Source organism: Salinibacter pepae, from assembly GCF_947077775.1.
Lineage (GTDB): Bacteria > Bacteroidota > Rhodothermia > Rhodothermales > Salinibacteraceae > Salinibacter > Salinibacter pepae.
In genome coordinates, this window is record NZ_CAMTTE010000001.1 from 921,387 (window position 1) to 1,700,000 (window position 778,614).

At 67.1% G+C, this 778,614-nt stretch carries 631 protein-coding genes, 6 tRNA genes, 2 rRNA genes, 1 other RNA gene, 4 pseudogenes and 2 CRISPR repeat arrays (1 of these 646 cut by a window edge); of the genes and pseudogenes, 256 read left to right on the forward strand and 388 right to left on the reverse strand.

Going from position 1 to position 778,614, the window contains the following annotated elements:
* Together OJA40_RS03880 and OJA40_RS03885 are read right to left on the reverse strand one after the other, a co-directional pair.
* A protein-coding gene (locus OJA40_RS03880) for a trypsin-like peptidase domain-containing protein (RefSeq protein WP_208425905.1) crosses the window boundary here: on the reverse strand, window positions 1–231 show its beginning. Its footprint begins 1,314 nt before the window's first position; only the first 231 of its 1,545 coding nucleotides appear in the window; its start codon is at window positions 229–231; its stop codon lies beyond the left edge, outside the window.
* Window positions 232–427: 196 nt separating this feature from the next.
* On the reverse strand, window positions 428–3,559 hold the full coding sequence (locus OJA40_RS03885) for a sensor histidine kinase (protein WP_263809979.1): 3,132 nt from the start codon (window positions 3,557–3,559) through the stop codon (window positions 428–430).
* A 199-nt stretch (window positions 3,560–3,758) separates the two neighbouring features.
* Here OJA40_RS03885 and OJA40_RS03890 point away from each other — a divergent pair, with 199 nt between their 5' ends.
* A complete protein-coding gene (locus OJA40_RS03890; protein ID WP_208425903.1) occupies window positions 3,759–3,977 on the forward strand; it encodes a hypothetical protein in 219 nt (72 codons plus the stop codon).
* Window positions 3,978–4,221: 244 nt separating this feature from the next.
* Window positions 4,222–5,145 carry a histone deacetylase family protein gene (locus tag OJA40_RS03895; protein WP_208425902.1) on the forward strand — a complete coding sequence of 308 codons (924 nt, stop codon included), beginning with the start codon at window positions 4,222–4,224 and terminating at the stop codon, window positions 5,143–5,145.
* On the opposite strand, the gene prmC is transcribed toward OJA40_RS03895, so the two are convergent.
* The 14 genes from prmC to OJA40_RS03965 all read right to left on the reverse strand — a co-directional run bounded on the left by prmC (window position 5,138) and on the right by OJA40_RS03965 (window position 17,012).
* Complete coding sequence (prmC, locus tag OJA40_RS03900) at window positions 5,138–6,049, reverse strand: peptide chain release factor N(5)-glutamine methyltransferase (RefSeq protein WP_208425901.1); 912 nt, start codon at window positions 6,047–6,049, stop codon at window positions 5,138–5,140. The two genes, OJA40_RS03895 and prmC, sit on opposite strands and share 8 nt — an antisense overlap.
* Before the next feature lie 38 nt (window positions 6,050–6,087).
* Window positions 6,088–6,375 carry an acylphosphatase gene (locus tag OJA40_RS03905; protein WP_208425900.1) on the reverse strand — a complete coding sequence of 96 codons (288 nt, stop codon included), beginning with the start codon at window positions 6,373–6,375 and terminating at the stop codon, window positions 6,088–6,090.
* Window positions 6,376–6,540: 165 nt separating this feature from the next.
* Window positions 6,541–7,377: a phenylalanine 4-monooxygenase gene (locus tag OJA40_RS03910; RefSeq protein ID WP_208425899.1), complete on the reverse strand. Its 837-nt coding sequence runs from the start codon at window positions 7,375–7,377 to the stop codon at window positions 6,541–6,543.
* Window positions 7,378–7,560: 183 nt separating this feature from the next.
* Complete coding sequence (locus OJA40_RS03915) at window positions 7,561–7,773, reverse strand: ABC transporter permease (protein ID WP_208425898.1); 213 nt, start codon at window positions 7,771–7,773, stop codon at window positions 7,561–7,563.
* Between the two features lie 79 nt (window positions 7,774–7,852).
* Window positions 7,853–8,452 carry a thioredoxin family protein gene (locus tag OJA40_RS03920; protein ID WP_263809308.1) on the reverse strand — a complete coding sequence of 200 codons (600 nt, stop codon included), beginning with the start codon at window positions 8,450–8,452 and terminating at the stop codon, window positions 7,853–7,855.
* A gap of 143 nt (window positions 8,453–8,595) precedes the next feature.
* The gene (gene nadD / locus OJA40_RS03925) at window positions 8,596–9,183 is read right to left on the reverse strand and encodes a nicotinate (nicotinamide) nucleotide adenylyltransferase (protein WP_011404800.1); all 588 of its coding nucleotides are present in this window, start codon (window positions 9,181–9,183) and stop codon (window positions 8,596–8,598) included.
* A gap of 29 nt (window positions 9,184–9,212) precedes the next feature.
* On the reverse strand, window positions 9,213–10,067 hold the full coding sequence (locus OJA40_RS03930; protein ID WP_263809980.1) for an outer membrane protein assembly factor BamD: 855 nt from the start codon (window positions 10,065–10,067) through the stop codon (window positions 9,213–9,215).
* Between the two features lie 169 nt (window positions 10,068–10,236).
* Window positions 10,237–11,931, reverse strand: a complete 1,695-nt coding sequence (locus OJA40_RS03935) for an ABC transporter substrate-binding protein (RefSeq protein ID WP_263809981.1) — start codon at window positions 11,929–11,931, stop codon at window positions 10,237–10,239.
* A gap of 80 nt (window positions 11,932–12,011) precedes the next feature.
* Window positions 12,012–13,592 carry a glutamine-hydrolyzing GMP synthase gene (guaA, locus tag OJA40_RS03940; protein ID WP_208425894.1) on the reverse strand — a complete coding sequence of 527 codons (1,581 nt, stop codon included), beginning with the start codon at window positions 13,590–13,592 and terminating at the stop codon, window positions 12,012–12,014.
* Between the two features lie 117 nt (window positions 13,593–13,709).
* The gene (gcvH, locus tag OJA40_RS03945) at window positions 13,710–14,084 is read right to left on the reverse strand and encodes a glycine cleavage system protein GcvH (RefSeq protein WP_208423231.1); all 375 of its coding nucleotides are present in this window, start codon (window positions 14,082–14,084) and stop codon (window positions 13,710–13,712) included.
* 168 nt (window positions 14,085–14,252) lie between these two features.
* Complete coding sequence (gene coaD, locus OJA40_RS03950) at window positions 14,253–14,747, reverse strand: pantetheine-phosphate adenylyltransferase (RefSeq protein ID WP_208425893.1); 495 nt, start codon at window positions 14,745–14,747, stop codon at window positions 14,253–14,255.
* Window positions 14,748–14,780: 33 nt separating this feature from the next.
* Window positions 14,781–15,395: an RsmD family RNA methyltransferase gene (locus OJA40_RS03955; RefSeq protein ID WP_208425892.1), complete on the reverse strand. Its 615-nt coding sequence runs from the start codon at window positions 15,393–15,395 to the stop codon at window positions 14,781–14,783.
* 144 nt (window positions 15,396–15,539) lie between these two features.
* Window positions 15,540–16,478: a hypothetical protein gene (locus OJA40_RS03960; protein WP_208425891.1), complete on the reverse strand. Its 939-nt coding sequence runs from the start codon at window positions 16,476–16,478 to the stop codon at window positions 15,540–15,542.
* 72 nt (window positions 16,479–16,550) lie between these two features.
* On the reverse strand, window positions 16,551–17,012 hold the full coding sequence (locus OJA40_RS03965; RefSeq protein ID WP_043552491.1) for a hypothetical protein: 462 nt from the start codon (window positions 17,010–17,012) through the stop codon (window positions 16,551–16,553).
* A gap of 219 nt (window positions 17,013–17,231) precedes the next feature.
* On the opposite strand from OJA40_RS03965, the gene OJA40_RS03970 reads away from it, so the two are divergent.
* Both OJA40_RS03970 and era read left to right on the forward strand, forming a co-directional pair.
* The gene (locus tag OJA40_RS03970; protein ID WP_208425890.1) at window positions 17,232–17,963 is read left to right on the forward strand and encodes a pyridoxine 5'-phosphate synthase; all 732 of its coding nucleotides are present in this window, start codon (window positions 17,232–17,234) and stop codon (window positions 17,961–17,963) included.
* Between the two features lie 33 nt (window positions 17,964–17,996).
* Complete coding sequence (era, locus tag OJA40_RS03975; RefSeq protein WP_208425889.1) at window positions 17,997–18,911, forward strand: GTPase Era; 915 nt, start codon at window positions 17,997–17,999, stop codon at window positions 18,909–18,911.
* 12 nt (window positions 18,912–18,923) lie between these two features.
* On the opposite strand, the gene OJA40_RS03980 is transcribed toward era, so the two are convergent.
* Window positions 18,924–20,102 (reverse strand): 4-phosphoerythronate dehydrogenase, encoded by a 1,179-nt coding sequence (locus OJA40_RS03980; RefSeq protein WP_208425888.1) that lies wholly within the window; start codon window positions 20,100–20,102, stop codon window positions 18,924–18,926.
* Between the two features lie 345 nt (window positions 20,103–20,447).
* Between OJA40_RS03980 and OJA40_RS03985 the strand changes: the two genes are divergently transcribed.
* The gene (locus tag OJA40_RS03985) at window positions 20,448–21,179 is read left to right on the forward strand and encodes a cell wall hydrolase (protein ID WP_208425887.1); all 732 of its coding nucleotides are present in this window, start codon (window positions 20,448–20,450) and stop codon (window positions 21,177–21,179) included.
* Window positions 21,180–21,265: 86 nt separating this feature from the next.
* Here the strand turns inward: OJA40_RS03985 and OJA40_RS03990 are convergent, their stop codons facing one another.
* Complete coding sequence (locus OJA40_RS03990; RefSeq protein WP_208425886.1) at window positions 21,266–21,922, reverse strand: outer membrane beta-barrel protein; 657 nt, start codon at window positions 21,920–21,922, stop codon at window positions 21,266–21,268.
* A gap of 347 nt (window positions 21,923–22,269) precedes the next feature.
* Here OJA40_RS03990 and bshA point away from each other — a divergent pair, with 347 nt between their 5' ends.
* Window positions 22,270–23,418, forward strand: a complete 1,149-nt coding sequence (gene bshA / locus OJA40_RS03995) for an N-acetyl-alpha-D-glucosaminyl L-malate synthase BshA (RefSeq protein ID WP_208425885.1) — start codon at window positions 22,270–22,272, stop codon at window positions 23,416–23,418.
* A gap of 10 nt (window positions 23,419–23,428) precedes the next feature.
* Here the strand turns inward: bshA and OJA40_RS04000 are convergent, their stop codons facing one another.
* Window positions 23,429–24,079: an MBL fold metallo-hydrolase gene (locus OJA40_RS04000; RefSeq protein WP_208425884.1), complete on the reverse strand. Its 651-nt coding sequence runs from the start codon at window positions 24,077–24,079 to the stop codon at window positions 23,429–23,431.
* A gap of 173 nt (window positions 24,080–24,252) precedes the next feature.
* Between OJA40_RS04000 and OJA40_RS04005 the strand changes: the two genes are divergently transcribed.
* From OJA40_RS04005 to hpf, 7 genes are all read left to right on the forward strand, one after another.
* Entirely contained in the window at window positions 24,253–25,686 is a 1,434-nt protein-coding gene (locus OJA40_RS04005) for an LptF/LptG family permease (protein ID WP_208425883.1), read from the forward strand.
* Window positions 25,687–25,735: 49 nt separating this feature from the next.
* Window positions 25,736–26,404, forward strand: a complete 669-nt coding sequence (gene rsmI / locus OJA40_RS04010) for a 16S rRNA (cytidine(1402)-2'-O)-methyltransferase (RefSeq protein ID WP_208426755.1) — start codon at window positions 25,736–25,738, stop codon at window positions 26,402–26,404.
* A 76-nt stretch (window positions 26,405–26,480) separates the two neighbouring features.
* Window positions 26,481–27,122: a thioredoxin family protein gene (locus OJA40_RS04015; protein WP_263809982.1), complete on the forward strand. Its 642-nt coding sequence runs from the start codon at window positions 26,481–26,483 to the stop codon at window positions 27,120–27,122.
* 82 nt (window positions 27,123–27,204) lie between these two features.
* Window positions 27,205–30,141 carry a glycosyltransferase family 117 protein gene (locus OJA40_RS04020; protein ID WP_208426754.1) on the forward strand — a complete coding sequence of 979 codons (2,937 nt, stop codon included), beginning with the start codon at window positions 27,205–27,207 and terminating at the stop codon, window positions 30,139–30,141.
* Window positions 30,142–30,424: 283 nt separating this feature from the next.
* Window positions 30,425–30,757: a cold-shock protein gene (locus OJA40_RS15560; protein ID WP_208426753.1), complete on the forward strand. Its 333-nt coding sequence runs from the start codon at window positions 30,425–30,427 to the stop codon at window positions 30,755–30,757.
* 39 nt (window positions 30,758–30,796) lie between these two features.
* Complete coding sequence (gene ybeY / locus OJA40_RS04030; RefSeq protein WP_263809983.1) at window positions 30,797–31,270, forward strand: rRNA maturation RNase YbeY; 474 nt, start codon at window positions 30,797–30,799, stop codon at window positions 31,268–31,270.
* 178 nt (window positions 31,271–31,448) lie between these two features.
* Window positions 31,449–31,769, forward strand: coding sequence for a ribosome hibernation-promoting factor, HPF/YfiA family (hpf, locus tag OJA40_RS04035; protein ID WP_231847120.1), 321 nt, complete (start codon window positions 31,449–31,451; stop codon window positions 31,767–31,769).
* A 108-nt stretch (window positions 31,770–31,877) separates the two neighbouring features.
* On the opposite strand, the gene metF is transcribed toward hpf, so the two are convergent.
* Window positions 31,878–32,837, reverse strand: coding sequence for a methylenetetrahydrofolate reductase [NAD(P)H] (gene metF, locus OJA40_RS04040; RefSeq protein WP_208426750.1), 960 nt, complete (start codon window positions 32,835–32,837; stop codon window positions 31,878–31,880).
* A gap of 92 nt (window positions 32,838–32,929) precedes the next feature.
* Here metF and OJA40_RS04045 point away from each other — a divergent pair, with 92 nt between their 5' ends.
* Complete coding sequence (locus OJA40_RS04045; protein WP_208426749.1) at window positions 32,930–33,541, forward strand: nucleoside phosphorylase-I family protein; 612 nt, start codon at window positions 32,930–32,932, stop codon at window positions 33,539–33,541.
* Window positions 33,542–33,560: 19 nt separating this feature from the next.
* Here OJA40_RS04045 and OJA40_RS04050 read toward each other — a convergent pair whose 3' ends face one another.
* From OJA40_RS04050 to OJA40_RS04115, 14 genes are all read right to left on the reverse strand, one after another.
* Window positions 33,561–33,860, reverse strand: a complete 300-nt coding sequence (locus OJA40_RS04050; protein WP_231847121.1) for a hypothetical protein — start codon at window positions 33,858–33,860, stop codon at window positions 33,561–33,563.
* A 152-nt stretch (window positions 33,861–34,012) separates the two neighbouring features.
* Window positions 34,013–34,462, reverse strand: a complete 450-nt coding sequence (locus tag OJA40_RS04055) for a cytochrome C oxidase subunit IV family protein (RefSeq protein WP_208426748.1) — start codon at window positions 34,460–34,462, stop codon at window positions 34,013–34,015.
* Window positions 34,463–34,682: 220 nt separating this feature from the next.
* A complete protein-coding gene (locus tag OJA40_RS04060) occupies window positions 34,683–35,384 on the reverse strand; it encodes a cytochrome c oxidase subunit 3 family protein (RefSeq protein WP_208426747.1) in 702 nt (233 codons plus the stop codon).
* Between the two features lie 41 nt (window positions 35,385–35,425).
* On the reverse strand, window positions 35,426–37,171 hold the full coding sequence (gene ctaD, locus OJA40_RS04065) for a cytochrome c oxidase subunit I (RefSeq protein ID WP_208426746.1): 1,746 nt from the start codon (window positions 37,169–37,171) through the stop codon (window positions 35,426–35,428).
* Between the two features lie 82 nt (window positions 37,172–37,253).
* On the reverse strand, window positions 37,254–38,201 hold the full coding sequence (coxB, locus tag OJA40_RS04070; RefSeq protein WP_208426745.1) for a cytochrome c oxidase subunit II: 948 nt from the start codon (window positions 38,199–38,201) through the stop codon (window positions 37,254–37,256).
* A gap of 111 nt (window positions 38,202–38,312) precedes the next feature.
* Complete coding sequence (locus tag OJA40_RS04075; protein ID WP_208426744.1) at window positions 38,313–39,056, reverse strand: fibronectin type III domain-containing protein; 744 nt, start codon at window positions 39,054–39,056, stop codon at window positions 38,313–38,315.
* A 135-nt stretch (window positions 39,057–39,191) separates the two neighbouring features.
* Window positions 39,192–40,454 (reverse strand): hypothetical protein, encoded by a 1,263-nt coding sequence (locus OJA40_RS04080; protein WP_208426743.1) that lies wholly within the window; start codon window positions 40,452–40,454, stop codon window positions 39,192–39,194.
* A 97-nt stretch (window positions 40,455–40,551) separates the two neighbouring features.
* The gene (locus OJA40_RS04085) at window positions 40,552–41,202 is read right to left on the reverse strand and encodes a c-type cytochrome (RefSeq protein WP_118831209.1); all 651 of its coding nucleotides are present in this window, start codon (window positions 41,200–41,202) and stop codon (window positions 40,552–40,554) included.
* Between the two features lie 53 nt (window positions 41,203–41,255).
* Window positions 41,256–41,861: a DUF3341 domain-containing protein gene (locus OJA40_RS04090; RefSeq protein WP_208426741.1), complete on the reverse strand. Its 606-nt coding sequence runs from the start codon at window positions 41,859–41,861 to the stop codon at window positions 41,256–41,258.
* A 59-nt stretch (window positions 41,862–41,920) separates the two neighbouring features.
* Window positions 41,921–43,342: an NrfD/PsrC family molybdoenzyme membrane anchor subunit gene (nrfD, locus tag OJA40_RS04095; RefSeq protein WP_272481472.1), complete on the reverse strand. Its 1,422-nt coding sequence runs from the start codon at window positions 43,340–43,342 to the stop codon at window positions 41,921–41,923.
* A gap of 148 nt (window positions 43,343–43,490) precedes the next feature.
* The gene (locus OJA40_RS04100; protein ID WP_263809984.1) at window positions 43,491–46,913 is read right to left on the reverse strand and encodes a 4Fe-4S dicluster domain-containing protein; all 3,423 of its coding nucleotides are present in this window, start codon (window positions 46,911–46,913) and stop codon (window positions 43,491–43,493) included.
* A gap of 116 nt (window positions 46,914–47,029) precedes the next feature.
* Window positions 47,030–47,683 (reverse strand): cytochrome c3 family protein, encoded by a 654-nt coding sequence (locus tag OJA40_RS04105; protein WP_011404835.1) that lies wholly within the window; start codon window positions 47,681–47,683, stop codon window positions 47,030–47,032.
* A gap of 1,064 nt (window positions 47,684–48,747) precedes the next feature.
* Window positions 48,748–51,114 carry a TonB-dependent receptor gene (locus tag OJA40_RS04110; RefSeq protein WP_263809985.1) on the reverse strand — a complete coding sequence of 789 codons (2,367 nt, stop codon included), beginning with the start codon at window positions 51,112–51,114 and terminating at the stop codon, window positions 48,748–48,750.
* Window positions 51,115–51,206: 92 nt separating this feature from the next.
* A complete protein-coding gene (locus OJA40_RS04115; protein WP_263809986.1) occupies window positions 51,207–51,638 on the reverse strand; it encodes a hypothetical protein in 432 nt (143 codons plus the stop codon).
* A gap of 184 nt (window positions 51,639–51,822) precedes the next feature.
* On the opposite strand from OJA40_RS04115, the gene msrB reads away from it, so the two are divergent.
* Entirely contained in the window at window positions 51,823–52,380 is a 558-nt protein-coding gene (gene msrB / locus OJA40_RS04120) for a peptide-methionine (R)-S-oxide reductase MsrB (protein ID WP_263808261.1), read from the forward strand.
* 29 nt (window positions 52,381–52,409) lie between these two features.
* On the opposite strand, the gene OJA40_RS04125 is transcribed toward msrB, so the two are convergent.
* A complete protein-coding gene (locus OJA40_RS04125; protein WP_011404838.1) occupies window positions 52,410–52,814 on the reverse strand; it encodes a DUF2237 family protein in 405 nt (134 codons plus the stop codon).
* Between the two features lie 290 nt (window positions 52,815–53,104).
* Between OJA40_RS04125 and OJA40_RS04130 the strand changes: the two genes are divergently transcribed.
* The 4 genes from OJA40_RS04130 to rnpB all read left to right on the forward strand — a co-directional run bounded on the left by OJA40_RS04130 (window position 53,105) and on the right by rnpB (window position 57,087).
* Entirely contained in the window at window positions 53,105–54,244 is a 1,140-nt protein-coding gene (locus OJA40_RS04130) for a 6-phosphofructokinase (protein WP_263808260.1), read from the forward strand.
* A gap of 46 nt (window positions 54,245–54,290) precedes the next feature.
* On the forward strand, window positions 54,291–55,448 hold the full coding sequence (locus OJA40_RS04135) for a Nif3-like dinuclear metal center hexameric protein (RefSeq protein ID WP_263809987.1): 1,158 nt from the start codon (window positions 54,291–54,293) through the stop codon (window positions 55,446–55,448).
* A gap of 324 nt (window positions 55,449–55,772) precedes the next feature.
* Window positions 55,773–56,549, forward strand: coding sequence for a zinc ribbon domain-containing protein (locus tag OJA40_RS04140; RefSeq protein WP_263790948.1), 777 nt, complete (start codon window positions 55,773–55,775; stop codon window positions 56,547–56,549).
* A 109-nt stretch (window positions 56,550–56,658) separates the two neighbouring features.
* An RNA gene (gene rnpB / locus OJA40_RS04145) (RNase P RNA component class A) lies at window positions 56,659–57,087 on the forward strand.
* 156 nt (window positions 57,088–57,243) lie between these two features.
* On the opposite strand, the gene secG is transcribed toward rnpB, so the two are convergent.
* The 4 genes from secG to OJA40_RS04165 all read right to left on the reverse strand — a co-directional run bounded on the left by secG (window position 57,244) and on the right by OJA40_RS04165 (window position 61,076).
* The gene (gene secG, locus OJA40_RS04150) at window positions 57,244–57,627 is read right to left on the reverse strand and encodes a preprotein translocase subunit SecG (protein ID WP_263809988.1); all 384 of its coding nucleotides are present in this window, start codon (window positions 57,625–57,627) and stop codon (window positions 57,244–57,246) included.
* Window positions 57,628–57,697: 70 nt separating this feature from the next.
* Window positions 57,698–58,255: an NUDIX domain-containing protein gene (locus OJA40_RS04155; RefSeq protein WP_263809989.1), complete on the reverse strand. Its 558-nt coding sequence runs from the start codon at window positions 58,253–58,255 to the stop codon at window positions 57,698–57,700.
* A 208-nt stretch (window positions 58,256–58,463) separates the two neighbouring features.
* The gene (locus OJA40_RS04160; protein WP_263808257.1) at window positions 58,464–59,222 is read right to left on the reverse strand and encodes an RsmE family RNA methyltransferase; all 759 of its coding nucleotides are present in this window, start codon (window positions 59,220–59,222) and stop codon (window positions 58,464–58,466) included.
* Window positions 59,223–59,309: 87 nt separating this feature from the next.
* Window positions 59,310–61,076, reverse strand: a complete 1,767-nt coding sequence (locus tag OJA40_RS04165) for a BamA/OMP85 family outer membrane protein (protein ID WP_263809990.1) — start codon at window positions 61,074–61,076, stop codon at window positions 59,310–59,312.
* A gap of 61 nt (window positions 61,077–61,137) precedes the next feature.
* On the opposite strand from OJA40_RS04165, the gene OJA40_RS04170 reads away from it, so the two are divergent.
* Both OJA40_RS04170 and mutY read left to right on the forward strand, forming a co-directional pair.
* Window positions 61,138–61,524: a hypothetical protein gene (locus OJA40_RS04170; protein ID WP_208426759.1), complete on the forward strand. Its 387-nt coding sequence runs from the start codon at window positions 61,138–61,140 to the stop codon at window positions 61,522–61,524.
* A 121-nt stretch (window positions 61,525–61,645) separates the two neighbouring features.
* Window positions 61,646–62,710 carry an A/G-specific adenine glycosylase gene (mutY, locus tag OJA40_RS04175; protein ID WP_208426758.1) on the forward strand — a complete coding sequence of 355 codons (1,065 nt, stop codon included), beginning with the start codon at window positions 61,646–61,648 and terminating at the stop codon, window positions 62,708–62,710.
* Window positions 62,711–62,721: 11 nt separating this feature from the next.
* Here mutY and OJA40_RS04180 read toward each other — a convergent pair whose 3' ends face one another.
* Window positions 62,722–63,246 carry a hypothetical protein gene (locus tag OJA40_RS04180; RefSeq protein WP_263809991.1) on the reverse strand — a complete coding sequence of 175 codons (525 nt, stop codon included), beginning with the start codon at window positions 63,244–63,246 and terminating at the stop codon, window positions 62,722–62,724.
* A 120-nt stretch (window positions 63,247–63,366) separates the two neighbouring features.
* Window positions 63,367–63,846 (reverse strand): DUF2085 domain-containing protein, encoded by a 480-nt coding sequence (locus OJA40_RS04185; protein WP_208425422.1) that lies wholly within the window; start codon window positions 63,844–63,846, stop codon window positions 63,367–63,369.
* 288 nt (window positions 63,847–64,134) lie between these two features.
* On the opposite strand from OJA40_RS04185, the gene groES reads away from it, so the two are divergent.
* Complete coding sequence (gene groES, locus OJA40_RS04190) at window positions 64,135–64,425, forward strand: co-chaperone GroES (protein WP_103020612.1); 291 nt, start codon at window positions 64,135–64,137, stop codon at window positions 64,423–64,425.
* Window positions 64,426–64,520: 95 nt separating this feature from the next.
* Window positions 64,521–66,203, forward strand: coding sequence for a chaperonin GroEL (groL, locus tag OJA40_RS04195; RefSeq protein WP_208425423.1), 1,683 nt, complete (start codon window positions 64,521–64,523; stop codon window positions 66,201–66,203).
* Between the two features lie 162 nt (window positions 66,204–66,365).
* Here the strand turns inward: groL and OJA40_RS04200 are convergent, their stop codons facing one another.
* Window positions 66,366–69,116, reverse strand: coding sequence for a bifunctional acetate--CoA ligase family protein/GNAT family N-acetyltransferase (locus tag OJA40_RS04200; protein ID WP_208425424.1), 2,751 nt, complete (start codon window positions 69,114–69,116; stop codon window positions 66,366–66,368).
* A 281-nt stretch (window positions 69,117–69,397) separates the two neighbouring features.
* Between OJA40_RS04200 and OJA40_RS04205 the strand changes: the two genes are divergently transcribed.
* Window positions 69,398–69,610, forward strand: a complete 213-nt coding sequence (locus OJA40_RS04205; RefSeq protein ID WP_263808251.1) for a hypothetical protein — start codon at window positions 69,398–69,400, stop codon at window positions 69,608–69,610.
* 97 nt (window positions 69,611–69,707) lie between these two features.
* Here OJA40_RS04205 and OJA40_RS04210 read toward each other — a convergent pair whose 3' ends face one another.
* The 3 genes from OJA40_RS04210 to rlmN all read right to left on the reverse strand — a co-directional run bounded on the left by OJA40_RS04210 (window position 69,708) and on the right by rlmN (window position 72,992).
* The gene (locus OJA40_RS04210; protein ID WP_208425425.1) at window positions 69,708–71,393 is read right to left on the reverse strand and encodes a helicase HerA domain-containing protein; all 1,686 of its coding nucleotides are present in this window, start codon (window positions 71,391–71,393) and stop codon (window positions 69,708–69,710) included.
* A 77-nt stretch (window positions 71,394–71,470) separates the two neighbouring features.
* Window positions 71,471–71,764: a hypothetical protein gene (locus OJA40_RS04215; protein ID WP_208425426.1), complete on the reverse strand. Its 294-nt coding sequence runs from the start codon at window positions 71,762–71,764 to the stop codon at window positions 71,471–71,473.
* Window positions 71,765–71,882: 118 nt separating this feature from the next.
* Window positions 71,883–72,992, reverse strand: coding sequence for a dual-specificity RNA methyltransferase RlmN (gene rlmN / locus OJA40_RS04220; RefSeq protein WP_263809992.1), 1,110 nt, complete (start codon window positions 72,990–72,992; stop codon window positions 71,883–71,885).
* Between the two features lie 170 nt (window positions 72,993–73,162).
* Between rlmN and hisD the strand changes: the two genes are divergently transcribed.
* From hisD to OJA40_RS04245, 5 genes are all read left to right on the forward strand, one after another.
* Complete coding sequence (hisD, locus tag OJA40_RS04225) at window positions 73,163–74,482, forward strand: histidinol dehydrogenase (RefSeq protein WP_263808249.1); 1,320 nt, start codon at window positions 73,163–73,165, stop codon at window positions 74,480–74,482.
* A gap of 81 nt (window positions 74,483–74,563) precedes the next feature.
* Entirely contained in the window at window positions 74,564–75,688 is a 1,125-nt protein-coding gene (gene hisC, locus OJA40_RS04230; RefSeq protein ID WP_208425428.1) for a histidinol-phosphate transaminase, read from the forward strand.
* An 81-nt stretch (window positions 75,689–75,769) separates the two neighbouring features.
* A complete protein-coding gene (locus OJA40_RS04235) occupies window positions 75,770–76,372 on the forward strand; it encodes a bifunctional nuclease family protein (protein WP_208425429.1) in 603 nt (200 codons plus the stop codon).
* Between the two features lie 177 nt (window positions 76,373–76,549).
* Window positions 76,550–78,193, forward strand: a complete 1,644-nt coding sequence (gene bshC / locus OJA40_RS04240) for a bacillithiol biosynthesis cysteine-adding enzyme BshC (protein WP_263809993.1) — start codon at window positions 76,550–76,552, stop codon at window positions 78,191–78,193.
* A gap of 61 nt (window positions 78,194–78,254) precedes the next feature.
* A complete protein-coding gene (locus tag OJA40_RS04245; protein ID WP_263809994.1) occupies window positions 78,255–78,920 on the forward strand; it encodes an HD domain-containing protein in 666 nt (221 codons plus the stop codon).
* 55 nt (window positions 78,921–78,975) lie between these two features.
* On the opposite strand, the gene OJA40_RS04250 is transcribed toward OJA40_RS04245, so the two are convergent.
* The 7 genes from OJA40_RS04250 to OJA40_RS04280 all read right to left on the reverse strand — a co-directional run bounded on the left by OJA40_RS04250 (window position 78,976) and on the right by OJA40_RS04280 (window position 87,715).
* Complete coding sequence (locus OJA40_RS04250) at window positions 78,976–79,821, reverse strand: purine-nucleoside phosphorylase (RefSeq protein WP_263809995.1); 846 nt, start codon at window positions 79,819–79,821, stop codon at window positions 78,976–78,978.
* A 113-nt stretch (window positions 79,822–79,934) separates the two neighbouring features.
* Window positions 79,935–81,032 carry an AI-2E family transporter gene (locus tag OJA40_RS04255; RefSeq protein WP_263809996.1) on the reverse strand — a complete coding sequence of 366 codons (1,098 nt, stop codon included), beginning with the start codon at window positions 81,030–81,032 and terminating at the stop codon, window positions 79,935–79,937.
* Between the two features lie 216 nt (window positions 81,033–81,248).
* Complete coding sequence (locus OJA40_RS04260; protein WP_263809997.1) at window positions 81,249–81,917, reverse strand: RecX family transcriptional regulator; 669 nt, start codon at window positions 81,915–81,917, stop codon at window positions 81,249–81,251.
* Between the two features lie 115 nt (window positions 81,918–82,032).
* Window positions 82,033–82,980: a hypothetical protein gene (locus tag OJA40_RS04265; protein ID WP_263809998.1), complete on the reverse strand. Its 948-nt coding sequence runs from the start codon at window positions 82,978–82,980 to the stop codon at window positions 82,033–82,035.
* A gap of 80 nt (window positions 82,981–83,060) precedes the next feature.
* On the reverse strand, window positions 83,061–85,700 hold the full coding sequence (locus tag OJA40_RS04270) for a TonB-dependent receptor (RefSeq protein WP_263809999.1): 2,640 nt from the start codon (window positions 85,698–85,700) through the stop codon (window positions 83,061–83,063).
* Window positions 85,701–85,820: 120 nt separating this feature from the next.
* On the reverse strand, window positions 85,821–87,023 hold the full coding sequence (locus OJA40_RS04275) for a FecR domain-containing protein (protein WP_263810000.1): 1,203 nt from the start codon (window positions 87,021–87,023) through the stop codon (window positions 85,821–85,823).
* 137 nt (window positions 87,024–87,160) lie between these two features.
* The gene (locus OJA40_RS04280; protein WP_208425436.1) at window positions 87,161–87,715 is read right to left on the reverse strand and encodes an RNA polymerase sigma factor; all 555 of its coding nucleotides are present in this window, start codon (window positions 87,713–87,715) and stop codon (window positions 87,161–87,163) included.
* Window positions 87,716–88,014: 299 nt separating this feature from the next.
* Between OJA40_RS04280 and OJA40_RS04285 the strand changes: the two genes are divergently transcribed.
* Window positions 88,015–88,299: a hypothetical protein gene (locus OJA40_RS04285; protein WP_208425437.1), complete on the forward strand. Its 285-nt coding sequence runs from the start codon at window positions 88,015–88,017 to the stop codon at window positions 88,297–88,299.
* 233 nt (window positions 88,300–88,532) lie between these two features.
* On the opposite strand, the pseudogene OJA40_RS04290 reads toward OJA40_RS04285, so the two are convergent.
* A pseudogene (locus OJA40_RS04290) lies at window positions 88,533–88,946 on the reverse strand (septal ring lytic transglycosylase RlpA family protein); the annotation flags it as partial.
* Between the two features lie 271 nt (window positions 88,947–89,217).
* On the opposite strand from OJA40_RS04290, the gene OJA40_RS04295 reads away from it, so the two are divergent.
* The 8 genes from OJA40_RS04295 to leuC all read left to right on the forward strand — a co-directional run bounded on the left by OJA40_RS04295 (window position 89,218) and on the right by leuC (window position 101,289).
* The gene (locus tag OJA40_RS04295; protein ID WP_208425439.1) at window positions 89,218–91,722 is read left to right on the forward strand and encodes a heme lyase CcmF/NrfE family subunit; all 2,505 of its coding nucleotides are present in this window, start codon (window positions 89,218–89,220) and stop codon (window positions 91,720–91,722) included.
* A gap of 192 nt (window positions 91,723–91,914) precedes the next feature.
* Window positions 91,915–92,349: an SRPBCC family protein gene (locus tag OJA40_RS04300; protein ID WP_263810002.1), complete on the forward strand. Its 435-nt coding sequence runs from the start codon at window positions 91,915–91,917 to the stop codon at window positions 92,347–92,349.
* A gap of 776 nt (window positions 92,350–93,125) precedes the next feature.
* Window positions 93,126–94,919, forward strand: coding sequence for a biosynthetic-type acetolactate synthase large subunit (gene ilvB, locus OJA40_RS04305; RefSeq protein WP_263840218.1), 1,794 nt, complete (start codon window positions 93,126–93,128; stop codon window positions 94,917–94,919).
* Window positions 94,920–95,030: 111 nt separating this feature from the next.
* Window positions 95,031–95,681, forward strand: coding sequence for an acetolactate synthase small subunit (ilvN, locus tag OJA40_RS04310; RefSeq protein ID WP_263810004.1), 651 nt, complete (start codon window positions 95,031–95,033; stop codon window positions 95,679–95,681).
* Window positions 95,682–95,740: 59 nt separating this feature from the next.
* Window positions 95,741–96,787, forward strand: coding sequence for a ketol-acid reductoisomerase (ilvC, locus tag OJA40_RS04315; RefSeq protein ID WP_263810005.1), 1,047 nt, complete (start codon window positions 95,741–95,743; stop codon window positions 96,785–96,787).
* 75 nt (window positions 96,788–96,862) lie between these two features.
* Window positions 96,863–97,963, forward strand: a complete 1,101-nt coding sequence (gene leuB / locus OJA40_RS04320; RefSeq protein WP_263810006.1) for a 3-isopropylmalate dehydrogenase — start codon at window positions 96,863–96,865, stop codon at window positions 97,961–97,963.
* A 160-nt stretch (window positions 97,964–98,123) separates the two neighbouring features.
* A complete protein-coding gene (locus tag OJA40_RS04325) occupies window positions 98,124–99,761 on the forward strand; it encodes a 2-isopropylmalate synthase (protein ID WP_263810007.1) in 1,638 nt (545 codons plus the stop codon).
* Between the two features lie 109 nt (window positions 99,762–99,870).
* Window positions 99,871–101,289, forward strand: coding sequence for a 3-isopropylmalate dehydratase large subunit (leuC, locus tag OJA40_RS04330; RefSeq protein ID WP_263810008.1), 1,419 nt, complete (start codon window positions 99,871–99,873; stop codon window positions 101,287–101,289).
* A 70-nt stretch (window positions 101,290–101,359) separates the two neighbouring features.
* Here the strand turns inward: leuC and OJA40_RS04335 are convergent, their stop codons facing one another.
* Entirely contained in the window at window positions 101,360–101,848 is a 489-nt protein-coding gene (locus tag OJA40_RS04335; protein ID WP_208425446.1) for a four helix bundle protein, read from the reverse strand.
* A gap of 54 nt (window positions 101,849–101,902) precedes the next feature.
* On the opposite strand from OJA40_RS04335, the gene leuD reads away from it, so the two are divergent.
* From leuD to cimA, 3 genes are all read left to right on the forward strand, one after another.
* Window positions 101,903–102,520: a 3-isopropylmalate dehydratase small subunit gene (gene leuD, locus OJA40_RS04340; RefSeq protein WP_208425447.1), complete on the forward strand. Its 618-nt coding sequence runs from the start codon at window positions 101,903–101,905 to the stop codon at window positions 102,518–102,520.
* Between the two features lie 134 nt (window positions 102,521–102,654).
* Complete coding sequence (gene ilvD, locus OJA40_RS04345; RefSeq protein WP_263810009.1) at window positions 102,655–104,373, forward strand: dihydroxy-acid dehydratase; 1,719 nt, start codon at window positions 102,655–102,657, stop codon at window positions 104,371–104,373.
* Window positions 104,374–104,465: 92 nt separating this feature from the next.
* Window positions 104,466–106,082, forward strand: coding sequence for a citramalate synthase (gene cimA / locus OJA40_RS04350; RefSeq protein ID WP_263810010.1), 1,617 nt, complete (start codon window positions 104,466–104,468; stop codon window positions 106,080–106,082).
* A 2-nt stretch (window positions 106,083–106,084) separates the two neighbouring features.
* Here cimA and OJA40_RS04355 read toward each other — a convergent pair whose 3' ends face one another.
* Window positions 106,085–106,558 carry a hypothetical protein gene (locus OJA40_RS04355; RefSeq protein ID WP_263810011.1) on the reverse strand — a complete coding sequence of 158 codons (474 nt, stop codon included), beginning with the start codon at window positions 106,556–106,558 and terminating at the stop codon, window positions 106,085–106,087.
* 102 nt (window positions 106,559–106,660) lie between these two features.
* Window positions 106,661–106,951: a DUF2470 domain-containing protein gene (locus OJA40_RS04360; RefSeq protein ID WP_263791049.1), complete on the reverse strand. Its 291-nt coding sequence runs from the start codon at window positions 106,949–106,951 to the stop codon at window positions 106,661–106,663.
* A 179-nt stretch (window positions 106,952–107,130) separates the two neighbouring features.
* On the opposite strand from OJA40_RS04360, the gene OJA40_RS04365 reads away from it, so the two are divergent.
* Together OJA40_RS04365 and OJA40_RS04370 are read left to right on the forward strand one after the other, a co-directional pair.
* Complete coding sequence (locus tag OJA40_RS04365; RefSeq protein ID WP_263810012.1) at window positions 107,131–107,943, forward strand: tetratricopeptide repeat protein; 813 nt, start codon at window positions 107,131–107,133, stop codon at window positions 107,941–107,943.
* A gap of 32 nt (window positions 107,944–107,975) precedes the next feature.
* On the forward strand, window positions 107,976–108,395 hold the full coding sequence (locus OJA40_RS04370) for an acyl-CoA thioesterase (RefSeq protein WP_263810013.1): 420 nt from the start codon (window positions 107,976–107,978) through the stop codon (window positions 108,393–108,395).
* 1 nt (window position 108,396) lies between these two features.
* Here the strand turns inward: OJA40_RS04370 and OJA40_RS04375 are convergent, their stop codons facing one another.
* The 27 genes from OJA40_RS04375 to OJA40_RS04505 form a co-directional block, all read right to left on the reverse strand.
* Window positions 108,397–109,521 carry a phosphotransferase family protein gene (locus OJA40_RS04375; RefSeq protein ID WP_263810014.1) on the reverse strand — a complete coding sequence of 375 codons (1,125 nt, stop codon included), beginning with the start codon at window positions 109,519–109,521 and terminating at the stop codon, window positions 108,397–108,399.
* A gap of 3 nt (window positions 109,522–109,524) precedes the next feature.
* Complete coding sequence (locus OJA40_RS04380) at window positions 109,525–110,316, reverse strand: phosphorylase family protein (protein ID WP_263810015.1); 792 nt, start codon at window positions 110,314–110,316, stop codon at window positions 109,525–109,527.
* Window positions 110,317–110,542: 226 nt separating this feature from the next.
* Complete coding sequence (locus OJA40_RS04385) at window positions 110,543–113,581, reverse strand: TonB-dependent receptor (RefSeq protein WP_263810016.1); 3,039 nt, start codon at window positions 113,579–113,581, stop codon at window positions 110,543–110,545.
* Between the two features lie 205 nt (window positions 113,582–113,786).
* A complete protein-coding gene (locus tag OJA40_RS04390) occupies window positions 113,787–114,422 on the reverse strand; it encodes a DUF2064 domain-containing protein (protein ID WP_208425471.1) in 636 nt (211 codons plus the stop codon).
* A gap of 241 nt (window positions 114,423–114,663) precedes the next feature.
* Window positions 114,664–116,529: an ABC transporter ATP-binding protein gene (locus OJA40_RS04395; RefSeq protein WP_423816500.1), complete on the reverse strand. Its 1,866-nt coding sequence runs from the start codon at window positions 116,527–116,529 to the stop codon at window positions 114,664–114,666.
* Between the two features lie 108 nt (window positions 116,530–116,637).
* On the reverse strand, window positions 116,638–117,606 hold the full coding sequence (gene rnz / locus OJA40_RS04400; RefSeq protein ID WP_208425456.1) for a ribonuclease Z: 969 nt from the start codon (window positions 117,604–117,606) through the stop codon (window positions 116,638–116,640).
* 175 nt (window positions 117,607–117,781) lie between these two features.
* On the reverse strand, window positions 117,782–119,581 hold the full coding sequence (locus OJA40_RS04405) for an ABC transporter ATP-binding protein (RefSeq protein ID WP_263808226.1): 1,800 nt from the start codon (window positions 119,579–119,581) through the stop codon (window positions 117,782–117,784).
* A 256-nt stretch (window positions 119,582–119,837) separates the two neighbouring features.
* Complete coding sequence (locus OJA40_RS04410; protein ID WP_208425458.1) at window positions 119,838–120,437, reverse strand: Crp/Fnr family transcriptional regulator; 600 nt, start codon at window positions 120,435–120,437, stop codon at window positions 119,838–119,840.
* A gap of 57 nt (window positions 120,438–120,494) precedes the next feature.
* Window positions 120,495–123,071 carry a BamA/TamA family outer membrane protein gene (locus tag OJA40_RS04415; RefSeq protein WP_263810017.1) on the reverse strand — a complete coding sequence of 859 codons (2,577 nt, stop codon included), beginning with the start codon at window positions 123,069–123,071 and terminating at the stop codon, window positions 120,495–120,497.
* Between the two features lie 197 nt (window positions 123,072–123,268).
* A complete protein-coding gene (locus OJA40_RS04420) occupies window positions 123,269–124,276 on the reverse strand; it encodes a M23 family metallopeptidase (RefSeq protein WP_263791073.1) in 1,008 nt (335 codons plus the stop codon).
* Window positions 124,277–124,624: 348 nt separating this feature from the next.
* Window positions 124,625–125,641: an HPr(Ser) kinase/phosphatase gene (gene hprK, locus OJA40_RS04425; RefSeq protein WP_208425461.1), complete on the reverse strand. Its 1,017-nt coding sequence runs from the start codon at window positions 125,639–125,641 to the stop codon at window positions 124,625–124,627.
* Window positions 125,642–125,753: 112 nt separating this feature from the next.
* Window positions 125,754–126,749: an AAA family ATPase gene (locus OJA40_RS04430; RefSeq protein ID WP_263810018.1), complete on the reverse strand. Its 996-nt coding sequence runs from the start codon at window positions 126,747–126,749 to the stop codon at window positions 125,754–125,756.
* A 45-nt stretch (window positions 126,750–126,794) separates the two neighbouring features.
* Window positions 126,795–127,718 carry a methionyl-tRNA formyltransferase gene (fmt, locus tag OJA40_RS04435; RefSeq protein ID WP_208425462.1) on the reverse strand — a complete coding sequence of 308 codons (924 nt, stop codon included), beginning with the start codon at window positions 127,716–127,718 and terminating at the stop codon, window positions 126,795–126,797.
* A gap of 72 nt (window positions 127,719–127,790) precedes the next feature.
* Window positions 127,791–128,765, reverse strand: coding sequence for a signal recognition particle-docking protein FtsY (gene ftsY / locus OJA40_RS04440; protein ID WP_208425463.1), 975 nt, complete (start codon window positions 128,763–128,765; stop codon window positions 127,791–127,793).
* A gap of 44 nt (window positions 128,766–128,809) precedes the next feature.
* Window positions 128,810–129,412 (reverse strand): CDP-alcohol phosphatidyltransferase family protein, encoded by a 603-nt coding sequence (locus OJA40_RS04445; protein WP_208425464.1) that lies wholly within the window; start codon window positions 129,410–129,412, stop codon window positions 128,810–128,812.
* Window positions 129,413–129,654: 242 nt separating this feature from the next.
* On the reverse strand, window positions 129,655–130,566 hold the full coding sequence (locus OJA40_RS04450) for a hypothetical protein (protein WP_208425465.1): 912 nt from the start codon (window positions 130,564–130,566) through the stop codon (window positions 129,655–129,657).
* A 53-nt stretch (window positions 130,567–130,619) separates the two neighbouring features.
* Entirely contained in the window at window positions 130,620–132,950 is a 2,331-nt protein-coding gene (locus tag OJA40_RS04455; protein ID WP_263810019.1) for a TonB-dependent receptor, read from the reverse strand.
* A gap of 177 nt (window positions 132,951–133,127) precedes the next feature.
* On the reverse strand, window positions 133,128–133,703 hold the full coding sequence (locus OJA40_RS04460) for a hypothetical protein (protein ID WP_208426820.1): 576 nt from the start codon (window positions 133,701–133,703) through the stop codon (window positions 133,128–133,130).
* Window positions 133,704–133,953: 250 nt separating this feature from the next.
* Window positions 133,954–135,192 carry a fasciclin domain-containing protein gene (locus tag OJA40_RS04465; RefSeq protein WP_263810020.1) on the reverse strand — a complete coding sequence of 413 codons (1,239 nt, stop codon included), beginning with the start codon at window positions 135,190–135,192 and terminating at the stop codon, window positions 133,954–133,956.
* A 110-nt stretch (window positions 135,193–135,302) separates the two neighbouring features.
* Window positions 135,303–136,943 (reverse strand): SusD/RagB family nutrient-binding outer membrane lipoprotein, encoded by a 1,641-nt coding sequence (locus OJA40_RS04470; RefSeq protein ID WP_208426822.1) that lies wholly within the window; start codon window positions 136,941–136,943, stop codon window positions 135,303–135,305.
* 100 nt (window positions 136,944–137,043) lie between these two features.
* Window positions 137,044–140,322, reverse strand: coding sequence for a SusC/RagA family TonB-linked outer membrane protein (locus tag OJA40_RS04475; protein WP_263810021.1), 3,279 nt, complete (start codon window positions 140,320–140,322; stop codon window positions 137,044–137,046).
* 659 nt (window positions 140,323–140,981) lie between these two features.
* Window positions 140,982–141,797, reverse strand: coding sequence for a choice-of-anchor D domain-containing protein (locus OJA40_RS04480; RefSeq protein ID WP_263810022.1), 816 nt, complete (start codon window positions 141,795–141,797; stop codon window positions 140,982–140,984).
* Between the two features lie 163 nt (window positions 141,798–141,960).
* Window positions 141,961–143,481 (reverse strand): RagB/SusD family nutrient uptake outer membrane protein, encoded by a 1,521-nt coding sequence (locus tag OJA40_RS04485; protein ID WP_263810023.1) that lies wholly within the window; start codon window positions 143,479–143,481, stop codon window positions 141,961–141,963.
* Window positions 143,482–143,521: 40 nt separating this feature from the next.
* Window positions 143,522–146,557, reverse strand: a complete 3,036-nt coding sequence (locus OJA40_RS04490; protein ID WP_263810024.1) for a SusC/RagA family TonB-linked outer membrane protein — start codon at window positions 146,555–146,557, stop codon at window positions 143,522–143,524.
* Window positions 146,558–147,059: 502 nt separating this feature from the next.
* Window positions 147,060–147,395, reverse strand: a complete 336-nt coding sequence (locus tag OJA40_RS04495; RefSeq protein ID WP_208426133.1) for an MGMT family protein — start codon at window positions 147,393–147,395, stop codon at window positions 147,060–147,062.
* Window positions 147,396–147,646: 251 nt separating this feature from the next.
* On the reverse strand, window positions 147,647–149,194 hold the full coding sequence (locus OJA40_RS04500) for a RagB/SusD family nutrient uptake outer membrane protein (RefSeq protein ID WP_208426132.1): 1,548 nt from the start codon (window positions 149,192–149,194) through the stop codon (window positions 147,647–147,649).
* A gap of 75 nt (window positions 149,195–149,269) precedes the next feature.
* Window positions 149,270–152,164, reverse strand: a complete 2,895-nt coding sequence (locus OJA40_RS04505) for a carboxypeptidase-like regulatory domain-containing protein (RefSeq protein WP_263810025.1) — start codon at window positions 152,162–152,164, stop codon at window positions 149,270–149,272.
* A gap of 1,026 nt (window positions 152,165–153,190) precedes the next feature.
* Here OJA40_RS04505 and murB point away from each other — a divergent pair.
* A complete protein-coding gene (murB, locus tag OJA40_RS04510) occupies window positions 153,191–154,222 on the forward strand; it encodes a UDP-N-acetylmuramate dehydrogenase (protein ID WP_263810026.1) in 1,032 nt (343 codons plus the stop codon).
* Between the two features lie 211 nt (window positions 154,223–154,433).
* Here the strand turns inward: murB and OJA40_RS04515 are convergent, their stop codons facing one another.
* Window positions 154,434–155,408 (reverse strand): ADP-ribosylglycohydrolase family protein, encoded by a 975-nt coding sequence (locus OJA40_RS04515; RefSeq protein WP_263810027.1) that lies wholly within the window; start codon window positions 155,406–155,408, stop codon window positions 154,434–154,436.
* Window positions 155,409–155,562: 154 nt separating this feature from the next.
* Between OJA40_RS04515 and OJA40_RS04520 the strand changes: the two genes are divergently transcribed.
* The 5 genes from OJA40_RS04520 to OJA40_RS04540 all read left to right on the forward strand — a co-directional run bounded on the left by OJA40_RS04520 (window position 155,563) and on the right by OJA40_RS04540 (window position 158,348).
* The gene (locus OJA40_RS04520) at window positions 155,563–156,231 is read left to right on the forward strand and encodes a heme exporter protein CcmB (RefSeq protein ID WP_263810028.1); all 669 of its coding nucleotides are present in this window, start codon (window positions 155,563–155,565) and stop codon (window positions 156,229–156,231) included.
* Window positions 156,232–156,336: 105 nt separating this feature from the next.
* A complete protein-coding gene (locus OJA40_RS04525) occupies window positions 156,337–157,089 on the forward strand; it encodes a cytochrome c biogenesis protein (protein WP_263792922.1) in 753 nt (250 codons plus the stop codon).
* Window positions 157,090–157,147: 58 nt separating this feature from the next.
* Window positions 157,148–157,429 carry a CcmD family protein gene (locus OJA40_RS04530; RefSeq protein ID WP_263810029.1) on the forward strand — a complete coding sequence of 94 codons (282 nt, stop codon included), beginning with the start codon at window positions 157,148–157,150 and terminating at the stop codon, window positions 157,427–157,429.
* Window positions 157,430–157,456: 27 nt separating this feature from the next.
* Window positions 157,457–157,888 (forward strand): cytochrome c maturation protein CcmE domain-containing protein, encoded by a 432-nt coding sequence (locus OJA40_RS04535; RefSeq protein ID WP_208426122.1) that lies wholly within the window; start codon window positions 157,457–157,459, stop codon window positions 157,886–157,888.
* 10 nt (window positions 157,889–157,898) lie between these two features.
* A complete protein-coding gene (locus tag OJA40_RS04540) occupies window positions 157,899–158,348 on the forward strand; it encodes a DUF1499 domain-containing protein (protein ID WP_208426121.1) in 450 nt (149 codons plus the stop codon).
* A gap of 26 nt (window positions 158,349–158,374) precedes the next feature.
* On the opposite strand, the gene mgtE is transcribed toward OJA40_RS04540, so the two are convergent.
* The 6 genes from mgtE to OJA40_RS04570 all read right to left on the reverse strand — a co-directional run bounded on the left by mgtE (window position 158,375) and on the right by OJA40_RS04570 (window position 166,080).
* Complete coding sequence (gene mgtE, locus OJA40_RS04545) at window positions 158,375–159,793, reverse strand: magnesium transporter (RefSeq protein ID WP_263808207.1); 1,419 nt, start codon at window positions 159,791–159,793, stop codon at window positions 158,375–158,377.
* A 68-nt stretch (window positions 159,794–159,861) separates the two neighbouring features.
* Window positions 159,862–160,665, reverse strand: a complete 804-nt coding sequence (rsmA, locus tag OJA40_RS04550) for a 16S rRNA (adenine(1518)-N(6)/adenine(1519)-N(6))-dimethyltransferase RsmA (RefSeq protein WP_263810030.1) — start codon at window positions 160,663–160,665, stop codon at window positions 159,862–159,864.
* Between the two features lie 76 nt (window positions 160,666–160,741).
* Window positions 160,742–161,848 (reverse strand): vWA domain-containing protein, encoded by a 1,107-nt coding sequence (locus tag OJA40_RS04555; protein ID WP_208426118.1) that lies wholly within the window; start codon window positions 161,846–161,848, stop codon window positions 160,742–160,744.
* A 183-nt stretch (window positions 161,849–162,031) separates the two neighbouring features.
* Window positions 162,032–163,261, reverse strand: a complete 1,230-nt coding sequence (locus OJA40_RS04560) for a tetratricopeptide repeat protein (RefSeq protein WP_263810031.1) — start codon at window positions 163,259–163,261, stop codon at window positions 162,032–162,034.
* A 148-nt stretch (window positions 163,262–163,409) separates the two neighbouring features.
* The gene (locus OJA40_RS04565) at window positions 163,410–164,666 is read right to left on the reverse strand and encodes a D-alanine--D-alanine ligase family protein (RefSeq protein ID WP_263808203.1); all 1,257 of its coding nucleotides are present in this window, start codon (window positions 164,664–164,666) and stop codon (window positions 163,410–163,412) included.
* Window positions 164,667–164,787: 121 nt separating this feature from the next.
* The gene (locus OJA40_RS04570; protein ID WP_263810032.1) at window positions 164,788–166,080 is read right to left on the reverse strand and encodes a dihydroorotase; all 1,293 of its coding nucleotides are present in this window, start codon (window positions 166,078–166,080) and stop codon (window positions 164,788–164,790) included.
* Between the two features lie 236 nt (window positions 166,081–166,316).
* Between OJA40_RS04570 and gyrA the strand changes: the two genes are divergently transcribed.
* Window positions 166,317–169,055, forward strand: a complete 2,739-nt coding sequence (gene gyrA, locus OJA40_RS04575; RefSeq protein WP_263810033.1) for a DNA gyrase subunit A — start codon at window positions 166,317–166,319, stop codon at window positions 169,053–169,055.
* Here gyrA and OJA40_RS04580 read toward each other — a convergent pair.
* From OJA40_RS04580 to OJA40_RS04590, 3 genes are all read right to left on the reverse strand, one after another.
* The gene (locus OJA40_RS04580) at window positions 169,052–171,706 is read right to left on the reverse strand and encodes a T9SS type A sorting domain-containing protein (RefSeq protein WP_263810034.1); all 2,655 of its coding nucleotides are present in this window, start codon (window positions 171,704–171,706) and stop codon (window positions 169,052–169,054) included. The two genes, gyrA and OJA40_RS04580, sit on opposite strands and share 4 nt — an antisense overlap.
* Window positions 171,707–171,777: 71 nt before the next feature.
* Complete coding sequence (locus tag OJA40_RS04585) at window positions 171,778–173,706, reverse strand: T9SS type A sorting domain-containing protein (RefSeq protein WP_263810035.1); 1,929 nt, start codon at window positions 173,704–173,706, stop codon at window positions 171,778–171,780.
* An 87-nt stretch (window positions 173,707–173,793) separates the two neighbouring features.
* Window positions 173,794–174,459 carry an outer membrane beta-barrel protein gene (locus tag OJA40_RS04590; RefSeq protein ID WP_263810036.1) on the reverse strand — a complete coding sequence of 222 codons (666 nt, stop codon included), beginning with the start codon at window positions 174,457–174,459 and terminating at the stop codon, window positions 173,794–173,796.
* A 256-nt stretch (window positions 174,460–174,715) separates the two neighbouring features.
* On the opposite strand from OJA40_RS04590, the gene OJA40_RS04595 reads away from it, so the two are divergent.
* Complete coding sequence (locus OJA40_RS04595) at window positions 174,716–176,134, forward strand: phosphoglucomutase/phosphomannomutase family protein (RefSeq protein ID WP_263810037.1); 1,419 nt, start codon at window positions 174,716–174,718, stop codon at window positions 176,132–176,134.
* Between the two features lie 161 nt (window positions 176,135–176,295).
* Here OJA40_RS04595 and OJA40_RS04600 read toward each other — a convergent pair whose 3' ends face one another.
* On the reverse strand, window positions 176,296–177,003 hold the full coding sequence (locus OJA40_RS04600; RefSeq protein WP_208426298.1) for an ABC transporter ATP-binding protein: 708 nt from the start codon (window positions 177,001–177,003) through the stop codon (window positions 176,296–176,298).
* Window positions 177,004–177,141: 138 nt separating this feature from the next.
* Between OJA40_RS04600 and OJA40_RS04605 the strand changes: the two genes are divergently transcribed.
* Window positions 177,142–177,888: an arylesterase gene (locus OJA40_RS04605; protein WP_263810038.1), complete on the forward strand. Its 747-nt coding sequence runs from the start codon at window positions 177,142–177,144 to the stop codon at window positions 177,886–177,888.
* Window positions 177,889–178,124: 236 nt separating this feature from the next.
* Here the strand turns inward: OJA40_RS04605 and OJA40_RS04610 are convergent, their stop codons facing one another.
* The 5 genes from OJA40_RS04610 to OJA40_RS04630 form a co-directional block, all read right to left on the reverse strand.
* The gene (locus OJA40_RS04610; RefSeq protein ID WP_208426296.1) at window positions 178,125–179,552 is read right to left on the reverse strand and encodes an NAD(P)(+) transhydrogenase (Re/Si-specific) subunit beta; all 1,428 of its coding nucleotides are present in this window, start codon (window positions 179,550–179,552) and stop codon (window positions 178,125–178,127) included.
* 130 nt (window positions 179,553–179,682) lie between these two features.
* On the reverse strand, window positions 179,683–180,003 hold the full coding sequence (locus OJA40_RS04615; protein WP_208426295.1) for an NAD(P) transhydrogenase subunit alpha part 2: 321 nt from the start codon (window positions 180,001–180,003) through the stop codon (window positions 179,683–179,685).
* A 151-nt stretch (window positions 180,004–180,154) separates the two neighbouring features.
* Window positions 180,155–181,318 (reverse strand): Re/Si-specific NAD(P)(+) transhydrogenase subunit alpha, encoded by a 1,164-nt coding sequence (locus OJA40_RS04620; protein ID WP_263808194.1) that lies wholly within the window; start codon window positions 181,316–181,318, stop codon window positions 180,155–180,157.
* A 96-nt stretch (window positions 181,319–181,414) separates the two neighbouring features.
* Window positions 181,415–182,524, reverse strand: coding sequence for a 3-phosphoserine/phosphohydroxythreonine transaminase (gene serC, locus OJA40_RS04625; protein ID WP_263810039.1), 1,110 nt, complete (start codon window positions 182,522–182,524; stop codon window positions 181,415–181,417).
* A gap of 357 nt (window positions 182,525–182,881) precedes the next feature.
* Window positions 182,882–183,367: an FKBP-type peptidyl-prolyl cis-trans isomerase gene (locus OJA40_RS04630; RefSeq protein ID WP_011404934.1), complete on the reverse strand. Its 486-nt coding sequence runs from the start codon at window positions 183,365–183,367 to the stop codon at window positions 182,882–182,884.
* 264 nt (window positions 183,368–183,631) lie between these two features.
* Between OJA40_RS04630 and OJA40_RS04635 the strand changes: the two genes are divergently transcribed.
* A complete protein-coding gene (locus tag OJA40_RS04635) occupies window positions 183,632–184,171 on the forward strand; it encodes a fasciclin domain-containing protein (RefSeq protein ID WP_263792905.1) in 540 nt (179 codons plus the stop codon).
* Window positions 184,172–184,271: 100 nt separating this feature from the next.
* Here OJA40_RS04635 and OJA40_RS04640 read toward each other — a convergent pair whose 3' ends face one another.
* Window positions 184,272–185,240 carry a Brp/Blh family beta-carotene 15,15'-dioxygenase gene (locus OJA40_RS04640; protein WP_208426291.1) on the reverse strand — a complete coding sequence of 323 codons (969 nt, stop codon included), beginning with the start codon at window positions 185,238–185,240 and terminating at the stop codon, window positions 184,272–184,274.
* Between the two features lie 437 nt (window positions 185,241–185,677).
* Between OJA40_RS04640 and OJA40_RS04645 the strand changes: the two genes are divergently transcribed.
* The 15 genes from OJA40_RS04645 to cas2e all read left to right on the forward strand — a co-directional run bounded on the left by OJA40_RS04645 (window position 185,678) and on the right by cas2e (window position 200,204).
* Window positions 185,678–187,033 carry an NAD(P)/FAD-dependent oxidoreductase gene (locus OJA40_RS04645; protein WP_208426290.1) on the forward strand — a complete coding sequence of 452 codons (1,356 nt, stop codon included), beginning with the start codon at window positions 185,678–185,680 and terminating at the stop codon, window positions 187,031–187,033.
* 81 nt (window positions 187,034–187,114) lie between these two features.
* Window positions 187,115–187,636 (forward strand): hypothetical protein, encoded by a 522-nt coding sequence (locus OJA40_RS04650; protein ID WP_208426289.1) that lies wholly within the window; start codon window positions 187,115–187,117, stop codon window positions 187,634–187,636.
* 170 nt (window positions 187,637–187,806) lie between these two features.
* Complete coding sequence (locus OJA40_RS04655; protein WP_208426288.1) at window positions 187,807–188,328, forward strand: 3'-5' exonuclease; 522 nt, start codon at window positions 187,807–187,809, stop codon at window positions 188,326–188,328.
* Between the two features lie 78 nt (window positions 188,329–188,406).
* Window positions 188,407–188,703: a DUF6364 family protein gene (locus OJA40_RS04660; RefSeq protein ID WP_208426287.1), complete on the forward strand. Its 297-nt coding sequence runs from the start codon at window positions 188,407–188,409 to the stop codon at window positions 188,701–188,703.
* A gap of 594 nt (window positions 188,704–189,297) precedes the next feature.
* Complete coding sequence (gene cas3 / locus OJA40_RS04665; protein WP_208426286.1) at window positions 189,298–191,898, forward strand: CRISPR-associated helicase Cas3'; 2,601 nt, start codon at window positions 189,298–189,300, stop codon at window positions 191,896–191,898.
* A gap of 99 nt (window positions 191,899–191,997) precedes the next feature.
* Window positions 191,998–192,303, forward strand: a complete 306-nt coding sequence (locus OJA40_RS04670; protein WP_208426285.1) for a DUF6364 family protein — start codon at window positions 191,998–192,000, stop codon at window positions 192,301–192,303.
* A 39-nt stretch (window positions 192,304–192,342) separates the two neighbouring features.
* Window positions 192,343–192,756, forward strand: a complete 414-nt coding sequence (locus OJA40_RS04675; RefSeq protein WP_208426284.1) for a type II toxin-antitoxin system VapC family toxin — start codon at window positions 192,343–192,345, stop codon at window positions 192,754–192,756.
* A 271-nt stretch (window positions 192,757–193,027) separates the two neighbouring features.
* Window positions 193,028–193,474: a hypothetical protein gene (locus OJA40_RS04680; protein ID WP_208426283.1), complete on the forward strand. Its 447-nt coding sequence runs from the start codon at window positions 193,028–193,030 to the stop codon at window positions 193,472–193,474.
* Window positions 193,475–193,568: 94 nt separating this feature from the next.
* Complete coding sequence (casA, locus tag OJA40_RS04685; RefSeq protein ID WP_208426282.1) at window positions 193,569–195,089, forward strand: type I-E CRISPR-associated protein Cse1/CasA; 1,521 nt, start codon at window positions 193,569–193,571, stop codon at window positions 195,087–195,089.
* 232 nt (window positions 195,090–195,321) lie between these two features.
* Window positions 195,322–195,891 carry a type I-E CRISPR-associated protein Cse2/CasB gene (casB, locus tag OJA40_RS04690; RefSeq protein ID WP_208426281.1) on the forward strand — a complete coding sequence of 190 codons (570 nt, stop codon included), beginning with the start codon at window positions 195,322–195,324 and terminating at the stop codon, window positions 195,889–195,891.
* Between the two features lie 51 nt (window positions 195,892–195,942).
* Entirely contained in the window at window positions 195,943–197,208 is a 1,266-nt protein-coding gene (locus OJA40_RS04695) for a type I-E CRISPR-associated protein Cas7/Cse4/CasC (protein ID WP_208426280.1), read from the forward strand.
* On the forward strand, window positions 197,208–197,948 hold the full coding sequence (gene cas5e / locus OJA40_RS04700) for a type I-E CRISPR-associated protein Cas5/CasD (protein WP_208426279.1): 741 nt from the start codon (window positions 197,208–197,210) through the stop codon (window positions 197,946–197,948). The genes OJA40_RS04695 and cas5e overlap by 1 nt, the downstream gene beginning before the upstream one ends.
* Before the next feature lie 27 nt (window positions 197,949–197,975).
* Complete coding sequence (gene cas6e / locus OJA40_RS04705) at window positions 197,976–198,758, forward strand: type I-E CRISPR-associated protein Cas6/Cse3/CasE (RefSeq protein ID WP_208426278.1); 783 nt, start codon at window positions 197,976–197,978, stop codon at window positions 198,756–198,758.
* 87 nt (window positions 198,759–198,845) lie between these two features.
* Entirely contained in the window at window positions 198,846–199,724 is an 879-nt protein-coding gene (gene cas1e, locus OJA40_RS04710) for a type I-E CRISPR-associated endonuclease Cas1e (protein ID WP_208426277.1), read from the forward strand.
* 78 nt (window positions 199,725–199,802) lie between these two features.
* Window positions 199,803–200,204 (forward strand): type I-E CRISPR-associated endoribonuclease Cas2e, encoded by a 402-nt coding sequence (gene cas2e / locus OJA40_RS04715; protein ID WP_208426276.1) that lies wholly within the window; start codon window positions 199,803–199,805, stop codon window positions 200,202–200,204.
* A gap of 178 nt (window positions 200,205–200,382) precedes the next feature.
* Window positions 200,383–201,877: a CRISPR direct-repeat array (repeat unit 28 nt; unit sequence GGTAGCCCCGCACCCGCGGGGATAGACC).
* Between the two features lie 156 nt (window positions 201,878–202,033).
* Here cas2e and OJA40_RS04720 read toward each other — a convergent pair.
* Entirely contained in the window at window positions 202,034–202,651 is a 618-nt protein-coding gene (locus tag OJA40_RS04720) for a Uma2 family endonuclease (RefSeq protein ID WP_263809363.1), read from the reverse strand.
* A 252-nt stretch (window positions 202,652–202,903) separates the two neighbouring features.
* A CRISPR array of direct repeats spans window positions 202,904–203,541; the repeat unit is 28 nt.
* A gap of 376 nt (window positions 203,542–203,917) precedes the next feature.
* Between OJA40_RS04720 and argG the strand changes: the two genes are divergently transcribed.
* From argG to argH, 8 genes are all read left to right on the forward strand, one after another.
* Window positions 203,918–205,159: an argininosuccinate synthase gene (gene argG, locus OJA40_RS04725; protein ID WP_263793197.1), complete on the forward strand. Its 1,242-nt coding sequence runs from the start codon at window positions 203,918–203,920 to the stop codon at window positions 205,157–205,159.
* Window positions 205,160–205,211: 52 nt separating this feature from the next.
* On the forward strand, window positions 205,212–206,345 hold the full coding sequence (locus OJA40_RS04730; RefSeq protein ID WP_263809360.1) for a P-loop NTPase family protein: 1,134 nt from the start codon (window positions 205,212–205,214) through the stop codon (window positions 206,343–206,345).
* A 93-nt stretch (window positions 206,346–206,438) separates the two neighbouring features.
* On the forward strand, window positions 206,439–207,503 hold the full coding sequence (gene argC, locus OJA40_RS04735) for an N-acetyl-gamma-glutamyl-phosphate reductase (protein ID WP_263810040.1): 1,065 nt from the start codon (window positions 206,439–206,441) through the stop codon (window positions 207,501–207,503).
* A 94-nt stretch (window positions 207,504–207,597) separates the two neighbouring features.
* Window positions 207,598–208,785, forward strand: coding sequence for an aspartate aminotransferase family protein (locus OJA40_RS04740; RefSeq protein WP_263809358.1), 1,188 nt, complete (start codon window positions 207,598–207,600; stop codon window positions 208,783–208,785).
* Between the two features lie 69 nt (window positions 208,786–208,854).
* Window positions 208,855–209,913, forward strand: coding sequence for an N-acetylornithine carbamoyltransferase (locus OJA40_RS04745; RefSeq protein ID WP_263810041.1), 1,059 nt, complete (start codon window positions 208,855–208,857; stop codon window positions 209,911–209,913).
* A gap of 133 nt (window positions 209,914–210,046) precedes the next feature.
* Entirely contained in the window at window positions 210,047–210,850 is an 804-nt protein-coding gene (gene argB / locus OJA40_RS04750; protein ID WP_118827143.1) for an acetylglutamate kinase, read from the forward strand.
* Between the two features lie 121 nt (window positions 210,851–210,971).
* Window positions 210,972–212,054 carry a M20/M25/M40 family metallo-hydrolase gene (locus OJA40_RS04755; RefSeq protein WP_263810042.1) on the forward strand — a complete coding sequence of 361 codons (1,083 nt, stop codon included), beginning with the start codon at window positions 210,972–210,974 and terminating at the stop codon, window positions 212,052–212,054.
* Window positions 212,055–212,121: 67 nt separating this feature from the next.
* Window positions 212,122–213,435 carry an argininosuccinate lyase gene (gene argH / locus OJA40_RS04760; RefSeq protein WP_263810043.1) on the forward strand — a complete coding sequence of 438 codons (1,314 nt, stop codon included), beginning with the start codon at window positions 212,122–212,124 and terminating at the stop codon, window positions 213,433–213,435.
* 13 nt (window positions 213,436–213,448) lie between these two features.
* Here argH and OJA40_RS04765 read toward each other — a convergent pair whose 3' ends face one another.
* Window positions 213,449–214,246 (reverse strand): TerC family protein, encoded by a 798-nt coding sequence (locus OJA40_RS04765; RefSeq protein ID WP_259056395.1) that lies wholly within the window; start codon window positions 214,244–214,246, stop codon window positions 213,449–213,451.
* Between the two features lie 187 nt (window positions 214,247–214,433).
* The gene (locus OJA40_RS04770; RefSeq protein WP_011404949.1) at window positions 214,434–214,877 is read right to left on the reverse strand and encodes a hypothetical protein; all 444 of its coding nucleotides are present in this window, start codon (window positions 214,875–214,877) and stop codon (window positions 214,434–214,436) included.
* A 354-nt stretch (window positions 214,878–215,231) separates the two neighbouring features.
* On the opposite strand from OJA40_RS04770, the gene OJA40_RS04775 reads away from it, so the two are divergent.
* Window positions 215,232–215,702 carry a PAS domain-containing protein gene (locus OJA40_RS04775; RefSeq protein WP_011404950.1) on the forward strand — a complete coding sequence of 157 codons (471 nt, stop codon included), beginning with the start codon at window positions 215,232–215,234 and terminating at the stop codon, window positions 215,700–215,702.
* Window positions 215,703–215,714: 12 nt separating this feature from the next.
* Here OJA40_RS04775 and OJA40_RS04780 read toward each other — a convergent pair whose 3' ends face one another.
* A complete protein-coding gene (locus tag OJA40_RS04780) occupies window positions 215,715–218,573 on the reverse strand; it encodes a UPF0182 family membrane protein (RefSeq protein ID WP_263793018.1) in 2,859 nt (952 codons plus the stop codon).
* Between the two features lie 619 nt (window positions 218,574–219,192).
* On the opposite strand from OJA40_RS04780, the gene OJA40_RS04785 reads away from it, so the two are divergent.
* Both OJA40_RS04785 and OJA40_RS04790 read left to right on the forward strand, forming a co-directional pair.
* Window positions 219,193–219,444 (forward strand): hypothetical protein, encoded by a 252-nt coding sequence (locus tag OJA40_RS04785; protein ID WP_011404952.1) that lies wholly within the window; start codon window positions 219,193–219,195, stop codon window positions 219,442–219,444.
* Between the two features lie 149 nt (window positions 219,445–219,593).
* Window positions 219,594–220,370 carry a class I SAM-dependent methyltransferase gene (locus OJA40_RS04790; protein ID WP_263810044.1) on the forward strand — a complete coding sequence of 259 codons (777 nt, stop codon included), beginning with the start codon at window positions 219,594–219,596 and terminating at the stop codon, window positions 220,368–220,370.
* Between the two features lie 31 nt (window positions 220,371–220,401).
* Here OJA40_RS04790 and OJA40_RS04795 read toward each other — a convergent pair whose 3' ends face one another.
* From OJA40_RS04795 to OJA40_RS04805, 3 genes are read right to left on the reverse strand one after another with little or no spacing between them, the layout of a single operon-like run.
* Window positions 220,402–221,412, reverse strand: a complete 1,011-nt coding sequence (locus tag OJA40_RS04795) for an SPFH domain-containing protein (protein ID WP_208425923.1) — start codon at window positions 221,410–221,412, stop codon at window positions 220,402–220,404.
* 47 nt (window positions 221,413–221,459) lie between these two features.
* Window positions 221,460–222,374, reverse strand: coding sequence for an SPFH domain-containing protein (locus tag OJA40_RS04800; protein WP_208425924.1), 915 nt, complete (start codon window positions 222,372–222,374; stop codon window positions 221,460–221,462).
* Window positions 222,375–222,416: 42 nt separating this feature from the next.
* Complete coding sequence (locus OJA40_RS04805) at window positions 222,417–223,013, reverse strand: NfeD family protein (RefSeq protein WP_263809353.1); 597 nt, start codon at window positions 223,011–223,013, stop codon at window positions 222,417–222,419.
* A gap of 288 nt (window positions 223,014–223,301) precedes the next feature.
* Here OJA40_RS04805 and pgeF point away from each other — a divergent pair, with 288 nt between their 5' ends.
* Entirely contained in the window at window positions 223,302–223,988 is a 687-nt protein-coding gene (gene pgeF, locus OJA40_RS04810; RefSeq protein WP_263793020.1) for a peptidoglycan editing factor PgeF, read from the forward strand.
* Window positions 223,989–224,149: 161 nt separating this feature from the next.
* Window positions 224,150–225,118, forward strand: coding sequence for a YheT family hydrolase (locus OJA40_RS04815; RefSeq protein ID WP_263809351.1), 969 nt, complete (start codon window positions 224,150–224,152; stop codon window positions 225,116–225,118).
* 47 nt (window positions 225,119–225,165) lie between these two features.
* Here OJA40_RS04815 and recJ read toward each other — a convergent pair whose 3' ends face one another.
* Window positions 225,166–226,914 (reverse strand): single-stranded-DNA-specific exonuclease RecJ, encoded by a 1,749-nt coding sequence (recJ, locus tag OJA40_RS04820; RefSeq protein WP_263810045.1) that lies wholly within the window; start codon window positions 226,912–226,914, stop codon window positions 225,166–225,168.
* Between the two features lie 582 nt (window positions 226,915–227,496).
* Between recJ and rho (OJA40_RS04825) the strand changes: the two genes are divergently transcribed.
* The 3 genes from rho (OJA40_RS04825) to OJA40_RS04835 all read left to right on the forward strand — a co-directional run bounded on the left by rho (OJA40_RS04825) (window position 227,497) and on the right by OJA40_RS04835 (window position 233,159).
* Window positions 227,497–228,903 (forward strand): transcription termination factor Rho, encoded by a 1,407-nt coding sequence (gene rho / locus OJA40_RS04825; protein WP_263810046.1) that lies wholly within the window; start codon window positions 227,497–227,499, stop codon window positions 228,901–228,903.
* 88 nt (window positions 228,904–228,991) lie between these two features.
* Window positions 228,992–232,234 carry a S41 family peptidase gene (locus OJA40_RS04830; protein ID WP_263810047.1) on the forward strand — a complete coding sequence of 1,081 codons (3,243 nt, stop codon included), beginning with the start codon at window positions 228,992–228,994 and terminating at the stop codon, window positions 232,232–232,234.
* Window positions 232,235–232,412: 178 nt separating this feature from the next.
* The gene (locus tag OJA40_RS04835) at window positions 232,413–233,159 is read left to right on the forward strand and encodes a TIGR01548 family HAD-type hydrolase (protein WP_208425930.1); all 747 of its coding nucleotides are present in this window, start codon (window positions 232,413–232,415) and stop codon (window positions 233,157–233,159) included.
* A 104-nt stretch (window positions 233,160–233,263) separates the two neighbouring features.
* On the opposite strand, the gene OJA40_RS04840 is transcribed toward OJA40_RS04835, so the two are convergent.
* Entirely contained in the window at window positions 233,264–233,809 is a 546-nt protein-coding gene (locus tag OJA40_RS04840; protein ID WP_208425931.1) for an OmpA family protein, read from the reverse strand.
* Between the two features lie 155 nt (window positions 233,810–233,964).
* A complete protein-coding gene (locus OJA40_RS04845) occupies window positions 233,965–234,663 on the reverse strand; it encodes an NUDIX hydrolase (protein WP_263810048.1) in 699 nt (232 codons plus the stop codon).
* 544 nt (window positions 234,664–235,207) lie between these two features.
* On the opposite strand from OJA40_RS04845, the gene OJA40_RS04850 reads away from it, so the two are divergent.
* Complete coding sequence (locus OJA40_RS04850) at window positions 235,208–236,986, forward strand: SulP family inorganic anion transporter (protein WP_263810049.1); 1,779 nt, start codon at window positions 235,208–235,210, stop codon at window positions 236,984–236,986.
* A 41-nt stretch (window positions 236,987–237,027) separates the two neighbouring features.
* Here OJA40_RS04850 and OJA40_RS04855 read toward each other — a convergent pair whose 3' ends face one another.
* Window positions 237,028–237,699, reverse strand: coding sequence for a DUF2459 domain-containing protein (locus tag OJA40_RS04855; RefSeq protein ID WP_118829220.1), 672 nt, complete (start codon window positions 237,697–237,699; stop codon window positions 237,028–237,030).
* Window positions 237,700–237,886: 187 nt separating this feature from the next.
* Here OJA40_RS04855 and OJA40_RS04860 point away from each other — a divergent pair, with 187 nt between their 5' ends.
* Window positions 237,887–238,381: a DinB family protein gene (locus OJA40_RS04860; protein WP_263809346.1), complete on the forward strand. Its 495-nt coding sequence runs from the start codon at window positions 237,887–237,889 to the stop codon at window positions 238,379–238,381.
* Window positions 238,382–238,391: 10 nt separating this feature from the next.
* Here the strand turns inward: OJA40_RS04860 and OJA40_RS04865 are convergent, their stop codons facing one another.
* Window positions 238,392–238,676 carry a polyhydroxyalkanoic acid system family protein gene (locus tag OJA40_RS04865; RefSeq protein WP_208425933.1) on the reverse strand — a complete coding sequence of 95 codons (285 nt, stop codon included), beginning with the start codon at window positions 238,674–238,676 and terminating at the stop codon, window positions 238,392–238,394.
* A gap of 181 nt (window positions 238,677–238,857) precedes the next feature.
* Here OJA40_RS04865 and OJA40_RS04870 point away from each other — a divergent pair, with 181 nt between their 5' ends.
* Window positions 238,858–241,401 (forward strand): M14 metallopeptidase family protein, encoded by a 2,544-nt coding sequence (locus OJA40_RS04870; RefSeq protein WP_263809345.1) that lies wholly within the window; start codon window positions 238,858–238,860, stop codon window positions 241,399–241,401.
* Window positions 241,402–241,476: 75 nt separating this feature from the next.
* On the opposite strand, the gene OJA40_RS04875 is transcribed toward OJA40_RS04870, so the two are convergent.
* Window positions 241,477–241,755: an Lrp/AsnC family transcriptional regulator gene (locus tag OJA40_RS04875; RefSeq protein WP_103016613.1), complete on the reverse strand. Its 279-nt coding sequence runs from the start codon at window positions 241,753–241,755 to the stop codon at window positions 241,477–241,479.
* A 107-nt stretch (window positions 241,756–241,862) separates the two neighbouring features.
* Between OJA40_RS04875 and OJA40_RS04880 the strand changes: the two genes are divergently transcribed.
* The gene (locus OJA40_RS04880; protein WP_208425935.1) at window positions 241,863–242,159 is read left to right on the forward strand and encodes a GIY-YIG nuclease family protein; all 297 of its coding nucleotides are present in this window, start codon (window positions 241,863–241,865) and stop codon (window positions 242,157–242,159) included.
* 41 nt (window positions 242,160–242,200) lie between these two features.
* Here OJA40_RS04880 and OJA40_RS04885 read toward each other — a convergent pair whose 3' ends face one another.
* Window positions 242,201–243,787, reverse strand: coding sequence for an acyl-CoA carboxylase subunit beta (locus tag OJA40_RS04885; RefSeq protein ID WP_263809344.1), 1,587 nt, complete (start codon window positions 243,785–243,787; stop codon window positions 242,201–242,203).
* A 432-nt stretch (window positions 243,788–244,219) separates the two neighbouring features.
* On the opposite strand from OJA40_RS04885, the gene OJA40_RS04890 reads away from it, so the two are divergent.
* The 6 genes from OJA40_RS04890 to OJA40_RS04915 all read left to right on the forward strand — a co-directional run bounded on the left by OJA40_RS04890 (window position 244,220) and on the right by OJA40_RS04915 (window position 251,967).
* Entirely contained in the window at window positions 244,220–245,194 is a 975-nt protein-coding gene (locus OJA40_RS04890; protein ID WP_263810050.1) for a CHRD domain-containing protein, read from the forward strand.
* Between the two features lie 257 nt (window positions 245,195–245,451).
* Entirely contained in the window at window positions 245,452–246,159 is a 708-nt protein-coding gene (locus tag OJA40_RS04895; protein ID WP_263808644.1) for a fasciclin domain-containing protein, read from the forward strand.
* Between the two features lie 343 nt (window positions 246,160–246,502).
* Window positions 246,503–247,153, forward strand: coding sequence for an RNA polymerase sigma factor (locus OJA40_RS04900; protein WP_208425938.1), 651 nt, complete (start codon window positions 246,503–246,505; stop codon window positions 247,151–247,153).
* A 74-nt stretch (window positions 247,154–247,227) separates the two neighbouring features.
* Window positions 247,228–248,244: a FecR family protein gene (locus OJA40_RS04905; protein WP_263808643.1), complete on the forward strand. Its 1,017-nt coding sequence runs from the start codon at window positions 247,228–247,230 to the stop codon at window positions 248,242–248,244.
* Between the two features lie 81 nt (window positions 248,245–248,325).
* Window positions 248,326–251,103: a TonB-dependent receptor gene (locus OJA40_RS04910; protein WP_263808642.1), complete on the forward strand. Its 2,778-nt coding sequence runs from the start codon at window positions 248,326–248,328 to the stop codon at window positions 251,101–251,103.
* 183 nt (window positions 251,104–251,286) lie between these two features.
* Entirely contained in the window at window positions 251,287–251,967 is a 681-nt protein-coding gene (locus OJA40_RS04915) for a hypothetical protein (protein ID WP_263810051.1), read from the forward strand.
* Here OJA40_RS04915 and OJA40_RS04920 read toward each other — a convergent pair.
* A complete protein-coding gene (locus OJA40_RS04920; RefSeq protein ID WP_263810052.1) occupies window positions 251,858–253,984 on the reverse strand; it encodes a glycoside hydrolase family 97 protein in 2,127 nt (708 codons plus the stop codon). The genes OJA40_RS04915 and OJA40_RS04920 overlap by 110 nt on opposite strands.
* Before the next feature lie 897 nt (window positions 253,985–254,881).
* Complete coding sequence (locus OJA40_RS04925) at window positions 254,882–256,342, reverse strand: Glu/Leu/Phe/Val family dehydrogenase (protein ID WP_208425640.1); 1,461 nt, start codon at window positions 256,340–256,342, stop codon at window positions 254,882–254,884.
* A gap of 349 nt (window positions 256,343–256,691) precedes the next feature.
* Between OJA40_RS04925 and OJA40_RS04930 the strand changes: the two genes are divergently transcribed.
* The 6 genes from OJA40_RS04930 (at window position 256,692) to OJA40_RS04955 (ending at window position 268,220) form a co-directional block, all read left to right on the forward strand.
* Window positions 256,692–258,659 carry a cation:proton antiporter gene (locus OJA40_RS04930; protein ID WP_263808640.1) on the forward strand — a complete coding sequence of 656 codons (1,968 nt, stop codon included), beginning with the start codon at window positions 256,692–256,694 and terminating at the stop codon, window positions 258,657–258,659.
* Between the two features lie 58 nt (window positions 258,660–258,717).
* Complete coding sequence (locus OJA40_RS04935; RefSeq protein ID WP_263810053.1) at window positions 258,718–260,931, forward strand: amino acid permease; 2,214 nt, start codon at window positions 258,718–258,720, stop codon at window positions 260,929–260,931.
* 409 nt (window positions 260,932–261,340) lie between these two features.
* Window positions 261,341–263,683 (forward strand): amino acid permease, encoded by a 2,343-nt coding sequence (locus OJA40_RS04940; RefSeq protein ID WP_263808638.1) that lies wholly within the window; start codon window positions 261,341–261,343, stop codon window positions 263,681–263,683.
* Window positions 263,684–263,755: 72 nt separating this feature from the next.
* Window positions 263,756–266,020 (forward strand): APC family permease, encoded by a 2,265-nt coding sequence (locus OJA40_RS04945; RefSeq protein ID WP_263810054.1) that lies wholly within the window; start codon window positions 263,756–263,758, stop codon window positions 266,018–266,020.
* A gap of 77 nt (window positions 266,021–266,097) precedes the next feature.
* Window positions 266,098–267,441, forward strand: a complete 1,344-nt coding sequence (locus OJA40_RS04950) for an APC family permease (protein WP_208425644.1) — start codon at window positions 266,098–266,100, stop codon at window positions 267,439–267,441.
* Window positions 267,438–268,220: a universal stress protein gene (locus tag OJA40_RS04955; RefSeq protein ID WP_263810055.1), complete on the forward strand. Its 783-nt coding sequence runs from the start codon at window positions 267,438–267,440 to the stop codon at window positions 268,218–268,220. Before OJA40_RS04950 ends, OJA40_RS04955 begins: the two co-directional genes overlap by 4 nt.
* A gap of 98 nt (window positions 268,221–268,318) precedes the next feature.
* Here the strand turns inward: OJA40_RS04955 and OJA40_RS04960 are convergent, their stop codons facing one another.
* Window positions 268,319–268,981 carry a potassium channel family protein gene (locus tag OJA40_RS04960; RefSeq protein ID WP_208425645.1) on the reverse strand — a complete coding sequence of 221 codons (663 nt, stop codon included), beginning with the start codon at window positions 268,979–268,981 and terminating at the stop codon, window positions 268,319–268,321.
* 27 nt (window positions 268,982–269,008) lie between these two features.
* Window positions 269,009–270,370, reverse strand: coding sequence for an APC family permease (locus OJA40_RS04965; protein WP_263810056.1), 1,362 nt, complete (start codon window positions 270,368–270,370; stop codon window positions 269,009–269,011).
* Window positions 270,371–270,708: 338 nt separating this feature from the next.
* On the opposite strand from OJA40_RS04965, the gene OJA40_RS04970 reads away from it, so the two are divergent.
* Complete coding sequence (locus OJA40_RS04970; protein WP_263810057.1) at window positions 270,709–271,320, forward strand: DUF3124 domain-containing protein; 612 nt, start codon at window positions 270,709–270,711, stop codon at window positions 271,318–271,320.
* 143 nt (window positions 271,321–271,463) lie between these two features.
* Here the strand turns inward: OJA40_RS04970 and OJA40_RS04975 are convergent, their stop codons facing one another.
* The 3 genes from OJA40_RS04975 to OJA40_RS04985 all read right to left on the reverse strand — a co-directional run bounded on the left by OJA40_RS04975 (window position 271,464) and on the right by OJA40_RS04985 (window position 275,621).
* Window positions 271,464–273,098: a potassium channel family protein gene (locus OJA40_RS04975; protein WP_263810058.1), complete on the reverse strand. Its 1,635-nt coding sequence runs from the start codon at window positions 273,096–273,098 to the stop codon at window positions 271,464–271,466.
* A gap of 198 nt (window positions 273,099–273,296) precedes the next feature.
* A complete protein-coding gene (locus OJA40_RS04980) occupies window positions 273,297–273,977 on the reverse strand; it encodes a potassium channel family protein (RefSeq protein ID WP_263808633.1) in 681 nt (226 codons plus the stop codon).
* A 219-nt stretch (window positions 273,978–274,196) separates the two neighbouring features.
* On the reverse strand, window positions 274,197–275,621 hold the full coding sequence (locus OJA40_RS04985; RefSeq protein ID WP_263810059.1) for a TrkH family potassium uptake protein: 1,425 nt from the start codon (window positions 275,619–275,621) through the stop codon (window positions 274,197–274,199).
* A gap of 334 nt (window positions 275,622–275,955) precedes the next feature.
* Here OJA40_RS04985 and trkA point away from each other — a divergent pair, with 334 nt between their 5' ends.
* The 11 genes from trkA (at window position 275,956) to OJA40_RS05040 (ending at window position 295,700) form a co-directional block, all read left to right on the forward strand.
* Window positions 275,956–277,296 carry a Trk system potassium transporter TrkA gene (trkA, locus tag OJA40_RS04990; RefSeq protein ID WP_208425650.1) on the forward strand — a complete coding sequence of 447 codons (1,341 nt, stop codon included), beginning with the start codon at window positions 275,956–275,958 and terminating at the stop codon, window positions 277,294–277,296.
* Window positions 277,293–278,792, forward strand: coding sequence for a TrkH family potassium uptake protein (locus tag OJA40_RS04995; protein ID WP_208425651.1), 1,500 nt, complete (start codon window positions 277,293–277,295; stop codon window positions 278,790–278,792). Before trkA ends, OJA40_RS04995 begins: the two co-directional genes overlap by 4 nt.
* A 228-nt stretch (window positions 278,793–279,020) precedes the next feature.
* A complete protein-coding gene (locus OJA40_RS05000; RefSeq protein WP_263810060.1) occupies window positions 279,021–280,649 on the forward strand; it encodes a cation:proton antiporter domain-containing protein in 1,629 nt (542 codons plus the stop codon).
* Window positions 280,646–282,226, forward strand: a complete 1,581-nt coding sequence (locus OJA40_RS05005) for a cation:proton antiporter (RefSeq protein ID WP_263810061.1) — start codon at window positions 280,646–280,648, stop codon at window positions 282,224–282,226. The genes OJA40_RS05000 and OJA40_RS05005 overlap by 4 nt, the downstream gene beginning before the upstream one ends.
* A gap of 114 nt (window positions 282,227–282,340) precedes the next feature.
* Window positions 282,341–284,551 carry an APC family permease gene (locus OJA40_RS05010; protein ID WP_263810062.1) on the forward strand — a complete coding sequence of 737 codons (2,211 nt, stop codon included), beginning with the start codon at window positions 282,341–282,343 and terminating at the stop codon, window positions 284,549–284,551.
* A gap of 170 nt (window positions 284,552–284,721) precedes the next feature.
* Window positions 284,722–286,857, forward strand: a complete 2,136-nt coding sequence (locus OJA40_RS05015) for an amino acid permease (protein ID WP_208425655.1) — start codon at window positions 284,722–284,724, stop codon at window positions 286,855–286,857.
* Window positions 286,858–287,263: 406 nt separating this feature from the next.
* Window positions 287,264–290,731 carry a PAS domain S-box protein gene (locus OJA40_RS05020; RefSeq protein WP_263810063.1) on the forward strand — a complete coding sequence of 1,156 codons (3,468 nt, stop codon included), beginning with the start codon at window positions 287,264–287,266 and terminating at the stop codon, window positions 290,729–290,731.
* 164 nt (window positions 290,732–290,895) lie between these two features.
* Complete coding sequence (locus OJA40_RS05025) at window positions 290,896–291,753, forward strand: shikimate dehydrogenase (RefSeq protein WP_263808629.1); 858 nt, start codon at window positions 290,896–290,898, stop codon at window positions 291,751–291,753.
* 171 nt (window positions 291,754–291,924) lie between these two features.
* Window positions 291,925–294,399, forward strand: coding sequence for a Lon protease family protein (locus OJA40_RS05030; RefSeq protein WP_263810064.1), 2,475 nt, complete (start codon window positions 291,925–291,927; stop codon window positions 294,397–294,399).
* Between the two features lie 24 nt (window positions 294,400–294,423).
* Window positions 294,424–295,269, forward strand: coding sequence for a universal stress protein (locus OJA40_RS05035; RefSeq protein ID WP_208425659.1), 846 nt, complete (start codon window positions 294,424–294,426; stop codon window positions 295,267–295,269).
* A 44-nt stretch (window positions 295,270–295,313) separates the two neighbouring features.
* Complete coding sequence (locus OJA40_RS05040) at window positions 295,314–295,700, forward strand: hypothetical protein (RefSeq protein WP_208425660.1); 387 nt, start codon at window positions 295,314–295,316, stop codon at window positions 295,698–295,700.
* Window positions 295,701–295,758: 58 nt separating this feature from the next.
* On the opposite strand, the gene OJA40_RS05045 is transcribed toward OJA40_RS05040, so the two are convergent.
* The 3 genes from OJA40_RS05045 to OJA40_RS05055 form a co-directional block, all read right to left on the reverse strand.
* Window positions 295,759–296,181 (reverse strand): OsmC family protein, encoded by a 423-nt coding sequence (locus OJA40_RS05045; protein ID WP_208425661.1) that lies wholly within the window; start codon window positions 296,179–296,181, stop codon window positions 295,759–295,761.
* 103 nt (window positions 296,182–296,284) lie between these two features.
* On the reverse strand, window positions 296,285–296,746 hold the full coding sequence (locus tag OJA40_RS05050) for a hypothetical protein (protein WP_208425662.1): 462 nt from the start codon (window positions 296,744–296,746) through the stop codon (window positions 296,285–296,287).
* A gap of 97 nt (window positions 296,747–296,843) precedes the next feature.
* Window positions 296,844–297,548 carry an SDR family NAD(P)-dependent oxidoreductase gene (locus OJA40_RS05055; RefSeq protein ID WP_208425663.1) on the reverse strand — a complete coding sequence of 235 codons (705 nt, stop codon included), beginning with the start codon at window positions 297,546–297,548 and terminating at the stop codon, window positions 296,844–296,846.
* A 294-nt stretch (window positions 297,549–297,842) separates the two neighbouring features.
* Here OJA40_RS05055 and OJA40_RS05060 point away from each other — a divergent pair, with 294 nt between their 5' ends.
* The gene (locus tag OJA40_RS05060) at window positions 297,843–298,325 is read left to right on the forward strand and encodes a CBS domain-containing protein (protein WP_208425664.1); all 483 of its coding nucleotides are present in this window, start codon (window positions 297,843–297,845) and stop codon (window positions 298,323–298,325) included.
* A gap of 72 nt (window positions 298,326–298,397) precedes the next feature.
* On the opposite strand, the gene OJA40_RS05065 is transcribed toward OJA40_RS05060, so the two are convergent.
* The 4 genes from OJA40_RS05065 to OJA40_RS05080 form a co-directional block, all read right to left on the reverse strand.
* Window positions 298,398–300,239, reverse strand: a complete 1,842-nt coding sequence (locus tag OJA40_RS05065) for an ABC transporter ATP-binding protein (RefSeq protein ID WP_208425665.1) — start codon at window positions 300,237–300,239, stop codon at window positions 298,398–298,400.
* 106 nt (window positions 300,240–300,345) lie between these two features.
* Window positions 300,346–300,621 (reverse strand): hypothetical protein, encoded by a 276-nt coding sequence (locus OJA40_RS05070; RefSeq protein WP_208425666.1) that lies wholly within the window; start codon window positions 300,619–300,621, stop codon window positions 300,346–300,348.
* 314 nt (window positions 300,622–300,935) lie between these two features.
* Complete coding sequence (locus OJA40_RS05075) at window positions 300,936–301,580, reverse strand: nitroreductase family protein (protein WP_263790095.1); 645 nt, start codon at window positions 301,578–301,580, stop codon at window positions 300,936–300,938.
* Between the two features lie 172 nt (window positions 301,581–301,752).
* Window positions 301,753–302,352, reverse strand: coding sequence for a TetR/AcrR family transcriptional regulator (locus OJA40_RS05080; RefSeq protein WP_208425668.1), 600 nt, complete (start codon window positions 302,350–302,352; stop codon window positions 301,753–301,755).
* A gap of 268 nt (window positions 302,353–302,620) precedes the next feature.
* Between OJA40_RS05080 and ilvA the strand changes: the two genes are divergently transcribed.
* The 4 genes from ilvA (at window position 302,621) to OJA40_RS05100 (ending at window position 307,962) form a co-directional block, all read left to right on the forward strand.
* The gene (gene ilvA / locus OJA40_RS05085) at window positions 302,621–303,835 is read left to right on the forward strand and encodes a threonine ammonia-lyase (RefSeq protein ID WP_263810065.1); all 1,215 of its coding nucleotides are present in this window, start codon (window positions 302,621–302,623) and stop codon (window positions 303,833–303,835) included.
* A 598-nt stretch (window positions 303,836–304,433) separates the two neighbouring features.
* The gene (locus tag OJA40_RS05090) at window positions 304,434–304,718 is read left to right on the forward strand and encodes a hypothetical protein (RefSeq protein ID WP_208425670.1); all 285 of its coding nucleotides are present in this window, start codon (window positions 304,434–304,436) and stop codon (window positions 304,716–304,718) included.
* Between the two features lie 61 nt (window positions 304,719–304,779).
* Window positions 304,780–307,089: a DEAD/DEAH box helicase family protein gene (locus OJA40_RS05095; RefSeq protein WP_263810066.1), complete on the forward strand. Its 2,310-nt coding sequence runs from the start codon at window positions 304,780–304,782 to the stop codon at window positions 307,087–307,089.
* Window positions 307,090–307,182: 93 nt separating this feature from the next.
* The gene (locus OJA40_RS05100; protein ID WP_263810067.1) at window positions 307,183–307,962 is read left to right on the forward strand and encodes a porin family protein; all 780 of its coding nucleotides are present in this window, start codon (window positions 307,183–307,185) and stop codon (window positions 307,960–307,962) included.
* A gap of 16 nt (window positions 307,963–307,978) precedes the next feature.
* Here OJA40_RS05100 and OJA40_RS05105 read toward each other — a convergent pair whose 3' ends face one another.
* Window positions 307,979–309,295, reverse strand: a complete 1,317-nt coding sequence (locus OJA40_RS05105) for an MATE family efflux transporter (RefSeq protein WP_263810068.1) — start codon at window positions 309,293–309,295, stop codon at window positions 307,979–307,981.
* 580 nt (window positions 309,296–309,875) lie between these two features.
* Between OJA40_RS05105 and OJA40_RS05110 the strand changes: the two genes are divergently transcribed.
* The 6 genes from OJA40_RS05110 (at window position 309,876) to phoU (ending at window position 315,449) form a co-directional block, all read left to right on the forward strand.
* Window positions 309,876–310,586: a response regulator gene (locus OJA40_RS05110; protein ID WP_208426845.1), complete on the forward strand. Its 711-nt coding sequence runs from the start codon at window positions 309,876–309,878 to the stop codon at window positions 310,584–310,586.
* A gap of 102 nt (window positions 310,587–310,688) precedes the next feature.
* Window positions 310,689–311,756: a PstS family phosphate ABC transporter substrate-binding protein gene (locus tag OJA40_RS05115; RefSeq protein ID WP_208426846.1), complete on the forward strand. Its 1,068-nt coding sequence runs from the start codon at window positions 310,689–310,691 to the stop codon at window positions 311,754–311,756.
* A 42-nt stretch (window positions 311,757–311,798) separates the two neighbouring features.
* Window positions 311,799–312,764 (forward strand): phosphate ABC transporter permease subunit PstC, encoded by a 966-nt coding sequence (pstC, locus tag OJA40_RS05120; protein ID WP_208426847.1) that lies wholly within the window; start codon window positions 311,799–311,801, stop codon window positions 312,762–312,764.
* An 85-nt stretch (window positions 312,765–312,849) separates the two neighbouring features.
* Entirely contained in the window at window positions 312,850–313,737 is an 888-nt protein-coding gene (gene pstA / locus OJA40_RS05125; protein WP_208426848.1) for a phosphate ABC transporter permease PstA, read from the forward strand.
* Between the two features lie 48 nt (window positions 313,738–313,785).
* On the forward strand, window positions 313,786–314,667 hold the full coding sequence (pstB, locus tag OJA40_RS05130; protein ID WP_103015823.1) for a phosphate ABC transporter ATP-binding protein PstB: 882 nt from the start codon (window positions 313,786–313,788) through the stop codon (window positions 314,665–314,667).
* Between the two features lie 44 nt (window positions 314,668–314,711).
* Window positions 314,712–315,449, forward strand: a complete 738-nt coding sequence (gene phoU / locus OJA40_RS05135; RefSeq protein ID WP_208426849.1) for a phosphate signaling complex protein PhoU — start codon at window positions 314,712–314,714, stop codon at window positions 315,447–315,449.
* Window positions 315,450–315,465: 16 nt separating this feature from the next.
* On the opposite strand, the gene OJA40_RS05140 is transcribed toward phoU, so the two are convergent.
* The 4 genes from OJA40_RS05140 to OJA40_RS05155 all read right to left on the reverse strand — a co-directional run bounded on the left by OJA40_RS05140 (window position 315,466) and on the right by OJA40_RS05155 (window position 326,224).
* On the reverse strand, window positions 315,466–316,566 hold the full coding sequence (locus tag OJA40_RS05140; RefSeq protein ID WP_263810069.1) for a T9SS type A sorting domain-containing protein: 1,101 nt from the start codon (window positions 316,564–316,566) through the stop codon (window positions 315,466–315,468).
* Window positions 316,567–317,266: 700 nt separating this feature from the next.
* Entirely contained in the window at window positions 317,267–324,349 is a 7,083-nt protein-coding gene (locus tag OJA40_RS05145; protein WP_263810070.1) for a S8 family serine peptidase, read from the reverse strand.
* An 865-nt stretch (window positions 324,350–325,214) separates the two neighbouring features.
* Window positions 325,215–325,287, reverse strand: a tRNA-Gln gene (locus OJA40_RS05150).
* A 46-nt stretch (window positions 325,288–325,333) separates the two neighbouring features.
* A complete protein-coding gene (locus tag OJA40_RS05155; protein WP_263808618.1) occupies window positions 325,334–326,224 on the reverse strand; it encodes a lysophospholipid acyltransferase family protein in 891 nt (296 codons plus the stop codon).
* Window positions 326,225–326,845: 621 nt separating this feature from the next.
* Between OJA40_RS05155 and ribD the strand changes: the two genes are divergently transcribed.
* Genes ribD through OJA40_RS05170 form a run of 3 tightly spaced genes read left to right on the forward strand, consistent with a single transcriptional unit; the run spans window position 326,846 to window position 329,015 of the window.
* Complete coding sequence (gene ribD, locus OJA40_RS05160; RefSeq protein WP_263810071.1) at window positions 326,846–328,039, forward strand: bifunctional diaminohydroxyphosphoribosylaminopyrimidine deaminase/5-amino-6-(5-phosphoribosylamino)uracil reductase RibD; 1,194 nt, start codon at window positions 326,846–326,848, stop codon at window positions 328,037–328,039.
* Between the two features lie 60 nt (window positions 328,040–328,099).
* Window positions 328,100–328,753 carry a riboflavin synthase gene (locus OJA40_RS05165; protein ID WP_208427627.1) on the forward strand — a complete coding sequence of 218 codons (654 nt, stop codon included), beginning with the start codon at window positions 328,100–328,102 and terminating at the stop codon, window positions 328,751–328,753.
* A gap of 40 nt (window positions 328,754–328,793) precedes the next feature.
* Window positions 328,794–329,015, forward strand: a complete 222-nt coding sequence (locus tag OJA40_RS05170; RefSeq protein ID WP_208427628.1) for a putative signal transducing protein — start codon at window positions 328,794–328,796, stop codon at window positions 329,013–329,015.
* A 56-nt stretch (window positions 329,016–329,071) separates the two neighbouring features.
* Here the strand turns inward: OJA40_RS05170 and OJA40_RS05175 are convergent, their stop codons facing one another.
* Window positions 329,072–330,709: a DUF2207 domain-containing protein gene (locus OJA40_RS05175; RefSeq protein ID WP_263810072.1), complete on the reverse strand. Its 1,638-nt coding sequence runs from the start codon at window positions 330,707–330,709 to the stop codon at window positions 329,072–329,074.
* A 243-nt stretch (window positions 330,710–330,952) separates the two neighbouring features.
* On the opposite strand from OJA40_RS05175, the gene OJA40_RS05180 reads away from it, so the two are divergent.
* Window positions 330,953–331,963, forward strand: a complete 1,011-nt coding sequence (locus tag OJA40_RS05180; RefSeq protein WP_272506506.1) for an alcohol dehydrogenase — start codon at window positions 330,953–330,955, stop codon at window positions 331,961–331,963.
* A gap of 73 nt (window positions 331,964–332,036) precedes the next feature.
* Here OJA40_RS05180 and OJA40_RS05185 read toward each other — a convergent pair whose 3' ends face one another.
* From OJA40_RS05185 to OJA40_RS05195, 3 genes are all read right to left on the reverse strand, one after another.
* Window positions 332,037–333,260, reverse strand: a complete 1,224-nt coding sequence (locus tag OJA40_RS05185; RefSeq protein ID WP_208427611.1) for an MFS transporter — start codon at window positions 333,258–333,260, stop codon at window positions 332,037–332,039.
* A gap of 81 nt (window positions 333,261–333,341) precedes the next feature.
* Window positions 333,342–334,733, reverse strand: coding sequence for an alpha-amylase family glycosyl hydrolase (locus OJA40_RS05190; protein ID WP_263810073.1), 1,392 nt, complete (start codon window positions 334,731–334,733; stop codon window positions 333,342–333,344).
* 188 nt (window positions 334,734–334,921) lie between these two features.
* On the reverse strand, window positions 334,922–335,524 hold the full coding sequence (locus tag OJA40_RS05195) for a short chain dehydrogenase (protein WP_263810074.1): 603 nt from the start codon (window positions 335,522–335,524) through the stop codon (window positions 334,922–334,924).
* 328 nt (window positions 335,525–335,852) lie between these two features.
* Between OJA40_RS05195 and OJA40_RS05200 the strand changes: the two genes are divergently transcribed.
* Both OJA40_RS05200 and OJA40_RS05205 read left to right on the forward strand, forming a co-directional pair.
* Window positions 335,853–335,926, forward strand: a tRNA-Lys gene (locus OJA40_RS05200).
* An 88-nt stretch (window positions 335,927–336,014) separates the two neighbouring features.
* Window positions 336,015–336,100, forward strand: a tRNA-Leu gene (locus tag OJA40_RS05205).
* Window positions 336,101–336,438: 338 nt separating this feature from the next.
* Here the strand turns inward: OJA40_RS05205 and OJA40_RS05210 are convergent.
* The 3 genes from OJA40_RS05210 to OJA40_RS05220 form a co-directional block, all read right to left on the reverse strand.
* The gene (locus OJA40_RS05210) at window positions 336,439–336,852 is read right to left on the reverse strand and encodes a DUF2442 domain-containing protein (protein WP_208427619.1); all 414 of its coding nucleotides are present in this window, start codon (window positions 336,850–336,852) and stop codon (window positions 336,439–336,441) included.
* Window positions 336,839–337,039 (reverse strand): DUF4160 domain-containing protein, encoded by a 201-nt coding sequence (locus tag OJA40_RS05215; protein ID WP_263808611.1) that lies wholly within the window; start codon window positions 337,037–337,039, stop codon window positions 336,839–336,841. The genes OJA40_RS05210 and OJA40_RS05215 overlap by 14 nt, the downstream gene beginning before the upstream one ends.
* A gap of 85 nt (window positions 337,040–337,124) precedes the next feature.
* Entirely contained in the window at window positions 337,125–337,340 is a 216-nt protein-coding gene (locus OJA40_RS05220; protein WP_208427617.1) for an excisionase family DNA-binding protein, read from the reverse strand.
* A 910-nt stretch (window positions 337,341–338,250) separates the two neighbouring features.
* On the opposite strand from OJA40_RS05220, the gene OJA40_RS05225 reads away from it, so the two are divergent.
* Window positions 338,251–339,591 carry an APC family permease gene (locus OJA40_RS05225; protein WP_208427565.1) on the forward strand — a complete coding sequence of 447 codons (1,341 nt, stop codon included), beginning with the start codon at window positions 338,251–338,253 and terminating at the stop codon, window positions 339,589–339,591.
* Window positions 339,592–339,667: 76 nt separating this feature from the next.
* Here the strand turns inward: OJA40_RS05225 and OJA40_RS05230 are convergent, their stop codons facing one another.
* On the reverse strand, window positions 339,668–342,514 hold the full coding sequence (locus tag OJA40_RS05230; RefSeq protein WP_263810075.1) for a TonB-dependent receptor: 2,847 nt from the start codon (window positions 342,512–342,514) through the stop codon (window positions 339,668–339,670).
* 168 nt (window positions 342,515–342,682) lie between these two features.
* On the opposite strand from OJA40_RS05230, the gene OJA40_RS05235 reads away from it, so the two are divergent.
* The 3 genes from OJA40_RS05235 to OJA40_RS05245 all read left to right on the forward strand — a co-directional run bounded on the left by OJA40_RS05235 (window position 342,683) and on the right by OJA40_RS05245 (window position 347,814).
* Window positions 342,683–343,372, forward strand: coding sequence for a protein-L-isoaspartate(D-aspartate) O-methyltransferase (locus OJA40_RS05235; RefSeq protein WP_263810076.1), 690 nt, complete (start codon window positions 342,683–342,685; stop codon window positions 343,370–343,372).
* A gap of 284 nt (window positions 343,373–343,656) precedes the next feature.
* On the forward strand, window positions 343,657–346,914 hold the full coding sequence (locus tag OJA40_RS05240) for a UvrD-helicase domain-containing protein (protein ID WP_263810077.1): 3,258 nt from the start codon (window positions 343,657–343,659) through the stop codon (window positions 346,912–346,914).
* A gap of 117 nt (window positions 346,915–347,031) precedes the next feature.
* Complete coding sequence (locus tag OJA40_RS05245) at window positions 347,032–347,814, forward strand: queuosine precursor transporter (protein ID WP_263810078.1); 783 nt, start codon at window positions 347,032–347,034, stop codon at window positions 347,812–347,814.
* A gap of 71 nt (window positions 347,815–347,885) precedes the next feature.
* Here the strand turns inward: OJA40_RS05245 and OJA40_RS05250 are convergent, their stop codons facing one another.
* The 7 genes from OJA40_RS05250 to OJA40_RS05280 form a co-directional block, all read right to left on the reverse strand.
* Window positions 347,886–348,827 (reverse strand): branched-chain amino acid transaminase, encoded by a 942-nt coding sequence (locus OJA40_RS05250; protein ID WP_208426186.1) that lies wholly within the window; start codon window positions 348,825–348,827, stop codon window positions 347,886–347,888.
* A gap of 73 nt (window positions 348,828–348,900) precedes the next feature.
* The gene (locus tag OJA40_RS05255; RefSeq protein WP_263810079.1) at window positions 348,901–349,662 is read right to left on the reverse strand and encodes a glycosyltransferase family 2 protein; all 762 of its coding nucleotides are present in this window, start codon (window positions 349,660–349,662) and stop codon (window positions 348,901–348,903) included.
* Between the two features lie 69 nt (window positions 349,663–349,731).
* Window positions 349,732–350,241 (reverse strand): GNAT family N-acetyltransferase, encoded by a 510-nt coding sequence (locus OJA40_RS05260; RefSeq protein ID WP_208426188.1) that lies wholly within the window; start codon window positions 350,239–350,241, stop codon window positions 349,732–349,734.
* Window positions 350,242–350,292: 51 nt separating this feature from the next.
* The gene (locus OJA40_RS05265) at window positions 350,293–351,864 is read right to left on the reverse strand and encodes a magnesium chelatase ATPase subunit I (protein WP_208426189.1); all 1,572 of its coding nucleotides are present in this window, start codon (window positions 351,862–351,864) and stop codon (window positions 350,293–350,295) included.
* 205 nt (window positions 351,865–352,069) lie between these two features.
* The gene (locus tag OJA40_RS05270) at window positions 352,070–352,504 is read right to left on the reverse strand and encodes a hypothetical protein (RefSeq protein ID WP_208426190.1); all 435 of its coding nucleotides are present in this window, start codon (window positions 352,502–352,504) and stop codon (window positions 352,070–352,072) included.
* 99 nt (window positions 352,505–352,603) lie between these two features.
* Window positions 352,604–353,002 carry a hypothetical protein gene (locus OJA40_RS05275; protein ID WP_208426191.1) on the reverse strand — a complete coding sequence of 133 codons (399 nt, stop codon included), beginning with the start codon at window positions 353,000–353,002 and terminating at the stop codon, window positions 352,604–352,606.
* Between the two features lie 291 nt (window positions 353,003–353,293).
* Complete coding sequence (locus OJA40_RS05280; RefSeq protein WP_208426192.1) at window positions 353,294–353,533, reverse strand: hypothetical protein; 240 nt, start codon at window positions 353,531–353,533, stop codon at window positions 353,294–353,296.
* A 307-nt stretch (window positions 353,534–353,840) separates the two neighbouring features.
* On the opposite strand from OJA40_RS05280, the gene OJA40_RS05285 reads away from it, so the two are divergent.
* Window positions 353,841–354,314 (forward strand): hypothetical protein, encoded by a 474-nt coding sequence (locus OJA40_RS05285; protein ID WP_208426193.1) that lies wholly within the window; start codon window positions 353,841–353,843, stop codon window positions 354,312–354,314.
* Window positions 354,315–354,378: 64 nt separating this feature from the next.
* Here OJA40_RS05285 and OJA40_RS05290 read toward each other — a convergent pair whose 3' ends face one another.
* Complete coding sequence (locus OJA40_RS05290) at window positions 354,379–355,425, reverse strand: NHL repeat-containing protein (RefSeq protein ID WP_208426194.1); 1,047 nt, start codon at window positions 355,423–355,425, stop codon at window positions 354,379–354,381.
* Between the two features lie 340 nt (window positions 355,426–355,765).
* Here OJA40_RS05290 and OJA40_RS05295 point away from each other — a divergent pair, with 340 nt between their 5' ends.
* The 3 genes from OJA40_RS05295 (at window position 355,766) to OJA40_RS05305 (ending at window position 360,412) form a co-directional block, all read left to right on the forward strand.
* A complete protein-coding gene (locus tag OJA40_RS05295) occupies window positions 355,766–358,237 on the forward strand; it encodes a TonB-dependent receptor domain-containing protein (protein ID WP_263808604.1) in 2,472 nt (823 codons plus the stop codon).
* 156 nt (window positions 358,238–358,393) lie between these two features.
* Window positions 358,394–359,554, forward strand: a complete 1,161-nt coding sequence (locus OJA40_RS05300) for a sensor histidine kinase (RefSeq protein ID WP_208426195.1) — start codon at window positions 358,394–358,396, stop codon at window positions 359,552–359,554.
* Window positions 359,555–359,575: 21 nt separating this feature from the next.
* Window positions 359,576–360,412: a LytR/AlgR family response regulator transcription factor gene (locus tag OJA40_RS05305; RefSeq protein WP_208426196.1), complete on the forward strand. Its 837-nt coding sequence runs from the start codon at window positions 359,576–359,578 to the stop codon at window positions 360,410–360,412.
* 175 nt (window positions 360,413–360,587) lie between these two features.
* On the opposite strand, the gene OJA40_RS05310 is transcribed toward OJA40_RS05305, so the two are convergent.
* The 3 genes from OJA40_RS05310 to OJA40_RS05320 form a co-directional block, all read right to left on the reverse strand.
* Window positions 360,588–361,637, reverse strand: a complete 1,050-nt coding sequence (locus OJA40_RS05310; RefSeq protein WP_272506864.1) for an LLM class flavin-dependent oxidoreductase — start codon at window positions 361,635–361,637, stop codon at window positions 360,588–360,590.
* Window positions 361,638–361,714: 77 nt separating this feature from the next.
* The gene (locus OJA40_RS05315) at window positions 361,715–362,662 is read right to left on the reverse strand and encodes an ATP-grasp domain-containing protein (protein WP_208426198.1); all 948 of its coding nucleotides are present in this window, start codon (window positions 362,660–362,662) and stop codon (window positions 361,715–361,717) included.
* 287 nt (window positions 362,663–362,949) lie between these two features.
* Window positions 362,950–364,431 carry a cryptochrome/deoxyribodipyrimidine photo-lyase family protein gene (locus OJA40_RS05320; protein ID WP_263810080.1) on the reverse strand — a complete coding sequence of 494 codons (1,482 nt, stop codon included), beginning with the start codon at window positions 364,429–364,431 and terminating at the stop codon, window positions 362,950–362,952.
* Between the two features lie 374 nt (window positions 364,432–364,805).
* On the opposite strand from OJA40_RS05320, the gene OJA40_RS05325 reads away from it, so the two are divergent.
* Entirely contained in the window at window positions 364,806–365,249 is a 444-nt protein-coding gene (locus OJA40_RS05325; RefSeq protein ID WP_208426200.1) for an Hsp20/alpha crystallin family protein, read from the forward strand.
* Between the two features lie 175 nt (window positions 365,250–365,424).
* Here the strand turns inward: OJA40_RS05325 and OJA40_RS05330 are convergent, their stop codons facing one another.
* Window positions 365,425–366,078, reverse strand: a complete 654-nt coding sequence (locus OJA40_RS05330) for a class I SAM-dependent methyltransferase (RefSeq protein WP_208426201.1) — start codon at window positions 366,076–366,078, stop codon at window positions 365,425–365,427.
* Window positions 366,079–366,101: 23 nt separating this feature from the next.
* On the opposite strand from OJA40_RS05330, the gene OJA40_RS05335 reads away from it, so the two are divergent.
* Complete coding sequence (locus tag OJA40_RS05335) at window positions 366,102–367,394, forward strand: CaiB/BaiF CoA transferase family protein (RefSeq protein ID WP_208426202.1); 1,293 nt, start codon at window positions 366,102–366,104, stop codon at window positions 367,392–367,394.
* A 25-nt stretch (window positions 367,395–367,419) separates the two neighbouring features.
* On the opposite strand, the gene OJA40_RS05340 is transcribed toward OJA40_RS05335, so the two are convergent.
* The 4 genes from OJA40_RS05340 to rho (OJA40_RS05355) form a co-directional block, all read right to left on the reverse strand.
* The gene (locus OJA40_RS05340; RefSeq protein WP_208426203.1) at window positions 367,420–368,859 is read right to left on the reverse strand and encodes a glycine--tRNA ligase; all 1,440 of its coding nucleotides are present in this window, start codon (window positions 368,857–368,859) and stop codon (window positions 367,420–367,422) included.
* A gap of 123 nt (window positions 368,860–368,982) precedes the next feature.
* A complete protein-coding gene (locus tag OJA40_RS05345) occupies window positions 368,983–369,345 on the reverse strand; it encodes a four helix bundle protein (protein ID WP_263808599.1) in 363 nt (120 codons plus the stop codon).
* A gap of 76 nt (window positions 369,346–369,421) precedes the next feature.
* Entirely contained in the window at window positions 369,422–370,198 is a 777-nt protein-coding gene (radC, locus tag OJA40_RS05350) for a RadC family protein (protein WP_208426205.1), read from the reverse strand.
* A 128-nt stretch (window positions 370,199–370,326) separates the two neighbouring features.
* Entirely contained in the window at window positions 370,327–371,448 is a 1,122-nt protein-coding gene (rho, locus tag OJA40_RS05355; RefSeq protein WP_263789851.1) for a transcription termination factor Rho, read from the reverse strand.
* Between the two features lie 680 nt (window positions 371,449–372,128).
* Between rho (OJA40_RS05355) and OJA40_RS05360 the strand changes: the two genes are divergently transcribed.
* A complete protein-coding gene (locus OJA40_RS05360) occupies window positions 372,129–372,905 on the forward strand; it encodes an alpha/beta fold hydrolase (protein WP_208426207.1) in 777 nt (258 codons plus the stop codon).
* A 119-nt stretch (window positions 372,906–373,024) separates the two neighbouring features.
* Window positions 373,025–374,656 carry a UDP-N-acetylmuramoyl-tripeptide--D-alanyl-D-alanine ligase gene (locus OJA40_RS05365; RefSeq protein ID WP_208426208.1) on the forward strand — a complete coding sequence of 544 codons (1,632 nt, stop codon included), beginning with the start codon at window positions 373,025–373,027 and terminating at the stop codon, window positions 374,654–374,656.
* 15 nt (window positions 374,657–374,671) lie between these two features.
* Here the strand turns inward: OJA40_RS05365 and OJA40_RS05370 are convergent, their stop codons facing one another.
* Together OJA40_RS05370 and OJA40_RS05375 are read right to left on the reverse strand one after the other, a co-directional pair.
* Window positions 374,672–375,355, reverse strand: a complete 684-nt coding sequence (locus OJA40_RS05370) for a cell wall hydrolase (RefSeq protein ID WP_263810083.1) — start codon at window positions 375,353–375,355, stop codon at window positions 374,672–374,674.
* 220 nt (window positions 375,356–375,575) lie between these two features.
* A complete protein-coding gene (locus tag OJA40_RS05375) occupies window positions 375,576–376,712 on the reverse strand; it encodes an acetoin utilization protein AcuC (protein ID WP_263810084.1) in 1,137 nt (378 codons plus the stop codon).
* A 491-nt stretch (window positions 376,713–377,203) separates the two neighbouring features.
* Here OJA40_RS05375 and OJA40_RS15565 point away from each other — a divergent pair, with 491 nt between their 5' ends.
* Complete coding sequence (locus tag OJA40_RS15565; protein WP_263811011.1) at window positions 377,204–377,512, forward strand: serpin family protein; 309 nt, start codon at window positions 377,204–377,206, stop codon at window positions 377,510–377,512.
* Here OJA40_RS15565 and OJA40_RS05385 read toward each other — a convergent pair.
* Window positions 377,433–377,849: an acyl-CoA thioesterase gene (locus tag OJA40_RS05385; protein WP_251941948.1), complete on the reverse strand. Its 417-nt coding sequence runs from the start codon at window positions 377,847–377,849 to the stop codon at window positions 377,433–377,435. The genes OJA40_RS15565 and OJA40_RS05385 overlap by 80 nt on opposite strands.
* A gap of 38 nt (window positions 377,850–377,887) precedes the next feature.
* Window positions 377,888–378,895, reverse strand: coding sequence for an acetyl-CoA carboxylase carboxyltransferase subunit alpha (locus OJA40_RS05390; protein WP_263792250.1), 1,008 nt, complete (start codon window positions 378,893–378,895; stop codon window positions 377,888–377,890).
* Window positions 378,896–379,113: 218 nt separating this feature from the next.
* Here OJA40_RS05390 and OJA40_RS05395 point away from each other — a divergent pair, with 218 nt between their 5' ends.
* Window positions 379,114–379,956 (forward strand): TIGR02757 family protein, encoded by an 843-nt coding sequence (locus OJA40_RS05395; RefSeq protein WP_263792251.1) that lies wholly within the window; start codon window positions 379,114–379,116, stop codon window positions 379,954–379,956.
* On the opposite strand, the gene OJA40_RS05400 is transcribed toward OJA40_RS05395, so the two are convergent.
* The 4 genes from OJA40_RS05400 to hrcA form a co-directional block, all read right to left on the reverse strand.
* Window positions 379,881–380,423: a flavin reductase family protein gene (locus OJA40_RS05400; RefSeq protein WP_263810085.1), complete on the reverse strand. Its 543-nt coding sequence runs from the start codon at window positions 380,421–380,423 to the stop codon at window positions 379,881–379,883. The genes OJA40_RS05395 and OJA40_RS05400 overlap by 76 nt on opposite strands.
* Before the next feature lie 140 nt (window positions 380,424–380,563).
* Window positions 380,564–381,730, reverse strand: coding sequence for a molecular chaperone DnaJ (dnaJ, locus tag OJA40_RS05405; RefSeq protein WP_263810086.1), 1,167 nt, complete (start codon window positions 381,728–381,730; stop codon window positions 380,564–380,566).
* Between the two features lie 100 nt (window positions 381,731–381,830).
* Window positions 381,831–382,493 (reverse strand): nucleotide exchange factor GrpE, encoded by a 663-nt coding sequence (grpE, locus tag OJA40_RS05410; protein ID WP_263810088.1) that lies wholly within the window; start codon window positions 382,491–382,493, stop codon window positions 381,831–381,833.
* A gap of 118 nt (window positions 382,494–382,611) precedes the next feature.
* Entirely contained in the window at window positions 382,612–383,703 is a 1,092-nt protein-coding gene (hrcA, locus tag OJA40_RS05415) for a heat-inducible transcriptional repressor HrcA (protein WP_263808046.1), read from the reverse strand.
* Window positions 383,704–384,305: 602 nt separating this feature from the next.
* Between hrcA and sppA the strand changes: the two genes are divergently transcribed.
* The gene (gene sppA / locus OJA40_RS05420; RefSeq protein WP_263810089.1) at window positions 384,306–386,111 is read left to right on the forward strand and encodes a signal peptide peptidase SppA; all 1,806 of its coding nucleotides are present in this window, start codon (window positions 384,306–384,308) and stop codon (window positions 386,109–386,111) included.
* Between the two features lie 46 nt (window positions 386,112–386,157).
* Here the strand turns inward: sppA and gpmI are convergent, their stop codons facing one another.
* Window positions 386,158–387,729 (reverse strand): 2,3-bisphosphoglycerate-independent phosphoglycerate mutase, encoded by a 1,572-nt coding sequence (gene gpmI / locus OJA40_RS05425; RefSeq protein WP_208427353.1) that lies wholly within the window; start codon window positions 387,727–387,729, stop codon window positions 386,158–386,160.
* A 109-nt stretch (window positions 387,730–387,838) separates the two neighbouring features.
* Window positions 387,839–388,687, reverse strand: coding sequence for an endonuclease III (nth, locus tag OJA40_RS05430; protein WP_263808044.1), 849 nt, complete (start codon window positions 388,685–388,687; stop codon window positions 387,839–387,841).
* A 265-nt stretch (window positions 388,688–388,952) separates the two neighbouring features.
* Here nth and OJA40_RS15650 point away from each other — a divergent pair.
* Window positions 388,953–389,963 (forward strand): annotated as a pseudogene (locus OJA40_RS15650) (lipoprotein N-acyltransferase Lnb domain-containing protein); the annotation flags it as partial.
* Between the two features lie 147 nt (window positions 389,964–390,110).
* Here OJA40_RS15650 and OJA40_RS15465 read toward each other — a convergent pair.
* The 4 genes from OJA40_RS15465 to OJA40_RS05455 all read right to left on the reverse strand — a co-directional run bounded on the left by OJA40_RS15465 (window position 390,111) and on the right by OJA40_RS05455 (window position 393,958).
* Window positions 390,111–390,560, reverse strand: coding sequence for a hypothetical protein (locus OJA40_RS15465; RefSeq protein ID WP_231847158.1), 450 nt, complete (start codon window positions 390,558–390,560; stop codon window positions 390,111–390,113).
* 262 nt (window positions 390,561–390,822) lie between these two features.
* The gene (locus tag OJA40_RS05445; protein WP_112904564.1) at window positions 390,823–391,269 is read right to left on the reverse strand and encodes an Hsp20/alpha crystallin family protein; all 447 of its coding nucleotides are present in this window, start codon (window positions 391,267–391,269) and stop codon (window positions 390,823–390,825) included.
* A gap of 301 nt (window positions 391,270–391,570) precedes the next feature.
* Window positions 391,571–392,860, reverse strand: coding sequence for a fumarylacetoacetase (gene fahA, locus OJA40_RS05450; protein WP_208426318.1), 1,290 nt, complete (start codon window positions 392,858–392,860; stop codon window positions 391,571–391,573).
* A gap of 93 nt (window positions 392,861–392,953) precedes the next feature.
* Complete coding sequence (locus OJA40_RS05455; RefSeq protein ID WP_237701737.1) at window positions 392,954–393,958, reverse strand: hypothetical protein; 1,005 nt, start codon at window positions 393,956–393,958, stop codon at window positions 392,954–392,956.
* A gap of 367 nt (window positions 393,959–394,325) precedes the next feature.
* On the opposite strand from OJA40_RS05455, the gene OJA40_RS05460 reads away from it, so the two are divergent.
* Both OJA40_RS05460 and OJA40_RS05465 read left to right on the forward strand, forming a co-directional pair.
* Window positions 394,326–395,876, forward strand: a complete 1,551-nt coding sequence (locus OJA40_RS05460; protein WP_263808042.1) for a tetratricopeptide repeat protein — start codon at window positions 394,326–394,328, stop codon at window positions 395,874–395,876.
* Window positions 395,877–396,041: 165 nt separating this feature from the next.
* Entirely contained in the window at window positions 396,042–397,238 is a 1,197-nt protein-coding gene (locus OJA40_RS05465; RefSeq protein ID WP_208426315.1) for a cystathionine gamma-synthase, read from the forward strand.
* 16 nt (window positions 397,239–397,254) lie between these two features.
* Here OJA40_RS05465 and OJA40_RS05470 read toward each other — a convergent pair whose 3' ends face one another.
* The 4 genes from OJA40_RS05470 to glmM all read right to left on the reverse strand — a co-directional run bounded on the left by OJA40_RS05470 (window position 397,255) and on the right by glmM (window position 401,288).
* Complete coding sequence (locus tag OJA40_RS05470) at window positions 397,255–397,746, reverse strand: DUF427 domain-containing protein (protein WP_208426314.1); 492 nt, start codon at window positions 397,744–397,746, stop codon at window positions 397,255–397,257.
* Between the two features lie 61 nt (window positions 397,747–397,807).
* Window positions 397,808–399,340: an AMP-binding protein gene (locus OJA40_RS05475; RefSeq protein ID WP_208426313.1), complete on the reverse strand. Its 1,533-nt coding sequence runs from the start codon at window positions 399,338–399,340 to the stop codon at window positions 397,808–397,810.
* A 59-nt stretch (window positions 399,341–399,399) separates the two neighbouring features.
* A complete protein-coding gene (locus OJA40_RS05480; protein ID WP_263792273.1) occupies window positions 399,400–399,693 on the reverse strand; it encodes a hypothetical protein in 294 nt (97 codons plus the stop codon).
* A 185-nt stretch (window positions 399,694–399,878) separates the two neighbouring features.
* Window positions 399,879–401,288 carry a phosphoglucosamine mutase gene (gene glmM / locus OJA40_RS05485; protein ID WP_208426312.1) on the reverse strand — a complete coding sequence of 470 codons (1,410 nt, stop codon included), beginning with the start codon at window positions 401,286–401,288 and terminating at the stop codon, window positions 399,879–399,881.
* Between the two features lie 224 nt (window positions 401,289–401,512).
* On the opposite strand from glmM, the gene OJA40_RS05490 reads away from it, so the two are divergent.
* The 4 genes from OJA40_RS05490 (at window position 401,513) to OJA40_RS05505 (ending at window position 405,637) form a co-directional block, all read left to right on the forward strand.
* Entirely contained in the window at window positions 401,513–402,505 is a 993-nt protein-coding gene (locus OJA40_RS05490; RefSeq protein ID WP_208426311.1) for a COX15/CtaA family protein, read from the forward strand.
* 52 nt (window positions 402,506–402,557) lie between these two features.
* Complete coding sequence (gene cyoE / locus OJA40_RS05495; protein WP_208426310.1) at window positions 402,558–403,508, forward strand: heme o synthase; 951 nt, start codon at window positions 402,558–402,560, stop codon at window positions 403,506–403,508.
* A 70-nt stretch (window positions 403,509–403,578) separates the two neighbouring features.
* The gene (locus OJA40_RS05500; protein WP_208426309.1) at window positions 403,579–404,544 is read left to right on the forward strand and encodes an ABC transporter ATP-binding protein; all 966 of its coding nucleotides are present in this window, start codon (window positions 403,579–403,581) and stop codon (window positions 404,542–404,544) included.
* 310 nt (window positions 404,545–404,854) lie between these two features.
* The gene (locus OJA40_RS05505) at window positions 404,855–405,637 is read left to right on the forward strand and encodes an ABC transporter permease (protein WP_011405089.1); all 783 of its coding nucleotides are present in this window, start codon (window positions 404,855–404,857) and stop codon (window positions 405,635–405,637) included.
* A 37-nt stretch (window positions 405,638–405,674) separates the two neighbouring features.
* On the opposite strand, the gene OJA40_RS05510 is transcribed toward OJA40_RS05505, so the two are convergent.
* Window positions 405,675–406,277: a ribonuclease HII gene (locus OJA40_RS05510; RefSeq protein WP_208426307.1), complete on the reverse strand. Its 603-nt coding sequence runs from the start codon at window positions 406,275–406,277 to the stop codon at window positions 405,675–405,677.
* 221 nt (window positions 406,278–406,498) lie between these two features.
* Here OJA40_RS05510 and pckA point away from each other — a divergent pair, with 221 nt between their 5' ends.
* Complete coding sequence (gene pckA / locus OJA40_RS05515) at window positions 406,499–408,091, forward strand: phosphoenolpyruvate carboxykinase (ATP) (protein ID WP_208426306.1); 1,593 nt, start codon at window positions 406,499–406,501, stop codon at window positions 408,089–408,091.
* 40 nt (window positions 408,092–408,131) lie between these two features.
* Here pckA and OJA40_RS05520 read toward each other — a convergent pair whose 3' ends face one another.
* From OJA40_RS05520 to OJA40_RS05555, 8 genes are all read right to left on the reverse strand, one after another.
* Window positions 408,132–409,577, reverse strand: coding sequence for a phytoene desaturase family protein (locus OJA40_RS05520; RefSeq protein WP_208426305.1), 1,446 nt, complete (start codon window positions 409,575–409,577; stop codon window positions 408,132–408,134).
* 50 nt (window positions 409,578–409,627) lie between these two features.
* Entirely contained in the window at window positions 409,628–411,265 is a 1,638-nt protein-coding gene (gene ade, locus OJA40_RS05525) for an adenine deaminase (RefSeq protein ID WP_263808041.1), read from the reverse strand.
* 150 nt (window positions 411,266–411,415) lie between these two features.
* On the reverse strand, window positions 411,416–412,132 hold the full coding sequence (locus OJA40_RS05530) for an MliC family protein (protein ID WP_263808040.1): 717 nt from the start codon (window positions 412,130–412,132) through the stop codon (window positions 411,416–411,418).
* Between the two features lie 78 nt (window positions 412,133–412,210).
* Window positions 412,211–413,536 carry a threonine synthase gene (gene thrC / locus OJA40_RS05535; RefSeq protein ID WP_263808053.1) on the reverse strand — a complete coding sequence of 442 codons (1,326 nt, stop codon included), beginning with the start codon at window positions 413,534–413,536 and terminating at the stop codon, window positions 412,211–412,213.
* A 233-nt stretch (window positions 413,537–413,769) separates the two neighbouring features.
* A complete protein-coding gene (locus OJA40_RS05540; protein WP_208426302.1) occupies window positions 413,770–414,261 on the reverse strand; it encodes a hypothetical protein in 492 nt (163 codons plus the stop codon).
* 287 nt (window positions 414,262–414,548) lie between these two features.
* A tRNA-Pro gene (locus tag OJA40_RS05545) sits at window positions 414,549–414,622 on the reverse strand.
* Between the two features lie 212 nt (window positions 414,623–414,834).
* Window positions 414,835–416,733 (reverse strand): AMP-dependent synthetase/ligase, encoded by a 1,899-nt coding sequence (locus OJA40_RS05550; RefSeq protein ID WP_263808039.1) that lies wholly within the window; start codon window positions 416,731–416,733, stop codon window positions 414,835–414,837.
* Between the two features lie 86 nt (window positions 416,734–416,819).
* Window positions 416,820–417,920 carry a quinone-dependent dihydroorotate dehydrogenase gene (locus OJA40_RS05555; RefSeq protein ID WP_208426300.1) on the reverse strand — a complete coding sequence of 367 codons (1,101 nt, stop codon included), beginning with the start codon at window positions 417,918–417,920 and terminating at the stop codon, window positions 416,820–416,822.
* A 115-nt stretch (window positions 417,921–418,035) separates the two neighbouring features.
* Between OJA40_RS05555 and OJA40_RS05560 the strand changes: the two genes are divergently transcribed.
* Window positions 418,036–418,848 carry a PhzF family phenazine biosynthesis protein gene (locus OJA40_RS05560; protein WP_263808038.1) on the forward strand — a complete coding sequence of 271 codons (813 nt, stop codon included), beginning with the start codon at window positions 418,036–418,038 and terminating at the stop codon, window positions 418,846–418,848.
* A gap of 13 nt (window positions 418,849–418,861) precedes the next feature.
* Here OJA40_RS05560 and OJA40_RS05565 read toward each other — a convergent pair whose 3' ends face one another.
* Window positions 418,862–421,972 carry a basic secretory protein-like protein gene (locus OJA40_RS05565; protein ID WP_263808036.1) on the reverse strand — a complete coding sequence of 1,037 codons (3,111 nt, stop codon included), beginning with the start codon at window positions 421,970–421,972 and terminating at the stop codon, window positions 418,862–418,864.
* A 417-nt stretch (window positions 421,973–422,389) separates the two neighbouring features.
* On the opposite strand from OJA40_RS05565, the gene mrdA reads away from it, so the two are divergent.
* Together mrdA and rodA are read left to right on the forward strand one after the other, a co-directional pair.
* Window positions 422,390–424,330: a penicillin-binding protein 2 gene (gene mrdA / locus OJA40_RS05570; RefSeq protein WP_263810090.1), complete on the forward strand. Its 1,941-nt coding sequence runs from the start codon at window positions 422,390–422,392 to the stop codon at window positions 424,328–424,330.
* On the forward strand, window positions 424,327–425,589 hold the full coding sequence (gene rodA, locus OJA40_RS05575) for a rod shape-determining protein RodA (RefSeq protein ID WP_208425850.1): 1,263 nt from the start codon (window positions 424,327–424,329) through the stop codon (window positions 425,587–425,589). The genes mrdA and rodA overlap by 4 nt, the downstream gene beginning before the upstream one ends.
* 404 nt (window positions 425,590–425,993) lie before the next feature.
* Here the strand turns inward: rodA and OJA40_RS05580 are convergent, their stop codons facing one another.
* From OJA40_RS05580 to OJA40_RS05665, 18 genes are all read right to left on the reverse strand, one after another.
* Complete coding sequence (locus tag OJA40_RS05580; RefSeq protein WP_272506855.1) at window positions 425,994–427,412, reverse strand: ammonium transporter; 1,419 nt, start codon at window positions 427,410–427,412, stop codon at window positions 425,994–425,996.
* 143 nt (window positions 427,413–427,555) lie between these two features.
* On the reverse strand, window positions 427,556–430,606 hold the full coding sequence (gene uvrA, locus OJA40_RS05585) for an excinuclease ABC subunit UvrA (RefSeq protein WP_263810092.1): 3,051 nt from the start codon (window positions 430,604–430,606) through the stop codon (window positions 427,556–427,558).
* A gap of 550 nt (window positions 430,607–431,156) precedes the next feature.
* Window positions 431,157–432,155, reverse strand: coding sequence for a 5'-nucleotidase (locus OJA40_RS05590; protein ID WP_263810093.1), 999 nt, complete (start codon window positions 432,153–432,155; stop codon window positions 431,157–431,159).
* A gap of 70 nt (window positions 432,156–432,225) precedes the next feature.
* A complete protein-coding gene (locus OJA40_RS05595) occupies window positions 432,226–432,816 on the reverse strand; it encodes a hypothetical protein (protein WP_208425846.1) in 591 nt (196 codons plus the stop codon).
* Window positions 432,817–432,866: 50 nt separating this feature from the next.
* Entirely contained in the window at window positions 432,867–433,946 is a 1,080-nt protein-coding gene (locus OJA40_RS05600; RefSeq protein ID WP_263810094.1) for a hypothetical protein, read from the reverse strand.
* Window positions 433,947–434,041: 95 nt separating this feature from the next.
* Complete coding sequence (locus tag OJA40_RS05605; RefSeq protein WP_208425844.1) at window positions 434,042–434,692, reverse strand: hypothetical protein; 651 nt, start codon at window positions 434,690–434,692, stop codon at window positions 434,042–434,044.
* A 37-nt stretch (window positions 434,693–434,729) separates the two neighbouring features.
* Entirely contained in the window at window positions 434,730–438,104 is a 3,375-nt protein-coding gene (locus tag OJA40_RS05610) for an Eco57I restriction-modification methylase domain-containing protein (protein ID WP_208425843.1), read from the reverse strand.
* A 74-nt stretch (window positions 438,105–438,178) separates the two neighbouring features.
* Entirely contained in the window at window positions 438,179–441,397 is a 3,219-nt protein-coding gene (locus OJA40_RS05615; RefSeq protein ID WP_208425842.1) for an SNF2-related protein, read from the reverse strand.
* 123 nt (window positions 441,398–441,520) lie between these two features.
* Window positions 441,521–441,979: an RES family NAD+ phosphorylase gene (locus OJA40_RS05620; RefSeq protein WP_263810096.1), complete on the reverse strand. Its 459-nt coding sequence runs from the start codon at window positions 441,977–441,979 to the stop codon at window positions 441,521–441,523.
* A 49-nt stretch (window positions 441,980–442,028) separates the two neighbouring features.
* Window positions 442,029–442,463: a type II RES/Xre toxin-antitoxin system antitoxin gene (gene parS / locus OJA40_RS05625; protein ID WP_263810097.1), complete on the reverse strand. Its 435-nt coding sequence runs from the start codon at window positions 442,461–442,463 to the stop codon at window positions 442,029–442,031.
* 279 nt (window positions 442,464–442,742) lie between these two features.
* Entirely contained in the window at window positions 442,743–443,204 is a 462-nt protein-coding gene (locus OJA40_RS05630) for a GIY-YIG nuclease family protein (RefSeq protein WP_263810098.1), read from the reverse strand.
* Window positions 443,201–444,268 carry a YncE family protein gene (locus tag OJA40_RS05635; RefSeq protein ID WP_263810100.1) on the reverse strand — a complete coding sequence of 356 codons (1,068 nt, stop codon included), beginning with the start codon at window positions 444,266–444,268 and terminating at the stop codon, window positions 443,201–443,203. Before OJA40_RS05635 ends, OJA40_RS05630 begins: the two co-directional genes overlap by 4 nt.
* Before the next feature lie 126 nt (window positions 444,269–444,394).
* Window positions 444,395–446,362: an Ig-like domain-containing protein gene (locus OJA40_RS05640; RefSeq protein WP_263810101.1), complete on the reverse strand. Its 1,968-nt coding sequence runs from the start codon at window positions 446,360–446,362 to the stop codon at window positions 444,395–444,397.
* A 154-nt stretch (window positions 446,363–446,516) separates the two neighbouring features.
* Window positions 446,517–447,983, reverse strand: a complete 1,467-nt coding sequence (locus OJA40_RS05645) for a dihydrolipoyl dehydrogenase family protein (RefSeq protein ID WP_263810102.1) — start codon at window positions 447,981–447,983, stop codon at window positions 446,517–446,519.
* 93 nt (window positions 447,984–448,076) lie between these two features.
* Window positions 448,077–448,598 carry a DUF1648 domain-containing protein gene (locus OJA40_RS05650; RefSeq protein WP_208425835.1) on the reverse strand — a complete coding sequence of 174 codons (522 nt, stop codon included), beginning with the start codon at window positions 448,596–448,598 and terminating at the stop codon, window positions 448,077–448,079.
* Window positions 448,599–448,611: 13 nt separating this feature from the next.
* Window positions 448,612–449,709, reverse strand: a complete 1,098-nt coding sequence (locus OJA40_RS05655) for an ABC transporter ATP-binding protein (RefSeq protein ID WP_208425834.1) — start codon at window positions 449,707–449,709, stop codon at window positions 448,612–448,614.
* A 74-nt stretch (window positions 449,710–449,783) separates the two neighbouring features.
* On the reverse strand, window positions 449,784–451,373 hold the full coding sequence (locus OJA40_RS05660; protein ID WP_263808023.1) for an ABC transporter permease: 1,590 nt from the start codon (window positions 451,371–451,373) through the stop codon (window positions 449,784–449,786).
* A 109-nt stretch (window positions 451,374–451,482) separates the two neighbouring features.
* Window positions 451,483–452,565, reverse strand: a complete 1,083-nt coding sequence (locus OJA40_RS05665) for an iron ABC transporter substrate-binding protein (protein ID WP_208425833.1) — start codon at window positions 452,563–452,565, stop codon at window positions 451,483–451,485.
* 192 nt (window positions 452,566–452,757) lie between these two features.
* Between OJA40_RS05665 and OJA40_RS05670 the strand changes: the two genes are divergently transcribed.
* On the forward strand, window positions 452,758–454,869 hold the full coding sequence (locus tag OJA40_RS05670; protein ID WP_208425832.1) for a S9 family peptidase: 2,112 nt from the start codon (window positions 452,758–452,760) through the stop codon (window positions 454,867–454,869).
* 28 nt (window positions 454,870–454,897) lie between these two features.
* On the opposite strand, the gene OJA40_RS05675 is transcribed toward OJA40_RS05670, so the two are convergent.
* The 4 genes from OJA40_RS05675 to katG form a co-directional block, all read right to left on the reverse strand.
* Window positions 454,898–456,022, reverse strand: a complete 1,125-nt coding sequence (locus OJA40_RS05675; protein WP_263810104.1) for a glycosyltransferase family 4 protein — start codon at window positions 456,020–456,022, stop codon at window positions 454,898–454,900.
* Window positions 456,023–456,226: 204 nt separating this feature from the next.
* Complete coding sequence (locus OJA40_RS05680; RefSeq protein ID WP_208425830.1) at window positions 456,227–457,207, reverse strand: aldo/keto reductase; 981 nt, start codon at window positions 457,205–457,207, stop codon at window positions 456,227–456,229.
* Window positions 457,208–457,393: 186 nt separating this feature from the next.
* The gene (locus OJA40_RS05685) at window positions 457,394–457,942 is read right to left on the reverse strand and encodes an ankyrin repeat domain-containing protein (protein WP_208425829.1); all 549 of its coding nucleotides are present in this window, start codon (window positions 457,940–457,942) and stop codon (window positions 457,394–457,396) included.
* A 134-nt stretch (window positions 457,943–458,076) separates the two neighbouring features.
* Window positions 458,077–460,224, reverse strand: a complete 2,148-nt coding sequence (gene katG / locus OJA40_RS05690; RefSeq protein ID WP_423816501.1) for a catalase/peroxidase HPI — start codon at window positions 460,222–460,224, stop codon at window positions 458,077–458,079.
* 229 nt (window positions 460,225–460,453) lie between these two features.
* Between katG and OJA40_RS05695 the strand changes: the two genes are divergently transcribed.
* The gene (locus tag OJA40_RS05695) at window positions 460,454–461,362 is read left to right on the forward strand and encodes a hydrogen peroxide-inducible genes activator (RefSeq protein ID WP_208425828.1); all 909 of its coding nucleotides are present in this window, start codon (window positions 460,454–460,456) and stop codon (window positions 461,360–461,362) included.
* Between the two features lie 9 nt (window positions 461,363–461,371).
* Here OJA40_RS05695 and OJA40_RS05700 read toward each other — a convergent pair whose 3' ends face one another.
* Window positions 461,372–462,385, reverse strand: a complete 1,014-nt coding sequence (locus OJA40_RS05700; protein WP_208425827.1) for a glycosyltransferase family 2 protein — start codon at window positions 462,383–462,385, stop codon at window positions 461,372–461,374.
* Between the two features lie 99 nt (window positions 462,386–462,484).
* Complete coding sequence (gene gyrB, locus OJA40_RS05705) at window positions 462,485–464,443, reverse strand: DNA topoisomerase (ATP-hydrolyzing) subunit B (RefSeq protein ID WP_208425826.1); 1,959 nt, start codon at window positions 464,441–464,443, stop codon at window positions 462,485–462,487.
* Window positions 464,444–464,731: 288 nt separating this feature from the next.
* Here gyrB and OJA40_RS05710 point away from each other — a divergent pair, with 288 nt between their 5' ends.
* Complete coding sequence (locus OJA40_RS05710) at window positions 464,732–466,582, forward strand: glycoside hydrolase family 13 protein (RefSeq protein ID WP_208425825.1); 1,851 nt, start codon at window positions 464,732–464,734, stop codon at window positions 466,580–466,582.
* A 21-nt stretch (window positions 466,583–466,603) separates the two neighbouring features.
* Here the strand turns inward: OJA40_RS05710 and OJA40_RS05715 are convergent, their stop codons facing one another.
* The 8 genes from OJA40_RS05715 to OJA40_RS05750 form a co-directional block, all read right to left on the reverse strand.
* Complete coding sequence (locus OJA40_RS05715) at window positions 466,604–467,122, reverse strand: hypothetical protein (RefSeq protein WP_263808016.1); 519 nt, start codon at window positions 467,120–467,122, stop codon at window positions 466,604–466,606.
* Between the two features lie 152 nt (window positions 467,123–467,274).
* Complete coding sequence (locus OJA40_RS05720; protein WP_208426613.1) at window positions 467,275–467,934, reverse strand: CBS domain-containing protein; 660 nt, start codon at window positions 467,932–467,934, stop codon at window positions 467,275–467,277.
* Window positions 467,935–468,074: 140 nt separating this feature from the next.
* A complete protein-coding gene (gene hflX / locus OJA40_RS05725; protein ID WP_208426614.1) occupies window positions 468,075–469,442 on the reverse strand; it encodes a GTPase HflX in 1,368 nt (455 codons plus the stop codon).
* A 242-nt stretch (window positions 469,443–469,684) separates the two neighbouring features.
* Window positions 469,685–471,796 carry a BatA domain-containing protein gene (locus OJA40_RS05730; RefSeq protein WP_263810106.1) on the reverse strand — a complete coding sequence of 704 codons (2,112 nt, stop codon included), beginning with the start codon at window positions 471,794–471,796 and terminating at the stop codon, window positions 469,685–469,687.
* Between the two features lie 174 nt (window positions 471,797–471,970).
* Window positions 471,971–472,891 carry a fasciclin domain-containing protein gene (locus OJA40_RS05735; protein WP_208426615.1) on the reverse strand — a complete coding sequence of 307 codons (921 nt, stop codon included), beginning with the start codon at window positions 472,889–472,891 and terminating at the stop codon, window positions 471,971–471,973.
* A gap of 109 nt (window positions 472,892–473,000) precedes the next feature.
* Complete coding sequence (locus OJA40_RS05740; RefSeq protein ID WP_208426616.1) at window positions 473,001–475,769, reverse strand: TonB-dependent receptor; 2,769 nt, start codon at window positions 475,767–475,769, stop codon at window positions 473,001–473,003.
* 461 nt (window positions 475,770–476,230) lie between these two features.
* Entirely contained in the window at window positions 476,231–476,893 is a 663-nt protein-coding gene (locus OJA40_RS05745) for an O-methyltransferase (protein WP_208426617.1), read from the reverse strand.
* A gap of 189 nt (window positions 476,894–477,082) precedes the next feature.
* Window positions 477,083–477,928: a hypothetical protein gene (locus tag OJA40_RS05750; RefSeq protein ID WP_208426618.1), complete on the reverse strand. Its 846-nt coding sequence runs from the start codon at window positions 477,926–477,928 to the stop codon at window positions 477,083–477,085.
* Window positions 477,929–478,260: 332 nt separating this feature from the next.
* Here OJA40_RS05750 and porX point away from each other — a divergent pair, with 332 nt between their 5' ends.
* The 9 genes from porX to thiL all read left to right on the forward strand — a co-directional run bounded on the left by porX (window position 478,261) and on the right by thiL (window position 490,037).
* The gene (gene porX / locus OJA40_RS05755) at window positions 478,261–479,829 is read left to right on the forward strand and encodes a T9SS response regulator signal transducer PorX (protein WP_208426619.1); all 1,569 of its coding nucleotides are present in this window, start codon (window positions 478,261–478,263) and stop codon (window positions 479,827–479,829) included.
* A gap of 127 nt (window positions 479,830–479,956) precedes the next feature.
* Window positions 479,957–480,547, forward strand: a complete 591-nt coding sequence (gene tsaE / locus OJA40_RS05760) for a tRNA (adenosine(37)-N6)-threonylcarbamoyltransferase complex ATPase subunit type 1 TsaE (RefSeq protein WP_263810107.1) — start codon at window positions 479,957–479,959, stop codon at window positions 480,545–480,547.
* A 77-nt stretch (window positions 480,548–480,624) separates the two neighbouring features.
* Window positions 480,625–481,932, forward strand: a complete 1,308-nt coding sequence (locus OJA40_RS05765) for a bifunctional folylpolyglutamate synthase/dihydrofolate synthase (protein WP_208426621.1) — start codon at window positions 480,625–480,627, stop codon at window positions 481,930–481,932.
* A gap of 38 nt (window positions 481,933–481,970) precedes the next feature.
* A complete protein-coding gene (locus OJA40_RS05770; RefSeq protein ID WP_263792346.1) occupies window positions 481,971–483,200 on the forward strand; it encodes an ArsA family ATPase in 1,230 nt (409 codons plus the stop codon).
* A gap of 159 nt (window positions 483,201–483,359) precedes the next feature.
* Window positions 483,360–484,904: a hydroxymethylglutaryl-CoA reductase gene (locus OJA40_RS05775; RefSeq protein WP_208426622.1), complete on the forward strand. Its 1,545-nt coding sequence runs from the start codon at window positions 483,360–483,362 to the stop codon at window positions 484,902–484,904.
* Window positions 484,905–485,006: 102 nt separating this feature from the next.
* Complete coding sequence (locus tag OJA40_RS05780; protein ID WP_208426623.1) at window positions 485,007–486,539, forward strand: glycosyltransferase; 1,533 nt, start codon at window positions 485,007–485,009, stop codon at window positions 486,537–486,539.
* 143 nt (window positions 486,540–486,682) lie between these two features.
* Window positions 486,683–487,537: a tetratricopeptide repeat protein gene (locus tag OJA40_RS05785; protein WP_208426624.1), complete on the forward strand. Its 855-nt coding sequence runs from the start codon at window positions 486,683–486,685 to the stop codon at window positions 487,535–487,537.
* Between the two features lie 75 nt (window positions 487,538–487,612).
* On the forward strand, window positions 487,613–488,806 hold the full coding sequence (locus tag OJA40_RS05790) for an anhydro-N-acetylmuramic acid kinase (RefSeq protein ID WP_208426625.1): 1,194 nt from the start codon (window positions 487,613–487,615) through the stop codon (window positions 488,804–488,806).
* Between the two features lie 148 nt (window positions 488,807–488,954).
* Window positions 488,955–490,037, forward strand: coding sequence for a thiamine-phosphate kinase (gene thiL, locus OJA40_RS05795; protein ID WP_208426552.1), 1,083 nt, complete (start codon window positions 488,955–488,957; stop codon window positions 490,035–490,037).
* Between the two features lie 4 nt (window positions 490,038–490,041).
* Here thiL and OJA40_RS05800 read toward each other — a convergent pair whose 3' ends face one another.
* The gene (locus OJA40_RS05800) at window positions 490,042–490,413 is read right to left on the reverse strand and encodes an Hpt domain-containing protein (protein WP_208426551.1); all 372 of its coding nucleotides are present in this window, start codon (window positions 490,411–490,413) and stop codon (window positions 490,042–490,044) included.
* A 236-nt stretch (window positions 490,414–490,649) separates the two neighbouring features.
* Complete coding sequence (locus OJA40_RS05805; protein ID WP_263810108.1) at window positions 490,650–493,238, reverse strand: zinc-dependent metalloprotease; 2,589 nt, start codon at window positions 493,236–493,238, stop codon at window positions 490,650–490,652.
* A 270-nt stretch (window positions 493,239–493,508) separates the two neighbouring features.
* Between OJA40_RS05805 and atpD the strand changes: the two genes are divergently transcribed.
* The 3 genes from atpD to OJA40_RS05820 all read left to right on the forward strand — a co-directional run bounded on the left by atpD (window position 493,509) and on the right by OJA40_RS05820 (window position 497,869).
* Window positions 493,509–495,011 carry a F0F1 ATP synthase subunit beta gene (gene atpD, locus OJA40_RS05810; RefSeq protein WP_208426550.1) on the forward strand — a complete coding sequence of 501 codons (1,503 nt, stop codon included), beginning with the start codon at window positions 493,509–493,511 and terminating at the stop codon, window positions 495,009–495,011.
* 76 nt (window positions 495,012–495,087) lie between these two features.
* Complete coding sequence (gene atpC, locus OJA40_RS05815) at window positions 495,088–495,537, forward strand: ATP synthase F1 subunit epsilon (protein WP_208426549.1); 450 nt, start codon at window positions 495,088–495,090, stop codon at window positions 495,535–495,537.
* Window positions 495,538–495,838: 301 nt separating this feature from the next.
* Window positions 495,839–497,869: a peptidylprolyl isomerase gene (locus OJA40_RS05820; protein WP_263810109.1), complete on the forward strand. Its 2,031-nt coding sequence runs from the start codon at window positions 495,839–495,841 to the stop codon at window positions 497,867–497,869.
* 43 nt (window positions 497,870–497,912) lie between these two features.
* Here OJA40_RS05820 and OJA40_RS05825 read toward each other — a convergent pair whose 3' ends face one another.
* From OJA40_RS05825 to OJA40_RS05845, 5 genes are all read right to left on the reverse strand, one after another.
* A complete protein-coding gene (locus OJA40_RS05825; RefSeq protein ID WP_263810110.1) occupies window positions 497,913–498,332 on the reverse strand; it encodes a thioredoxin family protein in 420 nt (139 codons plus the stop codon).
* Between the two features lie 230 nt (window positions 498,333–498,562).
* A complete protein-coding gene (locus OJA40_RS05830) occupies window positions 498,563–499,156 on the reverse strand; it encodes a hypothetical protein (protein ID WP_263810111.1) in 594 nt (197 codons plus the stop codon).
* Window positions 499,157–499,665: 509 nt separating this feature from the next.
* Window positions 499,666–499,974: a hypothetical protein gene (locus OJA40_RS05835; protein WP_208426546.1), complete on the reverse strand. Its 309-nt coding sequence runs from the start codon at window positions 499,972–499,974 to the stop codon at window positions 499,666–499,668.
* Between the two features lie 833 nt (window positions 499,975–500,807).
* Entirely contained in the window at window positions 500,808–501,470 is a 663-nt protein-coding gene (locus tag OJA40_RS05840; RefSeq protein WP_208426545.1) for a hypothetical protein, read from the reverse strand.
* Window positions 501,471–501,569: 99 nt separating this feature from the next.
* A complete protein-coding gene (locus OJA40_RS05845) occupies window positions 501,570–502,325 on the reverse strand; it encodes a M23 family metallopeptidase (RefSeq protein WP_208426544.1) in 756 nt (251 codons plus the stop codon).
* A gap of 910 nt (window positions 502,326–503,235) precedes the next feature.
* Between OJA40_RS05845 and OJA40_RS05850 the strand changes: the two genes are divergently transcribed.
* The 4 genes from OJA40_RS05850 (at window position 503,236) to OJA40_RS05865 (ending at window position 508,237) form a co-directional block, all read left to right on the forward strand.
* Complete coding sequence (locus OJA40_RS05850) at window positions 503,236–504,402, forward strand: alanine racemase (RefSeq protein WP_208426543.1); 1,167 nt, start codon at window positions 503,236–503,238, stop codon at window positions 504,400–504,402.
* 228 nt (window positions 504,403–504,630) lie between these two features.
* Entirely contained in the window at window positions 504,631–505,659 is a 1,029-nt protein-coding gene (locus OJA40_RS05855) for a ParM/StbA family protein (RefSeq protein WP_208426542.1), read from the forward strand.
* A gap of 45 nt (window positions 505,660–505,704) precedes the next feature.
* Complete coding sequence (locus OJA40_RS05860; protein ID WP_263810112.1) at window positions 505,705–506,421, forward strand: bactofilin family protein; 717 nt, start codon at window positions 505,705–505,707, stop codon at window positions 506,419–506,421.
* Window positions 506,422–506,545: 124 nt separating this feature from the next.
* On the forward strand, window positions 506,546–508,237 hold the full coding sequence (locus OJA40_RS05865; protein ID WP_263807991.1) for a CCA tRNA nucleotidyltransferase: 1,692 nt from the start codon (window positions 506,546–506,548) through the stop codon (window positions 508,235–508,237).
* An 89-nt stretch (window positions 508,238–508,326) separates the two neighbouring features.
* Here the strand turns inward: OJA40_RS05865 and OJA40_RS05870 are convergent, their stop codons facing one another.
* The 3 genes from OJA40_RS05870 to OJA40_RS05880 form a co-directional block, all read right to left on the reverse strand.
* Window positions 508,327–509,061 carry a class I SAM-dependent methyltransferase gene (locus tag OJA40_RS05870; protein ID WP_263810113.1) on the reverse strand — a complete coding sequence of 245 codons (735 nt, stop codon included), beginning with the start codon at window positions 509,059–509,061 and terminating at the stop codon, window positions 508,327–508,329.
* A 10-nt stretch (window positions 509,062–509,071) separates the two neighbouring features.
* Window positions 509,072–510,814, reverse strand: a complete 1,743-nt coding sequence (locus OJA40_RS05875) for a sulfatase-like hydrolase/transferase (RefSeq protein ID WP_263810114.1) — start codon at window positions 510,812–510,814, stop codon at window positions 509,072–509,074.
* Between the two features lie 248 nt (window positions 510,815–511,062).
* The gene (locus OJA40_RS05880) at window positions 511,063–512,289 is read right to left on the reverse strand and encodes an FAD-dependent oxidoreductase (protein WP_263810115.1); all 1,227 of its coding nucleotides are present in this window, start codon (window positions 512,287–512,289) and stop codon (window positions 511,063–511,065) included.
* A gap of 346 nt (window positions 512,290–512,635) precedes the next feature.
* Between OJA40_RS05880 and OJA40_RS05885 the strand changes: the two genes are divergently transcribed.
* Both OJA40_RS05885 and OJA40_RS05890 read left to right on the forward strand, forming a co-directional pair.
* A complete protein-coding gene (locus OJA40_RS05885; protein WP_263810116.1) occupies window positions 512,636–513,982 on the forward strand; it encodes a hypothetical protein in 1,347 nt (448 codons plus the stop codon).
* A 185-nt stretch (window positions 513,983–514,167) separates the two neighbouring features.
* A complete protein-coding gene (locus OJA40_RS05890; protein WP_263810117.1) occupies window positions 514,168–514,662 on the forward strand; it encodes a CBS domain-containing protein in 495 nt (164 codons plus the stop codon).
* Window positions 514,663–514,736: 74 nt separating this feature from the next.
* On the opposite strand, the gene OJA40_RS05895 is transcribed toward OJA40_RS05890, so the two are convergent.
* From OJA40_RS05895 to OJA40_RS05925, 7 genes are all read right to left on the reverse strand, one after another.
* Entirely contained in the window at window positions 514,737–515,669 is a 933-nt protein-coding gene (locus OJA40_RS05895) for an SDR family NAD(P)-dependent oxidoreductase (RefSeq protein WP_208427674.1), read from the reverse strand.
* A 48-nt stretch (window positions 515,670–515,717) separates the two neighbouring features.
* Window positions 515,718–516,053: a hypothetical protein gene (locus OJA40_RS05900; RefSeq protein ID WP_208427675.1), complete on the reverse strand. Its 336-nt coding sequence runs from the start codon at window positions 516,051–516,053 to the stop codon at window positions 515,718–515,720.
* A 70-nt stretch (window positions 516,054–516,123) separates the two neighbouring features.
* Window positions 516,124–517,491, reverse strand: coding sequence for a hypothetical protein (locus tag OJA40_RS05905; protein WP_263810120.1), 1,368 nt, complete (start codon window positions 517,489–517,491; stop codon window positions 516,124–516,126).
* A 33-nt stretch (window positions 517,492–517,524) separates the two neighbouring features.
* Entirely contained in the window at window positions 517,525–519,615 is a 2,091-nt protein-coding gene (locus OJA40_RS05910) for an ATP-binding protein (protein WP_263810121.1), read from the reverse strand.
* A gap of 48 nt (window positions 519,616–519,663) precedes the next feature.
* A complete protein-coding gene (locus OJA40_RS05915) occupies window positions 519,664–520,269 on the reverse strand; it encodes a hypothetical protein (RefSeq protein ID WP_208425674.1) in 606 nt (201 codons plus the stop codon).
* A 7-nt stretch (window positions 520,270–520,276) separates the two neighbouring features.
* Window positions 520,277–522,022: an L-aspartate oxidase gene (locus OJA40_RS05920; RefSeq protein ID WP_208425675.1), complete on the reverse strand. Its 1,746-nt coding sequence runs from the start codon at window positions 522,020–522,022 to the stop codon at window positions 520,277–520,279.
* A gap of 209 nt (window positions 522,023–522,231) precedes the next feature.
* Window positions 522,232–523,032 carry a metallophosphoesterase gene (locus OJA40_RS05925; RefSeq protein WP_208425676.1) on the reverse strand — a complete coding sequence of 267 codons (801 nt, stop codon included), beginning with the start codon at window positions 523,030–523,032 and terminating at the stop codon, window positions 522,232–522,234.
* 654 nt (window positions 523,033–523,686) lie between these two features.
* Between OJA40_RS05925 and OJA40_RS05930 the strand changes: the two genes are divergently transcribed.
* Both OJA40_RS05930 and OJA40_RS05935 read left to right on the forward strand, forming a co-directional pair.
* Window positions 523,687–524,682 (forward strand): TlpA family protein disulfide reductase, encoded by a 996-nt coding sequence (locus OJA40_RS05930; RefSeq protein ID WP_263810123.1) that lies wholly within the window; start codon window positions 523,687–523,689, stop codon window positions 524,680–524,682.
* A gap of 155 nt (window positions 524,683–524,837) precedes the next feature.
* The gene (locus OJA40_RS05935; RefSeq protein WP_208425678.1) at window positions 524,838–525,659 is read left to right on the forward strand and encodes a DUF3108 domain-containing protein; all 822 of its coding nucleotides are present in this window, start codon (window positions 524,838–524,840) and stop codon (window positions 525,657–525,659) included.
* Between the two features lie 38 nt (window positions 525,660–525,697).
* On the opposite strand, the gene OJA40_RS05940 is transcribed toward OJA40_RS05935, so the two are convergent.
* The 13 genes from OJA40_RS05940 to OJA40_RS06000 all read right to left on the reverse strand — a co-directional run bounded on the left by OJA40_RS05940 (window position 525,698) and on the right by OJA40_RS06000 (window position 535,944).
* The gene (locus OJA40_RS05940) at window positions 525,698–527,119 is read right to left on the reverse strand and encodes an amidohydrolase family protein (RefSeq protein WP_208425679.1); all 1,422 of its coding nucleotides are present in this window, start codon (window positions 527,117–527,119) and stop codon (window positions 525,698–525,700) included.
* 168 nt (window positions 527,120–527,287) lie between these two features.
* On the reverse strand, window positions 527,288–527,515 hold the full coding sequence (locus OJA40_RS05945) for a cold-shock protein (protein WP_011405166.1): 228 nt from the start codon (window positions 527,513–527,515) through the stop codon (window positions 527,288–527,290).
* 205 nt (window positions 527,516–527,720) lie between these two features.
* Window positions 527,721–529,202 carry an alkaline phosphatase gene (locus OJA40_RS05950; RefSeq protein ID WP_263807975.1) on the reverse strand — a complete coding sequence of 494 codons (1,482 nt, stop codon included), beginning with the start codon at window positions 529,200–529,202 and terminating at the stop codon, window positions 527,721–527,723.
* A 113-nt stretch (window positions 529,203–529,315) separates the two neighbouring features.
* The gene (locus tag OJA40_RS05955; RefSeq protein ID WP_208425680.1) at window positions 529,316–530,122 is read right to left on the reverse strand and encodes an ABC transporter permease; all 807 of its coding nucleotides are present in this window, start codon (window positions 530,120–530,122) and stop codon (window positions 529,316–529,318) included.
* 67 nt (window positions 530,123–530,189) lie between these two features.
* Window positions 530,190–530,870: an ABC transporter ATP-binding protein gene (locus tag OJA40_RS05960; protein WP_208425681.1), complete on the reverse strand. Its 681-nt coding sequence runs from the start codon at window positions 530,868–530,870 to the stop codon at window positions 530,190–530,192.
* A 49-nt stretch (window positions 530,871–530,919) separates the two neighbouring features.
* Entirely contained in the window at window positions 530,920–531,381 is a 462-nt protein-coding gene (locus OJA40_RS05965) for a DoxX family protein (protein WP_208425682.1), read from the reverse strand.
* A gap of 81 nt (window positions 531,382–531,462) precedes the next feature.
* The gene (gene crcB, locus OJA40_RS05970; protein WP_208425683.1) at window positions 531,463–531,864 is read right to left on the reverse strand and encodes a fluoride efflux transporter CrcB; all 402 of its coding nucleotides are present in this window, start codon (window positions 531,862–531,864) and stop codon (window positions 531,463–531,465) included.
* Between the two features lie 204 nt (window positions 531,865–532,068).
* Window positions 532,069–532,515, reverse strand: coding sequence for an arsenic resistance N-acetyltransferase ArsN2 (arsN2, locus tag OJA40_RS05975; RefSeq protein WP_263807974.1), 447 nt, complete (start codon window positions 532,513–532,515; stop codon window positions 532,069–532,071).
* Between the two features lie 15 nt (window positions 532,516–532,530).
* Window positions 532,531–532,959, reverse strand: coding sequence for an arsenate reductase ArsC (locus OJA40_RS05980; protein WP_263807973.1), 429 nt, complete (start codon window positions 532,957–532,959; stop codon window positions 532,531–532,533).
* A 24-nt stretch (window positions 532,960–532,983) separates the two neighbouring features.
* Window positions 532,984–533,298, reverse strand: coding sequence for a CC/Se motif family (seleno)protein (locus OJA40_RS05985; RefSeq protein WP_263807972.1), 315 nt, complete (start codon window positions 533,296–533,298; stop codon window positions 532,984–532,986).
* 281 nt (window positions 533,299–533,579) lie between these two features.
* The gene (gene arsB, locus OJA40_RS05990; RefSeq protein ID WP_263792441.1) at window positions 533,580–534,740 is read right to left on the reverse strand and encodes an ACR3 family arsenite efflux transporter; all 1,161 of its coding nucleotides are present in this window, start codon (window positions 534,738–534,740) and stop codon (window positions 533,580–533,582) included.
* A 47-nt stretch (window positions 534,741–534,787) separates the two neighbouring features.
* The gene (gene arsM, locus OJA40_RS05995) at window positions 534,788–535,600 is read right to left on the reverse strand and encodes an arsenite methyltransferase (RefSeq protein WP_208425686.1); all 813 of its coding nucleotides are present in this window, start codon (window positions 535,598–535,600) and stop codon (window positions 534,788–534,790) included.
* A gap of 5 nt (window positions 535,601–535,605) precedes the next feature.
* Entirely contained in the window at window positions 535,606–535,944 is a 339-nt protein-coding gene (locus OJA40_RS06000; protein WP_208425687.1) for an ArsR/SmtB family transcription factor, read from the reverse strand.
* 160 nt (window positions 535,945–536,104) lie between these two features.
* On the opposite strand from OJA40_RS06000, the gene OJA40_RS06005 reads away from it, so the two are divergent.
* The 4 genes from OJA40_RS06005 (at window position 536,105) to OJA40_RS06020 (ending at window position 538,889) form a co-directional block, all read left to right on the forward strand.
* Window positions 536,105–536,818 carry a hypothetical protein gene (locus OJA40_RS06005; RefSeq protein ID WP_208425688.1) on the forward strand — a complete coding sequence of 238 codons (714 nt, stop codon included), beginning with the start codon at window positions 536,105–536,107 and terminating at the stop codon, window positions 536,816–536,818.
* A gap of 224 nt (window positions 536,819–537,042) precedes the next feature.
* Window positions 537,043–537,615: a hypothetical protein gene (locus OJA40_RS06010; RefSeq protein WP_208425689.1), complete on the forward strand. Its 573-nt coding sequence runs from the start codon at window positions 537,043–537,045 to the stop codon at window positions 537,613–537,615.
* Between the two features lie 593 nt (window positions 537,616–538,208).
* Window positions 538,209–538,637 carry a SpoIIAA family protein gene (locus OJA40_RS06015; RefSeq protein ID WP_263792436.1) on the forward strand — a complete coding sequence of 143 codons (429 nt, stop codon included), beginning with the start codon at window positions 538,209–538,211 and terminating at the stop codon, window positions 538,635–538,637.
* 30 nt (window positions 538,638–538,667) lie between these two features.
* Window positions 538,668–538,889, forward strand: a complete 222-nt coding sequence (locus tag OJA40_RS06020; protein WP_263792435.1) for an Lrp/AsnC family transcriptional regulator — start codon at window positions 538,668–538,670, stop codon at window positions 538,887–538,889.
* 90 nt (window positions 538,890–538,979) lie between these two features.
* Here the strand turns inward: OJA40_RS06020 and OJA40_RS06025 are convergent.
* Window positions 538,980–539,052 (reverse strand) — tRNA-Thr (locus tag OJA40_RS06025).
* 133 nt (window positions 539,053–539,185) lie between these two features.
* Between OJA40_RS06025 and OJA40_RS06030 the strand changes: the two genes are divergently transcribed.
* Together OJA40_RS06030 and OJA40_RS06035 are read left to right on the forward strand one after the other, a co-directional pair.
* Window positions 539,186–539,941, forward strand: coding sequence for an ATP-binding cassette domain-containing protein (locus OJA40_RS06030; protein WP_208425692.1), 756 nt, complete (start codon window positions 539,186–539,188; stop codon window positions 539,939–539,941).
* 15 nt (window positions 539,942–539,956) lie between these two features.
* Window positions 539,957–541,480 carry an ABC transporter permease/substrate-binding protein gene (locus OJA40_RS06035; protein WP_263810124.1) on the forward strand — a complete coding sequence of 508 codons (1,524 nt, stop codon included), beginning with the start codon at window positions 539,957–539,959 and terminating at the stop codon, window positions 541,478–541,480.
* 44 nt (window positions 541,481–541,524) lie between these two features.
* Here OJA40_RS06035 and OJA40_RS06040 read toward each other — a convergent pair whose 3' ends face one another.
* The 10 genes from OJA40_RS06040 to OJA40_RS06080 form a co-directional block, all read right to left on the reverse strand.
* A complete protein-coding gene (locus OJA40_RS06040) occupies window positions 541,525–541,947 on the reverse strand; it encodes a PIN domain-containing protein (RefSeq protein WP_208425694.1) in 423 nt (140 codons plus the stop codon).
* Window positions 541,937–542,218: an AbrB/MazE/SpoVT family DNA-binding domain-containing protein gene (locus OJA40_RS15570; protein ID WP_208425695.1), complete on the reverse strand. Its 282-nt coding sequence runs from the start codon at window positions 542,216–542,218 to the stop codon at window positions 541,937–541,939. The genes OJA40_RS06040 and OJA40_RS15570 overlap by 11 nt, the downstream gene beginning before the upstream one ends.
* 204 nt (window positions 542,219–542,422) lie before the next feature.
* Window positions 542,423–542,821 carry a CHY zinc finger protein gene (locus OJA40_RS06045; protein WP_208425696.1) on the reverse strand — a complete coding sequence of 133 codons (399 nt, stop codon included), beginning with the start codon at window positions 542,819–542,821 and terminating at the stop codon, window positions 542,423–542,425.
* Window positions 542,822–542,837: 16 nt separating this feature from the next.
* A complete protein-coding gene (locus OJA40_RS06050) occupies window positions 542,838–544,313 on the reverse strand; it encodes a DUF5687 family protein (RefSeq protein WP_208425697.1) in 1,476 nt (491 codons plus the stop codon).
* Window positions 544,314–544,372: 59 nt separating this feature from the next.
* Window positions 544,373–545,881, reverse strand: a complete 1,509-nt coding sequence (locus OJA40_RS06055) for a DUF5687 family protein (protein WP_208425698.1) — start codon at window positions 545,879–545,881, stop codon at window positions 544,373–544,375.
* Between the two features lie 47 nt (window positions 545,882–545,928).
* A complete protein-coding gene (locus OJA40_RS06060) occupies window positions 545,929–546,657 on the reverse strand; it encodes an ATP-binding cassette domain-containing protein (protein ID WP_208425699.1) in 729 nt (242 codons plus the stop codon).
* Between the two features lie 158 nt (window positions 546,658–546,815).
* Window positions 546,816–548,330, reverse strand: a complete 1,515-nt coding sequence (locus OJA40_RS06065; RefSeq protein WP_263810127.1) for a DUF5687 family protein — start codon at window positions 548,328–548,330, stop codon at window positions 546,816–546,818.
* A gap of 216 nt (window positions 548,331–548,546) precedes the next feature.
* Window positions 548,547–549,461 carry a CPBP family intramembrane glutamic endopeptidase gene (locus tag OJA40_RS06070; protein ID WP_208425700.1) on the reverse strand — a complete coding sequence of 305 codons (915 nt, stop codon included), beginning with the start codon at window positions 549,459–549,461 and terminating at the stop codon, window positions 548,547–548,549.
* 78 nt (window positions 549,462–549,539) lie between these two features.
* Complete coding sequence (locus OJA40_RS06075) at window positions 549,540–550,055, reverse strand: hypothetical protein (RefSeq protein ID WP_208425701.1); 516 nt, start codon at window positions 550,053–550,055, stop codon at window positions 549,540–549,542.
* 94 nt (window positions 550,056–550,149) lie between these two features.
* Window positions 550,150–550,446 (reverse strand): hypothetical protein, encoded by a 297-nt coding sequence (locus tag OJA40_RS06080; protein WP_208425702.1) that lies wholly within the window; start codon window positions 550,444–550,446, stop codon window positions 550,150–550,152.
* A gap of 211 nt (window positions 550,447–550,657) precedes the next feature.
* Here OJA40_RS06080 and OJA40_RS06085 point away from each other — a divergent pair, with 211 nt between their 5' ends.
* On the forward strand, window positions 550,658–552,160 hold the full coding sequence (locus OJA40_RS06085) for a carboxypeptidase M32 (RefSeq protein ID WP_263810128.1): 1,503 nt from the start codon (window positions 550,658–550,660) through the stop codon (window positions 552,158–552,160).
* A gap of 56 nt (window positions 552,161–552,216) precedes the next feature.
* On the opposite strand, the gene OJA40_RS06090 is transcribed toward OJA40_RS06085, so the two are convergent.
* Both OJA40_RS06090 and OJA40_RS06095 read right to left on the reverse strand, forming a co-directional pair.
* Entirely contained in the window at window positions 552,217–553,692 is a 1,476-nt protein-coding gene (locus OJA40_RS06090; protein WP_208425704.1) for a sensor histidine kinase, read from the reverse strand.
* Between the two features lie 137 nt (window positions 553,693–553,829).
* Entirely contained in the window at window positions 553,830–554,558 is a 729-nt protein-coding gene (locus OJA40_RS06095) for a response regulator transcription factor (RefSeq protein ID WP_263810130.1), read from the reverse strand.
* 197 nt (window positions 554,559–554,755) lie between these two features.
* Here OJA40_RS06095 and OJA40_RS06100 point away from each other — a divergent pair, with 197 nt between their 5' ends.
* Window positions 554,756–556,114 (forward strand): class II 3-deoxy-7-phosphoheptulonate synthase, encoded by a 1,359-nt coding sequence (locus tag OJA40_RS06100; protein WP_208425706.1) that lies wholly within the window; start codon window positions 554,756–554,758, stop codon window positions 556,112–556,114.
* A gap of 27 nt (window positions 556,115–556,141) precedes the next feature.
* Here the strand turns inward: OJA40_RS06100 and OJA40_RS06105 are convergent, their stop codons facing one another.
* Window positions 556,142–557,212 carry a M42 family metallopeptidase gene (locus OJA40_RS06105; RefSeq protein ID WP_263807954.1) on the reverse strand — a complete coding sequence of 357 codons (1,071 nt, stop codon included), beginning with the start codon at window positions 557,210–557,212 and terminating at the stop codon, window positions 556,142–556,144.
* 244 nt (window positions 557,213–557,456) lie between these two features.
* Here OJA40_RS06105 and OJA40_RS06110 point away from each other — a divergent pair, with 244 nt between their 5' ends.
* Window positions 557,457–558,167: a response regulator transcription factor gene (locus tag OJA40_RS06110; RefSeq protein WP_208425708.1), complete on the forward strand. Its 711-nt coding sequence runs from the start codon at window positions 557,457–557,459 to the stop codon at window positions 558,165–558,167.
* A gap of 30 nt (window positions 558,168–558,197) precedes the next feature.
* On the opposite strand, the gene OJA40_RS06115 is transcribed toward OJA40_RS06110, so the two are convergent.
* The 3 genes from OJA40_RS06115 to mnmA form a co-directional block, all read right to left on the reverse strand.
* The gene (locus OJA40_RS06115; RefSeq protein WP_208425709.1) at window positions 558,198–558,938 is read right to left on the reverse strand and encodes a response regulator transcription factor; all 741 of its coding nucleotides are present in this window, start codon (window positions 558,936–558,938) and stop codon (window positions 558,198–558,200) included.
* Between the two features lie 260 nt (window positions 558,939–559,198).
* Complete coding sequence (locus OJA40_RS06120) at window positions 559,199–560,629, reverse strand: RtcB family protein (RefSeq protein ID WP_208425710.1); 1,431 nt, start codon at window positions 560,627–560,629, stop codon at window positions 559,199–559,201.
* A gap of 228 nt (window positions 560,630–560,857) precedes the next feature.
* Window positions 560,858–562,009, reverse strand: a complete 1,152-nt coding sequence (mnmA, locus tag OJA40_RS06125) for a tRNA 2-thiouridine(34) synthase MnmA (protein WP_208425711.1) — start codon at window positions 562,007–562,009, stop codon at window positions 560,858–560,860.
* A 231-nt stretch (window positions 562,010–562,240) separates the two neighbouring features.
* Here mnmA and OJA40_RS06130 point away from each other — a divergent pair, with 231 nt between their 5' ends.
* Window positions 562,241–562,639, forward strand: a complete 399-nt coding sequence (locus OJA40_RS06130; protein WP_208425712.1) for a RidA family protein — start codon at window positions 562,241–562,243, stop codon at window positions 562,637–562,639.
* Between the two features lie 16 nt (window positions 562,640–562,655).
* On the opposite strand, the gene OJA40_RS06135 is transcribed toward OJA40_RS06130, so the two are convergent.
* The 6 genes from OJA40_RS06135 to radA all read right to left on the reverse strand — a co-directional run bounded on the left by OJA40_RS06135 (window position 562,656) and on the right by radA (window position 568,269).
* A complete protein-coding gene (locus tag OJA40_RS06135) occupies window positions 562,656–563,210 on the reverse strand; it encodes a hypothetical protein (protein ID WP_263807952.1) in 555 nt (184 codons plus the stop codon).
* An 84-nt stretch (window positions 563,211–563,294) separates the two neighbouring features.
* Window positions 563,295–564,575 carry an N-acetylmuramoyl-L-alanine amidase family protein gene (locus OJA40_RS06140; protein ID WP_263807951.1) on the reverse strand — a complete coding sequence of 427 codons (1,281 nt, stop codon included), beginning with the start codon at window positions 564,573–564,575 and terminating at the stop codon, window positions 563,295–563,297.
* 149 nt (window positions 564,576–564,724) lie between these two features.
* Window positions 564,725–565,468 carry a hypothetical protein gene (locus OJA40_RS06145; protein WP_263807949.1) on the reverse strand — a complete coding sequence of 248 codons (744 nt, stop codon included), beginning with the start codon at window positions 565,466–565,468 and terminating at the stop codon, window positions 564,725–564,727.
* 50 nt (window positions 565,469–565,518) lie between these two features.
* The gene (locus OJA40_RS06150; RefSeq protein ID WP_263807948.1) at window positions 565,519–566,082 is read right to left on the reverse strand and encodes a hypothetical protein; all 564 of its coding nucleotides are present in this window, start codon (window positions 566,080–566,082) and stop codon (window positions 565,519–565,521) included.
* Between the two features lie 48 nt (window positions 566,083–566,130).
* Window positions 566,131–566,736: an RNA polymerase sigma factor gene (locus OJA40_RS06155; protein WP_208425715.1), complete on the reverse strand. Its 606-nt coding sequence runs from the start codon at window positions 566,734–566,736 to the stop codon at window positions 566,131–566,133.
* Between the two features lie 153 nt (window positions 566,737–566,889).
* On the reverse strand, window positions 566,890–568,269 hold the full coding sequence (gene radA, locus OJA40_RS06160) for a DNA repair protein RadA (protein ID WP_208425716.1): 1,380 nt from the start codon (window positions 568,267–568,269) through the stop codon (window positions 566,890–566,892).
* A 236-nt stretch (window positions 568,270–568,505) separates the two neighbouring features.
* Here radA and OJA40_RS06165 point away from each other — a divergent pair, with 236 nt between their 5' ends.
* From OJA40_RS06165 to OJA40_RS06185, 5 genes are all read left to right on the forward strand, one after another.
* The gene (locus tag OJA40_RS06165) at window positions 568,506–569,258 is read left to right on the forward strand and encodes an MlaE family ABC transporter permease (RefSeq protein WP_112904734.1); all 753 of its coding nucleotides are present in this window, start codon (window positions 568,506–568,508) and stop codon (window positions 569,256–569,258) included.
* A gap of 67 nt (window positions 569,259–569,325) precedes the next feature.
* The gene (locus tag OJA40_RS06170; protein ID WP_208425717.1) at window positions 569,326–570,096 is read left to right on the forward strand and encodes an ABC transporter ATP-binding protein; all 771 of its coding nucleotides are present in this window, start codon (window positions 569,326–569,328) and stop codon (window positions 570,094–570,096) included.
* A gap of 57 nt (window positions 570,097–570,153) precedes the next feature.
* Window positions 570,154–571,086, forward strand: coding sequence for an MlaD family protein (locus OJA40_RS06175; protein ID WP_263810131.1), 933 nt, complete (start codon window positions 570,154–570,156; stop codon window positions 571,084–571,086).
* A gap of 48 nt (window positions 571,087–571,134) precedes the next feature.
* Complete coding sequence (locus tag OJA40_RS06180; RefSeq protein ID WP_208427385.1) at window positions 571,135–572,355, forward strand: DUF445 domain-containing protein; 1,221 nt, start codon at window positions 571,135–571,137, stop codon at window positions 572,353–572,355.
* Window positions 572,356–572,418: 63 nt separating this feature from the next.
* Complete coding sequence (locus OJA40_RS06185) at window positions 572,419–573,828, forward strand: WS/DGAT/MGAT family O-acyltransferase (RefSeq protein WP_208427386.1); 1,410 nt, start codon at window positions 572,419–572,421, stop codon at window positions 573,826–573,828.
* Here OJA40_RS06185 and OJA40_RS06190 read toward each other — a convergent pair.
* The 3 genes from OJA40_RS06190 to OJA40_RS06200 all read right to left on the reverse strand — a co-directional run bounded on the left by OJA40_RS06190 (window position 573,819) and on the right by OJA40_RS06200 (window position 575,558).
* Window positions 573,819–574,307: a phasin family protein gene (locus OJA40_RS06190; RefSeq protein ID WP_263810133.1), complete on the reverse strand. Its 489-nt coding sequence runs from the start codon at window positions 574,305–574,307 to the stop codon at window positions 573,819–573,821. The two genes, OJA40_RS06185 and OJA40_RS06190, sit on opposite strands and share 10 nt — an antisense overlap.
* 52 nt (window positions 574,308–574,359) lie before the next feature.
* Window positions 574,360–574,803 (reverse strand): SCP2 sterol-binding domain-containing protein, encoded by a 444-nt coding sequence (locus OJA40_RS06195; protein ID WP_208427388.1) that lies wholly within the window; start codon window positions 574,801–574,803, stop codon window positions 574,360–574,362.
* A 437-nt stretch (window positions 574,804–575,240) separates the two neighbouring features.
* On the reverse strand, window positions 575,241–575,558 hold the full coding sequence (locus tag OJA40_RS06200) for a hypothetical protein (RefSeq protein WP_208427389.1): 318 nt from the start codon (window positions 575,556–575,558) through the stop codon (window positions 575,241–575,243).
* Window positions 575,559–576,209: 651 nt separating this feature from the next.
* Here OJA40_RS06200 and OJA40_RS06205 point away from each other — a divergent pair.
* Entirely contained in the window at window positions 576,210–576,692 is a 483-nt protein-coding gene (locus OJA40_RS06205; RefSeq protein ID WP_208427390.1) for a CBS domain-containing protein, read from the forward strand.
* A gap of 438 nt (window positions 576,693–577,130) precedes the next feature.
* Window positions 577,131–580,010: a PAS domain-containing protein gene (locus OJA40_RS06210; protein WP_263810134.1), complete on the forward strand. Its 2,880-nt coding sequence runs from the start codon at window positions 577,131–577,133 to the stop codon at window positions 580,008–580,010.
* Between the two features lie 372 nt (window positions 580,011–580,382).
* Here OJA40_RS06210 and OJA40_RS06215 read toward each other — a convergent pair whose 3' ends face one another.
* The 3 genes from OJA40_RS06215 to OJA40_RS06225 form a co-directional block, all read right to left on the reverse strand.
* Complete coding sequence (locus OJA40_RS06215; protein WP_263807942.1) at window positions 580,383–581,939, reverse strand: methyl-accepting chemotaxis protein; 1,557 nt, start codon at window positions 581,937–581,939, stop codon at window positions 580,383–580,385.
* Between the two features lie 56 nt (window positions 581,940–581,995).
* Window positions 581,996–582,715: a bacteriorhodopsin gene (locus OJA40_RS06220; protein ID WP_263807941.1), complete on the reverse strand. Its 720-nt coding sequence runs from the start codon at window positions 582,713–582,715 to the stop codon at window positions 581,996–581,998.
* Between the two features lie 338 nt (window positions 582,716–583,053).
* Window positions 583,054–585,357: a sensor histidine kinase gene (locus OJA40_RS06225; RefSeq protein ID WP_263807940.1), complete on the reverse strand. Its 2,304-nt coding sequence runs from the start codon at window positions 585,355–585,357 to the stop codon at window positions 583,054–583,056.
* A 596-nt stretch (window positions 585,358–585,953) separates the two neighbouring features.
* On the opposite strand from OJA40_RS06225, the gene OJA40_RS06230 reads away from it, so the two are divergent.
* The 3 genes from OJA40_RS06230 (at window position 585,954) to OJA40_RS06240 (ending at window position 589,347) form a co-directional block, all read left to right on the forward strand.
* The gene (locus OJA40_RS06230; RefSeq protein WP_263807939.1) at window positions 585,954–587,711 is read left to right on the forward strand and encodes an ATP-binding protein; all 1,758 of its coding nucleotides are present in this window, start codon (window positions 585,954–585,956) and stop codon (window positions 587,709–587,711) included.
* A gap of 63 nt (window positions 587,712–587,774) precedes the next feature.
* Window positions 587,775–588,608, forward strand: a complete 834-nt coding sequence (locus OJA40_RS06235) for an HDOD domain-containing protein (RefSeq protein ID WP_263807938.1) — start codon at window positions 587,775–587,777, stop codon at window positions 588,606–588,608.
* Window positions 588,609–588,870: 262 nt separating this feature from the next.
* Window positions 588,871–589,347, forward strand: coding sequence for a nucleoside deaminase (locus OJA40_RS06240; RefSeq protein WP_208427174.1), 477 nt, complete (start codon window positions 588,871–588,873; stop codon window positions 589,345–589,347).
* A 221-nt stretch (window positions 589,348–589,568) separates the two neighbouring features.
* Here OJA40_RS06240 and dusB read toward each other — a convergent pair whose 3' ends face one another.
* Window positions 589,569–590,762, reverse strand: a complete 1,194-nt coding sequence (gene dusB, locus OJA40_RS06245; protein ID WP_263807937.1) for a tRNA dihydrouridine synthase DusB — start codon at window positions 590,760–590,762, stop codon at window positions 589,569–589,571.
* A 134-nt stretch (window positions 590,763–590,896) separates the two neighbouring features.
* On the opposite strand from dusB, the gene OJA40_RS06250 reads away from it, so the two are divergent.
* The 3 genes from OJA40_RS06250 (at window position 590,897) to OJA40_RS06260 (ending at window position 593,348) form a co-directional block, all read left to right on the forward strand.
* Window positions 590,897–591,184 (forward strand): PLDc N-terminal domain-containing protein, encoded by a 288-nt coding sequence (locus OJA40_RS06250; protein ID WP_263792360.1) that lies wholly within the window; start codon window positions 590,897–590,899, stop codon window positions 591,182–591,184.
* Window positions 591,185–591,188: 4 nt separating this feature from the next.
* Window positions 591,189–591,977, forward strand: coding sequence for a hypothetical protein (locus OJA40_RS06255; protein WP_263807936.1), 789 nt, complete (start codon window positions 591,189–591,191; stop codon window positions 591,975–591,977).
* An 87-nt stretch (window positions 591,978–592,064) separates the two neighbouring features.
* Window positions 592,065–593,348, forward strand: coding sequence for an alkaline phosphatase family protein (locus OJA40_RS06260; RefSeq protein ID WP_208427172.1), 1,284 nt, complete (start codon window positions 592,065–592,067; stop codon window positions 593,346–593,348).
* A 26-nt stretch (window positions 593,349–593,374) separates the two neighbouring features.
* On the opposite strand, the gene OJA40_RS06265 is transcribed toward OJA40_RS06260, so the two are convergent.
* Window positions 593,375–594,031, reverse strand: a complete 657-nt coding sequence (locus OJA40_RS06265; RefSeq protein WP_263807935.1) for an ABC transporter ATP-binding protein — start codon at window positions 594,029–594,031, stop codon at window positions 593,375–593,377.
* A 53-nt stretch (window positions 594,032–594,084) separates the two neighbouring features.
* Entirely contained in the window at window positions 594,085–595,347 is a 1,263-nt protein-coding gene (locus OJA40_RS06270; RefSeq protein WP_263807934.1) for a hypothetical protein, read from the reverse strand.
* Between the two features lie 229 nt (window positions 595,348–595,576).
* Here OJA40_RS06270 and OJA40_RS06275 point away from each other — a divergent pair, with 229 nt between their 5' ends.
* Window positions 595,577–596,710: a hypothetical protein gene (locus tag OJA40_RS06275; RefSeq protein WP_263810135.1), complete on the forward strand. Its 1,134-nt coding sequence runs from the start codon at window positions 595,577–595,579 to the stop codon at window positions 596,708–596,710.
* A 198-nt stretch (window positions 596,711–596,908) separates the two neighbouring features.
* On the opposite strand, the gene OJA40_RS06280 is transcribed toward OJA40_RS06275, so the two are convergent.
* A complete protein-coding gene (locus OJA40_RS06280) occupies window positions 596,909–597,535 on the reverse strand; it encodes a gluconate 2-dehydrogenase subunit 3 family protein (protein ID WP_263807932.1) in 627 nt (208 codons plus the stop codon).
* Between the two features lie 101 nt (window positions 597,536–597,636).
* Window positions 597,637–599,370, reverse strand: coding sequence for a GMC family oxidoreductase (locus OJA40_RS06285; RefSeq protein WP_263807931.1), 1,734 nt, complete (start codon window positions 599,368–599,370; stop codon window positions 597,637–597,639).
* 266 nt (window positions 599,371–599,636) lie between these two features.
* Between OJA40_RS06285 and nagB the strand changes: the two genes are divergently transcribed.
* The 6 genes from nagB (at window position 599,637) to OJA40_RS06315 (ending at window position 607,657) form a co-directional block, all read left to right on the forward strand.
* On the forward strand, window positions 599,637–601,604 hold the full coding sequence (gene nagB / locus OJA40_RS06290) for a glucosamine-6-phosphate deaminase (RefSeq protein WP_263807929.1): 1,968 nt from the start codon (window positions 599,637–599,639) through the stop codon (window positions 601,602–601,604).
* A gap of 109 nt (window positions 601,605–601,713) precedes the next feature.
* Window positions 601,714–602,682, forward strand: a complete 969-nt coding sequence (locus tag OJA40_RS06295) for a sugar phosphate isomerase/epimerase family protein (RefSeq protein ID WP_263807928.1) — start codon at window positions 601,714–601,716, stop codon at window positions 602,680–602,682.
* Between the two features lie 374 nt (window positions 602,683–603,056).
* Window positions 603,057–604,232 carry a Gfo/Idh/MocA family protein gene (locus OJA40_RS06300; RefSeq protein ID WP_263810136.1) on the forward strand — a complete coding sequence of 392 codons (1,176 nt, stop codon included), beginning with the start codon at window positions 603,057–603,059 and terminating at the stop codon, window positions 604,230–604,232.
* A gap of 107 nt (window positions 604,233–604,339) precedes the next feature.
* Complete coding sequence (locus tag OJA40_RS06305; protein WP_263810137.1) at window positions 604,340–605,104, forward strand: 3-keto-disaccharide hydrolase; 765 nt, start codon at window positions 604,340–604,342, stop codon at window positions 605,102–605,104.
* An 84-nt stretch (window positions 605,105–605,188) separates the two neighbouring features.
* The gene (locus tag OJA40_RS06310; protein WP_208427064.1) at window positions 605,189–606,601 is read left to right on the forward strand and encodes a Gfo/Idh/MocA family protein; all 1,413 of its coding nucleotides are present in this window, start codon (window positions 605,189–605,191) and stop codon (window positions 606,599–606,601) included.
* Window positions 606,602–606,652: 51 nt separating this feature from the next.
* The gene (locus OJA40_RS06315) at window positions 606,653–607,657 is read left to right on the forward strand and encodes a sugar phosphate isomerase/epimerase family protein (protein ID WP_208427058.1); all 1,005 of its coding nucleotides are present in this window, start codon (window positions 606,653–606,655) and stop codon (window positions 607,655–607,657) included.
* 35 nt (window positions 607,658–607,692) lie between these two features.
* On the opposite strand, the gene OJA40_RS06320 is transcribed toward OJA40_RS06315, so the two are convergent.
* From OJA40_RS06320 to proS, 5 genes are all read right to left on the reverse strand, one after another.
* Window positions 607,693–608,004, reverse strand: a complete 312-nt coding sequence (locus tag OJA40_RS06320) for an ArsR/SmtB family transcription factor (RefSeq protein WP_208427057.1) — start codon at window positions 608,002–608,004, stop codon at window positions 607,693–607,695.
* A gap of 44 nt (window positions 608,005–608,048) precedes the next feature.
* Window positions 608,049–610,559, reverse strand: a complete 2,511-nt coding sequence (locus OJA40_RS06325; RefSeq protein ID WP_263810138.1) for a TonB-dependent receptor — start codon at window positions 610,557–610,559, stop codon at window positions 608,049–608,051.
* A gap of 151 nt (window positions 610,560–610,710) precedes the next feature.
* Window positions 610,711–611,412 (reverse strand): hypothetical protein, encoded by a 702-nt coding sequence (locus OJA40_RS06330; RefSeq protein ID WP_263810139.1) that lies wholly within the window; start codon window positions 611,410–611,412, stop codon window positions 610,711–610,713.
* A 36-nt stretch (window positions 611,413–611,448) separates the two neighbouring features.
* Entirely contained in the window at window positions 611,449–612,678 is a 1,230-nt protein-coding gene (locus OJA40_RS06335; RefSeq protein ID WP_263810141.1) for a DUF3667 domain-containing protein, read from the reverse strand.
* Between the two features lie 153 nt (window positions 612,679–612,831).
* Window positions 612,832–614,304, reverse strand: coding sequence for a proline--tRNA ligase (gene proS / locus OJA40_RS06340; RefSeq protein WP_208427218.1), 1,473 nt, complete (start codon window positions 614,302–614,304; stop codon window positions 612,832–612,834).
* Between the two features lie 413 nt (window positions 614,305–614,717).
* On the opposite strand from proS, the gene OJA40_RS06345 reads away from it, so the two are divergent.
* Entirely contained in the window at window positions 614,718–616,148 is a 1,431-nt protein-coding gene (locus OJA40_RS06345; protein ID WP_208427219.1) for a hypothetical protein, read from the forward strand.
* An 81-nt stretch (window positions 616,149–616,229) separates the two neighbouring features.
* Complete coding sequence (locus OJA40_RS06350) at window positions 616,230–617,834, forward strand: OmpP1/FadL family transporter (RefSeq protein WP_208427220.1); 1,605 nt, start codon at window positions 616,230–616,232, stop codon at window positions 617,832–617,834.
* A 31-nt stretch (window positions 617,835–617,865) separates the two neighbouring features.
* Here OJA40_RS06350 and mltG read toward each other — a convergent pair whose 3' ends face one another.
* Both mltG and tsaD read right to left on the reverse strand, forming a co-directional pair.
* Window positions 617,866–618,906 (reverse strand): endolytic transglycosylase MltG, encoded by a 1,041-nt coding sequence (mltG, locus tag OJA40_RS06355; RefSeq protein ID WP_208427221.1) that lies wholly within the window; start codon window positions 618,904–618,906, stop codon window positions 617,866–617,868.
* Between the two features lie 120 nt (window positions 618,907–619,026).
* Window positions 619,027–620,031, reverse strand: a complete 1,005-nt coding sequence (gene tsaD, locus OJA40_RS06360; RefSeq protein WP_263810142.1) for a tRNA (adenosine(37)-N6)-threonylcarbamoyltransferase complex transferase subunit TsaD — start codon at window positions 620,029–620,031, stop codon at window positions 619,027–619,029.
* 189 nt (window positions 620,032–620,220) lie between these two features.
* Between tsaD and OJA40_RS06365 the strand changes: the two genes are divergently transcribed.
* From OJA40_RS06365 to OJA40_RS06380, 4 genes are all read left to right on the forward strand, one after another.
* Window positions 620,221–620,730, forward strand: coding sequence for a hypothetical protein (locus tag OJA40_RS06365; RefSeq protein ID WP_208427223.1), 510 nt, complete (start codon window positions 620,221–620,223; stop codon window positions 620,728–620,730).
* An 87-nt stretch (window positions 620,731–620,817) separates the two neighbouring features.
* The gene (locus tag OJA40_RS06370; RefSeq protein WP_208427224.1) at window positions 620,818–621,285 is read left to right on the forward strand and encodes a LytR C-terminal domain-containing protein; all 468 of its coding nucleotides are present in this window, start codon (window positions 620,818–620,820) and stop codon (window positions 621,283–621,285) included.
* A 60-nt stretch (window positions 621,286–621,345) separates the two neighbouring features.
* The gene (rsfS, locus tag OJA40_RS06375; protein ID WP_208427225.1) at window positions 621,346–621,813 is read left to right on the forward strand and encodes a ribosome silencing factor; all 468 of its coding nucleotides are present in this window, start codon (window positions 621,346–621,348) and stop codon (window positions 621,811–621,813) included.
* A gap of 29 nt (window positions 621,814–621,842) precedes the next feature.
* A complete protein-coding gene (locus tag OJA40_RS06380) occupies window positions 621,843–622,214 on the forward strand; it encodes a DUF423 domain-containing protein (protein ID WP_263793072.1) in 372 nt (123 codons plus the stop codon).
* A 34-nt stretch (window positions 622,215–622,248) separates the two neighbouring features.
* On the opposite strand, the gene OJA40_RS06385 is transcribed toward OJA40_RS06380, so the two are convergent.
* The 3 genes from OJA40_RS06385 to OJA40_RS06395 all read right to left on the reverse strand — a co-directional run bounded on the left by OJA40_RS06385 (window position 622,249) and on the right by OJA40_RS06395 (window position 626,059).
* Window positions 622,249–622,608 (reverse strand): hypothetical protein, encoded by a 360-nt coding sequence (locus OJA40_RS06385; RefSeq protein ID WP_208427458.1) that lies wholly within the window; start codon window positions 622,606–622,608, stop codon window positions 622,249–622,251.
* Between the two features lie 629 nt (window positions 622,609–623,237).
* Window positions 623,238–623,765, reverse strand: a complete 528-nt coding sequence (locus OJA40_RS06390; RefSeq protein ID WP_208427459.1) for a thioredoxin family protein — start codon at window positions 623,763–623,765, stop codon at window positions 623,238–623,240.
* Between the two features lie 53 nt (window positions 623,766–623,818).
* Window positions 623,819–626,059 (reverse strand): TonB-dependent receptor, encoded by a 2,241-nt coding sequence (locus OJA40_RS06395; protein WP_208427460.1) that lies wholly within the window; start codon window positions 626,057–626,059, stop codon window positions 623,819–623,821.
* 171 nt (window positions 626,060–626,230) lie between these two features.
* Between OJA40_RS06395 and OJA40_RS06400 the strand changes: the two genes are divergently transcribed.
* Window positions 626,231–626,476, forward strand: a complete 246-nt coding sequence (locus tag OJA40_RS06400) for a hypothetical protein (protein WP_263793070.1) — start codon at window positions 626,231–626,233, stop codon at window positions 626,474–626,476.
* A gap of 82 nt (window positions 626,477–626,558) precedes the next feature.
* Here the strand turns inward: OJA40_RS06400 and lipB are convergent, their stop codons facing one another.
* From lipB to OJA40_RS06465, 13 genes are all read right to left on the reverse strand, one after another.
* Complete coding sequence (gene lipB, locus OJA40_RS06405) at window positions 626,559–627,329, reverse strand: lipoyl(octanoyl) transferase LipB (RefSeq protein WP_208427461.1); 771 nt, start codon at window positions 627,327–627,329, stop codon at window positions 626,559–626,561.
* 62 nt (window positions 627,330–627,391) lie between these two features.
* Window positions 627,392–634,963 carry a T9SS outer membrane translocon Sov/SprA gene (gene sov, locus OJA40_RS06410; RefSeq protein WP_263810144.1) on the reverse strand — a complete coding sequence of 2,524 codons (7,572 nt, stop codon included), beginning with the start codon at window positions 634,961–634,963 and terminating at the stop codon, window positions 627,392–627,394.
* A gap of 19 nt (window positions 634,964–634,982) precedes the next feature.
* Complete coding sequence (locus OJA40_RS06415) at window positions 634,983–635,207, reverse strand: hypothetical protein (RefSeq protein WP_263810145.1); 225 nt, start codon at window positions 635,205–635,207, stop codon at window positions 634,983–634,985.
* 307 nt (window positions 635,208–635,514) lie between these two features.
* Window positions 635,515–636,717, reverse strand: coding sequence for a saccharopine dehydrogenase family protein (locus tag OJA40_RS06420; RefSeq protein ID WP_208427536.1), 1,203 nt, complete (start codon window positions 636,715–636,717; stop codon window positions 635,515–635,517).
* 66 nt (window positions 636,718–636,783) lie between these two features.
* Entirely contained in the window at window positions 636,784–637,497 is a 714-nt protein-coding gene (locus tag OJA40_RS06425) for a recombination mediator RecR (protein WP_208427535.1), read from the reverse strand.
* Between the two features lie 95 nt (window positions 637,498–637,592).
* Window positions 637,593–637,937, reverse strand: a complete 345-nt coding sequence (locus tag OJA40_RS06430; RefSeq protein WP_263793113.1) for a YbaB/EbfC family nucleoid-associated protein — start codon at window positions 637,935–637,937, stop codon at window positions 637,593–637,595.
* A 166-nt stretch (window positions 637,938–638,103) separates the two neighbouring features.
* Window positions 638,104–640,269 carry a DNA polymerase III subunit gamma/tau gene (gene dnaX / locus OJA40_RS06435; protein ID WP_263810147.1) on the reverse strand — a complete coding sequence of 722 codons (2,166 nt, stop codon included), beginning with the start codon at window positions 640,267–640,269 and terminating at the stop codon, window positions 638,104–638,106.
* A 176-nt stretch (window positions 640,270–640,445) separates the two neighbouring features.
* Complete coding sequence (locus tag OJA40_RS06440) at window positions 640,446–640,922, reverse strand: RDD family protein (protein WP_263793111.1); 477 nt, start codon at window positions 640,920–640,922, stop codon at window positions 640,446–640,448.
* A 54-nt stretch (window positions 640,923–640,976) separates the two neighbouring features.
* Entirely contained in the window at window positions 640,977–641,180 is a 204-nt protein-coding gene (locus tag OJA40_RS06445; RefSeq protein ID WP_208427207.1) for a hypothetical protein, read from the reverse strand.
* A 121-nt stretch (window positions 641,181–641,301) separates the two neighbouring features.
* Entirely contained in the window at window positions 641,302–641,985 is a 684-nt protein-coding gene (locus OJA40_RS06450; protein WP_263809594.1) for a thymidine kinase, read from the reverse strand.
* A 152-nt stretch (window positions 641,986–642,137) separates the two neighbouring features.
* On the reverse strand, window positions 642,138–642,770 hold the full coding sequence (locus tag OJA40_RS06455; RefSeq protein WP_263809593.1) for a trimeric intracellular cation channel family protein: 633 nt from the start codon (window positions 642,768–642,770) through the stop codon (window positions 642,138–642,140).
* Between the two features lie 42 nt (window positions 642,771–642,812).
* Entirely contained in the window at window positions 642,813–644,009 is a 1,197-nt protein-coding gene (locus OJA40_RS06460; RefSeq protein ID WP_208427209.1) for an MFS transporter, read from the reverse strand.
* A 65-nt stretch (window positions 644,010–644,074) separates the two neighbouring features.
* Window positions 644,075–644,671, reverse strand: a complete 597-nt coding sequence (locus tag OJA40_RS06465; RefSeq protein WP_208427210.1) for a MarC family protein — start codon at window positions 644,669–644,671, stop codon at window positions 644,075–644,077.
* Window positions 644,672–644,911: 240 nt separating this feature from the next.
* Here OJA40_RS06465 and OJA40_RS06470 point away from each other — a divergent pair, with 240 nt between their 5' ends.
* Window positions 644,912–645,814 (forward strand): LysR family transcriptional regulator, encoded by a 903-nt coding sequence (locus OJA40_RS06470; RefSeq protein WP_263810148.1) that lies wholly within the window; start codon window positions 644,912–644,914, stop codon window positions 645,812–645,814.
* Between the two features lie 171 nt (window positions 645,815–645,985).
* Here the strand turns inward: OJA40_RS06470 and OJA40_RS06475 are convergent, their stop codons facing one another.
* The 11 genes from OJA40_RS06475 to OJA40_RS06525 form a co-directional block, all read right to left on the reverse strand.
* Window positions 645,986–646,771 carry a hypothetical protein gene (locus OJA40_RS06475; protein WP_263810149.1) on the reverse strand — a complete coding sequence of 262 codons (786 nt, stop codon included), beginning with the start codon at window positions 646,769–646,771 and terminating at the stop codon, window positions 645,986–645,988.
* A gap of 126 nt (window positions 646,772–646,897) precedes the next feature.
* Window positions 646,898–647,647, reverse strand: coding sequence for an SH3 domain-containing protein (locus OJA40_RS06480; protein ID WP_208427212.1), 750 nt, complete (start codon window positions 647,645–647,647; stop codon window positions 646,898–646,900).
* Window positions 647,648–647,674: 27 nt separating this feature from the next.
* On the reverse strand, window positions 647,675–649,528 hold the full coding sequence (locus OJA40_RS06485; RefSeq protein ID WP_263810150.1) for a BatD family protein: 1,854 nt from the start codon (window positions 649,526–649,528) through the stop codon (window positions 647,675–647,677).
* A gap of 101 nt (window positions 649,529–649,629) precedes the next feature.
* A complete protein-coding gene (locus tag OJA40_RS06490; RefSeq protein WP_263793101.1) occupies window positions 649,630–650,226 on the reverse strand; it encodes a hypothetical protein in 597 nt (198 codons plus the stop codon).
* Window positions 650,226–650,867 carry a hypothetical protein gene (locus OJA40_RS06495; protein WP_208427215.1) on the reverse strand — a complete coding sequence of 214 codons (642 nt, stop codon included), beginning with the start codon at window positions 650,865–650,867 and terminating at the stop codon, window positions 650,226–650,228. The genes OJA40_RS06490 and OJA40_RS06495 overlap by 1 nt, the downstream gene beginning before the upstream one ends.
* 77 nt (window positions 650,868–650,944) lie before the next feature.
* Window positions 650,945–652,021, reverse strand: coding sequence for a VWA domain-containing protein (locus OJA40_RS06500; RefSeq protein WP_263810151.1), 1,077 nt, complete (start codon window positions 652,019–652,021; stop codon window positions 650,945–650,947).
* Between the two features lie 65 nt (window positions 652,022–652,086).
* Window positions 652,087–653,064, reverse strand: coding sequence for a vWA domain-containing protein (locus OJA40_RS06505; protein WP_208427279.1), 978 nt, complete (start codon window positions 653,062–653,064; stop codon window positions 652,087–652,089).
* A gap of 72 nt (window positions 653,065–653,136) precedes the next feature.
* A complete protein-coding gene (locus tag OJA40_RS06510; protein WP_208427278.1) occupies window positions 653,137–653,895 on the reverse strand; it encodes an SIR2 family NAD-dependent protein deacylase in 759 nt (252 codons plus the stop codon).
* Window positions 653,896–653,985: 90 nt separating this feature from the next.
* The gene (locus tag OJA40_RS06515; protein ID WP_208427277.1) at window positions 653,986–654,984 is read right to left on the reverse strand and encodes a hypothetical protein; all 999 of its coding nucleotides are present in this window, start codon (window positions 654,982–654,984) and stop codon (window positions 653,986–653,988) included.
* A 38-nt stretch (window positions 654,985–655,022) separates the two neighbouring features.
* Entirely contained in the window at window positions 655,023–655,898 is an 876-nt protein-coding gene (locus tag OJA40_RS06520) for a DUF58 domain-containing protein (protein ID WP_263810152.1), read from the reverse strand.
* 170 nt (window positions 655,899–656,068) lie between these two features.
* On the reverse strand, window positions 656,069–658,309 hold the full coding sequence (locus OJA40_RS06525) for a PAS domain-containing sensor histidine kinase (RefSeq protein ID WP_263810153.1): 2,241 nt from the start codon (window positions 658,307–658,309) through the stop codon (window positions 656,069–656,071).
* A gap of 389 nt (window positions 658,310–658,698) precedes the next feature.
* Between OJA40_RS06525 and miaB the strand changes: the two genes are divergently transcribed.
* The 5 genes from miaB to OJA40_RS06550 all read left to right on the forward strand — a co-directional run bounded on the left by miaB (window position 658,699) and on the right by OJA40_RS06550 (window position 663,623).
* A complete protein-coding gene (gene miaB / locus OJA40_RS06530; protein ID WP_263809583.1) occupies window positions 658,699–660,210 on the forward strand; it encodes a tRNA (N6-isopentenyl adenosine(37)-C2)-methylthiotransferase MiaB in 1,512 nt (503 codons plus the stop codon).
* A gap of 50 nt (window positions 660,211–660,260) precedes the next feature.
* Window positions 660,261–660,815 (forward strand): Uma2 family endonuclease, encoded by a 555-nt coding sequence (locus OJA40_RS06535; protein ID WP_208427276.1) that lies wholly within the window; start codon window positions 660,261–660,263, stop codon window positions 660,813–660,815.
* Window positions 660,816–661,093: 278 nt separating this feature from the next.
* On the forward strand, window positions 661,094–662,023 hold the full coding sequence (locus OJA40_RS06540; RefSeq protein ID WP_263810154.1) for a CapA family protein: 930 nt from the start codon (window positions 661,094–661,096) through the stop codon (window positions 662,021–662,023).
* 141 nt (window positions 662,024–662,164) lie between these two features.
* Window positions 662,165–662,500, forward strand: coding sequence for a DUF4286 family protein (locus OJA40_RS06545; protein WP_208427605.1), 336 nt, complete (start codon window positions 662,165–662,167; stop codon window positions 662,498–662,500).
* Between the two features lie 286 nt (window positions 662,501–662,786).
* Window positions 662,787–663,623, forward strand: a complete 837-nt coding sequence (locus OJA40_RS06550; protein WP_263810155.1) for an HDOD domain-containing protein — start codon at window positions 662,787–662,789, stop codon at window positions 663,621–663,623.
* Window positions 663,624–663,980: 357 nt separating this feature from the next.
* On the opposite strand, the gene OJA40_RS06555 is transcribed toward OJA40_RS06550, so the two are convergent.
* From OJA40_RS06555 to OJA40_RS06760, 42 genes and pseudogenes are all read right to left on the reverse strand, one after another.
* Window positions 663,981–664,727 (reverse strand): sigma-70 family RNA polymerase sigma factor, encoded by a 747-nt coding sequence (locus OJA40_RS06555; RefSeq protein WP_208427606.1) that lies wholly within the window; start codon window positions 664,725–664,727, stop codon window positions 663,981–663,983.
* A 40-nt stretch (window positions 664,728–664,767) separates the two neighbouring features.
* Window positions 664,768–665,085 carry a hypothetical protein gene (locus OJA40_RS06560; RefSeq protein ID WP_208427607.1) on the reverse strand — a complete coding sequence of 106 codons (318 nt, stop codon included), beginning with the start codon at window positions 665,083–665,085 and terminating at the stop codon, window positions 664,768–664,770.
* Between the two features lie 47 nt (window positions 665,086–665,132).
* Complete coding sequence (locus OJA40_RS06565) at window positions 665,133–665,903, reverse strand: nucleotide-binding protein (RefSeq protein WP_263810156.1); 771 nt, start codon at window positions 665,901–665,903, stop codon at window positions 665,133–665,135.
* A gap of 33 nt (window positions 665,904–665,936) precedes the next feature.
* Complete coding sequence (locus OJA40_RS06570) at window positions 665,937–667,271, reverse strand: flagellar biosynthesis protein FlhF (RefSeq protein ID WP_263810157.1); 1,335 nt, start codon at window positions 667,269–667,271, stop codon at window positions 665,937–665,939.
* A gap of 27 nt (window positions 667,272–667,298) precedes the next feature.
* Window positions 667,299–669,350: a flagellar biosynthesis protein FlhA gene (gene flhA, locus OJA40_RS06575; protein WP_423816502.1), complete on the reverse strand. Its 2,052-nt coding sequence runs from the start codon at window positions 669,348–669,350 to the stop codon at window positions 667,299–667,301.
* A 147-nt stretch (window positions 669,351–669,497) separates the two neighbouring features.
* Entirely contained in the window at window positions 669,498–670,559 is a 1,062-nt protein-coding gene (locus OJA40_RS06580) for an EscU/YscU/HrcU family type III secretion system export apparatus switch protein (protein WP_208427529.1), read from the reverse strand.
* 108 nt (window positions 670,560–670,667) lie between these two features.
* The gene (gene fliR, locus OJA40_RS06585) at window positions 670,668–671,444 is read right to left on the reverse strand and encodes a flagellar biosynthetic protein FliR (protein ID WP_208427530.1); all 777 of its coding nucleotides are present in this window, start codon (window positions 671,442–671,444) and stop codon (window positions 670,668–670,670) included.
* An 84-nt stretch (window positions 671,445–671,528) separates the two neighbouring features.
* Complete coding sequence (gene fliQ / locus OJA40_RS06590) at window positions 671,529–671,798, reverse strand: flagellar biosynthesis protein FliQ (RefSeq protein WP_011405299.1); 270 nt, start codon at window positions 671,796–671,798, stop codon at window positions 671,529–671,531.
* Window positions 671,799–671,852: 54 nt separating this feature from the next.
* Entirely contained in the window at window positions 671,853–672,674 is an 822-nt protein-coding gene (gene fliP, locus OJA40_RS06595) for a flagellar type III secretion system pore protein FliP (protein ID WP_208427532.1), read from the reverse strand.
* A 29-nt stretch (window positions 672,675–672,703) separates the two neighbouring features.
* Complete coding sequence (locus OJA40_RS06600; RefSeq protein WP_263810158.1) at window positions 672,704–673,276, reverse strand: FliO/MopB family protein; 573 nt, start codon at window positions 673,274–673,276, stop codon at window positions 672,704–672,706.
* 122 nt (window positions 673,277–673,398) lie between these two features.
* Window positions 673,399–674,349 carry a flagellar motor switch protein FliN gene (fliN, locus tag OJA40_RS06605; protein ID WP_263793046.1) on the reverse strand — a complete coding sequence of 317 codons (951 nt, stop codon included), beginning with the start codon at window positions 674,347–674,349 and terminating at the stop codon, window positions 673,399–673,401.
* Entirely contained in the window at window positions 674,267–675,385 is a 1,119-nt protein-coding gene (gene fliM / locus OJA40_RS06610) for a flagellar motor switch protein FliM (protein WP_208427153.1), read from the reverse strand. The genes fliN and fliM overlap by 83 nt, the downstream gene beginning before the upstream one ends.
* 59 nt (window positions 675,386–675,444) lie before the next feature.
* Window positions 675,445–676,059 (reverse strand): flagellar basal body-associated FliL family protein, encoded by a 615-nt coding sequence (locus OJA40_RS06615; RefSeq protein ID WP_208427152.1) that lies wholly within the window; start codon window positions 676,057–676,059, stop codon window positions 675,445–675,447.
* A complete protein-coding gene (locus OJA40_RS06620; protein ID WP_263810159.1) occupies window positions 675,996–676,772 on the reverse strand; it encodes an OmpA/MotB family protein in 777 nt (258 codons plus the stop codon). The genes OJA40_RS06615 and OJA40_RS06620 overlap by 64 nt, the downstream gene beginning before the upstream one ends.
* 24 nt (window positions 676,773–676,796) lie before the next feature.
* Window positions 676,797–677,624 (reverse strand): motility protein A, encoded by an 828-nt coding sequence (locus OJA40_RS06625; protein ID WP_208427151.1) that lies wholly within the window; start codon window positions 677,622–677,624, stop codon window positions 676,797–676,799.
* A gap of 126 nt (window positions 677,625–677,750) precedes the next feature.
* Window positions 677,751–679,709 carry a methyl-accepting chemotaxis protein gene (locus tag OJA40_RS06630; protein WP_263810160.1) on the reverse strand — a complete coding sequence of 653 codons (1,959 nt, stop codon included), beginning with the start codon at window positions 679,707–679,709 and terminating at the stop codon, window positions 677,751–677,753.
* A gap of 47 nt (window positions 679,710–679,756) precedes the next feature.
* Window positions 679,757–680,401, reverse strand: a complete 645-nt coding sequence (locus OJA40_RS06635; RefSeq protein WP_263810161.1) for a hypothetical protein — start codon at window positions 680,399–680,401, stop codon at window positions 679,757–679,759.
* 144 nt (window positions 680,402–680,545) lie between these two features.
* On the reverse strand, window positions 680,546–682,441 hold the full coding sequence (locus OJA40_RS06640) for a methyl-accepting chemotaxis protein (RefSeq protein ID WP_208427149.1): 1,896 nt from the start codon (window positions 682,439–682,441) through the stop codon (window positions 680,546–680,548).
* 106 nt (window positions 682,442–682,547) lie between these two features.
* Complete coding sequence (locus tag OJA40_RS06645; protein ID WP_263810162.1) at window positions 682,548–683,162, reverse strand: ABC transporter substrate binding protein; 615 nt, start codon at window positions 683,160–683,162, stop codon at window positions 682,548–682,550.
* Window positions 683,163–683,284: 122 nt separating this feature from the next.
* Complete coding sequence (locus OJA40_RS06650) at window positions 683,285–686,005, reverse strand: methyl-accepting chemotaxis protein (RefSeq protein WP_263810163.1); 2,721 nt, start codon at window positions 686,003–686,005, stop codon at window positions 683,285–683,287.
* Between the two features lie 241 nt (window positions 686,006–686,246).
* Complete coding sequence (locus OJA40_RS06655) at window positions 686,247–686,930, reverse strand: lytic transglycosylase domain-containing protein (RefSeq protein WP_263810164.1); 684 nt, start codon at window positions 686,928–686,930, stop codon at window positions 686,247–686,249.
* Window positions 686,931–687,016: 86 nt separating this feature from the next.
* Window positions 687,017–688,117 carry a protein-glutamate methylesterase/protein-glutamine glutaminase gene (locus OJA40_RS06660; protein ID WP_208427557.1) on the reverse strand — a complete coding sequence of 367 codons (1,101 nt, stop codon included), beginning with the start codon at window positions 688,115–688,117 and terminating at the stop codon, window positions 687,017–687,019.
* Between the two features lie 45 nt (window positions 688,118–688,162).
* The gene (locus OJA40_RS06665) at window positions 688,163–690,082 is read right to left on the reverse strand and encodes a chemotaxis protein CheA (RefSeq protein ID WP_208427556.1); all 1,920 of its coding nucleotides are present in this window, start codon (window positions 690,080–690,082) and stop codon (window positions 688,163–688,165) included.
* Between the two features lie 68 nt (window positions 690,083–690,150).
* Window positions 690,151–691,128, reverse strand: a complete 978-nt coding sequence (locus tag OJA40_RS06670) for a hypothetical protein (protein ID WP_263810165.1) — start codon at window positions 691,126–691,128, stop codon at window positions 690,151–690,153.
* A 52-nt stretch (window positions 691,129–691,180) separates the two neighbouring features.
* On the reverse strand, window positions 691,181–691,552 hold the full coding sequence (locus OJA40_RS06675; protein ID WP_043553480.1) for a response regulator: 372 nt from the start codon (window positions 691,550–691,552) through the stop codon (window positions 691,181–691,183).
* Window positions 691,553–691,620: 68 nt separating this feature from the next.
* A complete protein-coding gene (locus OJA40_RS06680; RefSeq protein WP_263810166.1) occupies window positions 691,621–692,499 on the reverse strand; it encodes a CheR family methyltransferase in 879 nt (292 codons plus the stop codon).
* A gap of 45 nt (window positions 692,500–692,544) precedes the next feature.
* On the reverse strand, window positions 692,545–693,063 hold the full coding sequence (locus tag OJA40_RS06685) for a chemotaxis protein CheW (RefSeq protein ID WP_263810167.1): 519 nt from the start codon (window positions 693,061–693,063) through the stop codon (window positions 692,545–692,547).
* A gap of 187 nt (window positions 693,064–693,250) precedes the next feature.
* Complete coding sequence (locus tag OJA40_RS06690; protein WP_263810169.1) at window positions 693,251–694,552, reverse strand: flagellar hook protein FlgE; 1,302 nt, start codon at window positions 694,550–694,552, stop codon at window positions 693,251–693,253.
* Window positions 694,553–694,739: 187 nt separating this feature from the next.
* Window positions 694,740–695,138, reverse strand: a complete 399-nt coding sequence (locus tag OJA40_RS06695) for a TIGR02530 family flagellar biosynthesis protein (RefSeq protein WP_208427435.1) — start codon at window positions 695,136–695,138, stop codon at window positions 694,740–694,742.
* Window positions 695,139–695,185: 47 nt separating this feature from the next.
* Complete coding sequence (locus OJA40_RS06700; RefSeq protein ID WP_263810170.1) at window positions 695,186–695,908, reverse strand: flagellar hook assembly protein FlgD; 723 nt, start codon at window positions 695,906–695,908, stop codon at window positions 695,186–695,188.
* Between the two features lie 81 nt (window positions 695,909–695,989).
* A complete protein-coding gene (locus tag OJA40_RS06705) occupies window positions 695,990–696,958 on the reverse strand; it encodes a hypothetical protein (protein ID WP_263810171.1) in 969 nt (322 codons plus the stop codon).
* A gap of 729 nt (window positions 696,959–697,687) precedes the next feature.
* Window positions 697,688–697,936 (reverse strand): hypothetical protein, encoded by a 249-nt coding sequence (locus tag OJA40_RS06710; protein WP_263810173.1) that lies wholly within the window; start codon window positions 697,934–697,936, stop codon window positions 697,688–697,690.
* A gap of 40 nt (window positions 697,937–697,976) precedes the next feature.
* Window positions 697,977–698,666, reverse strand: coding sequence for a kinesin (locus OJA40_RS06715; RefSeq protein WP_263809754.1), 690 nt, complete (start codon window positions 698,664–698,666; stop codon window positions 697,977–697,979).
* An 8-nt stretch (window positions 698,667–698,674) separates the two neighbouring features.
* Window positions 698,675–699,136, reverse strand: coding sequence for a flagellar FliJ family protein (locus tag OJA40_RS06720; RefSeq protein ID WP_263809753.1), 462 nt, complete (start codon window positions 699,134–699,136; stop codon window positions 698,675–698,677).
* 181 nt (window positions 699,137–699,317) lie between these two features.
* Window positions 699,318–700,644, reverse strand: a pseudogene (locus OJA40_RS15575) (FliI/YscN family ATPase).
* 39 nt (window positions 700,645–700,683) lie between these two features.
* On the reverse strand, window positions 700,684–701,283 hold the full coding sequence (locus OJA40_RS06730; protein ID WP_263810175.1) for a FliH/SctL family protein: 600 nt from the start codon (window positions 701,281–701,283) through the stop codon (window positions 700,684–700,686).
* Between the two features lie 401 nt (window positions 701,284–701,684).
* Window positions 701,685–702,734: a flagellar motor switch protein FliG gene (gene fliG / locus OJA40_RS06735; protein WP_208427720.1), complete on the reverse strand. Its 1,050-nt coding sequence runs from the start codon at window positions 702,732–702,734 to the stop codon at window positions 701,685–701,687.
* Between the two features lie 135 nt (window positions 702,735–702,869).
* On the reverse strand, window positions 702,870–704,468 hold the full coding sequence (fliF, locus tag OJA40_RS06740; RefSeq protein ID WP_208426644.1) for a flagellar basal-body MS-ring/collar protein FliF: 1,599 nt from the start codon (window positions 704,466–704,468) through the stop codon (window positions 702,870–702,872).
* Window positions 704,469–704,553: 85 nt separating this feature from the next.
* Complete coding sequence (gene fliE / locus OJA40_RS06745; RefSeq protein ID WP_208426643.1) at window positions 704,554–704,874, reverse strand: flagellar hook-basal body complex protein FliE; 321 nt, start codon at window positions 704,872–704,874, stop codon at window positions 704,554–704,556.
* A 91-nt stretch (window positions 704,875–704,965) separates the two neighbouring features.
* Window positions 704,966–705,286 (reverse strand): hypothetical protein, encoded by a 321-nt coding sequence (locus OJA40_RS06750; RefSeq protein WP_208426642.1) that lies wholly within the window; start codon window positions 705,284–705,286, stop codon window positions 704,966–704,968.
* 50 nt (window positions 705,287–705,336) lie between these two features.
* On the reverse strand, window positions 705,337–705,837 hold the full coding sequence (gene flgC / locus OJA40_RS06755; protein ID WP_208426641.1) for a flagellar basal body rod protein FlgC: 501 nt from the start codon (window positions 705,835–705,837) through the stop codon (window positions 705,337–705,339).
* A gap of 56 nt (window positions 705,838–705,893) precedes the next feature.
* Window positions 705,894–706,232 carry a flagellar basal body rod protein FlgB gene (locus OJA40_RS06760; protein WP_208426640.1) on the reverse strand — a complete coding sequence of 113 codons (339 nt, stop codon included), beginning with the start codon at window positions 706,230–706,232 and terminating at the stop codon, window positions 705,894–705,896.
* Window positions 706,233–706,548: 316 nt separating this feature from the next.
* Here OJA40_RS06760 and OJA40_RS06765 point away from each other — a divergent pair, with 316 nt between their 5' ends.
* Both OJA40_RS06765 and OJA40_RS06770 read left to right on the forward strand, forming a co-directional pair.
* Window positions 706,549–707,310, forward strand: coding sequence for a sensor histidine kinase (locus OJA40_RS06765; protein ID WP_263810176.1), 762 nt, complete (start codon window positions 706,549–706,551; stop codon window positions 707,308–707,310).
* An 87-nt stretch (window positions 707,311–707,397) separates the two neighbouring features.
* Window positions 707,398–708,936: a sigma-54-dependent transcriptional regulator gene (locus OJA40_RS06770; RefSeq protein WP_263810178.1), complete on the forward strand. Its 1,539-nt coding sequence runs from the start codon at window positions 707,398–707,400 to the stop codon at window positions 708,934–708,936.
* An 11-nt stretch (window positions 708,937–708,947) separates the two neighbouring features.
* Here OJA40_RS06770 and OJA40_RS06775 read toward each other — a convergent pair whose 3' ends face one another.
* From OJA40_RS06775 to OJA40_RS06810, 8 genes are all read right to left on the reverse strand, one after another.
* On the reverse strand, window positions 708,948–709,307 hold the full coding sequence (locus OJA40_RS06775) for a hypothetical protein (RefSeq protein WP_208426637.1): 360 nt from the start codon (window positions 709,305–709,307) through the stop codon (window positions 708,948–708,950).
* A 123-nt stretch (window positions 709,308–709,430) separates the two neighbouring features.
* A complete protein-coding gene (locus OJA40_RS06780) occupies window positions 709,431–709,838 on the reverse strand; it encodes a flagellar protein FliT (RefSeq protein WP_263810179.1) in 408 nt (135 codons plus the stop codon).
* 57 nt (window positions 709,839–709,895) lie between these two features.
* Window positions 709,896–711,365, reverse strand: a complete 1,470-nt coding sequence (gene fliD / locus OJA40_RS06785) for a flagellar filament capping protein FliD (RefSeq protein ID WP_263810180.1) — start codon at window positions 711,363–711,365, stop codon at window positions 709,896–709,898.
* A gap of 45 nt (window positions 711,366–711,410) precedes the next feature.
* Window positions 711,411–711,725, reverse strand: coding sequence for a flagellar export chaperone FliS (locus OJA40_RS06790; protein ID WP_263810182.1), 315 nt, complete (start codon window positions 711,723–711,725; stop codon window positions 711,411–711,413).
* A gap of 405 nt (window positions 711,726–712,130) precedes the next feature.
* Window positions 712,131–716,333 carry a PAS domain S-box protein gene (locus tag OJA40_RS06795; RefSeq protein ID WP_263810183.1) on the reverse strand — a complete coding sequence of 1,401 codons (4,203 nt, stop codon included), beginning with the start codon at window positions 716,331–716,333 and terminating at the stop codon, window positions 712,131–712,133.
* A gap of 552 nt (window positions 716,334–716,885) precedes the next feature.
* Window positions 716,886–717,383: a hypothetical protein gene (locus tag OJA40_RS06800; RefSeq protein ID WP_263810184.1), complete on the reverse strand. Its 498-nt coding sequence runs from the start codon at window positions 717,381–717,383 to the stop codon at window positions 716,886–716,888.
* 329 nt (window positions 717,384–717,712) lie between these two features.
* Window positions 717,713–718,972 (reverse strand): flagellin N-terminal helical domain-containing protein, encoded by a 1,260-nt coding sequence (locus OJA40_RS06805; RefSeq protein ID WP_263810185.1) that lies wholly within the window; start codon window positions 718,970–718,972, stop codon window positions 717,713–717,715.
* 59 nt (window positions 718,973–719,031) lie between these two features.
* Complete coding sequence (locus OJA40_RS06810) at window positions 719,032–720,315, reverse strand: flagellin N-terminal helical domain-containing protein (protein WP_263810186.1); 1,284 nt, start codon at window positions 720,313–720,315, stop codon at window positions 719,032–719,034.
* A gap of 338 nt (window positions 720,316–720,653) precedes the next feature.
* On the opposite strand from OJA40_RS06810, the gene OJA40_RS06815 reads away from it, so the two are divergent.
* Both OJA40_RS06815 and OJA40_RS06820 read left to right on the forward strand, forming a co-directional pair.
* Window positions 720,654–721,511: a sulfotransferase domain-containing protein gene (locus OJA40_RS06815; protein WP_208426629.1), complete on the forward strand. Its 858-nt coding sequence runs from the start codon at window positions 720,654–720,656 to the stop codon at window positions 721,509–721,511.
* Between the two features lie 90 nt (window positions 721,512–721,601).
* Window positions 721,602–722,435, forward strand: a complete 834-nt coding sequence (locus tag OJA40_RS06820; RefSeq protein ID WP_263810187.1) for a sulfotransferase domain-containing protein — start codon at window positions 721,602–721,604, stop codon at window positions 722,433–722,435.
* Window positions 722,436–722,682: 247 nt separating this feature from the next.
* On the opposite strand, the gene OJA40_RS06825 is transcribed toward OJA40_RS06820, so the two are convergent.
* The 10 genes from OJA40_RS06825 to flgF all read right to left on the reverse strand — a co-directional run bounded on the left by OJA40_RS06825 (window position 722,683) and on the right by flgF (window position 732,070).
* The gene (locus OJA40_RS06825; protein ID WP_263810188.1) at window positions 722,683–723,687 is read right to left on the reverse strand and encodes an HDOD domain-containing protein; all 1,005 of its coding nucleotides are present in this window, start codon (window positions 723,685–723,687) and stop codon (window positions 722,683–722,685) included.
* A complete protein-coding gene (locus OJA40_RS15580) occupies window positions 723,659–724,720 on the reverse strand; it encodes a flagellin (RefSeq protein WP_279323289.1) in 1,062 nt (353 codons plus the stop codon). Before OJA40_RS15580 ends, OJA40_RS06825 begins: the two co-directional genes overlap by 29 nt.
* A 221-nt stretch (window positions 724,721–724,941) precedes the next feature.
* Entirely contained in the window at window positions 724,942–726,744 is a 1,803-nt protein-coding gene (gene flgK / locus OJA40_RS06840; RefSeq protein ID WP_208427691.1) for a flagellar hook-associated protein FlgK, read from the reverse strand.
* A 16-nt stretch (window positions 726,745–726,760) separates the two neighbouring features.
* Window positions 726,761–727,297 (reverse strand): flagellar protein FlgN, encoded by a 537-nt coding sequence (locus OJA40_RS06845; protein ID WP_208427690.1) that lies wholly within the window; start codon window positions 727,295–727,297, stop codon window positions 726,761–726,763.
* Window positions 727,287–727,799: a hypothetical protein gene (locus tag OJA40_RS06850; protein ID WP_263810189.1), complete on the reverse strand. Its 513-nt coding sequence runs from the start codon at window positions 727,797–727,799 to the stop codon at window positions 727,287–727,289. Before OJA40_RS06850 ends, OJA40_RS06845 begins: the two co-directional genes overlap by 11 nt.
* A gap of 41 nt (window positions 727,800–727,840) precedes the next feature.
* The gene (locus OJA40_RS06855) at window positions 727,841–729,001 is read right to left on the reverse strand and encodes a flagellar basal body P-ring protein FlgI (RefSeq protein ID WP_208427653.1); all 1,161 of its coding nucleotides are present in this window, start codon (window positions 728,999–729,001) and stop codon (window positions 727,841–727,843) included.
* A gap of 54 nt (window positions 729,002–729,055) precedes the next feature.
* Entirely contained in the window at window positions 729,056–729,703 is a 648-nt protein-coding gene (locus tag OJA40_RS06860) for a flagellar basal body L-ring protein FlgH (protein ID WP_103017461.1), read from the reverse strand.
* 58 nt (window positions 729,704–729,761) lie between these two features.
* The gene (gene flgA / locus OJA40_RS06865; RefSeq protein WP_208427652.1) at window positions 729,762–730,490 is read right to left on the reverse strand and encodes a flagellar basal body P-ring formation chaperone FlgA; all 729 of its coding nucleotides are present in this window, start codon (window positions 730,488–730,490) and stop codon (window positions 729,762–729,764) included.
* Window positions 730,491–730,516: 26 nt separating this feature from the next.
* Window positions 730,517–731,305 (reverse strand): flagellar basal-body rod protein FlgG, encoded by a 789-nt coding sequence (gene flgG, locus OJA40_RS06870; protein ID WP_208427651.1) that lies wholly within the window; start codon window positions 731,303–731,305, stop codon window positions 730,517–730,519.
* 39 nt (window positions 731,306–731,344) lie between these two features.
* Window positions 731,345–732,070 carry a flagellar basal-body rod protein FlgF gene (gene flgF / locus OJA40_RS06875; protein ID WP_263789211.1) on the reverse strand — a complete coding sequence of 242 codons (726 nt, stop codon included), beginning with the start codon at window positions 732,068–732,070 and terminating at the stop codon, window positions 731,345–731,347.
* A 268-nt stretch (window positions 732,071–732,338) separates the two neighbouring features.
* Between flgF and OJA40_RS06880 the strand changes: the two genes are divergently transcribed.
* The 5 genes from OJA40_RS06880 (at window position 732,339) to OJA40_RS06900 (ending at window position 738,716) form a co-directional block, all read left to right on the forward strand.
* Entirely contained in the window at window positions 732,339–733,130 is a 792-nt protein-coding gene (locus OJA40_RS06880; RefSeq protein ID WP_208427429.1) for a hypothetical protein, read from the forward strand.
* Window positions 733,131–733,293: 163 nt separating this feature from the next.
* Window positions 733,294–736,017, forward strand: a complete 2,724-nt coding sequence (locus OJA40_RS06885; RefSeq protein WP_263810190.1) for a prolyl oligopeptidase family serine peptidase — start codon at window positions 733,294–733,296, stop codon at window positions 736,015–736,017.
* Window positions 736,018–736,213: 196 nt separating this feature from the next.
* On the forward strand, window positions 736,214–737,635 hold the full coding sequence (locus OJA40_RS06890) for a sigma-54 interaction domain-containing protein (protein ID WP_208427427.1): 1,422 nt from the start codon (window positions 736,214–736,216) through the stop codon (window positions 737,633–737,635).
* Window positions 737,636–737,698: 63 nt separating this feature from the next.
* Window positions 737,699–738,079 carry a four helix bundle protein gene (locus OJA40_RS06895; RefSeq protein WP_208427426.1) on the forward strand — a complete coding sequence of 127 codons (381 nt, stop codon included), beginning with the start codon at window positions 737,699–737,701 and terminating at the stop codon, window positions 738,077–738,079.
* 43 nt (window positions 738,080–738,122) lie between these two features.
* A complete protein-coding gene (locus OJA40_RS06900; protein ID WP_263809250.1) occupies window positions 738,123–738,716 on the forward strand; it encodes an LptE family protein in 594 nt (197 codons plus the stop codon).
* Window positions 738,717–738,720: 4 nt separating this feature from the next.
* On the opposite strand, the gene OJA40_RS06905 is transcribed toward OJA40_RS06900, so the two are convergent.
* The gene (locus OJA40_RS06905; RefSeq protein ID WP_263810193.1) at window positions 738,721–739,806 is read right to left on the reverse strand and encodes a glycosylasparaginase; all 1,086 of its coding nucleotides are present in this window, start codon (window positions 739,804–739,806) and stop codon (window positions 738,721–738,723) included.
* Between the two features lie 101 nt (window positions 739,807–739,907).
* Entirely contained in the window at window positions 739,908–740,963 is a 1,056-nt protein-coding gene (locus OJA40_RS06910) for an SDR family oxidoreductase (RefSeq protein WP_263810195.1), read from the reverse strand.
* Between the two features lie 660 nt (window positions 740,964–741,623).
* Between OJA40_RS06910 and OJA40_RS15480 the strand changes: the two are divergent.
* The 8 genes and pseudogenes from OJA40_RS15480 to ggt all read left to right on the forward strand — a co-directional run.
* Window positions 741,624–741,701: pseudogene (locus OJA40_RS15480) on the forward strand (hypothetical protein); the annotation flags it as partial.
* Window positions 741,702–741,819: 118 nt separating this feature from the next.
* Entirely contained in the window at window positions 741,820–741,939 is a 120-nt protein-coding gene (locus tag OJA40_RS15485) for an MbcA/ParS/Xre antitoxin family protein (RefSeq protein WP_263809247.1), read from the forward strand.
* A gap of 157 nt (window positions 741,940–742,096) precedes the next feature.
* Entirely contained in the window at window positions 742,097–742,432 is a 336-nt protein-coding gene (locus tag OJA40_RS06920) for an RES family NAD+ phosphorylase (RefSeq protein WP_263809246.1), read from the forward strand.
* 181 nt (window positions 742,433–742,613) lie between these two features.
* Entirely contained in the window at window positions 742,614–744,878 is a 2,265-nt protein-coding gene (gene purL / locus OJA40_RS06925) for a phosphoribosylformylglycinamidine synthase subunit PurL (RefSeq protein ID WP_208427266.1), read from the forward strand.
* A 254-nt stretch (window positions 744,879–745,132) separates the two neighbouring features.
* The gene (gene trxA / locus OJA40_RS06930; protein ID WP_011405369.1) at window positions 745,133–745,477 is read left to right on the forward strand and encodes a thioredoxin; all 345 of its coding nucleotides are present in this window, start codon (window positions 745,133–745,135) and stop codon (window positions 745,475–745,477) included.
* A 308-nt stretch (window positions 745,478–745,785) separates the two neighbouring features.
* Window positions 745,786–746,757 carry a thioredoxin-disulfide reductase gene (gene trxB / locus OJA40_RS06935; RefSeq protein ID WP_272506762.1) on the forward strand — a complete coding sequence of 324 codons (972 nt, stop codon included), beginning with the start codon at window positions 745,786–745,788 and terminating at the stop codon, window positions 746,755–746,757.
* Between the two features lie 22 nt (window positions 746,758–746,779).
* Window positions 746,780–747,376: a LysM peptidoglycan-binding domain-containing protein gene (locus tag OJA40_RS06940; protein ID WP_208427268.1), complete on the forward strand. Its 597-nt coding sequence runs from the start codon at window positions 746,780–746,782 to the stop codon at window positions 747,374–747,376.
* Between the two features lie 268 nt (window positions 747,377–747,644).
* Window positions 747,645–749,450 carry a gamma-glutamyltransferase gene (gene ggt / locus OJA40_RS06945; RefSeq protein ID WP_263809243.1) on the forward strand — a complete coding sequence of 602 codons (1,806 nt, stop codon included), beginning with the start codon at window positions 747,645–747,647 and terminating at the stop codon, window positions 749,448–749,450.
* An 82-nt stretch (window positions 749,451–749,532) separates the two neighbouring features.
* Here ggt and OJA40_RS06950 read toward each other — a convergent pair whose 3' ends face one another.
* The 3 genes from OJA40_RS06950 to OJA40_RS06960 form a co-directional block, all read right to left on the reverse strand.
* The gene (locus OJA40_RS06950; protein ID WP_208427602.1) at window positions 749,533–749,883 is read right to left on the reverse strand and encodes a hypothetical protein; all 351 of its coding nucleotides are present in this window, start codon (window positions 749,881–749,883) and stop codon (window positions 749,533–749,535) included.
* Window positions 749,884–749,999: 116 nt separating this feature from the next.
* Entirely contained in the window at window positions 750,000–750,407 is a 408-nt protein-coding gene (locus OJA40_RS06955) for a hypothetical protein (RefSeq protein ID WP_263810198.1), read from the reverse strand.
* 77 nt (window positions 750,408–750,484) lie between these two features.
* The gene (locus tag OJA40_RS06960; RefSeq protein ID WP_208427603.1) at window positions 750,485–752,695 is read right to left on the reverse strand and encodes a GWxTD domain-containing protein; all 2,211 of its coding nucleotides are present in this window, start codon (window positions 752,693–752,695) and stop codon (window positions 750,485–750,487) included.
* Window positions 752,696–752,991: 296 nt separating this feature from the next.
* Between OJA40_RS06960 and OJA40_RS06965 the strand changes: the two genes are divergently transcribed.
* From OJA40_RS06965 to OJA40_RS06975, 3 genes are read left to right on the forward strand one after another with little or no spacing between them, the layout of a single operon-like run.
* Window positions 752,992–753,699: a CDP-alcohol phosphatidyltransferase family protein gene (locus OJA40_RS06965; protein WP_263810200.1), complete on the forward strand. Its 708-nt coding sequence runs from the start codon at window positions 752,992–752,994 to the stop codon at window positions 753,697–753,699.
* 58 nt (window positions 753,700–753,757) lie between these two features.
* A complete protein-coding gene (locus tag OJA40_RS06970; RefSeq protein WP_263810202.1) occupies window positions 753,758–754,249 on the forward strand; it encodes a hypothetical protein in 492 nt (163 codons plus the stop codon).
* Complete coding sequence (locus OJA40_RS06975) at window positions 754,186–755,481, forward strand: alkaline phosphatase family protein (RefSeq protein ID WP_263810204.1); 1,296 nt, start codon at window positions 754,186–754,188, stop codon at window positions 755,479–755,481. The genes OJA40_RS06970 and OJA40_RS06975 overlap by 64 nt, the downstream gene beginning before the upstream one ends.
* A gap of 7 nt (window positions 755,482–755,488) precedes the next feature.
* Here OJA40_RS06975 and OJA40_RS06980 read toward each other — a convergent pair whose 3' ends face one another.
* A complete protein-coding gene (locus OJA40_RS06980; protein ID WP_263810206.1) occupies window positions 755,489–756,559 on the reverse strand; it encodes a glycosyltransferase family 4 protein in 1,071 nt (356 codons plus the stop codon).
* A gap of 116 nt (window positions 756,560–756,675) precedes the next feature.
* Between OJA40_RS06980 and OJA40_RS06985 the strand changes: the two genes are divergently transcribed.
* Entirely contained in the window at window positions 756,676–757,449 is a 774-nt protein-coding gene (locus tag OJA40_RS06985) for a YebC/PmpR family DNA-binding transcriptional regulator (RefSeq protein ID WP_263808772.1), read from the forward strand.
* A 56-nt stretch (window positions 757,450–757,505) separates the two neighbouring features.
* Complete coding sequence (gene ruvC, locus OJA40_RS06990) at window positions 757,506–758,045, forward strand: crossover junction endodeoxyribonuclease RuvC (protein WP_263808773.1); 540 nt, start codon at window positions 757,506–757,508, stop codon at window positions 758,043–758,045.
* Window positions 758,046–758,102: 57 nt separating this feature from the next.
* On the opposite strand, the gene OJA40_RS06995 is transcribed toward ruvC, so the two are convergent.
* On the reverse strand, window positions 758,103–758,378 hold the full coding sequence (locus OJA40_RS06995; protein WP_013062825.1) for a hypothetical protein: 276 nt from the start codon (window positions 758,376–758,378) through the stop codon (window positions 758,103–758,105).
* 280 nt (window positions 758,379–758,658) lie between these two features.
* Between OJA40_RS06995 and OJA40_RS07000 the strand changes: the two genes are divergently transcribed.
* The 5 genes from OJA40_RS07000 (at window position 758,659) to OJA40_RS07020 (ending at window position 763,949) form a co-directional block, all read left to right on the forward strand.
* A complete protein-coding gene (locus OJA40_RS07000; RefSeq protein WP_043552738.1) occupies window positions 758,659–758,943 on the forward strand; it encodes a hypothetical protein in 285 nt (94 codons plus the stop codon).
* 172 nt (window positions 758,944–759,115) lie between these two features.
* Window positions 759,116–760,066: an ABC transporter ATP-binding protein gene (locus tag OJA40_RS07005; protein WP_263810207.1), complete on the forward strand. Its 951-nt coding sequence runs from the start codon at window positions 759,116–759,118 to the stop codon at window positions 760,064–760,066.
* A 55-nt stretch (window positions 760,067–760,121) separates the two neighbouring features.
* A complete protein-coding gene (locus OJA40_RS07010; RefSeq protein WP_208426177.1) occupies window positions 760,122–761,423 on the forward strand; it encodes an ABC transporter permease in 1,302 nt (433 codons plus the stop codon).
* A 213-nt stretch (window positions 761,424–761,636) separates the two neighbouring features.
* Complete coding sequence (gene tig, locus OJA40_RS07015; RefSeq protein WP_263810209.1) at window positions 761,637–763,109, forward strand: trigger factor; 1,473 nt, start codon at window positions 761,637–761,639, stop codon at window positions 763,107–763,109.
* Between the two features lie 105 nt (window positions 763,110–763,214).
* The gene (locus tag OJA40_RS07020) at window positions 763,215–763,949 is read left to right on the forward strand and encodes an ATP-dependent Clp protease proteolytic subunit (protein WP_272506856.1); all 735 of its coding nucleotides are present in this window, start codon (window positions 763,215–763,217) and stop codon (window positions 763,947–763,949) included.
* 198 nt (window positions 763,950–764,147) lie between these two features.
* Here the strand turns inward: OJA40_RS07020 and OJA40_RS07025 are convergent.
* Window positions 764,148–764,220, reverse strand: a tRNA-Glu gene (locus OJA40_RS07025).
* A 307-nt stretch (window positions 764,221–764,527) separates the two neighbouring features.
* Between OJA40_RS07025 and OJA40_RS07030 the strand changes: the two genes are divergently transcribed.
* Window positions 764,528–765,556 (forward strand): peptidylprolyl isomerase, encoded by a 1,029-nt coding sequence (locus OJA40_RS07030; protein WP_208426176.1) that lies wholly within the window; start codon window positions 764,528–764,530, stop codon window positions 765,554–765,556.
* Window positions 765,557–765,630: 74 nt separating this feature from the next.
* Here OJA40_RS07030 and OJA40_RS07035 read toward each other — a convergent pair whose 3' ends face one another.
* A complete protein-coding gene (locus tag OJA40_RS07035; RefSeq protein WP_263808778.1) occupies window positions 765,631–766,080 on the reverse strand; it encodes a GNAT family N-acetyltransferase in 450 nt (149 codons plus the stop codon).
* A gap of 116 nt (window positions 766,081–766,196) precedes the next feature.
* On the opposite strand from OJA40_RS07035, the gene OJA40_RS07040 reads away from it, so the two are divergent.
* From OJA40_RS07040 to OJA40_RS07055, 4 genes are all read left to right on the forward strand, one after another.
* Window positions 766,197–766,853, forward strand: coding sequence for an HD domain-containing protein (locus tag OJA40_RS07040; protein ID WP_263810210.1), 657 nt, complete (start codon window positions 766,197–766,199; stop codon window positions 766,851–766,853).
* A 147-nt stretch (window positions 766,854–767,000) separates the two neighbouring features.
* Window positions 767,001–767,576 carry a DUF2480 family protein gene (locus OJA40_RS07045; protein WP_208426174.1) on the forward strand — a complete coding sequence of 192 codons (576 nt, stop codon included), beginning with the start codon at window positions 767,001–767,003 and terminating at the stop codon, window positions 767,574–767,576.
* Between the two features lie 123 nt (window positions 767,577–767,699).
* Window positions 767,700–768,839, forward strand: coding sequence for a DUF2914 domain-containing protein (locus OJA40_RS07050; protein ID WP_263810212.1), 1,140 nt, complete (start codon window positions 767,700–767,702; stop codon window positions 768,837–768,839).
* A gap of 184 nt (window positions 768,840–769,023) precedes the next feature.
* Window positions 769,024–769,788 (forward strand): SDR family NAD(P)-dependent oxidoreductase, encoded by a 765-nt coding sequence (locus OJA40_RS07055; protein WP_208426173.1) that lies wholly within the window; start codon window positions 769,024–769,026, stop codon window positions 769,786–769,788.
* Between the two features lie 47 nt (window positions 769,789–769,835).
* Here the strand turns inward: OJA40_RS07055 and OJA40_RS07060 are convergent, their stop codons facing one another.
* Entirely contained in the window at window positions 769,836–770,627 is a 792-nt protein-coding gene (locus OJA40_RS07060) for an alpha/beta fold hydrolase (RefSeq protein ID WP_263810213.1), read from the reverse strand.
* Between the two features lie 235 nt (window positions 770,628–770,862).
* Here OJA40_RS07060 and OJA40_RS07065 point away from each other — a divergent pair, with 235 nt between their 5' ends.
* The 3 genes from OJA40_RS07065 to OJA40_RS07075 all read left to right on the forward strand — a co-directional run bounded on the left by OJA40_RS07065 (window position 770,863) and on the right by OJA40_RS07075 (window position 773,328).
* Window positions 770,863–771,381: a polyhydroxyalkanoate synthesis regulator DNA-binding domain-containing protein gene (locus OJA40_RS07065; RefSeq protein WP_208426171.1), complete on the forward strand. Its 519-nt coding sequence runs from the start codon at window positions 770,863–770,865 to the stop codon at window positions 771,379–771,381.
* 44 nt (window positions 771,382–771,425) lie between these two features.
* A complete protein-coding gene (locus tag OJA40_RS07070) occupies window positions 771,426–771,851 on the forward strand; it encodes a phasin family protein (protein WP_208426170.1) in 426 nt (141 codons plus the stop codon).
* Between the two features lie 178 nt (window positions 771,852–772,029).
* A complete protein-coding gene (locus OJA40_RS07075) occupies window positions 772,030–773,328 on the forward strand; it encodes a patatin-like phospholipase family protein (protein ID WP_208426169.1) in 1,299 nt (432 codons plus the stop codon).
* A gap of 7 nt (window positions 773,329–773,335) precedes the next feature.
* Here the strand turns inward: OJA40_RS07075 and OJA40_RS07080 are convergent, their stop codons facing one another.
* The 3 genes from OJA40_RS07080 to OJA40_RS07090 all read right to left on the reverse strand — a co-directional run bounded on the left by OJA40_RS07080 (window position 773,336) and on the right by OJA40_RS07090 (window position 778,536).
* Window positions 773,336–774,925, reverse strand: coding sequence for an ABC1 kinase family protein (locus tag OJA40_RS07080; protein WP_263810214.1), 1,590 nt, complete (start codon window positions 774,923–774,925; stop codon window positions 773,336–773,338).
* Window positions 774,926–775,358: 433 nt separating this feature from the next.
* Window positions 775,359–775,470: ribosomal RNA gene (gene rrf / locus OJA40_RS07085) — 5S ribosomal RNA — on the reverse strand.
* A 123-nt stretch (window positions 775,471–775,593) separates the two neighbouring features.
* A 23S ribosomal RNA gene (locus OJA40_RS07090) occupies window positions 775,594–778,536 on the reverse strand.
* Window positions 778,537–778,614: the final 78 nt, after the last annotated feature.

The following is a 778,614-nucleotide window of genomic DNA, read 5'->3' on the forward strand; positions in this document are numbered from 1 at the left end:
GTTGAGGGCCGCGGGCGGCGGCCCGTCCGTCTGCCAGTCGCGCGGGACCGAGGCCGTCCGGGTGGTGCCGGCCTCCTCCACCGTCCCCGCACGCTCCACGATGCGGGCCACCGGGGCCGTGTCCGACTCCTCCTCGGCCAGCAACATCACGAGGACCCCGGCCAGCAGGCCCACCAGCAGCAGCCCGATTCCGGCAAGCAGTCGTGCGGGACGTCCCGAAGACGAGGCCATGGAGGAGGCACGAGGAGTGAAGAAGATCGGGATGAAAAGCCCACCTTGCGCGGGCAAAATTGTTTCCCCTCACTCGCCCGAATGCCCCCTACACGCCGTCTCAACGCCGCTTCGGGTGTAAAGCGACTGCGACGATTTCCGCATCGCCCCCATCGACGGCCCTCCTCGTCCCGCCGGGTGCGGATCCCGCTGCCCCCTACCCTTCCGCGCCGGCCTCCGCCGGCTCCGACGACCGCGGGAACTCCACCCGAAACCGGCTGCCCTTGTGTTTCTCCGTCTCGACCCGGATGGCCCCGTCCATCTGGTCCGCCAGGCGCGCCGAGATGGCGAGGCCGAGGCCATTCCCCTCGTAGGTGCGCGATCGCCCCCGCGACTCCTGCTTGAACTCCTCGAAGAGGTCCGGCAGGAACGCCTCGTCAATGCCGATGCCCGTGTCCTCCACCTCCGCGTAGACGCGCCCCTCGGCGGTGCCCGTCGACACGGCCACGACGCCCTCGTCGGTGTACTTGATGGCGTTCTCGATCAGATTCCGGAGGATCTGTTCCAGGTACTGCTCGTCGAGATCGGCCCACGCGGGGGCCCCCGAGAGGGCCACGCGGAACGAGAGGCCCTTCTCCTCCGCGTCCGCCCGAAGGTCCGACGCCACCCGTTCCACGCACGCATCGAGGGGCGTCGGCGTCAGCTCCACGTCCTCCTCCCCAGAGCGCAACATCGACAGGTCGAGAAGGGCGTTCAGGGTCCGCTTGAGGCGCTTGCCGTTCTCCTCGATCATGTCCAGAAACTCGGTCTCCTCCCCCTCCATCATGCCCCGGAGGACCTCCAGGGAGCCGAGGATGTTGGTGAGCGGCGTGCGCAGCTCGTGCGAGGTGGTGGCGAGGAAATCCTCCTTGAGGCGATTGGCCTCCCGCAGCCGGTCGTTGGCCTTCTTGAGCCGCTCCGCGACGACCCGCTCCCGCTCCAACTTCTGGACCCGACGGCGGGCCTGGCGCTTCTCCTCCTTAACAACGTAGAACCGCCGCGCGCCGTAGGCCAGCCCCAGGAATCCGAGGCCGTACACCAGGTAGGCCCAGATCGACCGGTACCAGGGCGGAATGATTTCAAGGGGGAAGGACGTGATGCGACTCAGTTGCCCCCGCTCGTTGCGGGCCTGCACCTGGAGCCGGTACGTTCCCTCCCAGAAGTCGTTGAAGCGTCGGGTCGGAGCGGAGGACCAGTCACTCCACTCGTCGTCTCGGCCCAGGAGCCTGTAGCGGTACTCGGGGGGGGTGGTGGTGCCGTACTGTGGGGAGGCGACCCGCACCCTGAGGTCCTCGCCATACCGGACTGGGAGCGGAGTCCCGGGGTTCTCGCGATGGGGGGTGCCGCCGTACAGAAGGCGGTTGTCCTTCGGGGCGATGACCCGGCGGATCAGCGGCGCAAAGCCGGGGGGCGCGGGATCCGGGACATCGGCCCCTGCCCGGGCCGCGTAGCGGAAGAGGCGCAGTTGGTCCCCGAGCCAGAGCGTGCCGACGTCATCGACGAAAACAGAAATCGCTTCTGACTTTGGAAAGTGCAGTGGAGCAATTTCGTCCCAGTCGGCAACACCCTGACCTCGCACCTCACCGACGAAGACTCGATTTCCAAGGACGACCCACAGCCGGCCGTTCTTGTAGTAGAAGGACTTCAGCATCGGACTCTCCCCCTCAATTTTTGGAAGAAGAGCGTCCTGCCGAGTGAAGGTGCGCCTCTCCGGCCGCACGGCCGGGTTTTCGATCTGGTAGAGGCCTTTTGAGGAGGCAATCGTCAGGGTTGAGTCAATGAGATGCACCCCCTTATATCCTTCTGGCAAACCTGCCTCAATGCCGTAGCTGATCGTGTCGGTTATGCTTCGGCCGTCGGGGGACAGGGAGGCCCGAATGACCCGATCGTCGAACGTCGACGCCCAGAGTGTACCATCCTCCCTCGAAGCAACGCTTCGTATTTCGGTGTCGAGGCCAGAGATTGGTGCGGCCGTCCACTGACCGTTCCGGCGGGCGACCCTCTTGATCCCATCGGTCGTGGCCGCGTACAACTGGTCGCCGCCCGAGTCTTCGGTAAGACTCCAGGTGCGCTCCCACCCCCCAATTTGTCGCTTCGTACGGCCCTCGAGGTGGTACAGGCCGTTCTGCTGAGTGGCCGCAAGGAGGTCGCCCTCGGCAGTCTTCATATCTAGGACAACCGGAAGGTCGCCTCCCCACGATTCAAACTGAGCACTTTGCGCTCCGGGGGACTGGTCTGTGGTTGGCGTGAGGACGTGCAGACCCGTTTCGGTAGCCACGTAGGTGGTGCCCCGGTGCTTGTGGACCCCTCGGATGGTTCCCCTGAGGGACGTTCGCTCGTCGTGGACCGTGAGCGGGACACTCAAGCCAGCCTGGAACACCTGACCATTGTTGAGGGCCATCCACAGCTGCCCTTCGCGGCCCGAGAACACGTGATTTACAACATTGACAGGGAGCCCAGACGAGTCGTCCAGAACGCGAACCACCTCCCCGCTTGAGTTGACCACGACCACCCCTGCCCGAATCGTCGCCAGCGCGTATCGCCCGCCGGGAAGAGAGGTCCCGTGGTAAAGGTTATTCTGGTCCAGAAAAGAGGTTAGCTCCGGCGCAAGAGACCGGAACGCGTCTCCCCTCTGCACGAGCAGGCCACGGCTCTGCGTCGCGAGAATCAAGCTTCCATCAGCGCGGACATCCATCATGTAAACCGGGACATCGGCAAATACACTTCCGCCGGGAATCATTTTGAGGGAGTCGCCTTCCACGCGGAGCAGCCCATGATTTGCGTCACGGACATAAAGAGACTGCCCCACGACAAAGGACGTGTGAAATGACCCTCCTGCACTCCACGTGGTCATCTTCTCTCCACTCCAGCGGAAGAGGTAGTCTCCAGACTGGAAGTAGGCATTCCCGCCGATAATATGGGTATTCCATACATCTGAGAAGTCACGCTTTCCTTCGGGGACTTGGTCAAGAAGAGACTGGTACTTGAGGGTCCCCACCGAATCGGGCCGGAGGACCCCAAAGTCGCCTCGGGTGCCGACGTAAACCAGGCTATCGGCAGCTACGGAGCGAGTGGGCGTTTTGGAGGTCGTCGGGATGCGCTCCCACTGCTCCCCATCGTACTGAAGGACGCCGTGGTTGCTCGCGACGTAGAGGAGGCCCCGCCTGTCCTGGGTGACGCTCCAGGTCTGGGTCGAGCGGTCGAGCGGCGAATGGAGTTGACTCGGGAACGGGAAGCCACGCTCAGAGGAAGCGGTCCGCGGTACGGAATCCGGAACAGATGACGGATCCTGTGCCGAAGAGAGTCCCAACGGAGAAGTCGGCTGGGCCCCCGCGGCAGGGGGAAAAGCCAGGAGGCCTACGAGGAGACCAACCAGTCCGGAAAATTTTATGGCTTGATGATTCATAACAACCGAAACCGGCAGAATTGTGTTTGCAATTTACCCAACGGGTGTATAATGTAAACGCCGCAGCTTCTTAGCTAGAATCATGCCAACATACCCTGTAACCATGAAGCGTTCCCTCTACACGACCGTCACGTCGTATCTTGCCCTTTTTGCATTCGCCGGGGTTTTCCTTCTCGGCGGGTGCACCAGTACCGTAAGTGGGCCTCAGGTATCCGAGGAAGAACCGGTTGAGGTCCGGCAGGGCGAGGCCCACAACATGATGCGGGAAGATGGTGGGACGACCAATCCGAAGGAGCCGCACAATACTTCTCCACAGGACTAGCCTTGTGTTCTTGACGCCGGCACCACAAGGTTTCCCTCTCGAAAGAGCATCGGAGCAGTTCTCTGAGGGCCATCCTGACCAGATGACGCCAGGAGGGCCATCCGGCCGTCCTGGCGTTTCTATATGTGCCCTGCTTTTCATTTTTCTCCGAGAAAGGTTCGGACCCTGATTTCGCCCCTTTGCGTACGGCGCATCGTTCGTCTCGTATTCCATTTTTCTCGTGGGCCGTAGGCTTCTAGACTCGATGCGCGTCAGTTACTGCGACGGCTACTATGTCCCCCTGCCGGAGGGGCATCCGTTTCCGATGGCCAAGTTCCCCGCCCTCCACCAGCGGCTTCTGGACGAGGACCTCGTTCGCCCGACGGACGTGGTGGCGCCCCGACAGGCTGACTGGACGGACCTGCGACGCGTCCATACCGCCGACTACCTGACGCACCTTGCCGAGGGCAGCCTGTCCGATCACGCCGAGCGACGCATGGGCCTTCCGTGGTCGGAGCGCCTCGTGTACCGGTCCCGGCTGGCCGTGCAGGGCACCATCAACGCGGCCCTCATGGCGCTCACGGACGGCGTCGCGGCCAACCTGGCGGGCGGCACCCACCACGCCTTTCCCGGCCACGGCGAGGGCTTCTGCGTACTCAACGACGTGGCCGTCGCCATTCGCGTGCTGCAGGCCGCATGCTGGGCCCAGCGCGTCCTCATCGTGGACCTGGACGTGCACCAGGGCAACGCCAACGCGGCCGTCTTTGCGGACGACGCGTCGGTCTTTACCTTCTCGATGCACGGGGCGAAGAACTACCCGTTCGAAAAGCCCCCCTCTTCCCTCGACGTCCCCCTCGACGATGCGACCGGCGACCAGTCGTATCTCGACACGCTGCGGTCGTATCTCCCTCAGACCCTGGACGCCGTCCAGCCGGACCTGGTGTTCTACCTCGGGGGCATCGACGTCGCGACGGACGACCGGTTTGGGCGCCTCTCCCTGACCCGCGAAGGCCTTCACGCCCGCGACCGGTACGTGCTGGAGCAGATTCGGGCCCACAACCACCCGGTGGCGCTCCTTCTCTCGGGGGGATACGCCGACACCCCCGAGACCACCGCCGACCTCCACGCCATCATGTACCGGGAGGCCGCCCGCGTTTTCGAGACGCCCCGCTCCTCCACGGTCAACTAGCCTCTGCCCGCCCGGTCCGCCCCCACACGATGCGCGGCCGCCCGCTCAGGTCCTCCTCAGTGTGCACCGCCCCCACGCCCTCTTCTCCGCGGAACAGCCGCTCCACCTCGGCGGCGTGCTCGGCGTGCACTTCCAAAACGAACGCCCCCCCGGGCACACAACACGCCCGAACCCAATCAACGAGGGCCCGATAGAAGCGAAGCGGATCGCGGCCGGCGAAAAGCGAACGGTCGGGGTCGTACTCCCGCACAACGGGCGGCAACGACTCGGCCTCCGCATCGGGAATGTAGGGCGGATTGGAGACCAGAAGATCCACGCCTCGTGGCGTCGCGGCCGGCACCTCAGCACGCAAGTCGCCCTCAAAAAACCGAACGTCGAGGCCCAAGTCTTGGGCATTGGCCCGGGCCACCGCAAGGGCGTCCGTACTGACGTCGCAGGCGTGCACCTCCGCGTCGGGCCGTTCGTGCTTGAGGGCGAGGGCAATGCACCCGCTTCCCGTGCCGGCGTCGAGCACCTGGGGCCTCGATACCCCCTCGATGCAAGTGAGCGCCCGGTCGACGACCGTCTCCGTCTCGGGGCGCGGCACCATCACGTCCGGGGACACCCCCAGCCGCAGCCCGTGAAAGGAGGCGTATCCGAGGATGTGCTGCAGCGGCTCCCCCTGCACGCGGCGCCCCACCATCTCGCGGAACTGCCGTGCCTTCGACGCAGCGACCGTCCGGTCTGGGCGGGCGTACAGGTGGGCTCGGTCGCAGTCCAGTAGCTCTGCCAGCAGCCACTCCGCCGTCCGTCGCGGGGCTGAGCGGTCCGCCGCCCCCAGCCGCTGGGCCGCGCGGTCGATCAGTTCAAGTCGCGTCGGGGACGCCCCGGCGGGCTCCGCGTCCGACCCTGGTGGATGCTCCATAGCGGTCCCTCCTGATGGATTCGTGGCCGTCCATTGGCTCAGCGACGCACCCGAAACCCCTCAAACGCGGCGTCGGCCTCGGACCAGTCCACATCGACCGCCTCGACGCGTGCCATCCGCGGCCCTTCGTGCACGGCCTCGACGAGCGATTCGAGCGCATCGGTGGGCCCCTCGGCCTCCAGCCGCACCGACCCGTCGGATTCGTTGCGCACCCAGCCGGTGACGTCCAGCCGCCGGGCCCGCCGCCGTGTAAAGTTGCGAAACCCAACGCCCTGCACGCGCCCCGTAATTCGTGCGGACACCCGCTTCTCTGTCCCTGTCTCCATGAAAACTCGTGAGAGGCTGATCTTGGATTGCAGTTCGCGTTTCCAACCGACGGCCTCACGAATGTTTTCCGTGGGTTCCGGCCCCGACACAGAAACGCCCCGCCGCCGGTCGTCCGGCAGGGCGGGGCGCAGCGCTAGCGTCTCGACCGGCCGCGGACGAGACAGCTACAGCAACCCGTTCTTCGAGGTCCAGTCCCGGAAGCCGTCCACGAGCTGCTCAAAGGAGTCGAGGACGAAGAGTTCGTTCTGAAGGTTGTAGACCTCGTAGTCGTCCTTTTCGACGATGTGCTCGGGATCGAAGGGGTGGAGCGTCACCTCGTCGGAAAGGGCGTGCGTCACCTCTTCGTTGGACGATACGATGCCCGCCCCGAAGATGCGCTTTTCTCCCTGTTCCTGGATCAACCCGAACTCCACCGTGAACCAGTGAAATCGCTCCAGGCGGGGGCGGTCGGCCCCCTCCGCGTTCTGGGCCGCCTGGCCGTAGAGCTGGTAGAAGTCCGCAAACTCCGGCTGCGTGAGCATCGGCATGTGCCCGAAGATGTCGTGGAAGCAGTCCGGGGCCGGGGTGTAGTCGAGCTCCTCCCGCCCACGGACGTAGTTCGTGGAGGGAAACTTGCGCTGCGACAGCAGCGAGAAGAAATTCTTCTCGTGGATGAGGCCCGGGACGTTGGCCACCTCCCATCCGGTCTCCTCGTTGAGGCGCCGGCTCAAGTCGGCCAGGTCCGGAATTCGATCCCCCTCCAGCCCCAGCACGTCCTGCCCCCGCATGTACGCCTCACAGGCCCGGCCCGGAAGCTGCTCCATCTGGCGCTCCACGAGAATCTGCCACGTCTCGTGGTCCTCGTCCGGGTAGCCCGGATACTCGATCTCGTCCCCCACCGGGGGTGGCTCCTCCAACGTCTGCGGAATGGTGCGTGGGTCGACGTCCTCCTGCTCCTCCTGGGCCGTTTCGAAGGCCGATCGCTCTTCGTCCGGGGTGCTCTCGACGGTGTCGCTACTCATGGTACCACCTCAGGGGTTAAATGCGTGGGGATGACGGCTTGGGGACGTGCCCCGTGAAGCCCGGAACCGCTCCCAAGTCTGGAGAAAGTAGAGCCGATTTGGGTCGTGTCCGACGCGGACTTAACGAAACATCCCCCCCTCGTGATTCTCGTCTTCCCAGGGGCACCTGCCGCGCAAGCGACCCTACCGGCGGGCGTCGTCACGGCGGATCAGCCAGGCGGTCCCGATGTACCCGAGGAACGCCGCTGCACTTACCGTGAGGCCCGCCCGCGTGACCCGCGCTCCCTCCCCAATCACCGCTTCGGCCATCACCATCACGACGAGGAAGAGAACGGCGATGCCACAGGCCCCAGCGACGACGTGTGTCCAGGTCCGGAATGCGCGTCCGCGAAACATGGCCGCTGGGCAATCACGCGGGGAGTACAGAGGGCCCCTCGCGTCCGTAGTGGCGGGGCCTCACGCGTCGGCACACGCCTCATTGCGCCGCGTGGGCCGGGGTTGCGTCGGGCTTCCACTTGATGTTGCACCCCATGGAGGGGGCCTGCTCCATCGTCACGGTGCCGTCGGCGAGAAGCTCGTCGAGGGCCTGACGGAGGTCGTCCCCGTGTGCCTCGTCTCCGTCGGGGCGCGTGTCGTCGAAGCGCCCCCGGTAGGCGAGCGCACGATCGTCGTCGAAGACGTAAATGTCCGGCGTGCAGGCCGCCTTGTAGGCCGTGGCGACCTCCTGCGTCTCGTCCTGGAGGTACGGGAACGGATACCCCTTCTCGCGGGCCCGCTCGGCCATGTTGTCGAACGAGTCGTCCGGGTAGCGCTCCGGATCGTTCGCGCAAATGCCGACAAACTGTACGCCCTTGTCCTGATACGCCCGGGCCACATCGATGAGGGCCCCCTCGATGTGCTGGACGTACGGGCAGTGGTTGCACATGAACACGACGACGAGGGCGTCGGCCTCGTCGTAGTCTGCGAGCGAGCGCCGGGCGTCGCCCCGGTCGTCAACCTCGGGATTGGCCGCGGGCAACGAGAAGTCGGGGGCCGATTGGCCCAGGTCCATCATGGTCGATTCGGTAAGCGCCATGGGCGTCGGGGAATCGTGTCGGAGAACGTGACGGCATCCCGCCCCGGCACGCAGGGCCATGCCGGATTGGGACGAAACAACGACGCCGGACCACGCAAAGTTCAGGCGCCAGCGCGACGGCCGCAGGCGTGTGCCCCCGCCCCTCAGTCCGTCGGGCGGTAGAGATCATGGGTGTCAATGTAGGCGCGCACCGCCTCCGGCACCAGATACCGGATGGACCGGCCGGCCCGGCGGCGGGCGCGGACCTCGGTCCCCGAGATCTCCATGACGGGCGCAGCCGCGTACCGGACGTCGTTCACAAAACGGGGATCGGCAACCGACTCGATTGCCCCCGGGCGCTTGTACACGATGAACGGCACGCGCTCGGCAATCTCGTCGGGCCGGTGCCAATCGGCAAAGTGGTCCAGGCTGTCACTGCCGAGGATGAGGGCAAAGTCCGTGTCGGGATGCTGGTCCTGCAGGACACGGAGTGTCTCGACCGTGTACGACACGCCGTCCCGCTCCACCTCCACGCCGCACACGCGGAACGCCGGGTTGCCCTCCACCGTGCGCTCGGTCATCGCCAGTCGATGCTGTACGGCCGCCAACTCGTCGTTCGGCTTGTGGGGCGGGGTGGCGTTGGGAATCCACCACACCTCGTCGAGCCCGAACTGGTCGCGGACGACCTCCGCGACGACGAGGTGGGCGACGTGGGGCGGGTTGAAAGACCCCCCAAAAAGACCAACAGTCATGGGCACGATGGGCCTGCAAAATCCCTCCGTCAATTGGAGCCGCTCGACGCATCTTCCTGCGCCAGCGACTGCTCACCCTGCTGCGCCTGGACGCGGTCGAGCTTCTCACGGGCCTCGCTGTAGAGGTCTTCCGCCCGTCCGAGGAGGGTGCTCCCGGGGAAGAGCTGCGTGAGCCGGTTGTAGTTCTCGATCGCTTTCTGATAGCGCTCGGCCTGCTTGTTCTCCACGCTTCGGTCCGCGTACCGAACGTACGTCCGGACCGCGCCGAGCAACGCGTCGTCGGCCCAGGGGGTATCCGGGTACTGATCGAAGGCCCGTTCGTAGACCGTCGTCGCGGCCTGCCACATGTCGCGCTGCTCGTAGAGCCGGCCCGCCTCGTACTTCTTGCGGGCGAGCTTCGCTCGGAGCTCGTTGATTTTCTCTTCGGCCTCCGGCACGAGTTCGTGGTTCGGATGCCGGTCGATAAAGAGACGAAAGAGGGAGATGGCCTGCTCCGAGTCCGACTGGTCGAGCCGGTACGAGGGCGACCGGAGGTAGTACGAGTTGGCCCGTTCGAACTCGGCCCGAGGGAGAAGCTCGTCGTTGCGGTAGAGCTGGGTGAAGCGTTGAAACTCGTTCGCGGCCACCAGATGCTTGTTCAGCCCACGCTGCGCCATGGCGAGCTTGAAGCGCGCGTCGGGGGCCCACTCGTTGCCCCGCCCGTACTCGAACACGGCCCGGAAGAAGCGAATGGCCTGCTGGTGATCGCCCTCCTCCATCTCGGCGACCCCCTTCTTGTACGCCTCCTCCGGCCCACTGTAGGTAAGCTCGGTGCCCCCTGAGCATCCGACGAGGGCCCCGAGAAGCGCAAACAGCAAAGCGGGAACGAAAGCCGACGTACGCATGAAGGGACCGCTACGATGAAGGCAGTCGACGAGAGGACCGCCCCTGCTTTCGATTGGGCATTTGGGGGCGAAGTGGCAACGCGGAGCCGAAACGACAGGGGGGAGGGTCTGTTCCTCTCCGCAGCTTTAAGCCCGGATGGATCGCGCCGCCCCCGCAGGGCCCTCGTGCCTAGCGGAGAAGCTCCGTCCGTTGGTCGCGGTACCGGTGGATGAACAGCGCCTGGTTTGCATTTTTTCCCTGGAAGCCGATGCGCATGCCAATCCCTTCGTACGTCGGGGCGGTGCGGAGCGCCCGGGGGGTAGGCCCGGTGCCCGACGGCGAGAGGGTGGTTAGCAAAAAGCGGGCGACATCGTAGCCCACGTACGCCAGGCGACGGCCACTGGTGGCGAGTTCGTCCGGGGGGCTGCCCGTGAGCAGGCGGTACCGGCGGACGAACCGCTGCACGGCCGGCTGGTCCGTCTGCACGTAGAAGCCGTTCGTGTACGTGGCAACGGCCGTACTGGCCGCCTCCTTGAAGGGAAGGTCGTGCCACTCGGCGTTGCCGAGCACCCGTTTCCCGGGGAGAATTTGGCGAAGGCCGGTGAGGGCGCCCTGAATCTTCCCCGCCGTGCCCCGGCCCGACACGGGGAGGTAGAGCGCCTCCGTCTCGGCCAGCAGGGAGTCGATGGTGGCGGAGTCCCGCCGGGCCCGGCGGGAGCCGGTCTCGATGAGGGTCGAGTCTGTGAGGAGGGTGGGCAGCCGCGACCAGTCCCGCCCCCCTTGTAGCGGGATGCTGAGGGGCACCGTCAGGCCCTGCCGACGGGCTTCTTCCCGGAACCCTTCGGCCATGCGCGCACTCAGGCCGTTGCCCTCCTCGTAGACGATCCCGACGCGGTTGATGAGAAGCCCATTCTTTGCGGTCCGCGCCATAATTCGCCCGCGGTCCGGGATCGTGGGGTTGGCCTGGAAGACGTAGTTCTTCCCCTCGGAGACACTCTCGTCGGTGGCCATCGGCGCCACCAGGGGCACGCGGGCGGCCTCGGCCCGCTCCCCCGCCGGCCGCGCCACGCGGCTCCGGATGGGCCCCAGAATCACGTCCACGTCGTCGAGCCGCACGAGGGAGTCCACCGCCGCCCGTGCGGCCTTGGGCCGCGGGCCCGTCCGGCGGAAGTACATCTTGGCGACCCAGTCCGGGCGCTCCACCTGCTCCGCCACGACCCGCAACGAGTCGACCCGGACCGTATCGGCCGGCGCCGCAACGGTGGTTTCCCCGTCCGCCGCCGCGAGGCTGTCCCCCGCAAGGCGGGCCGTGTCGTAGACCTCGAAGGTATCGGCCTCCGTCCGCAGGCCGGGCGGCCGGATGTACCGCCGCCGCAGGCCGTTGTGCTCGTCGACCGCGAGCCGAATGCCGTTGAACAGGGCCTGGGACAGGGACACCTCCGCGGCCCCCATCGGAAGCGTCACGCCGACGCGGAGGGTGTCTTGGGCCTGTGTCTCTTCCTGGAGGCGACGGCGGGCCCGCTCCAGGAGCCGCGCCGCCTCGTCCCGGTATGTCGTCTCCGCATACTGGTTGAGGAGGGCCTCGAGCCGGCCGATCGCGTCCCGGTAGCGTCCCAGCTGCACGAGGGCCTTCCCGTCCATGAGCAGGGCGGCCGTGGTCTTGCGGTTGAGCGCGTACTCGCTCACCAACCGAAAGCGCTCGTGCGCCGTCTCGTACTCCCCCCGCTCGAACGCCGCGACCCCTTCCTCGAACAGCAGCTCCGCATTTTCGATTTCGGGGATGGCCCCCGCCTGCTGGGCGTGGCTCGGCGCCACCGGCATGCCGATGCTTAGAAGCAGAAGGAGCCCAAATACACAGACCGGTCCGGAGCGGCGAGTTGCCATGGAGACGAGAGACGATGTTGAAGAATTGACGCCAGGACGCGTGCCCCTTCTCCCTCCCAACGCGCCGCCCCCTCGCAGCATTATTCCCACTCGATGGTGGCCGGCGGCTTGGAGCTCACGTCGTAGACAATCCGGTTGATGCCGGGCACCTCGTTGACGATGCGATTCGAGACGTGCCCCAGGAAGTCGTGGGGGAGGTGGGCCCAGTCGGCCGTCATGCCGTCCACGCTGGTTACGGCGCGCAGGGCGCACACGTTTTCGTAGGTGCGCTCATCCCCCATCACGCCCACCGCCTGCACCGGCAGGAGGACGGCGAAGGCCTGCCAGACCTCGTCGTAGAGGTCGTTGGCACGCAGCTCCTCGATGAAAATGGCGTCGGCCTCTCGCAGCAGGGCCAGCCGCTCCCGCGTAATTTGTCCGAGGATGCGAATGGCGAGGCCCGGCCCCGGGAAGGGATGCCGCCCCACGATGGGGGCGGGCACGTCCAGCAGGCGCCCGATCTCGCGCACCTCGTCCTTGAACAGCTCCCGAAAGGGCTCGATGAGGTCGAAGTCGAGCTCTTCGGGCAGCCCGCCGACGTTGTGGTGGGTTTTGATGGTGACGGACGGGCCCTTAAACGAGACGCTCTCGATGAGATCGGGGTAGAGCGTGCCCTGGGCGAGGTAGGTGGGGCGGTGTCCCAGGTCGGCCGCGATGGCCTCGGTCTGCTCCTCAAACACCTCGATGAACGTGTTGCCGACGATGGTTCGCTTCTCCTCCGGGTCCGTCACCCCGTCGAGCCGCTCCAGAAAGCGGTCCGTGGCGTCGGTGGTGCGCAGGTCCATCTCGAAGTGGCCGCGGAACGTCTCCTGCACCTGGTGCCACTCCCCCTTCCGCAGGAGGCCGTTGTTCACGAAGATGCAGTGGAGCTGATCGCCCAGGGCCCGCTGCAGAAGGGCGGCGGCGACCGACGAGTCCACGCCCCCGGAGAGCCCCAGGATGACGTGGCGATCCCCCACTCGGTCCCGAATCGTCTCGGTCTGCTCTTCCACGAACGAGGCGGGGGTCCAGTCGCCGCTGCACCCGCAGATCGCGTGCGCAAAGTTCTCCAGAATCTGGCGGCCGTAGTCCGTGTGCACCACCTCTGGGTGAAACTGCACGCCGTAGTAGGGCCCGTCGGTGTCGCGCACGGCGGCCACCGGGGCGTTGTCGGTCCGGGCAATCACCTCGTAGCCGTCGGGGAGGTCGGTCAGGTGGTCGCTGTGGCTCATCCAGACGGTCGAGCCGCTCGGCACGCCTTCGAAGAGAGGCGACTTCTCCTGCCCGTCCGGCGGCACCTGCAGCTGCGCCCGCCCAAACTCGCGCCGGTCGGCCCGGGCCACCTCGCCCCCAAACTGGTGGGCCATTGCCTGCAGGCCGTAGCAGATGCCCAGCAGCGGCACCGGGGTGCCGTCGGGGCGCTCCAGGTCGAGCAGGGCCGGGTCGAGGGCCGGCCCCGCCTCGTCGTAGACCGAGCAGGGCCCCCCCGACAGAATCACGCCGCTCGGGTTCAGGGCGTCGATCGCGTCCGCCGCGACGGTACAGGGGCGAATCTCCGAATACACGCCGGTCTCCCGCACCCGACGCGCGATGAGTTGCGTGTATTGCGAGCCGAAGTCCAGAACAACGATCTTATCGTGCATCGACACGGGGGTGGGGAGCGGCAAGTGTCAGCGTGCAGTGGCAATCAGGCGGGCCGTGCGCGCTCCGTCCCCAACGTAGCGGGGCGGGGCGCCACACGCAGCGTGTGCGGCGGGGAATCACGTGACCTCCGCGTAGGCGTCGGCCCCCATCAGCGCCTCCGCCTCGTCGGGCGCTGCGAGCTCGATCTCAATCATCCATCCGTCCCCGTACGGATCCTCATTTACGACCTCCGGCGAGAGCTCAAGCTCCGTGTTAATCGCCGTAATGGTCCCCCCGACGGGCATGTACAGCTCCGACACCGTCTTAACCGCCTCGACGGTCCCAAAGATGTCGTCCTGCCCGAGCTCCGTCCCCTCCGGCTCCAGCTCGACAAACACAATGTCGCCGAGCTCGCTCTGTGCAAAGTCCGTGATGCCCACGGTGGCCGTGCCGTTCTCGACGCGCAGCCATTCGTGATCGTCTGTGTAGTAAAGGTCGTCCGGCGTGTCCATTCGTCACGTAGGGGTAAGTGAGAGGTGTGTGCGTGGGTGAAGGTACGGGACGCAGCGGCAAATCAAAAGACCGCGCGTCCGGCCATGCACGGTCCGGCCCGCCCACCGGATGCATGCGAGAGGCGTCACAAGCGCCGTCGGCCACGGGACGGCGGGGGCCAGGCGCCGTTACGACCGGGCCGGCACGCCCTTCTGCTCCAGCGCCTCCACGACCGGGGGCGGCACGAATTTCGAGACGTCTCCGTCCCACCGATGGGCGTCCCGCACCATCGAGGAGCTAATGAGGGCGTACTCCTCGGAGGTCATGAAGAACACGGTCTCCAGCTCCGGGGCCAGCTTCCGGTTGGCGAAGGCCATGCGGAATTCCGCGTCGAAGTCGCTCACCTGGCGGAGCCCCCGCACCAGGGCCACCGCCCCCACCTTCTGCGCCCGATCCACGATGAGCCCCTGGTGGGCCTGCACCTCCACCCCCTCCAGGTCGTCGGTGCACCGCCGCACGAGCGCCGTGCGCTCCTGGGTCGAGAAGAGGGTTTCTTTTTCGAGATTCACGCCCACGGTCACCTCCACACGGTCGAAGACGCGGAGGGCCCGCTCTAGAACGTCCCGGTGGCCGAACGTGAAGGGGTCAAACGTGCCGGGGTACAGGGCAAAGTTCGGGTCCATGCAGGGGCAGGTGGGGGCAGCGCGTGCAGCAGGCTAAGGCGTCGTCGGGGAGGACTCCGGGGCCGACTCTACGTCGTCCGTCGCGTCCCCCGCGGCCTCGTCTTCGGGGGGGAGCGGGGGGCGAAACAGACTCACGATGGTGCGCCCGTAGGACCGACTCGTCATCAGCCGGGGATGCTCGTCGAACCAGTCGTGCGAGCTGTGTTCGAGCGTGAAGACCCCATCGGGATCGAGGTGGGGCACCGCCAGGTCGGGCATGTCCTGCATGGCGTCCAGCTTGTAGGGCGGGTCCGCCATGATGAGGTCGAGGGCCGGCCCCTGGTAGGTCCGCAGGTACTCCACGGCATCCCCCTGTATGAAGATGCATTTGTCCGCCACCCCGATCTTCTCGGCGTTTTCGCGGGCGTAGTTGATGACCTCACGCTTCCGCTCCACGAACGTCACGAGCTCCGCCCCCCGGCTGATGGCCTCCAGGCCGAGTGCACCCGTGCCGCAGAAGAGGTCGAGCACCTCTGCGCCTTCGAGGTAGATGCGGGCGTCGATGAGCCCGAACAGGGCCTCGCGCGTCCGGGCCGTCGAGGGGCGCGTCTCGTGGCCGGAGGGGGTCTTGAGACCGTGGCCGCCAAACCGGCCGGCAATGAGTTTCATGATGGATTGGACGTGACAGGTGAGCGGATGCGGTGAGGAGGTCCTGCAGCCGACAAGCCTTGAAAGTGGTAAACGGCTGTGGGGGGAAGAGATCCCCAACGGCGGTGCCGTCCGGGCTCCCCCTTCGGTCCTCGCGTCCCTCTTTCACTCCGCAGACAGGGCCAGGGCCCCGCCGATGCACGGCACGTACTCCCCGGGCTGCTCCGCGTCCGGCTCCCAGATGCGATGCAGGCGGCCGAACGGGTCAAGCAGAGTGGGGGCGTCCCCGAACACCGACTCGAAAGGGCCGCCGGCCACGGCGTCGACCTCCGACCCGTACGCAACGAGGGCCTCAAGCGCATCCGGCGCCACCCCAATTCGGTTAAGCATCCCCACGGCGTAATAGGCTTGATCTTCGGCCGTCGGGGCGTTTTGGGCCGCGTGGGCGTGGTGCCAGCTGCCGTTCCGCGTCAGGGCGTATTCGGTGTGTCCTGCATACTGCCCAATTGCGAGTCGATACTCGTCTGCATCGTCCGCCGACGTCGTCTGCGTTCCATCCTCCTCCGATATCTCCAACAGATGGGCCGCCGCCTCCGCGCTGAGGATGCGCCCGGTGGTGTCCATCCCAGGGACCTCGGCGAACAGGGTCTCCATGCGCGCCTCGACCTGCTGCGGCACGGCCAGCACATGCACCCATTCGATCGTCTCACCGTCCTCCACGACCGTACGCACCGGTCTCGACACGGTATGGAGGGCGTCGGGCGACCGGGTGTTCGTGACCAGGGCCGCCTGGTACGCCACACGTCGATCGCGCTCCTCCGCCGAGAGCCCTTCGGGAAGCGGCATGAGAAAGCTGTAGGCATCCACCGGATGGAGCACCAGGCCCGCCGTCGATGCGTCGGTGTCGTCAAAAATGCGGGACAGGGCGGCCGTGATCGCGTCGAGGGGCTCAGGGCTGGTGTCGCCCCACAGGACACGCGCGACGTCCACCTCAAAGGTCTCTGCCCCAAACCGCCGGAGATCTACGTCCGCCCCGTCCCGCGTCACCTCGGCGTACCGCACCGTCGGGCCCTGAATGTGAACCGCGGCCGAGATCGACTGCATAGCTGTTCGGTCCTGCCTGCGTGCGTGCACGTCCTGCGTCCTCAGGCCCTCGGGCCGCCCCAGTCTACGGGGCTACTCCCAGCTGGCCGCGTTGGCCTGCGTGGGATCGCCGGTCAGGGTGCCAATCTGATCGTCGGTGTCCGGGTCTTCGAGCAGGTAGGTTTCAACCCGTCCCGTGTCGCTCACGGCGTACTGGAAGCGGTTGCCCGTCCGCGGCGAAAACAGCAGGGAGTCGAGGTTGATTGATCGTCCAAACACACTGTCCTGTCGGGCCGCCAGCACCGAATCGCTGCGAATGTGCTGGAGCAAAATATTCAGCGAATCCGGGTACGATGCGCTGTCCCGCTCGTAGTCGACGAGCGCCGTGCGAACGTTCGTCATGCGCTGGCGGGTCTGCTCCGTCAGTCGCTGCTCCCGCTCGATGCGCTCGTAGGGCTCGGTGATCGACTGGTATAAGAAGTAGGTAAGGCCGACAATTACGACCACCAGGAGGGCCTGAATGGCAGTCTGGATCGTTCCGCTGCTCGTAGCCATGAAAGCCGTTCGTTCGTGTTGGCAAAAAGATGACCGGGTGAACTTTCCGCTCTGCGCGAAGTGGGGAGCGCGAAAAGGCGGAAAATGTGGTGACGGATCCGAAAATAGGGGGCTCTTCCGCGAAATGCAATTCCCTGCACGCCCTTCAAAAAACAAGAGGTCCGTGTTCGGAGTTGAAGCCGTCGCATTTGCACCCTCGCAATCAGCCGTGTTTTCCTCGTGACGAACCTGCTCATCAACGTTGACCATGTGGGCACCCTCCGCAATGCCCGAGAGGAGACCTTCCCCGACCCTGTGCACGCCGCCGCGCGCTGTGAGCAGGCCGGGGCGGACGGGATTGTGTTCCACCTTCGTGAGGACCGCCGGCACATTACGGAACGGGACGTGCGGCTCCTGGCCGAGACCGTAAATGGCAAGCTCGACTTTGAGCTGTCCACCGAGGAGGAGGTGGTCTCCATCTGCTGCGACGTGGTGCCGGATCTGGCCACGCTGGTGCCCGAGCGGCGCGAGGAGGTCACCACGGAGGGCGGGCTCGACGTCACGGCGAGCCGTCCCCGCCTCGACGCCGTTACGGACCGCCTCTACGACGCCGGCGTGGACCAGGTCAGCCTCTTCGTCGACCCGGTCCCGGCCCAAATCGAGGCCACCGCCGCGGTGGGCGCCAACTGCGTGGAGCTTCACACCGGCGACTTTGCCGAGGCCTCCACGGAGGCCGCCCGGCGCGAGGAGGCCGAGCGGTTGGCCGCGGCCGCCGACGCGGCCCACGAGGCAGGCCTTCGGGTGCACGCCGGGCACGGGCTGGACTACAACAACTTTTCTCTCTTCCGGGGGACGGTCCCTCACGTCGCCGAGGTGTCCATCGGCTTTGCCGTGATGGCCCGCGCCATTCTCGTGGGCATGGACCAGGCGGTTCGCGACATGCGTGCAACCGTCGCGAACGCTCAGCCGTAGACCCTCCGTTCCCGATCACCTCCTCCTCTTTCCATGGAGCACTCCGAGCCCCTCTTCGACGACATTTCCGACGACCACGCCAGCGGCTACGTCGCCATCGTGGGCAAGCCCAACGTGGGCAAGAGCACGTTGATGAACGCCCTGCTCGGCGAAAAGCTGTCGATCGTCACCAAAAAGCCGCAGACCACCCGGCACCGCGTCCTCGGCATCCACTCGGGGGCGGAGCACCAGGCCATCTTTCTGGACACGCCGGGCATCATCGAGCCGCGCTACGCGCTCCACGAAACCATGATGGGGCAGGTGCAGGGGGCCATTCGGGACGCCGACCTGCTGCTCTTTCTGCACGAGGCCACCCAGGACGAGCCGGACACGCAGAGCCTGAAGAAAATTGGCGACACGCCGGCATTTCTGGTCCTCACCAAGATGGACCTGATCCCGAAGGAGCAAACCCTCCCCCTCGTGGAGTCCTACGAGGACCGCCGCGCCTTCGACGAGGTGGTGCCGACCTCGGCCAAGGAGGGCTTCAACCTCCAGACCCTCCTCCACCTCGTGCTGGACACCCTGCCGGAGGGCCCGCCCTTCTACCCGAAGGATCGGATCAGCGAGCACCCGGAGCGCTTCTTCGTCGCCGAGATGATCCGGGAGAAGGTGTACAAGCACTACCACCAGGAAATCCCCTACTCCGTGCAGGTCAACATCGTGGCCTACGAGGAACGGCCCGAGGGGACAAAGGACTACATCGACGCCGAGATCGTCGTCATGGAGGAGTCGCACAAGGGCATCCTCATCGGCGAGGGGGGAAAGGCCCTCAAGAAGGTGGGCACAACGGCCCGCGAGGACATCGAGGCGTTCGTTCAAAGCCCCGTGTACCTGAACCTGCACGTGAAGGTGCAGGAGAACTGGCGCGACCGGAAGACCGTCCTCCGCTCCTACGGCTACCGGACGTAGCCTCGCAGGGCCTCAGTCGAGCTTCATCTTCAGCCCCTCCGTGACGGCCTGCTCGTGCTCGGCGGGAACGGCCGCCGCCGGGACCGTGTGTTGCTGCATCTCACGTCGGCGGCGGTAGCCGGCTCGAAGTTGCGCGAATGCTTCGCCCCGTGCATCCGGCCCCAGTTTCACCAGGTCTCGGAGGGACGCGTCGTCGACCGCGGGGTCGTAGGCCTGTCGTGCGAGCTCGAAGCGCCACTCTGTCGCGGACAGCCGGGGGTCCGGGGCCCGGCCCCGCAGCGCGTCCGCCGAGGCGGGACGGATGGCGTCCGTACCCGCCCACTGTGCCTCCGCCCCCAGCGCCTCACAGAGCGCCTCGTACAGCATTTCCGTGCCCCGCACCTTCCCGTCGTAGGCGTACCCGGCGATGTGGGGCGTTGCCAGGTCTACGGCCTCGATGAGCGCCGGGTTGGGCGACGGCTCATTCTCCCACACGTCCAGCACCGCCGCCGCCACGTCTCCCCGCCGCCGGGCCGCGAGGAGCGCATCCCCGTCCACGACCGCACCGCGCGAGGTGTTCAGGAGCCACGCCCCGTCGCCGAGCCGATCCAGGAACGCCGCGTCCACCAGATGATGGGTCGGATCGGGCCCGGACGCCTTCAGCGGAACGTGCAGCGTCACGACGTCGGCCGCCCCGAGCACCGTATCGAGAGGCACAAATTCGGGGCCCGGGCCGTCTGCGGCGGCGGCCCGCGCTCGGGGGGGATCATTTCGGAGGACTTCCATCCCCAGCGCCGAAAGCCGACGGGCGAGACGCCCTCCGATGTTGCCGCATCCCACAATGCCGACCGTTCGCGCCTCCAACGCCCCCCCACGGCGACGAGCCAGTCCGAGCAGCGCCGCCACCACGTAATCGGCAACCGAGTCGGCGTTTGAGCCCGGGGCGTGCGCGAACGGGATGCCCTGTGCTCGCAGGTAGTCCCGGTCAACGTGGTCCGTCCCGATGGTCGCCGACCCGACGAACCGGAGGGACGTTCCGTCCAGTAGCGCCGGCCCGACGGGCGTTACGCTCCGCACGAGGAGCACATCCGCCGCCGCGACGTCCGACGTCGTCATCTCGCGCCCGGGCATCCGGCGCACCGTCCCAAATTGCCCGAAGGCGTCCTCGACACGAGGAATGTTGGCGTCCGCAAGAATTTGCAGGCTGGTCACAGGTTTGAGAACAAGGTGAGTTCACGAGTACATCGTAGGGGCCCGCCCGCAAAAAGCGCTTTTGTTAAGAACGTACTGAGGATAGATCAAGCATCAAGGAACGGATTGTCAACGGCCGGACAACCGGGCATGAAGAAGAGACTTACCCTCACAAGTACCTGCTTTTTCAGAAGGTTACGGAGAATACCCACAGGAAACCTAGGTCGACCCCCATGGTTTCTCATGATGCAGTCACGAAATGATTGCACGAAAACATATCTTGGCCGCGCACGCCTTTTGGCGGGTCTCAGGGCTTTGTGACCCCGGGCGGCGCCTCGATGGCCTTCGAATAGCACACACCGGTATATGAGCAAACGTACGATTCTTCTCTGCGCATCCGTCGGCACGCTTGTCTTTTCGGCGGGGTCGGTGTCTCCGAACTCCGACCCCAGAACCGGCATCGGCGCTCCCCGGCACGCATCGGTTGCCGAGGCGAGCCCCGCCGGTGCAGGCGGCGACAAGGCCTCCGCCCTGCAGCAGCTGTCCGCCGCCTACGCTCCCGCCACGCCCCGCGCCGCGGGGGCGGGCGCAGGGCCCGAGCTCGATGCCCCCGGGGAAGAATCGTCCGTGTTGCTCCCTGCCCCGACCAACCTCGAAGAGCCCACCCTGTGGCTGGCCCGGGCCATCTACTCGGAGACGAAGCTGCCCCACGAGCAGGAGCTGGTCGCCTGGGTGGTGCGCAACCGCGTGGAGACCGCCTACCGGGGCCGCCGCACCTACCGGGCGGTCGTGCTGGATCCCTACCAGTTTAGCGCCTTCAACCCCGGGGCCGCGAAGCGGGCCCGCTACCTGCGGCTCCAGCCGGAGGCCCCGCTCCCGCGGTGGCGGCAGGCCCTCTGGGTGGCCCGCTACGTGCGGCACGCCGAGGGGCGGGCCTACCGTCCGTTTCCGGTCGAGACGCGGCATTTCTACAGCGAGCGGTCGATGCGGGGGCGGGCGGTGCCCTACTGGGCGGAGCGGGGGGGCTTTGTGGCGCCGGACCCCGGCCGGTACGCGGTCGAGGAGCGGCGCTTCCGGTTCTTTAAGCAGATCTCGTAGGACCTGAGCCCACACAGCACGGCCCGCCGTCGGACGAAACCGACCGCGGGCCATGAGGAAAGCTGTCGTATGTTTGTAACTGGGGCCTAGAACAGTACGTTTAGACGGAGGGCGTAGGCACTGAGCTGCCGATCGCTCGGCGAAAAGTTTTTGCCGGCAACCTGAAAGTCGCCACTGATGTAGTCGGACGCCCCGAACTCATACCGAAATTCCGGCTGAAGGGTCAATCCCACTCCCGGAACGGACACGTCGGCCCCAACACCAATGTTAAAGGTAAAGGATACGTCCTCGAAGTTATCGTCAAGGCTGTCTTCACTGCCTTGAGGAAGAAATACGTTCGGCCCGCCCACGACATATGGACTTACGAACGGGAACGAGAAGACGGTTGCGCGAACATCGACCGGGACCTCGAAGGCCGTCACGTCGAGGTCGTCAACGTTCGAATCCGGAACGTCTGAGAAGTCATAGCTCCCGACCTTTCGGTAGAACAGCCCGGGGCGCAGGCTCACGGGGCCAATGCTGAAATCATATACGGCCCCGACGTGGTATCCGGTCGAGGTGCTCTGCACGTCTTGGGCGTTTGCGGCGCCCTGAATATCACTCACGGAGTCGAAATGTGCACCAGCAGCGATTCCGAACTGGGCCTGCGCCGGAGCCGCACTGAGCCCGACCAGAAGAAGGACGAGGAGGGCGGAATACGCGGTCTGTTTCGTATACGCGGTCTGTTTCGTAGAAGCGTGCATGGGGGAACTGGGTTGACTGATCAAGAGTGTGCGTATGGGACGTGGGCCGTCAGTGTCGGGCCCCAGGGATTCTCTATCAGGAAGGGCGCGTCCTGCTTCCGAAAAGTAACGATTCCGGCGCAAAATTCCCACGCGTCCTGGGGGGCAGCCGGCCCCTTCTCTCTCCGACGGGACCGTACGGGGCCAGGCCGAGGCGACGCCGTGCTGTTACGATTTGCCGCCGAAACAGCCGCGGGAAACGGGACCTGCAACCTCCCTCCGGAGCACGAGTAGAGACCACGGGCCGCCCCGAAGCCCCGACGTTTCCTCCCACCGTTTTGTTGAGAAAGCCCCCGCTGTAGCCTCCCATGAAAGTTGGAATCACGTGCTACCCCACCTACGGCGGTAGTGGGGTCGTGGCCACCGAACTCGGCAAGGCCCTCGCCGAGCGCGACCACGAAATCCACTTCATCGCCTCGGATCTTCCCTTCCGGCTCTCCCACGTGGCCGGCAACATCTTCTTCCACGAGGTCAATGTCCAGAGCTACCCGCTCTTCGACTACCCGCCCTACACCCTCTCGCTCACCAGCAAGATGGTGGACATTGCCAAGCACGTGGGGCTCGACCTGCTGCACGTGCACTACGCGCTGCCCCACGCGTCGAGCGCCGTGATGGCCCAGCAGATTCTGGGCGCGGAGGACCTGGACCTCCCCATCGTGACCACCCTCCACGGCACCGACATCACACTCATTGGGCGGGACCCCTCGTTCGCCCCCGTCGTCACGTGGTCGATCAACGAGTCCGACGGGGTGACCGCCGTCTCCGACTACCTCCGCCAGGAGACCTACGACCACTTTGAGGTCTCGGAGGACGTCGAGGTGATTCCCAACTTCATCGACACCGATCGCTTCGTGCGCCAGGACAAGGAGCACTTCAAGCAGGCGCTCTGCCCGAACGGAGAGAAGGTCATCGTGCACGTCTCCAATTTTCGCCCCGTCAAGAACACCGACCAGGTGGTGGAGGTCTTCCACCGACTGCAGAACGGGACGTCAAACGTGAAGCTGCTGCTGGTGGGCGACGGCCCGGACCGCGTGCCCACGGAGCGGAAGGCACGGGAGCTTGGGGTGTACGACGACATCCGCTTCCTCGGAAAACAGGACCCGATCGAAGAGATTCTGTCGATCGCCGATGTCTTCCTGATGCCGAGCGGCTCGGAGACCTTCGGCCTGGCCGCCCTGGAGGCGATGGCCTGCGAGGTGCCCGTCGTGGCCAGCGACGTCGGCGGGCTGCCGGAGCTGGTCGTGCACGGGGAGACCGGGTTCCTCTGCCCGCTCGATGACGTCGACGCGTTCACCGAACACACCCGGACGCTCCTCCACGACGAGGACCAGCACGCCGAGATGGCCGCGGCGGCACGGACGCGGGCGGTGGAGACCTTTGACATCGACCGCGTGGTGCCGCTGTACGAAGACTACTACGAGCGCGTCCGGTCGGGCACCGTTCACACCGGCGCCTAGACCGCGCCGACTACGCCCGGAGGGCCTCCTGCACGAAGGGATTCTGGGCGCGCTCCCGGCCGATGGTCGTCGCGGGGCCGTGGCCGGGATAAATCGTGACGTCGTCGCCGAGGGGGAGCAGCGTCTCGGTCACCGAATCTAGGAGCTGTGCACGGGACGTTTCCGGAAGGCCCTGCGTCCGGCCGATCGAGTTCTGAAACAGGACGTCTCCCGTGAGCGCCTGTCGGCCCGGGCGGTCGACGAAGGAGATGGAGTCGGGGGAATGGCCCGGCGTGTGCAACACCTCGAGGGTGACGTCGCCGAACGAGACGGTGTCTCCCTCCGCGAGATGGGCCGTGGGCACCGACGGCGGGTCGACCTCCACCCCGAACGCCGTGGCCTGCTCCTCCGCTCGCTCGATGAAGGGCACGGCGGCCTCGTGGGCCTTGAACCGCTGCCCAAACGCCTCTTCGAAGAACGTGCACCCGAAGATGTGATCCACATGGGCGTGGGTGAGGAGCAGGTGCTGCACGTCAAGGCCCTGCTCCTCGATGACGGTCATCACCTGCTCGCATTCGGCCTCGGTCTCGCAACTCGCGTCGACGAGCACCGCCTCGCCCTGATCGTGGCAGAGATAGGCGTTCGTCATGAAGGAGCTGAACGTAAACGGCTCGACCTGCATCCGGATCGTGGGGGATGTTGGGACGGGACTGGACGGATATCCCCAATTCCTCACGCCCTTCGAAGATCCAACGGCTGCCGGCCGGGCGCCGCCGAGGCCCGCCCCGAACATGCGATTTGCACCGGGCGTTTGTACGCTCCTTCAAGCAGGGACCTCTACGACGATACGCCTGCATGCTGCGCCGCCTCCACTGGATCGTACTGCGTCGGCTCCCGGGGCCCTTTTTCGGGTGGCTGGGCACGCTCATGTTTCTGCTGCTGATGCAGTTTTTGATTCGGTGGCTGCCTGAGATTGCGGGAAAAGGGATTCCCGTTTCCGTCATCGTTGAGCTAATCGCCTACAACCTGGCGTATATGGTGGTGCTGGCGGTGCCGATGTCGGTGCTGCTGGCCGCCCTGATGGCGTTCGGGGAGCTGGCCGAGTCGCAGTACTACACCGTCATCAAGAGCACCGGCATCTCCTTCGGCCAGATCGTGTGGCCGGCGCTCGTGGTGGCCGCCCTCCTCATGGGGGGCATGCTCTACTTCAACAACGTCATGCTCCCGGAGGCAAACCACCGGGCCCGCCAGCTCTGGAGCGACATTCGGGGCAAGCGGCCCGGCTTCGAGCTCCGGCCGGGCATCTTCTACGAGGACATGGAGGACTACAGCATTCTGGTGCAGGACCGTCCGCCGGGAACCAACAAACTGATCGACGTGACCATCTACGACTACACCCAGGGGCGGGACCGGCAGGCCGTCATCAAGGCCGAGCGCGGCGTCATTGAGTCGAGGGCCGGGGGCGCCCGCCTCACCCTCTCCCTCCGGAACGGAGAGATGCATCGGCCTCTGCCCCCGGACGCGAACAACCGGTCGGAGCGGTACGAGCGGCTTACGTTCGACCGCCACCGCATTCGGTTTACCCTCTCGAACGTCGTCTTCCGGCGCTCGGAATCGGGAGAGACTGCCCGTTCCACCCGCACCATGCGCACCCCGCGGCTGCTCGACACGCTCGATTCCCTGAAGACGGAGCGAGACGCGCGGTACCAGACCCTCTACGAGCGGACGCAGGACGAGCTGTCTCCGTCGGTCGCCGACTCGGCCGCCGCGGACACGTCGGCCCCGCCCCCCATCGCCCCGGCGCACCCGTCGTCCTACCTGGCCCTCGCCGACCTCAACGCCGACGCGCGCCGGTCGGTGGTGTCGCCGGCGGTTCAACGCGCACGGTCGGCACAGTCCGCCATTCAAAACATCCGACGGGACACGGAGTGGCAGAGCCGGCGCATTCGAAGCTACCAGGTTGAGTTCTACAAAAAGTTCTCGATCGCGCTCGCCTGTCTCATCTTTATGGTTGTGGGGGCGCCACTGGGCCTTGCGCTGCGCCGGGGCGGGCTCGCTACGATCGGGGCCGTCGCGCTTGGCATCTTCATGTTGTACTGGATTACGCTCGTGCAGGGGGAGAAGCTGTCGGAACGGGGCTTCTTCCCGCCGTGGCTGGGCATGTGGATCGCCAACCTCCTCATGTCCGGCGCGGGCCTCTGGCTGATCCTGTACGTCGTCCTCGACCTGGGCGCCACCCCGCCGCTGCGCCGGCGCCTCTGGGAGTGGCTGCGCTCGCTTCGGTCGTAGGCCCTCTCGGGACGCGATGCCCATCCCCTCTCTGCTCCCCCCCCCGCCTATGCTCTATCTGGTGCCCACCCCCATCGGCAACCTGGACGACATTACGCTGCGCGCCCTCCGGGTCCTTCGGGAGGCGGACCTGATTGCCTGTGAGGACACCCGGACCTCCGGCCGCCTTCTGGACCACCACGACGTGGACACCCCCACCACGAGCTACCACGAACACAACGAGCGCGAAAAGACGCCCGAACTGCTCACTCGCATGCGCGTGGGACGCGACATCGCCCTCATCAGCGACGCCGGCTCGCCCGGCATCTCGGATCCAGGGTTCTACATCGCCCGCGCCTGCTGGGAAGAAGACATCGAGGTGCAGGCCCTCCCCGGCCCCACGGCCCTCGTCCCGGCGCTCACCGCCAGTGCCCTCCCCAGCGACCGTTTCGTCTTCGAGGGCTTCCTGCCCAAAAAGCAAGGGCGCCAGACCCGCCTGACGACGCTGGCGGAGGAGCCGCGCACCGTCGTCCTCTACGAGTCCCCCCACCGGCTGCTACGCACCCTCGACGATCTCATCGAGCACGTCGGGGCCGACCGCAGGGCCGCCGTGGCCCGGGAGCTCACGAAAAAATACGAAGAAGTCGAACGAGGAACGCTCAAAGAGGTGCGGTCGTATTTCGGGGGGTATAAGAAAGTACGGGGCGAGTGCGTTGTGGTCGTTGACGGGGCATCCTGACTCCGTGTGTCGCTCGCCCTGGGCGCCCCCGAAGACACCCTCCCGAAGCCTCCGTGCACCCGCACCAATCGTGCTCGTGAGATCGTCTCTCCTTGCTCTTCTGAGTCTCGCCCTCATGGCGGTCGCCCCCGCCCACGCGCAGGAGGCGTCGGAAGAGTGTACGGTCGGCCAACTGGAAATGACGAGCTCGTCTTCGTCCTCCGCGTCCCCGGGCAGGCGCCCCGACTCGTCCGCCACGCGGGCCAAGCGGTCCGCCGTCACCGATCCACGCCCCGCCGTGTCGGTAGCCCCCACGACAGAGGCGGAGTCCTTCGTGCAGAACCGCATCGAGGAGGACGGCCTCCACGTGGTCCACTTCTGGGCCCCCTGGTGTGCCAATTCACGGAACGAGCTGGACAACGGCTGGGCCGGCCTCGTCGCCGACAACCCGGACGTCACGTTTACGTTCGTCACTGTATGGAACGACGACGAGAGCGGGGCCGCGATGCTGAACGACTACAACCTTCCGGACCGGGTCGTCGAGGTGACCCAGCCGGACCTCGGCCCGAGCGACACAGAGGCAAATCGGCGGTACGCCTTCCTCGGGCTCCCCGTCACCTGGATTCCGTCGACCTGGATTTTTCACAGCAACGGGGAACTCGCCTTCGCCATGAACTACGGCGAGATGGAGATGCAGACTGTTCAGAGGCTCCTCAACGCGACGAGCGCAGACTGGTAGCCTTCGTCCTCGGGGCGGCCGTGCCCCGCCCCGTACCTCCCGATATTCGCGCGCTTCTCGACACCAACGCCGTTCCGTTAGGATGAATCGGAAGAGGATTGACCGTCTTACCGCTGGGCTCGTCTTTCTTTGGGCGCTCGGCCTGTACGTGGCGACCGTTGCACCGACCGTCTCGTTTTGGGACCCCGGGGAGCGCATCGCAAGTGCCTACACCCTCCAGGTAATGCACCCGCCGGGGGCACCGTTCTACCTGCTGTTGGGCCGGCTCTTCGCCATGCTGGCCCCGTCGCAGGAAACGGTCGCCCTGGCAGTCAACCTGCTCTCGGTCCTGGCCAGCGCCGGGACGGTCCTGCTCGCCCACCTGGTCATCGTCCGCCTCGTGCGGCGATGGCAGGGCGATCGGAGTGCGCTCGACACGGGGCCCTACGTCATTTCCCTCGCGAGCGGGGTGGTCGGGGCCGTGGCCTTTTCGGTGAGCGACTCCTTCTGGTTCAACGCGGGCATTGCCGAGGTCTACGCCCTCTCAACCTTCTTTACCGCGCTGGTCGTGTGGCTCGTGTTGCGGTGGAGCGACGCGGCCCGTGCGGAGGAGGCGCAGCGGGGCGGCAGCCGACAGCCGTTCCAACTCAACGCCAACCGCTACCTCGTCCTCATTGCCTTTCTTTTCGGCATGGCCACCGGGGTCCACCTCCTGAGCCTGCTGGCGTTCTTCTTCGTCGCGTTCATCGTGTTCTTTACGGAGTTTGACCGCGAGCACTGGACCTCCCGCCAGCGCTGGCTCCGCATCGTCGGGGCGGGGGCCGTCGCCTCCCTCCTGTTCTTCAGCATCTATCCGGGCCTCATCGTGGGGCTGCCCAGCCTCTTCGCGTCCGTCGGGGCCCCGTTCCTCACGGCAATCGTCCTCGGCCTCGTCCTCGCCTACGGGGTCTATGCCACCCACCAGCGGCGCATGCCGGTGGCCAACCTGGCCTTCATGTGCGTCACGGTGATCTTTATCGGCTACGCGTCCTACGCGCTCGTCTTCGTCCGGAGCGCGACCGATCCGCCGATCGACATGAACGACCCGGACACCATCGAGAAGTTCATCTCGTATCTGGAGCGGGAGCAGTACGGCGACACGCCGCTCCTGCAGGGCGTCACCTTCAACGACGAGACCGGCCAGGTGAGCCGCCGCGACGGCGAGTCGACCCTCTTCCCCCGGCGCCACTCCGTAGACCCTCAGCACTGGAAGGTCTACAAACGCTACGACTCCGACCTGGAGTTCTTCGTCGACTACCAGGTGGGGTACATGTACGTCCGGTACTTCCTCTGGAACTTCTCGGGGCGCGCGAGCGACGTGCAGGGGGCGCCCTGGATCACCGGCATCCCCGGGCTCGACCAGCACGCCAACACCCAATCGCTGGAGACCCCGAGCGAGAAGGAGTCGCGGAACGTGTACTTCGCCCTGCCGCTCCTTCTGGGGCTGTTCGGCGCCTTCTACCACTTCGGCCGCGACTGGCGGCGGGCATTTAGCGTCTTCGTGCTGTTCTTTATCACGGGCATCGGCATCATCATCTACCTGAACCAGACGCCGATGCAGCCGCGCGAGCGGCACTACTCGTACGTCGGGAGCTTTTTCGCCTTTAGCCTGTGGATCGGGATTGGGGCCGGGGGGGTGATGCAGATGGCCTACGAATCCGTCCGCGACTCGCTGTCCGGAGTCGCCCGGCTGATGCCGGCCCTCGGGGCCGGGCTGCTCGTCTTCATGGCCGTCCCCGGCTGGATGACGCTGGAGAACTACGGCGACCACGACCGCTCCGAGAACTACGTGCCGCGCGACTACGCGCACAACATGCTCACCAGCGTCGAGGAGAACGGCATTCTGTTCACCAACGGCGACAACGACACCTACCCGCTGTGGTACCTGCAGACCGTCGAGGGGGTGCGGAAGGACGTGCGCGTGGTGAACCTGTCGCTGCTGAACACGAAGTGGTACGTGCGCCAGCTCAAGAACGAGGCCGCGTACGCGTCGGAGCCCCTGCCCATCTCCCTGTCGGAGGACCGGATCGACCAACTGGGCTACCGGCGTTGGAAGCCCAAGCAGATGAAACTGCCGGTGGACACCGACGCCCTCCAGTCCGACCTTGCCGCCTACCTGCCCGACTCCTCCGCCGCCTCGCGCCTCGAAAGCCCAATGGCCTGGGAGCTGAAGGGCCGTCCGTTCCGGCAGGACACGCGCATCCTGCAGACCGCCGACGTGGTCACCTACGACATGCTGCGGACCAACGCGCAGAACGGATGGTCCCGCCCCCTGTACTTCGCCGTCACGGTGGCTCGCTCCGGACAGCTTGGCCTCAGCAACTACTTTCAACTGGAGGGCCAGGCCTACCGCGTGCTTCCCATCAAGCACAACAGCCCCCTCGGCCGGGTCATTCCGGGCCTGACCGACGAGCGCATGGCGGACTTCCGGTTCACCAACCTGAGTGACTCAACCGTCTACTACAACGAAAATGCACGGCGGATGATCGACGGGTATCGCCTGCACTACTCCCACGCCGCCGAACAGCTGGGGCAGAAGGGCCACTCGGACACCGCCGGGCGCCTCCTGACCGACTTTACGGAGGCGGTGCCGTTCTCGACCATCCCGGCCGACATGCAGACGCTCTTCTTTACCGCCCGGGCCTACCAGAGCCTGGGCCGAACCGACAAGGTGGCCGGCCTCCTCGCCGACGCCGAACCCATGGTGTTCGATCGGCTCCGGTCGGCAAGCTCGCGCCGCCGGTTCAGCCGGGCCCTCCAGTACGCGGGCCGGGTTCGCTCTTCCTACCTGAAGGCCAACCAGACGGGCGCCCTCGAGTCTTTCGACCAGGAACTTGAGCGGGTGCTGGCCGACGCCTCCTTCCAGGTCCCCGCCCGGGTGCGTCAGGCGTACGGCCTCGCCAGTGACTCGGCACGGGAGCCGTCCCGGATGCCCGCCGTGCCGGGCGCTCCGCCGAGCACTCCATCCCAACAGCCCGACCAGCCCGCCTCGAATGAGTAGCCCCTGGGGGCCTTCGGCGTCGCTGCGTCTTTGCCTTGACAGAGGGACCGACCCAGACTATATTTAGCGGCAGTTATCACGTCGCGTCGTACCTTCCCGTGTTTTGCAGGGTGCCGCGTGCGTGAGACTGCGTGTGACCGTTTCCTGATCTTTCTGGGATTCACCTCACACCACCCTAGACATCCGCCGGGGCCCGGTGCGTACTGGTATTTCGCCGCATCCCTTTTCCCCCGCGCGGACGAATCTTTCGGGACGATCCAGTCACTGTGATTGAATCGATATTATGAGGACAAGCACGGTCAAGTGGTTCGACGCCAAGAAAGGGTACGGATTTATTCATCACCCCGACGACGGCGAGGACGTCTTCGTCCACTACTCGAATATTCAGTCGGACGACGATTTCAAGACCCTGAAGAGCGACCAGCCCGTCCGCTTCGAGATGAACGATGGGCCGAAGGGCCTCCATGCCCTGGAGGTGTCTCCCCTGGACGACGAGGAGACGCCTTCTGCGGACGACGACAATGAGCCGGAACTCACGCCCGCGGACGTCGACCCCACCGCCACCGTCGATCCGTCTCCGTCCGGCAACGAATCCTCGTCGGATTCGTCGTGGTAGCCTTCTCGCGTACTCCCTCCAGTCCACCCGTCCGGCGCCGTGCCCCCCGAGTACCCGGAGCCCCTTTCGATTGAACAAGACCATCCCTCCCGTGAACTCGATGCAGGGACCCTTCGGCACGTAATCCGCCATGTGGTGGACGCGGAGGGGGCGTCACTGACCCACTTGAGCCTGGTGCTCACCGACCACGATACGGTTCGCCGCCTGAACCAGTCGTACCTCGACCACGACTACGACACGGATGTGCTCTCCTTCTCGCTCCGGGAGGGGCCCGCCCCTTCGTCTGGGGCCTCCGGGGCGGGGGTTGAGGGGGAGGTGTACGTGGATCTGGACACGGCGGCCGAGCGCCACGACGAGTTCGATGCGTCGTTCGAGCGCGAGGCCTACCGGTACGTCGTGCACGGCCTTCTGCACCTCGTCGGGTACGACGACGCACAGCCGGCGGGGCAGGACGAGATGCGGGAGAAAGAGGACCAGTACCTCAACGCCGTGCTGCCGGCCCCTTCCTCTTGACGGGCGGGCCTGTGAGGAGGTTGGGCTTCAGTGCGGGCCGGAAGGCCCCCGGAATCCACCGCCGGTCGTGCCCGTGGAACCATTTCCCGTATCTTAGAATGTGAAAATGTCCCTTCGGGCACAGAGGGGAGCGGCGGGGGCTGCCTCGTCTACCCACTCACAACAGAGGGCCCGCCTTATGGCTTTCCAGACCCAAGTCACGACCCGTCACGTCGACGTGAGCGATCGCGTCCACGAGTATGCCCGGGACCGCACCGCCAAGCTGGAGCAGTTCTACGACGGGATTACCGGCGCACACGTCATTCTCGGGAAGGACAACTCCCCCGCCGAGAACAAGACCGCCTCAATCAACATCGACGTGTATCAGAAGCGCCTCTCGGCCGAGGACGCGGCGAGCAGCCACGAGGAGGCGATCAACCTATGCGTGGACCACCTGCGCCGGCAGCTTGAAAAATACAAGGCCAAGCTCCGAAGCAAAGACAAGGACGCCCACCGATAGCACCTGCCGACAACGACATCCCTTTCGACGGGCTCGGCACCGGCATCCCGGCCGCCGGGCCCGTCTTTTGTTCTGGAGGTGGGCCCCCTCCTGCGCCACCTCTCCCTCCTACGCCACCTCTTCGTGCATGGGCTCCACGACCTTCTTGACCGTGTCCGCGCTCGACATGATGTAGAAGTGGATGCCCGGAACCCCCGCTTCCATCAGTTCTCGGGCCTGGCGGATCGCCCAGTTGACACCAATTCGCTCCACGTCGTCGGGGTCCGCCGCGTCCACCTCCGCAGCGAGCTCCTCCGGAATCTCCGTGTGAAAGTACTTCGGCAGGAGCCGCAGGTGACGCTTCCGCTTCAGGATCTTTAGTCCGGGGACGATGGGGACTTCGATGCCCACCTCTCGGCACTTGTCGACGAAGTTGAAGAAGTACTCGTTGTCGAAGAACATCTGCGTCACGATGTAGTCGGCCCCCGCGTCGACCTGCTCCTTGAGCCGCATGATGTCCCAGGCGAGGTTCGGGGCTTCGAAGTGCGTTTCGGGGTATCCCCCCACGCCCACGCAGAAGTCCGTCGGCTCGGCGTCCATGAGGTCCTCCAGGTACGTCCCCTCATTCATGTCCTGAATCTGCCGCACGAGGTCCATCGCGTATTCGTTGCGCGACCGGTTGCCCGAGATGGACTTCTCGTAGCCGTTGTCGTCCCCCCGAATGGCAAGCACGTTCTCGACCCCGAGGTAGTTAAGCTCGATGAGGGCATCCTCCGTTTCCTCGCGCGTGAATCCCTTGCAGAGGATGTGGGGAACGGTATCGATGTCGAAGCGTGCCTCGATGGCCGCGCAGAGGCCGATCGTTCCGGGCCGCTTCCGCTTTACGCAGCGCGTCCAGGTTCCGTCGTCTTTCTGCTTGTATTCCACCTCCGCCGAGTGACTGGTAACGTCGATGAACGGCGGCTCGTAAGGCATCAACTCCTCAACCACGCCTAGAATCTGGTCCGCCGACCCGCCCCGCTTGGGGGGAATGATTTCGTACGAAATCAGGGGCTCCGATTCGCGATCAAAATGCTCGGTAACCTTCATGCGGTCCGTGATATTCGGTTACGAATTTGCTTGATTGTAGCCGGACGTCATTGTACGCCAACCGTCATACTTTCCAAAATCCGGGGTGTTCGATGCTCGGCGTTATATTCTCTACACCTAATGAGGCTGCTCCCTTTGTTGAACAGTACGCCGGAGATCGGCTCGGGGAGCTGGAGGAAGGAGCCCACCTGCAGACTGACGCCGTGGTCGCTACCGTAGTCGGCCCCGGCAAAATCAAGGCCACCCTCGGAACCGAGCGCCTCCTCCACGAGCACGACGTCGACACGCTCGTGCATGCGGGCGGGGCCGTCGCGCTCGCCGACGAGCTTGAGGTGGGGGCGGTCGTGGAGACGGCCTTCGTTTTGGAAGGCGACCGCGTGGAGCTAGAGGCCCCGGACTATCCCCGGATGCCCCTCGAATGCCCTTTCGACCTCGATGTGGAGGGCACGCTCGTCTCGCAGGATCACGTGCGTGGAGACGCGGACGCGTCGAGCTACTGGGAGCGCATTGCGGACATGCGGGACGCCACCGGGTATGCCGTGGCCTACGTGGCGGCCCAGCACGGGACCTCGTGCCACATCGTGAAGGGCATCACCGGCCGGGCCGACGGGGACGCCGGCACGGTCGCGGATCGGCGGGAGGCACACCGGGCCGTGGCCGCGTTCCTTCAACGGCACGTAGACGCTGGCTTCCCCGCGTCGTAGCGCCTCCGGGTCGCCTTCGTCAGTTGCGGCGGGTCCACAGGTCCTCACGCCAGGATTCCGGGATGTCCTCGGATCGGCCCCAGACGTAGTCGCGGCGGCTCTCGCCATCCCGACGCGCGCGGCGCCGATCGGCCCGAATCTCGCGCACCCCCACCGATACGTATTCCCCCTCCGCGGTGGCTTGCTCCCGCTGAACGACGGGGTGTTCGCGGAAGGGGCGCGGGTGTTCGGGATTGTAGAGGCGGTACACCATGGTGCCGGCCCACACCAGCAGCGCGAAGAACGTAACTCCGACAAGTCCAGCGAACAGAACAACCATGGGCAGCGGCAGCCCCGTGTGATCGAGACGAAACTGAAGCCTCAGCGGATCGTCATCCCCCTTCAAATCGCTGCTTCGTAGTACCTCGATGGACCGAGAAAGTTCGTGTCCGTCGTGTCACATATCCCCCTTCGGGGCGCCCAGTGCCGCGTTTACGAGCCGTCGTCGGACGACATGGTCGCTCCGCGGTTTTGATTCGGGTAGTCCGACGGGGCGATCCGCAATGAATCCGACGGAATCGCGTCCTGGCGCTGCTGGGCGCGCTCCTGCTCGGCCTGAATCTCCTCCACCGTCTGGGCGGTCACGTTCCCCAGGTCGCCCCGGAACGCCGTGTCGAGAAGCGTGATGGTGACGAACACGACGACAAAGATCGTCCCGATCGTAAAGGTGAGGGCGTTCACCGGGTTGTCGTACTTCAGGTGCATAAAGAAGAGCACCACCAGCGTGGCCTTCATCCCCGCAACCCCGAGGGCCACGGGCACGGTGAGGGGGCCGAGGGGGACGTAGGCCACCCCGACCGTCAGGCCGGTCAGGACAATGAGCGCCCCGAACACCTTCAGCAGGGTGGACTTGGGAACGATGTGTGGGCCGTCGTGCGCCATAACGTCGTGAACGTGTTGGGAATCTCGGTTGATGGACCGAAGGCAACCTCTTTCCGGCATCATTCCCCGCTCCGGAACGAAGACGGAGCACGTGAAACGTGATGCGTGAAGGCGTTCTGATCTCACGCGTCACGCATCACGTCTTTACTGATTTCCGGGAAGCAGCAAGTGATACCGTCATGCAGTTCCGCGTACGGATGCGGCTCCAGTTCAACGCGGCTCAGATGAGGTAGAGCAGCGGGAACAGGAAAATCCAGACGATGTCGACGAGGTGCCAGTAGAGCCCCGTAAGCTCCACCGGGGTGTACCATTCGCTACTGAACGATCCGCGCCACGCCATGACCGCAAGCGCGCCGATGACGATCATGCCGATGACCACGTGCACCCCGTGGATGCCCGTCATGACGAAGTAGATGCTGAAGAATTGAGGCGCCATGGCCATTTCCGCCAGGTGTTCGTAGTGGGCCCCGTGCGGGTCGAACGCCCCGCCGGGGTAGACCCCGTGCTCGAACTTGGCCATGTACTCGAAGTACTTGACCACCATGAATCCGCCCGCCAGCCCGAGCGTGCCCAGCAGGTAGTAGATGCACCGCTTCACCTTGTCCTGCTTGATGGCGTGGATCGACAGGGCCACCGTCAGGGACGAGGTGAGAAGCACAACGGTGTTGAGCGCCCCCATCGTTTGGTTCAGCGTCCCGCTGGCCGCCGCGAACACCTCGGGGTTCCACTGGCGGAAGACGGCGTAGGCGACGAACATGCCGCTAAAGAGAAGCACCTCGGTGATAAGAAACACCCACATCCCAAGCTTCGCCGAGTCGAACTGCTGCTCCGACGAGACGAAGTGGTGCTCCAGGTGCTCCGGGTGATGGTCGTCGTGCGCGGCCTCCGTCTCGGTGGGGGCCGGGGCTGTTTCCGTTGCCATGGGGTCGGGAGATCTCGTGAGACAAGGCGTGGAGCCGCTGCTTACGCACTGGCCGGATCCGCGGTGTCCGTCTCGGACGGGGCCGAGGGCGCTGGTTCAGGGATCTGGGGCACGTCGTCGCTGAGGGCCTCCCCGTCCCCACCCCCAAACACTTCGTCGGCGAGGTGGAAGTCGTACGGCCCTCGCGTTACGAGGGGGGTCCGTTCAAAGTTGTGGTGGATCGGGACGGCCGTGGTGTTGGTCCACTCCAGGGTGGTGGCGCCCCAGGGATTGGCCGGGGCCTTCTCCCCGTACGCGAGCGACCAGAGGGCGTATCCCAGAATGAGGAAGAGGCCCACCCCCAAGATCTGAGAGCCGTAGGTCGAGAGCTGGTGCAGCCCCGCGAAGCGATCCGCGTAGTTTGCGTAGCGTCGGGGCATCCCGCGCGAGCCCAGCACCAGCTGCGGGAAGAAGGTGAGGTTGAACCCAATGAAGACAAGCGCGGCCGCGATCTTGGCGAGCGTCTCGTTGTACATGCGCCCCGTGATCTTCGGCCACCAGTAGTGCATGCCGCCCAGGAGCGCCACCACGGATCCGCCCATCATGACGTAGTGGAAGTGCCCCACGACGTAGTAGGTGTCGTGCAGGTGCACGTCCACCGAGAGCACGCCCACCATAATGCCCGTGAAGCCCCCGATCGTGAACATGAACAGGAAGCCCAGTGCGTACAGCATCGGGGTCTGCAGCCAGATGGACCCCTTGTACAGGGTTGCCACCCAGTTGAAGACCTTAATCCCCGAGGGAATCCCGATAAGGTACGTGATGAGCGAGAAGACGATGGACGAGATGGCGGACTGGCCGCTCACGAACATGTGGTGGCCCCAGACCAGGAAGCCGAGCATCGCAATCGCGACCGACGAGAGGGCGATGGCCCGGTACCCGAAGATGCGCGACCGGGAGAAGGTTGCGATCAGCTCCGACAGAATGCCGAAGGCCGGCAGAATCATGATGTAGACCGCCGGGTGGCTGTAGAACCAGAAGAAGTGCTGGAAGAGCACCGGGTCGCCCCCAAGCGCCGGGTCGAAGATGCCGATCTGAAGCGTCTGCTCCAGGATGAGGAGCACCATCGTGATGCCGATCACGGGCGTAGCGAGCACCTGCACGATGCTCGTGGCGTACAGCCCCCAGACGAAGAGGGGCAGCCGGTTCCAGGTCATGCCCGGCGCTCGCATCTTGTGGATCGTCACGATGAAGTTCATCCCCGTAAAGATGTTGGCGAAGCCGGCGACGAAGATGGCCGCCGTCATCCAGAGCACCCCGCCGCCCGTGGACGAGGAGTACGGGGTGTAGAACGTCCACCCGGTGTCCACCCCGCCCGTCAGGAGGGCCGTAATCGTGAGCGCGGCCCCGGCCAGGTAGACGTACCAGGACGCAAGGTTGAGCCGCGGGAAGGCCACGTCCTTCGCCCCGATTTGGAGGGGCAACACGAAGTTGCCCAGGATGGCCGGGATGGACGGCACCAGGAAAAGGAAGACCATCAGGATGCCGTGCATCGTAAACACCTGGTTGTAGGTGTCGTTGCTCATCAGGGTCTGGTCCGGGCCCGACAGCTCGGCCCGCATGAGAAGCGCCAGCACCCCTGCCACAAGAAAGACCGTGGCAAGGGAAACGCAGTAGAGAACCCCGATGCGCTTGTGGTCCTTCGTCGACAACCACGACCAGACGCTCGTCTCGTGGTTGAGGTAATTGGTCTCTTCCTCCTGGGGCTCCCCCTGATCGACCGGGGCGTTCTGTGTGGTCGTGCTCATGGCGTCTCGATCTGATGTATGACAAGCGTGCACGGCTGAAAAACAGCATCCGGGGCCCGAGCGTCCCCTCGGGCTCTGGCCGTTACTCCTCGGAGACCTCCTTGTCGCTCTGCTCCTTGATGAACTCAACGAGACCGGTCACCTCTCGCTCCGAAAGGCTGGCGTACGACGGCATTACGTTCTGGTAGCCCTCCACCACCTTCGCCCCCGATTGCAGAATGGATTCGCGAAGATAGTTCGCATCCGCCGTGACCGTCGACCCGTCGGCCATTTGGTGGTCGGTCTTGCCGTAGAGGCCCTTCCAGGTGGGCCCCACCATGTCGGAGCCATCGAGGCTGTGGCAACCCTGACAGCCCTGTTGCGTGTAGAGCTTTTCTCCCAACTCCGGAAGCGGAATGTCGTCCGGTGTTGCGGCGCTTTCCAGCCACTGGTCGAAGCGGGCGCGGGAAACGACCTTCACCTCCGCGTCCATCTCGGAGTGGTTCCGGCCGCAGTACTCGGTGCAAAACAAGTCGTACGTTCCTTCTTTCGTCGCCTCAAACCACACCGACGTGTAGCGGTTGGGCAGCACGTCCTGCTTTACCCGAAACGCCGGGACGTAGAAGCTGTGGATCACGTCCTGGCTGCTCATGGTGGTCTTCACCGGCTCGTCGGCCGGCACGTACAGGGTGTCCGTCGTAACGCCGTTCGGATACTCGAACGACCACCCCCACGACCGCGCCTGCACCCGAATCTCGTATGCATTGTCCGGGATCGTCTTCTGCGCCACGAACGACTTGAACCCCCAGTTGAAGACGAGGAGGACGAGAATCGTGGGAATTACGATCCAGGAAATCTCCAGCAGCTTGCTCTCCTTGACGGGACTGGGCCGCTCGGCGGGGTCCTGACGGCGATAGCGGTACATAAACCAGAGCATCGCCGCAACCACGCCGACGAGGAGAATCCCGCTGACGACGTTTACGAAGGTAAAGAGACTATCAATCTTCGGCGCCATCGTAGACGCCGCTTCGGGAAGCCAAAAATCACCCATGTCGTGATTGGTCGTTGGTGGAGACGAATCGCTGCCTCATGTCAAAAGGGCGGCCGATGGGGGGTCGTGCGCCGCCGTGCGGGGTGCCCCCCGTACCCGCCGTCCGGGTTGTCATTCCGGCTGCTGCCGCTGCTGATACTCCTCCCTCGCGACGAGGTCCATGGCACGGTCAATCGGGATCCGATAGGTGCCCTCCTCCTCGTCCACGACCTCATACTGTTGCAACTCCTGTGCCGCCTCCATCTCGGCCTGCTTGATGTCACGGTACTGCATCCGCTCGGCGGCCGCCCCCTCCGCGCTTTGGCTCACCTGTCCAAACCACCCGAACAGGATGGCGACGGCGGTCAGCACAACGGCAATGATCGAGGCCGAGATGCCCATAATCTGGCTCGCAGCCACGCCTTCGTACGCCACGCCACGCTCCTTCTCCTTCTCGATCTGATCCTCGAAATCAAAGGGTTGGGCGGTGGCTTCTTGACGGGCGGCGCGCGCAAGTTCCGTCACGGGCTCCTCGTCGGCGGCCTCGGCGGGCCCCTGCTCGGCCTCCGCCTCCGTGGTCGCGACGAAGCTCTCCACGGGGCTCGGGGGTCCCCACTCGCCGTCCCTCTCAACGAGCACCCGCCAGAAGAACGTCTGCCCGTCCGTGGGCAGCTTGTTGCCGACCGTTACCGCCGTTTGGGTCCCCACCTCGGCGTCCACGACAGGCGTGTCGAAGCGCGCCGTCTCGGCCACCTGCAGGCGGTACGCGTCGCCGTCCTCGACGGGGGACCAGACGAACGTCACTGCACTCCCGTCCGCCGAGACGGTGTCAACGGGCGTGACCAGTGAGGGCGTGGGGCCGTCGTCGGAAGCCATGTGTCGTGCGCAGGGTTGGTGCCAGAGTGCCTACTTACGAACGCAGGGGGGTCGGGAGAGGGTCACCGCACCGGGTGAAATCACCGGAAAAGCCCATTCGTTCCGCCCTCCCCCAGCCCCGACGCGGGGCGTTCGCTACATGTTTTCGAACTGGAGGGAGTCCCGCAGGGACGGATGGTTCTGGGGCACGAGGGGATGCCGGCCGAGGCGATACATCAATCCCCCGGCAAAGATTCCCGTCAACCCCAACCAACACGTAAAGTCGAGCCAGTGAAAGCCCCCGCCCTCCCGAAGCACCGGGAGCACCACCCAGTGCAGATCAAACCAGTGCATGCCAAGCAGCCACACGGACAGCACGGCCATCACCGTCCCGGCCCGTTTCGTCGCCTGTGGCAGGAGGATCAGGAACGGGAGGAGGAAATGGAAGATCACGAGGGCGGCGCTGTGCCAGGCCCACCCCCCCTGGAGCCGGTGTTGGAACCACACCGTCTCTTCCGGAATCCCCCCGTACCAGTACAGCATGTACTGGCTAAACGCGATGTACGCCCAGAAGACGACGAAGCCGAAGAGGTACTTGCCCAGGTCGTGGTCGTGCTCCGGCGTGATGACCCCCTCCAGCACCCCGCCGGTTCGTCGGAGCAGGAGCGATACGAGGGTGATCGTGGCGACGGCCCCCAGGATGCCCCCCGAGAAGAAGTAGATCCCGAAGATGGTCGAGAACCAGTGCGGGTCGGTGGACATCAGGATGTCGTAGCTCGCGAAGGCGGTGGTCACCGCCAGGAGGGGAAGCCCCCAGGCACTGGTGCTCCGCAGCGCCGCCGGAATCTCAGGGTCCGCATCCACGTCCTGCCGGAGGGAGAGGGTGTAGAGGCGGTACGAGATCACCGTCCACACCGCAAAGTACACCACCATCCGGACCGACCAGAACGGCGTGTTCAGGTACGCACGCTTCCCCGCCAGGATCTCGTCGTATTGGGGACTGCTCGGGTCGTAGAGCTCGGCGTGCGTCCAGTGATACAGGTCGTGCATCCCGAACAGCAACGGCAGCCCCAGCAGGAACAGCAACGGAAACGCCCACACCAGGGCCTCATTGATGCGGTTTACGACCACGCTCCAGTTCGCCCGCGTGAGGTGGTTGAACACGAGGAAGAAAAGCCCCCCCAGGGCTATGGTTAAAAGAAACGACCATCCCACCAGGTAGGCGAAAAAGAAGTCGTCCGGGCTCTCCCAGAGGCCCAGGAGGCTGATGGTCAGGAGCGCGATCCCCAGCGCCATCGGCACGAGCCAGGCGCGCCGGTCCCCCACGAACCGGTAGGCTCGTTTCGCAACGTCGCTCGTCGGCTGGACCGGATCGACCAGCCACTTCAGAAAGGAACTGCGATTGATGGAGTCGGGCATGGCGTTGAGACGTCGGTTCGGAGCCGCAAGGGCCCTGCGAGAAGTTGGTTCAGAGGTCCGCAGCAGTGAGGGGGCCGTAGAGACGGTGAAGACGAGACTACTCCGTGCCGGCCTGCGCCGTCGCGCCGCCTTCGGGCGCCGCGCCCAGCTCGGCCCGCTCTCCCGGCGGCAGGTCGTCAGGCGTGGCGTTCTGGCTGCGCTGCAGGGCGCGAATGTACGCGACGATGGCCCAGCGGTCCATCACGGACACCTTCTGTCCGTAGGCCGGCATGCTGCGCACGCCGTTCGCGATCACGTCGTAGAGGTACCCGTCCGGCGACTCCCGGAGCCGGCCAACATGGTAGCTCGGGGCGGGGGTGTATCCGTAGTCGCCCCGCATGATGACCCCATTCCCGTCTCCGGTTTTCCCGTGGCAGACTGAGCACTGGATCTCGTATCGCTCCCGGCCTCGCTCCAAGACCTTCCGGTTGACCGCGATGGGAATCTGGTCTACGTAATCGCCGTCTGCCGTCCGCCCCTGGTAGAGGGCGGAGCTGTCCCGGAGCTCGCCCCGCGGCACCGTGCCCGAGACCGGCGCCCGCATGGCGGCGCCGTCTTCAAAGTACGGATTCGCCTCCTGCGGCCCGAACTTGGGCTGGAAGTCCATGTCCAGGTTCATGTGGAAGGGCGGATTGTCCGACTGGGTGCCCCGGCACCCCGCCAGGAGCAGGGCGACGAGCATCAAGCCGGTAACGAACAGGCGTCGCATTGGTCGTGCAGGAAAATCGAGGGAGAATGCGGACGGGACCAATCGATGCGGCATCACGCATCGACCGTCCCGTCGTCTTTGACGAGCTCAAGGTGGTGTGCCCCGAGCCGCTGGAGCATCGCGGCGCTGTCCTTCACGTCGAACTCATCGTCGCTGGCCGCAATGTGCAGAAAAAACCGATCGTCCGACGCCCCCTTGAAGCGATCGGAGTAGAACAGGGGGTTGTAGGGCCGTGGCAATCCGTTCAGCGCAAACATGCCCGCCACGGCGCCGAACGCCGCGAACAGGATCGTCAACTCAAACATGATGGGCACCGAGGGCTCCACGGCAAAGAACGGCTTGCCGCTGATGTTGAGCGGGTAGTCCACCGCGGCCGTCCACCACTGCAGGAGATACGCAACCACGCACCCCGTAATCCCGCCAAAAAACGTGAGCACACCGACGGCGGACGCGTTGCCCAGCCCCATCGCCTCGTCCATTCCGTGAATCGGAAACGGGCTGTGCGTGTCGAAGTGGCGGTAGCCTTCCTCCCGGACCGCCTCGGCGGCGTGCAGCAGCGCGCCCGGATCCGGGAACTCGGCGAGCAGGCCGTGGACCTGGTCGGCGTCGCTCTCGAAGATCCCTGCCTGGGCCTTCAGGTCTTGGATCAGCGTGGACATGGTGTCGCGCGGTGCTCAATGGAAAACAGCGATGAGTGATGACGGCGAGGCCGCCTCGTCTACCCGGAGGCGTCGGCCCCGTCGTTGCGGTACGCCTCGGCCAGGGCCGGCTCCGCCGGCTTGATGTAGGGCTCGCCGTCGCCCTCGGCGTGCCCGTTGCCCCCGTGGTCGTAGTGGTGCGGATCGGCCTCCGGCATTACCCCCTTCACCTCCGCCATCGCCACCATCGGCACGAACCGAAGGAAGAGCAGGAAGAGGGTAAAGAAGAGCCCGAACGACCCCACGAACGTACCGATGTCGACCCACGTGGCCGTGAAGTAGCCCCACGAGCTCGGCAGGAAGTCGCGGTGGAGCGACGTGATCGTAATCACGAACCGCTCGAACCACATCCCGATGTTCACCACGATCGACAGGGCAAACATGACCGGGATGGAGCGCCGAAGCCGCTTCGACCAGAAGAGCTGCGGCGTGACCAGATTACAGGTCATCATGATCCAGTACGCCCAGGCGTACGGCCCGAAGGCGCGGTTGATGAAGGCGTACTGCTCGTACTCGACCCCCGAGTACCAGGCCATGAAGAACTCCGTGATGTAGGCAAAGCCCACGATCGACCCGGTCACCAGGATGATGATGTTCATCTTCTCCAGGTGGTCGATCGTAATCAGGTTCTTCAGGCCGTAGATCTCTCGGGTAATCACCATGAGCGTAACCACCATGGCGAAGCCGGAGAAGATGGCCCCGGCCACGAAGTAGGGCGGGAAGATCGTCGTGTGCCACCCCGGGATGACCGACACCGCAAAGTCGAACGACACGACCGAGTGGACCGACAGCACGAGCGGCGTGGCGAGGCCTGCGAGCAGCAGGTATGCCTTTTCGTAGTTGCGCCAGTGGCGGTTCGAGCCCGTCCACCCCAGCGAAAAGAAGGCGAGAATGCGCTGCCGCCAGAAGTTCTTGGCGCGGTCGCGGAGCGTGGCGAGATCCGGAACGAGCCCCACGTACCAGAAGAGGGTCGACACGATGAAGTAGCTCGACACCGCGAACACGTCCCACAGCAGCGGGCTCTTAAACTGCGGCCACATGGCCATCTGGTTCGGAATCGGGAGCGTCCAGTAGATGGCCCAGACGCGCCCGACGTGGAAGGTCGGCCAGATGAGGGCACAGATCACCGCGAAGATCGTCATCGCCTCCGCGGCCCGGTTGATCGCCGTCCGCCAGTGCTGCCGGAAGAGGTAGAGAATGGCGGAAATCAGCGTCCCGGCGTGGCCGATCCCGACCCAGAACACGAAGTTGACAATCGGCCAGCCCCACCCGACGGGCTGGTTGTTGCCCCACACCCCGATGCCGTTCCACACCACGTAGGCGAGCAGCCCAATCAGCAGAAGCGCCCCGGACAGCGACACGGCAAAGGCCACGTACCACGCCAGCGGCGCCTTCTTCTCCGCGTGCCGCGACACCATCTCGGTGATGTCGTGAAACGACAGGTTGCCCTTGACGAGACGCTCCGGGTCGGCCGCACCATCCCCTGCGGGCGACGGGGGCGACTCGGACGGGTCCGTTGGAAGCTTCTTGGATGACTCCACGAATGGCTCAGATCAATTCGACGAGTTCGTGCAGGGGGCGGCCCCGAGGCTAGGCCTCAACGGGCGCCTCCTCTTCCGCCTCGGTCTCCGAGAGGGCCTCCTCCAGGCGGGAATTCGTGTTGCGCACACGGCCGAGGTAGGAGAGGCGGGGCTTCGTGTTCAGGTAGGACAGCAGCTCGTACCGGCGCGGGTTCTTCTTCTCCTCCACCACGTCGCTCTCGGGATTGTTGAGGTCCCCAAACGTGATGGCGTCGGTGGGGCATGCCTCCTGGCAGGCCGTCTCGACCTCGTTGGGCCGTAGGTCGCGATCCTCGTTGTCGGCCTGCTGCTGGTGCTTCCGGATCCGCTGGACGCACCACGTGCACTTCTCCATGACGCCCCGGTTGCGCACGGTGACGTCGGGGTTCTGCGCCATCTGCACCTCCGTCGGCAGCGTCTTGGTCCAGTCGTAAAAGTTGAAGCGGCGGACCTTGTACGGGCAGTTGTTCTGGCAGTAGCGCGTCCCGATGCAGCGGTTGTAGACCATCTGGTTCGTGCCGTCCGGCGAGTGCACCGTCGCCGCCACCGGACACACCGACTCACACGGCGCGTTTTCGCAGTGCTGGCACATCACCGGCTGCGTGAGCATCTCGGGGTTGTCGCCCCCCTCCTCCTCGCTCACGTAGTACCGGTCGTTCCGAATCCAGTACATGTGCCGCCCCTTGCTCACCTCGTCCTTCCCCACCACCTGCACGTTGTTCTCGCTCGTGCAGGCCACCACACAGGCGTTGCAGCCCGTGCACGTGTTGAGGTCCACGGTCATGCCCCACTGGTTCTGGTAGTAGGGGTTGTTTTTGAAGGCCGCCTGGTCCTTCGGATGGTTTTCCTCCCAGGCCATGGGGTACTCCTGCTGCTTCTCCACAGGGCCCGGCTCGTCGGCGCCGGCGCCGCCGTGCTGACCGGCGCCGTCGCCCCCATGAGCGGCCTGTTCGGGCATCTCGTCCGCCCCGTGAGCGTCGGCGCCCGGCCCCGCCTCCAGGCCTTGCCCCGACACGGTACCGGCCGCCCCGTCGCCACTGTGCCCGTCCCCGCCGCCGTGGCCGCCCTCATCGCCATGGCCGCCGTCTCCGTGGCCGTCGCCCCCGTGACCCAGGTCCGGCACGGGCGGTTGCGACTCGTTGACAAACTCCGGGTTCTCTTTAAACTCGTCCAGGGTTGCCCAGCGCACAATCGGACGCCCCTGCATGCTTCCCTCCTCCTGGGTCGTGGCGAGGAGGTACCCACTGCCGACCTGCGTAACGTTGGCCCCGGTGGCGACCCGCCCCCCGTTCGGGCGCATCGGCGCCACGTTGCCCCCCACCACGTCCACCGGCTCCCCGGACGAGTCGACCCCCCCTGCGATGGGGCTGCCGTTGTAGATGTTGGTTTGATCGCTGGTGTCCCAGAACGGCGTGCTCTCCGACTCGCGGGTCGAGGCGATGGTGCGCCCGTAGCCCATCGACACCCCGATGGAGCCGTCCGGGTAGCCCGGCTGCACCCACACGGGCAGCTCGACGGACTGGCCGTCGAGGGTCAACTCCACCCGGTCGGCGTAGAAGCTGCCCTCGCGGCGCTGGACCTCCACCCCCAGCTCGTCCGCCGTCGCCCGGCTCATGACGGCAACGTTGTCCCACACAATTTTCGAGATCGGATCCGGCAGCTCCTGCATCCACGGGTTGTTGGAGAATCGCCCCGCCAGCAGCTTCGAATCCGTGCGGAAGACGACCTCAATCTCGTCCGGGTCGGACGCCGGGGCGTCAATCGACGGCACGGTCGCCGTGCCCACCGACGCCGTCTCGTACCCGGATCCTTCGAGGTATCCGTCGTGCAACGCCTTGCGCCACCGCTCCTGGAAGGGGGCCGGAAGCTGGGCCCGCCACTGCTCGCGGACCAGGTCGTGGCCGCTGGCGTCCACGCCCGTCGCCGCCAGGTTGAGCACCTCGATGAGCGAGTGCGCGTCGTCGTAGAGCGGCCGGATGAGCGGCTGGACGATCGACTTCGTGCCGTCGTAGGCCCGGCCGTCGCCCCACTGTTCGAGGTAGTGGGTGCGGGGCAGGTGCCAGCGGGCCGCCTGGGCCGTTTCGTTCCGGAGGCGCCCCAGGTGGACCGTGTCGCGTACGTTCGAGAGCGCCTCCTCAAAGCCCAGCTCAGACGGGGCGTCGTAAACGGGGTTCACGCCCAGCATGAACAAGGTGTCCACCTCGCCCGCCCGCATCGACGCGGTCAGGTCGGCCAGGGCCTCGTCCTGCGGCTGGATCTCGTCGTCTCCGGGATCGAAGAGCGTGACGGTGGTGCCGAGCCCCCCGAGTCGCTGGTTGACCGCCATGGCGAGGGCGTGCACCTCGGGCGGCTGTGCCTCCCCCGCCATTACCACGCCGTGCTCGCCCGCCGCTCGCAGGTCCCGGGCCATCTCCCGAACGTGCAGGCGCTCCCGCTCGCTCCACGAGACGTCCGGCGCCTCCCCCACCCCCAGCTCCGCCGCGAGGGCGGCCGCGAGGGCGGGAATGCGCCCGGCCCGCATCGCGAGCCGGTGGTCCGAGCTGCCGCCCGTGGTGGAATAACGGCTCTCCACCGTGTAGAGCCGGCTCATGGTGTCCTCCGCGTCGTCTAGGCGCCGCCCCTCCGCAAACCCCTGCGTGTGGTACCCAAAGTCGTGGGTGCGCCCGTCGAGGAAGTTGGCGTCGAGGCTTACGATGACCTCCGCCTCCCCAAGCTCGAAGCGCGGCCGAAGGGGGCGCCCGAAGGCCTGCTGCGTGCCGAGCCGCCGCGGGTCGGTCCCCGTCGGGGCGTACGGCACCCACTGCAGGTTCGGAAAGCGATCCGCCATGCGCTGGCGCATCGCCTGTACGGTCGGGGACGAGGTCTTCTCCGCCAGAACCGCCACTTGGCGCTGGTCGGCCTCGTTGCCCAGCTGGCGGCAAAACGAGACGAAGTCGCTCCAGGAGGCGGTGCGCCCCTCCTGGCGGACGGACCGGGAGCGATCGGGGTCGTATAGGTTGAGCACCGAGGCCTGCTCGTACGGGCTGGTGCCACTCTGTCCCGACGGATGGTCACTGTTGCCCTTGATTTTGGTCGGGCGCCCTTCGTTGCTCTGGGCCACGACCGGGCGCAGCACCCCCCGAAACGGCATGCTCGTGGCGTAGTGGTCCTCAATGCCGGGCGTCACCGTTTCCGGCTCGCGGGCATACGGCAGAATTTTCTCCTCCGGCCGCCGGCAGCCGGCCAGCCCCGCCATGGCCATGGCCGCCCCCATCAGCTGCAGAAACTGTCGCCGCGACGCCCCGCTCGGGGGCTCGCTGTCTCCCGGCACGAATTCCGTGAGGTCGTCGCCGTCCTCGTCGGCGTCCGACTCGGACCAGTGGCGCCAAAAGGTCGGCTCCGACGACCCATCACGCGCCCCCGATTCGTCGTCGCGGGCGGCCGTTTCCGAATCTATGACGTCTAGTTCGATCATACTGCGCTGTGACGTGGCGGGTTGAGGGTCTGGCGTTGAGCGTTGGGCGTTGAGTATCGTGCGTTGCAGAAGTCTCGCTACAGAACACTGAACGCAACACGCTCACCCCGAAACAACTAATAGTGGCAGGCCGAGCAGTTGGAGGGCGGCTGGATGCCCTCCTCTTCGATGCGCTCCAGGTTGCGCTCGACGAAGTTGGCCGGCTGGGTGTACCCCATCGTCGTGATCTGATCGTTGGGCCGGAGGTACTTCTCCGGCTGCCGGTGGCAATCCAGACACCACCCCATCGACAGGGGTTCGGCCTGGTACACGCCGTCCGCGCCCATCTGGTCGATCCGGCCGTGACACGTCTCGCACCCGACCCCCTTGTTGACGTGCGACGCGTGGCTGAAGTGGGCGTAGTCTGGCAGGTGGTGCACCTTCGTCCACTCAATGGGTTCGTTGTTCGCCCAGCTCTCACGCACCGGCAGCAGCTTGGGGGAGTTGGTTTTCACCTGGCTGTGGCACGTCATGCAGGTCTGCGTGGAGGGCACGTTGGCGTGCTTGGAGTTGGCCACGTTGGTGTGGCAGTACTGACAGTCCATCCCCAGCTTCTCAACGTGGGTCTCGTGGCTGTACGGCACGGGCTGCTCCGGTTGGTAGCCCACCACCTTGAACTCGGGCGAGAAGTAGTACCAAACCAAAAACACCAGGAGAACGCCCCCGAGGACCGAAGCCCCTAGGGAAAGAACGGGCAGCGCATTGGCCTTCTTGGGAAAGAATTGCGGCATACTAGCGCATCATTCGACAGTGAGCAATCGGGCACCGCTGTTCTCCCGTCCAGACAAGAGAAATATACGATGTAACGATCAACAAGCCAAGCCCCCCGGTGGCTTTCCACCAGATCCTACCAGATCTATGCTGAACCTTAACGTTCTTGACGGGTGGTCACTCGGTGGGACGTACTGTACTTATCTCCAGGGGGTGCGATCAGAAGATGTGACTAATTTAATACGTATTCACGCCACTCTCTGTCCTGAAGACGGGCGGGTGATTGCAGAAACAACGCGGACTCGTTGAATCACGGCTCTCTCCACGTCGGGCCCGTGCGCTGGCGGGAGGGGGCCGGGGCTACGCCGTCCCTGTGGAGAAAAACCCTTCCGGTCGTTCTCGGCGCGGACCCTTTTCGTTGATGCCCGGACGCCCCAATGACGCGGAATTCTTCTCGCGGGTTGTTCGCTCCCCCCAGGAATGCCCAAACGGATTGCGGTGCCATGTGTCGTACACATATCATACACGCACCGCAACGTTACGTTCGTCGGTCGCGTCCGACGTTCTAAGCAGGCCGACGTCCGTCCTATCGGGACGCCTATCGGGACGCCTATCGGGACGCGGCCCAGGCCCGGCGGGCTGCCTCCGCCCGGGATTAACGTCTTCAGCAAATTGCACGCCAGACGTTGGGCGCCCGGGCCACTGTGCCCTGCTCCCAGAAGCCGCCGCCGGTCTCGTCTCGCAGGACGTGCCCTCGGCGGTGGGCGCTCGGTTCCGGCGCCTCAGACGGTGCCAACCTGGGAGGCACGAACGCACCCGCGAGTCCGAAGGCGGTGTCGGTGCCTCCGTCGTGGGACAGGGGGCCCAGGCCCGCGATCGCGATCCGGGACAGTCGTCTGGAGTAGGGATCTGGCGGGCACCAGTGCGCCGTTGCCGGCAGGCAGGACGGCTGCGGGCCGGCAATCGCCCGCAGGCCAGAGGCCGGCCTGCCACTGAGGACGCACTGCTCTCGATTCGCCCCGCCCCCTGACTGCCACACCGCCGCTTGAGGCACAGGGCCCCTCCCCAGATCAGTGTTCCGCAGTCAGAAGGCATAGTTAACCCCCGCAAAGAAGATGCGGCCTGTTTCCGGAATGGGCGTTCCGGAGTATGGATTCTTTGCGTTCAGGTGATTGACGTAGTCGGCATCGGTAAGATTGGTTACGCCCCCCTCGACGGAAATGCCGCGTCCCACCGCAAGGCCGCCCCGGAGGTCAAGGGTGACGTATCCCTCGGTGGGGGTCTCGCCAAGTATCGACGCCACACGGTCTTGCTCCGTCACGCCCCCCAGTGTGCCCTCTATGTAGAAGCGGCCCTGGGGCGGTTCGTAGCGAACCCCGATGTCTCCGGTCAGGGGCGCAACGCCCAACGCCGGCTGATCGGTCTCTAGGTTTTTCCCCCAGAGGTAGCTCCCGCTCACGCTCGCGGTAAGCGATCGGAGCACCGCCACCGACGCCGACATCTCGCCGCCGTAGAAGGTCGCCGTGCCGTTGGCGTAGCGGAACGGCCCTTCCGCGAAGATGGGCAGTGGCAGCATGGGCTCCACGTCCGGCGCATCCTGGAGGGTGATGTAGTTGGAGATCCGCCGCGCAAAGCCGCCCACCGCGAACGAGACGCGGTCGTAGCGGGCTTCCAGTTCGAGATCGGCCTGCCAGGACCGCTCGGGGTCCAGGCGCGGGGTGCCGATGAACTCGGCACTCGTTTGTGCCTTGTTCGACGGGAAGCGGTCCGCGTAGCGCTCCAGGGCACCGGCGGAGCGCACCGCCGTCCCGCCCCCGGCCGAAAGCGTCCAGGCCTGTGAGAGCGGCGCCGTGAGCATCAGTGCACCGCTCACGTTGAACTCCCGTCGGTCGAGCGCATCCGCATCCAGCGCCCCGTCGCCCGGCTTGGCAATGTCGAGATACACGTCGGTCACCTGCTCCTCGTCAGCCCCGGCCCAGACCATGTCCGCGCGGACGGCGCCCGTGGCCTCAACGGGCCCGAGCAGGCGCGTGGCCTGCGCAAAGACGCCCGCATCGGCGGTGACAACCCCGGGCCAGATTTGCTTGCTCTCGTAGAAGCCCGGCGTCGTCGGCTCGCCGTTCTTGACGACCTGGAAGGGACGCTCGGCATCGCGGTGGGCACGATAGCCGTCAGCGCCCACCTTGAGCCGCAGGTCCTGGGAGGGCGCCAGCTGCGTCACCACGCGTCCGCCGAGCGTCGTGATGTCGGAATTGACGGCGACGCGCAGCGGGGGCCCCGGAAAATTCTCCGAGGCGTAGGTCACCTTCCCCTCGTTGTTCATCGTGTGCAGGGTCTGGTAGCCATACGCCTTTGCCTCCACCGAACGCACCAGGCCGGTGCCTGAGGCGTACTCGTACCCGAGACGCGCGCGGCCGGTTTTGAAAAACTGGGCGTTGAGCAGGCGGCCGGGGTAGTCGACGTCATCCTGTCGCTGGTATCCGCCTCCGGCGGTCAGGCGCTGATTGTTCCCAAGTTTGTAGCCGACCTTCGCACGGAGCTCGCGGTTCAGAAAGTCTGCGGGCACCGACGTGCCGTCGCCGGTCTCGTAGTCGTTGCCCGTTCTGTAGGCCCCATCAACCCGGTAGGCGAACGCGTCGCTTCGCCCGCTGACCGTGCCCGTCACGTCGTAGGAGCCGAAGTTGCTGTCGTAGCCGGTCTGTAGCTGTCCGCTCAGACGCTCGCCACGGGCCACGTTGAAGAGGTCATTGGTCTCGACGCGAATGGCGCTAAGCTGGCCGCCCCCCCAGGTGAGCGCGTACGGGCCCTTGGCAACCTCGATGCTCTGCATGGTCGAGGGGCCGGTGTGGCTCAGCGGCGAGTCCATGCGCGCCGGGCCGGCCGGGAAGGTGCGCATTCCGTCTACGTAGACGCCCACCTGCCCGGAGCGCAGCCCCCGCACAACTGGATCGAGGCCGACCGGGCCCCGTCGCACCGCACTCACCCCCGACATCGTGCGCAGAAGCTCACCGCCGTCCCGCGGATTGGCCTCCTGAATGTCAGCCTCCCGGAGTTGCTCGGCGGTCTCGGAAACGGTGGGCGCGGCCGTTACCTCAACGGCGTCGAGGCCGACGGTCCGTGGAGCAAGTGCAAACCGGACCCGGGCGGATTCGGCGGCGGCCACCGCCACCTCACGCGAGCGGGACGCAAAGCCGACGAAGCGCGCCCGGATGACGTACATGCCAGGGGCGAGTCCGTCGACGGTAAAGCGCCCCTGTGGCCCGGTACTCGTGCCGCGCGGCTGGGCACCGTCATCGGTGCTCTCGACGATTACATTGACGCTGGGCAAGGGGCGACCCGTCTCCCCATTGGTAACGCGACCGGTCACGGTCCCCGACGGCTGGGCCGCGGCGGGCGGAATGAAAGCGAACGCAATGAAAAAGATGCATGCAAAAACGACGTAGCGATCCATAGAAGTCCTCCAAGGTTGTGGGAATGCACGGACGACCTCATCCGTGCGGGCATCCGAACGACAGAAATACGGGGGCACGCCCGCCGGTCAACTCAGGCGTACAGGGGCGTCGTTCGGGGAGGACGAAAGATGTCGTCGCCAAGGCGCTCCGGCGGTGGGGACGGCGACAGGGCCAGAAGTGTCGTTTCGGATGTGAGCGGGCTTGGAACGGCAGCCGGAGCACTCGGGGACTGCCACCGGGGCACCGGCGTGGGCCCCAGAACCTCCGATCCGCTATGGCACGCCTGCATGATCGGGCCCTCGGGGCTGGTGTCGGAATCGGTATGGGCGCAGGTGCACGGCCCGTCGGGATTGCGCGGACACATGTCGTGCTGGGCATGCGCACACCGGTGGGTGCCCAGTGCTTCGTGGGCCGCCTGCAGGAGGCCCTGAACGGGTCCCTGCATCAGCAACGCCCCGACGACCAGGGCGGACAGAATCCGCCCCCACCGAGGAAGCCGGAATGTGCGCAATCCTGAACGCATGATGGACGGGATTCCCGGAAATGAGCAATAATCGTTACGTCCTTTCACGCTCGTGGATCAACCTACGCCTCCCGTTTCCGTGTCATTCAGCGCATTTTCGTGGAAGCAGGGGCATACCGAAACATTTTGGCCCCCAGTCCCCCATACCCTCCACACCGCCGTTGCACTCATCCCCCACGCCTCCATGGACCGCAAAACCTTTCTCAAGCATCTGGGGTGGGCCGCCGTGGCGCCCTTGGCGCTGACCGCGTGCACCCCGAGCCGGTCGACCCCGGCCTCCACTTCGGCCCCCGACACGCTCGGCGTACACACCCTCCCCGAGGATTTCCCCCCGCTGGACAAGTCTGAGGAGGAGTGGCGACGCCTCTTGACGAAAAGCGAGTACCAGATTCTTTTCGAAGAGGGCACCGAGCCGCGCAGGTCAAGCCCATTGCTCAACGAAACCCGGACCGGGACCTACATCTGCGCGGCCTGCCGCCTGCCGCTGTTTTCGTCGAAGACCAAGTACGAGAGCGGAACGGGCTGGCCAAGCTTCTGGGCTCCGCTCGACGGCCAGGTGGACACGAAGAAGGACACAAAGCTGGGCTACACCCGCACCGAATACCACTGCGCTCGCTGCGGCGGCCACCAGGGCCACGTCTTCGAGGATGGCCCGGACCCCACTGGCCTCCGCTACTGCAACAACGGCCTCGCCCTCTCCTTCGTCCCGGCCGATGCCTCGCTGCCTGCCCTTCGCACCTGACGCACGCCGACTGGCCCGGCGTCTCGCGCTCACGCGTCCGGAGACGCATCGTCCGACGACGGCGCATCGACGGCGTGGGCCTTCAGCACCTCCAGGTCCACAGCCTTGAGCGCCGCCTCGCTGGTGGCCGCCAGGACGACGGGCGGGGCCACGCCGGCCTCCATCGCCTCCCGCCACCGCGCCGCACAGAGGCACCACCGGTCGCCAGGCTCCAGCCCCGGAAAGTCCATCTCTGGGCGCGGCGTCATCAGGTCGTTGCCCTGGCGCTTCGTGTACTCCAGGAACGCCTCCGTCATCTCGGCACACACCACGTGGCTGCCCGTGTCGCGCGGCCCGGTTCGGCAGTGGCCATCCCGGTAAAATCCGGTCTCGGGATCCATCGAACACGCGCGAAGAACCCCGCCGAGGACGTTTTGCGATTGCTGAACCTTCATGGGACGGGTTGATTTGGAAGCACGTTAGTGAGTCGTTCGAAACCATTTGGGCCGTTCCCAACGCGCTGGCGGAGGCGGAGTTTTTCGGGGGGGCGCAACGGGGGAACCCGCGTCCAGCCCCCTTCCAGACGCCATCGCGGGGGCGAAAGCGCTTGCGTTCGTCCGAACGGACCCTTTTTTCGCATTCCCCCTGCACACTTTCGGGCCCCCACTCATAAGACCACTGACCAAAATCGGGATCGTGGCCCCGCGCCCGCTTCGGTTCTGCTCGCCAATCCCCGCGCCGTTCCATGCCCAGTGACTCTCTCCGCGTCGGCGTCCTGACCGGGGGGGGCGACTGCCCCGGCATCAACGCTGCGCTCCGTGCCGTAACCAAGAGCCTCACCCTCCAGCACGATGCGGAGGTGCTCGGCTTCCTGGACGGATTTCGCGGCGTCGTTGACCGCAACGTCGAGCCCCTCCACTACCGCGATGTGAGCGGCATCCTCACCCGGGGCGGCACCATCCTCGGGGCCAGCAACAAGGCCGACCCCTTCAACTACCTTCCCCGGGGCGGCGCCGACGTGTCGGCCCAGGTGATGAAGACCTACCGCACCCTCGACCTGGACGCCCTCGTGGCGATTGGCGGCGACGGCACCATGTCCATCGCCCACCGCCTCACCGACCTCGGCGTCGACATCGTGGGCGTGCCCAAGACCATCGACAACGACCTGGTGGGCACCGACCGGACGGTCGGCTTCGACACGGCCGTCAGCACCGCGACCGACGCGATCGACCGCATCCACACGACGGCACAGAGCCACCACCGGGTGATGATCGTCGAGACGATGGGCCGGTACTCGGGCTGGATTGCGCTCCACGCGGGGGTCGCCAGTGGCACCGACGTGATTCTTCTGCCCGAAATTGAGTACGAGGTGGGGACGGTTGCCGACGTGTGCCGCGACCGGGAGCGGAGTGGGCAGCGCTTCACGATCGTGGCGGTGGCGGAGGGGGCCCGGCGTAAGGAGGGCGACTACGTGGTCCAGGAGCGGGGCGACGAGTACACCGACTCCATCCGCCTCGGCGGCATCAGCCGCGTCCTCGCCGACCAGCTCCGGGAGCACCTCGACACCAGCATCCGGACCACCGTCCTGGGCCACATGCAGCGGGGCGGGTCCCCCACGGCGTACGACCGCACCCTCGCCACGACCCTCGGCACCCGCGCAGCCGCCCTGGTCGCGGAGGGAACCACGGGCGTCATGGTTGCCGTCCAGAACGACACATTCACGCAGGTCCCACTCGACGAGATCGCCGGCAAGACCCGCACCGTGCCCCTGGACGATCCGCTCATTGCCTCGGGGCTGGATGTGGGCACGTCGTTCGGGGTCGCCGTATCGGACATGTCGGAGGCGGCCTCCCACACCGAGCCTGCCTCCCCCATCCAGCCCTAGCGGCAACCGCACCGCCCTTCACTCCGAAACACTTTTCCCCTCGCCCATGCCCGACGCACCCGCCATCGATGACATCACCACCGCCCTCGAAGACTGGGCCCCGCCCGGCTCGGCGCAGGACTACGACAACGTCGGCCTGCAGGTGGGCGATGCGTCTCGATCCGTCACGTCCGCCGTGCTGGCCCTCGACGCGACGCCCCAGGTGCTGGCGGAGGCGAAGGCACACGACGCGGAGCTCGTCGTGACCCACCACCCCCTCCTCTTCCGGCCGCTCGACGGCGTGACGGCCGACGGGTACGTGTCCAACCTGGCCCTCCGGTTTGCCGAGGCGGGCATCGCGCTCTACAGCAGCCACACGAACCTCGACGCCGCGCCGGAGGGCGTCTCGTTTGCGCTGGCCGAGCGCCTGGGCCTCACCGACGTGGGCTTCCTCGACGGGTTCGAGGACACGCTGTATAAGCTGGTCGTCTTCGTGCCGGAGGACGCGTTCGACGAGGTGCGGCGGGCCCTCGCCGATGCGGGCGCCGGCCGGATCGGCGACTACGAGGCCTGCGCGTTCGCGACGGCGGGCACCGGCTTCTTCAAGCCCGGGGCCGGCGCCGATCCGCACATCGGCACCGCGGGGGGCGACGTGGAGTCGGCCCCGGAGCGCAAGCTGGAGGTGGAGGTCGCCCGCTGGAACTTGAGGTCCGTGATGGCCGCCCTGCAGGAGGCCCACCCGTACGAGGAAGTGGCCCACGACCTCTACCCGGTCAAGCAAAAGAACTCGCGGGCCGGGCTTGGCGCCCTGGGCCACCTGGAGGCCCCAATGCCACTGTCGGCATTTCTCAACCGCGTGGCGACGCGCCTCGACGCCGAAAGCCTGCGCTACGCGGGCGCTCCCGACGCGACCGTGGAGCGCGTGGCCGTCTGTGGCGGCGCCGGGAGCGACTTCATCGGCACGGCCCGGGGCGCCGGGGCCGACGCCTACGTCACCGCGGACGTCAAGTACCACGAGTTCTTCGAGACGCTCGGCCGCGACGGCACGCCCCAGATGGCCCTCGTCGACCCCGGCCACTACGAGACCGAGGCCCTCACCGAGGCCCTGCTCCGCGACCGGCTTCGGAAGGCGTTTCCGCAGGTCGACTGGCACCGGACCGACACCACCACCAGTCCCGTGCGCACGTTCGTGCCCGAAGGGAATGCAGGAACCGTGTCTTCTTAAGCATCACCGCCAGCGTTGGCGGCACGTGCCGTCACAGAAGTGGCCGCATTGCGTGATGCGTATTGCATGAATGCCCTTTCCCATCCGAAGCTGCCCATCCCTCCCGCAGTACGAAGTACGCAATACGAGGCACGCAACACGAAATACTCGGGAACGCCAGTGTGCCCCCTCCCGCCGCCCGTTTCATGGCCGTTTGGCAACCGTCCCTGGTGTTTTTGCATGAAATGGAAGAAGTCCCATATGGAGGTACGAACCTCCGCCCAGTGTGAATGTACATGTTGGATGGTGTTCATCCGCGCTCAAATGATCAAAAACAGCTAGTCTATGCCGACTGCTCGAAAGAAAAAGACGGATGTGGAAGATCAGCTCCGTGCCCTGGTCCGGCTCCAACATATTGACAACCGGATTGACCAAATCCAAAAGCTCCGCGGCGACCTCCCCGCCGAGATTCGCGACCTGGAGGACGAGAAGGCGGGCCTCGAAACGCGCCTCGACAACTACGAGGAGGAGGTTCAGGAGCAGAAGGTGGCCAAGCGGCAGGCCGAGCTCGACATCAAGGAGGCTGAGGGCCTCATTGACAAGTACGAGGAGCAGCAACTCGAAGTCCGCAACAACCGCGAGTTCGACGCGCTCACGAAAGAAATTGAAAGCCAGGAGGAGCGCATCGCCGAGGCCGAAGAGACCATCGAGGAGGCCGAGGAGACCATCGAATCGAACGAGGGGGCCATCGAGGAGACGCAGGAACGCCTCGACGAGCTCGAGAAGGTGCTCGACGAGAAGCAGGACGAGCTCGAAGAGGTGGTCGACGATACGGAGGACGAGGAGAAAACCCTCGAGGAGCTCCGTGACGAGGCGTCCGAGAAGGTGGACAGCCGCTACCTCAAGGCCTACTCGAAGCTCCGCGATCGCCTCCGCGACGGCCGGGCCGTCGTGCCGCTCAAGCGAGGCGCCGCCGCCGGCTTTGCCGTCCCGCCGCAGCGACAGGTCGAGATCCGGAAGCGAAAGACCGTCGTCGCCTGCGAACACACCGGACGCATCATCGTCGACCAGGACCTCTACAACGAGACGGTCGACGAGATGAAGGACACCCTCGACCTCTAGAAGCGCAGCCGCCCGCCGGGGCCGCTGCGCTTTTTTGCATGGGCCGCATCGTGAGGGGAGAGAGGGATACGTAGGACCTTCTTCCGGCCGACACGGTACATACGGGGGACGTGCGAATCGGGTCATCGCTCCGTCACATCCCGTCCGTGTGTGGTCGGGACGGCGGTGAGGAAAGTCCGAACACCACAGGGCCCCGTACTTCCTAACGGGAAGGCGTGCCAGTCGCCACTGGCGCGACGGCCCGTGCAACAGAGAGCAGTCCCGCCCCGGCGGCCGTCGGGGTAAGGGGTGCAAGGGTGCGGTAAGAGCGCACCGGCGTTCCGGGCGACCGGAGCGGCCCGGCAAACCCTACGGGGTGCAAGGCCAAGCGGCACCGGCCCCGGTGACCACCGGGGCAGAAGGCTGCCCGCCTCATCGGTGCAGGTAGGCCGCTCGAGGCGACCGGCGACGGTCGTCCCAGATAGATGATGACCTCCTCGTCGTCCGGCGCGAAGCCGGGGCGAGCAGACCAAATTCGGCTTATAGATTTGCACGATCCGCCCGAACACGAGCGGCAGTCCCGAGTCGGGGCTGCCGCTTTTTATGTGTCCCCGTTCCGAAGAGAAAGGGCGAGATACCCGAAGGACACCTCGCCGCGCCGTCCACGTGTTCCGACGTCGTCCGGCTCTACCGGCCGCCGCCGAATGCCCGAGGGCTAGTTCCCACCGCCCCCACTCTGGCCGCTTCCGTCCCCCGGACCGCCGCCCTGACCAGGAAGCGGTGCGGCGCCGCCTCCCTGGCTCGGGGGCGTCTGTCCCTGCTGAGACGGGGTGTCCTGGGCTCGCTGCTGGATGACGCTTTCCTGTTCGCCGGTGTCGATAAAGAAGTTGGTGATGACGCACAGGGAAATAAACACCGCCGCGAGGGTCCACGTCGCCTTCTCAAGCATGTCGGGGGCCTGTCGGGTGCCGAGCACCTGGCGGGTGGCCCCGCCGGAGGCGATGCCCGAGAGGCCCTGCCCCTGGCCGCTCTGCATGAGGATCACCAGGATGAGAACGGCCGCAATGAGGGCGATGAGGACGACCATGAATGAAAACATGTTGACCCGTCCGCTTTGTCAGAAAGAAATTGATGGCGGAAATGCTTGCGTGCCTCAACGGCGACGTACGCTACGGGGCCGCGGATGATTCGTTCAGGTGCGCCGCGGCGTAGACGAGCGCGGTAACCGTCTTCATGTCTTGGAGGTCCCCCTGGCGGGCCCGCGCAAGTGCCGTCTCGACGCCCATCTCGACGACCTCTACAAACTCCCCATCCGCGAGGGCCTGCGTCCCACGGTCCAGGTCGTGCGCGGTGAACACGTGGATCTGCTCGTTGCTGTAGCCGATGCACGGGTAGGCCGTCCCCACGTGCTCGAACCGACCGGCCCGCCACCCCGTCTCCTCCTCCAGTTCTCGCGCCGCCACGTCCACAGGGGCCTCCCCCGGCTCGTCAATCTTGCCGGCCGGCACCTCCAGGAAGGCACGCCGGGGCGGGTAGCGGAACTGGCGCACCAACAGCGTCCGTCCATCCTCGAACACCGGGACGATGGCCGACGCACCCGGGTGATCGATCCACTCGCGGACCGACGTCTGGCCGTTGGACAGACGCACCTCGTCGCGAAACGCCTTCAACAGGACCCCGTCGACGAGTTGCTCGGAAGAGAGGGACGTTTCGGTAAGGTCGGCCATTGGACGTGCGGCGTGTGGGGGCTGGGGGTGTGGGCGCTGAAGCGGGGGGAGTGATGCGGGACAGGTGATGCGGGACAGGTGATGCGTGAAGAATGGTGCATGACTTATTTGCTTCTGCGCGCATCACGTTCTGCAGGCCTCATGATCAGGCCCCATGCCCGTACGGGCTACGAATCCGTGGGGGCCGCGCTCCGCGTCGTCTCGGTTTTCATCCGTTTTGCCCGTGCCCCCCCGGCGCCCCGTCCACGTCGTTCGGGGGTGCTCCCACGACAGAGTGCAGCACTGCGAGGGCCGCCGTCTCGGCCCGCAGCCGACGGGCCCCGAGCGACACGGACACACATTCGGCCTCGGCCGCGTCCTCGACCTCCGACGCCGAAAAGCCCCCCTCCGGCCCCACGAGCGCGAGCGCCGACGCGACCGGCGCCGCCTCGGCCGCCGCCTGTCGGATCGGCACAGCGCCGGCCCCGGCGTGACACACGAGCCGCAGCTCCGCCTCTGCCCCCCCGAGCAGGGCCTCCGGCGACTGCGGCGCGGCCAGATCCGGCAGCCGACTGCGGCGACACTGCTTCATGGCCGCCACCATGACGTTGCGGAGCCGCTCCTCGCGGATTGAGTCGCGCTCGGTGCGTTCCGTCCGCAGTGGCACAACGCGCCGCGCGCCCAGCTCCACCGCCTTCTCCACGAACGTCTCGAAGCGCGACCGCTTTTTCAGGATGCCCAGGGCCACCGTCACGTCCATGTCGGGCTCGCCCACGTTGTCCCGTTCTTCCGTGATCGTCCCCACCACTTGGTCCGGCCCCACGTGGTCGATCCGTGCGCGGTACCAGCCGCCCGTCCCGTCCACCACCGTTATTTCGTCGCCTTCGTCTCCGCGGAGCACCGTGCGCAGGTGCCGCGCTTCCTCTTCCGGCAACACGATGCGGCCGGCCCGAATGGCGGAGGGCGGGGCGTAAAAGTTCGTGGTCATTGCACGCGACGGCTGTGGGGATGGCTCTGCACTGCCCCAACGAATGTGGCACGCCAGGAAACGGTCCGTTGCTCAGACCGGCGACGCTCAGAGCCCGACGGAGAGTCCCAGGTGCACGCGTCCGTTGGCCGGGCTCTGCACCTGTGGGTTGAGGGCATAGCTGGCCGAGATGCGCCCGAGGGCCGTCTGCAGCCGCATCCCCAGCCCGTAACCGGGGTGCCAGCCCTGCGTGGCCGTCGTGGCCCCCAGTGCCGGGCGCCCGACGTATCCGAGGTCGAAGAAGGCGTGCGCGTACGAGGCCCGGTCCAACTGCAGGCGATACTCCACGAGCCCGCGCGCCACGACATTTCCCGCGAACCGGTCTTCGTCGTAGCCCCGAAGCGAGGTGGCCCCGCCGAGCCGGAACAGGTCGCTCCGGTCGTAGTCCCGGCTGAGAAGTACGGAGCCGTCGCCCCCCGCAACAAAGACCTGCCGGCCAAAGAGCGGGAGGTAGGTTCGCACGCGCCCCCGCAGGCGCTCCTGGCGGAACGAATCGGAGACCCGCGTCGTGTCGCCGGCGGCCGCAACGCGGCGGAGCCGGCGTTCCTTGCGGCCCTGCGAGAGTTGGACGTTGAGCGAGACGCCACGCCGCGGATTCCGAGAGCGGTCGAGCTGCCGGTAGCGCACGCCCACGCCATAGAACAGGGTCGTGGCCCGAGGAATTTGCTGGCGGGCGCCGCGCACCTGCGTCCCGGCCGGGCCGGGCCGCACCGCTTCGCGGCTGAGGGTGGCCGTCAGCTCCAGCCCGTTGCCCAGCCGGTACCCGCCCTCAAGTTCGTAGATCCGTTCTCCATACGTCGAGTCCCGCTGCTCGCCCCGAAACCGACCGGCCAGCCGGACCGGACGCCCAAACAGGTACGGATCCGCGACGGAGACGTCGACAATGCTCGTTCGTCCGGGCCGCCGGTCGAGGGCAAATTCGGCCCGTCGCCCTCCGCCGAACAGGTGCTGCAGCACCAGGTGCCCACTGCCGACGAGCTGTCCCGAATCACGGGTCTGAGACGCGGGCAGGTAGCCGAGCACGGCGTCAAACGCCCCCGGCGGGGCCTCCTCGATTGGAATCTGAAGAACAGCCCCGCCGTCGTCCGCAACCCGCAGCTGGGGAGGCCCGACCGTCTCAAAGAGGTCGTGTGCTTGGAGGCGACGCTGGATGGCGTCCGGGTCGTAGCCGCGCAGGGCTTCCTCCTCCTCCAGCCCCGCCAGGGACGCCAGAAGCTCCGGGGTGGCGCGGGCGTCGTCCGGGGCTTCAACACGCCGGAGCCACAGCGCGGGCCCCTCGTCGATCTGGAGCGTAACCCGGAGGGCGGCCCTCTCGGCCGCGGGGGCCGTCGTCTCCGCCACGCGGATCTGCGCAAGCGGGTGACCGGCCTCCTCGTACCGATCCAGAAGCCGTTGCACGTCCGCCTCCAGCCGGTCGGGGCGGAGCGGCGCGCCCTCCTCGGTCTCCATGAGCGCGCGCAGTTCGGCCGCCGGCACGGCGCTGTCCCCTCTGAGGCGAAGCGTTCCCACCCGCACCTGCGGCCCGCGGCGGGCATAGACTCGAACGTCGAACCCGGCGCTGCTCGTATCGACGGACACCGAGTCGATCGTGGCGTAGTAGTGGCCCTTCCGACGAAGGTGGCGCAGGACGCGCCGGCCGGTCGCCCGTACCCGGTCGGGGGGCGCAGTCGCAACCGTATCCGGCCACGCCACCCGCTCTCCGTCCAGCACCAGCCGCCCCTGCCCCGCTCGCGGGTCGGGGCTGGACGCCGATGCCTGGGCGCGCCCCGCCTGCTGCCCACCGGCGCACAGCAGTCCCCCGAGGACGAGCAACACCGTCCCGACGGTTGGGTATATGACGTGTCGCCGGTGACCACTCACTGTGAGACCCTGCATCATGACGCTCCTCCATCGCCTCTTCCTCCCCGTTCTCGCGGCCGGCCTGCTGGGCGTGACGGGATCCGAGGCCGGGCCGCCATCGACGGCCCTTGAACCCGGCGGCAGTGCATGGGTTGCATCGGCGCCTTCCCCCCCGCCCGACACGGTGCGTGCCTCGGCCGATGCGGGCACGCCGCTCATCCTTCCGCTCCCGAACTCCCTGAATGAGCACCCGGTGGCCCGCTACACGCTCCTCCGCGGCCCCGCCCTGAGCGGCGTCGCCGGCCGCTCCTTCACTTGGATTCCCGAAGGGGCCGCCCCCGGCATCCACCGCGCCCTCCTCCAAGCCGAATTCGGGGCCGCTCCCCCCGACACCCTCGTCGTCCAGATTCGTTTTCGGCCGTAGGCCGACCCTCCGTAATCGGGCCCCACTCGTCTGTTCTCCCGCCCACGCCGCCTTCCACATTCCCATTCCCACACTCCCTCTCTCCCCCACCGACCGCCAGCGTCAGGCCTTCCGTACCGATGTGCTCGACTGGTACGACGAGCACAAGCGGTCGATGCCCTGGCGCGAGACGGACGACCCGTACCGCATTTGGGTCTCGGAAATTATGCTTCAGCAAACGCGGGTCGACACCGTACGCGACTACTATCCCCGCTTTCTGGAGGCCTTTCCCACGGTTGAGGCCCTCGCGGACGCCGATCGGGACGCCGTCCTCAAGCACTGGGAAGGCCTCGGGTTCTACGCCCGGGCCCGTCACCTCCACGAGGCCGCCCGTCGCGTCGTCGACGAGCACGACGGCGCCGTCCCCAGTACGATGGACGCCATTAAGGACCTGAAGGGCGTGGGCCCGTACACCGCCGCCGCGGTGCTCTCGATCGCGTACCGGAAGCCCCACGCCGTTCTCGACGGCAACGTGACACGCGTGCTGAGTCGCGTGTTCGCGGTGGACGAGGACGCCACCACGAGCGCCGCCGAGGGCCACCTCCGCGACCTCGCCAACGAACTCCTCCCCCCCGACCGCCCCGGCGACTTCAACCAGGCGATGATGGAGCTCGGCGCGCTGGTCTGCACCCCCCGCACGCCCCACTGCGACCGCTGCCCACTCACCGCGGTGTGCCGCGCCCACGACGCCGGAACGGAGGAGGACTACCCCATCACCCCCGAGTCCCAGCCGGTGCCCCACAAAGACATCGCCGTGGGCCTCGTATTCGACGACAACGACCGGCTCCTCATCCAGCGCCGCCCCGACGAGGGGCTGCTCGGCGGGCTCTGGGAATTTCCGGGCGGAAAGCAGGAGGGCGAGGAGTCGATGGAGGGGGCGTGTCGGCGGGAGGTCCGGGAGGAACTCGGCGTCGGAATGACGGACGTGGAGCCCTTCTACACCCTCTCCCACGCCTACTCCCACTTCAAAATCACCCTCCACGCCTTCCGCGGCCGCCTCGCCGACGGCCCCCCCGAGGCCCGCGAGGACCAACCGGTCCGCTGGGTCACGGTCGACGAGCTGGACGACTACGCCTTTCCCCGGGCCAACCGGCGGTTGATCGAGGAGCTGGAGCGGCGGCAGACCGAGCCCTCGCTCTTCGATTGAGCGGGGCGGGCCTACTCGTCAATCCCCTCGGCCTCCACGGCCTGTTCCGTCCCCGGCCCTCCCGCCTCGTCCTCCCCGAAGAGCGTCGTCCCGAGGGCGCCCCCAATTGCGCCGAAGATGGCGAACACGACGACGTTCAGCAGCAGGAGCGCAATCCCCATCGCGGACAAAAGGCCGGGCGCGTCTCCCTGCATCTGCTGCATCATGTCCGGAGACATTCCCTGGCCGCCCATGTTCTGCATGACCTGCTCCTGCAGGGCTTGCTGGACCGACTGGGAGTCAAGCCCGAGCGGGCGCAGCATCACGTCGAACAGGGCGGAGAAGACGGCCCCGGCCGCCCCGGCCGACGCCCCGAGCACCGCCCCGTCCCCCGACGCAATGGCCCCCGAGCTCCGGGCCGCGTACTGCTGCGTGGTGACGATCCCGCCCACGATGACGCCGAGGCAACAGATCGTGTTGATGAGCCCGAGGTAGGATGTGCTGAGAAGGCCGGTGACGACGGCGCCGACCAAGATCGATTGCTGTCGCGGGGTCATGGGGGTACGAGAGACGTGTGGTGCGATTGAACGAGTGGGGCCCTGCGAAGACGCGGCGTGCCCCGGAGAAAGGTCGCACGAAATTAAGCATAAGCCCCACCAACCGAAAGGAGAGCGGTCCTAGTCGGGACCACCCGTGCCGGAGGCCCGTGCCTTCCGGTGGAGCAGTCGGGCCGTGACGTAACTGGCCGCCACACTTCCGAAAAGAAGCCCAGTGAGCGCGCGGCTCACGGGCCCGTTGCCCCAGAGCGACAACAGGGGCCCCATCCAGTCGAGCCCCAGCGGGACGAGCGCCCCGAGCAATGCATATCGACTGTACGGCCCGAGCGTGGCCCACAGGCTGTGCCCCCAGCCCGTCCCCGCCACGCCCACGACGAGCCCAGCGTAAATGCCGCTGCAGCGGTCACAGAGCGCCACCGGGACGCCCCCGACGTGGAGCGAACGCCCCGGCAGCTGGTGGCACACCGGCGCGAAGCCCTCCCGAACCACGCCCTGAAGCGAGGCCGGCAGGACGGGCGGAAGCATTGCCAGGACGAACACCCCGCTCGTAACCGCCAGCAGGCCGTACCAGACGAGTCTTGTGCCGCGTGCGTCTGCCATGCATTTTGGAGAGGTCGGCATCGCTTCTAGCCAGGCCAGGATCGGGCCCCGCTTTGCCTCAACTCACACACCAAGGCCGCCTCGTTGTTCGGAACGCCAGCGCGACACGACGCGAAGGGCCACCCGAGTGTCGCTAAGGGATCTTCACCCTCAGCCTCACCGCAATCAGGAACACAGAAAAGGACCCGGTGTTAGCTGACCTGGAGTTATTATCACTCGCCACTGGTGAGTGATAACAGTCTCCGGAGCCTCATCCACACATCCCTCACAAGGCATTCCGAACAGATCATGACGAGCATCAAACCTCTCGGCGACCGCGTCGTCGTCCAGCCGAAACCGGCCGAAGAGAAGACCGAGAGTGGTCTTTACATTCCGGATTCGGCGAAGGAGAAGCCCCAGGAGGGAACGGTCGTCGCGACCGGTCCGGGCCGCGTTGAAGACGGCACCCGGATCGAGATGACGGTGGAGGAGGACGATGATGTCCTCTACGGCAAGTACGCCGGCACCGAGGTGACGCTCGACGGTGATGAGTACCTCATCATGCGCGAGAGCGACATCTTCGGCGTCGTTGAAGGATAACGACCCGGCCGTCTCCGTGGCCGCCGACGCCACGGCTGCACGACCGACTCCCACTCCCGAACGAATTCCCCGAACGAAACCTTTTATACGCAACCATGGCGAAGCAGATTAAATTTGACTCCGACGCACGAAGCGCCCTCCAGGAGGGCGTGGACCAGATGGCGAAGGCCGTCAAGGTCACGCTCGGCCCGAAAGGCCGAAATGTCGTGCTGGAGAAATCCTTTGGCGCCCCGACGATCACGAAGGACGGCGTCACAGTCGCAAAAGAAATTGAATTGGAGCAGCGCCTCCCGAACATCGGCGCCCAGGTGCTGAAGGAGGCCGCGTCGAAGACCAACGACGACGCCGGCGACGGCACGACGACGGCGACCGTGCTGGCCCAGTCCGTCATCAACGCCGGGATGAAGAGCGTCACGTCCGGCGCCAACCCGATGGACGTGAAGCGCGGCATCACCGCGGCGGCCGAGGAGGTCGTGACGCACCTCCGCAACCAGAGCGACCCGGTCGAGGGCAAGGACCGCATCTCGCAGGTCGCCACGATCTCGGCCAACAACGACGACGCGATTGGCGACCTCATTGCCGACGCGTTTGAGCGTGTTGGGCAGGACGGTGTGATCACCGTCGAGGAGGCCCGCGGCATCGAGACGTACCTCGACGTGGTCGAGGGCATGCAGTTCGACCGCGGCTACCTCTCCCCCTACTTCGTGACCGACTCCGAGGAGATGGAGGCGGTGCTCGAGGACGCCTACATCCTCATCTACGACGATGAGGTCGGCAACATGCAGGACCTGCTGCCGATCCTCGAGAAGGTCAGCCAGACCAGCAACCCGCTGCTGATCATCGCCGAGGACGTGGAGGGGGAGGCCCTCGCCACGCTCGTGGTGAACAAGATGCGCGGCACGCTGAAGGTCTCCGCCGTGAAGGCGCCTGGATTCGGCGACCGTCGCCAGTCGATGCTCGAGGACATTGCCGTCCTCACCGGCGGCACGGTCATCAGCGAGGAGAAGGGCTACCGCCTCGAGAACGCCACGCTCGACTACCTCGGGCAGGCCGACCGCGTCACCATCGATCAGGACAACACGACGATCGTGGGCGGCGAGGGCTCTGAGGAGGAGATCGAGGCCCGGGTCAACCAGATCCGGCAGCAGATCGCCAACTCCACCTCCGACTACGACCAGGAGAAGCTGCAGGAGCGCCTCGCGAAGCTCGCCGGCGGTGTGGCGGTGCTGAACGTAGGCGCCGCGACCGAGCCGGAGATGAAGGCCCAGAAGGCGCTCGTGGAAGACGCACTCAGCGCGACCCGCGCGGCCGTCGACGAAGGCGTGCTTCCGGGGGGCGGTGTGGCCTACCTCCGCGCCCTTGAGGCCATCGAAGAGGTGGAGGTCGAGAACGAGGACCAGGAGATCGGCGTCTCCATCGTGCGGGAAGCCCTGGAGGCCCCGCTGCGCCAAATCGCCGAGAACACGGGCCACGAGGGCTCGATCGTTGTCCAGAAGGTGAAGGACGGCGAGGGGGACTTCGGCTTCAACGCCCGCTCGGAAGAGTACGGGGACCTTCTCGACGAGGGCGTGCTCGACCCGACCAAGGTCACGCGCTCCGCACTCGAAAACGCTGCGTCCGTGGGCGGCATCCTGCTGACCACTGAGGCTGTCGTCGCCGACCTCGAAGACGAGGACGATGACGACGGCGGTGGCGGCGGTGGCGGCGGCATGCCTGCTGGCGGTGCCGGCGGCATGGGCGGCATGGGCGGCATGGGCGGCATGGGCGGCATGATGTAACGCCCCCCTGCACGCTCGCGCCCACTCGGCGCGCGCCCCTGCAACCGAACACCAAAAGGCTGCTCCTTCCCGCTCGGGAGGGAGCAGCCTTTTTTATTTGTCGCCGTCGTGTTCTGTGCCTCTCGTTGTGGGCGCGCTCCGCCCCATCGCGAGGGACAGTCGTCAGAGGGTCTTTACGGCCTGCACCATTTCTCGCCCGTCGCCCCGCACGACCTCGAACCCAAGCTTCTCGCAGACCCGCTGCATGGCGTGGTTCTGCTGCAGGATGTCGGCCGTGATGCGGTCAAGGCCCTCCGTCTTGCCCACCTCCACGAGGCGGCGCAGCAGCTCAGTCCCAATGCCCTCCCCCTGATACTCGTCAATTACGAGCATCGCAAACTCCGCCTCGTTGCGCCCGGGCTGTTGGGTGAGGCGTCCCACCCCAATGATTCGGTCGTCTCCATCCTCGGTGGGCCGCTCGGCGACCAGGGCCATCTCACGGTCGTAATCGATGAAGCAGATGCGGGCGAGCCGGTCGTGGGCCACCCGCTGCTCCAGCTTCATCAGGTTGGCGTACCGCAGATACACGCTCCGCTCGGACAGGCGCTCGTGGAAGGTCACCAGCTTGGGCTCATCCTCGGGCCGGATGGGACGAATGGTGACCTCCTCACTGTCGGCCACCGCGTGGGTGCCGACGTACTGCCGCGGGTAGGGCCGGATTGCGGGCGTCGGCAGCTCGTCGTCGTCTTTCGTGTAGGGATGCAGCACCACCCGGGCGTCAAGGGCAAGCAGCCCGTCGTCGCCCGGCCGGGCCAACAGTGGGTTCACGTCGATCTCCTTCACGCGCGGCTGCTCCACCACCAGTTGGCTAAAGCGGACCAGCAGGGTTTCCAGGGCGTCGAGGTCGACCGCCTCACGGCCCCGCACCCCCTGCAGCGCCTCGTAGATCTGGGTCTGCTCCATCATGCGGCGGGCCAGGGTGCGGTTGAGCGGCGGCAGGCCGAGGGCACGGTCCTGATAGACCTCCACCAGCTGCCCCCCGGAGCCGAAGAGCAGTACCGGCCCGAACTGCTCGTCCATGCTGCTGCCGATGATGAGCTCGTACCCGTCGCTCCGGTCGATCATGGGCTGCACCGTGACCCCGTCGAAGCCCTCCGCCACGTTGTTTTCGACCTGGGCAAAGGCGGCCTCAACGTCCGCGTCGCTCGTGAGGCCCAGGTGCACGCCGCCCACATCCGATTTGTGCGTGATGGAGGTGGAATGGAGCTTCACCACCACCGGATACCCAATCTCCTGCGCCGCCGCGACCGCCTCCTCGGGGGTCTCCGCCACCGGCGAGTCGACGGTGGGAATGCCGTAGGCCGCCAGCAGCTCCTTCGACGCGTGCTCGGTCATCAGCACGCGACCGGACTCGTGGGTGGCCTGCACGATGCCGGCGGCCGCCTCGCGGTCGGGGAGCCCCGGCTCGTCCTCCGGCAGGCTCGGCGTCTCGTAGAGGGCGCGCAGGTTGTAGCTGTAGCGCCACATGTGGTTGAACACGCGCGCTGCGGTGTCCGGGTACGCAAAGGTAGGCAGGCCGGACTCGTTGAGGATGTTCTCACCGGAGGCCACCGCGTCGCCCCCCATCCAGCTGGCCAGGATGGGCTTGTCGTTGTCGCGGGCGTAGGGCCGGAGGTGCTCGGCCGTCTTCGTGGGCTCGGTCATGGCCTGGGGCGTCAGGACGACCAGCAGCCCGTCGCTGTTTTCGTCGTTGGCCGCCACCTCCAGGGACTCCGCGTAGCGCTCCGGGTCGGCGTCCCCCAGAATGTCGACGGGGTTGCCGTGGCTCCACGCCCCCGGCAGGATGTCGTCGAACGCGTCCGTCGCGTCTTCGGAGATCGGCGTCAGCTCACCGCCGCCCCCAATCAGGGCGTCGGTGGCCAGCACGCCAGGCCCGCCCGCGTTGGTAAGGATGGTGAGGTTGCGCCCCTCCGGACGGGGCTGCTTGCTGAGCACCTCGGCCATGTAGAAGAGGTCGTTGATGTCGTCGACCCGCAGCACGCCACTGCGGCGGAAGGCCGCGTTCAGCACGGCGTCGCTGCCGGTGAGCGTGCCGGTGTGGGAGGCCGCCGCCTCCGCCGCCGCGTCGGTGCGCCCCGCCTTGATGACGATGATGGGCTTGCTCTGGGCCACGTCCCGCGCCGCCGAGAGAAACGACCGCGCGTTGCCGATGGACTCCATGTAGAGCACAATGCTCTCGGTCTTCGGGTCGTCGCCCAGGTATTCGATCATGTCGCCCCAGTCCACGTCGAGCATCGAGCCGATGGAGACGAACGAACTGAAGCCCACGTTCTCGCGGAAGCTCCAGTCGAGAATTGACGTAAGGAGCGCACCACTTTGGCTGACGAACGCCACGTCGCCCTCGTTGGCCATCGACCCGGCAAAGGTGGCGTTGAGGCCGTTGGGCGGCCGCATAATGCCCAGGCAGTTCGGCCCCACGATGCGGATGCCGTGCGTCCGCGCAATGTCCTTGATGTCCCGCTCGAGTGCCGCCCCCTCCTCGCCCACCTCGCGGAAGCCGGCGGACACGATGACGAGCCCCTCCACGCCCGCCTCGCCGCACTGCTCTACAATTCTGGGCACCGTCGGTGCAGGGGTAGCGATCACGGCCAGATCGACGTCCGCCTCCACGGCCCCGATGCCCTCGTACGCCTCGATGCCGAGCACGCTGTCCCGCTTCGGGTTCACCGGAAAGACGGTGCCCCCAAACGGGTTGCTCACAAGATTCCAAAGCAGGGTCCGCCCCACGCTGCCGGGCGACTCGCTCGCCCCAATCACCGCCACGTTTTTCGGTTCAAAGATGGCGTCGAGCGGCTGACGGCGGGAGCCGACCAGGTCGTACGACGGGTCGCTCGTGGGGGTGGCGTCGGGGGAGACGCTAGACGAGTCGGGCATCGGACGGGGGACATCGTTGGAAGAGACGTTCTCCCGCGCTGGGGAGAGTGGCCCTACAGAACGGACGAGCACGACCCGGTCGTTTCAAATCAAAATGTGCCCCGCCTCGATTTTGCCCAAACTCCGCATCCTGCCACGAGGCTCATCGCCCCTTCCGGGCGTCTCGTTTCCCCTCAAATTTCTGGCACGCCGCTTGCTCTGAACTAATTACAGAATGAGTTTTTCGCAAAACGCCACTCCCGGTGCCCTTTCGTTCCGTCTGACCTGTCCCTTCTCCTGCCATGAACGACCGCCTGCCGTCCCTGCCCATCGAGGCCCGAGAGCAACACCCGTACCGCAGCCTCTACGCCGCCCTGCTGCTACAGAACGTTCAGGATGCAATCAGCGACGCCCTCCCCGACGACGATTCCCACGATTCCGGGGACGGCGGGGCGTCTCCCCGTCCCACCTCCCGTCCCGCCAGCACATCATTTTCTTCGGTGACGCGGGCCTAGGCCGGCCCGGCACCGGTTCGGATCCGGAGACGTCTGCCGCGGGCCCCTCCCGACGCGCTGCACGTAGCACGGGGCTCGCCGCCCGGCCCGGCGAGGGTTAATAGAACAGGTCTTCCATTTCTGCATCCGGGTCGGCCTCCCCGTCGACGCTGCTCGCTGCGGGGTGGCTACGGAGCGCGTCGTAGAAGTCCTGGTCGTAGGTTCGCGTCTTGACGACGATCGGCATGGGCACGGCGTGCCCCAGCAGGAGGGCCTGCTGTTTCGCGTCGAGGGAGGCGAGAATTTCGCGGAGGGACGACGCGTCGCTCGTGCCCACGAGGGCGGCCCCGATGTCTTTGTCGTCGCTCAGCTTGGCCACCATCTTGGTGCCGATCTGGCTGAGCACCTCCTCGTCGATCGCGCTCGGGCGCTGGTCCACCACCAGCAGGCTCACGAAGAACTTCCGCATCTCGCGCGCAATCTTGCCGAACGGCGTCTCGTGCGCAATGTCCGGCGACAGGAATTTGTGTGCCTCCTCGATCGTGATCATGAGGGGCTGCGGCTTGTCCCCCTCGTTCTGGGTCTGGCGGTAGCGGTTCGTCTTCGCCTCGTAGGCCCGCCGGATGCGGCGCGTGAGGGCGTTAGCCACCAGCAGATAGACGCGCAGGTCGTCGTACTGCCCGAACTCCAACACCACCGACTTGCCACCGTCCAAGTTTTCGAGCAGGGCGTCGAGGACGTCGTAGTCGTCGGGCGAGGGCTGGGTGGTAAAAAAGTCGTACTCCTGAAACGGGGCCAGCTTGCGCCGCAGCGCCTCGATCGAGTTCTTGTGGGCGCCGGTCTCGTCGGCCAGCCGCTCGAAGTCGTCCCCGCTCTGCGCCTCCAGGAGGGTGGTGAGCCACCGGTCGCCGTACTGGTTTTTGAGGAGGTAGCTGCTCTCGGCGGCGGTGGCGTTGAGGTTGAGCGTGTCGCGCAGCGGCAGGATGTCGGCCGGCTGAATCTGGTCGGCGTGGAGGTGCACGTCGTGGTCCGGCGTGTGCCCGCGCTGGCGGGTGGTGGAGGGGTCGAGCGAGAAGAGGCTCACCCGGCTCGGAAACAGATCGCGCAGCCCTTTCACGAACTGCGCCTGCCCGTCCGCCCCCTCCGCCTGGCTGCCGTAGCCGTACTCGGAGTGCATGTCGAACACGAGGTTGACGGCGCGCCCCGTCACGATCGTCCCCGCCAGCAGCAGCCGCGTGAGGAAGGTTTTGCCGGTCCCCGTCTTGCCGAAGATGGCGTTCGAGCGCTCGGCAAACTTCGCGAGGTCGATGCACACCGGGCTCTCCTCCATCCCGATCGGGTGGCCCACATGGAAGTACGTCCGCCCGTCGTCCCACGTCTCGTCGCCAAAGACGCGGGCCACGTCGTCGGCCTCCGCGGGCGCGACCGGCGAGAAGTGCGCGGGGATGGTCTTCACCGACGCCGGCTCCTCGTCCGTCAGCTCCGGATGGTCGGCGTTCGGCATCATGAGCATCGGCTTCAGCTGGACGGTCACGTAGGTGCCAGACCCCTGCATCACCTCGCGCAGCAGGTCGTCGGACGGGTCGGGCGGGTTGAGCAGGATCTGCTCGTTGGCCGCCTCGATCTCGATGTCCGTGATCATGCAAAAGAAGTCGTGCTTCTCCCCCTGAATCACGACGAACGTCCCGGCCACCACGTCCTCCACGGACTCCGCCGAATCGAGCTTCATCTCGATGCCCTCGTTCAGCGACCCGTGCGTAATGACACCGAGGTGCTCGGATCGAAAGCCTGTCTCTTCAAACATGACAGCGTTGGATCAGGCGGGAGAGGACGAGAATCCGGAGATACGGCTTCTTCCGAACCGCGTCATGAGCGCATGAGTCACGAGGTGGGATCTCCGTTGCGCGGGGCACGTCCCCTTGCTTGTCTTTTCCGATCGCTCTTTTCTGCCGGCGCGGTGTTCCTGGAGCGGGGGCGCTCGGTGGCGCGGCGCGTCAGGAAGAGGCCGAGGGCCACGAGGAGAATCTCCCCGATGAGGCCGAACAGGAAGCGGCGCGTCATGCTCTTCAGCACGCGCGGCAGGAGCCGGACGGCGGCGTAGACCCCGAGGAGGCCGAGCAGCCCCTGAACGAGGCGGCTGAGCCAGTCGGGGGCGTCGGAGAACGGATGGGCCATAATCGAATCAAGGACGGGGATGAGCGAAATGGATGCTGGGACGGCGGCCAAGCCACCAAGCGCGCGCGTCTGTCGTCAGGGGAGGCAGTGGTCCCCCAGAAGCGACCCGCGTTCTCCCCTACGCGTTCTCCTCTTCGTTGGCGAGCTGCCCGCAGGCCGCGTCGATGTCCTGCCCGCGGCTGCGCCGCACCGTCACGGTCACGCCCTCCTGCACGAGCACCTGCACAAACCGGTCGAGCTGGGCCTCCGACGTCCGTTCGAAGTTGAGGCCCTCGACCGGGTTGTACATGAGCAGATTCACTTTGCTCGGGGCCCAGCGTGTGATTTCGGCCAGGTTGCGGGCGTCCGCTTCGCTGTCGTTCACGCCCTTGAAGAGGCAGTACTCGTACGTAATCTGGCGGCCGGTCTTGTCGAAGTAGTACTGGAGCGCCTCTTTCAGCGCGGGGAGGCTCGTCTTCTCCGCCTCGTTCACCGGCATGATGCGGCTGCGCGTCTCGTTGTCCGGCGCGTGCAGGGAGACGGCCAGGTTGGTACGCAGCTGGTCGTCGGCCAGGTCCTTGATGCGGCGGGCGAGGCCGACGGTGGAGACGGTGATCTTCTGGGCCGAGAGGTTGAGGCTGTCCTCGTCGGTCAGAATGGAAATGCTGTCGAGCACCGCGTCGTAGTTGAGGAGCGGCTCCCCCATTCCCATGAACACGATGTTGGTCACGGGCCGCCCGAAGTGCTCCTGGGCGACCTCGTTCATGTGCCACACCTGGTCGAAGATGGCCCCGGGCGTGAGGTTTTCGCGGAAGCCCATGCGGCCGGTGGCGCAGAACTCACACCCCATCGCGCAGCCGACTTCACTCGACACGCACACCGTCAGGCGACGCGCCTCCCCCCGCTCGTCGATGGCGGGGATGAGCACCGTCTCGGCCTCCCGCCCCGAGGGCAGTTCAAAGAGTGCCTTCACGGTCCGGTCGGCGGCCTGCTGCTGCTCCACGATCTCGATGTCCTCGACCGTCGCGTCGCGCTGTAGGCCGCGGCGCATCCGCTTGGGAAGGTTCGACATCTGCGCGAAGTCAGAGACCCCTTTCCCGTAGACCCAGTTGAACAGCTGGTCGCCGCGGTAGCGGGGCGCGCCGTGCTCGGCCACGAAGGCCTTCAGGCCCGCACGGCCCATGGTCTTGAGGTCCACGCGGTCCTCGGTGGTGCCGACAGTGTGGGACGCAGTTTTGACATTAGGCATATCGGGATGGCGAACGCCGCGTGTGCACCGGACGTTTCGGGACTGCCGGAATTCTGGCCTCCGTCCGGCGTTCGGGGCCACCGCGGGCGTTCCAACCTTTCAACGTCCGCCCCAAAACATTCCCCCGGCTCGAAAATAGATCTATTTGTCCTATCGAACTCATTTCGCGCATGCCCACTTCTATGATTCCCCTGATCACGCCCGACGACACCGCCCGCCTCGACGCCATTGTGAGCCGGGGCGGCACCTTCAGCGACGAGGTGGACGCCACCGTCGAGGGCATTTTGGCGCGGATTCGTGCGGAGGGCGACGAGGCCCTGATCGAGCTGACCGAGACGTACGACGGGGTGCGCCCCGACCCGGTCCAGGTGCCGGCCTCGGTGCTCGACGGCGCGGTCGACGCGCTCGACGCCGATCTGCAGGACGCCCTTGAGGAGGCCGCGGCCAACATCCGCCGCTTCCACGACAAGCAGGTGGACGAGTCCTGGTTCACCGACGACGGGGACGGGGTGATCCTGGGACAGCGCGTGGTGCCGATGGAGCGGGCCGGGCTGTACGTGCCGGGCGGCACGGCCTTCTACCCGTCGAGCCTGCTGATGAACGCAATTCCCGCGCAGGTCGCGGGCGTCGACGAGATTCACCTCGTCTCGCCTCCTCAAGACGACGGCCGCCCCCACCCGCTCGTCCTCGCCACCGCCGCCCTCCTGGGCCTGGACCACATCTACGCCGTCGGGGGCGCGCAGGCCGTCGGGGCGCTCGCCTACGGCACCGCGTCGGTGCCGGCGGTCGACACGATCGTGGGCCCGGGCAACGCGTACGTGGCCGCCGCGAAGAAAAAGGTATTCGGGCGCGTGGGAATCGACTCGGTGGCCGGCCCCAGCGAGATCGGCGTGCTGGCCGACGCCACGGCCGACCCCAAGTTCGTGGCCGCCGACCTGCTCTCGCAGGCCGAGCACGACGAGCGGGCCTCCGCGGTCCTCGTCACGCCCCACCGGCCCCTGGCCGAGGCCGTGCAGGAGCACGTGGAGGCGATGGTTCCCGCCCTCCCCCGCGCCGACGTGATCGAGCAGTCCCTCGCCGACTACGGGGCGTGCGTCGTGCCCGACACGATGGACGCGGCCATCGACCTCATGAACGACCTCGCCGTGGAGCACCTGGAGCTGCACGTGGACGATCCCTGGCAGACCATGACCCACATCCGCCACGCCGGGGCCATTTTCCTGGGCGCGTACTCGTCCGAGCCCGTGGGCGACTACTTTGCGGGCCCCAACCACGTGCTGCCCACCGGCGGCACGGCCCGCCACGCCTCCGCCCTTGGGGTCGACGACTTCGTGCGCACACAGTCCGTCCTCTCCTACACGAAGGACCGGCTGGACGAGACCGGGCCGAAGATTGCCACCATCGCCGAGGCGGAAGACCTGCAGGCCCACGCCGAGGCGATCCGGACACGGCTTGACCGCGACGACGGATCGGGTTCGAAAAAGCCGTGACCCCGGAGACATTGTGCCCGCCTGCTGGTACCTTTTGCATACCCCATTCGCTCTTCCCTCCCGAGACGCCCCGCCGGGCCCATGGCCGTTGCCCCCGACTCTCCGTCCCTCGACGACGTGCTCCAGCACATCCGGCCCGCCGTGCGGGACCGGAGCGAGTACATCGTGGACATGCCGGAGGGGATTGACGTAAAGCTCAACCAGAACGAAAGCCCTTTTGACCTGCCGGCGGGCCTCAAACAGGAGCTCCTCGACGCCCACGCGCAGGTGGAGATGAACCGGTATCCCTCCGAGCAGCCGGAGGCCCTGCGCCATGCGCTCGCCGAGTACGACGGCGTCGATCCCGACCAGATCCTCGTCGGCAACGGCTCCAACGAAATCACCTACACCTTCGGCCTCGCCTTCTTGGACCCGGGCGACCCGGTGGTCCTGCCCCGCCCGATGTTCTCCCTCTACGAGAAGGTGATGCGCCTGCAGGAGGCCGACCTCACCATCGTGCCGCCCCAGGACGACTTTGGGTTCGACGCGGATGCCCTCGCCACGGCCGCGGCGGAGACCGACGCCGTTCTGACCATCCTCACCACTCCGAACAACCCCACGGGGCTGGCCATGACGCTCGACGAGCTCGAGCAGGTCGTCACGGCGAGCTCCGGGTTCGTGGTGATCGACGAGGCGTACGTGGAGTTCAACCCGGAGGGCACCGCCATCGACCTGCTTGAGCGACACCCCAACGTGCTGATTCTCCGCACGCTCTCGAAGGGGTTCGGGCTGGCGGGCGCGCGGCTCGGGTACCTGCTCGCCCACCCCGCCGTGGTGACGGAGCTCATGAAGGCGCGCCTGCCCTTCATGGTGGACCGGTTCGCCGAGCAGACGGCCCTGGCGGTGCTGCGGCGCCCCGACCTGATTGAGGACCGCGTATCGCGCATCGAGGCCTCGATTACAACCCTTACCGAGGCCCTGCAGGCGATGGAGGGGGTCGAGGTGGTGCCCTCGCAGGCGAATTTCGTCGTCTTCACCACCCCACTGCCGGCCGATACGCTGCAGGACCGGCTGGCGGACCGCGGCGTTCTGGTCCGCAACATGGGCGGGTATCCGGAGCTGGAGGGGTATCTGCGCGTCAGTGCGGGGACCGAGAAGGAGAACAACGCGTTTCTGGACGCGTTGGACGTTTCGCTTGAAGAGGCGGGTGCAATCTCTGAGGTATAGCTCCGTTCCGCCGCTCGGCGAAACGGACCGGCGCGTTACTCTCGGCCACTGAGCACTTTCTCCGAATTCACTGAGCTCGCGATGGATTTTACTCGGGTAGATATCATTGGTCTCTCCACGAGCCCTTCCAGCGGAGGGGCCTACGCCCTTGTGCTCGGAGAGGTCGAAGGCAACCGCCGTCTGCCAATTATCATCGGAGCGTTTGAGGCCCAGGCGATTGCGCTGGAGCTGGAAAAGATTCAGCCCCCGCGCCCAATGACGCACGACCTGCTGCGCGACACGTTTGAGGCGGTGGAGGTGGACGTCGAAGAGGTCGTGATCGACGAGCTTCGGGAGGGCACCTTCTTCGCCAAGATCCGGTACCGCCACGACGGCGAAGAGCACCAGCTCGACTCCCGCCCCAGCGACGCCGTGGCACTCGCCGTTCGCGTGGACGCGCCCATCTTCGTCGCCCCCGCGGTGCTGGACGAGGCCGGCATCGTCGCCGAAGACGAGTCGGACATCTCCTCGCTCGCCGAGCAGGCCGAGGAGACGTCCCCCTCGGAGGAGGAAGAGGGCACCGAACTCGAACAGATGCAGAAACAGCTCGAGGAGGCCGTGGAGGCGGAAGACTACGAACGGGCCGCCGAGCTCCGCGACGAAATCCAGCGCCTGGAGCAGGAGCAGCAGCAGAACCAAAACTAGCGCCCCCGATCGGCCCCTCGATCCTGGCGAAGCCCTGCGGGACTCGTGCCCGCGGCTTCGCCTTTTTTATTGTCCGTTGCCGTTTTATTGTCCGTTGCCGTCTGTCCCGAGCCCCGCGCCTCGTCGCGACGGTCCCGCCCCAACTCCGTTACTCTGTCCACCACGCCCTCCGCCTGCATGCCGTCCCCCTCCGAGCGCACTGCACACCGCACCTCGCCCGGTGCCCTCGGCGCCTTCCCCGACCTGTTCGTCGACTACTGCACCGACTTCGACGCGGTGGCGGACTTTTATCCGGGCGACTGGCGGTCCCGCCCGGCGCGCCGGGCGGCGGCCACGGCGGCGGCCGAGCGCCCCGCCGACCGCGAGGGGCTCGCCGACACGCTGCTCGACCAGAACGAGCGCTGGGGCCTCGACGAACGCACCCGCTCGCACATTGAGGCCCTGCGGGCCCCGGACAGCATCGCCGTGGTGACGGGCCAGCAGGTGGGGCTGTTTACGGGGCCGCTCTACACCATCTACAAGACCATCACCACACTCCAGCTGGTCGAGGAGTGGGCGGACCAGACGGGCCGCCCCGTCGTCCCCGTCTTCTGGGTGGAGGGCGAGGACCACGACTTCGAAGAGATTGCCGCGGCGCACGTCCTCCAGCGCAACGAGGTCGTGCCCCTCTCCTACGAGCCCGGCGTGGACGACAATCCCGGGGCGGTCGGGCGACTCGCCCTGACCGACGGGATCCAGGACGTGGTCGACCGGCTCGACGAGGCCCTGCCCCCCTCCGACTTTAAGCCGGCAGTGATGGAACAGGTGCGCGCCGCCTACCAGCCCGGCACCCGCCTCGAGGATGCCTTCGCCCGCCTGATGCGCTCCCTCTTCGAGGACGACGGGCTCGTGTTCATGAACCCCGACGATGCCCGCCTCAAAGCACTGACCCGCCCCCTCTTCCGGCGCGACATTGAGGACCCGCGGGCCTCCGTCGCCCCGGTGAACGCGGCCGGTCGGGCGCTCCGCGATCGGGGCTACCACGCACAGGTCAACGCCCGCCCGACCAACCTCTTCTGGCTCGGCGACGACGGCCGCTGGGCAATCGACCTGGAGGACGAAAACGCCTTTCGGCTCCGCGGCACGGACCGGACGTTCTCCCGCTCCGATCTGCTCCATCGCCTAGACGAGACGCCCGAACGCTTCAGTCCCAACGTCGTCCTGCGTCCGCTGATGCAGGACCACCTCTTGCCGACCGCCGCGTACGTTGCGGGCCCCGGCGAGGTGTCCTACTTCGCCCAGTATGAGGGGGTCTACGACTGGGCCGACCTCGACATGCCCCTTATTCACCCACGGGCGAGTGTGTCCCTGGTGGAGGGCAAGGTACAGAAGGTGCTCGACAAGTACGGCCTGTCGGTTTCGGACTTTCGGGACGGCCTGGAGCCGCTCTTTCAGGACGTGGTCGTCGACACGATGGAGGTCGACGTGGACGCCCTCTTCTCGGAGGCCCTGCCGCAGCTCCACCAGACCCTCAATGCCCTGAAGCCCGAGGTGGAAGCCGTAGACCGGACGCTCGGCGCCTCCACCGAGGCGACGCGGTCGGCAATCATGGACGAGATGGCGTCCCTGAAGCAGAAGGTCGTCCGGGCCGAAAAACGGCAGCAGGACGAGGTCCGAGCGCAGCTTAAGAAGGCCCACACGAACCTGCGCCCGGACGGGACGCTCCAGGAACGCACGGTCAACGTGCTGTACTACCTCAACAAGTACAGCCCGGCCCTGCTCGACGACCTGCGGCACGCGCTCCGGACCGATACCTCTGCCCACCAGGTCGTGGACGTATAGCGGCCCGAGCGTCCGGCGCACACACTCGTCGACTGCCCCCCAACACCCGCTGAGCCCCATCATGGAGGACGGCCCACCCCCGGAGGGTCTCTTTAGCCCACTCATTGAACACGCCATTGAGCTGTCGGCCCAGTGGCACGACGGCACCTACCGGAAGGGCGTCTGGCGCGACCCGGCGTTCGAGGTGCCCGAGGGCGAGGAGATCCAAATCCCGGTCATCGCCCACCTTGCCGCCGTGGCCTCCATCGTGCGCCGGGCGGGCTGGGGCGAAACGGCCGTGGCCGCCGCCTACCTGCACGACGCGATTGAGGACATGAACCAGCACGGCCAGCGGCTGCGCCGCAAGCAGCTCCGCGACGCCGTGGGGGCGGACGTGGCCCGGCTCGTGGTTCAGGTCTCCGAGCAGAAGCTGGACGACGACGGGCAGATGCGGCCCTGGCGGGCCCGCAAGGAGGACTACCTCGAGGGCATCCGCACGGGCCGACCGGACGCCGCCGCCATCAGCCTGGCCGACAAGATTCACAACCTGTGGTCCATCACCCAGAGCCTGCAGGCGGACGAGGACATCTTTTCGGCCCTCAGCGGCGACGCCGAGGCGCAGCGGTGGTTTCACGCGGCCGTTCTGGAGGCGTCCACCCCCCACGACGACCCGCGCCTCCCCCCGATGCGCGAGCGGCTGCAGACGGAAATCGACCGGTACGAGGCGGCCCTCCGCCCCGCAGCTTAGAACCCCGGGCTCGGTTCGGCCAGGAGGAACGTCACGTCAGCCACGGGCCTCGCCTCTACGCGTCGGCCACCCGCACGATGCCCCGCACCAGCGTCATCAGATCCCCCCGCACCCGCTCGCTCACCTCGAGGACCTCGTCGTGATCGAGGCCGCCGGGCGCCAGGCCCGCGGCGGGGTTCGTGATCGTCGACAGGCCGAGGACCGCCATCCCCAATTGGTGCGCCTGAATCACCTCCGGCACCGTGCTCATCCCCACCGCGTCGGCGCCCAGCTGCTCCAGCGCCCGCACTTCTGCCTTCGTCTCGTAGCTCGGCCCCAGGGTCCAGGCGTAGGTGCCCCGCCGTGCGTCCAGCCCCAAATCGAGGGCCACCTGCTCGGCCCGATCCGTCCACCCCGGCTCGTAGAAGGGAGCCTGCTCCCCCTCCGGTCGCTGACGGGCCGGCCCCGCCCCGGCGCCGACCCCTGGACTGGCGAACGCCATGTTAAGGTGGCTCGTGATGAACATGAGCGTGCCCGGGTCGAAGGTGCGGTTGATGCCGCCGGCCGAGTTGGTGACGAGCATACGGTCGGCCCCCAGGGCGTGCACCAGCCGCACCGGCATCGCGATCTTCTGCACCGGGTACCCTTCGTAGAGGTGCACCCGCCCCTGCACAAAGACGACCCGGGTGTCCTCCAGGGCGCCAAACACGAGTTTCCCGCTGTGCCCCTCCACGGTCGACTCCGGATAGCCCGGAATCTCGGCGGCGGGCACGACCGTCGTCTCGTCCGCCGCCTCCGCCAGGCGCCCCAGCCCCGACCCCAGAATGAGCGCCATCTCGGGGGCCCAGCCGACGCGCCCCCGCACCGCCGCCCTCGCAGCATCGAGGGCTTCATCGTCGTACACAGCGGGGTCGGAACGCATAGACGCGGCGGCCGAGCGGGGCATGGGGGAAGCGACAAGTGGGAAGGAAGAAACGAGAATTCGGAAAACAGCTCGGGACGGTCTTCGGTCCCCGAGAGGCTGGCCCGGGCGGCCTACCCCGCCCGCAGGATCCGGTAGTTGCGGAGACTCCAGAGCAGCTGCTCCACGATCACGCGCAGCGTCGTGGTGAGGGGAATCGCCATCAGCATCCCCAGAATGCCGCCCAGCTGGGCGCCCGCCAGCACCACGAAGAGGATGACGAGCGGGTGGGTCTGGGCGGCGCGCGAGAAGATGAGGGGCTGGAGCAGCACGTTGTCCGCCAGCTGCGTGAGGGCCATGGCGAGGGCCACCCCCGGCACCAGCGACACGTCCCCCGTCTGGGCGATGCCGACGAGCGTGCCCGCCAGGAAGCCCAGAAACGGACCGAAGTACGGAATCGTGTTGGCCAGGCCGGTAAAGATGCCGATGGCGATGGCGCCTCGCAGGCCCACGATCCACAGGAGCGTGGACGCGATGACCGCAATGGCCGTCCCCTGCACCAGCAGGGCCCGGAAGTAGCGCCCAATGTTCAGCTCCACCTTCGCGAGGATCGAGAGCGTGACCTCGAAATACCGGTTGGGCACGAGGTGGAGGAGGCTCCGCCGGATCCGGAGCTCGTCTTTGAGTAGGAAAAACGTGACGAAGGGCACAATGACGACGGCGTACACGATGTTCGTGAAGACGCTCACGACAGAGCTCACCGTCTCGGCCACCTGTTGGCCCTCCACCAGATCGCCCCGCATGAGCGACTCGGCCGCCTGGCGGACATTCTCCTCCAGGACGCCTTGCTCCAGCGGAACGACGCCCTGAACCTGCGCCTCGATGAGAGTGGCCACGTACGCGGCCGTGTCGATGGTAATGAGCTGCGACAAGTCCTGGACCTGACGCGTAATGAACGGCACCACCGACGTCACGATCACCACGATCACGCCCAGAAAGACCGCAAAGGCGACCAGGATGGCCGGGACCCGTCCGACGCCAAGTCCCTGGATGTAGTCGACGGGGGGCCGGAGCAGGTACGCGAGCACCCCCCCGACGATGAGGTACAGCACAATGCCGGCGAAGTACCACACCATCCACCCGATGGACCCGACGGCCGCGGCCCCGAGCAGAAAACGAACCACCCGGTCGAACGTGAACGTGCTGGGGGCCCCGTCCGGGGAGACGGGCATTCGCTCTCGGGCGTGGCCCCGGCGGGATGCCGGGGTCGTCCGGGCGTGGCGTGCCGGCGCCGTCTCTGACGACGACGGTTCTTCTGAGTCGGGGCCTAGCGATTCGTCGGGACCAGAGGAAGACGGATCGGGGCCGTCGGGCATGCGAGCGGGCGTGGCGGATGAAAGATAAACGTCGTCCGTCGGGCGCGGGCGGCCGCTCTCGTTCGCGTCTGTCTACACGGGAGAGCGCCCCCCCTCTCGCTCCAGCTCGTCGAGGATGGGACGGATGGTTTCGGACGTGAAGCCGCGGCGGCGGAGATACCGGTACATTTTCTGCCGGCGACGACGCAGGTCGTCCTCGTCGGCCAGCCGCGGCCACCGGGATTCGGCGTGCTCCCAGGCCGCCGCAGTTGCGTCTTCGTCCTCAAAAAGCGTGTCGACCGCCGCGTCGGCCAGGTGCCGGTCGATGCCCCGCTCTTTCAACTCGCGTCGGATGCGTACCGGGCCGTACTTCTTGCTGGAAAAGCGGTTGTGGGCGTAGTCGTGCGCGTAGGCCTCGTCGTCCAGGTACTCCAGTTCGTACAGACGGGCAACCACGTCGTCGATCACGAACGCCGGCGTGTCGTTCCGCTTGAGTTTCCGGCGCACCTCCGTCTCCGTGCGCGGTTTGTGCGCCAGGTAGTCGAGCGCCGCCTGCTTGGCCTGCACGTACTGCTCGTCGGCCTCAATCTCGCGCACGTCCTCCGCCGTGAGGGCCGTCCCGACCGTCAGGCCGTGCCTGACCACGAGGTCCTCATGCACCCCGAATGCAAACTCGTCGTCGATGAAGACCGACACCCGGTTCTCGTTGTTGACCTGAGGGTCAAGGCGCGTAATCGTTCCTGCCGGCGTCCCCTCGGACATGTGGATCGGTGGATTTGCGATGGAGTGTGCACGTCGAGTGGCGACTGCCTTCGCCTGTGGTTTCGGGTCGTTGTACACCTGATCTGCGGGCTAGATTCTCCGGGGACCCGGGCCTTCACGGAACGTAGCACTGTTTCCCCGTCCCCTCCACCGTGCGACGCAACGAGTCGATCGCGACCGCCGTGGCGATGCCGAGCCCGCCCTCCACGTTCGACACCGGTTCGCGCCGCCCCGGGTCGTCACGGCTCCGAGCAAACGCCGCAAATGCAGTGTCGCCGCGAGCAATCGTCACGGTGAGGTCGTGTCCGGGAAGCGCCGAGGTGCGGCCCGCGACGGGCACCGCGTAGACGCCCCGCCACGCTCGTTGCCCGTTCCGGGTCCGAAACTGGTCTTCACGCCGTACGTCCACCGGCTCCAAGAAGAAGTTGACCACGCGGGACGAGAACTCAGCGGTGTCGGGGCGGAGCTGCGGCCGCACCCAGTGGGTCGTGTCCGCACCCGGGGGGAGTGTCCCCGCCGGCCACTTTACCGATACATTTATCGGGTAAAGATATCCTTGCTCCGCGGGAATGTCGAGCGAGTCGCGACGCAACGAGTCCACGCGAACGGCCTGCACCGGAGCGGCCGGCACCTCGATACAGACCTCGCCCAGGTCGATAGGGGGCGGGGTTCGGCCCTGTGCCCGCGCAATCTCGTCCCGCCACTTCACTGTAAGGGCCCACGGAACGTCCGCCGGCACCGTCCCGAGGGCCGCCTCCGGAACGTACAGCCCCGGCCGTGCATCGTGCTCCTCGTACGAGACGGACTCCCCATCCAGGACGACCTCGATGGCCGCCCCGGCCGCCGCATTGTCGTCCCGACGGCCGGGCGCGGTGAGCGGGCGCGTTCGCCGAAGGGTGATCGAGGGGAGCGGGCGGGCGGTCGTAAAAAACGCCTCCACCACGAGCGACTGCGGCTCCGTGGGGTTCGCCAGGTCGCATCGACCCAGCACCAGAATGAGCCCAGCCATTAGGAGCACCCCCCCAAGGGCCCGTAGCGTGTGTCGTTTCGTCTCTCGGGGCATTCGGGTCGTGTCGGCAAGCAAACGGTCGACTCGGTCTGCACTCGGCCTTCTGGCGCGCGGGGCTTCTGGCACGCCGGGGCCTACAGTCGCATCTCCAGCTCCACCAGGGGAAGAATCGGCAGCCCCTGCTGACGGTTGACGTCAACGCCCGTCTCGGTGGGCCGGTACGTCCGATCCAGGACGTTGTCGCGGTTGGTAACGTTGGAGATGTCCACCGCGGCGGTCCAGTCCGCGGACAGCAATTGGAACTGATAGCCCACGGTCAGGTCCACCCGGAGGTACGGGGGGAGCCGCCCGTTGTGCACCTGCGGGCGGTACAGGTACGACGTCGGTGTGGGGGCCGTGGGATCGCCCAGCTTGTAGCGCGCCTCCGGCACCGTGATGGGATATCCGCTGCGCAGCTCCGCAGCCACGGTCGCCTGCCAGTGTGCCCCTGTCCACCCGAGCGTACTGCGGACCGATACCGGCACGTCCAGGCCCGACGGCCGCCACCGAAGGCCCGATCGGGCCGGGGCCTGGATAAACGTCCGGCCCATGCTCAGTCCCAGCCGGGCCCGCCACGGGCCCTGCTCGTAGCGCGTGCTGAATTCGAGGCCAAAGGCCCGCTCGGTGCCGGTCACGTACTGGCCGAGCAGTGCCCCAATCTCAATTCCCGGGCCCTCGATGCCCTCTTTCTCCTGAAACACGTCGGCCGGCACGAGGATGTCGCGGGTTTCCCGGGCGTAGGCGTCCAGCTCCAGGCTCCATCCGGGCCGCAACTGCGTGTACGTCCCGAGTCCCAACTGCCCCCCGGTTGCGGGCCGGACGCGGTCACTCGCCGGGATCCATCGACTCGATACCAGGTCGTACGCCAGCGAGTACCGATCTCGCAGGCGCTGCAGGTGCTGCACGTGCAGGCCCACGCTGCCCTCCACGACGAGCCACCGCGGATGCACCACGTGCTGCGCACTGAGCCGGGGCGCGAGGTGTACGTAATCCCCCCCGCTGAAATAACTCGCCCGCACCCCCGACTCCACGGTCCACTGGGGCGTCGGGGTCCAGGTGTCCTGCAGATACCCCACCACTTTCGCGGCGGCGACGCGGCTGTCCTGGACGCGGCGGCTGGACGTTCCGCTCGACCGCTGCAGGGTGCTGTTGAGCGTGCTCTCGAATTGCAGTGTAGAGACTTCGAGCCCTCCGGTCCACTCGTGGCTCACCGAGTGGTGATAGTTGGCCTGCACCTTCCCCCCTGCGTCGGAGAGCCGGACCCGGTAGTCGGACGTGAGCGATGCGGTCGTGGTCGGCTGCACGAACGACGCCTCCTGGGCCCGATACCCGGAGTAATACCCTGTCGTGGTAAGAAACAGGTCATCGCCGGCAAGATAGCGGTGCTGTGCGCTGACGACCCGATTGTCCCAATTCTGGGCCACCTCAAACAGGAGATCGGGCGGGCGCAGCCAGGAAGAAAAATCCAGGGACAGATCAAACGGGAGGCGCAGATCGAGGTCGTCCCCCCCGTGGTAGTAGCTGAGCGAAAGCCGGTGGTTCGGCCCAAAGCGGTGCGTGAGCTTCGCGCTGGTGTCGAAGAAGTAGTACCCCGTCCGGAGGGTGTCGCGGCGCCCATTGTCCCCCGTCACCGGATGGCGCCGCCCGATGAGCTTGTCGAGATACGAGCGCCGCCCCGACACCATAAACGAGGTCGACTCCGTGAGGGGCGATTCGACGCGAAACCGTCCGCTGAACACGCTGAGCCCCGCGACGGCCTTCGGCGCGCGTCGGCTTCCGTCCTTCATCTGCGCATCGAGCACGGCCGACAGGCGCCCCCCGTGCTCTACGGGAAAGGTCCCGCGGTAGAGCTCGGTGGAGCGGAGCGTCTGGGTCTGGAACGTCGAGATCAGGCTGAAGGCGTGCCACGGGTGATAGACGGGGGCGCCGTCGAGGAGGTAGAGGTTTTGATCAGGGTTGCCCCCCCGCACACTGAGCCCCCCGCTCGTCACGCCCGACTTTCGGATGCCGGGCGTCCACTGAAGGGCACGGAAGAGGTCCGGCTCCCCGAACGAGGGCAGCCGGCCCAGCTGGTTCAGGGCGACGGACCGCATGCCCGGGAGACGTTCGTTGTCGTCGACACTCGTGGACCCGGCTTCCACGACGACGCCTTCCGACTGGATGGACGTGCCGGCCAACGAGATGCGGGCGGGCCCGGCCCCGGCCGTGAGCGTGGTGTCTACGGACTGGTACCCCAGGTACGAAATGCGCACCCTATAGTCTTCGGGGGGCAGGCCGGACATCACGAAGTAGCCGTCCTGGTTCGTCGTCGCGCCGGCCTTCAGTTGGGTTAGGTAGACGTGCGCGCCCGGCAGGCGCTCGCCCGTCTCTGCGTCCAGCACGTACCCTTTGAGCGAGGCGCGTGGCGTGGCCTCTGCGTTGCGCTCGTCGTCGGGCCGGGCCACGAGCACGTATTGCCCCCGGCGCACCCGCTCGGCCCGGACGCCCGTGCCGTCGAGCACGCATGCGAGCGCGGCCCCCCGGTCCGTTCCCGTATACGAGCAGCTCGCCGTGCGGTCTTCCACGAGCCGCTCGGCGTAGACGAGATCAAGGTCCGTCTGGGCGCGCACCTCTTCGAGCGCTGCCGTCAGTGGGGCCTCGTCGACACGAATGACGATGGGCACCTGCGCGCGGGCCTCCATGCCCCCCCCGACGGCCCCCATCAGGACAACAACGACACAGAGAAGGCGCGGCACGGTCCTCGCTGGGGTGGACCCGGAGAGCAAATGAACATCATTCTACTCTCGGCACGGGCCCTCGTTCAACGAGCCCTCCCTCCGCATGCTGCCAGCGTCTTGGGGCTGCCCGAAGGCCCCTTAGGAGCCGGGTTCGAGTCGGTAAGCCTCCCCTTCCGTCCGCACATCCGCTCCCAGCGTGCGGGCAATCGTGCTGAGCACTTGCTCCACCGACCGATTCCGCTCAAAGGTTCCCGTCACAGGTTCCTCGGCAAGGGCCGGCGCCACAGAGATGGACGCGCCGTAGTGGTCGCGCAGCCGCTCCGCGATGGCACGTGTGGGCACGGCCCGGAAGACGAAAAGTCCGGTCCAGTCCAGCGTCGCGGTGAGGTCCACGGGCGCGGGAGGCGTGGGGGCGTCCCCGCTTCGGACTGTGCTGCGCTCGCCCGGGGCCAGCACCACCGGCTCCGCCTCGTTGTTTCCGCCCGGCCCCACGCGCACCCGCCCGTCCACGAGCACAACCTCCGTGGTGTCGGTTCCGGCCGCGACCCCGAATTTCGTTCCGAGCACTTCAGTTCGGGCTGCGGGCGTGGTCACGACGAACGGCACGTCCTCCCGGGCGGTCACATCGAAATAAGCGCGGCCACGCGCCAGCGTGACGCGCCGCTCTTCGGCCGCGTCCATCCCGGGCGTGTAGGACAGCGTGGACGCCCCCACGAGCCGAACCGTCGAGCCGTCTTCAAACGCCACCCGCCGCTGCTCCCCCGCCTCCGCGGTCACGGTCGTCCGCTCCGCCCCTTGCGGCCCGTACACCACAGCCAGGACGGCGGCGCCGAGCAGGAGGGCCGCAACGGTGAGGCGCCACGCCCACTGGCGCCCACCCCCCTCCCTGCGGGCACGTCCGGGGCGCCGCGGGGCGCGCTCGTTTCGGTCCGTCTGCGAGCGGCGGTCTGTCGTGCCGTCCGCAGCCCAAACTTCTTCGCGGTGCTGTGCCCACACCGTTTCGAAGTCGGCCCGTTCGTCCTGCACCCGTTTCACCACCTGCTGGAGGGCCGGAACCGCGTCGAGGGCGTCGGCAATGGCGGGGCGTGCCGCGTTGAGGGCCTCGGCCTCCTCGGGCGTCAGAAGGTCCTCCCGGCCCTCTTCGGACAGCGCATACAGGACGAGAAGGCGCCGGTCGGGGACATGCTCTTGCAGGCGCTCTCGCAGCCGGGCTCGCACCTGCTGCCAGCGCGCCCAGCCATCGGCCAGCGCCGGGTCGTCGGCGAGTCGTGCCCGCAGCTTCGCCCGCTGCTCGGCAGAAAGGGCGTCCTCAAACAGAAGGGGACCGTACGCGTCGTCCATGGTCCGAGTAATCGTATCCGTCAGGAAAAGAACCGACTCCGAGGCCGGAGCCAAAGGGGCCCTTCTCGCCCCGAACGGCCCCGACCAAAGGGGTAGCCGCTCCCGACGCCGGGAAAGTAACAGTTCCGGAAATTTGACTACAGCCCAAAAAGCCAGGCGAGAAGGAGCAGGGCCGTCAGTGCATCCTTCATGGTTTCGAAGGCACGCTTTACCTGCATCTTGACCGCCGCCTCCGTCGTGTCGAGCATCTGGGCAATCTCCCGGTAGAGGTATCCGTACTCCCGCAGCTCCATGATGCGCTGTGCCTTCGGCGTGAGGGCGTCGAGGGCCGTCTCCACGTCCACCTGGGCACTCCGGTCCTCCGGGTCCGTCGACTGTCCCAGGGGCAGGTCCGGGTCGCGCAGGTGCTCTTTCATGTCGTAGCGCCCACGGTAGTAGTCCTGCAGTTCGAACAGGGCCGCCTTCATGGCGAACGACTTCAGGCTGCCCGGCTTCTCAAGATCGTCGAGGCTTTCGTGGATGCGCACCAGCGTATTCTGCACCAGATCATCAACGTCGGTCTCGGCCCCGATGCGCTTGATGAAGTAGCCCCGCAGAATGGGCTCTAGGCGACGGAGGAGCCCGTTCCGGGCCTGTTCGTCCCCGTTCTGGGCGTCTCGAACACGATCCGGATCGAACGCGGACTCAGGCATAACCGACGGACAACACGGCAGACGGGCAGGAATGACGGCCAGGCATGTTTCGTTCTCCGCCCGAGACAGGTCCGCGCCCGTCCCGGCGAACCGATGGGCGTTCGCGTCGTATAGGCACTGGTTCTATCGGGGTCACGGGCATCTTCATTCTGAAGTACATGCCTCGACGTTTGTGCAATGCTGATCGCCCGGCCGTGTCCTCCGTTTCGCTCTCACTTGGGGGCTGCTCGCGCCTGGGCAGTACACGCCCACATCGCCCGCCTCGCACACGCTGTCCCATCTAAATTCTCTGCACGACCATGAGCCTGTACGACCTGCACGACGCAACGCTTAACGACATGGAAGGGGAGGGGTTCGCCTACTCGGAAAAGACCGTTTACGGCAAGGCCTACAAGGGCGTCTTCTTCGGGGAGGACGAAGAGCAAATCGAGGACCTCGCCAACGAGGAGGACGATGCCAACTTCGAAGGCATCCTCTACGACCGAAGCCGTGAGCGCGAGAAGAGCTTTTCGGTTGAGGTTACGGATGTGGTGAGCACCCCGTCCGGCGAGCGGGCCGACTTCGTGGCCACGGAGAAGCCGTAGTCCCCCGCCGCCTTCACCCCCCGTGCTCTGTGTTCAACGAGGAGGTCGCGCCCGTCCGCCGGGTCGACCTCCTTTTCTATCGGTGTCGGGCCTTCCTTGTCGGGACGTCATTGTGCCCGTTGGGCGCCGTTCCCGCCGGCCCAGCACTACCACCCGGCGCTTGACGATTCCGGGCCCGACGGCTTCTCCCCTGACGGCCCGGCGGTCGTGGAGGCGGGGCCTGCCGGGTACGAGACGATCTCCAGCCGCACCTCCGCGAGCCCGTCGCGGATCATGTCCAGGCGCCCGGCGGCCGCCTTCGAAAGGTCGATGATGCGCCCGTCCTTGAACGGCCCCCGGTCGTTGATGCGCACAACGACGGACGGCTGCGCAGGCGCGTCGATGCGGGTGGCACGGACCCGCGTCCCGAACGGCAGGCTGCGGTGGGCGGCCGTGAGCCCCTGGTGGTCGTATATCTCTCCGTTGGCCGTCGTTCGGCCCACGAACTTGTCCGCGTAGTAGCTGGCAATCCCCTGCGCCTCGGGAAGCCCCTGTTCCCCCACGTGCTGCGTTGAGCCACACCCTGCCAGCACCCCGCACAGCAGAAGCAAGGCCCAGCGGGGCCCTGCCCAGGCGTCCCTCACGGCCGGGTGCGATCGAATCCCCATGGGCTGTGCGCAGGGCGGAATTTTGAAAGCGGTTGCTGTCCGTCGAAAAGCAGTGCCAGACCCAAGGTTCCCCACCCCGGCCCGGTCTCTCTCCGGCCCAGAGCGCCCTGAGCCCGACACAACGGGTGCCCGTCGGCGCCCGCACCGTCGTTCGTTGAAACGTTTGCTACTAATTTGAAGTGCGCCTTCAGAAGCCATCTTGAGCGGAACCGAGCCCGATGCCGCATTTTCAAGAATTTCCGCCTTCTGACCTAGTTGCCTCCCCCTTCACATGCTCGGCACGATCGGCGAGCTTCTCCTTCTGAGCGCCTTCGTAACGTGTGGCGTGTCGGCCGTCGCCTTCTTCTGGGCCGCCCGGACCGACGAGGACAAGCGCGCGGCCAGCACCTGGAAGCGGGCCGGCCGCTGGGCCTGGGGCGCCATGAGCACGGCCGTGGGGGCCGCCTCCGGGCTCCTCTGGTACATGCTTCTTACGCACCAGTACCAGTACGCCTACGTCTACCAGCAGTCGTCGAACGACCTGCCGCTGAATTACCTCTTCTCTACGTTCTGGGCGGGGCAGGAAGGCTCGTTCCTCTTCTGGATCCTCATGATGTGCGTCGTGGGGGGGCTCCTCATCGCGTACGTCCAGCGGGAGTACGAAACCCCAGTGATGGCCATCGTGGGGCTGTGCCAGCTGTTCCTCCTGTCGATGGTCGTGGGGCTGCAGTTCGGCCCCGTTGAGATCGGCTCCTCCCCGTTCATGACGCTGCCGGAGAAGTTTGCCGACGCACCCATCTTTCAGCAAAACCCGGGCTTCGTGCCGGCAGACGGGCAGGGCCTCAACGACCTGCTCCAGAACCCCTGGATGACGATCCATCCGCCCGTGCTCTTCCTCGGCTTCTCGGCGATGGTGGTGCCGTTTGCCTTTGCCCTCGCGGCGCTGTGGAAGAAGCGCTACACGCAGTGGGTGCGCCCGGCCCTGCCGTGGACGCTCTTCGCCGTCATGGCGCTGGGCGTGGCCATCGCGATGGGCGGGTACTGGGCCTACGTCACGCTCTCGTTCGGTGGGTACTGGGCGTGGGACCCCGTCGAAAATTCGTCGCTCGTCCCCTGGCTGCTGGGCGTGGCCGCCTTCCACACGATGCTGGTGCAGAAGAAGAGTGGGTCGAGCCAGAAGGCCTCGCTCCTCCTCTCCATCGCGGCGTACCTGTTCGTCATCTACTCCACGTTCCTCACGCGGAGCGGGATTTTGGGGGACGTGTCGGTGCACTCGTTCGTGAGCCTCGGCCTCTACAATCAGCTGCTGCTCTGGATCGCCACCCTCGGCGTCCTGGGCATCGGGCTGTTCACGTACCGGTACGGCGAACTGCCCGTGCCCGACGAGGAGCCGCGCACCCTCTCCCGCGAGTTCATGATCCTCTGCGGATCGGTCCTGCTCACGGCCACGGCCGCCGTCATCATTCTCGGCACCAGCGCGCCCATCTTCGGCCAGATCTTCCGGGACAACCCGTCGGCCGTGCCGCAGTCGTTTTACAACCAGTGGACGCTGCCCCTGGCGCTCGGCTTCGTGTTTCTTGCCGGGCTCGGCCAGCTCTTCTGGTGGAAAAAGATGGACGTGGCGACGGTGAACCGGGTTCTGCTGAAGCCGCTCGCCCTGGCCACCGCGAGCACCATCGCCGTGCTCATTCTGACGCCGTTCGCGGAGCAGGCGCTCGTCATCCCGGCGGGAACCGGAGCCGCCCCCCAGACGGCCTCGGCCAGCCTCACGGGAAGCCTGGCCGACTTCTGGGCGGCGTACGGACAGGCCCTGCAGATGCTGCTTCTGCTCTTCGTGGGCTTCTTTTCGCTTTTCGGCAACGGGGCTGTGCTCTGGCGCATTCTTCGGGGCAACCCCCGGATGGCCGGCGGGGCGCTCTCGCACGTTGGCTTCGCCCTCATCATCCTCGGCATCATCGCGTCCAATGGCTTTGACCAGGCCCTCCCCCGCATCGGCGAGCCCACGGCGGCGGACGAGGACAAGATGCCGCGCGAGAACTTCGTGGTGGCCAAGGGCCAGACGCGCGTCGTGAACGGGTACCGGGTCACCTACGAGGGCAGGACGACGACCGATCGGGGCCGCGGCCAGTACATCTTGGACGTGCGCGACCCGCAGGGCCGCACCCACACGTTCAACCCTGTGGCGTACCAGGGCAGCAACGACCAGTGGTTCAAGCACCCGGACGTGAAGGCCTTCCTGGAGAAGGATCTCTTTGTCGCCGTGACGCCGAAGGCGGCAACGGGCGTCGCCCAGGACGAGGGCCCGCCCGGCGGCGAGTTTCAGCTCGTGGACGGCGACTCGACCACCCTCGGGGACCGGGAGTACGCGGTCGCCTTCCACGGATTCGAGGTCCTGAAGGGCCCGGAGGGGGCCATGGAGGCGACGGCGACCGACGCCCGCGTGCCGGACGACGCGCAGATGGCCGTGGGGGCCCGCCTTCGGGTCACCAACCTCGATACCCGAGAGACCCGGTCGCTCATGCCCATCTACCTCGTGATGAACGACAACTCGCAGCAGTACATCGAGAACCGAATCGCGGACTGGGACCTCCGAATGAGCTTTACCGAGATGGACGCGAACAGCGGCGAGGCGACCTTCGCCGTAGAGGGCGTCGACGTGATGCCCGAGAACTGGGTGGTGGTGCAGGCCTACACGAAGCCCCTCATCAGCGTCCTCTGGGGCGGCATTATCATTCTCACGCTCGGCTTCGTCGTCTCCATCGGGCGCCGTGTGCAGGACATCCGGTTCCGGCGATGACCGGCTCCTGTCTGCGAACCATGGGCATGGCGCATCGCTGGAGGCCGTCTATATCGGTTTCGCAGTGTCGTGAGTCATGCGTTGTGAGTCACGTATCACGAGTACGCCTCCGTCGCATGGTCGGCAGTTCGGAAAATATATACCGGACCCACTCATGACCCACCAACTCATGACTTATCAACTCATGACTCAATGCTAACCGTTCGCGAGCACATCGACCTCTCTCCGCCGGTGGAGCGGGTGTTTGACTTCATGGATGCCCCCGCCCACCAGGCGCGTATTACCCCGAGTCTGTCGGACTCGACGCTCCTCGAGCGACTGCCGAACGGCGGCTCTCGGGCCCACTACGTCTACCGGATCCTCGGACTGTCGTTTTCCGGCGAGGTCCGCGCGACCGACTACGTGCCGAACGAGCGCATCGTCTGGAGCATGACGGGCGACCTTCAAGGCACCCTTCGATGGTACTTTGAGCCCATCGACGGTGGGTGCCACTTCACCTACGCAGCGACGTATCAGGTTCCGGGGCCGACCCTGCTGCAACCACTGGCCCGGCCGCTCATCCGGCGCTACAACGAACGCGAAGTTCAGGCCCTTCTACACAATCTGGAGGCGCAGGTCACGTCGTAACCCCCAGGCACTTCCTCTTCTCCTGGGCACCTGTGCACAAGCCCCCTCTGGTACTCCCCCCGTTTGCTCCCCCTCCATCGTGAATACACAATGAACTTAAAATTTTCTTGCACCTCAGATAAACAAATTTCTGAGTTCCATTGGAGAAAAGAATAAATACGTTTGCCATACGGTGCGTTTTGTTCGATTTTCTTCGTACCGGAAGCGCTTCGTATCAGAGGATCTTCCGTCTCGAACATACCGCCCCGCTTCTCTTCTATCCTTGACACCGCATTCCATGTCCCTCTAATTGGGGTTCACGCTCAACGGACGCCCCATCCACAACGATGATGTCTTCCTCGCACTCCATCCTCTTGGGATTTGGTCTGGGCCCTCCCTCTGTTCAGGGAGACCGGGCCTCCGTGGGTCGTTCGATCATGCACGAAGGGATTTCCGTGACGGGACGCGTGCCGACCGTGCTTCGGCGTTCGGTGCGCGTCCTTCTTCTTATTGCGATTCTTGCGGACTAACAACCGACCGCCAATCCCTTCCCAGCGATGACATCAGGTATCGTGCGGCGCCGAGGGGATTGGCCCCTCAGCCCCCACGCCCCGATGCCTGTGCCCTTGTCCAGCGTCATCGCATTCCGCCTGTGTGCCTCCGTCGGGCCCGCCGTGTACCCGTCTAGCGTCTCGGCGGCCTACACGGCATCGGGGCGTGTGCGAGGGAGAAGGGGGTCGCGCGCGCCGTCCCTCCCCGCGACGTTTCTCCGACACTAGGCCGACCCGGACCGACCGATGCCGACCGACACCATGCCGTCTTCCGATGCAGCCGCTCCCCCCTCAAACGGCGCGTCGGACGCGCCCATTCTGAAGGGCTCCGAAATTTTCGTCCGTGCCCTCGAGGAAGAAGGCGTGGACCGCGTCTTCGGCCATCCGGGCGGGGCCGTCATCAAGATCTACGACGCGATGGAGCGCATCCAGCCGTCGTACGACCACGTCCTCGTCCGGCACGAGCAGGGTGGCACCCACGCCGCCGAGGGCTACGCGAAGGCCACCGGGCGGGTGGGCACCATGCTCGCCACGAGCGGGCCCGGGGCCACCAACACCGTGACGGGCATCGCGGACGCGTATCTCGACTCGGTCCCCATCGTCGTGTTCACCGGCCAGGTGTCCACCCACCTGATCGGCAACGACAGCTTTCAGGAGACCGACACGACGGGCGTCACCCGCAGCATCACGAAGCACAACTTCCTGGTGCGGGACGTGAATAATCTGGCCTCGACGGTGAAGCAGGCCTACCACATCGCCCGCACGGGCCGTCCGGGCCCCGTCGTGGTGGACCTTCCGAAGGACGTACAGATGGACGAGGCGCCGTTCGCGTATCCGGAGGCGCCGGGGCTGGACGGGTACTCCGTGCCCGGCGCCGCCGCGCCGACGCAGGTGGACCGCGCGGCCAAGATGATTGAGGAGGCCGAGAAGCCGCTCCTGTACGTGGGGGGCGGGACGATCAACGCCGACGCGCCGGAGGTGCTCACGGAGCTCGCCCGCGCGGCCAACCTCCCGGTCACCACCACCCTGCACGGCCTGGGCGCCTTCCCCGAGACGGACGACCTCGCGCTCGGCTGGCTCGGCATGCACGGCTTCTACCACACGAACATGGCCGTGCAGAACGCCGACCTCATCATGGCCGTCGGCGCCCGCTTCGACGACCGCGTCACCGGCGACGTGGACGAATGGACGCCGAACGCCAAAATCATCCACGTCGACATCGACCCGTCGTGCATCTCCAAAAACGTGTACGCCGACTGCGCGCTCATCGGCGACGCGCAGGCGGTCCTGCAGCAGCTGCTCCCCAAGGTAGAGCCGAAGGACACGTCGGACTGGCTCAGTCAGATTGACGAATGGCGGGGCGAGTGTCCGCCCTACGAGTACGACGAGCCGGAGGAGGACGACGTGATCGCGCCGGAGTCCGTCGTGGAGGCGCTCTACGAGAAGACGCAGGGCGACGCGGTGATGGTGACGGACGTGGGACAGCATCAGATGTGGGTCTGCCAGTACTACAAGTTCGGCCGGACCCGCTCGCACGTCAGCTCCGGCGGCCTCGGCACCATGGGCTTCGGCCTGCCGGCGGCGATGGGCGCGGCCTTCGGGATGCGCGAGGGACGCGACCTCGACGTCGTCTGCGTGAGTGGCGACGGCGGCTTCGTGATGAACGCGCAGGAGCTGAGCGTGGCGGCCCGGCACGGCCTGCCCCTCAAGATCGCCGTGATCAACAACAACTACCTCGGCATGGTGCGGCAGTGGCAGTCCCTCTTCCACGAGGACCGCTTCAGCCACACGGACCTCAAACCCACGAACCCCGACTTCGTGACGCTCGCGGAGGCGCACCACTGCGTCGGCCTGCGGGCCCGTTCGCCCGACGAGGTGGGCGACGTGATCGACGAGGCCTGGACCGTGGACGACCGGCCCGTCGTGATGGAATTCCAGGTGCCAAAGGAGGAGATGGTCTTCCCCATGGTGCCCGCCGGCGCCGCCAGCGACGACATGCTCACGGAGATGTTCGACAAGGAGAAGATGGCGGATAAGTGACGAGTGATGCGTGAAGACGTGAGGCTACCCCTCATCACGCATCACGTTTCACGCATCACGCCTCCTGCCCCCCTCCCCAGAATATTTCTCCGCATCAACAGAATTGATCGTATGTCCGACGAAGACACGCTGACCCGCCAACAGATCCGCCGGAAGCGCAAGTTTGGCGAGCCCCTCCTGCCGGAAGAGGAAGACGAGACCGACCAGGAGCACCGGCACATCCTGGCCGTCACGCTCGAAAACACGATCGGCGCGCTCAATCGCGTCACGAATCTCTTCTCGGCCCGCGGCTTCAACCTGGAGAGCGTCGCCGTGGGCGAGACCAACGAGCCCGCCGTCGCCCGCCTCACGCTCGTCACGGTGGGCAACGACCGCATCGTGGCCCAGATTACGCGCCAGCTCGACAACCTCGTCAACACCTACGACGTCACCGACCTGACCGACGCGGAGCACGTGGAGCGGGAGCTCTGCCTGCTCAAGGTGCGGTACACCGACGAGACGCGCCCGGAAATCCTGGACATCAAGGACATCTTCCGCGGGCGCGTCGTCAACGTGACGCCGGAGACGATGGTGCTGGAGGTCACCGGCCCGACGAAGAAGGTCACGGCCTTCATCGGCATGATGGAGGAGCACGGGATTGAAGAGGTCGCCCGCAGCGGGCAGGTCGCGATGCACCGCGCCCTGGAGTACGAGGCGCCCAATCCCCTCGCCTCCGCCGACGCTGATCCCTCCGCCAACGGCTCGACCCCGGACAACAAGTAGTCTCTTACCGCCTGCCTTCCAGAACACCCAACGCTCAACCCCCAACCCTCAACTCAATAATGGACGTACACTACGACGCGGATCCGGCTCTCATCCACGACAAGCAGGTCGCCGTCATCGGCTACGGCAGCCAGGGCCACGCCCATGCGCTCAACCTGCACGACAGCGGCGTCGACGTGGCCGTGGGCCTGCGCCCCGGCTCCTCCTCCCGCCCGAAGGCCGAGCGGCAGGGCCTCCCGGCGATGGATGTCGGCGAGGCGGCCGCGTGGGGCGACGTGGTGATGCTCCTCATCCCCGACCAGCACCAGAAGGACGTCTACGAGGCGAAGATTGCGGAGCACATGACGCCCGGCACGGCCCTCGGCTTCGGCCACGGCTTCAACATCCACTACGACCGCATCGAGCCGCCCGAGGCGGTCGACGTCTTCATGGTGGCGCCCAAGTCGCCCGGCCACCTTGTCCGCCGTACCTATACGGACGGCAGCGGCGTGCCGTGCCTGGCGGCGGTCGACCAGGATGCCTCCGGCGGCGCAATGGCCCTCGCCCTCAGCTACGCCGACGCGATTGGCGGCACCCACGCGGGCGTCATCGAGACGACCTTCAAGGACGAGACCGAAACCGACCTGTTCGGCGAGCAGGCCGTGCTCTGCGGCGGCTCGCAGGCCCTCATCCAGGCGGGCTTTGAAACGCTCGTCGACGCGGGCTACCCCGAAGAGCTGGCCTACTTTGAGTGCCTCCACGAGCTGAAGCTGATCGTGGACCTCTACTACGAGGGCGGCCTCGAGTACATGAACCACTCGGTGAGCGATACCGCCGAGTACGGGGGCCACACGCGCGGCCCCCGCGTGATCGACGACGCCGTGCGCGAGCAAATGCAGAAGATTCTCGAGGAGGTGCAGTCCGGCGACTTTGCCGACGAGTGGATCGAGGAGTACGAGCAGGGCACCCCGCGGCTCCAAGACGAACGCGCGGCCCTGACGGAGCACCCGATCGAGCAGGTCGGCCGGACGCTGCGCGGCATGATGCCCTGGCTGGACGGCGACGAGGCGTCGGACGACGAGAGCGTCCCCGACGCGGCCGAGCAGGCCCCCACCCCGTCGAACTGACCGCCCGAAACGGCGCCAGAGTTCTACCACCGCACGTCCTCAACGCAACGCAAACCCGGACGCTCACCGGTTGGCATGGATAACACACGATCGCACGACATTGCCTGGCTTCCCGGCGACGGCATCGGCCCGGAGGTAACGCGGGAGGCGCTCCGCGTGCTCGACGCGGTGGGCTCGGCCCATGGATTTTCCGTGACCGCCACCGAGCACCGGATCGGGGGCGCGGCACTCGACGAGACCGGACGGCCGTTTCCCACTTCCACCCGCGAGGCCTGCCTGGAGAGTGACGCCGTCCTGCTCGGCGCGGTGGGCGGGCCGAAATGGAACGACAACACGGGCGACAAGCGTCCAGAAAGCGGACTTCTGGCCCTGCGCAGGGCGCTCGGCGTCTACGCCAACCTGCGCCCGGTCCGTGTGCCGGAGGCACGGGCCGGCGCCTCGCCCCTCCGCCCCGACCGTGTGGGCGGCACCGACATTCTGTTCGTCCGCGAACTGACCGGCGGCATCTACTTCGGTACCCCCGAGGGCCGCACCGACGACGGCGCCCGCAGCACAATGGTGTACTCAGAGGCCGAAATCGAACGCATCGCCCACGTCGCCTTCCAGCGGGCGCAGCGACGCGACGGGCACGTGACCTCCGTCGACAAGGCGAACGTGCTGGAGGTGTCGGAGCTGTGGCGCGAGGTCGTGCCCCGAATCCGCGAGGAGCACTATCCCGACCTAGAGCTCCGCCACCTGTACGTCGACAACGCCGCGATGCAGGTCGTCCGCGACCCGCGGCAGTTTGACGTGGTGCTCACCGGCAACCTCTTCGGCGACATTCTCTCGGACCTCGCGGCGGCCCTCCCCGGCTCGCTGGGCCTTCTCCCCTCCGCGAGCGTCGGGGGCGCGGTGGGGCTCTTCGAACCGGTCCACGGCAGCGCGCCCGACATTGCCGGGCAGGACGTTGCGAACCCCACCGCGGCCATTCTGAGCGCCGCCCTCCTGCTCGACGCAGTCGGCGAAACGGCGGCCGCCGACGCGATCCGGCACGGCGTCGACGCGGCCCTGGACGCCGGCTTCCGCACCGCCGATCTCGCAGCGAGCGACGAGGAAACCGTGTCGACGTCTACGTTTGGGCGCGAAGTCGCCACCCGCGCCGCCGATTCCGCTCCCAAAAGCGCTCCGACGCCATGACGTTCGCTCCCTCCGTCCACGGCCCGCCCCTCGGGGCCCGCGGTCGGATGACCCTGCGCCTTATCGAGCGTCCGGACGCGACGACCAACGCGGCGTCCGGGCGCCCTTCTGACTCCCAAACTGCCTTCCGACGCCCCACATTCAGCACGCGACCCAACCGATGAGCGACTCCATCACGATTTTCGACACGACCCTGCGCGACGGCGAGCAGGCGCCGGGCGCCTCCATGACCGTCCCCGAAAAGGTCCACATTGCCCATAAGCTCGCGGGCCTGAATGTGGACGTGATTGAGGCCGGGTTCCCCATCTCGTCGCCCGCCCAGACCGAGGCGGTGGCCCGCATCGCGGCGGAGGTGGACGGGCCCGTAACCTGTGCCCTCGCCCGCACGAAAGAAGATGACATCGACGCCGCCGGCGAGGCCCTGGCCGACGGGGGCGACACGCGCCTCCACACTTTCATCGCCACGAGCGACGTCCACATCGAGGCCAAATTTGACAAACTTGGGGACACAATGGCTGAGACGCGCGAGGCCATCATCCAGCGGGCCGTGCGCGCCATCGAACAGGCCCTCACCTACACCGACAACGTTGAGTTCAGCGCCGAGGACGCCGGGCGCACCGACCCGGCCTTTCTCTGCGAGATCGTGCAGGCGGCCGCCGAGGCTGGGGCAACGACCATCAACATCCCGGACACGACCGGCTACTGCGCTCCCTCGGAGTACACCGATCTGCTTGCGTCGGTGGTCGACTGTCTTCCGGAGCCGGACGCGGTGACGCTCTCCACCCACTGCCACGACGACCTCGGCCTCGCCACGGCCAACACGCTGGCGGGCATCCGGGCGGGCGCCCGGCAGGTCGAGTGCACGATCAACGGCATCGGCGAGCGGGCCGGCAACGCGGCCCTGGAGGAAATCGTGATGGCCCTGACGGTCCGCTCGGACCAGTTCGACGTGGAGACGACTGTCAACACCGAGCACCTGACGCCGACCAGCCAGACGGTCTCGGCGGCCACCGGCTTCCCGGTGCAGCCCAACAAGGCGATCGTGGGCAGCAACGCGTTCAGCCACGAGGCCGGCATTCATCAGCACGGTGTGCTCCAGGAGCGAACGACCTACGAAATCATGTCCGCCGCGGACGTGGGCCAGGACGCCGAGCAGATCCGTCTGGGCCGCCACTCCGGCCGCCACGGCCTCTTCAACCGCCTGGAGGCCATGGGGTACGCGGTCCCCGAGGGCCACCGCGACGCACTCTACGATCGGTTTCTCGACCTGGCCGACCGCAAGAAGGAGGTGTTTGAGGAAGACCTCGAGCAGATGATGAACGACTTCGGCGACGACGCGGTCGCGGCGGCGACGGGCCTTCCCGACAACGGCGCCGCCCCCAACGGCGGCACGCCCGCCTACCGGCTCGATCACCTCTCCGTGCAGATCACCACGGACGAGGACTCGCAGGTCTCGGTGCGCCTCCAGCGCGACGACGGCTCCGTGCGCGAGGAGCAGGCCACGGGCGAGGGCCCCGTGGACGCCCTCTACCGCGCCCTCGATCACGCCGTGGACGCCCCCCATGCGCTGGTCGACTACTCGATCCGCTCCATCAGCGAGGGCGCCGACGCGCAGGGCGAGGTGGAGGTCACCATCCGCTACGGCGAGAATCAGTTCGCCGGCACGGCCCGCAACACGGACGTCATTCGGGCCTCCGCCGAGGCGTACGTCGACGCCCTGAACCGCCTCGTCGCCGCCCAGGAGCACGCCGAGTCCGTCGAATTCGTACAGAGCGGCATTATGACTGCGTTCGAATGAAACGTGACGCGTGATGCGTGAGGCTGTCCCTCCCGCACGCGTTTCACATTTCACGCATCACGTCGTCCCGACTATCAGCGTCCGCTTTCGAATTCACCCATCCCCTTCGATGTCAACCGGCACCCTCTACGACAAGGTCTGGAACCGCCATGCCGTCCGCGAGCTGCCCACCGGCGAGACCCAGCTGTTCGTGGGCCTGCACCTAATCCACGAGGTGACGAGCCCGCAGGCGTTCGGGATGTTGGAGGAGCGCGACCTGGACGTGGCCTTCCCCGACCGCACCTTCGCCACCACCGACCACATCATCCCCACCGCCGACCTGGAGCGCCCCTTCGGCGACGAGCAGGCCGAGACGATGCTGCAGGTGCTGGAGAGGAACACCGAGGCGTACGACATCACGTTCTTCGACCCCAGCTCCGGCGCGCAGGGCATTGTGCACGTCGTGGGGCCGGAGCAGGGGCTCACCCAGCCCGGGATGACCATCGTCTGCGGCGACTCGCACACGAGCACACACGGGGCCTTCGGCACCCTCGGGTTCGGCATCGGCACGAGCCAGATCCGCGACGTGCTGGCGACCCAGTGCATCGCGATGGAGAAGCAGGACGTGCGTCGGATTCAGGTGGACGGCGCGCTCGGCGAGGGGGTCTACGCGAAAGACATCATCCTCACGATCATCGGCGAGCTGGGCGTGGAGGGCGGCATCGGGTACGTCTACGAGTACGGCGGGCCCGCCATCGAGGACCTCAGCATGGAGGGCCGCATGTCGATCTGCAACATGAGCGTGGAGGGCGGGGCCCGCGCGGGCTACGTCAACCCCGACCTCACGACCTTCGAGTACATGAAGGACCGGCCGCACGCCCCGAGCGGGGCGGCCTGGGAGCGGGCCGTCGACTGCTGGCAGCAGATTCAGTCCGATCCGGACGCCACCTACGACGACACCGTGACGTTCGACGGCTCGGCCATCGAGCCGATGGTGACGTGGGGCATTACGCCGGGCCAGGCCCTCGGCATCTCGGCGCCGATCCCCGATCCGGCCACCATGGAGTCCGGCGACCGGGCCACGGCCGAGAAGGCCCTCGACCACATGGACCTGCGGCCCGGCCGCACGATGGAGGGGGTGAACGTGGACGTGGCGTTCCTCGGCTCCTGCACCAATGCGCGCATCACCGACCTCCGCGAGGCGGCGTCGCTCCTCCAAAAACTGGACCGCCCGGTGGCCGACGACGTGCGGGCGGTGGTCGTCCCCGGCTCGCAGGGCGTGAAGCAGCAGGCGGAGGACGAGGGCCTGGCCGACACCTTCCGCGAGGCCGGATTCGACTGGCGCGGCGCCGGGTGCTCGATGTGCCTCGGCATGAACCAGGACCAGCTGGAGGGCCGCGAGCTGTGCGCGTCGTCGTCGAACCGCAACTTCATCGGCCGCCAGGGGAGCAAGGACGGGCGGACGGTCTTGATGAGCCCGGCGATGGTGGTGGCTGCTGCAATAGAAGGGGAAGTCACCGACGTTCGACGATTGATACGTGAAACGTGATGCGTGAGGAGTGGTGCGTGAGGAGTGATGCGTGAAAACTGAGACACTCTGCTCCCTCACGATTCACGTCTCACTCTTCACGATCCGAAAAGGGAATATTTTGGAGAAGCTCTGTTTCATTCGACTCCGGTGCACTATAACTCGGATCAGGCTCTCGGATTTCTCCGCCTCGCTGATCAGGCACCATCACGAGCAGGAGCCGGATGATTTGCGTCATGAAGTCGAGACGATGATCCACGACGTTCTCCCCAATGACAAACCGACTTTTGTAGTACCAGTCTCGGCTTTCCCGCGCAGAGCCGAGGGCATACTCGTAAAACCGGGCGCGGTCCTTCCCCGTGCCCCGCGAGTAGCCTTCCGCAATGTTTGAACTGATCGACCCGACGGCCCGATACAGCTGATCCGCGAGCGAGTAGGCATTCGACTCCTCGTGGATCTTCCGCATGTCCTGCCAGCACACGTCGGATGCAAAGAGACTCAGCCGGTAGACCTCAAGGTCCCACAGGGTGTCCTCTCGAATCGATGGAGGAACCCGATCCTGCCAGTCGGAAAAGTTCATCGGTCAGAACACAGCAGCCTCACGAATCACGCGTCACGCACCACGAACTTCACCATGAGCACCGCCAAAGACAAAGTGATTTCCCAGGTTCAGGGCCCGGGCGTTCCTGTGCGGGGAAACGACATCGACACCGACCAGATCGTCCCCGCCCGCTTCCTCAAGGAGGTGACGTTCGACAACATGGGCGAGTACGCCTTCTACGACGTGCGGCGGGACGATGACGGCAATCTGAACGACCATCCCTTCAACCGCTACCCGAACGCCACCATCCTGGTGGTCAACGAGAACTTTGGCTGCGGCTCCTCGCGGGAGCACGCCCCACAGGCCCTCATGCGCTGGGGCATCGACGGCCTCATCGGCGAGTCCTTCGCCGAGATCTTTGCCGGCAACTGCCAGGCCCTCGGCCTGCCCACCGCCACCGCGGACCACGAGACCGTCGCGTGGATCATGGCGCAGGTGACGGCCGACCCGGCGCTCGAACTCACCATCGACGTGGAGGCGGAAACGGTCACCGTCGGCGACGAGCCCGTCAACGTGACCATCAGCGATGCGCAGCGCGAGGCGCTCCTGCAGGGCGTCTGGGACACCACCGCCCTGATGAGGAGCTACATGGACGAGGTGGAGCAGACCGCGGATCGGCTGCCGTATCTGAACGACTTTGCTGATTGCTGAGTAATGAGTGATTCGTCTGGAACGTGATACGTGACGGGTGAAACGTGAGGCTGTCCCCCTCTCACGCGTCACGTTTTCACGCATCACGCTTCACACATCAACACTAATGTTCTTATCACATTCCCCCTCGACCGATGCCTTCCACCTCTAAAAACGGGCAGTCCAACAAAATCCAAAGCCAAGACGTCACCGAGGGCCTCGACCAGGCGCCGGCCCGCGCGATGTTTCGGGCGATGGGCTACGACGACGCCGACCTCGACCAGCCCCTCATCGGCATCGCCAACCCGGCGGCGGACCTGACGCCCTGCAATGTGCACCTCGACGGCCTTGCCGACGCCGCACGCGAAGGCGTCACCGAGGCCGGCGGGACGCCCATCGAGTTTGGCACCATCACGGTGAGCGACGGGATCTCGATGGGCACGGAGGGCATGAAGGGCTCGCTCATCTCCCGCGAGGTGATCGCCGACTCGGTGGAGCTGGTGGCCTTCGCCGAGCGGCTCGACGGGCTCGTCGTCCTAGGCGGCTGCGACAAGAACATGCCGGGCATGATGATGGCGGCGATCCGGGCCGACCTGCCGAGCGTCTTCCTCTACGGCGGGTCCATCATGCCGGGCCACCACCGGGGGCAGGAGGTCACGATCCAAAACGTGTTCGAGGCGTGCGGGGCGGTCGCCACCGGCCAGATGACGGAAGAAGAGCTCGACGAGATGGAGCGCCACGCCTGTCCCGGGGCCGGGGCCTGCGGCGGCATGTTTACGGCCAACACGATGGCCTCCATCAGCGAGGCGATCGGCTTTGCGCCGCTGGGGAGCGCGAGCCCCCCGGCGGTCACGGAGGAACGAACGGAGGTGGCCCGTGCGGCCGGGCGGCGGACCGTCGAGGCGATCGAGGAACGGCGCCGGCCCTCCGACTTCCTCAGCAAGAAGTCGTTCGAGAACGCCATTGCCCTCCAGGTGGCGGTGGGCGGCTCCACGAACGGGGTGCTCCACCTGCTCGCGATGGCGGCGGAGGCGGGCATCGATCTCTCAATCGGGGCGTTCGACGCAATCAGCCGGCGGACGCCCAAGATCGGCGACTTTCAGCCCGGCGGCTCCCGCGTGATGAACGACCTACACGAGGTCGGCGGCGTGCCGGTGGTGCTGAAGGCGCTTCTCGATGCGGGCCTGCTGCACGGCGACGCCCAGACCGTGACGGGGGAGCCCCTCGCCGAGGCCCTCGACCGCGTCGACCCGCCCGCCATCGCGGACCTCGACGTGGACTACCTCTACCCGGTCGACGCCCCCAAGAACGAAGAGGGGGCCATTCGCATCCTCACCGGCAACCTCGCCCCCGACGGCGCCGTCCTGAAGATCACCGATGCCGACGACTGGACGTTCGAAGGCACGGCCCGCGTCTTCGAGAGCGAAGAAGACGCAATGAGCTACGTGCAGGCCGGCCAGATCGACTCTGGCGACGTCATTATCATTCGGAATCTTGGGCCCAAGGGCGCCCCGGGCATGCCCGAAATGCTCGGCGTGACCGCCGCCCGGGACGGACAGGGGCACGCCGAGGACGTGGCCCTCATCACCGACGGGCGCTTCTCCGGGGCCACCCGCGGCCTCTCCATCGGCCACGTCGCCCCCGAGGCCGCGGCCGGCGGGCCCATCGCCGCCATCCAGGACGGGGACCCGATCATCATCGACGTGTCGGAGCGTCGCCTGGCGGTCGCCCTCTCCGACGCCGAGTTGGAAGCTCGGCTCGAGGACCGGTCGCCCCCGGAGCCCCAGTACACGACCGGCGTTCTCGCCAAGTACGCCGCCCTCTTCGGTTCGGCGGCAGATGGGGCCGTAACCCACGTGACGAGCGAAGAGTGATGCGTGAAACGTGATGCGTGATAGACGGGCAAACCACGCAGTGAGAGGGGTCACACTTCCTCGCCCCCCCACACGCACGTACGCAGACGACGATGGCAGACACGGTTGAGGTATTCGACACCACCCTCCGCGACGGCACCCAGGGCGAGCACGTCACCCTCTCGGCCCGCGACAAGGTGCGCATTGCCCGTCGCCTGGATGCGTTCGGGATTGACGTGATCGAGGGGGGCTGGCCCGGCTCCAACCCCACGGATCAGGCCTTTTTTGAGGCGGCCCGCGGGGAGACCTGGGCGCACACGTCGATCTGCGCGTTCGGCTCCACGCGCCACGCCTCCCATGCCCCGTCGGAGGACGCCAACCTGCGGGCCCTAATCGAGGACGGCACCGACGTGGTGTCCATCTTCGGCAAGTCGTGGACGCTGCACGCGGAGCAGGCGCTCGGGGTGTCGCTGGAGACGAACCTGGCCCTCATCCGCTCGTCGGTGGCGTTTCTGCGGGAGCACGGAAAGCGGGTCATCTACGACGCCGAGCACTTCTTCGACGGCTACGCCGACCATCCCGCGTACGCCCTTCGGACGCTCCGGGCCGCCGCCGAGGCCGGGGCCGACACGCTGGTGCTCTGCGACACGAACGGCGGCTCCCTGCCGCACGACATCTACGACGTCACCGCTGCGGTCTACGAAGACTTCGACACCACCCTCGGCATCCACGCCCACAACGACGGCGGGTGCGCGGTGGCCAACAGCCTCGCGGCCGTGCGGGCCGGGGCGCGGCACGTGCAGGGCACCATCAACGGCCTCGGCGAGCGCTGCGGCAACGCCGACCTCTGCGCGGTCATTCCGGACCTGCAACTCAAGATGGACTTTGAGTGCGTCGATCCGGACCGGCTCGACGACCTGGTCGACCTCGCCCGCTTTACCAACGAGGTGGCCAACCTCGACCCGGACGACGGCGCGCCGTACGTCGGCCGCAGCGCGTTCACCCACAAGGGCGGCGTCCACGTCTCGGCCGTGATGAAGGAACCGAGCACCTACGAGCACGTGGCGCCGGAATCGGTGGGCAATCGCCGGCGGGCACTGGTCTCCGACCTCTCGGGCCGAAGCAACATCCAGTACAAGGCCGACGAGATGGGCATCGACCTCGGCTCGAACGCCGCCGCGCAGGCCGTCGAGCGCATCAAGGAGCTGGAGCACCTCGGCTACGAATTTCAGGGGGCTGAGGCCTCGTTTGAACTTCTTCTGCGCACGCTTCAGGACGAGGTGCCGGACTTCTTTGGGCTCGACCGGATGCGCGTCTGGAGCGGGCAGGACGACGAGGCGCAGACCGTCGAGGCCTCCCTCGCCCTCACCGTACAGGACGAGCGCACCCTGGCCGTGGCGGAGGGAACCGGGCCCGTCGATGCCCTCTCAAACGCCATGCGGGAGGGCCTTTTCTCGTTCTACCCCTCGCTCGATGGCGTGCGCCTCTCCGACTACAAGGTCCGGGTGCTTACGCCGCAGGACGGCACGGCCGCCACGGTCCGCGTGCTCATCGAGCACGGCGACGGCGCGCGCACCTGGAACACCGTGGGGGTTTCCGAGAACATCCTCGACGCGAGCTGGCAGGCCCTGGCCGACGGCATGCGGTACGCCCTCTTCCACGCGGCCCCCACTCCGACCGCCAGGCCCGCCCCGGATCCCGCGGCCTCGGATCCCGCGGCCTCGGCGTGATGCTACGACGACACGGGTTCGGCGGCCTCGTCCGCTCCCCCGACGGCCAACTCGGGAACGGACGCGCCCATGTGGCCGTCGCCGCGGTGGTCCGCGACGGTCCGCGCCCGGACGGCCTCGCGCCAGGCCGCCGTCAGCAGCTCATAGTCCCGTGCCTGCCACGCCTCGGACACTCCTTCCACGCACTTGAATCCGTAGGCCACCGGCGAGAGACTCGCTCGCGGAGCGCTTGACAGGCTCAGTACCTGCGAGCGGCCGAGGCCGAGCCGGAACCCGCCGTGCAGCTGGCCGAGCACGCACTGTTCCCCATCCTCCAGCTCCAGCGCTTCGGCGTTCACCCGGCGATGCCACCCTGGATCCACCTCGTCGAGGTACGCCGCCCCTCGCTCTACCCGCTCGTGCACCCGTTCTTCGGTGATGCGTCGGGTGCGACGGGCCTGCCACCAATTGTGGAGTCGCTCGATGAGTGCGTACATGGCAGTCGGGGTGTGTTGAGACTGCAAGACAACGGTTGCAAAAACGTACCAGTCCCCGACCACGAGGATCCCCTCGGACGTGACGCCGGTGGGGAGATCACGTTATCGTTCCGCGGCGTCCCGGGCCGCCATCGCCATCTCCACGAGCGCAGCCCGCGCCTCGTCGACCGTGTCGAGAGGCGCGTCGAAATCGATGCGCACCGGCACCGTGGCCTTCTCCTGCTCCACCTCGAGGTCGAAGCCCGCCGCGTCGATGCCCGTCATGCGCGCCCCTTTCGCCTCCCTCACGTCCCCGTACGCCTCTGCGTACCGGATCAAGTCCTCGGAGTGGGCGTCGTTCATGTGCTCTACGATGCGGTCCACGTCGCCGGGAGAAAACACGGGATCTGCCATGGTCGGGCCTGCTTGGGAAAACGGAGCTTCGGGATTTTGGGAGAGTGCTTTACGGATGTCCATCCGGGGTGTTATGGGCGCTCGGTGTTCGAAACTCTCGTGGAGGCAGGAAGCATTTCCCGGCGTTGCTCGTGAAATGCAATGCTTCACATGCTTTCCTGCACAGTCGCCTTTCTCCCATGTCCTACGAGGTCAACGACTTCGAAACCGACGTACTCGACGCGAGTGCGGACACGCCCGTCCTCGTCGACTTTTGGGCCCCGTGGTGCGGTCCGTGTCAGCAGCTCAGCCCGGTGCTTGAGTCGCTCGCGGAAGCGACCGACGACTGGGCCCTGGTCAAGGTGAACGTGGACGACCATCCGTCCGCGGCCCAGGAGTACGGCGTGCGCGGCATTCCGGCGGTGAAGCTGTTCGTGGAGGGGGACATTGAAGCCGAGTTTGCCGGCGTCAAGCCCAAGCCCCAGCTCGAGAACTGGCTCGACGAGCACCTCCCGAGCGAAGAAAAAAGCCGGATCGAGGAGGCAAAAGAGGCCCTTGAGGCAGGCAGCCATCAGGAGGCCGAACACCTTCTCTGGCCCGTGTTGGAGGACAACCCCGACCACGACGAGGCCCAGGTGCTCATGGCGCGCGCCCTCGCGTTCAAGGACCCAAACCGGGCCCAGGTGCTGGCCCAGGAGGCCGAGGTGGCCGATCCCACCCTCCGTCAGATGCGCGACGGCGTGGAGACCGTTGCCCGTCTCCTGGAGCTCGCCGAGGACCCGTCCGCCCTCCCCGAGAACGGGGCAAAGGACACGTACGTCGCGGCCCTCGACGCGCTCGCCGATCAGGACTTCAACGCGGCGCTGGACCAGTTCATTGACGTCGTGCGCACCGACCGCGACTACGACGACGACGGCGCGCGGAAGGCGTGCATCGCCCTCTTTACCCTGCTCGGGGAACAGCACCCCGTCACCCAGGAGCACCGCCGCACGTTCGACATGGCGCTGTACTAGCCGTGGCCGTTTCCCAGTTGCCCTCCCCTTCAATGCCCAACGACGTTCCGGATGCGCTTCCCGACGGCGCCCAGCACGTGCACACGACCGACCTCGCGGTCCGGTGGGGCGACATGGACGCCGTCGGCCACGTCAACAACAGCCGCTTCTTCTCCTACTTCGAGGAGGCGCGCGTGGAGTGGCTGAAGGCCACGCTCGACGGGGCGACGTTCGCGGAGAGCGGCCCGGTGCTGGCCCGTGCGTCGTGTGACTTCGAGCGCCCGGTGCACCATCCTACGACCCTTCACCTCGACGTGTACGCCGAGCCCCCGGGGCGGTCGAGCCTCACGACCCACTACGCCGCCCGCCCCGATGGGTCCGGCAGCGTGGCAGCCTTTGGCACCGCCGTTCTCGTGTGGGTGAGTGCGGAGACCGGCGACCCGGTGCCAATGCCCGACCTGGGCCTGGGGTGAGCTATCGCCCGAGCACATCGGCGGCGGCCGGGGCACGGAGGTGCTCCGCCGCCGTCGCCACCGCGGTCTGCACCGCCGGGTGCTCCACGTCGAGGCCGGCGTAGACGTAGCCGGCCTGAAACGGCCCGACCGCCCGGACGAGGAGTTCGGCCCCGACGTGAATCGCGGCGTCGCGCCGCTCCGCCGGGTCCCAGAGCGAAGCCTTCGTGTCGCCCAGGGCCTCCCCGTAGGCCCCCAGAAACGCGTCCCGGTGCGCCGCAACGGCCCGGGCGACGGCCTCGGACGGGGCGCGTTGCCTCTGCATCCACAGGTGCGCACGCCAGTGCGCCACGTCCTGGAGCGGGCGCCCGTAGTGGGCCAGCTCCCAGTCAATGATCCGCAGGTGGGTGCCGGGCCCAATCAAGACCGAGGGCGGCCAGAGGTCGCCCATCGTGAGGCAGCGCCCCGGCCCCAGCAGGCTCCGCCCCAGCGTCTCGGCCCGTCGCCCGAGGACGTCCGCATCGCCGACGCCCGCTTTCCGCAGCATGTCGGCCACCCCCTGGTACTGCACCGCGTGGCGGGTTTTCTGCATGGGGCGGTTGTTGAAGGCGTCCGCACAATGGTCGTCGTCGCACGTCGCCGCGTGGAGGCGCCCCAGGAATGCCCCCAGCCGCCGTCCCTGCGCGGCAGCCCTCTTTTCCAGTGGCTTCGCGTCCGCCTCGCGGAGCCACCGCCCGAACGACGGCACGGGGCCGATGTCCTCCATGAGGAGCACGGGCACGTCGGGGTTCAGGTCAATCGCCTTGGGGGGCCGCACCGCGGCCCCGGTCAGACCGTTCAGGCGCCCCCCCTGTCCCAGTGCGCGCAGGCACCGCGCCTCAATCAGCAGACGGGACGGGTCGAGCGGGGTGTCCGGGTCGGCCGCGATGTACGGCGGCGCGTACTTGACGATCAGCGACCGCTCTGCTCCGGGCACCCGCCAGACGACGTTCAGGTGGCCCCCCGGCACCCGCCGCGGCTCCCCCGTTGGCGAGAAGGCCGGCAGTCGCTCCCGCAGGTACGGCACCACATGGGCGTCCTTCATGGGCTTGTGCCCCGCATCCGAGACCGGACCGCGGTGCCGCCCCTCCTCCGAGTTTCGTCTCATGGGTCACTCTTCGAATCGGTAGATGGTATTCGGGAAGTCGACCGGCTCGGCCGCCCGCAGGAACGCCCGCACGACCCGTTCCTGCTCGTCGCGCGAGCGGTCGAGCGTGGCGGAGAGCGCCTCCTGCTCCGGCGGGTCGCGGTCGGGAATCGAGTACTTGTGCCCCACCACCAGCCCCGCACACGGGATCTCCAGCTCGTTGGCCAGCACCACCTCGGGCCCCAACGTCATGGAATTGACCTGGGCCCCCAGTCGGGGCCACATGCGGTTCTCCGCCGCGGTCTTGGAGCGGGGCCCCTGCACGTAGGCGAACGCAACCGTGTCCCCGATCGGCGCGTCCGCCCCCTCCGCCAGGGCGCGCACCTGCGCGGAGAGCCCCGTCGCGAAGAGGCCGTCGTTGAGGACGAGGTGCCCGTGCGCCTCCGACGGCTCCGTGAACATGGTGCAGGCGCTGCCGTCCGGGAGGCGGTTGTCGGGCATGAGCAGATCGTCCACCAGGAGCGGCCGGTAGAGCGGCACGTCGGGGTCGAGCACCCCCACGGAGCTGGTCACGAGCAGCGCCCCGCAGCCCACGGCCCGCAGCGCCGCGGCCTGGGCGCGGTAGTTGATCTGGTTGGGCAGCAGGCGGTGCGGCAGGCCGTGCCGGAACAGCACGTAGGCCGGGCGGTCGAGGCCGCGGACCCGATGGAGCGTCTGCGTCCCCCACTCCGTCTCCACCGCCTTCGGCTCCAGGTCAAGCTCGTTCGGGAAGGCATCGGCGAAGGCACTTCCAAGAATGGCGGCGACGGCGGGCATTTCGGGTTGAGGGTTCTGAGTTGAGGGTTCTGGGTTGAGCGTTCTGGGTTGTGGGTTCTGGGTTGAGCGTTCTGGGTTGTGGGTTCTGGGTTGTGGGTTCTGGGTTGAGCGTTCTGGATCGGTGCTGTCAAGGGACATCATGAGCGTCGAGCTTGCGTCCGAATTTCCCACCTCAGCCCAAAATTATAACGCAAAACCCTCAACGCCCAACGCGTAACCTCCAACGCTAAAACTCGTACCGCAGGCCGAACTGGAATTGACGGGGCGGCCCGGCGTTTTTCTCTTCGATGTCCGACCCCGGCGGCCCCACCTGGATCTGATTGCTCTGCGTGGCATTGTTGGCAAAGCCACTCAGGTTTTTCGTGTTGAGCACGTTGAACACGTCGGCCCGGGCCACCACACGCCCCGCGCCGATGGACCACCCGTACTGCACGCTCAGATCGAACCGGTACGACCACGGCAGGCGACCACTGTTGCGCTCCGCGCCCGGCCACCGGTCGCTGTTGCCGACGTACTGGGCCCCGTACTCCCGCCCGTCCCCGTTTAGGTCGCGCGTGCCGAAAATCGAGGCGTCCGGCACCCAGTTGATGGGCTGGCCGCTCTGGAGCAGGCTCGCGAGCGTCACGCGCAGCCGGTCTGTGGGGTAGACCGTCCCGACGGCACTGATCACGTGCCGCCGGTCGTTCACCGAGGGCCCCCACTCATCCCCATACTGGTTGGCCGTCTCCGCCCGGAAGTTGATGTCGCCGGTGTTGTTGCGGAGGCGAGAGAGCGTGTAGCTGAGGCGCCCCGAGTACCAGTCGTCGCCCCGGTCCTTCACGAGGTTGAAATTGGCGGCCCAGTAGCGGGCCTCCCCCTCCGTCTCGGTCATGGTGACGCTCCGCCCGCCGGGGATGGGCCGCGTCGCGTCGGCCGCTTCCTCCGACCGCACTAAATCTGCCGGGTCGCGATTCGGATCCTGCCGGGCCGCCGCCAGCGCGTCCCCGGAAATGGAGTACGGGGCCGCCGCGTTGAGTTCGCGGATGCGGAAGAGGTCGTAGGAGCGAGTGTGGATGAGGTCCACGTACGCGAGCCACGCGTCCCCAACCTGCCGCTGGACGCCAAGCGAGAACTGATGCGTCTGGGGATTCTCGTAGCCGTTGGGGTTGAGGATACGGCGTCCTCCGCTCAACGGCGTCACGTTCGACGGGCGCTGAAGGTACCCCACGGCACCGTCACGTTGGGCCGACCGCGTGCCGTCGAAGGTGACCTCATCGACGTCGGTGTCCCCCGGCAGAATGCCCTTTTCGACGAGAGTGCGGACGTCGTTTTTGAACGCCGGGTCGTTCGAATTGCTCTCCAGCGCGTCGCTGGTCACGGCGTAGACAACCTTGTCGTAGAAGATGCCGTAGCCGCCGCGCAGGGCGGTGCGCTCGTCGAGTGCATAGTTGAGGCTGAGTCGCGGGGCGAGGTTGTTGTAGTCGGCCGCATCGGCCCCACCGCCCCCCTCCGTGAGGCTGTCGTAGTCGTACCGCAGGCCCGTGGTTACCGTCAGGTCGGGCAGCGGCGTGAACTGATCCTCTACGTACAGCCCAATCAGGGTTTGCCGCCGGCCGAACGTCGAAGGCCGCAGCTCCACGCTGTAGTTGGTGACATTGAGCGCCTGCGGATCCACCCCCAGCGCCCCCGGCAGCTCCGACGGCGTCAGCGACGGAGAGAGGGTCGCGTTGGCGAAGGCCTCCGTCTGCGCAGCGTCGAGCCGCACGACGTAGTTCCCATTCGGATTGCCCCCTCCTGCCAACCGGTGGTCGGACGCAAGAACGTCGAGGCCGGCCTTCAAGGCATGACTGCCGAGCTGGTACGTGAGCTTCTGCTGCACCTGAAACGTGTTTTCCACGCTATCGAACTGGAAGCCCGGGTGGCCGAGGAACGCGATGTTGCTGCCGCTCGCGTCTTGTACCGTCACCCGCGGGCTGTTCGGATTTTTCGGGTTGCCGGCGTCCCAGTTGAACCAGCTGTACTGGAGATTGCTCTCGTACACGAGGTTGTCGCCGGCATACGTGTTCTGAAGGGCCGCGTGGACCCCATCGCGTTCCTCTGTGTTGGCCGCGCTGGCAAAGGTCGCCCCCCCGGTAAGCCCACCGCCCTGGTTTTCGATGTGGACGCGGTTGGCGTTGAGCCGTGCCGTAGAGCGCCACCGGTCGTTCCAGCGGTGGTCCACCCGGGCCGAGGCGTACGTGAGCTGGTTCCGCCCGTCGACGGTCTCCCGCACGCCCGGCGCGTCCAGCCGATTGTCCTTAAAGTCAGTCGTGTGCTCCAGACTCACGTGGAAGAAGGTCTGGTCCGCCACGAGGGGCCCGCCGAGCGCGAAGCCGCCCTGCTGGCGCTGGAAGCCGCTCTTCACTGTGTTGCCCGACAGGTCGCGTTGCGTCGGCGTGTCGTCGCCGAATTCCCCGTCGAGCGGCTGGCCGGGCCGGGTCAGGTAGAAGGCCTCCCCTTCCCACTGGTTGCTGCCGGACGCGGTGGTGACGTTGAAAATGCCGTTCCCGGTGCGGCCGTACTCGGCGGAGTAGGTGCTCGTGAGCACCGTCACGTCCTTCACCACGCCCGTCGGCACGTCAAACTGGGGCCCGCCTAGGAACTGCTCGTTGTTGTCCATGCCGTCGATGAGGTAGTTCGTGTAGAGGCCATTGGCGCCGTTGATGCTCACGTTGGGCGCCTCGGCGAAGAAGCCGGTTGCGGGGGTGACGTTGGGCAGGCGGTAGAGGCTCTGCGTGACGTTGCGGCCCTCCACCGGCAGGTTCTCCAGGGACGCCCCCGACAGACTGGAGGAGACCTCCCCGTTCACCCGGTTCACGTCCGCCACGCTCCGCCCCCCCTCTACCACAACCTCGTCCAGCTCGTACGCGGCCACGGGGCGGAGGACGAGGGTCACGCTCCGGGTCACGTTCGCCCGCAGTTCGATGTCGGACACGCGCGCCTCGTAGAACTGGTCGTTTTCTTCGATGAACACCGAGTAGGTCCCCGCCGTGGAGAGGCCGCCCCACTGCACGGTCCCCTGGTCGTCGGTTCGGCGGGTCGCCGCAAAGCCGATGCCCTCATTTACGAGGTGGACGGCCGCGCCGGACACCGACTCGTTGGCGTCGATGTCGAACGCGTGCACCTCCAGGGCCGCCTGGCCGTGGGCATTCGGGGCGGGGAAGCCGGCAAGCAGAAGGAACAGACATGCCGTCCACAACGCACGTTGGCTTTGTGGAGACCGAGTAGGGGGGATGCGTGGAGTCATGGGATAGATCGACGCTCGATACAAAGACCTACAGTGCACAGACAACGTCTACCGCGGGCACACGAGTCGGGCGGGACATTGGCCGTTCGGGAAAGGCGTACGCCTCCCGCACGGAATCCGCAGTGCGCCCTGGGTAGACATGGGCAGACGGGAGCGACGCCCGCCCTCAATGAGCCACCGTAGGCTGACGGGGCCGTCAGGCCCTTCAGCGGCGGCTCAAGAGAGAACTGTAGGGGGGTGCCCGGGACCGACGCTCCAGGACCGGACGCGTCGTGCTTGGGGCCGGGACGTGAGAGGTGCAGTGGGTGCTTCCAAGCACCCGACGCAGACGCGCCGCGAGGGCGCCGGCCCGGTTTCGACGCAGCAGCGCACGGAGCTCCGCGGGCTCGTTTACGTCATCGCGCACGGCGAGACGGACGGGCGCGGCACGGGCCGTGCCTGCAAGGTGGCGGTGTAGGGCCGGAAACAGCCTGTCGGTCGTCCACGGAAGCGCCGCAAACGCCGCGTGCTCAAACTGACCGCGGGAGAGCCCAATCAGGTAGGCCCCGTCGTGGCCCGACGTGGGCCCGAGCACGGGTCGCCCCGCTTCCAACTGCTCAGTGACTGCCGCCCAGTCGACCTCGTGCAGGGCCGGGCAGTCGTTGCCCACGGCGATGACGTGCTCGTACCCCGCCGCAAACGCGTCGGCGACGGCGTTGGCGAGGCGCGCGCCGAAATCATGCCCGCGCTGCTGCGCACCGTTCACCTCGATCGCGGGCAGCCCGCTGTCCGCCACCGCCCGTCGGGCATGGTCGTAAAACGCCGCGGCCACCCGTCGACTTTGGGCGTAGTCCTGCCCCACGAGCTGTTTGTTCAGCCCCTCCCGTTCCGGGCGGCGGCTGAAGAACAGAATGGCGGTGTCTGCGTCAGGGGTGCCGATGGCAGTCCGTCGCGACGTGAGAATACAGTGCGGGGATGAAGGAGACCGGCGCCGGAAGCACCTGGTTTCGTCCAATGAGGTGCATCTAGAGACGGAATCGTTACGTGCTCACGTATGGCCATTTCGCAAACCGTCTCGCCCGCTCCCCGGTCTCTGCTTTGCCCTACGTCTGTACGCGCTGGTCTGTCCGCGCCCCGTCCCCCCGCGGTGCCCCCTGATCGGCGTACTGCAGGTCGTACAGCCGTCGGTAGAGGCCGTCCGCCGCCAGCAGCTCCTGGTGCGTGCCCCGCTCCCGGATCTCCCCCTTGTGCATCACTAGAATCTTGTCCGCGTCCTGGATGGTGGAGAGGCGGTGCGCGATGGCGAGCGTGGTGCGCCCTTCCGTCACCCGCTCCAGCGCCCGCTGGATGAGGGCCTCCGTCTCCGTATCGACGCTGGAGGTGGCCTCGTCGAGCACCATCACGTCCGGGTCGTACAGGAGCGCCCGCACGAACGCAAGGAGCTGGCGCTGGCCGCGCGAGAGCGACGAGCCCCGCTCCTTCACGTCCTGGTCGTACCCGTCCGGCAGCCGCTCGATGAGCTGATCGGCCTGCACCGTCTTGGCGGCGCGGCGCATCGTCTTCTCGTCGATGCTCGGGTCGTCGAGCGTCAGGTTGCGCCGCACGGACCCGCTGAACAGGAACACGTCCTGCGGGATGAGGCCGATGTGCTCGCGCAGGTCGCGGAGCCGCAGGTCGCGGATGTCGTGCCCGTCCACCCGGATTTGGCCGCGCTGGATCTCGTAGAAGCGCAGCAACAGGTTCATCACCGTGGACTTGCCCGCGCCGGTCGCCCCCACCAGCGCCGCCATCTCGCCGGGCTCCACCCGGAACGACACGTCCTCCAGCACCCAGTCGGGGGCTCCCGTGTCGTCCTCCTCGTAGGCAAACCACACGTTCTCGAACTCGATCGTCCCCTCGACCGCGTCGAGCTCAACCGGCGCGCCGGGCGCCTCGATGCTCTCGTCGGTGTCGAGCAGACTGAAGACCCGCTCGGCCCCCGCCATCGCCTTCTGCAGCGTGTCGTACTGGTTGGACAGGTCGCGGATGGGCCGGAAGAACTGCCGCGCGTACTGGATAAACGCGACGAGGACGCCGAGCGTGAGGGCCGAGCCGCCCAGGGCCCGAAAGCCGCCAAACCAGAGCACCGCCGCCAGGGCCAGGTTCGAGATAAACTCGATGGACGGCCAGAAGATGGCGTAGTAGAAGATGGTGTGGAGGTGGGCGGCCCGATGCTTGTCGTTGATGCCCTCAAACCGGTCCTCCTCTTCGTCCTCCCGGTTGAAGAGCTGGACGATGTGCATCCCCGTCACGTGCTCCTGAATGAAGGAGTTGATCCGGGCCATCTGCTTGCGCGTCTCGCGGTACTGCTCCCGCACGTTGCGCCGGAACCAGAACGTCACCCACACCATCAGCGGCATCACCAGCAGCGTGACCACCGCCAGCATCCAGTTGAGGGTGAACATGAAGTAGGCGATGAACACCAGTTTGAACAGGTCCCCCAGCACCGACACGAGGCCCGAGGAGAGGGCGTCGCTGAGGGCCTCCACGTCGCTGGTGGTGCGGGTAATGACGCGCCCGACGGGCGTCCGGTCGAAGTACGCAAGGGACTGCCCCTCGACGTGCCGGAAGAGGGTGGTGCGGAGGTCGTAGATGGCCTGCTGCCCGATCCACTGCGTGAGGTAGTTTTCGCCGAAGGAGAGAATGCCCTCCCCCACCAGCGCAAGCACCAGGTACAGGATGATGTACTGCAGGCCCTCCAGGTCCCCCACCACGATGTAGTTGTCGATGCCCTTCTGCACGAGCCACGGGCGCAGCGGGCCGAGGAACGATGCCCCGAGCGTGATGACCAGCGCCAGGACGATGTACCCGGCATAGGGGGTCAGGTACTGGCCCAGGCGACGGATGAGACGCCCGTCGAAGGTGTTGACCTCATCGACCGTGTCTTCGGGCTCGAAGTGATCGTCGGACGCGTCGTCAGCCAAGTGCAGGGAGGCGGATGGGTGGAGGAGATCAGCAAGACAACAATCAAGCAACTTGGAGGACACGCGCAGTGTTGCGTCCACCAGAGCGAGGAGGTGGCATTGGTCGCCGGTGTGTTACGTTTCGTCCGCCGGGCCCACTGGACCAGGCTCTTTCTCGCGGGGGTCCAGCGCGTAGCGGCGGAGCTCTTCGGCGACCTCCGATGCGGGAAAGACCGAGCGCGCCTCCCGCTCCAGCGGCGCGGGGTCCGGGTAGCGGGCGCTGAGGTGCCCCAGAAGCAGGCGCGTGGCCCCCGCCTCGCGGGCGACCGTCGCCGCCTGCCGGGCGGTCGAGTGCCCCGTCTCGTCGGCCCGCGCTGCGTGGTCGTCCGCGAAGGTGGCGTCGTGGTAGAGCAGGTCGGCCTCCTCGGCGAGGGCACGCCCGCCGGCGCAGGGCCGGGTGTCGGTCACGTAGGCCGCCACGACCCCGGGGCGCGGCGGGCCCAGTACCTGTGCCGGGCGCACCGTCGTGCCGTCCGGGGTCGTCACCGGGCGCCCGCTTTGGAGCCGCCCGAACGCCGGCCCTTCGGGCACCCCCAATTCTCGGGCCTGCTCGGGATCAAACCGACCGGGCCGCGTCCGCTCCGCCACCCGGAAGCCCATCGTAAACGCCTCGCGGTGGTCCAGGCGCCGGGCCTCAACGACAACCTCGTCGGTCTCGTACACCGCGCCGAGGGCCTCCGCAGCGTCCGCCTCCACCACGTGCACCGGGAAGGACAGGCGCGCCGGCGTGGCCCCGGGCACGGCCCGCAGCATGGCCGGGCCGCCGGGGGGCAGCACGAGCGTCACCGGATCGGCCCGCTGCTGCAGCTCCATCGTCGCGAGCAGGCCCGGCAGCCCGTAGCAGTGGTCCCCGTGCAGGTGCGTCACGAAGATGGCCTCGATGCGCGCCCAGCTGAGCCCGGCCGCCCGCAGGCGATACTGCGTCCCCTCCCCGCAATCAAAGAGCAGCACCTGCCCCTTCCGCTCCACCGCCAGGGCCGAGAGGTGCCGCTCGTCCGTCGGCACCGCCGAGGCCGTTCCGAGGGGGATGACGTTCGTGACCATTGCAAACAATCAGAAGTCGGGTTGGGGATCCTTCTCTTGCGGTTTTCCCTCTGAGACGTGAGGAGTGATGCGTGAGGAGTTCCAATCAGCAGTGATTCTGCTTCCATCACGAATCACGTATCACGCCTCAAACTACCCGAATCGTCCCACCGTGCCCTTCTGAGGTGTGCTCCCTCTAGAGAGCCTGGATTTCTTCCTCGAGAAGCTGCTTCTCGTACAGATCCGCGTAGAGGCCCTCTTCGCCTACGAGCGCCTCGTGGGTTCCGCGTTGCACCACCTTCCCCTGCTCCATCACGAGAATGAGGTCGGCCTCCTGCACGGCACTGAGGCGGTGGCTCACGATGACGAGCGTGTGGCTGCCCTGACGCGCCCGCAGCGACCGCAGGATGTTGCGCTCCGTGGCGGTGTCGACGGCCGAGAGCGCGTCGTCAAAGACGAGCACGCGGGGGTCGCGGATCAGCGCCCGGGCGATCGAGGTCCGCTGCTTCTGCCCCCCCGACAGCGTGATGCCCCGCTCGCCCACGTACGTATCGAACCCGTCCGCGAAGTTCTCCACGTTCTCCACGAGGTCCGCCTCCGCGGCCGCCGCCCGGATCTCGTCGCGCCCGGCATCGAGGTCCCCAAACGCAATGTTGTTCGCGACCGTGTCGCTGAACAGAAACACGTCCTGCGGCACGTACCCCATGTGCTCGCGCAGCGTCCGCAGCGGGACGGTCTCAATCTCGTACCCGTCGACGGCAACGGTGCCGGCGTCCGGCTCCAGGAGGCGCGGGATCATGCGGACGAGGGTGCTCTTGCCGGACCCGGTGCGCCCGACAATGGCGAGGGTCTGGTCGGCCGGAAGGTCGAAGGACACCCCACGCAGGGCCGGCTCGTCTTCGTCCTCGTACTGGTACCAGACGTCGCGGAACGTGATGCGCCCCTCCAGGCTCCGGATCGCCGGGTTGGTCTGCGGCCCGTCGTCGATGTCCGGCTCCCGGTCCATGATGTTCTGCAGCCGCAGGACCGACGCGGAGGCCCGCTGAATCATCGTAATCACGAAGCCGAGCGAGGCGACCGGCCACGTCATCATGTTGATGTAGATGATGTACTCGGCGATATTCCCGATGGTGATGGCCCCCTCCGCCACGAGCTGCCCGCCCATCCACACCACAATCACCGTCGACGTGCCCACGAGCAGCAGGAAGGAGGGGCGCCACGCCGACTCCACCAGCGCGAGGTTCAGGTTGCGCGCCCGGTACTCCTGGCTTTCGTCGTCGAAGGCCTCCGCCTCCGCGGCCTCTCGCGTGTAGGCCTTCAGCACCCGAATGCCCGACAGCGCCTCCTGCACGCGACTGGTCAGGGCCGAGTACTGCTGCTGCAACTGGTCGCTGCGGTGGTGCACCATGCGGGCCATGAAAAACACCGCCACCGCCAACACCGGCAGCGGCGTGAGGGCGTACAGCGTAAGGGTGGGCGAGATGACGAACATGACCGACGCCGCCACCAGCACCATCACGAGGGAGCGGGTCACGTACATGATCGCCGGGCCGATGTAGCGCCGCACCTTCTCGATGTCGTCGGTCGCCCGCGTAATCACGTCCCCGGTCGAGTACTCCTGGTAGAACGTGGAGGAGAGCCGCTGCAGGTGATTGTAGAGGTCGTTGCGCAGGTCGTACTCGATGTGGCGGGAGGCGACCACGACGGTCTGCCGCATCAGAAACATGAAGAGGCCGCTCGTCCCGGACAGGGCAATGATCACGAGCGCGAACAGCACCAGCGCGCCGAAGAAGTAGGCGTAGAGCTCCGCCTGCGCCGGCGTGCCGCCGTAGAGCGTGTACAGCCGCACGAACCGGGGAATGCTGTCCACGGCCTGTCGCACCACCATCGGCACCGTGATCTGAAAGCCGGCCGAGATCATCGTGAAGAGAAGCCCCGGCACGAACAGGTACTTGTACTGCCAGAAGAAGTGGTTGAGGCGGCCAAGTGGGCCCATGGCGGGCGGAAACTGTGTCTGAGAGACAGGACGTGCCAACGAGGATCGAGAAGGGGCTGATCCGGCCACACTGTGACGAGACAGGTGGGTTCGCTCCCGAACCGGTCGCCGCCGGCCCCGTCTCCCTTTCTCCACAAGGCCTTCGGCGCATCTCGGAGTGCGTATCTTGCGCGGCAGATCTCAGGCCGATGGGCGCACGCCCGCGCAACACGCGCACTTCGCAACGCAGGATGGGCGGCGTCTCCGCCAGAATGGGCTACACCTCCGCCGGCACCTCGTCCCCGATCGTCTCGGCCGCCTCGGTGTAGGCCCGGAGCGCCGCCCGGGCGTCTGCCTGCTCCTCGTACCGTTGGATGAGCTCCACGTGCTGGGCCGCCAGGTGCCGGGCCAGTGCCATCGTGATCTCCATTCCGGCCTTCGGATTGCGGCGCATGACGTTCTTGAGGTCGGGCCGGAAGAAACCCAGCACCTGCGTCTCCGCGGCGGTTTCGGCCGTTTCGAGCCGCCGGAAGTCGCCGAGCAGAGACAGCCCCCCAATCATGCCGCCCGTGTCGATCGTTCGGAGTTCGTGGGGCGCCTCCGGCACCCGGTCCGTCACGAGGCGCACCCGCCCCGACTCCACGACGTACAGCCCGAGCCCGGGGTCGCCCTCGTAGTACAGCGACTCCCCACGGCGGTACATGCGCCGGTGCGTCACGTCGGCCATGGCGTACAGGGCGCTCGACGAGAGGTGGGCAAAGGCCGGCACGTTCCGGAGGCGCTCCGCAATCTCGCGGGTGCGGGCGTCCAGCCGGCGCCGGAAGACCCGGCGGTACAGTCGCGTGACGGCCCGAAAAAGCGGACGAACGATGGACATGACCGCGGCGTGCAAGTCGGGCGAAAGGCGTGATGAACAGGCAAAGGGGCGGCGGGCTCAGAAGGAGTGGCCGATGCCAAAGTGAAGAAGCGGGCCGCTGAAGTTGTCCCCAAACACGTCGTCGTTTCGGGGCGAGGGGTCGTGTAGGCGGTACGCCAGATCAAGCCGGACGATCAGGTACGGCCACTCCAGGCGCAGCCCGCCTCCGCCCCCTATCCCAACGTCGAGCAGCGCCTCCGGCCCGTCAAGCCGCCCGTCTCGGCTGCCGCGCAGGGTGCTCGTCTCGTCACGGTCGTCGTCCACGCGACCGAACCCACGGTTGCGCGGGCCGAACCACACGTTGCCCACGTCCAGGAAGGTGGCCCCGATCCATCGGGCCGCCAGCACGCTCGGAAAGAGCGTCGTCCGCAGCTCGATGCTCGACTCGAGCTTTACGTCGCCGCCCAAGATGTTCGAGGGGCTCTCCGGCACCGCCGTCGTGGTGTCTGCCGGGAGGCCCTCCCCGGGCCCCAGCTCCCGCAGGCGCCACCCGCGGACGCTGTTCGCCCCCCCACTGAAGAAGCGGCGATCAAACGGCACCACCGTCGGCCCCGCGGTGGGGTGCGCCCACCCGCCGAAGAATTTGAGTCCAAGCGTCGTGCCCGCTCCCAACGGCACGTACCGGCGCAGGTCCACCGACGCCCGGACGTACGGACGGTAAAGGAGCTGCCCGGTGAGCCCGCCGGCGCCCCCGAAGAGGCTGGGCAGCGAGTAGTCCGGGCGGCCGGGCGTAAACACGAACCGATCCAGCAGAAGGGGAAGCGTATTCCCCACCTCCCCGGATGCCTCGTAGATGTGTCCGCTCCGCCGCCGCATCGGCCCCGCCGTGGCGTCCCGAAACGTGTACCGGACGGCCGTATTCACCTGCGGCTGCGTGTAGTCCTCCAGAATCTGCTGCCGCTGCACCGGGTCCTGCAGGGTTTCCCCCCCACGCCCGAACACGCGCCGGAGGAACTTCTTGCTGAACTGATCGAGGGTGTCCGGGTTGCTCAGGCTCAGGTCCATGACGTCGACCAGGGACGACTGGGTCGGCGTGTGGTCCATCTCCAGGCGCAACTGTGCGTTTACGCGACTCCGGATCCGCAGCCCAAGGTCGGTCCGCAGGGCCGTCAGGCCCGTGAGCGACAGGCGGGTGCGGGCGCTCGACAGGTCGAACGTCCGGTCGAGGGATTGAAACGGGCGAATGAGGTACGGGAGCACGAGGGAGGCACTGCCCTCAAACTGATTCGAGCTCACGAGCAGGGAGTCGAGGCCCGTGGCGACCGAGGCCGACGTGCGGAGCCGAAACGTCTCGCCGCCCCCAAAGGCGTTCACGTTCTCGTACGTGCCGCTCAGGCCGACCCCAAACTCGTTGAGCCGCACCCCCGCTTCGCTCGCCCCCACCGACTCGCGCTGCAGCGCAAAGGTCTCCGCCTGCAGCCGATGGCGCTGCCGGGTCTGCGCGTTAATCTGAAGGGGCAGGTAGGGCGCCCCCGTCGTGTCACGCCGCACGGCGTCCTCGTACTGCGGCGACAGATTGGTGAAGGCGAACACGCCCGTGCCGTCGAGGCGCCGCTTCGTGGCCTGGACGGCCGACTGGTCGTAGTACGCCCCCGGCGTGAACCGGAGGCTGCGACGCACAATGGCGGGGTCGAGGCGACGCTCGTCCACAAATCGGGCGGTCACCTGCGGCCGCCCCCCTCCGGTCGTGTCCACGGCCACGTCGACCGTGTCGGAGCGGGGCGGCGCGTCCTCCGGCCCCGTCGCCTCGAAGCGCACGTCCCCAACCCGGTAGCGCGGCCCCGTCTGCACGCGGAGCGTCACATCAAACGAGTCGGGCGTCGCCCGGTATACCACCGCCCGGACCGAGTCGCGGCTCACCGCAGCGTATCCCTCGTTCTGCAGAAACGTCAGGATGCGCCGGCGCTCTTCGAGAAGCATCGGCTCCCGGTAGCGCTGTTCCTGCACCCGCACGCTCAGCGTATCCCCCATCGAAACGGACGCCGCCTCAAAGACCGTCCCGTCCACGAGGCGCCGCTTCTGTCCGGGCCGCAACGCGTCGAGCCCCGCGTACGTCACGCGCCGAAGGAAGGTGGCCGCCCCCGGCTCTACGTCGAAGACCACCCGCACCCGATCGTCCTGCTCGCGCGGCTCGACCCGGTACGACACCGACGCGTCCCGAAACCCGCGCTGGCGGTAGAACAGTTCCAGCCGTTCGGCGTCGCCCCCCACCGTGGTCGAGTCGATGTAGGCGGGCGGCTCGCCCCCGGACCGGAGGGCCCTCCCCAGGCGCTCCCACATCCAGTCGGCGCTCCCCAACTGGTGCACCCAGCGCCACCACGTGAGGCCGGGGATGCCCAGGACACGCCGGTTGGGTCGGGTACGGATGTTTTCCTTGAGCGCCCCCGCCGCGAACCGACGATTGCCCCGAATGTCGACCTCGTGGACGACCGGGGCGGTGGTGTCGGCCGCCGTCCGTGCTCCACTGGCCAGGCGAGACGCCTGCGCGGGCCGGCTCCCCCCAATCAGAAGCACCACCCCGATCAGCAGTCCCATCAGGGGGATCGCGCTCGGCCGGGCGATGGCCCGAACAGTCGAGGAGAGATGGGTCGGCATGAAGCGCGGCGGTCGGCAGATCCGGAAAAGGGCCCGCGTGTGGATCGGGGCTAACGCCTCAGTGCCCAGACGGTGCCGGATGGGATTGCCCCCCTGCGCCCCGCCGCTGTTCGAGTCGGGGCGAGTGTGCACGGGACAGGCATTTCCTCATCACGCACACGGCGTCTCGTCCCGGCGTCCTCCCTTCCGGATCCGGATCAGCGTGCCGATGCGGGGGACGCGCTCCCGCCCGCGCTCGCCCGATACTGCTGGGTCCGACGCTCGAGCGTACGGTAGCTTTCCGGGCTCATGTCCGGCATCAAGAATTGCATGGGGTTGAGGGCCGACCCGTCGAGGCGGCGCACTTCGTAGTGGAGGTGCGGACCGGTCGACAGCCCCGAGTTGCCACTGTACCCGATGGTGTCGCCCCGCTCCACCTCGGCCCCGCGATAGATCTGGTCCGGAATCTCGGAGAGGTGCGCGTACCGGGTCATGTACTCCGAGTCCGGGTGTTTAACCTCAATCACCTTCCCGTAGCCCGGATCCTGCTCGGCCCGTTGCACCACCCCCTCGGCCGTCGCCATGACGGGCGTCCCCCGCTTCAGCAAGAAGTCAATCCCTTCGTGCATTTTCCGGACCTTCAGGATGGGATGATCCCGCATTCCGTAGTTCGACACGACGCGCCCGTTGGCCGGGCGAATGGCCGGGAGCTGGCGGAGCCGATCCTGACGCTGCTTCGCCACGCTGTAGAGCTCCTTGTAGCTCGACTTCTGCAGGCTCATCTGACGCTCCAGCTTGTCGAGTTGCTGAGCCGTGTTCTTCAGGAGCGCTTCGGTATCCGCCCCCAGGTCGTCGAACTGTCGGTAGGGGTCGGCCCCTCCGACCCCCACCTGCCGCACGTCCTCGGAGATCGGCTTCATCTGAAACAGCCGCCGGTACAGCGTGCGGTCCTTTTTCGCCAGCGTGTCGAGCCGGGCCGACAGGGTCGTCATTCGGGCATTGACGCGGTCGAGCTGCTGCTCAAGGGCCGTGTTCTCGACCCGCAGGGTCTTCTCGCTGGGCGAAGCGATCCACTGCCGGTCGATGCCCCAGAAGAGAAGCCCCGTGAGGATGACGGCAAGCCCAAGGATCTGCCCGGCGCGGGCCGCCCAGTCGGTCCAGGTCGTTTCGACCTCCTTGAAGGAGCAGGTCTCGGGATCGTATACGTACGTCTGGTCTCGGTCCATGGCAGGGGCGCTCATTCGAGTCCGGTGGGGAAGCGTGTGCCAGGACGGCAACGAGGCGTCCGGCCCCTGCGCATCGCCGGGGCGCGGGCACGTCTAGAGTGGAACGAGTGCTGGGGTGATTTTGACAGAACCATCGGCAAAAATAGTGGGATGGAGTATGCCTGTCAACCGGGATGGGCGGGCCCATCGGATTTTGATGCAGCCCGCTCAGTGTCCCGTTCTCGTCGGGACATCGTGCCGGAGCTGTAAAAATGGATCGGTTTTCCCGTGATGACGCCGGGGGGCAGTGTCGGCGCAATGGTCATGCCGATGTCCCGGCCCGGAGGGCCCTGTGCTGTCCTCCCCCCTCTATTCGTAGTCCTGTTCGAAGTACTCAATGCCGCGCCGCGGCGTGGGCGGGCCGTCTTGCTGAATGCGGGTTCGGAGCCGCTCGGTGAAGACCTCCGCCGGGTCGTGCCCGTAGTGGCGAAGCAGGTAGTTCATGGCGATCACCTCGCAGATCACCGTAATGTTCTTGCCCGGCGTGATCGGCACCCGCACCATCGGCAGGTCAACCCCCAACACCTCGTGGGTATCTTTTACCATGTTAATTCGGGTGTACTCCTTGTCTTCGTCCCAGAGCTCCATGTTGACGACAATCTCGATGCGCTTCTGGAAGCGGATCGCCCGGATGCCAAACATGGAGCGAATGTCGACGAGGCCGAGCCCCCGCACCTCCATGAAGTGCTGCACCAGGTCGGTCCCCGCCCCCATCAGGATCGACGCGTCCCGTTGGGTGGCAATGACCACGTCGTCCGCCACGAGCCGGTGGCCCCGCTCCACCAGATCCAGGGCCACCTCGCTCTTTCCAATGCCGGGCTTGCCGATCAGCAGAAGCCCGATGCCGTAGACGTCGACGAGGGAGCCGTGGACGGCCCGCTGGAGCGCAAACTGGTCGGCCAGGAAGGTGCGGAGCGACGACATGAACTGCACCGTGGGCAGCGGCGTGCGGTACACCGGAATCCCGGCGTCCGTCGCCCTGTCCACGAGCGACGCGTCGATCTCATTGTCGTCGGTGAGGACGATGCAGGGCACGTCGAACTGCGTCAGGTGCCCAAATGCGGTCCGTCGGTCGGCGTCCTCAAGTTGGTGGAGGTAGCGCGTCTCGGTGTTGCCGAGGATCTGGACGCGCTGGTGGGTGAACAGGTCGACGTATCCCGCGAGGGCGAGGCCGGGGCGATGGAGCGTGCTCTCGGTCACCGACCGCTCGCTGGCGTCCACCGTGTCGTTGACCGGCGTCACCTCCACGCCCACGGTTTCGCGCAGCTGGCGGACCATAAAGGCCACGGAGATCGACTCTTTCTGAAAGGTCTTGGGACGGTCCATGGCGGGACAGACAGGCCGGTCGAAACAGAGGGCCGCGCTAGAAAGAGCTGCGCTGGGGAGGGCTGCGCTGGGGAGGGCTGCGCTGGGGAGGGCTGCGCTGGAGAGAGCCGCGCTAGGGCACTTCCACGCTGCCCAGGATGCGATCGACGAGGTCCGCGGCCGCGACCTGCTCGGCCTCCGCCTCGTACGTAATGACGAGCCGGTGCTGCATCACGTCCCGCGCCACCGCCCGCACGTCCTCGGGCGTCACGTAGGCCCGGTGGCGCAGAAAGGCGTGGGCCCGCGCGGCCAGGTTCAGGTTGATGCTGGCCCGCGGCGACGCGCCGTACTCCAGGAGGGGCTCCAGCGCCCCGAGGCCATGCGCCCCCGGGGTGCGGGACGCCAGCACGAGGTTGACGATGTACTGCTCCACCCGTTCGTCGATGTAGAGGTCGTTGATCACCGTGCGGGCCTGCAGGATCTGCTCCGGGCTGGCGACGGCGTCGACGGAGGCGGACTCGTCGGTCCGCGCCATGCGCCGCATGATTTCCAGCTCTTCGTCGCCCGTCGGGTAGGTGACGTCGATCTTGAGCATGAACCGGTCCACCTGCGCCTCGGGCAGCGGGTAGGTGCCCTCCTGCTCGATCGGGTTCTGGGTGGCCAGCACCAAAAACAGGTCGTCGAGCGGAAACGTCTCCTCGCCGATCGTCACCTGCCGCTCCTGCATGCTTTCCAGAAGCGCGCTCTGCACCTTGGCGGGCGAGCGGTTGATCTCGTCGGCCAGGATGACGTTGGTAAAGATCGGCCCCTTTTGGATGGAGAAGGCGCCGGTCTTCTGGTTGTAGATCTGCGTGCCGAGGAGGTCGGCGGGGAGCAGGTCCGGCGTAAACTGGATGCGCTGAAAGTCCGTCCCGATGGCGTCGGAGAGGGTGCGCACGGTCAGGGTCTTCGCGAGGCCGGGGACGCCCTCCAGCAGCACGTGCCCGTCGGCCAGGAGGCCAATCAGGAGGCGTTCGATCATGTACCGCTGCCCCACGACCACCCGGCCGATCTCGTCCAGCAGGTCATCCACGAACGCGCTCTCGGACGCGATGCGGTCTTCAAGCTCAGAGAGGTTGTGCTCGGACATGGGGACGGGCGGGTCGGACGAGAGTGGGCGGACGGCGAGCGGTCTCTACTCGCCGAGGCGGTCGCCCTCGGAAAGGGCGTAGCCATTCAGAAAGTCGGCGGCGTCGAGGCGCTGTCGCCCGGGCTGCTGCAGGACGACCCCCTCCACGGCCCCGGTGCCGCAGGCCACGAGCAGGCGCCCGTCGGCGTCGAGCACCGTGCCGGGCGCCCCCGTGCCCTCCGCCCGCCGCGTGCGGTACAGCTTCAGGCGCGTACCGTCGTGCAGGGTCCACGCCCCCGGATAAGGCGACAGCCCGCGGACGTGGTTGTGCACCGCCTCGGCCGACGCGCCCCACGGAATCTCGCCGTCGTCGTCGTGGATCTTGGGGGCGGGGGTTGCCTTCTCGTCGTCCTGCGGGCGCGTCTCGACGGTGCCGGCGTCGATCTGCCGGACCGTCTCCACCACCGCCTCGGCCCCGAGCTCGGCCATCCGGTCGTGCACCGCGCCGGCCGTCTCGTTGGGGCCGATCGACATCTCCTTCTGCAGGATGATGTCGCCGGTGTCGACGGACGGCTCCAGGAAGAACGTCGTGACACCGGTTTTGCTCTCGCCCGCCATCACGGCGTGGTTGATGGGCGCGGCCCCGCGGTACTTGGGCAACAGCGACCCGTGCAGGTTGAAGGCGCCCTTCGCGGCGGCGGTGTACACCTCGGGCGGGAGGATCTTGTAGGCCACCACCGCGATGACGTCGGGCTCCCGCTCCGCCACGGCCGCGGCAAACGACGGGTCCGTCACGTCCTCCGGCTGGAGGATGCGGTCGATGCCCGCCGCCTGCGCCGCCTCCTTGACGGGGGTGGGGCTCACCTTCTGCCCGCGCCCCCGCGGCCGATCCGGCCCGGTGGCGACGGCCACAGGGGGATACCCGGCGTCGACGAGGGCCGTAAGCGAGGGCACCGCAAACTCTGGCGTGCCCATAAAAATAACTCTCATGGTCGGGTTGAAGAGTTGAGTGTTGGTGCGTATTGGGTTGGTATCGACAGAAACACGGGCCCCCTCAACCCGCTAACCCTCAATCCCCTTAAACAGCCCCTCCACAAACCCTTTGCGGTCGAAGACCTGCAGGTCCTCGACCTCCTCGCCCACTCCAATGTACTTGACCGGGACCTGGAACTGGTGCGAGACCCCGATCACGACGCCCCCCTTCGCGGTGCCGTCCAGCTTCGTCAGCGCCAGGCCGGTCACGTCCACGCTGTCGATAAACTCCTCGGCCTGCCGGAGGGCATTCTGGCCGGTCGACGCGTCGAGCACGAGCAGCACCTCGTGGGGCGCCTCGGGAATCTTGCGCCCCATCACCCGCTTCATCTTGGCGAGCTCGTCCATGAGGCCGCCCTTCGTGTGGAGCCGCCCCGCCGTGTCGACGATCGCCACGTCCGCGTCCCGCGCCTCGGCGGCCTCGATGGTATCGTAGGCCACCGCCGCCGGGTCCGCGCCGTGTTTTTGCTTGATGAGGGGCACGCCCGCCCGGTCGGCCCAGACCTCCAGCTGCTCGATGGCGGCGGCCCGGAAGGTGTCGCCCGCCCCCATCAGCACGCTCTTGCCCGCCTGGCGGTACTTGTGGGCCATCTTGCCGATGGTGGTCGTCTTGCCGACCCCATTCACGCCCACCACCATGATGACGTGGGGCTGGTTGGGGAGCGGCGCGTCGAAGTCGGCCGGGCGCTCCGCCGTGCCCTCCAGCATGAGCTTCGCAATTTCGTCCCGGATCAGCCCGTTCAGCTCCTGGGCCGACACGTACTGGTCCTGCTCCACGCGGGCCTCCACGTGGTCGATGATGTCGAGCGTGGTGTCCACGCCCACGTCGCTGGTGATCAGGACCTCTTCGAGCTCGTCGAGGACCTCGGCGTCGACCGTGTCCTTGCCCCGCACCATGCGGTCGAGCTTGCCGAAGAAGCTGTCGCGGGTCTTGTCGAGCCCCTCTTCGAGCTTCTCCTGCTCATCGTCGTCGTTCCAGTTCGTAAACGTGTCGAGAAAGCCCATAGCGCATAAGACAAATCCAAAAAAGCACTGCGGTCCGGCGGCCGTTAGGGGCCTTGGGGAACAGAATCGGGCGTCGCCCCCTCGGCGTTCCGCGTGGCCTGCAGGTAGCGGACGACGTACAGGAGAAAGGAGAACACAAACAGGCCGGTTGCCATCCAGAGGCAGACGCGGAAGACCGGCGGATCGGCCCTCAGGATCACGCTCAGGATCGTGAGGGCCAGCCAGAGCGAGGCGGCCTTGCCCGCCCAGGCGCTCATCACGATCTGCCCCGAGCGCCGCGCGATCGCCATCCCGCCGAGCAAAATGGCAACGTCCCGTCCCACCACGAGGCCGAAGAACCAGAGCGGCAGGTGGGGGGCCGCCGGGCGAAACGTGAGGGCCGTCACGGTCATGATGGCCGCAAACTTGTCGGCCACCGGATCGATCACCTTCCCCCAGTCCGAGACGGAGTGGGTCCACCGCGCGATGCGCCCGTCGAACCAGTCGGTGAGGATCACCAGGATGACGAGCCCGAGCAGCCAGCCCAGGGGCCCGTCCCGCCACAAGAGGACGGTGATGGGCACCACCAACGCGAGCCGGCTCAGGCTCAGCACGTTGGCGGCCGTCCAGAAGCGGCCCAGGTTGGGAAGGGACGGGACGAGCGACATGGGGCGCGTCTGTTTCCGCGAGACAACGAGGCGATGCCCAACGGGGAGCCGCGGCGGATGGTCTGTGGCGACGCGCCCCCGCCCGCCCCAATCCGTGAATCCACGGGGATTTTGCGGGGCCGGATCCGGAGGGGCCCCTGAATGGATCCGTGCCCGCCGAGCACAAGGAAGAACCCTCCTCGCCGTTTCTGTATCGCCCCGTCGTTTCGAGACCGGGTCGGCAGCCCCCCTCAACCGAGCAGCTACTCCCGCTGTCGGATCGGGATCTGAATCGTATCCGAGTAGACCCCGCCCACGAAGCCGTGCCCCCCCTCCACGTTCGTAAAGGTGTCCGGGCGGGCAATGTCGTTGATCGACACGCCCTGCCAGTCCGGCCAGTCCGGCCCGCCCGCAGTCACGGCCACCCGTGCATGCGGCCGGACAAACTGAGACCGACCGGTGCACCTGTCCCCTCCGGGCGTTCCGACCCGGATGTCCGCTCCGTAATACACAGAGATCCGGTACAGATCATCGGTTTCTCTGTACTCGGCATCATTGTAGTGGTCCACCTGGCTGAATGCTCCCTCAATCGGGTAGAGCACCTGCACGGCCGCAAGCGACTCAACGGCGCTGGCCCGAAGCGTGAACGTATTCGCCGACTCCACGAGTTCGCGGTCTCTCGTGAGGCACGGGAGGAGAAACGGCGTGTCGTCCGTCGAAGTGGGCTCGTGCCGGAGGGTGGGCGGGCCGGCCGGCGTCGTCGTGGTCGCCGTCGTCACGGGCGTCCCCTCCACATGGACCGACACGCGGTATCGCGTATCGGGGCGGATGGGATGGGTCGTCTTGAAGTTGTGAAAGCGGGCGGATCCTTCGCCGATGGTCTCAAAGGAGTCGGCGAGCGTCACCTGCGTTCCGGTCTCCACATTCTCAAGGCGGACGGTTGCGGCGAGGGCTTTCTGGCTGCCCACCCGGCTCGTGTCCCCCAGCGGGTCTACGCGAATCACCTGCGTGTCGGCCGCCACATTCAGGGTGCCGAACAGCGAGAACCGATACTGATCGGAGGGGTTGAGCACCGACACGGAGGGATCGCACCCTCCCAGTATGAGGAGGGCCGCGAGGAGGGCCGCGGCCCCGGGTGCACAAAACGGCCGGAATGAAGGGATGAGCTGTTGCATCGAACGAAACGGGCAATCGGCAAACAACTGGGGGACATCGGCACTCCCCTGCGTTACTGGATGTCAACCTGGAGGGACAGGTACGGGATAATGGGAAGCTGGTCGACTCGGTCGAGCGTAAAGAGGTCAATGTAGAACACGTTGGATCGGTTGTACGCGTTCATGGCCCCTGCTTCGGCCGACAGGCCCAAGTCCGGGCCCAGGTCGAACGAGCGCCCCAGCGACACGTCGAGCCGGTGGTAGCTTGGCAGGCGTGCCCGGTACGGCCGATCAAAGAGGGCCCGGGGCACCCCCACGGCGTCGGACGGCGTGTCCCGAAGCCCCCGCACTTCGAGCAACGTGTCGTACCCGTACACCTGCGTGAACGGGCGTCCAGACCCGTACTGCCACCGCACGGAGGCCGTGCCCCAGCCCGCATCCAGGGACGTGACGATGCCCACCTTGTGCCGCCGGTCGTGCGGGGGCGAGTATTCCACGACGGAATCGCCGACCCAGGCCCCGAGCTGGTCCCGGGAGGCCCGGTACTCGACCCGCCCGTACCCGTACGTCACGTCGACCCGGAGCGGGTCCCGGTCGTACCGCAGGGACAGATCCACCCCGTACCCGGTGCCGTCCGCCCGCACCAGGTTGGTGTTGAATCGGACGAGGGGCGTCCACCGCGGCACGGGAAGATCCTGAAATCGCCGGTACCACCCTTCGACCGAGAGGCGAATGTCGGACAGAAGCCGCTGCTCCCACCCGAGCAGGGCATGGTCGGCACGAAGGGGACGGTTCTCGAACGGGCTGGGGGTCCAGGCGCGAAACGTGGAGCCCACATCCCGCTCGTCGGTCACGGTGGTCGGGATCTGCTGATAGACGCCGAGGGCCGCGGTGAGCGTCGCCGGCCGCTCCGTCCACGGTTGGTACGCCACCTGCACGCGAGGGTCGACGGACACGCTTCCCCACTCGAAAAGCGACTGGGCCCCGACACTCGGGTTGACCATGAGCGACTCGTCTACCTTCCATTCGAGATCCCCATACAGGGACGCACTGAGCAGAAAGTCGTCCTCGCTGGTGAACCCCAAGAACGGCTCGTCCAATCCGAACCCGTAATCATCCACCTGCACCTTCCCGCCCCACCGTATCGCACCGTCCCAGGGGGCCGGTTGCGTGAGGTCAAATTTCGTCCGGACCTTCCACGTCCCCGCGGTCCGAACCGTCCCGTCGGGCGACCGCACGCGATTGTTGAAGTGCGTCGTGCCAAAACTCAGGTGCAGCGTCTGGGCCGACTGGGCACTAAACAGGAGGCATTCGCCCCCAACGGAGGTATTGTCCCAGCGGAAGGAGGCGTCCGTGTCGGGATCAATGCGTCCCCGGTCGTAGGTGCGCACACCGGTAAACGAGCACTGGCTGGAGGCGCCCTGGGTGTGCACCTTTGCAGTTACATCGTAGAACGTGTAGGGCGCGTCCTGGCCCAGGAGGGTTGGCCCCGCCTGCTCGATGAGGGAATGCCGGGCATGCACCAGAAACGATTTTCGACCGCGTTGCAGGGGGCCCTCCACGTGCGCCGAGGCCAAAAACGGACCGGTGCCCACACTGCCCTGGTACTGCTTCGTGTTGCCCGGGCGGAGTTGCACGTCCATGACGGACGAGATGCGCCCGGTGTGCTCCGCCCCAAACCCCCCCGCGTGGAAGTTGGTGCTCGACACGAGCCGGCCCGGGAAGGCCGAGTAGAACCCAATGATGTGAAACGGCTTGTAGATCGGCGTGCCGTCCACCAGGACGAGATTCTGAGACGGGGTCCCGCCCCGAATGTACAGGCGCCCACCCCGATCCCCCGTCGTTGCCACCTCGGGGAGGGAGCGCAGGTAGGAGGCAAGGTCGCTTCCCGGCCCCGGGGTGGGAATGTTCTCCACGTCGGCGGGCTGGATCTTGCGGAGCCCTGCCTCGGCGTCCTCGACCCCTTGCCCCCCTTCAACCGTCACCTCATCCATCTGGCGGGGCGCCGCCGCCAGCTCCACCGAGAGCGTCCGACGGGCCCCCGGGGCAAGCCGAAGCGTGTCGCGGTAGGACCGGTAGCCGACAAAGCTAATCCGGAGGCGATAGCGGCCCGGCGGAATCCGCGAGAGCTGGTAAAACCCGCGGCCGGCGGCGGCCCCGGCCGCCTCAATCGCCCCCGACATTCGACGCACCACCACGTTTGCCCCTTCCAGAGGCCGTCCCCCGGCCTCGTTCCGTACGAATCCACGAAGGACGGCCTCCTCCGCATCCGGCTGCGCCAAGGCGGGCGCCGGTCCCACCGACCCGAAATACACGAGCAACAGAAGCCCCCATCCCCACACTCCCCAGCGCCCGGAGAACGGGTGTCGGTGGTAAGGGGGCTTACACGTGTGCATCCGTGACATCCGACTCTGTGCAGGTGTGATGCGTCCAGGCCGAGCGGGAGCGTGCCCGTCTCTGCCGTGCAGTCTCCTTCCTTACGGCCCATCGGTCGCCCTGCACGTACCGGCGGACCGCCGACTGGCAGGCATTGTTGCCCTCCATTTGCATGTCCCGCTCCCCGGCATCAGGGCGGGCAGCCGTCAGTCCCCTTGCGAAGACGACGCCTGAGAAGACTCGTCGGGGCCTTCCTCCAACCGCCTCAACAACTGGCGGATGGGGGCACGTGCCTCGTGGGAAACGGAGAATCCTTCTCCCCCGACCGTTCCGCTAACTTCATCTACGCCTCCGATGGTAGACAATTGCTCACTCGTCACCTCGACGCGTGCGAACGTGCCGCTCCGGATGGTCGAGGCCCGGTTCACCGAGCGGTTCTGAGGGTCTTTCCAGGAGAGGGTTTCCGTCCCAATGGTTAAACTCACCCCCCGCCCCTCAATCTGAACGGACTGCATGCCCTCCTTGACGAAGTGCAGGTCGTAGGATCGAGGCACACAGTCCTGGCTAGCGCACGTCCCCACAACCTGCATGTAAAACCGATTCCCCGTCTCAAGTCCCTGCGTCATCTCGATCCCGGACAACCGCATTTGACGGGTTTTGTAGGTGGTCTGGCCGGACGACGCGTCCTGTGTGATCTGGACGGGCGGGGAGGAGCTGCCGCACCCGGCGATCAAGAACACGAGAGCAAGGACGAGCCAGCCTCTTGGGGCGTAAGCGTTCATGACAGCCAGTGGCATTGTGATTACAACGGAAAACCAATCTTCAAAGGGTTCTTCCTGCGTCTTGGTGACGATGGTGCGGTGGCGGACTTCTCAAAACACCTCCCGGGTGCAGAGGGGCTGGGTTGCGCGTCCTCGCGGGGATGGGCCGTTGTGCTCTCTTCCCCAAACAGAGAAGCCGACTGCCCCAATCGGGACAATCGGCTTCCCACGTGTAAAGACCAGAGCAGGCGACCGTTGTTCAGGTGGCTAATCAGTCGGTGGACTCTACCACAATGTCTCCAAAGTCAATCACCACGTTTCCATTCAATGTGTATGGGGTGTCGGGTCCGTCCGCACCAGTAAAGTCATAAGTCTGATTATTATTCGTGTCGTCGTGCGGCATGGCACCAAGAGTGACATCCCCACTCAGGTCCTCGTCAAGGGCCACCTTTACACCGTTTGCGACTGCTGGACCTTCGATGTACTTAGAAACCCCGACGGTGCTGGCAACAGGCCCGTCGTTTTGAAGCTCCTGCTGGTCGTGCAGAACAATGAAGCCTCCACTCTCCGGGACATAGACACCATCAACCGTAAGGGTGTCGCCCTGTGTTGCAGATGTATCCGCCAACGTCCGATTCGTGAAGTCCACCGATGCGGTGGGCGGAAGAAGAGGCGCACCGTCCAGCTTGTGAATCACGCCATTCGTGGCCGGAATGTTGGCCTGCGAAACCAGGTCGGCGGTCACAGAAACGGTCTCACTGCCGAGCAGCGTTTCCACATCGTTTGCCGGCAGGTCGCTCGCCGTCAGGCTATCGCCCTGGATGGCGTGGTACTTCAGGATGTCGGCACGGACGCTCGAAGTGGCGTCCTCATCGTCGTCCACGGCCTGCGTCGGCACGTTGTCGAGCGCCGCAAACGCCGCCTCAGACGGCGCAAACAACGTGAAGGACGGCCCCTCCTGGCTGAGCACGTCCGCAATGCCGGAGGAGGCGGCCAGGCTCGTGAGGGTCGAGAAGGCCCCGAAGCGTCCGATCTGGCCGCTGATGCTATCGGTCACCGCCGCAGAGACCTCGATCGTCTCGGCGTTGATGTCGTCGTTGCTCGCATTCACCTGAATCGAGTTCGTGCTCGCGCTCATGCCCGACGTGGTCGCAATGGGGTCGCCCGGCCCGTATACGACCGTGATGAATTCGCCGCCACGACTCTGCCACTCGTAGGTCTGATCGGAGCTGGCCGCCGTGGGAAGGTCCGACGATCCGTTCACCGTCCAGGTATAGTCCTTATTGACGGTGTATCCCTGCATGTAGTAGTCCACCGTATCGGGTACGTTCACCACATTTGCGCCGGAGAAGGATCCGGTGGCTGCGTTCCCGGAGGCCGAATTGTTCTGGGTAATGATGTACCGATTTGCGTTCTCCGGGCTTGCTTTCTGCGAGCTCTGGTCGCAGCCCGCAAGCGCCAGTGCGGCGGCCGCACAGAGCAGAAGAAGTGTGTGATATCGATGTCTCATAGGTCCCGTAACTGGTTCGGAGTGTCTCGCGATGTGGGTGACGTAGCAGAACTACAGGAAAATGTCCCTCCGGGCCCCCCCGGAGGGACGCATTGATCAGTAGGTGTCGCCTAGTCGGCGCTGTACGCGTTGGCCGACGGGGGACCGTCTACGTCCCAGGCGACCCGGCAGTCTTCGTCCTCATTCTGCGCACCGCCCTCGGAACCGCTTGAGCCCTGAAAGTCTCCACTGCACTTGTTGGCGGCGGCGGTATAGTTCTGACCATTCAGGTTGGCCTCCGACGACGGGTACGGCACGCGGAGCGGGGCGTAGGAATCGAACCCACCGGCCACGCCACCTTCGGGGCCACCGAGTACGTTCTCGAAGTCGAACCGCCGCCAGGTCGACCAGCCCTGAATGTTGTGCATGTAGAAGGAGATGTAGCGCTGCTCCCCGATCACCTGTTTGGGATTCGAGCCAAAGTCACTCTGCACCTGTGAGATGTAGTTCTGTGTCGCACTGCTCGAGCCCGAGATGTCGGCGCTGGTCTGATTCCCGTAGAAATTGACGGACGCCTCAATCGCGTCGGCGATCAGTTCCTGCGGGGTGCCCGAAATCAGGCCTTCGTCGGCAGCCCATGCTTTGGTCAGGAGGACCTCATCGTAGTACATCATCGGGGCGAAGGAGTCCCCCTCGCCGCTGGGTCCGTTCGGGAACCACGCCTCCGGCCGCGAGAACCCACAGGTCGGGTTTGCCCCATACAGTCCCTGGGCATCCCCCTGCTCAAGGGCAAACGGAAATCCTTCGTACTCGCCGCTTCCGTCCTCACAGGGACGCCCGGAGTTCGACGTCTGCTCGAAGTACGCGTCCAGGCGAGGATCCGCCGTACCGCCGTACTTGTCCTTCATGAAATCGATGAAGCGCGCCGACCCGTCGAAGTCGTCCCGAAAGTCAACCTCTCGGTTCTCGTAGTAGGTGTTTCGATGGGTCGCACTCGTGCCGAACTGGAAGTACACATTGTCGGCGTTGCTGGTGAGCGGCTCCCCATTCGTGTTCGGGTCCACCGCGTTCGAGATAATGTCGCCCGGCCCTCCCAGATCGCCCCAGTTCGCGTCGAGCTCGTAGCCGCGCAGGGCAATTCGCATCTTCAGCCCGTTGGCGAATTTCTGCCACATTTCCATGTTGCCCCCGTTCACCAGATCGCCGGACGGGCCGGCGGCCCCTGTATTGATCTTGTCCAGCGCCGTGTTCAGGCTGTCCACCAGCGCCGGGTAGATGTCCGCCTGGGCCGTGTAGGCCGGCGACTGGTTTTCACGCTGCTGGAGGGCCTCGGCAAAGGGAATGTCCCCGTACGCGTCAGTCAGGATCTGAAAGGCCCACGTCTGCATGATCGTGGCGACCGCCTGGAAATTGCCCTGATTCTGGACCGTGCCCGGCCGCTCCTTCGCAATCTGCTTGGCCGTCTTGAGATCAGTCAGCCGCGTGTAGAAGCCCGTCCACGGGTAATCCACCGGGGAGTAGCGGCTCTCCGACGGGTAGAAGTTTTGGGTGGTGTACTGCGCCCACACGTTGGAGCGGCGCATCATGTTGGTTCCGGCGTACACCTCGCCCGACAGGTAACGCTGGGCGTTGGCGAGGAGATTGTTGGGGTTTGCCGACGTGGCCTCGTTGGGATTTTCGTTGTAGCTCGTGAGGCTGTCGCAGCCCCCCAGGGCCAGAAGGAGCGAAAGCCCGCCGGCGACGAGTAGTGTCAGTGTAGCGTGGCGTCTCATAGTAGGGAGTCAATCAACTGTTGGGAAATGGTCGCAGGTCCTGAAAACCGTTCTCGCCCCCGGCGGACCGCACCGGGGGCGAGGAACAGCGGTCTGACGCTTAGAAGCTCAGGTTCACGCGGAAGGTGTACTGACGCTGGGGCGGAATCTGGGCCGACTCGACGCCCTGAACGTTTCCGGCCCCGAGCGTGACCGAAGGGTCGATGTTGGGGGCCTCCTTGTAGAGGAACATCAGGTTGCTGCCGGTAAGGGACACACTGGCCCGCCGGAGCGCAAAGTCGTTAAACCAGCGCTGCGGGAGGCTGTAGGTGATCGCCAGCTCCTGCAGCTTGGCGTGCGTCGCGTCGTAGATGAACTGATCGCCTCCGCCCGCGGAGAACCAGTTCTTCCAGTAGCTCGCCGCCGGGATGCGCCCCACGGCCTCGCCGAAGTCCGTGCCCTCGACGTCGTAGTTGCCGTTCTCGTTCGGGGTGGCATCATCCACCACGACACCTTCCGGGATGACACCCGTCTCACGCTGATTGTTGGCGACCGTCGACTCCACAAGCCCACTGTAGGTCCCGAACTTGTTGGAGAGGGAGTACACGTCGCCGCCCACCTGCCCGTCGACGACGGCACTGAGCGTGACGCCCTTGTAGGACACCGTGGTCGACAGCCCCCCGGTCCAGTCCGGCTGGAAGTTCCCCACGACCTGCGGACTGTTCGTCGTCTGCGGAACGCCGTTCCGCTGGAACACCACGTCGCCGTTCGCGTCGCGGCGCAGGGACGGCTGCACCATCGCCCCGTAGGCCTCACCTTCCCGGGCCTGAATCGTCGGGCCGAAGATCACGCCTCCGGAGGTCAGGTTGTAGGTGTCCAGCCCCTCGGCCAGGTCGACGACCTTGTTCACGTTCTTGTTGAAGTTGGCCGTCACATCCCACTGCAGATCTTCCTGCAGGACCGGCGTCACCGTCAGGCTGGCCTCCAGACCCCGGTTCGACACCTCCCCGGCGTTGATGAGGGACGATCCGATGCCGGAGGCGCCCGAGACATCCACCGCAAGGATCTGATCCTTCGTCACGTCGCGGTAGTACGTCGTGCTCAGGTTGACCCGCTCGTCGAAGAAGCGCAGGTCCGCACCGAATTCGATGCCCGTCGTCCGCTCCGGCTTCAGGTCCGGATTGTTGGCCGACCGCTGCACGTTCTGAAGGGCTTGCCCCTGGAAGGGAGTGCTGCCCGGGTACGTGACGCCGAGACGATACGGGTCGGTGTCCTGCCCGACGCGGGCCCAGCTCGCCCGCACCTTTCCGAACGACAGGATGTCCTGATCCTGAAGCGCATCCAGGCCCGTGAAGATCAGGTTTCCCGAGATTGACGGGTACAGGTACGAGTTGTTGTCGGCCGGGAGCGTGGACGACCAGTCGTTCCGGAGCGTTCCCTCCAGGAACACGATGTCCTGGTAGCCCAGGCTGACGAGCCCATAGGTACTGTAGACCATGCTCTCTCGAAGCGTCTCCTCCACATCGGGCCGGCCGACGGAATTCTGAAGCGTAAACACGTTCGGCGCGGCGAGCCCGTTCTGGGTCGAGCCCAGGTTCTGCTCGAAGGTCTCGTACCGCACCTGTCCGGCCACGAAGGAAGTCAGGTCCACCTGATCCGTCAGGGACCGCGAGTAGTCAAACCGGAGCGAGGATCTCGTCTCCTGCTCTTCGATCACGTCCTCGCTAAAGGACCCAGGGGCTCCGGTAGAGATGTCGGAGCGGCGGTCGCTAAACCGGTGCGTTCGGAAGTCGGTAGAGACCGTAGCCGTTCCCGTCAGGTTCGGCACGATGTCGTAGGCCACCTCGGCCTTCCCGAGCAGGCGCTGCTCGTCGTCCTGCTGGAAGTTTGCGTACCGGTTCACATATGGATTGTCGGTGTACTGGAACTGGGTCACCGGCCCCTGTGCCCCGGAGACGCCGGCGTAGTTCCACCCGCGCTGCTGGCCGTTCGTGCGCTGGTAGTCGCGCATGTAGCTGTCCGGCCCGTAGTCGAGCTGCCGCTGCGTAAAGGTATTGAACGCGGCGAAGGGATTTTCCTCAAACCCGTACCCCATCCCGGACCGCGCCTTTACGTCCTGGTAGCTGTACTTCGCGAAGGTCGTCGCCCGGAGATCGTCACTCAGGTCGATCGACCCGTTAAAGTTCACCTGGTAGCGATCCATCGAGCCGTTCGGCATCACGCTGCCCTGGTTGCGACTGGTGAGTCCCAGCCGGTAGTTCAACGACTCGGTCTGCTGCGACAGGGCGACGTTGTTGGTAAACACAGCCCCCGTATCCATGAAATCCTTCACGGCGTCCGGGTGGGCCTCCCAGGGAGTTGCCTGTCCCTGCAGCCCGTTCACGTCGTCCCAGCTGTACCACTGCCGGACCGGGCGCCCGTCGAGGCGCGGCCCCCAGGACTCGTCCACGGCGTACTGCACGACGTACTGATCGCCGTCCGGCTTCTTGAAGTCCCCGTCCAGGGTCGAGAACGTGGAGCTCGGCGCCCCGCCGCCGTACTTGTTCTGGTAGTCCACGAACTCGTACGCCTGACTCATGCTGACGCTGGAGGAGAAGGAGACCCCGATCTCGTCATCGAGACTGGACCCATCCTTCGTCGTGATCTGAATGACGCCGTTCGCGCCCCGGGATCCGTACAGCGCCGCGGCCGACGGGCCCTTCAGGACCGAGACCGACTTGATGTTGCTGGGATTCAGGGACGAGGCGGCGTTTCCGAAGTCAAACCCGCCGTTCCCCTCAACGGTGCCCCCGCCGCTCTGGCGCGAGCGATTGGACACCACGATGCCATCAATCACGATGAGCGGCTGGTTGTCGCCGCTGATCGAGCTGTAGCCGCGCAGGACGATGTTTGAGGACCCGCCCATCGTGCTGGACGATCGGATGTTCGCCCCGGAGACCTTCCCGCGAAGGGAGTTGACAAAGTTGGCGTTGTCCGTGGCGTCAAGGTCCGCCCCGTCCACCTGCTGCACGGACGACGACACGGCGCGCTCCTCGCGCTCTACGCCCAGGGCCGTCACCACGACGTCCTCAAGGCCGACCGCCTGGGGTGCCAGGCGCACGTTCACGTTCGTCGTTTCGCCGGCCTCCACCTCCACCGGGATGTTCTTCCGGGTGTACCCGACGAAAGACGCCTGAAGGACCTGCTCCCCGACCGGCACGCCGGAGATTTCGAACTGCCCATTCGGCCCGGTGGCGGCCCCAATGTTGAGGCCCTGGACCGTCACGTTGACGCCCGGGAGGGTCTGGGAGGTGGTGCTATCGATGACGGTGCCCGCAACGGTACCGGTGTCTTGGGCCAGCACAGTTGCCGGGAGCAACAGCAACAGACCTGCAAGCACAGATAGTAGCTTTCGAAACATAAGTCGGCTTGGGGATGGATGAACAACGGAGTGCGCGTGGGTCAATCGGAGGCGGCAGGGAGAGGGAGCTTCTCCTAAACGCTCTTGGACCGGCCTTGTCCAGGCCGGCCTCTCCCAATAGTGTCCGCCGCTTTCAGACGAAGGTTTGCTGCAGAGCGTGTGACCTTAGCATTACGTCTTCCAATGTGGACCTCCCGCTCCGGAATGTCAAGAGATTCTTAACTCACAGAATAACGCGTAACGCTCATTTTCGCCGTAAGATGCGAATTATTTTCCCATCAAACGCTAAGGGCTGATCGGGATAGGTGCGGTCGCCGGCCACAGACGAGCCCGTAGGGGCTCTTGCCCAAATTTCGTTTGAGAAAGCCCAAAGAACGGCGAGGCTTCGTGACAAGAAGTGACGCCCCCGCCGGGGCGTGGACGTCTCCTCTTTCGGTAGCGAGACGGCCTACCGGACCGCTTCGATGCAGCCAGTCTGCTACGCCAAAGCGACCTTGCTGTCGGAAGCGACTTGCGGGTGAGGGTATGGTACGTCTATTTCCTACGGGATGCACGGGACTCGCCCCCAAATGAACCACAAATAGCAAAGCGGCGGTGCCCCACTCGGAGCACCGCCGCTTAGAAAGCATCAGTGACCAACCCAACGTGCTGGGGTTAGATCAGGGACTTGACGGAACGCCAGTTCCTGTCAGTTCCGCACTGGCTTCCGTGGCACCCGCACTGTTCGTGAACTGGAAGTCAACCGATCCCTCGTAGTCAACGGTATCGGCGGCGAGGGCGGACTCAGGCGCAAAATCAACAACGACATCCTGGCTTTCGCCGGGCGGAAGCGTAAACGAATCCTCCGCCGGTGCTTCGATGCTAAAGCGACCCGCATCCGCCCCCGAGACAGCCAGATTACTGACGTCGGAGGGGGCGCTACCTTCGTTGACAACAGCAAACGTGTCCCGGGCCGTGGAACCGGCCTCCGTAGTGTCGAAGGTAACGGAGGCTGGGTCCGGACCAACATCAGCCGAGCGCCCAGCGACCGTAAGCTGAAAAAACTGGAAGTTGGTCGCCGGGACGATGTCACTGTTTGAACTCTCTTCCAGGGCCAGCGTCAAGAGCCGCGTGTCCCCCGGTGGAATCCCGGACGAGTCGATGCGGACCTGTACAGTACCGAAGCTACTGTCGGCAGGGATCGTGGCAGTTTCAGTCAGCAGTTCGTATTCGTCAGATGGCAGTGTCGTCGCAATGTCTCCCGTGTCAACAACGGTGACCGGAAACTGACTATCACTGGACTGTTGCGGGGCAATGAGCTGGATGTTAAGAGGTACAGCGCCCACGTCATCAAGGACAGCGTCACTGGTTGGATCAAACTGAACCTTCGGAGGCCCATCATACTCGGGCTCAACAACTTGGTCGAAGCACCCCATCATGCTCACAGAGACAAGCACAACCAGGGTAAGCGTAAGGCAACGTTTAACGATGTTCATATGTCTTTGGGTGCGACCTTATTTATGAGATAGTCCGTCGAGGGCAAAAAGAAGGATGGATGCAGTCATTCTACCAAGAGAACGAGGTGCCACCCTGGGCGAATATACACCAGGGTGGCGTAGCTCGCTCCTCATGGGATGACGCGTTCGTCACCGAGCTCAATTAGTACCCTGGGTTCTGCTTAAGGCTATCATTGAGCTGAACCTCCGTAGAAGGAATTGGCGCGAGGATGCGGCGGTCCTCGTACGAAAGATCGGGAATGTCGACCTGCGGCTTTGGAATGTCCATGCCTCGCCGCTTGAGGTCAAAGAAGCGCTCTCCCTCAAAGGCCAGCTCAAGACGCTTCTGCCTCAGGATCTCTTCTATGAGACTTTCACCACTGAGCGAAACCTCACTCAGTCCGCGAGCGGAGCGGAGCGTGTTCACATCCTCAAGGGCACCGCTTTCGTTTTCATTCTCAAACCGTGCCTCCGCGCGGATCAAAAGCAACTCCGCAGCCCGGATGACAGGAATGTTATCGGTGTAAGTCCCAACGGCCTGGGTGTACTTGTTGATGCGCGTGTTCCCCGACGGCAAGGTCTCGTAAAGCTCCAGACGCACATCTCCGTCTTCATGCGCACTGATCAAGTCTTGGGTCGGAAGGAGCTGGAAGTTGAAGGACGACGGATCATGAGTCAGCGACGAGAGCGATTCATTCACGCTGGTCGCGTCGCCGTCAAACTCTGGCCTCATGTCCAAAGAAAAGATGGCACTGGACATCACTTCCCCGACGTGTGCCTCAACGTATTCCTCTTTCTCGAGAAGATCAGCGTCCAAATTGTCCGCAGCAGACTCCAGCGCCGCTGTAGCCGTACTGGCGGCGTCGTCAAAGTCCTTCCTGTACAGATGCACCTGTGCAAGTAGAGCTTGAGCAGCCGCTTCGTTGGCTTTGAATCGGCTGTTCCCTACCCCAGACAGGAGGTCTCTGGCATTCCGAAGGTCCGACTCAATTAGGTTGTAGACCTCACTAACTGATGCACGAGACTTGAGCTGGGTTGCTTGCTCTGACGACTGTGTGGGAGTTTCGCGCAGGATGACCCCTTGTGTGAAGCCGCCCACTGTCACGCCGGGTTCGTAGGCCTTCGTCCGTACGAGGTCGAAGTAATTGAGAGCTCGTAGGAACGATGCTTCTCCGCGTATCTCACGCTTGAATGTGGTGTCAGCCTCAAAGCTCCCAATTTCAGAAAGGAGTACGTTGGCTTTGTTTATGCTTTCGTAATGGGCTCCCCATCGGTTCAGGTGCTCTCGTGCAGCGTTTCGAGGAGGACCGTCGTAGCGAGCCACACCCGAAAGGTTAATCGCGTTGTCGGCCAGTGCCTCCGGATACAACATATAAAATTGTGCATAGTAGCCGGGATCTTGGAGATCGTCGTAGACTGAACTCAGGGTCGACTCAAACCCCCCTTCCGACTGAAAGGCCTGGCTCGGCTCGACTTCCTGTTGAGGACTCACATCTAGCAGGTTGTCGCAGGATGCGAGAACAAAACTCAGGGCAAGGCCAATTAGCCCTACCAGTACGGTTCGAAGTGACAGTTGCGTTATCCTCATAGGAATTGAGAGAAAGTCAGTAGAAGGCATGCGAAGATGTACATGGAAGATCAGGGAGTCTCCTTCCCACCTTTCTCCGACAAGGAAGGAAGTCATGGCGGGAAGGAGGCCTGGGAGGTTCCTGCTCAGCAGATATCTATAGTGTCACGTTGATACCGCCTGTGATGCGCTCGTTGTTTGGATACTGAGCGATAGCCGTACCCACAATCTCCGGATCTAAACCAGTGTAGTTCGTGAAGGTCGCTAGGTTGCTCCCATTCACGTAAATGGTAGCTCCCTGGAGTCCTACACTCCTGAGAAGGGAGGAGGGAAGCGAGTAGCTGAGACGTACCTGCTTCAGACGAATGTAGGAGGCGTTTTCCACATACACCGAGGAGTTGAAGAACCCTGAGTTGTAGCCTGTCCCCCCGGGTCGATTTCCGAACCATGGTTGCGGACGTTCACTGACATCCCCGGGCTCCTGCCAGAAGCCTTGCGTCACGCTCTCGGTGTGATTAAAGTTGAAGTTTCCGTCGATGAAGTACCGGTCGTTGTTGAATGTATTCCGACCGTAATCGAACTGAAAGAAGACATCCAACGTCAGACCACCGTAGGAGAATGTGTTACCGAACCCACCATAGTAGTCAGAAAGGTTGTTTCCGTATGTCTCCTCTGCAGATTGACCCCCAACGAAGTAGGTGAGATTCCCATTTTCATCCTCGTAGAGTGGGCGTCCGTTGGCCGGGTTGACTCCCGCCCATGGCACTCGTTCATACTGTCCCAGGGGTTCACCCACACGATAGAGTTCTCCACCAGGCTGCTGTCCATTTCGGAGCTCCTCGCGTCCGTCAAAGAGGGAGAGAACTTCACTCCGCTGAAAGGTGATGTTGAATTCAGTATCCCAGCGGAAATCTCCCCGGTCGATGTTGATAGTATTAAAGGCAATCTCAAAACCTTCAGTGCGGATTTCTCCGACGTTGTCGACAACCGTGTCGAAGCCACTATCGGCCGGGAGGTCACGCCCAAGCAGCAGCTCATCGGTGTCGTTGCGGAAGACATTGAGTGATCCCGAGAGACGCCCACCAAAGACCGAGTAATCAAGACCTATGTTGATTTGGGTGGACTCCTCCCAGGTAAGTCCTGACTGGCCCAGCGATGTAGGCTGGATTCCGGCAGTTCCTCCATACTCTCCGCCTCCTCCATAGAGACGACGGGCGGCGAAGTTACCGAAGGCATCTTGAAAGTCGCTATTCCCCAGCACGCCGTAGCTACCGCGCAATTCCAGAGCTTCGACGAAGCTGACCTCCTCCATGAATGCCTCTTCGGAGATCGACCAGGCTCCACCGACTGAACCGAAGAGCCCATACCGAGTGTCTTCCCCGAAACGCGAGGAGCCATCGTATCGAAGCGTTAGGCTCCCAGTGTAGCGGTCGTCATACGTGTACTCCGCATCTCCGAAAAAGCCCAGGAAGCGCGACTCCGTCTCAAACTCGTTCACACCAGTGGGCGAGGCAGCGTTGTCCAAATTCTGGAAGACGAATAGCGGGAATCCTTCTCCGTCAGCACCAACAAATTGTGTCTTTTGGCGCCGGTATTCAGCCCCGAACAGCCCAGTGACATCGTGCTTCTCACCAGGAGAGAGGTTGTAGTTCAGCGTTTGGCTGAAGTTCTGATCCAACTCTCTCGTATCGCTGGCAAAGCCACTTCCCCCGAAGGCAGCATTATTGGGCAGTCGGGGGTCACGGCGGTCCTTCTCCGAGAGGTCATTGAAGTTTAAACCAAACAAGGTTCGCGTGCTCAACCAGTCGGTAATTTCCCATGTTGCCGACACGTCCCCCAGGATTTGAACGCCGTCCGTGGACTGAGTGTTGAAATCCTCCTGGGCAACGATATTTCTATTGAAAGATCCCCCACCTTCCAAGGGGAGGTTATAGCTACCATCTTCTTCTCGAACCTTCAGGTGTGGACGGATCAGGTACGATGCCCAAAAAGGGCTGTTGATGAAAGCTCCGCCCCCAATTGTCCCACGCGACTTGTTCTGCACGGCGTTCAGCTTGCTTGAGACCGTCAGGTCATTCGTGATATCGTGCTGAACATTGGCACGGATTCCTGCCTGATTCAAGAAAGACTGAATCACCTGCCCTTTGTCCCGCTCAAAGGTTCCAGAGATGCGAAAATCTGTTTTCTCATCGCCTCCACTCACCGAAAGCTGGTACGACTGTGTCACACCAGTGCGGGTGGACTGGTCGTACCAGTTCGGCCCACTGAGCTCTTCTGGATTGGTGCTAGGAATATTGAAGGCGCTAGCAATCGCCGCGGGGGGGATACCAGCATTCTCTGCCTTCAGGAACTCGTGCTCCGCCCACTCACTGGCCGAGAGGATATTGTATTGTTTCAAGGGACTCACCGACCCAACCTCTGCATTAAAATTCACTCGTGTTTCCCCTCCCCCGTCTCTAGTCTCAATGATGACGACACCGTTGGCCGCACGTGCTCCATAAATGGCAGTGGCAGACGCGTCCTTTAACACCTGAATCGATTCAACATCGGAAGGCGTGAGCCCGGCGAGTGGGCTCAGGTTCGACTCGTTCGAAATGTTTTCAGGTCCGACCTGAACCCCGTCGACAATGTACAACGGCTGTGTTCCACCGCTGATGGTCGACTGTCCACGTACCTGCACGTCGAATGCAGACCCCGGGGCACCACTTTGAGATGTAATTCGGATTCCTGATGCTCGTCCCTGTAGGGCCCCAGAGACGTTCTGGACATCCTGAGTCGCAATATCTTCTCCGCTTACCGATTCAGAAGCCCCCGTGACACGAGCATCCTCCTCAACGGCATAACTTGACACAACAACCTCCTCCAACTGAGCTTGGCTTGTTCGGAGCTTGAAATTCACACGAACCGTCCCGCCAGCCGGTACATTCACGGTGCGCTCTTGCGCTTGGTACCCAACGAACGATACTCGAAGAGTTCGTTCACCAGCAGAAACGCCAGTGATTCGGTACTGCCCCTCCGCGTCGGAGGCTGCCCCAGTGTTTTCGTCCGCAATCTGGACAGTTGCTCCGGGGAGTGGCTCGCCGGTCTCCGCCTCCGTCACCGTGCCGGTCACGGTTCCCTGCTGGGCCCACGCCAGCCCCGGGAGGAGCAGAAGGGCAAGGCCAAAAACAACGCTTGGTATCAGTCGCTTCATCGGTTTGGGCTGTCTGTGAATAATCTATCTGAGGGTCTCAAGCAAGAAAACTGGGGCGCAGGGCGTCTCACCCTACCGAACTCCAGGTGGCCGCTCAACGGAACGCGTCGAAGGGTGCCAGAGGGACGCCTGTGTGGTTGTGCTGTCCCTTCGCGCACCCCTTAACATTGCTTCAAACAGAACTTCCAGCGGTTCTCGTCTAGCGATAATGCAATGTTAATCGCCGTGGAGACAATGTCAAGAGACGGGCCGCCGCCCCGAGGACGCCCCGGCACGCTCGTTGCGGGGCGTTCCCCGCCAAATCCCCGCCTCACACCCGCCCTCCGCCGCCAAGCCCCCGCTCCGACCCGGTGAAGAAGGCACCTTAATTAACCATTTCTTGATTTAAGGGACATAATAGCCCCCAGCCCGCCGGCTTCACAGTAGGGGCGCCCGTTCTCATCTCGACCTTCTCGTGCTCCGCCCCAAAAAATATAGAGGAGCCCTCCATGCCCCAGTCCACCTACTCTTCCCCAGGCCGCCAGCGGTGCGCGTCGAGGTCCACCTGGTCCTCGGCCACGAACGTGACCCCTTCGCTGCGGAGGCGCTCCGCCATGACATGAGGCGTCTCGAAGTGGCGCCGGCCCGTCAGCACCCCGTTGCGGTTCACCACGCGGTGGCACGGCAGGTCGCCCCCCACCGCGTCCTTCAGCGCCCAGCCCACGATCCGGGCCGCCCCGCGGCGCCCGAGGTGCGCCGCGATGTCGCCGTAGGTGGTGACGCGGCCCGCCGGGATCTGCGCGACGACAGCCCAGACCCGCTCAAAGAACGACTCGTCCGAATCGGAAGGCGCCTGCATCGTACAGCCGGGTGTATCACACGAAAAGCACGCGTCGGGCATCGGCGTCTTCTGTTGGGGCCCTGCCGACTTGTACATGCTCCCGACACGGTCCTTCCGGTCGGCGGAGCCACGGGCCGGCCTCGGACGCCCCGCCCACAATCCAGCAACAAACCAACAATAAAAAAAGCAGGGCCGCCCCCCGACGAGGGAGGCAACCCTGCTGTGGACTCGGTCTCATATGTTCAATACTTCAGCGACCGAACGGGCGGCTAGAGATTGGGATTGGGCCCCGTCTCGTCCTGCGTGAGTGGGAGCCACTGGGCGGTTTTTCGCCCGTCTACCTGGTCCTTCAGGTGCCACTCGACGGCCTTCATGCGCCGCTGGTCGGGGAGGCGACTGCCCGTCGCGAAGAGCGTGCGGTCCCGCTCCACGGCGATTCGCTCCAGGTCAACGCTACTCAGGCCGCTGAGGCCGTAGCTTTCCCGAACGGCGTTTACGAGTTCCACCGCCGTCTCGCTTCCGGCATCGTAGCCCCGCACCTCAAGTTCGGCGCGGATGAGGAAGAGCTCCTGCCAGCTGATGAACGGCATGTCGGTGCGCTCCTCCCACTTGCCCTGCCCCCACTCGATGATTGTGTCTCCGTCTTCGAAATCGGCTACGGAGGTGGGAAGGGCGTCCGCCTCCCCGTTTGCCTGCCAGGCGTCAACCACCGTGGAGAACTCGTCCCTGTCAATCGAGATGCCCGTCAGGTTCGGCGGAAGCGCCCCGAACCCGCCACGGGTGGCTCCCCGCGAGCCAATGATCGTAAGCGGGATTCGGTTCAGCTCCTGCGGGGTGTTCGCGACCGTCTCGACGTGGCTTCGGGCGACCAGTTCACCGGTGCTCTCGTCGGCCACGCGGTAGCTGTCAGAGGGACCCTCAGTGAGCTGGGCCTTGTTCCCGTCCTGTACGGCCAGCTGGAGGCGCCCCGCGCCCGCCTGGTTGTGGTAGTCGTTCACGGTGTTCAGGTCGTAGGCCACGTCCCACGACTCTCCCTCCTGAAGGCCTTCTCGGGCGTACTCGGCGGCGGCCTGGAGGGCCTCCGTCCCCTGAAGCCCGCCGGCGGCCTCGAAGTCGTGCGTGCCGGCGTAGAGGGCGTTCCGGGCCCGCACCGACTGCACCCGTCGCTGAAGCAATTCGTCGCCCATCGCTTCGGCCTGGGTCAGCGCGCTCGCGTACTTGTCCTCCGCGCGCCGGTACAGCTCCGGCGAGGGGATGAACGCGGAGGTGTCAATGGTCGCCCCGCCCCGTCGGGGGTCGTCCGGGTGCCCGATGTACGTGGCGAGGTAGTACCGCGCATTCGCCCCGTGGACGTTGGCCGCGAAGCGAATTTCGGCCTCCGACGCCGACGCGGAAGGCGCCTCGGGGTCAAATTCCTCCGATGCCTCCAGGCGCCGGAGCAGATCGTCGGCCAGGTAGCGGTACTCCTGAAGGTCCGCCAGGGCGTTGGTGACGCTGTTGTTGTCGTCTCGAATGATTCCGGCGTCGATCTGCTCGAACGTCGGGAACGTCGCATTGCTGTTGATTCCGAACCGAAACTCGTCGGACAGGCCGTCGGCCAGGTCCGTCACCCCGGAGTGCGAGTCGGCCCACTGTGCCCGAATGCCCGTGATCAGGTACTCGGCCTCCGCCGGGTCGTTGAACTGCTCATCCCCCGCGGCGTCTTTCGGCTGGTCCACGTTTGAGACGAACGAGTCGCAGGCCGCAAGCGTCCCGGCGAGGACCAGGAGGATGCCGAGTGCAAGGGGTCTCTTCAGAAGGGTCGCGTAGCTGCTCATGAGTGGGTTCTGGCTGTGGATGAAAATCATCGAGGCAGGTCGAGGGAGGGGGACACGGAGCATCCCCGGATGGCGTTAGATTCCGACCTCCAGCGTGAAGGTGTACTCCCGCGGGTTCTGCAGGGTCAGGAACTCCTGCCCGCGAATGAGGCCCCTCGACCCCTCGGAGTTGACCTCCGGATCGGGGCCCTGGTCGTAGCTCGTGATCGTGAAGAGGTTTGACGCGGAGAAGCCGACCGTGAACGTGCGCAGCTGATCGACGCCGGCGACCGAACCGATCAGGCTCGAGGCGTCGTACCGCACCCCCACCGTACGGAGCTTGAGAAAGTCCGCGTCCTGGAGGAAGTTATCGATCTCCCCGACGTTGGGGTCGGTTCGGGCCAGCTCATTGGCGACCGCTCGGTACCGGTCGGTGCCCGCCTTCAAGTTGTCGAGCTCCGACTGGAGCTCTCGGCGCTGCTCGTGACCCCCGCGCAGGGCGAGGAAGCGGGCCGTGTTCGAGTAGGTCTGGTGGCCAAGCTGGTATTCCGCCTGGGCGTTTATCCGAAGGTCCTCGAACAGGGTCGCCGAGACGCCAAATCCACCGAAGTGATCCGGCACCGGGTTGCCGAGTTCGACCCGCTCGTCGGTCACCTCCGGGCCAAGGTACGTGCCATTGTCGTCGAAGCGAGCCCCTTCGACGCGACGGCCAAAGAAGGTGAACGGGGCCAGCCCCTCGCGGATTACGTTCCGCTGGAACCCGCCGAAGATCGACTGCCCGCCGAGCTCCTTCACTTCTCGCTCGCGGTAGCTGTAGTTGGCGTTGACGCTCAGGGTGTGCTGCTCGGTGCGCAGCGCCGTCACGTCGAGGCTCGTTTCAATCCCCTGCGCGAAAATCTCACCGACGTTCCGCGGTGCGTTCTGGTTGCCAAACCCGGTCGACAGGGCCGGGTCGAAGTTCACGATCGAGTTGTCCGTGTTCTGGCGGTAGTAGGTGACGGAGAGGGAGTATCGGTTGTTGATGCCCACGTCGAATCCGCCCTCGACCTCGTTCACCCGCTCCAGGCCCAGGTCGGGATCCCCGACGTTTCCGATGACCGCGCCGGAGCCAAACCCACTGGCCTGCCCTTGCAGCCGGAGGAACTCCCCGTCCACCAGGTCGGGGAGGGACCCGGACTGCCCCCAGGAGGCCCGCACGTTGAGGCGGCTGACGGCGTCCGGAATGACCTCAAAGTCCCCGATCTGCGCGGACGCCCGAGCGGCGGGGTACCACTCCTTGAACGAATCGGTCTCCCCCGCAACGAGCCGGGTGGACCAGTCGCGCCGAACCGAGAACTCTGCGGAGTATCGATCCAGAAACTCAAACTGCTGCCGGCCGATGATGCCCGCGCTTCGCTCGTTCGACAGGCTCTCCCCGATGAAGTCGAGCTGCGTGCCGGCATCGATGTCGGTAATCAGGTCCGTCCCGATCCGGGAGGCCGTGGCGTTTATCTGCCGGTCCGACTCTGTGAAGAGCTGCGTGCCGGCGGTGGTCGTGGCGCTCAGGTCGGGGGTGATGTCGTACTCGTACGTCGCCGTCAGGTCGGCGTTGAAGCGGCGCCGGTCCGAGTCGAGCGCATTGCGCTCCCCGCCGACGGAGTTGTATACGTCCTCGTACTGGCTGGGCCGCGTCTGATCGTTGCGGCGCGCGCTGATGTCGGCGCCCCCTTGCGCCCGAAGGCTCAGTCCCGGAATGGCCTCCGGACGGTACGACAGCTCGATGGACTGCTGGAACTTCCGAACCCGCTGCCGATCCTCGATGGCGAAGTAGGCCGAACTGTCTCGCTCTGTAAAGTCCCCGAACGGCGCATCCAAGGCAAGCGCCCCCAGCACCCCGAAGATGCTGTTGTCCGCCACGGGCCGGTCGTAGTAGTTGAACGCGAGGGTGGAGCGGCTGCTGATCGTGAGCGACTCGGTCGGGCGCGCCTCAATGCTGGCGTTCACGTTGTTGCGCTGGCCCTCTCCGGTCGGGAAGATGCTCTCCGTGTCGCGGTAGGAGTACGCGAGGTTGTAGGTGGTAATGTCCCCCGACCCGGACACGGCGATCCGGTGCCCCTGGATGTTGCCCTGCCGGTGGATGTCGTTGAGCCGATCGGCCGTGGGGTAGATGTCGTCGTTGTAGCCGCTTTGCTTCGTGGCGACGCCCAGGGTCCCCTGGTATTCGACCTGGAGGTCCTGGCCCTGCTCTCCACTTTTCGTCTCGATGAGCACCACCCCGTCGGTCCCGTCCGTTCCGTACAGGGACGTCGCCGCCGGCCCCTTCAGCACGTTGATCGACTCGATGTTGCTCGGGTCGAGGTCGGCAAGCGGGGACCCCGTGCCCTGCCCCCCGACGTCAAACCCCGGCGCCGGGTCCTGCGCGATGCGCGTGCCGTCTACGAAGATGAGCGGCTGCCCGTCGCTGTTGAGGCTCACGCCGCCCCGCACGTCGAACCGGAGGCCCGCCCCGACATTGCCGGACGACCGGGACACGGTCACCCCGGAGGTGCGGCCCTGTAGCAGATCGCTTACGTTTTCGTACTCCGTGGTCTCGGTGAGCTCCCCGGCGTCGATCTGCGACACCGATACGTTCGTTTCACCCCGGGTCTGCTCCCTGCCAAAGCCCGTCACCACGACCTCTTCGAGCTGGGCCTGAGCGGTCTTGAGTTGAACGTTCACGCGGACGGTCCCCCCCTCCGGGACCGTCACGGTGTTCTCCGACGCCTGGTACCCGACGAACGAGACCCGAACGGTCTGCTCCCCCGCGGGCACGTTCGCGATTTCGTACTTGCCCTGGGCGTCGGTGGCGGCCCCGGTGCCCAGGCCAACGATCTGAACGGTCGCGCCGGGAAGGATGTCACCCGTCTCGGCCTCCGTCACCGTTCCCGTAATCGTTCCCTGCTGTGCCCAGGCAAGCCCCGGAAGCACGAGGAGTGCAATGCCGAGTATGACGCCTTGTGTCCATCGGTTCATAGTTTCGGTCTGGCTTTGGTATTTGGAGCGTTAGGTGTCTCGATTTGGAAGTCTCGATGCGTTCCGTTCCGCCGGCCGCCCGGAGGCGCCCCCTCCCCTTCGATCAAGTGCCCATGCATGTCGAGTGCCCATGCATGAAGAGCATGGGCGGTGCGGGGGGCGCCCCGAGCCCTCTGGGAACGGCAGCCCCGGCAGTCGGCCGGTCCGGATCGGGCGGGGGCATCACCTGCCTGCGCCAACGGGGGAGAGCCCGACCCATGGCACAAAATTTCTATTTACTGCCTCAAACTTGTCCTAAAATGCTTTCAACTGTTTTTGCTCATTCTTTCGAATGCACAGCGCTTTTTAACCGGATCGTACTTTCTAAGGGGAGGCGGAGAGACATTCAAGTGCGCATCGTAGCGACGGGAACGGCCCGCTAGATCCGCGTCCATTCATAAATTTTTATTTTTTTGCACTCATTTTATCTTTCTATCTCTTGCAGTTTTTTTGATCTTTATTTTTTCTTTTTACTTCCGCTCATTTTGCGAATTTCTTGTCTGAGAATTTTGCTAGAACAGATTCAGTGCCTTTCTTTTTCAGACCGATTGGCAACTTTATTTGCGTCTATTCTAAACAAGATCTTTGTTCACAAGCTTCTGTTAACGAACCCTTAACTGCCTGCTTCGTGGGCCGTGTGCTCTTTTTTCTCCGTGCACGGCCCCGAACAGGACGACCGGAGCGCCCCCCGTCCGGGCCCCGAGGCGCCCGGTGCTGCCAGTCCTCGGGCCGTGGCGAGGTGCTCGAACTTACAGAAGCGCACCCCGCGGATGGGAGTCTTGTTTGCGCACGGCATTGAACTTCAGCCCCGTCCGGTCGGCCTGACGCGGCGGGGGCTGTTGGGGAGATGACCGGCCGTTTTTGGACGGACGTTTGGGAAATTTCTTGGATACCAGGTCCCGCGGGTGGATTTATTGACGTGCTTCCACGTATCGTGGACTGGATTCCAGAGAGCTATATTCTTTCGTCTTCGCCCCTCATTCCCTCGTGACCCCTTCTTCCCCGCCGGCACGCGCGCTCCGTGCGACGCTCGGCCCCGACCGGCTGCGCCGGGACGTCCCCCTGGCCCCGTTTACCACCTTCCAGCTCGGGGGGACGGCCGACTGGTACGCCGACGTGCGCTCGGCCGACGAGCTGGCCGCGGTCACGCGGGCGGCCCGGACGCACGATGTCCCCTACTTTCTGCTCGGCACCGGGGCCAACGTCATCGTCGGCGACCGCGGGGTGCGCGGCCTCGTCATTCACAACCGGGCCCGTGCCCTCCGGGTGGACCCCGACACGAATCGCCTCTGGGCCGAGAGCGGGGCCGTCGTGTACCCCGACCTCATCGAACGCGCCGTCTCGGCCGGCCTCTCGGGGCTGGAGCACTACGTGGGCATTCCGTCGACCGTGGGCGGGGCGCTCTGGCAGAACCTGCACTTCCTCTCGCCGCCCCCCGACCGGGCCCGGACCGTGTTCTGGGACGAGGTCGTCCACTCCGCCGACATTCTCACCGAAGAGGGGGAGCGCAAAACGGTGGGCGCCGACTATTTCGACTTCGGGTACGACTACTCGATTCTCCACGACCGGGACGACGTGGTGCTGGCGACCACCTCCCAGCTCGAGCCGGGCGATCCGGAGCGGATGCGCGAGATCATGGACGCGAACCTGCAGTGGCGCGCCGAGCGGCACCCGCCCCTGGACACCGAGCCGAGCGTGGGGTCGATCTTCAAGAAGATTGAGGGGGTCGGCGCCGGGCGCCTCATCGACGAGTGCGGCCTGAAGGGCGCGCGGATCGGGGGGGCGATGATCACGCACCGCCACGCCAACATTTTCGTGAACGTCGACGACGCCCGGGCTGCGGACGTGTGTGCCCTGATCGAGCTGGCGCGCGACACGGTGGAGCGGGAGACCGGCTACCGCCTGGAGACGGAGATCGACTTCATCGGCGAGTTCGCCCCGCCGACCGACGCGGAGCCCACGTTCGTCGAGAAAGACCCCGACCTCGTGACGGCGGCCGACCGGGCGAAAGCCTCCTGACTCGGCAACGGAGGGATCGGCCCACCGCCCCGTAAACTGTCTCTTTTCTTATCCCCTCTGCGCAGGACCGTTGTGCCGGTTCTGGGCGATTGGCACATCCGGCAATAGAAACTGAACCATTGGCTGTGCTCTCATCTTGGGGACGCGCGGCAATCCGTCCCTGCGTGGACGGAGGAGGGCCGAAAGGTGAACCGACACCTCGCGATTGGTGTCACAGCGCAGCGGCGAATGCGCGCGCCTCGTCGGCGAGGCGATCGGCCGCCTCAAGGCCGTCTCGCCACTCGTCCGGGAAGGCGTCCCACCCGTGCAGCGCGCCCAGCATGGCCCCCATCATCGCCCCGGTGGTGTCGGCGTCGCCCCCCACGTTGATGCCGGAGAGCAGTGTGTTTTCGAGGAGGTGGGCGCGGCGCGCGACCATCGCACACGCGAACGGCCAGGCCTCGTCGGCCCGTACGCCCACCCCGTCGCACGCGTCCCCGAGGTTGAGCGGGAAGGCGTCGAGCTGGTCCGCGAGGGCCTCCAGGCGGCCCGACACGCGGTCGTCGCCGCCGAGCCGCCCCTCCGCCCACGCCGTCGCGTCGACCAGCCGCTCCCAGAAGGGCGCGCGGTCGAACGCATCAGGCGTCCGGCCCAGCAGCGCGTGGACGGCCACCGCCTGCCCCCACCCGGCCGCCAGGGCCGCGGGGTGGCGGTGGGTGACGGCCAGCACCGGACGAATGGCCTCGAAGGCCGCCTCGCGGCCGAGGTCCCGGGCGGCCCACCACGCGCCGAGCGGGGCCGCCCGCATGGCGGCGCCGTCGGTCGGCCGGCCGGGCACGCCGGACTCGGCGGGCATGCTCCCCTTCGCCAAGCGATCGACGGCGGTGGTGGTGGTCTCGCCCCAGCGCCGGGCCTGGGCCCGAAGGGCAACGTACTCGTCCGCGACGGCCCCCGGCCACGCATCCGGCGACTCCGGGTGCGCCGTGAGCGCCCGGACGAGCGCGAACGTCATCTGCGTGTCGTCCGTCCACTGCCCGGCGCCCAGGTCCCCCCGCTGGTCGTCGTCCCGGTACTCCTTGATGCCCTTGTAGTAGGTGCGCACGTTGGCGTGGCTGAGGCCCTCGACGGGCATGCCCAGCGCGTCGCCGACGGCGGTGCCGAGAAGCGCCCCGGCGATGGAATCGGAAGGGGGAGGCGTGGTGGGCATGAGACGGGCAGCGCAATCCGTGAACAGGGCCGAACAGGAGACGGAGGGAAGCGGGGCGGCAGTCGATTTTCCGTGCCCGCATCGCTATTTTAGTTGTCCCCTTCGAAACGAGGGGACACGGTCGCGTTCCGTTTCTCGTCGTCTTCCCCCCCTGATGGACTGGCTCGCCGGTGCCTGGTCGGTGTTTCGGAAGGACCTGCGCACCGAGCTGCGCAGCCGGTACGCGGCGAACACGCTCCTCCTGTTCGCCCTTGCGGCGCTCCTCCTCGTGGCGTTCGCCGTGGGGCCGCAGCCCCTGAGCGCCCGGGTGCGGGCCGCGCTCCTGTGGATCGTCCTCCTCTTCGCGGCCTCCATCGGGCTCGGGCGGTCGTTCGTGGCGGAGTACGAGGGCGGCACCGCGCTCCTGCTTCGCCTCCACACGCGGGCCAGCATGGTGTTCGCCGGCAAGCTGCTGTTCAACTTCGGCCTGGTGGCGCTTCTGACCCTCGTCGCCACCGGCGTCTTCCTGCTGCTGCTCGGCGTCTCCGTCGGGACGCCGAGCCTGCTCGCGGGCACGCTTGCGCTCGGCGCCCTCGGCCTGACCGGCGCCACGACGCTGCTGTCGGCCCTCGTGGCCCGCGCCTCCCGCGGCGGCCCGCTCTTGCCGGTGCTCCTGCTGCCGGTGCTGGTGCCGGTGCTGGTCTCGGGGGTGGGGGCCACGCGCAAGGCCCTGCTCGGCCAGCAGTGGGCATCGGCGCAGGACGAGCTCCTCACGCTCGTGGGCTTTGCCGGGGCCACAATCTCCGCGGCCGTGGTGCTGTTCGACTACGTGTGGGCCGAGTGACCCGCCGCTTTGAACGTTGAGCGAATTCAAAGGCGCCCCCGGAAGCCCCCACTTTGAGCGGCGTATTACGAACCAGCGTCGCCCCTTAGGCTCTTCTCCTACGCCATGCCTTCCCAAGTGCAGACCGCCCCCCTGGTTGGCCGTCGCCTGTACCGCGCCGTGCGAGGCGTCGTGGTGGTGACGCTGACCGGCATCCTCGCCGCCGGCTTCCTGGGCGAGATACCGCAGCTGGACATCCTCGAACAGTCGGCGCGCAACCTGTATTTCCACGTGCCGATGTGGTTTGCGCTCATGGCGGCCACGATCGTCTCGGCGTACCACTCGGCCCAGTACCTTCGACACGGCGACCGCCTTCGCGACCTCCGCGCCCGGGAGGCGGCCCGGCTCGGCCTCATTTTCGGCGGGCTCGGGATCGTGACGGGCATGGTGTGGGCCCGCTTCACCTGGTACGAAGGCACCGGGGTCTGGTGGAATTTTGACCCGAAGCAGTCGATGGCGGCGGTCCTCCTGCTCATTTACGCCGGGTACTTCGTCCTGCGCGACGCCATCGACGCCCCGCGGGCGCGAGGGCGCATCGCGGCGGTCTACAACCTGTTCGCGGTCGTGACGATGCCCTTCCTGCTCTACATCCTGCCCCGCCAGATGCCGAGCCTCCACCCCGGCGGGGAGGGCAGCCCGGCCTTCAGCCAGACGGACCTTGCCCCGGCCATGCGCTGGGTCTTCTACCCCTCCGTCCTCGCCTTTCTGGGGCTCTGCTGGCTCCTGTACACGCAGCGGGTGCGCCTGGCCTGGCTCCAGGAGGTCCTGCGGCAACGGGCCCTGGGGGCGGCCCACGACGATGAGGGCGCCGGCCGCTGACGCCCGCGGCCGCAGTCCGGCTCTGCTCTTCGATCCTCCCCGCCGTCTCCGCTGCGTCATGACGATTCGTCCCCTCCGGCCCTCGGATCCGCCCGCCCTCCGGCCGGAGCAAGAGCGCCCGGACACGACGGCGGCCTACGACAGCACGTGGACGGAACAGCCCGACGCCGCCGCCCCGGATGGGCTGGACCGCATCATGGGCCAGGACGGCAAGATTTACGTCGTGCTCGCCGTCGTCCTGCTGATCTGGATCGGGGTGGTGGCGCTCCTCTTCCGGACCGACCGGCGGATTGAGCGCCTGGAACGGCGCGTCGACCGGTCCATTTCAGAGGATGAGTAGCTTTGCCCCCTCACTCCCTGTGTCCCCATGAAGTGGAAGACCGTTCTCGGCCTGGCCGGCATGATTGGCTTCGGCGCCCTCCTGTTCGTCAACTTTGGCAGCCAGGTGGGCGGGTACATGAATTTTGAGCAGGCCGCCCGCACCGGGGCCACGGCCCACGTGGTCGGCACGTGGGCGGAGGGCCGTCCCACGAGCTACGACCGCATGCAGAACGTCTTCACCTTCTACATGCGCGACGAGGACGGGGCGGTGCGGAAGGTGCGGTACAACAACCCGAAGCCGGCCAACTTTGAGGAGGCCGAGCAGGTGGTCGTGGAGGGGCGGACCCAGGACGGCACGTTCGTGGCCAACCACATCCTCGTGAAATGCCCGTCGAAGTACAACGACGCGCAGGGCCTGAAGCAGAAGGCAAGCCGGTCGTCCCAAGAGACGCCCCCCACGTCTTCTGCGCCGCAGTAGCCCTTCCCCTGTGCCCCCGTTTAGACTCGGCGCTGCCCTGCTCGCCCTGACGCTTCCGATCGTGGCCGAGGCCCAGTCGCTGCCCGACACCCCCCTCTCCCCCTGCCCCGACACGCCCAACTGCGAGCGTGTGGCGCGCGGATACGAGGCCCCGCCGGACACGCTGTACGCGGCCGCCGAGCGGGCCCTCGAATCGCTGGGCCCCGTCACGCTCCGTCGCCCCGAGGCTCGTGGGGATGCATCGTCCCCACATCGGCTGGAGGCGGTGTACCGGGTGGCCCTTGTGTTTAAGGACGACGTGGACGTGGCCGTCCGGGCCCGGGACGGGGGCGGCAGCGCCCTGTACGTCCGCAGCGCGAGCCGGGTGGGGCACAGCGACCTCGGCGTCAACCGGCGCCGCGTCGACCGATTCCTGGAGGCGGTCGGGGCCGCCCTCCGCGACGCATCGCCTTCGTCGTAGCGTGCCGTTGCCACGGCCAGGGCGGCCTACAGGTAGAGCGCCGTGGCGATGAGGAAGTAGATGGCCAGCCCCATGATGTCGTTCAGGGTCGTGACGAACGGCCCCATCGCGCTGGCCGGGTCCACCCCCAGCCACGTCAGCAGAAACGGAATCAGCGCGCCGTTGGTGGTCGCCACCAGGCTCACGGCCAGCATCGTCAGGCTGAGGGTCGCCACGAGCATCGTCACGTCCCCCATCCCGAGCAGGGCCACCGTTCCGCAGAGCAGCCCCGCCACGACGACCCCATTGAGCAGGGCCACGAGCATCTCCTTCCCGATGCGCTTGAAGGCGTCGGACAGCCAGAGCTCCCCCGCCCCGAGGCCCTGCACGGCGATGGCCGCGCTCTGGACGGCGGCGTTCCCCCCCATGGCCGTCACGACGGGAATGAACGTGGCGAGGACCACGGCTTGCTGCAGCGTGGCCTCAAAGGCCCCGATGACGGTGCCGGACAGCCCCGAGCCCACGAGCCCCACGATCAGCCACGGCAGGCGCCCCCGGCTCACCTGCACCGCCGAGTCGACGGTCTCCTCCTCCCCGGTGAGGCCGCTCATGAGCTGCATGTCCTCCTCCGCCTCGTCGCGGATGACGTCCACCACGTCGTCGATCGTGATGCGGCCCATCATCCGGCCCGTGTCGTTGACCACCGGCACGGACACGAGGTCGTACCGCTGCACCACGCGGCCCACCTCCTCCTGGTCCACCTGGGGCGCAACCGAGATAAAGTCGGCGTCCATGACGTCGCGGACCGTCACCGCCCCCGCAGAGAGCAGCAGTTGCTTGAGCGAGAGGGTGCCGAGGAGCGTCCCCGCCTCGTCCACGACGTAGGCCGTGTATACGTCGTCCACGTCCGCGGCGCTGCGCCGGACCGCCTCGGTGGCCTCCTGCAGGGTCTGGTCCGGAGCAAGGGCCACGTACTCGCGGGCCATGATGCCGCCGGCCGTCTCCTCCCCGTACTCCAGCAGCTCGGTCAGGTCCGCCGCGTCCTCCAGGTCGGGCAGCACCTCCAGGGCCACCCGGTCCGGCAGGTCGGCGAGCACGTCCGCCGCGTCGTCGGTGTCGAGCGCGTCGATCAGGGCGATGAGCGTGTCCGGCCGGAGGTCGTCCAGCAGCGCCGCCCGCACCGCGTCCTCCATCTCCGCGAGCACGTCGGCGCCCATCTCCGGCGGGAGCCACCGGAAGAGGCGGCCGGCCGCCGCGTCCGGCAGGCGGCGAAGCAGCAGGGCCACGTCGGCCGGGTAGAGGTCGGCGACCAGGTTGAGGACCATCCCGCGCTGCCGCTCCGTCAGCAGGGCGGCGATGTCGTCCACGACCGATTCGTCGACCTCCAGCAGGCCGCTGTACGGCGGCCCGTCGGAGGCGGCCGGCGCGCGCGAGGACGATGAGGGAGACGGGTCGGAGGCGGGCATGGAGCGACGGCGACTGGGCAGGATTCAAGTCCGATCCGTTCCGCAAACGGGACGCCCCCAGGGATGCGTTAGGCTTCGGGGACCGGGTCGGCGTGGGCGTCCAGGTGACGCGCGAGCGTCGCAAACTCGTCCGGCGTGAGCGCCTCGGCCCGCTTCCGGCCCCAGTCGTTCGGGAAGCCGACGCCCTGCTCCTTCGTCCAGGCGCTCAGGCTGTTGCGGAGCATCTTGCGGCGCTGGTTGAAGGCCGCCCGCACGTAGCGGCGCACGTCGTCGAAGTGAAGGCCCTCGGGCGCCGCGTCGGGGCCGAACCGGATGCGGACCACCGCGCTCGTGACGTCGGGCTGGGGGGAGAAGACCTGCGGCGGCACCGGAAAGCGGAGCGTCGGCTCGGCGAAGAGCTGCAGCAGAACGCTGAGAATGCCGTACGCCTTGGTGCGCGGCGCCGCGACGATCCGCTCGGCCACCTCTTTCTGCATCGTGAGCACCGCCTCGGCGAGGCAGTCCCGCTGCCCCAGCAGGGCGAAGAGGATCGGGCTCGTGAGGTAGTACGGCGTGTTGCTGATGACGTAGAGCGGGCCGCCCTTCGCGTCGGCGAGGGCAGCCCAGTCCGTCTTCCGCACGTCCGCCTCCCGCACGTCCGCCTCGGGGACGCGCTCGCGGAGGACCTCCACGGCCCGCTCGTCGATCTCCAGGGCCGTGAGCCGGTCGTGCCGTTCGGCCAGCCGCTCGGTGAGCATGCCGGTGCCGGCCCCCACCTCCACGACGTGGGCCTCCGGCGGGGCCGTCAGCGTCCCCACAATTTTCTCGGCCATGTTGGGGTCGTGCAGAAAATTTTGGCCGAGGCTCTGCTTCGGTTGAAACGGAACGCGCACGGGACGGGCGGGAAACGTGGAATGGTCAAAGGGTGTGCACACGCCTCACACCCCGCAACGTTCAGCGGGCCCGGCGCTAGCCCAGATGCTTCCGCCGGTTTCGGACGTAGTCTTCGAACAGGAAGGAGCCGAGGTCGTCGAGCTCCGAGTAGTAGGCGCGGCCCTGGTTGGCCTCCGTCAGCTCGCGGACGAAGTCGCGCAGGCCCGGGTCGCGGGCGATCATGAAGGTCGTGATCGTGATGTCCTCGCGGCGACAGACCGTGGCCTCGTCGAGCACCTTGTTGACGACCTTGCGGTCCAGCCCGTAGGCGTTGCGGTACATCTCCCCGTCCTCGATGTGGCAGCTGGGCTTGCCGTCGGTGATCATGAAGATCTGCTTGTTGCGGTTGTTGCGGCGGTGCAGAATGTCGCGCGCCCGCCGCAGCCCGGCCCGCGTGTTCGTGTAGTACGGGCCCACGTCGAGGTACGGCAGCTCCTTCACGTCCACCTCCCAGGCGTCGTTGCCAAAGGCCACGATGTCGAGGGAGTCCTTCGGGTACTGGGTCATGATCAGCTCCGAGAGGGCCAGTGCCACCCGCCGGGCCGGCGTGATCCGGTCCTCTCCGTAGAGCACCATCGAGTGGGAGAGGTCGATCATGAGCACCGTCGCCATCGAGGCGTGGTGGTCCGTCTTGTGGACCTGAAAGTCGTCCTCCGCGAGGGCCCAGTCGTCCCCCACGCCGGAGCGCCTGAACGAGTTGGAGAGGGTGCCGGTCACGTCGAGGTTCGACAGGTCGTCCCCGAACTGCCAGTCCTTCGTCTCGGGCAGCCGCTCGTCGCCCTGTCCGGTGTAGGGGGTTCGGTGGCCGCCCATGCCGCCCTTCTTGAGGTCGTTGAAGATCTCTTCCAGGGCCGACTGCCGGAGCGAGCGCTCGGTGCGGGCCGTGATCTCGACCGTCTCGCCGTCCTCGCCGTCTTCGAGGTAGCCGCGCTTCTTCAGCTCCTCGATGAAGTCGTCGAGGTCCTTGTCCGAGCCCTCGGTCAGGCCGTACTTGTCGTCGAGCTGCTCCATCCAGTCGAGGGCCTCCTCCGCGTCCCCCGCCGTGTGTTCGAGCAGTTCCTGGAAGAGGTCGAGGAGCTCCTCAAAGAGCGGCTGCTGGCTGCCGTGGCGGACGGAGTCCCATTCGGTATACCGAAAACGCATGGCGGAGTGGCTGGTCTGAGAAAACGACTGCACGAGGGGTACGCCGGGACCCTGCTGTTTGTTTGTTCTTCACGGACGCGCCGCTCCCATCCTTACACGGATGGGACATTCGGCGAATGCTGGCAGCCACCGTGCCGTGCTCTTCGCCCCCCTCCCTCTTCCCTCCCTCTTTCCGCCCCATCCTCACCCCGAGTAGGCCTCCTCAAGGTACGTCTCCGCGCGCTCGTGGGCCCCGGACGCATCCTCCATGTTGAGCACCGTCCGGTAGCGGTTTACGGCCATCTCGCGGCGGCCGAGGGCGTCGTACACCATGCCCTGGTACAGGTAGCCGAGCACCCGGTAGCGCGTGTCCTCGATGGTCTCCCGGGCGGTCAGTTGCTCCAGCTCCGCCAGGTGCTGCAGGGCCTTCCGGTAGGCGTCCCGGTAGAGCCGGTCGCGGGCCAGGTAGAGCTGGGCGATTTCCTCCATGTGGGTGTTGTAGCCCGCCTGCCCGGCCTCGGCGCGCTCCACGACCGCCTCGAAGATGCGGCGCGCCTGCCGCCAGCGCCCCCACCGGGCGTAGACCCGCCCCTCGAAGGTGTGAAAGAAGGGGTTGTCCGGATGCCGCTCGCGGAGCCGCTCGGTCCACTTTCGGGTCTCTCGAAAATCATCCTCGTACAGGTAGTGGACCTTCGCGAGGAAGTAGATCGCCTCCGTCTGCACGTAGTGCCCATTCGTGGCCGTCTCGCGGAGCAGCGTGAGCCCCCGCTCCTTGTTGCCGTCCGGCAGCATCCACATGAGGGCCTTCGACAGCGAATACTCCTCCGGCAGGATGGCCGCGTAGTAGTCGTACATGCCCGAGCCGAAGACGTAGTCGCCCCGCTCCGGCGCCACCGCCTCGACCTGTTGCACGTAGCTGATGGCCTTCTGGGCGTTCCGGAGGGTCTTCCACCAGTGGTACCGGTTGGAGTGGAGGCGCGACAGAAAGCCGTGGGCCGCCGCCTTGAAGAGGGCCGCGTCGAAATGGTCCGGGTCCTCCGCCAGAAGCGCGTCGCACCGGTCGATCACGGTGTTCATCTGCTCGGCGAACGCCGCGTCGTGGGAGGTGTCCGTGAGGTCGAGCATGATGGTCCACCACAGGTTGAGGCCCTGCAGGAACGGCCCGATGGGGTGATCGGGGTAGCGCGCATCGATTTTTTCGAACCGGGCCTTCGCCGCCTCAAACTGCATGCCGTAGAGCCGGTCGAGCCCCTCGGTGCCCGTCGTCCGGACAAACTCGTCGGTGAGCACGGAGGAGGTCTGCGCCACGGCGGTGGTCTCGGCGGCCGCCGGGGCCGAATGGGGCTGGCCGCGGGCGCGGCCTGTCCCCGTTAGGAGCAGGGCCGCGAGCACGGCGGCGGCCATCCGGACCGGCAATACGCTACGAAACGGCATACGGGTCATGTTGGCGAGGGGCAGGTAAGTGGGGCTCGCCACTCAGTCGGATGGGCCCCCAGGTCAGCGCGTGCCCTTGACTCTCGTTGATGTTCGGGGCGGCGAGGCAGGGGGCCTCCCGTCGTCGCGACCAATGTCGATGGACATTCTAAGGCGCCTCGTCCGCCTTGACGCCCTGCAGGTTCTTCTCGGCGAGCAGGTTGACGTCGTAGGTCTGGACCCGCCCGTTCCGGTCGCGGTGGCGGCGGCGGGCGATGGTCACCAGCCGGTCCACCAGCGCGTCGAACGACACGCCGGACGGCTCCCACAGGTAGAACGAGAACGAGCCCGGGATGGTGTTTATTTCGTTGAAATAGACCCGCCCGGTGGCCTCGTCGATCATAAAGTCGATGCGGACGACGCCGGCGCACTCGAACTGGTGGAAGATGCGGACGGCCCGGTCCTGAATCGTTTCGGTGCGCTCGTCGGAGAGATTCGCCGGCACGATGCGGTCCTGGGCGGCCATGCCCTCCGGGCTCGATTCGGCCCTTTTGGTGCCGCCCTCCGCCTTTGCCGCCTCCCCGTCCTCCCGCATGTACTTGTCCCGGAAGGTGAGCACTTCGTCGTCGTCCGACGCCACCGGCTCCTCCAACACGCTGGGCGTGGCCGCGTGGCCGTCCCCCAGCACCGAGCAGTTGATCTCGCGCAGCGCCTCCACCGCCTTCTCCACGACCACCTTGTCGTCGTACCGAAACGCGTCCTCGATGGCCGCGTCGAGCCCTGCGCGGGTGTGCACCTGCGCAATGCCGATGGACGACCCGCAGCGGGCCGGCTTCACGACGAGCGGGTAGTCGAGCTCCGCCTCGCACTCGTCCAGGGCCGCCGCCTCCCGGCCGGCCCACTCCCCCTCGCGGAGGGCCACGAAGTCGACCACGGGAATCCCGGCCTGCCGGCACACCCGCTTCGACATGACCTTGTCCATGCCGAGGGCGGAGCCGAACACGCCGGCGCTGGTGTAGGGCACGTTGAACGTCTCGCAGAGGCCCTGCACGCCCCCATTCTCGCCGGGGCCGCCGTGCAACCCCAGCAGCATGACGTCGATCCGGCGCCGCAGGGCGGGGCGCTGGAGGCGCTTCAGGATCCCCGGAGCGCGGTCCTCGATCAGCTCGAGGTGCCCGTACGGCGTTGGGGCGAGGGCCACGGGGAGGGCGTCCTCGCGGAGGGCGTCCAGGTCGCGGTACGCCTCCACCTCCAGCAGGGCGTCTCCGGTATACCACGTGCCGTCCTTCGCGACGTAGATGGGCACGGGCGTGTACCGGTCGCGGTCGAGCGCCGCGGCGGCCTGCAGCGCCGTGATGACCGACACCTCGTGCTCGGGGGCCACCCCGCCGAGGACGATGCCAACCTGTAGGGGCTCGGGGGACACAGTGGGGCCGGGGACGGACGAGAAACAGAACGATGCAGGGGGAGCCACCTGGTACGGAGACGAGCGCCCGGACGATCCCCCTAGAGGCGGCGGCCCGCTCCTGCTCGGCGCGAGCGGGCCGTCACGCCCCCCCACACTCCACGAACTGCCCGTCGCTGTAGACGGCCCGGGGCCGCCCCACCATCTCGGCGTCCGTGAACGGGGTGTTTTCGCTCTTCGACCGGATGTCGTCTTTCGTGAAGGTCCACTCGGTCGACGCGTCGAAGACCGTGAGCCGCGCCGGCGTGCCCTCCGTGAGGCCCGGCTCGTCGAGGCGCAGGATGCGGCGCGGGGCGACGGTCAGTGCCCGCACCGCCTCTTCCACCGAGAGCACGCCCGGCTCGATCAGCTCGCGCCCGATGAGGCCCCAGGCGGTTTCGAGGCCGAGGATGCCGAAGGGGGCATGGGCGAACTCGACCTGCTTCTCGTAGGACGCGTGGGGGGCGTGGTCGGTACAGATCGCGTCGATGGTGCCGTCGGCCAGGCCCTCCTTCAGGGCCGCCACGTCGGCCGGCGAGCGGAGGGGCGGGTGCATCTTTGTGTTCGTGTCGAACTGGGACGCCTCCACCGCCGCGTCCGTGAGCGTCAGGTGGTGGGTGCACACCTCCGCCGTGACGGGCACGCCGTGGGCCTTGGCCCGCCGCACGAGCTCCACGCCCCGGGCGGTGGAGATGTGCGCCACGTGGAGGGCGCCCCCGGTGAGGGCCGCCAGTTCAATGTCGCGGGCAATCATCACGTCCTCGGACGCCGCCGGAATGCCGTCGAGCCCCAGCCGCGCCGACACCTCGCCCTCGTGCATCTGCCCGCTCGGATTGAGCGTCTCCTCCTCCATGTGGTTGATGATGGGACGGTCGAGCATGCTGCTGTACTCCAGGGCCCGTCGCATCAGCCCCGCCGTCGGCACCGGCGCCCCGTCGTCGCTAAAGGCGACCGCCCCACCGGCCTCCAGGTCGGCCATTTCGGCAATCTCGTCACCGGCGCGCTCTTTGGAGACGCACGCGATGGGGTGGACGCCCACCGGCGTGTCCGCGGCCCGCTCTCGCACAAACTCGACCACGTCGCGCGTGTGGAGGGGCGGATCGGTGTTGGGCATGCAGGCCACGTCCGTAAACCCGCCCGCGAGGGCCGCGCGGCTGCCGGTCGCGACGGTTTCTTTGTGCTCGTAGCCGGGCTCCCGCAGGTGGACGTGCATGTCCATCCACCCCGGCGAGATGAACAGGCCCGACGCGTCGTACACCGGCACGTCGTCGCCCACGTTCAGGTCGGGGCCGATCGCGGCGATCGTGCCGTCTCGGATGAGCAGGTCGGCGTCCTGGGTCGTCTTCGGCTCGGGCCGGAGCAGCGTGCCGCCGCGGAGGAGCAGATGGGGCGTCATGCAGAAACGGGGCGTCGTGAGGAAGTGCGATCTGCCCCCAAGGTACGATCTCAGTCCCCGTCCGTCAACGGCCCCGCCCGCCTTGTCAAAAGCCGGTGGAAGTGGGTTCTGACGGGCATTCTGGTGGCACTTCTGCCCCTGATTTCGTACATTTTATGGATTGAAGCTCTGTGGTCTGGGCCGCCGGCCCGGGCCGCTTTTCGTTACCGCCCTCGTACCAGCCGTCCCCCCACACCATGGAAGCCGACGACAGCCGCGTGATCCCGATTAACATCGAGGAGGAGATGAAGTCCTCCTACATCGACTACTCGATGTCGGTGATCGTGAGCCGCGCGCTCCCGGACGTGCGCGATGGCCTGAAGCCGGTACACCGCCGCGTCCTGTACGGCATGCACGAGCTCGGCCTCACCCAGGGCGCGAACTACAAGAAGAGCGCCCGCATCGTGGGGGAGGTGCTCGGCAAGTACCACCCGCACGGCGACTCGTCGGTCTACGACACGCTCGTGCGCATGGCGCAGCACTTCTCGATGCGGTACCCGCTGGCCGACGGGCAGGGCAACTTCGGCTCCGTCGACGGCGACTCGGCGGCGGCGATGCGGTACACGGAGGCCCGCATGACGCGGATCGCCGAGCAGATGCTGACCGACATCGGCAAGGAGACCGTCGACACGCAGGAAAACTTCGACGGGACGATGGAGGAGCCGACGGTCCTCCCCGCCGCGTTCCCCAACATGCTGGTCAACGGGGCCGACGGCATCGCCGTGGGCATGGCCACGAAGATTCCGCCCCACAACCTGGGCGAGACGATCGACGCCACGGTCGCCTACATCGACGACCCGGACATCGCGATCGACGACCTGATGGAGCACCTTCCGGCGCCGGACTTTCCGACCGGCGGCATCATCTACGGCTACGCGGGGGTCTACGAGGCCTACCACACGGGCCGGGGCCGGGTCGTCATGCGCGCCAAGATGCACGAGGAGGCGGTGCGCAGCGGGCGCGACGCGCTCGTGGTGACCGAGCTGCCGTACCAGGTCAACAAGAGCCGCGAGGTGGAGCGGATCGCGGACCGCGTGCGCCAGGAGCGCATCGAGGGGATCGCCGACCTGCGCGACGAGAGCGACCGGGACGGCCTCCGCATCGTGATTGAGCTGAAGCAGGGGGCCAACGCCGAGATCGTCAAGAACCAGGTCTACAAGCACTCCCGCCTGCAGGACACGTTCGGCGTCAACATGGTGGCGCTGGTCGACGGGCGCCCCCAGGTGGTCACCCTGAAGGACGCGATCCGGCACTACGTGGACCACCGCCACGAGATCGTGGTGCGCCGCACGGAGTACGACCTGGCGCAGGCCCAGGACCGCGCCCACATCCTGGAGGGCCTCACCCTGGCGCTCGACCACCTCGACGCCGTCATCGCCATCATCCGCCACTCCCCCGACACCGGCACGGCCCGCCAGAACCTGCGCGCGGGCCGCTACCCGGACACGCTGAGCGACGCGGACCTGGGGGAGCTCAACGTGCCCCTCTCCCCGCCGGTCGAGGCCGACGAGGGACCGGACACCGTACAGGAGCTGCTCGGGGACGAGTACGAGGAGCTGGTCGACCAGCCCGAGGCCGGCGACTGGCTGACCGAGGCGCAGGCGAACGCCATCCTGCGCCTCCGCCTGAGCCGCCTGACGGGGCTGGAGCGCGAGAAGATCATCGGCGAGTACGAGGACATCATCGAGCAAATCCGGGAGTACCAGCGCATCCTAAACAGCCGCGACCGCCGGATGGGGCTCATCAAGGAGGAGCTGCTGACGGTGAAGGAGCGGTTCGACGACGAGCGCCGCACCGAGATCGACTACACCGGCGGCGACGACATCATCATCGAGGACCTGATCGAGCGCCAACACGTCGTCGTCACGATCACGAACCAGGGCCTCACGAAGCGCACGCCCATCGACACGTACCGCACGCAGGGGCGGGGCGGGGTCGGCATGCGGGGCACCGGCAAGCGGGAGGACGACTTCATCGAGCACCTCTACGTCTGCCACTCGCACGACGTGCTGCTCCTCTTCACCGACAAGGGCCAGTGCTTCTGGCTCCGCCCCTTCGAGATTCCGGAGGGGGGCCGCACGGCGAAGGGCCGATCGATCCGTCAGCTCATCGACATCGACCCGGACGACCGCGTCCGGGCCGTGATCAGCGTGGGCAAGGAGGAGTTCGAGGACGAGGCCTTTCTCAACAGCCACTACGTCCTCGCGGCCACGCGGCAGGGGCAGGTCAAAAAGACCGCGCTCGACGCGTACAGCCGCCCCCGCTCCAACGGCATCATCGGCATCAAGATCGACGAGGGCGACCAGCTCATCGAGGCGTCCCTCACCGGCGGCGACAACACGGTGGTGGTGGCCTCCTCCGGCGGCCGGGCCGTCCACTTCGACGAGGGCGACGCCCGCCCGATGGGCCGCAACACGCGGGGCGTCCGCGGCATGGAGCTGCCCGGCGACCAGGAGCTGGTGGGCATGATCTCGGTGCCCCCGGCGATGCACGACGACCTCGACGTGCTGGCCCTCGCGGAGCACGGCTACGGCAAGCGCACGGCGCTGTCCGACTACCGCGTGCAGGGCCGCGGCGGGAAGGGCCTCATCACGCTCGACCGCACCGACCGCACCGGCGCCCTCGTCTCCATCAAGGGCGTGCTCGGGGCCGAGGACCTGATGGTCATCACCGAGGGCGGCATCATGATCCGCACCCGGGTCGGGGAGATCAGCACGATGGGCCGCAACACGCAGGGCGTGCAGGTGATCGACCTGAAGGACGGCGACGCGATTGCCGACGTCACCCGCGTGGCCGACACGGACGAGCCGGCGGCTGACGATGAGTCCCCCGACGATGAGTCTCCCACCGATGAGCCCCCCACCGACGCCGGGGCCGCCACGAACGGCGCGATGGACGACGATGCCGCCAGCGACGCCGTCGAGGACGCCTCCTAGCGCACGTGAACGGCCTTCGTGGTGGCGGCAAAGTCCTCGTTCCAGACGCGGAAGAAGTACGTGCCGCTGCCGAGCGAGCGGGGCAGTTGGCCGCTCAGGTCGATGGACGCCGAGCCGTCGACCTCCCGGCTCAGGACCGGGGTTGCTACCCGGCGGCCGAGAACGTCGTAGACATCGACCCGGACGGGCTGTGCCTCCCGCCCCTCCGGAAACGTGATCGATAGGCGTAGGGCGTCCCGGAAGGGATTCGGGTAGGCGGTGGCGGTGACATCGGACCTCCGCAGTGTGACCTGCGTCCTGCTCTGCGTCACGAGACTGTCGGTCCCCGCGCTCGACTCCGTGACCCCCAGGATCCGAAAGCGGTGCGTTCCGACCGGCAGGTCTTTGAGGGTCCGGGAATAGTCGCCCGCGCCGTTCGAGGGGATCCGCACGCGATCGGCAAGCCCACTCCCGAAATAGCCCTGCTGGATCACGAAGGCGTCCAGGGTTACGTCCTCTTCCCCACCCACCTGTCGCCACGTGAGGTCCACGGCCCCGTTGCCTCCTCCCGTTGCCTGTCCCTCCCCACTTGCGTTAGTGATGGCCACGTCCACCGCCGGCACGGCCGGCTCGGCCTGCACGAAGCCGTGGCCGCTCCACGGATCGGGCCCAGAGGCAACACCGACGAAGTTTGCACTCCGGTTAAGACGACTCGTCACGTCGGCCGCGGTGTCCTCCAGCCGGCTATAGACCTCCGATGGCGTGAGGCCGGGACGCGCCTGTCGAATCAGCGCCCCAATGGCCGCGATGTTCGGCGCCGCCGCCGAAGTACCCGCAAAGTTGGGATGGGGGTCCGCATCGATGCCCTCAAGAGCATCATCGGGAATGTCGGTCCCGAAGAACGTGTTGTCGATCCGATCCGTCCCGGTCACGTCGGGCTTCGCCCGGCCTTCCGGCGTGGCGAGCCGGCCCCCGTCCTGATCGAACCGAATCTGGAGCCCTCCTTTCGAGGAAAATGCCTCCAGGGCCGCCGGATCGGCGTTCGGGTTGTAGGCGGCGGTGTTGAAGAACGGCGCCGCGGCCACCGCCATCGCCCCTTCCGCCATCGGGTGCCCGTACACCGTCGGGCCGAGGGTGTCGTACTCCTCGATCGTGACGTCGCTGTCGGTGAACGGCCCGCTGCCGCTGTACACGTACTTGATCTCGTCGGGATTGGGCCCGGCGGCCTTCTCAATCACCAAGTGCAGCGTCTCGGCGGTGCTGCCGTCGTTGGTGTACTCCATCGTCTCGGCCGGCACGCCCGTAGAGAGGTTGTCACTGGCGGACTGCGCCACGACGGTGCCCGCCTCGTCCACCAGGGCAATGTCGAGATCCGTGTCCGGCCCGTCCGAGCCCTCGACCACCGCGGACGGATCCGTCCACTGAAACGAGAAGACCTGAAAGGTGCCCCCCGACTGGATCGTGACCTCCTGACGCGTGTCGGTGCTGAGCGCCGAATCGTCGAAGTCATGACGCACGGAGCTGGGATCGATCACGCCCGGCTCCCCAGAGTCGCGGAACGGCGCCTCGTAGGAGTTCTGGCCGTCGTTGCCCGCCGAAGAGAAGTAGGCGACCCCATCGTTGCTCACGACGTCGTCGATGGCGTTTGCCACAAGTCCGTCTTGGTAGAACGGCTCTGTGCTGTAGCGGACATCGTCGACGATCACCGTACAGCCGGCATCGGCAAGCTCTCGGATCCCCGACGCGAAGTCTGCGAGACCGACGAAGGCAGTGTGAAATCCAAGTGCCGCCCCCGGCGCGATGTCGTGGATCAGTTGCAGCATCGCTCGTCCCTCGTCCGTTGGCTCCGGATCGTCCGGGTCGGTCCCATCGTATTCCTGGAGCACGTCGACGGGCGTCGTCCGTCCCTCCGGGTTGTTTTGTCCGGGCAGGTCGCCGGACTGCACATCGTCGGCCGCCGAGGTGGCCGCGTCCGCGGTGTCGTAGCTGTCGGACAGGGCACAGACCTTCTGCCCACTCCCATCCGTGCCCGTATTCCGACGTGCTGCGGTCGCAGCATGGGCCGTGTCGGCCTCAGACCCCACGCTCCCGGCGGTCGTCCGGGCGTACGCTGGCATCATGCCCCGGAGGGAGGGCAGCGCGGCGGCCTCCTCGATGGCGGCGATCGGCAGGCGTCCCGACACCACGTTGCCAGCAGAGGATTCACCTTCTAGGCCCAGCGCCCGCAAGTCGTCGAGGAGCCGAGACGGGTCGCCGGACGCGACGGCGTCGACCGTTACGGACCGTCCATCCGACGAGACCGGCGACAACGTGCGGCCCATGGAGGAAGGCGACTGCGCAGGAGCGCGCGACTGGGGATCGCCGCCGCGCGTCTTCGGGCGCTGCCGGGCGCCTCCGCGGAGGGCCTGAACACTTGCCGCCCCCCCGACCTGCTGCTGGTGGTACAGCACGGCGAGCTCCATCCCGACCGCTGAGAGCGGCCCGTCTTTCCCCGTGTCGTCCGGCCCCGCCATCCCCGCCCGGGCCGCCCGCAGGGCCGCCGGATCGGCCCGTTCCACGTTCAGGAGGCCGATGCTCTGCAGAGAGCCCGACCCTGCCTGTCCGAGCGCCCCGAGGGGGGCGAGTCCTAACAGCCCCCCCAGGAGCACGACAACAATGGCGATGCGGTTCATGATGAGATGCAGTCAATCCAACAAGGTCAGAACGGGGTCGCGCCGGTTGCAGACCGTTTCGTGTCCACCGGCTACTGAACAACGATCATCTTTTTAGTCTGTCCGACGCTCCCGTCGCCCCGCAGGCGCAGGAAGTACATTCCGCTGGCCCACTGACTCGCGTCGATGGAGAGGGACGTAGGATCCTGTGCACGGACCTCGCGCTGTTCGGCGTAGACCTGTTCCCCAAGCGTATTGTAGACCTCCACCTGTACGCTTTGGGGCTCGCGGGCCGTCAGGTCGAACGACGCCGTTTCCCGGACGGGATTCGGGTAGGGCCCCAGGGCGTAGACGTCGCCCTCAAAGTCGATCTGTGCCTCGCGGGCCGCGCTGGTGACGGCGTTCCCGGCCCCGTCCTGGGCCCGCACCCGGTACTCGTACCGGCCCGGCGTCTGGCCCTTCACCGTGTACTGCTTGCTCTGCTCGTCGCTGGCGTCCCCGTCCTGCGGAACCGTAGCCACCGGCTGAAACGCGCCCTCCTCCCCGGTGCGCCGCTCAACCCGGTACAGGAAGTCGGACGAAGTTCCTGGCGGCACTGTCCAGGATAGGTCAACCGTCCCGCGTCCCTGCTCGTCACGGCCCGTGATGGTGGTGCTCACGTCCCGAACGGTGATTGTATCGCGGACTCGCTCGGGGGAGGACGCCGTCGATCCGTTCTCGCGGACCCATCGTAGGCGAAACTCAAACGCGCCAACCCCCAGGTTCTCCACCGTCAGGCTGGACCCGGCCACCTCGGAAGCATCCACACGCTTCATTTCCTCAAAGCTTCCCCCAAAGTACCGGCGATCGACGATGTACTCTTGGATGTTCGCGTCGTTCGCCTCACTCCACGAAAGGGTCCGACTGCCGCTCTGTCCATCAACTTCTTGCACCGACACCGCGAAGAGGTCCTGGAAGTACTGCTCGCATCCCACCCCGAGCGGCCACCCCATGTCTCGAAACTGACCACACATGATGGGGCCGGGCAAGCGGTTCGTCTCCGCCTGATCGATGATCGGCGACATGAGCGCATTCTGCGTCTCGGGCTGATAGGTGTCCTCGTCCAGGTGCGCGATGCTGGACCCTCCCGCAAACGACCCAGGGGCGTAGAGCTTCGGGAGTGCCGGTCCGGTGCCCAACTCGGCGGTCGCCTCCGAAGCTTCTCCCTGAAAGAACACCCGGTTGCTGGTCAACGCCGACCCTAGTTCGTCCGATGGATTCGGATAGAAACTTGTGTTCGTCAGGGCCCTACCCTCGCCCGATACAACCTGGCGGTCGTACACCCCGAGGATGCGATTCCCTCCGTCGGTGTCGGATGAATACTCGCCCGCTCCCTGGTTGTCGACCGAAAAGAGGTCAATGTAGTTCAGCCCGTGTCCGAGCTCGTGGAGGGCCACGGACGTGAAGTCGATGGTCCCGGCCGGCGCATCCCCGGGCCCGAAATGCCAGTCGCTCCGCTGGCTGTTGACCCGGACAATAATGTCCGCTTCCTGAGGATTGGCCTCTTCCCCGACGATGGCATCGGTGAGGGCATCCCCCGCAAAGACATCGATCTCCCCGTTCCCCGTCGCGTCCACCCCGTAAAAGAAATTGGGCCCCGCAGCCGCCAGGGTCCCCTCTCCAAGCGCCTCGTACGAGGCCTGCACCTGGATGGGAACCGGGGAGGAGATGTGTGTCTCCCAGACGTCTACCGCCCGTTCGAAAGCGTCTTCGGCTTCGGTCGTGAAGTTTTCGCCGTAGTCCACCTCAATGGTCGCACTGGCCTCGTGACTCTGCTTCGGGACGGGTCGGTGACTGACCGAAGCATTGACCGCTCGCTTGCGAAGCCCGCAATCCTGGTACCGTTCTGTACTCAGGGCCCGCTCGTGCGGGACCGGCTCGCCCATGACGCGAGGGGTTTCCTGGGCGAGAGCGGCCGGCCCCCACAGGAGAGATGCGCAGAGCACAAGGAAAAGCCCAACCAGTTGGGGCGTGCGAACCATGGCGTAGTGGATAGAGGACTATGGTCTGCGTGCCGAAATGCTGCCCGGAAGCGGGCCGTGGGTGTCACAGGCCCACGACTCTAAGCTCTACTCGCCTCCGAAGGTATAGCTCAGTCCCAGCGTAAACGGAAACGTCGTGACGGCATTCTCCTTGCCGCCCGGCAGGCTGCCGGCCACGCGCGTCTCCGCCGTGAGCGAGAGCCCGTCTACGAGCCGCAGGGCCGCGCCGAAGCCCACGTTCCCCCCCGCGTCCGTCACGTCGGTCTCCCCGAGCTGAAACGTATTGGCCCCCGCCTCGATGCGGGTGGCGTCGATGGTGGTCCGCACCACGCCGAGGCCCACCAGGAAGTACGGGGCAATCCGCCCGACCGACGTGAGGTGCAGCTGCCCCTCCAGCGACAGCGCCCGCAGGCGGCCCTCCGGACACGAGTTCACGCAGCGGTCAATCGCAGGCGAAATGTCGTCCGAACCCACGCGCAGTTGCGCCTGCTGGGCGCGGACCCGCACGTCCAGCGACAGGTCGTCTGTGAGCGTCCGCCTCAGGCCCACCGCGGCGTACCCGCTCGGCCCCGATCCGGGATTGATCGCTGCGGGGCGGTCCCGCCCTTCAACGGACACGTCAACCTCCGTAGACGGGATCGCCCAGCCGCCCCCGGCCTCCACCCGCACGGCCTGCGCCTCGGCCCGCCCGCCCCCGAGCAGCACAATCAGGAGAACCAACAGGGACACTGCGGCGGACGAACGGACGCGCATGGAGGGGTGTGGGCGGTTGCAGAACAGGATGTCGAACCCATACTGCCGACCCCAACGCAAACGCTTCCGGCTCGTTCTCCTGGACTTTGCGTTTCCTTCGACGTCTGTTCGTCCGTTCGCCTCCGCGTCTCGTCCCCGCCTCAGGGGCGAGCGCGGGGGGGTGGCTTTTCCCCCGACGGCTTCTTTTCTTTGGGGTGTTGCCTTCGCACCGGAGGTGTTGCCAATCGCCCTTCCTTGCACCGACCGCTCTTCCAACATGGCCAACACGCCGATCGAATTTGGGACCGACGGCTGGCGGGCCGTCATCGCCGACGACTATACCTTCGCCAACCTCGAACGCGTGGCCCAGGCCACCGCGAACTGGCTGCACGACGACTACGGCGACGCGCCGTCGATCGTCCTCGGCCACGACACCCGCTTCCTCGGGGCCGAGTTCGCCGAACGGGCCGCCCGGGTGCTCGCGGACGCGGGCGTGGCGGTCACCCTGGCCGACTCGATCGTGCCCACCCCGGCGGTCAGCTGGGCCACCCAGGCGGCCGGGCACGACGCCGGCGTGGTGATTACGGCCAGCCACAATCCCCCCTCGTACAACGGCTACAAGATCAAGGCGCACTTCGGCGGCCCCGCGCCCCCGGACATGATCGCATCCGTCGAGGCGGCGGTGCCGGACCACAATCTGGACGGCACCGCCCTCACCCCGTTCGGCACCCTCGCCGCCAACGGCGCGGTTCAGGCCGACGGCGTCCGCGGCGGGTACCTCGACGCCCTCCGGGACGCGCTCAACATCGCGGCGATCCAGAACGCCGACCTCACGATTGCCCACGACGCCATGTTCGGCGCGGCGCAGGGGCTCGTGGAGGCCCTGCTGGGCAATGGCGTGGTGTCCCTCCGCCACGACCACAACCCCGGCTTCCACGGCGTGGCGCCGGAGCCGATCGCCGACCGGCTGGGCGAGCTGTCCGACACCGTCGCCACCAGCGACGCCCAGGTGGGCCTCGCCAACGACGGCGACGGCGACCGCATCGGGATGGTGGACGAGAATGGCGACTTCGTGAGCTCCCACCGCATCCTCGCCCTGCTCGTGAAGTACCTCCACGAGGAACGGGGCCTCACCGGCTCGATCGTGAAAACGTTCTCCACCACCCACCTGCTCGACAAGATGGGCGCCCACTACGGGCTGGACGTGGAGACCACCCCGATCGGGTTCAAGCACATCGCCCCGAAGATGGCCGAGGGCGACGTGCTCGTGGGCGGGGAGGAGTCGGGCGGCATCGCGGCGGCCGGCCACATCCCGGAGCGCGACGGCGTCTACATCGGCCTGCTGATCGTGGAGATGATGGTGGAGCGCGGCATGACGCTCTCCGCCCTCGTGGACGAGCTGCTGGAGGAGTTTGGCCCGCACTACAACTACCGCGACGACATCCACATCCGCGAGGACCAGAAGGCCGGCGTGTTGGACCGGCTCGACACCCAGGGCGGCCTGGACTCAGTGGACGGCCACGCGGTGGAGGAGGTGCGGACGCTCGACGGCTTCAAGCACGTCACGGACCGCGGCTGGCTCCTCATCCGCCCGTCCGGCACCGAGCCGGTGCTGCGCGTCTACTCCGAGGCCGAATCGCCGGAGGCCGCCGAGGCGCTGGTGAAGGACGCCTCAAAGCAGCTGGGCCTCAACTAGTGGCCCCTTCGGCCCGCTGAGGGATTCTCTTCTGAGGGCCCCGTTGCCACACATGGTCGGCAGGGACGGCTTCCCTATGGACTTGGGGGCCGCCCCTTGTTGGGAATTCGGGGGCCGGGTCCTTCCGTCGGGGCCTCTCTTCCCCGCGGGCAGACGGCCCGCTAGGCGACGCCGGCCGGTTCCGACACCTGTTCGTCGTCGACGACCTCCCCGCCGCGGAGGTGGAGGATGCGTTCCGTGCGGGCGGCCAGCTCCTGGTCGTGAGACACCAGGACCAGCGTCGTGCCGGCCGTCTCATTCAGCTCGAAGAGAAGGTCTTCGATCCGACCGGCCGTCTCGGCGTCGAGGTTGCCGGTCGGCTCGTCGGCGAAGAGCACGCGGGGGCGGTTGATGAAGGCCCGGGCCATGGCCACCCGCTGGCGCTCGCCCCCCGAGAGCTGCGTGGGGTAGTGGTCGAGCCGGTCGCCCAGCCCCACCTCGTCGAGCAAATCGGCGGCCCGGGTGCGCGGGTCGGCGTCGCCCCGCAGCTCGGCCGGCACCATGACGTTTTCCAGCGCCGTGAGCGTCGGGAGCAGGCGGAAGGTCTGGAAGACGAACCCGACGTTTCGGTTGCGCACCTCGGCGCGCTCGTCTTCGTCGAGGGGCGTGAGGTCGACGCCACAAAGCTCCACGCGACCGCCCGTCGGCTGGTCGAGGCCGGCGCACAGCCCCAGCAGGGTCGTCTTGCCACTGCCCGACGGGCCGACGATGGAGCAGGTGTCGCCCTCGTCCACCGCAAAGCTCACGTCGTCAATCACCGTCAGGGTGCGCCCCCCGCTGGGAAACGTCTTCGTCAGGGACTCGACCTGGAGAACGGAGGTCTCGCTCATGGGCGCGAAGGATAAGGATCGGTGCGAAAACGGGGAGGGGCACTGTCGGCCGCGGCGTCTCAGAAACCCTGCTGTGTTGGTTTCGGTTCGGCGGGCCGACCCTGTCCTCCACTCTTGCGACTTGGCCCCGCCCCGTTCATGTCACGCGTTCGCCTATACCTGTTTCTGCTCGTAGGGGTTCTGGGCCTGGTGGGCTGCGGGCAAGATCGTTCCACTTCCTCCCCCGCCACTTCCTCCCCCGCCGCCTCGTCGGCCGACACCACCAAATCGGCCACGGCGTCGGGCGCGGCGGACACGACCGACGCGGAGACGCGCGTGCTGGTCCTCGGCAACAGCATCGCCGCCGGGTCCGGCGTGTCGTCCCGGGCGGCCTTTCCCGCCCGTCTCCAGCAGAAGGTTGACTCCCTCGGGTGGGACGTACAGGTGCAAAACGCCGGCGTGAGCGGGGAGACCACGGCCGGGGGCCTGCAGCGCATCGGGTGGGTGTTGCAGAGGCCGGTGGACGTGCTCGTGCTGGAGCTGGGGGGCAACGACGGCCTGCGCGGCATCGACCCGGGCGTCACCCGCAAGAACCTGCGCGGGATTATCGACACGACCCTGAGCACGTACCCGGAGGCCCGCGTCCTCCTGACCGGGATGCAGGTGCCTCCGAACCTCGGGCGGGAGTACGCCCGGCAGTTCCGCCAGGTCTACCCGGCGGTCGCCGAGGCGTACGACCGCGTCACGCTGATTCCGTTCCTCCTCAACGACATTGCGGGGTCCGATTCCCTGATGCAGGACGACGGCATCCATCCCACCGCGGCCGGCCACCGCCTCATCGCGGACGAGATCTGGACCGACCTCCGGCCCCTCCTGGAAGAGAGGCGCCCTCAGGACCCGGCGTGAGGGGCTGTTGGAATGCTACACGTTGAGAACCTGTTCGGCGGGCTGTCTATGGCCTGCGACGTCGCGGATCTCGTGCAGCCCAGACACTACTCGGTCACTGCGTTCCCAGCGCAGAACGGCTTCTGCACTCGCCCGGTAGCGCCGCTACAGGGCTCGTTTGGGCTCCGTTCATCCACGTTGCCCGCTGTGTCTCGGCTGAATATCCATCCGCCAAACAGGTTCTGAACGTTCAACACTCACGCCTCCTCCATCTCCTTCACCGCGTCGGTGATCTCGGCGACCGCCTCCTTCGCGTCGCTGAAGAGCATCTTCGTGTTGTCCGCGTAGAACAGCTCGTTGGGCACGCCGGAGTAGCCGGGGCTGAGGCTGCGCTTGATCATGACGACCGTGTCCGCGTCGTCCACGTTCAGGATCGGCATGCCGTAGATCGGGCTGCCCTCGTCGTCCCGGGCCGCGGGGTTAACGACATCGTTCGCCCCCACGACGATGGCAAGGTCCGTCGTCGCGAACTCGGGGTTGATGTCCTCCAGCTCGTAGAGCTTCTCGTAGGAGACGTCGGCCTCGGCGAGAAGCACATTCATGTGCCCCGGCATGCGCCCCGCCACCGGGTGGATCGCGTAGCTCACCTCGATGCCCTGCGCCTCCAGCCGGTCGGCCAGCTCGCGCACCTCGTGCTGGGCCTGCGCCACGGCCAGCCCGTAGCCCGGCGCGATGACCACCCTGTCGGCGTAGCGGGCGAGGATGGCCGTGTCGTCCGGCGACGTCTCGTTGACCGTCTTGCCCTCCGGCACGTCGAGCCCCGCCGCGGGCCCGTCGCCCCCGCCGAAGCCGCCGAGCATGACGTTCGCCAGGGACCGGTTCATCGCCTCGCACATGAGGACGGTCAGGATCATGCCCGCCGCCCCGACGAGCGTCCCACTCACAATGAGGGCCGTGTTGTCGAGCACGAAGCCGGCCGCGGCGGCCGCGAGGCCGGAATACGAGTTCAGAAGCGACACGACCACCGGCATGTCGGCCCCGCCGATGGGGATGACGAGCAGAATGCCGAGCAGGAGGGCCGCCGCCCCGAGGCCGAGGGCCGCGAGGATCATCGGGCGGGCGAGCGTGGGAAAGGCCTCCGCGTACGCCACCATCACGCCGAACGCCACGCCCGCCCCCACGAGCAGGAGGCCCGTCAGCACCCGCAGGCCGGGAAAGGAGATGGGGCTGCCCGTGATCCAGCCGCTCAGCTTGCCGTTGGCGATGATGCTCCCCGAGAAGGTGACGGTCCCGATGAGGATCGAGAGCGCAATGGTCACCGCCGTGACGGCCCCAAACCCGTACACGTCCCCACTCACGTACTGGGACAGCTCCGCCCCCGAGACGAGCGCGGAGGCGAGCCCCCCAAACCCGTTGAAGACGGCCACCAGCTCCGGCATGGCCGTCATTTCGACGGTGCGGGCCAGCGCCACGCCGACCAGCCCGCCCAGGGCAAGCCCGCCCAAAATCATGGGCCACGACAGAATCTCCTGGAGGAAGAGGGTCGCGACGACGGCGACGAGCATGCCGAGGGAGGCCAGCGCGTTGCCGGTGCGGGCGGTAACGGGCGACTGCATGCGCTTGAGCCCGAACACGAAGAGCACCGCCGAGAGCAGGTACGCGAGGTCGATGATCGCAGTTTTCATAGGCAAAACCGTACGGAGGAGAGTCTATCGGGAGCGGGGACCTTTCCCTCGTATTTCGTGGTGCGTATTTCGTCACTTGGCTTCCAGCGTACAACTACGCAATACGCACTACGCAATACGCACTACGCACTCAGTCTGCTGAGCCGTTCGCCTGCCCCGCCCCAACCGACGCGGGGGACGCCTCCTTCTTCCCAAACATCTTCAGCATGCGGTCGGTCACCAGAAAGCCGCCGACGACGTTGATGGTGGCCACCACGAGCGCCCCGAAGCCGATCCAGGTCGACCACGGCCCGGTCGTCATGCCCGCCGCCACCAGCGCCCCCACGACCGTAATGCCGCTGATGGCGTTGGCGCCCGACATGAGGGGGGTGTGCAGGGTTTGCGGCACCTTGGTTAGCACCTCCGTGCCGAGGAACGCCGCGAGGACGAAGATAATCAGGTTGTTGAGCATGTTGGCTTTTCGGACAGCGGGAAATCAGAATTCGAATGCAGGAGCACAAGGAGACCCGACTGCCTCCCTGAAAGACAGAGTGACACGTGAGTCGTGATGCGTGAGTCGTGATGTGTGACCGCCCGCACCAGGCGTCCTCACGGGTGCCGTGTCACGTCTCAGGAGCCTCTTTCTCCGTAGGCGCAATAAGGTCCCGAACACGCTCATTCTGAACCTCCCCGTCGCGGGTGAGGCACGACTCGGCGAAAATCTCGTCGTCGAAGTCCGGGGCAAAACGGCCCTCGTCGAGTCCCTCCTCAACCATGGCGGCGACGGTCTTGGCGTAGAGCTCACTCGCGTGGACCGGCATTTCGGCGGGCAGGTTGGTGGGCCCCAAGATCTGGACGTTGTGCTCCACGATTTCTTCTCCGGTCTCCGTGAGGGCACAGTTGCCCCCGTTCGGCGCGGCAAGATCGACGATCACCGACCCGGGATCCATGGCCGCCACGGCCTCTTCGTTGATGAGCAGGGGAGCAGGCTGGCCGGGAATGAGGGCCGTCGAGATCACCACGTCGGCCTCGGCGAGGTGGGGCTGCAGGAGCTCGGGCTGTCGCTCCTGCTTCTCCTTCTCCACCTGCTCCGCGTACCCGCTCTCGTCCTGGTCGGCCTCGATGTCCACCTCCAGCTCCACGAAGGACGCGCCGAGGCTTTCGACCTCCTCCCGGGTCGGTTCGCGGATGTCGTACCCGAACACCTTCGCCCCCAGGCGCTTGGCGGTGGCGATCGCCTGCAGGCCCGCCACGCCGGCCCCCAGCACGAGCACCCGGGCCGGGCGCACCGTGCCGGCGGCGGTGGTGAGCAGCGGGAAGAACGCGGGCAGTCGCTCCGCCGCCCCGATCGCCGCCCGGTACCCCCCGATCGAGCTCATCGCGGAGAGCGCGTCGAGCTTCTGCGCCCGCGAGATGCGCGGCACGAGCTCCATCGCCAGCGCCGTCACGCCCCGGTCCGCCAGCGCCTGTGCGGCCTCCGGGCGTTCGAGCGGGCTGAGAAAGCCGACAAGGACCTGCCCCTCGCCGAGCCGGTCCACCTCGTCGTCGGACGGGGGGGCCACCTTCGCGATGATGTCGGCGTCGAACGTCGCGTCCCGCCCCACGACCGAACACCCCGCCGCGTCGTAGTCGGCATCGGTGTGGTACGCTCCCTCCCCGGCGCCCTCCTCGACGCGGATGTCTAGATCGTCCACCGTCGCCAACAGGCGATCGGCCACGTCGGGGATCAGGGCAACGCGGGTCTCGCCCGGGTCGGTTTCGCGCGGGACGCCAATCGTGAGGGCCATTGCGCCGTGGTCGTTGGTTCAAAGACCGTCTCGTACCGTCCTCCCTTCCCAAGCCCTGGGGCTCTCCCGTTTCGCCCCGCCCCTGGTGCTTCCGCTTCAGCCGTGCGTGCGCTCGAACTCCTCCATAAACGCCACGAGCCGCCGGACGCCCGCCTCGGGCATCGCGTTGTACATGGACGCGCGCACCCCGCCCACGGAGCGGTGCCCGGACAGGCTGAGCAGCCCCTCCTGCTCGGCCTTCTGGAGGAAGACCGGCTCCAGGGCCGGGTCGTGGAGCCGAAACGTGGCGTTCATCGTGGACCGGTCCTCCGGGTCGACGGTGCCCTGGTAAAAGTCGGTCGCGTCGATCGCGTCGTAGAGCAGGCGCGCCTTTCGCCGGTTGATGGCGTGGATGGCGTCGATGCCCCCCTGGTTGCGGAGCCAGCGGCACACCTTCTCCACCATGTAGATGGCAAAGACCGGCGGCGTGTTGTAGCGACGCTCCGCGTGGGTGCCGTAGTCCAGCATCGTCGGGAGCGGTTGTTTGCGGCGCCGCAGGAAGTCGTCGTGCACGAGGACGACGGTGACGCCCGCCGGCCCGACGTTCTTCTGCGCCCCGGCATAGATGAGCCCGTAGCCCTCCAGGTCCATCGGGCGGCTCAGAAACTCGCTCGACGCGTCGGTGACGACGGGCACGTCGAGCACCGGGTCGTCGGTCATCTGGTTGCCATTGACCGTTTCGTTGGTCGTGACGTGGACGTACGACGCGTCCGGGGTGAGGTCCCACTCCGCCACGTCCGGCACGTAGGCAAAGTCCGCGTCCTCGCTGGAGGCGGCGACGTTCACGCCGCCCACCCGTTCGGCCTCGGCGACCGCCTTCACGCCCCACCGCCCCGACACGACGTAGTCGGCCACGCCGTCCTCGGGCAGGAAGTTGAGGGGCACCTGGTAAAACTGCATCCGGGCCCCGCCCTGCAGGAAGAGAATGTGCCAGTCGTCACCCAGGTCGAGCAGGGCACGGAGGTGCTCACGGGCGGACGCTTCGATCTCGTCGTACGCGGGTGAGCGGTGGCTGATCTCCATCACCGAGGCCCCAACGTGGTCGTACACGGGCAGCTCGTCTTTGACCTCCCGCAACGCCTCCACAGGAAGCGTGGCCGGCCCGGCCGAAAAGTTGTACTGGCGCTGGCTGCGGTCGGCGGGCCCCGCAACGTCGGAAGTAGACATGACCGAACGATTGATTCAGCAGGAAAGAAGCGCAACGGAGGGGCGACGAGGCCTCCTATCGCTTTGTGGCAGTGTACGGGTTCAACGTACCCAACGCAGCAGCGTCGCGCAACAGAGCGTCTTCCGGACAGGCTGTGGAGTGCTTTCTTTTCCCAAAGTGGGGCCGTACGAGCGGGAAAGGCGCCTGCGCCCCCGCGTTCCGCCTGCCGCTACCCGAACATTACGAGCATTGCGCCGGCCTCACGCCGCCCGTCCGGCCGCCTCCCACAGCAATGCCCCTGCACAGATCGACCATGCAGGGGCACGGAAAATCCGAAAATGGGACGATGTCCGCGGCGTCCGGACCGTCCGTCCACACTACGGCGTGACGATGTTTCCGCCCTCGCCGCCGCCTCCGCCGTCGGGCGAGCCACTGCCTTCGGCAACGTCGATCACTTCGATGTCGAAGATCAGCGTGCGCCCCGCCAGCGGGTGATTCGCGTCGATGGTCACCGAGTCTTCCCCGAGGGCCGTGATGAGCACGGGGACGGTCTGGCCGTTCTCCAGTCGCAGCTGAAGCTGCTGGCCAACCTCCGGCTCCACCTCGTCGGGAATCTGGTCGTGGTCCATCTCCATGACCATGTCTTCGCGGTGCTCCCCGTAGGCCTGCTCCGGCTCCACCTCTACGGTCTTCTCGTCGCCCGGCTCCATGCCCGTTACGGCCTCCTCAAACCCCGGAATGACACGATTCTCCCCGATGGTAAAGCTCAGGGGCTCCTCCTCGGACTCGTCGAACTTCGTGCCGTCTTCCAGTTTGCCGGTGTAGTGGACCTGGACCTCATCTCCTGTATTCGCTTGTGCCACGACGCTATATCGGTCTGTTGCGATGGGTATGAGTAACAGTAATCACGGCGGTGTAACGCGTCGTGCAAACCAGTGTTCGGGACTCCCGGCAGATCGTGCGTTCTTTACCTGCCCATGCCTGCGCGGCGGCGCCCCCGACTCGGCCCGTCTCCGAGGTGCGACGAACTCGTAAGGGATGGCGGCGGCCCGTCGGTCCGGGGAATATTCCCACGGGTTAGGGATTGGGCCCCATCCGTAGATCCTTTCAACCACTCCAAACAGCCAATGACCACCTACGCATCACGCTTTGTCTTTCTTCTCGGCCTCGGCCTCGCCCTCCTTGCCGGCCCGGCCGTCGCCCAGCAGGACGACACGGGCGCCGACCAGCCGGACATCGTTGATACGGCCGTCCAGGCCGATGACTTCAACACCCTGGCCCAGGCCCTGGAGGCGGCAGACCTCGTGGGCGCCCTGAAGGGCGAGGGGCCGTTCACCGTCTTCGCCCCCACCGACGCCGCCTTCGACGCCCTGCCGGACGGGCAGCTTGAGTCGCTCCTCCAGCCGGAAAACAAGGAGCAGCTCCAGGCCATCCTGCAGTACCACGTCGTGAGCGGCGCGGCGATGGCGTCGGACGTGACCGGCATGGACTCTGCCCCCACACTCGAAGGCCGCTCCGTCCAGATCCAGGTCAATGACGGTACCGTCCGCCTGATGGGCCAGAACACCGCCACCGTCGTGCAGACCGACATTGAGGCCTCGAACGGCGTCATCCACGTCATCGACAGCGTTCTGCTTCCCCCGGAGGCCAACGACGGCGGCATGTAGTCCCCTCCTTCTTTTCTCTTCCCCAAGGGCGTGGCCGGGTGCCACGCCCTTTTTTGTTTGTCGGGATCGGGTGTCGGAGATCGGGTGTCGGGGATCGGGATCAGGCGGCGGCCTGGGGGGCGCCCTTCTCCCGCTCCCGGTACATCTTCTCGACGACCACCATGTGGGGGAGGGTCATGATGGCGATCAGGATGAAGAGAAGCGCGACCATCTGGTCCTCCAGCCCGAACGACTGCGTGGCGGCGTAGAGGCCCGCCAGTCCAACGAAGGGGATCGCCGTAAACAGGAACGCCTCCCGGTAGAACCGGGCCATCGACATGGCGTCTCCCTGCCGCCGGAAGAAGCGGAGGAGCTCCAGGATGTGCCCCAGCGCGTGCCACCCCCCGAAGAAGACCGCAAAGGCCACGAGCGGGTGGACGAGCCCAAACAGCGCCGCGAGCACCGCGACGTTGGTCGCCTCCCGCCCGAGGGCCCAGTCGACACTCGGGTCCGCCCCCAGCCTGCCGATTCCGAGCGCCCCCAGGTGCTGCGCGACGAGGCCCGCGAACAGGGCGCCCGGCGCCGTCGTCACCCCCGGCCACGTGAGCAGTTGAACGCCCCCCATCGCCTCGAAGATGGGCGCGACGACCTCCGGAAAGGCCACGATGGGCAGGCCGAGCAGAAAGAGGCCGCGCGACAGGTAGAGGAGACGGGCGGACAGGGGCGGGAGCCGCCAGTAGGCCAGGTCGGCCTGCCCGAAGTGGTACATGGTCATGACCAGAAAGAGGCCGAGGCTCCAGGCCGGGGCCCCAATCCAGAGCGCCCCGTAGAGCGCCATCAGGACGAGGTAGCCGCCGTAGAACTTTGCCTGGTCGGCCCACGTCGGGCCGAGGCCCCACAGCCGGGCCGCCACGAGGTGATCGACGGCCCCGTGCGGCATCCCCGTCAGCACGACGGCCACGAACAGGATCCCCAGCGCCCAGGGCCCCAGCGACACGCCCCCCCATGTCCCCAGGACAGTCGCCAGGACGGTGAGGACCAGCACGCCCCCGTAGATGCGCGGCGAGCGAAGGGTAACCGGGTTGTGCATGGTGGAATCAGGACGGCTTTGTAGCAAAACTTGACTGCATACAGTACAGTATAAGCGAGGAGACGGGGGAGGTCCACGGCCGCCTCCGTGGGCCCTGGGAGTTCCCACCAATTTTGTTCCACCGGAACGCCTCCCCCGTGCCCCGATGGCGCGACGCTCCTGCCCTGTAAGACCGAGGGTTGTGGGACGAAGGAGACGCCTCGTTCTGTCCCCTTCCTAAAGATCCCTTCTCAAAGAGACGCGGCGTATGGGGGGATCGCCCCTCGTCCCTGCGATGGCACGCCAGCCGGCGGTTTCCAAAACGCCCTGCGGGGTGTGACGATGCTGAGAAACTTACGCTGGGCGGCGATATTACGGAAAGGCGACGACCACGTGGCGTCTAATTTGTTCAGCGTTGTTACGCGCAAGCCCCTCATTCCACGCCTCCTCCTCTCCCCATGCCGTTTGACACACCGTCGCCTGCGTCCGACCGCCCCCACGTCGTCATCGTCGGGGCCGGGTTTGCGGGCCTGGAGGCCGCCAAAACGCTGCGCGACGCCCCGGTCCGCGTCACGCTCGTCGACCGCAACAACTACCACAAGTTTCAGCCGCTGCTCTACGAGGTGGCCATGGCGGGGCTGGAGCCGGACGACATTGCCCACAATGTGCGCAACATCTTCCAGGGCAACGAGACGGTGAACTTTCGCCTCGGCACCGTGGTCGACATCGACCCTGCCCGCCAGCAGGTGCACCTGCACGGCGGTCAGTCGCTCTCCTACGACCACCTCGTCCTGGCGGCGGGTGCCGTCTCGACCGACTTCGGGATTCCCGGCGTGGAGGAGCACGCCTACCCCCTCAAGAACGTGCCCGACGCCGTCAACCTGCGCAACCGCGTGCTGCGGCAGTTCGAGCGGTACGACCGGCAGCGGGCGGGCGCCGGAGAGGGCGCCCTCACCTTCGTCGTGGTGGGCGGGGGGCCAACGGGCGTCGAGATGGCGGGCGCGTTCGTGGAGCTCTTCGACACGCTCAACGACGACTTTGCCCGGTTTGACACGCGCGAGGAGGCCCGCTGCCTCCTTCTGGAAATGGAGGACGAGCTCCTGCCCCCCTACAAGGGGCCACAGCGGGCCTACACCCGGCAGGTCCTCGAGGCGCGCGGCGTGGACGTCCAGACCAACACGGCCGTCGAGCGCGTCGCCCCCGACCGGGTCCACCTCGCCGATGGGCGGGTCCTCCCGACCCAGACGCTGGTCTGGGCGGCCGGCGTGAAGGCGAGCCCGGTGGCCAACCTGCTCGACGCCGAGCAGGACCGGGCCGATCGGGTCGTCGTGAGCCCGGACCTGACGGTGCCCGAGCACCCGGACGTGTACGTCGTGGGCGACATGGCCGCCATTGAGGGCGAGGACGGATACGAGCCCCAGCTCGCGCAGGTCGCCATCCAGAGCGGCCGGCACGCCGCGGCCCAGATTCAGCGCCGCCTCCGCGACGGCACCACGGAGCGATTCGAGTACTGGGACCTCGGCCAGATGGCCACGATCGGCCGGAACGCGGCGGTGGCCGAGTTTGCCGGGGGCATCGCGTTTCGGGGCTTCATGGCCTGGTTTCTCTGGGTCGTCATCCACATTGCCAAGCTGGTGGGCTTCCGCAACCGCCTCAGCGCCCTCGTCAACTGGGCCTACAACTACTTCACGTACAACCGCAGCGCGCGTCTTATCCTCGACGCGGTGCCCCTCTCCGACGGCGGGCCCACGGAGGTGAACGCGGAGGACGAGCAGGTCGAGGAACGCCCCCAGACGGTGGGCACCCAGCCGTAGTCGTCCGTTTGCAGGGGGGGCGACGCTGGGGCGGAGGCGTCGCTCTCCGCCCCAGTCCCATTCCGCTGCCCGTACCGCCCCATGCCTCGCTGCCTCGCCCTGCCGCTCTCCCTCGTCGGTCTTTGGCTCGTCCTCCTGCTGTCCGGCTGCGGAGACGCCTCCGACCTCGGCGTGGCCGCGGGGCGGTACCGCCTCCAGATCCACGGGGCCGTCACCGACACGCTCGCGGGCCCCGCCGTGCTTCGTTCGGTGCGCGACACCCGCGTCGGCCTCGAGCTGGGCGCCCGGGGCGGGCCCGGCCTTTCGATGGAGTTCACGCCGCGCGGCACGGGAGGGGCCCCCGACGCGGCAACGGGCCGCTACGCGGTGGTGCGGGCCGCCCTGCTCGATGCGCCCCACACCGACAGCCTGCCGGGGCTCGTCGCGTTCTTGTCGCTGCCCAATGCGCGCTTCGAGGCCACGGAGGGCCACGTTTCGATCACCCAGGCCGGGCGTGGGGCCGTGGGCGGGACGTTCACCCTTGAAATGACCGAACAGGCCCCCGCCCTCTCAACGACGCGGACGATACGGGTGACGGGGGCGCTCCGGGCCACGGCACCGTAGTGGTTGCGTTTTCGCCGCCGGAGGCACATGTTGCTGGCAGACTCCCCCCCTGCCTGACAACGTATCGCAGGGGCAACTCCGCACACGCGGAGATCGATCACTCGAAGGGACGCCACGTCTCCCTTGTACCGAGTGGATCATCCACGGCCCCAGCCGACCCTCTCCCGACCATGAGCGCGTGGGCGGATCGCCCCCTCCGGACGGCCACCCTTCTCTTCTTCGACCTCGAGACGACCGCCCTGCGGCCCGACCGCGGCGGGCGCATCTGCGAGATGGCCGTCGTGGACGAGCAGGGCATTCAGTTCCACTGGCGCAGCGACGCGGCCCCGCCCCGCGACGATGCCGTGGCGACGCGGTTGCCTCGTCTCATCGACCACCTGGAGGCAGGCGTGGTCGTGGGGCACAATCTGCCGTTCGATTTCCGCTTCGTCACCTACGAGGCCGAGCGACTCGGCCTCGATGGCCTGGGCCTTCGCTTTGCCGACACGCTGGGCCTGGCGCGGTCTCTCCTCGACGGGCCGGACACCCACCAGCTCGGGACGCTGCTCGGCCACTTCAATGCCGCGCCGGGCGAGGAGCTCCACACGGCCGTGGGCGACGCCCTCGCCACCCGCACCCTCTTCTGGCACCTCGTGGAGCACGGCGGGCTCCGGACGCTGGCCGACATCGACGTCCAGCGGCTCCAGTGGTAGGCGGATGGCGCGAAACCGAGCAGCGAAACGGAAGCACGTCAATACTGAGACCCCGTGACGTACAATTCTGATCCCGCCATGAAGTCCAAGCTCACCTTGCGCATGGACGAGGACGTGAAGGAGCGAGCCAAAGAGATCGCCCAAGAGCGCGGCACGTCCCTGTCGGCCCTCGTGGAGGGCTCCTTTCGCCTCCTGAGCGAGGCGGATGCGCCCAACGAGCAGGTCGGGGCCGGCACCGCGCTAACTCCTCAGTTGAAGAAGGTCCACGAACGGATCGGGCCGCCCCCAGACGACGCTCCGTTCGATGAACCAAGGGGCAATTGGACGGAGGACGAGCAACAGTTCATCAGGGCCGCCACCGAAAAGCACGCCTGATCGCCCGTGCGCCTCCCGTTCGACACGAACATCTTGATCGACGCCACCGTGCAGAGCCGTGCGCATTACGAGGGGGCCAATCAGATTCTGGTTCACGCCGAGCGGGGGGCATTGACGGCATCGTCACCCCCACTGCAATTGCCACGTGCTGGTCCGTGTCGACGGCCACCTGCGAGGTCGATCCGCGTCCCCTCTTCGAGTATCTGTCGACGGTCGTCGACCCTGCGCGGATGGGATGATCGGCCCTGTCCGATGCCCTAGAGGCGCCAAACGACGCGGACTTCGAGGACGAGTACATCGCCGCCGGCGGCGTGCAGGCGGGCGTCGAGGGCGTCGTGACGCGGAACCCGGACGATTTTCGGGACGGCCCGTGACCGCCCCCCCCCGACGGAAGTGCTCGATGCCCTGGAATGAGCACCCGTTCCTGCACGTCTCTCCCGCGACGGCAGATCGGAGGGGCCGTTTTCCGCACGTTGCTTTTATCTTTTCCCAAAACCCCATACGTTTTCCCTACTGCTCGTCGGCCCGCCGTGTCTTCTAAAACGACGATTTGCAACGAGGCGCCTCCTCTCTGACTGACCGCCCTTGTCCGGTATGGACGGCTCTCCCGACCGCTCTCAGTTTTGGGCCAAGCTCACGTACAAGGACAATGACCGATCGACCGGCGAGATCGTCGACTGGCATCCCCTTCTCGCCCACTCGGCGGATGTAGCCGCCGTCACGGAAGCCCTCTTGCAGCGAACGATTCTCCGCGATCGCGTCGCGTCGCTGATCGGGTGGGACGACCTGTCCGACGTGCACGTCGCCCGCCTGTCGGCCTTCGCCGCGCTGCACGACACCGGGAAGGTGAACCACGGGTTTCAGAATCGGGCGTTCGGGGAAACGCCGACCTCTGACCACGTGACCCCAATGGTGAATGTATACAAGGCGTCGGATCCGCTGGCCTACCTCGCCCCGCTCGGCATCGCAGACCTGCAGGACTGGGCGACCGACCTTGATGTGCTCGGCCACCTGCTGCTGGCGACGTTCGGCCACCACGGCGCGCCGGTCACGCCGGGCACACACGATCCCATGCTCTGGGAGCCCTCCGACGACCGAGATCCGGAAGCGGGTCTCGTCCGGCTGGACACCCACGTCCGCGAGTGGCTTCCGTCGGCGTATGAGGACGAGGCCGCCCCCTTTCCCGCCACACCTGCCTTTCAGCACGCCTTCAACGGCCTCCTCACGCTGGCCGACTGGATTGGCTCCGACGAGTCGTTCTTCCCGTTCGCCGACACGCTGGACGCCCCGATGGAGCGGGCGCGGGCCCGTGCCGCCGAGGCCGTGGACGCCCTCTTCCTGGACCCGGACGGTCCGCGTTCGGTCCTTTCTGCCGATAGCGGCTTCGACCAGATTCTGGAGCAGCCGGACTGGACTCCCTACCCGATCCAGGACGCGGTGCGCGACGTGCCTGTGCACAAACACGGCGGCCTCGCCGTCCTCGAATCGGACACCGGCTCGGGAAAAACGGAGGCCGCCCTTGCCCGCTACGTGCGCCTCTTCCGTGCCGGTCTCGTCGACGGCCTCTACTTTGCCGTGCCCACCCGCACCGCCGCCACGCAGCTCCACGACCGGGTCACGGCGGCCGTCAAGCGGCTCTTTCCGGAGGAGCAGCGCCCGCCGGTCGTACAGGCCGTGCCGGGCTACATAAAAGCCGACGACGTCGAAGCCACGCGCCTGCCCGACAGCTTTGGGGTCCGGTGGGACGAAGAGGTTCAGCACCGCGGGTGGGCCGCCGAAAGCTCCAAGCGCTACCTCGCTGCCCCCATCGCCGTGGGCACCGTCGACCAAGTATTGCTCTCCACACTGCAGGCGAGCCACGCTCACATGCGGGCGACGGCGCTCCTGCGGCACTTCCTCGTGGTCGACGAGGTCCATGCCTCCGACGCCTACATGACGCGGCTCCTGGACCGGGTCCTCGATCAGCACCTTGCCGCCGGCGGGCACGCCCTACTTATGTCCGCCACCCTCGGCGCCTCCGCCCGCGTGCACCTCACGACCGACGACGGCAACGTGCCCGCGCAGGACGCGGCGGAGACCGAAGACTATCCGCTCGTCACGCACGTCGACGCCGCCCGCACCGACCCGGACTCGGTCCACGCCGCCTCCTCGGACGCGAGCAAAACTGTGGCCCCCACGCTCTGCGACGACGCAGACGCCCCGGCGGCCGTCGCCCGGCGGGCCCTCGACCACGCCGAAAACGGCGCCCGCGTCCTCGTCATCCGCAACCTTGTGGACGACTGTATCAAGACGCAGCAAGAACTGGAATCGCTGGCCGGGGACAACACGCTCCTCTTCGGCGTCGACGGCACGCCCGCCCCGCACCACTCCCGCTTTGCGCCCGACGACCGGCAGCGCCTCGACAACGCCGTCGAGGCCACGTTCGGCCCCGACACACCCAATCGCGGCGTCGTGGCGGTGGCCACGCAGACGGTGGAACAGAGCCTGGACCTGGACGCCGACCTCATGATCACGGACTTGTGCCCGATGGACGTGCTCCTGCAGCGCATCGGGCGCCTGCACCGCCACGGTCGCGACCGGCCCGACGGCTACGCCACCGCCCGGTGCGTCGTCCTCACGCCCGAGGAGCGGGACCTGGCCCCGCACATTTCGGACGACGGACAGGCGTTCGGCCCGCACGGGCTGGGCACCGTCTACGGCGACCTGCGCGTCCTTGACGCTACATGGGCCGTCCTGGGAAGCGACGACCTTGCGCCGTGGCAGATTCCCGAGGACAACCGCCTGCTCGTCGAGCGCGCCACGCATCCCGATGCGCTCCGGACGGTCGTGGAGAACGAGGGCGACGACTGGCACCGCCACGAGCAGTGGGTGCTCGGCTCCCAGCAGGCCGACCGGCAGGCCACCGGACACGTCACCATCGACCGCGGCGAGCCGTTTGGGGCGGAACCGTTTCCCGACGACCTCGGCACCGCCAAGACGCGGCTCGGACAGGAAGACTACCGGGTCGAACTCCCGCGTCCCGTCGACGGCCCCTTCGGCGCGGCCATCGAGGAACTGTCCGTCAGCGCGTGGCAGCTCGACGCCCCGCCGGAGACGGAGGAAGCGACTGACGTGAAGCAGGGAAGCGGGGCCTTCTCGTTTCAGTTTAGCGGCCACTCGTTTCAGTACGACCGCCTGGGATTGTCTCAAAAATGAGAGTCGCGCCAGGCGCTGAACAGACCTTAAGTGAAGGAACGGCAAACTGAAGGCGCGTTATACGTCATTAAAATTCTCATATTGACGTACAGCAGGAAAATGTCCACGAAATCAAAGCTTACCCTCCGTCTCGACGACCGCCTGAAAGAACGCGCCAAACGACTGGCCAAGGAGCGGGGGACCTCCGTCTCCCAAATCGTGGAAGACTACTTTCGCCTCCTGCTCCGCGAGCCGAACGGGGACGACTCCGGACCGGAGTCGGCGTCCGATATGAACACCGTTCCCGACGATCTTCCGCCCCGCACCCGCAAAATGGTGGACGCGCTCGGCCCGGCGGCGACGGACCTAAACCTCGACAAAGATACGGAGGCCTGGGTCGACGCGATGCACGAGAAGCACAAGTAGATCGAACGGCCCCTCGTCACGGACGCCCATTTTCCCGGCATGACGGTTCTCTTCGACACGAACGTCCTCATTGATGCCGCTGTCGCCTCCCGGTCGCATCACGGCGCAGCCGTCCGTCTGATCGCGGCGGCCGAGCGCGACACCATCGACGGCCTCGTTGCCCCCACGTCAATCGCGACTTGGTGGTACGTGGCATACGAACGGGAAGACACCGAACCACGTCCGCTTTTCGACCTGCTGGCGGACGTGATGCGCATTGCTCCTATGGGCCGCTCGGCGCTCCGGACGGCACTTCAGAACCCTGGAACCGACGTCTTTGAAGACGGCTACCTTGCCGCTGCCGGGGCGGCGGCCGGCGCTTCGGCCGTCGCGACGCGAAACGAATCCGACTTCACGTCAACGGCCCTCACCCCCTATCATCCTCTCGATCTTGTGGGGATGCTTAACTGTTAGTTTTACTCTTTAATCTCACCCGTTTGACATTTTCCAGGAATACTCATTACCCTTTTGACAGAGATGACTCCAGTAAGCTGGAGATAGCCCAGGGTGGGATTCTAGAGTCGCTAGCCCCCCAACGGATTCCCCATACTCATGGGGTTAAAAATGAAGGCCCTCCGGTCGGGCTGACCGCAGGGCCTTACTGAGCCGTCGATTTCACGGATCGGCGGCTCGGCTGCCGTGCTTTCTGAGATTGCGTCCACACTAACAGCACCCCCATTATACTATGATTGCCATCCGAGATCAATTCGAAGGCGTCGTCCTTCGCCGATTACTCAAGCACGATGATCCGCCCCGGATCGTTGAGATCGGCGACAAACTAGGACACTTCCAGCTTGACGACAGCACGTTTCTGCTCATCAAATACTCGTCGAGCGACCAGTCCCCTTGGCGGTTCACCTTCCGATCAGAGGATGTTGCGACTCTGATCGACGACCGGAACAGAACCGACCTCTTCGGCGGAATCTATATCTGCCTGGTCTGTGGACTCCGGACCATCTGTTCGTTGGAAACGGACGAATGGAGCAGAGTTCTTGATCTGCAGAAGACACAGAAGCAGCAGACAATTACGGTACGCCGGAAGCCAGGCACGCAATTCACGGTGACCGGCACCGCGGGCGATCTCGACCACAAGGTGCCCGCTACAAAATTTCCGTCGCCGGTTCTCGGGTGAATGGAGACGAAGTCCCCGTGGTGCATCTTGTCGCATACTGTTGCTTCGGGCAATTCCCTGGTGTGCACTTCCTTTTCGAATATCGACTGCTGCCATGAAGCACTCACTTCTCGACGACCCGCTCCTCCGGATCCGCCTGCTGGACAATACGGTGCAGGGAGCGTCCCTGCCACGGGTCCTGCATCGACTCACGCAGAACGACATTCTGAGCTTCGAGGCCCTACAGGCCCATCAGCAGCAGCCCTGGCACAGCTTCCTCGTCCAGCTCGCCGCGATGGCCGTCGCCCGACAGGCCGGCGGCACGCGTCCGGACACCGCAGCCGGGTGGCGCGACGCGCTCGTGGGAGTGGCCGACGGCGACGCCGCGGCCTGGCACCTGGTCGTGGCGGATGAGTCGAAGCCCGCCTTCTTGCAGTCGCCCGTGCCAGAAGGATCGCTCGACGACGCCGGGTACAAGGCCGACGTGCCCACGCCCGACCAGCTCGACGTGCTCATTACGTCGAAGAGCCACGACGTCAAGGCGCGCCGCATCCGGCACCCCGAGCCCGAGCACTGGATCTACGCACTCGTGACGCTGCAGACGATGGAGGGCTTCCTGGGGCGGGGCAATTATGGAGTCGTGAGAATGAACGGGGGTTTTGGAAACCGGCCCCTCGTAGGCCTGTCGCCGGACCTGTCCTGGGGAGAGCATTTCCGGCGCGACGTAGACGTGCTGTTGAGCGAGCGCGACGCTCTGTCCGGGCGATACACACTCGATGGGCCGGCCCTGCTCTGGACCCGGCCGTGGGACGGGGCCAAAGACAGGGCCATTCCGCTTGCCGACTGCGATCCCTACTTTCTCGAAATCTGTCGCCGCATCCGGTTTCAGAAGGACGGTGGCGACCTCACCTGCTGGCGGGCCAACACCAAGGGCCAGCGCGTCGACGCGCCCGACTCGCTCAACGGCGACACCGGCGATCCCTGGACGCCGATCGAGAAAAGCAGCGGCAAGGCCCTGACGCTGCCGGGGGAGGGCTTTACCTACGACCGGCTGCAAGACATCGTCTTCGAGGGCGAGTACGCTCAGCCCCCGGCGCTGCAGTTCCGGGATTCGGACGGCGGGTACATGTACGTCGTTGCCCGGGCACTGGTGCGCGGACAAGGCAAGACCGAAGGCCTGCACCACCGCATCGTACCCGTTCCTGATTCGGCATCCGGCTGGCTCCGAGAAAAATCTCGACGCGAACGACTCGGGGAGCGCGCCCGAGACCGGGTCGAGATCGTGGACGAGGTGCGCCGCACGGTGCTCTACCCGGCCATCGGCACGCTGCTGGGCGGCGGCGACACCGAGGCCATTGAGTTTGACGATGTATCGCCCTGGCTCGACGCCTTCGACCGCACCGTGGATGCCCGCTTCTTCGAGGCGCTCTGGGCGTCGGTCGACATGAGCGACCGCGAGGCCCGCGAGCACTGGGAATCGCTGCTCTGGAAGGAGGCCCAAACCCAGTTCAACGACGCCGAAGACCACGCCCCCAACTCCTCCACCCGCTACTGGCGGGCCCGCAGCAGCGCCCGCTCCATCTTCCACGGCGCCGCCCGCGACACCCTCAAGTACGCCTTTTCTGATACATCGTAGAAGTTGCCATCCGGCTTTGAAGAAATCGGTGTCTTGGAGGCGCCGAGGGCGCAACGATCGAAATTCGCCCTGTTCGAGCGCTCTGACCGATGGGAAGAGCGCGAGTTTGGCGAATTTCAGTGCAGCCTGAGAAGCCTCAACCGATTTCTTCACAGCCTTGACCTTTTCGTCCATTTTGGGTCAAGCCAAAATGGACACCTCCTTTCGATCTAGTGGTAATCCCTTCAGACTCATGCCCCCTTCTGCCGATACAGACAGTCCCCCCGAGACTGACATCAGCACCGACGAGTCAACCTCCCCCTCCCAGGCCGTCGGCCGCGCCGCCGGCATGCTCCACCCCGAAACCGGACGCCTGCCCAACGGCGACCGCGCCGCCCTCCGCCGCATCGACCTGGATACGCCCGTCACGCCCACCCTCTGGAAAGTGCTATTCGACCTGGAGCAGGACGAATCCAGGGGAATGTCCCAAACGAAATGGGAGCAACGCTGGGCCACACTCCTGATGGGCATGGCCCACTGCGCGGGCCTGCACGACTACGATATGCCCCTTGGGCAGGCGCTGGCCGAGGCCGGCTGGGCCGAAACCCGATTCGTGCGCCTGATGGAGGCCGACGACGAGACGCTGCCGGTCCTCCTCCGCCGCATGGCCCAGTACCTCGCCAGCAAACAGCAACCCGCCAACTGGGAGCACGTGCGAGAGCTTCTTTTCTCTCGGGAAAACCTGTTTGAGGACGCAGAAAACGTACGACTCAAAATCGCACGCACCTACTACCGCACCCTCCACGCTCAGGACGACGACTGAGCCCCACGGTCAACCCTCTTCACGCATCACGTATCACGCCTCACTCAGCCTATGTTCATCCAGCTCCACGCGCTGACCTCCTATCCGAGTACCCTCTTGAATCGCGATGACGCCGGTTTCGCCAAACAACTCCCCTTCGGCGGCGCCACGCGGACGCGCGTCTCCTCCCAGTGCCTGAAATACCACTGGCGGAATTTCGACGGCGAGAACGCCCTCTACGACATGGACGTCCCGAAATCCCTGCGCTCGCGGGAAACGTTCTGGCGCCGCCTCGCCCAGCCGCTCATCGACGACGGCTATCCGGCCCCGCTCGTCCGCGCCGTCACGTTCGCCCTTAAGGAACGCCTGCTGTCCGACGACAAGGCCGGGAAGCGGGACCTGAAAACGCTCATCGATCCCGACGAGGACGACGACCCGCGGGACATGATCGACACCAGCCAGGTCACCATCTTCGGGGTGCCGGAAATGCGGTACCTCCGCGACCTCGCCGCCGGCATGATCGAAGAGGCAAAAGAGGACTTTCCGGTGTTCTGGGACGAGGACGGGGAGCCGGACAGCGACGCCGTGAAGGACGCGGCGGACGCCATGCGCGACATCTCCAAGCGCGACCTCAAGAAGAACCTGAAGGGCCTGGAGCTCGCTAGCGGCCTGGACGCCGCCATGTTTGGGCGCATGGCGACGAGCGACGTCCTGGCCCGGGGCGACGCCGCCGTCCACGTGGCCCACGCCTTCACCACGCACGCCCAGGAGAGCGAGAGCGACTACTTCTCGGCCGTCGACGAGCTGCGGCGCGACGAGCCCGAAGAAAGCGGCGAGCTCGGCGCCGGGCACATCAATACACAGGAGCTCACGAGCGGCCTCTTCTACAGCTACGTGGTCGTGGACGTGCCCCTGCTCGTGTCCAACCTCTCCGGCGTCGAGCAGGACGAATGGACCGACGGAAACACTGCCCTCGCCGCCGAGGTGATGGAGCGATTTGCCCAGCTCATGGCCACCGTCTCCCCCGGCGCCAAACTCGGCTCCACCGCGCCGTACTCCTACGCGCAGTGCCTCTTCGCCGAGGCCGGAACCGCCCAGCCCCGCACATTGGCCAACGCGTTCCAGACGCCCGCCCCGACCCAGAACGTGCTGCAGAACAGCTACGAGAAGCTGGGGCAGTACGTGGACGAGATCGACCAGATGTACGGCGTGCAGACCGACCGCCGGCTGGCCGCGATGGGGCCGACCGACGGGCTCACGGACCGCCTCAAGGTGGACGACACCACCACGGTGCCCGCCCTCGCCGAATGGACCGCGAACCAGATCCAGACTGCATAATGGATGTTCTCCTCCTTTGCTTCGACGCGCCGCTGATGAGCTTCGGCGCCCCCATCGTCGACAACCAGGGCGAGATCCAGCCCTACCCGGCGCTGTCGATGATGACGGGCCTGCTGGGCAACGCGCTGGGGGTCGACCACAGCGAGTTCGACCGCCTGGAGCGCCTTCAGGAACGGCTCCGCTACGCCTCGCGCCAGGACCGGCGCGGCCGCCGGATTGAGGACTACCAGACGGTGGACCTCTCCAAGCCCTACATGGACGACGACCGGGCGTGGACCACGTACGGCCATACGGAGAGCCGGGCGGGCGGCTCCGCCAGCGACGGCACGCACATTCGGCACCGCGACTACTGGGCCGACGCCATTCACACCGTCGCCGTCACGCTGGACGCCCCGGACGAGCCCCCGACGCTCGACGACCTGACGGCCGCCGTCCAGCACCCGGCCCGGCCCCTCTTCCTAGGCCGCAAGCCGTGCCTGCCCGCCGATGCCCTTTTTGCGGATCGCCTGCAGGCGGATTCGCTCCCGGAGGCCCTCGTGCAGGCGCCCCTCCACGCCCGTGCCGACGACGGCCCTACGTTCTCCGCGTGGTGGCCCACCCATCCGGACGCCGACACCCCGTCCGAGGAGGCGCTCGACGTGGACCTGCGCGAGCCCGTCACCGACCGGCGCGACTGGAAAAACCAGATCCACGTCGGCGAACGATGGATCGTGAACGGCACCGTCCGCCCCCAGGCGTAACCTCCTCTCACTTCCCCCTCCTCTCCTATGCCCGACTCGGAGTTTTACATGGTGCAGCTCGGCCTCGACGCCAAAGGGCTCACCACCCTCGGCAAGATGCTGCACCTCCCCCTCGACCGCACCGACACCGGCTACCTCGTCCACTGCGCCCTCGGCGAGCTCTTCGGCGACGACGCCCCGCAGCCGTTCTCCATTGACCACGACGCGCAGAACGGCCGGCAGGTGCGCGTCCTCGGCTACACCGCGGCGGACGCCGACACCCTGCAATCGCACGCCCAGCTCGACGCCAGCCCGACCGTCTACGAGATCGGCGACTGGGACGGGCTGGCCGCCAAGCCGATGCCGCAGACCTTCCCCGACGGCATGGCCCTCCAGTTCGAGCTCCGCGCCTGCCCGGTCGTCCGCAAGGCCTCCGCGGGCGAGGGCGTCAACCACAACGGGGACAAACGCACCTGGACGGAGGGCCAGGAACTGGACGCCTACCTCGCCGAGGCCTGGACCCGGCCCGCGGACGACGACGTGAGCCGCGAGGAGGTGTACCGCGAGTGGCTCCGCCGACAGTTCGAGATCCGCGGCGGCGCCGAGCCGCAATCCATCGGCATGGACCGCTTCTCCATCGAGCGCATGACGCGCCGCGTGCCCAAAAACGGCACCGGCGAGCGCAAAGCCGACACCCTCAAGCGCCCCGACGTGACGCTCACCGGCACGCTCCGGGTCACCGACGGCGATGCGTTCGTCGACCTCCTCCGCTCCGGCCTCGGGCGGCACAAGAGCTTCGGCTACGGGATGCTGAAGGTGCGCCGGGCATGAGCACACGGGGACAGGCAAAAAGCTCGTGAACGGAGCGTGCGCATCCCGTCCTCCTGCATCACGCAATACGCAACACGCAATTGACCCATGCCGCTCAAAGGACGCCTCGGCCTCGAAACCGCCCGCGTGCCCCACGCCGACCGCCACGGGCTCCTGTGGCTGGAGCGCGGCCGCCTGGCCGTGGAGGACGGCAACCTCGTCTTTACCACCGCTGGGTTCGACGACCTGGAGGCCGGGGCCTACGACATTCCGTACCAGCAGGTCTCCAACATCCTGCTCGGCCCCGGCGGGGTGGTGAGCCACGACGCCCTCCGCATCCTCGCGCGGCGCGACACGGGCCTGCTCGCCGTCGGCTCCAAGGGCGTCCGCCTCTACGCGACGAGCATGCCCTTCGGCCCCGACAGCGCGGACCGTGCCCGCACTCACGCCGAGCTGTGGGCCGACGAGGACACGCGTGTGGACGTGGCCCGTAAGATGTACCGGATCCGCCTCGGCGAGGAGCTCCCCCCGCACCAGCGCGATCTCGACTCCCTACGTGGCATCGAGGGGCGGCGCGTCAAGAAGGTGTACCAGAACCTCGCCGACCAGCACGGGGTGGCGTGGAACGGGCGCCGCTACGACCGCAACGATCCCGACTCGAACGACACCGTCAACAAGGCCATCAACCACGCCGTGACGGCCGTCTATGCGGCGGCGCGCATCGCCGTGGCCGTCACCGGGGCGGTGCCCGAACTCGGCTTTATCCACGAATCGTCCGGCCACGCCTTTGCGCTGGACATTGCCGACCTCTTCCGAAGCTCCACGACGCTTCCCATTGCGTTTCGCGCCGCGAAGAAGGTACAGCGGCAGCCCGGGCGCGACATTGAGCCGACGGCCCGAAAGATGGCTGGATCTACCCTCCGGGATGAAGACGTGATTCCCCACATGATTGACCGCATCAAAGACCTACTGGAGCGGGATATGTGATCACGTGATGCGTGACTCGCTCCTGCGACCACTTTCCTCACTCCTCACGCTTCACTCTTCACGCTTCACGGCTCACTCATGACCATCGGCGTCACCCGCAACACCCCAGGCCGGTTCGACGGCTTTCTGGCCTCGTGCATGCAGGAGATCGCCCCCGGCGTGTACGTGGCGCCCACGATGAAGAAGGCCGTGCGAGAACGAATCTGGCGCGTGATGATGGACTGGAGCGAGCTGCTGCCCGACAATGCGGGCGTGGTCCTCTTCTGGCGCAACCCCGACGCCCCCTCGAAGCTGAGCATCCGCCTCCTAGGCTGGCCGAAGAAGGAGTTCATCGAGCACGAGGGCCTGTGGCTCACGCACCGCGACCTCACGGAGGCCCATGACGTAGAGGAGCTCCTGGAGCAGGCAGAGGTGGAGGAGCCGGAGATCGACGAAGACGATCCCACGCTGCCGATGAAGTTCCTGGCAGAGATTGAGTGACAGGGGGGGTTTGCTCTTTGACATTGCGGTTTCCCCGAATGCCCCCTATGCTTCGAACGCGGTAGGCGGCGCTGTAGCCCGCCACGCATTGATCCTCCTGCGACAGACTGGCGCGTTTTCGGCGCGATACACGGAGCGACGGGCCCGTAGCGCCCTGGTCCTGACAAACTGTAGCAGGGGTAGCCCCGCACCCGCGGGGATAGACCCTCGTTGATGTAGGTGCTGCTCCGGGCGTGCTTGGTAGCCCCGCACCCGCGGGGATAGACCTATAAGGGTGGCCACGTCTTCCGGGCTCATCGTGGTAGCCCCGCACCCGCGGGGATAGACCTCTCGTGGAAGTCTTCCAAGAGGTGCGGCGCGTGGGTAGCCCCGCACCCGCGGGGATAGACCCCCGTGCGCCTTGATGAGGGCCGCAGGGATCCAGGTAGCCCCGCACCCGCGGGGATAGACCCGCCGCAGCAGGAGAGGCGCGCGCCACCCTCATGGTAGCCCCGCACCCGCGGGGATAGACCCGTGGCCGGGGTCTTTGGTAAGGGGAGAAAGGGGGTAGCCCCGCACCCGCGGGGATAGACCGTCAGCTCGGGTGCCGCGGCTCGGCGAGGCCCGGGTAGCCCCGCACCCGCGGGGATAGACCCATCCTTACACCGTCAAGACGGAAGTGACCGAGGGTAGCCCCGCACCCGCGGGGATAGACCCCGCCATTTAGACGACGCGCAAGAGCAGAAAATGGTAGCCCCGCACCCGCGGGGATAGACCTTTCCGGGGCTTTAGTCCCGACGCGTTAGACGCGGTAGCCCCGCACCCGCGGGGATAGACCTCAGATTACGCTCAACGGGCGTATCCAATTGGTGGTAGCCCCGCACCCGCGGGGATAGACCCCTGCCCAAAGTGCTCTACGGCGAAGAAGTCTCGGTAGCCCCGCACCCGCGGGGATAGACCCACCGCCCTTCTTTATCCTTTACCTGAGAAACGGGTAGCCCCGCACCCGCGGGGATAGACCTCAGATTACGCTCAACGGGCGTATCCAATTGGTGGTAGCCCCGCACCCGCGGGGATAGACCCCTCTAACTCTTTTCAAAAAATGACTACCTAGCGGTAGCCCCGCACCCGCGGGGATAGACCTCCCCCGGGATCTTATTCTCGCAGTCGTGTGGCGGTAGCCCCGCACCCGCGGGGATAGACCCGAGCCCGACAGCGTGCCCGGCCCGGTGGAGATGGTAGCCCCGCACCCGCGGGGATAGACCTTTTCTGAAATGGCTCTCTTTCTTATCCACCATGGTAGCCCCGCACCCGCGGGGATAGACCCTTTCCCGGCGAGGAGGCGGGCGGCAAGACCTTCGGTAGCCCCGCACCCGCGGGGATAGACCTCCGGCCCGGGACTATCGTTCGAGGACCTCCCGGGTAGCCCCGCACCCGCGGGGATAGACCGTGCAGCCCCGACACGGCTCTCCCTCGACGCTAGGTAGCCCCGCACCCGCGGGGATAGACCCGCCACGATCTGAGCCGTGCCGACCTGGTTGGAGGTAGCCCCGCACCCGCGGGGATAGACCCTGCACCCGGTCCCGCTCAGTTTGCCCATCGAGGGTAGCCCCGCACCCGCGGGGATAGACCTTGCGCAGAAGGTAGAGGCGGCAGGGCTTTCCAGGTAGCCCCGCACCCGCGGGGATAGCCCCGGACGCACCGCCCCGGACGCACCGCGGCCTCACGGAATCGCATGACGTGGAGGAGCCCTTGGAGCAGCCCGGGGTGGAGGCCCCGACGATCGCCAGGCACGATCCACTGCTTGTCAATCCGGAAGCGCTCGGAGACGAGACGGCCACAGCCTCCCGTCACGCCTCCCTTTCGTCGCTCTCAGGCTCCGGCAGATCGCCGAGAATGTCGCGTACCGGAATGTCGCCGACCGATGTCGGGCGCTCCGGGGTCACCGTGTCGTCCAGGCCCGCGAGATGCCGGGTGCGGTACACGTCGTCGTCCGGCTCACGGTGTACTTCGATGTGACGGGCCTCCAGATCGAGGACCCACACCTCCGGAATTCCGGCGCGTGCGTAGAGGGGCCGCTTCACGTCGCGGTCGTACGCCAGCGTCGTGTCGGACACCTCGACCAGGAGCAGCACGTCCCCGGGGTGGGGCGCCCCGTCGAGTGCTGTCGACAGTACCACATCCGGCTCCGGCTCGTTGTGCTCGTCGATCCGCACGGGGTTCTGTACGCTTACGACGACGTTCTCAATGGCATGGGGGACCAGGCGTTTGCTAAAAATAGTGTTCAGCCGGTTGATGCAGGCGATGTGCGGATCGTTGATTGGGGACATCACGACGAGCTGGCCGTCGATGAGTTCGAGCGGATCGTCCTCGTGGAGAATGCCGGCCCGGAGCATGACCTGCACCTCGTCGGACGTGAAGCGTCGCGGACGCACCTCGGTCGCCGCGGGAGAGGCGAGTTCAGTCATGGGAGCGGTGTCCTGTGGGCACAGTTCGGAACAGGACGTGCTGCAACGAGGGGAAGCCGCGATCAGTTCAGCTCAACCCGCTGTGTTCGGGGAGGCACACAGGCACACGGCCCAGCTGGACGGGTTGCAATTGGAAGGACGTGTCCTCAGGTTGATGCACCGCGACCCGCCCCGCGACAGACTGGCGCGTTTTCGGCGCGATACACGGAGCGACGGGCCCGTAGCGCCCGGCTCCTGACAAACTGTACCAGGGGTGACCCCGCACCCGCGGGGATAGACCCCTAAGCCGACGTTTGAGATTTGTGCCCGCTGCGGTGACCCCGCACCCGCGGGGATAGACCCCATAGCTCGGCCCACCAGGACTCTCCTTCAAGGGTGACCCCGCACCCGCGGGGATAGACCCTGCTTCAGAAACAGGACTACTACATTGTCGATGGTGACCCCGCACCCGCGGGGATAGACCGTGATCCGCACAGATTGGGAGGAGACAGAAGAAGGTGACCCCGCACCCGCGGGGATAGACCCTTCCGGCTCGCCGGATGCCCCGTCGCCTTGCCGGTGACCCCGCACCCGCGGGGATAGACCTCGAACAAGGGATGATAGGAGGACCAGCATGGAGGTGACCCCGCACCCGCGGGGATAGACCTTCTCCGAGCGCTGCCGCAATGAGTGTCGGAAGGGTGACCCCGCACCCGCGGGGATAGACCTCGCAAGCCTGCCACAATCAAGCTCCGACACAGGGTGACCCCGCACCCGCGGGGATAGACCTGCTTTGTGTGCCGCGGCGAGCCGCATCCAGACGGTGACCCCGCACCCGCGGGGATAGACCTACGGGATACACTCGCGATACACCCCGAATACAGGTGACCCCGCACCCGCGGGGATAGACCCTCTCATGCCGGCACATGCGGGGAGGGACAACGGCTCCTCCAGGGACCAAGCCCCCTCCTCGGGGCTTGGAAGCGCTTCCCTTCACATTTTCATCATCGAATCCGTCGCCCATCGACTTGATCGTTCCGGCGGCGCCCGCTATCGTGAGGAGCACTATGACACGCCAGCCGACCCTCATTGCGCCAACGACCCGACGTCGAGCCCGACGTGTGCGACGACTGCACATCTCTTCTACGGCTCGACCGGCGTCCCAGGCGTCAGATGAGTAAGGCTTAGCCCCTCCCATTTGACGCGGCATCGCCGCCTTCCCCTGCAAAGGCGCTGGTTCTCACGAGCCAGCGCCTTTTTTGTGTTTGTGCCTAGTGTTCCAGTCTCATGCCCATCGCGCTCGCCTTTAGCGGAGGCCTCGACACCTCCTTCTGCGTTCCGTACCTGCAAGAAACCCACGACACGCCGGTCCACACCGTGACGGTCGACACCGGCGGCCTGACCGACGCCGATCGTGCGGCGGTGGCGGCCCGAGCAGACGCGCTGGGCGCCGACGCCCATCACCTCGTGGACGGCCGGGCGCGGCTCTACGACGACCACCTTTCGTACCTTATCGAGGGCAACGTTCTGAAGGGCGGCGTCTACCCACTGTGCGTGGGGCCGGAGCGCATCGTGCAGGCGCGGGCCGTGGCGGAGGTGGCGCAGGCAGTCGGGGCCGCTACGGTCGCCCACGGCTCCACCGGGGCCGGCAACGACCAGGTGCGGTTCGACGTGGCCCTGCAGCTCGTGGGCGACGCCCTCGACGTGATTGCCCCGATTCGCGAGCTCGGCCTAAGCCGGGATGCCTCGACGGCCTACCTCGAGGCGCGCGGCTTTTCGGTGCCGGACGACACGACCGACTATTCCATCAACCGGGGCCTCTGGGGCACCACGATCGGCGGCAAGGAGACGCTCACGGCGAAGGCCCCGCTGCCGGCGGACGCCTACCCGGACACGACGGCCCCCGCCGACGCGCCGGACGCGCCGCGCACCCTCACGGTCACGTTTGCGAACGGGCTCCCCGTGGCCGTCGACGACGCGTCCCTCTCGGGGGTCGAGGTCGTCGAGACGCTCAACGAGATCGGCGGACGGCATGGCGTGGGGCGGGACGTCCACGTGGGGGACACCATCCTCGGCATCAAGGGGCGGATCGGGGTCGAGGCGCCCGCGGCCCAGATTCTGATTACGGCCCACCGCGAGCTCGAAAAGGTCGTGCTTTCGGAGCAGCAGCAGGTGCAGAAGCAAAAGCTCGGCGACGTCTACGGCCGCCTGCTCCACGAGGGCCAGTACTTCGACCCGGTGATGCGGGACGTGGAGGCGTTCCTCGACCACAGTCAGGACGTCGTCGCCGGCACCGTCACGGTGAAGCTCTTCAAAGGCCGCGCCACGGTGCAGGGCGTCGACAGCCGCCACTCCCTGTTCGACGCCGGCACGGCCACCTACGGCGAGGACAATGCACTGTGGGACGGGCGCGACGCGGCGGGCTACACCACGCTCGCCGCCGTCCCGTCCCTCCTCGCCAAAAAGGCCCGCGCCGACGCGGATCCCCCGGGCTCCAAGCCGATGATCGCCGAATCGAACACGGGATAGCACATCTCCCGTCCCCTCTGCCCCCGCCCTCTCCCTCCCATCCCCCACGCCCATGACCGACGACGCCTTCCAGACGGGTCCCGTCGACAAAATCGCCTCTAGCACCGCCCCCTGCGGCATCGACTCGCCGATCACGCTCTCCCCCTACGTCGTGGCCCAGCACGGCTACGTGGTCGTGGTGCGCGCGCTCGACGAAAAGGACCAGTACGACGAGGTCGAGTGCAGCGACGGCGCCTTTCGCCACATCCGGGAGGGAGACGTGCTCGTGGGGACGCTCGGCGGACGACAGGCGCTCAAAGGGTATAGCGGACGGGTCCCCCGCCACATTGCCCCCGGCGATACGCTGCACGTGCTCAACCTGGGCGGGCTCGTCGGCGAGTGCACCGCGGCCCACCCCAACCTTGGGCCGGCCCTGCCGGTGGAGGTGCTCGGCGCCGTGATGGTAAAGCGGAACGACCAGTGGACACACGCCCGGATCCAGGAGGACGCGCTGGAGATGCGGCACCGCCTGGCGACGTCGGTCCCGCTCGTCACGGTCAGCGGCACGGCCATGGAGACGGGCAAGACCGAGGCGGCCTGCCGCATCGTGGAGGGGCTGTCGGCGCGCGGGCTTCGGGTGGGCGCCGCCAAGCTGACGGGGGCGTCGCTCATGCGCGACGTGCGCCGGATGCGGGCGCACGGGGCCACGGCCGTCTCCACCTTCACCGACGCGGGGATTGCCTGCACCGTGGAGGACGCGATCACCCCGATCGCGAAGGGCGTGATCCATCACCTCAACGAGACGGAGGACCTGGACGTGATCGTGGCGGAGATGGGCGACGGGTTCGTCGGCTACTACGGCGTCGACGACCTCCTGACGGACATGGAGCTGCAGTCCTTCATCGAGGCGCACGTCGTGGCGGCGACCGACCTGGCCGGAGCGTGGGCCGCCGAGCGCACCTTCCGCGAACGCTACCGCACCGGTATCACCGCACTCACCGGCCCCGTCACCGACAACGACGTGGGGCGCCGCTACATCACACAGCGGCTCGGCGTCACCGCGCTCAACGCCCGCCGGCAGGGCACCGCGCTCGTGGACGAGGTCGTAAAGGCTCTCCCGGCGTTGGCTTTTCCGGAGGAAATCGAAGCGACGGCCCCCGCAGCACCGCCGTCTTCCGACGAAAAACTCACAGTCGCGGCGGAATGACGCGTGATTCGTGATGCGTGAAGAGTGGCACTGGCAGCTGAGCTCTCGCCTCACATTTCACGCCTTCCCCCCTCCCCAATTTTACTGCATCCTATGCCACAACCTGCGCACTCTTTTCCGGCGTCCCCAACAACGATTTCCCACATCGGAGTTCTCCACGGCGCCGGCTACGTCGGCGGCGCACTGATTCGCCTGCTCGCCGCACATCCCCACGCCGCCCTCCACACGGTGACCAGCCGGACGTTCGCCGATCGGCCCGTCGGCGCGGCGCATCCGTCCCTCCGCGGGCAGGTCGATCATACGTTCACCGCTCCGGACGAGGTTGCCTTCGGCTCACTCGACGCCCTTCTCGTGGCGGCGGAGCACGGCCGCAGCATGCAGGTGGTGCCCGGCATCCTGGAAGACGGCTTCGACGGCCCCATCATCGACCTGAGCGCCGACTTTCGGTTCCGGGACCCGGCGGTCTACCCCGAGTGGTTCGATACGGCGCACCCGGCCCCCGGCCTGCTGGCCGACGCCGTGTACGGACTGCCGGAGTGGAGCGACGAGATCGGGGGGGCGTCGCTCGTGGCCACGCCCGGCTGCTACGCCACCGGCATCGCACTGGCGCTGGCCCCGCTCGCGCAGCGGGACGTCCCCTTCACCGCCCACGTGACCGCCCTCACCGGCGCATCCGGGGCGGGCGCCACGCCCTCGTCGGCCACCCACTTCCCCGACCGCGACGGCAACGTGCGCCCCTACAAGGTGCTTCAGCACCAGCACGGCCCCGAAATCCGGCAGACGCTCGGCCGCCACGTGACGCTCGATTTCGTCCCCGCCTCCGGCCCGTGGACGCGTGGCATCTGGGGCACGGCCCACATCGAGTGGCCGAAGGCGATCGATCCAAACACGGCATCCCCGTGGTACGAGGAGGCGTACGCCGACGCGCCGTGCGTCCGCTGCTCGTCAGACAGACTGCCTTCGCTCCAGCCCGCGGTGGGCACCCCGTTCTGCGACCTCGGGTGGAAAATGGACGGCTCGACCCTCGTCGTCGGCTTTGCCCTCGACAACCTGCTGAAGGGCGCCGCGAGCCAGGCCGTCCAGATCCTAAACCGCACGCTCGGCCTCCCCGACACCGCCGGCCTCCTTCCCGAGCCCACCCCCGCTCCGGCCGCCTGAAGAGCGCGACACACGGGGGGAGACGCCTCCCCTCCCTCCCCCACGCTCTTGCGCCCCCACAGTCCAACGCACACTCACAATTCAGGCATCTCCGATGGATTCTGCAGAGACGATTGCCCTTGAGCAGCAGCTTGAGATTCCCACGTACGACAAGATGCCGATGGCGCTCGTGCGGGGGAAAGGGCCCTACGTGTGGGACGCCGAGGGCACCCGGTACCTCGACTTCTACGGGGGGCACTGCGTGTCGCTGCTCGGCCACTGCCACCCGACCGTCGTGGCGGCCGTGCAGGCCCAGGCCGAGCAGCTCCTGTTCTACTCGAACGTTGCGCACAGCCCGGTCCGCGCCCGGGCCGCCCGGCGGCTGGCGGACCTGGCCCCCGACGGCCTCGGCAACGTCTTCTTCGCCAACTCCGGCTCGGAGGCCAACGAGACGGCCCTCAAGCTGGCCCGGAAATACACGGGCCGGTCCGGCGTCGTGGCGATGAAGCAGGGCTGGCACGGACGCACCCTCGGCAGCCTCGCCACCACGCACGACGAGACGTACCGCGCCCCCTACGCGGACGTGCTTCCGGAGACGACCTGGGTCCCGGTGGGCGACCTGGACGCCGCGGAGGCGGTGCTGTCCTGCGAGGACATCGCCGCCGTCCTCCTGGAGCCGATCCAGAGCATCGCCGGCATGCGGGCGATGCCCGCCGACTACGTGCAGGGCCTCCGTGCCCTCTGTGACGAGCACGGCACGCTTCTGATTTTCGACGAGGTGCAGACGGGCGTGGGGCGGACCGGCACCTTCTCCATGAGCGCCCCCCTCGGCGCCACACCGGACCTCATTGCCCTCGCCAAGAGCCTCGGGGCCGGGGTGCCCGTGAGCGCCGTCCTCGTGGACGACGCCGTGGCCGCGACCGTCGAGCCCGGCGACCAGGGCTCCACGTTCGGCGGGGGGATGCTCGCGATGGCGGCCGTGGAGGCCACCCTCCGGACGCTGGTGGAGGACGACCTGATGGCCCGGGCGACCGACGTCCACGCACAGGTGGCCGAGGCCGTGGGGCCGGTCGTCGAGGCGGTGCGCGGGCGCGGCTGCCTGATGGGGCTCAAGCTGGACCGGCCGGCCGAGCCCGTGATCGATGCGCTTCGCGACCAGAATGTGCTCGTCGGCGGCTCGTCGGCCCCGCACGTGATGCGCCTGATGCCGCCGCTCGTCGTCTCGGACGACGACGTGACCGCCTTCGCGGCGGCGCTCCACGCCGCCCTCGACGCCACCTCGGCCCCTGCCAGAGCACACTGACGTGACAACCCCGACGCGTGGCGCCCCGTCGATCTTTCCCCTTTCTCCCTGCGATTGACCTCCTCCGCGATGCCAACGTCACCGCCCTCCACAACCTCGTCCTCCTCCAGCACGGACGGCCTGCAGCACATCCTCCGCGTCGACGCGGTTTCGGACGCCACCTGGGACGCGCTCCGTCACACCGCCGTGCGGCATCGACACGACGACACCCTGCACGCCGGGGCCGCGTCGGGCTCGTCGCTCGGGCTCGTCTTCATGAACCCCTCGCTCCGCACCCGCACCTCGATGGAGGGCGCCGCCGCGCACCTGGGCGCCCGCCACACGACCCTGGTGCCGGGCAACGGCAGCTGGGCGCTCGAATGGGAGCCGGGCGCCGTGATGGACGGCGCGGCGGCCGAGCACGCGAAGGACGCGATCGGCGTGCTATCGCGCTACCACGACGCCCTGGGCGTCCGCGTCTTCGCGTCCGGCACCGATTACGGCGCCGACGCGCAGGACGCGCTCATTCACGCCATTGCGGAGCACGCCACCGTGCCGGTCATCAACCTGGAGTCCGCCTGGGCGCATCCGTGTCAGGGCCTCGCCGACGCGGCCCTGCTCACCGAGCGGTACGGGGACGCCCTTGCGGACAAAACCTTCGTCCTCTCGTGGGCGCCGCACCCGAAGCCCCTGCCGATGGCCGTGCCGAACACGGCGCTCCGCACGGCGGCCCGCTGCGGGATGGACGTGACCGTGGCCCGCCCCGACACGCACGCCCTCGACCCGGGGGTGATGGCCGAGGCGGAGGCGCTGGCCGAGACGCAGGGCGGATCGGTCTCGGCGACGAGCGACCAGGCGGCCGCGGCGGAAGGGGCCGACGTGGTCTACGCCAAGTCGTGGGGCGGCCCGCTCGTGTACGAGAACCCGGAGGCCGAGTCCGAGGCCCGGGCGGCCCGTTCCGACTGGCGCATCACCGCGGACCTGATGGCACGCACCCGAAACGGCGCGTTCCTGCACTGCCTCCCCGTCCGCCGTAACGTGGTGGTGGACGACGCGGTGCTCGATGGGCCCCACGCCGCCCACCTCGATCAGGCCGAATACCGCCTCCACGCGCAGAAGGCGCTTCTCCAGTACGTGTGGACCCTCTGAGCGCGGGGGAATGAGAGCGCGGGAGCATGGGCGTACTCCTCTACACTCTTGGGAAAGACCCCAATCCCCCGCGCCCCCACGCTCCCGTGCTCTCTTCTTGCTACTTAAACGACGCGAAGCAGTATCAATCCTGATGACCAGTAAGACGAAAGCGCCGACGGTAATCAAGGTCAGCGGATCGCTCCTCGACGAGCCGAACGCACTGGCCGACCTCTGGCCCGGCGTCCAGGCGCTGCACGAGGACGCCCCGGTGGTCCTCGTCCACGGTGGCGGCACGCAGATGACGGCCCTCGCGGATCGGCTCGGCCACACGCCGGAGCGGGTCCAGGGCCGTCGCATCACGACCGACCTCGACCTCAAGATCGCGCAGTGGGCCATGCGGGGCTCGCTCAACACGACCCTCGTGTCGGAGGCCCAGCAGCACGACCTCACCGCGGTGGGGGTGTCGGGGGCCGACGCCGCCCTGGTCCAGGTGTCCAAACGCCCGGCGTGGGACGTCGACGGGCGGACCGTCGACTTCGGATGGGTCGGCGACATCGAGCACGTCGACCCCTCCCTTCTGGAGGGATTGATGGCCCGGTCGCTGGTGCCCGTCGTGGCCCCCCTCGGCATTGACGACGAGGGGCAGGTCTACAACGTGAACGCCGACACGGTTGCCCGTGCGCTGGCCGAGGCCCTCACGGCCGACCCGTTGCTCTACGTCACCGAGGCGGGGGCCGTGCGCCGGGACGCCGAGAATCCCGCGTCCCGCCTGGCCACCTGTCCCCCGGGCACCGCCCGGCAGGGAATCGCGGAGGGGTGGATCGCAGGCGGCATGCGCGTCAAGGTCGAAACGGCGCTCGACGCCCTCGACGGTTCCGTTGGCGCAGTGTATATCTGCGGCCCGAGCGACCTCCTGTCTCGGTCGCAGGCCACGGAGGTCGTACCGGAGGCGTGATGCGTGAATTGTGATGCGTGAATCGTGCCCGGTGCCTCTGCTCCCCCACGACATGCGTTTCACGTTTCGAGAGGCGAGAATCGGGCAACGACGTGATACATCAACCGACTTCCCGGGTGCAATGGCACTTTCTTCGACGAACACAGCCGCCGTCGACTTCCTCAAGGCCCTCGTTCGCATCCCCTCCCTCACGGGCGAGGAGGCGGCGATCGCCGGCTTCGTAGAGCAGCACGTCCGCCGCGCCGGGGTCGATGTGCTCCGGCACGAGGACAACGTGGCGTTTGGGATCGGCGAGGGCGACGACACGCTGCTCCTCAACTCGCACCTCGACGTCGTGCCGCCCTCCGACGACCATCCGTACGACCCGTTCGAGCCGGTCGAGACAGACGGCGTCCTCTACGGCCGGGGCGCCGTGGACGCGAAGGCCAGCGGCGCCGCGATGACGACGGCGCTGCTCTCCCTGGCGGCGGACGGCTGGGCCCCGAATGGCCGGCTCCTGGTCGGCCTCACGACCCACGAGGAGTCCGGGGGCACGAAGAACGGGCTGCAGGACCTTCGCCCCAACCTTCCGTCCCTGTCCGCCGCCGTTGTCGGGGAGCCCACCACGCTCCGCCCCTGCGTCGCCCAGAAGGGCCTTCTCATCCTGAAGATCCACGCCCGGGGGACGGCCGCACACGCCGGACGGTCGCACCTCGGCGACAATGCGATCCCCGCGGCGATGACGGCGATTCAACAGCTCGAGGATCTTTCCCTCGACCGGGCGGACCCGCACCTCGGTGCGCCGACCGCAACCGTCACCACCATCGAGGGGGGCGAGGCGCACAACGTGGTGCCCGAGCACTGCGTCTTCACCGTTGACCTCCGCACCACGCCCGCCTACACGCACGACGAGATTGCGGGGCTGGTGTCCGAAGCGGTAGACGCGGACTTGGAGGTCTACAGCGACCGCCTCGTGCCCTGCGCCACGCCCGAGGACGCGCGGATCGTCCGGGCCGCCCGGGCCGCCCGCCCCGACGCCGAGCCCTTCGGCTCCCCGACCTCCTCGGATTGGGTCTTCCTCCACGATGTGCCCACCGTCAAGATGGGACCGGGCCCGAGCAACCGCTCCCACACCGCCGAAGAGCGGATCGACGTGGACGAGGTGAAGCGGGCCGTCACCGTCTATCGGGACCTAATCCGGGCCTACTTTTCGCGGGCCGCGTAGGGCCGAACGGGAGGCCCCCGGAAACGCAGCCCCCCACCCTCTCCACTCTCACACCCCCGCACCCCAAATGACTGCCCCTCTCTGGCAAAAAGACGCCACGCCCGCGACCGACGACTGGGCCCACCGCTTCACGGTCGGGGACGACTACGAATGGGACCGCCTGCTGCTGCCCTACGACGTGCGGGCGAGCCGCGCCCACGCCTGGGGCCTCCGCCAGATCGACGTGCTTTCGGAAACGGAGTGGACGCGGATCGGCGACGCCCTAGACGCCCTGCTCGACGCGTTTGAGGCGGGCGACGTGACCGTGACGCCCGAGGACGAAGACTGCCACACCGTGATCGAGCGGTTCGTGACCGAGCGCGCCGGGGCGGCCGGCGAAAAGCTGCACACGGGGCGCTCCCGCAACGACCAGGTGCTCGCGGCGCTCCGGCTCTACCTCCGCGACGCCCTCGCCGCGATCGGGGGCCGGGCCGCCGCCCTCGCCGACGCGCTGTGCGATCTCGCGACCCGACACCCGGACGTTCTCATGCCGGGCTACACCCACCTGCAGCGGGCCATGCCGTCCACCGCCGCCCTCTGGGCCCTGGGGTACGCGGAGACGCTGGCGGGCGACCTCGATGCCCTCCGCCATGCCCGCCGCCGGATTAACGTGTCCCCCCTCGGCAGCGCCGCGGGCTACGGCGTGCCCGTGATCGACCTGCCGCGCGAGGCCGTGGCCGACCGCCTCGGCTTCCGCGCCGTGCAGACCCACGCCACGGCCGTGCAGCTGAGCCGGGGCAAGCATGCACTCGCCGTGGGCCACGCCTGCACGCAGGTCGGTGCCACCTGCAACCGCCTCGCGTCCGACCTCGTCCTCTTCGCCACCGCCGAGTTCGACTTCGTGGACCTACCGCCGGAGCACTGCACCGGCAGCAGCATCATGCCGCAGAAGCAGAACCCGGACGTGCTGGAGCTGGCGCGGGCCTACCACCACCGCCTCGCCGCCCAGATGCAATCCCTCGCCACCGGCCCGTCGAACCTGCCGGGCGGCTACCACCGCGACCTCCAGCTCACGAAAGCGGCGGTCCTGCGCAGCGTGGAGATGACATCCGATGTCCTCACCGCGCTCGCCGAAGTGGTGCGGGGCGTCACGTTCAATCCCGACCGGACGCGGGCCGCGTGTGCCCCCGACATTCTCGCCACCCAGCGGGCGCTGGAGCAGGTCGCCGAGGGCGTGCCCTTCCGCTCTGCCTACCAGCAGGCCGCGGATGCGGAGCCGGGCCCTGTCGATCCCGGTGCCGTTCTCGACGCGTACGAGACCGACGGAACGCCCGGCCAGGAGCGGCCCGACCGCGTCCGGAGCCGGCTCGACGCCCACGGCGACTGGGTCGTGACGCCGTAGCCTCTCCGCCCCCCTACGAGGAGCCCTCTCTCTCCACCGCACGCTCCACCGCCCGCCGCAGCCGGGGCCGGTGGAGGCGGACGGGCTCGTCCACCTTTTCTTTCTCATCGCCCTCCCGGACGGCGCTCAGGTTGAGCACCTCCACCAGCACCGAGAAGGCCATCGCCGAGTAGATGTAGCCCTTCGGAATGTGCTGCCCCAGCCCCTCCGCCACGAGCGTGACCCCGATCAGCAGCAGGAAGCTCAGCGCCAACATCTTCAGAGTGGGGTGCGCCTGGATGAAGGACGAGATCGTCTCCGCCGAGGCCATCATGATGAAGATGGCAATGGTCACGGCGGTGATCATAACCTCGACGTGCTCGGCCATCCCCACCGCCGTGATCACGGAGTCGAGGGAGAAAACGAGGTCGAGCAGAAAGATTTGGGCGATGACGCTCGTGAAGGTCACCTCGGCCTGGGCCTCCGTCTCGCCGTCTTCCCCTTCCAGTTTGTCGTGGATCTCCGTCGTCGCCTTGCCGATGAGAAAGAACCCGCCGATCAGCAGAATCAGGTCGCGCCCGCTGAAGGCGTGCGCCAGCACCGAAAAGAGCGGCGCGGTGAGGGACATCACCCAGCTGATCGAGAGCAGAAGCACGATGCGCCCGGCGAGGGCCAGTCCCAGCCCCACACGCCGCGCGAGCGGCTGCTGCTTCGCCGGCAGCTTGTTCGACAGGATTGAGATGAACACGATGTTGTCGATGCCCAGGACGATCTCAAGGACCGTCAGTGCACCGAGCGCAATCCACGCTTCGGGGGAGGCAATCCACTCCATGGGGCTGAGGCGTTGTGTCAAATCTGCGTCGAGGGCACACACGCCCCCACTCGGGTTCGAGGGGGCTACAACGGCGCAGAATGTAGAAAAGGGCGCCCCCGCTTCGCAACGGGCGCCCCCTCGACGGAGCGGATCTAAACCAGATTCTCCCAAAATCTTCGATGGAGCCGGTGGCCTGCCGGGTCGGTCAGCTGAGCGGCTCGGCCAAAAAGGACGCAAGGTTCTGCACGTGCTCCCGGCTGAGAAGCGGTTCCAGGGTCTGCACGATGAGGCTCACGCAGGTCGCACGATAGATGAGCGGCTCGTCGGGACGGCCATTTTGCGCCGTCTGATGCTGTATGCGTGTGTTAAGCATCGTCCAGTGGCATTTCATCTCGGCGTACCCGAGGGCGAGCCCCCGCTTGAGCTCATCGGCGGTGTCGGCCGCCAGCAGGCTGTTGAGCACCCGATCGCGGAGTTCAGTTACGTACTGGCGCACGGCCTGACGCTCAGAGGGAGACGCCTCCGGCCACTGCTCCAGCACCTCCGTCCACTGCTCTTCTAGTGGATCGCGCAGGTCTGTCCTGACACGCTGTTTGAGTTTTTCAAATTCAGAGTCGACGCCCGTCGACTCACCTACGTCTTGTGCCATTCGCCTCTGCCTCAGATTCGACGACAATCGTTGCGCGCTCCCACCTCAGCGGCGACTTCGAAAAGTCACTCCCAATGCATAGGTTGGGGACTCCAGTGAGATGATATAGAGGGCATCAACCGAGGATTCTTGGCACTTATTCTCGCTCTTGTTCATAGCGACTTGGTTACATCCAATTCCGTCCCCCAAACCAAGCCCGATGTCCGACACGACGGATCGATGCCCCGCATGACGAATACGAGAGTACCGCACTGAGGTTGAGAATCCGCATGCTGAGGCCTCCGGGCCTCGGTTGCTCACAGGCGTGACCGTGGTCGCGTCCTGATCGCCCGTCTCTTCACTGCGTCCGTCCTCATGGCTGACTCTCAGAATCCGTACTCGTACCTGCGTGAAGACGACCCGGACTCCGCCCCCGGCGACTCGGGCGACGCCGACGAGCCTGAGCCGCCGGCAACGGACCTCGCGTTCGACGACGAGGGGGTGGGGGAGGAGCTGCGTCACGTCGACGAGGACGAGCTGAATGCGGCCCCGTTCGGCATCATTCAGATTGACGACGCGGGGGTCGTGCAGTTCTATAACCGCTACGAGTCGAACCTAAGCGGCATCGATCCGGCAGACGCCGTCGGGGCCAACTTCTTCACGGAGCTGGCGCCGTGCAGCAACAACCCGCTGTTCTTCGGCCGCTTCAAGGACGGGGTTCGAGAGGGGGGGCTCGACGAGTACTTCACGTACACGTTTACCTACCAGATGCGCCCCACCCTCGTCGACGTGCGGCTCTACCGCGACGAGGCGGAGAACAACTGGATCCTGATTCAGAAGCGGTGAGGCGGAGTGGCCCTACGACCCGCCGCGCACCGCCGACACGTCCCCCGTCGGGGCCGTCATGGTGCCGGTCGTGTCGGAGGACGTCGGGGGCGGGACGGCACCGGTGGTGTCGGGGAGCGGCACGTCGTTGAGCACCTGCTGTAGCTCGTCGAACCGATCGCCGAAGGCGGCGAAGTCGCCGCCCTGAAGGGCGTCTCGCGCCTCCTGAATCAGCTCTTTGGCCCGCTCTAGGCCCTCCACCTGCTCCGGCGACGCGGCCTGTGCCGACCGTGCGGCCCGTTGCATCTGGGCCAACGCCTGGTCGCGCGTCTCCACGACCTGCTCCCCCAGCACGCTGTTGAGCGACTGGCGCAGGGTCCGCTTCATCGCAACATCCTGGTCGGTCGCCGCAATGACGCGTTGCATCTCCGGAATTTGAATCTCGTCGGCGATCAGGTAAATCGGCTCGACGTAGAGGAACGATTCCTCGATGGGCACCACAATCAGGTTGCCGCGGATGACGCTCGACCCCCGCTGGTCCCAGAGCGACAGCTGCCGGGAGATCTCGGTGTCCTGGTCGATGCGCGACTCAATCTGATTGGGGCCGCGAATCAGCCGGTCCTTCGGGAGCTCGTAGACGACCACCTCCCCGTAGTTTGGCGGGTCGGACCGGGCGGCCACCCAGCCGATCATGTTGTCCCGCCCGTCGGGCGTCATCGGCAGCATGAGCATGAACTCCAGCCCGGCATCGTCCTTGCCCGGCAGGTCCGTAAGGATGTAGTACGGCTCCATCTTGCGCTGCTGGTTCGCGTATTGCTCCTGCGGCCGCGTCCAGAGGTCCTCGTTGTTGTAGAACACCTGCGGCTGCGTCTGGTGGTAGCGCCGGTACCGCTCCATCTGGATCTCAAAGAAGTCCTGCGGGTACCGGATGTGATTTTGCAGCAGCTCCGGCATCGCGTCGAGCGGCTGGAAGAGGTCCGGGAAGATTCGCTGGTACGTCTGGATGATCGGGTCCTCCCGGTTCGAGACGTACAGGGACACGTCCCCGTTGTACGCATCCACCACGACCTTCACCGAGTTTCGGATGTAGCGTGTGCCCTGATAGCCCTGTTGCCCCCGGATGGGCTCCGAGTAGGGGAACGAGTTGCTGGTCGTGTAGGCGTCCACGATGTAGTAGTGACGGTCGTCGCCGTGAACCAGGTAGGGGTCCTTGTCGAGCTTCAGGAAGGGGGCGACGTGACGCACTCGCTCTTCCACCTGATTCCAGAACTGGATCTGGCTGTCGTCCTGGATGTAGTCGGTGAGAAGAATGTTAAAGTCGCCCATGTAGTAGGAGAAGAGCAGCTGCTTCCAGAAGCTGCCGACGGAAACGCCCCCCTCCCCGCCGTACCGGGTGTACTTGTTTTCGCCGGAGCGGGGGTAGTCCAGCTCCAACGAGTCGCCCGGGACGCCCGCGGGCACGATGCGGTAGGTGGGCGTGCGCTCCCCGTAGTAGAGCGCCGGGTTGTCCACGTCGAGCGACTCGTACTTCGACTGGGGCGGAATGTCCTGCGTGAGAAATTCCGGACTGCCTTCCGAGCCCTCCCGCGCCACGAGGTTAGAGACCGAGCCGTACCCGTGCGTGAAGCGGACGTGCCGGTTGTCCCAGGTGTCCTCCGGGAGCTGCTGGGTGAGCTCGCGGGGCGACACCATTACCTGCCGGTAGTCGCCGTCGAGCATGTAGCGGTCGACGTCCACGCTGTAGAACTCGTAGTAGAGGCGAATCTCCTGGAGCTGGCGGTAGGTGTCGATCAGGAGGCGGGGGTCCCAGAGCCGCACGTTGTCGATGGTCTCCTCGTTTTGCTCCACGGCGTTCGCCGGCAGCTCCGGCTGGGCCGGGTACGAGCGCTCTTTGAAGTCCCCGAGCGCGTACGCCTCGCGGGTCATGTCGATGTTGTTCTCCAGGTAGGGGCGCTCCACCTGCAGCTCGCTGGGCAGCACGGTGAGCTGCGTCACGAGCGACGGCGCCAGCACGAGCCCACCGACCAGAAGGACGAGGTACCCGGCCCCTCCGATGCCCAGCAGGCGGAGGCGCCGCCGGTACAGGTTGAGGCCGATCAGCCCCGCAAGCGCCAGTGTGGCGGCGACCATGACGTAGAGGGCCGGAATCACGACGTTCACGTCCGTGTAGCCCGCGCCGTACACCGCGCCGCCGCCCTCCTGCAGAAGCTCGTACAGGTCCAGGTAGAAGCCCCATGCCCACCCCAACAGGAGGAAGATCAGGTTCGCCCCAAGGTGCCGGAGGGCCCCGGAATCCGCCTCGAACCCGCCGTCCTGGATGCCGATCTGCCCGGCGATGACGTATCCGGTTACGAGGGCCAGGAGGCCGAGGAAGGCCAGTCCGACGACGGCACTCTGCAGCGACTGCAGGAACGGAAGCTCCAGCATGTAGAACGCCAGGTCCACCCCGTAGACGGGATCGGCCTGTCCGTAGGACCCCGCGTACCAGAACCGGAGCAGGTCATTCCACCGCCCCGAGAACCCGGCGGCGAAGAGCAGGCTGAGCACGCCCGCGACGACGTAGCCCAGGCGCTGCAGTCGATCGCGGGTGAGGGGCTCCCCCCCCACCTCGGGCGCCTCGCCCTCCTGGGCCCAGCGCGAGGCCCAGAGGGGCGGGATGTTGCCAATCAGGACACGGAAGTTGCCCCCGAAGTACAGCCCCGCGACCAGAAAGACGAGCACGAACAGCAGTACCTGCGCGCCCCGGATTGTCCAGAACACGCTCGAGTAGTCCAGCTCGCTCAGCCAGAAGTACTCGACGACCAGCCCCGGGGTGACGAGCAGCACGGTGAACACGACCCCGATGATGCCGAGCAGGATCTGGAGGAGACGACTCGACCGGAGAATCGACATAAGGCGACGGGAAAGTATGAGGAGCGCAAATGCCCGGGCCGACGGGAGACGCTTCGGCCGGCAATACGGATGGATTCAAGTGCAATGCACGCAGACGAGTGGGGTTCGATTCGACGCCCCAGATCCATCTGGTCTCCGCATTCCGCACGCCTCGGCGTGGGCGACCGAGAGGGACGCCATCGGTCGGCCTTAATGGGACGTGAAGTCCGTGCCTCTCAGGCAGGCCCCCAGTCCATTCGTTCCTCGTGATCGCCGTGACGGATGCGGTCTTCAAGATGCAGGCCCAAGGCCCATCGGCGCTTTCTCCAGAACCGGAGCGCACCGCCTACACGTCCTGGCTTTGAGTAAGAGCCCATACACTTCTGTACACGTTTCTTCATCCCTCCACAACAATGTGGACCCCCCTCCTTCATCTGATGATCGTCGTCGTAAAGATCTGTATGTCACAAAACTGCCGTGCCTCCCTTCCGTACGAACTGTCCCGGTTTTAAGGAGACAAAATGACACAAACCGGCTTACAAACCACATTGTCTCCACTGATGGCGTCCCCGCAGACTTTTCCTTCGGGTGGACCCGTCGCGAAAAACCATACCTTCCAATCAACTTATATAAGCTTCATATGGCTGTATATCTCACACTCGCTTTTCTTTGGACTGCGTATATCGGACTTGAGACCTACATTTTTGGGCGCCCCCAGTCGCGTCCGTACATTGTGGGGTTCTTGCTCCTCAACACGCTGCTTGCCCCCGTCTCGTTCGCGCTTTCCGCGACGGGCGGTGTGCTTCGGGAACGCGTCGAGACGGCCTACCGGGCCGCGTGGGCGTCGAAGCAACGGTTCGCCCGAACCGACCGCAAGAAGCTGATTGGGTAGGGCCCTTCCGGGGCTGCGTCTGGCACCCCGGAACGACATTGTAAGAAGGCTGATACGCCCGTCCATCTGGCCGCTGTGGGGACAACCCCCAGCGGCCATTTGCATTCGGGCGGGTCCACGGATTCTTCTCATCGGCATCCCGGTCTCTCATGTCCAGGTCCTTGGCATTCGGAACTGCAGGCCTCGCGCTTCTGCTCGCAGCCGGCGGGCTGCTGTATTCGTTCGGTCCGGACGAGCGCCGTGCGCGGGCGGCCCCCGCCCCGCCGGACACGACCGATACCGCCGGCGTCTACAGCCAGCGCGCCCCGACCCGAAACGGCATCGGCAAGGTGTACATGGGCCGCGAGATCTCGAAGGTGATGGGCCACCGCGGGGCCAACTGGTTGGAGCGGCCCGCACGGGAAGAGAAAGAGCGTCCCGGCCTGCTCGTCGACAGCCTGCCGCTCGGCCCGTCCGACACGGTGGCCGACATTGGGGCCGGGACGGGGTACCTCTCGTTCCGCGTGGCCCCACGGGTGCCGCAGGGCAACATCCTCGCGGTCGACATTCAACCGGAGATGCTGGACATGATCCGGTCGCGCATCGATGAGCGGGGGGTAGACAACGTGACCCCGATCCGCGGCACGGTCACGGACCCCCAGCTTCCGACCGACTCCGTCGACCTCGCCTACATGGTGGACGCCTACCACGAGTTCTCGCATCCCTACGAGATGATGACGGCCCTCAGGGAGGACCTGACGCCCGGCGGCCGCGTCGTCCTCGTCGAGTACCCCCGGGAGGACCCGAGCATCCCCATCAAGACGCTCCACAAGATGACGGAGGCCCAGGCCAAGAAGGAGATGCGGGCGGTGGGCCTGGAATGGGTGGAGACCAAAGACATGCTTCCCCGCCAGCACTTCATGGTCTTCCGGAAGCCGGCCGAGTAGTCGCCTCCCTCTTTTCGGCCTCGACACGGTGCTAGTCGTCCTGTGGTCGGCTCTCCCCTGCCGCCCCGTCCCCGGACGGCCGGGGCGTCTCGCCGTCGGGCCGGAGCGTGAATTCGTCGAGCGAGAGGCCGTCGATCACCGACTCGTACTTTGTGAGGTCCGCCGGCAGGAGCACCTCGTTTTCCTCCTTGCCCAGCTTGGCAATGGTGTCGAGGTACTGCTCCGCGAGTCGTAGCTTCACCGCCTCCTCGCCCCCCGGTGCGGAGACGGACGCGGCCACCCGCTCAATTGCCTCCGCCGTCGCCTCGGCCAGGGCCTCGATTTCCTGCGCGCGCCCTTCGGCTTCGTTGATGCGGCGCTGCTTCTCGCCCTCCGACTGGTTGATCAGCTCCTGCTTCTCGCCCTCGGCGTCGTTGACCGTGGACTGCTGCTTGCCCTCCGACCGGGCCACCGTGGCGCGGCGCTCCCGCTCCGCCGTCATCTGCCGCTCCATCGCCTGCTGCACCGTGCGCGGCGTGTCGATGTTTTTGATCTCGTAGCGGTGCACCTTGATGCCCCACGCCTGTTCCACTTCGCTGAGCACCTCCACGACCGCCTGGCTGATGGCCGCCCGCTCCTGAAAGGTGGTGTCCAGCTCCATGCGCCCAATCACCGAGCGGGTGGTGGTCTGCGCCAGCTGAATGGCCCCACGGCGGTAGTCGGTCACGCCGTAGGCCGCGTTTTCGGGGTTGGTCACGCTCAGGTAGATGATGCCGTCCACCTCCACCCGCACGTTGTCCTCCGTAAAGCACTCCTGCGGCTCCACCGGGATGGCCTGCTCGCGGAGGTCGAGCGTGTAGGCCACGCGGTCGATGAACGGCACCATCGCGTGGAAGCCGGCGTGCAGGGTCTTGTGGTAGTTGCCGAGCCGCTCCACCACGTAGGCGTTCTGCTGCGGCACGAACCGGATGGCCCGCAGGAACTTGTAGGCCACGTAGAGGGCCAGCAGCGACAGAATGCCGAGGCTGAGGGTGTTGAGAAATTCGACGGGGGAGGCATCCATGGAATTCAGGTAACTTGGCGTGATGAGCGCGTGGGCAGGAAGGACGGCTACTTATTCTGGATCGGATTCGTAACTTCGGATGCGCCTTCGAAGAACGACTTCAAGTTCGCCGCCTCCATCGGGAGCACGCTCACGTTGGCGCCGTCCACAATCTCGCCGAGGCGGTCGATGAACTGCTCGGTGAGCCGCATCTTGACGGCCAGGGAGCCGCCGGGCTGGGCGATGGCGTCCGCAATGCGCTCGATGCCGTTGGCCGTCGCCTCCGCGATGAGTTCCATCTCGCGGGCCTCCCCTTCCGCCTCGTTCACGCGGGCCTCCCGCTGGCCCTCCGACATCAGGATCGACTTCTGCCGGTTCCCCTCCGACACGTTGATCCGGGCGTCCCGCTCCCCGCTGGATTCGGTAATCTCGGCCCGCTTCTCGCGCTCGGCCTCCATCTGCTTCTCCATCGTGAGCACGATGTCCTGCGACGGCTGGATGTCCTTCAGCTCGTAGCGCATCACCTTCACGCCCCACGGGTCGGAGGCCTTGTCCAGCTCCTCCACAATGGCCTCGTTCATCGAGTCCCGTTCGCTGAACGTGTCGTCGAGCGTAATCTTGCCCACCTCGCTCCGCATGGTCGTCTGCGCCAGGTTGACGGCGGCCAGGCGGTAGTCGTTGATGCCGTAGCTGGCCTTGTAGGCGTCCATTACTTTCAGGTAGACGATGCCGTCCACGTCCACCTCAATGTTGTCCTGCGTGATGCACTTCTGGTGCGGGACGTCGAGCACCTGCTCGCGCGTCTCCTGCCGATAGGCCACGCGGTCGACCAGCGGAATGGTGAAGTGGAGCCCGGGATGCAACGTGTCGTGGTACTTGCCGAAGCGCTCCAGGATGACCTCCTCGCGCATCTCGACAATCACGAACGTGTTGTAGAAGATAAACAGCCCAAGGGCGATGAGGGCGAGCAGAAGCGTCCACATGGGAGCGGAGGGAGCGGGTGAAGGAAGCGAACGGGAAGCGGGCTAGCTGGACGAGCGGGCCGACGGGTCGTAGCCCAGCCCGGAGTCGTCCGCCCTCGTGTCGTCGCGGCTTGGGGGGCGGTCTGCGTCCCCGTCGGTCACGTCGGAGCCGAGGGCCGCCGACAGCTCCGCGTCGAGGTCGGCGTGGTCGGCGGACTCCACGATCCACGTCAGGTTGTCGCGGTAGAGCAGCTGGGCCTCGGCACCTTCTGGAAGTTGCCCCTCGAGGGTGCGGGCGTCCCAGGCAGCCCCCCGAAAGCGAATGCGCCCCGGGCTCTCGGGCCCCACCGCCTCCACAACCGTTACGGTCTCCCCCATCGCCTCCGCGTCTTCGTCGGTCATGGCCAACGACACGTCGCCCTGCACGAAGCGCAGCATAAGGGGCCGCAGCGCAATCGTGAGGCCGGTCGACAGGAAGACCCACGTCACGACCGACGACAGGGGGTCGATCAGAAGGCCCAGCGCACGGAGCCCCCCCACCACCACGCCCCCAATGCCGAGGAAGAACGCGATGCCGCCCGGCACCACCGCCTCAATCAACATGAGGAGCGTGCCGCCGACGACGAAAGCCCAGGTGAGAAGGGTTGGGTCCAGGTCCATGGAGCAAGAAAGACCGTGTCTGTGAGTGCCCGCCCTTTGAAGCAATTGGAGACGTTGTGTCCCACGCGCGACGGGAACAGAGGTTGCATCGGGAGCCCCCCTCCGCACTTGCAGTGCGCGACCCGACTCCATTGGGCGAACCGATTCGCGTGCTTTCGGTTGATTGGACCGATTGGTTTCTTTCCTGTCTACCGCCCCCGCATCGTGCCCCCGCCGGCCCCTGGCACCAACCGGTCGCCCCTTCTGCGCCCCCGTATCTTTGCCCACGTGCCGTCCGTGACGGCCGGCATGAGCACCCGACACGGGGGCGTGAGCGGCCCGCCCTACGACACCCTCAACCTGGGACGCCACGTGGGCGATACGGCCAGCTGCGTCGAAGAGAACCGGCGCCGGTTCTGTGCCTCCCTCCAGACCGATCCCGCCTGGCTGGCCACGGCCGGGCAGGTGCACGGGTCGACGGTTCGTGTGATCGACGCGCCGCGACACGAGCCCTTCTGCGACGGCCTCGTCACGACCACCCCTGGCCTCCTCCTCGCCATCGCCGTGGCCGACTGTGCGCCCGTGCTCCTGGCCGACCCCACGCACGAGGTCGTGGGGGCCTGCCACGCCGGGTGGCGGGGCACGGCCCGGCGCGTCGCCGCCAAAACGGTCGCGGCCATGGCGGACTGCGGCGCGGTCCCGGCCCAGATCCGAGCGTACGTGGGGCCGTGTCTGTCCCGGGCGGCCTTCGAAGTGGGGCCGGAGGTCGCGGCCGAGTTTGACGACGCCGTGGTGGCGCGCCCCCAAGGCGCCGATCGGCCGCACGTGGACCTCAAGGCCGCCCTCCACCGCCAACTCGAAGCGGCAGGCGTACCGGGCGGCGCCATCGAGGCGTCGCCGCGCTGCACGCTGCGGGACACGGACGACTTCTTCTCCTACCGCGCCACCGACGGCCCCACCGGGCGCATGTTCGGGGCCCTCGTGCTCCGGCATTGACGCTCCGGATTCTTCAGACCCGGCGCTACGTTCTGTGCCGCACGTCGGGACGCCAGAGAGCGTGTTGCGCAACGTGCATTGCGTGTGTGCCGACTGCCGCCGCCCTGCATCTCCGTGTCCCCCATCCCTCCACGCCTCCACCAAGACGCCCTCTCGCAAACGTGCCCGTCCGCCCCTCCAGCTACACCGCCCCGACAGGCCTCGGCGGGGGCCACCGACAGACCCTGTACGCGTCGTTGCTACGGCGCGTCGACTTTGAGTACGACTACCGCGAACGCATCGACACCCCGGACGACGACTTTCTCGACCTCGACTGGGCGCAGCCCCGCGCGGCTCCGTCGGATCGTGCCGTCATCCTGACGCATGGACTGGAGGGCAGTGCCGGACGCGGATACATGCGGGGGATGGCCCGGGCCTTCGTCCGGCGCGGGTGGGACGCCTGTGCCCTCAACCTGCGCGGCTGCAGCGGCACGCCGAACCGGCAGGTGGCCACCTACCACAGCGGCAAGACCGACGACCTCGCCCTCGTCGTCGACCACGTGCTCGACCACGGATACACGTCCGTGGCCCTGATCGGCTTCAGCCTCGGCGGCAACCTCACGCTCAAATACCTCGGCGAGCGCGGCACGGCGGCCGACGACCGCATTCGGGGCGCCGTGGCCCTCTCCGCCCCCGTCGACCTCAATGCCTCCGCCGACCGGATCGACCGGTGGTCGAACGGGCACTACGTGCAGTACTTCCTCCGGTCGCTCCGGCACAAGATGCGCGTGAAGGCGAAGCAACACCCCACCCGCGTGTCGGTCGCCCCCCTCAGCCGCATCCGCTCGCTTCGGGAATTCGACGACGCCTACACCGCCCCCCTCCACGGCTTCGACGGGGCCGCCGACTACTACCGGCGCGCCAGCAGCAAGCCGTCGCTTTCCGCGTTGGCCGTGCCGACGCTCCTCCTCAACGCCGCCAACGACCCGTTCCTGCCCGCCTCGTGCTACCCATACTCCATCGCCCGCCCCCACGAGTGGCTGACCCTGGAGGTCCCGGACAGCGGCGGCCACGTCGGCTTCGTCTCCTTCGGCGACGCGGGGGCGTACTGGTCCGAGCGCCGCGCCGCGTCGTTTCTGTCCCCGTCGTGATGTCGGGCGCCCTCCCTGTCGCTCTTTGATCGCGCCCCGGCGCCCGCTCACGCCTCGTCCAGGCGCACGTCTCGTGCCTTCAGCTGCAGGGTCGTGCGGCCGTTCCAGGTGTTCTCCTCCAGGGAAAAGAGCAGCTCTACGGGCGTCCCGGTGTCCTGACTCTCCCGGAGCACCGACAGCTTCTCGCCCATCCCGAACCCGATCGCGTCGTACGTCCCGCCGGCCGAGCCCCCTCGCTGCCGCACCTCAAACTTGAGGTGCGAATCGTCGCTCCCCACCGTGCGGGCGGAGACCACGGCCAGGTCCTCGGCGTGAAAGACGGGCGTCGGGTTGGCGGGCCCGAACGGGCCGAACTGCTTGAGCACCGCCCAGAAGCGGTCCGCGACCGATCCGATCGTATCGAGGTCGACCGGCGCGTCCACCTTGATCGACGGGGTGAGCAGCTCCGGCGTCACCCGCTCGCCCACGGCGTCGTCGAAGCGATCGCGGAAGGCGTCGATGTCGTCGGCCGCCAGCGACATGCCGGCCGCGTGGTCGTGTCCCCCAAACTGCGTGAGCACGTCTTCGCAGTCCGCGAGGGCCTCGTAGATGTTGATGCCCTCGATGGAGCGGGCCGAGCCCTTGACCGCCTCCCCGTTGTGGGTTAGCAGAATGGTCGGCTTGTGGAAGCGCTCGACGATGCTGCTGGCCACAATGCCGATCACGCCGAGGTGCCAGTCCGGGTCGTACAGCACCAGCGCGTGCGGGCTGCGAGACGTGATCTGGCGCTCCGCCCGTTCGATCGCCTCCTCCTCGATGGTGTCGTCGATGCGGCGCCGCTCGCGGTTCAGCTGTTCCAGCTCGTCGGCGTGGGGCTCGGCCTCCTCGTCGCTCCGGGCGAGGAGCAGCTCGACCGCCGAGGAGGCGTGCTCCATGCGTCCCGCGGCGTTGATGCGGGGGCCGAGGGTGAAGACGATGTTGCCGGTGGAGGTGACGGTCTGTAGATCGAGGTCGGCGGCGTCCGCCAGGGCCTGGACGCCCGGGCGCGTGCTCTGCTGCAGGGCCTCCAGCCCCTCGGCCATCAGGACCCGGTTTTCGCCGTAGAGCGGAACGATGTCGCTCGCCGTAGAGAGGGCCAGAAGGTCGAGGTACTCGTAGGCCGCGTCGGGGGCCGCGTCGCGGTGCGCGAGGACCGCCTGGACGAGCTTGAAGGCCAGCCCGCACCCGGGCAGCTCCTCGAACGGGTAGTCGTCGTCCGGCCGCTTCGGATCAAGCACGGCCAGTGCCTCCGGCAGCGTCTCCTTCGGCGTGTGGTGGTCCGCAATGATGAGGTCGAGCCCCAATTCCTGGGCGTAGGCCGCCTCCTCGTGGGCCGTGATGCCACAGTCGAGGGCGACGACCAGCGAGGCGCCGCGCTCGGCCGCCGCGTCGAGGCCCCGCCGGCAGAGCCCGTACCCGTCCTCGTATCGGTCCGGGATAAAGAAGGACACGTCCACGCCCCGGTCGCGGAGAAAGTCTACGAAGAGCGCCGTGCCCGTCGTCCCGTCCACGTCGTAGTCGCCGTACACCAGCACGGACGCCCCGTCGTCGATGGCGTCGGACAGGCGGGCCGCCGCCGCATCCATCCCCGCCATCCCAAACGGGTCGTGCAGGGCCGAGCGGTCGGCCCGGAAGAAGTGCTTCGCTTCCTCAAGGGTTGTGACCTCGCGCAGGGCGAGGGCACGGGCGAGGGGCGCGGGCAGGTCGTTGAGCTCGCGCTGCAGACGAGGCACCACGTCGGGCTCGTCGAGGGCACGCGGGGTCCATCGGTAGGTCATCAACAGCAGGTTAAAGTGGCCGAACAAGACGCGTAACGGGGTTGGAATATATAAGACACACCAGAGCCCCCGTTGTAACGCGACGGACTGATTCCTCTTAAAAACAAGCGGACATGGAGAAATGGTGACATTTGGCGCTCAGCCCCGGACGACGGTCAGCACGCATGGCCCCCTTCGCCCGTCCCGGACGGCCCGCGACGCACCTCTCATTCTCCCGTCCCAGGCCTCATGCTCCCGTGAACCAACTGGGGAACCCGCCCGTAGCAGCGAGTCCGATTTGCCGCACGTACCGCCTTGAGCAGGCCTCTTCTGCCTTCCGGGGCCGCGGCCGCATCGCGTTGAACGGACAGGCGTCCCACTTCCTGTCCGAGCACTGACGGTCCGGATCGTCTGTTTCACACCGGGCCCAACTGATTTATCTTCCTCGCCACCATGCCCCTCCCTTACGACGGCCCCTGCCATTGCCGCCCTTGCAAGCGCCCGACTCGTCGCGCTGTTCTCTCCCCCGGCAGGTCGTTTTCACCTCGGTCCCTTCGATAACCCATCGGGCCCGAGCGGCCCTTTTGACCCGTGAGCAACTCAATGAAAATCTCCACCCTGCAGGACAAGAAGCTCGATGAACTCCGCGAGATCGCGCGGGAGCTGGACCTCACCGGCTACTCCGACCTGCGAAAACAAGACCTCATCTACCGCATCCTCGAGGCGCAGGCCGAGGGGGCCGCGTCGGGGGAGGAGCCCGACCTCAACGAGACGGATCCGTCTTCTACGCCGGACAACGACGCCGGGGAGGCCGACCACACGTCCGCCGACGCGTCCCAGACCCGGGGCTCCGGGAAGCCGGACTACATGCGCCGATACGACCCCAACCAGACGGAGCTCCGGGGCATGATCAAGAAGGCCGGTGTGCTCGAGGTGCTCCCGGACGGCTACGGCTTTCTCCGCTCCGACGAGTACAGCTACCAGTCGAGCCCCGACGACATTTACGTCTCGCCGTCTCAGATCAAGCGCTTCGGCCTGCAGGAGGGCGACACGGTGGAGGGCCGCGTGCGTCCCCCGAAGGAAGGCGAAAAGTTCTTCGCCCTCATTCAGGTCGCGTCGATCAACGGCTGCGACCCGGGCGAGCTCGGCGAACGGGCCGACTTCGAGTTTCTAACCCCAATTTTCCCCGATGAGCGCTTTACGCTCGAGGTGGAAGCGGACAGCTACGGCCCGCGTATTCTCGACCTGTTCGCCCCGATCGGGAAGGGGCAGCGCGGCCTCATCGTCTCGCCCCCCAAGGCGGGCAAGACGGTGCTCCTGCAGAAGATCGCCCACGGCATCGCGACGAACCACCCCGACACCCACCTCTTGACCCTCCTCATCGACGAGCGTCCGGAGGAGGTCACCGACATGGACCGGACCGTGGAAGGGGAGGTCGTCGCCTCCACCTTCGACGAGGAGCCGGAGCGCCACGTGGAGGTGGCGGACACGGTGCTTCTGAAGGTGCGTCGCCTCGTGGAATCGGGGCAGGACGTGTGCGTGCTGCTCGACTCGATTACACGCCTGGCGCGGGCCCACAACGCCGTGACGCCGGAGAAGGGGCGCACGCTGTCCGGCGGCATCGAGGCCGGGGCGCTGCGCGGCCCGAAACGGTTCTTCGGCGCGGCCCGAAACGTCGAGGAGAGCGGGTCCCTCACCATCATCGGCACCGCCCTCATCGACACGGGCAGCCGCATGGACCAGGTCATCTTCGAGGAGTTTAAGGGCACCGGCAACATGGAGCTCGTCCTGGACCGCGAGATGGCCGACCGGCGCCTCTACCCGGCCATCGACCTCATTCTGTCCGGCACCCGTCGGGAGGAGGAACTGCTGCCCAAGCCGATGCTGAAGCGCGTCTGGGTCATGCGCAAAATTCTGGCCGACATGGAGCCGATCGAGGCCATGGAATTCCTGCTCGACAAGATGAAGGACACAGCGGACAACGAGGAGTTCCTGGAGATGATGAATTAGAAATTCTGTTCGGCCGCCTCTTTCTTACCGAACGGAGTTCTTCCCGATTCTGCGCGTCGTTCCGTTTCCAGCCCCCTTCTACGCCCCCATGCGAGCCGCCCTGCGCACCCTTGGACTCTCGCTTCTCTGGCTTCTCTTCGTCGTCGTGCCGACCTCGGCCCAGGACGCCGATCCGTTCGTGCGCCACCCGGCCGTGCACCCGGACGGCGACCGGATCGCCTTTTCCTATCAGGGGGACCTCTGGACCGTCCCCGTCGACGGCGGGGCGCCCGAGCGCCTCACGATCCATGAGGCCTACGAGGGGGAGCCCCGTTGGGGCCCCGACGGCGACCGGATCGCCTTCACGAGCGACCGCTTCGGCAACGACGACCTGTACGTGATGGACGCCGCCGGCAGCACGCCGACGCGCCTCACGCACCACTCCACGGGCGACGCCATCGGCGGCTGGACGCCGGACGGCCGGCTCTTGTTCACCACTCGCCGCACGTACGCCCAGGCCGAGTGGTCGGACGAGATCTACGCGGTGGACGGGAGCGGCGGCACCCCGGACCGGCGGCTCGACGCCGTGGGCAGCGCGCCGCGCATGTCGCCCGACGGCCGCTTCATCGCCTTCGAGCGCGGGTACAACGACATCACCAAGAAGGGCTACGAGGGCCCTGCCGACCGCAACGTATGGGTCTACGACACCGAAAACGACACGTACACGCAGGTGACCACCTATGCGGGCAACGACCACACGCCGGTCTGGACCGGCCCGCGCACGCTGCTGTACGTGAGCGAGCAGAGCGGCACCTACAACGTTCACCGGCTCGCCCTCACCGACCAGGGCGCGGCCGACGGGGCGCCCGAGGCCGTCACCACGTTCGACGACCACGACGTGCGGAGCCTCAGCGCGAGCCAGGACGGGTCGGTCGTCGCCGTCCAGCGGCAGACCGACGTCTACCTGATTGAAAACGGCGGCGAGCCGCGCCCGCTGGACGTTGCCGTTCCGGCCGACTACCGGTTCGACCCCACCGAAAAGATGCAGATGACCGACGGCCTCCGCGACTACGCCGTCTCGCCCGACGGCGAACAGGTGGCCCTCGTGCTCCGCGGAGAGATCTTCCTGATGCAGAACGAACCGGAGGAGCCCCGCACCACGCGCCTCACCGACCACACCCACCGCGATCGGGGCGTGGCCTGGATGAGCGACTCCACCCTCGTCTTTTCCTCGGACCGGGGGGGGAATCAGTACGACCTCTACATGCTCGCGTCCGCCGACCCCGAGCACCCGGGCGACCTGTACGACGCCCTGCAGCACCGCGTGACCCAGCTTACGGACACGCCGGAGGATGAGCGGGTGCTGGCCATGGATCCCGACCGCTCGCACGTCGCCCTCCGGCGGGGCGCCATGACGCCCTACGGGGCCGGCCAGCTCCTCACGGCCGCCGTGGCGGACGGGACGATCGAGGACGCGACCGTGCTCGCAGAGGGCTGGAACGCCCCCACCGACGTGGCCTGGAGCCCCGACGGCGACTGGCTCGCCTATAGCCGGAACAACCTCAACTTCAACGCCGACGTCTACGTCCACGCCGCCGACGGCTCCACCGGCCCGGTCAACGTAAGCCAGCATCCCAAGAGCGACGCCGAACCGGTGTGGAGCCCCGACGGCTCGAAGCTGGGCTTCGTCTCCGACCGCAGCGGCAACGACGCGGACATCTGGTTCGTGTGGCTGGAGGAGGAGGACTGGGAGAGGACACAGCGCGACTGGGAGGCACTTGAAGACGAGGACGAGTCCGGTGCGGAACGCCCCGAGGACGACGCGCCCCCCGAGGTGAACATCGACCTCGCAAACATCCACGACCGCCTCGAGCGCGTCACGGCCCTGCCCGGGGGCGAGGGCGATCCCGTCATCGCCGCGGACGGCGACACCTTCTACTTCGTGGGCGGCCGGGACGCCGGCCCGGCCGACTACAATTCCGAGGTCGACCTCTACCGCATCCAGTGGGACGGCTCCGAGCGGACGCGCGTCACGGAGCGCGACGTCGGCCCCTCCGACGTCCGCCTCTCGCCGGACGACTCCCAGATCCTCTTCACCCACTCCGGCGGCCGGCTGGCCCGCGTGCCCGTCGCGCAGAACGAGCTGGAGCGCCTCTCCTTCACCGCCTCGATGACGGTGGACCACGAGGCGGAACGGACCCAGATCTTCGACGAGGTGGGCCGGGCCCTGAACCAGGGCTTCTACGACCCCGACTTCCACGGCGACGACTGGGACGCACTGCTCGAAGAATACCGGCCGCGCGCCCTGGAGGCCTCCACCGCCCAGGACTTTCAGGCCGTCGTCAACCGCATGCTCGGTGAGCTCAACGCCAGCCACATGGGGTATTACGCCGGCGACCGGGCCGAGACGCAGGACGAGCGCACCGGCCGCCTCGGCGTGGAGCTTGATCCGGTCGAGGCCGGCGTGGAGGTGCAACGGGTGGTGCCCCGTTCCCCCGCCGACCGGGAGGTCAGCACGCTTCGGGAGGGGGACGTGATTACCACCGTGGACGGACAGTCCGTGGCGGAGGCCAATAACTTTTACGGGCTGCTGGAAGGGACCGTCGAGGAGAAAATCCTCCTGGGCGTCACGAGCCCCGACGGGGAGACGCGCACGGTGCGCATCCGCCCCACCGGGAGCCTCGACGATGCACTGTACCGCGAGTGGGTGGAGGACCGCAAGGCACTCGTCGACGAGTATTCCGACGGGCGCCTCGGCTACGTCCACGTGGAGGGGATGAACTGGGAGAGCTTCGAGCACTTCGAGCGGGAGCTGTACGCCAGCGGCCACGACAAAGAGGGGCTCATCATCGACGTGCGCTACAACGGCGGCGGCTGGACGACCGACTACCTCATGACGGTGCTCAACGTGCGCCGGCACGCCTACACCGTGCCCCGCGGCGCCACGGACAACCTCGACCAGAACCACGAGCAGTTCCGCGGGCACTATCCGTTTGGCGAGCGCCTCCCCTACGCGGCCTGGACGAAGCCGGTGGCCGCCCTCGCCAACGAAAACAGCTACTCCAACGCCGAGATTTTCTCCCACGCCTTCAAGAACCTCGACCACGGCACGCTCGTGGGGCAGCCCACCTTCGGGGCCGTCATCTCGACCGGCGGGGCGGGCCTGCTCGACGGCTCCTACGTGCGCATGCCCTTCCGGGCGTGGTATGTCTACCAGACCGACAAGAACATGGAGCACGGCCCCGCCCGGCCCGACATTCAGGTCGAAAACCCGCCGGGCATCAAGGCGGAGGGCGAGGACCCCCAGCTGCGCCGCTCCGTGGAGGCCCTCCTGAACGAGAACAGCGAGTAGGCAGGCGGGCCCTCCCCTTTTCCCGGACGGATTTTTCCTGCTGGACGCCACGTCCCTGGGCGAGACGGCCTCCGGGCCGTGACGCCCGCCCCGATGGGCAACTCCGGAACCGAACGGCCAGCGTGCTGTGTAGAAAAATTGGTCGCAATTGCCTTACCCACACCCACACCCCCGCTCCATGCCCGAGAACGTAGACCTCAATGCGTTGCTGTTCGACATGGATGGCGTCCTGGTGGACGTCTCCCGCTCGTACCGGCGCGCGATCGAGGAGACCGTCGAGCACTTCACCGGCCGCCAGATCGGTGAGAATGCCATCCAGCGGTACAAAAACTACGGCGGCTTCGAGGACGACTGGAAGCTGACCCACGCCATCGTCACCGACACGGCGATGGAGGTCCCCATCAGCCGCGTGATCGACGAGTTTCAGGACCGCTATCGCGGCGACAATTGGGACGGCTTTATCACAGAAGAGCCCCCGCTGATCGACGATCAGACCCTCGACCGGCTCAATCAGAGCCACATCTTGGGCATCGTCACCGGACGGCCCGAGGAGGAGGCCCAGTGGACCCTCGACCACCAGAACTGGACGGACTACTTTCCCCTTCTCGTGGGCAAAGAGAAGCAGGGCGACCGGGCAAAGCCCAATCCCTTCCCCCTCGAACACTCCCTCACCATGCTGGCCGCCGCCGGCTGCCCCATCGATCCGGAAGAGGCAGTCTACGTCGGCGACTCGGTCGACGACATGGACGCGGCCCAGAAGGCCGGCATGTGGCGCATCGGGGTCGTCCCCCCGTACGTGGAGACCGACGAGCACAAGCCGTTGTTGGAGGAGCACGGGGCGCACGTCGTCATCGACGACCTCAACACCCTGCCCGATGTCTTGGCCACCCTGGGCGAGCGCACGCCCGCCCGGTCGACGCGGTAGGCCCTGCCACGTTCCCGGGGCTCAGGCCCGCACAGATGCGGCAGACCGGGGATGCCCCGGGTCTGCCGTTTTTTGGTGCCCGCAGCCATACAGGCCTGGAGCGGCTACGGGCCGTCCTCCACGACAATCTCCACCCGGCGGTCTTCGCGGCGTCGCTCCGGCGTCTCGTCCGGCCCCACCGTCGTCCGCGGCCCGAACGCCTCGATCTCGAGGCTCGCCGTCCGGATGTCGTGGGTCGTGTCGAGGTAGTGGGCCACCGCCGCGGCCCGCTGGGCCGATAGGTACCAGTTGCTCGGGTACGTGTCCTGAAGACTGGGCCCGATGGGCACGGGGTCGGTGTACCCCTGTATGCGAAAGTCCGCGTTCGGGGACTCGTCCTTGATCGTGGCGGCGTGCTCGTCGAGCCGCCGGCGCCCGCGGTCCGGAATCCAGGCGCTGCCCGAGGGGAAATAGATCGGCGGTTGGAGCGGGGTGCCCGCCTCCCGGGCCCGCAACGAATCACGAAGCGCCTGCACCTGACGGGTCAGGTTCTGGTTGGCCGTCCGGAAGGAGTCGATCCGTCCCTGCAGCGCCGGCGGCCTGGTGTCCTGGTTGCCCTGCTGGCACCCCACGAGAACGACCGCCGAAAGAAGCCCGAACAAGAAGCGCATGGCCCCGACGAGACATTGGGCATAGAATGATGAGGGGTCTCTAAAGTCCCCACTGGGCAACTCGAATGCAACATGCGACACGGCCACCGCCGTGCAGTCAGCCTCCGGATCGTGTGGGTCCGCCCGCGGCCTGCCCGTCGGAGGGGCCGCGCGGACTACGTTCCCAACGCCGCACGGACCGTTCCCTCAACCCGGTCCATGTGTTGCCGGAGCGTGTCGTAGCCCATGTGCGCCCGGGCCACCGCCCATCGGCCCCGCGTCACCCGTCGGATGCCCTCGCGCCGGTCCGGCTCAAAGGCGCGCTCCGGCGTCCGCATCAGGTACCAGTGCGTCGTCTTTACGGCGTAGCGCGTCCCGTCCGGATAGCCGTGCTGGGTGGTGCCGAGCCCGCGGACGACGCGAAGGCTTTTGACCCCCACCTCCTCCTGCACCTCGCGCCGGGCACAGGCCTCGATGGACTCGCCGGGGTCTTGCGTCCCCTTCGGCAGGTCCCACACGCCGCGCCGAAAGATCACCAGCAGCGCCACGTCGTTCGGCAGCGGGCAGCTCACATAGCCGCCGCCGGCGGCCACCGGTGCAGGGGGACGATAGGGGGCGACGTTGCGGAGGGCAGCCGGCGGCACGAACGGCACGCGCACCGCGGCCGCCGTCTCCGCACTGGGGGCGGGAAGCGCCTGCGGGTCCACCACGAGCACGGGATCCGTGCCATCGGGCACCGCCCCCAGGGTTTTCCACACCCGTACGCCCCCGTCGGACGGAAAGAGCCCACGCTCCGCCACGGCAGACACCGGGGCGTCGGGGGTCGAGACGGACGCAAACAGGAGCATGTACACGACACACAGTGAACGAGCCATCGTGCCGTGCCCGCCGCCCGGCCCCTCTGGTGTAGTTTCAAGCAATCCCTTTTGCACTGAGGTCATCCTGAGCGTAGCGAAGCGGAGTCGAAGGATCTCTCCAAATCCGGCGGAAACGCTGAATTCGAAGAGATTCTTCGGTCGCCTGTTGGCTCCCTCAGAATGACGAGCCCTCTACGAAGCACAAGGAATCCCTTGATCGTGCACTAGGGTCGTGTGTACGTGCCTTCGGGGGTACGGGACCGCGGGCCAATTCGGCAGTACGTAGACGCATGCCGTAGGGCCTTGTTTGGCCCCGGACACGAATTCCGCTGCCCTTTCCGCCCCAATTCCCCCACGAACACGAGGGAGCGTCCTCTGGGGCCCGGTAGGCATGCGGTTTGCTTGGTCAGGGGATTGCATTCTTGTATTCACTTCACAATCGGCCCGGATCAACAGCCGCTGCGCCTCTTTCCGGTGGTCTGCATTCGTCCCGGTTCTCAGCCGGGCCCGTCCGGCTGCACTCGTTTCCCTCCGAGACTAGGTCGCCCGCAAGGCGCACACCATGTGGCATCAAGCCTGGGCGTGGCTTCGCGATACGCTTCCGCTGCTTCAGTGGCTCCCGGACTATACGACGGAGGCCCTGCGCGGGGACGCGACGGCGGGGCTCACGGTGGGCGTCATGCTCATCCCGCAGGGCATGGCCTACGCCGTCATCGCGGGGGTCCCGCCGATCTACGGGCTGTATGCCGGCCTCGTGCCGCTGCTCGTCTACCCGCTGATCGGGAGCTCGCGGCACCTTGCGCTCGGGCCCGTGTCGATCGACATGCTGATCATCGCGGCGGGCGTGGGGGCGATCGCCCAGGCCGGGACGGAGCGCTACGTGGCCCTCGCCATTCTGCTCACCGCGATGGTGGGGCTGCTGCAGATGGCGATGGGGGCCATGAAGCTCGGGTTTGTGGCCAACCTGTTGTCCCGACCGGTCATCGCCGGCCTCACGACGGCCGCCTCGTTCATTATCGCCATCAGCCAGATTGGAAGCCTGCTCGGGGTGGAGCTGGGGCGCTCCCAGTACATTCACGTGTTGCTCATTGAGGCCGTTCAGAATGCGGGCAACACCCACCTGCTCACACTGGGCATCGGAACCGCAAGCATCGTGCTGCTCATGGGCCTCCCCCGCTGGCTTCCCAAGGTCCCTGAGGCCCTGATCGTGGTCGTCGCCGGCACGCTCGCCGGGTGGGGCTTTGGGCTTCGGGAGAAGGGCGTCTCGGTCGTCGGGTCCATTCCGCAGGGCCTCCCCGCTCCCGAACTGTGGGCGCTCAGCTTCTCGGACCTCAACACGCTCCTGCCGGCGGCCATTACCCTCGCGCTCGTGCAGTTTATGAAGGACATTTCGCTGGACCGCATCTTTGCGGCCCGGCACGGCTACACGATCGACGCCAACCGGGAGCTCATCGGGGTCGGGGCCGGCAACTTCTTCGGCAGCCTGTTCCAGAGCATTCCCGCGTCGGGCAGCTTCTCCCGGTCGGCCGTGAACGAGCAGTCGGGCGCCCGGACGGCCCTCGCCAACGTCTTTGCGGCCGGGGTGATCGCGCTCACCCTGCTCTTCCTCACACCGCTGTTCTACCACCTCCCCACGCCGGTGCTCGCGGCCATCATTATCGTCTCGGGCTTCGGGCTGTTCGACCTGCGGGAGCTGCGCAGCCTGTTCAAGGCGCGGCGGCGGGACGGATACATCGCCCTCTTTACGGCGGGCTGCACCCTTTTTATCGGGATTCAGGAGGGCATTCTGCTCGGCATCGGCACGTCCGTCGTCGCCATGCTCTACCGCATCAGCCGCCCCAACGTGGCCGAGCTCGGGCACGTCCCGGGCACTCGCCTCTTCCGCGACCTGGACCGGTTCGAGCAGGCCGCCCGCCTGCGGGACATCATGGTGCTGCGGGTGGACGCGGCCTTCTCGTTCGCGAACGCCGAGTACTTCAAGGACTTCATTCTGGAGAAAAGCGAGCGCGAAGGACGCCCCGTGAAGGTCGTGATCGTGGACGGGAGCAGCATCAACGGCCTCGACACGACGGCCATCGATGCCCTGTTTTCGGTCACCGAGTCGCTGGAGGAGGAGGGCATCGAGCTCCACCTGACTGGGCTCATTGGCCCGGTGCGCGAGGTGGTGCGGCGCTCGGGGCTGCACGCCCTGCTCGGCGAGAACAAGTTTCACCTCGATCCGCACCAGGCCGTCGTGAGCGTGCTGGAGCGCTGGGACGCCGCGGAGGGGACCGACCGCGTCACGCACTACTTCAACATGGCGGACTCGGAGGAGACGGAGGCCACGCCCGCGGCGTCGTAGCACGCGCAGTGATCGCGGTGGGCACGAGGCCTCGCCTGGTCCTACCCCTCCCCCTGAACGAGCGTCCCGCACGCCTTCGCCCTGGAGATGACCTGCCCGACGGTGAAGGCCCAGCGCGGGGATGCGTCGCACCCGGCCGCTTCGAGCGCCGCCGCGGCCCAGTGGTTGCAGTTGTTGAAGACGTGGTACGGGAGCGGCGACGCGTAGAACCGACTGTCGGCGTAGTATCCCGGCGCCGCCGTGGGCACTCGTCCCGTGGAGTCGACGGCGAACGACGCCGCCACGAACGTAGTGAAGGCGTCCAGCTCGGCGGGCGATACTGGCACCCGGACGACGGTCCGCGCCGGAAACCGGTCGGGCACGGGCCGGTCGATGGGCACGACGTGCACCACGCTGCCCGTGGGCCAGGCGCCGGCCCGGAGCGCCCCCCACACGCCCCGCGACGCGCCGGGGTAGTACTGCGCCTCCCCCCAGCCCACCTCCACGTACTGCGCGTCGGCGACATCGTCCAGGACGGGCCACCGGCCGGCGGGCACATCGGCGCGGCGGACGGCGATGCCGGCGTGCCAGCCGTGCTGCACGACATAGATGACACCCGTGCTGTCGGGCCCTCCCCCCGCCGAGACGGACCGCCGCGGCAGGTGACAGCGGGCCGCCAGCACGACGAGCCAGACGGCCCCCGCGCCGAGGAGAAGACTGCGCCACCACTGCATGTGCCCGGACACGCGAGGGGAAAAGAACAGCGAGGGCCTCCTTCAATCAGCGACGCCGTTCTCAAGGTCCAAAATATTTTCCAAGGCATTCCGCCAAGGCGTCGCCCCCCATCCTGCATTCGCGCCGCCCAGTGGCTATGCTGAGGCTGTACGACGTTCCTGAAATCAGCGAGCAGTTTCCCACCTCATGGATTCGAACGCCGCCCTCCGCTCCCACCTCACGGACCTCCTCACCGCCCGACAGGCCCACTGCACGTTCGCGGACGCCGTGGCCCACACGCCCACGGAGCGTCGCGGCGACCGTCCCGAATCCCTGCCGTACTCGGTGTGGGAGCTCGCCGAGCACATCCGGCGCGCCCAGCGCGACATTCTCGACTACTGCCGCGCGCCGGACTATCAGGCGCGCGACTGGCCCCACGACTACTGGCCCGATGCGCCGGCCCCCTCCACCCCCACAGCGTGGGACGCGTCCGTGGCCCAGGTGCAGGCGGACCAGGAGGCCCTGTGCGATCTCGTCACCGACGAGACGATCGACCTCTACGAGACGGTCCCGTCCAGCGACGAGCACACGTACCTCCGAGAGGTCATGCTCGTGGCCGACCACACCGCCTACCACGTCGGACAGATTGTGGCCGTACGCCGCGAGCTCGGCCTCTGGCCCCCGAGCGGGGACGCCGAATGACCGGCGGCCCCTACGCCTGCGACTGCAGGGACTGGTCCAGGTAGTCCTCGGCCTCCGCCTGGACCCGACTGCGCATCGGCTGCAGGAAGGCACTGAGGTTGATGGCAACGTGCACCGCGTCGGCCTCCACCTCAATGTGGCCGTCGGCCCCCTGCCCGCTGAACTGCAGCGTGTCGCCCGTCCACTCGGCGTCGACCCCGAGCTCCGTTTCGAGCTTGTCGGCGACGCGCCCGACGGCCGCGCGGCCGTCGTCGCGCCCCAGAGAATGCGAGCGGGTGATGTCGATGTCGGCCATTGTCGGGGATGTTTTTCGAGGAGTTGGATTCGAAAAAACGATACGGGGAGCCACGGGGTCCGTTCGCTCCGCCTGCGACTCGTTCGTGTCCGTCCCCCTTGTCCGTCCCCCTTGTAAGTGCCCTGCCGTCGTCGTTTGTTGTGGGGGCGCACCGCCCGTTCTTCTTATCGCTCCCCCCACCATGCGCCCTGCCGTTCGCCCCCGCCTCGGCCTCGCGGTTTGTGCCCTTCTGGTTCTCCCCGTCACGGCCCTGGCCCAGCCGTCGGACGCCCTGCAGTCCCCTGCCACCTTCCTGGGCTACGCGCTCGGGGAGCAGTTTACGCCGCACCACCGGGTCGTGGACTACGTGCGGCACGTGGCCGAGCACTCGCCCCGGGTGGCCCACCGCCGGTACGGGACGTCGGTGGAGGGCCGTCCCCTCCTTCTCGCCACTGTGACCGCCCCCGAGAACCACGACCGCATCGAGACGCTTCGTCGGGACAACCGGAGGCGCGCCGGGCTGGCCGACGGCCCCCCTCAGGCCGAGCCCACCGCCGTCGTCTGGCTCAGCTACGGGGTGCACGGCAACGAGTCCGTCTCCACCGAGGCGGCGCTCCGCACCCTCTACGCCCTCGGCAATCCCCAAAACGAGCGGACGGGCACCTGGCTCGGCAACACGGTGGTGTTGCTTGATCCGCTCCTGAATCCGGACGGCCGCGCCCGGTACGTGCAGTGGTACAAGCGCATGACCGGGGACCAGCCCAACGCCCGTCCCGCCGCCCGGGAGCACCACGAGCCCTGGCCCGGCGGCCGCACGAACCACTACTACTTCGACCTCAACCGCGACTGGGCCTGGGGCACGCAACCGGAGACGCGCCACCGGCTCGACGCCTACCACCGCTGGATGCCGCACGTGCACGTCGACTTCCACGAGATGGGCGTGAACGAGCCGTACTACTTCGCCCCCGGCGCCGCCCCCTACCACGAAAACCTGACCGAGTGGCAGCGCGACTTTCAGTTTACCATCGGCCGCAACCACGCCGACTACTTCGACGAGAACGGCTGGCTCTACTTCACCGAGGAGGTCTTCGACCTGTTCTATCCCGGCTACGGCGACACGTGGCCCCTCTTCAACGGCGCCATCGGCATGACCTACGAGCAGGGCGGCTCCGGCCGGGCCGGGCGCGCCATTGTGACCGCCGAGGGCGATACGCTCACGCTGCTCGACCGCCTCCGCCGCCACCACACCACCGGCCTCTCCACCGTGGAGGCCACGGCCGAGCACCACGAGCGGGTGGTCCAGCAGTTTGCGGACTACTACGCGTCGGCCCAGGAGGCCCCGCCCGGCGAGTACCGGACCTACGTCGTGCGACGGGACGCGCAGGGGCACCGGCTCGCGGCCCTCGCCGACCACCTCGACCGACAACGCATCCGCTACGGCTACGTCACGGACCCGCAAACGGTGCGCGGGCGCAGCTACCGCCGCGGCGAGACCGAGCAGGCGCGTCTCCAGGAGGGCGACCTCCTCGTGAATGCGGCCCAGCCGAAGGCCCGCCTCGCGAAAGTGCTCCTGGAACCGACGACCACCATCGTCGACTCCCTGACGTACGACATCACCGCCTGGAGCCTGCCGTACGCCTACGGCCTGGAGGCCCTCGCGCTTCCGGAGTCGATTGCCCCCGACACCAACGCCGCCCCGGCCTCGCCCGCGTCGATGACCGGCGACACGGACGCCCCCTACGCCTACGTCACCCCCTGGACGAGCCGGGCCGACGCCCGCTTCGCGGCGGCGCTGCTCGACGAGGGCCTTCGCCTCCGGTTCGCCACGGAGTCGTTCACGGTGGACGATCGTTCCTTCGAACCAGGCGCCCTCATCCTCACCCGTGCCGGAAATACGAACCGGACCGGCCGCTTCGACGCGGCGGTGCGCCGGCTGGCCGAGGCCCACGACCAGTCGCTCCACGGCGCCTCGACCGGGTTTACCGCACAGGGGCCGGACTTCGGGTCCGACAACGTCGGGTTCGTGGAGGCCCCGCACGTGGCCGCCCTCTCGGGCGCCCCCACGAGCCCGTCCCGCGCTGGGGAGGTGTGGCACTTCTTCGACCGGCAGCTCGACTATCCCGTCACGCTCCTGCCGGCCGACGACTTTGAGGCCTCGATGCTGGACAACGTGGACGTGCTGGTGCTCCCGGACGGGCGGTACGGCGAGTGGTTCACCGACGCGCGGGCGGAGGCCCTCACGGGCTGGGTGCGGCAGGGTGGGCGCCTCATCGCCATGGGCGCCGCCACCGACGCCCTCGCGGACCAGGGCGCGTACGCCCTCACCCGAAAAACGGCCGACGCCACGGACGCGGCCGGGGACGACGCGCTCACGTCCTACGACGCCCAGACGCGGCGGCGCCTGTCCGGCGCCACCCCCGGCAGCATTCATCGCGTGCGGCTGGACGACTCCCATCCGCTCGGGTTCGGCCTTGAGCCTCCGTACTTCACGCTCAAGCGCAACGACGACGCGTTCGCGTACCTCGATTCCGGCCACACCGTGGGCGCCCTTGAGGCCCCGGCTCCCGTCGACGGCTTCATGGGCCACGAGGCGCAGCGGGCCATTGACGACACGTTCCTCTTCGGCACGCAGCCACTCGGGGACGGCCAGGTGACCTACTTCGTCGACAACCCCCTCTTCCGGGGCTTCTGGTACAACGGGCAGATGCTCTTCGCCAACGCCGTCTTCTTCGTGGGAAACGGGTAAGAGGTAAGAGGGGGATGGGGAGTCGACGATCCCGATTCCTCCCCGCGCCCTCTCCCCCATTCGCCCATTTCCAAATTAGTCCATCCCGACCCCGAACATGTTTTCCAGGTCGTGGCTGGAGTGCACGCGGAAGCCGATGAGCGTCTCGGTGTCGGTGATGCCCTCCACCTGACGAATCTCGTTCGTCACGAGGTCGGCGAGCGCCTCGTTCTCGGCGACGCGCAACATGGCGACGAGGTCGACGCGCCCCGCCACGGAATGGACCTCCGTGATGCCGTCGAGGGCCGCGAGCGCGTCGGCCACCTCGTTGACTTTGCCGCGCTTGGTGTCGAGCAGAACGATTGCGGTGACCATGTTGCGTCGGAGCTTTGTGGAGGAGGTGACACTAGATTTACACGGCCAACATACATCAGAATTCCTGGACGACCAAACGCGCCCCCCCAAGATCATAGTTCGCTCCCATGTCCCCTTTGTCCTCGACGAATGAAGCGTCCGCCGGCGGGCACTACGTGTACGTCATCGAGTGCAGCGACGGCACCTACTACACCGGCTACACGACGGACGTGGAGCGGCGGGTGGACGAACACAACGACGGCACCGCGGCCAAGTACACCCGCGGACGACGACCAGTGACGCTCGTGCACGTCGAGTCGTACGACAGCCAGTCCGCCGCCATGCAGCGGGAGTACGCGATCAAGCAGTTGCGGCGGGCCGCGAAAGAGGAGCTCGTACAAACGGATGCGAACCCGGCCCCCTGATCCCTCTGGACCAGGGGGGACAATGCCAGCCGCACTGCTTGTTACAGCGGCATGTTGCCGTGCTTCTTGCGCGGGTTGTTGACCACCTTGTTCTCCAGCATGTCGAACCCGCGGACGAGGCGCTCGCGGGTCTCACTGGGCTTGATGACGTCGTCGACGTAGCCGTACTCCGCCGCCACGTAGGGGGTGGCGAAGCGGCCGCGGTACTGCTCCACGAAGTCGTCCTTTGCCGCCTCCGCGTCGTCCGCATCGTCCAGCTCGTCGCGGTAGATGATCTCGACGGCGCTCTTCGGCCCCATCACGGCCACTTCGGCGGTGGGCCAGGCAAAGTTGAGGTCGCCGCCGATGTGCTTCGAGTTCATTACGTCGTAGGCCCCGCCGTACGCCTTGCGCGTGATGACGGTGATGCGGGGGACGGTGGCCTCGCAGAAGGCGTAGAGCAGCTTCGCCCCGTGCTTGATGATGCCGTTCCACTCCTGGTCGGTGCCGGGAAGAAAGCCGGGCACGTCCTCCATCACGAGCAGCGGCACGTTGAAGGCGTCGCAGGTGCGGACGAAGCGGGCGCCCTTGATCGAGGCGTCGATGTCGAGCGTCCCGGCCAGCACGGCGGGCTGGTTGGCCACGATGCCCACCGGCCGCCCCCCGATGCGGGAGAAGCCCGTGATCAGGTTCTCGCCAAAGTCGGGCTGGATCTCAAAAAAGTCGTCCGCGTCCACGAGGTGCCGGATCACATCGCGCATGTCGTAGGGCTGGTTCGGGTCCTCCGGCACCAGCGCGTCCAGTGCGTCCCCGTCGTGCGCATTCTCCACCTCCTCGCGCGGCACCCGTGGGGGGTCCTCCTCGCAGTTCTGCGGGAGGTAGCTCATGAGTGTGCGGATGCGGCGGAGGCAGTCCACGTCGTTGCTGCAGGTGAGGTGGCTCACGCCGCTCTTGGTGGCGTGGGTGCGCGCCCCGCCCAGATCGTTCGCCGTTACCTCCTCCTGCGTGACCGTCTTCACCACGTTCGGCCCCGTCACGAACATGTAGCTGGAGTCCTCCACCATGAGGGTGAAGTCGGTAATCGCCGGGCTGTAGACCGCCCCCCCAGCGCACGGCCCCATGATGGCCGAGATCTGCGGGACGACGCCCGAGGCCTCCGTGTTGAGCTTGAAGATGTCCGCGTAGCCCCCGAGGCTCTTCACGCCCTCTTGGATGCGCGCGCCGCCGGAGTCGTTGAGGCCGATGACGGGCGCGCCGTTTTCGAGCGCCTTCTCCATCACGTTGACGATCTTGTCTGCGTGCGCCCGGCCCAGCGAGCCGCCGTAGACGGTGAAGTCCTGGCTGAAGACGTAGACGAGGCGGCCGTGGATGGTGCCGTAGCCGGTGACCACCCCGTCGCCGGCGGGCCGGTTCTCGTCGAGGCCAAAGTTGGTCTCCTGGTGACGCACGAACGTGCCCAGTTCCTCGAACGAGTCGTCGTCGAGCAAGATGTCGAGCCGCTCGCGGGCCGTCAGCTTGTCCTTCTCGTGCTGGCGCTCGATGCGCGCCTCCCCGCCCCCCTTGGCGGCCTCCTCGCGGCGGCGCTCCAGGTCTTCGTAGCGGGCGTCACCGGAGGACGAGTCGGCGGGGGCGTCGTCGGGGGCATTCATATGAGGGGGGAGGGTCATGCAAGAGAGTTGGGGCAGGGAATTGCTCCATGAAGGTAGGTGGTAGCACGGGATTCGTCAACGCAAGACCGAACGGACGCATTGGCCAACGACCGACGGAAAAAGACTTGGTCGGTCCTCCTATTACGCTCCTGTTTCATTCTCCGATGGGTATTGGTTGTCTCCTCCGTGTCGTGGGGCTGCAAACAGAAGGTTGGCCTATGTGCAGCCCTTTGACCGACACGAATCCCGCCACCATGTGATTCACCCTCCCTCAATCTGTTCTTCCAGAGAACCGGTGGACGATCGGTCTCTGGATGGCACTGCTGGTCTTCGGGCCCGTCCTCGTAGGCTGCAACAGCGAAGGCTCCGGGATGGAGGAGCCTCTTAACACTTTAACCCATGTTCTTTCGGATACACACCAAGTTTAGTCTCATGGACGTCTTCCGTACTTCCACCCTCCCAATCCTCTGCCTTCTTCCACTGGCCCTCGGGGTGCTGGTCGGCTGTGACAGCAGCGATTCGGGGATGAATGCAGATCAGCCTCTCCGCCAAGTGAGCTACGACCTGTCGGCCAACTCCAACGACGGGGCGCTCTCCAACGGCGTGGGCGCCACGGCCACGTTTCGGGAACTCGGCCCCAACCAGACGCTCGTCACGCTTGAACTCGACGGTGGGATCACAGACACGGACGTCTCGCATCCCGCGCACATCCACAGCGGCGCTGCCGGATCAGGGGGCAACATTGCGATTTACCTTAGTCCGATTGACGGCACTGGTGGAGGCGGCACGAGCGCCCGGGTCGTGGACCGCCCCTACGACGATTTGACGAGCTTCGACGGGTACATCAACATCCACGAGAGCGCTGCGAACCTCGGCAATGTCGTCGCGCAGGGCAACATTGGGGCCAACGCCGACGGCCAGACTAGCGAAGGCCTCAACGTAGTGGACAACCCTCAATCAAAGACGTACTCACTGTCCGCCAACTCAAACGGTGGCAGCGTCGCTCCGGACGGCATTCCGGGCCAAGTTACGTTTAACGAGGTGACCAACGGAATGACAATCGTCACCTGGAAGCTCGATGTCGACGGTGACGGGCAGTACGAGGACGATGCAACGGGAGCGAGCGTATCCCACCCGGCGCACATCCACAACGGCGCCGCCGGATCGGGAGGGGGCATCGAAATCTACCTCAGCCCTGTTGACGGCACCGACTCTGCGGCTCGGAGCAGCAAGCTCGTCGACCGCTCTTACGACAATCTGACGAGCTTCGACGGCTACGTTAACGTTCACCAGAGTGCCGCGAAGCTTGGCAATGTCGTCGCCCAAGGCAACATCGGCGCCAATGCCAGTGGCGGCGACGGGAGCGGCGGGGGCGGCGGTGGAGGTGGGGGCGGCGGCGGATACTAAGGGATGCTAATACCAAGGGATAACAGTGCATCCCCGCCTGGCATCATGTACCACACGAACCGGCAAAGGGACCGTCCGACTACGTGTCGGGGGGGCCCTTTGCCTGCTCGTGTTTCTACCCCGTGCGTCCTCTCGGACCGACGGGCCTGCTTCCGATCACTTTCGTTACTGCATTCCTGTGTCACTGCATTCCTGCGTCCAATGGACGACGAACCCGCAATTCTCAATAATCCAGGTTGTCAGTAACGACAACGACCTTGGCACCCTCGCCTCCGCGCTCCAGGCCGCGGGATCTCGCCGAAATCCTTGGCAATGAGAATGCCACCTTTACGGTCTTTGCCCCGGCCAATCCGGCGTTCGACAACGTCGACGTGGAAAGCCTGACCAACAACCCGGACCTTCTTCGGGACCTCTTGAACTTCCACGTCGTGCAGGGGGAGGTGCTCACCGCCAGCGACCTGGAGGGGCGCGAGAGCGTCACGACCGTTGAGGGCCAGAAGCTCCAAATCGGATCTGAGAATGGCACACTCGGGGCTGGACTCTCGCTGGTCAATAACCCGACGACGAACACGAAAGAGCTGACCGCCCAGTCCAACAACGGCGCCTTTTCGAACGGCGTGCCCGGTCAGTTGCAGCTTCTGGAGCTCACAGCCGATCAGACCCTCGTCACTGTCCGGCTCGACCCGGATGGCGACGGCGATTTTGAGGATGGACCGACGCAGGGATCGCTTCAGGAGGCCACCGTTTCCCACCCGGCCCACATCTACGGCTCAGGGGGAGCCATTCAGGCGTACCTGAGCCCGGTGGACGGGTCCGATCCCGCGGCGCGAGGCAGCCAAATTGTGCCGAACGACGCTTTCAACAGCGACGGCATCTACGTGAACGTGCACGGGAGTGCCGCCAACCTGCAGAACATCGTCTCTCAGGGTGACGTGGGCTCCAGCGGGGGAAGCGGCGGCTACTAAAGGCGCTTTCACGTACATTGACCAATGTTCCACGGGCCTTCTTCTCCTTCAAGGAGAAGACCCCCATCGACCTGTGGCCACGCCGGATCTCCTCCCTCACGTAGGGGGTGAGATCCGGCGTTTTTTATGATCGAAGCTCACGGAGTGGGAGGAGAATCGGCGTCTTGGTGTGCTCTCGTCTACGAAGAGAAGTCTTGTTACATTATTTTCATTGCTGTGGGTGGTTGTAATTAAGATCGTACGGGTCTAACGAATGCTTATAGACGTGCTTATTGGGTCGGACGATTTGTGATCGACGAGTTCCTCTCGGTGGTTCTTCATCCATTGCTGTTTCGCCCTTCCGATGACGATGCCTCCCTCCTCGTCTGAGGATTCGACGCCCCGGCCCGGCGCTGCGCCGCGGGCGGGTGCTTCGCCCCCGGAAGACGACGAGCTCTCCTTCGACGTCTTGCGGAACCGTCTTGGGACGGGTGACGAGGCGGCCTTCGAGCGCATTTTTCGGCGGCTCTCCGAACCGGTCTTTCGCTTCGTGTGCGGCATGGTGCAGGATGAGGCTCTCGCCCACGACATCACGCAGGACACATTTGCGAAGCTCTGGTCGATTCGCGACCGGATGGACACGGTCGACTCGCTTCGGGCCTACGTTTTCCAGATGGCCCGAAATCGCGTGTACAACCATCAGCGCGACGAGGCGGTACGCCGCGATAATGAGCAGGACGTGCGGGACGCCCATCCCGATGCCTCCCCGCCCGCTCCGGACGAGACCCTCGACGCCGATCTGCTTCGGTCCCTGCTCGAACGATGGATCGCAGAACTGCCCGACCGGCAGCGTGAGGCATTGACGCTGCGCCGGCAGAAGGACCTCAGTCACGACGAGATCGCCGAGATCATGGACGTGTCGCCAAACACGGTCAACAACCACATCGTCCGGGCCATGCGTACCCTGCGCGAGCGTCTTGGTGAATACCGTCCAGATGTACGGTCCGAGCCGTGACTCCGCGCTCTGAACGAGAGACGGACGCAGACGTCACTATTTGCCCCTTGATGGCTTCCCGATCGCCCATGGATATGCCCTCGCTTTCTTCCCATTCTGACGACCCGGCCGACGGTGGCGACGAGAAGCAGGACGATGAACGCATCTGGCGCCTCCTACAGCGCACCGACGATGAGCGGGCCGATGCGTACAACGTAGATGAGGAATGGGACCAGCTTGCCGGCCGCCTCGACCTCAACGCTGCCGACGCGGAGGGGGGGCCCTCCGACACGTCCTCCCCGTCGCGCCGGGCCCACGACCGCCCCGCTCGGGCTCCGGGCTCCGCAGCCGGTTGGCGCCCGCGCCGGACGCAGGTCCTAACGGTCGCGGCGCTCGTGCTCTGTCTCGTCGGGGGCGGTGCCCTGTGGTGGAGCCAGCCGGCCTCCGTAACCGCGGCGGCCGGGGAGCGCACCTCCGTCGCCCTGCCGGACGGCTCGACCGTCGAGTTGAACGGCGGCACGACGATCGAATATGCGCGGGGCTTCTCCACGCTTCCACTGGTAGAGGCCTCCGCCCGCGAGGTTCGGCTGGAAGGGGAGGCCTTCTTCTCCGTTGTGGACGGGGACCGGCCCTTCCGGGTCGAGACTCCAAACGCCCAGGTGGAGGTGCTCGGGACCGAATTTCACGTTCATGCCCGTCCGCAGGACGACACACCGGAGACCCGCGTGGCCGTTGCCAGCGGCGAAGTACGGGTCGCGGGAACCTCCTCGGAGACCGGAGCGGTCGTGCTCGATGAGCGCGGCGAGGCGAGCCGAGTGTCCGGGCGGAACGCCCCCCCGAGCGCCCCGACCCCCACCGACCTCAAGTACGTGCAGGCCTGGCGGACCGGCGGCTTCGGACTGGCGGAGGCGTCGCTCCCGGCCATTTTGCGCGAGTTGGAGCTCCGCTTCGGCGTGTCGCTCCGCCTTAGGGTGCCTGCGGCCAAGACCGACACGATGACGCTCCACTACGCCCGAGATGCTCGCCTGGAGGACGTGCTCCGCGACGTTTGCATCGTACAGGGCCTCACCTACCGCGAGACGAGCCAGGGATACGAGCTGGTTCGGGACTGAGTAGCCCCTTCTCGCCCGCCCTTGCGCAACCAGCTAATTCCCATAATGCAAGGTGGCTTCACTTCATTTGTTACTTCGGGGTTGTCTCCTCCCCCTGCTTGGTGGAGCACACCAGGGCTGTGTCTGGTTCTTGGGCTTCTCTTCGCCGGAGCGGCGCCGGTGCAGGCCCAGGCGCCAGACTCGACCCATTCGGCCGCCACGTACACGATTGCCCTCCGCGACGTCCCCCTCAAGACCGCCCTGCAGCGGTTCGTGGCCCACACCAACGCCGACCTCGCCTACTCGACGGACCTCGTCAAGGGCCGCTCGGTCTACTGCCGCTCGCAGCAGGTGCCGGTGGAGACCCTGCTCTCCTGCATCCTTAGCGGGACGGGCGTCGATTACCTCCGCACGGCCAGCGGCAGCTACCTTCTCGTCGAGTCGCGCCGGACAGCCCCGCCCGTGGGCCGCGTCGCCGGCCGGGTGGTGGACGCGGCCACCGGGGAGCCCCTCCCGAACGCCAACGTCCTCCTCGCCGACGCCGGGACGGGAACAGCCACGAATCAGGCTGGGCGGTTTACTGTGGCTCCCGTCCTAGCTGGCAAGCACCGCCTCGTCGTGACGTACGTCGGCTACCGCACGGCCGTCGACAGCGTGCGGGTTCCTCCCGACGGTCGTGATACGATCCGAGTGTCCCTCTCGCGGCGGGTGCTGGACACCGAGCCCATCGTCGTGGACGGCCTGCAGCGGCGCCTGCCCTCCGCCCGCCTCGGCAAGTCCGCCGTAAATGCGTCTGGGCTCAGGCGCCTTTCCAGTGCGGGCACCCCGGACGTGATTCGTGCCGCCGGCCAACGTGTAGGGGTGTCGCTCAATCGTCCGCTTGCCGAGCTCAACATTCAGGGCGGCGACGGCGGGGAGCAAGTCACCTTGCTCGATGGGACCCCCGTGCGGGAGCCCGTTAGCTTGGGCGGTCTGTTGGGCGCCTTCAGCCCACAAGCCCTGGAGCGAATGACGGTTCACAAGACCGGTTTCGGCGTGGCCCAGGGTAGTTACACCGCCGGCGTGCTGGAGGCCACCCACGATCTGTCCCGCTCCGGTACGGCCTACGCCGCGGCCACCCTCGACCCCGTCAGTGCAAATGGGCGGGCTGAGGCCAGCTGGAATGAGTCGGGGACGAGAACCGGTCGCGCCATGGTGGCCGCTCGCCGAAGTCTGTGGGACATTTACCGCACCCCCTCGCTGCGGCGCCTCCTCAACTCGCGCACGGCCCTCGATCCTATTCTCACCGCCACGTGGCCCGGAGGCACGAACGGACTCCAATCGTCATCGAACCAGGTTCAGGCGCCGCACGCTCAGTTTTCCGACCTCCACGCGGCGGTCCGGCAGGAACTGACGCCCTTCCAGGAGCTGTACGTGTCGGGGCATCACGGCTCCACCCGGCTCAGTACAGACGTGGCGACGACGTTGTCGACTCCAGAGGGTCAGGATCGCCGCTTGCTCTCCCGTGAACGGTACAACTGGACCAATACGGCCCTTCAGGGTCGATACGAGTGGGTCGTGGGGAGTCGTGTCACGGGGAGCGCCCAGCTTTGGGGAAGCCGCCACGACGCCGAGTCGCTCTACGGATTTCGAGACTCAACCGTGCAGGAGGGAGGCACACTCACCCCTCCGTCATTCGACCTGCGGGCGGGCCCTCATTCGGGAGAGGGAAACGAAATCGAAGAATGGGGACTTCGGATCGAGGCCGACGCGAGCCTGACCCCGAATGTCCGCCTCCGAGCCGCCTTGGAGCCTCGTCATCACCGCGGCGCGTTTCGGACACGAAATCAGTTCCTCGGGGCCATCGCGCACGAGACGAGCGCCTGGCAGATGGGGAGCTACCTGGAGGCCGAGACGTCGCTCGGGCTCCGTTGGACCGCCACTGCCGGCACGCGCCTCACGTACGTCGCACCGCGGCGCACCGTCTACGCCGAGCCGCGGCTCTCCCTGCGGTACGACCGGGCCTCCACCCCGCTGGGCGGGGTGGCCGTGCGCCTGGCCGGCGGCCTCTACCGGCAGTACATGATGCAGTCCGAAATCAGTGGCACTGGTCCCACGTCCGTCGTGCCATCGGTGCAGTTCTGGTTGCCCATCGACCGGTCCCTCGCCCCGCCGCGGGCGCTCCACACCGCCGGATCCGTCCTGCTTACGCCCTCAGACCCGTGGACGGCTCGCCTCGAGTTGTATCACAAGTGGCAACCGCGCACCCTCCACATTGACTACACCGGACTCGTGCACTCTCCGATCGGCAGCACGTCGGGGGACGTTCGTCGATTCGGGGACCAGTCTGCTTTCATGGCCGCAGGCCGTGGGCGTGCCTACGGCGGGGCCGTTCACGTGCAGCGTCAGGGCGAACGCGTTTCGGCAAGTGCCAGTGCCGAGTGGAGCCGCGTGACGCGCCGCTACCCGGGCCGATTTGGCGGCCGGTCGGTCCCGGCCCCGTGGTCCCAACCGGTCCGTCTCACCACCGACCTCGACGTGTCGCTCGCCGAAGGCCTTGAGGCCCATGCCCACTGGCAGGGCACCTGGGAGCGTCCGTGGGCCCTGCGGCGCGCCTACTACGATTACCTCGCCCTCGCGGGAGACACCCGTGATCTCTCATACGACCTGACTCGGCCCGGCAACCAGGTCCTTTCACCCTTCTCGCGCCTCGACCTCGGCCTCTCGGCGGAGACCCGTCTCCGTACCTTCACCCTCGAGGCTCGGCTGAACCTCGTGAACGTATTCGACCGCCACAATGCGTTTGATTGGAGCCTCGACCCGACCGGTGCGGGCCCCGCCCCGGTCCGACGCACCCTGCCGGGGCGCCGCCTGTTTGTCTCCTTCGGCCTAAAGTATTGATCCCACCTTGCCCGTCCCTTTTGGCCAGATGGTCGTCTGGCCGACAGGTGTCCCCCTCCCGCCTCGCTGCCCCGCGGCCCCCTCGGTATTACAACTCGCTCCCCTCCGACTGGCGACGTCTGCCTCGGGGACGGGGCCGCTTCGGCCTCTCCGTTCGGGCCCCTCCCCTGTCGTGCCGCAACGATGGCCGAGAATCTGCGGGACAGTGTTGCGCACCGCGACATCGCTTTGCTCAATTTCTGTGCCCTCGTCATGTTGGAGCGACTGCCGTCCTCTTTCGTCAAGCACATCGAACTCTGGCTCAGTGCCGCGGGCCTCGGCATCATCCTCGGCATCGGGTACGCCTCCGGCCCGTCCGGCCCGGTCTTCTGGCGGTTGATCGCGGTCATTGCCGTCGGCATCGGCGTCGTGCACGGATTCATTTTCTGGGCCGTGCGGCGGCGCCAGCGCCAGGTGCGCCGACAGTCCATCCGCGAGATTCAGCAGATGCTGTCCGACGTGCTCAAAAACAAGCTCGCCGCCATCAACATGGACCTGCCCGAGGAGGAAAATCAGGAGATGGTAAAGCAGGAGCTAGACGGCATCCGCTCCTCGATCGAAGACATCGCCAGCGAGATCGAAAATATTTCCGAGGAGAGCATCGAGGGCTGGAAGGAGCACTACAGCGGCGCGGCAGAACGGACAACGCGTCTGTGGTGCGTATTGCGTGGTGCGTACTGCGCGACTGTCTTCCCGACGCAATACGAAATCTCCCCTACTCCAGCGCGTCGTACTCTTCCTGCTGGCCCTCCGTCGCGGGCTCTAGGATCACCGCCTGCCCCCCGCCCCGCGCCAGATCGGCCTCAATCGTATCGGACGCCGTGACGAGGCCGCGGCGAATGCGGTAGGCGTGGGGGGTTTCTCGGTAGTCGGCGTCGGGGGCGTCTTCGAAGACGTGGGCCACGTAGGCCTGTCCGTCATCGAGGACATCGAGCGGGACCTCGACGGTTCGCGCCTCCTCGTTTGTGGTCGTCCCGATGTACCAGGCCTCCCCCTCCGCCGCCTGGCGGGCGATGGAGATGTGCTCGCCGATGCGGGCGTCGAGGACGTGGCTCTCCGCCCAGTCCGCGGGGACGCGCTCGATGAACGCGACGGCCTCTTCGCCCTCGTAGTTCTCGACGAGGTCGGCCGCCATCTGCACCGGGCTGTAGAGCACGACCATGTTCGCCAGCTGCTTCGACAGCGTGGTGAGCACGCGGTGGTCCGGCATCGTCTCCTCGGGGGTGAGGTTGAAGACGCCGGGCGTGTAGTCGAGGGGCCCCGCCAGCATGCGCGTGAAGGGCAGGGTTACGGTGTGCGACGGCGGGCTCGGCTCGGCCCACGCGTTGTACTCCATGCCGCGCACGCCCTCCCGCGTCATCATGTTGGGCCAGGTGCGCTCGATGCCCGTGCCCATGACCGGCTCGTGCACGTCCAGCACAATTTCGTGCTCGGCGGCGGTTTTCACGACCCGTCGGTAGTGGTTGACCATCTGCTGGCCGTGGTGGTGCACGCCCTCGGGCCGGATGGGGCCCGCGTAGCCGGTCTTCACGGCAGGCACGCCCACCGAGTCGTACAGCGCAAAGGCGTCGTCCAGCTGACGCTCGTAGGCGGGAATGTCGCCCCCGGTCTCGTGGTGGCCCACGAGCGCCACCCCTCGCTCCTCGCCGTAGTCCACGACCTCCTGGAGGTCGAAGTCGGGGTACGACTCGGTGAAGTTGAACTCGTCGCCCCCAAGCCAGGTCTCCCATCCGAGGTTCCAGCCCTCCACCAGCACGCCGTCGATGTCGTGCTCGGCGGCGAAGTCCATGTACCGCTTCGTCCGCTCAGTGGTGGCGCCGTGGACGCCGTTGCGGCCCCACGAGTATTTGTCGATGTGCATGCCCCACCAGATGCCGACGTACGTCATCGGCTCGATCCAGGAGGGGTCCTCGATCTTCGAGGGCTCGTTGAGGTTCTGCAGAATGTGCGACTCGATCAGCCCGCCGGGTCGGTCGGCCACCTGAATCACGCGCCAGGGCGTCTGGTGGGGCACGCGCGCCTTCACCTTCACGCCGTCGGGCCAGGGCACGAGGTTGGTGTGCAGGGTGGTGGGCGTCTCGGCGTCGGCCCGCAGTGTCATGCTCGAGTAGTCGGTGAGGGCGGCCTCGTGGAGGGCAAGGTACCGCGTCTCGTCCGGGCTGCGCAGCGTGAGCGGCGGGTTGACGGTGCCGGGGGCAGCCTCCTTCTCGCTCGTGTCGGGCGCGCCCCCGTCCACCTCTTCGAGGTACGAGTTGTAGCTGATTTTTGAGGCACTGTCGCGGATGGCGCTGAGTGGCGTCTCGCGGTAGACCCACTCGTAGTTGTCGTAGTCGTCGGGAATCCACCAGGCGGTGTGGTCCGCCGTGAGGCGGAACTGCGTCTCCTCCGACGCGATGCGGAGGGCGTCGAGGGCGGGCTGTTCGGGCCAGCGGTAGCGGAACGCCACCCCGTCGTTGTACGCCCGCAGGACGAGGGTCAGCCGCCGCTTCGGCGCGTCGGTCTCCCGCAGTCGAATTGTGCGTTCGGAAAAGTGGTTGCGCACCGAGTCCTGTGTGCCCCACACGGGCGTCCACGACGTGTCCACCGTGCGCCGGGTCGTCCCGGCCACCTCAAACCCGTCGCGCAGGGGCGCCTCCCCGTCTAGCTCGAAGCCGAGGGGCGAGGCCGCGACGAGCGAGTCGCCGTCGGCCGCCACGTGGTAGTAAGGACGCCCGTCCTGCAACTCAACGCCAATGGTGAGGCCGCCGTCGGGGGAGGTTGTGGTCATGGGGGCGTCGGTCGAGCAGGCGGTCAGGGACAGGACGAGTGCGGCGGCAACACTGAGCGCGAGGCGGACGGACATCACAACGGTCGAAAGCGACGTAGAACACACGAACAGAGGGGCGTTCCCCGCCCGAAGCGCTGGATTTTTAGCGGACGCTCCTCAGGATACGGCCTGTGGCGAGAAAACCCCAAAGGCTTCGCCCCGGTGCCTCCGGGATGCCTCCGACTGCGACGCGCTCCGGCCGAGCCCCCCATCCGCAAGACCGACAAGAGGGTCGGTCCTTGCATCGTAGCGTGCCCTACCGCCCCTACCGCCCCTACCGGCCCGCCCTTCCTTTCCGAACTGATGGACAGTTACCGGTACGGCCGTTCCCTCGCCTTCCGTCGTGTCGTTTCGAAGCTCGGCCTGGGCCTGTCTTGGAGCGACCCGCCTCCACACCTCGCGCAGCTTGTCGTCCCCCCTCTCTCCGATGTGGTACCAGGCCCCCCTCCACCCGGGCCTCGAAGCGAAGGGTGCCCCCATTCACCGAGGGGTCCGAGTGGCACTGAATGTGCTCGACGCACACGCCGCGCTCCGGGTGGTACTCGTAGCGCCCGCCCCCCGCGAGCACCGATTCCACATCCTCCGTCTCTCGCCCCCAGGCGAAGTGGGTCGAGTTCAGAATTTTAACGTTGGCCCCCCAGCTGCCGCTCTGGTCCACGACCGAGTCCGGGTAGACCAGCTCCTGCGGCACCATTCTCCACGTGCCCCCCAGCTCGTTGGACGGGAGCTGGGCCCGGGCCCCCGGTGTACCGACGAGCCCGACCGCGACGAGGAGACCGACGAGACACCGAACCGTCTGCCTGGCAGGAGACGCCGTGAGGTTGGGAGTCCATCGTGGAGGCTATCCCCAATATAGCGCGGTTGTCACGATTTACCAAGCAACCCTTAACGGATCTTTCGTCTCCGTCGTGGTGACCGGAATCGTGCCCGGCACTACGGAAAGATGCCCATCTGGTCGTAGGAGCTCGCAATCTTGTCGATGGCGCTCACGAAAGCTGCCGTGCGCGTGTCGACCCCCTTCTTCTCACGGATGGCCCGGATCTCATCGTAGGCGTGGCTCATGGTGTCTTCCAGTCCCGAGTGCACGAGGTCCCGCTCGCCGGCCCCGAAGCCGACCTGCTCAATGAGCGACTCCAGGAGGTCTTCGCTGAAGTCCTCCGCGGTCAGCTCGTCCACGGCCCGGAGGATGCGCTCCGCGTTGCGCTCTTCGAAGCGGCGGCTCATGCGCCCGTGCCGGACGTGAGAGAGATTCCGGAGCCACTCGAAGTACGACACCGTGACGCCCCCCGCGTTGAGGTAGACGTCCGGAATGATCATGGCGTTCTTCGCCTGAAGAATCTCGTCGGCCTCGGAGGTGACGGGGCCATTGGCCGCCTCCGCAATGATGCTCGCCTGGATGTCCGGGGCGTTGTCGGCGGTGATGACTCCCTCCAGCGCCGCGGGAATCAGGATGTCGCAGGGGAGTTCGAGCGCTGCCGCGGAGGTCTCGATGTTTTCGGCGTCGGCGAAGCCCAGGATCGACCCTGTCTCTTCGCGGTGGGCCACCACGTCGTCCACGTCGAGCCCGTCCGGGTCGTGAATGGCGCCTTCAATTTCGGCGATGCCTACGATTTTGGCCCCGCCGTCTTCCAGAAACCGGGCGGCGTGGTAGCCGACGTTCCCCAGCCCCTGAATGACGACGCTCTTCCCCTCCAGCCCCGGCTCCAGACCAAGGCGCGTCATGTCTTCCGGGTACCCGCACGCCTCGCGGATGCCGTAGTAGACCCCGCGCCCGGTCGCTTCCGTACGGCCCCGCACACCGCCCTGCCCCACCGGCTTTCCGGTGACGCACGCCAGGGCGTTGAGGTCCTCGTCGCCGATCTGGTTGTAGGTGTCCATGATCCACGCCATCTCCTGCGGCCCCGTGCCGTAGTCGGGGGCCGGCACGTCCGTTCCGGGGCCGATGAAGTCTTTTCGCTCGAGCTCGAAGGTGTACCGGCGCGTGATGCGTTCCAGCTCCGTCGTCGAGTAGTTGCGCGCGTCGATGCACACCCCGCCCTTGGCCCCGCCAAACGGGACGTCCACGATGGCGCACTTGTAGCTCATGAGGGCCGAGAGGGCCATCACCTCGTCCACGTTCACGCTGGGGGCGTAGCGGATGCCGCCCTTCGTGGGCTGCATGTGGTGGCTGTGCTCTCCCCGGTAGCCCCGGATGACCTGAATGCTGCCGTCGTCCCGCTCGATCGGAAACTCGAACCGGATGATGTTGTCGCAGGCCCGGATCTGGTGGAGCACGCCGCGTGGATGATCGGTCCGGGCGGCGGCTTCGTCAAACATCTGATTCACCTCGCCGAAGAAGCCGTCGGACGATTCGGCCTGGCCGTTCGCCTGCGGGGTTGCGTTCGAGCCTTCCATGGGAAAAGAAGAAACAGCTTGTAAAAAAGGACGCGGTGTGCTCATAAAAGCGGGGACCACGCCGAACCGCAAGCGCTTCCACGTCCGTTCGCTGCGAAATTTCTTCGGAGGCTCTGTGGCGTTCGCCCGAGCGGCGCCGCCCAATAGGCAGCCCGCGGGCGCGAGGGGACACACACGCGCTTCGTCAGTAGTGTGTACGTCCGTCCCTTTTTGTTTGCACTAGGTCGCCGGCTTTTCCCCCGCTCCGGATGATCGGGGCGCCGGGTTGCGACCGGTCAACGAGCTGTGCCAGACCCTACGCTTCCGGACGCTCCGAGCTCGCGTTTTTCTCGCCGACGCCCTCCAGGCCGTGCCTGAATCCATTCTCCTCAACATTACCGTCGTCGTCATGCTGGGCATCGGGGCACAGTGGGCCGCGTGGCGGTTTCGGCTGCCCTCCATTCTGCTGCTGCTCCTGGTGGGCTTCCTCGCCGGCCCGGTGCTGGGGGTGCTCGACCCGCAGTCCCTCCGCGGGGACTGGCTGTTCGCCTTCGTCTCCCTGTCCATCGGAATTATTTTGTTCGAGGGCGGGCTGAGCCTCCGGCTCTCCGAGCTGCGGGAGGTGGGCAGTACGGTCTTCAACCTCATCACGATCGGGGTGCTGCTCACGTGGGGCCTCGGGGCGGCCGGGGCCTACTACATCCTGGAGTTCGATGTGGGACTGTCCGTGCTCATCGGGGCCATCCTGACGGTAACGGGGCCGACGGTCGTCGTCCCCCTTCTGCGCCACGTCCGGCCCAAAGGCCGCGTCGGCACCATTGCCAAATGGGAGGGCATCACGATCGACCCGGTGGGGGCCATTTTGGCCGTGCTGGTCCTCGAGACCCTGATCCTGATGAACGACCCGGCCCGGGCGGGCGCCGGCACCTCGGCCGCCGCCGAGCACGTCGCGATCGGGCTCGGCCTCGAGATCTTCGTGGCCCTGGGCATCAGCGTGGTGGCCACCATGCTGCTCGTGGTGATCCTGCGGCGGCGCATGGTGCCGGACTTTCTCCGGAACCCCGTCACCCTGATGGTGGTGGTCGTGGCCTTCGTCGTCGCCAACGTGCTGCAGCACGAGTCCGGCCTGCTCGCCACGACGCTCATGGGCATCGCCCTGGCCAACCAGCCGTACGTGTCCGTGCAGCGCATCATCGAGTTTAAAGAGAACCTGCAGGTGCTGCTCATCGGGTCGCTCTTTGTGCTTCTGAGCGCCCGGTTGGAGATGAGCGCCCTGGAGTACATCGACCTGCGGGTGCTCATCTTCCTCGGCCTTCTGGTCGTGATCGTACGCCCGCTCGCCGTCTTCGTCTCCTCCTTCGGGTCGAACCTGGAGTGGGAAGAAAAGGCGTTCCTGTCGTGGCTGGCCCCGCGAGGCATCGTGGCCGCGGCCGTGGCGTCGCTCTTTGCGTATCAGCTGCGCCCTGTCTACCCGGGGGCGGTGGACGGGATGGTGCCGGTCATCTTTGCCGTGATCGTCGGCACGGTGGCCATCTACGGCCTCACGCTCGCCCCCCTCGCCCGGTGGCTCGACCTGGCCGAGCCGAACCCGAACGGCCTCCTCTTCGTGGGGGCGGCGCCCTGGGTGCGCACGGTGGCCCGGCACGTGCAGGAGCTCGGCTACTCTGTCGCCCTGCTCGACAACAACCCGGTTCACGTCCGGTCGGCCCGCGAGGAGGGCCTCACGGCGCACCAGGGCAACGCGCTGTCGGAAAACATCGTCGACGAGATCACCCTCAGCGGGATTGGGCACCTGCTCATCACGATCCCGAACGACGAGGTCGCGTCGCTCACGGCCCTCCACTTTTCGGAGGTCTTCGAGAGCACCGACATTTACCAGCTCGCCGCGCAGCCCGACAGCCGACACGGCGGGGAGGGCGTGATGCCCGGCCACCTTCGCGGCCGCCCACTCTTCGGAGAGGACACCAGCTACCAGTTGCTGAAGGCCTGCCTGAATCGGGGCGACACCATCGAGGTGCTCACGCTGAGCGACGAGACGTCAGACGAGACGCAGGAGTACTACAGCCACGAGGACCTGTCGAACGAGTACGAGGACGAGTCCGTCATCCCGCTCTTCATCCTGCGCGAAAACGACACGTTGGAGATCGTGTCGGAGACGAGCCAGTTTCGGCTGCGCCCCCAAGACCGGCTCCTCGCCCTCGTCGGGGCGGGCGCAGACACGCGCGACCACAAGACCCCGGAGGTCGAGCAGACGGAGGGCGACGGGATTCTGGAGGTCGAAGAGTCGTCTCCGGAACCGTCCGACGACGAAACCGCCGACGCGACGGAGACCGGCTGACGGCGACCGGAGGCGGCGCCAGCCCTTCTGTGCGGCGGCCCCCGACGACACCGCCGAGATGGATGCAAGCATGACGCCGGAGGAGGCGCCCATCTCGGGACGCAAGAAGTTTGGCACGTTCGGCGGCGTGTTTACCCCCACGGTGCTCACAATTCTCGGGGTGATCATGTACCTCCGGGAGGGATGGATTATTGGGAACGCAGGGCTGCTCGGGGGACTGCTAATCATCACCCTTGGGTTTGCGATCACGCTCTGCACCGCCCTCGCGATGTCGTCCATCACGACGAACATCCGCATCGGGGCGGGCGGGGCATACGCGGTCATTGCCCAGTCGCTGGGGCTAGAAGTGGGCGGCAGCGTCGGCATCCCCCGGTACCTCTCGCAGGCCCTCGCGGTGACGATGTACATCTTCGGCTTCCGCGAAGGCTGGCTCTTCGTCTTCCCGAGCCATCCGGCCCTCCTCGTTGACATCGCCACGTTTGCGGTCCTATACGGGATCGCGTATGTAAGCGCCGACTTCGCGATCCGCGTGCAGTACCTCATTTTGGCCCTCATCGGCGCCTCGCTCGTCTCCATCGCCGCGGCGGCCGCCACCGGGTCGATGCAGTACGGCCTCGGCGCGGTCCAGCTCTGGGGCGATTTCACGGGCACGCCCGCGGACCCGACCCGGCCCAACTCATTCTGGATCGTCTTCGCCGTCTTCTTTCCCGCCACGACGGGCATCATGGCCGGGGCGAATATGAGCGGTGACCTCGAGGACCCGAAGCGCAGTATTCCGGTGGGCACCCTAGCGGCCGTCGGCGTATCGTTCGTGATTTACGTGCTGCTGGCGGTCTGGCTTGCCCTATCGGCCACGCCCGAGGAGATGGTGAGCAGCTACACGGTGATGGTGGACAAGGCGTACTGGCCCCCGGCGGTCCTGGCGGGCCTGCTGGGCGCAACCTTCTCCTCGGCCCTCGCCTCGTTGGTGGGGGCGGGGCGCATCCTGCAGGCGATGGGCGCCCACCGGGTCGTGCCCAAAGCGGACTGGCTCGCCCACCTCGCCCCCGACGGCGAGCCGCGCCACTCGATGATGGTGACGGGGGCCATCATCTTCGCCTCGCTCCTGGTGCGCGACCTGAACGCCATTGCGCTGCTTATCACCATGTTCTTCCTCGTCACCTACGCGATGATCTGTGCGGCGGTGCTCATCGAGCAGGGCCTCGGCCTCGTGAGCTTTCGCCCCCGCCTCCGCATCCCCATCTGGGTGTCGTTCCTCGGCCTCGCCGGGTCCCTGCTGGCGATGTTCATCATCAACCCCACGATCAGCGTCGTCGCGCTCGTTGTCACGCTCGGGTTCTACGCCGTCCTGGCGCACCGGCAGCTGGATGCCCCCTTCGAGGACGTACGCAGCGGCATGTTCGTGGCGCTCGCGGAGTGGGCGGCCAAGAAGGTAACCGAACTGCCCACGATGCAGGAGCGGGCCTGGAAGCCGAACCTGCTGGTGCCGGTGGAGCAGAGCAGCACCCTCCGCGGCTCGTTTCTCACATTACAAGACCTCACCGCCCCGCAGGGCTCGGTGAAAATCGTGGGCCTGAGCCCGGACGGACGCCCCGACGTGCTGACCGATCAGCTCGACACGCTCACCGCGGCCTTTCGCGAACGCGATATCTTTGCCGCTGCCACGATCATCGATGCCGGAGGCTTTGCCGAGGGGCTGCGGGCGGGCATGCAGGCGCTCCGCGGGGCCTTCTTCCGCCCGAACATCGTGTTTCTGCGGATGCCGACCTCGCCCGAGCGGGAGGCGGATTACCGCCACGTCATCGCGGAGGCGGACCGGGAGAACGTGGGCACACTGCTCTACGCGCCGCACCCGCGGGCCGCCTTGGGCCCGCGCCAGACCATCAACGTCTGGATCCGCGACCGGAGCCCGGACTGGCGCATCTCGATGGAGATTGGCAACCTCGACCTCGCCCTCCTCACCGGCTACAAGCTGTCGCAGAACTGGGACGCGCAGATGCGGCTCGTCACGGCCGTCGCCGCCCCCGACCAGCAGGGCAAAGCGCAGGACTTCTTGGAGAAACTGATCGACCTGGGCCGCTTTCCAGACTCCACCGCCGTGGTGGGCACGGAGCCCTTCGACGCCTACATCGAGGCCGCCCCACAGGCCGACCTAAACATCTTCGGCCTCCAGCCCGACCCGGACTTCGACACGATCCGCCGCCGGGTCGACCAGACGGACTCGACCTGCATGTTCGTGCGCGACTCGGGGCGGGAATCCGCATTGGCCTGACTGAGTAGACACGCAAAAGAACCTTCCGGATGCGTCATTCCGAGCGTAACGAAGCGGAGCCGAGACACGAGCAAAGCGACTGATGAACTACATCTCTTCGCAGGCCGGCAGAAGCGCCCGTCCGACCGATGAGTCCTGACATCAACATCCTCGCCGCGTCAGAGAAATTCTTCGACTCCCTCTCGACCCTGTGAGAACGGCTCCGGACTGAGCCCAGGAAACTGGCGGTTGTGCGCAAGAGGGAATTGATTGGGCTCGGTTCACCTCGTACCATGTCACTTCGTACTATGTTGAGGTGGAGTCAGACGGTCCGCCACCCGTTGCCGTCCGTCACGCCCCCTCCGCAATGAAGTCCCCCAACGGGCCCCGCTTCATCACCCTACGTTCCTGAACCGCTCTCTACTCGCCCATGGCACAAGATGATCTCCGCCGCGAGCTCGGCTTTTGGGACGCGCTCACCATCGGGGCCGGCACCATGATCGGAGCCGGCATCTTTTTGTTGGCCGGGGTGGCCCTGGAGCTCACCGGGCCGGCCGCCATCTTCTCCTACCTCGCGGCGGGCATCGTCTGCATGATTACGGCCGCCAGTGCGGCCGAGCTGGCCACGGGGATGCCGACCTCCGGCGGCGACTACTTCTTTGTCTCCCGCTCACTCGGCCCGGCGCTCGGGGCCATCTCGGGCGTCGGGATCTGGCTGAGCCTCACGTTCGCCATCTCGTTCTACCTCTTCGGGCTCGGGGAGTACCTGTCGCAGTTCCTGCCCCTCACGCCGTTCTGGGGCGCCTTCGGCGGGGGCCTTCTGCTCACGGCCCTCAACGTGTACGGGGCCAAGGAGTCGGGCCAGATGCAGGTGGTCGTGGTCCTCACCCTGATGGGGATCCTGGGGGCGTTCTGTGGCATCGGCGCCTTCTACATCGAATGGAGCAACTTCACGCCGTTTTTTCCTTTCGGCGGCGCCCCGGTGGCGTCCACGACGGCCCTCGTGTTCGTCTCCTTCCTGGGCTTCGTGAAGATTGCGGCGGTGGCCGAGGAAATTAAGGACCCGGCCAAGAACCTGCCGCGCACGCTCATCGGCTCGGTGGCGCTCGTGACGCTGCTCTACGTCGTGATCCTGCTCGTCATTGGCGGCATCTTCGAGCAGGAGACGATCGGCGAGGTGCGCGATCCACTGACGCAGGCGGCCCGGACGCTGGCGGGCCCCATCGGCGCCGGCGCCATCATCTTTGCCGGGCTGCTGGCCACCGTGTCGTCGGCCAACGCGAGCATCATGGCCTCCTCGCGCATCAACCTGGCGATGGCGCGCGACCGCATGGTGCCCAACTGGCTGAGCGCCATCCACGAGACGCTCCTGACCCCCCACCGCGCCATCCTGCTGACGGGCGTATTGGCCCTGGCATTCCTGTTCATCGAAAGCCTGGAGCAGCTCGCCAAGATTGCCAGCGTGCTGCAGCTCTACAGCTATGCGGCGCTGAACGTGGGGTGCGTGGCCCTGCGCGTGGCGCAGCCGGATTGGTACGAACCCTCCTACCGCACGCCCGGCTTTCCATTTGTACAAGGACTGGCCGCCCTCGCGTGTATCGGGATCATTCTGTATTCGGGCCCCTTCGCCCAGATCGCCATCGTCGTACTCATCCTCGCGAGCCTGGGCTGGTATTCCGTCTGGGGCCGGAGCCGCGTCGAGATCGAGCACGCGGTTCCCGAGTTTCGCGAGCAGTGGGCGGCGCAGGGCTGGAGCGCCCTCGCGGCCCCGGCGCCCGCGTTCGCCGTGGAGGTGCCGGAGGTGCTGTCGGCCGCCGAGCGTGCCATCAATGCAGAGGCTCCGCGTCGCGTGTCGGTGGCACTGGCCAACCCCGAGCACGAGCACGACCTCCTGCAACTGGGCCGGTACATCGCCACGGGGCGGGCCGAGGGCGGCCACGTGGCCGGCATCCACCTCGTGGACGTGCCCCTGCAAACCCCGCTCCGGTCCGCCCGCGCGCAGTTTACGGAGCGGCCCTCCCTGGAGCGCGCCATTGCCGACCTGGCCCAGGAGGCAGCAGCTCGCCCCTCAACAAACGACCTGGACCATCCCCCCCTTGAGGCGACCGGCATTGAGTCCGTCATCGACGTCGCCCACGACGTGTTCGGCGGCCTGATCGACGAGACGCAGGCCCAGACGTCCGACATGCTGCTGATGGGCTGGCAGGGCGGCTTCAACGTGGGCCGCATCTACAACAGTCCCATCCAGCGCATCGTGCGGGACCTGCCGGCGGATCTCGGTGTGCTCAAGGACCGTGGGTTTGAATCCGTCGACCAGATTCTCCTGCCCTGGGGCGGCGGCCTGCACGCGCAGCTCGGTCTCGAAATTGCCGTCCGCGTTGCCCGCATCACCGACGCCACGGTGCATCTGCTTCGGGTGGTGCGCGAGGACGTGGACGTCGAGGACGAGAAGGCAGCGCTCGACGACACGGTCCAGGGCCTCGTCGACACCGACCGTGTGGAGTATCTCGTCCGACAGTCCGACAGCGTCACCGGCGGCATCGACGCCACGCTCACCGAGGCGGACTACGACTTCGCCATTATCGGCGCCTCGCGCGAGTGGAGCCTGCGCCAGGTGCTCTTCGGCTCCATCCCGGACGTGGTGGCCGACCGGGCCGACTGCTCGGTCCTGATGGTGCGCCGCTACGTGCCGAACACCCTCTCGGTGCGGGCCGTGGAGGGCGTGAAGCGCCTCAAAGAAACGGTCGGGCTTACCACGTCTCCGGAAGAGTAGCGCGGAGGCGTGCGGAGCACGCTCGCGTAAGGTGAACCGACACTCATTTTTTCGCACCACTCGCTCCCGGCAATGAAACCCGACCTCAATTCGCTCCAGCGCTCTGCCGAGGCCGACCAGGAGGAGGTCGTGGCGTCGGGGAAGCCCGGCGGCCTCGGAACGTTCGGCGGCGTGTTTACGCCGTCGATCCTGACGATCCTCGGCGTCATCATGTACCTCCGGTTCGGGTGGGTGGTCGGCAATGCCGGATTGCTGGGGACGCTGCTCATCGTCACCATCTCGACGGGCATTACCTTCCTCACGGCGCTCTCGATCGCGGCCATCGCCACGGACCAGCGGGTGCGCGTCGGGGGGGCGTACTACATGATCAGCCGGTCGCTTGGGATCGAGATCGGCGGGGCCGTGGGCATTCCGCTCTACATCGCACAGGGGCTCTCCGTGGCCCTCTACACGGTTGGGTTTGCCGAAAGCGTCATCAACGCGTTTCCGGCACTGCAGACCCTGAGCGTGCTGGGCCTCTCTGGGATTCAAATGGTGGGCCTCATCATCACGATTCTCGTGGCGGTGCTCGCCCTCGGGTCCCCAAATATCGCCATCAAGGCGCAGTACTTCATTCTCGCGGCCATTGTGGTCTCGCTGGTCTCGCTGGTGGCGGGCAGCCCGGTGGAGCAATCCGACATTCGGATGTGGGGGGCCGTAGACGCCAATCAGGCCGCGGGCTTCTGGGAGGTGTTCGCCGTATTCTTTCCGGCGGTGACCGGCATCATGGCGGGCGTCAACCTGTCCGGCGATCTTGAGAATCCCAACAAGGCCATTCCGTGGGGCACGTTCGGGGCCGTGGGCGTGGGGTACCTCGTCTACATGACGCTGCCCCTTCTGCTGGGCCTGTGGGCCAACTCCGCCACGCTGATTGAGGACACGCTCATCATGCGGCGGATGGCGTGGTGGGGCGACGCCATCTTGCTGGGCGTGTGGGGCGCCACGCTCTCCAGTGCCATCGGATCGATCCTCGGGGCCCCGCGCGTGCTGCAGGCACTGGCGCTCGACGGCGTCCTTCCCCAGTCTCTGAAGTGGCTGGGAAAGGGGGCCGGTGAGGAGAACATCCCACGGGGCGGTACGGTCCTCACGCTGGGGCTCGCCCTGGGCGCCGTCATGATGGGCAACCTCAACGCCATTGCCCCGGTCCTCACGATGTTCTTCCTCACGACGTACGCGGTGCTCAACGTCGCCGCCGGGGTGGAGACCTTCCTGGACAGTCCCTCCTTCCGGCCCGAGTTCACAGCGCACTGGTCGCTCTCGCTGCTGGGCGCGGCGGGGTGTACGGCGGTGATGTTTCTCATCAACTGGTGGGCGACGCTCATTGCCATCGTGTTCGTGTTTGCCGTCTTCGCCTGGCTCCAGCGCCGCAGCCTGCGCGCAACGTGGGGCGACGTGCGGCAGGGCCTCTGGATGAGCCTGACCCGAGCGGGGCTGCTCCACCTCAACGCCGACCAAGACCCCAAAAACTGGCGGCCGCACATCCTCGTGCTCTCGGGCGCGCCCCGGCGGCGCTGGCCCGTTATCGAGCTGGCGAGCGCCCTCACGCACAACCAGGCGCTCATGACGGTGGGCACGGTGCTTCCCCCGAGCGAGGCGTCGGACTTCGAGGCGCAGCGGGACGCGGAGGCCACCCTCCGTGAGTACCTTGGCGGCCGGGGGGTGCAGAGCCTCGTCCGCACCACGACGGCGGAGGATCCGTTCGCGGGCGGCGAGCGGCTCATTGAGGACTACGGGCTCGGGGTGCTCAAGCCCAACACCATCATGCTCGGGCACACCGAGGACCCGACCCACCACGAGCAGTTCTGCACCCTCATCAAACACTTGTACGCGGCCCGGCGCAACGTCGCGGTCCTCCGCGGGGGCAATCAGGGCTTTGGGACCCGGGAACGGATCGACGTGTGGTGGAGCGGGCTCAAGGGCAATGGGGGCCTCATGAAAATCCTTGCCTACCTGTTGCAGACAAACCTGGAGTGGCAAAACGCACAGGTGCGGGTCAACGTGGTGGCCGCCGACGATGAGGAGGCCGAAGAGCGGCGCCAAACGGTTGCTCCCATCCTGGACCAGCTGCAGACGGGCGCTGCACTCAACGTGATTGAGGCCGACGGGCGCATCTTCGACGAGATCGTGCACGACACCTCCGCCGAGGCCGACATTGTCTTTCTGGGCATGGCGACGCCGGACGAGGAGGACGATTACGTGACGTACTACACCCGACTGCACGAACGCACCGCAGGCCTGCCGCCGACCGTGTTCGTGCTGGCCGCCGAGGAAATTTCGTTCCGGGACGTGCTGGCCTGACGATGCCGGGAACCGGCCGGGCACTGTGAACCGGATCGTCGGTCGACCTCATCCCGACAACAACCACCACGAATCGTATGCCGGAGCCTCCTGCGAATCAGGACGAACTGGAGCGCACGCTCGGGCTGGTCCCCGCCCTGGCCATCGGCACCGGGACCATGGTCGGGGCCGGCATTTTCGTGTTTCCGGGGCTCGCGGCCGGCAGGGCCGGGCCGGCGGCCATGCTCTCCTTCGCCATCGGGGCCGTCATCGCCCTCCTGGTGGCCCTGCCCACGTCCGAACTCGCCACGGCCATGCCCGAGAGCGGCGGGGGATACTTCTTCGTCTCCCGCGCCCTCGGCACCCTCCTCGGCTGCATGGTCGGCATTGGGCAGTGGCTGGGCCTGATCTTCGCCTCGGCGTTCTACCTGATCGGCTTCGGGCACTACCTGTCCGACCTGGCCCGCGAGCTGGGCGTCAACCTCCCCCTTCCCGTGGTGGGCCTGGCCTTCGGCATGGGCGTTCTCCTGACGGGCGTCAGCGTCACGGGGACGGAGAACACGGGCGACCTGCAGAACTGGATCGTGGGCAGCCTGCTCGCCATCCTCGCGGGCTTTCTCGGCCACGGCGGGCTCGACGCGCTCGGCATCTTCGGCCGCTCCCAGACCCCGGAGGCGTTCTTCCCGTACGGCACCATGCCCGTCTTGACCACCGCGGCGCTGGTGTTTACCTCCTACCTCGGCTTCGTGCAGATTGCCACCGTGGCGGGCGAGATCAAGGCCCCAAGCCGAAACCTGCCCCGGTCGATGATTGGAAGCGTGCTGCTCGTGGGGACGCTCTACGTGCTCACGATCTTTATCAGCACCAGCCTGCTGGGCAGCGAGCCCCTCGCCGAGATGGGCGAGACGGCCGCCGTGAACGTGGGGCGCAGCATCGCCGGCACGTTCGGCGCCGCGGCCCTCCTGGGCGGCGGGCTGCTCGCCACGCTCTCGAGCGCCAACGCCTCCATCCTGAGCGCCTCCCGCTCCATCTACGCCCTGAGCCGGGACAACCTCGTGCCGAGCCAGGTCGAGCGCATCAACCGGCGGTACCGCACGCCGCACGTGGCGCTGCTCCTGACCGGCGGGATCATCGTGGCCCTCATCCTCTTCGGGCGCGTGGAGGTGCTGGCCGAGGTCGCCTCGCTGCTGCACCTCTTCATGTACGGCCTCATCTGCGTGGCCCTCCTCGTCCTCCGGCAGTCGCCCCCCGACGGGTACCAGCCCACCTTTCGGTGCCCCGGGCATCCGGTCGTGCCCGTTCTCGGCGCCCTCACGAGCTTCGGGCTCGTGGCCTTCATGAACCTGCTGTCGATTGCAATCGGGGGCGGGATCCTGCTCGCCACGGCAGGATGGTACCTCTTCTACGCGCGTGCCGTCACCATCTCTGAGATCTCGTCATGATGGACTCCCCCTCAGCCCCCTCCTCTATTCTCGTCGACCTCGAACTGCCGGAGCCGGCGCCCCTTCCCTCGGCCCTCGTCCGCGTGCTGTCCTCGCTCCGGGTGGTGCTGCTGGGCTGGTTTTCGGTGCCGGAGCAGACGAGCCCGGCCCAGGCCCGGGGCCAGTTCGGCGCCGAGGCCGAAGACATGCTCGACGCGGCGGCGCGGCGGTTCGAAGAGGCCGGGGCGGAGGTCACCACGCGCCTCGTGTTTACGGGCGACGAGCTGGACACCATCAGTCGGGTGAGCGTGGAGGAGTCCTGCGACGCCGTGCTGATTCCCGGCCCGGTGGAGCAGTTGCGCCGCGTCCTCGTGCCACTGCGCGGGATCCAGAACGTGCGGGAGATCGCCCCCTTCGTCGCCGACCTCTGCCAGGACGGCACCGCCCGGGTGACCCTCCTCCACGTTCTTGAAGGGGACGAACTTGACGGGGACGAGGCGACCGCCGCCTCGCGCGAGGACGTGCTGGAGCCCGCCGCGGAGAGGATGCGGAGCGCCGGCATCGAAGCGGACCTGCTGGAGCTCAATTCCGTGGCCGCCGACAGCCCGGCCGACGCCATCGTGGAGTGGGCCGGCGGGCACGACCTTGCCGTGCTGGGCGAGACCGAGCCCTCGGTCCGGGAGGTCCTCTTCGGCACGATGCCGGAACAGATCGTAGAGGCCGTCAACGTGCCGATCATCGTGGTACGCCACGGGGAGGAGGCGGCCAAAATGGCCGAACGGACCACCCAGGCAGACTGATGTGAAGAGAAAGCAAGGTGCGTCCCGTTGGCCGTTCTCTCTTGAGGGGCGTGCGGACGAGGACCAGCCCTCGTCACAGGACGATTGGGGGCGGGTGGCTATCCTCGCAGCAGCCGCATCACCTCCTCGATGACGTCCGGCTCGGCGGCCACGATGTAGCGTTGGCCGGCCTTCATCACCGTGTCGGCCCGGGCCACGCGCGCGCCCTCCACGTCGCTCACCACGAGACTGCCCTCGGGGAGGCTAATCTCGTCCAGCACTTTCCCCACCACCGGCGCGTCCTCCCCAATGCGCACCTCCGCGATGTCGAGCACCCCCATGGCGTGCTCCAGCGACCGCACGTCCCCGGACAAAATGGCGTTCACCGCCAGCAGCGCACTGGCCCGCCGCGGATAGATCACCGCGTCGACGAGCTCGGCGTGGGCGTTGCCCGTCTCGGCGTCGGTCCGCATCACGGTGTGGAGGTCCGGGTTCATCCGCTGGCCAATCATGCACACGGCGAGGTTGGTCAGCGGGTGGTCCGACATCGCCGCCAGAACGTCGGCCTGTTCCGGCCCGGCCTGCTGGAAGATGTCGGGCAGGGTCGCGTCGCCCTCGATGATCGTCGCCACGTACGCGTCGGCAATTTCCTGACACCGGTCGGGGTCGCGTTCGATGACGACCACGTCGTGCCCGCGCTCGTCGAGAAATTCCGCCGTGCGAAAGCCAACCTCGCCGCCGCCGGCGATAATGATGCGAAGGTCTTTTCCGGATACGCTCATGGGGGGCAGGAATCGATGAGAGAGGGATTACGCCTCGGCCGTCGCCGTTTCCGTCCGGCGCCACTGCAGGGCCGCGTACACGAGACCGCCAATGGCGATCCACCCCAGCCCCAGCACCAGCGTGTACGGGTCGTCGCGGAGCAGGAAGTAGGCGAGGACGAGGTTTAGCACGATGGCGAGGATGGGGAGGGCCGGGTAGAACGGCATCTCGAAGGGGCGGCGCATGTTGGGGCGCCGGTTGCGCAGGCGGATGACGCTCCAGTTCACCACCACGAACGAGACGAGGAAGAAGAGGCTCGACACGCGCCCCACCTGCTCGATGGGCAGGAAGACCACGCTTCCGAGCATCACGGCGGCGCTCACGACGACGGCCGCGAGGGGGGTGCCAAACCGCGCACTGATCTGGCCGAGGGGATTCGGCAGTTGATTCTCCCGCCCCATCGCGAACACGACCCGGCTGGACGCGATGACGACGGCGTTGAGGGCACTCACCGTCGAAAAGACGGCGCCGAAGACAATGAGCGCGGCGCCCTCCCCCAGCAGCGGGATCGTCGGCATGAAGCTCGTGGCGGCCTCCGCAATGCCCGTCTCGCCGGCCCGCCCGAGCTTCTCGGCCCCGAGCGTGCCGATGGCCACCCACACCACAATCAGGTAAATGGCCACCGTCGCGACGAGGCTGATAAAGATCGCCTTCGGGATGTTCTCCCGCGGATTTTCGACCTCTTCGGTGACGGTGGCAATGAGGTCGTAGCCCTCAAAGGCAATGAACGTGAGGCCCATCGCCTTCAGTATGGCGACCGAGGAGTCGTCCCTCGCGAAGAACGGCTCGAAGTTGCTCCCCTCCACGGCAAAGGCGCCAAACCCGGCGAAGACGAGCAGGATGATGATCTTGATGATGGTGACGACGGTTTCCGCCCCCCCGCTGGCCTCGGTGGAGACGGCATTGAGGAGGGCAAAGAGGCCGACCACCGTCAGGGCGTAGAGAATATGCCACACGGGCCCTGTGGGCAGCCCCGCCCAGTACAGGTGGACGAACTCGACGAAGTTGGACGAAAACCCGAGCGCGTAAAGCGCCCCCGCAATCATGTAGGCAAACGAGAGCATCCACCCCATGAGAAACGAGGTCGGCCCCGAAAAGACCTCTCGGACAAACACGTACCCGCCGCCGCTCTTCGGAATGGCGCTCGCAAGCTCCGCGTACGAGATGCCCGTGAGCACCGTCACCACCCCGTTGAGCGCAAAGACCAGGATGGCCGCCGGCCCGGCGATCTCGGCGGCCAGTCCCGTCAGGACGAAGATGCCCGCCCCAATCATCGCCCCCATTCCCACCATGGTGGCGTCGAGAAGCCCCAGGCGTGCCGTTGGAGAGCGGTCTCCTGATTGGGCCATGGTTGGGGCGTTTCTTCAACGCAGAGTGCGAGCTTCCCAACAGCGGGAGGGGCCGGGCAGTTTGGGGCGTACGCCGCGCGTCCGTAACGGAGTCGTCATTCCGGCGGCCACTGCGGGCGAGAGCCGGGCCTGTTTGGCGATGATCTATGAGGATCTATAACGTATCGGGGCGAGAGGCGGACCGACAACAACGATTCTTCGGATCAATCCGGCGCGTGAGTGCTGAAAGGAGGACCTTGATGGCGACCTCAATCAGGCCTCCAAGGGCCTCCGTGGAACGCAGGTCCGCACCGGCCGATGCCTCGGAGGGATTCACAAGAAGACGAGAGGTTCTCCTCATGCGGTTTCCGTCTCCGCCTCGTCGACTGACACTTCCACTGGCCTTCTTTCTGGTCGGGGCGCTCTGCGCGTGTGGGCCCTTCGACCGGGACACACACCTCGAGCCGCCTGCCTCCCACCTCGACAGTCTGCCGACGGCTTCCTCATCGTCCGACAACCGGGGAGTGGCGACGGCGCGCGTCCGGCGCCAGACGCTCTACGTGCCCGCCTACTCCCACATCTACGTCCGGAATGCCCAGCGGTCCATGAACCTGGCGACGACCCTTAGCATCCGCAACACGAGCCGGGACGTGCCCCTCACGCTCTCAGCCATCGACTACTACGACAGCCAGGGCGAGCTTGTGCGCGCCTACCTGGACACGACCCGCGCCCTCGGGCCGCTCGCCTCCACGTACGTCGTGGTGGACACGGACGACATTCGGGGCGGCGTGGGGGCCAACTTCATCCTCCGGTGGCACGCGGAGCGCCCGATCTCCCCGCCCGTCGTGGAAACGGTCATGATTACCGGCGCCAACACGCAGGGCATCTCGTTCCGGTCCACCGCCCGCGTGCTGCGTGAAGAGCGCGTCCCTACGGATACGAGTGGGCACCACTCCGGCCCAGACGTGTAGGTCCCGCCGGGCCGACGGAGGCCTTTGCGAGGGACCCGGTCGGGGCTCCTGCATGCGCCTCGTCGCCCCCCGCCCCCGTCCTGCCCGGCAAAGAGATGTGTTCGATCGGACAGGCTCCCTCGGTGGGACGCGAGCGGTCCTTGCTACCGGAGAAAACGCTCTTCGAAGCGCTGCACCCCTTCGTCCGTGCCCACGACGACGAGCTCGTCGTCCGCCTCCACCACGAACGCCTCGGGATCGAGCGACGTGATCACGTCCCCATCGCGCACCGTCGCGACGACGGTGCAGCCCGTGCGGGCCCGCACATCTTCTCCAGCGAGCGTGCGCCCGGCCAGGCGGCCCGCCGGGAGGCGCACCATGTCAATCTTCGTCCGGAACGAGAGGACCTCTTCCTGCTCCAGGACGGTCGCGGCCATCATCCGCCCGCTGATGGACGCGAGGGACTGCACGTAGTCCGCCCCGGCCCGGTAGATCTTCCGCACGTTTTCCTCTGCGTTCGCGCGGGCAACGATGTGCGCAGCGGGATTTGCGTCCCGCGCGATGAGCGTGGCGAACAGGGTGGTCGTGTCGTCGTCGAGATCGATCATGATGGCGTCGGCCGTCCCGGCATCGGCCTCTTTGTACGCCCCGGGATCCCGGGCATCGCCCACGACGTCCACCTCCGGGCGATCCTTCGCGTCGACGATCGTCACCCGGGCCTCCGTGTCGGCCAGCACGTCGACCGCCGCCTGGCCGGACCGCCCGTACCCGACGACGATGACGCGCTGCCGCTTCCGCAGCTGAAGCGTCGAGCTGTCCTCGCGCCGCAATGCCTGGATGCGGTCGGGGCCCCCGGACACGAGGAGGCGCGCCCGGCAACTGACGGTGGTGCCCGGGCCGACGGGGCTCTCGAACGCGCCGTCGAACCAGGCGCCAATCACATCAATGCCGAAGCGCTCGCGCAGCCGGAGCTCGCCGATCGTCTGGTCGCAGAGCGGGCTTCCCGGCTCAATGTCGAGCTCGGCCACCTCCAGGTCCTCGCCGATGCCGATCGTCGTGTCCTCCGCCATGCGGAGCAGGAACGGGATTTCTCCGGCCAGCCCCTTGCCCAGCAGCTGACGCGGGGAGAGCACGCGGTCGGTTCCCGCCATCCGGTGGTAGGGCTCGAGCGCCTCGTCCTCAATGACGGCGACGGTCTGAACCTCGTCGCTGATTTCGCGCGCGGAGAGAATCACGCTCGTGTCCACCTCGTCCCGCCCGTCGACCACCAGGGCCGAGGCGGCCTGGAGGTCAACGCCCTCGAGCACCGATACCGACTCCGGATCCCCGTGGACGACCGGGTACCCGTCGACGTGAAGCGTCCGGGCCCGCTCGCGACGCGGCTCAAGGAGGACGTATCCTCGGCCCTGCGCCTCGAGCTCATCGATCAGCGCCTCAATGCGGGGCGTGTGGGGCGCGAGCACGACGTGGTCCGTGCCGGAAAACGTCTCCGGCGGGCGGTGCTCAAAGGCGTCCCGCAGCACCGGCACGGCGAACAGCGGGATGGCGAGAAAGACAAACAGCACCCCCGTCAGGTTCATGAAGAGCACCATCGCGTTCATCTGCGGGCTCGACCAGGGGGCGTGGCTCCCAAACCCCGCCGTCGTGATTGCCTCGATCACCACCTGCAGTGCCTGGATATACATCACCGACCGGTCTTCGTACACCGCCATGCCCCACTGATAGACGAGGGCGTACGTCAGGAGCGTCATTGCCACGACTCCCGTCGCCCCCGCAACACGTTTCTGCCAGTCATTCATGGTCTCGTCGGGTTGGCCTCGTGTCCGGCGGCGCGCCCCCAGCCGAACGGATTTGAACAGTGAAAACACCTCGCGGGGTGGAGACGAGCTACCGGCCTCGATCGCAACACGAACCCGTACGGGGCCGGCCGCCCTTGCGAGCCCGCACCCGGCCGGTCCCACACCGTCTCTGTGACCACAGAAGGTCGGCCCTCTCGGCTACTCCGCCTCCGCCGCCGTGGCGCTGGCCAGGTCGGCGACCTTTTCAATCGCCTCGTCCGTCCCCGCCAGAATCAGGGTGTCGGTGTGCCGAAGTGTATCGTCCGGATTGGGGGGCACGATCATGTCGTCGATCGTCGTCTCGTGGATGCCCACGACCGATACGCCGTACTCGGCCCGCACGTCGAGTTCGCGGAGCGTGTGGCCCCGCCACTCCTCCGGCACCACCAGCTCCTGCACACTGAGGTTGCGGCCCATCCGCACGTAGTTGACGACCCCCTTTTCCGAGATGCGGCTGGCCAGGTTGAAGGCCGAGTCCCGCTCCGGGAACACCGCCTCGGTTGCGCCGAGCTGCCGCATGATGCGGGCGTGGTTGTCCGAAATGACCTTCACGTAGACGACGTCCACCCCCAGGTCCTGCAGCGCCATCGTGGCCAGAATGCTCGCCGTGATGTCGTCGCCGGTGCTCACGACGGCGGCGTCCGCCGCCTCCGCGCCAATTTCCTCCAGCGTGGCGGCCTCCCGCCCGTCCCCCACCGCCGCGCGGGAGCAGTGCGGCGCGATGTCGTCGACGGCCTGCTCGTCGACGTCCACGGCGATGACGTCGTGGCCGTGGCTGTAAAGCGCCTCCGCAACGCTGGCCCCGAAGTTGCCAAGGCCGACGATGACAAACCGATGCATAGGGTGTAGAAGTCGGTGTTGAGGTGGATCCGAGTACGGAAGAACTGGCCGTAACGGTGGTAATACGTGCCACCTGGATGGGTGATGCGTGCGGTATGATGCGTGACTCGTAACACGTGACCGGGCGGTCATTGCTCCCTCCATTCCGCCCGGCCTGCCGTTGAGCCATGGCGGGACGGCAGGCCCACGGCAGCCCCGTCCCCTCTTCCCACACGCCCTCTACCCGATCGACACGTCTTCGTAGGCGTACCGGAAGCCGCCTTTGATGCGCTTCGGCTCGCGGGCCATCGCCGCCACGAAGGTGAGCGTGCCCACACGGCCAATGAACATGAGGACGACGGTGGACAGGCGCCCCGTCGTGGTCAACGTGCCCGTCGCGCCCATCGAAAGCCCCACCGTGTTGAAGGCACTGAACGCCTCAAACATGTAGCTGAGGAAGGGCGCAGCGCCGGCCGCCACGCCGTCCCCAAACTCGGTCACACTGAAGACGAAGATGGCGACCGTCACGATCCCGAAGGCCCCGATGAAGAGGCTCATGGCCTTCTGGAGGGTGGATTCCGGAATGGTGCGACTGGAAATGCTCGTGGTGGGCCTTCCCTGCAGGCGCGACCAGGCCAGGAGCCCGAGCAGCGCGAAGGTGGTCGTCTTGATGCCCCCGGCCGTGGAGCCGGGCGAGCCGCCAATCATCATAAAGACGATCGTCAGAAAGTTCGTCTCCGTTTCCACCTGCGCGTAGTCGATGGTGTTGAACCCGGCGGTGCGCGGGGTGATGCTGGCGAAGAGGCCATTGACGAGGCGCTCCCCGACGGACATCCCCGCCAGTGTGTTGTGCCACTCGAACGCCGTAAAGGCCGCCCAGCCGGCCACGATCAAGAAGGCCGTGGTGCCCAGCACAAGCTGGGAGTGCACGGACAGGCGGAAGCGCCCTTCGGCCCGGCGCTTTCGCCGCCACACATTTAGCTCCTCCAGGGTCAGGAAGCCGAGCCCGCCCACCACGATGAGCCCCATCACGACCATCAGGAGCGGCAGGTTGGCCTGAAAGCCCTCCAGCGACGTCGTGAACGTCGAAAACCCGGCGTTGCAGAACGCGCTCACCGTGTGGAAGACGGCGTGCCACACGGCGCCTCCCCATCCGAAGCGGGGCACCCAGGCGGCGTACAGCAGAACGCCCCCGATCAGCTCGGCGACGAACGTGAACCGAAGGATCGCCCAGGTGAGCGCCCGGTAGTCGATGTCGTCCACGAGGCGCGTCCCGCTTCCGGCCAGCTTCTCGTGTCGCAGGGACAGGCGCTGCCCGAGGGCCGCCAGGATGACGGACGTGAACGAGATGATCCCCAACCCGCCAAGTTGAATGAGCAGCAAAACGTAGGCCTGGCCCCACGTCGTGAAGTACGTGGCGGTGTCGACCACGATGAGCCCGGTCACGCACACCGCACTCGTGGCGGTAAAGAGGGCGTCCACCCAGTGTAGCGGCGGCCCGGTGTAGAGGCCCGGCAGGGTCATAAACCCGACCGTCCCCGCAAGAATCAGCGTGAGGAAGGCCCCCACGAAGAGCTGGGGCGGGCTCAGCGACCGCCACCACGACCAGAGACGCCACAGGACGCCTCTTCGTCCAGGCGGAGGCTGTTGAGAAGACGTGCTCACAGGCGGACCCGACTTTGACGATTCGGTCTGTACTGCCAGATCGAACAACATTCCCCAATTGTGAGAGTTCGGAATCCCGCTGGGAAAGATGCAACGTACACCGTTCCGGTTCTTTGCTTTTCTTTTTCTACGCCTCTATTCTCTCCTGGGAGAACGTCTGAGCCGGTTCCCACGGGGACATACCCCAGACGGTAGCGGTCGCCCTCCCCGGCAGGCCCCGTTGCCGTCGCGCGGCCCCACCGGAAACGGATCGCGGGCGCCTTGCGTCCTACCCCACTGCTCCGCGTAGTGTCCCGGCTTCGAACAGCTCTCACGAAGGCCCCCTCCTCGTTTCATGAAGGTCGTCGTCATCGGCGTCGGACAGGTCGGCAGCAGCGTGGCCCACGCGCTGGCCGGGGAGCACGAGGTGATTGCGGTCGACAAGGACCCCGACCGCCTCGAAATGATCCGGGCCGAGACCGACGTGCTCACCTACGAGGGCAACGGGGCCCGGGTCGACGTGCTGAAATCGGCGGACGTGCAGGACGCCGACCTCGTGGTTGGCAGCACGAGCGACGACCGCAGCAACATCCTGATCTGCAGCACGGCGCGGGCCCTGAACGACGGTGCCTTCACCATCGCCCGCGTCACCGAGACGGAATACCTCGCCACCTGGTCCCAGCTCCGCGAGGCCTTCAACGTGGACTTTATGGTGGGGGCCGACCACCTCACGGCCCGCAACATCGTGGAGGTCGTGGGGCTGCCCACCGCCCGCAACGTCGAGCACTTCGGGCAGGGGCGGGTCGTCATGGCCGGATTCACCGTTCCCGAGGAGAGCCCGGTCGCCGGAAAGACCGTTCAGGAATTGCGGCTGGGCGACGGCGTGAACCTCGTGGCCGTGTTCGACGACGAGCACATGGAGATTGTCCGCGGGACGACCTGCCTCCGGCCCAACATTCGGCTGCTGGTGATCGGGCGGCCAGGCCAGGTGGAGCACTTTGCGGGCACGCTTACCCCCAGGGACCGAGTGAAGCAGGCGCGCCAGATTCTGATTCTGGGCGGGGGGGAGATCGGGTTTCAGACGGCCCGGATGCTCGAACAACGCGGCCTCCAGCCCCGCCTCGTGGAGAAGGACCCCGACCGGGCCCAGGCCCTTGCTCAGGAGCTGCCGGACACGCTGGTCCTACAGAACGACGCGACGGACCCGAAATTCCTGCGCCGGGAGGGGGTGGCGGACGCCGACCTCGTCGTCTCGGCCCTCACGCCCGACGAGCGAAACCTCCTCACGTCGACGTTGAGCCTGGACCTCGGCGCCGAGCGGGTGCTGTCGGTGGTGCACCGCGACGTGTACGAATCGGTCTTTACGAGCAGTGGCATCGAGACGACGGTCAACCCCCGCCGGGAGGTCATCGAGGAGATCCTCCGACACACCCGTGTGCGGGGCATCGAGAAAATCACCTTCGTCGAGGGCGACCGCGGGGAGGTGGTGGAGGTGGCCCTCACGGCGGAGAGTCCTCTCGTAGGACGCCCGATTGAAGAGGGCGTCGAAACAGTGCCGTACAACTTCGTCGTGGGAGCGGTGACCCGGAACGGGGAGGTGCTCATTCCCCGGGGCAAAACGGTCCTGGAGCCTCAGGACCACCTCGTCCTGTTCGTCGACGCGGAAGAAGCAGACGAGGTCCTGGAGGCACTATGATTGCAGCTCGTCGACTCCGCCGGGTCAGCAGTGTGCTGGGGCCGGTCCTAAAGTGGTTCTCGGCCGTCTTTTCGGTGCCGATCGCCACGGCCCTCTACCACGGCACCTCGGTGGTGCCCTTCCTCGTGCCGCTGGGCCTCTCGTTCGGGGCTGGGGCGCTCGCGGAATGGATGGGGGGCGACAGCGAGCTCACGGTGCAGGACGGATTCCTGCTCGTGACGCTCACCTGGGTCCTGGTCTCGCTTCTCGGAAGCATCCCGTACCTGTTGAGCGGCACCGGCAGCTTTGCGACGCCCATCAACGCCGTCTTCGAGAGCTTCAGCGGCTTTTCGGCGACCGGGTCGACGATCCTGCTCGACATTTCGATCGAGAAGCACGGGGCGGCGCTCATGCTCTGGCGACAGCTTACGCAGTGGATTGCCGGCATGGGCATCCTCGCACTGGCGGTCGCCGTGTTGCCGCGCCTGTCGGCCGGGGGCGCCCAGTTTCTGGACGCCGAGGTGCCGGGCCCGCGCCTGGAGCGGCTCACGCCCCACATCGCCGAGACGGCCCGGCGCCTCTGGCTGCTGTACATCGGGTGCTCGGTGGTGCTCCTGGCGCTGCTGCTGGGCGTGCACTACGCCGGGCTCGCCCCCCGCATGACGCCGTACCAGGCCCTCGCGCACGTCTTTACCACCATTCCGTCCGGTGGCTTCTCGCCCCAGGCCCGGAGCATCGAGGCATTCGCCCCCACGGTGCAGTGGATCCTCATCCCCTTCATGTTCGTGGCGGCGATGAACTTTACGCTGCTCTGGCAGGCGATCGTGTCCACCCCGACGGCCCCCGCCCGCGATACGGAATTCCGGGTCTACCTTTCGGTCTTTGCCGTCGGAAGCCTCCTGGTGAGCGCCATGCTGTGGGGCAACGGGCAGTTCGGGGGCCTCGAAGAGACGTTTCGGCACGGCACGTTCCAGACGGCCACCCTGCTCACCACCACCGGCTACGCGAGCACCGACTTCGCCGTGTGGAGCGAGGAGGTTCTCGTGGTCCTATTGCTCCTCATGTTTGCCAGCGGGTGCGTGGGCAGCACGTCCGGCGGCCTCAAGCTCATGCGGTGGACCGTAGGGGTCAAGGTAATTGGGCGCGAACTCTTTCAAATGATTCACCCCTCGTCCGTGCGCCCGATGTGGCTGGGGCGCCGCACGGTGAAGGAGCCGGTGGTGCGGGGCATTCTCATCGTGATCCTCACCTATCTGCTGCTGGTGGTGGGCGGCACCGGCTTTATCGCCGTGGACGCCCACCGCGTGGGGATCGACCTTGCACTCAGCGAGGCCTTTTCCGGCACGCTGGTGGTGCTGGGCAACATCGGCCCGGGCTTCGGTGCCGTCGGGCCGATGGGCGGGTTCGAGGCCCTGCCGGTGCCGACGAAGATCTTCATGTGCCTGCTGATGGTGGCGGGCCGCCTGGAGGTGATGACGTTTCTCGTGGTTCTGAGCCCGAGCTACTGGCAGGGGTAGCGGCCTCCCGTTCGCAGGACTGCGTTCCCTCCCCACGCGGGCAGGGGGCCCGCTCCGACAATGACGCGGGCCACTGCGGGTACAGCGCCCTCCCGCTGTATCAAGAAGACGGCAACGCTCAATTCTCCGGCTTCCGGATTGTGTCTCCTTCGCTCGCCCGTTATTCTGGGACCCGCGCCCCCCGCATGACGTTCGTCCGGTCCCTCTCTCCTCGACAGCCCCCCTCGCATGGTCGAGTTCGAGCTGCTCCGCAGCCTGGGCATCATGCTGCTGGCCGCCCTCGGGGTCGTGCTCGTAGCCCGGGCCGCGCGCGTGCCCAACATTGTGGCGTATATCGGGGCCGGGCTGTTGCTGGGGCCGACGCTTGGGGTGTTGACGGTGACCCACACCATCGAGCTCATCGCCGAGTTCGGCATCATCCTGCTCCTCTTCCTCGTGGGGCTGGAGCTGAGCCTCGACAAGATCAAAGAGGTGGGCACGACCGCCTTCGTGGCGGGGGGCGTACAGATGGGCGGCACGGCGCTCGGTGGGGGCCTGCTGGCAGGGCTCTTCGGGGTGCCGGTCGTCGAGGCCGTCGTGGTGGCCGTGGCGATTATGTTTAGCAGCACGGTCGTGGTCGTCAAGATGCTCGAAAAGCAGGGCGACCTCGACGCGCCGTACGGGCAGATTGCCGTGGGCGTGCTGTTGGTGCAGGACCTCGTGGTGGTGATGGTGCTCACGTTCGTCGCCGGCCTCGCGGGGCCCGGCGAACTCGCGTGGGCCGACGTGGCGTGGGGCCTCGGACAGGCCTTCGTGGGGATGGCGCTCCTGGGCGGTCTCATCGCGGCGGCAGCCCGGTACGTCCTGCCGCCAGCCATCCAGTGGATTTCCCGGATGACCGAGGGCTTGTTCATCTGGAGCCTCTTCTGGTGCTTCCTGGTGGTACTGGGGGCCGAGGCGCTTCACCTCTCGCCCGAACTGGGGGCCTTCCTGGCCGGGATTGCGCTCGCCCAGCTGCCGCAGTGCCACGAGTTGCGCCAGCGCGTGCACCCGCTGATGAACTTCTTCATCATCGTCTTCTTCGTGTCGCTCGGCCTGCAGATGGAACTGGGGGCGGCCCTTGCGCGGTGGCCCCTCGCCCTAGCGCTCGCGGCGTTCGTGATGGTCGTCAAGCCGCTGCTCTTCTTTGGGGTGCTGCCCCGGCTGGGCCACGGCGAAGAGACCGCGTTCCGGACGGGCCTCAGTCTCGCACAGATCAGTGAGTTTTCGCTCATCTTCGGCGCGCTGGCGCTCGCCTCGGGCCTGATCGACGAGGCGCTCCTGTCGGTCATCACGCTGGTGGGCCTCGTCACCTTCGCGCTCTCCTCGTTTCTGTTGCTCTACAGCGACCGCCTCTACGCCGCCGTGAAGCCGTACCGGCCGCTGGCCGGGCTCGGCGCGCGGCAGGAGGCCCCCGCCCCTCCGCCGGACGGGCTGCAGGGGCACGTCATCGTCGTGGGCCTGAACACACTTGGCCGCCGCCTCGTCGACCGGCTGACCGCGGCCGGCGAGACGGTCGTCGCGGTCGACACCGACCCGGAGAAGCTCGCCCGGCTCTCCGTACGCACCGTCCACGGCAACGCCATCCACGAGACGACGCGCGCGGCGGCGGACTGGGAGGACGCCAGGCTGGTTGTTTCGAGCCTCAGCATCGAAGGCACCAACAACCTGTTGGCCTACCACGCCCGGCGGGCCGGCGTGCCGTGCAGCATCCACGCGTTCGATCGCACCAGCGAGAACAGCCTCCGCAGCTTCGGGGTGGACCACCTGATTCGGTCGAAGCACGAAGGGGCCCGGCGCCTGCTCGACGAGCTCAAATCGAGAGCGGTGTTGTCATGACGGAGCTTGCCATTCTTCTCGGCCTGGCGGCCGCCGGGTACGGGGTGTCGCGCTGGACGCAGCTTCCCGCCATCCCGTTCCTGCTGATGGGGGGCCTCGCCCTGAATGCCACAGGGGCCGTGGGCGACGCCGGGTTCGTGGAGGACGTTTTGTTTTTAAGCGTGTCCATCCTGCTTTTCGTGGCGGGGACGGACCTCAGCCTCACCCGCGTCGGGCCGTTCAAGAAAACGGCCTTTGGGATCGGCGTCGCGCAGTTTGTAGGCCTCGCCGCGGCGGCATTGGGGATTGCGTACGGGCTCGACTATGCCCTCACCGACGCGCTCTACCTGGGCTTGGCCCTGGCGGCCAGCTCCACGATCGTGGGCGTGCGCCTCCTCCAGCGCCGGCAGCAGATGTTTGAGCCCTACGGGCGCACGGTGCTCGGCGCACTGCTCCTGCAGGACGTGATCGTCGTCCTCCTTTTGCCGCTGCTCGTCCGGCTCCCGGACGGTCCCGCGGCCGTGCTGGGCAGCCTGGGCGGGACGGCCGTACTGCTCGCTGGGGTGGGAATTGTGATGAAGGGCGTGGTGCCGCTCCTGCTCGAGCGCGAGCTGGACGCCGAGACGCAGTTGCTCGCGGTCCTCGGCGTGCTGTTTGGGTTCATGGGGGCGGCGGCGTGGCTTGACGTGCCGCTCTTCGCCGCGGCCTTCCTCGCCGGCGTTTCGCTTTCAGGGTTTCCCTTCAGCGGCATCGTGCACGCCGAGATGCAGCCGCTCTACGACTTCTTCTCGGCGATTTTCTTCGCGTCGCTGGGGATAGCGGCCGCCCGGCCCGACCCCACCCTGATCGGGCACGCGGTCCTCTTTGCGGGGGTGGTGCTGGTGCTGACCCCCCTGATTGTTGCCGTCGTGGGGGCGTGGACCGGGCTCGTGGCCCGGTCCGCCCTGGAGAGTGGCCTGCTGCTCGCCCAGACGAGTGAACTCTCGCTGGTCGTGGGCCTGCAGGCCCTCGTGGCCGGTCCCATTGGGGGGGAGGTTTTTTCGGTGATCGTCCTGACCACGGTCTTCACGATGATGCTCACCCCGCTGCTCACGAGCGAGACGGTGGTGTGGGAGCTCGTGCGGTGGCATCCCTCGCGTCAGTCAGACGTTCTGTCCGAGGTGCCAAGCAACCACGTGCTTGTCCTGGGGGGTGGGCGGAACGCCCGCCCCTTGCTTCGGCTGCTTCGGGAGTCCAAATACGAGGCCGTCGTGGTGGACGAGGACCCCACCGTGGTGAATCGCCTTCGCGACCGGGGCGTGCGCTGTGTGCGCGGCGACGGGAGCGATCGGTCAGTTTTGCTGAAGGCCGGGGGGGCGCAGGCCCGTATCGTGGTGTCCCTTCTCCGCAATCCAAAGGCCGTCGAGTCGTTGCTGGACTACGTCGGCGACACCGTCCCCATTCTGGTGCGCGTCTTCGAGGACCACGAGGCCGAGTGGGTCGAGGCCCGGGGCGGAACCCCCATCCGCTTCGCCCACGCCGCGAGCGACGCGTTTATGGACTGGTTTCGGCAGACGCGACCGACGGCGCAGAACGAGGCGACGTCCCCGAGCCCGTAAATTCCCCGGTTTCGTGAACACGCCGCGCACGGGCCAACATGCCCGGGCCGAGTGCGTCCATCTGAACCCCACAAGTCGGGTTCTCGCTCTTCTCTCCGGACGTTTGTCGCTGCGATGGCCAAGGAACTGGAACGCGATCTCGGACTGCCGTCGGTGCTGGCCATCAGCATCGGGGCCATGGTGGGCAGCGGCATCTTCATCCTCCCCGCCCTCGCCATGAAGATGGCGGGCCCGGCGGTCGTGCTGGCCTACCTGCTGGCCGGGGTGCTGGTGCTGCCGGCGGCCCTGAGCAAGGCGGAGATGGCCACGGCAATGCCGGAGGCCGGGGGCACGTACGTGTACATCGAGCGCGGGATGGGCCCCCTCCTCGGCACCATCGCCGGCATTGGCACCTGGTTCTCCCTCTCGTTCAAGGGCGCGCTCGCGCTCGTTGGCGGGGCGCCCTACATCGTGCTCCTGTTCGACGTGCCGCCCCAGGCGCTGGCCCTCGGCATTGCGGGCGTGCTGATCGTGGTGAACCTCCTGGGCGTCAAGCAGACCGGGCGCATCCAGGTGGCCCTGGTGGCGGTGATGTTGGCGGCCATGGTGTGGTTCGTGGGCGGCAGCCTCGGGGACGTGGACCCGGTGCGCTTCGAGGGGTTCTTCGACGAAGGCGTGGGGGGATTGCTGGCCGCCACGGGCTTTGTGTACGTGTCGTACGCCGGGGTCACAAAAGTAGCGAGCGTGGCCGAAGAGATCGAGCACCCGGACCGCAACATTCCGCTCGGCCTCCTCGGCTCGCTCGCCTTCACGACGCTGCTCTACGTGCTCGTGGTGACCGTCATCGTGGGGGCGGCGCCCACGGCGGGCCTTGCCGGCTCCTCGACGCCGGTGGCCGACGTGGCGGGCAGCACCCTCATCCAGTGGGGCGTGATCGTGGTGGTCGCGGCCGCCATCCTGGCCCTCGTGAGCACCGCCAACGCGGGCCTCCTCTCCGCCTCGCGCTACCCGTTCGCCATGAGCCGCGACAAGCTGGTGCCCGACGCGCTCCAGCACGTGAGCGACCGGTTCGACACCCCGACCACCGCCATCACGGTCACGGGGGGCGTCGTGCTCGCCATGATTGCGTTCGTCCCGATCGACGACATTGCGAAGCTGGGCAGTGCCTTCAAAATCCTCGTCTTTATTCTCGTCAACCTCGCCCTCGTCGCCTTTCGCGAGAGCGACCTCGACGACTACGACCCGGCATTCCGGGACCCGCTGTACCCGTGGACGCAGGGGGTCGGCGTGCTCGGGGGCCTCGCCCTGCTCAGCCAGATGGGGCTGGTGCCGCTCGTGGGGGCCGTCCTGATCACCGGGGCCGGGGCGCTCTGGTACGGGGCCTACGCCCGGCGCCGCGTGGGGCGGGAGGGCGTGGTGCGGGACGAACTGCGGCGCCGCGTGGGGCAGCAGGCCGCCGAGCGCACCCGGGCCGCCCTCGATACCGGGCGGCGGGCGGACCGCGTGGTCGTAGGGACCACCGAGGACCTGCGGCCGGACCGGGAGACGGCGCTGGTGGAGGTCGGGGCCGCCCTCACCGGGACCCTCGACGGGGGCCTCACGGTGATGCGCTTCGACGCAGTGCCCGACCAGTTGCCGCTCGACTCCGCCGCCGAGGTGCAGTCCCCCGACGACGTGGACTTCGAGACCCGGATGGACCGCTTTGGGGCGTCGGTGGACGGGCCGTTCGAGTACGGGGAGGTCGTCAGCCACGACGTGCGCCACGCGGTGGCCAACTTCGCCCGGCACCACGCGGTGGACCTGCTGGTGCTGGAGCGGACCCTCTCCGCCGACCGCTCCTGGCTGGACGAGCGCGACCTGGACTGGATTTCGCGCCACTGCTCCGCCGACCTCCTGCTGGTGGAACCGACGCCCCTCGCGGTGCTCGACCGCATTGCACTGGTCACCGACAACGGGCCGTTCGACCCCCGAAAGGTGGAGCTGGCCAACGGGCTCGCGGCGGCCGCCGGCGCGAGCCTCGTCCTGGGACACGCCGTCCCCGCCGACGCGACCGAGGATCAACGCGCCACCGTCCGCACCTACCACGAAGACCTGATGGGCCTGTGCACGGTGCCCGTCGAGTCGAACCTCGTGGGCACGACGACACCGGCGGCAATGGCGCAGGCCGTGTCCGCCGCCGACCTCGTCGTCGTGGAGAGCGATGCGGCCTGGTGGGCCCGCCTCCTGGGCAACCGAGACCCGCAGCGCATTGCGGGCGCCTTCGGCGGGCCCGCCATCGTGGTGCGGCCGCAGCAGGCCGAGGGCCCCGGCCCCGTGCGCCGCCTGCTCGAACGGGTTGCGTTTTAACGTCTACGAGGGGCTGGACCGGTCGCACGGTCGACGGGGCCGCAACTGCGGGGACGCGGACCGGGGCCCTTGGGAGAGACTCGTCAAGTTTTGGGGAGGCGGGGAACCGTGCCCCCCGCCTTGGTCCTTTACGTCCACTCCCTTTTCTTCCTGATTTGCCCGCTACAAATATGGCTTCGGGCTCCTCGGACCTTCAGAAAACCCTCACCCTCTACGACGTCTACTCGATCAGTACGGGGGCGATGTTCAGCTCCGGGTTCTTTCTGCTGCCCGGCATCGCGGCGGCGGAGACCGGGCCCTCGGTCATCCTCGCGTACCTGGTGGCGGGCCTGCTCATCCTGCCGTCCATGTACAGCATGGCGGAGCTCTCGACGGCCATGCCCAAGGCAGGGGGCACGTATTACTTTCTCGACCGGGCCCTCGGCCCGCTCGCGGGCACCGTGGGCGGCCTGGGCACCTGGCTCGCGCTCGTCTTCAAGAGCGCGTTCGCCCTCATCGGGATGGGCGCCTACCTCGCCATCTACGCCGACGTGCCCATCAAGCCCCTGGCGGCGGCCCTCACGCTGGCCTTCGGGGTGCTCAACGTCGTTGGGGCCAAGGAGAGCAGCCTGCTGCAGCGCGTGCTGGTGACGATTCTGGTGGGTGTGCTCGGCTTCTACGCCGCCCAGGGCGTCCTGTCGGTCTGGGGCGGGCAGAGCGCCGTCGGCGGGGCCGCCGGCGAGTTCACGCCCTTCTTTACGGAGGGCGCGCGCGGCTTTCTCGCCACCATCGGGATCGTCTTCGTCTCGTACGCCGGCCTGACGAAGGTCGCCAGCGTGGCCGAGGAGGTCAAAAATCCGGACCGCAACATTCCCTTAGGGATGGGCCTGTCGCTGCTCACGGCCACGGGCATCTACGTCGTGGGCGTGGCCATCATGGTGGCCATCCTGCCGGCCACGGACCTCCACGCCGACCTGACGCCGGTGTACACCTCCGGCGAGGTGTTCTTCAACTGGCTCCCGTACACCCTGGGCCCGATCCTGATCGTCGTCGCGGCCGTCGCGGCGTTCGCCTCCACCGGCAACGCCGGCATCATGTCGGCCTCGCGCTACCCGCTGGCGATGGCCCGCGACCGCCTGCTGCCCGACGGCTTCGCCCGGATCGGTCGCTTCAACACGCCCACCCGCTCGATCGTGGTGACGGTGGGGCTCATGCTCATCATCATCTTCGTGCTCTCCGAAGAGGGCGTGGCGAAGCTGGCCAGTGCGTTCCAGCTCCTGATCTTTGCGCTCCTCAACTTCGCGGTCGTCGTGATGCGGGAGAGCGAAATTCCGTCCTACGCGCCCGGCTACCGGTCGCCGCTGTACCCGTGGGTGCAGGTGGCGGGCATCGCCATTCCCTTCTTCCTCATCTCGGAAATGGGAACGCTGGCCATCGTCTTCACGGGCGTGGTGGTGCTGGTCGGCGTGGGCTGGTACTTCTACTACGCCTCCGACGTCCCCCGCGAGGGCGCGATCTTTCACCTCTTTGCCCGCCTCGGCAAGCAGCGCTACGACGGCCTCGACCGGGAGCTGCAGACCATCCTCGAGGAGAAAGGGGTGGGGCACGACACCGCGTTTGATCGGCTCGTGGCCGAGTCGGACGTCATCCACCTCGACGAGCCGGTTCCCTACGCGGACGTGGTGGAGGACGTGTCGGGCCGGCTGGCGGAAGAGCTTGGCCTCTCGTCCGAAACCCTCGAACACGGGTTTCTGGAAGGGGCCCCGTACAGTGCCGTTTCCGTCTCCCACGGGGCTGCCCTTCCCTACTGTCGCCTCGACGGGATCAGCGAGTCGAAGATGGTGATGGTGCACTGCCAGTCCGGGATCTGCGTCGACCTGGAGGACGAGATCGAAGAGCTGGACCGCTCCGAGCCGGTCTACGCCTTCTTCTTTCTCGTCAGCCCGAAGGACGACGAGGGGGAGCACCTCCGCACGCTGGCCACCCTCGCCAACCGGACCGACGAGGAGCAATTCCTCGTCGAGTGGCGCGCGGCCGCCGACGAGCAGGAGGTCAAGGAGAGCCTGCTCCACCACGAACGCTACCTCACGCTCAACCTCCTTTCGGGGACCAACACGGACGAGTTTATCGGCCGGACCGTGACCGACCTGAACCTGCCGGCGGGCGTGCTGGTGGCCCTCGTGCGGCGCGACGGACAGATCACCGTGCCCTCCGGGGCCACGCGCCTGGAGGAAGGGGACCGCGTAACCATCATCGGCAACCCGGCCGGCATCGACCGGCTGTACGAGCTGTACCGCGCGGGCGAGCAGGAAGGGGTCGTCCAGTAGACGCGCGATTCGGTCTCGTGGACGCCCGGGCGGGGCACGCCCTCCGCCCCTCTCGAAGAAACCACTTCGCAACGGGCACGTGGCAAAACCATTCCGCGTCGGTCTCATCTCATCCCTCCATTGCCAAAGAGTCCTCGTCGGAAGAAGCAGGAAGCCGTCCACTTTCCAGCTTGACGTGTTCGTCGAATTCCGACTTGACTTATCGGGCATGTTTTTTGATAGTACTGTTGCCCCAATCACACGAAAGACTTCAGGGCTCGTGTGCCCGCCCCAAGACTTGGCTCGGACTCGTCAATGCCCTTCGGCACAGCGCCTCGGGGCCGTCGGGAGGCCCTGGACGCCAAAGCCCCAACGCAAAAAGCCGGTTTCGGGTACAGACTGACCTTGCGACTTCACTCCCTCTCCCGTGGATGACCTCTGGCAGCAGATCGTTTCTCCCTTTCGCCTTGAGGACGACGCTCTTTCCCAGGAAGAGCGATCACGGGTTCAGGATTTTCGGCTGCTGACCCTCTTGGGGGCTGTTCTCATTCTCCTCTTCGGCCCCCTCTACGCGGCGACCAACCCGGACGCCGTCGATCCACTGTGGGCCCGGCTCGGGGTGGCCGGCCTGCTCGGGGCCCTGGTCCCGGCCTCGTATCTGTCCCGCCACGTGCGCCACCACTTCGTCTCGTGGCTGCGCGGCGCCCTTTTCATCGTGCTGGTCTGGCTGGTCGCCACCACCACGTTGAACCACTTTGCCGGGGAGTTTGCCGTCGGCCTTCTGCTGGGCTACACGATCATTGTCGCGTTCGTGGGGGTGAGCGCACAGTCCGGGCGGCCGGTCACCTGGTTTCCGGCACTCAGTTTCGCCCTGGTGGCGGGCGGGCTCGGCGTCTCCTATGCCACGGGCCCCGACCCCCAGATCAACCCGCTCATCCTGTTGGTGGGCGTCGCGGGCATCTCCTTCGCAGAGGGGGTTGCCATCCGTCGGCTGCTCTCCGCGCGACGGGCCCTGCGCGACCGGGAGGAGCAGCTCCACGTCATTACCGGCAACGTCTCGGAGGGCATCTACCGGTCCACCCCCGAGGACGGGCTCGTCTACGCCAATCAGGCATTCGCCGAGCTGTTCGGGTACGAGAGTCCCGAGGCCATCCTGCAGGCGGACTCCGCCTCCTTCTACGCCACCCCGTCCGACCGGCAGCGCCTGCTGAAAGAAGAGCACGAGGCCGACGGGCTCGATCAGATGGAGGTCCGCTTCCGCCGGAAGGACGGGACCCCGTTCATCGGGCTCGTCAGCAGCACCGTGGTGCGCGACGCGGACGGGAAGCCGCAGTACTACGACGGGGCCGTCACCGACATCACCGAGCGGAAGCAGCGGCAGCGGCGGCTCCGCGTGCTGTCGGAGGTGGTGGAGCAGGCCGACGACGGCATTTTGGTCACGGCCCTGCCCCGAAACGGCACCCCCACGTTTGGGGACCTCGCCTTCGCCAACGGCGAGCCCGACGCCCTCGTCTCGAAAAACGGCTCGTCGGGGGCCGGCACGAGCCCACCCATCGTGTACGCCAACCAGGCGTTCGAAGAGATGACCGGCTACCGGGAGGAGGAGCTGCTCGGGCGCACCGTTGAGGTGTTGAAGGGCCCCAAGACCGATCCGTCGGTCATCCGCGCCCTTCAGGACGCCGACCGGGATACGCAGGGGTGGGAGGGGGAGACGATCAACTACCAGAAAGACGGCACCCCGTACGTCGCCCACTGGAACACGACCTCCGTGCAGGCCGAAGAGGCGGAGGTGGAGTACCGGGCCTCCATCCAGCGGGACGTCACCGACCGGCGCGAGATGGAAGAGCGCCTCCGCGATCAGCGGAGTCGGCTACGGGGCATGGCCAACAGCATCCCCGGCGTCACCTACCAGTTCTACGCCCGTCCGGACGGGACACGCGGGTGCCACTTCGTCAGCGAGCACGCCGAAGAGGTTCTCGGGCTTCCCACCGACCCGGACGCGTTCTACGAACAGTTCGACGACCGCATCCCTACGTCCCACCGGGCCCGTTCGCAGAACAAGATCGAGGACGCCATCGAGCGAGAGGCGCCCTGGCGCATCGAGCTGCCGTTCGACCGGCCCTCCGGCGATCGCCTCTGGCTCCTCGACACCGCCACCCCCGAACGACGGAATGGGGAGCTCGTGTTCAACGGCGTCATGATCGACATCACCGGGCGCAAGGCCGCCGAGCGCGCCCTCCGGGACGAGCGCGACCGGTTCGAGAATCTCTTTGAGAGCCTGCCCACGCCGGTTATGCGCTGCACGGTGGAGGACGGCACGAGCTACGTGTCGACCATTAATGAGGCCTTTGCGGACACCTTTGGGGTGGACCCCGAGGCGGTTGAGGGCAAAAACATCGACGCAACCATCGTGCCGGACGACGCCGAGCAGGAAGGCAGTGCCCTCAACCGCCGCGCGGTGCAGGAGGGCGCCCTGAAGACCGAGGTGCGTCGCCGCACCAAGAACGGGCCCCGCGACTTCCAGCTCCAGGCGACCGGACGAACCCGGGGGAACGCCCCGCCGGAGATCCACGCCATCTATACCGACATCACCGAACGGACCCGGCTGGAGGAGACGCTCACGTACCGCTCCGAACTCGAAAGCAAGATCGTCGACATCTCCACCCGCTTCATCAACACACCCGTCGACGACTTGGACCGGGAGATTGAGGCCGCCCTCCAGGCCATCGGCGCCTTCGTGGACGCCGACCGGAGCTACGTCTTCCGGTTCGACGACGAGGCGGCCACCATGAGCAACACCCACGAGTGGCGGACCGGAGCGACGGCCTCCACGCAGTCGCGCCTCCAAAACATTCCGTACGCGGAGACGCCCTGGTTCATGGCCCGCATGCGCCGTCGGGAGGGGCCGCTGCGAGTGCCGCGCCCCGCGGACCTCCCCCCCGACGCCGCCGGCCTGCGGCAGCGCCTGGAGGCCGGGAACGTGCAGTCCCTGCTCGTACTGCCGATGCTGAACGACCAGGACCTGGTCGGCTTCGTCGGGTTCGACGCCGTGCGGCAACAGCGCGACTGGGACGCGGACACGGTGATGCTGCTCCGCGTGCTCACCGACGCCATCTCCAACGCCCTCCAGCGAAAGACGGCGGAGAAGGAGATGCTGGCGGCCAAGGAGGAGGCCGAAGACGCAAACCGAATGAAGTCCGTCTTTCTGGCCAACATGAGTCACGAGATCCGGACGCCCCTCACCTCGATCATCGGCTTCGCGGAGGCCATCGGGGACGAACTCGGGGACGAGACGGCGGGGCCGGTCCTGCGGTTTGCGCAACTCATCGAGAAGAGCGGGAATCGGTTGCTCGAAACCCTCGACGGGGTCCTCAACCTCTCGAAGCTCGAGGCGGGCGAGATGGACCTCACGATCGAGCCCGTCAACCTCACCGCGCAGGCCGCAGAGACGGCCGACCAGTTTGCCCCGCAGGCCCAGGCGTCCGGAATTTCCCTCCACACGGACCTCGACGACGCCCCGGTGTGGGCGCGGGCCGACGAGGGCGCGGTGCACATCGTGCTGCGCAACCTCATCTCCAATGCCATCAAGTACACCAACGAAGGGGGCGAGGTGGAGGTGCGGGTGCACGACGCCGGAACGGCGGCCGTGATGGCGATAGAGGACACCGGCATCGGCATGAATCCCGAGCAGGTCACCGCCCTCTTCGAGGCGTTCCGACAGGCCTCTGAGGGACTCGGCCGCGAATACGAGGGCACGGGCCTGGGACTGGCCGTCACCAAACAGGCGGTCGACCACATGAACGGCTCCATCGACGTGGAGACAGAGGAGGGCGTCGGCACGCACTTCGTCGTCCGCCTGCCGACGGCAGCGTCCCCTTCCGGTCCGTCTCCGTGATCCAATCGGGGGCGCCGCCCGTTCTGAGACGGGCGCCCGCGGCCCCCGCAACGACCGGACGGCCGCCGGATTGACGTTGCCGCCCAGATGTCCATTCTTCAGACCCTGCCGCTTGCTCTCGTCGCGGCCCCCTCTCTTGCGCCCTGAATTAACCGCTCCCCTCCGTGCCCCTCGACGCCACGACCCAACTCGTGACCCTCCTCGGCCACCCGGTCGAGCACTCCCTGTCGCCCCGCATCCACAACACGGCCTTCCGGGCTCAGGACGTGAATGCCGCCTACGTGGCCACGCCGGTGCGGCCGGAGGCCCTCGGCGACGCCGTGGCCGGGCTCCGGGCGCTGCAGTTCCTCGGGGCCAACGTGACAACCCCCCACAAAGAGGCCGTGCTGCCTCTCCTCGACGAGGTGACGGAGCGGGCACGGGCCGTGGGGGCCGTCAACACGATCGTCCGGGACGACGGCCGCCTGCACGGCGACAACACGGACGTTGCGGGCTTCCTGCGCCCCCTGGAGGAGCGCGGGGGCGACGCCCTTGCGGAAGCGCCGATGCTCGTGTTTGGGGCCGGCGGCGCCGCCCGGGCCGTCGTCTACGGGCTTCTGAGTCACTACCGCCCGGAGCGCCTCACGATCGTGGCCCGCCGCCCCGACCAGGCCGAGGGGCTGGCCGCCGACCTCGCCGACCACGCCCCCGACGGGGCCCTCCGGGTCTCCTCGTTTGAGGAAGCCGCACTCTCGGTCCGGACGAGCCGGCTCGTCGTGAACGCCACGCCGCTGGGCATGGCGCCGGACCGCCGCGGCCAGACCCCCTGGCCGAATCCCGTGGACTTTACTGAAGATCACGTCGTCTACGACCTCGTGTACACCCCCGAGGAGACCCGGCTCCTGCGCGAGGCGGCCGCCGAAGGGGCAACCCCCATCGGCGGCCTCGACATGCTCGTGGAGCAGGCCGCCGCGGCCTATCGGCAGTGGACCGGTCGCGGCATGCCCCAGGCGGCGGTGTACGATGCGCTCCGTGCCGACTGACGACGGGCGGCTCGTCCCCGCCGTGCGGTCTCCTCCGTCCTGTGGCCACGGGGCGCTCCCTGCCCCCCGGCCGACGAACCGCCTATCACTGAGGCCGATTGGCCGCTTCTTCTCCGGCCGATCTCGGCCTCGTGGCCCCCTCCCTTCACGCAACCGCCCCGTTTCCCCCACATGATCGACGCCCTTCCTGCGGACGCCCTGCGCACGCGCTTCGACCCGTCCGACTTCGGGTTCGAGACGACGGACGACCTGCCCGCCGACACGGAGGTGGTCGGGCAGGACCGGGCCGTCGAGGCCCTCGACTTCGGCATGAGCATCGACGCCGAGGGCTACAACGTCTTCGCCCTCGGCCCCCCCGGCACCGGACGCCGCCCGCTCGTGCAGCACCTCTTGGAGGAGCAGGCCGCGGGGGAAGCGACGCCGCCGGACCTCTGCTACATCAACCACTTCGACGACGAGCGCGAGCCGCGGGCGCTGCGCCTCCCGGCGGGCCGGGGCCGCGAGCTGAAGGAGGACGTGGATGCCCTCATCGAGGAGCTGCAGACGGCCCTCCCCGGCACGTTCGAGAGCGAGGAGTACCGGTCCCGCCGCGAGATGATACAGGAGGAGGTTCAGGAGGGACAGGAGGCGGCGCTCGACGACCTGCAGGCGCGGGCCCGGGAGGACGGCATTGCGCTCATTCGCACGCCCCAAGGCTTCGTCTTCACGCCCCTCGACGACGGCGAGGTCGTGCCGCCCGAAGAGGTCGAGTCGATGCCGGAGGAGGAGCGCGAGCAGGTGCAGCAAACAATTGAGGCCTATCAGGAGGCGCTCCAGGACATCCTCCAGAAAATGCCCGAGCACCAGCGGGAGGCCCGCCAGCGCATCGAGGAACTCAACAAGGGGATGGCCACGCTGGTCGTGGACGACCTCATCGAGGACCTCCGCGACGCGTACGCGGACTTCGACGACGTGGTGGCGTTTCTCGACAGCGTGCGCGACGACCTCATCGAGAACGTCGACGTCTTCGTTCAGGCGGCCCAGCAGGGCCCCTCCCCCGAGCAGCAGGGCCCCCAGCAGATGATGCAACAACAGGGCCAGCAGGGCGGCGCCCAACAGGGGGCCCGCGCCCCCGACGGCGCCTTCTGGCGGCGCTACCGGGTCAACCTGCTCGTCGACCACGCGGAGACCGACGGTGCGCCGGTCGTCTACGAGGACAACCCAAACTACCAGACCCTCGTCGGCCAGGTGGAGCAGATCGCCCAGATGGGCGCGCTGGTGACCGACTTTAATCTGATTCGGCCGGGCGCCCTCCACGAGGCGAACGGCGGCTACCTGATCGTGGAGGCGCGGCAATTGCTCACGCAGCCTTACGCCTGGGAGGGCCTGAAGCGGGCCCTCCAGAACGGGGAGATTCAGATCGAGTCGCCCGGCCAGGCGCTCGGCCTCATCCGCACCCTCACGCTGGAGCCGGAGGCCGTGCCCCTCGACGTAAAGCTCGTGGTCGTCGGGGAGCGCATGCTCTACTACCTGCTCGACGCCCTCGACCCGGACATGGACCGCCTGTTCAAGGTGATGGCCGACTTCGACGACCAGATCGACCGGGACGCGGCGCGGGAGGACGCTTACGCCGACCTCATCGCCACGACCGTTGACGACAACGACCTGCGCCCGTTTGACCGCTCGGGCGTGGCGCGGGTGTTCGAACACAGCCTCCGCGTCGTCGGGGACACGGAAAAGCTCAGCGCCCGGGTCGAAGACATCCGGGATCTGCTGACGGAGGCCGACCACTGGGCACAGGACGGCGGGGCCGACACGGTGACCGGCGACCACGTTCAGCGCGCCATCGATGCCCAGACCCGCCGGGCCGGCCGCCTCCGCGATCGCGTGCAGGAGACCATCGAGCGCGAGAACATTTACATCGACACCACGGGCGCCACCGTCGGGCAGATCAACGGCCTGTCGTACCTGGAGGCCGGGGGCTTCAGCTTCGGCCGGCCGCACCGCATCACCACACGGGTGCGGCTCGGCGAAGGCGAAATCGTAGACATTGAGCGGGAGGCGGCCCTCGGCGGCCCCCTCCACTCGAAGGGCGTTCTCATCCTGTCGGGCTTCCTGGAGGGGCGCTTCGCGCAGCGCTATCCCCTCTCCCTCTCGGCCCGCCTCGTGTTTGAGCAGTCGTACGGCGGCATCGACGGGGACAGCGCCTCCTCCGCCGAGCTGTACGCCCTCCTGTCGGCCCTCGCGGAGGTTCCCCTGAAACAAAACCTAGCCGTGACCGGATCGGTGAATCAGCGCGGCGTGGTGCAGCCGATCGGGGGGGTCAACGAGAAGGTCGAGGGCTTCTTCGACGTGTGCGAGGCGCGGGGCCTCGCCGGCGACCAGGGGGTTCTCATTCCGGCGGCCAACACCGACAACCTCATGCTGCGCCCCGACGTGGTGGCGGCCGTTAAGGCCGGCCGGTTCCACGTCTACCCCGTGGAGACGGTCGACCAGGGCATCGCACTGCTGACGGGCATGGAGGCCGGCACGCGGGACGAACAGGGCGCTTTCCCCGACGGTACGATCAACGCACGGGTGGAGGCCCGGCTCCGCACGTTTGCCGACCGCCGGCGCCGGTTTGCCCGCACGGACGGCACCCCCCAATCGTCCACGGAGGACGCCTAAATGTACGACATTTCTTTCACTCTCATGCCTCCATCTCCCTCGTCCGACCGATCGTTTCGCCGGATTCTGGTGGCCCTGGACGCCTCCCCACACAGCCGCGCCGCGCTCGACCTGGCGGTGCAGCTGGCCGTCGACCTGGAGGCCGACCTGGAGGGACTGTTCGTCAAGGACGAAAACCTGATGCGGGCCGCTCAGCTCCCGTTTGCCGCGGAGGTACGTGCCCACTCGGTGTCGCCCAGGGCCCTCAACGACCGCCGCGTGCAGCGCCGGCTGCGTCGCCAGGCCGATCAGGCCGAGGCGGTCCTGCAGGCGGCGACCGAACCGGCCCCGGTGTCGTACGACTTTCGGGTCGTCGAGGGGCAGGTCACACGGCAGTTGCTCCGGGCCGCCGAGGAGGCCGATCTTGTGGCGCTGGGCAAGACGAGCACGCAGAGCAGCCGGCGGCGCCTCGGGACCACCAGTGAGGCCCTTCTGGCAGAGTCCTCCACGCCGGTGCTCGTCCTCCGACGCGCGCCGCGACGCCGCCCCCCACCCTCAACGTACTACGACGGTTCGGAGACGGCCCGGAAGGCCCTGCGCACGGCGGCCGGGCTCGCGGATCCCGACACCCCTCTCACGGTGTTTGCGCCCGCGGAGAACGAGACACAGACCGAACACCTGCGCGCCGAGGTGCACGAGGTCCTCGGCACGCCCCCCGCACAGACCCGGGTGCACCCCCTCACGCCGGCCGAAGTGGACCGGCTCGCCGCCCTTGCCCGCCGACGCGGCCCGGGGCTCTTCGTGATGCCCGGCACCGGCTCGCCACTGGTCGACACGTCCATCCAGCGCTTTCTGTATGAGCTGGACCGCCCTCTGCTCCTGGTCCGGTAGCCCTGCCCTGTCCCTGTCTTTCCGTTCGACAACGATTCTCTCCCATGAGCACCGTCATTCGACTCTCCCTCCGCCCCGCCGACGATGCGAAGGTCGTTCCCCTGGAAGTGCTCCGCGACTTCGCGGACGTGCGGGCCGGCTGGAGCTACCTGGAAGAAGACTCGCAGCACTACTCAACGCTCAAGGAGGCCCCGGGCCTCATCCTGCGCCACCGCGCCGACCGCGCCCACTACGTCGACCTGGGGTTCGTGGAGACCGCCCCCGACACGGTGCAGCTGGCCGTGCTGGACCGCCCCGACGCGGACACGCCGCTGGCCCCCGACGACCGGGCCGACCTTCTCGATGCCTTCCTCGACGCGATGCGCGACTACCTGAACGGCCGGCCCGACCACGTCCGCCTCGAAGTAAATCGCGACGCGGCCTCGTCCTGATTGCTTCTTCCGCCCGGCCCTGCTCGAACCGTAGGCGGTACCGCCCGTCCGGACCGGCTCAGGACGCGGACATCCCGTCTGGCCAGTGGAAGGTAATCGGGACCTCAATGTCCGGGTGAATGCTCTCGTCCACCGGACAGTGACGGGCGGCGCGCTCCACACGCTCACGGGTCTGCGCGTCGAGTGCAGTCGGCATCGTCACGTCGGTCCGGAGCGACGCAATGCGACGCGGATTGGACGCTATCTTTTTCTCGACGGAAATCTCGACGCCGTCGAGGTCGAGGGCATGCTTCTCGGCCTGAATGCCGAGGATGGTCGCGATGCAGGTGCCCAGCGCCGTGGCCACCAGGTCGGTCGGCGAAAAGGAGCGCCCCTCGCCGTGGTTGTCCTCCGGCGCGTCGGTGGTGAGGGTCACGCCGGACGGCCCGTGCTCGGCCTCGCAGCGCAGGTCCCCGACGTAGTCGGTGTCAATCTGAACCATCGGGTCGCGGCGGGCTGATTGAAGGAACCAACGAAGACACCTCCGAAACGGAGAGTTCCCGCGTCGGATTCATTGCGGCCCGCGGGTCCCGTTCGTGCTCCTCCTACTCTCTCCATCGCCGATCGGTGAGTTCGCGCACGTCTGTTTCCGAAATCACGCTCCAGTACGGACTGCTCAGGGTGTTGCTTTGCGTGCGGTTGAAGGTGGCGCGGAGGAAGAGGGCCTTGTCGGCGTCGGGGTCCGCTCCCCGAAACGAAAATCCCCCCCAGTGGAGCACCCAGTAGGCCCGAGTGGGATCCACCCCGAGCCGGCGCCCCACGAGGTCGGCCAGATATTGCAGGTCGTCGACCGTCGACGGCCCTTCGTTCTCCGCCAGTTCCCGGAGCACGATGGTGTGCTCCTCCTCGTCATCCGGCGGGCCGGGATAGACCCGCACCTGTACGGTTCCGGTGCGGCTGTAGCTGCGCCACGTGAGGGTCGTGTCGGTTTGCGGCTGCGCGGCGGCCGGCCGGAGCATCAGGAAGCCGAGGACCCCGAGCACGGAGATTCGGCGTAGGAACACCATGAGGACGAAATGGCGGATGAGACAAATGGTCCTCGTCCACCAGACACGTGCCCCCTTACGATCGTAACGTGCGGCCGCGTCCCCGCTGTGGGCGCTCCTACCACGGAATGCGCTCCCGGTCGCGGAAAAAGCCCCCGCTCGGGCCGTCTTCGGGGAGCGTCGCCAACCAGAGGGCCGTATCGGCCCCCTCCTCGGGCGTCCGCGGGGCCGCCTCACCCCCCATGCGGGTGTGCACCCATCCCGGCCCCATCGAGTTAACCTTCACGTCGGGCCCGTCGGGCAGCGCATCGTCGAGGGTCATCGTCAGGGCGTTTAGGCCCGCCTTCGCGGCCGAGTAGGCGGCGTGATTCGTATCAAGCCCTTCTCCGAAGGACCCCGATCCGGACGATACGTTCACGACGCGGCCGTAGCCCCGCTCAATCATGTCGGGCACGAAGGCCTTTACCAGCAGCCACGGGCCGCGCGTGTTGACCGTCCACGCCTGGTCAAGCTGGTCAATTGAAACCCCCAGCGCGTCGCCCTCCGGGTAAACGCCCGCGTTGTTGACGAGCGCGTCGACCGCCACGTCGTCCGCGTCTAGACGCTCCTTGCAGGCCTCAATCGAGGCGGTCTCAATCACGTCGAGCTGCTCCACGCGCACCGACCCGCCGCGCTCCCGAATGGACGCCGCGGCGTCCTCGCCCGTCTCCTCATCGCGGGCGCCCATGACGACGTGCACGCCCCGATCGGCAAGGCCTTCACAGATTGCAAGGCCAATGCCACGGTTGCCCCCCGTGACGAGGGCCGTTCGGTTGGTATCCATCTGGTCGAAAGTGTATTGGATGGCGAAGGACACGCCCGGTACAAATGAGGCGCAAGAACCCAGGTTCGGAAGATTCTTTGCGCGCCCGGCGAAGCGATCAAAGGCTCACCGCCTTGCGTCGGGGCCTACTTCTTTTAATTTTGCATAAAGTGTTATATTTCTGACAATCGGGGAACGGCGCCGTGGTCTTCTGCGAACTTTACGCCCGTTAAACAAAGCCTTTGTTAATCATTGATAAGAAAACGGCCGCAACGCACACCCTCCACCGCCTCCTAACCAGCCCGCCCCGGTACCATGAATCCACGAGATGGCCTTCTTGATACCCGAGTGAAAGACATCATTCGATCCAAGTCCGCCCTGGCCGACGACGGCGCCGTCCTCACCACGAGCCCCTCGGCAACCGTGTTCGAGTGTATTGGACGGATGGTGGACCGCGACGTAGGCTCCATCGTGGTGATGGAGGGCGGTGCCATCGCCGGCCTCTTTACCGAGCGGAATTACATGCAGAGCATCGCCCTGGAGGGCCGCAGCTCGGACGAGACGGAGGTCCAGGAGGTGATGACCGAGGACGTGGCGACCGTTCGTCCCGACAAGCCGCTTGAGGAGTGCCTGCGTCTGATGACGAGGCTCCGGTGTCGTCACCTTCCGGTGGTCGACGAGGGCGGGGCGTTGATCGGCATCGTCTCAATCGGGGACGGCGTGAAGCAGATTATCCAGACGGCCCAGAGGGAGACGAGCCGGCTTCGCCGGTACGTCACCGGAACGTACGCCGAGTAGCGCCAACTCGGGCCGGGTCGGACTGGCCGCGGCGGTGTCGGACGTCGGAACTGGGGCCCCGCCTCGGAGGGACTACGAGCGTGTCGACGACGACCCGTCCGCCGAGGCCGGGGCCACAGCCGGTGGCTCCGCAAGGTTGGGCTGAGCGGCTCGGTCCGCGTCCCGCCGCTGCAGCGCCCAGAGCTCCGCGTAGCGACCGCCCTCGGCCAGCAGCTCGTCGTGCGGCCCCTGTTCCACCAGTCGCCCGTCCTCCAGCACGTAAATCGTGTCTGCGTTCTCGATGGTGCTGAGCCGATGGGCAATGACGATGGAGGTGAGCTGATCGCCCCGTGCGAACAGCCCGTCGAGGGCGTCCTGGATCACCGCCTCGGACTCGCTATCGAGGTCGGAGGTCGCCTCGTCGAGCAGGAGGATGCGGGCGTCGGTGAGGATGGCGCGGGCAATGGCGACACGCTGCTTCTGCCCGCCAGACAGGCGCACCCCCCGCTCTCCGATCTGCGTGTCGTAGCCGTCGACCAACTGTTGGATAAACCCGTGCGCGTTCGCCATCTCCGCGGCGCGGCGGACCGCCCCGTCGGACGCGTCGGGCTCGGCGTACCGGATGTTGTCGGCCACCGTCCCCGAGAAGAGCGTCGGGTCCTGCGGCACGAGGGCCACGTGCTCCCGCAGTGCCTGCAGCTCGAACGACCGGAGGTCGATGCCGTCGACGGTCACGCGCCCCTCCTGCGGGTCCCAGAAGCGCCCGACGAGGTTGGCCACCGTGCTCTTGCCGGCCCCGGACGACCCCACGAGCGCCGCCGTCTCTCCCGGCTCGATGCGGAGCGAAAGGTCCCGCAGCGCCGGCTCGTCGGCGTCCGGGTACGAGAAGCGTACCTCCTCCAGCTCCACCGGCCCCACGGGCACCTCTGCCCGATCGCCCCCGGTCTCCGGATCGGTATCGACGAGTTCGGAGAGCCGCTCTAGGGCCGCCATGCCGGCTTGCAGCTTGTCATTGAAGAACATGACCGACTGCACCGGCCCCTGCAATTGGCGCTGGTACATGATGAACGCCGTAAGCTCGCCGAGCGAAAGGCTGCCGCTCGCCACCATCCAGCCCCCGACGAGCAGAAGGGCCCCGGTCCCGTAGTTGGACGTGATATTGATGAGGCCCTCCATCTTGCCCACGTCCTTGCGGCGGTCGAGGTTGATGTCGACGTACCGCTGGTTGTGCGTGCCGAAGCGCTCACGCTCCTGCTCTTCCCCGACGAAGGCCTTCACGACCCGAATGTTGGAAATCGCCTCGGTGGACGTGGCCGTCAGGCGCGCGACCGTCTCGCGGATGCTGCGGGAGGCGGTGCGAAGGGGTTCCTGGTAGTAGTAGGTGACGAAGGCCAAGAGGGGCAGGACCACCAGGTTCACCAGGGCCAGCTTCCAGTTCATCCACACCAGGAGGCCGGCCACCACCAGAATGGCCACGAGCTGGCCGGAGAGGCGGGACGCGGCCGCCTGGATCATCCCCTTTAGCGCGTTCGGGTCGCTCACGACACGCGAGCTGAGGGAGCCGGACTGCTCGTTGGAGAACCGGGACACCGGAAGCGTCAGCAGGTGGTCGTAGGCCTGCATGCGCACGTCGCTCACCACCTGCTGCGTGAGGGCAAAGCTCCAGTACATGCCCCCGTACTCCACGATCGCCCGAAACAGGTAGAACCCGGCGAAGGCAAGCCCGAACCACAGAAACAGCGTGCTGCGCCCGCCGGGGATCACCACGTCGAATGCGTAGCGCACAAACTGCGGCCCCGCCGCCTCCAGCGCCGCCGAGAAGCTGATCAGCAACGCCACCCCAACCACCCGAGCCTTGTACGGGGACAGCACGCCCCAGAGTCGACTCAGGATGGCGAGGGTTGACTCGCGGTCGTCGCGGTCGGAAGCAGCCATAGACGTACGGCGGAAGCGAAGACAGAGGCGGAGCGGGGCGGCGGCGATCCGGCACACGACCCGAAAGGTCCTGCGCCCGTTGGCGTCGGGCCACCCTGTGGGCGATTCAGTTTTTCGACAGCAGCTTTACGGGCCGCAGTTCGGTCAGGGCGGCCACCATCAGCACGTGCTTCCAGGACACCCCGGCCGTCCCCCCCGTGGCCGCACTCGACTCCTGCCGGTGCGTGGCGGCATCCAGCGCGGCACGGTGCACCGTCTGCTCCACCAGGTGGCTCACGAGGTGATCCGTCGATACCTGCACCTCCGTTCCGAAACGGCGTCCCTGGTTGGAGGCACCGAGCTCTTGCTCAAAAAAGTCGCGAAGGGGAGACTGAACGGTCATGGACTCGAAGGTCGGTTTTGGAGACGGCATGTGTCGATTCAGCGGCCGCGGGGCTTTCTCGGGCCGTGCCGGGGTCCCATTTGGTTCGGTGGTACGGGTTCGAGGGTACCGGTGCAGGGTACGTACGCAGTCATCAGAAGCGCAAGCGCCATCACTGGCGGAATGAGGGCGTGCGAAGAGTCTCTGGTCGCTGTGTGCGACGAAGGCCGGAACAAAACGGATCATGAAGCCGGTGTGGATTCGCTCTTTCAGGGCGTCTGGGAGCGGCAGCCCCTCGGCAAGGGGCCCCTCGCCCGGTGCGTGCGAGGGCCTGCTCAACGGGACGACCCGTTCGCGACGACATCCGCCGAATCCTCCCACTCGTCCCCAAACACGAACTCGTCGAGGGAGCGGCGGGAGCGGGGCGCCTGCTCGGCCGTCTGCTTGTCGTCGCTCAGCATCTCGGGATCTCCCAAGTACCCCACCGCCAGCCCCGCCATCGGCTCAAAGTCGTCCGGCACGTCGTAGGTCTCGCGGGCCACGTCCGCATGGATGCCGGCCATCTGGTGGACGTAGAGGTCCATTTCTTTCGCCTGAAACGTGAGCGCGGCGGAGGCGGCCCCCACGTCGTGGGGCGCGCACCGATTGGGGCGGTCGTTCCCCGAGAACGTTTCTTTGTAGAAGGACATCAGCAGGACCGGTGCGTTTTGGGCCCAGGCTTGATTTCCCTCGATGAGGCAGTCGAGGAGCCGTTCGTACGCCTCCGGATCGTCGTGCCGGGACGCAACGACGTACCGCCACGGCTGCTCGTTGTAGGAGGACATCGTCCACCGCGCCGCTTCCAGCATGCGCCGGATCTTCTCCGGCTCCACGCGCCGGTCGGCGAACGCGCGGGGGCTCCAGCGCTCGCGGAGGAGATCGAGAATGTCGTGGTCGGGATCGGCCGTCTTCGGGTGCTGAGCGGTCGAGGGAGGTGCCATAGTAGCAAGCAGAAGGGCGCAGTGCAGTGAAAATAGGTCCGGAAGGACTGCCCCACCGTTCTGGACCATCCGTTTCAGTTCCGTGCCGTCAAAACCTTTTTTGGAACGGGTGTTCCAGATTTAGCCATCACGTTCTTGTGACGCAGTCCGGGCCGGGCCGAAACGCCGGCGGTTACGGAGACGCGTCGCGGGCCGAACACGTGAGCCCTCGAAGGGTCTCCTCAACGATGTCCTGCACGACCGCGTCGGGAGGATTCGTCTTGGCGGTCAGGTGAATGCCGTTGTAAACGTTCGTAAGATGGCAGCCCAGGGCCTTTGCGTCGCGGGACGGATCGACAGCACCCTCCTCTTGGGCCTGCTCCACGGCCGTCCGGAACAGAGAGCGCATTTTCTCGAAGCTCTCCCGCGCCCGTTTCTGGGTCGACGCGTCCCGCGGGGCACATTCCACCGCCGCGTTGGTCGTGAAGCACCCACAGCAGCTCTCCGTCGCCCGCTCCGCCACCGTCACAAAGGCCTGCCGGATGCCCTTCAGCGCCGTGGGGGCCTCTCGGAGCTGCCCCCGCAGCCACTCGATGTCCTGCTGGCGGTAGCGGTCGAGCGCCTCCAAGTACAGCTCATGCTTGCCCCCGAAGGCGTTGTACAGGCTGCTACGGTTGAGGCCCAGATGATCGACCAGGTCCTGCACGCTGGTCGACTCGTACCCCTTCTCCCAGAAGAGCTGCATCGCCTGCTCAACCTTCGCGTCACGGTCAAACGTCGGGGATCGGGGCATGGGACGGCGTGCCGCAGGGGGCGGGGCTGTGTTCGAGAGCGGCTTTTATTTTTGGAACGGTCGTTTCAACTGAGTGTTCGGCGGGACTTCCGAAGGCCCGGATGGCGTTTCGGGGCTCGACGCGTTTGGACGACCGGCACCCGACACCTATCTTGCCTGTTCCATCCTCGGCGAAGCGTCTGCCGTCGGTCGTGCGCTGGCCCCGAGGCTCCGGGCCGGCGACGCCCCTCGTGGGCCTCAACTCCTCTCCCATCCCCGAATTTTGCCCATGTCCGTCACCATCGACGACGTTCGTGCTGCCCGTGAGCGCCTGGACGACCCGTCCGTCGTCCGCAAAACGCCGATCGATTCCTGCCACTCGCTCTCGGAGCTGTCCGGGGCGGTCGCCATCCTCAAGATGGAGCACCTGCAGCGCACGGGGTCGTTCAAGACGCGAGGGGCCTACAATAAACTCGCCCAGGTGGCGTCCGGGGCCGTCGGTCGGGTGGTGGCCGCCAGTGCGGGCAACCACGCCCAGGGGGTGGCCCTGGCGGCGACGACGGTCGACCTGCCGTCGACCATTGTCATGCCCCGCAACGCCCCCCAGGCGAAGGTGGACGCGACGCGCGGCTACGGGGCCGACGTGGAGCTGACGGGCGATACATTTCAGGAGGCGATGACTCGCGCCCGCGAACTGGCCCGGGGCGACGACGCGCTCTTCGTCCACGCGTACGACGACCCGGACATCGTCGCGGGCCAGGGCACCCTCGGGTTCGAGCTCTACGAGCAGGTGCCCGACGTCGATACCGTCATTGCGCCGATCGGCGGCGGGGGGCTCATCGGCGGCACCAGCATGGCCCTCGCGGACATTGCCCCGAACGTCCGGGTGGTGGGCGTGCAGGCCGCGGGCGCCGCAACCGTTCCCCAGAGCCTCGCGAAGGGCGTGCCGGTGCCCGTCGACCACCCCGACACCATCGCGGACGGGATCGCCACGGGCGGCGTGTCCGAGCTCACCCTGGGGCTCATCGATGACCACGTCGACGAGGTCATCACCGTCACCGACGGCGAAATTGCGCGCGCCATCCTGCTGCTGCTCGAACGAGCGAAGCAGCTGGTGGAAGGCGCGGGCGCGGCTCCGGTGGCCGCCCTGCTGTCCGACAAGCTCGACGTGACGGGCGAGACGGTGGTCCCCCTCCTGTGCGGCGGCAACATCGATCCGGCCCGGCTCCAAGAGGTTCTGGACCACGCCATGGCCGACCGCATCCAACTTCTTCGTCTTCGGGTTCGCATCGACGACCAGCCGGGGAAAATGGCCGATATTTCCCGGCGCATCGCCGGCCAGGGCGCAAACATCCGGCACGTGCGCCACGATCGGGCGGTGCACGGCCTCGATGTGGGGGAGGCGTACCTCGTGTTCGAGGTCATTACCAGTGGTCGAGGCCAGGCCGAAAACACCATCGCGGCCATCGAGGATGACGGCTACGAGGTGGAGCGGGTCAACTAAGTAGACACGCAAAAGACCCTTGACAACTTGACAACAAGTCATTCCGGGCGCAGCGAAGCGGAGTCGAGACACGAGCGAAGCGACTGATGAAATCAATCCCTTCGAAGTTCAGCAGAAGCGACCTTCAGGCCGGTATATGCCCAAATCAGCGTTCGCGCTGGACCCAGTAAGATTTGTCGACTCGCTTTTCCCTCCGGTCGTCGGTCGCTCAGAATGACCCTCGAATAAACGTATTTCTGCGGGTTTACATAGCCGATGCTCACTTGTTTTTCCTTCGTAAAAACGTCCCGGACATAACCGAGTAGGATGGTTCCCTTGTCCGGTCTGATGAAGGTGCATATTGGGACTGCGAGGCCCCTCTGCACCGGCGACGCACTGCCGGGAAGCTCCCCACGCGCCGCCCCAGGGCGATGGCTAGATGCGACGGATTGTCGGGCCGTCTCCCCGGATGTCCCCGGATGCTGTCAGGCCCCTCTGTGCCCCCACCAGCACATGCCGAAGTGACAGCCCCCGGCCTGATTGCACACGGCTGGTGCAAATGTTGCTCGGTGTACGGACTGTCGTTTGTCACTGATTTCTGAACAACCTCCTCCACTCTATGCACTACTGCCTGCAGGACCCCCAGAATCAGGTGGTTGGGTTCGTGCTCGACGCCGATCAGCTCGGCCACGAGATCTACCGCATTCTTGACTGGTCCGACGAGCACTTTGGGTCCTACTCCGTCGACCAGAACGACGGGCGCGTCTACGTCCGTTCCGACGACATTGAGGACGAGTCCTCCCTCCACACCGAGCCCCTGTCTGTCGGCGACCGCACCCCTGCCTCCGACGGCAGCCGCGACGAAGACGGCGACGGCGGAGAGGCCGAGCCTGTCGGGATGTAGTCTCTCGTCGGGGGTTCGCGTGTGCCTCCGCCCCGGCCCCGAATCCATCGTCGGGCCGGTCATGTTGTTCTTGCGCGCCGCCGACGGATTCGCCGACTCCACCGCGCCCGACATGAGCCGTTCCCGTCACATCCCCGAGGCCGTTCGGCGGCGCGTCGAGTACTTTGACGGGCAGACCTGCCGGGAGTGCGGGCGCACGATCGACGGCGTGTCCCTGCGGAAACACCTCGATCACCGCGAGGCCTTTGCGGACGGCGGGGAGCACGCCGTCTTCAACCTTGACCCACTGTGCCACGAGTGCAACCGGGCAAAGGGGGACGCCCCAACCGAGCGGACGAGCGCCCTCCGGGCACAGCACGACCGGCAGCGCGCACAAATCCGAGAGTACTTTCGGGACACCGACGCCCACATCGTGGGCAACGACCAACTGCGGACGCCGCAGGAGGAAGGCTACCTCGCCCTGCGCGACCATTTCAGCGCGGAACGCGCGACGCAACGCCCGGCCATCGTCGTCCTGCCCACGGGCTGTGGAAAGTCGGGCCTCCTCGCCTGCGCCCCGTTCGGGATTGCGGAGGGTCGCGTCCTGGTCGTGGCACCGAACCTGACGATCAAGGACGGCCTGGCAGAGGGCACCTTCAGCGGCACCGGCAACTTCTATCATTTCTGTGACGTGCTGCCGCCCGATGCGCGCCTGCCCCGCGTGGTGGCCCTGGAGCGGGGCCGCGTGAACGAGGAGGACTGCCGCCGGGCGGACGTGATCGTGGCGAACGTGCAGCAGTTGCAGGGCTGGCTGCCCCTCTTCCCGTCCGACTTCTTCGACCTCATTCTGGTGGACGAGGCGCACCACGCCCCCGCCGACTCGTGGCAGAACGTCAACCGGGCGTTCCCCGACGCGAAGAAGATCTACTGCACGGCCACGCCGTTTCGGAGCGACGAGCGCCCCATCCGCGCCGAGCCGGTCTACCGCTACGCCCTGGCCGACGCCATCAACGCCGGGTACGTGAAGAACATCGTGCGGGTCGATGCCGTGGCGTCCGAAATGACGTTCACCGTGGAGGGGGAGGAGCGGTCGTTCACCCGCGCGGAGATCATGGACCTGCGCGAGGAAACCTGGTTCTCGCGGGGCGTCGCCCTGTCGGACGTCTGCAACGAGACGATCGTGGACCGCAGCGTACAGCTCCTGCAGGCCAAGACCCGACGCGGCACGGAGCGGCACCAGATTCTCGCCGCGGCCTGCTCCATCCGCCACGCCGAGCAGGTGGCGGCCCTCTACCGGAGCCGCGGCGTCGAGGCCGCGTTCGTGGCCAGCCGCGGCATAACGACCGAGGAGCGCGAGCGCCGCCTCCGTGCCTACGAGCACGGCGACCTCGACGCCATGGTCCACGTGGGCATCCTGGGGGAGGGCTACGACAACAAAAACATCTCCGTCGCGGCCCTCTTTCGTCCGTTCCGCTCGGTCGCCCCCTACACCCAGTTCGTGGGCCGGGCGCTCCGCGCCCTGCCCGACGGCACCGAGACCGACAACCTCGCGCACGTGGTGGCCCACGCCGGCCTCAACCAGGACGGTCACTGGCAGTACTTCAAACACGAAACCGAGGAGGCGCAGGTGCTCGCGGACCTGGACGCCTGGGCGCAGTCCCACGCCGAGGAGGACACGGGGGACACGGACACAGACGCGTCGCGGGACCGCAGCAAGAGCGACCCCGCGGAGGTCACGAGCGAAGAGATCGAGGGCTTCGACGTGGATGCGTACCTGCCGGTGGAGGGCACCGAAGCCGAGGAGGCTCAGGACGACCTTGCCGCCATGGAGGAGGCCCTCGACAGCCTGCGCGAGAAGGGCCTCGACGTGCCGGACGCCGACCACCTCAAACGGGAAATCATCGAGCGAAACCACCCGCTCGGCGACGAGGACCTGCCGCCCCCGCCCAACCGACCGGCCCGCGAGCGACAGGCCTACCGCACGATGCTAAACCATGCCGTCCGCCGCGCCGCGGGCACCGTCCTGCACCGGCTCGACCCGCCTTCGGACGAGGCCCTCGTCGGCGCCGTGGGGCAGGGCGACGAGGCGAACAACATCGAGGTCGTGATTCGGATGCTGCACCGGCGCGTGAACGCCGCGGTGGGCCGCGACGACGAGGCAAAGGGCCGCAACGGGTGGTCGCTCGCTGCCCTAAAGGCGGCGAAGGAGCAGGTCCCCGACATCCGGGACGCCGTGCTCGCCCACATTGAGGACGCCGCCGGCAATGAGGCCCCGGAGGCCCCAGACACAGCCCCCTCCTCGGGGCTGGACCCGTCGGACACAGAGCCCCCGGAGGACGCGTGGACGGCCGACGACGTAGACTGGGGCGATCCATTTTCGTCTTCAGGCTAGAAGGTGCCGCCCCCGTCTGCAGTCGCAGCCGCCTGGCCCCGCGACCCGCCCCTTCGGAACCCGTCGCACGTTTCACACCGCCCCACAGCACGGATGCTCCCTCCTGCTCCGTTTCGGTCGCCCGCACAGGCGGCGCCCGTCGTCCTTCTTCTGATGGGGGCCTGCCTCCTCGCAGCGGGAAGCATGGCGCCCCGCGCGGCGGCACAGGATGCGCGGGTGGGCCTTCGCACGGGGCCCACCTTCGGGTTTCTGAGTGACGGCGCAATTCCCTTCACCGGGGGCCGGCGCACAACCAACGCAAACCCGCGACTCGACCTGCACGCTGGGGCCTTTCTGCTCATCCCCCTCACCGACGCCTATGCCCTCCAACCGGAGCTCTCCTATATCCAGAAGGGCGGCCACTTTTCCCAACCGCTGTCCGAGCGGTACTCCGTGGAGCGGTATCGCCTGTCGTACGTGCAGGGCCTGATGCTTGGGCGCCGCGCCCTCCCGATCCGAGGCCGTCTGTCCGCCCACGCCGTGGCGGGGCTCTCCGTGGACGTGGCGCTCGGGGGCACCGTGCAGCGCGACGCCCGCTCCGCCCGAGGAGCCTTTGCGGACCGCATCAACCTCCTGGACGACGACCACCTTCGTCGCTGGGACGTGGGGCTCGTGGTGGGGGCGGGGCTGGAATATGGCATTGGCGCAACCGGGCGCCTGGGCCTTGCGCTCCGGTACAACCCGGGCCTCCGCTCGGTCTTTGCCGGGTCCGAGAACGCACTGGGCCCCTCGACGAACGCAGAGGTTTTTCCGCTCTCCGCCCCCCCGTCCACGCTCCGCCACGACGTGGTGACCGCCAGCCTCACCTACACCGCGCCCCTGCCGCTCTTTTGACAGGCCCGGCGCCGCCCTACCCCACCCCTTGTGCGAACAAGGTCCCCCGCACGTACGGCCCCGCCAGTGTAAGGATGCGGCCCACCATGAGCGTCGCGATGCCCCCCCACACCCCGACGAGGCCCCAGCCCATGGGGTTCACCAGGAGCAGCACCACGGCCGCCGCCAGGGCCGTTCCAATCATCGCCTTTGCCAGGTACGGGAACGCCTCCGCCCCCATGTAGATGCCGTCCCCGACGAAGACGAGCCCGTTCAGGGGCTGGAGCACCACCACGAAAAGGTACACGTCGAGAAGCGCCGCGACCGTGTCGGGGTCGTCGGTAAAAAAGCAGGGCAGGACCGGCCGCAGGGCCCAGAACCCAAGGCCGAGCCCGACGCCCACGGCCAGGCCCCACTGCACCAACCGATGGGCCACCTCGCGGGCCGATTCCGGATCGTCCGCCCCGAGGTGCTTCGAGACGAGGGCCTGCGCCGCGACGGCCAGTGCGTCGACCAGCAGGGCGAGGAAGGTCCAGAGCTGGGCCGCGACCTGATGGGCCGCCACGGCCGTCACGCCCACGCGGGCCGCCATGGCCGTCGCCAGCGTCATGGTGCCCACGAGCGAGGCGGTGCGCAAGAACAGGTCCCGTCCCACCTTCAGAAAGGGCACGAGCGTGTGGGGCGCCGGCCACCGCAGCCGAATCCCGAGTTCGTCCCGCTGCGCGTAGAGGAGCAGGTACAGAAACGTGAGGGCCCCGACCCACTGGCCGACGGCCGTCGCCGCCGCGGCCCCGGCAAGGCCCCAGTCGAAGACAAAAATCAGCAGCGGGTCGAGCCCCCCATTGACGACGTTGAAGCCGAGCGTCACCACCATCGGCGTGCGGGTATCCTGGTACCCCCGAAAGGCGCCGTGACTCGCCGTGATGAGAAGCACCGCCGGGCCGGCCAGGGCGCGAATGCGCAGGTAGGACAGGGCCGGGGCCATCAGCTCCTCACTCGCCCCCATCACAATTAAGATGGGGCGGGCGAGGGCCTGCAGGGCGGCGAGGGCCACGATGCCCACCGCCATGGCGAGCACAAGCGCCCGCACGACCGCCCGGCCGGCCTCCTCACGGTCGTCGTTGCCCACGGCCCGGCCCACGCGCGGGGTGGTGCCGTACGCGAGGAAGTTGAAGACGACGAACGTCATCGAAAAGATCGAGGTGTTCACCCCGAGGGCCCCCAGCGGAATGCGGCCCAACTGTCCCACGAACGCAGTGTCGACCAGCGAGACGAGCGGCCCGGCGGCAAGCCCCGCGAGGGCCGGCACCGCCAGGTCCAAGATGTCGCGATCGTACGGACTCGAAAGGATCAAGTGAACCGACCTTGCATGCGTTCGACGGGACTGCGCAACCGCAATGCCCCACGAGTCCCACCGCCGATGGATTCCTCCGCGTCGCGGGCCCGCCGCCCGCGTCTCCAGAATTCACGGAAGGGTCCCGTTGCCTTTCGCAGTTCCCAGGTTCGCAGGCGACGGCGGTGCCTCAAAGCCCCCCGTCGCGTTCCGTCCATCGATGGACGGGCGCAGTCCTGCCCCGATCGGCACGTCCGTACAACGGACGCGTGCTTCACGGACGGGCCCCGCGTCACCGCCCGTACGGAACCGGAGTAAAATCCATCCCAGAACCGGAGTCTCACGAGTCGGGCCACGGGCCCCGTCCTGGTCCAACAGCGCTCGTTCCGGGACGTCGTGCTCGGGCCGCCTGGGCCCGGCAGACGGCATGTTGTGTATTACGCCAGGATCTTTTCGGCGCACTGCGGGCCCTGCCGCCTGCGAAAAACCGGCAAAGGGGGACACTGAAGACGGATGATAATAGTTCGATAACAACAGCAACGCGGATCTGAAGGTAGGACCGGATGCCCCATAGCCTTCAAGACGACTGGCTTCACACACTGTGACGGAACAGCAGCTCGGAACGAAGGAGTCCGCCATTCTCGTCGTTGACGACGAGGAGGACCTGCTTAGCCTTGTGGAGTACAATCTGGAGCAGGAGGGGTTTGGCGTTTTGCTTGCCCGCGATGGCGTTGAGGCGCTTGAGCAGGCGCGCGAGCACGACCCGGACCTTATCATCCTCGACATCATGATGCCCAAGATGGACGGCATCGAGGTGTGCCAGAAGCTCCGCAAGGACGCCCACCTCCGCACCATCCCAATCATGATGCTGACCGCCCGGAACGAGGAGGACGACAAGGTGCAGGGGCTCGACGTAGGGGCCGACATCTATCTCGGCAAGCCGGTCTCCGTGTCCGTCATCGTCAGCCAGACCAAAGCCCTGCTCCGCAGCGCCCACCGCTACGAGGACCCGCCCGACCAAATCGAAGTGCACAATCTGCGGGTGGACCGGGACCGATACCTCGTCTACCAGGAGAACGGCGACGGCGAGACGGAAATGCGGTTTCCCCGCAAGGAGTTCGAACTGCTTTACTTTCTGGCCTCGCATCCCGGCCGCGTGTTCTCCCGACAAGAGATCCTCGACGAGGTATGGGGCCGCGATGTCTACGTCGTGGACCGAACCGTGGACGTGCACATCCGCAAAATCCGCGAGAAAATTGGCAGCGAATACATTGAAACGGTCAAGGGCGTCGGGTACCGGATGAAAGAATAGGGGCCAAGGGCGACGAACAGGGCTTTCTCTTGGCCCGAGTGAGCATTATGATTGACTCACTACGTTCACCTCCGTCATCTTCTTCATGCTTTCCCTGCTACAATGCGTAGGCTCCCGTCTTTTCTCCCTCGATGTACGCCGGCATTCCCGTCGGCCCTCGCCGGACTCGTCGTACTGGCAGTCGTACTTGTCGGCTGTGGCGGCTCCTCGGTCGACTCGGTAAGCATTGACGGCTCCAGCACCGTCTTTCCCCTCACGGAGGCCGTCGCGGAGGAGTTTATGGAGGACAGCCAGGGCGCCCGGGTGAACGTGGGCGTGAGCGGCACCGGCGGAGGGTTCTCGAAGTTTCTGCGGGGGGAGACGGCCATCAACGATGCCTCCCGCCCCATTGCCCCGAACGAGATTGAAAAGGCCGAAGCCAACGGCATCGAGTTTATCGAAATTCCGGTCGCCTACGACGGACTGGCCGTCGTGGTGCACCCCGAAAACGACTGGGCCCGCTGCCTGACCGCCGGCGAGCTCCGTGAGATTTGGAAGCCGGACAGCTCGATTGACCGCTGGGGCCAGATTCGCGACTCTTATCCGGACCGGCCCATTAAGCTGTACGGGCCCGGCACGGCCAGTGGCACCTACGACTACTTTACGGAGGCGATTGTGGGAGAGGCGGAGGCCAGCCGCTCCGACTTCACCGCGAGCGAGGACGACAACGTGCTCGTGCAGGGCATCACGGGCACGGAAACGGCCCTGGGGTACTTCGGGCTCGCCTACTACGAGAACAACGCCGACAAGCTGAAGGCCCTCAGCATCGACCCGGACGAACGGGACGGCGGGGCCCCCTGCGTCACCCCCGGCGCGGAGACCGTCAAGAACGGGCGCTACCGGCCGCTCTCACGCCCGCTCTTCATCTACGTCAACCCCGCGAAAATCACCCCCACCGTCGAAGAGTTCGTCACGTTCTACCTCCAGAATGCCGGCGAACTGGCCTCCGACGTGGGCTACGTCGCGATGCCCGACGACGCGTACGAACTGGCCCTGCAGCGCTTTCAGGACCGAACGAGCGGAACGGTCTTCGGGGTGGAGGGCGTGGACGCAACGGGCACGCAGGTGGAAGAAATGCTCCGCGAGGCAGCCGAAGGCACGGCACCGTCTGACACCGTGGCTGCCGAGTAGGTCCCCGCCCGGTCGCGAGCGTCTTGAACAGGCTTCCCCCTTATGAGCACGCCCCCCTCTCCCCCCTCCAAACCCGCGGACGACGAGACGACGACAGCCGACCGTCCGGCCCAGGACCTTCGCCGGCAGGTCTACGACAGCCCGAAGGAAAAATTCATTGAGTACGTGCTCGGGGCGTGTGCCCTGGTCAGTGTCCTCACGACGCTCGGGATCGCGGCCGTGTTGATCATCGAGTCGATCCCGTTTTTTCAGACGGTGGCCCTGACGGAATTCTTCGGGGACGCGCAGTGGACGCCTCAGTTTTCGGAGAAGCACTTCGGCATCTGGGCCCTGCTGGCGGGCACACTGCTCGTGACCGTTATTTCGGCGGTAGTGGCCCTTCCGGTGGGCCTGGCCAGTGCCATCTTCATTTCGGAATACGCCTCCAAGTGGGTCCGGAAGGTTCTGAAGCCGAGCCTGGAGTTGCTGGCCGGCGTTCCAACGGTGGTGTACGGCTACTTTGCCCTGACCTTCGTCACCCCACTCCTGCAGACGGTCGTCCCCGGCCTCGGCGTCTACAACGCCCTCAGTGCAGGGATCGTCGTCGGAATCATGATCATTCCGATGGTCGCCTCCCTCAGTGAGGATGCCCTCCAGGCCGTGCCCGACAGCCTCTCGCAGGCGGCCTACGCCCTCGGGGCCACGAAGTACGAGACCGTGGTGCGCGTGAACGTGCCCGCCGCCTTCAGCGGCATCATGGCGAGCTTTATTCTGGCGGTGAGCCGCGCCATCGGGGAGACGATGATCGTGACCCTGGCGGCAGGGGCGACCCCGAAGGCGACCCTCGACCCCACGCAGTCCATCCAGACCATGACCGCCTTCATCGTGCAGGTGAGCAAAGGGGACACCCCGCAGGGCACGATCGTCTACCAGAGCATCTTTGCCGTCGGCCTGGTGCTCTTCCTGATCACCCTTGCCCTAAACATCTTCGCCAACCGCATTACCCTTCACTACCAGGAGGAATACTGAGGCCTCGCGTTCATGGACGGCACGGTCCGTCCCCGCCCTCTCTCCTCCCCGTTCGAACACCCGAGCATTCACTCCACGCACCTCGATGGAGCCTTCCGAAGACGGCGCATTTCAGACCTACCGCTCTCGCCGCAAGCGCATTGGGATCGCCCTGGCCGGCATTCTCTTCCTGGCCACGATCTTCGGCGTGGTCGTGCTCGTGACGCTTCTGGTAGACGTCGTCGCCTCCGGCACGCCCTGGCTCGACGGGCGGTTCATCACAAGCTTTCCGTCCCGCAACCCGGGCGAGGCCGGCATCAAGTCCGCCCTGTTCGGCTCCCTCTGGCTAATGGGACTCACCGCACTCATTTCGGTGCCGCTGGGCGTGGCCTCCGCCGTGTACCTTGAGGAGTACGCCCGGGACGGCTGGTTCCTACGCCTGATTCAAATCAACATCGCCAACCTCGCCGGGGTGCCCTCCGTGGTGTACGGCATCCTGGGGCTTGCCCTCTTTGTGCGTTTCGCGGCACTGGGACAAAGCCTCCTGGCCGGGGCCCTCACGCTCAGCCTGCTCATCCTGCCCATCATCATTATCAGCACCCAGGAGGCCCTTCGAAGCATTCCGAGCGGCATCCGCGAGAATGCCTACGCCCTCGGTGCTACGCGCTGGCAGGTCATCTGGAGCCACGTCCTGCCAATGGCCGCGCCCGGGATCTTCACCGGCGTCATTCTTGCGCTCAGCCGGGCCATCGGGGAGACGGCGCCCCTCATCCTGATTGGGGCACTCACCTTCGTTCCGTTTCTTCCCCGGGGGGCCCTGGATCAGTTCACCGCGCTTCCGATTCAGATTTTTAACTGGACGGCCCGCCCGCAATCCGAGTTTGAGGGCCTGGCGGCCGCCGCCATCGTGGTGCTCATGATTCTCCTGTTCACCATGAATCTGACGGCCATCCTGCTGCGCAACTACTTCGAAGAGCGCCGTGCCGGCTCCTAAGCCCACCGCCCCGCTCCCGCCCTGCCCGCACGACCGACTGTGCCTCCTATGCCTACCGACGAATCCACCGACGACGCGCCCACCTCGCCGGTCTCCGCCGACGCGCCCACACCCAACGGCCGTCCCGACGCCCCCGAGCCGCAGGGGGAGGCGGCCGCGCCCGAGGCCGACGCCCCGTCGGTGCGGCCGAAGCTGCGGATTGAGGACCTGCATTTCTGGTACGGGGAGAATCACGCCCTGCAGGGCATCAGCATGGACGTGCAGCCCAATCGGGTGACGGCCCTGATCGGGCCCTCCGGCTGCGGCAAGTCCACGCTGCTGCGGTGCCTGAACCGGATGAACGAGCTCATCCAGGGCACGACGCTGGAGGGGACCATCCTCGCGGACGGACAGGACATTTACGCGGACGACACCGACCCGGTGATGGTGCGCCGACGCATCGGGATGGTGTTTCAGAAGCCGAACCCCTTTCCCAAGAGCATCTACAAGAATGTAGCGTGGGGCGCCGAGATCAACGGCTACACCGGGGACCTCGACGCGCTCGTGGAGCGCTCGCTGCGGCAGGCCGCCCTGTGGGACGAGGTGAAGGACCAGCTGCACAGCAGTGCGCTCGATCTGAGCGGAGGGCAACAGCAGCGCCTCTGCATTGCCCGGACGCTCGCCGTGCAGCCCGACGTGGTGCTCATGGACGAGCCGGCCAGCGCCCTCGACCCGATCGCGACCTCAAAAATTGAGGAGACGATCACGGAGCTGAAAAAGGACTACACGATCGTGATCGTTACCCACAACATGCAGCAGGCCTCCCGCATCAGCGACGAGACGGCCTTTCTCTACATGGGCCGCCTCATCGAAATGAGCCCGACCGACCAGCTCTTCACCCGTCCCGAGAAAGACCGGACCGAGGCGTACGTGACCGGCCGCTTCGGATAGCCCCGACGGGCTTTCGTCTTCCTGCGTTGTTCTTCTGCTCGGCCATGCCCAACCGTTCGTCCCTCGACCAAGAACTGGCGTCCCTGCGCGGCCTGATCGCCGACATGGCCAACCGCGTCGACGAGCAGTTCGCGAACGCGATGAACGCCCTGCTTCAGGGCGACGTGGACCTCGCAGAGGAGGTCGTGGCCGGGGACGACGCCGTCGATGCCCTCGAGCTGCGCATCGACGAGCAGTGTGAGCGCATCCTGGCCCTCCATTCGCCCGTCGCGGTGGACCTGCGCATGCTCATCATGGCGGTGAAGATCAACACCGACTTCGAGCGCATCGGGGACCACTGCCGCAACCTGTCCCGCAATGCGCGCTACCTGGTCGACGCCCCCGGCCTGCTCGCCGATACACGCCTGCCCAAGATGGCCGACATGTCCCGCACGATGCTGCGGGAGGCGGAGATGGCGTTCCTGGAGAACGACCGACTGAAGGCGCGCAAGGTGATCGCCCGGGACCTACAGGTGAACCGGCTGCACGAGGAGACCTTTGCGACCCTCGTGGAGATGTGCGAGGACGGACACGAGCAGTCCGAGGTGATTGCCCACCTGCTGACGGTGAGCAAGGCGCTGGAGCGCATCTCCGACCACGCAAAAAACATCGCCCAGAGCATCGTCTTCATGGTGGAGGGCCAAGACCTGCGGCATCGGGGCCTCGAAAACGATCCCGACGCCCCGGACCCTCCCCCTCTCGACGGGTCGGCGGCGGGCGAATCGTTCGGCGAGGAGGTGTAGCGCCACGTCGGTTTCCCTACTGAACAACGGTGAGGCGCCGGGTCTGCGTCCGCCCCCCGGCTCGGAGCCGCACCACGTACACCCCGCTGGACAGCGTCCCCGTCTCCACGGTCACGCGCCTGGCCTCCTCCCCCGGCGGCGTGCCCTCGTACAAGGTCTGTACCCGCTGGCCCAGCACGTCGTACACCGCGACGTCCGCCCTCCTCCCCTCCTGCACCGCAAACGACAGGGTCGCCCGCTCGGACGACGGGTTCGGGGCCGGCGCGCTCAGGTGCAACGTCCCCTCCATGCCGACCTCCACCTGCACCGTGTCGCTGAGGGCCGTCGACCGGTCGAGGTCGACCTGCTCGAGGCGGAACCGGTGGGTGCCGGGGCCAAGCCGCCGGTCGACCACGAAGCGGTAGGACTGGGCCTCGCCGGTCGTCCCGTCGTCGGCTGTGCTCGGGACGAAGCCGAGCTCCTGCCAGCCGGCCGCCCGTTCGTGCTGGACGCGAAAGCCCGCGTTGTTGGTCTCACTGGTCGTTCGCCACGTTAGCACCACGGCGTCCTCACTCTGGACGGCCGTAAAGCCCGTCAGATCGACGGGCAGGGCGGTCGCCGGCCGGATGGGCACCAGTTGGAATCCGTCGCTCGACTCCCCGAGAACCCCTTCGTAGGTGAACGTGCCGGTCGGGATGGATTCGCCAATGAGCTCCGTCTGGTCGCTCGACTCAACACGGTAGTCGAAGCCCTGCACCGTCTCGTCCTCGACTGTGTAGGTCGTATTTTCACTGAATGTCCCGCTCGCACCGGGAAACGAGAGGCCGTCCACACGAAGAAGTTCACTTTCGTAGTCCTCCCCACCGGACTGGAGTGTGCTCAGAGAGACCTCTTGGGGGGCAGGCAGTACGCCCTGGTCCAGAATCACGTAGTTGCCAAGGTCCGGGCCGTTGACGCGGAGAAGCCCGTTGGAGTCCGACAGCGTCCCCCGCACGTAAAGCTCTGTTCCCTGCGTGATGTTGCCATCCGTAATGTCCTGCTGTAAATCGCCACTCACGGGCCCGACGGTCAACCCACTCGCACTGGTGCGACCAGTCTCGTCCTCAAACCGCACGTACGACCCAAAGGCGCGTGTCACCGTGCCGCGCACCGTGGCCGTGCTGGTTGCACCTCCGTCGCGGGCATTCTGGACTCCAAGATCGCCGACTTTCCCCTGATTGATGCTCGATATCTCTAAGATCGTATCATCGTTCTCGAAGACGCTAGTGGATACACCAGTTGGGTCACTGGGAGTCAGTCTGAAGAAGGTCCCAGGATTTTGAAAACCAGTAGTCAACTCAATATCAATCTGGAGGAATTCTCCATTACCCGACACCGAACCACTGGTCGTATTAGACACCCGCAGCTCACCTATACTTTCGTTCTTCGTAAGGTTGTTTGAGCCAAAACTAAGCTCACTCCCATCTCGGATGTCAACTATGTTGAGGACCTCGCTATCGAATGTAAACTCCATGTCCGAATAGGCATCCACACTGTTTCCGCTGAGATCCGCCTCGATACTCAGGGTCACGGTCTGCCCCGGCGTCGGATCGATCTCAGCAACCGTTACAGAAATGCCCGACTGCGCATGTGTCGGTGCAGGCATCCCTCCAACAAAAACCAGAACGAGGAGCAGGCTCAATGCCGCGGCTACATGTCGGTCGCTCATCATGGAAGAAGAAATTCTGAGTGTGAAGGCTACGAGTGCCCCCAAGAACCAAAGGGGCCCGAGGAGCTAAGCTCCTCGAACCCCTTGGTTGTCTTGAGGAAACCCCATCTTCGGGTAGCATCCTTCGGAACTACCGGACGACTGTCATCTTCCCGGTCTCGGTCACGCGGTTCTCGTCCATTTCGACCCGGGCGCGGTAGAAGTACGTGCCCGAGGAGAGGTCGGAGCCGCTGATCTGGACCGTACGGCCCGACCCCGCGGCCATCTCACCGCGGTGTGCGGTCTGCACCTTGCGGCCCAGCAGGTCGTAGACCTCGACGGTCACGTTCGCCTTCTGGGGCAGGTCCATCTTCAGGGTTGCGGCCTGCCGGAAGGGGTTCGGGTACGCCCCCTCCAGGGCAAACTCGTCCGGGATGGAGACGATGGACTTCGTCTCGAGCTTCTGGGCAGCCCCTTCGTTGACGGTCACATTGCCGCCCATCTCCAGCGTCGCGTCGGACTCTTTGCGCTCCATGGTCAGGGTCGCAACCTTTCCGGCATTGGAGATCGGCGTGGTGCCCGCCATCGAGATCTTCAAGGTCCCATCGTCGGACACGTGGTGGACCGCCCGCCAGTCGTCCGGAAGCTGAGCCGCCATGTCGTTCACGGCCACCTTGTCCGGGTCCACCTTCGTAGTCACGTCGATGGCCCGTACCGACTGGCCAGTCTGACTGAGAACCAGGGGCAACTGCATCTTCTCGCTCTCTGCGCTGGTGGCCTGCTTCGGCTCGGTCACCTCGCCCCAGGCAAAGGACGCGGTTGCTTTGCTAGACGACTTCGAGGTGGTGGCCAGCGCCTCCGTTCCCTGTTCACAGCCGGCTTCCACTGGGAAGCACGGAATGCCACCGACTGTACGCTGTAGGATTAGTGAGGCATCAAGAGCGCTAACGTCACCGTCCCCTGAGACATCCGCGTGCGTCCGCTGCGCCTCAATGAGGTCGGTCAATCCGACGACGAAGTCAAGGGCATCTCCCGCGTCTCCTGCGGTGATGCTGAGATTGAGGTTCGTGTCGCCGTAGAGCGGGACGACCTCCATGGTATCGTTCACCGGGGTCGCCGGCGGCTGCCCCTCGTTGAACACCATCTCCTGAAGGTCCATGACCATCTCGCCGTGGTCGGGCTGGCCGGTCGCCTCGATCGAGACGAGAACGCCCTCGCCCTCAATGTCGAAGAGGGCAGCTCCGTCGTCGCCGTCGCTCTCGCCGCTCCCGGTGCTGTTGCTATTCAGCCCGTCGTCGGCCGCGGCGATGGTCACGACGCCCGCCTCATTGTCGATGTTCGAGGTGAGCGTGAGGCCTTCGCTGAGCGTGCCCTCGGTTGTCACCTCCTGGACCTGCATGCGGTCGGTGTTGAAGCCCATCTCCATCTGGTAGGAGAAGACCTCCAGGTCATCAAGGCTCTCAGCGTTCATGTCCAACGTGAACTCTTCGTTCGGGAACACCTCACCGTCACCCTCCGAGTGTTCAGCGGTCACGGAGAGGGCCTCGATCACATTCAGCGTGAAGGGCAGCTCCGCGGTCTCCGCCAGCGGGGCATTGGTCACGAAGCCAAGGCCCGACTGGTAGGTGTTCTCTTCGATGCCCGGCACGTTGGTGTCCACGGTCAGGTTGAGGGTGTCCGACTCGCTCGGCGCGATGGTGCCGGACGTCTGGTCGACGGCCAGCCACTCGCCACCGGCGAACACCTGCACGTCGTCGACGGCCCAGCCGTTGATGTTGAAGGAATCGCCCTCGAACGTCCAGGCCACGTGGAACTCGTCGGAGCCCACGTCTTCGTTGTCGATCGCAATCATCTCATCGATCGGGCCAACGTCCTGGGCCGGGAATTCCTCCACCGTGGTCCAGGTCTCACCACCATCGCCGGTCGTCTCGAGACGGACCGTGAATTCGCCTTCGCTGAAGGCGTCGATGATGTGAGAGAACTGGACGAACACCTGTCCGAGGTCCTCGGTGTTTAGCTGGGGCGTGATCAGGCGCTGCGTACCCTCCGTGGAGGGGGACCAGTAGAAGCACGCCTGCTCCGGGTCGTCGAAGTAGAAGGTACAATCCTCACCTACTGTCGACCAGTTTTCGCCGTCGTTCGCACCGGCGCGGAACCAGTCGCCCGGCGGGAATTCTTCTCCACCAAAGCCTTCCTCAAGGAGGAGGGACTGCGCAGGCGGACTGGTCGGCAGCACCGAGAGGTCGTACTCCAGTGGGTTGCCGCCAGTGTTGGTGACCTCAACGGTCTCTCCCTGCGTCTGGCCGACGTAGGCCTGCTTCTCGAAGCTCGTCGGAGTGAGCGAGAGCGCGGGCGCCGGGATGCCTTCGCCAACGAGCGTAACCTCGCGAGCCGAAATTTCCTCACCCTCGATGGTCATCGTCGCGGTGAACTCCCCGACGCTCTGCGGCGTGAAGGCCACGTCGAAGATCCGCGCATCGCCCGGCCCGAGCGTGAACTCGCTCTCTCCCTCGAAGGCAAAGTTTTCCGAGTCGATCGACACGTTGGTCACGTTCAGGTTGGCCGCGCCGTCGTTGCGGAGCGTTACCATCTGCGTGCTCGACGTGTCGTCCACGAAGAGGTCCTCGTACCCGAGCGAATCCTTCGAGACGAACGCCACCGGCGCCGCCTCTACCGAGAGGTTGACCGGAACCGACTCGCTGGGCTCGCCCTGCAGGTCATCGCCGACGATGCTGATCTGGGCCTCGTAGTCGCCCTCCTCGACCTGCGTGGCGTCGAACTGCGCCTCCAGCTGCAGCGTGGCGCCGGCCGGGACCGTGCCCTGCTCCAGGTTCGTCGCGAGCCACGGAATGCCCTGGCCCGGCGTGGCCATCCAGCCGAGCTCGTCGTTCCCGCCTTCCGGGAAGGATCCGATCAGCGTCGTGTTGCCGGTCTCGCGATCGACCTGGCGGAGCGTCCCGCTCCCGCAGCCGAAGATGGAGCAGTTGTGGAGCGCGGCCATGAGCACCTGGCCCGTCTCGGCGTCGTAGGTCATGCTCTGGGCAAAGTTGGCGTCAATGCCCGTGGAGCCGATGACCTCCGATTCGGCCGTCTCAAGGTCGACGCTCAGGATTTCGTCGTTCAAAATCTCGTGGGCGTAGGCATCCCCTTCGCCGTCAATCGCGAGCGCCACGACGAGGTCGCCGCCACTCGCGTACTCGCCCACCAGGTCGAGCTCGGCGTTCTCCACGTCCAGCTCGTAGAGCCGGTTGGTGTTGCCTTCGCCGGCGGTCACGTAGGTCGTGCCGTCGGTCGGATCCGTCTCCATGTCCGACCAGGTGACGTCCGACCCCTCCGGATTGAGCTCGCCGACCGTCTCGACGGTCCCGTCCTCAAGGGCATATGTCTTGAGGTTGTTGTCCGTGTTGTCGATCCAGTAGATCTCGTCATTGTTGCCGAGGGTGAAGTTTCCGGCGTACGAGTCCACACCCTCATCGACAACCGTGAACTCGCCCGGCAGGCCCGTGTCGAAGGCCACGAGTTCGGGGGCAATCACTTCCGCACCGTAGGCCGTCACGCCCGTCTCGTCCAGGACCTGAGGCCCGTCCAGGAGGCGTGCCGCGGCCGAACTGGTCGTCGCCCCGTCGTCGGGGGCGGGTCCCAACGACGGCTCCGCGGGCTCCGCGTTCAACTGCGGCGTGGTCTGCTGCAGTTGACGCCAGCGCTGAAGCTCCTCGTCCGCCAGCTTCGGTGTGAGGTCCATGGCCCCTTCGCCCTCGAGGGCCTCAACGACCACCGAGAACGGAAGGCTCTCACTGAACTCGTTGGTGATGGTGAACTCTTGGGTGGCCGTCGAGTCGCCGGACGTCAGGTCGATTTCCTGATTCAGTTCGTCCGGCGCAATCGAGACGAACGGCGATCCCTGCCCGGTGATCGTGACCTCCTGCGTGCCGGTGGCCGAATTCTGGAATGAGAGCGTCGTCTCGAATGAGCCATTCTCTGTCGGCTCGAACGCGAGGGGAATGCTCCCGCTCTGTCCCGGATCGAGGACGAACGGCGACGCGTCCGCCACCGAGAAGGGCGTGTCCCCCTCGGCGAGTTCGATCGAGGCCACCTGCAGGATGGCGTCGTCACTCGCGTTCGTGACGGTCAGCGTGTCCCGTCCCGTCGTGCCGGCGAAGACCTCGCCGAAGTCGAGGCCCTCATCGACGGAGATCGCCGGATTCCCCTCTACGGTCAACGTAACCGGAACCTCCTCGACCGGCGTGCCCGGGTCGTTGCTCTCGACCTGTACGCTCCCGGAGTACTCAAGGCCTCCGACGAGGTCGTTCGCGTCCTCGTCGTCCGCCACCGTCTCAAAGGTGAGCGTGATTTCCTCCCCGGGATCGCCCGCAGCGACCTCGCCCTCGGTCGGCTCGGCGGTGAGCCACTGGAAGCTCGGCCCCGGCGTAGCGAACCACCCAAGCTCGTTGGACTCGCCCTCCGGCCCGATCGGGGCGATGAGCTCCGTGTTGCCGGTCTCCATGTTTACCTCTCGGAGCTCGGCCGGGACGGACGCCGCGTTGCCCTTGTACGCCGCCATGAGCAACTGGTCGGTCGCGTGGTCGTAGGTCATGCTCTGGGCGAAGTTGGCGTCGATGCCCGTGGACCCGAGCACCTCCGTCTCCGCCGTTTCCAGATCGACGGTTAGAATGTTATCGCCCTGAATGTCGTGGAGGTACCCCTGTCCCTCAGCGTCAACCGCGAAGGCGACAGGCAACAGGCCCCCGGAAAATTCACCGACGAGTGTCAGCTCCGCGTTCTGCGGATCGAGTTCGTAGAGCGCATCGGTGGTCGTAACGTACGTGGTGCCGGTGGAATAGTCCGTCTCTAGATCGGTCCATCCCGGGTCGCTGGACTGCGGGTTCAGTTCCCCAATCGCCTCGACGGTGCCATCGTCGAGGGCATACGTCTTGAGGGTGTTGTCCGCATTGTCGATCCAGTAGATCTCCTCGTTATTCCCCTGGATGAAGTTTCCGGCGAAGGAGTTCACCCCGTCGTCCACCTGTGTGAGGTCGGACGGAACGCCGAGGTCGAAGGAGTAAATCTCGTACTCCTGATTGAAGACGTCATTCCCAAATCCGGTCGTCCCGACCTCGTCGAGCAGCTTCGCGAGGGGCCGCCCTTCGACCTCCGTGGACTGCTGCTGTACGGCTCCCTCGTCGGCCTTGTAGGTGGTTTCACTCGACGAGAAGCGATCCTGAGGCTGATTCGCCTCCATCTGCTCGAGGCGCGGAGGAAGCGCACCGGCCAGGCTGCGAAGCTCCGTCGGCTCGCCGATCGGATCGGCAATGTCGGACCCACCGGTGCCGGCCTGCAGCGCGAACGAAAGCGTGTCTTCTCCGACGTTCGAAATCGCAAAGTTGTCGGAGCCAGACTCGCCAGTGTTAAGCGTCTGAGACACCGACTCCGGGTCCACGGCGATCGCCGGGGCATTCTCGGTGGTCGCGGACGCCACGTTGGACAGGCCGGAGGTATTGCCGAACGTGTCCGACGATTTGATGGCAAAGAAGTACTCCGTGCCCGGCGTCAGGCCTTCAACAGTTGCTTCGTCGGTGTCGCCCGGCGCGGACGGGGACGGCGGATCGGCCACCTGCGTGGCGTTCTGAAAATCCTGATCGGTCTCGATCGGATCGGTGGAATACCGAATGTCGTAGACCGTCGGCTCCCCATCCGGCACCGTCCACTGCAGGTCCACATGGGCCGACGCTACGTCACTCACCGACAGATCAGCAATCGCCGCCGGCGCGTTGCCATCGTCCTCTTGCAGCGCCTGGGCCAGGTTCAGGCGACCGGCCCCAATGTCGAGCGTCGCCCCAACGTTGTCGGCGGACTCCTCCAGGATCGACTCCACCTGCTCCGGGCTACTGACGTCCGAGAACTCGGACACCACCAGCGAGGCAGCCCCCGACACGTGCGGGGCGGCCATCGAGGTCCCACTTAGGAACTCAAAATTCTCTTCGACGCTTCCCTGCCCCGCGATCCAGGTGCTCAAAATCGCGGTGCCAGGTGCGGCGATGTCGACCCATTCCCCGTAGTTGGAGAACGAAGACACATTGTCGTTCTGATCGGTAGAGGCCACCGAGACGATCGGGTCGTAGGCCGCCGGGAACCAGTCTCCGTTGTCGGCGTCGTTTCCGGCGGAGAAGACGACAATGCCCCCGTCGAGATGGTCGCCCCCTCCGTTGTCGATAAAGTAGTCAATGGCATCCTGCAGGGACTGCGGGAAGACCCCCGGACTCGTGAAGCCCCAACTGTTCTGGGAGATCACCGCCCCGTTATCGGCGGCGTACACGTAGGCGTCCGGCTGGTTGAGGCCCGGCGTCACCATGAATCGGACCCCGGTTCCGCGACCGTTCGCGAACTCCCCGTTCCCCCCCGCGGTGCCCGCTACGCCGAAGGCATTGTTGGTGACGGCAGCGACCGTTCCGGTGACGTGCGTCCCGTGGCCGTTGTTATCAGTTAGGTCCGCCGGGTCTCCGGCCCGGAAGTTCTTCCCGTGCACACTTCCGTCGCTGGGGTCCCCCCCGTACCAAACGTTCGGCTGGAGATCCGGATGGTTGACGGTGGTCTCGTTCCCGTCGAAGCTTCCGCTGATGCCGGAGTCGTGAACGCTCACGACGACCGTCGTGTCGCCGGTCCGGGTCGACCATCCCCCCTCCGCCTCGATGTTCTGGAACCCGTACTGATCCCCGTACAGCGGGTCATCGGGCGTGCCGGGCAGTGGATCGAGCAGCGACGTGACAGGCGCCCGCGAATCTTCGACGACGTGCTGCTCAGCCCGAGCCTTTCCTTCGGCGACGGAGACGGCCGACGCGTTCGAGTACGCGCTCATGGCCGTCTCTATGTCCGCATCGGCCGAGGCCTTCCCCTCGGCGAGACGAATTTCGTACCACCGATGCAGTCCGTATTCGCGATGGCGCTCTGCGTACTCGCCCCCTACATCAAACAGGGGCTCAATCGAGACGGCGTCGTACTCCCGGTTGAGCGCATCAATTGACGCAACGCCAAGGGTCGCAACCCCATTTCGCTTCATGGGCGTCGCCTGGTCGGCCACATTCGGGGCCACCTTGATGCGAAGCACGTCATCGTGCCAGGTGCCTTCCCCCTCCTGTTCGAGAGACGCATCCGGGGGATCAGCCCCCTGACCGAGGGCCGTACCGGGGAAGAACGACGCAGCGACAAAAAGCGTGAGGGCGGCGCCCAGGATCGACATCCATGAGCGCGCCACAGAACCATCTCCTCGTACCGTTGTATTCATGAGGCTTGCAGCGGTAGCTGTGGGCGCCCCGCGTCGGCCGTCCCTTCCAAAGACCAGCCCGGCGCGGGGCTTCAGTATGTGTTGGCAAAATGTGAGACTCGCCGGAGACGCGCGAAGAAAAGTGCCCTGTCCGCGTCAGCGTTCGAGAGCAATTCTCTTCGCCGTCTCTTTTCCTGGCACCCGAATTGTACCTACAAGAAATTTTATTGTCAAGACGAAGAAAACCGATAATCCTCAGTCCGCTAACACGACGGACATCATCATCCAAAAGCACAATTGACCTTCTCTTAAGAAAGGCGCATCATTTGCACCTCAGCCTCATCCACCCTGCCTTCCCGCTCGATTCCCCCTCGCATGCCCCCTAAACCCCCTCTTCCGCACCCCACGCCCCCATCTACCTTAATTTCATATTCATGTTAAGCAGAAATCGACTTTTTGGGCCCTATGGAAAATGAGAGTGCCAGCTTTGATCTTTTGGTCACTCACACTGAAAATTTTTATTCCATTTGGCATCTTACGTCGCAACTGAATTTTTTGGGCGAAGCGACGATCTTGCCTGCCGTCGGGTAGGGACGACGGACCGCTTCGGATCTGTTCTTCAGGGCCGGGGGCATGCCTCGCTGCTCGCCCTCTCCGGCACGCCCGCAGCCGGGACGCCCACGGGGCGTTCGTTTCGGAGTAGCCCCGGCGCGCCCCCTTTTTCCGCTCGGGCACCGCGGGGGACTTTCCCGCGAGGGGCCTTTCCGTGGGGGCGCCACGGCACGACACAAAAAAGCCCCACGGCGCCGGCGGCTCCGCAGGGACAAAGAGGTGTGAACGGTTGCCCAGGGTGGATTCGAACCACCAGCCTCCCGGTCCAGAGCCGGACGCTCTGCCGATTGAGCTACTGGGCAAGCGATCTGCTGCACTGAATTTAAGGCAGTACACAGAATGAGTCCTCTAGCGGCCCGGTTCCGACGTGCCGGAAGACGTGGAGGGTTTGACGGACGCTTCACCAGAGGCCCTTCCGGCGGATTGGGCAGGGGTCCCCGGGCCCTCGTCGATCCACCGGGCAGCGGCGGCCTCCGTCCCGCTGCGTCCATCGACCGTGTCGAGATCGGCGTCGCGCCAGTCCGCAATCTGCCGCACAATCCGGGCCCGCACGTGGCGCTGTAGGGCCCGGGCCTGGTCCGGCGAACACCCGTCGGTTTCGACCGGCTCCAGCACCTGTACACGAATCGGTTCCGGGTTGGGCTTGAACCAGAGGGAGTTTTTTGGCAGGGCCTCGTGGGTGCCGTCGATGGCGAGGGGCAACACCGGCACCCCCTCCTCGATGGCGAGCCGGAAGGCCCCGTCGGAGAACCGTTGCACCCGCCCGTCGCGGGAGCGCGTGCCCTCCGGAAAAAACATGACGCTGCACCGCTTCTCGAGGTAGTCGCGGGCCGTTGTGAGCACCCGGGCCCGGCTCTTCTTGCGCCGCCGGTCGACCGAGATGTCCCCGCTCAGATGCAGCAGCCACCCGGCCACCGGCAGGTCGAAGAGCTGTTTCTTCGCCACCCACTTCATCTCCCAGGGCACACGGGAGATGATGGGGGGGTCGGCCTGTGAGAAGTGATTGCACACCACAACGTAGGGACGACGGGGGTCCTCCGGGAACGCCCCTTCGAGGGTGACGTCCCAGAACGGATTCACGTACGTAAACAAGCGCCCCATGATGCGGAGGGTGTACCCGGCATAGTAGTGCGCCGGGTCGCGGTCCACGGCACGGGCCACGAGCATGACGGGCACCCACAGGACGATCAGGGTGCCGATGGCGAACCACACCCAGATGGACGTGAGCACCGAACGCATCGGACAGGCGAGGTGGATGGCACACAAACGATGAGAAGGAGCCTATGCCCGGCCGAGGGCGTTTGGTTCGAAGCAAGGGACACGCCCCCACGGACACAGCAGGGGCAACGCTGCGCGTGCGGCCCGACCCGCGTGCGATTCCAATGCACGAAGAGGCAGAATCTCGTGAATCTCCTCTGACCGGCATCGTGCCCCTCTGTCGTGCATAGAAATTGATATCATGCAGTGTCATCCAAACAACAATTATGCTTCTGGTCCAGAACCGACCTGTCCCCCACATTCAAATGCCTCTCCTAGGGGCCTGCACGCATGAAACCCGTCACGCCGAACGGCAGTCGTGACGCCCGGCGGCGCGGCGATCGCCTGGTTGCGGCGGAACGGATCACCGCCGGGGCAGGTAGGGCGCCGTGCCGCCGGGGCGTTGCGGGCCGGGCCTACAGGCGCCCCCATTGTCGTTGTCCCAGAGCCGGCCCCCCGGCGGTTCCGATTGGGGCGTCTGCTTCCCGTTCCTGTGCGGGGCCGGGTCGCGGCGGCGCTTCGTGATCGTCCCGCCGAGAAGGCCCGTCCATTCGTCCTACCCGACCCGAAGCCCCGTTCTGAATCCAAGTTCGACGTTGACAAATGACCGCCGACGGACTCGCCGCCCCCGACCTACGCCAGGGAGACGTTCCTCCTGTGGACGACACTGGACACGTGCCCTGGATGAAACGGTGTCTGGATCTGGCCCGGACGGGGGCGGGCACGGTGAGTCCGAACCCGATGGTGGGCGCCGTCCTCCTGGCCCCGGACGGCACCGTACTGGGAGAGGGCGCCCACCGGACTTACGGCGGGCCCCACGCCGAGGCCCGCGCCCTCCAGGCCGCCGAGCAGCAGCACGGCCCCGCCGCCCTCCAGAATGCCACCCTCTACGTCAATCTAGAGCCCTGTCGCCACCACGGCAAGACGCCGCCCTGCACCGACCTGATTGTTGAAAAGAACATCCCTCGTGTCGTGGTGGGGACGGTCGACCCGTTTCCGCAGGCCCAAGGCCGCGGCATCCGACAGTTGCGCGAGCAGGGGGTAGAGGTGGAGGTGGGCGTCCACGAGCACGCCTGCCGCCGCCTCAACGAGGCCTTCTTCCACCACGTCGAGACCGGACGTCCGCTCGTCACACTCAAGACGGCCCAGACACTGGACGGGCGCATCGCCACCCGCACGGGCGACAGCCAGTGGATCACGGGCGAGGCGGCCCGCACGCTCGTTCACCAGTGGCGGGCGGAACTGGACGGGATTCTCGTGGGCCGCGGCACCGCCGCCCACGACGACCCTCGCCTCACGGTGCGTCACGTGGACGGCCCCCAGCCGCTTCGCCTCGTCCTTGACCGCGAGGGCACGCTCTCGCCCGACCGGGCCCTCTTCACCGACGCCCACGCCGAGGATACGGTCGCCGTCGTGGGCGAGGACCGCCCCCGTCCCGACTACGCCGCCCCACTGACTGACCGCGGGGGGGCGATCCTGCGCATCCCCGAGACGGGCGACGCCCACCTCGACCTTCACGCCCTCCTTCAGCGCCTCGGCACCGACGCCGGCCGCGACGCGGCGCCGCTCCAGTCGCTCCTGGTGGAGGCCGGGCCTGGCCTCGCGACGGCCCTCTTCCGACAGGACCTCGTGGACCGCTTCTTCTGTTTCGTCGCGCCGAAGGTTTTGGGGGACGGGCGGCCCGCGCTCCGCGACCTCGGCATCACGGAGATGGACGGGGCCCTCACGTTCGCCGAGCAGGCGTGGGCGACCGTGGGGGCGGACGTGCTCCTGCGCGGCTACCGGCGGGCCGTGTAGGCCCCTCACTCGCTGACGCCCCCGGCTTAGAGGTTCTTTTTCCCAATCCCTCCCACCACAATGTTTACCGGCATCATCGAAGAAGTCGGCACGCTCACGGCGGTCGAGTCCCTCGGCAGCGACCGTGCGGGCAAGCGGCTCACGATCGAGGCGGACCTCGCCCCCGAGCTCCACATCGATCAGAGCGTGTCGATCGACGGCGCGTGCCAGACCGTCGTCGACGTCGACCCGGACGCCTCCACCTTCGCTGTCGACAGCATCGAGGAGACCCTGCGCAAGACGACCTTCAGCGACTTGGAGGCGGGCGCCCCGGTCAACCTGGAGCGCGCCCTGCAGGCCGGCGACCGGCTCGACGGCCACTTCGTGCAGGGCCACGTCGACGCCACCGGCACCATCACGAACGTGGAGCAGGAGGAGACCGACTGGCTCTACACGATTCAGTTCGACCCGCAGCACGCCGCGTACTTGATCCCGGTCGGGTCCGTCTCCGTCGACGGCATCAGCCTCACGGTGGCCCGCCTCGGCGAGGACACGTTCACCGTCGCCATCATCCCGCACACCCACGCGGTCACGAACGTGGCGGAAACGTGGACGGAGGGGGCGGCGGTCAACCTGGAGTTCGACCTAATTGGCAAGTACGTCGCCCGCAGCTTCACCGCCAGCGGCGAGACGCCCGACCCGGAGGCGCTGGCAAAGGCGTGGATGGCCGATTAGCCTCCTCACCCTTCTTCTCGTACAGCCTCTTGCACGTGCCGTGTCGGACGCGTCCCTCGTCACCGTCGCCCGCTACGACATGCGAGGCGGTGCCCAGCTCGCCAAAACCAGGCTAGAGGACGCCGGCATTCCGTGCATGCTCGCAAATGCAGACCAGTCCGGCCTCGCGCCGATGTTTGACGCCACGGAAGGGGGCGTGCAGGCAAAAGTGCCTGCCAATCGCGCAGACGAGGCGCGAAACGTGCTTGACCTCCCCGAATGAACTCAGGCATCAGGAGACGGGATTTCTCTCCCCCAACCTTCCAACGTTCAACGCACTCACGCCGCCCCCGCGGCACCGGCCCCGCCGCCGCCAGCCGCTCCGGCAGCCCCGGCCGCCCCTGCAGCCCCGGCCGACGACGACTCGACCGCCCCCATCACCGTCACGACCGGCAAAAAGGCCGCGACGGGAGCACTCGCCGGTTGCTCCGCCCCCACGAGACTGGCGAACCCCTCCGGGAGCTCCGGCACCTCGTCCGCCGCATCGAGCGCCTCTTTGGTCTCTTCGATCCAGGCCCTCGACACCTCCTCGTGGAGGAGCAGCCACGGGAGCGCATCCACGAGCCGTTCGGCGGCGCGTGCCGGACTCGTTTCTCGAAGCCGCTCAATCTCGGATTTCTCGTGGTCGAGGTATGCGCGGAGCGCCACGGCCCGGCGCGCGCCGTCCTCGGTCCAGGTGTACTGCCGCACCGCGGCGATGAATCCCCCGAGGCTCACGCCCATGCCCCCGAAGAGGAGGTAGAAGCGAAGGGCGCTGTCGCCCGTTACCACGGCGGCGAATCCCCCGAGAAGCGCCACGAGGGCCCCGCCCAGAAGCAGTCCGGAGCGCACCGTGTGGTTCTCCATCCACCCACGCTCAAACAGCACGCCCCGAACGTCACTCATGACGTCACTCCGGAATGAGCTGGTGTCCGACCAAAAGTCCTCGAGGGTCTCGTACTCCCCGAGCGTGTCCACGAGGCGACGCTCGAAGTCCGAGAGGTTGTCCGGGGTAGGATGCGTCTCCAGCCGGACCATATCGGTGGTTCCGAAGGCCTGATCCGCCCGGTCGTGACGAAGGGTGACGTGGCCGCGCCGGGCGAGATCGAACAGCGTTGCGAGGAACGCCTGTCCGTCCCGATTCCCGAGCAGCGCCACTGCCATCGGCCGGTCGAGGTCAGGCGGCGGGCGGCGGGCCGTTCGCTCCGGGCGCGGGCCGCGCCAGCGCCACGCAGCAACGCCCCCCGCGGCACCGCCCACAACCACGAGAAACAGCCCGAAGAGAAAATCTGCGGTCGTCGGCAGATGCTCGCCGGCCGCCTGCTTCGGAAACGACACCTCGACCGAGAGGTCGTCCCCCTCCTCTACGCGATCGCGGTGGAACGACGCCACAATCCGGCCGGCCTCTCGTCGCACGGTCCCCGCGTCCGGACGGAGCACAACGTCGTCTCGCTGCAGGTCGAAGGCCGCCGGGAGAACCACCTGTACGTCCACGGTTCGGGTGGGCACGACGGCCCCGTCGGCCATCACGTCGAGTTGGACCACGTTGCGGTCGCCTCGCTCGTAGAGCGCCTCCTCCAGGATGTACCGGACATCGAACCGGGCCGGCGCGGAGCGGTCCGGAAACGACCACCAGACCTGGCGCACACCGTCTGTCTCCCCCGTCCGTACCGAGTCGACGGACGTTTCCGGACTGGTCACCGCCACGGCCCGAAGGGCGCCCGCATCCGCCCGCACGACCGACCGGTACGCCCGCGAAAAAGCCCCCTGCTGGAAATCGTACGCAATCGACTCCTGCACCTCGTAGCCGCCATCGGGCCGCACGTGGACGGTGACGTCCATCTCCGACAGCACGTACTGCTGTTCCTGGGCCGCGGCGGGCCCCACGGCGAGAAGCAATGCAACGACTGCAAGGCGAAGGAGGGAGGAGCCGGACATGGGGGCCGTGGATCTGTGAACGAACTCTTATTTCTCTACGTGCCCTTCGTCCCAGACGTTACAGCACCGCAGTCCCCTTTGTCAATCCGGTGCGGGCCCTCGCCGTGGATTCCCTGCCTGGAAACGCGGCCGGAGTCGATCGGTACCGGTCTATGAACTTCCCGGGCTCCTTCCAGAACGGCACCTCCGGAGAGAGCCTTTCGATTCGCCCGCACAACAGCCCCTTTTGCCCTCATGTCCACCATGCAAGCCGCCCGCATTCCCAGTGCCGGGGCCGACTTTGAAATCGTTGACCTTCCTGTGCCCGACCCCGACGCCCACGAGGTGCGCGTTCGCGTCGAGGCGTGTGGCATCTGTCACAGCGACGCCTTCGTGAAGGAGGGCACGTTCCCCGGCCTCGAATACCCGCGCGTGCCGGGCCACGAGGTCGCCGGGGTGGTCGACGCCGTGGGAACGGATGTTACCCAGTGGTCGGAGGGCGACCGCGTGGGGGTCGGCTGGCACGGCGGCCATTGCTTCACCTGCGACGCCTGTCGCACGGGCGACTTTGTGAACTGCGAGAACGGCCTCGTGACCGGCATCCACTACGACGGCGGCTACGCCGAGTACATGACCGCCCCCGCCGAGGCCGTGGCGAAGATGCCGGAGGGCCTGGCCGCCGAAGACGCCGCGCCCCTGCTCTGCGCCGGCATCACCACGTTCAACGCGCTTCGCAATCAGGACCTGCAGCCCGGCGACCTCGTCGCGGTGCAGGGCATCGGCGGACTGGGCCACCTGGGCGTGCAGTACGCCGCGGCGATGGGCCTGGAGGTGGTGGCGCTCTCCACGAGTGCCGACAAGGAGGCGCTGGCCCACGACCTCGGGGCCGCCCACTTCGTCGACGTGTCGAACACCGATCCGGCCGAGGCACTTCAGGCTCGGGGCGGGGCCGACCTGATCCTGGCCACCGCGCCAAATTCCGACGCCATTACGTCGGTCCTCGGCGGGCTGGGCCGCGACGGGGACCTCGTGATCGTTGCCGCGACGGGAGAGGCGGTCGAGGTCCCACCGATGGCGCTCATTCAGGGCCGCAAGTCGGTCTCCGGCTGGCCCAGCGGCGACGCGAAGGACTCGGAGGACACGCTCGCGTTCAGCGCGCAGGCCGAGGCGCTGCCCGAGATCGAGACCTTCTCCCTGGAGGCGGCCGGGGCGGCCTACGACCGCATGATCAACAATGAGGCCCGCTTCCGCGCGGTCCTCACGATCGATCATTAGGGCCGGCCCGGAGGGGGGACGCCGCCGCCTCGACGCCCCGGACGAGGGCCCTGTGCCGCCCATCCGGGCGTTCCTACGCTGCGCCGAGGAGCCACAGCGCCGCGAGCCCCACCAGGAGGGCCACGCCCCCGGCCGCGTAGAACACCGCCTCGATGCCGCCCAGGGCGAGCGCCAGGCCCATCAGGAGCGGCCCCCCGGCCTGCCCAAGGCGCAGGATCGTGCCGTTGAGGGACAAAATCACACCGCGGGAGGCCTCCGACGACAGCTCGGTCAGCCGGGTCTGCAGGGCCGGCTGGTTCAGGCCCTGTGCCACGCCGTAGAACAGCGAGGCCATCCCGACGCCCCACACGCCGGGCGCCAGCGGCATGAGGACGAGCGCCACCCCGTCGATCACGATGGAGCCCTGGATGAGGCGGCGGGGCGGGACCCAGGTCGCCAGGCGCCCAATCTGGGTCGCCACCAGGGCGCTCGACACCGACGCCGCGGCCAGCACCCCCCCCGACACGACGGACGAGGCGCCGAAGCGGGTCTCGACGAGCTCCGGCACGTACGTGAGGAAGGCGCCGAAGATGAGGACAAAGATGCCGAGGTTGACGGCGAGCAGGCCGAAGACCCGTCGATCCCGCAGGCGCGCCCCCACCGTCCGGAGGTAGCCCCGAAAGCCCTCCGCACTCGACCGACCGTCGACCGCCGGGGCCTCCAGCTTCCACGCCACCGCCGCCCCCACCGGAAGGGCGAGAAGTGGGAGGGCGAACGGCACGTACCACGCGATGGCCGCCAGCATTCCGCCCACGGCCGGAAAGGCCGCTGTCCCCACGTTGAGGGCCGTGGCGTTGTAGCCGACCACCGCGGCCCGCGTCGCGCCGTCGTACCGGTCGCCGATGATCGTAATGGCGAGCCCGACCAGCGGCGCCGCGGCGAACCCCTGCACGGCCCGCAGGCCGAGCAGCACGGGAAACGACCGGGCCAGGGCGCACGCCCCGCCGGCGATCCCAAACACAAACAGCGTGGGCACCAGCACCCGCTTCCGTCCCAGGCGGTCGGCGCCGATGCCCGCGAGGGGCGCACTCAGGAGGCCCGGGAGCGAGTAGGCCGTCACGACCCAGCCCACCTGGACCCGCGAAATGTCGAGTACGTCGACCACCTGCGGAAAGGCGGGCGACACCCCGGACACATTGCCGACGCCCACCAGCGTGACGGCAAAGAGCAGCCAAACGTCAAGGTCGGCGAGGGGCGAGGCGTCCGACGACGCGCTCGGGGAACGAGCGGAGCCCTCGGCGTCGTCGGCAGGTGCCATAGGCGATACGAGTGAGACGTAAGCAAGACCTCGCGGGTCCGGGCGCGGGCGCCCTGCGGTGTCGATCTTCCGATTTGTCCGTCATTCCGCGGCCTCCCGCCGGAGAACGCGGTAGTCGTAGGCCTCCAGGGTCATCGTCGCGCCCTCCACAGACGCCCCCGTCAGGGCATCGGTGAGGGGCGCGTCGGCGTAGCCGTCCGGAAGGGAGACCTCGCGCGAGGCGTCGCGGACGTTGACCGCAACGAGCAGGCTGTCCGTGTCCGTCGCCCGCTCGTACACCAGCACATCCTCGGCGTCCGGGGTATGCACCGTCAGGGCCCCGGTGCGCAGGGCCGGGCTGTCGCCGTACAGCCCGAGGTAATCGCGGTAGAAGCGTCGGACGTCGGGCGTCTGCGACCAGTCGTACGGCGTGCGGGCAAAGAAGGACACCGAGTCGGCCACGCCCAGCTCCTGGCCGTTGTAGACCAGCGGCGCCCCGGGCATGCTCGTCGCAAGCACGAACGCCGCCTTCGAGCCCTCGAGGCCGTCGAAGAGGGCGGGCGGGGGGGCGTCCCACATCGTCTCGTCGTGGTTCGTGGTGAAGCGCAGGCGCCGGGCCGCTTCCGGGAGATTGGCAAGGGCGGTGTCGACCTGCGTGGCGAGGGTGCGGACGGGGGCGTCCTCCGCCCACACCCGCTTCAGCGCGCCGTAGAAGGGCCAGGCGTATGTCTGGTCGAAGCCTACTTCATGCATTTCCGGCCCCGCCGCCTCCGCCAGCATCAGCACCTCCTTGTGGGCCTCCACCGAGTCGATCGCATTCTTCCAGAAGTCGAGCGGCACCGCGTGGGCCACGTCGGCCCGGTAGCCGTCAATGTTAAACTCACGAACCCAGTACTGCATGACGTCGATCATCTCCTGCCGCGTCCGCGGGTTCTCAAAGTCGAGCTCCACCACGTCCGTCCAGTTGGTCGTGTCGCCGTTCAGCACCGGCACCGTGAAGCCGTCGATGGGCCCGTCGCTGTACATGTCCGGGTGCTCGTCCAGCCACGGGTGGTCCCAGGCCGTGTGGTTGGCCACCAGGTCGATGATGATGTGCATGTCCCGGGCGTGCACCGAATCCACGAGTGCCCGGAAGTCCGCCTTCGTCCCGTAGTCCGGATTCACGTCGTAGTAGTCTTTGATGGAATACGGGGACCCCAGCGCTCCGATGTCGCTCTTGCGCCGCTTTTCGCCGATCGGATGGATGGGCATGAGCCAGAGCGTATTGACGCCCATCGCCTGCATCTCGTCGAGCCGCCCGATGAGGCCCTGGAAGGTGCCCTCCGCGGAGGCGTCCGGGACGAACACCTCGTAGACGGTGGCGTCCTGCACCCAGGCCGGCTCGCCCACCCCGTCAATGGAGGGGGAGGCGGACTCGTTCGACGGGCTCGCGCATCCGACGAGGCCGATCGCGAGTGCGGATGCGAGCGCGAGAAGAACCGGGCGGTGGGGCATAGTGAAGACGGCAACTGGACAAGACACAACGGTGCCCGTCGCTCGGCGGGGGCGCCGCAGGGCGACAGGGATACAGTATAGGAAAGAGCCCGAACGCCCCCAAGTCGCTTCCTCCGTCGTCGCCCCGCCTCGGCCGCCCTCCCCCGACCGCCCGGGGCACATGGGCAACACGGCAGGCCCCGCACGGACTACGCCAGGGCCCGCGCATCGAGGGTCTCGCCCGTCATGTCGCCCTCCAGGCTCGCCCGGTACGCCTCCGCGACGGCCGCCGCCGGCAGGCCGTCACGGGGATCCTCGCCCATTTCATCGAGTGTCTCCGCCACCCAGGGCGGGCTCACCACGTTGACCCGGATGTCCCGCGGCGCCTCCAGGGCGGCCGCCCGCACGAACCCCTCGACGCCGGCGTTGACGAGGCTGATGGCCGCGCTGCCCGGCATTGGCTCCTGACTCAACACGCCGCTCGTGAGGGTAAAGCTCCCCCCGTCGCGCACCACGTTGAGCCCGTGGCGGACAAGGTTTACTTGCCCCATGAGCTTGTTCGACAGGCTGTGGGAAAAGTCGTCGGTCGTGAGCTCGGGAAGCTCGCCGAAGGCCGCCTCCCCTGCACACGAGAGCACAGCGTCCTGCGGGCCCACGGCGTCGTAGAGCCGATCAATCGATTCGGGATCGGCCAGATCGACCTGCAGCTCGCCGCTCGTGTGCCCCACCGCCGTTGCGTCGTGCCGGGGCGAAAGCGTATCCACGACGGCGCGGCCGATGGTGCCGGTGCCGCCGACGACAAGAACATCCATGGTAGAGGAGAGAGGTTCGTGCAAGGGAGCAACGTGAAATGTCAGGCCCGCCGCATTTCCGCCCCAGTCCGCCCCGGACGCCGAGGCGGGGACACAGCACCCATTTTTTAAGACGGGCTTGGCGGAGGCGGGCAGCGGCCCGACCATCATACGAAAATGGGCGGGAAAATGAGAAATCGCCCTGCGCGATGGACCGAGGCGTGCCGTCCTCAACGGTCGGACGACGGTCCAGACGGTCGTCCGGTGCCGGCCTCACGAACGCTTCACGCCAGGCGCCACGAACAGATGCGACGGGGCAGCATATATAGGGACGTGTCTTTGACATTTTGACCTCGTAGCTCAGCTTGGCAGAGCAACGGACTTTTAATCCGTGAGTCGCAGGTTCGAATCCTGCCGGGGTCACAGCAATTACGGGTGTCGAGTGGCAGCGGGTACGTACCGAAACAACGGCCCCGAGTCGACATTCGAGACCCGACATTCAGTAGTGCCTGCCCGAGTGGCGGAATTGGTAGACGCGCATGGTTGAGGGCCATGTGGCCGTTATAGGCCGTGGAGGTTCGAGTCCTCTCTCGGGCACACGCAGCGACAGCTTAAACGCCTCTGAGCGCCGTTCATCGGTGATCTCGGAGGCGTTTTTGTTTGGGTTCGTCTCCCCGATCTTGCGAGATGCTGAGGGAAATGGCATGAACCTGAAAACGACTTGGGAATAATTTGGGAACGGCGTTCCCAAGTGTGGCTACGAGCCGAACGGGTCTTCCATCGACCGCTCCCTGCCCCCCGGCGAAAGGTGACTGTACTTGTCGGCCATTCGGGTGGTCGTGTGTCCCAATACCTCCGCTACGACTTCCTTCGGGCGCCTTCCATCGTCAGGGGCGAGGCCGTCGAGTGGCGCAGGCGTCGGAAGCGGGTCCCGATCATTCCCTCGTGTCATCATCGAGAAAATGGCTGTACGGAATGCGGTACTTGCCCGTCCCCCACGGCGGGGGCTCTTCTTCCTCCGCCCGGAGGCGGCGGCGTTCCTGGAGCGCCTCCTTCCATCCCTTGAGGCTCTCTGGGCCCTCTGCGGAGGGCGTACCCGAGAGCATACCGCGCACGGACAGATCTTCGTCCAGCATGGGCCAATGGAGGCCGCGGCCGCGTCCGGTAATCTCGTAAGTCTGCCGTTCCTCGGCGGTCGCAAATGCCAATCGGGGGTACCATTCGAGAGGCGTCGTCACGCTGCGGCCGTCTTCGAGGTGAACTGTGATCTCGTCTGCGTTGACTTCCGCCTCCACAATCCGGGCAGTGTCGTGGGAGCTCGTGTCGGGGGCGTGCTTACGAGTAGGCATTCCAGGCGTCGAGAAGGTCTTGTTCGTGGGTTTCGAGAAGGCGCCGGATCTCACGGAGCTCGTGCCGAGGAAACCCGCCGCCCCGCTCCAGACGCACCGGGTCGACCCAAAATTTCGCCTCGTTGCGGTCCCGCTGAACGTGAACGTGCGGCGGTTCTTGAAGCCGATCCTGTGCGTAAAAGTGCACCCGATACGGCCCCTCACGAAGAACGGTAGGTACTACGCCGTGGTGGTTGCAGTTTGGGAGGAGTCGTCTCTCGTACACACCGCGCTCATTCCGGCTCCGCCTTATCCGAACGCTTCTGTGCCCGGGCCCCTGTGCGGATGGGCTCAAAGTCCTCCCATGCCTCGTCTTTAAGGAGCATTCGACGGCCACCCACTTCCACGTCGTTCAGTCGCCCATCGTCGGTTGCACGGTAGAGCGTGGTCCGGCTGCATCCAATTTGGCGGGCCGCGTCGCTGAAACTGATGAGATCGTCGGGGTCCATCGGTCTGGAGGGGCCGTGCACGTCGAACGGAATGGACTCGACACTACACAAAACAGAGTGTTTCGAGAAGTGTGCAGTCGACGTGTGTGCAACGACGACTCTGGATGCCCTCCAGGTGGTAGAGTCCTCCTTACATTCCGACGGAGCATCAATCGCGCTCTTGTGAGGGAGCGGGAAGGTGTGCAAAGACGTTTTATTCGACGTGCAATTCCAACGAGCCCCTCCGTCAACGCCCAAATCCGGAGACGTGGCACCGCAGCAGCCGCGTGACTCAGATGGGACGGCCGTGCGATGGACGTGTCATTCTTCAGCACAGCTCCCTTGGTGAGCAGATGAAAAGAGGCAACTCGGGGTCTCTAAGCACGGGCGAGTGGCTTCTCTCAGCACGGAAAGACGACTCCGCATCAAAATTCCTCAGGCCAGCCGGACATCTACTTCTGCGTAGTGCTGCCGCCGACGGAGGCAATACTTCTGATCGCCCCCCTTGGAGATTCCGCCACCGCCGTCTGGGAGTGAGTGACCCCGAGGATCCGGCCTGAACCGCCTCCCCAGCCACATCAAGATCGCCGAAACGAAAGTCTCTGAGGCCCCATTTCCCCTCGCCTCAGACTCTCAGGGCTACTGTCAGGGTTGAGTTCCCATACATCCTCTGCGACGGCCCAATCCGTTTTGGCACGCAACATCCTATTTCTCCGCTCAACGGCTACGGAGGCCGATATCCCGTCCCCCCTCGGAACTTCTCGGCGGTTGCGTTTACCACGAATCCCATCTCGGGCACTGCCCCCTGGTTGCAGTTTGCAGCCAGGGGGTTTTCCTTTGGGGAAAGGACCCAGGGCCACGACGCCCCTGCCGCCTGCCTGTGGCCCCCGGCTCCCACCCCTGCGTCCCATCGCCCCACCCCGCCTCCCGAATGACCACGCCCGACCGCACGCCCGTCAAAGTGGGCCTCCTAACCGCCGCGTCCCTCGTGGTGGCCAACATGGTCGGCACCGGCATCTTCACGAGCGTCGGGTTTCAGGTGGAGTACCTGGACTCCCCCTTCGCCCTGCTCATGCTGTGGGCGGTGGGCGGTGGGATCTCCCTCTGCGGGGCGCTCACGTACGGGGAATTGGGGGCCGCGCTGCCCCGCTCCGGCGGCGAGTACCACCTCATCTCGGAGTTGTACCACCCCGCACTCGGCTTCATCGCCGGGTGGATCTCGGCGACCCTCGGCTTTGCGGGGCCCACGGCGCTCGCCGCCATCGCGTTCGGGGACTACACCACCGCCGTCTTCCCGAGCCTGTCGTCCACGCACCTGGCGGCGGGCATCGTGCTCCTCTGCTCCGCCATCCACGCCACGAGCATCACGTGGGGCAGCTGGTTTCAGAACGCGTTTACGGCCCTGAAGGTGCTGCTCATCCTCGTCTTCGTGGGCGCGGCCGTTCAGGCCGACCCGACCACTCACAGCATCACGGTCGTCCCGGACGGAGACGCCCTGAAGGAACTCGTGAGCCCCGGCTTCGCTGTCTCACTCGTGTTCGTGTCGTACGCCTACGCCGGGTGGAACGCCGCCATCTACATCGTCGGGGAGATCCGGGCCCCGCAGCGCAACCTGCCGCTCTCGCTGGTGCTGGGCACCGCGCTCGTGACGGTCCTTTATGTGCTGCTCAACTTCGTATTCCTGTACACGGTGCCAGCGCAGGAGATGGCCGGGGAGGTGGAGGTGGGCTTTCTCGCCGGCTCCGTCATTTTCGGGGACGCAGGGGGCGAGGTGATGTCGCTGTTTATCGCCCTGCTCCTCGTCTCCACCGTAAGCGCCCTCGTCTACCTGGGGCCGCGCGTCACACAGGCAATGGGGGAGGACACCCACGCGCTGCGCTGGCTCGCGGTCACCAACGACCGGGGCATTCCCGTCAACTCCATCCTGTTCCAGCTGGGCCTCGCCCTTCTCTTCATCTACACGTCCACCTTCGACCAGGTGCTCGTGTACGCCGGCTTCACGCTCATCCTGTCGACGATGGTGACGGTCGCCGGGGTGTTCGTCCTCCGCTGGCGCCGGCCCGAGATCGACCGCCCGTACAAAACCTGGGGCTACCCGGTGACGCCGCTCCTCTTCCTGGCGGCCAACGCCTGGATCCTCGTGTACGTGTTTCTCGACCGGCCGACCGAGTCGCTGATCGGGCTCAGCATCGTGGCCGTAGGGGCGGCCCTCTACGTTGCCGGCCAGTGGGGCGCCCCGGACGAGGCCCCGAGGTCCGAACCGACCGCGTAGTCCCCCCAACGACGGACGGCCCGCTCCGTCCAGGCGGACGAGGCGGGCCGTCGGGATGTCGCCGAGCTCAACGGGACTACAGCTGCACGTTGAGGCGGGCGAAGTAAAAGGCCCCATTGAGCCCCTGTTGCACCGGCGCGTAGTCGAAGACACCCGCGTACGAGTTGCCGAAGACCTGCTCGTCGGGATAGTTGTTGAACAGGTTGCTGGCGCCGATACTCACCGTCGCCGCCTCCGTGAGGTCGTACGAGGCCGTCGCGTCGACCACCCACTCGGGGCTGTGGGTCTGATTCTGCGCGAAGCCGGGCCGCACCTGTTCCCCAAAGCGCACCGTGCGGACCAGAAGGCCGAACGCGCTGAGTTGATAATCGGCCGAGAGCGTGACCTTCGACTCCGGGTTGCTCTCCGTGAGGAAGCCCTGCTCCTGCCGGCCAAAGAACGTGCCCTGCAGGTCGTCTCCCTCGTAGTTTGCGCGAACGGTCTCGGGGATGGTCAATGACTGGATTTCGGTGTCGTTGACGTTGCCGGCGGCCGAGAACTCGACGGTGCCGGTGGGCAGCGGAAGGCGATACGTCGCCACCACGTCAAGGCCGGTCGTCTTGGTGTCCACGGCGTTGGCGAATACCTGCGCGTTCTGTGCCCCCACCTCTGCGAGAAGATTGGAGAGCCCCGAGCTAAACTCTCCCGTCAGCACCACGCGGTCGTCCACGTAGATCTGGTACCCGTCAATCGTGAGGTCAAGGTTCTCGATGGGGCTGGCCGTGATGCCGGCGCTATAGCTGCGCGACCGCTCCTCTTCGAGTTGCGGAATGCCCAGGACGCGGGCCACCTCGCTGTCGTTGCTGAAGGTTCCGATGTTCACGAGCTGCCCCTGGTCGTCGAAGTCGGTTCGCACCTCGTTGAAGTAGATTTGGTGGAGGGACGGGGCACGGAAGCCCGTGCTCGCCGACCCGCGCAGGTTGAGGCGCCCGTCAAGCAGGCCCCACCGGGCAGCCAGACGCCCATTCAGGGTGCCCCCGAAGTCGCTGTAGTTCTCGTAGCGGCCGGCGGCCGTCACCAAAAGGGCCTCCGTGAGGTTGACCTCCGTATCGAGGTAGGCCGCCACGTTGCTGCGCGTGCGGTCCACCTCGTTCTCCGGCCGAAAGCCCACGAAGCCCTGCGTGCCCGGCTCCTTGCCGAGCGTGTCGCGCGTGACCAATCGGGGGCTCGCGGCACTCGTGTCATCGATCAGCTGGACGCGGCCGTAGTTGCGGTACGAGGCTTCCTCCCCCGAAAAGATTTGGTACCGGTCGGTCCGGTAGGCTCCCCCAAAGGCCACGTTAATGCCCGCCAACGCGTCGTCGAAGAAGCGCGACACATCGAGGTTGGTCACGTTCTGGCTGAAGGCGTGCCCACCGGCGTAGATGCTGGTGGGACTGGCCTGGAGGAGGGACGCATTGACCGTGTTGTCCATCTGGTAGTCCAGGCTGTTGCGCCCGTAGCTGTTGCTGAGGTCCCAGGTCCATCCTCCAATCGTGCCCTCGACGCCGATCGTGAGCGACTGGTCGACCACGTCGGAGTTCATCTCCGGCTGGAAACCATTTGGAAAGAGGGCAGGGTCAGTGTTGGACGCCCGGTATGGCATGGCCGAGGTGCTGAATGGAAGCCGCCGGAAGGGGGCCCCAATTCCATTCTTGTAGGAAAGGCCCCCGAAGGCGTAGAGCGTCGCGTCGTTGCCCAGTCCTACTTCCGAGTTCAGGAAAACGGCCCGTTGCTGGACGGCCGACTGCCCCACTCGGAACTGGAAGTCGGACCGCTCCAGCCCGCGCTGATTCAAGATCTGGGTATCGATGCGTCGGGCGTTTTGAGCGGCCTCCTCTCCGATGATGCCGGCTACCTGCGGATACGCGAACGGGAAGCCCGACGGGGGCGCAACGCCGTTCGGAACGTCCGACTGGTCGAAGAGGATGAGCTGATTTCCGTCGGCCCGGTTGGTCCGCGCCCGGTCCCGAAACATGCCCGTGACGTTGACGAAGCCGTCCTCGCCAACCGCAAAGCCGTAGTTTGCTGACACCTTCACAACCTCCCCATCCCCGGCGTTGCGCAGTCCTGTGGTGACGTCGGCTGTGAGCTGGTTGGTCGCCTCTTTCATCTGCAGGTTGAGGACCCCGGCGACGGCGTCGGACCCGTACTGGGCCGAGGCGCCGTTGCGCAGCACCTCAACGCGCTGGACGGCCGCCGAGGGAATGGCGTTCAGGTCTGTCCCCACGGCGCCCCGCCCCACCGTGCCAAGCGTATTGACGAGGGAGCTCTTGTGGCGCCGCTTGCCATTGACGAGCACGAGCAGCTGGTCGGGCGGCAGGCTCCGGAGGGTTGCCGGGTCAATGAACTCAGTCGCATCGGATGAGGTCTGACGATTCGCCTGGAATGACGGCGCCGTGTAGGTAAGCAACTGGTTCAGATCCGTCTGTGGCGACTGGGTCGTCAACTCCCCCACCGGCAGCGCGTCGACCGGGACGGCCGACTGGAGGGCCGACCGGCTCTGGCCCCGGCTTCCGACAACCACCACGTCGTCGAGCGTCGACCCGGGCGTGAGCTCAAAGTCGAACGTGTACGTCTCGCCCGCCTCCACGCGCAGCTGCTCCGTTTCCGCCGAGTAGCCGACGAAGCTCGCTCGCAGGCGGAGGTCGCCCGGCGCGACCCGGACGCGATACTGCCCGTCGGTGTCGGCGCTGGTGCCCCGCTGGGTGCCCAGAACCTGCACGTTGGCCCCGGCGAGGGGAGCGCCCGTCTCAGCATCGACCACCCGCCCCTGGACGGTGGCGGAGGACTGCGCCTGTGCCATCCCGGGCGATAGGCCCCCCAGGGTCGCACACGCGATTCCCAGTCCCAGCAGCAGTGACCCGAAGGCGGAGAGGCGGCGAGGCGGAGAAAAGGGAAGCATAGCGTACTCGCGACGTCGGTGTGTAAAAGTGTGACGCCCCCAATTAAGGCACCGCTTCAAAGAGATGCTGTGGAAATCCTGTAGAGAGCCGGCTTGCATGCCCCTTGAACGCCCGCCTGGGACGATCCGTTAGTCATTGTTCACACTCCGCCACGTCCAGCCCCCATCATGCTCGGCGCTCTCCTCGCCCTTCTCGTCGTCGCGCCCCCGCCCGATACCTCGTGGCCTCATCAAGACCTACGCGAGCGCATGGTCCAACAACAGATTGCCGCCCGGGGCCTCACCGATCCGGCGGTGCGCGGCGCCCTGCGCTCCGTGCCGCGCCACCGGTTCGTGCCTGAGGTGTCTCCGGAGCTCGCCTACGCGGATCGTCCGCTCCCCATCGGCCACGACCAGACCATCTCCCAGCCCTACATCGTGGCCCGGATGACGGCGCTCGTCCGGCCGGATTCGGCGGACCGCGTCCTGGAGGTGGGAACCGGCTCGGGCTATCAGGCCGCCGTGCTGGCCTCGATCGTGGATTCGGTCTACACCATCGAAATCATTCCCGACCTGGCCGCCAGCGCCACCGAGCGCCTCCGTCGCCTTGGCTACGACAACGTCCTCGTCCGGAACGGGGATGGCTTTGACGGGTGGCCGGCCCGCGCGCCATTCGACGCCATCGTGGTGACGGCGGCCCCCGACGCGATCCCGCCGCCCCTCCTCGACCAGCTCGCGGAGGGCGGACGCATGATCGTGCCGGTGGGCCCGGCGGGCGGCACCCAGGACCTCACCCTCGTCACGAACGACGACGGCAAACTCACGAGACGGACGCTCGCGCCCGTCCGGTTCGTGCCCTTCCTCCGCCCCGAGCCCTGATGCAGATCAGGGCTCGGTCTCCTCCCTTCCTGCTCCGCGAGCCGACCCTCCTCCTTTTCCTCCACACGTCTCCGTCGCTTTTCGTTGGCGCCCGCATCACCTATCTTGGATGCGCTCTCCCTTGCAGATTCTTATCGCCTCTGTATGCGCCGCTCCGTTGCCGCCGCGCTCCTCCTCGCCGCCCTCGGCCTGGAGCCCGCGACGGGCACGTCCGAGTAGTGGGTGCGTCGTCGTTCCTCGCCGCACACTCCGTTTTCGCACTCTTCTCCTTACGCCCAGGCCCCGTGCCCTCCCGCCCCGCCGACTGGCCCGACCTCAACCCCGACCAGCGGGCCGCCGTGACGGCGTCGATGGATCCGCAGCTCGTGGTGGCCGGGCCGGGGACCGGCAAGACGCGCGTCCTCGTGTGCCGGGCCGCCCACCTCATCGAGCACGAGGCCGTGACGCCGTCCCGCCTCGTCCTGGTCACCTTCACGCGGCGCGCCGCGCAGCAGCTCACCCGTCGACTCGCCACCCTCGTGGGCCCGGAGGCGCAGCACGTCCGGGCGGGCACCATTCACCACTTCTGCTACAAAACCCTCCGCGCCCATTCGGCCCCGGCGGGCGTGCCCGACGACTTCATCGTGGTCGACGACACGGTGACCGACGCCTTCTGGCAGCGCTGGCACGAGGCGCACGAGCGCTGGTGCGAGGCAAACGACCTCCACAGCTACCGCCAGGTCAAGACCCACGTCAGCCGCATCAAGCTCGGGATCGACACGGTGTCGGGGCGGCTCACCGAAGGCCTGCGGGCCTACGGCGAGATGCTCGCGGACCGGGGCGCGCTCGACTTTGACGACCTGCTCGTCAAGACGCGCGACCTGCTGCGCAATCACCCGGACGTGCGGGCCGACCTCGTGGACGAGACGCGGGCGGTCCTCGTCGATGAATTTCAGGACACCGACCCGGTGCAGTTCGACATCATCCGCCGCCTCGGCGAGGCGGGCACCCACCTCTACTGCGTGGCCGACGACGACCAGTCCGTCTACCGCTTCCGCGGGGCGCGGCCCGCCAACCTGCGGCGCTACATCGAGCGCTTCGACTGCTCCGAGGAGCGGGGCACGCGGCACGTCCTTACCACCAACTACCGCTCCAACCGCTCGATCTACGCGGTGGCCGAGGCGGTGCTCGACGCCGACGAGCGCCTCAAACAGCGCGGCGACATTCGCACGTCGGACGCCAGTACACAGCCGGTCCGGCTGGTCGCCTGCGACGACCCCGAGGCCGAGCGGACCCACGTGCTCCGGCAACTGCGCGACTGGCTGGACGAGGGGGCCGAGCGGAGCGACCTGGCGGTCCTGACCCGCTGGAACCGCCGCCTCGCGGCCCTGGAACGGGCGTGCCTCCGGGCCGGCCTCGCCTGCGAGACGAGTCAGAGCGAGGCGCTCCTGGACACCCCTCCGGCGCAGAAGCTGCATGCCCTGCTCCGCGTCGTCGATGCCCGCCGTCGCGGCCGGCCGCTCGACGCCCCCATGACGGAGCTGCTGTCCCACCTGCTGCCGGACGACACGATGGCCCGGCTGCGCGACTTCGGCGAGCGGAGCATGCCGGACGCGACCCTCTGGACGGCCTTCCAGACCGCCGTCTCCAACGAGCAGGCCCGCCGCAGCGCCGGCCTCGACTCGGCCACGGACCGCCTCGACCAGGCCTACGCCACGATCACCAACCTCCTGCAGAGCACGCAGGAGGACGGCCTCACCATCGGTGCCTTTACCCGCACTGCCCTTCGGCAGCTCGGGGATCCCCTCCAGCTGCTCCGCCGCTACGCCGCCCCCCTGGCCGATCCGGCCTCTCATCCGTCCGTCCGCCAGGCCGGCACGGTCCTCGACGAGTGGCGCCGGGCCCCGGCCCGCACATCGCGGGCCGGGGACCCACCCCGCCTTCTCCTACACCACCGCACGCCCCAGATCACGCGGCTCTGGCGGCAGCTGGTGCGGCGGGCCCTCGACCTCGAAACGGATCCCCCCGCGCCGCTGCCCGAAATGCAGGAGGCCCTCTTCGCCCGCCCCGCCGACGAGGGCATTCCCCCGCTCGGGGCCGACGACGTGGTCCTCACAAACGACCTGGAGGCCCTCCTCCGCTGGGCCGAGCGGACCGGGGCCTTTTCGGGATCGACCGATACGCCCCAGATCCTCCTGCTCGCGCCCGACGGCGCCCTGCCGTCCGGCCAGAAGACGCTGCTCGGCGTCGACCCGGACAACGTGCACGTCGTGGATCCGGGGTCCACCTTCCATAGCCCCTCGGTCCGGCTGGTCAAGCTTCTGCAGATGACCAGCGGCCCGTCCGCCCCCGAGCCGCTCTTTCCGGAGTACGTGATGGTCGACCTCGAGGCCACGAGCACCGACCCGCGCCACTGCCGCGTCGCCGAAATTGGGGCGCTCAAGGTGCGAGACGGAACCGTGGTGGACCGCTTCTCCGAACTGGTGCAGTTGCCCGAGGACCTGACGGCCGACGAACGCGAGACGCTCCGCACAGTGTGCGGCCTCGATCCGGCGTCGGACTTCGACGAGGCCCGGCCTGAGGCGGCGGTCTGGGCCGACTTCTGTGCCTTCGTGGACGGGGCGCCCCTCGTCGCCCACAACGGCCAGCGCTACGACTTCCGCGTCCTGCGCCGCCTCGCCGAGACGCACGACGCCGAGGCGCGCTGGGCCGCGACCTACGACCTGCTGCCCGCGGCGCACGAGCTGTTTCCCGACCTCCGCCGCTACGACGCCGCCCACCTTCGCGAGACGCTCCTCGACGACCCGACGGACACTGCCCATCGCGCCCTGGCCGACTGCGAAGATCAGCAGCGCATCCTGGCGCGCATGCAGGAGGAGCGCGCCCGCCAGCGTCGCGTGCTGGCCCACGAGCCGCTCCTGCCGCTCCTCGTGGCCGCCCTCACCTACGAATCCCCCGCCCCCGAGGCGCTGTCGGACGACGCCCGGGTCTTTTTGCAGGTGGGGCACACGTGGGCCCTGCGTGACGCCTCCCCCGCCGGCGACGACCTGCGCTCGCTCCTGCCCCGCGCCCTGCCGGATCGCCTCCGCCAGCACGCGCTCTACGCGCTGATCGACGAGGACGCCCTGCTCACGGCTTCGGCCGGCCTCCAGCCCGGCCTCGCCCGCCGCCTGGCGGCCCTCTTCGCACCCTACGCCGACCGCCCGCTCCGGAGCGAGGCGCTGGCGGACCTGCTTGCGCACCTCGCGCTCTGGGGCGAAGAGACGACACCGCAGGGCGAGGACGTGATTACCCTCTCCACCTACCACAGCGCCAAGGGGCTCGAGTTCGAGCGCGTCGTCTGCATGGACGTGCACGACAACGCCTTCCCGCCCTACTTCGCGCGCAACCCGGAGGAGCGCCGCGAGAGCCGTCGCCTCCTGTACGTGGGCATGACGCGCGCCGAGCGGCACCTCGTGCTCACCTACCCGAAACGCGAGCGCGGCTACGACCGGCGCCCCACCGCCTTCCTCGACACCGCCCCCGACGAGCTCCTGCGGGTCACGGACGCCGCCCCTCCCTGACGCCGCAACCGGGCGCCGGGTCTTCGGCGTTCGTTACGATTGCTCAACCGGGAAACGAACGGGCACACTCGGGTGTGCAGACAAAGTCACATTTCCTCACAGGCTCCCTTCCGCCGCGTGCCTCCTTCCGACTCCCCCACCACGACACGACGCGAGGCGACCCTCCCGGGCCAGGACCTCGGCCACCTGCGGAACGCCGACCCGTCGCGGGCCGAGCGTGCCTTCACCGTCTTGGCCGGCCTCTTCATCGGGGCGCTCGTCATCACGAATGCCGTCGCGAGCAAGTTCTTCGTCCTGTTCGGGCAGGAGCTCTCGTGCGGCATCATCGCGTACCCGGTGACGTTCCTGGCGACGGACCTCATCTCCGAAATCTACGGGCGGAAGCGGGCCAATACGGTCGTCGGGGCCGGGTTCGTGGTGAGCGTCTTCATTACGATCGTGGTGTGGATTGCGAACGCGGCCCCCACCTACGAGCAGTCGCCCGTGACCGCCGAGGCGTTCAACTCCGTCTTCGGCCTCCTGCCCGGCATCGTGCTGGGGTCGATGGTCGCCTACCTCGCCTCCCAGTTCATCGACGTGCAGCTGTTCGAGTTCTGGCGCCGGCTCACGGACGGGAAGTACATGTGGCTCCGCAACAACGGGTCCACCTTCTTCAGCCAGTTCGTCGACACGATCATGGTGGTCACCATCGCGCTCGTGATCTGGCCGGAGGTGGACGGCAATCCGGGCACGACGCCCCTCGCGTTCGAGACGTGGCAGGGCATCGTCTTTGGGCAGTACGTGTTCAAGCTCGGCATCGCGGCGCTCGACACGCCCCTCTTTTACGTCGCGACCCACTACCTCACGAACTGGATTCAGGCCGACCCGCGGGCGCTGGAGACGGACGGCGTGATGGAGTAGCGCGTCCCAAACAAAACGGGCTCGCCCTGGAGGGGACGGGCCCGTGCGCATTCGCATCCAGGGAGGACTCCTCAGGCCGTCATCTCCGGTTCGTCCGCCGCCGGCACGTCCACGAACGTCAGCCAGTCGTGCGGGTCGTGCCCCTTCTCGACGACCTCGAAGAACGCGTCCTGCATCTCCTTCGTGACGGGCCCGCGCGAGCCGGAGCCGATCGTGTAGTCGTCGACCGTGCGGATGGGCGTGACCTCGGCGGCCGTGCCGGTAAAGAAGAGCTCGTCGGCCGTGTAGAGCGCCTCCCGGGGAATTTTCTTCTCTTCCACCTCGTAGCCGCGCTCCTCGGCCAGCGCGATGATGGAGGCCCGCGTGATGCCGGGCAGGATGGACAGCCCCGTCGGCGCGGTGTAGAGCGTGTCGTTCTTTACCACAAAGAGGTTCTCGCCGCTCCCCTCGGCCACGTAGCCGTCCGTGCTCAGCATGATGCCCTCCATCTTGTCGTTCTTGATGGCGTTCATCTTCACGAGGGAGGCGTTCAGGTAATTCCCGCCCGCCTTCGCCATCGCCGGAAAGGTGTTGGGCGCCATGCGGTTCCAGCTGGCCACCTCCACGTCCACCCCCTTCTCCAGGGCCTCTTCGCCGAGGTACTCGCCCCACTCCCAGACGGCGATGAAGGTCTCCACCGGGTTTTCGAGCGGGTTGACGCCCATCGGGCCCTCGCCCCGGAGCACGACGGGCCGGATGTAGCACCCACGGAGGCCGCTCCGCTCGATGGTGTCCACGACGGCCTCGACGAGGTCGTCGAGGTCGAAGGGAATATTCATCCGGTACACCTTTGCCGAGTCGACCAGGCGCTGCATGTGCTCCTCCAGCCGAAAGACCGCCGATCCCTGATCGGTGTCGTAACAGCGAATCCCCTCGAAGACGGAGGACCCGTAGTGGATGACGTGGGAGAGGACGTGAATCTCAGCGTCCTCGTGGTCGATAAAGTCTCCGTTGTACCAGATGTCGGGCTCCATGGCGGCGTGCGGGGCAGAAGGTCGGGAGATAACGTGACGAACCGGGAGAAAAACGACGCCCTGGGGCAAAGGTTCAGCCCCCTGGGTTGGGCGTTGGGGCGTCGGTGCGGGCCCGGTCGACTCGTTCTCGAAGCCGGGGGGCGCGCCGGTGCGTCGTCGCGGCCATGCGGCCGATGGTCCAGAGGATCTTGGCGGACGCCTTCACGGTGCCCGAGAGGGTGCCTGTAATTTTGGACGGCCCGATGCCGCGCCGGTACGAGACCGGGACCTCCTCGACGCGGAGCCCCGCCTCCAGGGCCTTGATCTGCATCTCGATCGTCCAGCCGAAGGTCTCGTCCTGCATGTCGAGGGCGAGCAGGTCGCGGAACCGAATGGCCCGGAAGGGGCCGAGGTCGGTGTAGTCCGCCCCCCAGAGGCGTGCCATGAGGGAGCAGGCGAACCGGTTGCCCACCTGTGCCTGCGGGAGCAGGGCGCCCGGCTCGGCGTCCCCCCGAATGCGGGACCCCACCACGAAGTCCGCCTCGTCGGCGGCAATCGGCTCCACGAGGCGCGGCAGTTCCTCCGGGTGGTCGCTGTAGTCGCCGTCCAGAAACACGACGACATCCGGCTGCCTCGTCTCCGCGTAGGCGATGCCGCGCAGGCAGGCGGCGCCGTAGCCCTGCTGGGGCTCGTCGACGACGGTGGCCCCGGCGGCCCGGGCGTTGGCCTTCGTCGCGTCGGTCGAGGCGTTGTTGACGACCACCACCTCGTCGACCCGCCCGTCGGGAAGGTCGCCGATCACCGGGCCGATGGCCTGTGCTTCGTTGAAGGCGGGGATGATGGCGAGCGTCTTCACGGGGCTGGGGATGAACGGACGGGCGTGGCAAAATGAGGCACGGTTCAGAGCGGGGCCTCCCCCCAACCGTTACGCCGCCGCGCCCGCCGTCGCGATGTCTTCGATGGCCTCCTCGTCCAGGCGCATGGTCGTCCAGTCGTCGAGCGGCTCGGCCCCCAGCTCGTCGTAAAACTCGATCGCCTCCGTATTCCAGTCCAGCACGGCCCAGTCGATGCGGCGGCAGCCCCGCTTTTCCGCAATTTCTGCGAGGCGCCGAAACAGCGCGAGCCCGATGCCCTCTCCGCGGTACGTCGACCGCACGAAGAGGTCTTCTACGTACAGCCCCGCGTTGGTCTGGAAGGTGGAGTAGTTGTGGAAGAACAGCGCAAAGCCGACCGCCGTGTCGCGCTCCGTCTCGGCGAGGAGCGCCTCGCAGCCCGTGAGCGCCTCCGCCGACAGGTGCTCCTCCAGCAGCTCCACGCTCGGCTCGGCCTCGTCGAGCAGGTTCTCGTAGGTGGCCAGCTCCACGATGAGGTCCACGAGCGTCTTCGCGTCGGCGGGCGTGGCCTTGCGGATCGATACGTGCGGTGAGCTCTCCATCGTCGGGCGCAGGTGTTTGAGAGAGGGGTCAACGGGTGTACCGCTTCGACACTACCGGTACCGACTCAGCGGGTCGTCGGTGTCGTCGTCATCGTCGTCGAAGTCGCCCTCGTCGAAGTCATCGCCCGGCACGCCGCCGTCGCCGATGGAGGAGAGCATCGAGCCCATGATGTCGTCGTAGGTCTGCCCGCCGTCGCTAATCTCTTTGCCCACGAGCGAGTGCTGGTGGAGGGCCTCGACGACGAACTCCATGCCCGTGTGGGTCTCGCCGGTCGTGTCCGGCGAGAGGTACTCCTCCGCAAGCGCCTGGAGGCCGTCGATCTGCCCGAGCGTCTCCGCGTACGCCGCGTCGCTCATGTCCTGGTCCAGGTCGATGGAGCGGCCCTGCGCAAACCAGTCGAGCACGTCCTTGTACTCGGGACGGCCCTCCTCCTTATCGCTCGGGTCCGGGAAGTGCTCGTCGAAGAGCGCCCGGACGGCCCGCCCGATCAGCGTGAGCGCCACCTCTTCGGCGCCCTCCTGCTCCCCCTCGTAGACGAGCTCCACCTTGCCGGTGATGGCCGGGGCCACGTGCATCAGGTCGCTGACGCGGACGGTCGTCTCGTCCTCGCCGTTGAGGAGCGCCCGCCGCTCGGCGGCGGAGATGAGCGCCTCCAGCGCCGCCCGCGTCACGCGAACCGAGACGCCGGAGGTCTGGTCGATGTACTCGCTCTCGCGCGCCTCGAACGCCACCTGCTCGACGATCTCGCGGAAGAAGCGCGGGATGTGCACGTCCACCGCCGCCGCCCCGTCGGCGCGGTCCTGCCACGCCTCCTGCTCGGTGATGGACATGCCCGTCTCGATCGTCTTCGGGTAGTGGGTCGTGATCTGGCTGTCGATGCGGTCCTTGAGCGGCGTCACGAGGTTGCCGCGGCTCGTGTAGTCCTCCGGGTTGGCGGAGAAGACCATCATCACGTCGAGCGGAAACCGCACGTTGAAGCCGCGGATCTGGATGTCCTGCTCCTCCATGATGTTGAAGAGGCCCACCTGAATCCGCGGCTGTAGGTCCGGCAGCTCGTTGATCGCGAAAATACCGCGGTTGGTGCGCGGGACAATGCCGAAGTGGATGACCTCCTCGTCGGCGTAGGTGAGCCGCTCGTTGGCGGCCTTGATGGGGTCGATGTCGCCGATGAGGTCGGCGATCGTGGTATCCGGCGTCGCCAGCTTCTCGCCGTAGCGCGCCTCTCGGGGCAGCCACTCGATCGGCGTGTCGTCGCCCCGCTCCTCCACGATTGCACGCCCTTGCTTGGTGATCGGATTGAAGGGATCCTCGTTGAGGGGTGTGTCCTCGATCACCGGAATGTGGTCGTCGAGGAGCCGCGGCAGCATGCGGATGAGGCGGCTCTTGGCCTGCCCGCGCAGCCCCAGCAGGATAAGGTCGTGCTTCGCGAGGATGGCATTCTGAATCCGCGGAATGACGGTCTCGTCGTAGCCCAGGATGCCGGGAAAGACCTCCTCGCCGGCACGGAGCTTCTGCATCAGGTTGGCCCGCAGTTCGTCTTTAACGGAGCGGACCTGATAGTCAGCTTCCTTAAGTTCGCCGAGCGTGTCGATGTCGGTGAGGACCGTGTCGGGGTGGGCCATGGACGTGGCGGTGTTCGTGGCGGAAAGGGACAACTGCAACGGGATGCGATTGGCACCGTGATCGCCCGCCCGCTGTTCCTCTCGTGCGCCATGGCGTGGAGGGATTCCCCTTCGATCCTGTAACGAGTGGAGGGCGGTCCGCGGCCCGAGCGAGCGCGCCCGACTGCATCATCAATACGAGGGCGGAATCGACCACCGCGTCGGGTTACGGCCCGAACGGAATCGTCACGCCCAGCCAGGGAAACCCAATGAAATCCACTTCGCCTTCCAGCGGCCGCGCCAGGGCGAAGTCGACCGCAAAATTCTCGGGGGCCCACCGGACGCCAAACGAGATGAGATTGGCGTCGTCCACCCCCGGGAAGAAGTAATTTTCGGAGATGAGATAGGTCGTCCGGCCCACGCGCGTCATCCCACTGATGTTGATGGCGGGCCGGTCCGCGAAGCCGTCCCCCGCGTAGCCGTACCCGAGCCCGACCGTAGCGTTGTGGTCTCGGCTCCCCACCGTGGCAGATCCATAGACAAGGCCGGCTCCTCCCCCGTCGTCCACCCCCAAGACGCCTCCAAACACGCCCCCGACAGCGAGATGGAAGTTATCCTGGGGCGTCGAGATCGACAGCTTGGGGAGGAACCAGATGGGCAAAGCTTCCGCCCCAAACAGAAAAATGGGCACCGTCCCGGCCCCCACCGAAAAATGGTCGGTGGCGCCGTAGTTGACGTTGTTGAGGAGAATCCAGGTGTTCTAATAGTATCCTTCCCCCTTTGGAATCCCGAGGGCATTCGGGGCAAAAAGGTATCGGGTCGACTGCGGATTCCGGAACCAGTACTCGCCGTCCCGAAAACGGTCCGCGGCAATCCTCTCTATGCTCTCGATATCCGCCCGCTGGATCGTCACCTCCCCGAGTTGTCGCGTGTCGAGGACCACCTCCGTTTCGGTGTCGGACACCAGCGTTCCAAGAAGCACCTGTCCATCGGTCGTCTCGACTCGGTACTGTGGTGCCCCCGATGTGTCCGGCTGCTGCGCGTAGAGAGGGGATTCAAAAACCGCCAACAAAAGAAACACCCCGACCAGGGCCCAAGGCCTCGATCGCTTCCAGGGCCGTGGTGGCACAACGTTCGAGTCGATACGCGAGTAGGACATGGAATTTTGGGAATCTATGAGAAGACCACATGACGGTGCCCCCAAGTTACGTCGCACCGGACAGGCAGACGGGTAACGCCTCCGGCCACGACGGCAGTCTCACAGATACATCAATCCGCCCCGAAAAACCTGACACTCTTCCCCGAAGCCCGGCCATGTCCGGCCTTTCAGGGTCCGATTTCCGGATCGTCTACGGCCTCGGGGGATTGCTCCGCGTCCTCGGCACCCGCTACCCGGCCCGTCCGGCCCAGACGACACCCCCGCGCACAGAAGAGTCGCGACGGCCTTGTCTCACAGCACGAAGGGCCCCGCGGCCCCGACCTCCGGGTACCACCACGCGACGGGCCGGCCGAGGAGTCCCACGTTGACAGGCACGAGAATGAGGACCCCGACGATGCCGAGCAGCCCGCCCCACTGCACCCTCGTGCACGCGAGCCTGGCAAGGGTGGACCGAAACTCAGGCTCCTCCTCAAGCCGACCGGCCTCGACGGCGATGCGTCGCGCCTGCTTGATCGATTCACGCGGATCCATGGCGGGTTGGGCGATGCGATTCGTTTCTTGCCGTCGATGTGCGGTCCCTCAACGCGCTTCGAGGTGAACGCCCCTCAGGCAGGCCGACCCACGGCAACCTGACGCATCGTGCCTGTCCCATCCATTCCCGGAGCCGCTGCTCGGCGGATGAACCTTCGGACGAGACGCCCTGCCCCGCGGATCCTTTTCGCCGAGACCGACGTGTTTTCCGGTGACCGTCTCTCGCGTCTCGGGCACGATCGACGAGGAGAAGTCGACGTCCTTCACCTCCTATTTTATGCTCGTTTCATTGACCGCATGCTCTCGTATGCACTCGCTCCCCCGCACGATTCTCGCTGCCCTGCTCATCGGACTGTGCGTGGGGGCGCTGCCGGCGCAGGCCCAACGGACCTCCGGCGCCGCTGGGCTCGGGGTACAGGCCGGCGAGCCGTCGGGCGTCACCCTCAAGATCTACAACGCCGACGCCCCGTCCTACGACTTCCTCGCTGCCTGGAGCTTCAATGACTTTGTCTTCCTAAACGCCCACGCCCTCTTCGAGCACCGCCTCTCGGCCCAGAACATCGAGCAGCCGGTCCACTGGTTCGTGGGCCCGGGCGCCTATGTGGGCGTCTACGACGAGGCCGAGTCGGAGGCGGGCCTGGGCGTCAGCGGCCGGGTCGGCCTCGACATTCTCATCGACGAGCGGTTCGAGATCTACATCCAGGCCACCCCCCGCTTCGAACTCGTCCGCGAGACGGAACCCAGTATCGGCGGTGGGCTCGGGCTGCGGTACTACTTCTGATCCCCCGAAGGACACGGGGCCGGAGGGGAGGCGCCCGCCGTGCGGCCTCCGGCCCCGCCTCTGCTTAGCGCGTTCGCCACTTGAGCACCTTTAGGCGGGGCTCCGGCGACCGGATCGCGACGGCGAAGACGTAGCCGTCCTCGGTGCGGCGCGCGTCGAGGTCGAGCGGATAAAAGTTGGGGTTGGTCTCGTCGTTCCGCTCCACGAGGCGACGCTGCAGGCGCCCGCGGCGGTCGTAGGCGTCGATCTGGACCCAGCCGGGGCGCAGGTTGAGCACGAAGAGCATGTCGCCGACCGGCGCCGCGGCGGGGCTCAGGAGCGGGGCCTCCGTGACATCGCCCTGTCCGAAGGCGTACCGACGCTCCAGCATCGGCGAGTCGAAGCCCACCAGCGCGAGGCTGTCGGGCGTCGTCCCGTCCTGGAAGCCATGCGGGAGCAGGTCCACCGCGGGCCGAAAGCCCGAGAGGCTCACCAGCGTGTCGCCCCAGGCCCGGAGAAAGCCGGCGTATCGCCAGTGCGGCCCCCGCAGCGGCGCCCGGCTCGTGGGCTGGGCGTCGGCCCCGAGCCGGGCCACGAACGAGTCTGTGTTCTGCCCGACCACCTTCGCGTACATCGTCGTGTCGGTCGCAAGCATGTATACAAGCGTCTCCGGGGCGGGGCGCTCGTAGGAGACGGACGGCCCATCCCGACGGCCATCGACCACCCGGTCGATTCGGTTCGACTCGGCGTTAAAGACGACCAGCGTATCCCCTCGCGTCCCAATCAGGTACGGCGTGCGAAAGCCCTCGTCCCCCACCTCGCGCACCAGGCGCCCGTCGGCCCCGAACCGAAATATGCTGTTGCGCTCCACGTCGCTCACGGCCAGCCCGCCCCCCTCCACGAACCGAACCGTCCGCGGGTGGACAAGGGGGTGCGCCTCCGTCCCCCCCGTCTGCCAGCGCCGCCGAAGGGTGTCCGTCGGGGTCTCCTCCGCCACCTGGCGGGAGAGCGAGTCGCTCGGGTACAGGGCCTCGTTGGGCTGTGGCTGACAGCTGTACGGCAGGCAGCCGGGCAGCCACATGCCGAGGCAAAGAAACACCACGAGTCTCCGGCCAAGGGCCGATGTGTCCATGAAGGGCTCCGGGGCTGTGTCGGATTGACAAAAACGTGTTCGGAAGGGGGCGGGGGGCCGCGCGTTCCGGTCCCCGTTGAACGGACGTGCCGACGTACGTTTCGCCGATTTCGGCGTCCCATAGAAGGGCCTGGTCCCCTCTGCACGCGCGACGGAGTCTTCTCCGGAGGTGCAACTCGTTCGGGTGTCGTGCAGCTCATCCGCCGGGGCGCCCGCACCGTGCGAGCCGCGGCGCGCAGGTGCACTTCGTAGAACGGGCGGAATCCTCTGGTCCCGGCGCCCCATCGCACACACTGCATCGTTGCCACAAACCGTCCACGGATTTGTCCTGCTGCCCGCCATGCACACGACCCGCCCCAGGTCCTCTTTCGGGCCCCGGCCCGTCGGACTCCTCGGGACCGTACTCCTCGCGCTCCTCCTGGGGGGACTCTCGTCGTCCCCGGTTCTCGCGCAGGACGAACCGGCCGGTGTTCTGACGGGTCGGGTGGTCGACGCGGAGTCGGACGCCCCCTTGCAGGACGCGACCGTCGCGCTCTGGGAGCACACCGGGGGCGACTCGACGCTCGTCCGGGGGACGGTGACGGGGCCGGAGGGGCGGTTCACGATTGAGGCCGTGGCCCTTGGCTCGTACACCCTCCGCATCAGCTTCGTCGGGTACACCACGGAGCGCCGCCCCAACACCCAGCCGGCCCCGTCTCCCGACGAGGCCGACCTCGGCACGATCCGGCTGGGCCGCACGACGACCCAGCAGCAGGAGGTGGAGGTCACCGCCGACCGCCCCGCCGCCCGGATTGAGACAGACCGGAACGTCTACAACACCTCCGAGCGCGCCCTGAGCGCCGGCGGGTCGGCCCGGACGGTGCTCGAAGACCTCCCCTCCATCCGGATCGACATGGACGGGAGCATCAGCTTTCGCGGCAACGAGAGCGTCTCGCTTCAGATCAACGGCGAGCCGGCCTCGCTGCAGGGCCAGAGCCTCGTCGGCTACCTGGAAAGCCTGTCGGCGGACGCCGTGGACCGCGTGGAGGTGATCCCCAATCCCTCGGCCAAGTACGAGCCCGAGGGCATGTCGGGGATCATCAACATCGTGCTCAGCCGCGACCTGGAGGCGAAGTGGAACGGGGGGCTCACGCTCGGGGGCGAGCGGGACGCCAACAACCGGTACGGCGGCAACGGCTCGGCAAACGTGGGCGTCCAGGCCGGCGGCTGGCGCGTCGTGGGCACCTACTCCCACCGGCGCGACGGCGAGGAGGACACCGACACCCGCATTGTGGAGCGGCTCAGTGAGGGCGGGCCCAGCACGTGGGTCGACCAGAACGGCCGGGAAGAGGAGCAGGACCGCTCCCACTCGTTTCGCACCGACGTCGATTACAGCTTCGCCGAGGGCACGTCCCTCGGCCTGGAAACGAGCGTCAGCCTCCGCCGCGGCGACGAGAGCGGGCGCTCGGCGTATCGGGAATACACCGGGGGCGCCCCCACCGCCGAGAACGTGACGGACCGGTACGTCCGCCGTCTGGACAACAGCTCCTCCGAGGAGAGCGTCGACGGGCGCCTCGACTTCAACCACGACTTCACCCAGGACCACAGCCTGAGCGCGCAGGTGCGCTACGACCGCGACCTCGAAAGCGAGGATGGGACGTACAACATCTACGGATTCGAAAACGGAGCCCGTCTCTCCACGCCTCGGGACCAAGAAATTGACGTCGTCACCGAGGACGAACAGGACGGCTCCCTGAAGGTGGACTACGCACGGCCGCTCGGCTCCTTCTCCCTGGAGACCGGCTACAAGGGCACCCTGCGCCGGCTCGACAGCGACCAGACCTACGAGGACCGCACGACGGTCTTCACGTTCGACGAGCTCATCCACGCAGCGTACGGCACAGTGAGCCGAGGGATCGGGGACTTCCAACTGGAGGCCGGGCTCCGTGCCGAGGCCGTGACCACGACCTTTGACCTTTCCAGCGAGGACGAGGTGACGAACAGCTCCTACGTGAGCCTCTACCCCAGCGCCTTTCTCACCTACAAGCCCGGCCCGAAGCGGCAGGCCCGCCTCTCCTACAGCAAGCGCGTGGACCGGCCCGGCCTCTGGGACATTAACCCCATCGAGGACAACGAGAACCCCACCTTTCAGGAGCGGGGCAATCCGGGCCTCGACCCCGAGTACATCCACTCCTTCGAGCTGAGCCTGACCCAGCGGTGGGGCATCGGCTCCGTCTCGGTCACCCCGTACCTCCGACACACCGTCAATGAGATTGAAGAAGTGCGGTTTGAGGAAGACATCAACGGGCGGACGGTCATTGTCCGTCAGGCCCAGAACCTGTCCACCAGCACCTCCTACGGCACGGAGCTGGTGACGACGTTCAACGCCGGCGACCGCCTGGAGGGCACGATCAGCGGGAACTTGTACCGCTCGGTCACCGACGGCTCGAACGTGACCACGGACCTCAGCCAGGACGCACTCCTGTTCTCGGGCCGGGGCAGCGTCCGGGCGAAGCTGCGGGACGGCCTGCAGCTGGAGCTCAGTCAGTTCTACCGGCCGGCCCGCGACATTCCCCCGCAGGGCCGGATCGATCGGTTTGCCAGCACCGAGCTGGCCCTCCAGCAGGAGCTGCTCGGGGGCGACGGCACCCTCACCCTCCGGGTCGACGACCTTCTCAACGACACGAACATGACCATGTGGTACCGGGACCAGGACCTCTATCAGGAGTCAAACATGCAGTGGGGGGCCCGCGAGGTCTCGCTCTCGTTCCAGTACAACTTCGGGTCCGGGTCGAACAACGACCGCGGACGGCGCGATCGGGACTACCGCTGATCCCTCTCCGTCCGTCGCGACACACCGGGCGCGGGAGGGGGAAGGGCAGCTCGTCTGTCCCCCGGTTCTTCGGTCTTCGGGAACAGTGCATGCTGTCCCCCATCAGGCCCCCTCGTATTGCCTCAATGGTTCTTCGCCCACGACTCTCGTCCTCCCATGCGTGACCGGTCGGTCTTCACGTCGCCGAACCGGGTCGAGTGGGGGCTCATGGCCGCGTTCTGGACGACCGTGGCCCTGCTGTCGGTCGGGCAGACCCTCCTCGGGGACGCCGCCAGCGAGGTGCACTGGGGACGCACGGTGGCGGAGCTGGTTGAATATGGCCTCTGGGGCCTCTTCACCCCAATCATCTTTTGGCTCGCGAAGACTCTCCCGGTCGTGGAGCCGACCGATACGGAACGGACGACGTTGACGCGGAATGTGGGCGTACACGCGGCCGTCGCCCTCGCCGCGTCCATCGCGGTCGACCTGACCGAAGACGCCGTCGAGGCGGGGTTGGGGGAGCGCCCCCTCGCGTTCATTCAGTCGGTGAGTCAATTCTGGTTCACCGACGAGCTGCTCTTCTACCTCGTTATCCTGATGGCCGGCTTCGCGCGGAGCTACTACTTTCAGCAAAAGGCGCGACAGGAGGAGGCCGCGCGCCTGGAGGAGCGCGCCGAGGCGCTCGAAGCCCAGCTCACGGAGGCGCGGCTGGAGGCCCTCCGCATGCAACTCAACCCCCACTTTCTGTTTAATACCCTGCACGCGGTGAGCACGCTCGTCGACCGGGACCCGGCCGGCGTACGTCGCATGATTGCGCGCCTCAGTGAACTCCTGCGCCATGTGCTGGACGAGGAGGCCCCTCAGGAAGTCCCCCTCTCCCAGGAGCTTGAGTTCCTCGACGACTACTTCGAGATTCAGTCGATCCGCTTTCAGGGCCGGCTGGACACGGCGGTCGACGTCCCGTCCGACCTGTACGACGCTCAGGTGCCCAACCTCATCCTGCAGCCCATCGTCGAGAATGCCATCAAGCACGGGGCCAGCCAGGTGCGCGGCGTGGGGCGCATCGAGGTGCGCGGCCGCCACGAGGACGACCGGCTCGTGCTGACGGTGACGGACAACGGGCCGGGCCTGTCCGAGTCCCAGGAAGACGGGTTCGGCCTGCGCAACGTCCGGGCCCGGTTGGAGGGGCTCTACGGCGACGACCAGGCCCTCCACATGGAGACGGTGCCGGACGGGGGAACGCGGGCCGTACTCGCACTGCCCCATCACACGAGCGCGTCGCTGTACACCGCCTCGGGGACCTCTTCCCTCACCGCGCCCGAAATGGACCTCGACTGACCGCCCGCCCCCACCCTCGCCATGGCTTCCGAGACGCCCGCCATTCGTGCCCTCATCGTGGACGACGAGCCGCTGGCCCGCGAGCGCCTGCACGAGCTCCTGACAGACGCCCCGGCGGTGACCGTGGCCGGTACGGCCGAGGACGGCTTCGAGGCCGTCGACGCCATCCACGAACAGGCCCCCGACCTCGTCTTCCTCGACGTGCAGATGCCCGGCATGAACGGCATCGACGTGATCGAGGAGATCGGGACGGCCGACATGCCCGTCACCGTGTTTGTGACCGCCTACGACCAGTACGCCATCAAGGCGTTCGACCTCGCCGCGGTGGACTATTTGCTGAAGCCGTTCGACGACGAGCGGTTCGAGGAGGCCCTGCGGCGCGCCCGCGAGCAGATTGCCAACCGGGAGGGCGAGGCCATTTCCGACCGGCTTCTGCGGCTTCTCCAAGAACGCGACCCGTCCCTTCTGGACAAGGAGAGCGCCCGGGACGAGCCGTACCTGGAACGGATCGCCGTGCAGGGCCGCGGCAAGGCCCGCATCGTGCCCGTCGACGCCCTCACCCACATCACCGCCGACGGCTCCTACGCAGAGCTCCACACCGGCGAGGACACCTACGTCATCCGCGAGCGCATGAAGACCCTCGCCGCTCGCCTCGACCCCGACACGTTCGTCCGGGTGCACCGGTCGGCCATCGTGCGGCTCGACGAAATCGAACTCATTTTGCGCGGGGGCGGCGGCAACTACGCCGTGCGCCTCCAAGACGGCACGCGGGTCAGCGTGAGCCGCAGCCGCGTCGACGAGCTGCAGGCCCGCCTCGGCGTCGACGTGCTTCAGCGCGACGATGCGAACGGGGCGTAGCTCGCAGTCCGGCCGAAAGTGTCACCGCGTCGGGACCGCTCCATTTTTCGGGACGGAGGCCCCCGCCAAGCCGTCCAACCGTCAACGGGCACTGTTCGCCGGTTGAAGGCGGGGCAGACTCCTCGCGTCAGGGGCCCTCTCCTCCGGCAAACGACAACGGTTTGACTCGGAAACGCTATCCCTGCACCGGCGCCGACTTCAGTCGCGGAAGGACCTCGCGCCCAATCCGCTGCACCTCCTCCAGCATCGGGCTGCACTGGAGCAGCACGAGGTCGAGCCCCGCGTCGGCGTACGCGTTCAGCTTTTCCACGATCTGGTCCGGCGTGCCCACCAGGTCGGGCCGCAGGCCGCGGTTGGAGACCGAATAGTCCTTGAGGTCCACCTCGGAGTCCAGTTCCGAGTGCTCCACGAAGTCGTCGTAGCTGTCGAAGCCCTCGGCCTCGTAGTCGACCCTGGTGATGCGGTCGAGCTCCTCGCGGGCCTCCTGCTCGCTGTCGCGGCAGATCATGTACGCCGCCATGCCGAACTTCATCTCGTCGGGGTCGTGGCCCTTCTCGGCCCGTCGCTCGCGCAGGTCCTCGATGTCGCCGGCGATCTTGTCGACGGTGCCGCCGTGCATGAGGTAGTGGTCGCAGTGGGTGGCGATCATGTTGCGCCCCTCCTCGGAGCCGCCGCCCGCGTAGACGGGCACGCCGCCGGACTGGACGGGCTTGGGCTGCAGGATCGTGTCCTCGATGGTGTAGAAGTCGCCGTCGAATGAGAAGCGCTCCTGCGACCAGAGGCCCTTCAGGATCTGCACAAACTCGGCGGAGCGGTCGTAGCGGGCGTCGTGGTCGAGCCAGTCGCCGACGTACATCTTCATCTCCTCCTCCCACCAGGCCGAGACGAGGTTGATCTCGAACCGCCCGTCGGAGATGTGGTCGATGTTGGAGGCCATCTTGGCGGTCACGGCCGGCTCGCGGAAGCCGGGGCGGATGGCCGCCATGATGCGAATGTCGTCCGTCACCGGGGCGAGGGCCGAGGCGGTGGTCCAGCACTCCAGGGCTGGGTGCGACGGGCCGTTGATGTCGTTCAGGTTGAGCTCGGCGATGAGCATTGTCGAGAAGCCGGCGTCGTCGGCGGCCTGCGCCACCTTCCGGTTGTACGCAAACGTGGGCGGCATGCCTTCATCGTCCACGTTGCGGAGCCAGCCGCCGAAGACGGGAAGCCAAATTCCGAGATCAATCACGGTTGTGCGTTGGAGGTTGGAGGTTGAGCGTTGAGGGGTTGAGCGTTGAGGGGTTGAGCGTTGGGGAATGGGGCTCAAGACGGGATGTGCTCGCCGGTGGCCGCCGCTTCAAGTTCGCGCTTCAGGAGGTCGGCGACGGCGGCCATGCCGCTCAGGTCATGCTCGTCTTCGACCTCGGGCGAGTAGTTGGTGGTGCCGTTGATGTCGTAGGTCCAGATCTGACCCTCGGTGTCTTCGATAAATTCGATGCCCGCAATGTCGATCTGCTCCCGGTTGAGAAACGCCGTGTAGCGGTCGATGAGGGCGGCGGGCACGTCCTCGCGGAGGGCGAAGAGCGAGTCGTCCCCGTCCACGGCGCAACGGTCCTCGTCGGTGCGGCAGGCGTCGGCCGGGCAGAGCTCGAAGCCGTCGCTGGTGTCCGACGTGATGGCGTACAGGAACTCGCCGTCCACGAACTCGCAGCGCGTGATGAACGGCTCGGCCGCCTCCACAAACTGCTGCAGAAGCGTAATGTGGGCCGGCGGCGCCGGAATGTCGCCGGCGCGCACCGCCTCCTCGAACGCCTCGTGGGTGCGGAAGAGCTGCACCCCGAGCCCCTTCCCGCCCCGATTGTGCTTCGTCACGAACGGGGTCGGCACGTCCTGCGCGGCCGCCAGCAGCGCCTCCGGCCCGCCCGCGACGGCCCGCGTGGCCGGGGTGCGCAGCCCGGCCTGCTCCAGCGCGGCGTGCTGCTGCACCTTGCTAATCTCCAGCTCGAAGGCGTGGGACCCATTGACGACGCGCCGCCCGTGCCGCTCCAGCCACGCGATCAGCTGGCGCGTGTGCTCGACGGCCGGGCCGTGGCCCCGGGTGTGGGAGGACGCGCTCATGCGGTTCAGAAAGACGCCCTCGGGCGGGGCGCTCGTGACGTCGAAGTGGCCGTCGTCCACGAACCACTCGTCGTAGGGCACGCCGGCGTCGTCTAGGGCCGACCGGAGCGGCGGCATCCAGTCCTCGTTCTCGTAGATGATGTAAGCCTTCATGAGATGGGCGGTGACTCGTCGAAAGGAGGGAAACTAAAAAAGCCCCCGGCCGAACCGGTGGGCGGAGGCAGCACTGCCGACCGTTCTCCACGCGGTTCACGCACGAGTGCACGGACAGCGACAACGGCATGTGGGCGAGGGGGTAGTCATCGTGGCGGCCTGACTGTTGAAAAATCACTGTGCAGTATCTATCGGGTCCGTTCGGGTTCCCCCTGTTACATGGACTTCAGCTTCTGGTCCCCAGCGACGTGCCAGTTTCTGGCGGGGCCGTCTCGCCCGAACGAAGCTCAGGCCCGGCTGCCGTGCCGTTCCAGGACCGTGTCGGCCTGCGCTTGGATCTCCGGACGCTGCCGCAGCTCATGGATGGCGTCTTGGGCATGGTGGTACGCGTCGTTGTGGTCCACGACGCGCTCCGGGTAGTCTTTGCCGATCACGCAGCCGGCGGCCTGCTGCTCGATGGGCGACATCTTCCAGGGGGCGTGGACGTACGCGGTCGTGTCGAGGCGCGACAGTTCGGGAACCCAGCGCCGGATGAACGTGCCGTCGGGGTCCTGCTCCTTGCCCTGCTTCACCGGGTTGTAGATGCGCACGCGGTTGATGCCGGTCGTGCCGGACTGCATCTGCACCTGCGGGTAGTGGATGCCCGGCACGTAGTCGGCCATGAGGCCGCCGTAGGTGGGCGCGAAGCGGCGCCAGTCGAGCCAGCAGTCGTAGGCCGCAAACGAGCAGAGCATCGCCCGCATGCGGAAGTTGAGCCAGCCCGTGGCCCGCAGGTGCCGCATGCAGGCGTCAACCATGGGGAACCCCGTGCGGCCGTGGAGCCACGCGTCGTAGAGCGCCGGGTCCCAGTCATCGGCGCGAAGGGCATCGAAGGCGGGGATGTAGCTCTCGTTCTCGATCCGGGGCGCGTCCTCCAGCTTCTGCGTGAAGTGGCTGTGCCAGTGCAGGCGGCTTTCGAAGCTGCTCAGCGCCTTGCGTCGGGCCGCCGCGTCCGGGCCGTTCGCTCCGCGAAGCTCTTCCTGCCGCCGTCGCAGCTCGTACACCACCCGCCGGAGGCTGATCGTGCCGTAGGCCAGGTGCACCGAGATCCGCGAGCACTCCGTCTGTGCGGGACCAGGGCGCGACATGGCCCGGCGGTAGCGGCGCCCTCGTTCGCGAAGGAACGAGTCGAGGGTGCGGTGGGCCTCCGCCTCTCCAATCTGCTGAAGGGCGGCGGTCGACGGCCGGAGCCCCAGGTCGGCGTGGGACGGCATCGGCCCCGGATCGATGTCCTCGACCGGCACCAGCGACTCGGGCGGGTGCACGAGCGGCCGGTCCATGGACGCCTCCCACTGGTCGGCCCACTCGTCCCGGTCGTGCGGCCCGCGCACCACGCCTCGGCTTGGCACCTCCGTACACGGGACCTCGTGGGCGCGGGCCCAGTCACGGACGCGCTGGTCCCGCTCGTGGGTGCGCTGGTTGCCGGTTTCTTCGTGAGCCCAGAGACGAAGGGGGCCGGCGGTCGCCCGCAGCGACTCGAGGACCTCCGGCATTTCGCCGCAGCGCACGACCAGGGGCTGTCCCCGCTTCGCGAGGCGGGCCCGCAGCTCAATGAGCGCCTCCCGAATCAGCGTCCAGTGGCGCGGATGATAGTCCGCCCCCGCCGCGATGGACGGCTCCGCCACGTAGAGGGGCAGCACCGGTCCCCGATCGGCGGCCTCCGCGAGGGGGCGATGGTCGCCCACCCGCAGGTCTCTTTTGTACCAGACGACTTGCGTGCGCGGCGGCATGGGCGGGGCGAAAGCATTGATTTGAGTACAATTGGTGTACTGCTCTCGTCCCCCTCCGATTCCCCAAAACCCTTCCCATTCTGCAAGATCTGTCGGCGGTTGTCCACGAACATCGTGCGGGGCGGGGCCCACCGCTCAGCGCGGCAGACATGCACGTCAAATCTACAGCCCTGCTCTGTCGGGGCGACAGGGCCGCCTGTCGGGGGTTCGGACCGGCCCGGGCGCTCGGTGGGATGGCACGCGCGTTGATTGTGCGGATGAACAGATGTGCTGACGACGCGGGCACGGACGGCGCCCGCTCTTGAGATTTGCTCGTACTGCTACGACCCTGTTCGCTGTACTGTTGAACGAGACGATTGGACGAGGTGAGACCCATGACGCAGATGACGCGCCGAGCGCCCACCCGTACTCTTCGCCCCCTGCAACGCGAGGTGGACGACCCCTTCGACCAGTTCTTCGGCCGCACCGACGGCGGAGCCCAAAGCATCTCTGCCGTTTGGTCGCCGAGCACCGACCTGGTGGAGACGGACGACGCCTTCCGCCTCCACCTGGACGTGCCCGGCATGAGTGCGGACGACATCAGTATTAACCTCCAGAACCGCACGCTGACCGTGAACGGCGAGCGCAGTAGCGAGCGAACGGACGAACGCGAAGACTTCGTCCGCGTGGAGCGTGCCGTTGGCACCTTCCACCGCACGTTCACGCTCCCGGACGCCGTCGACGCCGATCACATCGAGGCGACCTACGACGACGGCGTACTGACGATTCGCGTCCCGAAGACGGAAGAGAGCACGCGCCGTCAGATCGAGATCCAGTAGCCCGGCGTCCGCCCATCCGATCTCCGCGGGCCGGCCGATGAGGTCCGGACCCGCGTCGGGAACGAGTTGTGATCGGGTGCGGCTTCGTGCTCCCGGTCGGACTCCTCCGGCCCGGCCGGGGCGTTTCTTTTTGGAGGGATTGCCTCGGGGCTGCGGAGGGGCATAGGTCCCCGCGTTACCTCGTGTTCTCTCGTGCGATGGTGGCGGTGTAGAGCCCCCAGAGTCCCGCCTTCCGGTGGGCCACGACCTCCAGGTTCGTTCCCGCAAGCATCGGCCGCAGCCGCCGGTTGAAGTCCGAGACCAGGAGCCGCGCCACTGGATTGCCCAGCCGACGCAGCAGCGAGGGCGGCGTCTCCGGCGGCAGAAATTTGTCGTAGATCGAGATGCGTCCCCCCGGGGCCAGTACGCGCGCCGCCTCGGCCAGGACCGCCCCCGGATCCGGAAGCACCGAGAGAAGCAGATGAAGCAGGACGACATCGAACGAGTCGTCCTCGAAGGGGAGCGCGTGGGCGTCTCCGACGTGGGCATCGACCGCTCGTCCAAGCGTCTGTGCCCGTGCCTTCGTGCGGCGCACCATCGCCGGCACCGCATCGAGGGCCGTAACCTGCGTCTCGGGGGGCAGGTGCGCGAGGTCCAGTCCAGTGCCGCACCCCGAAAGCAAGATTCGGGCGTCCGGGGCTGGATCGAGCCACCGGAGGGCCCGTTGCCGCCCGCACGCCATCGGCCACGCGAGGGCATCGTAGACCGGCGCGTAGAGCCGATACCGGGTCCGATTCCACCAGCGTGCCCACGTTCGGGGCGGCGGAGAGGCCGTGGACTCAGTGGTCATATCGCGGGGCGCGTCGTTCCAGCATGGTCGAACCCATCGGGGCATGTTCAATTCAAAGGGGCCCAATTGTTCGGCGGGGCCCACCCTCGTGTTGCCCGACCACACCTCTTCCAAAACGCGCTCCCCCCGTGCTCGATGATCTCGTCGTCCTGGAACTCGCCTCTGTCCTCGCCGGCCCCAGCGTCGGCCAGTTTTTCGCCGAGCTCGGGGCAACGGTGCTCAAGGTCGAAAACCCGCGCACGGACGGCGACGTGACCCGCCGGTGGCGTGCGCCCGAGGGCGACGGCGACGGACGCGGCGACCGGTCGGCCTACTTTTGCTGCTGCAACCACGGGAAGCAGTCGATCGCCCTTGACCTGTCCACGGAGGCGGGGCGGACGCTCCTGCACGAGCTGGCGAAAGACGCCGATGTGGTGCTTGCCAGCTACCGCCCCGGCACGGCCGAGGCGCTGGGGGCCGACTACGAGACGCTGTCGAGCATCAATCCAGAGCTGATCTACGGCCACGTGACCGGCTACGGCCCCGACCGCGAGCGGGCGGGCTACGACGCCGTCATCCAGGCGGAAAGCGGATTCATGCACATGAACGGCCCGGCCGACGGCCCGCCGACGAAATTGCCGGTGGCCCTGATGGACGTGCTGGCCGCCCACCAGCTCAAAGAGGGACTCCTCGTGGCCCTGCTGCGGCGGGAGCAGGGCGGCGACGGGGCGTACGTGCCCGTCTCCCTTCTCCAGTCGGCCGTGAGCGGCCTCGCCAACCAGGCGACCAACTGGCTCGTGGCCGGCCACCGCCCGCAGCGCATGGGCTCGGCCCACCCCAACATTGCCCCGTACGGCACGTCCTTTCCGACGGCCGACGGCCAGTCGATCGTCCTGGCGGTGGGCACCGACCGCCAGTTTGCGGCGCTGTGCGACATTCTCGGGCGCCCGGATCTGGCCGACGACTCGCGATTCGCGACAAACGAGCAGCGCGTGGCCCACCGCGATGCGCTGCATGCCGTGCTGGCGGACCGGATCCAGCGGCTCGACCACGACGCCCTGCTGACGGGCCTCCACGAGTGCGGCGTACCGGTCGGAACCGTGCGCGACATCCCCGCCGCCCTCGAACAGCCCCCGGCGGAGGCGATGGTTCTGAACCGGGGGGATGGGCCGGCCGGAACGCGGCAGGCGGCTTTCCCCCATGCCGACGATGCTGCTCAGTCGCTTCGCCCCCCGCCGCGGTACGCCGAACACACGGCCGCGATCCTGCGCGAACGCCTCGCCTGCTCGCCCGACCGGGTGGATGCACTCGCGCAGGACGACGTGATTGTCCGGTAGCCCCTGCGGGCCGTGCCTCCGCGCCCTACGACGACGCCTCCCAGTTGGCCGTCTGATCGAAGATGTAGGTGGCAAGCTGGTCGATCGCCACGCGGTCCTGCTCCATTGTGTCGCGGTCGCGGACCGTCACCGTCTGGTCGTCGAGCGTGTCGAAGTCGACGGTGATGCAGAAGGGCGTGCCCGCCTCGTCCTGCCGGCGGTAGCGCTTGCCCATCGAGCCGCGGTCGTCGTAGCGGACGTTGAAGTGCTGGTTCAGGTCGGCCTCGATGTCGCGGGCAATGTCCGGCAGGCCCTCCTTGTCCGTGAGCGGGAAGATGCCGGCGCGGACGGGCGCCACCTCGGGGTGGAACTGCAGCACCGAACGCGTATCCCCCTTCACCTCCTCCTCGTAGTACGCGTCACAGAGCACCATGAAGAGCGTCCGGTCGAGGCCCGTGGAGGTCTCTACGACGTACGGCGTGTAGCGCTCCTCCTCCCACGGGTCGTAGTACGACATCTTCTTGCCGGAGTACTCCTCGTGCCGGCTCAGGTCGTAGTCGGTCCGGGAGTGGATGCCCTCCAGCTCCTTCCAGCCGATCGGGAAGTCGTACTGGATGTCGACCGCCGCGTTGGCGTAGTGCGAGAGCTGGTCGTGCTCGTGGAAGCGGAGGTTCGACGGGTCGATGCCGAGGCTCTCGTGCCACGCCATCCGGCGCTCCTTCCACTGCTCGTACCAGTCGAGCTCGGTGCCCGGCTTCACGAAGTACTGCATCTCCATCTGCTCGAACTCCCGCATGCGGAAGACGAACTGCCGGGCCACGATCTCATTGCGGAACGCCTTGCCAATCTGCGCCACGCCGAACGGCACGTGCAGGCGGGCCGGCTCCCGGGCGTTGTGGAAGTTGACGAAGATGCCCTGGGCCGTCTCGGGCCGCAGGAAGACCGTCTGCCCGTCCACCGGTCCCATCTCCGTCTCGAACATGAGGTTGAACTGGCGCACGTCCGTCCAGTCGAACGCACCGGACTCGGGGGCCGGGATCTCCTCGTCCATAACGATGTCGTGGAGCCGGTCGTTCATCTCCTCCCCCGCGTTGAGCGCCTCCACCAGCCGCTCGCGGACCGCCTCGGCGTGCGCCTCTTCGCCCTCCTCCCGGAGGGCCCGGATGTAGTCCTCGATCAGTTCGTCGGCGCGGTAGCGATTCCCGGAGGCCTTGTCGTCAATGAGCGGATCGTTGAACGCCTCCGTGTGGCCCGACGCGTCCCACGTCTTCGGGTGCATCATGATGGAGGCGTCCAGCCCCACGATGTCGTCGTTCTGGTACACCATCGACTGCCACCACTTCTCCTTCACGTTGCGCTTCAGCTCCACCCCCATCGGGCCGTAGTCGTACGTCGCGCTCAGGCCACCGTAGATCTCGGACGACTGGACGATGAAGCCGCGCTGCTTGGAGAGGGAAACGATGGTGTCGAACAGGTCGTCGCTCATGGAATCGGGGAACGGTAATGAATCACAGGAACGCTGGAGGATCAGCGCCGAAAGGTATCAACCGCTTCTGCTGGATGCAACGGGACCGCCTCATTGTTCATTGAGCATTGGTGCGGCGTTCCGCTATCGGCCGCGGATCTTTTCTTTCGCGGTGTGGACGGACTGGGAGAGGATGGCGCAAAGCTGGTCCGTTTCGGCGGTGATGGCGTGGAGGCGCTGGGCGGGGAGCAGGTCGGCTTTCCGGATGAGCCGAAGCCACGTCTTGGTCTCGCGCAGCTCTTTCAGACTGATGCTCAGCTTGTGGGCAAAATCGCGGCGGCTCTCCGCGGCACAGCCTTCCGAGTAGTTTGGCGCCGGCGATGTACCGCTGCGCACGAGTTGACCCGCAATATGCTGGCCCAGCCGTGTGTCCGGTAGTGCATCCGCCACCTTTCCAATCCGTACCGCAAAGTCGATTAGGCGATCCTCCAGTTCTTCCGAGGTCATTTGCTCATTTCTCATTTTTCCATTTGCTCATTTTTTACATGACGCAATGCCGAAATGACGAAATAAAAAATGGCCTCTAGTCAATCACGCCGCGTTCGGCCAGAGATGTGTGCTCGGTGCCGGCGATGATGAGGTGGTCGTGCACCGGAATCCCCATCGTGCCGCCGGCCTCTGCGAGCTGCCGGGTGATCCGGATGTCCTCACGGCTGGGCTCGGGGTTGCCGGAGGGGTGGTTGTGGAGACAGATGACCGCAGCCGCGTCGTCGAGAATCGCCTGCTCGAAGACCCCCCGCGGCTCCACGACACTCGACGAGAGGCCGCCTTCGCTGACGGTATAGTCCCCGATGATGACGTTGGCCGTGTTGAGGTGGACGACCTTGAACACCTCCTTGTCCAGGTCGCGCAGGAGCGGGCCGTAGACATCCGCCACGTCGGCGGGGCAGGTGACCTGCATTCGCTCGTCCTCCTGCCGCTGCGACTCGACGCGACGCCCGGCCTCAAACGCGGCGGCCAGCTTGGTGGCCTTGGCCGGCCCCACGCCCCGCATGCGGGTCAGCTCCTTCGGCTTGCGCTGCGAGACCTCGTGCAGCGAGCCGTACGACTGGAGCAGGGCGCGGCCGAGCTCGACGGCGGAGACGGGTCCGTCGCTGGTGCGGGTGCCAGACCCAAGCAGAAGGGCCAGCACTTCCGCGTCGGAAAGAACGGTAGGCCCGTGCGTCAGCAGCTTCTCGCGCGGCTGGTCGGACTCGTCCCATTCGTGGATCGGGACGCGGTAGAGCAGGGCCGGCTCTTCCGACCCTTCGGGGGACGACGGGGCTTCGTCGGAGGCGTCGAACGCAGAATCGGAGGGCATCGCGGAGCGGGAAAACAGGGAGAAAGGCCACGTGTCCCCCAGACACGTTCTCCCCGATGTCCATAACGCGTTCTGCCCGTGCCGGCGGACCGATCTTGCTTCTTCGGGCCCGCCGGCGCTCGTTCCATCTACTCGGGGACGAGCTCGTTCAGCAGGTGCGCATTGGACGGGCTGTTGCGCAGGTGCCGAAGCAGGGCCTGCATCGCCTCGATTGGGGCCCGCGAGTTGAGCGCCCGAAACAGCTGGTTGTGCTTCTTGCGCCGCACCTCGCCGAGGAGGCGCTCCTCGTTCCGGGTCCCGCTCTCGCGGAGGTTGACGGCCGGGAAGATGCGTTTGTCGGCCATCTCCCGGTCGAGCACGATCTCGGAGTTGCCGGTGCCCTTGAACTCCTCGAAGATGACCTCGTCCATCCGGCTTCCGGTGTCGACCAGCGCGGTAGCGATGATCGTCAGCGAGCCGCCGCCCTCAATGTTGCGCGCCGACCCGAAGATCTGGCGCGGCACCTTGAGCGCCTCCGCGTCCAGGCCGCCGGACAGCGTGCGGCCGCTGCCGTCGACCCACAGGTTGAAGGTCCGCCCGAGACGGGTGAGGGAGTCGAGCAGAACCACGACATCCTTGCCCGTCTCGACGAGCCGCTTGGCGTGCTCCATCGCCAGGGTCGAGACCCGCACGTGGTTGTCCTCACCACGGTCGTTGGAGGAGGCAAACACCTGGGCCTCCGTCGTCCGGCGGAAGTCGGTGACCTCCTCGGGGCGTTCGTCCACCAGCAACGAGACGAGTTCAACCTCCGGGTGGTTTTCCGTGACGCCCGCGGCGATGTCCTTCAGCAAAACCGTCTTTCCGGCCCGGGGCGGCGACACGATCAGGGCGCGCTGCCCCTTGCCGAGGGGGGCAACAAGATCCAGCACCCGCATCGACTCGTCGTCGGTGCCGGTAATCAGGTCCAACTTCTCGTCCGGGTATACACTCGCCCCCTGGTCAAAGTCCTTGAGTTGCGCCCACTCTTCGGGGGGAAGGCCCATCACGGAGTCGATCCAACCCACCTGCATGCCCCCTTTCCGGCCCGGCTTCAGGTCGCCCTCAATGATTACCCCATCGCGGAGATTAAACTTGCCAATGAGCGGTGGCGGCATGAAGGGATCGTCCTCGTCCTTCGGCAGGTCCGGCCGCAGCTCGCGCATGAAGCCGTACTTCTTTTCGCCGATGAGCTCGAGGAGCCTCCGAAATGATTCGTTGTCGTTTTCTGACATAGTCGATTCTTCGATGAGTGATGAAGCCGACAAGCCCCGCTCCAACGGAGCGTGCCTGCCAATACGCAATGCAGAGGCGACAACGTGCCGCCCCTGAACGCCAGGCGTCCCACGGACTCAGTGGCCTTTCCGTCTCAGGGCACACGAGGAGACGGTTCAATCTCAAGAGGCCCATCCCTGCCGCGGGAACCGAGCGCTGGCTCGGCACGCGGGCACGCCCTTCGCAAAAAGACCTGGTGAGAACCCCCAGAAGGGGGGATGCTCGACGTCGTCCTGCTGAATTGCAAGGTTGGAAGTCAGCAGTGGGACCAACACCGAAACGGATGTCCCCTGTCCACGACGGCCTTCCCGCGGCGCCCGTACAGTCGATCGTGCGTCTTCAGCCATGGGGTCGGGAGCGAGTGTCCTTTCGCTCCTCGATGCCCTTCTCAGGCCGACACGACTTGCGCACAGGGACCAGTGCCCGTCAGCACCTGTGAATCGACGTGAGGACGTAGCGCATCTCCACGCTGGTGAGAATCATTCCCGCTGCCTTCGATCTGTGAGGGACCGAACGCGGGAGGAGACTTGGCAGGAAGCCAGAAGACAGAGTGGCATTCAGAAGCCGGAACGCCGCCATATACAGATGGTTTCCCGGAGGACTGCATCGCTGCTCTCTTCATCCGACGTTCGGGGTTTTTGTGACGGATTCCAATTTGAACGTCGAGGTTCGGGGACGCCCCGAGAATCCCCCGGTCCTTCTGCTGCACGGCTGGGGACGGAGCCTACAGGACCTACGCCCCCTCACCCGGGCCCTCACGGACGCCTACTGGACGCACGCCATAGACCTGCCGGGACACGGCGCTTCCCCCCCACCCCCTGAGCCCTGGGGGGTTGCTGAGCACGCACAGTTGCTCCACGACTACGTCCGAACGGAGATTCAGTCGAGCGTCACGGTAGTGGGGCACTCGAACGGCGGACGCATCGCGCTGTACATGGCCGGTACGCCGGCGCACGCGGCCGCCATCGACCGGCTCGCGCTCGTCAGCCCCTCCGGGGTTGCGCCCGAACGGGCATGGGCCTACCACCTGCGGTCGGGGCTGGCCACGGCCCTGAAGGCCCCCGTGCAGGCCCTTCCGTCCCCCCTCCAGGCCCCGGCCGAGGACTGGCTCCGCCATTCGCTCGCCTGGCGCCTGCTCGGCTCCGCCGACTACAACGCCCAGGACGGCGTCATGCGCGAGACGTTCGTCAAGACCGTGAACGACCACCTCGACGAGGAACTGGTGCGCATTCAGGTCCCGACCCTCCTGTTCTGGGGCACCGAGGACGAGGCGGTTTCACGGCGGCAGATGGAGGTGATGACCTCGAAGATCGATGACTGCGGGCTCGTGGAGCTCGACGGCGCCGGCCACTTCGGGCACCTCGACCGGCCGGACACGGTCCAGGCCGGGCTCCGTCATTTCCTGGAGAACTCGTAGGCCCGCGGCCGGCGCGCCTTGCACGGACGCGGCACGCGCTTGATGTTGATGTTGAGAAGCCCCATCGGGCCCCGACGCATCTGCGGGCCGAATCGACCTTTCCATCCGTCTTCGGCAGCATGACGAGCGCGCTCATTTTTTTCGGCGTCGTCGCCACCCTGTTCGCCGGGTGGCGGGCCGGACGCCGGATCCGGTTTTTCCTCCACATCTTCCAGCTGGAGACGTATAAGTTTGGCCGGTACGGGCGCTGGCTGGCCGGCCACGTGCCGTCGCTGATCGTGCGTCCCTCCCACGGCGTGGGGGCCGCCGCACTCGCAGGAGGTGGGCTCGTCGCCTCCGTCGCCGCCCCGAGCTGGGGTGCGCTCGCCGTCCTCCTGATGTGGCCGATGGCATTCATTTCGTCCCGCCGCTACCGGAGCGACCAGGAGAAAAAACCCCTCGCGTTCACGGACCGCATGGTGCGCCTCGCCATCCCCACGGCCCTGCTGGCCCTGCTCCCTGTCGCCTCCGGGGGCCTGTACGGGTGGACCCTTGGGTCCCCGACGGGCGTGCTGTGGTACCTGGGCGGCTTCCTCGCGGCCGACCTCGGGGCGCCCCTGTGGGTGGCCCTGGGCGCCGCCCTCATGCACCCCATCGAAACGGCCATCCAGCGGGGCTTCAAGCGACAGGCCCGGCGCCGCCTCCAAACGCGCTCGGACCTCTCCGTGATCGGCATTACGGGCTCGTACGGCAAGACGAGCACGAAATTTATCGTCGCCGAGCTCCTCCGACAGAAGTACAACGTGTACGCCACGCCGAGCTCCTACAACACCCCCATGGGGCTCTGCCTCGCCGTCAACGAGCACCTAAAGCCCGAGCACCAGGTGCTGGTACTGGAGTACGGCATTCGCTACCCCGGCGACATGGATGCGCTCTGCGACATTGCCGAGCCGGACGCGTCGGTCGTGACCACCATAGGGGTGGCCCACCTCGAAACCATGGGCTCCCAGGACCGCATCGCGGCGGAGAAGGGCATGCTCGTGGAGCGGACGGCCCCCGACGGGCCCGCGGTCCTGAACGTGGACGACGAGCGCGTGGCCGCCATGGCCGAGCGCGCTGCCGGCCCGGTCTGGCGGATCTCGACCGAGGGGCACCCCGACGCCGACATCACCGCCGGCGACATCCGGTACGACACCGGCGGCACCGCCTTCGACGTGACGGACAACACAGGCACTACGGTGGCGTTCGAGACCCAGCTGCTGGGCCGCCACAACGTGCTCAACGTGCTTCTGGCCGTCGCCGTGGGGCGGTCGATGGGGCTTCGGCTCCGTCAGATGGCCCACGCGGTCCGGCGCGTCCAGCCCATCGAGCATCGCCTCCAGCTTCGGAGCCAGGGCGACGTCACGATCATCGACGATGCCTTCAACTCGAACCCCGTCGGGGCCCGGAATGCCGTCGAGATTCTGAGCGAAATGGACGGTGGAAAGCGCGTGATCGTAACGCCGGGGATGGTGGAGCTTGGGGACCGGCAGTGGACGGAAAACAAGGACTTCGGCGCCGTTCTCGCGCAGCACGACCTCGACCTCGTGGTCCTGGTCGGAGAGGAACAAACGGCCCCAATCCAGGCGGGGCTCTCGGAGGGCGGGGCTCCGGCGGAGCGGATCATGGTCGTCGACTCCCTCGCCGAGGCCCAAGAAATTCTCGAACGGAGATTGGGACCGGGCGACGTGGTGCTTTACGAAAACGACCTGCCCGACCAGTACAGCGTGTGAGGAGGGCCTGCGGGACTACGACGCCTGTTTAAAGAACCGGAAGCGCCGCTCCTCGACCGCGTACCGGCCGGGGTCCGGCGCCACAAAGCCCCCCCGCTCCGCCCAGTAGGGCACCGCCCGCCCCCGCATCGACCGCTCGCTGTAGAAATGCCGCGTCTCGACCGGAAACGGACGGTAGGCCCGCCCCTCGGCGTGCCGCACGTAGCGGGCCACCCAGAGGGCCTGCCGCCACCGCGGGAGCGGGGCCTCCGGCTGGAGCCGCAGGTAGCGGGCCCGCTTCGCGGCCCCGGGGTTGAAGGCGCTAAACTGGTAGGGATCCAGCACGACCGCCCGGTAGGTGCGGCGGCCCCGGTAGGCGGTCTCCACGCGGTTGCGCACCACCCAGGCGACCAGCTCCTGCTCGTGGGGCAGCTTCGTCTCCGAGTAGATGGCCCGGGCCAGCCACAGGGTGGGCCCCTCCAGATTCGGGGGCGGGGCCACCGCTACGGTGTCGCTGGACGGTCCCTCTGCTGGGGCAAACGCGGCACTCAGGGCATTGACCGAACCCCGGCGGTCGGTGGGGGAGGCGACACACGCATCCGGACTGGGCGCCGTCGCCTCCTGCGGCGCCTCTACGGAACCGGGCGCCTCAAGCACCGGTGCGGGCGCGAGCAGCAGAATACCGGCGGCGGCCCCGAGGATCGATCTGCGTGCGTTCATGGCCATAGGTGAGCCTGAACTGGAGAACGGACGACCGTGGCGCCGAACGTCGGACGCGCTGCGTCTTACGTATTTCCTGCCAGGTAGACATACGGAGCGAAGAGGACGTAACGTCGCCTCGTCACTTTTTATGCGGCCTCCACGGAATCCGCGGGCTCCGCCGCTGTGCCCGTCTTTGCCCAGACCTCCTCATTTACCGTCCCGCACCGGCCCACACCCGCTAGGCGTGGTGCCAATGCGACGCCACCTGTTCCAGGGCCTGTTCGCTCGTGCGTCGGTTCTGCGTCTCGATGGAGGACTGACGGGCCACGTCGAACGTTCGCTCGGGGTCGTGAAGGGTCGGCGTCAGGGAAGCGTCGAGGCGTGCCTCCCACCGTTCCCGGTAGTCGTGGGGGAGGGTGTCCGGCAGCTCGCCGCCCAGAACGAGCAGCGCGAGAAGCGCCCAGACTCGTGACACCGTGTCGAGCTGGTATCCCCCGCCGAGGGTGCAGAGCAGGCGCCCCCCGGCGTGGTCGTCGGCGAGGGCAAGGAGGCGGCGAAAAATCGTACCGTAGGCCTGCGTCGTGAGAAGAAGGTCGGCCAGGGGGTCGTTGAAGTGGGCGTCGGCCCCGCACTGCGCGACGATCACGTCCGGCTGGAAGTGCTGCAGGGCGTGGGGCACCACGTGCTCGAAGGCGTCCAGGTAGCTGTCCGGCTCGGTGTGCGGGGCCAGCGGAACGTTCAGCGAGAAGCCCCGGCCGGCCCCCTTGCCAATCTCTTCGACGTGTCCGGTGCCCGGGAAGAGGGCGCGGCCCGTCTCGTGGAGGCTAACCGTGAGCACCCCAGGATCGTCGTCGTGCAGGTGCTGGACGCCATCCCCGTGGTGCACGTCCACATCCACGTAGGCGACGCGGAGCCCCTGCGCGCGAAGCGCGTGGATGGCGACCGACAGGTCGTTGTACACGCAAAACCCGGAGGCCCGGGCCCGGTGCGCGTGATGGAGCCCGCCCCCGAACTGGAGCACGCGGGTCGCGTCCCCGTCGGCAATCAGCCGCGCCCCGTGGAGCGTCCCGCCCACGAGGCCACGGGCCGCGGCGTCCATGCCCTCGAAGACCGGCACGTCCCCCGTGTTGAGGCCGAAGGCGCGGGCCTCCGGGGGCGGCGTGCCATCCGACGCGGCCTCGACCTTCTCCACGAACTGCTCGCCGTGGACCTGCCGCACCTCTTCGCGGGTCGCCACCGGGGGCGCCACCGGCTCCACGGGCGCCCCGAGCGCCTCCAAAAGGTCCGTCGTCATCTCTTGGCGGACGGGGCTGAAGGGATGCTGGGGGCCGAAATGGTAGTCGAGATAGCGGTCGTGGAACAGGAACGTGGCCATGTGTGCGGGCGAGAGTGAAACGAGCGGGGCAGAATCTGGCCACCGGGGCAAGCCACGGGGCACCCGAAAGGTAGACACTGCCAGGGCAATCCGTCAACGAGCCGCCCGCGGGCTTGGGCGTGGGTCGACACTCGCGGGCACTGCCCCCCTGGGTCGGACCGACACAGCGCCTCCCTCAGCCCCGAAGCCCCCTCCTCCGCCACGCCATCCACTTTCCCCCTATATTTTCCCGCACTCGCATTTTTCCGCCCTCGTTCGCCGACTCATGGCCGCGGGGATCCTCGTGCTCTTCAGGCTCGGCTGCGACTCGACCGGCCCGGCGGACACCGCTGACGCTTCTCCGGAGCACCGTGGACACGGAGGGGGCGCCCAAGAACGTCTTTCTCTCGCCGATCAGCGTGTCGATGGCCCCTGGGGTGACGTTCGGCGGGGCGCCGCTCGGCCATGGAAGCGGCCCTCGCAACGCCCTCTGGGGCCGTGAGGACCTTTCGATGAACCACAAGACCGTCCTCCAGGTCGACGGGGAGGGAACGGAGGCGAGTGCGGCAACATCGCTGGGAGTCGGGGGCATATCTGCTGCGCCCCTCTCCCTCACCGTAGACCGGCCTGTCGTCGTCGCCATCCGCGAGCACCACTCCGGCACGATTCTCTTCCCCGGCACCGTCATGGATCCGACCGCCGGGGAAACGAGGACCTTCGTGGTCCCCGCGCTCCCCAGCACTACTCTTCGAGAAGCGGGGCGAAGGCCTCGTGGACCGCCTCGGGTGGCGAGGTGGGACGCCGCGCCTCCGCGTCCGTGAAGCAGAGCGTGGTGTGCCCGGTGACAAGCGCGTCGTCGTCTCCCTCCCGATACACCGTGTAGTCGATGGGGACTCGGACCGTGGGCATCTGTTTGAAGTGCGCGTCCACGACGAGCGGGTCGTCGTAGTGGGCCGGGCCGTGGTAGTCGACCTCCACGTGCACGACCGGCATGATGATGCCGTTCGCCTCAAGGTCTCGGTAGCGGACCCCGGCGTGGCGCAGGGCTTCCGTCCGGGCCACTTCGAAGTAATCGAGGTAGTGCGTGTGGTAGACCACGCCCATCGGGTCACATTCCCGGTACCGGACGCGGTGGGCATGCGAGTACGTGTAGGCCATGGCCGGACCTGAGTGCGCCGTGGAGGGAAGACAGCGGGCTACGCGGAGGCGGTCATGGGCTCGGCTGATTCGTAGGCGCCCAGGGCGTCGAACTTTTCGAGCCGCCGGTCGAGCAGCGCCTGCGGATCAAGGCCCTCAAGCTCGTCGAGGGCGTCGGCCACGGCCGCCCCGACGGCCTGGTAGGTCCGCTGCGGATCGCGGTGCGCCCCGCCCACGGGCTCGGGCACAATTTCGTCGACGATGCCGACCTCCGTCAGGTCTGTGGCCGTGAGCTTGAGCGCCTGCGCTGCGTCCTCCTTGTGGTCCCACGAGCGCCAGAGGATCTGCGAGCAGCTCTCCGGCGCAATCACCGAGTACCACGCGTTTTCGAGCATCAGGATGCGGTCGCCCAGCCCGACGCCCAGGGCCCCCCCGGACGCCCCTTCGCCGATGACGACGATCACGACCGGCGTCTCCAGGCGCGCCATCTCGAAGAGGTTGTGCGCGATGGCCTCGGCCTGCCCGCGCTCCTCGGCCCCCATGCCCGGGTACGCGCCGGGCGTGTCGAGGAGCACGACGACCGGCTTTTCAAACTTGGCGGCCATCTTCATCAGCCGCTCCGCCTTGCGGTACCCCTCCGGGTTGGGCATGCCGAAGCGCCGGTACTTCCGCTCCTTCGTGTCGCGCCCCTTCTGGTGCCCCATGATCATCACGGTGCGGTCGCGGTAGCCAAACCGGCTCCCCGCAAACTGCGCCAGCCCCCCCACAATGGATCGGTCGTCGCCAAACTTCCGGTCCCCACGCAGCTCCGTAAAGTCGTCCGTCAGCGCCTCGATGTGATCCAGCGTGTAGGGGCGCTGCGGGTGGCGCGCAATCTGCACCCGCTGCCACCGCGTGAGGTTGCGGTAGATGGAGGTCCGGAGCTGCTCCACCCGCTCTTCCAACGCTTCAATCTCGTTGGAGAGGTCGTCCTGTGTCTCCGCGTTGAGCTCCCGCATCTCGGTAAGCTTGTCCTCAAGCTCGACGAGGGGCTTCTCGAAGTCGAGCAGGTGTTCGTCGTCGGCCATGGCAGAGACAAGTTGGGTTTGGGCACGTTTCTATAGGGTGCCACAAATAAGCCGTCTGGCGACGGGAATGGCAATACGTCGGGGCGCAACGGCCCGTGTAAACACAAAGTTTTCCAGAAGGAGAGGGCCACCCGGGCCACGGAGCGGCCGTCAGGAACGCACCTCCACAGTGCCCGTCCGGGTACGGCGCGCCATTCCCGAACGAGTTCTGCCCCCACGTGGCCACCCTCGACGCCCTCCAGGAGTACCTCGACACGCTCGTCGACCGGTACGAGCGCCCCGCCTTCATCGACGACGATCCAATTTCCATTCCCCACGCCTTCGACGCCCCCCGCGACCAGGAGGTGATCGGGCTCTACGCGGCGCTGCTGGCCTGGGGGCGGCGCGACGTGATGCTTCGCAAGCTTGAGGAGTTGTGCGAACGGATGGGCCACGCCCCCTCCCGTTTCGTGCGAACGTTTGACCCGGCCACCGACGCGGAGGCACTCGATGGATTTGTCCACCGCACCTTCCAGCCCATCGACGCGGTCTGGCTGACCGCCAACCTGAGCACCGCCCTCGACCGACACGAGACCGTCGAGGGCCTGTTCGCGGCGCACCGTCCCGACGACCCGGACGGTTCCCCCGTAGCGGCAATGCTCCAGGGCGTGAGCACGACCCTGCTCACGATCGACGACGACACCCCACAACGCCTCCGCAAGCACCTGGCCCGGCCCGAGGCGGGGAGCGCCTGCAAGCGGCTCAACATGTACCTCCGGTGGATGGTGCGGCCGGGCCCCGTCGACCTCAACGTGTGGTCGGCCCTGGACTCGTCCGACCTGATGCTGCCGGTCGACGTGCACGTGGGGCGCCAGGCGCGGGCGCTCGGCCTGCTGGAGCGGAAAAGCAACGACTGGACGGCGGTTCGGCGCCTCACGGCCATCTGCCGGCACTTCTGCGCGTCGGACCCCACCCGCTACGACTTCGCATTCTTCGGGGCGGGGGCTCAGGACGAGTCGTTGGACGCGCGCTTTACAGGGGCCAACCGGGTGGACGGGAGCTCCTTGCCCACGCCCCGGTAGTCGCTCTTGTAGTACAAGACCGCCCCCTGGTCGGAGCGCTCCTCCACCTCCACCACGCGCCCGACGTACAGGCAATGATCGCCGGCCGGAATTGAATCGTGCGGGCGGCAGTGGAGAACGCCCGACCCGCCCTCAAGAATCGGCGTGCCGTGGGCGTCCCGCTCGTGGGGCACCGCCTCAAACTGCTCGGCCCCGCTCAGGCCGGGAATGGCAAACTGCTCTGCGAGGTGCGCCTGGTTTTCGCCCAGCACGTGCACCGCGAACCGATCGCAGTGCTCCATCACCTCGAACATGCTCGCGTCGCGGCCCACGTTGAAACTCACGAGCGGCGGATCGAGCGCGACGCTCGAAAAGGACCCAATCGTGATGCCGCGCGCTTCCTGGGCCCCTCGGGCCGTCACCACGACAACGGGCGACGGCACCCGGCGCATCGACGCCCGGAATGTGCTTGGTTCGTCTTCAGCCATGGAGCAGGGTGGTGCACAAGAGTGGGGTGCGTGTCCCGAAGCGCGTGCCCCCGGGATTCCTCCTCTGGAAGAGGACCGTTCCAATGAGGCGACGGCCGGCCCGTTCGCCCCAAGTGTCGTCCGTTACGAAACTGTGTTCATCACGAGAAGACGTCGGAGACGCGACGGAAGAACGACTTCTGGGTGTCCTCCTCAGGGGGCCGGGGCTGGAAGTTGTCGTGCGCCCGAAGTTGGTCGAGGAGCTCCTCTTCCTCCACAGTAAGCTCCTGCGGCGTCCAGACGTGCACGCGGATCATCTGGTCGCCCTGCCCACTTCCTTCCAGGTCCGGCAGGCCGCGGTCCCGCATGCGAAGAATCTTGCCGGCCTGCACGCCGGGATCGACCTCCAGGCGGGCCTCGCCCTCCAGGGTGGGAACGTCCACCTCGGTGCCGAGCGCGGCCTCCGGGAAGGACAGGTGGAGATCGTAGTAGATGTCGAGCCCGTCCCGCTCGAAGTGCTCGTGGGGCTCCTCCTCAATCTCAATCCGGAGGTCGCCGCTCGGCCCGCCGCGGAGCCCCGCGTTGCCGGCGTCGCCCAGGGTGAGGTAGTTGCCCTCCATTACGCCCGGCGGCACGTTGATCGAAATCGACTCTTCGCCCTGCACGCGGCCCTCGCCGCCGCAGTCGTCACACAGGTTGTCGATGATGCGCCCCTCCCCTTCGCACCGGGGGCACGGCTGTACGTTGACCACCTGCCCAAACACGGAGCGGGAGACCTGCCGGATCTCGCCGGTGCCGTCGCACTTCGGGCACATCGAGAAGTTCTGCCCGCCCATGCCCCCCTCGGCGCCGGTGCCGTCACACGACTCGCACTCCAGGTATTTTTGAAGCCGGAGGTTCTTTTCGGTGCCCTCCGCAATTTCCTCGAGGGTCAGCGAGAGCGACACGCGGAGGTCGCTGCCCGGGCGTCCCCGCCCCCGCTCCGACCGACCGCGCCCGCGGCCGCCGCCCCGGGCGCCGCCGAAGATGTCGCTGAAGGCGTCGAAGATGTCTTCGATGTCGTGGAAGCCGCGCCCACGGCCCCGCCGGCCGCCGCCGGCCCCACTGTCGACCCCGTCGTGGCCGAACTGGTCGTAGCGCTGGCGCTTCTCGGGGTCCGACAGGACCTCGTACGCCTCCGATGCCTCCTTGAACTTCTGCTCGGCCTCCGGGTCGTCCGGGTTCCGATCCGGATGGTACTCCATGGCCTTCTTCCGGTAGGCCTTCTTGAGTTCCTTGTCGGAGGCGTCTTCGTCGACCCCAAGGATGTCGTAGTAGTCGCGCGGCATGTGACAGGAGCAGTTCGTTCGGAAAAGTGCGGCCTCAGGCCGCTGCGGCGGCGTGCAATGACCAATGAGAGCCAGCTACAGGGAGCTGGCAGGACCCTCGCTAGGCAGAGCCGGCCGCGCCGCCGCTCTCTGACGGCTCGGCGGCCACGACAACTCGGCTGTGACGGAGCACGCGGTCCCCCATCGTGTAGCCCTTCTGGACCTCTTGCAGGACGTTGCCCGGCTCTACGTCGTCGGACGGCTGCCGCATCATCGCTTCGTGCAGCTGCTCGTCGAACGGCTGCCCCTCGGCCTCGATCGGTTCCACGCCGAGGGACTGGAGCTGGTCTTGAAACTTGCGGTATACCATTTCCACCCCGCCCTTGAGCGTCTCGTAGGCCGACTCCGGATCCTCCGACACGTCGAGGTTCTGGGCCGCGTCGAGGGAGCGCTCGAAGTCGTCGAGCACCTCGAGCATCGATTCGAGCACCGTCTCCTTCCCGGCCACGTGGCGGCGCTTCTTCTCCCGGTCCATGCGGCGGCGCACGTTTTCGAGCTCCGCCGCCTTGCGGAGCAGGCGCTCGTTCAGCTCCTCCCGCTCCGCCTTCAGTCCGTCCACCTCTTCGCGGAGGGCCTCGACCTCGTCCGTCAGTGCCTCGACGTCATCGGGGAGGCCGGAGGCGGTGCCCTCCTCGTCGGCAGGGTCGGCACTGTTGGAAGAGTCGTCGGCGGTTGGGGACGCGTCGTTCGTCGTCGGACGACCGTCGTCGGGGGCTTCACTCACAGTCGGCAAGAGGGTTCGTGGGACAAGACACGGGTACAGACAACGCGAGCGGCCGCCGGCACTCGCCAGCGACCGCTGATGGCGTTCGGGGCGCGCCCCCGGGCCTGGGGACAGTGGATCAGGACGGAACGGACGGGTCCGTCGTCTCGTCGTCCGCGGGCCGGTTCACGACGGCGGCCATGTTCTCGACGAGGGCCACGGCGCGTCCGTAGTCCATTCGCTTCGGCCCGATGACGCCGAGGGAGCCCACCGTATCGCCGAGCTGGTACGGGGACAAGACGATGGAGTAGGCGTCCATCTCCTCCTGATCGGTCTCGCTCCCGATGCGGACGACGGCCTGTCCCACGGCGTCGGGGTTGGCCTCGAACAAATTCTCAATCACTTGCACAATGCGGTCCTCATCTTCGATGGTTTCGATGAGGTGCCGCATGTCGTCAGGCTCCTGGAATTCGGGCTGAGACAGAATGTTCTGCGTGCCGTCAAACTGCAGGCGACCTTCATCTGGCTCGCTGAAGAGGATCGAGGCCTCGTCGAGCACGAGCGCGAGGAGCCCCGTCTCGTCGGGCAGGTCGCCGAGGCGTTCCTCGTAGGTGTCCCGGATCTCGTGCAGGGTGAGGCCGGCGAGGCGCTCGTTCAGGGTCGACACGATGCGGTCCATCTTCGACCGCTTCAGGTCCGGCTCGAAGCTGAGGACGACCGTCTTCACGAGCCCCCCCCGCACGCTGAGCACAAACATGAGGCGCGACCCGGACAGCGGCACGATGTCGAGCCGGTCGAGCATCGCGGTGGAGAGGCGGGGCGTGAGGGCGATGCCGAGCAGGTTGGTGAGCTTGCTCAGCAGACGGGTGCTCTCGCTCAGCAGCTCGTCGGTATCGCTGACGAGGCGGGCGAGTTTGACCTTGAGCACCTCCTGCTCCACCTCCGAGAGCTCCGGCGTGTCCATGAGCTCGTCGACGAACGTGCGGTACCCGAGTCGGGTGGGCACGCGGCCGGCAGAGGTGTACGGGTGGTCGAGGTAGCCCATGTCCTCCAGGTCCGCCATGGTGTTGCGGATGGAGGCCGGGCTCAGGTCCACGTTCGCGTCCTTGGCCAGCGACCGCGACCCCACGGGCCCCGCCGTGTCGACGAATTGTTCGATGACGAGGCGAAGGATGTCGCGCTCACGCTCGCTGAGGGACGGCCGGTCGTCGTTCGCATCAACAGGGCTCACAGGGGCGTGAAGGGGTTTCTCAAACGGGTGTCCAGGCCGTTGTGCAGAGTGGTCTGTCCCCCAACCCGACTTTGCTGGGCACTTTCCCCAGTGGGACCCGCCCGTCAACACCGACGGATCCATAGGAGGGACGTAGCCCCGGGTAAAGAGACAGGGTGAATCATCCAATGTACTTCACACCGGGGCGCGAGTTTCCCTTGCGCGCGGCTGCCCCACGGCAGTCGCCCCAACCACGACACGCCCTACACCGTCGCTCTGAGCTAGACTCAGTGCGCATGCCCCCCTCCGAAGCGGCCACACCGGCCGGATGGATGGGCCCACGAGGGCGAAGCGGGGGCCGACGGCCATGCCCTTGGGGGCTAACGAAGTCAATCAAGGTTGGAAGCGACGACGGGAAGTGCATTGGGGCCCCAAATGCCCGAAAAACGGGCGATCTGAGGTTCGTTCGAACCGCACAGCCGTTTGGTGCGATTGCCCTGGCGGCTGCTCGTGGGCCGCGGGCCGCATTGAAACGGCAGCCCCGCCACCGAATACACGTGCACTGGTCGTGTGTCCGCTTTGCCCGACCGTCACCGACCTCCCACTCCACCCCGCCGTTCTTCATGCGCTTCCTGTCGACCCTCGCCGCCAGCGTGATCGGGACCCTCGTTGCGCTGGGGCTTATCGTCTTCTTCTTCGTCTTCTTCTTTTTTGCCGTCTCCCTCTCGGCCGACCAGACGCCGACCGTCCAGTCCGGGTCGGTCCTTACGGTGCCCCTGTCCGGCGACATTCCGGAGCGCGTGACCAACGATCCCTTTCAGAAGGCGTTTGGGGGCGGGCCGAGCGCTGACCTTCGGGGCCTTCAGACTGCCCTCCGGAAAGCGAGCAGCGACTCTCGGATCGAGGCCGTCTGGCTGCGGACGAAGGGGGTGAGTGCCGACTGGGCCACGCTCGAAGAGGTACGGCAGGCCGTTGTGCAGGCCCGCGAGAGCGGCCTCCCGGTCCTCGCGTCCAGCGACGAGTTTGGCATGACGGAGAAGGACTACTTTCTGGCCAGCGCCGCCGACAGCGTCTTTACGGCCCCACAATCCGCGTTCGAGTACAACGGCTTCGGGACGACGGTCACCTTCTTCGACGGCGCCCTGCAGCGCCTCGAGGTGGAGCCGCAGCTCATCCGGGCCGGAAAGTACAAGAGCGCCGGGGAGCCGTTCGTGCGCTCGGACCTGTCGGAGCCGAACCGCGAGCAGCTTACCGCCCTCCTGGAAACGACGAACGAGCAGTTTATGACGGCCGTCTCGGAGGCACGGGGGCTCTCGACGGACGCCCTCAACCGCCTCGCCGAGGAGGACGCCCTTCTCAGCTCCGCGGCCGCCCTGGAGAAGAACCTCGTCGATGGGCTTCGCTACGAGGACGAAGTGCGGGACCGGCTCCGCAACCTCGTGGACACTTCGTTGTCGGGCGACCTGCCCACCGTATCCGTTGACGACTACCAGCGGGTGTCGGCCGAGAGTGCCGGCCAGTCGTACACCGGGAGCGGGCAGGTCGACATCGTCTACGCGGAGGGCCGCATCGTCGTCGGCGACCCGAACGGCCAGTCCCCCATCGGGGGCTCTCAGGCGCTGGGCTCGACGCCCCTGACGGAGGCGCTGGAGACCGCGCGGACCGATTCGCGCACGGAGGCCGTCGTGCTCCGCGTGAACTCGCCGGGCGGCAGCGCCGCGGCGTCGGAGGCGATGTGGCGCGCCGTGAAGCGCACCGCCAACGAGAAGCCGGTCATCGTGTCGATGGGTGACGTGGCCGCCTCGGGCGGGTATTACCTCGCCGCGGGCGCGGACTCCATCATGGCGGCCCCCACGACCACGACTGGATCCATCGGGGTGTTTGGCATACTCTTCAACGCGGAGGGGCTCTTTGAGGAAAAGCTCGGGGTCACCTTCGACGGCGTGCGCACCGGCCCCTACGCCGACCTCTACTCCACCACGAAGCCCCTAAGCCCGGACGAGCGGCGGCTCGTGGGCGGCTCCATCGACCAGACGTACGACACCTTCCTCCGGCGCGTGGCCGACGCCCGCAACATGGACGTGGCGGCGGTCGATGAGGTGGCGCAGGGCCGCGTGTGGTCGGGCCGGGACGCCAAGGAGGTTGGCCTCGTCGATACGACCGGCACGCTCGCGGACGCCGTGGCCATGGCGGGGACGGCCGCGGGCCTCGGGGACGGGCCCTACCGGACGCGCACCCTCCCCCAGCCGAAAACCATCGTGGAGCGCTTCAGCGAGCAGTTCGCGGCCCAGGCGCAGCAGGTGTGGCGGTCCGCCACGACGAATGCGCTTGAGCGCAAGTTCTGGCGCCAGAAGCAGATGTTTGACCGCATGATGGGCACGCACGGCTCCATCCAGGCCCGGCTGCCCTTCGAACCCACGATCGAGTAGACCGGGAGGCGACGCGGCCTCCTCGGGCCGAACGGCGGCCGTCCTGTTACGGGGCGGCGGCCCGCTCGGAGGGCACGAGGACCTCCCCGTCCATGGCGTCGGGCACGTCTTCGCCGAGCAGCGTTAGGATGGTGGGCGCGACGTCGCCGAGCTTCCCGTCCCGCACCGGCCCCTCGAATCCGTCTTTGAGAATGATGTGGGGCACGAGCGCGGTGGTGTGCGCCGTGTGGGGCGACCCGTCCGGGTTCTGTAGCCTGTCGGCGTTGCCGTGGTCCGCGATGATGCTCACCGAGTAGCCCTGATCGCGGGCGGCCTCCACCACCTGCCGGGCGCCGCGGTCCACGGCCTCGCAGGCCGCCACGGCCGCCTCGAAGTCCCCGGTGTGGCCCACCATGTCGGGATTGGCAAAGTTCAGGACGGCGAGGGTGTAGTCCGCCTCGCTGAGGGACTGCGAGACGCGATCGGCCAGCTCCGGCGCGCTCATTTCGGGCTGTTGGTCGTAGGTGTCCACCTTCGGCGACGACACGAGGACACGGTCCTCTCCCTCAAACGGCTCCTCGCGCCCGCCGCTGAAGAAGTACGTGACGTGGGCGTACTTCTCGGTCTCGGCGGCCCGGAGCTGCCGCCCGCCCCGCGCACTGAGGACCTCACCGAGCGTCCCCTCCAGGTTGAGCTTCTCGAAGGCCACCGGCAGGTCGAACGCGTCGTCGTAGGGCGACATCGTCACGAACAGGAGATCGTCGGGGCGCTCGCGCTTGAAGCCGTCAAAGTCGGCCCCGGTGAAGGCCCGCGTGAGCTGCCGGGCGCGGTCCGAGCGGAAGTTGTAGTAGACCACCGCGTCGCCGTCCTCGATGCGGGTGCCGTGGTCCCCGAACGCGTCCTCGTCGTCGGCCCGAATGCGACGGGGCTCCACAAACTCGTCGGTCACCGCGTCGTCGTAGCTCGCCGTCAGGGCCGCGACGGGGTCGTCGAAGGCCGCCCCCGTTCCGTCCGTGAGAAGCCGGTAGGCCCGCTCGGTGCGGGCCCACCGCTCGTCGCGGTCCATTGCGTAGTAGCGCCCCACGATGGAGGCGAGGCGCCCCACCCCGATCTCGTCGGCCTTCTTCTGGAACTGCTCCACGTAGTCGACGCCGCCGTGCGGATCGGTGTCGCGCCCGTCGGTAAACGCGTGCACGTTCACCTGCGCCGGGGCGAGCCCTTCGCGCCGGGCCAGCTCCAGCAGCCCGTACAGGTGCTGGAGGTGGCTGTGCACCCCCCCGTCGGAGAAGCAGCCCATCAGGTGGAGCTTCTGGTCGTTGGCCTTCGCGTGCCGGGCGGCCCGGACCAGCGCGTCGTTCTCAAAGAAGGACCCGTCCTCAATGGCCTTCGAGATGCGCAAGATCTCCTGGTACACGACCCGTCCCGCCCCCAGATTGGTGTGCCCAACCTCCGAGTTGCCCATCTGCCCGTCGGGCAGTCCCACCTCCAGCCCGGACGCCTTCAGGACGCCATGGGGGTATTCGTCGTAGAGGCGATCCACGAAGGGCGTATCCGCCTGCTCGACGGCACTGACCGAGGGGTCGTCGGCCAGGCCCCAGCCGTCGAGAATGAGGAGGAGGTGGCGTTTCGAGCTGTCCATCGAAAGGGGTGTTGACGGGTCGGGTGTCATTGCGAAATGTCGGGCGGGGAAATGAGCGTTTGCTCGCGTTCGGACTCGGGCCCTATGCCGGTCTGCTCCTCAACGGCCATCACCCATTTACCCGATAGTCCTTGACCTGCTTGGTCGGCTCGCCCGTCGAGGTGCGGACGACCTGCATAGAGCCGCAGCGGGGGCACGCGACCTGTTCGAGGTCGTAGCGGTCCACGTGCGTCTCGGGGGCGTCGAAGTAGTGGTCGCTGGTGGTGCAGTAGTAGGTCCCCGCCGACGGATCCAGCCCGTCGATGGGGTCCGGCAGGCGCTGGAGACGATCGTAGTGTTTGCACGCCTCGTGGATCGGACAGTCGTGGCAGTCCGGCGAGCGGGCCGTGCAGGTGTACCGGCCGTGCAGGATGAGCAGATGGTGCGCTTCGCCCCAGTCTTCTTTCGGAATGACGCGCTTGAGCTGTTGCTCCACCTTTTTGGGCGTCGTGGCGTCCTCCTTGACGAGGCCGATCCGGTTGGCAACGCGGAAGACGTGGGTGTCCACCGGCAGCGCGTCGGCGTCGTGGGCCACCTGCGCCACGACACGGGCCGTCTTGCGGCCCACGCCCGTCAGGGTCTCCAGGTCGTCGATGGTCTCGGGCACCTGCCCGTCGAAATTGTCGACGACCTGCCGGGCCATCCGGGCCAGGTAGCCGGCCTTGTTGTTGGGGAAGGTGATGGACTGGATGTAGGGGTGGATGTCGTCGGGCGTGGCCTCCGCGAGGGCCTCTACCGTCGGGTACGCGTCGAAGAGGTCCGGGGTGGCCTTGTTGACGCGCTCGTCGGTGCACTGGGCTGACAGGATGACCGCGACGAGAAGCTGGTATGGGGTGTCGTACTGAAGTTCGGTCGTCGGGCGGTCGATGCGCTCGCGGAGCGCCTCGAGAACAACGTCGGCACGGTCGGATCGTCCCACGGGGGAAGGGTGCGCTGGTTCAAAAATGACATCCGCGCGTTGAACCCACGGGGCGGGGGAACGTTCGAGGCGCGACCAATTTGCCCAGTGCTTCACGTCGTGCCCCATGGCCCTCTCCGTCTCCGCCCGATCCCTCCTGTGCGTGCTCGGGGTCACGCTGCTACTCGGAAGCGGGGCCGCTCCGCTCTCGGCCCAGCCCCCCCGGCTTTCGGCAGACTCGGAGGTGTCGATGGTGACCATTCTGCCCGGCGATCCGGTGTACTCTATGTTCGGGCACAGCGCCCTCCGCGTCCACGACCCGGCCCAGAACATCGACCGGCTCTACAACTACGGCACCTTCGACTTCAGCGACCCGCTGTTTATCCCCAAGTTTGCGTACGGCCACCTCCGCTACTTTCTGAGCGTGGTGCCCTATCAGCGGGCGCTGCGGGCCTACGAGCAGCAGCGGCGGCCGGTCCTCGAACAGACGCTCAACCTGACCCGCACGCAGCGGACGGCGCTTTTTCGGGTGCTGCAGGTGAACGCCCGCCCCGAGAACCGCTACTACCAGTATGTCTTCTTCTTTGACAACTGCTCCACCCGCGTGCGGGACGCCCTTGAGCAGGCCCTCGGCGACGCCGTGCAGTTTGGGGGGCGGCCCCGCCCGGACGCAACCTTCCGGCACATGCTTGACCCCTACGCGGCCAACCTGCCGCTCGTCGACCTGAGCTTCGACCTCGCCCTGGGCACCCCGGCCGACCGTCGCGTGACGCCGCGGGAGGCGCACTTCCTGCCCGACTACCTGTTCGAGGCGTTCGCCCACGCCACCGTGCAGTCGGGCGACACGACCCGTGCACTGGTGGCGCGGACCGACACGACGCAGTGGATCGACGGCTACGAGGCAACCCCCACGGCCTTCCCCTGGCCCCTCGCGGCGGGGTGGACGATTCTCGTCCTCACGCTGGGCTGGACCGGCTGGCAGGCCACGACCGGACGCCGGCCCGGCGGGGCCGGCGACGCCCTCCTGCTCGCGGCGGTCGGCGTGACGGGACTGCTCGCGTGCTTTCTCTGGTTCGTGTCGACCTACGCGGTGACCGAACACAATTGGAACCTGCTCTGGGCGTGGCCCACGCACCTCATTGCGGCCCCGGTGCTGCTGTGGCGCCCCTCGGCACCGGGGCTCCGGACGTACCTGGCGGCGACGGCCGTCGGCGCGGCGGTCGTCGCCCTCGGCTGGACGTGGTGGCCGCAAGACCTGCACGCGGCGGTCTTCCCCCTCGTGCTGACGGTGGGGGTTCGAACGGGGTGGCGGGCCCTCGGCGGGGCGGGGCCGCGCGGTGCCGGGGGCTTGAGGGATGAGGTGTTTCCTGCTTCGACGCGGGACGTAGGCGTCCCCCCGTGCACGACCGCCCACGGGCACCCCTCGTCTTCAGGGAGAGCAGGACTAATTTTGCCGGGCCTGCACCAGCTCGTAGCTCCGAGGCGGGGCCGGCGTGCCCTCCACGGCGTAGACGCGGAGCGAGCCGTCGTCGTCGGACATGATGACGACCGCCGACTCGTTCGGGTTGTATGACTGGAAGCGCGTGTCGAGCCACTCCGTCGGGAGTCGCTCCTCGTGGTGCTTCAGCCAGCCGCCGCTTGCAGGACTGTAGAGCAGCTTGTGGGTCCCGATGCTCTCGTGGATGGGGCTGGAGGCCGGGTCGCGCTGCGTCACCACGACGGTGCCGATGCCGTGGCGCTTGAAGCCCAGGTACGACGCCGCGGCCACGTCCATCCAGTGGTCCGTCAGGAAGTCGTGGTGGGCGTCCTCCTTCGGATCGTTGGTCGGCTGCTCGTCCGGCGCCTTTACCGTCACGAGATGCCCGTTCTCGTCGATGAGCGTGGTGCGTCGCATCGGAAGACGGCGTCGGTGTGAAGGGGCGGAAACTACCGACTCCAAGGATTCCCCGCCGGTGGAGGTTTCCCCGCCACCGCCCACAATCGTGAAACTCGTTGCAGATCCCTCGGGCCGCCCCGCCCCCTTTACGTTCCAACAAAGCCCTCCAACGAAAAAAGGCCCCTGCCCGGAGCATCCGAACAGGGGCCTGCATGGACGCCCCCTCCCTCCCGACAGGACACTGAGGGAGACGACTTTCGGGGCGTTCGGGACGGTGGCCCTACTGAATCTCAATCTGGCGCGGCTTCACCGCCTCCGTCTTCGGCACGCGGATGGTCAGCACGCCGTTGTCGTAGGTCGCCTCAATGTTGTCGGCGTCCACGGTCTGGGGCAGGGTAAAGGCGCGGCGGAAGTGCCCGAAGGAGCGCTCCACGCGCACAAACTCTTCGTTCTCGTCGGTGCGGCTGCTCTCGCGCTCGCCACTGATGACCAGCTCATCGTTCTTGTAGCTGATCGTCAGGTCGTCCGTGCTCATGCCGGGCATGTCGAGGCGAAGACGATAGGCGTCCTCCGCCTCCGTGAGGTCCATGCGCGGGCGCCACACGGCCTGCGGGGACGTGTCCTCTTCGTTCTCGTCCCGGGATGGGAAGAATCGGTCGAACACGCGGTCGATCTCGTTCTGGAGGCCGTTCAGGTTGCGGTTTCGGGTGCGGGTCAATCGAGTCATAATGGGGAAAAGGAGTTCGGTTGCAAAGTCTGTGAGGACGCTCGGAGGCCGTCCCGTGGACTGACCTCTCGCGTCAAGTTCCACCCACCTACAAGAGCAACTCGTGTACCACCCCAAACACATCCCAAAATAGCCTGCCACTTCGACGGAGCGCACGGACGAGGTGGCAGCCCAGACGCAGGGGCCCGCAATTGTGACAACGGCTGCGGCGGCGGCTCTGCCACGGCGGCAACCGTCCCGGCTCCGGCCCTGCCAATTCGTCTGCGTGCCAGCCCCCTCGCCGCCGTGCACCGCCCTCGGATCACGCACAGGACGCCGGGAGCACCCGACCGTCCGCCGTTCCGAATCCGACGCGGTAGTCGTCCGCCTGCGCGTAGGCCCGCATGGTCACCCGATCGCCGTCTTCGAGGAACGAGCGCGTCTCGTCCCCCGGCAGAGACACCGGCTCCTCCCCGCGCCACGACAGCTCCAGCATGCTGCCGTAGCTGTCCTCCGTGGGCCCGCTGATGGTGCCCGACGCCAGGAGATCCCCCGGACGGGCATTGCAGCCGTTGACGGTGTGGTGGGCGAGCTGCTGGCGCATCGTCCAGTACAGGTGCTTGGTGTTGCTGCGGCACACGGTGTGCGGGCTCGTCATCGACGGCGTTTCGAGGTCCACCTCCAGGGTCACGTCGTAGGCCGCGTCCCCGTCGGCCTGCAGGTAGTCGAGCGGCTCCGGGTCCTGCGTGGGCCCGGCCACCCGGAACGGCTCCAGGGCCGCCATGGGCACGACCCACGGCGAGATGGTGGTGGCGAAGCTCTTGCCCAGGAAGGGACCGAGGGGCTCGTACTCCCACCCCTGAATGTCCCGGGCGCTCCAGTCGTTGACCAGCACCATGCCGAAGATCTGGTCGTCCGCCTCGTCGATCGAGAGGGGGGTGCCGAGCTCGTTGCCCTCCCCCACGAAAAAGCCCGTTTCGAGCTCGAAGTCGAGCAGCTGGGTCGGGCCGTAGACCGGCGGCGCGTCCGCGTCGGGCCGGGTCTGGCCGCAGGGCCGCCGCACGTCTTGGCCGCTCAGGAGGACGGAGCTGGCCCGCCCGTGGTAGCCCACCGGCAGGTGGACCCAGTTGTCTTTCAACGCATTCTCGGCGCCCCGAAACATCGTCCCAACATTGGTGGCGTGCTGCTTCGAGGAGTAGAAGTCCGTATAATCCCCGATGTCGACCGGCAGTCGAAGCGATACGTCGGCCCGGGGGTGAAGCACCCGGTTGCGGAGGGACGCGGCGTCGCGCAGCTCAGCCGTGTCGGCCCGGAGGAGCGCCTGCAGGCGGCTCCGGACGGCCGACCAGGCCGCGGGGCCGAGGGCCATGAAGTCGTTCAGCGTGGGCTGCGCGAAGGGGCGTTCGTTCTGCAGCTCGGGGACGTCAAAGACGCCTTCGTTGTTGAGGGTGGCGAGGTCGAGCACCTGGTCCCCAATGGCCACGCCCACCCGGGGCACGGTCGTCTCGGGGGGCGTGAACACGCCGTACGGAAGGTTCTGGATGGGAAATGGATGGTCGGATGCCACCTCAAGAAAGGAGGTGAGGGACGAAGTGGGGGGGGAGTCGGTCATTCGACGAAGGCGTTGAGTTGGGAGAGGAGAAACGGAAGAAGGGCATGAGAGGCGCGCGGGCTCGGTCCCCGATCGCGGCGGCGAGCGGCCGGGTTAGAGCCATTCCAGGTCGCGCAGGTGATCGACGGGTTCTTCAAAGCTACAGCTGCCAAACGAGAGGGCCAGGTGTTCTCGGGCGTACTGAATGTCGTCGAGGGAGACGGTCAGGTCGCGCCACGCGAAGGCGTCCTTGAGGAACCGAAAGTTGTCCGCGTTTTTCTCGACGAGAATGGCCTGCACCTCAGGCGGGTCGAGATCGTGCTCGGCGGCCAGAACCGCGGCGGCAAAGACGTTGAGGAAGCCGTGCATCTCCGTGTCCAATCCGTCGTCGTAGTGGCGCACCGGGTGGTGCAGCCCCGCGGTCGCCTTGAACGGGACCCCGGCGTCGCGGCAGGCCACAATGAGGGCCGCCACGTCCTCGACCTCGGGCACGTCGGTCGGCTCTGCGCCTCCGCAGCGCATTTTCAGCCCAACGGTGGTGCGGGCCGGCACGGCCTGCTGGCTGTTGTGTTCGGCCGCCGCGGCGCACAGTGCCGAGAGGTTCGGGACGGTGTCGTTCCGCAGGGGCACCTCGAAGAAGAGGTCGAGCTTGGCCGTGCCGGTCGCGACGAGGGTACGGGTGATGGACTCCAGAAACTCAATGCCCTCCGCCTGCGAGCCCCCCACCAGGGCGTCGGGGAGGGGCACTTCCATCACGTCGACCTGGGCCTGCTCCGCGAGGCCGTCGCCGAAGTCTTCGATGGCCTGCAGGTCCCGCTCGAACGCCTGCAGGAACGTGTCGGCCGTGCTGCCGCCCGTTCCCAACACCGAGAGGTCGTACCGCGTCCCCTCTTTCAGCAAGGGACGATGGGCCTTCAAGTCGGGGAGGCGCCCCACCGGAAGCACGAAGCGCGACAACATCCAGGCCTCCTCCTCGCGCCGGTACTCCGCATGGCTCTGGAACGCGCGGTGGAGGGACAGGTCCGCCGGCGGGAACAGGCCGGCGTAGTCGATCACATCGTGGAGAAAGGCCCGGAGGCTCGGCGTAATGAGGGAGTCGGACGGGTCGGAGGCTTCCATGGGAACCGAAACGGACTGGGAAAGACGGCGAGAACCAGCATCGACGGGCAACCGCACAGCGCCGTGCCGGTGCGCCCCCGCCCCGACGACCGCCCCGCGAGGAACCGTCGCCGCAAACGCACCCCTAAGAAAGGAAAGCAGGCGAGCAGTTACAACGCGCCCGCCCTGCTCGATGAATCGGAAGTTCACGGCTCCGGGACCGAAACGTATTGAAAGGGCTCCACATTCCTGCTATCATAGAAAAGCATATGGATTCCGTCCCGGCACTCTGTTAGCTCGGCATCGGTCTGCCAGAACACCTCGTTCGATCGTCGGAATTCGAACGCCGCATCCTCACCCGAATCCCACTGACCACGACTTTGCCACCATGACGATCCGACAATCAGCGCTCTTTGCACTCGCCCTGGGGACCCTCGGCCTTCTGGCCCTTTCGGGGTGCTCGGCCGGAAACCCGAACATGAGCGCCGCCGAGGACGCCATGGAGCAGGAACGCTACGAGCGGGCCCTCGCCAATGTCGACTCGGCCATTGCCCAGGACTCGGCCAACGCTCAGGCCTACGCAATGAAGGCCCGGATCCTGCGCCAGATGGCCGACAGCACGGCGCCGCCCGAGGCGTACAAGCAACGCTACCGGCAGGCCCGCCAGGCGGAGGAGAAGGCCATCGAGTTCGACCCGGGACGACGAAGCGACATCAAAAACCAGCGCGAACTCGCGTTTATCCAGGAGTTTCAGAAGGGCGCCGATGCCTTCAACCGGGCCCAGCAGTCAAGCCAGAAGTCCGATTACCTGCGCGCAGCGGCGTACTTCGGGGCCGCGGGCGCGATCCGTCCGGACTCGACAGGGCCCATCCGGAACGAGGCCTTTGCCCGCCTGCAGGCCGCCCGCCTCGAAGGGGGCGACCAGGGCATGCAGGAGATGTCCAACGTGATCCCCATTCTGGAGCGCTACCTCGAGAAGGAGGACGAGCCCGAAAGGGACGTGTACAGCATTCTTTCCCAGCTGTACCGCCAGGGGGACCAGCCGGAACAGGCACTTGAGGTGACCGAACGGGCCCTCGACGATCTCTCGAGCCGTCCCACCCACTTCCGCATCCAGGGGACGCGTGGCCTGAGCTACACCGGGACCATCGAGGCCGGCGGCACCTCCCGACAGGTGAAGGGCACCACGCCGGACCGGATTGAGTTGTCGACCAGCGACGGCACGGTCACCGGCGCCTTCCGGAAGCAGGACGGCGGCAAGAAGCAGACGAAGGGGCGCCTGCAGGTCGGCCTGTACACCCAAGGCACCCAGGTGGCCAACAGCCGGACCACCGCGCTCGAAGAGATCACGATCTCGGAAGACCTATCCAGCGTGACGCCCCTCGCGGAACTTCAAAACCAGCGCCTGAGTGCCCTCAACAGCACCGGAAACACCGAAAAGGCCATGCAGGCCTACCGGGAGCAAATTGAGAAGAACCCGGAGAATGCACGCTACCGGTACAACTACGGCTCCCTCCTGCTGAACTCCGACCGGTACGACGAGGCAATCGAGCAGCTTAGCGAGGCCGTGAAGCTGGACGGCGACGACCCCAAGAAGCAGTACAACCTCGGTGCGGCCTATCTGAACAAGGGCGTCGTTTTGCAGGACAGCCTAGTGTCCGCCCGCGACTCCGTGATGGACCAGAACCGCAAGCCAACCCAGGAGGAGGCGCAGATGATTAAGGACCTGGACGAACAGCGCCTCCAATTTTTCCAAAACGCCATTCCGCCCCTGGAGCGGGCCCGGCAGCTGGCCGGCCCGAACGGGCAGTACCGACAGAACGCGTGCTCGGCCCTCCTCCAGGCCTACGTGCAGACCGAGCAGACGGACAAGGCTGAAGACGTAAAACAGTGTGCCGGTGCGGGCGGCAACACGAGCGGCGGAAGCGGGGGACGATAGCCCCCCTGCCTGCACGAACCTCGTCTTGGTTCAACGCTCGCCCCGGGCCTCTCACGAGAGGCCTGGGGCTTGCTGTTTGCGGGCCCCTCTCCGGGAGCCGCGCCTGAGATGCCGCCCCGCCGAGTGCCGCACGTCTCTTTCTCTTTCGAACGTACCGTTCCCCTCATGCCCGACTCTTCCCCCCACGATGATGCTGCCCTTGAGGCCCCCGAGGCCGATGGATTCGGAACCCGGGCCGTGCACGCCGGGCAACAGCCCGACCCCTCCACCGGCGCGGTCATGACGCCCATCTACCAGACCTCCACGTACGCCCAGGCCGCCCCGGGCGAGCACAAGGGGCACGAGTACTCGCGGGTCTCGAACCCCACCCGCACGGCCCTGGAGGGCAATCTGGCCTCCCTGGAGGGGGCCGAGCACGGCATCGCGTTCAGCTCCGGCGTGGCCGGCATCGACGCCATCGTCAAGAGCCTCCGCCCCGGCGACCACGTCGTGGCGACGGACGACCTGTACGGCGGCACCTACCGGCTGCTCCGGGAGGTCTTCGAGCCGCTCAACATTCAGACCTCCTTCGTGGACATGAGCGACCCGGACGCGGTGACGGACGCGTTCACCGAGGACACGGCACTGCTCTGGGTCGAGACGCCCACCAACCCGCTCATGCGGCTGGTCGACATTGAAGCACTCGCCGAGCGGGCCCACGCCCATGACATCACGGTGGCCGTGGACAACACCTTCGCCACCCCCTACCTGCAACAGCCCCTCGCCCACGGCGCCGACCTCGTCCTCCACTCCGCCACGAAGTACCTGGGCGGCCACTCCGACCTCATCCTCGGGGCCGTGTGTACGAACTCGGACGAGTGGGCGGAGAAGCTGCGCTTTCAGATCAAGAGCACCGGCGCCGCCCCCGGGCCCATGGACTGCTTCCTGACGCTGCGCGGGACCAAAACCCTTCACCTGCGCATGGAGCAGCACTGCTCCAGCGCCCGGCGGCTGGCCCAGATGCTCAACGCCCACGACAAGGTGGGGCACGTGCGGTACCCTGGCCTTCCCTCCCACCCCGGCCACGCCCTGGCGCAGAAGCAAATGTCGGACTACGGCGGCATGATCTCGTTCGAGCTGGCCGACGACGAGATGGACAAGGCCCTCGCCGTTCTGGACGCCGCCGAGGTCTTTACCCTCGCCGAGAGCCTCGGCGGGGTGGAGAGCCTCATCGAACACCCGGCCTCGATGACCCACGCCTCCATCCCCGCCGAGGAGCGCGAAAAGATCGGGCTTACGGACTCGCTGATTCGCCTGAGCGTCGGGGTGGAGTCGTTCGGGGACCTGCGCGACGACCTCGATCGCGCACTGTCCCGCGTCTAGCCTCTGTACAGGGGGACTACCACCCCATCGTGCCGGGCCCGCCCTTAAAGGGCCCCACGACGTCGTCGGTAATCCACCCGCCGTAAAAGTCGCCCTCCTGCGCGCGGGCCTCCTCCTCGCCCACGTAGCACGCGTCGACCTTGCTGGCGTAAAACGTAACGTAGTCCTGCAGCTCGGCAAACCGGGCCGTCGGGTCCGGATAGCCCCAGGCCGCGCTCCGCGCGGAGCGGCCGCCCACCGTGAGGGTGTAGTACACGGCCCGCCCCTTGAACTCGCACATCGTGGTCTGCTGCTCGCGCTCCAGGTGCTCGGTGGCGATGTCGTCCGGGGGCAGGTAGTACACCGGCGGATGGCTCGTCTCGAGAACCCGCAGCGCCCCGGTCGTGTCGGCGATGGTCACCTCGTTGAAGAGGACCCGGATGCGCCGATCTTCCGGTTCGAGGGCTGGCGGGCGGGGATAGTCCCAGACGGATTCTTGATCGGGCTCGGGTGTGGTGGGGGTTGGCATGACGAGAGCGTACAATGGAGGAAAATGAGAGGCGAGAAGGTCCGTGGCCTCGGGGGCCGTCCTAGTCTGAGGAAGGGGTCGCCCGAAGTCGACGGATCATCTCGTCCCGATCGACCGTCCCCTTGCCCTCCTGGGCCCAGTCCTCAGGGGCAACCCGGACACACCCGGAGAGTCGTGTTCCCAACCTTCCGAGTACGTCCCGGAGTGCCGCCTCAGAGGGCCCCTCCGAGGCCGACGGATCGACGCAGAGGGCGACCGACAGGTCCTCCCCGGCCGGCGTAAACAACAGGGCGTCGTGGAGACTCGGAAACTGGCCCTTGAGGCGTGCCTCCCACGCCCCGGCCCGGACGAAACGTCCGTTCGACAGCTTGAATGCCGTGTCTTTGCGTCCTTCGAAGTAGAGGGCATCGCCCTCCCGACGGACGAGGTCGCCCGTGCGGACGGTCCGATTCGGGGCCCGTCGATCGAGGCCCTCGTGCCGCCGCCACACGCCCACGCAGGCGTTCGGCCCCTCAAACAACAGTTCGCCGTCTTCTGCCACCCGCACCTGGCATCCGAGGGGGCGCCCCAGGTAGTGTGCGGCCCACTCGCCCGGCGCCCCCAGCGCAATGCCGGGCGCAGCCTCGGTCTGCCCGTACCCCGCACGGAGCCGCGTCTCCGACAGGCGATCCGCGAGCGGCCCTGCCACCGGGGCGCCCCCCACGATGCCCCCATGCAGGCGGCGAAGCAGCGCGGGGCCGCGGTCGGTCGCCCACAGGCGCCGAATCGTGAGCGGCACGGCCGAAAGGTGGGTGGCCCCCCACGCCTCGCCCAGGGCCACCAGGGACTTGGGATCGCGCCCTCCGGCCGGATCCCGGATGATTTCGGCACCGGCCAGGAGCGCCGGCAGCAGGTCCAGCACCAGCCCGAAGACGTGCGACCAGGGAAGCACGGACAGCACGCGCGCCCGGCGCAAGGTCAGGTGCGGGAGGTGACTCGCCAGCACCGACAACACGTTGCGGTCCGAGAGCGCAATCCATCGGGCCCGCTCCGTGGTGCCCGAGGTGCGCAGGAGAAAGCGAACGGCAGGGGTCGGGGGCGTCTCCACTGGCCGGAGCGCATCCGGCACGGAGGCCGGCCCCGCGTACGGATCCGCAGTCCAGCGGCACGGTCCGAACTCGGGGGCGACCGCGGCCCGGGCGTCCAGGGCCGCGCACACGCCATCGATGTCGTCGTCCGGCCGCGCCACCGCAACGGTGACGCCCTCCCACAACGCAGCGATGAGGACCTGCACGAAGGCCGTTGACGGCGGCAGGGCCACGACGAGCCGGTCTCCGGCCCGGAGCGACGCCTCGCGGAACGAGTCCGTCCACCGCCGGGCCCCCGTCCACAGCGATCCTGCCGGGGTTGCGGCACCGTTCTTCACGAGGGCGGGCAGCCCCTCGTCCCGCAGGTGCTCGTAAAACAGCCCCCGCCACGGGTTCTCGCCGGCGGTCGCCCCATCGAACGAGCACTGTGAGCGCGCAGCGCGCAGGTCCGCAACAACCTCGGTGGGGGCCGCCGGCGCGGGCCGCGCAGCGCTGCCCGATCGAGATGGGGGAGTCGTCGTCTCCATGGAAGGTCGGGCAGGGGGGGCGTAGAACACGACGAAACCGACGAACGAGGACCGGGCCGTCAGCCGGACGTTCCGTTCGTCTCTTCCTCCGGCTTGACGGGCAGCTCGGGGTGATCACGCTCCGCGTACAACTCTTCGAGCTGATCCGCCATGTTTTCAATCATCCGAAGCGCCTTTTCGGGGTTTTCCACCCCGGCCTCCACGAGGGCCTCGCGCTGGACCGATAGGGCCTCCGCCTGCTTCCGCAGACGCCGTACTTCGGACACGACGGCGTCGGAATCCTCCACGGCGAGCACATCGACCAGTTCGCTCCATTGTGCTCGGTACCAGTCGAGGTCGTGGTCGTCGTTCATTGAACTGACGGTCTTGGACGCAAGGTTGAAACGAGTCCTCCCCCACTCGCGGCCGGAGGCAGGCGCTCTTGGGTTAACAACGAGTGGGGTCGCATCGTGGGTTTTCTGTGTGGGAAGCTTGAATTTGGGCCTTCAACGGGCGGTTCCTGTTCACAGAACAACGATCCCGAAAAAGATGCCTCGCCCTACGTCGCCTCCAGTGCATCGATCTGCTCCCGCAGTTCTCCACAAAAGCGGTCCGCGAGGGCCTGCGCGTCGTCCTGGGTCGGGGCTTCCGTGTACACCCGGAGAATGGGTTCGGTATTGGAGGGCCGCATGTGCACCCAGGACTCGTCGAAGTTGATTTTGAGCCCATCGAGGGTCGACTGGTTCGTGCCACTGTATTTCTCCGCCAGCGCTGCGAGGAGCCGGTCGGGGGCCACGTCGGGGAGCGGCAGGTTGTCCTTCGCCATGGCGTAGTGGGGCAGGTCGTCGTGGAGCGTTCCCAGGGACCGCCCCGAGTCGGCCAGGTGTTGAAGAACGAGGGCCGTTCCGGCGAGGGCATCCCGGCCGTAGTGCAGGCCCGGTAGAATGACGCCGCCGTTCCCCTCCCCGCCCAGCACAGCGTCGACCTCCTTCATGCGCTGCACCACGTTGATCTCGCCGACGGCGGAGCGGTAGACCGGCTGGCCGTGGCGGGCGGCCACGTCGTCGATGGCCCGGGACGAGGACAGGTTGGTCACGAAGGGCCCCTCGCGGTGCCGCCACAGGAAGTCCGCCGCCAGCACCTGAGTAAGCTCTTCCAGCACGAAGCGCCCCTGGTCGTCGACCAGGGCGAGGCGGTCGGCGTCGGGGTCCACCGCCAGCCCGAGGTCGGCCTCGTGCTCGGGCACCGCCGCCGTGAGCTCAGTGAGGTGATCGGGGCGCGGCTCGGCGGGATGGGCAAAGGCGCCGGTGGGATCGCAGTGGAGGCAGTGGACGTTCTCTTCGGCCACGCCCAGGCGGTGCAGGAGGCGCGGCAGGGCAACCCCGCCCACGGAGTTGATGCCGTCCACAACCACGCTCAGGTTCTGCGCGGCGATCCGCCCCGGATCAATGAGGTCGAGGGCCAAGATCTCGTCGATGTGCTCGGGAAGGGCGTTGCGGGAGCGGTACCCGCCGAGGGCGGCGTGCGGTACAGGGGCGGCCTCTCCGGCCTCGGCACGTTCAATGACGGCCTCCCCTTGTGCCGGCGTCAGAAACTCTCCCGCCTCGTTGAGCAGCTTGAGGGCGTTCCACTCTTCCGGGTTGTGCGAGGCGCTCATCACGATGCCGCCGGCGGCTTCTTCCTGCAGCACGGCCATCTCGACGGTGGGCGTGGTGGCCATTCCGAGGTCCACCACGTCGCACCCCATCCCGCGCAGCGTCCCAATGACGATCTGGGCGCAGGCGTCTCCGGATGGGCGGGCGTCGCGCCCCACGACGACACGGGATGGGCGGTCCACGGCATTGGCCCGTTCACGACACCACGTGCCGAAGGCCCCGGCATACCGCACGAGGACGGAAGGATCCAGGCCCTGCCCGACGATGCCACGGATGCCGGAGATGGACGCAATCAGGGTGTCGTTCGTAGCCATGAGTCAGGGAGGGGATGGAAACAGAGTTGACCGTGCAGGCGAAACAGGTGCGCGGCGGAGGAGATGGGAAAAGGCCGAAAAGGCGTAGGAAAGCCCCCACCAATGGTTCCCGTTTGCGGCCTCTTTACGGAACCGGAATGCCCCCCTCTTGGTGGGATCGTTAAGCCTAAAGATCTTAGAAAGACGTTTGGTTTTGCTACGGTATTAACGGCTTCTCCACCGCCATGTCTCCCTCACGTTCTCGTGCTTCCGACTGGACCTGGCGCCGCCGGTTCTCGGCGTGTACGGTCCTCCTGACCGTCTTTCTCCTCTCCTGGGGTGGGGTGGTGACCAGTATCGGCGCCGGCATGGCGTTTCCGGACTGGCCCACCTCGCTCGGCTCCTACAACCTCATCAATCCGGTTGAGGAGTGGTGGCTGGTGCCGGCCTATCTCGCCGAGCACGGGCACCGCCTCATCGCGAGCCTCGTCGGCGCGTTCACGGTGGCGTTGGCCGCCTGGACCTGGTGGGAGGACCCACGGGCCTGGATGCGGAAGCTGGGCCTCGCGGCCGTCGCGCTGGTCGTCCTTCAGGGCCTCCTTGGGGGCCTGCGCGTCCTTTGGGTCTCGCTGGACCTCGCGATGGTGCATGCCTGCGTCGCGCAGCTCTTCTTCGCCGTCCTGGTGGCCATGACGCTATTCGTCACCGACACGTGGCGCCGCCGGGACGGCGTGTTGCCCCAGACCGACTCCGCCCGTCACCTGCGCCGCTGGGCGTACGCCGCGGCCGTGTTCATCTACCTGCAGATTGTCCTGGGGGCCCTGCTGCGGCACCCGGGGGCGGGCATGTCGGGGGGCTACACGACGCTGCACGTCGCCGGGGCCTTTGCGGTGGTTGGGGTCGTCCTCGGGGCCTTCGTGGTCGCGGAAAAGCACTTTGACTCGGTGCCGGCGGTGCGCCGCACCGCCTGGGTCCTGCTTGGCACCATGGGGCTTCAGTTTGCCCTCGGCCTCGCATCCCTGCTTCTCACCCTGTACGAGCCGGGCGGTCAGGCCGGCGTCATTGCGTACGTGGTGCTCACGGTGGCTCACCTCGTGGTCGGCGCCGTGCTGCTCGGGGCGTCGGTCGTGATGAGCCTGTTGACGTCGCGTCGCCCCCAACACGCATCCCCCTCTGCCCCCACCAGTGGCGCGACGCGGGACGTCCCCGAGCGGTCGCTCGCAAGGGCCGAGCCGTAGCCCCCACAGCGCTTGCCCCTTCGCCGCTCTTCCTGCCTGATCATTCTCGTTCATGGAGTCCCCACCCAACGGGTCGTCCGACTCCCCTGTGGCCGTTACGACGGCCCCCTCTACGACCGACGCGCAGGCCTCCGGGCGCACCCTCGGGGCCGTGCTCTGGGACTACCTCATCCTGGCCAAGCCCGAAATTTCGTCGGTGGTCACCCTGTCGGCGTTCGCGGGCTTTTTGATCGGGTCCCCGACCGGGCTGGACGGCGGCACGTTGCTCTGGACCATGCTCGGTACGGCCCTCTGTGCCGGAGGCGTGGGCACGCTCAACCACGTGCTGGAGCGACGGTACGACGCGCAAATGAAGCGGACGGCACAGCGCCCCCTTCCCGCCGGACGGGCCGACCCCAAGATGGCCCGGCGCGTGGGCATCCTCCTGATCTGCCTTGCCGTTGGCCTCCTGTGCCCACTCGTCAATGTCCTCACGGCCGTGCTGGCGGCCCTCACGGCCGTGCTGTACCTGTTCGTCTACACGCCCCTGAAGCGGACGACGAAATGGAACACGCTGGTCGGGACGGTGCCGGGGGCGCTTCCGGCCCTGGGCGGCTACACGGCCGCAACCGGCCACCTTGGAGCGGGCGGATGGGCGACCTTTGGGATCCTCGCGACGTGGCAGATGCCCCACTTTCTGTCCCTGGCCTGGATGTACCGGAAGGACTACGCGCGCGGCGACTACGCCATGCTGCCGGTCGTGGAGCCGGACGGCAACTCCACCGCGGCTCAGATGATCGGCTTCGCCGCGCTGCTCGTGCCCGTGAGCGTTCTGCCGGTCCTGACCGAGGCCGCCGGGTGGATCTACGGCGCCGGCGTGGTGCCGCTCGGCCTGTGGTTCCTGTGGACGACGATCGTCTTCCACGGGGAGCGGACGGGGCAAAAGGCCAAGCGTGTTCTGAAAGCATCAGTGCTTTACATCCCGGGCCTCGTGGCCCTCCTGCTCGTGGACTGGTTTCTCTGAGTCCCGACGGGCGGCATTCCGCCGCCGCCCCCAGTGCTTCCCTGTTTGAACGCCCACACGCAACCCATCCATGCCCGCCCCTGCCGTCGACATTCAAAAGGTGCACCACAGCTACGGGGCCCACCCGGCCCTGCGGGACGTCACCCTCCAGGTGGACCCGGGCGCGCTGTACGGCCTGCTCGGCCCCAACGGCAGCGGCAAGACAACGCTTTTCCGAATCCTGTCGACACTGATGCCCCCCTCGGAGGGCCGGGCGCGCGTCTTTGGGCTCGATACGGCTCGGGAGTCCGGGGCCGTGCGGCAACGCATCGGGACGGTCTTCCAGGAGGCGGCCCTCGACGAGGCGTTGACCGTCCGCGAGAACCTGCGGTTTCAGGGCGCCCTTTATGGCCTGCACGGCGCGGAGCGTCGCGAGCGCACCGAAGACCTGCTCCGGCGCCTCGACGTGGCCGACCGGGCGGCCGATCCGGTCGCCGACCTGTCGGGGGGGCTCCGGCGCCGCGTGGACCTCGCCCGCGGCCTGCTGCACCGCCCGGACCTGCTGCTGCTCGACGAGCCGACCTCGGGCCTCGACCCCGCCGCCCGACGCACGTTCTGGGCGGCCGTGCAGCAATTGCGGGCGGACGAGGGGACCACGCTCCTGCTGGCGACCCACCTCATGGACGAGGCGGAGCGCTGCGACCGGGTCGGCATTCTCTCGGACGGGGCCCTGGTGGCCGACGGCCGGCCGAGCACCCTGAAGGCCGACCTGGGGGACGAAACCATCTGGCTGGAGGCCGACGCCCCCCCCGCCCTGCGCGACCGCATCGAGGCCCAGTTCGGCGTGCCGACCCGCATCGTGGGCGCGACCGTGCAGGTCGCTCCGCCCGATCCGCCCGCGTTCCTGTCGTCGCTCTACGAGGCCCTGAGCGACCACATCCGGAGCGCCACGATCCGGACGCCAACCCTGGAGGACGTGTTCATGGTCCATGCCGGCGTCTCCCCCACGGAGTCCCGCGAGCGCGTTCTCGCCCGCGGGGACGACTCGAACGACTAAGTAGACACGCAAAAGAACCTTCCGGGTGCGTCATTCCGGGCGTAGCGAAGCGGAGCCGAGACACGAGCGAAGCGACTGATGAACTAAATCTCTTCGCAGGCCGGCAGAAGCGCCCGTCCGACCGATGAGTCCTGAAATCAACATCCTCGCCGAGTCGGGGCAATTTCCAGCGGATGACCCTGCGGGCCCCTTCGACGCCCGCCTCCCTTCGATCGTCGGTCGCTCAGAATAAGCTCGAATAAATGTATTTCCTCGTGTCTACTTAGGCGTCCGCCACTGCCCTCTCCCCTTGCCTTTCCCCTCCCGCAGAATGAGTGCACTGCGCACCATTGGGGCCCTCACGGCCCGCGAAATGCTCAAGTTTGTCCGCGACCGAAGCCGCGTGCTGGGCGCCCTCGCACAGCCGCTGGCCCTCTGGCTCCTGTTGGGGCTGGGGTTTCAGAACACCTTTCAGCCCCCGCAGGGCAGCGTCGGGGGGAGCTACGGGGCGTTTCTCCTACCGGGCATCCTCGCCCTGGTGCTCCTCTTCACCGCCATCTTCTCCACCATCTCCATCGTCGAGGAGCGCACGTCGGGCTTCCTTCAGGCCGTTCTGGTCGCCCCCACCCCGCGCACGGCGCTCGTCTTCGGCACCACCCTGGGGGGCACCCTGCTGGCCACGGTTCAGGCCCTGCTGTTTCTGGGCGCCCTGCCGCTCATCGATCTCTCGCCCGGCGTGGCGGGGGTGGGCATGATCGTAGCCGTGTGCCTCCTCACGGGCCTGGCCTTCACCGCCCTCGGCTTCGCCATCGCGTGGCGCATGGAGACCACGCGCGGTTTCCACGCGGTCATGAACCTGTTTCTGCTGCCGCTCTGGTTTCTGTCGGGGGCCATGTTTCCGGTGGACGGGGCGGCGCCGGTGCTGCAGGTCGTGATGTGGGGCAACCCGGTCTCCTACGCCGTCAGTGGCCTCCGGCACGGCTTCCACGGGTTTGCCGGCACGCCCGCCGCCCTGGCAGGGCCGGGCGTGTGCCTGGCCGTGACCGGTGCCTTCGCGGTGCTCATGACGGGGCTGGCGGTGTGGCAGGTGCGTCGGCCTTTCTTCCAAACGTGACGAGGGCGGCGCCGCCCGCCGTGGCTTCCCGTGCGCCTCAGTCCCGAAAAAGCGTGAACGACTGGCGGTGATGGGGCGTCGCGCCGTGCTCGCGGAGCGCGTCGTAGTGCTGCTGGGTGGGGTAGCCGACGTTCGACGCCCAGTCGTACTCGGGATGTGCCTCGTGCAGGTCGCGCATGAGGGCGTCCCGCTCGGTCTTTGCGAGGATGGACGCGGCGGCGATGGACTGGCTCTTTGCGTCCCCCTTCACGACCGTCTCATGGGGCCACGGCGCGTCGACGAGGTTTCGGTCCCACTGGTTGCCGTCCACGAGCACAAAGTCGGGAGGGGGCCGGCAACCGGACGCGGCGCGGCGCATGGCTTCGAGGGCCGCCTGGAGAATGTTGCGGTCGTCAATCTCCCTCGGAGAGCAGCGGGCAATGGACGCGGCCACGGCTTCGTCTTCGATCGTGGCCCGGGCGTCGAGGCGCTGCCCTTCGGAGAGCGCCTTGCTGTCCTGAATGGCCGTGATCTCGACCTGTGGCGGCATGATGACGGCGGCGGCGACAACCGGACCGGCCAGGCACCCTCGCCCGGCCTCGTCGAGCCCGGCCACACGTTCGTAGCCGTCGGCCCAGAGCCGACGTTCGTGGGAAAGCATGCGGGGATCCTCCGAAAAGCAAACAGAATGCGTAACAACGAGCGGGCAGGCCCCGTCCCCACCCTGCGGACGCGCAGAGTCGTTGCGGGGCCATGCCCGACACCGGATACAGGACGGCGCCCCACATCGATCCGGCCGGTCCACTACACATTCGGACGCATCTTTTTGTACATTGAGGATCACTCCACGCACCTCACGCCGCACACATTTCCCCAATTGTCATGTCCGATCTTGACCTGTCTCAGTACGGCATCACCCCCGACACCACGCTCCGCAACGCGGATCCGGCGCGCCTCTACGAGGAGGCCATCCACTACGACCCCACGGCCGCCATCGCCCACAGCGGCGCCCTCACCATCCGCTCGGGCGAAAAGACCGGCCGCAGTCCCGCCGACAAGCGCATCGTGCGGCACCCCGACAGCGAGGACGACATCTGGTGGGGGCCGATTAACATGGAGATCGACGACCACACCTTCGAGATCAACAAGGAGCGGGCGCAGGACTACCTCAACACCCGCCAGCGCATCTACGTGATGGACGGGTTCGCCGGCTGGGACCCGGCGCATCGCCTCAAGGTGCGCATCATTTGCTCCCGGCCCTACCACGCCCTCTTCATGCACAACATGCTGATTCGGCCCGCCCAGGAGGAGCTGGCGGCCTTCGGCGAGCCGGATTTCGTGGTCTACAACGCGGGCGAATTTCCGGCCAATCGGCAGACCAAACACATGAGCTCGAAGACGAGCGTAGATCTGTCGTTCGAGAACCAGGAGATGGTCATCCTCGGCACCGAGTACGCCGGCGAGATGAAGAAGGGCGTCTTTACGGTGATGCACTACCTGATGCCCAAGAAGGACGTGCTCTCGATGCACTGCTCGGCGAACGAGGGGGACGAGGGGGACGTCTCGCTCTTCTTCGGCCTCAGCGGCACCGGCAAGACGACCCTGTCCGCCGATCCGAACCGCAAGCTCATCGGCGACGACGAGCACTGCTGGAGCGACGACGGCGTCTTCAACATCGAGGGCGGCTGCTACGCCAAGGCGGTGGGGCTGTCTGAGGAGGAGGAGCCGGAGATTTACAACGCCATCCGCTACGGGACCGTGCTCGAAAACATGGTCTACGACGAGGACACCCGGGCGGTGGACTACGACGACACCTCCATCACCCAAAACACCCGCGCCTCCTATCCGCTCGACTACATCGACCGGGCCAAGATTCCGGGGATGGGGGGGCACCCGGACAACATCATCTTCCTCACCTACGACGCGTTTGGGGTGATGCCGCCGGTAAGCAAGCTCACGCCCGAGCAGGCCATGTACCACTTTATCAGCGGGTACACGGCAAAGGTGGCCGGCACGGAGGTGGGCGTCGACGAGCCGCAGGCGACGTTTAGCGCCTGCTTCGGCGCCGCGTTCCTCGTGTGGCCGCCGGACAAGTACGCCGAAATGCTGGCCGAAAAAATTCGCGCGCACGACGCCGAGGCGTGGCTCGTGAACACGGGCATCACCGGCGGCCCGTACGGCGTGGGCCACCGCGTGCCGCTCGAGCACACCCGCGCCATGATCGACGCCATCCACGACGGCTCGCTGCTGGACGCGCCGAAGGAGACGGAGCCGGTCTTTGGCCTCGACGTGCCGACCGAGTGCCCCAATGTGCCCGACGACATTCTGATGCCGCGGGAGACGTGGGACGATCCCCAGGCCTACGACGAGAAGGCCGAGCACCTCGTGGGCCTCTTCCACGACCACTTCGAGAAATACGAAGACGAGGCCGCCCCGGCGATTGCCGAGGCCGGTCCCCAGCTGCAGGCGGCGTAAGTCGCCAGGGATGGGCTCGCCCGGCCCGTCTCGGCGGGGGCTACACGTCCTGCCCCGCGTCCGCGAGCACGGTGTGGGCGGCGTGGCGGCCCGCCATGCCGTGCACGCCCCCGCCGGGCGGGGTCGAGGCGGAGGCCATGTAGAGCTGCGCCCCGCGGGCCGTACGGGCCGGAATGCGGTACGGGCTCCACCGAAGGGCCGGCCGTGCGATGAGCTGCCCGAGGTCCAGGGCGCCCCCGTTGATGTCCCCGCCCACGAGGTTCGGGTTCCAGGCCTCCAGCGCCTGCGGGCCCATGACGTGCCGCTCCAAGATGGTGTCCCGGAAGCCGGGCGCAAACCGCTCGATCTGCCGTTCAATCTGGGCCGTCGCGTCCGCGGTCGCCCCGTTGGGGACGTGGCAGTAGGCCCACGCGGTGTGCTGGTCGCCGGGGGCGCGGCTCGCGTCGAAGCGGCTGTGCTGGGCCAGCAGCACGTACGGGCGCTCCGGCACCCGCCCCTGCGCCACGGCCCGCTCCGAGGCGGCAATCTCGTTCAGCGTGCCGCCCACGTGCACGGTTCCGGCCCGCCCACAGGCCTCGGCGGCCCACGGGATCGGGTCGCTGAGGGCGTAGTCGACCTTGAAGGCCGCCGCGCCGTAGCGGTACTGCGTCAGCTTCGTTTCGTAGCGGGCGGGCAGCCGCGGCCGGGCGACGCGCAGGACCTGCCGGGGCGTCAGGTTGAGCACCACCGTCCGGGACGGGGGCAGGTCGTCGACGGAATGCACGCGGCGGCCCGTCTCGATGGTGCCGCCCAGGTCACGCAGGTAGTCCGCCAGTGCCTGCGTGATGGCCCCGGCGCCCCCCTTCGGAAACGGCCACCCCACCGCGTGCCCGGCCATTCCGAGGACGAGGCCGAAGGCCGTCGACCCGAGTGCTGAGAGCGGCAGGTTGGCGTGGGCGGCCAATCCCGCGAGCAAGGCCCGCGCCTCCTCCGTCCGAAAGAGGCCTTGCCCCAGCAGCTGCGCGGGCCAGATCGCCCGCAGGCCGAACCGCGCCAGGAGCAGCGGGGCACGCGGCAGGTGGAGCACCGGCTGGAGCACCTCGTCGAGGACGGCCCGCCACCGGTCCGCGAGCGGCCCGTTGAGCCACCGGTAGCGCCCCGCGTCGCCCCCGAGCCCGAGGGCGGTCTCCTCCAGGGACTGGTGCATCGCCACGGCCCGCCCCCCGTCCAACGGATGGGCGAGCGGCAGGTCCGGCTGCACCCACGACAGGCCGTACTCGTCGAGGGGGAGCCGCCGAAACAAGGGCGACGCCGCGGCGAGCGGGTGGATGGCGGAGCCGAGGTCGTGGACGAAGCCCGGACGCGTCACCTCTTCCGAACGCGCCGCGCCGCCGACGGCGTCGGCCTGCTCGATCACGTGTACGTCCCACCCGGCCCGGGCGAGCACGACGGCGGCCCCGAGCCCGTTCGGGCCCGAGCCCACGACAATGGCGTCAGCGTTGGCCATAAGAAGCGGTAATTGCAAGAAACAGCACGTGCTTCCCCCTCCCCTGTCGATCAATCGACGAACCGGTCCACGAACTCGAACGCCGCCCCGTCGAAGAGGCCCCGGTCGCTGAGCTTGAGCTGCGGAATGACAAGCAGCGACAGGAACGAGAGCGTCATGAACGGCGCGTCCATCGCGCTGCCCAGTTCCGCCCGAACGTAGTCGGTAAGGCGCGTGTAGCGCCGGGCCACTGCCTCGTACGGCTCGTCGCTCATGAGGCCGGCGATGGGGAGCGGCAGGACCTGCGTGCCCTCCGCCGCCGCACTGATGCCGCCCTCCGCCCGCACCACCGCGTTCACGGCCCGGGCCAGGGCGTCATCACGAGCCCCCACGGCCACCACGTTGTGGGAGTCGTGGGCCACGCTGGAGGCAAGGGCGCCCCCGTCGAGCCCAAAGCCCCGGACGAAGGCCACGGCCGGCGTACTCTCTTCCGTATACCGGTTCACCACGACAAGCTTGAGCACGTCGCGGTCCGGGTCCGCCACGGCGTACCCGTCGTCGGTCGGCGTCGTCACGATCTCTTCCTCGGTCCCCAACTGATTGTCGACGGCAGTGATCACGCGGAGGCGATCGCCGCCCGCCGGCACCCGAAAATCCGCCGGTGCGACCGGTTCCGCGTCGAAGCGATTGACGACGTCGGACGCGACGCGCTCGATGTGGGTTGCCCCTTCCGCGGCGACGCGTGTGCCCTCGACGTACGTCTCTTGTACATTCAGCGCGTCCAGGTCGTCCACCACGATAAAGTCCGCCGGGTCCCCCTCGCGCAGCAGCCCCACGTCCAGCCCGTAGTGCTCGACCGGATGCACGCAGGCGGCACGGAGCACGTCAAAGCGGTCGTATCCGCGATTGAGGGCGCGGCGCACGAGGGCGTCGATGTGGCCCTCCGCGAGGGCGTCCGGGTGCCGGTCGTCACTGCAAAACATGAGGCGGTCCGGCGCCTCGTCCATCAGGGGAATGAGTTCGTCGAAGTTCCGGGCGGCCGAGCCCTCCCGGATTGCGATTTTCATCCCCACCTCCAGCTTCTCGCGCGCCTCCTCAATCGAGACGCACTCGTGGTCGGTCTCGATGCCGGCGGCCGCGTACTGTGCCACGTCGTCCCCCCGCAGGCCGGGCGCATGGCCGTCCACCGGCTTGTCGCGCACCTGCGCGGCCCGGATTTTTGCCAGTACGCTCGGGGCCCCATCGATGGCGCCGGGGTAGTCCATCATCTCACTGAGGTAGGGCACGTCGTCACGGTCCAGCAATGCCGATACCGCGTCCGGCCCGAGTTCCGCCCCGCTCGTCTCGAAGGGCGTGGCCGGCACGCACGACGGCGCGCCGAACGCGAAGTGGAACGGCACCGGGCGGCCGTCCGCAATCATGTACTCGACCCCTTCCACGCCGAGCACGTTGGCGATCTCGTGCGGGTCGCTTACCGTGCCCACGGTCCCGTGCCGCACCGCCGCCCGCGCAAATTCCGACGGCGGCAGCATCGCGCTCTCGACGTGAACGTGGGCGTCGATAAACCCAGGCAGCAGATGCCGCTCCGGCACCGTCCCGGCCGGCTCGATGCGCTCAATCACGCCGCCCCGGACGTGCACGGTGGCCGGCCGGATTGCGCGGGCGTGCAGGTCGACCAGGCGGCCGGCAATCGAAAAAGACGAAGGCATGGAATCAGAGGAATCCACCCGGGCAGTACGTCGAGGACATTAATGTACGAATCGGCCGGTAGAGGATCGAAGTGCCTCCCCCAGCGAGCACCCGGCCCGTTCCGCCGCGCAGGAAGAAGGCGCCTGCGGGCCGTAGACGCCAATGCCGGACTACCGCGTCGGGGCTCCGCAGCCGGTGTGCACATCGGCGGCAAGCGTGACGGTGACCGTATGGCTAAACAGCCGCCCGTTCATCGGATCCGTGCAGTACTGGGGCCGGGCCACGACACGCAGGGGGCCACGATCCGTGTCGGCCCTGTAGAGCATGCGCTCGGCGTCCGTGTCCGTGGCGAACTGGGAGACAGTGACCTCACGCCGCCCGTAGGCCCAGGCAAACCGGAGGCTGTCGTCGGTCACCTCCACGATCCATCCGGGTTCCTGCCCCACCGCCCGAAACTGCAGGTTGGGAGGATGTTCGTCCTGTGGCTCCGTCTGAGGCGCGATGGTGCAGTTCTCGAGGCGCTGGCCATCGATTTCGACGGTGGCCGTGCCGCCCTTGCTCCAGACCGTGGCGGCACCGCCTTTGTACTTGGCCCCGCTGGCGGCCCGGGTCCGTGCAAGGTGACGCGTGTCGCCCCCAAACGCTGCGGGCACCCGTAGCGCGAGCGAATCGGGACGGACGAGTGCCCGAAACGTCACCACGCCCCCCTCCGGCCCCCTGCACTGCACGGCACGCCGCCGCGCTGTGGAATCTTCTTCGCTCGACAGGGCCCCCTCCGGGTTGTCTTGAGGAGCTCGCGCCTCTCCACACCCGCCACCGAGCAGCACGGCCGCCCCCAGCAGCACGCCCCCCACGATGTACCAAAGACCTGCCTGTCTGCCGTTCATGTTTTTCCCTTCAGAGATGCAACGAAGACGGTGCATCGAGCGCGCGACCGGAGACCGACCAAACGGCGGAGCCCTCCTCTACGCGCGCTCCGTCGCGTCGGGCCTGCGGTCCCCAAACACCACGTCCGCCACCGCCGGGAGCGTCGGGTCCACCTCAGGGACGGGATGCGACCGCGCCATCACCTCGGCCAGTGGTTCGGGCACGTCGACCGCATGCCCCACGAGCGGCTCCACCACCTCCGGAAATTTGGCCGGGTGCGCGGTGGCCACCAGGATCCACTCGTGCTCGTCGTCGGGGTCGAGGTGCTCGCGGGCCTCGACCGCGGTGGCCGTGTGGGGGTCCCACACCGTATCCCAGGCCTCGGGCCCCTGGCGGACGTGCCGTTCGATCTGCTCGTCGGTGACGCGCTCGGCGCCGATGGCATCGTGCAGTGCCTCCTCTCCCCCGCTGCCGGAATAGTGGTGGCGCAGGCGCTCCATGTTGCTGGGATTGCCCACGTCCATCGCCGTCGCCAGGGTTTCCTGCGTCTCAAACGCCTCGTACGCGCCGGTCTCCAGGTAGTGCGTGACGGGGCGGTTCTCATTCGTCGCGAAGACGACTTCCCCGATCGGCAGTCCGCACTCGCGGGCGTACAGGCAGGCGAGCCCGTTGCCCAGGTTGCCGGACGGCACGATTACGTTGGGGCGGGTGCCGTGGGCGCGCCAGTGCCGGAGGCTGGCGTAGGCGTAGTACGTCATCTGCGGCAGCAGACGCCCGATGTTGATGCTGTTGGCCGAGGAGAGGCGCAGGCGCTCCTGCCACGCCTCGTCCTGAAAGGCCTCCTTCACGAGCGTCTGGCAGTCGTCAAACACGCCGCGGACGGCCACGGTCTGCACGTTGTCGCTCCACCCGGTGAGCTGCTGCTCCTGCCGGTCGGACACCTTGCCCTTCGGGTAGAGGACGACGACCTCCACGTTGGGCTTCTTCCAGAAGGCCGCCGCCACGGCCGCGCCGGTGTCGCCGGAGGTGGCCACGAGGATGGTAAGCGGCTGCTCGGCCCCTTCATTGAGACGGGCAAGGCTGTCGGCCAGGAAGCGCGCCCCCACGTCCTTAAACGCCGCCGTGGGGCCGTGGAAGAGCTCGAGGACGCTCGTTCCGCGTCCGATCTCGCGCAGCGGCACCGGAAAGCCAAACATCGCCTCGCAGATCTCCGGCAGCACGTCCGCCAGGTCGTCCCCCTCCGCAAACGGGCGCAAAAGCCGCTCCGCCACCGCCTCGATCGTGGTGCGGCCCTCGAACGCCTCGGGCCCGAGATCCGGAAACCGCTCGGGCACGTACAGCCCCCCGTCCGGCGCCAGGCCGTCCTGCAGCGCCGTGGAGAGGGAAACGCGATGGGCGGGCGTGCGGGTGCTCAAATACTGCACGGCAGGCAAGCGCAAAGGAAATATGCGGGCGACGAGTCGGGGCTCTGCATCTTCGAGGATGGGTCCCTTTTAACAACGGACAGCGCCTCGTCAGGTCCCGCCCGGCGCGCCGGTGCCCCCGGATGGGTCCCAACAAGAAAGCGGCCGTTGCCACAGGGGCAAGGGCCGCTTTCCCAGCGCGTGCAATGTGCAGGAACGCTCGCCCCTGTCGGCGAGCCTCCCGACCGTCGCAGCTAGTTCTGCGAGTTCGGGTTTTGCTGCATCTGCGACTGCTGCTTCTTCATTTCTGCCTTCATGGCCTGCTGAATCTGCTTCTTCAGCGTGGAGTCCTGCTGCGCCGACCGCATGATGCGCCGGAACATCTGAGGGTCCATGTTTTCGTTCTGCGATTCCTGCTGCATCATCTTCATCTGCTGCTTCCGCATCCGCATCTGCTGGCGCTTCATCTCCCGCCGTGCATTGGCTTTTTGCGTGGAGTCCATCTCCTGCGGATTGCCGTATTTCTCCTTCATCTGCTTCCGCATCTTCATCTGCTGCGCCCGCATGGAGGACTGCACGGCCGCGGCGATGCGGGCCGCCTTGTCAATCTGCTCCTGGCTTACCTCGGAGGCCGAGAGGGTGGTCGTGTCCGGCTGCTGGGGCATCTGGCCGAACGCGGGGGCGGTGAAGGCGAAGGCGAGGGCAATCAGGCCGACGCAGGATGATTTAAACAAACGTTGTAGCATAAGAGTGGGTCGTAGTGAGAAAAACGTGGAGGAAAGAGATCACACCGGGGACGCCCCCGACGAGCAAGGCCCGCGAATATGCTTCTGAAAATACGAATATCGATCAGAGTGTTTCGGGGGCCGGAACGGGTTCCGGCCCTTTTCCTGACCACATCCACGTGCTGCGAACGGTCCCACGGGCAGGATTATTCTTGAAGCCCCCGAAAAGTCCCCGTTGGGGGGCGGGGATGGGGGGCTCAGCAACGCAAAAGCGGCCTCCACCAACCGTGAAGGCCGCTTTCGGAGGGTCGGGGCAGCCGGATTTGAACCGGCGACCTCGTCGTCCCGAACGACGCGCGCTACCGGACTGCGCCATGCCCCGAGAGAAATGTTCAAGCGTCTTATAGGGCCGATGCGGAGTCGAGATCCGGGAGGGCCCTCTCAACCATGGGGGCTGGCGGCCCCCTCAAGGAGAGTTCAACGGTTATCCACACGGGTTCGCTGACGTTCGGATTCGGGGGCGATGTGAGGCAGCGACCACAGGACGGATCGCGACGGTCTCTTCGCAGGGGGCCACAAGCAAGGCGCGATTCGTCACCGGCCGAACTCCTCGTACATCTCGTCGATGAGGTCCGCGTGGCGCTCCCGAATGACGCTGCGACGGAGCTTGAGCGTGGGGGTGAGCGTCCCCTCCTCAACGGTGAACGGCTCGCCGAGGAGGCGGAAGTTGCGAATTTTCTCGTGGGCCGCCGCGTCGCGGTTGTAGGCCGTAAAGACATCCTGGAACAGGGCCTGCGCCGCGTCGTGATGCAGCAATTCCGCATCGTCACAGGTAGACTCGTCAATCCCCTCGTCTCGTGCCCGCATGCGGAGGGCGTCGAAGTCGGGCACCACCAGGGCCGCAAGAAACGGACGCCCCTCCCCTACCACGACGATCTGGTTGATCCAATTCCTGGTCTTAAACGTCTCCTCGATCGGGCCGGGATAGACGTTCTTTCCGCCCTCCGTGACGATCATGTGCTTGATCCGGTCCGTAATCTTGAGGTAGCCCTCCTCGAAGCGTCCGACGTCGCCGGTGTGATACCACCCGTCCGGGCCGAAGGCCGCCCGTGTCTCTTCGGGTTGGTTCCAGTACTCCTTCATCACGTTGGGGCCCTTCACCAGAATCTCCCCTTCCGGCGTGGAGAGGGATGTGGGGTAGTCGCTGCCACTGACCGCCCCGGCCGGCTCGTTCTCCCCCAGCGGCTGAATGGCGACCGTCACGCCGGGCATGACGTGGCCGACGGTGCCGTAGCGGGGGGCGTCCAGGGGATTGATCGTAAGGACGGGGGCCGTCTCCGTAAGGCCGTAGCCCTCGATGATGGTCACGCCCGCGGCCTGGAAGAAGGTGCCAATCTCTTCGGGCAGCGCCGCCCCGCCGGAGGCGGCAAACCGGAGGTTTCCGCCGAGTTTCTCGTGCAGTTTGGAAAAGACCAGACGGTGGGCCACCGCCCGTTGCCCACGCAACAGCAGGTTCGGCCCCGAGCCGGTCTTCTGCTGGGCCTCAGCGTGCCGTTCGCCCACCCCCACCGCCCAGTCGAAGAGGGCCTGCTTGAGGGCCCCTCCCTCCTTGGCCTGCTTCGTCACGCGTTTGTACACCTTCTCGAACATGCGCGGCACCGAGATCATGAGGGTCGGCTGCACCTCCTGGAGGTTTTGGCTGACCGCCTCGATGCTCTCCGCGTAGCTAATGGTGGCCCCGGCGGCGAGCACGGCCGTGTGGCCCGCCGTCCGCTCGAAGGCGTGCGAGAGGGGCAGGAACGAAAGGTGGTGATCGTCCTCCCCGATGGGGATGCGCCGCAGGGCGCCCTTTACGTTCGAGCAGAAGTTGCGATGGGTCAGCACCACTCCCTTCGGCTGGCCGGTGGTGCCGCTCGTGTAGATGAGGGCACTGGTGTCCCCCGGCGCGATCGACTCCGCAGTGCCGGTAAGCTCCGCCTCGTGCTCGCTCCAGTGCTCCCGGCCCGCCGCCAGGGCGTCGTCCCAGTGCGTCATGGGGACGGGCGGGTCGTCCGCCGTCTCGCTCATCACGATCACCTCTTCGAGCTCGGGGCACGTGTCCGCAATCTCCTCGATCTTCTTGCGCTGGACCGGCACGGACACGATGCACACTTTGGCCCCGGAGTCCCGGAGGATGTGGGCTACTTTCGAGGGCGGAAGGGACGTGTAGATCGAGACGTTCGCCGCCCCAATGAGCTGCGTCCCCAGGTCGCTGACGGCCCACTCCGGACGGTTTTCCGAGAGCAGGGCGACCCGATCGCCCGTGCGCACACTCTGCCGATGCAGGTAGCCGGCCAGGGCCTGCACCCGATCCTGGAAGCCCTCCCAGGTGATTTCCTGCCACCCTTCGCCCCGGTCCTTGTGCCGCAGCACCGGCCGCTCCCGCCCTCGGTACCGATCACAAAGGCGGAGAACCATCTCGGGAATGGTGTCGAATTCGACCTGTGCGGGCATGGACGGGCGAAGACCAGTGTGAAGAATGCGAGCACGCAGGCCCTACCTGTGAGCCTGAGCGCTGTTTCTGAGGGGGCTGTGTTCGGTCACGCGTCTGCCCCCACGGCGTTCTCAAGAGACGCGTACCCGTCGTCACTGAGCCGCGCCACGAGGCCCTCTTTGATGCGCCGCACCAGCCCGGGCCCCTCGTAGACGAGCGCCGTGTAGAGCTGCACCAGCGAGGCCCCCGCGCGGATCTTGGCGTAGGCCGACGCCGCGTCGTGCACCCCCCCAACCCCGATGATCGGAATTTCGCCGTCGGTCGCCCGGTAGAGGTACTGCACGAGGCGCGTGGCCCGTGCCTCCAGGGGCGGCCCACTGAGCCCGCCCGCCCCGATCTCGTCGAGCCGGTCCGCAGACGTCTCAACCCCCTTCCGGTCCGAGGCCGTGTTGGTCGCGATAAAGCCGTCTATGTCGTGGTCCGCCGCCACCGCAAGGATCTCTTCCAGCCGCGTGTCGAACAGGACGCGGTCGCTGAGGGGGGGACTCAGCTTGACCAGCACGGGCACCGCCAGCCCCGGCGCCTTTTGCTCCGCCGTGATGGCGCCGAGCAGCGCATCGAGGGCCGCCGGGTCCTCAAAGGTCCCGCCGTCCGGCGTGTTCGGGCACGACACGTTGAGCGTCACGTAGTCCGCCTGCCCGACCAGCTGCCGAAAGCTCGTCCGAAAGTCCTCCAGGGCCGCCGCGCCCATGATGTCGGGGTCGTGGGTCTTGGCCAGGTTGATGCCCAGCGGGCGCGCCCGGTCCGACCGGCTGTGCTCCAGCCGGTCCGCGACGGCCTCCGCCCCGTCGTTGTTGAGGCCCAGACGGTTGATCAGGGCCTGGTCCTTCGGCAGTCGGAAGGCGCGCGGCGTCGGGTTGCCCGGGGCCGGCTGGGCACTCACGGACCCGACCTCCACAAACCCGAACCCGACCGCCTCCCAGAACGGCACCGCCCGGGCATTCTTGTCGGCGCCCGCGGCCAGCCCCACGGGATTGGGAAAGGTGTCGCCCCAGAGGCGCTGCTTGAGCCGCTCGTCCTCAAACTGATACCGCGAGGCCACGAGTGGCAGGACCGTGCGCTGTGCCACCCGCGCCCCCCACAGGCTTGCCGTGTGCGCCCACTCGGGATTCAACCGGAACAACAACGGCCGGAGAAGACGGTACATGCGGGCTCGGTGTCGTCGGGTAGAGGGTGAGGGTTCATGAGTCGCTCCTCCCATTGGACCTGTACCCGGGACGCTTCGTTTCCCCACGATCTGCAACGTTCCAATCCCCCCTCCCATGCCTACCCCCCTCTACCAGGTTGACGCCTTCGCCACCGTCCCGTTCGCCGGGAATCCCGCCGCCGTGTGCCTCCCCCGGGATGACCGCGACGCCGACTGGATGCAACAGGTGGCCGCCGAAATGAACGTATCGGAAACAGCTTTTCTGCGTCCTCGGGGCGAGGCGGGCACCTACCAGTTGCGCTGGTTCACCCCCACCGACGAGGTGGCCCTCTGCGGACACGCGACGCTCGCCAGCGCACACGTCCTCTGGGCGACCGACCACGAGGCGGCCCGCCCCGCCCTTCATTTCGAGACGGCGAGCGGGCGCCTCACGGCCCGGCGCGACGACGGATGGATCTGGATGGACTTTCCCGCCGATCCGGTGGCCCCGGCCGCCCCACCCGCCCCACTTCTCAATGCCCTCGACGGAGCAACGCCGGAGGAGGTTGGATGGAGCGGGCGCGACTATCTCGTTCGCCTGCCGGACGCGGGCGCCGTGCGGGCCCTGCAGCCGACCCTCTCGCCCCTACACACCCTCGATGAGGCACGGGGGGTCATTGCAACCGCCCCGGCCGAGGCCGACGACGTCGACTTTGTGTCCCGGTTCTTCGCGCCCCGCGTGGGGGTCCCCGAGGATCCCGTGACGGGGTCCGCCCACTGCGCCCTCGGCCCGTACTGGGCCGCCCGGATGGGACGCACCGAGCTCACCGGCCGGCAGGTGTCCGCGCGGGGCGGCACCGTTCGCGTGCACCTCGATACGCCCGACGCGGAACGGGTCGCGCTGGGCGGGCGGGCCGTCACCGTCGTCGACGGCCGCCTCGACGCGTAGTCCTCATTCTGTCCTACCACCCAGGCCGCAGGATGACCCCGAAGTCCCAGTTTTTGGTGCGCTGGAACGTGCGGGCGTAAAACGCCTCCATGACGATTGCGCCCAGGACGTTCACGCGCGCCGACAGGCCGGCGCTCGTCACCGGCTGCGCGGCCACGGTGCGCTCCGTACTGCCGGTGCCCAGGCGCCCGGTTGCGCCGGTCCCAATCGTGCTCGAGGAGAAGGACAGGTCCGTCAGGTCCTCGTTGGTCCACGTCACCCCGGCATCGGCGAAGGCCACCAGGTCGGTCGGCAGGTACTCGAAGGTCGCGAGGCTCAGCACCTCCGGCCCGAGGAGCGGGAGGCGCAGCTCGACGCTCCCGAGCGCCATGCGCGTGCCGTACAATCGCCCAACTCTGCAGGATTCGAGATTGGCTCGACAATTCGGCTCCTCAAAAAGCGAATTGAAGCTGTACCCCCGCACAAAGCCCGCCTGGTAGGGATTCCCGAGCGTTTCGCGGACGAAGTTGTCCGTTAGCTGGCCGTCAAACTCGCCCGCCCCGTAGTTCCCGCGGTGGAGGCCCCGCACCGCAAGCGTGACGGGCTCGCGGTAGAAGTACCGCCGGTAGTCGGCCAGCACCGACACGAAGTTCCGGGACCCAAACTGCGGCGTCACCTGGAAGCGGTAGCGCCCGCCCTGCAGGGGCGAGGTCAAGCCCGACCGCGAGAAGTCCCCGACGTACGCGAGGCTCGTGCGCGCGAAGTAGATGGGATCGCGCACTGTCCCGGCGTCAATCTCTTGGGACTGCCCGAACCGGTTGAACGCGCGGACGGTCTGGCTGAATCCGTAGCGCGTGCCCCCTACGCCAAGTTCGAGTCGGTTCGTCTGGGAGAAGGGATAGCTCGTCTGCGCGCCCACCTGCGTCCGGAAGATCCGATTGACGATTTGCACGAATCGTCCATCTCTCGTCCGTCCCACTCGCCCGTAGGCCGACGGCTGGTGCGAGATGCCGACCCCGTAGTTGAATCGGTTCTCCTGATTGGAGTAGAAGACGCCCCCGCCGATGTCCTTGATCGTTCCGTTGGCCTGTACGAAGACGCTCAGGTTCCGATGGCCGAGAATGTCACTGAACATGAACCCGACCCCCCCCGCCACCTGCGTGCCCACCGGTCCTCCCACCGAGGCCCCCACCGAAGGGGGCACGATGCGGTCGAGGCGCAGCCGATTGCTGGCCTTCGTCGTCTGGGATGAGTCCACGTCCGTTAGCCCCGTCGTCGGATCCTCCAGGTAACTGCCCACGAGGCCGTCCCCCTTCGGCTGCACCGGGGGAAGCAACGCGGCGGTGTTGGGGGCCTCCGCCCTCGGCGTCATCCGCTCCCCCTTCGTTTCCTCCGGCGAGAGCCCCACGATGGAGTACCCGCCGTTCGAGAAGACCGAGAACATCATCCGCCCGCTCCGCCGCGCCACCGACAGGGCCGGAGAGAGGGCCGTAATGCCACTCACGCCGGTCTTCAGCTCCGTCACGCGGTAGGTCGCCTCCTCGTCCAGGTCGTAGCGGTACACGTCCTTGAAGCCGTCCTGATCGGCAACGAAGTAGATGCTGCGGCCGTCCGGACTGAACTGTGGGTTGTGCTGCATGCCCGTGGAGAAGGGCCGGATCGTGCGAATCTCGCCGGACGCGACGTCGATCAGGCCGATGCGCTCCTCGCCGTACTCCAGCGTCTCAAAGTTTGTCCCGTCCCGCCCGCGGTCCGTCGTAAACGCGAGGGTTTCCCCGTCGGGCGACCACGTCGGCTGCAGGGCCGCATACCGGTCGTTGGTGAGCTGGCGCACGCTCTTCTGGTCCAGGTCGTAGACGTACAGGTCGCTCAGGCCGCCCTCCAGCCCCGAAAACGCAATGGACTGCCCGTCCGGCGACCAGGCCAGGTTGTGAATGGCCCCCACGTTCTCCACCGCCGTCCGCGTCCGGATCTCGCCCGTCTGGACGTTGAACGTGTTGATTTCGTTGCGGCCGTCCGCGAACGTGATGAACGCAAACCGCCGCCCGTCCGGCGACCACGCCCCCGCCGAGTTGATAAACCGGAGCGCGTCGAAGTGCGGGTTTGAGCGGGTTCCCTCCAGTTCCTGGACGATCTCGCCCGTCTCCGCGTCCGCGACGAAGAGGTTCGTGTTGAAGAGGTTGCGGCGCGAGATAAAGGCCACGTAGCGCCCGTCCGGGCTCACCGCCGGGGAGATGTTGAGCTGGTTGTCGCCCCCGGGGTCCCCAATCACCGCCGTGCCCACCGAGTCCACCGGCGTCCGCCCCTCGGTGGCCGGCAGGAGGGCATCGCGGGTGGACTGCTTCCACTCCTCCGACAGCGAATCGGCCGTGATGCCGAGCGTGTACACGAAGGCGGAGTCAAGCCCCACCCGCCCACTCATTTTGTAAAGGTCCGTGACGGTGGCGTCGCCGTACTTGCCGCCGATGTAGGCCATGTAGGCCTGGCCGTAGCGGTAGGGAAAGTAGGACTGCTGGTCGCGCGTGAGCTGCCGAATTGTGGGCAGGTCCCCGCGCACGGCCGCGTCCCGCATCCACATCGCGGTGTGGGAGTCCTTCCGCCCGATCGACAGGTATTCGGCCATTCCTTCAATGAACCACAGCGGCATGTTGCGCAGCGAGAACCCCTCGTTGTTCTTGCGCAGGGCAATGTCGTACTGAAACGAGTGAACCAGCTCGTGGCCGAGCACATGGTCGGTCTCCCCGTAGCTTCCCGTAAGCGGCATGATGACGCGCTCCTTGATGCTCTCCGTCACGCCGCCGGTGCCCTGTCCCAGCTGCCCACGCACGGCGTTGGTCTGCTGAAAATCGGGGCTGTTGGCGTAAAAGATCAGCGGCTTCCTCTTCTGAAACTCTCGGAGGAAGGTCCGGGAGTGGCGATCGTACCACCGCTCCGCCATCCGGGCCGCGTCCTCAACGGCCTGCTGCTCCTCCGGGTAGAAGTAAATCTCAAACTGATCCGTCTCGAAGGAGCGAAAGTCAAACTGTTCGTACTGGACCTTATTCTGCCCAAAGTACTGGGCCGACGCCGGTCCGACGGCCCCAATCATCGAGGCGACCGAAAGCGCAAGGAGAGCGAGAGCAAAACGCACAGGAGATCGTTGCATAACAGCCAGGGACATCAACGAGGCTTTACGAAATTTACACCCGACGTACGGCCCTAGGTGTATTGGTTGGGGTACGGGAGGGTTCAGTCGTTACGCTCCCCCAAACGGGAGCGTGCCCGGAACGGAACTTGCACCGTTACGACACGCATCCCGTCGACAATGCCCAGGGGAATGCCCAGGGCAGTGCCCAAGATTCGGTTGAAATGCGCGTCCAGACGGTGCGGAGGGTTGGAATCCGCCTTCTTCAAGAACTAAAACTTTTGGGCAGAATTGAGGGTCCGCCACGGATGGAACGAGACTGTTTGCTCTCGCGACGGCTCAGGACCCATTTCGCGCCTTCCGCCGTTCGGACTCAGGTGGAAGGCCATCCCCCATTGTCATCCTCCGACGCACACTCGCCGCCCCGACCGCGCCTGCATGGATGAGTATCGCACCCGCGTCCGGATCTACGCCGGGGTCGTCGTCTTTCTCTTTTTCCTGCTCGGCCTTCGTCTGGTGCAGCTCCAGGGCTTCAACGGCGCGTCCGAGGACGGCACGCCGCCCGGAAGCGCCGTGCGGGAGCAATCGGTAGAGCCGGCACGGGGGGCCCTGTACGCCCGGGACAGCACGCTCCTGGTGGACAACCGGCCCACCTACACGATCCGGATCACGCCCCGGTACTTTGACGCGTCGAAGGCCCCGCTGCTGGCCAATCTACTGGGCGTGGCCGACTCGACGGTGCGCCGCCGACTGCGAGCGGCGCGCGAGCGGAATGCCTTCCGCCCGACGCCCTCGTTTCGGGAGGTCTCGTTCGACACGTTCAGTCGCGTGCAGGAGCACCTCTACGAGCTGCCCGGCGTGTCGTACGACGTGGAGTTGAGGCGGCGCTACCACACGGCCGCCCGGGCGGCACATGCCCTCGGCTACGTTCACGAGATTGACGAGCAGGCCTTGTCCCGCATGCCGGCGGCCTACCGGGCCGGCGACCGCATCGGCCGCACGGGCCTGGAGCACGCCTACGAATCAATCCTTCGGGGCGACCGGGGGCGCGAGATGGTGCTCGTGAACGTGCACGGGACGGAGGTGCGGGAGTACCAGAACGGCGCCATGGACATCCCTCCGGTCGGCGGGCACGATCTCCACCTCACCCTCGACCACGAGGTGCAGGCCCTCGCCGAGTCCCTCTTCGTGGGGAAGCGCGGCGCGGCCGTTGCCCTCGACCCCGACACCGGCGGCATCCTTTCCCTCGTCAGCACGCCGGACTTCGCCCCCTCCCTGTTTGCCCGGTCGGTCAGCACATCGGCGTGGGACAGCCTCCGCTCGGCCCCGAGCGATCCGCTCTACAACCGCGCCACGCAGAGCGGCTACCCCCCAGGCTCCACCTGGAAGCCGTTCATGTCCCTCGTCGCCCTCGAAACCGGAATGCTCACTGCCTCGGAGCGCATGGATTGCCCGCCAAGCTACCAGATCGGGCGCCGGGCCTTCAAAAATCACGACGGGCAGGACGAGGGTCGCATCACGGTGGCAAAGGCCCTGGAGGTGTCGTGCAATACCTTCTTCTACCAGGTGATGGACAACATGACCCTGGCCACCTGGCGCAACTGGGCCCTGGAATTCGGGTTCGGCCAGGAGGTGCCGCTCGAAGGATTTCGGCAGGAGCCGGGGTTGATTCCCGATTCCTCCTACTTCGACCGGATGTACGGCCGCTGGACGGACGGCTACACCATCAACCTCGGCATCGGACAGGGCGACATGTCCGTCACCCCCCTCCAGATGGCCCGGTACGCAGCGGCCCTCGGCAACGGCGGCCGCCTCCCCACGCCCCACCTCGTCCGCAAGGCCGTCCACCCCGAGACGGGGGCGGCCCGGCGTCCCGAACTGCCTCCCCCGGACCCAATTCCGGTCGACCCCTCTCACTTCGACGTCGTGCAGGAGGGCATGCACCGCGTCATGACCGACGGCACCGGCCGGTGGGTCCAGATCCCCGACATCCCCAGCGCCGGCAAGACGGGCACGGCCCAGAACCCGCACGGCGAAGACCACTCGCTGTTCATCATGTTTGCGCCGTACGACGACCCCGAGATCGCCCTCGCGGTAGTCGTCGAGAATGCGGGCTACGGGGCCACCGCCGCGGCCCCCATTGCGAGCCTGATGGCCGAACAATACCTGACGGGCTCAATCGCGGACACGTGGGAGCGGCGCTACTGGAAGCGACGCCTGCGGGAGGAGGTGCGCAGCGCCCCGGAGGACGGCGCGCCCTCCCCCTCCACGTCTCCTCCGGAGACAACGCCCGCCGTCCAGGCCACCACGCAACCCGCCGCCCCGACGCCCGCTGACTCGTCCCGCCCCAACGCCCCATCGCCGACCGATCGCCCATGAGTCCCCCAGCCCGGAAACTGGATCCCTGGACGCTGCTGCTCTGGTTGGGGCTCGCGGCCGTGGGCCTCGTGGCCCTGTACAGCACCACCCACGGCCCCGCGGCCGAATACATCGGCCCGGGCGTCCAGGATAATTTCGCCCGTCAGTTTCTCTGGATCGGCGTATCGATCGCCGGCATTGCGGCCACCCTCCTGGTGCCCGTTCGGTTTCTGCGGTACGCGGCCTATCCGGCCTACGCCGCGACGCTCGTCCTCCTCGTGTTGTGCCTCGTGATGGGGGTAGAGGTGCACGGCACCCGCGCATGGCTCGCCCTCGGGCCGCTGCGGCTGCAGGTGTCGGAGCTGGCCAAGGTGGGAACGGTCCTCGCCGTGGCGCAGCTGCTGTCCGAGCGCCACACCCGAGCCGGGCAGGACTTGAGTTTTGCCCTGAAGGCCGCGGGCCTCATCGTCGCGCCGGCCCTCCTCGTCATCCTCCAGAACGACCTGGGCACCGCCCTCGTCTTCTTCGGCCTCGTGCCCATCATGCTCTTCTGGAGCGGGCTGTCCCTCTCGGTCCTCCTGCTCATGGTCTCCCCCGCCATCGCAGGCTACTTTGCGCTGGTGTCCACTCCGGCCGCCCTCGGGTTCGCCGTCCTGTTCACCGGCGGGCTCTGGGCCTACTCCGGCCGGCGCTCCATCGCCGCCCTGGCGGCCACCTTCACCGCCGGCGTGACGGCCCTCATCTCGTTCGTGCTCCGCAAGATCCTCCAGCCCTACCAGGTCGACCGTCTGCTGTCGTTTACGAACCCCGGGGCCGAGCAATTTCGGCAGGGCGTGGGGTTCCACCTGGTGCAGTCGAAGGCGGCCCTCCATTCCGGGGGAATCTGGGGCACGGGCTTCATGCAGGGGCCCCAGACCCAGGGCGCCTACGTGCCGGAGCAGACGACCGACTTCATCTTCAGCGTCGTGGCCGAAGAGTTCGGCCTCGTGGGGTCGCTGGTGGTCCTGGGCCTGCTGGCCGCCCTCCTCCTGCGGCTCATCAAGCTGGGGGCCGACGTCAAGCACCCGTTCGGCAGCATCGTCGCCGCGGGGGCCGTGGGCGTCTACCTGATCCACATCTTCATCAACATCGGCATGGTCACCGGCATGCTGCCCGTGATCGGGCTTCCACTGCCGTTCCTGTCGTACGGCGGCTCGGCCATGCTCGCCAACACGGCCCTGCTGGCAATCGTCCTCAACACCCACATGCGTCGGGAGGACCTCTCGATCTACGGATATTGAGGTTGGGGGGTCAGCGTTAGGGGGCTAGGGGTCGAGCGCTGGGCTGCACCTCAACAGCATGAGTGCACTGCAGAAGCGCTGGTGTGGCGTGCGACGACCGTGGCCCGACTGCTCTCGGCTGACAGACCGCCGAAGCACCCCGAGACGCCGCCGCCTGCGGTCCGTCATCGGCCGTCTTCGCAAGGGGGGCACCAGCTCACGGACTTGGAATGCGACCGTAGTTGTATATCGGCCCCACACACGAACGGCCGCAGGGGCCAGGCTCCCACCGGGCCCGTCCCTGCGGCCGTCGCGTTTGCCGTAATGATGAGCGCCTGTCCCCGCATTGCGAAACGCACTCCCCCCCGGAGGCGAACATCGCTCGTTCTCCCCCGGCACAGGGAAGTGGTTGAGGGGCCGCGCCGCTACCGGGCAACAACCTCGTCCGTCTCGGGCGCCGGGGCCTGACGGTCCCCGTCCGTCGTGAACTCCGGGTACGCCTCGACGTCGTGCTCCATGCGGTCGAGCCCGACCGTCTCTTTCTTGCCGTTGAGGCGAATCCCAATCGCGGCGTCGACGATCGAGAAGACGAGGTAGCTGACGGGGAAGGTCCACAGGAACGCCGCCGCCACGCCCACGACCTGCACGCCCACCTGCGACAGGCTGAAGCCGGCGGAGTTGAACAGGCCCGCGGCGATGGTGCCCCAGGCGCCGGCCAGCCCGTGCACGGCGATGGCCCCCACCGGGTCGTCGACGTACCACTCCAGCGCGCGGGTGCCATAGACCACGACGGCGCCCGCGATGGCCCCCGTAAGGATGGCGTACGGCGGCGTGAGGGCCGCGCACCCCGCGGTAATGCCCACCAGGCCGCCCAGCACACCGTTCAGCGTCATCGTGGCGTCCGGCGTGCCGCCGTCGATCCAGGTGATGGCCATGGCAACCACCCCCCCGGCCCCCGCCGCGACGAACGTGTTCATGGCAATCTTGGCGATCGCGGTGGACCCGGCCGTCGTGGAGCCCGCGTTAAAGCCGAACCACCCGAGCCACAGGATAAACACCCCCAGCGCCGCCAGGGGAAGGCTGTGCCCCGGAATGCTGCGCGGCGTGCCGTCGTCCGCGTACTTGCCCACCCGGGGCCCCACGACCAACGCCCCGGCCAGCGCCGCCCAGCCGCCGACGCTGTGCACGACCGTCGACCCGGCAAAGTCGATGAAACCAAGCGCCTCCAGCCAGCCGCTGCCGTTGAAGAGGCCGCCCCACGCCCACGCCCCAAACACCGGATAGATGAGCCCCGTGATGGTGACGGAGAAGATCAGGTAGCCGCTGAACTTGATGCGCTCCGCGACCGCGCCGGAGACGATGGTGGCCGCCGTGGCCGCAAAGACCGCCTGGAAGAAGTAGAAGGCGTAAACCCAGGTCTGCGGCTGGTCGCCCGTGCCGGTGAGGAAGAAGCCGTCGGTCCCGATCAGGCCGCCCCAGGAGGTGCCGAACATCAGCCCGAAGCCGACCGCGAAGAAGACCAGCGCCCCGGCCGAGGCGTCCATCACGTTCTTCATGATGATGTTGACCGCGTTCTTCGCCCGCGAGAAGCCGGACTCCAGCAGCGCAAAGCCCGCCTGCATAAAGAAGACCAGCGCCGCGGCGAGGATTGTCCAGACGTAATCCAGATTCGTCTGTGTTTGCTCGGCCGATTGCAGCGCCTCAGCAACGTTTGCGGGGTCCGACAGCGGCATGGCCGCAGCCCCAATGGGAACCAGCAGAAGACCGACGACGGAAAGAAGGAGGGTGCGTATCCGCATTCCGAAGGCGAGTATTTTTTGTGGTGGGAGCGATACTGACGCCACTTACTCTACCAATACTCCCTTAAAACCACAAAAATTCGACCTTCATAAAAGCGCTCCCAGCGACCACGGAACCGCTTCCGGACGTTCTTTTAACAGGATCACCACATTTCGGGACGCCTCGTGCGGACGCTCTCCCCACCTTGTCACTCCGCCGCCGGCTCGGGCTGTCCCGACGCGAGGCCGTCGCCCGATTCGCCGACGGGGGCCGTCTTCTCCGCGTCGGTCTGCGCGGTTCGGGTGCGCTCCAACTCCTCCCGCAGGTAGGCCGACGTGTGCGTGTCGGCCTCCGCCAGGGCCTCGGGCCGGCCCTCGAACAGGATCTCGCCGCCCTCGCGCCCGCCCTCCGGGCCGAGGTCGATCACGTGGTCGGCCTGCTTGATGACGTCCATGTTGTGCTCAATGACCATCACCGTGTTGCCCTCGTCGACGAGCCCGTGCAGGACGTTGAGGAGATGACGCACGTCCTCGAAGTGCATGCCGGTGGTCGGCTCGTCGAGAATGTAGAGCGTATCGCCGGTGCCGGGGCGGGAGAGCTCCTTCGAGAGCTTCACGCGCTGCGCCTCCCCGCCGCTGAGCGTGGTGGACGACTGGCCGAGGGTGAGGTAGCCGAGCCCCACCGCGTCGAGCGTCTTGAGGGTGCGGACGAGGCGCGGCTGGTTCTCGAAGAAATCGACCGCCTCCGCCACGGTCATGGCCAGCACCTCGGCGATGTTCTTGCCCTTGTACTCCACCTCCAGCGTCTCGGGCCCGTAGCGCCGGCCGTCGCACGCGTCGCAGGTGACGTCCACGTCCGGCAGGAAGTTCATCTCCAGCGTGACCGTGCCGGTGCCGCCGCACTTGTCGCAGCGGCCCGGGTCGGTGTTAAAACTGAAGCGGCTCTTGGTGTAGCCACGGATCTCCGCCTCCGGCAGCTGGGCGAAGAGGTCGCGCAGGTAGTCCATCAGCTTCGTGTAGGTGGCCGCGTTGGAGCGCGGCGTGCGGCCGATGGGCTGCTGGTCGATCTCGATGACCTTGTCGACGTGGTCGATGCCCTCGACGCGGTCGTAGGGCAGCGGCACCGTCTTGGCGTTGTGGTGGTGCCGGTGTAGAATCGGAAACAGCGTCTGGTTGACGAGGGTCGACTTGCCGGAGCCGCTGACGCCGGTCACGCAGATGAGCTTGCCGAGCGGAATCCCGACGTCCTCGCCCTTCAGGTTGTGGCCCGTGGCCCCCTTCAGCGTGATCGACTCGCCGGTGCCGTCGCGGCGCTCGTCGGGCAGCGGGATGACGCGCTCGCCCTGCAGGTAGGCGGCGGTAAAGCTCTCGAAGTCGTAGTGGTCGCTGTCGTAGTCCGCGGCGCGCTCGGCCACCTGCTGCCGCGCCACGCCGTTGTCCTCGATCTCGTGCTCGGCCGCGCCGTTGGCCGCCGTGCCGCTGGTCTGCTCCACCGGATCGACCGTCAGGACAGAGGGCGGGCCCGTGGTGATGACGTGTCCCCCGTGGAGGCCCGCCCCGGGACCGAGGTCGACCACGTGGTCGGCAGCCTCGATCATGTCGCGGTCGTGCTCCACCACGACGACCGAGTTGCCGAGGTCGCGCAGGCTTTCGAGGCTCTCGATGAGGCGGTCGTTGTCGCGCGGGTGCAGGCCGATGGTCGGCTCGTCGAGGACGTAGAGGACGCCGGTCAGCTGCGTGCCCACCTGCGTGGCGAGGCGGATGCGCTGGCTCTCGCCCCCGCTGAGGGTACGGGCCGAGCGGTCGAGCGTGAGGTAGCCCACGCCCACCCCGATGAGGAAGTCGAGCCGCTCCCGCACCTCCTTCACGATGGGCGCGCCGATGCGCTCCTGCCGCTCGGTATCGAACGGCACGTCGTCTACGAACTCGCGGAGCTGGGTCAGGTCCATCCGCGCGAGGTCCGCAATTGACTGCCCACCGATGCGGTAGTGGAGGCTCTCGGTCTTCAGGCGCCCGCCGTCGCACGCGGGACAGTCCATCTCGCGCATGAACGACTCCGCGCGGCGCCGCTTCTTCGACGAGCTGGTCTCCTCGTAGGTGTGCCAGATGTGGTCGTAGAGGCCGTCGAAGCGGTGCTTGTACTGCACCTCGCGACCCTTGTAGCCGTATTCGATCTCGAACTGCTCCTCGCCGGCCCCCTCCAGAATCACCGCCAGCTGCTCGTCGCTCAGGGCCTCGATCGGTGTGTCGAAGTCGAACCCGTACGCCTCCGCGACCGCCTCCAGCTGGTTGAAGATCCAGATGTCGCGCGGCTCCCCGAGCGGGGCCAGCGCGCCCTCGTTGATTGTTTTCTCCGGGTGCGGGACGACGAGCTCCGGCGCAATTTGCTTGGCGGTCCCCAGCCCCTCGCACTCCGGACACGCGCCGTACGGCGTGTTGAACGAGAACATGTTGGGCGAGGGCTCCTCGTAGGAGAGGCCCGTCTCGGGGTCCACGAGGTCGCGGCTGAAGAGGTGGTCGCCGGTCTCCACGCCGTCGGGCCCGTCGACCACGTCCGCGATGAGGGTGCCGCCCCCCATCTCCAGCGCCGTCTCGACGGACTGGCCCACCCGCGAGCGGATGCCGTCCTTGATGGCGAGGCGGTCGATGACCACCTCCACGTCGTGGGTTTCGTAGCGCTCCAGCTTCATGTCCTCCTCGTAGGTCCGCATCTCCCCGTCCACGCGAAACCGCTCGAAGCCCTGCGCGGAGGTCTGCTCGAAGAGCTCGCGGTAGTGCCCCTTGCGCCCCCGCACCACCGGCGCCAGGATCTGCAGGCGCGTGCCCTCGGGGAAGTCGAGGAGGCCGTCCACGATCTCGTCGTCGCTCTGCTGCCGCATCTTGGTGCCCGTCTCGTAGGAGTAGGCCGTGGCGGCCCGGGCGTAGAGCAGGCGCAGGAAGTCGTACACCTCCGTGACGGTGCCGACCGTGGAGCGCGGGTTGCCGGAGACGGTCTTCTGCTCGATGGAGATGACCGGCGAGAGGCCGTCGACGTAGTCGATCTCGGGCCGCTCCATCATCTCCAGGAACTGGCGGGCGTAGGCGCTCAGGCTCTCCATGTAGCGCCGCTGGCCCTCGGCGAAGATGGTGTCGAACGCGAGGCTCGACTTGCCGGACCCCGACACGCCGGTCACGACGACGAGCCGGTTGCGCGGAATGTCGAGGTCGATGGCCTGGAGGTTGTTCTCGCGCGCGCCGCGGAGGGTGATGTGCTCGGGCATGCGGGGGGGCGGCAGCTTCGTGGAGGGGGATGCTCGGAGCAAGCGCCCTGCCGGGCCCTCGTATTGCGTGATGCGCATTGCGTGAGGGCAAGGGCGCTTATATTCCTGTAGAGGCAGTTACACCGTCGGGCTGGGCACGCGTTTCTGGTCGGGACAGGGGTGTTACGGCAAGGATACGTTGGGCGCTCAGCGCTGCAGGAACCGGCGTAGACGAACAGCGCGTTGCCATTCGGCCTCCTTGTGACGGTCGCCGAGACGAGTCTGCGTGGCGTTTTCCTCTCCCGAGAGCACGCCCGCAAATTGCTCAAAGTAGCGGGCGTCGAGGGGGCGAATCTTTACGCCGTGATCGGCTCTACGATCACCACCTTGGTCCCCGGCTCAAATCCACGCTTACGACGCAGCGGGGCGGGGAGGGCGATTTTTCAGTGTTCGGTGACAGTAATCGTGTACCTGGACACAACCCAACAGAAAGATCTCGCTGAACGAAAAATTGCTTCGGGGGCGGATGGTGGGTGTACCCATGGATGTTGGCTACGATGAGTCAACAGCTCTACGTCGATGTTCCTCCTTCCTCGGGTTCCTCATCCCGCTCCGCCTGCAACTCACGAAGCGTTGAGTCGCTGCGATATAGCACTTTGCCTGTGGGTACTCGTTCGGAAGCCGATTCTACGTGAACATCCTGATCGTCGAAGAAGATGTGGGGATTGAACGACTCCAGGACCGGTCCTTTGTCCACCCCGCCGAGGAAGAACGCCAGGTCCACGTACACCCCCCACTCCCGCAGCGTCTTGATGACCCGGAGCTCCGCAGGGCTGTCACGGGAGGTCACGAGGGCGAGGCGGACCGGCGAGTACTCGATGCGTGTGGGGAGCCGCTCTTGCATCTGCGCCAGCGCCTTGAGGAAGTCCTCGTAGGGCCCGCCGGGGAGCGGCTCGTCCTGCAGCGCATCTTCCCGTTCGTGGAATTCCTCCAGGCCCTCCTGTTTGTAGACGAGTTCGCTCTCGTCGGAAAAGAGCACCGCGTCGCCGTCGAGGGCGATGCGCACCTCACCATCCGTCGCGATGGGAGTGCGGTCCGGAGGAACCAAAAGCACCGCCGCTGCGCATTCGCCGCTGTCAATGACGGTCCGCGCGTCTTCCGAGTCCGTCGTGAGGAAAAGATCAACGTCGAAGGCGTCGAGATACTCCGTCACCGACGCCCCCGCGGTGAAGGCCGACCGCGAAATGTCGAGGTCCTGCTCGCGGATGCTTTTGAGCACCCGGACGCCGGTCTCGGGACTGTTCTGGGATAGGATGACAACCTCGGTGATGGGCGGGCCGTCCTCGGGGGCGTACTCGTTGAGTTGGAGTAGAGCCTTCACGAGGGGGAGTCCGGTGCCTGGCTCCAGCGGCTCGTCCTCTCGCTTCTGCATGTACTCCCGATACCGCTCGATTGCCATGTCAGGATCTTCCTCCCGCCACTTTCGGAAGCGTCGATCGGCCTCTTTCAGGTCGAAGAGGGCCGTGGACGAGATGCCAACGACAAGCGTACGGGAGAGATCAGTAGGCATCCTTTTTCTCTCGTCAGCGTCAAGATGAGAGCTTCAAGTGAGATGCCCCCGATTTCTGTGCCGAAGTAGTTCACTCAATTGACGGATAGGATGCTTTAGCACCATCTCCGGGACCCGTATTGTACACTTGATCATCTGGTAGATCGCTGTCTCTCTCGTCCTGCTTCTTGCGCTCACTGAGCAGAGTATAAAAGTTTTCGAGCACCAAAACGTAAAGTATTAAAGCCAGGACCAGAACAAGAGTCGTAACCGACAAAACGGTAAATGACATACCTCTCAGGACATGCAAAACCTCCTGAGGTATCTCAAACTGAGAGGTAAGCGTGGAGAGTATACCCGTGATCTGCACTATCGCAATAGCCCCTGCGGCAACAGCGAACACGAAAGCGAGCCGCTTGATAATGTCTATCTGCCTATCTGAGAAATCACGCTTAGAGCGCTGGTCTCTAGGATAGAATACAGCTTTTATTGCTTCCGGACTGATTAAAACAGTCCAGGCACCTGCGATCACTACAATTACCGAGGCGATACCTCTCAAGTCCTCATAGAGCGGCCACTGCTCGCTGAACGGAATTCCGCTGCCTAGCCAGAAAGACACCGCAAGGATCAGTAAACCGACTGTTAGAGCACCGATAACGTATCCACGCTTGAGGCCAGACATCGGTCTGAGAGGATTATTCGAGTTTGCTTTTCCCTCTTCTGAGATGAGGGTTATTCGGTTACTTGTACATCTTCCTCGTACAATGCTCTTTCCATCAGCTCAGCTCGGTTCTCAAGAACTTGATTCTGCAGGGATTCGAGCCTCACAAAGCCATTCTCGTCGCGTTCAACATCCATTGTCACCGATGCTTTTGGAAGCGATCGACTAAAAGAGTGCTCTTTGTTCTCCCCCTTGAACACTACCGCATAATCTTCCCAGTTTGAAGATCCATTCTGGTGGCGCTGACGCCACCGCTGAATCATTCCCTCAAGTTCTTCTTCGCCAGGGGTGATATCGAGTTCGTATTTTACACGCTTTGGCTCCTGACGGTCCGGTGCCGAATAGAGCCCTACATCATACAGGGGACGCTTCCAGTCTTCCAGTGTCTCAACTCCTCCACGTTCTTCTCCTACCTCAAACTTTCTGATAACTTTTCTGATTTCAGGTCTGCGGCGGCGGATCTCTTCAAGTGCCCCTGGTACGGGAGTGAGTGAAGAATTGAACCTCACGTAGTAGTTTTCCGGCTCCTGATCAGGATCTGTGTGGTTCTGACAGTGACCTATTACTCGCTTGTGTCGTTCGGTATCTCCTTTAGTGACTGCCTCGTAGCCTGCGTAGAACTCTAAAAAGTCCTCCATATACCTCTCCATCTCAGAACGCCCGTTTCGTCTCCGCTTTTCTACGGCAACAGTAGCGAGCTTATCTTCCTCGGGCAAGAACCAGAAATAGACAGGAAATCCAGCTATATCCTGAGGGTCCTGAAGAGGATTGGCATGCACCTCAACCTGATTGACTTCGTCGTTCGGATTTACACTTCCGACTTGATTCTCGACGGTCGGAATTTCTATCCACATCGCGACAAAGAATTCAGTCGCTGTTGCATCTCTGTGGACCTGGAGGCAGTAGGTTGGGTCAATCGTATCATCCTCCGGTGGAGACACTTCTGTCTCACCAAGCTCTTTCCCGTCAACCCAATCACTCAACCTTCTCAAAGCTTCTTCTATCTCTCCAAACCGTGCCTCGTCGTCTCCGCGTTTGTAGAAGCCACACTCTTCAATGTCATAGAACTTAACTTTTACTTCTTCGGGCATATCAAAAACACCTACTTGACGCTAATTCAAAAATCGAGGTTTCTCCGACTTTGCTTGAGACGAATATCTGTCCCACAGCTTCAGACGCGGGATATCTAACTGGAGAACGTTTCACCGTATTTATCCTCAATGTCGTGTAGAAGCAGTATCGGGTCCCCTAAACTCAAGTACCCCTCTCCCGAACCGTCGACGAAGATTTTCTCGCCGTGCATACCAGATTCAAGCTCAATTCCTCTCCATCTCGCTTCGCTCGTAGGTTCGTCTCCTCGAAAGCTGAATTCTCCACCGTGTGCAATCCCGTTGCGGCAATATCTGAGGAAGTCTAGAATTGGCCCCTCTGAAATGTCACCATTCTCATAGAAAGGTTTGATCCGCTCGGTCGCCATCACCAGTAGCGAGCCAGCAGATTTTGTGCTAACGCTGTATAAGTCGTCTTTGGTAATCTCGTAGAACGCCTTTCTTAAACTTTTGTGAGCGATATCTATGGATGTATTCTCGACCTCGATGAGTGGCTGCAACGGCTGGATTAGAGGCGTGGTATGCCCTGAATTGAATCGATCAATTTTCTTTTGACTCCATTGTACTCCTAATTCCATCATGAGGTGTTCAGCCGCGAAATCCCGGTCTTCAATGGCGTGCCTGGTAGAAAGCTCTAAATGGCCGTGGAGTTCAGCCAAGTACCCTGCAACCAATGGACGAAAAATACCATCTTCATCAAATTTGTTGATCGTATTGCCATCAAGCATGATAGGAGGATAGCCCCAAAATGAGAGGGCCTATTATTTACACTTCATCAATAGCAGGTACTCTCTGCTCTACCAACTGGATTTCGTCAGGAGTGAGCCCGTACAGCTCATAGACCGCTTCGTCGAGAGCGTTTTCTTCTCTTCGGATCTGGTCACCCCGTGACTCGACTACGCCTTCGGGGGCGTCGTGAAGATCAAGAAGCTTTTGTGCATGAGACTCAATCTTTTCTCGGAGGTCTTGGGAGGCATCCTCCCGTGGGATGACAGGAAGTCGCTTCAACGTGTCCTTGAAGAAGCGGAGGTAGCTGCCGCGGTACGTGGCAAAGTGGTGGATGTAGTAGAATCCAGCGAGTCGGGAGTTGAGCAGGCCCAAGAGGTATAAGCCAGCATCTGCAATGATGTACAGGGTATTGGCCGGATAAATTCCGCTCTCGTCAAGGGTAAAGCTACCACGAACTGAGAGGTCGGAGTAGATAATCTTTGTGCCTTCGAAGGCCTTGTAGTAGTCCACCGCATCCTGGATTTCGTACCAGGCGTAGCTCCCGCTCTTCCGACCAGGCCACTTCGCATCCTCATGTCGTGGATTCCAGTCTTTCGGCTTCGGCTTCAGGCGTTCCTTATGCTGGGAGAGGTATTCCTTTACAGCCGGGTAGGCATCGATGTCAATGCCCCGACGGGTGAATATGACGTAGCTGTCATGCTCTGGAGGTGTGTACCGATAGGCATTTCGTCCCGTGAGGAAAGGCTTGATGATTTCACGGCTCGACTCGTGGGAATCGATAAGCTGTTGGCGCTTGGCCGAGCTGATCTTGAAGACAGCGTTGCAGCCGGTCTTAATTCCATAGTTAATTGAGTCGTTGACCACCTTATTCAGGGAACCACCAATCTCTCGGAGTGTGCTGAGTAGATCCCTTTCGTTGGGTGTTGCAAGAGACCAACATTCCTCTCTCAGTTGTGATCGTACTACTTCATACTGGTTCTCGGTGACATAGGCAGCCAGGTTATCATAATCGAGGTGCTCAACCTCTACGGCCTGTAAACTTTCATCTGAGGAGGCATTAACCCCGCGGAAGATACACGGGTAAGCGATCACACCCTGGAAGACCGGAAGATCTTTGAAGTCGATGATTTCCGTAAGCTCTCGGCTTTTCAGCCATCTCCGCAGCTTATTCCCGTATCTTGCTCGCAGCCACTTGTTCTTGATGATGTACGCGAGTTGACCGTCGGGCCGGAGCAGATTCATCCCCCGCTCCACGAAATAGGTGCAGTAGTCTGCACTCTTTTTGTAAATCTCGTAGCCCTTGAGAGCATCTTTCTGCTGGTCCGTTAAGTTTCCGGCAGTCACATACGGTGGGTTCCCGATAACGACATCGAACCCATCCTGCTCTTTGAAGACGGTCCCAAAATACAGTCCGAAGTCAAACTGGCCGTCTCCAAGAAGTTCACTCAGGTGTTCATCGATTTGCTCCTGGAGACGCTCCTTTTCAGACGGGTGAGCCGTACTCACGAACTCTTCCATCAGGGCATGGAGTTGTGCTTCCTGCTCGTTGTTGAAGAAACTCCGCTCAATCTTCTGTAGCGCATCCCCCTGCACAAACTTGTATCGCAGGTTGGGGAGCGGGCGGATGTCTTCAAAGTCCTCCTCGTCTACCACCAGCGAGAGCCAGAGGCGAAGCTGGGCAATGTCGATTGCACTTGGGTCGATGTCCACGCCATGAAGCGAGTGCTGGATGGCGTGGCGTTTGAGTGGATACGCTTCTCGTTCAATTTCGTCGTCGATGTAGGTGTCGAGCACCTGGCGGGCCTGCACGATTTCCTGCATCATACCCACAGGGAAGGCGCCAGAACCTACAGCCGGATCGCAGATCCGCACGTCGCTGAGCACCGCGTCAATTTCCCGGGCATGCGTACGAATCGGACGGGGCGCCTTGTATTCCGAATACTTGCCGTTAGTGGACTCACTCTCCTGCGTTCGACTGTCGTGCTCGATCCATCCCGACCCATCACGCACAAGGGCCTCCAGATGGTGTCGCTCCACCTGAGGGTTGTAGTCCTCTCCGCTGAGCACACCTTGCTGTGTGGGTCCGTCCCCAAACGCGTTCTGCTGTCGTGGCTCAGGACGGGTCAGCGGCGCCTCGCGCACATTAAGCTCCGTGTCGAGGTGATCGACAAGGTTCTGCTGGCACATGTAGTGCACGATGTCGCGGGGTGTGTAGAAGGCGCCTAGCTCCTTCTGACGGTCATCCAACAGAAGCTTTTCGAACACTTTTCCCAACATCTCGGGATCGACGGCCACCTCCTTGTCCAGCGGCTCATCCTCGCGGACGGTGAAGTTGTAGCGGTCAAATGTGTCGAAAATGTCGCCGAACGTCTCGTCGGGCAGCGGCAGGTGCACCCGGCTCCGGTCAACGTTGTGGATGGGCTGAAAGAGGCCGCCGTTCAGAAACGGCACCCGGCAGCGAAGGGCACTGAAATAATTGTCGCCGCCGCGGTCCACCGCGAGGCCCTGATAAAAAAGCGGCTCCAAGACGTCCCGGTAGAAGTTGTCGTAGTCGACGTACTCGCCCTCGTAGAGCTGCCGCAAAAAGTTGCCGGGGCCCTCGCCCCAGTCGTCCCCACGCTGCACGCCGAGCCACCCTTTCTTCTGGAGGAAGTAGAGAAAGACGAGCTGTCCCGTCAGCTTCTCGGCGAAGGCTTCGGGCGTCACGTCTTTCTCGTCGAACTCGTCCTGGGCCGTCTCGTCCTCCGCTAGGGCTGCCTCCACGTCCTCCGTCAGCGTCTTGTAGTGCCCCCGATACGCCTCGAAGAATTCGTCCGTAACGACCTCAATGTCGAAGGCATCCTTCAGCTCGTGGAGCGGGGGCGGGAACCGGAGCTCTTCGCTCTGGAGGAGCGGCGCAAACTGCCGCTTCGGAGTGTGACTGGGCTCATTTTCGCCCACGAGGAAGGTATACCGGACATGCGTAAGTTCTTCCTCTGCCTTCACGTCGCCGGTCTCTTCGTCGACCACCGTTCGGTATTCGAGCTGCACGAACGAAAGCCGCCAGTCGTCCGTGCCGTCGGCGTAGTAGGCCACCAGCGCCGCCTCCCGCCCCTGCCGGGCCGGTTGCTTCAAATATGTGGCCGCGAAGTTGCGCTGCATGGTGCGGGCCCGCTCCAGCTTGTGGGGCGTCTTCAGCTTCACCGCCAGCACGTCCATCTCTTCCCCGTTCGGGTCGGTGTATTTGGCGAGCCGTTTGTAGGAGGCTACGTGCTCGCGGAACGACTCGTAGACCATTTGCCCCGACCGGTGCTCCTTGTCCTTCATGTCGGGCTCGACGAGCAGGTTCTGGATGAAGGTGCGGAGCCTTGTCTCGTCGTAGGCGCCGTCGAAGGTATCGCTAATGAGCGTCTTGGCGGCATCGGGGTGCATGAAGGTGGATCGGCTTCAGAAGTGGATTCAGACAGCAAGTCTCGATCAGACACGGAAGGACGATTGACGAGCCCTCAATCGGACTGGAGGTATCCGGATAGAATGACCTCCCGGTGTTCGTCGCGCTCGTCCCGGCGTCGGCGCTGCACGTCGAGAATGGAGTCGGGAACGTACTCGCGGAAAATCTGGAGGGCCTTTAAGGGATCAGCCTCACTCTCCAGTTCATGTTTGATCCGCCGGATTGTCTTCTCCGGAATGACGGCGTCGTCGAAGGCCCGCAGGACCTCTTGCCGAAACTGATCGTCCCGGTCCGTGAATCGCTTGCAGTGCTTCATCTCTTTCGTGCGAAGGCGCTTCATGACGTACTCCTCGTTGGAGAGCCCGCCCGCTGCACTTGACCCGTCCGTCTCCTCCGAGGCGCTATGGTCGAAGGCCTCTTTGTTGCGGGCAAGGCGGTCATAAAAATCCTCGGGCAGTTCGATACGCGACGTGCCGGGCTCGCACTCAAAGGCCTGCGCGGCTTCGAAGAACGTAAGTTCCCGAGACACTTCCTCCTCCGCCAGAAAAAACTGCTTCAGATCCCCCCGTCGGAAGAAGGTGAGCAGGCCGGAGGGGTGCCGGGGCCCTTCGTCTACGGATCGAGCCGTCCGCGCCTTCTTCGGAAGGTTCTTGATGCGCTCGAACTGCTCGGAATCGTTGTCGCGGAGGTCGCGGAGGAGACGCAGGTACTTGAGCTCCGACGGCCCCTCGTCCGGCTCTCCGTCGTACGTGTCGGCGTCGTTGAGGCGCTCGTACAGCTCCTCTCCGAACAGCCCGTGGGTTGTGACCTCTTCCTCGTCGGTTAGGTACTGCGCGTCCTCCCCCAGCGTGTCGTGAAAGGCCTGAATCTTGCTCGTGATGTTGGCCTCCAGATTGATCTCCTCGTCGGCCGCGGCGGTGGGAAAGAAGTTGTAGACGAAGATCTGGTCATGCGTCCCGCCCACCCGGTTAACCCGACCCACGCGCTGGAGCACCCGCGTCGGGTTCCAGGGCAGGTCGTAGTTCATGACCGTGTTCGAGCGGTGCAGGTTAATGCCCTCGGCCAGCACGTCCGTCGTGATGAGGATTCGGTACTCGTCCTCCGGGTCGTCCACCGTAGGATCGAACGTGTTCTTGATCCGCCGACGCGCCTGTTGCACGCTGATCGACCCGTCGCCGTCCCGTCCTCCGTCGCTGGAATAAAAGATCGCCTTCCCGGGCACGGCCTCTTCCAAGGCGTCGAGGAGATACCGGCCGGTTTCCGCCGCCTCCGTAAAGATCAGGAGCTTGCCGTCTCGGAGTGTGTCGTCGGACTGGAGGCGGTCGAGAAACGCGTCGAGCTTCGGATCCTCGTCGATGGGTGCCCAGTTCCTTTGAATTTCCCGGAGCAGACGAAGGTCGGCCCGAAGCTCGTCCATCAATTCGTCGGAGAAGTCGTCGGCGTCGTATTTGCTGACCCGGCCTTCCTCGAGCAACTCGTGGAGGCGTTCCTCGCGGTCGTTGTCGAGCAGGTCGAACACATTCACGTCCCGTCCCAGATACACCGTGCCGTTCCGGTACATTTCAATGAACCGCTCATACGACTCGATGAAGCGGGCGAGCGTGCGCTTGAAGGCGTAGAAGCTGCTCTCCAGGCGCTTCACGAGGATGCTCTTCATGAAGCCCCCGATGTTGCGCTGCGACTGTTCGCGGAGCGGGTCGATCTCGCCCTCGTAGAAGAGCAACGGGGTGTAGCGGGCGTAGCTAAACTCCCCGATGCGGTCGATGGTGCGGGTGAAGACCGTATCGAGGCTCTCGTCGAACTCGTAGAGAATCCGGCGGGGCGCGGCCACGTCGGGGAAGGACAGGCCCTGCTTCTCCATGTCGTCCCCGTAGTACTGTTCAACCTCGCTCCGCGTCCGCCGAATCATGACGTGCTTGAGCACGCGGTCGCGGACCTCGTCGTAGATATTCTGCGCCACCTCCGTGTACGCAGGCGTGCCGCGCTCATGGCGGTTCAGTCGACGCTGGCGTTCGTCGAAGAAGCGCTTGAGATCCCGAACGCCGGGAATCGTGCTGCGGCGCGGCGTCTGGAAGAGCTTGAGGAGGCTATAGATGTCGCTCACGTCGTTGTTGAGCGGCGTGGCCGACACGCAGATCACCTTCTTGCCAAAGGCAATCTGGTGGAGCTTCTCGTACCGCTGCGTCGTTTCATTGCGGAACCGATGCGCCTCATCGAGCACCACGAAGTCGTATTTCTCGTGCCCGTCCCGGAGCACGTGGTCGAGCTTGCCGAGGGACTCGATCCGGTAGCCCCGCACGCCGAAGTCGACAAACGTCTCTCGCCAATAGTCCTCCAGCACGGGCGGACACACCACGAGCGTGCGGCCCTGAAGCTGCTGCATGAGCATGGCGGTGACGTAGGTCTTGCCCAGTCCCACCACGTCCGCGATGAACACGCCGTCGTGCGCGTCCAAAATCTTGCGGGCCGCCGTTACCGCCTGCTCCTGGTACTCCAGTTCCAGGAAGTCGTCCGGACGGTATAGCTCGTCGGTCTCCCGCTGATCGAGATTGATGTCCTCTTCAAAGTACTCGTAGAGGAACTTGAGGTAGAGATCGTACGGGGTGATCTCGTCGTTTAGCCACGTGTCGTGACGAAGGGTCTCGACGAAATCCTCCGTCACCTCGACGCTCTGCTCCCACAACTCTTCGAACTTTTCCAGCGCAAACTCCACGTCGGCCCGATCTTTCAGCTCCACGTTGAATTCGCGCTGTCCCCGCAGCCCAGATTCCGTGAAGTTGCTCGACCCGGTGATCACGTGACCGTAGTGGGCGTCGCTGTCGTAGCGACCGATGTAGACCTTCGCGTGAATGTTCTCGGTGGGAAACGCCCGAACTTCCATTTTTCCCTCTTCCAGGAACCGAAGAAACGCCCGAAGCCCCTTTTCAACATCCCGAGCCTCCTCCGCGGCCTCCATTTGCTCGACGATGTTGCCGCGAACGCGCTCATGGGCCTTCGCGTGGGACTCGAAACCGAACGAGGACTCTCCCCGATGCTCCTGGAGAAGACGGTGCGTGGTTCGTCCTACGTTGAGTCCCACCAGGATGCGAATGTGCTCCACGTCCTCCAGCGCCTCGTACAGCTGATGAAATCCGCTGATACGAAAGTAGCCCACGAGCACGTCGAAGAACTGCACCTCCGTCAATGTACGCCGGAATCGCTCGTGGAGGGAGACGCCGGACTCGTCGTTCGTGAAGAAGGTGAGGTCGGTTGGAGCAACCGTGCGGTCGGGCATGGCGCATACGCATCAGGGTGAGCACCCCAGGAGGAAATCCGAGACAAGATCGTCTCTTCCGGGCTGTTTATCGCGTTTGCAAGGTAACGTAGCGACTGCGGGAAGTGAAAGGCCCACGACTCATCAGAGCAATCGGTCGTCAACCTCCGGATTGAACGGACCGTCGACCGTCACAGACTCGAAGTTCGGATGCCCGGGATTCACCAGCACGTTCGCCTCGGCCGGCACGACCGCACTGGGCACGCGGAGGGCCAACGAGCGCCCCGACTGAAGCCACTCGTCGCCGACGGCCTGCACGCCCCGTGGGACGGGATTTGCGCGCCAGTCATCGGGAAGCGCCTCTCGGTCCAGGGACTCGACGGATGTTTCCGGCAGGGACGCCCGAAACGCCACGTAGGTGTCCAGCAAGTGTGAAGTCGGCAGGTGCACCAGAATCTCCAGTTCGGCCAGGGCCAGCGACTCCGACGTATACACGACCGGCTGCCCCGGGCTATTAAACCGCCCGCCGGCTTGACGGGCGCCGTCGCCACTGAAGGCCGACTCCGCATATTTCTCTTTGACGAGGCGCCAGACCTGAACCATCAACCGAGGAAACGACGACGGGCAACGGAGAGACACAAACTGAAGCGCCCTAGCTATAGACGCCGTGGTCGAGACGGATCAGCAGGCGCTCCACCTCCCGGGCCCCGGGCTCGGTGTCCGCAAAGTCAAGGGGCGGCTCGCCCCCCAGCGCACGGGCCGGTTCGGTGAGCCACTTCTGGGCATTGTTGCGACCGTCCAGCACATCGATCGCCCGGAGTGCGAGCCGGGCCACCCGAAGAATACGCTCCGACTCGTCCTTATTGAACGTGCCGTGTTTGCGACGGCGGCTCAATGTGGAGGGTGTGATGCCGACAATCTCGGCGAGCCGGCCGCTCGGCACGTCCAGAAGCGCGCGGAGGGCATCGAATCGCTCTGTCGGGAGGCCCTCGCGAACCGTCGCGACGAGCTCCGCCGGCTCCTCCGCCGCAAGCTCCGGAAAGGACGATGCCCCGGCATCGGTCGTGAGAGAGACTGGAGCACCCATCGGGGTTGTTTGATTTGAAAAGAGGCGTTTTTCAAATGGGAACGCTTCTTCAATCCCTGTGATCCAGGGGGGAGGCCTCTCCGCCAAAACGTGCTTCAGAAACGCACCGTCCCCCCACCCGCCGCACCGAAAGAGTCGGGGCGCACCGGAGCAACGCGGACGCCGTCCCGGAAGCCGACGCGGCGTCCGGCATGAGACCGCTCGCTACGGACGGCCCCAGCGGCCTCTGTGGGGCTCTCTCGGAAACGAGTGCCTCCAAACGGTCGCCACAGCCTGCGGTCATTCGAGAAGATCCTCCCCGACCTGCTCGACAGGCGCGTGGTCGGGGTACTGTTCGCGAAGACGCGCCCGGAACGACGAGAGGGACGGCACGGACTCGAAGCGAGTCAGGTGGGCCGGACAGGTACAATCCGACGCCCCAAAGCCGTCGACCGGCACCGTGGCCCCGGATCGGTCCCGGAGCACCGCGGCCCACGTGCACTCGCGGCGCTCGGGGTCGTGGGTGTACCAGACCGCCTCCAGTGCCGTGGCCGCACGCAGGTAGTCGACGTGCCAGTGCTGCGCCCCGTCGCCCCGAGCATGCCGCCCCACTCGGGCACGGAGCCCGCCGGGGCCGAAGGCGCTCCCGACGTAGACGTACACGCCGGGCCAGACGATCATTTCGCCAAGAGCCCCCACCTCAATCTCCTGGTTCTCCTCGCCACGGAGCAGCAACGCGTAGGTGCCGGGCGCGTCGGTCATCGGGCCGAGGTGGCGGTCTCTTCCGTCTTCCAGAAGGCAATGCCGCCCGCCTGCGGCCCCACCTCGACGGAGGCGACGCGCTCGTTCGACTGCAGGTCGAATACGTCCACGGCACCCGGGTCGTCGCCCCGCCCCTCCGCCGAGACGAACGCGTAGCGGCTGTCGGGCGAGATCACGACGCCGTGCGTGACGGCCTGTGTGTTCGACAGGCGGGCCGCCCGCTCCCCCGTCCCCAAATTCCAGATGCCCGTCTCGCCGGTCCCCTTGTAGGACACCACGAGCGTCGTGCCGTCCGGCGACACCTCCAGGTTGTACGGCGCGGTCCCCTCGCCCGTCGGCAGCCGCTGCGTCACCGCCCAGTCATCCCGGTCCACCACGACCACCTCGTCGGCCCCATTGTGGGCCACGTACGCCAGCGGCCGCGAGGGGTGCGGATCCACCCATGTCGGCTTCGGCGTGCCCTCCCCGGTCGTGAGGGTGCGCGTGACCCGGCCCGTGAGCGCGTCAACTTCGTGGAGCGTCCCGTCCATCATGCTCACCGAGTAGTGCGTGCGCCCGTCCGGCGCGAAGCGGGAGCCGTGCGGCATGATGCCCGTCTCGATCCGGTCTACCTCCGTCATGGCCTCCGGATCGACGACCGACACGGTGCTCGGCTCCATTTCGCCATGGAGGTTGAAGTTCGCAACGTAAAGCAGGCCCGTCACGGAAGAGACCTCCATCGTGGCCGGAAACATGCCGACGTGGGCGGTGTCGACCTTCGCGTTCGTCCCCGTCTCGTACTTCGCGACGCGGCCGTAGGGCTTGCCGTGGGCGATGGACACGAACCAGTGGTCCCCATCCGGCGCCACCGTCATGCCGTGCGCCCCCTCCGTCTCGGGCGCGATGTAGCCGACGGGAACGGTTTCCTCCACGGTCGCCGATTCGGTGTCGGCATCAAACCGCACCAGGGCCACCTCGTCGGCCGACTCGGACGCGACGTAGGCGTAGTAATTCTGGGCGAGGGTGGGCGATGCCGCCAGGCCGAGCAGGCAAACGGCGAGACACAGCGTCCGGAGCAGGTGCATGGGGGGTGGTTGATGGGTTGGTCGGCTAGTGGGTTGGTGAGCTGGGGCCATCGGCCCCTCCTCACTCGTCAGGCTTCACGCATCACGTCCTCACACATCACGTCCTCACGCATCACTCATCACTCCTTACTCTCCATTCGTCAGCTCCACCGCCCAGAGGCCGGAGTTCCAGTCGGAGAAGAAGACGTGTCCCTCATGCGGCTGCGGCCCCCAGGCCATCGCGGCGTTGGGAATGCGGCCCTCGGGATCGTGGGATTTGAAGTGCGCAATCTCACGGCCCTGCTCGTAGAGGTTGCCCTTGAGGTCCCCGGACAGATCCACCACGCGCAGCCCGGCGTTGTAGTAGGCGACGTAGAGCGTGTCGCCGTCCACCCAGAAGTTGTGCGAGCCGGCTTCGGGCACGCGGTACCGCGCCTCCTCGGACGGGGTCTCGGGATCGGTGACGTCGACAAAGTGGAGCCAGCCGGCGGGAATGGTCGGCTCATTCTCGGTGTTCAGGCCGTTGGGGAAGGCCTCGTCGCCCGCAACGACCCAGTCTTTGCCCGTCTCCGCGTCGTCGTACGGAAACGCGGCGTGGTTCCAGCCGCTCGGGTAGGCGTAGCGCCCCATCTCGACCGGATTCGAGGGCGAGCCCCCCTTCACGCCGTTGCCCACGTCCACCATCACGACCCCGTCGTCCCAGTTCGACGAGTAGGCGATGCCGTCGTCCACCCACACATCGTGGATCGAGTGGCCGGGCGTCTCGAGCTCGAAGTCGGTGACCCGGGTCGGGTTCGCGCGGTTCTCGATGTTGATGATTTCGTAGCGGCGGCCGTTGCTGAGGGCGTAGACGTGGTCCTCGTAGATGAACAGGTTGTGGACGCCGCCGGTGAGGCGGTTCGTGTACTCGGTGACGATCGACACGTCGGTCGGGTCCGAACAGTCAAGAATCACCATGCCGTTCTTCCGGTCGGACGCCCCCTCGCGGCTGATGATGCAGGTGCGCCCGTCGTCGCTCACCTTTACGTCGTTGACCGTGCGGGCGTCGACGGTGACCGTGTCGACCGGCGTGATGTCGGACGGGTTGGTCACGTCCCAGAAGTAGGCCTCGCCGTCGCCCCCCCAGGTGCCGGTGATGGCGTAGTCGCGGCCGTCCGGCGCCTCCCACACCCAGAGGTCCGAGGTGTGCACGTTGGAGACGCGCCCCCGGCCCACGACCTCGATCGCCCCTTCCAGGTCGCGGGGCGTCACCGAGACGGTGTGGGTGGCGGTGTGCCCCCCACTCGTGGCCACGACGGTGTACTGCCCGGCGTCCTCCGCCACGAAGCGCCCGTCGCTCCCAATCTCGGCGGTCGCGCCCGGCGCGATCGGCTCCGTGTGGTCGGTGCGCACGGCGTACCGGATTGGGGCATCGCCTACGGCGGTGCCGGCCTCGGTCCGGGCCGTGGCCGCAAAGTCGAGCACGTCCCCCGTGCGGGCCGAGTCGGCCCCGCCGCTCAGTGTCAGCGACGCCACCGGGTTCTCCCTCACGTCCACAGTCGTGGTGGCCTCGTGGCCCTCAGCCCGCGCCGTGAGCGTCACGCGTCCGGGCGCCTCGGCATCGATCCGGCCCAGTCGATCCACGGCGGCCACCTCGGGATTGCTGCTCTCCATCTGCACGGCAACATCATCGCGCACCTGCCCGTCTGCCGTCCGGGCCTCGGCGACGAGGGGCACCTGCGTGCCCGCATAGATTTGCGACGGGGCCTCGGCGAACGCCACCTCGCCGACCGGGGCCTGGGCAACCGTCACCGACACGCGCTGCACGATGCGATCCTGAGACCCGGTGCCGGGCCGCAGCGCGATGATCTCGTGGGTGCCGGGCGCCGCCGCCGTCACCTCGCCCGCTCGGCTCGTCGGCGCCGCGTCGCTGCGGGCGTAGAAGACGACGGTCGTGTCGCGCACGCGCTCCCCGTCCGCGTTCACGTAGTAGGCCTCCAGCTGCTGGCTCTGGCCGACCTGGAGGGCGGGACTGGCGGGCTCAATCTCGAGCGACTGGGCCGCGGCGTGAGGGGCGACGAGGAGGACAGACGCAACGGCGGCGATCACCGCCGAGCACAGGAGACGATACGGCATGGACGGGCACGGGAGCGCGGAGGAGAGCAAGTGTCACTTCACAGTCCCTTTCCACCACTCCTCCCTCACCAAGTTTCTTCGTTGCCCCCACGCTCCCACTGCTCTGTTCGTTCTCCCCCCCACCCTCAACGCAAAACGCCCTGCACGAAACGAATCACACAATCTCGTCCGGCCCGTACTTGAGCACCGGCCCACGGTAGCCGAAGACCGTCTGCAGCACCTTTGTGACGGTGGGCGATTGCTTCTGCACGTACCACTGATCCGCCACCCGCCGGACGCCCTCGCCGTAGGCCGGGTAGGGGTGGATCGTGTCGCCCAGGTTGCGGAGCGTGACGCCGTTGCGCATGGCAATCGTGAACGCCGTGATCAGCTCGCCGGCCCGCTCGCCGAGGACGCTCGCGCCCAGGATGGTGCCGGTGAGGGACTTCGCGTGGACCTTGATCTGGCCGGTCGTCTCGCTCTCGGTGATGGCGCGGTCGAGCTGGTCGTACGGGAAGCGGTAGGTCTCGTAGGAGACGCCCTGCTCGTCGAGATCGGCGGCGTGCGCCCCCACGTGCGCCAGCTCGGGCTCCGTGTAGGTGACCCACGGCACGTGGTCGGCGTCGATTTTCGAGGGCACCTTCAGGAGTGCGTTCGTGACGGCCACCTTCGCCATGTGGTTGCTCATGTGCGTGAACTGGTAGCGGCCCGTCACGTCGCCCACGGCGTAGACATGACCCTGGCTCGTGCGGCAGCGGTCGTCGACGGTGATGCCCTGGCGGGTATAGTCGATGCCCGCGGCGTCGAGGTGGAGGCCGTCGACGTGGGCGGTGCGACCGGTGGCGAGAAGCAGCGCGTCGGCCTCCACGGGGCCGTGTGCTCCCGCCGAAATCGTGATCGTGCTGCCGGACTGCGCCACCTCCTCCACCTGCGCCCCCAACACGTATTCGACGCCCTCCCCCTCCAGCGTCTCCCGGAGTGTGGCGGCCAGCTCGGCGTCGTCGTTCGAGAGGATGCGGTCGGCCATGTCGAGCACGACGACCTCCGTGCCGAGCCGTGCAAAGGCCTGCGCCATCTCGGTCCCGATGGGTCCGCCCCCCACGATCGCAAGCCGCTCCGGTTGTTCTTCAAGCTCGAAGAGCGTCTCGTTGGTGAGAACGTCGACCTCGCCGAGGCCGTCGATGGGCGGGACGAGCGGGCTCGCCCCCGCCGCCACGATCACGTAGCGCCCCGTCACCTGTTCGGTCGTCCCGTCGTCGCGCTCCACGGCGACGGTGTGCGCGTCGATGAAGTGCGCGTCCCCCTGCCGCACGTCGATGTCCAGGTCCTCGAAGATCTCCGGCGCGTCGGCCTCCTCGTACACGTCCTGTCGCACCTGGCGGACGTGCTCCATCACGCCCCCAAAGTCGACCTCGACGGACTGGTCGGTGAGGCCGTATTTGCTGGCCGTCTGGGCCTGGTGGACCACCGTCGCGGCCTTGAGGAGCGTCTTGCTCGGCACGCAGCCGGTCCACGTGCAGTCGCCGCCGAGGGCGTCGCGCTCGATCATGGTGGTCTTGGCGCCGAGGTTGGTGGCGATGCCGGCCGCGGAGAGGCCGCCGGCCCCGCCGCCAATCACGATGACGTCGTAGTCGGTCGTCATGGAAGGGGGAGGTTGAGGCAAGAGGAGACAGAAGCTCTACGCGCCCCTGAGTCTGCCAGTTCTTCTCGTCGTTACGAAGCCTCCGGCCCCAATCTACGCATCGTCCGCGAGCCGCCGCACGCGCCGCGGGAGCCACCACGCCAGGCCACCCGCCGCCCCCAGGAGGAGCATGGGGACGCCGAGGGTGACGCCCCGCACGACCCCGGGAAGCGTGTCCGTGGCCGACGTGGCCACCTGGTAGGTGCCCCACTGCGCGACCCCGAACACGACGAGCATCGCGGTGGCGGTCCCGTACAGAAAGACCTGCACGTCGCGGCACACCACGCGCTTGGCGGCCGGGGCGAGGGCGTCGTACTGCTGCTGATTCGGCACGTTGATGCTTCCGGAGGCCCTGCCGGTCACCCAGGCGGCCCCGTACACGAGGCCGACGACGATGAGCGCGATGGCCGGCACCAGCATCCAGTGCACAAGCGTCGCCGCCCAGTAGGCGTCCGCCGTGCCGCCGAGCCCAAAGTGACGCGGAATGCGGACCGGAAGCCGCGGAAAGGCCCAGAGGCTTCCGCCGATTAGTAGAAGCGCGAGGCCGGCGTTGAGGCCATGAACGAGACGATGCATGACTCGCGACGAGCTACTCTTCGGGCTCCGGTACAGGCGTGGCCCCGCTTGGCACCTCGGCAGGGGTGGCCCGGCTTTCCAGCACGACAGCCGGTTCGAGGGGGCGGACGGCCACCGTGTCGCCCGGCTCGTAGAACCGCCGGTTGTCGGTGTGGACGAGGTACTCGCTTCCCCCACAACACACCCGGTACGTGATGTCGTGCCCCTTGAACGCCCGGCCCACGACCGTCCCCACCGTGCCGTCCGAGGCCTCCGGCGCCTCCAGCGCAAGGTGCTCCGGCCGCATCGACACCAGCACCGTCCCCTCCGCCGCCTCGTTGAGCCCCACGCGCCCCAGCGGCGTGTCCGCCTCGGTGCCGGCGGCCTGCGAGAGCAGCAGGTTGGTGCGGCCCAGGAACTGGGCGACGAAAAGCGTACGGGGGTGGTAGTAGACCGCCTCCGGCGTGCCGATCTGGTCGAGCTGCCCGCCCCGCATCACGGCCAGGCGGTCGGCAAAGGAGAGGGCTTCCTCCTGGTTGTGCGTGACGAAGACGGCACTCATGCCCTTGTTCTTCAGGAGCTCCCGCACCTCCTGGCGCGTCTCCTGTCGCAGCAGGGCATCGAGGTTGGAGAACGGCTCGTCGAGCAGGATGAGGTCCGGCTCCGGGGCGAGGGTGCGCGCGAGGGCCACCCGCTGCTGCTGCCCGCCCGAGAGGTGCTGGGGCCGCCGGTCCTCGAAGCCGTCGAGCCCCACCATCTCCAGCGCCTCCTGCGCCCGGGCGGACCGCGCCGCCTCCGACGCCCCATCGAGCCCAAACGCCACGTTCTCGCGGACCGTGAGGTGCGGAAAGAGGGCGTAGTTCTGAAAGACAATCCCCACATCCCGCGCGTCCGGCGACACGTGCACGCCGGGCCCGGAGAGCGTCTGGTCCCGCACCGCGATCGTGCCCGCCGAAGCCTCCTCAAAGCCCGCCACGCAGCGAAGCGTCGTCGTCTTGCCGCAGCCGCTCGGGCCCAAGATCGAAAAGATCTCGCCGTCCTCCACCTCGAACGACACCTCGTGGACGACGGGCGGGGCCTCGGGCCCAAACCGCTTGGTCAGGTTCTGAACGGAGAGGATCGGGGTGCTCATGACAGAAAATGGCACCTATCGTCGGCCGGGGTCGTTCCCGGCGTGTCGTCCGGCGACGGCACAATTGAACGGGTCTACGTGCGCTCCGCGGCTGCGGGGCGCTCGCTCGCCTGCTCGCGGAGCAGCAGCACGCCCACGAAGAGCGCCGAGACGAACATGATGGTGAGCGCGTAGGGGGCCGCCTGCCCAAACATTGCCTCCTCCGCGTAGCTCCACGTGTTGAGGGCGAGCGTCTCGAACCCGATCGGCGCCAGGAGGAAGGTGAGGGGCAGCTCCTTCATGGCCGAGAGGAAGACGAACGCCATGCTCACGAGCAGGCCGCGCCGCACGAGCGGAAAGGTGACGCTCACGAACGCCCCGAGCGGCGAGCGGCCCAGCGACCGGGCGGCCTCTTCGAGGTGGGGGGGCGCCTGGTAGAGCGCGCTCCGCACGGGGCCCACGGCCTCCGCCATGAAGTGAAGCGCGTAGGCCGTCACGAGCAGGGCCAGCGTCTGGTACGCGAACGGCACGGCCCCGAGCGAGAACACAATGAGCGCGAGCGCAAAGGCCAGCGGGGGCGTGGCATAGCCCAGGTAGGCGGCACGCTCGACGACGCGCGTCCAGGGGGACGGGTGCCGCACGCCCAGGTACGCCACCGGCAGGGCCAGCAGGGCCGCCAGCACGGCGGCGGGGGCGGAGGCCGACACCGAGTCCCAGAGGGCCGCCCCCAGACCGGCCCAGGGCACCCCGCCCGCCGCCGCGTCGGTCATCCAGTACCCGACCGTGCCCGCCGGCAGGACCACCGACAGCCCCGCCACGCCCAGCGCAAAGGCGTACCCGCCCCAGCGCCCACGCCCCAGCTCGTACCGGGCGGCGGTGCGGCTCGTGCCGCTCTCCGTCCGGTGAAACAGGAGCCCCTTCAGCAACCGCGCCTCCAGCAGCAGGATCGCGCCCGTCAGGATCAACAGCATGAGCGCGAGGCAGGCCGCGTAGATGCGGTCGTAGGAGGCCGCGTACTGGATGTAGAGCGCGTAGCTGAACGTGTCGTACCGCATGAGCGACACGACCCCGAAGTCGCCCAGCACGTGGAGGGCCACCAGGAGCCCGCCCGACAGGAAGGCCGGGCGCAGCTGCGGCAGCACCACCTGCACGAAGACCCGCCACCGGCCGCGCCCCAGCGCCCGGGCCGACTCCTCCAGGGACGGATCCAGCCCCAGGAAGGCCGTCCGGAGGTTCAGAAAGAGGTACGGGAACGTCGAGAGGCTGAGCGCAAGCCAGGCCCCGGTGTAGCCGCTCAGCCGGGGCACCACGAGGCCGAGTGTCTGCGCGAGCGTGCCGTATTCGCCCGTCGTGGCCATCAGGGCGTACGCCATCACGTAGCCGGGCACCGCAAGGGGGAGCACGCCCAGCAGGGTGAGCGCCTTTCGGCCCGGGAGGGCCGTGCGGGTGGTCAGCCAGGCCAGCGGGAGCGCCAGTGCGCTCGTGCCCGCGAGCACGCCCACGGTGAGCCCCACCGTGTTCCCCAGGAGCCGCAGGGTGCGCCCCCGCACCACCAGGTCCCACAGCGTCCCCGGGTCCGCCTGGAAGGCGCGGAGCAGCAGGTACACCAGCGGAATGAGCACGCCCCCCACGACGACCGCCACGGGGATCGTCACGTACCAGCGGCGGCGGATCGTGTCCAGCACGCGAGCGGGAGATCGGTTTTGCGGGTGCGGATGAACGGACAGACGTGTGGGCGTGTACGAGAGACCAACTCCGCTTCTCCGTGCGCCCACACGCCGTCCCGGCAGGGGGCTAAAGCGCCCCGGCGTCGCGGAGCAGATCGAGCGTCGGCTCCATGTTCTGGAGCTGCTGCAGGTCGAACTCCGGACTCAACGTCAGGGCCTCGTCCGCCGGCATCATGTAGTCCGGCACCGACGTGCCCGACACCACGGGATACTCGTTTACACGGGTCGCGGCGAAGGACTGCGCCTGTTCCGAAAGCAGGAACCGCAGGAACCGGTTCGCCGCGTCGGGCTGGTTGCTCGTCTGCAGCGCTCCCGCCCCCGTTACGAGAGCAAGGTTGCCAAGGTCCCCGTCGGCAAAGTGATACATCTCAACCGGCGCGGAGGCCCGGGGCGCGGCCTCCTCCTCGGCCTCTTCTTCGTGCTCCTCGCCCTCTTCCTCTTCCCCTTCGTACTCCCCCTCCGCCCCGCCGTGCTTCAGGCGCAGGACGTAGTAGTGGTTTGTCAGCGCCACGTCAATCTCGCCGGCCTCCAGGGCCCGCACCATCGGCGTGTTGGAGGTGTAACCGTTTGGGTTCAGCGCCTGCATGTCCGACAGCCACGTGCGAGCCGTCTCCGCCCCCTCCGTCACACGGAGCGCCGTCACGAAGTCCTGAAAGCTCGAGTAGGCCGGCGTCCATCCGACGCGGCCCTCAAACTCCTCGTGCTCCGGCAGGTCGAGCACCGAGTCGGGGAGGTCCTCCGGGCTCACCGCGTCGCTGTTGTAGGCCAGCACCCGGAAACGGGTCGTGACCGGGGTCCACCGCTGGTTCGACGGGGTGAAGCGGGCCGCGCGATTCGCCAGCGTGTCGGGCAGCTCGGTCAGCAGGCCGTTGTTGACGGCGTTGCCCAGGGCGCCGGTCGTGTTCGCCCAAAACACATCGGCCGGAGACTGGTCGCCCTCCTCCTGAAGCGCGGCCAGCAGCTGCGAGTCGGTGCCGTAGCGCACGCGGACCGGCACGTCCGCCTGCTGTCGGTACTGCTGGACCAGCGAATCAACGAGGGCCTTGCTGCGGCCCGAATAGATGACGAGCTCGTCCTGCTGCTCCCCGCCGCAGCCGAGCAGGGACAGGACCAGGGTGACGACGAGGCTGAGGCTGAGAAGTCGCTTCATGAGAGGTGCGTGTGGGGTTGGGTGAGCTGAATTTGTTTAGATTGATTCTAAAGAAGTCGGACGAAAGATGACACGGGACGCGCCGGGGGACGCGTTTAAATCGCAGAAACTCCACACAAATCGCAGGCTCGCCCGCCTCCGCCCGACTCCTTCGTCGCCGTAGCCCCACGGATCCGGCCCCGCAGACCACACATGATTGCCTTCCCGGCCTGGGTCTCTTTTCTTCATAGGTACGTGACTCGCCCCCTGTGCACTTTCTTCACGCCCCCGATGGCCCGCCGCGCTGTTCTCGCCCTGCTCGTTGCGCTCGCCCTTCCCGCCCTCGCCCACGGCCAGGACGCGCCCTTCTCCCGCATGGACGTGTTTGACCTGGAGTGGGTGGCCCACCCGCAGGTGTCTCCCGACGGCAGCCAGATTGTGTACCAGCGGCGGGGCATGGACGTGATGGAGGACCGCCGGACCTCCGCCCTCTGGCGCCTCGACGCAGACGGCACCGACCACACGAAGCTGACCCCCCGGACGGCCGACGAGTCCTCGCCCCGCTGGTCCCCGGACGGCTCGAAAATCGCGTTCACCAGCTCGGACGAAGAGCACGGCACCGAGATTTACGTCCACTGGGTGGAGCAGAACAAGACCGCCCGCATCACGCAGGTGGAGAATGCCCCGAGCGGCCTCTCGTGGTCGCCGGACGGAACGCACCTCGCGTTTTCCATGCACGTGTCGGCCCCCGAGCCCACGCTGGCCTCGCGCCCGGAGCCGCCGGAGGGGGCCGACTGGGCGGAGCCGCCCCGCGTGGAGACGCGCCTCAACCACGAATCGGACGGGACGGGCGTCCTCGACTACGGGCACGACCACCTGTTCGTCGTGCGGGCCGAGGGCGGCCGCGCCCGCCAGGTAACCGCCGGCGACTACAACCACTCCAGCCGCCCGGTGTGGACGCCCGACGGGGAGGCGCTCCTCTACTCGGCCAACCGCCACGACAACTGGACGCGCGAGCGCCGCAACTCGGAGCTCTACAGGGTCCCGGTGGACGGGGGCGAGAGCACGCCGCTGACGGACCGCTTCGGCCCCGACCACACGCCCCGCGTGTCGCCGGACGGGGAGACGATCGCCTACCTCGGGTACGACGACGAGGTCCAGACCTACCAGGTGACCCGGCTCTACGTGATGGGACGGGACGGCTCCAACCGACGGGCCGTCGACCTCGGCCTGGACCGCTCGATCGACGACATCGCCTGGGACGAGGACGGCGACGGGCTCTACATCCAGTATGAGGACGAGGGCACGACCACACTGGGCCACACCCCCCTCGACGGCTCGACCTCGGTGGTGGCGACAAATCTGGGCGGCACGTCGATCGGCCGCCCGTACGGCGGCGGCGACTTTTCTGTCTCGGAGGCAGGACGCCTTGCCTTCAACCAAACCTCGCCCGCCCACCCCGCCGAGCTGGCGGTCACGCGCCGGGGCCAAGACACGACGCGGCAGCTCACGGACCTGAACGGGGACCTCCTCGACGACCGCGCCCTCGGCGCCGTGGAGGAGATCCGCTACGCCTCCTCGAAGGACGGGCGCGAGATCCACGGCTGGGTGGTGACGCCGCCGAACTACGACCCGGACCGCGCCTACCCGCTGATGGTGGAGATTCACGGCGGCCCGATCTCGAATTACGGCGACCGGTTCTCCGCGGAGATTCAGCTTTACGCGGCGGCCGGGTACGTCGTATTTTATCCCAATGCGCGGGGCAGCACCAGCTACGGCGAGGCGTTCGGCAACCTGCTCTACAACGACTTCTCGGGCGGGGAGTACCAGGACATCATGGACGGGGTCAACCGGCTCGTCGAGCGGGATTACGTGGCGGCCGACAGCCTGTACGTCACCGGCGGCAGCGCGGGCGGCACCTCCGCCGCCTGGATCACGGGCAAAACCGACCGGTTCCGGGCCGCGGCCGTGCAGAAGCCGGTCACCAACTGGATCAGCAAGACCCTGGCGGCGGACAACTACTACGGCTACGCCGAGTACCGCTACCCGGGGCAGCCGTGGGAGAACCCGATGGAGTACTGGGACGTGTCCCCGGTCTCGCTGCTCGGCTCCATGAGCACGCCGACGGTCGTCATCGTGGGGGGCGACGACCGCCGCACGCCCCCCTGGCAGGCCAAGCAGCTCTACAACGGGCTGAAGCTGCGCGGCGTAGAGGCGGCCTACGTCGAGATCCCGGGCGCCTCCCACGGCATTGCGTACCGGCCCAGCCAGCTCATCACAAAGGTCGACCACGTGCTCGGCTGGTTCGACCGGTACCGACAATAAATTCTCGGGGCGCCGGGCAGCCCTCTTCTCAGCCCGCGTGCCTCGCCGCCAACCGTTCGATGGCCTCCATCAGGCGGGCGGGCTGCTGGGCGCGCTTCCGCTCGCGCACCCCCTCCGTGAGCCGCCCGGCCCAGTCCGCCCGGACGAAGCGACCGATGGCCCGGGCCAGGGCCTCCGGGTCCTCGGGCGAGACGACGAAGCCGGCCTCCTCGTGTGGAATCGACTCCGCGAGGCCGCCGACGTCGGTCACCACCATGGGCCGCTCGAAGTGGGTCGCGATCTGGGCGACGCCGCTCTGCGTGGCCGACACGTAGGGCTGCACCACGAGGTCGGCGGCGCAGAAATAGGTCGGGACCGCGTCGGACGGGACGTAGGCGTCGTGCCACTGCACCCGGTCGTGAAGCCCGTGCCGGTCGATCATCGCGCGGTAGCGCTCCGGGTCGTCGTACGGCTCCCCCGCCACGACGAGGCGCAGGTCGGGGTGGTCGGCCAGCACGTCCGGCATCGCCTTCAGGAGAACGTGCAGCCCCTTGTATTCCCGCACGAAGCCGAAGAAGAGAATCACCGGCGCGTCGTCGGGCAGGCCGAGTGCCGCGCGGGCCTCGCCTCTCGGGACGGGGTCCCCGAAGCGTTCGTAGACCGGGTGGGCAATCTGTTCGATTTGCGCCCCCGGCCCGGCCAGCCGCCGGGCATCGGCGGCCACGGCGTCGGACATCACGACGTGCCCGGCGCAGGCGTCGAGGAAGAAGCGGCTGAGCGCCGCGTCGCCGAGATGCCGCTCGTGGGGCAGGGCGTTGTGCACGACGGCAAACGAGGGGATGCCGTAGTGCCGCCGCAGCCCCCGCGCCACGACGCCGTAGGCGGGCGCGAAGAACGGCATCCAGTACTGAAACACCACGGCGTCGGGGGCCGCGTCCCGCAGGTGAAACCCTGTCCGGAACCACGAAACCGGGTTGATGGAGTCGAGAAGGCGCGGGGCACCCCGGACCGCCTCGGGCGCGTCGCTCTCCGGCTCGTACTGCGTCTCGCCGGGAAAGAGGAGCTCGGGATACTGCCGTGAGAAGGTGACCGGCCGCACGTCGTGCCCGCGCTCGTTCAGCCCCGTCACCGTCATCTCCGTGAAGTGCGCAATGCCGCCCCGGTACGGGTGCATCGGCCCGAGGACTGCAATCTTCCATTTTTCGTTGTCCCCTTGTCCCATTTTCCGCTCTCGCTTTCTCTTCAAAGACCAACTACCCCCCTTCCACATTCCCAAATTGAAAGCCGCACTACTGTACGCCACACTATCTCTTCATCATCGACCGTCGACGAAAGCCAGTGTCGAAATGAGACGATGAGAAGCTTGCAGACTGACCTGCTACCGATTTACAGAGCTCATGTCCGGGTAGCGGTCGCCGGCCGCCACGCCCTGGGGCGCGATCTCGTCGATGCGGGCAAGCTCCTCCTCGGAAAGGGAGACGTCGAGCGCCGCAATGTTTTCGTCGAGGTGATCCGGGTCGGTCGTGCCCGGGATCGGGACGATGTCGTCGCCCTGGTGCAGCACCCAGGCGAGGGCGAGCTGCGCGGGCGTCACGTCCTTCGCGTCGGCCAGCCGGTTCACCTCCGCCACCAGGTCCAGGTTCTTCTGAAAGTTCTCGCCCTGGAAGCGCGGGTTGTGGCGGCGCCAGTCGCCCTCCGGCAGGTCCTCGGGCGACTGGAAGCGACCGGTGAGAAAGCCGCGGCCGAGCGGGCTGTACGGCACGAAGCCAATGCCCAGCTCGCGGCACATCGGCAGAATGTCGTCCTCCGGGTCGCGGCTCCAGAGCGAATATTCCGTCTGGAGCGCCGTGATGGAATGCTCCTCGTTCGCGCGGCGGAGCGTGTCGGCGGCGGCCTCCGACAGGCCCAGGTGCCGCACCTTTCCCTCTTCCACGAGCCGCCCCATGGCCCCCACCGTGTGCTCGATCGGCACCTCCGGGTCCACGCGGTGGAGGTAGTACAGGTCGATGGTGTCGACGCCGAGGCGCTGCAGGGAGTCCTCGCAGGCCGTCTTCACGTAGCTCGGACGGCCGTTGAGGCCGTGCACCTCGCCCGACTCGTCCCGCACGATGCCGAACTTGGTGGCAATCGTGACCCGGTGCCGGTGCGCGTCCAGCACGCGGCCCAGAAGCTTTTCGTTGGTGAAGGGGCCGTATATGTCGGCGCTATCGAAGAAGGTGAGGCCGCGGTCCAGGGCCCGCTGGAGCGTCTTGATGGCCCGGTTCTCGTCGGGCGTGCCGTAGAAGTCGGACATGCCCATGCAGCCGAGGCCGACCGCGGAGACGGTGAGGGTGCTGGTTCCGAGCGTGCGTTGCTTCACGGTACGAGTGGGGTCGGGAGACAGCATTGCGTAGTAGAGAGAGGTGCCGCGCAGTCCAACGCCTCCCCCCACGGGCTGTTGCGCGGCTCGCCGAGGGGCCTCGTCCACGGGCCCGTACGGGGCGAAACGAGCCGTACGTTCCGGCACGTGGCGGCGGATGCACGGGAGGCCCCCGTACGTTGATGCTCACGCCCCCGCCGTGGCCTGCCGCAGCCGCTCAGCGATCTCCTCGTGCCCTTCCGCGGCGGCCTGCTCGGCGGCCGTTTGGCCCTGCTCGTTCGTCGTGGTGGGATCGGCCCCGTGCTCCAGCAACAGGTCCACGAGTGCCGACTCCCCGTACGTGGCCGCGTACATGAGCGCCGTCGCGCCACGGGCCCCGGTCGCATTCACGTCGGCCCCCGCCTCGATGAGCACCGCCGCCGCCTCGGCAAGGCCCTTGAAGCAGCACCCCATGAGGGGCGTGCTGCCGCTGGGGCCCGACCGGTCCGGATCGGCCCCGTGCTCGATCAGCAGATCCGCCATCTCGGGCTGGTCGCTGTAGGCGGCGATCATGAGGAGGCTGTGGCCGTGCTCGTTCGTGTGGTTGGGATCCATTCCCTGTTCGAGGAGCCCCTCCATGGCTTCGGTGTCGCCCCGGCGAGCAACCTCGTGGCCGTCGGCGTCTCGGGGCTCGGTGTCCTGCCCGTCGCCGGTGGGGGACGGGCTGTGGGGATCAGCGGACTCAGAATCGGACATGCGGTCGTGGGGGGGGTTGGGAAACAGGTGCGCGTGCCAAACACGAAAGAGGGGCGAACGCGAGGTCCGCCCCTCTTCGGGCTGTCCATCCGTGACGGAAGCTCGCCCCCGTCATTCGGGGAGGGGACGACCGTCTACTCAAGATCGAACCGGTCGAGGGTCATCACCTTCGTCCAGGCGTCTACGAAGTCCTCGACGAACTTCTCTTCCGCGTCGCCGGACCCGTAGACCTGCGACAGCGCCCGGAACCGGGAGTTGGACCCGAAGATCAGGTCCACGCGGGTGGCCTTCCACTTGACCTCGCCGGTGTCCCGGTCCCGGATTTTGAAGTGCTGCTTGTCCTCCGAAACCGGATCCCACTCGTGATCCATGTCGAGCAGGTTCACGAAGTAGTCGTTGTTCAGCGTCTCCGGGCGGTCGGTGAAAACGCCGTACCCGTCGGCCTGCTCGTGGGTGGCGTCCAGTGCGCGCATGCCGCCGACGAGGACCGTGGTCTCGGCGGGCGTCAGGTTGAGCAGATCGGCCTTGTCCACCAGAAACTCCTCGGGGGTCCAGTCCTGCCACGGGTCGTCGGCGATGTAGTTGCGGAAGCCGTCCGCCTTCGGCTCGAGGTACTCAAACGCCTCGACGTCGGTCTGCTCCTGTGTGGCGTCGGTGCGGCCGGGGGTAAACGGCACCTCCACGTCGTGGCCCGCATCCGCCGCGGCCTTCTCGATCGCGGCGCTGCCGCCCAGGACGATCAGGTCGGCCAGCGACACCCGCACGTCGTCGGACCGCGCGTCGTTGAAGGTTTTCTGGATGCCCGTCAGCACCTCCAGGGCGTGGGCCAGCTGGGGCGGCTCGTTCGCCTCCCAGTTCCGGTGCGGCTCCAGGCGAATGCGCGCGCCGTTCGCCCCGCCACGCTTGTCGCTGTCCCGGTAGGTCGAGGCCGACGCCCAGGCGGTCTTGACCAGGCGGGAGACGGACAGGTCGGTCTCCAGGATCGCCTCCTTCAACTCGGCGATCTCCTCGTCGCCGATCAGGTCGTGGTCGGCATCAGGCACGGGGTCCTGCCAGATCAGGTCCTCTTCCGGGACCTCCGGACCGAGGTATCGCTCCTTCGGGCCCATGTCGCGGTGCAGCAGCTTGAACCAGGCCCGTGCGAACGCGTCCTCAAACGCATCCGGGTTTTCGCGGAAGTCCTCGATGATCTCCCGGTAGTCCGGGTCCCGCTTCAGGGCCACGTCGGTCGTGAGCATCATGGGGTCTACCGTCTCTGAGGCGTCGTGGGCGTCGGGCACGACCCCTTTCAGCTCGTCGCTCTTCGGGCGCCACTGCCACGCGCCCCCGGGGCCCTTGTGGACCTCCCACTCGTAGTCGAGCAGGAAGTCGAGGTAGCCCATGTCCCACTCGGTCGGGGCGTCGGTCCAGGGGCCCTCGATGCCACTGGTAATGGTGTCGCCGCCCTTGCCGGAGCCGTGCTCGTTGTGCCAGCCGAGGCCCTGCTGCTCGATGGGAGCCGCCTCGGGCTCGGCCTGGAGGTGCTCGTCGGTGTCGGCGCCGTGGACCTTCCCGAATGTGTGCCCGCCGGCGATGAGGGCGGCCGTCTCCCGGTCGTTCATCGCCATTCGGCCGAAGGATTTACGGATCCGCTGGGCCGACCATTCCGGGTCCGGGGTGCTCTCCGGTCCCTCCGGGTTTACGTAGATGAGGCCCATCACGGTTGCGCCGAGCGGGTTGTCGAGTTCGTCTTCTTCGTTGAACCGCCCCCAGGTCTCCATCTCGTCTTCGGGCCCCCAGTCGATGGACTCGTCGGGCTTGAAGTCGTCCGTCCGGCCGCCGGCAAAGCCAAACGTCTCGAAGCCCATCGACTCCATGGCGACGTTGCCGGCCAGCACCAGCAGATCCGCCCAGGAGATCTTCCGCCCGTACTTCTGCTTCACGGGCCAGAGCAGCCGCCGGGCCTTGTCGAGGTTCGCGTTGTCGGGCCAGCTGTTGAGGGGGGCCAGCCGCTGACGGCCGCCGGACGAGCCCCCGCGCCCGTCGGTGGTCCGGTACGTGCCCGCGGCGTGCCACGACATCCGAATGAAGAGCGGCCCGTAGTGGCCGTAGTCGGCCGGCCACCACTCCTGCGAGGTCGTCATCACCTCCTCGATGTCGGCCTTCAGGGCCTCGTAGTCGAGCTCCTGAAAGGCCTCCGCGTAGTCGAAGTCCCCATTCCAGGGACCGACGTTTTGCGCGTTCTGGTCGAGAATCTCAACGTCCAGGCTGCCGGGCCACCACTCGCGGCTCGTCTCGGGCATGCTGTCCCGCTGCTCCACCGATCCGTTGGACCCGTTGTGCATCACCGGGCACCCATTGGTCCCGTTCGTGCTTTCGGTAGCGTGTTCTTCTGACATAGATCGACATGAGGGCGTTGCTGGGGGAATAGCGCGTCGTTACAGAAGGTACGCATCCGGAGTTGATTATTCAAATCGATCACCTCTATATTCTTGATAGTTTTCCTCTATCAAAGAGCAGGCCCTCCGTTCGATGACGCTCGCGCAGCTGCAGTATCTCGTGGCCCTCGATACGCACCGCCACTTCGGCAACGCGGCCGCGGCGTGCGACGTGACCCAACCCACCCTCAGCGGGCAACTGCAGCGGCTGGAGGAGGAGTTGGGGGTGGAGCTGATCGACCGGAGCCACCAGCCGGTGGTGCCCACGGCCGCCGGCGAGCCCATCGTGGAAGAGGCCCGGGCGGTGCTCGCCGCCCGGGACCGGCTTGCAACCACCGCGACGGAGGTGAAGGACCGCGTGACGGGCACCCTTCGCCTCGGCATGCTTCCCACGCTGTCGCCCTACCTCCTGCCCCTTCTTCTGCCCGCCCTGGACACGGCCTTTCCCGAGGTCTCCCTCGTGCTGCGCGAGTGGCCCACGACCGAGATTCTCGATGCCCTCCGCACCGATGCCCTCGACGCCGCCCTGATCGCCACCAATCAGGCGGGCCCGGACCTCCACGACCGTGTGCTTTTCACGGAGCCCTTTGTGGGCTACGTCGCTCCGTCCCACCGCCTCGCCAACCGCGACGCGCTGGCGCCCACGGCCCTCTCCATTGAAGACCTGTGGCTGCTGAGCGAGGGCCACTGCTTTCGGGACCAGGTGCTTCAGGTGTGCGGCCGCGCCCCGTCCGCCCCCCAGGCCGCCGCCCAGTTCGAGAGCGGCTCCCTGGAGACGCTGGTCCGCCTCGTCCGGAACAGCGGCGGGATGACGCTCCTCCCCCGGCTCGCCACGCACCAGATGCCGGAGGCGGAGCGGTCCACGTTCGTCGTTCCCTTCGCCGACCCGGCGCCCACCCGCAACGTGCGGCTCGTCACCCGGCGGCGGCACAAGCAGCGCCTCGTCGACGCCGTCGTCAGCACGCTGTACGACGCCCTCCCGGACACCGTCACGCGCCGCTGACCGCCCCCCTCAGCCCTCCAGCACCTCGGCCGCCTCGTCGGCGAGACCCGTCGCCTCCGCCACCTCGTACGTCGACGGGTCTTCCATGCGCGGCCGGATGATCATCTCGCCCAGCAGGCCCGTGGTGAACATCTGCGACCCGAACAGGATGAGCAGCACCCCGAACAGCAGCAGCGGGCGGTCCCCGATCGGGTGCCCCAGCACAAGCTTGTCGAACGACAGCCACAGGCTCACCAGAAAGCCGAGCGCAAACGCCGCGGTGCCCATCGACCCGAAGAAGTGCATGGGCCGCACGGCGTAGCGGGTGAGAAAGACGACCGTGATGAGGTCGAGGAAGCCCTGCACGAAGCGCTCGACCCCGAACTTGGTGGTGCCGTACTTGCGGGGGTGGTGTTGCACCTCCTTCTCGGCGACGCGATCGTACCCCTCCCACTTGGCGAGGAGCGGGATGTAGCGGTGCAGCTCGCCGTAGACGTCGATGCTCTTCACAACCGGGCGGCGGTAGACCTTCAGGCCGCAGTTGAAGTCGTGCAGGGGGAGGCCGGAGAAGAGGCGCGTGACCCAGTTGAAGAAGCGGCTGGGCAGGGTCTTGCGGAGCGGGTCCTTGCGGTCTTTCTTCCACCCGCTGACGAGGTCGTGTCCCCCCTCCTCCAGCTTGTCGATTAGGGCCGGAATTTCGTCGGGGTCGTCCTGCAGGTCCGCGTCCATGGTCGCGACGTAGCGCCCCTGCACCCGGTCGAACCCCACGGCCAGCGCCGCGGACTTGCCGTAGTTACGGCGAAAGCGCACGCCGGCGACTCGCGGGTCGTCTTCGCAAAGCCCCCGCACCACCTCCCAGGTTTCGTCCCGCGACCCATCGTCGATGATCCACAGTCGGAACGAGAGCCCCGCCTCCTCGCACGCCGCCCGCACCCCGTCGGCCAGCTCGGGGAGCGACTGGGCCTCCTCGTACGCCGGCACGACGATGGACAGGTCCGGGTCCCGAGAATCGGGCGGAGAATGTTGGGGAGCGGGTGCTTCCACGACCAGTGGGCACTATCCAGAGAAGTGTGGACTTCGCGATGCACGTCGCGTGCGCCCGCCCCTCTGCGTCCCTGCGCAGCGCGCACCACGCAACGCGCCCTACGCGTCAATCGTCGCGTACTTGGCGTTGCGCTCGATGAATTCGCGCCGGGGCTCCACCGAATCGCCCATGAGCGTGGAGAAGAGCCGGTCGGCCGCGGCGGCATCCTGGATGGTCACCTGCTGAATCTTGCGCGTCTCCGGGTTCATGGTGGTGGTCCAGAGCTGCTCCGGGTTCATCTCGCCGAGGCCCTTGTAGCGCTGCATGCTGGGGCTGTTGCCGTCGGCCCGCAGCTCGGCCATGCGCGTCTGCATCTCCTCGTCGGACCAGCAGTAGATCTCCTGGCTGCCGTTCTGAATCCGGTAGAGCGGCGGCAGGGCGATGTAGATGTTGCCCTTCTCGATGAGGGGCCGCAGCTGGCGGTAGAAGAAGGTGAGAAGCAGCGACCGGATGTGGGCCCCGTCCACGTCCGCATCGGTCATCATCACGATCTTGTGGTACCGCATCTCGTTCATGTTGAACTCCTCCTCGGTGGACGTGAGGCCGGTCCCGAGGGCCGTGACGATGTTCTGGATCTGGTCGTGCTCCAGGATGCGGTCGAGACGGGCCTTCTCCACGTTCAGGATCTTGCCGCGGAGGGGCAGGATGGCCTGGAAGTGGCGGTCGCGCGCCTGCTTGGCCGAGCCGCCCGCCGAGTCGCCCTCCACGAGGTAGAGCTCCCCGTCTTCCGGGTCGCGCGAGGAGCAGTCGGCCAGCTTGCCGGGCAGACTGCCCCCCGAAAACGCGTCCTTGCGCTGCACCAGTTCGCGCGCCTTGCGGGCCGCCGCCCGCGCCTCCGCCGCCTGGATCACCTTCTCGATGATGCGCTCCGCCTGGTCGGGGTGGTCCTCCAGCCAGCGGCCCAGCTCGGTATTGATGAGCGACTCGACGATGCCCTGCACGTCCGAGTTGCCGAGCTTCGTCTTCGTCTGGCCCTCGAACTGCGGCTCCGCCACCTTCACCGAGAGCACCGCCGTGAGCCCCTCCCGGAAGTCGTCGCCCGACAGGTCGAACTTGAGGTCGCTCAGCATGTCGTTCTTCTGGGCGTAGCGCTTCAGCGTCCGCGTCAGGGCGCGCCGGAAGCCCGTGACGTGCGTGCCCCCCTCGTGCGTGTTGATGTTGTTGACGAAGGAGAGGACGTTCTTGTTGTACTCGTCGTTGTACTGCATGGCCAGCTCCACCGGCACCTCCCCATCCGTCTCGGCGATGTAGATCGTCTCGTCGAGAATGGAGTCGCGCGCCTCGTCGAGGTAGTCCACGAACCCGATGATCCCCTCCTCCGAGTGGTACGTCTCGCGGGCCAGGCCCTCGTCCTCCTCGCGGTGGTCCTCGACGCGGATGCGTACCCCCGCGTTCAGGAAGGCCAGCTCGCGCAGGCGGTCCGAAAGCGTCTCGAACCGAAACTCCGTCGTCTTGAAGATGTCCCCGTCCGGCCAGAAACGGATGCGCGTGCCGGTCTCCTCCCCCGCCTCCATCGGGCGCACCCTGCGCACCGGGTCCTCCGGCACCCCGCACAGGTAGTTCTGCTCCCAGACCGAGCCGTCGCGCCAGACGGTCACCTCAAACCGGGAGGCCAGCGCGTTCACGACCGACACCCCCACCCCGTGCAGCCCGCCGGACACCTGGTAGCTGTCCTTGTCGAACTTGCCCCCGGCGTGGAGCACGGTCATCACCACCTCCAAGGCCGAGCGGTCCTCCGCCGGGTGCTGGTCGACCGGAATGCCGCGCCCGTTGTCCTCGATCGACACCGAGCCGTCCTTATAGATCTCGACCCCAATCTCGTCGCAGTGGCCGGCCATCGCCTCGTCGATCGAGTTGTCGAGCACCTCGTAGACGAGATGGTGCAGCCCCCGCAGGCCTACGTCGCCGATGTACATGGAGGGGCGCTTGCGCACGGCCTCCAGGCCCTCTAGCACCTGGATGTTGGACGCCGCGTAGTCGCTGATTGCGCGATCCGGAAGGTCGGTGGTCTCGCTCATGAAAAACAGACAGCCAGTCGAAAGGGTGTGAAGGCGCTCGTGGGGCTTTTTTCGGCCTTTCAGCCAGTCGAGATGTAACGGAACGATTGACTGATGGTTCGCCCTGCGCGCCACCCGCACGACGCCGGTGTGCCCCACGGCCGAACACGGCCCCGTCGCGTGGAGTCGTTCTCAATTCGCTGGGGGCCGGTGGACACCGCTCGGCCAGGGCCCTACGTTGTGGGCCGTCGTGGTCACGGCGAATGAGGGGTGGCCGCCCGTGCTTTTTCCACACCTGAGATCTGCCCCATGCGACGCCTCCTCGCCGCCGTCCTTGTCCTTTTCGCCTGCCCCGCCCTCGTTCTGGCACAGGCGCCCGAGATCGACCGCATCGACCCGCCCTTCTGGTGGGTCGGCATGGAGCGCCCGACCGTGGAGCTGATGGTCTACGGCAACAACCTCGCCGACACCCGCGTGCAGCTCGGCGAGCATCCCGGCGTGACGCTGGACCGGGTGACGGAGGTCGAGAACCCCAACTACCTTTTCGTTCGCCTCCGCATCGGCGACGCGGCCACGCCCGGCACGGTCCCGCTCCGCTTCCGCCACGACGCCGGGACGCTCACCCGCAGCTTTGAACTCCGCCCGCGCCGCACCGGCACGTACGCCCAGGGCTTCTCCAGCAAGGACGTGATCTACCTCCTCATGCCGGACCGGTTCGCAAACGGCGCCCCCGAGAACGACTCGATCCCGGGCTTCCTGGAGGGGGTGGACCGCTCCGACCCCGACGCGCGCCACGGCGGGGACTTCGCCGGCGTCCGCGAGCACCTCGACTACATCGACGACCTGGGCATGACGGCCCTCTGGATGACGCCCATCTTCGAGAACGACATGCCCCCCGAATACGGCGCCTATCACGGCTACGCGGCCACCGACATGTATCGGGTGGACCCGCGCTTCGGGAGCAACGACACGTTCCGGCGGCTCGTGGAAAGCGCCCACGAGCGGGACCTGAAGGTGATCATGGACATGATCCACAACCACATCGGCGACCGGCACTGGTGGATGGACGACCCGCCGACCGGCGACTGGGTCCACGACTTCGACACGCATGGCACCACCAACTACGAGGGCGCCGCCGTCATCGACCCGTACGCCTCCACCCACGACCGCGAGCAGCTGACGGACGCCTGGTTCGTCCCCTCCATGCCCGACCTCAACCAGGACAACGAGCTGCTCGCCACCTACCTGATTCAGAACACGCTCTGGTGGATCGAGTCGACCGGCATCGACGGCATCCGGATGGACACCTACTTCTACGCCGACAAGGACTACATGACACGCTGGACGTCGGCCGTGCTGGAGGAGTACCCCGACTTCAACATCGTGGGCGAGAGCTGGGTGCCGACCGTGCCCCACGAGGCCTACTGGCAGGACGACTTTCAGGCCCACCCCGACGATTACGACTCGGACCTGCCGAGCGTCACCGACTTCCCGCTCAGCTTTGCGATGCAGGACGCCTTCGCCCCCGACGGCGGGGGCGTCTACGACCTCTACCGGACGCTCGCCCAGGACCACGTCTACCCCGCGCCCAACAAGCTCGTGACCTTCCTCGACAACCACGACCTCACCCGGTTCTTCTCCGTCGTGGACGAGGACGAGGACGCCTTCAAGCTGGCGTATGCGTTCCTCATGACCACGCGCGGCATCCCGCAGGTCTACTACGCCACCGAGCTGATGCAGCCGATGCTGGACGTGGAGGGCGACGGCGCGAAGCGGCCCGACATGCCCGGCGGCTGGCCCGGCGACGCGCGGAGCGTATTCACCGAGGAGGGCCGCACGGCCCGCGAGAACCGGGCGCACGACTTCGTGACCACCCTGACGACGTGGCGCGAGGACGCCGATGTGGTCCATCACGGCGGCCTCACCCACTACATCCCGCAGGATGACACCTATGTTTACTTCCGCCACGACGCCGACGACACGGTAATGGTCGTCCTCAACGACGCAGAGGAGTCGCGCACCCTCGCCCTCGATCGCTTCGAGGAGCGCATCCAGGCCCACACGGCGGGGCGCGACGTGATCAGCGGGGCGACCGTGGCGCTCGGGGACTCCCTCACGGTGCCCGCACGGACCCCGATGGTGCTGGAGCTTCGGGAGTGACGCGTCTCTTCCTCAATGGCCTCACACCTCGTGCCGCATCCACACGATGAGGCTCATGCCCCGCTCCAGCACGTCCGACAGGTGGGGCCCCTCCCCGGCATCGCCGGCCGGGGCATCGGCCAGGAACTGCTCGATCTCGTCGTGCGTCCGGCGCGCCTCCTCCACCAGCTCCTCCGAGACCTCCGGGTAGAGGCTCAGCAGGTGCTGGTGCATGGCCTGCGTGAGGCGCTCGGCGCGACGCATCTTCATGAGGAGGTCGAAGTGGCGCACGGCGTGCGGCAGCGGCTCTTCGTCGCGCTGCTCCAGCGGCACGCGGCTCAGGGCCATCTGCATGAGCAGCTCCATGAGCGTCTGCCCCGCGTTCTGGAGGCGGGCGGCGGCCTGGTCGGGGGGCGCCTGCGCCGACGGGTCGCGGCCGGCGCGGCGCTGGGCCACCGACTCGCGGAGCGTCGCGGCGGTCGACAGGGTGGCCAGCAGCGTCATGGACTCCAGCACGGCGGCGGGGTCGGGCTGGGGGTCGGAGGGGCTTTCGCTACTCATGGGGGGACGGGCTTCAACAGAAGAGGGGCGAGAAACAGCACACGCCCGAAGAGACCGGTGCGCGAGGGCGTGAAGCGGGAGCGATGTCCGTCGCGCATCACGGGTGACGCATTCCAAATCACGCATCGCGGCCCAAATTACGCATCGCGGCCCTACACCTCCAGGTACCGCACGAACTCGTCGACCAGCTCCTCCAGCTCCTCGCCTTCCTCCCCGAAGGCCGCCACGACGTGGTAGTCGTTGTGCTCCAGGACGTGCCGGACGCGGGAGGTGTCCTTCACGTTGAGCTTGAGCGTGATGCGGATGTCATCCGTCGAGGTCTCCGGCAGCTCCGAGGCCACGGCCAGCACCTTCGCCTCGTTCTGTTCGATGACGTGGATGAGCTTCGACAGGGCGTAGTCGCGCGGGTCGACCTCCAGGGCCAGGATGGCCCCCCGTTCGCGGGTGGACAGCATCTGCGCAAACTGGTCGAAGATGTCGTGCCGGCGGAGAAGCCCGTGGTACTGCCCGTCCGAACCGGCCACTGGCACGGTGCTGAGGTCGTGCTTGACCATCGTGCGCGCCGCGTCGAAGATGTGCGCGTCCGGCGGCACACTCACGGGCCGCCCGACGAGCAACGCCCCGATGGATGAGGCGGGCCCGTCGGCGTCCATCAGTCGCTCCTCGGCAATGATGCCGGCCAGCCGTCCGTCCTCGTTCACGACCGGCAGGTGACGCACGTGATGCTCCATGAGCAGCCCCAGGGCCTTTTCCACCGAGTCGGAGCTCTGGAGGGCGGGGGTGGGGGCGTGGATCGCCTCTCGTACTTTCATGGGATCAGGGGCTTGAGGAAAAGGACACGCAGCGGAAGGCGTGGGCGCGGGATCGTCGGTGCATTCCCCTACAATCGCCGTGCCGAACACGTCCCCTGCCAGAATCGCAGGGCATCTCGACTCGAATTCGTCTCGGCCGGTCAGGCATTCAGGACCGGCTCTTCGGTCGCGGCCGGCCGGAGCGCCCCGCGGGGATCCAGGGCCTCCTGGAGGCGGGCGTCGTTGCGCGGGGCGGCACGGAAACGGATGCGCGCCACGGCCTGGGCCCCCTCCACTTCCCCGTTCAACGATTCCAGCCCCCCATTCTCGGCGTACTCGTAGCTCTCCTCGATGACGTCGCCGAGCCGGTGCACCTGCGCGATGACCTCCGGCTCACTCACCGGAATGTACGCCACCCGCTCCACGTAGTCCTGCTCGATGAGGTCGAGGAGGTCTTCCTTCAGCGTTTCCAGGCCGATGCCGCGCAGGGCGGACGCGAACACCGCGTCCGGGTGGTTGCGCCGGAGGCGGCGGAGCAGCGTCCGGTCCTCCATCGCGTCGATCTTGTTGAACACCACGAGGGTCGGCTTGTCGCGGGCCTCCAGCTCGCCCAGGGTCTCGGCCACCACCCGCATCTGCTCCTCGTAGTTCGGGTGCGTCACGTCCACCACGTGGATGAGCACGTCGCTCTCGCGCACCTCGTCGAGGGTGCTTCTAAAGCTCTCGATGAGGCGGTGGGGCAGCTTCCGGATAAACCCGACGGTGTCGGACATCAGGACCTCCTTGTTCGAGTCCAGCTCTACGGTGCGGGTGGTCGCGTCGAGCGTGGCAAAGAGGCGGTCTTCGGCCTCGAGGTCCTCGTCGGCCAGGGCGTTGAGGAGGGTGGACTTGCCCGCGTTCGTGTAGCCGACGAGCGAGGCGGTGGTGTATCCCTCGCGGCCCTTGCGCTGGGTCGTGCGCTGCCGATCGATCTCGTCGAGCTTCTCGCGCAGCTTCGCCATGCGCTTGTCGATGATGCGACGGTCCATCTCAATCTGCTTCTCGCCGGGCCCCTTCGTGCCGATCCCGCCTTCCTGCCGCGAGAGGTGGGTCCAGCGTCGCGTGAGGCGGGAGCGGAGGTAGCCGAGCTGCGCGAGCTCCACCTGCGTCTTGGCCGCTCGCGTCTGCGCCCGGCTGGCAAAAATGTCGAGGATAAGCCCCGTCCGGTCGAGCAGCTTGCAGTCAATCTTCTTTTCGATGTTCTTAACCTGGACGGGCGACAGCTCGTCGTCGAAGATAACGAGGTCGGAGTCCCGCTCTTTTGTGAGGCGCGCCAGTTCCTTCACCTTTCCGGAGCCGATGAAGGTGGCCGGGCTCGGGCTGTTGAGCGACTGCGTCAGCCGGTCGGTGACGTCGGCCCCGGCCGTGCGGGCGAGGTGCTCCAGCTCGTTGAGGTGATCGCGCACCTCCCAGCGCGACTCCTGGGGCGTGATGACCCCGACGATGATGGCCGTTTCGGCGTCTTCGGTCTTGTGCTCAGGGGTAAACAACGCGGCGGAAGCGGCTTTTTCGAGGGAAGAATGTGCGAGTGGAGGGGGCGACGGCCGGGCGTACGGGCCGTTGGTTCAACCAAATTCCATACGGTTGTACCTGTCCGTGCGCCCGCTTGTTGCACGCAGCCCACAGGGAGAACACAATTTTCTTGACCCGCCGCCCCCAGTGGGAACCCGGACGCAGAGGGTCGGGACGAGGGGCCCCGAGCGGCCCCGCCGGCGGCGCGCCGGAGCCAGGCTTACGTCGTCTCCGGGGCCCACTGACTGGCGACGAGCATCTCCGCCGCGAGGAAGACGAGTGCCAGGAGCAAAAACACGTTCCAGAGCTCCGTGCCCGCCCGCCGGGTGCGGAGCGTCTCTTCGAGGTCCTCGGTCTCCGCCGCGGCCACCGCCCGTACCGGCGCCCCCGTCGCGGTCCCCAGCCGGTCCGAAGCGTCCGCCGGGGCCGCCGCCTGGAGGTTCGATTCGGCCGGGGGGACGTTCACCGCCACCCGCCGGACCCGCGTCGAGCCGGCCTGCACGTCGTAGAGGCCGGGCGTGGTCAGCGTGCCCCCCACCTGCACGAGGGTCGCTCCGAAGAGGGTGCGCTGCTCGGGCGCAACCTCGATGCCGTCGGGGCCGTGGAGGCGGACCGATGCCTCCGGGGGGACGCCGGTCACGCGCAGTTCGGCCGGCCGCCCGGCCACCAGCTGCTCCCCCGCCACGGACGTGGTGGCGGAGAGGTAGTAGACCGACCGGTAGAGAAGCGGCACGAAGAGGCCGCGGACGGGCAGGTCGCTCCACGCCTGGGTGGGCGCCACGGCCGACAGCAGCAACCGCCCGCTTCCGTGACGTACCTCGTGCAAAAATGGACGGCCGTTGGACAGCTCAATGAGGGTCTGCCCCGCCTGGCCCGACGGGCGAAAGTTCATGACGTAGTAGAGGTCCGGCTGCTCCACGGAGGCCTCCGCCCGGCGCCGCTCCTGAAACACGCCCTCAAAAAGCGGGTGCTGCAGGTCCACGCGACCAAACGAGGCGACCGTCTGCTCGCCCGACAAGGCGCCGCTAAAGCCCCGCAACGATCCGGCATCGAGCGCCCCGAACAGGGCGTTGTAGTCGTCCGGGCGGGCCTGGGCGGTGGGAAAGAGGAGCAGGCCGCCCCCGCGGTCGACGAAGCGGGCGAGGGCGTCGACCTCTCCGCTCGACAGGGATCGGGGCCCCGCGAGGAGCACCGCGTCGTAGCGGCCGAGCTCGGCCGAGGCCAGGTCGCGCTCGCCGATGGCGGTGGTGCGGAAGGCAATTTGGTCCGCCACCATCTCGGACGAGAGGGCGAGGTCGAGGTAGCGCGTGTCCTGCCCCTCCCCCTGCACCAGCAGCACGCGCCGTTCCTCCGGCACGTGCAGCGCAAAGTGGTGCCGGTCGTCGACCGGGAGGTCGTCGTCCTCCGTCACCACCGCCCCGTCCAGCCAGCCCCGTGTCTGGGGCGTGACCGTGAACGAGACCGTCTTTTCCAGGCCCGGCTCCAGCGTCGTCGTGGCCTGGGCCACCCGGTCGCCCGCCAGGTAGACGCTCGCCACGTAGTCGGAGAGCGGGTCCGGCCCGTGGTTGGTGAGGGTCGCCTCCAGCTGCACCGGCTGGTCGACCTCGGCGATGCGGCTGGTGACGGTCACGTCCGAGACGCCGACGTTGGACTGTGCCCGCGTCTCGACGGGGAGGAGCTGCACCTGGACGCCGTCGGGCACGTTCGTCGCAACCGAGTCGCCAAGGGTGCTGGCCTGCAGGTCGCTTACCACGTAGACGACGGCCTGCGGCGCGTCCGCCTCGTCGGCCGCCTCAGCCGCCCGGCCCACCGCCTGCGCGAGCGGCCGCGCTCCGGCCTGCGGCTCCAGCTCCGCGAGCGACTGCCGCGCCACGCCCGTGTTCGCGGTGGGCTCCGGGCGCCGCGCGCCGCTCCGGGCGGTTGGCCAGAGGAGGACCTCGTCGTCCTCCTCCACCGTCCCCAGCACGCCCTGGGCCTTCTGGACGGCCTGGTCGAAGTACGCCCCGCCCGGCCCGTCCGCCGTCATCGAGAGCGAATTGTCGACGACGACCGCGTGGGCGGTGGGCGCCGACGCCCCCACGCCCCCGAGCGTGCTCGTGAGCGTGGGCTGCGCAAACGCCATCACCAGACTGGCAATCGCCAGCATCCGCAGGGCCAACAGCAGCCACTCCTTGATGCGGACCCGCTGCACCGCCGACTCCTTCAGCTCCTTCACGAACGCCAGCGAGCTGAACTCGACGGTGCGCGGCTGGCGCAGGTTGAAGAAGTGCAGGAACAGCGGCACCGCCACCGCCGCCATCGCCAGGAGCGCGAAGGGGTTGAGGAGCGACACGGGGAGGAAGCGTTGGGCACGAGCGTCGATGCGGCCGGGATCGGCTGCTACCGCCCATCTGGGCCCGGCGTTCCACCGTCTCTTTACGTAGACGCGCCGGGCCGTCCTCGATGGACGACCCGGCGCAAGTCCCCAGAACTCCTTTCCAGAAAAGGCGCCATTCTGAGGCTGAAGCTATGGCATGAGAACCGTGTCGATGCTATGGATGACACCGTTGTCGACCTCCACGTTGGGAACGGACACCTCATTTCCATTGACGGTAACCGTCCCATTCGAGCGCTGAACTGTCACGTCCGTGCCCTCTAGCGTCGGTATGTCCGTGGCCGAGGTCGGCACGTCTCCGGCAAGGAAGACGCTGTCGAGCACGTGGTACTGCAGGATCTCGTCGGCGTTGGGAGGGATCTCATCGCTCTCGACCTCCCCGCTATCGTCCTCATCGAGGGCGGCCAGCAGTGCTTCGTTGGTCGGAGCGAAGATCGTACGCCCGTCATTATCGCCGGACACGCGGAGGGCGGGGGCAAGGCCGGCCTCCTTGACCAGTCGCGCAAAGATCGTGAATCGGGGCGTCAGCGTCGCCCGGTCTACCGCGTCGGCCAGCAGTTTTCCGACGACGTGCACGACACCGTTCTCCGCGTTGGCGTCGGGAGTCAGGACCGTTGCCTGATTCACTGTCACATTCTCGCCCACCCCGATCCTGAGGTCCTCCCCAGCAAGCGGTGATACCGTCTGTCCATCGCTAAGTTGATCGGAGGTCACCTCTCCATTCACGACGTGGTGCCGAACAACCTTCCCAACGACCTGCCGGTTGAGCGAGGGGTCAATGGCCGGCGAAATGGAGTCATTGAGGGGGGCAAATACGGTGAATGGACCGCCCGTGTCCAGGGTCTTGACGAGGCCAGCCTCGGCCGCGGCTCCCTCAAGCGCGCTCAATGCCGGCACCTCCTGGACGTAGCCCGCGATCGTAGGGGATGAGGGCGCGGAGTCGCTTTGGTCCTGGTCGATAAAGGCGTCACACCCTGTCGTGACGAGAGCAAGGGCGAAAAGACCGAGGCCGAGGCGGCCCCATCGGCGAAAGGACGTAGCGAGATCAATCATATGGAGGGAAGGTGGTCGGTTCGAAGTGAGGGGGGAGTGTCGGGCCGGCACGGCGACGGGGCCCGGGGGAAGGCCCCTCTGCCCCGCCGTCTCCGTCAGGAGACGATTGCTAGAGGGAGATCGTGAGCCGGCTGTACACGAAGCGGCCGTTGAAGCCCATCGGGTGGGCCCGGTTGTAGGGCAGGATGATGTCGAAGGTGCCCTTGTTCGGATCCAGGTCCGGGTAGTTGTCGAACAGGTTGCGGGCTCCAACGGCGAGGTTCACCTGGTCCTCGAACATGCTGTACCCGAGCTCGCCGCCGAAGACGTACTCCGGATCGAGTGTGAACTGATCGGCCTCTATGTCATCGTCCGCGTTCAAGAGCTCGCCGTAGCGGGCGCCACGGAGCGTCAGGTCCACCGGGCCGGCCGTGAGGGAGGCGGTCAGCTTCGTCGTCGTGTTGGGGAGAGCCCCTTCCGTGAGCGCCCGCTGGTCGTCCGGCGCAAGGATCACCGTGCTGAAGTCCTCGTCCAGCGTCGTCGGGTTGCGCGGACCGCCTGTAATTTCGGTATCTGTCCAGTTGAACGCGCCGCGGAGCTGGAGCTGAACCCCATCCGCGAGGAGCGCCGAGAACTTGGAGGTCACGTCGACGCCCTCGGTCTTCGTGTCGATGGCGTTCGAGAAGAAGCTGGCGGTCGACGCCCCCGTATTGTTGTCACTGAGGACCTCTTTGATGGCCTCTTCTCCCGGCGACCCCGGCTCCCCAAGATCCCCCGAGAGCGTGATCCGGTCGTCAATCTGAATGTTGAAGTAGTCGACCGATACCTGGAACCGATCGACGGGCTCGATGATGACCCCGCCGCTGAAGTTGACCGAGCGCTCCTCTTCGAGGTCCGGAATGCCCAGTGCGTTCCCCACATCACTGTTGATGCGGAAGATTCCGGTCTGGACGGGCTGATTGTCGATGAACGTCGTGGAGACCTTCGAGAAGAACTTCTGCGCCTGATTCGGGGCGCGGTAGCCCGTCTGTGCCGTCCCGCGGAAGGCGAGCTGCGAGACCGGCTCGAAGCGCAGTGCAACCTTTCCGTTGACGGTCGAGCCGAAGTCGCTGTAGTTTTCGAATCGGCCCGCGATGTTCACCTGGAGCGGATCGATGAGGTCCGCCTGCAGGTCCACGTACGTCCCGACGTTGGTGCGCGTCTCGTCGACCTCCTGCTCCGGCCGGAAGCCGGGGAAGACCTGTGCCCCCGGCGCGGGCGTGCCGCCGTTCTGGTTGATGCCCCAGGGGGGATTTTCGAAGCCCGCCCAGGAGGCCTCTTCCCCAGCCTTCAACTGGTAGGTGTCCGCCCGGAAGAGGGCGCCGGCCGCCACGTTCAGGGGCGAGGCAAGGCCGACCTCCAGGCCGCGGTCCACGTCCAGCTGCACGACCGTCTGCTGGAGCTGCACGGCCCCCGCGTAGAATTCAGTCTGGTTCCCTTCCTGGGAGGGGCCGTAGCTGGCGTTCAGGGTGTTCGTGATGTTGTACTGAAAGTAGTTGAAGCCCGTCTGGGCACTCAGGTCGTAATTCCACTCGTCAAGCATCCCTCGGAGCCCAACGACCACCGAGCCGTCGTTAATCGGGTTCTCGAAGTTTGGGAGGAAGCCCTCCGGGTTTGTCTGAGGCCAGTTGCCGTCGTCGGTGCCCTCCCGGTAGAAGCCCTGCCCCTTCCCCTTCCGGTAGCTGTAGCCCCCGAACGCGTAGACTTCGGTGGGCTGCTCCGCGGTGACGTTGGCAATGGGGTACGCCCCGTTCGCCCAGAACAGCAGGTTTTCCGAACGCCCGTCGCCCCAGTGGAAGGCCGGCTGTTCCACCGAATTGTTCTTGTCGACAATGTCGAACAGTCCATCGCCGTCCGGGTCCGCGATCTCGTCCCCACCTTGCCCGGCAGGCCCCAGGTTGAAGCTCGCCGGGCCGGCCCGGTTGGTCGGCGTGCGCAGCCGGTACTCGCCGAAGAAGTTGAGGAATCCACCGTCGTCGCCCAGCTCCACGCCGAAGGACGGACGAACGCTGTAGGTGGTGCCGTCATTGGGGTAGGGCTCCGTGGCGTACCCTCCGATGCGGGTCTCGATCGTCGGATCGAGGGGCTCATCTTTGAGGCGCAGATTCGCCACGCCCGCGATGGCGTCGGATCCGTACTGCGAGGACGCCCCGTCCCGAAGCACCTCAATTCGCTCGATGGCATTGGCCGGAATCGCGTTCAGGTCAATCGGACTCGACCCGCCCGAGACCCCGGCCCCAAGCCGGTTGACGAGGGCCGACTTGTGTCGGCGCTTGCCGTTGACCAGCACCAGCGTCTGGTCCGGACTCAGGCCACGGAGCGTAAACGAACGGAGGGCATCCATCCCGTCGGAGAGCGTATTCTGCGGGAAGTTGACCGACGGCGCACTCTGCTGGAGAATCCGTCCGGTCTCGAAGGCCCCAGACGTTTGGATCTCTTCCGTCCCGTACACATCCACGGGCACCGCCATGTCCTCGGCGGCCATGTCGCGGGCCCGAGACCCGACGGTGACCGTTACGCCCTCTCCTTGCAAGGGGGCGCGCTCAAGGGAAAAGGTCCGCGTGGCCTCCTCCCCAGGCTCGAAGCGAATTTCCCCTTCGATTGTCTCGTACCCGACAAACGTCACGCGGAGGGCGTACGTCCCGGGATCGATGCCTGTGATGCTGTAGGACCCGTCAGCGCCCGCCGCCGTGCCGTAGTCGGAGTCCAGGAGGACGACGTTGGCCCCTGGCAGGGGCGCCCCGTTCGCGTCCTCAACGGTTCCGGTAAGCGTGGCGGCCTGCTGGGCCGGCGCCGCCACCGCGGCGAGTCCCCATGTGAGGCCGGCAAGCAAAAGGGTGGAAGCGTAGCGTAGTGTCATGGGTGGAGGAGGGAGCTTCGGAGGTGACAGAGAATCTTCTTCGGCTCACCCTGAAGAAGAGGAGCTTAATAAAGTGTTTGCCAAGAGCACCGGCGATATATAATTTCGGGAATCACCACTGTCAATGTTTCGGAAACGCTTCGACGGGTGTGTAGAGACAATATAACCCGATACGCTGTGAACTTACAAGAAAGGGACGTTCCGGACCTCCCCATGCCCGCCTGCCTGGTCGAATGCCGCCGATCGATTGGGTGGGCTCGTGTCTCGGAGGGCCCACTCGACGCGGCAACAACAGGACGCGTCGCCGGGGCCTCGTGCCTTGACGTCAGGGACGGCCGGATGCGGCGCAGATGTGCTTGTGCCGGGGCGGCCCGGGACAGCCCTCCGCCGCCGGTTGGCACGCGGGCTCCCAGGGGTCGGGAGGTGCAAACCGGCCCTCGTCGTGCCCCCCTGGCAGGCCGTCACCGCTTCATCGCCAGGGTCACGCCGTCGGCCAGTGGGAGCACGCTCAGGTCCACGCGCTCGTCGTCTTGAATCTTCTCGTTGAGGCGCTGAATGGCCCGCACGCTCTCCTCCTCCACGTCCGGGTCGGCGACCCGCCCGCTGCGAAACACGTTGTCGAGGGCAATGACCCCGCCGGGCCGCAGCAGCCGGAGCGACTGCTCGTAGTAGGTGTCGTAGCCCTCCTTGTCCGCGTCGATGAACGAGAAGTCGAAGGTTCCGTCCTGCCCGTCGTCGATCAGCGCCGCGAGCGTCTCCTCGGCGGGGGCGATGCGGAGGTCGATGCGGTCGGCCACGCCCGCCTCTTCCCAGTAGCGACGGGCCACCGCCGTGTACTCCTCGCTCACGTCGCAGGCGACGAGGGTGCCCGTCGGCGGCAGGACCGACGCCACGGCGAGTGCGCTGTACCCGGTAAAGACGCCGACCTCGATCGTGCGGCGGGCCCCGATCAGCTGGACGAGGAACTGCAAGAACTGCCCCTGCTCCGGGGCAATCTGCATGTTGGACCGGGGGTGCTCGGCCGTCTCTTCCCGGAGGCGCTGCATCACCTCGGGTTCACGCAGGGACACGGACAGGAGATACTCGTGCAGCTCGTCCGGGAGGCCGATCGACTGGGTAGACATCGTGGGGTGGGTGGAGCAGTGAGTACAGTGGCATTGACCGCATGACGTGGCGAGGGCAACGTTCCCCGGTTCGTCTCTGCGGCGGCCGGCACGGGCGTCCCTCCCCCCACGTCGTCACGCGGAAGGCGGACGGGGCACACGCCCCGAGCCCCCTCGGTGGTCTTCTTTGACCGCACGCCCCCGTCCCCCTCACGGGGCGTCGCGGAATTGGTCAAGCCAGGCGTCGGTGTCGGGGTGCTGGGCGAACGTCGTCACGGCACTCTCGACGGCCTTTCGGCTCGCCTGCCCGTCCAGTTCGTCCGCGACGGTGGCGTAGAGGGCCTCGAGAAGCTGGAGGGGCGTCTGCTCCGCCTCGCCCGCCACGCCCCGAAAGCCCCGCCGCGCCGCCGCATCGAGGAGGTCGTCCCAGGCGCGATCGAGGCCCCGGTGCAGGGCGCCAGCGGTGCTCATCTCGTCGTCCTCCGCGATGTCAAGTGCGCGGAGCAGCGCCCGGGAGGCGCCGTTGGTTTCCGGCCCCGTGAGCCCGTCCACCGTCACGGGCCGATCGAACAGGTGGGTCAGTGCCATCTGCCAGTACAGGACCCGCGACTCGTGGCCCGGGACGAACCCGGGCTCCCCTCGCCCCGACACGTGAACGTGATCCTGATGGGCCGCGTCGAATTTGTAGTTGAGCACGGTCCCGAGGTGCTTGCGGAGCACCGATTCGACGGCCAGGTAGAAGCGGCGGTCGCTCGGGTACTGGTTTGTGATGAACGCCTTGTCGGTCCAGAAGATGCCGTCGATGTCGAACGCCCGGCCCGCCCCGTGCAGTCCGCTCTTGTCCACGTAGGCCCCGGCCGAGGTGATGACCTCCGCCGTCCCGAGCGGGCAGGCGGCCCAAAGCTCCTCGAACGCCGCGTGCAGGGTCGTCTCGAACGGCTCGGTGCAGTGAAAGGTATAGGGAGTGCCACGCGTCCCGTACCCGGCGCTGGGGGCACGGTCGTAGTGGACGGGGACCCCTGCAAGCTCCTGGAATGTGTTCTCGGGCTTGGACATGGCGGCGGATGGAGCATTCGTGGACGAATCGGCGACCCGCTTCGGGACTCGGGAGACACGAAGGGCCGCCCCGTCATAACGTTGGGGTCCCCCCTTCGACCGCCCGCCGGCATTCCAGTCAGTGGCGTTCTCGGCCACTGGGGGCCCATCCGGGCGGGACGGCGGAACGAACCCGCCGGACTGGACCTTCTCGGATTGGAGCCTGCATGCCCCGAACGCGACGTGACGACCCGGGTACAAGGCACTGTTGCGCGTCGTGGGCCCCAGCGCACCCATCATCATTCCTGCCCGGCCTCTCTCGGCCGGGGCTCGACACCTGCCCCTTCCCCCCCATGAGCAGCCCACACATTCTCTGGGTCGACGACGAGATCGACCTGCTCCGCTCGCACGTGATGTTTTTGGAGGAGAAGGACTACGACGTCTCCACCGTGGCGAACGGGGCCGACGCGGTCGACCGGGTGCGGCAGCGCCCCTTCGACGTGGTGCTGCTCGACGAGCAGATGCCGGGCATGGAGGGGCTGGAGGTGCTCGACGCGATTAAGGACGAGCGGCCCACCCTGCCGGTGGTGCTCGTGACGAAGAGTGAGGAGGAGGACCTGATGGAGGCGGCCCTCGGCAATCGAATCAGCGACTACCTCACCAAGCCCGTCAACCCCAGTCAAATCCTCCTCACCTGCAAGCGGCTGCTGGAGCAGTCGCAGATTCGGAAGGAGGCCCTCTCGCAGGAGTACCTGCAGTCGTTTAATCGGATCTCCCAGCAGCTCCGCGGCGCCTTCTCCCCCCACGAGTGGATCGACCTCTACCAAACCCTCGTGGAGTACGACCTCGAGCTGACCGACGACGAGGGCGCGCGGCAGGTCTTTCAGGACCAGTTCGAGGAGGCCAACCGCGAGTTTGGGGGGTTCGTCGAGGAGCACTACCCGGAGTGGATGGCCCGCGTCGACGAGGCGCCCGGGAATGACCGCCCCGTCTTGTCCCACGAGGTGGTGCCCGAATTCGTGCTGCCGGAGACGGGCGAGGAGCCGGTCGTCTTTTTTGTGATCGACTGCCTGCGGTACGACCAGTGGCTCGAGATTGCCGAGCTGCTCCGGCCCCACTACACCGTCGACACGGACTTCTACATGAGCATTCTGCCTACGGCCACCCCCTACGCCCGCAACGCCATCTTTGGCGGCATGCTGCCGGTCGATCTCGTCGACCGCTTCCCAAAGGCGTGGCAGACGGGCGAGGAGAGCGAGCACAGCCGCAACCAGTACGAGGACGCCCTGCTCCGCCACCAGCTCGACCAGCACCACCGCGAGGACCTGAGCATCCGCTACGACAAGCTCATCACGAGCGAGGACGGCCAGCAGCTGGCCCAGGACGCGGCCAACCTGACGCAGCACGACCTGAGCGCCGTCGTCGTCAACTTCATCGACATCCTCGCCCACAGCCGCTCCGAGTCGGACGTCCTCAAGGAACTGGCGCCCGACGAGGAGGCCTACCGGGCCCTCACGCGCACCTGGTTCGAGCACTCGTGGCTTCTCGACATGCTGCAGGCCCTGTCCAACACCGACTGCACGGTCGTCCTCACCAGCGACCACGGCGCCGTGCGCAGCCTGCAGTCGACCAAGGTGATCGGCGACCGCGAGACCTCCACGGCCCTCCGCTACAAATACGGGAGCAACCTGAAGTGCGACGCGGACGACGCCATCTTCGTCCGCGAGCCGGAGCGGTTCGGGCTGCCCAGCTACGGGATGAACACGACCTACCTCCTGGCCAAGCAGGACTACTACTTCGTCTACCCCACCAACTTCCACCACTACGAAAACCTCTACCGCGACACCCTACAGCACGGCGGGGCCTCCATGCAGGAGATGATCCTGCCGGTCGCGACGCTCCGGCCGAGGGAATCGTCCTGAAGACCCGCGCTCTGCCCGCGGTCGAAATGCCTGCCCACTGATGCGCGATGCGCAACGCGTGACAGGCAAACGAGACAGTACGCGCCTCACGCGCCTTACGCATCACTCCTCACGTTTTGCGCCCAATATGCTCCCTACAGAGACCAATGCCATCCGGGACCGCCTCCCCCGAACGACCGACTCGGTGGAAGGCACCATGGCGCTCGGGGCCCGCATCGCGCAGGGGCTTCCCCCAGGCGCCGTGGTCGCGCTGTATGGGGACCTGGGGACGGGCAAAACCCACTTCGTAAAAGGGGTCGCGCAGGGCCTTGGGCTGCCCCCCGCCGAGGTCCGCAGTCCCACCTTTACGATCCTCGCCGTCCACGACGACGGCGACCGGCCGCTCTACCACTTCGACGCCTACCGCGTGCAGACCCCCGACGAGTTTGTAGAGCTGGGCTTTGAGGACTACGTGCACGGCGACGGGATTGCGTGCGTCGAATGGGCGGATCGGATCCCCGATCTTCTCCCGCTCGACACGATCCACCTCCAGTTCCACCACGTCGCCCCCTCGAAACGCCGCATCACCCTCGGCGCCCCGAACGGTAGTGAGGAAGTAGTTTCAGACTGCGCCCCGAACGGCAGTGAGGAAGTAGTTTCAGACTGCGCCCCGAACGGCAGTGAGGAAGTAGTTTCAGACTGCGCCCCGGACGATGCCTCTTCTGGAAACGACCGCTGACGCTCGACCGACGCGTCCCGGTACGAGCGCCTCTACGGCGAGAACGCCCAACGCATAACGCTCAACCCTCAACGCGCATGTCCGACGCCCTCGACCTTCTCCTGGACCGCCCCCAGTACGCCAATGTCGCCGACGACGCGTTCGCGCCGGGCCTGGACCGGGTGCGGGCCCTGCTCGACGGGATGGGCAACCCGCACGAGGCGCTCCGGGCCGTCCACGTGGCGGGCACGAACGGGAAGGGCTCCACCGCCGCGATGACCGCCGCCATCGCCACCGCGGCGGGCCTGCGCACGGGCCTTCACACCTCCCCCCACCTCACGCACGTCGCCCAGCGGATGCGGGTGGACGGCACGCCCGCCCCCACCGACTGGCTCGCCGACACGCTCGATGCGCATCGCAATTTGATTGAAAAGACGCAGCCCAGCTTCTTCGAGCTCGCCGTCGCCCTCACCTTCCGGTACTTTGCCGAGCAGGACGTGGACCTGGCGGTGATCGAGGTGGGCCTGGGCGGGCGGCTCGACTCGACGAACGTGCTCGCTCCGGCCCTGTCGGTGATCACGCACGTCGGCCTCGACCACACCGACATGCTGGGCGAGACCCTCGACGCCATCGCCCGCGAGAAGGCCGGCATCATCAAGCCCGAGACGCCCGCGCTCAGTGCCGTAACCGCGGACGAGGCCCGGGCCGCCATCGCCGCGGTCGCCACCGAACAGGACGCGCCGCTCCACCGGCTCGACGACGAGGCCACCTGGACGACCCACCGGTCGGGCCTGACCGGGAGCGTGATCGGCCTCGACACCCCGGCCCGTCACTACGACCGCCTCTCACTGTCGCTCGCCGGCCCCCACCAGCAGCGCAACGCCGCCCTGGCCGTGCGGGCCGCCGAGCTCACGTTCCTGGCGGGCGAGGACGATGCGTCGGCCGACGCGGCGGTGCGGGACGGCCTCGGCGACGTGCGGGGCCACACCGGCTTTCACGGGCGGCTCGACGTGCTCGGGAACGAGCCCCTCCTCGTGGTCGACGTGGGCCACAACCCCCCGGCCATCGCCGCGACCCTCGACACGGTGGCCCCCGTCGTGGCCGGGCGCGGTGGCACGCTGCACGTGTGCCTCAACGCCGTGCGCGGCAAGCAGCTCGACGAGACGGCCCGGCTGCTCGCCGCCCACGACGCCGTCGTGACCCCCATCCCCATCGACACGAGGCGTGCCCTCCCGCCCGACGAGATTGCCGAGCGCCTCCGCGCCCAGGGCGTCACGACACGCACGCCGCGGCCCCTCGCCGACGCGCTCGACGCGTTTGAGCGGAGCGCGCCCCCCGCAGACGGACTGCTGCTCACCGGCTCGCACAAGCTCGTGGACGTGCTGCCGCCCCGGTTTCGCGACTGATCGTCGCTTCCCGCTCTCCCTTGCCGCTTGCCCCGCCCATGCTCTTCCCCGCCAGCGACGACGACGTCCCCTTCGACGACGCCCCCCGCATCCTTCTGTTTACAGGAAAGGGGGGCACCGGCAAGACCACCTGCGCCGCCGCCACGGCCCAGCACGCGGCCCGGCAGGGCCACAAGACACTCGTCCTCTCGTCGGACCCCGCCCACAGCCTCGCCGACGCCCTCGACCAGGAGCTCGGGCCCGAGGCGCGAGAAGTGCGCGACCGCCTCTTCGCCCAGGAGGTGGACCTCTACTACTCGATGAAGAAACACTGGGGCCACATGCGGGAGCTGATGCTCACCGTCTTCCGCTGGCAGGGGGTCGACCAGATTGCCGCCGAGGAGCTCGCCGCGCTGCCGGGCATGAACGAGGGCTCGGTGCTGCTGTGGCTCGAAGAGGCCCTCCGCGAGGCCGACTACGACCTCATCGTGGTGGACAGCGCGCCCACCGGCGAGACGCTCACCCTGCTCACCCTGCCCCAGGTCACCCAGTGGTGGCTCGCCAAGGCGTTTCCCTTCCAGAAGATGGCGGTCAAATCGCTCGGCTTCGGCGTCCGCAAGGCCACCGGCATTCCGCTGGACAAGGGCTACGAGGAACTGGAGGTGATCTTCGAGAAGCTGGAGCGCGTCCAGCAGGTGCTCGCCACCCCATCGACCACCTCGATCCGGCTCGTGACGAACCCCGAAAAGATGGTGATTGAGGAGGCGCGGCGGGCCTTCACGTACCTGCAGCTGTACGGCTACGGCGTGGACAGTGTCGTCGTGAACCGCGTGCTGCCGGAAAACGAGGTGCCGGCCGACTCGTTCTTCGAGGGCTACGTGGAGAGCCAGCGCGAATACCTCAAGGAGATTGAGCAGAGCTTCCGCCCCCTTCCCATCCTGCAGGTGCCGCACCTGGGCGAAGAGGTGTTCGGGGCCGAGCGCCTGGGCCGCATCGGGAACGCGATGTATGCGGAGCGGAACCCGACGGACGTGTTCTACGACGAGCCCACGTTCACGGTGCGGGAGGACGGGGACGCGTACGTCCTGAACCTGCGCCTCGCGTTCGCCACGGAGGCCGACGTCGACGTGCGCCAGCTCGGGGATCAGCTCGTGGTGCAGGTCGCCAACCAGCGGTCCAACGTGATCCTCCCCAACTTCCTCAACTACTACCACATGACGGACGCCACCCTGGAGGAGGGATGGCTCCGCGTCCGCTTCACCCCGGATGGCGAAGCCTCTTCGGATTGAATGCGATCGAAGATCGCCCGCTCACGTCCCTCTTCCCCTCCACGCCCTTTCCCCACTCTCTCGCCCCCCACGCCCTCTCCACGAACCCGTCCGGGCCCTCTCCGTTGAGGGCGATGTCTCGTTCATCCGAGCCACTTCCGTCCGCACTCCTATCCGCTCATGTCCGTGCCCGACGCCCTTCTGAAGCAGCTCTACACGTTTGGCAGCCTCGAGAATACCGACCGGGGCGTCGAGTTTGCGCTCAAGAACCGCCTGCAGGACGCCACGCTCACCGGCCTCCTCGACGTAAAAATCAACGGCGACACGGTGCCGCCGGAGCGGGTGCACCTCTTCATGGGCGAGGGCGAGACCCACGCGGCCGACGAGATCTCCGACGAGGATGCGCTCGACTTTCCCCTCCGCCGCACCCTTCACCTGCGGGCCGACCGCCCGGCGCTGGAGACCGGCACCCACACCCTCGAGCTGACCTTCCGGGCCGACCCGTTCGGCACGCTCACCTTTTCCGTCGAGGACTCGATCTCCGAGCAGGACGAGGCCCTGGAGCGCATTCCCCGCGCCCCGGACGACAACTGCAGCCAGGCCATCATCGACGAGCGGCAGCAGTTCGTCGAGGACTACAGCGACACCTCGCTCGACCACGTGCCCCACTACTCGTTCGACCCGGCGGTTACGGAGGGCAACGTCGAAAATTTCACCGGCGTCGCCCAGATTCCGCTCGGGGTTGCCGGGCCGCTCACGGTGCACGGCGAGCACGCGCAGGACGACGTGCTGATTCCCCTTGCCACGTCCGAGGGCACCCTCGTGGCCTCCTACAACCGCGGCATTAAGGTGTGCAACCTGAGCGGCGGCATCGAGGCGACCGTGTCCCGCGACTCCATGCAGCGCGCCCCGGTCTTCATCTTCGACAGCGCCCGGGCGGCCCGCGACTTTACCCACTGGGTGGACGACCGCATGGACGCGATCCGGGCGGAGGCGGAGTCGACCTCCAGTGTCGCGGAGCTGCTCTACATCGACCACTACCTGTCGAACCACTTCGCGTACCTGCGCTTCAACTACCGCACCGGCGACGCGGCGGGGCAGAACATGGTGGGGCGCGCCACCTTCGCCGCCTGCGGCTGGATCATGGACCAGTACCCGGGCGCCGTCGAGCACTTCTACCTGGAGTCGAACTTTGCGACGGACAAGAAGGCCTCGCAGGTCAACGTGATGCGGACGCGGGGCAAGCGCGTGACGGCCGAGGCCACCATCGACCGGGACACGCTCGCCCAGCACATGCGGGTGGAGCCCGAGGCCCTGCACCACCACTGGAACGTGTCGACCGTGGGGGCCTTCCTCTCCGGCGCCAACAACAACGGCGCGCACTCGCCCAACGCCATCACGGCCCTCTTCATCGCCACCGGGCAGGACGTGGCCAACGTCTCCGAGTCGTCGGCGGGCGTCCTCTACACCGACCTCACCGACGACGGCGACCTGTACATCTCGCTCACGATTCCGTCCCTCATCGTGGCTACGTACGGCGGGGGCACGGGCCTGCCCACCCAGCGCGAATGCCTCGAAGTGATGGGGTGCTACGGCAAAGGCAAGGTCCACAAGTTTGCCGAGATCGTGGCGGCGGCCACCCTCGCCGGCGAGCTGTCGCTGGGCGCCGCCATCTCGTCGTCCGACTGGGTCTCCAGCCACGAGACCTACGGACGCAACCGGTAATCGGGCACGAGAGCATGGGGGCACCGCAGTGAGCGAGTGGAGTCCCCGCCTCCGTGGCCAGCGGCCCCTGTTCACCCTTCAACGGTCCAACGCTCAACGCGCATGCTTGCAGCCTTCGAGGTCGCCGTTCCGGCACTCTACGCGGTTGCCATCGTGGCCCTCACGGCCTACGGCGGCAACCTGTTGTGGCTGGCCCTCGTCCACGCCGCCAGTGAAAGATTACGCGACGGCCCCGTGCCGGCCCCCGACGACCTGCCGGAGCCCGACGACGACTGGCCCGTCGTGACCGTGCAGCTGCCCCTCTACAACGAGGCCGAAGTGGCCCAGCGCCTCATCGACGCCTGCGTGCACCTCGACTACCCCCGCGCCAAGCTCGACATCCAGGTCCTCGACGACTCCACGGACGCGACAACCGAGCGGGTCGCCCAGCGGGTTGCCCACTGGCAGGCCGAGGGCGTCAGCATTACGCACGTCCGCCGCGACGACCGGACCGGCTACAAGGCCGGCGCCCTCGCCAACGGGCTGCACCGTGCCCGCGGGGACCTGATCGCGATTTTCGACGCCGATTTCGTGCCGCGCCCGTCGTTCCTGCGCCGCCTCGTGCCGCGCTTCTTCGACGCCCCCGACCTGGGCATGGTGCAGGCCCGCTGGGGCCACCTCAACCGGGACGACTCGCTGCTGACGAAGGTGCAGGCCTTCGGCCTCGACGCCCACTTCGCGATCGAGCAGCGGGTGCGTGAGCTGGCGGGCTGCTTCCTTAACTTCAACGGCACCGCCGGCGTCTGGCGCCGCGCCTGCATCGAGGACGCGGGCGGCTGGGCCCACGACACGCTCACCGAAGACCTCGACCTTAGCTACCGCGCCCAGCTGCAGGGGTGGCGCCTCACGTACGTCCCCGCCGCGGAGGCCCCGGCCGAGCTGCCGCCCGACATGAACGCGCTCCGCGCCCAACAATTTCGGTGGGCGAAGGGCGGCGCCGAAACGGCCCTCAAGCTGACGGGCCGCCTCTGGCGATCGGCCCAGCCGTGGCGGGTGAAGCTGGAGGGCACGTTCCACCTTACCGCTCACTTCGCCTTCCCGTTTATCCTGCTCGCCGCCCTCACCCACGCCCCGCTCCTGCTGCTCAAGGGCATTGGCCACGGGCCCGGGGAGGTCTATTTCGCGATCATGGGATTCGGCCTGTTCGGGTTCGCCGGGTTTTTCCTCGCCCAGCTGTTCGCCCAGCGCGCCCTGCACCCCGATTGGCGACGGCGCCTCCGCCTCTTCGTGCCGTTCATGGCCGGCACCATGGGCCTCTCGCTCAGCAACACGAGCGCCGTGTGGCAGGCCCTCCGGGGCACCGACACCGCGTTCATCCGCACGCCGAAGGTGGGGAGCGCCGGCGGCGACGGCTGGTGGGAAAGCCGCTACGCCATCCGCGAGGTGCCCCGCGTCGTGTGGGGCGAGCTGGCCCTGGCCGTCTATTCGACGGTCGGCCTCGGCGTCGTGGTGGGCCTCGGCGAGTGGGCCGCTGTTCCGTTTCAGGCGCTGTTCGCGCTCGGGTTCGCGCTGGTGACCGCGTCGAGCCTGCGGCAGGCCCTGACGGCCCAGCAGGGCCCGACGGCCTCCGCCCCGGCCTCGTCGCCGGCCGCCTGACCCTCAAGGCCTCCTGCGGGACGTGTCCCCCTCCGGCGGCACACGAACGCTCGCTGCAACCGGGCCTGCGTCGGGAACCCCCGTGGGCGCCTCTCATTGCCTCTGTCCTCTCTCCCGTCCCGAGCGCATTCCTGCCCCCCGTCATGTCTGTGCCCGACCTTCAAGAGCCCCTTGCCCTGCTCGAACAGGAGGACTACGACGCCGCCATCGCGACGCTTCACGACACGGTCAGGGCCCTGCCGGCGCATCTGGGGGCGCACGTGCTGCTGGCCCACGCCTACGAGTCCCAGGAACGCTGGGAGGAAGCACTGCAGTCCTGGGCGGAGGCGCGCTTCCTGATGCCGAACAGCCCCATCGCCAAGGCGGGCACCCAGCGGGTCCTTCGCCGCCTGGAGGATCACGACGGCGCCTCGTTCACCTTTGCCTTTCCCCCGTCCCTCACGACCTCGTCCCCCTCCGACGCCGACCCGGACGCCGCCCCCAACGACGCTGCCGCTCCGGCCGAGGGGGCGGAGGACCCGGCCGCCGACGCGGACTCCGGCCTGGCCCAGCTGCGGCGCCAGGCCGAACGGGAGGCCCGGCAGGGCGGCGCCCGCCCGGGGCTGTCCGACGCGCCCCCCTCGTCCGACCGTCCGTCCTCGCCCGACGAGGCCCCGCCCACGCCCGAAGAGCAGGTCGAACAGCTCGAGGACGAGGGCGACACCGACGACCTTGACCACCTCATCAACGAGCTGCAGTCGGCCCGCATCGAGCCGGAGGCCGAGGCCGACGCCCCGCCCCCGGACGTGGACGAGGAGGCCGGGATGGCGGCGGAGGACGACACGGAGGACATCGTCTCGGAAACGCTGGCCCGCATTCACGAGGGACAGGACGACTACCAGGAGGCCGCCCGCATCTACGCCGCACTGGCCGAGCAGGAGCCCGACCGGGCCGACGAGTTTCAGGAAAAGGCCGACGAGATGCGTAGGAAGGCCGACGAGGCCGGGGAAGACGCCTAGCGTCGGAGCGTTCATCGTGGCGCGTGGAGGCCCGATGCCCGCGCCCCGCTTTCTCATCACCCATCGCCGTCCCGAATGGACGTCCTTCTCGCCCTCCACCGCCGGTCGCGCCGCACGGTCGTCGGCCTCATGTCTGGCACCTCGCTCGACGGCGTGGACGCCGCCCTCGTGCAGCTGGACGGCAGCGGCCCGGACCTGACGATGGACCCGGAGGCGTTCGTGCACATCCCCTATCCCACCGCCCTCCGGGACCTCATTCGCGCAAACACAGATCCGGCCGCGTCGTCGGTCCGGGACGTGACGCGCCTCGATGCCCGCCTCGCGGAGGCGTACGCGGCGGCCGTCGACCGCGTGGTGGCGGAGGCCGACGTGGACCGCGGGACCGTCGACCTCGTGGGGGCCCACGGCCAGACCGTGTGCCACCTCCCTGAGCCGGCGGACTGTGCCGGCAAGGACGTCCGGGCCACGCTCCAGCTCGGCAACCCGTCGACCCTCGCGACGCGGCTGGGGGTGCCGGTCGTGGGCAATTTCCGCGCGGCGGACCTGGCGCTGGGCGGACAGGGCGCCCCGCTCGTGCCATACTTCGACCGGGTCGCCTTCACCGATCCCGACGAGGCTCGCGGGCTGCTCAACCTCGGCGGCATCGCCAACCTGACGGTGCTGCCCGCCGGCGCGGCCCCCGACGACGTGCGGGCCTTCGACACGGGCCCGGCCAACATGGTGATCGACGCGCTCGCCACCCGCCTCTTCGGCGCGCCCCACGACCCGGACGGCCGGCACGCCGACACCGGCACGCCCGACCACGACCTGCTTGCCGACCTGCTGGAGGGCGAGTACTTTCGCCGCGAGCCGCCGAAGTCCACGGGCCGCGACGACTTCGGGCCCGACTACGTGGACCGCCTGCTCGGCGCCGCCCGGTCCCGCACCCTCTCCCCCGAGGACACGATGGCCACGGCGACGCTCCTCACCGCCGCGTCCGTCTACCAGGCCTACGCGCAGTACGTGCGTCCGGAGCAGGCCATCGACGAACTCATCGTTAGTGGCGGGGGCGTGCACAACGACACGCTCTGGCGGATGCTGGAGGAGGCCTTCACCCCCATTCCGGTCCGCCCCACGTCGGACCACGGCGTGGCCCCGGACGCGAAGGAGGCCCTCTGCTTCGCCGTCCTCGCCCACGAGGCCGTCAACGGAACGCCCACGAACCTGCCGTCGGTGACGGGGGCCTCGGCGCGCACTCCTCTCGGCTCTCTGAGCGTGCCGGGGCCATAGCGGCCGGGCCGAGGGGCCTGGACGCCCCGCCGCCTTGGCAAAAAGCCGACGAAAGGCCCGCCTCTCCCGCCCGGGATACAAACACGCCCCCGCCGCCGGAATATAGAAGGATCGGCAGTCGCTGCCTTTCCCAAACCCAAACGCTCCCATGGAATCCCAGGAGCAGTCCGACCAGACGGCCCTCGCCGAGATCGGTGAGTTTGGCCTCATTGCCCTCCTGCGCGACACGCTCGGCGAGCCCACCGACGACACCATTGTGTCGGGCATCGCCGACGACGCGGCCGTGTACCGCACGGACGAGGACCGCGTGCACGTCATGACCACCGATACCCTCGTGGAGGGCGTCCACTTCGACCGCGCCTTCATGCCGATGGAGCACCTCGGCTTCAAGGCCCTCTCGGTCAACGTGAGCGACGTGGTGGCGATGAATGCGTCGCCGCGCTACGCCACCGTCTCGATCGGCATCCCGCAGAACGTGTCCGTCGAGATGATTACCACGGTCTACGAGGGCCTGAAGCAGGCCTGCGACGCCTACGACATGCACATCGTGGGGGGCGACACGAACGCGTCCCACGGCCTCTCGCTCTCGATCTCGGTCGTGGGGGCGGCGGCGGAGGAGAAGGTGGTGTACCGCACGGGGGCCCAGGTCGGCGACAAGATCTGCGTCACGGGCGACCTTGGCTCCTCGTACGCGGGCCTGAAGGTGCTGCTGCGCAATCGGGAGCGCCTCCAGGAGCAGGAGGAAGACTTTGAGCCGGACCTCGACCCGTACTCTTACGTCATCCGGCGGCACTTGGCCCCGCCGGCCCAGCTCAAGACGGTTCGCGACTGGGGCGACGCCGGGGTGCAGCCCCACGCCCTCATCGACATCTCGGACGGCCTCTCCGCCGAGGTGCACCACATCTGCGAGGCCGGCGACCTCGGCGCGCAACTCTACGAGCCGGCCCTCCCCATCGACCCGGAGACCCGCAACACGGCCACCGACTTCGGGGAGGACGTGACGATTTACGCCCTGTTCGGCGGGGAGGACTACGAGCTGGTGTTCACGATTCCGGAAGACGAGCTCGACGCCCTCGACCCACAGACGTACACGGTGGTGGGCGAGATCGTGGAGCCCGACGATCCGGAGCACCCGATCAAGCTCCAGCGCGCCCACGGCGAGAATGTCCCGCTTCAGCCGGGGGGCTTCGACCACTTCGACGGCCCGTCCGCGACCGCCCCGCCGGCGTAGCCGTTCAGTCTACCCGTCCGGCGGCGTCCTGACACGCCGTCCGGAGGGCACGGAGCTCGTCTTTGAGGCGGTCAATTTCGGCCTCCAGCGTCTCCAGGGCCGCCTCGGCGTCCGCAAAGTCCCCCGCGTGGGCCATCTCCTCGAGCGTCTGGGCCGCCTCGCTGGACGGGGCGGCCCGAAGGCTGCCCGTCGCTCCCTTTAGGCCGTGGGCCTCCCGTTCCAGTGCCTCGGCGTCTCTGCTTGCAACCGCGGCCCGGATGGCATCCATGTAGTCCGAGCAGTCGTCCAGGAACGAGTCGATAAGGGTCACGATGACGTTGGGGTTCCCGTCCAGGAGTTCGACGAGGGCGTCTCGGTCAACAGCAGGGGGGGGCATGGGCCTCCAATCCTCTAGAGCAATTCAGTGGGTACCTCGATCAGCGCCCGGTGGGAAAGAGACGGGGGCGTCCCGTCCACGGCCCGTCGGGACGGGCGTATTTTCCCGACGGCGAGGATCAAAGCGGAGTATATTCCCTCCCTCCGCCAATTCATCGCGCACACAGGGCCTCTGAGGGGGGACGTTCGGGGACCTTCGTACATGCAAAAAACATGCAAGAAATGAGGCGCCCGCCCCTACGGCCTCTGCCGCGAGCAGACGGGCGGGGCCCACCGATCGAGCCAGGCCTGCCGCTGGGCGTGGCGCCGGTGGTACCCTGGGGCCTGTCCGATGGGGGAGCCGGGCGGGGCATCGACGGTAGATGGGCGGGCGGCCGCGTCGTGGGACCGGTCGAAAAATCGCTCGATCGACGTCCGGACGGCCGTTCGGTGGGCTTCGGCCTCCGCCCCCTCGCCCGGATGGTCGGCGAGCCAGTCTCGAAGCGTGCGCAGGTGCTGTTCGAGGCGGGCCTGCACGGCCGGGGCCCCGTCGGCGGCGTCGGCGCGGTCGAGGAGCACGTCCGTCCACACCTGCTGCACCGTCCGCTGCACCTCGGCCCGGTACCCGTCGGCGGGCGGGTCGGCCTTCCACACGGCGTCGGTAATTTGCGCGAGCGTGCCCTGCAGGCCCGGCAGGTCGGGGGTGGCGTCCCGCTGCTCGATGAGGCGCAGGGCCCGTTCCGGCACGGTGAGGGCATCGAGCACCATGGTGGCCGCCACCTCGGCCGGGGCGTAGGGGTCGAACGTCGGGTCCGTCCGGCCCTCGAACACCTCGCGGGTATCCGGATGGCCCGGCGGACGTGGCGGGATGCGGTCGCGGGCGGCCTCCGGCAGGGCCAGCGCCGCGGGCGTGATCGTGGACAGCAGGGCGTCGAGGGCGGCCGCCTGGCGTTGGGCCGGCACGCGCTCGGACACCTGCGCCTCCGACTCGCCACGCACGGCGTACTCGTAGGCCTCGCCCCCAATGAGCTTCGCCGTGGCGGCGACCTGGTACCGGTGGCGCAGGTAGAGGGGCACGAGCGCCTCCTCCATCTGGGCGAGCGGCGTCCCGCGCTTCACGACCGCCTCGCCAAACCGGTCGAGGGCCACGTCTCGCACCCGCATCTCCCGATCGAGGGCGTCGACCATGTTGCGCCCGTTGTCCCAGAGGTTGCCCTTCGGGTGGGCGGCGCCGGCCGGACGGGCGTCCGCGTCCGTCACGTACCGGAGGCCCGCCCGCTCCGCTGCCCGCACGAGGCTGTCGAGCAGCGCGGCCTCCGTCTGATTGGGGCCCGGACGGGCGTAGGCGTACTGGAGGGCCTTCACGTCCCACCGCTCCACGCCGGTGTCGTAGGCGCCTTCCAGGGACACGGAGTCTCCCTCCACACGGGCCCGCGGCGCCGGGTAGTCCATGACCGAGGCGCGGTCGTTCACCGACGCGGCAAAGTTGTGGGCGAGGCCCAGCGTGTGCCCCACCTCGTGCGCCGACAGCTGCCGAATGCGGGCGAGCGCCATTTCCAGCATCGGATCGTCCGCGGCCGGGATGCCGTCGGCATGGGCGCCCTGGTACGGGGCCAGGAGGCCCTCGGCCAGCAGGTAGTCCTGCCGCACGCGCTGGGAGCCGAGGGTGACGTGGCCCTTCAGAATCTCGCCGGTCCGCGGGTCGGTTACGGAGGCGCCGTAGCTCCAGCCCCGCGTGCGGCGGTGCACCCACTGGATCACGTTGTAGCGCACGTCCATCGCGTCGGCACTGTCCGGCAGCACCTCGACCCGGTAGGCGTCCTCAAAGCCCGCGGCCTCGAACGCCTCCCCCCACCACCGGGCGCCGTCGAGCAGGGCGCCGCGCACCGGCTCGGGCGTGCCGGGGTCGAGGTAGTAGACGATGGGCTCCTCCGGCGGGCACAGCCCGTCCGCGCCGGGCGCCGCCGCACAGGTGAGCCGGTGCCGGTTGACGAGCCGCTTCGTCATGGACTTCCCGATGGGCGTTGCAAAATCCATGTAGTCCGTGTAGAAGAGCCCGGAGCGCGGATCGAAGCGGCGCGGGGTGTACCCGGCCGTATCGGGCAGCTCGACGAGCGAGTGGTGCACGCGGAGCGTGAGGGCCCGGGGCGCGGCCGCCGTCCGCTCCACGTACGCCCCCGGGTCGCCGTCCGTGGTGAAGGTGAGCCGCGCCTCCAGCTCGGTGTTCTGGGGAAAGGCCTTCACGTGCTCGGGAACGGGCGCACTGCGTCCCTCCGCGAGCGCGTACGCCCCCTGCCCGGTGTTTTTCAGGCGACGGGCCACCCCGTGGGCGTCGCGCACCACGAAGTCGGTCGCGTCGACCAGCACGTGCCCCTCGGGCCCCTCGGCCGCCACCTCGAAGCCCTGCAGGACACCCGGCGCGAACGCCTCCCGCACCGCGGTTCGCTCGTACTCGTTGTCGGAGGCGGCGCGGTAGTCGAGGTTCGGGGTCACGAGCAGCACCGTCGGCCCCGTCCGCTCGAAGCGGACGACCCGCTGCGTGCCGAGCTGGCCCCGATCGAGCCCGACGGGGTTGGACCCGAGCCCCGTGGGCAGCGAGCTGACGTAGAGCATCTCGGTATCGAATCGGGTAATCTCCAGCCAGAGTTTGCCCGTCGCCGCGTCCCAGTAGACCGGAACGTAGCCGTCCATTTTTGTCATCCCCTCGGTCTTCTCGGCGATGGTCGGCAGGGACGAATCCTCTGCGTCCTGCGCGAGGGCGGGGGACGTGAAGAGCCCCACCGCCCCGAGCACCAGGAGCACGACGCACGAGCAGCGCAGCGAGGCGGGCGGGGAACCAAAGTGCATGGGTGCGCGACCGGGTTGGCACGGGGATGGAACGTGGAGCTGCCCAAAACCTACGAAATCAGGCGTTAGAAACCGAAATCCACGCCGGCACGGAATTCCTGGATTCTTTGCGGCGCAACCGTGGAATCCTCATCCAGCGCGTAGGCATTTTCCGTCGGCACCCGTTAGGTTTTTCATCGTGTAGATTCTGCAGTCGGCTCCGGTGTGGTCCGGCGGAACTCCGTCGTCCTCTGTCTGGCCCCTCTCTCATTGAATAACTGATTCCGTCTCATGGAAGTAGGAAGCAACGAAGTCAAGGGCAAAATTGTCGAGGTGCTCGGCCCGGTCGTCGACGCCGAATTTCCGCGCGACGGCGTGCCCGATATTCTGGACGCCCTCCGGATCGAACGGGAGGACAGCCGCGACCTGATTCTGGAGGTGCAACAGCACCTTGGCGAACGGCGCGTCCGGGCGATCGCGATGGACTCGACCGACGGGCTGCAGCGCGGCCAGGCCATTGCGGCGACGAATCAGCCCATCAGCGTGCCCATCGGCGAAGAGATTCGGGGGCGCCTCTTCAACGTCGTCGGCCAGCCGATCGACGGCCTGCCGGAGCCGGACGTCGACGAGCGCCGGGCCATTCACCAGGACCCGCCCGAGTACAACGAACTGACCGGGTCGCAGGAGGTGCTGGAAACCGGCATCAAGGTGATGGACCTGATCCAGCCGGTGCCCAAGGGCGGCAAGGTCGGCCTCTTCGGCGGGGCCGGCGTCGGCAAGACGGTCCTCATCATGGAGCTCATCAACAACATCGCCAAGGCGCACGAGGGCCTCTCGGTCTTCTCCGGCGTCGGGGAGCGCACCCGCGAGGGCAACGACCTGCTCCGCGAGATGATTGAGGCCGGCGTGATGACCTACGGCGAGGAGTTCCGCGAGTCGATGGAGGCCGGCGGATGGGACCTCGACAAGGTCGACTTCGACGCGATGAACAGCGAGAGCAACATCTCGCTCGTCTTTGGCCAGATGAACGAGCCGCCCGGCGCCCGGGCCCGCGTGGGCCTCACCGGCCTCACAATTGCGGAGTACTTCCGCGACCTCGGGGGGCGGGACGTGCTCTTCTTCCTCGACAACATCTTCCGCTTCGTCCAGGCGGGCCAGGAGATGTCGGCCCTCATGGGGCGCATGCCGAGCGCCGTGGGCTACCAGCCGACGCTCGCCAGCGAGATGGGCGACCTGCAGGAGCGCATCACCTCGACGCAGGAGGGCTCCATTACCTCCTTCCAGGCCGTCTACGTCCCGGCCGACGACCTGACGGACCCCGCCCCGGCCACGACGTTCGCCCACCTCGACTGCACGACCGTTCTCTCGCGCCAGCTGTCGACGCAGGGCATCTACCCGGCCATCGACCCGCTCGACTCCACGAGCCAGATGCTCAACGAGCGGGCCCTGGGCACCGAGCACTACGAGACCGCGCAGGACGTGAAGGAGATCCTCCAGCGCTACGAGGAGCTCCAGGACATCATCGCGATTCTCGGAATGGACGAGCTGAGCGACGAGGACAAGCAGGCCGTCAACCGCGCCCGGCGCGTGCAGCGGTTCCTCAGCCAGCCCTTCTTCGTCGCCGAGCAGTTTACCGGCCAGCCCGGCAAGTACGTCCCCATCGAGGAGACCATCCGCGGCTTCCGCATGATTCTCGACGGCGAGCTCGACCACCTGCCCGAGCGGGCCTTCCTGCTGAAGGGCACAATCGACGAGGTGATCGAGGCCGGCGAGGAGATGGCCGAGGAAGCATAACCGAGTTGGGCGCCACGCGTCGTGCGTCGACCGTTTGCGCGACGCCCCCCTCAACCCCCAAACCCAATACCCACAGATGGCCGACGAACTGACCGTTGACATCGTGACGCCGGACGAGCGCTCGTTTCAGGGCCCGGCCAATGGCGTCCGCGCCCCCGGCATTGAAGGCTCATTCGAGGTCCGCGAAGACCATGCCCCCATGATCGCCGCGTTCGGCATCGGGCCCCTCATCGTGAAGACGCAGGCGGCCCACGAGTACGCCGACATGCACAACGACCGCATCATCTTTGCCACGAGCGGCGGCTTTCTGGAGATCATCGACAACAAGGTCACCGTGCTGGCCGAGACGGTCGAGCCGGCCTCGGAAATTGACGTGGAGCGGGCCGAGAGCGCCGAGGAGCGCGCGAAGCGACGCCTCGAAGAGGGCGTGCAGGAGGAGGAGCGCGAGACCCACGAGGCCGCCCGCGACCGGGCCCGAAACCGTCTGCGCGTCGCCATGGGGAAGGTCGGCACGCGACAGTCGTAAGGGCATCACGCGCCGGCCGCCCCCACTGTCCTGCATGTCTTTTTGAGGGGACCGGGACGCCGTCTCCACCTCTCCGGCGTCCCTCGTCCTGGCTGTCCTCCTCTCCCCGCCCCTCGCGGCGGGCCCTGCTCCCGCACGGACGTGCCTCGTCCGCGACGGCTGCGGCAGCCGGTCACTGAGAGACGGCCGATGGGTCGTGCGCACGAGATGATGACAGGACTGCGGCCGCAAGGGCGCGAACACGCATCGCGTCGTTCGCTTTTGCTCGTTCCCGATTCTTGTCCAGCTGTCTCGTCCCTCCATGCGGACTTGGCTTGCCCTCCCGCTCGTCTGTCTCTGGAGCCTCACGGGCGCGGCCGCGCAGCCGATGCCCGAGCGCCCATCCGACGACCTGCTGACGCGCCCTGCGCTGCAGGCGGTCGTGAAGGCCCAGGTCGACCGAAACGGCGCCCTGCTCCGCGAACAGATTGGGGCCGACGACGCCGACGTGCGGGCCCGGGCCGCCCTTGCCCTCGCCTCCGTTCGGGACACCAGCGCCATTCCCGGGCTCCTCGACCTGCTCAGCGACAGCGTGCCCCTCGTCCGCACCGACGCCGCATTCGCCCTCGGCCAGATGCCGTCGGGGGTGCCGGCGGCCCCGCTGCTTCAAGCCCTACGCTTCGAGCGCGACCCCTCGGTGCAACGACGGCTCATCGACGCACTCGGCGCGACGGGCAACGCCCAATCTCTGCGCGGCCTCATTCGGCTTCGTCTCCCCCCGGCCCGTCATTCCGACCTGGCGCTGGCGATCGCCCGCTACGGCATGCGCGGCGTAACCGACTCGACGGCCACGACCTGGCTTCTGAGCCACCTGCGGGACGACGACCCGTGGACGCGCCGCAACGCGGCGTACGCGCTGGGGCGGGTGGAGGCCCTCGCCGCCGGCCGCGCCGACACGATCCGTGCCGTGCTCAACGACACGGCCCCCGACGACCCGGCCGCCATGCACCTGCTTGGGGCCCTGGGCGCGACGGGCGACGCCGCCGATGCACCTCGCCTGGCGGATTGGCTCCGGACGGCCCCCGACTGGCGCACACGCGTGGAGGCCGCCCGGGCGCTCTCCGCGCGTTCCGCCCCCGGCGAATCCCAGAGCGTCCTCGTCGCGACCCTCAACGACGGCCATCCGCTCGTGGCCCGCACGGCCGCCGAGACGCTGGCCGGGCTCGACTGGTCCCCCAACCGCGTCGCGGCCGTCGGGGCCTGGCTCGACGCCCATCCCCGCCGGTGGCGCGTGGCCGCGCCGCTGCTGCTCGGCCTCGCCCGGAACGGACGTTCGGAGCGGGTCCTCAATACCGTCGGCCGCTGGCGCACTGAACGATCCCCCGTCGTCTACGCCGCGGCCCTGCCCGCCCTGGCCCCGATCGACGCGCCCCGTGCCGACTCGCTGCTGGGGGCGGCCCTCCGCAGCGACGACGTGCGGGTGGGCGCCGCGGGCGTGCAAACCCTCGTGGCCCGATGGGACCGCACCCGACCACGGAACGCAGAGGCCGTGTTCGACCGACTCTCCGCCGCCGTGCGCCGGGGCGACCCGGCGCTCCTCTACCACGGCGCGCCCGCCCTCGCCGACTCGGCCTTCGCCCCACGGGGCGCCGCCGACACGCTCGCCGCCACCTACCGCACGCTCGCCACGCCCGACGACCTGGAGGGCATGACGGCCGTGCTGGGGGCTCTCGGCACGCTCGGGGGCCCTACCGCCGAACCGATCCTCCGCGACGCGCTCGACCACCCGCACCACGCGATCCGAAACGCCGCCGCACAGGGACTTTCTGAGGCAACCGACACCACGGTGACTGCCGCAGCGAAGCCGCTCCCGGAGACGCCCTCAATCGACTGGAACTACCTTCAGGCGTTGGGCCCCCACCCACGCCTCGTGTTGGAAACGAACCGGGGCACGGTCACGATCGCGCTCGACACCGAGCAGGCGCCCCAAACCGTGCAGGCGATCACACGGTTTGCCCGGGAGGGGCGCTACGACGGCGTGCCGTTCCACCGCGTGGTGCCCAACTTCGTGGTGCAGGGCGGCGACTTTGCGCGACGGGACGGCTTCGGCGGGCCGGGGGTCTTTCTCCGCACCGAAGCGACGCGCATCGGCCACCGGCGGGGCACCGTCGGCATGGCCAGTGCCGGCACAGATACGGAGGGCAGCCAGTTCTTTGTCTCCCACAGCATGCAGCCGCACCTGGACGGCGGCTACACCGCCTTTGGGCGCGTGACGGACGGGATGGACGTGGTGGATCGGCTCCGCGCCTTCGACCGGATCGAAGACGCCCGGGTGGAGGCGACGGACGAATAGAGAGGGCTGTCGTCGGGCTCCTCCCCGTCGTGGAGCCTTGATGTCACTCAGACGCCTGATTTCGGAACGCCTCGAAGCCCTGCTCCTCGTACGCCCCGGAGCCAAAGTACCGGAGCATCGTCAGAAACATGGGCCGCTTGATGTAACCGGGCTGCTTCGCAATCGGGGTGCCCTCGGGGGTCATGAAGACCGTGGTGGGCACGCCCCGCGCCCCGAGCGCTAGGCCCAGCTCTTTCGACGAGAGCGTGCGGCCGTCGAACTGATGCGCCCCTGCCGTCGTGTCGCGGTTGAGGCGGGCATAGGTGAACTGACGGTCCAGGGTCGCCCGGACCGTGGAGTCGGCGTAGACGGTCTCCTGCATCTTCTGGCAGTAGGGGCACCACGGCGCGTAGATCTCCAGCAGAATCGGGGTCTCCTGCGCCTCGGCCTGGGTCACCACCTCCCCGAGCGAGCGAGGAGGCATCTCCATCTGCGCGTGGGCCGTGCCAACTCCGACCACGAGGGTGAGGACTGCCGAGAGAACGAAGGGTCGGACCAAAGGAAGCGAGCGCATTCGGACGGGCAGACGAGTAGATGTGAAAGCCTACCTGTCCGATGGAATCGATGACCGAAAGGTTCCTGCTCGAATCAACGCCAGTAGAAGACTCCCACTATTTCCACTTGAGGATATTTTCTGGTCTAGATAGCACTTTTTCATATCATTTGATGTAATCGAATCGTCTTAACAGTTCCGCTATCTTCGTCTATTTCGAACGTGATCTGCGTTCTTGTATCAGTTATCTCAAGCTCCCCGCTTCGCTTCGCTTTCTTGGCTGTACCCTGCTTCGCAATATACACGTATCCGGACTTCCGGACCGGCGGACTAAGCTGATTCCCCGCCATGCCGGGGCACAATTCTTTTTCTCCCACTGTGAGCGACCACTCCGAAGACGTAATCTTCATCTCTCGGAGCCTGAAGTCCGCCTTTCCTGCGGACTTGAAGTACTCCATCTTTAACCCACCGTAGTTCAGATCCACTCGGACGGTGCTCCCATCGGGATAGGGGATACGATTGAACGTTTTTGACTCGCCAAACAGACGGATTACTCCGTCAAGAGACGAGACGGCCAGTATGTCTCTGAACGTGGGTTGGGAGCCCGAGGACTTGCTGGAAATGAGTTCCCCTCCCACAGAGATGTTCTGGAACTCGGCGTGGCTGATGTAGGGCGTCGGGTCGTGCTGCCCCTGGACTGTCTTCTCCGTCTGCGCCTGAACGGCCCCTGTCTCAGCAAGGCTGATAATAACCATTGCCCAAACAAGTATGAATGGTCTTCTTGCAGCCGAAGAAAAAGTAATATATAAATATTTACAATACATTCTGTATTGCTCGTAGCCGCCATCAGGGCAATCAAATAGAAACAAAAAGAGTGGAGGATCCCGCATGCTCGTTCCTCAGATCATGCGGTGGAACGTGATCTCTTTCACCCGACCGTCGACGTCAATCGAAATCCCCAGCCGACGCTCTGATTGAGACCGCTCTGCTTTAGCAGTGTCGGTCGTTTTCGCGTTTCTAAGGTGGATGACGGCTCTCCCCCCGTCGGTGCTCTTCTCAGCGGATGTCCGTACAGACTCACGAACCGGCGTGCTCAGTTCACTTTCTGGCATCCCTATATGGACTCGACTACCATTTACTGTGAGTGACCACTCACTACCCGTGATCGTCAGGTCACGTAGCAATATCTTCCCCTTCTTTTCGGCTTTGATATACTCCAGCTTAAGTCCTTCGTAGTGAAAATATGCGATGAATGAGCCTTCTCTCACCAAATTTTTTTCTCGAGAGACTCCGGATTACCAAGGTATTGCGTAACTTGATCGAGCGAAGCAGCCGACAACAGATCGGACAGCGTCACCCCTTGGATAGTTGCACTGCTGCTTACCTCATCGGACTTAAGCCTGCCTCGGCTGAGAGAGGCTTTTTCGAAATCATCAAAGGTTATATACGAAGCCTGAACAACCTCACCCTCATAGGTTCTCTTGAAGACGTTTTCGGCTTGTGCTATCAGCATATCCGGAGAAAAAGAGACTGACAACAGGACTACTACGGAAGTCGCAACAAGGTACTTCATAGTTATATAGAGTCAGCTTCAGGAAACAATATAATCAGGAGTACTGATCGCAAAAAGAGGGGCACTTTCAGATTTCAAGATTACCTAAAACAGGTGTCCTATTCGAATAAACTCCCTATCTCAGCGGATCAAGTCAGAGAAGTGGTGGAATACGTTCTGGCGTGAGCCCGACGGAACAGATAGGTGATTACATTTACACTGTGACTATTAGACACTTTCGGGGGATCAGTTGTTCTTAATCATGGTACACGACAAAAGCTGGACGAGCCTTCACAAGACGGCTATTCCCGTCCCTCGACCGCGTCATTCCGAGCGTAGCGAGGCGCTGCGGAGCAAGTGCTCTCGGAGTGAATCTCTTTGAATGAAGCGGAAACGAGTTGGATCGGCTTGCCACTTGAGCACCGCTTTCGCCGCTTCTCGAAGAGATTCTTCGTCGCTGCGCGACTCAGAATGACTTGTGTCGAAAGATTGAAGTGTCATGTGAGTTTTGTCGTGCACAGAGGTTCTTAATTATGAATTTAATTGTATGTCAACAGTGTCTTCTATTTTCGCTTAGTGAAGGTCCTTCTCCAAAGGAATTCCCAGGTTACTTTGCCTCATTCCGAGATGAACCGTTTCACCTTCCGTCTTCAGAAAGTGGTCGGGCGAGGTCACCTCGGCCACCCCCAAATGGGCATCTCTCGATGTTTCAGTGAATTCATTTCCGTCCGGCCCGGCTCAACGGGCTTTCAGAACCGGCGAACGCTGAACTCCCCCAACCTTTGACTTGTATATAACTAATGTCGTTACTTAATTTATTTTTATATTTGCAATGGATTAGTACTTCCAAATGTCTAATCTGATGGAATTCGGCTGAGACGAACAACGTCAATAGCCCCTGCTTTTCCAGTCTTAAAGTTGAACTGCGTCATTCCGTTCATCAGCGGCTCAACTTTCTCATTCTTCGAATCATTCGGTTGTTCAATGTAGATTGCCCCGACACCACTCTTGTTATTTTTCTTCGATAGCTTACCAGAAACAGCCGACCGACGGACTGTTTTGTCAAGATCAGCGATGTCTCCCCCCGGAGACAATCTTTTACTTCCGATTTCCAGCCCCCACCTCGGGGATCGAAGCTCGATTGAGGTTATTCCCAGCGTGCCGTCCGCAAAGCCATGATACTCCACTGTTGTATCTCTATCATAGTGTAGCCATGCGGTGAAACTCGCATCATCGGGGTCGTCATTACGCTCGACCGACTGTGGGTCACCAAGCAAACGGATCACCTCGTCTAAAGAAGAAACAGTTAGAAGCTCTCGAAGCGGCACTTGACCATCGGGACGGTGGAGCGTGACCGACTGAAACTCCTCATAGGTAACGTAGGGCGTCTGGACGATCTGACCATTTGAATCCGTCCGCTGAAAAGTTTTTTCAACTTGTGCACATGCAGTGTCCGACCCCATGAAGGTGAATGCTGTGAACATAGCTAATATTGGAAGAAGCCGTTTCGTAACCATCGTACCATCTTTGCAGTTTTTCCCTGATAGTTCAATCGTCTTTTCTGTGCGTCTCCGTGCTTGATCGCACCCATCAGAGGTCGGGATTTCGTCTGAATACTAACTACATTGATCGGACTTTGCTTCCCCCTCCTCGTTGAAGTTGGTCCCGATATACTCTTCAGGATCTACAGTTTCTCCCCCAAGATCCTTGACCCACCCAAGATCTGTTCCATCCCCTTCACGCACCTCAAGGTGGAGGTGCTCCTGGTTACATTCTGCCTCCTCTGCGTTCCCACTCTTACCAGTTTCTCCAAGCTTACGTCCTTGAACAACAGCGTCATCTTCTCCGACTGCAGTTGAACTGAGGTGAGCGTACAGAAAGTATTGATTTTCGTTTTGAGAAGACTGAACGACAACATAATCGCCGAAGTCATCTAAGTAATCCACCTGTACAACCTCACCTCTCTCTATAGCGAACAACTCAGTACCCTTGTCTGCATCAAGATCGAGTCCTCCGTGGAACTGATTGTTATTCGGCCCCCTCGTGTCACCGTAGGTTCCCCCTTCAATTCCGGCACATGTCGCCCGAATGTCCATATCCTTAAGTGGATCCTGGGGACACACTTCAGTCTCATCCACGTCGTCGTCGGGCGGTTCCGCCGGCGGGCACTCCGATCCTGGCCCTGACGAACCTGGATATAGCCGCTTCGAAAGGCTTTTCGTAGATTCGCAACTCCTGTTCTCGTCTCCGTCAGCCCCCCCCACTTCCTCCACCGCCAACCCCATCTCCTCCGTCGGGATAACCTCCACCAAGTCCACCTGCACCACCTCCAGGAATCGACGAACCGCATGATACTTCGTATTCAGTTCCACACGACTCATTCCACGACCATCCAGCACAGGTAGTCACCTGCTCGATAGTGCAGACCTGGTTTTTAGAAGCGGGTTTTTCGGGGGATCCTACTGCATTCAATACGGCCTCCTCTTCTCCAGCCCGGATCAATTGCTCGTTGGCTATGTCCTCAGCTCCTGACGTGGCTGGAATCACACAGTTCGCGTAACGGACGCCCGTTTCTTCTCGTTGCGCTGCAGCCTCCGCCGGATCGCTTTTCGCTGCGGACACCGAAGCTTCGATCAGAGCCGCTTCGAGCGAAAAGACAATGCGCTTTTTCTCTTCACCCGCCTCTTTTACCATGTCTCGCGGGAAGTACAGGTACACGCTCCGGAACGCCACTGCCTCGGAGTAGGGCCGGCTCGCCAGGTAGCACCCGTACGGCGACGGGGTGCCGGCTTTTTTCGCCGTCTCCTTGCTCCGCGGCAAGCGCGGCTGTGCCTGCGTGGTTGGCTCCTGATCCGGGCGCACCATTCCTCGCTCCAGGGGCACCTCGTCCGGCGATGGCAGGGTGTTCCCCATCGGCATGTGGGAGAACGTGAGGGCCTTTGCCTCCAACCTCTCCGATTCAGGCGATGACGATCCCGTGAGCTGGTCACAGGCCCCTGCGAACAGGCCCACAAGCAGGAAAGCTACACCCACGAGGACTGAGTTTGACAGGCGTAATCGTGGACTCATAATGTGAATGGCGGCACGCTGTACGCTGAACTGTCATTTCCAAACGGAGAGTAGCAAAAAAACGATGGTGTCAAATATTCGAGTAGTCGCAAATTTGAAGTGGGGTGAGCCCTCGGGTCGACACCCACTATCCGACCGCCCCGGAACCCACCACGCCCCCATCACGTCCCGCGAATCCGCAACGACCTGTCGCGCACTGCCCCTCGTCGCCCCGTGACGATTTCCGACCTTCCCACCCCGGCCCTTCTGATCGAACAGTCGCGCCTGCAGGCCAACCTCGCGACCATGCAGGCCCGGGCCGACGCGAACGACGTGGCCCTGCGCCCCCACACGAAGACCCACAAATCGGTCGCCCTCGCGAACGAGCAGAGGAACCGCGGCGCCGAAGGGCTGACCGTCGCCACCGTGCACGAGGCCGAGACGTTCGTGAACGCCGGATTTGAGGACATGCGCGTGGCCTATCCGGTCACCGGCCGCAACAAGCATGAGCGACTGCAGGCGCTTCGGGCCGATTCCAAAATCTCATTCACCGTCGACACCGTGGCGGGCGCCGACCAGGCGTCGGCGGTCTACGCCGAGGCGGACATCCCGGTGGACGTGCTCATCGAGGTGGACGTGGGCCACGGGCGCTGCGGCGTGCACTGGGCGGACGACGCGGCGGCGGTCACGCTGGCCCGTCGCATCGCCTCCCTGCCGGGCCTGCACCTCGCAGGGATCCTGACCCACGCCGGGCAGGCCTACGACGGGCCGTCCGACGGCGAGACCGAGACCGACGCGCTCCGTCGCGCCTCGCGGCAGGAGCGCGACCGGATGCTGTCGGTGGCATCCGCTCTCGCCGAGACCGATGGCGTAAACGTGACGCCGGACAACTTTGAGATCAGCGTCGGCTCCACGCCGTCGATGGCCGCCTTCACGAACGCAACGCGCGACGGCTTCCGCGTCACCGAGATCCGCCCCGGCAACTACGTGATGCACGACGCGATGCAGGTGGCCCTCGGCGCCGCGACGCTCGGCGACTGCGCCCTCACGGTGCGTACGACCGTCGTCAGCACGCAGCAAAAACCCGACGGCACCGCCCACGCGTTCGTGGACGCGGGCAAGAAGGTGTTCACCACGGACACCGGCTACGGCACGGAGGGGCACGGCATCGCCCTGGCCGATGCCGCGCAGATGCGCCCTCACCCGAACCTCCACGTCGATCATCTCTCGGAGGAGCACGGGTGGCTCACGATGACCGGTGATGCGGACCTGACGGTGGGCGACCGGCTCCGCATCGTGCCCAACCACGCCTGCGTCACCGTGGCCACCCAAGACACCCTCCACGTCGTCGACGGCCCCTCCGTCGTCGACAGGTGGTCGGTCGACGCCCGAGGGGGGTAATGCTGCGGCCCGCTTCTTCACAGTTCGCGCTTCCCCCCGGCGCCGGTCCCGTCCTCGCGGGCCGGGGGAGCCGAGGCCTTCGGCGGGCCTCCCTGGTCGGTTCTTCCTGGTCGCAAGCATGTGCGCTTAATACACCGACAATCGTGGCGATAACAAGAGACCCAGCCGATTCCTCCGTCTGGGAACGTGCCGCCTTCGCTGTCCGGGTCTCTTGAAATTTCTAGCGCGATGCTGAAAACAAAATCGTTTCCGAGTGTCTTCGAAACCAACACGACCGAGCTGGTCGACGTGGCCGACGGGCTTCTCGAGGGCCTGAAGGTCCAGGTCGATGATGAGCAGTACGTCGTCGGGGACCTTGCCCTCCGCGAGGGGACGGCCCCCCACAAGGGCATCAACAACGCCCCCTCCGACCTCGACTACCGCCTGTTGCTGCGGGCCGGGCTTCTGGTCGCCCAGGCCGGCGGGGCCGACACGCCACTGACGCTGACGACGGGCTTCCCCTACTCGTCGTACCGGGTCCACCGCCGGAGCGCGGGCACCCTGATTGAAGGCAAGCAGGAAATTGAGTTCGACGGGCGCCCCTTCGGCGAGGGCGAGCATTCGGTCGTGGGCCTGGACATTGCGGACGTGGAGGTCCTTCCGGAGATCGAGGGCCACGTGACGGCGACCCGCGAGGGGGAGGTGGGGGAGGACGATCCCTTCTTCGCCGTCTCGTTGGGGTACGGAACGTTCGAGTCCGTCTTGAGCCTTCCCTCCGGCCCCGTCCAGCGAACGGCGACGAGCGGACACGGGCTCCGCTACGCCACGTCGATGATGGCCGAGCGGCTCCGGGAGAAGCACTACCTGGACATGCCCACCGAGCACCAGATCGACATGGCGATGCGCCGGGGCACCGTCGTGGCCGGGCGCCAGCGGTACGACCTCTCGGAGCTTCGGCAGAAGGTGCTCCGCGTCTACTACAACGACGTCGTCTCCCCGGCCCTCAAAAAGGCCTTCGACGACAGCGACTTCGGACAGACCCGCAAGATGTACCTCGCCGGGGGCGGCGCGCTCTACACGGAGCTCGTGGACGCCTTCGACGACGAGTTTGGGGACGTGCTCTCCCTGGAGGTGGTGCCGGACCCGCCCACGCACGTGAGCCGAGGGTTTGCGCTCCACGCCGCCGGCGTAAACGGCAAGAGCCCGGACCACGCCGTCGGGCTCGACCTGGGCAACGCCAACACCTCCGTCACGCTGTTCGACCGGGAGCGCGCGTAGCCCCGAGGCCCTTCGCCTGTTCCGTTCGCACCACTGCCGGCCGCCATGTTCGACTTTTTTCGACGCTCGACCGACGACGAGGACACCGCCCCCTCGTCGGCCCTCTCGGTGCTCGGGGAGGACACGACCGCCCAGGGGACGTTTGACCTGAAGAAGGACGACCTCCGGGTCGACGGGATCCTCAACGGGGACGTGACGACCGAGGGGCACGTGCACGTGTCCCGCGGGGGCAGCATCCACGGGGAGATTCGGGCCGGGTCGATCCGGATCGCCGGCGACGCGGCGGGAATCCTGCACGCGCAGGCGGACCTCGTCGTGCTGCAAACCGCGTCGGTGCACGGCATTCTGTGTGCCGACGCCCTGACGATCGAGGACGAGGCCGACTTTGAGGGGGGGCTGTGTGACACCGCGGACCAGATCCCCGCCCTGAAGGACGCCTTCTTCTCCGCCGAGGCATACACAATCCCTGCCCTTTCGTCGTCCCCCGACGAGCCCCCGGCCGACTCGTCGGGGCAACAGCCGTCCGAGGCCGCCGAGCGGTCCGTTACGCTCGACATTGAGCCGTCGTCGCCCCCCGAGCCCACCGATACCGGGGAGGAGACCGCATCCTTTCGCTCCCTCCAAGAAGGGGACGGCCTTCCGGAATCCCCGTCCTCCTCGCCGGCCGCCCCGACGACGGAACCGTCCGACGCCGAGCCCGAGACGCCGGATGCCGAGAACACCGACGACACGGAAGACACCCTCTCCACGATTGAGTGGTGATGCCGCCGCCCTCACCACGCGGCCTCCCAAATTGCCGGCGAAAAGCCCCGCCCCCGCCGAACGAACCGGGGGCCCATGCCGTCCATATACACCGCGAAATTGGTGTTCAAGACGTCCCGACGGCATGACGGAAGCCCCTTCCTACACTGACATCGACACCCTGGCCGACCGGCTGCGGGACGTTCCCTACGAGTCGATCCTGCGCACAATCGGGCGCGTGGCCGAGCGGGAGGGCATCGAGGCGTACGCCGTGGGCGGCATGGTGCGCGACGTGCTCCTGGGCCGCTCCACCACGGACCTCGACTTCGTCACCGTGGGGCCCGAGACCGGCATTGCACTGGCCGAGGCGGTGGGCGAGGCCCTCGGCGGCCGCACCGCACACGTCTACCCCAAGTTCGGCACCGCCGCAATCCGCCTCCCCGCCGCGGACGCGCTCCCCGACGGCCACCCGGACGACGCGCTCGTGCTGGAGTTCGTGGCCGCCCGCAAGGAGAGCTACCGCTCCGACTCCCGGAAGCCGGAGGTGGAGGCCGGCACGCTGGAGGACGACCAGTACCGCCGCGACTTCACGGTCAACGCGATGGCGATCCACCTCACGCCGGCCCGCTTTGGCGCCCTCCTCGATCCGTTCGGCGGCCGGCGCGACCTGGAGCGGGAGACGATCGACACGCCCCTCGACCCGGCGGACACGTTCGAAGACGACCCCCTCCGCATGATCCGGGCCGCCCGCTTTGCCACGCAGCTCGAGTTTCGGGTGTCCGACCGCGTGTTTGACGCGATGGGGACGCAGGCCCACCGCGTCGAGATCCTGAGCCAGGAGCGCATCACCGAAGAGCTCCACAAGATGCTGGAGGCCGACACGCCGTCCATCGGCTTCAAGATCCTGGAGGCCTCCGGCGTGCTGGCGCACTTTATGCCCGAGATCCAGCGGCTGAAGGGGGTGGACGTGGTCAACGGACGCGACCACAAGGACAACTTCTACCACACGCTCGAGGTGCTCGACAACGTCGCGGAGCGGACCGCCGGCCGGCCCGGAACGGAGACGCGCTGGCTCCGGTGGGCCGCCCTCCTCCACGATATCGCCAAGCCCAAGACCAAGCGATTCGATCCGGAGGACGGCTGGACCTTTCACGGCCACGAGGACGTGGGCGCCCGCATGATTCCGGACCTCTTCCGCAAGTGGCGCCTGCCGACCGACGAGCGGCTGGACTACGTGCAGAAACTGGTCCGCCTCCACCTCCGCCCCATCGCCCTGGCGGACGAGAAGGTCACCGACTCGGCCGTGCGCCGCCTGCTCTACGAGGCCGGGGACGACATCGACGACCTCATGACCCTGGTGCGGTCGGACGTCACCTCGAACAACCCGGACCGGCGCCGCCGCTACCAGCGCGCCTTCGACCGCGTGGAGAAAAAGATGCGGGCCGTGGAGGAGAAGGACCGCCTCCGCAACTTCGAGCCGCCGGTAGACGGGTACGAGATCATGGAGACGCTCGGCATCGAGGAGGGGGTGGCCGTGGGCATCGCCAAGACGTGGATCCGCGAGGCGATTCTCGACGGCGAGATCGCCAACGAGCACGACGCGGCCTACGACCACCTCATGGCGATCAAGGACGCGGCGCTCCGCCGCGGCGCCCTCTTCGAGGCGATGCAGGACCGCCTGGAGGGGCCGGAGAACCGGGCGCTGGGGGCGATCAAGGAGGTCGTCTTTGAGGACCCGGACCTGCCGGACGACCGCGAGGCGGCACTGGACTACCTGGACGCGGTTAAGACGGAGGTGCTAACCGCGGACGATGCGGACTCCAACGACGACGCCTGAGGCCCCTTTCCACCCAGCTGCCCGCCCTGAACGGGTTCGCCGATCAATCACGGCCTTCCGTTCACGGACTGGACCGCGCTCGATGGGCCTCACGCCGGCCGTCCGTGAAGCCGAAGCCCTCCCTGGAAGGACGCGCTCGACGTCGGGCGACCCATTCGATCGAGGAGCCGACACAGCAGGGGCAGTGGGCTGGGCAGGTCCCCGCTCGGGACGAAATCCCAGAAGCCCACCTCCGGGATCAGTCCACTTTCTTCCAGGAGCCGCCGCCCCTCGGCCGGGCGCAGCCGCCGGTCGGTCGAGAGATGGCGTGTGGGCAGCCCGAGGCGATCGGCCAGGCGGTACCACCAGTACGTCCCGTTGAGCGTGAGGGCGAGGAATCGGCCCGTCGGCTTCAACACACGCGCCGCCTGCCCTAGCACACGACGTGGACGGAGCACGTGCTCCAGCACCCCCACGCAAATCACCTTGTCAACCGATCCGGCCGGGACCGTCGATAGGGTCTCGGCATCATCGACCCGAAAACAGAGGTCGGGGTGATCGGCATGCTGCCGCGCCGTCGCGATCATCTCTCGGGACAGATCAACTCCGATGCCGCTCTCAATCCGACCGGCGAGGGCTCGGAGATGCGTGCCGTCGCCACACCCGATGTCGAGGACTGTGTCGGACGGGGCGATCTGGGCGTGGCGGTCGAGAATGCGCAGTCGGTGCCGCAGCAACTTGTCGGCACGGCCGTGCCGCTCGGACGGGTCGGCGGCCAGCGCATCAAAAAAGGCGCGGAGGTCATCGTTGTCGTCGGCTGGAGTCGGCGTGGGAAACGCAGACATACAATGAAAACTAGGGAGTAGGGAGAAGCGCGGAGTGCTCTATGCCTTGCGGATGGTACGGCGGCAGGACGGGCGATGAGTCGATGTCAGTTTCGCTGTGCGCGGTGAGCACGCGGGTGAGCATCGAATACAGTCCGGCGTGGTGAAGCGTGTCGGGGGCTGCGGACGGCTGGAGCCCCTCGGAAAAGCCGTAGTCTTCGAAGCGACGGACCAGAGACGCGTCGCGGCTCAGCATGTGAACGGGGGTTGCCGAGCCTGCGTTGTCGATTCCGGGCGGCTGATGGTCCCCCAGAACGACAACGAGGCTGTTCGAGGGCGCCTTGGCCTGGAGGTAGTCCGCAAGTACGCGCCAGTCGTACTCGATCTGGCGGAACAGCTGCTCGACCGGCGGCCGCTCTTGCAGGGAAGCAGCATCATCTGCCGAAGGTGACCGGCTAGTCTCGGGGCGGCCCTCCGATGCGCGGTTGCCCAGCGACAGTGGGTCGTCGACGAGTGGGGGCGGTGGAGCGGTCCAGGGGGCGTGCGACGACACCGCCTCGAAGAACAGAAAGAACGGCCGGGCCGTCTGCTCGACGAACTGGTTGTGAGCCACGGCCAGGCTATACTGGTCCGGCACGATGCCCCATCCGTAGTCGGGCCCCCGGTAGTCGAGGTCTTCGAAATAAAAGGTCCGGTCGAACCCGTACAGGTTGTGCACGGAGAGGCCCGCGCGCTTCCGAACCGGCGGCTGCAGGGTTGCCGTGGTGTACCCCTGCTGCTGGAGGGTCCGGACGAGGTGCGGATAGCGCGGCAGCTTTGGCCGTAGCATGTCGAACAAGGGTTGGTGCTCGATTGGCGTCCCCAAGAGTGTCGTCGCCACACTGAGCCACGAGAGGCCTCCGGAGACGGGCGCGCTGCTGTGGGCCGTGGCCGCGTGCCAGCCCGACGCCGCCAGGGAGTCGGACACCGGTCCCATGAGCCCATCGTACAGTGCGCGATGGGGAGGGGCCGCAAGGACGGAGCCGTACGACTCCAGCACCACGACGTACAGCGAGGGCGGGCGGTCCCAACGAAGAGCCTGGTACGTGCGGTAGGTTGAGTCCGCGGGCGTGGAGGAGGAGCGCGCAAGGTCGCGGCTCAACTCGATGGAGGCGTTCGCGTTGCGGACCATGCATTCGGCCACGGAGAAGCAGGCGGACTGGTACGTTTCTCGCTCCACGCCGCGATCCGTCACGGCGGCCCACAGAACAAGGACAAGAATGACGCCGGACACGCCGAGTACACTGTGATGCAGAGGCGGGCGTCGAAGATGGACGTGCAGGTACCGGATCAGGCCCGGCAACGTCCTTGCAAGTAGAGCGAGCACCCCCAGAGCCACAACCAGCCCCAGAACGTGCCACCAGGGCATCTGCAGGTTCAGAAGCAGGTGCCCCGCACCGACGAGGTGAGGAGCGTCCGCATAGACGATGGGGCTTCGGTGGAGCATGCTCTGCACGGCAGCATCGTAGACCCCGTAGCACAGAAGAAACGGAACGCTCCCCGCCACGAGTGCCCGGACGGGGGACCATCCAGCCCTGTAGGGGATCAGGGCGAGCACGCAGGCAAGCCCAAGAAGATCAAGGCTGAGCAGGTGGTGAAGTCGTAGGGGGTCTACAAGGTAGGAACTGGCAAGCGGCCACGGCAGCGTACCAAAGAGCAGAGCAGGGACCTGCAGCAGCACATTCAGGCCCATGAGGCCCCCCACGGCCACCGCCCATCCTGGCCAATCGGGCATCCACGAAGGCGCAGATTCAGAGACCGACACTACGAGGGACTTTTGTGTGCGGGAAAGGACAGCCTACCAGCGTCTGTGAACACCTGTGCCTGTGACATGGATGGCCAACACGGTGAGAGTATCTAGCACGGGGGGGTCTTCCATGCCAGGGACCCGCGCGACTCTGAATTCTGTGACGCGACGCCACACGAACGAGAACGGCGCCTCCGACCTGAAGCGAAGCTCCCGCACGAGATGAGTCGCAGGGGCTATCCCGCCCGTCCAGACACGTCCGCGTCGGTCGGCCCCTGTCCGTCGTAGGCGGCGACGAACTCGTCGAGCCGGTCGGGATCGTCGGCGCCGGGCAGCGGCCGGGTCGCCGTCTCGCACGCGGCATCCACGCCGAGCTCGCCACAGACATGGTCGGACACGGCCTCCGCCATCTGTCGGTAGGTCGTCAGCTTGCCGCCGACGATGCTGGTAAAGTTGTCCACCCCGTCGGCGGCGTGGTCCACGGTGGTAAAGCCCCGCGAGATGCCGCGCCGATTGCTCGCCTGCTCGTCGGGGGCGTAGAGCGGCCGCACGCCCCACCACGTGCGCACCGTCGGGGCGTCGGCCACGGGGGGCAGCATGGTGGCGCACTCCCGGACGGACGTCTCGACCTCCCAGTCGGCCTCTTCGTAGTCGTCCGGGTCCGACACCGGCACGCTCGTGGTTCCCAGCACCACCTCCTCGTCGTGGGGCACGACGATGTCCCCGTCGTCCGGGTCGCGACACCGGTTCAGCGCCGGGCCGAGGCCCTCGTACTCCACCGAGATCATGACGCCCCGGGAGGGGGCCATTCCCAGGTCGACATCGGCCATCGACGCGACCGTGCCCGCCCAGGCCCCCGTCGCATTCACGACATATGTCGGCTCGACCGCCGCGTCGACCGTCCCACCGATCAGTGCCTTCACGACCTGTCCCCCCTCAACCACCAGGTCCTTGAGGGGTGCGTGGGGACACACAAACCCGCCATGGGCCTCGGCATCGGCGGCGTTGGCGGCACCGAGGCGCGACGGGTACACCACCCCGTCGGGCACCCCCATCGCCCGCTCCACCTCGTCCGACAGGCCCGGCACGCGGGCCCGGGCCGCCGCCGCGCTGAGCAGGGTCGTCTCGATCCCAATCGCGTCGCAGGCCGCCCGTTTCTCCTCGAAGTAGCCCGGGTCGTCGTCGGCCAGCTGGACGAACAGGCCGCCGGTGTCGCGGATGCACGCCCCGGCGATGGACCGGAGGATGCGGTTCTCCGCAATGCACTCCTCCGCCCCCACCCGGTTGGCCTCGGCGTAGCGGGCCCCGCTGTGCAGCAGTCCGTGGGAGCGACTGGAGGCCCCGCTGGAGAGCCCCTCCCGCTCCACGAGAAGCACCTCAACCCCGCGCAGCGCAAGGTCCCGGGCAATGCCCGTGCCGGTGGCGCCGCCGCCAATCACGAGTACTGTGGGGGAGTCGTACATGTTGGACCGGGGTCCGTGGAGAAATTGGGAAAGTGTATGATGGCCACAAAAGTTAGACACCCCTTCAGGACGTAGTTGTCCGGGCGTCGGGGATATGAGACATGTCTTTCACAACCTCGTGGACGTCCCGACTGCAGACAAGAGGGAATGGCGGCCGCAATGAGGGAAACCGGCACACGACCAGGGGCAATTTCCCACGAGATAACACGACTGTAAGGGTAGATCGCAGGGTCGTCACGTTTGAACAGGCCTCGCTTGCACCTTCTCGACGCAGAATGAATACCGCACCTACACACTCGTTGGTGCTCTTTCGGAGCATGTTCTTCTGACTATCGAGCCTCGTCACATGAATGCCTTCCGTACGTCCACCCTCCCAATCCTCTGCCTTCTTCCACTGGCCCTCGGGGTGCTGGCCGGCTGTGACAGCAGCGATTCGGGGATGGATGGGGGAGGTGTGCCGGATCAGATCACCTACGACTTGACCGCCCAGACCGACGACGGCGTTAGCGGGACCGTCACTTTCTGGCGGGCCGGCCCGGACAGTAGCCTCGTCACGCTTAACCTGGATGGAGACGCGACGCTTCCAGGGGTGTCCCATCCCGCCCACATCCATAACAATTCTGCAGAGGAGGGCGGAGAGATTGAGTTTTATCTCAGTGCTGTCAACGGGCGGAGCCCAAGCGGCCAGACGGCCCGAAAGATCGGACTGCCGATCGAGGACCTTGCGTCCTTCAACGGATACGTGAATGTCCACCAGAGCCCGGCAAACCTCGGCAACGTTGTGGCGCAGGGCAACATCGGCGCAAATGCGGAGGGGACCGAGGGCCCAGGCCTGGACTTCGTGGATGACCGGAGGGCCACCACGTATCCCCTGGAGGCCAGCGCGACAGACGGAAGCGTCCTATCAGATGGAGTAAGTGGGACAGTGCGCTTCGAGGAGCTGACCGACTCGCAAACACTTGTCACTTACTCACTTGACACGGACGGCTCGGTGAACAGCGCCACGAGTGGTACTGTGGAGGTGGCCCAGATTGGGCATATCCATGAGAACAATGTCCAGCAAGGCGGTAGTATCGTGAGCAGCCCGTTCTCTGGCTACCTCGGGTCGATCGCTCCGACCGACCCGGACGCCCGGAGCAGCCGGATCATCGAGGCGAGCTTCGATGACCTGACCGGCTACAACGGCTACGTCAACATCCATGAAGCGGTGGCTGACAACCGCCGGGGATTTGTCTTCGCGCAGGGCAACATCGGGGCCAACGCCGGCGGCGGCAGTAGTAGTGGGGCCGATGTCACTATTACGGTGGACAACGTAGGCAACTCCGCCTGGGAGGTCACTGGCGTAAGCGGGGCAAGTGGCGTCGCAGGGAGCGGGGACAATCCCTCCCTGACCCTCGAAACGGGCAAGCGGTACCGAATTGACAACAACGGGATGCGCAGCGCCCATCCGTTCGCCATCGAGACCGGAACCGATGGAGACTACCTGCTGAACCAGGACGGGGACGGAAGCCTGGAGGGCAACTCCGGGATCAGCTACGAGGAGGACGCCGAAGGCATCACCTTCACCTATACCCAGACCTTAGCCGACCAGGCCAGCGCCTACCAGTGCACCTTCCACACCTCGATGGAGGGCAACGTCCAGACCGACGGCGGTGGGGGCGGCGGTGGAGGTGGGGGCGGCGGCGAATACTAAGGGATACTAGTGCATCCCCGCCTGGCATCATGTACCACACGAACCGGCAAAGGGACCGTCCGACTACGTGTCGGGGGGTCCCTTTGCCTGCTCGTGTTTCTACCCCGTGCGTCCTCTCGGACCGACGGGCCTGCTTCCGATCACTTTCGTTACTGCATTCCTGTGTCACTGCATTCCTGCGTCCAATGGACGACGAACCCGCAATCCCCAACTCCAGCGTCGAGGACGTGCTTGAGGCGAAGGGCGCCCTCCACGACCCGACCACCGTGCTCACCGCCGCGCCCCAGGACAGCGTCTACGACTGCATCGACCGGATGGCCGAGATCGGGGTCGGCTCCATCGTGGTAACGACCGACGGCGCCATCGCGGGCATCTTCACGGAGCGCGACCACATGCGCAAGATGGCGCTGAAGGGACGCGCCCCCAAGGACACCGCGGTGCAAACCGTCATGACGGAGGACGTGGCGACCGTCACGCCGGACCAGTCGCTGGAGGACGCCCTCGACCGGATGCGCGACCTGCAGTGCCGTCACCTACCGGTGGTCGACGCCGACGGGCAGCTTAGCGGCATCCTTTCGATGCGCGACTGCATGCGGCAGCTCTCGGAGGCGGCGAAGTCCAAGGCCCTTCAGCTGATCGAGTACATGGAGGAGGAGTACGTCGTGCGCCAGTACGGATAGTCCACGATGGGACTCGGCCGGTGGGGCCGCGGCACGACCTCCGCAGCGGAGGGCCACACGGGTCGGCCCGGGGGCTACGACGCGTCGGTTGTGGCCGGCCCGGACACGGCGTCCCCCAGTAGCGCGTCTATGCCCAACATCTCTGCGCTATGGTGCCACAGGCGCTCGGCGGCCGCCCGGTCCCGGGCCGCAACCGCCGGCGTGGTGGGCGACTGCCCAGAGAAGTACCGCCCCGAGACGTCGGCCGTATCGGGCGACACGGCCACGTGCAGAAGCTCGGCGGCCCCGTCGGCCACCGACGAGGTGCCCGGCACCACGCCCAGCATCTGAAACAGGCCCGAGAGCGGGCCGGGCAGAAACCGCCCGAACCGGCTTCCGGGGACGAATCCGGGATGGATGCTGTTGGACGTGATGGATCGATCCGCGGCCCCCAGGCGACGGGCCAGCTCCGACGCGAACAGCACGTTCGCGAGCTTCGAATGGGCGTAGGCCCCCATTCCGGAGTACCCATCGACCGTGCGCACGCGGTCCAGGTCGAGCTCGGCCCCGCGGTGGGCGTCGGAGGCCGTCGTGACGACGCGGCTCCCCTCGCGCAGGTGGTCGAGGAGCTCGGCGGTCAGCAGGTACGGGGCGAGGTGGTTTACGTAGAACGTGCGCTCGATGCCCTCCACGAGCCGCCCCTCCCGAAACAGCCCCCCGGCGTTGTTGAGCAGGAGGTCGAGCCCGTCCGTTCGTGTCCGGACCGCCGCTGCCAACTCCCGGATCGCGGCGGCCTCCATGAAGTCCGCCGCGACGAAGGTGGCCTCTCCGCCCTCCTCGCGGATGCCCTTCACGACCGCCTCTCCCGCCTCGCGGTCGCGACCGTGCACGATCACCTCCGCCCCGAGCCGCCCCAGCGCATGCGCCGCCACGCGGCCAATGCCGCTCGTAGAACCAGTGACGAGGGCCGTCTGTCCGGTGCAGTCGATATCCGTGACGGTCGCGAGAGACTCGGGGCGCGTGCTCATTGGATCGGTGAGGGTTGGGACTCAGAACGGAGAGGGGGGCAGTGGTGCCTACGCGTCGGCGTTGCGGCAGCGCAGGGAGTAGCGGTTGTACTCGGCGGCCCGACCCGGATTCCCCGCCATTGACCGCAACACGTCTATGGCACGACGGAGCTGTGCCGGGGTGGCGTTCTCACAGAAGGGCGGCGGCACCTCGGTGTCCCACCTCGCCCCCACCGCCACATCGTACGCGATGCGCTTGAAGCAGTGGTCGAACCGCACCGGATAGGCCCCCGACGCGGCCTTCGCAGGAAGAATGTCCTCCGCGAGACGCTCCATCGTGCGCACGAGCCCCGAGTGCGTCTCGTGGGGCGACGCAAACAGGCACGTCTGCTGGGGCATCGGCATGCTCTTGTTGGCTTTGGGAGGACGGGCGTCGATGGGGGCGTTGCGGTGACCGGCGCGAACGCCCGCGTCTTCACGGCCGAATCTTGCGCGCGAGCCGCCCGAACGCCTCGGTGTCGGGGCAGTGGAAGTGCCGCCCTCGGTACTGGAGCCGGACCCGCTGATGGCGATCCCGCGCGCTCTCCCAGTAGGTCGACGGGGGGCAGTTGTCGAACCAATAGAGGGTGCAATTCCGGGAGTGCTCAACGATCTCGTCGGTTCCGTCCCAGTCGGTAAAGTAGAGGACCACGCGTCCCTCCAGGTCCCAGGCGGAGCCCCGGTCGTCGTTGACGAACCGCATCGGGCCCGGGTCAAACTGGGCATCGATGCGCCCGTTGGGGCACAGGAAGATGTCGATGTCGTCGCGGAGGAGGGCGCCGGTGGCGACCTTCGAGTAGAACACCGCCTCGTCGCGGCAGGAGGGCGAGGTGTCGACCAGCAGGGCCAGCCGGCGCTTCGTGTAGTCCATCTTGCAGTGCTGGAGGGGCCGGCGGTCGATCTGCCGTCGCATGATCTTGCGCGGGTCCCAGAACTCGTCTCCGGGCACCTGTTGGTAGCTCATGTCCTCGGCCACCTTGCTCACGAGGCGGGCAAACATCGACGCGATCCGGTGGTCCTCCCGGTCCGAAGGCGTCCACTCGGTGTCGGCAGTGCCCTCGTTGATCTCGTAGGCGAACTCTTGAAGCTCCTCCTCCACCTGCTCGGCCCCGGGCACGCGACGGTGTTCGTCGGTGAAGAACTCGTCCTCGTTCGTTTGCTCCTCATCGAGGAGAGGGGCCTCGGGCGGATCCTGGACCTGCTCGATCCACGACCCGTCGTCGGGGTCGTCCGTCAGGGCCTCGTCGTTGACCTCGCGGGCGGCCGCTCTCTCCTCGTCGGAGGGCGCCTGCGGCGGAAGCGTGTCCGCCGCCTCGTCTGGATCAGCGGGATCGGGCTGGGACTCGGTCGGGTTGCGCCCCGGGTTCCCGCCGTCGGGCGGACTCGCGTCGGGCACGTCGGCGCTGGGCGGGCCGGCCTGTTCGGGGGGGCCGCTTCCGGACTCGGAGGCGCCGTCCGGCACGGCGCTGGCCCCGGCGGACTCATCGGCCGACCCCGATTCCCCCGCCCTCCCGTGCTCCGGCGGGACCGGCCCGTCCTGGTTCGGGTCGGGCTCAGGGGGGTGCTCCGCGGACGGGTCGGGAGCGCCCTGGTCGTGGTCGCCCTGCCCCGGCCCCTCGTCGCCCGGGGGCGCGTCGGGGGGCGACTCCGGGGCGTCGGTCGGCACGTCCGCCTCTGACGACGTGGGCGTGCGGAACGGCGCGTCGGCCACAGGCCGCCAGCGGCGCTCAACTGCGGGGGACGGCTCTTCGTCCGCCGTCGCTTCGGAATCCAGAGACGCATTGTCGGGGGCCGGGTCGGGCATGGCAGGCTGGAAAGTGCGGCAGGGTGCGGGACGCTACCCGGTAAACTCGTCGAGCGTCTGGTCGATGTTGCCGATGAGGAGCTCTGCGCGATGGGCCGTAATCTGCCGGCCCGACATCTGAGTCCCCACCGTGAGGTGCCCGTCGCGGTAGATGCTCTTGATTCCGTCCTCGATGCGCACGAGCTTCTTGCCCGGGCTCGGGCGGTCGTCGGAGGGACGGACCACGCCGAATCCGTGGTCCTGCACGAGCGTCTTGGCGGGGACCTGCACGGCCGCCTTCCGGCGCAGGGAGAGCTTGGCGTTGGGCAGCCAGTGCTGGAGGTACGATTCGAGCGCGGGGTCGAACGGCCCGGTAACCGACACGACGAGGTAGTCGTTCTCGTCCCCGACGAGCCCCATCAGCAGCCCGTCGAAGAGGGCATAAACGGCGTCGCCCTCCAGAATCAACGGGTCGGCGTGCGCCTCCGCGTGGTCCATGAACGCGTCGTACCCCGAGACCGCGGCGGTCTCGATGGTGTCCTGCTCGCTCTGGGTCCAGTAGTCAAAGACGCCGGCGAAGTACGGATCCGCCACGGGCTCGTCGGCATGACGGGCCTCCACAACCCCGGCCTGCTGCGTCCCGAGGCGGGCGAGCACGGGCGTCGGCAGGTCCGCAGGCCCCGCGATGTCGGCCTCGTTCAGCCAGGTGCCCCGGAACAGGTCGTCGAACGTGTCCCGCCGGGCGGTCGGCACGATGATCTCGGCACCCGCGTCCGGCGTCCAGCGGAGGTGCAGCCCGTCGTAGCGCCCGATAATCTCCTCGTCGGCGTAGGAGATGAACTCCAGCCCCCGCTCCTGCTGGAGCAGGCGCAGGTCCGCACGGGTGGCGGTTGCCTCCACGAACACGACCTCCCCCGGGTGCCCCCACAGCTCGGCCGCGTACCCGTCGTGCTCCATGAGCGGCACCGGGGCGTCGAAGGTGATGGTGTCGCCCTGCACCTGCACGCGCCCGAAGCGGTCCGGCGCCTCCGCCGGGGACTCCTGGCGGGTGAGGGCGTCGTAGACCGAGTCGCTCCCTTCCAGCGCGGCGAACGCGGCCCCCAGGTCCGGGGTCTCGTCGTTCTGGGGCGGCGTGTATCCCTTCACGTCCGCCATGGGCGGCAGGCGCGCCCCGTCGTTCCCCTCTCCGTTGGGCGCCGGCGCCTGGTTCGGAAGGTCGACCGGGGCGTAGGCGGACGGGTCCAGCGGGTCCGCGTCGTGCTCTTCGGTCCACCCTGCGTCCTCCCAGTCGGACGTGTCCACGTCCTCAGCCTTCTTCAGAAGCCGGTGGTTGTCCCGGTCCTTGGTCACGTAGTCGAGCACGAGCTGGTCCCAGTCGGCGTCGTCGGGCCCGAGAACGCTGATTGCGTCGAGCAGCTGCTGCAGCTCCTGAATCGTACAGCTTTTCTCCATCATCGACAGCTCGCACCGCACGTAGAGGTTGACGGCCGCCTCCAGGTACGGGTGGCCGCCGTGCGACCGGCGCAGCGCCTCGCGGACGAGCGACGGGTGCAGCGGCTCGAAGTGGAGGTACGGCATTCGCCGGTGGGCCGGCCCGGACAGGTCGCGCTCGTCGTTGAGCGTGATGCAGACGTAGAGGTTGTCCATGTTCGCCTGCACCTGGATGTCGCCGTAGTTGACCCGCCCGTTCTGCAGAAAGTCGAGCAGGAAGGCGTCGGCGGTGGGGCGCGTCTTGTCCCACTCGTCGAGGATGAGGAGCGTGTTGCCCTCGTGGCTGGCCCGGACGGCCTTCGGCAGCTCGCCCCACTGCTTCTTGATGCCGCTCTCCGCGTTCTCGTCGGGGAGCAGATCGAGGATCAGGTCCTCCTCCCGGCTGCCGGGGCTCACCTGCTTGAAGAAGGTCTCCATGTCCAGGATGTCTCCCAGCACCTCCAAGAGCCACGTCTTGCCGGTGCCGGGCGGGCCAAACGCGAAAAATCCGCCCAGGGGATCGGTCATGAGGGCAGCCATCACGCTCCGCGCCCGCTCCCGGGAGCAGATGTATCCCGCATCGTTGAGGGCCGTGTGGAGCGCGTCGACGGTCAGGGCCTCGACCGGGTCGTCCGGAGCGTCGGGCGGCCGCGTGTCAGGGGTGGAGTCGGCCATTGGAGCCATACAAACAGGAACTACAGAAAAGCGCGTCGCGATGGGCACCTAGTCGCGGCTGAGCGGCGTCCCGAGAAACTCCCGGAAGATGTTGATCAGAACGTCGATTCCGAGGGACAGGCCCGTACTGCGGAGGGCGCGGCCGGGGGCCCACGTCCCTCGTTCCCAGCGGGCCTGGGCGAGGGCGCCGCCGTAGGTGGCGGCGACATTCGGGGCGTTCGGCACGCGGGCGCCGGTGGGGGTCCGGGCGACAAAGGGAGACAGCACTGCGTGCCGAAGCCGAGCCCCGGGGCCGCTGTGCCGGCCCAGACGGGGACGGATGTCAAGGTGTAGGGCGGCGGCCAGTCCGTGCATCGTGCCGGTCTGGAGCACCGATTCTCCCGTGCTCGACCCGACACGGGCCGCGTACCCGCCGACCGTCTCGCCCCAGGCGCCTGGATCATCGTCGAGGTGCGACCCGGTGGCGGATCCGATGCTCTTGAAAAAGAACCCGGGGCTCAGCACATCGCTCCGGAGCGCCGCCCAGCGTGCATCGGCCTCCCGCCGGTCGGCCCCAGCCGCCTGGGCGATGGCCGCCGGGGGCAGCGCCACGGCACTGCCCAGCAGCAGGATTCCCAGCGCGACGATGGGCAGGCCTGTCCGGGAACGAGGCATGAAGGGGTTACTCCAGGTGGTGATAGTCCAGTTCGTGCTCCTCGTCGACGGCCTGCTGGACGCGACGGGAGGGGCGGCCGGCCGTCTCCGTGTCGATCTCCATCCCGCCGTTGCCCGTGGGGAGGCTTCGGATGTTCTTTCGCCAGTCGGGATCTTTCGTGTCGTGGTCGGTGCGGGCGTGGGCGCCCCGCGACTCCGTCCGCTCCAGGGCGCCCCGCAGGATTGTCTCCGCCGTGGTGAACATGAAGCGCAGGTTCTGCGCCCGCTCGTAGCGGCGGCTCGTACGGTCGGCCTGGACCTGCAGGTCCTCAGCGTCGGTGCGGAGCCGCTGCAGCTTCCGGAGGCCGTTTAGGAGCCCATCCTCGTCGCGGAGAATGCCCGCGTGCTGCCACATCAGCCCCCGGAGCTGATCCACAATCTCGGCGGGGGTGTGCGTGCCCTCGGCGGCAGCGAGCGTGTCCTGGTTCGCCACGCGGTCCCGCACCGCCGCGTCGGAGAGCGACGGGCTCGTGCGGCTGCCCAGCGTCTCGGCGATGTGGTTCCCGGCGACCTGGCCGAAGACAACGGTCTCGATGAGCGAGTTGCCGCCCAGGCGGTTGGCCCCGTGCACGCCGGCCGTGCATTCGCCGACGGCGTAGAGGCCGTCGACCTGCGTCTGGGCCGTTTCGAAGTCGACCTCGATGCCGCCCATCGCGTAGTGGGCCGTCGGCGCCACCTCCATCGGCTCCTCGGTGATGTCGATCCCGTGCTCGGCAAACTCCTCCACCATGCGGGGGAGCCGGTCGTGAATGTAGTCGTCGTCGCGATGGGAAATGTCCAGCAGCACGGCGTCATCCTCCGTGCCCCGCCCCTCGCGGATCTCCTGCTCGTTGGCACGGGCCACAACGTCCCGGGCGTCCAGCTCCATCTGCGTCGGCGAGTAGCGCTCCATGAAGCGCTCGCCCTCCGTGTTGTAGAGCCGCCCGCCCTCCCCACGGACCGCCTCGGTGACAAGGTGCCCGGCCTCCGCCTCGGGCTTCACCTTCCCGGTGGGGTGAAACTGCACGAACTCCATGTCGCGCAGCGGCACGCCGGCGTTGAACGCCAGGGCCTGCGCGTCGCCCGTGTTCTCGTCGGGCCGGGAGGAACTGCGGCGGTACAGCGAGGTGTGGCCGCCCGCCGCGATGACGACGGCGTCCGCGTCGAAGGCCACGGGCCGCCCCGCGTCCATGTCGAAGCCGACGGCCCCGGCGGCCTGCCCGCCCTCCACCATCAGGTCGGTGATGTATAGGTTCTCGCGGTACGGAATCTCCAGGTCCATCGCCTTCTGGACGAGCGTATCCATGAGGGCCTGCCCGGTGCGGTCGCCCACGAAGCAGGTGCGACGGAAGGACTGGGCGCCGAAGTAGCGCTGGTTGATCTTGCCCTCGTCGGTCCGGTCGAACTCCATGCCCCATTCCGCGAGCTCTCGGATGCGGTCCGGCGCCCGCTTGCAGAGCGTCTCGACGGCCGTGGGGTCGTTCACGAAGTGCCCCTCGTCGAGGGTGTCGGCGGCGTGAATCTCCCACCGGTCCTCGGGGTCGAGGCTGCCGAGGGAGGCGTTGATGCCGCCCGCCGCCCAGATGGTGTGGGCGTCCCCGTGGGCGCGCTTGCCCAGGACGAGGCAGTCGACTCCCTGTTCGGCCAGCTCAATGCTGGTGCGGAGCCCAGCCCCGCCGGCCCCAATGATGAGAACACTCGTGGATACGGTCTCGGGGGTGGAAACGGTGCTCATAGAACGTGCTCTGGTCGTGCATTTGCTTGCTAACACTGCCACAACGGACGAGGGGGCAGGCGGTATTCTTTATTTTCTGCTACGACTGAGGAATAGAAAGAACGTAACAGCTGTGGCGATCTCGTTTGCAGAAGCTGCGCCGCGCGCAGGCGCCAGCGGAGGGCCGGCGTCCGTCCCCACGTCTACCACTGAGCGAGGGGTGCGGAGGCCTACACCTCGACGACCAGGTCGGCCCGGAAGCCGGGGTTCTCGTCGTCGTGCCCCTGCGGATTGGACAGCACCCGCGTGCCGCCGAGCCGATAGTCGAAGGAGGCATGGACGTGCCCGTGGACCCAGAGCGCCGCGCCGGAGGCCTCAACGAGCGGCCCCCGGCGGGCCACGAAGGCGGCGCTGGTGAGGCTGTCGGCGTATCGCGGGTCCACGGACCGGCGCGACGGGGGGTGGTGGGTCAGCACCACCGTCGCCCGTGCACCGGACGGCGGTTCCGCAAAGCGGGCCCGCAGCCACCGGATCGACGTCTGATGAACGCGCGCCGTGTCTCGGGGCCGGAGCGCACGGCGGGCGCGGAGCAGGTGGATGCGCCGGTAGTCGTCCACGTTGGCCCGGCAGGCCCGCATCGCACGGGCCCGCCGCCCCTCGAACAGGGCAAAGTCCGTCCACAAGGTGCATCCCAGAATCCGGAGGTCCCCGAGCATAATCTCGTCCCGTTCGAGGAAATACACTCCGTCTGGCGTTGCGTCGCCACGGGCCGCGGCGGACGGGTCGTCGGCGGCGCGTCGCAGCGCGGGGCGCGTCGCATCGAGGCAGCCGTCGTAGTACTCGTGGTTTCCCGCCACACACACGACCGGGCGCTCCGGAAACGTGGCCCGCATCCATCGGATGGCCTCCGGTCCTCGGTGGGTATCGCCCGCCATGAGAATGGCGTCGGCGGGCGGGTCGGCGGCCCGGCGGCACAGGTCGGGCGGGCCGTGGTCTCGGATGTGGACGTCACTGAGGATGCGGAGGCGCATTGGCAGGAGAACTCCTTGAGCACAAATTGCAATGGGCGCACGTCATAAAAGGGCACGGGGACGCGCCTCCGACTTTCCCGAGCGCACCCGGGGCAAGGAAACGGTGGGGACCGCCCTCCCGGCAGTGGAGCCCCCCTCGCCCCCCTCACGGACCGGCGCTCCGTCTCAGACCGCCTTTTCCTTCGCTCCCCCGGAGGAAGGTGTGTCGCCACCTCGTGCGACGGTGGCGCTGCCCGTGAGGAGTCAGCCGCCCCGAAGAGAAGAACGGTCTCTCTCCCCCTGGGCCGCCGGCGGACGGCAACCCGGGCCTTGCCCGACTCAAGCCGGCGAATGCGGACGCTCTGGGACCGGGCATGAACGGCGATCGCGGAGACGCTCCGCGCAGAGCAGGGCCCCGTGTATCGACTCGGCGCGTCATCCCGACGGCCCATCGCGCTGGGGGCCCGGTTGGTCTCGGGCCCCGAACCCGTAGGCCGACCAGCCGATCTGAATCGGTGCCCCAATGGGAAATGCTCCGGCGAAAGCCCTCCGGAAAGCACCTGCGTAGTGAGCTCCTCTGAGGTGCGGATTCTCTCGAACGTGTCGACCGGTTCAGTCATGCGTTCTTTCGGTTCGGGTGCAGATGGGCCCGGCACAAGTGCTCGCGTCTCCACGATGCATCCCGTCCTGCTTCTGGCGGTCGGCCTGGCGCTTCTGGCGGGAGGGGCCCGCCCGGCTCCCGTCCAGTCACAGGATACAGTTCGGGTGGCCGGGACCGTGCTTGCCCCCGACGACGCGGCGCAGGCGCGGCGGCTTCTGCGGGCGAAGCTCGGCCCGACCTCTCGCCACTGGACGCGGCTCCAGGACTCCACCAAACGCTTCGCGGCGGCCAGGGCCGCCTTTCAGATTGGCCGCGTGGCCTATCCCCGCGCCTGGTCCGACTCGGTGCTGATGTTTCTCCGCGAGGCGGGAACCCGACACCCCGATCCGGCGGTGCGGGCGGAGTTTCTCTTCGGGGGGCTTCAGGTCGCCGCCGCCGCCGAGCGGGGAGAGACACAAGACCAGTTCTACAGGCGCCTCACCGACGGCCACGAGGACGCCCACTACGCCACGAAGGCCCGGCGCCTTTTTGATCCTGACAGTCAGATCCAGGCCGGAAAGCCGCTCCCGGACTTCGAGATTCCGGCCCTCTCAGCCCCGACGGCCCCCTATACGAAGCGCGATTTCGAAGGCCAGACCGTCCTGATCGATATCTGGGGCACGTGGTGCGGGCCTTGCATCCGGGCGATGCCACACCTTCACGAGGCCTATCGGACGCACGGCGGAGAGGACTTCACCATCCTCAGCGTTGCATTGCGGGACACCCGAAAGGCCGTAAAGCAATTTCGGGCCCACAAGTGGGAGATGCCCTGGGACCACGCCTTCGTGCCGAAGGGAAGCGACCTGCAGAAGAAGCTGCGGGACCGGTTCGACATCCGGGGACTCCCGGCAACCATTTTGGTCGGGCCCGACGGGCAAATTCTGCGCGTACACCGCGGGGTCGGGAGCGGGAAGAAAATGGCCCGGGCGATCTCGGAGGTCCTGGCTCAGGATCCCGGCTCGGAAAACGCCCCTTCGGAAGGCGCCGACTCAGAAGACACCAGCGGACAGGAATCGAACTCGTCCCTGTAGACCGGCCGTTTAGGGCCCCGAGGGCTTGCCTTGACACGGACGTGGCACGTGCCGGGCACGCCCGTGATGCCCCTGGCATGTCCTCCCTCACCGGTTTCTGCACCGGAGGCCGAGCAAACACCCTTCACGCACTCTCCTCTTCTTCCCACCTCGCCATGAGCCGACTGCTCCTCCGATGTGTTCTTGCGCTTTTCTTCGCGGCCGTCCTTTCCGCGGCGGCGACCGTCCCGGCGGCGGCCCAGGGGCCGGACGGACCGTCGGGCGACACGGGCGGATTTGAGAAAATCGACGGCACGAAGCTGGCGCCCGCCACGCTCTCCTACGACGCCACGATGAAAATAGACGGCCGGTCCCGGGCTCTCTCCTCGACGCAGACCTTCACCCCGACCTCTACCGGCGGGGCCGACACCTGGACGCTCGTAAACGAGATTGAGACCCCTGGGGGCCTCCGTACCGACTCCCTAATCGTAGATCGCTCCTCACTGCTTCCCATCTCGCGGCACCTCCGCGGTCGGGTCGTGATGGACCTCGCCTACACCGGCCCTTCCACGGCGGGCGGGATGGAGGCCTCCGGCACCATGAAGCGCCGGGGCCAGTCGAAACCGATCCGCAAGGACCTGGACAGCCCAACCCTTGCGGGAGGCGTTCACGACGTCGTTGCCCTCGGCGCGATGCCGCTGGAGCCCGGCTTCCGGGCGGCGCTCCGAGTCTTCTCTCCGCAGGACCAGTCGGTGAAGCGGGCCGAATTCGAGGTGACCGGCACGGAGACGGTCGAGACGCCCGCCGGCACGTTCGAGACCTACGTAGTCGACCTGAACGTCGGCGGCGGATACATCACCGGCACCGTCCACCTCCGCAAGACGGCGCCCCGTTACTACGTCAAGTGGGCGACGGAGGTGACCACGGGCCAAGGCCCCCGCACAATCCGTCAAACCCTGTCGTCGATGGAGATGCAAGCGTCCCCGGATGCCAAGTAGGACGGTCGCTGAACCATGCCCAACCGCATGCCCCCTACCTACGGCCCCCGATCCGGCTTGAAGGCCTCCGCCGCCGCTGCATCGTCCGGCCCCACCGTGCCGCGGGCCGCCTTCCGAAGGGCCGCCGCCCGGTGCAGGTCGCCGCGCACCATCACCCACTCGACGTTGCGGGTATTTCGGATGTCCGCCAGCGGGTTCCCGCGCACGACGAACAGGTCCGCCCACTTGCCCACCGCCAGGGTGCCGAGCCGGTCGCCCCTCCCGACGGCCCGCGCCCCGTTGATCGTGGCGATGCGGAGCGCCGCGGCCTCCGGGATGCCCGCCCGCACGAAGGCCTGCAGCTCTCGGTGCACGCCGAAGGGCGCCAGGTACTCGCCCCAGCTCGGGTGGTCGGTGCCCAGCGTGATGAGGTCGCCGCCCCCGGCCTCGTAGAAGGCCTTGATGCGGTCGAGCTTCAGCTCAAAGATCCGCTGGAAGCGCGGGACGGGCGCCTGGTACTCCTCTTCCGCGAGCGCGGCCCGCAGGTACGGCGTGAAATACTGCTGGGCGTCCGGCCAGTCGGCGTAGACGTCGGACTCGCGCGTGCCGTAGTAGCCGTACGCCGAGATGGTGGCGTCGAAGTAGACGTTGTGCTCCCGGAAGTGCTGCGCGATTCGGTCGAAGGCCGGGGCGTTGGGCGTGGCGGTGGGCAGCGCGTCGTAGGCCCCGGCGGTGTCGGGCAGCTGGGCGCCGCCCAGGAAGTGTTCGACGCGGTCGATGCCCATGTCGATGGCGGTGCGCGGGTTGACGCTCTGCCCATAGCCGGAGCCAAGGTGGCCCGTCACGGTGGCGCCGTGCCGGTGCGCCTGATCGATGAGGGCACGGAGGAGCGCTGCCCGCATCCGCTTCGCCTTGAAGTGCTCCACCCCGCGGGCCGCCCACCGGTCCACCTCCCGGCGAATGCTGGCGGGCGTACGGGTCGTGTCCCAGCCGGGCCGCGCCTTGCCAAAGTAGGGGCCGGACGTGAGTATGCGCGGCCCGATCCGGTCGCCGCGCTCAATGGCCCGCCGGACGCGGCGCATCTTTTCCGGCTGCATCTCCCCCGCGGTAAACGTGGTGGTGGCGCCGTTGGCGAGGTACAGCAGCGGGTAGCCCTCCGTCTCCTCCACGCGCCCCGCCCCAAAGAAGTCGACCGCGTAGTGCGCGTGCAGGTCGACGAGCCCCGGCAGGATGACGTGGTCGGGCCCGAGCCGCACGAGCCGCGCCCCGGTCGTGTCGAGGGACGTCGCGCCCCGGTCCACGATTTTGCCGGCCCGCACGACAATGCCCGGATTGTCCGTGAGGGTCGTGTCCGTGGCGTCGAACAGCTGTCCCCCGCGGAGAACCGTCGTGTGCTGGGACCGGGCCGTTTCCAGCCCGACGCCGCCCACCAGGAGAATGCACAAAAGAGCGACAGGTGGGCGGATACGGACGGGCGTCATGGGGGCGGCGGGGACCGATGGGCAGACAACACATGCACGCCACGGAACGGATCTCGTCGGCGCCAACGTTCCCCCAAACAGCAAAGGCCCGCTCCAGGTCGGAGCGAGCCTCTACGTCTGCTACCAAATGGCAGTGCGTCTCAAGCCGTCGAGACGCTTCGGGCGCCGTTACAGCGCACCACTGGTCTCGTCGGCCGGGGCAGCGTTGAGGGCGCTGAGGCCCTTCTCCGTCTGCTCCGTCTCGTACTCAATGGTCTGACCCTCTCGGAGGTCTTCGCCGGAGGTCATGCCCGAAATGTTGTTTGCGTGGAGGAAAACGTCCTCGCTCCCGTCGAGGGGCTCGATGAAGCCGAATCCGCGGGAGGTATCGAAAAACTTAAGCTTACCCTTTTCCATGTAGGTATACCTAATCTATGTTTGGAATGCCTCACCTCTGGGTGACGACCCGGCAGCGAGGGGAATTCCGTCTCGGCAGAGTCACACTGTGTGATGACGCGTATTTGATGTGAAGGCTACACCTGCCAGTCCACTCGCAGTTCCCTGAGGGAAACGCCCGTGCTCCGTATTCACGGAGTCGCCTTCTTTCCCCACCGCCCCGCGGTCAGCCGCTCGCGTACTCCCGCACCCCGGCAGACTCGACCATCAGGTCGAAGAGGTCCGTGTTGCGGGTAAACGAGCCAATCACTTCGCTGCCCGGGCCCAGGGCGGCCAGCTGCACGTAGTCGGACGTGTGGTCGCCCCCCAGCCAGTTGACGGACGTGTAATTGGCCTGGATGGCCCCGAGCAGCAGGTCGGGGGCGCTCTTTTCGCGGTAGGCCGCCTGGTACTCGCCCCGCAGCGCGTCCTGGAGGAGCTCCGCCTCGTCGCGGCGGATGGGAAACTGCCACGCCTCCTCCACGCGGTCCTGTATTTGTCGGTAGGTGCTGTTCGCGTCGAGCTCCGAGAGGACCCAGCTGTTGGTGTACTGGAAGCCCGCGACCCGGTCGAACATCGGGTTCGACTGGTTGTAGCGGTCGCCGGCGGCGTTGATGCCGGGGTTGGCGTTGCCGTGGTCGGTGGTGATGATGACGAGCGTGTCGTCGCGCCCCTCGACGAACTCGAGCACGCGCCCGATGGCACGGTCGAACTCGATCTGGTCGTAGATGAGGCCGCCCGTGTCGTCCTCGTGGGCCGCGTGGTCCACGCGTCCCCCTTCAATCTGAAGGAGGAACCCGTCGTCGTTCCGGTCGAGGCGCTGGAGGGCTGCGTCGGTCATTTCGGGAAGGCGCGGCACCTGCTGCTGGTGCGACGGGATGTTCTGGTGATCGAGGACGTAGGGGAGGTGGGTGTCGTAGAACGTGCCCAAGAACGCCCCGTCATGGCCCCAGTAGCTCAGGTCCTGTTTCGACCGGGCGACCGTGTAGCCCTTGTCCGCGAAGTGCTGGTGCAGGTCCGTCCCGTCGCCGCGGTGGTCGGGATCGAAGTGGCGGGCGCCGCCCCCCATGAGCACATCGTACTCGCGCTCCAGGTACTGCGCCGCAATCTTGTCCTCGCTCCACCGCTCGGGCATGTTGATCCCGAAGCCCGCCGGGGTGGCGTGGGTAATGCGGGTGGTGGTGACGAGGCCCGTGCCCCGCCCCGCGTCGCGGAAGATCTCGAGGATCGTCCGGTACTTCTCCCCGTCCTGGCTCATGTTGAGCGTCTCGTTGAACACGCGGTGGCCCGAGCCCCAAGAGGAGGCCCCCGCCGCGGAACCGGTGACGACCGAGTTGGCGGCGGCCATGTCCATCAGGCCGTGCCGCACGCGGCCCTCCTCGTAGAGACGGAGCCAATTCGACCGCCGCCCCTCGTGCCGCCGGAGGTGCAGGTCCGCCATCGTAAGCGTGCCGGCACTCATGCCGTCGCTAACCAGAAAGATGACGTTCTTGGCGTCGCCCGGGGCCTCAACGTTCGAGACGTCGGTGCGGGCCTGCCCGCGGGCCGTGCCGGCCATGCCGCCGGTGCCGAGGGCAAGGGCGCCGAGGGCCCCGGTCTTCAAAAAGTCGCGGCGGGAGGGCGCGTCGTCGGACGCAGCGGCGAGGCGATCGTGGTACGTGTCACTCACGACGGAAGCGGGGGGCTTGGGTGGGAAAACGAGAAGGCACAATACGAAAACCAACGGAGAGCCCAAAGATCCCTGCCCCGCCGACGGCGACGCATTACCAAAGGATGATTTCTCTAGTCCCCGTCGTCCCCAATCCGCCGCAGCTGCTCGGCTGCCGTCATCACGCGGCGGCCCATCAGGAGGCTCGTGAGCATGCTCGTGAGGCCGCCCGCGGCGAAGATCATGGCCATGATGACGAACTGGTAGAGCGCGGCGTAGACGGGATTCTCGCCCCCCAGGATCATTCCGGCCATGACGCCGGGAATCCACACCCACCCCAGGCTCTTCAGCGAGTCGACCACGGGGATGAGCGACGCCCGCACGCCGGTCCGCAGGTGCCGGGCCAGCACGGCCGCGGGCGGCCCCCCGAGCGCGAGCCCCACCTCAATCTCGGCCCGCTTGTCGCGGAGCTCGTCCTTGAGGCGGTTGAGGGCCAGGCCGTTGATCTTCATCGCGTTGGCGATGACGAGGCTGCCCACCGGCACGAGGCTGCGCACCGTGGGCTCGATGGCACCGGCCGCCGTCATCGTCACGATCACCAGGCCCGCCCCCACCGTGATGGCCAGAAACGAGACCTGCGTGACGCCCGGCAGCCCCGTCCCCCGCTGCCGCGAAATCCAGGTGGCCCCGCCCACCATCCCCAGCAGGATGAGCGCGCTCCAGGCGACGGGCACCGTCAGCAGCCCCCCAATGACGAGGCCGACGGCCACGATCTGCACGAAGCCGCGGGCGAACGCGATGCTCAGCTCCGCCTCCAGCCCCAGGCCGCGCCGGCGGGACAGCAGCACCACGAGGACCGCCAGCACGGCCGCCGCCCCCACCTGGGTGAGTCCGGTCCAGACGATGGGGTCCTGGATGTGGTTGAGGAGGTCCTGAGACATTGACGTGTGGTTTCATGCGACACGCCCAAACGTTCAACGTTGGCCGCCCGAGCGTTAAAAACGCATCTTATACAGAAAGCAAAGCGTCGAGGGAACCCGTTGCCACTCCCCCACCATCACGCAGGCGCACCCCGCGGTGCCCCAGCCGGCGGGCCCGGTCGGCGTCGTGGGTGACGAGCACGGCGGTGAGGGCGTACGCCGCCATCACGTCCGCCAGGAGCGATTCGACGCGGTCGGCCGCCGCGGCGTCGAGGCTGGAGGCTGGCTCGTCGAGCAGCACCACGTCGGGGTCGTTGAACAAGGTGCGGGCGATGGCCACGCGCTGGGCCTCCCCGCCCGACAGCCGGTCGGCGTCCCGCTCCGCAAACCCCGACAGGCCCAGCCGATCGAGCAGCGCACGGAGGCGCGCCGTGTCGACCGGCTCGTCCCGCAGCGTGGGGCCCCACGCCACGTTCTCCGCCACCGTGCCGTCAATCAGCGTCGGATCCTGTGGCACCCACCCGACGCGCCGCCGCAGCGTGCGCGGGGCGATCGTGCGGTAGTCGGTGCCGTCGAGGTACACGGTGCCGCCGGTCGGCTCATCGAGGCGGTTCAGCAGCCGCAGGAGCGAGGTCTTGCCGGAGCCGGACCGCCCGAAGACGACGAACACCTCCTCCGCCCGCACCTCGATCGACACGTCCGCCACCAGGGTCTCGCCGTCGACGACGCGGGTCAGGTGCTCCGTGGCAAGGGGCGGGGCCTCCGGCATTTCGGATCGAAATCAGCGAGAAGAACGCCGAGCGGCGACGCCGTGTCGTCTACGTCGAATCGGCCGCCCACGGCCCGGCGCCGGCGATCGCCAGCACGAGCGAGCCGAGCAGCATCGCCCAGTCGGTCCGCATCGCGTGCGCCATGCTCCAGAAACCGTACTCCCCCAGCGTCCGCACCTCGAACGGCCCAAAGCCCGTGCCCAGCCAGATCGGAATTTTCGTCGTGATGATCGCCACCGTCATGATCGTGGCCGTCCCCGCCGCGGCAAGCCGCGTGTAGAAGCCGATCAGAATGAGCAGTCCACAGACAACCTCCGTCCCGCCCACGAGGCCTGCGCCCCCCTCCGGCACCGGCCCCCCCATGTCGGCAAACCGACCGGGGCCGCGCAGGGTCGGATACAGAAACTTCTGGAGTCCTTCCGACAGGAAGACGGCCCCGACCATGAGGCGGACGAGGGGGAGCGTCCACCACGCAGCCTTCGACGACGCACGGGACTGGGACGTTACCATGACGCAGATCGGACAAAGAAACAGGTACGACGGAGCCCCGCGCAGTCAATTCCAGTGCTCTGGCCACTGCTTCCAGTGAGCCTATGTATCGAACGCAGCAACGGGTTCCCCCAGCAGAAGAAGGGCACATCCAGCGCCAATCGCAACCAGGACGAGGCCGAGCACAGTGCTGAGCAGCACATTGCCCAGTCCCGCCACGATTCGTCCCTCCCGGAGCAGCATCAGACTCTCCAGGCCGTAGGTCGAAAACGTCGTCAGCGACCCGATTCCTCCAGTAAAGACAAACAGCCGGGCCTCCTGCGAGAACGAATACTCAGCGGCGAGGACCCACAGCCCCCCGATGAGGAAACAGCCCGAGAGGTTGGCCGCGAGCGTGCCCCACGGAAAATTCGACGGCAGAAGACGGTGCGCGAGGACGGAGAGGCCGTGCCGAGACAGGGCACCGAGGCTTCCGCCAAAGGCGATCCAGAGCAGCTTCATCATACGGTGTTCAGGGGGTCAAAAACGGAGCTCCTACGTGGAATGAGAGATGGTAGGAGTCACCAGCTTCGGACGTGCGGCGCTGCGCGGGAGCAGTTATCGGCAAATTCCATTGCCATTACCAGACACGCGGAGAAAGCGGCGTCCGCCCGGCAAGTTTCCCCGGTGGGAGCGCCAGCCTGCCGCATTGTTCTTGACAGTTTCTATTCAGGGGCCGGCCGCCGCGAGTCTCTTCTGCAGGCAGGTGGCGCTCGCCGGGCAGAGCCGAGCGGCCTCTTCGGTCTGCTGAATGGCCTCGGGGAGCCCATCTCGATCCATCGTCTCGTATCCCCGACGGCGAAAGTAGTCTGCGGCCGTCGTGGTGAGCAGGTAGAGCGCGTGGACACCCTCATTCTGAGCGTGTTGCTCGATTGCGTCTATGAGGCGCGCGCCGAGGCCCGCATTCCGGCATTCCGGCGCCACGGCCAGCGAGCGCAGCAGGGCCGCGGTGCCGCAGTGCTCCACCCCCACGGTGCCCACCATGTCCGCCCCGTCGCGGGCCGCGAGAAAGTGGGTCAGGTGGGCGGGCCCAAGGTCCTCGTGCGGCAGGTCGGCCCGCCGGAGCAGGTCCCGGATGGCATCGAGGTCGTCAGGCGCGGCTGGTTGAATCGTCATTGGTCTGTTGCAAGGCTATTCCGACGCCAGAGAGCCATTCGGCCCGAACGTCACGTCGATCCAGCCCGCCAGTTCATCGCGGATGCGCCGGAAGGCCGCCCGCTTCCTGTCGTCATCCCCCTCGACCGCGGAGGGGTCCTCGAAGCCGCGGTGCAGGTTGTCCTTCTCCGCGGGGATGTACGGGCAGTGCTCCGCCGCGTCGTCGCAGACGGTGACCACGATGTCGAGCGATGTGTCGGCGTAGGCGTCGACGGAGTCGGAGGTGTGATCGGTAATGTCGATGCCGATCTCCTTCATCACCGCGACGGCGAACGGATTCACGCCGCCGGGATTCGTGCCCGCGCTATGGACCTCGCAGCGGTCGCCGTGGCGGTCCCGGAGCAGCCCCTCGGCCATCTGGGAACGAGAGGAGTTATGGGTACAGACAAAGAGAACGGTGTTCATGGAGGCATCCGGGTTGAGACCGAACTACATCTGCGACGCGGCACCCTCGACGTAGAGCGACGACCACAGCCAGAGCCGGTCGAGGCCCACGTGCAGCGGCGTGTCACTCAACGACACGAAGCTTGTGTGCACGTACACCGTGAGGCCCTGCTGCTCCGTCTCCAGATAGGCCTCGGGGTCGGCCGGCGGCTCCGTACCGACAGTCGCCAGGTCGACGCGCCCCCCACAGCACCCGTGGCGCGGGCTCGGGCGGATCATGAGCACCCCGCCCTGCTCGCGAGCGTAGGTCGCCGCCTCCTCGTCAATCGATAGCTCTAACTGGGATTTGATTTCAGGCACCTCTTAATCTGAACTGTAAGCTGTGTGAGAGCCCGCCGGCCTTGGAGAAAATGCCGCTCGGAGATCTGCAGAGGCGAAGCGTCCGTAAATTCTTCAGTGTCCGAGCGAACGGAGTGAGCAAGTTTGAAGAATTTCAGCGAAGCCGAGGCAGATGTCAGGCATTTTCTTCATAGCCTTGATCTTTTCAGCCCCTTTTGCATCAATCCAAAAGGGGCATCCCAAAATGCTGGTGATGGTGAATACGTCGAATAAAGAAGGCCCTTTGATTCAGCGAGACCGGACTATGCCGCAGCCGTCCGCCGCTCAAACTGCGACCGTGTCGCGTTGGCGATCCGGACGAGGGCCAGCATGACCGGCACCTCCACCAGCACGCCCACCACCGTAGCGAGCGCCGCGCCGGAGGCAACGCCGAACATCGCGATGGCCGCCGCCACGGCCAGTTCGAAGAAGTTGCTGGCCCCAATCATCGCGGCCGGGGCGGCCACGTCGTGCGGCACCCGCCAGCCGTAGGCCCAGCCATAGGCGATGGCAAACACGAAGAAGGTCTGCACGACGAGCGGCACCGCAATCAGGGCGATGTGGAGCGGGTTCTGGAGAATCACCTCGCCCTGGAAGGAGAACAGGAGCACGAGCGTGAGCAGCAGGCCCACCATCGTCACCGGCCCGAGCCGCTCCAGGAAGACATCGTCGAACCACTCCTCTCCCTTCGCCCGGATGATCCAGGTGCGGGACAGGGCGCCCGCCGCCAGCGGAATTACGATGTAGAGGCCCACCGACAGCAGCAGCGTGTCCCACGGCACGATGACGTCCGAGAGCCCCAGCAAGAACGCGACGATCGGCGCGAAGGCCACCAGCATGATGAGGTCGTTGATCGACACCTGCACGAGCGTGTAGGCCGCATCCCCGTCCGTCAGGTAGCTCCACACAAACACCATCGCCGTGCAGGGGGCCGCCCCCAGCAGGATCGCCCCGGCCACGTACTCGCTGGCCAGTCCCGGCTCGATGAACGGGCCGAAGAGGCCCTTCAGAAAGAGCCACGCGAAGCCGAACATGGTAAACGGCTTGACGAGCCAGTTCACCACCAGGGTCACCGTGATGCCCTTCGGGTGGCGCCGCACGCCGAGGATGCTTTTGAAGTCGACCTGCACCATCATCGGGTAGATCATCGCCCAGATGAGGACGGCGATCGGCAGGTTGACCTGTGCCACCTCCATCTCCCCGAGCACGTTGGGCACGGCCGGGATCAGTTGGCCAATCGCCACGCCGGCGGCAATGCACAGGGCCACCCACAGGCTCAGGTAGCGTTCGAACACCCCGAGCCCCTCCTGCGCCTTCTCGGCGGTGGCGTCCAACGTGTTTGGGGGATCCGTCTCGCTGTGGCCGTTGGCGGACGGATCGGGGGAAGCGTCCGTCGCGTCGGGAGCGGTCGTCGGGTCGGGCATCAAGTCGAGGCGGTTCGGAACAGGCAGATCGGACAAAACGGGCCGTGCTACGCCGTGGCGTCCGGGCGGCGGCCAACCACCGTGACGCTCTGCAGGGCGGCGTCGCCCGCCCGGAAGCGGTCGAGTTCGGCGGCGTCTAGGTGCTCGGCCAGCAGCGCGTCTGGCAGCGAGATGGGCTTTTCGGTGGCGATGCGCACGTCGGAGAACCCCGCCTCTCGAAGCCGGCCCCGGTACATGTTCCGTTCCATCGCCCCGGCCACGCAGCCCACGTACAGCTCGGCGGCCTCACGCAGCCCGTCGGGCAGGGCCCCCGCGTGCACGACATCGGACACCGAAAACCGGCCGCCGGGCCGCAGCGCCCGGTGCATCTGGGCGAACGCGGCCTCCTTGTCCGGCACGAGGTTGAGCACGCAGTTGCTCAGAACGACATCGAACGCGCCGCCCTCGACCGGCAGGGCCTTGATGTCCCCCTGCTCGAAGGTCACGTTGCCGTAGTCCAGTGTGTTGGCGTTGGCCCGGGCTTTTTCAACCATCTCTTCGGTGAAGTCGACGCCGTGGACGTGGCCGTCGGGCCCCACAGTGCGACGCGCCACGAAGGCGTCCATGCCCGCCCCCGAGCCGAGGTCGAGCACACGCTCGCCCGGCTGCAAACCCGCATGATCGGTGGGGCGCCCGCAGCCGAGGTCCAGATCGGCGTCCGTGGCAATCGCGTCGGCGTAGTCCTCGCTCATGTCGACGTCCAGGCCCGCCTCCCCAGAGCCGGACGGTCCGCAACAGGAGTCGTCGGCGGTCGCAAGGGCCGCGTATTTGGCCCGGACGGTCGATTTAAGGTCATCGGCGGAAGCGTGAGGGCGGGTCATGGCCACTAGCAACAATGTTGAGGGGTCTGCGAGAGCGACAGGGCGTCGAAGAAGTCACCCGTGTCTTCGCTGAGGGCCCGCATCGCCTCCGGGTTGAGGCAGTAGCAGGTCCGCCGTCCCTCGATGGTCCCCTGAATCAGCCCGACCTCCTTCAGCGCCTTCAGGTGCTGGGAAACGGTCGACTGGGCGAGCGGCAGGTCGTCCACGATTTCGCCGCAGACGCACTCGTCGCGCTCGGCCAGCAGCCGGACGATGGCGATACGGGCCGGGTGCCCCAGGGCTTTGAAGGCCTGGGCAAGGCGACGATCCGTGTCCGTGAAGGCGGCGTCGGCGGTCGCGGGCATGGGGGAGCACGCATTTTGATCGTTCATCGTCGATATACGATAAGATTAAAAGTCGGGGATGTTTCGCATCGTCTCCCGATGCCATGCCGCCGAGGGAGACGGTGAGGAACTGAACGACCCACGATGTTTTTCGTCGCGAGTGAACGGCACACCGCTCCGAATGCCCCGCCCAGCCATGCTTCCGCGCCCCATCTGCCTTTTGCTTCTCCTCGGAGGTTTCGGCCTGGGACTCTTCTCGACCCCGCTTCATGCCCAGCAGGTGCTGGTCGACGACCCGACGAGCGTTCCTCGCGGCGCGGCCCAGTTGGAGGCGTGGCACAGCGTGGAGGAGTCCTGGATGGCCCCGGCCCTACGGGTGCATCCAGCCCTGGAGCTGGCCGCGGGCGCCGCGTTTTTCGCGACCGGGATCGAGGACCGGCGGACCGTCGAGTACAGCGCGGAGGGAAAACTGCTTCTTCGCCCAGGGTCGGCGCACCGGATTGGGGTGGCGGCCGTCGGCGGGGTGGGCGTCCGCCAGCTCGGCGTGCCTCGGGACCGACCGGCCAGTGTCTACGGGTACGGCGTCGTTAGTCAGGACCTCGGGGCCGGCCTCACCGCCTACCAGAACGTCGGGTGGGTGAACGAAGAGAATGGGCCCCACGAGCTCACCTGGGGGGCCCGGCTCGACTGGTCTCCCCTCGATCGGGCCACCCTCATTGGGGAGGTGTACGGGGAGGGACGCTCGGATCCCTCACTGCAGGCCGTGCTGCGCACCGTGCTCCTGCCAGACCGCATCGAAATGGACGTGTCGGTCACGCGTGGCGGGTCGGTCGACGGACGGAGCACGTGGGCCACCCTCGGGTTCACCTTTATGTCGGCGCCACTGTACCGGTAACCCCGGTCGCGTGCTCGGGGGGTGAATTCCTTCCGGCGCTTCGAGCCCGTCTCGCTGCGTCGCCACGGCCGCTGGGGCGTCTCCGGCGCCTGCGTTCGCAGATCTCATCGTCCAGTGCGGCCGCGCGGGCCTGGGTTGGGGTCACGAGCAACCATTGGGAGGGCATGAGGGGGCTGCACTGGTCCATCCACATTCACGCCATCAGGGATTCTCCCGATACCCGCATGCCGGCCTCGTCTCCGTCCGACACCAGCAACGAAGGGCGGCTCATGCAGGCGGCCCGTGCCGCCGCGTCGCTGGCCGCCCGGCTCACCACGGCCGCCGGCGCCTTGGCGGGCACCTCGGCCGGGGCCGGGCTGCTGCTGTGGGGCCTCCTCTGGTGGCCTGTGGGCAGCCGCTTGGCGTCCCTCGTGGGGGCCGGGGGCACATTCGTGTTGCTCTTGGGCCCGTCGGCCGTCCTTGCTCTTTTCTACCTGGGCCTCCGCGACCTGCGGGCCCTCCCGGACCGGCTGGCCAACCGGACGGCCCGCACCGTCGAGCAGTCCGCCCACGCCGCCGAGGCAGTGGCCTCGGGCCCATCGGGGTCGGGCCTGTTCGGCCGCCTGTGGGGGATCGTAACGCACATCTGGGCCCTCCGCGGCGTGCTTCTGGAAAACCGGGCCCTGCTCGTCCGCTACGGCGCGCTGCTCCGATTCGCAAATCCGGGCTTTCTGCTCCTCGTCGTGGGCGCCACCGTCGCCACGGGCCTGCTCGTGCCGGGCGCCCTGCTCGCCGTTCTCGTGGTCGGGCTTGTGTAGGCACAACGTCTCTGTAGGCACAACGTCTCTGTAGGTGCAACGTCTCTGTAGGTGCAACGTCTCTGTAGGTGCAACGTCCCCGGCCTCGTCCACGCCATTTGGATCATCGCCCGCCGGTAGGGCCGCCGCCCCGTCAGGGCTGTAGAACCACGACCGACCGGGTGACGACTCGTCGATCCGTGGTGCGGCTCACCGAACGCCCCGGATCGACGCGCCGCCTGCGCGTACGGTGTCGCGCGTGCTCATCCGGACGAGGATGACGCACCGTTGTTTTTCCTCTCAACACGAACGCGCAGTGGGAACCAGGACACACAACCATGCGAATCTCACGTCCGTCTCCCCTTCTTCGGCTCTTTCTCGCGAGTCTTCTGTTCGCGGGCCCCCAACAGGGGCGCTCCCGACGACGAACCGGGTGCGGAGGAACAGGGCGCCGGCTTCTTTGCCGTCGGCACGGCCTCGCCCGCCCCGAACAAATTCCGAGATTCTGCAAGTGTCCTTGAACAGTCCGTCGTGCCCGACGTACCCCGATGTGCTATGTCGGTCCCGAGTGGCCCGACCCCTCGTCGACTGATCACTCACGCCTCCGACCGCCCATGCACGACTTTCTTGACCTTCCCGACCCCAACCTCGTCGGCATCACACTGAGCGACACGCTGACGGAGGACGACTACGAGGCGTTCACCTCGGCGCTCGAAGACCAGTTCGCGGCCCACATCACGACCCGCGTGCTGCTCGTGATGGAGGACGTGGACGACTGGGCCCCGGAGGAACGCTGGGAGGACCTGGCGTTCGACATCCGCCACCTGAGCGACGTAGACAAGGTGGCCATCGTGAGCGACGCCCCCTGGGAGCGCTGGCTGGAGAAGACCGAGGCCCTCTTCCCGATGTCGACGATCCGAACCTACGACGCGGCGGACCAGGAGGAGGCGCTCGACTGGATCCGGGGCGACATGGATGTGCCCGGCGTCGGCCCCGGCAGTTCCTCCGACCCGGAGGCCTCCTTCGCCGACCAGGACGAGTAGCCCCTGTTGGACTGTCCCCACCCGTCCCCGATGTCGTCCCCCGACCTCTCCGACACCGAGGCCGACGTGCTTCGGGCCGTTCAGTCCGAGGCCACTGCCGACCTGTACGACCTCGCCCGGGCGGTGGGCGCGGGCCCTCGGGCGGTGCAGGACGCCGTGCGGCGCCTTGCCCGATACGACCTCGTGCACGCATCGGGGCGCCACGTGCGCTGCACAAGCACGGGCGATCAGTGGGTTCGCGCCCATTCGTAGACCGCCGCCGGGAGGGCCCCGCCCATCGAAATAGAAGAGGCCCCGCTACGTAGAACGGGGCCTCAACGGCAATCTGGTGAAGACATCAAGAGCCAACGACCGGACTCGAACCGGTGACCTGTCCCTTACGAGGGGACTGCTCTACCAGCTGAGCTACGTTGGCGTCGCGCTGGCATCTTTTTCCCGACGGATAGGCACGAACGGCCCGTAATGGAAGATCCCGGCCGCCCCCTACTTTCACGGTCGATTAACGGTCCAGAGAGCGACACGCGTTTCGACACTGGGTCCCACGCTCGATGATTCAACTCGACGGCGTTACCAAGCGCTACGGCGACGCCTACGCGGTACAGGACATCACCCTGACCGCCGCGTCCGAGGCCACAACCCTGCTCATCGGCCCGTCCGGCAGCGGCAAGTCAACCCTGCTCCGCCTGGTGATGGGGCTGACCTCCCCGGACGCCGGCACGGTCACCGTGGCGGGGGACCGGCTCACCCCGACCACCGCCCAGGCCCTCCGCCGCCGCATGGGGTACGTGATCCAGGAGGGCGGCCTCTTCCCCCACCTCACGGGCCGGGCCAACGCCGCCCTCATGGCCCGCCACCTCGACTGGTCCCGGGAGCGCATCGACGCCCGCATCGAGGAGTTGACCCGGCTCGTCCAGCTCGACCCGGACCGCCTCGCGCAGTACCCCACGGAGCTCTCCGGCGGCCAGCGCCAGCGCGTGAGCCTCATGCGCGCCCTCATGCTCGACCCCGACGTGCTCCTGCTCGACGAGCCGCTCGGCGCCCTCGACCCCATGATCCGGGCCGACCTGCAGGACGACCTGCGCGACATCTTCCGGCGGCTCGGCAAGACGGTCGTCTTCGTCACCCACGACATCGGCGAGGCCGCGTTCTTCGGCGACCAGATCGTCCTTCTCCGTGAGGGCCAGATCGAACAGCGCGGCGCCATGGCCACCCTCCTCGACGACCCGGCCTCCCCCTTCGTCACGGACTTCATCCAGGCCCAGCGCGCCCCGCTGGAGCATTTGCGGACTGAGGGTCGCGAATAAGCCATGCACGCCCCCATGCCCCAAAGCGCGAGTCCCATTGCCCGAGCCTCGATTTTCAGCGCCCTCCTCTCAGTCTTCGTCGCCCTGTCCCTCACCGCGGCCCCGGCCCAGGGACAGGCGACCGACTCCACCCTCGCCCTCGGCTCCAAGAAATTTACCGAGAACGTCATTCTGGGGTGGATGGGGACGCACCTGGTTCGGGCCGAGGGGCTGACCGCCACGCACCGCGAGGAGCTGGGCGGCTCGCGCTTTCTGTGGGAGGCCCTCCGGCGGGGCGACATCGACGCGTACCCCGAGTACACCGGGACGCTTCGCCAGGAGCTGCTGGCCGACGTGGACGTGGCCCCCGGCGCCCTGGCCGACACGCTGGCCCGCTACGGCATCGCCATGACCGCGCCGCTCGGCTTCAACAACACCTACGCCCTCGGCATGCGGGCCGACCAGGCCGCGGCGCTCGGCATCGAGACGATCGCCGACCTGCGAGACCACCCCGACCTCCGGCTCGGCTTCACGAACGAGTTCATGGACCGCTCCGACGGCTGGCCCTCCCTGCGGCGGGCCTACGACCTGCCGCAGTCGGCCCGGGGGCTGGACCACGACATCGCCTACCGCGGCCTCGCCAACGGGGAGATCGACGTGATCGACCTCTACTCGACCGACGCGAAGATTGAGCAGTACGATCTCCGCGTTCTGGAGGACAACAGGGACCACTTCCCCGCCTACGAGGCCCTCTTCCTCTACCGGCGCGACCTGGCGACGCGGGCGCCCGCCGCCGTCACGGCCCTCAAGCGCCTCGCCGGCCGGATTCCGGCCGACACCATGCAGCGGCTCAACGCCCGGTCCAACATCGACCAGACGGACGAGGCGACGGTGGCGGCCGACTTCCTGAATCAATCGCTCGGCCTCAACGCCACGGCCGAGACCGACACGCGGGCGGAGCGCCTGCGCCGGTACACGGCCGACCACCTCGTGCTCGTCGGCCTCTCGCTCGGCCTCGCGATCCTGTTCGGCGTCCCGCTGGGCGTCGTGGCCGCGAAGCGGCGGATCCTGGGCCCCGGCGTCCTGATCGTCGTGGGCGTCATCTACACGATCCCGGCGCTCGCCCTGCTGGCGATGATGGTGCCCCCGCTCGGCCTGGGCCGCGTGCCCGCCGTGACGGCCCTCACCCTCTACAGCCTCCTCCCGATCGTGTGGACCACGTACACGGGCCTGAAGGGCATTTCGGGGCCCCTGCGGGAGTCGGCCGACGCGCTGGGGCTGTCGGCCCCGGCGAAGCTGTGGCGGGTGGAGCTGCCGCTGGCGGGCCGGTCCATCCTGGCCGGCATCAAGATCGCCGTCATTATCAACATCGGCGCGGCCACGCTCGGGGCCCTCATCGGGGCGGGCGGCTACGGGCAGCCCATTCTTACCGGCATCCGGCGGGCCAACCTGGGGCTTATCCTGGAGGGGACGGTGCCGGCCGCCGTGCTCACGATCCTCGCGCTGGCGCTGCTGGAGGGGCTGGAGCGCGGCCTGCTGCCGCGGTCGATGCAGTCGTAGCGAACGCCGGGGTCCAACCTGGCCCCGATGGATGCCGGACTCGACTATCCAGGTTCCAGAGGGGTAAGCCCCTCAAATCGATTGAAGTCCGTGTCGTACGTGTACACCTCCTCAAGCCCGTGGTGCTCCATCCAGGCCGCGATGTAGCAATCAGCGAAATCGACGTTCTTCTCTTCGTACCATACGATGGCCTGTAGCAGCACATTCTGATCCTCGACGGTCAACCCCGGAAGCCCAAGAATGGCCACCACTTTCGCTCGGATGGACGGCCGATCAAGTTCGTAAACCGATTCGAGGACCCAGACAATCTCCGCAATGGTGAGGGCAGTCGTCACGAGGGCCTCTTCCCCGCGCTCCGCCCGCTCCAGAAGCGTCCGCGCTTTCCTGGCCTGCTCGGGAATGTCTCCCGTCAGATACCGGAGGAAGATGTTTGCGTCGACCAGTGCGGAGTCGGCGTTATTGGGCATCGGACTGAGCCGTCTCGGATGAAACGTCCGCTTGAACGCGCTCTTGCGCCTTCCGGCGACGGGCCTCCGCGCGGAGGGCGTCGAAATCCTGCGGGCCCTCCACGTCAATTGACCCGTAGTGGTTGGCAAGGGACTCGTTGAGCGGAAGCAATGAGATAGATCCGCCACGCCTCACGAAGGCAACCCGTTGTCCTTCGTCGATGTCCAGCTCTTCCCGAATGTCTTTCGGCAACGTCAGTTGTCCCCGTCGCCCAACCTTCGCAGTGTTCATGGCAAAATATTTTTTGACAGCCAGAAGTGAACTTGACAGTCGTTTTCACGAGTTTAGGATCGGATCGGTTCCTTCCCGACGCGCCGCCAATGACCGGCAACGGAGACAGAAGAAGGCCTGCGTTCAATCCCCGCGGCCCCGTCCGACATCCTTGGAGATGGGTGGGCCTGCTGTCCGAATCAACGCAGTTGCCGCGGGGAATCCTCAGCGGGCCTCAAAGTAGCGGTCGTGGTGCCGGGCGCAGCCGGGGTTGAACACCGCCCCGCAGGACGGGCAGGTGTGCTCGGCGTCCAGGTACTGCTGAATGGTGAGGACTGCCTGACACATCCCGCACACGACCGCTGGTGTATGAAACCGATCTATGGGCCATCGCTGTGACTCGTGGTCCGTCGTTTCTTCGTGGCATGCGAAGCAGGGGTAGAACGCGTCGCAGCACGGGAAGCGGATCGCGATGAGGTCGCGCGGGCCGTGGTAGTGCGCACAGCGGGCTTCGGGCCCCACCTCGACGCCGCGGACGGGCACGTCGAATCGAGGGTCCGCATTCGGCGCGCGGGTGGTGCGCCGCGGCCCCCATCGGTCAGATTGAGCGTCGTTGGTGGCCATTGAATCGCAGAAGAGGTTATTCATCTCGGAAGCCCATCGCCATGGCGTGGCGCTGCCGCCAAAGCAGCCGGCCCACGCCACGGGTCCAGAGCGGTACCGTCACGAGCCCAAGAAGGCCCAGCCCCGCGGCAACGAGCAGCGTTGACGACAGTCCTACCCCCACCACGAGCCCAATTGGCAGGCCCATGATTGGCAACACCATAAGGAAGTGATAGCTGGACGTGCCCTGGTAGTTGAAGAACGTACTCTGGTCGAGCTTCAAGGCCGTGCGGCTCCACGTTCCGAGGACAAGGAGCAGAGGGGCAGTGACCCCGGCGTTGTACAGAAAAAAACTGCCGAGCGACGCAAGCAGCTGTGGACGAACGGCCGCAATGACCGGCACGATAAGCATCAGCGGGGCCATACACAGTCCCACGAACGTGACAAACTGCGCCTGCACCAGCAATCGCGGCGCCACCGCTCGGGCGAGGAATCCATCGAAATGAGTCCCGTGCCAGGCGTAGCCGAACTGCGTGTAGGTGAGGCCCAGATAGCCGCTCAGCAGAAAGCCGAAGATCACCTCATTCATCGGGGGTATCTTCTCCCCGAGCAGCAAAATCAGGAGAAACGGCCCGATGACCAAGAGGCCAGCGCCGAGCATTTGCCGCGGCCGCTTGTTGCGCAGGATGAGCTTCAGATCCAGCAGCGCCAGCGACACGACGCGGCCCTGTCCGTGCCCTATCCCTTGGAGGAGCCCCGTGGACTGCGTGCGGGGGGAGTCCGCATCCCCCAACACGCTGTAGAGCCGACGCCGAAGCATCCGGTGGGCCGCCCCGGCTAGGGCAGCCGTTCCAGCGATAAGTACGATCAGCGGAAGGATCCGCCCCGCCGCCAGCCCCCCGAAGCGCCACGCCGAGGCCGCCCGCAGTACACCCGTCCTCATCCAGTTACTGCCCACCACCAGGACCGCGACCAGCCCCGCCGCGCCGAGCACGAGCCCGGCGTGTCGGTCCCACACGGCCCGCAGGAGGCCGTTCAGGAACTGCGTGGTCGCCACCAGCAGGAGCGCTCCGATGGCCCAAAAGGCCGCCCCCATCGCCGAGGTGGCCGGCAGCACCGTGCGCCCCCAGAGCGACGCGAGGACGACGACCGGCAGCAGATTCAGCAGGCTGAGCGACGAGAGCACCTGCAGGATGCGCACCACCTGTGCGCGGCGGAGGGGCAGAGGCAGATACGGGCGCACGTCGGTTCCGGCGGACCGCTGCAGGAAGAAGCGCATCGGGACGAGCCCCACCGCGCCGTACAGCAGAAACTCATTGAGCAACCGCAGCGGATCTTGCCCCGGTGCCACCTCCGCTACAATCTCCGGGAAAAACCAGCCGACCGCCACAAAGAGGGACCCAAAGTACGCGGCCGCCAGCAGGAGGAGCAGCCCCCCAATCAGGCTGCGTCCGAAGGTCGGCGAGCGAGTCCGTTGATGCCACTGGTGGCGGAGGACGTCAAGAAGCGTCATGATGAATCAGCTCCATGGCGGGACGCGTCGGCAGGGACCTCTTCGTTTCTGTTCTCGTCTCAGATCGGCTCGTTCTCGCGGAAGCCTTCCAGCATCGCGTGCCGGTGTTGGTTCAGCTGACGTGAGAAGGGGCGCAGCGTCCACGCAACCACGCCGAGCCCAGCGAGTCCGGCGCCGCCCAGTACCGCCGCGACAAGCAGCCAGCCGCCCGTCGCGTACGCCGCAATCGTTCCCACCAACAAGCCGAAGGGGATCGGAAGCAATATCAGCCCTCTTGAGGATTCAGTCATGGCCATCGAAGCGCTTGACGCAGACGTGTCGACCGGCGTCCGGAAGCGGGGCCCGACGTATGCGATGGCGGGAGTGCCCACGCCCCACCAGTACAGGGTACAGCCCAGAAGAAACACCGCGTAGTCGGGCCGAATCCAGGGCGCCAGCGCAGGCAGGAGCAGGCTTCCGGGAAGCAGTCCCGTCCAAAGCAGAGCCAGCTTGGACGTCACGACCTTCGAGAACGAATGTGGACGGGTGAACAGGCCATCGACGTGCCCCGCCGAGATCCCGTAGATTGCACTTCCGACGGTAAAGGATGGCCACCCAATTCCAAAAAACGCGATGTACAGGATCCCATTGAAGCCGATCGCGCCTTTCAGCACGAGCTCGGAAACCCCAATTCCGTAGAACAGCACCGCGCAGATGATCCCTATCAGGGCGATTCCCCGCATCCTTCGCGTCCGGAGCATCTGTCGTAGCTCCAGCGCCACGAGGCGCCCCGCCGGCAGCGTCCGTTCGGCCCAGCGGCAGAGCGCCTGCTCCCACCACGAGGGCCCGTCCCGCCGACGCATCGTCCGCCGGTCCACCTCCAGTCGTGTCTGCAGGGCACGGAGGAGTCCGACATGCAGCCCAGTCGCTAGGAAGGCAGTACACGCGAGCCCCACCAGCGGACGGCCAAAGATGACCCGAGACGCGGCCCGGAACAGATCGGGGCCCAGGGTAGCGTCCACCGAGAAGAGCCCAACAACCAGTGCGATCACACCCGCGAGGCCCCGTGGCCGCCATCCCAGTAACAGATGAAGAAGGATGGCCCCGTGGCTCGCGAGCACCACCGTCAGCAGCAGCGCCGTGGCGAGCCACGCGCCCGCCGCGCCCGGCGACCACGCCGTCACGACCTCTGCCGCCCACACGGGGACCACCAGCACGACGGCAAACACCGTGTGCACCGACAACAGCGACAGAAGCGCCTGCCCATTGAGCAGGCCCCTCCGCGACACCGGGAGCGCCGCGTAGGACGCCACCTGCTCCGACGGGGGCGACTGCAGAAGGAAACGGCTCGCCATCAGAGCAGGCATCAGGTAGAGCATTCCCCCGTTGATGAGCGCCTGCCCATCGGCCTCCGGGAAGAGCTCCCGCAGCACGTCGCTCAGCACGTAGCTGCCCAGCCCCAGGGGCGCCATCAGGAGCAACAAGAGGCCGACCAGCACGACTTGGCCGGCCACCGTGCCGGTGCCCCACGTCGGGTCGCGCAGCCAGCGCGTCACGCGGTGCCGCAGGAGGATCCGAAGTGCACGCATATCGAGGGAGTGGGCCTATCGGCACGGACGAATCAGAGGCTCCGGCCCTACGCGTCGGCGGCCTCGGTCTCCTTCGGCCGAATCGCCTCCGCGAAGTAGGTCGTCAGGTCCTCCAGCGTGTCCGGATCGGTCGGCTCGTCGCGCACGATCTCCCCGCCCTCCAGGATGGCAATCCGGTCGCTCACGTCGGTGACGTGCCCGAGGTCGTGGCTGGAGACGAGCATCGTCGTGTCCCCGCGGCGCGCCTGCAGCAGCTCCTTGAGTTGGATTTGCGACCGCGGGTCGAGGCTGGCGAACGGCTCGTCGAACACGAGCAGGTCCGGCTGTGGCAGCAGCGCGGCGACGAGGCCCGCCTTGTTCTTGTTGCCGGTCGAGAGGTCGCGGATGTACTTGGTCGTCTCCCCAATCGGCTCGTCCACGTAGAAGTCGTCGAACGCGGCCAGTCGCTCGTTCACGGTCGCCTCGCTCAGGTCGTAGGTCTGGCCCACGAAGTGCCAGTACTCGTCCGGCGTCAGGAAGTCGATCAGGAACGAGGGGCCGAGGTAGGAGCCGGTGCGCTCCTTCCAGTCGAACGCGTCGGCCACGTCGTCGCCGTCGAGTTCCACGGTGCCCGCGTCGGCCCGGATCAGGTCGAGGACGAGGCGGAGGAAGGTGGTCTTGCCCGCCCCGTTGTTGCCGACGAGGCCGAGGGCCGTGCCCCGCTCAACCGTCAGGTCGGGGATGGACAACTCAAACTCGTCGTAGCGCTTCGTGAGGGTGTCGGTGGTGAGCTTCATCGCTGAAGGAACGAGCGGTTGTTGGGTGTACGGCGAATCAGGCTTTGATTGATTTGTGCAGAACTGTTTCAACGTTTCCCTACCCAGATGGATTGAACGCAACCTCACTCAATATCTCCGTCTCGGAAGAATCGACCTCACGCAGCACGCCTCACGCATCACTCCCCCGACGCCCGGAAGCCACGCAGCATGGCGTAGCGGTTGTAGTTGTACAGCCGCGTAAGGCCGCGCAGCCAGACCGGCAGTGCAAGCAGCGAAAGGAGTCCGAGTGCGGCCACCCCACCAAATTGGAGGACCAGGCGGTCGAACGAGAACAGAAACAGGAAAGGAACGACGAACAGCGGAAACGTAACGGCCACGCGTCCGCCGGAGAAGTTGGTTTGCATGAACGTCTGCTCATCCACCGCGAGGGCCTTGCGGTTAAAGGTGGCGCCGGCAATTATGGCGGGCACCACGACCCCGGCGTTGTACAGGAAAAACGTGGTGTGCACGATCAGAAACGGATTCTGCGACAGAAGCAAGGTCGGAAGCGGGATCAGGAAGCAAAAGAGGGTTCCCCCCTCCAGAAACAGCAACTTTCCGCCCATGCGATGACGGGCAGAGACGGGGCGGGCCATGCAGGCCTCCACGCCCGTGCCTTCGTAGCTGAAGAGGTTCTGGCCGTGGTAAATCGCGAACACCCCCGTTGCGAACAGGCCCGGGAAGAGCGTTATGTTGATCAGTTCTAGGGGCGGGGCCGCCCGCAAATCTGCCACCTCGATCGGAAAGACGGCAAATCCAGAAATGACCAGAACAAAGAAGAGCGCCGTAAAGAACGTCCAGCGGGTCTGGGCGTTGCGGAGCAGGAGCCGTGCCTCCAAAACGGCTTCTCGCCAGACGGGCCCGCGCCGCGCGAGCCAATCGAGCCCATCGCTCGTTCGTCTCGCCGTCCCCGAGCGCCGGTTCTGGTCCACGACCATCGCCCGCCGGAGCCAGCGCGCGTATCCGCCCACGATGCCGACGAGGCCGATCCCTGCGGCCGAGGCGGGCAGGAGCCGTCCCTGCACCGCCCCACCGAAGAGCCACCCCGACACGTCGAGCAGCGACGCAACCCCGCCCGCCACATTGACCCATTCGAGTCCGGCGCTCGCCACCAAGAGAAACAGGCCCACGGCGGCGAGGACGGGCCGTGCCGACACGCCCCGCCGCAGCATCGGCACTGTGTAGGTCACGGCCACCAGCACGCCCGCCCCCACGAGTCCAAACCGGAGCGCAGGCCCCAGGGCCCCGTCCAGCGCGGCCTCCACGCAGACCGTCGCCACAAACGCCAGCGGCACCGCGTTCCAGAGGCTGAAGAGGGACAGTGCCGCCAGCACAGCCACAAGGCCGGACCGGCGGACGGGCAGCGGCAGGTAGGGCCGCAACTCCGCCCCGATCCCCGACTCCACAAACACACGCACCGCGGCGTAGGCGAGGGCGAACGGCAGCAGCCCCCGGCTCGCCACGAGCAACGGATCGGCGCCCGGCGCCGCCTCCCGCACCAGATCGTCGAACACGATTCCCAGCAGAACGAGCCCGCCCCCCAGATACAGAGCCAGGAAGCCGCCCAGGATGAGCGAGAGGCCCCGCCGCCCTACGAACGGAACGCGCACGAAGGCGTGGAGGCGGTGGCGAAGCAGGGACCAGAGCGGCATGGCGGATCACACGTGACCGGGGAGAACTCGAACGGCCGGACGGTAGACCAGCACGACGCGGCGCCCGCCCCCACCTCTTTCTCGCCTCAGTGTCGACCTGTTCCCAGCGTCAGACGTGGGGTCATCTCGCGGCCGCTCGCTTTTCAGGTCGCCCTCAGACGCTGCAACAATGCTCGACGGAGACACCCGAGGACACCCACGGCGGTCTTGCGTGCACTACGGCTTCCGGGACGGCGCCGCCGGTGCCGCTCGTCGCTCATCCTCATGCTCGACGTACGGGAGCGGTTCGTAGAGCGCCCCGCCGCAGCGCCCGAGGAGCCCGACGAGAAGGACGCCCGAGGCGACCAGGGAGACACCCCCGAAGACGCCATCGCCCGCCCCGCCCGTGATGAGTTCGAAGCCGGCCTCCACCGGCAGGCCCCCAAACAAGGCATTCGCGTTCCCCAACGCATGCATCGCGATGGGGGCCCAGAGGCTGCGGGTGTGCACGTAGAGAAGCGTGGTCACCCCCGCAAAGACAAACGCGCCGAGGACGTGGCCGTGCAGCAGCGCAAACGGCACCGCGGCGGCCCCCAGCGCGAGGGCCGGGCGGTTCCAGGCGTACGCCCAACGCTGATACACGACGCCCCGAAAGAGGACCTCCTCTACGAATGGGGCCGCAATGACAACCGACCCAATCAGTCGAAGATACTCTCTCGTTCCCGTGGGCGTCTCCACGGCGTTCATCACGTACCGGTCGGCCAGCCGGGGGGCCACCTGCTCCAGCCACGGCACGAGCAGGTGAAACTCGGCGCTGTTGAAGAGGTCGAGCGCCAGAACGCCGACGAGGACAGTCCCCCACGCCGACGGGGACGACGGAAGCGGGCCGAAGAGGGCGGACAGGTCCAGGCCCTGCCTCCACAGGGCCTGGCCGAGCCACCCGACCGTCGTGCCCCCGATGAGCCCCATCCCGAGCATTCTTTCCGAAATGTCGGGCCCCACCTCAAGCCCAGAGGCGATCAGCAATCCCGCCGCCCCGAACAGCGCGCACACGGCCCAGAGGGCGAGGTGGCGCACGCGGATGCGGTCGAGCGCTGTGTCGGATGTGGATGCCGGAGCAGACGCGGACGAATCGTTGGAAAGCGGACCCATCGGCCGAAGTGGACGAACGTGTGCGGACGCGTCGTGCGACAGAATGGGAGCGACGGGGCCGGACCCGTCTCGTCTTCGTTAGGCAATTTCAAGCCGTCCGTCCAGCTCTCCGGAGGGGTGATCGATCTCGGCACTCGCCGGCAGGCGGGCGACCAGCTTCTCAATCAGATCGTCGCTGTCCTGAACATGTCGATGAAAGGTGAGGGCCGGCTCGTGGTCGGCGTCCACGTAGATCTCGACGCTCACGCCCCCAATAAACACGCGGCGCACCTCCTCGAAGGAGACCTCTCGACCGGCTCGGAGGGGGCGCTCCTTCCGAAGCCGATCCTCCGTCAGGGACAATTCCGCAAGGAGAGAGGGGACCGACACAGCAGCGCCAACTAGCCCCGCAATTGCGCCTGCATACGCTCCCCAATTCATCCCGGACAGCCCCTTGATAACCATCGTTCCGGAAATCGCGAGGACCGAGAGGGCAACGATGCCGGCCGTTCCGTACGCCCCCCACCGGTAGAGAGGCCCGTGGCGGTAGACCTCCGTATGCTCAAAGGAGCGTTCAGGGGACCGGGCATCGTTGTCCGACGTGCGAGAGCTCATGGTGGAACGCGGAGGGATGTGCTCGGAGTCATCGATCCTTGACGAAGGGCGCTCGGGACAGATTGACGAAGGGAACCTCCATGCTGCTCGCGTCTCACGAGAGAAGGAGCCCCCCCACCTGCACCCCGGCCGTGAGGACGAAGATCCCGATGCCTGCGTAGCGCCACCCGTTCGCCTCGGCTCCTCGCTCCTCCCGAATCCGTGCCCAGACGAAGCACCCACACCCGATGCCAATCCCGACGAGACTCGCGGCCTGTCCGAAGGCGCCGACCCAGAGCGTCAGCCCGATGGCAGCGACCAGCAGTGCGTTGACGGCCCAAATCGCAGGCCAGTTGATCGGAGAAGAGCTCCAGAAATCGATTTCGGGGCGTTCGGAAGCAGCGCTCGACATTGCAGGGCCACCGGCTTGGTGTATAGAATCGATGAACAAATACTGTGACAGGTATATTTTTTATCCCAGCACTGTTTCACAGGAAGCCTCACTGCGAGCGCGCGCCCCTGGGTCTTGCCCAATTCGACCCATCTTTTCGCGGGATGCGGCACCTGATTTGTCGCCGTGTCGTTTTTCTTCGTCGGTTCTTTTCCACCGTCCACTCTTGTCCATGCCCACTCCCATCGAAGCCCTTCGCACCTACCTCGCCCCCATCGAAGACCTGAAGGCCGCCGCCGCGGTGCTCCGGTGGGACCAGGAGACGCACATGCCCGAGGGCGGCGCAGAGGCTCGGGCACAGCAGCTCTCCACGCTCCAGTCCACCGCCCACGAGCGCTTCGTGGCCGACGAGACCGGGGAGCTGCTGGACCGGGCGGCCGACGCCGTGGGCGACGCCGACCCGCTCGATCCGGACGCGGCCCTCGTCCGTGTGACACGCCGCGACTACGAACGGGCCGTGCGCATCCCGTCGTCGCTCGTCGCCGAGCTGTCGAAGGCCCGGTCGCAGGCCCAGCAGGCGTGGACCCAGGCCCGGCAGAACGACGACTTCTCGCGGTTCGCCCCGCACCTGGAGCGCCTCGTGGACCTGTCGGTGGAGAAAGCGGAGGCCATCGGGTACGACGACGAGCCCTACGACGCGCTGCTCACCGAATACGAACCGGGCCGCACCACCGCCGAGGTGAACGCCCTCTTCGACACGCTGCGCGAGGACCTCGTCCCCTTCGTCGACGCCATCGGCGACGCGCCGCCGATCGACGACTCCCTCCTCCGCGGCTCCTATCCGCAGTCCGACCAGCGGGCGTTCGGACGCTCGGTGACCGCGGACTTCGGGTACGACTTCGACCGGGGGCGGCAGGACGTCTCGGCCCACCCGTTCACCACTGCCTTTTCGCCGACCGACGTGCGCCTCACCACGCGCTACGACGAGGCGAACGTGGCCTCGGCCCTCTTCTCGACGATCCACGAGGCCGGACACGGCCTGTACGAGCAGGGCATCGCCCCGTCGCTCGCCCGCACGCCCCTCGGCGACGGCACGGCGCTCAGCACCCACGAGTCGCAGGCGCGCCTCTGGGAGAACCACATCGGCCGCAGCCGTCCGTTCTGGCGCCACTACCTGCCCCGCCTGAAAGACACCTTCCCCGACGCCCTCGGCGACGCGGCCCTGGAGCCGTTCTACCGCGCGATCAACCGGGTGACGCCGTCCCTGATCCGGGTGGAGGCCGACGAGGTGACCTACCACCTGCACGTGATGCTCCGCTTCGAGCTGGGGCGCGGCCTCATCGACGGCTCGGTGTCGGTCAACGACCTGCCGGCGCGCTGGAACGAGGCAATGGACGCGTATCTCGGCGTGACGCCGTCGTCGGACGCGGACGGGGTGCTGCAGGACGTGCACTGGTCGCAGGGTGCGTTCGGCTACTTCCCCACCTACACGCTCGGCACCCTCACGGCCGCTCAGCTCATGGAGGCGATCCAGGACGACCTTCCGAGCCTGTCCGAGCAGGTTGCCGACGGTCGCTTCGATCCGCTGCTCGACTGGCTCCGCACTCACGTCCACCGGCACGGACGCATCCTAACGGCCCCCGATCTCTTGGAGCGCGCCACCGGCGCTGAGCTGTCGGCCGCCCCGTGGCTGCGGTACGCCCACGAGAAATTTGGCGCGCTGTACGACCTGTAGCTGCCCAAAACGACGGGTCCTTCTCCCGTCTCTCCCCCACCGGGCCGCTCGGATTGCTACGCCTCCGGCCCACTCGGCGCCTCCACCGGCAAACGGAACCGAAAAACGGTTCCCTCCCCCACCGTACTCTCCACCTTCAGCGTGCAGTCGTGGAGCTCCAGGATGGTCTTCGCGATGGCGAGGCCGAGGCCGGCCCCGCCCCGGTCCCGGTCCCGGCTCTTGTCGACCCGGTAGAAGCGCTCGAAGATGTGGGGCAGGTCGTCCTCCGGGATGCCGGGCCCCGTGTCCGCCACCGTCCCGCAGACCTCGCCCTGCTCATTGTCGAGCCGGACGCGGACCTGCCCCCCCTCGGGGGTGTAGTGGATCGCGTTGTCGATGAGGTTCGACAACGCCCGCTCCACGAGGCCGATGTCCGCCTCCACCCGGACGTGCCGCTCCGGCAGGTCGGGCCGCAGGTTCACGGCCTGCTCCTCCGCTCGGGGCTCGTACTGCATGACCACGTCCTGCACGAGCTCGGCGATGGGAAAGGCCTCGATCGTCGGCTCGACCTGCTTCGTCTCCAGCTTCGACAGCTCGAAGAGCTCGTTCACGAGGGTGTTGAGGCGCTTCGTATTCCGGAGCGCCGTCGTGACGTAGCGCTGGCGCTCCTCGGGGGGCAGGTCGCCGTCTTTCATCGAGACGGTTTCCAGGTACCCCTGAATGGAGGCGATGGGACTGCGCAGGTCGTGCGACACGTTCGCCACGAGCTCGCGCCGCATGCGGTCGGCCTGCCGCAGCTCCTCCATGGTCTCTTCCAGGTTGTCGGCCATGCGGTTGAAGCACGTGCCGAGCCGCCCAATTTCGTCGTTCGAGGTTGCGTCCACGCGGCGCCCGAACGCGCCCGCCTCGAAGTCGGCCACCACGTCTTTCATGGCCCGCAGGCGCTGCGTGAGGCGCCGAAACAGCAGCAGCCCCACCCCGGCCGTCACCAGCACGATCAGCCCGAGGCCCCAGAGGGCCGTCTGTAGGATGTAGCTCTCCCCCACCATGCTGGCCACCGAGGCGTACTGTTCGCTCCCGAGGATGACGTAAAGGTAGCACCCCGCCTGGCCCATAATCTCGATGCGGGCGGCCGAAAACGGCTTTTCCGTTCCCGCCGCCATCGGGTCGTCGCCGAGCACCGGAAGGTCGCCGCCTTTCATGAACCGACGGACGGGCGCAAGGTCGACGCGACGCTGCTCAATCGAGGCGTCCGGGACCGCGAACGACGCCTTCAGGGCCCCGTCCCGCTCCAGCAGGTAAATCTCGATCCGCCGGTTGATGCCCGTCATGTCCTGAATGGTGGCCTCGATCGCCCCCGTGTCGATGCTGTCTCTCAGGTGCGGCTCGAAGCGGGGCACCATCTCCTCCGCCAGGGTGCGGTTGAGCTTCTGCTCCACCTCGTCGGCGTACTGCCGCGCGGCCCGCACCCCGAAGGTCGCGAGGACAACCCCGAGCCCCACGATCAACACGAGGAAGAGGGCGCTCAGCTTGGCGTAGAAGCTGTTGAGCATGGGGATTCAGAGATACGTGCTGGGTGAACCCGTAGCGTGGGGCGGCAGGAAGAACCAGGAAAGCCAGAATCGGGGAGGTCGTATTTCGTGGTGCGTATTGCGTAAGTGACCCCGAAATACGCAATACGAAATACGCGCTACGCAACAAGCTCCTCCGGCTCGGCAAACCGGTACCCGACGCCCCACACCGTCTTCACGTACCGGGGCTCGGAGGGGTCCGGCTCAATCTTGTTGCGGAGGCGGTTGATGTGGGTGTTGACGGTGTGGCTGTACCCGCTGTACTGGTAGCCCCAGACCTCGTCGAGCAACTCGTCGCGGCTGAAGGCCCGCCCCGGGTGCCGGACAAAGAGAAGCAGCAGCTTGAACTCTTTGCTCGTGAGGTCGACGGCCTCCCCCTCGACGGCCACCTTGCGCTTCTCCGGCTCGACGGCGAGCGCCCCGAGCTCAATGGGCGTGTCGTCGGCCTGCCCCTGCGTCTCCTGGTCCACCTCCACGCGCCGGAAGAGGGCCTTCACGCGCGCCAGCACCTCGCGGATGCTAAACGGCTTGGTGATGTAGTCGTCGGCCCCCAGCTCCAGGCCCAGCACCTTGTCCACCTCTTCGGTCTTGGCCGTCACCATGAGAATGGGCGTCGGGCACTTCTCCTGGCGCAGCCGGCGGCAGATGTCGAAGCCGTCGGTGCCGGGCAGCATGATGTCGAGGACAATCAGGTCGTACGCCTCGGTCAGCGCCCGCGCCAGCCCGTCGTCGCCGTCCCCAACCACGTCGACCGCATGCCCCGCGTCGGTGAGGTGCAGCTCCAGCAGGTCCGCGATGTCGTCGTCATCCTCGACGAGCAGAATGCGTTTCTCGGCGGCGGTCGTCACGGGCGGACGGGCGGTGGGTTGCGAAACGGGCGCTTTCGCGGGTTCGTCGGTCGCACGGGACGCAGTGTTACGGAGGCACGGCGCCGATGGTTATCTCGCTCGTCTCCGGCCGACGTCATCACCCACGCTTCCAGAAACGTGTGCGCGGCGGGGTTCGTTGTCCAGGCACTCATTGTCGTACGAACACTTCTCTGCCCATGTCTGAGCCCACCATTCAGGACTGGTCGCTTCACTCCTGGCGCGAAAAAGACGCCCTTCAGCAGCCCACCTATCCCGACGAGGCGGCGCTGGAGGCGAAGCTCGACCACGTCGCGGCCCTCCCCCCGCTCGTCACGTCGTGGGAGGTTGAGAACCTCAAGGCGGAGATCGCCCGGGCCGCGCAGGGGGACCGGTTTCTGCTGCAGGGCGGGGAGTGCGCCGAGTCGTTCGGCAACTGCCGGGCCGACGTCATCACCGGCCGGCTCAAGATTCTGATGCAGATGAGCCTCGTGCTCACCTACGGGCTCAACACGAGCATCGTGCGGGTCGGGCGCTTTGCGGGGCAGTACGCCAAGCCGCGCTCCTCGGACACCGAGACGCGCAACGGCACGACGCTCCCCAGCTACCGGGGCGACATCATCAACGGCCCCGAATTCTCGGCGGAGGCGCGCCGCCCGGACCCGGAGCGGATGGTGGAGGCCTACTCCAGCTCCTCCCTCACCCTCAACCTCGTCCGGGCCCTCGCCGAGGGGGGCTTCGCGGACCTCCGGCACCCGGAGTACTGGGACCTCGACTTCATGGACCACTCGCCGCTCGCGGAGGAGTACCACGCCCTCGTCGACGCGATCGGGGACACGATCGATTTCGTGGAGGCGGTGACCGAGCAGGAGCTCGACTCCCTCGAAAGCGTCACGTTCTACACGAGCCACGAGGCGCTGCTGCTGCCCTACGAGGAGGCCCTCTCCCGCTCGGTCCCCCACAAGGACGGCATCTACAACCTGGGCACGCACCTGCCCTGGGTGGGCAAGCGCACCAACCAGATCGAGAACGCCCACGTCGAGTACGCGCGCGGCATCGAAAACCCGGTGGGCCTCAAGGTGGGGCCGGACATGACGCCGTCGAGGCTCAAGACCCTCGTCCGCACGCTCGACCCCGAGGACGAGCCGGGCAAGCTGACGCTCATCTCGCGCCTCGGGGCCGACACGATTGGCGACCGGCTGCCCGCCCTCGTCGAGGCGGTGCAGGCCACCGGCCAGTCGGTCCTCTGGATCGCGGACCCGATGCACGGCAACACCGAGACGACCGACGACGGCACCAAGACGCGCCACTTCGACAACATCCTGGGCGAGCTGGAGCAGGCCCTCGACGTCCACGCGGCCGAGGGGTCGCACCTGGGCGGCGTCCACTTCGAGCTCACCGGCCGGGACGTCACCGAGTGCATCGGCGGGGCCCGCGGGCTGAGCGAGGCCGACCTCGGGCGGGCCTACGAGTCGCGCGTCGACCCGCGGCTCAACTACGAGCAGTCTCTCGAGATGGCCTTCAGCATCGTCCGCAAGTACCGCCAGCTGCACGGGTGAGCCCCCCCGACGCACGCCGGCCGGCCGCTACAGCGAGACGCTAAACTCCTCGTCCGCCCCGAAGGAACGCACGAGCGCCGCGTAGAGCTGCACGCAGTGCTCGATGTCGTCGGTGTCGGCCACCTCGACGGTCGAGTGCATGTAGCGGAGCGGCACGGACAGGAGCACACTGGGCACGCCGCTGCGGGTCTTGAAGATGGAGTCGGTGTCGGTGCCGGTGCGGCGGCTGCTCGGCTCGTGCTGGAGCGGAATGTCCTCGGCGTCGGCCACCTCGATGACGCGCTCCACGAGCTGCGGGTGGTTGGACGTGCCGTGCGTTACGGTCGGCCCCGCCCCGAGCTCAACGTCGCCGTGCTTGGTGCTGCTGATGCCCGGCGAGTCGGTGGCGTGGGTCACGTCGAACGCGATCGCGGCGTCCGGATCGAGGCGGTGCGTGATCATCTTCGCCCCGTGCCCCCCGATTTCTTCCTGCACCGAGTTGGCCGCCTGCACCTGCCACGCCGGGCGCTCCTCGGCCAGCCGCGCCACGGCCTGCGCGAGGATGAAGCCGCCAAGTCGGTTGTCGATGGCGCGGGCGGTGATGCGGGTGTCGGTCAGCTCGGTCGGGCCCACGTCGAACACCATCGGGTGGCCCACCCGGATGCCGCGGTCGTGCACCTCCTCCTCGTCCTCGGCCCCGATGTCCACGAACAGCTCGTGCACCTTGGGCACCTTTTCGTTTTTGGTGTCGCGGATGTGGATGGCCGTGTTGCCCACCACGCCGGTGACCGGCCCGTCGTCCCCCAGGATGCGCACACGCAGCCCCCGCGCGATGGCGCGGTCGGACCCGCCGATGCGGTTGATGTGGATGAAGCCGTCGTCGGTGATGTGGCGCACCATGAACCCGATCTCGTCGGCGTGCGCGTCGAGCATGACGCTCGGGGCCTCGTCGGCCGTGCCCTCCAGGCGGGCCCAGGCCGTGCCGTATGCGTCGGCCTCCACCGCGTCGGCGTGATCGCGCACGTACTCGGTCCACACGCGCTGCCCGGGCGCCTCGAAGCCGGTGGGGCTCGGGGTGTCCAGAAGATCGAAGAAGAACGATTTCGCGTCGTCGGTCATGCGGACGGAAGGAATGGGTGAACGGAATCGTGGGCGTCGGACTGGCTACCGTCTTCTATACGGGACGCCCCCGCGTGGTGTCCGGCGCCCGCATCAAATTTCGGCATGCCCGACGGTTTCCAACCCAACCGTCACAGCCCCATCGCCCGCCCCGGGACCAATACGAGAAGAAAGAGCTATGTTATAGTCGCTTCTCGGACACCGTTCTCGCGCGTTCTCCCTTCCCCGATTCACCCCGCCGATCATGCAGACGACAACGGACCGCACCTACCACATGCTTATTGTGGAGGACGACACCGACATCCTCATGGGGCTCGAAGAGTATTTTGAGCTCGAAGACTACGAGGTGGACACGGCCGAGGACGGGGAGACGGCCCTCCAGAAAATGAAGGACATGGACAAGTGCGACGTGGTCCTCCTCGACGTCATGCTGCCCGAGAAGGACGGCTTTGAGGTGCTTGAGGCCTCGCAGGAGATGGGCTTCAGCGCCCCCGTTCTCATGATTACGGCCCGCGGGGAGCAGGAGTCGAAGTTGAAGGGGTTCGGCCTTGGGGCGGACGACTACATCACCAAGCCGTTTAACGTGGAGGAGCTGGCGGCCCGGGTGAAGGCCATCCTCCAGCGCACCATGCCGCCCGCCGAGGCCCCGATGGACGTCTACGAGATCGGGGAGGTGGAGGTCAATTTCTCGACCCACGAGGCGTACCGGAACGGCGACGAGCTGAACTTCACGGCCCTGGAGTTCGACATTTTGCGCTACCTCATCCAGCACAAGGGCCGCACCGTCACGCGCAAGCAGCTGCTGCGGGACGTCTGGGGCATCGACGAGAACATCATCACACGGACGATTGACCGCCACATGGCCTCGGTCCGCAAGAAGATCGAACCGGACCCGTCCGACCCCACCTACATCGAGACGGTCTACGGCATCGGCTACCGGTTCGACGAGGAGTAGTCCGGTTGGGCGCCCCGGCGCCCCCTGCCCCTACACCGTCTCCTGCTCGGACCCTGTCGTCCGCTCGGCGCCTTCCAGTTTGTACCCAATTCCGTACACGCTCTGGATGGGCCACTCGTCTTCCGCCTCGCCGTCCATAACGTCGCGGAGGGCGTTGACGTGCCGGTCGATGGTGCGCGTCTCTACCTCGGTGGGCAGGTCCCACACGTCGCGGAGAATCTGCTCACGGGTGGCCGTGCGGCCGCGCCGGCGCAGCAGATAGGCGAGCAGCTTGTACTCCAGGTCTGTGAGGTCGACGGGCTCTCCGTCCCGTGAGACATCGTCCTCTTCGAGGTCCACGCGGAGCCCCCCGACCCGAAACGTCCCGGTTTCGTCGGTTGCCTCCGCCTCCCGACGAAGCAGCACGTCAATGCGTGCCACCAGCTCCTCCGTCTCGAACGGCTTCGTTAGGTAGTCGTCGGCGCCGACCTGGAAGCCCCGCATCTTGTGCTCGTGGTCGCCGAGGCCCGTGAGCATGAGCACCGGCGTGCGGACCCCGTCGTCCCGGGACTGCCGGAGCACTTCGAAGCCGCTGAGGTCGGGTAGCTTCGCGTCGAGCACGATCAGGTCGTACCCCGGAAGCCGTGTGGCCTCTTGCAGGGCCGTTTCTCCCGTCTCGGCGAGCGTCACCTCGTAGCCCTCGGATTCCAGGTAGAGCAGAAGACTCGTGCTAAGCTCGCTATCGTCCTCGACGACGAGAAGAGACGGGCCTTCGGGGTCGGAGTCGGACATGGAGGCAAAAGAAGTTAGGCAGAGAGAAGAGTCGGCGCGGAACTGGACAACCCATACGATACGAAGCACGGTACGCTTCCGACAGGGCGCCCGATCCTATTACCCTCTCGCAACAAGAGAAGCTGCTTCAACAGATTCATATCCCTGCGGCCACGCTGGGAGCCGTACCGACCGCATTCCTCCTGCAGTCGGCCCTCCTGCAGTCGGCCGGGGCCCGGTCGGCACACGGATGGGGCGGGCCGTACAACGATGCCAGGGGTTCACCCGTGCATGACGGCGAGGGGCTCCAGCCGCGCCACCTTGCCGGCGAGGCGCGACCCGGCGACCGTCTCCACGACCCCGCCGATGTTTTCCTTGAGCTGGACGCCGGCGGACGCGGATCCGTCGCCGGACCGAACGGCGACGCCGTCCCCGTCCCCGTCGAGCGGCACCGGCTCGGCCTGGTGGTTTGCCTCGTGGCGACTCATGGTCCGTCCGGCGCCGTGACAGGCCGACCCAAAGCTCTTCTGCATTGCGTCGCGGGTGGCCAGCATGACCCACGAGGTCTCGCCCATGCTTCCGGGGACCAGCACCGGCTGTCCGAGGGCCCGGTACGGGAGCGAGATGCCCGGCGTGCCGGGGCCAAAGGCGCGCGCCGCCCCCTTGCGGTGGACGTAGCAGCGCATGTGCTTGCCGTCGACCTGATGCATCTCCACCTGCCCCAGGTTGTGGGCCACGTCGTAGACCGTCTTGAGCCGTTCCCCCGCCCCCTCAAGCAGATCGTCGAACACTTCGCGGACGCGGTGGGCCAGCACCTGTCGGTTGGCGTAGGCGTAGTTGGCCGCGGCCCGCATGGCCCCCATGTAGTCCTCCGCCTCGCCCGAGTCGAGCGGCACCGACGCCAGGTTCGGGTCCGGCGGGTCGATGTCGTAGGAGGGGGCCACCTCCTGAAACCGCTCGATGTAGTCGGCACAGACCTGTCGCCCGTAGCCACGGGAACCGCAGTGAATCTGGGCGACGAGGGTGCCCTCTTTGAGGCCCATCGTGACGGCCGCCGCGCGGTTGAAGACCTCCTCCACGGAATGGATCTCAATGAAGTGCTCCCCGCCCCCAAGCGTCCCGAGCTGCTGCGCCCCAATCGACCGGGCCGCCTCGCTCACCTTCTTCGGGTCCGCCTCGTTGAGGCGCCCCCCCTCCTCGGCGCGGACGAGGTCGTCCTGCTGCGCCATGTCCTTGCGCAGGGCCCACTGGGCCCCGGACTGGGCGACGTGGTCGACCTCGCTCTTGTTGAGCGAGATGGACCCCTCCGCGTCCGTCCCGCTCGGAATGTGGTTCTTCAGGGCGTCGGCAAGGGCGTCGAAGTTGCCCTCCGCCTCTTCGGTCTTGATGTCCGACCCCAGCAGTCGGACGCCCGCGTTGATGTCGTGTCCGATGGCGCCGGGCGCAATGGTGCCCACCGGCCATTTCGACACGGCCACAATGCCCACCGGCGCCCCCTGCCCGCTGTAAACATCGGGCATCACCACGAGATGCCCCACCAGCCCGGACAGCATCGAGGTGCGAATCGCCTGACCGATGGCCTTTCGGTCGAGAATCTCGTCGATGAGATTCTCACTCGCGAGGATGCGCACGGGCACCCGCATCGCGTCCTGGAACGACTGGGGGATTTCCCATGTGAATTCGTCGATCCGCGTCAGGTCCGTGCGTTTCATACGCTAGAGGCTCGCGCACGCTCCAGGGCTAAACGCCGCCGTCTGGAACGCCGCGTCTTGTTATTTTTGAGACGTAATTGAGCGGAAATTGAACCATGGGAAGAAATTCAATGTTCCACTTCCATCTTCCTCATGGAGATTTCCCTGTGGGCTTTCTTTGCGAGCGACGTGCGTTGCGCCGCCGCTGTGCCCCTCTCCAGCGAGGACGGTGCCCTGGCGTCGGTGGGGCTACGCTGGGGCCTCGGCCGCCCGCTCCGCCGCCTCGTTCTCAGCCCCGCCCACCTCGTGAATCCACCCCCCGCCGAGCACATCGTCGTCCTCGTACAGCACGAGGCTTTGCCCCGGCGTGATGGCGCGCTTCGGCTCGGCAAAGGCCACCTTCAGGGTGTCCTCGTCCGGCTGCCAGGCCAGGCACCCCGCCCCATCGTCGTTGTAGCGGATCGTGCCCCAGGCCGGGCGCTCCCCGTCGAGCTCGGGGTACTTTACGAGGTTGATCTCGTGGGCCGTCAGGGTCTGTTCCATGAGCTCCTCCCTCGGCCCCACCGTGATCGTGTTTGTCTCGGGGTCAATGTCGGTCACGTAGACCCGCTCGCCAAGCGCAAGGTCGAGGCCCCGACGCTGGCCGATGGTGTAGAAGGGATAGCCGTCGTGCTCCCCCACCACGGTGCCGTCGCTGAGCACGAACGTGCCGCCGCTTACCTCCTCCTCAAGTCCGTCGACGCGGTCCTTCAGGAACCGAGGGTAGTCGTTGTCCGGGATGAAGCAGATCTCGTAGGAGTCCGGCTTGTCGGCCACGTTGTCGAGGCCGAACTCCGCCGCCATCTTGCGGATCTCCGGCTTCTCGTGCGCACCAAGGGGGAAGATCGAGCGGGCGAGGTGCCCCTGCGGCAGGCCCCAGAGCGCGTAGCTCTGATCCTTGTTGCGGTCGAGCCCGCGGCTCAGGAGGTAGCGGTCCCGTTCGTCGTCGTAACGGACGTTGGCGTAGTGGCCCGTAGCGATGTACTCGCAGTCCAGGTCATCGGCCCGCTGCAACAGGGCGTCCCACTTGATGTGGGTGTTACAGAGCACGCAGGGGTTGGGCGTGCGGCCCGAGAGGTACTCGTCGGTGAAGCGCTCGATCACCCAGTCCCCAAACTCCTCCCGCAGGTCTACCACGAAGTGCGGAAAGCCGTGCTCAGTCGCCACCACACGGGCGTCGTTCATCGACTCGATGGAGCAACAGCCCACTTCTTTTCCGTCGCGCCCCCCGCTGGTGGAATAGTCCCAGGTTTTCATGGTGAGGCCCACCACGTCGTAGCCGCGCTCTTTGAGCAGCACGGCCGTCACCGAGGAGTCGACCCCGCCACTCATGGCGACGAGCACGCGTCCCTTTTTGCTCATGATTCAGGTGGTGAGTCAAAAGAGAAGACTTCAGAACCGTAAAACCGCCGCGCACGGATGGGCGTTCCTCAGTCGCGTCGGGGCCCGCCGATCAGCCCCACACGCGCCCCCCTGCTGCCCGGCCGCCTTGAGCAGGAAATGGTCTTCAGAAAATATTTGCTTGTACCACGACCCCGGAAAGCAGAAGTTTGAGGGCATCACTCCCTGCCAAATGCCCCCGGTACGTATTCTATGTCCACGTCGACCTCTGCGTCTCGCAGTACCGTCACGACCCCCCTCGCCCCCGCGGCCATCGGCCCGTACAGCCAGGGCGTCCTCGTCGACGACCGTCTGTACGTCTCGGGCCAAATCGCGATCGACCCGGACACCGACAGCATGGTGGACGGGTCGATTGAGGCGGAAACGGAACGCGTGCTCGAAAACGTTGGTGCCGTCCTGAAGGCCGCGAGCATGTCGTTCGAGAACGTGGTGCGGTGCGAGGTCTTCATGGCCGACATGAACGACTACGCGCAGATCAACGAGGTGTACGCGCGATACTTCAACGAAAAACCGCCGGCCCGGCAGGCCGTGGAGGTTGCCAAGCTCCCCCGAAATGCACGGGTCGAGGTGTCCTGCATCGCCATTCGGTAGAGCCCCGGAGGGCATCCTACACGCCCTCCACTTTGAGTCGGTAGTAGACTTTGGCCTGGACTGCTCCATCGCCGGCGCTTTCTAGCCCAAACCGGCCGTAGAGCGTTCGCACCTCGTCGTTTCGTACAGCCTCGAAGACGGGTGTAGACGTGTCGTCGACGACGAACGAAGCGCCGTCCGGAAAAGACGTGACCTGTGCAACGCGAGGGCCTTCCGCGTTTGCCCCCAGAAACACATCTGCGTCTCTCAGCGACGGGGCAGATTCCGGATTGATAATCTTTACACTATCAATTCGGGCATCGACCACATCGCTCCGGCTAAATCCGTTGTCGGACAAAATGGCGTCGAGGTCATCCGACTGAATCATTGACTCGACCGCCACGTCTCTCTCCACAACGTCCTCGTCCTTGTACTCGAACCGATGCTGCACCGTCGGAGCGATGGGGGAGTTCGCATTCAGGAGGGCGGTGTTGCCCGCCGACGCAAGGTCGCAGCTGGTCCATACCGCACTTGCGGCCAGCAGCACGATTAGCAGCGGTCCTCGGCGTAGGGTCCGTTCGGCAGCGGTCATGGCACGTGCGGTTGGCTGTGAGGAACGGGGCACCAGTACGAGCAGCCCAGCCCCGTCTCTACAAGGGCCGCACGCGAACGGGCCCTACTCGCTGGAGACGATGCCCTTGTTGTACTGGTTCTTGTACTTGCGGACGGCCCGGAAAATGGCGCTCGCCAGGTAGGTCTGGCCCCGGTCGCTGTTGAGGAAGCGGGCCTCCTGGCGGTTGGTCAGGTACCCAAGCTCCACGAGGACCGACGGCATCGAGGCGCTCCACAGGACGTAGAACCCGGCCTGGTGCACCCCCCGGCTGCGCCGCTGGACCCGCTTCTTGAACTGATTCTGGACGATCGACGCGAACTCTTCGCTGAACTGCATGCTGGCGCTCAGGAAGAGTTCGCCCTTCACGAAGGCCTCCGCGTCGTACTCGTCGTAGCGGTCCGGATTCTCCTCGTACTCCCGCACAACGCTGTTCTCCTGCTTCATGACGCGCCGCGCCGCGTCCGTCTTGGAGCGCCCCAGGAAGTACGTCTCGGTGCCCTGGACGGACGAGGACTGAAACGCATTGGCGTGGAGTGAGATGAAGAGGTCGCCGCCCCTCCGGTTGGCCAGGTGCCCGCGCTCCTCCAAGGCAATAAATCGGTCGTCCGCTCGGGTGTAGACCACCTCCAGGTCCAGGCGGTTCTCGATGTAGTCACCCAGCTTGTGGGCCACGTCCAGCACAATGTCCTTCTCGTACAGCCCGTGGGCCACCGCTCCCGGGTCCTTGCCCCCGTGCCCCGGATCGATCACCACCGTGTCGAGCCGGGAGCGTTCGGGAGAAAAGGCGGCCATCGGGTCTCGCTGACGTTGTCCCGCCTGAGAGGGCGTCGGTTCTTCGGCGGCGGACGAGACGGACGCGGTCGACGCGGGGGACGAGGCGGCCCCTGCGGCCACCGGCGGGGCGTCGTCGTACGCAAGGTTTAGTAGCACGTCGTCGGACGCCCCGTCGCGGTAGGCCGTGGGCGAGATCGAGCGGTCCGAAGTGAGGGTGACCCGGAGGATCAGGTGGCCGTTTTGCTGCGTCACTGTGTAGTCCTCAACCGGCCCTGCCGGCGCCCGCTTGTCGTAGTCCGCGTGGAGGGTCGTGTTGTAGAGCACCCACTTCAGTTCGCGCGCCTGCTCCGGCTGCAGCATGTACGCCTCGGGGGAGGCCGTCGTCCGGACGCGCACGACGTAGCCCTGCCCGTCGGACCGGGGAGAGAAGATCACGTCGGTCACGAGCACGTCGGCCTGGGCCGGCCCCGCCGCCACGAGCAGAAGCCCGACCAGGAGCCACGACGGGCCCCAACGCGACCGATGCCCGGCGTCGACACAACGAGCGATGTGGGCCCGGAACCAATCCATAGACAGATGCGACACCCCTGACGAAAAGCGACGTGCGGACGGTGGCTGCGTGTCCCGCCGCCCCACAAGATGCGGCGCAGCCCACTTAAAGTAAAGGATGAGGTGACAACGAGGACGATGCGGGCGGTGGACGGCCCTGTGCGGCCTCGCTATCGGCCACGCGTGGAGTCGATGAGTTGGCGGAGGTGGCGGTCAATCATGCGGTCTCGCATCTGGGCCCGTCGCTGAAGGTTTTCCTGCAGCTCACGGATCTGTCGTTGTAGGCGCTCGATCTCGCGACGCCGGTTTTCCTGCTTCACCGCAAAAATGTCTTCGAGCATGGCGCGAAGCGTGTCGATCTGGGCCCGGCGCTCCGCGCCCTCCGGCAGGAGCCGGATGGTGCGCGCGAGGGTCTGCGCGTTCTGCTCCATTTGGCGCTCGCGCTGAAGCCGCTCGTAAAGCTCCCGGCTGGAGCGTTGCACGGCGTCGAGGTACTGCCGGTGCGACGCCTCGGGGGCGCTCGCGGCCTCAACCCTGTCACGGGACGAAGAGGCCCGCGCCTGCACCCCGCCACTTCCCAACACGACGGAGGCCCGCTGCCGCCGCACCTCCTCCTCCGTGATGGGCCTCAGCCCATCCTGCACGACGAAGAGGCGCCCCCTGAGCTCAACGACGGGGCGCTGGACCCCGACGAACCGGTAGTTGGCCCGCACCCCTCGCAGGTCCAAGCTGTCCGGGAGCTGGTCCGCCGACAGAGGCCGCCCGTCGACGTAGACGGTGCCGTTCCGGATGTTGAGCGTGCGGGTCTGCTGGGCCGACGCGGCGGGCAGAAGCAGGCCCCACAGCAGGAATCCGAGGGCGAGCCCAGCGACGACTTGACGACACGTAGAACCCAGGCGGTGCAGAACGGTCATGGGGAGGCGAGACGTGAACAATGGGACGCGAGGCGAGGCGGAAACGGATGTTAGGGCCGGCTGACCCGCTGGAGGGAGCCCCACCGGTCCGGCGCGCTCCGTGCCTGCAGCCGGTCGATGCGGCGCTGTATGCGGATCAACGCCTCCCCGTCGTCCCACGCCGGGATGGCGTCCGCGTCGCTCGACCGGGTTTGGGCGGTCGCGGGGGCCTGCTGGCTCGTCCCGTCGATCGCGCCGGGCGTCGCGGCGTCCGCGGCCGGGCCGTCGGACGTTCCGTCGCCCTGCCACCACCCCAGGCCAATCACCAGCAGGAGGGCGAGCGCGGCACCGGCGGGCTGCAGGCGACGGGTCCAGGCGTGAGAGGGGGCCCGCGCCGGGCGGTCCTCGCTCGGGGGCGCGGCCGGGGAGGCGGCCGTGCGGGCCTCGTTTACCACCTGGTCCACGACCGCCGCGTCCGGTTGGCGCGCGGGCCGGTCGTCCAGCGCCCGCTTCGTCGCGGCCAGCTCCTCGTACTCGCGGTAGAGGTCCGGATCGTCGGACAACCGCTGCGCGAGCGCCGACGCGTCCACCTCTTCGTCGTACAGATACCGAATGAGACGTAGCCGATCGTCCATAGGGGCAAAGGGTCACTCTGTGAAGCAGGCCGGACCGCGCCGGGGTCCTTACGTGTCGATCGTGCCGACCAGCGCGGTCTCGTCGGAGGCCTCCATCATCTTGCGAAGGTTCTTGAGGGCGTACCGCATGCGGCCGAGGGCGGTGTTGATGGACACGTCTTGGAGCTCGGCGATCTCCCGAAAGGTCAGGTCCGTTTCCTGGCGCAGGAGCAGCACCTCTTTCTGCTCGGGGGCGAGCTGCTCGATGTGCTCGTCGAGCCACTCGCGCTGCTCCGCGCGGTGGAGCTGCTCGTCGGCGTAGGGCGAGTCGTCCTCCAGGGTGTCCCAGAAGGACCGCCCGTCGTCTTCGTCCTGCGGCACGTCCGTCCACTTCTTTTGCTTCCGCGTGTGGTCGATTGCCGCGTTGCGCGCGATGCTCATCACCCAGCTCAGCCACTGGCCCTGCCGGTCGTACGACCCGCGCTCGCCGTGCATGGCTTTGATGACGCGCTCGAAGGTTTCCTGGAAGAGATCGTTGGCCACCGCCCGGTCCTTCACCATGCCCATCAGGTAGCCAAAAATACGGTCCTGGTGCCGTTCGACGAGCCGCCGAAAGGCCTGCTCGTCGCTCTCGTCCAGGTACGCCGATACCAGTTCCTCATCCGTAGGCTGCATGCGGAAACCCAATCAGTGGCAGGTGCCGGGACGTGGGGACATGGTGCCGATCCAAACGAGTGTCCCAGCGCAATTATTGTGTGTCCCCTTGTGCTCGGCCATCTACGTTTACAAGGACCGTTCCGGAGCGGCGATCCGCCGTCACAAGACGCGCTACAGCACCACGTCCACGACCTCCCTCAGCTGCTGGGCACCGGTCACGTCGATGTCGTAGTCCCCCGCAATGCGATCGAGGTTGTTCTCCGGCACCACCGCCCGGTCGAAGCCCAGCTTGGCGGCCTCCTTGAGGCGCGGCTCCACGCGGCTCACGGTGCGAATCTCGCCGCCGAGCCCCACCTCGCCGATGAGGGCCGAGCCGGTGTCGGCGGGAATGTCGCGGAACGACGACGCCGCCGCGATGGCGACGCCCAGGTCCACGGCCGGCTCCTCCAGTTTGACCCCCCCGGCCACGTTGATGAACACGTCATGGTCGCTGAAGGCCAGTCCGGCGCGCTTCTCCAACACCGCCAGAATCATCTGGAGGCGCTGGGCCGCGAAGCCGGTGACGGTGCGCTGGGGGGTGCTGTAGGAGGTGGGCGTGACGAGCGCCTGAATCTCGACCAGGATGGGCCGGGTGCCCTCCAGGGAGCACACGACCGTGGAGCCGCTCACGCCGTAGCCGCGCTCGGACAGGAAGATCTCACTCGGGTTGGGCACCTCCCGCAGCCCGTCTTCCCGCATCTCGAACACCCCAATCTCGTTGGCCGCCCCGAACCGGTTTTTCACACTCCGGAGGATGCGGTACGCGTGGTTCTGATCGCCCTCAAAGTACAACACCGTGTCCACCATATGCTCCAGCACCCGGGGCCCCGCGATGGTGCCCTTCTTGGTAACGTGCCCCACGAGGAAGGTGGAGAACTCCCGCTCCTTCGTCAGCTTCAGCAGCGAGGCGGTGCTCTCCCGCACCTGACTGACCGAACCGGGGGCGCTCGTCAGGTCGGGCCGGTAGATCGTCTGAATGGAGTCGGCCACCAGCAGGTCGGGCTCCACGTCGTCGACGGCGTTGGCGATCTCCTGCACGTTCGTCTCCGCCAGCAGGTAGAGGGCGTCGCTGTCGACCCCGAGCCGCTGGGCGCGCAGCTTGACCTGTCGCTTCGACTCCTCCCCGGTCACGTACAGGATCCTGCGGCCCGGCAGGTAGCCGCCCAGCTCGGTCATGAGCGTGCTTTTGCCGATGCCCGGGTCCCCGGCGATGAGGCTGAACGAGCCCTGCATGATGCCCCCGCCCATGACGCGGTCGAGCTCGTCGACCCCGGTCTTCAGCCGAGACTCCCCCTCCATCTCCACCTCCGTCAGCTGGGTCGGCTGGTTCTGGGCCGCCGCCGTTCCGTTCTGGCCGTCCGTACTAAGGTCGGGGACCTGGGCCTCCACGTCGGCACGCTCGGTCTCCTTCACGAGCGTGTTCCAGGCCCCGCACCCGGTGCACTTGCCCATCCACTTGTGGGCCTCGTGCCCGCATTCCTGACAAACGTATCGCGGTTCGGAGCTGGCCATGCGACTACCGGCGGGTTCGTGCGTCTGACGACTAAGGGCGGACGCGGCCCGTGTTCTTCCGAGGGCCGCGCCTGCATAGTGCACTGCCATCCGTCCGCCAGAGATCCCTCCGTGCCCCCGACGTAGAGGAACCTCCGCGTCGGGTTGGATGTGCATATGCAGGCTCCGGCTCAGAGCCGTCCCGGCTCCGGGCCGCCTCGTTCGCGCCCTGTGCATTCTCTGCTTCTTCTGTCTCGTTGCTCGACGCTCTGCTCTCTCCGTTTCGGGCCCTCGGCCGGTACGCGACACTCATGGGCCGGGCGTTTGCCTCGATCGACAAGGTGGGCACCTACTGGAATAACCTCTTCATCCAGATGGTGCGGGTGGGGATCGACTCGATCCCCATCGTCGCCCTCGCGGCGGCATTTACGGGGGCGGTGTTTACCGTGCAGACCGCCTACCAGCTGGAGACGCCCTTCATCCCGAAGACGATCATCGGGTCGATCGTGGCGCCGTCCATCATGCTGGAGCTGGGGGCCGTGATCGCGGGCTTCATCCTGGCGGGCCGCGTGGGCGCCCGCATCGCGGCGGAGCTGGGGACGATGCGGGTGTCCGAGCAGATCGACGCCCTGGAGGTGATGGGCCTCAACTCGGTCGGGTTCTTGATCCTGCCGCGCGTGCTGGCCGGCGTCCTCATGTTTCCGGTGCTGTACGTCGTCTCCTGCGTCGTCGGGATCGGGACCGGCATCGGGGTGGGGCACTTCGGGGGCTTCCTGAGCGCCAGCGAGTTTCTGGAGGGCGCGCGCCAGTTTTTCAAGCTGCTCGACCCCACCATCGGGCTCATCAAGTCGTTCGCCTTCGGGTTTATCATCACCTCCATCGCCTGCTACAAGGGCTACTACACGGGCGGCGGGGCCGTGGGGGTGGGCGACAGCACAACCCAGGCGGCCGTCCTGAGCTGCGTGTTCATCCTCGTCGCCGACCTCCTCATCGCCCTGCTGCTGCTGTGACGGGCCCGACGGGTGCCCGGCTCCGTGCGACGGGTCGTCTCTCCCTCCCCCTGCCTCCCTCCCCGCCATGATTGAGGTCCAGAACGTATCGAAAGGGTTCGGAACGCTCCAGGTGCTGGAGGGCGTCTCGCTCGACATCCACGACGGCGAGACCCTCGCCATCATCGGGCGGTCCGGGTCCGGAAAGAGCGTGCTGATGAAGCACGTCGTGGGGCTGCTCACGCCGGACGAAGGGCGTGTGCTCGTGGACGGGACGGACATCGCCACGATTCCCTACGAGGAGCTTCGCCGGCTCCGGCGCCGGTTCGGCGTGCTGTTCCAGGGCGGCGCGCTCTTCGACTCGATGACGACGTTCGAAAACGTCGCCTTCCCGCTCCGCTACTTCTCGTCGCTGGACGAGGGGGGCATCCGGGCCCGCGTGCAGGAGTGCCTCGACCTGGTTCGCCTCTCAGGGGTGGGGACGAAGAACCCGACCGACCTGTCCGGGGGGATGCGGAAGCGGGTGGCCCTCGCCCGCGCCATCGCCATCGAGCCGGAGTACATCCTCTACGACGAGCCGACGAGCGGGCTCGACCCCGAAACTTCAAACACCATCAACGACCTCATTCGCCACCTCGCCGAGGAGCTTAACGTGACGAGTGTCGTCGTGACCCACGACATGCACTCCGTCCTCTCCATTGCCGACCGGGTCGCCTTTCTCCACGAGCGCAACCTCGAGTGGGTGGGGCCCGTCTCCGGGATTCACGACTGCTCGAACCCGCACCTCAATTCCTTTGTGAAAGCCAACGAGTACCAGGTGGGCGACACCACTCCCGCCCTGTCCGGGCCGTCGGCCTGACCCCTCGGGCTCGTTTCGGGTTCTTCGCCGTTCTCGCACGCCCTGCTCTCCTGCTACATGGAATACAGCAACGAAATCAAGGTTGGGATCGCCATCGTCGTCGCCGTTGTCGCGGCCGTCTTCGGGGTTCGGTTCCTGCAGGACCTCCCGCTGTTCGGCGACACGTACGCCGTGAAGGCCGAATTTGAGGAGGCCAGCGGCCTCACGGCGGGCAACCCGGTGCGCATGAAGGGCGTCAATGTGGGCTCCGTGGAGTCGATCCGCCTCAACCAGGAGACCCAGACCGTGCGGGCTCGCCTCCGCATCGAGGAGGGCATTCGGATTCCGGAGGGCTCCCACGCGAAGGTCGCCGGCTTTAGCGGCATTGGGGGCGTCCGCATCAGCATCCTTCCCGGCCCCCGCGAGAACCCCCCGCTCCCGCCGGACGCCACGCTCTCGGCGCCCCCCGAGGGCAGCGTCTTCGACCGCCTTACCGACCAGGCCCCCGCGCTGGCAAACAAGGCCGACAGCGTGCTTACGAGCACGAACACGACCATGTCGGCCCTGAGCACCCAACTCCAAAATCCGAACAGCGACCTGCGACAGGCCCTCACCTCCGCCAAGAACATCACGGGCGACCTCGAATCGGTCACCGAGGCGGAGAAGGAAACCCTCCGCGCCCTGCTCCAGAACCTGCGGTCGGTGTCAAGCGACCTCGACACGTTCATGGGCGAGAACGGCGAATCGCTGGACGTGGCCGTGCGGCGCCTGAACCAGTCGCTCGACCGCCTCAACCGAGGCCTTGCCTCCCTCGAACAGACCTCCGCCACGCTCGACACCGTGGCCACCAAGCTGAACGAGGGCGACGGCACGGCCGGCCGCCTCCTCAACGACCCGAGCCTCTACCTGCGGCTGGACTCGGCCGCGGCCCGCACCAACACCCTCCTCCAGGACTTCCGGCGCGACCCGGGCCGCTACCTGAACGACATGACGCTCGTGAAGGTGTTTTAGACACGGAGCACCCCGACGGGCCCCTCAATACGCAACCGATCGCTGCGCATGGCGGCTCCTGATTCCGACACCAACGACGGCCAGGAGGACACAGGGGCGGCGGCAGCGGTGCAATCCCGCTCGCACGACGGGGCGACCGGACGCGACGCGTCGTGGCCCCGCCTGCAGCGGCACATCTTTCGCACCGCGAGCCGCCACCTGCCCGATCCCGCCGGCACGGCGGAGGCAGGAGTGGAGCCGCCCCCCAAGCGCACGGGCCGCTACGCCCGCTGGCTGCCGGTGCTGAAGGCCCTGCCCTGGGTGCTGGGCGCGCTCTTCGCCTTGTCGTTCGTGTGGGACTTTCCGGGCGTCACGCTCAGCGTGGCGGGCTACACGATTGTGCTGGAGGACCTGCTGCGCTTCACCGCCGTCAGCGGCCTCGTCGGCTTCGGCACGAACTGGCTCGCCATCACGATGCTCTTTCGGCCCCGCGAGGCGCGGCCCCTCGTGGGCCAGGGCCTGGTGCCCGCCCAGCGGGAACGGGTGGCCTACCGCCTCGCCCAGGCCGTGAGCGACGAGCTCATCAACAAGTCCCTCATCAAGGAGAAAATTCGGGGGAGCGGCCTCGTGGCCCGGTACCGCGACCTGCTCGTGGCGGCGGCCCGCGACGTGGCGACCGACGAGGCGGTGCGCACGGAGGGGAAGGCGCTGCTCCGCCGCGCGCTTCGGGACGTGCTCTCCACCCCGTCGGTGCAGGAGCGCATCGTCGCCCTCACCGCCGAGCAGGTGGAGGCGCAGGCCGGCGAGGGCCTCTCGGGCCTGATGCTGCGGGCCTACCGGTACTTCGGGGAGGACGACTTCCGGGCCCGCCTGCGCGAGACCGTGCGGCGCCTGCCCGATGCGGTCGACCCGCTGGTGGAGGAGCTCGATCCGGTGCTCGACCGCCTCCCCGCCGAACTCGAGCGCCGCAGCGACGAGATCGAATCGCTACTGACGCGCGTCGTGCTCCGCCTCGTCGACACGCTCGACCTGAAGCGCATGATCTACGAGAACGTCCGTGCTTACGACGAGCGGCAGCTCGAAATGCTGCTGCGCCGCACGACCAACGAGCAGCTCAACTACATCAAGTACCTCGGGGCCGCCCTCGGCATCGTCGGCGGCTTCATCATCTGGGCGCCGGCGGCCGCCCTCGTCGCGGTCACCACGCTCGGCCTCGCCATCTACGGCGTGGACGAGGCGCTCTTTCGCGCCCGGACAAATGACCGGACAGATGATACGTCGTCCTCGTAAAACCGGCTGCGCACACATTGATCGGTCGTCCCTGCTTTTCCTTCACCACCTGCACTGCCGCCAATGCCCCCCCACGAGCCCCTCTCCGGCGTCGACGCGGCGTGGCTGCGGATGGACGAGCCGACGAACCTGATGACCATTACGGGCGTGCTCGTGCTCGACGACCCGATGGACGTGGGCACGCTCAAGGCCCTCCTGGAGGAGCGCTTCCTCGGCTTCGACCGGTTTCGGCAGCGGGTGCGCGACCCCGAGGGCTCGCCGTACTGGGAACTGGACCCGTACTTCGACCTCGACCGGCACGTGCACCGCACGGCCCTGCCGGGCGCGGCCGGTCGCGACGAGCTCAAGGAGCGGGTGAGCACGCTCATGAGCGTGCCGCTCGACCGCGAGAAGCCGCTCTGGGAGATGGAGCTGGTGGAGGACTACCTCGGCGGCAGTGCCCTCATTATACGGCTGCACCACTGCATCGCCGACGGGATGGCCCTGCTGCAGGTGCTGCTGTCGCTCACCGACGAGCACTTCGACCCGGCCCGCTTCCCCACGACGGAGGACCGCGGGCTGCTCTCCGGCGTGGTGCAGGGCGCCCTCGACACCGTCCGCGGCACCGTCCGGACTGGGCGGCGCCTGCTGAGCGAAGGCGCAAAGTCGCTCCTTCAACCCTCCCGCGCCCTGCGGCGCGCGAAACAGGGCTTGAGCTTCGGGGCCGCGCTGTCGAAGTTTCTCTCGCTGCCCCACGATGACGACACGCCCCTCAAGGGCGAGCTGGGCGTGAAGCAGCGGGCCACGTGGTCCGCCCCGCTCGACCTGGCCCGCGTGAAGCGCATCGGGGGCGTCGTGGACGCCAAGGTGAACGACGTGCTGCTCGGGGCCGTGGCGGGGGCGCTGCGGTACTACCTGGCCGCCCGCACGGAGCCGACCGACACGGAGACGGTGCGCGCCCTCATCCCGGTCAACCTGCGCCCGCCGGAGCGGGCCTTCGAGCTGGGCAACCGCTTCGGGCTCGTGTTTCTGGACCTGCCCGTCGGCCTCGACGATCCCCTGGAGCGCATGCTGGCGGTGAAGCAGCGGATGGACGCCCTGAAGGGCTCGGCGGAGGCCGTCGCCGCGCTCACCGTGCTGGAGGGGCTCGGCTACCTGCCGCTGAGCGTGGAGGACCGCGCCGTGCGCCACTTCAGCAACCGGGCCAGCGCGGTGATGACGAACGTGCCGGGGCCCCAGGAGCCGCTCCACATGAAGGGGCGGCACGTGCAGCACGTGATGCCGTGGGTGCCACGGGCGGGGCACGTGGGCCTGGGCGTGAGCATCTTCAGCTACGACGGCACGGTGCGCCTCGGCATCGCCTGCGACGCCGGCCTCATCCCCGACCCCGACACGATCATCGACGGATTCCAGCAGGAGTTCGACCGGCTCGCGGACACCCTGCTGCCCGCCACGGATGAGGGGCCGTCCCCCGCGTCGTCCCCTCAAGGGTAAGAATCCGCTTCCTCAATGGACCGGGCGAGCGCCTCGATGCGGGCGCCGAGGGCGTCGACCCGCTCGCGCAGTTCCTCCAGGTCGTCGCGGGACGGCACGCCCACCCGCCGAAGAATGTCGTTCACGTCCGTCTGGACGCGCTCTTCCGCTGCCCGAATTGGGTCGGTCTCGTCCGTTACCTGTCGCACCCGCCGGGCCGTCTGGGCCCGGCGCTCGCGCTCGGCCCGTTCCCACGACCGGCCCTCCTCCACGAGCGCGTCGAACACCTGCGTGCCGGCGTCTTGCACCGCCCCGACGACCCCGAGGCCGGCCCACCAAGCCGCACGCGCCCCACGAACCAGGCTCGACACCACCGCGCCGGGCCCTGGCAGCCCCCACTCCGACGACCGCGCACGCGCCGACGACGCGGACGGCTTCGGGTCGGCCTGCTCGGGTCGTGAGCCACGCGTGACGGTGATGGTGGGGCCATTGTCGCTCATACGTCTCGTTCTGGCCGTGTGAAACAGATCGTTCTGTTGCTTCAACGCAGCACTAGTACGTTTTCTCCACCCCGGCCGCGACGGACATCATGCCGCGGAAGACGCCCATGTTGGACATGATCTGCATCATGGAACCGTCGATCTTGTAATCGGGCGACGCGATGGCCTCGGTGGCCCCCATCTCCCCCTGGTCCATCTGCACCCACACGTCGTAGGGCGCCGTGGCCCGGGCCATGACGGTGTCGGTGTCCACCGCCTCCTCGCGCATCTGATCGGAGGGGGCGTCGTCAATCCACAGGTCGACATCCACCACCTGGCCCTCCTCGAACGTGTAGGTGGCGGTTACGTCCTCGGCGTCGGGCGTGTCGAGGCATCGCAGCTCGATGGTTTCGGAGAAGGCGCCCGCGGTGTCCTGGAACTCGTCATCACGGTTCAGCGCCTCGACGAAGCGTTCGACGTACGCGGGGGTCCAGTAGCGGGGGGCGTCGTCGCTCATGGGTGGAAAAGGGATTTGTCAAAAGGCCGCGCCGTAGTGTAGCCGTGCGGGGGGCAGAGTGGCAAGCGGAACGGGGGCGCGCGACGTTGGGGACACGTTGACCGGCGCCCAGGTCCCGTGCGTCTCAAGGGGTTTCCCTTCCCCCGTCCATCGCCGCGACGACTCACAGACAAGGCCGGTCCCCATTCACCGCTCTGCGGACCGGCACCACGCCGACCAGCACCGACCGTCGGGGGTCCACACGGCCCCCTTCTAGCGTGGAGACGATGGTTCAACGCACCGTCCCGCAGAAGACCTGAGCGTCGGCTTTCAGAAACGGATCTCTTGGCCGGGGGCGGGGGAGGTGCTGTGGTCCCTTCCGGGGACGGTCGCCGCCGTTCCTTTTCCCCACCACCGCGCGTTTCCCTCTGCCCCTGCGCACGCGATCGCATCCGGCCTTACGGGTCGATCGGGCCGGGGCTCTCCCCGGAGGAGGACACAAGAAGGGCCACGCCCCGGCTGAACAGTTGCCCCGCAAGGCCCAGGGCAACCCCGAGCCCCATCCCAAAGATGGCGAGCTCCTTCACGCCCAGGTATTTGCTGACGCTGATGAAGCCCATCCAGGAGAGCGCGCGCTGAACGATGCCGGTCTGGTCGGAGACCACGAAGAGAACGGCCCCAAACACGAACCCGAAGAAGGCGGATCGAACCAGGTCCTCGACCAGTAGGCCGCCAACCAATGGGGAAGAAGTCGTCTCGTCTTCGCTCTGGCTCATAAGGATGAACGCTCAAACACAGAAAGGGCCCGCCCTGAAAAGCGAGGCGGGACCGGCGCGTGGGGCTGTTTCCGGCCGCTTTGCAGTCGCGTGAGTGCGCAGCCGTTGCTCCGCGGTTCCTCCTCCCTCCCACAGTGGGGACAAAAGGTCCGTCCGCGGACGAGAACGCCGCACGGGCTTGGTAAAACGTGGCAACTCACTTTTTGGAGAACCAACAGAGAACGTGGGAGGTCCGGAGAGTGGGCCGTGATGCCTCCCCTGAAGGTCAAAATAAAATCGAAATCCAATGGGTCGTCCCCAGAGGGCCCGAGGGCCGTACGGCGGAGAACCGGGGTCCGTGTCGCCCTGAGTGTCGTGTGGGATCCGTTCGGGCGGACGAACGGCCTCGCCATTTTTCGGGATTCGGACCGGGCGGACGGCGCCCGGACGTTCTCGGGGGGAATCTCTTCACTGTTATGAGAAGGCCGGCCCCGTCCCCCGTCTTCCACCCGTCCGGGAGGTCTTCGCGCGAAGAGGGCCCGCCCCACGACCGCGGAGGGTGTCGCGATCGCGTTACAATGCAGAGGAAGCGGGAACGACCCGGGCGGGCGCGTGGAACCAGCACTCGTGGTTCAGCTCAATTCTTACACTTCTTCAAACGCTTTGCCTGCCATGGACGAACGCGAGCTTGTTGAGACACGGGTCCGGGACGTGCTGCGAACGAAGGGCACCCTCCGGCAGAACGGGGATGTCCTCACGGCCGACCCCACCGACACCGTTTACGACTGTATCGACGCCATGGTGGACCGCGGCATCGGGTCCATCGTCATCACGGAGGGCGACGAGATGGTCGGCATCTTCACCGAGCGGGACTACATGCGCGACATTGCCCTGAAGGGACGCTCCTCCCCGGAAACCGAGGTGCAGGAAGTCATGACGGAAGACGTCGTCACCGCCGAGGCGGAGGACCAGCTCCGCGATTGCCTGGATCGGATGAACGATCTGCAGTGCCGCCACCTTCCCGTGGTCGACGACGAGGGCAACCTCGCCGACATCATCTCGATGCGGGACTGCGCGAAGCAAGTCGCCGAGTCGGCGGAGTCGGGCGCGACGCAGCTCGTGAACTACGTGACGGGCCAGTATTCCACCCGGTAGGAGAGCGGATGCTCGCCGAGGCCAGGCGCCGGTTGTAGGACTCGACGGGCCGAAATGCGCCGCGCCGGACGGACCGTACGCTTGAGCTGGGGGCACGGCTTCTGGAGCCGCCCGCGCAGGCGGCCGTCCCCGAAAGGGCGGAGACGGCGCCTCAATCGTCCGCGCGAGCCAGCGGACCGGCTGGGCCCCCAGACCGATCGGGAAAAACACATCCCGTAGTGCCCCCTGCTCGCAGCGGGATGGAGTTCGGCCGGTCCATCCCCTCCCCGGCATGGACACGACACGACGTGGGGGCGAGAACCGTCCCGCCCGGGCGTCCTCGCCTCGGAACCCTCGTCCACCTCCCGTGATGCAATGTGTAACGTTGTAGTCTGAAGACGGCCCCCACACCTCTTTTCAATCTACGGCCGTCGGTTTCTGCCGCTCTCGGGATCTGCCATGCCTTCTCCCGCCCGCAACATCACCACCCTTCTCTGGCCGAGCGACGACATGCTCTCCGCCAATGCCAAGTCTCGGCTGCAGGTGGTTCGTCTGCTCTGTCTCCTCGGGAGCCTCCTGATTCCCCTTTACGGCCTCCTGTACGAGGCTGCGCGCCCCGAGGCAACCGATCCGATGTGGATCCGGCTCGTCATTGCGGGCGTCTTGGGGGCGTTCGTGGCGGGCACGTACGCTCTGCGAACGCTTCGCACCCACTGCGTCGGCATCGCGTGGGGACTGCTCTACCTGTTGATGGCCTGGAGTGTGGGCCTGGCGGCGGTCAATCAGTTCTCGGGGGCGTACGTGGTGGGCATGCTCGTCGTGTACGCTGTCTCCGCTACCCTGGTGTTGGTCAGCAGTCAATTGCTGCGGTCCGTGCTGTCGTTTTTGTCGGCGGGCCTGCTCCTCACGGGGGCTGCACTGCTGTGGGCCCCTGCCGTTCAGCTGAGCCCCCTGGTGCTGTGCGGGGGCATGGCCATGGTGGCCTTCGTCGTCGGGGGGGTCGCGCGGGGGGCTCTGCGCGTGCGAAGGCGCCTTGCGGACCAGGCGCGGGAGCTCCAGAAGCAGCGAGACCGGCTGGAGGGCCATCGGGCGTACACCAACCGCCTCCTCAACGCGACCGACGACCTGTTCTTTGCCCTCGACCCGGAAGGCCAGTTTCAGTGGTGGAACGACCGCGTGTTGGAGACGACCGGCCTGTCCAACGAGGACGTCGGAAGCGTGGACGCGCTGGACCATTTTGTGCCGGCCGAGCGGGAGGAGCAGGCCAAGCAAGCCATCCGCAGGGTGCTTCAAACCGGCAGCGGCCAGGTGGAAGTGCCCCTCGTGGCCGACGACGGAGTGGCGGTGCCCTACGAGTTCGTGGGCAACCCCGTTGAAAACCTGGAAGGGGAGCGCCAGATCGTGTGCGTCGGCCGGAACGTTGCCGAGCGGAAGCGTCGGGAGCGGGAGCTGCGGGAGAGCGAGCGGCGCTTCCAGGCGATGCTGAACGACCCGAACATCCTCGCCGGCGTGCTCGCGCCGGACGGGACGTTCCAGAAGGTCAACGACACGGCCCTCGGGTACATCGAGGCCACCCGGGCGGACATTCTCGGCCGGCCGTTCTGGGAGACCCCCTGGTGGGACACGGAAAACAGGTTGGCGGTCCGGGAGAAGGTCAGGCGCGTGGCCGAGGGGGAATACGTGCGCTTCGAAGCCGAGCACGTAACGCCGAGCGGGGAGGCCCGGACCGTGACCGGGATCATGCGCCCGGTGACCGGCGAGGCGGGGGAGGTCGTCTCGATTTTTGTCACGGCCCGGGACATTACCGAACGGAAGCGACGGGAGGAGGCCCTTCAGGTGGCGGAGGGGCGGTACCGGGCGCTTATCGAGAACTTTCCCGGGGGCGTTTTTCTCTTCGACGAGGATTTGCAGTATACATTGGCAGGGGGACGCGAACTCCGAGACGCGGGCCTCTCCCCGTCGGACGTGGAAGGGGGAGGTCCGCACGACATATTTCCGGCCGCCCTGGCCGAGGAGCTCGAAATGTACTTCCGGCGCGCACTCAGCGGCGAGAAGAATGCGTTCGAGCAGACGATGGACGAGCGCCGGTACTTCAACCGAACGCTCCCGGTTCGGGACGAGGCCGGAACGGTTATCGCCGGCATGGCGGTCGCCCAGGACATCACCGAGGAGCGCCGCCGCAAGGAAAAGCTCGAGCGGAAGAACGATCTCTTCCAACGGGCCCAGGAGATTGCCAATGTTGGCGGGTGGGAGTACGACCTAGACACGGGTGCCCTCACCCTCACCGACCAGGCCTACCGCATCCACGGCGTTTCTCCGGGCGCGAAGATGACGCTGGAGCGGAGCCACGGGCTGTACCATCCCAATGACCGATGGGAGGCCGAAGAGGCCTTCCGCCGGGCGGCCGAGGACGGGGTGCCCTACGACGTCGAGGCCCGCCTGATTACCGACGCTGGGGAGGAGAAGTGGATCCGCACCCGCGGGGCGCCGCAACAGGACGACGGCCGGACGGTTCGGGTCCGTGGAACGATCCAGGACATCACCGACCAGAAGGAGCGAGAGCAGGCCCTCCGTACGGCCAAGGCCGACGCGGAGGCGGCCCGCCAGGAGGCCGAGGAGGCCAGCCGCCTCAAAAGCGCCTTCCTCGCCAACATCAGCCACGAGATTCGCACGCCGCTGACGTCGATTATTGGCTTTGCCGAGCTGATCGGCTCGGAGGCCGGCGCGTTGGATCTGTCGGACAGCCCGCTCCCGGGGTACGCCACCATGATCGAGCGAAGCGGGAAGCGCCTGCTCGAAACGCTGGAGGGGGTGCTCAACCTCTCCAAGCTACAGTCCGGGCAGATGAAGCTGGAAACGGCCCCGGTCGACCTGACCGAGCAGATCCGCTGGGCCGTTCAGGAGCTCCGCCCGAAGGCTGAGGAGAAGGGGGTTCGCCTTCAGCTCGAGACCGGTTGCGCCGTGGCCGAGGGCGACGAGGGCGGCATCCAGATCGTCATTCGGAATCTGGTCTCCAATGCGATCAAGTACACCGAGCAGGGCGGCCGCATCTGGGTCCGGTCGTTTCGGGACGAGGACCGGGCCGTGCTTGAAGTTGAGGACACCGGCATTGGGATGGACCCGGCGGTGGCCGAGTCGCTCTTCGAGCCGTTTCGACAGGCGTCGGAAGGGCTAAATCGCGAGTACGAGGGGACCGGCGTCGGCCTGGCGGTCACGAACAAGGCGGTTGCCCAAATGGACGGATCCATCGAGGTAGACACCGAGAAAGACGAGGGCACCCGGTTTACCATCCAGCTTCCGGCCTCAGAGGAGCATCCGACCGGTGGCTCCGCCCCGTGAAGACGGATGCGACGAAACGAGGCGGGGCCACACGGAGGCCCGCTGTCTCTTGAGTGTCTCTCGCTCCTCCCTCGCCAGGGGCCGCGCACTGCCGCCCCACGAGGGTTATGCGTCATCCCCCCCCCCGAAGTCGCCTTTGGTCAGTAGAGGCGTGTACGACCTCCCACGCGGCTTCCGGCGCCTCTTCCCGAATGGGCATCCGAACGGACCGCGGGCGTCCAGGTGCATCACAGGCCGGCACCGCAGTTCTGCTCCGACCACCGGTGCCGCCTCCCGCTCTCTTCCTCCGAGAGGCGGCACCGCCTTGTCTCGGGCATCTTCGGGGCGACAACGTGTCCGGACGGACAAACGCGAGCGGCGTCCTTCTGCGTCCTATGCCCCGAGCTCCGGCGCCTCCCGTCGGCCGGCCGCGCCGTCCCCGGTCGTGCTCTCGAACCCTCCTTCCGTGCCGTTGGCGGGGGCTTTCGGGCCGTCCGCACGGCCACTGGCGTCCCGACTGCCGACGCGGAACTCGTCGACCAGCCCGCGGAGGCTGCCCGTCAGCTCCTCCAGCTCCGTGGCCGCCTGCACGACCTCTTCAATGCCCTCCGCTGACTCGTCGGACACCTCGGAAATCGACTGCACGCTTTCGGAAATCTGGTCCCCGGTCGCCGCCTGCTCTTCGGTCGCGGTGGCGATGCTGTCGACCCGGTCGGTAATGCCCCCGGTGCTGTCCACAATCTCTTCGAAGGCATCGGCCGCCTGCCCGGCCAATTCAATTCCGGCCTCCACCTCGCTTTGTCCCTGCTCAATGGCGCCGACCGCCTCACTGGTGTCTTCCTGAACGGAGGAGACCATCTGCTCGATCTCGTCGGTGGCCTTCGACGTCCGCTCGGCCAGCTCGCGGACCTCCTCGGCCACGACGGCAAATCCCTGCCCCGTCTTTCCGGAGCCGTCGCCCCCCGCACGGGCCGCCTCGATGGCCGCGTTTAGGGCGAGAAGGTTCGTCTGGTCGGCAATCTCGTCGATCGTCGCCACGATCTTGCCAATCTCCTCGCTCGATTCCTTCAGTCCACTAACGGTCCGGGCGGAACGCTTCACGACATCCCCGATCTCCCGCATCTTGTCGACGGCCTTCAGCACCACGTCTCCATTCTCCTCGGCCAGCTCCCCATTCTTTCGGGCGGCCTTGGCCGTCTCGGTCGCGTTCTCCGCGTTGTCGTCAATCGTGCGGGCCATCTGCTCCATGGCGGCGGCAACCTCGTCGGCCTGCTGGGCCTGCTTCTGCACCCCAGCGTTCAGCTGATCGGCCGAGCTTGCGAGCTGGTTGGCGACCGCGTCGGTCTTCTCGACCGCCCTGGACAGGCGATGAAAGACCTGCTGGATGTTCTGGACGGACTGGTTGAACTTGCTCTGCAGGCGCCCGATTTCTTCGGCCTGCGAGGCATCCATCTTGGACGCGAGGTCGCGGCCCGCCGTCTCGGCGTCAACTTGGACCGTCAGGTCCCCTCCGGCGAAGCGGTCCATGGCCCCGACCATCCGGTCCACTTCTTCGGAGAGGGCCTCCTTCTCTTTCTCCCGCTTGTTGGCGAGGGACTCCGCCTCGCGCTTCGTCTCTTCGGCCTCGGCCTTTCGCTCTTGGGCCTCCTCAATGCGGGTGCGGAGGGACTGGCGAAGGTCGTCGACGGCCCGGTACACGTCGCCGAATTCGTCGCCGCGGCCGGTGCGGATGGACTTGTCGAGGTTGCCCTCCGCAAGCTTCGAGGTGACGTAGCGCAGGTCCGTCAGCGTGGTGATCGTGATCGTGCCCGTGATGGACCCGATCGTGAGGAACCCGACGAACGTCGCCAGCCCGCTGGCGAGAGGGTTCTCTGTGACCAAGACCGTTGCCACGATCATGACGCCAGTCAGCAAATACCAGAAGACGTATTTCGTCAGAAAGCGTTTCATGGGAGCGTAGGGTGTTGGGAGCCAAACAGTGAGGGGAAACGAAGCAGGGGCGGCGCCTAGGCGGCAGACGTGACCGTCGCTACGTCGCCCTGCCCAGAAGCGGCCTCGGGCTCTCCGCCGGTCACCTTGACAAAGTTCTTGCGCGCCCGATAGATGAAGTAGACAAACGGCACCTTCGCGGTCACGTCCAGGTAGCTGATGATCACCGCAATGCCCGCCGCGTCGACCCACTGCAGCCCCGGCCCGAAGAGCCACACCAGCGGGTAGGCGAGCCAGAGCAGCCCGACGTAGTTCAGCAGGAGCCGCGCGAGCCGCCGGTGGGAGGGCGGCTCGCCGAATGCCGAGTTGCGCACCGGCCCGTAGAGGAGCGCGAGGAGGGTCAGGTGACAGGCCGAGGACAGCCCGAAGAACACCCACTGGGCCGTGGACGAAAACACGACGGCCCCCAGGCCGAACACGATCATCATGAAGTCGGCCAGGGCGGTGCCCGTGATCATGCCCCGGCTGGCCCCGGCAATGTACGCGGTGTACCCCACGAGAAGGGGCGTGGTGAGGGCCCAGTCAATATACCGGGGGATGGGTACGTGATACCCCTGAAACTGCACCGACCCGACGTCGAACGTCATGAGCAGGTACATGAACGCGGCAATTCCGGGAATGGCCCAGAGGTAATCGAAGTCGAGCCCCACTTCGTCGCCAACCAGCGACAGGGCAGGGGGAATCCCGACGAGCATTCCAAGGGTTCCGATGATGTAAACGATCGTAATCGGGTCCATGGGGGGGTGTATCTCTGAATCCAGACAGAACGTTTGGGGCTCCCTTCCAAGCGGAAAGCTTCTCTTCGGAGAGCATTTTTCAGCAAGGCATTTCTCCAGCAGGGTTGAGGAGAGGACCGCACGCCGCTCTTCTCTTCCGTGGGACTGTCGCTGGCCTCCCCAATAAATCACTGCCTCCTTCCTATTTTATCGGTCCTGATGTCTGCCCTTTAAATCAGATGTGTTCTATCTTTTTTCTTTGTACTATTTAAAAAAAGAGCCGGGCGGGCCTTGCACAAGACGACGATCAGGAGGATGATTCCGAACGACACCACGGGCGGCCCTTCGGAACGCCCCGCTCATCCACCGACTCGGTCGGACCGGCCCATTTTCTTCTCGTTCGGGTCCGTTGCTGAACGCGTGGCCTTCCGGTCCGCCGCCGGAAGCCGGGCGGTGAACGTGCTTCCCTGCCCCTTTTCCGTTTCCACGCCGATGGATCCCCCCATCTGCTCGGTCGCCTTCTTCGTCACTGCCAGCCCGATGCCAGTGCCCTCGTACTCACGGGACAGCCCCTCGGACCCCTGCCGGAACGGCTCGAAGAGCGACTCGGCCACCGCCGGGTCCATCCCAATGCCGGTGTCCTCGATTTGCAGCACCGCCTCCCCGTCCTCTCGGTACGTCCGCACCTGCACCGTCCCTTCCTCCGTGTACTTGATCGCGTTGGACAGGAGGTTCTGGAGTACGATCTGGAGCCCCCCTTCGTCGGCCCGGGCGCCGGCCTCTTCGGCCTCGACCTCGAGCGCAAGGCCGCTGTCGTCCGCCTCCGCCGCAAACTCCCGGGCGACCTGCCGGGCCTGATCCGCCAAATCGATGGGGCGGGACTCCAAGGTCATCTGTCCGGCCTCCAGCTTCGAGAGGTTGAGCACCGCATCCAGGGTGTCCAGCAGCCGCCGGCCACTGTCTTCAATCAGGTCCGCGAAATGAGCGACGCCGCCATCTCCGTCGATCTCGTCCCCGATCGCCTCGGCAAACCCAATGATTCCGGTCAGCGGCGTGCGAATCTCGTGGCTCATGTTCGCGAGCATGGCGGACTTCATGCGGCTGGCCTCTTCGGCCTCCAGCTTTGAGAGCTCGGCCTGCTCCTTCGCCTGTTTGAGCCGCCGCGCCTTCCGCTTCCGTTCGGTAATGTCCCGGGCCGTGACAAAAATCGAGACGACCTCCCCCGCCTCGCCGGTCACCGGGCGCATGATCCCGGTCACGGTCCGGGCCTCCCCGTCCGGGGTCACGTGCTCGGCCTCGAAGCGCACGTATTCCCCCTCGGCCACGCGCCTGACCTTCTCCCGGACCGCCAACCTGTTTTCCGTGTCCCACCAGGGGGTCTCCCAGAACGGCCGGCCGAGAATGTCCGCCCGGGTGGCCTCGATGTACCCGAGGGCCGTGTCGTTGACCTTCTGGAACGTCCCGTCCGGCGCGAGCACGCCGGCGAGGATGTTCGGGTCGTTCAGCATCGCCTGGAAGCGCCGCTCGCTCTCCCGCAGCTCCCGCTCCCGACGCTTCCGCTCGGTGATGTCCGACAGGACGACCGTCTGGGTGTCCATGCCCTGTCCCAGGCTTGTCTGGATCACCCGAAAGTACCGACAGTGCTCCTCCGAACGCGCGCTGGCTTCGGACTGCACCGTGTTGGTCGTCGCCTGCCCCCCTCCGCACTCCTGCGCCTCTCCCTTCTCGAATCCAGCCCGCCACGCCGGCTCCCCACGGCGAATCGTCTCCCCGAGCCCGGGCAATGCCTCCGTCAGCGGCCGCCCCAGGTCCTCCTCGCTCAGCGAGGGAATGATTTCCTGGATCCCGCCGCCGAGCCCCCGGATCCGCCCCTCCCGCCCGATGGTCAGGTTCGGCTCCTCCACGCTCCCGGTTAGTTGCACGACACTAAACTGGGTTTCGTAGGCAAACAGCAGCCCGATTGCAAACACCGCCACCCCCAGCGGCTCGTGGGTGATGTCCAGCAGCGCCGGTTCGACGTGTCCGATGACATTGAAGGCCGCCGGCAGGGCCGTGAGCCCCGTCAGCACTCCCAGCGGGAGCACCTTCGCCTCCGCCTCGAGAAGAAACTCAAAGATCATCAGGTAGCCGGCCGCCGACAGGGCGTAGGCCACGGCCATCACGACCCAGTAGAGCGTCTCATGGGTCACGACCAGGCCAAAAGCGCCCCCCACCGGCTCCAGCCCGTAGTAGAGGCCGTGCAGCGGGTTGGTCACCTTCAGGGCGGTGACGATCACAAACACGGCGGCCGCGAACTGCTGAACCTTGAGGCTCCGGTGGAGGCCCCGCCCACTGTAGGCGGAGCAGAACCAGAGCCAGGCGAAGACGGTGCCGAAGCCGACGATCAGGCTCAGCTGGTAGAAAAGGTGCTTCTCGAAGGCCGACCCGACCAGCAGGAAGCCCACGTAGGCCCCGGCCCAGACAGCACTTCCGGAAAAGAACCACGTCAGGGCCTGCCGGGTCTCCGGCGACGGAATCGACCGGGCCCGCAAGGCAGCCCCCAGACAGGCGGCGGTCGCGGCGACGAAAGCAAGAAGATAACCGGTGTAGGTTATAGGCGCGGATGCCTCAATCAGGCTTCCGATCATGGGCGGGTCGTTGTGCAAAAAAGCTCGCTGCAACATAGCGTCCACTCTAGTGGAGCAAGAAAAGGGCCGCGCATGCTCCAGCTCTTGATCCGTATCGGACTCGTCAAACTCGACATGGGTCGTCACAGCCCCCGTCAAATTTCCTCCTTCGGTGGTCCTCGTATCGGCCGGCCGGCGCTACGAACGGGCCTTTCACAGCTACCAGTCCCCGGTAATTTTACGGCGTAGGCGCCGCGACACCGGGCCGCGCCCCCCGCTCCAGCGGGCCTCCAGTGCCCGTTCGGGCCCGGCATCGTTTTTTCTGTATTCAACTGCGCCTGCCCAGCACTGCGCGGTGGCCGTTTTCTCGCTCCCGTCGTGCCCCTTCCTCGACGATCGGTGCGGGGGCGCGGCCGTGGGGTGTCCGCGCGGCACAGCTCCCCCCGGCGGATGTGGGACATAGTGTATTTTTAAAATACACGCCTTTAATGCCTCGCCGGTCGGGCCGATGATTATAATCCAACGGATGAGAAGACCCCCTGGGCGTGGCCGTATGGGGCCCATCCCCTCGGCCCCTGCACGGCCGGCACGAGCGACCGCATCATCTGGTGCCGCACGACGCACCTGACCTCCGACTTTTCTCTCTGCCTTGCATGGACGGCGAGACGCTTCCTGTCGACGAACACAGCCACGTTCGGGTCGCCCGCCTACTGTGTCTGCTGGGGGCCATCCTGGCATCCCTGTACGCCCCCCTGTACGGGGCCGGTGCCGACGCCCCAATCTCGGGGACCTGGCTTCACGTCGGCGTAGCGGGACTGCTCGTGGCCCTGATCGGCGCCTCGTACATCTCCGACACGGTCCGTCGCCGCCACGTGGCGATCACGTGGGGGCTGCTCTACGCCATCATGGGATGGGCCGCGGTCCTCGCCGCGCTCAACGAGTTCGCCGGGGGGTACGCGGTGGGTGTCCTTCTGGTCTACGCCGTCTTCGGGGGCGTGGTGGCACTGGGAAGCGCGTCGATAAGACCCGCCTTGACGTTTCTTCTGGCGGGCCTTTTGGCAGTTGGGGGGGCACTGCTGTGGGCCCCTGCGCTCCAAACGAGTCCCTGGGTGCTGATTGGGGCCATGGGGGTCGTGGCCCTCGTCGAGGGGGCCACCCTCCGGTGGGTTCTGTCGGTGTGTGCCCGCCTTCGGACCCAGGGGCGAACCCTTCGCGAGCAGCGCGACCTCCTGGACCGTCTCGTGGAGACGAGTCCCCACGCGGTCGTGCGGGTCGACGGAAGCGGGGCGCCCACCGATGCAAATGGCCGGGCCGAAGAGATTCTCGGCACCGATGTGGAAGCGGTGTCCGGCGACTCGGACGCCCCCCCCACAGGCGGGTCCGCCGGAGACGAGGAGACAACGGCCCCCGGCACCCGCCCCCTTTCGCAGGTTCTGCAGGTGAGGCGCGTCGTGCGCAACCTGAAGTGCTCGGTCGCGCGGCCGAACGGCACCCGGCGCGTGCTTTCGGCCAGCGGCGCGCCGGTGCGGGGGGCCGACGGGACGATCCGCGAGGCCGTCTTTCACCTCGAAGACGTGACCGAGCAGGAACGTCGGAAGCAGGCCCTCCGACGGGCCGAAGAGGAGATCGAAGAGGCCGATCGCCTCAAGTCCGCCCTGCTGGCGAACATGAACCACGAAATCCGCACCCCCTTGACCGCGATCATCGGGTTTGCCGAGGCGATCGGCACGAGCGCCAGTGAGATGGACCTGCCCGAGCACACCCCACTGACCGGCTACGCCGACCTGATTGAGCAGAGCGGGAAGCGCCTGCTCGACACCTTCGAGGACATACTGGACCTCTCCCAGCTGGAGGCGGGCCAGATGGAGCTCGGCATCGAGACGGTCGACCTCGCCGAGCAGGCCCGCCGGGCCGTCCAGGAATGCGGGGCCAACGCTCAGGACAAAGAGATCGACGTGCGGCTGGAGGCGACCAGCGTCTCTGCGCGTGCCAATGAGAACGGGGTCCAGGTCGCGCTGCAGAACCTCCTGGACAACGCGATCAAGTACACGGCGGATGGGGGCACCGTGTGGGTGCGGACCCGTCCGGAGCCGCGGACGGCCGTGCTGGAGGTCGAAGACGACGGGGCCGGGATGGAGCCGGAGACGGTCGATCAGCTCTTCGAGCCGTTCCGACAGGCCTCCACCGGCATGGCACGCGAGTACGAAGGCGCCGGGGTCGGCCTCGCGGTCACGAAGGAGGCGACCGAGCAGATGGGCGGGGCGATTGAGGTGGAGACCGAGCCGGGGGCCGGCAGCCGGTTCCTCATCCGATTTCCGATGGCGGACCACAGCACTCACGACTGCGGGGACGGCCCCGTTGAGCCTTCCGAGGAGGCCGCCGATGCGCATCGGGCCCCCAGACGGCCGTGACGAACTGACGCCGAACACGACTGCCCCCCACGCTCCCCCATCCCCTTTTCGTTTCTGCCGACCATGAACACACGCGCCGTGGAGACCGAAGCATTGGAGGCCAAGTTTCCCACGCTCCCCTCTGCGATCGAGGCGGTAGAGGAGTTGGTCGCGTCCGGACAGACCGATCCCGAGACGCTGATCGCAGTCGTCAAGCAGTGTCCGTCGGCGTCCCTCAATGTCCTCCGCCGGGCAAACTCCGCGTACTACGGCCTGCGGCACGAGGTCGAGAGTATCGAGCAGGCCGTGCGCCTTCTCGGCTTCGTCGAGGTGACGTCGATCGTCATTCTCGAGGGCGCCAACGAAATGCGGGACCAACTCACGAACCACACGGGCCTTCTCGACCGCATTATGCACGCCGCCATTTTCACCGGCCGGTTCACCCAACAGCTGACCCGCCAGCTCGACCTGGCGGACGAATGGGCGCGCCTGGCCTTCTCGGTGGGGCTCCTCCACGTGATGGGCCGCCTCGTGCTTCTGTACTCCGCCCCGGCCCAGTATGCCCCGCTGGCCGATGGGCAGGACGACGCTCTTCCCGAGGTGGGGGATGAGCGGCGCCTCTTCGGGGAGGGCCATCGCACCCTCGCCCGCCGCGCCGGCGAACACTGGAACCTCTCCGACCGCATCTGCTCGGTCCTACACCGCGCCATCGACCTGTCCGGGCCGCCGACGGGCCGACGGCGGACGCTGGCAGTGGCCGTTCGGGCGGGGAGCGCCCTGGCCCAGCGTGACCTGAGCAACGAGCCGCTCGCGCTCCCGAAGGACCTGCCCACCGACGAGATGTCTCTGTCGGAAGAGCCCGTGGCCGTGGCCGCCGAGGACGCGACGGACTACGCCGCAAACCTGGGCGGCTTTTGACGGGTCCCGGGCCGATGAGGAAGGACGGCCTGGCCTTTTCGATGTCACCGGTCGGCCCGTATTCGACTCGGGCGCGGTGTGCATCGTCAGCACCGGCCGACTGAACGCGGTCGGTCCCGTCTGCGTAGATGGCGGGCACTCGGGAGCGGCGCTGACCAGAACGAGGCCCACGCTACTGAGCCCGAACTGCGGGCCATGGCCGTCGGCCTGGCCTTCAGGGCCCCATCCCTTTTCTTCTCGTGTAGTATGGCTGTGCGATTGTATGTCCGACTCCGTCGACGCCCTCGATCACGAGCGGTTCGTCCGGGCCGCCATCGACGAAGCCATTTCGGCCCAGGACGCCGGCAATCCGCCTTTTGGCGCCGTGCTGGTGGGCCCGGACGGGACGGTTCTGGACCGCGCCGGCAATACGGAGGGCCGCACGGGGGACTGCACGGGGCACGCCGAAACCAATCTCGTCCGCGCCGCCTCTCAGGAGTATGACCCGGAGCGGCTCGCGAAGGCCACCCTCTACGCAAGCACAGAGCCGTGCGCGATGTGCGCCGGGGCGATCTTCTGGGCCCGCATCCGGCGCGTCGTGTTTGGGCTGCGCGCCGAGCGGCTCTACGAGATGAAGGGCGACGCGGGGCGCCAGCTGGCCCTTCCCTGCGAGGAGGTGCTGGCGCGGGGCAATCACGAGGCCGAGGTAATCGGTCCCGTACTGGAAGACGAGGCCGCGGCGGTGTTCGACCTCCAGTAGCCCTGGCCCCTGCGGCGTGGATGCCCAGGCTGTCTACGGAGACGACGGGCCAGGCGTCCATGTCTGCCCGGCAGGGAAAACGCCCAGAGCCCTCCGCAACTGAACGGTGATGCCCGGCGCTTTGCCGTGCCTGTCGGTCGGCGGCGGGAAGGATTCTCGGCGTCGAGGGGAGGACGCCTGATGCAGCGGCGGGCGGGCGTCGCCCCCACGCGATCCACCACCTACGAGGCCATCGACGCCGGCAACTCGGCCTTTTTCGTGCCCACCTCCTCGGACGCCCCGTCGCCGCCCGGCGACGGCAGGTCGTCCGGCACGTCGGGCTTCTTCGTGTCCACCGCGTCCGGGTCGGCGGTCTCCTCCGGCAGCTTGGCGGCAGGCACCTGGATGTCCGGCGCGTCGGGCTTGAAGTTGAGCATCACCTCCAGCACCCCCTCTTTTGTCTCCGGCTGCATCAGCTCGTGGCGCAGCGTGGAGGCGTTGCGGAAGCCCTTAAAGTAGCTGCTGTAGTTCTTGCGCATCTCCATCACGCCGGTGCGCTCGCCCAGCCACTCGCACTTGAGCGACAGGTGCTCGGCCACCACCTGCACGCGCTCCTCCCAGTCGGGGGGCGGGGGCAGCTCGCCGGTCTCCATGTATTTCTTGGCCCGGTCAAAAATCCACGGGTTGCCCAGCGCGCCGCGCCCCAGCATGACGCCGTCGACGCCCGTCTCCTCGAACATCGCCTCGATGGCCTCCGGGTCCAGCGCATCCCCGTTCCCGATAAATGGCATGTCGCGGGTGCCCTCCTCCTTGATCGTGCGGAGCCACTCCCACCGGGCGTCGCCCTTGTACTTCTGCTCGCGGGTGCGGGCGTGCACCGTGAGTGCCGCCACGCCCATGTCTTCCAGCATGCGGGCCACGTCCACGATGTGGATCGAGTCGTCGTCCCAGCCGAGGCGCGTCTTGACGGTCACCGGCCGGGTGGCCTCCTCCATCACCGCCGCCGTGATGTTGCGCATCTTGTCAAGGTTGCGCAGCACCCCGGCCCCGCCGTCCTTCTGCACGATCTTGCGGACCGGACAGCCGAAGTTGATGTCGATCACGTCCGGCCCGGCGGCGTCGACCATGGGCGTCGCGTTGCGGACCTCGTCGATCCCGCCGCCCCACACCTGGATGCCGATGGGGCGCTCCTCGTCGAAAATCTCCAGCTTCTGGTGCTCGTGTTCCTGCTCGCGGAGGAGCCCCGCGGAGGAGACGAACTCGGTGTACATCATGTCGGCCCCGTACCGCTTGCAGAGGATGCGGAACGGCGGGTCGCTCACGTCCTCCATGGGCGCGAGGAAAAGGGGCCGGTCGTCAAAGTCGAGGTGGCCGATGCGCATCGAGACGAGGACGATCCGGGTTGTGGCAATGGACTTTGGACGTTGAAAACGCACCGGGTGTGGACAGTGGTTCCGGGACGACGTTGAAACGTTGAACGTTCGAACGTTTAACGAGAAGCTGTACCCATTCCGGTCGCTCATTCGTAGGTTGGATGCACGGCCCCTTTCTCCTTGACCTTCTGGCCTTCATGTCCGACGAACCCCGCTTTTCCCGCCTCCGTCTGCTCTCGCTCGGCCTGCTCGCGCCGCTCGCGGTTCTGCTCACCGGCTGCGGCGGCCCCAACCTCATCGAGCGTCTGTCGATCGGCAATTGGGGCTTCTGGGGCACCGTCATCATCGTGCTCGACCTCGTGGCGCTGGTCGACCTGCTCGGCGACGGCACCCGGAGCACGACCAGCACGGTCGTCTGGGCGCTCCTGATCGTCTTCGCGCCGGTGCTCGGGGTGATCCTGTACTTTATCTTTGGTCGCGAGTAGCCCCATGGAGAGCCGCCCGGAAATGCACGCGTGGACCTCCGGCCGGGCCGCCGGGGGCTGGGGGGCTGTCGCCACAATCGCGGCGGGCCTGCTGATGATGGCCTGCGGCGGGCCCCGTGCCGTGACCGAGCCGGACCCGGCGGCGCAGTACCGGGCCGCCATCGCGGACGCCCGCACGGCGGAGCCGTCGGAGATTGCGACCACCCTCACGCCCCTCGCCCCGTACAACGACTCGCTCGTCTGGCGCGCCCCGGCCGACTCGACGCGGCAGGTGCTCGTGGTGACCTGGAGCGGGGCCGCCCCCCTCCCCGCCGCCACGGGGGGCGACACGGTGACGGCCGACCGGGACGTATGGGTGACCGCCGCTCCCGCCCTCAAACGGTTCTGCCGCGCCTCCGACCGCACCGGGGATCGGCTCCAGCTCCGCCTTGCCCAGCGCCTCGGCCTCCCACCTGACGCGGACCACGACCGCTTCGTGGAGCTCTGGGTCCGCCCCCAGGACCTCGTGCGCCCCTGTCCCGACCCCGAAGTGACGGACCGTGAGTGCGAACTGCGTCCGCCCAAGCCCCAGACGCACGTGCCGGTCAGCGACGCGCACCAGGACTGGTTTCGGGAATTGAAAGCGACCTCCTACGGCCCGGACGGCTACCCCTTCACCGGGCTCGGCTACACCTACGACTGGCACCCCTCGACCGACGAGGTGGGGCCCAGCGAGTTCGTGCTGCGCCCCGGGAAGCCCGGCATCGTCCGGGCCACGTACTCGACGGCCGCGTACTGCGAGGGCTCAGAATGACCCCCATTCCGTCACGGCGATGCGCGCGAACCGTGCCGACGGGGCCCGCCTGGACGATGTGACTGTCTGTTTCCCACTCCCCACACAATGCCGATCCGACGCTCACTGACGATCGTCCTTCTCCTGGTCCTTCCGGCCCTTGGCCCCGGATGCCAGTCGACGGCGCCGTCTCCCTCGTCGCCCCCCGCGGCGGAGGACGCCCCGGCGCCCCTGATCGTGATCTCCATCGACGGCCTGCGCTGGGACTACCTCGACCTGCACGGGGCGCCGGCCCTGTCGCGGATCGCCGAGGACGGGGCCCACGTCGATCACCTCACGCCGGTCTTTCCCACCAAGACCTTTCCCAACCACTACAGCGCAGTCACGGGCCTCCACCCGTCCCGCCACGGCATCATCGCGAACACGATGTACGACCCGGCGATGGACGCCTCGTTCAGCCTCAGCGACCGGGAGGCCGTGATGAACCCGGACTGGTGGGGCGGCGAGCCGATCTGGGTCACGGCCGAGCAGCAGGGGCGCACCGCGGCCACGTACTTCTGGCCCGGCTCCGAGGCGCCCGTCCAGGACACGCGGCCCACCGAGTGGTTCGAGTACGACGGCAGCGTGCCCGGCCCCGCCCGGGTCGACCAGGCCCTGCAGTGGCTCGATCGCCCGGCGGACACCCGCCCCGACCTCATCACGCTCTACTTCAGCCGCGTCGACACGAAGGGGCACAGGCACGGCCCGCGCTCCGACTCGGTCGCCACGGCCCTGCGGGAGGTCGACGGCTTCATCCAGCGCCTCCTCGACGGCCTCGCTGCGCGGGGCCTCACGGACGCGGTCAACGTGATGGTGACCGGCGACCACGGCATGAGCCCCACGGCCCGCGACCGCACCATCGTGCTCGACGACTACATCGACCCCGACGACGTCCGGCTCACCGCCCGGAACCCGGTGGCCATGATGGAGCCCCGGCCCGGCATACCGGCCGACTCGGTGGTGACGGCGCTCGACCACGCCCCCCACCTCTCGGCGTACCGGCGCGGCACGCTGCCGGACACGCTCCACTTCGAGGGCCACCGCCGCATTCCCTCCGTGATCGCCGTGGCCGACGACCGGTGGAGCATTCGCACCCGGCGCTGGCTGCGGGCGAATCCGGGGTGGACCGGCGGCGGCACGCACGGCTACGACCCTCGATCCGAGAACATGCACACGCTGCTCGCCGCTCAAGGGCCCGGGTTTCGGCGCGATACGACAGTCGATCAACTGTCCCTGCTCCACCTCTACGAACTGATGTGCACCCTTCTCGATGTGGAGCCCGCCCCCAACGACGGGCGCCTGGAGGCGGCCCGGCCGCTCCTGTCCCCGGCGTCCGCCCGGACGGCGGAGTAGCTCGGCGGCCGCCTCGGGGACACGTCCTAGGCGGACACGGGCGATTCCTCGCCGAGGCGCACCACCGCGTCGGCGAGCGGGCGGAGCGCGTCCGTGAGGTGGCTGGCCACGATGGCGAGCCCGCCGTCCGCCACAAACTCGTCTATGAGGTCGACGGTGGCCTCGGTGGTGGCGGTATCGAGGCTGCGGAGGGGCTCGTCCATGAGCACGACCGCCGGCTCGGCCACGAACGCGGCGGCCACCTGCGCCTTCTGCGTCATGCCGCTGGAGTAGGTGCCGATCAGGTTCTCGCGGCGCTCGTCGAGCCGGAGGCGGCCGAGCACCGTCGCGATCCGGGCCGGGCCCTCGTCGTCCGTCCAGTGCCCCCGGCTGCGCAGGATCCACTCCAGCAGCTCCACCGCCGTGAGGTGCTCCGGCAGCTCGGGCCCCGCGTGGACGAGGCCCACTTGCTGGAGGTACCGGTACGGCGCGTCGTGCACGTTAATCTCGCCGTAGCGCACCGCCCCGTCCGTGGGGTAGGCCTGCACGGCCAGCAGGCGCAGGAGCGTGGTCTTCCCCGCGCCATTGGGCCCCACGAGGAGCGTCAGCGTCCCCGGATCAAACGACCGCGAGAGGTCCGACAGGACGGGCGGCCCGTCGCCGTACCGTTTGGACAGGGCGTCGAGGGTAAGGGTGTCGGCCATAGCGCGAGTCGATGTGGAGAAAAAGGGGTGGGCAGTTGGGGCCGCGGTGCCGGCTACGCGGCGGAGCGCACCGATCCTTCCGTCGCGAGGGTGACGGCCGTGGCCGCCGCCACCGAGAGCCCGACATGGACGGCCGCCCAGGTCCCGACCCAGGCCCATCCGTAGGTGTTGCCAAACAGCACCACGAGCGCGAGGCTGCCCATGTGCGGCCCAAACCAGCGCAGGTTGACGAACGTGCGGGTGCCGATCCAGTCGCCCACCGACTGCAGGGCACGCTGAAAGGGGCGAGGCGCCGCCGATGGGGTCCCCAGCACCGCACAGGCGGCGACCTGGCCGGTGAAGACCAGCGTCAGGTACCCGGTGATGAAGGCCGGCGCCCCCCCGCGGATGCAAAAGAGCCAGAGGCCCAGGTGGGCCACGGCCACGAGGCGGCCGAGGGGCAGGCGGCGGTCGAGCTGCCGGATGCTGGCCCAGGTGGCCGGGCGCCACCGTGCCGGCACCCAGTAGAGCGCGTCGTACGGCACCGGGTCGCGGTCGGTGGCCGCCACCGTGCCCCCGCCCAGCACCTCCGCGTAGAAGGCCGTGGTGTGGTAGAAATGTCGATCGTACGCGGCCCGCGACCGCCACAGGCGCACGCCCGCCGAGCCCACGAGGAGGAGGCCGGGCGCCCACGCCAGTCCGTGCAATCCATTGGCCGCGGCCGCCGCGGTGGCCACCACGACGCCAACCCCCACCGCGAAGCACCGCGTGGTGGCGAAGAGGGCGGGCACCAACCCCCGCGGGAGACTAATCCCCTGGCCCTGCTCCTCCACGGCCCGGGCGTACCACTGCCCGGCCCGGCCCTCGTGCCAGGCCTGCGACCGGGCCCCAAGGGTGGCAAAGTGGACGAAGCTGTCCAGCGCGGCGCCCCCAATTAGGAGGAGCCCCTGCCCCAGGGCGACGGTCTTCACGCCGAGGTGCTGGAGGGGGCTGCCGGGGTCCCCGTACGCCACCAGAACGGCCGGCACCGCCGCCAGCAAGACGAGCGGCCCCAGCCGGCGCGCCTGGTAGCGCAGGAGCCGCGGGGGCGACCAGTTCAGGCGCTGCAGCATCGAGACGTTCGGGTCCGGGAACAGCACGTTCGGCGGCGCCACGGCAAACACCCCCGCCCCCGCCAGCGCCCACAGCCGAAGCCCAGCGGCCCGCGCCCCGGGATCGGCCCCGGCAGCGAGCAGCAGGGCCGCCGCACTCAGCACCCCCAGGAGCAGTCCGTAGGCGAGCCGGGACGCCCCCCCGCGGACGTGACGAATCGGGGCCGGCAGGGAACGAGAAAGCACGAGGGGCAGGGCGATTTCGGCGGTTGGCGGTGAAAGCAACGTATTGCCGAGCGGGCCTTCATGTCCATCCGCCCCCGGGAAAATCAGACCAAATGTTGCGTCTCGCGCCTCGGGGACGCCATGTTCCAAGAACATGGGACAGGTTCTTCCTTCTCGAAAACCTCTCCTCCGGCACGCGTGTACACGCCACGATACATCACATTTTCCCGCACTGCCCGCTGCGCCCCTCATGTCCACGCGTTCGCTCGCCGACGCCCTTTCGGAGCGCCTGCTCGACACGTTTCCGGCCGACCAGGCCTACACGAAGGCCGACTGGGCGACGGACGCGATGCCAGGGCCCCTCCGTCACTACCTGACCCACCTCCTGCGGCACCACCATCGGCGCGAGGCGCGCCAGCTGCGCCGGGCGCGGACCGACTGGGTGGACTACGACCACCCGGAGATGGAGCAGGCCACCCATGCGTTTCTCAACGCGACGGAGCAGCACCTACAGGTGCCACGCGACCAGTGGACCGACACGCTCCGCACCGCCGCCCGCCGCACGACGAACTACCTCGTGCGTCCCGTCCCGACGCTGCGCGCCTTTGTCTTCGAGGACGCCGCCGGGGCGGTGCCGGTGCCCCAGGTGCAGTGGCGCATGCGCTTCTTTGGGCCGTACGCCCACCTTCGAAACGCCGTGCAGGCCTTCGCCGACAAGCAAGACCGGGACGCCTTCACCCCGGATGCCTTTGAGCGTGTCCTCCGGCGCGTCGACGAGCGCATGACGGCGGACTTCGACGCGGACCGCTGGCTCGACCTGCTCGATCCCCTCTTCGACACGGCCCGCTGTGCCACCGACCTCCACAGGCCGACCGACGAGGCCTCCGCCCCGCAGTCAAACTCCTCGTCGGAGGCCGCCCCCGAAGCCACACCGATGTGGAAGCAGTTCGAGCAGGACGCCCGCCCGCGCCGCACCGAGACCGACGCGTCCAACGATGACGCCCAGCCCCTCTGGGCCCAGTTCCAGCAGCGTCCCTCAGACGGATCCAGGCAGACGAGCGCGTCCTCTCCCCCTCCGGGTGCGGACTCGTCCTCGTCGTCGGACGGGCGGTCGACCGCCTCCGACCCCGACGATGCCCTGTCGGCCCTGGAACGGGAGGTGTTTGGGCCGTCGCACACGCCGAAGCGCGAGGTGTACGTAGACGCCCTCTTCGACGGCGACCGGGACGCCTACCGCCGCGTGCTGAAGCGCCTGCGTACGGTGGACAGTTGGAGCGACGCCTCCCAGATCATTTCGGACGACGTATTTCGGCCCTACCAGGTCAACATCTACAGCGACGCGGCGGTCCACTTCACCAATGCCATCGAGGCGACCTTTCGCTGAGCCCCACAGGCGTGCCCGCAATCCTTCGGTGCGGCCCCCTGTGATGCGGCCCCCTGTGATGCGGCCCCCTGTGATGCGGCCCCCTGTGATGCGGCCCCCTGTGGTGCGGCCCCCTGTGATGCGGCCCCCTGTCTTCTTCGCTCCCTTCGCACGCTGGGGGCGGCCCCTGGGCCGCCGGTGGGCCCTGGCCCCCGGCGCTCACGCCGTCTCCAGCCCGATGTGCCGAAGCACCTCGTCGGGACAGCCGGTCCACTCGGCCACAAACTGGTTGCCCCGATACTGCAGGTCTTCCATTCCCATCTTCGAGCTGAAAAACCCCGAGGCGGTCAGGTCGCGGAGGCTGTTGAAGAACTCGACGCCCGGCTGCATCTCCGGCGCGGCGGCCTCCGGCCACGCGATGTCGTCGAGCAGCCCCTGCTGTTGGGCCTCGGTGCACTCGACGAACGGGGTGCCGTGGCGGTCGAGGCACGTGTAGTCGACCCACGCCAGCCCCCCGCGAAAGGCCGCCTGCTGCTCGTCCCGGTCCGGCAGCTGCTCGTCGGTCAGGATGAAGTCGATGAACGCCGGCACGCCCGCATCCGTGGCGCTGCCGGAGCGGTCGTCCGCCGGGATGATCCAGTCGGTCAGCACGCGGACGGTCTCAAACTCGTGGTCGGTAAGGAGCTGACGGTCGTAGTCCTGCGGCGCCGGCCGGGTGGGGGCCTGTTCGGCCTGCTGCTCACGGGCCCGCTGCACGTCTTCGGGGGAGCAGGCCACGCTGAAGGTGGGTGCGGCCGCCATCAGGCCCAGCATCTTGAGGGCGTCTCGGCGGTTGAGGTCGTTCATGGAAGTCGGGGGGGAGGGGTGAGGAAACGACGTGCGGACGAGAATGCTCAGGGTGAAGGGCGCGCGGCGGGGGCGCCCTCCGTCTCGGGGACGCAGGCGGCTCAGATGTTGCCCTTGTTGCGCTGGTCGATGATGTACTCGGAGGTGCGCATCGAGAGGGCAAGGATCGTCCAGGTCGGATTCTTGTGCGGCATCGACGTGAACGGCCCGGCGTCGGCCACGAACAGGTTGTCCACGTCGTGGGCCTGGCACTGCGCGTTGAGCACCGAGGTGTCCGGGTCCGTTCCCATTCGGGTCACGCCTGCCTCGTGGATGATCTCGCCCGGCATGGTGATGCCGTAGCCGTCGTCCTTGCTCGGCACCGAGCCGAGCGGCTCGGCCCCGGCCGATCGCAGAATCTCTCGCCCCTTCTCCTGCATGTGCTTGACCTGCAGGTACTCCTCCTCCCCCCAGGAGTGGTGGAAGCGCAGGACCGGAATGCCGTACTCGTCGCGCGTGTCCGGGTCAATCTCGCAGTAGTTGTCCCGGCGGGCAATCGACTCGCCCCGCCCGGACATCCCGACCGTCGCCCCGTAGAAGCGCCGGTAGTCGTTCTTGAGCTGCTGGCCATAGCCGCCCCCGCCCTTTTTCTTGGTTTCCTCGTCGCCGGGAAACATGGCGTTGAGGTTTTGGATGCCGCTGCCGAAGCCGTAGCCCGGCATCCCGCGCCCGCCCCACAGCTCGAAGTGGTAGCCCCGCGGAAAGTCGAGGTCCTGGTCGTGGGCCCACCACGGAATGTAGGAATGCATGCCCCCGACCCCGTCGCAGTTGTGGGCCGGCTGGTTCATCAGCTGCGGGGCCACCCCCATGATGGTCGACCCCGTCGAGTCCATCAGGTAGCGCCCCACCGCGCCGCTGGAGTTGGCCAGGCCGTTGGGGTGCTGGCGGGAGGTGGAGTTGAGCAGGAGGCGGGCCGACTCGCACGCGCTGGCGGCGAGGACCACCACGTCGGCCTTCACCTTCTGCTCCCGGCGGCTCTGGGTGTCGACGTAGGAGACGCCGGTGGCCTGCCCTTCCTGGTCGGTCGTCACCTCCCGCGCCATCGCGTGGGTGATCAGGGTCACGTTGCCGGTCTGGAGGGCCGGGTCCAGCAGCACCGGCGGCGCCGAGAAGTTCGAGTGCGTCGTGCAGCCCCGATTGCACTGGGCGCAGTAGTGACAGGGCGCCCGGCCGTTGTGCTGCTCGGTCAGGATCGAGAGGCGGGACGGGATGACCGGAATGCCAACGTCCTCGGCCCCGCTCTTGATAAACTTCTCGTAGCAGCGGGGCTCGGGGGGCTCCATAAAGATGCCGTCGGGGGCGTTGTAAACCCCCTCCTCCGACCCGAAGAGGCCAATCAGCCGGTCGACCCGGTCGTAATAGGGCTTCAGGTCCTGGTAGTCGATGGGCCAGTTCTGTCCGTGGCCGTCGACGCTCCGCCCGTTGAAGTCGTCCGGCCCGAAACGGAGGGAGATGCGGCCCCAGTGGTGGGTGCGCCCGCCCAGCATCCGGGCCCGGAACCAGTTCCAGTTGGTGTCCTCGGCGGTCGTGTACGGCTCCCCCTCAATGTCCCATCCCCCAAGGCACGCGTCCATCTCCCCGAAGGGACGCGCCGTCGTCGAGGCCCCCCGGCGGGGCGAGGCGTAGTTCCAGTCGAACATCGCCCCGTCCTCCTCGACGCTCCACTCCGGGCCGGCCTCCAGGACCACAACGTTGGCCCCGGCCTCCGCCAGGACCTTCGCGGCCATGCTGCCCCCCGCGCCGGAGCCAACAATGCAGACATCGTAGGTGTCGGGGGGTTCCTGAACAAACGGCATGCAGGCAAAAAGACGTAGGAAAAGACGTAGGAAGGGCAACGCGCCTTGCAGAAGGTAATCACGGGGTGGATTCAGACGCAACCAAATATCCCGGCCCAGGGCAGTGCCCCAACATTTGGAACCGGTTCCAGGCGTTGTGCAATCTGGAAGCGGTCCCGAACTTCTCTCCATATTGTTACGGCGGGTCTCGTCTTCTATCATACACGGTCCGAGCACTGCGTCTCACCGCGCGTTCCTCCGTCCCCGAACCACCGCCGCCCCGAGCCATGGACTCGTACGCCCCTCCGGCCAACGCCTCCGAACAGGCCACCCGGCCCGACACACAACACGAACGGGTCGAGACCCTCATCTTCGACGATCCGGCCGAGATGGCCCATCGTGTGGCCCGGCGCATCGCCACCCTCATTGAGGAACGGCAGGCCGTCGACCAGCGGGCGGTTCTCGGCCTGCCGACCGGGTCCACCCCCATCGGCGTGTACCAGGAGCTCATCCGCATGCACCGGGAGGACGGGCTCGACTTCTCGAACGTGGTGACGTTCAACCTCGACGAGTACTACCCCATGGACCCGAGCAGCCTGCAGAGCTACCACCGGTTCATGGACGAGAACTTCTTCAACCACGTCAATATCCCCGAAGACCAGATCCACATTCCCCGCGGCGACATTCCGCCGGACGCCGTGGAGCGCCACTGCGTGGAGTACGAGCACGAGATCGAAAAGGCCGGCGGCATCGACCTCATGCTGCTCGGCATCGGGCGCTCCGGCCACGTGGGCTTCAACGAGCCGGGCTCCGGGCGGCAGACGCGCACCCGCCAGGTGATTCTCGACGAGATCACGCGCAAGGACGCCGCGAGCGACTTCTTTGGGGAGGCCAACGTGCCCCAGGAGGCGATCACGATGGGCGTGGGCACCATCCTCGACTGCGACGAGATTGTGCTCATGGCCACGGGGGAGCACAAGGCCCCCATCGTGAAGCGGGCGGTGGAGAAGCCCCCTTCCCGCGAAGTGACGGCCAGCTACCTGCAGGACCACCCCAACGCGACCTTCTATCTCGACCGGGCGGCCGCGGGCGAACTCACGCGGGAGAAGATGCCGTGGCGCGTCCGCGAGGTCGACTGGACCGACCAGAAGGCCAAGCGCGCCGTCATCTGGCTGTCCGAGACGCTCGACACCCCGATCCCCCGCCTCGAGGCGTCCGACTACTACCAGAACCAGCTCCACAGCCTGGTTCACCGCTACGACGACGTCGACGACCTGGCCCGGGAGGTCTTCGAGGACCTGCGCCAGCGCATCACGTACCGCGAAAACCTGCTCTCCGACGAGCGCGTCCTCATCTTCAGCCCGCACCCGGACGACGACGTCATCTCGATGGGGGGCATGTTCGACAAGCTCGTGTCCAACGGCAACGACATCACCGTCTCGTACATGACGAATGGGTCGGTGGCCGTCTTCGACGCCGACGTGCGCCGCTACCTCCGCTTTGTCGGCCTCAGCAGCGACGCGCTCAACATGCGCCCCGAGGACCTGTCGGGCTTCCGCGACCGGCGCGAGGAGATCGAAACCTTTTTTGCCACGAAGGACCCGGCGGAGGTGGACCCGTCGGCGGTGCAGACCCTCAAGGCCCACATCCGGTACGGCGAGGCCATCGCGGCGATCGAGGTCATGGGCCTAGACGCCGACCACGCCGAGTTCCTGGACATGCCCTTCTACAAGACGGGGCGCGTCCGCAAGGATCCGATTACGGAGGCCGACGTGGACGTGGTGCACGACCTGCTCACGGAGGTCGAGCCCACCCACATTTTCGTGGCCGGCGACCTCTCGGACCCCCACGGCACGCACCGAATGTGCTACAAGGCCATCAAGGAGGCCCTCCGCCAGTACAACGACGACGCCACCGTGCCGGCGGGCGCCAACGCCGAGGCCCCCACGGCGAACGAGACCACCCGTCCTCAGCCCCTCGTGTGGCTCTACCGTGGGGCCTGGCAGGAGTGGCCGCTCCACGAGGCCGATGTGTTCGTGCCGCTCTCTAAGGCGGACCTCGACCGCAAGGTCGAGGCCATCTTCAAGCACGAGAGCCAGAAGGACCGGGCGATGTTTCCGGGCGCCTACGACGACCGCGAATTTTGGGAACGGGCCCGCGACCGGAACCGCGACACCGCCGACGCCCTGAACGGCCTCGGGCTCCCGGAATTCTACGCCGCCGAGGCGTTCGTGACGACCTACGACATGCCCTGATGGGCCCCGCGTCCCTGCCGCCCCGCCCCGAGGCAAACACGCACGACTCGGCCGTCGCCCCGACGCGGCGTAGCCGCCCCGGTGCTCCCTCGATCAGAATTGCGTCCCCATGCCTGCTTCGAGCCGACGCGCGTTCCTGAAAGCCTCCGCCGCCCTGGCCCTCGGCACCGCCCTCCCTGTGAGCGGGCCGGCCTCTGCCCGCGCCCCCGACACGGCCCGAAGCGGGAGGGCTGCCGCGGGGAGCGGGCCTCTCTACCGGATCTCCCTTGCGCAGTGGTCCCTCCACCGGGCTCTCTTCGACGGCGACCTCGACCCGCTCGACTTCGCCCGCACGGCCCGTGAGGCGTTCGACATCGGGGCGGTCGAGTACGTCAACCAGTTCTTTATGGACCGGGCGACCGACGCACAGTACCTGCAGACAATGAAGGCGCGCGCCGAAGACGCGGGCGTGCAGGGCCTGCTCATCATGTGCGACGGGGAGGGCGCCCTCGGACACCCGGACCCCGCGGAGCGCACGACCGCCGTCGAAAACCACCACAAGTGGGTCGAGGCCGCCGCCACGCTCGGGTGCCACTCGATTCGCGTAAACGCAGAGACGATGGGCGAGGGGGCGCCCGCCGAGCAGCAAAAGCGGGCGGCGGACGGGCTCCGTCGCCTCACCGAGTTTGCCGCCGAGCGGGACGTCAACGTGCTCGTCGAGAACCACGGCGGCCTCTCGTCCGACGGCGAGTGGCTCGCCGGCGTGATGAACGAGGTCGGCCACGAGCGCTGCGGCACGCTCCCGGACTTCGGCAACTGGCAGATCCGCAAGGGAACGTCGTACGACCCGTACGAGGGCGTCCGCGCCCTCATGCCCCACGCACAGGCCATCAGCGCGAAGGCCTACGGCTTCGATGACCGGGGACGGGAGGCAACCCTCGACTACACGAAGCTAATGAGCATCGTGCTCGACGCGGGGTATCGGGGCCACGTGGGCATCGAGTACGAGGGCGACGGGCGGAGCGAGCGGGCGGGCATTCGGGCAACGAAGCAGCTTCTCGTGGACGTGCGCGACCAGCTTGAAAGTGAATATACCTGAACAGCCGAGAAAGGAGCGAACGGACCGCCGGCGGGGCCTTCGAACCCGGGGCCCATCTCGCGCCGGCCGCCCGCCAGACACGTGCCCCCCTATGCGAAGATATGATCGGCGTTTGAGATTGAAGGGATGACGTGCGACTTTTGACCGGGCGATGCATGGCCGTCCGGGCGTCGGTGCCCGCCGTCTCGGGGACGCCACCCCATTTCGCTGCGCGCGGCTCCCTCCGCGCTGGTTTCTCGCTCCCTCTGTCTCGTCACCTCCCACGAAGACGCCGGGTGGCGAAGCAGCACTGCAGGACGTCGGGCAGGGCGGGACGCTTCCCCCTTTTTCCTCCCCTCTCGACGACACCCGCTTCACTCACCTCCCTTCCCCTCATGGCCCTCAATCGCACGATTCGCTACGGCATGGTGGGGGGCGGGCCCGGGGCCTTCATCGGCGCCGTGCACCGCTCCGCCGCCGCCCTCGACGGCGAGATGGACCTCGTCGCCGGGGCCTTCTCCGCCGCCCCCGAGAAGTCCCAACGCCAGGGCGACAACCTGCACCTCGACCCCGACCGGGTCTACGACACCTACGAGGAGATGGCCGACGCGGAGGCCGAGCGGCCCGACGGCATCGACGTCGTCTCCATCGTCACGCCCAACTTCCTGCACCACGACGTGGCCCGCACCTTTATCGACCGGGGCTTCCACGTCATCTGCGACAAGCCGATGACCACCACCCTCGAGGACGCCGAGGACCTGTGTCGGCGCGTCGACGAGCAGGGCGTGGTGTTCTGCCTGACCCACAACTACGCCGGCTACCCGCTGGTGAAGCAGGCCCGGGCGCTCGTAGAACAGGGCCGCCTCGGCGACCTGCGCAAGATCGTAGTGGAGTACCCGCAGGGCTGGCTGAACCGGCGGCTTGAGGCGGAGGGCAACAAGCAGGCCTCGTGGCGCACCGACCCGGACAAGGCCGGCGCCGGCGCGCTGGGCGACATCGGGACCCACGCCGAGCACCTGGCCCGGTACGTCACGGGCCTGTCGCTGGAGCGCATGTGTGCCGACGTGGGGACGGTCGTGGAGGGGCGCCCCGTGGACGACGACGCCAGCATCCTGGCCCGCTACGAAGGGGGCGTGCGCGGCCTCATTCACGTCTCGCAGATCTCGGCCGGGGAGGAAAACAACCTTCGCCTGCGCGTCTACGGGACCGAGGCCGGGCTCGACTGGCGCCAGGAGGACCCGCATCGGCTCACCCTCCTCACCGACATCAACGGCGAGGCCCCGCAACAAATCTACAGCCACGGCCGCGCCTCCCTCGCCGATTCGGTGCAGCCGTTCGTCCGCACCCCGCAGGGCCACCCCGAGGGCTTCATCGAGGCCTTCGCCAACCTCTACCGGAGCGCGGCCCGCGCCATCGCGGCCCACGAGGCCGGCGTGGAGCCCGAACCGTGGGCCCGAGACTTCCCGACGGTGCAGGATGGGGCCGCCGGCGTCCACTTCATCCACACCGCACTCGAAAGCAGCGAGCAGGCGGCCTGGGTCGACGCCAGCTACACGCCCCCACGCAGATGAGTCCTCATATTTCGCTTCGCATTCTCCTCCGGCCGTCGACCGGCCGGGTCGGATCGACGCCCGAACGCATACACGGTTTTCGTCTCACGACCCTTGTACTGCCCACCATGACCAGACGCACGATGCGCGCAGCCACGATCCTTATCGCACTCTCGTCCGCCCTCCTTCTAACCGCCCCCGCGGGCGCTCAGGAGATGCAGGAGATGGACGCCCCCAACACACTAACGCCGGCGGAACGGGCCGACGGCTGGACGCTGCTGTTCGACGGGAAGACGGCCGCGGGATGGCGCGGATACAACGATGACGCCTTCCCCGATACCGGGTGGAAAATCGAGGATGGCGTCCTCACTATCGAGGGCGCCGATGGGGGCGTGAGCGGATCGGGGGGTGACATCATCACGACCGAGACGTACGAGGACTTCGTCCTCAAGCTGGAGTGGAAGATCTCCGAGGGCGGCAATAGCGGCATCTTTTACCGCGCCATCGAGCAGCCGGACCAGCCCATCTACTGGTCGGCCCCGGAGATGCAGATCCTGGACAACGCCAATCACCCGGACGCAGGCCGGGGCGAAAACGGCAACCGAAAGGCCGGATCGCTCTACGACCTGATCCCGGCCGATCCCCAGACGTTCTCCGGCCACGGCGAGTGGCAGGACGTCATGATCGTCGCCGAGGGCGGCCACGTTGAGCACTGGCTCAACGGCCAGAAGGTGCTGGAGTACGAGACGTGGACCCCCGGCTGGTACCGGATGATTCGCGACAGCAAGTTTCGGACCCACCCGGAGTTCGGAGACGCGCGGGAGGGACACATTGGCCTTCAGGACCACGGAACGACGGCCCACTTCCGCAACATCAAGATCAAGGAGCTCTAGCGCCGGTCCTGTTCTGGGAACGCGCCCCTCTTGCCACGACGACCGTTCCGCCACAGCCACCGATACAGTAAAAACGCCGACACGATGGACCGACGTACGTTTTTGAAAGGATCGGCCCTGACCGCCGCGGGCCTCAGTGTGGTGCCCCGCCCCGTTTTGGGCGGCGCCGGCCACCAGCCCCCGAGCGACACCCTCAATATCGCGGGCATCGGCGTCGGGGGACGGGGCACCAGCAACATGAACGCGATGACGAGCGAGAACATCGTCGCCATCTGCGACATCGACTTCGACCACGTCGACCAGTCACTGCGCGACGGCAACGGCACCATTGCGGACGGGCTCGGGGCCCTGCACGAGGCGTACGAGCAGGCCGAGCGCTACACCGACTACCGCCGCATGTTCGACGACCTGGAAGACGAAATCGACGGGGTCGTCATCTCGACCCCGGACCACCTCCACGCCGTCGCCGCGCAGGAGGCGATGAAGCGCGGACTGCACGTCTACGTCGAGAAGCCGCTGACCCGAACCGTCCGGGAGGCACGGACGCTGATGGAAACGGCCGACGCGATGGACGTCGTGACCCAGATGGGCAATCAGGGGCACACCCATCCGGACGGGCGTCGCGCGATTGAGTGGGTGTGGGACGGGGCCATCGGCGCAGTGCAGGAGATTCACGCCTGGACCGACCGCCCGGCCCGCTGGTGGCCGCAGGGCGTCTCTCGCCCAGAAGGATCGATGCCCATCCCCGATGCGGTCAACTGGGACCTCTTCTTGGGCCCGGCCCCGGAGGTGCCCTACCACGAGGCCTACCATCCGTTCGACTGGCGCGGATGGGTCGACTACGGCACCGGCGCGCTCGGCGACATGGGGGCGCACCTCATCGACCACGCGATGTGGGCGCTCGACCTGGGGGCCCCGACGGAGGTGTGGGGCTCCTCGAACGCCTTCGGCCGGGACGGCGACGAGCGGGTCTCTTGGCCCACCGCCGAGACGGTCCACTACACGTTCGGGCGGGGCGGGCGGGATCCGGTCCGTCTGACCTGGTACGACGGCGGCCTCCTGCCGCCTCGCCCGCAGGCCCTCCCGAACGACGTGCCGCTGGTGCGGGAGCTCGGCGCGGACGAGGACGGGCCCCCGCCGTCCTGGGGCGGCGCAATCTGGATCGGGGACGAGGGCATTCTGATGCACGACACCTACGGCCGGAACCCGCGCCTCTACCCCAGGCGCCTGGAGGGCCAGCACAGCGATGCCCCTCGGCAGCTGCCCCGCGTCGGCACGAGCCATCAGATGAACTGGGTGGAGGCCTGCAAAGGGCGGGCCGAGGCGACCTGTCCCTTCGACTACGCGGCCCCGCTGACGGAGACGCTCCTTCTGGGGGGGGTGTCCCTCCAGGCCGGCACCCCGGTGCGGTACGACCCGCGCTCGATGGAAATTCCCAACGCGCCGGCGGCGGAGCAGTACCTGCGCCGGGACTACCGCGGGGAGTGGTCGCTGTAGCGCCCCGGCGCCCCCATCGTCCTCCTTCTTCGATCAGGCCCCATCGTCCCGATGTCCTACCGCCCCGTCACCCTCTTCACCGGACAGTGGGCCGACATGCCCCTCAGCACCCTCGCCGAAAAGGCCGCGGGCTGGGGCTACGACGGCCTGGAACTGGCCTGTGCGGGCGATCACTTCGATCCCATACGGGCCGCTAACGAAGACGGCTACGTCCGCAAAAAGCGCGACCAACTGACGGCGCACGACCTGGACGTCTGGGCCCTCAGCCAGCACCTGGTGGGCCAGGCCGTGAGCGACCGCGTCGACGAGCGCCACGAGGACGTGCTGCCGGAGCGCGTGTGGGGCGACGGCGACCCCGACGGCGTAACGCGGCGCGCCACCAAGGAGCTGAAGCGCACCGCCGCGGCGGCGAGCGCGCTCGGGGTCGACGTGGTGACCGGCTTCACCGGCTCCCCCGTCTGGCACCTGCTGTACGCCTTCCCGCCCACCCCGCAGTCGACGATCGACGAGGGGTACGAGGCGTTTGCCGAGCAGTGGACGCCCATCCTCGACGCCTTCGCGGACGCGGGCGTACAGTTCGCCCTAGAGGTGCACCCCACCGAAATTGCGTTTGACCTCAGCACCGCCCGGCGCACCCTCGACGCTTTGGGCGGCCACTCGGCGTTCGGCTTCAACTACGACCCCAGCCACTTTGGCTACCAGGGCGCCGACTACCTCGCCTTTCTGGACCGGTATGCCGACCGCATCGACCACGTCCACATGAAAGACGTCTGGTGGGCCGACGGGCGGCGGGACGCGGGCGTCTTCGGCGGCCACCTGCCGTTCGGCCACGAGGAGCGCTACTGGGACTTCCGCTCCATCGGCCGCGGCAAGATTGACTTCGAGGCGATCATTCGTCGCCTCAACCGAATCGGCTACGACGGCCCCCTCTCCATCGAGTGGGAGGACAGTGGCATGGAGCGGGAGCACGGGGCCGCAGAGGCCCTCGGGCGGGTCCGCGCCGTCGACTTCCCGCCCGCCGACGCCGGGTTCGAGGAGGCGTTCGGGGAGGCATAGTTCCCGCCTGCCCCCCACGCAGCGGCCACGCCGCGCTACTGCCCGTCCTCCTCGCGCAGGCGGCGGGACACGAGCATGCAGAGGGCCCCCAGCGTGGGGTCGTCGAGCGCGTAGTAGACGTGCACGCCGTCGCGCCGCCGCGCCAGCAGCCCCTCCTCCGCCATCAGGCTCAGGTGCTTGCTGACGTTGGACTGCCGGATGCCGGTCGCCTCCACCAGTTCGCCGACCGTCTGCTCCCCCGTTGCGTGCAGTGCGCTGAGCAGCCGGAGCCGTGCCGGTGCGCCGAGCACGTCGAACCGGCGCGCCACGGGCTCAATGTCGTCGGGCGGAAGCAGGGGACGATCCATGAGCGGGGAGCGAAAACAAAACGGACGCGCTTCGGGAAACGGGACTAAAAGGTGAGATGGAGGCGTGCGTTCAGGGTGCGGGGCGTGAGGCGCTTGGGCACGCGCTGGAAGTTGTTCGTCCAACTGTAGTCGACGGTGTTGTCCATGTCGAAGAGGTTGAGCACTTCGAGCGTGAGCTCCAGGTGAACGGGCCCGCCGATCCCGTTTTGGACCAGCTCGATGCGCTTGGTCGCCCCCACGTCCACGCGCCGGTAGGCCGGGAGCCGTCCGCTCATCCGGTCGCCCGGAACGCGGGTCTCGGCCCCGCCCGGGGTTTTCGGGCCTGGACTGGTGGGGGTGTACGGCAGCCCACTGCCGTAGAGCAGGCGCATGTGCACCTTCCAGGACTTGTCTCCCGGCACGTAGTCCTGCACAAACGCCGAAAAGGTGTGGCGCTGATCGGCGGGGCGGGGCAGGAGGCCCGTTCGGTTTTTCCGAAACTCGTCGGAGCCCCCTGTTGGCGCCTGGGCCGCGTACCGCTCCAGCGCCGCGTCCGTGAACCGCTCGCGGGACACCAGGTAGCTGTAGTTGAACCAGCTCTCCAGGCCCGGCACGAGTTCGCCCCGAAGCTGAAAGTCCACCCCGTAGGTGTACCCGTAGGTGTCGTTCTCGCCGGAATAGTTCACCCGCACGTCCTCGATGGTGTAGGAAATCAGGTCATCGAGGTCTTTGTAGTACGCCTCGGCCCGCAGGTACAGCCGCCGATCGGGAAAAAAGTACTCCCCGCCGAATACGTACTGCACCGACCGTTGCGACCGGATGTCCCGGTTTTGGTCCAGCGTGCCCCGGATCGACGCGGTGTCCGTCGGGGTGCCCCGGAGCTCCCGGTAGGTCGGCTTCTGGTGATAAATGCCCCAGGCCCCCGTGAGGGTAAGCCGGTCGGTGGCCACGAAGCGGCCCGACAGGCGAGGGGAGACCGTCCACTCGTCGTTGAACGAGAAGTAGTCGGCCCGCACCCCGCCCGTGATGGTAAGGCGGCCGTCGGTGGGGAGCACATCCACGGCGTCTTGGAGGTGGGCGCCAAACTGGTGCTCGTCGAATGTCGCGCTGTCGTCGAGCCGGTCGACCAGCGTAGAGTCTCGGTTGCCCGCCCGCCCGTCGATCGTGGTCCGCTCATTGAGGTTGTCGTCGAAGTGGAGGCCGCGCAGGTGCCAGCCGCCCTTCAGCGTCTGTCGGTCGAGGTCCCATTCGTAGCGCCCCCGCCCGGTCCGACGCCGCACCTCCACGGAGTTATCGGCAAACCGGGTCACCGTGGACTCCCCCTGGAGCACGCTGGTGCAGTTTGACGGATTGTCCCCCCCCGTGGGGTTGACCTGACACACCCGTCGGTTGCTCTGGATGTCGAAGCTCTCGGTCTCCCGCGTGCCGAAGTAGGCAAAATCGTGCGCCAGCGTAAGCCGGTCGGAGAGGTCCGTGTGGAGCCGCACGCCCCCAAACGTGGTGGTGTACCCGTCCGTGCGGGCCCCGTTTAGGCTGGCCCGGAGCGCCTTGAAGTCGGAGGGCCGCTCCGGATCGAGGCTGATGACCCCGAAGTAGGTGGTTCGTTCCTCCGGCTCCAGGTCGAAGGCATTGTCGGCCCAGATGCCGAGGGCCTCTACCGAGACGCGATCGGAGAACCGGTAGGACACCGTGCCCTGCAGGTCGGTGAAGCGGGGGCTGTAGTCGCCCTTCAGGTCCTGCGTTCCAAAAAACCGGCCGGGCTGCGCCCGCCGCATCCCGACCCCCCACCCGAGATCGCCCCCCAGGGCCGACGACTGAAGGTGCGCACTAGCATCGAGCGTGGAGAGGTCGACCGACCCGCTCAGGGGTTCACTCTCGGGGCGGACATACTGCACGTCGAGCGCGGAGGAGAGCTTGCCCCCGTACTTGGGGGGAAAGCCGCCCGTGTAGAACGTGATGTCCGAGGCGAGGGCCGGGTTCAACAGGCCCATCCCCTCCTGCTCCCCCTGCCGGGGCCGGAAGGGGAAGAAAATTTCAAAGCCATTGATGAAGACGAGGTTCTCGTTGTACCCCCCGCCGCGCACCGAATACTGCTGGGTCAGCTCGTTGTTGGTCGCCACCCCCGGCGTGGTCTTGAGGGCGCGGAACCCGTCTTTGAAGGGCGTGGGCATGTTCTGCACGTCGGCCGGGTCGACCTTGTAGACGCCGGGCCGGTTGGGGACGGCCCCGTCCGTCACCGTCAGCTCGTCCATCTTTAGGACGGTGGAGGCCAGGGTTGCGTCGAGCCGGGTCGTTCCCTCCGCCACCGTGACCGAGTCGGCGCGCGTCGCAAAGCCAACCGCCGAGAACCGGAGCGTGTAGCGGCCTGTGGGAAGCTCCAGGCGGTAGCGGCCGTCGGCACTGGTGGCCGTGCCGAAGTCGGTGCCCTCCACCAGGACCGTTACGCCCGGCAGGGGCGCCCCTTGCGCCGAGTCCGTAACGGTGCCCGTAACGGTGCCCCAGGTCTGGGCGTGAGCAGACGCGGCCCCCAGGAGCCAACAACAGGCCGCAAGGGCGAAAACACGGTACAGACGCATGGGCGAGAGTGCGGTCGGTGAGCCAGGGCGTGCCGTATCGGTCCGTCAGAGGGCGTAGGAAAACGATGATACGAAACAGCGAGGGGGCCAGCGGGCACGTTTGTTAAGAAACGAAACAATACGGTGTGATCCAACTCCCGCGCGTCGCCGCTCACCCCCCGATCGCGCCCGACAAGGCGACCAGCTCCAGGTAGGGCGCCACGAGCCCCAGTCCCGTTCCCGCCGCGGCTTGGGCGGGGGTGTGGGCCCGGCTCCGCACACGCGCCCAGAACACGAGCCCCGCCAGGCCCGCCCCGCCGGCCAGCACGGCGGCTTCTGTAGGGCCCGCATCGAGGACCCGCCCGGGCACATGCCCCTGTACAAACGCGAGGGTCGACACCGCCCCGGCCACCGACGCGCAGTGCACCGAAATTTTCCAGCGGGTGGTAATGAGAACGAGAAGGGACGTGTTGAGGGCGTGGCACGCCACCAGCGCCGCCAGCAGCCCCCGCCCCGCGACGTCGATCCCGAGCACCACGGCCAGCGCCGCCCCGTTGGCCCCCAGCGCCACGAGAAGCGGCTCGGTGCGCTTCGTCCGGTCCCGGATCTCCAGCGACGCAACCCGCCCCTGCAGCCGCATCCCGCCCACGTACACGAGCGGCACCATGGACAAAAACACGAGCCCAATCCCCGCCCCCCACGCGACATCGGCCCACGACGCCCCCACGTGGGCCAGCACCAGTCCGTATACCAGCGGGGGCAGAGCGAGGGGGCTCACCACGTAGCTCACGGCTCTCGCCGCCCACAGGCCAACCCCGCCGGGCGCATCGGTTGGGGAGGCAGTGAGATTGAGAAGCGGGTTGGGGGGCGACATGGGCCGGCATTGGCGGGATTCCGGACGGCCGGGGCGCTACATTAACACCACGGCCGCGAGGGCGAGCAGAATGAACCCAATCAGCAGCATAATCGAATACACGAGCAGCAGGAGGAACGCCTTGATCGTCGACTTGATGAGTCCTTGCTCGTAGACGTGCCCCATCGCGACGACGAGGTACAGAAGGGGCGCTAGCTCCACCCAGGTCGCGGCGGTCTGGCCCCACGGGGCCTCCACCGCGCCAAGAAGGATGCCGACGGTGAAGGCGAAAAAGGCGAACGCGTGCAGGTGGAGACTGAAGATGAGGTGCTCCACGTAAAGACGCCCCCGCCGGATGTAGAGCAGCTTGAGGAGAAAGGCGAAGACGGGCAGCATCAGGAACATGACGTAGGGCCCCCGATCAATCATGCCCCCGATCAGGTCTCGGGGGGTCCGGATGGCCTCGGCCACCTTTGCTCGGAGGAGCGGCTCAAGACGCGCCTGGGTCTCCGCCCCCCCAAACAGCACATCCACCGTGCCCGGATTTTGCCGAAACGACCGCGCCCACCGCTCGCGCTGCTCGGGACTGCCAAAGAACCAGGGCGCCGAGGCCACTGCGGTCGTGTCCATCTCGGCCCTCCCCATTCCCGTCTGGACCGTCGTGTCCGTCGGGGCGGGCGACATCTGCGGATTGAAGGGCACCTGCAGCCCGCCCCCGGCGGTGAAGGCGAGCACGGTAAACAGGACGAACGTGGTAAATAGGTACAGCCGGAAGGGGCGGATGTAGCGCTTGCGCCGCCCGTTGATGTACTCCTTCGTGAGCCGGCCGGGCAGGAACAGGAATTTGGGCAGGGTCCAGAGCACCCGCATGTCGAGCTCAATGACGGCCTCCAGCGCCTCATTGAGCATGTGCCAGAGGGGCACGACCCGCTCGGCGGCCTTCTGCCCACACTGCGAACAGTACGGCCCGTCCAGGAGTGCACCGCAGTTCTCACACTGGTCCTCAGGGGCCCCGGACGAGGGAGATGTGCCCGAGTCGGTCGGGGGGGACGCCGACTCGGAGGACGGGGGCTCCTGGGAATCTTCCGCCTCCACGACCGGCTCCTCGTCGAGGTCGGCCATCGCCTCGATCTGCGCCAAGGCGTCTTCGGCCGCGGCCCGGGCCTCGTCCGGATCCGGCGCGGCCTGCCCGGATGCGCCCTGCCCGGACGGGCCCTCGTCGCCGGGACCTCCCAGGGGATCGTCCTCGGGGCGGCCGGACTCAGAGCCGAGTGGTGGAGCGCTCATGGGAGTCGAGCGGGACGCATGCGTGAACCTAGGGGACTGTTTTCATTCACGCGTGACGCCTGCGAGTGTTACAGCTGGGTCCCACGCGCTTCGTGTTGTGCGTCTCGTCTCGGTGCCTCCCATCACACGATGCGCGTTCCGCGCAGTGCGCGGTCAGTACGCCTGCGCGAAAAGCACGCGGCCCTCGGACGGCTTGCCCGTCAGCATGTCTTCTCCCTCCTCGTGGTCCTCACGGTCGAAGGGGATGAGGCGGATGGTCGCGGAGGTCTCCTCCTGAATCCGTGCTTCGGTCTCCGGCGTGCCGTCCCAGTGGGCCCAGGCGAAGCCGCCCCGCCCGATGACCTCGCGGAACGCGTCGTAGTCCTCGACGACGCGGGTGTTGTCCTGCTGCCGCTCCTGCGCCCGGTCGTAGAGGGACTGTTGGATGTCGTCGAGCGTGTCGGCCACCCGCTCCGCGATGCCGTCCTGTGGCACCACCTCCTTCTCCTGCGTGTCGCGGCGGGCCATCTCCACGTTGTCGTTCTCCAGGTCGCGCGGCCCGATGGCGAGGCGGAGCGGCACGCCGCGCAGCTCGTGCTCGCTGAAGCGCCAGCCCGGGCTCTGCGTGTGGTTCTGATCCATCTTCACGCGGAGGCCCTGACCCTCCAGCCGTTCCTGCAGCTGCTCGCACGTCTCCATCACCGGCCCCTCCTGGTCGTCGTCGAAGAAGAGGGGCACGATCACGACCTGGTGCGGCGCCAGCTTGGGGGGCAAGACCAGGCCCTGGTCGTCGGAGTGGGTCATGATGAGGCCGCCGATCAGGCGGGTCGACACGCCCCACGAGGTGGCCCACACGTGCTCCTCCTCGTTGTTCTCGTTGGTGAAGGTGCAGTCGAACGCCTTGGCGAAGTTCTGGCCCAGAAAGTGGCTCGTGCCGGCCTGCAGCGCCTTCCCGTCCTGCATCATCGCCTCGATGCAGTAGGTGTCCACCGCCCCCGGAAAGCGCTCGCTCTCCGTCTTCCGCCCCTGGAGCACCGGCATCGCCATATGCTCCTCGGCGAACGTGGTGTACACGTCGAGCATCCGCTCGGCCTCCTCGATCGCCCCTGTCTCCGTGGCGTGGGCGGTGTGCCCCTCCTGCCACAGAAACTCGGCGGTGCGCAGGAAGAGGCGCGGCCGCATCTCCCACCGGACGACGTTGGCCCACTGGTTGTAGAGCAGCGGCAGGTCGCGGTACGACTGGATCCACTTCGCGTACGTGTCCCAGATGATCGTCTCGGAGGTGGGGCGCACGATGTAGTTCTCGCCCAGCTCCGACTCCGGGTCGGGAATCAGGTCGCCTTCCTCGTCCTGCGTGAGGCGGGAGTGGGTCACCACGGCGCACTCCTTCGCGAAGCCCTCCACGTGCTCCGCCTCCCGCTCCATGTAGCGCTCCGGGATGAAGAGCGGGAAGTAGTAGTTCTGGTGGCCCGTGTCCTTAAACATCTGGTCGAGCTCATCGCGCATGTTCTCCCAGAGGGCCATGCCGTTGGGCTTGATGATCATGCACCCGCGGGCGGGGGAGTTTTCGGCCAGCTGGCCGTTGCGCACGACGTCCTGGTACCACTGCGAGTAGTCTTCATCACGGGGCGTGACTGCGTCTGCCATGTCGTCGGGGCGTTGAGGACCGGTGAAAAACGAGCGGCGGACACTTGAGGCGACGCACGTCGGCCGCCGCTTTGAGTGTCGGGATTATGGATTTGAATATAGGAATGCCGCTCCGCAGATATCAACGGGCCGGGGCGGTGTTCACGGCGATCGCATTTTGGGCCGGGGGTCGGGGCAACGCTCGTAGAACCCGCTCTCCCTCGCGGTCACGGCCCCTCCCGACCGGTTGTGTTACTTTCGAGTCGGTCTCTACGACTATACAGGGCGAAGCCCCCAACCAAAAGTTCTGGGATCTCGTGCCTCCGCGTGACGAGACAAGCAATCCGGCGTCCCCGCTGCAACTTTTGGCGTTCTGCGACGTGTTATCGTTCCCAAACGTTTTAACAACCACCTGCGGCTGAAGGTGTCCCACTATGGCATACGTTGATTGGTCTCGCCCCCCCACACCGCGCTACGCCTCCACACCGCGCCACGTAGGCGTTCTTCTCATCCTCGGCGTTCTGGGCGTTGGCCTCACGGGCTGTTACACCCAACTGAAGACGGTGGACGCGCCGGATCGGCAGCCGCGCGCCGAGCAGACACAGACGCGCACGCAGCAGTACGCCGACGAGTACCGGCGCGAAGACCGCCAGGGGGCCCGTCGGCAGACTGAGGCGCAAAGGACCAAGCGGTACGAATACAACTACCATTTTTATGACCGGGGCGTGACGTACAGCCGCCTGCACTATGATCCCTTCCTTCACGACCCCTTCTTTCACGACCCCTTTTTCCACCATCCGTACGGCTCCTCGTTTTCGTTCTCCTTCCGTTTTGGATCGCCGTACGGTTCCATCCGGCCGCGGTACTACCGGTCCTTTTATCTCGACCCGTTCGGGCGCCCTCTGTACGGGTACCGATACGGCGCCTTCTCCTCTTTCGGGCCCGCCTACGGGCTGAGCTACGGCAGCCTGTATCCCGCAGAAACGTCGGAGGAGGCAACCGGGGGCCGAGCCTACCGCCCGCGGGGAGGAACCATCGGACGAAGCGCCTCGGGCGCCGACCAGCGCGGCACACGGTCTCGGAACAACGACCGGGCGGTCGCCGCCCGCCAGGCTCGGTCCGACGGCCGCATTGGTCGCCGCCCGTCGGACCGGCGTGAGGCACGTCGCGCACGGTCGAGCCGCACCGAACGAGGACGGCGCGCGCGGCCGGCACGAGCACGAAGCGACCGGGCCCGGTCGTCGAGCGGACGCATTGGCCGCCGCACCATAGACCGGGGCCGTACGGTTCGGGGGCGGTCTTCTCGAAGCCGCTCGCGTGACGCTCGGCGAAGCCGGCGGGCCGACGACGCGGGGGCACGGCGATCCAGCCGTTCCTCGAACCGAGACGCCCGCCGGCAGGCACGGCGGCGGTCCTCAGACTCAGGCAACAGGCGCGCCCGGTCGGGCCGGCAGGCGGACCGCGACGGCTCCCGATCGAGCCGCGGCTCCCGCTCCGGCGAGGACGGAGAAAGACGACTGCTCCTGGACCGCTACACCCCAGATCGCCTTGACACCGACCGCTACGAGCAAAAGCGGAGACGCCTCCGGCGGGAGCGACGGCGGCCCCATCGCACGCTGAACTGGGGTCCCCCTGAGTCCGAGACCGTCGGCTTCTCCGACCGGGCCGATCCGTTCTCGTTTGAGCGCTCCCAGTCCGTGAACCGCTCCCGGTCGCGGTCAACCTCTCGGTCGCCACAGTCGTCCTCTCGCGCCGAATCGTCGCGCTCGGATCGCTCGTCTTCGGCCTCTCGGGAGCCGCGGTCATCACGCTCGGATCGTGAGGGATCAAGCCGGAGCAGCCGGAGTGACGAGGACGACCGGTAGTCCACCCCGCAGCCGGGACGGCGGTCCCGTCCCGGCTGCTCGGCCCTCAGACCCGCTCTGTCATACAGCAACACCCGATCTATGTCGACGCGGTCGTTTTGCTTTCTGCTCCTCCTGGTTGGCCTCATCGGGGTTTTTCCCGCCATCGCTGCCGCACAGACAGCGGATGATGCGTACCGCTTTTCCAATCGGTTTCCGGCGGTCGGGACACGTGCGACCGGGATGAGCGGCGCCGGCGGCGTGGGGGGATGGGCCGACCCGAGTGCCCTCTACACCAACCCGGCGGGCCTCGGGTACTACCAGGCGTCGGAGATCAGCGGGAGCCTCAGTGGACTGCTTAGTCGAGATGAATCCACCTACCAGATCTTCGTCGACGGGCCTGCCTCCCAGAATACCGGCGACAACGCGACCGCCCGGCTCGGCCACCTCACGGGCATCTACAACGTGGATACGGAACGAGGATCGCTCGTCTTTGCGCTCGGCTTCAACCGGACGTCTGCGTTCGACCGCGAGTTGACATACAGCGGTAAAAATTCCTCCAGCTCGATTACGGACACATTTTTGCCGTTCGGGGAGGAGTTCGACGTCTCGGAGGACAACGGCACCGTCAACATCGATGTCGTTCCCATCGTCCCCTTCGTCGCCTTTCAGGCAGGAGCCGTTGAATTTTTCAATTCTCGATTTCAGAACGACCAGTATCCATTCCTTCAGGCCGTCGCCCCGGGCCAAAGCATCCAACAAGACGGTGCAGTAACGCGGGGGGGCTCCATGAACGAATTCAGCTTCGCCGGCGCCATCGAGGTCGCGCCGGACGTAATGATTGGAGGAGCCGCCAATATTTCGTACGGTACGTACGTTTTCGAGAACGAGTTGACGGAAACGGCGACCCGCCCTGGCTCTAACGACGGGTACTCCGTCGTCGTGGGCGACCGGCTACTTGAGGGCTTCCGGAGCATGTTCTTCCGGGAGCGATTCACCTCCGACCTGACGGGCTTCAACCTTCGCCTCGGCCTCTCGGCCCGTACGGTCGAGAACGTCCGGATCGGATTCACGGTGGAGACGCCCACCTGGTACTCCATTGACGAGACGTTCACGGACGCGTTGATCCGCACCGAGTTTGGGAACGGATCGCTGGCCTACGGTGACGACCCCGACGAAGACGCCGCCCGCGGGGAATTTCAGTACCAGTTGCAAACCCCGTGGCGCCTCAGCACCGGCGTGAGCTACACGCGCGACCCGTTCCTCATTTCGGCCGACGTGGAGTTCGTGGACTGGTCCCAGACACGTCTCGATGCCGACGAGACGGAGTTCGACGTGACCAACGAGACTCTCGAGGAGTACGACTATGTGGTGAACTGGCGGGGCGGCATCGAATACCGTTCGGAAAACGGCCTCTCTCTACGGACCGGGATCGCGTACCGCCCGGGGGCTCGTGGGTTTGACTTCACCCTGGCCGGTGGCGAAGAGACCGATCGCTCGCGCTTGTTTCTGTCGGCAGGGGGTGGCGTCCAGTTGAGCGAGCGCCTTTCCCTGAATGCCGCCTGGATGCAGGAGCGCTCGACGGATCAGTTTCTCCCCTACGCAAGCGTGACGCCCCCCAGCGAGTCCGAACCGATTGACGTTCCGGTCATCGACGAGGATGTCGTCCGGAACCAGATTCGGGTGGGCCTTCGCTACTCGTTCTGAGCGGACCCGTCCACTGGTAGCACATACCGCCCTAGGGCCTGCCATCTGAGCGACGCTCGTCGAGCATCTGCTGGTACTTCTCTGCCGCGCGGTTGTGCTCCCGGAGCGTGCGGCTGAAGGTGTGCCCGCCGGTCCCGTCGGCCGCGAAGTAAAGGTACTCGTGCCGCTCAGGACGAGCCGCGGCCCGCAGGCTGGAGGGGGACGGGTTCGTGATGGGCCCGGGCGGCAGGCCCTGATTCTGGTAGGTGTTGTACGGGTGGTCGATCTCGAGGTGCTCGTAGAGGACCCGGGTTACGCGGGTCCCCTTCGTGTCGAGCAGGACGTACTGGATGGTCGGGTCCGCCTGGAGGGGCCACCCGCGAGTGAGGCGATTTAGGTACACCCCGGCAATCGCCGGCTTTTCGGCGTCGACGAGGGCCTCCCACTCCACAATCGAGGCAAGCGTGACGACCTCCCGCTTCGTGAGCCCGAGGCTGTCGGCCCCGGCGGCAAGCTCGCGTTCGTAGAAGCGATCGAATCCCTGTTTGAGGCGCCGAACGACGGCCTCGGGGGGCGTCTGCCAGTAGAACTCGTACGTCTCGGGGAGCATGTACCCGAACAACCGCGCGGGGGTGCTGTCGAGCGCCTCGGCAAGGCTCGTGTCGCGAAGGGCCGCGCGGAATGCGTCGGCGTCCCGTTCGAGCCGCCGGCCCAGGACCGACGTGAGGGCGCCGGGCTGCACGCCCGGCGGGAGTGTAAGGCGCACCGGGTCCTGCAGGCCCCGCCGCAGCTTGTCGAGCAGGGCGTAGTTGGAACGGCGGGAAGCAATGCGGTAGTGCCCCGACTTGATCTGCTGCCCCCACCCAGTCGCCCGCGCCACGAGCCGGAACGCGGCCGGCACGACGAGCACGTCGGCCTGCGCCAACGAATCGATGGCCGTGTCGAGCGTCGCCCCGCGCGCGATGTACACGCTGCGGGGCGCATCGTACCCGCCCGTGTTGGGCCCGAAGACCAACGCGCCCCCCACACCGGCGACGAGCCCCCCAACAAAAAGGATTGCAACGACGACCCCGAGGCGGCTTCGAGCGTACACGGACCGAAAACAGTGGGGAGAGGACAGACCAAGTGAGGATCCGCCGTCCGGGACAGGAACGGCAGGCCAGAGATACTCTCCCCTCCGTCGCCTCGTTTCGGGCCCAACGAGCCCCCCATGCTACAGCTGGAGGCTCGGGTGCACGTCCAGCGTCGGCGGGCTCGCATGGCCGGCCGCGAGGCGCCGAGCCCCGGCCTGCGCGATCATGGCGGCGTTGTCCATGCAGTACGCCAGGTCGGGCACCGATACGTCAACGCCCTCGTCGCGCCCGAGGGCCTTCATTCGCCGCCGCAGCGCGGAGTTGGCCGCCACGCCCCCCACCACGGCCACGTGCCCAACCCCCGTCGCCTCGACGGCCCGCCGCACCGCATCCACGAGCACGTCCACCACCGCCGCCCGCACCGACGCGCACAGGTCATCGAGGTGCTCGTCGAGCAGGCGCTCGCGCTCGGCGTCGGACCGGTCGCGGAGGTAGTAGAGGACCGAGGTCTTCAGGCCGCTGAACGAGAAGTCGAAGTCGTCGAGCCGGCTCCGGGGAAAGTCGTGGAAGGTTGGGGCTCCGGACTCGGCGTGACGATCAATGTCGGGGCCCCCAGGGTACCCCAGCCCGAACAGCTGCGCTATTTTGTCGAATGCCTCGCCCGCCGCGTCGTCGCGGGTGCGCCCGAGCACGCCATGCTGAAAATCATCGCCGATGTGCACGAGTTCGGTGTGGCCGCCGGACACGATCAGACACAGGAACGGGCGGGCCGGCCGCGCCGGCCCCAGGTCGACGGAGTAGACGTGTCCCTCCAGGTGGTTCACCCCGATCAGGTGCACGTCGAGCCCCTGCGCGAGCGCCTTCGCGAAGCTGAGCCCCACGAGCAGGGAGCCCGGCAGTCCCGGCCCGTAGGTGCCCGCAATGGCATCGAGTGCACGGGCGTCCACATCCGCCTCGGCAAGGGCCCGTTGCACGACGGGCACGATGAGCCGCTGGTGGTTGCGGGAGGCCAGCTCCGGCACCACACCGCCGTACTCCTCGTGGAGGTCCGCCTGCGAGGACACGACGTTCGACCGCACCGTGCCGTCGTCCCATACGGCCGCGGCGGTGTCGTCACACGACGATTCAATGCCGAGCACGAGCATGGTGCCGTTTGGGAATCGGGTTCGATGCCGGATGGACCAGGGCTTGGAACTGCCTCTTTCGCACGAACCGTTCTGGGCCTGGATCCCCTCCCGGAATGAAGCGCGAACAAACCGGCTGCCCTAAGGTACTACACACGGGTATTGATAAACTTCACTCCGCCCCCCTCCACACCGACGGACGAGGTTCTCATGCGCACGGTTCTGCCCCTCTTGTGTCTCGTGTTCGTACTGAGCGCCACCGCCCCGGCGCACGCTCAGCTCCGGGAAACGGCTCAGCAAAACTCTTCGGTCGTCACCCAGCTGTACGATACCGGCTCGGACGCGACCGATGCCCTCGGCAATCTGTTCGGGGCCGAGGACTTTCGGATGAGCCACAGCTACCAGATGTCGTTCTCCTCGTTCGGGGGCAGTACGTCCTCGGTGGGCATGTACACCAACTCCATGATGTGGCAGTTCAACTCCGACCTGGCCGCCCGGGTCGACGTGGGCGTATCCCACCCGCTCGCCAGCAACAACGCGTTTGGGAATCAGGAGGCGCGGGTGGTTCTCCGCAACGCGGAGGTGGCCTACACCCCGACCGACAACATGAAAATTCATTTCCAGGTGCGGCAGAGCCCTCGTGGGCGGTACGCGAGCCCGTACGGGTATCGGCATCGTCGGGGCACCTTCGCCTCCACCGCCCCCTTGCTGCCGAACTGAGTTGTCCTTTCTTCTCGGTGCCGATCGGGAAGCACGGCGGCCTGCACGTAGGCCCCCTGCCGGATCGGCCTGGTTGCCCCGGCGCCCATGGCCCAATGGTCCTCCCGCTTCACCAATGGACTGCTAAACGCTGCGCTCGTAGCGGCTGGACTGGGCGCGGCCGTTCTGTTGTACGCCTTCGCGAGTCGGACCGTCTTCACGGGCCCGAGCCCGAAGCGCCCCCCCTCCGATACCTCGCAGCTGGTGAGCCGGATCATCCAGGTGGAGGTGCGCAACGGCGCCGGGGTCGATCGCCTCGCCGAGCGCACCACACAGTACCTCCGCGACCGCGGCTTTGACGTGGTCGACGTGGGCAACCACTCGTCGTTCGACCAGGCCCACTCGGTCGTGATCGACCGGGCCGGCAACCCCGAGGCCGCACGAAACGTGGCGGAGGCGCTTGGGATTCCGTTCTCCCGGGTGCGTCAGAACATCAAACCAGAGTACTATCTCGACGCCTCCGTGATTCTCGGCCGCGACTACGCACGGCTCCGCCCGTTTCAGGAGGCTCCCTAGCCTGCATTCGGCGCGCCTTCGTATTCCCTCACGACCCCCCGCACCAATGTCTTAGCCCATATGGCTTCCCCCGACCAGACCTCCTCCACAGAGCCTTCCCTCCGCCGAACCCCCGAGAACCCCAGTCCGGTGCTTGCCGCGCGGGTCGCAGATGCCATGGCCGACAAGCGGGCCATGAACATCAGTGTCATCGATCTGCGGGAGGTGAGTAGCATGGCTGATTTCTTCGTTCTCGGCACCGGCGAGTCGGACCTCCAGGTGAAGGCCATCGCCAACGGCATCGCGGATCATGTGCAGGAGACCTGCGGGGAGGAACCCTGGAAGCGGGAAGGCACGGATCACCTCCAGTGGGTCGTGCTCGACTACGTAGATGTCGTCGCGCACGTCTTCCTGCCCGACAAGCGGGAGCACTACCGCATCGACCGCCTCTGGGGGGAGGCCGATTCGGAGATCGTGCCCGAGGACGGCGACGCCTCGGACCTTGACCTCCTGCAGGACCGCCTGCAGCAGTCTTCAGACCCGGCGTAACCTGTTTCCCTGTGACTCCCCGCTCGACAATGCCCCGCCTGTTTGTTGGACTCGGTGCGATTGCGGCGCTTCTCGGAGTGGCCCTCGGCGCGTTCGGGGCGCACGGGCTGGAGGGGCGCGTCTCGCCGGGGCGGGTGGAGACGTTTCGCACCGGGGTGGCGTATCAGATGTACCACGCGCTGGCGCTGCTCGTCGTGGGCTGGGCCGCCGCGCAGGGCTGGGGGCCGTCCCTGCACTGGGCCGGCTACTGCTTCGTCGCCGGCATCGTGATCTTTTCGGGCAGCCTGTACGTGCTCGTCCTGAGCGACACGGGCTGGCTCGGCGCGATCACCCCACTCGGGGGCGTGGCCTTCATCGCGGGCTGGGCCCTACTGGCATGGGCGGCGTTCACTGGGGGATAGCGGCCGGCGCCCCGCCCCCGGCGCCCGCTTGTTGTCACAGCGCCTCGTCCTCAAACAGTACGGTGACGCTCGGCAGGAGGTCGTGCCCGCGGGCCAGCTCCAGAAGCGACTGCGCCGCGGCCTCCGGGACCTCGTAGCGCCCGTGCACGTCGCTGTCCACGGCGAGGGCGTAGGCCACGTCCGTGTCCTCGTCCAGTGTTGGCTCGTCCTCCCACGCCGTCGCCGCCTCCACGAGGTACGTCCCGTCGTCCGGCATGAAGGAGGCAAGGTAGAGCTCTCGCTCCGCCTCGGCGTCGATGAGGCTTACGCTTCCCACGAGGCCGTACTCAATGTCGTAGAACAGCGACTCGGCGAGAAGGCGGGTGGTGAAGTTGTCGGGGTCGAAGTCGGGCATAGAAAATCAGGACGAATACAGAGACAAGTGCAAGACGGCAGGACTGCCGTCTGCGTGTAGGGTATCCTCCCCAGGCGAGCATGTCAATCAGGCAACGTTCTCATGCCCGACGCACGTCCACACCCCGCTGGATCGGCCCGGAACGCCTCGTACGGGACCTCGCGGTACGCACGCGTCGAGAGGTAGGCGAGCAGGACCCGGATCGGCGCCGGCTCGTCGTAGCCCGAGAGGTGCAACAGGCATTCGACCTGCAGTGATAAAACTACTGTCGTCGGCGCCCCGTCCGCACGAAAACGTGGAGGTCAATTCGCGGGGTTATGCGACGTCCCCGATACCGGGAGGTGATCTCGATGTCGTCTCGATTGAGGCGTGTGAGCAGGAAGTCGTCCGCCAGGCATGAGCGCACCGCCTGTGTTGTTTTCGCCGCTCATCTCGTTTTCTTTCTGGTGGGTGAAATCCAGTAGCTTCATTCCAAAGCATGACATGCATCGTAGCGCGATCTTTGATTGCGCTACTGGATTGCACTACCCTGAACTGTGCATCCGGACTGGGCATGAGGAGTGGAGTCTTTTCAGAATCTAACGCAGTGGGGACTCGTCCTTTCGGGGGAGAGGACCGCCCACCTGCCGCTACCGCCCGCCGCTGCGTTGCTTGCGGAACGCTTCATAGGACTGCCGCCGGTAGGCACCACTGCCGACGTACTCGACGGCGGGCCGCAGCTCCCTCTCTTTGAGAAAACCGGCGGTGCGGAACAGCTTCTGCCCATTCGGCGCGAGGAAGACGACTGCCGGCACGCCCGCCACGCCCAGCTTCTGCGCCAACCGCAGCGGCGTGAACTGCTCGCCGCGATAGCGCACGTGATCGTCGTTGTCGTCGCGGTTGAGCCGCGTCAGCACGAGGCGTCCGCCCAGCTCTTCTCGGAACGCCGGGTAGATCTCGTTTTTCATGCGGTGGCACCACCCACACCACGGCGCCCACACGTCCACCAGTACCGGCTTTTCCTGCTTTTGGGCCGTCGCCAGCGCCTCCTCGAAGGGGCGCCAGTCGAGGTCCTCGGCGCTATCCTGCGCCCACGTCGCCGGTGCCACAACCATCAGGAACACCAGCGCGAGAAGCGCGGCCCGCCCCGCGAGTTGCCGAGGGCTGTTCTCATTCATAGCGCATTGCTCGTTTGCTGACAGAACGCTCTCACACCCATGCTCCCACGCGCTCAACGAAGGTTCATGCGCACGCCGAGCGAGAACGTGCGGCCCACGATCGGGCCCCACGTGTAGATCGTCTCGAAGCCCTCCTCCGCATCGTAGGGATCGCCCACCAGCGGGGTCGGCTGCGTGGTGTCGAAGACGTTCTCCACGGAGAGGTAGGCGTCGACGCCCACGCCGCTCGGGCTGTTCACGTCCAAGAACGACTTGGTGAGCTTGAGGTCGTGCGTGGAGAAGGTCGGCGACTCGCGGTCACGCCCGTAGCCCTCAACGTAGAGGTCGGGCATCCGCTTCGGGCCGACGAGGTTGGCCGAGTAGTCGAGCTCAAGCCCGAGGTCGCGCAGCTGGTAGGTCGCCCCGAGATTGCCGAGGAAATCCGGCGAGTAGTCGAGGGCGCGCGTCCCTTCGTCGTCTTCGATGAAGGCGTCGATGAACGTGAAGCTCGCGTCGTAGCTCAGCGGAATCGCCGTGAAGTTCTGCTCCAAACCCGCCGTGAAGCCGCGCGTGGTGGCCTCGCTGTCGTTGTTGGCGTAGATGACCCGGTTCGGTGCGTTGTTGTTAATCTCGTACGCCGGCTCGATCTTGTTGGCGAAGCGCGTATAGAAGCCGTCGAGCGAGAGCGTCATCGGGTTGCCGCCCAGCGGCAGGATGTGCTCGAGGTTGGCGGTGAGGCTGCGGGAGCGCTCCGGGTCGAGGTCGTCGGCGAAGACGACCTCGCTCGTTCCGGTGAGCGACTGGTGGTCCTCGGTGAAGACGTTCACGAAGCGAAAGCCTGTGCCAACGCTCGCACGAAGGGTCGTGCGATCGCTCGCGTCGTATTTCGCCGCGAGGCGCGGGGCCGAGACGAAGCCGGACTCGTCGTGGTAGTCCACGCGTAGCCCGCCCAGCAGCGTCAGGGCACCGGGCAACCACTTCGCCTGCGCGAAGACGCCGGGGATAAAGCGCTTTTTGGCTCCACCGCTGGTGACCGGCGAGTCGTCGTCGTAGGTCTGGTAGCGCAGCGTGCCGCCACCGAGGAGCCGCACCGCGTCGGTAAGTTGCTGGTTCCACGTGCTCTGCAAGAAGGAATTGGTCTGGGTCGCCTTGTAGCCGGTGCCCCCATAGAAGCTGTCTTGGTCGTGGTACGTCGTCGCGCCCTTGAAGCGAAGCTGCTCGACCCCCGGCGGGCGAAATTCCGCCAAAAGCTCTCCGCGCGTCGTGTAGATCGACTCCCCGTAGATCTCGTCGGAGCCGCGGATGTCGTCACTGAATCCGGGCAGGCCGCCGGTGCGGTCTTCGTAGTAGCCCTTCCCAGCCACGCTGAGGATCTTTCCGCCGTCAGCGTTTTCGACCGTGCCCTTCCCGAAGAGCGCGGCGCGAGAGCGCATCACCTGGTCGGCGAAGTTGTCGCCGTTTTCGTCGAAGAAGTTCTCCATGCGCAGCACGTTGCCGCTGACGAAGCCCTTCACGCGATCCCCCTTCGCCGAGGCGGCCACGTCGGCGTTGAATTCCTGCGTGGAGCGCCCGTACACGTCCGCCGAGAGGGTCGGTGTGTTCGCCGGGTCTTTGGTGATGATGTTGACCACGCCGCCGAGCGCATCCGTGCCGTAGAGCGTGGACTGCGGCCCCTTGATGACCTCCACGCGGTCGATGATCGACGGGCTGATGCCGTTGAGGCCGTAGACCGAGGCGAGCGCGCCCTGAATGGGCATCCCGTCGATGAGGACGGCGGTGTCCGGTCCCTCCACGCCGTTGATGCGAATGGCGTTGGTGCCGCAGACGCCGCAGTTGAGCTGCGTCGAAAGTCCACTGACGTTCCCGATCACGTCCATGATGTTGGAGGTGACCGACCCGCGTTGTAGGCGCTCCGAAGAGACGGACTGCACCTTCACCGGCGAGTCCTTCACGTACGTCTCGCGCATCGTGCCGGTCACGACGACCTCCTCGCCCCGGAGCACCGTCGGCTCGAGCGACACGTCCCATTCCCGCTCCTCGCCTGCTTCCAGGTTCACCTGCTCCTCCACCGCCTGAAAGCCGACGGCGGAGACCACAATCGTGTGCGTGCCCGCCGAGAGGGACGAGAGCCGGTAGGTGCCGTCGTCCTGGGTGGCGATGCCCTGCTCTGTCTCCTCTACGTAGAGGTTTGCGCTGGGAATTGGCTCGCCGGCGTTGTCGGTCACGCGCCCGTACAGAACGGCCTGGGCATGCGCGGCCCCCGACACCCCCGCGAGAAGGAGACTCAAAAGGACGATCCGTCGAACGAACTGCATTGCACTGGCAATGATTTACAACTGACTAGCGCACATAATTGATATTGCTAATTATTTTGTTAGTCAAGGCTAAAAACGATTCGAGGGATTAACCTTCCGTGAACAGCACTCGACAGGGATCTGTAGGAGGTGTAGCCTACGCGTTTTCGGTGTCCAAGATCTCGTTTTCGTATGGAAATCTACTGCCCCAAATGCGAGTGGGAGCCCCCCTCCGGCGCCCGGTGGACCTGTGAGTGCGGACACTCCTGGCACACGTTCGACACGCAGGGCCAGTGCCCGGAGTGCGGCACGGTGTGGCGCGAGACGCAGTGCCACGAGTGCCACGCCTGGTCGCCCCACCACGACTGGTACCACGATCTGCCGCCCGTAGACGTGGACGCCATAGCTGAGCGCCAAGAGGCGTCCCCGCCAGAATGAGGGCCGCTTCGGTCGCAGTTGCGGGAATGGGACCGGCCACGCGAACAGGGGGCGTCGGACAGGTTCCCTGCAGTGACGACCGCTACCGCCCGGGCGCCTCGACGCGTCCTCCCGTGACCCCCCTCAGAAACGAGCGGGCATCGTCGCCGTGGCGCGTCGTCACCTCCGCCTCGAACAGGTCGGCCACGTGCTCCGTGACCGGCCCGCACACGTCGTCCACGGTCCCCGGCGCGTCGGTCTCCTCCGCCAGCGACGTAACGCCACGGTCGTCAATGCCACAGGGCACGATGTGGTCGAAGTAGTCGAGGTCGGTGGTCACGTTGAGCGCGAAGCCGTGCATGGTAACCCACCGGCTGCAGCGCACGCCCATCGCGCAGATTTTGCGTTCCAGGCCCCGCTCGTCGGGCCCGACCCACACCCCAGTGCGCCCGTCCACCCGCGTGCCGGTCACGCCGTAGTCGGCACAGGTGCGGATGATCACCTCCTCGAGCGTGCGCAGGTACCGGCCCAGGTCGGTAAAGAACCGGTCAAGGTCAAACAGCGGATAGCCCACCAGCTGGCCGGGGCCGTGGAAGGTGACGTCGCCCCCCCGTCCGATGCGGTGAAAGGCGGCCCCAACCTCTTCCAGCCGTTCCTCCGACACGAGCAGGTTCGCCGCGTCGCCGCTCTTGCCGAGGGTGTAGACGGGGGGATGCTCCAGCAGAAGCAGCACGTGGGGAACGGTCTCCGGCGGCTCGGCCCGCTTCGCCGCAATGAGGTGCTCCTGCACCCGCTCCTGCAGGGCCCGCGCCCGCCCGTACGACACGCGGCCGAGGTGGCACGCGACGATCTCGTTTTGAGCGGACGAGGACATCTCTGCGGACGGGGGGAGACGGGAGGACACTACGGATCTAACCTGTACTCGAAACGCCCGACCTAGTTTTGTGAGATGCTTACGCTAACGTTGAAGCCCCCGTTGACCCGCGTGTAGGAGGGCTGCCGGTTGTCGCCGTTGAACCGCTCGTACTCGACCAGCAGCTCCCCCGTCACCCGGTCGCTGAGCCGGTAGGTCAGCTCGGGAGTCACCTGAATGCGGGTCGTCTGCTTCCGGACCTGGACGTAGTCGTTGGTCGGATCGGTCACCTGCGCCGGATCCACCGATCCCCCCGCGTCCTGAACGTCCGCGAGCGCCCCGCGCAGGTTGTAGCTCCGCTCGTCGTTCACCGAGCGGGAGACCGTGAGCGAAAACCGGATCTGGTTTTCGAGGCGCCCGAGGCCGAGCACGGGAATGCGCATTCCCTGCTTCCGGTAGGAGACGGTTCCGGACAACTGATTCGTCTGCACTTCCTCCACCTTCAGGTTGGCCGTGCGCAGGTACGTCTCCGTCTGGCGGCTCCACTCCACACTCGTCTCCAGGTTGCCGGGCCAGGTGACGCTAACGCCGAGGAGCGGCCGGAACTGCTCACTGACGCGGGCCGACCCCACCTTGAACTCCGGGTTCAAAAACGTCTGTCCGTTCGGGGCCTCCACCTCCTCGCCGGCGCGCGTGTCGGTGGCGTAGCTCGACCGGTACTCCGCGTTGTAGCTGTGCCGGAGCGACGCACTTTCCACGATGCGGCCGAGCAGGGGCCAGTCGGCCACCCCCGAGTAGCGGATGTTCCACCCGGGCAGGGGGAACGGCGCGAACCCGTGGGCCCCCACGCTGCCGCCGCCGGTCAGGTAGGCCGATTTGAAGTCGTCCGCGACGGAGGCGTTGGTGAGGGGCACCTCGGCGGCGGGGAGCACCCCCCCCGCCCCACTGCCGCCCGCCGGCAGTCGACGGGCCTGCTCCTCCACCAGCGCCACCACGGACCCGAAGCCCCACACCGAGGCGGAGTTGTCCCCGCTTTCGGTCGTGAAGGGCCCGTCTTGTCCTTCGGCTCCGCCGCCGCCATTGCGTGCCTGGAAGGTCCGGTCGGTCTGGGTGCGCCACTCCACGTTCCAGCTCAGGTCGATCTGGAAGGACGGGCTCGGGCTCAGGGCGGTGCGCCCCTCCAGCCGGTGGGTGTTGCTGAGGGCATCCGACACCTGGAACCGGGAGTCCAGCACGCGCCTCTCGGCCCCGATGGAGCGGTCGAGCCCGAGCCGGTAGCCCACGGACGGCCCGTCCCCGCGCACCGCGTCAAGCAGGCGGTAGTGCACCTCGACGTCCGTCGAGTCCGAATTCAGGCGCCCCACATTGGAGGAACGGGCACTCCAGTCGCCGTTGTAGTTCACGCTGAAGTCGTTGATGTCGAGCACCATGAGGGCCAGCCCGCGCAGCATGCCCATCGGGCTGGGAAGGGGGACGTCTTCCCACCCGAGTCCATCCCCTTCCGACGCCTCACCGTCGTCGTCCCCCCGGTCGTCATCCCCCCGGTCGTCATCCCCCCGGTCGTCTCCGTTGTCCCCGGTGGACCGGCCCCCGGCTTCCGGGTCGTCCCGGCCCGACTCGCGCTGCGCCTCCTTTAGCCGCTCGAAGAACCCAAACCGCTCCCACACCCGGTTGGGCCGCAGGGTCGCTCCCGTACGCAGGGTGAGGGAGTTGCGCACGCCGGCCCCCTGCAGGCTTTCCGCCGGCCCGTTCGACCACTGAAACGACGACTGGTAGGAGACGTCCTGCAGGTCGATCCAGTTGAGCCACGGCCGGTCGGCCCACCCCATGCTCAGAGTGGCCGAAAACCGCTGCTGGTAGTTGTTCGTGCGCGGGCTCACCCGCCCGACCAGCAGGTCCCGAAACACGTCGAGCTCCGACCGCCGGAACAGCCGGCTTTCAAAGAACACCGTCTCCCCCTCGTCGGCGGCGGTGAGGCCGCGGTCGGCCAGTCCGTAGTCCCCCAGACGATCAAAGAAATTCGCGGTGCTGTCGCGGGGAATGCCGATGTCGGTAAGCACCGTGTCCCGGACGCTTCCGCCGTTGATGATAACGTTCGTCTCGTTCCGCGAGGCGGCGTCATCAAAGTTTTGGCGCGTGTTGGTGTCGAAGCTGAGGCTCAGAAAGTCGAAGGGGTCGTACTGGAGGCTAAAGTTGCGGCGGTGGTCGAATTGCTGCTGCTCCCGGAGGGGATAGGCGATTCGATAGGGCTGGCTGCGTGTATTTCGGACGCCCGACGGGCGGCTTCGGGTCGTCTGCGCCTCCCGCTCCGCACTCATCGAAAACGAGAGCGAGCGGGGCACATAGTTGAACGAGAGGCCCGCCAGCGTGCCGAGCACCGGCGCGTCGGGGAGAAAGCCGAAGGGGTCCACGGTCCGGGGCTGCCCGAAGCTGAGTTGATACTGCAGGTCGCCCGTCCAGCTCCACCGGTCGTTGAGCTGGCGCTGCGGGTTGCGTCGCGACTGGTCGAGGTAGGAGAAGCTCAGCGAGAGGCCGTCGACGGTCTTCTGGAGCCACCACGAGTCGGACCCCTGTTTCGAGATGTCGGCCGTCATCGTGCGGCGCAGGCTGCGCGTCTCGGCCGCCGTGCGCACACTGTCCTTCAACCGACGGCGAATCTCCCCCGCCCCGAGGGCCCCGTACTGGCTGCGGTAGCGGCGCTCCAGCGTACTGTCCGGGACGGCGTCGAACTGCCGCACCACGCTCTGCACCTCCACGTCGCCGCGGTTGGGGTCGAAGCGAGGGGTCGTCCGGTTGGACTGGACCTGCATGGTCACCGGGATGCGCCAGCCCTGGTCCTCGGGCAAGAACGAGTCGACGTTGAGGCTTGCGCGGAGGTTCCAGCTCGTGTTGTCGGACTGCTCCCGCTCGCTCAGGGTGCTGGACAACGCCCCAAACCCGTCCGTCCGGCGCTGGAAACTGCCCTCGACGGACGCAAAATCCGCGAGGTCGAGGCTTGCGCTGGCGTTGGCGGCCCAGCCCTTCTGCTCGTCGAACCCGCTCACGCGCAGCTCATTCAGCCAGACCTCGAAATTTTGCAGCACCGGCGGGTTCTCCTCGGGGGGCGTCGCGTGCCGCACGCCGACGACGATTGTTTTCACGTTCTGCAGGGAGGGGGTGCCCCGCACCCGAAGCACCGTCTCCGGCGGCGCAAAGTCGCCGATGTTCAAATTCACGTCGGCGCTCGAGAACGACGTGTCCGTCGGGACCCCGCTCTGGTCCCGGAGAAGCTTGAGCCGATTGAGTCGTTCAAGGACGAGGTTCATTTCAAACTCCTCCGGCCACAGGGGTTGGGAGCCGTCCGCCATCGGCACGTCGCCCGGGGAGAGGGGCTGCTCATACTCGTAGTAGTCCCCCGTCTCCCCGGCCCCCAGGCGGACGAACAGCCGCAGGTGCTCGCGGAGCCGGTCCTTCACCTGCGTGCTGCTTGAGGCCCCGTGCAGGTGGGTGTACATCCGCAGGTTCGAGTACTTGAGCAGGTCGAGGCCCTGCCCGAATGTTTTGAAGACGCCCCGCTGCCGGCCGGGCGCCAGCTGATCCACGTTGAGCAGGAGGGCCTGCTCGCGGTTTTGCTGCTGCACGCCGCGGGACGTGCGGTTCTGCCCCACCACCGCCCCGGCGGGCGGCTCGTAGCTCAGGTCCTCTTCGTTGTTGATGCTCGCCACCCGAAGCTCGCCCGTCCCCGCATCCACGACGCTGTTCTCCTGCACCGGCTGCTGTGCCACCGGCGCCGAGGCGCGCCACTGGCTGCCCACCAGCTCCAGGGACGCAAACCGCATCGTCACGGGCGCCTCGTGCCCGGTCGTCCACAGGCGGATGGACTTGATGTCGTCAAAGTTTTCGATGGCACCCACCTGGCGCGTGAATTCCTGCACCGGAATCCGCACCTTGTACCAGTCCTTTTCCTGCCCGACCCGGCTCACCACGTAATCGGTCGGCCCGCGGTCGGCCCCGGCGCGCTGGTCGAGCTCGTCGAGCGGGACGGCGTACTGGAAGTAGTTGTTGTCGATGTTGATCTGGCTGCTCACCCCGTCGAGGGCCTCCCGGTCCGGGGAGCGGGACACGCCCCGCTTCACGCTCGCGTCCTCGGCCAGTTCGTTCTGCGACTCAAAGCCGTTGAGCTCGTGGCCCGCCTGGTACCAGCTCAGGCGCTGCTGCACCGAGGCCCCGTCCGGGAAGAACGCCGAGGTGTTGAAGAAGCGGTCGTTCTCGTAGAAGTGGTAGTCGTCGGCCGAGGGGTCCGCGGCGGTCCGTGCAATCTCGGCCCGCAGGCGTTGCCGCTGCGCGGTGGACAGGCCGAGCTGCCCGATGGCGCCCTGCAGACTGTCCGCGTACGCCACGAAGCCGGAATAGAAGCTGCGTTCGAGCAGGCGCTCGTCGTAGGCCCCATCCGTGTAGGAGACGAGCCCGTCGAGCCCCAGGTCCTGGGTCCGGCGCCCCCGAAGGTCAATCCCCCCGCCCGGCTCGGCGTTGGGGATGCGGCTCAGGTCCCCCAGGTCCGCCTCGTTGAAGCTGAGGGAGAGCCCGTCCTCCATGTCGATGCGCTGGTTCGGCACCACGTCCTCCGAGATCGTCCCGAGGTCGACGAACAGGCGCGCTCCGTCGGTGACCTCGCCGTTCGCCGGGTACACCTTCACGATGAACTCGACGAACTCGACGTTCTGCACCGAAAAGTCGGTGTAGCCCTCCGGGAGCGAGCGTGTGATGCCCCCCCATACCTTCCGCGGCTCCCGGAAGAAGTCCACCAGGTCCTCCGTGTAGTTGTAGGGCCCGCGCTGCCAGGGATTGAAGTGGAGGTCGAGCGTGCGGAGGGTGGGATTCGCCTCGCCCTGCGTATCGCGTCCCACGAAGACCTCCTCGGTGTTGATGAGCTCGGTGGCCTCCCCCCCGTCCTCCGTGCCGATGGACTCCAGCACGTTTTCGTTAAGCCGGTACCACCCGAGGCGGCCCCGCCAGTGGGTGCGCTGCCGGTTGTCCTCGTAGGTCCCCGGCACCTCGCCGTCGAGCGGGGCGGCGTCGGCCGTCGAGTCGGGCGCCGCGCTCACCTGCCAAGCGCCCGGCTGCTCGCGGAGAGAGAAGGTGTTCTCGAAGCCCTCGAAGTCGTCGATGTAAGACACCCCGTTGCGCTCGTCCGACGCGTACTGGTCCGTCTCGCTGTTTTCCACCCGGTCCACGGTCCGCTCGTACGCGTCGGTGGTGGTGTGGCCGGGCCGGAGCTGCGCAAACTCGCCGGAGACCGAGAGCTGGCTTTCGGCCCGCGTCTGCACGAGCGGCAGGGCGTCGACCGCCTCCGTAATCCACTGCGGCTGCAGGTCCATCGAGCCGTTCAGGCCCCAGATGGTGTTCTGGATGGGCTCCTGCCCGATGCGAAACTTGTCGACGGGCGACTGCTGGCTGAGCCGCATGACGGTGGCCCCGAGCGAAAACTGGTCCCGCATCGACCAGTCGGCCCGCGCCCCGAGCAGGGTTTTCTTCTGGATGTTGGTGAGGCTGTTCTCCTCGTAGTCGATCTTGATGTCCCGCCCGGCGGTCAGGTACGACTCGTTGGTGATGTTGACCGTCCCGCCCTGGTAGTCCACCCGGTAGTCGACGCCCTCCTGCAGGGTCTGCCCCCCTGAGGTCACCTCGACCGAGCCCTCAACGAGCCCCGTAAAGGCCTCCAGGTCATAAAATTGTTGCGCCCCGCCGGTGTACGAGCCCCGAATCCGGTAGACATTCTTCTGGGTGTCTTCCTTCCGGGCGTTCGCCTTTTTCTTGGTATAGAGGTTCTCAAACGCAAAGGACTCCCCGGCCGCCCGACTCCCGTTCTGGGCCGCGGCGTCCAGGATGCGCGCGCCGAACGGCTGGAGGTAGGGGAAGTAGAGGAGCCCCCGGTCCGCATTAATCGTCTGCGGCAGAAAGTCGAACTGATCGTCCGGGTTGGGCGCGCCGTTCTGGTCCACCCGGTCCAGCCCGAGCACCTGCAGCAGCGTGGTCTGCCCCGCCACGTCCGGCAGCGTGGTGCGCGCGCCCTGCCCGGAGGCCTGGTACTCGACGTCGAGCTCGAAATTCTCCGGATTGAAGTCTCGCCCCGAGAGGTCGTACACGTTGCGGAGCTGCAAGAACCAGGCGGCCGGGCTCACGGTCCCGTCCTGCCCGGGCGCGACCGGATCGGTGGGGCGGAGCAGCTTCAGCACGAGGCGGTCGGCGTTGATGCCCCCCGTGGTTCCGCCCTGCGTAAAGTCCCCGACCGTGCGCACGGTGCCGTCGGTCGTCCGGTACCGAAACGCCACCGCCAGGGCCTCGTCGGGCCGGAGCCGCTGCTGGAGCGACAGGAAGCCCAGCCGACCGTCGATCCGGTAGTCTTGCCCCCGCGTAAGCCGCTTAAACTCGCCCGCGTGGAGGTCCTGCTGGGTGTCCAGGGGCTGCTCCATGGTGGCGGGGTCGCTCAGGTAGGACGAGGCCCGTTGCTCCCCGTCCCGGAGGGCCGCCAGGTCGGCCTCGCCGTACTGGTCCTCCTCCGGGACCGGCAGCAGGGTCTCCGTGTAGTCGTTCGCCTGATTCACCAGTTGGGCGCGCTCCCCCAGGTCGACCACCGCCACCGCCTGCCGGGTGTTTGCCTGGCTTCCCACCTGCTGTGTGATTTTCCACACCTCCACCTCGGTAAGTTCGTCGAACCCCCCGAACGTCCGGATCGTCGTCGGGTCCTCGTGGGCGCGGTTCCAGTTGTTGCGGAAGTAGTAGCCAAGAAAAAAGTGCCGGTTCTCGTCGTAGTCCGTGGGCTTGAGGTCGAATTCCGTCTCCTGCGCGCCCCCCTCAATGCTGAGGCTGTTGGACTGGCCCTCCTGCTGGCTCGCAATCGTCGTGAGGCTCAGGTTGCCGAACTGAAACTCACTCTTGATCCCGAAGAGGCTCTGCCCCCCACTGATGAGCTGCGACGGCGTCTGCATGGACACGTTGCCCGCCTCCACGCTCTGTAGGATCTCGTCCTCGTAGCCGGTGTAGTCGAGCTTGACCTGATTCTGGTAGTCAAACTGACTCTGCGTGTCCCAGTCGACGTTGATCTGGAGCTTGTCCCCGATCGTCCCGGTGATGCCGAGCCGCAGGTCCTGCTTGAAGTCGGGATTGAGCTGGCTGGCGTTCCCCGTCACGTTGACCTGCTGGTCGCTCTTTCGGTACTTGAACCCGGCGTTGATGTCGGCCTGGCCGTTCACCCGAAGGTCCACCTGCGGCTTGCCGAAGACGGTGGAGAAGGCACTCTCCCGCCCCCCCGGAACCACCATGTTCACCCCAAACCCACTGCGTCCGTCCCCCTGCTGGCGCTGCTCGGTGAGCGTGCGCCAGTTCTCGCGCAGGTTGGCACGGTAGCGCTCCTGCCGGTACGCGTCTGCGTCCATCCCCACGCGCTCCCCGGGACGCGTGTCGCCCGTGAGGACGTAGCGGTTCCGAGTGGAGTCGAGCGTGACGGATTGCGCCCCCGCCGTGGGGGCACGCGGTCCCAGGAACGGAGACGCCCGTCCAAACAGGCGGACCGCCTGCCTGCGCCGTGCCGGCAGGTACCGGCCGACGACGCCGGTGTCGGGGGACGGGGACGGTGCCGAGAGGCCCCCTCCCTCAGTTCGCGGAACACCGCCCACTCGGTCCGAGAGGGATGTGCTATCTCTCGGAGGAGGGGGGTCCCTCCAACTGCAGGACCGGGGGGCGGCGGGTCGTGTCGGGGGCGGTCGTGTCGGGGGCGGTCGTGTCGGGCGGCGGCCCCTCCTGCGCTCGGGCCGGCGGTCCCCCTCCGGCGAGGCTTCCAATCAGGAACAGCGCCACCGTCGACACAAATACACGTCCCTCTCCCAACAGCCCCACGCAGGGGGCCGGGGACGGCAACATTGGTGAGATCAGCGGCACGGGTCCAGGAACGCTCCGAGGTGCTACGTCGTGCACCGGTGCTCCGGCCTAGCATGGGCGGAGGCCCCGGTGCGTATTTGAGGGGGTCTGTAGCGGTTCCTGCCGATGCGCGGTGTTGCGTCTGGGAATGAGAGCAGCGGACAAGGGGTGTGCGACCAGGCGCCGCCCCAACGGATCTTCACCTCGAATGTAAGATGTGGCGTTTTTTTCGTCAAGCACAAGAGCAACTCGTTCGGCCTGGGGGCGGGCAGGCCGCAAACCCCGTGCCCTGCTCGTGGTGGCCGGCCGGTCAGGCCCGCTGGCCGTCGAGGGGGCGCTTGGCGGTGACGTCCCGGAAGTCGTCGTGCCGCTCCGTCTGAATGTTAAGCCCACGATCAGCGATTTTCTGCAGAAACTGAGCGCGCGGGATCACATTTTCCGGCACGTCGGCCCCCCCGGTGGAGACGGCTTCCTCGCGGGCCAGGAAGAGGGCCGAGACGACCGTCGGGATGGCCGTACAGCGCATCACGGCCGTCTGCTCCGTCTCCGCGTCGTACTGCTCCACCATCTCGTAGACGAGTGTCGTGGGCCGTCCCTCCTGCTCGCCCCGTAGCAGGACCCGCATGAGCACCGCGTCCTCGTAGTCGCCGCCGAGACGCTTCCGCATGCGGCGCACCAGGAGGTCGCGGTAGGTCAGGTGCGTGCGCACCCCGATCTTGCGCTCCTCGGCGAGCCCGAGCCCGAGCACGAAGCGCATCTGATGGGCGTGGCCCGGCCACCGGACCGTCTTGTGGTCGAGGGCCTCCACACGCCCGGCCAGCGTGTCGGTGAGGGTGGAGAGCCCGCCCTGCGTGCAGAAGGCCTCCATCGTACCGAAGGGCTTCTCGAACTGAATTTCCTCCTCGCGGGAAAGGGCGTCCGCCTCCACGACCTGCCCGTTTTCAATCAACTGCGCCGGGTTTGTATAGTCCGCGAGGATGCGCTCGGCCGACCACGAGATGCGAAAATTGAAGGGGGGCTCCGGGTGCAGCGGGACGTCGCCCACCCGCAGATGTGCCGCCTCGGCCCGGTCAAGCTGATCAATGCCGTGGAGACACACGACGTTCACGAGGCCGGGGGCCAGCCCGCAGTTGGGGACGATCCAGACGCCCTTCTCGCGGGCCTGCTCGTCGAGGGCCAGCTCTTTGCCCACGAGGGTGTCGTCCCCCCCGAGGTCACAGAAGTGGACCCCCGCGTCGAGGCACAGCTCTGCGAGCGCGGGGTTGAACTCCGCCGGCACGCAGCTGATGACACAGTCGCTGCCCTGCACAATCTGGGACAGCACGCTGGTGTCGCGCACGTCGACCTGGAAGGAGCGGAGAAACTGGTCGGCGTCGACCTGTTCGTGGAGGCGTTCGAGCGCCTGCGACCGGGTGTCACAGACCTGAACCTGTTCCACCTCTCCGCTTCGGGCGCACAGCTCGCGGACAACGGGGGCTCCAATCGATCCGGCACCGAGAACCGTAATCGTCATGTGCAGTGCAGTCGTCGGGTTGGGAGGGTCCGGGCGAAGCGAACGCGTCGGGCAGGCCCAGCGGCACTAGTCGACGTGCCCGCGTCCCTCGAGCGCCCGCGAGAGGGTCGCCTCGTCGGCGTACTCCAGATCCCCACCGATGGGCAGCCCTCGCGCGATGCGCGTGACGCGAACGTCGAACGGCTCAAGGAGCTGGGAGATGTAGTAGGCCGTCGTGTCGCCCTCAACGTTGGGATTGACGGCGAGAATCACCTCGTCGACCCCCGACTCCGCCTCGTCCGCCCCGCCATTTTCCGAGGGGGGCGCCCCGGCGTCCGCTTCGCCGTCAGGCGTGGTGTTGGGCGCCGGAGCCGCATCGGCCGCCGTGTCTTCGAAGGACGGGTCGATGCGGGTGGCCAGCTCGTGCACCCGGAGGTCGTCGGGGCCCACGCCGTCGAGCGGCGAAATGACCCCGCCGAGCACGTGGTACACGCCCCGGTACTCGTTGGTCTGCTCGATGGCGGTCAGGTCGCTCGACTCCTCCACGACACAAATCGTCGTGGCGTCCCGCTTGTCTGAGCCACAGATGGGACACGGATCCTGATCCGCCACGACGTAGCACGTCGAACAGCGTTGCACGTCCTCCTTCACGGACGTCAACGCGTTCGCGATGGTCTCAACCTCCTCCTGGGGCATCTTCAGGACGTAGTTGGCCAGTCGCCGCGCCGTCTTCTTCCCGATCGTGGGCAGCTTCGTGAACTGCTCCACAAGGGTTTCGACGGACTCCGAGGTGTACTGCATCGCGACAATCTCGCGTTTCGAATGTCGAGGTTTAAGCGCAAACGGCGGAATGTCCCGGGGTCACGCGGCCCCCCCAGCCCGCCGTTCGCAACCGCCTAGAGGCCGAGCTGGCTGAGGTCCATGCCCTGTGGCAGCATGCCGCCCATGGAATCCTTCATCTCCTCTTGTGCCATGTCGGACGCGTCTTCGAGGGCCTTGTTGACGCCCGCGATGACGAGGTCCTCCAACAACTCCAGGTCGTCCGGGTCGACGGCCTCCGGGTCAATTTCGATGCCCGTGATTTCCTGCGCGCCGTTGGCGGTCACTGTCACCATGCCGCCGCCGGCCTCCGCGGTCACCGTCTTGTCCGCGAGCTCGTCCTGCGCGGCGTTCATCTTTTCCTGCATCTCCATCATCTTCCCGAACATGTCCTGCATGTTCATTCCTCCTGGGTTAGCCATAACTGGGGGGTGGTCTTAATTCGAAGACTCGTGGGGAGGGTGGGTCGTTCACCGGAAGCGGGAATGGCTCCGGGTTCGTACAAAGGGGTGCAACGGACGGCGGGCGGAACCGATCCCTGACTGGAAACGACGCCCACGGTGCGGGCCGAGGGGGGCCGCCGGGCCGCTACCATACCGGCTCGGCCCCAAACTCGCTGAAGAGCACGTCGAGTGCCGAGTAGGTGTCACGGAGCTGGCTCAGCTGTTCACGGGGGCTGAGGGGCTCGTCCGACGTGTCGGCGTCGGCGACGGCCGCGTCGCTCGTGTCCTCGACGACGAACCGCAGGTCGTCAACGGCAGGGGCCACCGTGTCGGTGACGTGGCGCAACAGCACGCGCCGCCGGTCACGCAGGGTGTCGCGGTGGAGGGCCCGGGGGACGGCGACGGTGAGCGTGCCGTCGACGTACTCGACGGGCTCGGCCTCGCCCAGCAGGGAGCCGAGGCTGATGTGGGTGTCCTTGACGGACTGCACAACCTGGGGCCACTCGGTGGCCACCCCGTCGGCGTCGGCCCCCGCCGCCACGGCCGGCTCCGCCACCGCGGCGGCCGACGCGTCCGACCCGTCCGATGTCGACACCGACTCGGACGCGCGAGCGTCCGGGGTGCCGGATGCCGACCCGCCCTCCGACGATTCTTCGTCCCCCAGCGCCGGGGCGCCAAACAGGTCGTTGTACCCAACGGACGGATCCGCCCCCGATGCGTCCGCCCCGTCGCGGGGGGCATCCGGGGACGGCGGCTCGTCCTCGTCGTCGGGGCCCTCCTCGTCGGCGTCCGAAGCGCCGTCGTTTGGGGCGTCGTCCTCGTCCGATGCACTCAGCGTCTCGTCCCCTGCATCGTCCACGACGTCGGTCGGCGCCCCGTCGGGCGTCTCGTTCTTCGAGTCGCGCGGTGGGTCTTTCGTTGAGGGGGCGTCCTCCGGCGCAGTCGGCGCAGTCGTCGGGGCCGTGGACTCGGGCCCGTAGCCGGGGCGGGGCTCGGCGGCCGCGTCGGGGGGCGCCTCTCGTCCGGCCGCCCCGCCCGTCTCTGGGGTCTCAGACTTCTCAGACTCGGAGGGGGGCGGCGGGGACGACGCCGTTTCGGACGCGGTCGCCCCGTCGCCCGGCACGGCCTCGGGGAGGTCGCCGTCCTCGGCCATCTGTTCCAGTCGGTCGATCTTTTCGAGCACCGCCCGGAGGTCAGCCGAGCGGCGAAGCTGCGCCATCTTGAGAAGCGTCGTCTCCAGCGTGAGGCGCGGCTGCGGGCTCTGTTTGATGTCGTCCTCCGTGTCCGCGGCCAGGGTGAGCAGGCGCAGCAGGTCGGCCTCGTCGAAGCGCTCGGCCGCGTCGGCGTAGCGGGTGCGGGTCGACTCCGCAACCTCTTCCAGCGCCTCCCCGCCCAGCGAGTGGGCCACCAGCAGATTGCGCAGGTGCTCGGCCAGTCCCACCAGCATCTCCTGCAGGTCGTACCCGCTGCGCACCACGTGGCGCACGAGCTCAATCATCCCCGCCGTGTCCTGCGCGGCGACGTGGTCGGTAAGGCGAAAGTACAGGTCCTGGTCCACCACGCCCAGGGCCTGGGTCAGCTCCCCGTACTCCAGCGTGGCCCCGCAGAGCGAGAGGGCCTGGTCGAACGCCGAGAGGGCGTCGCGGAGCGCCCCGTTGCCCTTGCGTGCCAGCAGCATGAGGCTCTCCTCGTCGGCCTCCACGCCCTCCGTCTCACAGATCTCGCGCAGGCGCCGGACGATCTCCGGCACCGGAATGCGGCGGAAGTCGAACCGCTGGCACCGCGACAGGATGGTGGGCAGCACCTTGTGCGGCTCGGTGGTGGCGAAGATGAAGAGGGCGTGGGCGGGCGGCTCCTCCAGCGTCTTCAGCAGGGCGTTGAACGCCTGCTTCGACAGCATGTGCACCTCGTCGAGGATGTAGACCTTCTTCTGGTCGCCCTGCGGCGGGATCCGGACCTTCTCGCGCAGCTCGCGGATGTCGTCGACCTTGTTGTTGGAGGCCGCGTCCATCTCGAAGACGTTGAGGCTGCGGCCCGCCTCGAACGATTCGCACGAGTCGCACTCGCAGCACGGCTCGGCGCCGTCCTCGCGCTCCGCCCGCGGGGTCTCGCAGTTGATGGCCTTCGCCAGGATGCGGGCCGCCGTGGTCTTCCCCACCCCCCGTGGGCCGCTGAACAGATAGGCGTGTGCGAGCCGCTCCATCCGGATCGCATTCTTGAGCGTCTCGGTGACGTGCTCCTGCGCAACGACCTCCGTAAAAAGCGACGGCCGATACTTGCGCGCCGTAACCAGGTATCGCTGTTCGTCCATGTGAACGCGGGGACGGATGAGAGAAGGGTGGAGGGAGAGCTGGCACCGGTCGTCGGCCAGGGGACGACGAGAACGCGGGGGCGTCTCGCTCAATATACCGGCACCGCCTCGGGGAAGTCAATGGTGCCTCGACGCGCACGCAGCCCACTTGCCCGCCGCGCCCCCTCTTACACCTCTTACACCAGCCCGTCGCCGGCGGCCACGACCTTGGTGTTGCCCAGCCGGTCGCCCCAGCGCCGGCCGACGGGGTCGGCGAAGACGTTGTAGATCTCAAACAGGATGAGCCCAAGCCCCGCGAGCGACAGGAACGACGCCAGGGCCCCGCCGACGATGGGGACGACAATGAACGCCCCCGCGACGGAGCTGAGCCCCAGCATCCAGTTGCGCTGGACCGACGTTTCGAGGGAGACCGGGGCCCCGTCGAGGCGCACGAGGTCGAGCCCCATTACGTACTTTCCCGGCGACCGGAAGCGCAGCGGCCCGACCTCGAATCCATCCCGGGCGACCAGGTACAGCCCGCCCACGAGCCCGCCCAGCAGGGGGGCGCCCCCAAACAGGGCGGTCAGCCCCGTCGCAATGATGCCGTCGAGGAGGGCCGCAACGAACCGCTCGTGTTGCGACGGCGAGGAGGCGTCTGCGGAAGACCCGTTCATGAGGGGCGCGCGTGTTTAGAAAAAGGGAACGGGTCCGGTCACGGCCCGTGGCGTCTACGCCGCGTTCGACGACGGATCCGGGGAGTTCGGGTCCCGGCGCTGCGGGTCCGGGGTCGACGGTTCGCGGCGCGTCGGGCTCGGCACCTTGGGCGGCTGCTTGGGCTGCCGCTGGGGCGAGCGCTGCGGGGACCGCTGTGGGGTGCGCTGGGGCGTACGGCGGCGACGAGGATTCACCGGAGAAGTCCGAGACTCGGTCATAATTCTGGGGTGCATCTCGTCCGCATTCCTTCGGATGCTTGTGTACGCCCCCAACTCCGAAGTGTTGGGGCACCTGCTGTTCCGGCAAAAGCGGACGCAGAGCCGCCCACCACCGCACGACCTAGCTGTTCACTGTCGCCTCAGAGTCTCTGTCGGCCACCGCGGCCTCCCCCTCCTCCGACACTTCCCGTAGCGCCTCGGTGTGCGGCCGGGGCCGGGTCACCGTCACCGGCTCCGGCTCGAAGCACGCCCGGCACCGCGGCTCGTAGGCCTCCGTGGCCCCGACCAGCACCCGGTCTTCGCCCGGCACAATGCGCTGGGAGTGGTTGGCCGGCGCCCCACAGACCACGCAGACGGCGTGTAGCTTGGTCACGTGCTCGGCCACCGCCATGAGCTGGGGCATCGGGTCGAACGGCTCTGCGCGGTAGTCCGTGTCGAGCCCCACCACGATCACACGGTGCCCGTCGTCGGCCAGTGCCTGACACGTCGGCACGAGGTCGTCGCCGAAGAACTGCGCCTCGTCGATGCCCACGACGTCCGCCTCCTGCACCAGCTCTTGGATCTGCGGGGGCGCCTCCACCGGCGTGGTGGTCACGGAATTCTCGTTGTGGGACACCACCTCGTCTTCGCTGTAGCGCTCGTCGAGGGCCGGCTTGAAGACGCGGGTGTGCTGACGAGCAATGCGGGCCCGGCGCAGCCGACGAATCAGCTCCTCGGTCTTGCCGCTGAACATCGACCCGCAGATGACCTCCATCCAGCCGGTGGTGCGGTCGCGGTCCACGATGTGGGGCTCCAGGGCGGACATGAACAGGGGGTGCACGGTGCGGGGACGGACGCAGACGTTGCAAGGTAACCGCACGTCCGGGAGGAAGTCCACACCGGTTTTGTATGGAAGCGGGGAAGGTCGGCCTGTGGGGACTCGGGACGGGCCGGGGCCGTGCGTGTCCAGGCGCGCAGCTACCCGGCCTCTTCCACCCGGAACGAAGGAAGGTGCACCCCCCACCGCAGCGCGGCCAGGCGCACGGCCGACACCGCGACGATCGTGAGGCCCGCCACCGCCGCCTCCGGAAGGGCCGCGGCCCGCAGGCCCAGATAGAGCACGCCCCCGGACAGGGCCGCCGTCGCGTAGATCTCCTCCCGCAGAATGAGAGGGGTTTCGTCGCAGAGCACGTCTCGCACCATCCCGCCCACCGTGGCCGTGACGGCACTCATAATCACGACCACGACCGGCGGGGCGCCCACCCCGAGCGCAACACGGGCCCCCACCACCGAGAACACCGCGAGCCCAAACGCGTCGGCCACCTCCAGCGACTGCCGGGGGGGCCGGAAGACCGACGTGTAGGCGAAGGTAAGGCCGCCCGCCCCCCCGATCACCGCGAGGTACCGCAGGTCCTGGATCCAGAAAACCGGATGTCGGTCCAGGATCAAGTCGCGAATCGTGCCGCCCCCGACGGCCGTCACCGCCGCAATTACCAGGGCCCCAAACAGGTCCATCCGGCGCCGGCCGGCCGCCAGCGCCCCGGACACCGCAAAGACCGCCGTGCCGAATAGGTCCAGGACGTACAGAACGGTGCCGGGGGAAACGGGCATTGGGCGCAGCGACTCCATCGGACAGGAACGCGTTGAGAGATCTCAGGGAGCAGCGCGAGCCCGCCGCTCCGTCTGGTTTCGCCATGTGGACTGGACCAGCGCCCCCAGCATGCCCACCAGCAGCAGCACGAGGACGACAAACGCGACGCCCCACCCAAACACGTCGGCCACGAACCCCGTCACGACGCTGCCACTCGCCCCCAGCACCATGTAGACGGTCCGGACGAGCCCAAACCCGGCACTGCGCTCGTGGTCGTCGAGGTGGTCCATGAACTTCGGCATGAGGGCCGCCCCCCATCCCATCGAGAGGCCGGCACACACCACCGACACGATGGCCAGGCCCAGGCCCGTCCCCCCCACCAGGAGCCCGTACCCTACGATGCCGATCCCGATGGCGAGACTGGCGGCCGCGTCCCGCCCAATGCGGTCCGACAACGCCCCGAGGCCGGGCTGGGTGACGCCCTGCATCAGAAAGTACCCCGAGAAGAGCACCCCGGCGGTTGCCTCCGAGTAGCCGTGGTACGCCACGAAGAACGTCGGCAGGAACGACGCCGTGGCCTGCCACACGAACATCCCGACGGCCGAGAGAATTACCGTGCGGGCGATCGGCGGACGGCGAAGGAGCTCGGCCAGGGGCCCGATTTTGAATCGCCCCCACACCGACTCGTCGGGCCGCACCGGCGGCCGGGCCCGCACGACGTAGACCACGAGGCCCACGACCGGAGCGGCAAACACCGTCCCCAGGGCGACGGCCCAGCGCCAGCCCATCCACGCGCCAACGGCCCCGGCGGCCATCGGCGCCAACACCCCCGCCACCGGCGCCCCCGCCGTGTGAATGCCGATGGCCGTGCCGATCTGGTCGGTGGTGCGCGTCAGAAGCGACGTGGCCACGCTGTAGTGCAGCCCCGCCACGGTTCCCAGCACAGCCGTCCCCACCAGGAACATCGCGTAGGACGAGGCGAAGGCCAGAAGCGTGCTCGCGACCGCCGTGCCCCCCACCGCCACCAGAATGATGCTCCGCTCCCCGTAGCGGTCGGCCAGCAGCCCGCTCGGAAATTGCGAGAGGGCATACCCCAGCCACATGCCGGTCAGGGCCAGCCCAATCGCGCCGTTGGGGACGGCAAACGCGTCGCTGATGGAGGGGACGACCGGACTAATGACGAGTCGCGCGGCCATCGTTGCGAAAAAGGCCAGGGTGCACGTCCCGAGGACGGCCCCCTGGCGTGACCAGAGTGTCACAGGCGTAGGGCGGTTGGTGAAAGCGAACGAGAAGGAGGCCGCGTGCAGGCACGGGCCTGGACGGCCTAGATGCCGAAGAACTCCGCGACGCCGCCCAGTACCATTTTCGACGCGATCGCGGTGAGCACCATCCCCATGAGTCGCTCCGTGGCCACCAGCCCGCGGTCCCCAAGGAGGCGCGACAGGTTGGGGGCCAGAAGCAAGACGACGCCGGTGGCCGCCCACGCCCCGACGAGCGCAGCCAGCCACTCCAGCCAGCGCGTCGGGTCCTTGCTCATGATGAACAGCACCGACGCCAGGGCCGACGGGCCCGCCACGAGCGGCACGGCGAGCGGCACGAGGAGCGGGGCGTCACGTGCCTGCTCCGCATCCTCCGCGAACACGCCACCGGGCGACGGAAACACCATGCGGAGGGCAATCAGAAACAGGATGATGCCCCCCGCTACCGTCACGGACGACTCCGAGATGCCGATGGCCGCAAGCAGGTACTGCCCGCCGACCAGGAAGACCACCAAAAACCCCAGGGCGATCAGTAGCTCCCGGGCGATGACCCACCGCCGACGCTCCTGCTTCACTGGACGCAAGACCGAGAGGAACACCGGAACGTTGCCAAACGGGTCCATGACCAGGAAGAGCAGGAGGGCGGCCGAAAATATCGTCATCTATTCGTAGTGGTCGATTGGACCCCAAAGCACGGCGGTACGGTCGAGGAAAAGGGATTACGGCAATGTAACGCGCAGTGGCCCGTCTCTTATCTCTCCATAAGGTCGTAGGGGCGCCGCCACAATGCCGTTTCATGGAGTTTTTCGCTCGGACCGATCGACGTCATCGATCGTTTACCACAGGCCTTCGGAGAAACGTCTGCCCATGCCTTTTCCTCGGCCTCCCCGACTGCCTGCGCCATGGAACTTCGCCACCTCCGGTACTTCACAGCCCTCGCCGACGAACTGCATTTTGGCCGGGCCGCCGACGCTGTCTTCGTCGCCCAGTCCACCCTGAGCCAGCAGATTAAGGCGTTTGAGGAGGAGATCGGGGTCGCGCTCTTCGACCGGGCCTCGGGGGGCGTGGAGCTGACGGAGGCGGGCCACACCTTTCTCCCATACGCGAAGCGCATGCTCCGGGAGGCCCGGCGTGCGGAGTCCGTCGCGCGGGCGGCCCGGGACGGACTGGCGGGCCTGCTCACCATCACCTACGCGGCGAGCGCGATGCGGAGCGGGCTCCCCGCCATCATCAAGACCTTTCGGTCCAAGCGCCCCCACGGGGAGCTTGATCTGGTCGAGCAGACCACCCGCGAACAGGTGGACGCCCTGCGGGGGAAGGAGACGGACGTCGGGTTCCTGTTTCTGCCGATCAACGAGCGCGGCCTGCGGGTGCAGCCCCTCTTTACGGCCCCGATGGTGGTGGTACTCCCGACGGGCCATCGCCTCGCCGACCGAACGTCCGTCCCCCTCCGGGAGCTCGAAGGCGAGCCGCACGTGATCTGGGCGCGGAGCGGGGCGCCCCGCATCCACGACGCCTACGTGCGCGCCTGCCACGAGGCCGGGTTTACCCCGCAGATTCCGCAGGAGATTGAACGGGGCGAGAGCTTTCTCGGGCTCGTGGAGGCGGGGCTAGGGGTGTCCATCGCCCATGCCTCGAACGTGCAGATCCAACGTCCCGGCGTGGGGTACGCAAAGATCGTAGAGCCCACTGTGCCCCTTACCCTCGGCCTCGCGTACCGGCGCGACAACGACTCGCCGCTCCTCGACCGGTTTTTGGAGACGGTAGCGGACGAACAGGACGCGTTCACCCAGAACCCAATCTAACCAAAATGGGCTCGTGAATGCCGGCGGGAGCGCCTCGGGGCAGGACGCATTTTCACTTGAACGTGCCCGACAGCATCTCCCCAAGCCCCGCGCACAGGGCAAAACCGCGCGTCTCCACCGGGTCGGTCTGAGCCGGAGTCGGCCGGCGGACGAGGCCCCGGCCCTTCGTGCCTAAAACGGGAGATCGGTGTCCGGCTCGAAGCTCTCGTTTTGACGAAGCGTCTCCTCGTCCTTGATCATGGCGAGCACGTCCGGCACCTGTCCCACGGTCAACGCCCCGATCCCGGACACGCTCTTCACGTCGAGCACCCGATTCAGGTACCCCTCATCGCGCCCGCAGTACGTGGCAAACCCGAGGAGCTTCTCCCCGAGCGGCCCGTCCGGAATGGTGGTCTCGCCCACCCGCTGCTCGGACGGCTGTTGACGCACGCGGGTCAGAAGCACCTCCGCCGCCCGGTCAATCTCGGCCTGGGACGGCCCCTCGGACGACGCCGGCTCCGTGGATTGCGTGGGGGAGGAAGAGGGGCCCCGCGACGCATCCGCCTCCCGGGCGGTCGGCTCCTCCCGGCGGTTTGCCTCGGACGGGTCCGCGTCCGGTTGGACCGGCTCTCCCTCCGGGGTGATCTGCCACGCCTCCCCAGCGTCCCGGTCGTACACCTCGATGTTCTGATCGTACCCGACGTAAATGCCAAGCGGATTGGTGTCCGTCACCCCGAGGTCGAGCGTGTAGTTGTGATCGTCGTCGTACGCGCGGAGCCGCATCTTGTCGAACGTACCGCGCTCGCCCTCAAGGTCCTGATCGTAGATCACGACGACCTCCTCCGCCCCCGACGCCCGCCGAAGCCGATGCTCCGCGCGCTCAATTTCGCGGACAATCTCCTGGCAGTGCGCGAGCTCTTCGAGGGAGCCCTCGAACGAAAAGGAAAGATCCCCAATGGCAAAGTGGCCCGTCGGCATGGCGTGGAAACGCTGGTCAGGAACGTGCATGCCGGGCCCGGCACGCCCCTCAGTGTGGGCCCGGCACATGTGCGAGTTATGTCCAATAATCGAACGGATCGGCCCGGCTTCGGATCCCGCCTTGTGTTATATTTCCGCCAGCGCGCCGGATGGAATCCAGCCTCCAGTTCGGCCCCGAATCCGTACCCGCGTCCACGCCTCCCGCTCGGCTCCGGGGGTTACGAGCATCCCCGAGCGAAGGGTCGTGTCGGCGGGGGCCGTGTCGGTAGGAGCAGACCGGAGCGGCGCCTCTTCGTCCACCACGACGGCCCGGCGCTCCTGGGCCTGCATGTACGAGGTGGCCAGCGCGACGGCGACGAGCAGCACTCCCGCCCCAATCAGCCCCGTCATCGCTGGCCCCTGCCACGCGCCTCCCCGACGCGGGCCGTCCCAGACTGTCGCCCCGAGCCCTCCAGCACACATGGCAAGCATCCCGATGCCAAACAGGAGCAGGGGCGACCATCCCACCACGAGGGCCACGAGGCCGCCGGCCGCCCCCCCGCGCCGCGGAAGCTCGGCACGCCGACGGACGTACTCCAGGTTGTGCTGCAGGCGCGGGTCTCCAGGCTGGAGGCGACGCCCCCGTTCGTAGGCCCAGACCGCCGGTCCCGTACGGTCGAGGCGCACGTAGGCATTGCCGAGATTGTGGTAGAGCGCTGCACTCTCGTGGCCGGCGTCGAGCACGGCCCGGTACGCCTCCACGGCGGTGTCGTACCGGCCCCGGTCGTAGGCCTCATTGGCCGCCTCAAATTGTTGGGCGACGGACGATGGCTGCCCGCAAGCCGGGGCGGCGACGATCAGTCCGAATCCACCGAGAACGGCCGCAAGAAGGCGCATGAGAGGGACGGGGCAACAGAGGGAGGGCTACGGGCGTGGGGGCGTGGGGGCCGACCGCGGAAGGGCCGTGTCGAGTCGCCGAAGCACGGCGTGGGCGTTGGCCAACACGTCTTCGGGCGCCGAAGAGCCGGCACGGGGCGCGTACTGGGCCTCGTCGCAGCGGTCGAGCACGTCGTAGAGGGCGCCCTGGAGATCCGGCGAAACGTCGTGGCGGGGCAGCTCGCGGTCGAGCACCGTCCGGGGCACGTCGTTGGGGCCGTCGCGCCCCAGCCGTTCCGCCAGGAAGGCGCGGAGCGCACGCGCCACCGCATTGTAGAAGGCCGCGTCGTCCCCTGCTCGCAGGTGGCGACGGGCCGCCTGAAGGCGGTTCGTTTCTTCATTGGGGGCGGGCGTTTTCTCGACGGCGGCCGTTTCGTCCGGCGACGGCGCACCACCGGACCGCCAGCGCCGATAGGCGACGCCGGCCGCGACGACCAGGGCCGGCGCCAGAAGGGCGAGGTATGCCCAGGGATTTCGGTAGAGGGGACGCCGGTCCGTTCGTGCCCACTGCGCCTCGGTCGCGGCCATCGGCGCCGCCACGTCCCCCACCGGCAGGCCGTTTCCCGTCCGGCCCACCGCCCGCGGGGCCGCCTCCCCCGTGACCCGCAGCGTCGGGGGCTGGGCGCGGCGCGTCCTGTACCGCCCCGCGTCCGGATCGAAGTAGGAGAACGTGACGGCCGGGAGGTCGTAGCGCCCGCCGGACTGGGGCACGAGCGTGTAGGTAAATGTTTTGGTGCCGTGGATGCGGGACGCGTTGCGCTCGATGTTCGTCTCGACGGTTGGGTCATACACCTCCATGTCCGCGGGCGCCCCTACGGACGGTGGGGCGAGCGTTGCCAAATTGCCCGTGCCGTCCACCTCTACCGTCAGGGTGACCGGCTCCCCCACCGACGTGCTGTCCGTATCGGTCCCGGCCGTCATCGAAAACCGCCCCACAGCTCCGTTGAAGGCGGGCGGCGCCCCCGACGGCAGGGCCCGTGCCTCCAGCGAGAGGCCCTCGGAGGCGAGCTGCACGGGCTCGAAGCGCCCCCGGAGGGACGGCCCGCGGTCGCGCAAGCGCATCGTCCCCTGGGCCTCCGTCTCGATGCGCAGGGGATCGACCTGCAGGGTGCCCGGCCGCGTGGGAAACAGGGCCGCCCGCTTTAGGACCACGGTCTCGTACGCCCGTCCATGGGCCCGCCGCCGTTGGGGGGTGGGGCGGGCGGCCACGTTGAGCTCCTCGCGCCAGAAGCCCGGCGCGTCCCACGATCCGGCCAGGCGGCTGTGGCGGAGCCGGATGCCGGGACGATAGAACAAACTGTACTCGACGATCACCTGCTCATTCTGGTACACCTGACCGTCGGTTGCCCGCGCACGGATGAAAAGGTCCCGAGCGTTCAGGGACTTGTCCCTAGACGCGCCGTCGGGGCGCGTTAGCGTCGGGGCGTCGGGCTTGCCCGTCCGCGGGGACACCCGAACGCGGATGGGATCGGTGCTGTACGTCTCCCCCTGCACCACCACGGTGAGGGGCCGGATGCGTGCGGCCCCCTGCTGCCGTGGGCGAAGCCGCCACGAAAAGACGACGCGTTGACGAAGCCGCCCGCCCCTCGACGCCCGAATCTGCTTCATCCGGGGCGTGCGCTGCTGGGGCTCCAGGTTGGTCGTCGAGGGCGGATCCGGCGTCTGCACGACGGTGGCGGGGGCCCCCTCGACCCGCACCGTCAACTGGACCGTTTCGCCCACCCGCACGTCGGTGGGGGTGGCCTCGGCCGTGACCCGTACCGGTCCGCTGGACTGGGCCCGACTCATCCCGACACACACTCCCCCCAACACAACCACGAAAACCGCGAGTCGGACAAGCATGGACTGTGCGGGCCACATGGGCGGTGTGCCGCTGATAAAGAAAACCGTTCCGGCCCGGGTCGCCACCTTTCCTCCGGCAATGGGCCGTGCCGTCTGCGCCGTTACCAGTCTTTCTCGACCCGACGGGGCGCCTCCGATTCGCCCTGCACCTCACGCAGCAGCTTCTGCTCCTGATTTTCGAGGGCCTGGAGGAGCCGGGCCGCCTGCGCCTGACTCAGGCGGCGGGCCGACCGGCGGGCGCCAGGTCGATCGCCCCCCTGCCGCCCCTGTGCCTTCGCGCCGGACGGTCCCGTCGACGATGGGTCCGGCGTCCCGGATGGGGACGCCTCCGAGCGGGACGGGGCGTCGGATTGCGACTGGGATCCCTCCCCCGAGGCGCCGGACTGCTCCTGCGATCCTTCGTTTCCCCTTGAGGGGTCGCGCTGGGTCTGCGACTGCTGCCCTTGGGGGGACGGTCGCCCTCCCCCGCGCCGCTTCTCGTGCTGCTCCAGTGTTTTCCGAAGGGCCCGCAGCCGGGGGTCCGACGGGGCGATTTCCAACCCCCGCTCTACCGCCCGCCGGGCCGCCTCCGTATCGCCGGCCACGTACCGCTGTGCGGCATCGTGGAACAGGGCGTCGGCGGAGGATTGGCCCACGGCCGGCGTGCCTCCCCCCCCGACCAGCAGGCCCACAACGAGTCCAATCCAGTACAGGCGCATCACGGGTCCGAGCGGGCAATCTGAGCAATTTCTTCGATGCGGGTGACGAAGTCGCGGTACGCGCGAACCGTCGAGTCCTTCTGCATCCCGTCCCGCAGCAGGGCCGCGGCGGTGGTGTACTGGGTCCGCGCCACCAGGGCGTCCGCTCGTGCCTTCAGCTTTTGGGCGAAGGGCGAGGGCTCGAGGGTTGGCGGAGTGCCCCCGGCGCCCCCTCCTGCCTGCCGCTTCAGATACTCGTAGTTGAACCGGGCGGCCTCGTGCGTGGGGTCGAGGAGGAGCACCGTCCGGTAGCGGTCGAGGGCGTCGGTTCGGTCGTTCATCTCGGCCGCAACGGTGGCGGCGTTGAAAAGCACCCGGACGCGCTCCGCCTTCGTCGTGGCGGCCCGACGGGCCATCCGGAGCGCGGCCCGGGCGGCCCCGAGGCGCTCCTGGCGATGAAGGGCCAGCCCCAGGTTGTTCTGGAGGCCCGTGTACACGGAGCCGGTCGTGTCGTCGAGGGCATCCAGGCCCGCCCGGTAGGTCTCCGCCGCGGCGACGTACCGTCCCCGGTCGAAGAGGGCGTTGCCGTCCCGGCCCTGCCCCGCTCCGCTGTCGCCGAGGAGGCCAAAGAAGAGCAAAATGAGTGCCGCTCGGGCGAGCATGCGCTCGGGATTCAATTACGAATGCGATGGCAGGACGACAGTTGTACGTGCGGTCTCGTCCGTCGATTCCGACGCGACTACCCGCCCTCCTGGGCGCCGCCGCCCCAGGCCTCGGGCCGTACGCCCCCGGCGTGACGGCGCCCCGTCGGGAGGACGCTTGCGGCGAGCAGGAGCAGCAGGGCCGCCGCCAGGGGCCACTGGTACATCTCCTCGTAGTCGGCAAACCGCTCGGCGTCGTACGTCGTGGCCCCGACCTGCCGGAGCGCCGCCGGCACGTCCGAGAGGGCACTGGCGGCCGCCCCGACGCGGAAGTACGCCCCCGACCGGGCCAGGCGCGTTAGGGGGGCCTCGCGCAGACGGCTCCGCACGACCTCGCCCTGGCGGTTCCGCTTGTAGTCGACACGCCGCCCGTTTTCGTAAATCGGAATCCGGGCGCCGTCTTCGGTCCCCACGCCGGCGGTCAGGAGCGTCACCCCGGCCGCCTCCGCGCGCTGCCGGGCGGCGTCGAGGTCGCCGGCGTGGTCCTCTCCGTCCGAGACGATGAGAAGCGCCCGGGGGCGCGGCTCTTCGGGGGCCGCCGTCGTGTCGTCCGTCGGACGGGGCGCGCCGAAGGCCCGGAGGCCCGCGTCGACGGCCGCGCTCACGTCGGTGCCCGGCGTCGAGACCTGGTCGGGGGCCGCCGCGTCGAGGAAAAGGCGGAAGGCGCCGTAGTCGGTCGTAAGGGGCGACTGCACGAACCCGGTTCCGGCGAAGAGGACGAGCCCCACCCGGTCGCCCGACAGATCGTCCACCAGCGAGCGGATCTCGTTCTTCGCCCGCCGGAGGCGGCTCGGGGGCACATCCTGGGCCCGCATCGACGCCGAAACGTCCAGCGCCACGACGAGGTCGAGCCCCCGCCGCTCCACCGTGCGCACCTCCGTCCCCCCCCGCGGCCCCATCAGGGCCACGGCGCCGAGAAGAAGCGCCCCCACCACGAGGCCCGCCTCCCACTTTCGACGGCGCGGGCGACGGGTCGTCGCGAGCCGCCGCACAGCCCCTGGGGGCCCAAACTGCTCCCGGGCCGCCCGGCGCCGACGCGCCGCCCACCCGTAGAGCCCCAGGGCCACCGGGCCAAGGAGGAGCGTCCACACGTATGCGGGGTGGAGCCAATCCATGTCTGGGCTGTGATTGCAGGGGTGCGCACGGGCTTTCGGGGGTCCCGCGGATCCCTCGCTGCGTGCTACGGGAAGCGCCGGAACAGGGTGGCGGAGAGGCCGACCTCCAGGAGGGCGAGCCCCAGGGCCGGCAGCAAGAACCACGAATACCGCTCCGTCCGGTCCGTGTAGACGCGCTCGTCGACCGGCGTGGCCTCCATGGTGTCGATCTCGGCGTAGATGCGCTCCAGGGCGTCCCGGTTCGTCGCGGAAAAGTACTGCCCCCCGGTGGACGTGGAGACGGACCGAAGCATCTCCGCGTCCACGCCGGCCGACTCGTCCCGCTGGCCCTGCGGCAGGGGCTCCTCCCAGGCGTCCCTGTCTTCCGACGACCCGACCCCAATCGCGTAGACCCGCACGCCCATCGTCCGGGCCACCTCGGCCGCCGTGCGGGGATCAATTTGGCCCCGGTTGTTGCGGCCGTCGGTAAGCAGAATGGCCACCTTGCTCTCCGCCTCGCTGTCCTTCAGCCGGTTGACGGCCGTCGCCAGGGCCGTCCCCACGGCGGTGCCGTCCTCGACCGCCCCAACCTCCACGTCCTCGAGCATGCGCTGAAGGAACGAATAGTCGAGCGTGAGGGGGGCCTGCGTGTACGCCTCGGCGGCAAAAACGATGAGGCCCACCCGGTCGGACACACGCCCCTCCACGAACGCCCCCGCCGCCGTGCGCGCAGCCTCGAAGCGGGTCGGCTGGAAGTCCTCCGCCTGCATCGACGTGGAGGCGTCGAGGACCATCATGATGTCGATGCCCTCGGCCGTCCGGGTCCGCGTGGTCTCTTCGGTCTGGGGGCGGGCCAGGGCCAGGACGCCGAGCGCGAGCGCCCCCATGCGGAGGGCGGCGGGCAGCCATCGCAGGCGCACAGTCCACGCGATCGGGGCCTTCCGCACCGGCCCCACGTCACTGTACCGGAGGCCCGTCGTCCGCCGTCGGCGCCACCACGTCCAGGCCCCCACCGCCGGCACGGCGAGGAGCAGCCACAACAGTTGGGGATTGACGAAACTCACGGTGGAGTGGATCGCGCAGACCCAGCGGATTCAGCACAAAGGGGAGAGCAAAGGGCACGCCACGAGCAGGTATTACGGCCTCTGGCGAGCGGCCACGGCGTCGACGAGAGCGGGCAGCACGTCCCCGGCGGGGCCCCGGATCGTCTCGTGGACGTCGTCGGTGACGCCGGTCGTGTCCGGGTTGACCTCGGCCACGTAGGCGCCCTGCTCCCGCGCCGCGACGGGCAGGCGCGCCGCCGGGTACACGACGGCGCTCGTCCCCACGCTCAAGAACACGTCGGCCTGCTCGGTGGTCGCGTCCGCCTGTTCCATCGCGTCGGGCGGCAGCATCTCCCCGAACCAGACCACGTCGGGGCGGACGAGCCCATTACAGTCTGGACACCGGGCCGGCTCGCCGTCCTGGATGGCAGCGTCGACGGCCGCCGCCCCAACCGTCTGCTCACAGTCCATGCAGTAGTGGTCCGTAATGTTGCCGTGCAGCTCGATGACGGTACTGGTCGCGGCGCGGTTGTGCAGGTCGTCAACGTTTTGGGTCACGACGGCCATCGACGGCACGTGCGCCTCCAGGTCCGCCAGGGCGTGGTGGCCCGCGTTGGGCGCGGCGTCCTCCACCACCTCGCGCCGGTGCCGGTACCAGCCCTGTACCAGCTCGGGGTTGTCGAGGAACGCCTCCACGTTCGCAAGCTCCTGCGGGTCGAACTCCTCCCAGAGCCCACCGGGGTCGCGGAAGGTGGGAATGCCGCTCTCGGCACTGATGCCCGCCCCCGTCAGCACGGCCACGTGGCCGGCCTCGGCGAGTCGGTCGACGAGCGTATCACTGAAGTCGGGCATGGGCGACGAAAGGGGGGATGCGGAGAAGCAGCTCGAGGGCCCCCCCACGCACAAAGCGTAGGGGCCGGCCAGAAATACCGGACCGGGCTTTCACGCAGAAGAGGGCGTGTCGTCCGTTGCCTGCGCGTCGTGCCGGCGCCGGGTGGCTTCGAGGGCGTCGAGCACGGCCTGCGCCTCCTCGAGCACGGACCGGCTCTCCGCCGGGGAGGGCTGGGCGTCGGCGAACTTGACGAGGTCGGCCTGCTCCAGCACAGCCTGGAGGCGCCGGATGGTCTCCTCGTGCATCGTGGGCCGGCGGCGGAGCGCCGCCACCACCTCGGCGGTCGTTTGCTCCAGGGCCCGGACGCCGACGCGCCGCACCAAGTAGACGCGCAGGGCCTCGGTGAGGTCCACGTAGAAGGCCTTGGCGGCCTCCGGCCCGGACGGGTGGCGCCGTTCCAAACGCCCGAGCCGCGCCGACGCCGCCTCGTATGCGGACGCCGCCTCGGGAGCGTCGGCTTCATCCGCGTCGCGGCCTCGCCAGCGCCACCACCCGTAGGCGCCCCCGCCGAGCGCGGCCGCGGTGAGGAGGGCGAGCAGCCCCCATGCCCAGGCCGGACGCGGAAAGGGTATGAGCGCGGCCGGGGTACGCAGCGCCTTCGCATCGGGCCCCACGACCGACACGACCGGCACCGTCCGGGGCGGGGTTCCCACGACCGTCGTGTCGCCCCCCGACGCGAGGCGAACGGGCAGGACGGGCACGCGGGCCGAGTCGAGGGCGAAGGTGGTCACCTCGTAGGCCACGCTGTCGACCCGACGGGCGGTCGACGAGCGGCGCGTCCGGACGGCCCCCCGCCGGACCGCGTGTAGGTCCCCGAAGACGGCCGACCCGGCGTCCACGCTCGGAAACGTCGCGTCGCGGCCTGCGGCGCGCGTGACCACCAGGGTGAGCGTGAATCGCTCGCCGACCTTTACACTGTCGGCCGACACCCGAGCCTCGACGCGGGGCCCCGACTGGGCCCTTGCAGGGGGCCCGCCCGCGTGCAGCAGGCCCAGGACCACGAGAAGAGGGCCACCGATCCACGTCCACCCTCGCATCCGTCGCTGCATACGTCCCGAGTCGATCAACGGACGGGCGCGCCTCGTCGCTAGCCCCGCCGGGCACGCCGCCGAAAGAATGCAATGAGTGGCTCCAGGTCGTCGCCATCGGTGCGGACGATGACGTGCCCGACCCCGGCCCGCCGGAGAGTCTCGCGGGTGCGCTCCCGACGCGCCTGCGCCGCGGCCTCGATGGCCGCCCGGGCCGCCGGATCGCGGAGGTCCACCGTCACGGTCTCTCCGCTCTCGGCGTCGGTCAAACCAACCAGCCCCACCGGGGGCAGTTCCTCTTCGCGGGGGTCTTGAAGCTCAATGCCGATGGTGTCGTGGCGCCGCCCCGCCGCCCGCAGCATCGAGTCGTAGCCGGCGTCGAAAAAGTCGCTCACCAGCACGAGGATCGACCGGCGCTGCAGGATGCAGAGCACGCGCCGGAGCGCCCCACCGATGTCTGTGCCCATCGAGGAGGGCTCGGCCGTAAACAGCTCGCGGATGCACCGCAGCACGTGCCGCCGCCCCGACCCCGGCCGCACGAATCGCTCCGTCTCGTCGGAAAACAGCAGCAGCCCCACTGTGTCGTTGTTCTGGACGGCACTGAAGGCGATCACCGCACAGATTTCCGCGGCCACCTCGCGCTTCAGTTTGCCCTGCGACCCAAAATTCCCCGACCCCGACACGTCGACGCACAGCATCACCGTCTGCTCCCGCTCCTCCTCGTACACCTTCACGTAGGTGTCGTCCATCCGGGCCGACACGTTCCAGTCGATGTTGCGGATGTCATCCCCTACCTGGTAGGGCCGCACCTCCGCAAACTCGATTCCGCGCCCCTTGAAGGCCGACTGGTACTCGCCCCGAAAGACGCTCTCGACCCGACCACGGGTGCGGACCTCCAGCCGGCGGATCTTTTCGAAGAGCTCGTCGGGAATCATGGCGAGGCGCACGCTGGGGAGACGCGGCCGCCGGGACGAGGAGGCCGCACGCGAGAGGCTGTCGGCATCACTTCGTTGTAGTCCCTCGCGGCGCAAATCGTTCGCCGCGGCCGCCGCCCGCCGGGCCAAACGCCTCCCGTGGACGCGGTCGGCCCGGGCGCCCCCCGGTGCTACGGCTCGTCGCCAGGGGACGAGCCGGCGTCCGCCTCCGAGGCCGCCCGGGGAAGCCGCAGACGAACACACGTGCCGGCGTCTTCCTCCGTATCGACCTCAATGTCCCCGTTCATTTTCTCGATGACCTGCTTGGTGACCGCAAGCCCGAGCCCGGTGCCCTCGTACTCTCGGTTGAGGCCCTCCGAGGCCTGCCGAAACGGCTCGAAGACGTGCTCGACGGTGTCCGCGTCCATCCCAATGCCGGTGTCCTCCACCTCGACCACGGCGGCGTCCTCCGCCCGGTAGGACCGGACGCGGACGCGTCCGCCTTCCTCCGTGTACTTGATGGCGTTGCTGATCAGGTTCCGGAGGGCAATCTGCATTCCGCCCCGATCCGCCCGCGCAACAACCGGATGGGGAGTCGTTTCCACCTCGCAGTGGACCCCGGCCTCCTCGGCCTGCGGATGGAGCTCGTCGACGAGCCCTGTCGCCAGTTCATCCAGCGGGGTCCGTTCCGCGGAAAGGTCCATATGGCCCGCCTCCAGCCTCGACAGGTTCAGGACGCCGTCCAGTGTGCCGAGGAGGCGACGCCCGTTCTTTCCGATGAGATGGGCAAACCGGCTCAGGGTGGACGGATTGGCGTCCGCGGGCCTGGCCGCAAAGAGATCAGCCTCTTCTTCGATCGTCTCGGAGAACCCAATGATCGACGTGAGGGGGGTGCGGATCTCGTGGCTCATGTTCGCCAGCATGGTCGACTTGAGCCGACTGGCCTCTTCGGCCGCCTCTTTTGCGTCTCGAAGGGCGGCCTCGCGACGGAGCCGGTCGAGGACGAGCGCGGCGTACCCGCCCAGCAGCTCCAGAAGGTGAAGGTTGAACTGGCGGTACGTCGTTTCGTCGGCCTTCCCCACCACGATGGCGCCGTGTCCGCCAATCGGAACGGAGGCGGCCGAGCGGAGATCGCCGTAGTCGATGGAGTTTGCCAGGGATTGAATGGATTCACTGACGACGGCCTCGCCGGACCGAAGGGCCTGCCCGGCCACCATGTTCTTCTGTGGGGGACGCGCCTCGGGCATTGGCAGCGACAGCCCCGACGCGGCCTCCGTGCGCTCCGGAACGATCAACCCGTCCTCCAAAAACCCGGTATGGGCGAACGGGTAGTCGAAGACCTCTTTCAGCACCCCGTGGATCCGGTCGGAGACTTCCTCCTGGGAGCCGGCCCGCAGCAGCTGCTTGGTCGCCCCGTACAGGGCCTCAATCTTTTCCCGTCGCGCGCGGAGGTCCCGCTCTCGCTCTTTGCGCTCGGTGATGTCCAGCCCGCCCCCCACCACTTTTCTCACCGTCCCGTCCGGGTCCGTGATCGGCACGTGGATGCGGAGGTAGTGCCGGGGGCCCTCGTCCGTCTCGATGGTCTCCCGGAGGCGGTTGATCGATTTGGTCTCGACCACCTCCCGAATCGATTCGTCACGCCGCCGGCCCAGCGCCACGTCCAGATCGTGCCGGCGGCAGTACCCCTCGTTGGTGAGCCCAATCAACTGCTCCCGCACCGCCGGGTCCCCGACGGCCCGTTCGTTGACGTACTGGAACCGTGCCTCCGTGTCGAAGACGGCCATCTCCATCGGCAGCTGCTCAATCATTTGCCGCTGCTGATCTCGGGACCGGCGCAGTTCGTCTCGCTGTGTCTTGAGGCTATTGCGCATCGACACCCCCCACCAGTGGGCCACCGCTTCGAAGAGGGCCACGTCGGCCATCCCACTGCCCAAGACGAGCGGGCTCGTCTCGCGAGCGGGCGCCGCCCACACCCCTACGCCGAGCAGGACGAAGCCCGTCGCCAGAAACGACAGGACCGGGGCCATCGAATCGGCGCCGAGAATCACAATCCCTCCGAAGAGGGCGTAGACGAACAGGACGCTTAGCGAATACTCCCCGCTGAACTGGTTTAGTGCGGCAAGCGTGACGGTCCAGGCCATCACCAGGTACAACACCCCCCAGGACGCCTCCACGTACCGGCGGCGGACCGACGCGGAGACGAGGGACGCGGAACAGAGGAGCAGCAGTCCCCCTGCGAGGACGAGCCGGAACCACAGGGGGTCGTACTGACTCGGGGCCGCGGCTCGATGAGCCGCCCCGTGAACGAGGAGCAGAACCGGCCCGAGCAGAGACAGCAGGCGGTACACCTGCACCTGCGACCTGTGCCGCCGCGAGAAGAACGCATCTTCGGGCCGGAGGAGCTGGTAGAGCCGACGAGCCAGAGCGTACATAAGGAGTCAGGGCGCGCAGAACGAACGGCGGCCATATTCGCCGCGGAACTGCAGATGTCCCGCCGCTGTGGATCGAGGGACGGCTGTCGTGTCCGGGCAAATCGGCCGGAAGTGTGGTGTGCAGGACAAAACAGTGCAAATTCTCTTCCAAAAGATTCCAGCCTGGGGCCCGGGAAGCCCGGTCCGGGATTTTCGCGATCAGGCGGCGTCCACGCCCGGGGCAATTTCAACATGGTTGGTCGGGCCTGCCGACCCATTCCGTTCCGCAGGCCGATTCGATTGCCCCGATCGGACGCGTGCGTCCGTCCTCCGTCGGGAACGTTCGCCCGCCCCCTGAATGCAACGTCATTCCCTCTTTCGGCCGCTCGTCCACCAACTCCTCTTTTCCCATGGAGCCGATTGAAGACCTCGACGTCCTTGCCGAAGACGAGGTGCGCCAGCGCGAGGCCGACGGGGAGGTCGACGAGGACCTCGATCGCGTCAAACACGGCTACGACGCCACCGCCGGCGACAAGCAGGTCTACATCGAGACCTACGGCTGCCAGATGAACGTGAACGACTCCGGGATCGTGGCCTCGGTGCTGGAGGAGAGCGGCTACGGCCTCACGCGGGACCAGGCGGCGGCGGACGTCGTCCTGCTGAACACGTGTGCCATCCGCGAAAACGCCGAGCGGAAGATTCGGGCGCGCCTCAGCATGTTGCGCTCGGAGAAGGAAAAGCGGGACGGGGAGCTCATGCTGGGCGTCCTCGGCTGCATGGCCGAGCGCCTCCGCGAGAAGCTGCTGGAGCAGGAGGACCTGGTGGACGTGGTGGTGGGCCCCGATGCCTACCGCGACCTGCCGCAGCTGCTCTACGAGGCGGACGCCACCGGCCAGGCCGCCGTCAACGTGGAGCTGTCGAAGCAGGAGACGTACGAGGACATCCAGCCGGTGCGCTACGACTCGAACGGCGTGAGCGCCTACGTCTCCATCATGCGCGGCTGCGACAACATGTGCACCTTTTGCGTGGTGCCCTTCACGCGGGGCCGCGAGGAGAGCCGCCCGGTCACGACCATCCTCTCGGAGGTGGCCCGGCTGGCCGAAGAGGGCTACAAAGAGGTGACCCTTCTCGGCCAAAACGTCAACTCGTACCGCTACACCGACGCGGACGGCACGTCCGTCTCCTTTGCCGAGCTCGTGGACCGCGTCAGCCGCGTCTCGCCGGAGCTGCGGGTCCGCTACTCCACGAGCCACCCGAAGGACTGCACCGACGCCCTCCTGCAGGTGCACCGCGACCGGCCCAACGTCTGCAACTACATCCACCTGCCGGTGCAGCACGGCAACACCGAGGTGCTCGACCGCATGCGCCGCACCTACACGCGGGAGGAGTACCTGGCGCTCACCGAACGGGCGAAGGAGCTGTGCCCGGGCGTCTCCCTCTCCACCGACCTGATCGCCGGCTTCTGCGGGGAGACGGAGGCGCAGCACGAGGACACCCTCTCGCTGATGGAAGAGGTGCGCTACGACCACGCCTACATGTTCAAGTACAGCGAGCGGCCCCAGACCTACGCCGCCCGCAAGTACGAGGACGACGTGCCGGAGGACACGAAGCAGCGGCGCCTGGAGGAGATCATCGAGCTGCAGAACCAGCACGCGAAGAAAAGCAACGAGGCGGAGGTTGGGCGCGTCCACACTGTGCTCGTCGAGGGCCCCAGCAAGAAAAGCGACGCGCAGTTCTTCGGCCGCACGGATACGAACAAGGGGGTCGTCTTTGACCGCGAGGACTACGAGCAGGGCGACTACGTGCGGGTTCGCATCGACGAATGCACCTCCAGTACGCTTCTGGGCACTGCGATTGAAAAGACAACCCTGAAGGAGGCGGCGCGGACCGACTCGATTACGACCGAGCCCGCCCTCGCCTAGCATCTTGGATTTCCTCCTCACTTCTTCCCTCACCATTGGGGACTACACCAGTGTCAACCGCCACTGCCCCCACAACCCATCGCTGGACGCGCGAGGAGTACCACGACCTTGCCGACGCAGGATTTTTGGGCGAGGACGATCCCGTCGAACTAATCGAAGGGGCGATCATCCGAATGAGTCCGCAAAACACGCCGCACGCCGTCGCCATCCGCCTTGTGCGCCGTGTTTTACAACGGATATTCCCGGGTGACAAGTATCTAGTCGACGAGCAACTGCCCCTGGCCCTCGGCCCTCACTCTGAGCCAGAGCCCGATGTGTCTGTGGTTGAAGGGCAGCCCCGCGACTTCCTTGACGACCATCCGTCGTCGGCCGTCCTTGTCGTTGAGGTGGCCGACGCCTCGCTCCAGTTCGACCGCACGCGGAAACGCCCCCTCTACGCCCGGCACGACCTCCCGGAATACTGGATTGTCAATCTCGTGGATCGACAACTGGAGGTCCACTGGGGACCCACGGGCGAGTCGTACACCGAAACCACGGTCCACACGGCTGATGAGACCGTGTCCCTGCGCAATCAGTCAGTGGCCGTGTCGGACCTGCTGCCGTAGCCGGGGGCACACTTTCTTGTACTCCACAGGTCACCGATTCCCCGACGCCATCTGCGTCGCCTCGGGCAGCCCGCATGGGCGCAGTATGCTCCAGAGCCCGCCCCCTCCGATTCTACGCCGCCGTCAACTGCGGCCCCACAGCGACCCCGAGAACCCGAGGTCCATCGCGAGGAGGGTCGCGATCTACACGCCCCCGGCAACGTAAGCAGCGTGGTGGGTAGCGTTCTCATCATGCCGGATCCGCCGTTCCTCAGAACCCGTCTCGCATCGTCTCCTCCATGGACAATCCCTTCGGCCCGTACTCCTGGGGCGAATTTTTCCCGATGGTGTGGCGGCGCTTTACCGGCCCGTCGCCCCGCCCGCCGTCCCTCGACACGGCCCTCCGTTGTCGGGACGGCCCCGCGGACTACACGATGGGCTTCGTGGGCGACATCTGCCCCCTGTTCGGCCGCGAAGCCCACTTTGGGGACGGCGTGCGGGCGTTCCTGGGCGGCTGTGACGTCGTGGTGGGCAACTTTGAAGGCATCTTCTCGGAGCGCGCCTGGCGGCCGTTCCTCATGAAGCACAGGCCGGACATCTTCCCGGCGCTGGCCGAACTCCGTCCCCTCGATCGATGGGTCGTCTCCATCGCCAACAACCACGCCACCGACTACGGCCCGGACGCCCTCCGGCGCACCCTCCAAATTCTAGACGAGCGCGGCCTGCGCTGGGTCGGCACCACCGACCGCCCCCGCCTCCAGATCGCAGACGGCATTACCGTGACGGCCTGGACCTGGTGGCTCAACCGCGGGGGCGACGGGGTGGCCCGCACCGCCCCCGGGGCGCCGGACGCACCGGGCCTCCACATCGCCCTGCCGCACTGGGGCTACGAGCACGAGCGCACACCGCGTTCCGAGCAGACGCCGCCCGCGGGCTACGCGCTCACCACCGGCCACCACACCCATCTCCCCCAGCCGTTCGAGCCGCGGGACAACGGCCAGCTCGTTGCCTACTCGTTGGGCAATTTCGTGACGGGCAAGCAACTGCCCGTCCTCGGCGAGGGAGCGATGCTCAAGGTCGACCTTGCCCGGAAAGACGGCCCCCCCGAAGTTGTGCGCGCCGAGTTCCGCGAGATCACCCTCGACCGCGACCGCGACCAGTGCCACGTTGCCCTCCGCCACTCCGCCCCCCCAACACCTACCCAGGTCGCTTTCGACAACGATTCTTGACTCCCCCTTCCTCTTCCCCCTCCCTCCTGCCCTTCACCCACCCCCCGCACTCCCACGCCCGGACGCCGCCCTGTCATTCCTCCCACTGGTCCTTACCTTGGGCCGTCGTGCACGCACTTCCTGCAACCCGATCTCCACACCATGCTCCTCTACGAAGTCAACCTGACCGTCGACGGCGACACCGCCCCGCGCTACAGCTCGTGGCTACGCGAGCACATCCGGGACATGCTCGAGCTCGACGGGTTCGAGGCGGCCGTCTGGTACGCCACCAGCGACGACGGCAACACCGCACCGGCCCCCGACGAGCCGACCGGCGAGCGGGCCTGGACCGTGCAGTATCAGGTGCGCGACCGCGACGCCCTGCAGGCCTACTTCGACGAGCACGCCGATGAACTGCGGGAGGCCGGGCCCGAACACGGCGACCACGTGGCCGCCGACCGCCGCGTCCTCGAACAGAAGCGTCTTTTTCAGGGGTGACGGGTGCCCCCACGGCGGACCGGTCGACCGTGGGGGCGGGGGTCCCCGGCTCGGCGAGACGAGCATGCAAGGTCCTGACGCCTCACGCACGGACAGCCCCTCAGCGGAGGTCCTGGAGCTTGGGTTTAAACTGGCCCGGCACCTGTCGATAACTAGGTGCAAAGGAGCTTCTTTTCCGTCCGGTGCCCCCGGATGCTGGTGCCGTCCGCGCTGGTGCCGGCGGCCGCCCCGGACGGGCCCACAGGCTCTTGCTCGCCTCGTCGGCTCATCAACTCCGCACCCGTCCGTGCAGAAACAGGGCCTCACGCTCACGTTTCCGACCCTTCCGTCCACCATCTCGAAGGTGGAAGAATTTATCGCCTCCGGACAGACGGACCCCGCCCCGCTCATCGACATCGTGGAGCACGACCCGTCCGTCTCCCTCAACGTCCTTCGGCGCGTCAATTCTCCGTACCACGGCCTCCAGCGAGAAGTCGAAAGCATTGACCGCGCCGTCCGCCTTCTCGGGTTCGTCGAGGTCTCCTCGATCGTCATGATTGAGGGGGTGGAGGAGCTCCGGGAGGACTTCGACGCCCACTCCGCCCTGCTCCGCCAAATCGCCCACTCGGCCGTCTTTACCGGTCGGTTTGCGCAGGGGCTTACGAAGGCCCTCGACGTGGAGGAGGACTGGACCCGGCTGGCCTTCTCGGCCGGCTTCATCCACGCGATGGGGCGCCTCGTCCTGCTCCACGTCCAGCCGGACCGGTACGCGACGCTGGCCGAGGCGGGCACAATGCCCCTCCCCGACACCGAGGCCGAGGCCCATGCCTTCGGTGAAAACTACCGCACCCTGGCCCCGCAGGCGGCCGACCATTGGGAGCTGCCGGAGCGGGTCTGCTCGGTGCTTCAGATCGCCGCCAACCCGGCAGACGAGCCGGAGTCGCCCAGCAAGATGCTCGGGGTCTCCATCCGGAACGGTGGCGACCTGGCCCGTCGGGACCTCGATGAAAACTTCGCCGCATCGTTGGACGCCCCTGAGGGCTCTGAGAACTCTGAGGACTCTCCTGTGTCGAGGATCGACGACCTCATGATGACGGTCGCCCAGGACGCGTCGACCTACGCATCGGAGGTGGGCCACTTCTGACCGGCCTCGGGCCCCGCGGGCCGTCCCGGTTCTCGCCCCACGACGAAGCATCATTTGCCGCCCAGGGGCAGCTCTCGCTGTTCTCGTTTGGCACCGGGCCCCTCGCTCCACGAAGGGGCGAGCGCATCGTCCTGGAACCGTCGTCGTCCGGCTCGTCCCGTCCGCAAGCCGGGCCGCCCGCCGGACCGCACGAGGGAGCGCCCTCTCCGTCGCCTAATTCGGCCCCGGCCCCTCACCTGCACTCGTGTCCCGCTCAACCACGTGCCGACCGGGCGGGGCCACACACCGATGGGCAACTGGGACTGCCCGCAAGCCCGCACTGGTATGTCTCTGCCCCCCTGCACTCGGGACGTGCCGTCAGTGGGCGTGCTCTTCGAACTTCGACTGCAGGGTGAGCTGAATTTTTCCGAGGAGCTGCGAGATGCGGGCGGCGCTCAGGTCAAGCACCTCGCCGATCTCTTGGAGGGTCAGGTCTTCCGTGTAGTACAGGCCCAGGATCGTCTGCTGGCGCTCCGGAAGCGTCTGGATCAGGTCTTCGAGGTGCTTCTGCGTAGACGCCTGTTCGAACTGCTCGAACCCTTCGGTCCCGTCGTCGCTCGGGAGCACATCGAGCATCGTGTGGTCGTCGTCCTCGCTGGGCCGCGAGAGGGAGAGGGAGAAGCGGCACTGCGCGTCCCGGAGAAGGTCGTGGTACGCCTCCACGGCCATCCCCATGTAGTCGGCCACGTCCTCGTCCGACGGCTCCTCCCCCAGCATCTGTCGGAGCGACGAGAGCGCCTCCTGCACCGCGCCCATCTTCTTGCGCTTTTCCCGCGAGAGCACGTCGATTGAGCGGAGGTAGTCGATGATGTTGCCCCGGATGCGCCGGTACGCATGCGTCGCAAACTGGGCCTGCTCCGGATCGTAGTTGTCGAGGGCTTCGAGCAGCCCGACGATCCCGACGCTCTCCAGGTCCTCGTGCGCGGCAAGCAGGTGGTCGGGCACGCTGATCTTGCCGATGATGGAGCGTACGAGGGGGAGCGCCGCCATCACGACGGCCTCTCGGTTCGACGGGGTCGGGTCGTCGAGGTACTGCTCGACGAGGGGCTGCAGGTCACGGGACATGGCACTACGGCGTTAGGACGTCGCAACGAGTCGCGGGGATTTAGGCGGCCTGGGCTTCCCGAACGTTTTCGGACGGCTCAGGCTCCGACTCCGCAGACGCCCCCTCGTCCGAGGCGTCCTCCTCCGCAATTGTCTCGAAGGGCATCCCGTGTTGGACGATGCTGCGGGCCGCCGCGTAGCCGACTGCCAGGATGAGGTAGGTTGCCACCCCGCCCCCCGCCGCGGTGACGACGGTGTGCTCCAGGGGCGCCCCGCCCCACATCTGCGCCAGAAAGATGCCGGTCCCGAACAGCACGCTCACGTCGGCGATGATTGTGTGGTAGGACAGGGACACGGAGGCAGTGTCGGAAGACGGCATGGTACAGGGCGCGATTGTGAGGCGTAGTGAGACGTGCAGGGCACAGTTCATGAGAGGGCGGGCGAGAGGGCGTACTGCCCCCGGGCGGTCGTGTCGGCCAGATCGGCGAAGGCGTCCCGGGCGGGCCCCTCGCTCCGCACCACCGGCGTCTGGTCCGACACCGAGCGGCGCACGGCGTGCGAGAACGGAATCCAGCCGAGGGTCTTCGGGGCCTGCCCCAGAAAGCGGGTCGTGACCGCCTTGAACCGTTCCCCGATGCTGCGGGCGTCGTCCTCGTCCTCGGCAAAATTGACGACGAGGCCCAGCGGGTAATCGGGGTCGGCGTTCCACAGCTGCTTGGCGAGCCGGTAGGCATCGGCCACGGCGGTGGGCTCGCCCACGACCACGAGCACCCCCAGGTCGGCCCGATCCAGGGCCCACTGCACGGGCCCGTCGGTTCCGGCCGACGCGTCGACGAGCACGTACTCGTGCGTTTCGCGGAGGCGCCCGAGCAGGGTATCGAGCGCGGCGTACAGGGCGTCACGCGCGTCCGGGGCTTCGGGGGGCGGGCGGTGGGCGGCCTGCACCAGGGTCACTCCCCCCTCCGTCTCGTGCGGCACCGCACGCAGCGCGGCGTCCTCCTGCACGGCGCCCAACACCGTCGTGGCGGGGGCCTCGTTGAGGAGCACCGCCGCGTCGCTCTGGCCCAGGTCCGCGTCGAGGAGGGCCACACGGTGTCCCTCCCGCGCGAGCATCTCGGCGAGGTTGGCCGTCACGACGCTCTTCCCGACGCCGCCCTTGCCGCTGGCAAATGTGAGAACGTTGGAGGTTACTTCCATCGGTCGAAAGTCAGGCAGGAGGAAGCAAGACGGCTAGAGGTCCATGACGTCTTCCACGAACCACCGCAGGGAGAAGGCCCGGGCCCCGTCCGGCACCTCGGGCCCCTCCGAGATAATCTGTACGGGCAGGTCGACGTGGATCAGCCACTCCGCCACCTGTCCCCAGTCGTGCACCTCGTCCAGGTGGGTGACGGCCGCCGCCGTGGGGCGGAGGGGCAGCCGGGCGAACGTCGCCTCGTCGATCCCCCCGAGCGCCCGGGTGGCATCGACCACGAAGTGGACGGCGGGCCGCGGCAGGGGCCGCAGGAGGCGCCGGTACCGCCGCAGCACCGGGCGGGCCTCCGACAGGGGCATGGGGAGCGGCGGCGTGTCGATGAGCACCTGCTCGAAGTCGCCGACGCACCGGAGCGCCTTCGCCATGTCCTCCTTCGTGCGGACGCTCCGCACCGGGAGGCCGAAGCGCCGGTACAGGGCGGTCGGATTCTGATAGGACGCGTTGCGTCCCGCCTCCGGGCACAGGTGAAGCACGGCGGTGTCCTGCCGGGCGAGCATGCGGTCGTGGACCGCGAGCTTGAGGGCGAGCGACGTCTTCCCGGCGCCGCTGGGCCCCACCAGGGCGATCACGCCCGTGTCGTCGGTCAGGGGGTCGGTCTGGATGCGGCGACACACCACCTGTGCGAGGGCCCAGTGCAGCTCGTCCCGGGGGCTCTCCCTCGGGTCCACGCCCCGCTCCGTCAGGTCGCCAAAGAGGGCGGTCGCGGTCTTGGGCCGGAGGCCGTCCTCCAGCAGGCGCCCGTAGAGCGGGTGGGCGGCCCACTCGTCGGTCTCCGCTCCGGCGGGGCGGGCGGTCCGGTCGTGCCCGTCCCCGCCCCGGGCTCGGAGCTCCGCCAGGCGCGACTCGACCCAGGCCTCGTGGTCGCCGGTCGTCGCGGCCCCGTCGCCCTCCGCATCCGAGGCCGGAAACACCCGTCCCCGCCCCGGGCCCTGCCCCGACGCGTTCGCCCCCGGCCGGGATTGGGCCTCCAGCTCCGACTGGAAGCGCGACGCCCGCCCCGCCCCGGGCGGCCCCGCTGCCTCGTCCTCCTCGTGCCCGAGGGCGGCCCCGTCATTCTCGCCCCCGCGGCCCGGGGCGGGCGACGTGCTCGGGGCCGACGCAGGCGCCTCCGACGGCTTCGGCACGTGGCCCCAGGACGGCTCGCCCTGCGTGGCGGCCGGCTGGGCCGACTCGTCCACCATCACGGTGACCTGCGCGGGCCCCTCGTCGGTGGGCGGCTCCGACTCGACCAGCACAACCTGGTCGCCCAGCTTGTGCCGCGCCTTTTCGAGGGCCGCCTGAATGCTCGAATCGGTAAAGGTCTTGACGTCCATGGCAGTGCGGGCGTGGCGCGGATGAGGTTATGCGTTGGAGACCCCGGCGGTCGCGGCGGACAGGTCGGGGGACGACGAGCCCTGCGGAATGCTGACCTGGTCGACGATGTCGACCGGGGCGTCGGGCGTAAGGTCGTTGTAGGAGAGGACGGTAATGTCCGAGACCATCGGATCCAGAAACTGGTAGACCGTCGCCCGCAGCACGGGGGAGATCAGCAGGATCGGCGCCCGGTCGTTGCTGATAAGCTCAGTCGCCTGCTCGTCGATCGCCTTGACGAGGGCGTCGGCCCGCTCGGGCTGCAGCCCGAGGGTGTTGGCGTCGAGCCCCCCGGACTCGGCCGTTTCGAGCAGGTGCTGCTCCAGGGCCGGGTCCATCACGAAGGCCTTGATGCGCCCCTCGGGCCCCGAGAACTCGCGGGTGATGGTGGGCGCCAGGGCCGCCCGGCAGTGCTCGGTCAGCACCTCCACCGTCTGCGTCTGCGAGGCGTGGTCGGCCAGCGTTTCGAGGATCGTCACGAGGTCGCGAATCGGAATGCGCTCCTCCAGCAGCCGCTGGAGCACCTTGCGGATGCTGCCCAGCGAGAGGAGGTCCGGCACCAGTTCGTCGACGAGGGCGGGGGCCGACTCCTCCACCTTGTCCAGCATCTCCCGGACCTCCTGCCGGTCGAGGAGCCGATAGGCGTTCTTCCGCAGCTCCTCCAGCAGGTGGGTCGAGATGACGGCCGGCGGCTCGATCACGGTCAGGCCCATCTGCTCCGCCTCCGACAGGTTGCGCTCCGCCACCCAGACGGCCGGCAGCCCAAAGGTGGGATCCTCGACCCGGATGCCCGACGGCGCCTCGTCGACGTCGTCCGGGAGCAGCGCGAGCTTGTACCCCGGCATCACCTGGCCCTCGCCGATGGGATTGCCCCGCAGCCGGATCACGTATTTGTTCGAGTCCATGTCGACGTTGTCGCGGATGCGCACCGGCGGGATGACCAGGCCCATCTCCTCGGCCAGTTGCTTCCGCAGCATCTTGACGCGCTCCAGGAGGTCCCCGCCCTGGTCCGGGTCCACGAGGGAGATGAGCCCGTAGCCGATCTCCAGTTCGAGCGGGTCCACCAGCAACAGGTCGGAGGGGTCCTCTTCGGCCCCCTCCTCGGCCTGCTCCTCCTCGGCCTCGCGCTGGCGCTCGGCCTCTGCTTCGTCCTCCGCCTTCTTCTCCTTGCTGCGCAGGTACCACAGCAGGAGCACCCCTGCGCTCAGCAGCCAGAACGGAAGGACGGGCAGCCCCGGCACAAAGCCCATGACCCCCAGGAAGCACCCCGTGATCAGCAGCGGGGGCGGCTTGTCGAGGAGCTGGCCCTTCATCTCGCTGGCCAGCGACCCCTCCTCCCCACTGGCCCGCGAGACGATGATGCCGGCCGCCGTCGACACCATGAGCGCGGGGATTTGCGACACGAGCCCGTCCCCGATCGAGAGCAGGGCGAAGGTGCTCGCCGCCTCCCCGATCCCCATTGCCTGCTGGGTCACGCCGATCACCAAGCCCCCCACGACGTTAATGGCCGTGATGAGGATGCCCGCGACGGCCTCGCCCCGCACAAACTTCGTGGCGCCGTCCATGGCCCCGTAGAAGTCGGCCTCCTCCGTCACCTCGTCCCGCCGCTCGCGCGCCTCCCGCTCGTCGATGAGGCCCGAGTTGAGGTCCGCGTCGATGGCCATCTGCTTCCCCGGCATCGCGTCGAGCGTAAACCGCGCGGCGACCTCCGAGATGCGCTCGGTGCCCTTCGTGATGACCACGAAGTTGATAATGACGAGCACGAGGAAGATGATGGCCCCCACCACGTAGTTGCCCGCCACGACGAAGCTTCCAAACGCGTTGATGAGGGCACCCGCCTCCGCGGTGCCCAGGATGAGCCGGGTCGACGCCACGTTCAGCGAGAGCCGGAAGAGGGTGGTCGTGAGCAGCAGGCCCGGGAAGATCGCAAATTCCAGGGGCCGCTCGGCATAGAACGACGTCAGGAGCACCCCGAGGCTCAGGGCGATGTCCGTGGCCAGGAAGAGGTCCAGCAGATAGCTGGGCAGGGGCACCACCATCATGAACAGGATCGCCACGATGGCGCCGGCCACGAAAATTTCGCTGTCGACCCCCCCAACCCCCAGCGACCCGGTGGGCGACGATGACGTGCGGGACTCAGCAGCGCGGGACAAAGCACCGACGGGGGTGGATGACAAAGCATAAGCGGGTCAGACGTCGCCGCGCTGCTCGTATACTTCGGCGAGGATGGCGGCGACGGCCGGGTAGAGCTCCTCCGGAATTTCCTCCTCCTCTGGCACATTCTCGTACAAGGCGTGTGCCAGGGACCGATTTTCGAACGTAGGCACGTCAAATTCGGCGGCGAGCTCTTTAATCCGGAGTGCGCGCTTGCGCACGCCCTTCAGCAGCACCCGCGGGGCCGGCGCCTCGTCGGGGTCGTAGCGGAGGGCAATGGCGTAGTGGGTCGGGTTTGTAACAACCGCGTCCGACTTCATGACGGCGTGGTCCATGCGCGGCTGCTCGGCCAGCTCCTTGGCCTTCTCCCGGCGCTTCTCTTCGAACTCCGGGTCCCCCTCCGTTTCCTTCTGTTCGTCCTCCATTTCTTTTTTGCTCATCTTGAGGTCCTCGTAGTACTTCCAGCGCTCGAACGCGAAGTCGAGCGCCGCAATCACGACGAGGCCCATCAGCACCCGCCACATCAGCGCAAAGAACCAGTCGGCCGCCTGGTCGAGCAGGGCCGGCAGCGGCAGCGTGTAGACCTGCACCATCTCGGGAATGAGCGGCCGCATGGCGAAGTACGCGATGGGCCCCACCACCCCGATCTTGAGGAGGGTTTTCGCGAAGCCGAAGGCCCCCTTCGAGGAAAAAATCTGCTTCAGCCCCTCCAGGGGGTTCACCCGGCTCAGCTGCGGCTGGACCGGGGTGAACGACACGTTCCACCCGGACTGGACCATGTTCAGCCCCACCGCCGCCACGACGAGCACAATGAAGAGGGGGGCCAGCATCCCGGCGACCTGCGCCCCGATCTCCGCGACGAGGCGCTGGAGCGACGCCGGGGTGAGGGACATGCGCGCCGACCGGAGAAAAATGCGCGCCGCCATGTCCTGCAGGGACTGAAACGCCGAGGCGCCCCCCACCGAAAAGACGGCCATCGCCGTCAGCAGAAGCCCCACGGAGACCGGCTCCGTGGCCCGGAGCACGTTTCCCTTCTCGCGCGCCTTTTCGAGGCGTCGGGGCGTGGGGTCGTACTGTTTTTCCTGCGTCTCACTCATCGGTGGCGCTGGGAGGCAATCACGCGATCGCGAGTACTCGGCGCCCCCGCACGGGGAAAGGACTGCGCAGGGCGCAACGGAAAACTTTTCCCGCCCCTCCATCGCCGGCTACCCGGGGGCAATGATCCGGAGCACCGCGTGCACCATCTGCTCAATCTCCCCAAACAGCGACGGGAAGAACGGAAAGACGCCCTGCACAAAGACAAAGAAGATTCCAATGCCCACGAGCAGCTTTGCGGGCAGGCTGAGCGTAAAGAGGTTCGCCTGCGGCACCAGGCGCGCGAAGATGCCCAGCGCGATGTCGGTTAGGAAGAGGATCACCAGGAACGGCGCCGCCAGCCGGACGGCGAGCCGGAAGAAGTCCCCCATCCACCCCAGCATCGGCGGCCCGGCCCCGGACAGCTCGGCGCCGCCCAGCGGCACCACCTCAAACGACTGCGCGAGCGCCCGCAGGAGGAAGTGGTGCCCGTCGGCCAGGAGAAACGCGAGGAGAAACGCATACGAGAGAATCTGGCCGAGCGGGTTGCTCGACGTGCCGCTGATCGGGTTGTAGGTCTGCGCGAGGCTCAGCGCCATCTGGTACCCCATGATGGTCCCCGCAAAGCTCACCGCCCAGAAAATGATGCGCGCCGTAAAGCCCATGACGAGCCCCGTGCCCGCCTCCACCAGCACGACCAGCATGAACCCGACGTCGTGGGTTACGTGCTCGGGCAGGGGCCCCGTGGCGAAGCCCGCCAGGCTGTAGGCCAGCACCACACTGGCCAGCACCCGCACCCGCACGGGAATGGTTTGCTGTCGAAAGACCGGGGCCGCCAGCATCAGGCCGCTCACCCGCACGAACACGAGCAGCACCCGCAGAATGTATTCGGTATCGAGCAGCGACATGGGACACGCCGTTGGTCTCGGCGTCGGGCGTCACGGGCACAGGACAGGGGCGTCCGGCGGGGGCGTCCGGCGGGGGGCCGCCGGTCACTTCGACACGCTGGGAATGGCGGCGAAGATCTCGGCCGTGAAGTCGGTCATCATCTGAATCATCCACGGCATCATGAAGAAGAAGACAACGGCGATCGCGATGAGCTTCGGGATGAAGCTGAGCGTCATCTCCTGCATGGAGGTGACGGCCTGGAAGAGGCTCACGACAATGCCGGCCAGCAGCGCCATGCCCAGCATGGGCCCGAGGACCATAAATCCCGTTCGGAGCGATTCTTTGAGCCAGTAGACGGCAACATCTGCGTTCATTGGAGGCGGGGTGGTTGGTGTGCGGTGATTGTGAAGGGGCGTGCGGGGCGGGCGCTACCCCACCGCGTAGCCCTGCATGAGCGACTCGACGATCAGGTACCAGCCGTCGGTCAGCACAAAGAGCAGCAGCTTGATGGGCAGCGAGATCATAACGGGCGGCAGCATCATCATGCCCATGCTCATCAGAATGCTCGCCACGACGAGGTCCACAATGAGGAACGGCAGGAAGATCATAAAGCCGATCTGGAATGCAATCCGGAGCTCGCTGATGACGAACGCCGGCACGACCACGTAGAGCGGCGCCTCGTCCGGGCCCTCAAAGCTTTCGATCTCCCCCATGTCCATGAAGAGCATGAGGTCCTTGTCCCGCGTGTGGGTGAGCATGAACCGCTTCATCGGCGTGGACGCCCGGTCGAACGCCTCCTGCTGCGTGATCTCGTTGTCCAGGTACGGCCGGAGCGCGTCCTGGTGGACCGTCTCCAGCACCGGCTGCATGATAAAGAGGGACAGGAAGAGCGAGAGGCCGATGACGACCTGCCGGGGCGGGGACCGCTGCAGCCCCAGCGCCCGGCGCAGGATGCTGAAGACGACGACCAGGCGCGTGAAGCTGGTCATCAGAATGATGATGGCCGGGGCGAGCGTGAGGACCGTCAGCAGGAGGAGGAGCTGGATCGGCAGCTCGTACCCGTCCTCCGAAGGGGTCAGGTCGACCTGGGGGAGGCCCCCGAGCGACGACCCGGACGTGTCGACCGGAGCGGCCGTCGCCCCGGCCTCCTGGGCGAATGCGGGGGCCCCGACGAGGCCCCCCCCCGCCAGGAGAAGCGCGACCAGTACGATGAGCCCCCCGGCCCGTCGAACGGGCGAGGGCCCCGGCATCGGGAAGCGGATAGACACGGCGTGGGGCGTCACGACAGGGAGTGTTGACGGGCAAACTGCTTCAGCACGTCGGCGAAGTGCGCCGACTGAGGCGAGGACCCGCCCCCGCCCGGTGGGGCCGTGCCGCCCTCCGCCGCGTCGAGCACCGACTCGTCGAACGCCTCTCGCGGGTACGTTTTCAGAAGCTCGATCGCCTCCTCGGTGGCGCCCACCAGAAGCACCTCGTCCCCGCACGCAACGAGGCGAAGGTGCTGCGACTGCCCGAGGGCCAACTGCCCGATCGGACGGAGGGCAGCGGAGGCCTCCCCGGACGAGACGCGGCGGCGCACATAGAGCGCGTATCCCCCGCCGCCCACCAGCACCAGGAGGGCCGACAGGTTCCCCCAGGTAAAGAGATCGACGCCGGCGTCCGACGACACGGACGAAGACGCGGGGGCCTCCGGCGGGGCCCCGTCGGCGGACTCGGCCCCGTCGGCGGACGGCACCAACGCGGCGGCCTGGACCAGCACCCAAAGCGCCACCAGCGCCCCCAGCGCGTACAGCGCGTACCAGGCCAGGCGGCGCGGAGAGACTCCGGGCGAGTCTGAGGACGCGGGAACCATGGGCGACGGATCGGGGGAGGGCGGCAGAACGAGAAGGCGAAACACCGGCTGTCTTGTTCTGCGAAAACAATGCCAGCCGGAAAATCCATCCGGGCGCCCCCATCGGTCGGTCCCGTTCCCGTCTAGAAGAATGCTTTTTCCCGGTGTCCGTCCGAGGCGAGATTCGTGATCCGCACCCCGAACTGCTCGTCGATCACCACGGCCTCCCCCTCGGCGATCAGGCGTCCGTTGGCGTACACCGACAACGGCTCCCCGACCATCTTCTCCAGCTCGACCACGCTCCCCGTCGTGAGCTTCAGCACGTCCGCCAGGGGCAGCTCGCGACGGCCCAGCTCCACGCGCACCTCCAGGTCCACGTCCGCCAGCAGCTTGAAGGTGCCGGAGTCCCCGTCCCCGCTGATCTCCTCGTCGCCGAGCTCACTGAAGGCGGCGGGCGACACCTCGACGCCTTCCGACTCGTCCGCCGCCGACGACGGGGCCCCGCCGCCCGCCGGCGGAGACGCCCCCGACGACTGGTCGGCCCCCGCGGCGGCCTCTTGGGGGGCGCTCTCCGTCGTGGTCGACGCGTCCGACGACGCCTCGGCGCCGTCCGGCAGGAGCACGAGCCCGTCCAGCTCGCCGCCGTCCCGCTGCGCGGTGAACGGCACGAGCCACGCGGCCTCGTCCGGGGACGGGGGCGCCTGGCCCGGCGCGGCCGTGTCGAACTGCACCTCGGGCAGGGTCAGGCCCTCCTCCGCGAGGGTGCTCTGTACGGTTCCGAAGCCCTGCGACGAGATTTCCTGCATGAGGTCGAGGGCCCCGTCCGCGTCGGGCGCCATCTCTTCCCCGAACATGGCCTCCGAGAAGAGGGGCACCCAGTCCGGGTCCAGGGCCACGACCGCGCCCCGGTCGGCGGCGTACAGGACGAAGCGCTTCTTCAGGTCGTTCTGGAGCGCCTCCGTGGGCGACCGGTCGGCGATGTTCTTCGGGGCCGACGCGTCGAGCGGAATGTCATTCCCGCTCAGCTGCTCCAGCAGCGCTTCCAGCGCCGTTAGTGCCGTCTGTATGTGCGTCTTGAGCGTGTTCTGGGTCATGGTCAGGGGAAGGGGTCAGAGAATCGAACTCGACGTTCTCGGGGGACTCCGCCGCCGTGATCCGCAGGGCCCGCTGCCGTCCCGAACGGCCCGGCACGGCCTCAAACTTCTGCTCGCCGTTTACAAACACCTTGATGGGGTCGTCGGTCTCGCGGTCAAGGGGGATGACGTCGCCCTCCTGCAGCTGGGCCAGCTCGGTTACGGGCAGGACGGTGCGCCCCAGCTCGGCGCTTAGGTTCACCTCTGTCTCCCGCAGGGTCTCCTCGTACCGGTCTCGCACTGCAGGCTCGACGGCCGTCGTGGAGCTGGAAATCCACTGCTCCATGCCGGAGCGTCCCAGCATCTGCTCCAGCATGAGGTACGGGTAGCAGATGTTGATAAACGACGGCTCGTCGTAGACGCGCACGTCGAACGAGGCCACGAGCGCCGGCTCGGCCGCCGGGATGATCTGCACAAATTCGGCGTTCGACTCGAACGCGACCTCCTCGACCGACAGCTCGTAGGCCTTTCGCCAGGATTCCTCCAGCTTCCGGTACGCCCGCTTCATCACCCGGCTCATGATGCGCTGCTCGATCGGGGACACCTCACGGGACTCGTCCATCAGCTCCCCGTCGCCCCCCATGAGCTTCTCGATGGTGTACACCACCAGCCGCGGGTCGATCTCGAAAATCGACCGGTATTCGAGCTCGTCCTCGCGCAGGACGTACAGGGCCGACGGCGGGGCGCTCGACATCACGAACTCCGAGTAGAGCACCTGGTCGACGGCCGTCAGCGAAATGTCGACGATCGTGCGGAGCTGGGCGGAGAGGTAGACCGAGAGGTCCCGGGCAAACGACTCGTGTACCTGATTCAGGATGCGCTTCTGCGTCTGCGAGAACAGGCGCGGCCGCTTAAAATTGTACGGTTGCGCCTGCTTTTCCTTCTCCGCCTGCGTGTCCGGCTCGCCACCTGCACCTCCGGTGGGATCGTCCTGTTCTTCCGCCTCGGCGTCGCCGAGAAGGACGTCAATTTCCTCCTGACTAAGGGGCTTCGACATGCTGGTGCTGCGCTGCCGTCGAGAAGATCAGAGAACGGGTCCGCGCCCACGGGTCTGCGTCACTGCAAAACGAATTCCGTAAAGTACAGCCGGTCCACCGTCCCCTTGCTGAGGATCCCGTTCGCCTCCTCGCGCAGCGCTTTTTTCAGGTTGTCACGCCGTTCGGGGTCGGACAGCTCCTCGACCGTCCGCTCCGACAGCAGCCGGAGCACGGCGTCTTTGATGATGACCTTCTTTTTCGCCATCTCCTTCTTCACCTTGGGCGCTTCCATCTCGAACACGACGCTAATGGCCAGGTACCGGTTGCCGCGGGAGCCCGCGGGGTTGACCACGAGTCCCTCCAGCGTTGAGAGGGCACCGACCTTTTGGGATTCCGCGTCCCCGCCGGCGTCGCCCCCCACGAAGGGGAGCAGCCCTGCGATCTGGTCGGCGTACGGGACCGTCCCGGGGTTTTGGGCAATCTGTCCCACGTAGGGGATCGCCTGGATGGTCTCCCCGACGCGGTCGTATTGCGCGTACGTCACCCCCACCCCGGCCACGCCCGCCACGCCAAGCGCCAGGGCCAGAAGCAGGAGGAAGTGCCGCTTGATGAGCGGCTCCTCGTCCTCCGTCACGGCCCCGTCGCCGTCGACTCCGGCGTCGGACGGGGCGATGTCGTCTTGTTGCTGTTCCATGACCGCCAGTTGAACATAATTTCTACACGACGATTCTTGGCCCGCCCTTCGTCCGTCTGGTTCGAGGCGCGCGGGTCCGTGGAGGCGTGCCCCACCGCCTGGAACCGCGAGGCGTCGTATTCGGGAGCCCTTTCCTGCAGAAAACGTACCGCCGACGCCGCCCGGGCGGTCGACAGCTCCCAGTTCGACGGGAATTTCCGCGTCCCGATCGGGCGGTCGTCGGTGTGCCCCGACACCACCACCGACCCCACGTCGCGGCTAAGCAGGTTCGCCAGCTCCCGCAGCACCGTCCGGGACGGCTTGAGGAGGCGCGCCCGTCCGGTGCGAAACATCAACGAATCGGCGATGACGACGTGAATGCCCTCCTTCTTCAGGTCCGCCTGGATCTTCTCGCCGAGCCCGCGCTCCTCAAGCCTCTTGAGGAACTGCTCGTACTGCTCGGCCCGCTTTCGCGCCCGGGACCGGCTGGAGCCCGACGAGTAGTCGGCGGGGACCACGGACTTGCTCCCGGAAAACATGCCGGGCTGCCGCTGAAAGTTGCTGATGGCGTCCCGGAACTTCTTCATCCGGATCTCCGACATCGAGATCAGGAGGACGAAGAAGGTGACGAGGAGCGTCATGATGTCGCCGTACGTCGTCATCCAGAACGGCGCCGTCGGCATGTCGTCGCCGTCGTCCCCGTCGGTATCGGGACCCATCTCGTCACTGCTCATAAGGGCGTAGAACAATCAATGGGACTATGCCGCGGCCGCGGCGGGCTGGGCATCGGTGGCGTCTTCGGTCGATTCCGCCCCCGCGTCCGCGTCTTCCGCTTCTCCTTCCACCTCGTCCTCCGCGAGAAAGCCGAGGCGCTGCTCAATCATGCGCGGGCTGTCCCCACGGGCGATGGCGAGGATGCCCTCCCGGGTGATGTAGTGCGCCTTGCCCCGGAGCTCGTTCTGCTTTCGCGCCCGGTCGCCCAGCGGCAGGAACGCCAGGTTGGCCAGCAGGGCCCCGTAGAAGGTGGTGACGAGGGCCGTCGCCATGCCCGAGCCAATCTTGCTCGGGTCGTCGAGGTTGTTCAGCATCTGAATGAGCCCGATGAGGGTGCCGATCATGCCGAACGCCGGGGCGTACGTGCCCGCTTGCGTGAAGAAGTCCGCCACGAGCTGGCGCTTGCCCTTCATCTCCGCGATCCGTTGGTCGAGCATGCCGGCAATCTCGTCCTCCCCCATCCCGTCGACGGCCATTTCGAGGCCGAACTCCAGGAGGTCGTCGTCGACGTCGTCGATGTGCCGGTCGAGGGCAAGCACCCCCTCCCGCCGCGCGGTGCGGGCCATGTTTGTAATCTGGTCGAGGCGGCGCTGGAGCGACGGCGGCTCGAACGCGAAGAGGTCCTGCGTCATCTCGATGACGCGCTTCAGGTCGTCGAAGGAATAGTTAACCACGACGGCCGCCGCCGTGCCCCCCACCACCATCAGCAGCGAGGCCGGGTCGAAGAACTTCCCCCATGTGTTGCCCAGCAGGATGGCCCCGGTGATGAGGACAAATCCACTGATCAGGCCGATCGAGGTTGATTTCCGCATAGTACCTCCATTCAGAATGACACCGCAACGACACGACGAGCCGGAAAAAACCCAGGGCCCCTCTACGGAAAATCGTGCCGCCCACACGATTGCCGTTCGGCCCCGCCTCCCCTGAGCGCAGAGCCCCTAGTCGGGCGCCCCGTCTCCCAGGGACGACGAGGCCCCCGGCAGGCCCTCGGTTGGGGCTCGGGGCTGCGTCGACGAATCATCCGGCGCCTTGTTCGCGGCCGGCACCGCTTCCCGAGGGGCCCCGACTGCCTGTTCCCCCCCGAGCGTGAAGTGGCCGACGAGCCGGCCGAGGCGATCGGTCCGCGCCTCCATGTCCGCCACGGTGTCTGCAATCTGTTGGATGCCCGTGACCGCCTCCCGGGACACCTCCGAGATGCCCTGCACGCTCTGCGTAATCTGCTCGCTGGTGGCCGACTGCTCCTCGGTGGCCGACGCAATGTCGCTGACGGTGTCGGCCGCCTCCTGCGTCCCGTCGACGATCTTGTCGAGGGCCTCCCCGGCCTCGTCGGCGAGGGCCATGCCGTCCTGGACCTGCTCCTCTCCCTGCTGCATGGCCGACACCGCCTCGTCCGCCTTGTCGCGGATCTCGGCGACCATCTCGGCGATGTCGTCCGTCGCCTCGGCGGTGCGCTCCGCCAGCTCGCGGACCTCCTCGGCCACGACCGCGAAGCCGTGCCCCTCCTCGCCGGTTCGGGCCGCCTCGATGGCCGCGTTGAGGGCCAGCAGGTTCGTCTGGTCGGCAATGTCGTTGATGATGGACACGGCCTCCTCAATCTCTTCGCTCGACGCGCCCAGTTCCTTGACCGTCCGGGCCGAGTCCTGGACCGTATCGGCAATCTCGTGCATCTTCTCCACGGCCTCCCCGACCACTTCCGCGCCGGTCTCGGCCTGCTCTCCATTTTGCTGGGCCGCCTCGGCCGCCCGGGTGGCGCTATCCGCGTTCGAGGAGATGGTCCGGCTCATCTCCTCCACCGCGGCGGCCACCTCGTCGGCCTGGGCGTGCTGCCGGTCGGCGCCGTCGGCCAACTGGTCCGCCACCGTCCCGACCTGCCGTGTGGCCGTGGCCGTCTCCTCCACGGCGGCGTCGACCTCCGCGAGCGTCTCACGCATCTGCTCGACGGTCCGGTTGAACCCGTCGCCGAGCCGGTCCACGAGGGCCTCCGTTTCGCTGAGGTCCTCGTTGAGGGTGTCCTCCACGCGGCCCGCGGCAAACTCAACCGTCAGGTCCCCGTCCGACAGGCGATTCATCGCCCCGAGCATGCGCTCCACCTCCCCCTCCAGGTAGTCCCGCACGACGCGCGACTGCTCGGCCAGCCGGTCGGCCTGCTCGCGCTTCTCCTCCGCCTCGGTCTTGGCCGCCTTGACGTCCTGGAGCAGGGCGTCCAGGCGGTCGTTTTTCTGGGCCGCCTCGGCCTCCTGCTCCGCCCGCCGGCGGTACATCCGCACGGCCTGCACGCACCCCACGGCCAGGAAGGAGACGGCAAACACGACCCAGGCGACGTGCTCGACGGTGCGCCACGGGCTGGCCGTGAGCACGCCGTAGATCGACTCCGGCCAGATGATGCCCCGAACGACGTGGTCTACCCCCGTCACCGCGGCGCCGGTGAGGAGCACCCGCCAGTCGTGGTACAGCGAGAGGAAGGCCAGCGACGCAAAGATGTGAAAGTGCGTCTCGATGCGTCCGCCCGACAGGTGAATGAGCAGCCCGGACATCATCAGCTGGGCCCCGGCAATGAGGTGGCGGGTCAGGGTCGTTCCCGGCCGCACCCACGCCAGGAGGGCCGGCGGGGCGCTGATGAGCCCCCCCAACAGGACGGCCGCGTAGACGTGCACGTGCATCGTGCTCTCGGTCCCGGCCCACGTGTTCGGGGAGATGAGGACGGCGGCTACGATCGCCGCGGCCCACTGCACCGTCATCAACACCGCGAACCGAAAATCGACGTTGCGGTAGTTTTCCGTCACGTAGTCGACGAAGCGGCGGTGGATCTCGTCCGGCGCGACCGTGTCGGCCGACGCCTCGACGGCGCCGGGCGGCGAACCGGTCGCTTCCGAGGGGGCTGTCGTGGAGGAGGGCATGGCAGATCGAACGCTGAGCGTGCATGAGACGGTGGCGGAACGACGCCTCACCGGAGGCACATCCCTCCGATGCATCCGGTCGTTCCGTCTTCGCGCATCGAGCAGCCAAAGACGAATGTCTCCGTGTCTGCCGGGCGGGCACCGGTGAGAAGGGCCCGGAGGGCGGCGCGCCCCGCGTTGTCGCCTTCGTGCCCCCGCCCCGCCGTGATGCCGCCCTGAAACCGGAGCGCGCCCTCGGGCCCGTAGAGCAGAACCTGGCCCGATGTCTGCACCCCGAACCGGTCGGTCTCGCGTCCGCCCGGGTCCCGGCGGGGACGCACGCCGGTTACCGACTCGGCCCGGCGCCAGAGGGACGTCGTGACCCAGCCCGGCTCGACCGGCTCCGGCCGCAAAAAGACAGCGTGGGCGCGCACGGTGTCCCGCACGTGGCGCATGAGGCGCGCCAGCTCCTCCATCGTCGCGTCGGTGCACGGACAGTGCGGATGGACGAACACGAGCAGCGTCGCCCCCTGGTCGGCCGGTTCGATGCGGCTCTCGGCCGGCCAGTCGGCGGGGGGCTGGGCGGGCGTTCCGGGCGCGTTCTGGTAGCTCGTCAACAGCACGAACCCGCTCCCCACCGCCGCCGCCCAGAGGATCACGGCAATCCACCCCACCGGGCGGGTCGTCCAGATGTCGAAGGCGGGGCGCTGCATGACGCGGGGCGGGCAAAAGAAATCCGGCGCACCTATAATTATCGGCGCGCCGGAGCGGACCTTAAGTGTCCGGTGGTTCCGTGCTCCCTCTTTCCGAGGACGTCAAAATTGAATGCCCCCAGGGACGGGGCGTGTGCCCCGCAGCTAGGCGGTTCCAACTGCCGCCCCGTTGGGGCCGGACGCCGACACGTTCGGGGCGGGCTCCAGCGCCGCCTCGTCCTGACGGGTGGAGGCGCTTCCCCCTGCCCCGGAGACGTCGAACTGTTCGATGAGGTCGCTCAGGTCGTCGGCCTGCCGGGACATGTCGTCGGCCATCTCCGCCAGCTGGTTCGTCGAGTTCGACACGCTGTCGGCAACGCCGGAGATCGACTCGACGCTCTCGGCAATCTGGGTCGTCGTGGCCGACTGCTCCTGGGTGGCCGCCGCGATCTCGTCGATCGTCGCCGCCATGTCGTCGATGGAGGCGGTGATCTCGTCGAGGGCATCGGAGGCCTCCTCCGTGAGGGCGAGCCCGCTCTCGACCTCGTCGGTGCCCTTCTCCATCGCGGCCACGACCTCGTCGATTTGCTCCTGAATCTGCACGACCACGTCCGAAATCTCCTGGGTTGCGGAGGTGGTCCGCTCGGCCAGCTCTCGGACCTCGTCGGCCACTACGGCGAAGCCTTTTCCCTCCTCGCCGGCGCGCTGGGCCTCGATGGCGGCGTTGAGGGCGAGGAGATTCGTCTGATCGGCGATGTCCTCGATGACCTGCACGATGTCGCCGATCTCGGCGCTCGCCTCACCAAGGGCCGACACCTTGTCGGAGGAGGAGTTGACCACCTCTACGATGCGCTCCATCGCCTGGGTGGTGCGGTTGAACACCTTCTCGCCCCGCTCCGCGAGCTCCGACGCCTCCCGGGCCTTCTCGTTGGTGCGCTCGGCGTGCTCGGAGGACGACGCCACGGTCGACGACATCTCCTCGACGGCCGCCGCCACCTCCGTCGTCTGTTCTGCCTGCTCTTCGGTCCCGGCCGACATCTCCGCGGCCGTCGAGGCCGTCGTCTCCGCGGCCGCCGAGAGCTGGCTGCTGGTGGTCTCGACCTCCTGAATGAGGTCGGCGAGCTGGTCGATCATCGCGTTGACCTGCTTCATGAGCTGGCCCACCGCATCGTCCTGCCGTACGGTCAGCCGCTGGGTCAGGTCGCCCTGCTCCACGGCCGACAGCACGTCGGAGATGCGATTGAACTGCTCGCGCAGATACTCCTGCTCCTCCTCGGCCTCGTGCTGGAGGGTCTCGGCCTTCTCCAGGGCCTCTTCGGCCTGGACCGATTTCTCTTCCAGGGCCTCGGTTTTCTCCCGGCTCGCCGTCACCATCGCGTTGAAGGCATCCGCAAGCTGCCCAATCTCATCCCCTTGGTCCGCGTCGACATGCACGTCCAGGCGGCCGTCCCGCACCGCCTCCGCCGCCTCGCGGAGCGCGTCGACGGGGCGGGACACAGTGCGCCGCAGCACCACCACGATGAACACGCCCAACAGCCCAATGCCGAAGACGATTCCCCCCGCGATCAGGTAGCTTGTCTGTTTCGTCTCCTGCAGGACCGTGGACGGCATGACCGTGAGCACCGACCCAATGGCCTCCCCGTCACTCATGACGTCCGACGTGGCGGCCAGCACGGACGTGCCGTCGGTGGTCTCGACCCACCGGGCGCCCGCCTCGTCGTCCACCTTGCGGGCCGAGGACGGAAGCGTCTCGTCGAGTCCGTACGAGGCAATGCGGGTCCCATTGGGGCCGTAGAACCCGCCCGCAAGGGCCGAGCTGCCCTCAACGGCCCGCTTGAGGGTCTCCTTCAGGCCTGCCTTGTCGGCCATTTTGATCTTCACGATGGACTGCTGCCCCACCGTCTCCGCCATCAACTGCCCACGCCGCTCTACCTCAAGCTCAGTCTGGTTCAGGGAGTAGAATACGAACGAGAGAAAGAGAACGATGAAGCCCACGGCCCCGATCGTCAGGAGCAAGGCGAATCGGGTGCTGAGGTTCAGATCTGTAAATCGTAGCGACATGAGTTTGAAAATCAAGGATGGTACGGGTAACTGACGTCCGAAGAGGGGACGCGCCTACGCCCTCCACCATGCCCAGACCGGCGCCGTCCCGCCCGAGGGCCTCCTGTTAGTTGGCCGACGCAATCAACTCCGTGTTCGACTGGTATTTCTCGGGGACCTTGAGCTCCGTGGCCTTTGCCGCCTGCTCGTTGAGGAGGATCTGAATCGCTCCGCCGCTCTTCGCAATCGCCACCGGCGCGCCGGCGTCGACCCAGTCGCGGCTCGGCGCCACCAGGGGGATGCCCTTCTTGATGGTGTTCTTGATCAGGTACTTTCGGGGCGCCGAGGCATTGACGATCCCGTCGTTTTCAATCACCCAGATGGCCTGGACGTCGTGCTTGCGGGTCAACACCCGAAACTGCTCCGCGACACCGCTCTGGTCCTCAACGTATCCCACGTAGAGCTTGCCTTGGATGGCGGCGACGGCCCGGTTGGCCCGCTCGATCATCTTCTCCTGGTTGGCGGCGCCCTTTTTCCAGATAAGGCCGACGCGCTCTACGTCCGGGCGCATCTTGTTCAGAAAAAACATCTGCTGCACCAGCCCGGCACTCTGGCGGGTCGTCGTGGGCGGAGGGGCGTCGGCGGGGGTTATGTCCGCCGTGGGCGACGGTCCGGCGGGGGCCGGTGTGGTGCCCACGGCCACGAAGGCAACGAGGAGGGAAAGAAATCCGAGAGAACGCATGCGCATGGTGCAAGGGGCTTGCGTGAAGAGAATCGAGCATCGGGAAGAAACGCACTCCACCGTTAGGTATCGGCGGCGACCGAGAAATCTTAAACGAGAACGTCACCTCTTTCCCCTTGCCTTCACCGTTCTTTCGAAACCATCCTCGACGACTCGGCACCCCGGAGGGGCTCTTCGTCGGAGCACTGATCAGCGCCCGTAGCCCGGTGGGATGTTTGGGCGCCGTCGGGCCCCCCCGCCCGGCTGGACGTGGGCGCGCCCCCGTGCGCCGCGGCGTGCTCGCCGCGCACGAGTTGGAACCGCTGGACGCTCTCGCGCAGCGTCTCGGTCAGCGCGTTGAGGTCGGCGGCCGACCCGGCCACCTGGGTCACCGAGGCGGACGACGCCTGGGCGGCCGTAGAAATCGACTGGACGCTCTGGGCAATCTCTTCGCTGGTGGTGGACTGCTGCTCGGAGGCCGCCGCGATCTCGTCGGCCATTTCTTCGACCTGATCAATCGACTCGACAATCTCGTCGAGGACCGTCCCGGCCTCGTCGGCCAGCTCTAGTCCCTCCTCGACCCGGCGGGTGCCCGCCCGCACCGCCTCGACGGCCTCGCCCGTTTCCGACTGCACCTGGTCGATCATCTCGGCGATCTCGTCGGTGGCCCGGTCGGTCCGTTCGGCCAGCGTGCGCACCTCCTCGGCCACCACGGCGAAGCCCTGCCCCTCCGCTCCGGCCCGGGCCGCCTCGATGGCGGCGTTGAGCGCCAGCAGGTTCGTCCGGTCGGCAATCTCGTCGATCGTCTCCACGATTTCGCCGATTTCTTCGCTGGACGCCCCGAGCCGCTCGATCGTCTCGGCCGACTGGTCGACCACCTCGGCGATCTCCTCGATTTTGGTCGCCGCGTCGTCCACCACCTCCCCCCCTCGCCGGGCTTGTCTGCCACCCGCCTCCGCGGCGTCGGCCGTGCGCTGGGCGCTCTTGGCGTTCTCGTTAATGGTCTGGTTGAGCTTCTCCACCGCCGCGGCCACCTCTTCGGACTGGGCCGACTGCTCCTCGGCGCTGGCCGCCATCTGCTCACTGGACGTGTTGATCTGCCCGGCCGACGCCGAGGTCGACTCGGCCACCTCCCGCACCTTTCCGACCATCCGACGCAGGTTGTTGACGGCCCGGTTGAACCCTTCGAACAGGCGCTCCATCTTGTTGTCGGTGCGGTCGATGTCGAGCTGCACCGTGAGGTCCCCGTTTGCGAACCGATCCATCGCCGCCATCATTGTGTCGATGCTCTCCTCCAGGTCGGCCCGCTGCTGCTCGACGCGGTCCCGCGCCTGCTCCGCCTCCTGCGTGGCCCGCCGGGCCTCCTCTTCCTTCGCCGCCGCGTCGTTCAGGGCCTCCCGGTTCTGGTCGACCATCTCGTTGAACGCCGCCGTCAGTTCCCCCACCTCGTCCTGTCCCTCCACGGGCACGGTGGCGTCCAGGGTGCCGGCCGTCACCTTCTTCGACGCGTCCCGGAGCGCCATGATGGGCCGGGTGAATGAGCGCACGAAGAGGAGGGCGATCCCGCCCGCCAGCACCAGCAGCCCGCCCCCCCACAGCCCGATCCGCCCCGTCAGGGCGTCGACGGCGGCGAGGGCCTCGTCGCGGTCGATCTTCGACACAACAGCCCAGTTGACCCCCTCCAGGTCGACCGGCCCGTAGGCGCTCAAAACCTCCTTCCCCCGGTAGTCGGTGTCCATCTTCTCCCCTGCATTTCCGGTCAGGGCCCGGTCGACCGCCTCCATGCGCGCCTCTTGCTGGAGGATCGTGGTATTCAGGGCGTCCACCCGGCCGACCGTCTCGTCCTCGTACCCCTGAGCGCGAAGGGTCTCCAGGTACGCCTCTTTGTCCTCGAGGAGGAAGCGAGAGTCGTTCCGCATCCGTCCATCCGGACCGACCAGGACCGTCTCGCCGGTCTGCCCAAGCCCCTCGGCGCGCCAGTCCTGTCCGCCCGTCAGGGTCTCGTTGATCTCCCCGATGGGCATCTGGAAGACGAGCACCCCAATCACCTCGCCCGCGTCCGTAATGGGCGACGCGATGAACGACGCCGGGGCCCCGTACGACGGACCATACGCCGCAAAATCGGTGAGGCGGCTCTCTTCGCCGGCTCCAGCTTTTCGGGCCGCCCGGAACGCCTCGGCAAGATTGCTGTCCCGGTACGGCCCGTCGAGCAGGCTCGTCCCGAAGTCGACCTCCTTCTGCACGGAATACACGATGTGCCCGTTGCCCGGCTCCACCAGGACGAGGTCGTCGTAGTTGAACGCGTGGAGGAGCCGGCGGAAGTCGTCGTGGTACCTGGCGTGCGGCACGTGGTACACCTCCCAGCCCTCCCCCGGTCGGTCCAGTTCGTCTTTCTCGCCAACCGGATGGGGATTGGAGGCGATGTACTTGTTTTGCAGATACTGGATGTGCCCCTCCTCCGGCACGTATGCCTCGGCCGACGCCTCTTCACCGGTGCCCTCTTCGAGACGGGGCACAAACTCGTCCTCGTAGTACGTCCGCACGGCCGCCGTTCCCCCTCCAATCGGAGCGGCGTTGCGGGCGTCCAGCACCTGAAAGGCCGACCGAAATTTCCGCATTGCCCGCACCGTCCGGTCGTCTTTCGACGTCGTGACGACCTGTCGTCGGAGGTCCTCGACGTACGCCTCAACGGCGTTGGCCTTGTTCGCCTGCACCCCCGCCAGCCGCCCGAGGGCTTCGGATTCGAGGCGTTGCCGCGCACTGGAGTGCCCGATCCATCCCATGATGCCCACCGAGAGGCCCCCGATACTTAGGAGTGTGAGGAGGAGCTTCGCCCGGATGCTTAGGTCTCGAAGTCGAGGCATGACGGAGAAGACGTGCTGGCGGAACCAGTGAGGAGCAGTCGTGCGGGGATGGAGGTTTAGCGCCGGCCCGGCCCCATGAAAGCAGTCCCCCTTCCCGAGAATCCCTTCCCGAGAATCCCTTCCCGAGAATCCCTTCCCGAGAATCCCTACTCGGAACGTCCTTCCGCTCGGGACGACCGTCTCGGGTCGGGAGGGCCACCCGCCCATTCCGGCAGCCGAGGGCCGCGGGGCGAAGGGACCACTACGGGGCCCGGGCGTCCTGACGTCGGAAGAAGAGGTAGAAGGCGTTCACGCGGCGGATGAGCCCCACCGTTTCCTCGTAGGGGGGCGTGCCGCGGTACTGGCGCACCCGGCCCGGGCCCGCGTTCCACGCCCCGACGGTCCGGGCCAGGTGGTCGCCGAACTCCGCGTTGTAGCGGTCGAGCAGGTAGCAGCCGATGAGGATGTTGAGGGCCGGGTCCTTCAGGTCCTCGGCCGATAGGCGGCGGAGGCGGCGTCGGTCGACGAACCGGAACTCGTATCCGGTGTCGTAGAGGGCACGGGCGGCCCGGCGCCCCGTCTCGGGCCGGATCTGCAGGAGCCCGATGGCCCCGGCCGACGACACGGCGCGGGGGCGAGCGGCCGACTCGGCCGCAATCAGGGCCCGCACGAAATTGGTGCTCAGGTTGACCCCGCTTCGGGTGTACGCCAGCCCGGAGAAGTACCGGACGTACGAGTCGTAGTCCCGGAGGCGACGCCGGGTCGAACGGGCCGGGGCCTTGGGGCGCGTGTTCTGGGCCACGTGCCGCACATGCGCGTCGACGTGGGGCCCCGTCTGCCCCCACGCGGGCGGAACGCCCGGAACGGCCCCCAGGGCGGCAAGGAGGAACAGCGCCCCGCCCGCGAGGAGAGCGCGGGTCAGAAACCGAGAGGTGTTGGGTGCCATAGCGGAGCAGTGTCATTGGGCCACGACCGTCTGCCCTTGAACCGCACAAACTGCGTGCCTTCGTTCTGCCGAGGCCCCGGCCGCCACTACGGGCGGGCCGGGGCCCCCGCGGCCTTTTGCATCGCATCGGGCAGGTCATCGAGCGGAAACGTCGCGTCCGCGAGTCCCGCCTCCGCAACAGCACGCGGCATCCCGTAGACCACGGAGGTGTCCTCGTCCTGGACGTAGACGGTCCCCCCGTCGTCCTGGATGCGCCGGGCCCCCTCCAACCCGTCCTTCCCCATGCCCGTCATGACGAGGGACAGCACGTCTTCCCGGCACGCTTCGACGGCGGACCGGAAGAGGACGTTCACCGATGGCCGATGGGAGTCGCCCGCCGGCTCCGCCGGCGTACGGGTCGTGAGGGCCCCCTTGCGTCGCTCCACCGTAAGGTGGCGGTCCCCCGCCGCGACGACGACCCGTCCCGGTTCGAGAAGCATCCCGTCTTCGGCCTCGGCCACCGCGAGTTCGCTGAGCGAATCGAGGCGATCGGCCAGCGAGCGCGTGAACTGGGCCGGCATGTGCTGCACAATCGCGACCGGCAGCGGAAACGCGGCGGGCAGGGCCGGGATGACGTGCTGGAGGGCCATCGGCCCGCCGGTGGACACGCCGATAACGGCCAACTCGTAGGAGCCCCCCGTCGCGGTGTCGGTGCCGGACGACGTGGGGGCAGGGGAGGACGATGTTTCCCGGGAGCCCGTCGACGACGCCGTCTCGGCAGGGGGAGGCCCGCCCCCCCGGAACAGCCGCGCGTTCGAATTTGCGAGGGCTCGCACCTTGTCGAGCAGTTTTTCCTCGACGTCGTTGGCCCGGAGGGTGGCACTGGACGCCCCCTTCGACAGAAAATCGGCCGCGCCCGCCCGCATCGCCTTCATCGTCACCTCGGCCCCCTTCTCCGTGAGGGAACTCAGCATGAGGATGGGACGGGGGGACGCCTCCATGATGTGGCGGACGGCCTCGATGCCATTCATCTTCGGCATCTCGACGTCCATCGTTACCACGTCGGGCTCCAGTCGACGCGCCTTTTCGACCCCGGCCTCGCCGTTTGTGGCCGTGTCCACGACGGTCGTATCGTCGGCCTGCTCGAAAATCCGCGAGATGGCCTTCCGCATCACCAACGAATCATCAACGACGAGCACTCGGATCATAGCGATGAAAAGAGACCAGAATGGGGGCTGTCAGTGGAACGGGGGCTACTTCGAGGATGCGGCCGGCACCCCGTTCGCGCCGGCGGCCTCGGTGCCTTCCTCCTCGGCGGCAAATTCTTCGTGCTGGATCATCTCCCCAATGTCGAGCACCATGATCACCTGGCCGTCGCCCAGGATGGTGGACCCGGCAATGCCCGGCACCGACTTGAGGTAGTCGCCCAGTGATTTGATGACGACCTCCTCTTGGGAAATGAGTTCGTCGACGACCAGCGCGGCGCGGCGATGGGCCACGTTCACCACGACGGCGTACGCGTCCTGCTCCTCGGTGAAGCGGTCGGCCCGCTGCCCCCCGGCGTCGGGGGACTGTACGTCCAGCACGTCCCCGAGGCGCATCACCGGAATCACCTGGTCCCGGTGTTCGATGACCTCCCCCTCCTGGATCGTGTCGATCATGCCCGGCTCCAGGCGCACCGCCTCCGCGACGGCGTAGAGCGGGATCGCGAAGGTTTCCGCTCCGCTCCGCACCAGCATGCTCTGGAGGATCGCAAGCGTGAGGGGGAGCTTCAGCGTAAACCGGGTGCCCTCTCCGGGGGTCGAGTCGATGTCGATGGTTCCGTTGAGCTCGGCCAGATTGGTCTTCACCACGTCCATGCCGACCCCGCGTCCGGACACCTGCCCCACCTCCTCGGTGGTCGAGAACCCCGGGCGGAAGATGAGCTGGTACGCCTCCGAGTCGCTCAGGTCCGTCGCCTCGTCCTCGGTCAGCACGTCCTTCTCGACGGCCTTCTGCCTCAGGGCGTCCGGGTCGAGGCCGGCGCCGTCGTCGGCGATTTCGATGATGATGTGATTGCCGGCGTGGGACGCCGACAGGTGAATTTCGCCGCGCGGGTCTTTGCCCTTTTCCTTCCGCTCCTCGGGGGGCTCGATGCCGTGGTCCGCCGCGTTGCGCACGAGGTGCAGCAGCGGGTCCCCAATCTCCTCGACGAGCGACTTGTCCAGCTCCGTGTCCTCCCCCTCCACCGTCAGGTCGATCTGCTTGTCGAACTCGCGGGCCAGGTCGCGCACCACGCGTGGGAACTTGCCAAAGACCTGCCCCACCTCCACCATGCGCGTCTGCATGATGGCGCTCTGCAGCTCCGTGGTCGTGTAGTCGACCTTGTCGCTCGCCTCCTCCAGCTCTCCCAGCAGAGAGTCGAGACGGAGGCGCTCGTCCGTGTCGGCACGCGCGTCGTGCTCGGTGCGGGCCTCCGTGATGAGCTGGAGAAGCCGGTTGCGCCCCAGCACCAGTTCGCCCACCAGGTCCATCAGTTGATTCAGTCGGCTCACCTCCACGCGGATGGTATCCGGCGCTTGTCGCCCCGAGTCGCCGCCCCCCCCGTCGCCGTCGGTGCTCGCGGTGTCGTCCGACGGCTCGCCCGCGTCGGACGAGGCGGCCCCCTCCGTGTCGCCCGTTTCGTTCGCGTCCGCCGGCTCGTCGGCACCCCCGGAGGCGTCGCCCCCAACCTCTTCGGGCGCCCCTCCGTCCGGATCCGGCAGCGAGACCGATCCGGCCTCGAACGTGCCCTCGTTGATCGCCTCGAGGGCATCGAGCAGGGGCTCCAGGTCGAGGGGCTCCAGGTCGCGGTCGACGACCTGCTGGGTGAGCACCTTCATGTGGTCGAAGGCACACAACATCACGTCGGTCATGGCCGGCTCGAAGTCCACCTCCTGCTCCCGCATCGCGTCGAGCACCTCCTCGAACCGGTGCGCGAGCGTGCTGAGCTGTTCGAGGTCGAGGAAGCCCGCCGTGCCTTTGACCGTGTGCACGTCGCGGAAGACGCTGTCGACGAGCTCTTCGTCCTCGGGCGTTTTTTCGAGCTGGAGGAGATCCCCCTCAAGACCGTCGTAGATCTCCGTGGCCTCCACCACGAAGCTCTCGACGATCTCCTGCATGCCGTCGTCGTGAATAGGGTGCTGTTCGCTCATGGGACCGGAAGCAACTTGTGCGCCTTGTGAAGAACCTGGGGCCGCGCGGGGCGCGTCGGGCGCGGGCCCTACTGAAAAAGCTCGTCGATTTCTTCCTGGGAGGCCGCCTCGCCCCCCTCGTCGCCCCCGCCGGAGCCGCCCCCGCCGTCGTCGAACATGTCGTCGATGTCGGACTGAGAAGCAGCCGTTCCGCCTCCGTTCGAAGAGGACGCCCCCGAGGACGCCCCGTTCGAGGACGCGGACTGAGACGAGGCGCCGTTTGTCCCGCCGCCGCTATTCCGCCCTGTCGGTGCGCCCCCGCCATCGCCCGCCACTACGTCGTCGGCCATGCGCTGCTTGTCGTCGGAGCGGTCGTACTCGGCATTCATGTTGAACGCGGCCGTGCGCGAGGGCTCCCCCGACGGCGCCTCGCTCCGGTCGGCCTGTCCCGTTCCGAGCCGGGCCAGCAGCGCGTCGATCCGGTCGCGGACCGTCTCGATGAGGTGATTCACGCTGGAGAGCTGCTGCTCGGTGACGTCCTGCACCTGCAGGGACATCATAATCTGATTCATCCGGTCCCGGATGGGGGACAGGGAGTCGCGGGTCTCCTGGAGCTGGGCCGCCCACTCATCGCGCAGGTCCTGCTTCCGGCCCTGAATGCGCGCCACCTCGTCCAGCAGCTCCTCGTGCCCCTCGCCGAGCTCCTCCCGCAGCAGGGCCAGAACCTGGTTGTCGGCCTTCGCCTCCTTGGCGAACTGCTCCTCGAGCGTCGACAGCTGGTCCTCGATGCTCCGGAGGTCTTTCAGGACCTCGTCGGAGTGGTCGAGGATCTCGCTCGTGGCCACCTCGGTGGCCTCCGACACGCTTTTGAGGTGTTCGGTGGCGCGCTCCATGTGTCCGGAGCGCGTCCGGATGGTGGTGTTCACCTCTTCGAGAAGCACGGTGATGTCCTGGACGAAGTCGAAGAGCTCGTCCAGAAAGGGGGCAAACCGACGGCTGAGCACAAAGATCGCCTGCAGCTCGTCCAGCTTGTCCAGGAATTCTTGGACTTGCGGGCGCGATGACATAACAGAAGAAAGCAGTTACGTACGGGACAAAGACAATGGGGCACGAAGACGCCTACGCAGCCGCCTCGAGGCAGCTATCCACCTTCTCCTCGAGCACCTCCGGCTCGAAGGGCTTCACGATGTAGTTATTCACCTCCGCCTTCATGGCGGTCTTCACGTCCTCCTTCATGCCTCGGGTGGTAATCATCAGGATCGGGAGGTCCGAGTACTCGGGGTGATTTCGGATGTTGCTAGTGAGGTCCACCCCGTTCATGTTGGGCATATTCCAGTCGGTGACGACGAAGTCCGGGGCGTTTTCCTCCAGCTTTTCCAGCGCGTCCTCGCCGTCCTCGGCCTCCACAATGTCGTCGTAGCCGATCTCCTGGAGGGCATTCCGGATGATGCGGAGCATCGTAGGCGAGTCGTCGACGATCAGGAACTTCATGGGCACAGCAAAGGGGGTTAGTGAAAACAAATGCGTGTGAGTGAACGGCTACCGTCGGGGCGCCCCCGTCATCCTCGCGAGGAGACCGACCCGTTGGTCGGGCGCCGGTAGGCGAGCGCGCCTTCGTGGCGGACGGGCTCCAGCGGGACGTCGAGCCCCCCGAGCGCCTCCGAGCCGCCGACGAACAAGTAGCCGCCCGGACGGAGCGACCGGTACAGGCCTTGGAGCACGTCCTTTTTGGAGGTCTCGTTGAAGTAGATGAGCACGTTGGCACACATGATGAGGTCGAAGTTGCGCATCCGCCGCATGTCCCGGGCGTCGGTCAGGTTGAGGGGCCGGAACTCCACCATGTCGCGGATCGCGGGGTCGACCACGAAGGCCTCGCCCGACTGATCAAAGTAGTCGCGCAGGTAGGCCGGCGGCACGTTCCGGACGGACCGTTTTCGGTAGCGGCCCGCGCGGGCCTCCTCCAGCACCGCGGTGTCGATGTCCGTCCCCACAATCTCGTAGTCCATGCGCGGGTGGCGCGGCGCAAGCGCCTCCCGGATCAGAATCGCGAGCGAGTAGGCCTCGTCGCCGGCCGAGCAGGCCGCGCTCCAGAGCCGCATGGGGCCCGACCGTTCCTGCTGGTGCAGCCGCACCAATTCGGGAAGGATGGTGTCCTCCAGGGCCTCGAACTGCGACGGGTGCCGAAAAAAAGCCGTTTCGTTGATTGTCACCGCGTTCACCAGTCGCGCAATCTCCCTGGTGTCCCCCTGCTCCAGACGATCCGCGTACGTCTCGAAGTCGGGCACGTCCTGTGCCAGGAGGCGCGGCCTGACTCGGCTTTCGAGGAGGTATCGCTTCTCGTCGGGAAAGTCGATGCCGGCATGCTCGCGCACGAGGTCGCGGAGGCGGTCAAACGTTTGTCTGGAGAGCGACGCCTCTGCTGCGGACGGTTTTTTCATATGTGCCTCCTCAGGGAGAAATTGCTAGGAGCGTTCGGGGACCCGTCATGCCGCGACGCCTTGTGCGGCGGCCGCGTCGGCCTCGTCTTCCTCCATGCCCTGCAGGGCCTCGGCCTCCTCCTCGGAGAAGATGCCGTCCAGGTCCAGCAGAATGAGGAGCCGCTCGTCGAGCTTCGCCACGCCCCGCAGGAAGTGCGTGTCGATGTTTGTGGCAAGGTCGGGGGCCGGCTCGATCGTGCTCTCCTCCACGCGGAGGACTTCGCGGACGGAGTCGGTCACGAACCCGACCGTCTGGTCCTGCAGCTCCACCACGAGAATGCGCGTGTCCTCGTCCTGGTCGCGCTCCGGGAAGCCGAGGCGCGTGCGCAGGTCAATGATCGGAAGGATGCGTCCGCGCAGGTTGATGACGCCCTCTACGAAGTCGGGCGCATGGGGCACGCGGGTGATCTCGACGGGACGGATGATTTCCTGCACCGTCAGGATGTCGACCCCGAATTCCTCCTCCGCCACGATGAAGCTGACGAACTGGCGGACGTCTTCGGTTTGCGAGTCGGGTTCGCGCATGGAAACAGAACAAGTCGACGATGAAAGAGAAGGGCGGCGGTTGAGACGGTCCACTTTCCATTATCGGCGGCCGAGCCGGATTCTTAACCCCTGGGGCCCCTCCCTCTAGTCCAACGCCGAGGCCTCGTCTCTTCCACAAGGCCCCGGCAAAGAGAAGCCAACAACACGTGGCGGCCGGCCAATCAGATTACCGCTTGAGCTGGACGGTCTGGTTGAGGACCTCGTCCGCGGTCGTGATGATCTGGGAGGAGGCCTGGTAGCTACGCTGGGCCTTGATGAGGTCGGAGAATTCCTTCGCGAGGTCCACGTTGCTCGACTCCAGCGACCCGGACACCACGGACGTCTGCAGGTCGCGGCCCGCACGTCCGAGCTGAAGGTCCCCTGAGGCGCCGGTCGTGGTGAAGAAGTTCTCGCCCTGCTGCTCCAGGCCGTTCGGGTTGTTGACGTCGCCGATGGCCAGCTGATATTCCTCCTCCTGCACCCCGTTGGTGTAGTTGAGCTGCAGCTTGCCCTCCGGCGTGAACTGAACGCCGGACAGCTCCCCCGACGAGTTGCCGTTCTGGCCCTGGAATTTCGACGTGGTCGAGCCACTGAACTGCGTAATGTCGCGCAGGCTGATGCCCAAGCTTTTGCCCCCTTGAACCGCATCACTCGTCCAGTCGAGACTCACCCCGTCGTTGGTCCCGTTGCCGTCTGGGTCGTACGCGTTGGTCACGCCTGAAATCGAGTCTACGGAACCGTCGTCCTTGAACGTGATCGTTCCGTTGGCGTCGCCCGGACCGCCTGCGTTGGCGTTTTGAAGGACGCCATCAGGGTCCTCTACGCTGAATGTCCACTCGTCATCGGTCGCCGTCTTTTCGAAGTTGAGGACCACGTTGTGGGCCTTCCCCTGCTCGTCGTAGACGACGCTTGAAATCTCACTCGTGTCCCCGTCGGTCGCGTCGGCCGAGAGGTTGCCCCCAACCTCCGCCTCGGTGGTGGCTTTCGCCGCGGACTGGGCATTGGGGTCGAACCGGATGTTCTTGAGCTCGCCCGTATCGGCCGTCCCGTCCTCCCCAACCTCCCAGCCCTGCACGTTCAGGCCGTTGGCCGTGACGAGTTCGCCGTCCTGGTTGAACGAGAAGTTGCCGGCCCGCGTGAGGCGACGCTGGTCGCTCGCCGCCCCGCTTTTGGGGCTGGCGACGAAGAATCCGTCCCCGTTCAGCGCGAGGTCGGTCTTGATGCCGGTGTCGTTGAGCGAGCCCTGCGAGAAGTTCCGGTCGATCGAGGCGACCGAGACGCCCCGCCCCACCTTCGAGGGGTTGATGGACGAGCCGCCCGCCGTGCGCCCCACGCCCAGAATCTCCTGGCCGAGCTCCTCACTGAACGCGGCCCGCTGGCGCTTGAAGGCCGTCGTGCTGGAGTTTGCGATGTTGTTGCTGACCGTGTCGAGGCGCGTCTGGTGACTTCGAAGCCCAGAGACGCCGATGCTCAAAGACTGAAGACTCATAGGTCTCAGGTGTGTTGTTGGAGAGAGATACGTCGAAACGAGCGCGGCCTCGGTCGGTCAGCCGCGCACCGGCGTCCCGTGCCTCGCTCCGCCATGGAGGCGAGGCGTGGGTCCCGCCGGGTGGTACCCGAAAAGCGATTCAGCAAGCGAGTCGGTAGGAGTGTGTCACGAGGGATGTTGGGGGGAGCTAGAGCCGGACGGCGCTGTCGATGTCCGTGAAGACCCGCCGCTGCATTTCGGTCTGGTCGAGGGCCGTGACGACGGTCCGGCTCGGCACGTTGACCACGAAGGCCGCGTCCTCGCGGAGGACGGCCGCGTCCTGGGCCCCCTTGTCGTCGAGCTGGTTCATGGCGTCGGCGAGGTCTTGGCGTTGGCCGGCGTCGAGCGAGATGTTGCGCTGCGCGACCCGCTGCTTGGCGTGGCCGGAGAGCTCAATGCCGTCCGTCTGCTCCTGCGCCGCCTCCAGGTGGTCGGCAAACGACGCCTCGTCCGTGTCTTTGGACGGAGCGTCGGGCGAGGACGGCTCCGACGGCGTCTGCCGGAGCGCGTCCGGCGGGACGCGTCCGTTTCGCTGGTGGACCGTCATGGGGACACCGCATTGCCCATTAAGAGCGGCGAAGAGGGAACCGGGGGCTACTGGGCCGCAATGCTCTGCACACGCCCCATCGACACCTGCGCCCCCCCAATGCGGAGGGACGTCTTCCCGTCCTTTAGCGTCACGCGATCGACGGTGCCCTCCAGTCGCGCGGTCCCCTCAATGGCGTCCCCGCTCCCGCCCGTGGCGCTGACCTCCACCGAATACGTGCCGTCGGGCACCTGTGCGCCCCCGTCCGCCGCGCCGTCCCAGGTGACCTCCGTGCTCTGCGATACATTCTCGAGGGTTTTCGTCCGCACCGCGTTGCCCCCCGCGTCGCGGATCGTGACCGTGGCCTCGGCGGCCGGGCGCTCCAGGTCGACCCCGAAGGTCGCCTCCCCCTCCCCCGTCCACCGCAGGGTGTTGCCCGAGGTCTTCACCGTGCGCCCGATGAGGTCGGTCGCGATGCCGTCGTTGATGCTCTGGGCCAGGGCCCCGTCGCTCGTTCCCTGCTCCTCAATCTGGCCGCTGATGTTGGTGAGCTGCTCGACGGAGCTAAACTGGGCCAGCTGTGCGGCAAAGTCTTTCCCCTTCATCGGGTTTGAGGGGTCCTGATTCTGAAGCTGCGTGGTTAGCAGCTTTAGAAAGTCGTTCTTGCCGAGGTTCGCCGAGGTGGCCTGCGAGAGGGCACCGTTGCCGCCCGATTCCCCGCCCTGCGAACCGTCTCCGTTCGGGAGGACGGCCGGGCTCGGCGCCGCGGACGATGCGAGGGACTCAATCATGTCGTGGGGGGACGTTGGTGTGTGGAACGCAAACAGTGAAGCACAAATGCTGGGGCGCAAACATCGTGCGGGCCGACGGGCCTACCCGATCCACTCCCGCCGGCCACGGCCGCGGAGGGAGGCGCCACTGGATTCATCCGCGTCGGTCGACTCGTCTCCGGGAGCCAGGGCGGAGGCCCCCTCGGCGGACGCCCCGTCCGAGGCCTGTTGGTCCGACTCGTTCGCGTCGCCCCCGCCAAAGGACAGGTCGACGTCGGTGCCGTACTGGGCCTGCATGGCGTCCTGGAGCTGACGCGCATTGGACGCCACCTGGGCCTGTACCCGGGTCTCGCTGAACCCGACCGACACGGCCGTCTGCTCCTGCCCCTGCCGGGCCTTGACGGTCATCGTGCCCTTGTCCTCGCCCAGCGACATCTCCAGGGCCTTCCACCCCCCCGCAAGTTCTGCCGTCCGCAGGGGGCCATTCTTTGCCGCGTTGAGCCACGCCGAGGGCATTGTGCGAGGGGGGGCCGACTTGCCGGTGGGACGCGCGTCCGCCTTGGCCTTCGACGCCGCGCCCGACCCGCCCCCGGACGCGCTTGTCCCCTTTCCGTCCGTCTGCGTGCCGCCGCTCGTCGAGGCGCCGTCCTGCGTCAGGGAGGCGCGGAGCGTACGGGCGTCGGACTCCCCCGACGTACTCGTGGACGAGGACGCGAGGGCCTGAAACCCAGGCCCGTTCTTCGGCCCCTGCGCCTGTCCCTTTTGCCCCTGCCCGTTCTGTCCGGGGCCCTGCCTCTGCTGGCCGCCGCCCTGCTGGCCCGTTCCGCCCCGCTGTCCCGATCGGCCCCGGCCTCGCCGTCCCGCAGACCGGGTGCCGTCCCGGGCCGTCCGGGCCGTCCGCCCCTCGTCTGTCCCCTCCCGCCCACGTCCCGACTCTGCGCCTCCCCCCTTCAGGGCGGACGGGGAGATCTGCTTCCCGCGCGTCCCGTCCTTCTTGGCGCTTCCTCCCGTCTTGGAGCCGGCCTCCTGGGGACGTCCAGCGCCCCCCCGTGCCTGTCCCTCCGAACGCACTCCGCTTGGGCGGGGCGATCGGCCTGCGTTCTGCCCCGGACGGCGCTTCTCGCCGGCGAGAAGCGTGCCCTCCTGGCCCGGGCCCCGGCCTCCCTTTCGGGCCGACGCCCCCGCCCGTTCGCCCTCGGGCATCCGCCTCACGGCCCCCTTCCCCTTGGAGGACGGCCCGTCTGATCCGTGGCCGGACCGGCCTTCTCCGGACTCAACGGCGATCGTGCCCGGCGATACCCGGCCCTGTTTTGCACGGCCCGACCCGGTCCCGGACGACGAGGCGCCGTTCGCCCCCGCTCCCCCCCCCTCCCGAGGCCCCGTGCCTGGCAGTTTGTTGCGTTCCGCCCTCCGTGCCGCCCGCCCCCTTCACCACGGGGACCGTCTTCTGTCCCCTCTGCGCCGACCGTGCCGTTCCGTCCCCCGACGTGAACGCCACTCGGCCCCAGCCCCCCCGGACCTGCGTCCCGCCCTCGGTCTTTTGCCCCGACGACGGGGCATTTCCCCCTTCCCCGCCGGCCCGCACCGCCCGGACGACGAGCGACCCCACGGTCTCACCTCCTCGTGTATTCTCTCCTCCGGCCGCGCTCTTGCCTCCAGCCGCGTGCAAAATGGGCATCAGTTTCACCGTCTCCGCCGAGGCCGACGGGCCGGCTCCGCTCGCCCTTTCGCCCTCGCCCGCAAGCAGGATTCGCTTCTGTGCCTTGCCCTCCCCGTTCCCGGCCCGAAGAAGCGCCCCGCCTAACAACGCCGCGAGCCCCCCTCCTCCCCGTCGGCCGTCTTTCCCTCAAGGCCGGCCGTCCCCTCGCCCCCCAACACGAAACGCTGGGCCGCGCGTCCCCCGCCCTCCGCGGCGGTTCCGGACGCACGTTGCACGCCGGACAAGATCGCCGGGAAGGCCGTGGCGCCCGTGCCCGCCTTCGCCTGCTTCGTGACGGGGGACTGCTGGGCGGCCTCTTCGGTCGGTCGCGTGAGGCGAATCGCTTGCATGGTAGAGAGGGCCCTCTGCGGGGCCGATTGAGGAAAAAGGTCAGCGGCCGGGCGACGCGCCCCGGCCTTCGTCTCTGTCGGTCGCCTGCGCGGCGGTCGTGTCGGCGGGCGCATCGTCGCCCCCGACAACCTGATTCACAAACTGTGCCGTCCGCTCCGCCGAGATGGCAGTGAGCAGTTGGGTGCGCGTTCGCCCCGAGGTGCGCTGGTACAGCTCCTTGAGGACCGCCATGTTCACGTTCGCCAGCACGGTCGCGAGCTCCCGCCGGCCCATGCCGAGCAGGGCGTCCTTCAGCTCGCCCACCTTCGCCTCCCGGCTCTCCAGCGACGTGATCTGTGCCTGCAGGGTGTCGGCCTCCGCCTCGGCCGTGCGGAGCTGCTCCTTGAGGGCCCGGAGCGAATCCTGAAGCTGCCCGACGACCGTAAGGGAGTCCCGAAGCCGCGAGACCAGCGAGGACGCCACACGCGTCGAATCGCGGAGCGCGCGCCCCGTCGAGTCGCGGGACGCCCGCGTTGCGGTCGTGTCCGACGACGTCGCGGTCGTGTCCCCGGGCAGGGACGCCTGTCGGGTCGTGTCGCGCCCGGACGCGTCGAGGCTGTCGGCGGACACCCCCGCCGTCTCCGGCGCGATGGACGGCATCAGCAGGTACGCCCCCAGCAGGGCGACCGCGAAGGCCCCCAGCGCCGCGCCCGCAATGAGAAGTCCGTACTTGATCACGGTCGACTGCATGGCCGTCTTTAGAGTAGCGACAGCGCCGCGTCGGTGCGGTCGTGACGAAGCATGGCCTGCTCGTCGAAGAAGGCCTCACTCGCCTTCTTCTGCTCGCGGTCGTGCTGGTCCCGCTCCTGGCTTCGCAGCTCTTCGAGGGCCTCCTCGGCCCGCCGGCGTTCGCGAAGCTCGGCACGGGCCCGCTCCACCCGCTCCCGGCAGGCCTCCACGGCGTCCCGGGTCGCCTCCACGGTCTGACGCGCCGCCTGGCGAAACGCGTCGGCCTGCTGAATGCGGGCCGGGTCTTGCCGGCGCGCCGCGTCCACCCGCCGCCGACACTCCGCCAGGTGATCCCGGGCCTGCTCCAGCGCGTCCGCCTTCTGCTCGAGCGCACGCTCGGCGTCGGCGAGGGCCTGGCGGGCCTTCTCGGTCTCGTGCTGGCGCAATTCCAGCACTTTCTGCAGCGAGAAGCGGAACTTCTTTCCGGGCATTGCCAGGGACGAATGGGGCGACAGAACGCAGTGTGAAGGCGGCCTCGGCGGCGTGCATCCGCCCGGGGACGGTCGGTCCGTCTCCGGCGGCATGCGGACGGGCCGTCGGCCCGCAGGCGCGAGCTCGAACGCGGGGCCCTCCGCCTGCGCACCGTACACAACTCAAAGTTCCTGCCAGCTCCTACTCGGGAATGTCGTCCAGGAGCTGGCGGAGCTGGGTGGACGGGGCCGGATCCGGCGGCGGGGCGTCCACGGACTGCTGCAGAAAGTCGGCCAGCGCCGGGTAGGCCTCCACGGCACGGTCGGTCTCCGGATCGCTCCCCTCCTCGTAGGCCCCCACGCTGATCAGGTCCTCCACCTCCTCGTAGGCGGAGAGCAGTTCGCGGGCCTCCTGCGCGGCGGCCTCGGCCTCCGGGCTCGCCACGCGGGGCATCACGCGGCTTACGCTCTGCAGCACGTCGACGGCGGGGTAGTGGCCCGCCTCCGCCAGCTCGCGGGACAGGACGATGTGGCCGTCCAGAATGCCGCGGGCCGCGTCACTGATGGGCTCGCTCATGTCGTCCCCCTCCACGAGCACCGTAAAGATGCCCGTGATGGTGCCCGCCTCTGCGGGCCCGGCCCGCTCCAGGAGGCGGGGCAGGAGCGCAAACACGCTGGGCGGGTAGCCGCGTCGCGTCGGCGGCTCGCCCACCGCCAGCCCAATCTCGCGCTGTGCCTGCGCCACCCGTGTGATGGAGTCCATCATGAGCAGCACGTCCTGGCCCCGATCGCGGAAGTGCTCGGCGATGGCCATCGCCGCGCTGGCCGCCTTCACGCGGCTCATCGCCGCCTCGTCCCCCGTCACGGCCACCAGCACCGAGCGGCGCAGCCCCTCCTCGCCCAGGTTGTCCACAATAAACTCTCGGACCTCGCGCCCTCGCTCCCCGATGAGGGCAATCACGTTCACGTCGGCCTCGGCCCGGCGGGCGATCATGCCCAGCAGCGTGCTTTTTCCCCCCCCGACCCCGCAAAGATCCCGGTTCGCTGGCCCTTTCCCATCTTCAGAAACGCGTCGATGGACCGGATGCCGGTGGAGAGGGGCGTATCGATGAGGGGACGATCCAGGGGCGACGGCGGGTCGCGATGGATCGGCTCCCGGGCGTCCGTCCCGAGCGGCCCCTTCCCGTCGATGGGGCGCCCCCCGCGTCGATGACGCGCCCCAGGAGGTCGGGCCCGACCGGCACGCTCATGCCCTCGTCGGCGGGCCGGATCAGGCAGCCGGCCTGCAGGCCGTGCGTCTGCTCCATCGGCATGAGGACCGTCGTGCTCTCCTTCACCCCCACCACCTCGGCGCGCACCGTGCGCGTCTCGCCGCCCTCCGCCACGTGGATGCGGCACATCTCCCCCACCGCCGCGTCCAGCTCGCTGGCCTCCACGAGCAGCCCCACCACGGACGTGACGCGGCCGTAGCGCCGGGCCGGAACGGTCGTCTCCCGGATGCGGTCGAGCGAGCGGGCAAGGGCGGGCATGGGGCGCACAAGCGACAAACGAGACAGGTCGGGTGGGCACTACGCCGGGGCGGTGTCGGGGGCCGTATCGGGGGCGGCGTCCGAGTCCGTCGTGGCGCGCCGGAGCTCGCCCCGGAGCGTCTCCAGCACCTCCGCCCGCAGCCGGCGCACGACGCCGGTCGGGGACGAGACGCTCCAGTCCCCCTCTTCGAAGTCGGGCTCCGGCTCCAGGGTGAGCCCCTCGTAGTTTTCCTGCAGGCGCGTTACGAGCCCCGACTCTCGCACCCGCTGGCAGTCGACCGGGTGCAGCCGAATCGTCACCGGGGTGGCGGCCAGCTCGGTCACGGCCTCGATGACCGCCTCCTCCGAGGCCTGCCGCATCGTCTCCGTGAACGGCGCATCGACGATGGTTTCGGCCAGGTCGAGGGTCAGTTCGATGATCGCCGACTCGGCGTCGTCGATGTACGTCTCCCAGAGCTCCTCGAACCGGGCGATGTCTTCCGACAGCTGTCGGCGCGTGTCGTCGAACTCAGCCTGCAGGGTCGCCTCCGCCTCCGCGTAGCCGTCGTCGTAGCCCGCCTCGTAGCCGTCGTCGTGGCCCTCCTCGTACCCTCGGCCCGGCCCGGGCCCTCTACCTTCTCGTCCAGATGTGCCCGCCACTCCGCGTCGGTCCGGGTCGGCTCATTTTCGTCCGGGTGGTCGTCCGCCCCGTCGGTCGGCGGGGCGTCTGTCCCTGTGTCGTCCGGTCCCGAGGGCGCCGCCGGGTCGCTCCCCGATGCGTCCTGCGTCGCGATCTCGTCCGGGCGCACCGTGACCGGCTCGGGCGACCGCCCGGCCTCCCCCGCCCGCAGGACGCGTCCCTGGGGCGCCGCGCCCCCGGCGGCGGGTCCGCGTCGTCGTGCTCCGCCTCCGCCACCTGCTCGGCGGGAATGCGGTCGGCCCCCTCCGCGAGCACGTCCTCGTCGAGCGAGACGGACGTCACGTCCGATGTGTCTGTGTTTTTAATGACACGTCCCATTTCGTGTGCAGGCCGGCAATGCAACAGAACAGCGAAGGGGCCGCTACTCGATGACCGCCTCTTCGGAGGCGCTGGTCAGCGCGATCTCATCCTTCTCTTCGAGCTCCTGCGCGATCTCCAGGATGCGGTTCTGGGCCTCCTCAACGTCGCTCACCCGGACGCGGCCGAGCAGCTCGATCTCCTCGTCGAGGGCCTCGGCCACCCGGTCGCTCACGTTGCGCATGACCTTGTTTTGCAGCTCGTCGGAGGCGCCCTTGAGGCCGAGGGCCAAGTCTTCCTGGTCCACCTCCATGAGCAGCTTCTGAAGGTCCTCCGCCCGAATTTTCGTCAGGTCGTCGAAGACGAACATGAGGTTCTTGATGTCGGAGGCCAGTTCCTCGGAGCGGTCCCGGAGGTTGTCGAGAATGTTTTTCTCGGAGGAGCGGCTCGTCGTGTTCAGGATCTCGGCGGCCTGTTCGATGCCCCCCATAACGCTCGTCTCGGCGCCGATGACGGACCCGAGCTGGTTCCGAATGACCTCCTCGATGTCGTTGATCATCTCGGGGGAGGTGTTGCCGATCGTGGCCAGGCGGTACATGATCTCGCTCTGCAGATCCTCCTCCAGCCCCGAGATGATCTCTGCGGCCTTGCGGGGGTTGAGGTGGGCAAGAATGAGCGCGGCGGTCTGGGGGTGTTCGCGCCGCAGGAAGCCGGTCAGCTGGTCCGTCTCAACCGTCTGCAGGAGGTGGAACGCCGACACCTCCATCGCCGCCTCCACCCGCATCATGACCTCTTCGGCCCGGCGGTTGCCCAGGGCCTCGTTGAGCACCTCGCGGGCGTATTCCACACCGCCCTTCGTTACGTAGTCCTGAGCGCGCGCCACGTCCCGGTACTCCAGGAGCACCTCCTCCACCAGCTCGCTGGGGGCGTTGCGCATGCGGGCCACCTCCACGGACACCTTTTCCACCTCCTTGTCGTTGAGGTGCTTGAGGACGTCGCTGGCCGTGTCCACGCCGAGGGCGATGAGGAGCGTGGCGGCCTTCTGGGCCCCGGTCAGGTCCTCCGGGTCGTCGGGGAGGGCGGTGCCCGGGGCCCCCTCCGGGCTTGGGCTCATCGCCCCGCCCCCTTCCCCCCACCCCGGACGGGTCCGTGGGGGTCATCGGCTCGTCGGCAAACGGAGATGCAGAAGATCCCATGGTCTGTAAGCGGCAAGCAAAAAGCGTAGTGCGACGGGAGGGCGGGCGGGGCGCTACATGGTTTGATCCTCCACGAGCCAGGACCGGATCAGATCGGCGGTCTGCTCGGGGTTTTCTTCGACCTGGTCCTGAATCTCCTCGAACATCTCACTCCGGGCCTCCAGGCGCGCCTTGGCCTCGTCGGAGAGCTTGTTGGTGTACATGTCGTCTTTGACCAGGCTCTCTTCCTCCTCCTCGGTCTCCTGGAGGGCGGCGGGGCCGTCTCCCTCCTCGACCGCCCCGTCCGCCGTCCGCCCCTCGACCTGACGCGATTCGGCGGCCTGGAGCGGCGTGGGCTGCTCCTCCGGGGTCGCGGTGAGGGCCTGCACGAGCGAGCGGGCCACCCAGACGGCCGCCCCAATCGCCACGAGGATGAGCCCGTACCGCAGGTATAGCCGCATCGGGGCCTCCCCGCCGCCGTCTCCGGCAGCCGGCCCGGCCCGCCCGGCGTCGGTGGTGAGGCGGGTCTGCTGAATCGTGAACCGGTCCCCCCGCTCCTCATCGAACCCAACGGCGTTCTTGACGAGCGACTCGATCTTGGCAATCTCCTCCTGGCTGCGCGGCTCGTACGTGGGCTCCCCGTCCGGCCCCGTCGTCCGTTCCTGGTCGACGACCACCGAGACCGTCAGCCGGCTCACATCCCCCACGCTCTTCTCCGACCGCTTCGTGGTGCGGCTCACCTCGAAGTTGCGGACGACCGAGTTCGAATTGCCCGCCTCGTCCCCGCCGCCCTCCTCCCGCATCCGCTCCTCGCTAACGACGGTGGCGCTCTCGGGGTCGACGAGGTCCTTCTCCGTCACCGTGCGGTCGAAGTCGAGCTCCGTGGAGACCCGAACGACGGCATTGTCCGGCCCCACCACCTTCCGGAGCATCGACTGCCCCTGCTTCATGAGCTGCTCCTCCACCGACCGCTGCATGTCGATCTGCGTAGAGGTCATCTGCACGTTCTCGTCCGCGGCGTTGGGGTCGGACAGCATGGTTCCGTCCTGGTCGATCACCTTCACCTGGGAGGGGCTCAGCTTCTCCACCGCGCCCGCCACCAGCTGGGTGACCCCCTGCACCTGCGCCTGCGCCAACGACCCGCCCGCGAGGCTCAGGACGACCGAGGCGCTCGCCTCCACCTGCTGGGCCTCAAACGGATCGTCCTCCGGCTCCACGAGGTGCACGCGCGCACTCTCCACCTGCCCGATGCTCGACACCGTCCGGGCCAGCTCCCCCTCCAGCGCGCGCTTGCTGTTGAGCTTCTGCATGAAGTCCGTCATCCCGAGCGTCCCCTGGTCGAACAGCTCGTACCCGGTCTGCCCGTCGTCGATGGTGCCGTCCGAGCTGAACTGAAGGCGCAACTCGTGCATGGAGGCGCGCGGGACGTACACCGCCGCGCCCTGATTGCGGAGCTCGTAGGGCGTCCCCTCCTCCTTCAGCCGGCTGACCACCCGGTTGGCCGCCTCCGGCTCCAGGTCGCCAAAGAGAAGCGCGTAGTCGGGCTGGCTCGACCAGTAGGCCGTGCCGACGAGAAGGGCAATCGTCCCGACCGCCAACAGCCCGAGCCCCACCTGCTGCCCGGTCGAGAGGCGCCCCAGAAATTGCTGAATGCGGGCGAGAAACGTCTCCATTCGTGGCAAAAACAGCACTAGCACAACGCGAATCCCCAGCCCTTTCACGTCGGGGCGGAGGCCCCGACTGCAGTGTGCGGGTCGTCTAGATCTGCGTCTGCATCAGCTTCTGGTAGGCCTGGAGTCCTTTGCTGCGCACCTCGTTCATGAGCTCGAACTGAAGCCGAGCCTGGTTCATCGAGATCATCACCTCGTGCAGGTCCTTCTCCTCCCCCGCCACGAAGGCGCTTACCTTCTCGTTGGCCGTGTCCTGCGCCTCGTCAACCCCTTCGACCGCGTTCTCGAGCGTGTCGCTGAAGCTGGGGCCGTCGGTCGCCTCGTCCAGGTTGGGGAGATCGTCGCCGCCCCCCTCATCCGTCTGCTGGATGGCGGCCTGGCGGTAATTTTGGAGCTGTGCAGCCTTCATGGCCGTTCGGGGGTCTGTCCGTCGAGTGCGGGGCGTCGTTCCACAAGGAGTTCCAAAAGGACCTGTGCGTGCGGCGGGGGCCGGCGGGGCGTCACCCGGTCACGTCGAGGTTGCCGCCGACGGCGTTCGGATTGACCGTCTGCGCGCCCCGCCCGCGCCCGTAGAGCCGCATCGACAGCTCCGGGTCCTCCGGAAAGTTCTCCTCGATGGCTTGGCGCTCCTGCGTAGTGAGGGCGTCCTCGGAGGCCTCCTGGGTCGCCGCGGCGTCCGGGGCCTGCTGCGCCTCGGAAGATTTCTCGGCGCCCGAGGCAGATTTTTCGGGCCCCGAAGCGGCGCCGGACGACTCCTGCGACGGATTGACGCCCTGGGTGTAGGCCGCGCGGCCGGCCGCGGAGGAACCAATTGTGTTCATGGGAAACAAGGCAACGCGTGCAAGACGACGACGAGGGGGGGCGCGGCGGCTCAGATCTCGAAGGTGCGCTGGGCCATGCTCTTGGTGGCCTCCACCGCCGAGAGGTTGGCCTCGTAGACGCGGTTGGCGGACGTCATCCGGGCCATTTCCTGGGCGACGTTCACGTCCGGGTAGTGGACGTAGCCCTCCTCGTCGGCGTGCGGGTGGGAGGGGTCGTACTCGAGGCGCTCCCGCTCGATCTCCTCGATCTCGGTCTCAGGGCCCAGGGTTCCGGTGGCCTGCTCCGGCGGGAGCGAGGCCTCGCGCAGGTGCCGGGCATTGGTGCTGCGCAGTTCGAGCTGCGGGTCGAGCCCCCCTCGGTTCAGGCGCTCGTAGTCCGCGTTGTCGACCTCCTGCACCGCCCGCTTAATCCGGAACGGGTCCCCGTCCTCTGTGCGCGAGGTGGTGGCGTTGGCGAGGTTCTCCGTGGCGGCGCCCAGCTTGCGGCGCTGGGCCTCCAGGCCGCGGGCGGCGGTCTTCATCGCGGGGAGAAACTGGCTTCCGATCGGCATGGGCAGGGCGTGCTTCTAGGGGATTTTAGGGGAAAGGGGCGCGGGGATCGCGGCGGCTACCGCGCGCTTCCGGTGATGCCCATTCGCATGAGGTCAAAGTGCTCGGTAAGCGCCCGCGAGGCCAACCGCGTGCGCATCTGCGTGTCCGTCAGCGACATGAGCTCCTCCTCGAGCACGGGCGCCTCGTCTTCCACCTCCGTGTCGGGCTCCACCTCCGACTGCTCCCGGAGGCTGCCCGAGTGCCGACGCACGTCCTGCAGCTCCTCTTCGAAGGAGACCGACATCCGGTCGTATCCGGGCGTGTCGATGTTTGCGAGGTTGCTGGACGCGGCCCGCCGACGCTGGGCGTAGGCGGACATCGCGTTGCGCAGAAGGCGAACCTGTGTGGTTTCCATGGCCGAATCGGTCCTGCGGGGAAAGCGCGTCGGGTCTACAATCCAATCAAGCACCGTGCCATGACCGTGGCACTCTGGTGCACCCATCAAGAAATCTGTTATCGGCGAATCCGCCTCCGTGTTAAAATGGAAGGCGTCCTCGGAGAAGGTGGGAAATATTTACACCAACCCGTGGCCCGGATGGCCCCTGCCCCCCCGCCAGACACGCCGTGCGGACCGGTGGCCCGCCTTGAGAAGATGCGGGGCCGGGGTCGGCGTACGGTTTGCGGCCCCAAGAACCACCGCGTTGCCTCCCTTCATCGCCCCCTTCCCGTCCATGCCTCCCGACACGTCCCCCGAGCGCACCTCGGTCCCGACCCTGGAGGTCCCGTCCACCCCGAGCGGGGCGGAGCCTCCCGACGCCGCCGAGGGGGCGTCGTCTCCGGCGGACGGACACGACGAGGCCCTGAAGCACCTGACGTCGGTGCTCACCCGCCACCTCGCCCCCCTCGCGAACACGATTGCCCGCCACGCAGATCGGCTGGTGGATGCGCCCGACCCGAAGCGGCGACGCGAGAGTGCAATGGACGTGCTGGCGGCCTCCGCCCAGATCGACGACCTGCTGGCGGCCCTCCGTCACTACAGCCGCCCCGTCGACGCCTCCGCGCAGCGCGTGCCCGTGTCCGATGTGGTGGAGGACACGATCGGCCTGCTCGACGACACGGCGCAGACGCGGGTCCGGATGAAGGTGGAGCCCGAGGCCGACGCCCCCATCGACGCGGACCCGGCCCTGCTCCGACAGGCCCTGCTCAACCTGTTGCAGAACGCCCTGGAGGCCACGACCGTCCCCGAAACGGTGCTTCTGCGCGCCGCCCGCACCGACGCCGCCCCCCAGGTCGCGTTCGAGGTGTGGAACGACGGAGAGATTGAGCTCGACGACCCGTCCGTGGTCTTCCAGCCGTTCTATTCCGCCCGCCCGCAGCACCTTGGGCTCGGGCTCCCCATCGCGGCCCACATCGCCGAGCAACACGACGGCGCGCTCCGGCTCTCCACGAACAGCGTCGCGGACGGGGGGACCTGCTTCACCCTCCAGGTCTGAGGTTCGACCGTCCGTCCACAGGGGCGCGTCCGTCTCGCGTCCCGGCCCCCCGTGCAGCACACGTTCACCCCACCGACCCCGCCAAGCATGAACACAACCGCACCCACGTCCCCTGCGACCACCTCTCCGCACATTCTGGCCGTCGACGACGAGGTCATGCTCCACGACGTCTTCGAGCGCCTCTTCCCGCGCGAGGGGATCGAGGTGACGGCCTGCTCAAGCGGCACAGAGGCAATCGAGCTGTTGGAGGAGGCCGCCTTCGACCTCGTCCTGGCCACCCACCAGATGCCGGGGCCCAACGGCATGGAGCTGCTGGACCACATCCAGGAGCACCACCCGACGGTGCGCGTGATCCTGCTCTCGGACCAGGACAACGCGCAGAACGCCGTGCGGGCGATGCAGAAGGGGGCCGCCGACTACATTCCGAAGCCGTTCTCGACCGACGAGCTCGTGGACCGCGTAAAGGGCCTCCTCGAGAAGCCGGCCCCGTCTGCGCAGCCGGGCAGCCTACCGGGCGGCGACTCCGCACCCGGCGCCGCAAACGTGACCTCGGCCGACGGGGCCCCCACCGGCCGCCCCGACGACCCGGATCTCTCGACCAGCTCCTCGCTCTTTTCCCAGGACGGGGCGCCGGAGAGCGACGCCCAGTTCGTCGGGGCGCACGAGAGCATCCAGCACCTCAAAACGATGGTGCCGCGGGTCGCGCAGAGCGAGGCCCCGGTGTTCATCCACGGGGAGAGCGGGACGGGGAAGGAGATTCTCTCTCAGCTGATTCACGACCGGAGTGCCCGCGCCGACGCGCCCTACGTCCCCATCAACTGCGCCGCCCTGCCGAGCGACCTGGTGGAGAGCCACCTGTTCGGGCACGTCGAGGGGGCGTTCACCGGCGCGGTGGACGACATGGAGGGGGCGTTCGAACGGGCCGACGGGGGGACGCTGCTCCTCGACGAGATCACGGAGATTGACTGCGGCGTCCAGGCGAAGCTCCTGCGCGTGCTGCAGGAACAGCAGTTTCAAAAGGTGGGCGCCTCGGAGAAGAAAGAGGTGGATGTGCGCATCGTCGCCACGAGCAACCGGGACCTCAAAGAAGCGGTGGAGGAGGGCGCCTTCCGGAAAGACCTGTACCACCGCCTGGCGGTCTTTCCCCTCCACGTGCCGCCCCTGCGGGGCCGCCTCTCCGACATTCCCCTGCTGGCCGAACACTTCGTGGAAAAATACACCGCCCAGTACGACCTTCCGGACAAATCGCTGTCGGGCGGGCTGCTACAGCACTTTCAAACCCACAGTTGGCCCGGTAACGTGCGGGAGCTTGAAAACATGATCCACCGGGGCGTGGTGATGGCCGCCGACGCGGACACCATCACGAAGGAGCACGTCCTGAACGCGTCGTTCACGCGGGACGGGGCCGCCGCCGACGCGGAGGGGGACGCGGGGAGTGCGACGCTCACCCAACTGGCAGACGGAGACGGCCCGCCAACCATTGCCGAGATGGAGCGCAAGCTCATTCTACGCACCCTCTCGCAGGAGGACGTAAGTCAGAAGCGCGCCGCCGAGAAGCTCGGGGTTAGTGCGCGGACCATCCGCAACAAACTGCAGGAGTACCGGGAGGACGGGTTCTCAATCTAGGGTCGGCTCCGTTAGCCGAAGAGCTCGGTGAGGGAGGAGGCCACCTCCTCGGTCACGTCCGGCTCGGTGAACCGCCCGTTTTCGACCTGCTCCTGAAGCTCCGTCCGCCGCTCCTCCGAGAGCGACGCCTCTTCGTTCAGGGCCTGCCGGCCGCGCTCCACGAGCGCCACGTCCTCGCCGCTCAGGCGCTCCTGGGCGGCCCGCGCCGCGTCGGAAATCTCGACCTGGTCGGTGCCGGCGGCGTCGGTCGTCTCGGGCGACTGCTCCGACGACGCCTCCTCCGCGTCTGCGGCCTGCTGCGCCTCACCGATGTTCTCGTTGCGCGCCGAGTCCGGCTGCAACGGCCCGATGGATGGGTTCTGAATGCTCATGGGCTCAAGCGCTATTTACGAAGGATGAATATTGGGGCCCCGTGCCACAAACGACTGCCGTCTCGCAGATGGTTATCGGGGGGAGTGCGGCTTTCTTAAGTTAAGAAAACATAAACCGGGCGGCTATCCGCTGAATTCAGGGGGGAGCACCCCGTCGTGCCCGGCTCGGTCCGAGGTCGAGGATGCGGTGTGGTCGTCGTACGAGTCGTTCGCGCGCCGCAGTCGCTGTAGCTGATTGAGCTCCGCCTCGATCTCGTCTTCTCGCTCCCGGAGCTGCTCCAGAAGGGCCTCGTGCTGGTCGGCCAGGGCCTTCCGCTTTCGTCGAAGCGCGCCGCCCGCTCGATTCACCTCCGAAGGTGTGGACGGGGACGCATCGGCGTCCGTTCCCGTGTCCGCCGCCAGGCGATCAATGAGCCGCGCGCGCCGGTCGAGCAAATTCGCCACGCGCTCCCAATCGTCGGCCTCTACCGCCTCGGCGATGCGCTCCCCAAGGTGGAGCAGAGCGTCGAGATGGTCGGCGGGCGCGGCCATGTGCTCGAAAACCCTGTGGTCGGGACGCTGACACAACGGCGTCAGTTGAGCAGGCTACTAACCAATGATCCGTTGCTGACTGGCAAGGGACCGAATGGTACTCTGTACCTGCGCGTACTGGTTTCGAAGCTGCTGCTCGCGGCGCTGGAGGCGCTCGTCAAGGCCATCGATCCGGTCGTCGATCCGGTCGATGCTGCTGTCGATGCTGTCCTGTCGGTCGTCCAGGAGTCCCCCGGCATCGGCGTACTGGTCCACGCGTTTCTCCATTCGCGTGGCGATCCCATCGGGGCCGGCAAAGAGGTCCTTCAGGGCACCTTGATTTTCACGCACGGCGGTACGAAGGGCATCTTCGTCGGTAAGTTTCAATGTCCCGTCCCGGTTGGCCTCTACCCCGATGTCCGCGAGGGTACTCAGCCCCTCCGGCTGGCCGTCCACCGGCCGGGTCGCGTCGGTGCGGAGCTGTCGACTCAACCGCCGGAAGGTGCTGTCATCGGCCAGCTCCCCTCGCTCCCCACTTTCGGGATTGGGGTTTGTTTTCTCGTTCAAGAAGGTAATCACCTCACTGACCCGATCGACGAAGTTCTCTACGACGCTCTGGGCGCCCTCCTCGTCCGCCGTGACCTCGAAGGACGACTCCGTCCCGTTGGCCTCCTCCAGGTTGATCGTCACCCCGTCCACCGCGTCGGTCACCTCGTTGCTGTTCCGGGTGAAGGTGAGGCCGTTCAGCTCGAACTCGCTCGTCAGCTTCGAGCTTGCCTCGCCGGTGCCCACCTCCGTAATCTCGCCCCCCTGCGTGTCGCTGGCGATCTGATCGGCGTTGACCTGCAGCTCCGAGAGCACGTTGTTCGACGAGTCGGAAAAGCTGAGCCGCCCCTGATACCCGGTCTGTTGGCTTCGGAGCGAGAGGCGCGCCGTGCCGCTCGTGGGGTTGATCACCGACGCGCTCGGGCGCTCGTCGTCCGAGAGGGTGCCGTCGTCGACGGCCGACTGGAACGCGCTGTCGACCGCAGACTGGATGTTGTTTAGCACCTCTTTGTTGGTGCCACTAAGATCAGCGGCGCTCACGTTTACCTGAACCGACGTCCGGTCGGTCCCCGAGTCGCTGGGCGTAGCGACCTCCACGTCGAAGGACTGGTCACTGTTGAAGGCATCAGAGAGGCCGGTGCCGTCGGCGTCGTACGTTTGCGAGACACGCCCGTCGGCCGAGGCGAGGCGGTTCACCGCGACCGAATAGCTGCCCGTGTTCGCGGTCTCGTCGGCCGAGACGTTGAACGCCTCCGTGCCCTTCTCCACGCTGGCGCTGCGGCCGTCGAAGGGGCTGGAAATCGAGTCAGTGAGCGTGCTGAGCTGGCTCTGGAGCGACGACAGCTTGCCGTCCAGGTCACTCACCACCGACTTCGTGTCCTGCTTTTGCTGGCGCTCGTTCTGCAGCTCCAGCTTTGGTTGCCGCTCGATTTGGAGCGTGCGCTGAATCAGCCGTTGGTACTGTGGGCTCAGGTTGGTTGCGGGCCCGACGGACGTTCCCATGAGGCGATGAGAGTCAGTTCGTGGATGAGCGAGTGCGCAACGCTGTTATGCAGGCTGCTGTTCGAGCACGCCCTCGCGCCACCCGTCGCGGAGCTCTTCGAGCAACCCGCGGATCATGTCGAGGTCGCCGGTGGCGCATTCGTTCAGGCAGAACTCGTAGATGCCGAGCAGGCGGTCGGCCAGCTCGCCGCCCTGCTCCATATTGAGCGCCTCGATCAGCTCCACGAGCACATCACGGAGCGTGTCCCGGTCTTCCTGGTGACACGCCTGGATGCCTGCCTCGTAGAGCTTGTCGATGAGCTTTTCGGGCGAGGCGGTCTGGACGGCCTGCTGCTGGTATTGCTGACGTGCGCTGTACATGAGGATGGATGCAAATTTGAGTCCAACGCGATCAAAATGGGGGACGACGGGTCGCCTCGTTTCCTCACGGGAAACGATTTCCGGCCCGGAGCGTCCTTCCGGGGCGGTGTCCCCGTCGTTCACTCCTGGTTATCGGAGCCCCGGGCAATCTTTTAAGGGCGCCCCGCGCCACACTCCCGTTTTGCCGTTCTGAACGGGGCCCCGGCCCCATCCTCCCAGCCTGGCCCGTTGACGACTCGTGCCGCAAGCCGCATGACCTCGCTCTGCTCAGCCCTCGCTGACGCTCCCAGCGCAGCCCACTGACTACTCGTGCCGCAAGCCGCATGACCTCGCTCTGCTCGGCCCTCGTTGACGCTCCCAGCGCAGCCCGGTGGAGGCGATCGACTCGGGCCCGAGCCTATGGGCCTACGCCTCCGCGTCGGCAGCATTCTCGGCCCGGGGCAGCCGCACGACGAACCGGCTCCCGTCGCCCTTCTCGGTGTCTACCTCAATGTCCCCGTCCATCTCTTCGGTTGCCTTCTGGGTAACGGCCAGCCCCACCCCGCTGCCCTCGTACGTCCGGCCGATGCCCTCCGACGCCTGGCGGAACGGTTCGAAGAGCTCCTCCGCGGCCTCGGGCTCCATCCCAATCCCGGTGTCCTCGACCGCCAGCACGGCCGCCCCGTCCTCCCGGTACGTTCGTACACGGACGCGCCCGCCCTCGTTGGTGTATTTGATCGCGTTGGAGAGAAGATTCTGGACCACGATCTGCACCCCTCCCTCGTCGGCCCGGGCCCGAACGGGCCCGTTCCCGGTCTCGACCTGGAGGCGAACCCCCTTGTCCGTGGCCTTCGGCTTTAGCTCCTCGGCCGTCCGGCGCGCCCGGGCCGCCAGGTCGACGGGCCGGCGGTCCAGCTCCATCTGCCCGGCCTCTAGCTTCGACAGGTTGAGCACCCCCTCCAGGGTGTCCAGGAGGCGCTTGCCCCCCTGCTCAATCAGGTGGGCCTTCTGCTCCAGCGAGCCGGCCGCCGCCGCGTCCAGGGCCCCCACCTCGGTCCCCAGGATCTCGGCAAACCCGATGATGGACGTGAGGGGCGTGCGGATTTCGTGGCTCATGTTGGCGAGGAACGCGGACTTCAGCCGCGCCGCCTTCCGGGCCTCGTCCCGGGCCTGCTCGGCGTCGGCCCGGGCCGCCTCCGCCCCCTCCTTCGCCGTCCGGAGCGCCTCCTCGCGGCGCAGGCGCTCGAGCACCAGGGCCGCGTACCCGCCCAGCACCTCCAGCAGGCGCAGGTTGAGCCGGTCGAAGTCGCCTTCGTCCGACGTGCCGGCAATGATCACGCCACGCCGGCCAATCGGCACCCCGGCCGCGGCCCGCAGGTCCCCGTAGTCGATGTCGTTCTCCAGCGCGGCGGTGTCGGGGACGACGACCGCCTCCCCGGCCTCCAGTGCACGCGCCGCAACGGTGTCGCCGTCGACCGGTTGCGGACTGGGCGTCGGCAGGTCGGCGTCGCCCTCGGCGGTGGTGTTTCGCGGGACGATCTCGCCGTCCTCGACGAACGCGGTGTGGCGGAACGGATACGTAAAAACGTCCTGGAGTACCCCGTGCACCTCCGCGGCCACCTCCTCGCGGGACCCGGCCCGGAGCAGCCGCCGGGTGGCCTCGTAGAGGGCCTCGATCTTTTCGGTGCGCCTGCGGAGCACCTGCTCCTGCCCCTTCTGCTCCGTGATGTCGTTGAGGTGAAACAGGGCCCCCTGCGCCGTGCCCTCGACGTCCTGCAGGGGCGCCCCACTCACCGACAGAATGCGGCGGGTCCCGTCCGGCCGTTCAATCGCGTGCTCGTAGCCGAAGACGGGCTCCCCGGTCCGGAGAACCCGCCGGAACGGAAGGTCCGCGTCCGGAATGGGGCGCCCGTCGACCGTCGTGATGCCCCATTCCGGGTCGTTGAAGGCGCGTTCGGTGGCCTCGGCCTCCTCAATCCCCATCACCTCTTTGGCCCGCTCGTTCACCCGGACGAAGGTGCCCGCCTCGTCCAGCAGCACAATGGCGGCCGGGCTCGTGGACAGCAGTTGGTCCAGCAGGTCCCGCTCCTGCCGGAGGCTGTTCTCCTGGTCCAGCCGGTCGAGGACGGCCGTCGCGTAGGTGCCAAGCACCTCGATCAGGCGAATGTCAAAGGCACTGATGGCGCCGGGATCGGGGGAGGCGACCGCGAAGGTGCCGTGTGCCCCCATCGGCACGACCACCACGGACCGGAGCGCCCCGTAGTCGTGCGGGTCTTCCACCTCGACGGCCTGCAGGTCGGAAATGGTGAGCGTGTCGCCGCTCCGGTACACCTCCGCCACCGCACTGTCCCCGTCGATGTCGAAGGGCGGGCGCTCGGGCATGAAGTCGCGGGTCGCCTCCGCCACGTGGGCCACCTCCAGGACGCCTTCTCGGGCAAACCGGACGGACACGCCCTGGTGGCCAAGGGCCTCCCGGATGATCTCGACGAGCACCGTGGCGATCTCGTCCGTGCTGCACGCCGTCAGCAGACGATCGGCCGTCTCGTAGAGGGCCTCCACTTTGTCCCGCCGCCCCCGGAGGGCCCGTTCGCGCTCCTTCTCGTCGGTGACGTCCCGGGAGACGGCCATGCCGGCGATCACCGTCCCGGCCTCGTCCCGAACCGGAAGGATTTGGACGCGGTAGTCGCCGTCCTGGTAGCTCGCTTCCAGGGCGTGCTTTTCCCCGTCCAGCGCACGGCGGTAATATTCGGCCTGCCGATCGGCGATGTCTTCGGGAAACAGGTCGTGGAGCGTGCGCCCGGTGACCTCCTCGGGGGAGAGCCCGACGTCGGCCAGCCCCTGCCCCCCGGCCGTCCGGAACGTCAGGTCCTCGTCGAACAGAAAGACGGCCCCGTCCGGAAAGTTGTCGACGAGGGTCTGGTACTGGCTCTTCGACGTCCGGAGGGCCTCCTGCCGCCGTCGACGGGCGGTAATGTCCTGAATCGTCCCCCGCACCCGCACCACCGCCCCGTCTTCGGACTGGGGCGCCCCGCGGGCGTGCACCCACCGGCGCGTTCCCTCGGGAAGGACCAGCCGGGCCTTCAGGTCGAACGGCGTGCCCTCCTCGACCGCGTTCTCGACGGCGGCCCGCACCGTTGGGCGGTCGTCCGGGTGGCAGGTGCGAAGGGCCTCGTCCAGACTGTCACTGGGACGGGCCGGCAGTGCCATCATTTGGCGGGCGTTCTCGGTCCAGCGCACCGTGTCGGCCCCCACGTCGTACTCCCACGCCCCGACGTCGGCAATCTCCTGGGCCCGCTCGAAGAGGTCGTTCTGGCGCTCCAGCTCGCGCTCGCGCCGCTTCCGTTCGGTGATGTCCTGCAGGGCCCCGGCCACCTTCACAATCTCCCCGTCCGCCTCGACCGGCGCCCCCACCGTGCGGACCCACCGGCGATTCCCCTCGGCCGTGATGATGCGATGCTCCACGTCGTAAGAGGCGCCCGCCTCCACACAGCGGTCGAAGGCATCCCGCACCCGCGACTGCGCGTCCGGGTGCACAAACTCGAACGCGGCGTCCAGGCTCAGCTCGGTGTCCGGGTCGAGCTCGTGGATCCGATACCCCTCGTCCGACCAGGCCACCTCTCCGGTGCGGAGGTCGGCCATCCACGCCCCCGTCAGCCGCTGGGCCTGCTCCAGAAGGCGTTGCTGCCGCCGGAGCGCCTGCTCGCGCTCCTGCTTCTCGGTCACATCCCGCTGGATGGACACCCAGTACTGCAGGGCGCCCGCCGCGTCGAACATCGGCGTCGTGGTCCAGCGGGCACTGTAGCGCTCCCCATCCTTCCGGTAGTTCACGGTTTCTCCCGTCCACGGCTCCTGGGCCGCCAGGGCCTGCTCGAGCGAGGCAATGACTTCGGGATCGGTCTCCGGGCCCCGAAGCAGCTGCGGCGTGCGGCCGATCAGTTCCGCCTCGGCGTACCCGGTCATCTCTTCGAACGCGCGGTTGACGTACGCGATGGTGCCGCCATCCGCGTCCTCTCCCGCCTCGCGGCCGGGGGCCTCAGTCACCACGACGCCGTCCGTGGTCTGCTCGACCGCCTCGGAGAGGATGCGCAGGGTGTGCTCCTGCTCCTTTCGTTCGGTGATGTCGAGCATGAAGCCGTTGAAGACGAGCGCCTCGCCTCCTGCTTCCGGCCGGCGCTCCAGCACCGAGGTGAGGAGCAGCCAGACCCGCTCCCCGTCGGGCCGGTCGAACGGCAGCTCCACCTGCTCCGGGCGCGCTCCGCTCCGGGCCGCCCGCACGCAGTGGTCGTGCCGGTCTCGGTACGCCTCCGGCACCCGAGCCAGGAACTGCGCTTCGAAGTCGTCCGCGTCCGGGGCCAGCCCGAGCAGCGCCTCCGCCCGCGCGCCGACGAACGCGTAGCGGCCCGCCCCGCCCGGCCCGACCCGGTATTGAAACTCGATGCCCGGGAGGCTCTGGGCCACCCCGCGGAGCCGGTCCGCCTCGGGGGTCCGGCGTGCCTGCTCCCCGGCGGCCTCGGCCCCTGCGGCCCCGAACCGGCGCCAGAGCCCGGCCCCCACCAGGCACACGGCGGCGCCGGCCAGAAACGAAAGGACGTACCCGAACACCAGCATGCCGGGAGAAAGCACACTCATCGGACGATGCCTCTGTGAAGTGGTGACGTGCCGGACGCGTGAAGGCGCATACCGTAGTGAATGTAAGCAAGAATTAGGCAAACGAAAATCACACCCGCCGGTGGGGGTCGGACGCTCCGGGTGCTGTCACGAGTCTGTAACAACGGCCTGTGCCACAGTGCAGAGTACGTGCCGTGCCTCGGAAATAGACGCCTTCCAGAAAAACAGCACGGTCCTCGCCCTCCGCGTGACTGAGCGCCCCTCCGACGACGACTCAAATCCTCTCGGTTCGGAGGGATGGACGCCGGGCCCCGGTGATGGCGTGGCGACCGGCCTGCTGACGACTCGACCGGCGCGGACGGGTAGAGGACCTGAGCGATGCCTCTCTCGGCCCCGTCGTTGCGGAATGAGATGAATTTTCTGGTCCAACCGGCCGCCCGCAACACGAGACCCACCGTCCCCAGTCCCACCTGACGCACCGTGCGTCGCAGGGCCGCTTATGTGCACCGGCACCCCGCGCAGCCCGCCCCCGACGAGCAGGCACGAGTGGGCTCCGGGGGCGCTCCAGATGGCCTACTCAATGAGGTCGCGCACCGCCGGCCCCGTAGCGTGGGCCTGGGCGCGCCGCGCCGTCTCGGCCTGGGCCTGCATCTGGAGCTTCGCGGCCCGGGCCTGCGCTCGCGCCCGATCGGCGCGGGAGAGACGGGGGCCCGTCGCGTCCAGCACGCTGTACTCGGGGGCGTCGTTTTCCCCAGACGGGGCCTCCTGCGGATCCGGGGCCGGCGCGTCATCCCGGGCCCCGTCACCCGTCGCCAGCTCGGCGGTCGTGGCCCCGAGGTCGTCGAGAGAATCGGACGGGATCCGCATCGGACCGTCGGGCCACGCCCCCGCGCTGGCCCGGCTCACGGGCCGCCCGTCGATGCCGGTGCGTGTGGGGCTGGAGGTGCTGCCCGTCGCGTGGGGGACGTGCACACGTGCTCCGCCGTCCGGGATTGACTCCGGGCCGGGGCCGAGCGGGAGGAGAAACGTCGTCGGGGCGACGGGACGGGGCGAGGCCGAAAAGACACGCATGGCGGGACCGGGGACCAGTGAAGAATGCAGAAACGAATGGGCACGCCGTGTGGATTCGGCTCGTCTTTTGTTATCGGAGGTGAGCGGGGGACTTTAAACGCCCCAAGAAGGCAAGAAGGGAGGCGCGCCTTTGAGGGAGGTGGGACCGGCGAGCACGGGTGCGGGCGGTTTCGTGATGGCGACCGCGGAGGCGTCCGGGATGTCACGGAAGCAAACGGGGCGGCCCGACACAACGGCCCAAGACAAAAAAGCACAGCCCCCGGCTGTAGGCCGGAGGCTGTGCACGGTCGAGGGCGCGAGCGTGAAGCCGAACGGATTCTCTAAGCAGATTACTGGAGGAGCGAGAGGACGCTCTGGCCCGCTGCGTTGGCCTGCGCCAGCTGCGCGGTCCCGGACTGCTGCTGCACCTGCAGCTTCGCGACCTGCGTCTGCTCGCGAGCAAAGTCCGCGTCCTCAATCCGGCTCTGCGCCGCGTTCAGGTTCGTCTGGCTCGTCTCCAGGTTCGACTCCTTGAACGAGAGCCGGTTCTGGCTCGCGCCCAGGTCACTGAGCTGGCTGGTCAACCCGTCGATGGCACTGTCCACGTCGTCGATGATGTTGCGGGCCTCGTCGGCGCTGCCGCCCTCCAGTCGGGTACCGATGTCTTGATTGTCCCGGACTTCCACCGTGAAGCTCTTCGTTTCACCAGAGCCGATTTGACCCGTCGTAATGTTCAAATTGCTGGCATCAAGTGCAATCTTATTGCTCCCGTCACTCGACAGGGTCAGTGTGTCGTTAGTGCCAGTAAACGTGCTTGTGGCACCAGTGCCCGCAAAGGTAGCCGTGGTGCCGGTGGCACTGAGCGTGAGGGTAGACCCATTCTTTTGTGCGTTAATCTCGAAGGTGCCGCCTTCGAGGTCTCCGGCTAGGTTCGTCCCAGATGAATCTAAGGTTTTAAACCCCCCTGTCGTGAGGGCCGTGACGGCACTCGACGTGCTGGAGAAATCCCCAGCATTCACGTTCTGGCCAGCGTTGTCTCCGGTGTTGGACGTTGCATCTAAGTTACTCGCCACCCCGAGGTCCTGGGCGGTGGAGTTGGCGATATTGACGTCGAAGGTCTGGTCGCTCTCCGACCCGGTCTGGAACGTCAGCCCGACGGAGTTGCTGCTGTCCCCCGACGTCCCGCCCTTGATCAACTGGTCGCCGTTGAACGTCGTGTTCTCGGCAATGTCGTTGACCTCCCCCACCAGCTCCTGCAGCTCCCCCGCAATCGCGTCCCGCTCGTTCTGCGACAGGCTGCCGTTGGCCGCCTGCGTGGCCTTCTCCCGGGCGGACTGCAAAATGCCAAGCTGGGAGTCGAGCGCCCCCTCCGCCGTGCTGAGCGTGCTCTTCGCGTCCCCGATGTTGCGGAGCGCCTGCTGCTGAGACCCGGTCCGCGCTTCCAACTGGGCCGCAATCTCAAAGCCGGCGGCGTCGTCGGAGGCACTGTTGATGCGCAGCCCCGTCGAGAGCCGCTCTCGGCGCGTGGCCAGCTCCTCACTGGTGTCCGACAGGTTCTGGAAGGCCTGCTGGGACTGAATGTTGGTGTTGATCTGCGAAAAACTGCTCATGGGTCTCGGCTATCTGTTCTGAACGGTTCGATTATTGACCTGGGCCTTCTCCAAGCGGATTACTGGAGGAGCGAGAGGACGCTCTGGCCCGCCGCGTTGGCCTGCGCCAGCTGCGCGGTCCCGGACTGCTGCTGCACCTGCAGCTTCGCGACCTGCGTCTGCTCGCGAGCAAAGTCCGCGTCCTCAATCCGGCTCTGCGCCGCGTTCAGGTTCGTCTGGCTCGTCTCCAGGTTCGACTCCTTGAACGAGAGCCGGTTCTGGCTCGCGCCCAGGTCACTGAGCTGGCTGGTCAACCCGTCGATGGCACTGTCCACGTCGTCGATGATGTCGCGGGCCTCGCCGGCACCGGCGTTCTGTAGCCGGGTGCCGATGTCCAGCTCGTCGCGGACCTCCACGGTGAAGCTTTTCGCCTCGCCGCCGTTTTCGAGACTATCCGTTGCGATGCTGATATTGCTCCCCGTCACCGAAATAGTCGCGGACGTACCGCCAGTGGTGCTTGAAAGCGTCAGCGTCTCAGAGCTGGTGCCATTGAATATCGTTTCTCCTCCACTCGTAGTAGTCCCGGTGATTGTTGTGGAATTGCCATTGGCACTGAGCTTAATCGAATCGGTCGCAGTTTGCTCGACCGACACGTCAAACTCACCGCCTTTGAGGTTGTTGACGAGACTTGTCTGTGCGCTGCCATTCGTAATATTGACATTTCCTTCAACTCCAGACACAGCAGTCTCAGCGAAGTCTCCTGCGTTGACGAGCTGCCCACCTCCACTATCTACTGATGTCGACGCGTCGACATCCGTCTGCCGGATCCCGAGGTCTTCGGCGGTGGAGTTGGCGATATTGACATCGAAGGTCTGGTCGCTCTCCGACCCGGTCTGGAACGTCAGCCCGACGGAGTTGCTGCTGTCCCCCGACGTCCCGCCCTTGATCAACTGGTCGCCGTTGAACGTCGTGTTCTCGGCAATGTCGTTGACCTCTCCCACCAGCTCCTGCAGCTCCCCGGCGATCGCGTCCCGCTCGTTCTGCGACAGGCTCCCGTTGGCCGCCTGCGTGGCCTTCTCCCGGGCGGACTGCAAAATGCCAAGCTGAGAGTCGAGCGCCCCCTCCGCCGTGCTGAGCGTGCTCTTCGCGTCCCCGATGTTGCGGAGCGCCTGCTGCTGAGACCCGGTCCGCGCTTCCAACTGGGCCGCAATCTCAAAGCCGGCGGCGTCGTCGGAGGCGCTGTTGATGCGCAGCCCCGTCGAGAGCCGCTCCCGGCGCGTGGCCAGCTCCTCACTGGTGTCCGACAGGTTCTGGAAGGCCTGCTGGGACTGAATGTTGGTGTTGATCTGCGAAAAACTGCTCATGGGTCTCGGCTGGGTTGATGTAGAGGATCTCAGTGAGCGTGCGTGGCAGGTGCGTCCGGGCATCGGTCCGCCGCCCGGCGTCGTGCATCGGCTCACCCCCGGTTATCGGACACGGACCGGGGTTTTTAAATCAGCTCGGCCCGGCCCGCCGACGGCTTTGTTCTGTGCAGTATTCTCGAGGGGCGGCCGTCCGTGAGAAAAAATGGTGGGGAAGCTGGCTCAGTGTTTGCTCCGAATTGACGTTGCACACGCGGGCGCTCGTGCATCGTGCTTTCGCGTGCGGACATCTCGGCCCGCCGGTTCTCGTTCTGCTTTGTCTCACTTTCACCGGCTGTTCCATGCAATTTGTCGTCAGCTACCCCAAAAGCGGCAACACGTGGGTTCGCCTCGTGGCCGCCGCGTACACGCTCTCCGACGACGTGCTGATGGAATCCCTGCGGTCTCCCAGCGCGTCGGCCGACCTTCCCGCCTCCCTTCAGTATACCGACGTGGAGCGGTACCAGTACCAGACCATCTGCCCCTTCCCGATCGACGACATCAATTTTCCGACGGAGGTGCGGTTGCGCCCCGCCGCCATGCTCGTGCTCAACCGGGAGAAGAGCCTCACCACGAGCCAGCGCCCGGCCCTCATCAAGAGCCATCACATCAACGGGGAGGTCAACAACATCAATCTCTGGAATGGGGGATGGGCCGAGCACGTCGTCAACCCCGTCCGCGACCCTCGCGAGATCTGCTGCTCGTTCGCCGCGCACCGCGAGATGAGCTACATGGAGACGGCCGAGCTCATGAACGACTCCACGGCCCGGATGGGCGAAGACGGGGCGCGCGTTCACAGTCTTCTTACCACCTGGAGCACCCACGTCCGCAGCTGGCTCGAGGAAGAGACGATTCCCGTCCACACCGTGCGCTACGAGGACCTGCAGGCCGACCCGGTCGGCGAGTTCTACGACATCCTGGACTTTCTGGAGGTGGAGGACCTGACGGAGGAGCGGGTGGAGGACGCCGTCGAGCGGACCCGCTTCGACCGGATGCAGGAAATGGAGGCGGAGCACGGCTTCCACGAGACCACCGCGGACCAGGAGCAGTTCTTCCGCTCCGGGCAGACGGCCGGCTGGACGGACGAACTCCCGACCGACGTGGCCCGCAAGATTGAGGCGGACCACGGGCCGACGATGGAGCGACTCGACTACCTGTAGCCGGTCGCTTCCCCACTTCGGCCCGGAGAGGAACCGAACGATTTTCCGGTCCTCCCTACGCAGCTTTTACGATCACGACCGCCCCTTCCCATGCAGTTTGTCGCCAGCTACCCCAAGAGCGGAAACACCTGGATTCGCCTCGTCGCCGCCGCGTACTCGTTGCAAAACGTCACCGCCGAAGACTTCATGCGGTTCAACGAGGACGACGAGTCCCGCATCAGCAACGTGATCCGGTTTGGGGACGGGACCAAGTACTACTACCAGGCGGTCAGCCCCTACCCCATCAAGGCCCTTGACTTTTCGGCGCAGGCCCGTCTCCGGCCGGCCGCCATGCTCAAGCTCGAACACGAGCTGTCGGAGACGACGACCCAGCGTCCCATTCTGGTGAAGAGCCACCATCTCAACGGCGACGTGGACGGCGTCAACCTCTGGAATCCGGCGTGGACCGACCGGGTCGTGAATCCGGTCCGCGACCCGCGGGAGGTCTGCTGTTCATTCGCCGCGCACATGGGAAACAGCCTGGAGAAGACCGCCGAGCAGATGAACGAGGAGAAGTTCACCATTGGGGGCGGGGAGAACCTCTTTCACCTGCTCGGCACCTGGTCGCAGCATGTCCGGGGGTGGCTCAGCGCCGACGAGACCCCCGTCCACACCGTGCGCTACGAGGACATGAAGGCCAACCCCGTCGGGGAGTTCTACGACATCTTGGACTTTCTGAACGCGCCCGACCTGACCGTCGAACGGGTGGAAAAGGCCGTCGAGAAAACGCGATTCGACCGGCTCAAACAGAAAGAAAACGAGCACGAGTTTCCCGAGTCCACCAAGCACCAGGACAACTTTTTCCGCTCCGGCAAGACGGACGGCTGGAAGGAGAGCTTCCGGTCCGGCTCGTCCGCAAGATCGAAAAGGACCACGGCGACATGATGAACGCGCTGGGCTACGGGTATCTGTAGTGGACCCGACGGGCCGGCCGGCTTTCCGGAGGCCGGCGACAAACAGGTGTTCCGCTCCGGAGAGACCGAAGAGTGGAAGGGGGAGGTGCCGGTCGGGGTCGCCCGCACGATCGAAGAGGACCATGGCACGGTGATGGAGGCCCTCGGCTACCTGTAGTTCTGTCTGGGGGGCCTCAACGAGGGCGGCGCTCCCTACGGTCCCTCTTCGGCGCGGCCCCCTACGCCGCGAGGGGCGTGCCGGACGGCCGGTCCGGCGCCTCCGCGTCCGACGTGCCCACGAAGAAGTCGGTAAAGAGCATCACCATCTCCTTCTTCGCCCGCAGCCGGTCCATGAGGTCCGGGGGCGGGCCGTCGGCCTCGGGGGCGGGGTTCCAGTGCCGCCACACCGGCCGGGCGGCGCACGCGGCCCAGTCGATCGGCTCCGCCGTGGGCGCCACGCCGGCGAGGGGCGCCCCCATCGCCTTCGCGGCGAGGTTGGCCGCCCGGACGGCCCGCAGCGTGCGCCGCGGCGCGTCGCCCGTCTCGGAACGGGGCGGGTGGTGGTGGCGGATCACGTCGACGAGCGTCTGGGGAAAGTTCAACTCCAGGGCGGCGTAGGCCCCGGCCTGGCCGTGGTCGCACCCGAAGACGAACCGCTCCAGGGTGCGGTCGTCCGTCTCCTGGAGGTGCTCCGCAAACCGCTTCTCCTCGTAGAGCGCGGCGGCCTTTTCAGGGTAGTTGTAGAACAGGACCAGCTTGCCGAAGTCGTGGAGCAGCCCCTCCGCGAAGCCCTCCCCCTGGGTGACGTCCGACTCCGGGGCCGGGCCGTCGTCGGCCGGCGACAGCGGGCCCAGCAGGCTGCTCGCGAGGAAGCCCGTCGCCTCGCTGTGTCGGATGAACCGGTGGAAGCAGGCCTCCACGGGCCCGTCGGCCAGCTCGTCCATCCGCAGCATGCCGAGGCTCACGACCGAGCCCGCGGCGGTGGTGGTGCCCATCATGCGGATCGCCCGCCCCACGTCCGAGATGGAGCGGCGGAGGCCGTAGTAGGCGGAGTTGATCTGTTTGAGCAGCCGCGCGGTGGCGGCCGGGTCGTGCTGCACGATCTCGGTCAGGTCCTCCGGGTCGGTAAAGCCCGGCTCGTGGAGGAGCTCCAGGACACTGGGGAGCGTGCGCGGGAACGGCGGCACACGCAGGTCGAGGTCGCGCAGGGCCGCGTCAGGCGTTTGGGACGGGTCGGTGCTCATCGGACTGGGGCGCCGGGGCGCGGGCCGCAGGAAGGGGCGGGCCGCGGGGCCGGCTCGGGTTCAGGGGTCGTGCTAGAGGAAGTTCACGAGGGACGTTTGCCGTGTGGAGGAGGTGGCCTGGAAGGCCGCCTGCAACTGGGTCTGCCGCTGCTGGAGCTCCGAGATGGCGGTGGCGAGGTCCGTGTCTTCGGCGTCGGAGCGCCGCTCGTTGGCCTCCAACGACGCCGCCTCCACCTGCTCCTGGGCCGTGGTGAGGCGCCGCCCAATCGCGCCCGCCTCCGAGCCCTTCGAAATCACGTGGTCGAGCGCGTCCTCCACCTCGCCGAGGGCCGTGCTGATGTCCGGGTCCGGCGGCCCGCTCGGGGGCATTGTCGGCCGGGTCCACGGCCTTGATCAGGTTGTCGAGGGCGCCGGTGATGGTCTTCGGGTCCCCGCCGGCCGTGGTGCCGTACTGGGCGAGCGCCTTGCCGTCGACGTTGACCGTCAGGTCCTGGTTTTTCCCGATCGGCCGGGTGCGGTCGCCGTCGAGGGCATCGAGGGCCCCGTTGATGGGGGCGTCGCTGTTGACATCACCGTCCTCGTTGAACGGCTGCGTGTCGGTGCGATTGCCGGCGAAGATGTACTCCCCGTCCTGCGTGCTATTCATCCGGTCCACGACCTCGTCCTTGATGGAGCGCAGCTCGTCGGCGATGGCCCTCCGGTCGTCATCGCTGCGGGTGTCGCCGGCGGCCCGGACGCCGTCCTCGCGGGCCGTGGTGAAGAGGTCGGCCAGGCCGTCGAGCTCCTGCTGGGTGCGGTCGACGAACGTGCGGGCGCTGGCGATCGACTCCTCGCGCCGCGCCAGCTTGTTGCCGAGCGTCTTCATCCGCTCGGCCGTGGCGAACGAGGCGGGGTCGTCCGAGGGGCGGTTGATCCGCGTCCCCGAGCTGATCTGCTCGCGGAGGCGGCTGATGTCGCGCTGCAGGCGGGGCACCTCGTCGGAAATCACGCCGGAGTAGACACTTGAATTGGTGGCGATGCTAACGTTGGCCATGGCGGCGGTTCACGTTGAGCGTTTCGGGTTGTGGGTTTTGGGTTTCGGGTTTTGGGTTGTGGGTTGGGAGGTGGAGCGTTGGGGGGTTTGGGTGGGGGGTGAGAAAGAAGGACTCTCTGCTCCGCTCCCTCCACGCTTCTCCCCTCCCACTGTCCTCTTCACGCGTCGTGCATCCCGGCCCACGCATCCCGGCCCACGCATCCCGTGTCACACATCACGTATCACCTGGCAATGGAGAGCAGCGTACTGGAGACCTCCCGGGCCGTCGTGAGGACCTGGGCGGACGCCGCGAACTGCTGCTGCTGCTCGATCAGGCTGCTCAGCTGCTGGTCCACCGACACGCCGGACACGTCTTCGATCTGGGCCTGGACGCGCTCCCCCACGGCGGCCTGCGCCTCCTCCTTGGCGGCGGCCTCCTGCACCTGCGTGCCGACGTTGGCGGCCAGGTCGGTCGCGCCCGTGGTCAGGTCCGACGCGCGGTCGGCGATGGTCTGGGCCGGGCCGGTGTCGCCGGGGAGGGAATTGTCCACCGTTACCGAAAACTCCTTGGGGCCCGAGGCGGAAGTAACGTCCCCGTCCGCGAAGGCGGTGCCCACGTCGAGCTTCAGTGTATTGCCGCTTCCGTCGTCCTCCAGCGTGATCGTGGTGCCGTCGGAGCTGACGTCGACCCCGGTCTGGGCACTGGTCGACCCGTCGGGGCGATCGATCGTGAAGTCGAGCTCACCGGCGGTGGCGTTGTTTTTCACAGTGACCTCGAACGTGCCCCCCGCTACGTCTCCCGGGAGGTTTCCGTCGGGGGAGATCGACGAGGCCTCGACCGTACTGGCGCTGCCGTCGGGGCCGACGGTGAGTCGGGGCTCGATGGTGCCCGCGCCGCTGCTGTCGCCAAAGTCGCCCTGGCCGATGGTGACGGCCGTCTGCTTCCCCCCCGGCGTGCCGAGGGCCGGCGTCGCCACGGCCGCGATGTCCTTGGGGCCGGTGGCCGCGATCTCGATGTTGCCCGCCGTGTTCTCCGACGAGGGTCCGGACTTGTCGACGAAGAAGTTCTCCCCCGTGTCGCCGTTCTGGTCGGCCCCCTTCCGGTGGGCCGCATTTACCTCCTTCACCACGTCGTCGGCGAGGGTATTCAGCTTGCCCTGCACGCCGGGCAGGGTGTCGTTCAGGAGGCGCGCCTGCGCCCCGATTTCCCCGCCGCCCTCCGCACCCGGTGTAAACGCCACGCCCGTCTTTCCAAACTCGACGGCCGGGGTGTCCCCGGACTGATCGACGCTCAGGGTCGTCGCCTCGGTGCCCTGCACCACCGTCATGCCGTCCACGGTGAGCGTATAGCCGTCCGACCGGTTCTCCTGGGCCTCCACCGGGAGCAGCTTCGACAGTTCCTTGACGGTCTGGTCCCGCTGGTCCTCCGCGGCGTAGTCGGGCGAGCCGCCGGCCCGGGCATTTTCGATCTGTTCGTTCAGGGAGGCGACCTTATCGAGCAGCCCGTTGGCCTCCTCCACGTTGCCGGCCAGCGCGTTCTCGGTGTTCGTCGTGAGCTCCCCCAGGCGCTGGTCGAGGCGGCCGAACGTGTCGGTCAGCTGGCGGGCCCGGCCCAGGACGGACTCGCGCGCCCCCTGGTTGTCCGGGTTGTTGGCGAGGGTGCTAAAGCCGTCGGCGAGCCCCTCCAGCGAGGCGGACAGGCTCGCGTCCGTGTCGGTGGCGAGGGCCCCCTCCAGCACGCCCAGCACGCGGCCCTCCTCCCGGGCGGCGCTCTCGCTGCTCCGGGCCTCGTTCCGGGCGGCCACGAGCATGCCGTCCCGCACCCGTTCGAACTGTTCGACCCCCACGCCGCTGGAGGTGACGTCCTGGGCCCCGTTCGAGGCGTACAGGCCCGTCGCGGCGACGCTGCGGGAGCTGAGGCTCACGCGGCGCCGGCGGTAGCCCTCCGACTCGGCATTGGCGATGTTTTGGCTGGTCGCGTCGATCTTCTCGCCGACGGCGCGCAGCGACGTGCTTCCAATGTCGAACAGCGAGTTGACACTCACGGGACGCGGTCGGGGCCTATCCAACAGTATTGACGAGAGAATGCTCGCCGCCCCCGGACTCGGCCGTCCCGTCGGCGGTGTAGGTGCGGCGGTCGGTGTCGACCGCGGCCTGCTGCACGGCGGCCAGCAGTTCGTGGTTGAGGCCGGCGGCGTGTTCCAGCGCGAACTGAAGCGTGTCGTTGGTCCGCTGGGCCGACTCGGCCCGCTCCAGCACGGCGGCCCGCGCCTCGGCCAGCCGCGTGCTCGCCTCCGCGGAGGGGGCCCGTTGCTCCAGCCCCTCGATCAGGGTCTCGAGGGACGGGGCGTCCGCCTCCAGCTCCAGCATCCGGACGAGGAGGCGGGCCTGCCGCCGGTACGTCCGGCGCAGGTCCTCGATCGTGTCCGTGCAGTCCTGGGCCTTCGTTGCGAGGGGGCCCAGCGCGTCGGCCTCCCCGTTCCGGAGGGCGTCCAGCTGCTGCTCGAACAGGGCCTCCAGCCTTTCGAACGCGTCGGCTTTTTCGCCAAGGGTTTCAACCAGTTTATCGACGACCGGCGTGAGGCGTTTAAACGACATGGTCAATCTGGGGGCGATCCGTAGGCGTTGAGGGGGCGGCCGGAGCGGGGAGCGGGTCCACGAACTTCGGGATGGCGTCCTCCGGGGCCGCCGGCGCGGGGGCGTCTTTTTGCGGGGCGTTTTCTTGCGGGGCCTCCTCCGCCTCCGCGGTCGCGTCCGTGCCCCAGCTCCGCATGAGCGTCTCCGAAATCTGGAGGTTGTCTCCCTCCGCAATCTTCTTAGAGATCATGCCGGTCAGGACCCGGCGCTGCCGGTCGCGCTGGCTGCCCATCCAGTTCTTGTCGCCGTCCCCCGCGAGGGACGAGGAGTACATGCCCTCGGTCATCACGTCGACGAACTGGCGGACCAGCACCTTTTCGAACTGCTCCGCCGCCTCTTTGGGCGTCTCGGGGGGGGCGCCGCCCGTCAGGCCCGTGCCCAGCCCCCCCGAGGACGGCGGGGACGCGCGGCGCTGGACGGCCCGGGCGGCCTGTTCGGAACTGGCAAACGCAACGGAGGACATGGGGAACGGCATGGGGGTGGGACAGGGAGCGGGGCGGGCGGCTACAGAATGACGAGCTCGGCCTGGAGGGCGCCGGCGCGGTCGATGGACTGGAAGATGGAGATGATGTCGCGGGCCGTGATGCCGAGGTCGTTCAGGGCGGAGGCCAGCTCACTCACGTTCGTGTTCGGCGGGAGCACGACCGACCGCGCGCCCTCCTGCTGCACCTCGGCCTCCCCCTCCGCCACCGGCTGGGTCTCCCCCTCGCCCAGCGGGTTCGGCTGCGAGACGAACCGGTCCTCCCGCGTGGAGACCGTGATGCCCCCGGTGGTCACCATCACCTCGCTGATCGTGACGTTGCCCCCGGCGACGATGGTGCCGGTGCGCTCGTTGACGACGACGCGGGCGGGCGCTTTCACCTCGACCTCCACCCCCTCCAGGGCCGCCATCAGCTGCGAGGTGTTGTTCAGCGCCTCCGGCATTCCCACGTTGACGAGGCCCGCGTGGGCGGCCTCGGCGGCGTCGGGGAAGACCTCGTTGATCGCGTCGGCAATCTTGCTTGCGTTCGTGAAGTCGGGCCGACGCAGGACGAGGCCCACCTCGTCCCCGGTGAGGTTGACGGGGCGGGCCTGCCGGACGATGGCCCCGTTCGGGATGCGGCCCGTGTTTGGGCTGTTGACCGTCACCTCCGTGCCCTGGCTCGACGCCTGGGCCGCCCCGGTGGTCAGCGGGCCCTGCGCCACGGCCCGGAGCGCCTTGTCGGGCCCCTGCAGGGGGGTGCGCAGGAGCACGCCCCCGGAGAGGGAGCGGGCATCGCCCATCGAGGAGACGGTCACGTCAATTTCGCTGCCGGTGCCGGCGAACGGGTCCAGGGTGGCCGTCACCAGCACCGCCGCCACGTTGCGCGACTGCAGCACCTCCTGGTCGACCTTCACCCCAAACTCGCGCAGCATGTTGGCGATGCTCTGGACGGTAAAGACCGCCCCGCTCTGGGCACGGGCGCGGTCGCCGGTGCGGTCGAGGCCCACCACGAGGCCGTACCCGGTCAGCGGCATGGAGGAGGCGCCCTCGATGGTCACCATGCTCTTCAGCTCCGAGGTGGCCGTGGAGGCCTCCCCGGAGTCCGCGGCGGGGCCCTGCTGGGCACGGGCGAGGCCCGCGCTCCCGCTCAGGGCGAGTGCCAGCAGTCCCAGCACAATGCGTCGTAGGCGAACGGTCCTCATAACGTGGCGGGTGGGTGGATGGGGCGTGTGGGCCGGCGTCCCGGGGCTACGTGGTTACTGGATTCCAAGAAAGATGCCAATCCCGGTCGCGACGACGCCGCCCACCTTCAGGAGCAGGCCCTTCGAGAAGATGCCCTGGTTGCGGAAGCCCTCCTCCCCGTACTTGATCTTGGCGTTGGCGATCTGGGTGGACAGGATGGTGTTGTTCTGGCGCACGTCGGTCGGCCGCACGACGCCGGACACCTCCATGATGTGCGTCACCCCGTCGATGGTCAGGCGGCGCTCCCCCTTGACCTCCAGGTTGCCGGCGTTGTTGATGGCCGTCACGCGGGCGGTGAAGGTCCCGTTCAGCACCTCGCTCTGGACGGACTCGTTGCTGTTCTCCGTCTCGGAACTGACCTCCGTGCCCGCGGAGAAGCTGCCGCTGATGCTTTCGGAAAAGGTCCCGGACCCGCTGCCGTTCAGGCTCGACGAGGAGTTGCCCTCGTACGAGCTTTCACGCTGGCCGGACGTCTGCTCGTCGATGACGACGGTGATCACGTCGCCCGGCTCGCGGGCCACCGGGTCGGCGTACAGCGACTGCTCCGCCGCCCGTACGCTGGTGGAGGACTCCTGCCCGTGCGCCGGGGGCGCGCCCGCCAGGCCGAGGGCAAGCGCTAGCGTGACGAGAAGCGCACTTGAGGCACAACGAAATCGAATCATGGGGCTAGTCGGTACGATGAGCGAGAATGCACGGGAAAACGTCGCTGCCAAGTCGCTGCTAGAGGGTTTTGACCCACGTCACCGCCTCCCCCGTCCGGACGCGGGCCTGGTAGGTCTTGCGCGTGTCGGGGCAGTACACCCGGACCACGTCCTCGACGAAGCCGGGCTCCCGCACCGTACAGGAGAGCCGGAAGCGGACCCGGCCGCGCCGGTAGTACATGTCGGTGTCGGTGCCGGGGTCCACCGCGTAGGGCGGGCGCACGTCCCGGGCCCGCAGGACGCGCTCCGGACGCAGATACCGGTCGGCGACGAGCGCCCCCTTCTTCCGCTGCGCCCGAAACGCCGACGCCCGCAGGGGCTCGCCGTGGAGGTCGCTCACGCGCATCCAGGTTCGCTCCACGTCCTCGGGCTTCACCGGAGCCCCCTGCTTGATGCGGCTCCGTGTCGTCAGCACCGAGTCGTACCGGGTCACTCGGAGCGTTGCCCAGCCGGCGTCTTTCCAGTCGCCCGTTGGGGCCTGCGCCCGGAGGCGGGCCCGGGTGAGGCCGCCCGTCATGAGCCCCCGGTCGGGGAGCTCCAGCCGGAGCCGGGCCGTGCTGTCGATCGCCCCCCGCACACGGCGCACCCGCACCTCCAGGTGGCCGGCGCTCTCCGGGCGACGTGCCGCAATTTTCTGCTCCGCGGCGCGCCGCACCGCCGCCTCGGCCCCTCCCTCCTGCGCCCGCAGGGCCTGCGGCCCACCGGCGGCAAGCAGTCCGAGAAAAATGGAGACGAGAACGCGCTGCATGCGGGCGAGCGGGGGCTGGCGGGGACTTACCGCTTCACGTTGTTGGCGGTCTGCATCATCTCGTCGCTGGTGGTCACCATCCGCGAGTTCAACTCGTAGGTGCGCTGGGCCTGAATCAGGCTCGTCATCTCCTGCACCACCTTCACGTTGCCCTTCTCCAGGAAGCCCTGGCGGACGTTGCCGAGCCCCCCGCGTCCCGGCGTCCCGATGAAGGGCTCCCCGCTCGACTCGGTCTGCTCGTAGAGGTTGCCCCCCTGGGGCCGCAGGCCGGCGGAGTTGGGAAAGCGGGCGAGCTCCATCTGCCCCAGCTCCACCATCTCGGACTCCCCCTGCAGCCGCGCCTTCACCGTTCCCTCCTGGTCGACACTGATCTCGACCGCGTTGGGCGGCACGTTGATGTTCGGCTGCACCTTCAGGCCGGTCTGGGTGACAATGTTGCCCTCGCTGCTGAGCGTAAACGTGCCGTCGCGGGTGTAGGCGAGGGACCCGTCCGGCTGCTGCACCTGGAAAAACCCGTCGCCGTTGATGGCGAGGTCCAGCGAGTTGCCCGTCTTGGAGAAGCTGCCCTGCGAGAAGTTGCGGACCGTCGCCACGGCGGTGGCGCCGCTTCCGATCTGGAGCTCCGCCGGCTCGGCGCCGTCGGTCTGGCCCTCCGCGCTGGCCTGTACGTTCTCGTAGAGCAGGTCCTGAAAGACCACGCGGGACCGCTTGTAGCCGGTCGTGTTGGCGTTGGAGAGGTTGTTGGCGATGTTGTCGATGCTGGTCTGCTGGGCCTGCATTCCCAGCGCAGCCGTCTGGAGAGAGCGAGGGGGCATGGGCGTCGAGGATCGATGATGCGAGAGAGAATGCCGGGTCTACATGCCGCCGAGCGACTGGGTCGCGCGCCCCAGCACCCCGTCGGTCGTCTGGATGGTTTTCTGCTGGGCCTCAAACTGGCGCTGGATCTCAATCATGTTGGTCAGCTCGGTCACCGGGTCCACGTTGCTGGTTTCCACCTTGCCCTGCAGCACGACCGGGTTCTCGGCCGCCTGGGGCTGGGCGTCGCCCGCCGCGAAGGACGCCCCGCTTGTCCGCTCCAGCTGCTCGGGGTTCTCGAACGTCGCGACGCGAAGGGCCCCGACCCGCTGCTGCCCCGCGGTGATGCGCCCGCCCTTGGAGATGCTGATGTCGCCCCCCTGCTCCACCGGGATCTGGATCGGCCCGCCCTCCCCCATCACCGCGCGCCCCTCGGGCGTGCGGAGCGTCCCCTGATTGCCCACGACGAAGTGGCCGGCCCGGGTGTAGCGTTCGGCCCCGCCCCCGCGGGGCTGGGTGACGAAGAAGCCCTCGTCCCCCAGCGCCACGTCGAGCGGGTTGCCGGTCTCTTTGAGACTGCCGCCCGACAGGTCGTTGGCCTGCTCCAGGCGCCGGTCGCTAATCGGCGACCCGTCCTTCGTGAGGCGCTCGTTGAGGGCCTCGGTGAAGACGCGGTCCTTCTTGTAGCCGGTGGTGCTGGCGTTGGCGAGGTTGTTCGCCACCTGCTCCTGCTGGAGTCGCATCTCGCTCATGGCGGCGGCGGCGTTCTGGAACCGGGGAAGCATGGCAGGGCCGGGGGACGATGAACGGAATGGTCGGTCGGGCCCCAAAGGCCTTTCAAAGAGCCTACCAGGTTCTAAGGGCGGGACGCGCCCCAGCGGCGAGACGGGGCCCGCCTCTGCTCGGGCACAATTTTCCGACCCGTCACGGCAGATCCTGCCGTCACCACGCCGCGGTGGCCTCATCCCCCTCCGGCGCCAAAACGAGGGCCGGCGTCCGGCGTACATCGACCAGCGCTCGCCGCATTCTGTCGCCCCAATCGCCCCGCCCTCCATGACGATGCCTTCGCGGCGCGTTCGACTCGCGCTCCTCTGCGCCCTCGGCCTGCTCCTCGCGCCGCCGGCGCCCGGGCAGACGGCGCCCGCCGCCCCGAGTCCGGGCGACACGGTCCGCACGTCGATGCCAACCGCCCTCTGGGCGTCCGCCGACGCGGTCGAGCTGACCGCCGGCCTCCCCGCCGATACGTCCCTGGTCGTCGAGGCGGTGCGGGGCAAGCGGCTGCGCGTGCAGACGGCGTCCGGAACGGGATGGGTGTCCCGGTCGGCCCTGTCCCCTGTCCCTGGCGTCGTCCGGCGCTCGTCCGCGGGGACCGGCGTTCGTCCGTCGTGGCGCGCCCGCCTCCCCCGGGGCCAGGGGCGCGCCCTCGCCCTTCCCCGGCTGGCCCTGTTCCCCGGCCGGGACGGCCCGCCGGTCGTGTCCGTGCTCCTCGCCAACCCGTCCCGGCGCACCATCAAATCTGTGGACCTGGGCCTGGTGCGCTACGACCGGGGCCCCGACTCGACCGCCCAGAACATCCGTCGACGGACCGTGCGGGTGGTCGGCCCGCTGGCGCCCCGGGAGCTGGCCGCCTACGACGTTCGGCTCCCCAACAAGGCGCGTCACCCCTGCGTGGGCGTCCGGCGGGTGCGGGTGGAGCGGCTCGACGGCACGACGGTTGTCTCACGGCCGCGCCGCCCGGGCCGCCGCCGTTCTGCACGAAAAGGGACGGCCCGCGGGGGCCTCTCGTACGCAGGCGACGACTGCCTCGCGGAACGAACCCCGGAGGGGGCGGCGGGCTCGCCGTAGAATCCCCGGTCCGCCTTGCCTCCAGGATCGCCCCGTCCCTGCGCCGTCCGTGCGTCCGGGGCAACCCTGACGCTGCTGCGTGTCCTGTATATTTTTCGTCCCGCACGGCTTATGTTGAGGCCCTGCCTTTCCTCCACGCTCGTCTCCCGTCCCTCGCCTCCCCATGCGCACCTGCCTCTTCGCCCTGCTCGCCGCCCTGTTGGTCGCGCCCCTCTACGGCCAGCCCACGGGCAGCCCCTGGGGCATCGACGATGTTCTCACGCAGCGGTCGCTGACCGGCGTGAACGTCGGCCCGGACGGCGACCGCGTGCTGTGGGTCAAGGAAACGCCCGACCCCGAGGCCGACGCGACGCAGTCGGACGTCTACCTGACCTACCGGAACGACCCGCACGGCGGCGACGCGACGGCCACGATTCAGCTCACGCGCACCGGCGACAACCGCGCCCCGCGCTGGAGCCCGGACGGGGAGGACATCGCCTTCTTGTCGTCCCGCGAGACCGAAGGTGAAGAGAGCAGCGGAACGCAGCTCTGGCGGCTCGACCCGCGGGGCGGGGCGCCCGAAGCCATTACCTCGGTCGAGCACGGGGTGCAGGACGCGCGCTGGCTCGACGACGACCGGCTCCTCTTCACCGCCCGCGAGCCGAGCACGCGCTACGAAAATCACCTGGAGGCGACCGGGGACGACGCCGACGTCATTGAGGACACGACGCTCTTCCGGCCGGTGCGCCTCTTCACGGTGCACGTGGAGACGGGCGACGTCACCCGCGTGACGGAGAATGACCACCAGATCGGGGCGTTTGCGCCGTCGCCGGACGGCCGGCACATCGTCTACAGCCTCGACGACTCCCCGATCGACGCCGACGCCCGCAACCAGCCGCACCAGTTTCTCCTCGACCTGGAGACGGGCGCGACCACCGAGATCTTCGACGAGCAGTACTTCGACCCCTCCAATTTCCAGTGGACCGCCGACGGCTCCGGGTTCTACGCCACCGACTCGTATTCCTCCGATCCCGAGCACGAGGGCGCCGGCATCACGAAGCTCTACCACTACGACCTGAGTGCGCGCGACTACCGGGAGGTCCCGCTCGACTGGGGCGACAAGGGCGTCGGCTACGGCGGGTACACCGTGGTAGACGGCGGGGTGCACGTCCAGCTGGCGGACGGCCCGACCTTCGAGCCGCGCTTCTACCGGAAAACGAGCGACGGGTGGGCGCCGGAGGCCGTCGCCGACGAGCGGCTCCACCACGCCTCCGCGTTTGCCGCGGGGCCGGACGGCGAGACGGTCGTGTTTAGCCACTCGACCGCCGACACGCCGCCGTCCTACCGCGTGGGCACCTACCGCGACGGTGCCCTCCAGCGCGACGAGACGCTCACGACGCTCAACGAGAACCTCGACGACCTGCCCATCCCGCGGGCCGAGGTCATCGAATGGGAAGGCGCCAACGGCGAGACCGTCAACGGCATTCTGCACTACCCGCTCGACTACGACCCGGACCGGGCCTACCCCATGATGACCGTCATTCACGGCGGGCCCAGCGGGGTGGACCTCGACGCCTGGAGCCTCGGCTGGACGGTCTACGCGCCCCTCCTCGCCCAGCGCGGCGCGTTCGTCTTCCGCCCCAACTACCACGGCTCCGGCCACCACGGGCTCGACTTCGTGGAGTCGATCAAAGGCAAATACTATGAGCTGGAAGTGCCCGACATCGTCAGCGGCATCGACAGCCTGGCGGCCGCAGGGACGGTGGACAAAGACTCCCTCGGCGTAATGGGCTGGTCCAACGGCGCGATCCTCACCACGCAGCTCACGATCGAACACCCCGAGCTCTTTCAAGTGGCCGCGCCCGGCGCGGGCGACGTCAACTGGACCTCCGACTACGGCAACTGCGCGTTCGGCGTGCGCTTCGACCGGTCCTACTTCAAGGGCGCCCCCTGGGCGTACACCGAGCACTACATCCAGAAGAGCCCGCTCTTCGAGATGCCGACGGTGCAGACGCCCACCCTCATCCACCACGGCACCGAGGACCGGGCCGTGCCCTACGAGCAGGGCTGGGAGTACTACCGCGCCCTCCAGCAGATCGGCAACGCGCCGGTCCGCTTCCTCAGCTACCCCGGCGAGCCGCACGGGCTGCGGGAGCTCTCGCACCAGCGGCGCAAGGTGGCGGAGGACCTGAAGTGGATCGACACGTACCTCTTCGGCGAGACCTCGATGCAGGCGCGCGTGTCGGAGCGGCTGCTGGCCGACGACGCGCCGCTCTCGCTTCTCGAAACCGCCGAGGCGCCCGCCCGCACCGACGGCCATTACGGCACGCGGGTGAATGGCACTCTCGTCCCCGAAACGGTAACGCTCGGCGACACGCTCACCGCGGGCCGCTTCGAGGTGACGCGGGCGCAGTTCCAGGCCTTCGACCCGGACTACGACGTGCCGGCCGGGACCGCCACGTACCCTGCGAACGACGTGACCCGGGAACGGGCGGAGGCCTACGTCGAGTGGCTGCGCGGGCAGACCGGCCGCGACTACCGCCTGCCCACCGCGGACGAGCTGGCGGCCCTAAAGGCGGCCCGCGCGGGACCGTCCGAGAACACGCCTGCGTACTGGGCGGGCTTCTCCCCCAACCCGGACGAGTACCGCGCCCTGCGGCACCGCCTGGTGCAGCCCCCCACCGACGCGCTCCTGATGCCCGTGGGCAGCCGCCCGGCCGGCCACGGCCCGAACGGGGGCGGGCCTCTCGTCTACGACGTAGACGGCAACGTGGCCGAGTGGGCCCGTACCGGCGGCGGCCACCAGCCCAAAAACGCCTCGGCACTCACCCTGAAGGACCCGAGGGCCGAGACCGCACCGGACGTCCCGCGCCGCGTGACGGGCCTGCGCGTCGTGCTCGACCGGTAGCTTCGCCCCTCTCCTGAACCGAACAGGCCGTGCCCCTCGCGTCACGGCATCTTCAACCGGTCGTCGGCCGGAGCCGGGATCCTTTCCGGCCTGTGCGGGTGTGATATATGTCTTTTATGACAAAGTGGCAGGCCGGGTGGTGCGCGGCCTGCCGGCCGCCCCGCGTCGCTGTTTCGTGCTGGATCCCCCCGACTCTATGGACCGCGCCTCCATCCAGGAACGCTTCGGCATCGTCGGCGAGTCCGACGTCATCAAGAACGTGATCGACCAGGCCCGGCAGGTGGCCGACACGGACATTACCGTGCTGCTGCAGGGCGAGAGCGGCGTCGGCAAGGAGCTCATCTCTCAGGTGCTGCACGAGCTCTCGATGCGCCGCCACGAACAGATGGTGGTGGTCAACTGCGGGGCCATTCCCGAGGGCCTCATCGAGAGCGAGCTGTTCGGCGCGGAGAAGGGGGCCTATACCGGGGCCGTGGAGGAGCGCGTCGGCTACTTCGAGGAGGCCGACGGCGGCACCATCTTCCTCGACGAGATCGGCGAGATGCCGAAAAACGCGCAGGTGCGCCTCCTGCGCGTGCTCGAGACGGGCCGCTTCACCCGCGTCGGGGCGTCGCAGCAGCAACAGGTCGACGTCCGCATCGTGGCGGCGACGAACAAGGACCTCGCCGAGGAGGTGCAGAAGGGCAATTTCCGAAAGGACCTGTACTACCGCCTGAGCACGGTCCTCATCGACATTCCGCCGCTGCGGGAGCGGCCGGACGACATCCTGCCGATCTTCGAGACGTTCCTCCACGAGTTCTCGCAGGAGTACAGCTCGTCGCGGAAGCAGCTCACGGCGGACGCGGAGGAGCTTCTGGAGTCGTACCGCTGGCCGGGCAACGTGCGCGAGCTCCGCAACATCGCCGAGCAGGTGGCGGTGCTGATGCGCACCGACGAGGTGTCGGCCGACGACCTGCACCCCCTCCTCCGCGACCTCGGGCAGGCGGCGGCCTCGACGGACCTGATGCGGGTGGAGCCGGAGCCGCAGGACCCGGGCGCGGGCGCCGGCACCGAGGACGACCTCCGCCAGCGTGAACTGCTGTACCGCGCCATCCTGGAGATGCGCATGGACATGCGCAACTTGAAGGAGCGAATCGACTCCCTGATGTCGAACGTGGGCGTCGTGGTGCCGCGCGAGGTGGCCGAGCGGGGGGACTTCCCGAGCGACTACGACGACTTCGTGGTCGTGAACAGCGAGGACGGGCCGACGACCTCACCTCCCCATCGCGAGCGCGAGCAGCGGGGCGGGGGCGAGGTCGACTCCATGATGCGGGACGTGATCTACGAGGTGGAGGAGAGCGGCCCCGCCCGGCCCACGAGGCCCCGCACCGATCGCCCCTCGGCGCCGGAGCCGGACCCGCCGCCCTCCGCGGAGGCCGAAGCGGAAATCGAGGCGGGCCCGACCGAAGCGGACGCGGGGGACCCCGGCGAGCTGCCCACGCTTGAGGAGTCCGAGAAGCAGCTCATCAGCCGCGCCCTGAAGCGGTTTGACGGCAACCGCCGCAAAACGGCCGAGGCCCTCGGCATCAGCGAGCGCACCCTCTACCGCAAGCTGAAGGACATCGACGAGGACCTGTAGGGATGGGGGCCGCGGGGACCTTGGCACGCGGGGACGCGGAGTTTTTCTGCACTACGCTCTGCCATGGCAAATATTCGGAGCTTTCGGGATCTCGAGGTGTACGAGGCCGCAATGAACGGGGCAATGGAGATCTTTGAAATCACGAAGGAGTTTCCCAAGGCAGAGACCTACTCGATGGTCGATCAGATGCGCCGGTCTTCCCGATCAGTTTGTGCAAACATTGCCGAGGCGTGGCGTCGGCGCCGCTCCGTCGATTACTTCCGGTCGAAGCTGGGGGACGCCGAAAGCGAGGCCGCAGAGACCCGTGTTTGGATCGAGTTTGCGTATCGGTGTGAGTATTTGACAGCGGACGTGGTGCAGGATCTGGACCGTCAGTATGATCAAATTGTCGGGCAACTGGTTCACATGATCGCGAACGCCAAGGATTGGAAGATCCGTGAGTAGTCCGCGCAGCTTCACCACCTGCCAAACATCACGCACCCTCTCCGTGTCTCCCTCCCCCCGCGTCTCCTCCTTTCCTTTTCTGCGTCCTCGCCCCCCCGCGTCTCCGCGCCTCCCCGGCACGACGGTCCGGCGCCTCCTGTGCGTCCTGTTTCTTCTCATCGGAACAAGCGTCCTCTCCGGCTGCACCGTCTACAGCTTCAGCGGGGCCAGCATTCCGTCCAACCTCGAAACCATCTCGGTGCCGATCGCCCCGAACAACACCTCCAGCCCCGTCAACCGGCTTGGCGCCGACCTGACGGACCTCCTCACCGACCGCTTCGTCGACCGCACGCGCCTCTCCCTGACGACCGACGATGCGGGCGCAGACGCCCTGCTCCGGGCCCGCATCCAGCGCTACACGAACGAGCCCACCGGCGTCAGTGGCGACGAGCGCGCCACGACGAACCAGGTCACCATCCGGGTGCAGGTGCGCTACGTCGACCAGACGAAGGACGAGGAGCTCCTAAATCAGACGTTCAGCGGCGCCGCCAACTACAACCCCATCGAGGCGGGCCTCGATGGGGAGCGGCAGGCCGCCCAGAACGCGCTCGAAAACGTGGCCGACGACATCTTTAGCACGGCGACCTCAAACTGGTAGGCCGCTATTCGTCGTCGAAGAGCCCTGGGATCTCGACCCGGCGGACCCCGTCGGCGTCCCCGACGATCATCTGGCCGGAGCCCCGCATCTGCGCCCCGCCGAACGCCCCGTCCGTTCGCAGCGCGTAGAACCGGACGCCGAAGTTCGGTTCGCCTTGGGCGTTGAGGAGCCGGGGCACCTGGGTGTTCTCCGCGATGCGACGACAGGCAAACAGACACGCCTCCTCGGGCGTGTCGCCGTCCCGCATCCGCTCCACGATGAGGTAGCTCGACAGGTTTTTGAGATTGGCCTCCCCGCGGCCGGTGGAGCCCGCCGCCCCCACGTCGTTGTCGGCGTAAAGGCCCGCCCCCACGACCGACGTGTCCGCCACCCGGCCCGGAATCTTGTAGAACAGGCCGCTGGTGGTCGTGACGGAGCCGACGTTGCCGTTGGGGGCGAGGGCCGAGCAGTGGATGGTGCCGTAGTGGCGCTGCACCTCGCGCACCTTGGCCCCCAGCGCCGGGTCCTTGAGGCTGTCGGGCGGCAGGTAGTTGTCCTCCTGCGACAGGGTTTCCTTCCACTCCACCCAGATCCGGCGGGCCCGATCGGTGAGGAGGTCCTGCGTCTCGAATCCATGCATCTTGGCAAACTCTTTCGCGCCTTTTCCCACCAGACGGACGTGGTCGGTCCGCTCCATGACCAGGCGCGCCACCTGCGAGGGGACCGGGATGTCCTCCAGCACCGCCACCGCCCCCGCCCGGTGCGTCTTGCCCTCCACCACGCCCGCCTCCAGCTGCACGGTGCCGTCGGCGTTGGGGATGCCGCCGTACCCCACCGTGATGTCGTCGGGGTCGCGCTCGACGATGCTGACGCCCTCGATCACGGCGTCCAGCGCCTCCCCCGCGTCGGCCATCACGGCCAGGGCCCGCTCGGCGGCCGGCGCGCCGTTGTCGCTCGCGACCACCAGCGGCCCGCCGTCGGCCCCGGCGTCGAACAACGGCGGGGCTCCCGAGGCGGCCCGGGGCAGGGCGGCCGCCCCGGCGCCGGCAAGGGCCGCCTGCTTCAGAAAGGTGCGACGGGACGAGGACGGAGAGGCGGCGGCGTCGGACATGCGTTCTCGGATGTGCCAATGCGGGGAGGGCGATGCGTCCGTGGAACGTAACAAGGAACGTTGAAAAGCAAAACCGTCCGCCCCGCGGCGGCCGGGGCCACTCAGTACATCGCCGACGAGCGGGCGTCGTGGCGCCGGGCGTACGCCACCATCGCCGGGGCGTAGTCCGGGAGAAAGGGACAGGCGATCCCCGTTCCGTCGAGGGCCGCCCGCGTGTTTGACGCGTCGTAGTGAGACGGGTGGTCGAAGTAATCGATGAGCTCCGGCGCAAGGCCGAGTGCCTGCCCCACGCCCGTCTTCATCATTGCCCGGGCCAGGGCGGGGGGCACCGGCACGTACGCCACCCGCTTGTCCAGCAGGTCGGCGAGCAGCTCCATGATGGCCTGCGCCGTGAGCGGCCGCGGGTCGGTGAGGTGAAAGACCGTGCCGGCGTGCCCCCCCGTCCCCAAAAGGTGCCCCATCGCGTCGACCACGAAGTCGACCGGCACCAGGTTCACCGGCTCGGTCCCCGAGCCTATGCGGGTCATGGGCGTGTACCGCGGCAGCCTGCGCAGCGCGTTCAGCACGAAGTACACGCCGTCGAACTTGTCCGTCTCGCCCGTCTCGGAGTCGCCCACCACGATGCCCGGGCGGAAGACAAGGGTCGGGATCGCGTCCATGCGGTCCTGCACTAGGACCTCAGCGTGGTACTTCGTCTCCTCGTAGAAATTCTTGAACCCGGCCTCGTGGACCAGTTCATCCTCGCGGATCGTGCCGGTGCGCCCGCCCGACACGTAGGCGGAGCTGACGTAGCCGAAGCGCTCCAGGTTGGGGCTCTGCGCGAGCAGGTCGAGCACGTGCCGCGTGCCCTCCACGTTGACCTGCCAGCCCACCTCCCGGGGAATGGTGAGGTCGTACACGGCGGCGAGGTGCACCGCCCGCGTGATCCGGTCGGCCACCGCGTCGTAGTGCGCCCCGAGGCCGAGATCCGGTTCGGTGATGTCGCCGGGCAGCACCGTGGCCCGGTCGGCCAGGCCCCCGTCGGCGAGCAGCGTGTGCGTGCGGTCCTCAAACTTCGGCTGGACGAGCAGCAGAAACGATCGCTCGGGGGCGGCCGCGGCGAGGCGCCGCAGAAGGCGGGTGCCGAGGAAGCCGGGGACACCGGTGAGGAAGGTCATGCGGGAAAGACCGGAAGATGGACATGCCACGAATGACGTCCGGAAGGCCCGTCTCGGCGGCAGACGACGGGCCGCGGCGACGAGGCCGCACTCCGCGTCGGACCTCCCGGACTGTGAATTACGCCGACCGCCGGGCGAGGTGCCGCCGTACATCTCTGGATTCCCTTCCCTCTTCCTCTTTTTCCGCAGGTCCAAATGCAAAACCGATACGGTCTGCACCGTGTCCAAATGACACCAAGTAGACACGCAAAAGACCCTTCCCAACAAGTCATTCCGAGCGCAGCGAAGCGAAGTCGAGACACGAGCGAAGCGACTGATGAAATCAATCTCTTCGAAGATCAGCAGAAGCGACCTTCGGGCCGGTATATGCCCAAATCAGCGTTCGCGCTGGACCCAGCAAGATTCGTCGACTCGCTTTTCCCTCCGGTCGTCGGTCGCTCGGAATGACCCTCGAATAAACGTATTTCTGCGTGTTTACATAGATGTTGATGTTTTTGAACCTGGCCGCCGAGTTGAATTCGGGTCTACGGATCCCTGTCTCCGACAACACAGCAGTCCGCCCCGCCGAAGACGGAGGACGACTGGGTACGCCGGGTGGCGAACTGGGACGATGCCACCGCGAACGTCAAGATCCGACAGGGTATTTCTGTTGCCCTCGTGGTGCGCCTCCAGGAGCTTCTGGGCCTCACCGGCGCGCAGGCGGCACGCCTCATCGGTCGGTCCCGGAGCACGTACTCCCGCCACCGAAATCAGGACAAGGAGCTCGGCGTGCCCGAAGCGGAGCGGGCCGTACGCTACACCCGCCTCCTGGCCCTGGCCGCCGAAACGTTGCAGTCTCGAGGATGCCGCGGCGTGGATGCAGGAACCGAACCGGGCGCTGGACGACGACACGCCGATGGACATGGCCGAGACCGATCCGGGGGCCACCATGGGGCGAGACCTCCTGCTCGGCGTGCAGCACGGATTTGTGCTGTAGCACATCTCGGAGGAGCCCCATCCACGCTTCTCTGGTACGCCCCTTCTACTTCCAGTGGCCCCTCGTCGAATCGCTCGTGTGACCCACCGCAACGACGCCGAAGACGCGCATTCGGAACGCGGCGGAATCGCTCGCCCTTGCAACCCTGGAGAAGATCGTGGCCGTTAACGACGTGCAGCGGCTCCGGGGGATGGTCTGCGTCCCGGCCCATCTTGACGACGAGGCCGTTCAGGGGCCGCCTCTCGCGGATCTGGCCGACGGCTGGGACCAGCGGCCGCCCACCGCGGCGTCACAGGACGTCGGGACCGACTGGCCCGACTTGGAGCACTCGCCCGCCCTGCAGGTGCCGTCCGCCCTCTTCCCCACCGAGGCGCACAATTACATCCTCAGCCCCGCCCATCTCGAGTTCGACGCTGCCGTGGAGGTGGACGACTCCGCTCCGCTCAGGCTCGACCCGCGCATCGAGGCGCGGGTCGCCAAGGACTCCTCGTGAGCACATCGTGCCGTCTCCACCGGGATGCAGCCGGCCCTCCCAATTCCCCACGAATCTAGGATCCATCCCCCCGGCCCCTCATACCCACGACCGAACCCTGAACCGGGGACTCCACACCGGGCCGAAGCCCCCCCACCAAACGCCCAACGCTCAACCCACTGACCCTCAACGCCCACACCCCATGCCCGACACGCTTCCTCAGCCCCCCGAGGTCGACCGGGATCTCGCCCTCGACCACGGCCTCACCGACGACGAGTACGACGAAATCCGGGACCGGCTCGGGCGGACGCCCACCTTCACGGAGCTCGGCATCTACTCGGTGATGTGGAGCGAGCACTGCTCCTACAAAAACTCGACCGCCCTGCTCAAGACCCTTCCCACGGAGGGGGACCAGCTGCTGGCCGAGGTGGGGGAGGAGAACGCGGGCCTCGTGGACGTGGGCGACGGGAAGGCCGTCGCGTTCAAGATCGAGTCGCACAACCACCCCTCCGCCGTCGAGCCGTACGAGGGCGCGGCCACCGGCGTGGGCGGCATCCACCGCGACATCTTCACGATGGGCGCCCGCCCCATCTGCGCGCTCGACTCGCTGCGGTTCGGCTCGCTTGAGAAATCCCGCGTTCGCTACCTGCTCGACGGCGTGGTGCGCGGCATCGGCGACTACGGCAACTCGTTCGGCGTGCCCACGGTGGGGGGGGAGGTCTACTTCGAGGACGCCTACGAGGGCAACCCGCTCGTCAACGCCATGAGCGTGGGGGTGGTGGACACCGACCGCACGGCGCAGGCCGCGGCCGAGACGCCGGGGCACCACGTGGTGCTCGTCGGCGCCTCCACGGGCCGCGACGGCATCCACGGGGCCACCTTCGCCTCCGCCGAGATCGACGAGGACAGCGAGGAGGACCGCCCCAGCGTGCAGGTGGGCGACCCGTTTACCGAGAAGCTCCTCCTGGAGGCCACGCTCGAAGCGATCCGCGAGGGGGTCGTCGAGGGCATCCAGGACATGGGGGCCGCGGGCATCACGAGCTCGGCCTTCGAGATGAGCGCCTCCGGGGGCACGGGGATGGACCTGCACCTCGACCGCGTGCCGACCCGCGAAACGGGCATGACGCCCTACGAGATCATGCTGTCGGAGAGCCAGGAGCGGATGCTCGTGGTCTGCGCCCCGGGCGACGAAGAGGCCCTCGCGGAGATCTACGGCAAGTGGGACCTGAACGCCCAGCGCATCGGCACGGTCACCGATACGGGCCGGGTCCGCGCCTACTGGGACGGCGAGGAGGTCGCCACGCTCGATCCGGCCCACGTGGCGGGCGATGACGTGCCCGTCTACGAGCGCGACACCGAACGCCCCGCCTACCTGGCGGAGACGCGCGCGTTCGACACGAATGACGTGCCGGACCTCGCCCCGACGGAGGTGAAAGACACCCTCACGACACTCCTCGGCAGCCCCAATATCGCCTCGAAGCGCTGGGTCCACGAGCAGTACGACACGATGGTCCGTACGAACACGGTCGTGGGCCCGGGGGCCAGCGACGCCGCGGTGGTGCGCCTGAAGGGCACCGGCAAGGGCCTCGCCGTGAAGACGGACGGCAACGGCCGCTACGTCTACCTCAACCCCCGGCGCGGCGCCCAGATCGCGGTCGCCGAGGCGGCGCGCAACGTGACCTGCGCCGGCGGCACGCCGGTGGCCCTCACCAATTGCTGCAACTTCGGCAACCCGCACAACCCGGAGGCCTACTGGGCCTTCGCGAAGGCCATCGAGGGGATGGGGGACGCCGGCCGGGCCCTCGGCACGCCGGTGACGGGCGGCAACGTGTCGCTCTACAACGAGCACCCGGAGGGCGCCATCTACCCCACCCCCACCATCGGCATGCTGGGCGTGGTGGACGACATCGACACCCAGCCCACCGCGGCGGCGCTGCAAAACGAGGGCGACGCGCTGTTCCTGCTCACCCCGAGCGACTGGTGTCACCCCGAGCGGACGGACGGCAGCGAGTACCTGTCGTCGGTCCACGACCGCACGGCCGGCGACGCCCCCCACCTCGATCTGGACGAGGAGGTCGCCGTGCAGTCCGCCACGCAGGCGCTCATTCGGGACGAGCTCGTGCAGCACGCCCACGACGTGTCCGACGGGGGACTGGCCGTGTGCCTGGCCGAGTCCGTCATTCACAGCGACGGGCTCGGGCTGGAGGCCACCCTTCCGGCGGCCGACCGCCTCGACGCGGCCCTCTTCGGGGAGGCGCAGTCGCGCGTGGTGGTCTCCGTGCGGCCGGACGACGCTCCTGCCCTCCACGCGGCCCTCACGAACCACGACGGCGTGCGGGCCCGTCGCCTCGGGGCCGTCACGACCGGCCCCCTTCGCCTCACCGTGGGCGACGAGCCCGTCCTCGACGCCTCGCCGGCTGCCCTGGCCGCCCCGTACGAAGCGGCCCTCCCTGACGCCGTGACGTGACGCCCGCCGGGATTGCAGGCTCTCCCCCTGTCAGTTGGGCACAACGCCGGGGCGCTTGGGCCCCGTCCTGTAACGCAACCGGGAAATGCTCCGCCATAGCCTTGCCTGTCCGACGTGGCACCCTCTTTGTGCTAACACACATTGACCGCGTCGGCGTCGCCCCCGCAGCGAGAAACTGCTAGGGGGCGTCGGCGATATAGGCAAAAGTGTGTTGAGACGCTCATTCTCTTCCCCACAGAACGACCGCTCCCATTATGGCCGAGAGTGCCAATGTGATTACCCTGACCGACGACAACTTCGAGGACGAAGTCATCGGCGCCGACCAGCCGGTGCTCGTGGACTTTTGGGCGACCTGGTGCGGCCCCTGCCGCCAGATCGCCCCGATCGTTGAGGAGCTGGCCGACGAGTACGAGGGCCAGGCTAAGATCGGCAAGGTCGACGTCGACGAAAACCCGCAGACCGCCCAGGAGTACGGCGTGCGGTCCATCCCGACCCTCCTGTTCTTCAAGGACGGAGAGGCAAAGGAGCAGGTTGTCGGCGCCGCCGGCAAGCAGCCCCTGAAGGAGAACCTGGAGGCCCTCCTCGGCCAGCCGGCGTAGCGCCACGCCAGGCGCTATGCCAGGCGCCAGGCTGAGCGCAGCGCCGCCCGTGGGGACTTCGCACGGGTCGGGCTTCGCCCTGGACGCCCCTCTACTTCGAATGGCAGGCGGCACGGGCCGAATGCATTCTTCCAGACATCCTCCGGGAGCATTCGGCGCGTGCCCGCTCCATTCGCCCACCCAACGCTCCCTCACTCAACGATCCCCCCATGCACGAGAACGGAGCCCTCACGAACGGAAATCAGACGAATGGACACCAGCATCCAGACCTTGCGGCGTTCGAGGACGTCGACTTTTCGGAGGCCGAAATGCGAGACGTCGTCGTGATCGGGACCGGCCCGGCCGGCTGGACGGCGGCGCTCTACACGGCACGGGCCGACCTGAATCCGCTCATTTTTATGGGTCCGGAGCCCGGCGGCCAGCTTACCACGACGACCGACGTGGAGAACTACCCCGGCTTCCCCGAGGGGCTCATGGGGCCGGAGATGATGGACCGCTTCCAGGACCAGGCCGAGCGGTTCGGGACCGAATCCCGCTACGGGACCGTCACGCACGTGGACTTCCGGGAGCGCCCGTTCCGGCTCCTGATTGACGGGGAAACCCCGGTCTACGCCCAGACCGCCATCATCTCGACCGGCGCATCGGCCCGGTACCTGGGGCTGGAGAACGAGCAGCGCCTCATCGGGAAGGGCGTAAGCGCCTGCGCAACCTGCGACGGCTCCTTCTTCCGCGGGGAGACGGTGGCCGTGGTCGGCGGCGGCGACAGCGCCATGGAGGAGTCGACCTTCCTCACGAAGTTTGCCGAGAAGGTCTACGTGCTCCACCGGCGGGAGGAGCTGCGCGCCTCGGAGATCATGCAGCAGCGGGCCTTCGAGAACGACAAGATCGAGTTCGTCTGGAATACGGAGGTCATCGACGTACTCGGCGAGAACGCGGTCGAGGGCATCGAGGTGATCAACAACGAGACCGGCCAGACGCACGTCATGGACGACGTGACCGGCTTTTTCCTCGCCATCGGCCACACGCCCAACACCGGGCCGTTCGAGGGCTGGGTCCAGATGGACGAGACCGGCTACGTCCAGACCGAGGGCGCGTCCACCTACACCGACGTGCCGGGCGTCTTCGCCTGTGGCGATGCCCAGGACAGCACGTACCGACAGGCCGTGACGGCGGCGGGGACCGGCTGCAAGGCCGCCATCGACGCCGAGCGGTGGCTCAGCGAGCACGGCGCGGCCGAGGCCCCACGCGCCGACGCCAACCGGCAGCCCGTGGAAGCGTAACGTCTCTCTTTGTTGCGTGCCGATGTCTGCCCGCTCGCTTCTTTTTCTTCTCGGGGCCCTCGCCCTCGGTGCCAGTCTCGCGTCCGCCTGCACGCCGGGCTCCTCGCGCTCCTCCCGGCCGGACACGACGGCCGCAGCAGCTGCGCCCGGGGCCCCGGAGGACCGGTCTCCACAACGGCCGTCGGTGACGCCGTCCTCCCCCACCGACACAGCGTCCCGATCGGTGTCGCAGCGACTGGCGGACGCGAGCGTGGCGGCCCGGGCCAAGCAGGCCCTCGCCCGGCACCGAACCCTTCGGCGCTTCGACTTCTCCCCGTCGGCTGTGCGGGGGCGCCTCGCCCTGCGCGGCGACGTCGACACCCGCGAGCAGTACCGCGAGGCCGAGCGCGTGGCTGCGGCCCTGGATGCCGTCCGCGCGGTCACGAACGAGGTGACCGTGGACGGCCGCCCGGTGACCAGCGCCGACCCGTCCTCCGCCGGCACGGCCTACCACACCGTTCGGCGCGGAGACACCCTTTCTGAAATCGCCCGCCGGCACGGGGTGTCGGTGCAACAGCTTCGCAGGCTCAACGACGGGACCGCTGCCCTGCAGCCCGGCCAGCGCCTCCGCGTGCGGTAGCGGACCGCCCGTCAACACGGCCCCCTGGTGTCCCCCGATCGTGAATCTGTGGTGCCGCCGCATGCGCACGCACGGCCCGAGCGCTTCGGCGCCCCCATTCAGCCGGGGTTGTCTCTACGAAGAGCGTCGACGCGGGGGCCGCCGGAACCACAGCGGAATGTGTCTGGCGCTCAGCGACGACCCCGGAGGGGTGGGCTCCGTTTTCGCTTTGCGCTCTAGTCCCTATGTTACGAGTCCACCAACCTACCGCACCTGCGCTCCTCGTCCTATGCGCCGCCTCTCGCCGTTTTCGCTTTTGCTCTGTGCCCTTCTCCTCGCCGCCCCGCCGGCGCTCGCCCAGAACGGCGACGGCGGGGGCGACCGCCTCACGGGGCCGGACTTCGCCCGCAGCCCGGTGACGGCCCAGCACGGCATGGCCGCCACCAGCCAGCCCCTCGCCTCCCAGATCGCGGTCGACATCTTGAAGCAGGGGGGCAGCGCCGTCGACGCGGCCATCGCCGCCAACGCGGCACTCGGCCTCATGGAGCCGACCGGCAACGGGCTCGGGGGCGACCTCTTCGCCATCGTCTACGACCCGGAGACGGACTCGACGTACGGCCTAAACGCCAGCGGCCGTTCCCCACAGGGCCTCTCCTACGAGGACCTGCAAGGCGAACTGGGCGACCGCGACCAGATTCCGCTGCTCGGCCACCTGCCGGTGAGCGTGCCCGGCACCGCCAGTGGGTGGGGCAAGCTGCACGAGCGGTTTGGGGCGCTGCCCCTCCGCGAAGACCTGGCCCCCGCCATCGAGTACGCCCGGGACGGCTTTCCGCTCTCGCAGGTGATCGCCTACTACTGGCAGGGCAACGTGGAGAGCTTCCGCGAGAACAGCGACATGCTGCCGGACAGCGAGAACTGGAAGGAAACCTACCTCATTGAGGGGGACGACGGCCAGATGCGGGCGCCGGAGGAGGGGGAGGTCTTCCGCAATCCGGACCTCGCCAGTACGCTGGAGACGATCGCCGAGAACGGCACGGAGGCCTTCTACGAGGGGGAGATCGCCCAGACCATCGCCGACTACGCCAAGCGCACCGGCGGCTACCTGCGCATGGAGGACTTGCGTCAGCACGAGGCCAACTGGGTCGACCCGGTCTCGGTCGACTACCGCGGCGTGGAGGTCTTCGAGCTGCCGCCCAACGGCCAGGGCATCGCCGCGCTGCAGATGCTTCAGATCCTGAAGGGCTACGACGTGGCGAGCATGGGCCACAACTCCACCGACTACCTCCACGTGCAGGCCGAGGCCAAGAAGCTGGCCTTTGAGGACCGGGCCCGTTTCTACGCCGATCCCGATTTCGCCGACGTGCCGGTGCAGCAGCTCATCTCCGAGGAGTACGGCGCGCAACGGCGGCAACAGATCGAGATGGACGAGGTGCTGTCCGCCCCGGACGCCGGAAATCCCCGCTCGGTGACGACCGCTGGCCTAGACCCGGCCATGCGCGAGCGCCTCAACAACGGCGACACGATCTACCTGACGGTCGCGGATTCGAGCGGCATGATGGTCTCGCTCATTCAGAGCAACTACGCCGGGATGGGCAGCGGACTCGTGCCCGACGGCCTCGGCTTCATGCTCCAGGACCGCGGTGCCCTCTTCACGATGGAGCAGGGCCACCCCAACGTCTACGAGCCGGGCAAACGCCCCTTCCACACCATCATCCCGGCCTTCGCCACGAAGGACGGCGAGCCGTTCCTGAGCTTCGGCGTCATGGGGGGCGGGATGCAGCCGCAGGGCCACGTGCAGGTGCTCAGCAACATCGTCGACTTTGGCCTCAACGTGCAGGCGGCCGGTGACGCGGCGCGCTACCGCCACTACGGCAGCAGCTCGCCGACGGGGGAGGCCATGGACGGGCGCGGGACGCTCCGCGTGGAGAGCGGCGTGTCGGAGGACGTGGTAAACGCGCTCCGCGGCCGGGGGCACAGCGTAAGCGTGGGGGCGGGCGGCTACGGGGGCTACCAGGCGATCCGCTGGGACCCGGAGGAGGAGGTCTACTGGGGCGGCACGGAGATGCGAAAGGACGGCTACGTGATTGGGTATTAGCCATGCAGGGTCTACTGAGGAGCACGGGCGTGCCCTACGTCCCGCTACCTCCTCGGCCCCTTCTTTCTCGTCGCGGGGCCGTTCATCGGCCAAGGGGCGGGGCCCCCTCGCCCGAGGACGGCGCCGATTCGGGAACCGCCTCCGCGGCTTCGAGTCGACGAAGAAGTTGCCAGCGCGCCCCGGTCCCGACCATCAGGAGCACTACGATCACCGTGTACGACGCGGCGGTCAGCTCCTCTACGTCCTCCTGCGGCAGGGCGGGCGGGCGCACCGTCAGTAGCCACTCCGCCAGCACGTTGCCCTCCACGACCAGCAGTGTCCCCAAGGCCAGAAGAAGCACGGCACGAAGGAGGAGGCCCCACCAGAGATAGCCGCGCAGAATGGGCGCGGCGTGCTTCGTGTCGTGGACGCGGCCGAGCAGCCGATCAAGCATAGGTGGGTGTGGCGTTCGCCACAAACGGTGGGGCTCGTGCGGTGGGGCTCGTGCGGTGGGGCTCGTGCGGTGGGGCCGACGAGGTTGAGGCGCCCGACTTGGAGGTGTGCACGCGCCTATCCCTCCGAGACGTCGCCCTCCATCTCACGCGGGTCCGTCGCCATTCGGGCGGCCACCCCCACGGCCCCCGCGTGAGGCCCCGTGCGCGCCGTTACGCGGAGCGTGTCTCCGTCGACCTCCACGTGCCACCGCTCGGCGTCCTCGTCGGCGGCCCCCTCGTCCTTGAGGACGATCGTGTCCCCGTCGACCCCAAGAATGGGGTGGGACGCGACGTGCGGCTCGGGGCCCGTGCCGTGCTTTACGACCTCCCAGGAGTGGGGCGTGGCGGCGTAGTACGTGGGCACGCCCGGCGCCGCCCCGTCCCAGCGGCGCACCCGCCAGAAGCCCGCCCAGTCGGGACGCGCGTCGCCGGGAGCGGCCCGGCCTGAGGAGGAAGCGGACGTGTCGGGGTCTGCATCAGCCATCGCGAATGAAGGGATAGGAAGATAGTTTGTCTTCTATACGGCCCACTGGGCCCAACAGATTCTTGCCGATCCCGTCGTCACTGCGTCCCCTCCGCCGCGCGCGGCCGGAGCACGAACTCGACGTCCCGCGAGACGGTCGCCCCTGTGACCTCGTCGGTCACGCGAACGGTAACCCGCACGTCCTGCGGCTCGTCCCGCTGAATCCCGGACAGGTCGAGTAGGATCGCCTCCGTCGTGCGGCGGTCGGTGCCCGCCATCGTCATCTCGGTGCTGGTGCGTTGCGTGTCGGTGCCGCGGAAGAGTTCCGTCCAGCCGCGCCTCGTTTCCCCCTCCGCCTCGTAGGCGATCGAGTACCGGGTTCGGTCGTCGGCGCCGTAGGCGAGGTGGTACAGCTCGAAGGAGAGCAGGAGGGGGGTCTCTTCGGTGAGGGTGCGGAACGGGTACGGCGTGGCCTGCTCGGTGGGAGGGGCCAGGGACTGCGCACTCGTGTCGGGCAGCGTGAGCACCTTCACGTCACTCATCTCGACCCCTGGGCCCTCGGCGCGGAGCGGCTCCAGCGAGTCGACACGGGCGGTGGCCACCCGTCGCTTCGGCCCCATCCGTTTCCCCTCGGACGGCGAGTCGGACGTCCACAGCTGGTACTGCCCCCACTGCAGGCCGAGGCGGTAGCGGCCCGTCGCCCCCTCCAGGGTGAGGGGCGAGGGCACAATCATCCGTGTGTCCGTGCCCGTCTGTGCCTCCACCGGATACCGACCGCGCGTCCGCTGCAGCAGCCGGTGCTCGTCGTCGTACTGCGCCGCCGAGACGGCGATCAGGGACGACGCGGGGGCGCCGGCCTCGCCCAGCCGCAGCCGATCGGCCGGCACGCCCCAGTAGACCTCCGTCCGGGTCGTGCCGTCCGGATCGAGGAACCGCGCCGTCCGCACCGATACGGGCAGCCGTGCGGTCTCATCGAGCAGGGCGGTCTGCTGACGAGGCATCGCCTCCTCGCGCCGCTCCACGGCCTCTCGGTCTTCGCGCTCGGCCCGCGTCACCATGCGGGCGACGAACCGGGTCGGGTAGTCGTAGCCCATCGACGAATTCGAGAAGACCCGCCGGGTCTGCCCGACGCCCGCTCCCACTTTCGCCGACCGCTGGCCGGCCGAGCCGGACCCACCGCCGGAGCGTTCGGCCGCCCTCGCGGCCGTCGCCTGCATCTCTTGCCAGCTCGCGTAGTTGGCGATCTTCGAGTATCGCGTGCTGAAGTTGATATGGAACAGGGCCAACTCCCGGTAGATGGCCCGCATGGCCATGAGGGCCGAGTAGGCAATGTTGAGTCCCCGCTCCGTGTCTGCGCGCTGCCGGGTCAGGTACCGCGGCATGAGCTCGTTGGCCTTCGCCTGCCGGAAGCAATCCGACGTGTTGTCCTCGGCGAACAGGTAGAAGCCGGACTCGTCGATGTGGGTGTAGAGCCAGATCTCGCTCTTTGGGAAGCTGGACGGGGGGACGTTCACCCCGAAGCGGTAGACCTCCTTGAAGAACTCGCCGTCCTCGTAGTTGAGGGATCGCTGCTTGTAGGGGCTTCCAAGCCGGAGGTGCACGAGCCCCCGGTCGTCGAGCGCACTGACCCGCTCGGCACATGCGAAGTTCTGACGCACCCGAACGAGGCGGGTGAGGTGCTCCTCCAGGCGCTCGTTCGCGTCGGTGGCCGGAAGGGGATCGAGCCCGCGCCACCACTCCACGAGGGCCGCCCCGGCGTCGGGTTCGAAGGTCCATTCCGCAGGGGCCGTGGAGCGATCCTGCTGAATCACGCGGGCCAGTGCGGAGTCGGCCATGAGGGGGGCCATCTGCGCCACCCGCCGGCGCGAGAGGGACCGCATGGCCTCCGACGTGTCGGTGCCGACCCGGCCGAGAAGGGACCGGTAGGCGTCCACCGCGTAGAGCCGCTCGCCCCGAAGCTGCTCGGGGGTGAGGCCACGCAGGTACGCATCGGCGAGACGGGCGTCGAACCGTCCAACGTTCCAGAGCGTCCGGAGCCCTGTGCGCCACGCCGACCGCGCCTTCCCCGGCTGGTCGGCCTGCTGATAGGCCCTGCCCAACCAGTACGCGGCGGCGCCGTGGGCCGGGGAGACAAGCGCGGAGTCAGCGTCCAGTGCCGACCGCAGGAGGGCGGCCGCGTCCGCGGGCTGCCCCCTGCGGAGCAACTCAACCCCTGCTTCGACCTGGGGCGTGCCGGAGAGGCCCTGCACCTCCGGAATGTCGAGCTGGGCCCACGCGGAGGAAGGGGCCGTGCACAGGCACAGAAGCATTCCCCCGAGCAGGCCACACAAGAGGTGCCTCGCACCGACGGACGCGGCTCCCAAGAGTCGGCGCCAAGGGGAACGGGAGGAACTACGCATGACACTGTATGTATTGCGCCGGGCCGGATGCAGCGACCGGCATCCACAGTCTCTAAGGGTTAAGTAAGATGTTCACTGAACCTTTGTCGTTCCCGCTGCTCGCGTGGCCTGCCCGTAGCCGTTACAATTGTGTAGAGGAGGAATCCGTCGGGGACGGGCGGCGTGTGTTGTTGCCCAGTGCAACATGTCCATCGGTGTTTGCCTTCGTGCCCTCCTTTGCGACACGCCTCCGGTCTACGACGCGCATCGAGCGCTGGTCGCTCGTCAACGCCGTTGCCGTGCTTCTCGCGGCCGTGGGCGCCGTGTGGCTCCGGGCCCTCGATCCAATTCTGATCGTGGGCGTGGCGATGCTTGGGGGACTTGTGGGCATCGAACGGGCCCGGTGGACCCCCCACGGCACATTCGGCGTGGCCAATGGCGTGACGGCACTTCGGGTGGGCCTACTGGGCCTGCTCGCCCCCGCAGCGTCCGTCGGCCCGTGGCCCCTCGTCGTGCTGAGCCTCCTCTTTTTGGGCCTCGACGGCCTCGACGGATGGCTGGCCCGTCGGTATCATCTCTCCTCGTCGTTCGGGGCGTTCTTCGACAAAGAGACCGACGCCCTCTTTCTGCTTCTGCTCTGTGGCCTCGCGGCGTTCCGGGACGTCCTCCCGCTCTGGATTGTGGGCGCCGGCCTGCTGCGCTACGGGTTCGTAGTGGTGCTCTTTCTCCTTCCGACGCCCCGGAAGACCGAATCCCGTTCGTCCCTCGCCCGGTACGTGTTCGGGGCCACGGTCGGGGCGCTTCTCGTATCGTTCCTTCTGCCTCCGGGCCTGTCACGCCCGCTCGTGGCCGTGGCCACGGCGGCCTTGCTCGTGTCGTTCGGGCGGTCGCTCTGGGGGATCGTTGCTCCGCAGTGGGTGTTGAGGGAACCCTGATCGGAGAGGGGGGGCACGCCGATTCGGGTTCGCCGTTCTCCTCCGGAGTGATCACGCCATGTCGACTCGCTGGCACACCTCGGTCTCCGCCCCCGGTCGGGTCTGGGGCTCGTTCATCGGGGCGTGGGGCCTGCTCACACTGCTTCCGTTCCTTCCGGCCCTCGCGACGCCGCGCCCCCGAAGTCCGTACTTTCCCCTCTGCGTGGAGGTCCTGGTGCTCGGGACGGCCGTCGTCTACGCCCACCGGACGCGGTGGGCCCGCGCGGCCCGCCTCGGGGCGGGGCTCGGGCTCGGCCTGCTGCTGCTCTACGAAGTGTACGACGCGACGGTGTACGTCGCCACACGCCGCAGCGGCATCCTCTACGAGGACCTGCAGTACGTGGACAACCTGAGCTATCTTCTGCTCGACCTCTGGTCGTGGCGCGTGGGCGTCCTCGCCGTCCTGGCGCTCGCCGGTATGGGGGCTGCCGGGCGGCCCTGCTGGCCGTGCACCTCGCGGCCTGGCCCCTCGTCGCCGTGGTGGGGCCGGCCCTGGAGCTCGGCTCCGTGAACATGACGTACCAGTCGTCCGGCGAGCGGACCCGAGTGCGCACGACGACCGCTCGCGCCGTGGCCAACGCCCGGGCCTCGCTGCGCCTCCAAACGATGCTCGACTCGATGCGGACGGCCCCGGTCGATTCCGCCTACGCGGCCTACGACACCCTCGCCCTCAACCGGCGCCCGTCCATTTACCTTCTCATGGTGGAGTCGTACGGATCGACCCTCAACGCGCACCCGTCGCTTCGCGCCCCGTACCGTGCCCTCATGCGGCGCACCGACTCGGTCTTTGCCGCGAACGGCTGGCACCGGGCCACCGCCCGGAGCGACATTCCCGTGCGGGGCGGGCGGTCGTGGCTGTCCATCGCCTCCCTGTTGACCGGCACACGGGTGGGCCACCAGCTGCTCTTCAACCAGTTCCAGGCCGCCGCGGACGACTCGACCCGCACGGTCCCTCATCTCGTCCGCTTTCTCGACGGGCAGGGCTACCGCACCGTGGCCCTCCAGCCCTTTACCTTCGAGCGTCCCGGCCTCCCCGTTCGCAACCTCTACGACTTCGACGTTCCCACCTACCGGGACGACCTCAACTACCGGGGCCCCTCCTACGGCCTCGCGGACGCCCCCGACCAGTACAGCCTCCACCACACCCACGAGACGCATCTGACCCCGTCCCCCGATCCGTTTTTCCTGTTCTTCGAAACCGTCGACTCGCACTCGCTCTGGAACTACGGCCTGCCGCCCTACCTCGACGACTGGGCCCGATTCAACGAGCAAACGGAGGCCACCCGCTCCCCCCATCCCAACGCGGAGTCGTTTCCCCCGGTCTTTCTACCGGACTCCATCACCGCCCCCACCATCTACGACCAGCCCACGCCGCTGCGCTACCTCCGCCATGTGGCCCACGAGCTGCGCGTCCTCCGCGAGTACCTGGTCGAGAAGGCCCCGCCCGGCAGCCTCGTGCTCCTGCTCGGCGACCACCAGCCGCCCCTAATCGACTCGGCGAACCGCACCGTTCCCCTCCACGTGCTGAGCACCGACTCGACACTGGTCGCGCACGCCCGCCGGCATGGGTTTACGGAGGGCCTCCTCCCCACCCCCGAGAGCCCAACGCTTCGCCAGGAGGGCCTGTACTCGTTTCTCGTCCGCCTGCTGGCCGCCCACGACCGGGGTGCCGCGCCGGCGGACACGGCCGCCCTCCCGCCGCTGCGGCCCCGCGGGGTGCCGCCGTCCCTCCTGGTGCCGTAGCCGGGTCCTAGGGGGCCGTCCCCACGGCCCGCGTCCGCAGGGTGGCGAGGGCCGTCCGGAACTGAGCCGCCGCCTCCGTCCACGTCGGAAAGTCGCGACTGCGGCGCCACGCCGCCTGTCCCCTGTGCGCCCGCGCCATCGGGTCGGTGAGAAGCGACCGCAGCGCGGCCCGGAGCGGCTGCGGGCCGTCCGGCGGCACGAGGGCGCCCACCGGTGCGTCCCCGGCGTTCTCCGGCATGCCCCCCACACGATGCCCCACCACCGGCAGGCCGCGGGCCATCGCCTCGCGGGTCGACAGGCTGCACGTCTCGAAGCGGGACGGGAGCACGAACAGGCCTGCCCGGTCGTACTGCGTGCGGAGCGCCTCGGGCGCGATCGGCCCGGTCCACGTCACCCGGTCGGCGAGCCCCGCCGCCCGGAGCCGCCGGAAGAGGCCTGCGGCATAGGCCGGATCGAGCGTGGCGTCCCCGACCAGCGTCCACGTCCACGGCCGATCTCGCAGGGCACGGAGCACGTCCACGAACGACTGGAGGCCCTTTTCGGGAAGCAGGTTGGCCACCGTGAGCATTCGCGGCCTGCCGCGCCCCGGCCGGTCGGGGAGGGCCCCGCGGTACCGCTCGCCAAGGCCCGGCCGGACGACCCGGACCCGCTCTGCGGGCGGCCCCTCCCCCACGAGGGCCTGCTTCACGTACCGGCTCGTCGTCACGGCCCCGTCCACCACGTCCAGGGTTGCACGCTCATCCGCAACGCCGTCCGAGTCCGGGGCGTGGGGATCGATGCAGCGCAGGTAGTGCACGAGCAGAATCAGGGGCGTCGCGGTGCGCTCCCGAACGGCCCGCAGCGCGTCCGGATGGCGCGCCAGGAGGCTGTCCACCACGATGAGGCTCGCGCCCGGCCGGTTCAGCCCCGGGGCCGGACGTGTGTCCGGGGCCCACGTCTGTACCCGAACGGACGTCTCGGGCCGGAGGCCCGCCACCATCCGCCGGTTGAACACGTTGCCGCCGGTCTGCAGGTCGTGGATGTCGGGAACGAGGAAGACGATCGGTCCGTTCTCCGGCTCGTTCGTCATGGGGCTCATGGCAGTTGGGCCTCGCGGTTGGGGAGTGCGGGCGGAGACAACTCCCGTCGTTGCTCTCCGTTGGGGGGACACGCCATCACGACACGTTCGTTCTTCTCATTGCCATCTGCTCCTCCATGGCCGGACACACGCGCAAGTGGGCAAAGGTAAAACGCAAGAAGCAAAAGGACGACCGGCGCAAGTCGAAGGTCTGGGCCCGGCTGTCGCAGGAGATTGAGAAGGCCGCCCGGGAGGGCGGCGGCGACCCGGACGCCAATGTGGCCCTCTCGCAGGCCCTAGAGCGGGCCCGGGAGGAGGACATGGCGAAGGACACGATTGAGCGGGCCATCAAGCGGGGCACGGGGGAGCTGGAGGAGGAGGGCCGCGAGAAGGTGACCTACGAAGGCTACGCCCCCCACGGGGTGGCCGTCTTCGTGGAGGGGGAGACGGAGAACATCAATCGTACCGTAAAAGACCTCCGCAACCTGTTCTCCGACCACGGCGGCAACCTGGGCAAGGACGGGTCCGTCGCGTACCTGTTCGAGCAAAAGGGGCGCTTCGAGATTGCCGCCGACGCCACGGACGAGATGACGCTCTTCGAGGTCGCCGTGGAGGCCGGCGCGGAGGAGGTCGACGAGACCGACGGGGCGTACGTCGTCACCACCGACCGGGATGCCTTTGCCGACGTGGGCGAGGCCCTCGACGAGGCCGGCCTTCCCGTGGAGGCGAACGCCCTCGTGCGCGCGCCGGCGACGACCGTTGCGCTGGCCCCCAACGAGCGCGACGCGGTGCGGGGCCTGATCGAGAAGATCAACGGCCTCCGGGACGTGACGTCCGTCTACACCACCCTGGAGATCGACGGCACCCCGCTGGCGCTCGGCGTGGACGTGGCCCTCCCCGCTGGACATTGACCCCGGCGCGGGCCATCTTGGGGATCCGCCCTTCTTCCCTCCCACTGTGCAGACCGATGATTATTCTCGGCGTCGACCCCGGCTCCCGCGCCACCGGCTACGGCCTCGTCGCCCCCTCCGGCGGCGACGAGCGCCTCGTGGCCGCCGACACCATTCGCCTCGCGGACACCGACGACCATCCCACCCGCCTGAAGCAGATCTACGACGCGCTCGTCGACGTCATCGACGCGCACGGCCCCGACGAATTTGCGGTCGAGATGCCGGTGTACGGCCAAAATCCCCAGTCCATGCTGAAGCTGGGGCGGGCCCAGGCCGCCGCGATGATGGCGGCCCTCAACCGCGACCTGCCCGTGGCCCAGTACACCCCGAAGGAGGTCAAAAAGTCCGTGACGGGCAACGGCAACGCCTCCAAGAAGCAGGTCGGGTTTATGATCGAGTCGATCCTGTCCGCCGGGGAGCAGACCTTCGCGCACGACACCGCCGATGCCCTCGCCATTGCGTTGTGCCACGGCAACCGCGACGCGCACGACGACGGGGCCTCCTACACCGGATGGGCCAGCTTCGTCGACGCCAATCCCGACCGTGTGTCGGAGTAGCGGCGCCGTCGATGGGGGGCACCGACGGCCTTCCCTCTACCCCGGTCCGCGGACGTCCTAACGGTACCCCTTTTCTTTGTCCCGCACCCGAACCACCTGCTCCACCTCCTCGGTGTCGAGTTGGCCGCCGCTCAGTTCGTGGGCAAGGTCGGCAATCCGCTCCACCTTCTTGGGGGCCTGCCGCCACTCCGGATGGGCCTGGTCGATGAGACTAATGAGGATGCGGAGATACGGGTATCGCTCCTCGCGCGAGTCCAGCTCAGCGACGGACTGTGCGAAGAGCTCAGCGTTTCGGCCCACCTGTCGGTCGACCATCGTCGAATCGTAGCGCATAACGGGGCGCCTTCAAACCAAAGCCATTGAGGGGTCGTCCGCCCATTCGTGCCCCGATAGGGCTCTTAGGGACGGTTTTGCACAGGGCAATAGGACCGTCGTCAACGCGGTGCCGGGCCGAGAGTTGCCTCTCTCGTCGGCACCCTCGTCTCGCCCCCCGGAGTCGTCTCGATGGTTTCACTTCTTTGACGGACGGCGAAACGTGCACCAGAGGGATCGGGCGAACCTGGCCTCACACGTTTCGTACGCTCTACCAGTGTTTACCAGGCCCCGCAGTACCATGAGCAACCGCTCCGACGAGTCTTCCACTCCGTATCAGCTTGATCGTCTCCAAGAGGTGCCGGCCTTTCACCGGGACGCCCGCCGGGACGGCCGACTGTCCGAGGGGCAACTGGTCTACTACGGCCCGCAGCCCTCGTACTATGGCATCGGCGAGGTGAAGCGCATCAACGGCTCCGACATCGCGGTGGATTTCCGCGGCACTGGCCTCTTCAACGTCCACGAAGAAATTATCGAACAGCGCTACCTTATCGGCATTCCCCCGGAGAAAATGGCGGAGCTGTAGCCTCTCGCCTGGGGGGTTGGGCGCGGGGGCCTCCACGGGGCGGCTCATCGGCCCGCTCAACACGTCGTTCTCCCGTCCGGCGCCTCGTCAGTCTCGACGGTTTCTTTTTCCCCCTGTGCCTTCTTTCTTAACAGGAGGATCGCGTTCTGGCATCTCTTAACCTTTCCTTCTTATGGCACACCTTGAGGTGTCCCGCGTGACGAAGCGCTACGGCAACACCGTGGCGGTCGACGATGTGTCGTTCTCGGCCGAGCCCGGCCGCATCCTCGGCCTTCTGGGGCCCAACGGGGCCGGCAAAACCTCGACGATCCGAATGATCACCTACATTGCCGTGCCCGACGCCGGCGCGGTTCGCTACGACGGGCGCACCGTTGGGCCCTGGAGCCAACAGCGGATGGGCTACCTGCCGGAGGAGTCGGGCCTCTACAAGCGCCTCGGGGTGAAGGAGCAGCTCGTCTATCTCGGCACGCTCAAGGGCCTCTCGCGGGCCACGGCCGCCGACCGGGCCGACTACTGGCTCGACCGCTTCGACGCCACCGACTGGGCCGACATGACGACCGAGGAACTATCGAAGGGCATGCAGCAGAAGATCCAGTTCATCGCGACGCTGCTGCACGACCCGTCCCTCCTCATTTTCGACGAGCCCTTCAGCGGCCTCGACCCCATCAACGCCGACCTCCTGCGCGACATCATCCTGGAGCTGCGCCGCGACGATCGCACGATCCTGTTTGCCTCCCACCGCATGGAGCAGGTGGAGCAGCTCTGCGACGACATCTGCCTGATGGCCGAGGGGGACGTGGTCCTCCAGGGCCCGCTCCGCGACGTGAAGGCGCAGTTTGGACAGAATACGCTCGTTCTCGAGTTCGACGGCGACGGCGCCTTCATCGACGAGCTCGTGGCCGCCGGGCAGGTGCGCATCAACACCCGCAGTGCCCACCGCGCCGAACTGACCCTGGCCGACGGCACCGACGCCCGGCAGGTGCTCAACCGCGCGCTCGATCGCACCGACGAGCTCTACCGCTACGAGCGCGTGGCCCCGCCCCTGAACGAGATCTTCGTCGAGGTGGTGGGGGAGGCCGAGGCCCAGCGCATGCGCGAAGAGGCCGCCGCGGGCGCTGCCTGACCGCCGCCGCTCCGACTCGCTCTTGTGTCTCTCCCACCCCGCCCCCGGACCCCGAATGTCGTTCCACAAGATTTGGCTCATTCTGCGTAGTGAGTTCTGGCGCCGCGTTCGGTCGAAGGCGTTCGTGCTCGCGACGCTCCTGGTGCCGTTCGGGGCCGTCCTTCTGTTCGCGGCACCCGCCCTGTTCGGGTACCTCGCCGACCAGACCGACGAGCAGACCGTCGCCGTCATGGACGAGACCGGCCGGCTTGCCGACTCGCTCACGGCCACGGGCGGGGAGGGCCTTACCTTCCGCCCCGTCGAGGCCCCGACGGACTCGGTGCGGCGGGCCGTGCGGGACGGTCGGTACGACGGGTACCTGCGGCTGCCCGCGTCGCTGCTGGACGGCACGGGAGAGGCCACCTACTACTCGGTGGAGGGCGGGGGGCTTACCCTCCGGTCGGACCTCGACGCGCGGGTCAACCGGGTGGTGCGGCGGCACCGCCTCGCGACGGCCGGCGCCTCCACGGACGTGCTGTCCATCGTGGACTCGGACGTGGGGCTCGCCACGCGCAAGTTGAGCGAGGAGGAAGGCACCACGGACGACTCCACCCTCGCCTACACTGCCCTCGGCTACGTGATGGCGTTCGCCATCTATTTTGCCGTCTTCTTCTACGGCCAGTACGTGATGCAGGGGGTCATCGAAGAAAAGAGCAGCCGGGTCGTCGAGGTCATCGTCTCGTCGGTCCGTCCGTTCGAGCTGCTGATGGGCAAGGTGCTCGGCATCGGGGCGATGGGACTGACCCAGATGGTAACGTGGGCCGCGCTCGCTACGGGCGGCGTGGCGGCCATCGGGCCCGTGTTGGCCCTCTTCTTCGCCCCGTCCGACCTGGGCGCCTCCCCGGGGGCCTCCCCGGACGCGATGCGGGAGGCGGCCGGCATCTCCATCCCCACCATTCCCCTCGATCTCGTCGTCTGGTTTATCCTGTTCTTCGTGGGCGGCTTCCTCCTGTACGCCTCCCTCTTCGCCGCCGTGGGCTCGGCCGTCGAGCAGCAACAGGACGCGCAGAACCTGCTGCTGCCCGTCCTGACGCCGCTCATCCTGCCCATTCTCTTCCTCATTTTCGTGATCGAGAGCCCGAACGCGACGGTGTCGATCGTCACGTCCATCATCCCGTTTTTCTCCCCCATCCTCATGGTGCTGCGCCTTGCCATCACTTCCGTTCCGCTGTGGGAGGTCGCCACGGCGTTCGTCCTGCTGGTGGGCACCTTCGTCGGGATGATCTGGGTCGCCGGGCGCATCTACCGGGTCGGCATTCTCTCGTACGGCAAGACCCCCGGCCTGCGCGAGATCGCGCGGTGGGCCACGTATCGGTAGCCTCCATAATCGGTAGCCTCCATAACACGTGATCCGTGAAGATAGCCCCCATTGAGGTCCCCCAGGGCACACTTCACGCATCCCTCCTCACGCCTCCCGCACTCGCTTTTCATCCGGGATTTGTGGGGTTTTCGGCCCCCGGACGCCGATCATAGGCGTTCGTACCGATCTTTTCGCGGGATCGTGCATTCTAGAGACGTTCCCCTTAAAGGGATGAGCGCCCGCTCTCCGGAGCCCTTCGGAACGCCGGGCGGCCCGCCCTCGCTCTCGCCCTCTCAGCGCACCCTTTTGTCGCTTATGGACACCACACTCTCGAAGGCCTCTCCGGTCGAGTACGAATTGGACCTCCACGCCACGGCCGACGAGCTGGCGCCGAAGCTCAAGGCGGCCCTGAACGCCCAGCGCAAGAACATGGACGTGCAGGGCTTCCGCAAGGGGAAGGTGCCCCTCGGCCTCGTTAAGAAGATGCACGGCGAGGCAATCGGCTACCGCGTGGCCGAGCAGTTCGTGCAGGAGGCCTTCGAAGAAGAAGTGGAGGAGACCGACGCGATCGAGCCGCTCGGCCAGCCGACGCTGGTGGACCTCGACTACGAGCTGGACGCCGACCTGCAGGCCACCCTTCGGTTCGGCGTCCGGCCCGAGGTGGAGCTGGAGGATCTCTCGTCGGTCGAGATTACAATGCTCGACCCCGAGATTACCGAGGAGGACGTGGAGGACGAAATTGAGCGTCTTCGGAAGGAGGAGGCCGACCTGCTGCCCCTCGAAGAGGAGGCCGCCGCGGACACCGACTACGTCAACATCGACCTCCAGCGCATCGACCCGGATACGGACACTCCCATCATTGGGGACAAGGACGAGGACCTCACCTTCTTCCTCGACGACGATCGCCTGAAGGAGGAGCTCCGAGAGGCCCTCGTGGGAAAGAAAGCGGGGGACACGTTCCGCGTGGAGCTGCCCCAAGAGCATCCGGCCCACGAGCATGCCGGGCACGGGCACCCACACGAGCATGAGGGAGACGGTGAGGACCGCCTCTACGAGGTGACGGTCAACGACGTGAAGCGCCGCGACCTGCCGCCGCTCGACGAGGCGTTTGTGCGCCGCGTCACCGAAGGGGAGTTCGACGACCTGGAGGCCTTCCGCACCGACATCCGCGAGCGCCTACAGGAGGCCTGGGACGAACGGGCCCGGGAGATGGCGCAGGGCGAGGTGATCGACAAGATGCTGGAGCTCCACCCCGTCCCCGTGCCCGAGTCGGTCATCGAGGGCTACCTCGACTCGTTCGTCAAGCAGGTGGAGGACGAAAACGACGGCGAACTGCCCGAGGACTTCGACGAGGAGCACTTCCGCCAGCGCAACCGCCGCGACGCCGAGGACCAGGGCCGCTGGATGCTCATCCGGGATCAGATTGTGGAGGAGCAGGACCTGGCGGTCTCCAATGAGGAAATCCAGACCTTCTTCGCCGAGCAGTCCGGAGGCGAGGAGCAGGTAACCGCTCAGCAGATCGAGCAGTTCTACCAGACCATGCCGCAGATGATGGAGAAGGTGGAGCAGCAGATTCTGAGCGACAAGGTGTACGACTTCCTGTTCGACCGCCTCGACGTGGAGTCCAAGAGCCGAGAGGAGTTTGAGGAGGAGATGCAACAACAGCAGCAACAGCAGGCGCAGCGGCAGCGCATGGCGCCGTAACTGTACTTTTCCCGTCCCGTGATGCCCGTGAGGGGGAACCACCGCCCCGAAATTCGGGTTCGAGACGGTCCGTTTTTGAGCCTTTCAGGAACGCCTACCGACTCCATGGTTGATGACTTTGTCAAGTTCAGCAGAGGCCTGACCTCGCTCCCCGGCGGCATCTACGACGGGGACCTGGGCGACCAGCCCATGTCGGGGCTCGTGCCCATGGTCGTGGAGCAGACGACCCGGGGCGAGCGGGCCTACGACATCTTTAGTCGCCTGCTGAAGGAGCGCATTGTCTTCATCGGCACGCCGATCAACGACCAGATTGCCAACCTGACGGTTGCGCAGCTTCTCTATCTGGCGAGCGAGAGCTCCGAGAAGCCCATCAACCTTTACATCAACTCGCCGGGCGGTGTGATCTACAGCGGCCTCGGCGTCTACGACACGATGCAGTACATCGGCGCGCCGGTGTCGACCATTTGTGTGGGCCTGGCGGCGTCGATGGGCTCGGTGCTGCTCGCAGCCGGCGAGGACGACAGCCGCGCGTGCCTCCCCAACTCCCGCGTCATGATCCACCAGCCAATGGGCGGGGCCGAGGGCCAGGCCTCCGACATCGAGATTCAGGCGGAGGAGATCATGTGGCTCAAGGAGCGCCTCTACGAGATTCTGGCCCTCCATACCGGCCAGGACATCGACCAGATTGAGGCGGATGCCGACCGCAACTACTGGATGAGCGCGGCGGAGGCCGAGGAGTACGGCCTCGTGGACAACGTTCTGAACCCCGACAACCTGGAGGGCCTAAGGTCCATCCAGCCCAACGGGGAGGTCGCGGACAATTCGGAGGAGGACGCGTAGATCGGCGCCCCCCCTTCCCTTTCTGCGTTGCATTTCTGCGCTGCACGTCACGGCGACGGTCCCGGCCGGGATCGTCGCCTTTTTCGTTGTATTGCGCCCGGGCCGGGGATCGGGCCCTTGCCGGGCCCCAACAAAAAAGAGGCGCTGGCCCGGGGGGAGGGAGGAGGAAGGCCAGCGCCTCAAAAAGACGTCGTGATGTACCGCGTACGGGATTCGAACCCGTGCTACCGGCGTGAGAGGCCGGCGTCCTAGACCCCTAGACGAACGCGGCGGATTGCGTCTATAATCCAAATGGGCGTATCTAACAATTCGCCCCAGGTTTCGCGTTCACGGAAATTCAACCCCACGGGGGCGCGTTCGCTTCGCGATGTCGCCTCGGGACGCCTCCTCGTCCTGCACGCGTGGGCGGCACGTTTGCCCGGCGCTTCGAGAAACATGTCCGTGCGGGGGGACGTGCATCCACCGGTTGTTGGCAGTGCGCGCCCCGATTTCCAACTCCCCGGTACATTCTGGGGCCCCTGCCCGTCAATCCGCACTGTCCTTCTCTTCGCACTCCCCCGACCGACCGCCTCGTGCCCATGCGTCCCCCAGCCCTTTCGCGCCTTCTCCCCGTCGTTGCGCTTCCCGCCCTCCTCTTGCTGGTCGGGTGCGGGGGGGAAAGCGGAACCCGTTCCGAGACCGCGGACGTGCCCTACCAGGTGGGGAGTCCCGTGTCCGACTCCACTGTGGCCCTTGTCGTGTCCTCCGAGTACGGCACCGACACCCTCTCGGCCCAGCGCTACCAGCAGCAGGTGCGGATGTCGATGAAGCGCCAGCCCCCCGGTCAGCAGTCTGAGGACCGGATGCAGGAGACGCACCGCCAGCTTATTCGCGGCTTTGCGCGTCAGCATGCGCTTCGGGGAGAAGCCAGGGCCCAGAACCTTGAAGTCGACCCCACGCAGGTGAACGCACGCCTCCAGAAGCTCAAGCAGCGGTACGAAACTGAGGAACAGTTCCAGAAGCAGTTGGCCCGCAACAACATGACGGTCGACTCGGTCCGCAGCCTGCTGGCCGATCAGTTCCGTCAACAGCAGTTGCAGCGACAGATGGCCGAGAACTACGAGGAGCCGTCCTCCGACGACGTCACGGCGTACAGCGAAAAAAATCGGCGCATCCGGGCCCAGCACATTCTGATTAAAGCAGGCGAGAACGCCCCGGCGTCGGAGGTCGACTCGGCCCGAACGGCCGCGGCGGCCCTCGTAGACAGTGCAGAGATGGAAGACGTCGACTTTGCTGAACTCGCCCGCCGCCACAGCCAGGGCCCATCCGCCCAGAAGGGCGGCGACCTTGGCTTCTTTACCCGGGACCGGATGGTCGATAAGTTTGCCGAGGCGGCCTACGCCCTCTCCGACTCCGGCGACGTCGCCCCCGAGCCGGTACGTACGCGGTTCGGCTTCCACGTCATCCGCCTGACCAACGCCGGGGAACCGATGGATACGACCAAGGCGCGGAAGCAAATGACAAAGGAGCGCCGGCAGCAGGCCGTCGAGGATCAGATCAACGCGCTGCTGGAGGCCGCGACCGTGCGGACCAACCCGGATGTCGTCAGTGCTGGGCTGCGCGAGTAGGGGGCACACACAGATGCAGGCCCCGAAGCACAGCCTTCCCGAGGAGGGGGGCGCCCCCACGACCGGTCACGCCTTCACGGATCCTCACGTCGGACCATCTCGACGTGGGGAATGCCGACCTCCTCGAAGGCCCGGCCCGTCGACTCGAACCCGAGGCCCTCGTACCAGTCCCGAAGGTGCGCCTGGGCGTGGACCAGGAACGTGTCGAAGCCGGCGCGGCGGGCATCGTCGAGGACCGTCCGCACGAGTTGTGTGCCGTGCCCTCGTCCGCGGTGGCCGCCCAGAACGGCGAAGCGCTCAAGCTTGGCGACGATTTCCTCGTCGTACGCCACCGTGCGCCACCGCGCCGTGGCGACGGCCTTCCCGTCCACCCACCCCAGCACGTGCCGGCTCGTCGCGTCGTGCCCGTCCCACTCCTCGTCGGGGGGGCACTCCTGTTCTTCCACGAATACCTGCGTGCGAATGGCACGGGCCTTCTCCCAGTCCGCGTCGCGCCGTACAGGGGTCACGTTCATCGAGGCCATCAGACACCGGTTCTTTCGCAAAAGACACTCTGTAGGGGACACGCACGCTGCGGGCAGATGCTCCGCGCTGGATCCCTGCCTTCGCCTTAATCTCTCACACACGCCTGCACAGCGCCATGCCTTCCTCCACCGACGCCTGGGGCCTCTGGGAAGACCGGTTCGCCGCCTTCCTCGACGCCCAAGCCGCCGACGCCGACGCGGCCCACGACCGTGCCCACGTTGACCGCGTCGTGACGACGGCCCGCCAGCTGGCCCAGGACGAAACGGCCCAGATGGACGTCGTCGTGCCCGCCGCCTGGCTCCACGACTGCGTGGTCCTTCCGAAGGATGCCCCCAACCGTGCCGAGGCCGCGCGGCGCGCGGCGGACGCGGCCCACGACTTTCTCGCGGACGAGGAGTATCCCGATCAGTGGATTCCCGACATCGAGCACGCCATCGCCGCCCATAGCTACTCGGGCGACACCGCCCCCGAGACCGTCGAGGCGAAGGTGGTACAGGATGCCGACCGGCTCGATGCCCTCGGGGCCATCGGCATTGCCCGCTGCTTCACCGTGGGCGGGGCGCTGGACCAGTCGCTCTACAACCCCGACGACCCGTTCTGTGACGACCGCGCCCCCGACGACGACAGGTACACGCTCGACCACTTCTACGCCAAACTGCTGCGCCTCCCCGACACGATGCAAACCGAGGCGGGGCGCACCGAGGCCAAGCGGCGCGCAGCGTACATGCGGTCGTACCTGAACCGGCTCGACGACGAGATCAGTGCGGCCTAAACCGATGCACCCGCCCGGCGTTGGGCGTGCCTGCCCGGTCGGCCGGCGTTGACCCGATCCGGGACGCCGTCGAAGAAACTCGCCCCGTGCCGCGGCGATTCTAAAGTGTGGCTCGGATGCGTGTACTTTCCAATACTTCTTTTCCCCATGGAATCGATTGAGAACCGCGTTGCCCAGGGCGAAATCGAGGTCTACAACCTGGCCGACCTTTGGGACGATCGCTCCGTCACGGAGCTCGACATCAGCACGTTTCTCGTGGACGGCCTGATGTTGAAGGAGAAAGAGTTCCGGTCGGAGGTCGACGCGCACGACTGGTCCCAGTACGCGGACGAGCATGTCGCCCTGCACTGCTCGACGGACGCCATTGTGCCGACCTGGGGGTACATGCTGATTGCGTCGGAGCTTCGCGACAGTGCCCAGTCCACCACCTTCGGCCGGGCCAACGACCTTCGGCGCGAGTACTATGTGGCGGCACTCGACGCGGAAGACTGGTCGGCCTACGAGGACAAGCCCGTCGTCATCAAGGGCTGTGGGGACGACGTGGTGCCGGAAATGGCCTACGTCCGTGCCACCCAAAAGCTGCAGGGCGTGGCCAAAAAGCTGATGTACGGCGAGCCCTGCTCGTCCGTCCCCCTCTGGCGCCGGCCTCAGGACGACAAGCCGAAGCCCGACGCCGAGGCCGTGGGCGTGACAAAGCCGGACCTTCCGACCCCGAACGCGTAGATCGTCGTCCCCCCCTCCAGGCCCCAATCGCAGTTCCGTTGGGCCCCGGCACGGGACGGAGCCCCCTGCGTGCCTATGTCGTCGAATCGCACGGTTGACTCTACGTCCGAGGCCCCCTTCGGAATGGGTTCGTTGGGCCGCCTGGTGCAGGGCCTCGCTCGGCGCCCTCACTATCGCCTCGTCCGGCGGCTGTATCACCGCCACGAGACGCTCGCTCCGCTTCTCCTCTTCTTTGGCGGCGTCACCTGGGACGCCCTCACCCTCCAGCGTGTCGGCGCCCTGCTCGACAACGTTATCCTCGGGGGGTACCTGTTGCTGCTCGGGGGCGCGATCGCACTCACTCTTCTCGACCGGCACGGCCGCCCGCTCCCCCCATCGCTTCGGGCGCTCAGTACGTGGTCCGTCGGTGCGATTCAGTTCCTAACCGGCGGACTGTTTAGCGCCTACGTGATCTACTATACGCGGAGCGCCTCCCTCACCACGGCGTCTCTGTTCCTGCTCGTGCTGGTGGGACTCCTCCTCGTCAACGAGTGGGTCGGGAGCCGCCACCAGAGCGGGCACCTGCTCATCGGGCTCTACTTCCTGGCCGTCTTCTGCTACCTCACATTCCTCCTGCCCGTCGTCCTGGGAACGATGGGCTTCTGGGTGTTTCTGACGAGCGGCATCCTGAGTGTCGGTGTGGCTACGGGACTGCTGCTTGTGCTTCGCCTGCAGGGGGTCTTCGTCCGCCTCCGGTCTTTTTTGGGCGCCCTGTGCGTGATCGCCCTTCTCTTCGGCGGGCTCACCACCTTCTACGTCCAGCACTGGATTCCGCCGGTGCCGCTCGCCCTCGAGCATATTGGGGTGTACCACGACGCCGACCGGGCGGGGGACGCCTTCGTGCTTCGTCAAGAACGTGCCTCCCGGGCCTGGTTCTGGACGGGGAATGGAGATGCCCCCTTCCACTACGCCCCCACAGACACGGTGCACTGCTTCACGGCCCTCTACGCCCCGACTGCCTTCCAGGCGGACGTCACCCATCGCTGGCAGCGCTACGTGCCCTCGCGCGACGCCTGGGTGGATACCGACCGCATTGCGTATCAGGTGGTGGGCGGGCGGCGCAGTGGCTACCGGGGCGTCACCTACAAGCGGCACGTCTCTCCGGGACGATGGCGCGTCACCGTCGAAACGCCCGACGGGCGTCCGATCGGCCGCATTCGCTTCGACGTCGTCCGGGCCGACTCGACGTACGACCCCGACTACGCGACCCGGTACTATCGATAGAAGCCCCTCCGACTCCGGATCGCCACGCTCCTCCCTGTGTGCTTTCCTTCAGCGGCGAGCCGTGACGCGTGAGCCGTGAAGCGTGACCGGTGGAGTGGGACAGCCTCACGCATCACGCTCCACGCATCACGGTTCATTCCTCCCCGCTCTTTTCACTGCACTCCGCCTGACGATCAATTCCACCGTGACCCTCGACCTCACCGACCAAACGATTCTCGTCACCGGCGCGAGCCGCGGCATCGGGCGGGCCGCCGCCGAGGCCCTCGCCGACACCGGGGCCACCGTGGCCGTGCACTACGGCCGGAGTGAAGACGCGGCGGCGGAGGTCGTAGCAGCCTGCGGCCGCGGCGCCCGCGCGTTCCAGGCCGACCTCTCGGCCCTGGAGGCGACGGACGCTCTGATCGAGCGCGTGGTCGACGCCTACGGACGGCTCGACGCCCTGGTGCTCAACGCCGGCGTGGCCGTGCCGACCCCCCTGGACGATGACACCCCGTCCTGGGGCGACGCGTGGGCCGAGACGATGCACGTCAACCTACGGGCCCCCGAGCTGCTGTGCCGGCATGCCCTGGATCACTTCCGATCCCGGTCGCCGTCCGGGGGGCGCATCATCAGCGTGGCCTCGCGGGCCGCGTTTCGGGGCGACACGCCCGACTACATGACGTACGCCGCCTCCAAGGCCGGGTTGGTTGCGCTCACGCGCTCCATCGCCCGCGAATTTGGGGCGGACGGGGTCAAGGCCTTCACGCTCGCCCCCGGCTTCACGCGCACCGACATGGCGCAGGACTTCATCGACGAGTACGGGGAGGCCCACGCGACGAGCGACCTTGCGCTCAACGAGCTCACCGAGCCCGCCGACGTGGCCTCGGTCGTCGTGTTTCTCGCCAGCGGCCACGCGGACCACGCCACCGGCACTACCGTCGACGTCAACGCCGGAAGTTACGTGCATTGATCCGTGCATGCCCCCGCAACAGTCGCGAGTGGCCGGGGCAGTCTCGTCTACCGCCCTTCAACTCGCCTCAGGAAGTCGTCCACAACTGCGTTGAACGCCTCTGGGCGCTCGACCGGCAGCGCGTGCCGGGCATCGTGCACGACGGCAAGCTCGGCCCGGGGCATCTGTGCCCTCATTTGTCTCTTTTCTGCCACCGGGGTGTAGTCCTCGTCCGAGGACACGAGCAGCGTGGGCGTGTCGATGCGGTGGAGGCGGTCCGCCACGCTCCACTGCATGATCGCATCCATCGACCAGAGATAGGCCTGCTTGTCGGTTCCGGCCCAGCGTTCGACGAGCGTGCGCCGGAGGGCCCCCTGATCCGGCTTCACAAACAGCTGGCGGGCGAGCAGCCGCCCAACCCGCCGCATGCCGAGGGCCTGCACCGCCAGCCGGCGCGAGACGTAAAACCATACGTCGCGCCACGAGTGGAGCCGCATGTCGGCCACGCTGTTGACGACGACAAGACTGCGGAGAAGCCGCGGGGCACTCGCAGCCAACTCAAGGGCGACCATGCCCCCCATGGACAGGCCCACCACGTGCGCCGGTCCGTGCGCATGCTTGCGCAAGAGCACAGCCACCTCCCTCGCAAACTGCGCAATGGAATACGGGCCTTCGCCCCGCTCGGAGCGCCCGTGCCCCCGGAGGTCGACCCGAAGCACACGGTAGCGCTTGGCGAAGTCCTCGACCTGCGCGGCCCAGTCGCGGCTGCTCGACCCCAGGCCGTGCACGAAGAGGAGGGGGGCGCCCCGCCCCCGCTCGGTGTAGTGCAGACGCGTGTCGTCGACGGTGTCGTAGGGCATATGGAACGCGGGCATCACCGGGAGACCAAGAAGACGACGGCTCTGGGGCGCAGTTCGTTTCTCCTCAGCGCTCCCGCCCTCCCGAACGCTCCAGACCCCGCCGGCTCCCAGCTACAGCTTCCTGATTTGCCCTACTGGCCCGTCGTGACGCCCCCGGATCAATTTATAACGCACTGCGTCAAAACGGATGAACACAATTGATGCATCGTGTTACGAAGGCTCTGCTGCCCTGGTTATGGCTCGACGGATCAAGCGCTACGACAACCGAAAGCTGTACGACACCGAAACGAGCGAGTACGTGTCGTTGAGCGACATCGCCGCGCTCGTACGGCAAGGCAACACCGTCGAGGTCGTGGATAAGGCGACCGGTGAAGACATTACAGCCCAGACGCTCACCCAGATCATCCTGGAAGAGGGAAGGAACGGCGCCCCCGTCATCCCGCCGGACCTGCTCCACACGTTGCTGCGTCGCAGTGGCGAGGCCCTCGACATGGGACTCGACCAGATCCGATCGACGGTCGACGGCCTGGTGGAACGCTCGGTGGGGCAACTGAAACGGCTCGTTCAGAGCCCCCGAAGGCGAGACCTCGACGCCCTCCGACGACAGCTGCGCCACCTGGAGCAGCGACTATCCGCTTTGCTGGACGACCTCGACGCCCCGTCCGCCTCGGATTCAGACGCCCAACGACATCCCCAAGAGGCTTCCGGGGAGACGCCCACCGCCGAGCCCGTTCAGCCGCCCTCTCGGGACTGACTCTCCTTTCCGCATGCTTCGTTCACAACCCATTTTCCCACGCCATGACGACTGAACCCGACGCCCCCGACTCCGAAAACCTACAGGATGAACTTACCGAGCGCGGCCGCGAGGTGTGGCTGGCTGGCCTTGGGGCCCTAGCTACGGTCGAAGAGGAAGGCACGAAGCTCTTCAATCGCCTCGTGGACCGGGGACAGGACTTTGAGGAGGAGCGCCAGGCCAAGATTGAAGAGGCGACCGAGAAGGTCCGCGAGCAGAGCGACGAGGCCCTCGCCCAACTCGAAGAGGCCGGGGAGGAAACGCAGTCGATGCTCGCCGACTCTGTAAAGGCCGCCCTGGAGCGCTTCGGCGTTCCCACCCAGACGGAAGTCGACGACCTGGCAGAAAAAGTAGACCACCTGTCCAGACAGGTCGAGGCGCTTGCCGACCGCCTCGGGGAGGCGGAAGAGCCTTCCTCGGACGAATCGTAGATCTTCTCACCGCCTGGCCTCGAATTTGCTCCTCTGGGGACGAGGCGCCCTCCAAGACGGAGGGCGCCTTTTCCCTCGCAGAGCCCCCCAGAACGTGTCCGACGAGGCACGTCCGGAACCGCTTTTGTGGACGACGAATACGGCGGACCGAACCGTTTCTCACTACCCGCCCTACTCGATGCCCTCCTCTCCCACCGGCTCCAGCACGCTTGGCCTCGCCTGTGCGGGTGGGGTCGTTGAGGGAGCCCTCTACGAGATTGGGGCGCTGTGTGCCCTCGACGAGGCGATTGAGGGACGTCGTCTACACGATTTAGACATCTACGTGGGCGTCAGCTCGGGCAGCTTGATCGGGAGCATGCTGGCCAGCAGCGTCTCTGCACGCGAACTCAGTCGAGCCGTCGTTTCGGAATCGTCCGACTCGAGCCTCAACCTGGAGCCGGAGGTGCTCTTCCGGCCGGCCGTGGGCGAATACGCGGGTCGACTGGGGCGCCTGCCCGGGGCCTTCTTTTCGTCTCTTCGGCACTACCTCCTCAATCCGGGCGACCTGTCTTTGCTCGGGCTTCTCGCGACGTTTGGGGCCCTGGTGCCCACGGGCCTCTTCACCAATGCCTCGCTGGAGCGCTTTCTTGCCGAGGCCCTCTCTGCCAGCGGCCGCACCAACGACTTTCGCCGGTTGAAGCGGAAGCTGTACGTCGTGGCCATGAACCTCGACTCCGCCGACGTTACGGTCTTCGGCGAGCCCGGGCACGACCATGTCCCCATCTCATCGGCCATCCAGGCGTCCACCGCACTTCCGGGCCTGTACACCCCGGTCGAGATCGACGGCCAGCACTACATTGACGGGGTGGCACGCCGCACCGTGCACGCGAGTGTGGGGCTCGATGCCGGCGCCGACCTCCTCTTTTGCATCAACCCCATCGTGCCGATCAACGTCCAGCTCAAGCAACACGCCGAGCGGTTGCTCGATCGTCAAACGAACGGCCACGGCCCGTCCCTCGCCGATCGGGGCCTGCCGACCGTGCTGTCCCAGACATTTCGCGCCATCGTCGACTCTCGCAAGCAGACCGGCTTCAAGAAGTACGCGCATACCCATCCCGACGCGGACATCATTCTCATTGAGCCAGAGTGCGACGACACGCACCTGTTCTTCTCCAACATCTTCAGCTTCAAGAATCGGCACGACATCTGCGAGCACGCCTACCAGGCTACGCGCCGTCACCTGCGTTCTCGTGCGGAGGTGCTCCAGCCCATCCTAGAGCGCCACGGCCTGTGGCTGCGCCGGGACGTGCTCGACGCCCCCCACTCCCTCTACGACACCTCCCCTTCCGCCCGGGACCACGAGTCGCAGCGCCCCGCATCTTCGATGGCGGAGGTGCTCCGCGCGACCAGCGACACCCTCGATCGCCTCGACGGTCTGCTGGACCGTCTGCACAATCACGCGGAGCGGGCCAATCGGTCTGTCCCGAGCCAAACGTAAGCTCGACCTACCGCGCCCACACCGCCAGGCCCGCCCCAATCACAAATAGGGGGATTGACAGCCACAGCGGCCCGCCCTGCACCACGGAAATCACCCCTCCGACGATGCAGGCCCCGGCAATGACGCTGCTCCGGACCCCGGACAGGGGATCACTCGGGGGCTGATCGGTCAACGACTCTTCGAGCTGCGCCGCCCCAGACGTCAGCAGCTGGGGGAGCTTCAGGGCCACATCCACCAGCTCGGGGGCGTTGCTCAGCAGCTCCGACCCTAGCGTCAAGGGGTTGAACCGCTCGCGGAAGATCCGCTGCACGTGGCGCCGCGAGACCGCCACCACGTCGAGGTCTGGATCCAGGGTCCGGCCCACGCCCTCGAAGGTGACGAGGGCCTTCACCATCAGCGTCATCTCCACCGGGAAGAAGATGCGGTACCGCCCCCCCAGGCTCAGCGACTGCAGGATGACCTGTGCGAGGCTGATCGAGCCCTGCTTGCTCCGCATCAGAAAGTGGCGGGCCATGTCCGAGACGGCCCGCCGAAATCCCTGCGGGTCGCCGCCCTCTCCCACTCGCGCCATGTCGAGAAGGTAGCGGGCCGCATTTTCCACGTCCCCCCGCACCAGGGCGTAGTAGTAGTACAGCATGCGCCGCCGGATGTCGGCCCGGAAGCGCCCGACCATCCCGAGGTCAATGAATCCAATTTGGAGGTCCTCGGGCCGATCGCCGGGCAGAATCTTCAGGTTGCCCGCGTGCAGATCGGCGTGGAAGAACCCGTCTTTGTACAGCATCCGGATGACCGCAGAGGCGCCGAGGTCGATTACACGCTGCCGCTCGGCCTCACTCAGCTCGCGCACGGCCTGGGGGCCGGGCCGGATGCCGCCCAGGTACTCCATCGTAAGCACGTCGCTCGTGCTCAATTCACGATGGACATCGGGGAAAACCACCCCTGGAACGTCCTGAAAGTTCGCGGCGAAGATTTCAGCATGATCGGCCTCGTAGTCGAAGTCAATTTCGCGCTTCGTGTAGGCCCCAAACTCTTCGATGATCTGTGTCGGCTGGTAGCGCGGCAGCAGCCACTGCAGAAACACCCCGAAAAACTCTAGAAGCTTCAGGTCGGACGTCACGACGTCCCGGATGCCCGGCTTAATCACCTTCACGACAACGTCTTTCCCATCGTGTGTCGTGGCCCGGTGCACCTGTGCGATGGACGCGGCGGCCAGCGGCTCCGGATCGATCGATCGGAAGAGGGACTCCACGGGATCCTCCAGTTCCCGCTCAATAATTGCCTTCACCTGCGCGAAGGGAATGGGCGGCAGGTGGTCCATCAGGCTGTCGAGCTCCTCCGTAATCACCTCCGGAAGCAAATCCTCCCGGATGGCCATGATCTGCCCCAGCTTGGTAAACGTGGGCCCGAGGATTTCCAGTCGGCGCCGCAGTTGCTCCGGGAAGGGACGATTCCGGAGGTCGCTACGGACGAAGGGCTTCAGGATGCCCGCTAGCATGCGCTTTCCCAGCGACCGCATGCCCGTCTTCTGTACGCGCGGCAGGGAGTCGACGTACGCGATGTGCCCCCCCATCAGCAGGCCGGCTACGTGTCGCCACACCGTAAAGAATCGGCGGACCGCCCCTCGGTAGGGCGCCAGGGGATCAAAGTCCGTAAACGGTGAGGACTGAGGGGGGCCGTTTGACGATGAGGGGGAGCTTGGATTCTCGGAACCGGGCGCCCTGCTTGCCGACGACTCCTCACGGTTCGGGCCCCCCGACTGGGCCACGGCAGGCGTCTCTTCTCCGCTCGGGGCTGTCGGTTGAGATGAAGGGCCCGAAGGGGAGCCGTTGGGACGGTCCATGCCAAAGATCTAACTCGTGAAGAGAAGAGCCCGCCTCAAAACACGCAGGGCTTCTGCTACACAGCACGTAACGGGGACACTCGAAAATGGTTGGTGGCCGGACGTGACAGGACCGACAGTCCTCACTGACTGATAGCCCCAAATAAAAAAGGGACGCCGCTGCAACTGCAACGGCGTCCCTAGAAGGGAATCCTGGCAACGTCCTACTCTACCGGCCAACGGCCAGTACCATCGGCGCTGCGGGACTTAACTTCTCTGTTCGAAATGAGAAGAGGTGTTGCCCCCGCGCTATAGCCACCAGGAAACTCGGTGCTGGTGTTTTCACCAGCGAATGTCTGACATAATGGTAGATTTCAACACACTCCCGAAGCGAATCGGGATGCAAGCGATGCGTTGTGCCCCCATGATGGCATGTGCAAAATAGGGGTGTTAAGCCTTATGGGTAATTAGTACGGCTCGGCTGAACGTATTGCTACGCTTACACCTGCCGCCTATCCACGTCCTCGTCTCGAACGACCCATTGGGAAGACCCAGTCTTGCGGAGGGCTTGGCGCTTAGATGCTTTCAGCGCTTATCCCTTCCGGACATAGCTACCCAGCGATGCGCCTGACGGCACAACTGGCACACTAGCGGTCCGTCCACTTCGGTCCTCTCGTACTAGAAGCAGCTCCGCTCAAGTCTTCGACGCCCTCAGTAGATAGGGACCGACCTGTCTCACGACGGTCTGAACCCAGCTCGCGTGCCGCTTTAATGGGCGAACAGCCCAACCCTTGGGACCTTCTCCAGCCCCAGGATGCGACGAGCCGACATCGAGGTGCCAAACCTCCGCGTCGATATGAACTCTTGGCGGAGATAAGCCTGTTATCCCTGGCGTACCTTTTATTCTTTGAGCGACGACCCTTCCATTCAGAGTCGCCGGATCACTAAGTCCTGCTTTCGCACCTGCTCGACTAGTATGTCTCGCAGTTAAGCACCCTTTTGCCTTTATACTCAACGCATGATTACCGACCATGCTGAGGGTACCTTTGAAATCCTCCGTTACTGTTTTGGAGGAGACCGCCCCAGTCAAACTACCCGCCTGACAATGTCCCTCGACCGGATCACGGTCGCAGGTTAGACATCAATCAGAACAAGAGCGGTATTTCAGGGATGGCTCCACTGCGCCTAGCGACGCAGCTTCCATGCCTCCCGCCTATTCTGCACATGTTCTGACTAATGGCAATGCCAAGGTGTAGTAAAGGTGCACAGGGTCTTTCCGTCCCACTGAGGGTAGCCGGCGTCTTCACCGGCACCACAATTTCACCGAGCTCGCGGTCGAGACAGCGCTCAGATCGTTGCACCATTCGTGCAGGTCGGAACTTACCCGACAAGGAATTTCGCTACCTTAGGACCGTTATAGTTACGGCCGCCGTTTACTGGGGCTTCAGTTGCGAGCTTCATGCCCAGAGGGCATTAACACGCTCCATTGACCTTCCAGCACCGGGCAGGTGTCAACCCCTATACGTCGTCTTGCGACTTAGCAGAGGTCTGTGTTTTTGTTAAACAGTCGTCTGAGCCTGGTCACTGCGACCCTTCTCCATTTTTGAGCGGAAAAGGGCGCCCCTTCTTCCGAAGTTACGGGGCTAGATTGCCGAATTCCTTGACCACGATTCACTCGAGCGCCTGAGGATACTCTCCTCGCCTACCTGTGTCGGTTTATGATACGGGCTCCCGAAGCAACGGCCGACGGTTTTCTCGGTGGTATGCTCGGGGGCTCTATGAGTTTGCCTGTCGGCTCCCTCTACTATCGCGGTTCGGCCTTTGGAATGGAGCAGCGGATTTGCCTACCGCTCCGGCCTACTTGCTTCAACGTGCTTTCGTCAGCACGCGGCCCTTACGCTACCACGTCACGTCGGACGTTAGCGCTGTTGGGAGGTACGGGAATATTGACCCGTTTTCCATCGCCTACGCCTTTCGGCCTCAGCTTAGGTCCCGACTAACCCTGTTCCGATTAGCGTTGAACAGGAACTCTTAGGCTTGCGGCGAACACGTTTCCCACGTGTTTTATCGTTACTCATGCCTACATTTTCTTTTCCAGCCGCTCCACTGTGCCTCGCAACACAGCTTCTGTGCAACTAGAATGCTCTCCTACCAATCGCCCAAAGGACGATTTCGAAGCTTCGGCGTCAGACTTGATGCCCGGGAATCTTCGGCGCCAGACCGCTCGACCAGTGAGCTATTACGCACTCTTTTAATGAATGGCTGCTTCTAAGCCAACATCCTGGTTGTCTAAGCAGTCCGACCTCCTTCGTCCAACTTAGTCTGAACTTAGGGGCCTTAGCTGTCGATCTGGGTTGTTTCCCTCTCGGACATGGAGCTTATCCCCCATGCCCTCACTGTCATGAAACGTGTACCGGCATTTGGAGTTTGTCAGGGTTTGGTACCCGGTGAAGGGCCCTAGCCCAATCAGTGCTCTACCTCCAGCACACTTTAACATAACGCTGCACCTAAATGCATTTCGGAGAGAACGAGCTATTTCCGAGTTTGATTGGCCTTTCACCCCTACCCACAACTTATCCGGCAGTTTTGCAACACTGGTCGGTTCGGTCTTCCACGCGGTCTTACCCGCGCTTCAACCTAGTAATGGGTAGCTCACTCGGTTTCGCGTCTGCCCCCACTGACTCGACGCCCTATTCGGACTTGCTTTCGCTGCGGGTACGGCCCTGAAGGCCTTAGCCTGGCCAGTGAGGAGCAACTCGTAGGCTCATTAAGCAAAAGGCACGCCGTCACACCGACCCAAAGGGCCCGTGCTCCGACTGGTTGTCAGCTCGTGGTTTCAGGTGCTTTTCGCTCGCCGATTAGGCGTTCTTTTCACCTTTCCCTTACGGTACTGGTCCACTATCGGTCATGGGCGAGTATTTAGCCTTGCCAGATGGTGCTGGCCGCTTCCCACAGGATTTCTCCGGTCCCGTGGTACTCAGGGGCTCCCGCGAAACCTAGTTGTCTTACGCCTACGGGACTTTCACCCTCTTTGGTACTGCTTTCCAGTCAGTTTCGACTTCGACGCGTAGGTTTCGGTGCGGGCCCTACAACCCTGACGCAGCCGAAACCACGTCAGTTTAGGCTTGTCCCCCTTCGCTCGTCACTACTGAGGGAATCCCAATTGGTCTTTGTTCCTCCGGCTACTGAGATATTTCAGTTGGCCGGGTTGGCTCTTACTACCTATGTATTGAGTAGCAAGTGACAGGCGTTGCCTGCCAGGTTTCCCCATTCGGAAATCTACGGATCAACGCTTATTTGCAGCTTCCCGTAGCTTATCGCAGCTTATCACGCCCTTCGTCGCCTGCCCATACCAAGGCATTCACCATGAGCCTTATCAATGCTTAACACCCACTATTTTGCACATCCCACAACGGAGAACCTTCTCCACTCGGACCTGCGCAAAAGGAGCAGGTGAAACACACCGC

Excerpts from the sequence above, each read along its gene's own strand:
- OJA40_RS06885 (WP_263810190.1), top strand. The coding sequence starts at position 733,294 with ATGCGCACCTGCCTCTTCGCCCTGCTCGCCGCCCTGTTGGTCGCGCCC.
- OJA40_RS06060 (WP_208425699.1), bottom strand. The coding sequence starts at position 546,657 with ATGAAGCTCACCACCGACACCCTCACGAAGCGCTACGACGAGTTTGAG.
- era (WP_208425889.1), top strand. The coding sequence starts at position 17,997 with ATGGAGCACTCCGAGCCCCTCTTCGACGACATTTCCGACGACCACGCC.
- OJA40_RS07045 (WP_208426174.1), top strand. The coding sequence starts at position 767,001 with ATGGAATCGATTGAGAACCGCGTTGCCCAGGGCGAAATCGAGGTCTAC.
- OJA40_RS04595 (WP_263810037.1), top strand. The coding sequence starts at position 174,716 with ATGGCCAACACGCCGATCGAATTTGGGACCGACGGCTGGCGGGCCGTC.
- guaA (WP_208425894.1), bottom strand. The coding sequence starts at position 13,592 with ATGCACGATAAGATCGTTGTTCTGGACTTCGGCTCGCAATACACGCAA.
- flgG (WP_208427651.1), bottom strand. The coding sequence starts at position 731,305 with ATGCCCCCTCGCTCTCTCCAGACGGCTGCGCTGGGAATGCAGGCCCAG.
- OJA40_RS04055 (WP_208426748.1), bottom strand. The coding sequence starts at position 34,462 with ATGGCGCACGACGGCCCACACATCGTTCCCAAGTCCACCCTGCTGAAG.
- OJA40_RS06295 (WP_263807928.1), top strand. The coding sequence starts at position 601,714 with ATGCCTGCTTCGAGCCGACGCGCGTTCCTGAAAGCCTCCGCCGCCCTG.
- OJA40_RS06815 (WP_208426629.1), top strand. The coding sequence starts at position 720,654 with ATGCAATTTGTCGTCAGCTACCCCAAAAGCGGCAACACGTGGGTTCGC.
- OJA40_RS06215 (WP_263807942.1), bottom strand. The coding sequence starts at position 581,939 with ATGAAACGCTTTCTGACGAAATACGTCTTCTGGTATTTGCTGACTGGC.
- OJA40_RS06960 (WP_208427603.1), bottom strand. The coding sequence starts at position 752,695 with ATGCTTCTGTGCCTGTGCACGGCCCCTTCCTCCGCGTGGGCCCAGCTC.
- atpD (WP_208426550.1), top strand. The coding sequence starts at position 493,509 with ATGGAAGTAGGAAGCAACGAAGTCAAGGGCAAAATTGTCGAGGTGCTC.
- OJA40_RS05015 (WP_208425655.1), top strand. The coding sequence starts at position 284,722 with ATGGCTTCGGGCTCCTCGGACCTTCAGAAAACCCTCACCCTCTACGAC.
- OJA40_RS03990 (WP_208425886.1), bottom strand. The coding sequence starts at position 21,922 with ATGCACGCTTCTACGAAACAGACCGCGTATACGAAACAGACCGCGTAT.
- OJA40_RS05460 (WP_263808042.1), top strand. The coding sequence starts at position 394,326 with ATGACGATCCGACAATCAGCGCTCTTTGCACTCGCCCTGGGGACCCTC.
- OJA40_RS06880 (WP_208427429.1), top strand. The coding sequence starts at position 732,339 with ATGACGATGCCTTCGCGGCGCGTTCGACTCGCGCTCCTCTGCGCCCTC.
- OJA40_RS05835 (WP_208426546.1), bottom strand. The coding sequence starts at position 499,974 with ATGAAGTACCTTGTTGCGACTTCCGTAGTAGTCCTGTTGTCAGTCTCT.
- OJA40_RS04140 (WP_263790948.1), top strand. The coding sequence starts at position 55,773 with ATGCCGACTGCTCGAAAGAAAAAGACGGATGTGGAAGATCAGCTCCGT.
- lipB (WP_208427461.1), bottom strand. The coding sequence starts at position 627,329 with ATGTCCTCGTCCGCTCAAAACGAGATCGTCGCGTGCCACCTCGGCCGC.
- OJA40_RS06170 (WP_208425717.1), top strand. The coding sequence starts at position 569,326 with ATGATTGAGGTCCAGAACGTATCGAAAGGGTTCGGAACGCTCCAGGTG.
- OJA40_RS05250 (WP_208426186.1), bottom strand. The coding sequence starts at position 348,827 with ATGGAGCCCGACATCTGGTACAACGGAGACTTTATCGACCACGAGGAC.
- OJA40_RS06750 (WP_208426642.1), bottom strand. The coding sequence starts at position 705,286 with ATGAACACAATTGGTTCCTCCGCGGCCGGCCGCGCGGCCTACACCCAG.
- OJA40_RS05455 (WP_237701737.1), bottom strand. The coding sequence starts at position 393,958 with ATGGAAGCCTCCGACCCGTCCGACTCCCTCATTACGCCGAGCCTCCGG.
- OJA40_RS05765 (WP_208426621.1), top strand. The coding sequence starts at position 480,625 with ATGTCCGACGCCCTCGACCTTCTCCTGGACCGCCCCCAGTACGCCAAT.
- OJA40_RS05880 (WP_263810115.1), bottom strand. The coding sequence starts at position 512,289 with ATGTACGACTCCCCCACAGTACTCGTGATTGGCGGCGGCGCCACCGGC.
- cyoE (WP_208426310.1), top strand. The coding sequence starts at position 402,558 with ATGGAGTCCCCACCCAACGGGTCGTCCGACTCCCCTGTGGCCGTTACG.
- OJA40_RS06040 (WP_208425694.1), bottom strand. The coding sequence starts at position 541,947 with ATGCCCAATAACGCCGACTCCGCACTGGTCGACGCAAACATCTTCCTC.
- OJA40_RS05780 (WP_208426623.1), top strand. The coding sequence starts at position 485,007 with ATGCTTGCAGCCTTCGAGGTCGCCGTTCCGGCACTCTACGCGGTTGCC.
- OJA40_RS06300 (WP_263810136.1), top strand. The coding sequence starts at position 603,057 with ATGGCCCTCAATCGCACGATTCGCTACGGCATGGTGGGGGGCGGGCCC.
- OJA40_RS04950 (WP_208425644.1), top strand. The coding sequence starts at position 266,098 with ATGCCGGAGCCTCCTGCGAATCAGGACGAACTGGAGCGCACGCTCGGG.
- OJA40_RS05840 (WP_208426545.1), bottom strand. The coding sequence starts at position 501,470 with ATGGTTACGAAACGGCTTCTTCCAATATTAGCTATGTTCACAGCATTC.
- OJA40_RS06120 (WP_208425710.1), bottom strand. The coding sequence starts at position 560,629 with ATGAAACGCACGGACCTGACGCGGATCGACGAATTCACATGGGAAATC.
- OJA40_RS05520 (WP_208426305.1), bottom strand. The coding sequence starts at position 409,577 with ATGGCCAACGCTGACGCCATTGTCGTGGGCTCGGGCCCGAACGGGCTC.
- OJA40_RS07000 (WP_043552738.1), top strand. The coding sequence starts at position 758,659 with ATGAGCAACCGCTCCGACGAGTCTTCCACTCCGTATCAGCTTGATCGT.
- OJA40_RS04840 (WP_208425931.1), bottom strand. The coding sequence starts at position 233,809 with ATGCGCTTCTTGTTCGGGCTTCTTTCGGCGGTCGTTCTCGTGGGGTGC.
- OJA40_RS07005 (WP_263810207.1), top strand. The coding sequence starts at position 759,116 with ATGGCACACCTTGAGGTGTCCCGCGTGACGAAGCGCTACGGCAACACC.
- OJA40_RS06600 (WP_263810158.1), bottom strand. The coding sequence starts at position 673,276 with ATGGTTCCCGCGTCCTCAGACTCGCCCGGAGTCTCTCCGCGCCGCCTG.
- OJA40_RS06715 (WP_263809754.1), bottom strand. The coding sequence starts at position 698,666 with ATGCAGTCGACCGTGATCAAGTACGGACTTCTCATTGCGGGCGCGGCG.
- OJA40_RS04570 (WP_263810032.1), bottom strand. The coding sequence starts at position 166,080 with ATGACGCCCCATCTGCTCCTCCGCGGCGGCACGCTGCTCCGGCCCGAG.
- OJA40_RS06190 (WP_263810133.1), bottom strand. The coding sequence starts at position 574,307 with ATGAGCGACAATGGCCCCACCATCACCGTCACGCGTGGCTCACGACCC.
- OJA40_RS06665 (WP_208427556.1), bottom strand. The coding sequence starts at position 690,082 with ATGAGCGAACAGCACCCTATTCACGACGACGGCATGCAGGAGATCGTC.
- OJA40_RS04555 (WP_208426118.1), bottom strand. The coding sequence starts at position 161,848 with ATGCGTTTTCGGTATACCGAATGGGACTCCGTCCGCCACGGCAGCCAG.
- OJA40_RS04530 (WP_263810029.1), top strand. The coding sequence starts at position 157,148 with ATGACGATTCGTCCCCTCCGGCCCTCGGATCCGCCCGCCCTCCGGCCG.
- OJA40_RS03930 (WP_263809980.1), bottom strand. The coding sequence starts at position 10,067 with ATGCGTACGTCGGCTTTCGTTCCCGCTTTGCTGTTTGCGCTTCTCGGG.
- OJA40_RS06525 (WP_263810153.1), bottom strand. The coding sequence starts at position 658,309 with ATGTACGCTCTGGCTCGTCGGCTCTACCAGCTCCTCCGGCCCGAAGAT.
- OJA40_RS04205 (WP_263808251.1), top strand. The coding sequence starts at position 69,398 with ATGAACGACCGCCTGCCGTCCCTGCCCATCGAGGCCCGAGAGCAACAC.
- OJA40_RS05640 (WP_263810101.1), bottom strand. The coding sequence starts at position 446,362 with ATGCCGTATCGTCTCCTGTGCTCGGCGGTGATCGCCGCCGTTGCGTCT.
- OJA40_RS04185 (WP_208425422.1), bottom strand. The coding sequence starts at position 63,846 with ATGGCAGACGCACGCGGCACAAGACTCGTCTGGTACGGCCTGCTGGCG.
- OJA40_RS03905 (WP_208425900.1), bottom strand. The coding sequence starts at position 6,375 with ATGGAGACAGGGACAGAGAAGCGGGTGTCCGCACGAATTACGGGGCGC.
- OJA40_RS05500 (WP_208426309.1), top strand. The coding sequence starts at position 403,579 with ATGCCCGCCCCTGCCGTCGACATTCAAAAGGTGCACCACAGCTACGGG.
- ilvC (WP_263810005.1), top strand. The coding sequence starts at position 95,741 with ATGGACGTACACTACGACGCGGATCCGGCTCTCATCCACGACAAGCAG.
- OJA40_RS04615 (WP_208426295.1), bottom strand. The coding sequence starts at position 180,003 with ATGCTCAACAACCTGATTATCTTCGTCCTCGCGGCGTTCCTCGGCACG.
- OJA40_RS06980 (WP_263810206.1), bottom strand. The coding sequence starts at position 756,559 with ATGAGCCCCATGACGAACGAGCCGGAGAACGGACCGATCGTCTTCCTC.
- ilvD (WP_263810009.1), top strand. The coding sequence starts at position 102,655 with ATGCCTTCCACCTCTAAAAACGGGCAGTCCAACAAAATCCAAAGCCAA.
- OJA40_RS05335 (WP_208426202.1), top strand. The coding sequence starts at position 366,102 with ATGGTCGAACCCATCGGGGCATGTTCAATTCAAAGGGGCCCAATTGTT.
- OJA40_RS05095 (WP_263810066.1), top strand. The coding sequence starts at position 304,780 with ATGTTGTTCTTGCGCGCCGCCGACGGATTCGCCGACTCCACCGCGCCC.
- OJA40_RS06895 (WP_208427426.1), top strand. The coding sequence starts at position 737,699 with ATGGCAAATATTCGGAGCTTTCGGGATCTCGAGGTGTACGAGGCCGCA.
- OJA40_RS05555 (WP_208426300.1), bottom strand. The coding sequence starts at position 417,920 with ATGTACCGTCTTCTCCGGCCGTTGTTGTTCCGGTTGAATCCCGAGTGG.
- OJA40_RS03895 (WP_208425902.1), top strand. The coding sequence starts at position 4,222 with ATGCGCGTCAGTTACTGCGACGGCTACTATGTCCCCCTGCCGGAGGGG.
- OJA40_RS04935 (WP_263810053.1), top strand. The coding sequence starts at position 258,718 with ATGGATGCAAGCATGACGCCGGAGGAGGCGCCCATCTCGGGACGCAAG.
- OJA40_RS04680 (WP_208426283.1), top strand. The coding sequence starts at position 193,028 with ATGATTGCCATCCGAGATCAATTCGAAGGCGTCGTCCTTCGCCGATTA.
- OJA40_RS05745 (WP_208426617.1), bottom strand. The coding sequence starts at position 476,893 with ATGTCTACCCAGTCGATCGGCCTCCCGGACGAGCTGCACGAGTATCTC.
- nagB (WP_263807929.1), top strand. The coding sequence starts at position 599,637 with ATGGACTCGTACGCCCCTCCGGCCAACGCCTCCGAACAGGCCACCCGG.
- OJA40_RS04965 (WP_263810056.1), bottom strand. The coding sequence starts at position 270,370 with ATGGCCCAATCAGGAGACCGCTCTCCAACGGCACGCCTGGGGCTTCTC.
- leuB (WP_263810006.1), top strand. The coding sequence starts at position 96,863 with ATGGATAACACACGATCGCACGACATTGCCTGGCTTCCCGGCGACGGC.
- OJA40_RS05145 (WP_263810070.1), bottom strand. The coding sequence starts at position 324,349 with ATGTCGATCCTGGGCGCCGCCCTCACGCTTTTTGTCGCTGCGTCGTTC.
- OJA40_RS04900 (WP_208425938.1), top strand. The coding sequence starts at position 246,503 with ATGACGATGCCTCCCTCCTCGTCTGAGGATTCGACGCCCCGGCCCGGC.
- cas5e (WP_208426279.1), top strand. The coding sequence starts at position 197,208 with ATGGATGTTCTCCTCCTTTGCTTCGACGCGCCGCTGATGAGCTTCGGC.
- OJA40_RS05715 (WP_263808016.1), bottom strand. The coding sequence starts at position 467,122 with ATGAGTAGCGAAAGCCCCTCCGACCCCCAGCCCGACCCCGCCGCCGTG.
- OJA40_RS06385 (WP_208427458.1), bottom strand. The coding sequence starts at position 622,608 with ATGCCCGACTTCGACCCCGACAACTTCACCACCCGCCTTCTCGCCGAG.
- OJA40_RS06030 (WP_208425692.1), top strand. The coding sequence starts at position 539,186 with ATGATTCAACTCGACGGCGTTACCAAGCGCTACGGCGACGCCTACGCG.
- OJA40_RS07030 (WP_208426176.1), top strand. The coding sequence starts at position 764,528 with ATGCGTCCCCCAGCCCTTTCGCGCCTTCTCCCCGTCGTTGCGCTTCCC.
- arsM (WP_208425686.1), bottom strand. The coding sequence starts at position 535,600 with ATGACCCGCCCTCACGCTTCCGCCGATGACCTTAAATCGACCGTCCGG.
- OJA40_RS04765 (WP_259056395.1), bottom strand. The coding sequence starts at position 214,246 with ATGGAGTGGATTGCCTCCCCCGAAGCGTGGATTGCGCTCGGTGCACTG.
- hpf (WP_231847120.1), top strand. The coding sequence starts at position 31,449 with ATGGCTTTCCAGACCCAAGTCACGACCCGTCACGTCGACGTGAGCGAT.
- casB (WP_208426281.1), top strand. The coding sequence starts at position 195,322 with ATGCCCCCTTCTGCCGATACAGACAGTCCCCCCGAGACTGACATCAGC.
- OJA40_RS04170 (WP_208426759.1), top strand. The coding sequence starts at position 61,138 with ATGACGCTCCTCCATCGCCTCTTCCTCCCCGTTCTCGCGGCCGGCCTG.
- OJA40_RS04045 (WP_208426749.1), top strand. The coding sequence starts at position 32,930 with ATGCTCGGCGTTATATTCTCTACACCTAATGAGGCTGCTCCCTTTGTT.
- OJA40_RS05490 (WP_208426311.1), top strand. The coding sequence starts at position 401,513 with ATGTCTCCCTCACGTTCTCGTGCTTCCGACTGGACCTGGCGCCGCCGG.
- flhA (WP_423816502.1), bottom strand. The coding sequence starts at position 669,350 with ATGATGGTGGTGCCCCTGCCCAGCTATCTGCTGGACCTCTTCCTGGCC.
- OJA40_RS05305 (WP_208426196.1), top strand. The coding sequence starts at position 359,576 with ATGGCTTCCGAGACGCCCGCCATTCGTGCCCTCATCGTGGACGACGAG.
- OJA40_RS06350 (WP_208427220.1), top strand. The coding sequence starts at position 616,230 with ATGTCGACGCGGTCGTTTTGCTTTCTGCTCCTCCTGGTTGGCCTCATC.
- OJA40_RS06255 (WP_263807936.1), top strand. The coding sequence starts at position 591,189 with ATGGAGAGCCGCCCGGAAATGCACGCGTGGACCTCCGGCCGGGCCGCC.
- OJA40_RS04365 (WP_263810012.1), top strand. The coding sequence starts at position 107,131 with ATGTCCTACGAGGTCAACGACTTCGAAACCGACGTACTCGACGCGAGT.
- OJA40_RS06720 (WP_263809753.1), bottom strand. The coding sequence starts at position 699,136 with ATGCCCGGAAAGAAGTTCCGCTTCTCGCTGCAGAAAGTGCTGGAATTG.
- groES (WP_103020612.1), top strand. The coding sequence starts at position 64,135 with ATGACGAGCATCAAACCTCTCGGCGACCGCGTCGTCGTCCAGCCGAAA.
- OJA40_RS04805 (WP_263809353.1), bottom strand. The coding sequence starts at position 223,013 with ATGGACCTGGACCCAACCCTTCTCACCTGGGCTTTCGTCGTCGGCGGC.
- OJA40_RS06635 (WP_263810161.1), bottom strand. The coding sequence starts at position 680,401 with ATGCAGCGCCCCGCCTTCGACATCTGGACGACCCGCCCGGTGGGGTGG.
- OJA40_RS06105 (WP_263807954.1), bottom strand. The coding sequence starts at position 557,212 with ATGACCGACGACGCGAAATCGTTCTTCTTCGATCTTCTGGACACCCCG.
- OJA40_RS04465 (WP_263810020.1), bottom strand. The coding sequence starts at position 135,192 with ATGAGACATCGATATCACACACTTCTTCTGCTCTGTGCGGCCGCCGCA.
- OJA40_RS06580 (WP_208427529.1), bottom strand. The coding sequence starts at position 670,559 with ATGAGTGAGACGCAGGAAAAACAGTACGACCCCACGCCCCGACGCCTC.
- OJA40_RS07070 (WP_208426170.1), top strand. The coding sequence starts at position 771,426 with ATGACGACTGAACCCGACGCCCCCGACTCCGAAAACCTACAGGATGAA.
- OJA40_RS04645 (WP_208426290.1), top strand. The coding sequence starts at position 185,678 with ATGCCGTTTGACACACCGTCGCCTGCGTCCGACCGCCCCCACGTCGTC.
- OJA40_RS05885 (WP_263810116.1), top strand. The coding sequence starts at position 512,636 with ATGAATGCCTTCCGTACGTCCACCCTCCCAATCCTCTGCCTTCTTCCA.
- OJA40_RS05695 (WP_208425828.1), top strand. The coding sequence starts at position 460,454 with ATGACGCTCGCGCAGCTGCAGTATCTCGTGGCCCTCGATACGCACCGC.
- OJA40_RS04060 (WP_208426747.1), bottom strand. The coding sequence starts at position 35,384 with ATGGCAACGGAAACAGCCCCGGCCCCCACCGAGACGGAGGCCGCGCAC.
- OJA40_RS06690 (WP_263810169.1), bottom strand. The coding sequence starts at position 694,552 with ATGAGTCTTCAGTCTTTGAGCATCGGCGTCTCTGGGCTTCGAAGTCAC.
- OJA40_RS04535 (WP_208426122.1), top strand. The coding sequence starts at position 157,457 with ATGAAGTGGAAGACCGTTCTCGGCCTGGCCGGCATGATTGGCTTCGGC.
- OJA40_RS06850 (WP_263810189.1), bottom strand. The coding sequence starts at position 727,799 with ATGTCCTCCGTTGCGTTTGCCAGTTCCGAACAGGCCGCCCGGGCCGTC.
- OJA40_RS05050 (WP_208425662.1), bottom strand. The coding sequence starts at position 296,746 with ATGGTGTTCCTACGCCGAATCTCCGTGCTCGGGGTCCTCGGCTTCCTG.
- OJA40_RS06485 (WP_263810150.1), bottom strand. The coding sequence starts at position 649,528 with ATGCTTGTCCGACTCGCGGTTTTCGTGGTTGTGTTGGGGGGAGTGTGT.
- OJA40_RS05210 (WP_208427619.1), bottom strand. The coding sequence starts at position 336,852 with ATGCCTACTCGTAAGCACGCCCCCGACACGAGCTCCCACGACACTGCC.
- OJA40_RS04675 (WP_208426284.1), top strand. The coding sequence starts at position 192,343 with ATGACGGTTCTCTTCGACACGAACGTCCTCATTGATGCCGCTGTCGCC.
- OJA40_RS05650 (WP_208425835.1), bottom strand. The coding sequence starts at position 448,598 with ATGCATCGTCTCGTTCATGGCCTCAACGCCGGCCTCGCGCTTCTACTA.
- OJA40_RS05055 (WP_208425663.1), bottom strand. The coding sequence starts at position 297,548 with ATGGATACCAACCGAACGGCCCTCGTCACGGGGGGCAACCGTGGCATT.
- OJA40_RS06370 (WP_208427224.1), top strand. The coding sequence starts at position 620,818 with ATGGCCCAATGGTCCTCCCGCTTCACCAATGGACTGCTAAACGCTGCG.
- rho (WP_263810046.1), top strand. The coding sequence starts at position 227,497 with ATGAAAATCTCCACCCTGCAGGACAAGAAGCTCGATGAACTCCGCGAG.
- trxA (WP_011405369.1), top strand. The coding sequence starts at position 745,133 with ATGGCCGAGAGTGCCAATGTGATTACCCTGACCGACGACAACTTCGAG.
- OJA40_RS04640 (WP_208426291.1), bottom strand. The coding sequence starts at position 185,240 with ATGCACAACCCGGTTACCCTTCGCTCGCCGCGCATCTACGGGGGCGTG.
- OJA40_RS06145 (WP_263807949.1), bottom strand. The coding sequence starts at position 565,468 with ATGACCGTTCTGCACCGCCTGGGTTCTACGTGTCGTCAAGTCGTCGCT.
- fliN (WP_263793046.1), bottom strand. The coding sequence starts at position 674,349 with ATGACCCAGAACACGCTCAAGACGCACATACAGACGGCACTAACGGCG.
- OJA40_RS15560 (WP_208426753.1), top strand. The coding sequence starts at position 30,425 with ATGAGGACAAGCACGGTCAAGTGGTTCGACGCCAAGAAAGGGTACGGA.
- OJA40_RS05750 (WP_208426618.1), bottom strand. The coding sequence starts at position 477,928 with ATGTCCAAGCCCGAGAACACATTCCAGGAGCTTGCAGGGGTCCCCGTC.
- OJA40_RS04560 (WP_263810031.1), bottom strand. The coding sequence starts at position 163,261 with ATGCCGTTTCGTAGCGTATTGCCGGTCCGGATGGCCGCCGCCGTGCTC.
- pstB (WP_103015823.1), top strand. The coding sequence starts at position 313,786 with ATGCCTACCGACGAATCCACCGACGACGCGCCCACCTCGCCGGTCTCC.
- OJA40_RS05155 (WP_263808618.1), bottom strand. The coding sequence starts at position 326,224 with ATGCGTTCGGTGCTCACGTCCATCTGGGTGTGGTTCGCCATCGGCACC.
- msrB (WP_263808261.1), top strand. The coding sequence starts at position 51,823 with ATGGACCGCAAAACCTTTCTCAAGCATCTGGGGTGGGCCGCCGTGGCG.
- OJA40_RS04940 (WP_263808638.1), top strand. The coding sequence starts at position 261,341 with ATGGCACAAGATGATCTCCGCCGCGAGCTCGGCTTTTGGGACGCGCTC.
- OJA40_RS06395 (WP_208427460.1), bottom strand. The coding sequence starts at position 626,059 with ATGCAGTTCGTTCGACGGATCGTCCTTTTGAGTCTCCTTCTCGCGGGG.
- OJA40_RS05605 (WP_208425844.1), bottom strand. The coding sequence starts at position 434,692 with ATGCTTGATGGCAATACGATCAACAAATTTGATGAAGATGGTATTTTT.
- OJA40_RS04865 (WP_208425933.1), bottom strand. The coding sequence starts at position 238,676 with ATGGCCGACATCGACATCACCCGCTCGCATTCTCTGGGGCGCGACGAC.
- OJA40_RS05330 (WP_208426201.1), bottom strand. The coding sequence starts at position 366,078 with ATGACCACTGAGTCCACGGCCTCTCCGCCGCCCCGAACGTGGGCACGC.
- cas1e (WP_208426277.1), top strand. The coding sequence starts at position 198,846 with ATGCCGCTCAAAGGACGCCTCGGCCTCGAAACCGCCCGCGTGCCCCAC.
- OJA40_RS06400 (WP_263793070.1), top strand. The coding sequence starts at position 626,231 with ATGGAAATCTACTGCCCCAAATGCGAGTGGGAGCCCCCCTCCGGCGCC.
- OJA40_RS06240 (WP_208427174.1), top strand. The coding sequence starts at position 588,871 with ATGTCCGACTCCGTCGACGCCCTCGATCACGAGCGGTTCGTCCGGGCC.
- purL (WP_208427266.1), top strand. The coding sequence starts at position 742,614 with ATGCCCGACACGCTTCCTCAGCCCCCCGAGGTCGACCGGGATCTCGCC.
- OJA40_RS06790 (WP_263810182.1), bottom strand. The coding sequence starts at position 711,725 with ATGTACAGCGCACGTCAGCAATACCAGCAGCAGGCCGTCCAGACCGCC.
- OJA40_RS03910 (WP_208425899.1), bottom strand. The coding sequence starts at position 7,377 with ATGAGTAGCGACACCGTCGAGAGCACCCCGGACGAAGAGCGATCGGCC.
- OJA40_RS06090 (WP_208425704.1), bottom strand. The coding sequence starts at position 553,692 with ATGCTCAACAGCTTCTACGCCAAGCTGAGCGCCCTCTTCCTCGTGTTG.
- OJA40_RS04620 (WP_263808194.1), bottom strand. The coding sequence starts at position 181,318 with ATGGCCCTCACGATTGGCGTCCCGCGCGAAACCGACCCGGGCGAGACC.
- OJA40_RS06335 (WP_263810141.1), bottom strand. The coding sequence starts at position 612,678 with ATGAGCGCTCCACCACTCGGCTCTGAGTCCGGCCGCCCCGAGGACGAT.
- serC (WP_263810039.1), bottom strand. The coding sequence starts at position 182,524 with ATGTCTACTTCCGACGTTGCGGGGCCCGCCGACCGCAGCCAGCGCCAG.
- OJA40_RS04000 (WP_208425884.1), bottom strand. The coding sequence starts at position 24,079 with ATGCAGGTCGAGCCGTTTACGTTCAGCTCCTTCATGACGAACGCCTAT.
- OJA40_RS05855 (WP_208426542.1), top strand. The coding sequence starts at position 504,631 with ATGCTGAAAACAAAATCGTTTCCGAGTGTCTTCGAAACCAACACGACC.
- OJA40_RS04380 (WP_263810015.1), bottom strand. The coding sequence starts at position 110,316 with ATGCCCGCCGTCGCCGCCATTCTTGGAAGTGCCTTCGCCGATGCCTTC.
- OJA40_RS04980 (WP_263808633.1), bottom strand. The coding sequence starts at position 273,977 with ATGCATCGGTTTGTCATCGTCGGCCTTGGCAACTTCGGGGCCAGCGTT.
- gyrA (WP_263810033.1), top strand. The coding sequence starts at position 166,317 with ATGGAAGCCGACGACAGCCGCGTGATCCCGATTAACATCGAGGAGGAG.
- cimA (WP_263810010.1), top strand. The coding sequence starts at position 104,466 with ATGGCAGACACGGTTGAGGTATTCGACACCACCCTCCGCGACGGCACC.
- OJA40_RS06645 (WP_263810162.1), bottom strand. The coding sequence starts at position 683,162 with ATGCGTTCTCTCGGATTTCTTTCCCTCCTCGTTGCCTTCGTGGCCGTG.
- OJA40_RS04020 (WP_208426754.1), top strand. The coding sequence starts at position 27,205 with ATGAATCGGAAGAGGATTGACCGTCTTACCGCTGGGCTCGTCTTTCTT.
- OJA40_RS05180 (WP_272506506.1), top strand. The coding sequence starts at position 330,953 with ATGCAAGCCGCCCGCATTCCCAGTGCCGGGGCCGACTTTGAAATCGTT.
- OJA40_RS04495 (WP_208426133.1), bottom strand. The coding sequence starts at position 147,395 with ATGCAGGCGCCTTCCGATTCGGACGAGTCGTTCTTTGAGCGGGTCTGG.
- OJA40_RS06540 (WP_263810154.1), top strand. The coding sequence starts at position 661,094 with ATGGACAATCCCTTCGGCCCGTACTCCTGGGGCGAATTTTTCCCGATG.
- OJA40_RS07050 (WP_263810212.1), top strand. The coding sequence starts at position 767,700 with ATGGGTTCGTTGGGCCGCCTGGTGCAGGGCCTCGCTCGGCGCCCTCAC.
- OJA40_RS04795 (WP_208425923.1), bottom strand. The coding sequence starts at position 221,412 with ATGGATGCCTCCCCCGTCGAATTTCTCAACACCCTCAGCCTCGGCATT.
- ilvA (WP_263810065.1), top strand. The coding sequence starts at position 302,621 with ATGTCCGTCACCATCGACGACGTTCGTGCTGCCCGTGAGCGCCTGGAC.
- ilvN (WP_263810004.1), top strand. The coding sequence starts at position 95,031 with ATGTCCGACGAAGACACGCTGACCCGCCAACAGATCCGCCGGAAGCGC.
- OJA40_RS04360 (WP_263791049.1), bottom strand. The coding sequence starts at position 106,951 with ATGGCAGATCCCGTGTTTTCTCCCGGCGACGTGGACCGCATCGTAGAG.
- fliQ (WP_011405299.1), bottom strand. The coding sequence starts at position 671,798 with ATGAACGCAGATGTTGCCGTCTACTGGCTCAAAGAATCGCTCCGAACG.
- OJA40_RS06800 (WP_263810184.1), bottom strand. The coding sequence starts at position 717,383 with ATGCGTGTCTTTTCGGCCTCGCCCCGTCCCGTCGCCCCGACGACGTTT.
- OJA40_RS05400 (WP_263810085.1), bottom strand. The coding sequence starts at position 380,423 with ATGGCTGAAGACGAACCAAGCACATTCCGGGCGTCGATGCGCCGGGTG.
- OJA40_RS05505 (WP_011405089.1), top strand. The coding sequence starts at position 404,855 with ATGAGTGCACTGCGCACCATTGGGGCCCTCACGGCCCGCGAAATGCTC.
- OJA40_RS06640 (WP_208427149.1), bottom strand. The coding sequence starts at position 682,441 with ATGTCGCTACGATTTACAGATCTGAACCTCAGCACCCGATTCGCCTTG.
- OJA40_RS06855 (WP_208427653.1), bottom strand. The coding sequence starts at position 729,001 with ATGAGGACCGTTCGCCTACGACGCATTGTGCTGGGACTGCTGGCACTC.
- OJA40_RS05915 (WP_208425674.1), bottom strand. The coding sequence starts at position 520,269 with ATGCCTCGTTCCCGGACAGGCCTGCCCATCGTCGCGCTGGGAATCCTG.
- OJA40_RS06365 (WP_208427223.1), top strand. The coding sequence starts at position 620,221 with ATGCGCACGGTTCTGCCCCTCTTGTGTCTCGTGTTCGTACTGAGCGCC.
- OJA40_RS04265 (WP_263809998.1), bottom strand. The coding sequence starts at position 82,980 with ATGCCCCGAGAGACGAAACGACACACGCTACGGGCCCTTGGGGGGGTG.
- OJA40_RS06110 (WP_208425708.1), top strand. The coding sequence starts at position 557,457 with ATGCAGACGACAACGGACCGCACCTACCACATGCTTATTGTGGAGGAC.
- OJA40_RS05045 (WP_208425661.1), bottom strand. The coding sequence starts at position 296,181 with ATGGTTCAGATTGACACCGACTACGTCGGGGACCTGCGCTGCGAGGCC.
- OJA40_RS04325 (WP_263810007.1), top strand. The coding sequence starts at position 98,124 with ATGAGCGACTCCATCACGATTTTCGACACGACCCTGCGCGACGGCGAG.
- fahA (WP_208426318.1), bottom strand. The coding sequence starts at position 392,860 with ATGACCGACTCCCCCCCCACTTCGTCCCTCACCTCCTTTCTTGAGGTG.
- OJA40_RS04915 (WP_263810051.1), top strand. The coding sequence starts at position 251,287 with ATGGCCGAGAATCTGCGGGACAGTGTTGCGCACCGCGACATCGCTTTG.
- OJA40_RS05805 (WP_263810108.1), bottom strand. The coding sequence starts at position 493,238 with ATGCACTTTGGTTCCCCGCCCGCCTCGCTGCGCTGCTCGTGCGTCGTG.
- OJA40_RS05590 (WP_263810093.1), bottom strand. The coding sequence starts at position 432,155 with ATGCCTACTGATCTCTCCCGTACGCTTGTCGTTGGCATCTCGTCCACG.
- OJA40_RS06155 (WP_208425715.1), bottom strand. The coding sequence starts at position 566,736 with ATGCAGCCTACGGATGAGGAACTGGTATCGGCGTACCTGGACGAGAGC.
- OJA40_RS04745 (WP_263810041.1), top strand. The coding sequence starts at position 208,855 with ATGCCAACGTCACCGCCCTCCACAACCTCGTCCTCCTCCAGCACGGAC.
- OJA40_RS05375 (WP_263810084.1), bottom strand. The coding sequence starts at position 376,712 with ATGGCCACGTTCCTGTTCCACGACCGCTATCTCGACTACCATTTCGGC.
- ribD (WP_263810071.1), top strand. The coding sequence starts at position 326,846 with ATGACCGCCGACGGACTCGCCGCCCCCGACCTACGCCAGGGAGACGTT.
- nadD (WP_011404800.1), bottom strand. The coding sequence starts at position 9,183 with ATGACTGTTGGTCTTTTTGGGGGGTCTTTCAACCCGCCCCACGTCGCC.
- tsaD (WP_263810142.1), bottom strand. The coding sequence starts at position 620,031 with ATGCTCGTGCTCGGCATTGAATCGTCGTGTGACGACACCGCCGCGGCC.
- OJA40_RS06480 (WP_208427212.1), bottom strand. The coding sequence starts at position 647,647 with ATGCGCCTTCTTGCGGCCGTTCTCGGTGGATTCGGACTGATCGTCGCC.
- OJA40_RS05720 (WP_208426613.1), bottom strand. The coding sequence starts at position 467,934 with ATGAAAGTACGAGAGGCGATCCACGCCCCCACCCCCGCCCTCCAGAGC.
- OJA40_RS05560 (WP_263808038.1), top strand. The coding sequence starts at position 418,036 with ATGCCTACCCCCCTCTACCAGGTTGACGCCTTCGCCACCGTCCCGTTC.
- OJA40_RS04300 (WP_263810002.1), top strand. The coding sequence starts at position 91,915 with ATGCTAACCGTTCGCGAGCACATCGACCTCTCTCCGCCGGTGGAGCGG.
- OJA40_RS06860 (WP_103017461.1), bottom strand. The coding sequence starts at position 729,703 with ATGATTCGATTTCGTTGTGCCTCAAGTGCGCTTCTCGTCACGCTAGCG.
- OJA40_RS06710 (WP_263810173.1), bottom strand. The coding sequence starts at position 697,936 with ATGCAAGCGATTCGCCTCACGCGACCGACCGAAGAGGCCGCCCAGCAG.
- OJA40_RS04370 (WP_263810013.1), top strand. The coding sequence starts at position 107,976 with ATGCCCAACGACGTTCCGGATGCGCTTCCCGACGGCGCCCAGCACGTG.
- OJA40_RS06650 (WP_263810163.1), bottom strand. The coding sequence starts at position 686,005 with ATGCCTCGACTTCGAGACCTAAGCATCCGGGCGAAGCTCCTCCTCACA.
- thiL (WP_208426552.1), top strand. The coding sequence starts at position 488,955 with ATGGAATCCCAGGAGCAGTCCGACCAGACGGCCCTCGCCGAGATCGGT.
- rodA (WP_208425850.1), top strand. The coding sequence starts at position 424,327 with ATGAGTCCCCCAGCCCGGAAACTGGATCCCTGGACGCTGCTGCTCTGG.
- OJA40_RS06065 (WP_263810127.1), bottom strand. The coding sequence starts at position 548,330 with ATGCCGCTCTGGTCCCTGCTTCGCCACCGCCTCCACGCCTTCGTGCGC.
- OJA40_RS04835 (WP_208425930.1), top strand. The coding sequence starts at position 232,413 with ATGCCCGAGAACGTAGACCTCAATGCGTTGCTGTTCGACATGGATGGC.
- OJA40_RS05665 (WP_208425833.1), bottom strand. The coding sequence starts at position 452,565 with ATGAAGCGACTTCTCAGCCTCAGCCTCGTCGTCACCCTGGTCCTGTCC.
- cas2e (WP_208426276.1), top strand. The coding sequence starts at position 199,803 with ATGACCATCGGCGTCACCCGCAACACCCCAGGCCGGTTCGACGGCTTT.
- OJA40_RS04500 (WP_208426132.1), bottom strand. The coding sequence starts at position 149,194 with ATGAGCAGCTACGCGACCCTTCTGAAGAGACCCCTTGCACTCGGCATC.
- fliF (WP_208426644.1), bottom strand. The coding sequence starts at position 704,468 with ATGGAGACGTTTCTCGCCCGCATTCAGCAATTTCTGGGGCGCCTCTCG.
- OJA40_RS05365 (WP_208426208.1), top strand. The coding sequence starts at position 373,025 with ATGACGAGCGCGCTCATTTTTTTCGGCGTCGTCGCCACCCTGTTCGCC.
- OJA40_RS04995 (WP_208425651.1), top strand. The coding sequence starts at position 277,293 with ATGATTGCAGCTCGTCGACTCCGCCGGGTCAGCAGTGTGCTGGGGCCG.
- gyrB (WP_208425826.1), bottom strand. The coding sequence starts at position 464,443 with ATGAGCGAGACCACCGACCTTCCGGATCGCGCAATCAGCGACTACGCG.
- hprK (WP_208425461.1), bottom strand. The coding sequence starts at position 125,641 with ATGGACCGTCCCAAGACCTTTCAGAAAGAGTCGATCTCCGTGGCCTTT.
- OJA40_RS06780 (WP_263810179.1), bottom strand. The coding sequence starts at position 709,838 with ATGGCCGCGCCCGCCGACCATCTCGACGCTCTGCTCCACCTTGGGGAG.
- OJA40_RS06075 (WP_208425701.1), bottom strand. The coding sequence starts at position 550,055 with ATGAGCTCTCGCACGTCGGACAACGATGCCCGGTCCCCTGAACGCTCC.
- OJA40_RS06115 (WP_208425709.1), bottom strand. The coding sequence starts at position 558,938 with ATGTCCGACTCCGACCCCGAAGGCCCGTCTCTTCTCGTCGTCGAGGAC.
- OJA40_RS15570 (WP_208425695.1), bottom strand. The coding sequence starts at position 542,218 with ATGAACACTGCGAAGGTTGGGCGACGGGGACAACTGACGTTGCCGAAA.
- fliE (WP_208426643.1), bottom strand. The coding sequence starts at position 704,874 with ATGAAGGCTGCACAGCTCCAAAATTACCGCCAGGCCGCCATCCAGCAG.
- OJA40_RS05325 (WP_208426200.1), top strand. The coding sequence starts at position 364,806 with ATGACGCAGATGACGCGCCGAGCGCCCACCCGTACTCTTCGCCCCCTG.
- OJA40_RS05265 (WP_208426189.1), bottom strand. The coding sequence starts at position 351,864 with ATGGCCCACCCCGACACGGTCCTCACCGACATCGACACGCTCGGCGAA.
- OJA40_RS04975 (WP_263810058.1), bottom strand. The coding sequence starts at position 273,098 with ATGAATGACTGGCAGAAACGTGTTGCGGGGGCGACGGGAGTCGTGGCA.
- OJA40_RS07060 (WP_263810213.1), bottom strand. The coding sequence starts at position 770,627 with ATGCCCTACGACACCGTCGACGACACGCGTCTGCACTACACCGAGCGG.
- OJA40_RS05540 (WP_208426302.1), bottom strand. The coding sequence starts at position 414,261 with ATGCTACAACGTTTGTTTAAATCATCCTGCGTCGGCCTGATTGCCCTC.
- OJA40_RS05290 (WP_208426194.1), bottom strand. The coding sequence starts at position 355,425 with ATGGACACATCGGCCCTTGGCCGGAGACTCGTGGTGTTTCTTTGCCTC.
- OJA40_RS04800 (WP_208425924.1), bottom strand. The coding sequence starts at position 222,374 with ATGTGGACGCTTCTGCTCGCCCTCATCGCCCTTGGGCTGTTTATCTTC.
- OJA40_RS06280 (WP_263807932.1), bottom strand. The coding sequence starts at position 597,535 with ATGAACGACCTCAACCGCCGAGACGCCCTCAAGATGCTGGGCCTGATG.
- arsN2 (WP_263807974.1), bottom strand. The coding sequence starts at position 532,515 with ATGACGATTCAACCAGCCGCGCCTGACGACCTCGATGCCATCCGGGAC.
- OJA40_RS05280 (WP_208426192.1), bottom strand. The coding sequence starts at position 353,533 with ATGGATCCGCGTGAATCGATCAAGCAGGCGCGACGCATCGCCGTCGAG.
- cas3 (WP_208426286.1), top strand. The coding sequence starts at position 189,298 with ATGGACGGCTCTCCCGACCGCTCTCAGTTTTGGGCCAAGCTCACGTAC.
- hisD (WP_263808249.1), top strand. The coding sequence starts at position 73,163 with ATGCCCACTTCTATGATTCCCCTGATCACGCCCGACGACACCGCCCGC.
- OJA40_RS06765 (WP_263810176.1), top strand. The coding sequence starts at position 706,549 with ATGCCTCCCGACACGTCCCCCGAGCGCACCTCGGTCCCGACCCTGGAG.
- ruvC (WP_263808773.1), top strand. The coding sequence starts at position 757,506 with ATGATTATTCTCGGCGTCGACCCCGGCTCCCGCGCCACCGGCTACGGC.
- pckA (WP_208426306.1), top strand. The coding sequence starts at position 406,499 with ATGTCCGATCTTGACCTGTCTCAGTACGGCATCACCCCCGACACCACG.
- hisC (WP_208425428.1), top strand. The coding sequence starts at position 74,564 with ATGGCCGTTGCCCCCGACTCTCCGTCCCTCGACGACGTGCTCCAGCAC.
- OJA40_RS05295 (WP_263808604.1), top strand. The coding sequence starts at position 355,766 with ATGCACACGACCCGCCCCAGGTCCTCTTTCGGGCCCCGGCCCGTCGGA.
- OJA40_RS06420 (WP_208427536.1), bottom strand. The coding sequence starts at position 636,717 with ATGACGATTACGGTTCTCGGTGCCGGATCGATTGGAGCCCCCGTTGTC.
- OJA40_RS06315 (WP_208427058.1), top strand. The coding sequence starts at position 606,653 with ATGTCCTACCGCCCCGTCACCCTCTTCACCGGACAGTGGGCCGACATG.
- mnmA (WP_208425711.1), bottom strand. The coding sequence starts at position 562,009 with ATGAGCAAAAAGGGACGCGTGCTCGTCGCCATGAGTGGCGGGGTCGAC.
- prmC (WP_208425901.1), bottom strand. The coding sequence starts at position 6,049 with ATGGAGCATCCACCAGGGTCGGACGCGGAGCCCGCCGGGGCGTCCCCG.
- fliP (WP_208427532.1), bottom strand. The coding sequence starts at position 672,674 with ATGCCGGGGCCCTCGCCCGTTCGACGGGCCGGGGGGCTCATCGTACTG.
- OJA40_RS06430 (WP_263793113.1), bottom strand. The coding sequence starts at position 637,937 with ATGGCTAACCCAGGAGGAATGAACATGCAGGACATGTTCGGGAAGATG.
- OJA40_RS05820 (WP_263810109.1), top strand. The coding sequence starts at position 495,839 with ATGCGGACTTGGCTTGCCCTCCCGCTCGTCTGTCTCTGGAGCCTCACG.
- OJA40_RS06235 (WP_263807938.1), top strand. The coding sequence starts at position 587,775 with ATGAACACACGCGCCGTGGAGACCGAAGCATTGGAGGCCAAGTTTCCC.
- OJA40_RS06615 (WP_208427152.1), bottom strand. The coding sequence starts at position 676,059 with ATGGAACAGCAACAAGACGACATCGCCCCGTCCGACGCCGGAGTCGAC.
- rsmI (WP_208426755.1), top strand. The coding sequence starts at position 25,736 with ATGCTCTATCTGGTGCCCACCCCCATCGGCAACCTGGACGACATTACG.
- OJA40_RS06330 (WP_263810139.1), bottom strand. The coding sequence starts at position 611,412 with ATGTCGCCCCCCAACCCGCTTCTCAATCTCACTGCCTCCCCAACCGAT.
- OJA40_RS06310 (WP_208427064.1), top strand. The coding sequence starts at position 605,189 with ATGGACCGACGTACGTTTTTGAAAGGATCGGCCCTGACCGCCGCGGGC.
- OJA40_RS03920 (WP_263809308.1), bottom strand. The coding sequence starts at position 8,452 with ATGGCGCTTACCGAATCGACCATGATGGACCTGGGCCAATCGGCCCCC.
- OJA40_RS06150 (WP_263807948.1), bottom strand. The coding sequence starts at position 566,082 with ATGGACGATCGGCTACGTCTCATTCGGTATCTGTACGACGAAGAGGTG.
- fliG (WP_208427720.1), bottom strand. The coding sequence starts at position 702,734 with ATGAGCCCAAGCCCGGAGGGGGCCCCGGGCACCGCCCTCCCCGACGAC.
- OJA40_RS06520 (WP_263810152.1), bottom strand. The coding sequence starts at position 655,898 with ATGATTCCCGACGAGCTCTTCGAAAAGATCCGCCGGCTGGAGGTCCGC.
- mgtE (WP_263808207.1), bottom strand. The coding sequence starts at position 159,793 with ATGCCCGCCTCCGACCCGTCTCCCTCATCGTCCTCGCGCGCGCCGGCC.
- OJA40_RS05655 (WP_208425834.1), bottom strand. The coding sequence starts at position 449,709 with ATGAGCACCCCGATCCTCTCCGTTCAGAACCTGACCAAGCGGTTTGGG.
- OJA40_RS04740 (WP_263809358.1), top strand. The coding sequence starts at position 207,598 with ATGGATTCTGCAGAGACGATTGCCCTTGAGCAGCAGCTTGAGATTCCC.
- OJA40_RS05675 (WP_263810104.1), bottom strand. The coding sequence starts at position 456,022 with ATGCACCCGTACCGGGGCGGCATTGCGCACTTCACGGAGATGACGGTG.
- OJA40_RS05610 (WP_208425843.1), bottom strand. The coding sequence starts at position 438,104 with ATGCACCCCGATGCCGCCAAGACGCTCATTAGCGATACCTTCGACGGC.
- OJA40_RS04210 (WP_208425425.1), bottom strand. The coding sequence starts at position 71,393 with ATGTTTGAAGAGACAGGCTTTCGATCCGAGCACCTCGGTGTCATTACG.
- OJA40_RS05005 (WP_263810061.1), top strand. The coding sequence starts at position 280,646 with ATGACGGAGCTTGCCATTCTTCTCGGCCTGGCGGCCGCCGGGTACGGG.
- OJA40_RS06995 (WP_013062825.1), bottom strand. The coding sequence starts at position 758,378 with ATGCGCTACGATTCGACGATGGTCGACCGACAGGTGGGCCGAAACGCT.
- OJA40_RS05220 (WP_208427617.1), bottom strand. The coding sequence starts at position 337,340 with ATGGACCCCGACGATCTCATCAGTTTCAGCGACGCGGCCCGCCAAATT.
- OJA40_RS04855 (WP_118829220.1), bottom strand. The coding sequence starts at position 237,699 with ATGCAGTGGTGGCGCAGTCTTCTCCTCGGCGCGGGGGCCGTCTGGCTC.
- OJA40_RS05710 (WP_208425825.1), top strand. The coding sequence starts at position 464,732 with ATGCGACGCCTCCTCGCCGCCGTCCTTGTCCTTTTCGCCTGCCCCGCC.
- OJA40_RS06620 (WP_263810159.1), bottom strand. The coding sequence starts at position 676,772 with ATGAGCAGTGACGAGATGGGTCCCGATACCGACGGGGACGACGGCGAC.
- OJA40_RS05595 (WP_208425846.1), bottom strand. The coding sequence starts at position 432,816 with ATGTCTGGCCTCAAGCGTGGATACGTTATCGGTGCTCTAACAGTCGGT.
- OJA40_RS05100 (WP_263810067.1), top strand. The coding sequence starts at position 307,183 with ATGCTCCCTCCTGCTCCGTTTCGGTCGCCCGCACAGGCGGCGCCCGTC.
- OJA40_RS05945 (WP_011405166.1), bottom strand. The coding sequence starts at position 527,515 with ATGGAAAAGGGTAAGCTTAAGTTTTTCGATACCTCCCGCGGATTCGGC.
- OJA40_RS06625 (WP_208427151.1), bottom strand. The coding sequence starts at position 677,624 with ATGCGGAAATCAACCTCGATCGGCCTGATCAGTGGATTTGTCCTCATC.
- OJA40_RS04125 (WP_011404838.1), bottom strand. The coding sequence starts at position 52,814 with ATGAAGGTTCAGCAATCGCAAAACGTCCTCGGCGGGGTTCTTCGCGCG.
- OJA40_RS05905 (WP_263810120.1), bottom strand. The coding sequence starts at position 517,491 with ATGCCCGACCCGGCCCCCGACAATGCGTCTCTGGATTCCGAAGCGACG.
- OJA40_RS04085 (WP_118831209.1), bottom strand. The coding sequence starts at position 41,202 with ATGCGACGCCTGTTCGTTACCGGCTTGATGCTCGTCGCCCTGCTCCTG.
- OJA40_RS03965 (WP_043552491.1), bottom strand. The coding sequence starts at position 17,012 with ATGGCTACGAGCAGCGGAACGATCCAGACTGCCATTCAGGCCCTCCTG.
- OJA40_RS04475 (WP_263810021.1), bottom strand. The coding sequence starts at position 140,322 with ATGTTTCGAAAGCTACTATCTGTGCTTGCAGGTCTGTTGCTGTTGCTC.
- OJA40_RS04635 (WP_263792905.1), top strand. The coding sequence starts at position 183,632 with ATGACCACCTACGCATCACGCTTTGTCTTTCTTCTCGGCCTCGGCCTC.
- glmM (WP_208426312.1), bottom strand. The coding sequence starts at position 401,288 with ATGGCTACGAACGACACCCTGATTGCGTCCATCTCCGGCATCCGTGGC.
- rsfS (WP_208427225.1), top strand. The coding sequence starts at position 621,346 with ATGGCTTCCCCCGACCAGACCTCCTCCACAGAGCCTTCCCTCCGCCGA.
- OJA40_RS04450 (WP_208425465.1), bottom strand. The coding sequence starts at position 130,566 with ATGCAACAGCTCATCCCTTCATTCCGGCCGTTTTGTGCACCCGGGGCC.
- OJA40_RS04785 (WP_011404952.1), top strand. The coding sequence starts at position 219,193 with ATGGCTGTATATCTCACACTCGCTTTTCTTTGGACTGCGTATATCGGA.
- OJA40_RS04520 (WP_263810028.1), top strand. The coding sequence starts at position 155,563 with ATGGACTGGCTCGCCGGTGCCTGGTCGGTGTTTCGGAAGGACCTGCGC.
- argB (WP_118827143.1), top strand. The coding sequence starts at position 210,047 with ATGACCAGTAAGACGAAAGCGCCGACGGTAATCAAGGTCAGCGGATCG.
- gpmI (WP_208427353.1), bottom strand. The coding sequence starts at position 387,729 with ATGGACAGCTCGAAACGCCACCTCCTCCTCATTCTCGACGGCTGGGGC.
- OJA40_RS15465 (WP_231847158.1), bottom strand. The coding sequence starts at position 390,560 with ATGCGACGCACCACGCTCATCGACGAGAACGGGCATCTCGTGACGGTA.
- OJA40_RS04485 (WP_263810023.1), bottom strand. The coding sequence starts at position 143,481 with ATGACTTCCTTCCTTGTCGGAGAAAGGTGGGAAGGAGACTCCCTGATC.
- OJA40_RS06490 (WP_263793101.1), bottom strand. The coding sequence starts at position 650,226 with ATGCGCCTGTACTGGATTGGACTCGTTGTGGGCCTGCTGGTCGGGGGG.
- OJA40_RS04610 (WP_208426296.1), bottom strand. The coding sequence starts at position 179,552 with ATGAAAACTGCGATCATCGACCTCGCGTACCTGCTCTCGGCGGTGCTC.
- OJA40_RS05875 (WP_263810114.1), bottom strand. The coding sequence starts at position 510,814 with ATGCCCGATTGGCCAGGATGGGCGGTGGCCGTGGGGGGCCTCATGGGC.
- OJA40_RS06560 (WP_208427607.1), bottom strand. The coding sequence starts at position 665,085 with ATGCCGTCTTCCGACACTGCCTCCGTGTCCCTGTCCTACCACACAATC.
- OJA40_RS04260 (WP_263809997.1), bottom strand. The coding sequence starts at position 81,917 with ATGTCCGAGGGGACGCCGGCAGGAACGATTACGCGCCTTGACCCTCAG.
- OJA40_RS05080 (WP_208425668.1), bottom strand. The coding sequence starts at position 302,352 with ATGCCCCGATCCCCGACGTTTGACCGTGACGCGAAGGTTGAGCAGGCG.
- OJA40_RS06285 (WP_263807931.1), bottom strand. The coding sequence starts at position 599,370 with ATGCCGTTTGTTCAGGAACCCCCCGACACCTACGATGTCTGCATTGTT.
- OJA40_RS04505 (WP_263810025.1), bottom strand. The coding sequence starts at position 152,164 with ATGAACCGATGGACACAAGGCGTCATACTCGGCATTGCACTCCTCGTG.
- OJA40_RS04080 (WP_208426743.1), bottom strand. The coding sequence starts at position 40,454 with ATGCCCGACTCCATCAATCGCAGTTCCTTTCTGAAGTGGCTGGTCGAT.
- OJA40_RS06820 (WP_263810187.1), top strand. The coding sequence starts at position 721,602 with ATGCAGTTTGTCGCCAGCTACCCCAAGAGCGGAAACACCTGGATTCGC.
- fliM (WP_208427153.1), bottom strand. The coding sequence starts at position 675,385 with ATGTCGAAGCCCCTTAGTCAGGAGGAAATTGACGTCCTTCTCGGCGAC.
- OJA40_RS04430 (WP_263810018.1), bottom strand. The coding sequence starts at position 126,749 with ATGTCCGAGCACAACCTCTCTGAGCTTGAAGACCGCATCGCGTCCGAG.
- OJA40_RS04050 (WP_231847121.1), bottom strand. The coding sequence starts at position 33,860 with ATGGTTGTTCTGTTCGCTGGACTTGTCGGAGTTACGTTCTTCGCGCTG.
- parS (WP_263810097.1), bottom strand. The coding sequence starts at position 442,463 with ATGGGTGCTCCAGTCTCTCTCACGACCGATGCCGGGGCATCGTCCTTT.
- OJA40_RS06390 (WP_208427459.1), bottom strand. The coding sequence starts at position 623,765 with ATGAATGAGAACAGCCCTCGGCAACTCGCGGGGCGGGCCGCGCTTCTC.
- OJA40_RS06210 (WP_263810134.1), top strand. The coding sequence starts at position 577,131 with ATGCCTTCTCCCGCCCGCAACATCACCACCCTTCTCTGGCCGAGCGAC.
- OJA40_RS04870 (WP_263809345.1), top strand. The coding sequence starts at position 238,858 with ATGCGCCCTGCCGTTCGCCCCCGCCTCGGCCTCGCGGTTTGTGCCCTT.
- OJA40_RS04880 (WP_208425935.1), top strand. The coding sequence starts at position 241,863 with ATGTCCCCTTTGTCCTCGACGAATGAAGCGTCCGCCGGCGGGCACTAC.
- OJA40_RS07035 (WP_263808778.1), bottom strand. The coding sequence starts at position 766,080 with ATGGCCTCGATGAACGTGACCCCTGTACGGCGCGACGCGGACTGGGAG.
- OJA40_RS06015 (WP_263792436.1), top strand. The coding sequence starts at position 538,209 with ATGCACGACTTTCTTGACCTTCCCGACCCCAACCTCGTCGGCATCACA.
- OJA40_RS05920 (WP_208425675.1), bottom strand. The coding sequence starts at position 522,022 with ATGAGCACCGTTTCCACCCCCGAGACCGTATCCACGAGTGTTCTCATC.
- OJA40_RS06085 (WP_263810128.1), top strand. The coding sequence starts at position 550,658 with ATGCCCACTCCCATCGAAGCCCTTCGCACCTACCTCGCCCCCATCGAA.
- OJA40_RS04200 (WP_208425424.1), bottom strand. The coding sequence starts at position 69,116 with ATGCCCGACTCGTCTAGCGTCTCCCCCGACGCCACCCCCACGAGCGAC.
- OJA40_RS04405 (WP_263808226.1), bottom strand. The coding sequence starts at position 119,581 with ATGGGCCCACTTGGCCGCCTCAACCACTTCTTCTGGCAGTACAAGTAC.
- OJA40_RS06320 (WP_208427057.1), bottom strand. The coding sequence starts at position 608,004 with ATGGATCGTCCCCTGCTTCCGCCCGACGACATTGAGCCCGTGGCGCGC.
- OJA40_RS05965 (WP_208425682.1), bottom strand. The coding sequence starts at position 531,381 with ATGGTAACGTCCCAGTCCCGTGCGTCGTCGAAGGCTGCGTGGTGGACG.
- OJA40_RS04925 (WP_208425640.1), bottom strand. The coding sequence starts at position 256,342 with ATGGAAGGCTCGAACGCAACCCCGCAGGCGAACGGCCAGGCCGAATCG.
- pstC (WP_208426847.1), top strand. The coding sequence starts at position 311,799 with ATGAGCACGCCCCCCTCTCCCCCCTCCAAACCCGCGGACGACGAGACG.
- OJA40_RS04905 (WP_263808643.1), top strand. The coding sequence starts at position 247,228 with ATGCCCTCGCTTTCTTCCCATTCTGACGACCCGGCCGACGGTGGCGAC.
- OJA40_RS05470 (WP_208426314.1), bottom strand. The coding sequence starts at position 397,746 with ATGCCAACCCCCACCACACCCGAGCCCGATCAAGAATCCGTCTGGGAC.
- OJA40_RS06475 (WP_263810149.1), bottom strand. The coding sequence starts at position 646,771 with ATGCCGACGGGCCACTTTGCCATTGGGGATCTTTCCTTTTCGTTCGAG.
- OJA40_RS04375 (WP_263810014.1), bottom strand. The coding sequence starts at position 109,521 with ATGAGACGAAACTCGGAGGAGGGGCGGCACCGCGGTCCGGTCTCGGAT.
- OJA40_RS03960 (WP_208425891.1), bottom strand. The coding sequence starts at position 16,478 with ATGCAGTCGATCTCGGCCGCGGTTCACATTCAGGGCCCGACGGTGCGG.
- OJA40_RS04585 (WP_263810035.1), bottom strand. The coding sequence starts at position 173,706 with ATGGTTCGCACGCCCCAACTGGTTGGGCTTTTCCTTGTGCTCTGCGCA.
- OJA40_RS05000 (WP_263810060.1), top strand. The coding sequence starts at position 279,021 with ATGGTCGAGTTCGAGCTGCTCCGCAGCCTGGGCATCATGCTGCTGGCC.
- OJA40_RS06220 (WP_263807941.1), bottom strand. The coding sequence starts at position 582,715 with ATGGACCCGATTACGATCGTTTACATCATCGGAACCCTTGGAATGCTC.
- OJA40_RS04215 (WP_208425426.1), bottom strand. The coding sequence starts at position 71,764 with ATGGCCCATCCGTTCTCCGACGCCCCCGACTGGCTCAGCCGCCTCGTT.
- flgC (WP_208426641.1), bottom strand. The coding sequence starts at position 705,837 with ATGCCGATCGGAAGCCAGTTTCTCCCCGCGATGAAGACCGCCGCCCGC.
- OJA40_RS04885 (WP_263809344.1), bottom strand. The coding sequence starts at position 243,787 with ATGAATGCCCCCGACGACGCCCCCGCCGACTCGTCCTCCGGTGACGCC.
- OJA40_RS05070 (WP_208425666.1), bottom strand. The coding sequence starts at position 300,621 with ATGACCGTTCAGTCTCCCCTTCGCGACTTTTTTGAGCAAGAGCTCGGT.
- OJA40_RS04605 (WP_263810038.1), top strand. The coding sequence starts at position 177,142 with ATGTCACGCGTTCGCCTATACCTGTTTCTGCTCGTAGGGGTTCTGGGC.
- OJA40_RS05960 (WP_208425681.1), bottom strand. The coding sequence starts at position 530,870 with ATGCCGGAGGCCCCGCCCCTTGCCACGGAGCACCTGACCCGCGTCGTC.
- OJA40_RS04780 (WP_263793018.1), bottom strand. The coding sequence starts at position 218,573 with ATGTCGATTCTCCGGTCGAGTCGTCTCCTCCAGATCCTGCTCGGCATC.
- OJA40_RS06100 (WP_208425706.1), top strand. The coding sequence starts at position 554,756 with ATGTCTGAGCCCACCATTCAGGACTGGTCGCTTCACTCCTGGCGCGAA.
- argC (WP_263810040.1), top strand. The coding sequence starts at position 206,439 with ATGCCACAACCTGCGCACTCTTTTCCGGCGTCCCCAACAACGATTTCC.
- OJA40_RS03955 (WP_208425892.1), bottom strand. The coding sequence starts at position 15,395 with ATGAAACTCATTGCCGGCCGGTTTGGCGGCCACGGTCTCAAGACCCCC.
- OJA40_RS04110 (WP_263809985.1), bottom strand. The coding sequence starts at position 51,114 with ATGGATCGCTACGTCGTTTTTGCATGCATCTTTTTCATTGCGTTCGCT.
- OJA40_RS04135 (WP_263809987.1), top strand. The coding sequence starts at position 54,291 with ATGCCCGACGCACCCGCCATCGATGACATCACCACCGCCCTCGAAGAC.
- OJA40_RS05385 (WP_251941948.1), bottom strand. The coding sequence starts at position 377,849 with ATGGCCTACACGTACTCGCATGCCCACCGCGTCCGGTACCGGGAATGT.
- OJA40_RS05445 (WP_112904564.1), bottom strand. The coding sequence starts at position 391,269 with ATGACTCGATTGACCCGCACCCGAAACCGCAACCTGAACGGCCTCCAG.
- OJA40_RS05740 (WP_208426616.1), bottom strand. The coding sequence starts at position 475,769 with ATGACACTACGCTACGCTTCCACCCTTTTGCTTGCCGGCCTCACATGG.
- OJA40_RS06225 (WP_263807940.1), bottom strand. The coding sequence starts at position 585,357 with ATGTTGCAGCGAGCTTTTTTGCACAACGACCCGCCCATGATCGGAAGC.
- OJA40_RS05775 (WP_208426622.1), top strand. The coding sequence starts at position 483,360 with ATGTCCGTGCCCGACGCCCTTCTGAAGCAGCTCTACACGTTTGGCAGC.
- OJA40_RS04295 (WP_208425439.1), top strand. The coding sequence starts at position 89,218 with ATGCTCGGCACGATCGGCGAGCTTCTCCTTCTGAGCGCCTTCGTAACG.
- OJA40_RS06545 (WP_208427605.1), top strand. The coding sequence starts at position 662,165 with ATGCTCCTCTACGAAGTCAACCTGACCGTCGACGGCGACACCGCCCCG.
- OJA40_RS04920 (WP_263810052.1), bottom strand. The coding sequence starts at position 253,984 with ATGTCCGTCCGCCTCGCGCTCAGTGTTGCCGCCGCACTCGTCCTGTCC.
- OJA40_RS05865 (WP_263807991.1), top strand. The coding sequence starts at position 506,546 with ATGACGGAAGCCCCTTCCTACACTGACATCGACACCCTGGCCGACCGG.
- OJA40_RS04180 (WP_263809991.1), bottom strand. The coding sequence starts at position 63,246 with ATGACCCCGCGACAGCAATCGATCTTGGTCGGCGCCGTCGTCACCGGC.
- coxB (WP_208426745.1), bottom strand. The coding sequence starts at position 38,201 with ATGGGTGATTTTTGGCTTCCCGAAGCGGCGTCTACGATGGCGCCGAAG.
- OJA40_RS04830 (WP_263810047.1), top strand. The coding sequence starts at position 228,992 with ATGCGAGCCGCCCTGCGCACCCTTGGACTCTCGCTTCTCTGGCTTCTC.
- metF (WP_208426750.1), bottom strand. The coding sequence starts at position 32,837 with ATGAAGGTTACCGAGCATTTTGATCGCGAATCGGAGCCCCTGATTTCG.
- OJA40_RS06020 (WP_263792435.1), top strand. The coding sequence starts at position 538,668 with ATGTCGTCCCCCGACCTCTCCGACACCGAGGCCGACGTGCTTCGGGCC.
- OJA40_RS06670 (WP_263810165.1), bottom strand. The coding sequence starts at position 691,128 with ATGTCATCGCGCCCGCAAGTCCAAGAATTCCTGGACAAGCTGGACGAG.
- proS (WP_208427218.1), bottom strand. The coding sequence starts at position 614,304 with ATGGCAGACGCAGTCACGCCCCGTGATGAAGACTACTCGCAGTGGTAC.
- crcB (WP_208425683.1), bottom strand. The coding sequence starts at position 531,864 with ATGATGAAGCTGCTCTGGATCGCCTTTGGCGGAAGCCTCGGTGCCCTG.
- OJA40_RS06135 (WP_263807952.1), bottom strand. The coding sequence starts at position 563,210 with ATGACCGCTGCCGAACGGACCCTACGCCGAGGACCGCTGCTAATCGTG.
- OJA40_RS05030 (WP_263810064.1), top strand. The coding sequence starts at position 291,925 with ATGATCGACGCCCTTCCTGCGGACGCCCTGCGCACGCGCTTCGACCCG.
- arsB (WP_263792441.1), bottom strand. The coding sequence starts at position 534,740 with ATGCCCGACCCGACGACCGCTCCCGACGCGACGGACGCTTCCCCCGAT.
- OJA40_RS04695 (WP_208426280.1), top strand. The coding sequence starts at position 195,943 with ATGTTCATCCAGCTCCACGCGCTGACCTCCTATCCGAGTACCCTCTTG.
- bshC (WP_263809993.1), top strand. The coding sequence starts at position 76,550 with ATGCCGTCCCCCTCCGAGCGCACTGCACACCGCACCTCGCCCGGTGCC.
- groL (WP_208425423.1), top strand. The coding sequence starts at position 64,521 with ATGGCGAAGCAGATTAAATTTGACTCCGACGCACGAAGCGCCCTCCAG.
- OJA40_RS06910 (WP_263810195.1), bottom strand. The coding sequence starts at position 740,963 with ATGACCTTCCTCACCGGTGTCCCCGGCTTCCTCGGCACCCGCCTTCTG.
- leuC (WP_263810008.1), top strand. The coding sequence starts at position 99,871 with ATGTCAACCGGCACCCTCTACGACAAGGTCTGGAACCGCCATGCCGTC.
- OJA40_RS06810 (WP_263810186.1), bottom strand. The coding sequence starts at position 720,315 with ATGAGCAGTTTTTCGCAGATCAACACCAACATTCAGTCCCAGCAGGCC.
- OJA40_RS06570 (WP_263810157.1), bottom strand. The coding sequence starts at position 667,271 with ATGGACGTCAAGACCTTTACCGATTCGAGCATTCAGGCGGCCCTCGAA.
- OJA40_RS04160 (WP_263808257.1), bottom strand. The coding sequence starts at position 59,222 with ATGACCACGAACTTTTACGCCCCGCCCTCCGCCATTCGGGCCGGCCGC.
- radA (WP_208425716.1), bottom strand. The coding sequence starts at position 568,269 with ATGGCCAGCTCCGAACCGCGATACGTTTGTCAGGAATGCGGGCACGAG.
- OJA40_RS06325 (WP_263810138.1), bottom strand. The coding sequence starts at position 610,559 with ATGCGTCTGTACCGTGTTTTCGCCCTTGCGGCCTGTTGTTGGCTCCTG.
- OJA40_RS05390 (WP_263792250.1), bottom strand. The coding sequence starts at position 378,895 with ATGGCCGACGACGAACACCTGCTCGACTTCGAGAAGCCCCTCGTCGAG.
- OJA40_RS05670 (WP_208425832.1), top strand. The coding sequence starts at position 452,758 with ATGATTGCCTTCCCGGCCTGGGTCTCTTTTCTTCATAGGTACGTGACT.
- OJA40_RS06045 (WP_208425696.1), bottom strand. The coding sequence starts at position 542,821 with ATGGCCACCAACGACGCTCAATCTGACCGATGGGGGCCGCGGCGCACC.
- OJA40_RS06200 (WP_208427389.1), bottom strand. The coding sequence starts at position 575,558 with ATGAGCCAGAGCGAAGACGAGACGACTTCTTCCCCATTGGTTGGCGGC.
- OJA40_RS04245 (WP_263809994.1), top strand. The coding sequence starts at position 78,255 with ATGGAGGACGGCCCACCCCCGGAGGGTCTCTTTAGCCCACTCATTGAA.
- OJA40_RS06510 (WP_208427278.1), bottom strand. The coding sequence starts at position 653,895 with ATGCCCGACTTCAGTGATACGCTCGTCGACCGACTCGCCGAGGCCGGC.
- argH (WP_263810043.1), top strand. The coding sequence starts at position 212,122 with ATGACTGCCCCTCTCTGGCAAAAAGACGCCACGCCCGCGACCGACGAC.
- OJA40_RS06470 (WP_263810148.1), top strand. The coding sequence starts at position 644,912 with ATGGAACTTCGCCACCTCCGGTACTTCACAGCCCTCGCCGACGAACTG.
- OJA40_RS06180 (WP_208427385.1), top strand. The coding sequence starts at position 571,135 with ATGGCGGCTCCTGATTCCGACACCAACGACGGCCAGGAGGACACAGGG.
- fmt (WP_208425462.1), bottom strand. The coding sequence starts at position 127,718 with ATGAGAGTTATTTTTATGGGCACGCCAGAGTTTGCGGTGCCCTCGCTT.
- OJA40_RS04415 (WP_263810017.1), bottom strand. The coding sequence starts at position 123,071 with ATGCCGACCCATCTCTCCTCGACTGTTCGGGCCATCGCCCGGCCGAGC.
- OJA40_RS05600 (WP_263810094.1), bottom strand. The coding sequence starts at position 433,946 with ATGCCCGAAGAAGTAAAAGTTAAGTTCTATGACATTGAAGAGTGTGGC.
- OJA40_RS06950 (WP_208427602.1), bottom strand. The coding sequence starts at position 749,883 with ATGCTTGATCGGCTGCTCGGCCGCGTCCACGACACGAAGCACGCCGCG.
- pgeF (WP_263793020.1), top strand. The coding sequence starts at position 223,302 with ATGAGCACCCGACACGGGGGCGTGAGCGGCCCGCCCTACGACACCCTC.
- OJA40_RS05895 (WP_208427674.1), bottom strand. The coding sequence starts at position 515,669 with ATGAGCACGCGCCCCGAGTCTCTCGCGACCGTCACGGATATCGACTGC.
- OJA40_RS05825 (WP_263810110.1), bottom strand. The coding sequence starts at position 498,332 with ATGCCTCCTCGCTCGCTCGGGGAGGTGGTGACCCAGGCCGAGGCGCAG.
- OJA40_RS05620 (WP_263810096.1), bottom strand. The coding sequence starts at position 441,979 with ATGGTTCAGGTCTGGCGCCTCGTCAAAGAGAAATATGCGGAGTCGGCC.
- OJA40_RS06275 (WP_263810135.1), top strand. The coding sequence starts at position 595,577 with ATGTCCACGCGTTCGCTCGCCGACGCCCTTTCGGAGCGCCTGCTCGAC.
- OJA40_RS06010 (WP_208425689.1), top strand. The coding sequence starts at position 537,043 with ATGCCGGCCTCGTCTCCGTCCGACACCAGCAACGAAGGGCGGCTCATG.
- tsaE (WP_263810107.1), top strand. The coding sequence starts at position 479,957 with ATGCTCCCTACAGAGACCAATGCCATCCGGGACCGCCTCCCCCGAACG.
- OJA40_RS04860 (WP_263809346.1), top strand. The coding sequence starts at position 237,887 with ATGGATTCGAACGCCGCCCTCCGCTCCCACCTCACGGACCTCCTCACC.
- OJA40_RS04445 (WP_208425464.1), bottom strand. The coding sequence starts at position 129,412 with ATGTCGCTCGTCCCGTCCCTTCCCAACCTGGGCCGCTTCTGGACGGCC.
- OJA40_RS04580 (WP_263810034.1), bottom strand. The coding sequence starts at position 171,706 with ATGAACCGCATCGCCATTGTTGTCGTGCTCCTGGGGGGGCTGTTAGGA.
- OJA40_RS06515 (WP_208427277.1), bottom strand. The coding sequence starts at position 654,984 with ATGCAGCGACGGATGCGAGGGTGGACGTGGATCGGTGGCCCTCTTCTC.
- OJA40_RS06035 (WP_263810124.1), top strand. The coding sequence starts at position 539,957 with ATGCCCCAAAGCGCGAGTCCCATTGCCCGAGCCTCGATTTTCAGCGCC.
- OJA40_RS06070 (WP_208425700.1), bottom strand. The coding sequence starts at position 549,461 with ATGGGTCCGCTTTCCAACGATTCGTCCGCGTCTGCTCCGGCATCCACA.
- OJA40_RS05830 (WP_263810111.1), bottom strand. The coding sequence starts at position 499,156 with ATGGTTATTATCAGCCTTGCTGAGACAGGGGCCGTTCAGGCGCAGACG.
- OJA40_RS04470 (WP_208426822.1), bottom strand. The coding sequence starts at position 136,943 with ATGAGACGCCACGCTACACTGACACTACTCGTCGCCGGCGGGCTTTCG.
- OJA40_RS06140 (WP_263807951.1), bottom strand. The coding sequence starts at position 564,575 with ATGGATTGGTTCCGGGCCCACATCGCTCGTTGTGTCGACGCCGGGCAT.
- OJA40_RS06775 (WP_208426637.1), bottom strand. The coding sequence starts at position 709,307 with ATGAGCATTCAGAACCCATCCATCGGGCCGTTGCAGCCGGACTCGGCG.
- OJA40_RS04515 (WP_263810027.1), bottom strand. The coding sequence starts at position 155,408 with ATGCCCACCACGCCTCCCCCTTCCGATTCCATCGCCGGGGCGCTTCTC.
- ilvB (WP_263840218.1), top strand. The coding sequence starts at position 93,126 with ATGCCGACCGACACCATGCCGTCTTCCGATGCAGCCGCTCCCCCCTCA.
- OJA40_RS04955 (WP_263810055.1), top strand. The coding sequence starts at position 267,438 with ATGATGGACTCCCCCTCAGCCCCCTCCTCTATTCTCGTCGACCTCGAA.
- OJA40_RS15485 (WP_263809247.1), top strand. The coding sequence starts at position 741,820 with ATGCAGGAACCGAACCGGGCGCTGGACGACGACACGCCGATGGACATG.
- OJA40_RS06695 (WP_208427435.1), bottom strand. The coding sequence starts at position 695,138 with ATGACGGTCCACCAGCGAAACGGACGCGTCCCGCCGGACGCGCTCCGG.
- OJA40_RS04335 (WP_208425446.1), bottom strand. The coding sequence starts at position 101,848 with ATGAACTTTTCCGACTGGCAGGATCGGGTTCCTCCATCGATTCGAGAG.
- OJA40_RS06195 (WP_208427388.1), bottom strand. The coding sequence starts at position 574,803 with ATGAGCGACGACGCCCCCCGCTACTGGACCCCCGCGTACGTCGAACGC.
- OJA40_RS04590 (WP_263810036.1), bottom strand. The coding sequence starts at position 174,459 with ATGCGCGTCCGTTCGTCCGCCGCAGTGTCCCTGTTGGTTCTCCTGATT.
- OJA40_RS04090 (WP_208426741.1), bottom strand. The coding sequence starts at position 41,861 with ATGTCCACGCTGATCCAAGACCTGAAGGCCCAGGCAGGGATCTTCGAG.
- OJA40_RS04770 (WP_011404949.1), bottom strand. The coding sequence starts at position 214,877 with ATGGCACAAGACGTAGGTGAGTCGACGGGCGTCGACTCTGAATTTGAA.
- OJA40_RS04650 (WP_208426289.1), top strand. The coding sequence starts at position 187,115 with ATGCCTCGCTGCCTCGCCCTGCCGCTCTCCCTCGTCGGTCTTTGGCTC.
- bshA (WP_208425885.1), top strand. The coding sequence starts at position 22,270 with ATGAAAGTTGGAATCACGTGCTACCCCACCTACGGCGGTAGTGGGGTC.
- OJA40_RS05320 (WP_263810080.1), bottom strand. The coding sequence starts at position 364,431 with ATGCCGCCGCGCACGCAAGTCGTCTGGTACAAAAGAGACCTGCGGGTG.
- OJA40_RS04410 (WP_208425458.1), bottom strand. The coding sequence starts at position 120,437 with ATGTCCATCGTTCGTCCGCTTTTTCGGGCCGTCACGCGACTGTACCGC.
- OJA40_RS04235 (WP_208425429.1), top strand. The coding sequence starts at position 75,770 with ATGGATTTTACTCGGGTAGATATCATTGGTCTCTCCACGAGCCCTTCC.
- fliD (WP_263810180.1), bottom strand. The coding sequence starts at position 711,365 with ATGGGAACGTCCGTCGGGCCCGCAACCAACCTGAGCCCACAGTACCAA.
- cas6e (WP_208426278.1), top strand. The coding sequence starts at position 197,976 with ATGCCCGACTCGGAGTTTTACATGGTGCAGCTCGGCCTCGACGCCAAA.
- OJA40_RS06345 (WP_208427219.1), top strand. The coding sequence starts at position 614,718 with ATGGCATACGTTGATTGGTCTCGCCCCCCCACACCGCGCTACGCCTCC.
- OJA40_RS05910 (WP_263810121.1), bottom strand. The coding sequence starts at position 519,615 with ATGGCCGACTCCACCCCTGACACGCGGCCGCCCGACGCTCCGGACGAC.
- OJA40_RS05165 (WP_208427627.1), top strand. The coding sequence starts at position 328,100 with ATGTTTACCGGCATCATCGAAGAAGTCGGCACGCTCACGGCGGTCGAG.
- OJA40_RS06985 (WP_263808772.1), top strand. The coding sequence starts at position 756,676 with ATGGCCGGACACACGCGCAAGTGGGCAAAGGTAAAACGCAAGAAGCAA.
- OJA40_RS04875 (WP_103016613.1), bottom strand. The coding sequence starts at position 241,755 with ATGGTCACCGCAATCGTTCTGCTCGACACCAAGCGCGGCAAAGTCAAC.
- recJ (WP_263810045.1), bottom strand. The coding sequence starts at position 226,914 with ATGACCTACCGATGGACCCCGCGTGCCCTCGACGAGCCCGACGTGGTG.
- OJA40_RS06500 (WP_263810151.1), bottom strand. The coding sequence starts at position 652,021 with ATGGATTGGCTCCACCCCGCATACGTGTGGACGCTCCTCCTTGGCCCG.
- OJA40_RS05065 (WP_208425665.1), bottom strand. The coding sequence starts at position 300,239 with ATGGCTGCTTCCGACCGCGACGACCGCGAGTCAACCCTCGCCATCCTG.
- OJA40_RS05195 (WP_263810074.1), bottom strand. The coding sequence starts at position 335,524 with ATGGATGTTCTTGTCGTCGGCGGCACCGGCACCATCGGCCGCGCCGTC.
- OJA40_RS06230 (WP_263807939.1), top strand. The coding sequence starts at position 585,954 with ATGGACGGCGAGACGCTTCCTGTCGACGAACACAGCCACGTTCGGGTC.
- fliR (WP_208427530.1), bottom strand. The coding sequence starts at position 671,444 with ATGTCGCTGCTCGATACCGAATACATTCTGCGGGTGCTGCTCGTGTTC.
- OJA40_RS07010 (WP_208426177.1), top strand. The coding sequence starts at position 760,122 with ATGTCGTTCCACAAGATTTGGCTCATTCTGCGTAGTGAGTTCTGGCGC.
- OJA40_RS05550 (WP_263808039.1), bottom strand. The coding sequence starts at position 416,733 with ATGCCCGCACAGGTCGAATTCGACACCATTCCCGAGATGGTTCTCCGC.
- OJA40_RS06440 (WP_263793111.1), bottom strand. The coding sequence starts at position 640,922 with ATGAACGGGTCTTCCGCAGACGCCTCCTCGCCGTCGCAACACGAGCGG.
- OJA40_RS05285 (WP_208426193.1), top strand. The coding sequence starts at position 353,841 with ATGCACTCGCTCCCCCGCACGATTCTCGCTGCCCTGCTCATCGGACTG.
- OJA40_RS05645 (WP_263810102.1), bottom strand. The coding sequence starts at position 447,983 with ATGACGACCGACTACGACGTCATCGTGATTGGCGGCGGGGCCGGCGGC.
- OJA40_RS06805 (WP_263810185.1), bottom strand. The coding sequence starts at position 718,972 with ATGAGCAGTTTTTCGCAGATCAACACCAACATTCAGTCCCAGCAGGCC.
- OJA40_RS03985 (WP_208425887.1), top strand. The coding sequence starts at position 20,448 with ATGAGCAAACGTACGATTCTTCTCTGCGCATCCGTCGGCACGCTTGTC.
- coaD (WP_208425893.1), bottom strand. The coding sequence starts at position 14,747 with ATGGACCCGAACTTTGCCCTGTACCCCGGCACGTTTGACCCCTTCACG.
- OJA40_RS07020 (WP_272506856.1), top strand. The coding sequence starts at position 763,215 with ATGGTTGATGACTTTGTCAAGTTCAGCAGAGGCCTGACCTCGCTCCCC.
- OJA40_RS05010 (WP_263810062.1), top strand. The coding sequence starts at position 282,341 with ATGGCCAAGGAACTGGAACGCGATCTCGGACTGCCGTCGGTGCTGGCC.
- OJA40_RS06845 (WP_208427690.1), bottom strand. The coding sequence starts at position 727,297 with ATGTCGTTTAAACGCCTCACGCCGGTCGTCGATAAACTGGTTGAAACC.
- OJA40_RS05870 (WP_263810113.1), bottom strand. The coding sequence starts at position 509,061 with ATGTCTGCGTTTCCCACGCCGACTCCAGCCGACGACAACGATGACCTC.
- ctaD (WP_208426746.1), bottom strand. The coding sequence starts at position 37,171 with ATGAGCACGACCACACAGAACGCCCCGGTCGATCAGGGGGAGCCCCAG.
- OJA40_RS06630 (WP_263810160.1), bottom strand. The coding sequence starts at position 679,709 with ATGCCCTCCTCCACGACAGCCCCCTCGGAAGCGACCGGTTCGCCGCCC.
- OJA40_RS06940 (WP_208427268.1), top strand. The coding sequence starts at position 746,780 with ATGTCTGCCCGCTCGCTTCTTTTTCTTCTCGGGGCCCTCGCCCTCGGT.
- OJA40_RS06205 (WP_208427390.1), top strand. The coding sequence starts at position 576,210 with ATGGACGAACGCGAGCTTGTTGAGACACGGGTCCGGGACGTGCTGCGA.
- OJA40_RS05785 (WP_208426624.1), top strand. The coding sequence starts at position 486,683 with ATGTCTGTGCCCGACCTTCAAGAGCCCCTTGCCCTGCTCGAACAGGAG.
- OJA40_RS06970 (WP_263810202.1), top strand. The coding sequence starts at position 753,758 with ATGTCGACTCGCTGGCACACCTCGGTCTCCGCCCCCGGTCGGGTCTGG.
- rnz (WP_208425456.1), bottom strand. The coding sequence starts at position 117,606 with ATGGTCACGAACGTCATCCCCCTCGGAACGGCCTCGGCGGTGCCGACG.
- OJA40_RS04890 (WP_263810050.1), top strand. The coding sequence starts at position 244,220 with ATGGACGTCTTCCGTACTTCCACCCTCCCAATCCTCTGCCTTCTTCCA.
- leuD (WP_208425447.1), top strand. The coding sequence starts at position 101,903 with ATGAGCACCGCCAAAGACAAAGTGATTTCCCAGGTTCAGGGCCCGGGC.
- OJA40_RS05190 (WP_263810073.1), bottom strand. The coding sequence starts at position 334,733 with ATGCCCCACCGCCCGGTTCTTCTCGCGCTCGCATCCGCACTCGCGATC.
- OJA40_RS05615 (WP_208425842.1), bottom strand. The coding sequence starts at position 441,397 with ATGCCCGACCGCACGGTTGCTCCAACCGACCTCACCTTCTTCACGAAC.
- OJA40_RS05860 (WP_263810112.1), top strand. The coding sequence starts at position 505,705 with ATGTTCGACTTTTTTCGACGCTCGACCGACGACGAGGACACCGCCCCC.
- OJA40_RS05735 (WP_208426615.1), bottom strand. The coding sequence starts at position 472,891 with ATGATTGATCTCGCTACGTCCTTTCGCCGATGGGGCCGCCTCGGCCTC.
- OJA40_RS05935 (WP_208425678.1), top strand. The coding sequence starts at position 524,838 with ATGAGCCGACTGCTCCTCCGATGTGTTCTTGCGCTTTTCTTCGCGGCC.
- OJA40_RS05635 (WP_263810100.1), bottom strand. The coding sequence starts at position 444,268 with ATGCACCTGCTCCGGACGCTGTGTCTCGCCGTTTGCCTGCTCGGCCTG.
- OJA40_RS06005 (WP_208425688.1), top strand. The coding sequence starts at position 536,105 with ATGCCCCGCCCAGCCATGCTTCCGCGCCCCATCTGCCTTTTGCTTCTC.
- OJA40_RS06445 (WP_208427207.1), bottom strand. The coding sequence starts at position 641,180 with ATGACCGAGTCTCGGACTTCTCCGGTGAATCCTCGTCGCCGCCGTACG.
- OJA40_RS03935 (WP_263809981.1), bottom strand. The coding sequence starts at position 11,931 with ATGGCAACTCGCCGCTCCGGACCGGTCTGTGTATTTGGGCTCCTTCTG.
- OJA40_RS06305 (WP_263810137.1), top strand. The coding sequence starts at position 604,340 with ATGACCAGACGCACGATGCGCGCAGCCACGATCCTTATCGCACTCTCG.
- OJA40_RS04850 (WP_263810049.1), top strand. The coding sequence starts at position 235,208 with ATGTGGCATCAAGCCTGGGCGTGGCTTCGCGATACGCTTCCGCTGCTT.
- porX (WP_208426619.1), top strand. The coding sequence starts at position 478,261 with ATGAGCAGCCCACACATTCTCTGGGTCGACGACGAGATCGACCTGCTC.
- OJA40_RS05890 (WP_263810117.1), top strand. The coding sequence starts at position 514,168 with ATGGACGACGAACCCGCAATCCCCAACTCCAGCGTCGAGGACGTGCTT.
- OJA40_RS06655 (WP_263810164.1), bottom strand. The coding sequence starts at position 686,930 with ATGGCACCCAACACCTCTCGGTTTCTGACCCGCGCTCTCCTCGCGGGC.
- OJA40_RS06455 (WP_263809593.1), bottom strand. The coding sequence starts at position 642,770 with ATGCCCGTTTCCCCCGGCACCGTTCTGTACGTCCTGGACCTATTCGGC.
- OJA40_RS04005 (WP_208425883.1), top strand. The coding sequence starts at position 24,253 with ATGCTGCGCCGCCTCCACTGGATCGTACTGCGTCGGCTCCCGGGGCCC.
- OJA40_RS04105 (WP_011404835.1), bottom strand. The coding sequence starts at position 47,683 with ATGCCGCAATTCTTTCCCAAGAAGGCCAATGCGCTGCCCGTTCTTTCC.
- ade (WP_263808041.1), bottom strand. The coding sequence starts at position 411,265 with ATGCCTTCGTCTTTTTCGATTGCCGGCCGCCTGGTCGACCTGCACGCC.
- OJA40_RS05230 (WP_263810075.1), bottom strand. The coding sequence starts at position 342,514 with ATGCTTCCCTTTTCTCCGCCTCGCCGCCTCTCCGCCTTCGGGTCACTG.
- ggt (WP_263809243.1), top strand. The coding sequence starts at position 747,645 with ATGCGCCGCCTCTCGCCGTTTTCGCTTTTGCTCTGTGCCCTTCTCCTC.
- OJA40_RS06955 (WP_263810198.1), bottom strand. The coding sequence starts at position 750,407 with ATGGCTGATGCAGACCCCGACACGTCCGCTTCCTCCTCAGGCCGGGCC.
- OJA40_RS06175 (WP_263810131.1), top strand. The coding sequence starts at position 570,154 with ATGGAATACAGCAACGAAATCAAGGTTGGGATCGCCATCGTCGTCGCC.
- trxB (WP_272506762.1), top strand. The coding sequence starts at position 745,786 with ATGCGAGACGTCGTCGTGATCGGGACCGGCCCGGCCGGCTGGACGGCG.
- OJA40_RS06760 (WP_208426640.1), bottom strand. The coding sequence starts at position 706,232 with ATGGAAACCACACAGGTTCGCCTTCTGCGCAACGCGATGTCCGCCTAC.
- OJA40_RS04845 (WP_263810048.1), bottom strand. The coding sequence starts at position 234,663 with ATGGCTCGTTCACTGTGTGTCGTGTACATGCTCCTGTTTGCGTCCGTC.
- phoU (WP_208426849.1), top strand. The coding sequence starts at position 314,712 with ATGCCCAACCGTTCGTCCCTCGACCAAGAACTGGCGTCCCTGCGCGGC.
- OJA40_RS04385 (WP_263810016.1), bottom strand. The coding sequence starts at position 113,581 with ATGACTCCACGCATCCCCCCTACTCGGTCTCCACAAAGCCAACGTGCG.
- sppA (WP_263810089.1), top strand. The coding sequence starts at position 384,306 with ATGCGCTTCCTGTCGACCCTCGCCGCCAGCGTGATCGGGACCCTCGTT.
- OJA40_RS05900 (WP_208427675.1), bottom strand. The coding sequence starts at position 516,053 with ATGCCGATGCCCCAGCAGACGTGCCTGTTTGCGTCGCCCCACGAGACG.
- OJA40_RS04460 (WP_208426820.1), bottom strand. The coding sequence starts at position 133,703 with ATGAACGCTTACGCCCCAAGAGGCTGGCTCGTCCTTGCTCTCGTGTTC.
- OJA40_RS04970 (WP_263810057.1), top strand. The coding sequence starts at position 270,709 with ATGCGGTTTCCGTCTCCGCCTCGTCGACTGACACTTCCACTGGCCTTC.
- OJA40_RS06185 (WP_208427386.1), top strand. The coding sequence starts at position 572,419 with ATGCCCCCCCACGAGCCCCTCTCCGGCGTCGACGCGGCGTGGCTGCGG.
- OJA40_RS06465 (WP_208427210.1), bottom strand. The coding sequence starts at position 644,671 with ATGACGATATTTTCGGCCGCCCTCCTGCTCTTCCTGGTCATGGACCCG.
- OJA40_RS04155 (WP_263809989.1), bottom strand. The coding sequence starts at position 58,255 with ATGGCCGACCTTACCGAAACGTCCCTCTCTTCCGAGCAACTCGTCGAC.
- OJA40_RS04660 (WP_208426287.1), top strand. The coding sequence starts at position 188,407 with ATGAAGTCCAAGCTCACCTTGCGCATGGACGAGGACGTGAAGGAGCGA.
- pstA (WP_208426848.1), top strand. The coding sequence starts at position 312,850 with ATGGAGCCTTCCGAAGACGGCGCATTTCAGACCTACCGCTCTCGCCGC.
- OJA40_RS06795 (WP_263810183.1), bottom strand. The coding sequence starts at position 716,333 with ATGAGTGTGCTTTCTCCCGGCATGCTGGTGTTCGGGTACGTCCTTTCG.
- OJA40_RS05630 (WP_263810098.1), bottom strand. The coding sequence starts at position 443,204 with ATGACCGACGCGCCCGGCACCTACGCGTTGCTGCTCCGTGGCGAGGAG.
- OJA40_RS06685 (WP_263810167.1), bottom strand. The coding sequence starts at position 693,063 with ATGCGCGAACCCGACTCGCAAACCGAAGACGTCCGCCAGTTCGTCAGC.
- OJA40_RS04420 (WP_263791073.1), bottom strand. The coding sequence starts at position 124,276 with ATGGACCGAGACCAGACGTACGTATACGATCCCGAGACCTGCTCCTTC.
- OJA40_RS04655 (WP_208426288.1), top strand. The coding sequence starts at position 187,807 with ATGAGCGCGTGGGCGGATCGCCCCCTCCGGACGGCCACCCTTCTCTTC.
- OJA40_RS05530 (WP_263808040.1), bottom strand. The coding sequence starts at position 412,132 with ATGAACGGCAGACAGGCAGGTCTTTGGTACATCGTGGGGGGCGTGCTG.
- miaB (WP_263809583.1), top strand. The coding sequence starts at position 658,699 with ATGGAGCCGATTGAAGACCTCGACGTCCTTGCCGAAGACGAGGTGCGC.
- OJA40_RS04250 (WP_263809995.1), bottom strand. The coding sequence starts at position 79,821 with ATGCGTTCCGACCCCGCTGTGTACGACGATGAAGCCCTCGATGCTGCG.
- OJA40_RS07065 (WP_208426171.1), top strand. The coding sequence starts at position 770,863 with ATGGCTCGACGGATCAAGCGCTACGACAACCGAAAGCTGTACGACACC.
- OJA40_RS06565 (WP_263810156.1), bottom strand. The coding sequence starts at position 665,903 with ATGGAAGTAACCTCCAACGTTCTCACATTTGCCAGCGGCAAGGGCGGC.
- OJA40_RS15580 (WP_279323289.1), bottom strand. The coding sequence starts at position 724,720 with ATGGCCAACGTTAGCATCGCCACCAATTCAAGTGTCTACTCCGGCGTG.
- OJA40_RS06555 (WP_208427606.1), bottom strand. The coding sequence starts at position 664,727 with ATGTCCCGTGACCTGCAGCCCCTCGTCGAGCAGTACCTCGACGACCCG.
- OJA40_RS06250 (WP_263792360.1), top strand. The coding sequence starts at position 590,897 with ATGTCCGACGAACCCCGCTTTTCCCGCCTCCGTCTGCTCTCGCTCGGC.
- OJA40_RS05980 (WP_263807973.1), bottom strand. The coding sequence starts at position 532,959 with ATGAACACCGTTCTCTTTGTCTGTACCCATAACTCCTCTCGTTCCCAG.
- flgF (WP_263789211.1), bottom strand. The coding sequence starts at position 732,070 with ATGCTTCCCCGGTTCCAGAACGCCGCCGCCGCCATGAGCGAGATGCGA.
- OJA40_RS06425 (WP_208427535.1), bottom strand. The coding sequence starts at position 637,497 with ATGCAGTACACCTCGGAGTCCGTCGAAACCCTTGTGGAGCAGTTCACG.
- OJA40_RS07040 (WP_263810210.1), top strand. The coding sequence starts at position 766,197 with ATGCCTTCCTCCACCGACGCCTGGGGCCTCTGGGAAGACCGGTTCGCC.
- OJA40_RS03915 (WP_208425898.1), bottom strand. The coding sequence starts at position 7,773 with ATGTTTCGCGGACGCGCATTCCGGACCTGGACACACGTCGTCGCTGGG.
- trkA (WP_208425650.1), top strand. The coding sequence starts at position 275,956 with ATGAAGGTCGTCGTCATCGGCGTCGGACAGGTCGGCAGCAGCGTGGCC.
- mrdA (WP_263810090.1), top strand. The coding sequence starts at position 422,390 with ATGGATGAGTATCGCACCCGCGTCCGGATCTACGCCGGGGTCGTCGTC.
- OJA40_RS05955 (WP_208425680.1), bottom strand. The coding sequence starts at position 530,122 with ATGTCTCAGGACCTCCTCAACCACATCCAGGACCCCATCGTCTGGACC.
- OJA40_RS06080 (WP_208425702.1), bottom strand. The coding sequence starts at position 550,446 with ATGTCGAGCGCTGCTTCCGAACGCCCCGAAATCGATTTCTGGAGCTCT.
- OJA40_RS04480 (WP_263810022.1), bottom strand. The coding sequence starts at position 141,797 with ATGAACATCGTTAAACGTTGCCTTACGCTTACCCTGGTTGTGCTTGTC.
- OJA40_RS05790 (WP_208426625.1), top strand. The coding sequence starts at position 487,613 with ATGGACGTCCTTCTCGCCCTCCACCGCCGGTCGCGCCGCACGGTCGTC.
- OJA40_RS06680 (WP_263810166.1), bottom strand. The coding sequence starts at position 692,499 with ATGAAAAAACCGTCCGCAGCAGAGGCGTCGCTCTCCAGACAAACGTTT.
- OJA40_RS05930 (WP_263810123.1), top strand. The coding sequence starts at position 523,687 with ATGCATCCCGTCCTGCTTCTGGCGGTCGGCCTGGCGCTTCTGGCGGGA.
- OJA40_RS05480 (WP_263792273.1), bottom strand. The coding sequence starts at position 399,693 with ATGAACGACGACCACGACCTCGACTGGTACCGAGCACAATGGAGCGAA.
- OJA40_RS05225 (WP_208427565.1), top strand. The coding sequence starts at position 338,251 with ATGACCACGCCCGACCGCACGCCCGTCAAAGTGGGCCTCCTAACCGCC.
- OJA40_RS05060 (WP_208425664.1), top strand. The coding sequence starts at position 297,843 with ATGAATCCACGAGATGGCCTTCTTGATACCCGAGTGAAAGACATCATT.
- gcvH (WP_208423231.1), bottom strand. The coding sequence starts at position 14,084 with ATGGACACGCCGGACGACCTTTACTACACAGACGATCACGAATGGCTG.
- OJA40_RS05475 (WP_208426313.1), bottom strand. The coding sequence starts at position 399,340 with ATGGAGACGACGACTCCCCCATCTCGATCGGGCAGCGCTGCGCGGCCC.
- OJA40_RS05770 (WP_263792346.1), top strand. The coding sequence starts at position 481,971 with ATGCTCTTCCCCGCCAGCGACGACGACGTCCCCTTCGACGACGCCCCC.
- rlmN (WP_263809992.1), bottom strand. The coding sequence starts at position 72,992 with ATGCCTAATGTCAAAACTGCGTCCCACACTGTCGGCACCACCGAGGAC.
- OJA40_RS06770 (WP_263810178.1), top strand. The coding sequence starts at position 707,398 with ATGAACACAACCGCACCCACGTCCCCTGCGACCACCTCTCCGCACATT.
- OJA40_RS06495 (WP_208427215.1), bottom strand. The coding sequence starts at position 650,867 with ATGCTCGCCCGAGCGGCACTCATTTTGCTCTTCTTTGGCCTCCTCGGC.
- OJA40_RS04775 (WP_011404950.1), top strand. The coding sequence starts at position 215,232 with ATGGCTGACTCTCAGAATCCGTACTCGTACCTGCGTGAAGACGACCCG.
- OJA40_RS06130 (WP_208425712.1), top strand. The coding sequence starts at position 562,241 with ATGTCCACGTCGACCTCTGCGTCTCGCAGTACCGTCACGACCCCCCTC.
- OJA40_RS05040 (WP_208425660.1), top strand. The coding sequence starts at position 295,314 with ATGAGCACCGTCATTCGACTCTCCCTCCGCCCCGCCGACGATGCGAAG.
- OJA40_RS05345 (WP_263808599.1), bottom strand. The coding sequence starts at position 369,345 with ATGACCTCGGAAGAACTGGAGGATCGCCTAATCGACTTTGCGGTACGG.
- atpC (WP_208426549.1), top strand. The coding sequence starts at position 495,088 with ATGGCCGACGAACTGACCGTTGACATCGTGACGCCGGACGAGCGCTCG.
- OJA40_RS06000 (WP_208425687.1), bottom strand. The coding sequence starts at position 535,944 with ATGCCCGCGACCGCCGACGCCGCCTTCACGGACACGGATCGTCGCCTT.
- OJA40_RS05510 (WP_208426307.1), bottom strand. The coding sequence starts at position 406,277 with ATGCTTTCCCACGAACGTCGGCTCTGGGCCGACGGCTACGAACGTGTG.
- OJA40_RS04490 (WP_263810024.1), bottom strand. The coding sequence starts at position 146,557 with ATGAAGCGACTGATACCAAGCGTTGTTTTTGGCCTTGCCCTTCTGCTC.
- ftsY (WP_208425463.1), bottom strand. The coding sequence starts at position 128,765 with ATGGGCTTTCTCGACACGTTTACGAACTGGAACGACGACGATGAGCAG.
- radC (WP_208426205.1), bottom strand. The coding sequence starts at position 370,198 with ATGCCCTCCGATTCTGCGTTCGACGCCTCCGACGAAGCCCCGTCGTCC.
- tig (WP_263810209.1), top strand. The coding sequence starts at position 761,637 with ATGAGCGCCCGCTCTCCGGAGCCCTTCGGAACGCCGGGCGGCCCGCCC.
- OJA40_RS04280 (WP_208425436.1), bottom strand. The coding sequence starts at position 87,715 with ATGCCTGAGTCCGCGTTCGATCCGGATCGTGTTCGAGACGCCCAGAAC.
- OJA40_RS04755 (WP_263810042.1), top strand. The coding sequence starts at position 210,972 with ATGGCACTTTCTTCGACGAACACAGCCGCCGTCGACTTCCTCAAGGCC.
- OJA40_RS06380 (WP_263793072.1), top strand. The coding sequence starts at position 621,843 with ATGCCCCGCCTGTTTGTTGGACTCGGTGCGATTGCGGCGCTTCTCGGA.
- OJA40_RS04075 (WP_208426744.1), bottom strand. The coding sequence starts at position 39,056 with ATGGCTTCCGACGACGGCCCCACGCCCTCACTGGTCACGCCCGTTGAC.
- OJA40_RS04115 (WP_263809986.1), bottom strand. The coding sequence starts at position 51,638 with ATGCGTTCAGGATTGCGCACATTCCGGCTTCCTCGGTGGGGGCGGATT.
- OJA40_RS06890 (WP_208427427.1), top strand. The coding sequence starts at position 736,214 with ATGGACCGCGCCTCCATCCAGGAACGCTTCGGCATCGTCGGCGAGTCC.
- OJA40_RS05275 (WP_208426191.1), bottom strand. The coding sequence starts at position 353,002 with ATGTCCTACTCGCGTATCGACTCGAACGTTGTGCCACCACGGCCCTGG.
- OJA40_RS04255 (WP_263809996.1), bottom strand. The coding sequence starts at position 81,032 with ATGCCCGTCTCCCCGGACGGGGCCCCCAGCACGTTCACGTTCGACCGG.
- OJA40_RS05115 (WP_208426846.1), top strand. The coding sequence starts at position 310,689 with ATGCGTAGGCTCCCGTCTTTTCTCCCTCGATGTACGCCGGCATTCCCG.
- OJA40_RS07075 (WP_208426169.1), top strand. The coding sequence starts at position 772,030 with ATGCCCTCCTCTCCCACCGGCTCCAGCACGCTTGGCCTCGCCTGTGCG.
- OJA40_RS05235 (WP_263810076.1), top strand. The coding sequence starts at position 342,683 with ATGCTCGGCGCTCTCCTCGCCCTTCTCGTCGTCGCGCCCCCGCCCGAT.
- casA (WP_208426282.1), top strand. The coding sequence starts at position 193,569 with ATGAAGCACTCACTTCTCGACGACCCGCTCCTCCGGATCCGCCTGCTG.
- argG (WP_263793197.1), top strand. The coding sequence starts at position 203,918 with ATGCCCATCGCGCTCGCCTTTAGCGGAGGCCTCGACACCTCCTTCTGC.
- OJA40_RS06265 (WP_263807935.1), bottom strand. The coding sequence starts at position 594,031 with ATGGCCGACACCCTTACCCTCGACGCCCTGTCCAAACGGTACGGCGAC.
- OJA40_RS04790 (WP_263810044.1), top strand. The coding sequence starts at position 219,594 with ATGTCCAGGTCCTTGGCATTCGGAACTGCAGGCCTCGCGCTTCTGCTC.
- OJA40_RS05340 (WP_208426203.1), bottom strand. The coding sequence starts at position 368,859 with ATGAGCGACGACCTGTTCGACACCATCGTTTCCCTCTCCAAGCAGCGC.
- OJA40_RS04600 (WP_208426298.1), bottom strand. The coding sequence starts at position 177,003 with ATGAGCGAGACCTCCGTTCTCCAGGTCGAGTCCCTGACGAAGACGTTT.
- OJA40_RS05175 (WP_263810072.1), bottom strand. The coding sequence starts at position 330,709 with ATGTCCGGCTCCTCCCTCCTTCGCCTTGCAGTCGTTGCATTGCTTCTC.
- OJA40_RS05465 (WP_208426315.1), top strand. The coding sequence starts at position 396,042 with ATGCCCGACTCTTCCCCCCACGATGATGCTGCCCTTGAGGCCCCCGAG.
- OJA40_RS04285 (WP_208425437.1), top strand. The coding sequence starts at position 88,015 with ATGAGCCTGTACGACCTGCACGACGCAACGCTTAACGACATGGAAGGG.
- OJA40_RS15565 (WP_263811011.1), top strand. The coding sequence starts at position 377,204 with ATGAACCACAAGACCGTCCTCCAGGTCGACGGGGAGGGAACGGAGGCG.
- uvrA (WP_263810092.1), bottom strand. The coding sequence starts at position 430,606 with ATGCCCGAGCACATCACCCTCCGCGGCGCGCGCGAGAACAACCTCCAG.
- OJA40_RS05370 (WP_263810083.1), bottom strand. The coding sequence starts at position 375,355 with ATGAACGCACGCAGATCGATCCTCGGGGCCGCCGCCGGTATTCTGCTG.
- dnaX (WP_263810147.1), bottom strand. The coding sequence starts at position 640,269 with ATGGACGAACAGCGATACCTGGTTACGGCGCGCAAGTATCGGCCGTCG.
- OJA40_RS04130 (WP_263808260.1), top strand. The coding sequence starts at position 53,105 with ATGCCCAGTGACTCTCTCCGCGTCGGCGTCCTGACCGGGGGGGGCGAC.
- OJA40_RS06450 (WP_263809594.1), bottom strand. The coding sequence starts at position 641,985 with ATGTCCGCCCTGGAGCCCCACATCGTGGACCGCGACCGCACCACCGGC.
- OJA40_RS06660 (WP_208427557.1), bottom strand. The coding sequence starts at position 688,117 with ATGATCCGAGTGCTCGTCGTTGATGATTCGTTGGTGATGCGGAAGGCC.
- OJA40_RS06675 (WP_043553480.1), bottom strand. The coding sequence starts at position 691,552 with ATGAAGTTCCTGATCGTCGACGACTCGCCTACGATGCTCCGCATCATC.
- OJA40_RS05565 (WP_263808036.1), bottom strand. The coding sequence starts at position 421,972 with ATGCAACGATCTCCTGTGCGTTTTGCTCTCGCTCTCCTTGCGCTTTCG.
- OJA40_RS06055 (WP_208425698.1), bottom strand. The coding sequence starts at position 545,881 with ATGCGTGCACTTCGGATCCTCCTGCGGCACCGCGTGACGCGCTGGCTG.
- OJA40_RS04525 (WP_263792922.1), top strand. The coding sequence starts at position 156,337 with ATGCCTTCCCAAGTGCAGACCGCCCCCCTGGTTGGCCGTCGCCTGTAC.
- OJA40_RS06825 (WP_263810188.1), bottom strand. The coding sequence starts at position 723,687 with ATGAGCACCGACCCGTCCCAAACGCCTGACGCGGCCCTGCGCGACCTC.
- OJA40_RS04720 (WP_263809363.1), bottom strand. The coding sequence starts at position 202,651 with ATGACTGAACTCGCCTCTCCCGCGGCGACCGAGGTGCGTCCGCGACGC.
- flgA (WP_208427652.1), bottom strand. The coding sequence starts at position 730,490 with ATGCAGCGCGTTCTCGTCTCCATTTTTCTCGGACTGCTTGCCGCCGGT.
- OJA40_RS04960 (WP_208425645.1), bottom strand. The coding sequence starts at position 268,981 with ATGAGCGTATCCGGAAAAGACCTTCGCATCATTATCGCCGGCGGCGGC.
- OJA40_RS05300 (WP_208426195.1), top strand. The coding sequence starts at position 358,394 with ATGCGTGACCGGTCGGTCTTCACGTCGCCGAACCGGGTCGAGTGGGGG.
- OJA40_RS06905 (WP_263810193.1), bottom strand. The coding sequence starts at position 739,806 with ATGTCCGACGCCGCCGCCTCTCCGTCCTCGTCCCGTCGCACCTTTCTG.
- OJA40_RS03890 (WP_208425903.1), top strand. The coding sequence starts at position 3,759 with ATGAAGCGTTCCCTCTACACGACCGTCACGTCGTATCTTGCCCTTTTT.
- OJA40_RS04730 (WP_263809360.1), top strand. The coding sequence starts at position 205,212 with ATGACCGACGACGCCTTCCAGACGGGTCCCGTCGACAAAATCGCCTCT.
- OJA40_RS05940 (WP_208425679.1), bottom strand. The coding sequence starts at position 527,119 with ATGACGCCCGTCCGTATCCGCCCACCTGTCGCTCTTTTGTGCATTCTC.
- OJA40_RS05090 (WP_208425670.1), top strand. The coding sequence starts at position 304,434 with ATGCACTACTGCCTGCAGGACCCCCAGAATCAGGTGGTTGGGTTCGTG.
- OJA40_RS06700 (WP_263810170.1), bottom strand. The coding sequence starts at position 695,908 with ATGATTGAGTCCCTCGCATCGTCCGCGGCGCCGAGCCCGGCCGTCCTC.
- OJA40_RS06260 (WP_208427172.1), top strand. The coding sequence starts at position 592,065 with ATGCCGATCCGACGCTCACTGACGATCGTCCTTCTCCTGGTCCTTCCG.
- OJA40_RS06050 (WP_208425697.1), bottom strand. The coding sequence starts at position 544,313 with ATGACGCTTCTTGACGTCCTCCGCCACCAGTGGCATCAACGGACTCGC.
- dnaJ (WP_263810086.1), bottom strand. The coding sequence starts at position 381,730 with ATGCCGCGCGACTACTACGACATCCTTGGGGTCGACGAAGACGCCTCC.
- OJA40_RS05315 (WP_208426198.1), bottom strand. The coding sequence starts at position 362,662 with ATGAAGGCTTACATCATCTACGAGAACGAGGACTGGATGCCGCCGCTC.
- secG (WP_263809988.1), bottom strand. The coding sequence starts at position 57,627 with ATGTTTTCATTCATGGTCGTCCTCATCGCCCTCATTGCGGCCGTTCTC.
- rho (WP_263789851.1), bottom strand. The coding sequence starts at position 371,448 with ATGTCAGAAAACGACAACGAATCATTTCGGAGGCTCCTCGAGCTCATC.
- OJA40_RS05075 (WP_263790095.1), bottom strand. The coding sequence starts at position 301,580 with ATGGCACCTCCCTCGACCGCTCAGCACCCGAAGACGGCCGATCCCGAC.
- OJA40_RS04100 (WP_263809984.1), bottom strand. The coding sequence starts at position 46,913 with ATGATCGAACTAGACGTCATAGATTCGGAAACGGCCGCCCGCGACGAC.
- katG (WP_423816501.1), bottom strand. The coding sequence starts at position 460,224 with ATGCCCGAGACGAGCCGCGAGTGGTGGCCCGGCAGCCTGGACGTTGAG.
- OJA40_RS04355 (WP_263810011.1), bottom strand. The coding sequence starts at position 106,558 with ATGTACGCACTCATCGAGCGACTCCACAATTGGTGGCAGGCCCGTCGC.
- OJA40_RS05800 (WP_208426551.1), bottom strand. The coding sequence starts at position 490,413 with ATGCCCCCCCCTGCTGTTGACCGAGACGCCCTCGTCGAACTCCTGGAC.
- OJA40_RS05035 (WP_208425659.1), top strand. The coding sequence starts at position 294,424 with ATGCCTCCATCTCCCTCGTCCGACCGATCGTTTCGCCGGATTCTGGTG.
- OJA40_RS06415 (WP_263810145.1), bottom strand. The coding sequence starts at position 635,207 with ATGTTGCCGTCCCCGGCCCCCTGCGTGGGGCTGTTGGGAGAGGGACGT.
- OJA40_RS05260 (WP_208426188.1), bottom strand. The coding sequence starts at position 350,241 with ATGGAGAGCTCACCGCACGTATCGATCCGCAAGGCCACGCCCGCCGAC.
- OJA40_RS05185 (WP_208427611.1), bottom strand. The coding sequence starts at position 333,260 with ATGGCACCTGCCGACGACGCCGAGGGCTCCGCTCGTTCCCCGAGCGCG.
- OJA40_RS04275 (WP_263810000.1), bottom strand. The coding sequence starts at position 87,023 with ATGGACGACGCGTACGGTCCCCTTCTGTTTGAGGACGCCCTTTCTGCC.
- OJA40_RS05685 (WP_208425829.1), bottom strand. The coding sequence starts at position 457,942 with ATGTCCGATTCTGAGTCCGCTGATCCCCACAGCCCGTCCCCCACCGGC.
- OJA40_RS05925 (WP_208425676.1), bottom strand. The coding sequence starts at position 523,032 with ATGCGCCTCCGCATCCTCAGTGACGTCCACATCCGAGACCACGGCCCG.
- OJA40_RS04455 (WP_263810019.1), bottom strand. The coding sequence starts at position 132,950 with ATGTCACGGATGCACACGTGTAAGCCCCCTTACCACCGACACCCGTTC.
- OJA40_RS04670 (WP_208426285.1), top strand. The coding sequence starts at position 191,998 with ATGTCCACGAAATCAAAGCTTACCCTCCGTCTCGACGACCGCCTGAAA.
- OJA40_RS04945 (WP_263810054.1), top strand. The coding sequence starts at position 263,756 with ATGAAACCCGACCTCAATTCGCTCCAGCGCTCTGCCGAGGCCGACCAG.